The sequence below is a fragment of the Brevibacterium limosum genome, assembly GCF_011617705.1.
GTDB classification, from domain to species: Bacteria; Actinomycetota; Actinomycetes; order Actinomycetales; family Brevibacteriaceae; genus Brevibacterium; species Brevibacterium limosum.
Window position 1 is genome coordinate 2361196 of the sequence record NZ_CP050154.1, and the last position, 922746, is coordinate 3283941.

The 922746-nt window shown below is 64.7% G+C and carries 837 protein-coding genes, 10 tRNA genes, 3 rRNA genes, 1 other RNA gene, 7 pseudogenes and 2 riboswitches (2 of these 860 cut by a window edge); of the genes and pseudogenes, 312 read left to right on the forward strand and 546 right to left on the reverse strand.

Annotated elements, in window-relative coordinates; all coding sequences use genetic code 11:
- Both GUY37_RS10635 and GUY37_RS10640 read left to right on the forward strand, forming a co-directional pair.
- Window positions 1-407, forward strand: partial view of an Lrp/AsnC family transcriptional regulator gene (locus GUY37_RS10635; protein WP_166825352.1) — the final stretch only. The gene continues 559 nt to the left of window position 1, outside the view; 407 of the gene's 966 nt are visible here — the last part of the coding sequence; its start codon lies beyond the left edge, outside the window; it ends in the stop codon at window positions 405-407.
- Window positions 408-502: 95 nt separating this feature from the next.
- Window positions 503-1696 (forward strand): annotated as a pseudogene (locus tag GUY37_RS10640) (IS3 family transposase).
- Here GUY37_RS10640 and GUY37_RS10645 read toward each other — a convergent pair.
- From GUY37_RS10645 to GUY37_RS10655, 3 genes are all read right to left on the reverse strand, one after another.
- Complete coding sequence (locus GUY37_RS10645; protein ID WP_166825354.1) at window positions 1668-1856, reverse strand: hypothetical protein; 189 nt, start codon at window positions 1854-1856, stop codon at window positions 1668-1670. The pseudogene GUY37_RS10640 and the gene GUY37_RS10645 sit on opposite strands and share 29 nt — an antisense overlap.
- Before the next feature lie 241 nt (window positions 1857-2097).
- Window positions 2098-3522 (reverse strand): APC family permease, encoded by a 1425-nt coding sequence (locus tag GUY37_RS10650; protein WP_166825357.1) that lies wholly within the window; start codon window positions 3520-3522, stop codon window positions 2098-2100.
- Window positions 3523-3560: 38 nt separating this feature from the next.
- Window positions 3561-4664: a zinc-binding dehydrogenase gene (locus tag GUY37_RS10655; RefSeq protein WP_166825359.1), complete on the reverse strand. Its 1104-nt coding sequence runs from the start codon at window positions 4662-4664 to the stop codon at window positions 3561-3563.
- Window positions 4665-4783: 119 nt separating this feature from the next.
- Here GUY37_RS10655 and GUY37_RS10660 point away from each other — a divergent pair, with 119 nt between their 5' ends.
- Window positions 4784-6226: a PucR family transcriptional regulator gene (locus tag GUY37_RS10660; protein WP_166825362.1), complete on the forward strand. Its 1443-nt coding sequence runs from the start codon at window positions 4784-4786 to the stop codon at window positions 6224-6226.
- Between the two features lie 558 nt (window positions 6227-6784).
- Window positions 6785-8038, forward strand: coding sequence for a hypothetical protein (locus GUY37_RS10665; protein ID WP_166825364.1), 1254 nt, complete (start codon window positions 6785-6787; stop codon window positions 8036-8038).
- 655 nt (window positions 8039-8693) lie between these two features.
- On the opposite strand, the gene GUY37_RS10670 is transcribed toward GUY37_RS10665, so the two are convergent.
- Window positions 8694-11711 carry a UPF0182 family membrane protein gene (locus GUY37_RS10670; RefSeq protein WP_228278138.1) on the reverse strand — a complete coding sequence of 1006 codons (3018 nt, stop codon included), beginning with the start codon at window positions 11709-11711 and terminating at the stop codon, window positions 8694-8696.
- Entirely contained in the window at window positions 11711-12850 is a 1140-nt protein-coding gene (locus GUY37_RS10675; protein ID WP_166825367.1) for a YlbL family protein, read from the reverse strand. The genes GUY37_RS10670 and GUY37_RS10675 overlap by 1 nt, the downstream gene beginning before the upstream one ends.
- A 171-nt stretch (window positions 12851-13021) precedes the next feature.
- Here GUY37_RS10675 and GUY37_RS10680 point away from each other — a divergent pair, with 171 nt between their 5' ends.
- On the forward strand, window positions 13022-14449 hold the full coding sequence (locus tag GUY37_RS10680) for a zinc-dependent metalloprotease (protein WP_166825370.1): 1428 nt from the start codon (window positions 13022-13024) through the stop codon (window positions 14447-14449).
- Complete coding sequence (locus tag GUY37_RS10685) at window positions 14450-15004, forward strand: NUDIX hydrolase (protein ID WP_166825373.1); 555 nt, start codon at window positions 14450-14452, stop codon at window positions 15002-15004.
- On the opposite strand, the gene GUY37_RS10690 is transcribed toward GUY37_RS10685, so the two are convergent.
- Window positions 14988-15539 carry a M48 metallopeptidase family protein gene (locus GUY37_RS10690; protein WP_228278139.1) on the reverse strand — a complete coding sequence of 184 codons (552 nt, stop codon included), beginning with the start codon at window positions 15537-15539 and terminating at the stop codon, window positions 14988-14990. The genes GUY37_RS10685 and GUY37_RS10690 overlap by 17 nt on opposite strands.
- Before the next feature lie 555 nt (window positions 15540-16094).
- On the opposite strand from GUY37_RS10690, the gene GUY37_RS10695 reads away from it, so the two are divergent.
- Window positions 16095-16997 (forward strand): hypothetical protein, encoded by a 903-nt coding sequence (locus GUY37_RS10695; RefSeq protein WP_166825376.1) that lies wholly within the window; start codon window positions 16095-16097, stop codon window positions 16995-16997.
- On the opposite strand, the gene GUY37_RS10700 is transcribed toward GUY37_RS10695, so the two are convergent.
- Both GUY37_RS10700 and nudC read right to left on the reverse strand, forming a co-directional pair.
- Window positions 16974-19013, reverse strand: coding sequence for an ATP-dependent DNA helicase UvrD2 (locus tag GUY37_RS10700; protein WP_166825378.1), 2040 nt, complete (start codon window positions 19011-19013; stop codon window positions 16974-16976). The two genes, GUY37_RS10695 and GUY37_RS10700, sit on opposite strands and share 24 nt — an antisense overlap.
- Window positions 19010-19987 carry an NAD(+) diphosphatase gene (gene nudC / locus GUY37_RS10705; RefSeq protein WP_166825381.1) on the reverse strand — a complete coding sequence of 326 codons (978 nt, stop codon included), beginning with the start codon at window positions 19985-19987 and terminating at the stop codon, window positions 19010-19012. Before nudC ends, GUY37_RS10700 begins: the two co-directional genes overlap by 4 nt.
- A gap of 138 nt (window positions 19988-20125) precedes the next feature.
- On the opposite strand from nudC, the gene GUY37_RS10710 reads away from it, so the two are divergent.
- Entirely contained in the window at window positions 20126-21370 is a 1245-nt protein-coding gene (locus tag GUY37_RS10710) for a protein kinase family protein (RefSeq protein WP_228278140.1), read from the forward strand.
- A 2-nt stretch (window positions 21371-21372) separates the two neighbouring features.
- On the opposite strand, the gene GUY37_RS10715 is transcribed toward GUY37_RS10710, so the two are convergent.
- Window positions 21373-24552, reverse strand: a complete 3180-nt coding sequence (locus GUY37_RS10715; protein ID WP_166825384.1) for an ATP-dependent helicase — start codon at window positions 24550-24552, stop codon at window positions 21373-21375.
- Window positions 24552-27842 carry a PD-(D/E)XK nuclease family protein gene (locus GUY37_RS10720; protein WP_166825386.1) on the reverse strand — a complete coding sequence of 1097 codons (3291 nt, stop codon included), beginning with the start codon at window positions 27840-27842 and terminating at the stop codon, window positions 24552-24554. The genes GUY37_RS10715 and GUY37_RS10720 overlap by 1 nt, the downstream gene beginning before the upstream one ends.
- A 115-nt stretch (window positions 27843-27957) precedes the next feature.
- Here GUY37_RS10720 and GUY37_RS10725 point away from each other — a divergent pair, with 115 nt between their 5' ends.
- Both GUY37_RS10725 and GUY37_RS10730 read left to right on the forward strand, forming a co-directional pair.
- On the forward strand, window positions 27958-28551 hold the full coding sequence (locus tag GUY37_RS10725; RefSeq protein WP_227492744.1) for a TetR/AcrR family transcriptional regulator: 594 nt from the start codon (window positions 27958-27960) through the stop codon (window positions 28549-28551).
- Between the two features lie 120 nt (window positions 28552-28671).
- Entirely contained in the window at window positions 28672-28893 is a 222-nt protein-coding gene (locus GUY37_RS10730; RefSeq protein ID WP_166825389.1) for a DUF3107 domain-containing protein, read from the forward strand.
- A gap of 126 nt (window positions 28894-29019) precedes the next feature.
- Here the strand turns inward: GUY37_RS10730 and GUY37_RS10735 are convergent, their stop codons facing one another.
- Window positions 29020-29652, reverse strand: coding sequence for a ferritin-like fold-containing protein (locus GUY37_RS10735; RefSeq protein ID WP_152347997.1), 633 nt, complete (start codon window positions 29650-29652; stop codon window positions 29020-29022).
- Window positions 29653-29712: 60 nt separating this feature from the next.
- Here GUY37_RS10735 and GUY37_RS10740 point away from each other — a divergent pair, with 60 nt between their 5' ends.
- The gene (locus tag GUY37_RS10740; protein WP_166825391.1) at window positions 29713-31239 is read left to right on the forward strand and encodes a DEAD/DEAH box helicase; all 1527 of its coding nucleotides are present in this window, start codon (window positions 29713-29715) and stop codon (window positions 31237-31239) included.
- Between the two features lie 123 nt (window positions 31240-31362).
- Here the strand turns inward: GUY37_RS10740 and GUY37_RS10745 are convergent, their stop codons facing one another.
- Entirely contained in the window at window positions 31363-32220 is an 858-nt protein-coding gene (locus GUY37_RS10745; protein ID WP_166825393.1) for a PHP domain-containing protein, read from the reverse strand.
- 78 nt (window positions 32221-32298) lie between these two features.
- Here GUY37_RS10745 and GUY37_RS10750 point away from each other — a divergent pair, with 78 nt between their 5' ends.
- Together GUY37_RS10750 and GUY37_RS10755 are read left to right on the forward strand one after the other, a co-directional pair.
- Complete coding sequence (locus GUY37_RS10750) at window positions 32299-33825, forward strand: aminopeptidase P family protein (RefSeq protein ID WP_166825396.1); 1527 nt, start codon at window positions 32299-32301, stop codon at window positions 33823-33825.
- Window positions 33825-34916: a P1 family peptidase gene (locus GUY37_RS10755; RefSeq protein WP_166825398.1), complete on the forward strand. Its 1092-nt coding sequence runs from the start codon at window positions 33825-33827 to the stop codon at window positions 34914-34916. Before GUY37_RS10750 ends, GUY37_RS10755 begins: the two co-directional genes overlap by 1 nt.
- Window positions 34917-35051: 135 nt before the next feature.
- Here GUY37_RS10755 and GUY37_RS10760 read toward each other — a convergent pair whose 3' ends face one another.
- Window positions 35052-36977: a calcineurin-like phosphoesterase C-terminal domain-containing protein gene (locus GUY37_RS10760; protein ID WP_166825401.1), complete on the reverse strand. Its 1926-nt coding sequence runs from the start codon at window positions 36975-36977 to the stop codon at window positions 35052-35054.
- Window positions 36978-37193: 216 nt separating this feature from the next.
- On the opposite strand from GUY37_RS10760, the gene GUY37_RS10765 reads away from it, so the two are divergent.
- The 4 genes from GUY37_RS10765 to GUY37_RS10780 all read left to right on the forward strand — a co-directional run bounded on the left by GUY37_RS10765 (window position 37194) and on the right by GUY37_RS10780 (window position 41639).
- Window positions 37194-38468 (forward strand): magnesium transporter MgtE N-terminal domain-containing protein, encoded by a 1275-nt coding sequence (locus tag GUY37_RS10765; protein ID WP_152347991.1) that lies wholly within the window; start codon window positions 37194-37196, stop codon window positions 38466-38468.
- Window positions 38469-38470: 2 nt separating this feature from the next.
- Complete coding sequence (locus GUY37_RS10770) at window positions 38471-39022, forward strand: DUF1003 domain-containing protein (RefSeq protein WP_166825403.1); 552 nt, start codon at window positions 38471-38473, stop codon at window positions 39020-39022.
- 69 nt (window positions 39023-39091) lie between these two features.
- On the forward strand, window positions 39092-40213 hold the full coding sequence (locus GUY37_RS10775) for an Mrp/NBP35 family ATP-binding protein (protein ID WP_166825406.1): 1122 nt from the start codon (window positions 39092-39094) through the stop codon (window positions 40211-40213).
- Window positions 40214-40217: 4 nt separating this feature from the next.
- Window positions 40218-41639: a polysaccharide deacetylase family protein gene (locus GUY37_RS10780; protein WP_166825409.1), complete on the forward strand. Its 1422-nt coding sequence runs from the start codon at window positions 40218-40220 to the stop codon at window positions 41637-41639.
- A gap of 62 nt (window positions 41640-41701) precedes the next feature.
- Here the strand turns inward: GUY37_RS10780 and GUY37_RS10785 are convergent, their stop codons facing one another.
- Window positions 41702-42157, reverse strand: coding sequence for a twin-arginine translocase TatA/TatE family subunit (locus tag GUY37_RS10785; protein ID WP_166825412.1), 456 nt, complete (start codon window positions 42155-42157; stop codon window positions 41702-41704).
- A gap of 82 nt (window positions 42158-42239) precedes the next feature.
- On the opposite strand from GUY37_RS10785, the gene GUY37_RS10790 reads away from it, so the two are divergent.
- Both GUY37_RS10790 and GUY37_RS10795 read left to right on the forward strand, forming a co-directional pair.
- The gene (locus GUY37_RS10790) at window positions 42240-42572 is read left to right on the forward strand and encodes an MGMT family protein (RefSeq protein ID WP_166825415.1); all 333 of its coding nucleotides are present in this window, start codon (window positions 42240-42242) and stop codon (window positions 42570-42572) included.
- A gap of 36 nt (window positions 42573-42608) precedes the next feature.
- Window positions 42609-43244, forward strand: coding sequence for an O-methyltransferase (locus GUY37_RS10795; RefSeq protein WP_152347985.1), 636 nt, complete (start codon window positions 42609-42611; stop codon window positions 43242-43244).
- A gap of 79 nt (window positions 43245-43323) precedes the next feature.
- On the opposite strand, the gene GUY37_RS10800 is transcribed toward GUY37_RS10795, so the two are convergent.
- The 6 genes from GUY37_RS10800 to dapE all read right to left on the reverse strand — a co-directional run bounded on the left by GUY37_RS10800 (window position 43324) and on the right by dapE (window position 48125).
- Window positions 43324-43494: a DUF3117 domain-containing protein gene (locus tag GUY37_RS10800; protein ID WP_064485784.1), complete on the reverse strand. Its 171-nt coding sequence runs from the start codon at window positions 43492-43494 to the stop codon at window positions 43324-43326.
- A gap of 117 nt (window positions 43495-43611) precedes the next feature.
- Window positions 43612-44847 (reverse strand): hypothetical protein, encoded by a 1236-nt coding sequence (locus GUY37_RS10805; protein WP_166825418.1) that lies wholly within the window; start codon window positions 44845-44847, stop codon window positions 43612-43614.
- Window positions 44844-45185, reverse strand: coding sequence for a DivIVA domain-containing protein (locus GUY37_RS10810; protein ID WP_166825421.1), 342 nt, complete (start codon window positions 45183-45185; stop codon window positions 44844-44846). Before GUY37_RS10810 ends, GUY37_RS10805 begins: the two co-directional genes overlap by 4 nt.
- Window positions 45186-45220: 35 nt before the next feature.
- A complete protein-coding gene (gene folP, locus GUY37_RS10815; protein ID WP_228278141.1) occupies window positions 45221-46120 on the reverse strand; it encodes a dihydropteroate synthase in 900 nt (299 codons plus the stop codon).
- Complete coding sequence (locus GUY37_RS10820; RefSeq protein ID WP_166825424.1) at window positions 46117-46953, reverse strand: LOG family protein; 837 nt, start codon at window positions 46951-46953, stop codon at window positions 46117-46119. The genes folP (GUY37_RS10815) and GUY37_RS10820 overlap by 4 nt, the downstream gene beginning before the upstream one ends.
- A 5-nt stretch (window positions 46954-46958) precedes the next feature.
- Window positions 46959-48125, reverse strand: a complete 1167-nt coding sequence (gene dapE, locus GUY37_RS10825; protein ID WP_166825427.1) for a succinyl-diaminopimelate desuccinylase — start codon at window positions 48123-48125, stop codon at window positions 46959-46961.
- Window positions 48126-48166: 41 nt separating this feature from the next.
- Here dapE and dapD point away from each other — a divergent pair, with 41 nt between their 5' ends.
- Window positions 48167-49111 (forward strand): 2,3,4,5-tetrahydropyridine-2,6-dicarboxylate N-succinyltransferase, encoded by a 945-nt coding sequence (gene dapD, locus GUY37_RS10830; protein ID WP_152347980.1) that lies wholly within the window; start codon window positions 48167-48169, stop codon window positions 49109-49111.
- 712 nt (window positions 49112-49823) lie between these two features.
- Here dapD and GUY37_RS10835 read toward each other — a convergent pair.
- The 3 genes from GUY37_RS10835 to fdxA all read right to left on the reverse strand — a co-directional run bounded on the left by GUY37_RS10835 (window position 49824) and on the right by fdxA (window position 52805).
- Window positions 49824-51107 carry a citrate synthase gene (locus GUY37_RS10835; RefSeq protein ID WP_152347979.1) on the reverse strand — a complete coding sequence of 428 codons (1284 nt, stop codon included), beginning with the start codon at window positions 51105-51107 and terminating at the stop codon, window positions 49824-49826.
- A gap of 249 nt (window positions 51108-51356) precedes the next feature.
- Window positions 51357-52475 carry a succinyldiaminopimelate transaminase gene (dapC, locus tag GUY37_RS10840; protein WP_166825430.1) on the reverse strand — a complete coding sequence of 373 codons (1119 nt, stop codon included), beginning with the start codon at window positions 52473-52475 and terminating at the stop codon, window positions 51357-51359.
- Window positions 52476-52478: 3 nt separating this feature from the next.
- Window positions 52479-52805, reverse strand: a complete 327-nt coding sequence (gene fdxA, locus GUY37_RS10845) for a ferredoxin (RefSeq protein ID WP_039210571.1) — start codon at window positions 52803-52805, stop codon at window positions 52479-52481.
- A gap of 190 nt (window positions 52806-52995) precedes the next feature.
- Between fdxA and GUY37_RS10850 the strand changes: the two genes are divergently transcribed.
- Complete coding sequence (locus tag GUY37_RS10850) at window positions 52996-54081, forward strand: GNAT family N-acetyltransferase (protein ID WP_166825433.1); 1086 nt, start codon at window positions 52996-52998, stop codon at window positions 54079-54081.
- A gap of 62 nt (window positions 54082-54143) precedes the next feature.
- Here GUY37_RS10850 and GUY37_RS10855 read toward each other — a convergent pair whose 3' ends face one another.
- The 7 genes from GUY37_RS10855 to GUY37_RS10885 form a co-directional block, all read right to left on the reverse strand.
- The gene (locus tag GUY37_RS10855; protein WP_228278142.1) at window positions 54144-55904 is read right to left on the reverse strand and encodes a VanW family protein; all 1761 of its coding nucleotides are present in this window, start codon (window positions 55902-55904) and stop codon (window positions 54144-54146) included.
- Window positions 55905-55952: 48 nt separating this feature from the next.
- Entirely contained in the window at window positions 55953-57275 is a 1323-nt protein-coding gene (locus tag GUY37_RS10860) for a PIG-L family deacetylase (RefSeq protein WP_166825435.1), read from the reverse strand.
- Between the two features lie 52 nt (window positions 57276-57327).
- Window positions 57328-59238, reverse strand: a complete 1911-nt coding sequence (typA, locus tag GUY37_RS10865) for a translational GTPase TypA (RefSeq protein ID WP_166825438.1) — start codon at window positions 59236-59238, stop codon at window positions 57328-57330.
- 250 nt (window positions 59239-59488) lie between these two features.
- Complete coding sequence (locus tag GUY37_RS10870; RefSeq protein ID WP_166825440.1) at window positions 59489-61411, reverse strand: ABC transporter ATP-binding protein; 1923 nt, start codon at window positions 61409-61411, stop codon at window positions 59489-59491.
- Window positions 61411-62442 carry an ABC transporter permease gene (locus tag GUY37_RS10875; protein ID WP_152347973.1) on the reverse strand — a complete coding sequence of 344 codons (1032 nt, stop codon included), beginning with the start codon at window positions 62440-62442 and terminating at the stop codon, window positions 61411-61413. Before GUY37_RS10875 ends, GUY37_RS10870 begins: the two co-directional genes overlap by 1 nt.
- Window positions 62439-63983 (reverse strand): ABC transporter permease, encoded by a 1545-nt coding sequence (locus GUY37_RS10880; RefSeq protein ID WP_166825443.1) that lies wholly within the window; start codon window positions 63981-63983, stop codon window positions 62439-62441. The genes GUY37_RS10875 and GUY37_RS10880 overlap by 4 nt, the downstream gene beginning before the upstream one ends.
- A 104-nt stretch (window positions 63984-64087) precedes the next feature.
- A complete protein-coding gene (locus tag GUY37_RS10885) occupies window positions 64088-65896 on the reverse strand; it encodes an ABC transporter family substrate-binding protein (RefSeq protein ID WP_166825446.1) in 1809 nt (602 codons plus the stop codon).
- 259 nt (window positions 65897-66155) lie between these two features.
- Between GUY37_RS10885 and GUY37_RS10890 the strand changes: the two genes are divergently transcribed.
- On the forward strand, window positions 66156-66740 hold the full coding sequence (locus GUY37_RS10890; RefSeq protein WP_228278143.1) for a hypothetical protein: 585 nt from the start codon (window positions 66156-66158) through the stop codon (window positions 66738-66740).
- Window positions 66741-66789: 49 nt separating this feature from the next.
- Here GUY37_RS10890 and GUY37_RS10895 read toward each other — a convergent pair whose 3' ends face one another.
- The 5 genes from GUY37_RS10895 to GUY37_RS10915 form a co-directional block, all read right to left on the reverse strand.
- Complete coding sequence (locus GUY37_RS10895; protein ID WP_166825449.1) at window positions 66790-67443, reverse strand: MBL fold metallo-hydrolase; 654 nt, start codon at window positions 67441-67443, stop codon at window positions 66790-66792.
- 51 nt (window positions 67444-67494) lie between these two features.
- Complete coding sequence (locus tag GUY37_RS10900) at window positions 67495-68565, reverse strand: NADH:flavin oxidoreductase/NADH oxidase (RefSeq protein ID WP_166825452.1); 1071 nt, start codon at window positions 68563-68565, stop codon at window positions 67495-67497.
- 28 nt (window positions 68566-68593) lie between these two features.
- Entirely contained in the window at window positions 68594-70249 is a 1656-nt protein-coding gene (locus GUY37_RS10905) for an SLC13 family permease (RefSeq protein ID WP_166825455.1), read from the reverse strand.
- A gap of 104 nt (window positions 70250-70353) precedes the next feature.
- Window positions 70354-71133 carry an alpha/beta fold hydrolase gene (locus GUY37_RS10910; protein ID WP_166825458.1) on the reverse strand — a complete coding sequence of 260 codons (780 nt, stop codon included), beginning with the start codon at window positions 71131-71133 and terminating at the stop codon, window positions 70354-70356.
- Between the two features lie 96 nt (window positions 71134-71229).
- Complete coding sequence (locus GUY37_RS10915; protein ID WP_166825461.1) at window positions 71230-71871, reverse strand: thymidine kinase; 642 nt, start codon at window positions 71869-71871, stop codon at window positions 71230-71232.
- Between the two features lie 157 nt (window positions 71872-72028).
- Here GUY37_RS10915 and GUY37_RS10920 point away from each other — a divergent pair, with 157 nt between their 5' ends.
- From GUY37_RS10920 to GUY37_RS10930, 3 genes are all read left to right on the forward strand, one after another.
- Window positions 72029-74257 (forward strand): NADP-dependent isocitrate dehydrogenase, encoded by a 2229-nt coding sequence (locus GUY37_RS10920; RefSeq protein WP_166825464.1) that lies wholly within the window; start codon window positions 72029-72031, stop codon window positions 74255-74257.
- A gap of 97 nt (window positions 74258-74354) precedes the next feature.
- Window positions 74355-74813 (forward strand): LapA family protein, encoded by a 459-nt coding sequence (locus GUY37_RS10925; protein ID WP_166825467.1) that lies wholly within the window; start codon window positions 74355-74357, stop codon window positions 74811-74813.
- A gap of 3 nt (window positions 74814-74816) precedes the next feature.
- Window positions 74817-75461, forward strand: a complete 645-nt coding sequence (locus GUY37_RS10930; RefSeq protein WP_166825470.1) for a 4'-phosphopantetheinyl transferase family protein — start codon at window positions 74817-74819, stop codon at window positions 75459-75461.
- A gap of 198 nt (window positions 75462-75659) precedes the next feature.
- Here GUY37_RS10930 and GUY37_RS10935 read toward each other — a convergent pair whose 3' ends face one another.
- On the reverse strand, window positions 75660-76049 hold the full coding sequence (locus GUY37_RS10935; RefSeq protein WP_152347962.1) for a hypothetical protein: 390 nt from the start codon (window positions 76047-76049) through the stop codon (window positions 75660-75662).
- Entirely contained in the window at window positions 76046-77440 is a 1395-nt protein-coding gene (pdxR, locus tag GUY37_RS10940) for a MocR-like pyridoxine biosynthesis transcription factor PdxR (protein WP_228278144.1), read from the reverse strand. Before pdxR ends, GUY37_RS10935 begins: the two co-directional genes overlap by 4 nt.
- A gap of 217 nt (window positions 77441-77657) precedes the next feature.
- Here pdxR and pdxS point away from each other — a divergent pair, with 217 nt between their 5' ends.
- Both pdxS and pdxT read left to right on the forward strand, forming a co-directional pair.
- Window positions 77658-78539, forward strand: a complete 882-nt coding sequence (gene pdxS / locus GUY37_RS10945; protein WP_166825472.1) for a pyridoxal 5'-phosphate synthase lyase subunit PdxS — start codon at window positions 77658-77660, stop codon at window positions 78537-78539.
- Window positions 78536-79108, forward strand: coding sequence for a pyridoxal 5'-phosphate synthase glutaminase subunit PdxT (gene pdxT, locus GUY37_RS10950; protein ID WP_323127498.1), 573 nt, complete (start codon window positions 78536-78538; stop codon window positions 79106-79108). The genes pdxS and pdxT overlap by 4 nt, the downstream gene beginning before the upstream one ends.
- Window positions 79109-79133: 25 nt before the next feature.
- On the opposite strand, the gene GUY37_RS10955 is transcribed toward pdxT, so the two are convergent.
- The 6 genes from GUY37_RS10955 to GUY37_RS10980 all read right to left on the reverse strand — a co-directional run bounded on the left by GUY37_RS10955 (window position 79134) and on the right by GUY37_RS10980 (window position 84281).
- A complete protein-coding gene (locus tag GUY37_RS10955; RefSeq protein WP_166825475.1) occupies window positions 79134-80138 on the reverse strand; it encodes a diacylglycerol/lipid kinase family protein in 1005 nt (334 codons plus the stop codon).
- Between the two features lie 20 nt (window positions 80139-80158).
- Entirely contained in the window at window positions 80159-81268 is a 1110-nt protein-coding gene (locus GUY37_RS10960; RefSeq protein ID WP_166825478.1) for a winged helix DNA-binding domain-containing protein, read from the reverse strand.
- A 77-nt stretch (window positions 81269-81345) separates the two neighbouring features.
- Window positions 81346-82647 (reverse strand): carboxylesterase family protein, encoded by a 1302-nt coding sequence (locus GUY37_RS10965; RefSeq protein ID WP_166825481.1) that lies wholly within the window; start codon window positions 82645-82647, stop codon window positions 81346-81348.
- 9 nt (window positions 82648-82656) lie between these two features.
- The gene (locus tag GUY37_RS10970) at window positions 82657-83160 is read right to left on the reverse strand and encodes a phosphoribosyltransferase (protein ID WP_152347955.1); all 504 of its coding nucleotides are present in this window, start codon (window positions 83158-83160) and stop codon (window positions 82657-82659) included.
- Between the two features lie 59 nt (window positions 83161-83219).
- Window positions 83220-83699, reverse strand: a complete 480-nt coding sequence (locus GUY37_RS10975) for a DUF2087 domain-containing protein (RefSeq protein ID WP_166825484.1) — start codon at window positions 83697-83699, stop codon at window positions 83220-83222.
- A gap of 198 nt (window positions 83700-83897) precedes the next feature.
- Entirely contained in the window at window positions 83898-84281 is a 384-nt protein-coding gene (locus GUY37_RS10980; protein WP_228278145.1) for a YchJ family protein, read from the reverse strand.
- Between the two features lie 51 nt (window positions 84282-84332).
- Here GUY37_RS10980 and GUY37_RS10985 point away from each other — a divergent pair, with 51 nt between their 5' ends.
- The 4 genes from GUY37_RS10985 to GUY37_RS11000 all read left to right on the forward strand — a co-directional run bounded on the left by GUY37_RS10985 (window position 84333) and on the right by GUY37_RS11000 (window position 87904).
- Window positions 84333-84920 carry an HhH-GPD-type base excision DNA repair protein gene (locus tag GUY37_RS10985; RefSeq protein WP_166825487.1) on the forward strand — a complete coding sequence of 196 codons (588 nt, stop codon included), beginning with the start codon at window positions 84333-84335 and terminating at the stop codon, window positions 84918-84920.
- Between the two features lie 159 nt (window positions 84921-85079).
- The gene (locus tag GUY37_RS10990; RefSeq protein WP_166825489.1) at window positions 85080-85718 is read left to right on the forward strand and encodes a hypothetical protein; all 639 of its coding nucleotides are present in this window, start codon (window positions 85080-85082) and stop codon (window positions 85716-85718) included.
- A gap of 305 nt (window positions 85719-86023) precedes the next feature.
- A complete protein-coding gene (locus GUY37_RS10995; protein WP_166820673.1) occupies window positions 86024-86578 on the forward strand; it encodes a hypothetical protein in 555 nt (184 codons plus the stop codon).
- A gap of 90 nt (window positions 86579-86668) precedes the next feature.
- Window positions 86669-87904 (forward strand): NAD(P)-binding domain-containing protein, encoded by a 1236-nt coding sequence (locus GUY37_RS11000; protein WP_152347950.1) that lies wholly within the window; start codon window positions 86669-86671, stop codon window positions 87902-87904.
- Here the strand turns inward: GUY37_RS11000 and GUY37_RS11005 are convergent.
- Window positions 87874-88539 (reverse strand): hypothetical protein, encoded by a 666-nt coding sequence (locus GUY37_RS11005; protein ID WP_166825492.1) that lies wholly within the window; start codon window positions 88537-88539, stop codon window positions 87874-87876. The genes GUY37_RS11000 and GUY37_RS11005 overlap by 31 nt on opposite strands.
- A 101-nt stretch (window positions 88540-88640) precedes the next feature.
- Between GUY37_RS11005 and GUY37_RS11010 the strand changes: the two genes are divergently transcribed.
- Window positions 88641-89357: a PIG-L deacetylase family protein gene (locus tag GUY37_RS11010; protein ID WP_166825495.1), complete on the forward strand. Its 717-nt coding sequence runs from the start codon at window positions 88641-88643 to the stop codon at window positions 89355-89357.
- 145 nt (window positions 89358-89502) lie between these two features.
- On the opposite strand, the gene tpx is transcribed toward GUY37_RS11010, so the two are convergent.
- From tpx to GUY37_RS11055, 9 genes and pseudogenes are all read right to left on the reverse strand, one after another.
- On the reverse strand, window positions 89503-90003 hold the full coding sequence (tpx, locus tag GUY37_RS11015) for a thiol peroxidase (RefSeq protein WP_152347947.1): 501 nt from the start codon (window positions 90001-90003) through the stop codon (window positions 89503-89505).
- A gap of 140 nt (window positions 90004-90143) precedes the next feature.
- The gene (locus GUY37_RS11020; RefSeq protein WP_166825498.1) at window positions 90144-92300 is read right to left on the reverse strand and encodes a bifunctional metallophosphatase/5'-nucleotidase; all 2157 of its coding nucleotides are present in this window, start codon (window positions 92298-92300) and stop codon (window positions 90144-90146) included.
- 115 nt (window positions 92301-92415) lie between these two features.
- Entirely contained in the window at window positions 92416-93423 is a 1008-nt protein-coding gene (locus GUY37_RS11025; protein ID WP_166825501.1) for a DUF368 domain-containing protein, read from the reverse strand.
- A 44-nt stretch (window positions 93424-93467) separates the two neighbouring features.
- Window positions 93468-93986: a DinB family protein gene (locus GUY37_RS11030; protein WP_166825504.1), complete on the reverse strand. Its 519-nt coding sequence runs from the start codon at window positions 93984-93986 to the stop codon at window positions 93468-93470.
- Between the two features lie 55 nt (window positions 93987-94041).
- Window positions 94042-94413 carry a VOC family protein gene (locus GUY37_RS11035; RefSeq protein ID WP_166825507.1) on the reverse strand — a complete coding sequence of 124 codons (372 nt, stop codon included), beginning with the start codon at window positions 94411-94413 and terminating at the stop codon, window positions 94042-94044.
- A 107-nt stretch (window positions 94414-94520) separates the two neighbouring features.
- A pseudogene (locus GUY37_RS11040) lies at window positions 94521-95338 on the reverse strand (thioesterase family protein).
- A gap of 42 nt (window positions 95339-95380) precedes the next feature.
- Window positions 95381-95596: a hypothetical protein gene (locus GUY37_RS11045; protein WP_166825510.1), complete on the reverse strand. Its 216-nt coding sequence runs from the start codon at window positions 95594-95596 to the stop codon at window positions 95381-95383.
- Between the two features lie 201 nt (window positions 95597-95797).
- Window positions 95798-97987, reverse strand: coding sequence for a S1 family peptidase (locus GUY37_RS19215; RefSeq protein ID WP_228278147.1), 2190 nt, complete (start codon window positions 97985-97987; stop codon window positions 95798-95800).
- Window positions 97988-98252: 265 nt separating this feature from the next.
- The gene (locus GUY37_RS11055; protein WP_166825513.1) at window positions 98253-100214 is read right to left on the reverse strand and encodes a S1 family peptidase; all 1962 of its coding nucleotides are present in this window, start codon (window positions 100212-100214) and stop codon (window positions 98253-98255) included.
- A gap of 246 nt (window positions 100215-100460) precedes the next feature.
- Here GUY37_RS11055 and GUY37_RS11060 point away from each other — a divergent pair, with 246 nt between their 5' ends.
- The 3 genes from GUY37_RS11060 to GUY37_RS11070 are packed head-to-tail and all read left to right on the forward strand — an operon-like array spanning window position 100461 to window position 102268.
- Window positions 100461-100940, forward strand: a complete 480-nt coding sequence (locus GUY37_RS11060; protein ID WP_166825515.1) for an META domain-containing protein — start codon at window positions 100461-100463, stop codon at window positions 100938-100940.
- Entirely contained in the window at window positions 100937-101257 is a 321-nt protein-coding gene (locus GUY37_RS11065) for an META domain-containing protein (RefSeq protein ID WP_166825518.1), read from the forward strand. Before GUY37_RS11060 ends, GUY37_RS11065 begins: the two co-directional genes overlap by 4 nt.
- The gene (locus GUY37_RS11070; protein ID WP_166825520.1) at window positions 101258-102268 is read left to right on the forward strand and encodes a DUF808 domain-containing protein; all 1011 of its coding nucleotides are present in this window, start codon (window positions 101258-101260) and stop codon (window positions 102266-102268) included.
- Between the two features lie 19 nt (window positions 102269-102287).
- Here GUY37_RS11070 and GUY37_RS11075 read toward each other — a convergent pair whose 3' ends face one another.
- The 6 genes from GUY37_RS11075 to GUY37_RS11100 form a co-directional block, all read right to left on the reverse strand.
- The gene (locus GUY37_RS11075; RefSeq protein WP_166825522.1) at window positions 102288-103115 is read right to left on the reverse strand and encodes an ABC transporter ATP-binding protein; all 828 of its coding nucleotides are present in this window, start codon (window positions 103113-103115) and stop codon (window positions 102288-102290) included.
- The gene (locus GUY37_RS11080) at window positions 103112-104125 is read right to left on the reverse strand and encodes a FecCD family ABC transporter permease (protein ID WP_166829658.1); all 1014 of its coding nucleotides are present in this window, start codon (window positions 104123-104125) and stop codon (window positions 103112-103114) included. The genes GUY37_RS11075 and GUY37_RS11080 overlap by 4 nt, the downstream gene beginning before the upstream one ends.
- Before the next feature lie 86 nt (window positions 104126-104211).
- Entirely contained in the window at window positions 104212-105279 is a 1068-nt protein-coding gene (locus GUY37_RS11085) for an iron chelate uptake ABC transporter family permease subunit (protein WP_208094671.1), read from the reverse strand.
- A gap of 96 nt (window positions 105280-105375) precedes the next feature.
- Complete coding sequence (locus GUY37_RS11090; protein ID WP_166825525.1) at window positions 105376-105861, reverse strand: SufE family protein; 486 nt, start codon at window positions 105859-105861, stop codon at window positions 105376-105378.
- On the reverse strand, window positions 105861-106769 hold the full coding sequence (locus tag GUY37_RS11095) for a sulfurtransferase (RefSeq protein ID WP_166825528.1): 909 nt from the start codon (window positions 106767-106769) through the stop codon (window positions 105861-105863). Before GUY37_RS11095 ends, GUY37_RS11090 begins: the two co-directional genes overlap by 1 nt.
- A 72-nt stretch (window positions 106770-106841) precedes the next feature.
- Window positions 106842-107630: an alpha/beta fold hydrolase gene (locus tag GUY37_RS11100; protein ID WP_166825531.1), complete on the reverse strand. Its 789-nt coding sequence runs from the start codon at window positions 107628-107630 to the stop codon at window positions 106842-106844.
- Window positions 107631-107721: 91 nt separating this feature from the next.
- Here GUY37_RS11100 and GUY37_RS11105 point away from each other — a divergent pair, with 91 nt between their 5' ends.
- Window positions 107722-108180: an NUDIX hydrolase gene (locus GUY37_RS11105; protein ID WP_166825534.1), complete on the forward strand. Its 459-nt coding sequence runs from the start codon at window positions 107722-107724 to the stop codon at window positions 108178-108180.
- A gap of 36 nt (window positions 108181-108216) precedes the next feature.
- Here GUY37_RS11105 and GUY37_RS11110 read toward each other — a convergent pair whose 3' ends face one another.
- From GUY37_RS11110 to GUY37_RS11120, 3 genes are all read right to left on the reverse strand, one after another.
- Window positions 108217-109173 carry an ABC transporter substrate-binding protein gene (locus tag GUY37_RS11110; protein WP_166825537.1) on the reverse strand — a complete coding sequence of 319 codons (957 nt, stop codon included), beginning with the start codon at window positions 109171-109173 and terminating at the stop codon, window positions 108217-108219.
- Between the two features lie 100 nt (window positions 109174-109273).
- The gene (locus GUY37_RS11115) at window positions 109274-110752 is read right to left on the reverse strand and encodes an amino acid permease (RefSeq protein WP_323127499.1); all 1479 of its coding nucleotides are present in this window, start codon (window positions 110750-110752) and stop codon (window positions 109274-109276) included.
- Window positions 110753-110858: 106 nt separating this feature from the next.
- Window positions 110859-112163 carry an FAD-dependent oxidoreductase gene (locus GUY37_RS11120; RefSeq protein ID WP_166825540.1) on the reverse strand — a complete coding sequence of 435 codons (1305 nt, stop codon included), beginning with the start codon at window positions 112161-112163 and terminating at the stop codon, window positions 110859-110861.
- A 125-nt stretch (window positions 112164-112288) separates the two neighbouring features.
- On the opposite strand from GUY37_RS11120, the gene GUY37_RS11125 reads away from it, so the two are divergent.
- Entirely contained in the window at window positions 112289-112897 is a 609-nt protein-coding gene (locus GUY37_RS11125) for a TetR/AcrR family transcriptional regulator (RefSeq protein WP_166825543.1), read from the forward strand.
- A 7-nt stretch (window positions 112898-112904) separates the two neighbouring features.
- On the opposite strand, the gene GUY37_RS11130 is transcribed toward GUY37_RS11125, so the two are convergent.
- The 3 genes from GUY37_RS11130 to GUY37_RS11140 form a co-directional block, all read right to left on the reverse strand.
- Complete coding sequence (locus tag GUY37_RS11130) at window positions 112905-114158, reverse strand: alpha-hydroxy acid oxidase (RefSeq protein ID WP_166825546.1); 1254 nt, start codon at window positions 114156-114158, stop codon at window positions 112905-112907.
- 197 nt (window positions 114159-114355) lie between these two features.
- Window positions 114356-115027, reverse strand: a complete 672-nt coding sequence (locus GUY37_RS11135; RefSeq protein ID WP_266096628.1) for a response regulator transcription factor — start codon at window positions 115025-115027, stop codon at window positions 114356-114358.
- A 2-nt stretch (window positions 115028-115029) separates the two neighbouring features.
- Entirely contained in the window at window positions 115030-116208 is a 1179-nt protein-coding gene (locus GUY37_RS11140; protein ID WP_166825548.1) for a sensor histidine kinase, read from the reverse strand.
- Window positions 116209-116543: 335 nt separating this feature from the next.
- On the opposite strand from GUY37_RS11140, the gene GUY37_RS11145 reads away from it, so the two are divergent.
- A complete protein-coding gene (locus GUY37_RS11145) occupies window positions 116544-117122 on the forward strand; it encodes a histone deacetylase (protein ID WP_166825551.1) in 579 nt (192 codons plus the stop codon).
- Here the strand turns inward: GUY37_RS11145 and GUY37_RS11150 are convergent.
- Both GUY37_RS11150 and thiE read right to left on the reverse strand, forming a co-directional pair.
- Window positions 117073-118041: a ketopantoate reductase family protein gene (locus GUY37_RS11150; RefSeq protein WP_166825554.1), complete on the reverse strand. Its 969-nt coding sequence runs from the start codon at window positions 118039-118041 to the stop codon at window positions 117073-117075. The two genes, GUY37_RS11145 and GUY37_RS11150, sit on opposite strands and share 50 nt — an antisense overlap.
- Complete coding sequence (gene thiE / locus GUY37_RS11155; RefSeq protein WP_228278149.1) at window positions 118038-118724, reverse strand: thiamine phosphate synthase; 687 nt, start codon at window positions 118722-118724, stop codon at window positions 118038-118040. Before thiE ends, GUY37_RS11150 begins: the two co-directional genes overlap by 4 nt.
- 11 nt (window positions 118725-118735) lie before the next feature.
- Window positions 118736-118839, forward strand: a riboswitch (TPP riboswitch).
- Here thiE and thiO point away from each other — a divergent pair.
- The 4 genes from thiO (at window position 118829) to GUY37_RS11175 (ending at window position 122235) form a co-directional block, all read left to right on the forward strand.
- On the forward strand, window positions 118829-119986 hold the full coding sequence (gene thiO, locus GUY37_RS11160) for a glycine oxidase ThiO (protein WP_166825557.1): 1158 nt from the start codon (window positions 118829-118831) through the stop codon (window positions 119984-119986). (Overlaps the previous riboswitch by 11 nt.)
- Entirely contained in the window at window positions 119983-120240 is a 258-nt protein-coding gene (gene thiS, locus GUY37_RS11165) for a sulfur carrier protein ThiS (protein ID WP_166825560.1), read from the forward strand. Before thiO ends, thiS begins: the two co-directional genes overlap by 4 nt.
- Before the next feature lies 1 nt (window position 120241).
- Entirely contained in the window at window positions 120242-121009 is a 768-nt protein-coding gene (locus GUY37_RS11170; RefSeq protein WP_166825563.1) for a thiazole synthase, read from the forward strand.
- Window positions 121006-122235, forward strand: a complete 1230-nt coding sequence (locus tag GUY37_RS11175) for a ThiF family adenylyltransferase (RefSeq protein ID WP_166825566.1) — start codon at window positions 121006-121008, stop codon at window positions 122233-122235. Before GUY37_RS11170 ends, GUY37_RS11175 begins: the two co-directional genes overlap by 4 nt.
- 12 nt (window positions 122236-122247) lie before the next feature.
- Here the strand turns inward: GUY37_RS11175 and GUY37_RS11180 are convergent, their stop codons facing one another.
- Entirely contained in the window at window positions 122248-122760 is a 513-nt protein-coding gene (locus GUY37_RS11180; RefSeq protein WP_166825569.1) for an SRPBCC family protein, read from the reverse strand.
- Window positions 122761-122783: 23 nt separating this feature from the next.
- Here GUY37_RS11180 and GUY37_RS11185 point away from each other — a divergent pair, with 23 nt between their 5' ends.
- A complete protein-coding gene (locus GUY37_RS11185) occupies window positions 122784-123428 on the forward strand; it encodes a mismatch-specific DNA-glycosylase (RefSeq protein WP_166825572.1) in 645 nt (214 codons plus the stop codon).
- Here the strand turns inward: GUY37_RS11185 and GUY37_RS11190 are convergent.
- From GUY37_RS11190 to GUY37_RS11210, 5 genes are all read right to left on the reverse strand, one after another.
- Window positions 123425-124054 carry a thymidine kinase gene (locus tag GUY37_RS11190; RefSeq protein WP_166825575.1) on the reverse strand — a complete coding sequence of 210 codons (630 nt, stop codon included), beginning with the start codon at window positions 124052-124054 and terminating at the stop codon, window positions 123425-123427. The genes GUY37_RS11185 and GUY37_RS11190 overlap by 4 nt on opposite strands.
- Window positions 124047-124700, reverse strand: a complete 654-nt coding sequence (locus GUY37_RS11195) for a PepSY domain-containing protein (RefSeq protein WP_228278151.1) — start codon at window positions 124698-124700, stop codon at window positions 124047-124049. The genes GUY37_RS11190 and GUY37_RS11195 overlap by 8 nt, the downstream gene beginning before the upstream one ends.
- 102 nt (window positions 124701-124802) lie before the next feature.
- Complete coding sequence (locus tag GUY37_RS11200; RefSeq protein WP_166825580.1) at window positions 124803-125264, reverse strand: VOC family protein; 462 nt, start codon at window positions 125262-125264, stop codon at window positions 124803-124805.
- 13 nt (window positions 125265-125277) lie between these two features.
- The gene (locus GUY37_RS11205; RefSeq protein WP_323127500.1) at window positions 125278-125490 is read right to left on the reverse strand and encodes a mycothiol transferase; all 213 of its coding nucleotides are present in this window, start codon (window positions 125488-125490) and stop codon (window positions 125278-125280) included.
- A 60-nt stretch (window positions 125491-125550) separates the two neighbouring features.
- On the reverse strand, window positions 125551-126192 hold the full coding sequence (locus tag GUY37_RS11210; protein WP_166825585.1) for a hypothetical protein: 642 nt from the start codon (window positions 126190-126192) through the stop codon (window positions 125551-125553).
- 141 nt (window positions 126193-126333) lie between these two features.
- On the opposite strand from GUY37_RS11210, the gene GUY37_RS11215 reads away from it, so the two are divergent.
- Window positions 126334-126621, forward strand: coding sequence for a YrhK family protein (locus GUY37_RS11215; protein ID WP_166825588.1), 288 nt, complete (start codon window positions 126334-126336; stop codon window positions 126619-126621).
- On the opposite strand, the gene GUY37_RS11220 is transcribed toward GUY37_RS11215, so the two are convergent.
- Genes GUY37_RS11220 through GUY37_RS11245 form a run of 6 tightly spaced genes read right to left on the reverse strand, consistent with a single transcriptional unit; the run spans window position 126554 to window position 131886 of the window.
- Complete coding sequence (locus GUY37_RS11220) at window positions 126554-127093, reverse strand: HXXEE domain-containing protein (RefSeq protein WP_166825590.1); 540 nt, start codon at window positions 127091-127093, stop codon at window positions 126554-126556. The genes GUY37_RS11215 and GUY37_RS11220 overlap by 68 nt on opposite strands.
- A 42-nt stretch (window positions 127094-127135) precedes the next feature.
- On the reverse strand, window positions 127136-128542 hold the full coding sequence (locus GUY37_RS11225) for an ATP-binding cassette domain-containing protein (protein ID WP_228278473.1): 1407 nt from the start codon (window positions 128540-128542) through the stop codon (window positions 127136-127138).
- A 1-nt stretch (window position 128543) separates the two neighbouring features.
- The gene (locus GUY37_RS11230) at window positions 128544-129383 is read right to left on the reverse strand and encodes an energy-coupling factor transporter transmembrane component T family protein (RefSeq protein ID WP_166825594.1); all 840 of its coding nucleotides are present in this window, start codon (window positions 129381-129383) and stop codon (window positions 128544-128546) included.
- Window positions 129380-130255: a histidine kinase gene (locus GUY37_RS11235; RefSeq protein WP_166825596.1), complete on the reverse strand. Its 876-nt coding sequence runs from the start codon at window positions 130253-130255 to the stop codon at window positions 129380-129382. Before GUY37_RS11235 ends, GUY37_RS11230 begins: the two co-directional genes overlap by 4 nt.
- The gene (locus GUY37_RS11240; protein WP_166825599.1) at window positions 130252-131385 is read right to left on the reverse strand and encodes a nucleoside hydrolase; all 1134 of its coding nucleotides are present in this window, start codon (window positions 131383-131385) and stop codon (window positions 130252-130254) included. The genes GUY37_RS11235 and GUY37_RS11240 overlap by 4 nt, the downstream gene beginning before the upstream one ends.
- Window positions 131386-131412: 27 nt before the next feature.
- Window positions 131413-131886, reverse strand: a complete 474-nt coding sequence (locus GUY37_RS11245) for a DUF2695 domain-containing protein (protein WP_166825600.1) — start codon at window positions 131884-131886, stop codon at window positions 131413-131415.
- Window positions 131887-132005: 119 nt separating this feature from the next.
- Here GUY37_RS11245 and GUY37_RS11250 point away from each other — a divergent pair, with 119 nt between their 5' ends.
- Complete coding sequence (locus tag GUY37_RS11250) at window positions 132006-132911, forward strand: carbohydrate kinase family protein (protein ID WP_166825602.1); 906 nt, start codon at window positions 132006-132008, stop codon at window positions 132909-132911.
- Here GUY37_RS11250 and GUY37_RS11255 read toward each other — a convergent pair.
- The 3 genes from GUY37_RS11255 to GUY37_RS11265 are packed head-to-tail and all read right to left on the reverse strand — an operon-like array spanning window position 132901 to window position 134285.
- Window positions 132901-133371, reverse strand: coding sequence for an SRPBCC domain-containing protein (locus GUY37_RS11255; protein ID WP_166825605.1), 471 nt, complete (start codon window positions 133369-133371; stop codon window positions 132901-132903). The genes GUY37_RS11250 and GUY37_RS11255 overlap by 11 nt on opposite strands.
- Window positions 133364-133696 (reverse strand): VOC family protein, encoded by a 333-nt coding sequence (locus GUY37_RS11260; protein WP_166825607.1) that lies wholly within the window; start codon window positions 133694-133696, stop codon window positions 133364-133366. Before GUY37_RS11260 ends, GUY37_RS11255 begins: the two co-directional genes overlap by 8 nt.
- A 49-nt stretch (window positions 133697-133745) precedes the next feature.
- Window positions 133746-134285 (reverse strand): winged helix-turn-helix transcriptional regulator, encoded by a 540-nt coding sequence (locus GUY37_RS11265; RefSeq protein WP_166825610.1) that lies wholly within the window; start codon window positions 134283-134285, stop codon window positions 133746-133748.
- A gap of 97 nt (window positions 134286-134382) precedes the next feature.
- Here GUY37_RS11265 and GUY37_RS11270 point away from each other — a divergent pair, with 97 nt between their 5' ends.
- Window positions 134383-135021 carry a dihydrofolate reductase family protein gene (locus tag GUY37_RS11270; RefSeq protein ID WP_166825611.1) on the forward strand — a complete coding sequence of 213 codons (639 nt, stop codon included), beginning with the start codon at window positions 134383-134385 and terminating at the stop codon, window positions 135019-135021.
- 111 nt (window positions 135022-135132) lie between these two features.
- Here the strand turns inward: GUY37_RS11270 and GUY37_RS11275 are convergent, their stop codons facing one another.
- Window positions 135133-135819 (reverse strand): NAD(P)H-binding protein, encoded by a 687-nt coding sequence (locus GUY37_RS11275; protein WP_166825614.1) that lies wholly within the window; start codon window positions 135817-135819, stop codon window positions 135133-135135.
- Between the two features lie 218 nt (window positions 135820-136037).
- Here GUY37_RS11275 and GUY37_RS11280 point away from each other — a divergent pair, with 218 nt between their 5' ends.
- From GUY37_RS11280 to GUY37_RS19355, 4 genes are all read left to right on the forward strand, one after another.
- Window positions 136038-136643: a 1-acyl-sn-glycerol-3-phosphate acyltransferase gene (locus GUY37_RS11280; protein WP_166825616.1), complete on the forward strand. Its 606-nt coding sequence runs from the start codon at window positions 136038-136040 to the stop codon at window positions 136641-136643.
- Window position 136644: 1 nt separating this feature from the next.
- Window positions 136645-137088, forward strand: coding sequence for an alternative ribosome rescue aminoacyl-tRNA hydrolase ArfB (arfB, locus tag GUY37_RS11285; protein ID WP_166825618.1), 444 nt, complete (start codon window positions 136645-136647; stop codon window positions 137086-137088).
- Window positions 137089-137133: 45 nt separating this feature from the next.
- Window positions 137134-137628, forward strand: a complete 495-nt coding sequence (locus tag GUY37_RS11290; protein ID WP_166825621.1) for a mycothiol transferase — start codon at window positions 137134-137136, stop codon at window positions 137626-137628.
- Between the two features lie 87 nt (window positions 137629-137715).
- A complete protein-coding gene (locus GUY37_RS19355) occupies window positions 137716-137841 on the forward strand; it encodes a hypothetical protein (RefSeq protein WP_266096633.1) in 126 nt (41 codons plus the stop codon).
- A gap of 221 nt (window positions 137842-138062) precedes the next feature.
- Here the strand turns inward: GUY37_RS19355 and GUY37_RS11295 are convergent, their stop codons facing one another.
- The 5 genes from GUY37_RS11295 to GUY37_RS11315 all read right to left on the reverse strand — a co-directional run bounded on the left by GUY37_RS11295 (window position 138063) and on the right by GUY37_RS11315 (window position 142788).
- Window positions 138063-138623 carry a GNAT family N-acetyltransferase gene (locus tag GUY37_RS11295; protein WP_166825623.1) on the reverse strand — a complete coding sequence of 187 codons (561 nt, stop codon included), beginning with the start codon at window positions 138621-138623 and terminating at the stop codon, window positions 138063-138065.
- 34 nt (window positions 138624-138657) lie between these two features.
- Entirely contained in the window at window positions 138658-139599 is a 942-nt protein-coding gene (locus tag GUY37_RS11300) for an alpha/beta fold hydrolase (RefSeq protein WP_166825625.1), read from the reverse strand.
- Window positions 139600-140132: 533 nt separating this feature from the next.
- Entirely contained in the window at window positions 140133-140573 is a 441-nt protein-coding gene (locus tag GUY37_RS11305) for a YtoQ family protein (RefSeq protein ID WP_166825628.1), read from the reverse strand.
- A 151-nt stretch (window positions 140574-140724) separates the two neighbouring features.
- Window positions 140725-141954 carry an alpha/beta hydrolase fold domain-containing protein gene (locus GUY37_RS11310; RefSeq protein ID WP_166825630.1) on the reverse strand — a complete coding sequence of 410 codons (1230 nt, stop codon included), beginning with the start codon at window positions 141952-141954 and terminating at the stop codon, window positions 140725-140727.
- A gap of 201 nt (window positions 141955-142155) precedes the next feature.
- The gene (locus GUY37_RS11315) at window positions 142156-142788 is read right to left on the reverse strand and encodes a TetR/AcrR family transcriptional regulator (protein ID WP_166825633.1); all 633 of its coding nucleotides are present in this window, start codon (window positions 142786-142788) and stop codon (window positions 142156-142158) included.
- Window positions 142789-142917: 129 nt separating this feature from the next.
- Here GUY37_RS11315 and GUY37_RS11320 point away from each other — a divergent pair, with 129 nt between their 5' ends.
- Window positions 142918-143772: an SDR family oxidoreductase gene (locus GUY37_RS11320; protein WP_166825635.1), complete on the forward strand. Its 855-nt coding sequence runs from the start codon at window positions 142918-142920 to the stop codon at window positions 143770-143772.
- 151 nt (window positions 143773-143923) lie between these two features.
- On the opposite strand, the gene GUY37_RS11325 is transcribed toward GUY37_RS11320, so the two are convergent.
- Genes GUY37_RS11325 through ychF form a run of 4 tightly spaced genes read right to left on the reverse strand, consistent with a single transcriptional unit; the run spans window position 143924 to window position 146242 of the window.
- A complete protein-coding gene (locus GUY37_RS11325; RefSeq protein ID WP_166825638.1) occupies window positions 143924-144541 on the reverse strand; it encodes an HAD family hydrolase in 618 nt (205 codons plus the stop codon).
- A gap of 11 nt (window positions 144542-144552) precedes the next feature.
- Complete coding sequence (locus tag GUY37_RS11330) at window positions 144553-144855, reverse strand: HigA family addiction module antitoxin (RefSeq protein ID WP_166825640.1); 303 nt, start codon at window positions 144853-144855, stop codon at window positions 144553-144555.
- Window positions 144842-145123, reverse strand: a complete 282-nt coding sequence (locus GUY37_RS11335) for a type II toxin-antitoxin system RelE/ParE family toxin (RefSeq protein ID WP_166825643.1) — start codon at window positions 145121-145123, stop codon at window positions 144842-144844. Before GUY37_RS11335 ends, GUY37_RS11330 begins: the two co-directional genes overlap by 14 nt.
- Before the next feature lie 33 nt (window positions 145124-145156).
- A complete protein-coding gene (gene ychF, locus GUY37_RS11340) occupies window positions 145157-146242 on the reverse strand; it encodes a redox-regulated ATPase YchF (protein WP_166825646.1) in 1086 nt (361 codons plus the stop codon).
- 72 nt (window positions 146243-146314) lie between these two features.
- Between ychF and GUY37_RS11345 the strand changes: the two genes are divergently transcribed.
- On the forward strand, window positions 146315-147511 hold the full coding sequence (locus GUY37_RS11345; protein WP_166825649.1) for a DNA recombination protein RmuC: 1197 nt from the start codon (window positions 146315-146317) through the stop codon (window positions 147509-147511).
- A gap of 72 nt (window positions 147512-147583) precedes the next feature.
- Here the strand turns inward: GUY37_RS11345 and GUY37_RS11350 are convergent, their stop codons facing one another.
- Complete coding sequence (locus GUY37_RS11350; protein WP_166825652.1) at window positions 147584-148600, reverse strand: 4-hydroxy-3-methylbut-2-enyl diphosphate reductase; 1017 nt, start codon at window positions 148598-148600, stop codon at window positions 147584-147586.
- 172 nt (window positions 148601-148772) lie between these two features.
- Between GUY37_RS11350 and xseA the strand changes: the two genes are divergently transcribed.
- Window positions 148773-150080, forward strand: a complete 1308-nt coding sequence (xseA, locus tag GUY37_RS11355; protein WP_166825655.1) for an exodeoxyribonuclease VII large subunit — start codon at window positions 148773-148775, stop codon at window positions 150078-150080.
- Between the two features lie 52 nt (window positions 150081-150132).
- Window positions 150133-150372 (forward strand): exodeoxyribonuclease VII small subunit, encoded by a 240-nt coding sequence (locus GUY37_RS11360; RefSeq protein WP_152347882.1) that lies wholly within the window; start codon window positions 150133-150135, stop codon window positions 150370-150372.
- 95 nt (window positions 150373-150467) lie between these two features.
- Here GUY37_RS11360 and GUY37_RS11365 read toward each other — a convergent pair whose 3' ends face one another.
- Window positions 150468-151037: a DUF4245 domain-containing protein gene (locus GUY37_RS11365; protein ID WP_228278152.1), complete on the reverse strand. Its 570-nt coding sequence runs from the start codon at window positions 151035-151037 to the stop codon at window positions 150468-150470.
- A 198-nt stretch (window positions 151038-151235) separates the two neighbouring features.
- Between GUY37_RS11365 and glpX the strand changes: the two genes are divergently transcribed.
- The 3 genes from glpX (at window position 151236) to GUY37_RS11380 (ending at window position 154543) form a co-directional block, all read left to right on the forward strand.
- On the forward strand, window positions 151236-152360 hold the full coding sequence (glpX, locus tag GUY37_RS11370; protein WP_208094672.1) for a class II fructose-bisphosphatase: 1125 nt from the start codon (window positions 151236-151238) through the stop codon (window positions 152358-152360).
- Between the two features lie 60 nt (window positions 152361-152420).
- Entirely contained in the window at window positions 152421-153047 is a 627-nt protein-coding gene (locus GUY37_RS11375; protein WP_152347880.1) for a carbonic anhydrase, read from the forward strand.
- A gap of 92 nt (window positions 153048-153139) precedes the next feature.
- Window positions 153140-154543: a class II fumarate hydratase gene (locus GUY37_RS11380; RefSeq protein ID WP_166825661.1), complete on the forward strand. Its 1404-nt coding sequence runs from the start codon at window positions 153140-153142 to the stop codon at window positions 154541-154543.
- A gap of 167 nt (window positions 154544-154710) precedes the next feature.
- On the opposite strand, the gene GUY37_RS11385 is transcribed toward GUY37_RS11380, so the two are convergent.
- Both GUY37_RS11385 and GUY37_RS11390 read right to left on the reverse strand, forming a co-directional pair.
- On the reverse strand, window positions 154711-156018 hold the full coding sequence (locus tag GUY37_RS11385) for a PhoH family protein (protein WP_152347878.1): 1308 nt from the start codon (window positions 156016-156018) through the stop codon (window positions 154711-154713).
- A 211-nt stretch (window positions 156019-156229) separates the two neighbouring features.
- A complete protein-coding gene (locus GUY37_RS11390) occupies window positions 156230-156991 on the reverse strand; it encodes an isoprenyl transferase (RefSeq protein ID WP_166825664.1) in 762 nt (253 codons plus the stop codon).
- 103 nt (window positions 156992-157094) lie between these two features.
- On the opposite strand from GUY37_RS11390, the gene trhA reads away from it, so the two are divergent.
- The gene (gene trhA / locus GUY37_RS11395; RefSeq protein ID WP_166825667.1) at window positions 157095-157880 is read left to right on the forward strand and encodes a PAQR family membrane homeostasis protein TrhA; all 786 of its coding nucleotides are present in this window, start codon (window positions 157095-157097) and stop codon (window positions 157878-157880) included.
- A 107-nt stretch (window positions 157881-157987) separates the two neighbouring features.
- On the opposite strand, the gene GUY37_RS11400 is transcribed toward trhA, so the two are convergent.
- On the reverse strand, window positions 157988-158365 hold the full coding sequence (locus GUY37_RS11400; protein WP_166825670.1) for a hypothetical protein: 378 nt from the start codon (window positions 158363-158365) through the stop codon (window positions 157988-157990).
- Window positions 158362-159372: a mycothiol conjugate amidase Mca gene (gene mca / locus GUY37_RS11405; protein ID WP_166825673.1), complete on the reverse strand. Its 1011-nt coding sequence runs from the start codon at window positions 159370-159372 to the stop codon at window positions 158362-158364. The genes GUY37_RS11400 and mca overlap by 4 nt, the downstream gene beginning before the upstream one ends.
- A gap of 123 nt (window positions 159373-159495) precedes the next feature.
- Between mca and GUY37_RS11410 the strand changes: the two genes are divergently transcribed.
- On the forward strand, window positions 159496-159921 hold the full coding sequence (locus tag GUY37_RS11410) for a DUF4307 domain-containing protein (protein ID WP_166825676.1): 426 nt from the start codon (window positions 159496-159498) through the stop codon (window positions 159919-159921).
- A 260-nt stretch (window positions 159922-160181) separates the two neighbouring features.
- Window positions 160182-160676: a transcription elongation factor GreA gene (gene greA, locus GUY37_RS11415; RefSeq protein ID WP_166825678.1), complete on the forward strand. Its 495-nt coding sequence runs from the start codon at window positions 160182-160184 to the stop codon at window positions 160674-160676.
- A gap of 97 nt (window positions 160677-160773) precedes the next feature.
- Here greA and GUY37_RS11420 read toward each other — a convergent pair whose 3' ends face one another.
- The gene (locus GUY37_RS11420) at window positions 160774-162228 is read right to left on the reverse strand and encodes an AI-2E family transporter (protein ID WP_166825681.1); all 1455 of its coding nucleotides are present in this window, start codon (window positions 162226-162228) and stop codon (window positions 160774-160776) included.
- 64 nt (window positions 162229-162292) lie between these two features.
- On the opposite strand from GUY37_RS11420, the gene GUY37_RS11425 reads away from it, so the two are divergent.
- The 3 genes from GUY37_RS11425 to GUY37_RS11435 all read left to right on the forward strand — a co-directional run bounded on the left by GUY37_RS11425 (window position 162293) and on the right by GUY37_RS11435 (window position 166021).
- The gene (locus tag GUY37_RS11425) at window positions 162293-163351 is read left to right on the forward strand and encodes an SGNH/GDSL hydrolase family protein (RefSeq protein ID WP_228278153.1); all 1059 of its coding nucleotides are present in this window, start codon (window positions 162293-162295) and stop codon (window positions 163349-163351) included.
- Window positions 163348-164085 (forward strand): Maf family protein, encoded by a 738-nt coding sequence (locus tag GUY37_RS11430; RefSeq protein WP_166825684.1) that lies wholly within the window; start codon window positions 163348-163350, stop codon window positions 164083-164085. Before GUY37_RS11425 ends, GUY37_RS11430 begins: the two co-directional genes overlap by 4 nt.
- A gap of 124 nt (window positions 164086-164209) precedes the next feature.
- The gene (locus GUY37_RS11435; protein WP_166825687.1) at window positions 164210-166021 is read left to right on the forward strand and encodes an acetyl/propionyl/methylcrotonyl-CoA carboxylase subunit alpha; all 1812 of its coding nucleotides are present in this window, start codon (window positions 164210-164212) and stop codon (window positions 166019-166021) included.
- 70 nt (window positions 166022-166091) lie between these two features.
- Here the strand turns inward: GUY37_RS11435 and GUY37_RS11440 are convergent, their stop codons facing one another.
- The 4 genes from GUY37_RS11440 to GUY37_RS11455 form a co-directional block, all read right to left on the reverse strand.
- Window positions 166092-167369, reverse strand: a complete 1278-nt coding sequence (locus GUY37_RS11440; RefSeq protein ID WP_166825690.1) for an RNA polymerase sigma factor — start codon at window positions 167367-167369, stop codon at window positions 166092-166094.
- Entirely contained in the window at window positions 167369-167710 is a 342-nt protein-coding gene (locus tag GUY37_RS11445; protein WP_166825693.1) for a YciI family protein, read from the reverse strand. Before GUY37_RS11445 ends, GUY37_RS11440 begins: the two co-directional genes overlap by 1 nt.
- 155 nt (window positions 167711-167865) lie before the next feature.
- The gene (locus tag GUY37_RS11450) at window positions 167866-169290 is read right to left on the reverse strand and encodes an NAD(P)H-quinone dehydrogenase (RefSeq protein ID WP_166825696.1); all 1425 of its coding nucleotides are present in this window, start codon (window positions 169288-169290) and stop codon (window positions 167866-167868) included.
- A gap of 59 nt (window positions 169291-169349) precedes the next feature.
- A complete protein-coding gene (locus GUY37_RS11455; RefSeq protein WP_166825699.1) occupies window positions 169350-169901 on the reverse strand; it encodes a gamma carbonic anhydrase family protein in 552 nt (183 codons plus the stop codon).
- A gap of 283 nt (window positions 169902-170184) precedes the next feature.
- Here GUY37_RS11455 and GUY37_RS11460 point away from each other — a divergent pair, with 283 nt between their 5' ends.
- Entirely contained in the window at window positions 170185-170433 is a 249-nt protein-coding gene (locus tag GUY37_RS11460; RefSeq protein ID WP_009374875.1) for a WhiB family transcriptional regulator, read from the forward strand.
- 230 nt (window positions 170434-170663) lie between these two features.
- Here the strand turns inward: GUY37_RS11460 and GUY37_RS11465 are convergent, their stop codons facing one another.
- Window positions 170664-172178 (reverse strand): sensor histidine kinase, encoded by a 1515-nt coding sequence (locus GUY37_RS11465; RefSeq protein WP_166825702.1) that lies wholly within the window; start codon window positions 172176-172178, stop codon window positions 170664-170666.
- Between the two features lie 278 nt (window positions 172179-172456).
- Window positions 172457-177337 (reverse strand): NAD-glutamate dehydrogenase, encoded by a 4881-nt coding sequence (locus tag GUY37_RS11470; RefSeq protein WP_228278154.1) that lies wholly within the window; start codon window positions 177335-177337, stop codon window positions 172457-172459.
- Between the two features lie 141 nt (window positions 177338-177478).
- On the opposite strand from GUY37_RS11470, the gene GUY37_RS11475 reads away from it, so the two are divergent.
- Entirely contained in the window at window positions 177479-177943 is a 465-nt protein-coding gene (locus GUY37_RS11475) for a DUF2505 domain-containing protein (RefSeq protein WP_166825707.1), read from the forward strand.
- A 38-nt stretch (window positions 177944-177981) separates the two neighbouring features.
- Here GUY37_RS11475 and GUY37_RS11480 read toward each other — a convergent pair whose 3' ends face one another.
- The 3 genes from GUY37_RS11480 to GUY37_RS11490 are packed head-to-tail and all read right to left on the reverse strand — an operon-like array spanning window position 177982 to window position 180387.
- On the reverse strand, window positions 177982-178458 hold the full coding sequence (locus tag GUY37_RS11480; RefSeq protein WP_166825710.1) for a DUF6912 family protein: 477 nt from the start codon (window positions 178456-178458) through the stop codon (window positions 177982-177984).
- Between the two features lie 10 nt (window positions 178459-178468).
- Window positions 178469-179740 (reverse strand): AAA family ATPase, encoded by a 1272-nt coding sequence (locus GUY37_RS11485; protein ID WP_166829677.1) that lies wholly within the window; start codon window positions 179738-179740, stop codon window positions 178469-178471.
- Window positions 179740-180387, reverse strand: coding sequence for an SAF domain-containing protein (locus GUY37_RS11490; RefSeq protein ID WP_166825713.1), 648 nt, complete (start codon window positions 180385-180387; stop codon window positions 179740-179742). The genes GUY37_RS11485 and GUY37_RS11490 overlap by 1 nt, the downstream gene beginning before the upstream one ends.
- Before the next feature lie 159 nt (window positions 180388-180546).
- Between GUY37_RS11490 and GUY37_RS11495 the strand changes: the two genes are divergently transcribed.
- Window positions 180547-180768, forward strand: a complete 222-nt coding sequence (locus GUY37_RS11495) for a helix-turn-helix domain-containing protein (RefSeq protein WP_025780784.1) — start codon at window positions 180547-180549, stop codon at window positions 180766-180768.
- A gap of 37 nt (window positions 180769-180805) precedes the next feature.
- On the opposite strand, the gene GUY37_RS11500 is transcribed toward GUY37_RS11495, so the two are convergent.
- Window positions 180806-181321: a hypothetical protein gene (locus GUY37_RS11500; protein ID WP_166825716.1), complete on the reverse strand. Its 516-nt coding sequence runs from the start codon at window positions 181319-181321 to the stop codon at window positions 180806-180808.
- A gap of 149 nt (window positions 181322-181470) precedes the next feature.
- Here GUY37_RS11500 and GUY37_RS11505 point away from each other — a divergent pair, with 149 nt between their 5' ends.
- Window positions 181471-182310: a LysM peptidoglycan-binding domain-containing protein gene (locus GUY37_RS11505; protein ID WP_166825719.1), complete on the forward strand. Its 840-nt coding sequence runs from the start codon at window positions 181471-181473 to the stop codon at window positions 182308-182310.
- Window positions 182307-182777, forward strand: coding sequence for an Rv3235 family protein (locus GUY37_RS11510; protein WP_166825722.1), 471 nt, complete (start codon window positions 182307-182309; stop codon window positions 182775-182777). Before GUY37_RS11505 ends, GUY37_RS11510 begins: the two co-directional genes overlap by 4 nt.
- A gap of 18 nt (window positions 182778-182795) precedes the next feature.
- Here GUY37_RS11510 and secA read toward each other — a convergent pair whose 3' ends face one another.
- The 7 genes from secA to mtrA form a co-directional block, all read right to left on the reverse strand.
- Window positions 182796-185486, reverse strand: a complete 2691-nt coding sequence (gene secA, locus GUY37_RS11515; protein ID WP_166825725.1) for a preprotein translocase subunit SecA — start codon at window positions 185484-185486, stop codon at window positions 182796-182798.
- Between the two features lie 54 nt (window positions 185487-185540).
- Window positions 185541-186782, reverse strand: coding sequence for a winged helix-turn-helix domain-containing protein (locus tag GUY37_RS11520; RefSeq protein WP_166825728.1), 1242 nt, complete (start codon window positions 186780-186782; stop codon window positions 185541-185543).
- Window positions 186783-186869: 87 nt separating this feature from the next.
- Window positions 186870-187532: a ribosome hibernation-promoting factor, HPF/YfiA family gene (gene hpf / locus GUY37_RS11525; protein WP_166825730.1), complete on the reverse strand. Its 663-nt coding sequence runs from the start codon at window positions 187530-187532 to the stop codon at window positions 186870-186872.
- A 65-nt stretch (window positions 187533-187597) separates the two neighbouring features.
- Window positions 187598-188320: a ComF family protein gene (locus GUY37_RS11530; RefSeq protein WP_166825733.1), complete on the reverse strand. Its 723-nt coding sequence runs from the start codon at window positions 188318-188320 to the stop codon at window positions 187598-187600.
- A gap of 54 nt (window positions 188321-188374) precedes the next feature.
- Window positions 188375-190099, reverse strand: a complete 1725-nt coding sequence (locus tag GUY37_RS11535) for an LpqB family beta-propeller domain-containing protein (RefSeq protein ID WP_228278155.1) — start codon at window positions 190097-190099, stop codon at window positions 188375-188377.
- Window positions 190096-192135, reverse strand: a complete 2040-nt coding sequence (gene mtrB, locus GUY37_RS11540) for an MtrAB system histidine kinase MtrB (RefSeq protein WP_228278156.1) — start codon at window positions 192133-192135, stop codon at window positions 190096-190098. Before mtrB ends, GUY37_RS11535 begins: the two co-directional genes overlap by 4 nt.
- A complete protein-coding gene (gene mtrA / locus GUY37_RS11545; RefSeq protein WP_135807711.1) occupies window positions 192132-192812 on the reverse strand; it encodes an MtrAB system response regulator MtrA in 681 nt (226 codons plus the stop codon). The genes mtrB and mtrA overlap by 4 nt, the downstream gene beginning before the upstream one ends.
- Window positions 192813-193071: 259 nt before the next feature.
- On the opposite strand from mtrA, the gene GUY37_RS11550 reads away from it, so the two are divergent.
- The 5 genes from GUY37_RS11550 to GUY37_RS11570 are packed head-to-tail and all read left to right on the forward strand — an operon-like array spanning window position 193072 to window position 198465.
- A complete protein-coding gene (locus GUY37_RS11550) occupies window positions 193072-194121 on the forward strand; it encodes a hypothetical protein (protein ID WP_166825735.1) in 1050 nt (349 codons plus the stop codon).
- Window positions 194118-194846, forward strand: a complete 729-nt coding sequence (locus GUY37_RS11555; RefSeq protein ID WP_166825739.1) for a DUF4129 domain-containing protein — start codon at window positions 194118-194120, stop codon at window positions 194844-194846. Before GUY37_RS11550 ends, GUY37_RS11555 begins: the two co-directional genes overlap by 4 nt.
- Entirely contained in the window at window positions 194843-196102 is a 1260-nt protein-coding gene (locus tag GUY37_RS11560; protein WP_166825742.1) for a DUF4350 domain-containing protein, read from the forward strand. The genes GUY37_RS11555 and GUY37_RS11560 overlap by 4 nt, the downstream gene beginning before the upstream one ends.
- A complete protein-coding gene (locus tag GUY37_RS11565; protein ID WP_166825745.1) occupies window positions 196099-197178 on the forward strand; it encodes an AAA family ATPase in 1080 nt (359 codons plus the stop codon). The genes GUY37_RS11560 and GUY37_RS11565 overlap by 4 nt, the downstream gene beginning before the upstream one ends.
- Window positions 197179-198465: a DUF58 domain-containing protein gene (locus tag GUY37_RS11570; RefSeq protein WP_166825748.1), complete on the forward strand. Its 1287-nt coding sequence runs from the start codon at window positions 197179-197181 to the stop codon at window positions 198463-198465.
- A gap of 13 nt (window positions 198466-198478) precedes the next feature.
- Here the strand turns inward: GUY37_RS11570 and GUY37_RS11575 are convergent, their stop codons facing one another.
- The gene (locus GUY37_RS11575) at window positions 198479-199477 is read right to left on the reverse strand and encodes a stage II sporulation protein M (protein ID WP_166825751.1); all 999 of its coding nucleotides are present in this window, start codon (window positions 199475-199477) and stop codon (window positions 198479-198481) included.
- A gap of 115 nt (window positions 199478-199592) precedes the next feature.
- Here GUY37_RS11575 and GUY37_RS11580 point away from each other — a divergent pair, with 115 nt between their 5' ends.
- A complete protein-coding gene (locus tag GUY37_RS11580; protein WP_228278157.1) occupies window positions 199593-200417 on the forward strand; it encodes an RDD family protein in 825 nt (274 codons plus the stop codon).
- Between the two features lie 71 nt (window positions 200418-200488).
- Here the strand turns inward: GUY37_RS11580 and ahcY are convergent, their stop codons facing one another.
- From ahcY to GUY37_RS11595, 3 genes are all read right to left on the reverse strand, one after another.
- Window positions 200489-201949, reverse strand: a complete 1461-nt coding sequence (ahcY, locus tag GUY37_RS11585) for an adenosylhomocysteinase (protein ID WP_166825754.1) — start codon at window positions 201947-201949, stop codon at window positions 200489-200491.
- A 156-nt stretch (window positions 201950-202105) separates the two neighbouring features.
- Window positions 202106-203590 carry a phosphohexomutase domain-containing protein gene (gene manB / locus GUY37_RS11590; protein ID WP_166825757.1) on the reverse strand — a complete coding sequence of 495 codons (1485 nt, stop codon included), beginning with the start codon at window positions 203588-203590 and terminating at the stop codon, window positions 202106-202108.
- Window positions 203587-203943, reverse strand: a complete 357-nt coding sequence (locus tag GUY37_RS11595) for a DUF3499 domain-containing protein (protein WP_208094865.1) — start codon at window positions 203941-203943, stop codon at window positions 203587-203589. The genes manB and GUY37_RS11595 overlap by 4 nt, the downstream gene beginning before the upstream one ends.
- An 88-nt stretch (window positions 203944-204031) precedes the next feature.
- Here GUY37_RS11595 and GUY37_RS11600 point away from each other — a divergent pair, with 88 nt between their 5' ends.
- Entirely contained in the window at window positions 204032-204394 is a 363-nt protein-coding gene (locus tag GUY37_RS11600; RefSeq protein ID WP_166825763.1) for a metallopeptidase family protein, read from the forward strand.
- A gap of 15 nt (window positions 204395-204409) precedes the next feature.
- Here GUY37_RS11600 and GUY37_RS11605 read toward each other — a convergent pair whose 3' ends face one another.
- Genes GUY37_RS11605 through GUY37_RS19425 form a run of 3 tightly spaced genes read right to left on the reverse strand, consistent with a single transcriptional unit; the run spans window position 204410 to window position 209405 of the window.
- Window positions 204410-205867 (reverse strand): DUF5719 family protein, encoded by a 1458-nt coding sequence (locus tag GUY37_RS11605; RefSeq protein WP_166825766.1) that lies wholly within the window; start codon window positions 205865-205867, stop codon window positions 204410-204412.
- Complete coding sequence (locus GUY37_RS11610; RefSeq protein ID WP_166825769.1) at window positions 205864-208968, reverse strand: glycosyltransferase family protein; 3105 nt, start codon at window positions 208966-208968, stop codon at window positions 205864-205866. The genes GUY37_RS11605 and GUY37_RS11610 overlap by 4 nt, the downstream gene beginning before the upstream one ends.
- Entirely contained in the window at window positions 208965-209405 is a 441-nt protein-coding gene (locus GUY37_RS19425) for a WhiB family transcriptional regulator (RefSeq protein ID WP_319803259.1), read from the reverse strand. Before GUY37_RS19425 ends, GUY37_RS11610 begins: the two co-directional genes overlap by 4 nt.
- 348 nt (window positions 209406-209753) lie before the next feature.
- Between GUY37_RS19425 and GUY37_RS11620 the strand changes: the two genes are divergently transcribed.
- Genes GUY37_RS11620 through GUY37_RS11640 form a run of 5 tightly spaced genes read left to right on the forward strand, consistent with a single transcriptional unit; the run spans window position 209754 to window position 213337 of the window.
- Entirely contained in the window at window positions 209754-210881 is a 1128-nt protein-coding gene (locus GUY37_RS11620; protein ID WP_166825772.1) for a coenzyme F420-0:L-glutamate ligase, read from the forward strand.
- Between the two features lie 44 nt (window positions 210882-210925).
- Window positions 210926-211618 carry a hypothetical protein gene (locus GUY37_RS11625; RefSeq protein WP_166825775.1) on the forward strand — a complete coding sequence of 231 codons (693 nt, stop codon included), beginning with the start codon at window positions 210926-210928 and terminating at the stop codon, window positions 211616-211618.
- Window positions 211606-212376, forward strand: coding sequence for a CoA transferase subunit A (locus GUY37_RS11630; RefSeq protein ID WP_166825777.1), 771 nt, complete (start codon window positions 211606-211608; stop codon window positions 212374-212376). Before GUY37_RS11625 ends, GUY37_RS11630 begins: the two co-directional genes overlap by 13 nt.
- 12 nt (window positions 212377-212388) lie before the next feature.
- Window positions 212389-213051 (forward strand): 3-oxoacid CoA-transferase subunit B, encoded by a 663-nt coding sequence (locus GUY37_RS11635; RefSeq protein WP_166825780.1) that lies wholly within the window; start codon window positions 212389-212391, stop codon window positions 213049-213051.
- A gap of 34 nt (window positions 213052-213085) precedes the next feature.
- Window positions 213086-213337, forward strand: coding sequence for a hypothetical protein (locus GUY37_RS11640; protein WP_166825782.1), 252 nt, complete (start codon window positions 213086-213088; stop codon window positions 213335-213337).
- An 85-nt stretch (window positions 213338-213422) separates the two neighbouring features.
- Here the strand turns inward: GUY37_RS11640 and manA are convergent, their stop codons facing one another.
- The 8 genes from manA to GUY37_RS11680 all read right to left on the reverse strand — a co-directional run bounded on the left by manA (window position 213423) and on the right by GUY37_RS11680 (window position 224769).
- On the reverse strand, window positions 213423-214742 hold the full coding sequence (gene manA, locus GUY37_RS11645; RefSeq protein ID WP_166825785.1) for a mannose-6-phosphate isomerase, class I: 1320 nt from the start codon (window positions 214740-214742) through the stop codon (window positions 213423-213425).
- Between the two features lie 285 nt (window positions 214743-215027).
- Entirely contained in the window at window positions 215028-217823 is a 2796-nt protein-coding gene (locus GUY37_RS11650; RefSeq protein ID WP_166825788.1) for an NlpC/P60 family protein, read from the reverse strand.
- 265 nt (window positions 217824-218088) lie between these two features.
- Complete coding sequence (locus GUY37_RS11655; protein WP_166825791.1) at window positions 218089-219609, reverse strand: LCP family protein; 1521 nt, start codon at window positions 219607-219609, stop codon at window positions 218089-218091.
- Between the two features lie 332 nt (window positions 219610-219941).
- The gene (locus tag GUY37_RS11660; RefSeq protein WP_166829688.1) at window positions 219942-221090 is read right to left on the reverse strand and encodes an acyl-CoA dehydrogenase family protein; all 1149 of its coding nucleotides are present in this window, start codon (window positions 221088-221090) and stop codon (window positions 219942-219944) included.
- Window positions 221091-221128: 38 nt separating this feature from the next.
- On the reverse strand, window positions 221129-221656 hold the full coding sequence (purE, locus tag GUY37_RS11665) for a 5-(carboxyamino)imidazole ribonucleotide mutase (protein ID WP_166825794.1): 528 nt from the start codon (window positions 221654-221656) through the stop codon (window positions 221129-221131).
- A gap of 118 nt (window positions 221657-221774) precedes the next feature.
- Window positions 221775-222977: a 5-(carboxyamino)imidazole ribonucleotide synthase gene (locus tag GUY37_RS11670; protein WP_166825796.1), complete on the reverse strand. Its 1203-nt coding sequence runs from the start codon at window positions 222975-222977 to the stop codon at window positions 221775-221777.
- Between the two features lie 14 nt (window positions 222978-222991).
- A complete protein-coding gene (locus GUY37_RS11675; RefSeq protein WP_228278158.1) occupies window positions 222992-224101 on the reverse strand; it encodes an alkaline phosphatase family protein in 1110 nt (369 codons plus the stop codon).
- Window positions 224102-224181: 80 nt separating this feature from the next.
- Window positions 224182-224769 (reverse strand): DUF5998 family protein, encoded by a 588-nt coding sequence (locus GUY37_RS11680; protein ID WP_152347832.1) that lies wholly within the window; start codon window positions 224767-224769, stop codon window positions 224182-224184.
- 80 nt (window positions 224770-224849) lie between these two features.
- On the opposite strand from GUY37_RS11680, the gene GUY37_RS11685 reads away from it, so the two are divergent.
- The 3 genes from GUY37_RS11685 (at window position 224850) to GUY37_RS11695 (ending at window position 231239) form a co-directional block, all read left to right on the forward strand.
- On the forward strand, window positions 224850-227522 hold the full coding sequence (locus tag GUY37_RS11685) for a bifunctional acetate--CoA ligase family protein/GNAT family N-acetyltransferase (protein ID WP_166825802.1): 2673 nt from the start codon (window positions 224850-224852) through the stop codon (window positions 227520-227522).
- 276 nt (window positions 227523-227798) lie between these two features.
- A complete protein-coding gene (locus GUY37_RS11690; RefSeq protein WP_166825805.1) occupies window positions 227799-228353 on the forward strand; it encodes a TetR/AcrR family transcriptional regulator in 555 nt (184 codons plus the stop codon).
- Between the two features lie 147 nt (window positions 228354-228500).
- Complete coding sequence (locus GUY37_RS11695; protein WP_166825808.1) at window positions 228501-231239, forward strand: DNA gyrase/topoisomerase IV subunit A; 2739 nt, start codon at window positions 228501-228503, stop codon at window positions 231237-231239.
- Window positions 231240-231325: 86 nt separating this feature from the next.
- On the opposite strand, the gene GUY37_RS11700 is transcribed toward GUY37_RS11695, so the two are convergent.
- Window positions 231326-232912 carry an adenylate/guanylate cyclase domain-containing protein gene (locus GUY37_RS11700; protein ID WP_228278159.1) on the reverse strand — a complete coding sequence of 529 codons (1587 nt, stop codon included), beginning with the start codon at window positions 232910-232912 and terminating at the stop codon, window positions 231326-231328.
- Window positions 232912-233784, reverse strand: a complete 873-nt coding sequence (locus GUY37_RS11705) for a biotin--[acetyl-CoA-carboxylase] ligase (protein ID WP_166825811.1) — start codon at window positions 233782-233784, stop codon at window positions 232912-232914. Before GUY37_RS11705 ends, GUY37_RS11700 begins: the two co-directional genes overlap by 1 nt.
- A gap of 67 nt (window positions 233785-233851) precedes the next feature.
- Between GUY37_RS11705 and GUY37_RS11710 the strand changes: the two genes are divergently transcribed.
- Together GUY37_RS11710 and GUY37_RS11715 are read left to right on the forward strand one after the other, a co-directional pair.
- On the forward strand, window positions 233852-235432 hold the full coding sequence (locus GUY37_RS11710; RefSeq protein ID WP_166825813.1) for an acyl-CoA carboxylase subunit beta: 1581 nt from the start codon (window positions 233852-233854) through the stop codon (window positions 235430-235432).
- Window positions 235429-235803: a hypothetical protein gene (locus GUY37_RS11715; RefSeq protein WP_166825816.1), complete on the forward strand. Its 375-nt coding sequence runs from the start codon at window positions 235429-235431 to the stop codon at window positions 235801-235803. Before GUY37_RS11710 ends, GUY37_RS11715 begins: the two co-directional genes overlap by 4 nt.
- 104 nt (window positions 235804-235907) lie before the next feature.
- Here GUY37_RS11715 and GUY37_RS11720 read toward each other — a convergent pair whose 3' ends face one another.
- The 4 genes from GUY37_RS11720 to GUY37_RS11735 all read right to left on the reverse strand — a co-directional run bounded on the left by GUY37_RS11720 (window position 235908) and on the right by GUY37_RS11735 (window position 240806).
- Window positions 235908-237749: an MDR family MFS transporter gene (locus GUY37_RS11720; protein ID WP_166825819.1), complete on the reverse strand. Its 1842-nt coding sequence runs from the start codon at window positions 237747-237749 to the stop codon at window positions 235908-235910.
- The gene (locus GUY37_RS11725) at window positions 237746-238453 is read right to left on the reverse strand and encodes a TetR/AcrR family transcriptional regulator (RefSeq protein ID WP_166825821.1); all 708 of its coding nucleotides are present in this window, start codon (window positions 238451-238453) and stop codon (window positions 237746-237748) included. The genes GUY37_RS11720 and GUY37_RS11725 overlap by 4 nt, the downstream gene beginning before the upstream one ends.
- A gap of 153 nt (window positions 238454-238606) precedes the next feature.
- Window positions 238607-239404, reverse strand: coding sequence for a carbon-nitrogen hydrolase family protein (locus GUY37_RS11730; RefSeq protein WP_166825824.1), 798 nt, complete (start codon window positions 239402-239404; stop codon window positions 238607-238609).
- 205 nt (window positions 239405-239609) lie between these two features.
- A complete protein-coding gene (locus GUY37_RS11735; protein WP_166825826.1) occupies window positions 239610-240806 on the reverse strand; it encodes an MFS transporter in 1197 nt (398 codons plus the stop codon).
- A 118-nt stretch (window positions 240807-240924) separates the two neighbouring features.
- Between GUY37_RS11735 and GUY37_RS11740 the strand changes: the two genes are divergently transcribed.
- Entirely contained in the window at window positions 240925-242601 is a 1677-nt protein-coding gene (locus tag GUY37_RS11740) for a DUF885 domain-containing protein (RefSeq protein ID WP_166825829.1), read from the forward strand.
- A gap of 13 nt (window positions 242602-242614) precedes the next feature.
- Window positions 242615-243337, forward strand: a complete 723-nt coding sequence (locus tag GUY37_RS11745; protein ID WP_166825832.1) for a GntR family transcriptional regulator — start codon at window positions 242615-242617, stop codon at window positions 243335-243337.
- Here GUY37_RS11745 and GUY37_RS11750 read toward each other — a convergent pair.
- The 5 genes from GUY37_RS11750 to GUY37_RS11770 form a co-directional block, all read right to left on the reverse strand.
- Complete coding sequence (locus tag GUY37_RS11750) at window positions 243280-244053, reverse strand: aspartate/glutamate racemase family protein (protein ID WP_166825835.1); 774 nt, start codon at window positions 244051-244053, stop codon at window positions 243280-243282. The genes GUY37_RS11745 and GUY37_RS11750 overlap by 58 nt on opposite strands.
- A 13-nt stretch (window positions 244054-244066) precedes the next feature.
- A complete protein-coding gene (locus GUY37_RS11755) occupies window positions 244067-245584 on the reverse strand; it encodes an NCS1 family nucleobase:cation symporter-1 (protein ID WP_166825838.1) in 1518 nt (505 codons plus the stop codon).
- A 300-nt stretch (window positions 245585-245884) separates the two neighbouring features.
- Window positions 245885-247369 (reverse strand): MFS transporter, encoded by a 1485-nt coding sequence (locus GUY37_RS11760; RefSeq protein ID WP_166825841.1) that lies wholly within the window; start codon window positions 247367-247369, stop codon window positions 245885-245887.
- Window positions 247370-247520: 151 nt separating this feature from the next.
- On the reverse strand, window positions 247521-248900 hold the full coding sequence (locus GUY37_RS11765; RefSeq protein WP_166825844.1) for an LLM class flavin-dependent oxidoreductase: 1380 nt from the start codon (window positions 248898-248900) through the stop codon (window positions 247521-247523).
- A 58-nt stretch (window positions 248901-248958) separates the two neighbouring features.
- Window positions 248959-250287, reverse strand: a complete 1329-nt coding sequence (locus GUY37_RS11770) for an MFS transporter (protein WP_166825847.1) — start codon at window positions 250285-250287, stop codon at window positions 248959-248961.
- A 287-nt stretch (window positions 250288-250574) separates the two neighbouring features.
- On the opposite strand from GUY37_RS11770, the gene GUY37_RS11775 reads away from it, so the two are divergent.
- The 3 genes from GUY37_RS11775 (at window position 250575) to GUY37_RS11785 (ending at window position 253022) form a co-directional block, all read left to right on the forward strand.
- The gene (locus tag GUY37_RS11775) at window positions 250575-251105 is read left to right on the forward strand and encodes a flavin reductase family protein (protein ID WP_166825852.1); all 531 of its coding nucleotides are present in this window, start codon (window positions 250575-250577) and stop codon (window positions 251103-251105) included.
- Window positions 251106-251167: 62 nt separating this feature from the next.
- Window positions 251168-252244: an Rv2578c family radical SAM protein gene (locus GUY37_RS11780; RefSeq protein WP_166825855.1), complete on the forward strand. Its 1077-nt coding sequence runs from the start codon at window positions 251168-251170 to the stop codon at window positions 252242-252244.
- Window positions 252245-252290: 46 nt separating this feature from the next.
- On the forward strand, window positions 252291-253022 hold the full coding sequence (locus tag GUY37_RS11785) for a DsbA family oxidoreductase (protein ID WP_166825858.1): 732 nt from the start codon (window positions 252291-252293) through the stop codon (window positions 253020-253022).
- A gap of 110 nt (window positions 253023-253132) precedes the next feature.
- Here the strand turns inward: GUY37_RS11785 and GUY37_RS11790 are convergent, their stop codons facing one another.
- Window positions 253133-253789 carry a TetR/AcrR family transcriptional regulator gene (locus tag GUY37_RS11790; protein ID WP_166825861.1) on the reverse strand — a complete coding sequence of 219 codons (657 nt, stop codon included), beginning with the start codon at window positions 253787-253789 and terminating at the stop codon, window positions 253133-253135.
- A 133-nt stretch (window positions 253790-253922) separates the two neighbouring features.
- On the opposite strand from GUY37_RS11790, the gene GUY37_RS11795 reads away from it, so the two are divergent.
- Window positions 253923-256307, forward strand: coding sequence for an ABC transporter permease (locus GUY37_RS11795; RefSeq protein WP_166825864.1), 2385 nt, complete (start codon window positions 253923-253925; stop codon window positions 256305-256307).
- A gap of 118 nt (window positions 256308-256425) precedes the next feature.
- The gene (locus GUY37_RS11800; RefSeq protein ID WP_166825866.1) at window positions 256426-257172 is read left to right on the forward strand and encodes an MgtC/SapB family protein; all 747 of its coding nucleotides are present in this window, start codon (window positions 256426-256428) and stop codon (window positions 257170-257172) included.
- A 13-nt stretch (window positions 257173-257185) separates the two neighbouring features.
- Here the strand turns inward: GUY37_RS11800 and GUY37_RS11805 are convergent, their stop codons facing one another.
- Window positions 257186-257815, reverse strand: coding sequence for a TetR/AcrR family transcriptional regulator (locus GUY37_RS11805; RefSeq protein WP_166825869.1), 630 nt, complete (start codon window positions 257813-257815; stop codon window positions 257186-257188).
- A gap of 65 nt (window positions 257816-257880) precedes the next feature.
- Here GUY37_RS11805 and GUY37_RS11810 point away from each other — a divergent pair, with 65 nt between their 5' ends.
- Entirely contained in the window at window positions 257881-259080 is a 1200-nt protein-coding gene (locus tag GUY37_RS11810; protein ID WP_166825871.1) for an ABC transporter permease, read from the forward strand.
- 106 nt (window positions 259081-259186) lie between these two features.
- Window positions 259187-260014, forward strand: coding sequence for an MBL fold metallo-hydrolase (locus tag GUY37_RS11815; RefSeq protein ID WP_166825874.1), 828 nt, complete (start codon window positions 259187-259189; stop codon window positions 260012-260014).
- A gap of 43 nt (window positions 260015-260057) precedes the next feature.
- On the opposite strand, the gene GUY37_RS11820 is transcribed toward GUY37_RS11815, so the two are convergent.
- The 6 genes from GUY37_RS11820 to GUY37_RS11845 form a co-directional block, all read right to left on the reverse strand.
- Window positions 260058-261233: a fatty acid desaturase family protein gene (locus tag GUY37_RS11820; RefSeq protein WP_228278160.1), complete on the reverse strand. Its 1176-nt coding sequence runs from the start codon at window positions 261231-261233 to the stop codon at window positions 260058-260060.
- Window positions 261234-261335: 102 nt separating this feature from the next.
- Entirely contained in the window at window positions 261336-261986 is a 651-nt protein-coding gene (locus tag GUY37_RS11825; RefSeq protein WP_166825877.1) for a response regulator, read from the reverse strand.
- Entirely contained in the window at window positions 261983-263275 is a 1293-nt protein-coding gene (locus GUY37_RS11830) for a sensor histidine kinase (protein ID WP_166825880.1), read from the reverse strand. The genes GUY37_RS11825 and GUY37_RS11830 overlap by 4 nt, the downstream gene beginning before the upstream one ends.
- A gap of 124 nt (window positions 263276-263399) precedes the next feature.
- Window positions 263400-263741, reverse strand: a complete 342-nt coding sequence (locus GUY37_RS11835) for a cytosine permease (protein ID WP_166825883.1) — start codon at window positions 263739-263741, stop codon at window positions 263400-263402.
- The gene (locus tag GUY37_RS11840) at window positions 263726-263935 is read right to left on the reverse strand and encodes a hypothetical protein (RefSeq protein ID WP_166825886.1); all 210 of its coding nucleotides are present in this window, start codon (window positions 263933-263935) and stop codon (window positions 263726-263728) included. Before GUY37_RS11840 ends, GUY37_RS11835 begins: the two co-directional genes overlap by 16 nt.
- 10 nt (window positions 263936-263945) lie before the next feature.
- Window positions 263946-265295, reverse strand: coding sequence for an MFS transporter (locus tag GUY37_RS11845; RefSeq protein ID WP_166825889.1), 1350 nt, complete (start codon window positions 265293-265295; stop codon window positions 263946-263948).
- A 177-nt stretch (window positions 265296-265472) separates the two neighbouring features.
- Here GUY37_RS11845 and GUY37_RS11850 point away from each other — a divergent pair, with 177 nt between their 5' ends.
- Window positions 265473-266405, forward strand: coding sequence for a LysR family transcriptional regulator (locus tag GUY37_RS11850; RefSeq protein WP_166825892.1), 933 nt, complete (start codon window positions 265473-265475; stop codon window positions 266403-266405).
- A gap of 2 nt (window positions 266406-266407) precedes the next feature.
- Here the strand turns inward: GUY37_RS11850 and GUY37_RS11855 are convergent, their stop codons facing one another.
- Both GUY37_RS11855 and GUY37_RS19225 read right to left on the reverse strand, forming a co-directional pair.
- A complete protein-coding gene (locus GUY37_RS11855) occupies window positions 266408-267418 on the reverse strand; it encodes a formylglycine-generating enzyme family protein (RefSeq protein WP_166825895.1) in 1011 nt (336 codons plus the stop codon).
- A 102-nt stretch (window positions 267419-267520) separates the two neighbouring features.
- Complete coding sequence (locus GUY37_RS19225; protein WP_162835620.1) at window positions 267521-267664, reverse strand: GPGG-motif small membrane protein; 144 nt, start codon at window positions 267662-267664, stop codon at window positions 267521-267523.
- A 262-nt stretch (window positions 267665-267926) separates the two neighbouring features.
- On the opposite strand from GUY37_RS19225, the gene GUY37_RS11865 reads away from it, so the two are divergent.
- Window positions 267927-268670 (forward strand): CDP-alcohol phosphatidyltransferase family protein, encoded by a 744-nt coding sequence (locus tag GUY37_RS11865; RefSeq protein ID WP_166825901.1) that lies wholly within the window; start codon window positions 267927-267929, stop codon window positions 268668-268670.
- Window positions 268671-268698: 28 nt separating this feature from the next.
- Window positions 268699-270048, forward strand: coding sequence for a GTP cyclohydrolase II RibA (ribA, locus tag GUY37_RS11870; RefSeq protein WP_166825904.1), 1350 nt, complete (start codon window positions 268699-268701; stop codon window positions 270046-270048).
- On the opposite strand, the gene GUY37_RS11875 is transcribed toward ribA, so the two are convergent.
- The 5 genes from GUY37_RS11875 to GUY37_RS11895 all read right to left on the reverse strand — a co-directional run bounded on the left by GUY37_RS11875 (window position 270002) and on the right by GUY37_RS11895 (window position 274368).
- A complete protein-coding gene (locus tag GUY37_RS11875) occupies window positions 270002-270871 on the reverse strand; it encodes a lysylphosphatidylglycerol synthase transmembrane domain-containing protein (protein WP_166825907.1) in 870 nt (289 codons plus the stop codon). The genes ribA and GUY37_RS11875 overlap by 47 nt on opposite strands.
- Window positions 270868-271773 (reverse strand): class I SAM-dependent methyltransferase, encoded by a 906-nt coding sequence (locus GUY37_RS11880; RefSeq protein ID WP_166825909.1) that lies wholly within the window; start codon window positions 271771-271773, stop codon window positions 270868-270870. The genes GUY37_RS11875 and GUY37_RS11880 overlap by 4 nt, the downstream gene beginning before the upstream one ends.
- On the reverse strand, window positions 271770-272882 hold the full coding sequence (locus tag GUY37_RS11885) for a glycosyltransferase family 4 protein (protein ID WP_166825912.1): 1113 nt from the start codon (window positions 272880-272882) through the stop codon (window positions 271770-271772). Before GUY37_RS11885 ends, GUY37_RS11880 begins: the two co-directional genes overlap by 4 nt.
- Window positions 272879-273262, reverse strand: coding sequence for a 6-pyruvoyl trahydropterin synthase family protein (locus GUY37_RS11890; RefSeq protein WP_166825915.1), 384 nt, complete (start codon window positions 273260-273262; stop codon window positions 272879-272881). Before GUY37_RS11890 ends, GUY37_RS11885 begins: the two co-directional genes overlap by 4 nt.
- A gap of 86 nt (window positions 273263-273348) precedes the next feature.
- Window positions 273349-274368: a zinc-dependent alcohol dehydrogenase gene (locus GUY37_RS11895; RefSeq protein WP_166825918.1), complete on the reverse strand. Its 1020-nt coding sequence runs from the start codon at window positions 274366-274368 to the stop codon at window positions 273349-273351.
- A 99-nt stretch (window positions 274369-274467) separates the two neighbouring features.
- On the opposite strand from GUY37_RS11895, the gene GUY37_RS11900 reads away from it, so the two are divergent.
- A complete protein-coding gene (locus GUY37_RS11900; protein ID WP_166825921.1) occupies window positions 274468-275256 on the forward strand; it encodes a fructosamine kinase family protein in 789 nt (262 codons plus the stop codon).
- A gap of 2 nt (window positions 275257-275258) precedes the next feature.
- On the opposite strand, the gene GUY37_RS11905 is transcribed toward GUY37_RS11900, so the two are convergent.
- Window positions 275259-276059, reverse strand: a complete 801-nt coding sequence (locus tag GUY37_RS11905) for a DUF4352 domain-containing protein (RefSeq protein ID WP_166825924.1) — start codon at window positions 276057-276059, stop codon at window positions 275259-275261.
- Between the two features lie 160 nt (window positions 276060-276219).
- Here GUY37_RS11905 and GUY37_RS11910 point away from each other — a divergent pair, with 160 nt between their 5' ends.
- Window positions 276220-277641 (forward strand): sensor histidine kinase, encoded by a 1422-nt coding sequence (locus tag GUY37_RS11910; RefSeq protein ID WP_228278162.1) that lies wholly within the window; start codon window positions 276220-276222, stop codon window positions 277639-277641.
- A 97-nt stretch (window positions 277642-277738) separates the two neighbouring features.
- Window positions 277739-278404: a response regulator gene (locus GUY37_RS11915; protein WP_166825926.1), complete on the forward strand. Its 666-nt coding sequence runs from the start codon at window positions 277739-277741 to the stop codon at window positions 278402-278404.
- 29 nt (window positions 278405-278433) lie between these two features.
- On the opposite strand, the gene GUY37_RS11920 is transcribed toward GUY37_RS11915, so the two are convergent.
- Window positions 278434-279798 carry an MFS transporter gene (locus GUY37_RS11920; RefSeq protein WP_166825929.1) on the reverse strand — a complete coding sequence of 455 codons (1365 nt, stop codon included), beginning with the start codon at window positions 279796-279798 and terminating at the stop codon, window positions 278434-278436.
- A 110-nt stretch (window positions 279799-279908) separates the two neighbouring features.
- Complete coding sequence (locus GUY37_RS11925) at window positions 279909-283016, reverse strand: cytochrome P450 (protein WP_166825944.1); 3108 nt, start codon at window positions 283014-283016, stop codon at window positions 279909-279911.
- A 112-nt stretch (window positions 283017-283128) separates the two neighbouring features.
- Here GUY37_RS11925 and GUY37_RS11930 point away from each other — a divergent pair, with 112 nt between their 5' ends.
- Window positions 283129-284043 (forward strand): LysR substrate-binding domain-containing protein, encoded by a 915-nt coding sequence (locus GUY37_RS11930; protein ID WP_166825947.1) that lies wholly within the window; start codon window positions 283129-283131, stop codon window positions 284041-284043.
- Between the two features lie 46 nt (window positions 284044-284089).
- Here GUY37_RS11930 and GUY37_RS11935 read toward each other — a convergent pair whose 3' ends face one another.
- A complete protein-coding gene (locus tag GUY37_RS11935) occupies window positions 284090-284887 on the reverse strand; it encodes a PaaX family transcriptional regulator (protein ID WP_166825950.1) in 798 nt (265 codons plus the stop codon).
- Window positions 284888-285039: 152 nt separating this feature from the next.
- On the opposite strand from GUY37_RS11935, the gene GUY37_RS11940 reads away from it, so the two are divergent.
- From GUY37_RS11940 to GUY37_RS11970, 7 genes are all read left to right on the forward strand, one after another.
- Window positions 285040-286428: an MFS transporter gene (locus tag GUY37_RS11940; RefSeq protein ID WP_166825953.1), complete on the forward strand. Its 1389-nt coding sequence runs from the start codon at window positions 285040-285042 to the stop codon at window positions 286426-286428.
- Window positions 286425-288008 (forward strand): acyl-CoA synthetase, encoded by a 1584-nt coding sequence (locus GUY37_RS11945; RefSeq protein WP_208094674.1) that lies wholly within the window; start codon window positions 286425-286427, stop codon window positions 288006-288008. Before GUY37_RS11940 ends, GUY37_RS11945 begins: the two co-directional genes overlap by 4 nt.
- Window positions 288005-288787 carry a crotonase/enoyl-CoA hydratase family protein gene (locus GUY37_RS11950; RefSeq protein ID WP_166825956.1) on the forward strand — a complete coding sequence of 261 codons (783 nt, stop codon included), beginning with the start codon at window positions 288005-288007 and terminating at the stop codon, window positions 288785-288787. Before GUY37_RS11945 ends, GUY37_RS11950 begins: the two co-directional genes overlap by 4 nt.
- Complete coding sequence (locus tag GUY37_RS11955) at window positions 288784-290817, forward strand: acetoacetate--CoA ligase (RefSeq protein ID WP_228278163.1); 2034 nt, start codon at window positions 288784-288786, stop codon at window positions 290815-290817. The genes GUY37_RS11950 and GUY37_RS11955 overlap by 4 nt, the downstream gene beginning before the upstream one ends.
- Window positions 290814-291746 (forward strand): 3-hydroxyacyl-CoA dehydrogenase NAD-binding domain-containing protein, encoded by a 933-nt coding sequence (locus GUY37_RS11960; protein ID WP_166825959.1) that lies wholly within the window; start codon window positions 290814-290816, stop codon window positions 291744-291746. The genes GUY37_RS11955 and GUY37_RS11960 overlap by 4 nt, the downstream gene beginning before the upstream one ends.
- Window positions 291747-291758: 12 nt before the next feature.
- Window positions 291759-292643, forward strand: coding sequence for an amidohydrolase family protein (locus GUY37_RS11965; protein ID WP_323127501.1), 885 nt, complete (start codon window positions 291759-291761; stop codon window positions 292641-292643).
- A gap of 154 nt (window positions 292644-292797) precedes the next feature.
- Entirely contained in the window at window positions 292798-293532 is a 735-nt protein-coding gene (locus GUY37_RS11970; protein WP_228278164.1) for a phosphatase PAP2 family protein, read from the forward strand.
- 91 nt (window positions 293533-293623) lie between these two features.
- Here the strand turns inward: GUY37_RS11970 and GUY37_RS11975 are convergent, their stop codons facing one another.
- On the reverse strand, window positions 293624-295474 hold the full coding sequence (locus tag GUY37_RS11975; RefSeq protein ID WP_166825962.1) for an acyl-CoA dehydrogenase: 1851 nt from the start codon (window positions 295472-295474) through the stop codon (window positions 293624-293626).
- A 136-nt stretch (window positions 295475-295610) separates the two neighbouring features.
- Here GUY37_RS11975 and GUY37_RS11980 point away from each other — a divergent pair, with 136 nt between their 5' ends.
- From GUY37_RS11980 to rraA, 5 genes are all read left to right on the forward strand, one after another.
- Window positions 295611-295880 (forward strand): hypothetical protein, encoded by a 270-nt coding sequence (locus GUY37_RS11980; RefSeq protein ID WP_166825965.1) that lies wholly within the window; start codon window positions 295611-295613, stop codon window positions 295878-295880.
- A gap of 139 nt (window positions 295881-296019) precedes the next feature.
- Complete coding sequence (locus GUY37_RS11985) at window positions 296020-297327, forward strand: dicarboxylate/amino acid:cation symporter (RefSeq protein WP_166825969.1); 1308 nt, start codon at window positions 296020-296022, stop codon at window positions 297325-297327.
- A gap of 210 nt (window positions 297328-297537) precedes the next feature.
- Entirely contained in the window at window positions 297538-297978 is a 441-nt protein-coding gene (locus tag GUY37_RS11990; protein WP_166825972.1) for a hypothetical protein, read from the forward strand.
- Between the two features lie 83 nt (window positions 297979-298061).
- Window positions 298062-299084: a D-cysteine desulfhydrase family protein gene (locus GUY37_RS11995; RefSeq protein ID WP_166825975.1), complete on the forward strand. Its 1023-nt coding sequence runs from the start codon at window positions 298062-298064 to the stop codon at window positions 299082-299084.
- A 37-nt stretch (window positions 299085-299121) separates the two neighbouring features.
- Window positions 299122-299589, forward strand: coding sequence for a ribonuclease E activity regulator RraA (rraA, locus tag GUY37_RS12000; RefSeq protein WP_152347790.1), 468 nt, complete (start codon window positions 299122-299124; stop codon window positions 299587-299589).
- Window positions 299590-299601: 12 nt separating this feature from the next.
- Here rraA and GUY37_RS12005 read toward each other — a convergent pair whose 3' ends face one another.
- Window positions 299602-300117 (reverse strand): hypothetical protein, encoded by a 516-nt coding sequence (locus GUY37_RS12005; protein WP_166825978.1) that lies wholly within the window; start codon window positions 300115-300117, stop codon window positions 299602-299604.
- 319 nt (window positions 300118-300436) lie between these two features.
- Here GUY37_RS12005 and GUY37_RS12010 point away from each other — a divergent pair, with 319 nt between their 5' ends.
- Window positions 300437-301396, forward strand: a complete 960-nt coding sequence (locus GUY37_RS12010) for a VOC family protein (RefSeq protein WP_166825981.1) — start codon at window positions 300437-300439, stop codon at window positions 301394-301396.
- Between the two features lie 91 nt (window positions 301397-301487).
- On the opposite strand, the gene GUY37_RS12015 is transcribed toward GUY37_RS12010, so the two are convergent.
- Window positions 301488-303674: a heavy metal translocating P-type ATPase gene (locus GUY37_RS12015; protein ID WP_166825983.1), complete on the reverse strand. Its 2187-nt coding sequence runs from the start codon at window positions 303672-303674 to the stop codon at window positions 301488-301490.
- A 145-nt stretch (window positions 303675-303819) separates the two neighbouring features.
- Between GUY37_RS12015 and GUY37_RS12020 the strand changes: the two genes are divergently transcribed.
- From GUY37_RS12020 to GUY37_RS12045, 6 genes are all read left to right on the forward strand, one after another.
- Window positions 303820-304881 (forward strand): 2,3-butanediol dehydrogenase, encoded by a 1062-nt coding sequence (locus tag GUY37_RS12020; protein ID WP_166825986.1) that lies wholly within the window; start codon window positions 303820-303822, stop codon window positions 304879-304881.
- A gap of 315 nt (window positions 304882-305196) precedes the next feature.
- A complete protein-coding gene (locus tag GUY37_RS12025) occupies window positions 305197-306642 on the forward strand; it encodes a GntP family permease (protein WP_208094675.1) in 1446 nt (481 codons plus the stop codon).
- Window positions 306639-308048 carry a four-carbon acid sugar kinase family protein gene (locus GUY37_RS12030; protein WP_228278165.1) on the forward strand — a complete coding sequence of 470 codons (1410 nt, stop codon included), beginning with the start codon at window positions 306639-306641 and terminating at the stop codon, window positions 308046-308048. Before GUY37_RS12025 ends, GUY37_RS12030 begins: the two co-directional genes overlap by 4 nt.
- Before the next feature lie 65 nt (window positions 308049-308113).
- Complete coding sequence (gene pdxA / locus GUY37_RS12035) at window positions 308114-309160, forward strand: 4-hydroxythreonine-4-phosphate dehydrogenase PdxA (RefSeq protein ID WP_166825988.1); 1047 nt, start codon at window positions 308114-308116, stop codon at window positions 309158-309160.
- A 69-nt stretch (window positions 309161-309229) separates the two neighbouring features.
- A complete protein-coding gene (locus GUY37_RS12040) occupies window positions 309230-309955 on the forward strand; it encodes a DeoR/GlpR family DNA-binding transcription regulator (RefSeq protein WP_166825991.1) in 726 nt (241 codons plus the stop codon).
- A 360-nt stretch (window positions 309956-310315) separates the two neighbouring features.
- Window positions 310316-311698 carry an MFS transporter gene (locus GUY37_RS12045; protein ID WP_166825994.1) on the forward strand — a complete coding sequence of 461 codons (1383 nt, stop codon included), beginning with the start codon at window positions 310316-310318 and terminating at the stop codon, window positions 311696-311698.
- 128 nt (window positions 311699-311826) lie between these two features.
- Here the strand turns inward: GUY37_RS12045 and GUY37_RS12050 are convergent, their stop codons facing one another.
- Complete coding sequence (locus tag GUY37_RS12050) at window positions 311827-312471, reverse strand: TetR/AcrR family transcriptional regulator (protein WP_166825997.1); 645 nt, start codon at window positions 312469-312471, stop codon at window positions 311827-311829.
- Window positions 312472-312708: 237 nt separating this feature from the next.
- Between GUY37_RS12050 and GUY37_RS12055 the strand changes: the two genes are divergently transcribed.
- Complete coding sequence (locus tag GUY37_RS12055; RefSeq protein WP_166826000.1) at window positions 312709-313875, forward strand: acyl-CoA dehydrogenase family protein; 1167 nt, start codon at window positions 312709-312711, stop codon at window positions 313873-313875.
- A gap of 12 nt (window positions 313876-313887) precedes the next feature.
- Here GUY37_RS12055 and GUY37_RS12060 read toward each other — a convergent pair whose 3' ends face one another.
- Window positions 313888-314859, reverse strand: coding sequence for an NADPH:quinone oxidoreductase family protein (locus tag GUY37_RS12060; RefSeq protein ID WP_166826003.1), 972 nt, complete (start codon window positions 314857-314859; stop codon window positions 313888-313890).
- A gap of 176 nt (window positions 314860-315035) precedes the next feature.
- Here GUY37_RS12060 and GUY37_RS12065 point away from each other — a divergent pair, with 176 nt between their 5' ends.
- The 4 genes from GUY37_RS12065 (at window position 315036) to GUY37_RS12080 (ending at window position 319931) form a co-directional block, all read left to right on the forward strand.
- Entirely contained in the window at window positions 315036-316058 is a 1023-nt protein-coding gene (locus tag GUY37_RS12065) for a phosphotransferase family protein (RefSeq protein ID WP_166826005.1), read from the forward strand.
- Window positions 316055-316849, forward strand: a complete 795-nt coding sequence (locus GUY37_RS12070) for an SDR family oxidoreductase (RefSeq protein WP_166826008.1) — start codon at window positions 316055-316057, stop codon at window positions 316847-316849. Before GUY37_RS12065 ends, GUY37_RS12070 begins: the two co-directional genes overlap by 4 nt.
- 72 nt (window positions 316850-316921) lie before the next feature.
- Complete coding sequence (locus GUY37_RS12075) at window positions 316922-318127, forward strand: acyl-CoA dehydrogenase family protein (protein ID WP_166826011.1); 1206 nt, start codon at window positions 316922-316924, stop codon at window positions 318125-318127.
- An 85-nt stretch (window positions 318128-318212) separates the two neighbouring features.
- Window positions 318213-319931 (forward strand): class I adenylate-forming enzyme family protein, encoded by a 1719-nt coding sequence (locus GUY37_RS12080; RefSeq protein WP_166826014.1) that lies wholly within the window; start codon window positions 318213-318215, stop codon window positions 319929-319931.
- A 54-nt stretch (window positions 319932-319985) separates the two neighbouring features.
- Here the strand turns inward: GUY37_RS12080 and GUY37_RS12085 are convergent, their stop codons facing one another.
- Genes GUY37_RS12085 through GUY37_RS12095 form a run of 3 tightly spaced genes read right to left on the reverse strand, consistent with a single transcriptional unit; the run spans window position 319986 to window position 324007 of the window.
- Window positions 319986-320219 carry a hypothetical protein gene (locus GUY37_RS12085; protein ID WP_166826017.1) on the reverse strand — a complete coding sequence of 78 codons (234 nt, stop codon included), beginning with the start codon at window positions 320217-320219 and terminating at the stop codon, window positions 319986-319988.
- 54 nt (window positions 320220-320273) lie between these two features.
- Complete coding sequence (locus GUY37_RS12090; protein ID WP_166826020.1) at window positions 320274-322877, reverse strand: AAA family ATPase; 2604 nt, start codon at window positions 322875-322877, stop codon at window positions 320274-320276.
- A complete protein-coding gene (locus tag GUY37_RS12095) occupies window positions 322874-324007 on the reverse strand; it encodes a metallophosphoesterase family protein (RefSeq protein ID WP_166826023.1) in 1134 nt (377 codons plus the stop codon). The genes GUY37_RS12090 and GUY37_RS12095 overlap by 4 nt, the downstream gene beginning before the upstream one ends.
- A 122-nt stretch (window positions 324008-324129) precedes the next feature.
- On the opposite strand from GUY37_RS12095, the gene GUY37_RS12100 reads away from it, so the two are divergent.
- The 3 genes from GUY37_RS12100 (at window position 324130) to GUY37_RS12110 (ending at window position 328222) form a co-directional block, all read left to right on the forward strand.
- Window positions 324130-324954: an ABC transporter ATP-binding protein gene (locus GUY37_RS12100; RefSeq protein ID WP_166826025.1), complete on the forward strand. Its 825-nt coding sequence runs from the start codon at window positions 324130-324132 to the stop codon at window positions 324952-324954.
- An 85-nt stretch (window positions 324955-325039) separates the two neighbouring features.
- Window positions 325040-326083, forward strand: coding sequence for an ABC transporter substrate-binding protein (locus GUY37_RS12105; protein ID WP_166826027.1), 1044 nt, complete (start codon window positions 325040-325042; stop codon window positions 326081-326083).
- A gap of 27 nt (window positions 326084-326110) precedes the next feature.
- The gene (locus GUY37_RS12110; protein WP_166829715.1) at window positions 326111-328222 is read left to right on the forward strand and encodes an iron ABC transporter permease; all 2112 of its coding nucleotides are present in this window, start codon (window positions 326111-326113) and stop codon (window positions 328220-328222) included.
- A 160-nt stretch (window positions 328223-328382) separates the two neighbouring features.
- Here GUY37_RS12110 and GUY37_RS12115 read toward each other — a convergent pair whose 3' ends face one another.
- Together GUY37_RS12115 and GUY37_RS12120 are read right to left on the reverse strand one after the other, a co-directional pair.
- Window positions 328383-329747: an SLC13 family permease gene (locus tag GUY37_RS12115; protein WP_166826029.1), complete on the reverse strand. Its 1365-nt coding sequence runs from the start codon at window positions 329745-329747 to the stop codon at window positions 328383-328385.
- A gap of 70 nt (window positions 329748-329817) precedes the next feature.
- Entirely contained in the window at window positions 329818-330951 is a 1134-nt protein-coding gene (locus GUY37_RS12120) for a PrpF domain-containing protein (protein WP_166826032.1), read from the reverse strand.
- Between the two features lie 113 nt (window positions 330952-331064).
- On the opposite strand from GUY37_RS12120, the gene GUY37_RS12125 reads away from it, so the two are divergent.
- On the forward strand, window positions 331065-331985 hold the full coding sequence (locus GUY37_RS12125) for a LysR family transcriptional regulator (protein WP_166826034.1): 921 nt from the start codon (window positions 331065-331067) through the stop codon (window positions 331983-331985).
- A 69-nt stretch (window positions 331986-332054) separates the two neighbouring features.
- Here the strand turns inward: GUY37_RS12125 and GUY37_RS12130 are convergent, their stop codons facing one another.
- The gene (locus tag GUY37_RS12130) at window positions 332055-332966 is read right to left on the reverse strand and encodes a LysR family transcriptional regulator (protein ID WP_166826036.1); all 912 of its coding nucleotides are present in this window, start codon (window positions 332964-332966) and stop codon (window positions 332055-332057) included.
- A gap of 64 nt (window positions 332967-333030) precedes the next feature.
- Here GUY37_RS12130 and GUY37_RS12135 point away from each other — a divergent pair, with 64 nt between their 5' ends.
- From GUY37_RS12135 to nhaC, 8 genes are all read left to right on the forward strand, one after another.
- Window positions 333031-334512 (forward strand): malate:quinone oxidoreductase, encoded by a 1482-nt coding sequence (locus GUY37_RS12135; RefSeq protein ID WP_166826039.1) that lies wholly within the window; start codon window positions 333031-333033, stop codon window positions 334510-334512.
- A gap of 215 nt (window positions 334513-334727) precedes the next feature.
- Entirely contained in the window at window positions 334728-336290 is a 1563-nt protein-coding gene (locus GUY37_RS12140; protein ID WP_166826041.1) for an ABC transporter substrate-binding protein, read from the forward strand.
- A 2-nt stretch (window positions 336291-336292) separates the two neighbouring features.
- A complete protein-coding gene (locus GUY37_RS12145; protein WP_227492712.1) occupies window positions 336293-337405 on the forward strand; it encodes an ABC transporter permease in 1113 nt (370 codons plus the stop codon).
- Entirely contained in the window at window positions 337402-338337 is a 936-nt protein-coding gene (locus tag GUY37_RS12150) for an ABC transporter permease (RefSeq protein ID WP_166826043.1), read from the forward strand. Before GUY37_RS12145 ends, GUY37_RS12150 begins: the two co-directional genes overlap by 4 nt.
- Window positions 338334-339125, forward strand: a complete 792-nt coding sequence (locus GUY37_RS12155; protein ID WP_166826046.1) for an ABC transporter ATP-binding protein — start codon at window positions 338334-338336, stop codon at window positions 339123-339125. Before GUY37_RS12150 ends, GUY37_RS12155 begins: the two co-directional genes overlap by 4 nt.
- Window positions 339122-339952 (forward strand): ABC transporter ATP-binding protein, encoded by an 831-nt coding sequence (locus GUY37_RS12160; protein WP_166826048.1) that lies wholly within the window; start codon window positions 339122-339124, stop codon window positions 339950-339952. The genes GUY37_RS12155 and GUY37_RS12160 overlap by 4 nt, the downstream gene beginning before the upstream one ends.
- Before the next feature lie 23 nt (window positions 339953-339975).
- Window positions 339976-341118 carry a beta-aspartyl-peptidase gene (iadA, locus tag GUY37_RS12165; protein ID WP_166826050.1) on the forward strand — a complete coding sequence of 381 codons (1143 nt, stop codon included), beginning with the start codon at window positions 339976-339978 and terminating at the stop codon, window positions 341116-341118.
- The gene (gene nhaC / locus GUY37_RS12170) at window positions 341115-342557 is read left to right on the forward strand and encodes a Na+/H+ antiporter NhaC (RefSeq protein WP_208094676.1); all 1443 of its coding nucleotides are present in this window, start codon (window positions 341115-341117) and stop codon (window positions 342555-342557) included. The genes iadA and nhaC overlap by 4 nt, the downstream gene beginning before the upstream one ends.
- A 44-nt stretch (window positions 342558-342601) precedes the next feature.
- Here nhaC and GUY37_RS12175 read toward each other — a convergent pair whose 3' ends face one another.
- Entirely contained in the window at window positions 342602-343513 is a 912-nt protein-coding gene (locus GUY37_RS12175) for a helix-turn-helix domain-containing protein (protein WP_166826053.1), read from the reverse strand.
- Between the two features lie 18 nt (window positions 343514-343531).
- Here GUY37_RS12175 and GUY37_RS12180 point away from each other — a divergent pair, with 18 nt between their 5' ends.
- Window positions 343532-343954 carry a VOC family protein gene (locus GUY37_RS12180; RefSeq protein ID WP_166826056.1) on the forward strand — a complete coding sequence of 141 codons (423 nt, stop codon included), beginning with the start codon at window positions 343532-343534 and terminating at the stop codon, window positions 343952-343954.
- Here the strand turns inward: GUY37_RS12180 and GUY37_RS12185 are convergent.
- The 11 genes from GUY37_RS12185 to GUY37_RS12235 form a co-directional block, all read right to left on the reverse strand.
- The gene (locus GUY37_RS12185; protein ID WP_166826058.1) at window positions 343929-344537 is read right to left on the reverse strand and encodes a hypothetical protein; all 609 of its coding nucleotides are present in this window, start codon (window positions 344535-344537) and stop codon (window positions 343929-343931) included. The genes GUY37_RS12180 and GUY37_RS12185 overlap by 26 nt on opposite strands.
- Before the next feature lies 1 nt (window position 344538).
- On the reverse strand, window positions 344539-346077 hold the full coding sequence (locus GUY37_RS12190) for a sodium/proline symporter (protein ID WP_166826060.1): 1539 nt from the start codon (window positions 346075-346077) through the stop codon (window positions 344539-344541).
- Window positions 346074-346289, reverse strand: coding sequence for a hypothetical protein (locus GUY37_RS12195; protein WP_166820676.1), 216 nt, complete (start codon window positions 346287-346289; stop codon window positions 346074-346076). Before GUY37_RS12195 ends, GUY37_RS12190 begins: the two co-directional genes overlap by 4 nt.
- 121 nt (window positions 346290-346410) lie before the next feature.
- Window positions 346411-348039 carry a molybdopterin-dependent oxidoreductase gene (locus tag GUY37_RS12200; RefSeq protein ID WP_323127504.1) on the reverse strand — a complete coding sequence of 543 codons (1629 nt, stop codon included), beginning with the start codon at window positions 348037-348039 and terminating at the stop codon, window positions 346411-346413.
- A 22-nt stretch (window positions 348040-348061) separates the two neighbouring features.
- Window positions 348062-348382 (reverse strand): hypothetical protein, encoded by a 321-nt coding sequence (locus GUY37_RS12205; RefSeq protein ID WP_152347750.1) that lies wholly within the window; start codon window positions 348380-348382, stop codon window positions 348062-348064.
- 53 nt (window positions 348383-348435) lie between these two features.
- Window positions 348436-349953 (reverse strand): aldehyde dehydrogenase family protein, encoded by a 1518-nt coding sequence (locus GUY37_RS12210; protein ID WP_166826064.1) that lies wholly within the window; start codon window positions 349951-349953, stop codon window positions 348436-348438.
- Entirely contained in the window at window positions 349950-350846 is an 897-nt protein-coding gene (locus GUY37_RS12215) for a dihydrodipicolinate synthase family protein (RefSeq protein ID WP_166826067.1), read from the reverse strand. Before GUY37_RS12215 ends, GUY37_RS12210 begins: the two co-directional genes overlap by 4 nt.
- A gap of 306 nt (window positions 350847-351152) precedes the next feature.
- The gene (locus tag GUY37_RS12220; RefSeq protein WP_166829721.1) at window positions 351153-351947 is read right to left on the reverse strand and encodes a Bax inhibitor-1/YccA family protein; all 795 of its coding nucleotides are present in this window, start codon (window positions 351945-351947) and stop codon (window positions 351153-351155) included.
- Window positions 351948-352183: 236 nt separating this feature from the next.
- Complete coding sequence (locus tag GUY37_RS12225) at window positions 352184-353767, reverse strand: AbgT family transporter (protein ID WP_166826069.1); 1584 nt, start codon at window positions 353765-353767, stop codon at window positions 352184-352186.
- Window positions 353768-354027: 260 nt separating this feature from the next.
- Window positions 354028-355113, reverse strand: coding sequence for an inositol-3-phosphate synthase (locus tag GUY37_RS12230; RefSeq protein ID WP_166826072.1), 1086 nt, complete (start codon window positions 355111-355113; stop codon window positions 354028-354030).
- Between the two features lie 152 nt (window positions 355114-355265).
- On the reverse strand, window positions 355266-356858 hold the full coding sequence (locus GUY37_RS12235) for a peptide chain release factor 3 (protein WP_166826074.1): 1593 nt from the start codon (window positions 356856-356858) through the stop codon (window positions 355266-355268).
- A 262-nt stretch (window positions 356859-357120) separates the two neighbouring features.
- On the opposite strand from GUY37_RS12235, the gene GUY37_RS12240 reads away from it, so the two are divergent.
- Window positions 357121-357498: a hypothetical protein gene (locus GUY37_RS12240; RefSeq protein ID WP_152347744.1), complete on the forward strand. Its 378-nt coding sequence runs from the start codon at window positions 357121-357123 to the stop codon at window positions 357496-357498.
- A gap of 321 nt (window positions 357499-357819) precedes the next feature.
- Here GUY37_RS12240 and hrpA read toward each other — a convergent pair whose 3' ends face one another.
- The 3 genes from hrpA to GUY37_RS12255 all read right to left on the reverse strand — a co-directional run bounded on the left by hrpA (window position 357820) and on the right by GUY37_RS12255 (window position 364247).
- A complete protein-coding gene (gene hrpA, locus GUY37_RS12245) occupies window positions 357820-362037 on the reverse strand; it encodes an ATP-dependent RNA helicase HrpA (RefSeq protein WP_166826077.1) in 4218 nt (1405 codons plus the stop codon).
- A gap of 59 nt (window positions 362038-362096) precedes the next feature.
- The gene (locus GUY37_RS12250) at window positions 362097-363416 is read right to left on the reverse strand and encodes an Nramp family divalent metal transporter (RefSeq protein ID WP_208094677.1); all 1320 of its coding nucleotides are present in this window, start codon (window positions 363414-363416) and stop codon (window positions 362097-362099) included.
- A gap of 243 nt (window positions 363417-363659) precedes the next feature.
- Window positions 363660-364247 carry a DinB family protein gene (locus tag GUY37_RS12255; protein WP_166826079.1) on the reverse strand — a complete coding sequence of 196 codons (588 nt, stop codon included), beginning with the start codon at window positions 364245-364247 and terminating at the stop codon, window positions 363660-363662.
- Window positions 364248-364298: 51 nt separating this feature from the next.
- Between GUY37_RS12255 and GUY37_RS12260 the strand changes: the two genes are divergently transcribed.
- The 5 genes from GUY37_RS12260 (at window position 364299) to GUY37_RS12280 (ending at window position 367883) form a co-directional block, all read left to right on the forward strand.
- The gene (locus GUY37_RS12260; RefSeq protein ID WP_166826082.1) at window positions 364299-364691 is read left to right on the forward strand and encodes a YidH family protein; all 393 of its coding nucleotides are present in this window, start codon (window positions 364299-364301) and stop codon (window positions 364689-364691) included.
- Window positions 364691-365104: a YidH family protein gene (locus GUY37_RS12265; RefSeq protein WP_228278166.1), complete on the forward strand. Its 414-nt coding sequence runs from the start codon at window positions 364691-364693 to the stop codon at window positions 365102-365104. The genes GUY37_RS12260 and GUY37_RS12265 overlap by 1 nt, the downstream gene beginning before the upstream one ends.
- A 119-nt stretch (window positions 365105-365223) precedes the next feature.
- Window positions 365224-365541 (forward strand): hypothetical protein, encoded by a 318-nt coding sequence (locus tag GUY37_RS12270; RefSeq protein ID WP_228278167.1) that lies wholly within the window; start codon window positions 365224-365226, stop codon window positions 365539-365541.
- A 78-nt stretch (window positions 365542-365619) separates the two neighbouring features.
- On the forward strand, window positions 365620-366546 hold the full coding sequence (locus GUY37_RS12275; protein ID WP_166826087.1) for an AEC family transporter: 927 nt from the start codon (window positions 365620-365622) through the stop codon (window positions 366544-366546).
- A 161-nt stretch (window positions 366547-366707) separates the two neighbouring features.
- Window positions 366708-367883, forward strand: coding sequence for a TIGR01906 family membrane protein (locus GUY37_RS12280; RefSeq protein WP_228278168.1), 1176 nt, complete (start codon window positions 366708-366710; stop codon window positions 367881-367883).
- A 281-nt stretch (window positions 367884-368164) separates the two neighbouring features.
- On the opposite strand, the gene ppk2 is transcribed toward GUY37_RS12280, so the two are convergent.
- Together ppk2 and GUY37_RS12290 are read right to left on the reverse strand one after the other, a co-directional pair.
- Window positions 368165-369067: a polyphosphate kinase 2 gene (gene ppk2 / locus GUY37_RS12285; protein ID WP_166826090.1), complete on the reverse strand. Its 903-nt coding sequence runs from the start codon at window positions 369065-369067 to the stop codon at window positions 368165-368167.
- 67 nt (window positions 369068-369134) lie between these two features.
- Window positions 369135-370454, reverse strand: coding sequence for an MFS transporter (locus tag GUY37_RS12290; RefSeq protein WP_166826093.1), 1320 nt, complete (start codon window positions 370452-370454; stop codon window positions 369135-369137).
- 90 nt (window positions 370455-370544) lie between these two features.
- Here GUY37_RS12290 and GUY37_RS12295 point away from each other — a divergent pair.
- Window positions 370545-370621: transfer RNA gene (locus GUY37_RS12295), tRNA-Leu, on the forward strand.
- Window positions 370622-370745: 124 nt separating this feature from the next.
- The gene (locus GUY37_RS12300) at window positions 370746-371189 is read left to right on the forward strand and encodes a hypothetical protein (RefSeq protein ID WP_166826096.1); all 444 of its coding nucleotides are present in this window, start codon (window positions 370746-370748) and stop codon (window positions 371187-371189) included.
- A 120-nt stretch (window positions 371190-371309) separates the two neighbouring features.
- On the opposite strand, the gene GUY37_RS12305 is transcribed toward GUY37_RS12300, so the two are convergent.
- A complete protein-coding gene (locus GUY37_RS12305) occupies window positions 371310-371693 on the reverse strand; it encodes a winged helix-turn-helix transcriptional regulator (RefSeq protein WP_166829734.1) in 384 nt (127 codons plus the stop codon).
- 55 nt (window positions 371694-371748) lie between these two features.
- Between GUY37_RS12305 and GUY37_RS12310 the strand changes: the two genes are divergently transcribed.
- Entirely contained in the window at window positions 371749-372420 is a 672-nt protein-coding gene (locus tag GUY37_RS12310) for an NAD(P)-dependent oxidoreductase (RefSeq protein ID WP_228278169.1), read from the forward strand.
- Between the two features lie 88 nt (window positions 372421-372508).
- On the opposite strand, the gene GUY37_RS12315 is transcribed toward GUY37_RS12310, so the two are convergent.
- The 5 genes from GUY37_RS12315 to GUY37_RS12335 all read right to left on the reverse strand — a co-directional run bounded on the left by GUY37_RS12315 (window position 372509) and on the right by GUY37_RS12335 (window position 377192).
- Entirely contained in the window at window positions 372509-373882 is a 1374-nt protein-coding gene (locus GUY37_RS12315) for an NAD(P)/FAD-dependent oxidoreductase (RefSeq protein ID WP_152347734.1), read from the reverse strand.
- Window positions 373883-373973: 91 nt separating this feature from the next.
- The gene (locus GUY37_RS12320; RefSeq protein WP_228278170.1) at window positions 373974-375218 is read right to left on the reverse strand and encodes a S8 family peptidase; all 1245 of its coding nucleotides are present in this window, start codon (window positions 375216-375218) and stop codon (window positions 373974-373976) included.
- On the reverse strand, window positions 375215-376162 hold the full coding sequence (locus tag GUY37_RS12325; RefSeq protein ID WP_166826099.1) for a Ppx/GppA phosphatase family protein: 948 nt from the start codon (window positions 376160-376162) through the stop codon (window positions 375215-375217). The genes GUY37_RS12320 and GUY37_RS12325 overlap by 4 nt, the downstream gene beginning before the upstream one ends.
- 8 nt (window positions 376163-376170) lie before the next feature.
- The gene (locus GUY37_RS12330) at window positions 376171-376698 is read right to left on the reverse strand and encodes a DUF501 domain-containing protein (protein WP_166826102.1); all 528 of its coding nucleotides are present in this window, start codon (window positions 376696-376698) and stop codon (window positions 376171-376173) included.
- Window positions 376698-377192, reverse strand: a complete 495-nt coding sequence (locus tag GUY37_RS12335) for an FtsB family cell division protein (RefSeq protein WP_152347731.1) — start codon at window positions 377190-377192, stop codon at window positions 376698-376700. Before GUY37_RS12335 ends, GUY37_RS12330 begins: the two co-directional genes overlap by 1 nt.
- A 392-nt stretch (window positions 377193-377584) precedes the next feature.
- Here GUY37_RS12335 and GUY37_RS12340 point away from each other — a divergent pair, with 392 nt between their 5' ends.
- Entirely contained in the window at window positions 377585-378616 is a 1032-nt protein-coding gene (locus GUY37_RS12340) for a DUF559 domain-containing protein (protein ID WP_228278171.1), read from the forward strand.
- A 479-nt stretch (window positions 378617-379095) separates the two neighbouring features.
- On the opposite strand, the gene eno is transcribed toward GUY37_RS12340, so the two are convergent.
- The 5 genes from eno to mfd all read right to left on the reverse strand — a co-directional run bounded on the left by eno (window position 379096) and on the right by mfd (window position 385788).
- Window positions 379096-380376 carry a phosphopyruvate hydratase gene (gene eno, locus GUY37_RS12345; protein WP_166826105.1) on the reverse strand — a complete coding sequence of 427 codons (1281 nt, stop codon included), beginning with the start codon at window positions 380374-380376 and terminating at the stop codon, window positions 379096-379098.
- 76 nt (window positions 380377-380452) lie between these two features.
- Window positions 380453-381283: a tyrosine-protein phosphatase gene (locus GUY37_RS12350; RefSeq protein WP_166826108.1), complete on the reverse strand. Its 831-nt coding sequence runs from the start codon at window positions 381281-381283 to the stop codon at window positions 380453-380455.
- Complete coding sequence (locus GUY37_RS12355) at window positions 381280-381807, reverse strand: MazG nucleotide pyrophosphohydrolase domain-containing protein (protein WP_228278172.1); 528 nt, start codon at window positions 381805-381807, stop codon at window positions 381280-381282. The genes GUY37_RS12350 and GUY37_RS12355 overlap by 4 nt, the downstream gene beginning before the upstream one ends.
- A 63-nt stretch (window positions 381808-381870) precedes the next feature.
- Window positions 381871-382065 carry a CsbD family protein gene (locus tag GUY37_RS12360; protein WP_152347727.1) on the reverse strand — a complete coding sequence of 65 codons (195 nt, stop codon included), beginning with the start codon at window positions 382063-382065 and terminating at the stop codon, window positions 381871-381873.
- Window positions 382066-382185: 120 nt separating this feature from the next.
- Entirely contained in the window at window positions 382186-385788 is a 3603-nt protein-coding gene (gene mfd / locus GUY37_RS12365; protein ID WP_166826111.1) for a transcription-repair coupling factor, read from the reverse strand.
- Between the two features lie 103 nt (window positions 385789-385891).
- Between mfd and GUY37_RS12370 the strand changes: the two genes are divergently transcribed.
- Both GUY37_RS12370 and GUY37_RS12375 read left to right on the forward strand, forming a co-directional pair.
- Window positions 385892-387364 (forward strand): arylsulfotransferase family protein, encoded by a 1473-nt coding sequence (locus tag GUY37_RS12370; RefSeq protein ID WP_166826114.1) that lies wholly within the window; start codon window positions 385892-385894, stop codon window positions 387362-387364.
- Between the two features lie 166 nt (window positions 387365-387530).
- On the forward strand, window positions 387531-388247 hold the full coding sequence (locus GUY37_RS12375; protein ID WP_166826117.1) for a rhomboid family intramembrane serine protease: 717 nt from the start codon (window positions 387531-387533) through the stop codon (window positions 388245-388247).
- Window positions 388248-388254: 7 nt separating this feature from the next.
- On the opposite strand, the gene pth is transcribed toward GUY37_RS12375, so the two are convergent.
- The 6 genes from pth to GUY37_RS12405 all read right to left on the reverse strand — a co-directional run bounded on the left by pth (window position 388255) and on the right by GUY37_RS12405 (window position 393621).
- Complete coding sequence (pth, locus tag GUY37_RS12380; protein ID WP_166826120.1) at window positions 388255-388854, reverse strand: aminoacyl-tRNA hydrolase; 600 nt, start codon at window positions 388852-388854, stop codon at window positions 388255-388257.
- 190 nt (window positions 388855-389044) lie between these two features.
- Window positions 389045-389689 carry a 50S ribosomal protein L25/general stress protein Ctc gene (locus GUY37_RS12385; RefSeq protein ID WP_152347722.1) on the reverse strand — a complete coding sequence of 215 codons (645 nt, stop codon included), beginning with the start codon at window positions 389687-389689 and terminating at the stop codon, window positions 389045-389047.
- 149 nt (window positions 389690-389838) lie between these two features.
- The gene (locus GUY37_RS12390; protein WP_166826123.1) at window positions 389839-390855 is read right to left on the reverse strand and encodes an alpha/beta hydrolase; all 1017 of its coding nucleotides are present in this window, start codon (window positions 390853-390855) and stop codon (window positions 389839-389841) included.
- Window positions 390856-391095: 240 nt separating this feature from the next.
- Complete coding sequence (locus GUY37_RS12395) at window positions 391096-392067, reverse strand: ribose-phosphate diphosphokinase (RefSeq protein WP_166826126.1); 972 nt, start codon at window positions 392065-392067, stop codon at window positions 391096-391098.
- Window positions 392060-393517, reverse strand: a complete 1458-nt coding sequence (glmU, locus tag GUY37_RS12400; protein ID WP_166826129.1) for a bifunctional UDP-N-acetylglucosamine diphosphorylase/glucosamine-1-phosphate N-acetyltransferase GlmU — start codon at window positions 393515-393517, stop codon at window positions 392060-392062. Before glmU ends, GUY37_RS12395 begins: the two co-directional genes overlap by 8 nt.
- A gap of 32 nt (window positions 393518-393549) precedes the next feature.
- Window positions 393550-393621, reverse strand: a tRNA-Gln gene (locus GUY37_RS12405).
- Between the two features lie 64 nt (window positions 393622-393685).
- Between GUY37_RS12405 and GUY37_RS12410 the strand changes: the two genes are divergently transcribed.
- Together GUY37_RS12410 and GUY37_RS12415 are read left to right on the forward strand one after the other, a co-directional pair.
- Window positions 393686-394075 (forward strand): hypothetical protein, encoded by a 390-nt coding sequence (locus GUY37_RS12410; RefSeq protein WP_166826132.1) that lies wholly within the window; start codon window positions 393686-393688, stop codon window positions 394073-394075.
- Window positions 394076-394197: 122 nt separating this feature from the next.
- Window positions 394198-396750 (forward strand): UvrD-helicase domain-containing protein, encoded by a 2553-nt coding sequence (locus tag GUY37_RS12415; protein ID WP_166826135.1) that lies wholly within the window; start codon window positions 394198-394200, stop codon window positions 396748-396750.
- 130 nt (window positions 396751-396880) lie between these two features.
- Here the strand turns inward: GUY37_RS12415 and GUY37_RS12420 are convergent, their stop codons facing one another.
- From GUY37_RS12420 to purN, 4 genes are all read right to left on the reverse strand, one after another.
- A complete protein-coding gene (locus GUY37_RS12420; protein ID WP_166826138.1) occupies window positions 396881-397063 on the reverse strand; it encodes an Rv0909 family putative TA system antitoxin in 183 nt (60 codons plus the stop codon).
- 137 nt (window positions 397064-397200) lie between these two features.
- A complete protein-coding gene (locus GUY37_RS12425) occupies window positions 397201-397542 on the reverse strand; it encodes a hypothetical protein (RefSeq protein WP_166826142.1) in 342 nt (113 codons plus the stop codon).
- 1 nt (window position 397543) lies between these two features.
- Complete coding sequence (gene purH / locus GUY37_RS12430) at window positions 397544-399088, reverse strand: bifunctional phosphoribosylaminoimidazolecarboxamide formyltransferase/IMP cyclohydrolase (protein WP_166826145.1); 1545 nt, start codon at window positions 399086-399088, stop codon at window positions 397544-397546.
- Between the two features lie 48 nt (window positions 399089-399136).
- Window positions 399137-399760: a phosphoribosylglycinamide formyltransferase gene (gene purN / locus GUY37_RS12435; RefSeq protein WP_166826148.1), complete on the reverse strand. Its 624-nt coding sequence runs from the start codon at window positions 399758-399760 to the stop codon at window positions 399137-399139.
- Window positions 399761-399862: 102 nt separating this feature from the next.
- On the opposite strand from purN, the gene GUY37_RS12440 reads away from it, so the two are divergent.
- The gene (locus GUY37_RS12440) at window positions 399863-400315 is read left to right on the forward strand and encodes a hypothetical protein (protein ID WP_152347712.1); all 453 of its coding nucleotides are present in this window, start codon (window positions 399863-399865) and stop codon (window positions 400313-400315) included.
- A 158-nt stretch (window positions 400316-400473) separates the two neighbouring features.
- Here the strand turns inward: GUY37_RS12440 and GUY37_RS12445 are convergent, their stop codons facing one another.
- Window positions 400474-401781, reverse strand: coding sequence for a cell division protein PerM (locus GUY37_RS12445; protein ID WP_166826150.1), 1308 nt, complete (start codon window positions 401779-401781; stop codon window positions 400474-400476).
- 115 nt (window positions 401782-401896) lie between these two features.
- On the opposite strand from GUY37_RS12445, the gene GUY37_RS12450 reads away from it, so the two are divergent.
- On the forward strand, window positions 401897-403672 hold the full coding sequence (locus GUY37_RS12450) for a hypothetical protein (RefSeq protein ID WP_166826153.1): 1776 nt from the start codon (window positions 401897-401899) through the stop codon (window positions 403670-403672).
- Between the two features lie 141 nt (window positions 403673-403813).
- Here GUY37_RS12450 and GUY37_RS12455 read toward each other — a convergent pair whose 3' ends face one another.
- The 10 genes from GUY37_RS12455 to clpS form a co-directional block, all read right to left on the reverse strand.
- The gene (locus GUY37_RS12455; protein ID WP_166826155.1) at window positions 403814-405232 is read right to left on the reverse strand and encodes an amidase; all 1419 of its coding nucleotides are present in this window, start codon (window positions 405230-405232) and stop codon (window positions 403814-403816) included.
- Window positions 405233-405284: 52 nt separating this feature from the next.
- Window positions 405285-407126 (reverse strand): dipeptide ABC transporter ATP-binding protein, encoded by a 1842-nt coding sequence (locus tag GUY37_RS12460; RefSeq protein ID WP_407645357.1) that lies wholly within the window; start codon window positions 407124-407126, stop codon window positions 405285-405287.
- Window positions 407077-408015 (reverse strand): ABC transporter permease, encoded by a 939-nt coding sequence (locus GUY37_RS12465; protein ID WP_166826161.1) that lies wholly within the window; start codon window positions 408013-408015, stop codon window positions 407077-407079. Before GUY37_RS12465 ends, GUY37_RS12460 begins: the two co-directional genes overlap by 50 nt.
- Window positions 408012-408959 carry an ABC transporter permease gene (locus GUY37_RS12470; protein ID WP_166826164.1) on the reverse strand — a complete coding sequence of 316 codons (948 nt, stop codon included), beginning with the start codon at window positions 408957-408959 and terminating at the stop codon, window positions 408012-408014. Before GUY37_RS12470 ends, GUY37_RS12465 begins: the two co-directional genes overlap by 4 nt.
- 12 nt (window positions 408960-408971) lie before the next feature.
- Entirely contained in the window at window positions 408972-410477 is a 1506-nt protein-coding gene (locus GUY37_RS12475) for an ABC transporter substrate-binding protein (protein ID WP_166826166.1), read from the reverse strand.
- Between the two features lie 126 nt (window positions 410478-410603).
- Window positions 410604-411209, reverse strand: a complete 606-nt coding sequence (gene rdgB, locus GUY37_RS12480; RefSeq protein WP_166826169.1) for an RdgB/HAM1 family non-canonical purine NTP pyrophosphatase — start codon at window positions 411207-411209, stop codon at window positions 410604-410606.
- On the reverse strand, window positions 411206-411928 hold the full coding sequence (gene rph / locus GUY37_RS12485; RefSeq protein WP_152347704.1) for a ribonuclease PH: 723 nt from the start codon (window positions 411926-411928) through the stop codon (window positions 411206-411208). Before rph ends, rdgB begins: the two co-directional genes overlap by 4 nt.
- Window positions 411929-412066: 138 nt before the next feature.
- Entirely contained in the window at window positions 412067-412888 is an 822-nt protein-coding gene (locus tag GUY37_RS12490; protein ID WP_152347703.1) for an MBL fold metallo-hydrolase, read from the reverse strand.
- The gene (locus GUY37_RS12495; RefSeq protein ID WP_166826172.1) at window positions 412885-413463 is read right to left on the reverse strand and encodes a DUF2017 family protein; all 579 of its coding nucleotides are present in this window, start codon (window positions 413461-413463) and stop codon (window positions 412885-412887) included. The genes GUY37_RS12490 and GUY37_RS12495 overlap by 4 nt, the downstream gene beginning before the upstream one ends.
- Window positions 413464-413466: 3 nt before the next feature.
- The gene (clpS, locus tag GUY37_RS12500) at window positions 413467-413772 is read right to left on the reverse strand and encodes an ATP-dependent Clp protease adapter ClpS (RefSeq protein ID WP_025779886.1); all 306 of its coding nucleotides are present in this window, start codon (window positions 413770-413772) and stop codon (window positions 413467-413469) included.
- A gap of 52 nt (window positions 413773-413824) precedes the next feature.
- On the opposite strand from clpS, the gene GUY37_RS12505 reads away from it, so the two are divergent.
- Window positions 413825-415144 (forward strand): nicotinate phosphoribosyltransferase, encoded by a 1320-nt coding sequence (locus GUY37_RS12505; RefSeq protein WP_166826175.1) that lies wholly within the window; start codon window positions 413825-413827, stop codon window positions 415142-415144.
- Window positions 415145-415266: 122 nt separating this feature from the next.
- Here GUY37_RS12505 and GUY37_RS12510 read toward each other — a convergent pair whose 3' ends face one another.
- Complete coding sequence (locus GUY37_RS12510; protein ID WP_166826178.1) at window positions 415267-417060, reverse strand: DEAD/DEAH box helicase; 1794 nt, start codon at window positions 417058-417060, stop codon at window positions 415267-415269.
- The gene (locus GUY37_RS12515; protein ID WP_152347699.1) at window positions 417061-417315 is read right to left on the reverse strand and encodes a DUF3039 domain-containing protein; all 255 of its coding nucleotides are present in this window, start codon (window positions 417313-417315) and stop codon (window positions 417061-417063) included.
- Between the two features lie 31 nt (window positions 417316-417346).
- On the opposite strand from GUY37_RS12515, the gene GUY37_RS12520 reads away from it, so the two are divergent.
- Window positions 417347-417862 (forward strand): flavin reductase family protein, encoded by a 516-nt coding sequence (locus GUY37_RS12520; protein WP_166826181.1) that lies wholly within the window; start codon window positions 417347-417349, stop codon window positions 417860-417862.
- Window positions 417863-418092: 230 nt separating this feature from the next.
- On the opposite strand, the gene gdhA is transcribed toward GUY37_RS12520, so the two are convergent.
- The gene (gdhA, locus tag GUY37_RS12525) at window positions 418093-419439 is read right to left on the reverse strand and encodes an NADP-specific glutamate dehydrogenase (RefSeq protein ID WP_152347697.1); all 1347 of its coding nucleotides are present in this window, start codon (window positions 419437-419439) and stop codon (window positions 418093-418095) included.
- 126 nt (window positions 419440-419565) lie between these two features.
- On the opposite strand from gdhA, the gene GUY37_RS19230 reads away from it, so the two are divergent.
- Together GUY37_RS19230 and GUY37_RS19235 are read left to right on the forward strand one after the other, a co-directional pair.
- Entirely contained in the window at window positions 419566-419934 is a 369-nt protein-coding gene (locus GUY37_RS19230) for a hypothetical protein (RefSeq protein ID WP_228278498.1), read from the forward strand.
- On the forward strand, window positions 419870-420139 hold the full coding sequence (locus GUY37_RS19235) for a GNAT family N-acetyltransferase (RefSeq protein WP_266096642.1): 270 nt from the start codon (window positions 419870-419872) through the stop codon (window positions 420137-420139). The genes GUY37_RS19230 and GUY37_RS19235 overlap by 65 nt, the downstream gene beginning before the upstream one ends.
- A gap of 127 nt (window positions 420140-420266) precedes the next feature.
- Here GUY37_RS19235 and rrf read toward each other — a convergent pair.
- The 5 genes from rrf to GUY37_RS12555 all read right to left on the reverse strand — a co-directional run bounded on the left by rrf (window position 420267) and on the right by GUY37_RS12555 (window position 426979).
- A 5S ribosomal RNA gene (gene rrf / locus GUY37_RS12535) occupies window positions 420267-420385 on the reverse strand.
- 180 nt (window positions 420386-420565) lie between these two features.
- Window positions 420566-423684, reverse strand: a 23S ribosomal RNA gene (locus GUY37_RS12540).
- A 417-nt stretch (window positions 423685-424101) separates the two neighbouring features.
- Window positions 424102-425630 (reverse strand): 16S ribosomal RNA (locus tag GUY37_RS12545).
- The 16S, 23S and 5S rRNA genes sit together here, the layout of an rRNA operon.
- A 155-nt stretch (window positions 425631-425785) precedes the next feature.
- Complete coding sequence (locus tag GUY37_RS12550) at window positions 425786-426121, reverse strand: hypothetical protein (RefSeq protein ID WP_166826184.1); 336 nt, start codon at window positions 426119-426121, stop codon at window positions 425786-425788.
- 183 nt (window positions 426122-426304) lie between these two features.
- Complete coding sequence (locus GUY37_RS12555) at window positions 426305-426979, reverse strand: SOS response-associated peptidase (protein ID WP_407645358.1); 675 nt, start codon at window positions 426977-426979, stop codon at window positions 426305-426307.
- A 52-nt stretch (window positions 426980-427031) separates the two neighbouring features.
- Between GUY37_RS12555 and GUY37_RS12560 the strand changes: the two genes are divergently transcribed.
- The 5 genes from GUY37_RS12560 to GUY37_RS12580 all read left to right on the forward strand — a co-directional run bounded on the left by GUY37_RS12560 (window position 427032) and on the right by GUY37_RS12580 (window position 431954).
- Window positions 427032-427547, forward strand: a complete 516-nt coding sequence (locus tag GUY37_RS12560; RefSeq protein ID WP_166826190.1) for a MarR family winged helix-turn-helix transcriptional regulator — start codon at window positions 427032-427034, stop codon at window positions 427545-427547.
- Window positions 427548-427745: 198 nt separating this feature from the next.
- Window positions 427746-428912, forward strand: coding sequence for an acyl-CoA dehydrogenase family protein (locus GUY37_RS12565; RefSeq protein WP_166826193.1), 1167 nt, complete (start codon window positions 427746-427748; stop codon window positions 428910-428912).
- A gap of 1 nt (window position 428913) precedes the next feature.
- On the forward strand, window positions 428914-429969 hold the full coding sequence (locus GUY37_RS12570; RefSeq protein ID WP_166826201.1) for an enoyl-CoA hydratase/isomerase family protein: 1056 nt from the start codon (window positions 428914-428916) through the stop codon (window positions 429967-429969).
- Window positions 429966-430742 carry an enoyl-CoA hydratase gene (locus GUY37_RS12575; protein ID WP_166826203.1) on the forward strand — a complete coding sequence of 259 codons (777 nt, stop codon included), beginning with the start codon at window positions 429966-429968 and terminating at the stop codon, window positions 430740-430742. The genes GUY37_RS12570 and GUY37_RS12575 overlap by 4 nt, the downstream gene beginning before the upstream one ends.
- 297 nt (window positions 430743-431039) lie before the next feature.
- The gene (locus tag GUY37_RS12580; RefSeq protein ID WP_407645409.1) at window positions 431040-431954 is read left to right on the forward strand and encodes an NAD(P)H-dependent flavin oxidoreductase; all 915 of its coding nucleotides are present in this window, start codon (window positions 431040-431042) and stop codon (window positions 431952-431954) included.
- A 109-nt stretch (window positions 431955-432063) separates the two neighbouring features.
- On the opposite strand, the gene GUY37_RS12585 is transcribed toward GUY37_RS12580, so the two are convergent.
- Window positions 432064-433113 carry an App1 family protein gene (locus GUY37_RS12585; RefSeq protein WP_152348397.1) on the reverse strand — a complete coding sequence of 350 codons (1050 nt, stop codon included), beginning with the start codon at window positions 433111-433113 and terminating at the stop codon, window positions 432064-432066.
- Between the two features lie 2 nt (window positions 433114-433115).
- Window positions 433116-434114, reverse strand: a complete 999-nt coding sequence (trpS, locus tag GUY37_RS12590; protein WP_166826207.1) for a tryptophan--tRNA ligase — start codon at window positions 434112-434114, stop codon at window positions 433116-433118.
- A gap of 223 nt (window positions 434115-434337) precedes the next feature.
- Between trpS and GUY37_RS12595 the strand changes: the two genes are divergently transcribed.
- Together GUY37_RS12595 and GUY37_RS12600 are read left to right on the forward strand one after the other, a co-directional pair.
- A complete protein-coding gene (locus GUY37_RS12595; protein WP_166826208.1) occupies window positions 434338-436560 on the forward strand; it encodes a carbon starvation CstA family protein in 2223 nt (740 codons plus the stop codon).
- The gene (locus tag GUY37_RS12600; protein ID WP_166826210.1) at window positions 436557-436793 is read left to right on the forward strand and encodes a CstA-like transporter-associated (seleno)protein; all 237 of its coding nucleotides are present in this window, start codon (window positions 436557-436559) and stop codon (window positions 436791-436793) included. Before GUY37_RS12595 ends, GUY37_RS12600 begins: the two co-directional genes overlap by 4 nt.
- A 232-nt stretch (window positions 436794-437025) precedes the next feature.
- Here the strand turns inward: GUY37_RS12600 and GUY37_RS12605 are convergent, their stop codons facing one another.
- A complete protein-coding gene (locus tag GUY37_RS12605) occupies window positions 437026-437841 on the reverse strand; it encodes an exodeoxyribonuclease III (RefSeq protein WP_166826212.1) in 816 nt (271 codons plus the stop codon).
- Window positions 437842-437927: 86 nt separating this feature from the next.
- On the opposite strand from GUY37_RS12605, the gene GUY37_RS12610 reads away from it, so the two are divergent.
- Complete coding sequence (locus GUY37_RS12610; RefSeq protein ID WP_152348402.1) at window positions 437928-438416, forward strand: GNAT family N-acetyltransferase; 489 nt, start codon at window positions 437928-437930, stop codon at window positions 438414-438416.
- A gap of 89 nt (window positions 438417-438505) precedes the next feature.
- On the opposite strand, the gene GUY37_RS12615 is transcribed toward GUY37_RS12610, so the two are convergent.
- The gene (locus tag GUY37_RS12615) at window positions 438506-439387 is read right to left on the reverse strand and encodes a bifunctional methylenetetrahydrofolate dehydrogenase/methenyltetrahydrofolate cyclohydrolase (protein WP_166826214.1); all 882 of its coding nucleotides are present in this window, start codon (window positions 439385-439387) and stop codon (window positions 438506-438508) included.
- Entirely contained in the window at window positions 439387-440661 is a 1275-nt protein-coding gene (glyA, locus tag GUY37_RS12620; protein WP_208094678.1) for a serine hydroxymethyltransferase, read from the reverse strand. Before glyA ends, GUY37_RS12615 begins: the two co-directional genes overlap by 1 nt.
- A gap of 168 nt (window positions 440662-440829) precedes the next feature.
- Here glyA and purU point away from each other — a divergent pair, with 168 nt between their 5' ends.
- The 6 genes from purU (at window position 440830) to putP (ending at window position 447906) form a co-directional block, all read left to right on the forward strand.
- Window positions 440830-441681 (forward strand): formyltetrahydrofolate deformylase, encoded by an 852-nt coding sequence (gene purU, locus GUY37_RS12625; protein WP_166826216.1) that lies wholly within the window; start codon window positions 440830-440832, stop codon window positions 441679-441681.
- 140 nt (window positions 441682-441821) lie between these two features.
- A complete protein-coding gene (locus tag GUY37_RS12630) occupies window positions 441822-443444 on the forward strand; it encodes a phenylacetate--CoA ligase family protein (RefSeq protein WP_166826218.1) in 1623 nt (540 codons plus the stop codon).
- Window positions 443431-443853 (forward strand): hypothetical protein, encoded by a 423-nt coding sequence (locus GUY37_RS12635; RefSeq protein WP_166826219.1) that lies wholly within the window; start codon window positions 443431-443433, stop codon window positions 443851-443853. The genes GUY37_RS12630 and GUY37_RS12635 overlap by 14 nt, the downstream gene beginning before the upstream one ends.
- Before the next feature lie 11 nt (window positions 443854-443864).
- Complete coding sequence (locus GUY37_RS12640; RefSeq protein WP_166826221.1) at window positions 443865-445016, forward strand: GNAT family N-acetyltransferase; 1152 nt, start codon at window positions 443865-443867, stop codon at window positions 445014-445016.
- Entirely contained in the window at window positions 445013-446266 is a 1254-nt protein-coding gene (locus GUY37_RS12645) for a hypothetical protein (protein ID WP_166826223.1), read from the forward strand. Before GUY37_RS12640 ends, GUY37_RS12645 begins: the two co-directional genes overlap by 4 nt.
- Window positions 446267-446385: 119 nt before the next feature.
- The gene (gene putP, locus GUY37_RS12650) at window positions 446386-447906 is read left to right on the forward strand and encodes a sodium/proline symporter PutP (RefSeq protein ID WP_166826226.1); all 1521 of its coding nucleotides are present in this window, start codon (window positions 446386-446388) and stop codon (window positions 447904-447906) included.
- Window positions 447907-448193: 287 nt separating this feature from the next.
- Here putP and rplQ read toward each other — a convergent pair whose 3' ends face one another.
- The 6 genes from rplQ to infA all read right to left on the reverse strand — a co-directional run bounded on the left by rplQ (window position 448194) and on the right by infA (window position 451338).
- Window positions 448194-448730 carry a 50S ribosomal protein L17 gene (gene rplQ / locus GUY37_RS12655; protein WP_166826229.1) on the reverse strand — a complete coding sequence of 179 codons (537 nt, stop codon included), beginning with the start codon at window positions 448728-448730 and terminating at the stop codon, window positions 448194-448196.
- 23 nt (window positions 448731-448753) lie between these two features.
- The gene (locus tag GUY37_RS12660; protein WP_152348412.1) at window positions 448754-449752 is read right to left on the reverse strand and encodes a DNA-directed RNA polymerase subunit alpha; all 999 of its coding nucleotides are present in this window, start codon (window positions 449750-449752) and stop codon (window positions 448754-448756) included.
- Window positions 449753-449904: 152 nt separating this feature from the next.
- Window positions 449905-450309, reverse strand: a complete 405-nt coding sequence (gene rpsK, locus GUY37_RS12665; RefSeq protein ID WP_025777904.1) for a 30S ribosomal protein S11 — start codon at window positions 450307-450309, stop codon at window positions 449905-449907.
- A gap of 51 nt (window positions 450310-450360) precedes the next feature.
- On the reverse strand, window positions 450361-450729 hold the full coding sequence (gene rpsM, locus GUY37_RS12670) for a 30S ribosomal protein S13 (protein WP_152348413.1): 369 nt from the start codon (window positions 450727-450729) through the stop codon (window positions 450361-450363).
- Between the two features lie 215 nt (window positions 450730-450944).
- Window positions 450945-451058, reverse strand: coding sequence for a 50S ribosomal protein L36 (gene rpmJ, locus GUY37_RS12675; RefSeq protein WP_009884960.1), 114 nt, complete (start codon window positions 451056-451058; stop codon window positions 450945-450947).
- A gap of 58 nt (window positions 451059-451116) precedes the next feature.
- Window positions 451117-451338, reverse strand: a complete 222-nt coding sequence (gene infA, locus GUY37_RS12680) for a translation initiation factor IF-1 (protein ID WP_009379245.1) — start codon at window positions 451336-451338, stop codon at window positions 451117-451119.
- A gap of 368 nt (window positions 451339-451706) precedes the next feature.
- Between infA and GUY37_RS12685 the strand changes: the two genes are divergently transcribed.
- Window positions 451707-452852 carry a MalY/PatB family protein gene (locus GUY37_RS12685; protein WP_166826232.1) on the forward strand — a complete coding sequence of 382 codons (1146 nt, stop codon included), beginning with the start codon at window positions 451707-451709 and terminating at the stop codon, window positions 452850-452852.
- A 31-nt stretch (window positions 452853-452883) separates the two neighbouring features.
- Here GUY37_RS12685 and GUY37_RS12690 read toward each other — a convergent pair whose 3' ends face one another.
- Window positions 452884-453768 carry a PaaX family transcriptional regulator gene (locus tag GUY37_RS12690; RefSeq protein WP_166826235.1) on the reverse strand — a complete coding sequence of 295 codons (885 nt, stop codon included), beginning with the start codon at window positions 453766-453768 and terminating at the stop codon, window positions 452884-452886.
- A 78-nt stretch (window positions 453769-453846) separates the two neighbouring features.
- On the opposite strand from GUY37_RS12690, the gene GUY37_RS12695 reads away from it, so the two are divergent.
- Window positions 453847-454086, forward strand: coding sequence for a hypothetical protein (locus GUY37_RS12695; protein WP_166826238.1), 240 nt, complete (start codon window positions 453847-453849; stop codon window positions 454084-454086).
- 35 nt (window positions 454087-454121) lie between these two features.
- Here GUY37_RS12695 and map (GUY37_RS12700) read toward each other — a convergent pair whose 3' ends face one another.
- The 27 genes and pseudogenes from map (GUY37_RS12700) to rpsL form a co-directional block, all read right to left on the reverse strand.
- A complete protein-coding gene (map, locus tag GUY37_RS12700) occupies window positions 454122-454958 on the reverse strand; it encodes a type I methionyl aminopeptidase (RefSeq protein WP_166826241.1) in 837 nt (278 codons plus the stop codon).
- Window positions 454955-455521, reverse strand: coding sequence for an adenylate kinase (locus GUY37_RS12705; RefSeq protein WP_166826244.1), 567 nt, complete (start codon window positions 455519-455521; stop codon window positions 454955-454957). Before GUY37_RS12705 ends, map (GUY37_RS12700) begins: the two co-directional genes overlap by 4 nt.
- Before the next feature lie 49 nt (window positions 455522-455570).
- The gene (gene secY / locus GUY37_RS12710) at window positions 455571-456872 is read right to left on the reverse strand and encodes a preprotein translocase subunit SecY (protein WP_166826247.1); all 1302 of its coding nucleotides are present in this window, start codon (window positions 456870-456872) and stop codon (window positions 455571-455573) included.
- Between the two features lie 281 nt (window positions 456873-457153).
- Window positions 457154-457606, reverse strand: coding sequence for a 50S ribosomal protein L15 (gene rplO / locus GUY37_RS12715; protein ID WP_152348421.1), 453 nt, complete (start codon window positions 457604-457606; stop codon window positions 457154-457156).
- Window position 457607: 1 nt separating this feature from the next.
- Window positions 457608-457790 (reverse strand): 50S ribosomal protein L30, encoded by a 183-nt coding sequence (rpmD, locus tag GUY37_RS12720; RefSeq protein WP_152348422.1) that lies wholly within the window; start codon window positions 457788-457790, stop codon window positions 457608-457610.
- Entirely contained in the window at window positions 457790-458464 is a 675-nt protein-coding gene (gene rpsE, locus GUY37_RS12725; RefSeq protein ID WP_228278174.1) for a 30S ribosomal protein S5, read from the reverse strand. The genes rpmD and rpsE overlap by 1 nt, the downstream gene beginning before the upstream one ends.
- Window positions 458461-458841: a 50S ribosomal protein L18 gene (gene rplR, locus GUY37_RS12730; protein WP_135537115.1), complete on the reverse strand. Its 381-nt coding sequence runs from the start codon at window positions 458839-458841 to the stop codon at window positions 458461-458463. The genes rpsE and rplR overlap by 4 nt, the downstream gene beginning before the upstream one ends.
- A 2-nt stretch (window positions 458842-458843) precedes the next feature.
- The gene (gene rplF / locus GUY37_RS12735; RefSeq protein ID WP_166826250.1) at window positions 458844-459380 is read right to left on the reverse strand and encodes a 50S ribosomal protein L6; all 537 of its coding nucleotides are present in this window, start codon (window positions 459378-459380) and stop codon (window positions 458844-458846) included.
- A gap of 17 nt (window positions 459381-459397) precedes the next feature.
- Window positions 459398-459796 (reverse strand): 30S ribosomal protein S8, encoded by a 399-nt coding sequence (gene rpsH / locus GUY37_RS12740; RefSeq protein WP_025777918.1) that lies wholly within the window; start codon window positions 459794-459796, stop codon window positions 459398-459400.
- A gap of 67 nt (window positions 459797-459863) precedes the next feature.
- A complete protein-coding gene (rplE, locus tag GUY37_RS12745; RefSeq protein WP_152348424.1) occupies window positions 459864-460433 on the reverse strand; it encodes a 50S ribosomal protein L5 in 570 nt (189 codons plus the stop codon).
- A complete protein-coding gene (rplX, locus tag GUY37_RS12750) occupies window positions 460433-460801 on the reverse strand; it encodes a 50S ribosomal protein L24 (protein ID WP_166826253.1) in 369 nt (122 codons plus the stop codon). Before rplX ends, rplE begins: the two co-directional genes overlap by 1 nt.
- A 2-nt stretch (window positions 460802-460803) precedes the next feature.
- The gene (rplN, locus tag GUY37_RS12755) at window positions 460804-461172 is read right to left on the reverse strand and encodes a 50S ribosomal protein L14 (protein ID WP_025777921.1); all 369 of its coding nucleotides are present in this window, start codon (window positions 461170-461172) and stop codon (window positions 460804-460806) included.
- A 144-nt stretch (window positions 461173-461316) separates the two neighbouring features.
- Window positions 461317-461604, reverse strand: coding sequence for a 30S ribosomal protein S17 (gene rpsQ, locus GUY37_RS12760; protein WP_152348426.1), 288 nt, complete (start codon window positions 461602-461604; stop codon window positions 461317-461319).
- Window positions 461604-461855, reverse strand: coding sequence for a 50S ribosomal protein L29 (gene rpmC, locus GUY37_RS12765; protein WP_025777923.1), 252 nt, complete (start codon window positions 461853-461855; stop codon window positions 461604-461606). The genes rpsQ and rpmC overlap by 1 nt, the downstream gene beginning before the upstream one ends.
- A 2-nt stretch (window positions 461856-461857) precedes the next feature.
- Entirely contained in the window at window positions 461858-462274 is a 417-nt protein-coding gene (gene rplP, locus GUY37_RS12770; RefSeq protein WP_025777924.1) for a 50S ribosomal protein L16, read from the reverse strand.
- Between the two features lie 3 nt (window positions 462275-462277).
- Complete coding sequence (rpsC, locus tag GUY37_RS12775; protein WP_166826257.1) at window positions 462278-463093, reverse strand: 30S ribosomal protein S3; 816 nt, start codon at window positions 463091-463093, stop codon at window positions 462278-462280.
- Window positions 463093-463479 carry a 50S ribosomal protein L22 gene (gene rplV, locus GUY37_RS12780; protein ID WP_025777926.1) on the reverse strand — a complete coding sequence of 129 codons (387 nt, stop codon included), beginning with the start codon at window positions 463477-463479 and terminating at the stop codon, window positions 463093-463095. Before rplV ends, rpsC begins: the two co-directional genes overlap by 1 nt.
- A gap of 42 nt (window positions 463480-463521) precedes the next feature.
- Window positions 463522-463803, reverse strand: coding sequence for a 30S ribosomal protein S19 (gene rpsS / locus GUY37_RS12785; RefSeq protein WP_039206333.1), 282 nt, complete (start codon window positions 463801-463803; stop codon window positions 463522-463524).
- Window positions 463804-463818: 15 nt separating this feature from the next.
- A pseudogene (gene rplB, locus GUY37_RS12790) lies at window positions 463819-464639 on the reverse strand (50S ribosomal protein L2).
- A gap of 30 nt (window positions 464640-464669) precedes the next feature.
- Window positions 464670-464969, reverse strand: coding sequence for a 50S ribosomal protein L23 (rplW, locus tag GUY37_RS12795; protein ID WP_166826260.1), 300 nt, complete (start codon window positions 464967-464969; stop codon window positions 464670-464672).
- On the reverse strand, window positions 464966-465619 hold the full coding sequence (gene rplD / locus GUY37_RS12800; RefSeq protein ID WP_166826262.1) for a 50S ribosomal protein L4: 654 nt from the start codon (window positions 465617-465619) through the stop codon (window positions 464966-464968). The genes rplW and rplD overlap by 4 nt, the downstream gene beginning before the upstream one ends.
- Window positions 465620-465624: 5 nt before the next feature.
- Window positions 465625-466299, reverse strand: a complete 675-nt coding sequence (gene rplC / locus GUY37_RS12805; RefSeq protein ID WP_152348429.1) for a 50S ribosomal protein L3 — start codon at window positions 466297-466299, stop codon at window positions 465625-465627.
- A gap of 11 nt (window positions 466300-466310) precedes the next feature.
- The gene (gene rpsJ / locus GUY37_RS12810) at window positions 466311-466619 is read right to left on the reverse strand and encodes a 30S ribosomal protein S10 (protein ID WP_009379191.1); all 309 of its coding nucleotides are present in this window, start codon (window positions 466617-466619) and stop codon (window positions 466311-466313) included.
- A gap of 503 nt (window positions 466620-467122) precedes the next feature.
- Complete coding sequence (tuf, locus tag GUY37_RS12815; RefSeq protein ID WP_152348430.1) at window positions 467123-468316, reverse strand: elongation factor Tu; 1194 nt, start codon at window positions 468314-468316, stop codon at window positions 467123-467125.
- A gap of 116 nt (window positions 468317-468432) precedes the next feature.
- Entirely contained in the window at window positions 468433-470538 is a 2106-nt protein-coding gene (gene fusA, locus GUY37_RS12820) for an elongation factor G (RefSeq protein WP_166826265.1), read from the reverse strand.
- Window positions 470539-470637: 99 nt separating this feature from the next.
- On the reverse strand, window positions 470638-471108 hold the full coding sequence (gene rpsG, locus GUY37_RS12825) for a 30S ribosomal protein S7 (RefSeq protein WP_039206341.1): 471 nt from the start codon (window positions 471106-471108) through the stop codon (window positions 470638-470640).
- Window positions 471108-471482, reverse strand: coding sequence for a 30S ribosomal protein S12 (gene rpsL / locus GUY37_RS12830; protein ID WP_025777935.1), 375 nt, complete (start codon window positions 471480-471482; stop codon window positions 471108-471110). Before rpsL ends, rpsG begins: the two co-directional genes overlap by 1 nt.
- 536 nt (window positions 471483-472018) lie before the next feature.
- Here rpsL and GUY37_RS12835 point away from each other — a divergent pair.
- Window positions 472019-472495, forward strand: a complete 477-nt coding sequence (locus GUY37_RS12835) for a Fur family transcriptional regulator (RefSeq protein WP_166826267.1) — start codon at window positions 472019-472021, stop codon at window positions 472493-472495.
- A gap of 121 nt (window positions 472496-472616) precedes the next feature.
- A complete protein-coding gene (gene katG / locus GUY37_RS12840; RefSeq protein ID WP_166826270.1) occupies window positions 472617-474824 on the forward strand; it encodes a catalase/peroxidase HPI in 2208 nt (735 codons plus the stop codon).
- Window positions 474825-474943: 119 nt separating this feature from the next.
- Here katG and GUY37_RS12845 read toward each other — a convergent pair whose 3' ends face one another.
- From GUY37_RS12845 to GUY37_RS12865, 5 genes are all read right to left on the reverse strand, one after another.
- On the reverse strand, window positions 474944-475507 hold the full coding sequence (locus GUY37_RS12845) for a hypothetical protein (RefSeq protein ID WP_166820679.1): 564 nt from the start codon (window positions 475505-475507) through the stop codon (window positions 474944-474946).
- A 134-nt stretch (window positions 475508-475641) separates the two neighbouring features.
- The gene (locus GUY37_RS12850; RefSeq protein ID WP_166826272.1) at window positions 475642-477153 is read right to left on the reverse strand and encodes a sensor histidine kinase; all 1512 of its coding nucleotides are present in this window, start codon (window positions 477151-477153) and stop codon (window positions 475642-475644) included.
- Window positions 477150-477866 (reverse strand): response regulator transcription factor, encoded by a 717-nt coding sequence (locus GUY37_RS12855; protein WP_166826275.1) that lies wholly within the window; start codon window positions 477864-477866, stop codon window positions 477150-477152. Before GUY37_RS12855 ends, GUY37_RS12850 begins: the two co-directional genes overlap by 4 nt.
- A 16-nt stretch (window positions 477867-477882) precedes the next feature.
- Window positions 477883-479991, reverse strand: coding sequence for an ArnT family glycosyltransferase (locus GUY37_RS12860; protein WP_166826293.1), 2109 nt, complete (start codon window positions 479989-479991; stop codon window positions 477883-477885).
- The gene (locus GUY37_RS12865; protein ID WP_166826296.1) at window positions 479984-481252 is read right to left on the reverse strand and encodes a glycosyltransferase; all 1269 of its coding nucleotides are present in this window, start codon (window positions 481250-481252) and stop codon (window positions 479984-479986) included. Before GUY37_RS12865 ends, GUY37_RS12860 begins: the two co-directional genes overlap by 8 nt.
- Window positions 481253-481399: 147 nt before the next feature.
- On the opposite strand from GUY37_RS12865, the gene GUY37_RS12870 reads away from it, so the two are divergent.
- Both GUY37_RS12870 and GUY37_RS12875 read left to right on the forward strand, forming a co-directional pair.
- Window positions 481400-482089, forward strand: a complete 690-nt coding sequence (locus GUY37_RS12870) for a DUF1707 SHOCT-like domain-containing protein (RefSeq protein ID WP_152348439.1) — start codon at window positions 481400-481402, stop codon at window positions 482087-482089.
- Entirely contained in the window at window positions 482086-483111 is a 1026-nt protein-coding gene (locus tag GUY37_RS12875) for an ATP-dependent 6-phosphofructokinase (protein ID WP_152348440.1), read from the forward strand. The genes GUY37_RS12870 and GUY37_RS12875 overlap by 4 nt, the downstream gene beginning before the upstream one ends.
- 179 nt (window positions 483112-483290) lie before the next feature.
- Here the strand turns inward: GUY37_RS12875 and GUY37_RS12880 are convergent, their stop codons facing one another.
- The 3 genes from GUY37_RS12880 to GUY37_RS12890 all read right to left on the reverse strand — a co-directional run bounded on the left by GUY37_RS12880 (window position 483291) and on the right by GUY37_RS12890 (window position 491979).
- On the reverse strand, window positions 483291-487163 hold the full coding sequence (locus GUY37_RS12880; RefSeq protein WP_166826298.1) for a DNA-directed RNA polymerase subunit beta': 3873 nt from the start codon (window positions 487161-487163) through the stop codon (window positions 483291-483293).
- Window positions 487164-487231: 68 nt separating this feature from the next.
- Entirely contained in the window at window positions 487232-490711 is a 3480-nt protein-coding gene (gene rpoB / locus GUY37_RS12885; RefSeq protein ID WP_152348442.1) for a DNA-directed RNA polymerase subunit beta, read from the reverse strand.
- Between the two features lie 209 nt (window positions 490712-490920).
- Window positions 490921-491979 (reverse strand): GNAT family N-acetyltransferase, encoded by a 1059-nt coding sequence (locus GUY37_RS12890; protein WP_166826300.1) that lies wholly within the window; start codon window positions 491977-491979, stop codon window positions 490921-490923.
- A 111-nt stretch (window positions 491980-492090) separates the two neighbouring features.
- On the opposite strand from GUY37_RS12890, the gene GUY37_RS12895 reads away from it, so the two are divergent.
- On the forward strand, window positions 492091-492891 hold the full coding sequence (locus GUY37_RS12895) for an MBL fold metallo-hydrolase (RefSeq protein WP_166826301.1): 801 nt from the start codon (window positions 492091-492093) through the stop codon (window positions 492889-492891).
- Window positions 492892-493047: 156 nt separating this feature from the next.
- Window positions 493048-494172 (forward strand): IS110 family RNA-guided transposase, encoded by a 1125-nt coding sequence (locus tag GUY37_RS12900; protein ID WP_166826303.1) that lies wholly within the window; start codon window positions 493048-493050, stop codon window positions 494170-494172.
- Window positions 494173-494478: 306 nt separating this feature from the next.
- On the opposite strand, the gene GUY37_RS12905 is transcribed toward GUY37_RS12900, so the two are convergent.
- The 20 genes from GUY37_RS12905 to GUY37_RS12990 all read right to left on the reverse strand — a co-directional run bounded on the left by GUY37_RS12905 (window position 494479) and on the right by GUY37_RS12990 (window position 512048).
- Entirely contained in the window at window positions 494479-494691 is a 213-nt protein-coding gene (locus GUY37_RS12905) for a hypothetical protein (RefSeq protein WP_228278175.1), read from the reverse strand.
- A 163-nt stretch (window positions 494692-494854) separates the two neighbouring features.
- Complete coding sequence (locus tag GUY37_RS12910) at window positions 494855-496057, reverse strand: IS110 family RNA-guided transposase (RefSeq protein WP_166829755.1); 1203 nt, start codon at window positions 496055-496057, stop codon at window positions 494855-494857.
- A 268-nt stretch (window positions 496058-496325) separates the two neighbouring features.
- Window positions 496326-497312: a hypothetical protein gene (locus tag GUY37_RS12915; protein WP_166826306.1), complete on the reverse strand. Its 987-nt coding sequence runs from the start codon at window positions 497310-497312 to the stop codon at window positions 496326-496328.
- Complete coding sequence (locus GUY37_RS12920) at window positions 497309-498121, reverse strand: hypothetical protein (RefSeq protein WP_166826308.1); 813 nt, start codon at window positions 498119-498121, stop codon at window positions 497309-497311. The genes GUY37_RS12915 and GUY37_RS12920 overlap by 4 nt, the downstream gene beginning before the upstream one ends.
- Window positions 498121-498462: a hypothetical protein gene (locus GUY37_RS19240; protein WP_228278176.1), complete on the reverse strand. Its 342-nt coding sequence runs from the start codon at window positions 498460-498462 to the stop codon at window positions 498121-498123. The genes GUY37_RS12920 and GUY37_RS19240 overlap by 1 nt, the downstream gene beginning before the upstream one ends.
- Window positions 498463-498657: 195 nt before the next feature.
- The gene (locus GUY37_RS19245; RefSeq protein ID WP_228278177.1) at window positions 498658-499353 is read right to left on the reverse strand and encodes a hypothetical protein; all 696 of its coding nucleotides are present in this window, start codon (window positions 499351-499353) and stop codon (window positions 498658-498660) included.
- A 236-nt stretch (window positions 499354-499589) separates the two neighbouring features.
- Window positions 499590-499976 (reverse strand): 50S ribosomal protein L7/L12, encoded by a 387-nt coding sequence (gene rplL, locus GUY37_RS12930; RefSeq protein WP_152348448.1) that lies wholly within the window; start codon window positions 499974-499976, stop codon window positions 499590-499592.
- Between the two features lie 59 nt (window positions 499977-500035).
- On the reverse strand, window positions 500036-500569 hold the full coding sequence (gene rplJ, locus GUY37_RS12935) for a 50S ribosomal protein L10 (protein ID WP_062244493.1): 534 nt from the start codon (window positions 500567-500569) through the stop codon (window positions 500036-500038).
- Window positions 500570-500927: 358 nt separating this feature from the next.
- Window positions 500928-501947 carry an alcohol dehydrogenase AdhP gene (gene adhP, locus GUY37_RS12940; RefSeq protein ID WP_166826310.1) on the reverse strand — a complete coding sequence of 340 codons (1020 nt, stop codon included), beginning with the start codon at window positions 501945-501947 and terminating at the stop codon, window positions 500928-500930.
- 125 nt (window positions 501948-502072) lie between these two features.
- Window positions 502073-503596: an acetaldehyde dehydrogenase ExaC gene (gene exaC / locus GUY37_RS12945; protein ID WP_166826313.1), complete on the reverse strand. Its 1524-nt coding sequence runs from the start codon at window positions 503594-503596 to the stop codon at window positions 502073-502075.
- A gap of 145 nt (window positions 503597-503741) precedes the next feature.
- Complete coding sequence (locus tag GUY37_RS12950; protein ID WP_166826315.1) at window positions 503742-505019, reverse strand: helix-turn-helix domain-containing protein; 1278 nt, start codon at window positions 505017-505019, stop codon at window positions 503742-503744.
- Window positions 505020-505242: 223 nt separating this feature from the next.
- Complete coding sequence (gene rplA / locus GUY37_RS12955; RefSeq protein ID WP_166826318.1) at window positions 505243-505938, reverse strand: 50S ribosomal protein L1; 696 nt, start codon at window positions 505936-505938, stop codon at window positions 505243-505245.
- Between the two features lie 64 nt (window positions 505939-506002).
- A complete protein-coding gene (rplK, locus tag GUY37_RS12960; RefSeq protein WP_152348453.1) occupies window positions 506003-506440 on the reverse strand; it encodes a 50S ribosomal protein L11 in 438 nt (145 codons plus the stop codon).
- Window positions 506441-506885: 445 nt separating this feature from the next.
- Complete coding sequence (nusG, locus tag GUY37_RS12965) at window positions 506886-507740, reverse strand: transcription termination/antitermination protein NusG (RefSeq protein WP_166826321.1); 855 nt, start codon at window positions 507738-507740, stop codon at window positions 506886-506888.
- An 82-nt stretch (window positions 507741-507822) separates the two neighbouring features.
- On the reverse strand, window positions 507823-508101 hold the full coding sequence (gene secE, locus GUY37_RS12970) for a preprotein translocase subunit SecE (protein WP_135809908.1): 279 nt from the start codon (window positions 508099-508101) through the stop codon (window positions 507823-507825).
- A gap of 95 nt (window positions 508102-508196) precedes the next feature.
- Window positions 508197-508269: transfer RNA gene (locus GUY37_RS12975), tRNA-Trp, on the reverse strand.
- A gap of 126 nt (window positions 508270-508395) precedes the next feature.
- Window positions 508396-510042, reverse strand: coding sequence for a metallophosphoesterase family protein (locus GUY37_RS12980; RefSeq protein WP_228278178.1), 1647 nt, complete (start codon window positions 510040-510042; stop codon window positions 508396-508398).
- A 10-nt stretch (window positions 510043-510052) separates the two neighbouring features.
- On the reverse strand, window positions 510053-511162 hold the full coding sequence (locus GUY37_RS12985; RefSeq protein ID WP_228278179.1) for a UDP-N-acetylmuramate dehydrogenase: 1110 nt from the start codon (window positions 511160-511162) through the stop codon (window positions 510053-510055).
- Window positions 511159-511602: a MaoC/PaaZ C-terminal domain-containing protein gene (locus GUY37_RS19250; RefSeq protein WP_228278180.1), complete on the reverse strand. Its 444-nt coding sequence runs from the start codon at window positions 511600-511602 to the stop codon at window positions 511159-511161. The genes GUY37_RS12985 and GUY37_RS19250 overlap by 4 nt, the downstream gene beginning before the upstream one ends.
- Window positions 511599-512048 (reverse strand): FAS1-like dehydratase domain-containing protein, encoded by a 450-nt coding sequence (locus GUY37_RS12990; RefSeq protein ID WP_166826327.1) that lies wholly within the window; start codon window positions 512046-512048, stop codon window positions 511599-511601. The genes GUY37_RS19250 and GUY37_RS12990 overlap by 4 nt, the downstream gene beginning before the upstream one ends.
- Before the next feature lie 184 nt (window positions 512049-512232).
- Here GUY37_RS12990 and GUY37_RS12995 point away from each other — a divergent pair, with 184 nt between their 5' ends.
- The 3 genes from GUY37_RS12995 to GUY37_RS13005 all read left to right on the forward strand — a co-directional run bounded on the left by GUY37_RS12995 (window position 512233) and on the right by GUY37_RS13005 (window position 516311).
- Window positions 512233-513963, forward strand: a complete 1731-nt coding sequence (locus tag GUY37_RS12995) for a biotin carboxylase (RefSeq protein ID WP_228278181.1) — start codon at window positions 512233-512235, stop codon at window positions 513961-513963.
- 111 nt (window positions 513964-514074) lie between these two features.
- Window positions 514075-515331 (forward strand): serine hydrolase domain-containing protein, encoded by a 1257-nt coding sequence (locus tag GUY37_RS13000; protein WP_228278182.1) that lies wholly within the window; start codon window positions 514075-514077, stop codon window positions 515329-515331.
- Between the two features lie 383 nt (window positions 515332-515714).
- Complete coding sequence (locus GUY37_RS13005; protein WP_166826330.1) at window positions 515715-516311, forward strand: hypothetical protein; 597 nt, start codon at window positions 515715-515717, stop codon at window positions 516309-516311.
- A 79-nt stretch (window positions 516312-516390) separates the two neighbouring features.
- Here the strand turns inward: GUY37_RS13005 and GUY37_RS13010 are convergent, their stop codons facing one another.
- The 5 genes from GUY37_RS13010 to GUY37_RS13030 form a co-directional block, all read right to left on the reverse strand.
- Window positions 516391-516762 carry a Sec-independent protein translocase family protein gene (locus tag GUY37_RS13010; protein WP_166826333.1) on the reverse strand — a complete coding sequence of 124 codons (372 nt, stop codon included), beginning with the start codon at window positions 516760-516762 and terminating at the stop codon, window positions 516391-516393.
- Window positions 516750-517583, reverse strand: a complete 834-nt coding sequence (gene tatC / locus GUY37_RS13015) for a twin-arginine translocase subunit TatC (protein WP_166826337.1) — start codon at window positions 517581-517583, stop codon at window positions 516750-516752. Before tatC ends, GUY37_RS13010 begins: the two co-directional genes overlap by 13 nt.
- Window positions 517580-517867, reverse strand: a complete 288-nt coding sequence (locus tag GUY37_RS13020) for a twin-arginine translocase TatA/TatE family subunit (RefSeq protein WP_166826339.1) — start codon at window positions 517865-517867, stop codon at window positions 517580-517582. Before GUY37_RS13020 ends, tatC begins: the two co-directional genes overlap by 4 nt.
- An 84-nt stretch (window positions 517868-517951) precedes the next feature.
- Complete coding sequence (locus tag GUY37_RS13025) at window positions 517952-518980, reverse strand: intradiol ring-cleavage dioxygenase (RefSeq protein WP_166826342.1); 1029 nt, start codon at window positions 518978-518980, stop codon at window positions 517952-517954.
- A 94-nt stretch (window positions 518981-519074) separates the two neighbouring features.
- Entirely contained in the window at window positions 519075-519794 is a 720-nt protein-coding gene (locus GUY37_RS13030) for a hypothetical protein (RefSeq protein WP_166826344.1), read from the reverse strand.
- Between the two features lie 181 nt (window positions 519795-519975).
- Here GUY37_RS13030 and GUY37_RS13035 point away from each other — a divergent pair, with 181 nt between their 5' ends.
- The gene (locus GUY37_RS13035; protein ID WP_166826347.1) at window positions 519976-520896 is read left to right on the forward strand and encodes a CPBP family intramembrane glutamic endopeptidase; all 921 of its coding nucleotides are present in this window, start codon (window positions 519976-519978) and stop codon (window positions 520894-520896) included.
- On the opposite strand, the gene GUY37_RS13040 is transcribed toward GUY37_RS13035, so the two are convergent.
- Window positions 520882-522072, reverse strand: coding sequence for a M20 metallopeptidase family protein (locus GUY37_RS13040; protein WP_166826350.1), 1191 nt, complete (start codon window positions 522070-522072; stop codon window positions 520882-520884). The genes GUY37_RS13035 and GUY37_RS13040 overlap by 15 nt on opposite strands.
- A 79-nt stretch (window positions 522073-522151) precedes the next feature.
- Entirely contained in the window at window positions 522152-523510 is a 1359-nt protein-coding gene (locus GUY37_RS13045) for a metal-dependent hydrolase family protein (RefSeq protein WP_208094679.1), read from the reverse strand.
- 251 nt (window positions 523511-523761) lie between these two features.
- Here GUY37_RS13045 and GUY37_RS13050 point away from each other — a divergent pair, with 251 nt between their 5' ends.
- From GUY37_RS13050 to GUY37_RS13095, 10 genes are all read left to right on the forward strand, one after another.
- On the forward strand, window positions 523762-524034 hold the full coding sequence (locus GUY37_RS13050) for a hypothetical protein (protein WP_166826353.1): 273 nt from the start codon (window positions 523762-523764) through the stop codon (window positions 524032-524034).
- 83 nt (window positions 524035-524117) lie between these two features.
- Window positions 524118-524372, forward strand: a complete 255-nt coding sequence (locus tag GUY37_RS13055; protein WP_166826355.1) for a hypothetical protein — start codon at window positions 524118-524120, stop codon at window positions 524370-524372.
- Window positions 524373-524436: 64 nt separating this feature from the next.
- The gene (locus GUY37_RS13060) at window positions 524437-525333 is read left to right on the forward strand and encodes a tyrosine-type recombinase/integrase (RefSeq protein WP_166826358.1); all 897 of its coding nucleotides are present in this window, start codon (window positions 524437-524439) and stop codon (window positions 525331-525333) included.
- Window positions 525334-525404: 71 nt separating this feature from the next.
- Entirely contained in the window at window positions 525405-525989 is a 585-nt protein-coding gene (locus tag GUY37_RS13065; RefSeq protein ID WP_166826361.1) for a hypothetical protein, read from the forward strand.
- A gap of 14 nt (window positions 525990-526003) precedes the next feature.
- Window positions 526004-526294 carry a glutaredoxin domain-containing protein gene (locus GUY37_RS13070; RefSeq protein WP_166826364.1) on the forward strand — a complete coding sequence of 97 codons (291 nt, stop codon included), beginning with the start codon at window positions 526004-526006 and terminating at the stop codon, window positions 526292-526294.
- 179 nt (window positions 526295-526473) lie between these two features.
- Window positions 526474-528318, forward strand: a complete 1845-nt coding sequence (locus GUY37_RS13075) for a hypothetical protein (RefSeq protein WP_166826367.1) — start codon at window positions 526474-526476, stop codon at window positions 528316-528318.
- Window positions 528315-529799 carry a hypothetical protein gene (locus GUY37_RS13080; RefSeq protein ID WP_166826370.1) on the forward strand — a complete coding sequence of 495 codons (1485 nt, stop codon included), beginning with the start codon at window positions 528315-528317 and terminating at the stop codon, window positions 529797-529799. Before GUY37_RS13075 ends, GUY37_RS13080 begins: the two co-directional genes overlap by 4 nt.
- Before the next feature lie 42 nt (window positions 529800-529841).
- On the forward strand, window positions 529842-530933 hold the full coding sequence (locus tag GUY37_RS13085; RefSeq protein ID WP_166826373.1) for a peptidoglycan DD-metalloendopeptidase family protein: 1092 nt from the start codon (window positions 529842-529844) through the stop codon (window positions 530931-530933).
- Between the two features lie 6 nt (window positions 530934-530939).
- Window positions 530940-532061, forward strand: a complete 1122-nt coding sequence (locus GUY37_RS13090; RefSeq protein WP_166826376.1) for a hypothetical protein — start codon at window positions 530940-530942, stop codon at window positions 532059-532061.
- A gap of 459 nt (window positions 532062-532520) precedes the next feature.
- Window positions 532521-532766 (forward strand): hypothetical protein, encoded by a 246-nt coding sequence (locus GUY37_RS13095; protein ID WP_166826379.1) that lies wholly within the window; start codon window positions 532521-532523, stop codon window positions 532764-532766.
- On the opposite strand, the gene GUY37_RS13100 is transcribed toward GUY37_RS13095, so the two are convergent.
- Together GUY37_RS13100 and GUY37_RS13105 are read right to left on the reverse strand one after the other, a co-directional pair.
- A complete protein-coding gene (locus GUY37_RS13100) occupies window positions 532733-533143 on the reverse strand; it encodes a hypothetical protein (protein WP_166826381.1) in 411 nt (136 codons plus the stop codon). The two genes, GUY37_RS13095 and GUY37_RS13100, sit on opposite strands and share 34 nt — an antisense overlap.
- Before the next feature lie 305 nt (window positions 533144-533448).
- Window positions 533449-534243 carry a hypothetical protein gene (locus GUY37_RS13105; protein WP_166826384.1) on the reverse strand — a complete coding sequence of 265 codons (795 nt, stop codon included), beginning with the start codon at window positions 534241-534243 and terminating at the stop codon, window positions 533449-533451.
- Between the two features lie 195 nt (window positions 534244-534438).
- Between GUY37_RS13105 and GUY37_RS13110 the strand changes: the two genes are divergently transcribed.
- Together GUY37_RS13110 and mobF are read left to right on the forward strand one after the other, a co-directional pair.
- Complete coding sequence (locus GUY37_RS13110) at window positions 534439-535233, forward strand: hypothetical protein (protein ID WP_166826386.1); 795 nt, start codon at window positions 534439-534441, stop codon at window positions 535231-535233.
- A 73-nt stretch (window positions 535234-535306) separates the two neighbouring features.
- Window positions 535307-539050 (forward strand): MobF family relaxase, encoded by a 3744-nt coding sequence (gene mobF / locus GUY37_RS13115; protein WP_166826389.1) that lies wholly within the window; start codon window positions 535307-535309, stop codon window positions 539048-539050.
- A gap of 138 nt (window positions 539051-539188) precedes the next feature.
- On the opposite strand, the gene GUY37_RS13120 is transcribed toward mobF, so the two are convergent.
- The 9 genes from GUY37_RS13120 to GUY37_RS13160 all read right to left on the reverse strand — a co-directional run bounded on the left by GUY37_RS13120 (window position 539189) and on the right by GUY37_RS13160 (window position 550530).
- The gene (locus GUY37_RS13120; RefSeq protein WP_166826393.1) at window positions 539189-540286 is read right to left on the reverse strand and encodes a DUF3644 domain-containing protein; all 1098 of its coding nucleotides are present in this window, start codon (window positions 540284-540286) and stop codon (window positions 539189-539191) included.
- Window positions 540287-540301: 15 nt separating this feature from the next.
- Window positions 540302-543277 (reverse strand): type III restriction-modification system endonuclease, encoded by a 2976-nt coding sequence (locus GUY37_RS13125; RefSeq protein ID WP_166826395.1) that lies wholly within the window; start codon window positions 543275-543277, stop codon window positions 540302-540304.
- A gap of 2 nt (window positions 543278-543279) precedes the next feature.
- Window positions 543280-545247 carry a site-specific DNA-methyltransferase gene (locus tag GUY37_RS13130; protein ID WP_166826398.1) on the reverse strand — a complete coding sequence of 656 codons (1968 nt, stop codon included), beginning with the start codon at window positions 545245-545247 and terminating at the stop codon, window positions 543280-543282.
- Window positions 545248-545448: 201 nt separating this feature from the next.
- Entirely contained in the window at window positions 545449-546030 is a 582-nt protein-coding gene (locus GUY37_RS13135; RefSeq protein ID WP_166826401.1) for a recombinase family protein, read from the reverse strand.
- A 284-nt stretch (window positions 546031-546314) separates the two neighbouring features.
- The gene (locus GUY37_RS13140; protein ID WP_129701454.1) at window positions 546315-547808 is read right to left on the reverse strand and encodes a multicopper oxidase family protein; all 1494 of its coding nucleotides are present in this window, start codon (window positions 547806-547808) and stop codon (window positions 546315-546317) included.
- Window positions 547805-548071 carry an SHOCT domain-containing protein gene (locus tag GUY37_RS13145; RefSeq protein WP_062862452.1) on the reverse strand — a complete coding sequence of 89 codons (267 nt, stop codon included), beginning with the start codon at window positions 548069-548071 and terminating at the stop codon, window positions 547805-547807. Before GUY37_RS13145 ends, GUY37_RS13140 begins: the two co-directional genes overlap by 4 nt.
- Window positions 548072-548380: 309 nt before the next feature.
- Entirely contained in the window at window positions 548381-549736 is a 1356-nt protein-coding gene (locus GUY37_RS13150) for an MBL fold metallo-hydrolase (RefSeq protein WP_062862453.1), read from the reverse strand.
- A gap of 53 nt (window positions 549737-549789) precedes the next feature.
- Complete coding sequence (locus GUY37_RS13155; protein ID WP_062862454.1) at window positions 549790-550209, reverse strand: DUF302 domain-containing protein; 420 nt, start codon at window positions 550207-550209, stop codon at window positions 549790-549792.
- Between the two features lie 63 nt (window positions 550210-550272).
- Window positions 550273-550530: a metal-sensitive transcriptional regulator gene (locus GUY37_RS13160; protein ID WP_166826404.1), complete on the reverse strand. Its 258-nt coding sequence runs from the start codon at window positions 550528-550530 to the stop codon at window positions 550273-550275.
- A gap of 124 nt (window positions 550531-550654) precedes the next feature.
- Between GUY37_RS13160 and GUY37_RS13165 the strand changes: the two genes are divergently transcribed.
- The 4 genes from GUY37_RS13165 (at window position 550655) to GUY37_RS13180 (ending at window position 553849) form a co-directional block, all read left to right on the forward strand.
- On the forward strand, window positions 550655-552034 hold the full coding sequence (locus GUY37_RS13165; protein ID WP_062862456.1) for an MBL fold metallo-hydrolase: 1380 nt from the start codon (window positions 550655-550657) through the stop codon (window positions 552032-552034).
- A 40-nt stretch (window positions 552035-552074) separates the two neighbouring features.
- Window positions 552075-552377, forward strand: a complete 303-nt coding sequence (locus GUY37_RS13170; RefSeq protein ID WP_119296827.1) for a rhodanese-like domain-containing protein — start codon at window positions 552075-552077, stop codon at window positions 552375-552377.
- 78 nt (window positions 552378-552455) lie between these two features.
- Window positions 552456-553079, forward strand: a complete 624-nt coding sequence (locus GUY37_RS13175) for a rhodanese-like domain-containing protein (RefSeq protein WP_062862458.1) — start codon at window positions 552456-552458, stop codon at window positions 553077-553079.
- A complete protein-coding gene (locus GUY37_RS13180) occupies window positions 553076-553849 on the forward strand; it encodes a sulfite exporter TauE/SafE family protein (RefSeq protein WP_062862459.1) in 774 nt (257 codons plus the stop codon). Before GUY37_RS13175 ends, GUY37_RS13180 begins: the two co-directional genes overlap by 4 nt.
- 228 nt (window positions 553850-554077) lie before the next feature.
- Here GUY37_RS13180 and GUY37_RS13185 read toward each other — a convergent pair whose 3' ends face one another.
- Both GUY37_RS13185 and GUY37_RS13190 read right to left on the reverse strand, forming a co-directional pair.
- Window positions 554078-554701: a recombinase family protein gene (locus tag GUY37_RS13185; protein WP_119296828.1), complete on the reverse strand. Its 624-nt coding sequence runs from the start codon at window positions 554699-554701 to the stop codon at window positions 554078-554080.
- 820 nt (window positions 554702-555521) lie between these two features.
- A pseudogene (locus GUY37_RS13190) lies at window positions 555522-555719 on the reverse strand (arsenic resistance protein); the annotation flags it as partial.
- Between the two features lie 373 nt (window positions 555720-556092).
- Here GUY37_RS13190 and GUY37_RS13195 point away from each other — a divergent pair.
- The gene (locus tag GUY37_RS13195; protein ID WP_166829770.1) at window positions 556093-556713 is read left to right on the forward strand and encodes a recombinase family protein; all 621 of its coding nucleotides are present in this window, start codon (window positions 556093-556095) and stop codon (window positions 556711-556713) included.
- 10 nt (window positions 556714-556723) lie between these two features.
- Here the strand turns inward: GUY37_RS13195 and GUY37_RS13200 are convergent, their stop codons facing one another.
- The 3 genes from GUY37_RS13200 to GUY37_RS13210 are packed head-to-tail and all read right to left on the reverse strand — an operon-like array spanning window position 556724 to window position 559037.
- The gene (locus tag GUY37_RS13200) at window positions 556724-557230 is read right to left on the reverse strand and encodes a GNAT family N-acetyltransferase (protein WP_166826407.1); all 507 of its coding nucleotides are present in this window, start codon (window positions 557228-557230) and stop codon (window positions 556724-556726) included.
- Entirely contained in the window at window positions 557227-557637 is a 411-nt protein-coding gene (locus GUY37_RS13205; protein WP_101621217.1) for an arsenate-mycothiol transferase ArsC, read from the reverse strand. Before GUY37_RS13205 ends, GUY37_RS13200 begins: the two co-directional genes overlap by 4 nt.
- The gene (locus tag GUY37_RS13210; protein ID WP_166826411.1) at window positions 557634-559037 is read right to left on the reverse strand and encodes an NAD(P)-binding domain-containing protein; all 1404 of its coding nucleotides are present in this window, start codon (window positions 559035-559037) and stop codon (window positions 557634-557636) included. Before GUY37_RS13210 ends, GUY37_RS13205 begins: the two co-directional genes overlap by 4 nt.
- 180 nt (window positions 559038-559217) lie before the next feature.
- Between GUY37_RS13210 and GUY37_RS13215 the strand changes: the two genes are divergently transcribed.
- Together GUY37_RS13215 and GUY37_RS13220 are read left to right on the forward strand one after the other, a co-directional pair.
- Complete coding sequence (locus GUY37_RS13215; protein WP_166826416.1) at window positions 559218-559565, forward strand: ArsR/SmtB family transcription factor; 348 nt, start codon at window positions 559218-559220, stop codon at window positions 559563-559565.
- A gap of 8 nt (window positions 559566-559573) precedes the next feature.
- Window positions 559574-560737, forward strand: a complete 1164-nt coding sequence (locus GUY37_RS13220; RefSeq protein WP_166829772.1) for an MFS transporter — start codon at window positions 559574-559576, stop codon at window positions 560735-560737.
- Window positions 560738-560813: 76 nt separating this feature from the next.
- Here GUY37_RS13220 and GUY37_RS13225 read toward each other — a convergent pair whose 3' ends face one another.
- The 7 genes from GUY37_RS13225 to GUY37_RS19520 form a co-directional block, all read right to left on the reverse strand.
- On the reverse strand, window positions 560814-561872 hold the full coding sequence (locus tag GUY37_RS13225; RefSeq protein ID WP_208094680.1) for an ArsO family NAD(P)H-dependent flavin-containing monooxygenase: 1059 nt from the start codon (window positions 561870-561872) through the stop codon (window positions 560814-560816).
- A gap of 9 nt (window positions 561873-561881) precedes the next feature.
- Window positions 561882-562292: an arsenate reductase ArsC gene (locus GUY37_RS13230; RefSeq protein ID WP_101621204.1), complete on the reverse strand. Its 411-nt coding sequence runs from the start codon at window positions 562290-562292 to the stop codon at window positions 561882-561884.
- A 20-nt stretch (window positions 562293-562312) separates the two neighbouring features.
- Entirely contained in the window at window positions 562313-563314 is a 1002-nt protein-coding gene (locus GUY37_RS13235; protein WP_101621205.1) for a metalloregulator ArsR/SmtB family transcription factor, read from the reverse strand.
- A complete protein-coding gene (arsB, locus tag GUY37_RS13240; RefSeq protein ID WP_166826422.1) occupies window positions 563311-564405 on the reverse strand; it encodes an ACR3 family arsenite efflux transporter in 1095 nt (364 codons plus the stop codon). The genes GUY37_RS13235 and arsB overlap by 4 nt, the downstream gene beginning before the upstream one ends.
- Window positions 564402-564725, reverse strand: coding sequence for a thioredoxin (gene trxA / locus GUY37_RS13245; protein ID WP_166826425.1), 324 nt, complete (start codon window positions 564723-564725; stop codon window positions 564402-564404). The genes arsB and trxA overlap by 4 nt, the downstream gene beginning before the upstream one ends.
- The gene (trxB, locus tag GUY37_RS13250; protein WP_166826427.1) at window positions 564722-565690 is read right to left on the reverse strand and encodes a thioredoxin-disulfide reductase; all 969 of its coding nucleotides are present in this window, start codon (window positions 565688-565690) and stop codon (window positions 564722-564724) included. The genes trxA and trxB overlap by 4 nt, the downstream gene beginning before the upstream one ends.
- Window positions 565691-565824: 134 nt before the next feature.
- Window positions 565825-566070, reverse strand: a complete 246-nt coding sequence (locus tag GUY37_RS19520) for a DUF2180 family protein (RefSeq protein ID WP_407645359.1) — start codon at window positions 566068-566070, stop codon at window positions 565825-565827.
- Between the two features lie 359 nt (window positions 566071-566429).
- Between GUY37_RS19520 and GUY37_RS13260 the strand changes: the two genes are divergently transcribed.
- The 4 genes from GUY37_RS13260 to GUY37_RS13275 all read left to right on the forward strand — a co-directional run bounded on the left by GUY37_RS13260 (window position 566430) and on the right by GUY37_RS13275 (window position 571248).
- Window positions 566430-567122, forward strand: coding sequence for an arsenite efflux pump (locus GUY37_RS13260; RefSeq protein ID WP_166826431.1), 693 nt, complete (start codon window positions 566430-566432; stop codon window positions 567120-567122).
- 151 nt (window positions 567123-567273) lie between these two features.
- Window positions 567274-568227: a cytochrome c oxidase assembly protein gene (locus tag GUY37_RS13265; RefSeq protein ID WP_166826434.1), complete on the forward strand. Its 954-nt coding sequence runs from the start codon at window positions 567274-567276 to the stop codon at window positions 568225-568227.
- Window positions 568228-568634: 407 nt separating this feature from the next.
- Entirely contained in the window at window positions 568635-569231 is a 597-nt protein-coding gene (locus tag GUY37_RS13270) for a copper resistance CopC family protein (protein WP_166826435.1), read from the forward strand.
- Between the two features lie 16 nt (window positions 569232-569247).
- Complete coding sequence (locus tag GUY37_RS13275) at window positions 569248-571248, forward strand: cytochrome c oxidase assembly protein (protein WP_228278183.1); 2001 nt, start codon at window positions 569248-569250, stop codon at window positions 571246-571248.
- 182 nt (window positions 571249-571430) lie between these two features.
- Here the strand turns inward: GUY37_RS13275 and GUY37_RS13280 are convergent, their stop codons facing one another.
- Together GUY37_RS13280 and GUY37_RS13285 are read right to left on the reverse strand one after the other, a co-directional pair.
- Complete coding sequence (locus GUY37_RS13280) at window positions 571431-572210, reverse strand: cytochrome c biogenesis CcdA family protein (protein ID WP_166826438.1); 780 nt, start codon at window positions 572208-572210, stop codon at window positions 571431-571433.
- Window positions 572207-572836 carry a TlpA family protein disulfide reductase gene (locus GUY37_RS13285; protein WP_166826440.1) on the reverse strand — a complete coding sequence of 210 codons (630 nt, stop codon included), beginning with the start codon at window positions 572834-572836 and terminating at the stop codon, window positions 572207-572209. Before GUY37_RS13285 ends, GUY37_RS13280 begins: the two co-directional genes overlap by 4 nt.
- A 146-nt stretch (window positions 572837-572982) precedes the next feature.
- Between GUY37_RS13285 and cmtR (GUY37_RS13290) the strand changes: the two genes are divergently transcribed.
- The 6 genes from cmtR (GUY37_RS13290) (at window position 572983) to GUY37_RS13315 (ending at window position 577806) form a co-directional block, all read left to right on the forward strand.
- Window positions 572983-573357, forward strand: coding sequence for a Cd(II)/Pb(II)-sensing metalloregulatory transcriptional regulator CmtR (gene cmtR, locus GUY37_RS13290; protein ID WP_009884428.1), 375 nt, complete (start codon window positions 572983-572985; stop codon window positions 573355-573357).
- Complete coding sequence (locus GUY37_RS13295; protein ID WP_166826442.1) at window positions 573354-575351, forward strand: heavy metal translocating P-type ATPase; 1998 nt, start codon at window positions 573354-573356, stop codon at window positions 575349-575351. The genes cmtR (GUY37_RS13290) and GUY37_RS13295 overlap by 4 nt, the downstream gene beginning before the upstream one ends.
- A gap of 26 nt (window positions 575352-575377) precedes the next feature.
- Window positions 575378-575998, forward strand: a complete 621-nt coding sequence (locus tag GUY37_RS13300) for a DsbA family protein (protein ID WP_166829777.1) — start codon at window positions 575378-575380, stop codon at window positions 575996-575998.
- On the forward strand, window positions 575979-576605 hold the full coding sequence (locus GUY37_RS13305) for a vitamin K epoxide reductase family protein (protein WP_166826444.1): 627 nt from the start codon (window positions 575979-575981) through the stop codon (window positions 576603-576605). Before GUY37_RS13300 ends, GUY37_RS13305 begins: the two co-directional genes overlap by 20 nt.
- A 251-nt stretch (window positions 576606-576856) precedes the next feature.
- On the forward strand, window positions 576857-577216 hold the full coding sequence (cmtR, locus tag GUY37_RS13310; protein ID WP_062862470.1) for a Cd(II)/Pb(II)-sensing metalloregulatory transcriptional regulator CmtR: 360 nt from the start codon (window positions 576857-576859) through the stop codon (window positions 577214-577216).
- Window positions 577213-577806, forward strand: a complete 594-nt coding sequence (locus tag GUY37_RS13315; RefSeq protein WP_062862469.1) for a cadmium resistance transporter — start codon at window positions 577213-577215, stop codon at window positions 577804-577806. The genes cmtR (GUY37_RS13310) and GUY37_RS13315 overlap by 4 nt, the downstream gene beginning before the upstream one ends.
- A gap of 16 nt (window positions 577807-577822) precedes the next feature.
- Here GUY37_RS13315 and GUY37_RS13320 read toward each other — a convergent pair whose 3' ends face one another.
- From GUY37_RS13320 to GUY37_RS13330, 3 genes are read right to left on the reverse strand one after another with little or no spacing between them, the layout of a single operon-like run.
- Complete coding sequence (locus GUY37_RS13320) at window positions 577823-579031, reverse strand: TniQ family protein (RefSeq protein WP_166826446.1); 1209 nt, start codon at window positions 579029-579031, stop codon at window positions 577823-577825.
- Window positions 579028-579945 carry a TniB family NTP-binding protein gene (locus GUY37_RS13325; RefSeq protein ID WP_166826448.1) on the reverse strand — a complete coding sequence of 306 codons (918 nt, stop codon included), beginning with the start codon at window positions 579943-579945 and terminating at the stop codon, window positions 579028-579030. The genes GUY37_RS13320 and GUY37_RS13325 overlap by 4 nt, the downstream gene beginning before the upstream one ends.
- Window positions 579939-581615 (reverse strand): Mu transposase C-terminal domain-containing protein, encoded by a 1677-nt coding sequence (locus GUY37_RS13330; protein ID WP_129701449.1) that lies wholly within the window; start codon window positions 581613-581615, stop codon window positions 579939-579941. The genes GUY37_RS13325 and GUY37_RS13330 overlap by 7 nt, the downstream gene beginning before the upstream one ends.
- 282 nt (window positions 581616-581897) lie before the next feature.
- Here GUY37_RS13330 and GUY37_RS13335 point away from each other — a divergent pair, with 282 nt between their 5' ends.
- Window positions 581898-582755: a DUF4062 domain-containing protein gene (locus tag GUY37_RS13335; protein ID WP_166826450.1), complete on the forward strand. Its 858-nt coding sequence runs from the start codon at window positions 581898-581900 to the stop codon at window positions 582753-582755.
- Between the two features lie 158 nt (window positions 582756-582913).
- Here GUY37_RS13335 and GUY37_RS13340 read toward each other — a convergent pair whose 3' ends face one another.
- The 26 genes and pseudogenes from GUY37_RS13340 to GUY37_RS13460 form a co-directional block, all read right to left on the reverse strand.
- Complete coding sequence (locus tag GUY37_RS13340; RefSeq protein WP_228278478.1) at window positions 582914-589069, reverse strand: helicase-related protein; 6156 nt, start codon at window positions 589067-589069, stop codon at window positions 582914-582916.
- A 116-nt stretch (window positions 589070-589185) separates the two neighbouring features.
- On the reverse strand, window positions 589186-589518 hold the full coding sequence (locus GUY37_RS13345; protein ID WP_166826454.1) for a hypothetical protein: 333 nt from the start codon (window positions 589516-589518) through the stop codon (window positions 589186-589188).
- A gap of 216 nt (window positions 589519-589734) precedes the next feature.
- Window positions 589735-590547 carry a hypothetical protein gene (locus tag GUY37_RS13350; RefSeq protein ID WP_166826456.1) on the reverse strand — a complete coding sequence of 271 codons (813 nt, stop codon included), beginning with the start codon at window positions 590545-590547 and terminating at the stop codon, window positions 589735-589737.
- Window positions 590544-591926, reverse strand: coding sequence for a hypothetical protein (locus GUY37_RS13355; protein WP_166826458.1), 1383 nt, complete (start codon window positions 591924-591926; stop codon window positions 590544-590546). The genes GUY37_RS13350 and GUY37_RS13355 overlap by 4 nt, the downstream gene beginning before the upstream one ends.
- Window positions 591927-592138: 212 nt before the next feature.
- Window positions 592139-592594, reverse strand: coding sequence for a thermonuclease family protein (locus GUY37_RS13360; RefSeq protein ID WP_166826460.1), 456 nt, complete (start codon window positions 592592-592594; stop codon window positions 592139-592141).
- Between the two features lie 20 nt (window positions 592595-592614).
- A complete protein-coding gene (locus GUY37_RS13365) occupies window positions 592615-593301 on the reverse strand; it encodes a hypothetical protein (RefSeq protein ID WP_166826463.1) in 687 nt (228 codons plus the stop codon).
- 15 nt (window positions 593302-593316) lie between these two features.
- Window positions 593317-593871 carry a single-stranded DNA-binding protein gene (locus GUY37_RS13370; protein ID WP_166826465.1) on the reverse strand — a complete coding sequence of 185 codons (555 nt, stop codon included), beginning with the start codon at window positions 593869-593871 and terminating at the stop codon, window positions 593317-593319.
- Window positions 593872-593974: 103 nt separating this feature from the next.
- Complete coding sequence (locus GUY37_RS13375) at window positions 593975-594901, reverse strand: hypothetical protein (protein ID WP_166826467.1); 927 nt, start codon at window positions 594899-594901, stop codon at window positions 593975-593977.
- Window positions 594894-595220: a hypothetical protein gene (locus tag GUY37_RS13380; protein WP_166826470.1), complete on the reverse strand. Its 327-nt coding sequence runs from the start codon at window positions 595218-595220 to the stop codon at window positions 594894-594896. Before GUY37_RS13380 ends, GUY37_RS13375 begins: the two co-directional genes overlap by 8 nt.
- A 392-nt stretch (window positions 595221-595612) precedes the next feature.
- Entirely contained in the window at window positions 595613-597442 is a 1830-nt protein-coding gene (locus tag GUY37_RS13385; protein WP_166826472.1) for a type IV secretory system conjugative DNA transfer family protein, read from the reverse strand.
- A 170-nt stretch (window positions 597443-597612) separates the two neighbouring features.
- Window positions 597613-598791 (reverse strand): conjugal transfer protein TraC, encoded by a 1179-nt coding sequence (locus tag GUY37_RS13390; RefSeq protein WP_208094681.1) that lies wholly within the window; start codon window positions 598789-598791, stop codon window positions 597613-597615.
- A 384-nt stretch (window positions 598792-599175) separates the two neighbouring features.
- Window positions 599176-600816, reverse strand: coding sequence for a PrgI family protein (locus GUY37_RS13395; RefSeq protein ID WP_166826475.1), 1641 nt, complete (start codon window positions 600814-600816; stop codon window positions 599176-599178).
- Between the two features lie 3 nt (window positions 600817-600819).
- On the reverse strand, window positions 600820-601968 hold the full coding sequence (locus GUY37_RS13400) for a type IV secretion system protein (RefSeq protein ID WP_166826478.1): 1149 nt from the start codon (window positions 601966-601968) through the stop codon (window positions 600820-600822).
- A gap of 33 nt (window positions 601969-602001) precedes the next feature.
- Entirely contained in the window at window positions 602002-602313 is a 312-nt protein-coding gene (locus GUY37_RS13405) for a DUF6112 family protein (protein ID WP_166826480.1), read from the reverse strand.
- A gap of 67 nt (window positions 602314-602380) precedes the next feature.
- Window positions 602381-603142: a hypothetical protein gene (locus GUY37_RS13410; protein ID WP_166826483.1), complete on the reverse strand. Its 762-nt coding sequence runs from the start codon at window positions 603140-603142 to the stop codon at window positions 602381-602383.
- A gap of 113 nt (window positions 603143-603255) precedes the next feature.
- The gene (locus tag GUY37_RS13415) at window positions 603256-603693 is read right to left on the reverse strand and encodes a hypothetical protein (protein WP_166826485.1); all 438 of its coding nucleotides are present in this window, start codon (window positions 603691-603693) and stop codon (window positions 603256-603258) included.
- Window positions 603671-604273 carry a hypothetical protein gene (locus tag GUY37_RS13420; protein ID WP_166826488.1) on the reverse strand — a complete coding sequence of 201 codons (603 nt, stop codon included), beginning with the start codon at window positions 604271-604273 and terminating at the stop codon, window positions 603671-603673. The genes GUY37_RS13415 and GUY37_RS13420 overlap by 23 nt, the downstream gene beginning before the upstream one ends.
- Complete coding sequence (locus GUY37_RS13425) at window positions 604264-604611, reverse strand: hypothetical protein (RefSeq protein WP_166826491.1); 348 nt, start codon at window positions 604609-604611, stop codon at window positions 604264-604266. The genes GUY37_RS13420 and GUY37_RS13425 overlap by 10 nt, the downstream gene beginning before the upstream one ends.
- Window positions 604612-604616: 5 nt before the next feature.
- Window positions 604617-605486, reverse strand: a complete 870-nt coding sequence (locus GUY37_RS13430; RefSeq protein ID WP_166826494.1) for a hypothetical protein — start codon at window positions 605484-605486, stop codon at window positions 604617-604619.
- A 25-nt stretch (window positions 605487-605511) separates the two neighbouring features.
- On the reverse strand, window positions 605512-606240 hold the full coding sequence (locus tag GUY37_RS19255; protein WP_228278184.1) for a hypothetical protein: 729 nt from the start codon (window positions 606238-606240) through the stop codon (window positions 605512-605514).
- A 408-nt stretch (window positions 606241-606648) separates the two neighbouring features.
- A pseudogene (locus GUY37_RS19525) lies at window positions 606649-606864 on the reverse strand (helix-turn-helix domain-containing protein); the annotation flags it as partial.
- A gap of 50 nt (window positions 606865-606914) precedes the next feature.
- Window positions 606915-607292 (reverse strand): hypothetical protein, encoded by a 378-nt coding sequence (locus GUY37_RS13440; RefSeq protein ID WP_166826500.1) that lies wholly within the window; start codon window positions 607290-607292, stop codon window positions 606915-606917.
- 40 nt (window positions 607293-607332) lie between these two features.
- Window positions 607333-608445, reverse strand: coding sequence for a DUF2637 domain-containing protein (locus tag GUY37_RS13445; protein ID WP_228278185.1), 1113 nt, complete (start codon window positions 608443-608445; stop codon window positions 607333-607335).
- Complete coding sequence (locus GUY37_RS13450) at window positions 608442-608693, reverse strand: hypothetical protein (protein ID WP_166826503.1); 252 nt, start codon at window positions 608691-608693, stop codon at window positions 608442-608444. The genes GUY37_RS13445 and GUY37_RS13450 overlap by 4 nt, the downstream gene beginning before the upstream one ends.
- 539 nt (window positions 608694-609232) lie before the next feature.
- On the reverse strand, window positions 609233-610072 hold the full coding sequence (locus GUY37_RS13455; protein ID WP_166826506.1) for a hypothetical protein: 840 nt from the start codon (window positions 610070-610072) through the stop codon (window positions 609233-609235).
- An 8-nt stretch (window positions 610073-610080) separates the two neighbouring features.
- On the reverse strand, window positions 610081-610332 hold the full coding sequence (locus GUY37_RS13460; protein ID WP_166820682.1) for a helix-turn-helix domain-containing protein: 252 nt from the start codon (window positions 610330-610332) through the stop codon (window positions 610081-610083).
- A gap of 111 nt (window positions 610333-610443) precedes the next feature.
- Between GUY37_RS13460 and GUY37_RS19530 the strand changes: the two genes are divergently transcribed.
- A complete protein-coding gene (locus GUY37_RS19530; protein WP_166829782.1) occupies window positions 610444-610779 on the forward strand; it encodes a helix-turn-helix domain-containing protein in 336 nt (111 codons plus the stop codon).
- Here the strand turns inward: GUY37_RS19530 and GUY37_RS13470 are convergent.
- From GUY37_RS13470 to GUY37_RS13480, 3 genes are all read right to left on the reverse strand, one after another.
- A tRNA-Met gene (locus GUY37_RS13470) sits at window positions 610739-610812 on the reverse strand. The two genes, GUY37_RS19530 and GUY37_RS13470, sit on opposite strands and share 41 nt — an antisense overlap.
- Before the next feature lie 27 nt (window positions 610813-610839).
- Window positions 610840-610912, reverse strand: a tRNA-Thr gene (locus GUY37_RS13475).
- Between the two features lie 134 nt (window positions 610913-611046).
- A complete protein-coding gene (locus GUY37_RS13480) occupies window positions 611047-611847 on the reverse strand; it encodes a glycerophosphodiester phosphodiesterase (protein WP_152348466.1) in 801 nt (266 codons plus the stop codon).
- A gap of 229 nt (window positions 611848-612076) precedes the next feature.
- Between GUY37_RS13480 and GUY37_RS13485 the strand changes: the two genes are divergently transcribed.
- Both GUY37_RS13485 and GUY37_RS13490 read left to right on the forward strand, forming a co-directional pair.
- Window positions 612077-613249 (forward strand): hypothetical protein, encoded by a 1173-nt coding sequence (locus tag GUY37_RS13485; protein ID WP_166826508.1) that lies wholly within the window; start codon window positions 612077-612079, stop codon window positions 613247-613249.
- A 40-nt stretch (window positions 613250-613289) separates the two neighbouring features.
- Window positions 613290-614519, forward strand: a complete 1230-nt coding sequence (locus tag GUY37_RS13490; RefSeq protein WP_166826511.1) for a M20 metallopeptidase family protein — start codon at window positions 613290-613292, stop codon at window positions 614517-614519.
- Between the two features lie 42 nt (window positions 614520-614561).
- Here the strand turns inward: GUY37_RS13490 and GUY37_RS13495 are convergent, their stop codons facing one another.
- Complete coding sequence (locus GUY37_RS13495) at window positions 614562-615107, reverse strand: DnaJ family domain-containing protein (RefSeq protein ID WP_166826514.1); 546 nt, start codon at window positions 615105-615107, stop codon at window positions 614562-614564.
- 358 nt (window positions 615108-615465) lie between these two features.
- Window positions 615466-615547, reverse strand: a tRNA-Tyr gene (locus tag GUY37_RS13500).
- A 160-nt stretch (window positions 615548-615707) separates the two neighbouring features.
- Here GUY37_RS13500 and GUY37_RS13505 point away from each other — a divergent pair.
- From GUY37_RS13505 to metE, 3 genes are all read left to right on the forward strand, one after another.
- Window positions 615708-616199, forward strand: coding sequence for a YajQ family cyclic di-GMP-binding protein (locus GUY37_RS13505; protein WP_166826517.1), 492 nt, complete (start codon window positions 615708-615710; stop codon window positions 616197-616199).
- A 224-nt stretch (window positions 616200-616423) separates the two neighbouring features.
- The gene (locus GUY37_RS13510) at window positions 616424-617464 is read left to right on the forward strand and encodes a methylenetetrahydrofolate reductase (RefSeq protein WP_166826520.1); all 1041 of its coding nucleotides are present in this window, start codon (window positions 616424-616426) and stop codon (window positions 617462-617464) included.
- Window positions 617461-619785, forward strand: coding sequence for a 5-methyltetrahydropteroyltriglutamate--homocysteine S-methyltransferase (gene metE / locus GUY37_RS13515; protein ID WP_166826522.1), 2325 nt, complete (start codon window positions 617461-617463; stop codon window positions 619783-619785). Before GUY37_RS13510 ends, metE begins: the two co-directional genes overlap by 4 nt.
- A gap of 53 nt (window positions 619786-619838) precedes the next feature.
- Here metE and GUY37_RS13520 read toward each other — a convergent pair whose 3' ends face one another.
- On the reverse strand, window positions 619839-620765 hold the full coding sequence (locus GUY37_RS13520; protein WP_166826525.1) for a GTP pyrophosphokinase: 927 nt from the start codon (window positions 620763-620765) through the stop codon (window positions 619839-619841).
- 274 nt (window positions 620766-621039) lie between these two features.
- The gene (locus tag GUY37_RS13525; protein ID WP_166826528.1) at window positions 621040-622458 is read right to left on the reverse strand and encodes an FAD-dependent oxidoreductase; all 1419 of its coding nucleotides are present in this window, start codon (window positions 622456-622458) and stop codon (window positions 621040-621042) included.
- Between the two features lie 179 nt (window positions 622459-622637).
- On the opposite strand from GUY37_RS13525, the gene rarD reads away from it, so the two are divergent.
- Window positions 622638-623552, forward strand: a complete 915-nt coding sequence (gene rarD, locus GUY37_RS13530; RefSeq protein ID WP_166826531.1) for an EamA family transporter RarD — start codon at window positions 622638-622640, stop codon at window positions 623550-623552.
- 65 nt (window positions 623553-623617) lie between these two features.
- Here rarD and GUY37_RS13535 read toward each other — a convergent pair whose 3' ends face one another.
- The 4 genes from GUY37_RS13535 to GUY37_RS13550 form a co-directional block, all read right to left on the reverse strand.
- Window positions 623618-624685: a permease gene (locus GUY37_RS13535; protein ID WP_166826534.1), complete on the reverse strand. Its 1068-nt coding sequence runs from the start codon at window positions 624683-624685 to the stop codon at window positions 623618-623620.
- 68 nt (window positions 624686-624753) lie between these two features.
- Window positions 624754-625797: a polyprenyl synthetase family protein gene (locus GUY37_RS13540; protein ID WP_407645360.1), complete on the reverse strand. Its 1044-nt coding sequence runs from the start codon at window positions 625795-625797 to the stop codon at window positions 624754-624756.
- 32 nt (window positions 625798-625829) lie between these two features.
- Complete coding sequence (locus tag GUY37_RS13545; protein WP_166826536.1) at window positions 625830-627155, reverse strand: geranylgeranyl reductase family protein; 1326 nt, start codon at window positions 627153-627155, stop codon at window positions 625830-625832.
- Window positions 627156-627157: 2 nt separating this feature from the next.
- A complete protein-coding gene (locus GUY37_RS13550; RefSeq protein WP_166826539.1) occupies window positions 627158-627907 on the reverse strand; it encodes a demethylmenaquinone methyltransferase in 750 nt (249 codons plus the stop codon).
- Window positions 627908-627989: 82 nt separating this feature from the next.
- On the opposite strand from GUY37_RS13550, the gene GUY37_RS13555 reads away from it, so the two are divergent.
- Window positions 627990-629360, forward strand: coding sequence for an isochorismate synthase (locus GUY37_RS13555; RefSeq protein ID WP_166826542.1), 1371 nt, complete (start codon window positions 627990-627992; stop codon window positions 629358-629360).
- Window positions 629361-629417: 57 nt separating this feature from the next.
- Here the strand turns inward: GUY37_RS13555 and menD are convergent, their stop codons facing one another.
- A complete protein-coding gene (gene menD / locus GUY37_RS13560) occupies window positions 629418-631184 on the reverse strand; it encodes a 2-succinyl-5-enolpyruvyl-6-hydroxy-3-cyclohexene-1-carboxylic-acid synthase (protein WP_228278186.1) in 1767 nt (588 codons plus the stop codon).
- Between the two features lie 59 nt (window positions 631185-631243).
- On the opposite strand from menD, the gene GUY37_RS13565 reads away from it, so the two are divergent.
- Together GUY37_RS13565 and GUY37_RS13570 are read left to right on the forward strand one after the other, a co-directional pair.
- Window positions 631244-632860, forward strand: a complete 1617-nt coding sequence (locus tag GUY37_RS13565; RefSeq protein WP_228278187.1) for an alpha/beta hydrolase — start codon at window positions 631244-631246, stop codon at window positions 632858-632860.
- A 15-nt stretch (window positions 632861-632875) separates the two neighbouring features.
- Complete coding sequence (locus GUY37_RS13570; RefSeq protein WP_166826545.1) at window positions 632876-633574, forward strand: hypothetical protein; 699 nt, start codon at window positions 632876-632878, stop codon at window positions 633572-633574.
- A 22-nt stretch (window positions 633575-633596) separates the two neighbouring features.
- Here the strand turns inward: GUY37_RS13570 and GUY37_RS13575 are convergent, their stop codons facing one another.
- Window positions 633597-634763 carry an o-succinylbenzoate synthase gene (locus GUY37_RS13575; RefSeq protein WP_166826548.1) on the reverse strand — a complete coding sequence of 389 codons (1167 nt, stop codon included), beginning with the start codon at window positions 634761-634763 and terminating at the stop codon, window positions 633597-633599.
- 69 nt (window positions 634764-634832) lie between these two features.
- On the opposite strand from GUY37_RS13575, the gene GUY37_RS13580 reads away from it, so the two are divergent.
- From GUY37_RS13580 to GUY37_RS13590, 3 genes are read left to right on the forward strand one after another with little or no spacing between them, the layout of a single operon-like run.
- A complete protein-coding gene (locus tag GUY37_RS13580) occupies window positions 634833-635753 on the forward strand; it encodes a 1,4-dihydroxy-2-naphthoyl-CoA synthase (protein WP_166826550.1) in 921 nt (306 codons plus the stop codon).
- 13 nt (window positions 635754-635766) lie between these two features.
- Complete coding sequence (locus GUY37_RS13585; protein WP_166826553.1) at window positions 635767-637002, forward strand: AMP-binding protein; 1236 nt, start codon at window positions 635767-635769, stop codon at window positions 637000-637002.
- A gap of 38 nt (window positions 637003-637040) precedes the next feature.
- Window positions 637041-637973 (forward strand): 1,4-dihydroxy-2-naphthoate polyprenyltransferase, encoded by a 933-nt coding sequence (locus GUY37_RS13590; protein WP_166826555.1) that lies wholly within the window; start codon window positions 637041-637043, stop codon window positions 637971-637973.
- A gap of 23 nt (window positions 637974-637996) precedes the next feature.
- Here GUY37_RS13590 and GUY37_RS13595 read toward each other — a convergent pair whose 3' ends face one another.
- Entirely contained in the window at window positions 637997-638287 is a 291-nt protein-coding gene (locus GUY37_RS13595; protein ID WP_152348485.1) for a DUF4229 domain-containing protein, read from the reverse strand.
- Window positions 638288-638371: 84 nt separating this feature from the next.
- On the opposite strand from GUY37_RS13595, the gene GUY37_RS13600 reads away from it, so the two are divergent.
- Complete coding sequence (locus GUY37_RS13600; protein ID WP_166826558.1) at window positions 638372-638803, forward strand: PLD nuclease N-terminal domain-containing protein; 432 nt, start codon at window positions 638372-638374, stop codon at window positions 638801-638803.
- 519 nt (window positions 638804-639322) lie between these two features.
- Here GUY37_RS13600 and ccsB read toward each other — a convergent pair.
- The 14 genes from ccsB to GUY37_RS13670 form a co-directional block, all read right to left on the reverse strand.
- A complete protein-coding gene (ccsB, locus tag GUY37_RS13605) occupies window positions 639323-640327 on the reverse strand; it encodes a c-type cytochrome biogenesis protein CcsB (protein WP_166826561.1) in 1005 nt (334 codons plus the stop codon).
- A gap of 131 nt (window positions 640328-640458) precedes the next feature.
- On the reverse strand, window positions 640459-642117 hold the full coding sequence (gene resB / locus GUY37_RS13610; protein WP_228278188.1) for a cytochrome c biogenesis protein ResB: 1659 nt from the start codon (window positions 642115-642117) through the stop codon (window positions 640459-640461).
- A complete protein-coding gene (locus GUY37_RS13615) occupies window positions 642117-642872 on the reverse strand; it encodes a cytochrome c biogenesis CcdA family protein (protein ID WP_166829790.1) in 756 nt (251 codons plus the stop codon). The genes resB and GUY37_RS13615 overlap by 1 nt, the downstream gene beginning before the upstream one ends.
- Before the next feature lie 5 nt (window positions 642873-642877).
- A complete protein-coding gene (locus GUY37_RS13620; RefSeq protein ID WP_166826564.1) occupies window positions 642878-643477 on the reverse strand; it encodes a TlpA family protein disulfide reductase in 600 nt (199 codons plus the stop codon).
- Window positions 643474-644115 carry a histidine phosphatase family protein gene (locus tag GUY37_RS13625; protein WP_166826567.1) on the reverse strand — a complete coding sequence of 214 codons (642 nt, stop codon included), beginning with the start codon at window positions 644113-644115 and terminating at the stop codon, window positions 643474-643476. The genes GUY37_RS13620 and GUY37_RS13625 overlap by 4 nt, the downstream gene beginning before the upstream one ends.
- Window positions 644112-645473, reverse strand: coding sequence for a glutamate-1-semialdehyde 2,1-aminomutase (hemL, locus tag GUY37_RS13630; protein WP_166826570.1), 1362 nt, complete (start codon window positions 645471-645473; stop codon window positions 644112-644114). The genes GUY37_RS13625 and hemL overlap by 4 nt, the downstream gene beginning before the upstream one ends.
- A gap of 69 nt (window positions 645474-645542) precedes the next feature.
- Complete coding sequence (locus GUY37_RS13635; protein ID WP_166826573.1) at window positions 645543-646010, reverse strand: MarR family winged helix-turn-helix transcriptional regulator; 468 nt, start codon at window positions 646008-646010, stop codon at window positions 645543-645545.
- Window positions 646010-647038: a porphobilinogen synthase gene (hemB, locus tag GUY37_RS13640; protein WP_166826576.1), complete on the reverse strand. Its 1029-nt coding sequence runs from the start codon at window positions 647036-647038 to the stop codon at window positions 646010-646012. The genes GUY37_RS13635 and hemB overlap by 1 nt, the downstream gene beginning before the upstream one ends.
- A gap of 1 nt (window position 647039) precedes the next feature.
- A complete protein-coding gene (locus tag GUY37_RS13645; RefSeq protein WP_166826579.1) occupies window positions 647040-648644 on the reverse strand; it encodes a bifunctional uroporphyrinogen-III C-methyltransferase/uroporphyrinogen-III synthase in 1605 nt (534 codons plus the stop codon).
- Window positions 648641-651118 (reverse strand): glutamyl-tRNA reductase, encoded by a 2478-nt coding sequence (gene hemA, locus GUY37_RS13650; RefSeq protein ID WP_166826582.1) that lies wholly within the window; start codon window positions 651116-651118, stop codon window positions 648641-648643. The genes GUY37_RS13645 and hemA overlap by 4 nt, the downstream gene beginning before the upstream one ends.
- Window positions 651115-651810: a redox-sensing transcriptional repressor Rex gene (locus tag GUY37_RS13655; protein ID WP_166826585.1), complete on the reverse strand. Its 696-nt coding sequence runs from the start codon at window positions 651808-651810 to the stop codon at window positions 651115-651117. Before GUY37_RS13655 ends, hemA begins: the two co-directional genes overlap by 4 nt.
- 27 nt (window positions 651811-651837) lie before the next feature.
- Window positions 651838-652083, reverse strand: a complete 246-nt coding sequence (locus GUY37_RS13660; protein WP_166826587.1) for a glutaredoxin family protein — start codon at window positions 652081-652083, stop codon at window positions 651838-651840.
- A 72-nt stretch (window positions 652084-652155) separates the two neighbouring features.
- Window positions 652156-652254, reverse strand: coding sequence for a 30S ribosomal protein bS22 (locus GUY37_RS13665; RefSeq protein WP_009882927.1), 99 nt, complete (start codon window positions 652252-652254; stop codon window positions 652156-652158).
- Window positions 652255-652539: 285 nt separating this feature from the next.
- Entirely contained in the window at window positions 652540-653736 is a 1197-nt protein-coding gene (locus GUY37_RS13670) for an acetoin utilization protein AcuC (protein WP_166826590.1), read from the reverse strand.
- A 59-nt stretch (window positions 653737-653795) separates the two neighbouring features.
- On the opposite strand from GUY37_RS13670, the gene GUY37_RS13675 reads away from it, so the two are divergent.
- On the forward strand, window positions 653796-655214 hold the full coding sequence (locus tag GUY37_RS13675) for a TrkH family potassium uptake protein (protein WP_228278479.1): 1419 nt from the start codon (window positions 653796-653798) through the stop codon (window positions 655212-655214).
- Complete coding sequence (locus GUY37_RS13680) at window positions 655207-655869, forward strand: potassium channel family protein (RefSeq protein ID WP_152348500.1); 663 nt, start codon at window positions 655207-655209, stop codon at window positions 655867-655869. Before GUY37_RS13675 ends, GUY37_RS13680 begins: the two co-directional genes overlap by 8 nt.
- Before the next feature lie 348 nt (window positions 655870-656217).
- Here GUY37_RS13680 and GUY37_RS13685 read toward each other — a convergent pair.
- From GUY37_RS13685 to GUY37_RS13695, 3 genes are all read right to left on the reverse strand, one after another.
- Window positions 656218-656288 (reverse strand) — tRNA-Gly (locus GUY37_RS13685).
- Between the two features lie 247 nt (window positions 656289-656535).
- Window positions 656536-658164, reverse strand: a complete 1629-nt coding sequence (locus GUY37_RS13690) for a solute symporter family protein (RefSeq protein WP_166829792.1) — start codon at window positions 658162-658164, stop codon at window positions 656536-656538.
- 20 nt (window positions 658165-658184) lie between these two features.
- Window positions 658185-658526 (reverse strand): DUF485 domain-containing protein, encoded by a 342-nt coding sequence (locus tag GUY37_RS13695; RefSeq protein WP_166826595.1) that lies wholly within the window; start codon window positions 658524-658526, stop codon window positions 658185-658187.
- 107 nt (window positions 658527-658633) lie between these two features.
- Between GUY37_RS13695 and GUY37_RS13700 the strand changes: the two genes are divergently transcribed.
- Window positions 658634-659515, forward strand: coding sequence for a helix-turn-helix transcriptional regulator (locus GUY37_RS13700; RefSeq protein WP_166826598.1), 882 nt, complete (start codon window positions 658634-658636; stop codon window positions 659513-659515).
- 44 nt (window positions 659516-659559) lie between these two features.
- Here GUY37_RS13700 and proC read toward each other — a convergent pair whose 3' ends face one another.
- The 11 genes from proC to GUY37_RS13755 all read right to left on the reverse strand — a co-directional run bounded on the left by proC (window position 659560) and on the right by GUY37_RS13755 (window position 672667).
- Window positions 659560-660396 (reverse strand): pyrroline-5-carboxylate reductase, encoded by an 837-nt coding sequence (gene proC, locus GUY37_RS13705; protein ID WP_166826600.1) that lies wholly within the window; start codon window positions 660394-660396, stop codon window positions 659560-659562.
- 83 nt (window positions 660397-660479) lie between these two features.
- Complete coding sequence (locus GUY37_RS13710) at window positions 660480-661478, reverse strand: sugar phosphate isomerase/epimerase family protein (RefSeq protein ID WP_166826603.1); 999 nt, start codon at window positions 661476-661478, stop codon at window positions 660480-660482.
- A gap of 78 nt (window positions 661479-661556) precedes the next feature.
- Window positions 661557-662633 carry an IS110 family RNA-guided transposase gene (locus GUY37_RS13715; protein WP_166824300.1) on the reverse strand — a complete coding sequence of 359 codons (1077 nt, stop codon included), beginning with the start codon at window positions 662631-662633 and terminating at the stop codon, window positions 661557-661559.
- 345 nt (window positions 662634-662978) lie between these two features.
- Window positions 662979-664511 (reverse strand): glycerol kinase GlpK, encoded by a 1533-nt coding sequence (gene glpK / locus GUY37_RS13720; protein ID WP_166826607.1) that lies wholly within the window; start codon window positions 664509-664511, stop codon window positions 662979-662981.
- A 37-nt stretch (window positions 664512-664548) separates the two neighbouring features.
- Window positions 664549-665271, reverse strand: coding sequence for an MIP/aquaporin family protein (locus GUY37_RS13725; protein WP_152348506.1), 723 nt, complete (start codon window positions 665269-665271; stop codon window positions 664549-664551).
- A gap of 132 nt (window positions 665272-665403) precedes the next feature.
- Window positions 665404-667122 carry a glycerol-3-phosphate dehydrogenase/oxidase gene (locus tag GUY37_RS13730; RefSeq protein WP_166826610.1) on the reverse strand — a complete coding sequence of 573 codons (1719 nt, stop codon included), beginning with the start codon at window positions 667120-667122 and terminating at the stop codon, window positions 665404-665406.
- 188 nt (window positions 667123-667310) lie between these two features.
- On the reverse strand, window positions 667311-668288 hold the full coding sequence (locus GUY37_RS13735) for a Ppx/GppA phosphatase family protein (RefSeq protein ID WP_166826613.1): 978 nt from the start codon (window positions 668286-668288) through the stop codon (window positions 667311-667313).
- Between the two features lie 27 nt (window positions 668289-668315).
- Window positions 668316-669125 (reverse strand): enoyl-CoA hydratase/isomerase family protein, encoded by an 810-nt coding sequence (locus GUY37_RS13740; protein WP_166826617.1) that lies wholly within the window; start codon window positions 669123-669125, stop codon window positions 668316-668318.
- 22 nt (window positions 669126-669147) lie between these two features.
- Window positions 669148-670269 carry a bifunctional 2-methylcitrate synthase/citrate synthase gene (locus GUY37_RS13745; RefSeq protein WP_166826620.1) on the reverse strand — a complete coding sequence of 374 codons (1122 nt, stop codon included), beginning with the start codon at window positions 670267-670269 and terminating at the stop codon, window positions 669148-669150.
- Complete coding sequence (gene prpB / locus GUY37_RS13750; protein ID WP_152348511.1) at window positions 670266-671171, reverse strand: methylisocitrate lyase; 906 nt, start codon at window positions 671169-671171, stop codon at window positions 670266-670268. Before prpB ends, GUY37_RS13745 begins: the two co-directional genes overlap by 4 nt.
- Window positions 671171-672667: an MmgE/PrpD family protein gene (locus tag GUY37_RS13755; protein WP_166826623.1), complete on the reverse strand. Its 1497-nt coding sequence runs from the start codon at window positions 672665-672667 to the stop codon at window positions 671171-671173. The genes prpB and GUY37_RS13755 overlap by 1 nt, the downstream gene beginning before the upstream one ends.
- A gap of 194 nt (window positions 672668-672861) precedes the next feature.
- Here GUY37_RS13755 and GUY37_RS13760 point away from each other — a divergent pair, with 194 nt between their 5' ends.
- From GUY37_RS13760 to GUY37_RS13780, 5 genes are all read left to right on the forward strand, one after another.
- Window positions 672862-673401: a DUF4916 domain-containing protein gene (locus tag GUY37_RS13760; RefSeq protein WP_166826626.1), complete on the forward strand. Its 540-nt coding sequence runs from the start codon at window positions 672862-672864 to the stop codon at window positions 673399-673401.
- Between the two features lie 158 nt (window positions 673402-673559).
- Window positions 673560-674471: a universal stress protein gene (locus GUY37_RS13765; protein WP_166826629.1), complete on the forward strand. Its 912-nt coding sequence runs from the start codon at window positions 673560-673562 to the stop codon at window positions 674469-674471.
- Window positions 674472-674566: 95 nt separating this feature from the next.
- A riboswitch (TPP riboswitch) is annotated at window positions 674567-674675 on the forward strand.
- 22 nt (window positions 674676-674697) lie between these two features.
- A complete protein-coding gene (locus GUY37_RS13770) occupies window positions 674698-675324 on the forward strand; it encodes an ECF transporter S component (protein WP_166826632.1) in 627 nt (208 codons plus the stop codon).
- Window positions 675324-676916 carry an ABC transporter ATP-binding protein gene (locus tag GUY37_RS13775; protein WP_166826635.1) on the forward strand — a complete coding sequence of 531 codons (1593 nt, stop codon included), beginning with the start codon at window positions 675324-675326 and terminating at the stop codon, window positions 676914-676916. Before GUY37_RS13770 ends, GUY37_RS13775 begins: the two co-directional genes overlap by 1 nt.
- Window positions 676909-677754 carry an energy-coupling factor transporter transmembrane component T family protein gene (locus tag GUY37_RS13780; RefSeq protein WP_228278189.1) on the forward strand — a complete coding sequence of 282 codons (846 nt, stop codon included), beginning with the start codon at window positions 676909-676911 and terminating at the stop codon, window positions 677752-677754. Before GUY37_RS13775 ends, GUY37_RS13780 begins: the two co-directional genes overlap by 8 nt.
- Before the next feature lie 40 nt (window positions 677755-677794).
- On the opposite strand, the gene GUY37_RS13785 is transcribed toward GUY37_RS13780, so the two are convergent.
- The 4 genes from GUY37_RS13785 to GUY37_RS13800 form a co-directional block, all read right to left on the reverse strand.
- Window positions 677795-678337, reverse strand: a complete 543-nt coding sequence (locus tag GUY37_RS13785) for a hypothetical protein (RefSeq protein ID WP_166826640.1) — start codon at window positions 678335-678337, stop codon at window positions 677795-677797.
- A 50-nt stretch (window positions 678338-678387) separates the two neighbouring features.
- Window positions 678388-678708: a putative quinol monooxygenase gene (locus GUY37_RS13790; protein ID WP_152348523.1), complete on the reverse strand. Its 321-nt coding sequence runs from the start codon at window positions 678706-678708 to the stop codon at window positions 678388-678390.
- A 76-nt stretch (window positions 678709-678784) separates the two neighbouring features.
- The gene (locus tag GUY37_RS13795; protein WP_152348524.1) at window positions 678785-679387 is read right to left on the reverse strand and encodes a class I SAM-dependent methyltransferase; all 603 of its coding nucleotides are present in this window, start codon (window positions 679385-679387) and stop codon (window positions 678785-678787) included.
- Between the two features lie 22 nt (window positions 679388-679409).
- A complete protein-coding gene (locus GUY37_RS13800) occupies window positions 679410-680285 on the reverse strand; it encodes a LysR family transcriptional regulator (protein ID WP_166826643.1) in 876 nt (291 codons plus the stop codon).
- 178 nt (window positions 680286-680463) lie between these two features.
- Between GUY37_RS13800 and GUY37_RS13805 the strand changes: the two genes are divergently transcribed.
- The 6 genes from GUY37_RS13805 (at window position 680464) to GUY37_RS13830 (ending at window position 687043) form a co-directional block, all read left to right on the forward strand.
- The gene (locus GUY37_RS13805) at window positions 680464-681666 is read left to right on the forward strand and encodes an NAD(P)/FAD-dependent oxidoreductase (RefSeq protein WP_166826644.1); all 1203 of its coding nucleotides are present in this window, start codon (window positions 680464-680466) and stop codon (window positions 681664-681666) included.
- A 104-nt stretch (window positions 681667-681770) separates the two neighbouring features.
- Window positions 681771-683306 (forward strand): L-piperidine-6-carboxylate dehydrogenase, encoded by a 1536-nt coding sequence (gene amaB / locus GUY37_RS13810; protein ID WP_166826647.1) that lies wholly within the window; start codon window positions 681771-681773, stop codon window positions 683304-683306.
- A 120-nt stretch (window positions 683307-683426) separates the two neighbouring features.
- Window positions 683427-683651 (forward strand): PLD nuclease N-terminal domain-containing protein, encoded by a 225-nt coding sequence (locus GUY37_RS13815; RefSeq protein ID WP_228278190.1) that lies wholly within the window; start codon window positions 683427-683429, stop codon window positions 683649-683651.
- Between the two features lie 623 nt (window positions 683652-684274).
- Entirely contained in the window at window positions 684275-685042 is a 768-nt protein-coding gene (map, locus tag GUY37_RS13820; protein ID WP_166826650.1) for a type I methionyl aminopeptidase, read from the forward strand.
- Window positions 685043-685239: 197 nt separating this feature from the next.
- Complete coding sequence (radA, locus tag GUY37_RS13825; protein WP_166826653.1) at window positions 685240-686607, forward strand: DNA repair protein RadA; 1368 nt, start codon at window positions 685240-685242, stop codon at window positions 686605-686607.
- A gap of 43 nt (window positions 686608-686650) precedes the next feature.
- Window positions 686651-687043, forward strand: a complete 393-nt coding sequence (locus GUY37_RS13830) for a VOC family protein (protein WP_166826656.1) — start codon at window positions 686651-686653, stop codon at window positions 687041-687043.
- 4 nt (window positions 687044-687047) lie between these two features.
- Here the strand turns inward: GUY37_RS13830 and GUY37_RS13835 are convergent, their stop codons facing one another.
- Window positions 687048-687851, reverse strand: a complete 804-nt coding sequence (locus tag GUY37_RS13835; RefSeq protein WP_228278191.1) for a hypothetical protein — start codon at window positions 687849-687851, stop codon at window positions 687048-687050.
- A 36-nt stretch (window positions 687852-687887) separates the two neighbouring features.
- On the opposite strand from GUY37_RS13835, the gene GUY37_RS13840 reads away from it, so the two are divergent.
- Window positions 687888-688919 (forward strand): A/G-specific adenine glycosylase, encoded by a 1032-nt coding sequence (locus tag GUY37_RS13840; protein WP_166826659.1) that lies wholly within the window; start codon window positions 687888-687890, stop codon window positions 688917-688919.
- A gap of 66 nt (window positions 688920-688985) precedes the next feature.
- Here the strand turns inward: GUY37_RS13840 and GUY37_RS13845 are convergent, their stop codons facing one another.
- Complete coding sequence (locus GUY37_RS13845) at window positions 688986-689570, reverse strand: amino-acid N-acetyltransferase (RefSeq protein WP_152348533.1); 585 nt, start codon at window positions 689568-689570, stop codon at window positions 688986-688988.
- Window positions 689571-689672: 102 nt separating this feature from the next.
- The gene (locus tag GUY37_RS13850) at window positions 689673-692213 is read right to left on the reverse strand and encodes an ATP-dependent Clp protease ATP-binding subunit (RefSeq protein ID WP_152348603.1); all 2541 of its coding nucleotides are present in this window, start codon (window positions 692211-692213) and stop codon (window positions 689673-689675) included.
- A gap of 233 nt (window positions 692214-692446) precedes the next feature.
- Here GUY37_RS13850 and GUY37_RS13855 point away from each other — a divergent pair, with 233 nt between their 5' ends.
- On the forward strand, window positions 692447-693337 hold the full coding sequence (locus tag GUY37_RS13855; protein WP_166826661.1) for a macrolide 2'-phosphotransferase: 891 nt from the start codon (window positions 692447-692449) through the stop codon (window positions 693335-693337).
- A gap of 294 nt (window positions 693338-693631) precedes the next feature.
- Here GUY37_RS13855 and GUY37_RS13860 read toward each other — a convergent pair whose 3' ends face one another.
- From GUY37_RS13860 to GUY37_RS13920, 13 genes are all read right to left on the reverse strand, one after another.
- On the reverse strand, window positions 693632-693961 hold the full coding sequence (locus GUY37_RS13860) for a histone-like nucleoid-structuring protein Lsr2 (RefSeq protein WP_025778016.1): 330 nt from the start codon (window positions 693959-693961) through the stop codon (window positions 693632-693634).
- Window positions 693927-694175, reverse strand: a complete 249-nt coding sequence (locus GUY37_RS13865; protein WP_152348535.1) for a hypothetical protein — start codon at window positions 694173-694175, stop codon at window positions 693927-693929. Before GUY37_RS13865 ends, GUY37_RS13860 begins: the two co-directional genes overlap by 35 nt.
- Before the next feature lie 2 nt (window positions 694176-694177).
- On the reverse strand, window positions 694178-695737 hold the full coding sequence (gene lysS / locus GUY37_RS13870; protein ID WP_166826664.1) for a lysine--tRNA ligase: 1560 nt from the start codon (window positions 695735-695737) through the stop codon (window positions 694178-694180).
- Window positions 695738-695781: 44 nt separating this feature from the next.
- Window positions 695782-696672: a Rossmann-like and DUF2520 domain-containing protein gene (locus GUY37_RS13875; protein WP_166826667.1), complete on the reverse strand. Its 891-nt coding sequence runs from the start codon at window positions 696670-696672 to the stop codon at window positions 695782-695784.
- Window positions 696669-698540, reverse strand: a complete 1872-nt coding sequence (locus GUY37_RS13880) for a PH domain-containing protein (RefSeq protein ID WP_166826683.1) — start codon at window positions 698538-698540, stop codon at window positions 696669-696671. The genes GUY37_RS13875 and GUY37_RS13880 overlap by 4 nt, the downstream gene beginning before the upstream one ends.
- Before the next feature lie 2 nt (window positions 698541-698542).
- Window positions 698543-699043 (reverse strand): PH domain-containing protein, encoded by a 501-nt coding sequence (locus tag GUY37_RS13885; protein ID WP_166826704.1) that lies wholly within the window; start codon window positions 699041-699043, stop codon window positions 698543-698545.
- Entirely contained in the window at window positions 699040-699501 is a 462-nt protein-coding gene (locus GUY37_RS13890) for a DUF3180 domain-containing protein (RefSeq protein WP_166826707.1), read from the reverse strand. The genes GUY37_RS13885 and GUY37_RS13890 overlap by 4 nt, the downstream gene beginning before the upstream one ends.
- Window positions 699502-699529: 28 nt before the next feature.
- Window positions 699530-700477: a 2-amino-4-hydroxy-6-hydroxymethyldihydropteridine diphosphokinase gene (gene folK, locus GUY37_RS13895; RefSeq protein ID WP_166826710.1), complete on the reverse strand. Its 948-nt coding sequence runs from the start codon at window positions 700475-700477 to the stop codon at window positions 699530-699532.
- The gene (gene folP / locus GUY37_RS13900) at window positions 700474-701352 is read right to left on the reverse strand and encodes a dihydropteroate synthase (protein ID WP_208094682.1); all 879 of its coding nucleotides are present in this window, start codon (window positions 701350-701352) and stop codon (window positions 700474-700476) included. The genes folK and folP (GUY37_RS13900) overlap by 4 nt, the downstream gene beginning before the upstream one ends.
- Before the next feature lie 24 nt (window positions 701353-701376).
- Entirely contained in the window at window positions 701377-702000 is a 624-nt protein-coding gene (folE, locus tag GUY37_RS13905; protein ID WP_166826713.1) for a GTP cyclohydrolase I FolE, read from the reverse strand.
- Entirely contained in the window at window positions 702000-704168 is a 2169-nt protein-coding gene (ftsH, locus tag GUY37_RS13910) for an ATP-dependent zinc metalloprotease FtsH (protein ID WP_166826716.1), read from the reverse strand. The genes folE and ftsH overlap by 1 nt, the downstream gene beginning before the upstream one ends.
- A gap of 179 nt (window positions 704169-704347) precedes the next feature.
- The gene (gene hpt / locus GUY37_RS13915) at window positions 704348-704899 is read right to left on the reverse strand and encodes a hypoxanthine phosphoribosyltransferase (RefSeq protein WP_152348544.1); all 552 of its coding nucleotides are present in this window, start codon (window positions 704897-704899) and stop codon (window positions 704348-704350) included.
- 47 nt (window positions 704900-704946) lie between these two features.
- Window positions 704947-706218, reverse strand: coding sequence for an MFS transporter (locus GUY37_RS13920; RefSeq protein ID WP_166826718.1), 1272 nt, complete (start codon window positions 706216-706218; stop codon window positions 704947-704949).
- Between the two features lie 102 nt (window positions 706219-706320).
- Between GUY37_RS13920 and GUY37_RS13925 the strand changes: the two genes are divergently transcribed.
- Window positions 706321-707589: an amidohydrolase family protein gene (locus GUY37_RS13925; protein ID WP_166826721.1), complete on the forward strand. Its 1269-nt coding sequence runs from the start codon at window positions 706321-706323 to the stop codon at window positions 707587-707589.
- Between the two features lie 3 nt (window positions 707590-707592).
- Here the strand turns inward: GUY37_RS13925 and tilS are convergent, their stop codons facing one another.
- From tilS to dacB, 3 genes are read right to left on the reverse strand one after another with little or no spacing between them, the layout of a single operon-like run.
- Window positions 707593-708612 (reverse strand): tRNA lysidine(34) synthetase TilS, encoded by a 1020-nt coding sequence (gene tilS, locus GUY37_RS13930; protein WP_228278192.1) that lies wholly within the window; start codon window positions 708610-708612, stop codon window positions 707593-707595.
- A complete protein-coding gene (locus GUY37_RS13935; RefSeq protein WP_166826733.1) occupies window positions 708599-709615 on the reverse strand; it encodes a zinc-dependent metalloprotease in 1017 nt (338 codons plus the stop codon). The genes tilS and GUY37_RS13935 overlap by 14 nt, the downstream gene beginning before the upstream one ends.
- Window positions 709612-711087, reverse strand: a complete 1476-nt coding sequence (dacB, locus tag GUY37_RS13940; RefSeq protein WP_228278193.1) for a D-alanyl-D-alanine carboxypeptidase/D-alanyl-D-alanine endopeptidase — start codon at window positions 711085-711087, stop codon at window positions 709612-709614. Before dacB ends, GUY37_RS13935 begins: the two co-directional genes overlap by 4 nt.
- 108 nt (window positions 711088-711195) lie before the next feature.
- Between dacB and GUY37_RS13945 the strand changes: the two genes are divergently transcribed.
- Together GUY37_RS13945 and GUY37_RS13950 are read left to right on the forward strand one after the other, a co-directional pair.
- Window positions 711196-711684, forward strand: coding sequence for an inorganic diphosphatase (locus GUY37_RS13945; protein ID WP_166826734.1), 489 nt, complete (start codon window positions 711196-711198; stop codon window positions 711682-711684).
- 161 nt (window positions 711685-711845) lie between these two features.
- Entirely contained in the window at window positions 711846-712487 is a 642-nt protein-coding gene (locus tag GUY37_RS13950; RefSeq protein WP_152348550.1) for a VOC family protein, read from the forward strand.
- 210 nt (window positions 712488-712697) lie between these two features.
- On the opposite strand, the gene GUY37_RS13955 is transcribed toward GUY37_RS13950, so the two are convergent.
- The 10 genes from GUY37_RS13955 to GUY37_RS14000 all read right to left on the reverse strand — a co-directional run bounded on the left by GUY37_RS13955 (window position 712698) and on the right by GUY37_RS14000 (window position 726245).
- Window positions 712698-715205: a PhoX family protein gene (locus GUY37_RS13955; protein ID WP_166826736.1), complete on the reverse strand. Its 2508-nt coding sequence runs from the start codon at window positions 715203-715205 to the stop codon at window positions 712698-712700.
- A 180-nt stretch (window positions 715206-715385) separates the two neighbouring features.
- Window positions 715386-716147: a CPBP family intramembrane glutamic endopeptidase gene (locus tag GUY37_RS13960; protein WP_166826737.1), complete on the reverse strand. Its 762-nt coding sequence runs from the start codon at window positions 716145-716147 to the stop codon at window positions 715386-715388.
- 24 nt (window positions 716148-716171) lie between these two features.
- Window positions 716172-720089: an efflux RND transporter permease subunit gene (locus GUY37_RS13965; protein ID WP_228278194.1), complete on the reverse strand. Its 3918-nt coding sequence runs from the start codon at window positions 720087-720089 to the stop codon at window positions 716172-716174.
- A gap of 138 nt (window positions 720090-720227) precedes the next feature.
- On the reverse strand, window positions 720228-721478 hold the full coding sequence (locus tag GUY37_RS13970; RefSeq protein WP_228278195.1) for an MFS transporter: 1251 nt from the start codon (window positions 721476-721478) through the stop codon (window positions 720228-720230).
- Window positions 721475-722341 carry a nitroreductase family protein gene (locus tag GUY37_RS13975; protein WP_166826739.1) on the reverse strand — a complete coding sequence of 289 codons (867 nt, stop codon included), beginning with the start codon at window positions 722339-722341 and terminating at the stop codon, window positions 721475-721477. Before GUY37_RS13975 ends, GUY37_RS13970 begins: the two co-directional genes overlap by 4 nt.
- Window positions 722341-722871, reverse strand: coding sequence for a peptide-methionine (S)-S-oxide reductase MsrA (gene msrA / locus GUY37_RS13980; RefSeq protein ID WP_166826741.1), 531 nt, complete (start codon window positions 722869-722871; stop codon window positions 722341-722343). Before msrA ends, GUY37_RS13975 begins: the two co-directional genes overlap by 1 nt.
- On the reverse strand, window positions 722868-724151 hold the full coding sequence (locus tag GUY37_RS13985) for a hypothetical protein (protein ID WP_166826742.1): 1284 nt from the start codon (window positions 724149-724151) through the stop codon (window positions 722868-722870). The genes msrA and GUY37_RS13985 overlap by 4 nt, the downstream gene beginning before the upstream one ends.
- A gap of 66 nt (window positions 724152-724217) precedes the next feature.
- Window positions 724218-724886 (reverse strand): peptide deformylase, encoded by a 669-nt coding sequence (locus GUY37_RS13990; RefSeq protein ID WP_166826744.1) that lies wholly within the window; start codon window positions 724884-724886, stop codon window positions 724218-724220.
- Window positions 724887-724893: 7 nt separating this feature from the next.
- A complete protein-coding gene (locus GUY37_RS13995; RefSeq protein ID WP_166829808.1) occupies window positions 724894-725697 on the reverse strand; it encodes an HpcH/HpaI aldolase/citrate lyase family protein in 804 nt (267 codons plus the stop codon).
- Between the two features lie 8 nt (window positions 725698-725705).
- Window positions 725706-726245, reverse strand: a complete 540-nt coding sequence (locus GUY37_RS14000) for a MaoC family dehydratase (protein ID WP_166826746.1) — start codon at window positions 726243-726245, stop codon at window positions 725706-725708.
- A gap of 85 nt (window positions 726246-726330) precedes the next feature.
- On the opposite strand from GUY37_RS14000, the gene GUY37_RS14005 reads away from it, so the two are divergent.
- Window positions 726331-726990, forward strand: a complete 660-nt coding sequence (locus GUY37_RS14005; protein ID WP_166826747.1) for a histidine phosphatase family protein — start codon at window positions 726331-726333, stop codon at window positions 726988-726990.
- A gap of 95 nt (window positions 726991-727085) precedes the next feature.
- On the opposite strand, the gene GUY37_RS14010 is transcribed toward GUY37_RS14005, so the two are convergent.
- Window positions 727086-727580 (reverse strand): SRPBCC family protein, encoded by a 495-nt coding sequence (locus tag GUY37_RS14010; RefSeq protein ID WP_166826749.1) that lies wholly within the window; start codon window positions 727578-727580, stop codon window positions 727086-727088.
- A gap of 53 nt (window positions 727581-727633) precedes the next feature.
- A complete protein-coding gene (locus GUY37_RS14015) occupies window positions 727634-727999 on the reverse strand; it encodes an ArsR/SmtB family transcription factor (protein ID WP_166826751.1) in 366 nt (121 codons plus the stop codon).
- A 157-nt stretch (window positions 728000-728156) separates the two neighbouring features.
- On the opposite strand from GUY37_RS14015, the gene GUY37_RS14020 reads away from it, so the two are divergent.
- Window positions 728157-728978 carry an HAD-IIA family hydrolase gene (locus tag GUY37_RS14020; RefSeq protein WP_166826754.1) on the forward strand — a complete coding sequence of 274 codons (822 nt, stop codon included), beginning with the start codon at window positions 728157-728159 and terminating at the stop codon, window positions 728976-728978.
- Between the two features lie 273 nt (window positions 728979-729251).
- Here GUY37_RS14020 and cls read toward each other — a convergent pair whose 3' ends face one another.
- From cls to GUY37_RS14040, 4 genes are all read right to left on the reverse strand, one after another.
- Window positions 729252-730724, reverse strand: coding sequence for a cardiolipin synthase (gene cls / locus GUY37_RS14025; protein WP_166826757.1), 1473 nt, complete (start codon window positions 730722-730724; stop codon window positions 729252-729254).
- A 138-nt stretch (window positions 730725-730862) separates the two neighbouring features.
- On the reverse strand, window positions 730863-732035 hold the full coding sequence (locus tag GUY37_RS14030; protein WP_166826760.1) for an acyl-CoA dehydrogenase family protein: 1173 nt from the start codon (window positions 732033-732035) through the stop codon (window positions 730863-730865).
- 47 nt (window positions 732036-732082) lie between these two features.
- The gene (locus GUY37_RS14035; protein WP_166829811.1) at window positions 732083-734104 is read right to left on the reverse strand and encodes an acetyl/propionyl/methylcrotonyl-CoA carboxylase subunit alpha; all 2022 of its coding nucleotides are present in this window, start codon (window positions 734102-734104) and stop codon (window positions 732083-732085) included.
- A gap of 23 nt (window positions 734105-734127) precedes the next feature.
- The gene (locus GUY37_RS14040) at window positions 734128-735741 is read right to left on the reverse strand and encodes a carboxyl transferase domain-containing protein (protein WP_166826763.1); all 1614 of its coding nucleotides are present in this window, start codon (window positions 735739-735741) and stop codon (window positions 734128-734130) included.
- A 134-nt stretch (window positions 735742-735875) separates the two neighbouring features.
- On the opposite strand from GUY37_RS14040, the gene GUY37_RS14045 reads away from it, so the two are divergent.
- Window positions 735876-736502, forward strand: coding sequence for a TetR/AcrR family transcriptional regulator (locus GUY37_RS14045; protein WP_166826765.1), 627 nt, complete (start codon window positions 735876-735878; stop codon window positions 736500-736502).
- 64 nt (window positions 736503-736566) lie between these two features.
- Here GUY37_RS14045 and GUY37_RS14050 read toward each other — a convergent pair whose 3' ends face one another.
- From GUY37_RS14050 to GUY37_RS14060, 3 genes are all read right to left on the reverse strand, one after another.
- Window positions 736567-737487: an NADP-dependent oxidoreductase gene (locus GUY37_RS14050; RefSeq protein ID WP_166826768.1), complete on the reverse strand. Its 921-nt coding sequence runs from the start codon at window positions 737485-737487 to the stop codon at window positions 736567-736569.
- A 139-nt stretch (window positions 737488-737626) separates the two neighbouring features.
- Window positions 737627-739789: a 3-hydroxyacyl-CoA dehydrogenase NAD-binding domain-containing protein gene (locus tag GUY37_RS14055; protein WP_166826771.1), complete on the reverse strand. Its 2163-nt coding sequence runs from the start codon at window positions 739787-739789 to the stop codon at window positions 737627-737629.
- A gap of 1 nt (window position 739790) precedes the next feature.
- Window positions 739791-740999 (reverse strand): acetyl-CoA C-acetyltransferase, encoded by a 1209-nt coding sequence (locus GUY37_RS14060; RefSeq protein WP_166826775.1) that lies wholly within the window; start codon window positions 740997-740999, stop codon window positions 739791-739793.
- 285 nt (window positions 741000-741284) lie between these two features.
- Between GUY37_RS14060 and GUY37_RS14065 the strand changes: the two genes are divergently transcribed.
- Complete coding sequence (locus GUY37_RS14065; RefSeq protein ID WP_166826778.1) at window positions 741285-741689, forward strand: hypothetical protein; 405 nt, start codon at window positions 741285-741287, stop codon at window positions 741687-741689.
- A 92-nt stretch (window positions 741690-741781) separates the two neighbouring features.
- On the opposite strand, the gene GUY37_RS14070 is transcribed toward GUY37_RS14065, so the two are convergent.
- Window positions 741782-741854: transfer RNA gene (locus tag GUY37_RS14070), tRNA-Thr, on the reverse strand.
- 210 nt (window positions 741855-742064) lie between these two features.
- On the opposite strand from GUY37_RS14070, the gene GUY37_RS14075 reads away from it, so the two are divergent.
- Complete coding sequence (locus tag GUY37_RS14075) at window positions 742065-743183, forward strand: M20/M25/M40 family metallo-hydrolase (protein ID WP_166826781.1); 1119 nt, start codon at window positions 742065-742067, stop codon at window positions 743181-743183.
- A 39-nt stretch (window positions 743184-743222) separates the two neighbouring features.
- On the opposite strand, the gene GUY37_RS14080 is transcribed toward GUY37_RS14075, so the two are convergent.
- Together GUY37_RS14080 and tmk are read right to left on the reverse strand one after the other, a co-directional pair.
- On the reverse strand, window positions 743223-744380 hold the full coding sequence (locus GUY37_RS14080) for a DNA polymerase III subunit delta' (protein WP_166826783.1): 1158 nt from the start codon (window positions 744378-744380) through the stop codon (window positions 743223-743225).
- Between the two features lies 1 nt (window position 744381).
- Window positions 744382-747294 (reverse strand): dTMP kinase, encoded by a 2913-nt coding sequence (tmk, locus tag GUY37_RS14085; RefSeq protein WP_166826786.1) that lies wholly within the window; start codon window positions 747292-747294, stop codon window positions 744382-744384.
- Between the two features lie 130 nt (window positions 747295-747424).
- Between tmk and GUY37_RS14090 the strand changes: the two genes are divergently transcribed.
- Both GUY37_RS14090 and GUY37_RS14095 read left to right on the forward strand, forming a co-directional pair.
- Window positions 747425-748159: a lipoate--protein ligase family protein gene (locus GUY37_RS14090; RefSeq protein WP_407645410.1), complete on the forward strand. Its 735-nt coding sequence runs from the start codon at window positions 747425-747427 to the stop codon at window positions 748157-748159.
- Between the two features lie 95 nt (window positions 748160-748254).
- Window positions 748255-748749, forward strand: coding sequence for a GNAT family N-acetyltransferase (locus GUY37_RS14095; RefSeq protein WP_166826789.1), 495 nt, complete (start codon window positions 748255-748257; stop codon window positions 748747-748749).
- Between the two features lie 222 nt (window positions 748750-748971).
- Here GUY37_RS14095 and topA read toward each other — a convergent pair whose 3' ends face one another.
- Together topA and GUY37_RS14105 are read right to left on the reverse strand one after the other, a co-directional pair.
- Window positions 748972-751758, reverse strand: a complete 2787-nt coding sequence (gene topA, locus GUY37_RS14100; RefSeq protein ID WP_166826792.1) for a type I DNA topoisomerase — start codon at window positions 751756-751758, stop codon at window positions 748972-748974.
- A 168-nt stretch (window positions 751759-751926) separates the two neighbouring features.
- Window positions 751927-753579 carry a methyltransferase gene (locus tag GUY37_RS14105; RefSeq protein WP_228278196.1) on the reverse strand — a complete coding sequence of 551 codons (1653 nt, stop codon included), beginning with the start codon at window positions 753577-753579 and terminating at the stop codon, window positions 751927-751929.
- 34 nt (window positions 753580-753613) lie between these two features.
- On the opposite strand from GUY37_RS14105, the gene GUY37_RS14110 reads away from it, so the two are divergent.
- Window positions 753614-755890 (forward strand): DEAD/DEAH box helicase, encoded by a 2277-nt coding sequence (locus GUY37_RS14110; RefSeq protein ID WP_166826794.1) that lies wholly within the window; start codon window positions 753614-753616, stop codon window positions 755888-755890.
- Window positions 755891-755916: 26 nt separating this feature from the next.
- Here the strand turns inward: GUY37_RS14110 and GUY37_RS14115 are convergent, their stop codons facing one another.
- The 9 genes from GUY37_RS14115 to GUY37_RS14155 all read right to left on the reverse strand — a co-directional run bounded on the left by GUY37_RS14115 (window position 755917) and on the right by GUY37_RS14155 (window position 763946).
- Entirely contained in the window at window positions 755917-756234 is a 318-nt protein-coding gene (locus tag GUY37_RS14115) for an Rv3654c family TadE-like protein (protein WP_166826795.1), read from the reverse strand.
- Window positions 756231-756617, reverse strand: coding sequence for a TadE family protein (locus tag GUY37_RS14120; protein WP_166826797.1), 387 nt, complete (start codon window positions 756615-756617; stop codon window positions 756231-756233). Before GUY37_RS14120 ends, GUY37_RS14115 begins: the two co-directional genes overlap by 4 nt.
- Window positions 756618-756623: 6 nt before the next feature.
- Window positions 756624-756869 (reverse strand): DUF4244 domain-containing protein, encoded by a 246-nt coding sequence (locus GUY37_RS14125; protein ID WP_166826798.1) that lies wholly within the window; start codon window positions 756867-756869, stop codon window positions 756624-756626.
- A gap of 178 nt (window positions 756870-757047) precedes the next feature.
- The gene (locus tag GUY37_RS14130) at window positions 757048-757650 is read right to left on the reverse strand and encodes a GNAT family N-acetyltransferase (protein WP_152348580.1); all 603 of its coding nucleotides are present in this window, start codon (window positions 757648-757650) and stop codon (window positions 757048-757050) included.
- A gap of 41 nt (window positions 757651-757691) precedes the next feature.
- On the reverse strand, window positions 757692-758282 hold the full coding sequence (locus GUY37_RS14135; RefSeq protein ID WP_166829816.1) for a type II secretion system F family protein: 591 nt from the start codon (window positions 758280-758282) through the stop codon (window positions 757692-757694).
- A 2-nt stretch (window positions 758283-758284) separates the two neighbouring features.
- The gene (locus GUY37_RS14140; RefSeq protein ID WP_166826799.1) at window positions 758285-758980 is read right to left on the reverse strand and encodes a type II secretion system F family protein; all 696 of its coding nucleotides are present in this window, start codon (window positions 758978-758980) and stop codon (window positions 758285-758287) included.
- The gene (locus tag GUY37_RS14145) at window positions 758977-760149 is read right to left on the reverse strand and encodes a TadA family conjugal transfer-associated ATPase (protein WP_166826800.1); all 1173 of its coding nucleotides are present in this window, start codon (window positions 760147-760149) and stop codon (window positions 758977-758979) included. Before GUY37_RS14145 ends, GUY37_RS14140 begins: the two co-directional genes overlap by 4 nt.
- Window positions 760146-761153: a septum site-determining protein Ssd gene (gene ssd / locus GUY37_RS14150; RefSeq protein ID WP_166826801.1), complete on the reverse strand. Its 1008-nt coding sequence runs from the start codon at window positions 761151-761153 to the stop codon at window positions 760146-760148. Before ssd ends, GUY37_RS14145 begins: the two co-directional genes overlap by 4 nt.
- Window positions 761154-761396: 243 nt before the next feature.
- Window positions 761397-763946, reverse strand: coding sequence for a hypothetical protein (locus GUY37_RS14155; protein ID WP_166826802.1), 2550 nt, complete (start codon window positions 763944-763946; stop codon window positions 761397-761399).
- Between the two features lie 337 nt (window positions 763947-764283).
- On the opposite strand from GUY37_RS14155, the gene acs reads away from it, so the two are divergent.
- Complete coding sequence (acs, locus tag GUY37_RS14160; RefSeq protein ID WP_166826803.1) at window positions 764284-766221, forward strand: acetate--CoA ligase; 1938 nt, start codon at window positions 764284-764286, stop codon at window positions 766219-766221.
- Window positions 766222-766401: 180 nt separating this feature from the next.
- Window positions 766402-766809 (forward strand): phage holin family protein, encoded by a 408-nt coding sequence (locus GUY37_RS14165; RefSeq protein WP_152348586.1) that lies wholly within the window; start codon window positions 766402-766404, stop codon window positions 766807-766809.
- Window positions 766810-766903: 94 nt separating this feature from the next.
- Here GUY37_RS14165 and GUY37_RS14170 read toward each other — a convergent pair whose 3' ends face one another.
- Window positions 766904-767635, reverse strand: coding sequence for an NUDIX hydrolase (locus GUY37_RS14170; RefSeq protein ID WP_166826804.1), 732 nt, complete (start codon window positions 767633-767635; stop codon window positions 766904-766906).
- A complete protein-coding gene (gene nth / locus GUY37_RS14175; protein WP_166826805.1) occupies window positions 767632-768408 on the reverse strand; it encodes an endonuclease III in 777 nt (258 codons plus the stop codon). Before nth ends, GUY37_RS14170 begins: the two co-directional genes overlap by 4 nt.
- Window positions 768409-768657: 249 nt before the next feature.
- On the opposite strand from nth, the gene GUY37_RS14180 reads away from it, so the two are divergent.
- Entirely contained in the window at window positions 768658-769335 is a 678-nt protein-coding gene (locus GUY37_RS14180) for a Crp/Fnr family transcriptional regulator (RefSeq protein ID WP_139907185.1), read from the forward strand.
- Window positions 769336-769470: 135 nt separating this feature from the next.
- On the opposite strand, the gene GUY37_RS14185 is transcribed toward GUY37_RS14180, so the two are convergent.
- From GUY37_RS14185 to GUY37_RS14255, 15 genes are all read right to left on the reverse strand, one after another.
- Complete coding sequence (locus GUY37_RS14185; RefSeq protein ID WP_166826806.1) at window positions 769471-770238, reverse strand: MBL fold metallo-hydrolase; 768 nt, start codon at window positions 770236-770238, stop codon at window positions 769471-769473.
- Window positions 770235-771209 carry an NUDIX hydrolase gene (locus GUY37_RS14190; RefSeq protein ID WP_166826808.1) on the reverse strand — a complete coding sequence of 325 codons (975 nt, stop codon included), beginning with the start codon at window positions 771207-771209 and terminating at the stop codon, window positions 770235-770237. The genes GUY37_RS14185 and GUY37_RS14190 overlap by 4 nt, the downstream gene beginning before the upstream one ends.
- Window positions 771199-771672, reverse strand: a complete 474-nt coding sequence (locus GUY37_RS14195; RefSeq protein WP_166826809.1) for a RidA family protein — start codon at window positions 771670-771672, stop codon at window positions 771199-771201. Before GUY37_RS14195 ends, GUY37_RS14190 begins: the two co-directional genes overlap by 11 nt.
- An 82-nt stretch (window positions 771673-771754) precedes the next feature.
- Window positions 771755-771910, reverse strand: coding sequence for a hypothetical protein (locus GUY37_RS14200; RefSeq protein WP_009883339.1), 156 nt, complete (start codon window positions 771908-771910; stop codon window positions 771755-771757).
- 279 nt (window positions 771911-772189) lie between these two features.
- Window positions 772190-774550: a transglycosylase domain-containing protein gene (locus GUY37_RS14205; protein WP_166826811.1), complete on the reverse strand. Its 2361-nt coding sequence runs from the start codon at window positions 774548-774550 to the stop codon at window positions 772190-772192.
- Window positions 774551-774605: 55 nt separating this feature from the next.
- On the reverse strand, window positions 774606-775553 hold the full coding sequence (locus tag GUY37_RS14210) for a metallophosphoesterase (protein WP_166826812.1): 948 nt from the start codon (window positions 775551-775553) through the stop codon (window positions 774606-774608).
- A gap of 85 nt (window positions 775554-775638) precedes the next feature.
- Window positions 775639-776547: a metal ABC transporter permease gene (locus GUY37_RS14215; RefSeq protein ID WP_166826814.1), complete on the reverse strand. Its 909-nt coding sequence runs from the start codon at window positions 776545-776547 to the stop codon at window positions 775639-775641.
- On the reverse strand, window positions 776544-777413 hold the full coding sequence (locus GUY37_RS14220; protein WP_166826815.1) for a metal ABC transporter ATP-binding protein: 870 nt from the start codon (window positions 777411-777413) through the stop codon (window positions 776544-776546). The genes GUY37_RS14215 and GUY37_RS14220 overlap by 4 nt, the downstream gene beginning before the upstream one ends.
- Window positions 777414-777415: 2 nt before the next feature.
- Window positions 777416-778492 carry a metal ABC transporter solute-binding protein, Zn/Mn family gene (locus GUY37_RS14225; RefSeq protein ID WP_166826816.1) on the reverse strand — a complete coding sequence of 359 codons (1077 nt, stop codon included), beginning with the start codon at window positions 778490-778492 and terminating at the stop codon, window positions 777416-777418.
- A gap of 298 nt (window positions 778493-778790) precedes the next feature.
- The gene (locus GUY37_RS14230; RefSeq protein ID WP_166826822.1) at window positions 778791-779843 is read right to left on the reverse strand and encodes an aspartate-semialdehyde dehydrogenase; all 1053 of its coding nucleotides are present in this window, start codon (window positions 779841-779843) and stop codon (window positions 778791-778793) included.
- Entirely contained in the window at window positions 779840-781165 is a 1326-nt protein-coding gene (locus tag GUY37_RS14235) for an aspartate kinase (protein ID WP_152349233.1), read from the reverse strand. Before GUY37_RS14235 ends, GUY37_RS14230 begins: the two co-directional genes overlap by 4 nt.
- A 305-nt stretch (window positions 781166-781470) precedes the next feature.
- Window positions 781471-781704: a helix-turn-helix domain-containing protein gene (locus GUY37_RS14240; protein ID WP_166826824.1), complete on the reverse strand. Its 234-nt coding sequence runs from the start codon at window positions 781702-781704 to the stop codon at window positions 781471-781473.
- Complete coding sequence (locus tag GUY37_RS14245; protein WP_166826826.1) at window positions 781704-782333, reverse strand: DUF2975 domain-containing protein; 630 nt, start codon at window positions 782331-782333, stop codon at window positions 781704-781706. Before GUY37_RS14245 ends, GUY37_RS14240 begins: the two co-directional genes overlap by 1 nt.
- Before the next feature lie 189 nt (window positions 782334-782522).
- Window positions 782523-783128 (reverse strand): recombination mediator RecR, encoded by a 606-nt coding sequence (gene recR, locus GUY37_RS14250; RefSeq protein WP_166826828.1) that lies wholly within the window; start codon window positions 783126-783128, stop codon window positions 782523-782525.
- Complete coding sequence (locus tag GUY37_RS14255) at window positions 783125-786547, reverse strand: DNA polymerase III subunit gamma and tau (protein WP_166826830.1); 3423 nt, start codon at window positions 786545-786547, stop codon at window positions 783125-783127. The genes recR and GUY37_RS14255 overlap by 4 nt, the downstream gene beginning before the upstream one ends.
- A gap of 92 nt (window positions 786548-786639) precedes the next feature.
- Here GUY37_RS14255 and GUY37_RS14260 point away from each other — a divergent pair, with 92 nt between their 5' ends.
- The 8 genes from GUY37_RS14260 to GUY37_RS14295 all read left to right on the forward strand — a co-directional run bounded on the left by GUY37_RS14260 (window position 786640) and on the right by GUY37_RS14295 (window position 792430).
- Entirely contained in the window at window positions 786640-787302 is a 663-nt protein-coding gene (locus GUY37_RS14260; protein WP_166826832.1) for a DUF1707 SHOCT-like domain-containing protein, read from the forward strand.
- Window positions 787299-787556 carry a hypothetical protein gene (locus tag GUY37_RS14265; protein ID WP_166826835.1) on the forward strand — a complete coding sequence of 86 codons (258 nt, stop codon included), beginning with the start codon at window positions 787299-787301 and terminating at the stop codon, window positions 787554-787556. Before GUY37_RS14260 ends, GUY37_RS14265 begins: the two co-directional genes overlap by 4 nt.
- 71 nt (window positions 787557-787627) lie before the next feature.
- A complete protein-coding gene (locus GUY37_RS14270; protein WP_166826838.1) occupies window positions 787628-788656 on the forward strand; it encodes a GNAT family N-acetyltransferase in 1029 nt (342 codons plus the stop codon).
- 24 nt (window positions 788657-788680) lie between these two features.
- Window positions 788681-789331, forward strand: coding sequence for a DUF4178 domain-containing protein (locus GUY37_RS14275; RefSeq protein WP_228278197.1), 651 nt, complete (start codon window positions 788681-788683; stop codon window positions 789329-789331).
- A complete protein-coding gene (locus GUY37_RS14280; RefSeq protein WP_166826840.1) occupies window positions 789331-789927 on the forward strand; it encodes a DUF2617 family protein in 597 nt (198 codons plus the stop codon). Before GUY37_RS14275 ends, GUY37_RS14280 begins: the two co-directional genes overlap by 1 nt.
- Window positions 789924-790352 carry a hypothetical protein gene (locus GUY37_RS19015; protein ID WP_208094683.1) on the forward strand — a complete coding sequence of 143 codons (429 nt, stop codon included), beginning with the start codon at window positions 789924-789926 and terminating at the stop codon, window positions 790350-790352. The genes GUY37_RS14280 and GUY37_RS19015 overlap by 4 nt, the downstream gene beginning before the upstream one ends.
- 18 nt (window positions 790353-790370) lie before the next feature.
- A complete protein-coding gene (locus tag GUY37_RS14290) occupies window positions 790371-790799 on the forward strand; it encodes a DUF350 domain-containing protein (protein WP_166826842.1) in 429 nt (142 codons plus the stop codon).
- Window positions 790796-792430 carry a polyamine aminopropyltransferase gene (locus tag GUY37_RS14295; RefSeq protein ID WP_228278198.1) on the forward strand — a complete coding sequence of 545 codons (1635 nt, stop codon included), beginning with the start codon at window positions 790796-790798 and terminating at the stop codon, window positions 792428-792430. The genes GUY37_RS14290 and GUY37_RS14295 overlap by 4 nt, the downstream gene beginning before the upstream one ends.
- Before the next feature lie 57 nt (window positions 792431-792487).
- Here GUY37_RS14295 and GUY37_RS14300 read toward each other — a convergent pair whose 3' ends face one another.
- The 3 genes from GUY37_RS14300 to GUY37_RS14310 all read right to left on the reverse strand — a co-directional run bounded on the left by GUY37_RS14300 (window position 792488) and on the right by GUY37_RS14310 (window position 794567).
- The gene (locus GUY37_RS14300; RefSeq protein WP_166826845.1) at window positions 792488-792892 is read right to left on the reverse strand and encodes a DUF4190 domain-containing protein; all 405 of its coding nucleotides are present in this window, start codon (window positions 792890-792892) and stop codon (window positions 792488-792490) included.
- A gap of 103 nt (window positions 792893-792995) precedes the next feature.
- Entirely contained in the window at window positions 792996-793586 is a 591-nt protein-coding gene (locus tag GUY37_RS14305; RefSeq protein WP_166826847.1) for a TIGR03085 family metal-binding protein, read from the reverse strand.
- 69 nt (window positions 793587-793655) lie between these two features.
- On the reverse strand, window positions 793656-794567 hold the full coding sequence (locus tag GUY37_RS14310) for a Sir2 family NAD-dependent protein deacetylase (RefSeq protein WP_166826849.1): 912 nt from the start codon (window positions 794565-794567) through the stop codon (window positions 793656-793658).
- A gap of 181 nt (window positions 794568-794748) precedes the next feature.
- Here GUY37_RS14310 and GUY37_RS19020 point away from each other — a divergent pair, with 181 nt between their 5' ends.
- The 6 genes from GUY37_RS19020 to GUY37_RS14335 all read left to right on the forward strand — a co-directional run bounded on the left by GUY37_RS19020 (window position 794749) and on the right by GUY37_RS14335 (window position 799070).
- A complete protein-coding gene (locus tag GUY37_RS19020) occupies window positions 794749-795132 on the forward strand; it encodes a transposase domain-containing protein (protein ID WP_208094684.1) in 384 nt (127 codons plus the stop codon).
- Entirely contained in the window at window positions 795096-795941 is an 846-nt protein-coding gene (locus tag GUY37_RS19025) for a transposase (protein ID WP_266096668.1), read from the forward strand. Before GUY37_RS19020 ends, GUY37_RS19025 begins: the two co-directional genes overlap by 37 nt.
- Before the next feature lie 49 nt (window positions 795942-795990).
- The gene (locus GUY37_RS14320; RefSeq protein ID WP_166826851.1) at window positions 795991-796440 is read left to right on the forward strand and encodes a flavodoxin family protein; all 450 of its coding nucleotides are present in this window, start codon (window positions 795991-795993) and stop codon (window positions 796438-796440) included.
- Window positions 796441-796630: 190 nt separating this feature from the next.
- A complete protein-coding gene (locus tag GUY37_RS14325) occupies window positions 796631-797053 on the forward strand; it encodes a hypothetical protein (protein ID WP_166826853.1) in 423 nt (140 codons plus the stop codon).
- A 158-nt stretch (window positions 797054-797211) separates the two neighbouring features.
- A complete protein-coding gene (locus tag GUY37_RS14330; RefSeq protein ID WP_166826855.1) occupies window positions 797212-797595 on the forward strand; it encodes a transcriptional regulator in 384 nt (127 codons plus the stop codon).
- A 68-nt stretch (window positions 797596-797663) separates the two neighbouring features.
- The gene (locus GUY37_RS14335) at window positions 797664-799070 is read left to right on the forward strand and encodes an amidase (RefSeq protein WP_228278200.1); all 1407 of its coding nucleotides are present in this window, start codon (window positions 797664-797666) and stop codon (window positions 799068-799070) included.
- Between the two features lie 25 nt (window positions 799071-799095).
- Here GUY37_RS14335 and GUY37_RS14340 read toward each other — a convergent pair whose 3' ends face one another.
- The 4 genes from GUY37_RS14340 to GUY37_RS14355 form a co-directional block, all read right to left on the reverse strand.
- Complete coding sequence (locus tag GUY37_RS14340) at window positions 799096-799770, reverse strand: DNA alkylation repair protein (RefSeq protein ID WP_166826861.1); 675 nt, start codon at window positions 799768-799770, stop codon at window positions 799096-799098.
- Entirely contained in the window at window positions 799763-800824 is a 1062-nt protein-coding gene (locus GUY37_RS14345; RefSeq protein ID WP_228278481.1) for an FUSC family protein, read from the reverse strand. The genes GUY37_RS14340 and GUY37_RS14345 overlap by 8 nt, the downstream gene beginning before the upstream one ends.
- Window positions 800825-801029: 205 nt before the next feature.
- Window positions 801030-802229 carry an RNA polymerase sigma factor gene (locus GUY37_RS14350; protein WP_166826867.1) on the reverse strand — a complete coding sequence of 400 codons (1200 nt, stop codon included), beginning with the start codon at window positions 802227-802229 and terminating at the stop codon, window positions 801030-801032.
- A gap of 24 nt (window positions 802230-802253) precedes the next feature.
- Window positions 802254-802661, reverse strand: a complete 408-nt coding sequence (locus GUY37_RS14355; protein WP_166826870.1) for a YciI family protein — start codon at window positions 802659-802661, stop codon at window positions 802254-802256.
- A gap of 276 nt (window positions 802662-802937) precedes the next feature.
- On the opposite strand from GUY37_RS14355, the gene GUY37_RS14360 reads away from it, so the two are divergent.
- The 3 genes from GUY37_RS14360 (at window position 802938) to GUY37_RS14370 (ending at window position 806092) form a co-directional block, all read left to right on the forward strand.
- On the forward strand, window positions 802938-803612 hold the full coding sequence (locus tag GUY37_RS14360) for a hypothetical protein (RefSeq protein WP_166826873.1): 675 nt from the start codon (window positions 802938-802940) through the stop codon (window positions 803610-803612).
- A 260-nt stretch (window positions 803613-803872) separates the two neighbouring features.
- Entirely contained in the window at window positions 803873-804406 is a 534-nt protein-coding gene (locus tag GUY37_RS14365; protein ID WP_166826876.1) for a type 1 glutamine amidotransferase domain-containing protein, read from the forward strand.
- A 102-nt stretch (window positions 804407-804508) separates the two neighbouring features.
- A complete protein-coding gene (locus GUY37_RS14370) occupies window positions 804509-806092 on the forward strand; it encodes a SpoIID/LytB domain-containing protein (RefSeq protein ID WP_166826879.1) in 1584 nt (527 codons plus the stop codon).
- Between the two features lie 301 nt (window positions 806093-806393).
- Here GUY37_RS14370 and GUY37_RS14375 read toward each other — a convergent pair.
- A tRNA-Ser gene (locus GUY37_RS14375) sits at window positions 806394-806481 on the reverse strand.
- Window positions 806482-807269: 788 nt separating this feature from the next.
- Here GUY37_RS14375 and ffs point away from each other — a divergent pair.
- Window positions 807270-807365: signal recognition particle sRNA small type (gene ffs, locus GUY37_RS14385), an RNA gene on the forward strand.
- A 180-nt stretch (window positions 807366-807545) separates the two neighbouring features.
- Window positions 807546-809069, forward strand: a complete 1524-nt coding sequence (locus GUY37_RS14390) for a L,D-transpeptidase (RefSeq protein WP_228278201.1) — start codon at window positions 807546-807548, stop codon at window positions 809067-809069.
- Window positions 809070-809116: 47 nt separating this feature from the next.
- On the opposite strand, the gene GUY37_RS14395 is transcribed toward GUY37_RS14390, so the two are convergent.
- Window positions 809117-810145: an iron-siderophore ABC transporter substrate-binding protein gene (locus GUY37_RS14395; RefSeq protein WP_166826882.1), complete on the reverse strand. Its 1029-nt coding sequence runs from the start codon at window positions 810143-810145 to the stop codon at window positions 809117-809119.
- Between the two features lie 178 nt (window positions 810146-810323).
- Between GUY37_RS14395 and GUY37_RS14400 the strand changes: the two genes are divergently transcribed.
- Window positions 810324-810683: a helix-turn-helix domain-containing protein gene (locus GUY37_RS14400; RefSeq protein WP_166826885.1), complete on the forward strand. Its 360-nt coding sequence runs from the start codon at window positions 810324-810326 to the stop codon at window positions 810681-810683.
- A 5-nt stretch (window positions 810684-810688) separates the two neighbouring features.
- On the opposite strand, the gene GUY37_RS14405 is transcribed toward GUY37_RS14400, so the two are convergent.
- The 5 genes from GUY37_RS14405 to GUY37_RS14425 all read right to left on the reverse strand — a co-directional run bounded on the left by GUY37_RS14405 (window position 810689) and on the right by GUY37_RS14425 (window position 814371).
- Window positions 810689-810970 carry an SHOCT domain-containing protein gene (locus GUY37_RS14405; RefSeq protein WP_152349203.1) on the reverse strand — a complete coding sequence of 94 codons (282 nt, stop codon included), beginning with the start codon at window positions 810968-810970 and terminating at the stop codon, window positions 810689-810691.
- A gap of 119 nt (window positions 810971-811089) precedes the next feature.
- On the reverse strand, window positions 811090-811764 hold the full coding sequence (locus GUY37_RS14410; protein ID WP_166826888.1) for a response regulator transcription factor: 675 nt from the start codon (window positions 811762-811764) through the stop codon (window positions 811090-811092).
- Entirely contained in the window at window positions 811761-813077 is a 1317-nt protein-coding gene (locus tag GUY37_RS14415; RefSeq protein ID WP_166826891.1) for a sensor histidine kinase, read from the reverse strand. The genes GUY37_RS14410 and GUY37_RS14415 overlap by 4 nt, the downstream gene beginning before the upstream one ends.
- A gap of 80 nt (window positions 813078-813157) precedes the next feature.
- The gene (locus GUY37_RS14420) at window positions 813158-813739 is read right to left on the reverse strand and encodes a ClpP family protease (RefSeq protein ID WP_166826893.1); all 582 of its coding nucleotides are present in this window, start codon (window positions 813737-813739) and stop codon (window positions 813158-813160) included.
- Window positions 813736-814371, reverse strand: coding sequence for a ClpP family protease (locus GUY37_RS14425; protein WP_166826896.1), 636 nt, complete (start codon window positions 814369-814371; stop codon window positions 813736-813738). The genes GUY37_RS14420 and GUY37_RS14425 overlap by 4 nt, the downstream gene beginning before the upstream one ends.
- Window positions 814372-814512: 141 nt before the next feature.
- Between GUY37_RS14425 and GUY37_RS14430 the strand changes: the two genes are divergently transcribed.
- From GUY37_RS14430 to GUY37_RS14440, 3 genes are all read left to right on the forward strand, one after another.
- Window positions 814513-815151, forward strand: coding sequence for an endonuclease (locus tag GUY37_RS14430; protein WP_166826899.1), 639 nt, complete (start codon window positions 814513-814515; stop codon window positions 815149-815151).
- 52 nt (window positions 815152-815203) lie between these two features.
- Window positions 815204-815509 carry a hypothetical protein gene (locus GUY37_RS14435; protein ID WP_166826902.1) on the forward strand — a complete coding sequence of 102 codons (306 nt, stop codon included), beginning with the start codon at window positions 815204-815206 and terminating at the stop codon, window positions 815507-815509.
- Between the two features lie 164 nt (window positions 815510-815673).
- The gene (locus GUY37_RS14440; RefSeq protein WP_166826905.1) at window positions 815674-816486 is read left to right on the forward strand and encodes a YidC/Oxa1 family membrane protein insertase; all 813 of its coding nucleotides are present in this window, start codon (window positions 815674-815676) and stop codon (window positions 816484-816486) included.
- Between the two features lie 109 nt (window positions 816487-816595).
- Here GUY37_RS14440 and GUY37_RS14445 read toward each other — a convergent pair whose 3' ends face one another.
- The 3 genes from GUY37_RS14445 to GUY37_RS14455 all read right to left on the reverse strand — a co-directional run bounded on the left by GUY37_RS14445 (window position 816596) and on the right by GUY37_RS14455 (window position 820790).
- Entirely contained in the window at window positions 816596-819145 is a 2550-nt protein-coding gene (locus GUY37_RS14445) for an ATP-dependent Clp protease ATP-binding subunit (protein WP_166826908.1), read from the reverse strand.
- Between the two features lie 116 nt (window positions 819146-819261).
- Entirely contained in the window at window positions 819262-820059 is a 798-nt protein-coding gene (locus GUY37_RS14450; protein ID WP_228278202.1) for a DUF3152 domain-containing protein, read from the reverse strand.
- 62 nt (window positions 820060-820121) lie between these two features.
- Window positions 820122-820790 carry a VOC family protein gene (locus GUY37_RS14455; protein WP_166826912.1) on the reverse strand — a complete coding sequence of 223 codons (669 nt, stop codon included), beginning with the start codon at window positions 820788-820790 and terminating at the stop codon, window positions 820122-820124.
- 456 nt (window positions 820791-821246) lie between these two features.
- Between GUY37_RS14455 and GUY37_RS14460 the strand changes: the two genes are divergently transcribed.
- Genes GUY37_RS14460 through GUY37_RS14485 form a run of 6 tightly spaced genes read left to right on the forward strand, consistent with a single transcriptional unit; the run spans window position 821247 to window position 829034 of the window.
- A complete protein-coding gene (locus GUY37_RS14460; protein ID WP_166826915.1) occupies window positions 821247-822956 on the forward strand; it encodes a TIGR04028 family ABC transporter substrate-binding protein in 1710 nt (569 codons plus the stop codon).
- Window positions 822953-824032 carry an ABC transporter permease gene (locus GUY37_RS14465; RefSeq protein WP_166826918.1) on the forward strand — a complete coding sequence of 360 codons (1080 nt, stop codon included), beginning with the start codon at window positions 822953-822955 and terminating at the stop codon, window positions 824030-824032. Before GUY37_RS14460 ends, GUY37_RS14465 begins: the two co-directional genes overlap by 4 nt.
- Window positions 824029-824931, forward strand: coding sequence for an ABC transporter permease (locus tag GUY37_RS14470; RefSeq protein ID WP_166826921.1), 903 nt, complete (start codon window positions 824029-824031; stop codon window positions 824929-824931). The genes GUY37_RS14465 and GUY37_RS14470 overlap by 4 nt, the downstream gene beginning before the upstream one ends.
- Window positions 824928-826622, forward strand: a complete 1695-nt coding sequence (locus tag GUY37_RS14475) for a dipeptide ABC transporter ATP-binding protein (RefSeq protein WP_166826924.1) — start codon at window positions 824928-824930, stop codon at window positions 826620-826622. Before GUY37_RS14470 ends, GUY37_RS14475 begins: the two co-directional genes overlap by 4 nt.
- A 5-nt stretch (window positions 826623-826627) precedes the next feature.
- Window positions 826628-827695 (forward strand): putative FMN-dependent luciferase-like monooxygenase, encoded by a 1068-nt coding sequence (locus GUY37_RS14480; protein ID WP_166826927.1) that lies wholly within the window; start codon window positions 826628-826630, stop codon window positions 827693-827695.
- A 1-nt stretch (window position 827696) separates the two neighbouring features.
- Complete coding sequence (locus tag GUY37_RS14485; RefSeq protein ID WP_166826930.1) at window positions 827697-829034, forward strand: alkylhydroperoxidase domain protein; 1338 nt, start codon at window positions 827697-827699, stop codon at window positions 829032-829034.
- Window positions 829035-829159: 125 nt separating this feature from the next.
- On the opposite strand, the gene GUY37_RS14490 is transcribed toward GUY37_RS14485, so the two are convergent.
- The 4 genes from GUY37_RS14490 to GUY37_RS14505 form a co-directional block, all read right to left on the reverse strand.
- A complete protein-coding gene (locus GUY37_RS14490; RefSeq protein ID WP_166826933.1) occupies window positions 829160-829579 on the reverse strand; it encodes a DUF779 domain-containing protein in 420 nt (139 codons plus the stop codon).
- Entirely contained in the window at window positions 829579-831102 is a 1524-nt protein-coding gene (gene exaC, locus GUY37_RS14495) for an acetaldehyde dehydrogenase ExaC (RefSeq protein WP_166826936.1), read from the reverse strand. Before exaC (GUY37_RS14495) ends, GUY37_RS14490 begins: the two co-directional genes overlap by 1 nt.
- Window positions 831103-831294: 192 nt before the next feature.
- Entirely contained in the window at window positions 831295-831921 is a 627-nt protein-coding gene (locus tag GUY37_RS14500) for a M23 family metallopeptidase (RefSeq protein WP_166826939.1), read from the reverse strand.
- A complete protein-coding gene (locus GUY37_RS14505) occupies window positions 831918-832664 on the reverse strand; it encodes a GNAT family N-acetyltransferase (protein ID WP_323127505.1) in 747 nt (248 codons plus the stop codon). Before GUY37_RS14505 ends, GUY37_RS14500 begins: the two co-directional genes overlap by 4 nt.
- A gap of 106 nt (window positions 832665-832770) precedes the next feature.
- Here GUY37_RS14505 and GUY37_RS14510 point away from each other — a divergent pair, with 106 nt between their 5' ends.
- A complete protein-coding gene (locus tag GUY37_RS14510; RefSeq protein ID WP_166826944.1) occupies window positions 832771-832995 on the forward strand; it encodes a hypothetical protein in 225 nt (74 codons plus the stop codon).
- 17 nt (window positions 832996-833012) lie between these two features.
- Here the strand turns inward: GUY37_RS14510 and GUY37_RS14515 are convergent, their stop codons facing one another.
- The gene (locus GUY37_RS14515; protein ID WP_166826947.1) at window positions 833013-834083 is read right to left on the reverse strand and encodes an AI-2E family transporter; all 1071 of its coding nucleotides are present in this window, start codon (window positions 834081-834083) and stop codon (window positions 833013-833015) included.
- A 94-nt stretch (window positions 834084-834177) separates the two neighbouring features.
- On the opposite strand from GUY37_RS14515, the gene GUY37_RS14520 reads away from it, so the two are divergent.
- Together GUY37_RS14520 and GUY37_RS14525 are read left to right on the forward strand one after the other, a co-directional pair.
- Entirely contained in the window at window positions 834178-836760 is a 2583-nt protein-coding gene (locus GUY37_RS14520) for a M3 family metallopeptidase (RefSeq protein WP_166826950.1), read from the forward strand.
- Window positions 836741-837511 carry a queuosine precursor transporter gene (locus tag GUY37_RS14525; RefSeq protein WP_228278203.1) on the forward strand — a complete coding sequence of 257 codons (771 nt, stop codon included), beginning with the start codon at window positions 836741-836743 and terminating at the stop codon, window positions 837509-837511. Before GUY37_RS14520 ends, GUY37_RS14525 begins: the two co-directional genes overlap by 20 nt.
- 172 nt (window positions 837512-837683) lie before the next feature.
- Here GUY37_RS14525 and tgt read toward each other — a convergent pair whose 3' ends face one another.
- Window positions 837684-838937 carry a tRNA guanosine(34) transglycosylase Tgt gene (gene tgt / locus GUY37_RS14530; RefSeq protein WP_166826953.1) on the reverse strand — a complete coding sequence of 418 codons (1254 nt, stop codon included), beginning with the start codon at window positions 838935-838937 and terminating at the stop codon, window positions 837684-837686.
- A gap of 21 nt (window positions 838938-838958) precedes the next feature.
- On the opposite strand from tgt, the gene mmuM reads away from it, so the two are divergent.
- Window positions 838959-839891 (forward strand): homocysteine S-methyltransferase, encoded by a 933-nt coding sequence (gene mmuM, locus GUY37_RS14535; RefSeq protein WP_166826956.1) that lies wholly within the window; start codon window positions 838959-838961, stop codon window positions 839889-839891.
- A gap of 12 nt (window positions 839892-839903) precedes the next feature.
- Here mmuM and GUY37_RS14540 read toward each other — a convergent pair whose 3' ends face one another.
- Window positions 839904-841310: an FAD-binding oxidoreductase gene (locus GUY37_RS14540; RefSeq protein WP_166829828.1), complete on the reverse strand. Its 1407-nt coding sequence runs from the start codon at window positions 841308-841310 to the stop codon at window positions 839904-839906.
- 2 nt (window positions 841311-841312) lie between these two features.
- Window positions 841313-842374 carry an aminotransferase class I/II-fold pyridoxal phosphate-dependent enzyme gene (locus GUY37_RS14545; RefSeq protein ID WP_166826959.1) on the reverse strand — a complete coding sequence of 354 codons (1062 nt, stop codon included), beginning with the start codon at window positions 842372-842374 and terminating at the stop codon, window positions 841313-841315.
- 214 nt (window positions 842375-842588) lie between these two features.
- On the opposite strand from GUY37_RS14545, the gene GUY37_RS14550 reads away from it, so the two are divergent.
- Complete coding sequence (locus GUY37_RS14550) at window positions 842589-844064, forward strand: malate:quinone oxidoreductase (RefSeq protein ID WP_166826963.1); 1476 nt, start codon at window positions 842589-842591, stop codon at window positions 844062-844064.
- A 128-nt stretch (window positions 844065-844192) separates the two neighbouring features.
- On the opposite strand, the gene GUY37_RS14555 is transcribed toward GUY37_RS14550, so the two are convergent.
- The 3 genes from GUY37_RS14555 to GUY37_RS14565 all read right to left on the reverse strand — a co-directional run bounded on the left by GUY37_RS14555 (window position 844193) and on the right by GUY37_RS14565 (window position 847847).
- Complete coding sequence (locus GUY37_RS14555; RefSeq protein ID WP_166826966.1) at window positions 844193-845017, reverse strand: bifunctional allantoicase/(S)-ureidoglycine aminohydrolase; 825 nt, start codon at window positions 845015-845017, stop codon at window positions 844193-844195.
- Window positions 845018-845051: 34 nt separating this feature from the next.
- Window positions 845052-846359: a DUF6986 family protein gene (locus GUY37_RS14560; protein ID WP_166826970.1), complete on the reverse strand. Its 1308-nt coding sequence runs from the start codon at window positions 846357-846359 to the stop codon at window positions 845052-845054.
- A 108-nt stretch (window positions 846360-846467) separates the two neighbouring features.
- Window positions 846468-847847: an NAD-dependent malic enzyme gene (locus tag GUY37_RS14565; protein WP_166826973.1), complete on the reverse strand. Its 1380-nt coding sequence runs from the start codon at window positions 847845-847847 to the stop codon at window positions 846468-846470.
- Window positions 847848-848009: 162 nt separating this feature from the next.
- Between GUY37_RS14565 and GUY37_RS14570 the strand changes: the two genes are divergently transcribed.
- The gene (locus GUY37_RS14570) at window positions 848010-848789 is read left to right on the forward strand and encodes an IclR family transcriptional regulator (protein WP_166826976.1); all 780 of its coding nucleotides are present in this window, start codon (window positions 848010-848012) and stop codon (window positions 848787-848789) included.
- A gap of 26 nt (window positions 848790-848815) precedes the next feature.
- On the opposite strand, the gene aceE is transcribed toward GUY37_RS14570, so the two are convergent.
- From aceE to uraD, 4 genes are all read right to left on the reverse strand, one after another.
- Window positions 848816-851563: a pyruvate dehydrogenase (acetyl-transferring), homodimeric type gene (gene aceE, locus GUY37_RS14575; protein ID WP_166826979.1), complete on the reverse strand. Its 2748-nt coding sequence runs from the start codon at window positions 851561-851563 to the stop codon at window positions 848816-848818.
- Window positions 851564-851659: 96 nt separating this feature from the next.
- A complete protein-coding gene (pucL, locus tag GUY37_RS14580; RefSeq protein WP_166826982.1) occupies window positions 851660-852544 on the reverse strand; it encodes a factor-independent urate hydroxylase in 885 nt (294 codons plus the stop codon).
- Window positions 852545-852699: 155 nt separating this feature from the next.
- A complete protein-coding gene (gene uraH, locus GUY37_RS14585) occupies window positions 852700-853023 on the reverse strand; it encodes a hydroxyisourate hydrolase (RefSeq protein WP_166826985.1) in 324 nt (107 codons plus the stop codon).
- Window positions 853020-853511, reverse strand: a complete 492-nt coding sequence (uraD, locus tag GUY37_RS14590; RefSeq protein ID WP_166826988.1) for a 2-oxo-4-hydroxy-4-carboxy-5-ureidoimidazoline decarboxylase — start codon at window positions 853509-853511, stop codon at window positions 853020-853022. Before uraD ends, uraH begins: the two co-directional genes overlap by 4 nt.
- Window positions 853512-853710: 199 nt before the next feature.
- Between uraD and GUY37_RS14595 the strand changes: the two genes are divergently transcribed.
- A complete protein-coding gene (locus GUY37_RS14595) occupies window positions 853711-854904 on the forward strand; it encodes a glycerate kinase (protein WP_166826990.1) in 1194 nt (397 codons plus the stop codon).
- Window positions 854901-855380 carry a peroxiredoxin gene (locus tag GUY37_RS14600; RefSeq protein WP_166826993.1) on the forward strand — a complete coding sequence of 160 codons (480 nt, stop codon included), beginning with the start codon at window positions 854901-854903 and terminating at the stop codon, window positions 855378-855380. Before GUY37_RS14595 ends, GUY37_RS14600 begins: the two co-directional genes overlap by 4 nt.
- 71 nt (window positions 855381-855451) lie before the next feature.
- Here GUY37_RS14600 and GUY37_RS14605 read toward each other — a convergent pair whose 3' ends face one another.
- The 13 genes from GUY37_RS14605 to GUY37_RS14665 form a co-directional block, all read right to left on the reverse strand.
- Window positions 855452-856441, reverse strand: coding sequence for a DUF559 domain-containing protein (locus tag GUY37_RS14605; RefSeq protein ID WP_166826996.1), 990 nt, complete (start codon window positions 856439-856441; stop codon window positions 855452-855454).
- 144 nt (window positions 856442-856585) lie between these two features.
- A complete protein-coding gene (gene allB / locus GUY37_RS14610; RefSeq protein ID WP_228278204.1) occupies window positions 856586-857941 on the reverse strand; it encodes an allantoinase AllB in 1356 nt (451 codons plus the stop codon).
- Between the two features lie 101 nt (window positions 857942-858042).
- Window positions 858043-859842 carry a glyoxylate carboligase gene (gcl, locus tag GUY37_RS14615; RefSeq protein ID WP_166826999.1) on the reverse strand — a complete coding sequence of 600 codons (1800 nt, stop codon included), beginning with the start codon at window positions 859840-859842 and terminating at the stop codon, window positions 858043-858045.
- Window positions 859843-859923: 81 nt separating this feature from the next.
- On the reverse strand, window positions 859924-860883 hold the full coding sequence (locus tag GUY37_RS14620; protein ID WP_228278482.1) for a 2-hydroxy-3-oxopropionate reductase: 960 nt from the start codon (window positions 860881-860883) through the stop codon (window positions 859924-859926).
- Window positions 860843-861667 carry a hydroxypyruvate isomerase family protein gene (locus GUY37_RS14625; RefSeq protein ID WP_166827005.1) on the reverse strand — a complete coding sequence of 275 codons (825 nt, stop codon included), beginning with the start codon at window positions 861665-861667 and terminating at the stop codon, window positions 860843-860845. The genes GUY37_RS14620 and GUY37_RS14625 overlap by 41 nt, the downstream gene beginning before the upstream one ends.
- 171 nt (window positions 861668-861838) lie before the next feature.
- Entirely contained in the window at window positions 861839-863122 is a 1284-nt protein-coding gene (gene guaD, locus GUY37_RS14630) for a guanine deaminase (protein WP_166827007.1), read from the reverse strand.
- Between the two features lie 63 nt (window positions 863123-863185).
- Window positions 863186-863971: a xanthine dehydrogenase accessory protein XdhC gene (xdhC, locus tag GUY37_RS14635; RefSeq protein ID WP_166827010.1), complete on the reverse strand. Its 786-nt coding sequence runs from the start codon at window positions 863969-863971 to the stop codon at window positions 863186-863188.
- Window positions 863968-866346, reverse strand: coding sequence for a xanthine dehydrogenase molybdopterin binding subunit (gene xdhB / locus GUY37_RS14640; RefSeq protein WP_166827013.1), 2379 nt, complete (start codon window positions 866344-866346; stop codon window positions 863968-863970). The genes xdhC and xdhB overlap by 4 nt, the downstream gene beginning before the upstream one ends.
- Complete coding sequence (locus tag GUY37_RS14645) at window positions 866346-867803, reverse strand: xanthine dehydrogenase small subunit (RefSeq protein WP_166827016.1); 1458 nt, start codon at window positions 867801-867803, stop codon at window positions 866346-866348. Before GUY37_RS14645 ends, xdhB begins: the two co-directional genes overlap by 1 nt.
- A gap of 195 nt (window positions 867804-867998) precedes the next feature.
- The gene (locus GUY37_RS14650) at window positions 867999-869459 is read right to left on the reverse strand and encodes an NCS2 family permease (RefSeq protein WP_166827018.1); all 1461 of its coding nucleotides are present in this window, start codon (window positions 869457-869459) and stop codon (window positions 867999-868001) included.
- Window positions 869460-869732: 273 nt separating this feature from the next.
- A tRNA-Ser gene (locus tag GUY37_RS14655) sits at window positions 869733-869823 on the reverse strand.
- A gap of 63 nt (window positions 869824-869886) precedes the next feature.
- Window positions 869887-870318 (reverse strand): nucleoside deaminase, encoded by a 432-nt coding sequence (locus GUY37_RS14660; protein ID WP_166827021.1) that lies wholly within the window; start codon window positions 870316-870318, stop codon window positions 869887-869889.
- 20 nt (window positions 870319-870338) lie between these two features.
- Window positions 870339-870890: a tRNA adenosine deaminase-associated protein gene (locus GUY37_RS14665; protein ID WP_166827024.1), complete on the reverse strand. Its 552-nt coding sequence runs from the start codon at window positions 870888-870890 to the stop codon at window positions 870339-870341.
- Window positions 870891-870962: 72 nt separating this feature from the next.
- Here GUY37_RS14665 and upp point away from each other — a divergent pair, with 72 nt between their 5' ends.
- From upp to GUY37_RS14680, 3 genes are all read left to right on the forward strand, one after another.
- Window positions 870963-871601, forward strand: coding sequence for a uracil phosphoribosyltransferase (gene upp, locus GUY37_RS14670; protein ID WP_166827027.1), 639 nt, complete (start codon window positions 870963-870965; stop codon window positions 871599-871601).
- Window positions 871602-871878: 277 nt separating this feature from the next.
- Complete coding sequence (locus GUY37_RS14675; protein ID WP_166827030.1) at window positions 871879-872697, forward strand: winged helix-turn-helix transcriptional regulator; 819 nt, start codon at window positions 871879-871881, stop codon at window positions 872695-872697.
- Between the two features lie 75 nt (window positions 872698-872772).
- Window positions 872773-873714: an endonuclease/exonuclease/phosphatase family protein gene (locus tag GUY37_RS14680; RefSeq protein WP_166827032.1), complete on the forward strand. Its 942-nt coding sequence runs from the start codon at window positions 872773-872775 to the stop codon at window positions 873712-873714.
- Between the two features lie 42 nt (window positions 873715-873756).
- Here the strand turns inward: GUY37_RS14680 and GUY37_RS14685 are convergent, their stop codons facing one another.
- Window positions 873757-874947 (reverse strand): MarP family serine protease, encoded by a 1191-nt coding sequence (locus GUY37_RS14685; RefSeq protein ID WP_166827035.1) that lies wholly within the window; start codon window positions 874945-874947, stop codon window positions 873757-873759.
- Window positions 874948-874956: 9 nt separating this feature from the next.
- Entirely contained in the window at window positions 874957-876591 is a 1635-nt protein-coding gene (locus tag GUY37_RS14690; protein WP_228278205.1) for a PrsW family intramembrane metalloprotease, read from the reverse strand.
- A gap of 402 nt (window positions 876592-876993) precedes the next feature.
- Here GUY37_RS14690 and GUY37_RS14695 point away from each other — a divergent pair, with 402 nt between their 5' ends.
- The gene (locus GUY37_RS14695) at window positions 876994-878961 is read left to right on the forward strand and encodes a hypothetical protein (protein WP_166827038.1); all 1968 of its coding nucleotides are present in this window, start codon (window positions 876994-876996) and stop codon (window positions 878959-878961) included.
- Between the two features lie 58 nt (window positions 878962-879019).
- On the opposite strand, the gene GUY37_RS14700 is transcribed toward GUY37_RS14695, so the two are convergent.
- From GUY37_RS14700 to GUY37_RS14725, 6 genes are read right to left on the reverse strand one after another with little or no spacing between them, the layout of a single operon-like run.
- Window positions 879020-879808, reverse strand: a complete 789-nt coding sequence (locus GUY37_RS14700) for an HpcH/HpaI aldolase family protein (protein WP_166827041.1) — start codon at window positions 879806-879808, stop codon at window positions 879020-879022.
- Window positions 879793-880578 (reverse strand): fumarylacetoacetate hydrolase family protein, encoded by a 786-nt coding sequence (locus tag GUY37_RS14705; RefSeq protein ID WP_166827044.1) that lies wholly within the window; start codon window positions 880576-880578, stop codon window positions 879793-879795. Before GUY37_RS14705 ends, GUY37_RS14700 begins: the two co-directional genes overlap by 16 nt.
- Window positions 880579-880589: 11 nt before the next feature.
- Complete coding sequence (gene hpaD, locus GUY37_RS14710; protein WP_166827047.1) at window positions 880590-881726, reverse strand: 3,4-dihydroxyphenylacetate 2,3-dioxygenase; 1137 nt, start codon at window positions 881724-881726, stop codon at window positions 880590-880592.
- 7 nt (window positions 881727-881733) lie between these two features.
- Window positions 881734-883239: a 5-carboxymethyl-2-hydroxymuconate semialdehyde dehydrogenase gene (gene hpaE / locus GUY37_RS14715; protein ID WP_166827050.1), complete on the reverse strand. Its 1506-nt coding sequence runs from the start codon at window positions 883237-883239 to the stop codon at window positions 881734-881736.
- Between the two features lie 12 nt (window positions 883240-883251).
- Window positions 883252-883968, reverse strand: coding sequence for a GntR family transcriptional regulator (locus GUY37_RS14720; RefSeq protein ID WP_228278206.1), 717 nt, complete (start codon window positions 883966-883968; stop codon window positions 883252-883254).
- Entirely contained in the window at window positions 883965-885455 is a 1491-nt protein-coding gene (locus GUY37_RS14725) for a fumarylacetoacetate hydrolase family protein (protein ID WP_166827057.1), read from the reverse strand. Before GUY37_RS14725 ends, GUY37_RS14720 begins: the two co-directional genes overlap by 4 nt.
- Window positions 885456-885584: 129 nt before the next feature.
- Here GUY37_RS14725 and GUY37_RS14730 point away from each other — a divergent pair, with 129 nt between their 5' ends.
- Together GUY37_RS14730 and GUY37_RS14735 are read left to right on the forward strand one after the other, a co-directional pair.
- Entirely contained in the window at window positions 885585-886970 is a 1386-nt protein-coding gene (locus GUY37_RS14730) for an MFS transporter (RefSeq protein ID WP_228278207.1), read from the forward strand.
- 101 nt (window positions 886971-887071) lie between these two features.
- A complete protein-coding gene (locus tag GUY37_RS14735) occupies window positions 887072-888997 on the forward strand; it encodes an FAD-dependent monooxygenase (protein WP_166827063.1) in 1926 nt (641 codons plus the stop codon).
- A gap of 19 nt (window positions 888998-889016) precedes the next feature.
- On the opposite strand, the gene GUY37_RS14740 is transcribed toward GUY37_RS14735, so the two are convergent.
- From GUY37_RS14740 to GUY37_RS14760, 5 genes are all read right to left on the reverse strand, one after another.
- A complete protein-coding gene (locus GUY37_RS14740) occupies window positions 889017-890579 on the reverse strand; it encodes a hypothetical protein (RefSeq protein WP_166827068.1) in 1563 nt (520 codons plus the stop codon).
- A gap of 103 nt (window positions 890580-890682) precedes the next feature.
- The gene (locus GUY37_RS14745; RefSeq protein ID WP_166827071.1) at window positions 890683-891252 is read right to left on the reverse strand and encodes a hypothetical protein; all 570 of its coding nucleotides are present in this window, start codon (window positions 891250-891252) and stop codon (window positions 890683-890685) included.
- 91 nt (window positions 891253-891343) lie between these two features.
- Window positions 891344-892978: an HNH endonuclease gene (locus GUY37_RS14750; RefSeq protein ID WP_166827074.1), complete on the reverse strand. Its 1635-nt coding sequence runs from the start codon at window positions 892976-892978 to the stop codon at window positions 891344-891346.
- Window positions 892979-893098: 120 nt separating this feature from the next.
- Window positions 893099-893710 (reverse strand): uridine kinase, encoded by a 612-nt coding sequence (udk, locus tag GUY37_RS14755; RefSeq protein ID WP_166827077.1) that lies wholly within the window; start codon window positions 893708-893710, stop codon window positions 893099-893101.
- 51 nt (window positions 893711-893761) lie between these two features.
- Window positions 893762-895294, reverse strand: a complete 1533-nt coding sequence (locus tag GUY37_RS14760) for an FCD domain-containing protein (RefSeq protein ID WP_166827079.1) — start codon at window positions 895292-895294, stop codon at window positions 893762-893764.
- A gap of 154 nt (window positions 895295-895448) precedes the next feature.
- On the opposite strand from GUY37_RS14760, the gene GUY37_RS14765 reads away from it, so the two are divergent.
- On the forward strand, window positions 895449-898856 hold the full coding sequence (locus GUY37_RS14765; RefSeq protein ID WP_208094685.1) for a bifunctional proline dehydrogenase/L-glutamate gamma-semialdehyde dehydrogenase: 3408 nt from the start codon (window positions 895449-895451) through the stop codon (window positions 898854-898856).
- A 243-nt stretch (window positions 898857-899099) separates the two neighbouring features.
- On the forward strand, window positions 899100-901976 hold the full coding sequence (locus GUY37_RS14770) for an ExeM/NucH family extracellular endonuclease (protein WP_166827082.1): 2877 nt from the start codon (window positions 899100-899102) through the stop codon (window positions 901974-901976).
- A gap of 14 nt (window positions 901977-901990) precedes the next feature.
- Here GUY37_RS14770 and GUY37_RS14775 read toward each other — a convergent pair whose 3' ends face one another.
- Genes GUY37_RS14775 through GUY37_RS14785 form a run of 3 tightly spaced genes read right to left on the reverse strand, consistent with a single transcriptional unit; the run spans window position 901991 to window position 905928 of the window.
- Complete coding sequence (locus GUY37_RS14775) at window positions 901991-903145, reverse strand: PrpF domain-containing protein (RefSeq protein ID WP_166827085.1); 1155 nt, start codon at window positions 903143-903145, stop codon at window positions 901991-901993.
- A 28-nt stretch (window positions 903146-903173) separates the two neighbouring features.
- Window positions 903174-904454: an MFS transporter gene (locus tag GUY37_RS14780; protein ID WP_166827088.1), complete on the reverse strand. Its 1281-nt coding sequence runs from the start codon at window positions 904452-904454 to the stop codon at window positions 903174-903176.
- 28 nt (window positions 904455-904482) lie between these two features.
- A complete protein-coding gene (locus tag GUY37_RS14785; protein ID WP_166827090.1) occupies window positions 904483-905928 on the reverse strand; it encodes a benzaldehyde dehydrogenase in 1446 nt (481 codons plus the stop codon).
- 184 nt (window positions 905929-906112) lie between these two features.
- Between GUY37_RS14785 and GUY37_RS14790 the strand changes: the two genes are divergently transcribed.
- Entirely contained in the window at window positions 906113-906883 is a 771-nt protein-coding gene (locus tag GUY37_RS14790) for an IclR family transcriptional regulator (protein ID WP_166827093.1), read from the forward strand.
- A 1-nt stretch (window position 906884) separates the two neighbouring features.
- On the opposite strand, the gene GUY37_RS14795 is transcribed toward GUY37_RS14790, so the two are convergent.
- Window positions 906885-907151, reverse strand: coding sequence for a DUF2277 domain-containing protein (locus GUY37_RS14795; RefSeq protein ID WP_166827096.1), 267 nt, complete (start codon window positions 907149-907151; stop codon window positions 906885-906887).
- 100 nt (window positions 907152-907251) lie between these two features.
- On the opposite strand from GUY37_RS14795, the gene GUY37_RS14800 reads away from it, so the two are divergent.
- A complete protein-coding gene (locus GUY37_RS14800; protein WP_166827099.1) occupies window positions 907252-907983 on the forward strand; it encodes a GTP pyrophosphokinase in 732 nt (243 codons plus the stop codon).
- On the opposite strand, the gene GUY37_RS14805 is transcribed toward GUY37_RS14800, so the two are convergent.
- The gene (locus GUY37_RS14805; RefSeq protein WP_166827102.1) at window positions 907964-908542 is read right to left on the reverse strand and encodes a dihydrofolate reductase family protein; all 579 of its coding nucleotides are present in this window, start codon (window positions 908540-908542) and stop codon (window positions 907964-907966) included. The genes GUY37_RS14800 and GUY37_RS14805 overlap by 20 nt on opposite strands.
- A gap of 169 nt (window positions 908543-908711) precedes the next feature.
- Between GUY37_RS14805 and GUY37_RS14810 the strand changes: the two are divergent.
- Window positions 908712-909134 (forward strand): annotated as a pseudogene (locus tag GUY37_RS14810) (SDR family NAD(P)-dependent oxidoreductase); the annotation flags it as partial.
- A 110-nt stretch (window positions 909135-909244) separates the two neighbouring features.
- Here GUY37_RS14810 and GUY37_RS14815 read toward each other — a convergent pair.
- The 4 genes from GUY37_RS14815 to GUY37_RS14830 all read right to left on the reverse strand — a co-directional run bounded on the left by GUY37_RS14815 (window position 909245) and on the right by GUY37_RS14830 (window position 912187).
- Window positions 909245-909562, reverse strand: a complete 318-nt coding sequence (locus tag GUY37_RS14815) for a nucleotidyl transferase AbiEii/AbiGii toxin family protein (protein WP_166827105.1) — start codon at window positions 909560-909562, stop codon at window positions 909245-909247.
- Window positions 909559-910200: a hypothetical protein gene (locus GUY37_RS14820; protein ID WP_166827108.1), complete on the reverse strand. Its 642-nt coding sequence runs from the start codon at window positions 910198-910200 to the stop codon at window positions 909559-909561. Before GUY37_RS14820 ends, GUY37_RS14815 begins: the two co-directional genes overlap by 4 nt.
- An 83-nt stretch (window positions 910201-910283) precedes the next feature.
- Window positions 910284-911786: a multicopper oxidase family protein gene (locus tag GUY37_RS14825; RefSeq protein WP_166827111.1), complete on the reverse strand. Its 1503-nt coding sequence runs from the start codon at window positions 911784-911786 to the stop codon at window positions 910284-910286.
- Between the two features lie 2 nt (window positions 911787-911788).
- Window positions 911789-912187 carry a DUF4175 domain-containing protein gene (locus GUY37_RS14830; protein ID WP_166827114.1) on the reverse strand — a complete coding sequence of 133 codons (399 nt, stop codon included), beginning with the start codon at window positions 912185-912187 and terminating at the stop codon, window positions 911789-911791.
- Between the two features lie 152 nt (window positions 912188-912339).
- On the opposite strand from GUY37_RS14830, the gene GUY37_RS14835 reads away from it, so the two are divergent.
- The 3 genes and pseudogenes from GUY37_RS14835 (at window position 912340) to GUY37_RS14845 (ending at window position 914551) form a co-directional block, all read left to right on the forward strand.
- Window positions 912340-913518, forward strand: coding sequence for a sensor histidine kinase (locus GUY37_RS14835; RefSeq protein WP_166827119.1), 1179 nt, complete (start codon window positions 912340-912342; stop codon window positions 913516-913518).
- A pseudogene (locus tag GUY37_RS14840) lies at window positions 913515-914179 on the forward strand (response regulator). Before GUY37_RS14835 ends, GUY37_RS14840 begins: the two are co-directional and overlap by 4 nt.
- Window positions 914180-914299: 120 nt before the next feature.
- Window positions 914300-914551 (forward strand): hypothetical protein, encoded by a 252-nt coding sequence (locus GUY37_RS14845; protein WP_166827122.1) that lies wholly within the window; start codon window positions 914300-914302, stop codon window positions 914549-914551.
- A gap of 44 nt (window positions 914552-914595) precedes the next feature.
- On the opposite strand, the gene GUY37_RS14850 is transcribed toward GUY37_RS14845, so the two are convergent.
- Window positions 914596-914949: a VOC family protein gene (locus GUY37_RS14850; protein ID WP_166827125.1), complete on the reverse strand. Its 354-nt coding sequence runs from the start codon at window positions 914947-914949 to the stop codon at window positions 914596-914598.
- Window positions 914950-914953: 4 nt separating this feature from the next.
- Window positions 914954-915487: an O-acetyl-ADP-ribose deacetylase gene (locus GUY37_RS14855; RefSeq protein WP_166827128.1), complete on the reverse strand. Its 534-nt coding sequence runs from the start codon at window positions 915485-915487 to the stop codon at window positions 914954-914956.
- Window positions 915488-915562: 75 nt separating this feature from the next.
- Here GUY37_RS14855 and GUY37_RS14860 point away from each other — a divergent pair, with 75 nt between their 5' ends.
- On the forward strand, window positions 915563-916333 hold the full coding sequence (locus tag GUY37_RS14860; RefSeq protein WP_166827130.1) for a class II glutamine amidotransferase: 771 nt from the start codon (window positions 915563-915565) through the stop codon (window positions 916331-916333).
- 44 nt (window positions 916334-916377) lie between these two features.
- Here the strand turns inward: GUY37_RS14860 and GUY37_RS14865 are convergent, their stop codons facing one another.
- Together GUY37_RS14865 and GUY37_RS14870 are read right to left on the reverse strand one after the other, a co-directional pair.
- Complete coding sequence (locus GUY37_RS14865) at window positions 916378-916602, reverse strand: sulfurtransferase TusA family protein (RefSeq protein WP_166827132.1); 225 nt, start codon at window positions 916600-916602, stop codon at window positions 916378-916380.
- A complete protein-coding gene (locus GUY37_RS14870; protein ID WP_166827135.1) occupies window positions 916599-917654 on the reverse strand; it encodes a YeeE/YedE family protein in 1056 nt (351 codons plus the stop codon). The genes GUY37_RS14865 and GUY37_RS14870 overlap by 4 nt, the downstream gene beginning before the upstream one ends.
- A 206-nt stretch (window positions 917655-917860) precedes the next feature.
- Here GUY37_RS14870 and GUY37_RS14875 point away from each other — a divergent pair, with 206 nt between their 5' ends.
- Together GUY37_RS14875 and GUY37_RS14880 are read left to right on the forward strand one after the other, a co-directional pair.
- Complete coding sequence (locus GUY37_RS14875) at window positions 917861-919261, forward strand: MmgE/PrpD family protein (protein ID WP_228278208.1); 1401 nt, start codon at window positions 917861-917863, stop codon at window positions 919259-919261.
- Window positions 919262-919352: 91 nt separating this feature from the next.
- The gene (locus tag GUY37_RS14880; protein WP_166827137.1) at window positions 919353-920189 is read left to right on the forward strand and encodes a phosphosulfolactate synthase; all 837 of its coding nucleotides are present in this window, start codon (window positions 919353-919355) and stop codon (window positions 920187-920189) included.
- A 122-nt stretch (window positions 920190-920311) separates the two neighbouring features.
- On the opposite strand, the gene GUY37_RS14885 is transcribed toward GUY37_RS14880, so the two are convergent.
- The 3 genes in view from GUY37_RS14885 to GUY37_RS14895 are tightly spaced (each overlapping or abutting the next) and all read right to left on the reverse strand, a layout consistent with a single transcriptional unit that may run on beyond the window.
- Window positions 920312-920824, reverse strand: a complete 513-nt coding sequence (locus GUY37_RS14885) for a fibronectin type III domain-containing protein (RefSeq protein ID WP_166827139.1) — start codon at window positions 920822-920824, stop codon at window positions 920312-920314.
- Window positions 920821-922167: a signal peptidase I gene (locus GUY37_RS14890; protein ID WP_208094686.1), complete on the reverse strand. Its 1347-nt coding sequence runs from the start codon at window positions 922165-922167 to the stop codon at window positions 920821-920823. Before GUY37_RS14890 ends, GUY37_RS14885 begins: the two co-directional genes overlap by 4 nt.
- Window positions 922128-922746: the 3' portion of a SipW-dependent-type signal peptide-containing protein gene (locus GUY37_RS14895; protein ID WP_166827143.1), read on the reverse strand. The gene runs 98 nt beyond the window's last position; only the last 619 of its 717 coding nucleotides appear in the window; the start codon falls outside the window, past its right edge — the gene reads right to left on this strand; the stop codon is at window positions 922128-922130. The genes GUY37_RS14890 and GUY37_RS14895 overlap by 40 nt, the downstream gene beginning before the upstream one ends.

Consider the following 922746-nt stretch of genomic DNA (forward strand, 5'->3'; position numbering starts at 1 on the left):
CCTATCGAGAACTTGGCGAAGCCTCGGGCTTGTCACCGAGCGGAGCACGACTAAGATTCATACGTCTAGTCAGAAGCGGCACAATCAAAGTCGTCGGGATCCCAGTTCGCGTCGGCCAGCCCGAGTCACTCACTCTTGGGCTGGGTATCCGTGCTGGCGTGCCAGTCAACGAACTGTTGCCACGGCTCAAGGCGCTCGAACCTGAGTTTCTCGCCGTCGCTATTGGTGCCTATGACTTCATCGCAACGATCTCGGCCGATTCGACTCACGACCTCCTCGTAACTTTGGAACGTCTTCGCGGTACTCAAGGCCTGGCCGAGGTTGATTGCTGGGCAAACTTGAAGATTGCTAAAGAACAGTACGGAGGGAGCGACGGCCTCTCATCGGCTTCGTCTAGAGGCTTGTGAAGCGCCTTTTACGCAGCATGTTCATTCGGGACTGATGCAGGGTTAGGTGACATCTAGTCTGGCTTGTCTTACGGCAAGCCTGGAAGGATGGACCTATGCCCCAGCCCTACCCGAAAGAGTTCCGCGATGACGTCGTCCGCGTCGCCTTGAACCGCGACGAGAAGACGACGATCGCCCAGATCGCCAAGGACTTCGGCGTCCACGAAGGCACTATTGCGAAATGGCTACGCCAAGCGGACATCGATGCCGGCAACAAGCCCGGAAAGACCACGGACGAGTCCGCCGAGCTGCGCGAGCTGCGACGGCGGACTCGCTTGCTGGAGCAGGAGAACGAGGTCCTGCGTCGGGCAGCCGCGTACCTGTCGCAGGCGAATCTGCCGTCAAAAGGCTCTACCCGCTCGTGAGAGAGCTCGCCGCCGACGGGATCCCCGTGGCGGTGTCGTGCCGGGTCTTGAAGCTCTCACGCCAGCCCTACTACCGATGGCTGGCCGCCCCTGTCCCTGAGGCCGAGGTGAATGAGGCGTATCGGGCCAACGCCTTGTTCGACGCCCATGCCGATGACCCGGAATTCGGGTACAGGTACCCTGGCTGATGAGGCCGAGACCGCCGGGTATCCGATGGCGGCACGCACTGCGTGGCGGCTGTGCTCGGCCAACTCGTGGTTCTCGGTCTTTGGCAAGGCCCGGGCCAAGAACGGTAAGCGGCCGGGCCCGGCCGTCCACGACGACCTGTGCGTCCTCACCGACGCCGATGGGCGCACCCGTCACGAGTTCCGAGCCGGTGGGCCAAATCAGCTGTGGTTGACCGATATAACGGAGCATCGCACCGATGAGGGCAAGCTGTACATGTGCGCGATCAAGGATGTCTACTCCTCGCGGATCGTCGGCTACTCCATCGGGGCCCGAATGAAGGCGCGTTTGGCTGTTGATGCCCTGGAGATGGCTGTGGCCCGTCGCGGTGGTGACGTGGCCGGATGCGTGACGCACTCGGATCGCGGTAGCCAATTCCGGTCGAAGAAATTCACCCGCGCATTGGAGCGCCATGGCATCGTCGGGTCAATGGGCCGCGTCGGCGCGGCTGGTGATAACGCGGCTATGGAGAGCTTCTTCGCCCTGGTACAGAAGAACGTTCTCGACCGTCGCCGGTGGGCGAGCCGAGAGCAGTTGAGAATCGCGATCGTGACGTGGATCGAGCGGACATATCACCGCCGTCGCCGACAAGCTCGGTTGGGTCGATTGACACCTGTCGAGTACGAAGCAATCATAGAGCCAGCTGCTCTCGCAGCATGACACTCACGCTGTCACCCTTCTTTGCACCAGTCCCTTCCGACTCAACTGCTCGCTCGACGAGTAGAGGCTCTTCCCATGCGGCAATAGGGCCACCAGCCGACCATGAGTCCGTCAGGTTGAACACCAGAGCAATCTTGTACATCTTGACAAAAGCGATCATTCCCAGCGCCTTCGCGCGGACTAGTAACTCCGATAATGGTTAGTTCAAGGATGCCTTCGGTATATTGCTCGGTACGGCACCTTTCGACCACGATGGTCGGGAAGACGGACCCGGACAGCAGCGCGGGGACTCTGGCTCGGGCTCCGATGATTCTCCCGCTCCAGGTCATAGTCCTAAGGCCGTTCTAGAGTTTCCGCGCATACTTAGATCAGAGAATCGAGTTTAGAGAGCAAACCATCTATCAGCCGATTCCCTCCATCATCTCGGTGTGCGTCGACCCAATCCGTCCGATGACCGACGGATATTTCCTAGCTACATACCCATAGCGGATGAACGCAGCGATCATCGTCGCCAAGAAGAGGTAGGGCAAGACGTTGAAGGGAAAGTCGGGAATCGGCCAAATATTCGCGAAGAAGACATACACCATGCCCAGGACGGCGACCGTTGCCGTGATCTTGACCAGTGAGTTCTTCATACCTATCCGTTGGGTATAGGCTACTCCGGCGATCGCTACCAGAGTGTAGGAGAGCATGTAGCCGAAGGTGCCGTACGTATCAACCCAGACAACTGAGTCCATCAGCTCACTTCCACCAAAAACTAGGACTACATCGACCAGAATGGCCAGGCCTCCCGCGAGCAGTAGCCCTCGGTGCGGGGTAAGGTGCTTGTTGTGTGTGCGTCCAAATGCGCTGGAAATAACACCCTCTTTGCCCATGACATATGCGATGCGGCCCACGACGTTCAACGGTGCAACGACTACAGCGAAGAACGATGCCGCGACGCCAAACAGCAAGACCGGCGCAAACCATCCCGGCATGCCGATCTTGTCGTTCATTGCTTCAAGTGGGCTTGCGACAGTGCCCAGCTCATCACCGAGTACCGCAATTTGGGTGTACGCAGCGAAGACATAAAGGACTCCGACGCCCAGTGCACTCCACATAATTGCTCGCGGAATTGCCGTCTTGGGATTCTTCGCCTCGCGTCCTAGCGCGTCGGCCGAAGAGAACCCCACGAATCCGAGGATTCCGAGCACCATTCCTGCTGCCACACCCTGGAACGGTGTGTCTTCAAGTGTGAATTGCGAAGGGTCCCAGCCAGATTGGCCGGCCCAGAAGAGGGAAGCGATCAGCAGCACCAAAATAATGGCGATGGAAATGAGTTCAAGGATGAATGACACTCGCGCCGACATCCGAATGCCCTGGATGGTGAAGAATGTCGCTAGCCCACCGATGAGAACAATGAGTACGATCTCCCATCCGAGACCGTCAACGGGAATCCCGAGAACCCGGAGGAAATCCATCGTGAACGACACAGCGCCGTTCAAAGACCCGGTTGCTATCCCCCACGATCCGATCATCAAAGCAACGCCGGCGGTGAACGCTCCAGTCGGACCCAACCCTTTGGCCACGTATGTGTACAGAGAGCCAGCTGAGGGGTGTCTTCGAGCGAACATTGCAACGATGTATCCAACGCACAAAATGACGATCGTGGCCAGTGCAAAGGCATAGATAGTGCCTTTGCCCGCGCCAAGGAAGATTTCGGCAGCAGTGAACGCGATGACTGCGCTGGGAGCAATGCTGGCAATCGCCTGTGCCGCGAGCTCCGGCCCGGACATGACTCCCTCGCGCAGCCCCGAGTCTGGACGAGTGGAACTATCTGTGGACATCCTTCTCTCCTTTGAAAGAATGCATTGAGTGGTCTTGATTACTGATGAGGAATAAGTAACGTTCGCAGAGCGTTTCCAGCCTCGAGTTCGGCCAATGCGTCAGCCGCATCGGACAGTGGTCGCCGTCCAGAGATCAACGGATCAAGTTTGAGTTGTCCGTCCATATATCGATCAACGAGCGCGGGAATGTCGATGGATGGACGGACTGACCCGTAATTGGAACCGAGAATTCTCTGGTCAGCCTCCGCAAGTACGAGCGGCTCGAAAGACGCTTTGGACCCCGTCGGTGGCAGCCCCACGATGACAGCAGCGCCACCCAATGCGAGCATTTTGATCGATTGTTCAGTCGTTACAGTTCGACCGATGGCATCAAACGCGTAGTCAACACCATCCGGGATGAGGTCGAAGAGCTGGTCGACAGAGTCGGCCTGCGAGGCATCGATAGTGTCAGTGGCTCCGAACTGCGTCGCTATCGCCGTCTTTTCCGACAGAATATCGATGGCAATGATGCGTTCTGCCCCAGCCAGTCTGGCTCCTTGAACTACGTTGAGTCCTACTCCCCCACAGCCGATGACCGCAACTGTCGCACCAGGCTCTACCGCAGCGGTATTCATCACAGCACCAACGCCGGTGGCGACAGCGCATCCGACAAGAGCGAGTGCATCCAGAGGAGCATCGTCCCTTACCTTGATCGCTCCGGTCACTGGCACGACCGCCTCCTCGGCGAAGGACGATACACCAAGGTAATGGTGAATCGTCTCCTCCCCGACGCTCAACCTTGAAGTACCATCGTAGAGAACACCGTGAGGAGCGACCACCGTCGCGACCTTCTGGCAGCGGGCCTCATGACCTGCTCGACAGAATCGGCACTGGCCGCAGGGCGGGACCCAGCTGAGGACGACGTGGTCTCCAACGGCTAAAGATGTCACCCCTTCGCCGAGTTCGGTAACGACACCTGCACCTTCGTGACCCATCACAAGCGGCCGGGCGATATCCCACTCGCCGCGCTTGATGTGCAAATCGGAATGGCAGACTCCGGCAGCTTCGATGCGGACTTTGACCTCGCCCTGCTTAGGCGAAGCGAGATTAACATCGGCAAATTCGACAGGGATCTCTGAATCGCGAAAGATGACTGCCTTCATGGTGACTCCTAAACTCCGTTGTCCTGAATGACATTCAGTTTAAATACGCTCACGCGTCTCCGCACTGCTACAACTGTCGGTATCTGAGGCCAAATGTGGACATTTGGTACACTATTTAAATGGCGATACTGATCGATTCGGTGATTGCGGCATTCGGCGGTGAACAGGTACAAGAGGGAATCGAGTTCGACCTCCCAGTGTCCGAAACCGTCTCGATCGACGAGCTCGCGGTGATCGGGACCGCTGATCACATTACGCTGGTTGCTTGCGCTGACGACGATATCGAGGCTTTGCTGTCAGGGCGTTACTCAACAAAAACCGGTCTGCTCCAAAAGACTGTCATCGTAACGAGCTACGACACCCTTCGGCTCCGCCACTTCTTGGCTCAGCACTCGATCTCTGGCCTGCTCGGCCTTCGACTGTCTTCATCGTCGATCCGGCCGGCATTGCAGTCGATGGTTGACCGGAACACTGCGGCAGAAGACCGCATGGTCACTGCCGGGACTAAAGTGCTCACACAAATTGCACGACGAAGCGGAGTCCCGGGCGTTCTCGCGGAACTGGTTCGTCGACTCGATGGGTGGGCCGTCCTCCTCGACTTCCATGGTCAGCTCATAGATAGCGCCGGTGCTGGACGTCTGCACATCGAAGATGCCACCGCGGCGGCGCTCAACCGACCAGTGAGGATTCGGCACACGGGAATGCAGGTGCATCCAGTTGGTGCTGACGAAGACCGGACAGGCCACCTGGTGATCTCGACGAGGATCAGCAGCTCGTCTCGTGCACGGGATCTCTCCTCTCAGGCAGCGGCGCTTTGCGACCTGCTACTACGGACCAACGATCCTTCACACACGGAGCGGCTCGGGCGGCACGTAATGATCGAGGCGCTTCTGATCGGTGGACGCAGATCAGAATCTTGGCTCCGACAATGGGGCATTCGTGACAGCCACCTGTGTGGGTTTCACCTGTCGTCGCGGACGCGTGAGGTCGACATCGAGTCGCTTATGACCCGATGGTTTAATCAGCTAGGTGCCACGCACTTGTTCACTGTCGATCAGCAAGGGGCACGGGGATTTATCTCCTCCTCATTCGCCGAACATCTGCTCAAGCTCGCTGACAGCTTCGAGACGTATGGCGGCGATACGGTCTACCTTGGCTTGAGCCGCCCGACCCCCGTTAACCGACTGTCTACAGCCCTGCATCAGGCGAGACAGGCCCACGGCCTTGCAATCGAATCCGGACAGCGCACCGCGCTCTTCGAGTTGATGCCCACGATCCAACACGTGCTTTCCAATGTCGAACCGCATTCTCATGAGTCGATCGCTTCACTACTGGACCCGCTTAGAGATACGTCAGGCGCACACTCAGATCTGACCCAAATTCTCCGAGTTTTCCTGTCTCACAATGGAAGCTGGCGACCAGCTGCTGCGGCGCTTTCAATGCACCGACATACTTTGAATAGCCGAATCGACACAATCGAAAGACTCACAGGTCTGGATCTATCTCTCGCAGATAGCAGAGCCGCGGCCTGGGTCGCCCTTCGATGTCTAGACTTGGGATAGTCCCAAAAGCACGCGACCAGGGTGCTAGCCACAACAACCTTGACGTCAGGAATTTGGGAGGCTCACCAATTCATAACAACGCTGACGGCAACGCCATTTAGATGAGGACCTCCCTCGTTAAGCATGGATATTGATCGACGACCACAGGTGGCACTCTCCGGGCGCAGGCATACAACGCCCTCGATCGATGCGAGCGACATGCAAAAAGCTATGTCCCGGTCGACCACGTCTTGGACTCAATCGAGGCGGCGGCCGCCGTCACCTGATGCAGCTAGCAATTACGCCATAGCATCCTTGTATAAATAGTGACCGTCCCAAGTTCGGTGCCCATGGATGGCCCTCGACTGCGCCACCCACCCCAATACGAGACAACGCCTCGATACTCCGGAATCCTCCGAAATCGATGTCTCCACACCGTTCCAGTATGCGTTCGAGCCCTACTCCGACCGCTGCCTAGGACAGTCAGAGACCTAACCTTCTACAAGGCGTTCAGTGAAGGTGCTCCCTGTAAGTCGGAGATCACCACAGCCAGCTATGAGCTTCCATTACGCTGGTCCCATGGCGTCTAAACGAACTACGAACGCGCGCCTCGACCCGGGCCAGGACTCGATCGACCGAGTCAAGCCGAGCCCGCAGCCGAACGGCGGAGTCCGCCTCAATTGGAGCTATCGCCCGCTCGACGGTTCGAAGCTCATCCGCAAGATCTCTAAGGGCCCTACAGCCGGAGTAGCCCGGCGTCGTGCAAGACAGACGTTGAACGAAATCAAGTCAACTGGATTGAACAGCGCGTGGCGATCCTCCAGTGACATGGTCGACTACGTCGAACAGGTCTCGAAGCCTGCAGTGGAAAAGGCCAAGCTCGCCCCACTTTCGTTGCAACGCTATGAGCATTGCCTCGCGCTGATCGTAGGCGACTGTATACTCCATCGGCACCAGCACAGCCTCAAAAATCACACGATAGCCTCCGGCTCCCGATTCCAAGCCCTAGAAGATCTCCTCATCGAAGTCGCAAATCTTCACGGCCGAGAGACCGCTCGCCAGACACGCACCGTTCTTACGAAGTACGTGCTCACTCGACTCACCCGAGACGAGCTGATCCAAGGCAACCCCATAGCAGGAGTTGCGTTGAACGAGCTCACGGGCACGAAGAAGACCCCACGGGCCCGAGGAGGCAAGTCGCTGAGTGCCTCCGAGTATGAGACTGTGGTCGGTCACCTCCTCGGTCTCGACCCGGCAGAAGGAGTTGTGCGCCGGCAAGGACGCTGGACGCTCGAGCACCTCATCGCCAAGCGTCGCAATGCCATCGACCAAGCTCTTCTGCAGGCAGCAACGGGTCTGCGATCGACAGAAGCAAACCTCATCACGTGGAATCATCTAACCGATGACGGAGCAGCGATGTCGATTCAGGTCACTGAAGACATTGCCAAGGGAAGCATTCCCCGGACCGCCCTCGTGCTCGATGATCGAGTGGCCGAACACCTGCGCATCCGAAGACAGAGCGCGCGGTCCTCCAGCGAATATGTGATCGGCGCGCCAACGGACCCCAGCGTTGCATGGGAACGGCGGAACCGCAATAAAGCTGCGCAAGCTCTGTACCTCGAGGTCGCAAAAGATCTTCAGATCAAGGCGCTCGAGAATGAACGCTCCCACGTGTGGCGCACCACCTTGCATACGCTCCACGGAGATGGCGTGCCAACTGCCGTCCTCGATTCGCAGTTCGGCAACTCAGAACAGATCAGAGCCAAGCACTACACCGACCCTTCAGACCTCTCGGCACTCAAGGAGGCGGCGGAGAGGACGAGGCGAAGATAGTACGCACAAAAGTACGCGTAAGTACGCCCACCTTCATATACTTCGGTATCCTCCAGTATCCAGTCACAGGCCTTCTTAGTGTGTGTGACCAGGCATTACAGCGTTCTCACCTGCAGACACGCAGGACATAGCTCATAACCCGGAGGTCGGAGGTTCAAATCCTCCCCCCGCCACGATAGCGGCAGAACCCCCCCCAGTCAGATTCTCTGGCTGGGGGTTCTTCTCATTCACCCACCGTTCCCATCGCCTGTGGACCGAAACCTCGCCGACCGTTCGCCTCGGCGTCGGCCGCTCGACTCATGACGTGGCACAGCGAGGCTGAGTCTGCCAGTCGGCGTTTCGAGCAGCCGCGCACTGCCTGCCAGATGCGCTCGGAGTGCGCTGTCTGCTCAACCGGTCACCATGTGTTGCCTGCTCGGCCGCGCACAGCCCGACGCAGACCCCAGACGAATGCCGAGCCTCGGACAAACGCCGGTCTCAGGCAATGAGGGAACGACGAAGGTGCGAAGGGCGACTGCTGCATCTCGGGGATTGCAGTGGGAACGACGAACGCCCCCGGGGTGTCCCCAGGGGCGTTCGTCTCAGACAGTCCGAACTCGGTCGGCGCGGCCCCGGTCAGTGAAGCCTCGGCGCGCCGGACCCGTTCGCCTCAGGCTCAGTTGCCCGAGTCGCCGCCTTCGTCGGCCGGCTCTGAGGCGGGAGCGGAGGAACCCTCGCCCGCCGCGTCCTCGGCCAGTGACGGATCGGCGGCAACTGCATCCTCAAGCGCGTTCTTCAGACGATCCTGAGCCTTGCCGTACTCTGCGAAGTCGCCGTCCTTCAGTGCGGCATCGGAATCCTCCATGGCCTTCTTCGCCTCCTGCAGAGCATCGTTGAGAGCCTTGTCCGGCGAGCCGGAGTTCGAGTCCTCGTCCCCGCTGCCCGAAGCCCCGGACTGGCCCTCCTCGCTCTCCTCGGTGCCCGCGTCACCGGCAGTCGCGCCGGAGTCGCCGCCGAACACCTGGTCGAGCGCTTCGTCGAGGGTCGGAGCGAATCCGATGTCCTCGCCGAAGGCCACGAGCACGTGCTGCAGCAGCGGATATGAGGTCTCACCGGCGGACCGGACGTAGACCGGCTGGACGTAGAGCAGACCGCCGCCGATCGGCAGCGTCAGCAGGTTGCCGTTCTCGACTTCGGACTCACCCTGACGCAGCAGGTTGAGGCTGCGCTGGACATCGGGCGCGGTGTTGAAGTTGTTCTGCGCCTGTCCCGGTCCGGGCACTGTCGTGTTTCGCGGCAGCTGCAGCAGTCTCAGCTTGCCGTAGCCTTCGGCAGTCTCGCCCTTCTTGTTCCCGGCATCGGCATCGGCCGAGAGGAAGCCGGTGAGGTTGTTTCGCGACTGCCCCTCAGACGATCGAGCCGGAATATACGAGCTCGTCAGCGAGAACGACGGCGACTGCTGGCCCGGCATCTGCAGGGTCATGTAGAACGGCGGCTGAGTCAGTCCGCTGCTGGCCTTCGTCGTCGGATCCGTCGGCAGCGTCCAGAAGTCCTGACCGGAGTAGAACTCACTGGCGGAGGTGACATGGTACTTCGCAAGCAGGTCGCGCTGGACCTTGAACATGTCCTCCGGGTAGCGGACGTGACTCATCAGATCGCCGGACATCTCCGAGGAGGACTTGATGAGTCCGGGGAACACCTTCATCCAGGTCTTGAGAACCGGATCTTCCTTGTCCCACTGGTACATGTCGACAGAACCGTCGTAGGCGTCGACGGTGATCTTCACAGAGTTCCGGATGTAGTTCACTTCGTCATCCGGCAGAGTCGCCACCGAATTCGGAGCTGACGCCGTGGTCGAATCCTCGGTGGCCTGCTGGAGCGGCTGCGGAGTCGAATACGGGTAGTCCTCGGCAGTGGTGTAGCCATCGAGGATCCACTTGATCTTGCCATCCACGACGGCCGGGTAGGGGTCGCCGTCGACCTTGAGGAAGGGAGCGAGCTTCTCCACGCGCTCACGCGGGTGACGTTCGTAGAGGATCTGGGATTCCTCGTTGAGTGCGTCCGAGAGCAGAATCTGCTCGTCCTGGAACTTCAGTGCGTAGGCGAGACGGTTGAACACGTTGCCCACCGACGGTCCGCCGTCTCCGGCGAAGGTGTTGTTGACCTGACCGGAACCGCTCTTCTCATCGGAGGGATAGTCGAGCTCACGCGGAGTCGCGCCCTTCGGCGCACCGACGATCGAATAGTCCGGCGATGACTCACCGAAGTACACGCGCGGCTCGTATTCGGGGAAGTCACCCTTCGGGGGGATATCCGACTCCATGAACAGCGGTTCGCCGTCCGGGTTGCGCTGGTTTCCGTTGGCAGCGACCACGCCGAAACCGTGGGTGTAGACGATCGCTCGGTTGAACCAGCTCTGGTTGTTCACCGAGCTCGGAGCGAGTTCGCGCACGGAGATGACGGTGTCTCGCATGTCCCCGTCGATGTTGTAGCGGTCGACATCGAGCTTCTGCGGGAACGAGTAGTACGGACGCACCTGCTGCAGCTGACGGAAGGTGTCGGAGACGAGGTTCGGATCCAGCAGACGGATCGAGGCCGCGGTCTCGGCGTCCTTGCGCAGGTCGCCCTTCTTGCCGCTGGTGCTCGGCTCGTACGGTGTCACCTCGATGTCATCGAAGTCGAACGCATCGCGAGTGGCGTCGATGTTGTGCTGGATGTAATCCGACTCCTTGCTCTGCTGTGAGGGGTTGACCTGGAACTGCTGGATCAGCGCCGGGTAGGCGATGATCGAAACGCCGCCGAGCACGATGAGAGTGAGAGTGGCGATGATCGAGATCCGCCAATTGCCCTTCCACGCGGTGTAGACGAAGAGCAGAGCGACCAGAACTGCGGCGATGGCGACGATGGCCATTGCCGGCAGGGCTGCATGATCGTCGACATAGGTGACGCCGGGGACGATGCCGCCTGCGGCGGTCAGACGGTCGTAGCGGGAGAGCCACAGCCGACCTGCCTGGACGATGACGAGTACTGCCACAGTGATGCCCAGCTGCCACTGAGCCGCCTTCGTCAGGATGACGCCCTTCTGCTCCCCCGGTCGGATTCCGCCGAAGAGGTAGTGGGCGACGAGGGCGGCGATGAGCGCCATGAGCAGGGCCATGCCCAGATGATTGCCGATGAGACGCAGTCCGGGCAGGACGAAGACGAAGAACGACTTGTCGAGACCGAACTGAGGATCCTTCGACCCGAAGGACGTCGAGTTGATCCACTCGAGGATCGTGTTCCAATTCGCCGAGGCGGTGATGCCGGCGAGGACACCCATGACGGCGGGAATCGCGATCGTCGCGACCCGACGCAGCGGTTCGATGGCCTCCCGGTAGCGGTCGAGGTTCTCCTGCCGCGGCGTCGTCGGCGCATAGACGGGACGGTGGCGGTAGGCCAGGTGCAGGCTGAGCCAGACCGGAACAGCCATGAGGAAGAATCCGCCGAGGAACGTCAGTCCGCGGGTGAGCCACAAGGTGCGGAAGACCTGTTCGGCCTCGATCTGACGGAACCACAGCACCTCGGTGTAGACCTGGGTGAAGGCGATGAAGGCGATCAGCAGGATCGCCACAGACACGAGGGTGAGCAGCAGCGGCGAACGTCTTGGCCGATTCGCCGGCATGCGTGCGGAGGTGGGTGAGGACGAAGTGCTCACTACTGCCCTTTCTCATTGTTGTCGGCACCGTCGGCGGGACACGTCGGCAGATCCGAGGTGTTGCCGGCGGCGTACTGCTCCACGGTGGTCTGCGCGTCATCGAGCGTGTCGATGCGTGCCACCGTGATCTTGGATTGGTCTGCGGCGGCCATGACCTCCGCACAGTTGTCGGCGGGTGAGAGGAAGAGCGTTGCTCCCTTCTCGGTGGCTGCGGCCACCTTCTGGCGGGCGCCGCCGATCGGCCCGACCGTTCCGTCGGGTGTGATCTCCCCAGTGCCGGCTACATGCTTGCCCCCGGTCATCGCACCGGGAGTGAGCTCATCGACGATGGCCAGAGCGAACATCGTCCCCGCCGAGGGCCCTCCGACACCGTCGACATTGAACTTCACGTCGACGGGGAATTCGAAGTCCTGCTTCATCGTGATGCCGATGGCCCTGCGGTCGTCGACCTTCGCGGGAGTCAGGCTGATCGTCTCGGTCTTCCCGTCGCGTTCGATGCCGAGTTCGACGGAGTCCGACTCCTGCACGGTCTTGCTCATGATCTGCGCGGCCTGGGGATCGGAATCCAGCTTCCTTCCGTTGACGGACATGAGACGATCACCCTTGCGCAGCTTGCCCTGCGCAGGCGCATCGGCGACGACCTCGTCGACCGACAGATGCACGGAATACGCCTTGTCCAGCTGCCCCATGGCAGCGGCGATGGCGACGTCCTGGCTCGAGGACATCTCGACCGCATTCGACTCGGTCACGTCTTCACGAGTGGTGTCCAACGGGTAGTACGCCTCCGTGGGGACCACGGTCTGGTCACCGTTGATGAGCGCGCCCAGTGCCTGGGACGCAAAGATGTCACGACCGGGACCGCCGCTGACTGCGACGGTGAGCATGTCGATGCGACCGTCGGTGGGATAGGTCTTGGCTCCGGAGACGCCGATCATCGAGTCGCCTTGGTAGTCGCCGAGGGTGTTGAAAACCGGTCCCGGCAGCTGGAGCATATACGGAACCGGCAAGAGCACTGCCAGTGCGATGAAGACGTAGGTGAGGACGCCCGAGGTCGTGGCCAGTCGTGGACTCCGTCGTCGTTTGGTGCCACGTGTCGGTGCCGGTGACGCCGGCACGGCCCGAGGGGCGTTCTCTGTCATGTAATCCTTTCGCTGCACCGCCCCACCAGTCTAGTTGAAACCTCAGCGTCCGTTTCACAGACTCCTTTCGCCCGGTGCGAACATCCTGCGAAACCTCCCGGAATTGGGAAGCTTCGCACATTCGGAACCGTTAACGTTGATGTCAAACCGATTCTTGGGGGCTGTAGAACAATGACCGATGACAACAACAACGAGCAGAATCCGTTCGAGCAGATCTTCGGAATGCTCTTCGGCGCCAATGGTCCCGGATCCGGTCAGGGAGACGACAAGAGCGGTTCGGGCATGCCGCAGGGCTTCCCGATCGATCCGGCGATGATGTCCACGATCATGAGTCAGATGCAGGGGCTCTTCGGACAGGGTGCCGATCCGCAGGCCCAGGCTGTGTCGATCGCCGAGAAGGCCGTGCCGACTCCCGATCCCTCCGTGCCCGAGGACGCCGAGCGGGCGACGACCGATGCGTTCCGTCTGGCCGAGCTCTGGCTCGCCGAGGCGACCGACTTCTCCGTCGCCAACCGCACCGCCCGTCCGCTGCGCCGCACCGACTGGGTCAAGGAGACGATGCCCGGCTGGCAGAAGTTCGTGCTGCCCATCAAGGAGAACATGTCCTCGGCCCTGACCGAGACGCTCGAATCCCAGGTCCCGGCGGAGATGAAGAGCATCCTCGCAGGGGCTTCGTCGATGTTCGGATCGATGAGCGATTCGATGTTCGCCATGCAGATCGGTCAAGCGGTCGGCGCGCTGTCCGAAAGCGTCCTCACCGGCACCGAGGTAGGACTTCCCCTTCTCCCCCATGACACGGCCGTAGTCATCGAGACGAATGTCGAGTCGTTCGCCGCCGAAATCGACGTCGACGCCTCTGAGGTCCGTATCTACCTCGCGGCTCAGGAACTCGCCCACCTCGCACTGTTCGAGCGTGCCCCGTGGCTGAGCGCCCAGGTCGAGACGGTCCTGACTCGGTATGCGCAGGGCCTGAAGGTCGACACCTCGCAGATCGAGGACATGGCGTCGAATATCGATCCTTCGAACATCTCCGATCTCAGCGACAATATCCGTCAGGGGCTGTTCAATCCGCCGACGACCGAGGACCAGAAGAAGGCACTGACATCGTTGGAGAACCTCCTCGCTGTCATCGCCGGCTGGGTCGACGTCGTCGTCTACGAGGCCTGCAAGCATCTGCCCGGTCGCGATCAGATCCGCGAGGCTCTGCGCCGTCGCCGAGCGACTGCGGGCCCTGCGGAGAAGACCTTCTCCACTCTTGTCGGTCTCCAGTTCAACCCCCGCCGCCTCCGCGACGCGGCCGCACTGTTCGCCTACCTCGAAACCCAGGGCGGTGCTGAGGCCCGCGACCGGGTGTTCTCTCACCCGGATCTGCTGCCGACCACGCAGGACCTCGACGACCCCTTGGGCTATTCCGAGCGTCGTCAGGCGGAGTGGACCAATGAGTCGAGCATCGACGAGGCGCTGTCCCGCATCCTCGCCGAAGGTCTCGAGGGAGCCGGCGGCAGCGACGAGCAGTCGACCGCCGACTCCGAGAACCCGGACTCCGATGATTCCGAATCGACCGACGGCGATGACTCCGATCAGCCCGATGATCGCTGAATGATCGATCTCGCTGCCGCCCGGCAGGAAGTCGGGCAGGGGCCGCAGACCCCCTTTTCGACTGCGTTCGCCGAACTCTTCGCTCGGCAGGGTGCCGACTCCCTGCACCGCGCCGGTGGCGAGCACCATATCACCGCCAGCTGTCTGGTGATCGATCCTCTCGCCGAGGCGGTCCTGCTCAACCACCACAGGAAGGCCGGGCTGTGGGGCCAGTTCGGCGGGCATCTCGAACCGGACGATGCCTCACTCCGCGGTGCCGCATGCAGAGAAGCCGAAGAGGAAAGCGGTCTGCGGCCGCTCACCCGAGTGACAGCGGCCCCCATCGATCTGCATGTGCACGATCTGTCGGCAGCCTTCGGGGCCTGCACCCGGCACTTCGACGTCGTCTACGCGGCCCAGGCATCGACAGACGATTCACCACGTGTCTCCGACGAGTCGTTCGACGTCGCGTGGTTCCCGTTGGACCGGTTGCCCAGCGATCTCATGCCCGATCTGCCGGACCGGCTCCCGGGTCTCTTCCGCTCCGCTGCGGCAGCGCTCAGCTCCCGCGACTGAAACGCTCCCCGTCGCTGAAGCCCTCGAGGTAGAGCTTCGCGTCCGACTGCCTCGGATGGCGATCGGCCAAGGCGTGGAATTCCTTCGAATGCGGGCCGATCTGGAGGTGGACCAGCTCATGGACCACCACAGTCTCCAACACCCAGCGCGGCACGGTCTGCAGGCGATGGGAAATGCGGATGTCGCCCGTCGACGTCGTCGTCGACGCCCACCTGCTGACATTCTGATTCGTCACCCAGTGGATCGACGCGGGCCGCAGCCGACCGCCGAAATACCGTCTGCTCATCTCATCAGCCAGGTCGACGAGGTCGGCATCCGACGAATGGTCCCGCGCGGAGAGACGGTTGAACAGGTCGGTCAGTGACCGGATGTTGGACTCCACGCTGTAGCGCACTGGAGTGCGCAGCACGTAGGTCTCGATCTCCTTCGAGACGGCAACGGTCTTCTTCCGCCGTGCCGATCGGCGCACTTCGATCTCGCCCCGGGCGATCGCCCGCAGCACCTCTTCTTCACTCCACCGCTGTGCTCTGCTCACCGGACCATCATAGGAAACGCCACTGACGTGACAGCGTCACCAGGACGGCGATGAACACGGACGCGGTTTCGGATCCCCGAGTGTGTGAGTTTCCTGAGTCTGACGAAGATCCAGTGACGAAACTCCCGTCCACAGCCGCCTCGGCGCGCACCTTCCCCGTGCAGCAGGACCTGGCCCGATCCGAAGCCCCCGTTTATCAACAGCCCGATCGGCACTCAAGGCACCTTTCCTCCACAGACTCCACGGCGATTCCCACAGGTTATCCACAGGCTGTTGACGTGTCTGTGCATGAGGGCGCATTGACGTGACGGCAATTGCGGAATAAGTTCTATGCTTGACCCCGGAAAACCCGAGGATGCGTGCGGAAGGGGAAGCCGCACGAGTCCTCGCGAGCGCCTGGGGCACTATGCGGCTGAGGGCATGTCGGGACAGAGTTCCGGCCTGTCCTCAGTCGTTTTTCCACAAGCTTATCCACAGATCTTCGCCGACCGTGGCGAATCGGCCGTCTGTTCACTACCGTGGAAGTCTCCACGATGCTGAGACGAAGGGGCCGAGATGTTCAGGATCTTTCCGAGTGTTCCCATCACATGGCGATCGTCTTCATGCATTCAGTTCGGTGCCGATGATCCTGTGCTCATCGATGGGATGCTGCCCGGCGATGCCAGCCTCATCGAAGATCTGCGCCTCGGCACCGGCTCGGCACAGTACTACGCTCGAGCTCAGGAGCTCGGGGTCGACCTCAGCAGGGCGAGCTCCCTCATCACCCTCCTCGGTGAGGCCGGGGTGCTCGTCCCCGGCGATGCCGATGCCGGCACAGTGCCGAAAGGATCACCGGTCTTCGCCGCTGCGCGCGCCTTCGCTCTGTCCCCGGATCGCGTGTCACAGATCCTGGGATCTCGACCGGTATTGGTCACCGGTCCGCTGCGCTCCCAGGCCGAGGGACAGCTGGCAGCCCTCGGATTCGCCGTCTCCGCGGCCCGCCGTGTCGAGGAGCTCGACCTCATGACGGCGCCGGTCGTGGTCACGAGTTCGCACTTGGTTCCGGATCTGCATTCGGGCATGTGGCTCAACGATCGCGAGGTCGATCACTGCCAAGTCGTCCTCGGTGAGCAGTCTGTGGAGATCACGGGGCTTATTCGTCCTGGTCGGACACCGTGCTCTGTCTGCTCCTGCCTGCACCGAAAGGACAGTGACCCCGGGTGGCTCGATCAGCATCCGCGTCTGCGTGCTCTGCCCGAACGGGAGAGCCTGTGCGACCCCGCCGCGCGGATCCTCGGTTCGGCCCATGTCGTCCAGATGCTTCGTCAGGCGCTGCTGCGGCCCGAGATGGCACCGGTCCGTCGCGTGGTCACCTTGGATGCGGGAGAGGTCATGGACACCGGCGTGGTCTTCCACGACCGCTGCCAGTGTCGTTCGCCTGTGCCCGACTTCGGGTCAGTCGCCGAGCAGGCCCAATAGGTGCGTTCCGTAGAGCTCGAGCTTCGTCGCACCGATCCCGGGAACCCGAGCGATCTCATCGAGGCTGCAGGGTCGGACTTCTGCGATGACGGACAGCGAGGTGTCGGTGAGCACGAGGTAAGGCGGCAGCCCCTGCTCCATTCCGACCCGAACTCTCCACCGGCGCAGTCTGTCCAGCAGCTCGAGGTCGATGTCGGCGGGACAGTCGGAGCATCGCCCGACGGCACGGTCGATCTGCGAGACCAACGCCCTGCCGCAGCCACGACAGCGGTTGAGGACCGCCGAGTCCGACGCCGTCCGGCCCTCTCCCATAGTCGGTCCGGTCTGGCCGAGTTCGGCGAGGAACCGTGAGGATCTCCGAGGCTTCTGTTTGGAATCGAACCTGGCCAGGGACCAGCTCATCCGCAGGTCTGTGCCGGCTCGGGTCAGTGCCACATAGAACAGACGCCGTTCCTCGGCAATGGCTCTCGGCGTCTGAGCGTAGCTGATGGGCAGCAGACCCTCGCTGAGTCCGACCAGATGGACGCTGTCCCACTCCAGGCCCTTCGCAGCATGGAAGGAGGCCAGAGTGACCCCTTCGATGTCAGGGGCGAACTGATGTTCGGCACGATCCGACAGGTCGTTCAAGAAGACTTCCATAGGCACGGGCAGCTCCTGCCCGTGCTGGTGTTCCTCGGCGAGGTCGACGAGGGCTTTGAGCGACTCCCAGCGCTGCCGGCCGGCCCCGGCCGGAGGCGGTTCCCGAGTGAAACCGAGCGACCCGAGAACTTCCATCACGGCTTCGGGCAGTCTCTGCCCGCTCGATGTTGCCCGTGCTGCTTTGAGCATGAGCACGGCTTCCTTGACCTCTTTGCGTGCGAAGAATCGTTCGCCGCCACGCAGCACATAGGGAATCCCGGCTGCGGCCAGCGCCTGCTCATAGGCCGGGCTCTGTCCATTCGTGCGGAAGAGGACTGCGATATTGCGAGGACGCCGCCCTGCCTGGATTTCGGCGGTGATGGCCTGGACGACTCCAGCGGCTTCGGCCTCATCGGTCGGATATTCGACCATGCGCGGCTGCCGACCCACCGGGTTGTCGGTCCGCAGAGTCAGTGCAGTCCGAGATGTGTGCCGCAGCAGACTGTTCGCCGTGGACACGATCGCCTGGGACGACCGGTAGTTGCGCACCAAACGGATCGTTCTGGCTTCGGGCATCGACGTGCTGAGCGAGCCGAGCAGGCTCGAATCGGCTCCGGCGAAAGTGTAGATGGTCTGGGCGGGATCACCGACGACACAGAGATTGTCGCGGGGGCCCAACCAGCGGGAGAGCACATCGAACTGCAGCGGTGAGACGTCTTGGAACTCATCGACGACGAAGTGCCTGTACTGTTCGCGGATCTCAGCCGCGATCGCGGGGTGCTCGGCCAGGACTCCCGACAGCACGAGGAGCACATCGTCGAAGTCGAGCAGCCGCCCTCGCGTCTTCGCCTCCCCATAGGCCTCGAAGATCCGAACCATGTCCTCGACACTCAGCCGGCCGGGGAGTTCGCGGGCCGCGGCTTTGGTCGCATAGTCTTCGACGCCCAGCAGGGAAGCAGCCGCGAACTCGATCTCCGAGGCGACGTCTCGGGTCAGTTCTCGGCTGGTCTCCATGCCGAGACTCTGCATGACCGAGCCGATGATGCCGGCCTTGTTCTCGATGATGCGCGGAAAGTCTCCTTCGGCGAAGCGGTCCCAGAAGAAGCGCAGCTGACGCAGCGCCGCGGAGTGGAATGTGCGGGCCTGAACTGCGGGCACTCCGAGTCCGCGCAGGCGTGAACGCATCTCCCCGGCCGCTTTCGCGGTGAAGGTCAGGGCGAGGACATGATTGGGCGGAAACGCCTCGGTCGCGATTCCATAGGCGATCCGGTGTGTCATGGCGCGGGTCTTGCCTGTGCCGGCACCGGCGAGGACGATCACCGGTGAGTCGAAGTGGGTGGCGACTGCACGCTGTTCCTCGTCCAGGGCCTCGAGCAGGGCCGTGGCCGAAGCGTTCATTCGTTGTCCAACCAGCTGTACAGGAGCTGACCGGCAATCGAGATCGTCGACGGGGCCCGCACTTCTCCGTTCGCCAAAGCGCTCTGCAGCTCTGCCCGGGTGAACCAGCGCAGGGAGGCGATCTCCGCCTCGTCTGCGGCGAAGTCGAGACTGGGAGCGGCTGCTGCGAAGCCGAGCATGAGTGAGCACGGAAACGGCCACGGCTGGGAGCCCAGATACTGCGGATCGGTGACTTCGAGATGAGCTTCTTCCCAGATCTCGCGGATCACGGCGTGCTCGAGGGTCTCACCCGGTTCGACGAATCCGGCCAGGAGTGAGTAACGGTCGGATTCCCATGCGGCGTTGTTGCCCAACAGGACACGTTCGACACCGTCCGGATCGGTGTTGACGATGACGACGATGACGGCAGGATCGGTGCGAGGGAAGTGTTCGCTGCCGGTCTCCGGGTCACGGCGGACCCATCCGCCCATGACCGGGCTGGTCGGGGTGCCCGTGCGCGGGGAGAACCGGTGCGCGCGATGCCAGTTGCCGAGGCCGACGATCTCACAGGCCAGGGACACCTGCACATCATCGAGGGATTCGGCGAGGTGACGCAGGGGCAGCCAGACCGGTTCGGAGCTGTCGATGCCCTCCCCCGGTGCGGTCAGCCGGTCAGTGGCGTCCCGGGCACGCGACGCGTCCAGTCGGGCGTCGATGTGGCTGCGCCCCTCGTCGTCCAAGGACACTCCGATATAGCGGGCGCCCTGCGGGTCACGGCCGAGGTAGACCTCTGTCTGCCCCTCCGGCACCGATTCGCGGTCGGTCAGGAAGAGGCCGCCGCCGCCGACGAGCAGAGTTCCGCGGTGTTCGAAGACGGCCCGGGCTCCCGAGACCCAGATCTCGCTGAGATCCCCGTACTGGCCCCGAGTCAGATGGTCACGATCGATTCCATGTCGGGCGAGGCTGATCGGCCGCACTGGAGGCAATGGCTTCATGTCCTCCACGATAGCCCAGCGTCCTGACACGGCGATCGTGGCCGACGTCTCCCCGACCGGAGCGGAAAGCCGGCTCGGCAGACACGCTCGACGGCGAGTCCCGTGTCTCAGCGGAACCCAGACGGTAGATTGGGGAAGGTGGATAACAAGGCGCTCAAGTTGACTGCGATCGCGGCGACGATGCTCGACGGCTTCGTCCCGACGAAATGGACTCCCCTGCCGTCCCTGGACGCCGGAGTCAGAGTCCTGCTCGGCGATGACGACCAGCAGCTCGTCGCAACGGCTCAGACCCAGCTCGATCGGACCGCAGACATCGGCTCCGCCGCCGAAGCGGGACGCATCTACGAGACCATGTACCCGCACGCGGACTTCACGTGGCCCCGCCTGCGGGCCATCACCGAGGTGGACGGCGACTACTTCGATACTGAATCCCCGACGACCGTGACCCTGTCCGATCCTCTTCCGGGCGCGCCGCTGGGAGACGTCCCCATCGCCGACATCGCGCGGGCCAGCTCGTTGGCACAGGCTCTGGCGACTCTGCATTCGGCGGCACCCGAGCCCGTCTCCGATGCGGGTTTCCCGGTGGAGGATCCGTCTCGGTCACAGTTCCTCATCCTCGAGCGCCTCGATCAGGCAGCGAGCACCGGACGGGTGCCGTCGTCCCTGCTGCAGCATTGGGAAGAGGAGTTCGAGAAGGTCGCGCTCTGGCATTTCCTCGCCACACCCATCCACGGCTCCCTCGATGAGACGAGCGTCTATACCGATCAGGAGCGGGTGCTCGCTCTGGCCGAGATCGGTCGTCTTCGCGTCGCCGATCCGGCCATCGACCTGGCAGCGGCTTCGGCGCTGATCGATCCCGCTGCCTTGCCGACCTTCTACGAGGAATACCGCAACTCCCGGCCTCGTGCCGATGAGCACGTCATTGCCCGTGCCGAGCTGTTGGCAGAATTCGCCGTGCTCGACTGGCTGCTCGAAGCTGTCGACTCCGGGGACGAGACGGCCGTCGAGGATGCCGCCGAGCTTCTCAGCTCATTCGATGAGGTCCTGTTCGGCAGCACAGCCGCCGGAGCCTCCGCTCCCAGCTCGGCCGCGGAATCTGCTGCCGGCCGTGAAGACGAAGCACACGGTCTTCCCACCTCGAGTCAAGCCTCTCGCGATCCGGCATCGGCGACTGCGGCGACGGAAACCGATTCTCCCGATGTCGAAGCCGCTATCACGGAGACCGAAGCGACCGATGTGTTCATTCCCCGGGCTCAGCCGTCTGATGCCGCCCGGGACGACAGTTCGGAATCCGACTCCGAACCGGGATCACATGTGTCGACCGAACCGCCTCGCGACTCCGACGCTTCCGATGGCGGGGAAGAGACCGGCCGCATCCGCTGATCTCAGCCGACGTCGTTGGCTTCCAACCACTCGATGACCTCGACTTCGTCGGGCAGATCGGTGAACTGCACGACCTCATCGCTGCCGACGAAGTAGAACGTTCCCGTCACCTCGGTGATCTCCGGATGCACCCGCAGGATGGCGAACCGGTAGAGCGCCAGCTGCCATTTCATCACCTCGAGCGCCGCGGCATCGGGTTTCTTCGAGGTCTTCCAATCCACGACCTCGGCATGGCCCCCGGTGATGAAGACGGCATCGATCTTCCCCGGCACCCGGAATCTGCCGAGAACGAGTTCGAAGGACATCTCCACATGGTCTGCTCGCCGAGTCGCGAACTCGGAGGCGGAGAACGTCGCCTGCAGCCGTTCGATCGTGGCGGCGTCCATGGGGCGCACCGATTCGTCTTCACCGATGTCGATGCTCGACTGACCGAAATGCTGTTCGACCCAGGAGTGGAAGGCCGTTCCGATCTCGGCCGCCCGGCTCGGCGGCGTCGGGATCGGGCGCAGGGTCTGCGTGCGGAAGCCCTGTGGGTCGCGCCGCCATGAGACCAGGGCCGTCGCCGACAGGCGGTCGGGCATCGCCGCTGCGGTCACGGTCTCGGGCCGGTCGCCGATGCGCAGCGCCTGCGCTGCGTAGCGCCCGATCACTCCCGGCACCTCGGCCAGAGACTCCAAGCTGACTTCCGGGCTCGCCTCGACCCAGTCTGCGGCGCGCTGTGCGGCGGCGACCTGCCTGGTGCGCGGCACCGGCCATGGAGTGGTCTCGACGCGGTCCTCTGCCGATTCGTCGGCAGGCTCCGGGATCTCGACTTCCAGGCCCAAGGCTTCGATCGCTTCGGTGAGGAAGGGCGACGGGTCGTCGGGGACGGTGCGCGATCCCATCAGTTCCGCCCCGAGCCACAGATGCCTCTTGGCGCGGGTGAACGCCACATAGGCCAGACGCCGCTCCTCGCCCACATGCGCGTCGGCGATCTGTGGGCGGATGAAGTCCCCGATCCACTCGTCCAGAGCCTTCTTCGTATCGAATTCGGCTTCCCGCAGGTCGAAGTCGACAAGATGTGCGCGGTCACCGCGCAGCGGGTACGGCAGTGCCGTGCGGTCCATCCACCCCTCTTTGTCCCGCGGTTCGGTCGGGAAGTCCTTGACCACCAGGGAGGGAACGGCGACGGCATCGAACTCCAGCCCCTTCGAGGCGTGGACGGTCATGATGTTGATCGCGTCGGCAGCCGTCGTCGGTTCTGCGACGCTCAGCGCATCATGGGCTTCCATGAGTCTGAGCCAGGACAGGAACCCGGTGATCGAGGGTTTGTCGTCGGTGGTCGAGTACTGGCTGGCCGCGGACAGGAACGCATCGACGGAAGCCCTGTGCAGATTGCGCAGCGAATCGCTGAGTCCCCAGATGTCCGAGTCGATACCGGTCTCGGACATCGCAGTGCGGATGATCGACGAGATGGTGCCCGTGCCCGACCGGGTGGCGCGCAGCGCACGAGCCAGCCGGACCAGTCGGTGCAGCGCCTCCGAGCTCAGCCCGGACTGCCGATAGTCGGCGACAAGACTCCTGCCCGCGGCTGTCCGCGCACCCTGGTCGAGGGCTCGCTGCACCTCGATGAGCTCATCGAGGCCTTCGACGATCGTCGCCTGGTCGATGGCTTCGGCGATGACCTCCTCGGTGGCGGGTTCGGACCTGTCGGAGGCTCGCCGCTCGGTCTGACGGCGGGTGAAGGACTGCAGTCCGGCGATATCGCCGGCACCGAGGCCGAGCATCCGTCCGCTGACGAGCCGCATGACCTCGTCGCCGGCCATCGGGTCGACCGCGGCAGTGAGCACCGCGCGCAGATCGGCGACGAAGGGGTCGGTGAGCAGCCCGGAGGAACCATGCACATGCACGGCGAACCCGGCGGCTTCCAGAGCTGCCGCAACCGGTGCGAAATGGGCACGTTTGCGGCACAGCACCGCTTTCGACGAGCCTGCGGGAATGGTGTGGAACCATTCCGTGAGGGCGCGCAGTCCGGTCGTGAGGAAGTCGGGGTCGTGGGCTCCCGAACTGATCTCGACGCTGACCTCGCCGTCGCCGGCACCATCGCGAGCCGACAGCGGGGACTCGCTGCTGTCGTCGAGTCCAGCGGCGATGCGGTTGGCCACCTGCAGAATCGAACGGTCGTTTCGCCAACTCGTGCTCAGCGACAGGGATGCGACATCGCGGAAGTCGGAGGAGAACCGGACCATGTTGTCGGCGCTGGCACCGCGCCATCCGTAGATGGCCTGGCGGGGATCGCCGACCGCGGTGACAGCGGTGGAGTGGAAGAGGTCGCGCAGGAGCTTGAGCTGAGCCACCGAGGTGTCCTGGAACTCGTCGAGGAGGACGATCTTCCATCGGGCCCTCTCGGCTTCGGCTGCGGCCGGAACCTCGTCGAGGATGCGTTGAGCGAATCGCACCTGATCCGAGAAGTCCATGGCCAGATTGCGTCGTTTGGCCCGCATATAGGCATCAGCCAGTCGGGCCGTTCTGATCTTCGCTTCGAGCTTCGCCCGTCGTCCGTTGGGATCGACGGGTTTGCCTCTGCTGGAGACCAGGGCGGCCAGACACTGCTCGAGATAGGCGGTGACTTCGTCGACATCTCGACCGTGGTCGTTCATCTGCCCGGCCAGAGCGATGACGTCGGCGATCATCGTCTCGCGGGAGAAGTCTCCGGGGATCTCCTCGGGTGGTGTGGAGTCGATGAGCTCCCCGGCGATGGTGTGTGCCGCGGCGTCATCGAGGAGGACCGTTTCGGGTTCGATGCCGATGCTCACACCGTGTTCGCTGACGATCGAGGCGGCATAGGAGTTGTACGTCGACACGGTGGGGTTGTCGAGACCGGGCAGGGAGAGGTCCTGGCTGTGTCCGAGCTTGTGTCGCAGTCGGGACAGAAGCACGCGGATGCGTCCGCCGAGTTCACCGACGGCCTTGCGGGTGAAGGTCAGCCCGAGGATCTCCTCGGGAGACACGAACCCGTTCGCCACCAACCACACCACACGCTGTGAGATGACGGTGGTCTTTCCGGAGCCGGCCCCGGCGGTGACCTTCATCGACTGTGCGGGGTCGGCCTCGATGATCACCCGCTGCTCCGGGCTGGGCGGGAATGCCTGGGCAGGATCGGCGGCCGTGAGTTCGGCCAGCTGCTCTGCAGTGAAGCGCATCAGTTCTCCTCCAACATCTTCGGACCGATCGCCGGGCACGAGGACCGGACGGGGCAGGACTGACATTTCTGCGGTTCGACCCGGGCGAGGAAGCTCGCGGCACGCATCCTGCCGGACACGTCGTCGATGAGTTCTCGCGCCCATCCGGGATTCTCATCGACATCCAGCGCCGGCTGTTCCCGAACTGTCCGGGCAGACTTGCGCAGAAACACGAGTTCGGCGCCGAAGGCGTGAGCGTCGAGGTCCTGGTCCTCTCCGATTCTGATGGTGCCGGAATTGATCGCTTCCTGGTACACGCCCAGCTGGGCGTGCCGGTCCATCTCCTTGCCGGCGACGACGTTCCTCCCGGTCTTGAAGTCGACGATGCGCAGCCCGCCCTCGACCTCCTCGACCCGGTCGAGTCGGCCGGTGACCTTCCACTCGCGTCCGTCTGCGTCGACGCCGACGGCATAGACCTGCGCTTCGACACCGACAAGGCGGCCCGAGGTCGTCTTGATGTAGTCACCGAGGCGGTCGGCCATGCTCATCGCCACCTCGAATTCGCGTTCGCGCTCCCATTCGGCGTCGAATTCCAGGGACGCGAACTCCCCCTCCACGAAGCTGCGGATCGCGGAGGTGGGGCCTTCGGGATAGTTCTCGGCGGCCGCGTGGATGATGGTTCCGAGACTCTGTGCCGTCGACATCGGACGATCACCGCCGTTGCGGGTGAGGAACCACCGCAGTGAGCAATCGGTGAATGCTTCGACCTGGGAGGGTGAGACACGGACCGTATCGGAGTCCGTGAAGAGCGGCTCGTGTGTGGTGATGTCCTCTGCCTCGCGCCACTGCCTCGGTGGTTCGACAGTCGGGCCGGCGTCCGCCAGAGCCCTCATCAGCGCCGCCCACGACTGTGTCTCCGGGCCCGGAGTCGCAGGCCTCTCCGAATCCTCAGCGAAGGTGTGCCCTGCCGCAGCTCCCTCGGGGTCGACATCTGCGGCCGCAGCTGTCAGCAGCAGACGGGCGCGGGTGTGAGCGGCCATCTCCGGCAGAGTCAGCGGAGGCAGTTCGTCCTCATGTGTGATCGCATACCCGTCGGCCGCCTCGGTGCCCTTGGCAGTTCCGGCTGCGAGCACGTCGAAGAACGGGGACGGTTCGGTCTCCGCATCGGTGACGGCGGTGACGATCACCCGTTCCCGGGCCCGGCTGAGTGCGGTGAAGAACAGCTCGCCCTCTTCGCGCAGGTTCGTCCGTTTCGCGTGTGCGTGGTAACCGGGGTCGCCGGTGATCGTCTCACCCGTGTCGAGCACCGCGGTGAGGTCGGTGAGGCCGAGGATGCCTCCGCGCAGCTTCGGGTTCGGCCAGACGCCTTCGTCGACCTCGGCGATGATCACCAGCGGCACACGCACGTGGGCCAGCGAGGACGGGGTGCCCACACGGACATGGTCGGCGAATCCGGCAGTATCGGCCAGGGAGTCCTGGGCGATGTCCTGCTCGGCGACGATTCCGGCGAAGGAGCGGGCGGTGAATCCGCCGCGATCTGAGATCTTCTCCGCCAGTGCGAACAGCCGCAGCACCGAATCGAGGTAGCCGTTGGTCACCGATTCGGGGTCGCGCAGGGCCTCGGACTGCCATTTCTCGGCGACGCCTGCCGCGTCCCAGATGCTCCACAGCGCCTGGTGGGGGTCGGTGGCGCCGGCCTCGGCCGCGGCGTGGAGCATCCGTGAGATCGTGGCCAGCCCCTGTGGGGCGGAGTCGTCGATGGGGCTGCGCAGCGCCTGTGCCAGCGAGGCCGTGCTGCTGGGCGCCGGGAATCGTTTGCGCACTGTGCGTCGGAAGCGTCGGATCTGCACTGGGTCGAGGCGGACGTAGATGCTGCCTGCCAGAGACAGGGCGAGTTCCGCGATCGCCTCGTCATCGTCGAAATCCGGAGTGACCGAGAGCAGGTCCAACAGAGGTGCGGTCGCAGGGTCGACGTTGAGTGGCTGCATCAGAGTGGCGATGGAGACGCCGGAGGCTCGCAGCTCGTTGGCGATCGTGCGTGCGCTCGACGAGTTGCGGCAGATGAGAGCGACGTCGGACCAGGAATGGCCCTGTTCGACGAAGTTCGTGATGCGACGGGCCAGATATCGGTGTCCGGAGGCTCTGCCTTCGAACACATGCGTCTCCACGGGAGCCTCGACCGAGGCGGCCGACGGAGTCTCGGGTGATGCCGCCGCTGAGGTCTCGACCGGGGTCGCAGGCGGGGCCTCTGCCGTGGCCGGACGAGGGCGGGGTATGTGTCCGAGCGACCAACGTGTGGTGATTCGGGCGCCGAATCCGTCGATGACCTCGGCCAATGCCGGATCGACATCCCACAGGCGGTCGAGGACGACCGTGTCGAAATCGGCATCGGCGATCGCCCGGTCGATGATCGAGGCGTCGGCTCCGTGGAAGCGCCCGGTCACCGTTTCGGGGGATCCGAACAGAGCGATCGCACTCCCCCGGGCACGCAGCTGCTCGAGGATTCCCCAACTTGCTGCGGGGAAGTCCTGCACGCCGTCGGCAAGGACCACGGCGGGGACCCGGTCGGGAGCGAAGGTCCACGATCTGCCGGCAGTCACCTCGGCGGGTTCGCGGAAGATCTCGAAGGCGGCGAGGGCGAGCACCGTCGCGGAGTCGACGCCCCCATAGCCGGGCATGGACATGATGCCCAGATATTCGTCGAGGACCTCGGCCACGGCCTGCCACCGCGGATCGGGCTTGTCGGCCAGGACACGGTCGAAGGCGCTGCGACCGAAATCGAAGACGTGCTCGCCCGAAGAGTCGGGCGATGGGCCGGGCGTGCGCATTCCGAAGTCGAATTCCATCACCCGGTTGAGCGCGTCGCGGACCTCGGTGCGGAACGCCGAGGTCGAGCGCACCTCCGCGGTGATCTCCGACGGCCACGCCGGGCCATGAGAGCGGCCGAGTTCGTGACCTGCGAGGAGATCCGCGAGGAACACATCCTGATCGGCCCCGGAGATGAATTCGAGGTCCTCCCCGGTCCGCGTCGTGTGTGCTGCGCGGGCGATCCCATACGAGAAGGACGCGAGGCTGCGGGCTGGAGCGGCCGAGAGGACCGCATCAGCGGGCAGCTGGAGACGGTTGCGCAGCACATCGGCGTGGTAGCGATCGGGAGTGAGCACGAGGACGGATGCCGGGTCGATCGCCGACACCAACTGGGCATAGAGCGACTCGAGCAGAGTCGTCTTCCCGGTTCCCGGCCGGCCGATGATATTCAGGCAGTCACCGGAGAGCAGGGTGCTGCCCATTCGCTGCGTCGTCTCATCCATACTCGTATTCCATCACGGCCCGCTGACATGGCCTGTTCGAGATCGGAACCGGCGCGTCGCCGATGCACGCGGCGGGATGCCCGGTGCGAGGCCCGTCTTCGCGTAGCATTGAAGAATGTCGAGTCCACAACAGAGATTGCCCCGTGACCAGCGCCGCGACCAATTGGTGGGAGTCGCACGCTCCGTTTTCGCCACCCGTGGATATCGGACGACCTCGATGGACATGATCGCCGAGGCAGCCGGTGTGTCCAAACCCGTGCTCTATCAGCACTTCGATTCCAAGCAGGACCTCTACTTGGCGCTCATCGACTCATCGGCGGCGCTTCTGGACTCACGCTTGGCCGAGGCCCTGGGATCGACCACCGATCCGCATGAGCAGATCCACGCGACCTACCGCGCCTATTTCGACTTCGTGGTCTCACACCGCGAAGAGTTCGTCATCATCTTCAATTCGGACGTCTACGAGCCGAAGGCCGAACAGAAGCTGCGCGCACTGCGCGAGAGTTCGGCAACACGTGTCGTCTCTGCTCTGCAGAACTTCGCCCGTCTCACCGACGATGAGGCGCAGCTGCTGTGTCGGGCCCTCATCGGCACCGCTGAAGTCGTCGTCAAGCAGATCGACTCACAGCGCGGAATCGACGTCGACACGGCCGTCGAACTGCTCACCCAGATGAGCTGGGGCGGTCTGCGGTCGTTCTCCGAACGCTGACGTCTCACCGGGGCATCAGCCCACAGCGGAATCTGCAGGGAAGAATCCCGTGCCTGCGGACGTTAAGCTGAACACAGTCCAATCCGTCATCGGTCACCGAGCATCGGCACAAGGAGCACCATGGAAATCAAGATCGGCGTCAAGCAGACTCAGCGCGAGATCGTCCTCGAAACGGACGAAGAGGCGAAGGCACTCGCCGCTCGCGTCGAAGAGACGATCCAGTCCGAGGGACTGCTGACCTTCACTGATACGAAGGGCCGTCAGGTCTTCGTCCCCTCGGCTTCGCTCGGCTACCTCGAAATCGGTGCCGAGTCAGCACGGCGTGTGGGCTTCAGCGCCTGAGCAGCGCCGCTGAGCTGATGAGGGCCCCGGTCATCGTGACCGGGGCCCTTCTGCATCGACCGCGGACAGACCAGCCCCGAGGCGGCCGGCCCGACAGACTGCCCATGCTGTCGGAGAGGCCCTGACTCAGGCGACGAGACCGAGCGCCGACATCCGCTTCGAGTGATTCGACGTCACCGCCGGGATCAGCTCGACGACGAGGTCTTCGTCGAGGCCGAGGAACGGGTCGGTGAGCAGACTGCGCGCCCGTCCCAGGGTCTCGGCGACGAGCTTGCGGCCCCACAGCGCCAGCCGCGAAGCCAGCTGTGTGTCGACGGCCACTTCGGATGTCAGACGATTGCGCGCATATTCGCTGGCCCGTGTATCATCGAGAATTGCAATAGCCAGGCTGTATCCGGGCTCCGCGAGTTCGTCCACCGCCGTGCGGTAGAAATCATTCATGATTCCGTCGAAGACGAATCCCTTCATGAGGCTTTCGTACCAGTCGCGAGGACGAGTCCTTTCAGCCAGAGTGCTGAAGGTCGGTTCGAAATGCTGACAGAGCTCGATCACATCCTGGCCCATCTGATCAATGTGCTGTGAGAGCTGTTCGAAGTTCGCGAATGACTGAGAGGCCAGCCGCGCCAGGATGACCTTGTCATCCAGATCCGCTGCGGTCGTCGCGTTTGTGGCCATACGTTCGAAACCGGTCAGCTCGCCGAACGCCAGAAGCGCGAGCGTCGCAGCATCAGTACCGGCCAATGGGACAGAATCGGGCATAGTTCAAGACTACCGGTTCGCACCGTGACAAGCGCATACGCGCTAAAAGGAGTTTGGAATATGGCGGAGACAGAAGCGGATTTCGCGGAGCTGGGAGTCGCCGGACCGATCGTGGCCTCGCTGGCCTCGGCAGGAATCACCCATCCCTTCCCCATTCAGTCGCTGACGCTGCCCGTGGCACTGTCGGGCGCCGACATCATCGGGCAGGCGAAGACGGGCACCGGCAAGACCTTGGGCTTCGGAATTCCCCTGCTCCAACGCGTCGTCGGCAAGACCGAGGACTCTTCGGTCACCTCCGACCCCGAGTCGACCCCCGACAGCTGGGGCGACTCGAAGGAGCCGCGGCTGCCGCAGGCGCTTGTCGTCGTGCCCACCCGTGAACTGGCCAAGCAGGTCGCAGCCGATCTCGTCACCGCCTCGGTGCAGCGCGATATCGACATCATGACGATCTACGGCGGCATGGATTTCGATCCGCAGATCAACCGCCTCAAGTCCGGCGTCGACGTCGTCGTCGGCACGCCGGGTCGCCTCCTCGACCTCTACGGACGCAAGATCCTCAAACTTCACCGGGTCCGTACCGTCGTCCTCGACGAGGCCGATGAGATGCTCGATCTCGGCTTCCTGCCCGATGTGGAGAAGATCATCAACGCGGTGCCCGCTCACCGCCAGACGATGCTGTTCTCTGCCACCATGCCCGCCGCTGTCATCACCCTGGCCCGCCGCTACATGAATCAGCCCACTCATATCCGTGCTCAGGACCATGAGGATCTGACGCTGACGGGGAAGAACACGACGCAGTTCGTCTACCGAGCCCATTCGATGGACAAATCCGAACTCGTCGCGCGCATGCTGCAGGCCGAGGGCCGCGGACGCACGATCATCTTCACCCGCACCAAGCGCACCGCCGACAAGCTCGCCGCTGAACTCGAAGACCGTGGATTCGCGGTCAAGGCCCTGCACGGCGATCTCGGCCAGTCGCAGCGTGAGAAGGCTCTGAAGTCCTTCCGCGACGGCAAGGTCGACGTCCTCGTGGCCACGGATGTCGCCGCCCGAGGTATCGACATCGACGATGTCACCCATGTCGTCAATTACCAGTGCCCCGAGGATGAGAAGACCTACGTCCACCGCATCGGACGCACCGGTCGTGCCGGCAACTCCGGTGTCGCCATGACCCTGGTCGACTGGGATGATATGCCCCGCTGGCGTCTCATCAACAAGGCCCTCGGCCTCGATTTCGACGAACCCGCCGAAACCTATTCGACGTCACCGCACTTCTTCTCCGACCTGGGCATCCCGAAGGGCACCAAGGGTCGCCTGCCGCGCCAGCACGCCGAAGGCGAAGGCGAAGGCGAGAAGAGCACTGGTGAGCGGAAGGGCCGCGGATCCGATCGTGGGTCCGGACGCGGCCGTTCCGATTCACGCCGAGGCGGCTCATCCGAGGGTCGAGACTCCTCTTCCGACTCCGGTGAGGAAGGCCGCAAACCACGTCGCCAGCGCACGCGTCGCCGCACCCGCGGCGGCAACCCGGTCAACCGCGCACAAGGCGGTCGGGCCGGACGTACTGCCTCCGACTCCAGCGAGGACTGAGGCGCAGGATTCCGCTCACAGCATGAACGCAGGGCTCCGACCGACCGGTCGGAGCCCTGCGTTCGTCCATTGCCCGATTCGACGAGTCCCCCGAAGTTCCCGCCCGAAGTGCCGCGGCTGAACTCAGCCCTGGATGTACTCGACGCCGCGCGGCCGTGAGGCGGCACGGTCGAGCAGCTTCGCGAGCATATGGTCGGAAGTCACGTGCTCGCCGAGGCGGTTGGGCTTGCCTGTGCCGTGGTAGTCACTGGACCCGGTGACGATGAGGTCGTGCTCATGAGCCAGACGCCGCATCGCCTCACGCTCCTGCGGAGGGTTGTCCCGGTGGTCGACTTCGAGTCCGTCGAGGCCGGCGGCGATGAATTCGGTCATCGCCGAATCGGGCACGACCCGACCGCGCATGGCCGCACGCGGATGGGCGAAGACCGAGACTCCCCCGGCCTCCCGGATGAGCCCGATCGCGGTGATCGGGTCGATCGTCGGCAGGGACACATGGTATTTGCCCTGGCTCGACAGAATCGATGAGAACGCTTCGGTGCGGTTGTCGACGACACCGGCTGCCACAAGCGCATCGGCGATATGAGGACGGCCGATCGTGGCGTCCTCGCCGGAGACCGAGAGCACCGCATCCATGTCGATCGGATAGTCCTCGGCCAGTCGTTCGATGATGAGGTGAGTGCGGTCGAGACGGGCCCGCCTCGTCTCCTGCACGACCTCGGCCAGCCCCGTATCGTACGGGTCGTGGAGGTAGGAGAGCAGGTGCACGCTGATCCCCTCGTAGCGACAGGAGATCTCTATTCCCCGGACCAGCCCGAGCCCGTAGACCCGGGCGGCATCCTCGGCAAGCGTCCAACCGGCGGTGGTGTCGTGGTCTGTGATGCCGACGACGTCGATGCCCTCCATCGAGGCTTCTGAGATGAGTTCGGAGGGGGTCTGGGTCCCGTCCGAGAATGCGGTGTGCACATGGAGATCGATGACCATGGTCACAGTCTATCTGCATCTGTCGTTCCGACTTCCACATGAACGCACCATGTCATGCCGCCCGTCTAGACTGGCGGCATGACAGAGCAGAATTCAGAGACCCCAGACTCGACTCAGGACCTCGCAGACCGCGTCAACAATCGCTCACATCGACCGAATTCCACTGCCTTCCGCGATTTCGTCGCATCCGGTTGGGACCGCACACCGCTCAACGCCGAGGCTCTCGCCGCCGCCGGTTTCACGCCGGCACGCCGGGCCGCAGTCTCCGCGGCGTTCCCCGGCGAACGTCTCGTCGTTCCCGCCGGCGGGCTCAAGGTCCGCTCGAACGACACCGACTACCGCTTCCGTGCTCATTCCGCGTTCATCCACCTCACGGGTCTGGAAGCCGATTCCGAGCCCGATGCCGTTCTCGTCTTCGAACCAGACGACGACGGCCACGAAGTGACCCTGTACTTCCGTCCCCGCGCCGGTGCCGACACCGAAGAGTTCTTCTCCGATTCCCGCTACGGCGAGTATTGGGTCGGACCGCGCGCCGACCTCGAGGCCATGTCCACGATGACCGGCATCGCCACGGAGAACTCCGGCACCGTCGACGACGCGATCACGAAGGACCTCGGGGCCATCTCCGTGCGGCTCGTGCGCCAGGCCGACACCCGCATCGACGGAGTCATCGACCTCGCTCGCAGCCAGGTCCAGGCCGATCTCGAGACCTCCGAGGCCGGAGACGCGGAGCTCGCCCAGATGCTCTCCGAGCTGCGCCTGATCAAGGACGACCACGAGATCGCGCAGCTGCGCGAGGCCGTCTCCATCACCCGTGCCGGTTTCGACTACGTCGTGGCATCGCTGCCGAAGGCGCTGGGCCACCGTCGCGGTGAGCGTGTCGTCGAAACCGCGTTCGAGACCGCTGCCCGCTCCGACGGCAACGGAGTCGGCTACGACACGATCGCCGCTTCGGGCAACAATGCCTGCACCCTGCACTGGATCCGCAACGACGGCCGGATCCGGGAGGGCGACCTCATCCTCGTCGACGCCGGTGCCGAAGCCGATTCGCTCTACACCGCCGACATCACCCGCACCCTGCCCGTCTCGGGCACCTTCACCGAGGTGCAGGCGAAGATCTACGATGCCGTGCTCGAAGCCTCCGATGCCGCGTTCGCCGTGGCCGCCGAGCACTCCGAGCGTCCTGTGAAGTTCCGTGAGGTCCACGAGGCGGCCATGGAAGTCATCGCGAAGCGTCTCGAAGAGTTCGGGGTTCTGCCGGTCTCCGCGGTCGAATCGCTGTCGCCTGAAGGTCAGCAGCACCGTCGGTGGATGGTGCACGGGACCAGCCACCACCTCGGTCTCGACGTCCATGACTGCGCTCAGGCGCGGGCGGAGATGTACCTGGACGCCACCATCGAACCGGGAATGGTCTTCACCATCGAACCCGGTCTGTACTTCAAGTCCGATGACCTGCTTCTGCCCGAGGAGTTCCGCGGCAATGGTGTCCGTATCGAGGACGATGTCCTCGTCACCGCCGGCGGAGTGGAGAACCTCTCCGCCGACTTCCCCCGCACCCGCGCCGAGGTCGAGGCCTGGGTGAACGGTCAGGCTCAGGACCGCTGATGACCACCGAAGCCGCTCACGGTCCGGGTTCGACCGCACGGTCCGGCCCGGTCCGCGGGCGTGGAATCCTCGAGATCCCCGGTATCCGCCTCGGCCATGCCGGTGAACTCACCGACTCCCGTCTGACCGGGATCACCGCTGTGCTGCCCCCGCCCGGTTCGACCGTCGGTGTCGATGTCCGCGGCGGTGGTCCTGCCACCCGTGAGACCGATGTCATCGCCCCCGGCACTCATTCCTACGGCGCCGACGCGATCGTCCTCACCGGCGGCTCCGCCTTCGGCCTGGGCGCCGTATCCGGGGTCGTCGACACCCTCGCCGAGGCCGGCCTCGGCTTCCACGCCCCCGGGCTCGCCGATGCGGTCATTCCGCTCGTCCCCGCGGCTGCGATCTTCGACCTCGGTCGCGGAGACGGCTCCGTGGCCCCGCCGACCCCGGCCGAAGGCTCTCAGGCGGCGCGAGCGGCGCTGTCCGGTGAGACGGTCGAGGTCCGAGGCAGCATCGGGGCCGGAGCCGGTGCCCGGTCAGGGTTCCAGAGTCTGCGCGGCGGTCTCGGGTCCTGCGCCGTCCGTCTGCCCGGCGGAATCACGGTCGCAGCTGTTGTGGTCGCGAATTCGCTGGGCACGATCGGCACCCCGTCAGGCGGTCTGTGGTTGGACCCGCTGCTGCGCTCGTTTGGTCTCGATCTGCCGAAGGTGCAGGGACTTCCCGCCACACCGCCAGCCGACTCCGGGACCGGGGCGAAGAACACAACGATCGCGATCGTCGCCACCGACGCACGGCTCGATCCGGCACAGACCACTCGGATGGCCTCGGGGGCGCATGCCGGCATCTCCCGAGCCGTGCAGCCTTCGCACACTCTCTTCGACGGCGACACGATCTTCGGCATCGCCACCGGAGCGAACGAGCTGACCTCGGGCCACGACGCCGCCACCCGAGAACTCGTGATGGTCACCGCGGCGGCGGCGGATGCGCTCAGTCTGGCGATTCTCGACGCCCATGCTTCGGCGACACCCGTCGACGGCGCGTGGGGGCAGCCGCCGACGCTGAGCGAGATCGCACCGGACTTCGCGTCCGCGTTCACCGCTCTCTGATGGCACTGCGTTCATCGCACTCTGGATGCAGAGGCGGGGCCCGCCGTTCGGCGGGCCCCGCTGCTCTCGGTTCTCAGCCGCTCTCAGGCGGCCGGATCCGACGACCGCGCTGAGGTACTGCTCCCTTCAGGAGCGTCAGTCGTTGCGCGCCGACTGCGCCTCTTCGGAGTCGAGACCCAACGGATCCCGGACTTCCTTCTTCTGCTGAGCATCGAAGCCGTCCTGACGCAGCAGCTTCTGCGATTCGGTCTTCGCCGCGGCGTCGTCCTCGACCACGGTGAATCGGACCGTCTGGGTGAAGTCACGACCGTAGCGGTCGGTTCCGGCCACCTCGGCAGTGTGGGTGCCCAAGTCGAGATCCGAGGGGATCTCGGTCCGCCACAGGTGCGAACTCGACTGGCCGACGTTGCCGGAGGTGCGCAGATTCTGCGACGCCGTATACGGATCGGTGTACTCCCAGCCCTTGGCCAGAGCCTCGCCCCTGCCCGGCTGAGTATGCTCGGACTGCTTGGGTGCCTTGCCGTCGAAGCTGACCTCCACGCGAGCATCGGAGGTGCCGGCGAGGAAGCTCGAAGTCAGCCAGGTCTCACCCTGTTCGAGGTCATCGCGGGTGACCACGCGCTCGGACACCGGCTTCGGGGCATCGCCCTCCTGATCAGCGTCCTGCCATTCCTGTGCCTTCTGCGCCCAGTCACGCCACTGCGGGGAGTTCACTCCGAGCAGCAGCTGGTGGTCGTCGGACTCGTTGCGCACGGTGTAGCGTTCGCTGCGCGAACCACCGTCGTACTCGAGGGTGAGCACACCCGGCTCCGAAGCGTCCTGGGTGAATGAGTATGGCAGCCCGTCGGCATTGAGGCCGCCGGAGTACCAGTCGCCGGAGACGGCGCCGGCGACGATCTGGGTGTTCGGCAGCTTCTCGATCCCGGCCTCGGCCCATTCCTTCCGCGTCTCCCCTGCGACGAGGTTCTCCTGAGTGTGCGTGTGTCCGCCGACGGTCACGGCGTTCGGGTAGTCGGCGATGACGTCGTAGAAGTCCTTCGCGTTGTCGACGACGACCTCTTTGTGCGTGAGGATGGGTGCGTGGGTGGCGATGACGACCTGAGCGTTCTTCGGCACATTCTTCAGATCGTTCTCCAGCCAGGTCAGCTGTTCCTCGGAGATCTTCTCCTTGTACTTCTTCCCGTTCGCCTTGCCCTCGTACTCGATGCTGTCGAGGACGACGAAGTGAGTCTTGCCGACGTCGTAGGAGAAGTACGAGGGTCCGAACTGATCGCGGAAGGTGTCGAGGGCGTGAGAGTCATCGACTGCGTCATAGTCCTGGTCGTGGTTGCCCGGTGCCGCTCGGACGGGCCCGTTCGTCTGCGAGTAGATGTCACGCAGTTCGTCATTGAGGCTGAGGTCGTCACCGACGTTGTCACCGAGCAGGAGCACTCCGCAGCCCCCGTAGTCGTTGCGGTCGGCGAGGTCGCCGACGGCTCCGTCGCGGGCGTAGCCCATCTCGGTCTTGTCATAGGCCTGGGTGTCGGCGGCGATCGGGCAGTTCTGGTCGTCTTTCGCCGTGGCCGTCGACTCGATCATCGGAAAGTTCACGGCCTTCGGCGTCTCGCCCGTCGGTTCGATGCCCCCGAATTCGAGGTCGCCGGAACCGTCGGGCAGATGGTTGTAGCTGAACTGCGCGACCTTGTCCTCATCGACGGGCACCTGCCACCCGGAGGGCTGAGTGATCGACACGGTCATGTTCTCACGCACCGGCAGCTCATAGCGGCCGTCTCCGTCGGTCTGGACGACGTCGACTCCGTTCGACACCGCCACGCCGGACACGCCCTTCTCATCACCGTCGAGCTTCGAGTTCTCGTTGACGTCGTCGAAGACCTGACCGGTGAACCTCTCCGGGTCGTCGGCCTTGCCGCGGTCGACCTGGACGTGGCCTTCGTAGAGTTCGGGCGGTGCGTCCGCGGCCATCGCCGAGGAGGGCGAGAGAAGCGGGGCGAAGAGCGAGAGCGCGGCGCAGGCTCCCAGGCCTGCGGCAGCGGTGCGCGGGCGGATTCGTCGTGTCTGCATGGATTTCTCCTGTATTCGACTGTGGCGGGTTCTGCCGAGAGATGACCCTAGGGAGACGGGGCGACAACGAGGTGAAGAGGACAGGACTGCTTGATGAATAGGAGAAGAGTCCGAGTGGAACCCGACGCCCACAGCGCTCACCGCCGGGGAATGTGATCTGGCTTCAATTCGCCGAGGCGGCCGCTCAGAAGTCCACGCACCACGTAGTCTGAGACCATGAGTGGTCCACCGAAAAGAGTCTTCGTCGCCCGACTCGTCTCCGCCCCCGTGTTCGACCCTCTCGGAGATCAGGTCGGCAGGGTCCGAGACGCCGTCGTCGTCTACCGGGCGACTATGCGGCAGTTCCCCCGGGTCATCGGCCTCGTCGTCGAGGTACCGGGTCGGCGGCGCGTGTTCGTGCCGATGGGCCGGGTCACCGCGATCGACTCCGGGCAGGTCATCACCACGGGGCTGGTGAATATGCGCCGCTTCGAACAGCGTGAGTCGGAGACACTGGTGATGAACGATCTGCTCGACCGGCGTCTGCGTCTGCGGGACGACGATTCGCCGGTGCTGATCGAGGACGTCGGCATCGAACAGCAGGTGAACAAGGACTGGGAGGTCACCCGGCTGTTCGTGCGGCGTGTGCCCGAACGCAGCGCCTTCGCCGCCTTCCGCCGCCGCGGTGAGACCAAGCAGATCGACTGGACGGATGCCGACCATCCGGTGGATTCCGAGGTCGACCAGGAAGCCACCCAGCTCATCGCCGCCTATCAGGACACGAAGCCGGCCGACCTCGCCGATGTGCTCTTCGAGATGAACTCAGCCCGCCGTCTTCAGGTGGCCCGGGCGCTGGATGACGAACGTCTCGCCGATGTCGTGGAAGAGCTGCCGGCCGAAACCCAGATCGAAATCCTCACCGGCCTCGAAACCGAACGAGCCGTCACCGTGCTCGAGGAGATGGCCCCCGACGATGCGGCCGACCTCCTCGGTGAACTCAGCGATGATCAGGCCGAACGGTTCCTGACCCTCATGGAGCCCGATGAGGCCGAAGATGTGCGCACACTTCTGGCCTACGACGACGACACCGCCGGTGGTCTGATGACGACCGAACCGGTCATCCTGACCCCGGAAGCCACTGTCGCCGAAGCCCTGGCCCATGTCCGTCGGGAGGACCTGCCGGCGGCCCTGGCCGCTGCCGTCTTCGTCTGCCGTCAGCCGGTGGAGACCCCGACGGGCAAATATCTGGGTCTCGTCCATATCCAGGAGATGCTGCGGCATCCGCCGCATGAGGCGGTGGGCATCATGTTGGACACGGAGGTCGAACCGCTGTCGCCGGAGACTCCACTCGGCGAGGTGGCGAAGCTGCTGGCCGCGTACAATCTGGTGTCGGTGCCGATCACCGACGAAAACGATCGCCTCGTCGGTGTGGTCACCGTCGACGACGTCCTCGACGAGCTTCTGCCCGAGGACTGGAGAACCACCGGTCGTGACGATCGCAACAGGGGGTAGATATGGCCGTCGATGACTTCGAGATCCCTCGGTCGAGCAAACGCCGCCTGCCGAACTTCACCGTCTCCCCCGAGACATTCGGACGCGGGGCCGAAGCCTTCGCCCGGTTCATGGGCACTCCGGCGTTCCTCGTCGGGATGACCGTGTTCTGTGCCGTGTGGCTGCTGTGGAACACTCTGCTGCCCGAATCGTGGCAGTTCGACCCGCGGTCGCTGAACTTCACACTGCTGACCCTCATCCTGTCTCTGCAGGCCTCCTATGCGGCCCCGCTGATCCTGCTCGCGGAGAACCGCAGCACCGACCGCGACCGGGTCGAGTTCGAACACGACCGGCAGCGCGCCGAACGCAACCTCGCCGACACCGAGTACCTGGCACGGGAGGTGGCGGCGCTGCGCATCGCCATGCGCGAAGTCGCCACCCGAGACTTCATCCGCTCCGAACTCAAGGATCTGCTCAAGGAGCTGGAGGAGGAGAACAGACAGGACGGGAACCAGACCGAAGAGGTCGACTCCGACCCTGCAGAACAGCGCCGAGGCGGCCCCAGGGGCAGATGACGAGACAACGGCCGAAGCGGTAGGGTTGAAGCCTCGGAAGCACTGATCCGGGAAGGAAAGGACGTGGGCATGACTGGTCCCTCTGAGGACGCCGTGAGAGAGGCACTGACCGGCGTCATCGACCCGGAGATCCGCCGCAACATCGTCGAACTCGATATGGTCGAATCCATCAGCATCGACGGCGGCAAGGTCACCGTCACGGTTCTCCTCACGATCGCCGGGTGCCCCCTCAAGGACACGATCACCAGAGACACGGAAGCCGCAGTGGCCCGTGTCGACGGAGTCACCGAGGTGGCCGTCGTCCTGGGCACGATGAGTCCCGACCAGCGCAAGGCGATGAAGGAGAAGCTGCAGGGCAGCGGTACCAGAGACATCCCGTTCAATCGCCCCGAGTCCCTGACCAAGGTCTATGCCGTCGCGTCCGGAAAGGGCGGCGTCGGCAAATCGTCGGTGACCGCGAACCTCGCCGTGTCCCTGGCAGACAAGGGGCTGCGCGTCGGAATCGTCGATGCCGATATCTACGGCTTCTCCATCCCGGGCATGCTCGGTCTCTCCGGAAAGCCGACCCGAGTCGATGAGATGATCCTGCCGCAGATCGCCCACAACGTGAAGGTGATGAGCATCGGGATGTTCGTCCCGCCGAGCCAGGCCGTCGTGTGGCGCGGCCCGATGCTCCACCGCGCCCTGCAGCAGTTCCTCACGGATGTCTTCTGGGGCGACCTCGACGTGCTGCTGCTCGATCTGCCTCCCGGCACCGGCGATATCGCGATCTCCGTGGCACAGCTGCTGCCGGGTTCGGAGCTCCTCGTCGTCACCACACCGCAGTCAGCGGCCGCCCAGGTCGCCGAACGCGCCGGATCGATCGCAACTCAGACGAAGCAGAAGCTGGCCGGGGTCATCGAGAACATGTCCTGGATGGAGATGCCCGACGGCACTCGAATGGAGGTGTTCGGGTCCGGCGGCGGCGCCAGTGTCGCCGAGAACCTCTCCGCCGCCCTCGAGCACGAGGTTCCGCTGCTCGCCCAGATCCCACTGGACACTCGACTGCGCGAAGGTTCGGACGCCGGCACCCCGGTCGTGCTCGCCGACTCCGAGTCGCCTGCCGCTCAGGCCTTCGAGACCCTCGCCGAGTCGCTGCGGCGACGCAGCAGGGGCCTGTCGGGCAGATCCTTGGGACTGAGCCCGGTCTGAGTCGGTGTCTCCCCTCTCCCCTCGCGACACCCTGGTCTATTCTGTCTTCGCCGCTCTCAGCACCCTGACCGTTCTCGTCCTCCTGGCCGGAGCCGTCGTCACGGCCTTCCGGGACGGCCCCGCCCCCAAGCAGTCGGCAAAAGCTGCACAGAGGGTGACCGCTGCCGAGAACCGGGAGGCCCTGTCCGCCGCGATGCGCAGCTATGCTGTGGTGTCTGAGAAGCGCACACCCCGCTTGGACATCCACACCTTCGGCCTGCCCGGGGCCGACTCGCTCAACTCGGCGATCGAAGCGAGTGTGCTGTCCGCGCTCGAGCAGTCCGGCGCCTTCGCCGCACGCGCCGCCTTCGACCCTGTGCAGACAGCGCCGGTCCATCGGTGGCCGACGACGGCGTTCGCACCCGCTCGGACGACCCCCGAGGCGGGCCGCGCATACCGATCCGACCCGCGCACCGTCGACATCCGCACCCGCATGCTGGCCGCCGGCGGGGACTTCGTCATCACCGCCGTCAAGACTGACTCACCGCGCCCACAGACGCGACTGCTGCTCACCGACCTCGCCCACGACCGCACCATCGATGCCCGCCGGCTCTTCGCCGCACCCGTCGACCCCGCAACCGTCGGCGCCGATGACACCGGCACACTGACGATCGATGACGCCCCAGTCTCCGACGCCGATCTCTCCTCCATCGGCCACCGAGTCCAGACGGCGCTGCACAGCGGCCTCGAGCTGCCGCAGCCCGGCGATCAGCGGTCCCCGGACTTCTCCTGTGCGCTGCTGCCCTGTGTGGCCCTGACCTATGACGATGGCCCCGGAGAGGCGAAGACCGAGCAGGCGATCCTCGATGCCGCCGATGAGGCGAACATCCGGCTCACCTACTTCTTCCTCGGGACCAACACCGAGGCTGTCCCCGAGGTCGCCGAGCGGATCATCGCAGCCGGACACGAGGTCGACAATCACACTTTCTCGCATGTGCGCATGGACACGACCTCCTCGGCGACGAATCGAAAGGAGATCGACCGGACCGGACGGTCGCTGCGGTCGGTCGGGGTGAAGGAGCATCCGCTCGTCCGCCCGCCCTACGGCGCCCTCGACAGACGCGCCGCACATGCTCTGGGCGACCCCGCGATCATCTGGGACGTCGACACCGGAGATTGGCAGCACAGGAGTGCCGAGAAGACGGTCAGCCGCGTGCAGTCGCAGGCACGCCCCGGTTCGATCGTGCTCATGCACTCCATCCATCACACGACCGCAGAGGCGGCGCCGGCGGTCTTCTCGGCCATGGCGGACGAGGGGCTCTACGCGGTGACGGTGCGTGAGCTCTTCTCCGGAATCGAGTTGAAGAAGGGCGGATCGTACTTCTGCCGCGGCTACGCCGATGAGCTGTGCTCGAATCCCGAGCATCCGGCAGTGATGAAGAACTGAGCGGGATCCCCCACCGCTCTCGGGGTGCATCCGATGCGGTGCCGACGCTGTCGGCGGCGATCTCAGGTGGCTTCGGGGTCGAACGGCGCCGCACCCGACCGGTCGCGCAGATCCACCTGGGCCTGGAACCGTTCGATGGGTGATCTCTCTCGGGCGGGGGCCGCCTCGGTGCCGGTCTGAGTGGAGACGGCGGCATCCGAGGAATCAGCGGGGAGCGACTCCGGGGAGGTGCGTTCGTGACGTTTGGACTCGCGGATGGCTGCGTCCTCTTCGACGAGTGCCTCGCGAACGATCCGCCGCGGATCGTACTGACGCGGGTCGAGCTTCTGCCAATCCACGTCCTTGAAGTCGTCGCCGAAATCGCGCTGGACGCTGTCCTTCGCGCCTTCGGCCATCCGACGCATCTGTCGAACGAGGTCCCGCAGCTTCTGAGCGTATTCGGGCAGGCGTCTTGGTCCGATCACGACCAAGGCCACAACGACCAGGATCACCATTTCGGTGCCGTTGATACCCAACATGGTCTCAAGTCTACCGTGGACGGCGGTAGCATCGACTCATGGTCAGCACAGGTTCGACACCCCGATCCTGCCGGGAGGCGCAGTGGACGAGGTAGCCGTCGAGCGGGTGCTGCGCATCGTCGAGCTCGTCCCCGCCTCGCGCGTCGTCGCCTATGGGACGATCGGTGCCGTCGCCGACTGTTCACCGCGCTACGTCGGTCGGGTGATGCGGGAATTCGGGTCGAACGTCACCTGGTGGCGAGTCGTCAACGCAGCCGGGATTCTGCCGCCGGAGATCTTCGCTCGAGCCCGCGCCCATTGGGCTGACGAGGGCACTCCGCACTCGCACGAGCGTGTCGATCGCACGGCGTTCCTCGATGTCGATGAGCTCGATCAGCTGTGGCGCACCCACGGAATCGAACCCGAATGCGGTTAGACTTGGGACAACTCAGCAGCAGAAGGGAGGGGCCGGTTGGCACGCGAAAATGCAGGTGATCTCACCTTCTCGGAACAGTACAACGGTCCCGATCCGCTGCTCGACGCCGCTCGCACCCACTCTCATGAGTTCGGGATCGCACCGGTCTCCCAGACCACGGCGAAGACACTGACGCTGCTGGCCCGACTGCTCACTCCCGTGGCCGCAGTCGAGGTCGGCACCGGAGTGGGAACATCGACGCTGTCGCTGCTGCGGGGAATGCCCACCGCCGGGATACTGACGTCCATCGACACGAATTCGACGACCCAGAGCGCCGCGCGAGACCTCGTCGATATGGCCGGGATCAGGCCGGGGCGGCTGCGGCTGATGAGCGGCCGTGCCGAAGAGGTGCTCAAACGGCTCGCCCCGTCGGCCTATGACATGGTCTTCATCGACGTGGAACCGGGCAGCTTGGAGAGGATGATCCAGCCCTCGCTGCGACTGCTCGACTCTCAGGGCCTGCTCGTCATCCACAAGACGCTGCTCAAGGGCGCCGTCGCCGATCCCGTCGACCGCAGCCCGCGCACCCAGGCGGCCCGCAGCATGCTCAACCGCATCGCCGAGCAGGAACACCTCGAGAGAGTGCTGCTGCCCATCGGAGAGGGCCTGCTGCTCCTGCAGAAGACACAGTGAATGCGACAACAGCAGAGACTTACATGTAAGTCTCTGCTGTTCGTGCGGTTTCGATCGGCCGTGCGCTGCGGCCGTCGGCTCAGAGCCCCAGTGTCTGGGCGAGAGTGTCGTGGAGTCCGGTGGCTTCATCTCTGCTGAGCTCGATCACCAGGCGACCTCCGCCTTCGACTGGAAGCCGCATCACCATGCTTCGGCCTTCTTCGGTCACTTCCAGAGGTCCGTCGCCGGTGCGGGGTTTCTGGGCTGCCATATGGGCTCTTCCTTCCGTTGTCATGCAAAGACGGTTCACACCCGGTGGACCGACTGTTGTACTTGAGATTATTCCATGATCCGCGCGTTCCCGGTAACTCTCTCACCCGACGGAGGGTCACGGGGGCAGATCGGCGGGCGGAGTGAAGTGCCACAGGTAGGCGACCCAGACGATCTGAAGCAAGACATAGGCCACCAGCATCGCGGCCCGATAGCCGCGGGAACGCACCAGCGCCAAGGTCAGCGCCATCGGAAACAGAGGCAGCAGCAGACGCAGGGTGGACGTCTGGGGGTTGAAGAAGATGAGCAGGTAGATGCCGTAGCCGAGGCAGAACAGCTGCAGGGTCCGTCCCATCTGCGCTCCGGCCGGCGAGAAGATCAGGGCCAACATTCCGGCGATGACGATGACGAGCAGCACCGGGCCGAGCGGACCGATGAGGTTGATCGACTGGGCCACCCATTGCACGACGAACGTGGTCTCACCGGTGTGCCAGGCCGCCTCGGTGTCGGTATAGGCCGTCAGCGATCCCGTCGCCCACCACGCATGGACGGGGTGGATGAGGGCCGCTGCGCAGGACAGCACACCCAGGGTCCAGGATCGGGCCGCTTCGCCGATCGGATACGGATCGCTGCGGCGGCGAAGGAAGCGGTCGATGAGGTGGAAGAGCATGAAGAACGAGAACGCCACACCGATCGGCCGGGACAGATCCATGAAGACGACGACCGGGAGCGCGGTGAGATAGCGTCGTTCGACGATGAGGAACAGCGCCGTCGCCTGGAGCAGCAGGGTCAGGGATTCTGCGTATCCGGTGGAGAAGATCGCAGCCGGTGGGAAGAACATCACCAGCGCCAGCCCCATCAGCGCCTGACCGGCATCGACGTACTTCCGGAAGAGGTGGAGGATGACGATCGAGGCCAGACCGGCGGCAATCGTGGACACGATCGGCGAGATGACCTCGTAGCTCAGCCCCGTGAGATCGGCCAGAGTGGACACGATCGACGGGTGCAGCGGATAGAATGCCCACTGATTCTCCGCGACCGCTCCCGACTCGTCGACGGGCAGGACGCGGGGATAGCCTTCGTCGGCGACGCGACCGTACCAGCCTCCGTCCCAGAAGTTGAGGAAGTCGTTCAGGGTCGTCGTCACCGGGGAGGATGACCAGTTCGCCGGGTCCTGGCGTTTGAGGACTGCGGCGAAGATCGACAGGCTCACGACGCGGGAGGCGAAGTACACGGCCACGGCCTGAAGCCACACCGGCAGAGCTATGAACAGAGCGCCGAGGCGGCTGAAGCGGGAGGAGTCGAAGGCTTCGGGGGCGAGAGTGATTCCGGGCAGGTCTGCGGGGCGGCTCATCGTGGTCCGGCAGCCGCTTCCGGCCCCTCAGAAGATGCGGTCGGGGTGGTGGGGGTGGTTGTGGGTGCCGCCCCGGTCCCGACCGCAGATTCGAGTTCACCCAGGCGTGCGCGCAGCACTGCCATGGCCTCATCGACGTCTTCCATCCGATAACCGCGCAGTGCGGGGCGGAATCGCACGGCGTCGAGGTCGTCGCTGGTGAATTCCTCAGGCAGGCCGGTCCAGCGTTCCTCAGCCTCATCGACCGTTTCGGAGGAGAAGACGTTGAAGGTCGCCGCGACGACGAACACGAGGACGAAGACCGCAGCCGCGACACCGATCACAATCCACAAAGGCATGGCACCATTTTCGCATAGGCGCGTGCCCGGACCGCTCAGCGCAGTCCGCGTACGGTGTGTTTCGGCGCCGCCTCACCGGTGATCGCCAAGGTCACGGCGATCGCGTCCGCGGTGGCTCGCACATCGTGGGTGCGGATCAGCGCCGTCCCCTTCTCGATGGCCAGTGCGGTCGCGGCGATCGTGCCGTACAGCCGGTCCGCTGGACCGACGGCGCCGATGGCCTCTCCGACGAAATCCTTGCGTGAGATCGCCAGCAGCACCGGATAGCCGGTGGCGGTGAACCGGTCGAGTTCTCGCAGCAGCCGCAGCGAGTGGTAGGTGTTCTTCCCGAAGTCAGGAGTGGGATCGATGATGATCCGTTCCTCGGGCACGCCGGCTGCGCGGGCCGCCTCGGCGAGTTCGATTACGCCTGCCAGGGTGGAGCCGACGACGTCCCCGGCCCGCAGGCCATAGCGGCTGCGGTGGGCGTCGGTGCGCGGGCTCAGGCCCCCGGTATGGGAGCAGACGATGCCGACATCATGTCGGGCGGCCACCTCGGCGAGCTCCGGGTCGACCCCAGCCCACGTGTCGTTGAGCAGCCCGGCACCGGCCCTGCAGGCGGCCTCGGCCACCTCATGGCGCCAGGTGTCGACGCTGATGAGCACTTGCGGGTGAGCCCGGGCCACGGCTTCGATCGTCGGGCACACGCGGTCGATCTCCTCGTCCACGGAGATCTCCCGCCCGCGGCCGGCACGCACTCCCCCGATATCGACGATCTGGGCACCCGCGCAGGCGGCGCCCTCCACTGCGGTGATCGCCTGGTCGAGGGTGGCGGCCGATTCGTAGAACGAATCGGTGGTGCGGTTGATCACGGCCATGATCGCCGGGATTCCGGGCTGAGCTCGGGCCAGGTCGAACCGCTCGGCCTCCGGCTGTGCTGAGGTGTCGCCTCTCACGATCTGCCGTTCGCAGGCTTGTCCGCGGTGGAGACCTCGCCGTTCGGATTCGAGCCAGGTCCGATCGCGGCGACGACTTCGTCGATGTCGTCGGTGAGGGTGAACATGCGCAGGTCTGCTTCGGTGATCGTTCCCGAGGCGAGGAGGGTATCGCGCATCCAATCGACGAGGCCCTGCCAATAGCCGGTGCCGAAGAGCACGATCGGGAATGAGGTGACCTTGCCGGTCTGGACCATGGTGAAGGCCTCGAACAGCTCATCCAGCGTGCCGAAGCCGCCGGGCATGACGACGAAACCGCGCGAGTATTTGAGGAACATGGTCTTGCGGACGAAGAAGTAGCGGAAGTTCACGCCGAGTTCGACATGCTCGTTGAGACCGGTTTCGAAGGGCAGCTCGATGCCCAGACCGATGGACACTGCACCGCCCTCGCACGCACCGTGGTTGCCGGCCTCCATGATTCCGGGTCCCCCGCCGGTGATGATCGAATTGCCGTTGTCTGCGAGGCGGCGGGCGATCTCCCGGGTGTCCGCATAGGCCTGAGTGCCGGCCTTCAGTCGGGCGGAGCCGAAGATCGACACGGCCGGTCCGATCTCGGCCAGAGAGCTGAAGCCTTCGACGAATTCGGCTTGGATCCGCATGACTCGCCACGGATCCTCGTGCACCCAGTCGGTGTCCGACTTCGATTCGAGGAGGCGTTGGTCCGTCGTCGTCGCCGGCACCTGGTCACCGCTCAGTCGTAGCGGCCCCTTGTTGTAGAAACCAGGGTCGACCGCCGGGTCGCCGGTCGAATCGTCTGTCGAATCGCCTGTCGAATCGTCTGTCGATCTGGCCATCTCGTTCACCGGCCCTGGAGGTAGCTGCGCAGAGTTGCGGTGGCCTGTTCCACCTCGGTGACTCTCACATGCTCATCCGACTTGTGGGCATACAGCGGATCGCCGGGACCGAAATTCACCGCCGGAACGCCGAGCGCGCTGAACCGGGACACGTCGGTCCAGCCGAGCTTCGGAGCCGGGGACAGTCCGAGAGTGTCGATGAAGTCTTGGGCGATCGCCCTGTCGAGCCCGGGACGTGCGCCCTCGGCGGCATCGGTGACGACGAGGTCGAATCCGTGGAAGAGCTCGCGCAGAAATCCTTCGGCCTCGGCCGCCGACTTGCTCGGGGCGAAGCGATAGTTCACGGACACGACGCATTCGTCGGGCACGACGTTGCCGGCGACGCCCCCGCGGATGTTCACAGCGGAGAGGGATTCGCGGTAGTCGAGGCCGTCGACCGTGACGGTGCCCGTCTCGAACTCGGCGAGCCGGGTGAGCACCTCGGCGGCTGAGTGGATCGCGTTGACGCCCATGAAGGCGCGGGCCGAGTGGGCGCGCACACCGGTGGTGGTGACGTCGACGCGGATGGTCCCGTTGCAGCCGCCTTCGACGGAGGCGTTCGAGGGTTCGCCGAGGATCGCGAAGTCACCGGCCAGCCAGTCCGGGTGGCTGCGGGAGACGCGGCCGAGCCCATTGAGCGAGGCATCGACTTCCTCGTGGTCGTAGAAGACCCAGCTGACATCGCGGTTCGGGGCGGACAGCGCGGCCGCCGTGGACAGCTGCATCGCCACTCCGGCCTTCATATCGCACGCCCCGCGGCCCCAGATGACCTCGTCGTCGGGGTAATCCGCCCCGGTCAGGTGAGTGCGCACGGGCGGGAGATTGTCTTCGACGGAGACGGTGTCGAGGTGGCCGGCGACGACGATGCGTTCGGCCAGGCCCAGGTGCGTGCGAGCGATGATGGTGTCGCCGTCGCGGAGGATCTCCAGGTCCGGTCCCGGGCCCGCGCTGATCCTCTCGAGCACGTCGACGACGGCATCGGCCAGTGTTGTCTCGTTCCCGGACACGGATTCGACGGCGCACAGGCGACCGGTGAGTTCGCCCGGGTCGCCCAGTGCGGCGAACAGGTACTCACCGAGGTCTCCGGTGGGTGCGAATATGGCATCAGTCTCAGCAGATGGATCGACAGTCATGTCTCTTAGCCTAGTACGGCGCCACCGTCTAGGCTTGAGGCATGACAGAACGCATTGTTTCCGCACGTGGACTCGCCACGATTCATTCCGACACCGTCCTCTCTGTTTGGTACCCCGCGCTGAGCACCGGTGATACCCATGACACCGCCGAGGAGGCCGCCACCGCCCGCGCCGTCGACGATGGCCTCAACGCTCTGGTGGGCACCGATGAGGCTCGCGGCACTCACTCCGAGGTCGTCACCACCACGATCGATCTGGACGCCGGCCCCGCCTCGGCGGCCGATGCCTACCTGCGTCTGCACGCCCTGTCCCACCGCGTCGTGGCCCCGAACGATGTCAACCTCGACGGCATCTTCGGTCATATCGCCAATGTCGTGTGGACGTCCTTCGGCGCCTGTTCGCCCGAGGACTTCGAGGCCACCCGCGCGAAGCTTCTCGGTCGTGGACCCGTCGCCGTCTACGGACTCGACAAGTTCCCGCGAATGACGGACTTCGTCATCCCCTCCGGCGTGCGCATCGCCGATGCCGACCGTGTCCGCCTCGGCGCTCACCTGGCACCGGGCACAACGGTCATGCACGAAGGCTTCGTGAACTTCAACGCCGGCACGCTCGGCTCGGCCATGGTCGAAGGACGCGTCTCCCAAGGCGTCGTCGTCGGTGACGGATCGGATATCGGCGGCGGAGCCTCGATCATGGGCACGCTCTCCGGCGGCGGCACGCACCGCATCTCCATCGGCGCGGGCAGCCTGCTCGGCGCGAATGCCGGAGTCGGCATCTCCATCGGTGACGACTGCATCGTCGAGGCCGGCCTCTACATCACTGCCGGCACCCGTGTGACGGTCCCCGGCGAAGACGATGTCGTGGTCAAGGCCGCCGAGCTCAGCGGGAAGAACAACATCCTCTTCCGCCGCAATTCGGTGACCGGCACCGTCGAGGCGATCGCCCGCGACTCCAAGGGCATCGCGCTCAACCCCGACCTGCACTGACCCGCGGGCCAGCCGTGCGCTGCGCGATTGCGGATCGGCGATGACGACTGGGCCCGAGCGGAAACACCTGTGCCGAATCACTGAGGGCGCGTTCACATCACGTGGACGCGCCCTCAGCGCATTCACCTCCCCGCCGGCACCACAGCGCATTCACCTCCCCGCCCCGCCCTCAGCGCATTCACCTCCCCGCCGCGCAGGCACCCACATCCGACATGCTTCGCGACACGACACCCTCCTAGCATCAATACACCTCGTGACTTCCACAACGCCCCGCTCCTGCCGGAGGTTATGGCACGAAAGGTGAGGGGTGCTCAGGCAGTTGTATGAAAAGCCGCCAGCGGTGAGGGATGCCGGCACACGAGACAAGCCGCTCGCACGCCGCGTTTCGGCGGCCCCAACCTGCATCCCTCACCCGCAACAGGCTTAACATACAGGCTTAACATACTGGTCCTGCAGGAGGATCTGCCGCTGAAGGTGAAGGATGCGCAGGTGCCTGTAGGAGAAGCCGCCAGCAGTGCAGACAACCGGGAACGGTAGGACGCGTCTGAAGCGGTGAGGAAGGCTGCGAGAGGAAGGTGGGACGCGATGAGTGAATGCGCAACGGCGCCGGACAGACGATTCTGCTCCGACGCCGTTGCGTCTGCCGCGGCAACCCTTGTGCCGTGGCGGCACTCAGCCGTCTGCGGTGACGCGGACTTCTGAGTTCCGGGACTCAGCGTTCGCTGATGTCCTTGTAGTCGCGGTTGTAGGCGCCGGTGTAGATCTGGCGCGGACGACCGATCTTGGTCTCGGGATCCTTGATCATTTCACGCCACTGAGCGATCCAGCCGGGCAGACGGCCGACCGAGAACAGCACGGTGAACATGTTCGTCGGGAATCCGAGAGCCTTGTAGATGAGCCCCGTATAGAAGTCGACGTTCGGGTAGAGCTTGCGCTCGACGAAGTAGTCGTCGGCCAGTGCGATCTCTTCGAGCTGCTGAGCCAGTTCGAGCAGCGGGTCGCCGCCGGAACGGGCGAGGACCTCATCGGCGGTCTTCTTGATGATCTTCGCGCGCGGATCGTAGTTCTTGTACACGCGGTGACCGAAGCCCATCAGACGGACGCCGTCTTCCTTGTTCTTCACGCGCTCCATGAACTTCTTCGGTCCGTCGTCGGATGCCGAGATCTGCTCGAGCATCTCGAGGACGGCGGAGTTCGCGCCGCCGTGCAGGGGTCCGGCCAAGGCGTTGACGCCGGCCGAGATCGACTGGAACACATTGGCCTGCGAGGAGCCGACGAGACGAACCGTCGAAGTCGAGCAGTTCTGCTCGTGATCGGCATGGAGGATGAACAGCTGATCCATGGCCTTGACCGCCAGCGGATCCGGCTCGTATTCCTCAGCGGGAACGCCGAAGTTCACACGCAGGAAGTTCTCCACGAGGCTGAGCGAGTTATCCGGGTGGATGACCGGCAGCCCCATGTTCTTCCGGTGCGCGAGAGCGGCGATGGTCGGCATCTTCGCGAGCAGGCGGAACGAGGAAGTGTCGATCTGCCCTTCGTCAAAGACATCGAGGTCATCTTGGTAGAACGTCGACAAAGCCGCGACGGCAGCTGCAACCATAGGCATCGGATGAGCGTCGTACGGGAACGCGCGGAAGAAGCGTCGCAGGTCCTCGTGGACGATGGTGTGTCCGCGCAGGCGGGCGTCGAACGCGTCGAACTGCTCCTGAGTCGGCAGCTCACCGTAGATGAGGAGGTAGCAGACTTCAACGAAGTTGGACTGTTCGGCGAGCTGTTCGATCGGGTATCCGCGGTACTGCAGAACGCCCTCGTCACCATCGATGTAGGTGATGGACGACGAGGTGGTCGCGGTGTTGGCAAACCCTGGATCGTATGTGACCGCGCCGGTCTCTTTCAGCAGAGAACCGATACGGTATCCGTTGTTGCCCGCTGTCGCTGACACCTCGGGCAGTGTCAGCTCCGTATCAGCGATCCTGAGGTTCGCCTCCGAAGTCATTCGATCTCCTCACCGTTGATCGACCTCAAGAACTTCCTGAGGTGTCTTGCACAGTTCTTTCAAAGACTACCGACAACTGCGGGAATCAGAAAATCACTGCACCCTTCATTTACCGGCCAGTAATGCCTCTGATGTGGGAAGATACCGACTTTTTTGTCCTGCATGAAGTCTTAGCGGGAGCTTAGCGGACGCTCGGAAACCATCGGATTCCTCGTGCGAAGTTCCATCGACTCCCGGGCGAAGGTCCGTCTACGCGCCGGCTCGCAGACGTTCGGCCGCGGCCTGAATGCGTTCGTCGGCTACGGTCAGCGCAATCCGCACATGATCGGCAGCCGCCGCTCCGTAGAACTCGCCGGGACCTGCGACGATGCCGAGTTCGGCGAGGTCTGCCAGGGAGTCCCAGCAGTTCTTGTCCGCGGTCGACCACAGGTAGAGACCGGCGGTCGAATGGTCGATGCGGAATCCGAAGTCTTCGAGTCCGGCTCGCAGCCGGACACGCCGTGACCGGTAGGTCTCCTTCTGTGCCACCACATGCTCGGTGTCGCGCAGGCCGGCGACCATGGCTTCCTGGATCGGGAAGGGCACGATCATACCCGCGTGCTTACGAGTTCGGGTGAGATCGGAGATGAGCTCGGCATCACCGGTGACGAACGCCGCCCGATAGCCGGCGAGGTTCGACTGCTTCGACATCGAATACACGCTGAGCACGCCCGCATAGGATTCCCCCGCGGCCGAGAGCACACTCGGCGCCGGTTCATCGGACTTCCAGTTGAGCAGTCCGTAGCATTCGTCCGAGGCGACGACGACTCCGGCGGCACGAGCACGGCGGACCACCTCGGCGAGGGTGTCGACACCGAGGACCTCGCCCGTCGGGTTGCTCGGAGTGTTGATCCACAGCAGCCCCACGCCCTCCAACGAGGCTCCGTCGACGATCTGCGCGGCGTCGATGCGACGGCATTCGACTCCGGCGATCGTCGCACCCATCTCATAGGTCGGGTAGGCGGCTGACGGACAGGCGACGACCAGGCCGCGCTCACGCAGGCCCAGCAGCGTCGGCAGCCACGCCACGAGCTCCTTCGAGCCCACGGTCGGCAGAACCTCGGTCGCGGGGTCGAGCTGTACCGAATGCCAGTTCTCGTACCACCACGCAATTGCTTCGCGCAGCTGCAGGGTCCCGGCAGTCGTCGGATACCCGTGGGCGTCTCCGGCCTCGGCCAGTGCACGACGGATCACCTCGGGGGTGGGGTCGACGGGAGTGCCGATGGAGAGGTCACACATTCCGTCGGGATGCTCGGCGGCCCGGCGACGGAATTCGGTGAGCCGGTCCCACGGGTAGTCCGGCAGGTTGAGTCCGAAAGAGTTCGTCATCGTTCAGTCGTCGTGGTTCTGCGGCGGCAGGGCGGCGATGATCGGATGGTCCTTGCCGGTGTTGCCGAGCTTCGCCGCGCCTCCGGGCGAACCGAGGTCGTCGAAAAATTCGACATTGGCCTTGTAGTACTCTTCCCATTCGTCGGGCACATCGTCTTCATAGAAGATGGCCTCGACGGGGCACACGGGTTCGCACGCACCGCAGTCGACGCATTCGTCGGGATGGATGTAGAGGCTGCGTTCGCCCTCGTAGATGCAGTCGACGGGGCATTCGTCGATGCAGGCCTTGTCCTTGAGGTCGACACAGGGCTGGGCAATGATGTACGTCACTGGACTGACTCCTCGAAAGACTCACAGATGGTGCGCATATAGACTCCACAATACGCCTTCGCCCGATTCCCGTGACCACCGGTGTCAGGTGATTCACATTGCATCTGACATCCCCGCTCACGCCTGCGCCCCGGCGGGACCGCCGTGTCATAGGGTGGGAGGGCATCATTTTCGCGGAGGAAGGCCAGAAGTGGACGATCTGCAGCCCGGCAGACGAGTGGTCGTGCGGTATTCGCTCAACCCCGGTGACACCCATTCGACGTCCGATGCCCTCGGCGTCGTCACAGCCGTCGACGAGGCGGGGCTCGAGATCGATACGAAGCGCGGGCCCTTGCGCATCGCTCGCGACCAGATCCTCCTCGTCCACGAGGTGCCGCCGGCTCCGACGAAGGCCGGACGCACCCACGAGATCGTCTCCGTCGTGGATCTGCGACGCATCTCCGCGTCCGCCTGGCTTCCCCACGATGTGTCCTGGCTGCACGTGGAGAACCTGCGCAACGAAGGCACCGAGGCGGCCGCCCAGGTCAGCCTGCTGCAGAAGGGCTGGCTGCTGCGCAGTTCGGAATCCGCGACCCGCCGGGCCAATTCCTGTCTGCCGGTGACCGATTCCGGTCTGGGCTGGGAACAGGGACTCGACGCCGTCGAGGCATGGTATCGGGCTCGAGGCAGGCCCAGCCGCATCCAGATCTACTCCGCCGACGATTCCTCAGCGCTGGCGCCCGAATGCGAAGGGCTCGCTCCCCTCCTCTCGGCTCGCGGCTACACACCCTCCGAGGCGGTCCTCCTGCTCACCGGTGCCACCGCTGAGGCGGCCGGCGGTGTGTCCTCCCCCGCCGAGGCGGCCGCGCCCGGCCTGATCATCGACGTCTCCGATGCGCCGACCGATGAGCATTTCGCCGCGTGGACGTCCCAGCGCAGCCCCGGTGACGAACCGGGAGCGGAAGGGGCGTTCCGCACGCTCATCGAAGCCGATCAGCCGTGTGAGTTCGTCACCGCCTATGCTCAGCATCCCGATGGGTCTCGGTCGATGGTGGCGGCCTGCCGAGTGGTCGAGCGCAGCAAATGGGGTGTCATCACCAACCTCATCACTCGCCCTGATCTCCGCCGACGAGGCGCCGGACGGTCGGTGGCCGGTGCCGCGGCAGCGCTGCTCGCTCAGCGCGGAGTCCGGTCCTACCTCGTCGACATCGAGTCGAGCAATGAAGCGTCGGTGAACCTCTTCGCCTCTCTCGGGGCGACCGTGCGTCACCGGTCCTGGTACGCCGAAGCAGACTGAGTGGCCGGGATCGGCCGCGGGCTGCGGCGAAACGGCTCAGAGTGAGGCAGACTCGTACAGGCTCAGCCCTTGCACTCAACCTCGTTCACCGGCCGGTACACCGTGGTGAAGCCGTCTTCCGTGGTCCTGCCCGAAGCGATGTCCTTCATCGTCCGGGTGATCCGGATCGACCAGCCGCCCTTCGGCGACTGCGGGGTGCACGAGGCTCCGCTTTCGGTGACCGACCCCGGTGAGGTGTGGTTGAACCGGTCCGAAGCGTCGGCCGAGACCTCGTACTTCTTGGTGCCGAAGACCTTCGCGTGGACTTCACCGTCCTTGAGGTACATGTCGAGGACGACCGGGGTCTTCGAATTGTTCGTGAACTTCATGTCGATCGAAGACCAGTCGAGGGTCGACTCCCGACCTTCGGGGTACCGGGAGATATAGCGGGAATGCGCCTGGTGTTCATCGAGGTCGAAACCGGCGAAGAATGCGGCATTGAACAGTGTCGTCGACACCTGCGAGACTCCTCCGCCGTAGTCTTCCTTCATCTGCCCGTCGGAGATCACGCCGGCAGGTTTGTAGCCGTTCGCGGCGGTGCGCTGGCCCAATGCTTCGTTGAGGGAGAACTGCTCACCGGGCTGGAGCACGGTGCCGGAGACCTTCTTCGAGGCCACCCGCAGGTTAGTGTCGCGGTTGGGTTCGGAGCTGTACCCGGTGGAGAAGTGCGACACCGTGTCGGACACGTCCGCTTTCTTCGCGTCCTTCGTCGTGAACTCGGGTCTGACGGAGGCCAGAGTGACGCTGGGCTTGTCGTCCTTGCCGTTGATGGCGTCGGTGACCGCCGTGGTCAGCTCTTTGGCCTTGATCCCGATTCCATCGCGGGAGGGCACGACCTCGGGCTTGCCGTCCTTGATCTCGAAACCGGCGTCTTCGGCCGGTCGTCCGATGTCCTTGTTCGCAGCCAGCACCGACTTCTGCAGCTCGTCCTGATCGAAGACCGGTTTGAGTTTCGAGTCCTCGGCCTTGAAGGTCAGAGTCTTCGCAACGATCTTCGGGGACACGGTGAGATCACCGCCCTTGACCTCGGAGTCCGCATCCTTCGCCGGCTTCGCCGTGATCGTGAGGTCCTTGCTCACGGCGTCTTTCGCGAAACCGTCGGCAATGTCTTCGGCTTCGGCCGTGGTGATATCGGGATCGATGCTCGTCGGGCTGACCGGCAGAGCATCCTCGGTGCGCAGCCAATGCTCGTCGACGGCCGTGCGCACATCTGCGGAGTCGACGGTCTGGCCCTTCCTGCCGTCCTTGACCTTCGGCGTAGTCTTGTCGAACTCGAGTTCTGCGTCTGTGGGTTCGACGGCGAGGGATTCTGTGACCTTCGAGGTCTCCTTGTCGAACTTCTTCTCGTCGACGTCGATGACGGGATCGATGTCGTCTTCGCCGAACAGGCGCTGCCAGATGACGGTGGGGTCGAGGCTGAAGCCGGTGACGCGGTCGACCGTGGCTTCGGCGTCGAAGGTGATTCCGGCCTTGTCCGGGTCGAGCTTCGCGGTCGGCTCCCCTGCCTTCAGGACGATGACCTTCTCCGCGTCGTCCCGCAGTTCACTGCGCAGGGTGGTCTCGGCATTCGTCGCGGACTTGCCGCCGATGTCGATTCCGGCCACGGTCGTCCCCGGGGCCAGCACTCGTCCGCTGAAGAAGCCGATGATGACGTAGACGGCGGCCAGCACGAGCACTGCCAGGAGGATGAAGGGCCAGACCCTCTTCTTCCGGGCATCGCTGCCGGACGGGTCGGGCCCGCCGGGGTTCGAGGTTCCATCGGACAAGGTCGTGGTCGGCATCATTCTCCCGAGGGTGTCGAGATCGACTGATTCGGTGCGGTTCGCACGAGTCTAGCGAGTGCGATCGTACCCGCGCACGTTGATGAAGGAGAAGACAGCGGCCAGGACCATCGGTCCGAGCAGCCATACAACGGAACGCAGCAGGCCGGTCACGATCATATCGGAGCCGGGCAGCCACTTCGGTTGGCCGAAGGCGAAGGACAGGACGGCGATGATGACGGCTGCGACCAGCATCGGGGCGCTGCTGCGGTACATCGTCTTCAGATGCCACAGTCCCGCCGCTGCCAGGGCCAGGGCCAGTACGAGTCCCCACGGCAGGATGATCGGGGTCCCCCCGAGGCTGATCACCGTGACGTTGAGGTGCTGCATGGTGCCGAGGAATGCGATGAGCAGTCCGAGTACGACGGAGTGGAGGTAGGCGAAGATTCCGGGTTTCCGCGGTTCGCGACGACGTCGCAGAGGCGCAGCGGCTGCCGCGTTCTCCTGAGTTTCCACCGCTGCGATGTCGAGCCCGGTGAGGACGTGCGGAGCCGGTCCCCCGTTGAGGGTTTCGGCTGGGACCGGGGCCCCTGCGCCGATGGAGAAGTATTCGCGGTCGCCGATCTTCTGACCGACGCCGTTCGACAGGGCGAAGAATCCGCCGGACACGCTCACCTGAGTGCGGTGCGCTTCCAAGGCAGCGCGTTTGGCCGGCAGCACCGAAGTGACGTCCTGGTCGATGACGATGTCACCGATCGGGGGCTTGGCCGGGATCGTCTCGGCCGCGGAGAATCCGGCGGCAGCGAAACCGTCTTGGTTCGGGTCGAACGACCTGCGGGCCGCCTCGGTGGGGGTGTCGACGCAGAGGAGCCGACCGGTCCGCCATTCGGCGAGGTCGAAAGCCAGGGTCGTGGCCTCGTGCACCCGCACGTGATCGGGGTGTCCGTATCCGCCGTTGGCGGCATAGGTGATGACCGCATGCGGTTCGAAGGCGTCGATGACGGCGGCGATATGCCGGCCCACGGTCGTGACATCGGCCGCGCACAGCGCATTGTCGGGCATCGTCGACGCGGGGCGGGCGTGTCCGTCCGGCCCCCACTCCATTCCCGAATCCTCGAAGGTCCGGGTGGTCCCGCCGAGGAAGGTGTGCATGTGCACGCCGAGGGCACGCATCGCCTCGGCGATCTCCTGTTCCCGGACCCGGGCGAGACCGGCACGGTCGCCTTCGAGATGCCGCAGCTCGGCGGGGATGACCTCGCCGCCCTCACCGCGGGTGGCGGTGAGCACCATGACCTCGGCACCTTCGGAGACCAATGCGGCGATCGTGCCGCCCGTCGTGATCGTCTCATCGTCGGGATGAGCGTGCACGAGGAGGACGCGTGGCGTAACAGTCATTGGTTCCTGGGTGCTCGAGGTCATTCGGTGCTGCCGGCTCTGGGAATCCGGCTCAGGCGTTCTGGCGGCGCATCTTCGCGTAGAGCTTTGCGCGTTCCTTCTGGTCGAGTTCGACCTTGCGGATGCGGATGGCACCCGGGGTGACCTCGACGCATTCGTCCTCACGGGCGAATTCGAGGCTCTCCTCGAGGGTCAGCTTGCGCGGCGGGGTGAGGTTCTCGAAGCTGTCAGCCGATGCCGAACGCATGTTCGTCAGCTTCTTCTCCTTCGTGATGTTGACGTCCATGTCGTCGGCGCGCGAGTTCTCGCCGACGATCTGGCCCTCGTAGACCTCGGAGGTCGGTTCGACGAAGAAGGTGCCGCGGTCCTGCAGGTTGATCATCGCGTACGGGGTGACGGCTCCGGGGCGGTCGGCAACGAGCGATCCGTTGATGCGGAACTCGATGTTGCCGGCCCATGGACCGTATCCGGCCGAGATCGTGTTCGCGATTCCGGTGCCGCGGGTCTCGGTGAGGAACCGGGTGCGGAAGCCGATGAGACCGCGAGCCGGAACCTTGAACTCCATCCGCACCCAGCCGGTGCCGTGGTTCGTCATGGTCGACATGACGCCCTTGCGTGCGGCGAGCAGCTGGGTCACGGCGCCGAGGTAGTCCTCCGGAACGTCGATCGTGAGCTCTTCGAAGGGCTCATGGAGCTTGCCGTCGACCTGCTTGGTCACGACCTGAGGTTTGCCGACGGTGAGCTCGAAGCCTTCGCGTCGCATCTGCTCGACGAGGATGGCCAGGGCCAGCTCTCCGCGCCCCTGCACCTCCCAGGCGTCGGGACGTTCGGTCGGAACGACCTTGAGGGAGACGTTGCCGACGAGCTCCTGGTCGAGGCGGTCCTTGACCATGCGAGCGGTGACCTTCGTGCCCTTCTCACGGCCTGCCAGCGGCGAGGTGTTGATGCCCACGGTCATCGAGATCGCCGGATCGTCGATGATGATCGCCGGCATCGGCTTCGGGTTGTTGATGTCGGTGAGCGTGTCACCGATCATGATGTCCGGGATGCCGGCCACAGCGACGATGTCACCGGCCGAGGCCTCCGTGGCGGGCACTCGGTCGAGACCCTGGGTCTCGAGCAGTTCGGTGATCTTCACCGAGCTGATCTCGTCACCGCGGGCCCAGGCGACCTGCTGGCCCTTCTTCAGCGTGCCGCCGAAGATGCGCAGCAGTGCCAGACGGCCGAGGAACGGTGAGGCGTCGAGGTTCGTGACATGAGCCTGGAGGATGCCGTCGGAGTTGATCTCCGGTGCCGGGATCGTCTCGAGGATGGTTTTGAACAGCGGCTCGAGGTCGGGGTTGTCCGGGACCGCTCCATCGGCGGGCTGTTCGAGGGAGGCGGCACCTGCCTTCGCGGCGGCGAAGACGACGGGCACGTCCAGGACGGAGTCGACGTCGAGATCGGGCACTTCGTCGGCGAGGTCGGAGGCCAGTCCCAGGAGCAGGTCCTGGGCTTCCTCGACGACTCCGTCGATGCGCGCATCGGCGCGGTCGGTCTTGTTGATCACGAGGATGACGGGCAGCTTCGCGGCCAGCGCCTTGCGCAGGACGAAGCGGGTCTGCGGCAGCGGACCTTCGGAGGCGTCGACGAGGAGGACGACGCCGTCGACCATGGACAGTCCGCGTTCGACCTCTCCGCCGAAGTCGGCGTGGCCGGGAGTGTCGATGACGTTGATGACGATGGGGTCGTCACCGGCCGAGGGGCCGTTGTAGAGGACCGAGGTGTTCTTCGCGAGAATGGTGATGCCCTTCTCGCGTTCGAGGTCGCCTGAATCCATGACGCGTTCGGCGAAGTCGCCGTGTTCGCTGAACACACCGGTCTGCCGGAGCATGGCATCGACCAGAGTGGTCTTGCCGTGGTCGACGTGTGCGACGATTGCTACGTTTCGGCGGTTTTCCCGTCGTGTGATGGCTTCAGTCATCAAGAACCTTTTTGAGATAGAGAGATCGGTCCAGCCCGGACCCAACAGACAATTATACGGCCACTGAGGCATTCGCAACGACAGCCGGGGTGCGCGACGGCGCACAGCGATGGGTGGGGTCAGTCGGTGCGGTGAATGCGAAATGTGGTCACAGCGCCGAGGAGAATCGACCGTTGGGGGCCGATCTGCCTCGGTGCTGTGACCACATTCGACGGCAGGCGAGGCCATCGCCTCCTGCCCAGCGGCGGGCTCAGGCGTTCATCGTGGCCTCGAGGACCGCGTCCCTGGCCTCCCGACGCTTGCGCTGCTCCTTCGGATCCGGAACCGGAACCGCCGACAGCAGCCGCTGTGTGTACGGGTGGACGGGGTTCGACACGACCTGCGAGGACTTTCCGATCTCGACGAGGTAGCCGTGGCGCATCACCGCGATGCGCTCAGCGATGCGTTCGACCACAGCCAGGTCGTGGCTGATGAACAGACACGCGAAGCCGTATTCCTGCTGCAGACCTTCGAACAGGTCGAGGACCTTCGCCTGCACGGACACGTCGAGCGCCGAGGTCGGCTCATCGGCGATGAGCAGCTTCGGTCGCAGAGTCAGTGCACGGGCGATGCCGATGCGCTGACGCTGACCGCCGGAGAGTTCGTGCGGATAGCGGTTGCGCATCGAAGTCGGCAGTTCGACCGCGGTCAGCAGCTCCTCGACCCGCTTGCTCAGCTCCGGCCCCTTCATCGCCTCATGGAGGTAGAGCGGCTCACCGATCGACTCCCCGACCGGCAGTCGCGGGTTGAGCGAGGAACCGGGATCTTGGAACACGATTCCGACTTCCTTGCGCAGCGGTCGCATCTGCTTGTTGCTCAGGCCCTTGATGCTCGTGCCGTTGACGACCATATCGCCTTCGACCGTGGGCAGCAGACCCAGAGCGGCGCGCCCGATCGTGGTCTTGCCCGACCCGGATTCGCCGACCAGACCCACGACTTCGCCGGGGGCGATCATGAGGTTGATGTGGTGAGCGGCGCGGAACGCCTTCTTCCGTCCGATCGCGGGATATTCGATCGCGGCATCACGCAGCTGCAGAGCCGAGGGCTTCGAGAAGTCCGCCTGCGAACCAGGATGGTAGTACGTCTCCGTGGAATCCATCTCGATGTCCCGGCGATCCTGCTCGCTCGCCTGAGCACGCGCCTCGGCCACGGCCATATCGGCAGCTCCGGCCTCGGAGAGACCATCGCCGCCGGTGCCGGTGTCGGGCTGCCCGACCGGGTCCGCAGCGTGCGAGGACTGATCGGAGCTGATATCGCTCAGGGAGGCCTCGACGTCGCCGATGCTGCCGCCGAACACTTCGTCTTCGGTTCCCGCACCGAGGTGGGGCACAGCCTCGAGGAGCTGCTTAGTGTACGGATGCTGCGGGTTGTAGAAGATCCCCTCCGCTGTGCCCGATTCGACCACCTGGCCGGCGCGCATGACGATGATCCGGTCGGCCATGTCAGCCACCACACCCATATCGTGCGTGATGAGGATGATTCCGGCATCGAGCTTCGACTTCAGCTCACGCATGAGCTTCAGGATCTCGGCCTGCACCGTCACGTCGAGGGCCGTGGTCGGTTCGTCGGCGATGAGCAGCTTCGGCTGGCAGGCCAGAGCCTGTGCGATCATGATGCGCTGACGCTGGCCGCCGGAGAGCTGGTGCGGGAACGAATGGAACCGGTCCTCCGGATCGGGGATCTCGACGAGGCGCATGAGCTCGAGCGCTCGTTCCTTGGCCTCGCTGGGACCGATGTCGAGGTGGACGCGCAGCGTCTCCACGATCTGATACCCGGCGGTGTAGACCGGGTTGAGCGCGGTCATCGGCTCCTGGAAGATCACGGAGATGTCGTTGCCGCGCAGGGCCTGCATCTTCTCCGGCGGCATTCCGATGAGCTCACGGCCGTTGAGCTTCGCCGAACCGGCGGCCCGGCCGTTGCTCGGCAGCAGCCCGAGCAGAGACATGCTCGACTGCGACTTGCCGGAACCGGACTCGCCGACGATGGCCAGGACTTCACCGGCGTTGACCGTGTAGTCGAGGTGTTCGGCGGCCATCCACCATTCGTCGCTGACCCAGAATTGGACTCCGAGGTCGTTGACCTCGAGGATCGGGGAACCCTTCTTCGGCTGGGTGTCTGTTTTCTTCTCAGCCATCACTTCGCCCCTTTCTGTGCCATGCGTTCGGCCTTCTTCATCTTCCTCCAGCTCGGGATGGTCTTCATCCGCGGGTCGAACGCATCGCGGAGTCCGTCGCCGATGAAGTTCACGCACAGAGCGATGACGATGATGAACAGACCGGGCCACCAGAACAGCCACGGACGCGTGGCAAAGGAGGTCTGGTATTCGCTGATGAGCTGGCCCAGCGAGATGCCGGGCGGCTTGATGCCGAAGCCGAGGTAGCTCAGCGAGGCTTCGAGCACGATCGCCTGGCTCATGATCAGCGTCGTGTTGACGATGATGACTCCCATGGCGTTGGGCAGCATGTGCTTGAACATGATCCGGAAGTCGCTCGCACCGGCCACGCGGGCCGAATCAACGAATTCGCGTTCGCGCAGAGACATGAAGTCACCGCGGACGAGTCGTGCGAGGCCGACCCAGAGGATACAGCCCAGTGCCACACCGAGCAGCGGTCCGTTCGCGCCGCCGACGAGGACGCCGAGGATCGAACCCACGACGATGACCGGCAGGATGACGAAACCGTCGGTGATGCGCATGAGGACCGAATCGACCCAACCGCGGTAGTATCCGGCGACTGCGCCGACGATCGTGCCGATGATCAGGCAGACGATGCCGATGATGAACATGACGACGAGCGAGATCTGCGTCCCCTTCATCACTCGGGCGAAGTTGTCACGACCGATCTCGTCCTGTCCGAAGGGGTGGTCACCCGGCGAGAAGAAGTTCGAGAACGACCAGGTCGGTGCTCCCCCGGGGTTCACCACGGGTCCCGAAGCGGTGTGGCTGAACTTCCACCAGCCGGGAATGCCCGCGAAACCCTGTGCGCTGAAGGCGAAGATCGCCACAAGCACGAGGACGACGATGCTGATCATCGCACCCTTGTGGCGGAGGAACTTGCGCAGGACGATCTTGCCCTGCGACAGGCCTTCGGTTTCCTTCGACTCGATCGCATTGTCCCCGACTTCGTCGAGAGCGAGAGCGTTCTGATTGTCGTTGTTGGTACTCATGCGTTCACTCGGATTCTCGGGTCGAGGACGGCGTAGAGGAAGTCCGCGACCAGGTTGGCGATGATGGCGAGCAGACCCGTGATCAGGATGTAGGCCATGACCGGGTCGAGCTCTGACTGTCGCATCGAGTCGATGAAGAGCTTGCCCATGCCGTTCCAGCCGAAGATCGTCTCCGTGATGACGGCGCCGCCGATCATCGTGATGATGTCGACGGGGATGACCGAGGCCAACGGCAGCAGCGCATTGCGCAGAGCGTGGCGCATGATCACCGTGCGCTCGTTGAGGCCCTTGGCTCGTGCAGTGCGGATGTAGTCCTGTCCCATGACCTCGAGCATCGAACCGCGTGTGTAGCGGGTGTAGGAGGCGAAGGAGATGAGGACCAGCGCGATCGACGGCAGCAGCAGGTGGGTGAATGAGTCGAGGTTCGTGATCCAGAAGTCTCCGTCGATGTTCGGTGCCGATGCGCCGATCGTCGCGATCGGGCGGTTGTTAATCGCCGGATCGTCCGAATACTCCTGCCAGCCCTGCAGCACGCGGTCGGCGAAGATGAGCACGGCCACGATGATGGCGGTGAAGCTCGTCGTCCGTGCGGTGTCCCAGGGGTCGGGGCCCCGGAACGCCAGGCCGACGCCGACGGCGATCGCGATAGTCACGATGAGGAGGCCGAACATCCACAGCCAGTTCATTCCGACGTAGTAGAAGAGGTTCATCAGGGGCCAGTAGAGCAGCGCGCCGATGACGACTGTGGTCAGCGAGGCATAGAGCACGCGACGGTTCTTCAGCCCCGTCGACAGATACGTCATGACGATGGCCGCGCCGGCGCCGATGACGACGACGCCGAGGAGGCCGATCGTCGGGTGCTGCATCCAGCCGCTGGCGAGGATGTAGTAGATGGTGCCGAAGGTGATGAGTGCGGCAGCTGCGAAGGTGATGGCTCGCCGTTTGGCGCTGCCGCCGAGCGCACCCATCCAGAACAGCCCCATGGCGACACAGCCGATGATGATCGGCCACCAGGATTCCAGGGTCGGATCGTTGATGAAGTTGTTGATGTCGATCGCGCCGTACTGCTTGAGCAGCACCGCAACCCAGAAGACGGGCAGCGAGTAGAGGAGGAACGAGACGAAGGTGATGAAGTAGTCGAAGCCCGAGTACTGGCGGATGGCCGAGATCATGCCGACGGCGATGCCGAGGATGATGGCCACGATCGTCGAGGCGGTGATGAGCTTGATCGTGTTGACGATAGCGCCCTGCAGCTGGTCGGTGACCTCTTGGCCGGACTTCCAGGCTATGCCGAAGTCACATTGGCCGATGGCGCAGCCGCCGACGCCTGCCAGCCACTTGAAGTAGCGGACGACTGCGGGGGTATCGAGGTCGAGGAGCCTTCGACGCGATTCGTAGAGGGCCTCGATGTTCGGTGAGGTGCTCGCACGCAGGTCCCAGAAGAAGTCCAGGGCGACGTTGAGGAGCAGGTAGAGGACGAAGGTGACGACGAGCAGCACGAGCGCTGTCGACAGCAATCGTCGGAGGATGAATCTGATCATGATGGGGGTTCCGTTTCAATCTTCCGAAAACGCCGCTGTGGGGACCACACAGTGATCCCCACAGAAGGCTTGGGTGGAGAAGAACCGATCGCGTCAGCCGCGGATCAGTTGACTTCCCACTCCCAGTAGTTCCAAAAAATTGTCGGCGAAACAGTAGTCGACTTGGCATTCTTCAGCTTGTCCCGGTAAATGACGAGCTCTGGATGCTGGAACAGCGGTGCGCCGAAAGCGTCCTCGGTCAGCTGCTTTTCCAACTCGGTGGACAGCTTCGCGTGCTCGGATTCGGGAGCTCCGACGATCTTGTCGAGAATTTTGTCCGTCTTCTTGTTCGAGTAGCCGCCGTAGTTGTTCTGAGCTCCGGTGCGGTAGTTCGCATCGGAATCAGTGATACCGGTCGACTCCGATTGCCAGCCGAACAACGAGACGTCGTAGGTACCGTCGCCGAGGCGGGTGCCCCAGTTGACATCGCCGACGTCCTTGATTTTGAAGCCGGCTTTCTCGGCTGATTCCTTGATCAGCTGGAACTCCTGCTGACGACGCGAGTTCGTGTTGTCGTACATGACGCGAACCGTCGGGCTGGAGACTCCGGCCTCCTTGAGCAGCTTCTTCGCACCGTCGACATCGACTTCCTTGAGGTCTTCCATACCGTTGCCCTTGACGATCTCGTCGTACATTGGGGAGCCGGGAACCTGATTGAAGGAGTCACGAGTGACGGCCTTGTCGTTGAGGGGCTTAATAATCTTGTCGACGATGTCCTGACGAGGGACGGTCTTGAGGAAGGCCTGACGAACCTTCTTCGCCTTGTCCTCGTCCCCGCCGTTGGCGGCCGGGTCGAAGGGTCCCTTGTTATCGAAAGTGAAGTCGACATGCTCATAGGTCGCACCATCGGCAGAATCGACGTTGACGCCGTCGATGTCTTCCGCGGCAGAGAGCACGTCCGCGGTCGCCTGCGGCTGGGTGAAGTCGACCTCGCCGTTCTCGATCGCCTGGACCATTGCCATCGGATCTCCGTTGTAACGGACGGTCACGGTGTTGACCTTCGGCTTGGTCGGGCCGGTGTACTTGTCATCGAGTTCGAGGGTGACGTACTGGCCCTCTTCGAACTTCGTCATCTTGTACGGGCCGTTATGGACGAGCAGGTCCTCGTCCTCCGGCATCGAGGTGAAGTCGAACCCCGTGTTCCAGGTGTTCGAGATCTTCGAGAGCTTCTCGGTGTCCTTGTCCTTGATGGCCTTGAGGATCGCTTCCTTGCCCTTCTCCGGGTCGTCGATCCCGAGAGCCTTCTTCGCAACAATATGGGAGGGAACGCCCACTCCGTTGGGCCCGATGCCGGCGAATCCGGTCTGCCAATCTGCGAACGGCTTGGAGAACTCGAAAGTGGCTTCCTTACCGTCGTCAGAGATCTCGGGGAAGTCCTTGACGAGTTTAGGGCCGATAGACGCCGAGTCGAAATAGACCGTCTTCGCGTCGTTCTCCTTCACCGATCCGTCGTCTTTGTTGTTCGATTCGACGGTGTTGAAGTTCGACGACGTGGCCGCCCAGGTCAGAGCGAGGTCCGCTGCGTCGACAGGGGTGCCGTCCGACCACTTGGCATCGTCGTTGAAGGTGTACTTGATCTTCAACGGGTCGTCTGAAACCTTCTCGAGCTTGCCAAGCGCGCCGTCCTGGACCTCGAGGTTGTCGTCGTAGTAGCCGAAGTTGTCATTCATCATGTAGGTGAGAATGGCGTTCGACACAGCGTTGCCGTTGGCAGTCTGTGTGTTCATCGATCGGAACGATTCGTTCCAACCGATGTTCAGCTGGGAGTTCTTCGACGATTCACTGTCGTCGCCTCCGCCAGGGGGTGTGCAGGCGGTGAGCACCATTGCAGCGGCAGCCACAGAGGCACCGGCCGCGAGGAAGCGCTTGTTCACGTTCTCTCCTTGTTGTTCTAGGGCGAGTCACCCTCGTTCTTGCACCCCGAAACCGGAGTGCATTCCGGTCACGTGCAGCGGATCGGCAGAGACCGAAGCGCATGTGACCGCGTTCATGTTTTTCACATGGAATGCATCAAAGTTAATTCACCGGAGACTGTGACCGAGTCCACATAATGAGCAAAATTCCGAATCGTTACCGTTTCGAAACCAAGGGAACGGACAAGTTTTGCCCAGTCTCAATGGATAGGATGAACAGGTGGCTGACAGTGAGATAGATCGCAATGAGACCGAGCCCACCGTCGTGCGGACGACGAGCTCGACGGCTCTGTTCTTCATCGTCGGAGGGCTCTGTGCCTTCGGTGTGCTCTCGATCGTGTTCGGCGATTTCACGCTGCGCGGACTCGCCGCAGCAGGCATTCCGCTGGCTGTCGGCACCTTGGTCTTCGTCTTCTACCGATATCCCCGTGTCGAGCTGCACCGACGGCAGATCGTCTTGGTCAATCCCCTGCAGACCGTGACGATCCCGTGGAACCTCGTCGACGGCTTCGAGACCCACTTCGGTCTCAGTGTGCGCACTCATGCGAAGAAGTTCGCCTCATGGCCGCTGGCCGGCAAGGGCAAGAAGTGGGAGAAGGACGAGCACGGCATCCGCCGGCTCGTCGAGAATCCGAACCCGGCGGTCGATACCGTGCTCGAACGCTATTCGGCTCTCAGCGACGAAGAGCTGGCCAATCCAGGCGGGCAGCGCATCGTCGAGACGAGATGGAACATCGGCATCATCGCCGTGGGGCTCCTCGCCATCGCGTGGGCGCTCATCGGCTTCGCCGCACTGCCGAGCTGAGGAGCTCGCTGAAAGCTCGACTTCGCCCAGCGCCGGGGCAGGGCCGCGGTCACCAGCCGCGTTCGCGCCACTCCCCCAGTTTCGGGCGCTCGTCACCCAGAGTCGTCGAATCCCCGTGCCCGGGCAGCACGAGAGTCTCGTCCGGAAGCTCACCGAAGACCCGATCCTCGAGGTCGTCCATGAGAGATGTGAAGTCCTCGGCCGACCAGGTCTTGCCCGGCCCACCCGGGAACAGCGAATCGCCGGAGAACAGGATGGTCTTGCCCCCGTCGCGCAGAAGCAGCGCTGTCGAGCCGGGAGTGTGTCCGCGCAGCTCGATGGCTTGGAGGACGAATCCGCCGAAGTCCCCGACGTCGAGGTGATCGACGGAATGCGCGATCTCGACGCCTTCCGCCTCGGTGATGGCGGCCGCGTCTGCGGCTCCGGCGATGGTCATCGCCTCCGGATAGTTCGCCGAGGTGGCCGGCAGCGCCCGGATATGATCCCAGTGCCGGTGGGTGGTGATGATCGCCCGCAGCGTCGGTTCGGCTTCGGTGTCCTGGGCACCTGAGCCGATGAGCTCGGCGATCGCCTCGGCGTCATCGGCGGCGTCGATGAGCACCTGAGAGCCGGTCTCCCTGCCCGTGAGCAGGTAGACGTTGTTCGCCATCTCGGAGACCGCGATAGAGCGGATGACGACATGCTCGGTTTCGATCGTGTTCATTTCCAAACTCCTCAATCTGTACTGACTCTGCTCAATCTGTTCGAGACCGGGTCACCAGGCGCCGCGCGTGTACTGCGGTGGGTAGGGTCCGGGTTCGACGCCGAGCACATGGGCGGCACGCTGTGGCCATGAGGGTTCGCGCAGAGCGGCTCGGGCCATGAAGATCGCATCGGCCTGCCCCGTGCTGAGGATGGTCTCGGCCTGCTTCGGATCGGTGATGAGTCCGACGGCGCCGGTCGGCACGCCCTCGGCGCGGATCGCGGCGGCCATCGACACCTGGTATCCGGGACCGATGGGGATCCGCACCGGATAGTTGCCGCCCGAGGAGACGTCGATGAGGTCGACTCCGGCTTCGGACAGCGCACGACCGACCTCGGCGGCTTCGGCGATGTCGAATCCGCCGTCGGTCCATTCGCTGGCCGAGATGCGCACGAACACCGGCAAATCCTCGCTGACCTCGGCGCGCACGGCCGCATAGACCTCATGGAGCAGTCGGGACCGGCCGGCGAGATCGCCGCCGTATTCGTCGCTGCGCTGGTTCGACAGCGGTGACAGGAAGGAATGGAGCAGATAGCCGTGGGCCGAGTGGAGTTCGACGAGGTCGAACCCGGCGTCGATCGCACGGCGGGCAGCAGCTGCGAAGGCGGCGACCACCTCGGCGATATCGTCTTTCGTCATCTCCACGGGCTCGGCCAGCTGCGGATAGGCGATGGAGCTGGCGCCGAGTGTCGGCCATCCGCCCTCGGACTCGGGGACGCTGCCCTTCGGTTCACCGGTGAAAGGACGATAGGTGCTGGCCTTGCGGCCGGCATGGGCGAGCTGAATGCCGATGATGCTGCCCTGGGAGTGGACGAAGTCGACGACGGCCGACCATGACTCTGCCTGGTCGTCGTTCCAGATTCCGGCGTCCTGTGGTGAGATTCGACCTTCGGGGACGACGGCGGAGGCTTCGGTGAGGATGAGCCCGAATCCGCCCTGCGCCCGGGCACCGAGGTGCACGAGATGCCAGGGGCCGGGCATTCCGTCTTCGGCTTCGCAGGAATACTGGCACATCGGTGCCAGCCAGATGCGATTGGGGATCTCGGTTCCGCGCAGTGTCAGCGGTTCGAACAGCTCAGTCATGACATCAGTCTGCCAGTTCCGCTCGACCTCACACAGCGATCCCGAATACCGGAACGGCGAGCAGATACACCGTGGCGGTGACGAGCACGATGCCGATGACGTTGAGCCACAGCCCGCCCTTGACCATCTGAGCCACGGTGACATAACCGGAACCGAAGGCGACCGCGTTCGGCGGGGTGGCGACCGGCAGCATGAACGCGCAGGTCGCGGCCAAGGCGACGGGAATCGTCAGCAGCAGGGGGTCGAGGTCGAGGCCCATCGCCACTCCCCCGACGACGGGAACGAACGTCGCCGCTGTCGCGGTGTTCGAGGTCAGCTCTGTGAGGAAGAGGATGATGGCCGCGAAGATCGCCACGACGAGCACTGTGGGCAGAACCCCGAGACCGCTGGTGGTCTTGCCGATCCATTCGGTCAGTCCCGAGTCCGAGAACTGTGCGGACAGAGCGAGTCCGCCGCCGAAGAGCAGGAGGACCCCCCAAGGCAGCTTCTCCGCCGTCTCCCAGTCGAGGAGCCGAACTCCCCGGTTTGCTCCACCCGGGATGAGGAAGAGGAGGAGACCCACGGCCATGGCGATGCCTTCGTCGCTGATCGGCGGTTCCTCGAAGATCAGCGGCAGAGAGATCCAGCTGACGGCGGCGAGGACGAACATCGCGAGCACGAGCTTCTCACCGGTGGACATAGGACCGAGTTTGGCCAGTTCATCGCGGATGAGCTCACGTCCGCCGGGGATCCTGTCGATCTCCGGTTTGAACAGCACCTTGACCAGCAGGAACCAGGCGATGGCCATCATCACCACCGACAACGGCACGCCGACGATCATCCACTGACCGAAGCCGATGGAGATGTCGTAGCTGTCTTTGAGGAAGCCGATGAGGAAGAGGTTGGGAGGAGTGCCGATGATGGTGCCCAGCGACCCGATCGACGCGGAGTAGGCGATGCCGAGCATGAGCGCGGTGCCGAAATTCGATTTCACAACCGCGCCGATGCCGGTGTCATCGCCGCCGTCGCTCGGGCTGTCGGCAGCACCGTCGCCGTCGGTCGGCCTGTCGGCAGCACCGCCGGCGTCTTCGGTTCCGGCCCCGTCCGGATCCGCAGCTTCGTTGAGGGCCGTGCCCACGACCTTCGACACGATCATGAGCACCGACATGCCGATCGGCAGCATCATCACTGCGGTCGCCGTGTTCGACACCCACATCGAGATGAATCCGGTGGCGATCATGAAGCCGGCGATCATCGGTCCGGGCCGGTCGCCCATGATGCTCAGAGTCACAAGTGCGATGCGACGGTGCAGATTCCACCGCTGCATCGCCAGGGCGATGAGGAAGCCGCCGAGGAAGAGGAAGATGATCGGGTTCCCGTAGGAGGCCCCGACGGTCTCCATCTCGACGTCGGTGCCAAGCACGGGAAATGCCACAAGCGGGACGAGGGACGTCGCAGCGATCGGCAGCGCTTCCGTCATCCACCAGGCCGCCATGAGCACAGCGACCGCGGCAGTCAGTTTGGCGGCATGCCCGACGTCGGCGGGCATGATCGCGTAGATCAGGGTGGAGAAGATTAGGCCGAGCAGGAACCCGGTCCACCGGATTCTCAGCGTGGTGCGGCTGACGCCGGGTTCTCGTTCCCCCGGAGAGCGCAGATCGATCTCGGTGGATGTGAACTCAGTGGAATTCCGGCGCGGGGACATTCTCACTCCTCATCGAGCAGGTTTGTCTGTGCTTTCGCCCAGCCTACTCCAGAAGTGGTCTCCCGAGGGTGGGAACCGGCCCCTGCGCGTGGGTCCGACGGTTGCTACAGCTGGCCGCAGAACTCCAGGATGTGGTCGACGACGATCTCGGGGTGTTCGACCATCAGCAGGTGTGCGGAGTCCGGGATCGTGACGAAGTGCGCGCCCTCGATCTGCTGGGCCATCTCCGTCATCGCCTCCGGAGTGCAGCCGGGGTCCTGGGCGCCGGCCATGACCAGCGTCGGGGTGCTGATCGAACCGAGCTTCCCGCTCACGTCGTAGGTCTTCAGCGCCGAGGCGGCCGCGATATAGGCCTCATCCTCGATCAGGGCGAGGTCGGTCAGGATGAGGTGGCCGGTGGCGATGTCCTCGCCGAGGAATCCGGCGGCGAACCACCGATCGGCGGTGTCATCGACGACGCTCCGGGTGCCGTCGGCGCGGATTTCGGCGATGCGTTCGTCCCAGGACTCCGGGGTGCCGAACTTCTCGGCTGTCGCGCAGGCGACGAGGCCGGTCAGCACGTCGGGATGATTGAGCGCCAGGGTCAGGCCGACGGCGCCCGAGATCGAGACTCCGCAGTACGCGAAGGACTCCACCCCGAGCTCGGCGAGGGACTCGACGAGGCCGGAGGCCAGCTGTTCGATCGTCAGCGGTGCGGACGCCTCGGCGAGGGATTCACCGGTGGAGACGGTGTGTCCGGGAAGGTCGGTGAGGTAGACCTGATAGTCGTCGGCCAAGCGTGCGGCCACGGACGTCCATAAGGGCATCCGGGTGCCCAGAGCGTTGCCGAAGACGAGGACGGGAGAACCGGGATTGTCATTGAAGGCACGGACGGCGATGCGCATTGAGGCTCCTTGAGAACTTGAGGTGCGACGGAGATTCGACTGGATGCGACGGGAGTCGACGAGCTGGATTCGACGGGGAAGCTGTGTCCGGATCGGTCAGGAGTCTGTCGTTGAAAGCCTACCGCCGGAGAACTCGAGATAACAGCTCGGGCACAGTGATTCGTAGGTCACGGAATTGCCGTCGATGGCGACCTGATCGCCGGCGAAGATGAACTGTCCGTCGACGAGGCGGCCGTTGAACATGGCCTTGCGACCGCAGCGGCAGATCGTCTTGAGCTCTTCGAGGGTGTGCGCGATCTCGAGCAGCCGGGCCGATCCGGGGAATGCCTTCGTCTGGAAGTCCGTGCGGATTCCGTAGCACATCACCGGCACCGAGGTTGCGGTGGCGATGCGCATGAGCGAATCCACTTGGACGGGGCTGAGGAACTGCGCTTCGTCGATGAGCAGGCACGCGACCGGGACCTTCGGGGCGTCGATGGACTCGATGAGGGCATCGTGGTCGACATAGTCCGCATGTTCGGCGTAGATCGTCTCGACGTCGCCGTCGGCGGGGATGACGAAGTCGACCTCGCGGGTGACTCCCAACCGGGACACGATCAGCGATGCGCCCTTGGTGTCGATGAGGGGTTTGGCCAGCAGAACCCGCTGACCGCGCTCCTCATAGTTGAAGGCCGCCTGCAGCAGAGCGGTCGACTTGCCGGAATTCATCGCTCCGTACCGGAAGTAGAGTTTGGCCACTGTCGTCCTCTTTCTGTTGTCCGTGCCGACACAGAAGACTACCGGGTGCGAACGACAGGTGTGAGCACCGTCATCGGCCTGAACCGACTGCTGAAATGGCCCAGAAGGTAGGATGGAGGGCGATAAACCCCAAGAAGATGCGGAGTGGTCCTTAACTATGGCTAAAATCATTTACACGCGCACGGATGAAGCGCCGCTTCTGGCGACGTATTCGCTCAAACCCATCATCGAAGCCTTCGCCACGTCGGCCGGTGTCGAGGTTGAGACTCGAGACATCTCTCTCGCCGCACGCGTGCTGGCCCAGTTCAGCGATCGCCTGCCCGAAGACCAGCAGGTCGGCGACGCCCTGGCCGAGCTGGGCGCACTCGCCCAGACTCCTGATGCCAACATCATCAAGCTGCCCAACATCTCCGCTTCCGTCCCGCAGCTGAAGGCGACGATCGCCGAGCTCCAGTCCCAGGGCTACGATCTGCCCGACTACCCGGAAGAGCCCTCCACCGATGAGGAGAAGGACGTCCGGGCCCGCTATGACAAGGTCAAGGGTTCGGCCGTCAACCCGGTGCTGCGTGAGGGCAACTCCGACCGTCGCGCTCCGCAGGCGGTGAAGAACTTCGCCAAGGCCCACCCTCATTCGATGGGCGAATGGACCCAGGACTCGAAGACCCGCGTCGCCACCATGGGCTCGGGCGATTTCCGCGACAACGAGAAGTCCGTGATCATCGACGCCGATGACACCCTGACCATCCGCCTGCGCACCGCAGCCGGCGAGACGACCGTGCTCAAGGAGTCCCTGCCCGTCCTCGCCGGCGAGATCGTCGATTCGACGAAGATGAACGCCGCCGCCCTCGACGAGTTCGTCAAGGATCAGATCGCCGCGGCCAAGGCCGACGGCGTCCTCTTCTCCGTCCATCTCAAGGCCACGATGATGAAGGTCTCCGACCCCATCCTCTTCGGCAAGGTCATCGAGGCCTTCTTCCCCGACGTCTTCGCCGAATACGGTGACGTCCTCGCCGAGGCGGGACTGACCTCCGACAACGGGCTGGCCGCCATCCTCGCCGGACTCGACACCCTGCCCGCCGATGCGGCCGCCGGGATCAAGGCCGGAATCGAGAAGGGCCTGGCCGAGGGGCCCGACCTGGCCATGGTCAACTCACACAAGGGCATCACGAACCTCCACGTGCCCTCCGACGTCATCGTCGACGCCTCCATGCCCGCGATGATCCGCGTCGGCGGCAAGATGTGGAACAAGGACGACCAGACCCAGGACACCCTGGCCGTCATCCCCGATTCCTCCTACGCCGGCGTCTACCAGACCGTCATCGAGGACTGCCAGGCCAAGGGCGCCTTCGACCCGCGGACCATGGGCACCGTGCCCAACGTCGGACTCATGGCGCAGAAGGCCGAAGAGTACGGCAGCCACGACAAGACCTTCGAGATCCCGGAAGCCGGAACCGTCGAGGTCGTCGACTCCGCAGGCGATGTGCTCATGAGCCACGACGTCGCCGCCGGTGACATCTGGCGTGCCTGCCAGACCAAGGACATCCCCGTCCGCGACTGGGTCAAGCTCGCTGTCACCCGCGCCCGCCTGTCGGAGACCCCGGCCGTGTTCTGGCTCGATGAGACCCGCGCCCACGACCGCAACATCAAGGCGAAGGTCGAGGAGTACCTCAAGAACCACGATACCGAGGGCCTGGACATCCGCATCATGAACCCGGTCGAGGCCACTCAGTTCTCCATCGACCGCATCCGTGAGGGCAAGGACACCATCTCGGTGACCGGCAACGTGCTCCGTGACTACAACACGGACCTGTTCCCGATCCTCGAGCTCGGCACCTCGGCGAAGATGCTCTCCGTGGTTCCGCTCATCGCAGGCGGCGGACTGTTCGAGACAGGTGCCGGCGGCTCGGCTCCGAAGCACGTCCAGCAGCTCATCGAAGAGAACCACCTGCGGTGGGACTCCCTCGGAGAGTTCCTCGCCCTGGCCGAGTCCTTCCGCCACGAATTCAACGTCCACGGAAACGAGCGGGCCGGTGTGCTGGCCGACACCCTCGATGCCGCAACGGGCAGATTCCTCGAAGAGAACAAGTCGCCGTCGCGCAAGGTCGGCGAGATCGACAACCGCGGCAGCCACTTCTACCTCACCACCTACTGGGCACAGCAGCTGGCCGAGCAGACCTCCGACGAGGCACTGGCCGAGGCCATCGCTCCCGTGGCGAAGGCGCTGGCCGAGAAGGAGGACGCCATCGTGGCCGAGCTCCTCGAGGTCCAGGGCAGCCCGGTCGACCTGGGTGGCTACTACTACCCGAACGACGCGAAGACCGAAGCCGCCATGCGGCCTTCGGCCACGCTCAACGAGATCATCTCCTCGCTGAGCAAGACTGTCTGATCGACTGATCGACACCATCTGAGAAAGAGTCCCGGCAGACCCTGCCGGGACTCTTTCTCTACCCTCATGCGCCCCATCAGCGGTTATGATGGGGCGCATGAGTACTCAAGACCCGCGTGGCGATTCGCAGACGCCCGAAGAGCTCCTGGCCGAAACCGATTCAGTGCTCGGCAGCGATACTCCCGCGACGGGCGAGACCGCCGCTGCGGACAAGACCCGGGAGATATCCCCCCAAGGAACTCATGAGCAGACTCAGCCTCCGGCAGGACACACCGGTGAGCTGCCGTCGACGAAGACCGGTTCCGGAATGTCGGCGGGCATGTGGGTCTCCCTCATCCTCGGCGCCGTCATCGTCGTCCTCCTGCTCATCTTCATTCTGCAGAACAATGTCCCGGCCGAGTTCAAGTACTTCGGCTGGCAGTTCGAACTGCCCCTGGGCGTGGCGATGCTCTTCGCTGCGATCGGCGGCATCCTCATCGCCGGAATCATCGGTTCGGTGCGGATCTTCGTTCTGGGACGCAAGCTGAAGAAGATCAACAAGGCCCTGGGCCGCTGATCGATGGCGCACCACCCCAGCTTCACCGAACTGCCCACCGAACTGCCTGTCACTCTCATCCTCGCCGATACCTCGGCTGAGGCGGCGTGGGCGCGCGACGACGATTCCGCGCTCACCGAGCAGGAACACAATTATGCTGAGGAATTCGACGCCGAGGCGGCTCTCACCTGGTCGGCCGGTCGTGTCGTCCTTCGCCATGTGCTCGGAGCGCATCTCGACCAGGATCCCGCTGCGATCGAGATCCGCCTCGATTCGGCAGGCAAACCACGCCACGACGAGTGCGAGTTCTCGGTGTCCCGGTCTCGTCGCCTCGTCCTCGTCGCCGTCGCCGATGATCCGGTCGGCCTCGACATCGAAGCGGTCCCCGAACGAGATGTCGCCCTCGAGGCGATGCAGCTGCTCCACGAACGAGAGCGGGCCGAGCTCGAAGTGCTTCCCGACGGCGACTTCGCAACCGGATTCGTGCGCGTATGGGCACGCACCGAAGCCTTCCTCAAGGCATTGAGCACCGGCCTGGCCCGCGATCCCGGTCTCGACTACATCGGCGCCGGGCCGCTCCCGAACTCACCGCATCCGGATGTCGACATCCACGATCTCGAGGCCGGCATTCCGGACGGTCATATCGCCGCGATCGCGTTCAATCGCTGACTGTCCCTCTGCAGAGTTCCCGCCGGTCAAGCGCTGCCACGCCTGTCCGCCCGAAGCGCACCGATCCGGCAGGAATTCGCGCCGATCAAGTCCTACAGCGGATATGTGCCCGTAGACGACCACAAATGTGCGCGGGCGCTTGATCGGCCGAAAGGGTGGCGCGGGAACGCTTGATCCTCGGAGGGTGTGCGGGCGCGGTCAGGGGTTCTGAGAGTCTTCTTCGCTGAAGGAGGGGCCGTTCTCGCCGGTCGTGAAGATCACGGCGATGCCCAGAGAGCCCACGCCCACCAAGCCGAAGAGTATCCAGGCACCGGCGGGGTTGCTCGCGGCGGCGAGGATGAGCCCGATGACGACGGCGACGACGATGAGCGCGTCGAAGACCATCGGGTACTTCAGATAGCCTTTCTCGCCCTTGCTCACGCCATAGGAGATCTGAGTGGCGGCGCTGAGGAAGAGCAGCACCAGAGCGGTGATGACCAGCCAGCGTGGGGCGAGGAAGAAGTCCTCGAGCCCGCCGACGACGATGAAGCCGGCGACGGCCAGCAGCAGCTTGATGATGCCGTCGACTGCGAATCCGGAATTCCTCATGACCGCATCCTACTCAACAGGGTCTTCACTTCTCCCAAGGCGTCCTGCAGCACAGGGGCCTCGACGTTCGAATGAGCGATGACCAGACCGTGCCTGGCCTCGTTCCCGCCGGTCCAGCCGCGGGCCAATGAGCCGACGAGGATGCCGCGGTCGGCCAGCTGCCGCAGCAGGCTCTCGGCCTGCTCCTGAGTCGTTTCGATGACGAGAGTGCGTCCGTCATGGACCAGACCGGGGATCGGACCGATCTCGGCCACGACCTCCTCGGCGGCCCGCAGTCGACGTCGACCACGGGAGATGCGACGACGCAGCCCACCGGAGGCGAGGTAGGAGGCGATGGCCATCTGCAGAATCGGTGAGAACGCGGGGCCGAGCGCCGTGCGCATGCTCATCAGCCTCTCCGAGGTCTCCCCGCGGGCGATGACGTACCCGGTCGATACGGCCGAGGTCAGCAGAGTGGAGAAGGTGCCGATATGGACGACCCGGGCTGCGCTGCCGGTCGATGATGCGAGGTCGAAGAGTGTCGGGAGCACGGTGCGGGTGAAGCGGGCCTCACTGTCGTAGTCGTCTTCGACGAGGAGGACATCGCCTCGAGCCGCCCAGTCCAACAGCCGGGCACGCTGGTCGACCGGCATCGGCGTTCCGTGTGGAAACTGATGATTCGGGGTCACCACGGCGGCGCCCACTTCGGTCGGAGCCGACGAAGAGGAGGCGGTGTCCAGGGGAACGAGATGCTGGTCGGTCATTGCCTGCCGCAGGCCCGGGAACCCGGGATTCTCCACGGCGATGGAGCCGGAGATGCCGGTGCTCAGCAGCAGCCGCAGTCCGTCGCGAGATCCGCTGGTGAGGATGATCTCATCGGGGTCGACCGCCATACCACGCGCCAGTCGCAGATAGTCGGCGATCGCCCAGCGGGCACGGGGTTGGCCCAAGGGATCGATCGGGCCCGGGTCGAGGTCGAGGGATTCCCTCCAGGCCCGGCGGAAGGCCGGTTCGCGCAGAGGGTCGTCACCGCCGAATCCCGGGCGCAGGTCGACGTAGTTGCGCAGGCGCCGCCTCGGCGAATCGGGAATCCGGCGCCGCGGATGCGGTGTTCGCGACGCTCCGGGCAGGTCGGGGTTGATCCGTGTGGCCGAGCGTTCGGCGGCGATGAGGAATCCCTCGACGGCGAGCTGCGCGTAGGCGGTCTCCACACTGCCGCGGGAGATCCCGAGGTGCTTGGCCAGCCGACGACTCGAGGGCACCGCATCTCCGGGACGCAGAGTCCCCTCCGAGATCAGACGGCGCAGCTCCTGAGTGAGCTGATCGGGCAGGGGAGTCGGCAGACCCTTGTCGACGTTCATCGGCAGTGCGATGCCCTCGGCCTGCATGCGATCCTGTGACGTCGAATCCATCAGTCGATCATAATGCGACCACAACTATCTGGCCTAAAATACCTGCACATTTCTGGCTCTCTGGTTGAGCCACCGTTCGGTTTAGGCTGGTCGGGAACGGCCGTTCACCCCGAAGAACCACGATCCTTCCGACCATGGCAGCAGACCGAGATCGCTCGGTTCTGTTCACCTGGTCGACCCGGATCGACTCCGCGACAGTGAATGGACTGGCACCACTATGACCGAAACACAGACCCTGCTCAACACCGGACTGGCCCAGATGCTCAAGGGCGGCGTCATCATGGACGTCGTCAACGAAGAGCAGGCACGCATCGCCGAGGCGGCAGGAGCCTCAGCCGTGATGGCCCTCGAACGGGTCCCCGCAGACATCCGCGCCCAGGGCGGCGTCGCCCGGATGAGCGATCCCGATCTCATCGATTCGATCATCAGCGCCGTGTCCATCCCGGTCATGGCCAAAGCCCGCATCGGGCATTTCGTCGAAGCACAGATCCTCGAGACCCTCGGCGTCGACTACATCGACGAATCAGAGGTCCTCTCCCCCGCCGACTACGTCAACCACATCGACAAGTCCGTCTTCAAGGTGCCGTTCGTCTGTGGTGCGACCAACCTCGGTGAGGCACTGCGCCGCATCACCGAAGGCGCATCGATGATCCGGTCGAAGGGTGAAGCCGGCACCGGCGACGTCTCCGAGGCGATGCGCCATCTGCGCACCATCAGCTCCGAGATCCGTGCGCTGGGCGCGAAGAGCGAAGATGAGCTCTACGTCGCGGCCAAGGAGATCGCGGCCCCGTACCACCTGGTCAAGCAGGTCGCCAGCCTCGGCCGCCTGCCCGTCGTGACGTTCGTCGCCGGCGGCATCGCCACCCCGGCGGATGCGGCGATGATGATGCAGCTCGGTGCCGATGGCGTCTTCGTCGGCTCCGGAATCTTCAAGTCCGGCAACCCTGAGGCCCGTGCGAAGGCCATCGTCGAAGCGACCACTCACTTCGACGACTCGCAGGCTGTGGCCAAGGCCTCCCGCGGACTCGGCGATGCGATGGTCGGCATCAATGTCGCCGATGTCCCCGCACCGCACCGTCTGGCCGAACGCGGCTGGTGAGAGTCGGCGTCCTCGCCCTCCAGGGAGCCTTCCGTGAGCACCTGCTCATGCTCGGCTCCCTGGGGGTCGACACCCTCAAGGTCACCGGGCCCGACCACCTCACCGACATCGATGCGCTCATCCTGCCCGGCGGCGAGTCCACGGCCATGGTGCGCATCGCCGCCGGCACGGATCTCTTCGCGACTCTGCGCGAACGCATGACCGGTGGTCTGCCGGTCTTCGGCACGTGCGCGGGGCTCATTCTCCTGGCGGATCGGCTCAGCGACGATTCTCTGGGCGGGTACGACCGCCTCGGCGGGCTCGATATCACCGTGGCCCGCAACGCCTATGGTCGACAGCGCGAGTCGTTCACCGCCCCGCTGACCGTCCGCGGTCTGGACGAACCGGTCGAAGGCACATTCATCCGGGCTCCGCAGATCCTCGATTTCGGGTCCGACACCGAGGTGCTCGCCCGTCACGGAGACATGCCAGTCCTCGTCCGGCAGGGTTCGGTGTGGGGCGCCAGCTTCCACCCGGAGCTGGGGACGGACCGGCGAATCCACGCAGAATTCCTCCACCGCAACACGTGAGATCGCACGCGGGATCGTCGGCACCTCACGTCGTCGGCGCAGACACCCGCAGCTTCCTCTCACCAGCGTTGACCCGCAGTTCCAGGCAGTCCCCGATGAGGTCGCCGTCGAGTTGTGCCGGCACAGGTGATTCGAGCACGATCGCCGTTTCCGTGGTTCGGCGATAGTCCATGAGCGGATGTGCCTGCGGTCTGCCCTGCAGGCATGCTGCGGCGATTCCCGCCCACGCTCGGCAACGTGCCGTGAACTGGTGCGGGAGCGGTCCGACTGTGAGCACGGAGAAGGCCTCCGCGTCGATTCGTGCCTCCGGGAATACGACGATGGGCCCTGCCGGACGAGTCGCCTTCGATGCCATCACCGACCACACCGGCCGCGGGCCGACTTCCCCTGTGCGCAATGTGAAGTCGGCGGCGAAGAGGGCACGGGCGGCTCCCCACGCGTAGCCGGCCAGCCCCGGGGCGGCATGGTGGTGGGCGACGGCGCGGGCGTCTCCCCCGATGCCTGCGAGGCTGATGAACCCGCTGCGATGTCGACTGCCGTCTGCTTGCCGAAGCTCCGCAGTATTGATCGGAACGTTCAGACTGCTCGTGGTTCCGCCTCGGATGATCGTCGCCACCGTGCCCACACAGTGGTCGATTGCGTGCCGGGACGAACCGAGGCCGATGTGGCGGCAGAGGACGTTCGCGGTCCCGCCCGGGACGAGGAATGTGAGGATCTCCGCCTCGGCGAGCACCGGGGCCGCCGCACGGATGGTGCCGTCCCCGCCGAGGATGATGACGATGTCGGCTCCCCATCTGATGAGCTGTTCGGCTTGCCGATGACCGGAGCGTTCGACGCTGGTCGTCACGCTTCGGTAGTGTGCGGAAGCCGAACGCAGGCCCTGCACCAGAGCGGCATACGCTCGCCGGGTCGCCGCATGTTTGGGATTGAGGATGATCCCGACGTCGGTTCTTCGCTGCGACCATGCCGACTGGTCTTCTGCGGCGACCGTCCTGCTCGCCGGTGTGCGTGTCCTCTGTTGTTCGTCCATTGTCGGTCGTTTCTTGGGCCTCAGATGAAGGCTGGGTGGGTTTCGCTCACCGATTCGACAGCCTCACAGTCGACCGTTTCGCCGGGGAATGCTTCGACCAGGACTCGCGGACCGGTCTTCCGCGGTGACCGCTTCCATGTGGCGCGTGCACGGGTGCCGGTCACCACCGTGTTCTTGAACATTCCGTTGCCGCCGGGCACAACGAGTCTTTCGTTCGCGGGGTCGAGCGTGGCGCTGCGGTCCTTGTATCCGAGGATGATCTCGTCGAATCCCGGCAGGAGCATGGTCTCCTGTGCCGCGGTCTCCCATTCGGACAATCGGTCCTCGAGGTCCGGGGCGTGCACATAGTCGGTGCCGTCGATGTCCGCGCTCACGATCTCACCGGCGTCGATTCCGGCTTGGATGGCTTTTCTCATTCTCGTCTTCGGCAGTCCCGTCCACCGGGTCACGTCGTCGACCGTCACCGGTCCGTGGCTGGTGACGAAGCGTCTCACCCATTCGTGTTCGGCCGCCTCGGCGTCCAATTCTGTGGGAGCGGGCACCCAATCAGCGGTGAGCACATATCTCATGTCGTCCTTGCCCTCGATCATGGGAGCTTGGACGATGATGTTCTGCAGTGCCAGGGAGGTGATGAGGTATCGGGCGTGACCGTATTCGTCACCGGCGTCGATGGGTGCAAACGCGTCGAGCAGCTGTTCGCGGGTCAGCGGTCCACGGTCTCTGATGGCGGTCGCAGCCAGCCGAGCAGCGGTGTCGATCATCGCGTCGGTGATGCCGAAGTGCTTGCGCCGGTTGGCGGTGGATTTCATCGTCCGCGCCCCCGTCAGGCCGAGGATCCACCCGAGGTCCTTGGCCGTGGTCAGATGGATTGTGCCGCGTTGGGTCCAGGACCGTACGATCTCTCCGGCATCGATGGCGGCGCGGACTGCGGCCACGCCTTCGCTGAGATCGCGGCCCGATCGCAGTGCCAGCGAGACCAATGCTCCGCCGAGCGCTTGCGCCTGGACGCAGCCGAGGTGCTCGACGACGGCACCGGCAGGTGAGAGGTCGGTGCCTGTCGGTGACGACGGCGGAGGTCCGACGAGGCCCTGAGCGATCAGACGGGCGGCCGAGATCTGCTGTGCGTCCATGATCCAACGGTAGTGCACGCCGGTGACACGGCAATTGTGAAAGACCGACAGCAGTGGGCACCGCACAGTCGAATCGTTCAGCCCATGATGTCGATGAGGCCGGGCACACGCACTCGCGGCAGAGTGCCCGAGGTGGCGAAGGTGCCCCAGATCCGACGCAGTTCGGGACCGGCGATATCGGTGGTCGCGCCGTAGTCGAGAAAGGATCTGTGCCAGATCTCGCCGGGAAAGATCAGCGGCAGGTCTCCGGAGTGTGCGGCGTCGAAGAAGCTGCCGTCTCCGCGGGAGACGATGAGCAGACGGGCCCCTTGCCCGCCCGACATGCGGTGCCGGTCGTAGAATTCGCGTCCGGCCCGGGTGTACACCGCCGAGGTGATTCCTGATATGAGCGATTCGAGCATGGGCGAGGTCAGGCGCCGGTCGTGGAGGCGACGGAAGGTGGGCACGAATCCGGCGAAGAAGGCGATCTCGCGTTCTGTGCGGGTCATGAGCACTTCGTATTTCGGCGCGACTTCGGCCCAAGCGGTCGCCGCATCCGAACGTGATGGCAGCGGGTAGCGGCCGTAGCGGACTCCGAAGCACATTCCGGCATGCAGACCCCCGACGAGGGCGGCTCTGTGCACTTCCTCCTGGGCCCGGAGGATGTCGTCGACACTGGATGCCGGGTCGATCTTCTGCGCGACCTTCCCCATCGCCCAGTTCATCGTGTCCGTCCCACCGGCCAGGCCCAAGGGGGCCGAGGCCATGAGCACTCGGTGGAAGAGTCCTTCGGCGCCTTCGGCGATCATGAGGTGGGCGCAGGCATCGGCTCCGGCGCTTTGGCCCGCGATTGTGACGTTGTCCGGGTTGCCGCCGAAGGCAGAGATGTTCGTCCGCACCCAGCGCAGGGCGGAGATCTGGTCGAGCACTCCGAGGTTGAGGTGGTCGTCTCGACCGGTTCCGAGGTAGCCGAGGACACCGAGGCGGTAGGTCACGGAGACGACGATGATGTTCTGCTCGGCGGCCAGGGCGTGCGGATCGTAGATCTCCGCATCCCCGGCCCCGGCGACATAGGCTCCGCCGTGGATCCAGACGAGGACGGGCAGCTCCGCCTCGGTGGGGGTGTCCTTCGGCATCGTCACGCTCACACGTAGACAGTCTTCGCTGATGGGAAGCCCACCGAGCTGGTCGAAGGTCATTCCGGCGTTCGGGTCGCGGCGCAGCTGCGGGCTCGCCGGGCCGGGCTGAGCACCGTCGATGAATTCGACCGGGGGTTCGTCGACGGGAGGGAGGAAACGTCCTGCGCGGGCGTAGCGGATGCCGCGTGCGCGGATCACGTCGTCGGCGACATAGGCGCGGACGCGTCCGCACGGGGCGGCGATGTCCCGTGTCTCCTCCATATGGTCAGCTTACTTGCTGGGTTCGACCGGCGGTTCGGCCGACCAGGGGAAGACGATCCACTGATCGGTGCGCTTCCACACGAAGTTCGGGTCGATGATCGACGCGGACTTCGCGTAGATGACGGCAGACTGGGCTTCGGCACCGTGCTTGCGCAGCAGTTCGAGCACGAGGGCCAGGGTGCGACCGGAGTCGGCGACGTCGTCGACGACGAGCAGCTTCTTGCCCTTGATCGCTTCGATGTCGAGCATCGGGGCGAGCAGGATGGGGTCGGGCAGGGTCTCGTGGACGTCGGTGTAGAACTCGACGTTGATGGCGTCGGAGAGCTTGAGCCCGAGGGCGTAGGCCAGTGCGCCGGCGGGCAGCAGTCCACCGCGGGCCACGGCGATGACGATCTCGGGGTCGTAGTCGGAATCCGCGATGGTCTGCGCCATCTCACGCGCCGATCGGCCGAACTTGTCCCAGCTGAGAATCTCTTTGTCGTCGAGATCGGTCGAATCGGCGTGGTAGGCCATGGATGCTCCTCGTGTCTGCCCGGTTGTGGTTCGAGCTTCAAGGATACGCCGTCGCCGGTTCAGCGCAGAAACACCTCGAGCCCGGCCATCTCCTGCGCCTGTGAGCCGGTGTGGGTCGGCGGGTTCGGGTTCACCCAGTACTCCCCCGTGTGGGCATTGCGTTCGAGCAGTCGGTAGTCGATGAGCTCGCGACGCAGCAGGGCGAAGTCCGGGTGGAATTCGCCGAGGATGCCGTTGAGCTGCTTCTCGTCGTAGACCCGGTCCGGGTCGAGGGAGGCGAGGACCTCGATGAGGATGAGGACGAGAGCGCGACGTTTCGTCGGAATGGCCGTGATGCGACCATTCGGCATGAACGTTCTCAGTGTCTTCGCCCGAAACCGATCGATCTGCGGGTCGATGGTGGATTCGCTGGTGGCTTCCGCACTCTGGCTCGCGTTCTGATTCGCGGCGAGCAGTGCGGTGCGCGCAGTGGTGAAGTTCTCACCGGTTTCGGTCATCCGCGTGCGAACGAGCCTCTTGAAATCCTTGTCCTTGGTCATGGTGTCTCTTCCTCAAGCGACCAAGTCTCCCCCAGCACGAAACCTGGTCAGGAAATCACCGTGCCGGTTTCGTCCGAGGATTCTCTCCCCTTCGCCATGCGGTCGGTGTGCTGGGATCACGACCTCGGCTGGGCGTTGGATGCGCCAGCCAACAGTATAGACGTCATCGTCAAAGCTTCTCGAAGTCGGTCCTGGAAGTCAGTTCTCCAGAGCTTCGAGGTACATCCACCGTCCTGCTCTGCGGACGAAGGAGGAGTTCTCTTCGAGGATATGATCGTCGAGGTGGTCCCGGAATCTCGCCCGGAAGTGCACCGTTCCGGTGGCATCGTCTGGACCCCCGTCGGTGGTGGACAGGATCTCGAGGCCGAGCCAGGTGGTGGCGTCATCGACTCCGACGTCGTCGGGGCGGGTCCTGGCATGCCACGTCCGGAAGAGGTGGTCTTCGTCGCCGCGGACGAAGGCGGTGTAGCGGGAGCGCATGAGCGCCTCGGCGGTGGTGGGCCAGGTTTCACCGTCGAGGGCAGGTCGGCAGCAGTCGTCGAAGTCGGTGCCTGGGGGCATTCCGGAGCAGGGGCAGATCATTCCCCGATGATATCGGGGTATGAACTGCAGGCGGCATGCGAAGATAGAGCCATGACTTCACTGTTCCTGTCTGGAGATCCGAAGGCCGATGCACTGTTGGCCGAAGACCGCTTCGCTCTGCTCGTCGGGATGCTGCTCGATCAGCAGGTGACCATGGAGAGTGCCTTCGCGGGGCCGGCCAAGCTGGCCGAACGACTGGGCAAGCTCGATGTCGACGAGATCGCAGAGATGAATCCGGATGATTTCCTCGACACCTTCGCCCAGTCTCCTGCAGTTCACCGGTTCCCGAAGTCGATGGCCGGACGGGTGCAGAAGCTGGCGGCGGCCATCGTCGACGAATACGACGGGAATGCTGAGGCGATCTGGACTGATGGTGACCCCAGCGGTGCTGAGGTCCTCAAACGGCTGAAGAAGCTGCCCGGATTCGGTGATCAGAAGGCCAAGATCTTCCTGGCGCTGCTCGGCAAGCAGTTCGGACTCCAGGCCGAGGGCTGGCAGGAGGCAGCTGGTGACTACGGTGACGCGGAGGCTCGCCGTTCGATCGCCGATGTCGTCGACGACGTCACTCTGCAAGAGGTGCGCGCCTTCAAGAAACAGCAGAAGGCTGCGGCCAAGGCGGCAAAGGCAGCGAACAAGTAGAGACTGTCGCCGAGGCACATTTGCTTCCGCGCACTCGGGCGTGAGTTATCCACAGATTCGACTTCGCCTGTTCTAAAAAGCGTTCCTGTCGAATAATGTAGGGAATCCGGGTGTCGGCCGACGGGGCCGCGCCGCAGTTGCAGACCACAGAGGCGTGGAATGAGAACTGGATCGTCCCGACCGTGTCGTCGACCCGCCCAAATATTCGTTGCCGTTTTCGCCGCACTGAGTTTGGTCTCGGTCGTCGGCTGTGCCGACAATTCACCAGTAGCTGCGCCGACGTCGACCATTCCCGAAGGACAGCCCGACGACGGTTCCACAGATGAATCCACCGAGGTGGCCATCCCCGATTACGACACCGACCTCGACCTCGATCGAGAGGAAAAGGAGGCCGTCGAGGGAGCGCTGGTGGCATTCGATGATTTCATCCAAAATATCAATGACGCATATTCAGGGAAAACCAAAGTAGCGAGCGATTTCCCCCAGTTCGCGTCTGGCGATGCACTTAAGTCAATTCAGGCAGAAGCCAAATCTATAGCTTCCGAGAAAGCGACATTTGAAGGCCAAATCCAACCGTTAAAGGTCGAAATATTTGATGTCACGAAGCAGGAGGACTCAGCAGAACCTGCATCGGTCCTAGTGAATTTCTGTGTTGACACCACAGAGTGGACGATGACCCCGGCGGGGCAATCGCCGACTTTGAACCCTGATGGAAAAGTGACTATGCAACACACGATTCAACAGGATGACGGTAGCTGGAAAGTCGACCAGCAAACTCTCTGGGAACGACGTTGCTAGCCAAAATGGCTTCCCACACCATCCTTACTTTCGCGATTGTCGCCATTTGCTTGTTCGCGGCTCCGGTACCGGCATTGGCAGCACCGGGTTGCACCATCGGCGACACAAGCGGGTGCGAAGCAGTGAAGCCTCCGGCACCCAAGCCTCCTCCTGGCGGTGGCGGCTCTGGAGGGGGTGGTGGCACCGGAGGCGGCGGCTCTGGCGGCGGAAACGACGGTGGAGGTTCCGGTGGCGGAGGCGGCGCCGGCGGTGGGGGCGGTGGCGGACTTCCCGACTGCCCAACGGAGGACGTCGGCCATCTGTGCGTGAGCGAGCCCGGACCGGGTGGTGGAGGCGGTGGAGGCGGCGGGGCTCCGGCCCGACCGGATCCCCCGACGCGCATCCCGGAATCGCAGTTCCAGAACTTCGACATTCCAGCTCCCACAATCTACGCCTGGCCTAAGGATTGGGCTGTCGTCGGCAAGCCGGCAGCTTTCTGGACCGACACCGACGTCAGCTATATCGACATGACCTTGCTGACTTACGCAGTCAAAGTCAAAGTCACGCCGGAGCGTTTCAACTGGGACTTCGGAGACGGCTCGGGCACGACAACCACTGCGAAAGGCGCGAAACCACTGCCCGGCGGCACCCCGCAGATCGGACATGAATACCAAGAATCAGGCAATGTGTCGGCATCGATGACAGCGACATTCAGCGGAGAATTCTCCGTCGATGGCGGCCCCTGGCTTCCTATCGACGGCTTCGCCCACGTCGCCAGCAACAGTATCGGCATAGATGTCTACCGCTATCACCGCTACCTCGTCGACGACGATTGCTACTCCAATCCCCACGGACCCGACTGCGCCCAATCCGCCCGATGACAGCCTGTATCTATCTGCCAGAACGTGACAGCACAACGCCTCGGCGCAGACACTAGGACCTTGACTTCAGAAACCTGAAACAATGTCACCATGGTGTGCCGAATCAACGAGCTCCTGATCGATTCTCACTGGCCTATCGTCATCATCGGCGCAGGCCAAGCCGGACTGTCCGCAGCACACTACCTGTGGCGCGACGGACTCGCACCGGGTAAGGATTTCATTATCCTCGATGCCGGAGACGGACCTGGTGGAGCCTGGCGAGAACGGTGGGACTCCTTGACCCTGGGTTCCACGAACCATATCTCCGACTTGCCCGGATTCCCTCTTGGCCGTCCCGACCCGACCGTGCCCGCCTCGCAGATCGTCTCCGACTACTACTCCCGGTTCGAACGCGAGCTCGAACTCTGCGTCATCCGCCCGGCTGAAGTGAGCACCGTCCGCTCCGAAGAACCCGGACGTGGTCGCTTCACCATCACCGCCACAATCGACGGTGAACATGTGTCGCTCTCCAGCGACTTCCTCATCAATGCAACCGGCACCTGGACTCAGCCCTACGTCCCTTTCATCCCCGGCATCGCCGAGTTCGAAGGCCACCAGCTGCATACCGTGAACTTCCGTGACGTCGAGGACTTCCGCGGACTGCGCACGCTCGTCGTCGGCGGCGGAATCTCCGCCACGCAGTTTCTCCTCGAACTCGCCGAGGTGACCGACACGCTGTGGTCCACACGCCGTCCCCCGAATTTCACGTCCAGAGAATTCGACGGCCAATGGGGCCTCGAAGTCGAGCGAGCCGTCCGCGAACGAACTCTGTCCGGGCTGGCCCCGGCCAGCGTCGTGCGAACCACGGGACTGCCGATCCGTCGAGAATTCCGCGAAGGGATCGATTCCGGAGTTCTGGTCTCCCGAGGCATGTTCGATCGCATCCTTCCCCACGCGGTCCACTTCCCCGGGCTCGGCGACACCCAACAGCCGACCACCTCGGAGGGCTTGGGGCCATCAGCCAGCGACCACCTGGCAGTGCCCGAGTCCTGGGCACCGTTCGACGAATCCCGTGTCGAAGAGGTCGACGTGATCTTCTGGAACACCGGGTTCCGGGCCGCGCTCAAACACCTTGCGCCTTTGCACCTGCGCACACCGGACGGTGGGATCGCTATGGAAACTGAGGTCGCCGTCAAAGACGACCCCCGGCTCTTCCTCGTCGGCTACGGATCGGCCAGTTCCACCGTCGGTGCCACCAGGGCGGGAAGGATTGCGGCCAGGGAACTGCTCAAACGCATGTCAGGGGACCGACAGCCTCAGCGCAGGTCTGGGGCCTTGAGCACCTGATCGCCGAAGCGAACCGTCGGCAGCATCTGACGGAACTGGACCTGAGCCTCGGTGTCATCGGCTTGAGCGAGCATGTCGACGCTGACCTTGAACAGTCGGCTGTCGACGGACACACCAGCAACGGCGCCGAAGATCACGGAATCTTCCTGATCGACTGCGCGCATATCGTCGGGGGCCAGCGAGCCGTGGAAGACCCAGTACTCTCCCCCGCTGACTGGTCCCGTGGTTTCACTGCCCAACGACGATCCCGAGGTGCTGAACATTCTCTCCCGCGCCTTCTCCACCAAGTCCTGAGGTGAAGAGTCATCGTCTTCGAAGCAGTTGACAGTGATGATCGTCCCGGACTCGGCGGTATAGAGCCGGTATCCGTCGTATCCGGACCCATCGGCAAAGTCCGCGCTCAGTGCCAGGCTGACCTCGACGGGACATTCTCCGCCCAGGTCAACGGTTGTCTCACTCATGCCGTGGGGAATCGTCGGACCGGTTGCTGTCGGCGAAGGTGACTGCCCGTCACCGATGCCCACGTTCGCGGGCTTCGAGCCGGCCTCGTCGGAGCTGCTGACCCGAAACGCCGAACACCCGCTGAGGGTCAGCCCCAGAGCCAGCGTCACCGCTACGAGTGATCTCTTCATCATTGTCTGCCTTCACTCGATCGGTAGGTCATCCATATCGTACCCAAGACCGGATTCGTCCCCGCTCTCTGGCGCAACTGAAGACCGCCGCCTAGCCTGGAGTCATGACTGAGATCCCGCTTTTCGATGACTCTGATATCAACCGTGTGCTCTGCGTGGTCGCCCATCCCGACGATATGGAATACGGAGGGTCGGCCGCAGTGTCGAAGTGGACCGATGAGGGCAAGGAGGTTGCGTATCTCCTGCTCACCCGGGGGGAGGCAGGTATCCGTGACTTGAGCCCGGAGGAAGTTGCACCGTTGCGCGCCGAGGAGCAGCGTCGGGCATGCAATATCGTCGGCGTCGACGATCTGGAGATCCTCGACTTCCCGGATGGTCTGCTGGAACCCACTATCGAGCTGCGTCGGGCGATTGCGCGGAAGATCCGCGAGTTCCGTCCGAATGCGGTTGTGGTGACGGCCTTCGATCTTCAGGTGCAGTGGGGGCTCAATCATGTCGATCATCGCCATGCTGGAGTCGCCACGGTCGATGCCATCCGCGATGCCGACAATCCCTGGGTCTTCACCGACCTCAAGGACGAAGGGCTCGAAGCATGGAAAGCCGATCGGCTGCTCGTCAACGGTGCCCAGCCCACACATGCCGTGGCCCTCACCGCCGAGCACGTCGACCGTGGTGTGCGATCGCTCGAGGCGCACAAGGTCTATTTGGACGCACTCGGTGACCATCCGGCACCGAAGGACATGATCCCCGGCATCACCACAAGCGGCGGAGAACTCGCCCGCATCGACTATGCTCTGCCGATCACCGTCGTCGACATGTGAGAGCTTCGCCACGAGCTGTTTATCGGCTGCCGTTGTGCCTGTCGCAATCGCCACTCATTCTCGACAGAGAAAACCGGGTGGGACGTACACGCGTCCCACCCGGTTCGTTCTTCGCGGGTTGAGGCTTCGGCCCGCGGAGAGGAGATCAGGCTCCCACAGCTGCGATCGCAGAGTCGTAGTCGGGTTCGGTGGTGATCTCGTCGACGAGCTGTGTGTAGGTCACGGTGCCCTTCTCATCGAGGACGACGACGGACCGTGCGAGGAGACCGGCGAGCGGACCATCGACCATGGTCACACCGAAGTCCTTGCCGAACGAGCTGCGGAATCCCGAGGCCGTTACGACGTTCTCGATGCCTTCGGCACCGCAGAAGCGGGCCTGGGCGAACGGAAGGTCGTTGGACACACAGAGAACGGTGGTGTTCTCCAGGCCAGCGGCGAGTTCGTTGAACTTGCGCACCGAGGCGGCGCACACACCCGTGTCGAGGCTGGGGAAGATGTTGAGTACCACGCGCTTGCCCGAGTAGTCCTGTGAGTTCACATCACCGAGGTCGCCACCGACGAGGCTGAAGGCCGGAGCCTGCTCGCCCTTGGCGGGCAGTTCGCCGACGGTCTTGACCGGAGATCCCTGAAATGCTGTGTTGGCCATGCTTGACTCTCTCCTTCTTCAGAGCTGACTGCTGTCTCTCTCACTCTACGTGAGTCGGCGCCGAGGGATACCTGTTGCACGCAGACCGGTCATCTGGTCGACCTTCAAGTCGCTGCGTCCCGCGGGTTGCCGACAGTCACTCAGCTGCGACGGCGACGTGTGGAGAGCACCAATGCCGTACCGAGTGCGATGATCGCGGCAGCGATGCCGATGCTTGTGGCGAGTTCGGTACCGGTCCGCGGCAGATCGGCTCTGCCGCCGGCGCCGGCTGACGCATCGTCGGCGTCACCGCTGGCGCCGGTTGCCGAGTCGTCGGCGTCACCGCCGTCAGCGTTGCCATCCGATGCATCACTGTCAGAGGAGCCGTTCGTCGAACCGTCGTCCTCGGCTGTGGCTTCGCCGGCGTTGTCGTCCCCGTCCGAACTTCCGGCGCTTCCGGAGCCCGAGGCATCCGAGGACCCACTGGCATCGGACTCGTCGTCATCGCCTCCGCCCGGTGCGCGACTGCTCGTGACGACCTGCCAGTTCGCGTCGAAGAAATCGGCGGGGTCGACGATCTGTTTCTCCTCAGCCCAGTCGATGAGGGCCTGGCGCACCTCGACCTGTTCGTTGTAGACCTCTTTGAGTCCGTCGACCGGGTAGCCGCCTCCACCGGACTGGCGGTAGTTGTTGATGGCGAGAATGAACCGGTCACCGTCTCCGATTTCGCTCCCGTCGGCCTGTTTGAGGTTCTCGATCCTCTCACCGGTTGGTTTGGAGACATTGATGTCATAGTCGATTCCGGCCAGAGCGTCATAGTTGTAATCCGGGATCGGGACGTCGGAAGCCTCATCGATCGCGTTGGTGCCGTCGACCGGGTCGAAGTCAGCACCTTCCTCAGTCTGTTTGAAATAGCGTGCTGAGTATTCGAGGTAGTCACGCAGTTGGGCACCGTTGATCTCGACTCCGGACAACGTGTTGTCGTAGACGTAGAGGCCTGCGACGTCGCGGATCGTGATGTCACCGGCCGGGAATTCTGCAGTGCGGCTGAAGGGCGAGGCCTGAGAGATCACGGGGAGATCGTCATAGTCTGTTCCCTCCAGTCCCTCTTGCACCGTCTCCGTCTGAACGTGGGAGATGAAGTCGAGGATCGCGGTGTCCTCGTAATAGGAGGTCTTCGCCGACAGGGTTTCGGTCACCGATCCGATCTTCGTATTCACGTAGTCGATCGTGGTCCGGTGCTGCTCATCGACGAGGTCCTTGATCTCCTGGTCCTCCGCGATGTCGCCCTGGGTGGCCAGCGCCTCCGCGTGCGGCTCGGTCTCGCCCCAGTCGACGTGGTGAGTATCGAGATTGATCGGCAGCCCCACCTCGGAGACCGAACGGGCCCAGTAGTTCGGCTGGGTGATGAGCACTTGGCTGCCGTCGTCGCGGGACACGACCTGGCTGGGTTCGTTCTGGTGGGTATGCCCGGCGACGAGGACATCGACACCGGGAACCTTCGCTACGGAGGTGCTGACGTTCTCCTGCAGTTCGTCCGGATCCCAGCTCTGTCCCTTCGGATCCTTGCCCGAGTGGGAGAGCACGACGATGACGTCCGCTCCCTTCTGCCTCATCTCGGGGACATACTTCTGAGCAGTTTCGACGGGATCGTCGAAGTGCACCTTTCCTGACAGGTTGTTCTTGTCCCAGATTCGGCTGCCGGGGGTGGTTACGCCGAGGACACCGACGGTGATCGTCTGACCATCGACCTGTTTGTCGACCATCGCGTACGGGTCCAAATGCGTCTGGCCGTCTGCGTCGTCGATGACATTGGCGCCGAGCAGCGGGAAGTCGAGCTGATCGTCGTATGTGGAGAGCAGATCGAGGCCATAGTTGAATTCATGGTTGCCGACGACCTGTGCGTCGTATCCCAGGTGATTGTAGGTCTTGGCCAGTGGGTGCGTTTGGCCGCCTGTCGTGATCGGCTTCTGTTTGGCGAAATAGTAGGCCAAGGGGTTGCCCTGGATGGTGTCGCCGTTGTCGACGAGGAGCACGGATTCTGCGCCTTTGTCCTCACGTACTCCCTTGATGAGCGTCGAGGCTCGGGACATGCCCAGTTCCTCCCCTTCCGGGTAGGGCTTGTTCGCGAAGTAGTCCCAGTTGAGTACGTTGCCGTGGACGTCGGTCGTCGCCAATAGGGTCAGCTCCCCGGTCTTCGCCGCATTGGCATCGACGGGAGCCTCGGCGGCACCGAGGCCGGTCGCCGAGGCCGCTGCGGGCCCGGTTACGATAAGAGCAAGGGCGAGTGTGGACGAAGTCAGGGTGTGCAGACGCATGTGTCTCCAGAAATCCGGTCAGAGATGATGAAAGTGATTCAGCTCTCTCACCCTAGTGTGCGCTGACCGTTTTCTGAATGGATCTTGAAAGAAATTTGCACAAACTCTGTTGCGCTCACGCCACGGTGGAGTCGGCTCCATTGGTCTTATTCTTTGAGGACGCGAACTTCGCTTCGACGACGATGAGGATGACGACTACGGCCGCGCCGAGGACTGCGAGAAGGATGGGACCGAGCACCGGGTCGACGGGAGCCAGCAGGCCACCTGCTCCGTGTTCTTCGCCGTCAGCTCCCATCTCGGCGGCCGACTGCCAGGGCCAGAGTGCACGCAGAGACCCGAACATCAGTCCTGCCATGACGATGAGTGTCCACCGCCGATGGTTGTGCAGGAAGTATTTGAGGATGTTGACGAAGACGGCCAGGCCGAGGATCGCGCCGAGCAGGAAGATGCCGAGGTACCCGAAGTCGCGGGAGTCGACGGCGCGCAATGTGGTCGAGTACATGCCGACTGCCAAGAGGAAGAATGATCCGGACACTCCGGGAACGACGAGTGCGCAGATGGCGATCGAGGCGACGAAGAAGACGGCGATGAGCGGCGGGTTCTCCACATCGGCCCCGCCGGCCAGACTCGTCATCCAGAATGCGAGAGCGGCTGCGGCGATGAAAGCCAGCACACCGAGGAGGGCAGGCTGACGCGTGGTTCGTGTCGGCAGCATCCGCAGCGGCACGGCGATGCTGGCGGCGACGAGGCCGAAGAACAGTCCGCGGGAGAGTTCGGGGTTGCCGGTGACGAAAGATTCCATGACACCGGCGATGGTGAACACCGCGGCGGCCATTCCCAGCAGAACGGGGATGACGAGGAACCAGTCAGTGCGCCGCAGTTCAGCAATCGCACCTGCCACCCGGTTCGGTCCTGCCACCAGGGTCTTTGCTGCCGAGACGACGTGGGCGGCGGAGTCGATGAGTTGGTCGTAGACTCCGGTGACCAGGGCGATGGTTCCGCCGGAGACTCCGGGGACGAGTTCGGCGCTGCCGATGAGGAAACCGCGGATCAGGTCGAGGGGAATGAGCGCTTTGGGTCGCTTCGGCGCAGTTTCGGTGCCGGTCGGCGGAGTGTTCGTCATACCTCCCAGCCTATTTGATCGAGCTGCTGTTGCAGGCCCGCGACTCAGTCGCCGATCTCACCATCGATGTCTTCGCGGAGGAGGTCGGCGTGGCCCGCATGCCGGGCATACTCTTCGATGAGGTGGATGAGGACCCACCGGACGTTGAACTTCTCTCCGTCGCTGTCACACCGTTCGGTGCGCGTGTCCAGATTGACCACCTCGGCGAGGATTCCACGGGAGACCTCACATGACTGTTCGTGGACAACTAGGAGTTCTTCCGCAGTCATCCCAGCGGCGGACTCGAAATCCCAATCGCGATCGGTGTTCCAATCGACGCTCGACCACGGTTCGCCCAGCTCTTTGCCCTGCAGCACTTCAACGAACCAGCTCTCTTCGACAAGTGTGAGATGTCGGAGGATGCCGCCGATCGTCAGTGACGATGAGGCAACGGTGTGGTTCAGCTGGTCAGGCGTGAGCCCATAGGCCTTGCGTCTGACCACCTGTCGAAAGTAGTCGAGGAACTCTTCCAGTCCATGGCGTTCGCTCGGAGCGTTGCTCGGGTCGGTCAATGGCAGGGTCATACTGAGCCTCTCTGATCATGCAGACGGCCTGTTTGGCAAACCACGTGCGTAACGTTCAGTCTAGTTTTCGCCGGCCGATGTCGAAGAGGTTTCCTTCGGGATCTTTCAAGGTCGTCCATTCGATCCCGTATTCATCGAAGGACGCGAGCTTCTGCGCACCCAAGGAGACGGCACGGTCGACATCTGCGGGATAGTGCGGGTCGTCGAGGTCGATATGCAGTGGGTTCTTCCCCTCCGCACGTTCGTCGACCTTGAGGAAGAGCATCCCCGGGGTCACTGATTCTGCGTTGTGGACTCCCCCGATGCTTGCGACGAATTCATTGGCGCCGGGATCGATTTCGGCGCCGAGAAGTTCCGCCCAGAAGATCGATTGTGCTTCCACATCGAGGCAGTCGAAGGTGATGCTCAGAGAAGACAGAGACGCCATGAGCGTGGTCCTTTCACAGACGGAGAGGTATTGCTCTGACTCTAGAGCAGCCCACTGACATGACGCTCAATGAGCGTCATCGTCGGTTATCCGCCGTCATCGTCGCTTCAGCCGCGAGGCTGGCGCGCCAACTGCCGTGACTGAGCCACGAGGCGACCGTCCGAGTCCCACAGTTCGCAGTCCTCTTCGAACATTCCGCCGGCGATGTTCCGCGTGGACAGCCGTGCGCCGATCCAACCGGGCGCGGGCAGGGCGCGAACATGCGCTGTCAGTTCCATCGTCGGTGCCCAATTGAAACGACCGAGGTCGAACATCACTGGCGGGAAGGAATCAAGAACGTGAGCAGGGACAGCGGATCCGGGTCCGTCCCGTCGATGAACCGAATCCACCCCTGCAGCACTCCGCGCCCGCTGGGTTTGCCGACCGCGAATCCTGCGGTGGCGGGATCCAGGCGCATATCGAAACGTTCGATGAGCGGTGCCGCCTTCTTGAAGTCCTCGCTGGCTTCGGCGACGCTGACGCATTCCTCTGGTGGTGGCAGCTGGGGCTGAGTAGCTGTGGTGCCGACATCATCAGGAAGCTCGCCGAGGTTGCCCATCGTGGCCATCGCCGAGATCGTCGGTGCCCCGTTCTGGAAGAGTTCGATGCTGTAGCTCGCCGTTGATCGACCTTCGCGCAGTGTGCGTGTGTTGATGTCCACGGGTCCTTCGGTGCTGGGTCCGAGATAGAAGGTGGAGACCACGAGCGGATCCGGAGTATTCGGGTTGACGGCACGAAGAGCCTGACCGGCCACTCCGAGGAGGTAGCCACCATTGACGGCGCCGGCGACTTTCCAGCCGGCGTCGAGCTCGGCAGTGAAACGGTGGTCGCTTTGTCGGGTGACTGCGGTGGCGCGGGAGAATTCACTGGCGGTCGTTTGACTCATATCACATACAGTACCAACAACTGAACGAACGTCCAGCCAGCCTCAGTGCTGTCCGGACCGCCGTTCGTTGCCGTGCCGGTAGTTTCCCGTTGCCCGGGCCAATAGTTGCTGATCGGTGTCGTCATGGCGGCCGAGTTTGGGGATGAGCGCGGCAGCCTTTTTCCCGCCGAGTTCCATGATGGTACGGCCGCCTCGGCGAATGAGGAGGACCCCAGATTTGGTGATCTGGTAGTCAAACGGATCATCTTCAAGGCTCACGGTTGGACTCCTTCGTCGGGCGTGCCATGGTCATCGCGTATCTGCTCTGAATCGCGGTGAGCGCACTCCGATTAGTCTAAGCGCATGAGTATGACGCCCTACTCAACCCGATTACTCGTCAAATGAGGAGAAGGTGCCCCTGACCATCAGGTCAGGGGCACCTTCGCTCAGACAGTCATCGAGTGACCGCCAGAGGTGTTTTCAGTTGTTCTTCTTGCGGCGCATGGTCAGAACAACAGCGGCTCCACCGACGAGGAGCAGTCCGGCTCCGGCGGCCAGGCCGGTCAGCTCGGCACCGGTGCGAGGCAGATCAGATCCGCCGCCGTCACCGTTTCCATCATCGTTGCCGTTGTCGTCACCATCGTCGCCGCCACCGTTACCGTCTTCGTCGGCAACGACCTCGAATGAGCCGGTGAGGGCTTCTTCGTCTTCGGTGTCATTGGCTCCGGTGACCTCGAGGTCGTACTTACCGAGGTAAGCCTCGGGGTTCGAAGCGCTGGTGCCGTAGATCGAGAAGCCGACGACTCCGTCAGCGTCGGCGGTCTCCTCGAGAGTGATGCCCTCGACGTTGTCCGGACCGGCAACGACTTCGAGGGAGACCTGCTCGCCCTCTTCGAAGCCTTCAGCGGTGATCTGCACGCCCTTGTCTTCCTTCACGAAGTCCGAAGCGGAGATTTCCTTCGGGTCGACAGTCAGGTTGCGCTCGGCAGGGGCTTCTTCAGCCTCGACAGTCACGACGAACTGGGTTGCAGCAGAAGTCTGACCATTCGCATTGACGACTGCGGTGTAGTTGTAGTCGCCAGCTTCGGCAGGAGCCTCAGCGGAGAAGTTGCCGTCAGCGTCGGTCTTGACAGTCACGGTGCCCTCGGCAGGTGCGGCCTGAGCAGAACCGGCGTTGGCGCCAGCAGGCTTCCAGGTCAGCTTCACTTCAGCATTCGGAGCAGCCTTGCCGGTGATCTTTCCACCTTCAACGACCGTCTGGTCTCCGACCTTGGGAGCTTCGGGCTTCTCGTCACCGTCAGAGTCGGAATCAGCTTCATCATCCGTGCCGTCGGCGTTGTCGGCTCCATCGGAGTCCTTGCCATCAGCTGCGGAGCCGCCGTCAGCGTTGCCCTTGGCGTCCTCGTTCGCGTCGTTACCTTCAGCCGACGAGCTGCCGTTGTTGTCGGCGTTTTCATCGGAGTTGGCGTTCACCTCATCGCCGTCGGCCTGAGCGTCAGCGTTCTCGCCGTCGGCCTGAGCGTCAGCGTTCTCGCCGTCGGCCTGAGCGTCAGCGTTCTCATCATCGTTGCCGTCATCCGGCTTGGTCAGCTGGAAATCGATGCCTGCCTGATCAAGCGAGTATTTGAGGTCGGAAACCCAGCTAAACGAGCCGTTTCCGCCCGAGATGACACCGACAGCGGTTTCACCCTGATAGACAGCTCCCCCTGAATCGCCCGGAGCTGAGAACGCCTCACCGTCAGGGAGAACCTTCATGCCATGAACCAGATGGCCACTGACGTTTGCGTAATCCAGCTCACCCTCGGCAGGAGCAACTGTTCCCTGGGTAACCCCAGTGGTCCGTCCTGACTTTGTAACAGCCGCACCTCTGGTGGGGTTCCCGATCGTGTTGACAGGAACCGTTTTCAACGAGAGGTCCTCGGCCTCGATTGCCGAGTCGTCCCAGGTGGTGACCTCAGACTTTGTAGTGAAACCGCTTGCAACATTGATGCTCGCAATATCAATGGCTTCCGCTTCGCTTCCGACGGGAGGCGCATCGGCATCAGATACATAGCCAAACTGGTGTTTGCCCCAGCTGCCTGGTGCCCCAACGCCCGCTAGCTCAGACTGCTCTGAACCGGCCGCTTCAGCACTGGATGGCAGCTCCATGTCCCAAAGTGGAGCCTCACCAAGGGAGTTAGCGTCGTCGTCAAGCTCTTCGGCGCAGTGTCCTGCTGTAATGACGACCTGATTGCCACTCCTATCCCAGCCAGCAAATCCGGTTGAGCAAGCTCCGCCCGCACCTTCGGGCCCATGAGGAGCTTTGGTGATATAACCTGCACCGCCGACGAGGTCCCTCTTCCCTTGCGCCTCAAACGAGGCAAACTCCGGACCGACCTGGACGTCAACGTTGCCGTACTTCTTTGCCAGTTCTTCGACAGCGGCGGTCTTCTCGACTGCTCCGATGTGGAGGGTATTCGCCTTGAACCCGATCTGCCCAATCTCTTCGGGGAGCTTACCGTCGTCACCAGCAAGATACGTGTCCACGGCCTCTTGCATCTGCGCCTCGGTCTGGACTTTAAGGGTCTTCGGCGCATCAGCCGCCGCGGGCCCCGCGACGAATGCGCCGCCGAGGCCGAGTGCTGTCGCTGCTGCCAGCGCCAGCGAACTCTGCACGAGTTTCTTCTGCATAAGTTGTTGTCTCTCTGTTCTGAGGGATCAATGTCACAAGTTGATGACCTAAGTCACGATAAGGTTACGGGCCGCACTCAGGGACTACCAAAAAAGTACGTCGAAAACTGTGAACTTAATGTACGAAACTTCACCAGATGTACAAAGGCCCTTGCTGCTATCCCCTACGTCATCGCTGTCATGAATTGACGAAGCCCCCGGTCAGAGACCGGGGGCTTCGTCAGTAAGCGTTCAGCAGACCGTCAGACGGTCAGCCTCACTGCACTCAGTTGTTGTTCTTGCGACGCATGGTCAGAACGATTGCGGTTCCGCCCACGAGGAGCAGTCCGGCTCCGGCAGCCAAGCCCGTCAGCTCGGCACCGGTGCGAGGCAGGTCAGACCCACCGTCACCGTTTCCATCATCGTCATTTCCGTCGCCGGCTCCGCCATCGGCATTGCCGTCGTCGTTGTTGCCGTCATCGTCGCCGCCGCTTCCGCCACCGGAGCCGTCTTCGTCAGCAACAACCTCGAACGAACCGGTCAGTGCCGACTCATCCTCGGTGTCGTTGGCGCCAGCGACCTCGACGTCGTACTTACCGAGGTAGGCCTCGGCGTTCTCGGCACTGGTGCCGTAGATCGAGAAGGCGGCAGCGCCGTTCTCATTCGCGGTCTCATCCAGCTCGATGCCTTCGACGCCCTCGGGTCCGTTGGCAACCTCGAGAGTCACCTTCTCGCCCTCATCGAAGCCCTTGACCGTGATCGTCACGCCCTTGTCTTCCTTCACGAAGTCAGAAGCCGCGATCTCCTTGGGGTCCACGCTGATCTCACGCTCGACAGGAGCAGGGGTCTCGGATTCGTCCTTCTCGACGGTCACATCGAACTCGGTCGGCTCGGACTTCTCTCCGTCAACGGTCGCAGCCGCAGTGACGTTGTAGTCGCCCTCTGCCTCGGGCCCTTCGACCGAGAAGTTTCCATTCTTGTCGGCTTTGGCGGTTTCAGAACCATTCTTGTCAGCCTGGGTCTTGACCTGGGCACCTTTTTCGTCTTCAGCGGCTTCCCACTTCACCTCGACCTCGGCGCCGGCCTCGGCCTTGCCCTTGATCTTGCCTTCGGGCTCGATGGTCTGATCTTCGGCCTTCGGAGCCGCAGGAGCCTCAGGGGTCTCCTCGCCCGGCTTCTCGAGGTTGAAGTCCGTGCCGGACTCCTCGAGCGAATGATCGAGGTCGGCAACCCAGGTGAACGACGTGTTCGCGTCGAGGTCGCCGCCGCCGGAGATGACACCGACAGCGGTGCTGCCCTGATACACGCCGCCGCCGGAGTCTCCCGGCTGCGAGAAGGGCTTGTCGATCGGAGTAGTCACACCGAATCCGTGAACCCAGCGGCCGCCGACGTTCTGGTAGTCGAAGTCGTATTCCGAGCGCGGCAGAACCTCGCCTTCGGTCTTACCGGTGGTACGACCGGACTTGCTGATCGCGCCTTCCTTGTGTTCACCGACGTCGGTGATCTCGGTGGTCGACTTGGCCAGGTCGTCCTCATCGGCGGTGGACCAGTCGGTGATGCCGTTCTTGACGTTGTACTTCGACTCGTCGACATTGATCACTGCGAAGTCGATGTCGGACTCGCTGGGCTCAGGCCACTTGTCCTGGTCGGCACCTTCGAGCAGGTCGCCGCCGAAGTTGTGGAAGCCCCACTTGCCGATGACGCCGTCGCCGGAAGCCTGGAAGCCTTCTCCGCCGTTGGCCTCAGAGGTCGAAGGCTTTTCGGTCTGGTCGACGGTGGTGTCACCGTCGAAGTCATTGGTCTGTTCGTTGATGATCTTCGAGCAGTGTCCGGCGGTGAGGACGACGGGCTTGCCGTCTCCGTCCCAGCCGGAGAAACCGGTCGAGCAGGCTCCGCCGCTCTCGCCGGCCTTGACGAGGTAGCCGGCACCGCCGACGAGGTCGTTCTTCGCGTAGGGCTTCAGTTCCTTGACGCCCTCGGTGACCTTGATGTTCTGGTACTGCTTCTCGAGCTTCTTGATATCGTCGGTCTTCTTGGCAACGCCGATGCTGAGCTCGCCGCCCTCGGTGCCGTAGGCGTTGACGCCTTCGATACCGGACAGTGCCTTCTGGACGTGAGCTTCACTCTGGAGGTCCAGCTTCTGCGGAGCGTTGTCGGCCATCGCCGGTGAGGCGACGAGCGCGCCGCTCAGGCCCAGCGCCGCTGCGGCACTGATTGCCAGCGAACTCTGCACGAGTTTCTTCTGCATAAGGTTGATTCCCTTGATCGTTGTCGATGCTTCGATTGCCCGACCCCTGCAACACGCTTCGCCGCAACCGGACGGTCCATGTCTTCGGTGTCAGTTTTCCAACCGTGTGAAAGATTACGGTTTGGTCACGACGCATTGCAAGAACCATCAGAGTCGCAGGTGAACACAACTTACAGAAGTCGAGGCTCACAAGCCGTCCTGTGTTCTTCCAGGGGCCTCGGAAACGGTGCCGTTATGATCAGGGACATGCCGAACCACACAACGCTTCGCACCCTGGCCGCTGCGAGACCTGCCTCGAGACTCGCGCTCGGACTCGCCGCCCTCGCACTCACGCTGCCGTTGGCGGCCTGCGACACCGGCGTCGACCCACGGAACCCCAGTTCCCCCGCTCCCACCGAATCCACCGAAACTGCGTCCCCCAGCGAAGACGCCTCCGAGCCGGACCCCACCGGCAGATGGACCTCGCCGGAAAAGGGCGACCCGTTCCTCGAATTCGCTGACGACGGCTCCCTCGAAGGTTCTGACGGCTGCAATGCGATCGTCACCAGCTGGAAAGCCGAAGGCGATGAGATCGTCATCGATTCATTCATGTCGACGCAGAAAGCATGCGCCGGCGTCGACACCTGGCTGAGCAAGGCGTCGACAGCCACCATCGAAGGCGATGTCATGAAGGTCAAGGACAGCAATGGGAAAGTCATCGGCGGACTGGAGAAGGAAGACAAATGACACAGGAACTCATCGGCCGCTGGGTGGCCGAGACGAACGAACGAGCCTTCCTCGAATTCTCCGAGGACGGCTCATTGCGCGGCAGCGACGGCGCCAACAACCTCGTGACCTCATGGTCGACCGAGCCCGAGGGCGTGATGATCAGATCCTCGCTCATGACGCTCAAAGCCGCCCCCGGAATGCTCACATGGGTTCCCAAGGCCAGGCGAGTCGAAGCCGACGGCGACCGTCTGCACCTCTTCGACGCAGGCGAGAACCACCTCGGCGATCTTCATCGTCAGCCGCCGGGCGCCACCCACAAGCTCGGCGGTCGGTAGATGGCCGGGGGTCTGATCGCACTCCTTGACGACGTCGCCGCGATCGTCAAACTCTCAGCTGCCAGCCTCGACGATGTCGCCGCCGGTGCCTCACGCGCCGGCGCCAAAGCTGCGGGCGTCGTCATCGATGATGCGGCAGTGACGCCGAAGTTCGTCGAAGGAGTGGACCCGAAACGCGAGCTGCCGATCATCCAGCGCATCGCGTTGGGGTCGCTCTTCAACAAGCTCGTCATCATTCTGCCGGTCATCCTGCTGCTCAGCCAGTTCCTGCCCTGGCTCCTCACCCCGCTGCTCATGATCGGCGGCACCTATCTGTGTTTCGAGGGTGCAGAGAAGGTCGGTGAGAAGCTCGGGTGGATTGCTCACCACGAGAAGGAGACCCCCGCCGCTGAGAAGACGACCGATGGCGCAGCAGCGGAGAAGAAGGTCGTCCGGTCGGCCATCACCACCGACTTCGTCCTCAGCTGCGAGATCATGGTCATCGCCCTCAACGAGGTGGCCGGTGAGTCCCTGACCAGCCGTGCCGTCATCCTCGCCGTCGTCGGCATTGCGATCACCGTCGGCGTCTACGGTGTCGTCGCGCTCATCGTGAAGATGGATGACATCGGTCTGCACATGGCGAAGAAGGACTCCCCCGGACAGCAGAAGTTCGGTCGGTTCCTCGTCGAAGCCATGCCGAAGCTGCTCGCGCTGCTCTCCGTCGTCGGCACCTTCGCCATGCTATGGGTCGGAGGCCACATCATCCTCGTCGGCATCGATGAACTCGGCTTCCACGCACTCTACGGCTTCGTCCACCACCTCGAAGAACCCGTCGCCGCGATCGCGGCCATCGGCGGATTCCTCGGCTGGCTGGTCAATACGTTCTTCTCCCTCATCCTCGGCGCGATCTGGGGAGGGATCGTCGTCGCCGTCGTCATCGGCGCCAGAGCACTGTTCACAGGCCATAGGACCTCGGGCGAATCGAACGCCGTCACCGAGGCGGCACCGCATCCGGATCAGACTCAGTCGTAGTCGTCCGGTCCTCTTCGGCTCACCGCTGGGCGAAGGTCTTCTTCGGTGCTCCTGCCACGATCATCGGAGCATCCGTGACCGGATCGTCGATGACCGTGCATTCGATGCCGAACACCTCTTGGACGAGTTCCGAGGTGATGATCGTCTCCGGCGGTCCCTGAGCGACGATTGCGCCGTTCTTCATCGCAATGATCTCATCGGCGTACCGGCATGCTTGGTTGAGGTCGTGGAGGACGGCGACGAGCGTGTGCCCGTATTCGTGGTTGAGCTGCGAGAACAGGTCGAGCAGCTCGATCTGGTAAGCGACGTCGAGGAAGGTCGTCGGTTCGTCGAGCAGCAGGAGGGAGGTCTCCTGGGCGAGCACCATGGCTACCCAGACGCGTTGGCGCTGACCGCCGGAGAGCTCATCGACGAGTCGTGAGGACAGCTCTTCGGTGTTCGTCGCCCGCAGCGCCGACAGCACCGCGGTTTCATCAGCGTCGGTCCACTGGCGCAGGAACGACTGGTGGGGATGACGCCCGCGGGAGACGAGCTCGGCGACCGTGATCCCTTCCGGGGCGATGGACGACTGCGGGAGAAGGCCCAGCCGTTGGGCGATCTTCTTCGTCTTCATCTTCGCGATGTTGTTCCCGTCGAGCAGCACTGCGCCCTTCGCCGGCGGCAGCAGCCGGGCGAGGGCCCGCAGAAGGGTCGACTTGCCGCAGGCATTGGGACCGACGATGATGGAGAACTTTCCGTCCGGAATGCTCACATCGAGATCGTTGACGATCTGGCGCTGGTCATAGGCCAGATCGAGGTTCTCGGCGATCAGCGGTGAAGATGCGCCGGCGGTGGAGGGAGTGCTCATGATGCCTTCCGAGCTTCTTGGATGAGGAGCCAGATGAGGTAGATGCCGCCGATGCTCACTGTGATCACGCCCACGGGCAGCTGGATGTCACCGAAAGCATGTTGGGTGATGAGATCAGCGCCGACGAGGAGCAGTGCTCCGACCGCCGCAGAGGTCAGCAGGCTGGTGCCCTGCGCCCGGGCGATCCGCCGTCCGATCTGCGGGGCGGCCAAGGCGACGAAGGCGATCGGCCCGGCGGCGGCTGTGACCATGGCGACGAGAGCGACGGCGATGACGATGAGCACGGCTCGGATGGGCTCATTGCGTACGCCCAGGGCCTTCGCCGTGTCATCGCCGAGTTCCAAGGTTCCCAGGTCTCTGGCGAAGAGACCGCAGGCGAGTCCGAGGACGATCGTGGCCACAGCTGCCGGGGCGATCGTCGACCAGCCCATTCCATTGAGGGTGCCGGCGCCCCAGGTGGCAGCAGCCATCGCGAGCTCAAGGTCGGCGCGCATGATCAGCCAGGTGTTGAAGGCATTGAGCATGGCCGTCAGAGCGATTCCCACGATGATGAGCCGGAATCCCTGGACACCGCCCTTCCACGTGAGCAGGTAGACGACCACTGCGGTGAGGAGCCCGCCGATGATCGCTCCTGCCGCAGTGGAGACGAAGCTCGTGCCGAAGACGATGATCGTGACGATGCCGCCGGTGTAGGCACCGGTGGAGAAACCGATGATGTCGGGAGAGCCGAGAGGGTTGCGCGTCAGCGATTGGAATACCGCTCCGGAGACTCCGAGTCCGGCCCCGAGGACGATTCCGGCGATGATGCGCGGTGCCCGCCACTCCCCGACTACGGTGTTGACGATGCGCTTCTCCGCGGCACCGAACAGTCCCTGGAAGACTTCGGTCGGAGTCAGCGAGAACTTGCCGAGCATGAGACCGGCGAACCCGCAGGCCAATGCCAGTAGAGTGATGATTCCTGCGGTGATGACGACCCGCAGGTCGATGCGGAATCCGAAGACGCGCACCATGGGACGGCCGAAGTCGACTTTCTCCCCCGGCAGTGCATGCGGGTACGCAGTGAGGCTGCGGTCGGTGACCGCAAGGTTGGTGGTCTTCACAGGCCGCTCGCCTTCTTCCGGCGGACAAGGGCGATGAGCACCGGAGCGCCGACGAACGCGGTGACGACTCCGACCTGGAGTTCGCCGGGTTTCATCACGACTCTGCCGATGACGTCCGAGGCCAGGAGCAGAATGGGTGAGAGAACGAGTGAGTAGCCGAGGATCCACCGCTGGTCGGGACCGACGATCCACCGGGCGATATGCGGAATCATCAGGCCGATGAATCCGATCGGTCCGGCAGCGGCCGTAGCGGCTCCGGCCAGAAGGGTCACCGCGAGGATGGAGAGCACTCGGGTGCGGTTGACCGAGGTGCCGAGGCTGGCGGCCAGGTCGTCGCCGAGGGCGACTGCGTTGAGTGAATGGGACAGTGCCAGCGCGAGCACCGTGCCGATGATCATGAACGGCAGGATCGCGGTGATCGTATCGAAGTCACGGCCGGCGATCGCGCCGACGTCCCAGGACCGGAAGGCGTCGAAGGCACGTTCGTTGGTCAGCAGGATCGCTTTGGTCAGCCCGGTGAGCACAGCAGCGACGGCGACTCCGGCCAGAATAAGGCGGATCGGATCGACCGTGCGACTGCGGCCCGCGGACCCGATGACATAGACGCCGACAGTGGCGACGAGGGCGCCCCCGAAGGCGAACCAGATGTACCCGGTGATCGAAGAGATCCCGAAGAATGCGACCCCGATCGTAATCGCCAGGGAGGCTCCGGCGTTGACGCCGAGGATGCCCGGGTCGGCCAAGGGATTGCGAGTCAGAGCTTGGATGAGCCCGCCTGCCAGACCCAGTCCCATGCCGACGAGGATGCCGAGCACGGTCCGCGGCAGGCGCAGTTCGAGGACGACGAGCTGATCGTCGCTTCCGGTGGGTGCGAAGAAGGCTCCGAAAACTTCCGAGATCGGCATATCCCGCGCGCCGATGGCCAAGGACGCTGCGACCACGACGATGAGCGTGACGATCGCCGCGACCAGTCCCAGCACTCGTCTGATCCGCAGGCTCCCACCGGTCGAATGACTGGTGTCGGGATGCGGTTTCGCCTCGGCAGAGGTGGCGGAACCGGTCATCGAGGTGGTCCTTTGAGTGAAGTGGCGATCAGTTGACTAAGGGCAGGCTAACCACACTGTAACTCACTGGATCACCTCAGCCAAGCGAGAGGAGTCTCACTCGGCTGTGATCTTGCCGATCCTCTCGGACACCTGACGCTGGATCCGGGAGAGCATCCCGCTCATTCCGCGCAGCCTCAGTGGGCTGACGACCTCCGACATCGACAGGCGCAGCGGCAGGTCGGCCGGCACCGACAGGATCGCCTCGGCGCTGGCTCCGTCGAGTCCTTCGTGGAGGATCCCGGCGAATCCGCGCGTCGTCGGTGCCTCTGGGGGTGCGGAGAAGTGCAGCCGCACTTCTGCCTGCTCCCCCGCCTCGGGGTCGGCCACCTCGGTGACGAGGAAGATCGGCGACTGGCATTCGGGGACGGGCTCGAGCAGTTCGGGGTGATCCGTGTACTTCTCGGGCAGGTCCGGAAGGTCCATCGCGAATTCCAGCAGCACCTGCAGACGGTCATCGGTCGGGGTTTCGGCGAAATCTGTGACGATCTCTGCCAGCGCCTCCGGCAGGTCATCGGTCTTGGGCGTCGTGGTCTCAGTCATCAGCGTCCGGGTGCCTCTCCGGGCTCGGCTCCGGTGACGATCGGCACGCCGACGACGTTGCCCCATTCGGTCCAGGAGCCGTCGTAGTTGCGCACATTGTCATATCCGAGCAGGTGCTTGAGGACGAACCAGGTGTGGCTGGAGCGTTCGCCGATGCGGCAGTAGGCGATCACTTCGTCGCTCTGACCCAGTCCGGCCTGTTCGGTGTAGAGCTCCTTGAGTTCGGCGGCGGACTTGAAGGTGCCGTCTTCGTTGGCTGCCTTGCCCCAGGGCATCGACTTCGCGCCGGGGATATGGCCGCCGCGCAGTGCGCCTTCCTCCGGGTAGGCGGGCATGTGGGTGCGTTCGCCGGTGTACTCCTCGGGGCTGCGCACATCGATGAGCGGCAGGTCGCCGAGGCTGTCCCTGACCTCGGGCAGGAAGGCGCGGATGACCGAATCGTCACGTTCGACGACGGGGTATTCGGAGGGTACGGGCTGCGGCTTGTCCGTGGTCATCTCGCGGCCTTCGGCCTGCCATTTCGCGCGACCGCCGTCCATGAGGCGGACGTCTTCGTGGCCGAAAAGGGTGAAGACCCACAGGGCGTAGGCGGCCCACCAGTTGGACTTGTCGCCGTAGACGACGATGGTGTCATCGCGGGAGATGCCCTTGGCGGACATGAGTGCGGCGAATCCTTCGCCGTCGACGTAGTCACGAGTCACGGGGTCGTTGAGTTCGGTGTGCCAATCGACCTTGACTGCTCCGGGAATGTGCCCGGTCTCGTAGAGCAGCACGTCTTCGTCGCTTTCGACGATGACGAGCCCGGGATCGCCTGCATGATCAGCCACCCATTCCGTGCTGACCAGTCGGGTTCCGTCCGCGTATTCGGCGAACTTCGGTGCGGGATCGGCCGGGATCGAAGTGCTCACGCATTCCTCCTCAAAATTGGTGACTGGGTGTGCTCGCTGTGGCAACGTCGAGCGCGTTCAGCATATTCCTTTTCAGGATCGACTGAGGAATGCCGTCAGCGCTGAGACGAACGCCTGCGGTTTCTCCGAATGCACCCAGTGGCCCGAGCCCTTGACCGTGAGAAGTGTCGTGCGCGGGAACAGGGCGCGCATCTGCGGCAGGTCGTCACGGTCGACGTAGTCCGATTTCTCGCCGGCGACCCACAGCACGGGGTGATCGAAGACGGCATCTCCCATGTCCGGGAAATCCCCGATGATATCGAGGCTCGAATGCAGGAGTGCGAGGTTGGGCTGCCAGGAATACCCCGCCGAGGTGGGGCGCAGGTTCTGCAGCAGGAATCCCCTGATCGCGGCCTCGGGGATCGGCTCCTGAAGAGCCGCATCGGCCTCGGTGCGCGAGGTGATCTGGTCGAGGTCGAGCGCGGCCAGACTCGAGAGCAGATGGTCGAAGACGCCGGTCGAGCCGCCGGCGGTGGGGCCGATGTCGACGACGACGAGGCGGTCGATGAGTTCCGGGTGGCGCAGGGCCAGCACCATGGCGACCTTTCCGCCCAGGGAATGTCCCACCAGATGCACGGGCTGTTCACCAGGGTCGACCGCCTCGGCGATATGGGCCGCGACGGCATCGGCGAGCTCGACGTAGTCGAAGGTCTCGGTCCATTCGGACTCGCCGTGGTTGGGCAGGTCGACGAGGAGGCTGGAGAAGTCGGGCTCGATGTCCTTGGCGATGCGGGTGAAGTTCTTGCCCCGGCCGAACAGTCCGTGCAGGAAGACGACCAGGCGCCCGGAATCGCCGATGCGAGTGCTGTTGATGGTGGTCACGTCTCCAGCCTATCCGGTCGGCTTCCTCTCGGGTCGGCTTCCCCGGCAGACCGCCGCACCCGACGGATCCGGCACGGGTAGGGTGAAGGGCATGCACTTCTCCGAATATGACACCCGACTTGCCGGTTACGCGGTCATCGTCAATGACGACGACGAGATCCTCCTCAGCTGGTTCAACGGCGGGAAGGACCGCCTGCACGCGATCTGGACGCTGCCCGGAGGCGGAATCGAATTCGACGAGAGCATCGAAGCGGGGACAATCCGGGAGATCAAAGAGGAGACCGGCTACGACGCTGAGCTGATCCGGCCCCTGACCACGCATTCCTTCACGGAATCACGTCGCAATCCGGCGTTCGGCGACTCGACAGCGCGCCCCTTCAAAGGTGCGCGTGTCGTCTATGAGGCTCGCGTCACCGGCGGCACGCTGGGCACCCTCGAAGTCGATGGGACGACGGACCGGGCGGAATGGCTGCCGATCGCTTCGCTGCGGGATGTGCGCCACGCCCGCATCATCGACATCGGCCTCGATGCGTGGCGTGCCGCTGTGTGAGTTCTGCGCAGCGGCGCAGAAGCGCACGATCGTCGGTCACTTCACCTTGTCGGCGATGAGGCCCGGGAGCTTCTCCGCTGTGTATTGTGCCGAGAGGATCGAGTTGAGTGAGAATGCCTTGCGGATGTCGTCGTTGTCTGTGGTCAGAACGAAGTCGTGCCCGTCTTTGACGGCCGGGATGCGCTGATAGGCAGCATCGTCGGTGACATCGGTGTCCTCGATGTAGATCGGGAACGTCATCAGCAGGTCCGCGTCGAGCTGATCGAGGTTCTCCTCGGAGATCGGCGCGGAGAAGCCCTCGGCCTTCATTCCGGCAATCGTCTCGGACTGCTTGAAGCCGAGCTCCTCCATGACCTGCACGCGACCTGATTCCTCGACGTAGGCGCCCCATCCGTCGGCGGTCTTCGCTGCCACGGTCACGGACTTGTCCTCGAACTCGGGATGAGCTTCGCGCGCATCGGCGTAGGTCTTGTCGAGGTCGTCGAGCAGCTTCTTCCCGTCGTCGTCCTTGCCGAGTGCCTGGGAGACGAGGTCGACCTGCTGGTCCATGGTCGTCAGGTAGTTGTCGCCGCCCTCGGGAACTCCGACCGTCGGAGCGATCTCGGAGAGGCGGTCGTAGCGCTCCTTCTCTCCCGAGCTGTTCGTATCGAGGATGACGTCGGGCTCCAGTGCCGCGATGGCCTCATAGTCGGGTTCCATCGTCGCGATGATCTCCGGTGCCTGGTCATAGAGGTCCTCGGCCCAGGGCCCGACGCCCTTGCCGCCGAATTCCACCCAGTCGGAGGCGCCGACGGGTTGGACTCCGAGCGCCAGGGCGGTCTCGGCATCGCCCCACCCCAGGGCCACGACCTTCTGCGGATCGGCGGGCACCTCGACGGCGCCGAATTTCGTTTCGACGGTGGGACCCGACGCTTCGTCGGCTGAGTCCGCTCCTCCGCCGCAGCCGGCGAGGACGAGGACGGAGGCAATCACTGGGGCGAGAATACGGCGCATGGAATCCTTCTTGAGTAGTTAGGCGAGCCTAGCTTAACCCATTTCTGCGATGTCGCGGTGCCCACCGCGCGGCCGCCTCGGCGAGGGGTCGACAACCGGATCAGGGCGTCTTGATCTCCAGACCATCGACGTCCATGCCGTCGAGGGCGACCATGCGCGAACGTCGGCCGGTGACGATGCGGTGGATGACCCACACCAGCAGGAACGCGGGCAGCCCTGCATAGGCGCTGGCGACCTGGAGGAGCTGGCCGTTGACGATGGCCTGCACGTTCTGGCCGATGATGACGACGATGAGCATGATCAGCGCAATGATCGGGCCGATCGGGAACAGCGGTGCCCGGTACGGCAGGTCTGCGACATCATGACCCTGCCGCACATAGGCACGGCGGAACCGGAAGTGACACCAGGCGATCCCGACCCAGACGATGAAGCCGGAGAGTCCCGAGACGCTGATCAGCCAGGTATAGGCCCCGCCGTCGCCCATGATCTCGGTGAGGAATCCGAACAGACCGATCGCGGCGGTGGCCAGCAGCGCCATGACGGGGACTCCCCGTTCGTTGAGTCGGGCGAACAGCCTCGGCGCTGTTCCCTCTTCGGCCATGGCATAGAGCATGCGAGTGGAGGCGTAGAGGCCGGAGTTGCCGGCTGAGAGGATGGCGGTGAGGATGACTGCGTTCATCATCCCGGCGGCCACGGCGATTCCGGCGCGTTCGAAGACGAGCGTGAACGGTGAGGCGGTGATGTCCTCATTGTTCGCCGAGGCCAGCAGGGATGGGTCGGTGTAGGGCAGGAGGAAGCCGATGACGGCGATGGCTCCGATGTAGAAGAGCATGATGCGCCAGAACACGGTGCGGATGGCTCGGGGCATGTCCTTGCGCGGGTTCTCCGACTCCCCTGCGGTGACACCGACGAGCTCGGTGCCTTGGAACGAGAATCCGGCGATCATGAACACGCTGATGACCGACATCCACCCGCCGACGAACGGGGCCTCGCCTGCCGTCCAGTTGCTCAGTCCGGGTGAGGTTCCGCCGAGGATGCCGACGATCATGAGCACGCCGAGGACGAGGAACGCCAACACCGCCGTGACCTTGATGGCGGCGAACCAGAACTCGCCTTCGCCGAAGGCCTTCGCGGACAGGAAGTTCAGCCCGGCGAGGAGGATGAGGAAGACCGCCGCCCAGATCCACGACGGCAGGTCGGGGAACCAGAAGGACATGATGACACCGGCGGCGACGAGTTCGGCGGCCAAGGTGATCGCCCAGTTGAACCAGTAGTTCCAGCCCATGGCGAAGCCGAATGAGGGGCTGACGTATTTCGTGCCGTAGGTGTGGAACGATCCGGCCACGGGCAGGTGGGTCGACATCTCACCCAGGGACTGCATGACGAAGAGGACCATGATGCCGATCGCCGCGTAGGCCAGCAGAGCACCGCCGGGGCCCGCCTGGGAGATCGTGCCGCCGGAGCCGAGGAAGAGCCCGGTGCCGATGGCACCCCCGATGGCGATCATCTGCAGGTGGCGAGACTTCAGTCCTCGTCGGAGTCGGCGTTCTTCGCTCGCCGAGGCAGGTGGCATTCCCATGGTCATCCTCGTTAGTGGTTCGGCAGGTCCGCGCACGAGGACCCTGGCCATTCCTACCACACACGGGGCCATCCGCGGCCGATGGGAACGGCGGGTGGGAGCAGGGTCACATCCTCCTAGGCGGCGATTCGAGCAGCCGGAGTATCGGCTTGAGTGCGGACCGGATGCTGATGACGCGGAACGCCTGGTCACGGGCGAACGCGAAGAGGCGAAACCGATCGAACATCAGCCGGGCCAAGGCGCGGGAGTTGTCGTGAGCGGCTTCGACTCGTGGTCGCTGGCGGGCCTCGAACCTCGCGAGCGCTGCCTCAGGTGCGTCGGCTGTCGCTGGTCCGCCCGGACTCGAGGGTGTCCCAGACCCAGCGACCAGGGCAGAGAGCTCTTCGGCAAGAACCCCGGCCGATTCCATCGCCATTCCGGCACCGATCCCGGCCGTGGGGAGGAAGCCTGCCGCCGCATCACCGAGCAGAACGGTGCGACCACGGCTCCAGCGCTGTGCCCGAGAATCTCGCAGCGGCCAGAAGAAGGGGTCGTGTGCCTCTGCGACTGCGGTCAGGCAGGCCGCGATCCGTGGCGTCAGATCCGTGAGGCGGCTGCGGACCTCCGCCGCGAATCGCCGCGGGCCGAGCGGCTGCCGGGAATCCGGACAGCCGAGAAAGACTCCGACGGCACCCTTGACCGGATAGATGCCGAGGAAGAACCCGTCGCCCCAGATCTCATTGACGGCGTCGTCATCGGCATCCGCCTCGGCCCAGCAGACCCATCCGCCCCAGGTCGTATCCACGGCGTCCCCCACCGCGGACTCGGCGGAGTCGGCCTCGGTGGTGCTGCCGCTCACGAGCCGGCGGGTTCGGGAATTCATTCCGTCAGCGATGACGACGATGTCGAAGGCGAGTTCTGACGACGGGCTCCGGCTTCGGGCGCCGGGGTCCGCACCGGCCACGGTCACGGTGGTGCCGTCATCAGCCAGCCCGGTCACTGTTGTGTCAAAGGCGATCGGGCAGTCATCGCCGGTGAGCACGTCGAGCAGGGCCGCGCGTGAGAGTCCGCGGTAGTCGCCGTAGTCGGCCAGCAGATCGCCGAGGTGGTCCTGCCTGAGAACCCTGCCGGTATGCGCATGTGCGATGTAGCGGTTGATGCCGACGCTGGCATCGAGGTAGGCCTGCCGGGAATCGAGCTCGTCGATGATGGGATCGACCATGGGCATGAGAGCAAGCATGTATCCGGCCCGGTTGTCACCGATCATCCGCGCGGCATCGGCGGAGCGGTCGATGAGGATCGGGTGCATGCCGCGGGCGCGGAGCAGCTGAGCCAGGGTGACCCCGGCGATTCCAGCTCCGACGATGAGGATGCGCGGCTCTCCTGAACTCACGTTCTTCAGCTGCTCGTCGACTGTGGCCGCAGTGATCATGCGTGGGCTCCTCCGGGGGACCGATTCGCTGCGCCGCCCCGTGTTTGGACCGGCTGGTCCAAACACGGTATCACTGGGTGGACCACCTGGTCCAGAAGTGTGTCGGACATTGCTAGACTGACTTCGTGTCCGAGACCGCGCTGGCGCGCATGCGCCCCGAGAAGCGAGCCGCGCTCATTGATGCCGCGGCGCGAGAATTCGCCTCGCGGACGTTCGAGGAGGCGTCGCTCAATCGGATCATCTCCAGCTGCGGGATGAGCAAGAGCTCTTTCTATCATGTCGTCGGTTCGAAGGACGGTCTCTTCTCCCTCGTCGTCGCTGATCTCGCTGCGGCGGCCCGTCGATTCTGGACACCGCCTGCTCCGGGCAGCTTCGCGGACAGCTTCTGGGACAGTGCGCGCTCGGTCTGGGACGACGTTGTGCGAACGTGGCCCGATAGCCGTGAGCTCACGCTGCTGTGGCACATCGTCTATGCGAACTCGGAAGATCCCGCTGTCCGCGAGCTCGCCGGTCGTGTCGAAGAATGGGTGCGTGCGGTGCTCATTGCCGGACGTGAGACTGAGGCGATCGATGCCGAGTGTCCGCTCGAACTCCAAACCCTGTCGGTGTTCTCACTCTTACGCACCTTCGACGAATGGGCTCTGAAACTCGCGGAGAATGACAGCTCAGCCGTCGACACGGAAACGGCCGCAGTCCATCAGTTCCGTCTGCTCGCACGACTGCTGCGTGCCTGACTGTCTCTCACACAGACTCGGCCGGGCTCTCACGGCCTGAGGTCGCTACCTGCGGCAGTCCGCGGGCGAGTTCGGGACCGAGGTCAGAGATGCTGCGGGCACCCATGAGGCCCATGGCGGTGAGGATCTCCTGCCGGAGGAGGGCGATCGCCCTCTCGACGCCTCGCTGTCCGCCGGCCATGAGCCCGTACAGGTAGGCTCGGCCGATGAGCACGAAGTCCGCACCGGCGCACAGTGCGGCGACGACATCGGTGCCGGACATGACTCCGGAGTCGAAGATGAGTTCCATCTCCGGTCCGACTTCGGCACGGACTTCGGCCAGAGAGGTCAGCGATTCCGGTGCCCGATCGAGTTGACGGCCTCCGTGGTTGGAGACGACGAGTCCGTCGGCACCGACAGATCGGGCGCGCCGGGCGTCGTCGGCGGTGAGGATGCCCTTGACGAACAGCCGTCCCGTCCACTGCTCGCGGATCCACCGCAGGTCATCGAGGTCGAGGGTCGGATCGAACATCGTCTGTGTCATCTCGGCCAGGGACTGGGAGGTGTTCGACAGTGACGCGTACTTCGGCGGTTCGGTGGTGAGGAAGTTGAACCACCAGCCGGGACGATAGGAGGCGTCGAGGATGGTTCCCAGATTCAGTCGGGGTGGAATCGTCAGACCGTTGCGCTGATCGCGCAGACGCTGGCCGGTGATCGGGGTGTCGACGGTGACGAGAAGAGTCTCGTATCCGCTGGCGGCGGCGCGCTGGATCAGGTCGAGACTGCGCTGCCGGTCCTTCCAGAGGTAGAGCTGGAACCACCGGGTGGAATCCGGCGCCGCCTGGGCGACGTCTTCGACCGAGGTTGTGCCCATCGTCGACAGCGAGAACGGGATTCCGGCCTTCGTCGCCGCGCGCACTCCGGCGACCTCGCCTTCGGAGTGCATCATGCGCGTGTAGCCGGTCGGGGCGATGCCGAAGGGCAGTCGGGCTCGAGCGCCGGCGATCGTCGTCGCTGTGTCGGGGGCGTCGACTCCGTGGAGGATTCGGGGAAGAAGCTCCACGTTCCCCAGTGCGTCACGGTTCTTCTTCAGGGTCCGCTCGTCCAGAGCGGCACCGTCGACATAGTCGAACGGAGCCGTCGGAGTCACTCGCTTGGCGATGCGGCGGAGGTCCCAGATGTCTGCGGCCGACTCCAACCTGGCAGCGACACGATCGAGGCGGGGCAGGTCGAACTGCAGCAAGGGGGCGAGCTCTTTGAGATCAGGCAGTCGACGTTTCATCTCTCTCCTTGTTCAGGGCCCGGCTGGCATCCGCGTCCCGGAGGTTCCACGGTGGGGTCGTTCGCGGTCCGCAGAATGGAGTCTAATGAGGCGAGCGCCGCACCCGCTGAGGCGACCGTCATCCGAACGCCTGTCCACCCGAATCGAGGTACTCGACTCGCCCTACGCGAGTCGCTGAAACCCCGCAGGTCGAATGCTCAGTTCCGGTCGAGGTAGGCGAGCACTGCCGCCACGCGTCGGCTCGTCGTCTCCCCCGCCGGGAGGCCGAGTTTGTCGAAGATCGCGCTGATGGCCTTCTCGACGGAGCTGACGGACACGTAGAGGCGTTCGCCTATTCCCCGGTTCGACAGTCCCTCGGCCATCGCTTCGAGCACTTCATTCTCTCGCGGTGTCAGGGTCGACAGCGTGTTCTGCCGGTCCGAGGTGGTGAGCAGCTGTCGGACGACGTCGGGATCGATGACCGTTCCGCCTTCGGCGATCCGATGGACCGATTCGAGGAACCGGTCGATGTCGGTCACCCGGTTCTTCAGCAGGTAGCCGACGCCGACGGATTCAGTGCTCAGCAGCTCTGTCGCATACTCGCGCAGCACGTACTGGCTGAGGACGAGCACGCCGATGTCCGGGAAGCGTCGTTTGATCGCCAACGCCGCCTCAAGGCCTTCCGTCGTATGGGTCGGCGGCATTCGCACGTCGACGATCGCAAGGTTCGGTCGCAGCTCGGCGACCGCCCGCAGCAGCTCGCCTCCGTCTCCGACGGACGCGACGACGCTGATCCCTTCGTCTTCGAGCAGACTGCGCACACCTTCACGCAGCAGCACCGCGTCATCTGCGAGAACGGCGCGCATCTGATTCTCCTGCTTCTCTGTCATGGTCACCTCTCGGTCGTACCGACTTCTTCTGCGATTCCGTGCGGAATCCGAGCGCAGACGGTGGTGCCTGCACCCTCATGGGAGTCGACGGTGAGACTGCCATCGAGCGCACCGACCCGCCGTGCGAGACCTTGGAGTCCGCCTCCATCCGAATTCGCTCCGCCGATACCGTCATCGGCGATGGTGACGGTCAGCGTCCGCGCCTCGTCGACGATGCCCACCGTGATGCTTCCCGCCTCGGCGTGTTTGACGATGTTCGTCACCGCCTCTCGGACGACGAAGTAGGTGGCGGATTCCACTGCCGGCGGAAACCTGCCCTCCGGCACGGTCGTGAGGGTCAGCGGCACAGGGCTGCGGTCGGCGATCCTCTCGAGCACGGGACGGAGTCCGTGGTCGTCCAATGCTGTGGGGTAGACCCGCCAGGCGACTTCCCGCATCTCGTCGATGAGGTCCTGGGACTGGACGAGGGCATCGTCGAGCAGGCGTTGGGCTTTCGCCGGGTCAGAGGCACGCTGGGCACGAGCGATGAGCACGGACAGGGAGACGACGTTCTGCTGCACGCCATCGTGCAGGTCGCGTTCGATCCGGCGTCGTTCCTCGTCGATGGCGAGGACGACTCCGCGGCGGGTCGTCAGCAGCTCGCTGATGCGGGTGTGGACGGCGAAGGGACGCTCCACCTCGGCGAAACGCGCATCGATGCGCCCGTGCGCCCAGTTCGCCGCTTCGGCCACCGCCGCGGCTCCGATGAGGTTCGCCGCTCCGTAGAGGACACCGACGAACAGCGTCGGCTGGGAGATCGTCCACATGTCGAATCCGATGTCGATCGCTCCGCCGATGAAGAATCCTTGTACGAGCGAACCGAGAGTGACGAAGAGGAACCCGCCGAGCAGGTTCGCGGTGGGCACGATGGCGATCCCTGCGACGAGGCCGTGGCAGAGAAGGAATCGGCGGTGGGTCGGCGCCGTGGCGAGGACGAGTCCGAATCCGCGGGAGTGTCGGGAAAGCTCCCAGCTTCTCACCCTCCCGGCAAGACGAGACGACGGCGGGAATGCGGAGGCGATGAGCAGCGGCAGACACAGCAGACCGCCCCACAGGACCGCCAGGACGGACCGCGCCCATCGCGCGGCGAACATCCGTGATTCGGGAGGGATCCGGGTGGACAGCGCGCTCGGCCAGGGCATGGCTCGATCGTAGCAACGCAGATCGCCGCCACACAGGGGTTCGGCCGCAGTCTCGGGTTCCGGTTTTCCGCAGCGATGCCGCCGGTCGACCGCGCTGACTGTGTGCCTGACCGCGTACCGGGTCTCTGGCCTGGGCACTCTATTCGACGGGAATCGGATTGGTCGGCGGCTCGATCTCCGCGGACCGCCCGCTTCTGGGAGTGGCCGTCGGCATCGGCATCGCCGTGGACGTCGCCGGCACAGCCGAACTCGTCCGCAGGCTTCGGCGACACCGTCGCGGACGCACCGGGGCCCGATTCGACAGTCTCCGGGGCCGAGGTGGCACCATGGAAGGGATGTCTCAAACACATGTGTGGTACGTCAGCTACGGTTCGAACATGGCCCGCGATCGGCTCGCCTGCTATCTGCAAGGCGGGCGGCCGCCCGGAGCGATGGTGACCTATCCGGGGGCCAGAGACGGGACGCTCCCCCAGGCCGAGGCCGGGATCGAACTGCCCGGCACCATCTACTTCGCCGGTGAGTCGAAGGTCTGGGGCGGCGGAATGGCCTTCTACGATCATTCCCTGCCCGGACCGACCCCGGCCAAGGCCTACTTCATCACCGCCGCGCAGTTCGCCGATGTGGCGGCCCAGGAGATGAACCGCCCACCCGAACCCGACAGTCCGTTGGAACAACTCGTCTTCGATCTGCCCGCCGGCAGCTCCCATTCGGTGGGTCCGGGCGGGTACGAGACCCTGCTCGTCCTCGACGATGCCGACGGCGTCCCGATGGTCACGTTCACGGCCGCCCATGGTTCAGCCGATGCCGAACACGCCCAGCCGCAGGAGCCGTATCTGGCGATGCTGCGCACGGGCACAGCCGAAGTCAGGGCCGCTTCTGCTGGGCAGCACCTGCCCGCAGCTGCACAAGTGTGAGATCGAGCAGCGGAGTCACCACTCCCAGTTCGTCTGCTGTGCGCGCCAGATCGCCGAGGATGTGCTCCGTCTCGCTCGGCAGCCCGGCCGTCACGTCCCGGTAGAGGGATGAGGTGAAGGCAGACCCGTCCTCGGTGAGCATCTTCAGCGTCATGGCGTGGGACTGCTCTGACACCGAATGTCCGGCGGCTGCCGCCACAGCTTCGAGTTCATCGACGATGGCATGCACATGCGGCCTGCCACCGGCGCCCATGATCGCTCCCACCGGCGCACGGAACAGACAGGTGACGACTCCGGCTGCGGCGATGAAGATCCACTTCTCCCACAGTCCGTCGATGATTCCGTCGATGACCTGGAGTCTGAACCCGGGCACGTCGAGTGCTTCGATGATCCGGGCCGACGCTTCTGCGCCGTCGATGCCGCCGATGGTCATCACGGCCAGATCGGTGAGCTGAACGACGGCACCGTCTCTGATGGTGCCGACGATCTTGACGAGTCCGCCGAGAACTTGTCCGGGATAGCGGTTCTGCAGCTTCTCGATCTGGGCCATGCCGTTGAGGAACGGGACGATCGTCGTCTGCTTTCCCACAGCCGGTCCGATGTCTTCGATGACCGAGTCGAGGCCGCCGGCTTTGACCGCGACGAGGACGAGGTCATAGGTCTGCAGTGCGGCACTGAGTTCCTCTGCGGTGACCACCTCGACCTGATTCGTCCGGTCATCATCGGGAGCCGTGAAGCGCAGCCCTTCCGAGCGAACGGCTTCCGCCCGAGCCTGCCTGAGCAGGAACGTGACATTGCGACCGGCCTCGTGCAGGTAGGTGCCGAACGCTCCGCCGGTAGCACCTGCCCCGGCGATGAGGATCGACAGGTCGGCACCTCCACCGGGTGCCGTGGTTGCGCTGTCAGCTGCTTCGGTCATCTCAGATCCTCCTTGAGCTCCCGAGCGGCCGCCGCGGGATCCTCTGCCGAGGTTATCGCACGGACGACGACGGCACGGTTCGCGCCCGCCTGCCGGATCGCATCCAACCTCTCCGCCGCTGAGATCCCGCCGATGGCGAACCACGGTGTGGCCGCCGCGGCGGCGGCGGTGGCGGTCAGCAGTTCCGTCCCCACGGAGGTACGGCCGGGTTTCGTCGGGGTCTCCCATACCGGGCCGACACAGAAATAGTCGGTCTCGGGGTCGGCCTCGGCGACGAGCGCCTGGCCGAGGGTATGTGTGGAGCGGCCGAGGATGACGTCGGGGCCGAGCACGGCTCTGGCTTGAGCACTGGTGAGGTCGCCCTGCCCGACGTGGAAGACATCGGCGTCGGTGAGGAGCGCGACATCGGCACGGTCGTTGACGGAGAAGAGCTTGCCGTGCCGGGCAGCGGCGTCCTTGAGGATCTCCAGTGCTGTGATCTCGGCGCGGGCCTCGAGGCTCTTGTCCCTCAGTTGGATGATGTCGACTCCCCCGGAATAGGCGGCGTCGAGGAACTCGGCGAGGTCGCCTTGAACGGTCCTGGCATCGGTGCACAGGTAAAGCTTCGCCTCTGCCAGTCGGGCCTCCCGCCAGGCTCTCTTCGAATGTCGCGCTGCGGTGCGCGGTGGCATCTGTGTGGTCATGGTCATAGAGTAGAGGAGTTCGCGGGAGCCTCCCAACGAGGCTGAGAGGGCGTAAGAGCCGACCGTCAGACCTGATGCGGATCATGCCGCCGGAGGGAGAAGCTGTGAGGGTCATCGTCATCGGCGCCGGAATCATCGGCCTGTCCACGGCCTGGTATCTGCGCCGTCTCGGCGCCGAAGCCACCATCATCGACCCCGCCCCTGCCCAGGGGGCGAGCCATGCCGCCGCGGGGATGCTCGCTCCCGCCGCGGAGGTGGTGTGGGGGCAGAGTCCCCTGTATCCGCTGATGCGGGCCTCGGCGAAGATGTATCCGGATTTCGCCGCCGAGGTGGCGAGCGCCGCCGGAGCCGATCTCGGCTTCACGGATGCCGGAACCCTGGTGTGCGCCGGTGACCGCGCCGATCTGCAGGCGCTGAGGGAGCTGCGCGACGCGCAGTCGCGGTCCGGTTTCGCAACCGAGCTGGTCACCGGCAGCGCTGCTCGCCGGATCGAGCCGTCGCTGGCGCCTGCCGTGGCCGGTGCCGTGCACATTCCCGGTGATTGGTCGATCGACCCCCGTCGGGTCTCGGCCGCTCTGCTGTCTGCCCTGTCGGCTGACGCGGTGTCGCTCGTTCGGCAGCGGGTGACCGAGCTGCTCAAGGACGGCGATGCGACTGTGGGTGTCCGACTGGCCGATGGCCGCCGGATGGAGGCCGATCAGGTGATCGTCTGCGCAGGCATTGCCGTGACTGAGATCGCGGGTTCACCGGAACTGCCGATCCGAGAGGTTTGGGGTGATGTTCTGCGGCTGCGCGCCCCTGCCGAGGTGGCTCCCCTGCTGACGCGCGTCATCCGCGGACTGGTCAACGGTCGCTCCGTCTACCTGGTGCCTCGTCCCGACGGAGAGATCGTGCTCGGCGCCAGTTCCCGTGAAGACGGGCTCTCCGGCACCCCTGCCGGAGCCATCCACCGACTGCTCGCTGACGGGCAGCGACTGGTCCCCGGCATCCTCGATGCGGAGATCACCGACATCACCACCCGCGCCCGGCCCGGGTCCCCCGATGACCTGCCGATGATCGGGCGCATCGATTCCGGCTGTGTCGTGAGCACCGGGTATTTCCGACACGGGATCCTCTTGGCCCCGCTCGGCGGCAGGCTCGGAGCCGAACTCGCCGTGGATGCCGCTTCCGACTGGCCACCTGACGGGACGCTCCAGTCCGTGTGCCCACAGCGCTTCACCACAGCAGACACCACCACTCACTCAGCGAGGAGCTTTTCATGACCGATCGCGATCACGCACCGACCATCGTCCTCAACGGCGAACACCATGAGCTGTCGAGCGCCACCTCGGCGCTCGACCTCATCGCCGACGTCACCGGACGGGAGCTGAACCCCGATGGGACACCTGCCGACGGCGGACGTCTGGGCATCGCTCTGGCCGTCGACGGTGACGTCATTCGGCGCGGAGCCTGGTCCGATTTCACCCTGGCCGACGGGCACACCGTCGACATCGTCACCGCAGTGCAGGGAGGCTGAGATGACCTGGACGATCGATGACGTGGAGCTGTCGTCCCGCCTGGTGATGGGCACGGGTGGGGCGAGTTCCCTGAGCATTCTCGAAGACGCCCTGCTGGCCTCGGGAACCGAGCTGACCACGGTGGCGATGCGCCGTTTCGACGCCGAGTCCCGAGACTCGGTATTCAGCATGCTGCAGCGCTTGGGGATTCGGGTCCTGCCGAACACAGCCGGCTGCTACACGGCCCGGGACGCCGTGCTCACAGCCCGCCTGGCCCGAGAGGCACTGGAGACGAATTGGGTGAAACTCGAGGTCATCGCCGATGAGGACACCCTGCTGCCGGATCCCATCGAGCTCTTCGCCGCCGCCGAGGAGCTCGTCCTCGACGGATTCACGGTCTTCGCCTACACGAACGACGATCCGGCTCTGGCCAAACGCCTGGAGGACGCCGGGGTGGCTGTGGTGATGCCGGCCGGCGCGCCGATCGGCAGCGGACTGGGCATCCTCAACCCGCACAACATCGAAACCATCGTCTCCCGTGCACAGGTGCCGATCATCCTCGACGCCGGTGTCGGCACCGCCTCGGATGCGGCCTTGGCGATGGAACTCGGGTGCACCGCGGTGCTCCTGGCCTCTGCCGTCACCCGCGCCCACGACGCTCACGCCATGGCCCGGGCAATGGCCCTGGCCGTGGAAGCCGGACACCTGGCGGGCGCGGCAGGGAGGATTCCGAAACGACCGTTGGCATTGGCATCGTCGCCGTTCGACGGAATGGTCGCAGCACAATGACCGCCGTGTCCACGACGACTCCCGCTGCCCAGGTGTCGCTGCCTCCGCTCGTCGACCCGGTGGAGGCTCTGTCCCGGGAGGAGCTGGAACGCTACTCCCGGCATCTGAGTCTGCCGGGATTCGGACTCGAGGGTCAACGACGTCTGCGGGCCGCCTCGGTGCTGGTCATCGGGGCGGGCGGGCTCGGGGCCCCGGTGCTGGGCTATCTGGCGGCCGCCGGGATCGGGTCGATCACGATCATCGACGATGATGTGGTGGAGGCCTCGAATCTGCAGCGCCAGATCATCCACCGGGATGCCGATGTGGGCCGGGCGAAGGCCGAATCCGCGGCCGCGGCACTGAGACGGCTCGATCCCGGTCTCGCTGTCCGCCCGATCGTGGGCCGGGTGAGCCCGGAGAACGCGCTCGACCTCTTCACCGCCCACGATGTCGTCCTCGACGGTGCGGACAACTTCGCGACCAGGTACCTGTCCAATGATGCCGCAGAACTCACCGGCACCCCCTTGGTATGGGGCACGATCTTCCGGTTCGCCGGTCAGGTGAGCACCTTCGTCCCCGGTCACGGACCGATGCTGCGCGACCTGTTCCCGGACATCCCGGAACCCGATTCGGTGCCCAACTGTGCCGAGGGAGGTGTGCTCGGGGTACTGTGCGGAACCGTGGGGTCGGCGATGGCGACCGAGGCGATCAAGCTCATCTGCGGAATCGGTGCACCCTTCATCGGTCGACTGCTGCGCTATGAGGCGCTGTCCGGGGAGTATTCGACACTGCGGTTCTCCCCCGATCCCGACCGTGCCGCGGTCACCGATCTCACCGAGGTGGCTGCCGCCTGTGCCGCGGATCCGGACGGTGGTGAGGCGACCCGCTCCTCGGTGGACGAGATCGACGTCGCCGAATTTCGGTCCTGTCGAACCGATGTGGTCGTCGTCGATGTGCGGGAGGACTGGGAACGGGAACTGGCGGCGATCCCCGGTTCGGTGCATCTGCCTCTGGACGGTATCCGAGACGGTGGCTGGGAGGCACTCACAGCGGCGCTCAGGGATAGTGCCGTGCGTCCGGAGTCGGCGGTCGATATCGTCATCCACTGCAAGTCCGGGGCTCGGTCAGCCGAAGCCGTCGGGATCCTGTCCGGTTCGGTGCCGAACGGCGTCCGCCTGCGCTCGCTCGCCGGCGGCATCGATGCGTGGTCGGCCGCCGATCGACTGCAGTCAGCTCGAACGGACTAGAGACCGGTGAGGTCAGGAGCCCGACCGGTCTGCCAGCATGGTTCTGAGCCCCCGTTCGCCGGCTCTCATCACGGCACCGTGCATGAGTCCGGACAGCGGTCGCATCGCCCTGACGATCATTCTGGTCGTCGTCACGCACCACAGTGAATCGATTTCCGTCGTACCTCGGACGTCGGTCAGGGTCCACAGGCCCTCGCCGCGCAGATCACCATCCGAACGGAACCGGATGAGGCGGGGAGCATCGGCCTCATCGACCTCGATGGCGAAACGCAGAGACCACCCGATCGGGGCATGGACCAGGAGATGGGCTCGACTGCCGGGAGTCACTGCGGTTGCGCCGGCCGGGTCAGCATGCGCGGGGCCCGTCTCTTCGCCCGCGGTCAGGCCCGGCCACCACTGCGACCACTCGTCGACCCGTTCCAGAACCGCCCATACCGATTCGATTCCGGCGTCGACGATCCACCGGTCGTCGAAATGGAACGGTGCGGACTCTCCGGCCTGTGGGGTCACATGCGCGTGGCTCATGATACGACGGTAGTGTGAAGGATGTGAGTGAGGACAATTTCGTCAGCAACCGCCGGCCTTCCCCCTTGGGCGGCCGCAAACCGACCAGGGATGACCTTGCGGCGTTCGCCACGGACGATCCGAATGCGATCGACGATATCCTGCCGACCGACTCCTCCGGACTGAAGATGCTCATCGTCGGCATCAACCCGGGGCTGTGGACGGCCGCGGTCAATGCCCCGTTTGCGCGTCCCGGCAATCGTTTCTGGGCGTCGCTGCACCAGGCGGGTCTCACCGATCATCAGGTCGATGCCTCGCGCGGACTCGAACCTGCCGATGAACAGCAGCTGCTCAACCGTGGAATCGGTTTGACCAACCTCATCGGGCGAGCGACTGTCCGCGCCGACGAACTCTCCCGGCAGGAGCTGCATGAAGGTGCGGCACACCTCATCGAGCGTCTTGCCGACATTCGACCGCGTGCGGTGGCGATCGCCGGGATCACTGCCTTCCGCACCGGCTACCGGCTGCCGAAAGCTCCCCTCGGTCGGCAGGACACATCGCTGATCGACGGATGGCCCGCCGATGTGGATCTGCATGTGGTGCCGCAGCCGAGCGGACTCAACGCCCATTATCAGATCCCGGATCTCGCGCGGATCTGGCGTGAGGTCTGGGACAGCATCGACGACTAGGTCCGTGGCCCGCCTCCGGTGAAGTGCTGCCGACAGCGAGCGACATAGGTATCCAGCCCACCGACATGACTGGCGTCGATCACGGTCGCGGCGAGAGTCGACGCGGGAGCCGGCGCCCTCTTCGCCGCTTCTGATCCGAGTGGGCTCTCCGTCTGCTCCAGGCGTTGGTGGAACACGGCGTCTCTCCCGCACACGGTGCACACTGCGGTGAGTCTGAGGACGTCTTCGGCTACGGCCATGAGACTCGGCAGCGGCTCGAAGGGCTGCCCGTCGAAGGTCACGCACAGGCCTTCGACGATGACATCGAGTCCCCGTCCGAGGAGTTCCTCGACTGCGGGGACGAGTTCCGGGCCGAAGAACTGGGCCTCATCGATGGCGATGAGGTCGTAGTCCTTCTGCCGGGCCGCCTCGGCGAGGGACGCGACGTCTCCGAGCGGCACTGCAGGAATATTCACCCCGGTGTGCGAGGTGATCGTGGAGATGTCCGAACGGGTGTCGAGGGAATGGGACACGACGAGGACATCGACTCCGGCGATCGTGGCTCGCCGGACCCGGCGCATGAGCTCTTCGGATTTCCCGGAGAACATGGGGCCTGCGATGACCACGAGGCGTCCGGAGTCAGTCATCGACGCTGACTCGCTTGGTGTCGGTGTCGACGGTGACTTCCGTCTCTTCGCCGTCCTTGTCGAAATCGAACTGGAATTCCTTCACTTTGTCGTCGTATTCGAGCTTCCAGCCGATGAGCTTTCCGTCGGCCTTCTCCTGGGCCAGTTTGAGAGCTTCGTCGAAGGTCATCGGATCGTTGAGATCGATGGCCTTCTCCTCGTCCTCGGTCGAGTCCTGCTCGTGTTCGACGATCTTTCCGGTCTCGGCGTCGATCTCGATGTCATGATCGGTGTTTCCGTTGAGGATGGACACCTCGTACTGCCAGGCCTGGTCCCTGTCGTCCCAGTCGAGCTCGATGCCGTGAACGATTCCGTTCCCGACTTCCTTTTCGGCCGTCCTGATCGCGTCTTCGGCACTGATGGTCGGCGATTCCTTGCTCAGATCGGCATCGGCGGACAGACCCTTCCCCGACGAATCCTGAGTCGATTCCTTCGCCTCGTCCTCGCCGGGGTCCTCGCTCTGATCGTCGCCTTCGGCAGTGCCGGCCGGTGCCGATTCGCTTGCTGCGGGCGAATTCTGAGCCTCATCGGCTCCGTTTCCGGAATCACTTCCGCCACACCCGGCCAGGCCGAGTGTGAGGGCAGCAAGTCCTGCCACTGTGCTCATTGCCATACGATTCGTCTTCATGGTTGCCACGCTAGCAAGCAAACGCATCTCGCCGAGGGTTTCTGAGAACAATCTCATCTGGCACGCGTCCGCAGCCCGTACTCAGTCGAGGCAGAATTCGTTGCCTTCGGGGTCTGTCATCACGATGAATCCGTGTTCCAAAGGCGGATCCGGGTCGACGCGGCGAAGCCGGCTTCCGCCGAGTTCCGTCAGCCGGGTGCATTCGGTCTCCAATGCGTCCATCCGCTCATCGCCGTCGAGTCCGGGCGCGGCACGGACGTCGAGGTGCATGCGGTTCTTCACCGTCTTGGCCTCGGGCACCGTCTGGAAGAAGACGCGGGGACCGACCTCTTCGGGGTCGTCGATGGCGGCACGCATGTTCTCAGGGCCCAGTTCGATTCCGAGGTCGGCGATGAATTCCTTCCAGGCGGAGATCGGGTCCTCGTCTTCGCCGAGTCGTACCCCCGGCGGGCCGGGAATGATGTATCCGAGTGCTTCGGCCCAGAAGCGGGCAAGTCTTTCGGGATCCTGGCAGTCGATGGTGATTTGGACTGTTCGGCTCATGTTCGGTTGCTCCTTATCGTTCGGTTCTGCCGTCGATGCATTCGCGCAGCGGATCAGCATGGCCACAGTGGCGGGCATATCCTTCGATGCGGTGGACAAGGAATTCGCGCACCGCACTGTCTTCTCGGCCGACGTGTGCGCCGAGGTCGTCGTGTCTGCTGACTTCAGTGTCGGCGGCTGCCTGTTCCTGTTCGAGCAGCGACATCGTCGACGGTGGAACGGACATGGTGGTCATTCTGCTCCGGTGAGTGCCTGTGCGCCAGGGTCATGGCCCGGTTGTCAGGGTTCAGACAGCCAGGCTGTCGTCGAGTTCGAACAGGCTCGGGAGCTCCTCTCGGATCGTGGTTCCGAAGTCGAGGGCTCCCCCGAAGACGTCTTCGATGGTCTCGACTGTCTGCAGCACCCGGTCCCGGGAGAACTCGGGAATGAGCTCTCCGTGTTTGAGGTAGCCCCTGAGCACCCCAGTTGCGGCGGCCCTCAGCCCGAGTCGTCCGGCGATGAGCCAGGCGATGCATTCGGTTTCGAAACGCACCTGTGCGAGTTCGGCCGTCGATTCGGCTGCCGCCACTCCGAGGTCGGGCCCCTCCCCTCTGTGTCCGGTGAAGATGAGGGCGAGCTCGGTGAGGAGTCGGGTGAGCATGACGGAGGCGCTGCGTGTCTGCGGCAGATGCGTCGGCAGCAGGTTCTTCCTGCGCAGCGTGCTGAGCACTGTATGCAGCCCGTCCCAGGTGGGCGTGCCCGCGGTGCGAAAAGGACTGAGCACGCCTGAAGTGGCATCTGGCCGCTGCTGCGCGATGAGGGCCGCATCGATGGCGGACAGCTGTGGCGTCCGGCGGATGACGGCGAGCAGCTGGTCCCATGGCATCGCCGGACGATGGCCATGTTCCCCGGCACCGAGGGCATCGAATGAGTTCGAGTTCTGATCCATATCCTCACGGTAGGTGCAGCCACTGACGCGAGATTCAATGCGGCTCGGCTACCTTGCCCTGGTCTCCTTGCCCCGGCTTCCTCGCCTCGGCTGCAGCAGTAGGCTCGCGGTGAGAAGAGTTCAGTGGGAGAGGACAGAGCAGTGACAGAGAGCAACCGGGACATCCATCTGCGGATCGGACGGGAGGAACTCGTCATCCGGCAGCGCTACCAAGTCATCAGCATCGCCAATGATGTGCTCATCGGTCTGTGGTTCCTCATCGGCAGCTTCATGTTCTTCTCCGAGTCGCTGACCTATTCGGGAACGTGGCTGTTCGTCATCGGCAGCGTCGAGATGCTCATTCGTCCGGTCATCCGGCTCATCAGGCACCTGCATCTGCAGCGGCTGCGCAGCCCCTCAGCCGCCGGCGACGACTCCTACGACTACTGAATCCGCCCGTCCAGTCGATTCGCACCGCAAGCTGGGCAGCCGCGGCCGCTGCTCCCATCAGGGCGCTGCCGCGACGCCAGTCGGCAGCGGCCAGAGGTCGCCCCAGCTCGGCGAGCTCTCGCCGCGCGAGTGCCGCGCCTGGCCACATGATCGGCACGGCAGTGATCACTCCCGCGGTATAGCGTCGCAGCACTGCCGACGCCAGCAGGTGGGTGAACACGTGGGTTTCGAGCCCGGCGACGGTGAATCGGTAGAACGCGGACTCCCCTCGAGTCTGCATCCCACGGATCCCCGCCGCTGCCACAACGGCACCGACCAGGCCGATCGCGGCCAGGCTCTGACGTGTGCTCATCGTCAGCGCCTCGATGCCGGAGAGACCGGCCAGGTGGTCGGCCGTGGCAGGAAAGGTCAGGGCTTCCTCGGCATCATGCAGTGCCCAGGCTGCGAACATGGTCACGGGTCCGCGCATCATGGTGCATCCTTTCCGCTGTCGAGCAGCTTGCCCACCAGTCCATCATGATCGGGCTCGTCCGTCGGCCAGGCGCAGCCTGTGATGGGCCGACTCGTTCGCCCATCGCTGGTCGTGCGTGGTCGCCAGAACGGCGCCTCCACGGCGAAGGAATCGCTTGATGATCGCGTCCAGCCGGGTCATTGCCGCCAGGTCGCGTCCGATCGTCGGTTCATCGAGCAGCAGCACTGTCGCCTCGGTCATCAGTGCCGAGGCGATGACGACGTCTTTGCGTCGGGGCACGTCGAGGTCGTAGGGGTGCTCGTCGGCGATCTCTGTCAGATCGGCCGCGGTGAGGACGGTGTTCACGTCTGCCCTGCGTTGAGCTTGCACTCGCGCCCGATCTCGCCGCCGATGCGGCGGCAGAGGTGAGGCGTGAAGCAGTTCGCGTGCCACTGTTGCCGCGGAGAGCTGCAGCCCAGGATCCTGCCCCACCCACCCGAGGTGGGCGCTGCGCGCGTGGGCAGGCTGGGCATCCACCCGAGTCATCTCGCCGAGGCGGCCGACCGTGATCGTGCCCGTCACCGTCGCGGACCGGTCGAGAAGCCCGAGGAGAGCTCGCAGCAGCGTTGACTTGCCGGCCCCGTTGGCTCCTGTGACGGCGGTGAGTTCGCCGGACCGCAGATCGAGGTCGACGTCGTCGAGGATGCGTCTGCTTCCCCGGTCCACGTTGAGGTCGCGGACAGTGAGCACTGCATCCGCCTGATGGGTGGTCTCTGTCGGAAAGGTCGCGGCGGCATCGGTGCGGCTGTCCCAGATGCCGCCGGACCGAGTCGACCGAGTCGACGGCTGCAGCCGTCCTGCGTCGAGGAGGTGGGTCGGCGCGCAGCTCCGGGTGAGTTCGTCGATCTGATGGCCGGTGATGAGCACTGCCCCTCCCTGGGCACAGAATTCCTGCAGCACTGTCGCCAGGCGGGATCGCATCTGGGGATCCAGGGATTGTGCGGGTTGGTCGAGGATGAGCAGATCGGGCCCCGGCGCGAGGATCCGCGTCAAAGCGACCAGCTGCCTCTGCCCGCCGGAGAGTGTGTCCAGCCGTCGGTTCCACAGTCCTTCGATCCCGAGCAGTTCGACCATGTTCCGGGCTCGGTCGTGGGCCTCGGTCGGGTCGTATCCGTGCAGTCGGCATGCCAGCTGCGTCTCATCGCCGACGTGGCTGGTCATCCCGCTCAGCTGCGCTTCCGGGTCGTCGCCGAGCAGGGCGACCGTGCCGCCGAGGTCGATGGTGCCGGTCATGGTTCCGCGTGAGGTCAGTTGTCCCGCCAGGAGTCGGCACAGAGTCGACGTTCCCGATCCGAGCGGTCCGAGCACCGCGGTCATGTCTCCACCGGTGATTTCGAGGCTGATGCCGGTCAGTGCGGGATTGCGTTCTCCGTGATAGGTGAAGCCGCCGTCCGTGATCGCCGCGATCATCTCAGGCACCGCCGATCAGGTCTGCTGCACCCGGCAGAGGCAGGACTCCTGCCACCGAGGCGGCGATGAGTCCGAGGGCCGCGCACGGAGTCAGGATCCGGAGGAGTCTCTGTCCTGTCCCGTCCGTGTGATCCTGGAGTGCAACTGTGGTCGAGCTCGAATCGAGGCCGCTCGCTTCGAGCACGTCGTGACGCTGATCGGCGGTCAGGAGGATCGCGGTGACGAGTTCGACGACGATTCCCGGCAGCAATCGGATCCGCACTCGCCAGGAGTCGGTGGCCCAGCCTCGGGCTCGTCTCGCCTCAAGGATGTGTCGGGTGCGTGCGCCGATGAGCGGGATGAGTCCGCTGGCAGAGGCACACACATAGGCGACGCCCGAGGGCAGACGGAGTCGGCGCAGCCCGTCGAAGAGGCGGGCGGAATCGGCACCGAGTCCGAACAGCGCGCACATTCCGATCAAGCTGCTCACACGCAGCCAGATCTGGACGGCGATGCTCAGTCCTTCGACACTGAGACGGGCCGGTCCAGCCTGCCAGAGCACGTGCACCTCGGCGCCGGGGTAGAACAGTCCCTGCACGACGGTGAGTACGGCCAGAGTGGGCAGGCACAGGAGGCCCACGGTCATCGACCATGTCCGCAGCCGGACGACAGGTGATGACGCCACGGTCACGATCGTGCCGACAAGGATGATGACCGGCACGATCGGAGAGGGGATTCCGAAGACCAGCAGCAGGCTGCAGGCGAGGATGACCAGCTCGGTGGCCGGATGCAGACGACGCCTCAGGCGGAGTGCCCCAGCGGTGTCGGCGGCAGTGTGCCTGACGGGTGTCGCGGGGCTCATTCCGTCGGCTGTGCCGATTCGACCGGTTGCACTGGCCCGGAGCCGCGAGTCGTCGAACGCGGCCGACTGTGAGCGGCGAATTCGTAGCGGCCGATGATGCGTTTGGGCAGCGAGCGGATGACGACGTAGGCCAGGGCGAAGATGAGCGCCTTGTCGACGATGTCGGAGACCATGCTCTGGGCGAACGTGGCGTTGAACATCTCGAGGCCCGCGGCTTGGAGGATCGCAACGACTCCCCCGGTTCCGGCTCCCAGACCGCCGCCGAAGACGTAGGCGGCGACGGGCGCTCCGATGGCACCGGCTGGAACACCGGCGACGGCACCGATGATGATCGCGGTCCAGGGTGTGCGGAAGACTCCGAGACGTGCGGCCCAGCCGGCGGCGGCTCCGATGAACGCCGCCCCGGAACTGAACGCGATGACGCTGGGGCTCAGGGTCACGCCCCAGATGAGATTCGAGATGATGCCGGTGAAGGCTCCTGCGGCGGGGCCTGCCAGGACGCCGATGAGCACGGTGCCGATGGAGTCGAGGTAGAGCGGGACGGGGGTGTAGTTGCCGATGACCTGCCCGATGACGATGTTGAGGGCGATGGCGACCGGGATAAGCGCGAGAACGCTGCGCGGAATGAGCGGGAGGGTGCCCGCTGCGAGCAGGATGCCCCCGCCCAGATAGCCGAGCATGACCCACAAGGTAGTGTGTCCGAGGTCGACGCCGAGGTTGGCCGGTTGGGTCAGCAGCACGGCGAGGTAGGTGCCGATGATGACGAGGGTGCCGAGCAGCGTGAGGGTGAGGGGAAGAGCGCGATTGCGGTTTTGTCCGGGACCGACCGTGGTGGTCGGCCCCTGCCCAGACTGTCTGGAGTGGGTGGTCATGCGGGTGGTCCTTTCATCAGGGTGGCGCTGAGGTGGTCGAGGAATGCGGGGGCGTCGATGGTGCGGATGATCTCTGCGTTCACGGGTCTGCCCCACCGGCCCAACCAGTCGGCGACGGTTTCGCCTCGTGTGAGTGTACCCGTGAGTTCGACATCGACAGGCGCCCACAGCGTCGTGGCCCACGGCAGCACACCCTCGGCGCCTCTCCCCAGCACCGAGGCGGCCGCCGGCTGGGCATTCGTGTTCGACCCCTCGGACTGTGCGCCGTTCGCAGGAATGGTGTTCTGTCGCGCCCAGGTCAGAGCACAGGCGAGAACGAAGGGATCGTGGATGTGGGCGAGATAACCCAGGCCGTCGGATTCGTGGAATTCGAAATAGAACCGCAGCGCCTCGGACAGTTGAGCCGCCATCTCCTGCCACGTCTGACCGGCGGCAGCGGCTCCGTCGCGGATGCGGGCGAGGCGATCGGGAGTCATTTCGACGGCTTCGGTAGCTTCGATCGGGGCGATGACCGGCAGATGGGCCACCTGCCCACGTTCATGGACCGCGTCGAAGGCCGCGAGCACTCGGGCAGTCGACTCCGGATCGAAGGTGACATTCCATTCCGTCGTCGGGTGGGTGTTACCCCGGTAGTTGAACGCTCCGCCCATGATGAAGAGACGTTTGAACAGACGCGGCAGGGCCGGGTCGATATCGAGTGCCAGGGCGAGGTTGGTGGACGGACCGATGACGACGCCGAGGAGCTGTCCGGGATGGGTGTGTGCTGCATCGACCCACGCCTGTGCGGCCGATACCGAACTGATCGGGGCCGTCGGAGCCGGCAGCCGGGCATACCCTCGTCCGGTGTCGCCATGGGTGAGGTCGGCGTATTCCAGCGATTCGTCCGCTGCCGCCGGCTGAGTCTGTCGTGCCAGCGGAAGGCGGTGGCCGGCATGGACGGGGAAGTCGTTGCGCCCGGCCAGTGATAACCATCCGCGGGTGTTCTCGACGACCTGTGCGGTGGCGACATTGCCCCCTGAGGCGGCGATGCCGACGACATCGACGTCGTCCTGGCAACACAGGTAGGCGAGGGCAAGCGCATCGTCGATCCCGGGATCGCAGTCGAGGAACAGCGGCAGAGTGGAAGACATGGTCCTATTCTGCCGGACACGGGTGTCTCACCAACCTGGGACGCGTTCCCAGTTTCCGCAGGGCTGCGTCGATCCGCGTCTGACGATCTTGCAGCACAAGTACTTCGTCTCCGTGGCATCGATCAGATCTCGGCCGCGTTCCTCGTCGAGGTTCTGGAGTTCGTCTGCGGCGACCAACCTGATCGGGGTGCCGAGCGCTTCGGCGAAGGGGCCGGGTTCGGTGATCCACGGGTTCGGCGAGAATCTGTATGCGTTGCCGAGGATCTCGCCATCACAGCAGCACGCGCCCATGCTTCTGAGTCTGTCGAACAGAGCGGTTGCGCGTGGAGCCGTCTGGTCTCGGAACGTGCGTGCGAAACGGTGTGTGCCGTTGCAGCCGAATTCGCTGAGTTGGCGGAAGACGTAGCAGACCAGGCATTCGCCGGGGCGCGGTGTGAGGATACGAGCCGAAGCTCCATCGATGATCGTTCTGACGTCGGTGTCAACGGTGTTCTTGTCCATGACCGCACACTCCCAGACGGCACTGACACGAAATGGTGTCGATTCAGTGCGTTCAACGATTTCCGTCCTATTACCGCAGGTCACGGCCGCAGAGAGTCTTTCACCTTAGAATCGTGCCCATGAGCATTCTCGTCATCGGTGAGGCCCTCATCGATATCGTCAGCACGCCCGGCACCCCTGACCGCTATGCACCGGGTGGGGCCCCGGCCAATGTCGCTCTCGGCTTGGGCCGCCTCGGCGACCCGGTCGAGTTCCTCACCGATGTCGGTGATGACTTCCACGGCGGATTCATCCTCGCCCATCTGCGGGAGTCCCGGGTCGCCGTGCACGTTTCACCGCGCGGTGCCACGTCCACGGCGCTGGCCCGCCTCGCCGAGGACGGATCCGCCGAGTACGAGTTCCGGCTGCGGTGGGACCCGGATTCGGCGCTGCTTGATGACAGCGCCCGTTCCGGTCTGCATTTCGGGTCGATTGCGGCGTTCCTCGAACCGGGTTCGGCCGTGATCGATCGGCTCCTCGACGCTGTCGAAGGGCAGTCAGAATCGCAGACGCCCGGGCCCGTCATCTCGTTCGACCCGAACATCCGGCCGTCGATCATCGGTTCCCGGGAGGAGGTTCTGCCACGGTTCGAGGCTCTCGCTCGGCGGGTCGACGTCCTCAAACTCAGCGATGTCGATGCCGATTGGCTCTACCCCGATCTCACTGAAGCAGCTCAGCTCGACCACCTGCTCGGTCTTGGTCCGGATCTGGCGGTGCTGACCCGCGGAGGGGACGGCGCGATCCTGGCGACCGCCTCGGCGCGGGTGGATGTGGCTTCGGCTCGGGTCGAAGTCGCGGATACGATCGGGGCCGGTGACACGTTCATGGTCTCTCTCATCCATGATCTGCAGGCGCAGACGAGAGCACTTTCCCACCTCGACACAGCCGGGTTGAAAGCATTGGGCGAACGGGCAGCCGATCTGGCAGGGATCACCGTCGGTCGCACCGGCGCTGACCTTCCCTGGGCCGCGGATCTCAAGAGCTGAGGAATTCCCCGAGCTGTCGCAGGCAGATCTCATGGCCGTTGCGGTGGCCGTCGACCATTGTCTGACCGACGAAGGACACGACCTGGTCGACGAGGTCCACTCGGGCGCCTGTCGAGGTGGCGGTGAGGGTCCAGGTGATGATGGCAGTCGAGAGGATCTCACCGTCTCTGGTGAGAGTTTCGGTGGTCACGATGAAACGCTCCGGTTCGAGAGCGCAGTACTGCCCAGTGGCTTCGAACTCCAGTGCTCCCGGCGACCCGCAACGGGTGCGGATCGATCCGCCGAGGCGGTATTCGTCGACGTCGCAGACCATCTCCTCGCCGTCGGGGACGCCCCACTGGACGCGCTGACCGGTGTCGGCGATGGCATTCCACACCGCGGAGATCGGATGATCGATATCGGCGCTGAGGCTGATCGTCGCTGTCAGGGGTGCACCCTGATCTTCTGCGGGCTCATTCACCGACGAACACCACCTGGTTTCCGTCCGGATCGGTGATCGGGAGGATGCGTCGTCCGCCCCCTGGTGAGGGTTCGTCGTGGTCGATTCCGGCCGAACGCAGCCGTCGGTCCACTGCGTCGAGGTCGTCCACGTCGATGACGATGGTCGAGCCGCCTGCCCGCTGCGGGTCCTCCCAGATCTGAATGCCGAACTTCTCGTCGAATCGCCATTCGACGAGACCCGCCATCGGCCGGGCATCCGGCTGCCTTTCGAAGAGTCGGGAATACCATTCGGTCGCAGACTTCTCGTTGCGGATGCCGATGTTTGCCATGAGTCCGTTGAACATGATCGCTCCTTCGAGATCAGTGTTGCGAATAAGTGATTGCAGTATGCAATCACTTATTCCATGGAACCACACCTGCCGCGAGCGGACAAGGCCGCTGTCGACGTGACTGCGCCTCTGCCTCGAAGGCCGCCTGCAACCGCTCGGAGGCGCGCGGCGCTTCCGAGGCGGGGCGCGGGATGCCGAGGTGGCTCTCTCTCAGCTCGTCCATGAGATCGGCGACGAGCTGAGGGTCGTCAGCCATGAGTCGGGATCGGATCGTCAGTTCGGCAGAGGTCTCCCGGTGGGTCATCCCCCAGGCTCCGAGGGCGACCATGACCGGCAGGGTCTGGATGCCCGCCTCGGTGAGGGAGTATTCGGCCTTCTGACCGCGTACCGCTTCTGCCTTGGTCAGGAGCCCTTCGTCCACGAGCTTCTTCAGTCTGCTGGCGAGCATATTCGACGCGATGCCCTCGTCGTTGAGGGTGAGCAGCTCACGGAAGTGCCGCCTGCTGCCGAAGATGATGTCGCGCAGGACGATGAGCGACCAGTTGTCCCCGAGGACTTCGACGGCGGCGTTGATGGCGCAGCCCGAACGCGGCCGATCCGACATTGGTCCACCTCCGGTGATTGCATTCTGAAACTACTCGATTCTACACTGGGCGCACGTCCCTGCACCGATACCCCCTCCCAGTCACAATGGAGTGCTCATGGTCAAAGCGTGTGTCAACTGTCTCTTCGTCTCCCTCGATGGTTTCGCGGCCGGCGAGTTCGTCACCGCCGATCAGCCGATCGGCGAGGCGCAGGCGCTGTTCTCCTACTTCGACGGTCGCGGCATCGAGGGCGTGGACAAGGTCGACGGCCCAGTGACTGCCGACCGGGCACTGTTCGCGTTATGGGGCCAGGGCAATGGTGCCGAAATCATGGGGCGGAGGAAATTCGGACCGCAGTCGGGGCCGTGGCCCGCTGACGGGTGGCGCGGATGGTGGGGTGAGGAGCCGCCGTTCAGAACGCCGTGTTTCGTCCTCACTCATCACCCGCGCGAGCCGATGGAGTTCGACAACGGCACGAGTTTCCACTTCATCGAGGCTTCACCGGAAGAGGCCCTCGCCGAGGCGGCAGCCGCCGCTGATGGTCACAATGTCCGCATCGGAGGAGGACCCTCGACGATCAGACAGTTCCTCTCTGCCGGTCTCGTCGACTTCATGCATATCGCTCTCGTCCCGGTCACCCTGGGGCGGGGAGTCTCGCTCTGGGAGGGCCTCGACGGACTGGAGCAGGAGTTCACGATCGAGAGCCTCACCACGGCCAGCGGTCTGACTCACCAGTTGTGGAACCGCCGGATCTGAGACTCTGCGGCAGTCACAAGACACATTCTCCGGTGACGCCGATGGCCTGCCGTCTCCGGTCGGAGACGACAGGCCATCGGGTTCCCTCAGGGTCTGGCGTGGATATTCAGGTCAGCTGATCGCCTCGGCGATGGGAGTCTGCCCGTCGTAGAAGTTCACGGTCTGTCGCACCGCTGCCGATTCGGCGATGACGTGCGTGATGACATCGGCGACGAGTTCGCGTGAGGTCACTCGCACATCGGATTCCGGGCGGGTGCCGTCGACGTCCCCGGCCCCATCGGCGATGAGGACCTTTCCGCCGGAGGGTTCGAGGGTCAGCCCGCCGGGTCCGAGGATCGTGAAGTCGAGCTCACTTGCCCGTAGGTGCTCATCTGCGCCGTTCTTGGCCTGCACGTAGGGGTAGAACGAGCTCTCCGGATCGACACGTTCGAGGTCGACGCTTGCGCCGGCGTAGGAGACCATGACGAAGCGCCTGACCCCCGCCTGACCGGCGGCATCGATGGAGCGCTTGGCGGCTTCGAGGTCGACAGCCTTGGTCCGCTCCGGATTGCCTCCTCCGGCTCCGGCGGAGAACACGACCGCCTGGGCTCCGCTGAACAAGTCGGCCAACGCCTCGGAGTCGGCTGTTTCGAGGTCGAGGACGACCGGGTTGGCCCGTGCGGCTTCGACCTCGGAGGACTGATCGGGATTGCGGATCACCGAATCGACGGCGAAGCCAGCGGCCGCGAGTTTGGGCGCTGCCAGGAGTGCGATCTTTCCATGGCCGCCGAGAATGACGACACGTGCTGAATCAGACATATCTACCTCCGTTGTCGGTGATGTTCGGTGCCCGGTACAGCGAAGCGTGAGCCGTGATTATTCCCTGCCGGGTATTCTGATGGCCACGGCCGGCGACTTCTTCCCATGCGCCGTCGGGTCGGCTCTGCCCGGTACCGGCGGCCGCCCATGCGCGGTTCACACCCCGCACTCATCGACGCCGGTAGGCCCACACATGCGGGTGCTCTACCGTTGAGATCATGATCCGACGCCTCCTCGCTCACGCATTCTGGACGTTCAGCAGGTGGAAGCTCGTCACCGAGCCCGCCCCACAGCGCCCGACCGTCCTCCTCGGCGCCCCGCATACATCCAATTGGGATTTCGCAGTCATGCTCGCCATCGCCTGGCGATTGGGAGTGAAGGTGCATTGGCTGGGCAAACATTCTCTGTTCACCGGCTGGCGGGGCCCGATCATGCGCGGCCTCGGAGGGATCCCCGTCGATCGATCCGACCCCAGCACAATCGTCACCGAGGTGGTCGAGCGCGTCCGTGCCGGCGAGGTCTTCGGACTCGTCGTCACCCCCGACGGCACCCGCGGCGGGCACACGCATTGGAAATCCGGCTTCCACCGCATCGCCCGCCAGACCGGCATGCCCGTGACCCTGGGATATCTGGATTCGGCCACACACACCACCGGGCTGGGCCCGACCCTGGACATGACCGATGACCTGATCCATGACATGGATCGGATCCGCGCGTTCTATGCCGACAAGCACGGCATCCGTGCGCACCTGCAGATCACACCGAAGCTGCGCGAAGAAGACGCCGCCGGTGACGATCGCGAAGGCGAACCGGAGTCGAACTGAGATGGATGGTGATGTGCGGGTGCCGTCCGGACCCGGGATCCCGACCGGGCTCGTCATCCCCGCGGCCGAGCTGACAGAACAGTTCTCCCGCTCTTCGGGTCCCGGTGGACAACATGTCAACACCGCTGATTCGCGGGTGCAGCTGAGCCTCGATCTGGCCGTTGCGTCGTTCCTCACCGAGGCTCAGCGCGAGCGGGTGCTCAGCCGATCGGCACCTCGACTGTCGGGCACCGTGATCACCGTGACCTCGGAGAAGCATCGGTCGCAGCTGAAGAATCGCCAGGAGGCACGGATGCGTCTGGCGCAGCTGCTGCGCGAGGCGCTGGCTCCGCCGGTGCACAGGCGAGCAACGAAGCCGTCCAAGAATTCGCGGCGCCGACGAGTGAGGGGCGAACAGCGTCGATCGGAGATCAAACGCAACCGTCGCAGGCCCCGTCTCGACTGAGGCCCACTGGTGACAGGAACGGTCTCGAAGAGCACAATGGGCGACATGAACAGCATTGAGTTTCTCACCGACCTGTCCCAACGTCCCCTCCAGGCGGCGCAGGCGCTGCCCGACCTCTCCCCCGAAGAACTCAACCGCCACCTCGGCGGTCATCCGAATTCGATCGCCTGGCTGCTGTGGCACAGCGGCCGCGAGATCGATGCTCAGCTCTCCGACCTCACCGGCCGTCCCCAGCTGTGGGAGGATTTCCGGGGCCGCTTCGGCCTCGGCGAGATCGGGGACTCCTTCGGGCTCGGGCACACCCCGGAACAGGCTGCGCAGATCCGGGTGGAGGATCAGCAGCTGCTTGTCGACTATCTCGGCGCCACACTGAATGCATTCACCGACTACGTGGGGACGCTGTCCGAGGATGATTTCGATGAGGTCATCGACGAGAACTGGACTCCCGCGGTCACTCGCGGCGTCCGCATGGTCTCGATCATCGACGACGCCATCCAGCATGTCGCACAGGCGGCCTTCATCGCCGGCGCACCGGCCTGAGGTAATCCCTGACCTCGCCGAGGCTCCCATGTCCCGTAGGACAGATGCCGCGCCGAGCGTCATCCCGGTGCCGAAACCGTATCCGCGGTGCTCACTGTGCACACCGAGGGGTTCGATGATGCCCGTCCTCGACGGGAGGAGATCGGACAGAACGGTCTCGAGATCGGTCACGACCGCCTCGGCGACAATCTCATCCTCGGCATGACCCGGTGAGATGGCCACGCGGATGAGTCCGGATACGTCGAGGAATCCGACGGCCACAGGCTCACCATCGTGCGTCCATACCCGCAGCGCCGAGGCGAGCGCATTGGCCCCGAAGCGCTGATACCAACCGAGGTCCCCGGGATGGACCTGGACGGGCAGGCCTTCGCGTTGCCAGGACGCAACCGTATCGATGATCCCGGGCAGATCGTCGACGGACGGGATGTGCATGGTCATTCTCGTGTCCTCATCTCTGCATGCCAGATGACTTCACCGTCGTCGATCTCGTCGGTCTGTTGCAGTCCGAGCCGCTCAGCGACTCGGTTCGAGGCGGTATTGTCCGGATGGATTGCGGCCCGCAGCTCGGTCACGTGGCGATCCGCCAGCCAGGCAATCATGGCACGAGCCGCCTCGGTGGCGAATCCTTGCCGTTGGTGGTCGGCGCCGATGACCCAAGCGATGTCTGCCTGGTTCCGAGCATCGGCCCTCGTGACTGTGGCTTGAACGTATCCGACGGCGATGGAGCGGGTTGCGTCACGGATGATCCAGTTCAGCCAGCCGGCCTCACCGTCGGGTGAGGCGCCCACTGACTGCAGGGCGTAGAGGCGTTCGAGTTCGGACACGCTCGGGCTCGTCCCGCCGATGTGGGTGAACAGGTCGGGCGAGGAGGACAGCGTCTCCGCCATCTCCGCCGCATGGCGCACCGCCAGTGGCTCAAGCAGGAGCCGGTCGGTGACGATGAGTGTCTGTTGCGGCCAGCTCGTATTGGAACTCGAACCCTCTGCTGTGTTCATGAACTCTTCTCTCAGCCGTTTGGGCGACCCGTGATCAGACGATGAAGCGGGCGGCGAAATCGACGATCTCTGCTTCCGCCTCGGCGCGGGATGTCGGTTCGTTGTGGACTTCATGCCGGACTCCGGTGAAGACGCGCGTGCGCACGTCTTCGTGTCCGGCCTCGCGAAGACGATTGGCGACATGGTACGCACCTTCGCCGTAGTTCGCGACAGGGTCCTGGTCACCGGCGAGGATGAGCACCGGCAGGGTGCCTGGAATCGTCGGATACCAGGAATCGGCATTGGCTTCGTCGTAGAGGTCGACGAAACCCTGCAGGAATCGCGCACTCATCGGAGCTCCGAAATTGTTGAACGGATCTCGGCCGTGATCAGCGACGACCGCCTCGTCGAGAGCGACCCACGCGGTTGGTCCGGCGTCGGGACCACAGCGGTCGAGGAACCCGTTGAAGAACTGATCGACGAGGTGGCCCGCCGCGGGATCCGCACGCTGGTCGCCGGCGGCCGCCTCGGCGAGGTCCTTTCGATCGATGACCTCTTCGATCCCGTGCCACTGCGCGGCGATTCCGCAGAGGGCGAGCCCTGCGAGGTCGCTCGTCGGATCGGAGGCCATGGCGCGGGCGATCAGCGATCCCCAACTGTGGCCGAACACGATGTAAGGCAGTCCGGGCAGGACTTCGCGAACTTTCGCCTGCAGGGTCAGTTCGTCGTCGACGATGACACGGGCCGCATCATCCCCGGCATCGGCCCAGATCCCGGACTCCATGGCCGTACGTCCATGCCCCGCATGATCGTCGGCGGCGACAGCGAAACCGGCATCGGTCAAGGCATTGATGAGGTGGAGGTAGCGACGGGAATGCTCACCGAGCCCGTGGATGATCTGAACGATCCCCGTCGGTTCCGCAGTGGGCGTGTAGAGCCAACTCTGAATGGTGTCGCGGTCATTGCTCGAGAGGAAGGTGATTTCATGCAGGGCCAAGGCCGGACTCCTTTGTCAGTGCCGTTGTCGGCACCTCGGTTCGGATGCAGTTCGAACAATCGCTGAGATGCAGATACTGTACCGCAGGCATCAGGCTTCGACCCCGTGCAGACGCGCATGCAGCTCCCGCTCTTGACTGCTCAGTTGCGGGTCAGGACCGACGACATCGATTCCGGGGGCCACCTCCTGCACCGCCAGAGGCAGCACAGGACCGGGGGCCAGGCCCCATTCTTTGTGTCAGGAGCTCAGCTGCTGACTGCTGCTGGCGTAGACGATGCGGCCGAAGCCACCCAGACGTGCGGGGCAGAGCACATCGGACAATGCTCGGCGGAGGTGTAGACAACCGATTCCGCCCGCTGTTCAGGGGTGAGATCTTCGGCTGCCCAGCGGGCGATTTCGAATTCCGGGTGACGGGTGTGGTCACCACCAGCCACCCGGTTGCGATCGGCGAAGATGCCGTGAAATGAAGAGCAGCCGCGCATCAAATGTGCCCCGGTGCCGACACCGGTCAGGTGGTCGACGCCGTGACGAGTTCAGTCCCGAAGGACGTATTGCAGGGTCTCGACGACCTGATCGGTCGTCTGGCACCAAGCCTTGGCTTCGGCGTCGACTTCCTTCAGCGGATGGACGATTTCGGCATCGTGCAGAGTCACATACGGGGTGCCCAGTGCTGCACAGTAGCCGGCATCGAAGGCGGCGTTCCACTGCTTGTACTTGTCACCGAAGCGCACGACGACCATATCGGCCTTCTCGATCAGGGTGCGGGTTCGGATCGCATTCACCTTCGCCGATTGGTGGTCGCGCCAGAATGAGCTGTCGTTCTCGCCGAGGTGGTCACCGGCGGCGTCGCTGGCGGGATGGTCGGTCACCGGCGCGGTGAACTCGATATCGAGCCCGGCCGCCTCGGCACCGCGCTTGATCTCTTCGCGCCAATCGGTGTGGATCTCACCGGAGAGGTAGACACTGAAGCTCATGATCGAAGACTCCTCATTCGAATATGGGTAGGACCGGAGTGCCCCTTTTGCCACCACCATAGCCAATTGGTGATCATCAATTCTGTCCTGCAGCTTCCGGCGCACCTCGGAAGCGCCTTCCGTGTTGCCGGTGAGGGGCGGAAGGCAGGCGTCAGCGAAGTCGTTCGGACAGGTATGCCTCTGCGATGCTCAGATGACCTTGGCTGCCGAGTGAGTTCTTCGATTTCTGCGTGTAGGCATGGTTGGCGAGTGGAATACGCACGGTCTCGACGTCGACTCCACGGCTTCGGGCCGCTTCAGCCCATGCCAACTGGTCAGCCGGGGTGATGACGTCATCGCGCATCGCAGTCATCATGAGCATCGGTGGCGCGGGAGCTTCGAGATGCGTGACGGAATTCGCCGCTGCATATCGTTCCGGGTATTCCTCCGGTGTGCCACCCGTGTAGCTGGTAGCAAACAGTCGCGTGCCGGTTCCGGCACCAGGGCCGGTGGGAGCGTTCTCGTAGAGGCCGGTGACGTCGAATGCAGGGTAGTCCGCGATGACTGCTGCCGGAACCGGAACTTTCCCACCACATGACGAGTCGGCGGTGCCTTGCGCTGCGGCGCCGGCGGTGTTGGCGACCATGTTGCTGCCTGAGCTCTCGCCCCAGAACGCGAGGCGGTCCATATCCGCACCGAGCGCGTCTGCGTGGGTCTGGATCCAGCTTGCCGCACACGCGACCTGCGAGGGTGCGCTCTGCCAGGTCGCGTTGTCCATGGTGGCGAGTTCGTATTCGACCGACACGACCAGGTAGCCGTGATCAGCGAGTTCTCGAAGCTCGGAGCTCGAAGCGTCCGGCTCGCCCGCTATCCAGCCGCCCCCGTGAACGTACATGATCGTCGGTGCCGAGCCGTTCGAACCCTCCGGTTCGTAGATCGATACGGAAAGGTCGTCGCCGGATCCGGTCGTCTCGTACACTTCCTTCCGGTCGGGCCTCTCCGCGTCGATAGCGGACAGCCCGAACGTTGCAGTGAACAGGTTCACCGTGCCGCCGGCGGCGGAGATGGCGCCGACGAGGACGATGATGACCGCGACGTTCGCAGCCGTGCCGACACCGCCGAGCACTGTTGCGACTGCTCCGGTTCGGCGACAGCCCCTGCGCACAGCAGCGATTCCGAGCACAAGCACAATCAACCCCGCCAGCGCTGCCAGCGGCGCAACGGTGGGGGCCCATCGAGCCGCGATCGGACTGAGTGGGCCGAGCCCGGGAATGAGCGATGCGAGTCCGATGACCGCAGAGATCGCACCCAGCACGAGCGCAAGGATGAGACCGGTTGCCCAAACTGTCTTGGCAAGGCTCCACGGCCCCGTGAGCTGTGACGAACTCTTGCTGCCTGTCATCTTCGGTCCTCGACTTTCGATCGTTCGGGTCGGTAGTCCCCTGCAGCCGATCTCATCGTTGCGATCACATGCTGATGCCAGAGGTCACTCTAACGCAGGCTGACTCTCACGACCTTGCTGTTTCGTGTGCGGCCGAGGATAGGACGGTCGAGGTCTGCAGAGCACCCCTGCAACCAGAGCAGCCTCATCGAGCCCGCGGGACTAGGCGGACGCGCATGACGACGCGCAGATCCCACCGAGTACGAACGCGGTTCGGCGATCGTAGTCGGCCCGCGGCGGCCGACCGCCGTGTTTGAGGGCCAGAGCATTGTCTCGAGCAAGTGCTTGAAAGTCTTCAGGTGTGAATTCGGGAGCCAGTACACCGGCAGCGTGCCCCTGAGAGACAAGGCTGTCGTGGAAGGCCGTTCCGGCATGGCACAGGGCGAGTAACGGCTCGGAGTCGCGATACTCCTGCAGGAGAACATCATTGACGGCTGGAAGTCGATACTGCAGATCCCGAAGGGCATCGATGTACGAGCAGATCCGCTCTCTGATCTCGAGAATGGACCGCGCATCCTCGATGACAGTCCTCAGCTCCACAGCGACGACCTCGTCGATGACGGCATCGATCAGCCCAACTCTCCCGCCGAGCCGATTGAAGATAGTCGCCTTGCTCACCTCGGCGGCCACAGCGACCTCCTCGAGCGGCGCAGAGAACCCCCGATCACGAAAGATTTGAACCGCCGCACGCCGGATCCGGTCGACGTTTCGGCGAGCATCCGAGCGTAGAGGCGGCACACCATGAGAGTCGGACACGAAGAAGCTTCCTTCCGCATTGACGATTAACTTGATCATAGCAGTCAAGTTAGCGCAGGATGGGTTCATAATAAGTTGACCATATAAGTCAACTTCAAGCTTGGCACTTGCCCTGACGTGTGCACTGAGCACCACGTCAGCTCACAGTTCACACGAAAGGGATGTCAGATGATCATCGTCACCGGAGCGACAGGCACTCTCAACGGAGCCACGGTCGACCATCTTCTGAAGCGGATACCAGCACAGCAGATCGGCGTCAGCGTCCGCGACCCATCGCGTGCGACCCATCTGGCCGATCAGGGAGTCCGCGTCCGGCAGGGGAGCTATGACGATCCCGCGGCTCTGCGTCATTCGTTCGCTGAAGCCGAACAGGTTCTCCTGGTGTCCTCAAGCGACCTTGCTGCTGACGTCGTCGCCCAGCACCGCAGGGCGATTGATGCAGCCGTCGACGCGGGGGCTCAGCGGATCTTGTACACGAGCGCCCATGGGGCGGGCGCAGACACCCCTTACCCGCCGCTCGGAATCCACGCGGCCACCGAACAGCACCTGTCAGAATCGGGGGCAGCCTGGACCTCATTGCGCAACGGCTTCTACGGTGAACCGATCCAGCTGCTCGGCGCGTGGCAGGAAACCGGAGTGATAGCCATGCCCGCCGACGGACCTTTCTCCTGGGTCGATCGCCGCGACGCCGCGGAGGCCGCTGCTGCGATACTGACAGCGGATGAACCACATGAGGGCCCGATCGACCTGACGCTGCCCGAGCCTGTCACCCTCGCGGATTTCGCCGCTTCCGCGTCCGAGATCACTGGCCGCCGAATTGAGCGCGTCGTCGTGGACGACGAGACGTGGCTGGCCGACGCCCTCTCCAGCGGTGTGCCCGAGGAGGTCGCGCGTTTCACCTTGTCGATGTTCCAAGCTACGAGGAGCGGGCATTTCTCTGGTTCTGACTCCACGCTCACGCGTCTCCTGGGACGCAGCCCCCGCAGCATCACCGATCAGCTGAAGGATCTGGATATCAGGTGACGCAGTGGCAGTCCGCTCAACGTTGAACCGGAACTCCGCCGAGGTCCGCCACGGACCAACCTCTGAACCGACAGGCGCTCGTTGCATCTACGCCAGCGCCGCTTCGATCACTGCCGGCACCCCGGGGGCACCCATGCGCGGCAGCGCTCGATCAAGGATGCCTGCATCCCTGCAGCGATGGCACCTTCGACATCCTTATCGGGTCGTCACCGACGAACAGGCACCGACGAGATGCCACGTTCAGCGATTGTGCAAGTGTGTCGAAAGCCCGGGCGTCAGGCTTCTGCGCTCCGATCGCTTCTGAGATGCACACAACATCGAAGATCTCGGCGAGGCCGGTTGCCGATAACTTGCTGAGCTGCTGCTCTTCACTCCCGTTCGTGAGCAGCCCAAGGCGGTAGCCGCGGTCTCGAAGTGAGGACAGCACCTCGAGAACATCGGGGAACGGTCGCCAAGCACTTCGATACCCAGTTAAATACTGCTCGAAGAGGCCGTCAAGACCAGCTGGCGCATCGTCAAATTCGATGCCTAATGCAGTCAGGACGCTTCTGAGCCTCCGCCGTCGCTGGTCTTGGAAGCTGATTCGCCCCGCACGCCAATGCTCGAACTCTGCTTCCTCCGCCGCGAACCATAGATCCACGGCCTTCGCCGTCGGGTCGACTCCGAGACTGCCGAGAAAGAGGCGGACTCCATCGGTTGCGGACCTTCGATGATCGAACAACGTGCCGTCAAGATCAAACCCGACGGCCTTCACCGTGCCGAGGGACACCGTTCCAGCGTTCACGAGACCTGCAACGGGGCGATCGAAGCGATCTGCTCGCCCACCAGGTCCTCCGCACGATCGAGCTCGTAGTGGCTCTGGAGGTTGATCCAGAACTCCGCCGAGGTCCCGAAGTACTTCGCGAGGCGCAGCGCGGTATCCGCCGTGATGCCTCGCTTGCCGTGCACGATCTCGTTGATCCGACGCGGCGGCACCCCGATCGAGACGGCGAGCTTGTTCTGCGTGATGCCGAGGCCCTCGATGAAATCCTCCATGAGGACCTCACCCGGGTGGATCGGCTCGATCTTGTCAGTGGTAGTCAACGATCTGCACCTCCTCTGGTCCAGCGTCCGTCCACACGAAGCAGATCCGCCACTGGTCGTTGATCCTGATGCTGTGCTGCCCGACCCGATCACCTTTGAGAGCTTCGAGCCGATTGCCGGGCGGGACGCGGAGGTCCTCGAGGGACTCCGCGGACCCCACCTGACGAAGCCTGCGCAGTGCCACCCGATGGATCCTCGGATCGATCGAGCGCACGCGCTCACGACGCCACAGCCGTTCGGTCGCCCTGTCGCCGAACGACCTGATCACGGAGCCAGCATATAACGGGGCCCGTCAATAACGCTATACGTTAAACCGGAACTCCACCACGTCCCCGTCGATCATGATGTAGTCCTTGCCTTCCATCCGAACCTTGCCAGCGGACTTCGCGGCGGCCATCGTTCCGTTGGTGTCGAGGTCATCGAAGGACACGATCTCGGCCTTGATGAAGCCCTTCTGGAAGTCGGTATGGATGACTCCGGCCGCCTCGGGGGCGGTGGCTCCCTTCGGTATCGTCCACGCACGGGATTCCTTAGGCCCAGCCGTCAGGTAGGTCTGCAGGCCGAGGGTGTCGAAGCCGACACGGGCGAGCTGGTCGAGCCCGCTCTCCTCCTGACCGGTCGATTCGAGCATCTCCCGGGCCTCTTCCTCGTCGAGTTCGGCGAGTTCGGACTCGAACTTCGCGTCGAGGAAGATGGCCTCGACCGGTGCCACGAGGGCCCGCATCTCGTTCTTCTTGTCCTCATCGGCGAGCACCTCGTCGTCGACGTTGAACACGTAGAGGAAGGGCTTGACCGTCATCAGCTGCAGCTCGCGCAGGGCGCTGACGTCGAACCTGTCGGCTTGCATCGCCTGATAGAGCGTCCGTCCGCCTTCGAGGATCTCGGTGGCGGCATCGATCGCGGTCAGCTGTTCGGCTGGAGCGCGCTTGCCCTTGACTTCCTTCTCGATCCTCGGCCGCGCCTTCTCCAGTGTCTGCAGGTCCGCGAGGATGAGCTCGGTGTTGATCGTATCGATGTCATCGGCGGGGCTGATCTTGCCGTCGACGTGGACGACATCGTCATCGACGAATCCACGGATCACCTGGCAGATGGCATCGGCTTCGCGGATATTGGCGAGGAACTGGTTGCCCAGGCCCTCGCCTTCGGAGGCTCCGCGCACGATACCGGCGATGTCGACGAAGTCCACGGTGGCGTTGAGGATGCGTTCGGAGGAGAAGATCTCCGCCAGTCGCGTGAGCCGGGCGTCCGGCAGAGGGACCACGCCCACGTTCGGTTCGATCGTTGCGAACGGGTAGTTCGCCGCGAGAACTTGGTTCTTGGTCAGTGCGTTAAACATGGTCGACTTGCCGACGTTGGGCAGTCCCACGATTCCAATAGTCAAAGCCACGGTATCCAAGTCTAGCCATCGCCGAGGTGGTCCTCGAATTCTCGTGTCAGTGCGCTCTGTCACCCTGGAACCATGAATGCTTTCCCCGCCGCCGCAGTCATCATCGCCTTCATCGTGGCGATCGTCCTCGCCACCGTGCTCGGTTTCCTCCTCGGGCGTACTCTCACCCGGTCCCGTTACCTCGAGAGACTCACCCGCGCCGAGACCACTTCACGCATCTTGTCCCAACGCACGGAAGATCTCGAAGCCGATGCGCAGATGGCCGGTGAGATCACGGCGGCCATCGGGCCGTTGGCGGCGAGCGTGCAGAACCTGCAGGAGAACCTGCACGCTCAGGATCGCACTCAGATCGAACAGATCACTCGACTGAACTCCCAGATCGGGCACCTCAGCCAACAGAACCTCCGCCTCCAGGAATCCACCGGGTCACTGGCCAACGCGCTGAACTCGACGACGCACCGTGGAGACTGGGGCGAAGTCCAGCTCAAACGCATCGTCGAATATGCCGGTCTCCTCCCCCACGTCGACTTCGATACCCAGGTCAGTGCCGACCGGGACGGGAAGCGTCACCGTCCCGATATGGTCGTCCACCTGCCCGGCGGCGGCACGATCGTCATCGATGCGAAGACCCCGCTGTCGGCGCGGATGAACGGCGACTCCGCCGATGAGGCGGGCTCGGGCACCGATGGCCACGATCATGCCCGTGCCCTGCTGCGTCATGTCGATGCGCTGGCGTCGAAGGAGTATTGGAAGGCATTCGACTCCTCCCCTGACTTCGTCGTCTGCTTCGTCCCCACCGACGGTCTGCTCTCCGCAGCCGCGGCAAGCTACCCGAAGATGATCGATCATGCCCTGGGCAAGAACGTCGTCCTCGCCTCACCGGCGACGCTGCTGGTGCTGCTGAAGACCGTGGCGCTCAACTGGCGGCAGGCCGATATGTCCGCCTCGGCGGCCGAGGTGCTGCGTCTCGGCACGGAACTCTACGAACGCATCGGCACCCTGGTGACTCATGTGTCGCGGATGGGAGCCAGCCTGGACCGGTCCGTTGACGATTACAACCGGTTCGTCTCGTCCTTGGAGTCCCGGTTCCTCGTCACCGCCAGAAAGCTCCCGTCGACCGGGATCGTCGCCGACGAACTCGATGCCGTGGCCGAACTCGATACTCGCGCTCGGGGCATCAGCGCCGAGGAACTCAGTCGCCCGCGAGCCATGGGCTTCGATGATCGTGGTCCGACTCATCTGCGGGATCGGCAGACTGGGACGAGCTGAGTATCGACGGCGTTCGTCGACCCCGTCTAGTTGTTGCAGCTCCCATCGAGTCACTTTGCGGAGCTACTGTGTTCAGCCGAGTCTGCGCAGTTCCTTCGGCAACGAGAAGATGAGGTCCTCTTCGGCGGTGACGATCTCGTCGACCGTGTCGAATCCGTAGTCGGCGAGCAGCCGCAGCACGTCGTGAATGAGGTTCTCCGGAACGCTCGCCCCGGAGGTGACGCCGACGGTGGCGACGTCGTGGAACCAGGTCTCGTCGATCTCGCGAGCGAAATCGACCCGGTGCGCCGCCTTCGCTCCGTGTTCGAGGGCGACTTCGACCAGGCGCACGGAGTTCGAGGAGTTCGCCGACCCGACGACGATGACCAGATCCGCTTCGAGGCCGATCTTCTTCACCGCAACCTGCCGGTTCTGAGTGGCATAGCAGATGTCGTCGCTGGGCGGGTTCTGCAGGTGCGGGAAGCGTTCGCGCAGGATCTCGACGGTTTCCATGGTCTCGTCCACGCTCAATGTCGTCTGCGAGATCCACACCAGTTTCTCGGCATCGGGCACCTCGATGGTGTGGGCCTCGTCGGGGCTCTGCACAAGGGTGATGTGCTCCGGCGCCTCTCCCATGGTGCCTTCGACCTCTTCGTGACCGGCATGGCCGACGAGGAGGATACGGAAACCGTCTCGGGCGAATCGGATGGCCTCTTTGTGAACCTTGGTCACCAGCGGACAGGTCGCGTCGATCGTCGACAGCGAACGTTCGGCCGCCTCGGCGTGGACGGCCGGTGAGACTCCGTGAGCGGAGAACACGACCCGAGCGCCTTCCGGCACCTCATCGGTGTCATCGACGAAGACGGCTCCGCGTTCGGACAGAGTTTCGACGACGTGCCGATTGTGCACGATCTCTTTGCGGACATAGATCGGTGCGCCGAAGTGCTCGAGGGCACGTTCGACCGCGATGACGGCGCGGTCGACGCCGGCGCAGTAGCCTCGCGGCGCGGCCAGCAGCACCCTCTTGTCAGCATCGACAGGAGTGCGGATCTCGCCCGGCGCCAAACGCCGGCGCGGAATGGTCGGGGCAGGTACTGAAACGACAGTCACCCGTTCAGTCTAAGCCGGAGGCATCGGCGGCGGCCAGGACACTTGGAATCGCGGAAGCAGCGCTCGAACTCGTGGAAGCAGACCGTCCTCCCAAGGAAGGGCTGGGACGTATGACCGGGAATGGGCTGCGTCAGTGCCGTTCGTTAGGCTTGGGGTTCGGAAGGGGACTCAAATGGCGCAAAGAATTTCCGGCACTCCCGGCACGCTCGGCGAATCCGTCGAGCCGAAGGAGCTCGCCGCCACCGCAGCCGAGACCACGGCGGAGAATCCGTGGCCGCTGAGCCTGCTGTCTTCGAAGATGAAGTCCTATATCGACCGCATGTCGAGCGTGTGGATCGAAGGGCAGGTCGTCGAGCTCAACCATCGCGGCAAGGCCAGCTACCTGACCCTGCGTGACACCGATGTCGAGATGTCCCTGCCGGTCCAGATCTGGAAGAACGTCCTCGACCGCACCGGAGCGCCGCTGACAGAGGGCAGCCATGTCGTCGCCAATCTCAAAGCCGACTTCTGGACGAAGACCGGTCGGCTGACGATGCGTGCCAACGACATCCGTGCCGTCGGACTCGGCGAACTCCTCGCCCGCCTCGAACGACTGAAGAAGCAGCTGGGGGCCGAAGGGCTCTTCGATCCCAGCCGGAAGCTGCGCCTGCCCTTCCTGCCGAACCGGATCGGGCTGATCACCGGACGGGATTCGGACGCTCAGAAGGACGTCATGCGCAATGTGCACCTGCGCTGGCCGGCCGCAGAGTTCGAGGTCCGCAACTGTGCTGTGCAAGGTCCCGACGCTGTGCCGGGAGTGATGAACAACCTCGCCGAACTCGACGCAGACCCGCAGATCGATGTCATCGTCATCGCCCGCGGCGGCGGCAGCATGGAAGACCTCCTGCCGTTCTCGAACGAAGCGCTCGTCCGCGCCGTCTCCGCAGCTCAGACTCCGGTGGTCTCGGCGATCGGGCACGAGGCTGATCGACCCATCCTCGACGAAGTCGCGGACATGCGCGCCTCGACACCCACGGATGCCGCCAAACGGATCGTGCCGGATGTGGCCGAAGAAAGCATGAACCTCCTGCGCGCCCGCGCCGAGCTCAAGTCTGCCGTCAACCGTCTCCTCGACCGCGAGCAGGAGATGCTCACCGCCGTGCGTTCACGGCCGGTGCTCGCCGAACCGCAGACGATGATCACCGCGCACGAGAACGAACTGACGATGATCCGCCGACGCAGCCTGCAGGCGACGAACGCATCGGTCATCCAGGCTCAGAACGAGATCCAGCACCTCCGCTCCCAGGCACGGTCTCTCTCGCCCCTGCGGACTCTGGAGCGCGGTTACGCCGTGGTGCAGACCGACGAAGGTCAGGCCGTCCGCAATGCGGATGAGGTGGTCGCCGGAGACACCGTGCACGTGCGGGTCGCTCGTGGACGATTCGATGCTGCGATCACCGAGGTCACGCCGGATACGGACGAATCGGACACCACCGAATGACCTCGGTTCCACACTCTGCCCATTTACCACTCACTCTGTGAAGGACACACCGATGACCGAACCGACGACCCAGCAGGATCAGCCCGAGATCAGCGCGCTCAGCTATGAACAGGCCCGTGAAGAACTCGTCATGACCGTCAAGCGTCTGGAGACCGGCAATCTGCCGCTCGAAGAGTCGCTGCGGCTGTGGGAACGCGGCGAAGCCCTGGCAGACCGCTGCCAGGCATGGCTCGATGGGGCGCGAGAACGACTCGACAAGGCCCGCGAGGAAACCTCGGACGACGCCGACTGAGCCTCATGGCCAGAGGCCGATCAGCAGTCAGGGCCCGCCGACGGCAGATGAGGTGAGCGCGTCGCACCGACTCGCCTCCGGCTGGCGGGCTGAGGTCACTTCAGCTGGGCGGCCACCTGGTCAGCGAAGCCGTTGATGGTGTCCGGCGCTGCGGTGGCCGTCATTACGACATACATATCGCCTTCGTGCGTGACCCAGTATTCCTTCGCCTCTGCTGTGCGGTAGATCTGGAAGTCGGCACCGCCGACAGTCACGTTCTCTGCGGCGGCGGCCTCATCGGTCTTCCGCTTCGCCCAGTTCGCACTCGCTTCGGCCTGCTCGATGCTCACCCACTGGTCGTCGGGGCCGATGAACGACATGTACCACGAGGTGTACTCGGAGTCACCCATCCGATCGAGGCTGGCTTCGTTCGATGTCCATCCGCGCGGGATCTGCGGAACGATGAGGTCGAATTCGGAATTGCCCTGGGACTGCTCGGCGATACCCTGATAGTCGACGACGCGTTCGGAGTCGACTTCGGGCTGCGGGGCGAGGAACAGGATCCCGACGGCGACCGCCAAGCAGGCGAGGATCGCGATGACCATGTTGACCCAGTTCGAGTTCTTGCGCAGGAAGCGCATCTCCTCACGGGACCCCGGCAGCATCACTCCGGACTCGTCAGCCATGGACTCTCCCTTGGGACTCTGCGTCGCCTCATCGACGACCTCTCGAGTAACCGTCTCGTCAGCAGCATTTCGGACATTCACACCGCCATTGTCCTCGGCTCGCGCGCGAAGAGCCAATCCCGACCCGGGGACGTGACTGCGGCCACAAGCGGACACCGCTGTCGCGACCCCGATCACAGGGGTGGCACAATTGGAAGCATGAGTGACTCCAAAGAGCCTGTTGACGTGAAATCTCACCACGACCGAGGACGAGTTGATGAGGAGACTCCACCTGTTGCCGTGACCGACGCATGGTCGCAGAAGGCTCAGGTCGAGTCGGATGCTCCCGACCGCAACTTGGCTCTGGAACTCGTCCGAGTCACCGAGGCCGCCGCCATCGCGGCCGCCCCCTGGGTCGGCCGCGGCGACAAGAACGCAGCCGACGGAGCGGCCGTGGCCGCGATGCGCAATGTCATCTCCACCGTCCGCATGACCGGCACCGTCGTCATCGGCGAAGGAGAGAAGGACGAAGCTCCGATGCTCTTCAACGGCGAGCAGGTCGGTGACGGCGGCGGACCGCACTGCGACGTTGCGGTCGACCCGATCGACGGCACCCGCCTGACCGCTCTGGGCATGCCCAATGCGATCTCGGTCATGGCCGTGACCGAAGACGGTGCGATGTACGACCCCTCTGCCGTGTTCTACATGGAGAAGCTCGTCACGGGCCCCGATGCCGCCGACGCCGTCGACCTGCGTCTGCCGATCGCCGAGAACATCCGCCGAGTCGCCAAGGCGAAGGGGACAAAGGATCCCGCCTCGGTGACGGTGATGATCCTCGACCGTCCCCGCCATCAGCAGATGATCGATGAGATCCGCGCCGCAGGCGCCCGCATCCAGCTCATCACCGACGGTGACGTCGCCGGAGCCATCGCCGCCTGCCGCCCCGGAACCGGAGTCGACATGCTCATGGGCGTCGGCGGCACCCCAGAGGGCATCATCACCGCCTGCGCCATCAAGGCACTCGGCGGTGTCATCCAGGGCCGTCTGTGGCCGCAGGATGACGCCGAACGCGAAGCCGCCGCCGAGGCCGGCCTCGACATCAATCAGGTGCTCAACACCGATGACCTCGTCACCGGGGACAACAGCTACTTCGTCGCCACGGGCATCACCAACGGCGACCTGCTCGACGGAGTGAAGTTCCAGGGCGGCCACGTCACCACGCACTCATTGGTGATGCGGTCGAAGTCGGGAACCGTCCGTCAGGTCTTCGCCGAGCACCAGGCCGCGAAGACCCACTCCTACGTGGAGGCCGCCGAAGAAGCCGCACGCCGCGGACTGGTCTGACCTCCAACCGCACCCGGTCCCGGGCGCGATGCACACAACTCGGAAGCAGGTGCAAAAGCAATGCCCAATCAGGCGTGGAAACGACTCCTCGAGGGAAACCAGCGTTTCGTCGACGATGTCCCTCGGCACCCCAACCAGGACACCGCACGTCGGGAGTCCCTGTCCGACAACCAGACCCCATTCGTCACTCTCTTCGGCTGCTCGGATTCCCGAGTCGCCGCCGAGATGATCTTCGACGTCGGTCTCGGTGACATGTTTGTCGTCCGCAACGCCGGACAGGTCGTCGACCCGGTCACCTTGGGCTCGCTCGAATACGGCGTCGAAATGCTCGGCACTCCCCTGCTCGTCGTGCTCGGCCACGACAGCTGCGGGGCCGTGACTGCGGCCTACAACGCCTATGATTCGGGTGAGACTCCCCCAGGATTCATCTCCGACGTCGTTGCCCGCATCCTGCCGACAGTGGCCCGAGCCCGGAAGAACGGGCGCACCACGATCAACGAGACCGTCGGGCAGAACACCATGGACACGGTCGAGAAGATCATGCAGCTGTCCACGATCATCAAGACCGCCGTCGAAGACGGCCGACTCATCATCGTCGGACTCACCTACCAGCTCCACGACGGCCACACCACGGTCGTCGCCCAGTACGGAGGCGACGAGGCCGCGGTCTCCACCTACGCCTCCTGACGACAGGCCACCACGGTGGTCACCTCTGTCGGGCTCTCACCGAGCCTGATCTCCAATCATCATTTCCCAGGCACCGAACGGAAAGGACAACAATGACCGAAGAATTTCGCATCGAACACGACACCATGGGTGAGGTCAAAGTCCCCAAGGACGCCCTCTACAGCGCACAGACCCAGCGCGCCGTCGAGAACTTCCCGATCTCGGGCAAGACCCTCGAATCCGCTCACATCGCCGCTCTGGCACAGGTGAAGAAGGCCGCCGCGAAGGCCAACGCCGAACTCGGTGTGCTCGACGAGGCTCGCGCCACGGCCATCCAGAACGCTGCCGATCAGGTCATCTCCGGTGAGTATGACGCTCATTTCCCCATCGACGTGTTCCAGACCGGTTCGGGAACCTCGTCGAACATGAACACCAACGAGGTCCTGGCCTCGCTGGCGACCAAGGCGCTTGAGGACGACGGAGTCAACGTTCACCCGAACGACCACGTCAACGCTTCGCAGTCCTCGAACGACGTCTTCCCCACCTCGGTGCACGTGGCCGTGACCAAGGCTCTGGTCAACACCCTCATCCCAGCCATGGACACCCTGGCGACCTCGCTTGAGAAGAAGGCCCAGGAGTTCTCCTCCGTCGTCAAGTCCGGCCGCACCCACCTCATGGATGCCACCCCGGTGACTCTGGGCCAGGAGTTCGGCGGGTACGCCGCTCAGGTCCGCTACGGAATCGAGCGCATCGAAGCCTCCCTGCCCCGCGTCGCCGAGGTCCCGCAGGGCGGAACCGCGGTGGGCACCGGAATCAACACCCCCGACGGCTTCTCCTCCCGCGTGGTCGAAATCCTCGCCGAAGAGACCGGACTGCCGATCACCGAGGCCCGCAACCACTTCGAAGCTCAGGCCAACCGGGACGGACTCATCGAAGCCTCCGGTCAGCTGCGGACCATCGCCTACGGCTACATGAAGATCTGCAACGACCTGCGCTGGATGGGTTCGGGACCGAACACCGGACTCGGCGAGATCGCCATCCCCGATCTGCAGCCCGGTTCGTCGATCATGCCCGGCAAGGTCAACCCGGTCATCTGCGAGGCCACCATCCAGGTCGCCGCCCAGGTCATCGGCAACGATGCCGCTGTGTCGCTGTCATCGACCAACGGAGCCTTCGAGCTCAATGTCGGCATCCCGGTCATGGCCTCGAACCTGCTCGAGTCGATCCGCCTGCTCGCGAACGCCTCGACCGTCATGGCCGAGAAGATGATCGACGGACTCAGTGCCAATGAGGAGCGTGCTCGATTCCTCGCCGAGGCGAGCCCCTCCATCGTCACCCCGCTGAACAAGGTCATCGGCTACGAGGCCGCTGCGAAGATCGCCAAGCACGCGGTGGCCGAGAAGATGACGGTCAAGGAAGCGACGATCGCCCTGGGCTTCGTTGACAACGGCTCCATCACCGAGGCCGACCTCGACAAGGCGCTCGACGTCACCACGATGATCGGCGACTACAGGTAACCCATCGGTCTGACTGACCAGCACACGGCGCCCGGCCGGTATCGTCCGGGCGCCGTTTCGTGGAGAGTGACGCCGTCTGTGGTCACAGCCCCGAGGAAGACTCGCTGATTCGCAGTTTCGCCTCGGCTCGGTGACCACAAACGCCTGCGTCGCCGGGGCGCGAGAGCTCAGGATCGGAACGGGTCGAACTCCTCGAGCACATCGGTGACCAGAGCAGCGATCTCCGACCGCTCCGACCGGGTCAGGGTGACATGGGCGAAGAGATCATGGCCCTTGAGCTTCTCGATCACCGCGGCGACGCCGTCGTGCCTGCCCACTCGCAGATTGTCGCGCTGGGCGACATCATGGGTCAGCACCACCTTCGAATTCATTCCGATGCGTGAGAGCACGGTCAGCAGGACATTGCGCTCCAACGACTGTGCCTCATCGACGATGACGAACGCATCGTGGAGGGACCGCCCTCGGATGTGCGTCAGCGGAAGCACTTCGAGGATCTCCCTGTTGACCACCTCGTCGATGACGTTCTTGCTCACCAGGGCGCTCAAGGTGTCGAACACGGCTTCCGCCCAGGGATTCATCTTCTCGCCTTCGCTGCCGGGCAGGTAGCCGAGATTCTGCCCGCCGACGGCGTAGAGCGGCCTGAAGACCATGATCTTCGAGTGCTTGTTCTCCTCCAGCACCTTCTGCAATCCCGCCATGAGGGCCAGCGCGGACTTCCCCGTTCCGGCTCGCCCTCCCATCGATACGATTCCCAGCGCATCGTCGAGCAGCATGTCGATGGCGATCCGCTGTTCTGCCGATCGACCGTGGACTCCGAAGATGTCACGATCCCCGCGCACCATCGACACTCTGTTGCCGGTGCGCACCCGGCCCAGACCGGAGCCGCGCGGGGAGGTGATGACGACTCCGGTGTTGACCACCTCGTCGGAGACATCCTCGGTGACGACCGACCCCGAATCATAGAACTCGCTCATCTGCTCATCGTCGAGGCCGAGCTCACTCATCCCGGTGAACCCGGAATCGACGGCCAGCTCCGCCAGATACTCCTCCGCGTGCAGGCCCAGGGCAGAGGCCTTCACTCGCATCGGCACGTCCTTGGTCACGACGACCACATCACAGCCTTCGGCCGAGAGGTTGCGGGCCACGGCCAGAATGCGGGTGTCGTTCTCCGTCCGGTCGAAGCCGACCGGCATCGTGGAGGCATCGATGTGGTTGAGCTCGACCCGCAGCGTTCCGCCCGCATCACCGACCGGGATGGGCTGATCCAATCGGTCGTAGTCTGAGCGGAAGTCGTCGAGGATGTGGAGGGCTTTGCGGGCCGTGAAGCCGAGTTCGGGATGGTTGCGTTTGCCCTCGAGCTCGGAGACGACGATGAGCGGAATGACAACGTGGTGTTCGGCGAAGCGCAGAAGCGCTCCGGGATCCGACAGCAGCACCGAGGTGTCGAGAACGTAGGTGTGGACTTTTTCAGCCATGAGGACCTCTGAGGCGTGAGTTCCGCCGAGATCCGGTTCTGACATCCCCCGATCTCGGGTTGGTGTCGACCAACTACAGTCAACCTAACCCGGTTCGCCGCTGCAGGCGGTAGCGGCACGCGTGCTCGGGCAAGTCGAGGTCATGAACTTCGAGTGAATGCGGGATTCCACCATCCGGCGGCCAGGGATGCGCGCCGGCCACATGCAGGGCCTATCTGCCGAAGCGACGCTGGCGCAGACCGTAGTCGCGCACGGCACGGAGGAAATCTGTGCGACGGAAATCCGGCCAGTAGGCTTCGCAGAAGTAGAACTCGGAATAGGCGCTCTGCCACATGAGGAAGCCGGAGAGTCGCTGTTCTCCCGACGAGCGGATGATGAGGTCGGGATCGGGCTGACCCTTGGTGTAGAGGTGTTCGCCGATCTGCTCCGGAGACAGCTCGGAGATGATCGTCTCCAGATCCGTGCCGTCGTCGGTCCGCGTCCGCAGCAGGGACCTGACCGCGTTGACGATCTCCTGCCGACCGCCGTAGCCGACGGCGACGTTGACGCGCATTCCGCAGTCATCGTCTGTCGTCACTGCTTCCAGCCGGGCTCGCAGATCCGAGGGGAGGATGTCGAGATCACCGACGAGCTGGACGCCGACGCCGTCGAGCGCTGCGATCTTCTCCACCAGATCCGAGATGATCTCGATGAGGATCGACACCTCTTCGGCCGAACGGGCGAGGTTCTCTTTGGACAGGACGTAGAGAGTGACGATCTCCACATCGATCTCGTGACACCACCCGAGGAATTCGACGATCTTCGCCGCTCCGGCCCGGTGACCGTCGGCGGTCGTCGCCCCGAACTCCTTCGCCCATCGGCGGTTGCCGTCGGTGATGACGCCGACGTGTCGCGGAACCGGAACCGACTTGTCGAGCTCACGTTTGAGCCGTCGCTCGTACAGCCGATAGAGCAGGTTCACGGGTCGCGCCACAGCTGTCCTCTTCCATATGGGTCTTCGGTCGGATCGAACACTGTACAGACTACTAGCCGACGATGCTGAATGAGGCCTCAGGCCCGCTCGCTACTATGGAGGCATGAATGCTCCGCTCACCGATTCCTCTCCAGTCGTTCCCGACGGCTCCAGGCCGGTCGGTTCCGCAGGTGCGAATGATGCTTCGTCCGCCGATGACCAGCGCATCGCCCGTCGCCGCTCGGCGCTGCGGGCCGAGCTGACGAAGCTGGCAGGTCAGGTCAAGCCGAAGCTGCGAGGCTGGTTCCACGCCGGCGCATTCCCGCTGGCGATGCTCGGCGGCCTGGCGCTGGTGATCATCTCCCCGACGATCGAATCGCGTATCGCGGCTGCGATCTTCGCCATCACCGGCATGCTGCTCTTCGGCACCTCCGCCGTCTATCACCGGGGCCGCTGGCGCACCCGCGTCCGCCTCGTCCTGCGACGGCTCGACCATGCGAACATCTTCCTCATCACCGCCGGCACCTACACTCCTCTGGCCGTGCTGATGCTCCGCACCGACCAGGCGATCCTGCTGCTGTCCGTCCTGTGGGGTGCCGCCGCGCTCGGCGTTGCCTTCCGTACGATCTTCACCACTGCGCCGCGGTGGCTCTTCGTCCCCATCTATGTCGGCTTCGGTGTTGCCGGAGTCGGCTACATCCCCCAGATCTGGACGACGGACCTCGCCGTCGGCCTCCTCGTCGTCCTCGGCGGCGTGTGCTATATCGCCGGTGCCGTGATCTACGGAATCAAACGGCCGAACCCGTCGCCGAAGTGGCTCGGCTTCCACGAGATCTTCCACATTCTCACGATCCTCGGCTACGGCTGCCATCTCGCCGCGCTCATCATCGCCGCCGTCGCAGCCTACTGACTCCTGTCGGCCCTGGCCGGGCCGTCCGGTCATCGGCAGGGTCCGCTGATACGGCAAGGGCGCGATCACCACTCGGTGATCGCGCCCTTCTCTGCTGACTCAGGGTTTCAGGACCGCTCGTCGGACGATTCCGAGGAATCCGTCGATTCCTCCGTCGCGCCGCCTCGGCGATCTGCGTCGTCTGTCCCGGCTGCCCCGTCCGTACCGTCGGATTCAGTGTCTGCGGTCTTCGCTTCGGGTGCTTCTGGACCCGAGAGCTTCGACTGGTTGGGCACCACATGCCTGCGCAGCGGAATCGGGTAGGCATCGCTGGCGCCCGAGCGCGCCCGCACCCGGCGGACACGGCGCAGAGCGTCGCGGATGAGGAAGATCGTCAGGATGACCACCGCGAGAGTGGCCAGGAAGCCGATGGTCCCGGGTGTCACCAGATCCGGGTCCGGCGTCCCACCGTCGGGAGTCGAAGCTGGAGCAGACGCGAGAATCATGCGTGGGAGTCACTTTCGGTCGGGACGGCGGAATCGACGTCGAAATCATCTTCTGCCGGCGATTCCGGGAGCATCCCCTCATCGGGAACACGACGACCGTCGTCGAAGGTCACCGCCGCGAACAGATCGGTCTCCTGGAACTCGATCTCCGGGTTCAGCGGCTCACGGCCGGTCAGATCGAGTGCCAGCTCGAACTCTTCTGTCGGCCAGTACGTGCGAGCAGCCTTGCGAGAAGCGGAGAAGAAGCCGCCTTCGGGGTCGATCTGTGTAGCGTGGGAGAGCAGCGCACGGTCACGGGCGGAGAAGAATTCTGCGCAGGAGATGCGGGTGCTCAGCCAGTTGCGGCGTTGCTTGTCGCGCTTCTTGAAATCCTCGAGATGGTCGGCGAACGGGGAATCGAGCCCCGCCTCGAGCATCTTCTCGTGGATGGTGATCCACTTCCTCGCCGACAGATCCTGATTGAAATAGGTCTTCTGCACCTGCCAGGGCTCACCGAGCTCGGGGTGGGAGGACGCATCGGCGGCGGCCGCGACGGCGGCCATGGTCACAGCGTGGTTCTTGATGTGGTCGGGGTGCGGATAGCCGCCGAGTTCGTCATAGGTCGTCACCACCTGCGGACGGAAGGTGCGGATGATGTGCACGAGTGGCAGCATGGCCACCTCGTCGGGGACACGATAGAAGCATCCCGGAGGGGTCTGTCTGTCGAAATCCCCGTCGGGCAGACCCGAGTCGACGTGACCGACCCACACATGCTCGGCACCGAGAGCGGCGGCGGCGGTGGCCATCTCCTCACGGCGGAGACCGGCGATATCTCGGCTGGCCTTCGGGCTCTGCAGCAGTGCGGGGTTGAGGATGTCGCCGGCTTCACCGCCGGTCATGGTGGCGATGAGCACCCGGGCACCCAGAGAAGCGTACTTCGCGCTCGTTGCCGCACCCTTGGAGGATTCGTCATCGGGGTGGGCATGGACGGCCAGCAGGCGCAGCCCATGGTACGGAAGCGAAGTCATATCCTAAATGTCCCTTTCGATTCAGCCTGGTGGCCACCTGCTGCCGGTGCTGTGGCTGACATGATCGCCGGCAGAGGATCGACTACTCTAGATTAGTGCGCGAAGTACTTAAAGAGGAATTCAATGACTGAGGTAACAGTGGCACCACCACTGCATGACGATCGCTACGGCCGGACCCGCAAGCCCAGGCGAGAGCTGAGCAGTCGGGCGAAGATCATCGCCGTCATCGTCCTCACTGCGGTGGTCGCCGTCATCGCGGTCTGGGCGTTCCGCCCGCAGACGAATCCCACAACACCGCGCACTCTTGACTATTCGGTTGTCGACGATTCTTCAACGCAAGTCAGCGTCGGAATATTTCCCGATCGGGAGCGCGACGTCCACTGCATCGTCCAGGCGACGAATGAGCACGAAGCGGTCGTCGGCTTCACCGAGGTGACCGTTCCCGCCGATCCGAACGCCGACCCGAATTCGCCGAAACGCCTCGACATCGATCTGGCCACGACTCAGCTGGCCGCCTCCGGTCACGTCGACAACTGCTGGTTCGAGTAGATCCCTCTGGTCGCGCGGTTCGGCCGCCTGGTGAGAGCATCGGCGCCGAGCTGCTCGGGCTCCTTCGAATAGTTCTCGCACGGGGGCGTGTCTTGCCGTTGCAAGCCGCCGACTCGCGGCGGGGTACGTGATTGAGCTCATCGTTTTTCTCTGCAGATGCGTTACACTGTAGTTTCATTCAACTTCCGGGCGTGCCCATACGCCCGGTTTTTTCGTTGCCTGACACGCCCGTCAGTGCACCGACCGAAGAAGGAGAAGTCATGACCGAGGAAGTCACCCAGGAAGAGACATGGTTGACCCAGGAAGCCTTTGACCGCCTGTCGAAGGAACTCGAGCATCTCTCCGGACCGGGTCGTGCAGAGATTGCTGAGAAGATCGAAGCCGCCCGCGACGAGGGTGACTTGAAGGAGAACAGCGGCTACCACGCAGCGCGAGATGAGCAGGGCAAGCAGGAAGCACGCATCCGCCAGCTCGAGGTGCTGCTGCGCAACGCCAAGGTCGGCTCCAGCGACAGCGACGGCAAGACCGTGGCTCCCGGAAGCGTCGTCACCGCAACCGTCGCCGGCAACAGCATGCGGTTCCTGCTGGGCAACCGCGAGATCGCCGGAGACTCCGATATCGACGTCTTTTCGGAGAAGTCGCCTCTCGGCGCCGCTGTGCTCGGTGTCAAGGCCGGAGACACAACCTCCTACGAAGCTCCGAACGGAAAGACCATCGAGGTCAAGGTCGACTCCGTCGAGGCCTTCACCGGCTGATTGTGAACTGAGCGAAGTGGGCGGGTGCGATCGCACCCGCCCACTTCGCTGTTCGCTCCGGCCCAGACGCCTCTCGCACGGTCGCCCGGTCCGGACCTCAGTCTTCGGAGCCCTTGTCCGGTCCGTCGGATTCTGCCGAACCGGTAGTGCCTGAGCCTGCGACCCTGGTCTTCCCGGACCCTGCCGCGTCGGTCGAGCCGGAAGCTGATGCACGTTCGTCCTCTGCGGACTCGTGGACGGCATCGGTGAGCCGTTCCTTCGCCGTCTCCAGGACGGCGGTGGCCTCACGCTCGTCCGAGTCCTGCGGTGGGTCCTCCTCCGCTTCCTCGGCTTCACCACCGTTCGTCCGCACGATATAGCTGACGACGCTGTTGAGCACCGCCACCAACGGAACGGCGAAGAGAGCTCCGACGATGCCGAAGAGGAAGCCGCCGCCGGTGACCGCGAGGATCACAGCCAGCGGATGGACGGACACAGCCTTGCCCATCAGGAAAGGCTGGAGGACCTGGCTTTCTATCTGCTGGACGGCGATGACCACGGCCAACATGATGACCGCGCTGACCAGTCCGTTCGAGACCAAAGCCACGAGCACGGCCACCGCACCGGAGGCGATGGCGCCGACGACGGGAACGAACGAAGTGAGGAAGACCAGCACGGTCATGGGGATGACCAGAGGGATCCCGAGGAACGCAGCGCCGATGCCGATGCCGATCGCGTCGACGGCGGCGACGAGGATCTGCACTCGCACGTACTGCACGAGGGTCGTCCACCCGCGCAGAGCGGCACCCGTGGCGACGGGGCGGGCAGGGACCGGAAGCAGATTCATCACCCATCTGAAGATCTTCTCTCCGTCATAGAGGAAGAAGAACGTCGCGAACAGGCAGACGGCCATGCCGGTGAGGAAGGTGCCCACCGACGAGGTGGCTTCCAGGGCGCCGCCGAGAAGCTGGCTGCTGTTGTTCTGGAAGAAGTTCGTCGCGGTCTTGATGGCTTCGTCGATATAGCTCGAGATCGTCGAAGCATCGATGCCGAAGGGACTCGTGGCCAGCCAGCTGCTGATTCCGGACACACCGGCGATGACCTGTTTGACGAGGTCGGGCATACCGGAATAGATCTGCTGACCGACGAGGCCGAAGAGTCCGAGCACGACGATGATGAACCCGACGAAGGAGATCGCCGCGGCCCCGCCTCGAGGCACACGCTTCTTCTTCAGCCACCCGGTCAGGGGAGCCAGCAGCGCGGCCAGCAGCAGAGCGATGAGCACAGGCAGCACGACGCTGGAGATCTTCGACAGCAGCCACAGTGCCACACCGATCGCCACCAGCACGACGATCGACCGCCACGACCATGCCGCGGCGAGTTTGAGACCTGGGGCCACATAGGGTTTGGCCTCGGCTTCGATCCGGCTGAGCGCGATCTCCTCAGGACTGACTGCCTGCGACGGGGTCATTTCGGATTCGGACTGGGAACGCGAGGATCCGCGTCCCCGCCGGAACGCCTCCCACGCCCCACGGAAACGGTTCGGAGGATGCTGCTGATCGTTTTCGGTCATGGCTCAACAATAGTTGTTGATGCACTGACAAAGGTGCAATGATGACGCCGGAGGAGGGAAAACAGTGGGAAGACGCTTGATCTATACGCTGGCGACCATGGGAGCCACAGTCGTCGGCGCCGGTGCCTCGGCCGCGGGTCTGCTCCGCCACCAGGCAGGATCGCTGCGTCGCTCCTTCGACGACGACAAGAATCGTCGCTGTTCCACCTTCACCGAGGCGATCGCCGCCCCACGTGATAACGACGATGACGACTCCGCGGCGCTGGCCATCATCGGCGACTCCTGGCTGTGCGGGGTCGACGTCGACCCGGAGCAGGCACCTCCCACTCTCATCGGCCGCGGCTTGGCACGAATGCTCGGCACCACTGTGCGGGTCCAGACCACCGCGCGGCCTTCGGCGCTGTCGGATGATCTGCACCGGCAGGTCGACGAAGTCCTGCGTTCCCCCTGGCTCTCCCGTCAGCTCTCGGACCGGTGGAGCGAAGACCGTCGGTTTGCGATCATCTCGATCGGCACCGGCGACATCATCCACCCGATCCAGGCGACCATCGGCGTTCCCGTGCTCAACCAGGCCATCAACAGACTCCAGCGGGAGGGCCGATACAGCGTGTTCGTCCTCGTCTGCCCCAACCTCGGCGGTCTGCCCGGGCTGCGCGATCCGCTCAAGACGTCCCTGCGTCGGACCTCCCGAGTCCTCGCCGGTTCTCAGTGGCTGGCCGCACTCGCCGCACGCGCGGTTCCGCTGCGATCGACGGGATCACTCAGCGGCACGACACGCCGGTCTCTGCTCAACGGCTCGGGTCGGTTCCCCAGCGAACTCGGCTATGCGCAGCTGTCCTCGACCCTGCTGTCCGCAATCGCCGAACGCATCGACGCTCCCGTCATCGTCGACCGCAGCCTCGATATCCCGGAGAAGGGTGAGACCGCCCGCCGCGACGAGCTCGTTCCCGGCGCTGAGGCTCAGTCTGTCGCCGAGGACGAATCGAGTGCCGATGCGCAGTCCGGCGCCGATACGCAGCCCGATGTCGAACAGTCTCCCGAACAGCCTGTGGCTGTCGAAGGAGGCGTCACGACGGACGACACGCCCGACCAGGCTCCGAATCCGTCGGAGGCCGTCTCATGATCCCCGTGGTCCTCGCCTCACAGTCTCCTTCCCGTCGCCAGATCCTCCGAGCCGGCGGAATCGACCCGGTCATCATCGTCTCCGCGGTCGACGAACGTGCCATCGAGGACGAGTTCACCGGCTCCGTCGGCGATCTCACCACGGCGTTGTCGGAGGCCAAGGCCCATGCGGTCATCGACCGGATGATCGCTTCCACTCCCCCAGCTCTGCACGGTGCGGAGACCGTCGTCGTCATCGCCGGGGACTCCCTCCTCGAATTCGACGGCCGAGCCATCGGCAAACCGGGTACGGCCGAACGCACTCGCGCTGTGTGGTCGGAGATCGCCGGTCAATGGACTCAGCTGCATTCGGGTCATACGGTCGCCGTGCTCACACGGACGCTTCAGGCGATCGGCGCACCCGGTCGCCCGGCAGCTGACGACCGCACCAGCGCTGCCGAGCGTGCCGAGCGCGGCGATTCAACGCGATTCGAACTCAGCGCTCTGCGCTCGAAGCGGTCGACGACCTCGGTGCTCATCGGCTCACCCAGTCCACAGGAGCTCGAGGCGTACATCGCCACCGAAGAGCCCTTCCAGGTGGCCGGGGCGCTGACGATCGACGGATTCGGCGGGGCCTTCGTCGACCGGCTCGACGGCGACCATCTCACCGTGCTCGGCCTCAGCCTGCCGGTGGTGCGCGAGTTGGTCACCGATATGGGCCTGTTCTGGCCCGATCTGTGGCCTCTCGAGCGCTAGACTCGGTCCAGGTCCGGTAGACACGCCCGAGCACATTGAAGTTCTCGTCCCAATTTTTTATCGCTGTTCTACAAACCCTTGGTGCTGTTCTCTAAATTGTTCTGTGATCATACAAAGGAGCACCATGACCACAGTCCTCCCCGACTCCACGACCTCGCATCTGAGCACCACTGTTCCGACCGGGGCCGTCCGCCGAGTCCTCATCGCCAACCGCGGTGAGATCGCTCTGCGCATCATCCGTGCCGCCCACGACCTCGGCATCAGGGCCGTCGCCGTGTACACCCGCGCCGATTCCGATGCCGACTTCGTCGAACTCGCCGATGACGCGTGGCTGTTGGACGGTGCCGGGGCCGGGGAGACGTACCTCGACATCGAGAAGATCCTCGCCTTGGCCAAGCGCTCCGGTGCCGATGCCATCCATCCCGGCTACGGCTATATGGCCGAGAACGCGCAGTTCGCACAGGCCGTCATCGATGCCGGGCTGATCTGGGTCGGTCCTCCCCCGGCCGCGATCGAGCTGCTCGGAGACAAGTCGGGAGCCCGTGCCGTCGCCGAGGCCGTCGATGCTCCGGTCGCGCCCGGTTCCGATGGCGCCGTGGCCGATCTGACAGAGGCCGCCGAGGTGGCCGACCGGATCGGCTTCCCCGTCGTCGTCAAGGCCGTCCACGGCGGCGGCGGACGCGGTTTCCGCGCCTGTGCTTCCGCCGCGGACCTCGAGGCCGCCTATACTGCGGCGACCCGTGAGGCGCAGAGCGCCTTCGGTCGCGGTGAGTGCCTCATCGAGAAGCAGATCGTGCGTCCCCGTCACCTCGAGACCCAGTGTCTGGCCGATGCCCACGGCAATGTGCGGATCGTGTCGACGCGTGACTGCACTCTGCAGCGCCGCAATCAGAAGATCATCGAGGAGGCGCCCGCTCCGTTCCTCATTGCTGAGCAGGAGCGCATCGTCTCCGAGGCCTCGGCCCGTCTGCTCGCCCACGTCGGCTACGTCGGTGCCGCAACCTGTGAGTTCCTCCTCGGCGAAGACGGCACCATCATCTTCATGGAAGCCAACGCGCGCATCCAGGTCGAGCACACCGTCACCGAGGAGATCACCGGAGTCGACCTCGTCGGCTGGCAGGTGCGCATCGCCTCGGGTGAGGCTCTGCCCGATGAGTTCCCCGCCGTTCGCGGACACTCCTTCCAGTTCCGCATCAACGCCGAGGACCCCACGACGTTCTTCCCCGCCACCGGTGCGGTGAAGAACTACCGTGCGCCTTCGGGTCCCGGTGTGCGTCTTGACTCGGGCATCGGCGAAGGCAGTGTCGTCGGCACGGACTTCGATCCGATGATGGCCAAACTCGTCGTCACCGGTGCCACCCGTGACGAGGCTCTGGCCAGAGCCCGCCGGGCTCTGGCCGAATACCGCATCGAGGGAGTCTCGACGTTGCTGCCGCTGCATCGTGTGCTCGTCAACGAGCAGGCGTTCGCCACCGACTTCAAGGTCTGGACCAACTGGCTCGAAACCGCTTTCGTCAATCCGCTTGCCGATCCACAACTAGGAGAACAGATGAGTACTGCAGCCGACAGCTTCAGTGTTGTGGTCGAGGTCGATGGTCGCCGGATGACCGTTTCGGTCCCCAAGGACGTCATCTCCGACCTCGGTCATGTTCCCAGCCCCAGTGTGCCGCGGCGCAAGCGCGGGCTCAGCAGCCGCAAGGGTGCGAAGATCGCCGACGACTCGAACGCGGTCAACGCTCCCATGCAGGGCACCATCGTCTCGGTCGCCGTCAATCCCGGTGACACCGTCGAAGCCGGTGATACTCTCGCCGTCATCGAAGCGATGAAGATGGAGCAGCCGCTCAAGGCCGGTCACTCGGGCACCGTCTCCGAGGTGCTCGTCGATGCAGGTGCCTCGGTGAAGTCCGGTGAGGCGATCATCCGCTTCGCCGCCTGAGCCGAACTGCCTCCTGCCGCCGGTCGCTTCGTGCCGAACAGGAGCCGAGCTCATAACCTTCCTGCCCGGGTCACCGCTGAAGATCGGTGATCCGGGCAGTGATGTATTCGGACTCGGCGTCATTGCCAAGGCATTCCAGACCGGCGCCGTAGGCATCCTCGGCTTCGGCAGTGCGGCCGAGTTCGCCGAGGGTGATCGCCCTTGCGATGTGGTAGGGCCTGTGCCGCAGCAGCTGCGGCTCGTCGGCCAGCTCGTCCAGGGCGTTCATCGCCGCATCGGGCCCTGAGACCCTGCCGAGGGCGATCGCGGCGTTGAGGGAGACGACCGGCGATGGGTCGAGGTCGGAGAGCATCCGATAGAGCGCGAGGATCTGCCTCCAGTCCGTGTCGGCGAACCGAGCGGCGTCGGCGTGCAGGGCTGCGATAGCCGCCTGGATGGTGTATGCGCCGGCTCCCGGTTCTCCGGCGGCCGCATCGACGAGTCCGGTCCCCTCGGCGATGAGACGGGAATCCCACAGGCTGCGGTCCTGGTCAGCCAGCGGCACGGGCTGCCCGTCGGGCATCACCCGAGCGCGGTCGCGTGCCCGAGTGAGCAGGAGCAGAGCCAGCAGGCCACGAGCTTCGGTCTCCTCCGGCAGAAGACCGACCAGCAGTCTGGTCAGTCCGATCGACTCCTCCTGCAGATCCACGCGGGTATGGGTGGGACCGGCGGTTGCATTCATCCCCTGGGTGAAGATGAGGGAGAGGACGCGAAGCACTCCGGGCAACCGGTCGCTGAGCTGATCGGGTGAGGGGCGACCGAAGGGGATCCCGGTCTTGAGGATCCGCTGTTTGGCGCGGACGATCCGCTGCTGCATCGTCGCGGTCTCGACGAGGAAGCCGGCTGCCACCTCGGCGGTGGACAGTCCCGAGAGGAAGCGCAGGATGAGCACGATGCGTTCGTCCTCGCGCAGGGGCGGGTGCGAGCAGGTGAAGAACAGTCCGAGACGTTCGTCGGGTATGTCCGCGGCGTCCGTCTCCTCGCCGAGGCGCACTGCATGGTCGTCGTGGTCTCCCGGCCGCAGCTCGTCCTCGATGCGCAGCCGAGCGAGGTGCCGTGTGCGCACGTCGTCGGCGCGGATGAGATCGATGGCGCGGTTCTTCGCCGTGGCCATCAGCCATGCCTGCGGACGCTCCGGGACGCCCCGACCCGGCCACGTCTCGACCGCGCGGAGCACGGCCTCGTGGAGGGCCTCCTCGGCGAGGTCGAAGTCATGGAATCGGGTGACCAGCGAGGCGAGCAGCCGCCCGAAGTCCTCGGCGCCGATGGCGCTGAGGATACGGGCGGCCGCGTCGGGATCGGGATCCATCAGTAGTCGGCCACCGGTCGGATCTCGATGTGTCCGGCCTTCGCTCCGGGGCTCTTCTTCGCCCAGGCGATCGCCTCGTCGATGTCGGCGACCTCGATGACGTAGCTGCCGCCGACGAACTCGTTGGATTCGGCGAACGGCCCGGAGGTGACGAGCGACTCGCCGCCTGATTCGCTGACCCGGACGCCGAGCTCGGGTCCCTCGAGGGCGAAGCCGCCGACGACGACCCCCGCCTCGCTGATCTCCTTTTCGAATGCCATGAACTCGCTGGGATCCGCGCCGCCGTCCTCACCGCAGTCGGGGTCCTCCGTGCGTCCCATGAGCAGAAGTGCGTACTTCATGTCGATCTCCTTCGTCGTTCCACTTGTCATGCCGGGCGGCCTGACACCATGATGACGGTCGAGGAGCGAGAAGATCGACAGCTGGCCAGAAATAATTCTCTGCGACCCCGAAGCTCCGGTGTGTCTCCGGGCTCAGAGGTGGTCTGTCTCCGGGCTCAGAGGTGGCGGTGGAGCTTCCGTGCCGCTTCGGTCAGCGAACCGCTCACCGAGGGGTAGACGACGAAGGATGCGGAGAGCTGATCGACCGTGAGCCGGTTCTCCACGGCCATCGTGATCGGCAGGATGAGTTCGCTGGCCCGGGGGCCGACGACGACGCCGCCGAGGATGGAGCCGGATCCGCGGCGGGCGAAGATCTTGACGAAGCCGTCTTCGATGCCGAGCATCTTGGCACGCGGGTTCGTGTCCAACGGCAGCATCACGGTGTCGATGTCCGTCGGGTTCTCGCGATAGTTCTGCTGAGTGAAGCCGACAGTGGCGATCTCGGGTGCGGTGAACACGTTCGAGGCGACATTGCGCAGCTTGAGCGGCTGCACGGCGTCGCCGAGCGCATGGTTCATCGCGATCCGACCCTGCATCGCAGCCACCGAGGCCAGAGGCAGCACACCGGTGCAGTCACCGGCCGCATAGATTCCGGCCCGTGAGGTCCGCGACACCCCATCGACGACGATATGTCCGGATTCGCTGACCCGCACACCGGCTTTCTCCAGGCCGAGACCTTCGGTGTTCGGAATCGAACCGACGGCCATGAGGCAGTGAGATCCTTCGACGCGGCGACCGTCGGCGAGCACCACTTCGACTCCGTCGTCGGTGCGGGTCACCGAGGCGGCGCGCGAGCGGGAGAGGACGTTCATGCCCTTGTTGCGGAAGACGAATTCGAGCACATCGGCTGCGTCCTCGTCCTGGCCGGGCAGGACCTTCTCACGCGAGGACACCAGGGTGACCTCGGTGCCCACGGCGCGGTAGGCCGACGCGAACTCGGCACCGGTGACACCGGAGCCGACGACGATGAGATGTTCGGGCAGCTCATCGAGGTCGTAGAGCTGGGTCCAGGTGAGGATGCGCTCACCGTCGGGCTGCGCGGTGGGCAGCTCACGCGGGTGCGCGCCGACGGAGAGCAGGATCGTCGAGGCTTCGAGCGTGTATTCGGTGCCTCCGGATTCGACGACGTGGACCTGGTCGCGACCGGCCAGAGTCGCCTTGCCCTGGATGGCTTTGACACCGGCGCGGATGAGGCCTTCGTAGATGTCGTTGGCCTGAGCGTCGGCCAGCGCCAGGATGCGCTTGTTGACCGCTTCGAGGTCGGCGGTGACACGGCGCGTGTCGGTTCCGTTGTCGTCGTCGCTCTCGATCCGGATTCCGAGCCCGTCGGAGCGTTCGATCTCATCCATCATCTCGGCCGTGGCGATGAGCGACTTCGACGGCACGACATCGGTGAGCACGGCGGAACCACCACACCGGTTCTGCTCGATGAGCATGACATCGGCACCGAGCTGAGCCGCGACGAGCGCGGCTTCGTAGCCGCCGGGGCCGCCGCCGATGATGACGACGCGATCTGCAGTGGAATCAAATTCAGTGTTCACACTCAGATTGTCTCAAATCGCCACGATGCTTGCGAACGGCCCCCTGAGCAGCGATCCGATCAGCTCGGATCGACCACCTCGGCGGTGTCCTTGTGCAGGGTCGACAGGTGCACATAGGACTGTGCGTTCTGCCGGACCTTCTCCACTCCCTCGTCGGTCATCTCTCGGCGCACCTTCGCGGGAACACCGGCGACCAGCGACCGAGCGGGGATCTGCGTGCCTTCGAGGACGACTGCGCCGGCGGCGATCAGGGACTCGCTGCCGACATGGGCGTCGTTGAGCACGGTGGAGTGCATTCCGATGAGCACATCGTCGTCGACGACCGCTCCGTGGACGAGAGCCTGGTGGCCGATCGAGACCCGGGCACCGATCACGACGGGTTTGCCGGCGTCGGTGTGCATGACGGTGTTGTCCTGCACATTCGAATCCTCACCGATCGTGATCGGGGCGGCCTCGGCGCGCAGAACGCATCCGTAGAAGACGCTGGCGCCCTTCTTCACGTGCACATCTCCCACGAGGGTCGCCCCGGCTGCGACGAACGCCCCGGGATCGACCTGCGGGGTGCGGCCGCCGACGGAGACGATGCGGGGGCTGGCGAGATCGTTGGTCATGAGTCCTCCATTGGTTCACGAGATGTCTGCGTGCATTCACCTGCTGTCTGCATGTGCCTGCCAGTCTAAGCGGAGACGCTCCGGCAGGGACGAAAGGACGAATCGCGGACCGATTTGCGCGATCGCCCTCATAGCAGGACAATGGGAAAAATTCTTGTCAGAAATTTCACACTGCCGGACCCTTGTGCGCCCAATTGCGTTATGTGAACCTTGACTGTGAGAGTTGCACGCCCGGAATTCGGGCGTGATCAACCGCGTTCACTGAATTCGTCGAAAGGTCACCATGGATTGGCGACACCGTGCAGCATGCCTCAATGAGGATCCGGAGCTCTTCTTCCCGATCGGCAACACCGGACCCGCGCTGCTCCAGATTGAGGAAGCAAAGACTGTCTGTCGCCGCTGTGAAGTTGCAGAGACCTGCCTTCAGTGGGCCCTCGAGTCCGGTCAGGATGCCGGAGTCTGGGGCGGTCTGAGCGAAGACGAGCGTCGCGCTCTCAAGCGTCGCGCCGCTCGCGCCCGCCGCGCCGGCTGAACCCCCGGCAACCGGGGAGGCCAGTCTCCCCTGAACTGCCGAGGCTGTATCCGAACCATCGAGAGACATCCGCACCACCGCCTGAGTCCCTTGTCCCGACGGCGAATGATCGTCGTCAGAACAAGGGACTCAGTCGTATCCGCGCGTTGCTGACGCTCGGGCGATGACGGGCAGCGGTCGCGACGGCCCGGTCGATCGCATCGCCGGACGCGTCGCCGGGCCGGTGGCGCTCAGTCGTAGGAGTCCGGACGCAGCGGCACGTCGAGGACGGCGACGGTTCCGCCGCCTTCTCGGGGCTGCCATTGGATCGAACCAGCCAGGTCGGCCGAGACCAAGGTGCGCACGATCTGCGTGCCGAGTCCATTGCCCGGGTTCTGCGTCTCCCCCAGCCCGATGCCGTCATCGGCGATCGTCACGCTCAGATGGTCTCCGTCGCGTTCGGGAGTCACCCACACATGGCCGTTGAGCGTCTCGCCCGGTTCCAAGCCTTCGAGGTTCTCGGTGGGGAATCCGTGCTCGATCGCATTCGTGATCAGCTCCGTGATCGCCAGGGCCAAGGAGGTGGCATCGGCGGAGGAGATGGTGCCGAAGCTTCCGCATCGTTTGAGTTCGATGTGCACCAGCGGGCTGGTCAGCTCGGGTGTCAGACGCAGACCCTTGTCGACGACTTCGTCGAAGTCCACTTCCGATTCGACGCCTTGGCTGAGCACATCATGGACCACGGCGATGATCGAGACTCGGCGCATCGCCTCGGTCAGGGCGCTCTTGGCCTCGGGGCTGTCGATGCGACGGGTCTGCAGTCGCAGCAGGGCAGAGACGGTCTGCAGGTTGTTCTTCACCCTGTGGTGCATCTCTTTGATCATAGCGTCGCGGGAGAGCAGCTCCCGTTTGCGGCGGCGGATCTCGGAGACGTCGCGAGCGAGTACGATCGCACCGATCCGCTCCCCCTCATCCGTCAGCGGGATCGCTCGCAGGGACACACTCGTGCGCCCGACTTCGAGTTCGGTCCGCCACGGAGCACGTCCCGTGAGTACCAGCGGGAGAGTCTCGTCGACCTGACGCAGCTCGGCGCCGAGGCTCGAGACCACCTCGGAGAGGTAGCTGCCTTCGATCTCTCCGCCGTAGCCGAGACGATGCATCAGCGATACGGCGTTCGGGGAGGCATATTGGACATGCGAATCGCGATCGAGGATGAAGATGCCGTCACCGACCCGCGGTTCGCCGTGCCGGGCTCCGGACGGGGCGTCACGGTCGGGAAAGGTGCCCTGCACGATCATCCGCATCAGCGCCATCGCCGTTTCGCGGTAGAACTTCTCCAGCCGTGATGACCCTCTGCGGCGGACCTCTTCCGAGTACCTGACGACGAGGGCGATGGCCTCACCATTGCGGAGGATCGGCACCGCCTCGGCGAGGATGTCGACATCGGAGGATCCGGCGCTGATGCCCATTTCGTGGGCCGCGGCGACGTGGGTGACATAGCTGCGGGTGCTGCTGGCCTGGTCGAGCAGCTCCTTCTCCAGGCCGGTCGCCCGAGCCCCGATCAGATCTCGGTTGAACAGTGTCGCCCCGGTCGTCGACCGCGCATGGGCGAGCACCGTATAGGCACCGCTGAGCGACGGCACCCACAGGACGAGGTCGGCGAAGGAGAGATCGGCCAGCAGCTGCCAGTCCCCGACGAGCAGATGGATGCGTTCGACGTCTGACTCATCCGTGAGGCCCTCGGCCGCCAGCAGTTCGTTGAGCACGATTCGTTCCTCCCAGGTGAGATCAGCAGACCCGGGTACCCCTCGGATCTGCTGAAAAGTCGATGTTCAGACGCTACCACTTAATCGGCGTGCGGACGGACCCGGCGGCGCCGTCCGACCGGTCACGACTGACTCGCCGATCGCGGCCGACCGGCCGATCGGGGCCGACCGGCCGAGCGGCCGATCGGGGGCCGAGCGGCCGAGCGGCCGATCGGGGGCCGAGCGGCCGAGCGGCCGATCGGGGGCCGACCGCGGGGTCGACCGCGTCCTGAGTCAGCTCAGCTGTTGTGTTCGCTTTCCCAGGTCGAGGAGCGGACCATCGACCGCAGCGAGCGCAGCAGCACCGACAGCGGCGCCTGGGTGACGGTGTCGAGTCCGAGGATCGTCTCCGTCGTCTCGAGCACCCGGCCCACGACCGTCTCGTTGCGTTCGAGCCATTCGGCCAGCCGCTGCTTCGCCCGCTCGTCCGGGGTGCCGGAGATCGGCGAATCCGTGGCGGCCAGGACCGTTCCGGTCACCGACAGGATCGCCGCGTAGTACTCGTCACGCATGGATCCGCGGGCCAGAGCCGACCACCGGTCGCTGCGGTCGAGTTCGCCGATGAGGGTGAGGATCTGCGAACCGGAGAAGCGTTCGTTCACCGCGTAGTAGACCTCTGCGACATCCTCGGCGGATTCGTTCGCGCGGGCCGCCAGCTGGGTGATGTCCAGCAGCACGAACTCATCGAGCAGAGCCGCGGATCGCCATGCGAGTTCGCTCGGGACACCTTCGTCGATGTAGCCCTGAGCCTTCGCCTCCATGGTCTCCGCGTCGTAGCCGTCGACGAGTTCCGGGACCCTGGAGCGCAGCGCCTCGACGACCTTGCCGTACATCTCGATGCCGGAATCGACGTCGAGCCTGTCCGGCGCCTGTTGCACGAGCCAGCGTGAGGAACGGTCGAGCACACGCACATAGTCGTGCTGGAGCTTCACCTGCACCTCGGTCGGCACCTGGTTGTCCAGGGCGCACACCGCGGCGAAGAAGTCGTCGAGACCGAAGATCTCCGAGACCACGACGAATACGCGCGCGATCTGCGGCACCGAGGCCGGGGTCTCCTCCAGCATCCGGTAGATGTAGGTCAGTCCGCCGCGGTCGACGAGGCGGTTGACGAGCTTCGCCGTCGCGATCTCCCGGTGCAGCGGGTGTTCGGGGATGAGCTCCCCGTATTTCTCCTGCAGTGTCTCCGGGAAGTAGGACACGAGTTCCCGACGCATCCACGTCTCATCGGGCACGGCGCTGTCGAGGATCTCATCGGCGGCGTGCATCTTCACATAGGCCAGCAGCACGGCGAGTTCTGGTGACACGTAGTAGCTGAACTCGCGTTTGGCCAGTTCGTCCGCGTTCGGCAGGAACTCGACGGCACGATCGAGGTCGGCGTGCTTCTCCAGGTAGTTCAGCATCCGACCGTAGGTGCCGGACATCGATTCGGTCTGGGCTCTGGCCTCACCGAGGACGACGTTCTGCGAATAGTTGTTCGCCAGCACTCGATCGGCGACCTGATCGGTGAACGAGTGGAGCACCTGTTCGCGCTCCTCGGCGGCGAAGGCACCCTTGTGCAGCAGGGTGCGCAGGAGCAGTTTGATGTTGACCTCGTGGTCGGAACTGTCGACGCCGGCCGAGTTGTCGACGGCATCGGTGTTGATCTCGACGCCGCCCAGCGCAGCCTCGACGCGTCCCAGCTGGGTGACACCGAGGTTGCCGCCCTCGCCGACGACCCGTGCCCGGACCTCGGCGCCGTCGATCCGGATGGCGTCGTTGGATTTGTCGCCGACATCGGCGTGGCTCTCATTCGAGGACTTGATGTACGTGCCGATGCCGCCGTTGTAGAGGAGGTCGACAGGAGCCCTGAGGATTTCGGACATGAGGTCGGCGGGGCTGCGACGGCCGGGTTGGACTCCGAGCACCGAGGCGGCCTCAGGGCTGAGGTCGATCGACTTCGCCGAACGGGAGAAGACTCCGCCGCCGGCGGAGATGAGCTCCCGATCGTAGTCCTGCCAGCTCGAGCGAGGCAGGTCGAAGAGTCTCTGGCGTTCGACGAAGCTGCGTGCGGCATCGGGGTTCGGGTCGATGAAGATGTCCCGATGGTCGAAGGCCGCGACGAGACGGATGTGCTCGCTGCGCAGCATTCCGTTGCCGAACACGTCGCCGCTCATATCGCCGATGCCCACCACTGTGAAGTCCTCGGCGGCGGTGTTGAGGCCGAGTTCGCGGAAGTGCCGTTCGACGGATTTCCATGCTCCGCGGGAGGTGATGGCCATCTTCTTGTGGTCGTAGCCGACCGATCCGCCTGAGGCGAAGGCGTCGCCGAGCCAGAATCCGCGACGTTCGGCGATCGCATTGGCCACATCGGAGAAGCGTGCGGTGCCCTTGTCGGCGGCGACGACGAGGTAGTAGTCGTCATCGTCGTGGCGGACGACACGGTCGGGGTGGACGACCACGCTGGAGTCGTCGCTGCCGTAGGTGAGGTCGTCCGAGACCTCGAGCATGCTTTCGATGAACACCTCGTAGGCGGCCTGGCCGGCGGCCATCCAGGCGTCCCGATCGCTCATCGGCGGCAGCTGCTTGGGGAAAAACCCGCCTTTGGCGCCGGTGGGCACGATGAGGGCGTTCTTGACCATCTGGGCCTTGACGAGGCCGAGGACCTCGGTGCGGAAATCGTCACGACGATCCGACCAGCGCAGTCCGCCGCGCGCAACGGTGCCGAAGCGCAGATGGACGCCTTCGACCTGCGGGGAGTACACCCACATCTCGAGAGCCGGCTTCGGCTTCGGCACGAAGCTGAGCTCTTCGGGCCGGATCTTGAGCACCAGCGCCGTCGGCAGGGCACCGGATTCGTCGATGTAGTAGTTCGTGCGCAGGGTCGCTCGCAGCAGCTCGAGAGAGGAGCGCAGCACACGGTCGGCGTCGAGGCTGGCCACCTCGCTGAGCGAGGATTCGATGGATTCGTCGATCTCGGTCATCGCAGCTTCGCGCTCGACCTCGTCGACGTCCGGATCGAACTTGGCGACGAAGTAGTCGACGAGCAGCGTCGAGATCTGCGGGTTGTCGCTGTAGACCTCACCGACGTAGGCATCCGAATAGGTGAAGCCGGCTTGACGCAGATACTTGCCCAATGCGCGGATGATCGTCACATGCTGCCAGGAGAGTCCGGCGACGACGAGGCGGTCGAAGACTCCCGCCTCCTTCTTGCCTTCCCAGCCGGCCATGAAGGCTTCGGAGATGCGGTCGTAGTCGTCATCGGCCAATTCTTCGGAGAAGCTGAGCCCGAAGTCGTAGATGAAGCGGTGCGAACCGTCGGCGAGGTCCAGTTCGTGGGGACGTTCGTCGACGACGTCGGCGCCGAATGCCGTGAGGAAGGGCAGGACTTCGGACAGGCTGACCCGGTCGTGGCGGTAGAGGACGAGTCGGACGGAAGCGTCCGTGTTCTGCTCGGGACGGTAGAGGCGCACTGCCGGACCGTGGCCGGCATCGAGGGCCTCGAACCGAGCGACGTCGGCGACCGCCTCGGCGGGGGTGTGGTGTTCGCCGTAGCTGGGAGGGAACGCCTTCGACCACAGGTCGGCCCGGGCGTGCGAGGCTCCGGTGTCGCCGGTTTCGGCGGGGACGAGGAACGCGTGGACGTCTTCGGACCAGGAGCGAACGGCTCCCACGATGCGGGCCTCGACCTCATCGGCGCCGATCTGCGGCAGTTCGGAGTCACGGGCGACGCGGGCGACGAAGTGGATGCGGGCCAGCGCCGATTCGCTCAGCAGCACATCGAAGTCGACGCTTTCGGCGTTGTAGAACGTGCGCAGCACTTCCTGCACGCGCACACGGGCGTCGGTGTTGTAGAGGTCGCGCGGCAGGTAGAGGATGACGGAGACGAAGCGCTGGTAGGGGTCGGTGCGGACGAACACGCGGGATTCCCGGCGTTCCTGCATGTCGACGATCTCCATGACGACGTCATAGATCTCCTCGGTGTCCTCGTGCAGGAGGTCTTCGCGCGGGTAGTTCTCCAGGACTCCGAGGAGTTCGTTGGCCGAATGGGATCCGGTGGGGAAGCCGCTGGCGGAGAGGATCTTCGCGACCTTCCGGTCGATCACCGGGATATTGAGGACGCTGTCGTTGTAGAACTCGGGTTTGAACACGCCGACGAAACGGCGTTCGCCGACGATCTCACCGGCTGCGTCGAAGGTCTTCACGCCGATGTAGTCCATGAAGGAGGACCGGATGACGCGGGAGCGGGAGTTCGCCTTCGTCAGCACCAGCACATGCGGTTCCAACGCCTTGTCGGCGACGGCCCGGCTGAGCGGGGACTTCACGAGGGGGCGCAGGGAGGAGATGCCCATCGAGGTGTTCTCGATGGGTTCGAGGCTGCTGTGTTCGGCATCGTGGGTGTAGTCGTACTCGCGGTAGCCGAGGAAGGTGAAGTGACCGTCGAGCCAGGTGAGCAGGGCGGCGGCGGATTCGGCTTCCGAAGTCAGCTCCGGGCGCGGAGCGTGTGCGCTCAGCTCGGCGGCGATGTCTTTGGCCTTCGCCGCCATCGCCTGGGCGTCGCGGGCTGCCGCTGCCACATAGTCGAGGACTCCGCGCAGGCGCTCTTCGAGTGCGGCGAAGTCGCTTTCGGAGATGCGGTCGATCTCGAGGCGGATCCATGACTGCTGCTGTGGGGTCCCGTCCGCTCCACCGGCAGGGGCTTCGGAGACGGTCGGGATGCTCGCCGTCTCCGCACTGAGCGCGGGAGCCTCGGCTGGGGAGAGGATCTTCTCTCCTGGGCCGGTTCCGGTGACGGTGATGATCGGGTGATGGACGCGACGGATCGCTCTGCCGTTCGCGGCGAGGTCGCTGACGATCGACGACACGAGGTGCGGCATATCGGCCAGGACGATGGCGATGACCGTGTGGTTGTCGCGGAACTCCGGGGAGTCGACACTCGGGTTGTAGATCGTGATCGCCGGTGTCTGACCGTCGTATTCGGTTCCGAGGGCGAAGTGACGGGCCGCCGCTGCTGCGTGGGCCTCAGGGTCGCTGGCCCCTGTTTCGAACCGCGGATAGTACGCGTCGAGGAAGTTCTCGGGGGCCGATTGTCCCCTCTGCTTCCTCCACTCTTCTGCAACGTTCGAAATTGAGACCTGAGTCACTGTGTCACCTCTATGATCAACGAGCATTCGTCCGGCGATTCGGCATCGAATCGTCACTGCCCACACTATGCCCAAATATCGAGAAAGGCACGCCGAGCGGCATACGGTGGTGTACCGTTCATTCGCTGGCAGACTGGAGCTATGCGAACTCTGACCCTCAATCATGAATATGCGGTTGATCTGTCGACATTCCTGGCCAAACTCGCCGATCCCGGTATCTGGGAGAAGCTCGGCTCCGAGGCCAGTGCCGATCATCTGGACCCCGACACCGAGATGACCGTGCGGACCCCGATGCCCAAGTCCGAACTTCCTGCGGCTCTGGCCTCCAGGCTTCCGAAGAACACCGTGCTGGTCGAGGTGTACATGATTCCCGGGGATGTCCTCGCCGATGAGGCCGAGATCCGCATGACCGCGCGCGCCGCAGGCGTCCCCGTCGAGATCGATGCGGTCCTCGAGCTGCGCGAATCAGGCTCGGAGACGAAGCTCGCCGCTCACGCCGAGATCAGCTCATCGATTCCGATGTTCGGCGCGATGATCGAACAGGCCGTCGTTCCGATCCTCGAGAAGCGACTGCGCGACCGGCTGCGCCGCTTCGAATCCGCCTGAGCCCGACGGTCGGCGAAGCCGATCGAACCGTTGTCGAGTCAGCCCTCGTCGCCGAGCAGCTGCGAAAGCTCCGAGGAGTCATACCACAGCAGATCGGAAGCGCCGAGGCGGTCCTCGGCTGCGCTCGCGCCCGTCTCCTCAGCCAGTCGCACCGCGTCGTCCCAGACGACGTCTTCGTCGAGGTGGAAGCTTGCGACCCGGGTCATATCGACATCGACGACGGTGATGAGTTCGAAGCCTGCGGTCAGCGGTTCTGCCGGGCTGGACTCGGGGGCGTCATAGGCCACGATGACGCGGCGTTCGGGGACCGCCTCGGTGCCGGCATCGGTCTCAGCGGGAGCGAAGACCGCATTCGCGGCCAGCGCGGCGGCGATGCACATGGCATCGAATTCAGCGGTTTCGAACTCCTCGCCCCGCAGGCTGCGCCCCTGCGCATCGGGGGCGACGGCGCGGACGTCGGTGAGTGCCGAACGCAGCGCGGTCAGAGTGGTGGGAATGTAGCAGCGAATGGCCATGCCCCTCATCCTAGTCCCGCGGTCCGCTCCCCTGGCTCACCCGCACCTTCCGTCCGCGACGACCGGCGCCGAGACGCTCGCGTCCCCCGCTGGATCTGCGGGAGCGGCGGCGGCCCGGCAGGAGCTCGTCGACCATTCCGGCGAGGTCGGCGACGAGGACGGACCGGGGATTCTGTTCGTGCAGGGTGTGGCCGGCGAGCATCGCGGCATCTGCGGTGGAGCGGTCGTCGCTGAGCATGAAGTCCGGGGTGATGCGGACGAATCGGTCGAGGACTTCTCTGATCCGCGTCTCGGCGGGGTGACCGACCGCGTTCGACCGCACCTTCGTGATCACCAGCCGCAGCTTCTCACGCACCGCCTCCGCCCGCGGTGTGCCGAGGAGTTTGACCAGCCGCTGCAGTCCGATCGGCTCCCCCGCTGCGAGGACGAGGACGATATCGGCCGCTTCAAGGGCGGCACGGGTGGCGCAGTGCCGGTCATAGAAGGGGTCGGCGAGGTCATCATCGGGATCGATGCGGTCGCTGACGTCGACGATGACGACGTCGTAGACCTTCGCCAGGCGCTGCAGCACCGTTTCGAGCACGGAGGCGCGGATCTCCGGCCACCGCTCCGGCCGCGTCAGCCCGGTGACTACGTGGAAGTTCTCACGGATCGTCGCATGCGGCACCGCATACGGGTCGAGGTTCCCCGCCGGGTCCGTCTGCGACCGGCACAGGCTGGCCAGGTGTGAGGATTCCTCTGTCAGTCCGAGAGTGGATGCGACCATCCCGGAGACGGTGTCGGCGTCGACGACGACGCTGCGCCGGCCCTGGCGGGAGGCCTGATCGGCGAGGTTGACGGCAGTGAGGGTGCGTCCCGGCGACGAGCCGGTCCCCCAGACCGTGATGACCACCCCCGCTCCGCCGACCGCACCCGGAGGCGTCGTCGGGCGCGGCGGGACCACGGTGGCGGCGCGGATGTCCTCGATGGCGGCGGCCATCGTCGTCGCATCCGCAACCGTCGAGACGACGGAGGTGACACCGACGGCCTCGAGGACGTGCGCATCATCGCCGAAACCGAGCACCTTCGCTCCGGACGCCGTGATCGCGGTGACCACCTCGGCGTCGAGGCCGGGAAAGTACCGTCCGATGATGACCACGTCGGCGCCGCCTGTGCGGCAGTGGGCCAGCAGCTCCACCTCGTCGGCAGGGCGGGCGACGATCGTGACATCGTCGATCTCGCTGAGCAGCTCGAAGAGGATGAGGTCGTATTCGAAGTCGACGGCGAGCAGGACCTGTGTCATCACTGCCCGCTGTCGTCGGCAGGAACGGACGGGGCGCCGACGACGGAGAGCACGCTGCGTCCGTCGAGGGCGGCGAGCACCCCGGGCAGGTCGCCGGAGCCGACGAACACTTCGATGCGGGCGCCGTCGCCTGCCCCGAAGCTGCCGACGTCTCGGCTGATGTGGGCGACCGGAGCGGAATCGACGATCTGCTCGGGCGGTGTCCCGTCGTCGTCGAGACCGTTCTGCTCCGGTTGGGCCCAGACGTCGACGAGGCTGCCCGAGTCGACGACGCTCGGGACGGAACCGGCGATGTCGATGGCCACGACCCGCCCCTGAAGTTCGGACAGGGGCGCCACCGCCGAGGCGGCCAGCAGCTCCCCCGCCGCGACGACGCTGCGCACGCTCGTGTTCGTCGGCAGCTCGGCATCGGCCGAGAGGTACTTCTTGCCGAGATCGGCGAGGTTGACCTCGGCGACGGTGAGGTCGGCCGGGTTGAGGACCTCACCGGGGACGAGGGCGCGTGCACTCGCCCAGACCCGGGTGGTCGAGTTCGCCGAGGTGACGAGCAGATAGGTTCCGACGACCGCGAGGACGACGAGCATCGCTCCGACCAGGAGCCGTGCATCGGTCCAGCGGGGGCGTCGGATTCGTTTCGAGAGCTCCATTGCATCTCCAGATTCGCAGAAGTTTCACTGACAGAGACCGTTCCTCAGTGATAATATTGGACATCAAATGATGCCAAAGCAATGTTTTTGGCAAAACGCACCAACAAGCAGATGGACATCTGGAGGCAGATGGACATTTGGAATGGGAGAAGTCACCTCATGGCCGTCGAAAGTCGCTTCCTGCCGCTGACCGATGTGGCCGAGCTGCTCAATGTCTCTATCGCTCAGGCTCGGGCACTGGTCCGCTCGGGCGATCTCCGAGCCATCAAGGTCGGCGGGCGCGGCCAGTGGCGAGTCGAGAAGTCCGAGATCGAAGCCTATATCCAGCGCATGTACGAGCGCACCGAGTACCAGATCAAGACCGGGTCCATCGAGGACTGACCCTCTCGCTTCGACTCTGATCTCCATCACTCCCAGCTCACTCGAAGGGATCCGTGCGGGCGTGGATGGCGCTGATCACCGCGAAGGGGATGATCCGGCCGGCGATCTCGACATAGTCCGCACCGACGAGATCGCATCGTCCTCGGATCCCGCCGAATCGGTCGGCCACATCGATCGTCACCTCTTCATGAGCGGCTGACCAGCGGCGCAGCGCGGACCCCATCCCCAAACGTTCGAGTCCACCGGCTTCGAATCGGTGCACTCTCGAGGGCAGTCTGAGCCCGCGAACGGCCCTGATCGCAATGGCGGAGACCTCAGCCCCGGCGACGACGACGATGTCGCGACCGAGGAAGCGCACCATTCCGGTCACGTCACGGTCGGGAATAGTGACCTGCACCGTCGACCCCACTGCTCCGCGCAGTCGTTCGAGCAGAGTCCTTTCGGCGGCTTGGCCGGCGACCTCATCACCGAACTCACCTCTCCTGGCGTGCGCCTGTGCCGCTGAGTCGGCGGCTTCGATATCCGCCAGAAGTGCGTCGATGCGATCGTCCATAATCGCTAAGCCTGCCCCAGCTGTAGTCCACTTTCAAGACTTAGAACGACGGGGCTTCGAACTACAGTCATGTAGTTAGAGTTGATCCATTGACAGCAAATTACATCTAACGGCATCATTATGTTCAATATCCAATGGAGGATGTCTAGATGTATCTCTTGATTGCATGTGCGGGCTCATGGCTGATTCTGCTCGGTGCGTTCTTCACTGCGTGGACACAGTTGCCCCAGCCACGGACGACCAGCGACATCGTCGTCATCGTCATCATCGGCGCGGCAGCACTTATGTTCGCTCGGCTCGGCCTCGTCTCTCTGGTGGCGCTGCTGCTGCGCGTTCTCCCGTCAGGTCGGCTCCGGGCGAGGCTTGCAGGACTGGTTGTGAAGGCGATGCCGCGGATTCTGGCGTCGAGCGTTCTTGCCGTCGTCTCTGCCGGCCTGGTCGTCCACTCCGCTCAGGCGGCACCGGTCGGAGCTTCCGGGCCCGGCACATCTCCGACGGAGGCGTCGGCCGCCCCTGCCGATCCCGGATGGCCGACGGTCGACGATGACGGCCGGGTCGAGGACTCCCCTGACCGAGCGGAGCAGCCCGACGATGCAGGGTCGCCAGCGGGATCCGAGTCCCCAGATCGAGCACAGCTGCCCGACCCCGGATGGCCCACCGAACCGCCGTCGGGCGATGCGCCTTCATCGCCACCGGGTGACCGAGGCGCGGACAGGTCCGGAGACTCAGCTCAGGATGACGAATCCGACCACGGTGGGAGACCGGATGAGCCCGGTGACGGCGCCGACGCGTCCGTGCCCGCAGGTTCCCGATCCTCCACACATGTTGTGACTCGGGGCGAGAGCCTGTGGTCGATCGCGGCCGAGCTGACCGACGCTCCTGCAGAGATTCCGCAGCTCGTCGCTGACATCCATACCGCCAACGAGGACACCATCGGACCCGATCCGAGCCTCATCATCGCAGGTCAGAGATTGGAGATCCAGACATGACCGCCCCGCTCACCCTCACCCGACCGCAGGCTTCGACGCCGCCTCGGCGACAAGTCGCTCCGCTGTCCACGGCACAGTCTCCTCGACGGGTCAGCAAACAGATCCGAGGCCAGGACATCGCAGACGATCGCGCGCGGATCGCGGCCACGGCCACCTCGTTGGCGGTTGCCTGCCTCGAGGTCCTCTCCGGGGTCAGGCGCAGCGAGACGATCGCCCGCTGGGTCGAACCTGAGCTGCTGGCGAAGATCGATCACCGCTGTCAATTGCGCGCCGAGGTGGCTCCGCAGCGGACGACCGTACCCGGCGCCCGCACGGTACAGCCGGGAACGGCACATGTGTGCCAGATCAGCCCCGAGATCGCCGAGGTCACGGTCATCGTCGTCGCCGCAAACCGCATCCGGGCGGTGGCAGTCCGCTTGGAACTGCTCACCACCCGGTGGACGCTGACTGCTCTGCAGACGATGTGAGCCTCCGAGGGCCCTGTGTCAGTTCTTCGCCTTCTTCTTCGCGCGACGTTCAGCGCGATTGGCCGGGGCCGGGTCGTCATCGTCCTCGGTTTCGGAGACCGAGGAGGAACCGGCCTCGGACGGGGCCGACAGCTGCATCTTCGGAGTCTTGTGACGCAGCTCCTCAGCATCGACCTCGACCTCGGGCTCGCCATCGTCGGAGCCCGCCGATGAGGTCACCTGAACCTGCAGTGTGTTGGTCAGGCGGACGACGTCCTCCTTGATCCCATCCTGCATGGTCTTGAACATGTCGAAGCCCTCACGCTGGTATTCGACCAGCGGGTCCTTCTGGGCCATGGCGCGCAGTCCGATCCCGTTCTTCAGATAGTCCATCTCATAGAGGTGTTCGCGCCAGCGCTTGTCGATGACGGAGAGGACGACGCGGCGTTCGAGTTCGCGGGTGGCTTCCTCACCGAGTTCCTCTTCGCGCTGGGAGTAGAACACGCCAAGATCGGACTGGATCTCCTGGTTGAGGCGGTTCTTCGTGAGGTTGCCGAGTCCGCCGAGCTCCTCGGCGAGGTCTTCGGAGGTGATCGACGGTGAGTAGATCTTTCCGAGGGCGTCGAAGAGCTCGTCGATCTGCCAGTCCTCGACCGGTCCCGTGGTCGCTTCGGCAACGTAGGCGTCGATGACCTCCTCACGGAACTTCGCGACCTGCTCCTCGAGGTCGGCCCCGTCGAGGACGCTGCGCCGCTCGTTGTAGATGACAGTGCGCTGCCGATTGAGCACGTCATCGTATTTGAGGACGTTCTTGCGCTGTTCGGCGTTGCGCTGTTCGATCTGGGACTGAGCCGACAGGATGGCCCGGGAGACCATCTTCGATTCCAGCGGCACGTCATCGGGAACATTGGCGGTGGCCATGATCCTCTCGGCGGCACCGGAGCCGAACAGGCGCATCAGATCGTCGGTCAGGGACAGATAGAAGCGGCTCTCCCCCGGGTCGCCCTGGCGCCCCGAGCGGCCGCGGAGCTGATTGTCGATGCGCCTGGATTCGTGCCGTTCGGTGCCGAGCACGTAGAGTCCGCCGAGCTCGACGACCTCTTCGGCCTCTTCCTTGACCTTCTCCTCGGCCGCTTTCAGCACCGCCGGCCATTCGGACTCGTACTGATCCTCGTTCTCGGCTGGGTCGAGACCGCGACGTTCCATTTCCGCGACCGCGAGGAACTCGGCGTTGCCGCCGAGCATGATGTCGGTACCGCGGCCGGCCATGTTCGTTGCCACGGTGACCGAGCTCTTGCGTCCGGCCATCGCCACGATCGAGGCCTCACGGGCGTGGTTCTTCGCGTTGAGGACCTCATGCTTGACGCCGCGTTTGGCCAGGTGCTTCGACAGGTATTCGCTCTTCTCGACGCTGGTCGTGCCGACGAGGACCGGCTGTCCGGTCTCGTGGCGTTCGACGATGTCGTCGACGACGGCATCGAATTTCGCGACCTCGTTCTTGTAGACGAAGTCGGACTGGTCGACGCGCTGCATCGGCTTGTTCGTCGGAATCGGGACGACGCCCAGCTTGTAGGTGGACATGAATTCCGCGGCCTCGGTCTCGGCCGTACCGGTCATGCCGGAGAGCTTCTCGTAGAGACGGAAGAAGTTCTGCAGGGTGATCGTCGCCAGAGTCTGGTTCTCGGCCTGGACCTTCACCCCTTCCTTCGCCTCGATGGCCTGGTGCAGGCCTTCGTTGTAGCGGCGGCCCTTGAGCACACGACCGGTATGCTCGTCGACGATGAGGACCTCGCCGTCGAGGACGACGTAGTCCTTGTCCTTCTTGAACAGCTCCTTGGCGCGGATGGAGTTGTTGAGGAAGCTGATGAGCGGGGTGTTCTCCGCATCGTAGAGGTTGCCGATGCCCAGGTAGTCCTCGACGCGTTCGATGCCGGGTTCGAGGACGCCGACGGTGCGCTTCTTCTCGTCGACCTCATAGTCGCGGTCACTCTTCAGCCGCTTGACGACCTTGGCGAATTCGCCGTACCAGCGGTTCGCATCGCCTTCGGCAGGACCGGAGATGATGAGCGGGGTACGTGCCTCGTCGATGAGGATCGAGTCGACCTCATCGACGATGGCGAAGGAGTGTCCGCGCTGCACGAGTTCGTCGGCCGACCACGCCATGTTGTCGCGCAGGTAGTCGAAGCCGAATTCGTTGTTCGTGCCGTAGGTGATGTCCGCGGCGTACTGTTTGCGACGCAGATCCGAGGGCATGTTCGCCTGGATGCAGCCGGTCTCCATGCCGAGGAAGCGGAAGACGCGTCCCATCAGTTCGGACTGGTAGGTGGCCAGATAGTCGTTGACCGTGATGATGTGGACCGGATTGCCGGTGAGAGCGTTGAGATAAGCCGGTGCCGTGGCGACGAGGGTCTTGCCCTCACCGGTCTTCATCTCTGCGATGTTGCCCAGGTGCAGGGCGGCGCCGCCCATGAGCTGAACGTCGAAGTGTCGCAGACCCAAGGTCCGGCTCGATGCTTCGCGCACGGCGGCGAAGGCTTCGGGAAGCAGGGAGTCGAGGCTCTCGCCGTCCTTGTAGCGCTCCTTGAACCGGCCGGTTTCCTCACGCAGTTCGGTGTCTGTCATCTCGCTGAACTCATCGGACAGCTGGTTGATGGCATCCGTGTATCGGCGGAGCTTCTTCAGAGTTCTGCCTTCACCTGTGCGCAGAAGCTTCTCGAGGAAATTAGCCACTTTTCTCCTAATCGGCATGTCTGCCGGACAACAACTCGAACGACTGTATAGCCCCTAGCTTAATGGCAGGTGAGTACCTTCGAGGTCCACGGCGGTCAGACCCAGCCATGCGGCCATCGTCTTGAGCTCGTCAGCCAGTTCCGTGGTGTGCTCCTCCCCCGGCTCCCATGTCACCGCGTGGGCGCGGAGGATTCCTGCAGCCCGGTCCCGGTGCAGATCGACGCGCCCGACGAGTCGTTCGCCGAGGAGGAACGGAGTGACGTAGTAGCCGTGGACACGCTTGGCAGCCGGAGTGTAGATCTCGATGCGGTAGTGGAAGTCGAAGAGCCATTCGATGCGCGGACGGTAGAAGACCAGCGGGTCGAACGGTGCCAGCAGCGCTCGAGCGTTCACCGTGCGCGGAGTTCGTGCCTCATGCCATTTCAGGGCCCGGACCCCCTCGACGTCGACCTCACGCAGCTCGCCCGAGGCGATGAGATCGGTGATGGCGGCGTCGGTCGGTGCGCGCCGCTGCCGAAAGTAGTCGGCGATGTCCTCGGGTCTGGCAACGCCCAAGGCACGTGCGGCGATGCGGGTGAGCTCGACGACATCGTTGTCGACCCCGGAGATTCCGCGCGGAAGCTGCGCGGTCGGGTCGAGGCCCAATCGAGGATCATCCGGTGGGCCATAGCTCAGAGGGATCTCCGGCAGCTCCGGTGAGACGTCTCGAGCCAGCGCATAGATGCGTTCGAAGTGGTCATTGCGTCCCGAGGCGCTGATGATTCCGCCGGCGAACAGTGCTTCGAGTGCGACTTTCACCTGGCTGGGATTCCAACCCCAATGGCCGCGGTGCGTCTCCGGCAGATCGTGGTCGACCACCTCGGCGACTTCCCGCGCCGTCCGGGGCCCGGACGACAGGGCGGTGAGGACGGAGGACTGGAGGTTTCGGAACTCCTCGCCGGTCTCAGGATGGCGCTGCCCGAAGTCGTTGCGCCACCATTCGCTGTGGGCACGGGCGAAGTGCTTCCACGTCTGCGGTGGGACGAAGGCCGCGGCATGCGCCCAGTATTCGACGCCCATGCGCGGTGAGGAGTAGAACAGACGGTCCAGTGTCTCCCGCGGATAGGGGCCCAGGCGGGAGAAGTAGGGCAGATAGTGGGAGCGGACGACTCGCGCGACGGAGTCGATCTGGGTCAGGCCCAGGGTGGAGAAGACTGATCTGAGGTGTCGGGCAGTGACCTTCGCCGGTCGTGGTCGGTCCAGTCCGGTCGCCGCGATCGCCGTCCTGCGGGCCGCGGCCCGTGTCATCCTCTGCATAACCCCACGCTATACCCCTATTGCTACCTGACGGCGGCCCAGCAACCTTGCGCAAGGTTGCTGGGCCGCCGTCAGGTAGCAATAGGGTCAGTCGATGGCTTCTTCGAGTTCGTGGTCGAGGGCGATGACGCCGTAGCTCCAGCCCTTGCGGCGGTAGACGACGGAAGGTTTGCTCGACTCCTCGTCGATGAACAGGTAGAAGTCGTGTCCGACGAGCTCCATTCGGTTCAGGGCCTCTTCGATGCCGATCGGTGAGGCGGTGAAGGTCTTCTCACGCAGAACCACCGGCGAATCGCCTTCGGCCTTGATCCGACCATTCGTCTGATCGCCGCTGCGGTCCCCGTCAGCCTTCGCAGCATCGGCGTCCGCGTCGGGGATCATCGGTTCGGCCACCGGCATCTTCGCCAACACCTCGGCCGTGGATTCCTTGCGGTGATGGCCCGAACGCGGCACCTTGTGCCGGTCCCTCGCTCGCCTCAGACGTTCGACGAGCTTCGCCCATGCCAGATCGAGTGCCGCATATTTGTCGCTTGCCATGGCCTCTGCCCGAATTGCCGGTCCCTTCGCCACAACCGTGAGCTCAACCCGCTCGCTCGTCTCGGGCTGGCGGGAGTTCTTTTCGTGAGTGACATGTACTTCGACACGCTGAGCGCGAGGGGCAAGCTGTTCGACTTTGGCGATCTTGTCCTCGATGTGGGCTCGAAAGCTGTCGGAGATGGTCAGTTGACGGCCGTTGACAACGATATCCATGATGTGTCCTTAGCGACTCGTTCCTCGGATTCATCCGATCCCATGCCCTTGGATGGGTACCACCGTTATACAGTAAAGGGAGAGACAAATCGAGTGCCCCCGCGACCGAGACCGAGAACAGCTCCCACAGCGGGTCTGATCTGCACCGATGATAGCAAACGTGCGCTTTCTGCCAAGGTTGCGCCCGTGGTGGCGAAGTCGTCGATGAGCAGATCTGCAGACTCGGAGTCTGCGCCCGAAGCCGGGCACGGAGCAGAGATCTCAGCAATCCTTCTCCGGTCGAGATATTGAGTCCGCTCCGCGTTCTGTGCCCGTTCGATAGCGCCCAGTCCGACCTGGTCGCGTGAGCGCTTCGCTGAGAGCACATCGTGGACTTCCATGGGCAGCTCCGGTGACAGCTCCTTCGCCCGATTCGCCAAGACCGCCGTATGCGATCCGCCGCGGCGACGTCTGGCCCGATCCGAGCTGGGCGCCGGGAAGAGTCGGACGGTTCCGCCGGAGTATCCGATGAGGTCGAGTGCGGCGACGATCGAGCGGGTCAGTGCCAGAGCCAACGGGTCGAGGATGTCCCGACGGCCTTCGTCCTTGAAACCGACGACCATCCGCGAGATCTGCGAGTTGTATTCGCAGACCCCGACGATCGGGATCCTGCCGTAGCGCGGTTCCATCGCCCGCGGAATCCCACCGAGCAGCTGCAGGCAGCGAGTGCACAGGGAGACGTTCTCCCGCCCGCATCCGGCGCACCGGCGGGGCAGGAGCAGTTCGCCGAACTCCCCGAGCAGCCCCATGGGAGCAATCTACTATGCCGAGGCGGACCGGTCAGCTGTGCCCAGCCCGACCGGTCAGCCGGGATAGGAGGGATCCTTCGCGGCGACATCGACGAGTTTCTGCCACGCGTTCGAGTTGTAGCTGTACAGGGCGCCATCGGAACTGGTGACCAGGATCGAGCGTCCATCCACCCCGCCGGCGATGCGGCTCCCGCCCGAGACTTCGCCGAGCTGTTCTGCAGGTCCGGTGACTCCGATGCGGAACGGCTGCGCAGAATCGCCTTCCTCAGCGGCCAGCGCCACCAGAGAGGTCGACCCTGCCCAAGAGACGTCCTTGATCTCGTCGAAGCTCGCTCCCACTTCGATCGGCGATTCGGAGACATGGCCGGACGGATTGCCCGCCTTGTCCCGCGGCACACCGACCACGTCGACGCGGTCCGGCTCCCCCTTGTGCCGACTGAGCAGAGCGACACGGGTTCCGTCTCGCGAGACTTCGATATCGACGAGCTGCCGATCGTTGAGGAAGTCGGCGGCCACGGTGAAGACCTTTCCGTCACGGCCGACGGCCTTGAGTTCGCCCTCGTTCTCCGCCTCACCGGTCCAGGTCGTATTGAACCGATCGATGCTGGGGCGCACGAGCTTCTTGCCCTTGAGGATCGGAGTGGCGTCGACGGCGTCGGACTTCAACCGCATGAGCTGCTTGCCGTCATCGGCCAGGTACACGTACAGGGAGTCGTCCAGCGACACCGCTGGGTCACTCGCCTTCGCCTTCTTCAGGTTCGGACTGTTCTCGACCTTGGCGACGGTCGTTCCCGAGACACGAGAGAGTCGGTCATCGGCGAGCACGACGGGTGGCCCATCCACTTGGACCGAGGTGTCGGTCTTCGGCTGCAGGCTGGCCGGCACCGTCTGTCCGCCGATGGTCAGCTCGATCGCCGAGATCGAGGGAATGACCTGCAGAGTGGTGGCGATCTGCTGGCGGATCAGTCCCTTCTCACGGTCGGACGGGGCCGGGTTCTGCTGTCCCAAGGACACATGGGCAACACCGTTCTCGATCGTGACCACATTCGATTCGCTCAGCTTCGCCCCGTCGGTGATCGCAGTGATCACCGCTCCGGAGAGGTAGGGGGCGGGTCCGCTGAGCAGCTCGTTCATCAGCACGGTCGGGGTCGAGGAGGACCGGAGGAACCAGCGGGAGTCAGGGACGAGATAGGAATAGTCGGAGGTGAAGAACTGCAGCGAATAGTTGAGGAAGATCGTGCGGAAGTCGGTCTGGCTGATGAGCAGCCCGTCCGGCGCCGAGGAGATCCTCCACTCCCCGTTCTCCTGCCGCAATGAGAACTCCAGGGTCGACTGGGTGCCCGGTTTGGTGGAGTTGTACACGCCGGAGGAGTCGACGAGGCCGACGACCGGAGCCGAGATGCTCATCGTCTTCTGATCGGAGGTGACCCCGACGTTCAAGGAGTCGAGGTCAGTGTCGTTCGGCAGCACCGACACCGATTCCTGCGGGCTCCATTTCTGTGCCTCGCCCTCGGTGAGGAATGACCGGGCCACGGAGAAGTTGTTGCCTGTGCCGGCTCCTGCCCGAAGGAATCCGCGCACGATGTCCGATGGGCTGTCGCCGGGTTCCGGGCCGTCGGGGATCCGCGCGTTGTTCGCACCCTGGTCACCCGAATCGTCTTCGATATGACCGATAGGTGAGGAGGTCGGGATCGACGAGCAGCCGACGAGGGCCAGGGCTGTGAAGACGGAGACCAGCATGGTCCTCACCCGGAAGCCCCGGGGCATCGTGCGCATCATGGCCGTCCTCCTTCTCTGTCTTTCACGCTGGCGTCGCCGGCGTCGTCGCCATCCAGGTCCGAAACTGTGCGATCCAGGTCCGGATCAGCGCCGCCCTGGTCCGGATCTGTGCCGCCCAGGTCCGGATCAGCGCCGCCCTGGTCCGGATCTCTGCCACCCAGGTCCGGATCTCTGCCACCCAGGTCCGGATCGGTCTCGGCAGCGGACAGCTGCCCCACCGCATCGGTGTCTGGTTCGGCGGTGTCTGCTCGGGCTGTCACGGTATTCGGCTGAGCCGATGCGGGATCCTGCGTGACCGCCTCGGCGGGGGCGTCGTGGTTCGCCTCGAGCATCTCCGGCTCGGTTTCGACGACGATCGGGATCGACCCGGTCTGAATGCGTACGGAACCGTCCGAGGACAGCGGTCCGGCTACGAGCGCGGAACCGCGGATCTGCGCGTCACGGGGCGGCAGCGGCAGAGGTGACGAGGTGATCTCCTGATCGGGGCGCCGCGGAATCGTCAGCCGGAAGCACGATCCTTCGCCGGGTTTGCCCCAGACCTGCAGCCAGCCGTTGTGCAGGTGGGCATCCTCGAGCGAGATCGCCAGACCCAGACCGGATCCGCCGAGGGTGCGCTTGCGGGCCGGATCGGCACGCCAGAAACGGTCGAAGACGTGCTCGACCTGTTCTTCGTTCATGCCGACACCGTGGTCGCGAACGCTCACCGCCACTGCCTCGGCGTTGGAGGCGACATAGATGTCGACCGGGTTGTTCTCACCGTGTTCGATGGCGTTGACGACGAGGTTGCGCACGATCCGGGTGATGCGAACCCGGTCGACCTCGGCCATGACCGGTGATGACGGAGCATGGACGACGATGGCCGTCGACATCTGTTCGGCCACCATCGACACGGTCTCGATCACAGAGGTCACGATCGCCCCGATGTCGACGGGTTTGGCCACCAAGGCTGCGGCACCGGCATCGTAGCGGGAGATCTCCAGCAGGTCGGAGAGCAGATTGTCGAAGCGTTCGGCCTGCGAGTTCAGCAGTTCGGCGCTGCGGGCGGTGACGGGATCGAGGTCGTCGCGGGAATCGAAGATGAGGTCGGCCGCGGCACGGATCGTCGTCAGCGGTGTCCGCAGCTCATGGGAGACATCGGAGACGAACTGCCGCTGCAGCACGGACAGGCGTTCCATCTGCTCGATCTGATGCTGGAGGGTGTCGGCCATATCGTTGAAGCTCTCGCCGAGAACAGCGATCTCATCATTGCCGTGCACGGGCATGCGCTCATCGAGGTCGCCGTCGGCGATGAGCCTGGCCACCTCGGCGCCGGTGCGCACCGGGGTGACGACGAGGCGGGTGACGATCCAGGCGACGGCGCCGACGAGGACGACGAGGACGAGTGCGGCGACGAACATCGACCGCTGCACGAAGTTCAGCGTGTCCTGCTGTTCGCTGAGGTCGCCGAGGTAGTAGAGCTGAAACTGACCGGCGCCGGGGATCTGCAGCTCTTGGGTGATGAGCAGACCCGGCCCGGTCCCGTCGGGCAGGCTCACCGACTGGTAGAGCTTGTCATCGGACGGGGCCTTGCGGATGGCCTCTCGGAGCTCATCGGTGATCGGCACCTGCGACGCCTCACCGTCCTCGCCCGGCCCACCGGCGGTGATCGTCGAGAACGAGGAGTTCGGATCCTTCGGCTGCAGGGTCAGCGAGTACACCGACCCGGCCGAACGGTTGTAGATCGATGACAGCTGCGAGCTGAGCGTGTCCTGGGTGACCGCCTGACCGTCGACCGGCGCCAGGGAGCGCAACTCGGCCAGGATCGACCGGGTCTGCGAGGACAGGGAGTCCAGACGGGTGTCGAAGAGACCGCGGGCGATCTGCTGTGACATATAGGTGCCGACACCGAAGATCGCCACCGAGGTGAGCACGATGGTGAGCACGACGATGCGGACCTGCAGGGAGTGGCTGAACGATCGGAGAATGAAGTTCCAGAACGTCTTCAATGCCGAGGCCGCGGTGCGGACGGGCCCGTCCGCGGCTGCCTCGGAGGTCACGCGGCTCGGCCGGCCTTATAGCCGACGCCGCGGACGGTGACGATGATGTCCGGCTTCTCCGGATCGCGTTCGATCTTCGACCGCAGACGCTGCACATGGACATTGACGAGTCGGGTGTCCGCGGCGTGGCGGTAACCCCACACCTCTTCGAGCAGGGTCTCGCGGGAGAACACCTGCCAGGGCTTGCGGGCCAGGGCGACGAGCAGATCGAACTCGAGCGGAGTCAGTGACACCGGGGATCCTCCCTTGGTCACCGTGTGACCGGCGACGTCGACGACGACATCGCCGACGGTCAGCAGTTCGGGAGCCTGCGGTTCGGAGATCCGCAGTCGAGCACGGACGCGGGCGACGAGCTCCTTGGGCTTGAACGGCTTCGGAACATAGTCGTCGGCACCGGATTCGAGGCCGAGGACGACATCGACCGTGTCGGACTTCGCCGTGAGCATAATGATCGGCACCGAGGAGATCTCGCGGATCTCCCGGCACACTTCGAGTCCGTCCTTGCCGGGAAGCATCAGGTCGAGGAGCACGAGGTCCGGGCTGACCTTCTGAAACTCTTCGAAGGCCTGGTCTCCGGTGGCGCAGAAGAAGGGCTCGAAGCCTTCACTTTTGAGCACAATTCCGATCATTTCGGCCAAAGCCGTGTCATCATCAACTACGAGGATTCGAGCGTTCATGCTCCCATTGTCCCTTATGTTCGCGTGTTCTTCGGTTCTCGACACTCCTACCCTATCGGGCGGAGTCGTCCGCCTCGTGCACCGAGCCCGATGACAGCGATGATCGCCGCCTCGGCCCGACCCCCGACAGAGCTCCGGCGAGAGCCGGCCAGGGCTCCCGTCCGACTCCCGATTACTCGGTTCGACGGGGCCGACGCGGCCGGTATGCAACAGGGAGACCCCTCGGCACGTGCAGACGAATCATGGCAGGATTGGCGTGATGGGACAGACGAACGCATGGACCTCGGAGGTCGACTGGCACACCGGCCGGTGGCAGCGACGTTCACCGTCCCCTCCCTCACGCGGCTGGCAGCCGCCGCCACCGCGCGGGCTCCTGCCCAAACGTCCGCTGACGTTCATCGAGGCACTGGATTCCGGCTTCCGCCTGCTGCGCTTCATCCCGAGCCTGTCCGTCGGCTCCTCCCTCATCGTCTTCGCCCTCTGGAGCCTGCTGCTCACCGCGATCGGCGCCCTCATCGCCGTCCAGTTCCTGCCGTTCTTCAACGACCTCAGCGGCAATGACGATGCCGCTTCGGGCTTCATCGCCCTGGCCCAATTGGGATCGGTGGCGCTGAGCCTGCTCAGCCTGGGGTTGGCCCATCTGCTCTCCGGACTCATCGCCACAGGCACCCGCGCCTCCTTCGGGGCTCGCAGAACCACCCTGTCGATGGCTTGGAAGTCCCTGTCCGGTCGCCGCTGGCGCCTCGTTCTGGCCACACTGCTGATGTCCGGAATCAATCTCGGCCTGCTGCTGGCCCTCACCGCTCCGACGCTGCTGTTCTCAGGTGCCGATTCGGTGATCCTCGCCTTCGTCTGGGCGGCATTGGCCGCGCTGCTGTGGTTCATCGCACTCGTCTGGATCAACCTGCGCCTGGCCTTCCTCGGTTCGGCGATCGCGGTGGAGGATCTGAGCGTGCGCGCCGGAATCCGCCGCTCCTGGAGGCTGACCGGACGCGGTTTCTGGCGGATGCTCGGCCAACTGGCGCTCGGGTACTTCCTGTCCAATCAGCTCGTTCAGCTCATCATCACCCCACTCGTCTTCGTCATCTCGCTCGCCCTGGGCATCGGCATGTCGACGACCACCGACTCGACGACCGCGCAGGCTGCCATCGCGCTCGTCTCCGTCGGCCTGCTGCTCGGACTCACACTGATCTCCTCAGCCGTCCTCTTCGCCTATTTCGCCTGCCTGGTGACGGTCTGCTTCTTCGATCAGCAGATGCGCTCCGAGGGTCTCGACCTCGTCCTCATCCGCGCTGAGGAGGACCGATGATCCTCTCCCCCGTCACCGAGGCGGCCGCGCACTTCCGCACCGTCGTGTCCTCCCAGCCGGGCGGCGCCCAGCTCAGCGCCGCCTCGGCGAGCATCGACCGGGACACCGGTCGCGAATGGGTCGAACACGAACTGTCGAAGTCCGAATACGCCGCCAACGACCTCACCCCCTTGGAACAGATCGGCCGGTGGCTGTCCTCCCTGTGGGATTCGCTGGTCCGCGCCGCCCTGGGCGCGAATTCCCCGTGGCTGCTCATCGTCGTCGTCCTCGGTCTCGCCGCGATCATCGCCCTCATCGTCTGGCGTGTGCGCCGGGCCGGATTCCGCCGCGCCGGAGTCCCGCTGTCGGCCTTCGACCCGGTCGTGTCCCTGCCGGAACCGGGTCCGTGGCGCGAGAGCGCGGCCAGGGCCGCCCGCGTCGGGGACTTCGCGACCGCGGTCATCGACGAGTCCCGTGCGATCTTCGCCGTCCTGTCGGTCAAGCAGATCGTCTCGCTCGAATCCTCGGCCACGGCCAGTGAGATCGCCCGATCCGCCGAGGCGGCCCTGCCCGAGCACGGACCCGCCGTCCACGGTGTGGCCGAGGTGTTCAACGACCTCCGCTACGGGGAGGAATCCGCGCGCACGACGCGCGCCGCTCGCGGCCTCGACGACGTCTATGCGGACCTGTGCGCGCTGGACCGGTCCCTGAGCGCACTGCCGGTCCGCCGGGAGGCACCGGTATGAGCGCACAGTTGGATGTCGCCGCCCGCGGCACTCGTTCGAGTGCGCGGATCCCGCTGCGGGCCCGTCTGCGTTCGGCCTCGGTCTGGATCGTCGCGGCCTTCGTCATCCTCATCACCGTGATCGCGCTCGTGCTGCTGACCGGTGACGATGAGTCCGAGGAACCGCTGCACTATGACTCGACGGCGCGCACCGGCACGAAGGCCCTCGTCGAGACCCTGCGCGACCACGATGTCGACGTCACCACCACCGAGGATCAGGAGCAGGCCCGCACGGCCGCCGCCCGACCCGACACCACTCTGCTCATTCCCGCGAACTCTGCGGCGCTGTCGCACGGGGACATCGCCGGCCTCCAGTACGCTCTGCGCACCCACGGCAACCGGCTGGTCCTCGTCGATCCGGGTGCGACGGTCACGGAGTTCACCGACCGGATCACCGTCAACGACAACCTCAGCCCGCTGGCCGACCCGGATGCCACGTCCCTGCCGGCATGCGACTCACCGATCGCCCGCAGCGCCGGCGCCGTGACCACCGGCGATGTCGAATACGCGGAGACGAGGAAGGGCACGAACGGAATCACCGCCTGCTACCCGTTCGCCGGGCCCGGGGTCGATGAGACCGACGGCGCCGAGGTGTCGCCCGGGTCCGCACGCGGACAGCTGCTCACCGATTCGCGAGGTTCCGTCCCGCTGACCGTGCTCGGCAACCGCGACTGGGTGACCAATGAGCACATCGACGAAGAGGGCAACGCCTCCCTCGTGCTCTCACAGCTGTCGGAGACGCAGAACCTCGTCGTCTACCACCCGACCTTCGACGATTCCGGGCAGCAGCAGTCGCCGCCGTCGCCCATCGATTTCGTGCCCGGCTGGTTCCTCGCCGGCGTCCTGTGGCTGATCCCCTGCGTACTCGTCCTCCTGCTCGTCATCGGGCGCCGGTTCGGCCCATTGGCTCTCGAGCGTCTGCCCGTCGTCGTGCCGGCGGTGGAGACCGTGCACGGCCGGGCCGCCCTGAGCTCCCGCAGCCACGACAGGGACGGGGCCCTGCACACTCTGCGGACGAGTGCACTGCTGCGCATCGCCAAACGGCTGAGTCTCAGACCCGATGCCCGCACCCCGGACATCATCGCCCGCATCGCGACCACCACGGGAGTCGACCCGGGCCACCTCCACCATGTCTTCGTCTCCGCTTCGGCACGCACAGACGCCGAACTCACCGAACTCGTCCATCAGCTCACCCAGATCGAAAGTGAGATCCCATGACCCAGCCGCCCCAGGACCCCACGAATCCTCAGGAACCGGCAGCGCCGCAGGCATCGGCAGCGCCGCAGGCATCGCCCGTTCCTCAGGAACCGGCCGCCGAGACTCTGCAGACCCCGGCGGCCGAGCCGGATCCGTTGCGTGAGGCGTTCACCGGTGTGCGCACCGAGATCGCCAAGGCCGTCGTCGGCCAGGATCAGGCGGTGACCGGAATGCTCATCGCGCTGCTGTGCCGAGGTCATGTGCTCCTCGAGGGAGTCCCCGGAGTGGCGAAGACCCTGCTCGTGCGCAGCTTCGCGGCCGCGGTCACTCTGGAGAGCTCGCGTGTGCAGTTCACTCCCGATCTCATGCCCAGCGATGTCACCGGGTCGCTGGTCTACGACGCTCCCGCATCGGACTTCTCGTTCCGTCCCGGCCCGGTGTTCACGAACATCCTCATCGCCGATGAGATCAACCGCACTCCGCCGAAGACCCAGTCGGCGCTGCTGGAGGCGATGGAAGAGCATCAGGTGTCCGTCGGCGGACGATCCCGGAAGCTGCCCGAACCGTTCCTCGTGGCGGCCACACAGAATCCCGTCGAATACGAAGGCACCTATCCGCTGCCGGAGGCCCAGCTCGACCGGTTCCTCTTCAAACTCGTCCTCGACCTGCCTGAGCGGGATCACGAATTCGAGATCCTCGACCGCCATGCCCGCGGCTTCGATGCCGGTGCCCTGTCATCGGCAGGTCTGCGTCCGGTCGCGGACGCCGAACTCATCGGCCGGGCACGTGGAGCGATCGCGAAGATCTACATCGCCCCGCAGATCATCACCTATATCGTCGACCTCGCCCGAGCCACCCGCCAGACTCCGTCCCTGGCCCTGGGCGTCTCACCCCGCGGAGCGACGAGGATGCTCGGTGCCGCCCGTGCTCATGCGTGGCTCAGCGGCCGACACTATGTCACCCCCGACGATGTCAAGGCCTTGGCCCATATGTCTCTGTCGCACCGGGTCATCCTGCGCCCCGAGGCACAGATGGACGGCCTGGACGTCGGTCAGGTCCTCGATTCGATCATCGCCACGACCGAAGTGCCTCGCTGAATGACCACCCGGCTGCTCCTGCTCACCCTCCTCGGCCTCGTCCCCGTCATGCTGGTGCCCACGTGGCCGACGGCACTGATCGTGGCCGGCGTGATCGTCGTGGTCGCGGTCTTCGACTTCTTTCTCGTGCCCCGGATCCACGGACTGGAGGTCCAGCGCACACCGGGTCCGATGGTCCGCCTCGGCGATGGCACCCACAGCACGCTGACTCTGCTCAACGGGACGGATCGCCGGCTGCGGCTCCACGTCCGCGACGCCTGGGCCCCGAGCGCCGGGGCGGTCGAGACCCGTTCTCGCCACGTGCTGGGACCGGGTGAGCACACACAGGTGCGCACCGAGCTGGAGCCGACGCGGCGAGGTGCGCTGCCCGGCGATCTGGTCACGGTGCGCAGCCGCAGCGTGCTCGGGCTGATCCACCGCCAGAAGAGCATCGACGTTCCCGCCTCCGTGCGCGTGCTGCCTCCGTTCGTGTCCCGGCGCGAGCTGCCGTCGAAGACGCAGAAGCTGCGTGAGCTCGAGGGACGGTCTGCGGTGATGATCCGCGGAATGGGCACCGAATTCGATTCGCTGCGCGACTATGTCGACGGTGACGATGTCCGGTCCATCGATTGGCGGGCCAGTGCCCGCGCTCAGAACCTCGTGGTCAAGACCTGGCGGCCGGAGAAGGACCGTCGAGTCGTCATCGTCGTCGACTCTTCCCGTTTCGCGGCCCGCCGCTGTGGTGAGGGCACGGTCTTCGATGCCGCACTCGAGGCCTCGCTGCTGCTGACGGCTCTGGCCGCGGGTGCCGGCGACCGGGTCGATGTCATCGTCGCCGATGCCCGGGTCCGCGCAGTCGCATCGAGCCATCGGGCCCACGATCCGGTCCATGACCTGTCGGTCGCGCTGACTCCTGTGCACCCGGAGCTCTATGAGGCGAACTGGGAGTCGATCGCCGCCGCCGTTCTGCAGACGTCCAGGCAGCAGGCGCTCGTCGTGCTGGTCACGCAGCTCGACGAAGCGACCTTCGCCGAGGACATCCTGCCGGTGCTGCCCACACTCACGAGTCATCACCGGGTCGTCGTCGCGGGAGTCGAAGATCCCACGCTCGAGGCCCTGGCTGCCGAACGCGGCGACGTCGAGGACGTCTATACGGCGGCGGCCGCTGAAGCGGAGATGCTGGCCACGGCGTCGCTGCAGACTCGGCTGCGCGGGCTCGGCGTCTCCTCCGTCCATGCACTGCCGGAGAAGCTTCCCGGAGCGTTGGCCGATCTCTACATCCGGCTCAAGGTCACCGGCGGACTGTGACCGGTCTCGCCGGTCAGCGGTCGGTGGAGATGACCGAATAGCCGGCCTGGTGCTCGTCCAGATCGGCACTGAGTCCGGCCGCGGCCGCGCGACTGCCGAAATACCACGCGTAGACGACGACCGCGGCGGTATACGCCACTCCGATTGAGATCTTGATCGCCGGCGGAATCGGGTTCGGAGTCACGAACCCCTCGATGAGGCCCGAACCGAGCAGCAGAAGCACAAGACCGCCGGCGACGACGAGCAGCGACCGGGCCTCACCGGCGAGTCGGTCACGGCGCAGCCGCGGCCCCGGCACCACCCACGCGAAGAACAGCCGCAGACCCGCGGCTGCGGCGAGGATGATGCAGCTGATCTCCGGGATGCCGTGCGGCAGGATGTAGAGGAAGAAGTCGGAGGCCCGGTCGAACTCGAACATCATCGCCCCGGAGAAGCCGACGTTGACCGCGTTCGAGAACAATCCGACGATGACGTAGCCGCCGGTGATGCCGAGGAGGACGAACTGGACGGCGATCCACGCGTTGTTCGTCCACACGCCGACAGCGAAGAATCCGTTCGGGTTCTCCTTGTAGTAGTCGACGAAGTCGTGTTCGGCGAACTGTCGTCTGTACTCGGTGCTGCCGAAGGTCTCGAGCACTTCCGGATGCGTTCCCGCCCAGATCCCCGACAGGACGGCCACGGCGAGGAACCCGGCAGCCACGATGACGAAGTCCCACCGCAGTCGGTACAGAGACAGCGGCAGGCTGATGACGAAGAACCGTGCGAGTCCCGACAGTCCCCCGCTGGGCACGGACGAGAGATGGTTGCGGGAGCGATGGACGATCGCCGAGAGTCGCGCGGCTTCGAGCGAATCGGGAGCCACGGTCGTGATCTGTGACAGATCCTTCGACGCGGCGCGGTAGAGCTCGAGGAAACGGGTCGTCTGCTCGGGTGTCAGCGTGTTCCTCTTCGCCAACGCCGACAGCTCCAGCCAGTCATCGCCGTGCAGCTGGGCCAGCAGGTTCGGATCCATCCCTCCACCCTATCGGAGACCATCGACCGGCACCTCCGGCGCGGCGGGAGATCACACGGGCATGCTCGCGGCGAAACGCCCACCTCGGCGCTCTCGGATATGACACGATGGTCGGGTGAGTACTCTGATCACCGGCGAAGCCGTCGAACTCAATGTCCAGCCGGCCGCTCTGGCGGCTCGCGCGCTGAGCTGCCTGATCGACTACATCGTCTATTCGCTGGTGAACATCGGGCTTCTCATCGCCATGTTCTGGCTGATGCTCAAGGTGTTCGACCTCAACGGACTGCTCCTCGGCTCGCTCATGACCGTCATGACCATCTTCGTGTTCGTGCTGCTGCCGATGCTCGTCGAAGTGCTCAGCCGGGGTCGTTCCCTCGGCAAGCTCATCCTCGGGCTGCGTGTGGTCCGCGACGACGGCGGTGCGGTGCGGTTGCGGCATTCCTTCATCCGAGCCCTGCTGTGGCCGTTCGAGATCGTCTCCAGCGGCGGCGGCATCGCGGCCCTGTCCGGGCTGCTCTCGCCGCAGGCCAAACGCCTCGGCGACTACCTGGCCGGAACCATTGCCGTGAGCGAACGCAGCCGACCGCTGCCGCCCATGCACACACATGTGGCCCCGCATCTGCACGACTGGCTGAACCGCACCGACGTGACCACGATCCCCGACGGTCTGCATCGGCGCATCGTCGCGTTCCTCGCCATGGCACCCCAGCTCGGCGCGGAGTCGCGCTGGCAACGAGCGATCGAGCTCGCCACCGAACTCAACCCCTATGTGGCGCCGGCCCCGCCGGAGGGGACGTTCCCCGAACAGTTCCTGTCCGCGGTCATCCATCGGCAGCGCATCGCGGAGGTCGAGAAGCAGCGCCGGCGTGCGGACCGTGCGAATGCGTTCCGGTCCGGGGTCGACACGCTCCCCTACGGTCTCAGCCTCACCCGCCGCTGACGAGTCGCCCCGACAGCCGATGGAGCGGGCCTCCCTGCAGAAGGGTTCGGCCCGCTCCGCCGCCAGCCCGATCAGTAGCGATAGTGGTCGGGTTTGAACGGTCCCGCCACGTCCACTCCGATGTACTCGGCCTGTTCCTTGCTCAGCTCGGACAGCTTCGCCCCGAGCGCGGGCAGGTGGAGGCGCGCCACCTTCTCGTCGAGCTCCTTCGCCAGGCGGTGCACCGAATTGCCGTAGTCGTCGTGGGCGTGCCACAGCTCGATCTGCGCGAGCACCTGGTTGCTGAATGACGCACTCATCACGAATGACGGATGACCGGTGGCGTTTCCGAGGTTGAGCAGGCGCCCCTCGGAGAGGACGAGGAAGTCCGTGCGATCGCGGCCGAGTCCCGCCTCGGCGGGCACGGGCACACTCCACTCGTGGACCTGCGGTTTGATCTCGACCTTCTCCACGCCGCGCAGGCGGGACAGACCGTTCAGATCGATCTCCTCATCGAAGTGGCCGACGTTGCCGACGATGGCGCCGGGTTTGAGAGTCTGCAGCACGTCGACGTCGAGGACCCGGGTGTTCCCGGTCGTGGTGATGATGATGTCGGCCTGGGGCGCCGCCTCGGCGAGGAGGTCGACCTGGTAGCCGTCCATCGTCGCCTGCAGCGCACAGATCGGGTCGATCTCGGTGACGATGACGCGTGCACCCTGCCCGCGGAGGGCCTCGGCCGCCCCCTTGCCGACATCGCCGTAGCCGATGACGACGGCGATCTTTCCTCCGATGAGGACGTCGGTGGCGCGGTTGAGGCCGTCGGGCAGCGAATGGCGGATGCCGTAGCGGTTGTCGAACTTCGACTTCGTCACCGAGTCGTTGACGTTGATGGCCGGGAACGGCAGTGCACTCTGCTCGGCGAGACGGTAGAGGCGGTTGACTCCGGTGGTCGTCTCCTCGCTCACACCCTTGAGACCCGCAGCCAGGCGAGCGAACCGGCCGGGAGCGGCCTCCATGGACGCGGCGATCTGCTTGAGCAGGACCGTGTATTCCTCCGAGTCCTCGGCTCCGGCGGTGGGCACTCCCCCGGCGGTTTCGAATTCGGTGCCCTTGAGCACATACATGGTGGCGTCGCCGCCGTCGTCGAGGATGAGGTTCGGTCCGTCCTCGAAGTCGAAGATCTTGTCCGCGGCCCACCAGTACTCGTCGAGGGTCTCGCCTTTCCACGCGAAGACCGGGACACCGGACGGGGACTCAGGGGTGCCGGAGCCGACGACGACGGCTGCTGCGGCTTCGTCCTGAGTGGAGAAGATATTGCAGCTCGCCCACCGGACTTCTGCGCCGAGCGCGACGAGGGTTTCGATGAGCACGGCGGTCTGCACGGTCATGTGCAGGCTGCCGGCGATCCGAGCCCCGGCCAGCGGTGCGGTCGAGGCATACTCCTCACGCAGCGCCATGAGGCCGGGCATCTCTCTTTCGGCGAGGCGGATCTGGTGTCGGCCGGCCTCGGCCAGGCTGAGATCGGCGACCTTGAAGTCGGTGGAATCGAGCACGGTACCTCCATACGGCGGGCTGTCGGATCGGCTTCGAGTCTATTGCCGGGCAGGCTGCTTGTCGCGTCGTGCCCGATCCGCGGACAGCTCATCTGCTGCGGCAAGCGTGCGTCCCGCGCGCGTGCATCCCCGAACGCGTGCCGCAGAGAACCGGCCTCAGGCGCGAGCGGTGACGAAGTCCGTGACCTGGCGGGTGAGCGCGTCCATCTGCGCCGACTCGGCGGCTTCGACGTTGAGACGGATGAGAGGTTCCGTGTTGGACTTGCGCAGGTTGACCCACCAGTCCGCCCCCTGCAGGCCGATTCCGTCGAGGTCATCGACAGTGCTGTCCGGGTAATCTCCCGCATGGGCGGCGAAGTCGGCGAGCACGGCATCGGGATCGGAGACGGTGAAGTTGATCTCCCCCGACTGCACGAACCGATCATAGTCCGTGACCAGCTGGGAGGCCGGGGCCCGTGATTCGGCGAGGGCGGCGATGAGGTGGCAGGCGGCGAGCATCCCCGAGTCGGCGCCGTAGAACTGATCGAAATAGAAGTGCGCGGAGTGCTCGCAGGCGAAGACGGCTCCGGTGTCACGCATGAGCGTCTTGATGCCCGAATGTCCGACCTTCGACCGCAGCGCATGACCGCCGGCGGCGGTGATCGTCTCGGCCACGCTGCGGGAGGTGATGAGATTGTGGATGACGGTGGGGCGGTCGTCGCCGAGCGCCCGGGCCCGCGCGATCTCCCGCTCGGCGACGAGTGCACCGACAGCGGAGGCCGACATCGTCGCTCCCGTCTCGTCGATGAAGAAGCAGCGATCGGCATCGCCGTCGAAGACGAGCCCGAGGTCGGCGCCGGTGTCGACGACCGCGCGTGCGGCGTCGACGAGATTCTCGGGTTTCAGCGGATTCGCCTCGTGGTTGGGGAAGGTGCCGTCGAGTTCGGTGAAGAGTCCGATGACGTCGAAGGGCACCGAGGCGGCTCCCGCGTCCGTGCCGAAGACCTCCCCGAGGAGGCGCCCGGCCATGCCGTTGCCGGCGTCGAGTACGATCGTCAGTCCCGTGACCTCATCGACGTGGGTGAGTTCGCGGACCCGTGCCGCATACTGCTCCCGCATCCGGGACGCGGCCGCCTCGTCCTCTTCGACGGTCCGATCGTCGCCCTGTGGTGCGGTGACTGCGAGCTCCTTGACCCGGGCGAGGCCGGAGGCGAGGCTGACGCCGGCCGCGCGGGGTCCGCAGATCTTGATCCCGTTGTAGTCGGCGGGGTTGTGGCTGGCGGTGATCATGGCGCCGGGCAGGTCGAAGATGCCGGAGGCGAAGTAGAGCTGATCGGTCGAGCACAGCCCCAGCAGGACGGCCCTCGATCCGGCGGCGTCGACCCCGGCGGCGAAGGAGTGGGCGAACCCGGGAGAGCTCGGTCGCATATCGTGGCCGATGACCACCTCGGTGATGGCTTGGATCTCAGCCATCGCGCGTGCCGTCGCCCAGCCGAGGGCGAACAGGATGTCCTCGTCGAGCTGATCGGGGATGCGCCCGCGGATGTCATAGGCTCCGACGGCGGCGTCCAGGGCAGTCGTTCGAGCCCGGCCCGACTCGGAGCCCGGGAGAATCTGCGGTGCGGGATCGGACCCGGCCGAGCTCGGTTCAGGGTGGCTCATGAGTCGCCGATGATGCGCAGATGACCGTGTCGGCGCCCCGAGGCAGCCGGGTCGTCGGCCGGTCCCGGTTCGCGACGCGGCGGGGTCCTATCGGCACGGTCGGCGGCTTCCCGGACGGCGTCGGCGATGGCCAGCAGGTCATCGTGGCTGCGTTCGGGCGAAGCCTGCCCGGAGTCGATCCGGATGAGCTGCCAATCCACGGGTGGGGTCAGCTTCGCCGCATGTTCGGCGCACAGGTCATGAGCGCCCGGCTCGGCCCGCCTGCCCAGAGGTCCGATGACGACGGTCGCATCAGCGTGCACGTACGTCATAGTGGCGGCGGCAGGGCGCGAACAGCTGACCTTTGAACACATTCTCACGGCTGACACAGTCCCACACTCTACACGCCGCGGCCCGCCGATTCGCTCAGGCACGGCGGCCCCACACGTAGAATGAAGTGCTATGAGACCAAGGCGACATCGCGACCGACATGGGCGGGGTCTGCGGTCACCGATGCACCGGGCCGAGGTGCCTGCGCGGCTGAGTCGGGCGGAGAGCTTCGCCAAGGTCGCAGCCGCCGAGTTCGCCCGGATCCGCGGACGCGAACCCGATCTCCTCGCGGAGGTGGTGCTGGCCGTCGATTCCGTCCCACCGGCGAGCTCGACCGAACCGAGCTTCGGTCGCGTCTTCCCGGCGGCCGGGAGCCGCCCGACCCATATCGTCCTCTACCGGCGGGTCATCGAAGACCACGCCGGCAGCGAAGCCCGGGATGCGCTCATCGCCGAGGTGGTTGCCGACCAGGTCGATATCCTCCGCCGCACCTGAGATGGGCCGCGGGAGTCAGCCGAGGCGGATATCCCGGTAGGCCACACCCGCCGGGGCCAGTGCCGGAACGACAGTGGAGATTCCGTCCTCAGTGGTCACGACCAGAGTCGCATGCACCCCGTCGGCCTGCGAACCCGAAGCCTGGGATCCCTTGAGGACCAGCGCGCGCACCGAGTCGTCGGAGACGTCGCTCGGGTTGAACACGGTCGTACCCGTCGGGTTGAGATCGATCGATTGCGGATCGGTCAGCGAACCGTCGTCGAGCATTCCCTGCACCTGCACATGCCCCTGGCCGGGTGAGAGATGCAGGGAGGACTCACCGGTGCGCGGCAGCGCCATGAGCTGGGTCTCGGCGAGGGAGTCGGTGGACGGGATGCTGCCGAAGTCGCCGGCTCCCTTCTCGCCGTCCTTGCCGATGAAGGCACCCGCCTGGATGCGTCGCGGCGATTCGACGACGAGGCTGGTGGCATCGAGATCGCCGAGTTCGGCTTCGGCGACGCCGCGGCCGACCACGGTCATCGAGGAGCGGGGAATGTCGATCTCGCCGTCGGGACCATAGGCCTTCAGCGAGACCTCGGCGAGATCGCTGCCCGGGTTCGCGACCCGCACTCGCACATCCCTGCCGCTGAGTCCGGTGAGCACCTGCTGGCGGTCGGCTCCGGCGCCGCCGGCGGCGAGGTCGATGCCCTGCGGTCTGAGCCCGTCGAGGACGGTCTCCTGAATGGAGCCGGCAAGGACTCCGCCGTCGACGGTGACGTCGACGGCCAGGGCTTCGGCGCCTTCGGCCAGGCCGCCCAATGGGACGGCACGCTGCTGACCGGCCTTGATGCTCAGTTCGGTCGGCTCAGCAGATTCGCCGCCGGGTGTCATGAGGTCGACCTTCGCTTGGACGGGGACGTCTCCCGGGTTGCTCAGCAGCAGCTGCGAGTTCGAGCCGGTGTCACCGGACCCGGCGACGATACGGAAGCTGCTCGAGGCCTGGGCACAGGTGAGCGCGGCGAGTCCCGTGAGGTCACCGGAGCTGCCTTCGACGGTTTCGAGGCCGGTCGTCAGGGCCGGTGCGCCGGGACGGGCGAAACCGGTGACGAGCTTCGTCGAGTCGATGCTGTCGTCTCCGGAGACGAAGCCCTGACCGGCGGGGTTGTCGAAGTCGACCGAGCCGCCGAGGTCGGCGACCTGCAGGCGGGCCGATGAGGTCGATCCGTCTGCGGCGCCGATCGGCGCGGAGGCGGAGACGACGCGGGTCGAGACCTTCGAATCGTCGACGAACTCTGCGTCGGTGCCCTCGGCTTCTCCTGCTGTGAGCAGGGGCCCGGGGCAGACGACGCGGGTGTCGGCGGTGGGCATGCGCACCTGTTCGGGACTGCGATCCAGTGTGCCGGGGGTCAACGGGGTGAGGAACGAGGTCATGGCCACGAGCACTCCGGGCACGGCGATGGCCGCGAACGTGACGATGCTGCGCTGATGCTTCATGCTTTCGCCTCCTCACGGCCGGATTCGGTCGTCTTCGCGCTCCCTGCCCGACCGAAGGGAATGGCCACGATGAGGCTGAGCAGTCCGAACACCCATCCGACGATGACTCCGACCGGATAGAACGGTGAGTTCAGTGAGATCTCGACCGTTCCGCCTGCGGCGGGCAGGTCGAATTCGCTCGCCCACGCCTCCTCACCGGGTTTCGGCTGCGGCAGCGGCTCACCGTCGATGCTCGCGGTGATTCCGTCCGCTGCATCGGCGATGGTCAGGGTCCGGCCCTCCTGGCCGGCAGGCACCTTCGCAGTGGTGCCCTTCATCGCCGCTGTGGACACCTGCCCTTCGGCATCGCGGATGAGGAAGCGGCCGCTGTAGGGCTTGTCGACCCGCCACAGCTGTCCCGACGAGGTGGGTCCGACGGGCAGCAGCCCTTCCGAAACGGACACGGAGTTCGTCAGGCTCCCGGCGTTCTGGCCGACGAGGACGAAATCGACACCGAGTTCGCCGAGGATGCTCCCGAGGTCACCGGCGTCGTCGGCCGAGAGTGCGGACGCGGCCTGGGCCACGAGCACCTGGTCGGAGGTGATCGGCAGGGGGCGTCGCTGCCACGGCCACCCTCCGACGGTCTCGGCCGAGGTCACGGTCGATGTGCCCAGCACTGTGCCGTCGGCAGAGGAGATGAGGGTTGCCAGGACCTCTCCGTCGACATTGTCCAGACGCAGAGTGCGCGCCTGGGTCGCGCCTTCTGCACGATCGGCGGCCAGGGCGGGGACGTTGCTCTCGGAGGTCGCGGTGACCGCATCGTCCGAGGTCGCGGCCTGTCCGCCTCCGATGGCGATGGTCCCGACGGCGGCCACGGTGACCAGCCCGACGAGGCCGCGCATGGGCAGCCGGCCGGAGGCGGCGGAGCGTCCCTTGGCCGCAGCCTTCGCCGTGCTCGCGCCGACGGTGCCTCTGCGCACGGATCGTCGACCGGCGGTGCGATCGGCACCGAGGGACAGCAGCAGGATCGACCCGAGACTGACCAGGGTCAGCCCCGCTGCCGGATACGAGCCGATGAGGTGGAACGGCCCCGTCTGGGCGGGCAGATGCACTTGAATCGCGGCGAGGATGAGTCCGCCGAGGTAGAGACCGACCGCCCAGGTCAGACGGGAGAGTTCGAGCCTGGCTTCGATGAGGGTGAAGAAGGCCAGGATGAGCATCGGCAGTACGAGGACCGGAGCCCAGAGCTGGAGGATGCCGGCCGAGACATGACCGAGGCCGAGGTCGGCGATGAGCTCCGCCAGCCAGGACATGTCGATCGGCGTGGGGAACCCGACTGCCAGCAGGTACGTCGGAGCCGATTCCGCGGCCACGGTCTGTCCGGGCATCGTCAGGAGGGCTCCCGGCTCGCGGACCACGGCCCACAGCCACGGCCATCCCAGGAACACGGTCGGGGCCAGCAGCCACAGATGGTGCAGACCGCGGCCGGCTGCCAGCAGCACCACGGTGCCGAGGACTGCGACCGGCAGGAGGAGCGGAACCCCGGCGGTGATGACGAACAGCAGCAGGCCCGTGCCGGCTGCCGCGGCGATCGATCCGGCGGTCAGGCTGCGGCGCAGAGTCAGGGCCACCAGCGGCGCACAGATCCAGACGAGGACCACACCGAGGCGCCCCTCCGACAGTGCGGCCGTGAACAGCGGAGAAGCGATCCACAGCAGAGCGGCGAAGCCGCGCACCGACCGTCGCGCAAGTACGCTGCCGGCGCCCGCATACGCGGCGACAGCGGCCAGAATCGGTGCCGCCAGCAGCAGGGAGCGGACCATGACGTCGACATGGCCGAAGAAGAGGAGGGAGAGGACGCCGGTCACGAGGTGGTAGGGGTCGGCCGGCACGGCCGAACCTGTCGAGACATCGAGGTGGCGGCCGAGCAGGCGATCGAAGATCTCACCGAGACCGAGATCGGTCGACCCCAGGGCACCGCCGTCGAGATGGCCGGGGCCGAAGAGTCGGTAGCTGATGAAACCGCTCATCACCACGGCTGCCAGGATGACATAGGTCAGAGGTGCGCGGAGCAGGCTCGAACCGCCGGAGATCTCCAGGCGGGAGAAGGAGTCGATGGCCTCCTCGGTGTCGCCGACCGGGTTGAGCTCGGCATCGGCGTCAGGCCCGCCGGTGGGAACCTCTGCCGGACGCGGGTCTTCGCTCTCACTGCTCATCGTCCGGCGTTGGACGGCGAGTTCATCGTCGTCGGCGTAGAGCGCGGCGACGTGGGCGGTGCTCGATCGTTTGGCTGCCTTGTTGCGGCGGGCGTTGGCGCGTCGCAGCGGGGCAGTGGTCGACACATCGGCGGGAAGGCCGAAGAGCGCGGAGAGATGCCACCCGGCAGGACGGAAGTTGTTCGCCAGCAGCTCTCCGCCGATGCGGCCGAGGTGGCCGAGGGCGAGGAGGGAGAACAGAGAGAACAGCCCCTGTCCGGCGAGGCTGAGACGGTAGCGCTGTTCGGTGCGGATCTGTGTCTGCGAGGTCGGCGGATGGGGTGAGGAGCCGAGACGGGCGGCGGAGGCCGAGGAGATCTCCATCCGAGCGCGTGGAGCCAGCAGCACACGGGCACCGAGGTCTCGGAGACGACGAGTGTATTCGAGACCGGAATAGGCGGGACCGAGCACCCGGGAAGGTGCTCCGATGCGCTCGAGCTCGGTGGAGGCCAAGAGCAGGCCGGGCAGGTCGAGACCCAGCGTCTCGATCTGGCTGTCGCGCTGTCCCTGGTCGATTTCGCCCGAGCCGACAGGGTTGAAGCGTTCCCCCGCCGAGGTCGTGCTCACTCCGGCGGAGACGATGCGGTCGGAGCACATGAGCTTCGGCCCGACGGCGGCGATGGATTCGGTCTCCCCGATGGCGTCGAGCAGCTCATCGAGGCAGTCGGGTTCGGGACGGGAGTCAGGGGTGAGGAACCACAGGTAGTCCGATTCCGCGATCTCCGGCATCTCGCCGGCATCGCGGACCGTCCGTCCCCCGAGATCCACCACGGGGATCTCGGGGAAGCGCGGACGAAGAGCTGTTTCGAGCTCGACCTTGCTGGCATCGTCGCCGGAGACGACGACGATGGTGACGGCTGGACTCACACGACCTTTTTCTTGAGCCGGCGGCGTTCGCGTTCGGACATTCCACCCCAGATGCCGAAGCGCTCATCGTTGGCGAGAGCATATTCGAGGCATTCGGAACGGACGTCGCAGGAGGCACAGACACGTTTGGCTTCGCGAGTCGATCCGCCCTTCTCTGGGAAGAACGCCTCGGGGTCGGTCTGAGCGCAGAGGGCTTGGTCCTGCCAGGACAGTTCGCCGTCGTCTGCGGCGCCCAGGAGCAGCGACAGCGGCGAGACGGCCGAGTTGTCCGTCGGCAGCGGTGTCAGATCACTCGGGTCGACGGCCAGCGGATCGGGCAGCGTCTCGGGTGTACGCGCGCCCGGTTCGATGAACCAGTCTTCGGCACGGCGGGAAGTGACTCCCGGTGCGGCGGCGAAGTCTTCTCTCTCCCGCCATTCTCTCTGTGCACTTTGCACGGTTTTCCCCTTTCTCACGCTCGAGCAGGTCCGTTGCCGTGACTGAGCCGATCAGTCCGATGTACGGTCGAATCCACAGGATCCATGCTCGGCGCGTTCCCCTTTAGGTATAAATTACACGCGTGTCATTACCGCCCCGTCAAGCCCTCATGGAGTACTGAGATGACTCGTGAGACGCTATTCGAACATGCGTTCACATGCACACGCACTCAGAACCCATATATAGGCAATTCCCCTGCCGTCGGGCACAACCTGTGGGATTCGCCTGAGCAAACCCGAAGAATTTCGAAAGTGGGCGCCCCCAATGGGATTATGGAGGAATGAGAGTGGAATCACCGGTGACCCGGCATGAATGATCGCCTGCTCACCGTCTACGCGCCTCCCGTCGACGAGGAGATCGCGCCGGGTTCCGACCTCTCCGCGATTCTCATCAACGCTCTGCGGCGCAACCGCATCGACCTCAAGGACGGCGATATCCTCGTCGTCGCCTCAAAGGTCGTCTCAAAGGCCGAGGGCCGGATGCGCACGGTCGCCGATCGGGCCGAGTTCGAGGAACTCGTCGCGGAGACCGGCACCCACTTGGTCGCCGAACGCTCCTATCGTTCCGGCACCACCGTTCAGATCGTGCGCACCCCGGCAGGCACCGTACAGGCCGCGGCCGGTCTCGATCAGTCGAACTCCGGCGGTGCCGTCATCCTCCACCCGCGCGACAGCGACCGGTCCGCCGACGGCCTGCGCCGACGGGTGGAGCAGGCCTTCGAAGTGCGCATCGGCCTGGTCATCTCGGATACCAGTTCACGCCCGTGGCGGGTCGGGGTCGGCGATATCGCCCTCGGCCTGTCCGGATTCTCCGGCCTCGACGACCAGCGAGGCCGTCCCGACGACGACGGACGCGTCCAGACCGTGACCGTCCGCGCGATCGCCGACGAGATCGCGGCGGCCGCCGACCTGGTCAAGGGCTCCTCCCGCGGACTGCCGATGGCATTGGTCCGCGGGGCCGGCGGGTACCTCGACAACGGCCGCGAAGGTGCCCGAGCGCTCTCCCGCGACCTCGGCGAAGACTGGTTCCGCCACGGCCATGTCGAGGCCATTCAGCGCGGGCTGGGCGTCACCGACCCGCCCGGCAGCGCCCCTGCCGGCGACAACAGCGACGACATCCTCGAACGCGTCTCCCGGGCGATCCGCGTCGTCCGCGCCGGACAGTCGCGGACTCCCGGCCATACCGCGTGGCGGATGCGCATCGAAGGCTCCGGTTCACGGATCACGCTGAGCCCCTCGGACTCACCGGCCACCGCTCAGTCCGGCGGTCCCCCGCTGCTCGAGGCGATGGTCGGACTCGGGTCTCTCGTCGAACGTCTCCACACGGCACTCTTCGCCGAGGATCTCAGCGCCTCCACGCGCTATCACTGGGTCGATGGCGAGCTCGGGGCCTTCCCGCGCGGAGTGACTATCGACATCGGCCTCATCGTGCCCTGACCCACTCGACCGGCACCACCCGACGAACAATCATGGAAGCGGATATGGATCTCTCAGTCATCGCTCACACCGGCGGACCCGTCCTGATCTGGCGCGGGCCCGATTTCGATCGCCTCGATCTCACCGGCCCCGTCGTCTCGAATTGGGTGAATAAGGGAGTCGGTCTCTTCGGCGACTACGACCTCGGCCCGGACTTCACTCTCTTTGCTCCGCTGCCGGAGGGGCTGCACTGGCGCGAAGTCGTCGCGATTCTCAGCGTTCTGCTGGCCGGCGGCCGCGTCGTCATCGCGGCCGAACCGCCTGAAGAGGACTTCATGGCCATCGTTCCCTTCGGCCATGAGGACGATGACTCGGCGGCCGATGCCGACGAGGTCTTCGTCTTCAATCCCCCGGCCCTGGCACTGAGCACCCCGGTCGATTCCGACTTCATCGACGTCAACTCCGCCATCCGCGCCTACCCCGATGTCGCTGCGCGTCACCTCGACGCTTCGGGAATCCTCGAAATCGATGGACAGGTCATCGATTGGAGGCACTCCGAGGCGACCGACCGGGTCCGCCCGCAAGGACTGATCGCCTCGAACTCGACCCCGCTGCCGGTCGAGTGGCCGCGCTTTCTGCAGCACCTCCTCGGCGGTGGTGAGGTCCTGCTCACCAACAGAGTCGACGATGCTCGCATCACGGACCTGGCCGACGGACTGGGCGTGCTCCATGGCACACTGGGCACATGGACAAAGTAGTTGATACCCCCGCAGCAGCGGTGGCCGACATTGCAGATGGATCATCGATCGCCGTGGGCGGCTTCGGTGTCGTGGGCGTGCCTGAATTCCTCATTCGGGCGCTCCAGGACCAGGGAGCCAAAGACCTCGAGGTGATCTCGAACAACGCCGGAGTCGACGGCCGCGGACTGGGCATCCTGCTCGCCGACGGACGCCTCCGCCGCATCATCGCCTCCTATGTCGGCGAGAACAAGGAATTCGCCCGCCAGTACCTGTCCGGCGAGCTCGAGGTCGAACTCACCCCGCAGGGCACCCTGGCGGAGAAGCTGCGCGCCGGCGGCGCCGGGATACCGGGCTTCTACACCATCACAGGCGCAGGCACGCAGGTCGCCGAAGGCGGCATGCCGTGGAAGTACGACACGGAAGGCAACGTCGTCAAGGAATCTCCGGCCAAGGAGACGAAGGTCTTCGACACCTTCGGCGAAGAGGAGGAATACGTCCTCGAGAAGTCGCTGGCCCCTGACTACGCACTCGTGCGCGCCGCGATCGGCGACCGCCACGGCAACCTCGTCTTCCACTCCTCGGCACGGAACTTCAATCCCCCTGCCGCGCAGTCGGCTCGCATCACCATCGCCGAGGTCGAGAAGCTCGTCGAACCCGGAGAGATCGATCCCGACGACGTCCACGTGCCCGGAGTCTTCGTCCACCGAGTGGTGCCTCTGACTCCGGAGCAGGTGGCCGACAAACCCATCGAGAAGCGCACCGTCCGAGAAGCCTGAGGAGACACAGAAATGTCATTGACACGCAATCAGATGGCGGCTCGTGCCGCCCAGGAACTCGAAGACGGCAGCTACGTCAACCTCGGCATCGGCATGCCGACGCTGGTTCCGAACTTCCTGCCCGAGGGCGTCCACCTCGTCCTCCAGTCCGAGAACGGCCTGCTCGGAGTCGGCCCCTACCCGACCGAGGAGGAGATCGATCCCGACCTCATCAACGCGGGCAAGGAGATCGTGACGATGAATCCGGGCGCCGCCTACTTCGACTCGGCGGCGAGCTTCGGCATGATCCGCGGCGGCAAGATCAACGCCGCGATCCTCGGCGCCATGCAGGTGGCCACGAACGGCGACATCGCGAACTGGATGATCCCGGGCAAGATGGTCAAAGGCATGGGCGGTGCGATGGACCTCGTCCACGGCGCCCAGCGCGTCATCGTCATCATGGACCATGTGGCCAAGGACGGTTCGCACAAGCTGCTGGGGTCCTGTGACCTGCCGCTGACCGGAAAGGGCGTCGTCGAACGCATCATCACCGATATCGCGGTCCTCGACGTCTCGGGTGATTCCTTCACCCTCGTCGAACTCGCCCCGGGCGTCACCGTCGACGAGGTCAGGGACAAGACCGGCGCCGAGGTGATCGTCCCGTCCGAGGTGCCCACCATCGAGGTCGCCGCCTGAATTCCAGGCTCATAAACCTACTCACAGTCGAACAGTGGTCGCGTTCGGATGCGCTGAAAACTCAGAAGCATCCGAGCGCGATCACTGTTCTGTGTTCGGCCGCCAGCGCACGCCAGCATTCGCCGACGCCAAACGCCGGATCCGTCCGTCAGAGGAGCCGGACACTGCTCGACAGGCTGGAACACTGATTGTTGGGTCGATCCACGGTGGTTTCATCGAAGAAATCACCGTGGATCGACCCAACAATCAATATTCAGGGGTCCTGCACTCCGGTTCGCAGGGGTGAGTCAGCAGACGAACTCAGCCGCCGGTGGTAGCGGACAACGCGTGCTCAGCGGCAGCCTGCCCCGGTGGTAGCGGACAACGCGTGCTCAGCGGCAGCCTGCCCCGGTGCCCAGTCCGGTGGTCGCCACGAACAGATCGCCGTGGCCGTCTGCCGTCACCGTCGGTTCGTTTGCCGCGATGAACGCGCTCTGACCACGCTCGAGGGTGAGCGTCGAACCGAGCGAGCTGAGCGTGACAGTTCCCGCGGTGCACAGCACGATCGCCGCGCCCCGCCGCTCCACCGTCGTCAGACGCGGGCACCGCAGCGCCTGCAGAGCGAAGTCCTCGGTGGGGCCGCTCAGCATTCCTGCGCGGTCCGGTTCGACCATTCGCGGCGCACCCGCGTGGAAGTCTGTGATCTTCGACAGCTGCTCGATGTCGACGTGTTTCGATGTCAGTCCGCCGCGCACGACGTTGTCGCTCGAGGCCATGATCTCGATGCCGGTGCCGAAGAGGTAGGCGTGCAGCACCCCGGCGTCCATCGTCAGTGCCTCACCTGGCTGCAGGTGGACGCGGTTGAGCATGAGTCCGACCAATGCGCCCGGATCGTGGGGGTAGTCGGTGACGAGTTCGCAGAACGTCTGCGCCGGGTCGACTGCGCTGCCGGCTCGGCTGACGTGCCCGATGGGCAATTCGTCGATTCCGTGGACGGCCACCTCGTCGACGAGCCCGGGCGTCCGCGGGTCGCTGAGGATGATTTCGACGGCGCGCGAGAGCGCCTTGGACTCGCTGAAGGACTTCAGGGCAGCGATGATCGCCCCGAGGACGTCCAACGACGGCGGCGTCAGAGGCTGGGAGAGCATCCGTTCGAACGTCGCCCGCACGGCCTTACGAGGGCGGAAGCCCGTGAGCGCGTGGAAGTCCGTGAGCGCGTAGATGAGCTCGGGTTTCGCCGAGGCGTCCTTGAAGTTGCGATCGGGTGCGTCGAGGGCTGGTCCCGCCTCCTCCTCGGCGGCGAAGCCGACGCGCGCCTGTTCCCGATTCGGGTGCACCTGGATCGACAGGGCTTTGCGGGCAGAGAGCACCTTGAGCAGGAACGGCAGTCGAGCGCCGAAGGAATCGAGGGAGTCGTGACCGAGCAGGCCCTCCGGGTCCCCTGCCAGGTATTCGATGAGGTTGGGTCCGAGCCGACGCTCCGTCTCGGTCGCCACGCCGCCCGTCGACTCCTGCTCGCCGAGGCGGTTCTGCCGTTCCAGCGGAGCCTGGGTCCGCGCGTGGCCGACGTCGAGGCGAGAGGGGCTGACCGGGTGGGCTCCGAGCCAGAGTTCCGCGCAGGGGGTGCCGTCCGGAACAGTGCCGAGGATCGCGGGAATCGCGTCTGTGCTGCCCCATTCGAAGTTTTTGACCGTGTTGTGCAGACGATGCACTGCGGGCCCCCTTTTAGACAGGATCGAGTCGGATTCACTTCCGGTGAGTTCCGGCTGTGCTCCGTCCAGCCTAATCCCACCGTCACTCGCGGAGCTGGCACTTCACTGACTGTTCAGGCGAAGTCATCATCTGTTCACCGCTTGTCACCTGGGCGGATGCATTCTGCTCGGTAAGCACCGCTCGCAGAATCGTCCGGAAAACCCGACAATGCCCCGAGGACGATCCGCAGTGGGATCGTCCTCGGGGCACTGTCTTTCTGTACGCCCTGTCCTCGATGCCGGCTGTCAGCCGACTACGCGGATGACCTTGGCTCCACGGTCGAGCATCCAGCTGTAGCTGCGCTTCGTGGTGTTCGTCCGGGTCGAGCCTGCATCGTACATCTGACCCTTGGTCTCGGAGATGATTCCGATATGACCGGGGATCCAGATCAGGTCGCCTGCCTTGGCGTCCTTGAGGGAGATCTCCTTGCCGGCGTAACGCTGCTGACTGGTTGTGCGGGGCAGTTTGACGCCGTTCTTGCCATAGACGTACTGGGTATAGCCCGAGCAGTCCCAACCGGACTTCGGCGAGGTGCCGCCCCAGACGTACTTGACGCCCATGTGAGCCTTCGCCTCCTTGATGATGGATGCACGCTGAGCCGCAATCTTTTCGGCCTTGGTCGGCTTGTCCTTCTTCTTGGAGTCGTCCTTTTTGGAATCGTCCTTGGACTTATCGTCCTTCTTGGAGTCATCCTTCTTGGAATCGTCCTTGGACTTGTCGTCCTTCTTGGAGTCATCCTTGGACTTGTCATCCTTCTTGGAGTCATCCTTGGACTTGTCGTCCTTCGAGTCCTTGTCGTCTGCAGAACCTTCCCCGGAGTCTGCAGGCGACTTGTCATCGGTGGACTTGTCTCCAGGTGGTGTCGTGCCGCCCGGAGCATTGTCGTCGCTGACTCCGCCGGCGATCGAACCCTTGGCGGAGAACTCGGTGGTTCCGTAGCCTTCGGCCCAGACGAGACGTGCTCCCTGGAAGAGCTGCTCACCGCGGCCCTTCTTATAGACCACGTCCGACTTGGGGTAACCGAGGTGACCCTTGACGGTCCCCTTGTCACCCCAGTACTTCATGATCACGCCGGAGGTGTAGTGGGCGCCGGTGTCCTTCGACCAGTAGAACGAGCCCTTTTCGAAGCGCTGCGCGGCGCCCCCGCCCTTGAGGCCGCCCTTCTCCGCAGAGGTGGGCAGCCCCAAGTCGGTGACTGCATCGCCCTTGTATGCCGAAGCGATGGCTCCGGACAGGTGGTAGGCGCCGGTCTTCTTGGACCAGTAGACGGTGCCCTTCTCGAACTTCTGCGCCTTGGCGCCCGAGACGCCCTTGACGTCGTATTCCTTGCCGAGAGCCTTACCGAGCTTGTTCTTCTCGGCGTACTTCTCGATCGAGGTCTTCGCCTTCGGCTTCTCGGTCTTCTTGTCGTCGTCCTTCTTGGAGTCGTCCTTCTTGTCGCTGGGCTGTTCGCCGGTCTTCAGAATCGAATTGACCGTCGAGCGCATTTCGCCCAGCTTCGCGTAGAAGGCATCGCCCGGGCAGTCGGTCTGGCCCAGGTCGCGGTGTCCGACCAGGTTCGACTTCGTCGCCTTCGAGATTCCGTTGAGGGAGAACTTCCAAGCGATCGCCGAGGCGACGGCATCGCGAGTCTTCTTCGGCGGAGCCGCACTGTTGTAGGTACCCAGCACGGAGATGCCGAAGGTACCGGTGTTGTGTCCGGCGACGTGGGCACCGATGACGGCCTTCGAGACGTCACCGCCGCGGGCGTGCCAGAGGCGACCGTACTTGTCTGCGACGACGTTGTATCCGATGTCGTTCCAGCCGCGGCCCTGCTGGTGGTAGGCCTGGATACCGCGGATGATTCCGGGAACGTCGGCAGCCGAGTAGCTGTTCGAGCCGGAGGTGTGGTGGACGACGGCCTGCTTGATGCCGCTGGCATAGTCGGGGCTGCCACGGTAGGCCTTGGCTCCCCACGAGCTGCGCGAGCCGATCTTCGGCTTCGACACCTTCTTCGCCACGGTATCCACCGTGGACGACCCGGGCACGTAGTTCTGGTTGGTCACCGTCGCACCTGCGGCCGCGTCCACATTCTCTGCAGATGTCGCTTCGGCGTCAGCCGAGTCCTCGGTCGACTGCTCCGGTGCGGATTCCGTCCCGGCGGAGTCGCCGCTCACCTGATCGTCGAGTTCGACAGGAGCATTCTCGGCGACGGCCTGAGCGTCACCGGCGTCCCGTTTCGGGTCGACCAGCACGAGTTCGGCCTCGCTCGGCGCGGAATCGCCGAGGATGCGCATCTGAACAGCGGACGCGTTCGACACCGTCATCGGCTCCGAACCCTTGTTCTGGGCTTCTTCCTGCTGCTCTTCGTCCAGGGTGTCCCAATTGCCCCAGTCCGATCCGTGCTTGATGCGGACCTGGATGCGGATATTGGACTTCGCCTGGGAGAACGTGAATCCGACGAGACTCGGATTGTTCTCGGGAACGTCGAGGACATCGGAGATGAGGGCGATATTCACTCCGTCTTCGGTCTTCTGACGGACCGAGCCGGAGATGTCGTCTTCGTCCTGAGTCTCCGACTCTTCGGACGAATCCTTCGCGCCTTCGTTCCCCGCATCGTCGGACTTCTCGTCGTCGGACTTCGGGTCCTCGTTGTCTGCGCCTTCGGCAGGAGCCTGCTCTGTCTCTGACGGAGCCGATCCCTCGGACGGCACGGCCTCGTCAGAGCCGGACGTCAGTCCGGCAGAGACGTTGTTGACCGAACCCGCAGATGCCGACGCTGACGCGTTGACGATATCGGGCACCTTGGCCGAGGCCAGCGCTGTCTGCGACTTGAAGATATTCGGCAGATTGCTCGTGGCGCTCTGGTTGGCGGCGGTGGCGGTGGAATCACTGGAATCGCGGGCGCCGGGGACGTTGAGTCCCTCTTTGCTGACGTTCAGCGCCTCTTTGGACACATCAGGCGACGTCGTGGCTGCAGAAGCCGTCGGTGCCGTGACCGCTAAGGTGCCGATCAGCGCAACGGAAGCGCAGCCCGCAACAGTGGGCAATAGATATTTCATCGTTACAGCCTTTTCGAGGAAGACAGGGAAGTTCAGGCCTCGAGGTCCCCTGCACCGTTGGCAGAACGGTGGGCAACCCCAACATCTCAAAATTGTTACACATTTTCGGCGTGTCAGACTAGCCACAGAGCAGAATATTCTAATTACACGAGTGTGGTTCCCAGTATTGGCAAGGGACACACCGAGCAAAAGAATTTCTCGGAATCGTCGTGGAATCGACCGATTCGGTCATTGACCTGATCACGACCGGTCCCACAGCGGTGCCTCAGGGCACGTAGCAGATCGCCTTTGCGTCGGCTTCGTCGCCGTTGTCAGCCGAGGTCTCGCCGGCACCCTGTGCCAGCAGCTGCGGCCCTGAACCGGAGTTCGGATCGAGTCCCGCATCGACTCCGGCAGCGGCTGACAGGTCGCCTCCGGGAACCGAGAACGCGCCTTTGTCCTCTTCGGAGGACTTCGACGACTCCTCGATCTTATCGGCTACCAGCTGATGTGCCACATCGAAGTCGGGATGCGACGGAGTGATGCGCGGCGGGGTGAGGTCGACGGATTCGATCTTCTGGGACTTCACCTTGAGTGCGAGGTCGACGAACGAGTCGACCTGAGACGACGGGATGTCCGTAGACACGGCCCCCGGGGTGGCCTTCGCGATCGACTGGTAGCGGGTGAGCACGGTCGCCGGCTCGAGCTGTTTGACCATCGCGGTCTGCACGCAGCGCTGACGAATCATGCGCTCGTAGTCGCTGGAGAACTCTCGGGACCGGGCGAACCACAGCGCGTGGAAGCCGTCGAGCTTCTGCTTGCCCGGTTCGATCCAGCCCTTGACCGGCCCGTGCTCGCCCGTGTTCGGATCGACCTTCGACGAGATCGGCACCCGCTTGCCGGAGACCAGAGTGATCCCGCCGAGGGAATCGATGAGGTTCTCGAACCCCTTGAGGTTGATCATCGCGTAGTACTGGACCTCGAGACCGGTGACACCCGAAACGGCGTCCATCGTCGCCTGCTCTCCGGCCTTCTTCGGGTCCTCGAACTCGTCCTTGTGCTGTTCGCCCTGTTGGAAGACAGCGTTGAGCAGGCATTCGTCTCCGCAGTTGTATCCCTGCGGGTAGTGCTTGTGCAGCGGGGAATCGTCCGGGAACGGCACGTTCTCCATATTCCGAGGCAGGCCGATGATGACCGATTTTCCGGTCTTCGCATCGATCGAGACCAGCGACAGCGAGTCCGGTCGGATTCCCGTCCGACCCTTTCCTGCATCCGAACCCAGCAGCAGGATGTTGTATCGGCCGTCGACGGGCTTGAGCGCCTGGCCCGAGGCGAACAGGTCGCTCATCAGACCGCGCTGGGAGTTGAGAATCGTCGTCCCCCAGGCCAGAGGGCCCACGACGATGAGCAGGAGGGCGCAGAAGGCCGCCACGAAGCGCTTGCGGGCCTTCCGGGAGATGGTGACGATCCGGATGCGGCGCAGGGTGTCGAACAGGCACAGCGCCCAGTTGATCGCGATGACGGGCACCCAGATGGTCAGAAAGGTGAGAATGAACGGGTTCGTGCCGATGGTGAACAGGAATGTGCGGCTGATGAGGACGATCGCTCCGGCAACCAGGGCCAGAATCCAGCTGATGGCGGTGATCGACAGTGAGATCTTCGCCCAGCGGCGATGACCGAACAGGAGCTGCACTCCCCCGGGGACGATGACTGTGACGAGCAGCAGGAGCCACGCCCGCACATCACGCGTCGGCTGCGAAGCATACGACGGGTGGCGGATCGGATCCACGTATCTCGTTTCGGCCACTGACTTCCCTTCGCTTCGGGCTCTGCTCACGGACTGCTGCTGACGTCGACATCCGCCGGGGATCACGCACAGGTCGCTTCGACTCATCGGGTGTCCACCGCAGACTACTGTGCCAAAGACAGTTCAGAGTCCACTGTGTTCACCTATTGTGTCGCGTGAGAACCGTCGATTCCGGCACATCCGCGCCGCGCATGTCGCATTCTTATGCCTGTGCGATTGTTCACAGGCAGACGAACGGGCACTGCAGACTCCCGTCAGGGAACCGACAGTGCCCGTTCGACACGGCCCGGCCGTCGTCGTACGCCGCCCGCAGCAGACGGCTCGAACCCGGCTCAGCCGAGGAGCTTGCGCCCCATCACCATCCGCTGGATCTGGTTGGTGCCTTCGTAGATCTGAGTGATCTTCGCGTCGCGCATCATCCGCTCGACCGGGTGGTCGACGACGTAGCCGGCTCCGCCGAGCAGCTGCACGGCGTCCGTGGTGATCTCCATCGCGGCATCGGAGGCGAATGCCTTCGCTGCGGCTCCGAAGTAGGTGAGGTCGTCGTCGCCGCGTTCGCTCTTGGCGGCGGCGGTGTAAGTGAGCTGGCGAGCAGCCTCGAGCTTCATGCCCATATCGGCGAGCATGAACTGGATCGCCTGGTTATCGGCGATCGATCTGCCGAACTGCTGGCGATCCTTGACGTAGGCCACGGCGTAGTCCAGGGCGCCCTGGGCGACTCCGACGGCCTGTGCGGCGATCGTGACTCGGGTGTGGTCGAGGGTGCGCAGGGCGATCTTCAGACCCTCTCCGGGCTCGCCGACGATGCGGTCGCCGGGCAGGCGCACATTGTCGAAGAGGAGTTCGCGGGTGGGTGAGCCCTTGATGCCGAGCTTGCGTTCCTTTTCGCCGAAGGTGAATCCCTCGTCCGACTTCTCGACGACGAAGGCCGAGATATTGCGTCCACGCGCTCCGTCGGGGTCGGTCACGGCCATCACCGTGTAGTACTCGGACTCTCCAGCGTTGGTGATCCAGGTCTTGACCCCGTTGAGGATCCAGTCGTCGCCATCGCGTTCGGCGCGGGTCTTCATCGATGCGGTGTCGGACCCGGCTTCGCGCTCCGACAGACCGTAGGAGAATCCTGCTTCGCCGGCGGCCACGGACGGGAAGTACTTCTTCTTGATCTCTTCGCTGCCGCCGAGCTGGACCGGCATGCTGCCGAGCTTGTTCACAGCCGGGATGAGCGAGGACGAGACGCAGCCGCGTGCGACTTCTTCGATGATGATCGACACTGCCAGCGCATCGGCTCCCATCCCCCCGTACTCTTCGGGAATGTGCGCGGCGAAGAAGTCCGTCTCGACGAGGGCGTCATGCGCTTCCTGCGGGTAGCGGGAGTCTGCGTCGACCTCGGCGGCGAACGGGGCGATCTTCTTCTCGACGACGTTGCGAACCGCGGCGCGGATCTCTTCGTGCTCTTCGCTGGGCTGGTAGAGGTCGAACATCATTCTCCTAAGACTTATCAAACGTTCAGCAAGGGCTATTATTCCTGCAGTGCCCGGCCTTTGTCGAGCGCCACCTGCCGCAGCTGGCCCCGGTAGTCGTCGAGACTGGAGCGCAGAGCCTCAGCTTCCGCCCCTTGGCCGGCCCCGAGGATGCGGGCCGCCAGAAGCCCGGCGTTCTTGGCGCCGCCGATCGAGACGGTGGCCACGGGGACGCCGCCGGGCATCTGCACGATGGAGAGGAGGGAGTCCATTCCGTCGAGGTATTTCAGCGGTACGGGAACGCCGATGACCGGCAGCGAGGTCATCGAGGCGATCATCCCGGGCAGGTGGGCCGCTCCCCCGGCTCCGGCGATGATCACGCGGATGCCGCGATCGGCCGCCGTCTTCGCCCACTCGATCATATCCTCGGGCATGCGGTGGGCGGAGACCACCTCGGCGCTGGATTCGATGCCGAGCTCAGCGAGGGCTTCGGCGGCGGCCTTCATCGTCGGCCAGTCCGAGTCCGAACCCATGACGATGCCGACCGGAGCCTCGGTCGGAGTGGAGCCTTCGTTCGCTGTGGTCATCTGTGCTTCCTTCGTTGCAGGCGGTTCGTTCCCGACGGTGCGGATGAGTTGCGGATGGTCCCCCGGCCGGATGGTTCCCCCAGCCCGGACGGTCCCGGGGTCACGATGGTTCCGGGGCTCAGTCGGTGCCGGAATCCCCGTCGGCCCGCAGGTCCTCCGGAGCAGGCATCTGCGGATGCGGATCGACATCGACACCGGCGATGAAGTCCGCGGCGTGCCGTGCTCGGGCGATCACGAGCTGCCGATCGTCGCCGTAGGCATTGACGTGGCCGACCTTCCGACCCGGGCGCACGCCCTTGCCGTAGAGGTGGACCTTGACGGCCGGGTCGTGGGCCATGACGTGCAGGTACGGCTGGTAGAGGTCCTCGTGATCGGCACCGAGGATGTTGACCATCACGGACACGTCCTCCCTCGCCGCTGGGCTGCCCAGGGGGAGATCGAGGACGGCGCGCAGATGCTGCTCGAACTGGCTCGTCACCGCCCCGTCCTGAGTCCAGTGCCCCGTATTGTGCGGACGCATCGCGAATTCGTTGATGAGGAAGCCCTCAGGTGTTTCGAACATCTCCATCGCCATCACGCCGGTGACCTCGAGGGTGCCGGCGACGGTGAGGATCGCCTCGGTGATGGCCCGCGCCTTCTCGGCAGGCAGATCGGGTGCCGGGGCGATCGCTTCCTTGCACACCCCGTTCTGCTGCCAGGTCTCGACGACCGGCCATACTGCGGTCTGTCCCATCGGGGAGCGTCCGACCATGACGGCGAGCTCCCGGGTGAAGTCGACCTTCTCCTCGGCGAGCAGCTGCGGCACCTCGTTCAGCCACTCGACGGCCTCTGCGAGGCTGTCGATGACGCGCACGCCCTTGCCGTCATAGCCGCCGCGCGGCGTCTTGAGGATGAAGGGGTAGCCGACGCGCGCGGCGAAAGCCTCGACATCGGCGGCCGAGGTGATCTCCGCCCATGCGGGGTTCGGCAGTCCCAGCTCGTCCATCTTCGTGCGCATCCGGATCTTGTCCTGCGCGAAGATGAGGGCATCGGGTCCCGGGCGCACGGCGTGTCCGGCCTCGACGAGGGCCTCCAGATGCTCCGGCGGGACGTGTTCGTGGTCGAAGGTGATGACATCGACCGTCTCGGCGAAGGCCTTGAGGGTCGGATAGTCCGTATAGTCGCCGACGGTCACCTCATTGATGACCAGGGTGGCGGGGGCGTCGGCGGTCTCCGCTAGAACTGAGAAGCGGACGCCGAGGGCTTCTGCGGCAGGTGCGAGCATGCGTGCCAATTGACCGCCGCCAATGACACCGATTCGAGGAAAAGTCACGTGTGCCATCCTAACGTGGGCAGTCAGACGAGGAGGAGCGGGATCTGCAGTTCCTGCTCCGTGGTGGAACCGTGGTGGCCGATGAGCGCCAGCGCCGAGGCGGATTCCACATCCGAATCCACCACGGCGAAGCCATCGGTGCAGATGACGAGGAAATCCCCGATCCGCGGATAGACGTGCGGGGCGACGGGGCCGAAGTAGCCGCGGGCGATCGCCTCGGATTTCGGCAGGATGAGTCCGCGGTCGCCGATCGTCTCCTGCCAGGCCGGAAGCACGTCCGTCTCGGCGCCGTCAGCGGCGTAGAGGTGCAGTGCTCGCGGTTCCCCGCCGACGTGGCGCAGACCAGCCTTGAGTTCCGGGGTCTCGGCGAGGTCGAGGCGGCGTTCGTGGTCGACGTCGACCATGCCGTGGTCGGCGGTGATCAGCATGGTCGTATCGTGCGGGAGATCGGAGGCGAGCCGGGACAGGGCGAGATCGACGCGTTCGAGCTCCTCGGTCCAGGCCGCGGAATCCGCACCGTGGACATGTCCGGTCTTGTCCAGGTTGCCCCAGTAGAGGTAGACGAGGCGACGGCCGGAAGCCTTCACTTCGGCCAGGGCCTGGGCGCAGCGTTCCTCCAGGGTCTTCGAGTCGCGGAACCTGCCGCCGCGCAGCGATGCCCGGTTGAGCCCGCGACCGGCGAATTTCCTCTCCCCGAGGCTGACCACATCGACCTCGGCATCGGTGAGCCGTTCGAAGATCGTCGCGTCGGGGACCCAGGCGATCGGGTCGACGTCGAGGTTCCACGTCAGCTGGTTGAATACCGCGTCCTTCTCCGGGTCGAGGACCCGGTAGCCGACGACTCCGTGCGCACCGGGCAGACGGCCCGTGGCCAGAGAGGACAGAGAGTTCGCCGTCGTCGAAGGGAACCCGGCGGACAGGGTCCGGCGCGTCCCGGCCTGTGACCGGAAGAAAGGAGTGTAGCCGCTGTAGCGGCGCAGCTGCTGCTCGCCCAGACCGTCGATGAGCACGACGATCGTCGCCCGGGACTCCCGGTCGAGCCCGAGCGCACGGGCCCGATCGGACATCGGCGCATCGAGTGCGTCTCCGGCTCCGAGGCCCAGCGCTGCGGCGGGCACGACGTCGGAGAGCATGGGGCCCGTATAGTTCGGAGGCCCCAACAGCACACTGCCGGGGTGAGACTGCGGCCCCTGCTGTGTTGAGTTCTCGCTCATCAGCGACGCGACCGCAGCCGAGCGTGGAAGACAGCGGCACGCAGTCTGCCGGCGAAGTCGGCCATGCGATCGACGGCGGCCTGCCCCTCGGCCTCGGCCGAGACCCGGAGCATGACATCCTCGGCGAAGATCGACCCGCCGTAGCCGTGATCGCCCATGCAGTTGGGGTCTCCGCAGGTCTCGGGGAAGGCTTCGATCCGCTTCGACGCGCCCCAGGACATCGTCAGCGAGACCTCGACGGGCTTGTCGCCGGGTTTGTAGGCGGCCGGATCGGCGAACGTGCGACCGACCATCACGGTGCCCAGGCGGTCGAGTTCGATGTCCTCGCTGCTCGTGACCGCACGAGGTTTGGATCCCGGCTCCGCATTCGGATCGTCATCGACATGCGCCAGCAGCAGCCGGGTCTCGGTGAGGACGAAGGCGGTGACATGCCGGTGGATGGATTCGATGTCGACATGAGTGTCGATGTGGACGAAGTGAGCCAGTACCGGTTCATCATAGAGCGAGTCGGCGAGTATGCCTTGAGTGAGCTGGGGATAGTAGCCGGCCGACTGCAGATCGTGAACGAGAACCTCGGGTAATGCCATGCCCACCATTGTGCCCCACTCCCCTGACACTTCCCAGCGAGGTCGGCCATATCCGGGCGCCTGACGCATATGCTGGAACCATGGAAGACTATCCTGCCGGGTGGGAAGCCGATGTCGTCCTCCGCGACGGCGGCACCGCCCATCTGCGTCCGATCACCCCTGACGATGCCGCTGCCCTGGCCCGCATGCACGAAGCCCAGTCACCGGAGTCCGTCTATCTGCGCTTCTTCGCTCCGCTGCCCCGGCTGCCGCAGCGCGACCTCGATCGTTTCGTCAACGTCGACCACCGGGACCGGGTGGCACTGATCATGCTCATCGGCGATGACATCATCGGCGTCGGTCGCTTCGATCGGATCAGTGACACCGACGCCGAGGTGGCCTTCAACATCGCCGATGCCCACCAGGGCCGCGGGGTCGGCTCGATCCTTCTCGAACACTTGGCCGCGGCCGCGCGCGAATCAGGGATCCAGCGCTTCACCGCCGAGGTGCTGCCCCAGAACCGTTCGATGCTGCAGGTCTTCCAAGCCGCCGGCTATGAGGTCTCCCGCGGATTCGACGACGGCGTCGTGGCCGTGAACTTCGACATCGATCCCACGGCACGGTCGATCGAAGTCCAGGCCTCTCGGGAGCACAGGGCCGAGGCCCTGAGCGTGCGCACGGTTCTCCATCCTGCCTCGGTGGCGGTGATCGGCGCCAGCCGCAAACGCAACTCCACCGGCCATCTGCTCATCCGCAACATCACGGCCGCGAAGTTCGCCGGCGACCTGTGGGTCGTCCACCCAGAAGCCGATCAGATCGCCGGAGTCCAGGCGTATCCGAGCCTCGACGACCTGCCGGGCAAAGCCGACCTCGCCGTCATCGCCGTGCCGGCCGAGTCCGTCACCGAGGTGGTCAAGGACTGTGCCGTGCACGGGGTCAAGGCCGTACTCGTCATCTCCTCCGGGTTCGCCGAGACCGGCCCCGAAGGCGCCGAACTCCAGCGCCGCATGGTCGCGACCTCCCGCGCCTACGGAATGCGCGTGGTCGGACCGAACTCCTTCGGTCTGGTCAACGAGGCCGCCGACATCTCGCTCAACGCCTCCTTGGCCCCGTTCCTGCCCGCTTCGGGAACGCTCGGACTGTTCAGCCAGTCCGGGGCGCTGGGCACCGCCCTGCTTGCAGCGGCGAAGAATCGCGGACTGGGCGTTTCCACGTTCGTCTCCGCCGGCAACCGAGCCGACCTCTCCGGCAACGACCTCCTCCAGTACTGGGAGGAGGATCCGGCCACGCAGACCGTCGGCCTCTATCTAGAGTCCATCGGCAACCCGCGCAAGTTCTCGCGCATCGCCCGCCGTGTCTCTCGCGTCAAGCCCGTCGTCGTCATCAAATCCGACCTCACGGGCCGGGAGCTGCCGCCGGGGCACATCGTGCGCACCTCATCACTGGCTCCGAACACCCTCGACCAGGTGCTCGAGCAGGCGGGAGTGATCCGCGCGGAGACCATCCACCAGCTCTTCGACCTCGCCCAGGTGTTCTCCACGCAGAAGCTGCCCGCGGGCCGGCGAGTCGGAGTCATCGGCAACTCCGCGGCGATGAGCACCCTGATCATGCAGCGCGCACGCTCCGAGGGTCTCCGCGTCGACACCGACCCCGTGTCCCTGCATCCCGAGGTCGATGCGGAGACCTTCCGGACCGAACTCGATGCGATGTACGAACGTGACGACGTCGATTCGGTCATCGTCACCTTCACTCCTTCGACCGGTGCGGAAGAGACCGAGATCGCCGGACTGCTGTCCGAATCCGCGGCACGCTCCGGAAAGACCACGGTCGCCTGCTTCCTCGGCATCCACGGTGTCCAAGACGAGCTGACCTCGTTCCTCACCGATTCGGACGGCGACCGGGTCTCCCACACCGTCCCCAGCTACATCGGTCCCGAAGACGCCGTATGGGCTCTGGCCCGGGCCACGGACTACGCCCGCTGGAGGGCGGCCGATCATGGTCGCTACACCGAACTCGACGATATCGACGACAAGCAGGTGCGGGCGATCATCGACTCCGCCCTGGAAGGTGCGCAGCCGGGCGCGCCCGTCCGGCTCGAACGCGATGACACCCGGGACCTGCTCAGCGCCTACGGCATCGAGGTGCTTCCCTATATTGCTGCCTCCTCGGTGGAGGAAGGCATCGCTGCGGCCGAGAAGATCGGCTATCCCGTCGCACTCAAGGCCGTGACGAAGGTTCTGCGGCACCGGATGGAGCTCGGCGGTGTGAGACTGAATATCGATACTCCCGAGGAGCTGGTCGAGGACTTCACCGCAGTCCAGGAGACCATCCGGCAGCTGGCCGGTGAGGAGGAGCCGCTCGTCGACGTCCAGGCCATGGCCCCGCACGGTGTGCCCTGCGTCCTCCGCGCCGGAGAGGACCCGCTGCTCGGTCCGCTGCTGGCGTTCTCACTGGCGGGAGACACGACTGAGCTGCTCGGCGATGTCGCTCATCGGGTCGCCCCGATCACCGACAAGGAGGCCGGGGACATGATCCGGTCGATCAAGGCCTCGCCCAGACTGTTCGGCTATCGCGGTCTGCCGCCGATGAACATCGAACCGCTGCGCAATGTGCTGGAGAGGCTCGCGGTGCTGGTGGAGAATCATCCGCAGATCCTCGAACTCGTCATCCATCCGATGGTCGCCACGGAGACCGACGCGCATGTGCTCAGTGCACATGTCGACCTGCTGCCCGACCCGACTCGGATCGACGGAACCCGTCGTCTGCTGAGCTGAGACCATTCGAGAAGAGACCCGCTGAGCTGAAAGGAGAATCCACACCCGCCGCAGGCTGTCTTCGAATTTCAACGACCGAGCGCCAGATTGGCGCGTCCTATACCAATTCGCAGACTTGACGGGTAGTGTCTGTATCCGTTCACCACGAAATGTTATGAATTCGTGTTTTAGTGAGTGGCCGCTCCGGCGGCCGCTGTCTGTGGCCAGTCACTGGCCATCCACCGTCCCAGGCGTCCGCGCTCCGCGGGTGTCCCATGAGAGCGAGGCCTCACAGTCATGATTTCGCGCAGAGACGTCGTCACCGACTCCGCGATCGCCGTAGTCGCCGAACAAGGAGTCCGCGGACTCACCCACCGGGCAGTCGACGCGCTGGCCGAACTGCCGGTGGGGTCGACTTCGAATGTCTACCGCACCCGCGATGCCCTGATCACCGGAATCATGGAGCGCATCGGAGAATTGAACTCCCAGCAGCTCGAGCGCCTGCCGGAGCTCATGCGTACTCCGGGCGCCGATCCCATCGAAGTCGCCGTCGACTTCTGCATGAACTGGCTGACCACCGACCGCAACCGGTTCTACACGATGATGATGCTCAGCCTGGATCCGGCGCTGCCGCCCGAGGCCGTGATCGCCAAGGAGAAGAACCTCCGGGCGATCAAGGACTTCATCATGCGCTTCGCCGGCATCGACGCGGAGTACGCGCAGCGGGTCAACAGCTCTGTCGCCGGCATGATGTTCAGCGAACTCGTCGCTGGCACGGCGGATCGTTCGCGTGTCGAGGCCTACCTCAAGGAGTTCTTCCAGTGGCTGCGCGGCAGCCGCGAAAGCGCCTGAGCTCCGACACGGACCCTCCGGAAACGCCCGATTGAGCAGGAGTTCGCAAATCGAACGCTAGAATCGACGGGTGCCCTCCCCCGCTGAGGTCAGGCTTCGGCGCGGGCGGGTGTTCGAATCGAACAGTTCGTGCGTCAAAGGAGTTCCATGCCCGAAGGCAGAGTCATCGAAGTCGACGTCTCATCAGAGATGGAGAGTTCGTTCCTCGAATATGCGGTCTCGGTCATCCACTCCCGCGCCCTGCCCGATGCCAGGGACGGTCTCAAGCCCGTCCAGCGTCGCATCGTCTACCAGATGGGCGATATGGGTCTGCGCCCTGAGCGCGGTCATGTGAAGTCCTCTCGCATCGTCGGTGATGTCATGGGCAAGCTCCACCCGCACGGCGACACCGCGATCTACGACGCCCTCGTCCGCCTCAGCCAGGGTTTCATCATGCGTGTGCCGCTCGTCGACGGCCACGGCAACTTCGGCTCCCTCGATGACGGGCCTGCGGCCCCTCGCTACACAGAGGCGCGCCTGACCACGGCGTCTATGCAGATGATCGCGGGTCTCGACGAAGACGTCGTCGACTTCGTACCGAACTACGACAACACGCTCACCCAGCCCGAGGTCCTGCCCAGCGCCTTCCCGAACCTGCTCATCAACGGCACCTCGGGCATCGCAGTCGGAATGGCCACGAACATGGCTCCGCACAATCCCGGCGAAGTCATCGCCGCCTGTGCCCACCTCATCCGCAACCCGGAAGCCGGGCTCTCGGAGCTCATGCGCTACATCCCCGGCCCGGATCTGCCCACCGGCGGGCGGATCATCGGCCTCGACGGTGTGCGTGAGGCCTATGAGACCGGTCGCGGCACGTTCCGCACCCGGGCCACGGTGTCCTTCGAGAACATCAGTGCCCGCCGCAAGGGCATCGTCGTCACCGAACTGCCCTACCTCGTGGGACCGGAGAAGGTCGTGTCGAAGGTCAAGGACGCCGTCGGGGCGAAGAAGCTCACGGGAATCGCCTCGATCGACGACTACTCGGATCGCAAGAACGGCATGCGTCTGGTCATCGGAATCAAGAACGGCTTCAATCCCGAGGCCGTCCTCGCCGAGCTCTACCGCCAGACACCGCTCGAGGAATCGTTCAGCATCAACAATGTCTGCCTCGTCGACGGGCAGCCGCGGACCCTGGGACTGCGCGAGCTCCTCACCGTCTACCTGTCCCACCGCATCGACGTGGTGCGCAGGCGCACGGTCTTCCAGCTGCGCAAGGCCAAGGACCGGCTCCACCTCGTCGAAGGTCTGCTCATTGCGATCCTCGACATCGATGAGGTCATCCAGCTCATCCGCTCCTCGGATGATGCGGCCACGGCGCGTACCCGCCTCATGGATGTCTTCGAGCTCTCCGAGCTGCAGGCGACGTACATCCTCGATCTGCAGCTGCGTCGGCTCACGAAGTTCTCCCGTCTCGAACTCGAGGCCGAACGTGACGAGCTGAAGAAGACGATCGAGTACCTCGAATCGCTGCTGGCCGATGAGGCGAAGCTGCGTGAGCTCGTCGCCGCCGAGCTCGAGGCCACCGCCGAGATCATCGGCACACCGCGGCGCACGGTCCTCATCGAAGGGTCGATGAAGGAGCTGACGGCCAAGGGCAAGAAGGCTCCGGCGAACCTCAAGATCGCTGATTCCCCCTGTCGGGTGCTGCTGTCGACCTCCGGACGCATCGCACGCACCTCGGACGCCGCTCCCCTGGCACGCGCGGGCCGACGCTCCAGCCATGATGCGCTGGTCTCGGAGGTCGTCACCACGACTCAGGGCAAGGTCGGCGCCATCACCACCACCGGCCGCCTGCACATGGTCGATGTCGTCGACCTGCCGGCCCTGCCCCCGGCAGCGGCACGGCCCAATGTCGCCGGTGGGGTGAAGATCGCCGAATATGCGGCCCTGGAGAAGAACGAGAAGATCATCGGTCTGGTCGACCTCGACCGCGAGTTCGTCCTCGGCACCGCCGAAGGCGTCGTCAAACGGGTGTCGGTGTCCGGTCGTCCGAACAAGAACGAATGGGAAGCCATCACTCTCAAGGGCAAGGACTCCGTCGTCGGGGTCGCCCAGCCCGAGGACATCGACGATTCCCTCTCCGTGTTCGTGACCTCGAACGCCCAGCTGCTCGCCTTCGACGCCTCCGGCCTGCGTGCGCAGGGCTGGAACGCCTCCGGTGTGGCCGGAATCAAGGTTGCCGCCGACGCGAAGGTGATCTTCTTCGGAATGACCCCGAAGGCGGCGAAGACCGACGAGGACGGTGCCGCGGATGCCGAGCTCGGCAGCTTCGCTGTTGTCACCGTCGCCAGCGGTGAGAACTTCTACGGTGCCCCGTCGTCGTCGATCAAGGTCAGCGAATTCTCCGAGTTCCCGACCAAGGGTCGGGCCACCTCGGGCGTGCGTGCCCACAAGTTCCTCAAGGGCGAGACCGAACTGTCGCTGGCCTGGGTCGGCGACTCTCCGCAGGCCGCCGCCTCTGCCGGCGGTGCCCGCACGCTGCCGGCCGAACTGTCCCGCCGCGACGGGACGGGGTCGCCGCTGGAGTCGAAGATCGATGTCATCGGCACCCTGCCCCGCCTCGGCGGCGCCGAATCCGTCGATCATACCCGGACGGCCGACGATGCTGCCTCAACCGGCGCCGAGGCGACCGCGGGGGCCGCGTCCGATGCGAAGACGGCGACGCCCGGCGGCAAGCGGTCCGCGGACAGGGGTCAGCAGGGTCTGGCGACGAGTTTCGATGAGCTCGAACTCGACCTCGAGGATGCCAAGGATGAGATCGCGCGGTCGAAGTTCGACACCGAAGGTGCCGTGATCGTCTCCCACGATGACGATGACGACGAGGAGGACGACTCGGCTCTGTTCTGATTTCTGAGTCTGACTCCGTCTCTGACGTCGAGTGCGACCGCCGGGCCCAGCACCTCGGTGCTGGGCTCAGCCGTCAGTCGCTGATCTCAGGTCTCGGGTTCGTCGTCGAGGTCGAGGCGCATCTGAGCCGCGGTGCCGCGTTTCATCTCACCGATGGAGGTCTCACCGAGTCCGTGCAGCGAAATCGAATCGCGAGGTTCGAAGACGTAGTCGTCCGAGGCCGAGAGCACTCGTGCGGTCTCCTCGTCGGTGAAGATCGTTCCGGGATCGGCCACAGCCGTCAGCCGTGCCGCGAGGTTGACGCTGGAGCCGAAGATATCGCCGAGGCGGGAGAGCACCCGCCCCCAGACGAAGCCGACGCGAGCCTGCGGCAGGTCCTCGGCGGCGGTGACGCGCTCCATCAGCGTCATCGCGATCTCGGCTCCGGCCAGCGGTGTCGAGGCGGCGAAGAACACCTCATCGCCGACGGTCTTGATGACCCGTCCGCCGCCGGTGGCGACGATGTTGTAGGCCATGCCCTGGAACTCCTGGACCATGTCCGCAAGCTGCCGCGGCTCCATCTTCTGTGACAGACGGGTGAAGGAGACGAGATCGATGAACCCGACGGCACGGGCCAGCGGCATCGAGGAGTCGTACCAGCCCTGCCGGTTGTCCATGGCCAATCCGTCGGAGACGTTGACGTTGAGACGGCCCATGACGTCGGCGAGGTTGCGCCGCCAGGAGTAGGTGAGCATCTTCTGCAGCGGGTCGATCATCTCTTCGACGACGGCCAGGGCGTCCCGCCGGGCTTCCGGGTCGGTCAGCCCCTTCTCCTCGGTGAGGAACTCGACGAGGGTCTCCATCTGCCAGACGACGAGGCGGTCCGTCGTCTGGCCGATCGCCCGGGCCAGGGACAGTGCGGTGGTCTGGTCGATGAGGCCGTCGGCGACGGGTTTGGCCCAGATCCGCAGGGCATGGGCATCGCTGACGGTGTAGGCCTTGTCCGTCGGCTTCGCCTGCGACATGCCGAGCGCCCGCCACATCTTCCGGGCCGAGACCGTGGAGATTCCGCCGAGCTTGGCGGCCTCACGCCGGTCGAGGACGCGTTTGCCGTCGAGCAGGATCTCCTCGAGGCGTTCGGCCGCGGTTCGGGTCTCATAGATCGTGTCGTCGAAGTCGGGCCCGTCGTCGTCAAGGGCGTCGTCGACGTCGTCCTCGTCGATGATCGGCAGCGCCGTGGTGCGCGGATCCTCACGCAGTCCGCTGAAGAAGTCCTCATCGACGTCGACGCCCGGTTCCGCATCGGCGGAGTCGGCGTCCCCAGAGGCTGCGTCCGGATCCGCCGTCACCTCGTCGGCCAAATCTGCGCCGACTTCCCCGGCCTGAGGAGCGGATCCGGTCAGACCGCCCACTGGTTCTTCGTCGGTTTCGGCATCGCCGAACAGATCGTCCGCACTCGACTCGCCATCATCACCGGTGAAGGCCCCAGCGGCACGGTCGGCCGCCTCGGTGCCGGACCGAGGCTCTGCATCTGACTGAGGAACAGCGCCCGACGGTGTTTCGCTGCCCCTCGATGTTTCGTCGTCGGGCGTCTGCCCGTCTGCGGAGTCGCCTTCGGCGTCTGCCGCCTCGGGGGTGCCCGACATCTGCGGATCGACGATGTCGAATCCGGCGGTGAAGTCCGAAACCGCCATCAGCGATCGCTCCTCTCCGGAGCTGTCGGAGATGCGGCGGGACGCAGATGGTGGACGTCTCCGGCGCTCAGCGACACACGATCGTCGATGATCAGGTCGGCTCCGGAGTCCAGCCCCGTGGCGATGCCGACGATGTCCGAACCGTCGGGCTTCTCCACTCGGACCTTCGACCCGAGCGTCACCATATGATCACGCACTCTCCGGGCTGTGCGGCTGTCGCGGAAATCCTCATCTCCATAGTCGACCAGCTCTCTGTAGCAGGGGATCAATGTGCTCAGAATCGAGACTAGCAACGCTTCATGATCAATTTCTGAACCATCGACACCGGTTTCGATCGCCAGAGAGCTCGCGTCCGTCCGCGGCAGATCCGCAGGCTCCAACCGGGTGTTCAGGCCCATCCCCAACACGATCTGCGGGCCGCTGGCCAGGGGCTCGACACGCGCGAGGATTCCGCACAGCTTCTTCCCGTCGGCGGTGAGCACATCGTTGGGCCATTTGATCGCGGCGGGCACCCCCGCCTCGGCGACGGCGGTGTGCACGGCCTCACCGGCGATGAGCGGGATCCATCCCCACTGGGAGAACCCTGCCGGGGGTGTGAGCAGAATCGACCATGTCAGGGACCGTCGGGCGGGCACCGTCCAAGTCCGCCCCAGACGGCCGTGTCCGGCGTTCTGAAAATCTGTGCCGCGGATGGTGAATTCGGCCATGGGCGCACCGCTGTCCGCGCGATCCCGGACCACCCGCGCGAGTTCGTCATTCGTCGATGTGCAGGCATCGTCCCAGATCAGAGGAGGGAGCGAGAGACCACGATCCGCAACGGTGCGGTGCACTGAGTCGACGTCGACGAGGAGAGAAGTGTGTTGGCTGTTCACCAGTCCACTCTAGATTCTTTTGGTGAGAGTGCACAATGAAGTCTCACGTCATCGTTATTGTGGAGACATGACGGATACTCCACGGACCACAGCCGAGCGCATCGACGCTTTCACCCAGCGCCGGGAAGCGGCCCACACCGGCAACCAGCGCTCGGTGGACAATCAGCACAAGCGCGGCAAGCAGACCGCCCGTGAACGCATCGCAGCTCTCCTCGACGCCGACTCCTTCCAGGAGATCGACGAATTCGCCCGCCACCACAACCACCAGTTCGGGATGCAGGACAACCGCCCCGACGGCGACGGAGTCGTCTGCGGTCTGGGCACGATCGAAGGCAAGACCGTCGCGGTCTTCGCCCACGACTTCACTGTCCTCGGCGGGTCCCTCGCCGAGGCGAACGGACGCAAGATCGTCAAGGTGCAGAAGCTTGCGCTCAAGCTCGGCTGCCCGATCATCGGCATCAACGACTCCGGCGGCGCACGGATCCAGGAAGGCGTCGGGTCGATCGCGCTCTTCGCCGAGATCTTCCGCCTCAACGTCGCCTCCTCCGGCGTGATCCCGCAGATCTCGCTGATCATGGGACCCTCGGCCGGCGGCGCCGTCTACTCCCCCGCACTGACCGATGTCACGATCATGGTCGATCAGATCAGCCACATGTACATCACCGGTCCCGACGTCATCAAGACCGTCACCGGTGAGTCGGTCGGCCATGAGGACCTCGGCGGCGGACGGACGAACAACACCGTGTCCGGAAATGCTCACTACCTCGCCGCCGATGAGGACGATGCGCTCAACTATGTGCGTGATCTGCTCTCGTTCCTGCCGCAGAACAACCTCGATCCGGCGGATGCCGACGAGTTCGAGTCCGATCTGTCGCTGACTCCCGAGGACGAAGCGCTGGATACGCTCATGCCGGATTCGCCCTCGCAGCCCTACGACATCCTCGATGTCGTCACCACGATCCTCGACGACGGCGATTTCCTGCAGGTCTCGGAGCTCTTCGCCCCGAACGTCGTCACCGGCTTCGGACGCGTCGAGGGAGTCAGCGTCGGCGTCATCGCCAACCAGCCCATGCAGCTGGCCGGCACCCTCGACATCGACGCCTCGGAGAAGGCCGCTCGCTTTGTGCGCCTCTGCGATGCCTTCAACCTGCCGATCCTCACCTTCGTCGACGTGCCGGGATTCCTGCCGGGCACCGATCAGGAGTTCGGCGGCATCATCCGCCGCGGGGCGAAGCTCATCTACGCCTACGGTGAGGCCACTGTTCCGCTCGTCACCCTCATCACCCGCAAAGCCTACGGCGGCGCGTACTGTGTGATGGGATCGAAGCAGCTCGGTGCCGATATCAACCTCGCCTGGCCGAGCGCTCAGATCGCGGTCATGGGTGCCCAGGGTGCGGCGAACATCGTCTACCGACGCAAGCTCAAGGCCGTCGAAGACGCCGGTGAGGACGTCGAGGCGGCACGTGCCGAACTCATCCAGGATTACGAGGATGCCCTGCTCAACCCGTACCTCGCCGCTGAGGAAGGCTACATCGACGCCGTCATCAGGCCCAGCGAGACGCGCAGCCGGATCGTCCGCTCCCTGCGTGCACTGAAGAACAAGCACGTCGACGCTCCTGCTCGCAAGCACGGTAACATCCCGCTATGAGCGATGATCTGCAGACCGATGCCGAGGCGAACCTGCCCAGCGATGTGGACGTCGAGGTGACTGCCCCCGGTGAGGATTCCGCCACCGAGGCGGCCCCGACCTCGGCCGAGACGCTGCGTGTGCCCTCGGTGGAGGGACGGTCACAGGTGCGTGCCGATGACGGCGAACCGATCAGTGACGAGATGGCCAGTGCCGCGGCCGTGGCCGCGGTCGTCGCGATCCGTCAGGTGGCGATCGCCTATGCGGCCCAGCAGGCCAGTGCGGAAGCCGAGTCCGAGATCCGCAAGGGTGACCGGGCCGGTTTCCGGGCCCCGCGCCGCAATGTGCGCAAGCGCCTCCCTCAGACCTGGGACCAGCACCTGGGCCGCTGAAGCGCCCACAGCCGCGAACCGACGCAGAGGGGCCGGCGGAAGAGGAATCCTCTTCCGCCGGCCCCTCTGCGGTCAGCGTCCCGGAGACCGATCGCTGAGACCGATCACTTCAGCCGGTACTGCTCTTTGGCCGGGTCGAGCCACGCACGATCCGCCTCGTCCGCCGCGGGGTGGTCTCCCGCGACGAGACCACGGCCGCCGTCGGCTCCTGACCGCACCCCATCGCCGGTCGCCTCCGGCCGATCGCCGTCGACGCGGTGGATCTCTCCCGCATCGACGCCGGAGCCCGCCCGGGCTCCGTCGGACACGGAGATCGTGGCGACGCGGCCCTCGTTCTGTGCGGTGCCCGCACCTGCGTGCCCGCCCATGTCCTCTCCGTAGACGGCCTCACCGCGGGCAACCATTCCGGCGACGTCGGAGAGTCTGAGCTGCGGGAGGAACCACGCGAGCACGAAGGCCACGAGGAAGACAGGGACCATGTACCAGAACGACGGTGCCAGCGCATCCGCATAGGCTCCGACCACGAGGTCGTGGATCGGGCCGGGCAGATCGGCCACGGATTCGGGCGTGAGGGAATCGGTCGACGGGGCCCCGGCGGCCGCATTGGCCGCATCCGCCGGCAGACCCTGCATCGCCTCGGCGATCTTGTCCGACAGACGGGTGGTGAAGATCGACCCGAACAGGGCGGTGCCGACCGAGGCTCCGATCTCTCGGAAGTAGTTGTTCGTCGAAGTGGCCGTGCCGACCAGCTTCGGATCCACGGAGTTCTGGATGACGAGGACGATGATCTGCATGACCAGGCCCAGACCGAAGCCCATCGTGAAGATCATGCCGCCGATGAGCACCATCGACGTGTCCGCGGTCATCGTCGTCATCCACGCCAGCGCCGCACCGGCGATGAGAGTGCCGGCCAGCGGGTAGATCTTGTACTTGCCCGTCTTCGACACGATGATGCCCGAGACGATCGAGGTGAGCATGACGCCGGCCATCATCGGCAGCATGAGCAGCCCGGATCCGGTGACATCGGTGCCCGTGGCCATCTGCAGGAAGGTCGGCAGGAACGCCATCGCGGAGAACATGCCCAGCCCCAACAGCAGGCCGATGGTCGTCGAGAGGACGAACGTCGGATTGCGGAACAGGTGGATCGGGATGATCGGGTTCGACACCTTGGACTCGACGAGGACGAAAAGGGCTCCGGCGACGATGGTGCCGATGATGAGGCCGATGATCGTCGGGGAATCCCAGTCGTAATCGTGACCGCCCCAGCTGGTGACGAGGATGAGCTGAGAGGTCGTGGCGACCATGAGGACGATTCCGAGGACGTCGACCTTCTGTTCCGATCGATGGCTCGGGAGCTTGAGCGCGAAGAGGGCGATGAGGAAGGCGACGATGCCGATCGGCACGTTGATCCAGAAGCACCAGCGCCAGTCCATGTGCTGGGTGAAGAAACCGCCGAGGACCGGTCCGAGAACACTTGAGATCGCGAACAGCCCGCCGAGCGGACCCATGTACTTTCCGCGTTCGCTGGCGGGGATGATGTCGGCGATGATCGCCTGGGACAGGATCATCAGTCCGCCGCCGCCGAGTCCCTGGAAGCCGCGCCAGGCGATGAGTTCCCAGAAGTTCTGCGCCATACCCGAGCCGAACGAGCCGACGACGAAGATCGCGATGGCCACGAGGAAGATGATCTTTCGGCCCCACATATCGCCGAACTTGCCGTAGAGCGGCATGACGATGGTCATCGCCAGCAGATAGATAGTGACCAGCCAGGCCTGATGCTCGACGCCGTCGAGTTCGCCGACGATCGTCGGCATCGCCGTGGACACGATCGTCTGGTCGAGGGTCGCGAGGAACATCGCGGCCATGAGCGCCGAGAAGATGAGGATGATCGTCCGCTTCGTCAGGACGAGCGGGGCCTTCTCGGCCGTCTGTGATGCAGCACTCATGCTGGTTCCTCCTTGAAGATCGCTCGCAGTTCGTCGAAGAGCTCTTCGATGATCGGGTTCGGATCCCCCTCGAGCCTGCGCAGCCGAGTGAATGTCGCCTTGAGCGCCATCATCGCCAACGCGGCGACGGCCTCGGCACGCACCGACACCGGTTCCTCCTGCTCGCTCGGGCAGGAGGCCGTCGTCCCGTCGAAGGGCGCGACCGGCGCCGAGGCGGTCCGTGGTCGGCCGTCGAGGCGGCGTTGGATGATCTGCCGGAAGAGGCGTTCGTTGTTGCCCATCCGCGCCATCTGCAGCTGCAGCAGCGAAGAGTCCTGCTTGAGCATGAGGTGGTACTGATGCATCTCATCGCGCTTGTTCATCCGCGTGGCCACGATGAAGCTCAGAAGGTGTTCGAGGTCGGCGATGAGACCGCCGTGGGGTCCGCCTGCTTCGAATTCCTCGATAGCCGGCTGGTCCTCTTCGTCGAACACGGTGTCGGCACGCCCGAGGAGGGCCTCTTCCTTCGACGAGTAGTAGTTGAAGAAGGTGCGCCGCGAGACACCGCAGCGTTCGCAGATGTCTTCGACGGTGACGTTGTGATACCCCTTCTCCAGGGCCAGATCGATCGCGGCGCGGCGCAGGGCCTGACCGCGTTCGCGTTTCTTGCGCTCGCGCAGACCCTCTGTCGGAGCCGGGGTCTCGCTCTCTGAGCTGGAAGTCATGACACTATTCTTGCACTCAGTGCATTTTTGCCTCAAGTGCAATTCTTGTGTGCTCGGACACATTCGTTCGAGCACCTGCACTCGGCCAGGGCACCGCGTCAGTGCGGCCCCGGTCGAGCACGGCTCCAGTCGAATACCGGGTCGCGGCGCGGCTCAGTACCCGAGCTTGGCGTTGGCCAGGACGGGCACGATCTCGGCCGCCTTGTCCGCGCCCGCCAGGTCGACGTCGATGATCTCGAGGCGTTCGGCTCCGTCGAGCGAGGCCAGAACGTTCCCGAAGGGATCGGAGACGAGGCTGTGGCCGACTCCCGTCGGCCCCTTCTTCGGCACGTCGACCCCGGAGACCTCAGGATCGGCCTGGCCGAGCGCGGCGACGAGCATATTCGAATCCAGCGCCCTGGCTCGGGCGAGGAGCTCCCACTGTTCGACTTTCCCGGGACCGGCGCCCCACGAGGCGGCCACGACGGCCAGTCGTGCACCGCGACGGCTGAGCTCGGCGAAGAGCTTGGGGAAGCGGATGTCGTAGCACAGGGCCAGACCGATGTCCTCGCCGTCGATGGTGAAGAGCACCGGCTCCTCCCCTGCCTCGACGGTGTCGGATTCCTTGAATCCGAAGGCGTCGTAGAGGTGGATCTTCGCATACTCGTTGCGCTCACCGGTGGGAGTGTAGACGGCGAGCAGGTTGATGACCCTGGCTGAGGTGGTCGCGAACTCGCCGACGACGACGGTGATTCCGGTCTCGACGGCCAGCTCACTCAGCGCGGTCCGCCATGACTCGGTGTGTTCCTCGGCGATGGTGCGCAGTCCCGATCCGAACGCCGACATCGTGGCTTCCGGGAAGACGACGAACCGAGCTCCTGCCGCGGCCGCGTCCAGGGTATAGGCGCGGACCTTCTCGAGGTTGTCGGCGACCTCGGTGGTGGTGTTGATCTGAGCGAGCGCGAACTTCATTCTCATCCTCCGGCGGCAGACACTGGGACGGAGGACGGCGGTGCCGAACCTCCGGTCGATCCTCTCAAGGCTATCGCGATCACGCCGAACCCAAAACCGCCCTCTTGCTACCCGACGGCGGCCTAGCAACCTCGCGCGAGGTTGCTAGGCCGCCGTCGGGTAGTTTTTGGAGGATGGGTGCCCCTACACGTCCGCGACCGGTGCCTCAGCCGAGGAATTCGCTGCCGGGGCGACCGCCGCGGCGACGTCCGTGCACCACGACGTACACGCCGATGGCGACCACGACGAGTCCGGCGCAGACCAGGAACATTCCGTTTCCGCCGGTGAACGGGTAGAGGAAGCCGAGGACGACGGGGCCGATGCCGGAACCTGCGTCGAGGAGGAGGAAGAACGATGCGGTGGCGACGGGGACACGGTTCATCGGCACGGATTTGACGGTGATGGACTGCATGCACGGCATCAGCGAGCCGAACCCGAAGCCGATGAGCACTCCGGCCAGGACGATCCCCGTCATCGTCGGCCACAATGCCAGCAGGACATTGCCGGCGATATCGGCGATGAAGACGGGGAAGATCACCGCATTGTCACCGAGGGTGTCCTGCAGCCTGCCGACGAACAGGCGGGCGAACAGGGAAGCCACAGCGAAGGCGACGAAGAACAGGGACGCAGCGGAGGCGACGCCGTGTTCGGCTGCATAGCCGGCGAGGAAGACGAGCGCTGCCGCATACGCGGTGCCGGCCAGGAGCATGACCGAGCCGATCCGCAGCCCGTCCCGGTCGACGAGCGTGCCGAGTTTGAGATGCCATTTCGTCCGCCGCTGATAGTCGCTGATCTCCTGAACCGGCAGTCGGATGAGGAGGCAGCAGATGAGAGCGAGGACGGACATGAACGCCGAGGCCGCGAAGAGCATGACGAAGTCGAACTCACGGGGCAGGACGACTCCCAGATATGGTCCGAGCGCGGTCGACAGGGTCGTCGCGGTGCCGAAGTATCCGGTGCCCTCGCCCCGTCGGGAAGCGGGGATGATGCTCTGGATGGCGGTCATGATCGCCGTGTTCCCGGCACCGAAGGCGATTCCGTGGACGATGCGCAGAGTCAGCAGCAGGGTGAGGTCGCCTGCGGCGATATAGGCCAGGGAGGCGAGAACGGAAACCGCCATGGTGATGATGAGCAGCTTGCGCCGACCGATGAAGTCGAGATACTTCCCGGTGAGCACACGGGCGACGACGGCACCGACGACGAATGACGAGGAAGCGAAGCCGGCAGCGGCCTCACCGGCGGAGAACCGTGCCACTGCGTACCCGGCCATCGATGTCATGAGCAGGTAGAAGACCATCGACATCGAGAGGTTGAGCCCGATTCCGACGATGAAGTCCTTCGTCCACAGCTTCGCTCGTGCCACTGGAGATCGGTCTCGCTTTCTGCTGTCTGCGGGGAACAGTGACACATTAGCGGGTTCGCCGCGATTGCGTGGTCTGGTCCACCGCTGATGTGACCCAGCTCGCGATAGGGTGGTCACCATGACTGAGAAGAGAACCCCTACCGCCGTCGATGCGGTCGCTGAAGACTACGTCGATGATATGCTCGCCCTCTCCCCCTCTCTCGCCCTCTACCTCGGACTCGACGGTGCGCAGGGCTTCGACGATTTCTCACCGGCCGGACTCTCCGCGCTCAACGATGTCACCGTTCGGACTCTGGCCCGCCTCGATGAGGCCGCGGACCGCCCCGACCTCGACGAGGTCGACCTCGTGACCATCGATGCGATGCGTGATCGCCTCGGAGTCGACCGTGATCACTTCGCCGCCGGGATCAAGCACGCCAGCCTCAACGTCATCGAATCCCCGCTGCAGCAGGTCCGAGATGCCTTCGACCTCATGCCCACGGAGACTGCGGCTGATTGGGAGACGATCTCGACCACTCTGGCCGCTGTGCCCGGCTCGCTCGCCGGCTACCAGGAGTCCCTGGCGATGGCGCGCGACGACGGTCACGTCGCCGCCCGCATCCAGGTCGAGAAGGTCATCGAACAGGCCCGTGCCCTGGCCGAACCCGGAAGCAACTTCGATCGCCTCGTCGCCGGTGCGACCGACGTTCCCGACACCCTCCGCTCGGATCTCGACACCCACGCCGAGGCGGCTCGTGAGTCCGCAGCGGGACTGGCCGATTTCCTCGGCGAACACCTGCTGCCCGCAGCCGGAGAGGACGAAGCCTGCGGTCGCGACGCCTATGCTCTGCATTCCCGCAACTTCCTCGGCGCCGAGATCGACTTCGACGAAACGTATGCCTGGGGTCTCGAAGAACTCGAACGCATCGACGCCGAACAGCGCGAGGTCGCGGCGAAGATCATCCCCGGTGCCGACCTGTTCGAGGTCATGGACGCCCTGAACAACGACCCGGACCGCACTCTCAGGGGAACCGAGGCTCTGCGCGAATGGATGCAGGGTGTGGCCGATGAGGCGATCCGCGAACTCGGCAAGTCCCATTTCGACATTCCCGAACCCGTCCGCACGATCGAGTGCATGATCGCCCCCTCGGCCACCGGCGGCATCTACTACACCGGTCCGACCGATGACTTCTCCCGCCCCGGCCGCATGTGGTGGTCGGTGCCGGAAGGCGTCACGGATTTCGCGACCTGGCAGGAGAAGACGACCGTCTACCACGAGGGGGTGCCCGGCCACCATCTGCAGATCGGTCAGGCCACCTGTGTCTCCGACACTCTCAACCGCTGGCGACGACTCATGTGCTGGGTCTCCGGCCACGGTGAAGGCTGGGCGCTGTACGCCGAGAAGCTCATGGCCGATCTCGGCTTCCTCGACGATCCCGGCGATTATCTGGGCATGCTCGATTCGCAGCGGCTGCGTGCCGCCCGTGTCGTCCTCGACATCGGCTTCCACTTGCGCCTCGAGGCTCCGCAGAGTCTCGACGGCGGAATCTGGAACCGCGCGAAGGCCTGGCAGTTCCTCACCGACAATGTGGCCATGGACCGATCATTCCTGGCCTTCGAACTCGACCGCTACCTCGGCTGGCCCGGACAGGCACCGAGCTACAAGATCGGCCAGCGCCTGTGGGAGCAGTACCGGGACGAGGCGAAGGCGGCGGCAGGAGCCGATTTCGACCTCAAGGACTTCCACACCCGGGCGCTGGGCCTCGGCTCGGTCGGGCTCGACACTCTGGGCCGTGCGATGAGGCGCTCACAATGAGGCGAGGGACCGAATGAAATCCAGTGAGAGCCCCCAGTCTGAGACCATGCGGGTCACCGAGGCGCTGCGCAATGAAATCATCGAAGGTCATCGTCGACCGGGTGCACGGCTCGTCGAACGCAATCTCGCCACCGAGCTCGGAGTCTCCCGAGTGCCCATCCGCGAGGCGCTGAAGAAGCTGGCTTCGGAAGGTCTGGTGACGAACCGGCCGAACACCTGGTCGACGGTCAGGGAGTTCTCCCCCAGCGACATCGCCGACCTCAACGAGGTGCGCACGGTCTTCGATGTGCTCTCCTTCGAACTCGCCGCTCAACGCCATACCCGTGAAGGGCTGGCCCGTCTGGAGGCCACGATGCTCCAGGGCCGTGAGCTCGCCGAGGCCGGAGACGTCGCCGGGGCTCATCGCTGTGCCGCGGAATTCCATGCCATCGTCACAGAACTCTCGGGCAATGAGCTGCTCGGTGAGATCGGCGCCCTGTTGGATTCACGGATGCGATGGCAGCTGAGTCAGCATGATGATCTCGCGGTCGTCGCCACCGAGCATGCTGAGCTCTTCGATGCGATCGCCCGCCGGGATCAGACGCTGGCCGGTTCGCTGGCCGCCCGCCATCTGGGCACGAGTCAGGAGCAGCACGACAAGCATTCGAAGCGTCTGGCCGAAACCGGACCCGAGGAGGCTCAGGCCGATCCTGCCGCTGCCGGTCCTGCCGCTGCAGATTCGGCTGTCGCCGACTGACCGAGCGGCCAGCCGCTGAGCTTCTTCTCACGGGCAGGCGCATAGGTGCGCACCTTCGACGTGCTCAGCCCCAGTCCGACGAGTGATTCTGCCAAGCGCACGGCCGCCGCGACCCCGTCGACGACGGGCACAGAACAGCGCCGCGTGATCGTCGCTCCGAGCTCGGCCATCCCACCGCAGCCGAGCACGATGACCTCGGCACGGTCACGGTCGACCGCCTCGGCGGCCTGATCGGTGATCGCTTCGATCGCGGCCTGCGGATCCTCCTCAAGCTCGAGCACGGCCATTCCCGAGGCCCGCACGGACACGCAGTGGGAGTCGAGACCGGCCAACAGCAGCCGGTCCTCGATGAGCGGGAGGGTCCGGTCAAGCGTGGTGACGACGGAATAGCGACGGCCGAGGAACATCGCCAGGGCCGCCCCCGCCTCGGTGATGTCGATGACGGGCACGTCCAACAGCTCCTGCAGGCCTTCGCGACCGTGCTCTCCGTACCCGGCTTGGATCACGGCGTCGAATTCGCCGGGATATTTCAGGACGGCGTCCATGACGCCGAGCGCCGCGAGATGGCTTTCGACGTTGCCTTCGCAGGATTCGGCTCCGAATTCGGGGGTCAGCCCGATGATCTCGGTTCCCGCCGAGGCGGCCTGCCGTGCCACGCGGGCGATGCCCTCGGTCATGGACTCGGTCGTATTGACGTTGACGACGAGGATTCTCACGATTCGGCTCCGATCAGTGGTGGGTCGGGACGGCGATCTCCTCACCGTCGACCTCACGGAAGGTGAAGTCGCGGCGGGCGATGACGAAGTAGATGAGCGCGGCGATCGCGGCCCCGGAGAACCAGGAGAACTCGGAGATGCCGGAGAACGCGGGCACGAGTGCGAAGACCAGTGAGATCGCCGAGGCGGGGATGAAGGCTCCGATGGCTCGCCAGTTGACTCCGCGGTGGTAGAAGTACTCACCGTCGCCGGCTTCGGTGTAGAGCTGGGGCACGTTGACCTTCGTTCTGCGCACCACCCAGTAGTCGACCATGATCACACCGAACAGGGGTCCGAGCAGGGCACCGAGTCCGCCGAGGAAGTAGACGATGACCACCGGTGAGTCATACAGATTCCAGGGCAGGATGACGAAGCCGATGACGGCCGAGATGATGGCGGCACTGCGGAAGTTCAGGTGGCGCGGGAACAGGTTCGTCAGCGCATAGGTCGGGGCGACGAAGTTCGCCATGAGGTTGACCGCGACGGTGAGCAGGAGCAGCGACAGCGACGCGAGAACGAGCAGGACCGGACTGCCGATGGACTGGACGATATCGGCCGGTGAGGTGATGACGGTGCCGTCGATCCTGTACTGCGCGCCGGCCAGAGAGATGACGACGAGTCCGAAGACGAGCATATTCACCGGGATGCCCCAGAAGTTGCCGACGACGATCGAGCCGCGCTTCTTCGCGGCCCTCGTGAAGTCGGAGAAGTTGAGGACGAAGGTGCCGTAGATGGACACCCACAGCGCGCCTCCGCCGAAGATGTGCGCCCACATCTCCCAGCCGCTGAGCGCGTCGTCGGTCGACCACGCGATGGAGAAGTCGACGCGGATGAGCATCCAGACGGCAAGGGCGAGGAATGTCACGAGGATGATCGGTCCGGCGATGGCTTCGTAGCGGCGGATCATCTCCATCCCGTAGCTGACGATGATGACTTGGATGACCCACAGCAGGGTGAAGGAGAACCAGCCGAGCCCGGAGAGTCCGAGGAATTCGGCATCGGCCCATGACTGCAGTCCGGGGAACATCGTCAGCAGCATGACGTTGAGTACGCTCGAGGCCAGGTAGGTCTGGATGCCGAACCAGGCGATGGCGACGATGCCCCGCACCGAGGCGGCCAGCTGGGCCCCGTGGATGCCGAAGGAGATCCGGCTCATCACCGGATAGGGCACTCCGGTCTTGTATCCCATGAACCCGGAGAGGGTGAGCAGGAAGAACAGCAGAGCCGCACCGACGAGGAGCGCCACCAGGATCTGCCAGGCTCCGAGGCCGAGGGCGAAGAGTCCGAGTGCGAAGCCGTAGTTGCCCAGAGAGTGCACATCGTTGGCCCACAGAGTGAAGACGCTGTAGGCCGTCCAGCTGCGGCCCTCCTTGCGGGCAGGGGCGAGGTCCGCATTGTAGAAGCGCGGACTGATGCGATGGGCCGCCAGCTGTTCGGGGCTGGGCCCCAGGCGTGTGGGCACCGGCGCCCCCGCCGTCTCGGTCTTCCTCATGCAGTCCGCTCCTTGGATCCGATCACGCCAAACTGGGATACCAAATGTGGAAACACAGCTCTGTGGCATCGATAACCTGACCAGTTCAGAGTAACCCAGCTCACACCGTGCTGGCAATGAAGCGAGCGGGACGAATTCGTCTTGACCAGATTCGAAGCGGCCGGGCAGGGCCACGCAAGACGAGGGATCGACCTCAGCATGCCCGATACCAGGTGTCTATCGGATGGCATACCATTCGTGCTCTGACTGGGCATTTCAGCTGGTCATGGGCGATGCGTCCGACAGCGGCCGTTGCGGTCCTCAGTCTTCGTGTTCGACGTCCTTGGCGGTCGGGTCCCAGGCGACGATGCCGACGGCGATCGCACCGGCCAGCGGTGCACAGGCGACGATCCAGAACACTCCCGTGCCCAGAGAGGCCGCAAGGATCGGGAACATGATGAGCGAGACGATGGAGAAGGCACGCAGGACGGACTGGTTGAAGCCGATGCCGATTCCGCGCAGCCGCGTCGGATAGGACAGGGTCGCATAGTTCATGAGGTTCGCTCCCGGTCCGCCGGCCTGCGCGAAGACGAAGGCTGCGAGCATGGCCACGGCGACGAGGACGAGGGCCCCGTTCGGGATTCCCACGATGGCCAGCGTGCCCAGTGCCGCGGCCTGAATGGCGAATCCGGTCAGGGTGATCTTCCGGGTTCCGAAGCGGTTGATGATGCTCATGCCCAACAGTCCGCCGAGCGTGCCGAAGCCCAGATTGATGACCAGTGAGGCGATGATCGTGACCAGCGGAGTCTGGTGGAAGAGCGTGGTGATGATGAGTGGGGTGCCGTAGGCGACGGCGTTGTAGCCGAAGGTCGAGAACACGGAGACGCAGAGTGCGACGATGGTGCGCACCCGGTAACGCGGGGAGAAGAGTTCGGCGAAGCCGCTCCACCGCCCTCCCCGGACCGGAGCGGCCGAGGCATTCGGGGTCTCGCGCTCATCTGCGGGAGCGAGTTCGACATTGAGGTTGTGATGGCTGCGCATGACCTCGACGGCACCTCGCAGATCGCCCTGGTTGGCCAGCCATTCGGGTGATTCGGCGAGGTAGCGGCGGCGGACGAGGAGGACGATGAGGGCCGGGACGGCACCGAAGCCGACGACGATGCGCCACAGGATCGCATGCTGGTCGTAGGGCAGGGCGATGAAGATGATGAGCACGATGACGTAGCCCATTCCGGTGGCGAAGTACCAGGCCGGGGACCAGGCGTTGACGCGCTGTGACCGGCTTCCCTTGCCTTTGAGCTTGGAGAACTCGGCGAGGAACGCCATCGCCACCGGCAGGTCGAGCCCGACGCCGATGCCCATGACGAAGCGGAAGGCGATGAGGACCCATTCGTTCGGTGCCGCTGCACAGCCGATGGCGGCGACGACGAAGAAGACCATATCGGCCATGAACAGCTTGTAGCGCCCGAACCGGTCGACGAGGTAACCGCCGAAGAGAGCGCCGATGACGGCTCCGACCATGATCGAGGCGTTGACGAGTCCGGTCATGAAACCGGAGAGGCCGAACTGCTCCTTGATGGCCGTGATGCCGAAGGCCAGGGAGGAGAAGTCATAGGCATCCATGAAGATCCCGCCGAGGGCGAGGATGATGACTGCCGTCGTCTTCGTCCCCTGGGAACCGAATTCGGCGAGGGTCGAGTGGATATCGGCCGCGGAGGCCACGATGCGCGGCGCTTCTGGGCCAGAGAGCGCCTGAGCGCCGGATGGCGTCTGAGCCGCTGACGCGGAAGAATCTGATGAAGTCACAGTCGACAAGTATCGGACCCTCGCCGCTGATCATCGATTCCCGTTGTCACACTTCGTCACCGGAGCAGAGAACGCGGTCGGCGGATCGGGAGACGGCCGCAGACTCCGGCGGTCTGCGGCCGTGTCCCGATGCCGGCTCACACTGGGCGAATCAGACGCGCGCACCCTCGCCGAGGCGGTACCGGGCACCCGTGTGGTCCTCGGCCAGGCGGGGGCCGGCTCCGGTGAGCTGTTCGCGCACAGTGGCATCGGCGACCGGTTCGGGCAGGAGGCCGCGGCGGCGCAGTTCCGGTGAGACGTATTTCGTGAAGCGTTCGGCATCGGCTGGGCGCACGGCCGCAGCGATGTTGAACCCGTCGATATCAGCCTCGGTCATCCAGCGTTCGAACTCGTCGACGATCGTCGCCGGTGAGCCCGTGATGACCGGTCCGCGCCCGCCGAGGGCGACGAACTCAGCGAGGTCGCGGATCGTCCACGGCTTATCTCCGGCCATGGTGGTGAATGAGGCGAGCGCGGACTGGTTGGCTTCGGTCGACACGTATTCGAGGGTGTCCTCAGGTGAGGCGCCGGAGAGGTCGATTCCGGTCCATCCGCCGAACAGAGACAGGGCCGATTCGGTGTCGACGTAGCGACGGTAGTCAGCGAGCCGGGCCTCCGCCGCTTCATCCGTGTCATCGACGATGACGGTGGCCAGGGCGAAGATCTTCACCGCGTCACGGGCCCGTCCGCGCTCTTCGAGTCCGTCGCGGACTTTGTCGACCCAGCTGCGCAGGATCTCCGGGGTCGGTCCGGAGAAGAAGATCGCCTCTGCGTGGTCGAGCGCGAATTCCTGCCCGCGCTTGGACGCGCCGGCCTGGAAGAGCAGCGGGGTGCCTTGCGGTCCGGGGACGGCGAGCGCCTGACCGGGGACGGTGAAGAACTTGCCCTCGTGTCCGATGTCGTGGACCTCGTTCGGATCGACGAAGACGTTGGCGTCGGCATCGGCCTTGAGCGCGTCCGGGGTGATCGAGCCCTCGAACAGTTTGTACATGACCTCCATGAACTCGTCGGCCCGGTCATAGCGCTCATCGTGCGGGATCTGACCCTTGAGCCCGAGGTTGCGGGCGGCGGAGTCGACATAGCTGGTGACGATGTTCCAGGCGACGCGTCCGTTGGTGAAGTGGTCGAGGGTGGTCAGGGTGCGGGCGAGCAGGTAGGGCTTCTCGTAGGTCACCGAGGCGGTCACTCCGAAGCCCAGTGTCTTCGTGGCTGCGGCCATGGCGGGGACTGCCACCAGAGGGTCGAGCAGCGGGAACTGCACTCCCGCGCGGTTCGTGACATCGGCGTTGCCGCCGTATACGTCGTAGACGCCGAGGATGTCGGCGAGGAAGAGTGAGGAGAATCCGCCGTCTTCGAGTGTCTTGGCCAGATCGGTCCAGAAGGACAGCTGGGTGAATTCGTCGACGCGTGATTCCGGGTGGCGCCACAGTCCGGGTGACTGGTGGACCGGTGTCATCATGTCGAAGGCGTTGAACAGGATCGGTTTCGTCATGGGTGTCTCCTCTTTCAGGTGGTGCGGTGAGAATGGGCCGAGGAATCGGCCGGCGCGTTCATGCGGTGCGGGCGAGTGCTCGAGCGGGGTCCTTTGCGCCGATGGCGGCGATGAGCGAGAGCAGGCACAGCAGGCTGAGGTAGCCGCAGATGAGCCAGGGCGAGTGGCCTCCGGCGACGTAGAGCAGGGCAGCGACCATCGGCATGATTCCGCCGCCGATGACGGTGCCCAGCTGGTAGCCCATGTTCACTCCGGAGTAGCGGACTTCGATGGGGAACTGTTCGGCGAACCACGCGGCCTGGGGGCCGTAGACGGCGTCGTGGGCGAGGTTCATGCCGAGGATGACGACCAGTGGCAGCAGTCCCAAGGGGCCTGCGTCGAGGAAGGCGAAGAAGATCCATCCGAACACGGCGATGCCGATGAGTCCGAAGATGGTCACGGGTTTGCGGCCGAGTCTGTCCGAGGCCCATCCCCAGGCCGGTCCGGTCACCAGGCCCACTGCAGAGGCGATCATCACGGCCGTGACTCCCGATGTCGAGTCGCCGCGGTTCTCTGCCAGGTAGCTGAGCATGTAGACGGTGATGAGGTAGAAGACGCTGTTCTGTGCCAGGCGCAGTCCGATCGTGACGAGCAGGATCTTCGGGTGCGCCGTGATGACCTCGCGCAGCGGGGCCTTGGCGACTTTTCCGGAGTCCTTGAGCTCTTGGAACTCGGGCGCATCGGAGACGCCGAGGCGGATCCACAGTCCCAATGCCACGAGCAGTGCGGAGGCGAGGAAGGGGATGCGCCACCCGAACGCCTCGAACTGCTCGGCGCTCATGAGATTCTGGACGAGGAAGAAGGCGCTGGTGGCCAGCAGCATGCCCGCCGCTGATCCGATCTGTGTGAAGGATCCGAAGAGTCCGCGCTTGCGGGCAGGTGCGTGTTCGACCGACAGCAGAGCCGATCCGCCCCATTCGGCTCCGGCCGACAGGCCCTGCACAATGCGCAGGATGACGAGGGAGACCGCGGCCCACCACCCGATGGCGTCGAAGTTCGGGACCAGACCGATGAGCGTCGACGCCGTCCCCATGGACAGCAGGGATACGACGAGCAGGGCCTTGCGTCCGACCCGATCGCCGAGGTGGCCGGCGACGATTCCGCCCAAGGGTCGGGCGAAGAAGCCGACGGCGAGGGTGGCGAAGGAAGCGAGCCGGCTGCCGAGTTCGCTGTCGGAGGGGAAGAACTGGACGTTGAAGATCAGAGCTGCGGCGGTGCCGTAGAGGTAGAAGTCGTACCACTCGATCGTCGTCCCGGCGAAGGCCGAGGCCAGCACCCGCTTCTTTCCGGACAGGAACCGCTGCGGCGGGTCCTGGGTGCTCGGTGCGGTGACCGGCGTCTGCGTCATCTGGTGCTCCTATAGCGCGGGATTCGGGTGACTCGCTGTCATGCGAATGCGTGTTTCGCTGAGCAATCTATGTCCGGACCTCGCTGGCACCTGCATGCGTGCGTCACGTCCCGACTCTCGGCGTCATATGAGGTCATAAGACGTCTTCATATGACCTCGGCCACGACTTCGGCGCTTCCGCTTTGCAATGATCGAGCCCATCGGCACGAACTGACGCGCCCATCTGCTTGGTCTGCTCAACACAACAGCAGACACACAGACGATCACACGAACACAGAGGTGAAGGAATGACGCTCTTGGCAGACCCCACCGCACTATCACCGGCACCGGCGGCTCCCGCAACACCTGAGAATCTCCGCGAGACCTTCTCGCACTTCCCTCAGGGGGTGGCCTTCATCGGCGCCGAGGTCGATGCGGCACCGTTGGGCCTCGTCGCCTCCACGCTCACCGTCGGCGTCTCTCTCGACCCGCCGCTGGTCAGCGTCGCGGTTCAGAACTCATCGACCACGTGGCCGACCCTGCGCCGGGCCCCGGAGCTCGGGATCTCCCTGCTGGGCTCCGATCAGGAGCACCTGGCCAGGCAGCTGGCGGCGAAGGACCGCAGTCGGCGCTTCACGGGCGTCACCTCCGAGGTCACGGCCGGAGGCGGGCTGACGATTCCCGGCAGCTCGGCTTTCCTCTGGACCAGGCTCTACGAGGAGGTTGCGGCCGGCGATCACACCGTAGCTCTGCTCGAGATCCTCGGCACCCGAAATGACGATGGGCCCGAAGCCCTGGTCTTCCACCGCAGTGAGTTCAAGGGCCTGCGCGTCTCCTGACCCTGTCTGCCCCGTGACATGGGGCTCTTGACCTGGATTCGAACTCGTGTTCGAATGAAGTCATGCGGTGGAACGAATCGAGCGACGGCACGAGCCCGAGTGCCCCTGTCCTCTTCGGGACGAAGGGGCTGATCCGGTCGGTGCAGACGCCGGAGTTCTCAGGGATCACCTTCCACGAGGTGTTGGCGAAGTCGGCCTTGAACAGGGTCCCGCAGTCCAGTTCGATGCCGTTCTCCTGGACCGTCAACCCCTACCGCGGCTGCTCTCATGCGTGCGTGTACTGCTTCGCCAGGAACACCCACCGCTACCTCGATCTCGGCTCCGGGGCGGACTTCGATCGCCAGGTCGTCGTCAAGGTCAACATCGCCGATGTCCTCGCCGCCGAGGTGGCCCGCTCGAAGTGGACACGCGACCATGTCGCCCTGGGCACGAACACCGATCCCTATCAGCGCGCCGAAGGCCGCTACTCCCTGATGCCCGGGATCATCACCGCCTTGGCCGAACAGTCGACTCCGATGTCGATTCTGACCAAGGGCACTCTGCTGCGCCGCGATCTGCCCCTGCTGGCCCGCGCCGCCGAAGACGTCCCGGTGGAGATCAGCATGTCGATCGCGGTTCACGATGACGCCCTGCAGCAGAGCATCGAACCCGGCACGCCGACGACGAAGGCCAGGCTGGCCACCGTGCGAGCGGCCGCCGAACTCGGGTTCGCAGTCACCGTGTTCATGATGCCGATCATGCCGAAGCTCACCGACTCCCGGGATCACCTCGATTCCACTCTCCGAGCGATCAAGGACGCCGGAGCCGCACGAGTCGTCTACGGTGCGCTGCACCTGCGCCCCGGCGCCCGCGAATGGTTCTTCGAGTGGCTCGAACGCGAACATCCCGAGCTCCTCCCCCGCTATCGCAGGATGTACTCCCGGTCATCCTACGCATCGAAGGAGTATCGACGGTGGCTCGGCGAGCGCATCAACCCGCTCATCGACGGTTATGGTCTGCGCGGACGCAATGACGACGACTACCCGGCGACCTCCCGGTTGCGCGGCCGTAGGGACCCGAGCCGAACTCCGCAGCAGACAGGTTCGCAGGCGGCACCGGCCCAGCAGTTCGCGGCCCCGACGCAGCAGGCGCTGTTCTGAACCGGAGCCCCGGAATAACCCCGGTGTGGACGCGGTTGGCACTGATATGAGGATCGAGATCTGGTCAGACATCGCCTGCCCCTGGTGCTATATCGGAAAGCGTCGCTTCGAGGACGCCCTCGACGGCTTCGCCCACAAGGACGATGTCGACGTCCGCTGGCGCAGCTTCCAGCTCGATCCGAACCTGCCCGATCACTTCGACGGCACCGAGACCGACGACCTCAGCCAGATGAAGGGCATGCCTGCCGCACAGGTGCGGCAGATGTTCGACCACGTCACGCAGCAGGCCGCCGAAGTCGGCCTGAACTACGATTTCGACTCGATCGTCGTGGCTAACAGCTTCACCGCCCACCGCTTCCTCCACTTCGCCGAGACTCACGGACTCATGCCGGATGCGAAGGAGGCGCTGCTGTCGGGCCACTTCGAGAAGGGCCGCGACATCGGTGACATCGGCTACCTCGCCGAGGTGGGCCGCGAGATCGGCCTCGACCCCGATGAGGTCCGCCGGGTTCTCGCAGCCGATGAGTACTCGAACGAGGTGCGGGCCGATATCAGCGAGGCCCACTCCCTCGGCGCGGGCGGCGTCCCGTTCTTCGTCATCGACCGCAAGTACGGCATCTCCGGAGCACAACCGGCCGAGGTCTTCTCCCAAGCCCTTGAGACGGCCTGGGACGAAGGACAGAAGCTCACCGTACTCGCCGGAACTCCGCAGGCTGCGGATGACTCGGCAGAGGATTTCTCCGAGGGCGCGGTCTGCGGACCGGACGGCTGCAGCTGACCAAGACAACTCCCCTTTGCTGCTACCTGACGGCGGCCCAGCAACCCCGCGCAAGGTTGCTGGGCCGCCGTCAGGTAGCAACAGGCGGTCCGGGCAGAGCTGTCTGCTGATCAGAGCAGCGGAATGCTCGGGTAGCGCACGGCGCCGTCCGGGTCGGTCACGGGTGCGCCGATCATCCCCGCTGCGGCATCGATGAGGAAGCGTCCGACCTGCTCCCAGCTGCCCTTGTTGGCATCCTCGTTCATCTTCGCCTCCTGGTCGGCGCAGACCCCGACGACCATGCTCCCCAGCAGATACGCTCGGCCGCGCAGTACTCCTTCGGGGATTCCGTCGACCGCACCGTTGATGAAGCGCAGGGCATCGGGCAGATCGGTGTCCCGAACCACTTCTTTGGCCACCTCGACGGCGGATGGGACTGCTGAGATCTGTGACATGAACTGCGCTCTCCAACTCGGCTTCGGGAGGCTGTCGAGGAGTTCGATGAGCGGCCGCAGACGAGCCGCGACGAGTTCATGGATGTTCGGCGATTCGCCCAGTTGCGCCATCAGCTCGATCCTGCGCCGAGACATCTCGTCGTGATGCCGCTCGACGAGTGCACGCAGCAGACCGTCACGGCCTCCGAAATGGTAGGCGATCGCCGAATGGTTCGCGGCCCCGGCGTGTTCGACGATGCGCCGATTCGATACCGCATCGATCCCATTGCGCGCGAACAGCTCTTCGGCGGCATCGAGCAGCGCATCGCGCGCCCGGTCACTCTGGATCGTCATTCCCTCATCTTTCCACTCGCCCTCGAAATCACAAGTTCTCGATTTCACGACTTTAAGTCATGTGTCTTAAACTGACGAAGTTCACCGTGGTCGACGAGGATCACACGACTTCCGATCCTCCAGGGGGGAGACAATGTCCGATCGTCAACCACGCACGAGAAGAGAGGCCCTCGAGTCCGAGCACCCGGCCTCCGACTCCGAGGCCGGCTCGACACTGACCGCCGAGGACCAAGCTGCAGCCAAACGCGCGAAGGCCGAATTCATCGGCCGCACCGTTGCGATCTTCCTCATGCCGCTCATCTTCGTGGGAATGATGATCACGAGCTACCTGGGAACCATGCACTCCCCCAAGGCCAATGACATGCCCATCGTCGTGGCCGGCTCATCGGCCAAGGCCGACGATGCGACATTCGCGATCAACGGCGCTGAGCCCGACGCCTTCGACATCGAGTCCACCGACGACATCTATTCCGCACGCGAAGACGTCTACAACCGGGATGCCTCGGCAGCGATCATCGTCGAAGACGATACGGCCACGATCGTCACAGCCAGCGGCGCCGGGGTCCAACAGGCGACCACCGTCGAACAGCTCGTGCGGCCCGCGCTCGAGGACGACGGCCTGCAGGTCACCACCGAGGACATCGCCGAACTGCCGGACCGCGACCCGACGGGAATGGCGGCGATGTTCCTCATGACGGCCATCGTCATGGCCGGATACATGCCCTTCAGCGTGCTGCGGTCGAATTCCCCTGAGCTGTTGAAGTTCAAACGCATCGTGCCGATCCTCGCCGGGTGGTCGGCCGCCATCGCCGGCCTCGTCTGGACCGTGGCCTGCCCGATCCTCGACGTCGTCGACGTCAAGGACACGGTGGCGGTGCTCGGCATCGCCTGGCTGGGAGTCTTCGCCATCTCCTCCGTCCAGCTCTTCATCACCCGCCTCGTCGGCGCTCTGGGCGTGATCCTCGGAATCCTCTTCCTCATGGTCCTCGGCATGCCGTCATCGAACATGGCGATGCCGGTGTACAGCATGCCGAAGTTCTTCCGCTTCACCCACGAATTCCTTCCGATGCCCGCGATCGGAGAGTCTCTGCGCTCCGTCCTCTACTTCGACGGCAATGGCGTCACCGGGCACCTGTTCGTCCTCGCCCTCGGTGCGGTGGCCGGCCTGCTGCTGACGAAGGTCTATGACCACTTCTACGCCAAGCGCAACTCCCATCCGGTGCCCCTGGACGTCAATGTGGCCGCGATCCACGGCGGCCGGAGGCCCGATACGAAGCTCATGCGCTACATCTCGCTGACGCTCTTCCCGCTGGCGATGGTGACCATGATGATCACATTCATGCTCGGAGCGATGCATTCCCCGACGCCGAAGGACATGCCTGTGGCGGTCGTGGGATCCTCGGTCGAGCAGGCCGAGGACACGATCAAGCAGCTCGATGAGCAGATGGACGGAAAGTTCGAGTTCACCGCGCTCGACGACAAGGGCGAGGCACGACGACTCGTGGAGGACCGCGATGAGGTCGCCGCTCTCGTCCTGCCCAGTGAGCAGAATCCGGACTTCGAGCTCCTCGCCAACCAGGCCGGCAACAACGCCTCCTACCGGGTGGCCGTGCAGGTCTTCGAGCAGGTGGCACAGGCACAGGACTCCGATCTCACTGTCGACGATCTCAAGCCTCTGCCCGATCGGGACAAGAACGGCGTGGTCGTGATGTACGTCGCGATGGGCTGGATCCTCTCCGGCTTCATGGTCATCATCGTTGCCGCCAACGCCAATCCGTGGGCCCGGCCGCTGAAACGGATGCTGCCGATCATCCTCGCCTATGCACCGTTCATGTCCCTGGTCGTCGCGACCATCGCGGGACCGATCACCGGAGCCGTCGACGGGCACTTCGCGGCGCTGTGGGGTGCCGGCATCATCGCCATCGCCTGCATCTCCATGTTCGCCATGGTCTTCGAAAGACTCCTGGGCATGTTCGCGATCATCCCGGTCATCGGCACGCTCATGTTCGCCGGTGTGCCGTCGTCGAACGGCGCACTCTCGCAGTACATGGTGCCGAAGTTCTTCGCCGCTCTGCACGACTTCCTGCCGATGGCGGCCTCGGTCGAGACGATCCGCTCGATCCTCTACTTCGACGGCGATGTCGTCACCGAACATCTGCAGGTGCTCGGCCTGTGGGGTCTGGTCTCGCTCGCGCTGGTCCTCCTCATCGACGGGATCAGACCGCCGCGCACGGCCCACGACTTCGGCAATCTGCACCTCGAACGCGAACGTGAGATCGCCAAGGAACAGCGCAAGCGGTCACTGGCGCTGGGCATGTCGCCCTCCCAGCAGAACACCGACGACGAGGCGGCCGATGACGAGTCATCACACGGCCACGGTTCGCACCAGACGGTTCAGGGCTCCGTCGTCACTGACGAATCCGACGGACAGGCATCCGACCGCAGGGCCCCGACCGCCGGTGACGGCCTCACCCGCAGCCGCGAGTGGAACGACGGTAAGATCCCCTCAACGGTCTGAACCCGCCCCTAGTTGCTACCTGACGGCGGCGCAGCAACCTCGCGCGAGGTTGCTGCGCCGCCGTCAGGTAGCAACTAGGGGTCTTATTCGGCGGGTTCGGGGCTATGGTGAAGTCACTATGATCAACTCCTCGTCGCTTGAGAACATCCTGGGCAGCACCGGCATGCTCGAGGCCGGTCTGCTGTTGGCCAGTTTCGTCCTGTGTTCGTTCATCGGCTTCGAACGACAGTTCAGGCAGAAGGCGGCCGGGTACCGCACCCATGTGCTCGTGGGCATCGGCACCTGCGCCTTCACCTTGGTCTCCGCGTACGGGTTCGCGGGAGTGCTGGAGAACGATGTCCGTCTCGACCCATCACGGATCTCTGCGCAGATCGTCTCCGGGATCGGCTTCCTCGGCGCAGGAGTCATCTTCAAGGGGCGGAACATGGTCCGCGGCCTGACCACCGCCGCGACGATCTGGGTCACGGCGGCCGTCGGTATGGCCTGCGGCGCGGGAATGCTGCTCTTGGCGGCGATGCTCACGGCTCTTCACCTGTTCACGCTCTTCGTCATCGCGCCTCTGGTCCGCAAGATCCCCGACAGCGACCACCGCAAACTGCTGCGGGTGTCCTACCGCGACGGAGAGGGAGTCCTCCGGGAGATCCTCGCCCTCGCCGGCCGGATGGGGTTTTCGAACACCATCGTGGATTCGCGGCGCTTCGAGACCGCCGACGGCACGCGGATGGTGCGGGTCGAGGTGAGGTTCGACGGCAAACGGCCTCTGCACATGCTCGTGGCCCCGCTCATGGAGCTGAGCGGAGTCGACACTGTGAGCATGCGAGAAGACCACGTCCATTCGGTCGATGACGACGGCGACTCCGTCTGAGCAGCAGATCGGCTCAGAATTCGACGCGGGAGAGCACCTCCGCGATTCCGGCCCGCACTCGCAGCCGGGAGGATTCCCCGAAAACCGTCGCCTGGACAACGGCGCCTTGGATCATGGCCAGCAGCCCCGGAACCATCACAGAGGCACGAGCCTGGGCCGATTCGGCGTCCACGCCTCGCTGATCCTGCAGGTAGGCGGCGAGGTAGGCGGCGAATTCCGCGATGAGGGATTCGAAGATCCCGCTGGCGAACTCTGCGAACTCGGCGTCGTATGAAGCTTCACCCCACACCTGAACCATGACCGATGAGAACGGATTGTCGATGAGCAGGGAATCGATGAGTTCGACGAACACCTCGGCAGGCGCCGTCACCTCACCTTCGGACCTGGCCGTCTCGAGCACCGCCATACGCGGCTCCATCACCCTGCGGGCGACGTCGATCATGAGCTCGGCCTTCGACGCGTAGTAGACGTAGACAGCCCCTGCCGACAGCCCGGCCTCCTTGACGATGTCGGCCATCGACGCACCGGCGAATCCTCTGCGAGCGAAGCAGGCCAGAGCCGCATCCTGAATCCTGGCGCGCATCGCGCTCTTGTGCTCCTCGGTGACCTTCGGCACATCTCCCCCAAAAAAACGAATGATCATTCTTGATGTATCGTACCCGATGGTTTCATAATGAACGAGTATTCGTTTTCGATGATTGGACAGACATGCCGACGAAGATCCTCAGTCGTGGTGCGAGGAAGCACTCGCACCAGGCCCCCGACGACGCGGAGCCGGACCGGAACGCACAGGAGCCATCGGCCTCCTCGCTGCAGCTGCCGCGGGCGCTCCTCGTCGCCGTTCTCGCCGCCGCCGTCGTCAGCCTCGTGCTGCTGGCCTTCAGCTGGCCGACCGTGACCTCGGACCCCAAGGATCTGCCGATCGCCGCGGTCGGCGACGACGAGCAGATCGACCAGATCGCTCAGAACGCCCCCGACGGCATGCTCGACCTCAAGCCCGTCGACTCCCGCGCCGATGCCGTTCGGCTCATCGAGGAGCGTGAGGTCTACGGAGCCTTCGTCCTCGAGGACGAACCGGAGATCCTCATCGCCACGGCCGCCTCCCCTGCCGTCGCCCAGCAACTCAGCGGAATCGGCGCTCAGATGCAGCACAGCATCGACCAGCAGGCAATCTCCGGTCTCCAGGAAGGCACGAAGAAGATGCAGGAGCAGATGCAGAAGACCCTGGAGGCCGGTGCCGCCGGTCAGGCCCCGACACAGGGCGACTCTGCGAAGGACGGGTCCGATCCGGCCGCCTCGGCGACGGAGGTGCCGCAGGTGACGATCACCGACGTTGTGCCGCTGACCGATGACGACCCCTCCGGTGCGGGACTGGCGATCGCGGGCCTGCCGTTGACTCTCGGCGGAATCGTCGGCGGTGTGCTCACCAGCATGGGAATCCGCTCACGGCGGATGCGCATGGTCGGCACCATCGTCTACGGGGTCGTCGGCGGACTGGCCCTGGCACTCATCATGCAGACCTGGTTCGGCATCCTGCAGGGGAGCTTCACGATCAACGCGCTGGCGATCGGACTGTCGATCGCAGCCACGGTCGGCCTGATCAACGGCTTCGTCTCTCTCATCGGTCCTGCAGGCATCGCCATCGGCGCGGTGCTCACCATGCTCATCGGCAATCCGATCGCCTCACTCAATCAGCCGAAGGAGTTCCTCGCCGGCTCCTGGGGCGATATCGGACAGTTCTTCGTCCCGGGTGCGGCGGGCACTCTGCTGCGCGACCTCTCGTACTTCCCGGACGCGCCCATGGCTCTCCAGTGGTGGGTGCTCAGCGCGTGGCTGGCCGTGGGCATCGCCCTCATCCTCGTCGGCCATGTCATCGCCCACCGGAAGGCGCACGCGGCCGCCCACTGACGAGCCGTACCGCCGAGTCGACTCCCACCGACCCTGGTCATCGTTTCCTGCGAGGACTAGGCTCGGTGGGAGTCTGTGGTTTCACCTGTGAGACCGAGAGGATGACATGGTGGAATTGAGCGATGTGACGATCTGCCGCACCTGCGGGGTGGAGACGACGACACCGCCGCCCGAGCTGTGTCCGATCTGCGAGGACGACCGGCAGTGGGTTCCCGCCTCCGGCCAACAGTGGACGACTCGGGCGGAACTCGAATCCGAGGGCCATCGCGTCAGCACCACGGAGCGCGAACCGGGCCTCTTCGCCATCCGCGTCGAACCGAAGTTCGGGATCGGGCAGACCTGTTATCTGGCATGTACCGATTCCGGCAATGTGCTCTTCGACGTGCCCGCCTACATCGACGCCGAGGCGGTCGCGGCGGTCCAAGACCTCGGCGGAGTTGCGGCCATCGCCGCCAGTCACCCGCATATGTTCGGCACGCAGATGGAATGGAGTGCCGCCTTCGACGATGCTCCCGTCTTCGTGTGCCGGTCCGACCTCGATTGGGTGCAGCGGCCCGGTCCCGCGATCTGCTCCTATTTCCACGAGGCGGTGCCGGTGCCGGGAGTGAGGCTCCGACGCACCGGCGGCCATTTCCCGGGCAGTGCGGTGGCGGTGTGGACGGGTGCCGACGGCACCGGCGTCATGCTCAGCGGGGATTCCATCGGTCCGGTGGCCCGGTCGGGGTGGGTGACGTTCATGCGTAGCTTCCCGAACTATCTGCCCCTGTCCGCAGCGGTCGTCAGGCGTATCGCCGCCTCGGTGGTCGATCTCGACTTCGCCCGCATGTACGGCAACTTCGGCCAGTCGATCGGTTCAGGAGCCCACGCAGCGGTACAGACCTCGGCCGAACGCTATGCCGAATGGGTCTCCGGCGCCCACGATCATCTCACCTGAAGTTCTCCTCTTGCCAGCGGGTACGGTACTGCATGTGTCACCGTCAGCGGGACCGGAACTGCGCGGTGACAGGGCAGTCGAAGGGATCGGCTTCGCCGAGGCCGACCCGGTTGAGGTAGGCGATGATGATCCTATAGGACTCGAGCAGAGTCGTCTCGGTGTAGGTGATGTCCTTCTGGCGGCAGTATTCGCGGACCATCGGCTGCACCCGGTGCAGGTTGACGCTCGGCATACTCGGGAACAGATGGTGTTCGATCTGATAGTTCAGCCCGCCCATGAGGAATCCCATGAAACGACCGCCGGAGATATTGCGTGACATCAGCGTCTGACGACGCAGGAAGTCGATCTTCACATCTTTGGGAACGATCGGCTGGCCCTTGTGGTTGGGGGCGAAGGAACCGCCCATGTGCACACCGAAGACGGCGAGCTGGACGAGGAAGAAGACGCTGCCGATGAGGGGGCCTGCCGCCCAGATGGCGAGCGCGGGGAACCCGATGAGGCGGATTCCGATGAAGACGCCCTCGATCCAACGGCGTTTGATCGAGGACTGCCCCCGGGCGATGGCTTTGACGGATTCGACGTGCAGCTGCAGACCGGCCAGGGTCAGCAGGGGCAGGAAGAACCAGCCCTGACGGGCGGCGAACCATTTGGCGAACCCAGTGCGCTGCCGGGCATCCTCGGCGACGAAGACGAGGGCGCCGGGAGCGATGTCGCCGTCGACTCCGGCCTTGTTCGGATTGGCGTGGTGAAGCGCATTGTGCTTCTTCAGCCACCATCCGTAGCTGAGCCCGATGAAGAGGTTGCCGATGATCGTCGACACCCACTCCCCTGTCTTTCCGTTGGTGAAGATCTGGCGGTGCGCTGCGTCGTGGGCGACATAGGCGGTCTGGGTGAACAGTGCGCCGAAGACGACTGCGGTGGCCATCTGCCACCAGCTCTCACCGATGAGGAAGAGCATTCCGAAGGACACGACGTAACCGAGGCCGAGGAGCACGAAGCGCATCGTGTTCCAGCCCGGTCGCCTGGCCAGGAGACCCGCTTCTTTGACCTGAGCCATCAGTGCACTGAAGTCGCTGGTGAATTCCTGTTCGGCGGTTCCCCTTCTGGCCCTCCTGCGTTCGAGCACTGCGGCCCGGGCTGCCCGATCGGGTGCCGGAGTCGACAGAGCGGTCGCGGCTGAGGTGGACGGTTCGGGGGTCATGAGGTCAGATGGGTTCATGATTCCCACCGTAGGGATGTCGGACCGGTCTTTCGTCACCCCTGGGAGCCGTTCTTCACCCCCTACTCGGGTAGGGGGTCCGCGGTGAGGCGGTGGGCGGATTCAGCTGCTGGGGATGACGAGGCCGGATTCGTAGGCGGCGATGACAGCTTGGGCGCGGTCACGGGCGTCGAGTTTGTACAGGATCCGCGAGACGTGGGTTTTCACGGTCTGCACGGCGATGTGCAGGATCGCTGCGATCTCGGTGTTCGAGGCTCCGCGAGCGACCTGGATGAGGATTTCGCGTTCCCGGTCGGTGAGTTCGGGCAGGGCCGTGCGGCTGGGCTGCTGCCCGCCGGTGGCGAAGTGTTCGATGACCCGTTTGGTCACGCTCGGGGCCAGGAGCGCTTCGCCTCCGGCGACGATGCGGACCGCCTCGGCGAGTTCATCGGGTGGGGCGTCCTTGAGGAGGAACCCGCTGGCTCCTGCACGGATGGCGTCGAAGACATAGTCGTCGATATCGAAGGTGGTGAGCATGATGATCCGGGGCTCGGCTTTCGCAGCGACGATCATGCGGGTCGCTTCGATTCCGTCCATCAGGGGCATCCGGACGTCCATGAGGACGATATCGGGGGCAAGGTCGGCGACGAGGTCCACACAGTGCGCACCGTCTTCGGCCTGTCCGATGACTTCGATATCAGCATGAGCGCTCAACAGTGCGGCGAAGCCGGCGCGCACCATCGCCTGATCATCAGCGATGACGATCCTGATCATGGGGTCTCCTCGTCCGTGATCGGTCTGCCTGTGCTCTGATCGCTGCTGTCGGCGAGGGATTCGCGGGGCACCAGCGGCAGCACTGCTTCGACTTCGAAGCCTCCGTCGACTGTGGCTCCGCTGCGGATCTCCCCACCCACCGAGGCTGCGCGTTCGCGCATGCCGATCAGTCCTTGTCGGCTGTGCTTGTCATGCTTCGCCGCTTCGCCAGGGCCGTCGCCGTGGTCGTTGGTCACGCTGATCCAGACGGCTGAGCCGCCGCCGCGGATGCGGATGGCGATGGCGGAGTTGCGGGCGTGGCGGATTGCATTGCTCAGGGCTTCTTGGATGATGCGATAGCCGGCGAGTCCGGTGCTGTCGCGCATGAGGTGGTCGATCGGTTCGCCGCTGCGTTCCACGGTGACCTTCACTCCCGCTTGTCGGGCCTTGTCGATGAGCGGATCGATGTCGGAGAAGTTCGGCTGCGGTGCCAGTTCTCCTCCGCCTTCCTCGTTGCGCAGGACGCTGAGCAGTCCGCGCATCTCGGTCAGTGCGGTGCGGGCGGAGGTGGAGATGTCTTCGAACTCTTTGGCCACCTCGGTGTCGATTCCGGCATGGCGGAACGGTGCACTGGAGGCCTGGATGTTGATGATCGACATGCTGTGGGCGACGATGTCGTGGAGTTCCCGGGCGATGCGGGCTTTCTCCTCGATGGTCACTCGTTTGGAGTGCTCTTCCGCAGTGTTCTCCTTCTCCTGAACCAGTTGGGAGCGGATGAGCTGCCACTGCTGGACGATGACTGCGGCGAGGTAGACGCCGCCGGCGATGCAGGAGTAGATGAGGATGTTGACGACCGCGCCATCGGTGCGGGTGTCTGCGACGAAGAGATGAGTGATGAGCACTGCGGCCGCCGAGCCTGCGATGCCGCCGAGCAGAGCCGCCAGCGCCACTCCCCAGTGGGCGCGGAGTCCGATGATGAGGATGATGACGATCTGAGTGATCATCATCGGAACCATCCACGGCCACGGCACCCCGGACACGTGGGGCCCCAGCAGCGGCAGCACCGTGCAGGCGGCGATCGACATGAGCGTGCCGAAGAGCGGGCGCAGCATGGACAGCGGCATGGATCCGACATGGACGATGGTGACGACGAAAGCCAGTGCGACGGAAGCATCGTTGACCGAGACGGCGATCGACGATTCCACCGCCAGCATGACGATGGCAAGAAAGATCACCGCGACCCAGGCCAGAGCCTCGGGGTTGAGTCGACGGTTCGGCGGCATGAACCTGTCGAAGACTTTTGTGACCATCACAGACACCGGGTTCCCTTCTGTGATTCCGGCCGACCGTTGCGATCATAGCGCGTGGACTGACTCATCACCTGGGAACGGCACATGGTGGTCAGTTCCCGGTCCGGAACCGAGAACACCCCGTTCAGCTTCCGCGGATCCCGTCCGCCAGGTGCGCGTGTTCTGTTCCCGCGAACTTGGCTCGGCTGCCCCAGGACAACGCGAGGTAGAGGACGAAGGAGATGGCGAAGGACGGGATCGTCGCTCCGATCGGGCTCGGATAGGCGTAGGTGAGCACATAGGAGGCCAGTGCGCCGAGGACCCACACGCCGACGGCCACCCAATTGATTCCGCGAGTGTAGGAGTAGATGCCGCCGGAGTCCTTGAGGATGTCGAGTGAGTAGGCGCGGCGTTTGATGATGTAGTAGTCGACGATGAGGATGGCGAAGACGGGGACGAAGAGGGCTCCGATCAGGCTCCCGTCCACAGTTCGACACGGAAGTCTTCGTCCCGGTCGTGTGCGGCGCGAGCGCGTGCGGCCACTGCCCCCGGCACTGCCTTCGGGTACCCCGAACCAGTGAAACCGCTCATGGCCACGCGTTGGCCATTGTCGATGTGGCGGGCCGCTTCCGCAGCGGTGGCGGTCTTCGTGCTCAGTTCGGGACAGGTGATTCTCGACATGACTTGCAGTCTATCGGGCGGCCGTGCGCTCGGCCGAGGCGGTCCCTCTGCCGCGGATCGAAGTGTCGTCTCCGTCGTCGAACCGCCCTGCCTCGACGACGCCGAGAGCAGCCTCGGGCTCGCTGTTCGTCACCGCACGCTCGGTCTTCGACTGCCGAATCACCGTCTGGGACAGACTGGGCACAGGAATCGTGACGATCGTCGCCAGCAGCAGTGCCAAGGTGAAGATCATCGTGCCGATGACCAACGGCATGCCCAGCGCCAGCACCCCGACGATGACAGCGGGCGCACCGGCCCCGGCGTAGAAGGCGAGATAGAGTGCCGCGGATATGCCGGCACGATTCTTCGGAGGAGTGAGAACGTCGATCTCCCGATTGGCTCCCCAGTAACTCAGCCCGTGCCCGACGCCCGTGGCCACGGCCGCGAACACCATGATGACCTTCACCGCCGAGGGGCTGATCTCCGGGAGATTCGATCCCAGCAGGAGCGCCGCACCGAGCCCCATGAGCGTCAGCCCCAGGGTCTGTGCCGCCCGGGGGCGGAGCGTCGGCGCCACCAGCTGGCTCGCAGCCGAGACGACCAGGACCGAGCCGACGATGATGCCGGAGGTCAGTGTTCCCGAGTTCGGAATGATCGACTGCGCCATCGACGGCAGCAGAGCGAGGAAGAGCCCGAGCGCCGTCCAGCCGATGAAACCGGTCAGCGCGGCGATGTTGAAGCTCGTGCGCATTGCGCCCGGCACGGATGACCATGTCGGCCTCCACCGCTGCCGAGTGATCGGCCGCTGCAGCGGCATCATCGCAATGAGGACCATGACGATGACGATCAGGACCATCATGACGAGGAAAGGCAGAACGAGCGGCGACGTCGACAACGATGAGACGACTCCCGCGAGTATCGGACCGAGCCCCGACCCCAAGACGAATGAGATCGTCGCCAGCGTCGACCCCAACCGGACCCTCCGCGCCGGTGAGGCCTCGACCATCAGGGCGATACCGGCACCTGTGCCCAGCCCGAGTCCGATGCCGACCAGCGCCCTGCCGGTGAACAGTCCTGCGGATCCCGCAGTCTCGAGCCCGAAGATCGCGGTGCCGAAACCGACCAGCCCGATCGCGGCCAGCAGCACCGGCTTGCGCCCGAAGGTGTCTGCCGCAGATCCGAACAGCAAAAGCGACGGCAGACAGCTGAACACGTAGGTCGCGTAGAGCGCAGTCATCATGGACTCGGACATTCCGTGGGCCTCTTGCAGCAGCGGATACAGAGGGCTGGCCATGTTCGCGGCGGCCGAGAGGACGAGCAGGACCAGCGCACCGAACCACAGCTGTCGCCTCGTCCCTCTGATATGTGCGTTCTCAGCCAAACGGAACCTCCATCTCTTCACATCATCGCCTGCGTTGTCGGGGACCACGAGCGGGACCCCGAGTCTGCTCTGCGGGCCCTGGAGACCATTCGCCGAGCCCTGTCGGTTCCATGATGAAACCAAGAGAGTATTGTTGTCTATCGTAAGAAATTCCACGTAACCATTCGATAGGACCGCATGATCGACAGTCGGCTCACCATGTTGAGCATGATCCAACGACACGGCACGGTCACTGCCGCGGCGCATTCGCTGCGCTACTCGCCGTCGACGGTGTCTCATCAGGTCAAACAGCTCGCCGCGGAGCTCGGAGTGACCCTGCTCGAACAGCACGGACGCAACGTCAGGCTCACCCCGGCAGCCGAGGCCCTGCTGCGTCATGTCGATGTCATGTCGGCGGAATGGGAGAAGGCGCTGGCCGATCTCGGTCGGTTCTCCGAGACGGTGTCCGGCTCGTTGGGTCTGTGTGGCTTCTCCACTGCCGCCAGCCTGCTCCTGCCGCCGACGATGCGGGCTCTCAATGAGCAGTTCCCGCATATGCAGACGCAGACGATCGAGGCCGAACCCAGTGAATGCTTCGACTACCTGCTCTCCGGAGATGCCGATGTCGGCATCGTCGTCGCAGCACCTGACATTCCCGCCGGCGGCGACGATCGATTCAGCCACCACTTCCTCATCGACGATCCGCTCGACCTCATGGTTCCTCTCGATCACCAGTTGGCAGACCGCGCATCGGTCACGATCGCCGACACCGTCGATGAGACGTGGATTCTGGGCAGGCCCGGCACCGGCTACCACCAGCTCGTCATGGCCAGCTGTGCGGCGGCCGGATTCGCGCCCCGCATCGGGCATTTCGCCGATGACTGGAACACGGGAACCGCGCTCGTCCACGGCGGCTTCGGAGTGTGTGTGGCCTCGAGGATGTCGCGGTCGCAGGATCTCCACCCGGTGCGCCGAATCCCGATCAGCGGCGACAATGCCCCGTCACGACACATCACGGCCGTGACTCGGACCGGAGCAGGTGCCCGTGAGACAGTGGCTTTCGCTCTCGAGACGCTGTCGATCGAGACGAAGCATCTGATGGGCCGCCTCGAGGCGGAACTCAGGGACTGACCTCAGAGCGCTTCTCGGACGACTCGGAAGCCGATGTTCGAGGCCGAGGAATCCGGTGTGTTCGAGGAGCGGGCGGCCACTCGATAGCGATTGCAGTAGGAGTCGTGGCACAGGAAGGATCCACCGCGCATGACCCGCTTGTCTCCGTTGTCCGGGCCGCGCGGATCGGACTGCGGGGAATGCTGGTAGTAGTCGCGGGCAAACCAGTCGGCGCACCATTCCCACACATTGCCGACGGTGTTGAACAGGCCCAGACTGTTGGGGGCGAAGTGTCGGGCCGGTCCGGTGCCGACGAACCCGTCGTCGAGAGTGTTCGTGCGCGGGAATTCGCCCTGCCAGATATTGCAGTTCCACTCCCCGTCGATCAGCAGCCGGTTGCCCCACGGATAGCGACGGCCCTTGAGGCCACCGCGGGAGGCGAACTCCCACTCGGCCTCGCTCGCCAGCCGAGTGCCGGACCACACGCAATAGGCGCGGGCATCGTCCCAGCTGATGTGGACGACGGGATGGTCTCTCCGGTCGTCGATGGTGGATCCGGGGCCTTCGGGTGCTGCCCAGTTCGCGCCGGAGACTTCGACCCACCAGGGCACGCCCGGGGCCTGCCCGAGCACATGAGCTCGCGCTCCCGGATTGGTCTCCAAGAGCATGGCGAACACCGCCGAGGTGCCCAGGCGTTCCGCCGTCGTAACGAAACCGGTGTCAGCGACGAACCGGGCGAAATCGTCGTTCGTCACGCTCGTCGTCGCGATCTCGAATTCGGTGAGGTCGACCCGGTGACGTGGTCCCTCGCCATCGGCAGGATGCCCGTCACCGAAGGGATCACCCATATCGAAGCTGCCGCCGACGGAGACGAAGTCGAAGCTGAACTCAGGGTTCGACTCGGAACTCACGGCAGGACCAGCCGCAAGGTTCGTTGGATGACTGTCCCCCGCCTCGGCGCGGATGGTCGCGGGAGCGCAGCACGAGTGGCCATTCTGCGCCCCGGCGGCGCTGTGATCTCCGCTCTTCGTCACGTGTGGGTGCCCCTTTCGTACCGGGTCCGACTCTGTGCGGTGCGGACTCTGGGATCACCCTATGACGTCGGCCGATGCCGGGGACAGTCCGGGTCCTGTCGGTCAGGTGAAGAGGCTGACTCCGCCGGGGCCGACGAGGCAGCCGACGACGATGAGGACGATGCCCCACAGCAGCTGTTTGCGGAAGATCGCGAAGATGCCGGAGATGACGAGGATCGCCGCGATGATCCAGAGAATGAAAGCCATGATTGCTCCTTGACTTGAGGGAGCCTCGGTCGAGGTGGGTTCATCCTTGCACAGAAGAACGGACGAAGTACGGCCTTCTTCGCCAACACGCCGGTTCGTTCGCGATCGTGACCGGGCCATGACTCTCACGGTGACTCCCGCCCCACCGATACCCTCCTTTCTGCCTATCCCAGCCGACATCGTCTAGGGTGAAAGCTGAGGGACCGTCACGTCGATCACACCGGCAGGCACGCCTGCCGACACTTGAGGAAGAGAGCTTGTTGTGACCCAGCCACGGACCGCCGCCGCTGCCAGCGCAGGCACCGGCTCCGGAGGTACCGGAATCGGGACCGGCCCGCTGAACGGTGCCGTACGCAGCGGGATCGTGGCAGCGTCTCTTTTGGCCGCCTCGGCGATCGTCTCCGTGCTTCTCAACCCTGCCCTGGTGACGGTACTCGCCGTGGTCGCAGTCGCGGCAATCGGTGTCGTTCCGCGCCTGCGTCGGGGTCGGCCGTGGACGCCGGCCGATACGGTCACAGCTTGCCGACTGGGTCTGATCGTCGTCTGCACCTGCCTGATCATCCACTCACAGCCCGGTCTGGACTGGTCCGCCGTGATCATCGGTTCACTCGCTCTCGTCCTCGACGGGCTCGACGGATTCGTTGCCCGCCGTACCCAGGTCACCGAGGCGGGAGCCGGATTCGACGAAACGGTCGATGCCCTGTTCATCCTCATTCTCGCGCTCGCCCTCGTCTCGATGTGGGGGTGGTGGACGGCATTGCCGGGCCTGTACTACTACGCCTTCCGCTTCATCACAGGGTTCCGTCCCCGGTGGCAGCAGAGGTTGCCGTTTTCGCGGATGCGCAAGGTGGTGGCTGCGGCGCAGGGCATCCTTCTCATCACGGCCGCCTCTCCCCTGGCCCAAGCCCACGAATGGATGGGCTTCGGGGCGACCGGGCTGGCCCTGACCGCGCTCACCTGGTCGTTCGGCCGCGATATCGTCTGGCTCGAGCGACATGCACAGTGACCACCATCGGCCCTCCTATACTGCTGGCATGACTTCGACGCGTACCCCCACCGGCTCCGAACGCCTGGTGGCGGGCCCGGTGAGTTCGCTGCCCACGGAGCATGGGATGTTCGCCATCAGGTCGTTCACTCTCGACACAGTCACCCATGCGGTCATGATGATGGGCGACCCTGCCGGTTGTGACTCACCGCTGGTCCGGGTGCACAGCGAATGCCTCACCGGTGATGCTCTGGGTTCGCATCGGTGCGACTGCGGGGACCAGCTCGGTGCCGCGTTGGCCGCGATCGCCTCCGAGGGGCATGGAATGCTCGTCTATATGGCCGAGCATGAAGGCCGCGGAATCGGACTGGCCGCGAAGCTGCAGGCGTATGCGCTCCAGGACGAGGGCATGGACACTGTCAGCGCCAATCGTGCACTCGGTCTGCCCGACGACTCCCGTGACTACACTGCGGCGGCAGCGATTCTGCGTGAGCTCGGCTGCCCGCGCATTCGGCTGCTGACCTCGAATCCGAGCAAACAGCATGCTCTCGAGGAATTGGGCGTCGAGGTGGTTTCCCGTGTTCGGCTGCCAGTGGCCGACCGACCAGAGAACAGCGCCTATCTCACCAGCAAACGGCTGCGGATGAACCACGATGCCCCGCCTGAAACGGATACAGAGGAATCGAGTGCGCAGCTGCCCGGAGTCGACGCGGACATCTACGCAGCTCTGGCTGCGAACGAAGAGGTCGTCGCCCAACTCGCACAGAGTCAGGACGGGTTCATCGCGACTCGCACCGGCGATGCCTGCTTCGTCTCCGGATCCACGGATCGGACCCATCTGCACCGGATCCGAGCACACGTGGCCGCCGTCCTCGTCGGCGCCCAGACCGTCATCGCCGATGATCCGCAGCTGACCGTGCGTGCGGTGCCCGGCGCCGACCCGGTCCGCTTCGTCCTCGATCCGCACGCCCGTGTTCCGGTCACTTCGACGGTGCTGAGCACCGGCCCGACACCGACCGTGTGGATGATCGGCGCCGAGGCGACTCCCCGTGCGAATGTCGGTGACCACGTCCGTGTGGTCCGCCTTCCCCCAGCGGCGTCCCCACAGGACATCATCGCCGTCATCCGCGGCCAAGTGGCGGGGTCCATCCTCGTCGAGGGCGGCGGACGCACGGTCTCGTCATTTCTTGCCGCGGGTGCTCTCGACCGTCTGTTCCTCACCACCGCTCCGGTCTTCATCGGCGATGGGGTGCCGGGCATCCGCTTCCACGGGTCCGAGGTGATGGCGCAGGCTCTGCGGACACCGTTCCGTCGGTTCGAACTCGGAGAAGATATGTGCACCGAGTATCTGCTCAGTCGGGCTTCGGTTGCTCATTCGCAACCGAGTCCGAACATGTAGGAGCACGCTTCTGTCGAGTCCCCGCAGTCCATACTGTGACGATTCCGGGCAGGGTGGAGATCACCGCGAGCAGCCCGTAGCCGGTCGAGGCTGTCACCGCGGTTTCCATCGATACCGAGATTCCGGCTGCGATGAGGCTGACGCTGAGTTCGCGCACGCCCCAACCGCCGACGCCGATCGGGATGCTCATCGCGGCGAGTCCGACGACCGCGAGCACCGGCACGACGGGTCCCCCGAGTGCCGCCATGGCGATGAGGAAGAGCACGAAGAGGGCTGCCATGCCCAGGACCGAGGACAACCAGATGGCGAAGCTGCGCCGCCAGTCCATTCCGCGCATTCCGCACACGGAGATGGCCAGGGTCGTCACGGCGACGGCTGCGGCCATGAGTGCCAGTCGGCCGGAGACGTCGATGAGGCTGAGGGAGGCGGTGGCGAAGAGCAGCGTCGTCGTGCTCAGCCGTTCGGCGCCGACAGCAGCCACCGGTGACAGCCATTTCTTCGCCCCGGTGTGCCGGTAGACGGCGACTCGGGCCACATCGCCGCCGAGCCCGCCGGGCAGGACCATATTCAGCAGTGACGAGGAGTAGCAGTCGGCGAGCGCCCGTGACCAGGTGATGGAAGTGCCTCTGTGTGCGAGCAGCAGTGTCCAGCGCAGCGCCTGAGCGCCGGTCATGATGAATCCGCAGGCGAGTGCGGCCAGGACTGTCCAGACGTTGAGGACCTTCCATCCGTCCACGAGGGCTTGGGCGCCGACGACTCTTACCGTCAGCACCAGCAGCGCGACGGTGATGGCGAGCATGAGAGCCCTCTTCGTCCAGGTCACGACACCTCTGTCCCGGTCGGTGGGGTGGTCGCACGAACCGTTGGGGGCTCCCGACCGCGTGCACGGTCTGCAGCGTCGATGAGCACATCGAGGTGGTCGACCCTGACGCTCAGTCCCGAGTCCAGCTGCGCCTGCCGTTGTGACCACCAGTCGCGTGCGGCTGTGGCGAGCGCAGGGTCCTCGTCGAGGGCAGCGTCGAGACGTTCGGAGAGGAATCTGCTGAGGAAGGTCCGGTCGGCTGGAGCCGCGAGACGCCAGGGACTGGGGCCCTCGACTGCGGTGAGTCCGTGTCTGCGGGCCAGCCTCATGAGGCGTTCGGGTGCGTGGTGACCGAGCCTGCCGTCGCGGTGCTGGTGGGCGGTGAAAGCTGCATCGATGACTGCGTCGTACGGATGGACCGGGTCGAGTTCCCACCCGTCGACGATGCTGAGCAGGAACAGCCCGAGGCCGTCGTGGTCTTTGAGAGAGCGGATAACGGCGATGAGGTCTGTTTCGGTGAGGACGTCGAGGAGGGCACTGCAGGTGAGCAGAAGCTGAGATCCATGGAATTCCGATGCGGAGAGCAGCTCAGCACTGAGAGTCGGGAACGCGGCGATCGGGGCGCAGATCGTACGTGCGTGCGGAAGTGCCGTTGCCGCAAGGTCGAGGGAGGCTTGGTCGGAGTCGAGGAGGATCCAGTTGATCTCCCAGTCGGGCAGGCGAGTGCGCAGAGCGGTGTCGAACCACAGCGCCGAGTTTCCGGTGCCGGCCCCGATGTCGACAGCGAGCAGTGACTTCGTGTTCGACTCTGTTTCTGCGCTCAGACGGGCGACTGCATGATCGAACAGATGCAGCGACTCCCGGCGTGCCGCGTCATCGACGGGACGGCGCAGATCCAGCCAGTCGGATTCGGCCGCAGTCACGAGCTGCGCCTCTGCCTTCTTTCCGCCGGGCGGGGCGATCCGTGCGGTTCCGCCGCGGCCGGACGTGAGTGGTCGCCGGTGATTCGCACGACCGCGCCGGCGGTGCCGGCCCAGGAGCGAACGGCGTTGGGGCGATTCCGGCGGGCCGATTCGGCAAGTTCAGTGCGGAACTGGTCGTCGGTCAGCCAGCGGTGCAGTGCCTGCCTCCACGCTCCGACGGTCCGGGGTAGACCGAGTCCGGCGCCCAGGGGCTCTTCGGCTCCGGTTCCGGCGGTGACGAAGGCGGGGATTCCGGCGGCGGCCGCCTCGGCGACGACCATCCCGTAGGCTTCCGAGCGTGATGGCAGCAACAGCAGATCGGCGTTGCCGTACAAGGCGTCGATCTCGTCGGGGCCGAGTTCTCCGACGATATCGGCTCTGCCCGCGGGCAGGTCACGGCACGCCGACTGCAAGCGGCGGCCGTATTCTGCGTCCACGAGGGGGCCGGCGAAGGTGACCCGCCACGGCTGTTCCGCAGCCGCTTCATCCTGCGCCCGGACGTCGGATCGCGCCGATTCCGCCGTCATCAGCTCAGTCACGGCTTCGGCGATGAGCAGCTGTCCTTTGTTCTCCTCGATTGCGCCGATGCACACGACATGGCCTTCACCACCGCCTGAGCTCTGTGGACGTGCAGGGTTTCCGGGCACGACCGCCTCGGCGCGGATCCCGTATCGGGATTCCAGGCCTGCGGCGGTGAACCGGCTCGTGGTGATGACCGCGGGTGCGCCGCTGATGACCTGCCGTTCGCGGTCGCGACCGGCACTGTCGTCACCGTCTGCCAGACAATGGAAGAGCAGGATGAGCGGATCCTGCCCTCTGCGGTTCTCGTGCGCAGGATCGGTCATCAATTCGGGCAGAGCGGTGGCGATGAGCCCATCGAGGAGGACGGGGCCGGTCACTGCGGCCAGGAGATCGTGCACGGCTGCTGACTCGGCTGGTCCCGGCTCAGCCCAGAAACCGGGCACCGAGTGGAGCACGATCCGGGATCCGGCTGCCTCGGCGAGTGCCCTGTTGAACGCCGCTCCCCCACTGATGCGGCCGAGGTCGGGTTCGATGAGGTGAAGGCTCACGTCCGCTCCGGAACGGTGTAGGTGATCGCAGCGCGCGGATTCTCCCGCAGCTCGATGCTGATGCCGATCTCGGGCTGGTCGGCCAGCGACGCGGCCAGGCGCTGACCGATGTATTCGGCGACGGCTTCGGTCGTGCTCAGTCTCCCGGCGAAGTCCGGATGTTCGTCGAGGTTCGCATAGCGAAGCGGGGTCAGTGCGCCGTCGAGCAGGCTCATGGCTTCACCGATGTCGAGGACGACGGAATGCTCATCGAGACTCGGGCGGGTGAATGTGGCCGAAACTTCCAAGGTGGCGCCGTGCATACCTTGGGCGGGCCCGAAGAATTCGTCGGGCAGGCTGTGGGCGATCATCACATGGTCGTTGACTGTGAGTCCGAACATCGTCTTCTCCTCTTCGTCAGGGTACCGCTTCTGCGCTTCTGAGCCGGCTGTGTCTCCGTGTGCGGGATTGATCGGGTCAGTGCTGGTCAGCGTGTATGGGCGCTGGTGTAGTCGATGATGTGACAGAGAGTGGCCCGGGCGAGGTTGGTGCTGAAGCCGTCACGGTCGCTGCCGCCGCTGAGATCGTCCATGATCGTCGGCAGCTCAGTCCAGTCGGAGACACCGGTGATCAGGGAATCGAAGCGGTCATCTTTCAGGGCTGCCAGGGCCGCGCTCGTCCGTTGGGCGCGGGTGCGGCGCGTTCGGTGTCCGGCGGCGACCTCGCCGACCTGTGAGGCGATGATGCTCAGTCGGCGGGCGTGGAAGTCTGCGCCGAGCGGCACGCTGGGGCTGTCGGTGCCGTACCAGGATGCTTCGATCACAGTGCCGTCGTCGCCGGTGATTTCGAGTCCGCGGGCCAGTCCCGCCTGGCTCCCGGAGGTGTGGATGACGAGGTCGCAGTCGGAGGAGGCATCGTCCGGCGCGAATGCGGTGAGGCCGAGGTCGGTAAGCAGTGTGCGTCTGGGCGGGTCGGTTTCGACGATTTCGAGACGGTCGAGCGGCATTCTGGAGGCCAGCAGTGCGGTGGCCGTGCCGATCATGCCCGCGCCGATGACGGCGACGCGGTCGGCGAATCGCGGCGGCTGCTGCCAGAGGATGTTGAGACCGGTTTCGACGGCTCCGGCCAACAGCGCCCGATGATCGCTGATGTCCTCGGGAATGAGGTGGACATCCTCGGTGGTCACAATGTGGTGGGAATGGTGGGGCAGCAGGCCGAAGACGCGAGCACCGATCCAGTCCCGCGGTCCTTCGTCGACGATGCCGACGCCGAGGTAGCCGTACGACACCGGGAACGGGAAGTCTCCGAGTTGCTGAGGAGCCCGCATCAGGCTTTCGACGCGGGCCGGGATGCGCCCGGTGTGGACGAGTGATTCGGTGCCTTTCGACACCGCAGAGGCGGTGGTGGTGATCCGCAGCTCGCTCCCTGAGTCGGGGTTCGCATGCGGGGTGGGCACTTCACGCCAGCCCCCTTGCCGGGCGGCTTCGGTCCAGTACTGCCAAGCCATGTCTCGATAGTACAGGTGCCCCTGCGTTGCGGTGGGCCCCACGACGCACGTGCCCGTGATCAGGCTGATAGCCGGCGACCGGACCACTACCCTGGGGCCATGACTGATTTCCTCAAACTGCGGAAGTCCGCCCCGGACGGTTTCTTCGCCACTGAGGCCGCCGGGCTGAGATGGTTGGCCGAACCGGGGGTGATCCCTGTCGTCGACGTCATCGACCATGGTGCGGATTTTCTGCGGTTGCGCCGTCTCGGAGAATCCGGGCCCTCCGCCGATGCGGCCGCCGCCTTCGGTCGCGACCTCGCCCGGCTTCACGATGCGGGTGCTCCCGGTTTCGGTTGGTCACCGGCTCCGCAGTCGTTCTTCGGCCCCCTCGACAATCCCTTCGAGGTGCCGGCCGAGTCTGTCGACGACTTCACCGACTATTGGGTCGAGCAGCGCCTGCGCCCTTTGGTCACGGCGGTTGCCGGGGATCTCACGGGTGCGGATCGGGCGACGGTCGCCTCGGCGATCGATGCGATCGCTTCCGGAGCCTTCGCCGGGATCTGCAGCGAAGGCGAGGAAGCGTCGGCACGCGTCCACGGGGATCTGTGGGCGGGTAACCTCATGTGGACGCCGGACGGTGTCACTCTCATCGACCCGGCCGCGCACGGCGGTCACCGACTGGAGGACCTGGCCCTGCTTGCGCTCTTCGGCACCCCGTTTCTCGAGGAGGTCTTCTCCGGCTACGAACAGGCCCATCCGATGCCGGTCGGCTGGCAGGAGGACCTGCCGGCGCACAGCTTCTTCGCTCTGCTCGCTCATATCCGTCTGTTCGGTCGCGGGTTCCTCGGGCAGACGGTCCGTGCCGCCCGGTCGATCATCGCCCGGGCGGAACACCTGGACCGGTGAGGTCACTTCAAGGAGATCTCCACCGGGTCGGAGAACAGTCCGCCGGCGAAGGTCAGCTTGTTCGGGTCGACGTCTTCGGGCACATCGAAGACGAGGACGCCCTCGGCTGTGTTTCCGGGATTGATCTCTTCGAGGAAGAGGATGTTGTTCTCGGCCGCATAGATACCGGCCTCTGAGTCAGCTGAGTAGGTGTTGCCGGAATCATCACCGAGTTTGATGTCGTCTTCGAAGAAGAAGTTCGGATCCGATCCGGTGTTCTTCACCGACAGGTCGATCTGGACGAACTGTCCCTGTGCCTGGGCATTGAGGAATTCGTCGCCGACCTGTGAGACACCGTCTTCGACCTTTGCGACGGTGATCTCCCAGTCATCGGCAGCTACCGTATCTCCGATACCGTACGAAGCTTCCTCAGCAGGCTTGTCGGCGGCCTCCTTCTCCGCGGCCTCCCCCGACTGCTGGGCATCGGACGATCCGCCCGCCGAGGTGCTGGTGTCATCTCCCCCGCCTCCGATCGCGCTGGCGATGACGATGATGACGACGATGGCAAGCAGCCAGAACCACCAGCGCTTGAGCAGCGGCTTCTTCTGTTTCGGCGGCTTCTGGCCATAGGGCTGCTGCTGGTAGCCGCCGGGTCCGTAGGCCTGGGGGTTCTGTGCGGGTGCCCACTGCTGGGGGTCATAGTTCTGAGGCGCGGGCTGGTATTGGGTGTTGTGAGGGGCCTGGTGTTGCGAGGACCATTGCTGTTGGGGCTGTGGAGACTGCGGCTGCTGCGGGGTGTTCTGGGGATTCTGCGGGTGGGACATGACGCTCCTTCGAGGCTGGATCTGACTGACTGCTCCAGGTTCGTCCCATCCGCACCCCCGGCACGTCCGCAATCGGGCTCGACCCTGCCAGCCGAACGGTTGACCGCTTCCAGCCGGAGGGTGGACTACGCGTGTCAGGCCCCGCGGTTACGATTCTCTTGTGTCAGAACAATCCGTCCCTCGCCGAAGGATCCCGCGCGCCGTGCGCATCGCCGGCAGCATCCTCGTCGGCGTCATTCTCTACCTCATCGGGTTCATCACCTCGGCGATGGCGCTGACGGCGAACACCTGGGCCTTCTCCGACTGGGAGCTCAACGACACCGGGATAGTGGCCGTCCTGCTGCTGTTCCTCGCGTGGGGACTCGTCTTCCTCCGACACAGGTGGCCCTGGGTGCCCTTCGTCGTCGGCGGACTGCTCACAGCAGGATGGGGCGATGCGCTTATGCTCCTCATTGCGGTCTTCCACCTCGTCATCCGAGCACCCCGGCGACTCGCGATCACCGCCTCGGCGGTGGCCACCGGACTGATTGTGTTCTCCACGTTGAGGATGTGTCTGGCACCGGCTGAGCACAATCCCTTCAGCATCTTCTTCCTGCCCGACCCGGCACAGGTCACGGGCCTCGAGGCGACCATCCCGCCGGAGGATTCGCACTTGGCGATCCGAATCATCACGATCGCGGCCGCCGTCATCGGATTGTGCACGGCTCTGGGAGTCGGTGCGCTTCTGCGTCGCACGCAGCGAATGAGAGCGTTCGAATCCATCGCCGAACGTGAAGCGCTGCGCAATGAGTCGCTCACGGCTGAGATCGCCCGGCAGTCCGAACGAGAGCTCTTGGCGCGCGAGCTCCACGACACTCTCTCCCACCGACTGTCGGTGATCTCGCTGCATACCGGCGCCCTGGAGGTCGGGGCACGGACAGACCCCGAGGTCGCTGCGACGGCGTCTGCTCTGCGCGAGGAGGCCCGCGCGTCCTTGGAAGATCTGCGTCATCTGGTGGGTGGTGTGAGGAACGGCGATCTGGCTGATCGGCGGCCAGACCAGGGGACCTCGGCACCGCCGAGTCGAGCGACGATGTCAGCGATTCCCGAGCTGATCTCCTCTGTGGAGTCCACCGGTACGGTCGTCCGTCTTCTCGTCGTCATCCAGGACGTGGACTCCTGCCCGCCCGCGCTCGACCGGGCGGTCTATCGCATTGTTCAGGAGGCTCTGACGAACGCGATGAAACATGCACCGAATCTGCCGGTGACGGTGGACGTCGCGGTCTCGGCGGCCCGCGGAATCCAGATCTCGGTGTGCAATCCGCTCCCCCGCGGATCGGGCCCGCTCGATGTTCCGCCACGCCCACGATATGCACCGGATTCGGTGCGCGAACTCGGCGCCCACACGCCCGCTCACGGATGGGGACCCGCCGGGAGCACGCTCGGCCCGCACGAAACTCACTTGGCGTCGACCGGGTCGGGAGCCGGGCTGGTCGGCATCCGCGAGCGCACCGAGATGTTCGGCGGAGAGGCGTCGATCGGAGTGTTCGGCGAGGAGTTCCAGGTGCAGGTGAGATTTCGACCTTTCTCTCCCCAGAACTGAGGCGCATCCTTAAGGACCGGCCGCCCACCTCTGAACGATCGTTGTGAGACGGGGACTCCTTCGAACTGTGTCATGGGCCTCGGGTAATGTGACACACATGAACCAATCCGCCCCGATCCGCGTCATGGTCGTCGACGACGATCCGATGGTCATCACCGGAATCCGGGGAATCCTCCAGGCGGCCGATGGCATCGACGTCGTCGGCTCTGCGACCAGCGGTGAGGACGCTGTTGAAGCAGCGGCTCTGCACTACCCCGACGTCGTCCTCATGGACATCAGAATGCCCGGAATCGGTGGGATCGAAGCCACGCAGCGCCTGCTCAACAGCGTGCGGCCGCCGAAAGTGGTGTCCCTGACGAGCATGAGCGGCGACGATCACCTCTTCAGGGCACTTGAGGCGGGAGCCGCCGGATACCTGCTCAAGGACATCGGCCCGGTGGATCTCGCCGTCGCGGTCCGCAAGGTCCACGCCGGGGAACCCATTCTCGCCCCGCAGTCCATGCGGCAGGTCATCGCCAAGGTCACGTCGAACACCGATCAGCGTCTGCAGCGAGAGGCAGTGGCGCTGCTGGCCGGACTGACCGACCGCGAGCGGCAGATCGCAGAACTCGTGGCCGAAGGACTGTCGAATCAGGAGATCGCAGAGGAGACGTTCATGAGCCTGGCTACGGTCAAGACTCACCTCAACCGGATCAACGTCAAACTGGACACGAACAATCGCGTGCGCATCGCCACGATGGTCGTCAGGGCTAAGCAGAACTGAAGCCTTCCGGCTGGCCCCGCCCTGCCCACTCAGCGTTTCGCTATTCGCCACATCCCGGAGCTCTGCTCGGCTTCGTTCGCCACCGACAGGTCGATGCCTTTCCTGTCGCGGACCAACGACACCGCCAGCAGCGAGATCCCGGCCATGACCAGCAGATACAGCGACACCGAGGCTGTGGTTCCAGTCGTCTGCAGCAGCCCCTGGGCGATTGTCGGGGCAAACGCTCCGCCGAGGACGGCGCCCAAAGCGTAGGAGATGGCGACTCCGCTGAACCTGATCGAGGCAGGGAAGAGTTCGACGTAGAGGGCGGCCTGCGGACCGTACGAGATTCCCAGCCCGATCGAGAAGATTCCCAATGCCAGATACAGCAGGCCGAGGTTGCCGGTGTCGATGAGCCAGAACAGTGGGAAGGCCGTGACGATGAGGATGATGAACCCGATGACGTAGGTCTTCACCCGTCCGATGTGATCGGCCAGCACCCCCGAAGCCGCAGTGGAGACCAGCCAGACGAATGATCCGAATGTGATGGCCAGAAGCACATCCGTCTGGTCGAAGCCGACGGGGTCGGTCGCATACTTCGTGACGAAGCCGCCGGTGGTCATGTACCCGCTGGCATTGTTGCCGGCGAAGATCAGAGCGGCGACGAGGACCAGGGGCAGGTGCTTCTTGAGGAGCACGAGGATCGGAGCCTTGCGTTTGGCTGTCTCGGCGTTCATCTCCTGGAACACCGGGGTGTCTTCCACAGCACGACGCACCCAGTAGCCGACACCGATGAGCACAACGGACAGCAGGAACGGGATTCGCCAACCCCATTCCATAAAGGCCTCACCCGGAGAAATCACACCGGTCATCAGCGCGATCACGCCGGAGGACAGCAGCATTCCCAGCGGAACGCCGAGCTGAGGGTATGAACCAGCGCGGCCGCGTTTGTCATCGTCGGCATGTTCGACGGCGAGAAGCGCGGCGCCTCCCCACTCTCCGCCTGCCGACAGCCCTTGGACGATGCGCAAGAGGATGAGCAGAATCGGTGCAGTGACGCCGATGGTCTCGTATGTGGGGATGAGTCCGATGAGCGCGGTCGCCACACCCATTGTGACGAGGGTGACGACGAGGATGGCTCGACGCCCGAACCGGTCACCGAAATGTCCGGACAGGAATGCGCCCAGAGGTCGGAAGAGGAACGAGATGCCGATGGTGGCGAATGCCAGCATCTGGCCGATGCCCTCCCCTGCCGGCGCGAAGTAGAGATGTGCGAAGACGAGTGCCGCCGCTGTCGAGTAGGTGAAGTAGTCGTACCATTCGATGGTGGTGCCGATGACGGCGGCGAAGGCGACTCTGCGCTGGTTCGTCTTCTGCGTCGGCGCAGGTGTCGCTGAGGTGGGTGTCTGTGTCATGTGAACGTCCTTGTCCAGTTCTGGTCGGTCTTCGTCGTCCGATTTGAAGAGATTGATGAGATGGCCTCCGACCGCGCCCGGATGGATCACCCGAGCACGGTCGACCGCCGTCAGACGGCAGCGAATGTGGTGCCGATTGTGGTGAGTACTCCTTCGGCCCACTCACATGCCGCTTCGGATGCCGGCACGGCTCCGCCTGCATCATGGCGGCCGTATTCGCCTTCCCGTACCGCGCCGCGCGCTTCGAGAGCTTCGGTGAGAAGCTCGCTTCCACGGGAGTAGGTCCGTGTGTAGCTGGCATCGCCCAGGCCGAACACGGCGAAGCGGATTCCCTGGAGATCGACGTCCCGAGTCTTCAGCGTCCGGAAGAAGTCGGTGGCCGATCTCGGCACGTCCCCGTCGCCGTAGGTCGAGCAGACGATGAGGTGGAACCGTTCCGGGTCGAGGTCGCCCGGAGAGACCTCTGCGAGGTCTCTGATCTCCAGATCGTCGCGGTCGCCGAGGAAGGTGCCGATCTCTTCGGCGACGAGTTCGGCATTGCCCGATTCCGTTCCGAACAGGATCGAGACCGGCAGGCCGGGGGCCAGTCGTTCCGACGAATTCGCCGAGGAGGTCTGCAGCGATACGTCCAGGCTGAGGTCGCCGGCCGCTGCCATGAGTTCGGCTCGCGACGTGATCTTGGACCGGCAGCGTCCGGGCCCGGCGCCGAGGCGCTCTTTGAGATCGATGCGCCGCCATGAAGCGAAATCAGTGGCCTCGGCGTGCGGGGTCAGTCCGGGGGCACCGGTCGTCATCGATCCGACGTTCAACTCCGACGCGATCTGTGCGGCCAGGCTTCGCGCATCGGCGCGCTGGTCGGGGATGGACCCGCGTCCGTTGCCTTTGAGCCAGCCGATGGCGAAGAGTCCTTCGCTGATCTTTCCGTCGCCGGGAATCGGTGAGACGGGGCAGATGCCCTGTCGGGCGCTCGTCATCGGGTCGCGGACGAAACCGATCGCGGTGATGACCGAGTCGACCTCGAGACGGAGGCTGTGTTCGTCGGCGCGCCGCAGCTCGATTCCGGATACGGCACCGTCGCCGGTGAGCGCCTCGGGAGTGGTCTCGAACCACCAATGGACGTGGATCGCATCGTGTGCGGCCTGCGTTTGCGTGGGGTGGGTGAGTTCGGCGAGGGCGTCGAGCTTTGCGTCCTTTCCGGGGACGCGAGTCGAGAGGTCGACGCCATGGAGTTCGTGCACAAGGCCCGTCACTCGTCCGACTTCGCGGATCATGACTGGATCGAACTTCGCCGTGCCCGCAGCTGAGCGGCCGATGATGTCGATCCGAGAGATGTCTCGTCGCAGTGACGTGTAGGCGCTGTCATCGATGTCGCTGCCGTCGAGCGACTGGGCGTCGCAGGTCAGGAGACGGAGCACATCGATGGCGACGTTTCCCTGACCGATCACGGCCACTCGTGAACCGAGGTCGGGGGTGCGGGTGTGGCCGTCATCGTCTCGTTCGTCGGGATGGCCGTTGAGCAGTCGGGTGATTCTGCCGGCCGAATAGACCTGTTCGAGGTCGGCGCCGGGGATGGCGAGGGGGCGGTCGTGGGACAGACCGCTTGCGAGGACCACGGAGTCGTATCCGGACTTGATTTCGTCCATGGTCACGTCAACGCCGAGTTCGGTGTTGCCGATGAATCTCGCACGGGGATCGGCGAAGAGACGGTCGAACTGGGCGGAGACGGACTTCGTTCCCTGATGATCGGCCGCCACTCCGTAGCGCAGCAGACCATACGGGACGGGGAGCCTGTCGAAGACGTCGACTCGACTGCCCGGCACCTGGCGGAGGAGCTCTTTCGCAGAGAAGCAGCCGGACGGACCGGCGCCGACGACGGCGATCCTCGGGCCAGCGACGTCAGGCTCGGCCGCACCGTCGCGAGTGCCGGAATCGGTTCGGTCATCACTCTTGGTCCGAGAGATGCCATAGTTCGGAGCATCGTCTGCCGAGTCCCAGGTGACCGGAAGGCTGAGCATTCCGCGGAAGACCCAGCCGCCGATCCGAGTCTCTCGGGTTCGGTCGATGTCGAGTCCCTTGAGGGAGTTGAAGAGCAGGGGAAGCGCCACCTCGGCGATCTCCGCTCGTGCCGCCCAATTGCCCAGACACACGTGCACACCTTTGCTGAATGCCAGGTGCGGTTTGACTTCACGGTGGATGTCGAAGCGATGTGCATCGTCCCACACGGCTTCGTCACGGTTGGCCGAGAGCACACAGATGCCCAGCTTCGCTCCTGCGGGAAGCAGCTTGCCCGCGAGTTCTGTCTCGCACGTGGTCTGGCGGGAGTACATGCCGATGGGCGCAATCCATCGGATGGTCTCTTCGAACACTGTCGGCCACAGTGCAGGATCGGCGATCGCGGCGGCCCGCTGTTCGGGGTTCTCGAACATGGCCAGGGCTGCCACACCGAGGGCGTCGCGCGGTTCGTTGAGGCCCCCGCCGATCGTCATCTTGATATTGGCCCGGATCTGCTCGATGGGCATCTGGTCACCGGGCATGGACAGCAGCCCTGAGATCAGCGAGTCATCTCTGTGGGTCAGGTGGTATTCGAGCATCTCGTCGAGCGCGGCATCGACTTCGTCGAAGGACTTCTTGCCCTTCGCCCAGACGTCAGGATCGTCGGCGTAGTTGCCGGTGGCGTCGATCATCGTCTGCGACCAGCGCTGCAGATCCGTCTGGTCGGCGTTGTAGAGGCCGAGCATGCGGCGCAAAGTCTCACTCGCATACGGGGCGGCGAAGTCCCAGATGAGATCGGCGCCGGGGCCTTTGCCGATGAGGTCAGCCAGGAGGTCCTCGGCGACCTCACGGTACATCTTCGACCAGACTCGTTTGACGTACCCCGGTTTGAGAACCGGCTGCCAGGTTCGTCGCTGTTCGTAGTGCATGGGATCGTCGCGGCGCAGCATCGAGTGCCCCATGGCTCGGATCTGCAGCGATCCTTCTTCGTCTGCGGAGAAGATCTCCTGGTCGTGCTCGGTGGCGCTGACGGCTTCGTAGCTGGTGATGAGGTAGCGGTTGACTGCGGGAACCCAGTGCACTCCGCCTTCGGCCCGAAGACGTTCGTAGATCGGGAACGGGTCATCGTAGAGCTCGGGGATGGTCACCCAGTCGGCGACCGGGACCGCTGAAGCTGTGCGGGATGCCCCTGCGGTTCGATTGGGGGCATGCAATTGAGAAGTCATCGCCGTCTCCTCTTCGTTGAGTGTCTCTGTGAGGCTGTTCACATCAGTATGTGCACTACGCTTAGAAAAGGAAAAGCGGAATTAGTCGCACAACTAAACCGGATTGACGGATATGAACTCTGACCAGCCACCGAACTTCACGCTGCGGCAGCTGTCCTACCTGATAACGGCGGCTCGCCTGGGGACGATCTCCGCTGCGGCGCGAGAGCTGCACGTCTCATCGTCGGCGATCTCCGACGCCATCACCACGCTGGAGCACGAACTCCAGTCCCAGCTCTGCATTCGGCGGAAATCGCAGGGTTTGGTGCTCACCGCCGCAGGCAGACAGGTTCTCGACAAGGCCCGCCCTCTGCTGGCCGGTGCCCGTGACCTCGAGCTCCAGTTGACGACGACGAATGGTGAACTCGCTGGTCCGATCACCATCGGCTGCTATCCGACCCTGGCACCGATGGTCCTCCCGGTCCTGCTCGATGGATTCGGTCGTCTGCACCCGAAGGTGAGCCTCGAGATCATCGAAGCCACACAGGATATCCTCGTCGGCAAGCTCGACTCGGGTGAGATCGATCTGGCTTTTGCCTACGAAACACTCGTCCCGGGCACACCGAACCGTGCCCAGCTCTTCGCCCAGCCAGCGCATGTCGTCCTGGCAGCCGATGATGAGTTCGCCGACAGGGAGACGGTACGACTCGAGGATCTCGAGTCAAGGGATCTCATCCTGCTCGATTCCCCGCCGTCGAGTCACCACACTCTGTCGATGTTCGCCGAGCGGCAGCTCCACCCGACGATCCGGCACCGCACGACGAGCTACGAGGTGGTCCGGACGCTCGTCGCACGAGGGCTCGGATACGGAATCCTTGTCCAACGTCTGTCGAACCCGAACAGCTACGAGGATCTGCCCCTGGTCGTCAAGGAGATAGATCCGGCGGTGAAGCCGGTCAGCGTCGAGGCGATCTGGCCCGCTCATTCCACGATCGCGGCGCGGGTGCAGGAGCTCATCGAATTCGCACTGGCGCAGGAGTGGATCTGAAAGGCGACGATGTGGATGCTTCGTCGGAACCGTCGCCAGGGTCTGACTACTCGAGAGTGCCGGCGAAGAACTCGTCGAGCACAGGAGACTCTCTTTCGCTCAGGCGCTGATTGAGCTCGCTGAACAGCTGCGCTTGAATCTTTCCGGGCCAGTTCTGCGGCAGAAGTGCGGCAGGCAGCTGCGGATCCAGGCGGGTCAGGCCCAGCCATTCACATTGCAGTTTCACTCGCGCCACCAGGGCCTCCACTGGCGACCTGGCCTCCGGGTCGAAACCCTGCCAGCGGTCGCCGAAAGCAGAGTACTCTGCAGAGAGAGCATCCAGCTCGAAAGCCGCAACGAGGACCTCGTCGGCCGTCGGAGGCTGCGGTCGGCCGCAGAAGACGATCGGGGAGACCTCGAGCTGTTCGGCATCCAGCACAGACGTCAGCTCCCGCTGACCAGGCGCTGCCCAAGTTCCGCCGTCGATCTGGCCGAAACCGGCCCAGGACAGCTGCGACCAGACCTTCTGCCGCAGGGATCTCCGGGACTCGGGCACCTGAACCCTCACCATCGTCCAGCTGCCGTCCCAATCCTCGGACCGCCAGCCTGTGAACATCTTGCGCCCGCCTTCGCCGAGGATCCGTGACCCGGTCTCCGTCAATGTGTAGAACGTCTTCCTGCCCTGCTTGCAACGGGCGACGAAACCTTTGGCGGTCATTCGCTGCAACACCGACCTCGCCGCCGCCTCACCGACCCCGAGCTCCCTCATGACGAAGACGATCGAGGCTCCACTCAGAAGTCGAGTCGACCCAAGCAGATGTTCACCGACGAGGGCGAAGAACAGCGACTGCGGACGAAGATCCATGTTCCCGATTCTATGCGCAGACGCCCACGCGCAAACTCTATTGTCTGCATTTCGTTGACGAAGCGCAGGCTTTTTGCATAGCATTTGGGTGAGCCGGGTCACTGTTGCCCCGGTGGCGCAATCGATCAGGCCACACAATCAGTGAGGATCACATGGCTTCCGCGAAAACAGCACCGACCAAGTCGACGACGATGCTCAAACGAGCAGCCGCCTCTGCCTACTTAGGCAGCGTCATCGAGTACTACGACTTCTTCGTCTACTCCGTCTGCGCGGCACTCGTGTTCAAAGACGTCTTCTTCTCAAACCTCACCCCTGCCGTCGGAACGCTTGCCAGCCTGGCGACGTTTGCCACCGGATATCTGGCCCGGCCTCTGGGTGGAATCGTCTTCGGCCATTTCGGAGACAAGCTGGGTCGCAAACGCATGCTCGTGCTCAGCATGTTCATGATCGGCCTGGCGTCAACCGCCATCGGACTGCTGCCGACTTATGATCAAGCCGGCCTCATCGCTCCCGTACTGCTCATTCTCATCCGCGTCATCCAGGGCATCGCCATCGGCGGCGAGTGGGGCGGTGCCATGCTGATGTCGGCCGAACACGCCACGTCCAATCGCGGCTTCTGGGCAAGCTTCACCAGCGCAGGCGCACCCACCGGCCAGCTCGTCTCTGCACTGGTCATCGCGGGGACCTTGGCGGCGATGGGGACCGAGGCATTCATCGCCTGGGGCTGGAGACTCCCGTTCCTCGCTTCTGTCATTCTGCTTGTGGTGGGCGTCATCGTCCGGGCGAAGGTCGCCGAGTCTCCGGAATTCCTCGCGGCGAAGAAGCGCTCTCCCAAGGGCGGCATCCCGATCATCGCGACCCTGCGCAGACAGCCGATGACACTGCTGTTCGCCGTGGGAGTCGGACTGTCGGCCTTCATGTTTCAAGGGCTGCTCACCACCTACTCGGTCGCCTACGGTGTGCAGATCGGCATCGAACGACAGACGATCCTCAACGCCCTGTCATTCTCCTCGCTCTTCGCCATCTTCGGCATCATCCTCTGGTCCCGGCTATCCGACACGATCGGTCGTCGTCCCCTGGTCATCGCCGGCGCCGTACTGATCGCGGCTTGGGGATTCGTCCTCTTTCCCCTCCTCGATACGAGGAACGGCCTCTTCATCACCATCGGCATGGTCATCGGACAAGGTGTCATCCATCCGATGATCTACGGGCCCTTGGCCGGACTGTACTCCGAGCTCTTCGACACCGAACACCGCTATACGGGAGCCTCCCTGGGCTACCAGATCGCCGGCATCGGTGCAGGAATCTCTCCGGTCCTCTTCGCCGCGATCATGAGCTCGACCGATTCGGCATCGACGATTCCACTGTCCGCCGTTCTGCTTACGGTCTCCGCCATCAGCATCCTCTGCATCTGGCGTCTCGGTGAGACGAAGTCACGAACTCTGTCGGACCAGCACTTCGCCGGAACCGCTTCAGGACCCAGCCCCGCTCCAGAAGACACCGATCACACGCCCGTTGCCCCGGAAGGAACGACCAAGTGACCTTCATCCACCCCAGCCTCGCTCGACTCTCCGAACAGCAGGCGACCGACTACGGCGACAAGACCGCAATCGTCTTCGCCGGCGTCGATCACTCCTACCTGCAGATGCACCGGCGCACACTGTACCGCGCGGCAGAGCTGCATCGGCGCGGAATTCGACGAGGAGACCGAGTCGCCTACCTCGGCCCCAACCATCCTGCCCTCATCGAAGTGATGCTTGCGAGTCTGCGCATCGGAGCCGTCTTCGTTCCGCTGAATTGGCGACTGACTCCGGCGGAACTCGACTATCAGCTGGCCGATGCAGGCGTCTCCCTCCTCGAAGTCGCTCCCGAGGTGGCCGAAACCGCCGAGGCGCTGACTGCCGAGATTGCCTGGAAACTCGTCGACTGGTCGAGCGCTCCCGTTTCGGACACGCTGCCGGCCGTTCCCGCTGCCGAGATCACCGGTGACGAACCGGCGCTCCTCCTCTTCACCTCGGGGACGACCGGACGGCCGAAAGGCGCGGTCCTCTCCCACGCGAACCTGCTGTGGAATTCGTTCAATCTTCTGCTCAACAGCGATATCACCGCCGCGGATGCCACTCTCGTCACGGCTCCGCTCTTCCACGTCATCGCTCTCAACCAGCAGGTGATGACGAGCTATCTGCGCGGCGCCCGAATGCTCGTCGAAACCAAGTGGATCCCCGATCGAGCTTTCGACGCCATCGAGAACGAGGGGCTGACCTGGATGGCGGGCGTGACGACGATGTTTGCCGATATGCTCAGCTCCCCGAGGTGGGACACCACAGACATGACATCGCTTCGTTTCATCAATTCCGGCGGTGCACCGATTCCGGTTCCGCTCATCCGCGCATACCAGGCGAGGGACATCATGTTCTGTCAGGGATACGGGTTGACCGAAACCTCCCCGGGGTGCACGTTCCTGCCGGCGGCACATGCCCTGGACAAGGCCGGATCGGCAGGACGAGCGGTGCCCTTTGCCGAGGTCGACGTCCGGGATGCCTCCGGCAGCTCCTGCCCGGCAGGCGTCAACGGCGAGATCGTCGTTCGCGGCCCGAACGTCACCAACGGGTATTGGAACAACCCCGCAGCCACGAATTCGGCGTTCTCCCCCGGCGGCTGGTTCCATACCGGTGACATCGGCCATCTCGACGAAGACGGCTTCCTCTTCATCGTCGACCGTCTCAAAGACATGTTCATCTCCGGCGGAGAGAACGTCTACCCGGCCGAAGTCGAATCGGCCCTCTATGAACACTCTGCCGTCGCCGAATCAGCGGTGGTGGCCGCGGCAGACGAGCGCTGGGGCGAAGTCGGGCGTGCCTTTGTCGTCACCGCCCCGGACGCGCCGGCGGCCCAGACCCTGATCGAGGAGCTTCGCGATTTCCTGCGGACTCGATTGGCAGGATACAAGGTTCCGAAATACTTCGAGTTCGTCGATTCGCTCCCGCGGACGGGCTCGGGCAAAATCCACAAAGTCTCTCTGCGCGGATCCGTCGGACTCGGAGCACATTCGAACCCAGCGCGAACGACCTTTCCCACCACGGATACGACCGACATCACCTCACCGAAGGACAACGCATGACCGCCACCCTCGAACTCCCCGACACTCTCCGCTTCACCGCCGAGGACGAGATCGGCATCCTCACCCTGGACCGTCCGGCAAAACGCAACGCCCTCGACGACACGACGATCGACAGCCTCGGCGAGTTCTTCCGTACCCCGCCGGACGTCTCCGCCATCATTCTCGAAGCCACCGGAGATCATTTCTGCGCCGGCCTCGACCTGTCCGAGATGGCCGAACGCGATGCCGTGGCCGGAGTCCACCATTCGCGGCACTGGCACGCGACCATGAACCGGATCACGGAATCACAGATCCCCGTCGTCGCGGTGCTCCAAGGCGGTGTCATCGGCGGCGGTCTGGAGCTCGCCAGCGCCGCGCACCTGCGCGTGGCCGAGGACTCGACGTACTTCGCCCTGCCGGAAGGCAAGCGCGGGCTCTTCGTCGGCGGCGGCGCCTCGGTGCGGGTTCCCCGCCTCATCGGACTCTCGCGAGTCCAGGACATGATGCTCACCGGACGGAAGTTCGATGCCGCCGAGGCCGAATCCATCGGACTCGTCAACTATCTGGTTCCCGCGGGCGAGGGGCCGGCCAAGGCCCGCGAACTGGCGGCGTCCATCGCTTCGAACTCCCCCGTGACGAACTATGCGATCACGCAGGCGCTGCCACGCATCGTCGAATCCGGACGCGACGAGGGCTACATGATGGAGTCCCTCATGGCCGCCATCGCCCAGTCGAGCTCCGAAGCCAAAGAGCTCATGCAGTCGTTCCTGGCAGGAACCGGCCCGAAGGTCACCAAGTGAAGGAGACAGCTATGTCGACGATCATCCGCGACGTGCCCGCTGACGTACTCGAGACCAGCCGCATCGGTCACTTCCTCCGCTGGGTCAACACCGAATACGCGCTGAGCCTCACCGATTGGGATTCCCTCTATGACTGGTCGATCACTGCGATCGAAGACTTCTGGGAGTCCATTTGGCGCTACTTCGAGGTCAAGGCACACCGCCCTTACACCTCGGTGCTGGGCAAGCACACGATGCCTCACGCTGATTGGTTTCCCGGCGCACGGCTCAACTACACGGAGCACTCCCTCGGAGGCGAAGATCAGGCAGACGATATCGCCGTGACCGCAGTCTCCCAGACCCGTGAGGATGTCACTCTGACATTCTCCGAGCTCCGCGACGAGGTCGCAAGGGTCCGGGCGGGGTTGGAAGAACTCGGCGTCGGCTCCGGCGATCGAGTCGTCGGCTACCTGCCCAACCAGCCTGAAGCTCTCGTCGCGTTTCTTGCGACAGCGAGCCTGGGCGCGATCTGGGCCAGCTGCGCTCCCGAGTTCGGCACGCGGTCCGTCATCGACCGCTTCTCACAGATCGAGCCGAAGGTGCTGCTTGCGATTCCCGGGTATCGGTACGGAAGCAAGGACATCGACCGCAGCGACGAACTCGCCGAGGTGGTCGCCGCCCTGCCGAGTCTCAGCCACGTCATCGGCGTCGACTACGGTGACTTCACCGTCGACGCGGACCTGCGACGTCGGCTGCTGTCCGCCGCAGAGAAGAACCCCACCGGCCTCGAAGTCGTAGACTATGCCGATATCGGCGATGCGTCGTCGCCGCTGGAATCTGTCGATGTCGACTTCGACCACCCCCTTTTCATCCTCTTCTCCTCAGGAACGACAGGTCGGCCCAAGGCCATCGTGCACAGCCATGGCGGAATTCTGCTCGAGACTCTGAAGAATCATGCACTCCATTTCGATCTGGGTCCCGGCAGCCGTTTCTGCTGGTTCTCCACCACCGCCTGGATGATGTGGAATGCATTGGTCGGCGGCCTCCTCGTCGGCTCCTCGATCGTCATGATCGACGGCAACCCGAACTATCCGGATTCGAAGGACCTGTGGCGGATTGCGTCGGGGACGCGGGCCACCCTCATGGGCATGGCGCCGGGTGCAATCATGGCCGCGCGTAAGGAGGGTTTCCACCCGACGGAGGAATTCGATCTCTCCAGCGTCGAACAGTTCGGTGTGGCCGGGGCACCCCTGCCGGCCGCAGGCTATGACTGGGTGATGAACGAATTCGGTGACGACGTACTTCTCAATGTCGGGTGCGGAGGCACAGATGTGTGCACCGGCATCCTCCAAGCCTCACCCCTGACACCGGTCTATTCAGGGCAGATGTCGGGATGCTCACTCGGCTTCGCGGCGAAATCACTCGACGAGACCGGCGCCGAGGTCGTCGACGAGCTCGGCGAGCTGGTCATCACCGAACCGGTGCCGTCGATGCCGGTGACCTTCTGGGGAAGCGACGGCGATTCACGCTACTTCGAGGCGTACTTCTCCACTTTCCCCGGAGTCTGGCGGCACGGAGACTGGGTTCGCTTCGCCTCTGACGGCGGAGTCGTCGTCACGGGGCGGTCAGATGCCACGCTCAACCGCGGCGGAGTGCGGTTGGGCACCGCAGACTTCTATTCTGTCCTCGACACCTTCCCCGAAGTCGCCGACTCCCTCGTCATCCACCTCGAGGATCCTGACGGCGGCATGGGAGAGCTGATCCTCTTCGTCCGACCGGAGCCGGACACCGAATTCACGTCAGACCTCACGTCCCGAATCGGCAAAGCACTGAAGACGCGGCTCTCACCCCGTCACGCCCCGGACACCGTCGTCCCCGTCGAGCGCATCCCGCTGGGACGGACCGGGAAGAAGCTCGAAGTTCCGGTCAAACGGATCGTGCAGGGCGCTGATCTCGACTCCGTCGCTTCTCCGGGAGCCCTGATGGATCCGACCTCGCTTGATGAGTACGTGGGCTTCGCCGCGTCGAGACGAGACGAGGTGCACGCATGAGTGAGACAGGTGAGTCACTGCACATCGCTGTCATCGGCACGGGCGTCATCGGCGCCGCCTGGGTATCGGGATTCCTCGCCGCCGGGCACACCGTCACAGCCTTCGACCCGGCACCGGAAGCCGAGGAACGGCTGCGCTCACAGCTGACCGGCGACACCGCAGCCGATGCGGCCTCTCGACCCGATCGTTTCCGATTCGCTTCTGATCTCGCCGACGCGGTCTCCGATGCCGACTTCGTTCAGGAGAACGGACCAGAACGCCTCGACGTCAAACAGATGATGTTGGCCGACATCGCCGAGGCGGCGCCACCGGAAGCCATCATCGCCTCGTCGACGTCGGGCTACGCTCCCAGCGCGATCTCCGAGCAGGCACGGACTGCGCCGGAGAGGATCGTCGTCGGGCATCCGTTCAACCCCGCCCATCTCGTCCCGGTCGTCGAGGTGGTGCCCAGTCCGGACGCCTCGTTCGAGGTCGTCGACCGCGCCTTGGAGATGTACCGCTCGATCGGCAAGAAGCCCATCCTCGTCCGTGCGGAACTGCCCGGTCACGTGGTCAACCGACTGCAGGCGGCATTGTGGCAGGAAGCCTACTCACTCGTCGACCGCGGCGTCGTCTCCGTTGCAGATATCGATACCGCAATCTCCTATGGTCCGGGCCTGCGCTGGGCGACCCTCGGACCGCTGGCCCTCCAGCACCTGTCCGGAGGTGAGGGAGGAATGCGACATGTGCTCGACCACCTCGGACCGCCGCAGGAGGTGTGGATGCACGATCTCGAGCAGGTCCACCTCGACGACCAGCTCAAGGACAAACTCGTCGCCGGCGTCGATGCCGAACTCTTCGGCCGCGACGAGAAGCGCCTGACCGCTCAGCGCGATTCGATGCTCCGAGACATCCTCGAGCTCAAGACACGTTACGAAGAACTGCCGTAGGAGGAACAGACCGTGAAATACGAATCAGCTATCGACACCGAAGCCGTCACCGCCATCGACGTCCACACTCACGTGGAAGCCGACGACCACCATCACACCTCGTTGGACACCGAGCTTCTCGACGCCTCGGCGGGCTATTTCAGGGCGCAGGTTCCTCGGACTCCGACCGTCGCCGATCTCGCAGCCTACTACCGTGAGCGGAACATGGCAGCGGTTGTCTTCACCGTCGACGCGACCACGGCCCTCGGCGGGCACCCGCCCGTATCGTCCGAGGAGATCGCCGAGCAGGCTGCCGATCACAACGATGTCCTCATCCCATTCGGCTCCGTCGACCCCCGCAATCCCGCAGAAGCGGTCAGTCGAATCCATGTCCTCGCGACGAACTACGGGGTCAGGGGAATGAAGTTCCATCCGAGTCTGCAGGGCTTCGACCCGAGCGATCCAACCTGCTACCCGATCTATGAGGCCTGTGCCGAGCACGGCCTCGTCACCCTTTTCCACACGGGCCAGACCGGCATCGGCGCGGGACTTCCGGGGGGCCGCGGAATCAGATTGCGCTATTCCGACCCGATGCTCCTCGACGATGTCGCAGCCGACTTCCCGCAGCTGACGATGATCCTCGCGCATCCTTCGGTCCCTTGGGCAGATGCCTCGATCTCCATCGCCACACACAAGGCGAATGTCTTCATCGACCTCTCGGGGTGGTCCCCGAAGTACTTCCCACCGCAGCTCACCCGCGCCATCGGGTCGATGCTCAAGACCAAGGCTCTGTTCGGATCCGATTTCCCGCTGATCACCCCCGACCGCTGGATCAGCGACTTCGAGCACCTCGAAATCAAGCCCGAAGCGACACCGCTGATCATGAAGGAGAACGCGATCCGAGTCCTCGGCCTGTGAACGACTCTCCGGCCCGGCCACCACCGCCACGCCCGGCCGGGCCCTCTGAGCGCCCCACCTCGCCACAGGTTCAGGCACTGATGGTGAAAGAATTCACCGTTTCTTTATCACCCACAGCAGAAGTGATTGTCGACTCCGTCTAAAATCGAACCTGATGGTTGCTGAGTCCTACGTCGAATCCGAGAAAATGATCAGCAGCCCCTCAGATCGCAGTCATTGGACAGTTCGAGCACAGGGGTTGCTGTCCTGGGCAACCTCGATCTGGGTCTTGGCGATCGCTTTCGTCGTCGTCACACTCGCCGCGGCCGGTCCCCTGCGGGTCTGGGACTACAAGCTCAACCGACGTTGGCTCTACCTCTTCGACCCCGACCTGGTGTGGTTCACCCAGCACATCCTCGATCCCATCGCGGGTCAGGCCGTCTGTCTTCCCGTGTTGGCGATCACCGCGATCGTTCTTTCACGAAAACGCCGGTCCTGGCGACCGGTCGTCTTCGCTATCGCCGTCGAAGCGGCCTTCTACCTCGGTGTCGGCTCGCTGAAGATCCTCCTCGCCCGACCGGCGACCACCCTGCACGACCCGCGGTTCTTCCAGGGCGGTCTGATCGAGATCGGCGGTCGTGGAATCAGCTACCCGTCCGGGCACGCTGCCGAAGCAGTGCTCATCTACGGTGCGGTCGCCTACCTCATCGCCACCTACAGCAGCGTCTCCACCAGAACCGTGCGACTGCTGTGGTGGGGTGTCGCCGCGGTCAGCGTGAACTCGGTCATCGTGTCCTTCGCCCTCGGCTGGCATTGGGCCACCGATCTCATCGGCGGTCTGATCATCGGCGGAGTCTTCCTGCGACTGCTCATCATCGCCGACAGGCGAATACCCGACCTCAGCACTTAGGAACACCTCGAGCGACAGAGTTCCGGGTGCATTGAGCGCGCGCCCGGAGCTCCTGCAGTCAGAGATGTCTGCCGGCGACGGCTGAGAATCATCACAGCCAGGAGTCGTCGAGGTCTGTGAATGTCGTCGCCCCGCTCTCCACAAGATCGAACCATGGGCCGGTCTGCGGCAGTTCGTGAGCAAAGAAATACCGCGCCGCGGCGATCTTTCCCTTGAGGAAAGCAGAGTCGCCACGTTCGCCGACGGTCGCCTCGGCAGCCATTCCCTGCTGCAGCCACAGCCACGCCATGACCGTATGGCCCACTGCTTCCAAATAGGTCCATGCGTTGTCGAGAGCCACCGCAGGATCCCCGCTCGACCACACTGCGGCAGTCACGGATTCGATACGGTCGACGGCTGTCTGCAGCGCTGCGGTCTCGGCGGACCATGCGGCACGGTCGGCCGCCTCGGCGAGGGTCTCCCGCATCTGCTCCAGCAGCACCTGCAGGCCGGCTCCGCCCTTCATGACGACTTTGCGCCCGAGCAGATCCTTGGCCTGAATGCCGTGCGTGCCCTCGTGGATCGGGTTGAGCCGGTTGTCACGGTAGAGCTGTTCGACATCGTGATCACGGGCGTACCCGGCTCCGCCGAGCACCTGAATGGCATGATCATTGGCCTTCAGGCACCATACGCTCGGCCAGGTCTTGACGATCGGGGTGAGCACATCGAGCAGCAGTGCGGCTCGGTCACGCTCGGCCGCGGTATCGGCGGTTTCGGACTCGTCGAGCAGTCGCGCGGCATAGAGGACGAGCCCGAGTCCGCCCTCGACGTAGCTCTTCGACGACAGCAGCATCCGCCGGACATCGGAGTGCTCAGCGATCGGGACCGGCGAACCATCGGACCCCTTGGCACCGTCGGGACGGCCCTGACGGCGGTCGCGGGCATAGCGCAGCGCATCGAGGTACCCGTGGTAGCCCAGTCCGACTGCACCGGCGCCGACACCGATTCGAGCCTCGTTCATCATGTGGAACATGCAGGCCAGACCCTTGCCTCGCTCCCCCACCAGATAGCCGACCGCACCGGCGGACCCGGCCGGAGTGTGTGCGCCCTCACCGAAGTTCAGCAGCGTGTTCGTCGTTCCGCGCCACCCCATCTTGTGGTTCAGTCCGGACAGGACGACGTCATTGCGCTCGCCGAGGCTGCCGTCGTCGTTGACGAGCCGTTTCGGAACGAGGAACAGGCTCAGGCCCTTGACGCCCGGCTGGTCGCCTTCGGCGCGGGCGAGGACGAGGTGGACGATGTTCTCAGAGAGTTCGTGGTCGCCGCCGGAAATCCACATCTTCGTCCCGTGGATGCGGAAGGCATCGTCGCCTCCGCCAGGGTCACGAACAGCCTTCGTCGTGACGTCGCCGAGGGAGGAGCCGACCTCGGGTTCGGACAGGCACATGGTGCCGAAGAAGCGGCCGTCGAGCTCGGGCAGGACGTACTTCTCGATCTGCTCCTCGGTGCCGTATTCGAGCAGGAGACCGGCGTTGGCCATGGTCAGCATCGGGTAGCTGGCGGTGCCGATATTGGCCGCCTGGAACCAGGCGAAGCAGGCCTTCGCGACCGTCTGCGGCAGCTGAATGCCGCCGACGCTCTCATCCATCGTCGCCGAGAGCAGACCCACGCCGGCGAACTGGTCGAGCGCGGACTTGATCTCGGGGATCAGCGTCACTGCAGTGCCGTCGAAAGTCGGTTCGTTGAGGTCGGACTTCCGCGCATGAGTGGCGAACCGCTCCTTGGCGAGCTCCTCGCTGGCTTCGAGCACGGAGTCGAAGACTTCACGCGAATGGTCGGAGAAGCGCTGCCTCGAGCAGAGCTCGTCGACCTTGAGCCAGTCATAGAGTTGGAAGTCGATGTCCTCGGCGGAGAGGACGGATTCCGTCGCCGAGACGCCATTGCCTGTGTTCTTTTCGCTCACGAGACCAAATTAAGGCTAATCGTTCGTTAAGTAAAGCTCGACTCAGCGTCTGCACGGGAGGCGTCCCCCTGGACGAATCCATGAAAACAGCTATGGTCACAGGTACACCGTCTTCGAATCAGTGAGGTACTGGAAGATGACCGATCGAAAAGATCCACAGGACAAGATCGACAGGATCAACGACAAGCTCGACGAATTCGCGGCCAAGGCCAGCGGACCCGACGTCGCCTACGGGTCGACCCCCGGATATGCCGAAGACCCGTCCGAAGAGGAGCTGAAGAAGGCCGCCGAGGCGGAAGGAGTGACTCTCCATCGCCGCCCGGACGGCTCGCACGAGGCAATCGACGAGTCCGCAGCGACTCCGCTCGGGGGCTCCGAGGATTCCGAGACGTCGACCGAGAACTGATTCGTCTGCTCGACCGAAGAACCCGGTCCGCGGCCATCCGCGTGCCGGGTTCCGCTGTGTCACAGGTAGTATCGCCAGGGCAACGACGCCTCGCCGCGCTGTCGGCGGAACAATGATGCTGATATGAAAGGCAGAGCCAATGCCCTCCTCCGCTGCCTCGGCTGCGCAGACCTCGGACTCGAAGACTCAGTCGTCGGGATTCCTCCGGATTCTCCGCAATTACCGTTTCCCGCTCTTCATCCTCGCCGGGGTGGTCATCGGAGCGGTCATCGGCCTCGTCTTCGGTGAACGCGCCACCGTCATCAAGCCGTTCGGCACTCTGTTCATCAACATGATGTTCACCCTCGTCGTGCCGCTCGTGTTCTTCTCCATCGCCTCCGCGGTCGCGGGAATGTCCTCGGCCGCGCGACTGGGCAAGATCATGGGCAGCATGCTCGGCGTCTTCGCCGTCACCGGCATCATCGCCTCCATCATCATGGTCGCCGCGCTGCGCATCTTCAACGCCACCGACGGAGTCCAGGTGGAGATGCAGGAACCGGAGAACGTCGAGGAGGTCGGGTCCATCGGCGATCAGCTCGTCCAGACCGTCGTCGTCGACGACTTCTCGAAGATCCTGTCCGCCGAGCATATGCTCGCCCTCATCGTATTCGCCGTCATCGTCGGATTCGCCACCAGCAAGACCGGCGACGCGGGCCGGCCGTTCGCCCGGTTCCTGAGCTCCGGCACCGAGGTGTTCCTCAAATTCACCTCGATCGTCATGTACTACGCCCCGATCGGTCTCGGCGCCTACTTCGCCGCTCTCATCGGTGACCTCGGCTCCCAGCTCGTCGGAGACTATGTTCGCGCCTTCCTCGTCTACTACCCGGTGGCGATCGCCTACTTCATCCTCGCGTTCACGTTCTACTCCTTCCTCGCCGGCGGCCGCCGAGGCGTCTCTCGGTTCTGGGGCAATATCCTCGAACCCACCGCGATCTCCTTGGGCACGTCCTCCTCGGTGGCGGCGATCCCGGCGAACCTGCGTGCGGGAGAGAGGATCGGAGTCCCCCGGGACATCCGTGAGACGATCGTGCCGATCGGTGCCACGATCCATATGGAAGGTTCGAGTCTGTCCGCGATCCTCAAGATCGCGTTCCTCTTCGCGGTGTTCCAGCGCGACTTCTTCACCCTGGAGAACATCGTCATCGCCATCGCGGTGGCACTGCTGGCCGGAATGGTCATGGCGGGGATCCCGTCCGGAGGCTTCATCGGTGAGCTCATGATCATCACCCTCTACGGCTTCCCGGCCGCAGCACTGCCGATCATCCAGATCATCGGAACCGTCATCGATCCCCCCGCCACCACCGTCAACTCCGTCGGCGATCAGGCGAGTTCGATGATGGTCGCTCGCATCCTCGATGGAAAGGACTGGATGGACCAGACAGAGGATGATCACGATTTGATTCCGTAAGCTCGGTGAATTCGTCACACTTCCGAGTCCACAGATTCGGACAAGTCCCCTTCCAGTCGAATGTCTCGGAGATGTCATAGGAACGCAATAGAACGTCTGCAATCGCGGCTCCGCGATTCAGCTTCTGTTCAGACTCCGGGAATCGGTTCTCACCTGCGATGACGATACTCGTGTGCAGCAATGACCGTGATCTGGAAGAGGAGATGTCACATGCCCGCCACCATCCGCAGTCAAGTCGCAACGTGGGGACTCGCCGCAATCGCCGGTGTCGCCTCTCTGGGGACCGTCGCCGGGCCGGCATCGGCCTCCGACGATTCTGCACCCGCGTCCAGTGCCGCTCAGGCACCCCAGAGTTCGGGACACCCGAAGAGTGCCGTCGAGTACGCGGACAGACTGATCACTGCCTACGGCATCGGTGATGCCGTGGTCGTGGATCAGCTCGCCACGAAGAACGTCGTCGCTGCCCTCGCCGAGCACAACGACGGGCACGCCAATCGTTGGCATCGCACGTCAGCCGATTCCGGCAAGGGGTACATCTGGGTCTCCTACACGAATCTGGATACCCATGACGTCATGAACCTGACGGTGAGAAACGCGATCGCCGCGGACAAGGGCGGCGACGCTGTTCGAGAGGTCGAGTTCGTCAGCTGAGGACAACCGGATATCATCCCGTTGACCAGATTCTGGTCGGCGTCTTGTCAGCACAGCTGACCAGCTCGGTAGACTCGGGAACCATGGTCACCCTGAACGAAATCCCACGTCGCAGCTACACCGAAGGACCGACACCTCTCCAGCCTCTGCAGCGCCTGTCAGCCGAACTCGGCGGACCGCAGATCTGGATCAAACGCGATGACCGGCTGGGACTGACCCAGGGCGGGAACAAGACGCGCAAGCTCGAGTTCCTCATCGCCGATGCCCTGAACCAGGGCGCGGACACACTCATCACCGCCGGCGGGGTCCAGTCCAATCACTGCCGACTGACCCTGTCGGCTGCACGCGTCGAGGGTCTCGGCTGCCACCTCATCGTCGAGGAGGACCTCGGACCTGACGGCAGCGCCCTCGGTCCGGCAGGGGCGAACCCGCCGGAGTACACGGGAAATTTCCTGCTCTTCGACCTCCTCGGCGCGGATTCGGTCACGGTGCTCGGCCACGGGGCCGACCTCCTCGGCGAGGCTGAGAATCTGGCCGAAAAGCTGCGCGGCGAGGGCAGGAAACCCTATGTCATCCCGGTGGGCGGTTCGAATCCGATCGGTGCGCTCGGCTACGCCGACTGTGCCGTTGAGTTGCTCGACCAAATCGCCGAGACGGGGGTGGAGTCCCCCACGATCGTGGCCCCCAGCGGCTCGGCCGGGATGCAGGCCGGGCTCATCGTGGGACTTCACAGCGCGGGAAGCGAGATCCCGGTCATCGGCATCAACGTCAGCCGGACACAGGCGGAACAGGAACCGAAGATCGTCGACCTCGTCGACTCCACGGCACGGTTCCTCGATCTGCCCTCGGTTCCTCGCGAAGCCACAGTGGGCCTCGGCGACTATTTCGGGACCGGATACGCTCTGCCGACTCCCGAGATGGTCGAGGCCGTGCGTCTCTTCGCCAGCACCGAGGGGATCCTCCTCGACCCCGTCTACACCGGCAAGGCCGCGGCCGGCCTCATTCATCTCATCCGCATCGGCCGCTTCTCCTCCGACGACACGGTCGTCTTCGTCCACTCCGGCGGAGTCCCCGGACTCTATGCCCGCACCCAGGCATTCGCCTGACCGACTCCGGATCACACCACCAACGGAAGGCAGACAGATGACAGTTTCGACAGCAGACCTGTGGGACGAACGCGGTGAGGACCTGTATTCGATCGCCCTGGACTTCGGCGACTTCGGAGCCAAGACCTCGTTCTCGGGGCCGGCTCGCACGATCCGCTGCTTCCAGGACAACGGCCTGGTCAAGCAGACCCTCAATCAGCCTGGCGACGGCGCCGTGCTCGTCATCGACGGTGACGGTTCGATCGCCACTGCTCTCATGGGAGACATGATCGCCGAGGCGGGGGTCCGAAACGGCTGGAACGGTGTCGTCATCAACGGCGCCGTCCGCGACCGTGAGGCTCTGGCGGAGATGGAGTTCGGGATCAAGGCACTGGCCAGCAACCCGCGCAAGAGTGCGAAGGACGGCGCCGGTGAGATCGACGTGGCTGTGGAGATGGGCGGCGCGACGATCCGCCCCGGAGCGATGGTCTTCGCCGACGCCGACGGCGTCGCCGTCGAGAAGTAGGGCGGCAGAGCCTCATCGATGAATGGTGTCGAAGCTCTGTTCGGCCGAGTCCCAGATGTCGGCGACGACGATGTGGCCGCCGCCAGTGAGCTCTTCGACGGTCGATCGATCGTAGAGGTATGACCACTCCCCAGCCGACACGTCGCCGGTGACCATGAGGATGTCATAGTCGAAGGCCGCCTGTGAGGTCGCCTGGACGATCAGTGCGGTGGCCTCCATGTCCTGTGCTCTGTTCTCATCCGAGGCGAAGTCGACATGGAGGCGCTCGGGTTCGGTCTCCTCGTTGAAGTCGGGGTTCGTCTCGGATTCGAGACTCACCTCGACCCCGTCCAAGGACTGCGCCACATAGTCTGAGAGCTCGGCGAGGGAATCGAAGCCCTGCGCCACGACGTCCAGGGTTGCTGTCGGTGTCGACTCGGGCTCCGGTGCGGAGTCAGTGTCGCTGCCGCAGCCGCTGAGACCGATGAGCGCGGCCGTCAGGAGCCCCGCGACTGCGAGCGCAGGGGTGGACTTCGAATCGAACCTCATGGCACCAGCCTATCGGCGAGAGTCGACTGGTGTCGCATCGCCTCGGTCATCGAGGGGTCGCTCGGCGCCGCGGCTCTTCGAAGGTCGTCATCAGACTGAGGACCTTGTGGGTGACGGTGCGGCCCGCCTTCGGCACCTCCGGGCGCTGATTGTGTTCCATGACCGAGAATCTATCGGACCTGTCAACGCCTGGGTCGGCGATGATCATGGCCGACGGGCCGCCTCGGCGCAGCTCGAGAACGCATCCGTCAAACCGGTTGTTGAACATTCAACTATTCTGCTCTACACTCAGATCAAGAGCCCAGCTCAGGAGGACAGCATGATCACCACCCCCACCCAGGCACCGATTCCCACCGACCGGCAGACTCCCGCCGTCGATGAGAAGCGCCTCAGCGCGGCCATCGGAATGGACGCCGTGACTCTGCGCGTCGGCGACCTCGAGAAGATGTCGACCTACTACTCGAACGCCCTGGCAATGGAACCGCTCGAGGAGACCGCGCGCGGCGGCGAGGTCCATCGTGTGCTCGGCCGCGGCACCGCTCCCCTGGTCAAGCTCGTGTCCACCCCGGGCCTGCCCGGCGTCGACCCCAAGCAGGCAGGCCTGTTCCACACCGCCTTCCTTTTCGACACCAAGGAAGCGCTGGCAGCCACGGTCGCCCATGCCGCGCAGAACACGAACAGCACCTTCGTCGGCTCCAGCGATCACCTGGTCAGCCAGGCCTTCTACTTCACCGATCCCGAAGGCAACGGCATCGAGCTCTACATCGACCGCGCGCGTTCGGAATGGACTCACTCACTCGACGGCGAGGTCCAGATGGATACGCTCTACCTCGACCCGAACCGCTTCCTCGAACGCCACCTCGACCAGGACGTCCTCGCGAACGCCTCCGCCGAGCCCGGCATCGTGGGACACGTCCACCTGCAGGTCGGCAACATTCCGCAGGCCCGCGAGTTCTACGTCGACGCACTCGGCTTCGAGCCGTCGCTGTCATCGATGCCCGGAGTCCTCTTCACGGCGGCCGGCGGATACCACCACCACGTCGCCATGAACACCTGGAACAGCCGCGGCGCCGGTCCCCGAGCGGCCGGACTCGGCCTCGGGGATGTGGCGATCACCGTTCCCGGCCGCGAGGACCTCGATGCCCTCGTCGCTCGCCTGCGTGCGCACGACCTCGATTTCGCTGATGACGGACGTTCGGTTCGCGTCGACGATCCGTGGGGCACGCAGGTCACGCTGGCCATCGGAACCAGCTCGATCGGCGAGACACTGGCGCGCTGACGCTCTGCCGACAAGAATGACTCTGTCGGCATGAACGGACTGAGGCGGGTGATGCCAAGAGCATCGCCCGCCTCAGTCGTGCCCGCTGCGATCAGCGCTGGCTCCGCACTCGCTCGACCGCCGCCTGCGGGTGCAGGTCGAGTCGGCGCAGCAGCTGAGCGTTGAGGGCGACGACGATCGTCGAGATCGACATCAGGATCGCGCCCACGCTCATCGGCAGGACGAACCCGATGGGGGCGAGGACTCCGGCCGCCAACGGCACCGACAGCAGGTTGTATCCCGCTGCCCACCACAGGTTCTGCTTCATCTTCCGGTAGGTCGCCCGAGAGAGTTCGACCACCGAGAGCACGGAACGCGGGTCGTCGGAGGCGAGGATGACCCCGGCAGAGCCGATGGCCACATCGGTTCCGGCGCCGATGGCGATGCCGACATCGGCCTGCGCCAGAGCAGGGGCATCGTTGACACCGTCACCGACCATTGCCACACGGCGTCCTTCATCCTGCAGTTCGGCGACCTTCGCCGCCTTGTCAGCGGGATGAACACCGGCAAAGACACGGTCGATGCCGAGTTCGGAGGCCACGGACTGCGCGACCGCCTCGGCGTCTCCGGTGATCATCACGACCTGCGCACCGATGTCATGGAGGGCATCGACGGCATCGCGAGATTCCGGCCGGATCTCGTCGGCCAGACGCAGGGCACCTACAACGGCTCCTGCGACGAGCACATGGAGGATGATGGCGCCTTCGGCTCGCCAGGACTCCGCGGCCTCGGCCTCGGGAGCATCGCGCTCCTCGAGCAGCCTGGGACCACCGACCTCGACCGTCTCTCCCGCGATCACGGCCCTGACTCCGACCGCGGGTGACGAGGAGAAGTCGGATGCTCGCGGCACATCGACGCCCCGTTCGGCCGCGGCCCGGACGATGGCGGCGGCCAACGGGTGCTCGCTGTCGGATTCGGCCGCGGCAGCCAGACCGAGCACCTCGCCCTCGGTCCGGTGGGGCCCTGCACTCGGGACCACCTCGATGCCGGTGACCGTCGGCTCGCCCTTCGTCAGGGTGCCCGTCTTGTCGAAGAGCACGGAATCGACCGTGCGCATCGTCTCGAGTGCGAGACGGTCCTTGACGAGGACTCCGGCTCGGGCGGCCCGCTCGGTGGCGATGGAGACGACCAGCGGAATGGCCAGGCCCAGAGCGTGAGGACAGGCGATGACGAGCACGGTGATCGTGCGCACGACCGCCGAATCCGGCAGACCGATGAGCGACCAGACGGCCACAGTGATCACGGCAGACCCGAGAGCGAACCAGAACAGCCAGGCCGAGGCCCGATCGGCGATTCGCTGGGCGCGCGATGAGGAGTTCTGGGCATCGGAGACCAGCTTTTGGATTCCGGCCAGCGCGGTGTCGTCACCGATCGCGGTGATCTCGACTCGGAGTCCGGAATCCGTGGCGACGGTACCGGCCACGACGGATTCGCCTTCGCCCCGTCGAACGGCGGCTGATTCTCCGGTGACCATGGACTCGTCCATATCGGCCGAACCGTCGATGATCCGACCGTCGGCGGGAATCGAGGAACCGGGACGGACGAGGACGATGTCGCCGACGACGAGGTCGGCCGGATCGACGCTCACCGTCTCTCCGTCGACGATCTTCTCGGCTTCATCGGGCAGCAGTGCGGCGAGGCTGTCCAGCGCCGAGGTGGTCTGCGCCAGCGAGCGCATCTCCATCCAGTGACCGGCGAGCATGATCACGACCAGCAGCGCCAGCTCCCACCAGAAGTCGAGCTGCGGGTCGAGCAGACCCAGCGACGACCCCCAGGAGGAGATGAAGGCAACCGTGATCGCCAGAGCGATGAGCAGCATCATGCCCGGGCTGCGGCCCTTGATCTCGTCGAGACCGCCGGTCAGAAACGGCCTGCCGCCCCAGATGAACATGACGGTGCCGAGGATCGGCGAGAGCCATCGGAGCGCACCGAGGAAGCCGGTTTCCGGAACCTCATATCCGACGAGGTGGCCGAACATCGGGCTGAATGCGACGACGGGAACGGCGATGACCAGCATGACCCAAAACAGGCGTCGGAACTGCGCGACGTGATCGCCGTGGCCGGCATGACCTGCATGATCGCCGTGGCCCGAATGTCCGGAATGTCCCTCGTGACTGGAATGCCCGCCGTGGCCGTCGTGGTCGTGGTGAGCGTGATCGGCATGGTCCATGGCCTCAACATGTCCGGAGTGCCCCGGTTCGTCGGGCCGCATATGCTGATGATTCTGCTGGTTGTCCATGCCTCGAACATATACCCCCTAGGGGTACAAATCAACGGTGAGTCCCCTCACGTGCAATCCCATGCAACCCTGGCTCTCATCTCGCAAGCGCTCTAGCGTCGAAGAACGCCGAACGGCTCATACAGGCCGCACGAAAGGACTCAGCATGAGAGCAGCACGGTTCCACGCACGCAAAGACATCCGGATCGACGATATTCCAGAGCCCGAACTGCAACCGGGCACAGTCGCCATCGACGTGGCATGGTGCGGGATCTGCGGAACTGATCTCCACGAATACCTCGAAGGGCCGATCTTCGTCCCACCGGCGGGCCACCCCCACCCGATCTCCGGCGAATCCGCGCCGGTGACTATGGGACATGAGTTCTCCGGCACGATCACCGAACTCGGTGAAGGTGTCAGCGATCTGGAGGTCGGCCAGAACGTCGTCGTCGAGCCCTACATCATCGCCGACGACGTCGACACCGGCCCCGCCCAGAGCTATCAGCTGTCCGAGAATATGAACTTCATCGGCCTCGGCGGCCGCGGTGGAGGGCTATCGGAGAAGATCGTCGTCCAGCGTCGCTGGGTGCACCCCATCGGCGACATTCCCCTCGATCAAGCTGCACTGATCGAACCGTTGTCAGTCGCACACCACGCAGTTGTGCGATCTGATGCTGGAGCCGGCCAGATCGCCGTCGTCGGCGGCGCGGGCCCGATCGGTCTCCTCACCGCCGCCGTCCTCAAAGCCAAGGGGCTGACCGTTTACATTTCCGAACTCTCTGAGGCGCGGAAGGAGATGGCACTGTCGACTGGCGTTGCCGATGAAGTTCTCGATCCGCGAGAATCCGATGTCGCAGAAGCCGTTCGCGAGCGCACGGATGGGCGAGGAGCCGACGTAGGATTCGAATGCTCGTCCGTTCCCGCGGTTCTGGACATGCTCATCGACGCTACTCGCCCCGGCGGCGTCATCGTCAACGTCTCCATCTGGGGGCATAAGCCCGAAGTCGATATGCCGAAGCTGGTCCTCAAAGAGATCGATCTCAGAGGGACGATCGGCTACTCCGGTGATCACCCCGAGACGATCAGACTCGCCGCCGACGGAACCATCGATCTCTCCGCATTCATCACCGCACGCATCGGCCTGAACGAGCTCATCACGGGCGGGTTCGACGAACTCATCAACAACAACGAGCAACACGTGAAGATCATCGTCGATCCGCACGCCTGAACCACCAGAAACTTCCTCGGTACCCTCTCCGCGAGCACCCCACATATTCGAGGGAGCGGAATGTAGATTTGGTCCGCTGAAATCAACATTCGGCTCCCTCGAATTTCCGCATTCACACGCTCGACTCCGCATTCACCGAGCCAGAAGGAAAGCACCCGCACTCGACATTGCATAAATGCGCAGTTATGACACATACTTGCTCATACTGTTCAACTTCGTTCTGATCATCGCGGCCCCAGGCATCGCAGGTCGTGTCGAAGTCAATGAGAACCACACACCCTGGCTCCCCGAGCCGGCCTCACTGCGGAGGACCTTATGGACCTGCAACTCATCCTGGCGCTGATCGCCGGAATCGCGACGATCGTCGTCATCGTGCTCGCGACCCGACTCGACGCCTTCATCGCTCTGCTCCTGGCATCCGTCGTCACCGGAATCGTCGCCGGTCAGGATCTGCTCTCGATCGTCGACTCCATCACCACGGGCTTCGGCGACACCCTGGCCAGCATCGGCATCGTCATCGGGCTCGGGGTCGGCATCGGCAAGATCCTCGAAGTCTCCGGCGCCGCCGACTCTCTGGCTCGGGCCTTCCTCCGCGCCTTCGGCAAGGGCCGTGAGCCCTGGGCGATGGGCACGGTCGGATCCCTCGTCTCCATCCCGGTCTTCTGCGACTCCGGGTACGTCATCATGAACCCGCTGGCTCGTTCGATCGCCAGGGTGAAGAAGGGCGGTTACGTCACCCTCGCCCTGGCTCTGGGCTGCGGAATGACGCTCACCCACCACATGGTGCCGCCGACACCCGGCCCGCTGGCAGCCACCGGCATCCTCGGAGCCGACATCGGATCGGTCATCCTGGCCGGCCTCGTCTTCACGGTCATCCTTTTGCCGGTGGTCGTCGTCTATGCCCGCTGGATCGGACCCAAGCTCGAACCCGTCCTCAACGCCCAGGTCAAGCACGACGTCTACGCCGAAGCGGTCGTCGAGTCCGCATCCGGTTCGACAGGCGGCAGCGTCCTCACGGCCGAAGGCGGAGACTCGGTCGGAACCGATTCCACCCCTGGTTCGCCGAAGAAGCCGGGGGCCTTCCTCGGATTCCTGCCGCTGATCGTCCCGCTCCTGCTCATCGTCGCCAACACCGTGAGCACCGCGATCGACAAGAACGCTCAGGGCGAGCTCGCCGGCGACGCCTACGAACCCTCCGCCTGGGTCGCACCTCTGGCCTTCCTCGGCAACCCCGTCGTCGCTCTGATCATCGGCCTCGTCCTCGCCGTCTACACGCTCCTGCCCCGCGTGACCCCGCGCAGCCAGGTGCAGAGCTGGCTGGCCGACGGCGCCGCCTCGGCCGGACTCATCCTGCTTATCACCGGCGCCGGGGGAAGCTTCGGACTGGTGCTGCGCGAATCGGGCGTCGGTGACGCCCTCGCCGAGGCGATCGCCTCCATCAGCCTGCCGGCCCTCCTCGTTCCGTTCCTCATCGCTTCCCTGGTCCGCCTGGCGCAGGGATCGGGCACGGTCGCGATGATCACCGCCGCCTCGGTGACGGCTCCGCTCATCGCCCCGCTGGGACTCGACCCGCTCGTGGCCGTGATGGCCTGCACCGCCGGTTCGATGGTCTTCTCCTACTTCAACGACTCCTACTTCTGGGTCGTCACCCGGTTCACCGGTCTCGACGGAATCAATGCCATCAAGGGCTGGTCGGGAATCACCACCGCCGTGTGGATCTGTTCCCTTCCGCTGCTGTTCGTGCTCGACTTGGTCGTATGAGCGCCTCCCGCATGTCCGACTCCGAAATGACCGCAGCCGCCTCCTCGACGCAGGCGAGCCCGCGCATCCTCATCGTCGCCGACGACCTCACCGGCGGCAATGCCTGCGGGGCCCTGTTCGCCGAGGCGGGCCTGCGGACGATCACCGTCACCGATACCAGCCCGGCGGGCACCATCGACCTCAGCGGCCTGCTCGATGAGTTCGACGCGGTGGTCGTCAACACCGATTCCCGGCACCTGCCACCGCGGCAGGCCAGCGAGCTCTATACCGAACTCATCGATTCCGCCGGTGCCGTCGACCTCGTGGCATGCCGCATCGACACCACACTGCGCGGCAATGTCGGGCCTGCTGCAGCCGCCGCCCTCTCGGCGCGCAGGCGCGGACTCGCCGCATCCGGCGGTCCGCAGCACCGCGTGCTGGGACTGTGCATGCCGGCCTTCCCCGCCGCCGGCCGGACCACCGTGCAGGGACGGCAGCTGCTGGGCGGCCGACTGCTCGAACACACCGAGCTCGCCCACGATGTCCGCTCCCCCATGCGCACCTCCGTCATCGATGAGATCCTGGCCGTCGGCACGGATCTCGACTGCCGTCTCATCGACATCGCCACGGTGCTGGCCGGCCGTGCAGCCGTCCGCACCGCCGTGCTCGACGCCCTCGGCGAAGGGGCGGAAGTGATCATCGCCGATGCTCTGACCACCGACCACATCGACCTCGTCGGTTCCGTCATCGCCGAGATCAGCCACGACATCGCCGAGGCGGCCGATCCTGACATTCGCAATCGGGCAGGTCTGGCCGTCGGTGAGCAGCTGGACTGGGTGACCATCGATCCCGGCCCCGGCAGCCTCTCCCTGGCCCTGTCCCAGCTGCCGACCCCGGCCGACGGCATCCTGCTCGGCATTTCGGGCTCGGCCACCGAGGTCACGCGCTCCCAACTGGCGGCAGCAGCCGAGGATCCCACGATCACGGTCCTCCGCCCACCGTTGGACGACGCGGGCCTGCCCGACATCCAGGCCACACTCGGCCTCATCGAACGGGCCGCCTCGGCGCGGGCGATCATCATCGCCACCGTCCTCGAAACCAGCGATCTGCGCGAACTCACCGATGCAGAATCCGAACAGACGACAAGGCGCCTGGCACTCATCGCCTCAGCGGTCATGTCCGCGATGCCGATCTGCGGCCTCTACACCACCGGCGGCGACGTCACCGCCACGGTGATGCGCGAACTCGGCGCACTGGGTATGGAGATCGACAAGGAGATCGTGCCCCTGGCGGTGGGCGGTCGCCTCGTCGGTGGGCGCGCCGACGGATTGCCGATCGTCACGAAGGGCGGACTCATCGGTGAAGCCGGCACCGCCGTCGAGTGCCTCGAATTCCTCTCGACCACTGCCCGCGTCAGGCGGAACTGAATCGTGCGGGACTAACTCTGCACCCCATCGACCGACAATCATCCGAACCATCTGAGGAGACAGCAATGACAGCACCAGCACTCGCCGTAACCGTGGGCGACCCCGTCGGTATCGGACCGGAGATCACCGCCACGGTGCTCGCGGAATTCGCCGGCAGGGACGATCAGCACGGAATCGCCGTGGCGGATCTGGCCGTGATGAAACGCGCCGTCGACGTCCTCGGACTCGACGTCGAGCTGCGCGCCATCTCCGACTGGTCGACCCCCTCGGCCGGCGAAGGCGTCATCGACGTCTTCGATATCGGCGTCCTCGGCACCGACCTGCCCGGATGGGGCGTCGTCGACGCTCGTGCCGGCCGGGCCTCGGTGGCCGCGATCGAGATCGCCGCGCAGGCGGCCATGGACGAGAAGATCGCCGGCATCGTCACCGGCCCCATCAACAAGGAAGCCGTGTGGAAGTCCGGTTCACAGCACCTCGGGCACACCGAGATGCTCGGTGAGCTGACCGGCGTGACGAAGCAGGACACGATGTTCGTCGTGGAGAACACGAAGGTCCCCGACCACAAACTCCAGATCTTCTTCGCCACCCGCCACATGTCCCTGCGCAAGGCTCTCGACGCCCTCACCGTGGACACGCAGATCGACTCCATCGAACGCGCCCACCGCGCCCTTCAGCTCTATGGTGTCTCCTCGCCGAGGTTGGCCGTCGCCGCGCTCAATCCGCACGGCGGTGAGAACGGAGCCTTCGGTGACGAGGAGATCGAGATCCTCCGCCCGGCCGTCGAGCAGGTCAATGCCGACGGTGCGTTCGACGTCGCCGGACCGATCCCGGCCGACTCCGTCTTCCACCAGGGACTGACCGGCCGGTACGACGGAATCCTCTCGCAGTACCACGATCAGGGACACATCGCGTCGAAGACCTTCGACTTCGACGGCACCATCTCCGTCACCGTCGGCCTGCCGATCCTGCGCACCTCCGTCGACCACGGCACTGCCTTCGACATCGCCGGTCGGGGAATCGCCGATGCGGGCACCATGCGCTCGGCCTACCGCGCCGCCATCGGATACGCTCCGTTCGTCGACGGCATCCGCGCCGAGTACCTGCCACAGTAGGCTGAGTCGCATGCCCGATCGCGGCGATGACCGCTGCGATCGGCCCCGTGCCGAAGGAGAGGAAGACAGATGGCGATCCGATCGGGCACTCAGCGACGCCGCGAAGCCATTCTCGGCCTGCTCAAGACCGGTTCGTGGAGCATTCCTCGCCTGTCCGGGGAACTCGACACGTCGGAATCGACGATCCGCCGCGATCTGCGTGAGATGGCTGCTGACGGTGAGATCATCCGCACCATCGGCGGAGCCGCCCCGGTCGGCTATGTCGAACCGCCGCTGGGTGAGCGGATGGAGCAGCAGGCCGAATCGAAGGACGCCATCGCCGCCCGGGCTCTTGAACGGCTCGACGAAGCCCGAGTGCGCACTGTGTTCCTCGACGCCGGATCGACGACCGTGCGACTGGCCGAGCGGATCAGGGACCGCAGTGAGCTCACTGTCTTCACCCGCGGTCTCGAGATCGCGCTGGCCCTGGCTCATCCCGTCGGCCCCAAGGTGATCATGGTCGGCGGTGAGGTCTCGACCCTCTCGCACGGCACCACCGGGGCACTGTCCGATCATGCGCTGTCCCGCATCCATGTCGACATCGCGTTCCTCGGCGCCGATGCCGTCGACCCGGCGCAGGGACTCGGCGAACCGAGTCTCGACGAAGCACGCACGAAAGAGCTCATCGCCGAGCGGGCAGACCACGTCGTCGTACTGGCCGACAGTTCGAAAGCCGGGCGTGAGGTCGCCGCCTGGGCACTGCTTCCAGCCGGCTGGACGTGGATCGACGAAGGTGGGGAACACGCTCAGAGCTGAGGCGAGCTCCCAGTCGAACAGACGTGATCTGCCCACAGTTGAGAAATGGTTCGGAAGACGCGAACGAGAACCATACTCCTCAGGAACGTACGGACAAATTCAGCCATTGATCGAATTTTCTGTCAACCGGATTTCCATAACGATAACTTCACTGTTCCCTGTGAAGCTGGCTTGCCGCTCCAATTCTGAACGACCTGAGCATTCCTCCTGGTCAGACATGTCGGTGGCACTTATATGTCTAATGACACGCCGATGATTTGACAGGATTCTTCGATTGAGAAGCTGAACACGTGCTCGTAATGTTGCTTCGGTTCGAAAGAAGGATCATTTCGACAGTGGTCCGCATGAATGGAGGAATTCATGAGCATCCCCAGCACCTCAGGATCCGCATCACCGACGTCCCCGACCGAGCCCGATCTCAAGACGGTCCGCAAGGCCGTCGCCGCCTCGGCGCTGGGCAATGCGACCGAGTGGTTCGACTACGGCCTCTACGCCGTCTCGGTCACCTACCTCGCCCAGCATTTCTTCCCCGGCGAGCATGCACAGCTGATGGCGCTGCTGACCTTCGCCGTGTCCTTCGTCTTCCGCCCCCTCGGCGGAATCGTCTGGGGCCCGATGGGCGACCGCCTCGGCCGCAAGCGCGTATTGGCGCTGACGATTCTCCTCATGGCCGGTTCGACCTTCTGCATCGCCCTGCTGCCGTCCTACGCCACGATCGGCGTCGCCGCCCCCATCGTCCTCGTCCTGCTCCGAGTCATTCAGGGCTTCTCCTCCGGCGGTGAATACGGCGGTGCCGCCACATTCATGGCCGAATACGCCCCCGACAACCGGCGCGGATTCTTCGGCAGCTTCCTCGAATTCGGTACTCTGGCCGGAATGGCCGCCGGCTCGCTGTTCGTTCTGCTCCTGCAGCTCGGCCTCGGAGAGCAGACGATGACGGACTGGGCATGGAGGATTCCGTTCGTCTTCGCCGGTGTCCTCGGCGTCGTCGGTCTCTACCTGCGCTCTCAGCTCGACGAGTCCCCCGTCTACGAGGAACTCGACAGCACCGATCAGGACAAGTCGGTCAAGGAAGTCTTCGCGACTCTGTTCGCGAACTACAAGAAGCAGCTGCTCGTCCTCGGCGGCATGGTCGTCGCGGTCAACGTCGTCAACTACACGCTGCTGTCCTACATGCCCACCTATCTGCAGAACCCGGTCGGCATGAGCCCGAACGCCTCACTGACCGTGATGTTCCTCGCGCAGGCGTTCATGATGATCCTCATCCCGTTCGGCGGCATGCTCTCGGACAAGGTCGGACGCAAGCCGGTCTGGTACTTCTCACTCATCAGCCTCTTCGTCGCGGCGATACCGATGTTCATGCTCATGGCCAACGGCTTCGTCTGGGCGCTCATCGGACTGGCTGTCCTCGGCATCCTCTACATTCCGCAGATCTCGACGATCTCAGCGACTTTCCCGGCGATGTTCCCCGGACCAGTGCGCTTTGCCGGTTTCGCGATCGCGTACAACGTCTCGACCGCTCTGTTCGGCGGTACCGCTCCATCGATCAGCGATGGCCTCATCGGAGCGACGGGCAACACCATCATTCCCGCCTATCTCGTCATGGCGGCATGTGCGATCGGCTTCGTCGCCACGATCTTCATGAAGGAGACGAATGGCGCCTCGCTGCGTGGCTGCGGTCTTCCCGAGGCCGGGGCGGACGTCGTCCTCGACGAATCCGAGCTCGTCGGCGACACGAAATGATCCACTCTGCGCCGAGGCGGTCGAACCACCCCTAGGCAACTGATCTGGGGCCGGTGCCGGAATCAGGCGACGACTCTGCAGGATGGACGTTCGTCCTGCAGAGTCGTCAGTCTTCTCTGCCGCCGGGGTCAGTCGGGTGCCGCACCCGACAGCAGGGTTCGCGCGGTCCGCTGCCAGGTGGTGAGCATCGGCTCCCGACGCGGGTCACGTCGGGAGAACGTGTAGGTCACAGCCATTCCGCGCATGCTGGCGAAGACCATGGTGAAGAACTCGTCGAAGCCGGGGCGACAGGTGAGTTCCGTGCCGAACAGCTCACGAGCGTTCTCTCGCACCCGATCGAGGACGACCTTCTCGTGGCTGCGCACGCTGGCGGCGAGATCGTTATCGGTGCGCGAAGCCGTCCACAGTTCGAGCGCCGAGAAGAAGCTGCTGTGCATGAGTCCGGTCCACAGCGTGAGGATCGCCCAATCGCTGCGCGCACCGACATCAGCCTCGGCCGGTCGCTCTGCGCCGAGCATGCGATCGAATTCGTCGTCCTCGCCTTCCAGCCGACGGTTGAGCCTCTGCTCGCCGAGGCGGGCCACCGCCGCCGTGAGAAGGTCCTGTTTGGAGGGGAAATGATGGAGCAGACGTCCACGGGTCACGCCCGCCATCGCCTGCACCCGCACCGTCGTCGTCGCCGCGTAGCCCTCGCTGAGCAAGCACTCGATCGTGGCGTCGAGGATGAGCTCGCGAGAATGCGCAGTGCGATCGGCTTGATTGCGAACGTCCAATGCTTCCTCCTCGCAGCGCTCGAATCCGAGAGCAGCCGTTCGGGCCGATTCCGTCAGCCGTCGACAGTGACTGTTTTTCGACTATCCCACACTTCCGGTCTGCATTGACTGTTTTTCAGGAGAATGTCAGACTGAACGCACGATCAGTGACAAGGGCCACACAGTCACCACGGTCTCCCGCCCCGCAAACGGGGCCCGGCACTCGGCCAATCGCTACTCCAGAAGAGGACCCATCCCGTGAAGAGGAACCTTTACAACGACGACCACGAGGCATTCCGAGGCTCTGTCGGAGCTTTCCTCGACCGCGAAGTCGTTCCCCACCTCGAGCAGTGGGAGGACGACCACTTAGTCGATCGGGAGATGTGGCGAAAGGCGGCGCAGTCGGGAATCATCGGCCTGGCCATTCCCGAGGAATTCGGCGGCGGAGGAGTCTCGGACTTCCGTTTCGAGATGGTCCGCTCCGAGGAGATCGCCCGCCGCGGCGTCGGCGCGGCCACAAGCGGCTGGGGCGTCTCGGACGGAATCGTCCCCGGCTATCTCATGGAGCTGGGCACACAGGCCCAGAAGGAGAAGTACCTGACGGGGCTGACCTCCGGCGACATGATCGGGGCGATCGCCATGACAGAGCCTGATGCCGGTTCGGACCTGCAGGGCATCACGACGAAAGCCGTCCGCGACGGCGACGATTGGGTCATCAACGGGACGAAGACCTTCATCACCAACGGCATCCACTGTGATTTCGTCATCGTCGTCGCCCGCACGAACCCAGACGCCAAGGCAGCTCAGGGCACCTCGCTGTTCATCGTCGACGCCGACACACCCGGCTTCGAGAAGGGCCGCAAACTCAGAAAGCTCGGCATGGACGCCCAAGACACCGCCGAACTCTCGTTCTCTGACGTCCGGGTCCCCGCCGATGCCCTCCTCGGCGAACTCGACCACGGCTTCATCCACCTCATGGTCAATCTCCCCACCGAGCGCCTCCTCATCGGATCGGGGACTCTGGCATCAGCGCGGGCGGCGCTGGAGTGGACGGCGGAATACGTCTTCGACCGCCCCGCCTTCGGGAAGACCATCGGCGATTTCCAGAACACCCGCTTCGAACTCGCCGAGCTCGAAACCCGCGTCGATGCGCTCGAGGCGTTCATCGACCGGTGCGCACTGGCGCTCAACGACGGCGAACTCACCGCCATCGATGCCGCCAAGGCGAAATATCTGGGGTCGGATCTCGAGATCGAGGTCGTCAATCGCTGCCTGCAGCTCTTCGGGGGCTACGGCTACATGCTCGAGTTCCCCATCGCCCGCGTCTTCAAGGACAACCGCATCCAAGCGATCTTCGGCGGAGCGAACGAAGTGATGAAGGAGCTCATCGGACGCGATATCGCCAAGCGCCACCGCAAGAAGTAGAGGCGTCGGAGACTACTCTCCGGCGACCTCGAGGAGGACCTTGCCCATCACGGAGCGCGCATCGAGTTCATTGATCGCCGAGGAGGCCTCGGCCAAAGGATAGTTCGCGTGGATGCGCGGATTGAGGCTGCCTGCGGCGACGTGGTCGAGGACAGCCTCCCACTGCTCGTGGATATAGCGCGGGTGGCCCCATGCCGCCGCACCCCAGGCGACGCCGTCGACGGAGATGTTCTTCAGCAGCAGCCGGTTGACCTTGATCGAAGGGATCTCACCGGCGGTGAAACCGAGAACGAGGAGACGCCCGAACGGAGCGAGCACTCGCGTCGAATTGGTGAAGCGATCACCCCCGACGGGGTCGAAGACGAAGTCGACGCCGCCCGGACGGATCTCTTTCGTCGCGTCTTTGAAACCGTCGGCGAAGATGACGTGCGTCGCGCCGAGTTCCCGCACTGCTTCGGCCTTCGCCTCGGTCGAGACGACGGCGACGACCTCGAGGCCCATTGCCAAGCCCAGCTGCACGGCGGCCGAGCCGAGTCCACCAGCGGCACCGTGGACGAGGAGGCTCTGGCCCGGCTGCGCATGCGCGCGCACACGCAGTGCGAAGTCAGCGGTGAGCACGTTCATCGGCATACCCGCGGCGGCAGCCAGAGGGACCGAGTCCGGGACCTTCACGGTGGCCTCGTCACCGGCGATGAGGTATTCGGCGAAGGTTCCCTTCCCGGTGATCGCAGCGACACGATCACCGACGGAATAGCGGGAATCCGGCCCGGCCTCGGCGACGATTCCGGAGGCCTCGGACCCCAGGGTGAAGGGCAGGTCGTGCTTGACCTGGTACATCCCGCGGGTCTGCAGCACTTCGGGGAACGTCACTCCGGCATAGGCGACCTTGATGAGCACCTGCCCCGGTCCCGGAACCGGGCGCTCCACATCAAGGTGCTCCACATCATCGGGGCCGGTCAGAGCGGTGACGCGAATGGCTTTCATGGGTTCCTCGCTAACATTTTGGTCCACACGGAGCCGCTCGGCTCCGGTGTCGGCGGTCATCTCACCTCTATCACACCGAGAGGCTGTGACTGTGATCACTTTCACAGCTTGACTCCCTCGCTTGAGATGAATACTGTGAACTCTACTGAACGATTGTTCACTCGGGAAGGTCAAGGATGACGCAATCACCGGCAGGATTCGATGCGGACAGCATCGGCAGATGGATCGAGCGGAAATTCGGGATCAGCGATTTCGACGTCGACGTGATGTCGGTCGGTCGATCGAATCTCACGTTCACCATCGTCGTCGACGGCAGTCCGCGGTGGGTCCTGCGACGCCCGCCGTTGGGCCACGAGGGCGGCAGTGCGCACAACGTCGCCCGCGAGGGACGGATCATGGCAGCACTCAACGACAGCAGTGTTCCGGTGCCGACCGTCCTCGACATCGTCGATGACCCCGAGATCCTCGACGTCCCCTTCGTGTTCATGGACCACTGTCCCGGATTCCCCGTCAACACCCCCGCAGAGTGGGAATCCATCCCTGCCGAGAACCGCCGTGACTGCGCCTTCGGCATGGTCGATGCGCTGGCGGCTATCCATTCCGTCGATGTCGATGCCGTCGGGTTGTCCGATCTGCGCAGGCCCGGCGGACTCATCGACCGACAGCTGCGCCGCTGGATCGGTCAGGTCGAGAAGATCGCGATGCGCGAGACCCCGATCATCCATGAGGTCCACGACGTGCTCCGCGAGGCCATGCCCGACCCGACGGGCTCAGCTGTGGGAATCGCGCACGGGGATTTCAAACCGAACAATATGATCTTCACCCCTTCCGGGGCGGTCAACGCCGTCGTCGACTGGGAGCTGACAGCCATCGGCGAGGTGCTCACCGACCTCGGCTATTTCGTCGCCATGCTCACGGTGCCCGAAGAATACACCAGCATCTGGGTGCCCCGGACCGATGACGGCTTCCCCACCGCAGACGAACTCATCGACCGCTACCAGGAAGCCAGCGGGAACGAAGTCCACGATGTCGGCTATTATTCGGCGTTTGCGATGTGGAAGCTCGCCTGCATCCGCGAAGGCGTCTACACGCGCCTGGCGACCGGGAAGATGGGCGACCTCGATATCGACCCCGAAGAGGCCGGAGCCGGTGTCGAGGATCTCGCCCGTCAGGCGCTCGACCTGCTGGAGAGATCATGACCTCGAGACTGAACGGCAAGCGTGCGGTGGTCACCGGTTCCGCCGGAGGAATCGGTGCCGCATTGGCCGCCGAACTCATCGACCGCGGCGCAACAGTCGTACTGGCCGATATCTCCCCGGCGGTCAGCGACACCGCCGCCGCGCTCGGTGCCTCCGCTTCCGCTTGGACCGGGGACGTGGCCTCGGTGAACGGAATCGGCGCACTCATCGACTTCGCCGACGACCGCCTCGGCGGGATCGATCTGTACTTCGCCAATGCCGGGATCATCGGCCCGGCGATGCTGGGGGAAACCGACGCGGCCTGGGACGCGATCATCGACGTCAATATGCGTGCTCATATCCGCGCCGCTCAGGCGCTCGTCCCCCGCTGGCAGGAAGCCGGTTCCGGATACTTCGTCGCCACCGCCTCGGCGGCAGGGCTGCTCACGCAGATCGGATCGGCAGCATACTCGGTGACCAAGCACGCTTCGGTCGGGTTTGCCGAATGGTTGGCCATGACCTACCGCGACGATGGAATCCGCGCCTCGGTGATCTGTCCGATGGGCGTCAACACGAACCTGCTCGAGGACGCCGGCACCGACGGAGGTGCCGCGCAGAGGGCCGTGACGTCGGCCGGGACCGTCCTGGAACCCACCGAGGTGGCCGCCATCGTCCTCGACGCCGTCGAGGACGAACAGTTCCTCATCCTGCCGCACCCCGAAGTCCTCGAGATGTATCGGATGAAAGGCAGTGACTACGACCGCTGGCTGCGTGGAATGTCCCGCTACCAAGCCCGACTCAGCGAACAGTGACACCGAGCCTGACCACCGGATGCGACCAGAGCTCACAGCAGTGTGAGACCCACCAAGAGACAAGGAGCCCACGTGTTGGAAAACAGCGAACGCGGACGCGAATATCAGGAGCGCCTCAACGCTTTCATGGACGAATTCGTCTACCCCGCCGAGCCGGTCTACGCCGAGCAGATGGCCGCGGCGGCCAGCCCCCACACGCAGCCGCAGATCCTCGAAGACCTCAAGGCCGAAGCGAAGACGCGAGGTCTGTGGAACCTCTTCCACCCGCACCCGGAATGGGGACCGGGCCTGACGAACCTCGAATACGCTCCGCTGGCCGAAATCACCGGACGCAGCCTGGAGATCGCGCCCGAAGCGATCAACTGCAATGCTCCGGATACCGGCAATATGGAGGTCTTCACGGTCTTCGGCACCGATGAGCACAAGGAGAAGTACCTCAAACCCCTCCTCGAGGGTGAGATCGCCTCGGCCTTCGCGATGACCGAACCGGCTGTGGCCAGCTCCGATGCGACGAACGTTCAGATGAGCATGGAGCGCTCCGACGACGGCTTCGTCCTCAACGGCCGCAAGTGGTTCGCCTCGAACGCGATGCATCCGAACTGCCGGGTGCTCATCGTCATGGGCAAGACCGATCCCACCGCCGAGGTGCACCGGCAGCAGTCGATGCTCGTCGTGCCCATCGACGCCCCAGGTGTCACCGTCGTGCGCAATCTGCCCGTGTACGGCTACGCCGATCGGGAGGGACATGCTGAGATCGTCTTCGAGAACGTGCTGGTGCCGTTCAAGGACATCCTCAAGGGTGAGGGTGAAGGCTTCGCCATCAGCCAGGCACGCCTGGGCCCGGGCCGCATCCACCACTGCATGCGCGCCATCGGAGCCGCCGAGCGGGCACTCGAACTCATGGTCAGGCGCGCCGAATCACGTGTGACCTTCGGTGAGAAGCTGTCGAACCGGGCGAACATCCAGGACTGGATCGCCGAATCCCGGATCGAGATCGATCAGGCCCGGCTGCTGACTCTGCATGCCGCGGACATGATGGACAGGTACGGCAACAAGGTTGCGAAGAACGAGATCGCCGAGATCAAAGTGGTCGCACCGACGATGGCGCTGAAGGTCATCGATCGGGCCGTTCAGGTCCACGGCGGCGGCGGTGTCACCGAGGACTTCCCGCTGGCCCGGATGTGGGCACATATGCGCACTCTGCGTCTGGCCGATGGTCCGGATGAGGTGCACAAGCGCTCCATCGCCCGCAACGAGATCAAGAAATACCGTGGTTGAGGTCGTCTTCTCCGCGATACAGTGAGACCCCACCGAGCCCGCAGCATTCTGCACGGGTCCGGTACAGCCTGCGAAAGGATGTTCGATGACGAACAGTTGGTTTGAGGACCGCCCGTGGATCACCACGATGGGCGACCTCGCTCAGGAGCCCTATGTGCTGCCGGATTCCACGCCGTTGGCCGATCTGGCCGCCACGGTCGAAGCCCGTGGCGATGAGGAGGGCATCAACTACTACGGATTCACCCTGACCTGGGCGGAGTTCGATCGCTGGTCGACGGCGTTCGCCGCCTTCCTGGCGGGCCACGGCATCGAGCCCGGCGATCGCGTCGGCATCTACGACCAGAACACCCCCGCCTTCGCCATCTCCACCTATGGGATCTGGAAGGCCGGGGCAACGGTCGTTCCGCTCAACCCAATGTACCGCGGGGAGCTCGAACACATCTTCGCCGATTCCGAGCTCAAGGGACTCGTCGTCTCTCAGGCCGCTTATCTCGACCGGGTCAAGGACTATGCTGCGAACCTGCCCCTGGTCGTGCTCAGTGATGACCGGAGCTTCCAAACTGCTGGTCCCGATGCGATCTATGCGATGTTCGACAAGCTGCCGCGCTTCGAGGACCTGCCGCCGGCCGAAGGACGTTTTGCATTCGCAGAGGCGGTGGAGGACAACCTCGATACCGATTTCACCCCGCACTCCCCCGCTCCTTCGGACCTCGGTCTCATCGCCTACACGTCCGGCACCTCGGGACGGTCGAAGGGAGCGGCGGCGACTCATGCGAATATCTCGAGCAACTCGCGTTACTGCCTGCGCAACCCGATCCTGGGTCCCGGCGACGGCTACGTCTCACTGGCTCCCCTGTTCCACATCACCGGATTCATCTGCCAGTTCCTTGCAGCCGTGGCCGGCGGTGCCCGGCTCATCCTCAACTATCGTTTCGAACCCGGTTCGCTCATCGCTCTATGTGATCGGGAGAAGCCTGCGTACATGGCCGGCCCGGCCACGATCTACACGGCGATGATGGCGCACCCCGACTTCAGCGCCGAGAAGTTCGCATCCTTCAAGTCCCTCATGTCCGGCGGTGCACCGCTGCCCGAAGGACTGGTCAACAAGTTCGAAGAGCGTGCCGAGATCTATGTCGGTCAGGGCTACGGCCTGTCGGAGACCTGCGCTCAGGTCGCCACCGTGCCGCATGGATTCCAAGCTCCGGTCGACCCGGACAGCGGGAACCTCGCCTGCGGTCTGCCGCAGCCTGATGTGATGATCCGCATCCTCGATGACGACGGTCAGCCCGTGGGCCCCGGGGAGGTCGGAGAGGTTGCGATCTCCGGACCGCAGGTGGTCTCCAGCTACCTCAACAACCCGCAGGCCACCGCCGAGCAGATCCCGAACGGCGAGCTGCACACCGGCGATGTCGGGTTCATGAATGAAGACGGGTGGCTGTTCATCGTGGACCGGAAGAAGGACATGATCAATGCCTCCGGCTTCAAGGTCTGGCCGCGTGAAGTGGAGGATGTGCTATACATGCACCCGGCCGTCCAGGAGGCAGCTGTCGTGGGCATCCCCGATGACTACCGCGGCGAGGATGTGTCGGCTTTCGTCACGCTGCAGCCCGGCGCCGAGGCGACCGCTGAGGAGATCATGTCATTCTGCCGGCAGAAGCTCGCTTCCTACAAGGCTCCGCACCAGGTGACGTTCATCGATCAGCTGCCGAAGACGAGTTCCGGTAAGATCCTGCGACGGACCATCCGCGCCGATGCCGTCGAAGCCGCCCAGGCGGCCAAGGCAGCAGCGGGCACTGCCGACTGAGGCTGAGGCCGGGGCTGTCTTGCGCGAATCCGGCTTCCGCGGCGTCGGTGTCGTTCAGGGGACGCGGGATGCCGGATACTTGTCTGCCTCGCTGATGATCTCCGGAGTCTGATCGTCGTCCTCGACGATGCCTGCCATCTCCCATCGGCCGTGGACCGGGCAATGTTGGAAGCGATACGCACCGAAGCGGATGGATTTGAATGACACCAGCGGAATCCAGCGGGTGCGGTAGTACCCGCCGCCGGAGCAGCGGACGATGACTTCATCGGCATAGGTCTTCTCGCTCATGACCCCCAGGTTAACGCATGCTTCCTTGTCGATGCCGAGACTGGATGCCGAGGTTCAGCCCAGGCTGACGGTTTCGGCGCCGCCGATGGAGGCGAAGCGGTCGGGCTGACAGGTGAGCAGGATGACCTGAGCCGTGCGGCCGACATTGCCGAGGATGACGTTGAGGGCGGCCAGGCGCTGCTCATCGGAGAAGCCGAAGGCATCGTCGAGGATGACCGGTGCTCCGGCTTCCGCATCGACGAGGGTGGCGACGGCGAGTCGGCCGATGAGCGCCAGCTGTTCCTTCGTCCCACCCGAGAGCGCGTCGAAGGCCACGGTGCGTCCGTCGAGCGTGCGGGAGACGATTTCGAGGTTCTCGGAGATCTCCACCGACAGTCCCTGACCGAAGATCACCCGACCCAGCTTCTCGATCGCCTCCTTGAACGGGGCGACGTACCTCCGCTGAGCCTCTTCCTTGTGTGCGAGCACTGTGTCGCGCAACAGCCGGATCGCATTTGCCTGCCGCTGCATGCGAGCCTGCTTCGACCGAATGGACTCCACGTTCTGCTCTGCAGCTTTGAGCTTGTCGTAGATGCCCTCGGCCGCACGATCATCGATGAGAGCCGAGAGCTGATCGACCTCCTGCCGGTCCTTCTCCTGCTGCTTCTGTTTGCTGTCGACGAGCTGGAGAGCGTTCTGCAGTCGCATCTCGAGAGTCTCGGGGTCGGCGGCCTCGTATGCGGAGCGTGCGGCAGCGGCTTCGTCCTCGAGCTGTGTCAGTGTCGCCGTGGCAGCGGTCAGTGCTTCGTCGAGGGACTCATCGGAGTTCGCTTCCCTGTCCGTGCTCAGGCGGGTGCTGAGGTTCTGCAGCGTCGTCGCCGCCTGTTCGCGCGTCGACTGTGCACGCACGGCTGCCACACGTGCCTCATCACGGCCGATTCGAATGCGTTCGAGCGTGGTTCTGGCCGTCTCGACCTGTGCGGTCGCATCGTCAACGGCTGCTGACGTCGATTCGACTCGTGCTTCGAGGTCGTCGATCGATGCGGCGGTTCCGCTCGTATCAGCGGGGTCCCCCGCCAGGTGTTCGGCTCGGGTGAGCGCGGCATCGAGTCCGTCGCGGTCGTCGTCGCCGATGAGCACCCGCAGAGTCGATGAGGCTTCGGCCAGCATGGCCTCGGCATCGGTGCGCACCTCGCTGCGTTCGCGTGCCTGTTCAAGGGTGGCCACGCCGAGCCGGTTGAGTTCCGCGTCGAGAAGGGTCTGCGCGGAGTCGACGGCCCGGTCGAGTTCGGCTGGTGACTGTCCCGGTCGCACGGTGATGTCGACGACGGAGTCGATGAGGATCTGCAGGTCCGAGGTGACGGCGAATTCCTCGGCGGACCCCTTGGGCACATCGGTTCCGTCGATGCTCACGGCGGTATCGCCGAGGCGGCGGGCGACGATCTGCGCGGCGGCCGCGGTCTTCGCGTTCTGCGCAATGCGCAGCTCAGTGAACAGTCCTCCGAGTTTCTCCACGTCTTTCGCGGTCACGGTGATCGACCCGATCGTCGCTTTCGCCTCGGCTGCTCTGCGTTCCTGGTCGCGGATGTCGGCCAGCCTCTTTCGCAGAGTGTCGACCTCTCTGCGTGCGCGGGCCCGAGCGAGATCAGCGGCTGCGGTCTTCGCTTCATCTTGAGCGGTGACGAGTACGGTCTGTCTGGCCTCGAGGCCCTTCTGCGCCTCGGCAAGAGACGAGTCCTCTTCCTGCTGTGCGGTCGTGACCTTCTCGAGCGCATCGTCGGCAGTCTTCACCGACTCTTCGGCCGTGGTGACCTCGGCGATGAGTGCCCGGCGACGGTCTCGCGCCTCCTCGGCGCGCTGACGTTCTCTCTGTGCGACACCCGCGCGTTCGAGAGCTCGATCGAGTTCGGTCTTGAGCCCGGACACGGACTGCACAGCCTGTTCGGCGTCTTCGCGTTCGGTCACGGCCGATTCCAGCTGAGTGCGCCCATTCGTCAGCCGCTCGGCTGCTCGAGCATGCCGGTCGACGAGCCCGTCCATATCGGCGCTGCGAGCCTCCAGTTCACGATGCTGCTCTTCGGCACCGGGGAGTTCTTCGGTGAGCCTGCGCAGCTCACCCGTCTCCTTGCCCTTTGCCGTGAAGAACCTCAGGTATTCGGTTTCGACTCTGTCGAGGAAGGCATCGTGATCAGCCGGTTCCTCCCCAGCCTCGCCCAGAGCACCGTGCAGTGCCTTGATCTCGGCCAGGGAAGCCTGGTCGAGGCTCCGGCCCTGAGCGACGTCGAGAGCGTCGAGCAGGTCGACATCGACGGTTTCGTCGAGGATCGCCAAGAACCGCTCATGTGCTTCGCTGCCGCTGAGCTGTTCGGGGACGGGCTTGAGAATGCTCAGCTCGGTGAAGGGCTGTTTGATCCAGCGTTTGCTGTATCGGAGTTCGTAGTCCCCGGTGCTCAGGTGCAATTCGACCTGCGGACCGACGTCGGAACCGACCGGTTGGGTGTCTTTGACGCTGGCCTTGCGGGAGCTGTCCTTGTCCTCGCGCAGCTGCGTGATGGCCTGATGGATCGAGGACTTCCCGACCTCGTTCGGGCCTTCGACGATCGTCACCCCAGAGCTGAAGTCGACGGTGGCATCGCTGATGGCGCGGTAGTCGATGAGGCGGATGGAATGGAGTCTCATGAGCCGCTCCTGGCGAATCGATAGAGCAGACCGAGTGCGTCTTGGGCCGTGACTGCTGAGTCGTCGTCTGCTGTGGCACGTGCGGAGAGTTCGTCAAGGGTCTCCTGCAGGTATCCGCTCAGTCCGAGATCGGCGAAGTCGTCGTCCGCAGCGACGACGGCCAGGTCCACGTGACGCTCCCAGAGTGAGACGAGCGCGAACAGGTCGGAGAAGTGGTCGAGCTGTTCGTCGAGTCGGGCCTTCGCCGCCGTCGGCAGAGTGCCGCGCAGGATCAGCCACACCGCCGTGCGGTCCTTGTCGGGAATGGCATTCATCCGCTCTTCGAAATCGGCGACATCCTCGGCGGAGTTGAGGTCGGCTTCGATGACGGTGAATGCCCATGTGCCGACGTGGACCTTCTCGACCTCGGCACGGTGGGTGTCGGCATCGATGTCGACGAGGAGCACGTTGCCCGGATCGGTCTCCCGCCGAGAGGTCACTTCCGGTGCCCCCGGATACCAGATGCGGTCGGCGACCTCGAAGGTCGCGTGCCGGTCGCCGAGCGTGACGAACTGGGCACGGTCGTCGCGCAACAGTGCCTGCAGATAGTCGGTGTCGATGGTGGCCAGCGATTCCCGATCGGGGTCGAGGACGCTCACGGCTCCGTGGCCGGCGATGATCCGGATATCACCGGCAGCCACCTCGGCGAGGTCTGTCGTCGCTGCGGCGACGAGATCCCCTTGGGGATGTTTGGAAGACCAGGGGGCGCCGATGATCTCGACCCCGGGAACGACAGTGAAGGGGTCGCTGCCGCGCAGGACATGCACATGCGAGGGCACCCGTGAGGAGAAGGCCGGGGAGTCATAGATCGATGCGGCGTCCAAGGGGTCGTGGTTGCCGGGAAGCAGCACGACCGGCACGGTGAATGCGTTGAGGACTTCGAAAGTCCGGGCGATGATGGCGCGGTCGAGCTGGTTGGTTTCGAACACGTCTCCGCAGACGAGGACGAACTCCGCGCCTGTCTCGGCGGCGAGCGCTCCGATGCGGGCAACTGCGTCGAGGCGGGCGCGGTGGAACCTGGGCCGGGCCTCGTCGCTGAGGTAGTGCGCGGTCATGCCGAGCTGCCAGTCCCCCGTGGCGATGAATCTCATCTGCTCCTCCTCAATCGGTCCCATCCTACGGTCGCAGACCCACACTATCGGCAGGCACTGACGCGAGTGATCTGCACCACACCGATACCCTCAAACGCCGACTTAGGTTAGGCTAATCATTTGTGAACGCGATTGCACTGACTGCCACCGGCCTCAATCTGGGCTACGACCGCACCGAGGTCGTCCATGACGTGAGCCTGACGATCGTCCCCGGACGGGTCACCGCCCTGCTCGGACCCAATGGGTCGGGCAAGTCCACCGTCCTGCGCTCACTGGCCCGGCTGCACCCGATCACCTCGGGCGATGTCGTCATCACCGAGGCTGACGCAGACACTCCATCAAGCACTCTGACGGCCAGAGAGTTCGCCCGGTTCGTCACCCTGCTGTCCCAGTCGCGCCCGCACCCGTCGGGCCTCAGCGTCCGTGAGATCGTCACCTTCGGCCGCCACCCGCACCGTAAGCGCTTCGCCGGGCTCACCGACGTCGATCGCGCTGCTGTCGATCGCGCACTCTCCCTCACCGGCACCATGGTGATGGCCGACCGTCCGGTCGACCAGCTCTCCGGCGGCGAACTCCAACGCGTCTGGTTAGCGACCTGTCTGGCCCAGGACACCGGAGTCCTCCTGCTCGACGAACCGACGAACCATCTCGACCTGCGCTACCAGGCGGAGATCCTCGGCCTCATGCGCGAACTCGCCGATGACCACTCTATCGCCGTCGGCGTCGTCCTCCATGACCTCGAACATGCCGCCACCGTCGCCGATCACGTGGTCCTGCTCGAACAGGGCCGCATCCGCTCGGTCGGCACCTGCGAAGACGTCTTCACCGCCGAGACGCTGAGCGAGGTCTACGGGCTGCCCATCTCGACACGGATCGATGCCGACACCGGCCTGGTCCGGGTCGAAGCCCTCCACCGACGGACTCGTCGCCCGGCCGCAGCCCTCTGAGCGCACCACCGCACCTTCTGACAGTCACACCCAGAAATCGCACCACCTCATCTCCGATCGCCGATCGGTTCACAGAAAGAACACCATGACCAGAACACCTCTGTCGCGCACCTCGTTCGCCGCCTTCGCATCGGCAACGGCGGTCTGTGCACTGGCCCTGACCGGGTGCGGCACCACCGATACCGACGCACCTGCTGATGCGAAGGGACAGACCTCCGCATCGTGTGCGGACGACTCGAGCACCACCTCGGCGGATCCGGTCACCGTCACCGACGACACTGGCCACGAGATCGAACTGGACAAGCCGGCGGCGAAGGTCGTCTCCCTCGAATGGCAGTACACCGAGGATCTTCTCTCCCTCTGCGTCGATCCCGCCGCCGTCGCCGATGCGAAGGGCTTCACCACCTGGGACACGGCAGAGAAGCTGCCCGACTCCACCACCGACGTCGGCACTCGCCAGGAACCCAACGTCGAATCGATCCTGTCGGCCGATCCGGATCTCGTCATCATCGAAACGACGAATCGCAAGGACAAGATCGTCGGTCAGCTCGAGAAGCAGGGAATCCCCGTGATGGCGATGGCCGGCGCCGACGGCAAGGACCCCGTCAAGTACATGAAGGACACGTTCACCACCGTCGCCGAGGCGACCGGTCGCACCGAGCGCGCCGACACCGTCCTCGGCGATTTCGATGCGAAGCTCGAAGAATCGAAGAAGGCCATCGCCGAGGCGGACCCGGCCACCACCGAATTCGTCTACTTCGACGGCTGGGTCAACGGTTCGAATGTGGCGCTGCGTCCCTTCGGCCAGGGTTCGCTCATCGGCGAACTCGGCGAGGAGCTGGGCCTGAAGAACGCGTGGACCGGTGAAGTCGATCCCGCGTACGGACTCGGCCAGACCGATATCGAAGGCATCTCGAAGGTCGGTGACGCGAACTTCTTCTACACCGGGACCGAGGACCCTGAGTCCGAGGACTATGTGGAGCTGCTGAAGAAGAACGACATCTGGGCGAACATCCCCGCAGTGAAGGACGAACGCACCACGGCCTTCCCAGCAGGCATTTGGACCTTCGGCGGACCCAAATCGTCCGAGCAGGCCCTCGACGCCTACGTCGACGCACTGACGAAGTAGACCGTGGCCTCTCCCCTGACCCGCCCGATGACCTCCCAGCGGACGGCTGCGGCACCGGAACCGACCATGGTTCCAGTCCGCGGCCGCGGAGTCGTCGGTGCCCTGTCGACCGCCGCCGCTCTGCTCGGTCTCGTTGCCGTCCTCCTCATCGCTTCAGCCTGGCATATCACGCAGGGAACCTCGGGCATCGGCATCAGGGAACTGTTCACGGCCGTGACCGGCACGCTCTCCCCCGCCGAGGATGGCCCCAGTGCCCGTGACATCCTCGTCGGATCCCGGCTGCCGCGTGTGGGGGCGGGCATCCTCGTCGGCCTCGCCTTGGGTGTGGCCGGCGCCCTGTTCCAATCACTGGCGCGCAACCCCTTGGCATCGCCGGACACATTGGCGGTCACCGGCGGTGCGTACTTCGCCGTCACCGTGGTCACCGCCTTCGGCATTGCGATTCCGATCTGGGCCTCGGGAGGGGTCGCCTTCCTCGGCGGTCTGCTCGCCGCAGGCCTGGTCATGGGTCTGGCCGGAGGTGCCGGAGCCTCGACGACTCGGCTCGTGCTGGCGGGCACGGCCACGGCGATGGCGCTGCAGGCGGCGACATCGACTCTGCTCATCCTCTTCGCCGAAGAGACGACGAGTCTCTTCTCCTGGGGTTCGGGCACTCTCAATCAGCTCGACGGGACCGCGGCCCTGCGCAGCATTCCCGTCATCGCCGTCATCGCCGGCGGTGCGATCCTGCTGTCGAGGCGTCTGGACCTGCTCGGTCTCGGCGACGACGCCGCCTCGGTGCTCGGGGTTCCGGTCAGGTCGACGCGGGCCATCGGGATCCTCCTCGCTGTCATGCTCACCGCCACTGCGGTGACCCTGGCCGGTCCGATCGGCTTCGTCGGCCTCTGTGCCCCGGTCATCGCCCGACTCCTTGCCCGCGTCGTACCGAGCCTCGGCCGTCATGCCGTGCTCTTTCCCGCCGCCGGTCTCATCGGCGCGATCATCGTCATCGTCGCCGATGCCCTCCTGCGCGCCATCGTCGGTGCCACCGAGGCGATCACCCTCCCGTCGGGAGTGACGACAACTGTGCTCGGGGCGATCGTCCTCGTTCTTCTGGCGCGATCGATGCGCACGGCATCACCGGCCGCGGCCACCTCGGCGGCGAACTCGGCTGTGGTCGGTCCGCGACGGGCCGGCTTCGTCATCGGCATCGGCGTCGTGGTCCTCATCCTCGTCGCCGTGACCGGCCTGCTCACCGGGGAACGGTTCTACCTCCTCGGCGATGTGCTGCTGTGGTTCCAGGACCGGGCGGCACCCGTCATCGACTTCGCCTTCGACTCACGGGCGCCCAGGGTCACCGCTGCCCTGGCCGCCGGTGCCGCGCTGGGACTCTCCGGCACCCTCGTCCAGGCCAGCGCGTGCAACCCCCTGGCCGAACCCGGCCTGCTCGGCATCACCGGTGGTGCCGGGCTGGGTGCCGTCATCGTCGTCACCCTCATCCCCGGCGCCGGTGTCGGACTCGTCTCCGGGGTCGGCATCGTGGGCGCCCTGGTCGCCTTCGCCATCGTCTACGGGCTCTCGTGGCGGGGCGGAATGAATACCGATCGTCTCGTCCTCATCGGCATCGGCCTGTGGTTCGGGTTCACCGCGCTGACCACGCTGTTCCTCGTCCGTGCAAATCCCTGGGACACGCCTGCCCTCTTCACGTGGCTGTCCGGATCGACGTACGGAAGGGCGTGGGCGGACATCGCACCGGTCACCCTCGCCCTGCTCGTCGCCGTACCGCTGGTGTTCGTGTGGACACGCGAGCTCGACCTGCTTGCCCTTGATGATGACACCCCACGGCTGGTCGGGGTTCCGCGTGAACCGGTGCGCCTGGCGGTGCTCATCACCGCTGCGGTGCTCGCTGCGGTGAGCGTATCGGCTGTCGGCGTCGTCGGATTCATCGGTCTCGTCGCCCCGCACGCTGCGCGCGCTCTGGTCGGCGCCCGTCATATCCGGGTCGTGCCCACGGCGATGCTGCTCGGAGCCGTGGGCCTCGTCGTCGCCGACGCCGTGGGTCGCACTGTCATCGCTCCGGCGCAGATCCCGGCCGGTCTCATCGTCGCCCTCATCGGCGCCCCGTATTTCGTCTACCTGCTGGCACGCACCCGAGCCTGACATTGCGTGAGACTCGCAAGGTCCCGCGCTGTTCCTCGCCTGCCCGGTTGCCTTGCAATTCGATGTGCACTCACCAGCCGATCCGAGTAACGATCAACAGACGAAAGGTCGCCGCCGAATCACGATGGCATTCGGCGGCGACCTGTGTATCGTTCGGTTGTCAGATGATTCCCGTCGGCACCAGCAGAGCCCACGCAAGAAGCGGGGCGATGAGGACGACGAACCCGGCGTAGATCATGAGATCGCGCCAGATTGTTTTGGCTTCGCCGCCCTGCGTGTTGGCAATGATGAGCGCACCGTCTGTCGAGAACGGAGAGACATCGACGATCGTCGCCGATACCGCGAGCGCCGACATGACGGCTGTCGCGCTGAGGGCACTCTGCTCGAGCAGAGGGATGGACATCGGAATCAGGGCGGTGAGCAGCGCAGTCGAGGATGCGAAGGCAGAACTCACTCCGATGACGTAGCAGAGGACGATCGCGACGATGAGTGGAGCACCTATTGCCACCGCCATCTTCGAGAGCGAATCGATGACACCGGCGTGGGTGAGCAGGCTGACATAGACGATCATGCCCGACACCAGAAGGACGGTCGACCACGAGATTCCTGAGACGAGGTTCTCGGAGCTCTTCAAGGAGGTGAACGCCAGCACGAGTCCACACGCCAGCCCGAGGAAGCCGATCGGCAGCTCGAACCCTACGGCACCGATGACCATGACAACGATGAGACCGATCGTCATCCACACCTGCCGAGTCATCGGCGATGTCGTCGTGGGCACCTCGGTTTCAACAGCCACGGCCGTTCCGGAACCGCTGCTCGGCGCAGTCGTCCCACCTGCCGTGTCGGGTCTCCGGCTCCCCGAGCCTGCGTCTCGCTGAGCTCCCCAGCTTTCAAGCGTGTCTGGATCGGGCACTGTACGCAGTCGCCCGAGGGCCTTCATCACGACAACAGTGAGAATAGTGACCAACAAGTTGACGACATAGGCTGCGAGGAAGAGAGCGCCACCGTTGATCTCGAAGCCATTGGCCTCGGCAATGTCACGAACAATGTTTCCCGACACGGAGATCGGTGAGAACCCACCGGCGTGTGCACCGTTGATGACCATCGCGCCCATCACCACTCCGCTGTAGCCGGTCGAGGCACAGAAGCCCATGGCTGCCGGTGCCAGCAGAGCAACCGCGGCGGGAGAGAATGTGCCCATCGCCGTCAGCAGCGAGGAGACGAAGAAGAAGATCCACGGCACGATATTGATCCGACCCCGGACTGCGCGGATAGCCAGATCCACGAGGACTCTGATGGTCCCGTTCTTCTGGGCGATGCTGAAGAAGAAGGTCACGCCGACGATCGTCAGCACGATGCTCGCGGGAAACTCCTCAAGGATCTCCTTGTCATCCATGCCGAAGACGAAGGTGCCGAAGACGAAAGCCCCGACGAGGCCCATGATCCCGATATTGATGGGCCATTTGGTGGCGGCGATGAACATCACCACCAGCACCACGAGCATGAGTATCTGGACTAGGGACATGGGTGTTCCTCCAACTTCATTGTCAGCTGATCTTCCTTGAAAAGATTCAGGTATTCCTAGGGACGGTCGTTCATGAGACCAGGGGCAGATCTATGTCTGCGTGGGCAATCCGCCGCGCCACTCGTCTGACTCCGAGACGAGCGACTTGCCCTGACTCGGTGAGCTGAACTCGACAGACGATGACTCCGACGGGGGTGCCGATTCTGATAGCCACCTCGTCGTCGGCCCCGGTGTGCTGAAGAGCCCGCTTGTCGATGGCGTCATTGACAAGGCTTCCTTCGACGAAGGAAGCACGTGCCAGGGCGATCGCCGAAGTGATTCCGATGGCGGGATGCAGATCGAACATCGATACCATCCGCGCAGAGATGTCGTAGTCTCCGGCGGAGATCCTCTCTCCGGAGATGCTGGTGTAGTCGGACGGCGGCGCGATGAGACCTACCTTGGGTACGGCAGGGCTCGGCTCCTCGCCTTCGCCACGCAGCCCCATTGACCTCGAGGCGGCCGATCGAATCTCGACGAGCTCCTTGAGTCTCAGACGGATCTCCGCGGTCGGCTCGGTCCCGGACAGTCCGAGTTCAGCGGCACTGACGAAGCAGGCCGGAGCACCGGCGTCGATGCAGCTGACGGTGATCGAAGCACCGTCGCAGCTCACCTCGGTGGCTGCCTCTCCGGTCGGCAGCAGCTCGCCGGTTGAAGCACCGTCGACGTTTTCGAAGAAGACGTTGACCGGAATGCCCGGCATCGAGCTTCCCGGTATCGTTTCGGAGCCGTTCGATGGAATCTTCTTTCCGGGCGTAGCTACATGAGCGACCACGACGGAGCGAGTATTCTCATTCACCATTCTCACCGGAGTGACTTCGCCGTCAGGTCGGACCAGTCCGTTCTGAATAGCGTAGAGCGCGACAGCCGAAGCGCAATTGCCGCAGTTCGACGTGAACTCGACCGCCGACTGGCCGATTCCGACCTGCGCGAACAGGTAGCTGATGTCGATGCCGGGGATCGCCGACGGCGAAATGACGGCAGCCTTGGAGGTCGTCGAGGAAGCGCCGCCGACTCCGTTGAGCTGACGGTCATCTCCCGACCCGAAGGCCGCAGACAAGGCTTGCGCGATCCCAGCTCTGTCCGCCGGCATCTCGGCATTGGCGAACAACCAGCACTTGGACGTTCCGCCTCTGTACCACTGTCCGTGGAGCTGACTTTCCACTCGCATCTCCTTGGTCCATCGCCGCTGTCTGCGACGACGAACATCAAGTTTTCACATCGGCCAGTTAAGTTCAATCAACACTTAGTAACCTCTCTATAAGCTACGCTTAAACTATGAGTTCAGCGCCTTACAACGTCGACCGCCTCCTCCTGCTGCTTCTCGTCTTTCGGACAGGCAGCCTCTCTGCCGCCGCCGACGAACTCGCGTTATCGACCTCGGCAGTGTCTCAGCAGATCAGCAAACTGGAACGCGAAGTCGGCCTTCCGCTGGTCGTCCGTCACCCGAAGGGCATGCGCCTGACAGATGCCGGAGTCAAGCTCTCGTCTTATGCGGCGACCATCGACAATGCGCTCACGGCCGCACGGAACGACATGTCCGCGTTTGCTCAGCTCGACCGAGGCGAAGTCCGGATTGCCACTTTTCCGACCTTCGCCGCGTCGGTGATGCCGAAGATCCTTCAGCATTTCCATGAACTGCATCCCGACCTCGATGTGACGGTCAAGAGCTACCGTCTCGACCGTATCCAAGAGGCGCTCGAACGCCGCGAAGTCGATCTCGCGACAGTGTGGGACTACCCCTGGGCGCCGATCGACGACCAGATCCCCGTGACGACGACGCTGCTCAAAGAGCCCACGATGCTGCTTCTGCCATCAACTCACGCCCTGGCACGACGCAGAGTCGTGGAGCTCAAAGAGGTGGCGGACAATCCATGGATCACTCGCTCTTCCCACCCTGTGGCCTCGGTGCTCGGACGGATATGCAGTGATGCCGGGTTCGCGCCGCGCATCGTCTTCGAGGCCAATGACTACCAAGAGCTTCTGGGCATGGTCGCCGCCGGGCTGGGGGTGGCCATCGCCCCTCGCCTTGCAGTCCATTCCCATGGCCCCGACGTGAAGGTCGTCTCCATCAGAGGAAATCCAGCGCCGAGACGCATCGTCCTTTCCCAACTGCCCGAACGAGTGCCATCACCGGCTGTGCTGTCTCTGGTTCGCGCATTCCGCAAGATCGCCAGCGCGAAGGAATGGCGGACCTAGCAGCTCCCTCCGACTCCAGGACCGAGCATCTCCACATGCGACGGTCTCAACGATGTACGCACTTTCGCTTCAGCCCTCAATTGCCCACGCGGCCGCGTGCTCGCGGATGAAATCGCGCAGGCGCTCGACGACCCGGCCGGGCCGACGCACAGCCGAACACAGCGCGACCTCACGCACGTATTCGGCCCCGTCCAGAGCCACCTCGGTGATTCCGTCGACCGGACGCACCGCGGGCGGGATCAATGCCACGCCCATTCCACGACCGACGAATTCGCGGATCGTCGAGAACTCGGTGACCTCGATCTTCACCTCCGGATCGAATCCGCTGGCCTGACACCAGTGGTCGGTCAGCACCCGGAGGTTGTAACTCGCAGGGGTGGCGATGAATTCCTCGTACGCCAACCGATCCAGGGTGATGCTGCGGACACCTGCCAGCGGGTGCACATCGGGCAGCGCCGCGATGATCGTCTGCCGTGCGAGCACCTCGTGGCTGACCTCGGGCGGCGGCGGAATGATGATCGCCAGATCGAGAGTGCCCCGCTGCAGATCAGCGACGAGCTCGGCACCGTGGGCCTGTTTGAGATCGAGGCGGATGCCGGGATGAGCCCGATTGAAAGCCGCGAGCAGGTCGGGCACCTCACCGGCGCCCATCGTCAGCGGAAATCCGAACCGAATCGTGCCGTGCTCGGGATCGGCCGCCTCGGCGAGATCGGCCAGCGCCGCATCGATCTCCGTCAGCGGGGCACGCACCGCAGCCACGAGGTCCAGTGCTGCCGTCGTCAGGCCGATGGCGCGTCCGCGCGGGACGATCAACGGCACACCGAGGTGGCCCTCGAGTGCGTGGATGCGTCGGCTCATCGTGGACTGAGGTATTCCGAGGGCGGCGGCGGCCTCGGTCAGGTGCCCGTCCTGGTCGGCCAGTTCGACGAGTTCCCGCAATGCCGTCAGCGGCGCCGTTCGAGCAGCGGGTGATCGTTCCATATTCGGATCATACAGTTCCGATAGCTCATTGGACGGATGATTCGTTCGGGCGCAGGGTAAAAGCATGACGACGAACTCCGCACATTCCACGCACGTTCCCGATGCCGATCTCGTTCTCATCGGCGGTGGCATCATGTCAGCGACTCTGGGCTCGATGCTCGCCCTGCTCGAACCCCAGTGGCGCATCCTCATGCTCGAAGCCGCCGAGGACATCGCCGCGGAGAGCAGCGACCCGTGGAACAACGCCGGCACCGGGCATTCGGGGTACTGCGAGCTCAACTACATGCCCGATCCCGCCGATGGCGCGAAACCGGCAGAGATCGCCGGACAGTTTCACCTCACCCGCCAATGGTGGGCCCATCTCGTCCGACTCGGGCTCCTCGACCCGGCGGACTTCATCCGCTCGGCCCCTCATATGAACCTCGTCTTCGGGGACACGGACGTCACCTACCTGCGTCGACGCGTTGACACCCTGAAAGCCGACCCGCTGTTCTCCGAAATGGAGTACACAGAGGATCCGGACACTATCGCCCGGTGGGCTCCCCTGACGATGGAGGGACGAGCCGACAGCGACGAGCCCATGGCGGCGGCCCGTCACCCGCGCGGCACCGATGTCGATTTCGGCGCTCTGACTTCGGCGCTGCTGAGCATCGGGTCCACCGAGGTGCGTGCGGGTCACACAGTGACCGGGCTCGAATCGCGCGCATCGGGCTGGACGGTCAGCGGATCGACGCCGGCGGGACCGTTCGCCGTGCACGCGAAGACCGTGTTCGTCGGGGCCGGCGGCTTCGCGCTGCGACTCCTGCAGAAAGCCAGGATCCCCGAAGTCCGCGGCTACGCCGTCCTGCCGGTCGGCGCGGCGTTCTATCGGTGCTCGACCTCGGCCGTGACCTCCCGGCACCGGGCGAAGGTCTATGGTCAAACCGATGTGGGCGCCCCGCCGATGTCGGTGCCTCACCTCGACCGACGGATCGTCGACGGTCGGGAACATCTGCTGTTCGGCCCCTATGCGACCTTCAGCACGAAGCTGCTCAAGCACGGTCGGCTCACCGATTTCTTCACTGCTCTGCGACCGAACAATCTTCACGTCATCGCGGCGGCCGGCCTGCAGAATCTCAGCCTCGTGTCATTCCTCATCAAGGAGCTTGCGGCCCGCCCATCGCGGAAGTTCGCGCAGCTGCGTCGCTATTTCCCGCTCGCCCGACGGAATGAGTGGACGCTGCTGCCGGCCGGGCAGAGAGCACAGCTGGTCAAACCGGACCCGAGGAGGATCGGGGTCCTGCAGCAGGGCACCGAACTGGTCGTGTCCGCCGATGGGTCGATCGCGGGTCTCCTCGGAGCCTCCCCCGGAGCATCGACGGCGGTGCCGATCATGTTCGATCTGCTCAGACGGGCCTTCCCCACCCAGTGGCACGGCGGCTGGAAGAACCAGATCGCCGAGGCGATCCCCGACCTCGATCGCAGCGACTGGACCACCGAGGCGGTCGATCGCTCTCATACCGAGACCGATGAGGCACTCGGACTGTCTGAGGTCAGCTTCGGCTGATGCGCGCGGACTTCCGGTGTGCGTACTCACTCCCCCTCGCCAGATGAGGCACCCGTGCGTGGACAGCAGCCGCAGATCAGAAACCTTGCATCGCCGAGTGAGACGTTGGCGGAAATGCACAGTGGAAAACACCCAGCATTGTGGCAGGTTGAATTGCATAGGAGGCTTTTCAACTCTAATGTGACTCACAACACTTACTGTTAGGGAGATCACACATGAGGCGTCTGACCCGCAATTTCGTCGCAATCTGCTCCACCCTCGCATTGACCGCCGGGCTTGCCGCCTGCGGCAGCGGCTCCGACGAAGCCGGCGGTGCCGGCGACACGATCGTGGCCGAGACTGCCTTCAACCTCAAGACGATCGACCCGCATCGTCAGTTCGAGTTCACGGGATCGACCATCGACAATGCTGTCTACCAGACGGCTCTCGAATTCGAGGACGGTGACCTCACGAAACCGACCGATGGACTCTGCTCCTTCGAAATGTCCGACGACAGCAAAGAGATGACGCTGACCCTCAAAGATGAGGATGCGAAATTCTCCAACGGCGATCCTGTCACCGTCGACGACATCGTCTTCTCCTTCGAACGACTCCAAGGAATCAAGGGCAATCCCTCGTTCTTCCTCGACGGAGTGAGCGTCGAAAAGGTCGACGACGAGACCGTGAAGCTCATCAGCAAGGACCCCAACCCCGCATTGCCCTATATTCTTCCGAACGCCTCCATCGGGATCGTGAACTCGAAGGTGGTCAAGGAGAACGAGGGAACCACCGATGAAGACGACGGCGCCGAACAGTTCCTCAACGAGAACTCACAGGGCTCGGGACCGTACAAGGTGGAGAAGTACGACGCCGACAGTCAGGTCGTGCTGACCGCGAATGAGCACTACAACGGCCCCGAACCGAAGTACAAGCGAGTGGTCCTGCGCAATGTCTCGGCAGAGACCCAGCTGACAGATATCCAGTCGGGTCAGGCTCAGGTCGCCTACGATCTCAACTCCGATCAGGCGAAGCAGATCGACGAGTCCATGGGCAAGATCTCCAGCCTGCCCTCGACCCGCAGCCTCTACATCTTCAACAACACAGATGAGAAGACCGGCGGCCCCGCCGCAGATCCGGACTTCCGCAAGGCTGTGATGGCCGCGATCGACTACGACAAACTCATCGACCTCGCCGGTGAAGGATCGCAGCGCATGGCCAGCCTGGTGCCGAACGAATTCGTCGGCGCGGTCTCGAAGGACGAAGCTCCTGAACGCGACCTCGCGAAGGCGAAGAAGCTGCTGAAGAAGGCAGGCTACGACGGGGAGAAGGTCCCCTTCCACTATTCGAGTGATCAGGCCGTCAACGGAGTCGACCTCGCGCAGCTCGCCGAGACTCTGCAGGCGCAGCTGAAGGAAGCCGACATCAACCTCGACCTCAAACCCGCCCCGAGCTCGACTCAGCTCGACGGCTTCCGATCCGCCAAACAGCCGATGGGCATCGGAACCTGGGGTGCGGACTTCCCCGATCCGACGAACTACAACGTCTTCATCCCCGGAGGCAGCGTCGCCGAACGCGTGAACTGGAACGAAGACCCACAGCTGAAGAAGCTGGCGAACGAAGCAGCCAAGGCAAAGGGTGATGAGCGCGATTCCGCCTACGCGAAGCTGTTCAAAGCGACCACCGATACCGCGGTGTGGATCCCACTCGTCCAGCCGGTCGACACCGTCGCCGTCGGTTCGAGCATCACGAAGTTCGTGTCCAACGCCGACGTCTCGTTCGACTTCGCAAAGGCAGAGTGAGGATGGCGGAAGCCACCACAGCACCACAGGGCGGGCAGACTGCGCCCGCGCCTGATGACACCGACGCGGCTCAGCGAATCAAACCGCCGAAGCTCCATCCGCTGCTCCGATTCATCCTCATCCGGATCGGGATCTCGATCATCCTGATCTGGGGCGTGACTGTGGTGACGTTCCTACTCACCAACCTCGTACCCACCGACCCGGTCGCCGCCATCCTCGGCGACCGGGCCGCGGCGGATCCCGAGATCGTCGCGCAGACTCGGGCGAAGCTCGGGCTCGACCAACCCCTCATCGTCCAGTACTTCACCTATCTCGGCAATCTCCTGCAGGGTGATCTGGGTGTGTCCAACCAGACGCGCACACCGGTGCTCGCGTCGATCGGACAGGTCTTTCCCGCCTCGATCGAGCTCGGCATCGGAGCCATCCTCATCTCCGTCATCCTCGGTCTGCTGCTCGGACTGCTCAGTGCACTCAAGCAGAACACGATCGTCGATCACGCGATCCGCACGCTCAGCCTCATCGGCATCTCCGCACCGACCTTCTGGATCGCGACCGTCGCCTACTTCGTCTTCTTCTTCAGACTCCGCGTCGTTCCCGGCGCCGGACGACTCGACCCGTGGATCACACCGCCTCCGAAGGTCACCGGACTCTATACCGTCGATTCCCTCCTCGCCGGTCAGATGGCGACCTTCACGAACGCTCTCGGCCACCTCATTCTGCCCTCGTGCGTGCTCGCACTGTTCACAATCGGACTGCTCACCCGCTTCAGCCGGTCCAGCGTCCTCGACATCATCAGATTCGACTACGTCACCGCGGCGAAGGCCAAAGGCCTGCCGAGCAGAACCGTGGTGTTCAAGTACATCTTCCGCGGCGCACTGGTCCCGATCATCACCGTCGTCGGACTCGCGTTCGGTTCCCTGCTCTCCGGAGCGGTCCTCACAGAGACGGTGTTCGCCTGGAACGGGCTGGGCCAATATGCCTACCGCGGGGCGACGACGCTCGATCTGCCGGTCATCATGGGCGTCGGCCTGGTCATCGGCGTCGTCTACATCCTCGTGAACTTCATCGTCGACCTGATCTACGGCTTCGTGGATCCGAGAGTGAGGGTGAGATGAGCATCGGCACCCCGAAGCTCCCGGCCAATGCCCCTACCGGCACCGAGGCGGCTCCGCGCGATCCCGTCGACCCCGGGCTGAAGAGGCGGCAGATCCGCTTCCCGAAGGCTCTGCGCACTCCGTTGGGGTTCGTCGGTGCGGGCATCCTCGTGCTCTGGCTGATCGTGGCGATCTTCGCACCGCTCCTTGCCCCGTTCGATCCTCTGGCTCAGAACTTCCCCCGGCTCTCGGCCCCAAGCAGTGAGAATCTGCTCGGAACAGACACCCTGGGGCGAGACGTGCTCTCCCGTATCCTCGTGGCCGCCCGGACCACCTTGCCCGCCGCGGTGTTCGTCGTCATCTGTTCGGCGCTGCTCGGCTCGGTCCTCGGTGCCATCGCCGGATACTTCGGTCGAGCCGTCGATGAGATCATCATGCGCATCGCCGATCTGGTGTTCGCCTTCCCTACGATCATTCTCGCCATGGTCATCGCAGCCGCACTCGGGCCAGGACTGAAGAACGCGATCATCGCGATCCTGCTCGTGTCCTGGCCGTCCTACGCACGTGTCACCAGGTCACTGGTGATGACCGCGCGCAGCAGCGAATACGTCATCGCCGGACGCCTGCTCGGCTTCAGCGCTGGCAGATCGTTGGTCCGCGAAATCGCTCCGAACGTCATCTCTCCTGTGGTGGTGCTCGCCACCCTCGACGTCGGTTCGGCGATTCTCACGATGGCAGGGCTGTCGTTCCTCTCTCTCGGCGCCGTTCCGCCGACCCCGGATTGGGGCGCAATGATCAGCGAAGGAGTCTCCCAGTTCGCGGCCTGGTGGATCGCGTTCTTCCCCGGTCTGTGCATCCTCACCATCGTCATGGCGTTCAATTTCATCGGTGACAGTCTGCGCGACAGTCTCGACCCGCATACTGCCCAGGAAGTTGGTGAGACGACCTCATGAGCATGATCAGCATCAGAGATCTCAATCTCTCTGTCACCACGGGCAAGCAGACTACTCATATCCTCAAAGATGTCTCTTTCGACCTCGAAGCAGGTCGCATCACCGGAGTCGCAGGGGCGTCTGGTTCCGGTAAGACCCAGACCGGCCTGGCCATCATGGGGCTCTCTCCCGCGGGCGCGGAGTTGAGCGGGAGCATCGACTTCGACGGAGTCGAATTGGTGGGTATGCCGGGCAAGCAGCACAACCGTCTGCGCGGGGTGCAGCTGTCCATGGTCTTTCAGGATCCGGCCTCGGCGTTCCATCCCATGCTCACGGTCGGCGACCAGATCACCGACCACCTTCGGCACCACCAGAAAGTGTCGAAGAAGGAAGCCCTGGCCAAAGCCATCGACATCCTCGGTCGGACCAGGGTCCCGCACCCAGAGGAAGCGGTGAAGAAGTACCCGCACCAGTTCTCCGGCGGACAGCTGCAGCGAATCGCCTTCGCCTCGGCAATCATCTGCGACCCGAAGGTCCTCATCGCCGACGAACCGACCACGGCACTCGATGTCACCGTTCAGGCAGGCATCCTCCGCCTGCTCAGGGACCTCTGCGACGACCTCGACCTCGCTGTCCTTCTCGTCACTCACGATTTCGGTGTGCTGTCGTCGGTGGCGGACACCATCGTGGTGATGAAGAACGGCGTCGTCGTTGAGACCGGAGACCGGGAAACGGTCATCACCGCGCCTGAGCACGAATACACCCGCTCACTCATCGAATCACTGCCGGGAGCAGAGGTTACACAATGACATCGGTTGACTACTCGCAGACCGCGGCAAGCGACGAGACCGCTGCCTCAGAAGCACCCCTGCTCTCACTCGATTCCGTGTCATGCGAATACAAACTCGATGGCGGGGGACGCTTCCGCGCCGTCGACGGAGTCTCGTTGCAGCTCGGCCGTTCTGAAGTGCTCGGGCTCGTCGGAGAATCCGGCTGCGGCAAATCCACGTTGGCCAAACTCATCTGCGGCCTGGAGAAACCAGCCGGTGGACAGATCTCCTTCTACGGCAACTCCGTGAAAGCGCTGGGGTTGAAGAAGCGTGCGAAGAGCCTGCTGGGAATCCAGATGGTCTTCCAGAATCCCTACGCCTCGCTCAATCCACGTCGACGCATCCGCGACCAGCTCGAAGACGCGCTGGCCCTGGATCCGTCTGGACGCTGGAGTGTCGAGTCACTCCTCGACGCAGTCGACCTTCCAGCCAACGCATCAGGACGCTACTCGCATTCGTTCTCCGGGGGTCAGCGTCAGCGCATCGCGATCGCTCGTGCTTTGGCGGCGGGTCCGAAAGTGCTCATCGGCGATGAGCCGATCGCCTCTCTTGATGCATTCCTGCAGGCCCGAATCGCACGCATGATGCGCGACCTGGCCATCAGTTCCGGGGCGTCGATGATCTTCATCAGCCATGACCTCTCGGTGGTCCGTGACATCGCCGACCGTGTGGCAGTGATGGAGGCAGGCAGGATCGTCGAGGTCGGTTCGACGGAACAGATCTGGAACGATCCACACCATCCCTATACAAAGAAGCTCCTCGCTGCCATCCCGCAGGTCGACGGCAAGGGGATCATACCTGGTTAGCCGCGGCAAGGAGAGGACATGACATGGTGGCATTGTTGCAAGGGGCCGAAGTCTTCGCCCCGGAACGACTCGGACGGCAGGACATCCTCATCGAGGGGCAGCAGATCACTTTCATCGGTGACGTTCCCGTCGAAGCAGTGACCGACCTGCCTCATGCCACTGTCATCGATGCCCGCGGTCTGACCGCCACACCGGGATTCGTCGACCCGCACGTCCACATCGCCGGTGGCGGCGGTGAAGGCGGGTACGCCAACCGCACCCCGGAGATCCTCGTCAGCGACATCGTCAGCGCCGGGGTGACCACGGTGGTCGGTTGCTTGGGAACCGACGGGGTGACTCGCAGCCATGCGGATCTCCTCGCCAAGGCCCGAGGGCTCGAGGGCGACGGAATCTCCACGTATATCTACACAGGCAGCTACCAGGTCCCGGCACGAACGCTGACCGGCACCGTCGTCGACGATGTTGTCCTCATCGACAAGGTCATCGGCGTCGGCGAGGTTGCGATCTCGGATCGGCGTTCTTTCCAGCCCACCGTAGAAGCATTGGCCGAACTCGTCAGCCACAGCCACGTCGGTGGGCTGCTGAGCGGCAAAGCGGGCGTCACCCACTTCCACGTCGGACCGTACGCGTCGCGGCTGACCCCGCTGCACCGGCTGCTCGACGAGTACCCGATCGCCCCGCGGGCCGTCTATGCCACTCACGTCACCAGGAGTCCTGAGCTACTGGCCGATGCGGTGAACCTCGCGGCCAAGGGCGCCACCGTCGACATGACCGCGGGTTCGACGACCGCAGAGTCGGTCAGAGACTACATCGAACTCGGCGGCGACCTCACCCGCCTCACTCTGTCGTCGGACGCCAACGGCAGTCTGCCCGAATTCGACGCAGACGGAAGGCTGCTCGGCCTGGATGTAGCCAAACAGACCACACTCTACGAACAGGTGTGGGAGTGTGCCGAATTGCCCGGTATGGATCTGTCTCAGGCCCTCGCCCTCGTCACCTCCAATACGGCAGATGCTCTCGCGCTCGGGCACAAGGGCCGCATCCGCAGCGGGTGCGACGCCGACGTCCTCCTCACCGATGACCAACACAGCATTCAGCTCGCATTTGCCCGGGGACGCGAGATCGTCCGCGACGGCGAACCCCAGATCCGAGGGACCTTCGAATGAGCCACGAACCCGGCACCACGACCCACACTGCCGACGTCGAGGAAAAGCGCCCGTCGCTGGGATGGTCTCTGGTTCCCCTGGCCGCGATGCTCGTGCTGCTGGCCGTGGGCTACGGCGTCCTCGGCCTCGCCCCGGAGCCGTTGTTGATCCTGTCTGCGATCATCGCCGGCGTGGTGGCTCTGCGCATGAGGCTGACCTGGGAGGATATGCTGCTGGGGATCAGAGAGAAGCTCGATACGGCGATGCCGGCTCTGCTTGTGCTCATCTCCATCGGCATCCTCATCGGCACGTGGATGATCGCCGGAACCATTCCGATGATGATCTACTACGGTCTCGGCCTCATCAGCGCGAAGTTCATCGTCCTCATCGCCTTCGTCATCTCAGCGATCGTCTCGGTCATCACGGGAACGTCCTGGGGTTCGGCCGGAACAGTGGGCGTGGCCCTCATGGGCATCGCCACGGGCCTCGACGCCCCGCTGGCAGCGACAGCAGGAGCGATTGTCGCGGGCGCGTACTTCGGCGACAAGCTCTCTCCGCTGTCGGATACGACGAATTTAGCTCCGATAGCTGCGGGAACCACACTGTGGGAGCACATTCGCCACATGCTCTACACCACGGTCCCGGCCACAGCCGTGGCGCTGGCGCTCTACCTGTTCGTCGGCATCAATCAGCACTCGGGCGGCACCGATTCGGACCAGATCAGCGCCGTCACAGGGACCTTGGAGGGTCTGTTCTCCTTCAACGTCCTCCTGCTTCTGCCGATGGTCATCGTCCTCGCCGGTGCCGTGCTCAAACTGCCGACGCTGCCGACGATCATCGGATCGTCACTGGTGGCCGGGATCCTTGCGGCGATCTTCCAGAAGGCCAGCGTCGAATCGATCTTCGCCTCGACGGTCGATGGATTCACCCCGGACATGCTCGAAGTCGGGCCCTCGACGCTCGAGAGTCTGGACCCCGATGTCGTCGAGTTGGTGTCGCAGGGCGGGATGGCGTCGATGACCGGTGTCATTCTCATCGCGTTCAGCGCCTTCGCGTTCGCTGGGATAATGTCGAAGTCCGGAGCCCTCGAAACCATCATCCGCTCGCTGCTGAAGTTCGTGAAGCGCACGGGAGACCTGGTGCTCTCAACTGTTCTGTCATGCGTCACGATGGCCGTCGTGACCGGCAACTCCTATCTTTCGATCATCGTGCCGGGCGAACTGTTCAAGAAGGCCTACGCCGACCGCGGTCTGGATGCCAAGAACCTCTCGCGCACGCTCGAGGACTCCGGCACCGTTGTCGTCCCACTCATTCCGTGGTCCTCAGCGGGCGTCTACATGGCAGGCGTCCTTGGAGTCTCCGTCCTCGACTATGCGCCGTGGGCGGTGTTCTGCTACGTCGGCTTCACGTTCGCCATCATTCTCGGCTACACCGGTTTCGGCATCGCCGAACGTCGCTGAGACAACTGATCTGATGATTTTTCCTCGACGCTTCCGGGCCACTTTCAGCTTCGGCTGATGCGCGCAGACTTCCGGTGTGCGTACTCGGCTGGGCTGTATCCGGTGACGCGAACGAAATCTGTGCTGAAGTGCGATTGGTCGAACCACCCGAAATGAGCACCGAGATCGGCCAGAGTCCCGCCCCAGCCGCGGTCGATCGCTCCGACCGCATCAATGACACGTGCCCTGGCCAAGATCTTCTTCACTCCGACCCCGCAGAAGCTGCTGAACATCCGCTGCAGAGTGCGCTCACTGATTTCTGCTCTCTCCGCGAGGATCTTCAGACTCACGACTTCGGGGTCGTCGAGAATGCCGAAAACGCGCTTCAATCGTTCGTATCCCGGGGTCATCTGCGGCCTCCAGGACAGCAGCCAGCTCTCGACCGACGAAGCCAGCTCGCCGAATTCCGGTGCCCCGTCCCTCTGCGACTGCGAAAACATGTCCGCCAACCCGAGGTCGGCCTCCAACCTCGGAAACCACTGCTCGGCAGATACTGTCGAATCGCGGATGCTCACCGGCTTCTGGTCGGAAAAGGCCAGTGTCGCGCCCGGGTGAAAGTTCACCCCGAAGACTCCGCCACGACCGAAGATTCCCACATCGAATCGCCGTTGGGTGACCGGACCGGTCACCCAGGCTCCGGGACCGTCAACGTGTGCCCGCCGGCTGTTGCCGAACTCGAAGGTCAGATTGATGGTCGGTTCGGAGACTGTCGCCGTCTGGTAGCTCTCACCGTCCGGCAGGTCCCATTCGACGGCCCAATAGCGTTTGACGAAGGGACGCAGGCGCTCAGCGACGACACGAACGGACGAATACTGCGCGTGTTCGAGCATTTCGTCCGGCTTGAGAACCCGACCATAGAAATGCTGCGGCGTCTCTTCAGTCTGTGACGCATTTTTCCTAGTGACGTCATCGTCCATGGAACAAGAATGTCAGACATGACTGACACACAGAAGACCGACACCGTCCCGAGCACCGCCGGCACCACCAGCGCAAAGCCCGTCGCCACACTCGCGATGGTCACACTCGATGCCCCGAACGCTGCCGAGCTCGGCGAGTTCTACTCCTCCGTCCTCGGCTGGCCCATCGCCTACTCGGACGAGAACTATGCGATGCTCTCCGGCCCCAGTCACGCTCTGGGCATCGGAACGACCCCCGACTTTCAGCGCCCGAGCTGGCCCGACGACGGGCACAAGCAGTTCCACCTCGACCTCGCCGCCGATGATGTCCAGGCCGCGGCCGATCGCTGCGTCGAACTCGGAGCCACCCGCGCGGACCCGCAGCCAGGAGACACCTGGATCGTGCTCATCGATCCTGCCGGTCACCCGTTCTGCATCACGGACGCGAAGAACTGGGGCTGAGCTTTTCCACTCGAACGATGTAGTGGGAGGCATCGAGTCCGTCGACGAGGATCGTCGCCGCATATTTCTCGTTCCCACCGGTGACGAGCCAGTTGGGTTTGAGGACCTTGCGCGCTCCTCGATCGTCTGCCCCTGAGATGTCGATGCCCATGCCGAGTTTGACTGTTTTGAGCACCTTCGTGCGTGCGAGTGCCTGAGCGGTCCTCTCGGCTTCCGACCCGCTCGGAGCTTGCCGCTGTTCGCTGCGTGCGCCGATGATGTCGGCCCACTCCTGCCGCGCAGCGGCCTCGCCATCAGGTATGAAGTCAGCGATCATGCCGCGGCCGGACACCGCATTGACGAGGATGTCCATGCGCTGACCCGGACCGACCGCACGTCGCCGCAGCAGCCCGCGGGTTCGCACCGTGAGCGGTACCCACCAGAACGGGTGGAAGACCGCTCTGACCTCGGCGGTCGCGCCGGGGATCTTCCGCTGGAAGGCGGCGAGCGCCTCGGCGGAGGTGATGTGCGGATTCATCCGCACCGGCAGCTGAATCTGCGAGGCGGTGGACGTCTGCGAACCGGTTCCGATATCGGCGCTCATCTCATGCGTCCTTCGGCACCTGCCCGGCCAGAGAATCATTCTGCCCGGTGAGCATGGAAGCTGGGATCGCGCCGATCTTGTCGGTCTCCTTCAGCGCCTCCACCACGTGGGCAGGCACCGGGTGCGAACGCTGGGTGGCCAGGGAGACGAGGATGAGCGCAAGCGTCGAACACACGATGCCCACACCCATCGGGTCGACGCCGGTGACGTCGACGAGTCCGGTCAGCTGCCACACGACGGATGACACGGTCCCGGCGATCATCGACCAGATGGCTCCGGGCACGTTCGCTTTCTTCCACCAGGCGGCGGCGATGTAGACGGGCACGAATGCGGCGCCGAGCACGGTCGTGGAGAAGATGACCACCTCGGCGACGGCCGGCGGATCGTTGACGGCGACGACGTAGCCGATGACGGCGAGGATGAGGACAGTGAATCGCGAGACCCATACCGACTGCTGATCGGACATGTCCTTCTTGATGAAGCGCTGGAACAGGTCCTGGCTGGCGATCGTGCCCGACTGCAGCAGCAGTGCGTCGGCGGTGGACATGATCGCGGCCATGATGCCGGCCATGACGATGCCGACCGCGAAGTTCGGCAGCACGGTGTCGGCGACCTGGAAGACCGCGAGCTCCGGGTTGTCGAGGTTGGGCAGAAGAATGAGCGCCATGATGCCGACGATATAGGGCGCCGGGATGAACAGCAGGTTGAAGCCGGTGGCGTACATGCTCGCCGTGCGGGCGACCGAGGGCCGCTTCATGGCCATGTGACTGACGTTGACGTGCGGCCACCCCATGTAGCCGATCGAGAAGACGAGGACGGCGCCGATGATGACGCCCCACTGCACGGATTCGATTCCGTCCGGGCCCCACATGGTCAGCAGGTTCGGGTTGATCTGCCCGACCGCTTCATTGCCCGCGGTCCACCCGCCGACGGCCTGAAGCGTGCCGATGAGGATCCACACCATGCCGATGAGCATGATGATCGCCTGCACGAAGTCCGTGTATGCGACGGCCAGGTAGCCGCCGAGGAACGTGTAGAAGACGATGACTCCCACGGCGATGAGCAGTGCCCAGGCATAGGGGATGCCGGTGACCATCTCGAGGCCGCGACCGCCGGCGATGAATTGGCTCATGACGTAGAAGAAGATGCAGAAGACCGCTACGGGAGCCGCGATTGCGCGGATCCATTTCGACGGGTAGCGGTGTTCGAGGTACTCGATCGAGGTCAGGGAGCCGAGGATCTGGGAGAGCTTGCGCATCCGCCGGCCGAGGATGGAGAGGTTGAGCACGCCGCCGCCGATGTCGCCCATCGCGTACCACAGCGAGAAATACCCCTTCGTGTACGCCAGCGAACCCGCGCCGAGGAACATGTAGCCCGACATCGACGAGGACTGCAGACGCAGAGCGGTGACCGCCGGTCCCAGGCTGCGACCGCCGAGCAGATACCCTTCGCTGCCCTTCGATCCGACCTTGAGCGTCCACACGCCGATGCCGGCCATCGCGACGAAGTAGATGACGAGGAACCAGGTTTCGAGATTCATGCCACTCCCCCGTTCCCCTTCGCCGAGGCGGTCCCGCCGTTGGTCGCGGATCCGCCGTTGCCGGATGCCCGAGATTTGGCCAGGGCTTCGTCCTCGACCACGTCCTCGGCTTTCCATCCCCGGGAGAGAAAGACGAATACGAGGGTGTAGATCACCCAGATGGCGGGGATTCCGAAGATGATGACGACCGTCGCCGTCGGCAGACCGAACACGTTGACCACCTCGTTGTGTCGCAGAGAATCAAGAAGCTGTGAGTGTGTTCACAGTATGGCCTGAAACCGGTCACACCGAGGCGTCGAGACCGAAAGGTGAGAATCGGCGGGTCGGGCCCGGTCAGCCCACGGTGAATTGGCGGTCGTGGAACCCGGTTGCGGCACTCGGGATGGCGGGGCGACGCTGGGAGGTCTGCACCGTGCCTTCGGCGTCGATGGCGCGCACCGTCACCGTATGCGTTCCCGCATCCAAGCCGGTGAACTCGCATCGCCATTGCCGCCAGGTGTCGTTGTCCAGCTCTTCGCTCAAGTCGGCTTCATGCCAATCACCGTTGTCGATGCGCACCTGCACCTTCCCGATTCCCGTGTGCTGGGCCCAGGCCATGCCCGCCGTGACCACTCGGTCGTCGCCCTGCGGCGTCACTGTGGCCCCGGGTCGGGGCACGTCGATCTGCGAGGCGACGAGCACAGGTCCGTGCGTCGACCAGCCGCGAGTCGTCCAATAGGCCTCCTTGTCCGCGAAGCGGGTGACTTCGAGGTCGGTCACCCATTTCGTGGCCGAGACATATCCGTAGAGTCCGGGGACGACGAGGCGCGCCGGGTAACCGTGGTCGCGCGGCAGGGCGTGACCGTTCATCCCTACGGCCAGCAGCGCCGCCCGGTCGTCGGTGAGGACTTCGAGTGGGCTCGAGGCGGTGAACCCGTCATCGGAGCCCGAGAGCACCATATCCGCACCGGCTGTCGGCTTCGTCCGTGCGAGCAGCTCCCGGATCGGATAGCCCAACCATTTCGCGTTGCCGACGAGGTCTCCGCCGACTTCGTTCGATACGCACGCCAGGGTCACATAGTGTTCCTCCAACGGCAGGTCGAGCAGTTCGGCCATGGTGATCGTGACTTCGTGTTCGACGAGGCCGTGGATGCGCAGCTGCCAGGTCTCGGCGTCGATCGACGGTGGGATCAGTGCGGTGTCGATGCGGTAGAAATCATCGTTCGCGGTGACCAGCGGGGTCAGTCCGGACACGTCGAGTTCGGCTCCTGCTGGGATCGCCGGCGCCGAGGTGGCCGGTCGCGGAAGGACGAGTTTCGTCACCGTTCCTGCCGCACTGCGGGCCAGTGTGGCCGCGGACTGTCCGGCCGCGACGGCGGCGACGCCGACCGCGCTCAGGCCCGCGGCCAGCCCGAAGAAGGCCCGCCGCCCGGGTCGGGCAGGAGATTGGTCCTGCTTGCCGGTTCCCGCCTCCGCAGAGTCGGCCGTGGAATGGTCCGCAGCCGAGCCTGCCGAGGATGTGTCGGTCGAGCTTCCTCCAGCACGGTCGGGGACATCGGCGAGCCGGAGGAGTACGGCGAAAGCCACGGCACCGGCCGCGACTCCGCCGAGACTCGGTACGGTGGCCGGAAGTCCGACACCCGAGCTGAATCCGACGACGGCCGGCAGCAGTGCGAAGCCGATGAGCAGGACGAGAGCGAGACCGCGGCGGCGGGCGCCGATCCACCCGATGATCGCCCCGAGACCGGTGCCGCCTGCGACGATGGTGATGACGAGGGCGAGTTTGTCGTGAGTGCCGAAGACTGCGATCGCGGACTTGATGAGAACGGTCGGCAGCAGCGGGATGAGGGCCTGGCCGATGAGCAGTGCCGGGGCTGACGCCGCTGCCAGTGAGAGAGCGATGAGTTCGGCGGCGCCGAAGTAGATGAGGGTGGCGACGATCCCGGCGATCACGGAGGCCCATGTGCGTGGGGCGCTCGCCATCATGCCCTCCCTGTCCTCGTCATCAGGCCAGATTTCGACGCAGACGCACGGCCGCCTCGGTGAGGGCGTTGATCCGGTTCTCGCGATCGGGCAGTGTCTGGGCCGAATGCAGTCCGTGTTCGAGGAGCACGACGACCTGGTCGGCGAGGTTCTGGTCGCCGAGTTCCGGGACCGGGCGAGAGTCCGAGCCGATCTGTGAGAATTCGGTCAGGGCCCCACGAATCGCTGCGCGTCTGCTCGGAGCCGGTGGGGCCGCCTCGTCGAGTTGGGCAGTGGTCAGGGAGATGATCCGGATGCGCAGACGGCGCACCTCGGTCTCGAGTTCCGCCGCTGCTGTGGTCATGGACTCATGATAGTCCTCGTCCATCGGAACTGCGGCGGAACTCGAGACGCCGCTCAGGTGTCGGCCACCCAGACGGTCATGGTCTCCTGATAGGTCTCCAGCGCTTCCGGGCCGTTGTCGCGGCCCCAGAATCCCGACTGTCGCATACCGCCGAACGGGGTGGCTTCGGTGCCTTCGCTGTAGCCGTTGACGGCGAGGGTGCCCACGCGGAGCCGGCTCGCCCACCACCGCACTCGGGCGATGTCCTCGCACCACACGCTCGAGGCCAGCCCATAGGGTTCGCCGTTGATGAGGTCGACGGCGTCGTCGCGGCTGGTGCGCTGCAGCAGCTGGGTGACGGGGCCGAAGATCTCGCCGCGACCGAGTTCGCTGTCATCGGGCACGTTCTCGATGACGGTCGGCGGGTACCAGGTGCCCGTGTCGGGGACAGCGGCACGGGTGTTGAGGATCCGTGCTCCCTTCTCCACCGCTTCGTCGACCCAGGAGGTGATGCGGTCGTGGGCGCGGACGTTGATCACCGGCCCGACATCCGTATCGGCGTCGAACGGGTCGCCGACGGTGAGTGCTTCGGTCGCATTGATGAGCGCGGTGCGGAATTCGGCGAACCTCTCGTCATCGTCGCCGACATAGATCACCCGAGACGCGGCGGTGCAGTTCTGGCCGCTGGTGCCGAAGGCGGCACCGGCGATGTCGGCGGCGATGGCCTCGAAGTCCGTGGCGTGGGCGGAGTCGACGATGTAGCCGGCTCGTCCGCCGAGTTCGAGGGACACCTTCTTGAGGTTCGAACGGGCCGAGGATTCGAGGAAGGACCTGCCGACGGGGCCCGATCCGGTGAAGGTGAGCACGTCGATGCCCAGATGCAGCCCCATGGCGGCGCCGATGTCCGCGCCGGTGCCTGTCAGGACGTTGAGGATGCCGTCGGGCACACCTGCCTCGGTGGCGAGCTTCGCGAGGTGGAGGGCGCTGAGCGTCGAATCCTCAGAGGTCTTGACGACCATCGCATTGCCGGCGGCCAGAGCCGGGGCGATCTTCCAGCCGAGCATGGCCACGGGGTAGTTCCAGGGCAGGATCGCCCCGACGACACCACTGGGCACCTTCGTCACCCATCCCCACCCATCAGGGCTGCGCAGATACCGTCCGTCATCGCGGGAGATGAGATCGGCGCTGAGTCTGAGATTCGCGGCGACGTCGGGGACGTCTTCCTCGACGCTGCCGCCGGCGACCTTTCCTGCTTCGATGCCGTCGAGATAGGCGATCTCTTCCGCGTCGGCTTCGACGAGGTCGGCGAGTCGGCGCAGCACCCGGGCCCGCAACTTCGCGTCCTCGGCCCAGTCGGTCTCGTTGAAGGCGGTGCGTGCTGTGGCGACCGCTTCATCGAGCTGCTGCTCGCTCGCCGCGGAGAGGCTGCCGATGACCGTTCCGTCGCTCGGTGAGATGAGACCGATCTCATCTCCGGTGCCGGTCACGGCTCGGCCGCCGATCCACTGTCCGAAGTTGCCGTCGATGATGGCCCGCACCGCGGTTCGACCGCGGTCGACGAGAGTGTTCGTCGCAGTTGTCGTGGTGCTCATGCTGTGTGTTTCCTCTCCAGTTCGGCGATCGCGTCGAGCAGCGTCGCCAGTGCTTCGGGGCCGGCGGTCGGCAGGGGTGGACGCACGGGCCCCTGTTCGTGGCCGGACCGTCCGAGCGCCTGTTTGATGAGTGAGATGAATGCGGAGTCGTCCTCGATGAGCCCGAGAGCCGGCCCGAGGCTTCTCCATAGGTCGACGGCGCCGGCCCAGTCACCGCGCTCGGCAAGTCCCCACAGCCTCTGGCAGTGATCGGGCAGCAGCCAGGCGGACGCGGCCACCCAGCCGCTGGCGCCCTGGGCGAAGCCCTCGAGTGCGATCCCGTCGGCTCCGACGAAGATCTCGGTGTCTTCACCGAGGCGGCTGCGCAGCTCCCGGATGCGGGTGGCCGCGCCCGAGGTCTCTTTGACGCTCCAGAGTCGACCGGTGTCCGTGAGCGAGGCGAGGTGGTCCGGGAGCAGGTCGGTGCCCGTGGAGTGGGGGTTGTTGTAGACCATGACCGGCAGTTCGGACGCCGTGAGGACCGGGTGAAGGGCGGCGATGACGGCTTCGGGTTCGAGCCCGCCGTAGAAGGGCGGGGTGACCATGACGGCGTCGGCTCCCCGTTCGGCGGCAGCGGTGATGTGGGCCGACATTTCGGCCGGAGTGTAGGCCATACATCCGATGACCACGTGTGCCCGGCCGTCGACGGCAGAGACGATGGTCTTGATCTGCGCTTCCCGCTCGGCGGCACGCAGCGCCAGCGCCTCCCCCGTGGCCCCGAGACCGAGGAGACCGGTCACGCCCGAGTCGAGCACCTCCTCGATGCGGCTGCCCAGGGCGTCGAGGTTCTGGTCTCCGTCCTCGGTATAGGGAGTCGTCGGAACGGCGAACACACCGCGCATCGGATTCGTCATCGAATCGTCCTCTCTGACAATGAGAATTTTGGTCCGCTCTTCGACGATGAAGACGGTCCGCCGACGCAGTTCGTCGGTAACTCAGACGATAGGCAGAAAAGTGATCACAAGCAATGGGGAGGCCCGATTTCCGTCGCTCAAGGTGAAGCGCGAATATCGAACAGTGCACCTGCCGGCAACCGCGCTGCGCCTTGATCGACGGTCGACGAGCCGGAACACGGCGACGAAGGGCGGATCCCCACCTCGGGGATCCGCCCTTCATTCAGCGCTCGGTCGCAGCCCGTACGTATCGGCTGCGGGCCGCTCTCAGTCTCTGAAGTAGGAGATGAGGCGCAGGATCTCGATGTAGAGCCACACGAGGGTGACCATGAGCGAGAATGCGCACATCCAGGAGTACTTCTCCGGGATCTTGTGCTTGACGCCCTCTTCGATCATCTGGAAGTCCATGATCAGCGTCATCGCGGCGAGCACGGTGGCGACGATGCCGATGATGACACCGAGGGGGAACGTCATTCCCATGATGTTGATCTCGACGCTGCGGGCACCGCCGGTGCCGGTGAACATGGCGATGCCGAAGTTGATGATCGAGAAGATCGCGTAACCGCCGACGGCGATCATCATGAACTTCATCATCTTCGAGCCGTAGCGCACGCCCTTGAACTTGAAGAGGGCGAGCATGACGCCGAAGACGCAGAGCGTGGCGAGCACGGCCTGGACGACGATTCCGGGGAACGCCGCCTCGAACATGGCGGAGATGCCGCCGAGGAAGACGCCTTCGAATGCGGCATAACCGATGATCAGGGCCTTGTTCGGTTCCCTCTTGAAGGCGTTGACGAGGCCGAGAACGAGCGCGATGAGCGCCGCGGGCAGAGCGAGGACGGGCACGAGCCAGCCGACGACGGCACCGGCGAGGAGGATGGCGAAGAGCACGCCGGTCTTCATCATCACGTCGTCGTAGGTCATCGCACGGTCGGCGACCTGGGGGCCTGCGTTGCGGTTCTCGGCGGCCGGTTGGTTGAACAGGTTGTTGAGTTCCTGATCGGACATGACCGGCTGATTGCGGCCGGCCTGGGCTCCCTGATTGATCGCCCGGTTCATCATGGGGTTACTCACGGTCGAGATCCTTTCGATCTGAGCAGAATGTGCACAGCCGAGAGGCTGCACATATGTCGTTCACGGTCACAGTCTAACCGGACGGTCTGGACGGGAACTGTGGATTCCGGCCTGCGTCGCCCGACGTTGCATGATCGTGATGCTGTGGTGGACAACAGTGGGATCGGGGCGAGCATTCCCGGCGACCGACGCGGAGGTGATGTTCGGCGGACGGCCGATGCGGCTCAGCCCATGTGGTAGTGGGTGGCTGCGCCCGGTCCCCATGGGATTCCCGTGGCCCACCAGATGAAGAACAGCAGTCCCCAGAGGACGAACATGGCGAAGGACAGCGGAATCGTGAATGAGAGCACCGTGCCGATGCCCGCATCCTTCTTGTACCGCTGGACGAAGCCGAGGACAACGACGAAGTACGGGCTCATCGGGGAGATGATGTTCGTCGTCGAGTCACCGATGCGGTAGAGCGCCTGAGTGGTCTCGGGGGCGATGGACAGGAGCATGAACATCGGCACGAGCACCGGGGCCATGAGTGTCCAGAGTCCCGACCCGGACGTGAGGAAGAGGGCGCCGAGCGCCACGAGCAGCCACCCGCCGAGCAGGATGACGAACGGGCCCGTGTTGAGCGCTCCGAAGACGTCGGCGCCCCTGATCGCGAGAATCTCGCCGAGGTTGGACATCTTGAACAGGGCGAGGAACTGGCTGGCCGCGAAGAACAGGACGATGACCGGAACGAAGGGCAGCAGCCCCTTGCCCATCATCTCCGGAATATCGGCGGTGCGTTTGATCGATCCGGTCGCGTAGCCGTACACGATGCCGACGATGAAGAAACCGAAGCCGATGATCGCGGCGATCCCGGCCATCAGTCCTGATTCTGGACCGAAGCCGCCGGCTTCGTCACGGAGGAACGATCCGGCGGGCCAGGCGAGCGCGAACAACACACCCGCACAGACGACGATGCTGATGACGGCGATGACGATGCCGCGCTTCTCATTGGCGTCGAGGGCCATCTTGACGTCGAAGTTGTCCGGATCGTCGTCGGTCTCCTCGTCGAGTTCGATCTGGTCGGCTCGCTTGGACAGGACCAGCTCGGTCACCAGGGTCACGGCGGCGGCGACGACGAACATGGAGACGAAGTTGAAGTAGAAGTTCGCGACCGGGCTGACGGTGTAGTCGGCGTCGATGATCTGCGCGGCCGAGGTCGACAGGCCGCCGAGGATGGTGTCGAGCGAATTGACCATCGGCGCGGCCGAATACCCGCCCGAAGTCGCGGCGTACGCGACCAGGCAGCCGAGCAGCGGGTTGCGACCGACGGCTTTGAACGCAAGCCCGCCGAGGGGAATCATGATCATGTACGAGGCGTCGGAGGCGATCGACGAGGCGGTTCCGGCCAGGGCGACGATGAACGTGATCCACTTCGGGGAGGCCCCGGCGATGGTTCCGCGCAGCATCGCCGGGATCAGGCCGGACTGCTCGGCCACGGCCACACCGATGAGGACGATGAGGACGAGTCCCAGCGGCGGGAAGGTGACGAAGTTGTCCGTGGCTCCCGCGACGATCTCACGCAGCGAATCGGTGGCGAAGAGGTTCGTCACCGTCACCTTCTCGTCCGTGGCCGGGTTGACGGCGTTGAGTCCCGTGGCCGAGAAGATCGCCGAGAGGATCATGACGATGACCGCCAGCGACAGGAACAGCCAGAACGGGTGCGGCAGTTTGTTGCCGGCCTTCTCGATGATGACGAGGACGCGCATCAGCCAGTTCAGCTCAGGTCCGTCACTCCTCTTCTCTGCAGCTGCAGGTGTGGTGCTCGACATCAGGTCTCCTCGGTCGGGGGTGGCGCTGGCGAATGCGTTGAGCCGGGTGCCGCTCATGTGAGTGCGATCACCTCAAGGAGCAAGTGTCACGGACAATCAGCGTTGTGTCACGGGAATCTCATATTCCGGATGCGCCGAGGAGGACCGTCGCATCCCTGCCGTGCCGAAGCTGTCGTGCACGAGCGCCTTCCGCTGGGGCGTGAATGCGAAAGGACGCCGATCGCAGTCAGCTGCGATCGGCGCCCTCAGCGAATGTCAGATCAGCGTTCGATGTCTCCGCGGATGAACGCTTCGACGGCCTCGTGGGCGGCGTCGTCGTCCTTCTGCTCCGGAGGCGACTTCATGAAGTATGAGGAAGCGGAGATGAGGGCTCCGCCGATTCCGCGGTCGAGGCCGATCTTCGCCGCACGCACGGCGTCGATGATGACGCCGGCGGAGTTCGGCGAGTCCCACACCTCGAGCTTGTACTCCAGGGACACCGGGGCATCACCGAAATTGCGGCCCTCGAGGCGGACGAAGGCCCACTTGCGGTCGTCGAGCCATTCGACGTAATCGCTGGGACCGATGTGGACGTCACGGTCGGACAGCTGGGCGGAGGTGTTCGAAGTCACAGCCTGAGTCTTCGAGATCTTCTTCGACTCGAGACGCTGACGCTCGAGCATGTTCTTGAAGTCCATGTTGCCGCCGACGTTGAGCTGGTAGGTCCGGTCGAGGACGACACCGCGGTCTTCGAACAGCTTCGCCATCACACGGTGGGTGATGGTCGCCCCGATCTGGGACTTGATGTCGTCGCCGACGATCGGGACACCGGCGGCACGGAACTTCTCGTCCCATTCCTTGGTGCCGGCGATGAACACGGGCAGGGCATTGACGAACGCGACCTTCGCGTCGATGGCGGCCTGAGCGTAGAACTCAACGGCCTGCTGTGAACCCACAGGCAGGTAGCAGACGAGCACATCCGCCTCGGCGTCCTTGAGGGCCTTGACCACGTCGACCGCGTCGCGGTCGGATTCGACGATCGTGTCGCGGTAGTACTCGCCGAGTCCGTCGAGGGTGGGCCCGCGCAGGACCTCGATGCCGGTCGGCTCCACATCGGCGAGTTTGAGGGTGTTGTTCTCGCTGGCGGTGATCGCCTCGGCGATGTCGACGCCGACCTTCTTGCCGTCGACGTCGAAGGCGGCAACGAAATCGATGTCACCGACGTGATAGTCCCCGAATTCCACGTGCATGAGGCCCGGGACCTGCGTCCCCGGGGACGCATTCCGGTAGTACTCCACGCCTTGGATCAGGGACGAGGCGCAGTTGCCCAGTCCGGCAATCGCGACTCGAATCGATTTCGTTCCCACAATTCTCCTTTGTCTGTACGGGTTTCACCGAGCGGCGGGACTGTCCCCGCGGGCGGATCGCCCTGTGGGGCTTCGCTTCGGCCCCAACTATCCATAATAATGTCCGCGTCAAAAATGCCGGACACCGGCATCCGCACGCGGCTGCTGAGGACTCAGCTGACGACCAGGGGGTCGAGGACCAGGTCGGGGTGGTTCTTCTGCACACCCTGCAGCCGCCACCGATCCGAGAACAGTGCCAGCAGCTCACCGTCGGAACGGTGAAGCACCTCGACCGAGCGTTCCCGAGCCAGGGTCGGCACGCATTCGGGAGTGGTGCGTCGGGCGAGGGAGAAGTTCAGACGCTCCAGGGTGCAGGGAGCGTTGAATTCGTTGGTCATCCGGTCTTCGGCCACTTCGAACTGCATGGGTCCGACCGCGCCGAGCACCGGTGCCTGATCGCCGCGCAGGTCCGAGCGCAGCACCTGGATGACACCTTCGTGGTCGAGCTGTTCGATGCCGCGACGGAACTGCTTGTACTTCGAGGAGTCCTTCGCGCGGATGACCATGAAGTGTTCGGGCGAGAACGTCGGAATACCCGGGAACTCGACCTTCTTGTCGAGGTAGAGGGAGTCACCGACCCGCAGTGCGGAGGCGTTGACCAATCCGACGACATCGCCGGGGAACGCTTCGTCGACGACGTCGCGGTCGCGTCCGAAGACCTGCTGAGCATATTTCGTGGCGAAGGGCTTGCCGGTGCTGGCGTGAGTGAGGACGGTACCGCGTTCGAAGACTCCCGAGCAGACTCGGATATAGGCGAGTCGGTCACGGTGGTTCGAATCCATGCCGGCTTGGACCTTGAACACGAAACCGGAGAACGGATCGTCGACGGGGCGGGGCTGATCGTCCTTGTCCAGGCGGGCTTCGGCGGCCGGGGCGAGGTCGACGAGGAGGTCGAGGAGTTTGTGGATGCCGAAGTTGAGCACGGCGGACGCGAACATCACCGGGGTCGATCGGCCGGCGAGGAAGGTCTCCTGGTCATGGTTCTGGTCTTCCATCTCCAGCAGATCCGACTCATCGACAGCGGTCGTCCACGCATCGCCCTCGAGGTCGGCGGCCGCCTCGGCGGTGTGGGTCTCCTCACCGGCGATCGTGGCGCCTCCGTCGGTGCGGGCGTACTTCGTGTACTCGCCGGTGGACCGGTCGAGGACGCCGCGGAAGTCTCCGGACTGGCCGACGGGCCAGGTGATCGGCGTGGGCAGGAGGCCGGTGCGCTGCTGGACCTCGTCCATGAGTTCGAGCGCGTCGAGGCCGGGACGGTCCCACTTGTTGATGACCGTGATGATCGGGATATTGCGGTGGGCACAGACTTCGAAGAGCTTCATCGTCTGTGCCTCGAGGCCCTTGGCGGCGTCGATGAGCATGACGGCGCAGTCGACGGCGGAGAGGACACGGTAGGTGTCCTCGGAGAAGTCGGCGTGACCCGGAGTGTCGACGAGGTTGAACACGGCGTCGCGGTACTCGAACTGCAGGGCCGCCGAGGAGATCGAGATTCCGCGGTCCTGTTCCATCTGCATCCAGTCGGAGACGGTGGCGCGGCGGCCGGCCTTTCCGTGGGTGGCTCCCGCCTGGCCGATGGCACGTGCGTGCAGGGCGAGCGCCTCGGTGGTCGTCGATTTGCCCGCGTCGGGGTGCGAGATGACAGCGAACGTGCGGCGGCGGGACGCCTCGTGTCGGATGTCCTTGTCGGAATACTGGCCAGAAGTCACCGCAATATCCTATCGTTCTTCGCGCTCGTCCGGCGTGTCCGTTCAGTCACAGTGGCCGGCGCCGCTGTGCCCAGCTGGTCGGAGTCGTTGTTCACAGCCGGTCGGGGCCGTTGTTCCCAGGTGGCCGGGGGCGCTGTTCCCAGGTGGCCGGGGGCGCTGTTCCCAGGTGGCCGGGGGTTCGAAGTTCGGTCTGTGTGGGTCGCTCATCCTGTCGCCGGTGCGTCCAGCGTCCTGTCGGAATCTGCCCATATGCTGGTGTGCGATGTCTGAGGAATTCGTCGAATACGCCGGCCGTTCGGAGCCCAAGGAACGCTGGCTCAAAGCCCTACCGCTCATCATCGCGGGGATCCTGGGCGTCCCGCTGCTCGCGGCCGATATCTGGCTGTCACTGCAGATCGCTCAGATCACGAAATACCTCTTCGACCTCGGCACCTCCGGGTGGGAGGCCACCGGCTATGTCCTGGCCAGCCTCTCGGGCGGTTTCTGCGTCATCTTCTTCATCGCCTTCCTCTTCATCGGCACTCGACGACGCACCTGGAGCTGGCGCATCTGGTGGGCAGCTGCCGCCTTTCTCGCCGCTGCCGCCCTGCCGCTGTGGGTAGTCATCGACTGGCTCCTCAGCGGCGCCCAGCCCATCTAGACACCTTCCGCCTCGCTGCCGCCTCGGCGGGTACCGACCATGCACCCAACGCCCCGCCTATTCACCCAGCGTCCCGCACTGCCTACTCTTCGCGGCATTCCCTACACGTCGCGGCGTTCCCTACCGCAGTCGACTTCTCCTACAGGTGGTGGCGCATCCATCACCGTTCGTGCCATAACGCCCCGAAGCAATGAGTCGTTGAGCCGCGACCGGTGAGGGATGCCTGAATCGCGGGGCAAAAGACCATACGACCAACCACCCCAGCGGGTCGTTGTGCCGCTGCGGGTGAGGGATGCTCAGAGCCGCACGCGAGCACCCACGTCAGAGCTGAGCGAGGGCCTTCGCGATGCGCTTCTCCGACACCGGGTGCGCGGTGCCCAGCGAATTCGCGAACAGCGACACTCGCAGCTCTTCGAGCATTGAGACGACCTCGAGCCACGCCTCAGGCAGGGAGGCGATGAGCTGCGACCATTCAGCCCTCGCCAGCGCCGGGAATCGATTGCCGATCTTCTTCACCACGTCATCGCCGCAGCCGGCCACCCGGTCCATGAGCTGCTTGTCGCGGATCGGCGAATCCTGCATTCCGCCGATGCGCACCACTTCGGCCCGCACCCAGCGGGGCAGCTCGCGCAGCATCTGCGGAGTCATCGCCGCAATCGCCGCGGCACTCGTCCGCGTGGCCCTCCACGCCTGCACATCGGCGAGATTGGCAAGGATCGCCAACGAGGAGGCCTTCGACACGAGCCTGTCGAGCTCGGTCGCCGTCTTGAGTGCCTTCATCAGGAACGGCAGCAGCGACGAACAGGTCACCGGCAGCCCGGCGTCGACGTCCTGACGCAGCCGTTTGAACTCATCGGCGGTGGCCACCCACGACGTCTCTGCCGGACCCAACCGGTCGCCGACGAGTCCGCGGATCCCGACCCTGATGAGGCCGCTGAGCAGCTCGTCGGCGGTCTTCTGATGACCGGCGAGGATGAGCTTCTCCTGGGTGGTCAGCCCGTCCTGCAGGTATTTCAGTGCTTCACCGGTGTGCTGCGCCAGCAGGGTGATGATCGCTTCTCGCGTGGCCAAACGTGCTTCTGGTGCGGTGTCGAAGGCCACGAGGTCGACCGACGTCGACCGGTCTGCGAGCCCCGGAACGACACCGGCCGCAGCTTGGTCGGGATCGGCCAGCTCACCGAACGACCAGTCCGTCAATCCGGTCTGCGAGGTGAACGCGCTCTCCTTCTGCCGGGCCTTGCGCACCTGCGGTCTGGCCTTCGTCGTCAGTGCGGCCAGGTCCTCCCCGAGGCCGACGGTCGTCTTCCCGTCGACGACGCGGAACGTCAGCCGCAGGTGAGCAGGGATGCGCGATCGGTCGAAATCGGCGGCGGTGACCGTGATCGGCACGAGGTCGTTCAGCCCTCCCCCGCCAGCGCGTTCGCTCAGATGCGCGGCAAGCACGTCCGGCAGGTTCCCTCGGTATGGGGTGAGCGCGGGCAGGATCTCGCGGGCGACGTCCGGGGCCGGAACGAAGTAGCGGCGCTTGTTCTTCGGCAGTGAGCGGATATAGGCGGCGACGAGCTCTTCGCGCAGCCCGGGTACCTGCCAGCTGAATTCGTCCGCGTCGACCACGGGCACCGCCTCGGCGGGGATCTCCACGGTCACTCCGTCCTCGGTGCCTCCGGGATCGAAGGAGTAGCGCAGCTTCGCCTGTGTGCCGTCGGCCAGTTCCCATTCCATCGGGAAGTCCGAGGCCACCGAGGCGGTGAGCTCCTCACTGTCATCGCTGAGCAGCACCGAGGTGGTGAGGTCGAGCAGGTGCGCGTCCCGTCGTTTCTGCTTCTTCCACCACCCCCGGAAGTCCGCCGCCGAGGTGATGCCTGGCGGAATCCTTTCATCGAAGAATTCGAAGAGGGCATCGTCTTGGTCGAGCACGCGACGATTCCGTGTCCGCGAGGCCAGTTCCTCGGCCTCCTCGATGACGGCCGCGTTGTGGTCGAGGAAGCCGAAGCGTTCGTGCCAGTCGCCTTCGATGAGGCCCTTGCGGATGAACGCGTCGCGTGCGGCTTCTCGGTCGATGTGTCCGTATCCGACGCGGCGGTCGCTGACGAGCGTGACTCCGTAGAGGGAGATCTTCTCGTACACCATCGAGGCGCCGGCCTTCGTCGACCAGTGCGGGTCCGAATGCTGGCGGGTGACCAGTTCGCCTGCGGCTTCGACGACCCAGTCCGGGTCGATCGCGGCCACGGTGCGTGCCCACAGCCGGGAGGTTTCGACGAGCTCGGCGGCCATGACGAAGTCCGGATTGACCTTGAAGAGCCCGGATCCGGGGAAGATGGCGAAGCGTGTGCCGCGGGCGCCCTGATAGTCCTTGTGCCTCTCCGACCGTGAGCCGATCATCGTCAGCAGTCCGGTGAGCAGGGACCGGTGGATGGCGGCGGCATGCGGGTCGAGTCTGGCTGCGGCCACCTGTTTCCCGTTCTGCCCGGCCGGGCCGGTCGCTCCGTGTTTCTTCACGCTGCGTTTGGCGGCGCTGAGTTCGGCGAATCCGATTGAGCCGTTCGCACCACGGCCGGGACCCTCGGCAGCCTCGGAGACGGCCGCCTTGCCGTCGTCGGCCCTGAGATCGGGCCCTTCCGCTGCGAGCCCCGCGGCGGTCGGCTGCCAGACGGACTTCTCGATCCGGATCCCGGCCGAGCCGAGCAGCGAGCGCAGCTGGCCCACGAGGTCCTGCCATTCGCGGATGCGCACGAAGTTGAGGAACTCCGACTTGCAGCGGCGGCGGAACTTCGAGGATCCCATGTCCGCCTGCAGGCTCTGCAGGTAATTCCACAGGTTGAGGTAGGACAGGAAGTCACTGCCGCGGTGGGTGAATCGGGCGTGCTTCTCATCGGCGGCGGCACGGACCTCGGCCGGCCGCTCCCGGGGATCCTGGATGGACAGTGCGGCGACGATGACGGTGACCTCTCCCCCGCAGCCGGCTTCGGCACCGGCGATGACCATCCGGGCCAGGCGGGGGTCGATCGGCAGCACGGTGAGTTTCCGACCGATCTCGGTGACGTGGATCTTCCCAGCAGAGTCACTGGTCAGCGCCCCGAGTTCGGTGAGCATCGTGCGTCCGTCACGGACAGCCCTGGCCTCCGGCGGGGTGAGGAACGGGAAGTCGAGGATCTCCTGATCGCTCGAGGCGAATCCGAGCGAAGCCATCTGCAGGATGACGCTGGCGAGGTTCGTGCGCAGGATCTCCGGGTCGGTGAACTCGGGGCGTGACTCGAAGTCGTCCTCCGAGTACAGCCGGATGCAGATGCCGTCGCTGGTGCGCCCCGACCGGCCCTTGCGCTGGTTCGCGCTGGCTTGGGAGATCCGCTCGATCGGCAGCCTCTGCACCCGAGTGCGGTTGGAATAGCGGGAGATGCGGGCGGTGCCGACGTCGATGACATATTTGATTCCCGGCACCGTCAGCGAGGTCTCGGCGACGTTCGTGGCCAGGACGATGCGGGGTCGCGAATGCGCTTGGAAGACCTTCTGCTGTTCCCCGGCCGAAAGTCGGGCGAACAGCGGCACGACCTCCCAATTGCTCATCCGCGGACGTCTGCGCAGGTGGTCGGTCAGGGCGTCGGCGGTGTCACGGATCTCTCGCTCGCCGGAGAGGAAGACGAGGATGTCACCGGGGGCCTCGGCGGCGAGTTCGTCGACGGCGGCGATGATGCCATCGGTCTGCTCCTCGACTCCGGCCTCGTAGTTCCCGGATTCGCCGGGACCGTCGACATCGTCATCGGCGACCTCGTCGCCGAGCGGTCGGTACCGAACCTCGACGGGGAAGGTGCGGCCTTCGACGGAGATGATCGGAGCATCGTCGAAGTGAGCCGAGAACGATTCGGGGTCGATCGTCGCCGAGGTGATGATGACCTTGAGGTCGGGGCGTCTGTCGAGGACTTCCCTGAGATAGCCGAGGAGGAAGTCGATGTTGAGGCTGCGTTCGTGCGCCTCGTCGATGATGATGACTTCGTAGTCGCGCAGCAGTTTGTCGCGCGAGAGCTCGGACAGCAGAATGCCGTCGGTCATCACCTTCACACGCGTGGACTCGGCGACCTGCGCGGTGAATCGCACCTGGTAGCCGATGGTGTTGCCGAGTTCTTCATCGAGTTCGTCGGCGATGCGCTCGGCCACGGTCCGGGCGGCGATGCGCCTGGGTTGGGTGTGGCCGATGAGTCCGTCGATCCCGAGGCCGAGGTCGAGGCAGATCTTCGACAGCTGGGTGGTCTTTCCCGATCCCGTCTCACCGGCGATGATGACGACCTGGTTGTCACGGATCGCCTCAGCGATCTCGTCCTTCGCAGCGGTGACCGGCAGATCCTCGGGGTACGTGACGGTCACAGGGTGGGCGGCCCGGGCGTCCTTGAGACGGGCCCGGCGCTGCTGGTGGCGGGCTGCCGTGGACTTGCGTCGCTGCTGCGAACGCCCCGACGGTGTTCGTCGTGTGTTCCGGCGCCGAGGCGGCCGCTGCGGAGTCTGACCCGGTGGCGTGGTCGACGGGGTGGGGTTCTCTTCTGCCATTGCCCTCCCAGCTTAGCGTCAACCCCGCGGCAGCACCTGACGACGGTGCGGAGTCCGGCTCAGCTTCCGCCGCCCCACAGCGGGGCCAGCGCCGAGTAGAGCTGCTGGACGCCGAGGATGATGAACAGCAGTGCGGTGATCGCCAAAGCGATGTTCGTGTGCAGCTTGTTCGCCCATTCCTTCGGGATCTTCTTGCCGTTGAGCAGGCCGAGGAGGGTGATGGCGAGGAACGGCATGAACAGCGACCCGAGAACGCCGTAGGCGAGGATGAGGCCGATCGGCTTGCCGAGGATGAACAGCAGCATCGGCGGGAACGTCAGCCACAGGACATAGAACTTGAAGTACTTGCCCCCGGTCAGCGTGTCCGGGTGTCCGCCCGGCTTCTTGCGCATATGGCCCCAGAAGTCGGCGAACATCAGCGACACTCCGTTCCACACGCCGATGATCGAGGAGAACGAGGCGGCCCAGAAGCCGATGAGGAATCCGATGCCCACGACATCGCCGTAGCGGGCTTTGAGGACGTCGGCGAGTTCGAGCAGTCCCTTGTCGTCGGCGGAGATCGACACGCCTGCCGCACGCACGACCTCGGCACCGACGACGAGCATGGCGATGACGAAGATTCCCGTCATCACATAGGCCATGGAGTTGTCGATGCGCATCACCCGCATCCACTTCGGGGTGTGCCACCCCTTCTCACGCAGCCAGTACCCGTAGGCGGCCAGGGTGATGGTTCCGCCGACTCCTCCGGCGAGCGCGAGAGTGTAGATCACTCCGCCTTCGGGGATGAGCGGGATCAGTCCGGTGAGCATATCGGGAATGTTCGGGGCGGCGATGATCGCGAGTCCGACGACGGTGATGAACATGATCCCGACGAGGACGGCGGTGATCTTCTCGAACACGGCGTAGCGGCCGAACCACACCATGGCGAATCCGGCCAGTCCCATGAGCACCGACCACACGGTGAGGTTGAGTCCGGGGAAGAGCGCGGCCAGCGGCAGTGCCGCCGAGCTCATGGCCGTCGCTCCGTAGACGAAGCCCCAGATGATGATGTACGGGCCGAAATACCACGTGGTCCAGCGGCCGAGTGAACGCCAGCCTTCGAAGATCGTCTTTCCGGTCGCGAGGCTGAATCTGCCGGCCCCTTCGACGAGGACGATCTTGAGGATGACGCCGACGATCACCGCCCACAGCAGTCCGTAGCCGAACTGGCTGCCGGCCACAAGAGTCGCAACCATATCGGCGGCACCGACACCGGTGGCAGCGACGACGAGACCGGGGCCGATGACCTTCCATTTGGCAGGCCCGGAGGCCTCTTCGATGCCTGACACTGCCTCGGGGTCGCTTCCGGAGGCGCCGGGTCCGTGAGTGTTCTCGCTCATGCTGTTTCAACCTTCGTCTTCGGCCGTGCGCGATCCCGGTCGCGGATCGCCCCACGCGGGGATCCTGCCGACAACGGCGGCGCAGCGGTCTCCGTCTGTCTCTGGACATGATATTCGACAGGACCGCCTGCTGTGACATTCGTAACGCCCGCGATTGGGATCGTACGCAGGCGATTGGGATCGTGAGCGTCGAGAGTCGTTCTGCGCACCCCGCCCCAGCGGAGCGGCATCTGGTGCCCGGTTTCAGAACCGGTCGGCGATGCCTCGCAGACGCTTGAGATACGCTGCACGGTCGGCTGCCGGCGGCAGGTTCGAAGCCGCCTCGGACAGTCCGGCGGCCCCGTCGATGCCTTCTCGGACGATGTCGATCTGGCCCAGATGACGGGTGAGGTCGACGAGGACGTGGACCATGATCTGCCCCAGGGTGGTCTTGTCACGACCGTCCGGCCAATGCGGCACCCGTCCGGGAGAATCGAGGCTGAGGTCGTCGATGGTCTCGTCGGCGAAGTCGGCGACGCGGGTGTAGAGGTCGAGCAGATACTCGGTCGTCTCTGACTCGGCCGCACACCAGTCGGCCTGCGGGTCCTGGTCGATATCGGCGTCGGTGACGACCTCCTCGGGGTTCGGCCAGGTCCGGCCGAAAGTGTCGCCGAAGTAGACGATCTCGATCTGCGTCATATGTTTGAGTGCGCCGAGGAGGTTGAATCCGGTCGGGGTGCGCGGCCACCTCAGCGATCTCTCGTCGAGCTCGGACAGCTTCCATCGCAGGTTATCGCGGCCCCGGTGGAGGGACCGTCGCAGCAGGGACTTCATCGTCTCGTCGTCGCTCATGAGCTCAGGGTTCCACACCCGCCCCGCACCGTCTACCGTTATCCTCGAAGGGTGAGTGACGACAATTCTTCGCAGGATTCCCGCAGCCGCCTCGCCCGTCGGGTCTTCCCCGACGGCGTCGATCCCGATCCCCGCTTCACCTTGGCCAATGAGCGGACCTTCCTGTCCTGGATCCGCACTGCTCTGGCGTTCATCGGCGGCGGAATCGCCGTCGAGGCCTTCACCTCGGAGATCTTCACCACCGGTCTGCGCGCGACCCTGTCGATCGTGCTCATGGTCATCGGGTTCATCCTCGCGGCCGGTGCCGCCGTCCGCTGGTATCGCATCGAATCGGCGATGCGCCGCAAGACCTCGCTGCCGCTGCCGCTCATCATCCCCATCGTCAGCCTCGCCTCGGCGCTGGGCGCCGGTCTGCTCGTCCTGGTGTTCGCCGGCCTGCTGTGATGTCGGAGTCAACCGGGCCCCAGGCGTCAGAGCCCTCACCGCATCGGCACCCCCGACTGCCCCGGCCCGCTCAGCGCAGTCCCCGCCCGCAGCCGCATGCCGATCCGGCGCTGCAGCCGGAACGCACCGTTCAGTCATGGCTGCGCACGAGCCTGACGATGACGGTCGTCAGCCTCGTCTTCATGCGCTTCATCAACGTCTTCCAAGGCTGGTCCGTGGCGATCTTCGTCGTCTGCATGGGCATGGCCATCGTCGCGATCGCGATGCAGGTCAGGCGCTACCGGCTCGGCTCGGTCTCGATCCGGGCCGAACGCGGCCGCCCGACCCCGTGGGCCGTCGCCTTCCTCACCACCTCGGTGTGCCTCATCGCGATCCTGAGCATCGCCTCGGTCATCAAGATCAGCCTGCTCTGAGCCTCCACCCCCCGCGCACCCACGCAGGCTCCCTGACCCGCACCTTTCCCACCCGCTGTGCGTTCCTCGTTATGAGACCGCCGTCCGAGCCGCTGACCTGCACGCCTAAACTGGTGCGCATGAAGGATGCACGCGAAGTCTCCACCGCCCCACTCGTCGCCGTCGGCCTCATCGGCGGTTTCCTCACCGCCCGCGAAACCGGGATCCGCCCTCTCGGCGGAGTCGTCCTCGCCGCGGCCGGCGCCTACGCCGCCCGCTCCTGGTATGTGAAGAAGGGGTGGCCGGCCGCAACCGGGCTGAGTCTGGCCTACCTCGGCGGGTTCGGCGCCTCCCACCCGCTGGCGAAGAAGATCGGCGCCTGGCCGGCCGTCTTCGCCGTCAGCGCGGTCAGCGCCGCCGCGTCCTATGTCGTCTCCGATACCGCCGAGGCGGACTGACACACAGTCCTGGGCTGATCCCGCCCCGGACCGACCCCGACCGTCGCAGACGCAGGAAGCGAGGAACCCGAGTAGCCCATGCTGGCCGTATTCGAAGGTTTCGCCGTCATCGCCGGAGTCATTCTGGTCGGGTTCGTCCTCGGCCGCTCCGGCGTTCTCGGACCCCACGGCCAGCAGGTCATCGCGAAGCTCGTCTTCTATGCGGGCACCCCGACCCTGCTCTATGTCACGGTCGCCGAGACCGATCTCGGGCTGATCTTCAACACCGCCCTCTTCGCCACCGGCGGTTCGGCGCTCATCGTCGGCGCCGCCCTCTTCGTCCTCACCAAGTGGATCCGGCGGCGCAGCACCGGTGAAGCGATGTTCTCCGCCTGGGCGACCAGCTACGTCAACATCGGCAACCTCGGCATCCCGATCGCCGCCTACGTGCTGCGCGACATCGGATATGTCGCCCCCGTGCTGCTCTTCCAGCTGCTCGTCCTCGCTCCCATCGGCATGGCCGTGCTCGACGGGGCCGGCAAGAAGCAGCATGATTCGCACTGGTATTCCGCGGTCCTCCAAGTGCTCAAGAACCCCATCGTCCTCGGCGCGGCGGCCGGAGTGGCCGCCTCGGCGACGAGCTTCGAACTGCCGCGGTTCATCTTCGAACCCATCGACATGATCGGCGCGACCGCGGTCCCCGGCGCCCTGCTGGCCTTCGGAATCTCGCTCAAGGACGGGTGGGGCATCCCCGTCAAAGGCAGCCGCGCACAGCTGAGCTTTATCACCGGCGCCAAACTCATCGTCCAACCGCTCATCTCCTGGGCCATCGGCGGTCCCCTGCTCGGCTACGACGGAATCGACCTCTTCGCCATCGTCGTCACCTCCGCCCTGCCGACCGCGCAGAACGTCTACATCTACTCGATGCAGTACCGACAGTCCGAGGCGCTCATGCGCGATGCCGTCTTCATCACCACAGTCCTGTCCGTCCCAGCACTGGTCGTCATCGCCGCCCTCCTCGGCTGACCCGACAAGTCCCACACCGACACGGCGGGCCCCACCCCGGCCCCGCCCTCACCGTCACGGTGAGGATCACCGCAGCCCCGCCTCGGCGAGGGCTCCGGTGAAATCCGCCGCCGTGGCGTGTCCTCCCCGGCTTGGGCCCCGTGGTCACTGACAATGGGAATGTGTCCAGAGACGAGAAGAACGAGACCGAAGACCTCCTGAGCAGGCGGATGAGTTCAGGGTCTGCCAGTGCTGCCGATAAGCAGTCGCAGGCTCCTCTGGAGGCGGCAAATGATCCCTCGACCGACACCGAGGCGTTCGATCCGATCACGGATCCCATCGCCGAGGATGCCCCCAAGCATTCCGCGGACGCGAAGCCCCAGACGGGCCCGGTGAGGGTGACTCCCGCCCATTCGACGAATCCGCACTCTCAGCCCGCGACCGCGAGCACGCGCGCCGCCGAACAGAACGCCGCGCAGAAGACCGCCGGCGCGGATTCGGCCGCCGCGACCTCAGCCGCGACGGATACCGGAGCCACGCGTGAGGTGCCGCAGAACGCTCGCACCGCGGTGATGAGCGAAGCCGATTGGGCCGCAGTGTCGAAGGCGGCGACGTCGACCGATGCCCGCGACCCCGAGGTGCCCGAGCGACGCCGGTCCGTCCTCGATGTCATCGGCACGATCTGGATCATGCTCGCCACTCCATTCGTCCTGTTGGCCCTGGCGGTGCGCTTCATCGCCTCCGGGATCTTCCTCAAGTTCGAGTACTTCCGGCCCGGGTTCCCGGCCGATCAGTTCGGCTTCAGTGCCGCCGACCGTGAGCACTACGGGACCTATGTCATCGACTATCTGCACAACTTCGATTCCCGGCGCTACCTCGCTGATATCGTCATGCCCAACGGGGAGCCGATCTTCATCTCCGAAGAGCTCAGCCACATGGCTGACGTCAAGGGCCTGATCTCGCTGCTCTACCTCGTGGCGCTCGTCGGCATCATCGGATCTGTGCTCTTCGGGCTCTACATGTGCCGCAAGGGCGGCTCGGGCATCCACACAGGCGTGCGGTTGGGTTCGATCTTCAGCATCATCTTCATGGCAGCTGTCGCCGTTGTCGCTGTGCTCGGCTGGGACAGCTTCTTCCGCGGATTCCACAAGGTGTTCTTCGCGGATGGGACCTGGGAGTTCTACGCCGATGATTCGCTCATCCGCCTCTTCCCGCCCCAGTTCTGGGTCGATGCGGGCATCGCAGGCGGAGGACTGTTCGTGCTCCTGGCGATCCTCCTCTTCCTGTTCAGCTTCGCCGGTCACAAGAAGCGTCGGGCGCTGCGTAAGGCGCGCAGGGACGCCGAAGCAGAGGTCTGAGTCTGTGCGACTGAGCTGAGTCTCTGCGATCGAATGCGGGTGAGAGTCCCGCTCCACGGTTCCGGCCGGGTGGTCTTTCCCCTTCCACCCGGCCGAATTCCTGTCCGGAGTCAGTCGACGGGACCAACGATCCCCGATCTCCGTGTCTCGGCTGTGGCGTCTCCTGTGGGTGGATCCACTTCGATTTCGGAGCGGATTTCGCGGTGGATCCGCCCACAGGAGACAGGCACGCTGACCGGACCACCGATCCCCCGCCTCGGTGACAGTGGAAGACCGCCGAACTAGTCGTCGACGGCGTCGCGGCCGCGGCGGACGAGCAGCGGGTCGGCGTCAAAGACGACCGAGGGGTCTTTGTCCTCGTAGTCGAACTGGTTGAGGAAGTAGCGCATCGCATGCAGGCGGGCGCGTTTCTTGTCGTTGCTCTTGATCGTGATCCACGGTGCGTGGTCGGTGTCCGTGCGACGGAACGTCTCTTCCTTGGCCTTCGTGTAGTCGTCCCACAGGTCGAGGGACTCGAGGTCCATCGGTGAGAGTTTCCACCGCCGCACCGGGTCGATCTGGCGGATCGCGAACCGGGTGCGCTGCTCTCGTTGGGTCACGGAGAACCAGAACTTGGTGACATGGACGCCGGAGTCGATGAGCATCTTCTCGAATACGGGGGCCTGTTCCATGAAGGTCTCGTACTCGTCGTCGGTGCAGAATCCCATGACTCTCTCGACGTTGCCCCGGTTGTACCAGGAGCGGTCGAACATGACGATCTCCCCGCTCGTGGGCAGGTGGGCGATGTAGCGCTGGAAGTACCATTGGCCGGCTTCGCGGTCAGAGGGTTTGTTCAGAGCGACGACGCGGGCGGCACGCGGGTTGAGGTGTTCGGTGAAGCGCTTGATCGTCCCGCCCTTGCCGGCGGCGTCACGGCCCTCGAAGACGATGACGTGTTTGGCACCGGTGTCCTGGCCCCAGTATTGGAACTTCAGCAGTTCGACCTGCAGCTTGTACTTCTCGAGTTCGTACTCTTCGCGGTCCATCTGTTCGTCGTACGGATACCCCTCCCGCCACGTTTCGACGGCCCGGCCCATGGGGTCGATGAGATGCGGATCCGTGGTCTGGCTGTCCTCGACGGCATAGCCTTCGAGGCGGAGTTTGTCGATGTACTCCCGCAGATTCTCTTGGAACAGATTGTTCACGAGACCCTTCCCTTTCGATGACGACACGGTAACGTGCCTCGTGCACGCTAGCGTGCCCAGGTGAATATCAGGTTATGCGATCGATGTCCCGTCTGGGAATGATGCCGATGCTCAGCAGCGGGGCGAGTGCGATGATGCCGAAGGACAGCGGATAGCCGAAGGCGGTCACCAGGGCACCGAATCCGGGACCGAGCAGAGCCGACATGACGAACTGCCCCGTGTTCTGGGCTCCCAATGCTTTGCCCGACCAGCGGGACCCGGCCGCCTCGGCGACGGAGGCGAAGGCCAGACCGTTGTCGGCCACGGACACGGCCGAAGCGAGGACGAACACGACGGCGGCAAGAGCCGGCAGCTGTGTCAGTGACAGAACAGCGATGGCTGCGACGGAGATCACCGCGGCGACGGCGACGAGGCGCATAAGGCCGACACGGGAGCTGGTGCGGTCGGACAGCCCGCCGACGACCATGCGGCCGACCGCGCCGACGATCTGCGCGACCGCGACGATCGCTCCGGCGGTTGTCGCTCCGATCCCTTGGACGGCGATGAGCCAGACGAGGCCGTAGGTGGAGAACGCGAACTGCGGAACGACGAGGAACGCGGAGACCGCGTGGATCCGCCACAGGAAGGAGTCGCTGCGGTAGGGATTGATCGCCGAGGCGGGACTGGGCTTCTCCTCCCCCGCCGAGGCGGTTCCCGGTTCGGGCTGTCCTTGGCCCGCCCCTGCCGGATCGGCTGGGTCAGTTGCGGCTGCGCTGTCAGGTTCGTGGGCGTGGTCGGAGTCGGCCACCTCGGCGCGGGTGGGGGTCTGGTCCGGTGGGTTGCGGATGAGGGCGAAGCAGATGAGGGCGAGTACGCCGGTCACGGCGGCGACGAACCACAGGTAGGCGGGGAATCCGCCGGTCGCGGCGATCGCCGGGATGGTCACGGCGGCCACACTCGTGCCCAGGGGTTGGGACATCTGGCGGATGCCCATGGCCAGTCCGCGGCGGTGGCGGGGGAACCAGCCCATGACGACGCGTCCGCTCGCCGAGTTCACCGAGGCGGCGGCAGCACCGGAGGCGGCGATGACGATGACCATCCAGATCGGCGAGTCGACGACGAGGACCGCGGCGGCCGAGAACACGGCGGTCAGCCCGATCCCCAAGGTCATGGCCAACCGTTCCCCGCACCGGTCGGCAAAAGCGCCCCAGGCGATGAGGGTGAGGATGAGTCCGAAGCTCGGTGCGGCAGCGACGGTGCCGGCCTGAGTGAGTGTGAACCCGAGGTCGGAGTGCATATACGGGATGAGGAAGGCAGGTCCGGCGATCGCGATGGTCGCCGCCATCTGCGTGAGGACACCGACGACGAGGATCACCCAGGCCTGCCGGATCGGTCCGTTCGACGTCATCGCTCCAGGTTAGCCGTGAGGCCGAATTGTTCGCGGAATGTCTCAGATCGCGGTGGCCCAGGTTTGCCGATAAGCTGTGTTCTGAGCATTCCCCCTATAGCCCAATCGGCAGAGGCAGTCGACTTAAAATCGATTCAGTGTGGGTTCGAGTCCCACTGGGGGGACCATTCTTCTCCGATGCTGAGCGATGACCGGCCACGGACCTTCTGCAATCCTCCCCCGAGGAGTCTTCGCCTCGACTGCATACCGACTGAGATCGCCGAATTGCGCCGTTTGCGGCATGATCGTCCTATGCCGTTCCTTCTTTTCAGCCCCGGTCAGGCCCCGCAGCCGATCGCCACCGTCGACGACGATCTCGCCCGCGCACAGCAGGGTCCCGCCGTCATCATCGCCTCCCCCGAGGCGGCTTCCCCCAGTGGGGCCGACGACTCCACCGCGACCGAAGTCCCGTTGCATGGCCGTCCGGCCGCTTTTCGCGAGGCCGGCGGGCACTGGACGGAGGTCGACTTCGAGGCTGCCGATCATTGGGTGCAGATGGGATCGGAGCTGCGTGGCCGCCTCGTCGCCGATCATCTGGCGACGCTCGACGTCGCCGAGTTCAAGACCGCGACGAACGGCGGCAGCGCCTCGATAATCACGAACAATTGGGTGTACACCGGGTCGCCTCGGGCCTACCGCGTCGCCGGAACGCTGCGCGACTTCGTCACCGTGCTCGGAGAACTCACCCGAGCCTGACCATCCTCTCGCTGAGCTGCCCAGGCGATTCGGAAGGCGAAGGCACCCTGCGTATCGCGGAGGAGTCACACGACTTCGCCTTCAACGGCGGAACATTCGACGCTGCGTTCACGGGAACTCTCACTCAGGTGCGGACATGTGTGCTCCATCGTGGCGTTCCCGGTTCTCGGCGATCTCAGCGACGTTGGCCTCTGCCCACTTCCGGAGTGCGGCCACAGGCTCCTGCAGCGACCGCCCGAGGCCGGTGAGCGAGTACTCCACACGCGGCGGCACCTCAGCGAACACCTCCCTGTCGACGAGCCCGTCGGCAACGAGGGAGCGCAGGGTCGAGGTCAGCACCTTCGGGGTGATCCCGCCGATGGCCAGACGGATCTCATTGAACCGCTTCGGACCCGAATCGAGGATGTCGACGATGAGCACAGTCCATTTGTCCCCGACTCGGTCGAGAACCACTCGCGTCGGGCACTCGGGATCGAAGGCGTCGCCTTCCCAGTGAACTCTCATGGCCATACCCCAATAGTATCTTTGAGGTACTCGATATCCCAAAGATACCTTAGGAATGTCAGACTACGACTTCCACCGTGCATCGCCGCTGCGCCGCACGAAGAACGGAGAGACTCTTATGAAGATCGCACTCTTTGGAGCATCGGGAATGATCGGCTCTCGCGTCGTCGCCGAGGCGGCCGACCGCGGGATCGAGGTCACCGCCCTCACCCGTTCCGGCACCGAGGTGGCAGGAGCCAGCCGCTCGCTCACCGGCGATATGGCCGACGCCGATCTCGCTGCGCGCATGGCCGCCGAGCATGATGTCATCGTCTCGACCACCGGGCCCAGCCGGACCGGCGGAGACCACCACGAATGGCTCGACGCACTCGCCACCTTGGCCGAGGCCAGCGGCGACACCCGCCTATTCATCGTCGGCGGTGCCGGTTCCCTGTTCGCCGGGGACACGATGCTCAAGGACACCGAGGGCTTCCCCGACGCCTACAAGGCAGAGGCCGAGACCGGCACGAAGGCCCTCGAGCTGCTGCGTGCGAAAAACCCCTCACCGTGGACGCTCATCCCCCCCGCCCCGGAGATCGGCCCGGGTGAGCGCACCGGAAAGTACAGCTCCGAACTCGAGGTGCCCGCGGGCGACTTCATCTCTGCCGAGGATTTCGCTGTGGCCATGGTCGACGAGATCGCCGACCCCAAACACATCGACGCCCGATTCACCGTGGCGAACCGATAAGACGAGACTGACGCCGGGGATGCATCTGCATCCCCGGCGTCAGTCGTCTCATCAGGGCGTGTCGCCGGATGGCGCCGGCTGCCTCGAATCAGGCCTTGGCAGGTTCCTTCTTCGGAGCCGGCTTCGAGTTGGCGGCCTCGACGAAGTTCTTGCGCGGGACGTCGAGGTCGGCCAGGGGCATGACGTCGCGGCCGAGGACGGCGTTGAGGAACCAGTTGCCGAAGACCTTGACCTTGCGGTCCACGGTCGGGATGGCGTAGCCGTGGTACGCCCGGTGCATGAGCCAGGCGAGGATTCCGCGGGCTTCGAAGTCGCCCATCTGCGAGACGCCCTTGTACACACCCAGACCGGCAACCGTCCCGATGGTCTTGTGGAAGTACTGCTTGAACTCGGTCTCTCCGCGCAGGGCCGCGAGCACGTTGGCGGCCAGCACGGGAGCCTGACGCACGGCGTGCTGGGCGTTGGGCACGCAGAAGCCTGCCACGCCGCCGCCGGACAGGTCGGGAACCGCAGCGTTGTCGCCGGCTGCCCACGCACCTTCGACGACTCCGTCTTCGCCCTCGACCCGCAGGTCGGCACGAACCGTGACATTTCCGCGCTCGTTGATCGGCAGGTCGGAGTCGATGAGCATCGGGTTGGCCTTGACGCCGGCGGACCAGACGATGGTGTCGGCGTCGAACTCTTCACCGTTCGAGAGCTTGATGTGCTTGTCGGTGCAGTCCTGGAGGAAGGTCTCGAGGTAGACGTCGATTCCGCGTTCGCGCATGTGCTCGACGACCCAGCGGGCCTGAGCCTCGCCGACCTCGGGCATGACGCGCTCGAGGGCTTCGACGAGGACGAAGCGGACATCGGCTTCAGTCAGCGTCTCGTACTGGGCGATGGCCGAACGGACCATGTCCTCAAGCTCTGTGAGAGTTTCGATGCCGGCGAAGCCGCCGCCGACGAAGACGAAGGTCAGAGCCTTGCGACGCTCCTCATCATCTTCCATGAGAGCGGCGTCGGCCAGGCGAGAGAGGAGGTGGTCGCGCAGGGCGACGGCCTCTTCGATGCGCTTGAGCGCGATCGCGTTCTCCTTCAGACCCGGGATCGGCAGCGCACGCGCGACCGAACCGGAGGCGAGGATGATGTGGTCGTAGTCGAGTTCGAAGGCCTCATCGTTCTCGGGTTCGATGGTGGCGAACTTCTCGGCGTGATTGATCGAGGTGACCTTCGCCGTGATGACCTCGGCACCCGGCAGATTGCGGCGCAGCGGCACGACGGCGTGACGCGGCTCGATCGAACCGGCTGCCACCTCGGGGAGGAACGGCAGGTAGGTCATGTACGGGTTGGGGTCGACCACGGTGACGGTGGCTTCGCCCCGACCGAGGTTCTTCAGCAGATTCTGAGCGGCGAGGAGACCGACGGAGCCCCCACCGACGACGAGGATACGTGGACGCAGTTTTGAGTTTCTGATGAGTGCCATATTCCCATGCTAGACCCTTGTGAAAACTTTCACTAATTGTCTGTCACGCGGACGCGAACGCCCCAGATCAGAGCCGATCCGAGCCTAGGATTCAGCGGCGACGACGGGCGAAGAAGACGATCGAGGTGATCACGAGAATGAGAGCGATCAGGGCACCGGCGCCGAGGACGGAGAAGCCGAGGATCGGTCTCGACTGCGTGGCGGCGATATCAGTCGGCGCGAGAGCCTTCGGACTCTCGGTCTCATCCGGGGCGGCCGTTTCGGTCTCTTTGGCCTTCGCATCCCCGCGGCGATGCATCTTCACCCAATCCGCCAGCTCATCCTCGGCGGAGGACACGTCCTTGGGCATTTTCGCCTTGACGGCGGCCTGCGGGTCGACGCGACCCCAACCGACGATCGGGTCGGGTTCGTCCTTCTTGCTCACGCCCTTGTGGCCGTCCACCGGCTCGGCGCTCGACTGCAGCTTGGCTCGGACCTCATCGGCGCTGAGCTTCGGATTCTCGGCGCGGATGAGTGCTGCGACACCGGAGACGACCGGTGAGGCGAAGGAGCACCCCTGGCCTTCGGCGTAGCCGCCGCTGTAGTACGGAATGGGGATGTCCTTGGCCGGGCCCATGAGGTCGACGGCGGTGCCGGGTGCGGTGGAGTCGTTGAGGACCTTGCCGTTCTTGTCGAGTCCGCCCACTCCGATGACGCCGGGCACCGTCGACGGCGACCACGCCTGGGTCGCCCCCTGTGAAGCATTGCCGACGCAGGCGACGACGAGGACGTCCTTCTCGTAGGCATAGGCGAAGGATTCGTCCCAGCTCTCCGGCCAGCCCGGATCGTCCCAGCCCAAGGACATGTTGATTACCTCGGCGCCGGAGTCGACGGCCCACCGGATGGCTTCGTCGGCCTGTTCGCGAGTCGATCCGGATTCCTTCGGACGGTCGGGACCGAGCCACATCGACGCCGATAGGATCTCTGCGTCCGGTGCGACTCCGGTCGGGCCTGCGCCGACTCCTCGCCCGGCGATGACTCCGGCCACGGCGGTTCCATGGTGGATCGTGGTCTTCCCGCCGATCGGGGTCTTTCCGTCCTTGCCCAGTCCGCTGAAGTCCTTGGACTTCTTCACCACGCCCTTGAGGTCTTCGTGGTCGGTGTTGACCCCTGAGTCGATGACAGCGACCTTGACACCCTTGCCGGTGGACTTCTTCCAGACCTTGTCGATTCCGTAGTCCTTGATGAACCACTGGCCTGGCCCGGCCTTCGGAGCGGCCATGACCGGTTGTGTGGTGCCGACGACCAGGCCGAGGACGACGGTCGTGACAGCGAGGAGTCTGGCGGCGCCTCTCACGAGCTCGTCAGCGCAAGGTCGAGCGCGGTCCCGTCGAGGATGTCGGTTTCGGAGATCCGAATGTCGAGCGTCCCTCCGGCGGCGGCCACAGCGTGGTCGAAGCGGGCGACGATTCGGGCGAAGAGGAGGGATCCGGCTCCGATGACGTCGACGCGCCCCGGATGCATATACGGCAGGTCCGTGCGTGCCTGACGGTTCATGGCCAGAAGTCTGCGGGATTCGGCTGCGACATCGGCGACGCTGATATGTGCTCCGTGGATGCGTTCTCTCTGATAGCTCTCGAGCCCGAGGATGCCCGCGGTGATGGTGGTGACGGTTCCGGCGACTCCGATGAAGGTCCGCGGGGCGGAGAAGTCGACGATCTGGGCAGCCTGGTCGAGCTGAGCGTCGATATCGGCGATCGCTGCCTGGATCTGGTCCTCGCTGGGAGTCTCGACCGGCATGTGCCGTTCGGTCAGGCGCACCGAACCGATGTCCATGCTCACTGCCGCGTCGACCTCGTCCTGCCCGAGGACGAGTTCGGTCGATCCGCCGCCGAGGTCCATGACGACGAACGGACCCTCTGCAGCACCGAGATGGGCGGTGGCGCCGAGGAAGGACAGTCGGGCCTCTTCCTCACCGGCGATGACGTCGGGGACGACCCCGAGGATCGAGAAGATCCCGGCGAAGAACTCATCGCGGTTCTTCACGTCACGGCTGGCCGAGGTCGCGACGAATCGCAGTCTCTCCGGCTGGTACTCCGCGGCCACCTCGGCGAATTCCTTCGTCACGGCGAAGGTGCGTTCCAGTGCTTCGGGGGCGAACTCGCCGGTGGCGTCGACGCCTTGGCCGAGGCGGACGATCCGGGTTTCGCGGCGCAGATCCGTGAGGGTGCCGTCGGCGGCGACATCGGCGATGAGCAGGCGCAGGGAGTTCGTCCCGCAGTCGAAGGCAGCAACTCGCATGGCAGGTCCTAGTCGGTCGGTTCGGTGGTGACGGCGGCTTCGGCGAGGGGCGGCACATCGTTCATGAACGACAGCGCACGGTCACCGATCGGGTTGACGCCGGGCCCGGCGGACAGCGAATGGCCGACGAGGGCGTGCAGACATTTGACCCGGGTCGGCATTCCGCCGGCGGAGTAGTCCTTGATCTCTTCGACTTCGCCAAGGCCCCCTGCAGAGCCGATCTCCGAACGGACGTCGAGGTAGGCCCTGTGCGCGGAGGCATAGGCGGCGGCGAGCTCTTCGTCCTCGCTGAGCTCAGCGGTCCATTCGGCCATGATCCCCGATGCTTCCAGTCGTGAGCATTCGGCCACGTAGGCGGGGTGGGTGAGGTAGAAGGTCGTCGGGAACGGCGTACCGTCCTCGAGGCGCGGAGCCGTGGCCACGACGAGGGGTTCACCGGAGGTGCTGCGGGCGGCGATGCCGACGACGCCTCGGGGAATGCGTCCGAGTTGGTCTCGGAGGACAGCGAAATCCGCCTCGGTGCACTCTGTGATCATCAGCTCTTCTCCACGGTGTTCCCGGTTTCCTGAATGGACTCCAGCAACTCAAGGTACCAGGCCTGCTTGCGAACCGGCCGTTCGGACTCGGATTCTTCGTCCACGGCCTCTTGGTTCGTCACGATGACCGCGTTCTTGCCCTTTTCCACGTAGTACTGGTCCTCGCGGGCCTTGCGCTTGATGTAGTCGGGGTCTTTGAGGTTCTCGTTCTTCTCCTCGAGGCTGTTGACCTCGGCTTTCGTCGTCTCGATCTCATCATTGAGGGCCGCGATCTGCTGGGCCTGCTTGAGCGCGGAGTTCAATGGCGAGAGGAATGCGAAGAGGACGATGGCGATGACGAGAAGGAACAGGCCCGTGCGCCACGACATACGACGTCCCCGCGCCTCGGCGTCCAGATCGGCGTCGGCTTCGATGACCGGCTTCGGGCGTCGACGAGGGGCGGCCTTGCCAGGAGCCGATTTCGGGGCGCTTCTTCTGGGCTTGCTCGGGACCATGCTTCTTTCCTCTGCGACTGGGGATCGGGGAAGAGTGTCGCAACATCTCCAAGTGTGCCGTGTTCGCATTCTCGGCGCGAGGATTTCGAGCCCGTGGCGTGTTCGAATCTCAGGTCTGCTCCGTCACGTCTGCTCCCCTCGCCCGACCTTCCGCAGAGCATCACTCACCCGTACGGCCGTTTCCTCCACGCAGCCGCTTCTCCTACATCTGCTCACGCATCTCTCACCTATTGCGACAATCCACCCCGCTCCTGCAGGGCGTTTTGCCGCGACCAGTGACCGATGCCCCGGAAGCCTCGACAGTTGCTCCCGATTCACGCCCCAATCCACGCTCGAACCGACTTCTTTCCACAGGCTTATCCACACCTTGACCGTGCTCCATTGCCTTTTATGTGCTTTTACTACATTTTATATGCATGTACAAACTCTTGAGCACTGATGACATCATTCGACTCGGATTCAATCATGGCGACATCAGACGCGCCCGCCAATGCTGTCTGCGTCGGCTGTCGCGTGGCACATATCTCGTCCGGCGTGTCTGCGAGCAGGACTTCCATCGCCCGCTGTGGGCGAGCATAGACGAGCAGATTCACCAAGTCTTCATCGAACACGGAGACATCCGCGACGAGATCAACGACCTCAACGCCTCGGTGATGGCTCATTTCGCCCGACGTGCCGATCAGAGAATCGACGAGGCGAAGACGAATCCACCGCCGGAGGTCTTCTCGCACATCTCTGCGGCTCTCATCCACAATCTGCCCATCTCCCACCCTGTCACGCACCAGGTCGAGGTCGTGCGACCAGGCACAAATCGCAAGTTCAAAAGCATCCACGTCCGCGGCAATCTCATCCCGAAAGAACATCGCGCAACGATCAACGGCGCCGAAGTGACCACGCTCGAGCGCACACTCATCGACGTCGCCCGCAGCTACAACCTCGACGTCTCGGTGCCTATGATCGACGATGCGCTGCACCGAAAGCTGACGACCAGAGAGAAGATCCGCGCGACCCTCGCCCAATGCCTGGAAAAACGCAACGCCGCGAAAGTGAGGTTGGCCATCGATCTCGCTGATTCCCGTCGCGAATCCCCCGCCGAGGCGGTCGCCGCTGTGCGATTCTACGAACATGGGATCACGGGTTTGGAACCGCAGGTCACGTTCCGTGCCGACAGCGTGAACCGCGAGATCCGCGTCGACTTCTGTCACCGCCAGGCTCGACTCATCATCGAGATCGACGGCATCGGCAAGCTCTATCTCGGCTCAGGTGTCCCCCGCCAAGAGCTCGAAGAGGAACGCCGCCGCGAGCAGTGGCTGCGCGACGAGGGCTGGCAGGTGATTCGGATCAGCTGGAAGGAACTGTTCCAGGAGGCGAAGTTCTATGACATCCTCCGCGCCATCCGCCGCACGCAGAACGCCACCGCCTGACCTCGCTGCGAGCATTTTCACCGTAGGGGCGTCCGTCACGATAGCCCCCTCCGGCACCGCCTCCAGCGCCGCAGCCGCACCCGAACCGCTGGCGCATACCACACCGTTGCTGTCGCACACTCTCGTTGCGTCGAGCACACCGTCGCGAAAGGCGCGATTTTCGAAGCTTCATCCCGCCCCGTTGCTGGCAGTTCCTACAGTTGCTCAGCATTCCCTCACCGATAGCGGCTCGTCAGAGTGGTGCATCGGTGTCACATGCGAGGAACGCGCGGGTCAGCCGCTCATGGGCAGATTTGAGACGACTGGTGACAGAAGGTGACGACAACAATCCGAGAGTCACCGAGGCGGGGCCGGGCGATCGATGATGATCGTCCGGCCCCGCCTCGTGGAGTTCGGTGCCTACCGGCCTACGGTCAGTCCGGGTGCCTCAGGATTGAAGCAGCCCTGATGAAGCAACCGGTCCCGCTGTCCGGCGTGCTTCAGGCTTCGAAGCGCGGGAAGGCGCTGCGGCCGGCGTAGCGCGCGGCGTCGCCGAGCTGCTCTTCGATGCGCAGCAGCTGGTTGTACTTCGCGACGCGTTCGGAGCGTGCCGGGGCTCCGGCCTTGATCTGACCGGCGTTGGTGGCCACGGCCAGGTCGGCGATGGTCGTGTCCTCGGTCTCACCCGAACGGTGCGAGATCATCGTGGTGTAGCCGTTGGTCTGTGCCAGCGACACAGCGTCGAGGGTCTCGGTCAGTGTGCCGATCTGGTTGACCTTGACCAGCAGAGAGTTCGCGGTGGCGTTGTCGATTCCGCGCTGCAGACGCTCGGGGTTGGTCACGAACAGGTCGTCGCCGACGAGCTGGACCTTCGAACCGATCGTCTCGGTCAGGGTCGCCCAGCCGTCCCAGTCGTTCTCGTCGAGGGGGTCCTCGATCGACACGAGCGGGTACTTCGCCAGCAGCTCTTCGTAGTAGGCGGCCATATCCTCGGCCGTCTTCTTGCCGCCTTCGAACTCGTAGGCTCCGTCGGTGTAGAACTCCGAGGAGGCCACGTCGAGGGCCACGGCGATATCGCGTCCGGGGCGGTGCCCGGCGATGTCGATGGCCTCGATGATGAGGTCGAGTGCGGCGGCGTTCGAGTCGAGGTTCGGAGCGAATCCGCCCTCATCGCCGAGTCCTGTCGACAGTCCGCGTTCCTTGAGCACTCCCTTGAGCGCGTGGTAGACCTCGACGCTCCACTGCAGTGCTTCGTGGAAGCTGGCTGCACCGATCGGCGCGATCATGAATTCCTGGATGTCGACGTTCGAGTCGGCGTGGGAACCGCCGTTGAGGATATTCATCATCGGCACGGGCATGACATGGGCGTTCGGTCCGCCGAGGTAGCGGTAGAGGGGCAGATCGGCCGAGACTGCGGCCGCGCGGGCCACGGCCAGAGAGGTGCCGAGCATCGCGTTCGCGCCGAGGCGGGACTTGTTGTCGGTGCCGTCGAGTTCGATGAGCGCCTGGTCGACGAGACGCTGATCGTCGCTTTCGAGCCCGACGATGACTTCGTGGATCTCGTCGACGACGGCGTCGACGGCCTGGGTGACACCCTTGCCCAAGTAGCGCTCCGGATCTCCGTCGCGCAGCTCCACGGCTTCGAACTCACCGGTGGAGGCGCCGGAGGGAACACCGGCACGACCGACGGACTCATCGGCCAACAGCACTTCCACCTCGACGGTGGGATTTCCCCGGGAATCCAGGATTTCACGGGCATTTGCGGCAACGATCTCGGCCACTGAGTACTCCTTAGCGTTTGGTTTCACATGGGGAACATGTGCCTGCAGGACAGCTTAATGCACCGCGGGGCCAGGCTCACCCTCTGTCCGAGGCGGACTCGAGCAGGCATTCGCGCAGTCGCTCGGGCGTTGCCGGGTCCATCCCGTGCGCGAGCAGATAGGCTTCCACTCCCCCGATCCGTTCTCCGTCCTTCGCTGAGGCGGGCCCGTGCTCGGCGTCGATCCGGTCGAGGATCTCGTGCATGAGTTCGGGAGGAGCGGCTGTGGCGGTCTCGGCGAGGTTGCCGGAGATCCCGGCATCGGAGAAGTTCCGGGTGATCGCTTCGAGGAATCCCCCGGACAGGTGGGTGGAGGTGATCGCGTATTCGTCGACGATCTCCTGCCGTCCCACACCGAGGAGGTCGAGCAGGAAGGCTCCGATCACACCGGTGCGGTCTTTTCCGGCCGAGCAGTGGAAGACCACACCGTCGGTGCAGTGGTCGGCGATCAAGTCGACGGCGGCGGCCAGCCGGTGGCCGAAGTGAGTGATCATGAGTTCGTAGATGCGGTTGAGGCTCCGGTCGCTGAGGTCCATTCCGGTCGCCTCGGCGGCGGCCTTCATCTCTTTGCGGCTCATCGGTCGGCTGGGGAAGAAATGGTCGTCGAAGACAGGCAGCTCGATGTGACGGACGGCGAGGCCCTTGAGCGCATCGGGCAGCTTCGCCCGTTCGCCGATATCGCGCAGATCGATGACCGTGCCGATGCCGAGTTCGCCGATGTCGGCGCGCGCCCGATCGCTCAGCTGGGCCAGCCCGTCGGCGCGGAACACCTTTCCGGATCGCACTCGACGATCCCCCGCCTCGGTGGCGGGTCCTCCGATGTCTCGGAAGTTGAAGGTGCCGTCGATCTCGAGCCGCTCCAGACTCATTCTGCGCTGTCCTCTTCCCGCACCGTGGTCTTCTCCTCTGCTTTGATCCGGTGGTATTCGCGTTCGACGTCTTCCAGCGACGCCATCTCATCCACGGAATCTTCGGTGAAAGCCAGGGGGTGGCGGCGGATGAGCTTGGCCTCCAGACCGTCGACGATGGCACCGAGGCTGTGGCCGTAGGCGTGCCCGCTGCTCTCATCGAGCAGGGCGGAGTGGAAGAGCACTTGGTAGAACACATCGCCGAGTTCTTCGACGACGGCCGCCCGGTGATCTGCGGTGGGTGTCGTGGTGAAGTCTTCGAGAGCGACGATGAGTTCGTCGGTCTCTTCCCGAGCGTACTTCTCGAGGCTCTGGTGGTCCTGTCGGCTCGACCAGGGACAGCGTCGCCGCAGGGTCGCCATGGCGTCGATCACCGGTTGCAGCCGAGGTTCGACCTGCTCCGCTCCAGTTTCGGCGTGCTCCGCTCCAGTTTCGACCTGGTCTGCTCCCCGTTCGACCGCACTCTGCTCGTCACATTCACCCACGAAATATCCTCCTGCCGGCACGAAAGACCCCCACCGCAGAAACGGTGAGGGCCGATTCGTCGGTCACTTCGAGAATTTGTCCTTGACCGATGAGCCGAGGTCCTTGACCGACTCGCCGACATCCTTGGCCTTGGCCTTGAGCTGGTCGGTGGCGCCTTCGGCCTTGAGTTTGTCGTCATCGGTCGCATCGCCGATGGTCTCCTTGGCCCGACCGCTGAGGTCCTCGGCCTTGTTCTCGAACTTGTCGTCAACACCCATGGGGCTTCTCCTTAGCAGATAGCTGAGTGATGTGCACTTGCTGCGGATGCCTCCGCGCTTCGCACTCTACGCCACTGCCCTTGCCCGTGGGCCGGTCAGCGATGAACAGTCGGGGAGTTCTCAACCGTTATTCGGCGCTCCGGCCTCGCTGTCCTCCGTGACTTCGGACTCGATGACGGGCAGGATGGCGTCGAGGAACTGGTGTGCCCACCGCAGGATGTCCGAATCGGTCATCTCCTTGGAGTCGAATCCGCTGCCGGCCATCGGTTTGGGAACGAGGACCGAGCGCAGCGCCGGTTTGAGCAGCGACTTCGGGTACAGGCGTTTGAGCCTGACCACCTGCGAGTCGGAGAGTTCGACGGGTCCGAAGCGGATGAAGTTGCCCTGCATGACGATGTCGTTGACCCCGGAGGCCCGGGCGCGAATGCGCAGCCTGGCCACATCGGCGAGGACGCCGACGGGTTCCGGATAGGGGCCGTAGCGGTCGGTGAGTTCGTCGAGGACTTCCTGCAGCTGCGCTTCGTCGGCCGCCGCCGCAAGCTTTCGGTAGGCCTCGAGACGCAGCCGTTCGTGGTCGACGTAGTCGGCCGGCAGGTGGGCGTCGACGGGCAGTTCGATGCGCATATCCGCCTCGGGTTCGGTCTCCTCACCGCGGAACTTCGCCACGGCCTCACCGACGAGGCGGACGTAGAGGTCGAAGCCGACGCCTTCGATATGCCCGGACTGCTGACCGCCGAGCAGGTTGCCCGCTCCGCGGATCTCGAGGTCCTTCATCGCCACCTGCATTCCGGCACCCAGTTCGGTGTGCGCGGCCAGGGTCGTCAGACGGTCATGTGCGGTCTCGGTCAGCTGTGTGTCCGGCGGGTAGAGGAAGTAGGCGTAGGCGCGTTCGCGTCCTCGTCCCACACGTCCGCGCAGCTGGTGGAGCTGGGAGAGTCCGTAGCGGTCGGCGTTGTCGATGATGAGGGTGTTCGCGTTGGCGATGTCGATTCCGGTTTCGACGATCGTCGTGCACACGAGCACGTCGTATTTCTTCTCCCAGAAGTCGACGATGACCTGCTCGAGTCGGGTCTCGTTCATCTTGCCGTGGGCGATGGCGATCCGGGCCTCGGGCACCATTTCGGCGATGTGGCCGGCGACGGCTTCGATATCGCGGACCCGGTTGTGGATGTAGAAGACCTGGCCCTCGCGCATGAGTTCGCGGCGGATCGCGGCCTTGATCTGCTTGTCTTCGCGTTTGCCCACATAGGTCAGCACCGGGTGCCGCTCTTCCGGCGGCGTGGCCAGGGTCGACATCTCACGGATGCCGGTCACGGCCATCTCCAAGGTGCGCGGGATCGGGGTCGCCGACATGGCGAGGACGTCGACGTTGGTGCGCAGCGCCTTGAGCGTCTCCTTGTGTTCGACGCCGAAGCGCTGCTCCTCGTCGATGATGACGAGCCCGAGTTCCTTGAACCGCACTTCGCCGCTGAGCAGCCGGTGGGTGCCGATGACGAGGTCGAGCTTGCCGTCGGCCAGATCCTCTTTGACCTTCTCCGATTCCTGTTTGGTCTGGAACCGGGAGAGGGCGCCGATGGTGACGGGGAATCCCGAGTAGCGTTCGGCGAAGGTCTCGTAGTGCTGCTGGACGAGCAGCGTCGTCGGCACGAGAACGGCGACCTGTTTGCCTTCCTGGATCGCCTTGAACGCGGCGCGAACCGCGATCTCGGTCTTCCCATAGCCCACATCGCCGCAGATCAGACGGTCCATCGGCACCGTCTTCTCCATGTCCGATTTGACCTCGTCGATGGTGGTCAGCTGATCGGCGGTCTCCACATAGTGGAAGGCGTCCTCGAGTTCGCGCTGCCAGGGTGTGTCCGGTCCGAAGGCATGGCCGACGGTGGCTTGCCGTGCCGAATAGAGGCGGATGAGTTCCCCGGCGATCTCCTTGACGGCCTTGCGGGCCTTCGCCTTCGTCGTCTGCCAGTCGGCGCCGCCCATCTTGTTGAGGTTCGGGCTCTCCCCGCCGACATAGCGGGTGACCTGGTCGAGCGCATCGCTGGGGACGTAGAGGCGGTCGCCGGGCTGTCCGCGTTTGGCCGGCGCGTATTCGATGATGAGGTATTCGCGGGTGTGCTTGTTCGCTCCCCTGCCCGTGGTCCGCTGCGTCATTTCGACGAATCGTCCGACACCGTGCTGGTCGTGGACGACATAGTCGCCGGGCGCCAGGTTGAGCGGGTCGACCTGGTTGCGTCGGCGTCGGGTGGGCAGCTTGCGCATATCCCGCGTCGAGGTGGCCGCCGCCCGACCGAGCACATCGGCCTCGGTGAGCACGGCGAGCTTGAGATCGTCGAAGACGAATCCGCCGAAGGAGGCGGCCGTCGTCACTGTCACCAGCGCTTCGGGCAGATCGGTCGGGTCATCGACGAAGGAGGCGGGCACTCCTGCTTCGGAGAACACCTCGACCATGCGTCGGCCCGGTCCCTGACCTTCGGTGAGCACGAGGATGCGCCACTTGTCGTGGATGAGTCCCTTGACGTCGGCGAGGATCGCTTCGACGTCTCCGGCATAGCCCTTCGGGATGCGGGCAGGAACAGAGAAGATGTTCTCTTCGGGACCGGCGAGCTCCTCATCGGTTGCGAATCCACCGACCTCCCACCACGCCAGACCGATGAGGCGAGCGCCCTCCTCCATCTCGGCCACGGTGCGGAAGCTCGCGGCCGACAGGTCGATCGGGGTCTCTCCCCCACCGGCTGCACCGGTCCAGGCGGCCTCGAGGAATTCGTTCGTCGTCTCCACGAGGTCCGCGGCGCGGGCGTCGACGCGTTCGGGTTCGGTGATGATGATCTTCGACGCGGGCGGCAGCAGAGCGATGATCGGCTCCATTCCGTCGGCGAGGACGGCGGAGAGGGATTCCATGCCTTCGACGGCGACTCCGCCGGCGATCTTGTCGAGCATATCGGCGGCGCTGGGCACCTCCTCGGCGAGTTCTGCCGCCCGCTTCCGCACCGAATCGGTCAGGAGCAGCTCCCGGCACGGCGGTGCCGACAGTTCCAGGGGTTCATCGCCGTCTGCGGCGGGAATGGAACGCTGATCGCTGACGGAGAATTCGCGGATCTCATCGACTTCGTCGCCGAAGAACTCGACGCGCAGCGCCCGCTCCGAGGTGGCCGGGAAGATATCGACGATTCCGCCGCGGACCGCGAATTCGCCGCGTCTGGAGACCATGTCGACACGGGAATATGCGAGTTCGGTGAGCCGTTCGGCCACGTCGTCGATCTCGGACTCGTCGCCGACGGCCAGCTGGACCGGTTCGATGTCGCCGAGTCCCTTGGCCAGAGGCTGGAGGAATGCGCGCACGGGCGCGATGACGAAGGTCAGCTCCCGACCGGGGGTGGGATGGGTCAGACGGCGCAGCACCTCAAGACGCTGGCCGACGGTGTCCGAACGCGGCGACAGCTTCTCGTGCGGCAGGGTCTCCCAACTGGGGAAGATCGCGATCGACGCCGACGGCACCCAGTCGGCCAGCGCCTGAGCAAGGTCTTCGGCTTCACGTGTCGTGGCGGTGACGATGAGCTGCGGCGCCGAGGCTGCCCCGCCGGTCGTGACGGTTCGGCGCAGAATCGATGGCCACAGTCCCTTGATCGCATCGATCGTGCCGCCGTCGGTGTTCGGGTCGTTGAAGGCCGCGACGAGTTCGGTGATGGTGGGATTCCGGCGGGTGAGATCAAGTCCGTTGAGCACCCGAACAGTCTAGGCCACGCAGCTGACATGGCCCATCCGGTGTGCCCCTGCAGGCACCGACGCCGCGCGTGGGCCGAAAACATGTGAGGATGAGCATATGGTCATGAAGAGAACTGTCCTTGCAGGATTGGCCGCAGCGGCGCTCCTGCTCACAGGATGCGCGGCCGATGCCGATGATGACATCGCCGTCGCCGAACGGTGGGACTTCCACTCGCGCCCCGAGCTCGCCCCGCCGAAGGTCGATATCGACTCCGGATCCTTCCCCGACGACAACGGCGATCTGGAGACGTTCCTCGCTCCGAAGGGACAGACCCAGATCGATGACAAGTCCTGGGTCGGCGGTCTCATCCTCGACTCCGCCGGTGACCCGCTGTGGATTCGGGAGAACACCGGTGCCCTGTGGGATCTGCGCGTCCAGGAATATCAGGGGCAGCCGGTACTCACATGGTGGGAGGGCCTGGCCGAAACGCCGCACACCGCCGGTGAGGTCGTCATCCTCGACACCTCGTATCAGGAGATCGCGCGAGTGGGCATGGGCGGGGAACTTCCCAAGGACACCTCCGACCTCCACGAGACGACCATCACTGCTGATGACACCATGTTCCTCATCTCCTATGTGAAGACCCAGACGGACCTGAGCTCGGTCGGCGGAGACGAGGACGGCTGGGCCTGGGAGGGAATCGTCCAGGAGGTCGACATCGAATCCGGTGATCCGCTGTTCGAGTGGCGCACCCTCGACGCCGTGCCCGTCGACCAGTCCGAGGCGGAGCTCAAGGACGGTGAGGGCACGAAGGACGAGCCCTTCGACTATATCCACCTCAACTCCGTGTCCGAGGACGATGACGGCAAGGCTCTGCTCGTCTCGGCACGCAATACCCATGCGGTCTACCAGCTCGATCGCAAGAGCGCCGATCTCAACTGGGTCCTCGGCGGCACGGCCTCGGACTTCGAGATGGGCGACGGCGCCCAGTTCGCCTGGCAGCACGATGCTCAGCGTCGTTCCGATGGAACGCTGACCCTGTTCGACAACCACGCCGCTCCCCGTCTCGGCGATACCCGCGGTCTGCGTCTCGACGTCGATGAGGAGAAGAAGCGCGCCGAGGTGGTCACGGAGTATCCCGCTCCCGACGACCGCTCCTCGGGCAGTCAGGGGAACTTCCAGGAGCTGCCCAACGGCAATGTCGTCCTCGGCTGGGGTTCGGAACCCTATGTCTCGGAGTTCACCAAGGACGGGAAGCTGCTCTCCGACCTCACCTTCACCGGCGGATCGAACTACCGGGCCTACCGCTTCGACTGGCATGCTCAGCCGACCGCTCCCCCGACCGCGACGAAGTCGCAGCCCCAGGCGGACCTCACTCGCGTGCACATGAGCTGGAACGGCGCCACCGAAGTGGCCTCGTGGAGGGTGCTCAGCGGAGACGACGAGGATCATCTGGTCGAGAACACCGAGGTCGAGCGCACCGGTTTCGAGACCGCGGCAGACATCACCCCGAACGGCTCGACGATCATCGCCGAAGCTCTCGACGCCGACGGCGGATCCCTCGGTTCGACTCGAGTGCACCCACGAAGCGAATAGCTCGGCTTCGTTCCCGGTGAGGCACGCCGCGGGGCGGACCTCGAGCGGGAGCACGGACTCACTCAGTATTATCTCAAGGCGATAACGGGCCTAACGGAACGATCACGATTGGTCGGAGGGCCCGGATATTCGGGGTTCTCCAATCTTCATCGCCCACAATTAGGACATGACCGACCACTCCCCACGTTTCTCCGCCGAGGAATCCCGCCTCCTCTTCGGCTCCGACTCCTCCGACTCCGGATCTCCCCGTTCCGGCCGTTCGGCGAATCCCCCGGTCGCACACCTCAACACCACCGTCGACCGACCGCACCTGCTCTCCCGGTTCACTCCGGTGCTGATTGTGCTGGCGGTCATGTGGGTCGTCGAGATCGTCGATGCGATCCTCCCCCTCGACCTCGACATGTTCAGTCTGCAGTCGTGGAACCCGCTGTCGCTCTACGGCCTGGTCACCTCACCGCTGCTGCATTCGGGATTCGGCCATCTCCTGGCCAATACCTTCCCGTTCCTCGTCCTCGGCATCGTCATCGCTTTCGAGGGCCGGCGGCGCTTCTGGATGGTCACGGGCATCACGGCCCTGAGCTCCGGGCTCGGCGCATGGCTGACCACTCTGCCCGGCCAGCACATCGTCGGTGCCTCCGGCATCGTCTTCGGCTTCTTCGGCTACCTCGCAGTGCGCACCTGGTTCACCGACGACGTGCTGCGCAAGATCGTCTACTTCGCCATCGGCCTGTTCATCTTCGTCACCTACGGTGCATCGATGATCTTCGGCATGCTGCCGCAGACCAACGACATCTCCTGGCAGGGCCACCTGTTCGGTTTCGCCGGCGGGATCGTCGCCGCATGGTGGCTGCACCGGCGCTCGGAGAAGCAGAAGACGGCCTGAGCCCTGATCAGCGGGAGTGGAACTTCTGCTGCATGTCGGTGAGTCCGTTGATGATGAGCTCTTCGACGGCGTCGGCGAGGTCTGAGATGAAGATCGGCAGGGTCGTCCGTTCGTCCTTCGAGAAGGGACGCAGCACATAGTCGGCGGTGTCCTGTCGTCCCGGTGGGCGTCCGACTCCCGCACGCACCCGCAGATAGCTCTTCGTCCCCAGCACCGAGGTCATCGAGCGCAGGCCGTTGTGTCCGCCCTCTCCCCCGCCGAGCTTAGCTCTGATCGCGTCGAAGGGCAGGTCCACATCGTCATGGACGGCGATGATGCGGTCGGTGGTGATTCCGTAGAAGTCGGCCAGTGCTCGCACCGGCCCGCCGGATTCGTTCATATACCCCGTCGAGGTGGCCAACACCACTCGCGGACCGGGCAGTCCCGGAACGCGGCCGGCAGACAGACGCCCGGTGCCGACGTGCGAGCGCAGTTTCGTGCGCGTCAGAGTGCTCCCGACGCGGGAGGCGAGTTCGCTGACGACCATCTGTCCGATGTTGTGCCGGGTCGTTTCGTACTTGGGTCCGGGGTTGCCCAGTCCGAAGACCAACCATGCTTCGTTCGACATTGCCGTCCTTGTCCGTCGTGTCCATGTCCGCCGACCGGGCGGTGATGCTGCTGCCTTCGCTCGCGCGAGACGCGTGAGCCGGGGTTCTCTCCCGTGAGACGAATTCGGTGGGCCGCCAGACAGGCGACCCACCGAACAGCGTAGTCAGTCAGTGCTCCTCACGGCATCTCGGTGCAGTGAGGAGAGAAGATCACTCCTCTTCGGAGGCCTCTTCCTCACCGGACTCCGCAGCAGCCTCTGCCTCGGTCGACTCTTCAGCGGTCTCTTCCTCGGCATCGGACTCGGTGTCCATCTCGGCCTCTTCGGAGACGTTGACGATGAGCTGCTCTTCGTCGGCGACGAGCTCGACGCCTGCCGGCAGCTCGACCTGACCTGCCAGGACGTGCTCGCCGGCGGGACGGCCCTCGATGGTGACCTCGATGAGCTCGGGCAGCTTCGTCGCATCGGCCATGACGGCGATGGTCGACTCTTCCTGCGAGACCATGGTGCCGGGAGCGGCTTCTCCGACGACGTGGATGGGCACGTCGACCTCGATCTTCTCGCCGCGCTTGACGATGATGAGGTCGAGGTGCTCGATATCACGACGCACGGGTTCGATCTGGACGTCACGCGCAATGGCGAGGACGTTCTTCGATCCGTCGGTGCTTTCGATCTCGAGCAGCGCGTTCGCGTGCTTGAGAGCCAGCATGGTGGCGTGGCCCTCGAGCGACACGTGGACGGGGTCTCCGCCGTGACCGTAGATGACAGCGGGGATGCGACCCGCGCGGCGGATGCGGCGTGCTGCGCCCTTGCCGAACTCGTTGCGAGCTTCGGCCAGAAGTTTGAAGTCAGCCATTTTCTCTCCTTCGTGGTGAACTTACCTTCGAGCACCACGGCGAAACAGCCTGAGAACCCACGCGAACCTCGAACCCAGTGGGCTTGAGTTCGTGGGACAGGACCGCGTCGATCACGGAGACATCAGTCTCCCTCGCCGAGGCAACCCAGCTATTCTACGGCACCGTCCGTTTCGGCACCAATTCGAGAGGTCACGGCTGCGGCGCAGGCATCGATCCCGGTCTCGGTGAGGAGGATGTCGTAGTGATTGGTCCCCTGCACATCGACCATGCCCATCCGCGGCCATCGCCGGGCGAAGTCAGCGGTCAGCTCGGGCGGGTAGAGGCCAGGTTCGGCGGCGACGAGGTCGCGTTCGGCGAAGAGGAAGACCACCTCGGCCTGGGAGTCGTCACTGCCCATGATCGTCTCCAGCGCCTCACGGTAGGCCGACCCGGTGTACATGTCCGCCGAATCGGCCTGCATCGCCTCCACCGAGGTCGACGGCTGGAACGAATGGTCGTCCTTGGCCGCCAGGTCATAGACGAAGCTCTCGGTGGCCACGGTGTCGAGGCCGTCGACGAAGGCGGGGTGAGCGGCGAAGTACGCCAGGTACTCCTCGACGCTGCCGAAGCTCATCGACAGCCGCTCGGCGGCCGGGCCGAGGACGGCGGCGATGAGGTCGTCGGTGTCGAGATCCTCATCGTTGAGGTCATCGACGGGACCGTCTCCATGGGGCTGTCCCACGGGCAGGGGAAGCCCCCCGTCGATGAGGACGGGACCGCAGAAACGACGGGCCGCCTCGGCGCCGGCATCAGTGATCTGCTCAGCCGACATCCCGGCCAGGGTCACGGCGACGAACCCGCCCATGGAATGCCCGACCAGGGTGACGGGCCCGTCCGGGGCGAAGGTGTCGACGACAGCGAGGACGTCCTGGGCGTGGGCGGCCATTCCGTACGGGCCGGGCAGGGTGCGGGAATCGGCCCGCCCGCGCAGGTCCGGGCCGATGACGCGGACGCTGGGCAGTGCGGAGACGAGGCCCGCGAAGAACAGGTGGTTGGAGGTGATGCCGTGGATGACGCACACGGTGGGCACACGTCCGGGGCCGGTCGCCACCGGCTCCCACACTCCCACGGACAGCTGCCCTCCGGGAACGTCCACGCGGTACCGGTTGTAATCGTGTGAGGACATCGTCCCTGATCCCTTCGCTTAGGCGTTGTCTCCAGTGTAGGACCTCACAGCAGCGGCGACGATGGGGTTCCGCGCATCGAACCGACCGGGCCGCCGGCTCCGGCGTGGCCGAATCACCTGGTCCGAACGCGGCGGAGCCCCGAGCTCACCTGGTCTGAACGGGGCGGAGCCCCGAGTCGATGATCGACTCGGGGCTCCGTCGGTGTCAGTGGCCGCACCTCCGTGCGGACGGTCGTGGGCTCAGACCTCGAAGAGGCTCGTGACCGATCCGTCCTCGAAGACCTCGTGCACGGCACGGGCGATGAGCGGGGCGATCGAGAGCACGGTGAGCTTGTCGAACTTCTTGTCTTCGCTCAGCGGCAGGGTGTTGGTGACGATGACCTCTTCGGCCACGGAGTTCGACAGGCGTTCGACGGCCGGGCCGGAGAACACGGCGTGGGTGGACACGACGATGACGCCCTTGGCGCCGGCCGCCATGCAGGCCTCGGCGGCCTGGACGATGGTGCCGCCGGTGTCGATCATGTCGTCGACGAGCACGCAGGTGCGACCCTCGACCTCACCGACGACGCGGTTGGCCTTCGTCTCGTTCGGTCGGGTGATGTCGCGGGTCTTGTGGATGAAGGCCAGCGGCACTCCGCCCAGTGAGTTCGACCAGTTCTCGGCGACCTTGATGCGCCCTGCGTCGGGAGAGACCACGGCGAGATCGCCGGGATAGTTCTCCTTGACGTATCCGGCGAGGATCGGCATGGCGATGAGGTGGTCGACGGGGCCGTCGAAATACCCCTGGATCTGCGCGGTGTGCAGATCGACGGTGATGATGCGGTCGGCACCGGCGGTCTTGTACAGGTCGGCGACGAGGCGAGCGGAGATGGGCTCACGGCCGCGGTGCTTCTTGTCCTGCCGTGCGTACGGAAAGAACGGGGCGATGACGGTGATCCGCTTGGCCGATGCGCGCTTGAGCGCGTCGACCATGATCAGCTGCTCCATCAGCCATTCGTTGATGGGAGCACAGTGGGACTGGAGGACGAAGACGTCGCTGCCGCGGACCGACTCTGAATAGCGGACGTAGATCTCACCGTTCGCGAAGTTGTAGATGTCGGTGGGGAGGAGTTCGGTCCCCAGGTTCTCCGCGACTTGTTCGGCGAGTTCGGGGTTTGCCCGACCGCTGACCAGGACGAGCTTCTTATCGCCCGTCGTCGTTATCTCATTCACTTATCCGTTCCCCTTCGGACGCGTTCTCGGCGGCCTGCGCTGCAGGCGTGCCCGGACGGTTTGTCTGGACCCAGCCCTCCAAGTTGCGCTGCGGGGCCACGGAGATGGCCAGCGCTCCTGCAGGGACATCCTTGCGCACCGTCGTGCTTGCACCCGAATAGGCGCCGTCGCCCACGGTGACAGGGGCGACATACATATTGTCCGAGCCCATGCGTGCATGCTTGCCGATGACGGTGCGGTGCTTGTTGACGCCGTCGTAGTTGACGAACACCGAGGCGGCTCCGATGTTCGAACCCTCCCCGATCTCCGCATCGCCGACGTAGGAGAGGTGGGGCACCTTCGCACCCTTGCCGATATCGGCGTTCTTCGTCTCCACGAAGGTGCCGATCTTTCCGGACTCGCCGAGCTTGGTGCCCGGACGCAGATAGGCGAACGGTCCGACATCGGCCTTCGGACCGACGACGGCGAGCTCACCGTGGGTGCGCACAACCTGTGCGCCCTCTCCCACCTCGGTGTCCTTGAGCGTGGTGTCGGGGCCGACGATGGCACCGGCTCCGATGTCGGTGGCGCCCAGCAGCTGGGTGCCCGGCAGGATCGTCGCATCGGCGGCGATGGAGACGTCGACGTCGATCCACGTGGTGTCGGGGTCGATGATGGAGACTCCGGCGCGCATGAACTTCTCGCACTGGCGCCGGTTGAGTTCCTTGCCGAGGTTGGCCAGCTGCACGCGATCGTTCGCTCCTTCGACCTGCCACAGGTCGTCGGTGGCGGTGGCGGCAACGGACAGCCCGGCTTCGCGGGACAGTCCGATCACGTCGGTGAGATACTTCTCACCTTGGGCGTTGTCGGTGGTCAGAGACGCCAGACCCTGCCGCAGCGCGGAGGCGTCGAAGGCGTAGATCCCGGAGTTGATCTCGCGGATGGCCCGCTCGGTCTCGCTCGCGTCCTTCTGTTCGACGATGCTCAGCAGGGCGCCGTTCGCGTCGCGGACGATGCGGCCGTACCCGTTGGGGTCGTCCACCTCGGCGGACAGGACGGTCACGGCGTTGGAGTCGGATTCGTGGATCTCGACGAGCCCGGTGATCGTCTCGGTCGTCAGCAACGGCACATCGCCGTAGGTGACGACGACGGTTCCGCTGAGGTCCTCGGGCAGCTGCGTCAGCGCACATTCGGTGGCGCGTCCGGTGCCGGGGAGGTCATCCTGGTCGGCGATGAGCAGGGTCCGCTGGGAGGACACGGGGAGGGAGTCGAGGTGGGCGACGAGCTGATCGCGCTCGTGGCGGACGACGACGATGAGGTGTTCGGGAGAGGTTCCGGCCGCAGCTGCGACGGAGTGATGGAGCAGGGAGCGTCCGCCGATGGGATGCATCACCTTGGGAAGAGCCGACTTCATTCGAGTGCCTTGGCCCGCTGCCAGTACGATGACGGCGGTCGGATGAGTCTGCGACATAGTTGAATCCTTCGCATGTCGGGTTGGGCCAGCTCCGCCCATAGGATTCGAACCTATACTGCACGGCTCCAAAGGCCGGCGTGCTGCCATTACACCAGGGCGGAACAGCGTGCACCAGGAGAGGGGCCCGCGCTCACGAGACACCATCATGCCACTACGATTAACTGTATGGAAATTCTACGCGAGATTCTTCTGACCCTGCATCTGCTGGGCATGGCGATCATTGTCGGTGGCTATTTCACCGTCATCCGCTCCCCCAGAGTGATGCCGGGAATGCTGCATGGCGCTTATCTGCAGCTGCTCACCGGCCTGCTGCTCATGGGCCTGGCCGAGATGGGCGATGGCACCGTCAACCATATGAAGATCGGGATCAAGCTGGTCGTGGCGATCCTCGTCACGGTCTTCGCCTTCATCGGCGACAGGAAGCAGAAGGCCTTCGCGGCGTCTGCCCCCGCCGAGGGCGGTGCCGTGGCGGTGAAGAATCCGTCGGCGACCATGGCGCACCTGGTCGTCATCTTCGCAGTCATCAACGTGATCGTGGCCGTCTTCGTCCACTGATAACCCCCCATTTGCTACCTGACGGCGGCTGAGCAACCTCGCGCGAGGTTGCTCAGCCGCCGTCAGGTAGTTCTGAGGGGTGTGACCTCGTGTCCGGGGCTGACGGTATCGTTGGGGGCGACATGACTGCTGCAGCTGAACACACCGACCATGCCGCCGGCGCCGACTCCCGAGCGGCCGAACTCCTCACCGGACTCAACCCCAGGCAGCGCGAGGCCGTGATCCACACCGGGTCCCCACTGCTCATCGTCGCCGGAGCCGGATCGGGCAAGACAACCGTGCTCACTCGACGCATCGCCTATGCTCTGGCCACCGGTCGCGCCCACCCCGGTGAAGTCCTGGCGATCACATTCACGAACAAGGCCGCGAAGGAGATGGCCGAACGCGTGTCCTCGATCGTCGGCCCCGCTTCCCGCGCCATGTGGGTCTCGACCTTCCACTCCTCGTGTGTGCGCATCCTCCGCCGCGAGGCGAAGGTGCTGGGCATGAAGTCGAACTTCACCATCTACGACGCCCAGGATGCTCAGCGACTCGTCGCTCAGATCCTCAAGGAGCTCGGCCTCGACACGAAGAAATACGCACCACGGGCCATCCTGCACCGGATCTCGAACCTCAAGAACGAGCTGCAGACCCCCGATGACTTCATCCCGCGCCCCAACAACCCCGCCGACGAGGTCCTCGCCGACGTCTTCAAGCGCTACACCTCTCGCCTGCGCCTGGCCAATGCCTTCGACTTCGACGACCTCATCGCAGAGACCGTCCATCTCTTCGGCGCCTTCCCCGAGGTAGCCGATTCCTACCGTCGCCGGTTCCGCCACATCCTCGTCGACGAGTACCAGGACACGAACCCGGCACAGTACGCCCTGATCAAGGCCTTGGCCGGTAATGGTGCCGGAGGTCCCACGGGAGCCGAACTCACTGTCGTCGGCGACGCCGACCAGTCGATCTATGCCTTCCGCGGTGCCACTGTCCGCAATATCGTCGAGTTCGAGAAAGACTTCCCGAATGCGGACACCATTCTGTTGGAGCAGAACTACCGCTCGACGCAGAACATCCTCGACGCGGCCAATGCCGTGATCGCGAACAACGACGACCGCCGGGAGAAGAAGCTGTGGACCTCGGAGGGAACGGGTGAGCAGATCGTCGGCTGGGTGGCCGAGAACGAGCAGGGCGAAGCCCGGTTCATCGTCGACCGCATCGACGACCTCATCGACGAAGAGAAGTACACCTACGGTGATTTCGCAGTCTTCTACCGCACGAACGCGCAGTCGCGTGCCATCGAAGATGCACTGGTCCGCTCCGGAATCCCGTACAAGGTCGTCGGCGGCACCCGCTTCTACGAGCGCAAGGAGATCAAGGACGCCCTCGGCTACCTGCGCGTCGTCTCGAACCCCGATGACGACGTCAACCTGCGACGCATCCTCAATGTGCCCAAACGCTCCATCGGCGACCGCACCGAAGGCCTCATCGCCGACTTCGCCGACCGGGAGAACATCAGCTTCTTCACCGCTCTGGGCCGCCTCGACGAGATCCCGCACCTGAGTTCGCGCGCCCTGACCTCGGTGAAGAAGTTCTTTGACCTCATGCAGGATCTGCGCTCGACCGCCGAGTCCTCTCCTCTCTCCCGCGTCATCGAGGCGATCCTCGAACAGTCCGGGTACCTCGAATCGCTGCAGAAGAGCACCGATCCGCAGGACGAGTCCCGCGTCGACAACCTCGCCGAGCTCGTCGCCGTGGCCGAGGACTTCGTCGCCACTCGTGAAGCCGCGGTTGCGGAACCAGGCACACCAGATGATGCTGACACCAACACAGGCATCGACACCGAGGTGACCGCCGCCGAAACGGCGACCGAGACAGGGAACGAAACCGCCGCCGAGGGGGCCGCTCCCGACGCCGGTGACACCGGTTCCGCTGACGCCTCCGCCGCTCCGGGTGTCGGGCCCGCGGCGATCGACCAGTTCCTCGAACAGGTGGCTCTGGCCTCGGACACGGATCAGATTCCCGATGCCGAACTCGGCCAGGTCACGCTGATGACTCTGCACACGGCCAAGGGCCTGGAGTTCCCGGTGGTCTTCCTCACCGGACTCGAAGACGGCGGGTTCCCGCATTCGCGGTCGTTCGAGAATCCGCAGGAGCTGTCGGAGGAGCGACGTCTGGCGTATGTCGGGCTCACGCGCGCCCGGCAGCGGCTGCTCGTCACCCGCGCGGAGACCCGCAGCATGTGGGGTCAGCCTCAGTACAATCCGCCGAGCCGGTTCCTGTCCGAGATCCCGGAGAACCTCATCAGCTGGGAGAACACAGGCAGCTTCTCCGGAGGATTCTCCGGCGGCTTCGGCTCGGGAGGGTTCGGATCCGGCGGGTACGGCTCCGGCGGCTATTCCTCCGGATACTCCGGAGGCTCACGCGGCTTCGGGTCGTCGCGCTCGTCCGGCAGCGGATCCCGCTCGAGTGCGAGTCCATCGGCCCCGGTCGCCGGATTCCCCAACCGAATCCGCCCCAACCGTGAGGTCATCTCCGTCGAGGTCGGCGAAAAGGTCTCGCACGAGTCCTTCGGGCTCGGCACCGTCACCGAGGTCAACGGCGTCGGCGACAAGACCGTGGCGGTCGTCGATTTCGGTTCGGCCGGGTCGAAGCGACTGCTGCTGCGCTACGCCCCGATCGAGAAGCTCGGCTGAGTCGACCGCGGCGGCGGATGCACGGTTCAGCCGTGCTTGCTCCCCCGCTGCGGTGCACAAGAAAGCGCCGAGGAGAACCTGAGTTCTCCTCGGCGCCTTTTCCATGCCGGACGCGGCTATGGAGTGAAAGTCAGTCGTTGCCGAACTTGCCATCGGCTCCGTCGCGACCCTTGTCGATCTGGTCTTCGAACTTGCCGCCGGTGGCGTTGTTGGCGGCGTCAGCAGCCTTGTCCAGGCCCTGGTCGCTGATCTCTTCACCCTTGTCGCTATTCATGGCGTCCTTGGCTTTGTTTGTCAGATCGTCCAGTCCCATGCTGTCTCCTTTCATCGGAAAAGGTTCTCAGCGAACCTCCTGACGCCACTCACCTTGCCATTGTTCCCGACGAGACGACACCTGTCGGTTCCATTTCTCAGCAAATGCACATACTGCGTTTTTCCGAGGTCGACCCGTCATCTGCTCAGGGGCACGAGGAAGGCCAATCCGACAAGCAGTCCGGCGAACAGCAGACAGGTGGTGATGTCGACGGCCTTCGACCGGTTCGTCCACACTTCGGTCCACGGAGGGGGCATCGCGCGGAACCCGGCGAGGCCGGCGGGCACGATCGCCAGGATGACAGCGCCGAGGCGGAAGTCGACGACCGAGCATGCCGCGGCGGCGGCGACTCCCAGGAGGCAGCCGAGCAGCACCCAGTCACGCCGGGTGGGATGGGCGTACCGGCGTTTCCAGTAGATCCATCGCTTGGCGATCGGCCCTCTCCCCCGCCGTGCATGGCGGGGGTGGGGTCGTTTCATCTCAGTGGAAGAAATGGCGGCTCCCGGTCAGGTACATCGTGATGCCGGCCTCCTCCGCGGCCGCGATGACCTCATCGTCGCGGATCGATCCGCCCGGCTGCACCACGGCGGTGACCCCGGCGTCGATGAGGATCTGCAGACCGTCGGGGAAGGGGAAGAAGGCGTCCGACGAGGCGACCGCACCCGCGGCGCGTTCGGCTCCGGCCCGTTCGACGGCGAGTTTGGCCGAGTCGACACGGTTGACCTGGCCCATGCCCACCCCCACCGAGGCGCCGCCCTTGGCGAGCAGGATCGCGTTGGATTTCACGGCCCGCCCGGCCTTCCACGCGAATTCGAGGTCGGCAAGAACCTCCGGGGTTGCTGCCGATCCTGCGGCCAGGGTCCAGTTCTCCGGGGAGTCTCCCTCGGCCTGGAAGGCGTCGCGGTCCTGGACGAGGAAGCCACCGCTGATCGGCTTGATCTCGACGGTGGGGGCATCGATGTCGCCGAGTTCGAGCAGACGCAGGTTCTTCTTCGTCGTGAGGATCTCGAGGGCCTCGGCGCTGAAGGACGGAGCAGCCAGGCACTCTGTGAAGATCGGCTTGATCGAAGCGGCCAGCTCGGCGTCGACCTCACGGTTCGTGGCGATGACACCGCCGTAGGCCGACAGCGGATCGCATTGGTGGGCGGTCTTGTGCGCTGCGGCTGCGGTCTCACCGACGGCGATTCCGCACGGGTTCGCGTGCTTGATTATGGCCACGGCCGGCTGGTCGAAGTCGAAGGCTGCGCGGATCGCGGCATCGGTGTCCGTGTAGTTGTTGTACGACATCGCCTTGCCGCCGAGCAGCGTTGCACCGGCGATTCCGGCGGTGCCGTCGGAGTACACGGCGGCGGCCTGGTGCGGGTTCTCTCCGTAGCGCAGCTCGGCGATCTTCTCACCGGTGAGTCCCGCGAATGCGGCCTTCTCCTCGGTGGCGAGTTCTGCGGCGAACCAGGAGGCGACAGCCGAGTCGTAGGCCGCGGTGTGGGCGAAGGCTCTTGCGGCGAAGGAGCGTCGGGCCTCGAGGTCGAAGCCGTCTGCGGCAGCGGCGTCGAGCACGGCCGAGTAGTCGGCCGGATCGGTCACGACGGTGACCGTGGGGTGGTTCTTCGCCGCCGCGCGCACCATCGAGGGCCCGCCGATGTCGATCTGCTCGATGCAGTCGTCGAAGCCGGCTCCGCTGGCGACGGTGTCGGCGAACGGGTAGAGGTTGACGACGACGAGGTCGAAGGGTTCGATCTCGAGTTCGGACAGCTGTTCCAGGTGCTCGGGTTTGCGGGAGTCGGCGAGGATGCCGGCGTGGACGCGCGGGTGGAGGGTTTTGACCCGTCCTTCGAGGCATTCGGGGAACCCGGTGAGCTCTTCGACCTTCGTCACCGCGGCCCCCGTCTCGGCGATCTTCGCCGCCGTGGATCCGGTCGACACGATCTGGACTCCGGCTGCGTGGAGGCCGCGAGCCAGCTCCTCCAGTCCGGTCTTGTCGTAGACGCTGATCAGCGCTCTCTTGATCGCGCGGGTTCCTGTCACAGATCCTCCTTGAGGTTCGGTCGCCGGTCGGTTCTTCGCACGGCGGGGTCAGTGGGCGGTCGTCGCCGAGGCGGCATATCCGCGGACATGCCGACCGTCGACGACGAGGTCGGTGTGGGCCAGGTGCGCGAGCAGACGCACGAGCTCTTCGCGTTCACGGGCTTTGATGTTCTCGTGCACGGTCTCCTCGGTGTCGTCATCGCCGATGGGCACCGCGTACTGGGTGATGATCGGTCCTGTGTCGACTCCCGTGTCGACGAGATGGATGGTTCCGCCGGTCAGCTTCACCCCATGGGCGAGCGCGTCGCGGACTCCGTGTGCGCCCGGGAATGAGGGAAGCAGGGCCGGGTGGGTGTTGATGATCCGAGAAGGGAAGGCTTCGACGAAGCCGGCGCCGAGGATGCGCATGAAACCGGCTGAGACCACCCAGTCCGGGGCGAGTCCGGCCACCGTGTCCTTCAGGGCCGCGTTCCACTCGTCACGGTCGGCGAAGTCCTTGGGCCGGACGACGAAGGAGGGAATCGAATGCTGCTCGGCTCTGGCCAGGACTCCGGCCGTGGCCGAATCGGCTCCGATGGCGACGATGTCGACTCCGCGGGCCCCGTCGGCGAAAGCGTCGATGACGGACTGCGTGAGGGTCCCGGATCCTGAGGCCAGAAGAACGGTGCGCACCCGCACAGTCTAACGTCTGCCGCGCACGGACGATGCCCGGCTGTCATCGTGCGGACACGGCCCGCCGAGGCATTTGTCAGTCGACTGTGAGAAACTGGCGTGGTGACGTCACCGCAGAATACCGAAGAGAAGAAGGCGCCGACCCCCGAAGAGGAGGCACAGGCCGCACCGGCACGACATGGGCTCGTCCTGATCCTGCTGATCCTCGCCTCGGTGCTGACGTTCACCTATCAGCTGCCATTCAAGCTCGCCGCCATCGGCTTCGCCATCGCCGCGGTCGTGTGGTCGGTGAAGTACATCGTCGCCGTGGTCAGGACCAAGCAGCGCCGGAACATGTCCTTGGGCATCCTCGGCGGCCTGCTCAGCGTCTATCTCATCTTCTCCACGATGTCGTCGGTCGTCCTCTGGCCGGTGCAGTCGAAGTACGAGGAATGCCTGCGCGATGCGATCACGCAGCAGGCGCAGCTGTCCTGCACCAGCGAATATCAGTCGGGTCTGGGTGACTGGTTCAAGCAGATCACCGGCCAGGAACTCGATCTGCCCGGCACCAACTGACCGACATGGTCCGATCCCCGATCGTTCAGCGCTGATCTCCACACCGAGGATGCCCTTGACTCACGTCTGAGACCACCTCCGAGTCGGCGTGCAGTTCACGCCGCAACTGCGGCGAGTGCGCTTCCCCTCATCACGGGGCACCGAGGCGGCCCACCCGTCTATCGCAGTTCGTCTTCGTCGACGATGTCGTCGGCGACCGGTTCCGGCACGTCCTTGCCGAAGGCATCCGCTGTGTCGCCCTCGCCGAATTCATCCTCTCCGTCATCATCGGCGAAATCGGAGTAGACGGTGTGCAGACCGGAGAGTCTGATCAGCAGCAGGCCGGCGACCGTCCCCACACCGATCCACCCCGTGATCGCCGGCGCTGACGTCAGCGCCGAGGGCCCGAATCCGGACAGGCCCAGCGGCCCCAGGGCTCCGCCGGCGAAGAGTGCGAGGATCTCGAAGGTGACGAACAGGAGTCCGATCGCGATTCCGAGCCCCGTCCAGGACTGTGCGGCGATTTCGCGAGCTCGGACACGACCGAGGATGACGCACAGCAGACCGACCAGCACGAGAAGTGCCGGTGCGGCCGCCGTCCACGCCGGATAGTCACCGGTCAGCAGCCGCAGCACGTGCACATCGGGCACCGGTGCGGACGTCGACCTGAATGCCGAGCTCGTCCCCGCCCCGCCGATGCTCACCCCTGTCCCGGCGGTCCAGGACAGAGCCGAGTAGAAGACGCTCGGCGCGAAGAGCACCTGGACGATGATGAGACCGATGCCGGCGGCGACCGGTGAGCTGTAGACCTGCGCAGTGTCGGCGACGTCGTTCCAGCGGAGGACGATGCCGACGACGATCACGACCGCAGCAGCGGCCACGGCCGCCCACAGCAGACGACGGACGAGACTGGAGGCGACGCTCCAGGCGTCGATCCCGAGCATGGACAGCCCGGGAATGTCACCGATTCCACGGACACGAACGAAGCCCCACGCAACGGCCGAGATGAGGAAGAGGACGATTCGGAGGAATCCGCCCGGAGTCACTGTGGCCTGACCGACCAGGATCGCCAGCGCGAGCAGAGGACCGGCGTAGGCGACGACGAAGGTGCCCACAGCTGTGCCCATGAGAGCCCACCATCCACCCGGATCGTCCTCACTCTCCGTCTGACTGGCTGCGGCTGTGCTGTCGACCACTCGCTTGGCGGCCGCCGCCACGAGGAACCACAGCCCCAGAGTCACGAGACTCGGAGCCAGGGAGAAGTCGAATCCCAGAGTCGAGACGCTCAGTCCCGAGACCGTCGCCCACAGCGCGAACGCCCATTCGGGAATCGCCGAATACGGCAGCTGTGAGCCGAGACCGATGATCCAGAAGACGGTCGAGACGACGAATCCTGCGGGCACGACGATGAGGTCGATCTTCACGACTTCCATGAGGGCTGCCAAGATCGTCCGACGGTACGGCTGAGGGTGTGGAGAAGTGTGCATCAGGACCATTTTCGCTTAACCCGGCTCGGGTTCGCGGTATTGACCACGCGATTCCCTGTTCCGGGAAGTACAATTGCGCCAGGACAGGCTTGTACATGCAAAGGATGACCCCACGATGAGCAACGGGAACGATCACCCCAATTTCCCGCCACCACCCAGCGAGCCTCCGGAGAGCGGCAGACCGAAGCCGGAGTCGGAGCCGCCGACGGATGAGGGCCTTCCGGATTCGACTGACGCTGCAGGCGATGAGACTCCGTCCTCGGTGCCCGATGACCAGGCACCTCCATTGGGGGCTCCCGGTGACGATGCACCGTCACGCCCCACGGTCGCCCCGGCTGCTTCTCAGCAGAACCAGCCGCCTCAGTATTCGAGACCCGGCGCCCAGAACGACCAGTCCTTCGGCCCCGGTCAGCAGAGCGGCTCGAATGCTCCGGGCGGCCCGCAGGCAGGTCCCTATCCCGGCTCGCAGTCCCAGAGCGGACAGTCCCAGAACGGTCAGTACCCGAACAGCCAGTACCAGAACCCGCCGCAGCCGAACGGCGGCTACCCCGGCGGTCAGCCCCAGGCTGGTCAGCAATCGGGCGGCCAGTACTCGAACTCGCCCTACCCCGGAGCTCAGAACCAGCCGGGCACTCCCTATCCCGGAGCCCAGAACCAACCCGGTCAGTACAACGCCGCGCACAACCAGTCCGGGCAGTACCAGACGGGGTCTGGCCCCAACACCAACCAGACCGGCTCCGGTCCGTCGCAGGCGATTCCGCAGCCGGCTCCGGCTCCGGGCTTCGCCGGCGCTCAGAGCAGCGCGACGCGTGCCGAGAATCGCCCCGGGAAGAAGAAGGGGAAGCTTCCCCTCCTCATCACCCTCGGTGCGGTCGCGCTCGTCATCATCCTCGTCCTCGTCGGTTTCTTCGTCATCGGCAGTGTGAATAAGAACAAATACGGGCCTGACAAGGTCGCCGAGGACTACGTGGCAGCCCTGAATAAGGGTGACTTCGCAGCCGCGGAGAAGATCGCTCCCTCAACACGGCCGGAGGGCACGAACCTCGATCTGCTGCAGAAGGAATTCACCGATTCCTCCTCGGCGAAGATCGAGAAGGCCAAGGTCGAATCGTCGAAGACCGACGGAGACAAAGGAACCGTCGTCATCTCCTACGAACTCGACGGCAGCCCCTACAACGTCGAACTCTCCGCGAAGAAGGACGGCAAGCAGGATCTGTTCTTCGACAAGTGGACGATGACCGGCCCCGACCTCAATGTCATCTCCCTCGATGTTCCCGCCGCCGACGGTCTCTCCGTCAACGGCACGGACTACAAGGCGAAGTCGGGGACCACCTCGTTCGCCGTCTACCCCGGCAGCTACGATTTCACGATCCCGAAGAGCAAGTGGGTCTCCGAGGCCTCCGATACGGCCAAGGTCAACTTCCCGAAAGCCTTCGCTCCTGGTGGGCAGCCGAACAAGGGACAGGTGGCGCCCACCACCCTCAACCTCGATCTGTCCCCGACGGGCGACTTCGACAAGGAAGTTCAGAAACAGGTCGAGAAGGAACTCAAGAAGTGCTTCGACAACAAGAGCATCGAACCGAAGTGCGACTTTATCAAGTACGACCCGACCGAGATTCCCGTCGGCGGTTCGGACAAGAAACTCGATGATTTGGCGAAGAAGGACACCGCCAAATGGGATATGAAGGAGATGCCCGAGGTGAAGGCCAGCTTCGGCACCGGAGACACGAGCACCGGCTCCTTCTTCACCGACAAACCCGGCAAGTTCAACTTCTCCGTCGAAGGCAAGAAAGCCGGATCCTCGTACTTCTCCAACGGAAACTCACTGTCGGTGTCCGGAAGTGTGAAGATCGACGGAGACAAGCTCACCGTCGAATTCTTCGACTTCTGATCCCGGTGTCCGCCGTCGGTGTTTTGATGACCTCGCCTCCCCCGAGGTGAGGCAGCACCCTCGACGAGGCGGCGCTGTCCGACGAGAGCGGGCCTGTGACGACCGATTCCCGGTCATCACAGGCCCGCTGTCGTTCTTCTGTCAGCTCGTCACCGACCGTGTCGGCAGGTCGAGGTCGGCCGCGGCCTCGAACCACGTGCCGGCGGCCATGACGAGTTCGTCGGCGAAGCGTCGTCCTGCGATCTGCGCACCGATGGTCCGACCGTCGTCCATGAATCCGGCCAGCACCGTTGCCGCCGGCTGTTCGGACATGTTGAACGGCATCGTGAACCCGACATGCCCCATCGGTTCGTGCACCTGCGGGTACGGCATGGGCTGTTCGGCCGGGAATGCCGCATCCGGAGCCGTCGGCGAGATCACCAGGTCGAACTCGGCGGTGGCGGCGATCGTCCGACGCCGGATCTCCTGGACACTGTGATAGCAGCCCATCAGATCGACTCCGCTGGTGTCGGCCCCGTCCTGAGCCCACTGCTGGATATACGGCAGGATGAGCGCCTGCTCCTCGACGGGCAGTGCTTTGAGATCGGCCCACGACCGCACCCGCCAGAACAGGTCCATGTCACGGAGCAGATCATCGTCGATGAACGGATCGAGCGTGACGACTTCGGCGCCGGCCGCTGAGAACCGGTCGGCCGCCTCGGTGATGGCCGAGCGCACCTGCGCATCGGCGGCGACCCCGCACCCGGCGTCGAGCTGCAGACCGATGCGCAGTCCCCGCGGGTCGAATGCTCCCTTCGCGTCGCTGCCCGGCAGCGACTGTGCATCATCGGCGGCGAAGCGCGGCAGCCGCGAATAGTCGCGGTCGTCCGGGGCGGAGATGATGTCCATGCCGGCTTTGACATCGGCCATCGTCCGCGCGAGCGGTCCCGCACACCTGCCCAGGTAGGGGGCGTCGAGCGGAACTCGGCCGAAGCTGGGTTTGAGTCCGGCCAGACCGAGCCAGGTGCACGGCAGGCGGATGGACCCGCCGATGTCGGAGCCGATGTGGATGGGTCCGTATCCGGCGGCGGCCGCAGCACCGGCACCGGCGCTCGAACCTCCGGTCGTCAGGCTCGGGTCCAGAGGTGAGCGGGTGATTCCGTGCAGGGAGGACACTCCGGATGAGAGCATTCCCCAGTCGGGCATCGTGGTCGACCCGAGGATGACTGCACCGGCTTCTTCGAGGCGCTGGGTGATCGGGGCGTCGTGCTCGGCCACCGGCATCTCCACCCAGGCGTGGCCGCTGGGCAGCGGGACTCCTCGGCGGGCGATGTTCTCCTTGATCGTCACCGGCACACCGTCGAGGTCGCTCAGCGGTCGGCCCTCACGCCAACGTGCGGCGCTGGCCGCGGCGGCTTCCCGGGAGCGTTCGTCGTCGCGGTGGAACAGGGCGTTGATGATCGGTTCGCATTCGTCCATGCGATCCACGACCGCGGAGTGGACCTCGATCGGGTCGCAGTCTCCGCCCGCGAATGCGGCCGCCAGTTCGGCCGCACTGTGGTCGGCAAGCGATGTGGTCATGTGCTGCCCTTTCTCTCGATGGTTCGTCGGTCCAAACGCACGCGGGCCGGGCCTATCCGGCGGCGAGCGCCTCGGCCAGGCTCGGGGTGGCGGCGATGAGACGCCGCGTGTACTCCTCCTGCGGGTTCGCGTAGATGTCGTCCGTCGCACCGGATTCGACGATCTGACCGCCCTTCATCACGATGACGTCGGAGCACAGGTGTCTGACGACGCCGAGGTCGTGGGAGACGAAGAGGAGGGTCAGCGCGTATTCGTCGACGAGGTCGGTGAGCAGGTTGAGCACCTGCGCGCGCACCGAGACGTCGAGGGCGGAGACCGGTTCGTCGGCGACGAGGATCTGCGGTCGGGTGACCAGGGCCCGGGCGATCGAGATGCGCTGTCTCTGCCCGCCCGAGAACTGGTGCGGGTACCGACGCAGGGAGTCCGCATCGAGGTCGACGGCTGCGATCATCTCCTCGACCCGGGCGGTGCGTTCGTCCTTGTCGACTCCGGCGGCGATGAGCGGTTCGGCCACGGTATCAGCGATTCTCATCCGCGGGTCGAGCGAGGCGAACGGGTCTTGGAACACGATCTGCAGGTTCTCTCGCAGGCGGCGCAGAGCCTGCGAGCTCGCTGCCTCGACCCGGATGTCCCCGACGCGCACATGCCCGGTGGTCGGGCGGTCGAGGCCGGAGAGGATGTTCAGCAGAGTCGACTTCCCCGAGCCCGACTCCCCCACGATGCCCAGCCGTGCTCCGGCCGCAACCGTGAAGTCGATCCCGCCCAGAGCGGTGACGTCCGAGCGTCTGCGCCCGAACAGTCCCCGTCCGCGGAAGACCCGGGTGACGTCCGAGACCTCGATGAGCGGTGCAGAATCGCGCTCCGAGGCGGCCCTGTCGTCGTCATCGTCCATCGGGTCCTCGACGGAGGTGCTGATGCCGTCCTCTCGAGTCGGCGCCGGCGATTCCTCCTGCTGGTCGGAGCCCTCCGACTCCCCTGCCGCCGAAGTCGGCTCTGCTCCCTCGACCTGCGGCCCCGAGTAGGCGAGCGCGGTCTTCAGCGTGAAGAGTCGTCCGCGGTCGTCGGTGGCCTCGAGATCCGAGGACGCAAGGAGTCCGCGCGTGTACTCGTGCTTCGGCGCGGTGAAGATCTCGTCGACGCTGCCGGTCTCGACGATGCGGCCGCGGTACATGACGATGACCCGGTCGCAGACTCCGGCGACGACGGCGAGATCGTGGGTGATGAACAGCAGTCCCGCCTCCACTGCCGATACCCTGTCGGCGATGAGGTCGAGCATGTGCTTCTGCACGGTGACGTCGAGAGCGGTGGTGGGTTCGTCGCAGATGAGCAGCCTCGGCGAGTTGGCCAGAGCGATCGCGAGCATGACGCGCTGTCGCTGCCCGCCCGACATCTGGTGCGGGTAGGCGAATCGGGCGCTGTCCGGATCGGGCATGTGGACGTCGCCGAGCAGTTCGCGTACGCGCGCCGGGATCTGCCCCCGCGGCACCTTGCCGTGGATGCGCAGGACTTCGGCGATCTGGTCGCCGATGCGCATGAGTGGGTTGAGTGCGCTCATGGGTTCCTGGAACACCATGGATACGATGTCCGAACGCAGCCCGGCCAGGGTCTTCTCGTTCGCCTCGAGCAGGTTCCCGGAATGTCCCTGCAGGTGCATCTGCCCTCGGGCATGCAGCTCTTCGGGCAGCAGGCCCATCACGGACTGCGCGGTCAGAGATTTGCCGGAGCCGGATTCGCCGATGAGTCCGACCCGCTCCCCGGGTGCGAGGCTGAGGCTGATGTCGTGGAGCACCGGTGCGCTTGCACCGGCAGGGGTGATGGTGAGATCACGGACCTCGAGCAGGTTCTCAGGCACCTCTGGCCTCCATCTTCGGGTCGAACCGGTCACGCAGCCCATCGCCCAAGAGGTTGAATCCGAGCACCGCGAGCGCAATGAACACTCCCGGCCACAGTGCGAGTTCGGGGTGGGCGGACAGGTACTGCTGGGACTCCTGGAGCATCCGACCCCACGACGGGGTCGGGGCTTGGGTGCCGAGTCCGAGGAAGGACAGCCCCGCCTCGGCGAGGACGGAGATCGCGAACGCCACGGAGGCCTGGACGATGACCATTCCGGCGATGTTCGGCAGCACATGGACGACTGCGACGGCCGGGACCCGACGGTTCGAGGCCCGGGCGGCGCGCACGTATTCGGAGCCGAGGACCTGCAGCGTCCCGGACCTCGCGACTCGGGCGAACCCGGGGATCGCGGCGATGCCGACGGCGACCATCGCCGGCCCCGTCCCCGGTGAGTAGACGGCGGCGAAGATGATCGCCAGCAGCAGGGCGGGGAAGGCGAGGAGGATGTCGTTGGCGCGCATGATCACCGCGTCGATCCACATCCCCCACGTCTGCTTCGCGAAGAACGCGGAGATGATCCCGATCGGGGTGCCGATGAGCAGGGCGATGCCGACGGCGACGACCCCGACGAGCAGCGTGATCCGTGCCCCGACCATCACCCAGGTCAGCGTGTCCCGACCGAAGGTGTCGGTGCCGAACGGATGGGCGAGACTGCCGTTCTGGAGACGGGCGGCAGGATCGATGGCGTTCGGATCGTACGGGGTCCACACGAAGGAGACGAGGGCGAGCCCGACGATGAGGACGACGAGTGCCGAACCGATGATCATGGACGCGTTCGCCCGTCGTCCGCCCTTGTGGGGCCGGGCCGTTCCGCCCGTCGCCGAGGCGGTCGTGCCGTTCACGTCGACGCGATCGCGGGGGTTCGGGGCACCGGTCGAGGTCGGGTTCATGCGGCGTTCCTGATGCGTGGGTCGACGACGGGCACGAGGATGTCGACGATGAGGTTGATGATGAGCACGAGCAGGACGAGGACCATGACGATGCCCTGGACGGCAACGAGGTCGCGGTTGGCCACGGCGCGGACGAGTTCGGAGCCGATTCCGGGCAGAACGAAGATCTGTTCGATGATCACGGCTCCGACCAGCAGGGTGGCCAACTGGACTCCGGCGACGGTGATGACAGGGATCGCCGCATTGCGCAGTCCGTGCACGAACAGTGCCTTCGTCCTGGTCAGTCCCTTGGCGCGGGCGGTGCGGATATAGTCTTCCCGCATCACGTCGAGCACGGCCGAGCGGACGTAGCGGGTGAGGATCGCCGCCTGCACGAGCGCCAGCGACACGACCGGCAGGACGAGGCGGAGCAGGAAGCCGCCGAGGCCTTCGATCGGGGCCATCCAGCCTTGGGACGGGAACCATCCGAGGGTCAGCGAGAAGATGATGACGAGGATGATCGCGGCCAGGAAGTTCGGGATCGCGATGCCGACCTGGCTGATCGCCGAGATCGTCACACCGATCCAGTTGCGCTGCTCGAGGGCGGCGAAGGTGCCCAGGGGCACAGCGATGAGGATGGATAGGACGATGGCGGCGACGACGAGGATCGCGGTGACCTGGACGCTGTCGATGATGACGGGAGTGATCTCGGCGCCGGTGACGTAGGAGGTGCCGAAGTCTCCGGTGAGCATTCCCCCCATCCAGTCGAAGTAGCGGATGAGCGGCGGCCGATCGAGCCCGTACTGGGCTTCGAGTGCCGCCACCGCCTCCGGGGTGGCGTTCGTTCCCAGTGCCACCTGTGCCGCATTGCCCGGCAGCAGGCTCATCAGGGCGAACACCACCACCGAGGCGACGAGGAGGGACAGCGCGAACTGGATCGCACGGCTGATCGCGTAGGTGAGCATGGACGTGTGCGGTCAGGCCCAGGCGAGGTCGGCGATCTTGAACGCGTCGGAGACCCGATTGGCGGGGATCCCCTCGATATCGGACTTGGCGATGACGAGGTTCGGGAACAGGAACAGGAAGTCCGAGGCGGCATCCTCGGTGATCGTCCTCGCGATCTCCTTCATCCCCGAGATGTACTCCTCTTCCGTGCCGGTATCGGCCTTCTCCGCGATCTTCTTGATCGTCGAGTCGTCGTAGCCGATGTAGTAGTCCTCGGAGAACACGGTGAGGATATCGCGCGGTTCGGCGTGGTTGATGACCGACATGTCGAAATCGTGTTCGGTGAACGTCTTGTCCAGCCACACGGCCGGAAACTCCTGAGTCGAGATCTTCGCCTTCAGCCCGACCTCTTCGAGCTGGGCGGAGACGATTTCGGAGATCGCTTTCGCATAGGGCAGGTTCGGCACGGTGAAGGAGAACTCCTCGCCCTTGATTCCGGCCTCGTCGACGAGCTGCTTGGCCTTCTTCGGGTCGTACGTCCATACCCCGGTGAGATCTTCGTAGTACGGGTCGGTCGGGGGCACCATCGAGCCGATGAGTTCGCCGTAGCCCGCCCATGCGGTGTCGAGGACGGCCTTGCGGTCGATCGCGTGCATCACGGCTTCGCGGGCCTTCTTGTCTTTGAAGATGCCCTCGGCGTTGTTCATCGACAGCACCACTTCGCCGTTCGTGGTGCCGGAGACGATCTGATAGTCGTCGCTTTGGAACTCTCCGGCCAATTCGGGTGCCTGGAGGTTGGAGACGAGATCGATCTCTCCGGACTTCAGGGCGTTCGACGCCGAGACCGCGTCCTTGAAGTATTTGAACTGGACCGTGCTCAAAGACGGCTTCTCGCCCCAGTAGTCGTCCCGGGCGGCGAAGTCGATGGACTGTCCGCGCGTGAACTTCTCGATCTCGAAGGGCCCGGTGCCGATGGCTTCGTTCGCCAGGTCCGTGGTTCCCTCGGTGTCGAAGACGGCGCCGACGAGGCTGGTGAGATTGAACAGCCAGGTGTTCGACGGCTTCTTCAGTTCGATCGTGACGGTGGAATCGTCCGGGGTCTCGATGGACTCGACGATATCCATCTTCGACTTCAGCGCGTTCTTCCAATCCTTCTGCACTCGTTCATAGGAGTACTTCACGTCTTCGCTGGTGAAGTCCGCACCGTTGGAGAACTTCACACCTTCCTGGAGTTCGAAGGTGTAGGTCTTGCGGTCATCGGACAGCGACCAGTCCTCGGCCAGGGCGGGCTGGATCTCACCTTCGTCGTCCAGGCGGACAAGCGATTCGTAGACGTTCTCCATCAGCGCTTCGGGAATGGCGACTCCCGAGGTGGAGGTGAAGTCGAGATTGACGGGTTCGGCGGTGAACGCGATGGTCATCGAGTCCTTCTTCTGCGCATCGCCTCCGGTGTCGGAGGCTCCGGCCGAACAGCCCGTGATCAGCAGGCTTGTGGCGGCCGCTGCCGCCACCCACGTCATGATGCCCGGAGTCTTCATTGTTCTCCTCGATTTCGCCGACCACGAAGAGGGTCGTTCGCCAACACTCAAGCATCGTCAGTGTATCCGAAGTTCTCAGCTGGTGAGGCGGCTGTGTTCAGATGCCGGGCGTCTCGAGCAGACCGTTCAGAGGTTCGGCTCGTCGGCGAGGATCGCGGCCAGTGCGTCGAAGGCGATCCGGCGGTGGGAGCGGGAGTTCTTCTCCTCGGCGCTCATCTCTGCGGCGCTGAGCTCCGAGCCGTCGGGGACGAAGATCGGGTCGTATCCGAAGCCGTTCCCGCCCTTGGGTTCGGTGGCCAGCCGCCCGGGCATCACGCCCTCGGCGGTGAACTCGCGACCGTCGGCGGTCACAGCGGCAGCTGCGCAGCGGAACTGTGCTCCGCGGTGTTCGGCCGCGATATCGCCCAGCTGGGCGAGCAGGAGTTCGAGGTTCGCCCGGTCGTCGCCGTGTCGGCCGGCCCAGCGGGCGGAGAAGATCCCCGGTGCACCGCCGAGGACGTCGACGCTGATGCCCGAGTCGTCGGCGATGGCGGTGTGCCCGGTCGCGGCGGTCGCGGCACGCGCCTTGATGAGGGCGTTCTCGGTGAACGTGATTCCGGTTTCGGCGACATCGCCGAGTCCCGCCTCGGCGGCGGTGAGCACCTGGGTGTCTGCACCGAGGACGGGGCCGAGGATGGTCAGCAGCTCCCGCTTCTTGCCCTCATTGTGAGTGGCGAGGACGAAGGTGGTCATCCTGCGAGCACCTCGGACTGGATGCGGGTGAGTTCGGTGCAGCCGTGAGCGGCGAGGTCGAGCAGCTTGCCGAGCTCATCGCGGTCGAAAGGTGCTCCCTCGGCGGTGCCCTGGACTTCGATGAACTTTCCGGAACCGGTCATGACGACGTTCATATCGGTTTCGGCACGCGAGTCCTCGACATAGGGCAGGTCGAGGAGGGGCTGTCCGTCGATGATGCCGACGCTGACGGCCGACAGCGAGTCGATGATCGGCTGGTGGGCGGCGGGGATGAGCCCGGTCGAGCGTCCCTTGTCGATGGCCTTCGCCAGGGCCACATAGGCTCCGGTGATCGAGGCCGTGCGGGTGCCGCCGTCGGCTTGGAGGACGTCGCAGTCGAGGACGAGGGTGTTCTCGCCGAGCTTGTCCATGTCGATGACCGCGCGCAGGCTGCGGCCGATGAGGCGGGAGATCTCGTGGGTGCGTCCGCCCTGTTTGCCTTTCACGGACTCACGGGTGCTGCGGGAATCTGTGGCCCGCGGCAGCATGGCGTATTCGGCGGTGACCCATCCGCGGCCCTGGCCCTTGAGCCAGCGCGGCACGCCTTCGGTCAGCGAGGCCGCGCAGAGGACGCGGGTGTTGCCGAATTCCACGAGTGCGGAACCTTCGGCGGTGTTGATCCAGTCCGGGGTGATCCTGACTTCACGGAGTTCGTCTGCTGCACGGCCGTCTGCTCGCACTGTCTGCCTCTTTCGTCTCGGTGTAGCTGGTTCCTGTGGGCTGCCCGTGTCTCGGACCGTCGGCGGACCTGGGTCGTCGACGCCCTGCTGGTTGTTCGGTTGTCTGGTCGGGGGTGCGTGTCGGTCGGCGGAGCCGGTTCACACGGTCCAGGTGGCTCCGGGCTTCGCGAGCTCGATGGGTCCACGGTACTCGCCGGCCGCCTCACCGCGGACGATGGAGCAGTCGGTCCAGATCGGGATATGGGTGAGCACGAGCGCTGCCGCCTCGGCGTTCTGCGCCACCCGGCCGGCGCGTCTGCCCGTGAGATGGATGCCGCGCGCGGTGTCACGGTCTTCCTGGAAGGCGGCCTCGCAGAGGAACAGGTCGGCGCCTTTCGCTGCTTCGACGAGGTTGTCGCACTCATCGCTGTCACCGGAATACGTGATGACCTTGCCGGCCGCGTCCGTGATCCGCAGGGCGTAGGCCTCGACGGGGTGGTCGACGAGGAAGGCTTCGATGGTCAGCGACCCGATCTGGTGCCTGCTGCCGTGGTCGAGGTCGGTGAACTCGAAGGCGTGGTCGAAGTCCGAGTCGTCTCCTCCATTGGCGACCGGGGACTTTCCGGGATCCGTGTAGTAGGCCCGGTACAGGCGCTCCTTCGCACCGGCCGGAGCGAACACCGGGGTGCGGGTGCGGATCGTTCCCGTGTCGGAGATGTCGCCGTTGAAGAACTTGGGGTCGAAGCAGTGTTTGACGTAGAGCCCCGTCATGTCCATGCAGTGATCCGGGTGGAGGTGGCTGAGCACGATCCCGGAGAGACGATCGGTGTCAATCGTCTCCTGCAGGGGACTGAGCGCACCGGACCCGAGGTCGAGGATGATGCGAGTGGGTGTGTCCTCGTCGGTTTCGATGAGGTAGCAGCTGGCGAGGGCGCCGCGCCCCGGAAAGGACCCGGCGGTGCCGATAGCGGTGAGTCTCATATCTCGTCATCCCCTTGCGTCTGGTCGAGCAAGGTCGTCGTCAGTCGGTCCTGAATCCAGGTCAGGAAGTCGTACAGGGTCAGGGTGAGGTCTTCCGATTCGGAGAGGTCCTCGCGGTGATCGTACTTCTCCTCCTGCGCCTCCTCGGTGTCGATCCCGAGGCGGACGGCGAGGACGAGTCGCAGATCGTTGAGACCCTTCATCCATGCCAGCACCTCATCGCGGGTCAGGGAGATGTCGTTGCCCCTGCTCAGTCCCAGCAGCACGATTCGCACATTATGTGCCTTGGCCTGTTTGAGATCGAACTCGGTGAGGCGGCGGAACTCCGCTGAACGCTCTGCGTCTTCGGGATCGACGTCGGGCAGCAGCCGCAGCAGCGCCGGGTCCTCCGGGCGGGGCCGGTCGACGAGTCCGAGTCGGGCTTCCCAGTTCTCGGAGTCCGGACGGTCATCATCGCCGTCACCGTCTTCGGCCAGCAGAGCTGCGAGATCGGTGAACACGGTGAGCATGAGCGAGCGTTCGTTGTCCTGCAGGGTGAGGACGACGTCGTCCCCTCGTGCGTCGATAGCGGCCATGTGTCAGTCGGATCCTGAATCGGGTTGGCACGCGGCCCACAGGCCGTATTCGTGCATCGCTTGGGTGTCTCGTTCCATGGCTTCGCGGCCTCCGGTGGCGACCACGGAGCGGCCGTTCTCATGGACTTCGAGCATGAGTGAGTGGGCCTTCTCCTCGGAGTATCCGAAGTAGGTCTGGAACACGAAACTGACATAGCTCATGAGGTTGACCGGGTCGTTGAAGACCACGGTCCTCCAGGGCTTGGCCAGGTCCTCGGCGGGTCGGACGTCGACCTCCGGCTCGAGGACTGGTGTCGTTGGATTGCTCACGTTTCCAGCTTACGGCAGAACACTGACGCTGTCGTGACGTAAGATCGCGCCTATGAGTGATCTCACACGGACCGATTCGACGGCATTCTTCACGGATCAGTACGAATTGACGATGGTGCAGGCCGCCTTGGAATCCGGCGCCGCCCACCGCAAGAGCCTCTTCGAGGTATTCGGTCGCAGTCTTCCCGCAGGCCGCCGCTACGGAGTCGTCGCCGGGACCGGTCGGATCCTCGAGATGATCCGCGACTTCCGCTTCGGAGATGCCGAGCTGTCGTTCCTCAGCCGGGAGAACATCGTCGACTCGCGCACCATCGACTGGTTGGCGAACTATCGGTTCTCCGGCAATATCCGCGGCTATGCCGAAGGCGAGATCTACTTCCCGGGATCTCCGCTGCTCACGATCGAGTCGACGTTCGCCGAGGGCGTCATCCTCGAGACGCTCATCCTCTCGGCGATGAACTACGACTGTGCGGTCGCCTCGGCGGCATCCCGGATGGCCCAGGCGGCCGGCGATCGGCCCTGCGCGGAGATGGGCGGACGACGCACGAACGAGCACGCGGCGGTGGCTGCGGCTCGGGCCGCTGTCATCGGCGGCTTCGCTTCGACGTCGAACCTGGCGGCGGGCCTGCAGTACGGTCTGCGCACGATCGGCACCTCGGCCCATTCGTTCACTCTCCTCCACGATTCCGAACGGGAGGCCTTCGCCGCCCAGCTGAAGTCCTTGGGCACCGATACGACTCTGCTCCTGGACACCTACGACGTCGAGGAGGCGCTGGCCACGGCGGTCGAGCTGGCCGGGGCGAACCTCGGCGGTGTGCGCATCGATTCCGGTGACCTCATCGAACAGGCCAGCGAGGTTCGGGAGAGCCTGGACCGTCTCGGGGCCCGCGACACGACGATCACCGTCACGAGCGACCTCGACGAGTATGCGATCGCCGCCCTGGCCGCCTCCCCCGTCGACTCCTACGGTGTCGGTACGCGCGTGGTCACCGGTTCCGGTGCCCCCGCCGCGGGGCTGGTGTACAAGCTCGTGGCGCGAGCCGATGAGGCCGGCGAGTGGACCTCGGTGGCCAAACATTCCTCCGGCAAGCCCTCCCGGGGCGGGCACAAAGAGGCGCTGCGCCTCATCGACGGCCCGATCGCGGTGGAGGAGGCGGTCGGCATTCCGGCTCTGCCCGATGACCTCGGTGAAGGGCGTCGGCTCAGCGCCGATCTCGTCGTCGACGGTGAAGTCGACGAATCGTTCATCGGTGCGGCAGGCGTGAGGAGGGCCTGCGCCCGGCACGACGAATCCCTGGCGGAGCTGCCGCGTTCAGCCCGCCGCCTCCAGGACGGCGAACCCGCCATCCCCACCGTCTTCTATTCCGCCTGATCCGCATCCGCTGAAAGGGCCCGGCCCTGTCACCGACAAAGCCGCCGAGGCGGCCGCACCGGCTGCCTCGGCGGCTTCGCTGATCTCACGCCCGGCGGGTCTGCCCGACCGGCGTCCGGATCTCACTTCTTGCCGATGAACCAGCCCTGCAGCTTCGTGATCCGCGCCTGAATCTGCTCACGTGTGGCTTGGGCGACGGCCGGTCCCCCGCAGGCTTTGCGGAGTTCGACATGCACGTTCTGGTGGGGTGTGCCGGTACGTCTCGACCATGCGCCGACGAGGCTCTGGAGCTGGTTGCGCTCTTCCTTCATCGCCCGGTGTTCGAGTTCGCTCGTCTCCGCCTCCGGGGCCGGGGGCGCCGCAGCGGTCTTGCGCTTGGCCTGCCGGGCCTGCTGGGTGCTCAGCAGCTCACGCACCTGGTCGGGTTCGAGCAGACCGGGAATGCCGATGAAGTCGAGTTCGTCCTCGGAGCCGATCGCGCCGCCGGTGCCGAATTCACCGCCGTCGAAGAGCACACGGTCGAACAGGGCTTCGGCGCCGAGGGCTTCGAACGACCCCAGCTGGTCGGAGGAAGCGCTGTCGCTGCGGTTCGCCTGCTCCATGGCTTGGTCGTCGAAGACGACGACGTCGTTCTCGTCCTCGTTCTTCGGCCGGTCGAGGGCATGGTCGCGTTCGACCTCCATCGTGTTCGCCAGTGCCATGAGGATCGGCACCGAGGGCAGGAACACCGAGGCGGTCTCGCCGCGTTTGCGGGCACGCACGAAACGTCCGATCGCCTGGGCGAAGAACAGCGGGGTCGCCGAGGAGGTCGCGTAGACGCCGACACACAGTCGCGGAACGTCGACGCCTTCGGACACCATGCGCACCGCGACCATCCACCGGTCGGTGGAGTTCTGGAACTGTTCGATCCGTTCCGAGGCTCCCGCTTCGTCGGAGAGCACCACGGTCGGCTTCTCTCCGGTGATCTCGTGCAGGCGCTTGGCGTACGCGCGCGCCGCCTCCTGGTCGGTGGCGATGACGAGGCCGCCGGCGTCGTGGACGGTGCGACGGACCTCGGTCAGTCGCATATCGGCGGCCTTGAGGACGGCCGGGATCCAGTCGCCCTTCGGGTCGAGGGCCGTGCGCCAGGCCTGCGAGTTGATGTCCTTCGTCGTCTCCTCGCCGAGGACATGCGACATTTCGTCGCCGGCCTTGGTCCGCCACGTCATGGCGCCGGCGTAGGCGAGGAAGAGAACAGGACGGACGACGCCGTCCTTGAGCGCACGACCGTAGCCGTAGGAATAGTCCGCCACCGAGGTGCGGATCCCGTTCTCGTCGGGAGCGTAGGTGACGAACGGGATCGGTGAGGTGTCCGAACGGAACGGTGTTCCAGTCAGGGACAGGCGGCGGACCGCGGGACCGAAGGCCTCCCGCACGGCATCGCCCCAGGACAGGGCATCGCCGCCGTGGTGGACCTCGTCGAGGATGACCAGCGTTCGGCCGGCGGCGGTCCGATTGTGGTGGAGCACCGGTTTGGCCGCCACCTGCGCATAGGTCAGAGCCACACCGTGGTATCCGGGTGCGTGCTTGCCCTGGGAGTTCTTGAAGTGCGGGTCGAGCTTGATGCCCACACGTGCCGCCGAGTCGGCCCACTGCACCTTGAGGTGTTCGGTGGGAGCGACGACGGTGACTCGGTTGACGACTCGCTGGGCCAGCAGTTCGGCCGCCAGTCGCAGAGCGAAGGTGGTCTTACCGGCGCCGGGTGTCGCGACCGCGAGGAAGTCCTTGGGCTGCTCCTGGAAGTAGAGTTCGAGAGCCTCCGCCTGCCAGGCACGCAACTTTCCGGCCGTTCCCCAAGCCGCGCGCTCGGGGAAAGCCGGTGGAAGTTGTTCTGCAGCGGAAGTCCCTGGTGCTGTTGGGAGACGATCCGCAGACATCTACTCCTGTGGTCCTTCGGACATCGACGCGTAGATCTCTTTGCATTTGGGACAGATCGGGAACCGCTCCGGGTCACGCGTGGGGACCCACACCTTTCCGCACAAGGCGATCAGCGGAGTCCCGGTCACCATGGACTCCATGATCTTGTCCTTGGGCGCGTAGTGGCTGAAGCGCTCGTGGTCGCCGGGCTCGACTAGCTGCTCGGACTGCTCGCGCTCGATCGTTGCTGAACCGCCTGAAGCTGGAATGGTCATGGCTCCATTGTAGTTCCCTAGAATGAGAGTCATGGACCAGGCCCACGACGATTCCCTCACAGAACGCTATCGCGAGCTCAGCGATGACATCGCCGCTGCGGTCGCCGTGATCTCCGCCACCCGGGGCAGTGCACTGCATGCGATCACGGTCGATTCGTTTCTCGACGTGTCGTACGATCCCCCGACGATGGCGGTGAGCGTCTACTCCGGCTCACGGATGATGGAGACCCTGGAAACGAGTACTCACTGTGCGATCTCGCTGCTCAATTCCGATCAGCGCGACATCTCCGAACGCCTCGGTGCCTCGGGCCAGCCGCTGTACGGATCGCTCAAGGGCATCGACACCTTTCCCGCCCCGCAGGCCGGGCAGCCGGTGCTCACCGAGGCGATCGCCTGGTTCGAGCTCGAACTCACCGAGGTGCTCGAGGTGGCGACCCACAATATCGTCGTCGGTGAGGTGGTGTCCCTGGGTGCTGGGGCGAACGCGGGAACGAGCCGCCCCCTGCTGCGGTGGCGCAAGGCCTACGGGACCATCGGAAAGCGCTGACCAGCCGAACGCGCACGGCCCCCTCCAGCCCGACCGAGGCCAGCCCGACCGAACCCACCGGGGACGACCGGAGCCCGGCAGGCACAACACAGGCCCTGCTCTGGAGAGATGCGCTTCACAGAGAAGCGAATCCGTCCCGAGCAGGGCCTGTCGCAGCGCACAGCGCCGGCGGCCGCAGCCTGTCAGCGCACAGAGCGCGGTCGGTCCCCCGACGCTTCTGGATCAGACGATCACACGACTCCTTGGGCGAGCATCGCCTCGGAGACACGGATGAAGCCTGCGATGTTGGCTCCGGCGACGTAGTCTCCGGGCGAACCGAATTCGTCGGCAGCGGCCGCGCAGCTGTCGTGGACATCGCCCATGATCTCGGCCAGGCGGGCCTCGGTGAAGTCGAAGTCCCAGGAGTCGCGGCTGGCGTTCTGCTGCATCTCGAGGGCGCTGGTGGCGACGCCGCCGGCGTTCGCGGCCTTGCCGGGGGCGAAGAGCACACCGGCGTCGGCGAAGATCTTCACGGCTTCCGGGGTGCAGGGCATGTTCGCGCCTTCGGCGAGGGCGATGACGCCGTTCTTGACCAGGGTCGCCGCCGATTCTCCGTCGAGTTCGTTCTGAGTCGCACACGGGAGTGCGACGTCGACCTCGACATCCCAGACGTTGCCGCCCTCGTGGTAGGTCGCGCGTCCGCCGCGCTGCTCGACGTATTCGGAGATGCGTCCGCGCTCGTCGAACTTGATGCGCTTCACGAGCTCTGTGTCGATGCCGTCCGGGTCATGGATGAAGCCGGCTGAGTCGGACATCGTGATGACGGTGCCGCCGAAGGCCGCGACCTTCTCTGCGGCGTACACGGCGACATTTCCCGAACCGGAGATCGAGACGGTACGGCCGTCGATGTTCTTCTTCGCGGCGGCGAGCATGTCCTTGAGGAAGTACACGACCCCGAATCCGGTGGCTTCGGTGCGGACCATGGAACCGCCGTAGGACAGTCCCTTGCCGGTGAGCACTCCTGCTTCATAGGAGTTGGTCATTCTCTTGTACTGGCCGAAGAGATAGCCGATCTCCCGCCCGCCGACGCCGATGTCACCGGCGGGCACATCGCGATATTCGCCGATGTGACGGGACAGCTCTGTCATCAGGGACTGACAGAAGCGCATGACCTCTCGGTCGCTGCGACCTTTCGGATCGAAGTCGGCTCCGCCCTTGCCCCCGCCGATGGGCAGGCCGGTGATGGCGTTCTTGAAGATCTGCTCGAAACCGAGGAACTTGACGATGCCAAGGTTCACCGAGGGGTGGAAGCGCATTCCGCCCTTGTACGGGCCCAGAGCCGAGTTGAATTGCACCCGGAAGGCACGGTTGATCTGCACCTCTCCGGAGTCGTCGATCCAGGGAACCCGGAAGATGATCTGGCGTTCGGGTTCGCACAGGCGTTCGAGCGCTGAGAGTTCCAGGTATTCGGGGTGCTTGTCCACGACGGGGCCCAGGGAATAGAGAACCTCCTGTACCGCTTGGTGAAACTCCGACTCTCCAGGGTTGCGTTGGAGCACAGTGTCGAAGATTGGCTGCAGTGATGGATGTAGACTCATGCGCACAAACATACCGTGACCCGCATAACAACAATCCGAGCGACCAGATAATGGACAGCGTTGTCCGCTCACTTCAAGTGGGATATAGGTCTTCCGCGCAGTCCGGTGGCAGCAGAACAGGAAAGAATGAGCACAATGCGGATGGACATCCCAGAGGTCTGGCCACCATTCGCACTTCATCTGCGATCCGGTGATATGGAGCTCTCCCCTGCGCGGGAGGCCGACACTCCCGAGCTCGCAGAGATCGCCCGAGGCGGAGTCAGACGGGACGGAATCGAGGCGTTCCTCGACGATTGGGACTCGGGCAGCGATGAACAGGTCGCGCGCAGCCTCGCTCAGTATCACTGGTCGACTCGCGCGACCTTCACCGTTGACGATTGGACGATGGAATTCACTGTCAGAGCCGGGGGCCGCGCTGGGTGTCCAAGGCGTGAACGGACATCGGTATCCGCTGACGAGGACCGTCTCGACCGGATCGTGGCTGGCGCTTCCTGAGCAGGGCCATGGCTACGGCACCCGAATGAGACGGGCCGTCATCGAAGCCTTCATCGGAGACTTCGGTGCTGCTCGATTCGATACAGCCTATTTCCAGGGCAACCACGCGAGCCGGCGGGTATCGGAGAAGCTCGGGTATTCACCCTATCGCAACGACACAGTCCGAGAGTTCCTCAACCTCCACACCACCGCTATTGCTACCTGACGGCGGCTGAGCTACCTCGCGCCAGGTAGCAGTACCCCCGTCAGGTAGCACCAACACACCACCACCGGTGAATAGCAGAAAGGCCCCACCCAACACAGTTGGATGAGGCCTCCCCACTCAAAAAATATTGCGGCGGTCACTTACTCTCCCACAACCACCAAGTTGCAGTACCATCAGCGCGAATGGGCTTAGCTACCGGGATCGGAACGGTTAACCGGGCGTTTCCCCACCACTATCACCACCGCAAAACCAACAAACCACCACACCCAAACCCATGCTCAGGTGGTAGTGGTCCAAGAACCGCACAGCGAACGCGAACACCAAAAACTCATGCAACATGCACACCCTATGGGTGTGAACTCTTCACATCATCCTAGAAAAACAAACAAAACTGTTTTCGCACACACCAACCCCAAAAATTGGATGGTTGATGAGTGATCGGTGTATTAGTACCAGTCAACTCCACACCTTACAGTGCTTCCATACCCGGCCTATCAACCCCATCATCTATAGGACACCTCCCCCAACAAATGTTGGTCGGAAATCTCATCTCGGAGCAGGCTTCCCGCTTAGATGCTTTCAGCGGTTATCCATCCCGAACGTAGCCAACCAGCCATGCTCCTGGCGGAACAACTGGCACACCAGAGGTTCGTCCGTCCCGGTCCTCTCGTACTAAGGACAGACCTCCACAAATTTCCTACGCACGCAGCGGATAGGGACCGAACTGTCTCACGACGTTCTAAACCCAGCTCGCGTACCGCTTTAATGGGCGAACAGCCCAACCCTTGGGACCGACTCCAGCCCCAGGATGCGACGAGCCGACATCGAGGTGCCAAACCATGCCGTCGATATGGACTCTTGGGCAAGATCAGCCTGTTATCCCCGAGGTACCTTTTATCCGTTGAGCGACCACGCTTCCACAAGCCATGGCCGGGTCACTAGTCCCAGCTTTCGCTCCTGCTCGACACGTCCGTCTCACAGTCAAGCTCCCTTGTGCACTTACACTCGACACCTGATTGCCAACCAGGCTGAGGGAACCTTTGGGCGCCTCCGTTACTCTTTAGGAGGCAACCGCCCCAGTTAAACTACCCATCAGGCACTGTCCCTGAACCCGATCAGGGTCCGAAGTTCAGGAATCCACTATGGTCAGAGTGGTATTTCACCGATCGACTCCACCCCAACTAGCGTCAGGGTTTCCCAGTCTTCCACCTATCCTACACAAACCACACCGAATCCCAATACCAAACTATAGTGAAGGTCTCGGGGTCTTTCCGTCCTGCTGCGCGTAACGAGCATCTTTACTCGTAATGCAATTTCGCCGAGTTCGTGGTTGAGACAGCAGAGAAGTCGTTACGCCATTCGTGCAGGTCGGAACTTACCCGACAAGGAATTTCGCTACCTTAGGATGGTTATAGTTACCACCGCCGTTTACTGGGGCTTAAATTCTCCGCTTCACCCCAAAAAAGGGGTTAACAGGTCCTCTTAACCTTCCAGCACCGGGCAGGCGTCAGTCCGTATACATCGACTTACATCTTCGCACGGACCTGTGTTTTTAATAAACAGTCGCTTCTCTCTGGCCTCTGCGACCACCACCAGCACATCCCAGAGCAAGTCTGGTTCACCGGGATGGTCCCCCTTCTCCCGAAGTTACGGGGGCATTTTGCCGAGTTCCTTAACCACGATTCTCTCGATCACCTTAGTATTCTCTACTCGACCACCTGTGTCGGTTATAGGGTACGGGCAACACACACCCTCACGTCGATGCTTTTCTCGGCAGCAGAGGATCACCAGATCACCCCACCAATGTGGGGCGCCCATCAGCTCTCACACACCTGTGGGGACGGATTTACCTACCCCCACGTGCTACAACCTTAGACCGTGACTACCATCGCACGGCCTGGCTACCTTTCTGCGTCACACCTCACGCTTACCGACTCCACACTCAGGTCCCCCATTTCTCACCCAGACCAACATCCGAAGATGTCAGGGGTGAGCGACGGGGTTAGTTTCGTGTGTTTTGGTACTGTCGGTTGTGTGTCGGTACCAGAATATCAACTGGTTGTCCATCGACTACGCCTGTCGGCCTCGCCTTAGGTCCCGACTTACCCAGGGCGGATTAGCCTAGCCCTGGAACCCTTGGTCATCCGGTGGACGGGTTTCTCACCCGTCTTTCGCTACTCATGCCTGCATTCTCACTCGAATCGCCTCCACCACTCGTTCACACGGCAGCTTCACCAGCAACTCGACGCTCCCCTACCCAACACCACACCATTACGGCGTATGTGGTGCTGCCACAACTTCGGCGGTGTACTTAGCCCCGCTACATTATCGGCGCTCAATCACTTGACCAGTGAGCTATTACGCACTCTTTCAAGGATGGCTGCTTCTAAGCCAACCTCCTGGTTGTCTTCGCAACTGAACATCCTTTCCCACTGAGCACACGCTTAGGGGCCTTAGTTGATGGTCTGGGCTGTTTCCCTCTCGACAATGAAGCTTATCCCCCACTGTCTCACTGCCACGCTGAACCTTGACTGGCATTCGGAGTTTAGTTGACGTCAGTAACCCGGTAGGGCCCATCAGCCATCCAGTAGCTCTACCTCCAGCAAGAACCACGCAACGCTGCACCTAAATGCATTTCGGGGAGAACCAGCTATCACAGAGTTTGATTGGCCTTTCACCCCTAACCACAGGTCATCCCCTCCATTTTCAACTGAAGTGGGTGCGGGCCTCCACGCGCTCTTACACACGCTTCACCCTGCCCATGGCTAGATCACTCCGCTTCGGGTCTAGGACACGCGACTCAATCGCCCTGTTCGGACTCGCTTTCGCTACGGCTACCCCACACGGGTTAACCTCGCCACGCACCGCTAACTCGCAGGCTCATTCTTCAAAAGGCACGCCATCACAGCCATCAAGATGCTGCTCTGACGGATTGTAAGCACATGGTTTCAGGTACTCTTTCACTCCCCTCCCGGGGTACTTTTCACCATTCCCTCACGGTACTATCCGCTATCGGTCATCAGGAAGTATTTAGCCTTACCAGGTGGTCCTGGCAGATTCACACGAAATTCCACGAGTTCCGTGCTACTCGGGCAACGCACACACTGCGACGTGTTGACGTTTCGCCTACGGGACTCTCACCCACTCCGGTCCTGTTTCCCACCAGGTTCGACTACACCAATCACGCTCACAGACCGGCCATGCTGAACCAGACCATGCACACCCCACAACACCCTGCCAGCAAAACCAGCACGCTTGACACTGACAGGGTTTAGGCTCATCCGGTTTCGCTCGCCACTACTGCCGGAATCATTGTTATTTTCTCTTCCTGCGGGTACTGAGATGTTTCACTTCCCCGCGTTCCCCCCACATGCCCTATATATTCAGACACGGGTCACCACCCTCACGAGTGGCGGGGTTTCCCCATTCGGACACCCTCGGATCAACGCCTGTTTATCGGCTCCCCGAGGCTTATCGCAGATTTCCACGTCCTTCATCGGCTCCTGATGCCAAGGCATCCACCATGCGCTCTTACACACTCACCCCACCCCCAAGAAGGGGCCGGTTCGTGTGCGCGAAAAATTGTTTCATTCACCTTTACTCGATGATGACAAGAAAAATCACATTACATAAACAACACAAAAAATTGTGTCATTTGATGCTCGCGTCCACTATACGATTCTCAAACCACTACCAAACACCCACCACCCACAACCACACCGTGGCTGCGAAATGACCGGGTTGGTCCTGTTGGTTGAAACCACACCCACACCTACGTGTGGGGTTTGTGATTCCAGGACCCAATAACGTGTTTGTCCTAGCCCATACAACAATCAACGTCGACACGGCAGTCACCGGACAACGCTGGAAGGTATGAGCGGAAGAAGTGATGTTCCACCCTTGAGCTCTCATGATGACCACATGCGGGTCATGCCATGAGGATCTTAATGTGTGCTCCTTAGAAAGGAGGTGATCCAGCCGCACCTTCCGGTACGGCTACCTTGTTACGACTTAGTCCCAATCACCAGTCCCACCTTAGACGGCCCCCTCCCCCAAACGGGGGTTAGGACACCGGCTTCGGGTGTTACCGACTTTCGTGACTTGACGGGCGGTGTGTACAAGGCCCGGGAACGTATTCACCGCAGCGTTGCTGATCTGCGATTACTAGCGACTCCGACTTCACGTAGTCGAATTGCAGACTACGATCCGAACTGAGACTGGCTTTAAGGGATTCGCTACCCTCACGGGTTCGCCTCTCTCTGTACCAGCCATTGTAGCATGCGTGAAGCCCAAGACATAAAGGGCATGATGATTTGACGTCATCCCCACCTTCCTCCGAGTTGACCCCGGCAGTCTCCTATGAGTTCCCACCATCACGTGCTGGCAACATAGAACGAGGGTTGCGCTCGTTGCGGGACTTAACCCAACATCTCACGACACGAGCTGACGACAACCATGCACCACCTGTACACCAGCTCCAAAGAGAAGAACTGTTTCCAGAACGGTCTGATGTATGTCAAGCCTTGGTAAGGTTCTTCGCGTTGCATCGAATTAATCCGCATGCTCCGCCGCTTGTGCGGGCCCCCGTCAATTCCTTTGAGTTTTAGCCTTGCGACCGTACTCCCCAGGCGGGGCACTTAATGCGTTAGCTACGGCGCGGAGAACGTGGAATGTCCCCCACACCTAGTGCCCAACGTTTACGGCATGGACTACCAGGGTATCTAATCCTGTTCGCTCCCCATGCTTTCGCTCCTCAGTGTCAGTTACAGCCCAGAGTCCCGCCTTCGCCACCGGTGTTCCTCCTGATATCTGCGCATTTCACCGCTACACCAGGAATTCCAGACTCCCCTACTGCACTCTAGTCAGCCCGTACCCACTGCACGCGCAACGTTAAGCGTTGCGTTTCCACAGCAGACGTGACCAACCACCTACGAGCTCTTTACGCCCAATAATTCCGGACAACGCTCGTACCCTACGTATTACCGCGGCTGCTGGCACGTAGTTAGCCGGTACTTCTTCTGCAGGTACCGTCACTTTCGCTTCTTCCCTGCTGAAAGCGGTTTACAACCCGAAGGCCGTCATCCCGCACGCTGCGTCGCTGCATCAGGGTTTCCCCCATTGTGCAATATTCCCCACTGCTGCCTCCCGTAGGAGTCTGGGCCGTGTCTCAGTCCCAGTGTGGCCGGTCGCCCTCTCAGGCCGGCTACCCGTCGTCGCCTTGGTGGGCCATTACCCCACCAACAAGCTGATAGGCCGCGAGCCCATCCCCGATCGAAAAACTTTCCACCAGAGAAGATGCCTTCTCCGGTCGTATCCGGTATTAGACCCAGTTTCCCAGGCTTATCCCGAAATCAGGGGCAGGTTACTCACGTGTTACTCACCCGTTCGCCACTCATCCACCAGGTGCAAGCACCCGGCTTCAGCGTTCGACTTGCATGTGTTAAGCACGCAGCCAGCGTTCGTCCTGAGCCAGGATCAAACTCTCCATAAAAAAACTTTATGTTACGAATCAATCCCAGCAAGACAGCCAACCCCTCACGGGGTGAGAAGGTTGACCAAAAAATATCCCGACCAAACACACCATCCACCCATGTGATGCGGGAGGTTCGGCGAAGAACCACCCACCAGGGTGAACCAGATGTTCGATCAGGTGATTGTCTCACCAGAAAATATTAAATGTTCTGGCATCACAACTTGTTCAAACAAACACGCTATTGGATTCTCAAACCACAAACACACACCCATCACCACACCACACAAAAGCAGCGTGTTCACTGGGGGTATCAGTTTCTCTGTGCACTTTTCGTCTTGCGACTCGCTGTGCCAGCGGATGTCTACTCTACATGCTTGTTCTGATCCGCGCAACTCGAAGTTCATCTTCGGTTTGCTCGCATCGTCCCCGATCAGAGCGACTGCTGCCGTTCCTTGCGTCCCGGCAACCTGGTCAACAATACACACATCTGCGGCCACCTGCAAAACCACTCCGACCGCACCCTCTCCCCTGACCTACGAATCCCCGAGATCTCGGGCGAGAACGACCAGAGCAACGACCTCAGATCGGTCGCGCTCATTGCCATGCGGAGTTGAAGTCAGCACTTAAGGAAACAGGTTCGGACCGAATTCCGAAGACAGCTGCCTGAGGATTCAGGTGACAGGTGGACAGACTCACGCCACGGGTTCGGCGAGCTCCGGGGAATCGTTGCGGACGTTGCCCACCGCCCTGCCGACCCTATGTCGAGTCACGCTCGCGGGATCGACCTGGTCGAGAGTCGCTCCCAGCAGGCCCGGCACATCGTTCGTCAGCACTCCCGGGTCGATCCAGTCGCTGATCTGGTCGCGCCCGAGGAACACGGGCATCCTGTGGTGGACATCGCTGAGGTGCCCTGCGGATTCCATGGTCAAGATCGTCGCGGAGACCAGCCACGTCTCATCAGGCTGCTTCCAGAATTCGAAGAGCCCGGCCATGAAGAGAGGGTCCTTGCCGGCGGCGGTCATCATCCACGGCTGCTTGCCGTCCTCTGTGTTCTCCCATTCGTAGTAGGCCGGGATCGGCAATGCACAGCGACGGCGTTTGACGGCCTGCCGGAACATCGGCTTTTCGAGCACGGACTCGGAACGGGCATTGAATGCCTTGAAACCGATCTTGGGATCTTTGGCCCAGCCCGGGACCAATCCCCAGGAGGCGGTTTCGAGCCGACGGTGCAGCTGACCATCCTCGTCGAGGCGTTCGACGACGATCGGCACGAATGATCCCGGCGGCACGTTGAAGCGTGGGGTGTAGTCATAGGAGACGACGTCCAACCGCAGCTCGTCGGCGAGGTCTGCCGGATCGAGAGACATATTGAGTCGACCGCACATGCGCCCATCTTCTCACTTCACTACACTGTCGACAATGGCGGCAGAAGAGAATACAGGCACCGGATTCGATCCGATCGAAGAGTCCCGTCGGCAGTGGCTGGCCCACGGATGGGACGACGCAGCCGACGGAATGACGACAGTGATCTCGGTGATGAGGATCCACCAGCTGTTCCTGGCTCGAGTCGACGCTGCGCTCAAACCCTTCGCGCTGACGTTCTCGCGCTATGAAGTCCTCACTCTGCTGTCGTTCACCAGGGCCGGCACCCTGCCGATGTCGAAGATCTCCGCTCGCCTGCAGGTGCATGCGACGTCGACGACGAACTCGGTCGGCCGTTTGGAGAAGGCCGGACTGGTCGCCAGGCGCAGCCACCCCGATGATCGCCGGACGACCCTTGTCGATCTCACGGATGCCGGACGAGAGCTCGCCGCCCAAGCGACGACGGCACTCAACGCCGAGGTGTTCTCCTCCCCCGATTTCGCCGGGATCGACCTCGACTCTCTGCTCCCCCATCTCGAAATGCTGCGTTCGGGCCTGGAAACCGACAGCTGAACCGGACCGCCGCAGACGGCGCCGGCTGCGGCGACGGAATCGACCGCAGGCGCTCACCCCGGAAACCGCCCCACCACCCCATCGCCGGTCGGCAGATGGACGGAGGGCCACCTCGGCGAGAAATTAGTTGGATGTCCAAGTAATATGGACGTATCGTGGTGTCGAACACCACATACGCGTCCGATTCTTGGAGGAATCATGTCCCGCAGTACAGCCGCTGCCCTACCTTTCGGTCTCACCGACGAACAGCAGACCGTCGCCGGGATGGTGCGCGAGTTCGCCGATACCGAGATCGCCCCGCACGCCCTCGAGTGGGACGCCGAGCACTTCTTCCCGGTCGATGTGATCAGGAAGTCCGCCGACCTCGGGATGGGCGGAATCTACGTCAGCGAAGAAGCCGGCGGAACCGGAATGGGCCGGATGGATGCCGCTCTCATCTTCGAAGCGATGTCGACCGGATGCCCGTCCGTCGCCGCCTATATCTCCATCCACAACATGGTCGCGTGGATGATCGACAAGTTCGGCAATGACGACCAGAAGGCAAAGTACCTCGAGAAGCTCGTCTCCATGGAGCACCTCGGCAGCTACTGCCTGACCGAACCCAACGCCGGCTCCGACGCCGCCGCTCTGCGCACGTCCGCCCGCGAGGACGGTGATCACTATGTGCTCAACGGAGCCAAGCAGTTCATCTCCGGTGCCGGCACGTCCGAGACCTACCTCGTCATGGCGCGTTCCGGTCAGGAAGGTGCACGGGGGATCTCCGCCTTCATCCTGGAGAAGGACATGGAAGGCCTGAGCTTCGGCCCCAACGAGCAGAAGATGGGCTGGCGCGCCCAGCCGACGCGCCAGGTCATCATGGAGAACGTGCGTGTGCCCAAGGAGAACATGCTGGGCGAACCCGGCCAGGGCTTCAAGATCGCGATGTCCGGTCTCGACGGCGGGCGCCTCAACATCGGTGCCTGCTCTCTGGGCGGCGGACAGGCGGCGCTGGAGAAAGCCGTCTCCTACATGGGCGAACGCCAGGCCTTCGGCACCGAGCTCTCGGGATTCCAGGCGCTGCGCTTCGAGGTCGCGCAGATGCAGGCCGACCTCGAGGGTGCCCGATCCCTGCTGTGGCGGGCGGCAGGAGCCTATGACGCAGGAGATCCGAACACCTCACTGCTCTCGGCCATGGCCAAGCTCAAGGCCACCGACACCGGCTTCGAAGTCGCGAACAGGGCACTCCAGTTGCACGGCGGCTACGGCTATCTGACAGAGTATGGAATTGAGAAGCTGGTGCGTGACCTGCGAGTCCACCAGATTCTGGAAGGCACCAACGAAATCATGCGCGTGATCATCTCGCGCAAGAGCACAGGAGTGGGCTGATATGACAGAACCTTCGGCAGAGCAGGCGGACGCCTCCGTCATCACCTCGGTATCCAACGGGGTCGGCCGAATCGAACTCAACAGACCGAAGCTGATCAATGCACTCAGCCAGGACATGGTCGCACGCATCGATGAGGCCCTGAAGGCCTGGCGCGACGATGACGCGGTCAAGCTCGTCCTCGTCACCGGCCGCGGGGAACGCGGACTGTGCGCGGGAGGCGACATCAAGGCCGTGTACAACGACATCGTGGCCGGCAGCGACGAGAACGCGAGGTTCTGGAACCGCGAATACAAGATGAACCACGCGATCTCAGAGTTCCCCAAGCCCTACGTCGTCATCATGAACGGCATCACGATGGGCGGCGGAGTCGGCATCTCCGGACACGGATCGCACCGCATCGTCACCGATTCGACGAAGATCGGAATGCCGGAGACCGGAATCGGGCTCTTCCCCGACGTCGGCGGCACCCACCTGCTGGCCAACGGTCCCGGAGAGTTCGGCACGCACCTCGCGCTCACCGGGCAGCCCGTCGGCGCGGGCACCGCGATCAGTCTCGGGCTCGCCGACTGCTTCGTCCCCGATGCACAGATCCCCGATCTCATCGCCGACCTCACCGCCGGTGAGGACCTCGAGTCCGTCCTCGGCAAGTACGTCGGAGAGGCTCCTGCCGATGATCTCGCCGAGGCGGCCGACTGGATCAACGCCTGCTACGTCGGCGAGGACGCCGAGGCCATCGTCGAGGCTCTCGCCGCGCACGAGAACCCCGACGCCCGGGCCACCGCGGAGCTCATCGGCACGAAGGCCCCCACCTCGGTGAAGGTGACCCTGGCCGCGATCCGCAGGGCCGCGTCCATGACCCTGGCCGAAGTCCTCGAACAGGACTATCGCGTCGCCGTCGCCCTCACCGGACTGCCGGACCTCAAGGAAGGCATCCGCGCCCAGGTCATCGACAAGGACCGCAATCCGCAGTGGAACCCTGCCACCTTGGCCGAGGTCAGCGACGAGCAGATCCACTCCATCCTCACCACCGACCACGAAGACAAGGTGTTCTCATGAGCGAATTCGAAACCATCCTCACCGCCGTCGACTCCGGAGTCGCGACGATCACCATCAACCGACCGAAGGCGCTCAATGCGCTGAACCTGCAGGTGCTCACCGACATCACCGATGCCGCGACCGCCTTCGACGCCGATGATTCGGTCAAGGCGATCATCATCACCGGCAGCGAGAAGGCCTTCGCCGCCGGCGCCGACATCAAGGAGATGTCGAGCCTCGACTTCTCCACCGCGTACAAGGCCGACTGGTTCGCCGGCTGGACCCAGCTGACCGATGTCCGCAAGCCGGTCATCACCGCCGTCGGCGGCTACGCCCTGGGCGGCGGCTGCGAACTGGCGATGATGGGCGACATCCTCATCGCCTCGACGAAGGCGAAGTTCGGACAGCCAGAGATCAACCTCGGCGTGCTTCCGGGCATGGGCGGATCGCAGCGCCTGACCCGCGCCATCGGCAAGGCCAAGTCCATGGACATGTGCCTGACCGGACGGATGATGGGTGCCGAGGAGGCCGAACGCTCCGGTCTCGTCGCTCGCGTCGTCGAGCCCGAGGCGCTGCTGGAGACGGCCAACGAGATCGCGCAGACGATCGCTCACAAGTCCCGGATCGCCTCGGCGATGGTCAAGGAAGCGGTGAACACCGCGTTCGAGACGACCCTCGAACAGGGCCTGCGCTACGAGCGTCGCCTCTTCCACTCCTCACTGGCCACGAATGATCAGTCCGAGGGCATGGCTGCCTTCGTCGATAAGCGGGACCCGAACTTCACGGATTCCTGAGTTCTTCGCAGGAGCCGTTCGAACCTCGGCCGATTGCGATCCCAGCGGCGCAGACTCCATTGCGGAGTCTGCGCCGCTGTCGTCTCGGCTGCGGTTTGAGGCACGCGTGCGGCTTCTGCGAATCCGGTGTTCGGCTGAACAATCAGGGCCGGGATACATCACCGGCAATGTGTCACGCATCGCATTTAACAAACGTTCAGTTAGAGTGGGGTTATGCATTCATCTTCACAAGGAGGCACCGTGAGTTCCTTCACCGATCTGCACTCCCGACTCCGTCTGCCCGTCGTCGGCTCCCCCATGTTCATCGCTTCGGGACCCGAGCTCGTCAAGGCTCAGTGCCAGGCCGGAATCGTCGGGTCCTTCCCCACGCTCAACGCGCGGCCGGCATCGGCGCTGACCGACTGGCTCGACGACATCACCGAATCGAATGCCGCCCATACTGCGGCGAATCCGGATCGACCGGCTGCCCCGTTCGCCGTCAACCTCATCGTGCATCGGTCGAACAATCGCCTCGAGGCCGACCTCGCCGAGGTGGTCCGCCACCAGGTGCCCATCGTCATCACCTCGCTCGGTGCCCGTGAAGAGGTCAACGAGGCCGTCCATTCCTACGGCGGCATCGTCCTCCACGACGTCATCAACAATCGCTTCGCCCGCAAGGCCGTGGAAAAGGGCGCCGACGGAGTCATCGCCGTGGCCGCCGGCGCCGGCGGGCACGCCGGAGCTCAGTCGCCGTTCGCTCTCGTGCAGGAGATCCGCTCCTGGTTCGACGGTCCCCTGCTGCTGTCGGGCGCCATCGCCCACGGACGTTCGATCCTCGCCGCTCTGGCGGCCGGTGCCGACCTCGCCTACGTCGGTTCGGCCTTCCTGTCCACACCAGAAGCCAATGTCGTCGAGGACTACCGGAAGATGATCGTCGAATCCGGTGCCGATGACGTCGTGTACTCGAACTACTTCACCGGGGTCAAGGGCAACTACCTGCGCGGATCCATCGTCGCTTCGGGCCTCGACCCGGACAATCTGCCCGATGCCGACCCGACGAAGATGGATTTCGGCTCCGATCCGGATTCGGATTCGAAGGCGTGGCGCGATATCTGGGGTTCGGGCCAGGGCATCGGCGCACTCGGCCAGAAGCGGACGACCGGTGAGCTCGTCGAGGCCTTCGCTGCCCAGTTCGATGAGGCGAAGCAGCAGCTGATCGCACAGCTGCGCTGACCCCACCGAGCACCTCAAAGACCACCTCAGCCCCAATTGCTACCTGACGGCGGCCCAGCAACCCGGCGCCAGGTTGCTGGGCCGCCGTCAGGTAGCTGTGAGGTTCCGTTCAGATGGTCGAGATGATTCCGCGTTCGGTCAGACGGGAGGCCAGGCCCGCACCGTCGGGAGCATAGATCCACGGCACACCCTGGCCGCGACCATGTCGTTTCGACCGGCCGCCGGCCCACACCGCCTCGCCGACGGTGAGCTGCCGGATCGCGACAGCGGCGACGTTCTTCGGGTGGTTCTCGACGAACTCACCGTAGATCTCCTCGTCGTTCTGACCGTCATCACCGATGAGCAGCCACTTCATCCATGGGAATTCCCTGGCCAGACGTTCCAGGGAGTTGCGTTTGTGTTCCTTGCCCGACCGGAACACGCGGGTCGTCGTCGGACCCCAGTCGGTGAGCAGCAGCGGACCCATCGGGTAGAGATTGCGGGAGAGGAAGCGTTTGAGCGTCAGCGCCGAGTTCCACGCCCCCGTCGACAGGTAGATCATCGGAGTGTCCGGGCGCATGAAGGTGATTCGGTCATAGAGCACTGCCATTCCCGCCACCGGGGATCTCGCATGCTCGCTGAGGACGAAGGTGTTCCAGGCGGCGAGGAAGGGCCGGGGCAGCGAGGTGACCATGACCGTGTCATCGATATCGGAGATGATGCCGAAGGTCGAGTCCTCGCCGATGATGCGAACCGCCGCAGAGTCGACGAGCGAACCGTCGGTCCACAACTCGATCTCCGTCTCCCCCGGTTCGAACTCGCCGGGAATCACGGTGTCGATGATGCCGCCGCGGTCGGAGGTGACCATATGCTCTTCGTCGTTGACGCGCACCCATGCGGTGTCATTGGGCAGAGGCACGCTGACGAAGGACTTCCACCCGCGGATGCTCGCGTGGACATCGGCGGCCGGCTGGCCGTTCGGGGTGAGGACCAGACGCCCGAGCACCCGGACCCACCCGGTCCCGCCGTAAGTGTCGTAGGCGATGACGGTGCGATGGTAGGCGTGGTCGGTGGCCCGATTCTGGATCCACCCATTGAACCGGTCCTCCACCCGCGCAGCGGTGTGGAGCATATCCGGTGTGAGGTTGAGCGGGCCCTCTTCGGGCTTCTTCTTCGCCACGATCAGATGAAGCCGATCTTGTCATAGACCTCGCGCAGGGTCGCCTCGGCGATGGCACTGGCCTTCTCGGCCCCGCGGTCGAGGATCGTCTGCAGCTGGGCCCGGTCTTCGAGGAGTTCCACCGTACGCTCCCGGACGGGCGTCAGGGTCTCCACGGCCACCTCGGCGAGGTCGACCTTGAGGTGACCGTACATCTTCCCTTCGTATTCGGCGACGATATCGTCGACCGGCCGCGAGGTCAGTGACGAGTAGATGGTCAGCAGGTTCGACACTCCCGGTTTGCTCTCCGAGTCGAAGGCGATCTCGGTCCCGTCATCGGTGACGGCGGATTTGATCTTCTTCGTCAGGGCCTTCGCATCGTCGAGGATGTCGATGCGGCCCTGCGGGCTGGGCTGGGACTTCGACATCTTCGCGCCCGGGTTCTGCAGGTCGTAGATCTTCGCGGTCGCTTTGAGGATCTGCGCCTCGGGCACGGTGAAGGTCTTGCCGAAACGATAGTTGAAGCGCTCGGCGAGGTTGCGGGTCAGCTCGAGGTGCTGGCGCTGGTCCTCACCGACGGGAACGAGCTGCGGGTTGTACAGGAGGATGTCGGCGGCCATCAGCGCCGGGTAGGTGAGCAGCCCCAGGGACACATGGTCCTGCTTTGCGGACTTGTCCTTGAACTGGGTCATTCGGCTCGCCTCGCCCATCGAGGTGGTGCATTCGAGGACCCAGGACAGCTGCGGATGGGCGGGCACCTGGGACTGGACGAAGATCGTCGACTTCTCCGGGTCGAGGCCGGCGGCGATGAACTGCGCAGCAGTGCGCAGGGTGCGCTCCCGCAGCTCGGCAGGATCCTGCTCGACGGTGATCGCGTGCATGTTCGCGATGAAGTAGAAGGCGTCGTGCGACTCCTGGTGAGTCACGAACTGCTGCAGGGCTCCGATGTAGTTGCCCAGATGAAGGGAATCGGAGGTGGCTTGGATACCTGAGACAGTGCGCGGCTGTGAAGAGTTCGTCATAGTCCTATGATGCCATCTCCCCTTGTCGGCCTCTGATCAGGTGCTCGGTCTGGTGTCGGGGATCACGCATACATGCGCACCAGCGGTATAGTGACGTAGCAGATCACATGATTCACCAAGGTGTCTCCCAGTCCTCGAACATCTGTCGAGCAGTGGCCAGCGACGGTCCGATCATGCTGAGTACCCAATAATTCTGATGCGTCATCTCTCAAGGAGGAGGACTATGTCGGTCGAATACTTCAAGACCGAGGACGACCTGCCGCCGGTCGCCGTGGTCGAGAAGCCACGCTGGACGCCGGCGAAGATCGTGCTCTGGGTGGTCATCGCCCTCATCGCCGGTGCGGGCTGGTCGATGATCGCGTTCGTGCGCGGTGAAGAGCTGTCCGCCAGCTGGTTCGTCGCCGCCGCCGTCGGCAGCTACCTCATCGGCTTCCGCTTCTACGCGAAGCTCATCGAATGGAAGATCTGCCGTCCGAACCCGAAACGTGCCACCCCCGCAGAGCTCAACGACAACGGCCGCGATTTTGCGCCGACCGACCGCCGCGTCCTGTTCGGCCACCACTTCGCTGCGATCTCCGGTGCGGGCCCGCTCGTGGGACCGATCCTCGCCGCACAGATGGGCTATCTGCCCGGAACCCTGTGGATCGTCTTCGGCGTCGTCCTCGCCGGCGGCGTCCAGGACTATATGGTGCTGTTCTTCTCCATGCGCCGCAACGGCCGCTCCCTGGGACAGATGACCCGTGACGAGCTCGGACGCACCGGCGGGATCATCGCCTCCATCGGCATCATCCTCATCATGGTCATCCTCATCGCGGTCCTCGGCGTCGTCATCATCAACGCTCTGGCCGAAAGCCCCTGGGGCGTCTTCTCCATCGCTATGACCATCCCGATCGCTGTGTTCATGGGCATCTACATGCGCTACCTGCGCCCCGGGAAGGTCATCGAGACCTCGGTGATCGGCATCGTGCTCCTCGTCATCGCCATCATCGCCGGCGGCTGGGTCCACAACTCCCCGTTCTGGTCCGAGGTCTTCCACCTCGACAAGGTGACTCTGGCCTGGTGCCTGATGATCTACGGCTTCCTCGCCGCCGTGCTGCCCGTGTGGGTGCTGCTGGCCCCGCGCGACTACCTGTCGACGTTCATGAAGATCGGCACCATCGTGCTGCTGGCCGTGGGCATCCTCATCGTCAATCCGACCGTGCAGATGCCCGCTCTGACCGAGTTCGCGTTCAACACGGCGGGTCCGGCCTTCGCAGGTGCCCTGTTCCCGTTCCTGTTCATCACCATCGCCTGCGGAGCGTTGTCGGGCTTCCACGCCCTCATCTCCTCGGGCACGACGCCGAAGCTCATCGAGAAGGAGACGCAGGCTCGCCTCATCGGCTACGGCGGAATGCTCATGGAGTCCTTCGTCGCGATCATGGCCCTGGTCGCCGCGATCTGCCTCGACAAGGGTCTCTACTTCGCGATGAACGCCGCCGAACCGCTGACCGGCGGGACGGTCCAGGGAGCCTCGGACTTCATCAACAACTCCTTGGGCATGTCCGGGGTCGAGACGAGCCCGGAGGTCCTCGACCAGGCGGCCAAGGACGTCGGTGAGGAGAGCATCGTCTCGCGCACCGGCGGTGCCCCGACGCTGGCCATGGGAATGGCGCACATCCTCCACAATGTCTTCGGCGGGCCGGCCTGGATGTCGTTCTGGTACCACTTCGCCGTGATGTTCGAGGCGCTGTTCATCCTGACCACGATCGATGCGGGCACCCGCGTCGCCCGTTTCATGCTCTCGGATGCGCTCGGCAACTTCTCCAAGCGCTTCCGGGATCCCTCGTGGACGCCGGGCGCCTGGCTGACGACCGCGATCATGGTCGCCGCCTGGGGATCGATCCTGCTCATGGGAGTCACCGACCCCCTCGGCGGAATCAACACGCTGTTCCCGCTCTTCGGCATCTCGAACCAGCTGCTGGCCGCGATCGCTCTGGCAGTCGTCTTCGCCATCGTGTGCAAGATGGGCTTGGCCAAATGGGCGTGGATCCCCGGCATTCCCCTCGTCTGGGACCTGCTGGTCACGATGGTCGCCTCCTGGCAGAAGATCTTCTCCTCCGACCCCAAGCTCGGCTACTGGGCTCAGCACTTCGCCTACAAGGACGCGCTGGCGGCCGGCGAGACCTCGATGGGCAACACCCAGGGCGTGGAAGCGATGAGCGCCGTCGTGCGCAACACCTTCGTCCAGGGCACCCTGTCGATCGTCTTCGCACTCCTTGTCGCAATGGTCGTCGTCATGGCAGTCTGGAAGTCCATCGAGGCCATCAAGAAGGGTTCCCTGCCGACGACGGAGGAACCCTTCGTCGAGACGAAGATGTTCGCCCCGGCCGGTCTCATCGCTCGCAAACCCGAGCGTGAGCTGCAGGCGCAGTGGGACGAGCACGCAGCAGGAAGGCAGAAGGAATGAGCACCGCACATCCGCTCAGCCGCATCGCCAGCGATCCGTGGGGGTCCCTGCGCGGAGGCGTCTTCTGGCTCCACTGGTACCTCAAGGAGATCATGGGCGAGAACGCCTACATCCACTACCTCGAATCCTACGAACGCCGTCACGGCACCCGTGAGGGTGCGATGGAGGAGAAGGCCTTCTGGCGTGATCTCACCGATGAGCAGGACCGCAATCCCAAGGCCCGCTGCTGCTGAGGTGCTCAATCGCCGGAGCCTCTGATCGGCGACCAGTCAATCAAGAGCCCGGGTGCTCAGGACACTTCGTCCTGAGCACCCGGGCTCTTTGTGAGTCACGGTACCGTCTGCCGCGAGGGCACGGTAAGGCCGCGGTGCGGTCTGCCGCGGTGTCGCGGTGCCGCGGAACGACCTCAGCGCCTCTGTCGGTGTACAGATCTCGGACAGCCGCCTCGGCAAGGGTCTGTCTGTTTCAGGCCCTGACGGCCGGGAGGTCGTAGTCGATGACCAGCGGAGCGTGGTCCGACCAGCGTTCGGCCCAGCTGTCGGCCTTGTCCACGGTGGCCTTGACTGCGGTGCCGGCCAGGTTCGGGGTGGCCATGTGATAGTCGATGCGCCATCCGGTGTCGTTGTCGAAGGCCTGGCCGCGCATCGACCACCAGGTGTAGGGGCCGTCGACGTCGCCGCTGAGACGGCGGTGGACGTCGGCATAGCCGATCTCGCCGAAGAACCTGTCGAAGTAGGCGCGTTCCTCGGGCAGGAATCCCGACTTCTTGCGGTTGGCTTTCCAGTTCTTCAGATCGCGCTCGGTGTGGCAGACGTTGAGGTCGCCGGTGATGAGCACATGGTCGGCGGTCTCGGCCAGCTGCGGCATCCGTTCGATCATGCGGTCGAGGAAGCGGTACTTGTCATCCTGCTTGGGAGTGTCGGCCTCACCGGAATGGACGTAGGCGGACACGAGGGTGAGCAGTGTTCCGTCACCGAGGCGGAAGTCCGTCTCCACCCACCGCCCGGCACGGTCGAAGTAGCCGTCGTCGCCGAGTCCTTCACGCACCGCCTCCGGTTCGGTGCGCGCCATCACGGCGACGCCGGCGCGGCCCTTGGCTTCGGCATCATGGCTGATCGTGGTGTAGCCGGTGTCGGCGAGGACACTGTGCGCGATGTCGTTGGCAGCGCGCACCTCCTGGAGGGTGATGAAGTCGGGTTTCGCTGCATCGACCCAGGTAGGCATCCCCTTTCGCCATGCTGCGCGGACTCCGTTGACGTTGACTGAAGCAATCCGAATCATGTGATCTATGATGACATGGAGCGCACTATTCTTCAGGGACAGGGCGTTATAGAGTGAGGGTAAGAACGAACACATCAGGAGGCGCAATGGCCGTTGACGAAACTATCGAAACCGAGCAGCTGAGCATCAGTCCGCTCGATGAGGTCGACGCCCGCGAGATGCGCGAATTCCTGCTCGACGCCCAGGCGAACTTCTGGGGAGACCGCGACCTCAGCGGTGACCACGACGCCTACTGGTTCCGTCAGTTCGTGACCTCGGGACTCGTCGCCCGCTACCGTTCCGAGATCGTGGGGTACCTCCTCGGCGTCATCCCGCACGACGGACCCGCCTACATCCACCTGGTGGCAGCGCGCACCGATTTCCGGCATCAGGGAATCGGTCGTCACCTCTACCAGCACTTCATCGACCACGCGCGCAACCTCGGTGTGGATTCGGTCCAGGCGACGACGTTGCCGGAATCGTCGGGCGCGATCTCCTTCCACTCATCCATGGGGTTCAACGGCGAACTCATCGAGGACTATGCCGGTGTCGGCAACCCGCGTGTCTTCTTCGAGCTCAAGCTCGCTGAGGACTGACCGCCCGGCAGCCACCTCCCAGAACTACCTGACGGCGGCCCAGCAACCTTGCGCGAGGTTGCTGGGCCGCCGTCAGGTAGCAATTGGGGTCAGGTGGTTGATCGCTGAGCGGTGTCGACGACGTTCTTGAGCAACAGGGCTCGGGTCATCGGTCCGACACCTCCGGGGTTCGGTGAGACCCAGGACGCCACCTCGGCGACCGCCGGATCCACGTCTCCGACGATCTTCGACTTCCCCGTCTCCGGGTCGGTCTCACGGGAGACGCCCACGTCGAGGACGATCGCACCGGGCTTGACGGCCTCCGCCTTGACGATTCGGGCGGCACCGGCGGCCGCGACGATGACATCGGCCTGAGCCAGCAGCTCGTCGAGGTTTCGTGTGCCGGTGTGTGTCAGCGTCACTGTCGCGTTGTGCTCACGCCTGGTCAGCAGTGCGCCGATGGACCGACCCACGGTGACCCCGCGACCGATGACCACGACGTGTTTGCCGGCCAGATCGATCCCGTTGCGCGTGATCAGTTCGATGACTCCGCGCGGAGTGCACGGCAGCGGTGTGGTGATCTCCGAATTGACGTTGAGCACGAGGCGCCCGAGATTCGTCGGGTGCAGACCGTCGGCGTCCTTGGCCGGATCGATGGCTTCGAGGATCGTGTCCGTGTCGATGTGGTCCGGCAGCGGAAGCTGCACGATGTAACCGGTGCAGGCATCATCGCTGTTGAGCTCGTCGATGACGGCCAACAGCTCGTCTTGGCTCACTGATTCCGGAAGTTCGCGGCGGATCGAGTGGATCCCGACTTCGGCACAGTCACGGTGCTTGCCCGCGACGTACCACTTCGATCCCGGGTCCTCCCCCACCAGGACGGTGCCGAGACCCGGGACGATCCCGGATTCCGCCAGGGCCGCCACCGCCTCGGTGAGTTCGGCCTTGATCTGCTTCGCGCAGGCTCTGCCGTCGAGGATCTGTGCACTCATCAGTACTGCTCCAGGCCTTCGTAGAGGGGGAAATCGTCGCTGAGCTTCTTCACGCGGGCGGCGAGCGCCTCCACATCGGCTCCGGGCTTGAGCGCCTCGGCGATGACGTCGGCGACCACGGTGAACTCGTCATCGCCGAATCCGCGGGCGGCCAGGGCGGGGGTGCCGATGCGCAGCCCCGAGGTGACCATCGGCGGGCGCGGGTCGAAAGGCACAGCATTGCGGTTGACGGTGATGCCGACCGAGTGGAGGAGGTCCTCGGCCTGCTGTCCGTCGAGGGCGGAGTTGCGCAGGTCGACGAGCACGAGGTGGACATCTGTGCCGCCGGTGAGCACGGTGGCTCCGGCTTCGGCCACATCGGAGGCCAGCAGGCGTTCGGCCAGGATCTGGGCACCGCGCACGGTGCGTTCCTGACGTTCCTTGAACTCCGCGGAGGCTGCGAGTCTGAAGGCCACGGCCTTCGCGGCGACGACATGCATGAGCGGTCCGCCCTGCTGGCCGGGGAAGACGGCGGAGTTGAGCTTCTTCGCATATTCCTCCTTGCCGAGGATGAAACCGGAGCGGGGACCGCCGATGGTCTTGTGCACCGTCGAGGACACGACGTCGGCGAAGGGCACGGGGTTCGGATGCAGGTCGGCGGCGACGAGTCCGGCGAAGTGGGCCATATCGACCCACAGCTTCGCATCGACTTCGTCGGCGATGTCTCGGAAGGCCTGGAAGTCCAGCTGACGGGGATAGGCCGACCAGCCGGCGACGATGACATCGGGTCGGTGCTCGAGAGCCTTCTCGCGCACCTTGTCCATATCGATGCGGTGGGTGTCGGGGTCGACTTCGTAGGAGGCGACATCGTAGAGGCGGCCGGAGAAGTTGATCTTCATGCCGTGGGTGAGGTGGCCGCCGTGGGCCAGGGACAGGCCGAGCATCTTGTCACCCTGCCGGGCCAGAGCGTGCATGACTGCAGCGTTGGCCGAGGCTCCCGAGTGGGGCTGGACGTTGGCGTACTCGGCTCCGAAGAGGCTCTTGGCGCGGTCGATGGCGAGGTTCTCTGCGACGTCGATGTATTCGCAGCCGCCGTAGTAGCGCTTACCCGGATAGCCCTCGGCGTATTTGTTCGTCAGCACCGACCCCTGTGCTTCGAGCACGGCGCGGGGGACGAAGTTCTCCGAGGCGATCATCTCAAGCGTCGAACGCTGGCGGCCCAGCTCGAGGTCGAGGACTTCGGCAATCTGCGGGTCGATGTCGGCAAGCGAAGCCTGCATCGAGTTTTCGGTCATGAGTACTCTCCTGTGGCATCCGATGATGGGAGCGAGACAGCGCGCAGACTGCGGCCGTCACCCGGCACCATGCTAACAGCGACGCCGCCTGGTTCCGGGGCCGCGACTGCGATCCGGATGCCGACACCGGATGCGTGGAATCCACGTCCACCGATTAGGATCGAGACCATGAGCTGCGAATGGATCCTGAGAGTCACCTGCCCCGATTCGACCGGCATCGTCCATGCCGTGACCGGGGTGCTCGCAGGCCTCGGCGGCAACATCACCGAATCCCAGCAGTTCTCCTCTCCTGACTCCCGTCAGTTCTTCCTGCGCCTGCAGTTCTCGACGCCCGCTGAGATCACGGCCCGGGCGGTGGAAGACGCCCTCGCCGAGGTGGCTCCCCCGTTCGCGATGACCGTGAGTCTGCAGCCGGTGAAGAAGATGACCCGCACCCTGATCATGGTGTCCAAGGCCGCGCACTGCCTCAATACTCTGCTGTTCCGGCATTCGGCCGGTCAGCTGCCCATCGACATCGTCGGCGTCGCCGGCAACCATGATGATCTGCGCCCGCTCGCCGAGTTCCACGGCCACGATTTCCACCATGTTCCGATCACCCGGGACACGAAGGCCGAAGCCGAGGCGAGGCTCTCGGCCCTCGTCGACGAGCTCGATGTCGAACTCATCGTCTTGGCCCGGTACATGCAGATCCTCTCGCCCGAGCTCTGCGACCGCCTCGAGGGTCGGGTCATCAATATCCACCATTCGTTCCTGCCGAGCTTCAAGGGCGCGAAACCGTACCATCAGGCGCACGCCCGTGGCGTGAAGATCATCGGCGCGACCGCACACTATGTCACCAGCGATCTCGACGAGGGACCGATCATCGAACAGGATGTGGCCCGCGTCGATCACAATCAGGCGATCGCCGATTTCGTCCGGCACGGTCAGGACGTCGAAGCGGCCGTGCTCGCCCGGGCCGTTGCCTGGCATGCGGAGGGCCGGGTCCTCATGGACGGTCACCGCACGGTCGTCTTCGACTGAGCCGTCACCTCGCCGAGGTGGCCGGACCCTCACAGGGCCGCCTCGGTGATGGTCGTGGTCCGCGTCGTCGTTTGATGCGGTTCTGACACAACTCCCGTTTTTTCGTGTCCTGGGCCCGGAGGCTGGGTTAGCCTCGAATCATGAGAGAGACCCACCTCACACCGGAAGCCGAACTCCGCCGTCTGCCCATCCCCCGCGGTCCGGTGAACCTGGCCCGGCAGGCCGTGCTGCGCCTGGCGAACGTCGGACTCACCGCAGCCTACGGCGCCTACCGGGCGCATCCGGCGATCTGGCGCTTCACCGCCCGCCATTACAACCCGAGACTCGAACCCTTCGCCAAACTCAACGCGTGGATGATCTGCCAGCAGGCCTCCCTCGATGTGCCCGCGTACCAGGACTACCTGGCCCGCTCCGGATTCGAGTTCCGGTGGTGGGACCTCGAGGCCTACACACCGACGTCGAAGGACGAATTCGTTCGCCGCTACAGCGAGGAGCATCGCTGCTGGGACGGCCGGATCGACCGCATCGGCACCGTCGTCGACGAGTCCTCGGGGTCCTCGGGCACCCCGTTCAACTGGATGCGGTCGAAGAAGGAGCTCGACACCGTCCATAAGAACGTCGCCGGCTACGTCACGATGCTCTTCGACCACACGGACCTGTTCTGCATCAACGCCTTCTCTATGGGGGCCTGGGCGACGGGGACGAACACGGGACTGGCCATGGCCAAAGTGGCGATGGTGAAGAACACGGGCCCGGATCTCGAGAAGATCCTCGACACGATGCAGCACTTCGGACCGAACCACACCTACCTCATCAGCGCCTATCCCCCGTTCCTCAAACATCTCGTCGACCGGTTGGACTCCGAACCCGAGAGATGGGCCGCCTACCGGCTCAACGGGTTCGTCGGCGGAGAGGCGATGACGGAAGGTCTGCGCGACTACCTCGAGGTGCGTTTCGACCGGGTGTACTCCGGGTACGGGGCCAGCGACCTGACGATCGGGATGGCCGGCGAATCCGACCTCTCCGTCGTCATCCGCCGGGCGCTTGCCCACGATCTCGACTTCCGTGCCGATGTGCTCGGCCCCGAGGAGTCGCGGGTGCCGATGGTCTTCCAGTACAACCCCTTGGAGACCTACCTGGAGACCACGGAGAAGGGTGAGCTGGTCGCCACGATCAACTCGGCCGCGGTGATGAGTCCTCGGCTGCGCTACAACATCGGCGACGAGGCCACGCTCATAGACTTCCCCACGATGGTCGAACTCACCCGCCGCCATCCGGATCTGGCGCGGGCCTGTTCGGCGGCGTTCGCCGGCAACGGGATGAAGCTGCCGTTCGTGCTGCTGTTCGGGCGCGCGGATTCGACGATCTCGTATATGGGCGCCAATATCTACCCCCTCGACATCGAGAACGGACTCTACCGCGACAATCCCCGGGCCCACCTCATCGAGTCCTTCCGCATCGAGCTGCGCGAGATCGCCGGCCATGAACAGCGCCCGGCCCTGCACATCCAGCTGCGGGAAGAAGCACCGACCATGTCCGCTGCCGCACGGCACGAGCTCGCGGAGACGATCCGGGCCGGGGTGCTCGGGCATCTGGCGTCGGTGTCGAGGGACTTCGCGCAGAGTCTGGAGGAGGACCCGACCACCGCGGAGATCCACGTCGAGATCCATGCTCACGCCACCGGTCCGTTCGCGACGGCGAACACGAAGATCAAGAACGTCTATGTGCAGAGAACACAGGAGGGCGACAATGCGATCGAATGATTTCTCCCAGGCCCCGCCCCAGGCCCGCGCCGAGGCGTTCTTCCTCGGTGCGAACCGCTACCGCAATCCGCTGGCGATGATGGGCCAGCTGCGGCGGTGGCCGCGGGTGGCCAAAGGGCTGAAAGACTCCGCCGGATACCTGTGGCACCGCAGCTACTTCGAGTTCCCCGACCGGATCGGGCTGATGGTCGCCTTCGCCACCCAGGACGATCTCCTGGCCTATGCGCGCACACCCGAACATCGAGAGATCATGAAGTGGCTGGTCGGAAGCGGCAGGGACTCCCCGGCCCGAGGCGGCTTCATCCGGATCCTCACGGCTGAGGAATGGGGATACACGAATGGTGAGTACCGGGCCGAGGACGGCCGACTGGGCATGATCGACGAGTTCACGAAGCTCAGTTCCGAATGAGACCGCGGCAGGTGAGCTCCCGGGCCAATCTCGCGGAGTTCATCGACCTGGCCCCGCGCCTGGCGCGGGCGCGCGGTGAAGAGGACCACTATGTCCCTCTCTTCGCCGCCGAAATCCGCGACTGGTTCGCTGGGCGGGGTTGGTTCGACGAACCCGTCGAACTGTGGCTGTTCGACAACGGTGCGGGAGAAGCGGCGGCCCGAGTCATGTGCCACCGCTCGACTGCCTTGGCGACCAGACTGCACATCGATCAGGCTTCCGCACCACCTCTGTTCTTCGGTGCCGTCGAAGCCGCCGACGCGCAGGCGCTGGGCGAGCTGATAGCCTTCCTCGTCGAGCGAGCCGAGCAAGTGGCAGCACCGCGGATCTTCGGTCCGGTCTCACCCCTGCCGAACGTCACCGGCGGTCTGCTCACCGAGGGTCAGCACCGGCCCGGCTTCTTCGACACCGCATGGAATCCCGCCTTCTACTGGCCGGCTTTCACCGAGGCCGGGTTCGCCGCCTGGGCTCCCGCGCACACGTGGGAGGTGCCCGTCGGCTCCATTCCTGCGAACCGGGCCACCGCGGTCACCGCCGCCGAATGGGGCAGACGAGGTCTGCGTCGCCGCCATGTCTCTCGGTTCGGTCTGCGCCGCTTCGCCGACCGGCTGCTGCCGACTCTCAACGCGGCCTTTTCCGATCTGCCCTATTACACAGACATCTCGCCCGAGCAGCTGCGCTCGCAGATGCAGGGACTGTCCGCCCTGATGGATCCTGATCTCATCGTCGATATCACCGGTGCGGACGATCCCGCCGACGCCCCGCCTCGCTGCTTCGCACTCGTCGTCCCCGACCCGGTGCCGACCCTGCGCCGCCACGGCGGCCGCCTCGGTGTCCGAGCCGTTCTCGACCTGCTCCGGCACCGCCGCACGATGAGAGACGCCGTGCTCGTCATCCAGGGCACCGACCCCCGCCATCAGGGGTCGGGCCTGCTCAGCCTCGCCATCCGCGAACTCAACTCGGCACTGATCGCCAACGGATATCGACGGCTGCGCGTCACATTCATCGCCGACGACAATCCCGCCTCGGCGGCGGTCTTCGCCCGCTCCGGCGGCAGGGAGATGCACCGGCTCGTGTTCGTCGATCGCAACCTGTCCCCGTCTCCGTCTGAGGAGCGCCGATGACGCTGTCCACCACCCTCGTCGAGTCGCTCTTGACCGTCGCGGCCTCCGCCCCCTCCGCCCACAACACCCAGCCGTGGGTTCCCGAGATCACGGACTGCACGCCCGCGATCGCCGAGGTGCGGGTCGGCGTCGATCCCGCTCGCGCACTGCCGCACGGGGACCCGCGCGGGGAGGATCTCCACCTGAGCATGGGCTGTTGGATCGAATCGTTGGCGATCGCCGCCGCCGAGGCGGGAGTGCACACCGAATCGGTCGCCGTCCGAGGGCGCGGTCCCGCCGTGGACATCCGATTGCGCCTCACCCCAGCGGAATCCAAGGCAGACCCCACCGGGACGGACTCGGCAGCGACGGACGGGAGCACATGGCCCACTTTCACGGCTGCCGACCTCCGCCATCGACAGGTCGACCGCGGCCCCTTGGACCGGGCCGATTCCCGTTTCGCCGAGGCCACGGCGATCTGCCGCCACGCCATGTCCGAAACAGCGGTGCGCCTGGTGGAGATCCCCGACCGCGCCTGGCGCGGATGGCTGCGTCGAGCCGCGCTGCATTCCTATGGCGACCGGTCGGTGTTTGCAGAGACCCTGCGCTGGCTGCGCTTCGACACCGACGATCCGCGCTACCGCCAGGACGGTCTCACCGCCGAGTGTCTGCGCATCCCCGCGGTGGCAGTGCGAGCCGCAGCAGTCCTCGATCGGCCCTGTCTGCATCCCTGGATCGTCGGCCTGGCATCGGCGGGCCTCACACCGGTCTCGCTGGCAGGCGCGGTGATGAAGCCGTTCGCGAGGTCACGACTCGCGACGCTGACTCATTCGCTGCGTGACAGGTTCCCCCGGGCATCTGCAGCGACGGAACCCGCGGCGGCAGCTCGCCCCGAGCGAAGACATCCTCATCATCTGGTCCTTTGTGTCCCCGACCGACCGGCGCTGTCGGCCGCGGACGAGGTGGAGATCGGACGGATCCTGCTGCGGGTCTGGCTGACCCTCGACCGGCACGGGCTGCGCGTCGATGTCCACTCCGAGCTCAAGGACAGCCCGACTGTCCGGAGCGAACTGGCGACCTGCCTTCGCGTTCGAGCACGGGAACGGGAAAGCGAACAGGCTCAGGACGGTCGCCGGACGCAGAACGGGCTCGGCGATGATCCGGCGGCCGGCCGCACCCACAATCAGGGTTTCGACCGACCGATAGCCGCATTCACGGTGGGAGCCTCCACGACGCCGGTCCCCCGTGCACCTCGATTGTCACCGCCCTAGCCCTGCCGTCGGAGGCACTTCGAGGTGTATCCTCACAGCAGGTAGGCACTCAGGTAATTCACACCTGCGACCTCTTGTGCTGTAAGGTCGGCTCGGCCTATCGAAGGAGCTGAGCACAGGTGTCCGAAACCACTTTCCGCACGATCTCAATCGCCCTCTACTTCATCGGCATGCTGGCCATCGGCTGGTTTGCCTACCGTAGGACGAAGAACAACCTCGACGACTATATGCTCGCGGGGCGTGGACTGCGCCCCAGTGTTGCGGCTCTGAGTGCCGGCGCCTCGGATATGTCCGGCTGGCTGCTGATGGGTCTGCCCGGCGCCATCTACGTCTCGGGTCTCATCGAGGCCTGGATCGCCATCGGCCTGACGATCGGTGCCTGGATCAACTGGAAGCTCGTCGCTCCTCGACTGCGAGCGTTCACGGAGAAGGCCGGCGACTCGATCACGATCCCCAGCTTCTTCGAACAGCGCCTGAAGGATCGGACGCGACTGCTGCGCATCGTCTGCGGCGTCATCATCCTCGTGTTCTTCACCTTCTATGTCTCTTCGGGCATGGTGGCGGCCGGCAAGTTCTTCGAGTCGAGCTTCGGACTCAACTATCTCGGAGGAATGCTCCTCGTCGCCGCCGTCACGATGATCTACACACTCTTCGGCGGCTTCCTCGGTGCGACCCTCACCGATGTCGCCCAGGGGCTGCTGATGTTCGCCGCCCTGGTGGCTGTGCCGATCGTCGCCGTCCTCAACGCCGGTGGGCCCGCGACCGTGATCGACAACGTCTCCGAGATCGATCCCGGGCTGCTCAGTCTCTTCGGCTCGGAAGGCTTCTGGACCTTCGCGACGATCGCATCCATCGTCTCCGCCTTGGCGTGGGGGCTCGGCTACTTCGGACAGCCCCACATCATCGTCCGCTTCATGGCTCTGCGCACTCCCGCGGATGCCAGCATCGCCCGTCGCATCGGCGTCGGCTGGATGGCGATCTCCGCCCTCGGCGCCGTCGCCACCGCCATCGTCGGCATCTCCTACTTCTCCCAGCACGCGGACAAGGAACCCGCCGACGCCGAGACCGTCTTCCTCGACCTCGCGCAGATCCTCTTCCACCCGTTCATCGCCGGCCTCGTGCTGGCCGCGGTGCTGGCGGCGATCATGTCGACGATCTCCTCGCAGCTGGTCGTCACTTCCTCGGCACTCATCGAGGACCTGTTCAAGATCGTGGCCCTGCGCACCGGGTCGACGCGCACACTGCAGGACAAGACCTATGTGCTGCTCGGCCGCCTCGGAGTGCTTGTCGTGGCCGTCATCGCGGTCGTGCTCGCGATCTCGCCGTCGAACAGCATCCTCGACCTCGTCGCGTTCGCGTGGGCAGGCTTCGGCGCCTCCTTCGGCCCGGTCGTCCTGCTCACGCTGTTCTGGAAGCGTCTGAGCAACTGGGGCGCCCTGTTCGGTCTGCTCTCCGGCGCGGTCGTGGCCTTCGTCTGGGGCCAGGTGAGCACCCCGCTGACGGATGCGATCTACGAGATCATCCCCGGCTTCATCGTCAACCTCATCGTGGCCGTCGTCGTCAGCCGTTTCACGTACAAGCACGATGAGGCCTCCGACGTCGAGTTCGACGAGTCGGTGGAGCTCTCCCGTGTGAAGTAGACGCCGACGCGAATCGAGTGAAGGCCGGGGCATGACGGTGCCCCGGCCTTCTTCGCGTTCCGTCCCGAACATCATCACCTATCGTCCACAACGTCATCAGATTTCGTCCCCGCAAGAGCCGCCTTTGGGACAGATCATCAGGGTCGACCCTGATGAATGGAACGAAAGGTGATCAGCTGCGCCGAGGCGGTGGGCCGGGCCGCGGTGAATACACTTCAGGCGGGCACCCGTGGGTGCCCGCCTGAGTGTGCGACTGCGGCTGCGGAGCTCCGAGTCGGTCGAGGAGCTTACTTCTCCTCGGCAGCCTCGGTGGACTCTTCGGCTGTCTCGGCGTCGGCTTCGACAGCGGCGTCCTCGGCCGGAGCCTCGTCGACGACCTCGGCCTCAGCCGGTGCCTCGGCTGCCGGAGCGGCAGCAGCGGCGGTGGCCTGCTCGGCTTCCTTCACGGTTGCCTGCTTCGGCGAGTAGGGCTCGAGGACCAGTTCGATGACGGCCATCGGGGCGTTGTCGCCGGGGCGCGGACCGATCTTGGTGATGCGGGTGTATCCGCCGGGACGCTCGGCCATCGTTTCGGCGATCGAGGTGAAGAGCTCGTGCACGATCGACTTGTCGGAGATCTGGCCGAGCACGCGACGACGTGCAGCCAGGTCACCCTTCTTGGCGTTGGTGATCATCCGCTCGGCGACCGGGCGCAGGCGCTTGGCCTTGGTCACGGTCGTCTTGATCTGCTTGTGCTCGAACAGCTGGGCTGCCAGGTTGTTGAGCATCATGCGCTCGTGTGTGGGCGAACCGCCGAGGCGCGGGCCCTTGGTTGGGGTTGGCATTGTCAGTTACTCCTAGGTCTTAATCAGTACTGTTCGTCTTCGACGTAGGACTGGTCCTCATCAACGAGACCGGGCTCGAATCCGGCAGGACTGTCCTTGAGGCTCAGGCCGAGCTCGTTGAGCTTCGCCTTGACCTCGTCGATCGACTTCGAACCAAAGTTGCGGATATCCATCAGGTCGGCTTCGCTGCGAGCAACGAGCTCACCGACGGTGTGGATGCCTTCGCGCTTGAGGCAGTTGTAGGAGCGCACGGTCAGGTCGAGATCTTCGATCGCCAGCGCCAGGTCGGCGGCCAGTGCCGCGTCCACAGGCGAGGGCCCGATCTCGATGCCTTCAGCTTCGACGTTGAGCTCTCGAGCCAGGCCGAAGAGTTCGACCAGGGTCTTGCCCGCAGATGCGATGGCATCGCGCGGGGTCATCGAGGGCTTGGTTTCGACGTCGAGGACCAGACGGTCGAAGTCGGTGCGCTGTTCGACACGCGTGGCTTCGACCTTGTAGGTGACCTTGAGAACCGGGGAGTAGATCGAATCGACCGGGATCCGGCCGATCTCTGCATCCGCGTTCTTGTTCTGAGCGCTCGAAACGTATCCGCGTCCGCGTTCGATGGTCAGTTCCATGTCCAGACGACCCTCACCATTCAGCGTGGCGATGTGCAGGTCCGGATTGTGGATCTCGACCCCGGCCGGAGCAGAGACATCGGCAGCGGTCACGGTGCCAGGTCCCTGCTTGCGCAGGTAGGCGACGACCGGTTCGTCGAATTCGGACGATACGACCAGGGACTTCAGGTTGAGGATGAACTCGGTGACATCCTCTTTGACTCCCGGCACGGTGCTGAACTCGTGGAGCACTCCGTCGATCCGGATGGACGTGACGGCGGCACCAGGGATCGAGGACAGCAGGGTCCGGCGAAGCGAGTTGCCGAGGGTGTAGCCGAATCCGGGCTCGAGTGGTTCGATGGCGAACCGTGAGCGGTTATCGGAGACGACTTCTTCCGTGAGCGTTGGGCGCTGTGCAATGAGCACGTGGGCTTCCTTTCAGCGAACATCCGCTATATGACGTTCGCACTGCACGTCATGGCCGTGGGGCCATGAAGAACGGTTCGGGTTATCTGGGAATCCGTTCTGCGACCGATGTCGGGCTCGTGCCCGTCATCCGTTGCAGTTCCACGGAAGGATCAGCCGCGGCGGCGCTTGGGGGGACGGCAGCCGTTGAACGGAACGGGGGTGACATCCTGGATGGTTCCCAGTTCCAGGCCGGCGGCCTGCAGCGAACGGATAGCCGTCTCGCGGCCCGAGCCCGGTCCCTTGACGAACACGTCGACCTTCTTCAGGCCGTGTTCCTGCGCCCGACGAGCAGCCGATTCGGCAGCCATCTGAGCGGCGTACGGGGTCGACTTGCGCGAACCCTTGAAGCCGATCTCACCTGAGGAGGCCCAGGAGATGACAGCACCGGTCGGATCGGTGATCGACACGATGGTGTTGTTGAAGGTTGATTTGATGTGAGCCTGGCCGGCAACGATATTCTTCTTCAGCTTGCGGCGAGGCTTGCGCACTGTAGCGGCGCGTGACTTGGGAGGCATATGTCCTACTCCTGATCGAGGTGGTTGGGTCTGGCCAACCGGGTGTGCGAGTTACTTCTTCTTACCGGCCACGGTGCGCTTGGGTCCCTTGCGGGTACGCGCATTCGTCTTGGTCCGCTGACCGCGAACCGGCAGACCGCGGCGGTGACGCAGGCCTTCATAGCTTCCGATCTCGACCTTGCGGCGGATATCGGCGGCCACCTCACGACGGAGGTCACCCTCAACCTGGAATGTGCCCTCGATGTAGTCACGCAGCTGGACGAGCTCTGCGTCGCTCAAGTCCTTCACACGGGTCTCAGGGCTGATTCCCGTTTCGGTCAGGGTCTGGCGCGCACGGGTGCGGCCCACACCATAGATGTAAGTCAAGGCGACTTCCACGCGCTTTTCACGCGGGATGTCGACTCCGGCAAGTCGTGCCATGGGTACTGTCTCCTGTTGTTGGTTCGGAGGTGCTGATGCAAACCTGTCCTCAGTCTCCCAAGGTCTCCGGCCCCCGACCGGAGGTATCGTCCTGTGCTCGTTGCCCGGAAGTTCTCACTTCTCATGGATCCGAACGCAGATGGCGAGGTTTGCGCGGGTGTGGTGCTGCTGAAGCTCCCCTTCAGAGGAGCCTCGATCTGCTCAGAACGAGCTGCTCAGCCCTGGCGCTGCTTGTGGCGCGGGTTGGAGCAGATGACGATGACCCGGCCGTGACGGCGGGTAATCTGGCAGTTCTCGCAGATCTTCTTGACGCTGGGCTTAACCTTCATCGTTTTTCCTTCTTTCGGTCCCTGCCCGGCAGGGCAGGACGCGAATGATCGAAGATCCTTACTTGTAGCGGTAAACGATTCGTCCGCGCGAGAGATCGTATGGAGACAGCTCCACGATGACCCGGTCCTCGGGAAGGATGCGGATATAGTGCTGACGCATCTTTCCGGAGATGTGTGCGAGCACCTTGTGCCCGTTGCTCAGCTCAACCCGAAACGATGCGTTCGGAAGAGCCTCGACAACGGTGCCTTCGATCTCAATGACCCCTTCTTTTTTGGCCATATCGTTCGCTAACCTCGTATTCCCGCGAAACCATCGCGTTCGACGTAATCGTGTATCACCGACTCAATGCCGGTGACCCCTCGGCCTGCGGTCCTCGTCACCACATGAAAAGAAGTGGATGGCAGAAGCCGCCCACATCTGAAAAAGGGTGAGTTGAATGAGAACAGACCAATCATCAACCCTACACTACGGAGAAAGAATCTTCCACACGGTGTTCGCTTCTGGGCGTGAAGTCCCTTACAATCCCATCCTCGCCGAGGCGGTCCACCTTTCCCGTGACCCCTGACGTCGATCGGACCCCACCGTCGCCGCCCCGACTGCTAGCGTGAGAACCGCACCCGACGCAGTCCCCGAAGAGGAGTACAGAGATGTCCGATTTCGATGCCATCACCGAAGAATCCCTGGTGTCGAAGGGCGGCCGCAAATGGTCGTCCTTCCCCGGTTCCATCGGTGCCTTCATCGCCGAGATGGACTTCGGGGTCGCTCCCGCAGTGCGCCAGTCGCTGCAGTCCATCGATGACCGCGACCTCTACGGCTACGCTCCGGCCGATCTGGTCGCCGACCTGAGAACTGCGACCTCGAGCTTCTGCTCCGAGCACTACGGCTGGCGGATCCCCGTCGGCCACATCGAACCGGCCAGCGATGTGTTGGCCGCATTCCTCGGCGTGCTCACCCACCTCACCCCGGTCGACACTCCGATCGTGCTGCCGACGCCGGCCTATATGCCCTTCTTCGACGTCGCACGCGTGACCGGGCGCGAACTCATCGAGGTTCCGATGCTGCGGTCGGAGACCGGCTGGTCCCTCGACCTCGACGCCATCGCCTCCGCTCTGACCCCCGGCGCGACGTTCGTCCTGTGCAATCCGCACAACCCGATCGGCAAGGTCTACACCGAGGCCGAGATGCTCGCCCTCGCGGAGGTCGTCGAGGAGGCCGGAGCTCGCGTGTTCTCCGACGAGATCCATGCCCCGGTCATCTATGCCCCCGCGCGGCACATCCCGTATGCCACCCTCACCGAGGCGACCGCGGCCCACGCCGCCACCGCGACGGCCGCGTCGAAGGCCTTCAACATCCCCGGCCTCAAATGCGCCCAGCTCATCCTCACCTCCCCCGCCGACCGTGACGTCTGGGCGAAGAAGGGACAGTTCGTCTCCGGAGCGGCCTCGAACCCGGGAATCCTGGCGACCACCGCTGCCTACACCCGTGCGAACGACTGGCTGAGCGAGGTCAACGGCTATCTCAAGGGCAATCGCGATCACTTCACCGATCTCGTCGGCTCGCTGCTGCCGGGCGCCGCCTATATCGAGCCCGAAGGCACATATCTGGCGTGGCTGGATCTGCGGGGCTACGGCTTCGAGTCGGGCCTGTCCGATCACATCCGTTCCCGCGCCGAGGTGGCCGTGACCGAGGGACGACTGTGCGGTGAGGTCGGAGCCGGTCACATCCGGTTCAACTTCGCACTCCCCCGCCCTCTGCTCACCGAGGCGGTCGAGAGGATCGCCCGAATCCTCTGAAGTCCGTTCCCGTCCGCTGCCATCCTGCGGCTCAGTGCTCGGGCAGCCATTCGATGAGGTCGAAGGATGAGCTGGCTGCCGCGCGCTCGCGGATCTGCTGATCGAAGCGCAGGTAGAATTCGAGGTTGCATTGCTGCATCAGGGCGCGGAACCGCAGGGCCGGCTGCCTGCCGGTCACGAGGTCTTCGGGCAGCAGCTGGTGGGTCATGACGGCACGGGCGACGTCGTAGTACAGATCGAAGAAGCCTCCCAGGCTCAGCCCGGCGCATCCGGTGCCCGGCGCTGATCCGCCCGAACTCAGTGCCCTCATGCGCTCCTCCAGAGGAGGCAGCTGGGCGAGGGCGGCGTCGAGTTCGAATGCCCGAGCCGTCATCCTGCGTGCCGCCGCGATGGAGTCGGGTGTCAGCACTCCCGCCTCAGACCAGCCGGGCCCGGGGATCTCGGGCAGCCGCGCCAGGAGCTGAGTGGACCGGTCTGCGAAGCCGATGAGGATTCCCGGTCGGAGCTGCCTGAAGCCGAGGCTCCGGGAGATATACTGCAGTCGGTCGCGCAGACCACGCTCGGCCTCCGGAACCGAATACACAATCGTGTGGAAGTGTCCCTCGTAGTCGGGAAAGACATGGTCCCCGGCGATGTCGCCGAAGTCTGAGAGGATGTGCTCGCTCAGGCGGTAGACGGAGATTCGCCCGGCCCGCTCACTGCTGATGATGCCGCGTCGGACCATCCGCACGAGCTGGTTGTGCACGCTCGAGGACGAATACCCGTGTTCACCCAAGACTCTGACGATGACAGGTCCCGGCAGTCCGCTCGCCTGCAGACACCCGAAAACGGAGATCACATCGAAGGCGATCCGAGTCATCCGATACCGATCACCCACATCTGTACGACGTTTCGGGACATCGTGGACACTCGCCATGGCCTGATCCTACCGTGAAGACACAAGGAACGGTGCCGACAGGACCGAGATCGCAGCGAAGCGACGAGGAGCCACGACATGGATGACGAGAAGCACACAATCGGTCAGCGCGCGTATCAGATGTCCCGGACATCGGGACTGCTGGCGGGGGCCATCACGGCCTTCATCGCCTTCTGCGCCTTCCAGATCTTCGGATTCACCATCGTCGAGACCGCGACGTGGATGTTCGCACTCGCGCTGATGGCGGCATCCGGAACTTTCGCCGCAGTCTACTTCGTCGGCAGATCGGCCCTGCGAAAGCAGATGCCGGCGACCTGAGTTCTCCCCTCAGGCACTTCCCCCGGGATCTCCCCTCAGGCACCCTTCGGAGGCATCGGAGTGATTCCGAACGGCGCCAGTCCGGCCGCTCCCCCATCGGTGGCCGTGAGTACCCAGACTCCCCCATCATGGCGAGCAACGCTGTGTTCCCAGTGGCTCGCCCGTGAACCATCTGTCGTCACGACCGTCCAGTCGTCGGCGAGTGTGCGGGTGTCCGCACCGCCGGTGGTGAGCATCGGCTCGATCGCCAGGCACATTCCGGGCTTGACCTTCGGGCCGTTCGACCGTGCACGGTAGTTGAGCACCTCGGGTGCCATATGCATGGAGGTGCCGATGCCGTGGCCGGTGAATTCCTCGACGAGGCCCAGATGCGGGAACGACTCGGTGACGAAGTCATCGATGGCATCTCCGATGTCGCTGACCTTCGTGCCGGTCGCGAATGCGGCGATGCCGGCCCACATGGCCGCCTCGGTGGCAGATGTCAGCTCACGGTCGGCAGCAGTGCCTGCTTCGTCGCCGCCGACGATCGTCGTCAACGCCGAGTCCCCATGGAAGCCTTCGACGATGGCGCCGCCGTCGATCGAGACGATATCGCCGGCTTCGAGCACACGTGGTCCCGGGATGCCGTGGACGATCTCCTCGTTCACGGACACGCATACGACCGCGGGGAATCCTTGATAGCCCTTGAAGTTCGAGCGGGCTCCAGCGGAGTCGATGACGGCTTCGGCGGCGGCGTCGACCTCGGCGGTGGTGGCCCCGGGAACAGCCGCGGACCGGGCCGCTGAGAGCACTTGAGAGGTCAGCTGCCCGGCCCGGTGCATGAGCTCAAGCTCCGCAGGAGTCTTCAGCTCGATACGTGGTCCGAAGATCATCGAATGGTCGACAGAATGCGTTCGGTGATGTCGTCGACGTCGCCGAGACCATCGACCTGGCGCAGCAGCCCGCGGCTGCGATAGATGTCGGTCAGCGGCTGCGTCTGCTCTTCATAGACGTCGAGGCGGTGGCGGATGACGTCTTCGCTGTCATCGCTGCGGCCCTCGGTCTGCGCACGGGCGAGCAGACGGGCTACGACCTCGTCGGTGTCGGCCGTGAGTTCGACGACATGTTCGACGGCCTTGTCCTCGGCCGCGAGGATCCGGTCGAGCTCATCGACCTGGGCGCTGGTGCGGGGGTATCCGTCGAGGAGGAAGCCTTCGGCAGCATCATCCTGTGCCAGACGGTCGGCGACCATCGAGTTCGTGACCTCGTCGGGCACGTACTCCCCGGCATCCATATAGCGTTTGGCCAGCTTGCCCAGCTCGGTCTCGCCCTTCACATTGGCCCGGAAGATGTCTCCGGTCGAGATGGCCGGGACCCCGAGCGCCTCGGACAGGCGTGCGGCCTGGGTGCCCTTGCCGGCGCCGGGAGGGCCGATCAGGATGATGCGTGAACTCATAAGGTGTCCTTCCAGTGGGATGTCCGCTGAACGTCAGCGTCCGGTCGAATCAGCGCAGCAGCCCCTCATAGTGGCGCTGCTGCATCTGCGCGTCGATCTGCTTGACCGTCTCGAGGCCGACGCCGACGACGATCAGCAGCGAGGTGCCGCCGAACGGGAAGTTCTGGTTCGCGTTGATGAGCACCAGCGCGATCAGCGGGATGAGGGCGACGAAGGCGAGGTAGAGCGAGCCGGGGAAGTTGATGCGGCTGAGCACGTAGCTTAGGTATTCGGCGGTCGGGCGACCGGCCCGGATGCCGGGGATGAAGCCGCCGTACTTCTTCATATTGTCCGCAACCTCTTCAGGGTTGAAGGTGATGGCGACGTAGAAGTAGGCGAAGAAGATCGTCAGCAGCGCGTACACAGTGATGTAGATCGGGTGATCACCGCGGGTGAAGTAGGTGTTGATCCATTCGACCCATTGGGACTCCGGGTCGAAGAACTGCGAGACCAGGCTCGGCAGGTAGAGCACCGAAGAGGCGAAGATGACGGGGATGACGCCGGCCATATTCACCTTGATCGGGATATAGGTCGAGGTCCCGCCGAACATGCGGCGGCCCACCATGCGCTTGGCGTACTGGACGGGCACCCGGCGCTGCGACTGCTCGACGAAGACGACGAGCGCGACGAGGACGAGTCCGACGGCCATGACGATGAGGAAGATGTCGACGCCCTGCTCGCGGAAGATCGCGCCGAGCGAGGACGGGAAGGCGGATGCGACGGAGGTGAAGATGAGCAGCGACATACCGTTGCCCACACCGTGTTCGGTGATCTGCTCGCCCAGCCACATGATCAGGCCGGTGCCTGCAGTGAGAGTGAGGACGAGGACTGCGATGCCCCACCAGGTGTCGTTGGCGATGAGGTCCTGGCAATTTTCGACGCTTCCGAACAGTGCGCCGGAGCGGACGGTCGCCACGAGGGTCGTCGAGTTCAGGATCGCGAGGCCGATGGTGAGGTAGCGGGTGTACTGAGTCAGCTTCGCCTGACCGGATGCGCCTTCCTTGTGCAGCGCTTCGAAGCGCGGAATGACCACGCGCAGGAGCTGGACGATGATGCTCGCGGTGATGTAGGGCATGATGCCCAGGGCGAAGATCGACAGCTGCAGCAGCGCGCCGCCGCTGAAGAGGTTGATCATGGCGAATCCGCCCTCGTTGAGCTGAGGCGAAGCCACGCATTCCTGCACCTTGGTGTAATCGATGCCAGGCGAAGGAATGAACGAGCCGAGTCGGAAGATGACAAGAATGCCCAGGGTGAAGAGGAGTTTCTTCCTCAAGTCGGGCGTTCTGAAGGCCCTCCGGATTGCGCCGATCAAGCGTCCTCCTCGTTGGGGGATGAAAAGTCAGAGTCGTGGTCGCGACCTGGCGAATGAGACAAATACCTGCAAAAGACTATCAGGGTATGCCCTCCAGGCCGAAACCGGCGAAGCCCCGTTCAGGCTCGTCTCAGGCAGTGATCCGGGAGGCATCCGAGTGGCCTCCGGCAGGTTCCCAGCCTGTCTCCGTCCTGGTTCCGGGGAGGCAGAAGGGGGCGGTCACCGAAGTGACCGCCCCCTTACCAGCGTTGAAGCCGGGAAACCGTTCCGAGTGGAACGGATCAGGCCTCGTTGGCGCTTCCGCCTGCAGCCTTGATCTTCTCGGCCGCGGAGCCGGAGAATTTGTCTGCAGTGATGTTCAGGGCCACGGTGATCTCACCGGTGCCGAGAACCTTGACGGGCTGCTTTGCGCGCACAGCGCCCTTCTCCACGAGATCGGCGACGGTGACGTCTCCGCCCTCGGGGAACAGGCTGGACAGCTTGTCGAGGTTGACAACCTGGAACTCCACCTTGGCGGGGTTCTTGAACCCACGCAGCTTCGGCAGACGCATGTGCATCGGGGTCTGGCCGCCCTCGAAGCCGTGCGGAACCTGGTAACGGGCCTTCGTGCCCTTGGTTCCGCGTCCGGCGGTCTTGCCCTTCGAAGCCTCACCACGACCGACGCGGGTCTTGGAGGTCTTGGCTCCGGGGGCAGGGCGCAGATCGTGCAGCTTCAGCGAGTCGTTGTTCGACATATCAATCGACCTCTTCCACAGTCACGATGTGGCGGACAGTGTTGACCATTCCCCGGATCTCGGGGCGGTCTTCCTGCACCACAACGTCGTTGGTCCGCTTGAGACCGAGCGAACGCAGCGTGTCACGCTGGCTCTGACGGTATCCGATTGCGGACTTGCGCTGAGTAATCTTGAGCTTTGCCATCAGGACTTCGCCCCACTTTCAGCAGCTGCCCGCAGCAGTGCGTGCGGAGCAACCTCGTCGACGGGCAGGCCACGGCGAGCCGCGACCTCCTCCGGACGCTCGAGGCCCTTCAGCGCGGTGATCGCAGCGTGCACGATGTTGATCGCGTTCGCCGAACCCAGCGACTTGGACAGAACGTCCTGGATGCCTGCCGCATCGAGGACCGCGCGAACGGGTCCACCGGCGATGACACCGGTACCAGGAGCGGCCGGACGCAGCAGGACGACGCCTGCGGCTTCCTCTCCCTGGATCGGGTGCGGAATGGTCTTCTGGATGCGGGGAACGCGGAAGAAGTTCTTCTTCGCTTCCTCGACACCCTTGGCGATGGCGGCAGGAACTTCCTTCGCCTTGCCATAGCCCATGCCGACCATGCCGTCGCCGTCTCCGACCACGACGAGAGCCGTGAAGGAGAACCGACGTCCGCCCTTGACGACCTTCGACACGCGGTTGATCGTGATGACGTGTTCGATGAACTGGTTCTTGTCTTCACGGTCGTTGCGACCGCCGCGTCCACGGCCTTCGCCGCGTCCGCGACCCTGACCGCCCTGGCCGCGGCCACGGGAGGAACGGTCACCGCTGTTGTCGGTGCGGGTCTCAGCAGCTGGCTGCTGTTCGTTGTTCTCTTCAGTGCTCATAGGGCCAATCCTCCTTCACGGGCACCTTCGGCGATTGCCTGCACACGGCCGTGGTAGGCGTTGCCTCCACGGTCGAAGACGACGGCTTCGATTCCGGCGTCCTTGGCGCGCTGAGCAACCAGCTCGCCCACCTTGCGGGCTTTGCCGGTCTTATCGCCTTCGAATGTCCGCAGGTCGGCTTCCATGGTGGAGGCCGAGACCAGGGTCTTGCCGACGGTGTCGTCGATGACCTGGACGAAGACGTGGCGCGTGGAGCGAGTCACTGAGAGGCGAGGGCGCTCGGCCGTGCCGCTGACATGCTTGCGCAGTCGAGCGTGACGACGCTTGCGAGCAGCTGCCCTGCCTTTGCCGTAGCTTTCCTTCTTGCCAAAGGCCATCTTTACTTACCAGCCTTTCCGACCTTGCGACGGACGATTTCGCCGGCGTAGCGCACACCCTTGCCCTTGTAAGGCTCGGGCCTGCGCAGCTTCCGGATGTTCGCAGCGGTCTCACCGACGAGCTGCTTGTCGATTCCGTGGACAGCGACCTTGGTCTGACCGTCGACGCTGAAGGAGATGCCCTCCGGCGGTTCGACGACGATCGGGTGGCTGTAGCCGAGGGCGAACTCGAGGTTCGATCCCTTGGCTAGGACACGGTAACCGGTTCCGACGATCTCGAGGGCCTTGGAGTAGCCTTCGGTCACACCGACGATCATGTTGTTGATGAGCGTGCGGGACAGTCCGTGCAGCGAACGCGATTCGCGCTCTTCATCCGGACGGACCACTGTGATGACACCGTCTTCAAGCGATACGGTGATCGGCTCGGCGATGGTGACGGACAGCTCGCCCTTAGGTCCCTTGACGGCGACATCCTGGCCGTCGACCTTGACCTCGACGCCGCTGGGAACGGAGATCGGGTTCTTGCCAATACGTGACATGTTCTTCTCTCCTTCCTTTACCAGACGTAGGCGAGGACTTCCCCACCCACACCCTTCTTGGCGGCCTGACGGTCCGTCAGGAGGCCTGACGAGGTCGACAGGATGGCGATGCCGAGGCCGCCGAGAACCTTGGGCAGGTTCGTGGACTTCGCGTAGACGCGCAGTCCCGGCTTGGAGACTCGGCGCAGGCCGGCGATCGAACGTTCCCGGTTGGGTCCGAACTTCAGGTCCAGGAGCAGCGTCTTGCCGACCTCGGCGTCTTCGACGCTCCAGCCAGTGATGTAGCCCTCGGTCTTGAGGATCTCGGCGATGTTCGACTTGAGCTTCGAGAACGGCATGCTGACGTCCTCGTGATAAGCCGAGTTGGCGTTGCGCAGACGCGTAAGCATATCTGCGACTGGATCAGTCATTGTCATTTGGGCACTTGCCCTTCCTCGTTACGGTTTCCGCCCACGTACTGTGCTTGGACCTGCAACGTAGCGATTATTTTTGCTTGAACGGGAACCCGAGGTGACGCAGCAGTGCACGTCCCTCGTCATCGGTTGCCGCGGTGGTGACGACGGTGATATCCATACCGCGGACGCGGTCGATCCGGTCCTGATCGATCTCGTGGAACATGGACTGCTCCGTGAGGCCGAAGGTGTAGTTACCGTTTCCGTCGAACTGACGATCCGAGAGTCCGCGGAAGTCGCGGATACGCGGCAGCGCCAAAGAGATGACGCGGTCGATGAACTCCCACATCCGTGCTCCACGCATGGTGACGTGAGCGCCGATGGGCTGACCTTCGCGCAGTTTGAACTGTGCGATGGACTTCCGAGCACGGGTCACGACGGGCTTCTGACCGGTGATCAGAGTCAGGTCGTTGATCGCGCCTTCGATCATCTTGGAATCGCGTGCTGCGTCACCCACACCCATGTTCACGACGACCTTGGTCAGTCCGGGAACCTGCATGGGGTTGGCGTAGTTGAACTCTTCCTGCAGCTTCGCAACGATCTCTTCGCGGTAAATCTGCTTGAGACGCGGTGCGGGACGGCTGGTGGTTGTTTCCGTCATCAGATCTCCTCCCCGGTGCGACGCGAGACGCGAACCCGGACAGTCTTGGTGCGACCGTCGCGTTCGACGCTCTCCTCGCGGTATCCGACGCGGGTGGGCTTGTTGTCCTTGGGATCAACGAGCGCCACGTTGGACACGTGGATGGGGGCTTCGTGGGTCTCACGGCCACCAGCGGTGCCGCCGGCCTGAGTCTGCGTAGCCTTCTTGTGCTTGATCACGCGGTTGACGCCCTCAACGAGGACGCGGTTGCGTTCGGGGTAGACGGCAAGGACCTTGCCCTGCTTCCCACGATCGCCACCACGGGACTGCCGAGCGCCGGCGATGACCTGGACGAGGTCGCCCTTCTTGATATTGAGCTTGTTCGCCATGCTCACAACACCTCCGGTGCCAAGGAGACGATCTTCATGAACTTCTTGTCGCGGAGTTCGCGTCCCACGGGTCCGAAGATACGGGTACCGCGTGGTTCCTCATCGTTCTTGAGGATGACAGCAGCATTCTCGTCGAACTTGATGTAGGAACCGTCGGGACGACGACGTTCCTTGGCAGTGCGAACGATGACGGCCTTGACGACGTCACCCTTCTTCACATTGCCGCCCGGGATTGCATCCTTGACGGTTGCCACGATGGTGTCACCGATCGAGGCGTAGCGCCGACCGGAGCCACCCAGGATCCTGATTGCCAGGATCTGCTTGGCGCCAGTGTTGTCGGCGACTTTGAGTCGCGACTCTTGCTGAATCACTATTCTCTCCTGTCGTCGCGCTGGTTCTCACGCCTGAGCGCGAGCCTTGCGGAACGGATTCATTGACATTTCACCCCGTTCCCGGTAGCCGCCCGCGGCCTCCGAGAGGCCGCGGGCGGGACCGGGTGGGTGGGGTGGCGTTGACTACTTGGCGCGTTCGATGATCTCGACGAGCCGCCAACGCTTCGCGGCCGAAAGGGGCCGCGTCTCGGCCACGAGGACGAGGTCGCCGATACCGGCGGTGTTCTCTTCGTCGTGAACCTTGTACTTGACCGACTGGCGCATGACCTTGCCGTAGAGGCGGTGCTTCATGCGCTCCTCGACCTCGACGACGATAGTCTTGTCCATCTTGTCGGATACTACGTAACCACGTGCGGTCTTGCGGGAGTTGCGTTCCGCAGCAGTGGCCTCGGTGTTCGTGGTCTCCGCCATCACTTGCTCTCTTCCTTGGCATCAGCGGGGTTCGGACGGATGTCCAGCTCCCGTTCGTTGAGCACGGTGTAGATACGAGCGATGTCGCGACGCACGGCCTTGAGGCGACCGTGGCTCTCCAGCTGACCCGTGGCCGACTGGAAACGCAGGTTGAACAGCTCGGCCTTGGCCTTCTTGAGCTCTTCTTGCAGACGCTCGTTGTCGTAACCGTCCAGCGCGTCGATGGAAAGGTTCTTCGAACCGATAGCCATTCTCACTCACCACCTTCGCGGGCCACGATACGGGCCTTCAGCGGAAGCTTGTGGATCGCCAGGCGCAGGGCCTCGCGAGCAACTTCCTCGGACACACCGCCGAGTTCGAACATGACTCGACCGGGTTTGACATTGGCGATCCACCACTCCGGCGAACCCTTACCGGAACCCATGCGGGTTTCGGCAGGCTTCTTCGTCAGTGGGTGATCAGGGTAGATGTTGATCCACACCTTGCCGCCGCGCTTGATGTAGCGGGTCATGGCAATACGTGCGGCCTCGATCTGACGGTTGGTGACATAAGCCGGCTCGAGAGCCTGGATGCCGTAGTCACCGAAGGACACCGTCGTGCCTCCCTTGGCGGCGCCGCCCCGGTTGGGGTGGTGCTGCTTGCGGAATTTCACTCGACGAGGGATCAGCATATCTCAGCCCTCCGATCCGGCCTCAGCCGCGGAGGCTTCAGCACTGTTCTCAGTATTACGGGCCTGGTCGCCTCGGCGCGGTGCGCCTTCCTGACCACGTCCGCGGCCTCCACGACCGCGCCCACGGCCACGCGGGCCACGAGCAGCAGGAGCCTTGGCCTGCTCGGCGGCAAGCTCCTTGTCGGTCATGTCGCCCTTGTAGATCCACACCTTGACGCCGATGCGTCCGAAAGTGGTGTGGGCTTCGTGAACGCCGAAGTCGATGTTCGCGCGCAGGGTGTGCAGCGGCACACGACCTTCGCGGTAGAACTCGGACCGGCTCATCTCAGCTCCGCCGAGGCGGCCCGAGCACTGCACACGGATGCCCTTGGCACCTGCGCGCTGGGCGCTCTGGATGGCCTTGCGCATCGCACGGCGGAAGGCCACACGGCTGGCGAGCTGCTCGGCAACTCCCTGGGCGACGAGCTGTGCGTCGACCTCGGGGTTCTTCACCTCAAGGATGTTGAGCTGAATCTGCTTGCCGGTGAGCTTTTCGAGCTGACCGCGGATGCGGTCTGCTTCGGCTCCGCGACGACCGATGACGATGCCCGGGCGTGCGGTGTGGATGTCGACGCGGACACGGTCACGCGTGCGCTCGATGTTGACCTTCGAGATGCCGGCCCGTTCGAGGCCGGTATTCATCATCTGGCGGATCTTGACATCTTCGAGCACGTAGTCCTTGTAGCGCTGCCCCGGCTTGGTCGAGTCAGCGAACCACTTTGACTTGTGATCCGTGGTGATTCCGAGTCGGAATCCGTTCGGATTGATCTTCTGGCCCATTAACGGTTCCCCTTCCGGCTCTTGCGCTGAGGCAGGTCGTCACCGCTGGCCAGGACCACTGTCACATGGCTGGTGCGCTTCTCGATGCGAAAAGCGCGACCCTGGGCACGCGGACGGAACCGCTTCATGGTCGGCCCCTCATCCACGAAGGCTTCGGAGATGACCAGTTCGTTCTCATCGAACGCAACGCCTTCCTCGTCGGCCCGGACACGCGCATTGGCGATGCCGGAGGCCACGAGCTTGTAAATCGGATCTGATGCCGACTGTTCTGCAAACTTCAACACTGCAAGTGCTTCGGTCGCCTGCTGACCACGAATGAGGTCGATGACGCGCCGAGCCTTGCGAGGCGTAACGCGCAGGTACCGCGCCTTAGCCTTGGCTTCCATCGCTTCCTTCTCTCTTCTCTAGGATCGAAAGAGTGCCCCGCCTCAGCGGCGGCGCCCCTTGCGATCGTCCTTTTCGTGGCCACGGAACGTCCGTGTCGGTGCGAACTCGCCGAGCTTGTGTCCGACCATCGACTCAGTGATGAAGACGGGGACATGCTTGCGTCCGTCATGTACTGCGATGGTGTGTCCCAGGAAGTCCGGGACGATCATCGAGCGACGAGACCATGTTTTGATGACATTTTTGGTGTTCTTCTCGTTCTGACGAGCCACCTTCTGGAAGAGGTGTTCGTCGACGAAAGGACCCTTTTTGAGGCTACGAGGCATAAGTCAGTACTCCAATCAGCGCTTCTTGCCGGTCCGGCGACGGCGCACGATGTACTTGTCGCTCTCCTTGTTCGGCCGGCGTGTGCGGCCCTCCAACTGACCCCACGGGCTGACTGGGTGACGACCACCCGAAGTACGGCCCTCGCCACCACCATGCGGGTGGTCGATCGGGTTCATCACGACACCGCGGACGCCTGGGCGCTTGCCCTTCCAACGCATACGGCCTGCTTTGCCCCAGCTGATGTTCGACTGCTCGGCGTTGCCGACCTCGCCGATCGTCGCACGGCAGCGCGCATCGACGTTGCGGATTTCGCCCGAAGGCATCCGCAGCTGTGCGAAACGGCCGTACTTCGCCACGAGCTGCACGGACGAGCCTGCAGAACGAGCGATTTTGGCACCGCCGCCGGGACGCATCTCAACTGCGTGCACCACGGTACCCACCGGGATGTTGCGCAGGGCAAGGTTGTTGCCCGGCTTGATGTCTGCACCCGGACCGGCTTCCACGTGTGCACCCTGCTTGAGGTTCTGCGGGGCGATGATGTAGCGCTTCTCTCCGTCTGCATAGTGCAGCAGAGCGATGCGAGCCGTACGGTTCGGGTCATATTCGATGTGTGCGACCTTCGCCGGAACGCCATCTTTGTCATGGCGGCGGAAGTCGATGACACGGTATTGACCTGGTGGCGGGTGGTCACGCGTCCCTGGCTGTTGCGGCCGCCGCGCTTGGGCAGCGGGCGCAGAAGCGACTTCTCCGGTGTAGACCGGGTCACTTCGACGAAGTCGGCGACCGACGAGCCACGGCGGCCCGGGGTCGTCGGCTTGTGCTTACGGATTCCCATGAGTCTTGTCCTTCTTTGACGAAGGATCGCTTAGAGCGATCCACCGAAGATGTCGATCGATCCGTCCTTGAGAGCGACAATGGCACGCTTGGTGTCCTTGCGCTTTCCCCAACCGGTGCGGGTGCGGCGGCGCTTGCCCTGACGGTTCAGGGTGTTGACCTTGGCGACCTGCACATCGAAGATCGTTTCAATGGCTTGCTTGATCTCGGTTTTGTTCGAGCCCTGGTCGACGAGGAAGGTGTACTTGCCCTCGTCCATCAGGCTGTAGGTCTTCTCCGAGACGACCGGTGCGACGATGATGTCGCGCGGGTCCTTGAAGTTCAGACTCATGATGCGTCCTCCGATTTGCGGTTTCCGCTCAGGAACGCGGCAAGAGCTGCCTCGGTGAACACGATGTCATCGGCGAGCAGCACATCATAGGTGTTGAGCTGATCGGAGGTGAGCACGTGAACGTGGGGCAGGTTGCGCACGCTCAGGTAGGTGAGCTCGTCGTCACGCTCGAGCACCACGAGAGTGTTCTTGCGCTCGGACAGGCCGGCCAGTGCGGCCTTCGCCTGCTTGGTCGACGGGGCGTCGCCGGTGACCAGGTTCTTCATCACGAAGACCTGATCGAGGCGTGCACGATCAGACAGGGCTCCGCGCAGAGCGGCCGCCTTCATCTTCTTGGGGGTCCGCTGCGAGTAGTCGCGCGGGACCGGTCCGTGCACGATACCGCCGCCGTTGTACTGAGGAGCGCGGATCGAACCCTGACGGGCGTTGCCGGTTCCCTTCTGACGGTAGGGCTTGCGACCGCCGCCGCGAACCTCGGAGCGGGTCTTCGTCTTGTGCGTACCCTGACGGGCCGCAGCCAGCTGTGCAACGACGACCTGGTGGATCAGGGACACGTTGGTCGGCACGCCGAAGACCTCGGCGGGCAGATCAACGGAGCCGGTCTTGGCACCAGCGGCGTCGATGACGTCGACTGTCTTGACATCAGTCATTACGTTCAGGCCTCCTTCACGGCCGAGCGAACGAGGACGACTCCACCCTTGGGGCCGGGAACGGCACCCTTGATGAGCAGGAAGTTGTTCTCGTTGTCCACGGCGTGGATCGTGAGGTTCTGGGTGGTGTGCTTGACAGCGCCCATACGGCCGGCCATGCGCATACCCTTGAACACGCGACCAGGTGTCGCGGCTCCGCCGATCGAACCTGGCTTGCGGTGGTTGCGGTGCTGACCGTGGGAGGCACCGACACCGGCGAAGCCGTGACGCTTCATGACACCGGCGGTTCCCTTGCCCTTGGTCTTCGCGGTCACATCGACCTTGAGTCCGGCCTCGAAGGCGTCGACGCCGAGTTCCTGGCCGAGCTCGTAGTCAGCAGCATCAGCAGTGCGCAGTTCGACGAGGTGACGGCGCGGGGTCACACCGGCCTTCTCGAAGTGGCCTGCAGTCGGCTTGTTGACCTTGCGAGGATCGATCTCGCCGAACGCGATCTGCACAGCGGGGTAACCATCGGTTTCCTCGTTGCGGACCTGAGTTACGACGTTGTTTCCGGTGGCCACAACGGTCACCGGCACGAGGTTGTTCTGCTCATCCCAGACCTGGGTCATGCCCAGCTTGGTTCCCAGAAGGCCCTTGACCTTGCGGGTGGTCGGGAGAGCGGATGAACGAGTGTTCGCCATTGCTGCCTCCCTTAGAGCTTGATCTCGATGTTGACGTCGTCAGCGAGGTCGAGACGCATCAGCGAGTCGACTGCCTTCGGCGTCGGGTCGACGATGTCGATCAGACGCTTGTGCGTGCGCATTTCGAAATGCTCACGGCTGTCCTTGTACTTGTGCGGCGAACGGATGACGCAGTACACGTTCTTCTCCGTTGGCAACGGCACGGGGCCCACTACAGTCGCACCTGCGCGAGTGACGGTGTCCACGATCTTGCGTGCGGCACTGTCAATCACAGCGTGGTCGTACGACTTGAGCCGAATGCGGATCTTCTGTCCCGCCATGGCGTCGTCTCTTTCTTCAGTAACTTCCGGCCATCAACTCGCAGAGCGTCTCGGACTCTCTGCCGTCTGCGCCGGCTGACCATGACCGACCCCCGAGGTCGGGCGTGTCGGCTGTTCCTGACGGAGAAGTTCTCACTTCTCCCCCAAGCACCGACGGCGCTTCTACTCATTGGCTGCTCGGTCCGAACCCGCATGATGCAGATTCATCGATCCGATAGTGTTTCGGGCTGTTCGCGGTATCACTACCGCAGTGCAGGGGTCAACGCCCAAAACGCAACTTCACCATCTTGTCATAGTGCACTGAACCCGCGCAATTCCGGGAACGGTGCCTGTGAGGGAACTCTCACGATCCGGGCGCGCCGGATGCGGGTCACGCACCTGGTGCCCCAGCTCCCCCCACCTGCATCCGGCCGGACGCCGACGCGTACCCCGCTCGGACATGCGGCAGGGGCCGCAGTTCCGAAGAACTGCGGCCCCTGCCTGGTGGTGCTCAGCGAGTCAGATCAGGCGTTGATCTTGGTGACTCGACCTGCGCCGACGGTGCGTCCACCCTCGCGGATAGCGAAGCGGAGGCCGTCCTCCATGGCGATCGGCTGGATGAGCTCGACCGACATGTCGGTGTTGTCGCCGGGCATGACCATCTCGGTGCCCTCAGGCAGCGTGATGACGCCGGTGACGTCCGTGGTCCGGAAGTAGAACTGCGGACGGTAGTTCGAGTAGAACGGGTTGTGACGTCCGCCCTCGTCCTTGCTCAGGATGTAGACCTGGGCTTCGAACTTGGTGTGCGGGGTGATCGAACCCGGCTTCACGATGACCTGACCGCGCTCCACGTCCTCGCGCTTGGTGCCGCGCAGGAGCAGACCGACGTTCTCACCTGCACGGGCATCCGGCAGGGTCTTGCGGAACATCTCGATGGCGGTGACGGTCGTCTTGGACGACTTCTCCTTGATGCCGACGATTTCGATTTCGTCGTTCGGCAGGAGGACGCCGCGCTCGACACGACCGGTGACGACGGTTCCACGACCGGTGATCGTGAAGACGTCCTCGACGGGCATGAGGAACGGCTTGTCGACGTCGCGCTCGGGCTCCGGAACGTTCTCATCGACAGCAGCCATGAGATCCTGGACGCTCTTGACCCACTTCTCGTCGCCTTCCAGCGCCTTGAGAGCGGAGACCGCGATGACCGGAGCGTTGTCGCCGTCGAAGTCCTGGCTCGAGAGCAGGTCGCGAACCTCGAATTCGACGAGCTCGAGGAGCTCTTCGTCATCGACCATGTCGGACTTGTTCAGCGCGCACACGATGTAGGGAACGCCGACCTGACGCGCGAGCAGCACGTGCTCACGGGTCTGGGGCATCGGGCCGTCGGTGGCGGCAACGACGAGGATCGCACCGTCCATCTGAGCGGCACCGGTGATCATGTTCTTCACGTAGTCGGCGTGGCCCGGGGCATCGACGTGAGCGTAGTGACGCTTCTCCGTCTGGTACTCAACGTGCGAGACGTTGATGGTGATGCCGCGCTCCTTCTCCTCAGGTGCGTTGTCGACCTGGTCGAAGGCGCGCGCCTCGTTGAGATCAGGGTACTGATCCGCCAGGACCTTGGTGATCGCAGCGGTCAGGGTGGTCTTTCCGTGGTCAACGTGGCCGATGGTGCCGATGTTGACGTGCGGCTTAGTCCGTTCGAAACTAGCCTTTGCCACTGGGTTCCTCCTCGTGGTTGTCAAAAGATATGCGGTTCATATCTTAGACCTTTTGTTGGTTATCTTTCATTCCGGTGATCATGTTCTTGATCACCGGGGCGACCGGAATTCGGAGATTACTCTCCGCCGCGCACCTTCTGGATGATCTCCTCGGCAACAGCCTTCGGGACCTCCGCATAGCTGGAGAAAGTCATCGAGTACACCGCACGGCCCTGGGTCTTCGACCGCAGATCACCGATGTAGCCGAACATCTCCGAGAGCGGGACCACAGCCTTGACGACCTTCACACCGGAAGCATCGTCCATCGACTGAATCTGTCCACGCCGGGAATTCAGGTCGCCGATGACGTCACCCATGTATTCCTCAGGGGTACGCACCTCGACGTCCATGACCGGTTCGAGCAGAACCGGGTTCGCCCGCTGGACGGCCTCCTTGAAGACCATCGAACCGGCGATCTTGAATGCCATCTCCGAAGAGTCGACATCGTGGTAGGCGCCATCGACCAGGGTGGCCTTGACACCGACCATCGGGTAACCGGCCAGGGCACCGAGCTGCATGGCGTCCTGGATGCCGGCGTCGACGCTCGGAATGTACTCGCGCGGAACGCGTCCGCCCGTGATGGCATTCTCGAACTCGTAGATCGTATCGCCTTCGACCTCGAGAGGTTCGAAGGTGACCTGGACCTTCGCGAACTGTCCCGATCCACCCGTCTGCTTCTTGTGGGTGTAATCGTACTTCTCGACAGTGCGACGGATGGTCTCACGGTAGGCGACCTGCGGCTTGCCGACGTTCGCCTCGACCTTGAACTCGCGACGCATGCGGTCGACGAGGATGTCGAGGTGGAGCTCGCCCATTCCGCGGATGACGGTCTGGCCGGTCTCCTCGTCAAGCTCGACCTGGTAGGTCGGGTCTTCCTTGACGAACTTCTGGATGGCCGAGGACAGCTTCTCCTGGTCGCTCTTGGTCTTCGGCTCGATGGCCACGGAGATCACAGGCTCCGGGAAGGTCATCGATTCGAGAGCGATCGGGTTCGCCGGGTCGCTGAGAGTATCGCCCGTCGTGGTCTCCTTGAGACCGATGAAGGCGTAGATGTGGCCGGCGAAAGCCTCTTCGACGGGGTTCTCCTTGTTGGAGTGCATCTGGAAGAGCTTGCCGACGCGTTCCTTCTTGCCTGAGGACGTGTTGAGCACCTGCTCACCGGACTTCACGTGACCGGAGTAGACGCGCACGTAGGTCAGCGATCCGAAGAACGGGTGGGAGGCGACCTTGAAGGCCAGAGCCGAGAAGGGCTCGTCCGTCGAAGGCTTGCGGGTCAGTTCCTCTTCGTCGTTGCTCGGGTTGTGGCCGATCATCGGCGGCACGTCGAGCGGCGAAGGAAGGTAGTCGATGACCGCGTTGAGCATGGGCTGCACGCCCTTGTTCTTGTACGCGGAACCGCACATGACCGGGAAGGCCTCGGACTTGATGACGAGTTCACGGATACCGGCCTTGACGTCAGCGGTCGTGAGCTCTTCGCCCTCGAGGTACTTCTCCATGAGCTCTTCCGAGCTCTCGGCGACGTCCTCGACGAGCTGCGCACGGTACTGAACAGCCTTCTCCTTGAGATCATCAGGGATCTCGACCTCGGTCATGTCCTGACCCATCTTGGACTCGTCGGGCCAGACGTAGGCCTTCATCTCAAGCAGGTCGACGACACCGGCGAATTCACTCTCGGCACCGATCGGCAGCTGGATGACCAGCGGCTTCGCGCCGAGGCGCTCCTTGATGGTGTCGACGGTGAAGTAGAAGTCAGCACCGAGCTTGTCCATCTTGTTGACGAAGCAGACACGCGGAACGTCGTACTTGTCGGCCTGGCGCCACACGGTCTCGGACTGGGGCTCAACGCCCTCCTTGCCGTCGAACACAGCAACGGCACCGTCGAGGACGCGCAGAGAGCGCTCGACCTCGACCGTGAAGTCAACGTGACCGGGCGTGTCGATGATGTTGATCTGGTTGTCGTCCCAGTAGCAGGTCGTCGCGGCGGACGTAATCGTGATGCCGCGCTCCTTCTCCTGGTCCATCCAGTCCATGGTGCCGGCGCCGTCGTGGGTCTCGCCCATCTTGTAGTTGACGCCGGTGTAGAAGAGGATGCGTTCGGTCGTCGTTGTCTTACCGGCATCGATGTGGGCCATGATGCCGATATTACGGACCTTGTTCAGGTCGCTGAGCACGTCAAGTGCCACGGTGTCTCTCTCTCAATCGATGATTTGCTCGACTCCCCTGGGCTGCCGGCCGACAGAACTCGCGCACGAGGTCCGCCGACCAGAGCACAGGACAGACGATTACCAGCGGTAGTGGGCGAAGGCCTTGTTGGACTCGGCCATCTTGTGAGTGTCCTCGCGGCGCTTGACTGCTGCACCGAGGCCGTTGCCGGCATCGAGGATCTCATTCATGAGTCGTTCGGTCATGGTCTTCTCACGACGCTGGCGGGAGTATCCCACGAGCCACCGCAGAGCCAGGGTGGTCGAACGAGCCGGACGAACATCGATCGGCACCTGGTAGGTCGCGCCGCCGACACGGCGGGAGCGGACCTCGAGGGACGGACGGATGTTGTCGAGAGCCTTCTTCAGGTTGACAACGGGATCGTTGCCGTTCTTCTCGCGAGTGCCTTCGAGGGCACCGTAGACGATCCGCTCTGCGGTCGAGCGCTTGCCGTCGAGCAGGATCTTGTTGATCAGCTGCGTGACGAGCGGTGAGCTGAAGACCGGGTCAACGACGATCGGTCGCTTGGGTGCAGGACCTTTGCGTGGCATTACTTCTTCTCCCTCTTCGCACCGTACTTGCTGCGGGCCTGCTGGCGACCCTTGACGCCCTGGGTGTCGAGCGAACCGCGGACGATCCGGTAGCGAACACCGGGCAGATCCTTGACGCGGCCACCGCGCACGAGCACGATCGAGTGCTCCTGCAGGTTGTGTCCCTCGCCCGGGATGTAGGCGGTCACCTCGATCTGGCTCGAAAGCTTGACACGAGCGACCTTGCGAAGAGCCGAGTTCGGCTTCTTGGGGGTAGTGGTGTACACACGGGTGCACACTCCACGACGCTGCGGGCTGCCCTTGAGGGCAGGAGCGTCCGATCCTGCTGTATTGACATGCCGTCCCTTGCGGACGAGCTGTTGGATAGTCGGCACTAAGCGTTCTCCATTTGCTTCTCGATAGACCTAATTCCCAATTTCGGCCACGACCGCAGTCGCCTCTATGAACCGTGGGACATATCCGACCGGACACCGGGTGAAGCTCGGCTCCCGATGCCAGTAACCACGCGAGTCGTCGGCCCCTGCGCCCGGGTGTGTCGCAAGGACACGGAAGCGCAGTGACGACTTCTCGGCGGCCTGCAGCGACGACTTCTCTCAGGGATTCCGGGCCTCACAGAACACCCGGCAGGATCAATCGACGACGCAGATAACACAATCAGTCGCCTACCAGAATATCTCTCCCGAGCGCGTCTGGTCAAAATGGCGATCGTCGATCGCTACCTCGCCGCGCTGCCGAAATCACGCGGCACGCCCTTTCCCTCGGAAATCACGGAACGGCGGCGCTCTCCACGACCGCCTGCGAACTGCACTCGCGTGTCAGCAGCGCTTCCGTGAGTGCCGGTCGGCCGCCTCGGCGAGGATGCGCCGAGGCTTTCCTTGACTGATTCAAAAGAAGCAGGCATTCTGGTGCTGTGAACGGGACGAAGCATGAACACGACGAAGACGCTGCCGCGGCTCTGCGGCAGACGTCGCTGCGCGTGACGAAACAACGGGTCGCAGTGCTCGATGCCGTGCGGGACCATCCGCACGCGGACACCGAGACTGTCATCGGCTCCGTCCGCGAATCGCTGCCGGCGGTCTCCCACCAGGCCGTCTATGATTCGCTCCACACGCTCACCGAGGTGGGACTCGTCCGCTGCATCCAGCCTTCGGGCTCGGTGGCTCGGTACGAGCGTCGGATCGGTGACAACCATCATCATCTGGTGTGCCGATCGTGCAATCTCATCGTCGATGTCGACTGCACGATCGGGCAGGCCCCGTGCCTGACCCCGTCTCACGATGCCGGCTTCGTCATCGAACAGGCTGAAGTGACGTTCTGGGGTCTGTGCCCCGACTGTGCGCCTGTCGGTGCGCAGACGACCGGCGGCAGTCAGCCCTCGGCCGTGTGATTCCCGGCTTCCGTTCACCACCACCCGTCTTCTCCCGAGGACACGACTATGCCCTTTTAGCGAGGGTGGCCCATCCCGTCATCCGAGTCGTCGACCGCGGCTCGACTGTGAAAGGAACACAATGACCCAGACGACCACCGGCGGCTGCCCGGTCGCCCACACTTCCACGGAGCCGGCGACGGAGGCGGATTCCGACCAGCTGGTCAACCCCGTCCAGGGTGATGCCAACGCTCAGTGGTGGCCCAACCGCCTCAACCTCAAGATCCTCGCCAAGGGCCAGCCGGCACGCGACCCCATGGATCCGGATTTCGATTACGACGCGGAGTTCAACAGCCTCGACTACTTCGCGCTCAAGGCCGACATCGAAGCGCTGCAGAAGGAGAACCAGGAGTGGTGGTCTGCTGACTTCGGCAACTACGGCCCCTTCATGATCCGCATGGCCTGGCACTCGGCGGGCACCTACCGCGTCCAGGACGGGCGCGGCGGAGGCGGAGAGGGCCAGCAGCGCTTCGCTCCCCTGAACTCGTGGCCCGACAATGTCCTGCTGGACAAGGCGCGTCGCCTGCTGTGGCCGGTGAAGAAGAAGTACGGGAAGAAGATCTCCTGGGCCGACCTGTTCATCCTCGCCGGCAACGTCGCTCTCGAGCAGATGGGCTTCAAGCCCTTCGGCTTCGCCGGCGGTCGCGTCGACGTGTGGGAGCCCGACAACGACGTGTACTGGGGTTCGGAGAGCGAATGGCTGGGCACCGACAAGCGCTATGTCGGCAACGGTGAGCTGCAGAAGCCGCTGGCCGCGACCACCATGGGCCTCATCTACGTCAACCCCGAAGGTCCCGAGGGCGAACCCGACCCGCTGAAGTCGGCGGTCGAGATCCGTGAGACCTTCGCCCGGATGGCGATGAACGATGAGGAGACCGTCGCTCTCATCGCCGGCGGCCACACCTTCGGCAAGACACATGGTGCGGCTCCCGAGTCGCACAAGAGCGCCGATCCCGAGGCAGCTCCCCTCGAAGAGCAGGGTCTGGGTTGGCGCAGCGACTTCGAATCCGGTCAGGGCAACCACACAGTCGGCAGCGGCATCGAGGTCACCTGGACCTACCACCCCACGCGCTGGGACAACGAGTTCTTCCACATCCTCTTCGCCTACGAGTGGGAGGTCTTCGAGAATGAGGGCGGTCACCTGCAGTGGCGTCCCATCGACGGCGGCGGCGACGATATGGTGCCGATGGCCCAGGGCGCGGGACGTCGTGAACCCCGCATGCTCACGACCGATCTGGCGCTGCGCTTCGACCCGATCTACGGAGAGATCTCGCGTCGTTTCAAGGACGACCAGAAGGCCTTCGAGGATGCCTTCGCTCGCGCCTGGTTCAAGCTCACCCACCGTGATATGGGACCGGCCACGCGTTACCTCGGGCCCGAGGCACCCACCGAGGAGCTCATCTGGCAGGACCCGGTTCCTGCGGGCACTCCGCTCGACGAAGCCGGACTCGCCGCCGTGAAGGCTGCTGTTCGCGATTCGGGTCTGACCGTGTCCCAGCTGGTCTCGACCACATGGGCCGCTGCCTCCTCCCACCGTGTCTCGGATATGCGCGGCGGCATCAACGGCGGACGTCTCCGCCTCGAGCCGCAGCGCAGCTGGGACGTCAATGAACCGGCCGAGCTGGCGCAGGTGCTTCCTGTCCTCGAAGGCATCGCCGAGTCGACCGGTGCCTCATTCGCCGATGTGCTGGCCATTGCTGGTGCCGTCGGAGTCGAAACCGCGGCGAAGGTCGCTGGACATGAGGTCACCGTGCCGGTGTCCACCGGTCGTGGGGACGCCACTCAGGAACAGACCGATGTGCATTCCTTCGGCTTCCTCGAGCCGACTCATGACGGCTTCCGCAACTACCTCACCGAAGGACTTCCGCTCAAGGCCGAGTACCTGCTGCTCGACAAGGCCAGCCTGCTCGGGCTGACCCCGCCGGAGCTGACCGTGCTCATCGGCGGACTGCGCGTCCTCGGCGTCAACTACGGAGACTCCGAGCTCGGTGTCTTCACCGATCGTCCGGGCGAGCTGACGAACGACTTCTTCGTCAACCTCCTCGAACTCGGCAACGCGTGGAAGCCGGTCGGCGACTCCGAGACCGCCGAAGAGTACGAATGCTTCTCACCTGCCGGAGAGAAGCTGTGGACCGGCAGCCGCGTCGACCTGCTCTTCGGTGCGAACTCCGAACTGCGCGCCGTCGCCGAGGTCTACGGATCCGATGACGCGAATGAGAAGTTCGTTGCCGATTTCGTCAAGGTCTGGACCAAGCTCATCGAGGCCGATCGCTACGATCTCAAGCGCTGATTCGACTGATCCCCTCGGTGAGGTGACTCTTCGGCGCTCCCCCGCCGAGGCGGCACTCGGATGATCGCGAACGATGCCCCCACCGGAATCGGTGGGGGCATCGTCATATCCGGAGTCGTTCAGTCCTCTCTGCCCAGAACGGCGAATCCGGTGAAGATCTGGTCGAAATGGGTGACGCCTGCATTCCCGATCGCCCCGGCCGAGGAGGTCCCGTTCCGGACACCGGGCACGCCGTTCGACTGACCGTTCGGCGCTCCTCCGTTCGGCTGTCCTCCCGGCACTCCCCCGCCGTCGGATTGTCCGCCGGGCTGACCATCGTCGGATTGTCCGCCGGGCTGGGAGCCGTCCCCGGTCTGCCCGCCCATTCCTCCCGGACCGTTCTGTCCTCCCGGCCCCTGGCTCGTTCCGGAGCTGTCCGCAACTATGACGGCCGATGCCCCGACCGCACCTCCGGCCAGTCCGCCGACGATGAACAGCGCGGAGCCTGCGAGTATCGCGGGGACGAGCGGTACACGGCGCTTCGGTTCGGCCGTGCCCGTGGTCGGCGAGCCGGATATCGGCTGCACCGGATTCTGCTCAAGAGGCCGGCCCAGTCCCTGATCGGGACCGTCAGTCGGGTGCTGGCTCGGGATCTGGTTGTGGTCGGTGCCGGGGCCCTGGTTGGGGTGGTGGTTCTCGGTCATGGAATCTCCTCTGGTTGACAGTGAGTCCACTGTCGGCCCCGCCGCTGTAGCCCATCCCAGCCGACGCTGTGGCCAGCCTGTGGCTTCTCAGCACCCTGCCGATCATCAGTCTGATGGGCGCAGAGCCCATCCGTTCAGGCCGCGGGAAGCCGCATTTCGAAGACCGTGCCGTCGTCCGAGCTCGACATGGTGATGCTGCCGTGCATGAGCTCGACGAGGCCCGAGGCGATCGCCAGGCCCAGACCCGATGACCCGCCCTCGGCTCCTGGCTGACGCGACCGTGACGGGTCTCCGCGGACGAACCGGTCGAAGACCGTCTCCCGGATCTCCGGCGGGATGCCGGGGCCGTCGTCGCTGATGCGAATGGCCACGACATCACCGGGGATCTGCCCCGCCACCGGCTTCCGCACGGTCGCGGCTTCGACAGTCACCCGCGTTCCCGGAGGAGTGTGCACGCAGGCGTTCGTCAGCACGATCGACACGACACGCCGCACAAGGTCGAGAGCACCACACACCTCGAGAGCCTCCGGCGGCACATCGAGGATCAGCGAATGGTCGGGATTGACCACATGGGCATCTTCGACGAGTTCGACCAGCACCGCCGACACATCGACCGTGTCCTCCTTCACCGGCTGCCTGCCGGCCTCCAGGCGGGCCAGGAGCAGCAGGTCATCGACCAAGGTGGACATCCGCATCGCACCGGAATCGATCTTCGCCAAGGAAGTGGTCACCTCGGTGGGCAGATCCTCACGGTACGGTCGGGTGAGGTCGGCCCACCCGCGGATCGTCGCGATCGGAGTGCGCAGCTCATGGGAGGCATCGGCGACGAAGCGGCGCATCTGCTCCGTGCCCCGGTAGCGCTCGTCGAGAGCGGTCCCGACGTGGTCGAGCATCCGATTGACCGCGGCTCCGACCTCGCCGACCTCGGTCCCGGGAACGGCGAGTTCCGCCGGTACCCGCAGCGCGAGCTCGGGTCTGCCGGCACTGAGCTCAAGGTCCGTGACGTCGCGGGCAGTGCGGGCGACGTCCCTGAGGTCGCGCAGCTGGCGGTGGATGATCACGGCCATGAGACCGGCGGTGATGAGGACTCCGATGAGGACGACGACCGCGGTCGTCCAGGCGGTGCGGTCCAACGCGGCGTCGACGCTGCCCTGCGGAACCCCATAGACGGTCCTCGCTCCGTCGTCTTCGAAGACCACGACCCGGTAGGCGCCGAACCCGGGCACGCGCACGGATTCGTGGCTGGTCTCGCTGATGCCGGGTTCGACGGCCAGGAGGGCTTCGATCGCGTCCGAGGACAGAGACCGGGGACGGGTCAGCCCCGCCTCGGCGATGAGCCCCTCTCCCCCGCTGCCGGAGTCGACGACGGCGAGTGCACCATCACCGACTCCCGGCTGGAAGAGGAATCGCAGAGCCGAATCGACCGCCGACGATGATTCGGTGCCCGGTCCCGCGCCGGGACCGGCACCGGGACCGCCGGTCCGCGCGTGCGAAGTCATCGAGGTCAGCTGCGCGTCGAGGTCGGACATCAGAGAGGTGCGCACGCTCAGCCACGAGGCGGCGCCGATTCCGGTGCCGACGAGCAGCAGCACGAGTCCGGCGAGGAGGATGAGCCTCGTCTGCAGCCGCCACCGTCGCAGCTTCACTGCTCCGCCCGCAGGATGTAGCCGGCCCCGCGCTTCGTGTGGAAGAGGTTCGGCAGGTCCGGGAACGGTGCGTCGATCTTCTTCCGCAGGTAGGACACGTAGAGCTCGACGATATTTCCGTTGCCGCCGAAGTCGTAGTCCCAGACCCGGTCGAGGATCTGCGCCTTCGACAGGACCGCCCGCGGGTTGCGCATGAACAGCAGCAGGACCTCGAATTCGCGAGCCGTGAGCTCGATCTGCCGGCCGGCACGAGTGACTTCATGCGAACGTTCGTCGAGTTCGAGGTCGCCGACTCGCAGCACATCCTCGTCGTCGTCCGGCCCCGCCGGCACGCTGCGCCGCAGACGGGCCTCGATCCGCGCGATGACCTCGTCGAGGTTGAACGGCTTCGTCACATAGTCGTCCCCGCCGAGGCGCAGGCCCGTGAGCCGGTCATCGACCTCGTCCCGAGCGGAGAGGAAGACCACCGGAGTGTCGATGCCCTCGCCCCTGATCTTTTCGATGACTGCGAAACCGTCGAGGTCGGGCAGCATGACATCGAGGACGATCGCGTCGAAGTGCTCGCTTCGGGCCACGGCCACCGCCTCACGGCCCGCGCCGACCGCCTCGGCGTCCCACCCGCGGACTCGGCAGGCCATGACGAGGAGCTCAGCGAGGTTCGCTTCGTCATCGACGATGAGGATGCGTGCCGGCGAGTTCTCTGTCGGAGTCATAGAACGATTATCCCTCTCAACCTGCACTGAGGTCGTAGAGCGTCGCGGAGTCGAGAGTCGTGGATTCGAAGTTCGCTTCCACCCAGGCTGCGATCTGCGCCGAGGAGGAGCCGGAGTCCGCTCCTCCGGGCCCCTGACCACCCCCGGAGCTCGACCCGATGTAGTAGTGGATCCGGTCCTCGGCCACGAGCTGTTTGAACTGTTCGAGGGTCGGTGACGGGTCGGTGCCGTTGAAGCCGCCGATCGCCATCACCGGCTCTTCGAGGCCGAGCTGATAGCCGGCGGCCCGGTTGGCTCCCGTGGTGGCTGCGACCCACGTGTAGTCCGAAGCATCCTCATCGAGGCGCTGGGTGAGCTCATCCGACGGTTCCGAGCCGTTGAGCAGACCGCCCATGCCTCCACCGCCGCCGGGGATTCCGGCACGCTCGGCACTGCCGTCGGGGAGATCGGCCCCTCCGCCGGGGACACCGGCGCCGTCGTCGGGACCGCCGCCGCGCGGCATCCCTCCACCGCCAGGGCGGCCGCCCATTCCGGAGCCGGTGCCTGCGATCGTCACGATCGATCCTTGAGTCGTCCCGGCGATCGTGCGCACGCTCAGCTGTGCGGGAATCGCTGCGTTGCCGATGATGGCGACCGCGACGAGCGCCGAGGCGACTGCCGCACCGATCCGCCTCTGGGAAGTGGCGATGAGCACCAGCGCACCGAGCACTGAGACGATGAGCACGCTCCACCGCAGGATTCCCGGGAGACCGGTCATCGACGAACTGATGATGAACTGCCACGCTCCGGTCAGCGCCCAGGCCACCGCGAGCAGCAGTCGCGAGACGATGCCGGGCCGGTCGAGCAGCACCCCGACACCGAGGCCGATGACGACGGCGATCGCGGGGATGAGAGCGACCGTGTAGTACTCGTGGACGATTCCATTCATCATCGACAGGACGAGCCCTGTGATGATGAGCCAGCCGCCCCAGATGAGCACGGCGGCACCGAGGCTGCCCCTGTCGGTCGTGTCCGAACCATCGCCGTCGGTGACGGCGGGGGTGACTCTGCGGCGGGCCGCCTCGGCGAGGACCAGAAGAACCGCGGTGACGCCGAGGAGGAAGAGCGCGGTGGGCAGGAACCACGACACCTGCTGGCCGAAGCTGCCCGTGAACAGGCGCGTCAGCCCCGTCTCGCCCCAGCCGCCGCCACCGCCGCCGACGGACCCGGTCTCATTGCCGGTCAGCCGACCGAACCCGTTGTAGCCGAAAGTGAGTTCGAGGAACGAGTTCGTCTGCGAACCTCCGACATAGGGGCGGGAGTCCGCGGGGGTGAGTTCGACGAGCGCGATCCACCAGCCGGCGCTGAGCACCGTCGACGCGATGGGAATGAGCAGCCACAGCAGACGTCGCGGCCACGATGCCCGGGCGAAGAGCACCCAGGCGAGAGCGATTCCGGGGACGATGAGAAAGACTTGGAACTGCTTGGTGAGGAACCCCAGACCGAGGCAGATCCCGGCGAGGATCAGCCACAGTGTCACGCTGCGCGCGGTGCCCGAGCGGCCGTCCCCGGTCGGGTTCTCTCTGGGGCGAGCGTTCACCGCTCGCAGGGCGCGCTGGGTCGCGACGACCGCGCCGATCATCAGGGTCACGAGCAGAGCGTCCGGGTTGTTGAACCGGAACATGAGCGCCACGACCGGGGAGACCGCGAAGATCGCACCGGCACCCAGCGCCGCTGCTCTCTCAACTCCGGTACCGACGCGGGAGCGCAGGCCCAACCTCGTCGAGTGGACGATGAGCAGCACGCTGACTCCGGCCAGAAGAACCTGCGGCAGCAGCATCGAGAACGATGAGAATCCGAAGACGCGGGCGCTCAGCGCCATCAGCCACAGAGCTGCCGGGGGTTTGTCGACGGTGATCGCGTTCGCCGAGTCGAGGGAGCCGAAGAGGAAGGCCTCCCAGTTCTCCGAGCCGGCCTGGACGGCCGCCGCGTAGAAGGAGTTCGCCCACCCGTTCTCGCTGAGGTTGACGAGGTAGGCAGCGATGGTGCCGAGGGTGAGGACGGTCAGTGCCGCCGGATACCAGCTGCGTCGGAATCCGGTCGTGTGGGATCGCTCGGGGGTCGGTGACGTGCGGGTCTCAGTCATGGTCGGACCCTGCCTCCGCGAGGCGCCCGGATCTGGACGTCACCGCCGGCCTGTCAGCGGGCGACACGCTCAGACGGGTTCCCCGCGCGAACACCCAGGTGCGCATGAGCACGAAGCGGACCACGGTGGCGGCGAGGTTCGCCACGGTGAGCACGGCGAGTGTGCCGAGGTCCGCCCACGCACCGGTGAACCCATCGGCCACCTCCAGCCCTGCAGTGGTGAAGGCCAGACACAGTCCGAAGGCCGCCAGACCCTTCAGCTGGGAGGTCGCCCGACGGTGCGGTGAGCGCACTCCGAAGGTGTGGCAGCGGTTGAGCGCCGTATTGGCCACCGTCGACAGGAGCAGGGCGATGATGTTCGCCGTGATGGCGGAGACGACCTGGGAGCCGAAGAGGAAGATCGTCGCGTAGATGACGGTGCTGATGATTCCGACGTCGATGAAGTGGAGGATCTGAGCACCCGTGTTCGGTGCCGGCGGCTCGGCCGAGGCCCGGGACCGGTCCTCCTTGCGCAGGCGGACGATGCCTTTGAAGTCCTTCCACGCCGTGCTGATGACGTCGACGGAGGAATCGGGATCGTCGATCCAGTCGGTGCCGAACTCGTGGATGCGGTACCCGGACCATTCGGCACGAGCGAGCAGCTCCGTGTCGAAGAACCACTCGGTGTCCTCCACGAGCGGCAGCAGCTCCCGTGCCGCACGCGCTGACATCGCCTTGAACCCGCATTGGGCATCGCTGAAGCCGACGCCGAGGCTGAGCTTGAGCAGTCGGTTGTAACAGCGAGAGATGATCTCGCGTCTGATTCCGCGTTCGATCTCGAGACCGGGATGCAGACGAGAGGCGATGGCCACATCGGCCAGCCCGGAGCGGATCACCTCGACCATCGGTTCGAGGACTCTGATGTCCGTGGCGAGGTCGACATCCGTATAGGCCACGATGTCCGCAGTCGAGGACTGCCACACCCGGGACAGTGCGCGGCCGCGCCCCGTCTGCTCGAGCCGCACGTATTCGACGTTCGGGCGTACGGCCGCAAGAGCTGCGGCGATGCGCGGGGTCGAATCGGTGCTCGCATTGTCGGCGATGATGATCGTGACCTCGATTCCGGGGCCGGTGTCGGCGGCGAGGAGGGTCTCGATCGAGGAGGCCAGAGTCGCCTCCTCGTCATACACCGGAACGACGAGGTCGACGGTCGTGGTCGGCCGGAGGGACGGGGGCCATGGGGGCGCTGCGGGCTGGTTCCCGGCGCTGCTCTCGTATCTCATGGACTCCACATTCGCGTCCCCGCTTAGGCCCAGCATCGGTCGCACCTGTGGCCCGGCTGTGGACATAGCGACCCACCGGACCGTCCTGTCCGACCTCCTCAACGGGCCGCCCGGTCTGTGCAGGTGAATCCCGCTACACTGGGGGCCATGGCCGATGATGACTCCCCTGCCCCACAGCGCCGGATCCGTGCCTCCGACAAGGACCGTGACGAGGTTCTCTCCGTCATCACCGAGGCGGTGACGAACGGACGCCTCGACCCCGAGGAGACCGCGCAGCGTCAGGACGCTGCCATCTCCGCGAAGTTCATCGACGAACTGCTGCCCCTCCTCGACGATCTTCCCGAAGGTGCGGCACTCCACCGCAGATTCGCCCGGCAGACCGGTCAGGGAAGCGGTCCGGCCGCTCCCGGTGCGCAGCTGCAGCGCCGCGGTGCCGCAGAGCTCAGTCCTGCCGCGGATCCGGGGTCGGCCCCGCCGATGAGCTCCGTGGCCATCATGTCCGGACGCCAGATCGATGTCCGGCCCGGCACGGCCGAAGTCACGAGCTACTCCCTCATGGGCGGAGACGACATCGACCTCTGCGATGTCATGGGCCCCGAGGTGACGATCGTGCTCAACGCCTATGCGATGTGGGCCGGCAACAGCATCTACGTTCCGCCGGGCGTGCACATCCGTGACGAGACGATCAACATCATGGCCGGGAACGAGATCCGGCGTTCTGCCCAGGGCGATGGTTCGAACGGCACCGTCGTCCTCAGAGGTTTCTCACTCATGGCCGGACATGACGTCCGGCTGGCAAAAGGCTACCGAGCAAAGGATCAGGGTCAACTGGAATGAAGATCGGTGTACTCACGTCGGGCGGAGACTGCCCGGGCCTCAACGCTGTCATCCGCGGAATCGTCCGCAAGGGAATCCGCACTCACAACGCCTCGTTCGTCGGCATCCGCGATGGCTGGCGGGGTCTGCTCCACGACGACATGTTCGATATGACCATGCTCGATGTGCGGGGCCTCTCCGGTCGCGGCGGCACCATCCTCGGCACCTCCCGCACCCACCCCTATGAGGACGGCGGTCCCGAACGCATGCGCGAGGTCATGGCCGCCCACGGCATCGATTCGCTGATCGCCATCGGCGGCGAAGGCACCCTCGCCGGCGCTTCCAGACTGGTCAACGAGGAGGGTCTGCACATCGTCGGCGTGCCCAAGACCATCGACAACGACCTCGGCAACACCGACTACACCTTCGGCTTCGACACCGCCCAGTCCATCGCCACCGAAGCGATCGACCGTCTGCGCACCACAGCCGAATCCCACCACCGCTGCATGGTCATCGAGGTCATGGGCCGCAACGTCGGGTGGATCGCTCTGCACGCCGGCATGGCCGCCGGCGCCCATGCGATCCTCATGCCCGAATTCCCCGTCTCCTTCGACCAGATCGCCGACTGGGTGACCTCGGCCAGGGAACGCGGTCGCGCCCCGATCGTCGTCGTCGCCGAAGGATTCGTTCCCGAAGGCTTCGACTCCCAGGTCGCAGACCACGGCGTCGACAACCAGGGCCGCGTCCGCCTCGGCGGCATCGCGAACTACCTCGCACCGAAGATCGAAGAGATCACCGGGATCGAATCCCGGGCCACCATCCTCGGACACCTGCAGCGAGGCGGGTCCCCCACCGCGTACGACCGTGTGCTGTCCACCCGGCTGGGCATGGCTGCCGTCGACCTCGCCCAGCACGGTCATTGGGGGAAGATGGCGAGTCTCAAAGGCACGGACATCGTCTCCGTCGAGATGTCCTCGGCCGTGCACAGCCTCAAATCGGTGCCGCTGCACCGCTGGGACGAGGCTCAGGTGCTCTTCGGCTAGAACCGACCTGCCGAGGCACCGGCGGACCGCCGTGACACCTGTGCAGACACAGTGGTCTCGGCGGTCCGCCGTTGTCTTCGCGTACGAAGCCGAGTTCGGCCTCTGCGGTCATGCAGAAGGGGCACCCACCGAATGGTGGATGCCCCTCATGTATGCCTTACGGCTGACGGATCAGCAGATCAGCTGAACGCTCCGTAGTCGTAGTCCTCCAGCGGGATGGCGGAACCGGAATCGGCCCCGATGCCCGCGTAGAAGTCGCCGTAGCTGTTCGTGAACATCTCTGCCTTGGCCTCTTCGGTCGGCTCCACCACGAGGTTGCGGTGGGTCTGCAGGCCGGTGCCGGCAGGGATGAGCTTACCGAGGATGACGTTCTCCTTCAGACCCATGAGCGTGTCCGACTTGCCTTCCATGGCCGCCTCGGTGAGGACGCGGGTGGTCTCCTGGAAGGACGCGGCCGACAGCCACGACTCGGTGGCCAGCGAAGCCTTCGTGATGCCCATCAGCTCGTCACGAGCCGATGCCGGCTGGCCGCCTTCGGCGACCACACGCCGGTTCTCCGCCTGGTAGCGGCCACGGTCGACGAGCTCGCCGGGCAGCAGGTTCGTATCGCCCGACTCGATCACGGTCACGCGACGCAGCATCTGCCGCACGATGACCTCGATGTGCTTGTCGTGGATGCCCACACCCTGGGAACGGTAGACCTTCTGGACTTCCTCGACGAGGAAGCGCTCGGCCTCACGACGACCGCGGATACGCAGCACCTGCTTCGGATCGACCGCACCGACGATGAGCTGCTCTCCGGCCTTGACGTGCTGGCCGTCCTCGACCATGAGACGGGCACGCTTGGACACTGCGTGCTCGATCTCTTCGCTGCCGTCGTCGGGGGTGATGATGACGAAGCGGGTCTTGCGGCTGTCGTCGATCTTGGCCCGTCCGGTCGCCTCGGCGATGGGGGCGAAGCCCTTCGGTGTGCGAGCTTCGAAGAGCTCGGTCACACGCGGCAGACCCTGCGTGATATCACCCGATGATGCGGCCGCACCACCGGTGTGGAACGTACGCATCGTCAGCTGGGTGCCGGGCTCACCGATCGACTGGGCAGCGACGGTGCCGATGGCCTCGCCGATGTCGACGAGCTGGCCGGTCGCCATCGAGCGACCGTAGTGCTCGGCGGAGATCTGCGCATCGGAGTCCGCGGTGAGCACGGAGTGGACCTTGAGTTCCTCGATGCCGTTGGCCACGAGCATGTCGACCACAGCGCCGGTGACATCGGACTTGGCCGGCAGGAGCACAGTGCCCTCGGCGTCGGTGACGTCGGAGACGGTGAGACGGCCGTAGACGCTGGTCTCGGCGTACTCGTGCGGTACCAGGTTGCCCTCGTGATCGCGTTCGGCGATCGGCAGGGTGATGCCCTTGTTCGACTCGGCCTCTGCGGCGCGGATGATGACATCCTGCGAGACGTCGACGAGACGACGGGTCAGATAACCGGAGTCGGCGGTACGCAGAGCGGTGTCGGCCAGACCCTTACGAGCACCGTGCGAGGCGATGAAGTACTCGAGGACTGCGAGTCCCTCACGGTAGTTCGACACGATCGGGCGCGGGATGATCTCACCCTGCGGGTTCGTCACCAGACCACGCATACCGGCCAGCTGACGCACCTGCATCCAGTTGCCGGACGCACCGGACTCGACCAGACGCAGCACCGAGTTCTCTTCGGGGAAGTTCGTGCGCATGATCTGGTCGACCTTCTCGGTCGTCTCGGTCCACAGCTTGACGAGCTCGTTGCGGCGCTCGTCGTCGGTCAGTGCTCCGAGTTCGTACTGCTGCTGGACCTTCGTATCGATGGCTTCGGCATCGTCGATGATCTCGGTCTTCGCCTCGGGTGAGACGACGTCCGACATCGCAATGGTGATGCCCGAGCGTGTGGCCCAGTAGAAGCCGCCGGCCTTGAAGTTGTCCAGCGTGTGTGCGACCTCGACCTTCGGGTACTCCTCGGCCAGGTGGTTGACGATCCGGCTCAGAGCCTTCTTGTCGATCGTCGAGTTCACGAACGAGTAGTCGGCAGGCAGATACTCGTTGAACTGTGCGCGACCCAGAGTGGTCTGCACGTCCAGCGGATCGCCGGCCTCCCAGCCTTCGGGAACCTCCATGTCCGCACCGGGAACGACGTCCTCCAGGCGGATGGTGATCGGCGAACCGAGGTCGAGCTCTCCACGGTCGAAGGCCATGATGGCTTCGCCCATTCCGGAGAATGCGCGTCCGTCGCCGGCCAGTCCCTTGCGCTCGGAGGTGAGGTGGAACAGACCGATGATCATATCCTGCGAAGGCATGGTCACGGGCTTGCCGTCCGAGGGCTTGAGGATGTTGTTGGCCGAGAGCATGAGGATGCGGGCCTCGGCCTGCGCCTCGGGGCTCAACGGCAGGTGCACGGCCATCTGGTCACCGTCGAAGTCAGCGTTGAACGCCGAGCAGACGAGTGGGTGCAGCTGGATGGCCTTACCCTCGATGAGCTGCGGCTCGAACGCCTGGATGCCGAGACGGTGCAGGGTCGGTGCACGGTTGAGCAGCACCGGGTGTTCGGTGATGACCTCTTCGAGGACATCCCACACCTGCGGGTGCTGACGCTCGACCATGCGCTTGGCCGACTTGATGTTCTGAGCGTGGTTGAGATCGACCAGACGCTTCATCACGAAGGGCTTGAACAGCTCCAGGGCCATGGTCTTGGGCAGACCGCACTGGTGCAGGTGCAGCTGCGGACCGACGACGATGACCGAACGGCCCGAGTAGTCCACACGCTTTCCGAGCAGGTTCTGACGGAAACGTCCCTGCTTGCCCTTGAGCATGTCCGACAGCGACTTCAGCGGACGGTTGCCCGGTCCCGTCACCGGACGTCCGCGACGTCCGTTGTCGAACAGCGAGTCCACGGCCTCCTGCAGCATCCGCTTCTCGTTGTTGACGATGATCTCGGGAGCACCGAGGTCGAGCAGTCGCTTGAGGCGGTTGTTGCGGTTGATGACACGACGGTAGAGGTCGTTGAGGTCCGAGGTCGCGAAGCGTCCGCCATCGAGCTGCACCATCGGGCGCAGCTCCGGCGGGATCACCGGGACGACGTCGAGGACCATGCCCTCAGGATTGTTGTCGGTGGTCAGGAACGCGTTGACGACCTTGAGGCGCTTGAGCGCACGGGTCTTGCGCTGTCCCTTTCCGGTGGCGATGAGCTCACGCAGCTTCTCGGCTTCGGCTTCGAGGTCGAAGTCGATGAGGCGCTTCTGGATGGCTTCGGCGCCCATGGCACCGGTGAAGTACAGGCCGAAACGGTGGAACATCTCGCGGTACAGGCTCTCGTCACCTTCGAGGTCGTTGACCTTGAGGTTCTTGAACCGGTCCCACACCTGCTCGATACGGTCGACCTCGCGGTCGGCGTTCTTGCGCAGCTTGTCCATTTCCTTCTCGGCGGTGTCGCGCAGCTTCTTCTTGGCCTGGGCGGTTCCGCCTTCGGCCTCGAGTGCGGCGAGATCCTCTTCGAGCTTCTTGGCACGACGATCGATATCGGCGTCACGGCGGGTGCCGATCTGCTGCTTCTCGACGTCGATCTTGTTCTGCAGGCTGGGCAGATCGCGGTGACGGGAGTCCTCGTCGATCGAGGTGATCATGTAGGCGGCGAAGTAGATGACCTTCTCGAGGTCCTTCGGAGCCAGGTCCAGCAGGTAGCCCAGACGTGAGGGCACACCCTTGAAGTACCAGATGTGGGTCACGGGAGCGGCGAGTTCGAGGTGGCCCATCCGCTCACGACGCACCTTGGCACGGGTCACTTCGACGCCGCAGCGTTCGCAGATGATGCCCTTGAAGCGGACTCGCTTGTACTTTCCGCAGGCGCACTCCCAGTCGCGGGTGGGTCCGAAGATCTTCTCGCAGAAGAGTCCGTCCTTCTCCGGCTTCAGGGTGCGGTAGTTGATGGTCTCAGGCTTTTTCACCTCACCGTGTGACCAGCCGCGGATGTTCTCCGTGGTGGCAAGACCGATGCGCAGTTCATCAAAGAAATTGACGTCAGGCACGTAAATCCTCTTTCCTGGCGATGAACGAATCGTTCATCAAAAAGTTGTGTCGGTTGAAGTGGAAGTCCTCAGACTTCTTCTACGGTCTGTGCTTCGCGGCGGGAGAGGTCGATGCCGAGTTCCTCGGCGGCACGGTAGACCTCGTCCTCCGATTCGCCCATCTCGACATGGCCTCCGTCGGAAGACAGGACTTCGACGTTGAGGCACAGGGACTGCATCTCCTTGATGAGGACCTTGAACGACTCGGGGATTCCCGGATCGGGCAGGTTCTCACCCTTGACGATGGCTTCGTAGACCTTCACACGGCCCGGAATGTCATCGGACTTGATCGTCAGAAGCTCCTGCAGGGTGTAGGCGGCGCCGTAGGCCTCGAGGGCCCAGACTTCCATCTCACCGAAGCGCTGACCACCGAACTGAGCCTTACCACCGAGAGGCTGCTGGGTGATCATCGAGTACGGTCCGGTCGAACGCGCGTGGATCTTGTCGTCGACGAGGTGGTGGAGCTTGAGCATGTACATGTAGCCGACCGAGATCGGGTACGGGAACGGCTCACCTGAGCGACCGTCGAACAGCTGGGCCTTGCCCGAGGAGTCGATGAGGCGGTCCCCATCGCGGTTCGGGGTCGTCGAATCCAGCAGTCCGCGCAGCTCCTGCTCGTGCGCACCGTCGAAGACCGGGGTGGCCAGGTTGGTGCCGGCCTCCGCTTCGCGAGCGGCCTCGGGCAGCTCGGCGGCCCACTCGGGGCTGCCCTCGATCTTCCAGCCCTGCTTCGAGATCCATCCGAGGTGGACTTCGAAGACCTGACCGATGTTCATACGACGGGGAACACCGTGCGGGTTGAGGATGACGTCGACGGGGGTGCCGTCGGCGAGGAACGGCATGTCCTCGACCGGCAGGATCGTCGAGATGACGCCCTTGTTGCCGTGACGACCGGCCATCTTGTCACCGATGGTGATCTTACGGCGCTGCGCCACGTAGACGCGGACCATCTGGTTGACACCGGGCGAGAGCTCGTCGTCGTCCTCCCGGTCGAAGACGCGCACGCCGATGACGGTGCCGATCTCGCCGTGGGGAACGCGCAGCGAGGTGTCGCGGACCTCGCGGGACTTCTCGCCGAAGATCGCGCGCAGCAGGCGCTCCTCCGGGGTCAGCTCGGTCTCGCCCTTCGGGGTGACCTTGCCGACGAGGATGTCGCCGTCGGTGACTTCAGCGCCGATGCGGATGATTCCACGATCGTCGAGGTCGGCCAGCGCATCGGGCGAGATGTTCGGGATGTCCCGGGTGATCTCTTCGGCACCGAGCTTGGTGTCGCGGGCATCGACCTCGTGCTCCTCGATGTGGATCGAGGAGAGCACATCGTCCTGGACGAGGCGCTGGGAGAGGATGATCGCATCCTCGTAGTTGTAGCCTTCCCAGGACATGAACGCCACGAGGAGGTTCTTGCCCAGAGCCATCTCACCGTTCTCGGTGGACGGTCCGTCGGCGAGGACGGTGCCGGCTTCGACGCGGTCGCCTTCGTCGACGAGGATGCGCTGGTTGTACGAGGTGCCGTGGTTCGAACGCTTGAACTTCGCAGCCTTGTAGGTCAGCTGGGTTCCGTCGTCGGCGAGGACGGTGACGAAGTCGGCCGAGACCTCGGTGATGACACCGGACTTCTCAGCGGTGATGACATCGCCGGCGTCAACGGCGGCACGGTATTCCATGCCGGTGCCCACGACGGGGGATTCGGCCATCACCAGCGGCACGGCCTGACGCTGCATGTTCGCACCCATGAGGGCGCGGTTGGCGTCGTCGTGCTCGAGGAACGGGATCAGGGCAGAAGCCACTGACACCATCTGCCGTGCGGAGACGTCCATGAAGTCGATCTGGTCGTGCTGGACCAGTTCGGCCTCACCGCCGCCGCCCTTCGGACGGGCCAGGACCTCGACCTCGGCGAAACGCTGGTCCTCGGTCAGCGGCGCATTGGCCTGGGCGATGTTGAACTCGAGTTCGTCATCGGCGGTCAGGTACTGCGTCTCATCGGTCACGACACCGTCGACGACCTTGCGGTACGGCGTCTCGATGAAGCCGAAGGGGTTGATGCGGGCGTAGGACGCCAGCGAACCGATCAGACCGATGTTCGGACCTTCGGGGGTCTCGATCGGGCACATGCGGCCGTAGTGCGAGGGGTGCACGTCACGGACTTCCATGGCGGCACGGTCACGCGAGAGACCACCCGGTCCCAGTGCGGAGAGACGGCGCTTGTGGGTCAGGCCCGCGAGCGGGTTGTTCTGATCCATGAACTGCGAGAGCTGCGAGGTGCCGAAGAACTCCTTGATCGCAGCCACCACGGGGCGGATGTTGATCAGGGTCTGCGGCGTGATCGCTTCGACGTCCTGAGTCGTCATGCGCTCGCGCACGACGCGCTCCATGCGGGACAGACCGGTGCGGATCTGGTTCTCGATGAGCTCACCGACGGCGCGGATGCGGCGGTTGCCGAAGTGATCGATGTCGTCGAGCTTGACGCTGATCTCGACCTCTTCGCCGTCGCGGGTGCCCTTGGCGGTGTCCACTCCGGCGTGCAGCGACACGAGGTAGCGGATGGTGGCGACGACGTCGTCGGTGGAGAGCACCGAGTCCGACAGCGGGGCTTCGACGCCGAGCTTGCGATTGACCTTGTAGCGGCCGACCTTGGCAAGGTCGTAGCGCTTCGGGTTGAAGTACAGGTTGTTGAGCAGGTTGCGGGCGGCCTCAGCGGTCGCGGGCTCTGCCGGGCGCAGCTTCTTGTAGATGTCGAGCAGCGCTTCGTCCTGCGTGGTGACGGTGTCCTTGGCCATCGTCTCGCGGATCGACTCGAACTCGCCGAACTCTTCGAGGATCTTCGCTTCGGACCAGCCGAGGGCCTTGAGCAGAACGGTCACGGACTGCTTGCGCTTGCGGTCGAGGCGAACGCCGACCTGGTCGCGCTTGTCGACCTCGAACTCCAGCCAGGCACCGCGGGACGGGATGATCTTCGCAGTGAAGATGTCCTTGTCCGTGGTCTTGTCGACGCTGGATTCGAAGTAGGCACCGGGCGAACGCACGAGCTGGGAGACGACGACACGCTCGGTGCCGTTGACGATGAACGTGCCCTTGTCGGTCATGAGGGGGAAGTCACCCATGAACACGGTCTGGCTCTTGATCTCGCCCGTGTTGTTGTTCATGAACTCGGCGGTGACGTACAGCGGCGCCGAGTAGGTCATATCGCGTTCCTTGCACTCATCGATCGAGTACTTGGGAGCTTCGAACCGGTGCTCGCGGAACGACAGCGACATGGATCCGCCGAAGTCTTCGATCGGCGAGATCTCTTCGAAGATGTCTTCGAGGCCCGAGGTGGTTGCGACGGAGTCGTCCCCGATCTCGATGGCCTCGGCGACGCGGTCCTGCCACGCCTCCGATCCGATCAGCCAGTCGAAGCTGTCCGTCTGCAGACCGAGCAGATCGGGAACCTCGAGGGGCTCGCGAATCTTCGCGAAGGAAATTCTCTTGGGGGGATTAGCGGTCCTGGTGTTGTCGTTGGCGGCGGCCAATTGGTTCCTTCCGAGTGCTTCACCATCTGATACTTCGTCTGCCCACTCGCTCCGGCGACGTCCACGGGGTGTGTCGGATTTCGACTCCCGGCGTCGGCATGGTTCACTTGAGTGGAAATGCTGTGCCCACCGCTATATGAAGGCACACCACAGGCAGAACGATGCAAATATCAAGCTTATAGCATCTGGTCAAGTCTCGCAAGACGGTTTCAGCGCAAGCTCTTCGTCCACAGTCCCACCCACGCCCAGGTGGCGAATCCCGCCTGATCGTTGATCGCCAGCATCCACCTGTTCTCCACCGCATTCCACGTGTAGATGCGCTCGACCGCCGAGTTCGCCGCGAGGCTGCGATGATTGGCGACCTTGAGACGCGCACCGAGGCGGTGCCCGCGATGCTCCCTCAGCACCAAGGTTCCGCCCTGCCACCCCACGGTCGGCCTGTCGGTCGAGTGCCCGACCTGCGTGTATCCTGCCGGCTCCCCGCCGAGGAGGGCGAGTGCCGTGGCCATGGATTCGCCCTTCGCCTTCTTCTCTGCGTCGAGGGCCCTCACGCGCTCTCCGTCCCAGCTCTCCTCTCCCCCGAACTTCGCCGCTCCCGGCACGTCGGTGCTCAGCCGACGCTTGAGCAGAGCGATGTGCTCCTGCCGATGTTCCGGGACCGGCCCTCGCCATGTCTCGATGACGTAGTCGTCGGCGTCTGTGCCGAGGTCGAGTTCGGCCGCGGCTGCGGTCGGAGCGACCGAGCACCGTTCGATCTGAGCGAGCTCGTAGCCGCGGCTGCTGAGGAAAGTCACCTCGGGCAGAGCGACCGGCAGCGACCCCGCACCGGTCTCTGCGGCCAGATGGGCACCGCGCAGATCGGCATTCCTGACAGACTGCGGAATCTCACAGTAGCTCGACAGCGCTGTCCGGCCCTCTGCCCGCAGATCGTTCTCCATGACCGTCAGCATTGCGGCACCCAGTCCGCGACGGCGGTGGTCCGGGTGCACGCCGATCCAGACCTCCGCGGTGTCGGTGTTGCTGTCCAGGCGGAGTTCGGCCACACCTTTGGCCACGACCGCCCCGTCGATGCGGCCGAGCCAGATCACAGATGTCCGGTACTCGCTCGTGCTGGTCAGTGAGTGACGCACCTCGTCGGGAATCGGATCGAAGTCCTCCCCCAGCCCTGCTGCCCGATTGATCTCGAGGTCGAAGGCGAGGATCTCAGGCAGAATCGCATCGATATCGGCAGGAGCCTGCGTGCCCGCGCGGATCCGCGTGATCTCCATCCGGGTTCTCCACGCCTTCCCTCACTCGACGGCATCGCCGGGCGGACCGCAGACGGACCGTCGTGCGCTTCGTCGCGCGACAGGCGATGCCAGACATTCTAGACTGCGGGCATGACACGAGTGAATGTTCTCAGCTTCGATCCTGCCGCGGTCAACTGCGGAATCATCGTCGGCACCGATCAAATCCTGCTCGTCGATGCAGGGCCCGGCCCCGCGGCCGCCGCACATCTGGTGGAGCGGGCGGGCCGCCTCGGCGAGGAGATCGGCGAAGGTCAACGGCGCGCAATCGGCCTCGCGATCACCCATGATCATTGGGATCATTTCTTCGGTGCCGCCGCGGCCGTGTCCGCCGGCGTCACCGCCGTGTACGCGTCGTCGTCATTCGCCGCCGATCAGGAGGCCACGGCCTGGATCGCTCTCGACGGGGTCGCGGGCGGCGACTTCCCGGATGACTACCGGGTGAGTCTCCCCGACGATCCCGGCGGCCTCATCGTCGAGGTCTCGCCTGTCGATCCGTCGCCCGGTGATGTGTGGCACCTCGACCTCGGCGACTGCCCGGTCGAATTCCATGTCCTCGGCGGGCATTCGACGGCCGACCTCGTCGTCCGGCTGCCCGAGCTCGGCATCGTCTTCACCGGCGACCTCGTCGAGGAGGCCGCTCCCCCGCAGGCCGGTGCCGACGCCGCCCTGAGCGAATGGGCCTCGAGCCTGCGCACTCTGGTGTCGTTTCCCGAAGCGAAGACATTCGTTCCCGGACATGGGATCCATGTGGACCGTGATTTCCTCACCCGGCAGCTCGCCGATATCGAGGGGCTGATGGTCGATCAGGGAGACGCCGAGGTGGCCCTGCCCGCCCGCTCCATGCCGGGTGAGCACGACCGGGCGATACCGCGGGAGGTCCGGCTGGTGTGAGCGGCCGGGGCTAGACAATATGAGGTAAGGGCGGGGCCGGGGCCTCCGTGCATCAAAGGAATCGTGGGTTGCCCAGACTCCACCACCGTCCTACCGGGAACACCGGTTTCGGGTGTGTACTGGTAGAGCCACATTTGAGCTTTTGGAGGTCCCGACATGCTCAAGACTACCTTCATCGGATTAGACGTTCACGCGAAAACCGTGACCGCGGCAGCACTGAACGCTGACACCGGCGAAATCGACCAGGCAACGATGCCAGCCGATAACCCCACGGTGATCTCGTGGATCAAGGCCCACGGCGACGACACCGCGGTCACGTATGAAGCCGGCCCAACGGGATACGGACTCGCCCGCGACCTCACAGATCAGGGAATCACCTGCACGGTCGCGGCACCGTCGAAACTGCTGCGGGCCCCGGGAGACCGCGTCAAGACCGATCAGCGTGATGCCCTGGGGTTGGCGAGGATGCTGTCGTTGGGTGAGATCACCGCGGTCCGCGTCCCGCCGATCGGTCAGGAAGGACTCCGGGATGTCTCCCGGGCCAGGCAACGCGCTGTGCTCGATCTGACGCATGCCCGGCAGCGGATCAACGCGATGATCCTCCGTCACGGGTTGCGGTATCCCAAGGACACGAAGTGGACTCAGGTTCATCACGACTGGTTGGCTCGACAACGACTCGAGCCAGCCGCATCGCAGCAAGCGTTGTCTGCGGAGCTCGAGACCGAGACTTTGCTGATGGCCCATGTCAGACGTCTCGATGCGACGATTGCCGATCTGGTCGCCGAAGCCGAGGAAACACCGATCATCGATGCTCTGATGTGTTTTCGAGGAATCTCAATCACGACTGGGTTCGGGCTGGCGGTCGAGATCGGCGACTGGACGCGATTCACCGGGGCCACGATCGGGTCGTATCTGGGTCTGACCCCGTCGGAGCACTCGAGTGGGCAGTCGCGGTCGCAGGGAGCGATCACGAAGGCCGGGAACACGTATGCGAGGAAGCTGCTCATCGAGGCCGCGTGGTCACACGCCCGCCCGTACTCGCGACCCGGGGCGCGCCTGTTGCGACAGTTCGACAAAGTCGATGCTGCGACCCGAGTTCGTGCGATCGAGGGCAATCAACGATTGCACCGGGTATGGGCGAACTTCGATGCTCGGAAGAAGCGTCGGGTCAAGGCGAACACCGCAGTTGCCCGAGAGCTTGCAGGGTGGTGCTGGTCGGTGGCCGCACCCTTACAGATGAACGTGACTGGCCCCGAGGGGCAGGAGGCCCAGATGGGGTAAGTTCACGATGATCGTGCCCCGCGGCAGGGGCGACGGTTCGAGGCAGCATCAGGAGCTGATCCGAGTTTGACCTATGGGCAACCCCGCCAGAAGGTGCGGTGACGCTCGATTCTAGACAACGGGATGCTCCGGTTCGAATAATCGTCATGGGGTAACCAACCCCCGAATATCAGGCTGACAATGCTTGTCGACAACGACGCGTCTGAACCTCGCCCCTGACCGCGGTGGCACTCTTACCATCCTGGACGCCAGCGGAAACCGATCCGGGAAAACATTATTCTGCCCCTTGACAAGTAAATCCACATATCAGGTTCCTCGCCGATGCAGGGCGGTGACGAGATCGCCGCCGATGGCGCCGAACAGCGTCTGCGCCCAGACGCTGCCGCCCTCGACGTAGGGGCGGTCGCCGTCGAAGATCCACTGCAGCTCGCGGTCGGCGTGCAGATCCGACAGGCAGCTGTCGCACACGGGTACGCGGACGCTCCTTCCGGCCAGATGGCCCTTGCGCTCCGTGCTCACCAGCGTCGTCGACCGTGCTTCTCCGTGGAGGGGGTGCCCCTATGTTTTAAGTCAAGGGGTAGCGCCCAGATTCTTCAAGAATATTTGGGAAGACTCGAAGGGCAGGGGTGATCGGTCCGAGAACTGTTTCCCAGACTGATCAGGTACTTCGCTGCAGAACGGTTCAGGCCGCAGTCACCTGCTCGGGTGCGTGGAAATAGGCACCATCACGCAACATCGCGTACAGCACGTTGCAGCGCCTGCGCGCTAACGCGATCAGGGCTTGGTTGTGTTTCTTGTGCTCGGCACGTTTCTTGTCGTAATACGCCCTCGACAACGGGTCCTTCAACGCCGCGAACGCGGACAAGAACAACGCTCGTTTGAGGATCTTGTTGCCCCGACGCGAGGAATGATCCCCGCGGATCGAGGTTCCTGACCGCCACGTCACCGGTGCCAGTCCCGCATAGGATGCGAGGTGTCCGGCTGATTCGAAGTCCTTACCCACGACCTCGGTCAGGATCCTCGCCGCTGTCCTGACGCCGACTGCCGGCATCGACGTCAGGAGCTCGAAAAGCGGATGCGCCTCAACCAGCTCCTCGATCCGGGCGAGCACGTCATCGCGTGACGACCGCGTCTGCGCCAACGACGTCGCCAACTGGGGCAGCACGAGGCCGGCGGCGTCGGTGCCCGACACCACCACCGTCTGACCGTCCATGGCAGTGAAGATCGCTGCCGCCCACCTCTTCCACGCCCTGGGTGCCTGCTTACGCAGCAGAGTCTCGACACGGTGTTTGCCGGCATGCCGCAGTGCTTTCGGTGTCGGGTATTTCGCCAGCAGGGCCAGCATGGCCGGATGATCCAAGTGGGGACCGATCACGGTCTCTAATCCGGGGTGGATCTGAGTGAGTAGCCCGCGGATGCGATTCGACGTCGCGGTGGCTTGTTTCGCGAGGTCATCGTCGTAGCCGCACAGCATGGACAGTTCGGCGACGTTCTCGTCGGCAACCCGGATGTCCCGCAGGGTGTGGGGCATGGTTCGGGCCGCGTCAGCGATGATGCTGGCATCGCGGGCGTCGGTCTTCGCCTCACCAGGGTGTAGGTCGGCGATGCGGCGCATCGCCAACCCCGGCAGGTAGGCGACCATGATGCCTTCGGCTTGGGCGACCGCGACTGGTAGGGCCCCGATCGTGGCGGGCTGGTCGACGATGACGAGTAAGGTTCCGTGCTTGGAAAGCCGGGTGAGCAGGGTCTTCAGTTTCGTTTCGTTCTGCGGCAGCGCCTTCGATAACAGTTGTTTTCCGTCGCGATCCACCGCGACGGCGTGGTGGTTGTGTTTGCCGACATCGATGCCGATGAATACGTCGATGTCAGCGTGGTTGGTGATCATGTCACTCATCTTCTTCGACTCATGTGACCGGATAGTGGTTGTGGTTCGGCTGGCCGGTAGTGCTGGGTGGCTCCAAGGTTCGGCATCCACGTTACGGTCGGGCTCAAGGCATGGGTTCTGCCAGTGGTTCTGGCCCCTATCAGCGATTTCCCTGGTGCCTTCGAACCCCGGTGACAACACCCCCCGGATCATGGGTGACTGGGGGTATAAATCATGCCGGGGTCCTCAGGCCAGCGACCCCTTCTATCCTGACGGATGGTGGGGCTAGTTAAAAGGTAACGGGGTTGACCGTGCACAGGCTCTGCGGGAGCCCCTTGGTCTGTGCTGACCTCGTCGAGCCGGAGGCCCGTGTGCTGCCGGCCTTCCGTGTTCGAATCCCGCGCTTGGCCGATCTGTGCAGCTTCACCTCGGCGATCTCGCGACCGGCCTGGCGCAGCAGCACCATGGCTCCGGCGAGGTCGATGCGTTCGGCCTCTGCGTCACCGACGATGGTTCTGGCCATCTGGTAGGCGTCGAGTGCACGCTCCACCCCTTCGGCGTCGGCGCTGCTGAGGTCCTGGGTCTGCAGCTGCGTGATCTCGGCGGCCAGCTCCGTGGTGTCCTCGCTGAGACCTTCCCGAAGTGTCTTCCGCTGCAGGTCATCGACCCGCTCGAGCAGCCGTGCGGGCAGTTCGAACCGGCGGCGGGTGCGCGCGGCGCTCAATCGTTCCCGCCGAGAGCGTGCGAACCAGATGACGGCGATGACAAGCGCCAGGACCAGAACGGCTCCCCCGAGGAACAGTGTCGCCGTCGAGCTGGATCCGTCGACCGTCTGCACTTCGCTGCCCGGTGCCTCCTGCCCGCTTTCGTGCTTCGGGGCTTCCCGTGGGTCGGCGTAGAGGTCGAGGAGCATGTTGAGCTTCGTCACCGACGGCGTGCTGTAGCTCCACTGCTCGCGGCCGGCGGACAGCTGCTCCATCGCCTGAGTGTGCTGGTCGAAGTCGTCGCCGAAGGAGTAGTCCACGGCGAGATCCGTGCTCGTGTCGATCTTGATGAAGGAGCCTTCGCCGCCGTTGAAGACCTTGATCTGTTCGAGCAGCTCCGGGTCGGCTCCTGCCTCACCGGTGACGATGACGAAGACATCGAAGTCGAGGGAGTCGATCTTCTCATCCGCCTTCTGCAGGAGCGTCTCATTGACCTCACCCTTCGCGCTGTTCGTCACGTAGACGGGGTCGGTCGTTAGCGCCTCGGCGATCTTCTGAGCCTGTTGAGTCACTGTTTCGCTGTCCGTTTCTTCAGAGCGCGGCGGACGAAGTGGATTCCGATTCCGGCTCCCCCGCCGACGATGATGCCGATGACGGCGCCGGCCACGGCGCCGCCGGTGCTGTACTCGAGGTCGTGGGGAGCGGTCGCGGATTCCGGTCTGACCGGCAGCGGGCTGCCGTTGTCGTCGTGCTTGTACGAATGGCTTGAGGCGAGGTCGACGGTCTCCGCGGAGCGGAGCTGTTCGACACCGGTCAGAGCATTGCGGGAGTCGGTGTCTTCGTACTCACCGCTCAGGTAGGACATCGCGGGGCGGTGCACCCCTTTCTCACCGACTCCCATGAGTCCGGTGGCGTCGACGGTCAGCACGGCCGCCTCGGCGTCGTCCATCTCGTTGACGATCCGGGCCGCCAGCAGGTCGAGGTCGCCGTCGGCGTCGTCGAGGTCGGAGGCGTTGAGGAAGGCCACGAAGATGGGGGTATCGGCATCGGCGACGACGGTCCTGATCGCTGTGATCTCTTCGTCCTTGATGTCGAATTCCGGGTACCCGTCGAAATAGACGGGGTCTGTGGCCAACGACTTCGCGATCGCCTGATAGCGGGACGGGTAGTAGTCGGGGTCGGTGGAGCCCTTGATGCGGTCGGTGTAGATCGATTCGACGTCGATCCTGCCGCTGTCGGCGATCTCGATGCGTTCGGTCTTCGTCTGGTCGAAGAGGAATCCGCTGAGCAGAGTGGCACCGACCGACACTGCGGCGACCGCGATGACGGCGATGATCCAGTCGAGTGCACCGGCAGGTCGCGGGGGCCTGGCAGCTGCCATCATCGGCTCCTTCCGACAGCGGACGACTGTGGGCTCATTTCGTCCAGCACCGCCTCGTCGAGATGTTGGAAGCTGCCGAAACCGGAGAGTGCGTAGGCGTCCGAGCGCTGGAAGTACGGGACTGCGCGGGTGGAGCCGGGGCGCTTGGGCACCATCAGTCGTTCCGGGTCGTGGCCGGCGTCCAGCTCCTGCCGGCAGTCGGCGCACAGCGCCACGGTGAGGCTGCGGCCGGACTGTTTGAGCACATAGTCGTCGATGCCTCTGCGATGGTGTGGGAAGAGGAAGCAGAAGCGCGGTTCGTCCTCTGCTGAAGTCGAGCGTCTGCGCAGCTGTCGGCGCACCCAGCGGTCGAGGGTGACGAGGACGAAGACTCCGTTGCGGTGGGAGAAGTCGGCGTCTTCGGCCCAGTCCGGGTGAACCTTCGTCAGGATCGCCAGAGCATCCTGGATTCGTCTGCCCCGGTCGTACAGGGCCCACGTCGCGTCATCGGGATGGTCGGGTTCGGGGATCGGTGCGACCGCCTCGGCGACGGCGGTCTACAGGTTCCGGGCCCTGACCAGTTCAGGTTCTGTGGTCAGATCGGTTCGCCAGGAATACCGATTGCGACGGCGCAGCAGCCACACGGTCGCGCCGAGGGCCGCGGCGGCCGTCGCACCGAAGACGAGTGTGTCGGGGTCGGCGTTGTCGAGGCCGAAGCGTTCGATGTAGTCCTCGCTGCGAGAACCAGGGTCGCGGGTGTCGAAATCCGGCGCCGGCGGAGGTTCGGTGCCGTGGGCGGCGGCGACGAGAACCTGCAGATAGTAGAGGACGGCGAGTTCGACGGGGAGGAAGTCGTCGCTGCGGGACCGCATCAGTTCCGGAGCACCCGAGGGGACGACGGGCCCGTTGTCGGTGACGAGGTAGGCGAACGAGCGGGCGGAGGTCTCGCCTTCGCTGAAGAGGACGAGAGTCTGCTCCTCTGCTGACTCCTCGTGCATGGCGAATGCGAAATCGGAGGTGAACTTCGCCCAGTCTCCGTAGCCCATGCTCTGGAGGCCGGGGACGATGGCGAGGAAATGAGTGAGGCCGGTGTCTTCGGTCTGCTTCGGGGCGTGCCTGATGGAGGCGAGTTGGTTCGCCGTCAGTCCGGGCCTGATGATCTCATCGATATAGAGGGGACGCCGCGCCCAGGTGCCGCGGATGCGGTCGCGCAGCTGCTGTTGTGCGCGGGCGTAGCTCGTCGTCTCAGTCACCAGTCAAGGATAGTTCAGCTTCTGCCCGGCCTCTGTCGGGTGGTGTTCCGAATCGGTCACACTCGGGGATGCGAGCCGACACGGTGGGCCGCCGGGGACCCGAAGTGGGTCGCCGGGGACCCGAAGTGGGCCGCCTCGGTGCGGGATGGGCCGCCTCGGTGCGGGATGCGAAGAACCCCCACAGCGGACTGTGGGGGTTCGAAGCCTAGGCAGCAGTCAGGATGCTGCGAAGAAGATCACTTGAGGGTGACGGTGGCGCCGGCAGCCTCGAGGGTCTCCTTGGCCTTCTCGGCGTCTTCCTTCGAAGCGCCTTCGAGCACGGCCTTGGGGGCTCCGTCGACGAGGTCCTTGGCTTCTTTGAGTCCGAGGGAGGTGAGTCCACGAACTTCCTTGATGACGGGAACCTTCTTCTCGCCGGCCGATTCGAGGATGACGTCGAATTCGGTCTGCTCTTCAGCAGCGGCCTCTCCGCCACCGGCGGCAGGGGCAACGGCGACGGCGGCGGCCGGAGCGGCAGCCTCGACGTCGAACTCTTCTTCGAACTTCTTGACGAAGTCGGACAGTTCGATGAGGGTGAGCTCCTTGAAAGCGTCGAGGAGCTCGTCGGTGGTGAGCTTAGCCATGGTGGCTAGTCCTTCCTGTTTTGGTCACGGTCGGTGACCGATTGGGTTTGGGGTGATGCTCAGGCGTCGGAAGCAGGAGCGTCGTCCTGCTTCTCGCGGAGGGCATCGACAGTGCGCACGGCCTTGACCAGCGGAGCGGTGAAGAGGTAAGCCGCCTGGTGGAGGCTTGCCTTCATGGCACCGGCTGCCTTTGCAAGCAGCACTTCGCGGGATTCGAGGTCGGCGAGCTGGTTGACCTGTTCGGGGCTGAGTGCGGCTCCATCGAAGTAGCCGCCCTTCACCACGAGCTTGTCGTTCGCCTTGGCAAAGTTACGCAGAGCCTTGGCAGCCTCAGGTGGTTCGCCGTTGACGAACGCGATCGCGGTGGGCCCATTGAGGTGCTCATCGAGACCGGTGACTCCGGCTTCCTTGGCTGCAATCTTGGTCAGCGTGTTCTTTACCACGGCGTAGCTGACGTTCTCACCGAGAGAGACGCGCAGCTCTTTCATCTGCGCGACGGTGAGACCGCGGTACTCGGTCAGCAACACAGCGTCGGAGTTCTCAAACTGCTGTTTGATCTCCTCGACTGCGGCTGCCTTGTCTGGCCTCGCCATGGTGTTCCTTTCATAAGTCGTCCGGTCTGTCCCGACAACAGAAAAAGCGCTCCACGCAGGAAGGCGTGAAACGCTTGGCCGACGATTCCATAGGGAATCCGACGGAAGAATCTCGAGCTCACCTGCGTGGGTCACTCACTGGGAGTCTTCGTCTGCGGGCATCGGGATCCGATGGCGAATCCTGATGATTCCGCAGAGACCGACGGTCTTGGGTATTTCAAGTCTAGCTAAGTCCGTACCGGCAAGTCCAATCCACCCACCGAGACCCCTCCCACACTACCTGACGGCGGCTCAGCAACCTGGCGCGAGGTTGCTGAGCCGCCTTCAGGTAGTTCTGGGGGCGGGTGTTGCTGGTTCGTCAGTATTCGATGACGACGCGACCGTCGATCTTGCCGTGGATCATCTCATCGAAGATCGCGTTGATGTCCTCGAGCGGTCGCTTCGTGAACGTCGGATGGATCTTGCCTGCGGCGTAGAACTCGAGCGCTTCGACCATGTCCTGCCGGGTGCCGACGATCGAACCGCGGATCGTCAGGCCCTTGAGCACGATGTCGAAGATCGGGGCCGGGAAGTCACCGGGCGGCAGTCCGTTGAAGACGATGGTGCCGCCTCGGCGAGTCATTCCGATCGCCTGACCGAACGCTGCCGGGTGCACAGCGGTGACGAGGACTCCGTGGGAGCCGCCGATCTTCTCCTGGATGATCTCGGCCGGGTCCTCGGCGAAGGCGTTGACGGTGATCTCTGCCCCGTGCTTCTTCGCCAGCGCCAGCTTGTCGTCGGCGACATCGACAGCGACGACGCGCATGCCCATGGCGACGGCGTATTGGACGGCGATGTGTCCGAGACCGCCGATTCCGGAGATGACGACCCATTGGCCCGGCTGGACTTCGGTGCGTTTGAGCCCCTTGTACACGGTGACTCCGGCGCACAGGACCGGGGCGATCTCATAGGGGTCGGCGCCTTCGGGGATGATCGCTGCGAACCTCGTGTCGACGAGCATGTATTCGCCGAAGGATCCGTCGACGCCGTAGCCGCCGTTGACCTGGGATTCGCAGAGGGTCTCCCAGCCCTGACGGCAATGCTCACAGGTTCCGCACGCGCCCCACAGCCACGCGTTGCCGACCATCTGGCCGACCTCGACATCGGTGACGCCGTCGCCGACCTTTTCGACGATGCCGACTCCTTCGTGACCGGGGATGAGCGGGACCTTCGGCTTGACCGGCCAGTCACCATGTGCGGCGTGGAGATCGGTGTGGCAGACGCCTGAGGCGATGAGTCTGACCAGCGCCTGACCGGGGCCGGGTTCGGGAATCGCATTGTCTCCGACGACGAGTTCCTGGCCGAAGCCCTCGACAACTGCAGCTTTCATTGCGGACATCATTCGCTCCTTTGTGATGATGGTTCATGGGACGATGCGGGGTTTGAGCTTGAGGTCGAACTACCCGACGGCGGCCCAGCTACGTGGCGCCAGGTTGCTGGGCCGCCGTCGGGTAGCAATTGGGGTCAGAAGAAGCCTTGGGCGTTCTCCGAGTAGCTGACGAGCAGGTTCTTCGTCTGCTGATAGTGGTCGAGCATCATCTTGTGGTTCTCGCGACCGATGCCCGAGGCCTTGTACCCGCCGAAGGCCGCATGCGCCGGATAGGCGTGGTAGTTGTTCACCCACACGCGTCCGGCCTGGATCTCACGCCCGGCCCGGTAGGCGGTGTTGCCATCACGCGACCAGACTCCGGCACCGAGGCCGTAGAGCGTGTCATTGGCGGTGGCCAGCGCATCGGCATAGTCAGCGAACGTCGCCACCGAGACGACGGGTCCGAAGATCTCCTCCTGGAAGACGCGCATCGTGTTCGTGCCCTTGAAGATCGTCGGCTGGACGTAGAAGCCGCCGGCCAGGTCCCCGTCCAGCTCGGCCTTGCCGCCGCCGGTGAGCACTTCGGCACCTTCCTGACGACCGATGTCGAGGTAGGACATGATCTTCTCGAACTGGTCGTTGGAGGCCTGCGCGCCCATCATCGTGTCGGTGTCGAGCGGGTTTCCCTGGACGATCTGCTTCGTCCTGGCCACGACCTTTTCGAGGAAGGGATCGGCGATCGATTCCTGAATGAGTGCACGGGACGGGCAGGTGCAGACCTCACCCTGGTTGAGTGCGAACATCGTGAAGCCCTCTTGGGCTTTGTCCGCGAACGAGTCGTCCTTGGCCAGCACATCCTCGAAGAAGATGTTCGGCGATTTGCCTCCCAGCTCCAGGGTCACCGGGATGATGTTCTGCGAGGCGTACTGCATGATCAGGCGGCCGGTCGTGGTCTCACCCGTGAACGCGATCTTCGAGATCCGTTTGTTCGACGCCAGCGGCTTGCCGGCCTCCAGACCGAAGCCGTTGACGATGTTGAGCACGCCCTCCGGAAGCAGGTCGCCGACGAGTTCGGCAAGCACGAGGATCGAGACCGGGGTCTGCTCGGCCGGCTTGAGGACCACGCAGTTTCCGGCGGCCAGAGCGGGTGCGAGCTTCCACGTGGCCATGAGAAGCGGGAAGTTCCAGGGGATGATCTGACCGACCACGCCGAGCGGCTCATGGAAATGGTAGGCCACGGTGTCGTCGTCGATCTGCGAGAGTCCGCCTTCCTGGGCCCGGATCGCTCCGGCGAAATAGCGGAAGTGGTCGACCGCAAGCGGCAGGTCTGCGTTGAGAGGTTCACGGATCGCCTTGCCGTTGTCCCAGGTTTCGGCGACGGCGAGCATCTCGAGGTTGTCCTCGATGCGATCCGCGATCTTGTTGAGGATGTTGGCCCGTTCGGCGACCGCCGTCCTGCCCCAAGCCGGAGCCGCTTTGTGGGCGGCGTCGAGAGCGAGTTCGATGTCCTCAGCAGTGCCGGCCGGGACCTCCGTGAAGGCCTTGCCGGTGACCGGGCTGGGGTTCTCGAAATAGTTGCCCTTGACCGGCGGCACCCACTGACCGCCGATGTAGTTCTCGTAGCGCGACTTGAAGGTGACGAGCGACCCGTCCTGACCAGGCTGTGCGTAGACAGTCATTGCAACTCCTTTGATGCGTCTGATTCCACCGGATTGTCTCCGTGTGACCACGACGCTACCGAGTCCGACGTTGCATATGGGTTGCATCACATCGCCGAGGCGGCCGCACCGCCTCAGACACCGAACCGCAGCGGGTTCGCCGGAGTCAGAGGCCCAGCGCCTCCAGACGCACGACCGCGGCATTGCGTTCGGCGGCCTCGGGAGGGGCGAGGCGCAGCACGGTCATGAGCACTTCAACGTCGTCGCGGAAGTCCGGCAGGTTCGCAAACCGCCACAGCTGCTGCCAGGTCCCGTCCTGCAGCAGGGTCTCCCGCATGAGCGCATCGACCTCCGCTCCGATCTCGCGCACTCCCGGCGCTTCGGAGTCCGGCAGCACGGTTCCCGTGTACTGCTCGAGGGCCGAATCCGCGTCTCCGCTCGCCAGAGCCTGAACGGTCCGGTCGAGATCCGAATCGACGTCCCCGCACAGTCGGTAGGGTCGGGCTTCGATGCGCAGATCGCCGAGGCTGCCGATCGTTCTGCGCAGACGATTGATCTCCGCCCGGACCGTGACTTCGCTGCCGCCGACCGCCCACAACCGCTCCACGAGCCCGGCACCTCTGATGCCCTCATGAAACCGGTGGAGCAGGAGAAGAATCTCGGCATGGCGGCGGGTCAAGGCGATCCGGGTCCCGCCGGGACCGACCAGAGCGGGGCTGGGACCGAGCACAGTCAGTCTGGTTCCGGCCGCCTCGGTGCCGGTGTGCATCTGCTGCGGGGTGAAGAGCTGGGACAGCTGGGCACCTGCGGCCTTCGCCGTCGAGGACAGCAGGGGCAGCACGATGGAGGACACGGCGTCGTCTCCCCCGGTGACGTCGATGATGCCGATGACGTGTCCGGTCAGCGGGTGCGTGACGGGAACTGCACTGCAGCTCCAGGAGTGAACGTCGGGCGCGAAGTGCTCGGCCCGGCTGACCTGCACGGGTCGGCCCGAACGCAGCGCCAGCGCCGGAGCGGAGGTGCCCATGACCTCTTCTGACCAGTCAGAACCGGAGACGAATCCCATGGCTTCGGCACGGTTGCGCACGCCCCGCTCCCCCTCAACCCACAGCAGTCGACCCTGTTCGTCGCCGAGAGCGGCGAGCAGTCCGGCGTCCTTGGCAGGTTCGATGAGGTGAGACCGCAGCAGCGGCATGATCGCGTGGAAGGGATGACGTCGCCGCACCTCGGCGAGTCGGTCGGTTTCGAACGCCACCCGGACCTGCACGCTGTCGGGGTCACGCAGCCGGGTCAGAGACCGATCCCACGATTCCAGTACCGAGGTGCGCACCCCAGGACCTGACGAGTGGGTGTGGAGGCTCGTGTCCGACGGTCCGGCCAGACGCTCATGTGCGCGTCGAACGGCGCGCTGATAGGCGTCTTCGAGTAGCAGCGTCGAATCCATGGCGGACGGTCCACCTCCATCGGCGGTTCTCGGAAGAGAGTCTCAACTGCTCATAATCTAATCGCGAACCCGTCCCTGGACAAGTGCCCGTCCACCCATCAGAACTACCTGACGGCGGCTGAGCAACCTCGCGCGAGGTTGCTCAGCCGCCGTCAGGTAGCAATTGGGGAAAGAGAGAGGGCGGGAGCGATTGCTCGCTTCCCGCCCTCTCACAGTGCATCGATCAGATGCGCAGACCCGAGTGGTCGACCGGAACGGCGGGGCCGTTCGACGTCGTGATCGTGGCCTTGCTGATGTAGCGGCCCTTCGACGAGGACGGCTTCAGACGCAGGATCTCCTCGATCGCAGCATCGAAGTTCGCCTGCAGAGCGTCCTCGGAGAAGGAGACCTTTCCGATGATGAAGTGCAGGTTCGAGTGCTTGTCGACGCGGAATTCGATCTTTCCGCCCTTGATGTCGGTCACGGCCTTGGCGACATCCATGGTCACGGTGCCGGTCTTCGGGTTCGGCATCAGGCCACGGGGACCCAGCACCTTACCGAGACGACCGACCTTGCCCATCATGTCGGGGGTCGCAACAGCGGCATCGAAGTCGGTGAACCCTCCGGCCACCTTCTCCAGCAGGTCATCGGAACCGACGTAGTCAGCACCTGCTTCACGGGCAGCTTCTGCACGGTCGCCGGCAGCGAACACCAGGACCCGAGCGGTCTTACCGGTACCATGCGGAAGGTTGACGGTGCCGCGCACCATCTGATCCGCCTTGCGGGGGTCAACACCCAGGCGGAGAGCGACCTCGACGGTGGCGTCGTACTTCGCCACGGTGGTCTCTTTGGCCAGGGCGATTGCCTGAGCCGGTTCGTAGTTCACATCTGCGGCGATCTTCTCAGCCGCGGCCTGATAGGCCTTAGAACGCTTTGCCATCTGCTTTACTCCTTGCAGTCGTGGTGTGGGCTGCGTGGGCCCTGCCACTGTGTGGGGTGAGGTCTCAGACCTCGATGTCGGTGGTGATGCCCATGGAACGCGCGGTTCCGGCAACGATGCGGTCGGCCTGATCCAGGTTGTTGGCGTTCAGGTCGGGCAACTTCGTCGTGGCGATCTCACGCACCTGGTCGGCGCTCAGGTGAGCGACCTTGACGGTGTGCGGGGTGGCCGAACCCGACTTCACTCCGGCGGCCTTCTTGATCAGCTCGGCTGCCGGCGGGGTCTTGAGGACGAAGTCGAATGAACGATCTTCGTACACGGTGATCTCGACGGGAACGATGTTTCCACGCTGGGATTCTGTGGCGGCGTTGTAGGCCTTGCAGAACTCCATGATGTTGACGCCGTGCTGGGCAAGCGCCGGACCGATCGGAGGAGCCGGGTTAGCGGCACCTGCCTGAATCTGGAGCTTGACGAGGCCGGCTACCTTTTTCTTGGGAGGCATGTACGGTCCTTAATCTTGAGGTTTCGATGTGCCAGACATATACAGCACATCGTTCGACGGCGGCCTTCCGATAAGGGCCGCAATCAAACCACACCAGTATTCCATGCGCGCACACCTGCGGGCAAATGCGCGTGAGGCGCATCACCGGATCGAAATCTCGCCGAGGCGGCCGATCCCTCCCCACCCCGACGCCGTCACGCTCACGCCGCTGCCCCGACTCAGTCCCGTCGAGGCCACCCGGCAAGCGCGAGGCCGGCCGTCGTTCAAGCGCAGGCGCGAATACCGTGCCGAGGACGGTCGGACATCCGGGCCCGGCCTTGAATGAGACGATATCGTCGCCGAGGCGGCCGCCCAGGCAACACAGAAGGGGCCCGGAACGGTCCGGACCCCTTCTGTGATGATCGCGCCGTTGAGCGGCGAGACGATCAGACAGATCTGCGTGGTCTCAGAGCTTCGAGACCTGATCGAAGCCGAGTTCGACGGGAACATCGCGTTCGAAGATCGACAGCAGCACGGTGAGCTTCTGCGATTCCGGACGGATCTCCTGGATCGTGGCGGGGTGGCCCTCGAAGGAGCCCTCCTTGACGAGCACGGACTCGCCGACCTCGAACTCCACCTCGGTGACGGGCGCGGACTTCGCAGCGGCTTCGGCGGCCGGACCTTCGGCAGCGGCGGCTTCGGCCTGGCGCTCTTCGAAGATCGGAGCCAGCATCGAGAAGACTTCGTCGATCGACAGCGGAGTGGGGTCGTAGGCGTTGCCGACGAATCCGGTGACGCCCGGGGTGTGCCGGACGGCGCCCCACGATTCGTCGGTCAGCTCCATGCGCACGAGCACGTAGCCGGGGATGCGCACACGGCGGACCTGTTTGCGCTGACCGTTCTTGATCTCGACGACGTCTTCCATCGGAACCTGGGACTCGAAGATGAAGTCCTCGAGGTTGAGACTGACGGTGCGGTTCTCGAGGTTCTGCTTGACGCGGTTCTCGTAGCCTGCGTAGGAGTGGATGACGTACCAGTCACCCTCCTGCATGCGCAGCTCGGCCATGAATTCCTCGGCCGGGTCCACCTCGTCGGCAACGTCGGCGGCTTCAGCGGCATCGTCCTGCGCAGCGTCGCCGACTTCAGCGGCATCGTCCTGCTCGGCGTCTGCATACTCGGCAACGTCTGCGTTCTCGGCGGCGGTCGCCTCGGCGTCGTTGGCCGCCTCCTCGGTTTCGGGCACCACAGCGGCACCCGACTCTTCGGGAGTGACGTCCTGGGTCTCAGGGGTCTCCTGCTCAGGTGAGTTGGTATCCGACACCGATCAATTCCTCGCTTCGCGTTTTGTGATTCCCGGATGGGGATGAAGTTTGAGCTTAGGGTGGGTCACGGCTGAGGCCGTGTCACCACAGGGGCCACAGCGGAGTTCCGCCGAAGACGAATCCGACGAGCTTGCCGAAGACCAGGTCGAGCCCCGTGACGAGAAGCATCATGAACAGGATGAAGCCCAGCACGACGAGCGTGTAGTTGAGCAGCTGCTTCCGGGTCGGAGTGACGACCTTCTTGAGCTCTGCCACAACTTCGCGGAAGAACTGCAGGATTCGTCCGAAGAATCCGAGTTTCTTGGGACTGGAGGCACTGTTGGGTGCGCTGCCAGTCTTCTTTGCCGGTGTGTCGCTCACACATCCTCACTCGGTCGGTTTCGTTTGGCTTCACAATTGTTCGTGCCGGTCGAGGACGGCGCCTGGCCGATGAGACTTCGGCAGAGTCAACTGCGCAGGGGTGACAGGACTCGAACCTGCAACCTACGGTTTTGGAGACCGTTGCGCTACCAATTGCGCCACACCCCTCTGATCGGACCTGGGAGATCTTGCCGATCCCTGTGGTGTCCGACCACGAGAAACGAGCATACCGTGCCCGACCGTCGTTCGTCGAACCGAGTCTCGAAGCATTGTCTCGAACGTGTCGACGCTCACCTACCGGCCGGGTTCATCGACCGGCGGCTGGCCCACGAGCGGCCTGGGTTCGGGGAAGCGCACCCACGGGTCGATCTGCACCTTCTTGTCCGGCGTGACGGTGATGATCTGCAGGTCGATGGGGCGTTTCGTCTCATTGTCGACGCGGATGATGCTCAGTTCCGCGTTCATCTTCAGGGGTCCCGGCGTCAGCGCATTCGCCAGTGCTCCCCCGGTCGTGGAGCTGACGTAGCGGGTCCCCGAACCGAAGTTCTCCGGTCCGACCCGGCGGTGCCAGTGTCCGCTCAGAGCGTAGTCGGCGCACCCCAAGCGCAGAGTCGGTCCGCCGACGGCGGGATCGTGGATGAGCATGATGTCGAAGTCAGCCGCGCAGGCTTCATCACGCAGCCTCTGCGCATACTGGTCGGCGGTGAGGTCGGTCTCGAGCTGCGGCCCGGACCCGAACACGGTGCGGCGGGGGTCGGCGGCACCGAAGAAGGTCACCCCGGCCATCTCCGCGGTGGAGTCTTCGAGAACCCTCCAGCCGCGGGTCTTCGCATGCTGGGTCGTGCCCCTGGAATCGTGATTGCCCTTGACGATCATGCGCGGCAGCCTATCCGGCAGTTCGTCGTCGAGGACGTCGAGGCAGTAGTTCTCTGCCGAGGTTCCGGTCATGGAGATGTCACCGCCGTCGATATACGCGTCGGCCCTGCTCATTCCTGCGACCGCACCGACGACGCGGGCCATTCCGATATTGCAGTGGATATCGGTGCCGAGGACGAACGTCGACACGCCCTTCTGTCCCTGGCCCTCACCGCTGTCGGCGGCGGAGGCTCCGACCCCGGCGGGCGGGACGAGTCCCCGTTCGGTCCAGCTGCCGGTGAGCGGGCGATCGTTCCATTGCGCCCGCAGAGTCTCCAGAACGTCGTCGTAGAAGGCATCGTTGTCGTCGGCGAAGTCCTGCACCGCACCGAACGCGGTGTCGATGATCCCGCCGAGGCGGCCCGTGACCTGGGAACCGGCCAGGGGCGTGTCCTCGAACGCCGGATCGGCGGCGATCGGCTTCGGACGGTTGAGCACGACGGCGCCGAGCCCCGTGAGGACGAGCACGAGCACCAGGCCGATGCCGAGGAGTTCTTTGCCGACGAAGGCACGGATGACGGAGTCGAACCGGGTGGGTCCGAGGAAGAGGGCCAGACCAACGAGTCCGCCGGTGATCACGCAGACGGCCAGCGCCCACCGGGTGAGGATCTCTTGGCTGAGTCCCTCGATGACCTGGTCGATCTGCGCCTGCGGGGCCGAGAACAGAGAGGCGTAGGAGGCGATGTCGCCGCCGAGGGCGTCGACGGCTCCCCCACCGGGGTCGGCTACCGCCTCGGGGTCGGCCGCGGGGCGGTCTTCGTCGCTGGAGTCGCCGGAGACGGGGATCTCGCCGATGTCGACGTGCAGACCCAGGCCGAGGGGGATGACATCGTCGGTGGGTACCAGCAGTTTGCCGAGGGGGCCGAAGTCGACGGTGAGCCGGGAATCCGCGGTGACCCGGTACTGAGCCTCATGCGGGCCGAAGGTGAGATCGGCTCGCGAGGAGAACAGCGCCCAGGGCAGGGTCGCGAGTGCAACCGTTGCCAGGGTGATGACGAGTGCGGTGATTCTGCGACGTGATGACACGGCCACCAGTCTAAGGACGTTGCCCGTCATCGATGGAGCACCCGATGAAGGTCGGCTCGGGCTCGAGTGTGATGCCGAAGGCGTCCTCGACACCGGTGACGACGGTCGCGGCGAGTTCGATCACATCGTCCGTGCTCGCGTGTCCCCGGTTCGTCAGTGCCAGGGTGTGCTTGGTCGACAGCGATGCCCGTCCCCCGCCGATGCTGAAGCCCTTGGCGAAACCGGCATGCTCGATCAGCCAGGCCGCCGAAGTCTTCGTCTTCCCCTCGAGCTTCGCTCCGCTGAGCGGATCGGTCACCGGATAGCGCGGAGCCTCGGCCGGCAGGATCTCTGCATCCTCGACGATGGGGTTGGTGAAGAAGGAACCGGCCGACCAGGAGTCATGGTCGGCCGCATCGAGGACCATGCCCTTCGAGCGGCGCAGCGCGATGACGTTCTCGCGCACGCGTTTCGCCGGGACGCAGGCACCGATTTCGACGTCGAGGGTCGAGGCCAGCTGAGCGTAGCGCACCGGCAGCGACTCGTCACTGCGTCGGAGGTCGAAGGTCACCGAGAGCACGACGAACTGCGGGGTGCCGACCGCGATCTGGGCCCGTTTGAGCGCCGAGGTGCGGTAGCCGAATTCGAGTTCGACGGCGGTGAGGTGGCGGATCTGCCCGGCCACACGGTCGAAGACCTCGACCGAGGAGATGAGCTCACCGACCTCGGTGCCATAGGCGCCGACGTTCTGGATCGGGGTCGCACCGACCGATCCGGGGATTCCGGACAGCGCTTCGAGCCCGGAGAGGCCGAGGTCGAGCGTATGGGAGACGAACGCATCCCAGTCCTCCCCCGCCTCGGCGGTGACCCGGGTGTCGGTCGTCGTGGTCTCTGTCGTCTCCACTCCGGTGGTCCGGACCACACAGACCGCGCCGTCGAACCCTGCATCGGAGATGAGCAGATTCGATCCGCCGCCGATGAAGAGCACCCCGGACCTCTCCTGACCGCTGAGCTCGAGCGGATGGGCACGGCAGAAGTCGAGCAGCTCGTCGCGGGTGTTCGCGACGGTGACCTGCGAGGCCGATCCGCCGAGGCGGAAGGTGGTGAAGCCCGCGAGTTCCTGCTTGAGAGCGTCGGTCACCGCGAGATCCGAACCTGGGTGCGGCTGAGGACATCGGCCGCACCGGACTTCACAGTGATGTCGATGCGGGCGGTGCCGACTGCCGGGTCGACGGCGCCGACCGTGCCGGTGAGCTTGAGCGAGGCCGTCGGGGACGCCGGTGATCCGGTTTCGGCATCGGGGACGACGACGGGTGCGGAGAAGCGGGCCCGGTAGTCCACGATCGCACCGGGGTCGCCGAGCCATTCGGCGACGGGGGCGATGACGGCTGCCATCGAGAGCATTCCGTGGGCGATGACATCGTCGAGTCCGACCTCGCGGGCAAAGCGTTCGTTCCAGTGGATCGGATTGTGGTCGCCCGAGGCGGCGGCGTAGTCGACCAGGGAGGCGCGCGACAGCGGGATCTCGGCTTCCACGACGGTGTCACCGATGGTCAGTGTGGAGAAGTCGATGGTGCTCATTCTCCGTCTCCTCTCACGACGATGGTCGAGGTCACGGTGACGACTGGCTGCTGCGCGGCATCGGCGATCTCGGTGCGGGTGGTGATCATGGCGTTGCTGCCGGCCGACCGGACGCCGTCGACGTGGGTGACGGCGGACAGGACGTCACCGGCGACGATGGGGCGGGTGAACGAGAACTGCTCGGAGCCGTGGACGACCCTCGAGAAGTCGATGCCCGAATCGGGATCGGCGATATAGGCGGCTTCGGATTTCTGCGCGATGATCACGGCGAATGTGGTCGGGGCGACGACGTCGCGGTAACCCAGCGCGGTGGCCGCCTCGGTGTCGAAATGGTAATCGGCCTTCGCTCCGGTGGCGAGCGCGAATTCCGCGATCGCCTCCCTGGAGACCTCGTAGGGCCGAGGCAGGGAGAACGAGGCCCCCTGCTTCTCCGTATTCACCGGCATATGCGCTCTCTCTTCCACTGGGGTCGGTATCGACACCAGCCTAAAGCACGGCCCTCGGGCGACGCTCACCGGCGAAGAATTGATCGCACGTTCGTATCCGGTTCACACAATTCCTGCACCATCAGGCTCATGGCCCCGAAACTGGTATATGTTGTCCACATCACATCAGCTAAGGAGTAGTGCGATGACGAACGAATCCCCCAGCGCTGACCCGACGAGCCCCGAGCCACAGGCGGTGAACCCCGGTGCCCGAGTCAAAGACGCAGTCGCGGCCCCCTCACCGCAGGCGCCCGGTCCCGCTGCCCCCGCAGCTGCCGCGCCGGCAGCCGCCGCTTCCGAATCCGGGCCGGCACCGGTTCCTGCCGATCTCACCCCACCTCAGGTCGAGGTGGCCGTGGCCACCGATGCAGCATATGCCGGCAAGGAAGCCGACAGAGTCCAGCTGCGCCGACCGCTGCGCAACATCTCCGAGGTCCGGCACTTCTTCCGCACGAATCAGACGCCGATCTATTTCGTCGGAGCCACCCCGTTCAACCTGCTCGGCCTCGACCGGTGGGTGCGCAATTTCTCCTACATCACCTACTACGACGGGTGGGACGGCGGACATCCGCGGGTGTTCTCCCCGCGTTACAAGCCCTATGTCGAGTTCGAATCGGGTGAGGCGATCAACAATTGGCTCCTGCTCAACGCCGAGGTGCGCGCTCATATGACGCGCAGTGTTCCCCACGGTGAGCGGGTCAAGGTCGCGATGGTCTTCTTCGACGAGGAGACTGAGCGGATCTGCCGGGAACTCGGCTACGACCTCATCCTGCCTTCGGCGGCGCTGCGCAATCAGCTCGATTCGAAGATCGAGACGACGAAGCTGGGCAATGAGGCCGGTGCGTTCTCCGTCCCGAATGTGCTGACCACCGCTGACACCTATGAAGAGCTCAATGAGCGGGCCGCCGAGGCAGGGCTGGGCACAGATCTCGTCGTGCAGACTCCGTACGGTGATTCGGGCAAGACGACGTTCTTCATCTCCGATTCCTCAGGCTGGGAGACGCACAAGGACGACATCGTCGGCGAGCAGCTGAAGGTGATGAAGCGGATCAACAACACCCCGGTCGCCGTCGAGGCGGTCATCACCTCCAGCGGTGTCGTCGTCGGTCCGTATCTGACCGAGCTGGCCGGTTTCGCCGAGCTCACCCCGTACAAGGGCGGCTGGTGCGGCAATGAGATGAAACCCGATGTCCTCAACGCCGAACAGCGGGAGAAGACCCGCGAGCTCGTGCGCAGGATGGGCGAAGGTCTGCGCAAACGCGGCTATCGAGGCTTCTTCGAAGTCGACGTCCTCGTCGACCTCGACAACGACGACTGCTACCTCGGCGAACTCAATCCGCGGATCTCCGGTGCGTCGGCGATCACGAACGTCACCGCCGGAGCCTATGCCGATGTGCCGCTGTTCCTGTTCCACCTGCTCGAGTACCTCGAGGTCGAATTCGACCTCGATGTCAAGGAGATCAACGAGCGGTGGGAGGAGCTCTCCGGAGCCGATGAGTGGAGCCAGATGATCATCAAGGAGACGGCTCCGATCACCGAGTACATCACGCATTCGCCGCTGACGGGTCAGTACTATCTCGATCAGTACAGGACGCTGACCTACAAGCGCGCGGCCCTGGACTGGCACCCGCTGCAGAACGGCAGCGAGGTGTTCTTCCTGCGCATCTTCGGTGCCGGGGACTACCGGTGGAAGGGCGCGGACCTCGGAGTGCTGGTGACGAAGAATCCGCTGCAGACGAACGTCGGCGGGCCCGATGCGCTGAGCATCCGCGCCAAGCACTTCATCGATTCGATCCGTGCGATGTACGCCGGAGTTCCGGTCGTCCCGGAGGATCCGTCACCGGCCCTCGGCGGGCCCGGAGCCAAGGGCGACTGAACCGGAGTCGGGCCGCCTCGGTGATAATCTCAAAATGACCCGAGGCGGCGCTCAGCTGCCGTCCGCGGACCCGTTCCGCGGACAGACCGACCCGAGAATCAGAGGTGAAGAGTGATCGAACCGTCACCGAAGCAGACTGCGGCCACTCCCCCGGCGGACCAAGCCGTGACCCCGTTGGCACCCGTCGATCCGGCGGCCGGAATCGACCGGGACAACTGGCAGGACCCCGACAATGTCCGTTGGTCGTTCCAGAACGTCGCACGGGTCCTGCCGACGACGCCGATCTCACGGGGCGTCGGGCCGGTGGCGGAGCTGCCCGCCGATCTGCAGGATCTCGGCGCGGTCGAAGTTCCCGCGACGGAGTACTCGGAAGCTCGCAGCGTCCGCAGCGTGATCGAATCCACCGACACGGATGCCTGGATGCTCATGCACAACGGGATCGTGCTCACCGAAGAGTACTTCGGGGAGATGACCCCGTCGAGCGAGCATCTGCTCATGTCGGTGTCCAAATCGCTCGTCGGCACCGTCGCCGGGGTCCTCGTCGGTTCCGGTGACCTCGACCCGAACCGCCTCGTCACCGACTATGTGCCCGAACTCGCCGATTCCGGCTATGCCGGTGCCACCGTGCGCCACATCCTCGACATGCGTTCGGGCATCCGCTTCTCCGAGAACTACCTCGACCCGAACTCCGAGGTCAGGCAGATCGAGGAGTCGATCGGCTGGTCAGAGGCGACGCGGGAGAGCCCGGGCATCGGCATGTACGAATTCCTCACCACTCTTGAGGCGAAGTCCGAGCACGGCGGGGTCTTCGAGTACCGGTCGTGCGAGACCGATGTGCTCGGTTGGGTGTGTGAGAAGATCACCGGCGAGCGCATGCAGTCGCTCATGTCGCGAGTTCTGTGGTCGCGGATCGGTGCCGAACAGGACGCGCTCATCGCCACCGACCAGTACGGGGTCGGGATGTTCGACGGCGGCATCAACACGACTCTGCGCGATCTCGCCCGCTTCGGCTTCGTCTACACCAACCGCGGTCAGTCGCTGACCGGTCAGCAGGTTGCTCCGACGACGTGGATCGGCGATACGCTCACCACGTCCGACGACGTGCGGCAGGCGTTCGCCGATGGGCCCGGAGACAATCGGATGCCGGGCGGGGCGTATCACAACCAGTTCTGGTTCCCGTTCCCCGACTCCCATGCCTTCCTCGCTCTCGGCATCCACGGGCAGATGATCTACATGAACCCGGGTGCGAACGTCCTCGGAGTCAAACTCTCGAGCTGGGGGCTGCCGCAGGATGCGACGAAGATGTTCCCGACGATCCGGGCTTTCGAGGCTCTCGCGAACGCCGTCAACTCCCCCGCCGCGGAATGAGCGTCATCACCACCTCATCGAATTGAACGTCATCGTTCCCGCGGAGCAGTCGGAGCCGGACGCCGCGGAGCATCACGCACCGTTGCCCGCACACCGCACGGTCACTCGTGCACCGCACCGGCCACGCGCTCCCCTACAGGTACTCACCCATCACTCCTCGCTCCTCGCATGAACACCCGCTGCAAAGGGTGGTTATGCGAGGAGCGGTGAGTGATGCTCACTTCTCTGCCCGAAAGATGATCATTCCACTGCCCGGATGCGCCCGAATCGTCACAGGTGTCGCCGGATCTGCACACCGAACCGGGGATCTGCGGCAATGGGCCGTGGCAGAATCGTGGTGTATCGACAACGCTTGTGATCGCCAGAGCGCGAAGGAGAAACAGATGACCCCGATTCGCCGGTCCACTTGGATGCCCCGCCTGCTGACGGCGGCGGCTGGAACCGCTCTCGCCCTGTCCCTGACAGCGTGCGGAGGCTCCGGAGACGACAAGCCGGCAGAGGATCAGAAGTCCGAAGCAGCCCAGACCGAAAAGGGCGGGTTCGGCGGCGGTGCCGTCGAGTCGGAAGCGGCCGAAGCCCCGGGTTCTGAACCCGCCGAGGCGGAGCCCACCGACACGAAGTCGACCGACCCGTTCGCCGACGCTGCGAAGACCACGAACTGGGCCAGTGACGCCGGGATGAAGATCGACAAGAAGGGCAACGGCGTCGTGCCCGCTTCATCGATCGAAGCCGACCTCGTCGACCTGTTCGAGAACAAGCTCGAATTGAAGGTCAAGGAAGCCGCATGCGATTCCGATATGGAGCTCAGGGAATGGTACGGATACAAATCGTGCCAGGTCACCATCAAGGACAAAGAGGCCTACAACGGTGAGAAGAAGTACTTCGGATCGGTGAAGATCGTCGATCACAAGGACAAGATGGTCAAGTACGAGCTCATGTTCCCCGGCATCGACAAGGATGACTTCGACTTCAAGGACTGACCACCGAGCCGACCGTCGGGCCACCGAGGTGACGCTCAGGTCACCGAGGCGTTCCCCAGGTCACCGACGGGTCCTCAGGTCATCGCTCGGCCGCCGAGTGCCCGGCTGCACTCCTTTCGTCGTCCGCAGAGCTTTCGCTCTTACGGGCGACGAGCCGTTTCCGGGGATGACCTGACGAACCGCTCATGACGTACTCGGTGGGAGGTCGACTCGGTTCGTCCAGGGCCTCGCGGATGATCCGCCGCGGATCGTATTGTCGGGGATCGAGCGTCTGCCAGTCCTCGGCGCCCATCGATTCGGTCGCACGAGTCCGTGCCGTGTCGACTTGGACACGGAGCAGGCGGACGAGCTCGCCGAGCTTCTGCGCGCAGTGCGGCAGCCGCCGCGGGCCGATGATGATCGCGGCGATGACGCCGACGATGATCATCTTCTCGAAATTCAGGCCGAACATGTCCGAGTCCTTTCCGCGGGCGGAGTCTGTCTGGTGATCGAGTTCTGCGATCGCGCGGCCTGTGACCGTTCGATCCGCGTGGGATCGACGTCTCCGCGAGCCCGATCGTGGATCCACGCGATGACCAGCGCTGCGAGGAAGAGCAGCGCCATCGGGGCTGCGACGAAGAACATCGAGAGGACATCGGCGGCCGGGGTGACCAGAGCGGCGAAGACCACGATGGCCACGATGCTCACACGCCAGGCCCGGGCGATCGCCCGTGCCGAGAGCAGGCCGATGAAGTTGAGGACGACGAGGAAGACCGGGAGGACGAAGGCGATGCCGGTGGCGATGACGATCTTGAACACGAAGTCGAAGTAGTAGGACGCCTGCAGGATCGTGCTGTCCTCGGACGAAGCGAAGGAGGTGAGCACCTCGACCATCCGCGGGAAGATGAACAGGCCGGTGAAGCAGCCGCCGACGAAGAGGGGAAGTGCGACGCCGAGGAAGCCGAAGGTGTACTTCTTCTCCTTCGCCGTCAGCCCTGGGGTGAGGAAGCCGAAGACCTCCCCCAGCCACACCGGGCTGGAGAGGATGGTTCCGGAGTACACGGCGATGCGCAGCTGAAGGTCGAAGGCGCCGGTGACGCTGTCGAAGTTGAGCGAGGCGCTGCGGGATGCGGCGAGTTCGGTGATCGGAGCACGAAGGACGTCCATGACGAGATCCGAGTTGAGATAGCCGATGACGGTGCCGATGAGCAGCGCGACCGCCGCGCGCACCGCTCGTGTCCGCGCCTCCCGCAGGTGCGCGGACAGCGGCGTCTTCTCCGCGGCGGTGGTCATGACCGTGGTCGCGTCGCGTCGGATGCGGTGTCCACTGTGGTGGAATCGACCCTCGCCGAGGCGGGTGTGGGGTTGGGATCGGCGATGACCGGGTCGGTCACCGCCTCGTGGTGGGGCGGTGCAGGCGCCGACTCATCCGACCGCTTGTCGGTCGTTTCGTCTTTGAGGATGCGCACGGACTGTCCGAGGCTCTTGGCGAGTGCGGGCAGTTTGGCTGCGCCGAAGACGAGGATGATGATAGCGAGGATGACGAGGGCGTGCCAGCCCGTGAGGTTGTGCAGCATGATGGTCGGCCTTTCGAATGGGTGGTCTGGTGCGGCGAAGTCACCGGGGGTTCGTGTCGGTTGGTCCCTTCTCGGTCGGGGCGTTCAGCTGTCGTCGCTTCCGGATGAACCATCTGCGGACGATCCGCCCGCAGGCGGTGTTCCGCCGTCCGGTCCGGCCCCTCCTTCAGGAGGGTTTCCGCCCTCAGGAGGGGTTCCGCTCTGACCGCCGCCGCTTCCTGGGGCTGCGCCGCCGGCCGGTTCGGTGTCGGTGTCGACGGGGACGTCGAGGGAGGCGGAGTACCCGGACTCCGTGTCGCCGCTGATCGTGGCGAGCTGGTGCTCTCCTCCGTCGTCGCCGAAGACATTGTCATCGTCGAGAGTGATGGCCGAGAGGTTCTTCGCCGATCCGTCGTAGGCGTCGAGGGCGAACACGGCGTCGCAGGCATCTTCGGGCAGGGCCATCTGCGAGGTGGCGATAGCGTTCTCGGCATCGGTGATGGAGTCGACGTCCGGGTAGACCTCGAAGTGGATGTGGGTCCACCGGCCGGAGTAGCAGCCGGGGAAGACCGAGGTGAAGGTGACTTCACCGGCGGCATCGGCGACTTGGACACCGCGCAGCCAGGTCGCGTCCTCGACTCCGTCGGAATACATCGAGTAGCGGCCCTGAGCGTCACAGTGCCAGGCGTAGACGGCGACGCCTTCGAACGGGGCATTGTCACCGGCCATATCGGTGACCTTGAGGGTGAAGGTCAGGGGCACACCGTCGACGGTGTCGGTGCCGTCGATGTTCGCCCGGATGTCCGAACGCACGATTCCGGACTCTTCGAGGATGTCCGGGCCGTTCGAGCCGTCTGCAGGATACGGTCCGGCCGTCTCGGCGGGGATCTCGGTGACCGATCCGCCGCCGCTCGTGGCCGAATCCGTCGTGCCGGAGGCTGCGGAGGTGCACGCGGCCAGGGCCATGGTGCCGACACCGGCGCCGACGAGTCCGAGGACTCCGCGGCGGCTGAAGAGGGTGCGGATGTCGAACGAGGCGCCCTGATCGACGACCTCCTCGTCGGGACGGTCGAGGAGCCGTCCTTCGTAGGCGGGTCCGTTCGGGGTCTGGTCGGGTTCGGGTACGCGGGCCATGAGCTGTCCTTCCTTCGATGATGTGTGATGACACCATCGTGGTGACCGGCTCTGGCGCAGGACTGTGGCGTTCCTGGGCCGCGACTGTGGATGCTCAGGCGGGCTGCGTTCCGTCCCACCAGTCGAGGACCCGCTGGGCCTGCAATGTCACCCATTTCGACGGTTCACCGGCGCGGCGGAACAGATTCCTGGAGAGGAGGTACTCCTCTCCCCCGGCTCTGGCGCGCTGCACACGTGGGCCGTCACCGGTGTGCTTCTGGTAGTCGAGGAGGGCGATCAGCGCGTTGAGGGTGGAGTGATAGGACGAGACCTCCGAGCCTTCGACCCATTCGCAGTTCCACCCGCCGTCGGGAAGCTGGTGGTCGAGGAACCAGTCCACGAGGCCGTCGACATCGGCGTCCAACCACAGACCGTTCGACAGTGTCCACGAATTGATGCACACGTCGACCTCACCGTCCCAGTAGGGAAGGTCTTCGTATTCCCACCGCGCGGCCCTGAGCCTCTCGGCCGTTCCCTCCAACGCCGAGGCGGCCAACCCCCATTCGCGCAGGTCCTTCAGCGCCCACGTCGTCGCCGTCCAGGGCTGTGCTCGGTCATCGTCGAAGGTGAAGTCGGACGGGAAGAACGCCCCGCCGGCCCATTGCCCGTCCGGGTCCTGGTGGGACAGCAGATCGGCACCGAATCCCTCGTGGGCGACTTTCGCTCGGGTTGCCTGCCAGCTCGTTTCCTCCGCACCGAGCAGGTCGCGTTCGACCTGCCACCGCAGTGCCGGATCGGAATCGAGCAGCCAGTCGGACAGTTGTGTGCTGATCATCGTTGATCTCCCACATCGATCGAACAGTCTCTTCGAGAGTAGGCGCCGAACCGTGCGATGACCATACCCCAGTCGCGGAAGACGGCTGAAAGGATCGTCGCCGAGGCGGGCCTTGACCCTGTTCCGAGCACAGGGTCTTCCATGGCAGTCAGACAGAGACGACCAGTGAAAGGACTTGACGATGTCTGCTGCGAACAGCCTGGACGAGGCTTCCCGTCCCTTCGGTGCTCAGCTCACGATGCGCTGGTGGGTGCCCATTCTGCTGACCGTCCTCGTAGTCGGAGCCACCTACGCGCTGCAGGCACTGTTCCTCTCCGCCGCCGCGATCATCGAGGTGGGCCTGTGGGGCAAGGACCCCCACGATGCCACCCTGACACCACTGACCTATCTGGCGACGAACCTCGCGATCATCCTGTTGGCTCCGCTGACGCTCATGGTCCTGCGACTGGCGACGAAGACGCCGTGGCGCAGCGTCATGACCACCATCCGCCGGTTCTCCTGGCGCCGGCTCGGAAGCTATACGCTGCTGTTTGCGGGGCTGATGATCTTCCTCAACGTAATCCTCGCCCTCGTTCACCCCTCTCCCGGTTCGGCCTTCCAGGTCACCGGAACGACGACCCTGCTGCTGGCAGTCGTGCTGCTGACCACTCCGCTTCAGGCCGCCGCTGAGGAGATCACCTTCCGGGGAGTGCTCACGGCATCGTACGCGTCGTGGATCCGTGCCGCGCGTCCGACGCTCATCGTCGGAATCAGCCTGTCGACCCTGCTGTTCGCGCTCCTGCACACGAGTTCGGATCCGTGGATGTTCCTCAACTACCTCGGGCTCGGTGCGAGCACGGCTCTCATAGCGCTGCTCGGTCGTGGCTTGGAGGCGTCCATTGCGTTCCACGCGATGAACAACGTCTTCGCCATGGCGATCGGTTCGCTCTTCGCCTTCGGCGGAGGGATCAGCCAGGACCGTTCGGCCGGTGCCGCAGGACCGTACATGCTGCTGTTCATCCTCGCCCAGGCGATCGCTGTAGTGCTGGTGTGGAGGATCGAGAAGAGGCGGACGCATGACTCCGAAACGGGGAGGGCAGAGCTCCGCTTAGCCGCGCAGTGACCGCTCCCAGGCCAAGGTCGCGAGCGCGGCTGCCTGGTCGGGGAGGTGAGCATCGTCGAACAGAACCTCGGGTGAATGATTGATCGCAGCCGTCTCCGGATCGATGCCTTCGGGTGACACGAAGAAGAACACGAAGGCACCGGGCACCTGCTCGAGCACGAAGGAGAAGTCCTCGGACCCCATGAGCGGGTCCGGGACCTGCACCACTCGCTCGACGCCGAATCGATCGGTCAGTGCGGCCAATGCGAAGGCGGCTTCGTCCCCGTCATTGACCGTGACGGGGTACTGCTCGGTCCAGACCACCTCGGCCGTGCACCCGTGTGCTGCCGCGATCGACTCAGCCTGCCGTGCGGCGAGTTCGGGGAACTTCCGCGTCGTCTCGTGGGAGAGAGTGCGCACGGAGGCCCCGAGTTTCGCCGAGGCGGGGATGACGTTGACGGCTTCTCCTGCCTCCAGCTGGGTCACCTGGGCGACGATGGGGTCGAAGACGCTGAATGATCCGGTGACCATCGACTGCAGGGCCTGTCCGAGTTCGAGGATCGGACGGACCGGGTCGACGGCGTCTTCCGGTCGCGAGCTGTGTCCGCCGCTGCCGTGCATGGTCACGTGCAGCGTATTCGCTCCAGCCATGATCGTGCCCGGTCTGGTCACGAAGGTTCCCGGCGGTCCCGGGGCCACGTGGATCGCGTAGGCGGCGTCGGGCCTCTGCCCGATGGCTTCGAACATCCGTTCTTCGAGCATGATCTTCGCCCCGCCCATGCCCTCTTCGCCGGGTTGGAACATGAAGGCCACGGTCCCTGAGAGGTCGGCCTGATGGGCGGACAGCAGCTGTGCGGCTCCGACGAGTCCCGAGACATGGAGATCGTGTCCGCAGGCGTGCATGTTTCCGTTCGCCGACGCGAAATCGAGTCCGGTCGCCTCGACGACGGGCAGAGCGTCCATGTCCCCGCGCAGCAGCACTGTCGGGCCGGGGTGTGCTCCCCGCAGGACAGCGACGATCGAGCTGAGTCCCCGACCGAGGGTGATCTCGAGCGGCAGTCCTTCGAGGGCGCGGAGAATGCGTCGTTGCGTCTCCGGCAGGTCGAGGCCGACTTCGGGATTGCGATGGAGATCGCGGCGCAGTTCGCGCAGATCGTCGGCAAAGGCGCGGGCTTCGCTGGTGAAATCGAGTGTCACGGTGTGCTGTCCTTCTGGGAGTCGGCGCAGGAAGCGGCAGGTCGTTCTTCTGGCCCACCGCAGACATCCGCTGAACGGGTCAGGGGGAGATCAGTGCTCGCTTCGGAGGGTCGGGGAACCATGAGTCGCTGTCTTTGACGAGTACCCCGCCCTGGAGGATCGCTTTGACGTTGTCCGGTTCGGCCAGCGGCGTGATGTCGGTGATGGGATCGAAGTCGACGATGATGAGGTCCGCGAGTCTGCCCGCTTCAAGTGTGCCGATGTCGCCGTCGAGACGGAGGAGTTCGGCGGCGCTGCGGGTGCCGGCCACGATAGCCTCCATCGGATTCAGCCCGAGTTCGACGGCATGGACTGGTTCCCACAGGTTCTGCCCGTGCGGGCACACTCCGGCGTCCGTGCCCAGAGCCGTCCGGACCCCTGCCTCGAGCGCTGCCGCCACGCGTTCGCGGGCGATCGCCGACCACTGGGCCTTCTTCTCGTAGAGGTAAGCGGGAACGTCCCGGGGATCCGGCACGCGCAGGGCACTCGTGAGCGTGGGGACCAGGAACGTGCCATGTTCGAGCATGAGGTCGATGCCTTCATCGTCGATTCCGTAGCCGTGTTCGATCGATGCGGCGCCGCCGCGGATGGCAGCCTTGATTCCTTCCGCCCCTTGGGCGTGGGCGGCGACCGGCTGGTGTGAACGCTTCGCCGTTTCGGCGACGATGAGTCGCACATGCTCCTCGGGGACACCGATGTCATCCGGGGTGTCCGTCGGACTCGACACTCCGCCGGTCGTGCAGACCTTGACGACGTCAGCCCCTCCTCGCACGAGAAGCCTCACCATCCGCCGAACGTCGTCATCGGTGTCGATGATCGGGTCCATCGGCAGCCCCATCGGCACCGGCCGGCCGTTGGGCAGAGTGAAGTCGGTGTGACCGCCGGTCGGGGAGAGCGGGACGACGGCGATGTGCATGCGCGGTCCTCGGATGAGGCCGGCCTCGACGGCGTCTCTGACTCCGCGGTCGATTCCGCCGAGATCGCGGACCGTCGTCACACCGGCCATCAGAGTCTGATTCGCTCGCAGCCCCATCCGGAACACGCGCTCGGAATCGAATCGCGCCGCCTCGGCAGGCTGGTCTTCGATGGACAGGCCCAGGTGGACATGCGCATCGATGAACCCCGGCAGGATGGTCTTGCCGGTCAGATCGACGACAGTGACAGTCGGCTCGTCGCGCCTGCCGCCTTCCGCGGACTCGTCACATCGGCGGGCGGGGCCTGCGTAGACGATGCGTCCGCCGTCGACCTCGATCTCGGCGTCGGCGACAACCTCACCGCCGGTGCCGTCGATGAGCCTGGCGCCCCGGAGGATGAGTCGGTCGGCGCCGTCAGGCGTGGTGGGAAGGTAGGCAGCCGCCGTGCGGGACTCCCTGTCATCACTTCCAGTGGCGCGCTTCACACGGCAAGACTTGCACGGTCGGCAGGAGACGCGCAATACCGGGACGGAGAGTTCCCGAATACAGAAACTCCCCCACCGGACTCTTCGTCGCGATGAGGGAGTTGAACGGTAGCGGGAGGGGGACTCGATCCCCCGACCTCACGATTAAGCGATCAATTTGCTAGCCCCGTCCAGCCAATCCCAAGTGGTCAATGCGCCGCTGCAGTCATCACCTTCAGCCTCATCCGCTTCGCGGTCGGTGGTGTCCGGCAGTGGTAGCCAAGCATCTCACCATCCGCGCAATGAAGTTGATGCTAACGCGAACTGGCGTTGACTACTCGGAACTCTCCTTCGAACACATCGACCGGTCTGCCATCCACACTGGTGGAACCTACGAAGGGCAGTACGTCGAGAAGATCGATATCAAGATTTCCGGACCGAAATCACTGCGACAGCAAGCTGGATCGGCACTGTTCGAGCAAGGACTCGAATGTGCCCCCTCTCCCGACTGTGACTACTACTCGCGCGGGGCAAAACCGTTCTGACAATCAGCAAACTAGTCCACGCCAGACCTAACCTGTAGGTTCAGATCATCATCGCAACTCGATACCAGCAAGGGAGCAGTACCATGAGCGCGATCATCTTGACCGTCATCGGCATAGCCATCATCGGACTCATCTCCGTTCTTGCGATCACGATCGGGGTCGCAATCCTGCGGTTCGCGATTTGGGGGATCACCCTCACCGGAATCATCGGCGTAATCGTCACCATCGGCTACGACATCGACAGCCCCTACACCGCAACGCTCTGGCTCATGGCAATTGGCGGCATACTCACAATCGCTCTAATCGGTTGGGTCCGAACTACAGCAGCCCGCAACTAACTTCTTCGTTCCTGGCATTAAATGGGCAGCCCCCCGCCCGTGACCAGGAACAAAGGAGGACCCATTGCCTGCAAACCCAACGCTCAATCGCAAGCACACCAAACTGCTCGCTGGCTACACCACATCACTTGCTGCTTACAACGCAGCCAGCACCGTCGAGATCCGCGAGTACTACCTCAGACGGTTCATGCTCTGGGCACAAGCCGAAGGACACGCGAACGTGCTCAAGCTTGGCCTCCAAGACCTTATGACCTGGCTGGCCAAACACATCGGCCCCTCGATCTCCACCAAACGTTCCGGCCGCGCCGCTCTCACGACCTTCTACCGGTGGGCGACCGACGTCGAGCACACCAAAGCTAACCCATCATCGAAACTGCCCCCGATCCGCAGCTCCCGCGGCGTCCCGAACCCGTGCCCTAATGACGTGATCGCGCAAGGCCTCTCCCGATGCACCCGCCCTAAAGACGTTCTGATGATCCTGTTCGGGGAACTCCAGGGTATGAGGGCTGGTGAAATCGCCCAATCACACTCAGACGATGTTCTCCTTGCCACCCGACAACTCCGGATTCTCGGAAAAGGCAACAAAGAACGAATCGTGCCCCTCCACCCGCTGCTTCTCGAAATCCTGCCAACCTTCCCGGCTGGATATTTCTTCCCCTCAGCACTCAACGCCACCGGCCACATGCTCAACCGCTCGATCGGCCGCCGTATCCGCCATCTTCTCGGATATCAAAAGGGCAGGCACGCTCACAGTCTGCGCCACAAGTTCGCCGTCGACGCGCTCGAGCTCAACCACGACATCTTGGCCCTCCGTGATCTCCTCGGCCACGCCAATGTCGCAACAACCCAGATTTACACGAAAGCCTCAACCGCCCGACTCGAGGCCATGGTCACGGCCCTTCCCGAACCACCAGGACGTCGGGCTCGTCTCACACAGCTGCGCTACGAGCTCACTGACTAATTCTTCGGCGACACACATTCGCTCCCGTCTTCCGGAATTCCCGGCAGTACCCCAGACGGAAGGACACCACAATGAGCAAGATCCCTACCCACTACCCGGTGAAGTACAAATGCGGACACACCGCCAAACGCGACCTGTCCAAAGTTCCACCCTCCCGCCGAGCGCAGGCGGCCCAATCCGACTTCTTCGCCACAAAGGCCGGGAAGAACGGCGACGGCATGGTCTGCCCACGCTGCTTCGCCGAGTCTCGAGAACACGACCGAGACGCCTTCCTCAACCAGCTCATGCTCGATACCGAAGCATTCGAAGAAGAACACCACCTGCCCAGCCTCGAAGGCACAGAGAAGATGGTCACCTCAGGATTGATCACCTCAGCCCGCCGCGACCGCTACTCCGTCCTCGACGAAATCCTGCGCAACGAAACCACCGACACCAACACAATCCTCACCGCCGCCCGATCACTGACCTGGGCCGGCTGGTGGGCAACGAACCTCGGATACAAAACCCGCACCCAACTCGACTACGGACCCGAGGAATACGTTGAACTCATCACCGATGGTGCCGCCGAAGAAGCCAAGCGCGATGCCCGCGATACCACCGATCGCATTACGAGCGAAAACCCCCACGACTGGAACCCGGACGCTGATCCCCAATGAGTAAGGAGCCCGATATGCCCACCATCACCGTGTGGTCCAAACCAGGATGCGTGCAATGCAACGCAACGACACGCACTCTCAACCACGAGAATGTGCCCTACACCGAAAACGACCTCACCGACCCGAAGCATCGACAACAGCTCGAGGCGTTCGTCGCTCAAGGTTTCCGTGAAGCACCGATCGTGCAGACTCCCACCGATACGTGGTCGGGTTTCAGACCGGACAAGCTGTCCACCGTCGTGGCCCATCACCGGGCAGCAACGCCCAGCCCGGCCGTTTCGGTCGATGGTCCGCACGTCGCCTGACCGACTCCCTGCACAGTGTGGTCGTCGACTCCACCAGTCGACGACCACACTCGTGTTCGCGGGCAAGGGCCGTAGTGACAAACATTTCGGGCCCGTCACCGGTAACTGGCGTGAAACCCCCAATTGGTAGGTGGAGAAACTGAGTCATGCGAAACATTACAGACGATCCGGAGGTCCCCATGACACTGCACTCTGTGTCCACCGGCCCCGAGACCCCTCCCACTGGATTCATCCTCACAGCAGCAGTGACGATCATCGACCGCACTCGCATCGCGGTGCCCACCACTTCCCTGTCCGAAGCCACGACGCTAATCCTGCGCCGCCGCCACCGTGATACCCCGATCGTCGAACTCTCACCAGCACATACTCAACCCAGTGACGACACGCCCCCAGCATTTGAGGCCCACCGCTGGTACGTCACCCCCAACGGGCTCACTCCTGTCCCGAACGATTCCACCGAACTTACCACCTACAAACTGTCATTCCACGACTTCTCCATCATCAGCGCCGACACCGGCGCCACCATGCCCCGTACAGCCGACCTCGACGCCGTCATTGCCGCCGTCCAAGCCCTAGCCAACAGGCACGTCCACCCCCTCCAACTGACCTCGACACTGCCCGGATTCATCACCCAAACCATCCATCCCCAAGAGTTCGACAACGGTGACGACGAGGACGACACTGATCATCTCTTCGACGAGGACGACACTCCACCGGCCTCTCCTCTGGCCCGACTCCTGTCCCGGTTCCGCAAACCACGCTCTTCAACACCCAGCAACGACCCCTTAACCCTGTTCACAGACCCCGACAGCTCGGACGCCGAGACCGCAGAACAGCTCATCATTCCTCCACGCACCAGCACTCCCCCCAACACTCCGACCCACAACCCACCCCCGACAACAAACCGGTGGGCATGGATCCGGCACCCAGCCACTCAGATCACCATCGCCAGCCTCCTGCTCATCGCCGTGGTCACGGCAATGGTCATCATCTTCTTCCCCCGCGAAGACCCCAAACCACCCCTGCCCACCGAAGTCACCGTCCTCGACGCCGCGACACCAATCGACACCGATACCTTGGTCGGCTTCGACACCGAACTGTGGTCGATCGACTCGTCGAAAGCCGCTGCCCTGTCCTGGTTCGGCGCTGGAGTGGCCTATATCGACAAAAAGTCCGGCGACCTGGTCCTGGATGACCCCGGCACCGGCGACACCATCACCACCGCATCACTTGAGTCCCCGGTGAAGTACACCGCTGAATTCCTCATCGGTGATACTCCAGCGATTGCCGCCCGCACCGAGAAGTCCGTGATCGCTCTCACCGCCGACGGCAAAACACACACCTGGCCCATTTCCGGCGACCAAACCGTGTCTGTCACTGGCACCACTCCCATGGTCACCACTGCCGATGGCACTGTTCACGCTCTCGTCTTCGGCGAAGACAAGCCCGTCAAGGTCACGACGAACCCCCAATACATCCCCGCCGCGATCGACGCCTCCACCTTGTATGAGTTCGCTGCTGACCGACCCGAGCTCGTCGCGATTCCCTTCGGCTCCGACGCTGACGATCCCGCCACCATCACACTTCCAGAACCGGTCGAAGATGCAGCATTCTCCCGGCACCTGTCCATCGGACACGGATACGCCGTGACTCTTTGGACGCTCCACGACACCACCATGGCCGCGATCCACGATCTCCACGACAACGGGACCGTCACCGCCACCGTCGAAGTCCCCGACACCGTCGAGAGCTGGCAGATCGGGCGAGGAATGACTACGGCGATCCTCGGCCCTTACGCCATCGACCTGAACACCGGCACCCCGACTTCTCGCGCCGAAACCGACTTCATCACGGCTCTGGGGCCGCTTGCCGTAACCGAACCTGACTCACAACGCGTCTATATCCGCGATGGCCGTGCCTCCACAAGCTCCCATCGCATCATCGGCTACACCGCCGACGACATCGCCATTATCCGTACATCAGACGGCACCGTCACCGCCCTGAAGAAAGGCTCCAACTCATGACACCCCCTCGACAGTCCCCGACCGTCTCCCGCCGCATCGCCGCAGCGACCATCGCAATCGGGGTCGCCACCGCCACCGGCACGGCACCCGCTATCGCCGCAACCCTCAACCCCGACGAAACCGCGACCGTCGACCGTGGCGAGTTGTCACCGCTACCTGCCACCCAGCCTACGGACCCGGTCACAGTTCCCACACTTCCCCGCCCACCGGCTCCCACCGAAGAGCCAACGGATACTCCCACCAAGAAACCGTCTCCACCGCCGACCGATGAACCCACGGAACCGGACGAACCAACCGACCCACCGAAAGAGGACGGCTACGACCCGACGAACCCCGGCGAACATGACACACCCGATGAGGGACAGCCAGCTCCTCCCGACGACATCGAGCACACTTACCCCGAGGACAACACCGACCCAGTCACCGTCTCCCCCGGAACCGACGATGACGCGTTCAAACCCAAGACTCTGCAGCTGATTGATCCCGCGACCGGCAAGCGTACGCTCGTCGTCGTAGTCGCCGACATCGGCTCATTCACCACTGGCGGAGACGGCGCAATCACCTTCTCTCCCTTCGCCCCGTTCGAGGGGTCGGTGACCGTAAAGTACCAGCTCCAGACAACTACCGGTGGTTGGACTACCGGATGGTTCACTGTCATTGGCGGCGGCGAGTCCGAACCGGCCCCCGGTGGTTCTGATCACGACAGTGACACCAACGCCGACTCCGACGCCTCAGCCACCGACGACACCAACGCCGACTCCGACGCCTCGGCCGCCGACGATGCCAACGGCAACGCTGAGGCCAATGGTCCCTCCGATGCTGCCACCAACGGCGACGGGTCCGCCTCCGGAGCCGACGCTGCCGCGGCTGGCTCTGCCCAAGCCAACGCAGACGCCGACGCAACCACACCCCCAGGGGACGCTGACGCCCAAACCGACGCCAACGGCAACGCCACCGCTGCCGGTGACGTCCCACCTCCCCCCGACGGCAATAGCACCGCCGATGCTGCCGGAGAGCCCGCACCCCCTACACCTCCCGCTCCTGAAGATCCTCCCACTGATGATGATCCATCCGATGACGTGCAGGAGCCTAACGATTCCGCCGACTCCGCGGCAGATGACTCCGACGTGGTCGACGACTCCAACCTCGACAACGATGCCCCGAATGTGCCCGGCGATATTCCGGAACTTCCGACCGACGATGGCCACGATCGCCGCGACATTGACGTTCCCCGCGATGGCACACTCATCACCGCCGGAGACGAAGACCACCCCTCGCCCGACCCCACAGATGGCCCCACCCCGACTGAAGACTCCGACGAGCCTGTCATCACCGATGACACCCCCACAGACCCGGACGCCAATGCAGCACCAGCGGCCAGCTCGATGAACCCCGTCGGCACCATCGCCGTGCTCGCCGGCCTCGCCGTTCTCGCCGGTGCAGGCATCTTCGTCATCGCACGGCGTCGACGTCGGGACTGACACCCCACACTCCCCTCGCATCCCCAACCACGGAGACCCAGCATGCTCATCCTCGTTCGCAAGCTCGGACCCGTCCTCGGGGCGCTGGCCTTTGTTACCGCGATCATCACCATCGCCTTGTTCGTGGCGATCCTGGCTGTCTTCGCTCCCGTTAATGACTCCGGCGGCTCTGGTGCCGCTGCCGCCCCGGTCTGCACTCCCGGCGAGGGACCGGGCGAAGTGCAGATCCCCGACGAATACATCGATTTCGTCGAAGACGCCTCCAGCGTCTCAGGTGTCGCGGTCGCGATCCTCGGTGCCCAGCTTCAACAGGAATCCGGATGGAACCCCAAAGCCGTCTCCCCGGTCGGTGCCAAAGGTCTGGCGCAATTCATGCCCGGGACGTGGGCGACGTTCGGTGAGGGCGGGGACCCGTTCGACCCCGAAGACGCAATCGCTGCCCAGGGCCGGTACATGAAGTACCTCTTCGACTTCATGGAACCCCACAACCGCGGAGACGACGAATACCACGTCAAACTCATCCTTGCTGGATACAACGCCGGACAAGGAGCCGTCGCATCCTATGACTACGACCTCGACAAGATGTTCAACGACCCCGCCAAACCCGACTACAAGAACCAAACTCAGCACTACGTCGAAGTCATCACAGACGCGGCTGCGGGCAACTACACCACCGGCTGCACCGATGGCGGCGGCGGGGCCGGAGATGTCGTGTTTCCCCTGCCCAAGGGCTCCTGGACCAAGACCTCCGACTACAAGAGCCCGCACCGGCCAGGACACCGCGGAATCGATTACGGGGCGCAGTGCTATGTCACCGACCTCTACGCCGTCACCGATGGCACGATCGTTCGCACCGGCAGTGCTTCCGGTTTCGGGCAGTGGATCGTGATGACGTCGAGCTACGACGACGTGGACTTCGTATACGGGCACATGTCGGACTCCACTGACTTCGTCGCACCCGGAGAGAAAGTCACGGCCGGAACGAAGATCGCCACAGTCGGTACCGAGGGCCGCTCTACCGGATGCCACCTGCACTTCGAAACGTGGAACGGCGGACGGTTCGGCGGCACGGAGACCAATCCCGGCACCTGGCTCAAAGACAACAATGCCGAAGAACTCGAACAAGGCAAGTGAGGAATCATGCGACGTCGCTCATTCTGGATCATCCTGGCAGCCGCCCTCGTGCTCATCATCGCGGCCATAACCGTCCTCCTCACGCGACCGAGCACGCGAACGCTGACGATCGACTCCACCACGGACGCGATCGCAGTCACAATCGACGGACACTCCTACGGCCTCGTCGATGACGGAGACACCATCGACGTGCGCACCCGAGGCACGATCACGATCACCGCGACTAAGGATGGGTTTGACGACTTCCACGAGACCCGCGAGATCACCGACGACGCAACTCTGTCTCTCGAGCTGACTCCGAACACCGACGAAGCCGAGCAGGAAGTCAAAGACGACGCCATGGCCAATGCTATGGAACGCCAAACACAGAAGTGGCCAGTCCTGCGCGACCTCCCGGTCGAATCCGAGCTCTTCCGCGCCTACCAGGGTATCGATAAGAACAGCTCCGACCCGACCGCCTGGACGCTGCACCTCTATCTCTACAAAGGGCATGAACAAGACGGCCGAGAGGCGTTCCAGAAATGGCTTTCCGAAGGCGGGTACAGCATCGACGGCATCCCCATCACCGAACACATCGATTCGAGTCTGGCTCCAGGTGTCGCCGTTGACCCTCCGACACGATCCGAACTGGAGGTGATGAGCACCGACGATGTCGACGTGTACGCCATCCGCGTTCCCGCCAGTGGCGACAGCAACCAACAGGCAGCCGTCGAATTCGCGACAGCGACGACCAGCTGGAACCCCGCCGAGGACAAAACCCGAAATAAGGCACTCGAGCGGGCGGAGCCGTTGATGACCGACAAACTCGCCAAAGCCTCCACCGACGACGTCCGTCAGGGCTACTCCAAGTCTTGGGACTGGGCCACTCAACACCAGGCGCGCTCCTACTCGTGGCCGATCCGCATCGATCAAGACCCCAACGACGACACGACGATCACCGTGGGCATGTGTTGGGCGTTCATCTCCGATGATGCCCCGCCGATGATCGAAGGAGTCCGGGAGTACGAAATCACCCTCGACCCCGAACCGGCTCCCCGAGTGAGTTCCTACACCTACGAGGACCCCACGAGCTTCGTCGCCACCGACCCCTCTGAGGACTGCCTCGCCCCGGAACCGACCACCTCCTGACAGGCGGCCCCAGCCATCTAGAGACAGTGTGCACGGCGGCAACAGGCACGAGCAGCTGACTCGCTGGAGGACTCCGTCGCAACGAAGTTTCTTAGCCTGCGGCACCCTGGTTGGTGCTGGGGTTGAGAGACAGTGCATCCACCGTGACCGACGGGTTGGCCACTTGCTCATGAAATCCTGCCGCACTGGCCGTTCGGCTTAGTTCTGTACTGCGGTTTCGGTGGAGGCTCAGTGTCGTCGTGGTGGCCTGCGTCGCCACCGTCTCGATCACTGGTACGAGCCGAGTTCATCTGATCCGTGCTTGTGCTCCCGCGCCAAAAGTCGTCGCTCAGCGGCAGCCCTGTCCCGCAAGCCTCCTCAGACTGCCTCAATCCAGAAACTTTAACAACAACTCCCCTTGCCCGAGAACTACATATGTTGTTATACTGGTGGTAGGTCAAGACATCACATGGAGGAGCTTTGAACACGAAATTGGACCTCGTTACCGAGATGATGCGCCCACATCTGCACGGGCGCGAGATCACCGATCCGGTCGTCCACCGGGAAATGGCTCAGGGTTGTGGCGGGGCCTTCAACGGAATGCTCTGGCAGGCTGATTCGAAAGGAATCCACTATGGCCCCTACAGTGAGCCCTCACGACTCATCCGCTGGTCTCAAATGGACCGGCTCAGTCAGCCAGCCTTGTTCGACGAGGAGGAATTGTGAGTGCCCAGATCGTCGGTCAGGAATGCCTCTTCGACCTCCCCAACGCCGGGCAGGACAAACCCATGGACTCGACGACAGGACACGCTTTTCGACGCCTTCCCGACGAATTCGCAAAGGCTGAACACACCAGTGATTGGTGGTACGGCGTCGAGGAGTGCATCGGTTGTGGCGCGGTAGCTGACCGCAAAGGGCTCCAGATCACTCACGGGGTCCAGTTTGATGATGAGGGCACGCAGCACTTTCCCAGAGGACCTGGAATGGCCGAGTCCGGTGTGTGCATGCTGATGCTCTTCACCGCCCGCCATGCCCAAATCGCCCAACGCATCGCCGATGGCGATCCGCGGGTGCAGGGGCTCGAAGGTCGGTGCTTCCAACACGAGCTCCGGAAGACGCAGTGTTCGACTGAATGCCGTAGAGCTGATGCACAGCACAAGGCGCGACTGGCTACGCGGGTCTGGGGATCTCATGCTTGGAGTCACCGCAACTGGGTTGGCTGACCAGAATCCCGCACAGGCGGACGGCGAGGCAAGGTGCCGTAGCTCAACCGGGCTGCGACACCCCGGTTGGTGCGGTGGTTGAGTTGATGGCGCGAGGCCCCACTCGCGTCTGCCAGTCTGAGGACTGCAGTGCCCTGCTGGGTGGTGGGCTCTGGTCTATTATTCCGTCGGATGGCGAGGGTCGATCATGTCCACTTCGGCCACGCCTGGGTCATCTTGACCACCGTGACAGGTGTACCGGTTCCGGGAACGGTTTCCGCGCCCTGCCGCACGTCGGTGATCTTCCACTCGGTGCTCGGAGGGAAGATCACCTGACACATTGAGCTTCGAAGAAATCGATCGTCATAGATGTGCTCGAACAGTTCTCGGCTTCGGTGCTCGACAGCGGGAATCGCCAGTCCGCTGAACGCTGTCAGCTCCAGCCTCACGAGCTGAGGCGGGGGTGTGGCGGGGAGTCGGTCGGCACCGTCGTAGAGCAGGGCATCCAGACGGTTCGGAGTTGCGAAACCAAACCCCTTTTCCGTGAAGTAGAGGTCCGGTCGGTGGCCGAAGGTGATGTGCTTTCCAATGTTGGCCACATCCACAGCGTCCGGCTTCGTTTGGTCGGGCAAGCCGAGGCCCCGATGGACGACTATTGATTCGTCGAACGCGAGTTGACGTCCGAGATCGGCGAACACACTGGTGGTTCGCTGATAATACTCGAGCTGGCAACCCAGATCGTACCAGTCGCTGGTTGCCCCAGACGCCCGCCGGTCGAGCGGCATGCCCGAGCGCAGGCTCGTGTTCACCGAATAGACGTCGACCGTCCCGAGCAAGCCCGCCCATGGGTGCAAGTACGGCGAAAGTGCCATCAGTTGCCGATGCCCATTCCTCACGACCGCCGCCTCACTGGGTGTGGTGGGCACCTGCTGCTGATGAGCCTGCACAGCCGCAGCACGGTCCTTCTCCAACTTCTGCTCCATCAGATATTCGATCGACATGCAGTCACACTACAGAAGTGCTCCCACCACCTCAGAATCCTCAAGCTATCCAAATCCAGCACTCCGCGCCGCTCACGTCCTCAACAACGTCACGCTGCCGCACTCCAGTCACCGCCACACGCACTCAGAGCCAAAAGGACAGCACACGTCTGGCACCAAGGTGCATACGGTCCGTTTCGGCGTGGACCCGATGACATGCATGCGGCGGTGAAATCGTGTAGTCGGGGTATGACGAACGATTCGAGACTCTGCCTGGAATGCGGTGGCGAACTGCCGGCGACCGCCACGAAACGGCGGCTGTTCTGCACGAAGAACTGCGGCAAACGCCATCATGCCCGTGCTCAGCGGGCTAAGACGACGATGACCGAGACTGACCAGTTGCGGGCGCAGCTGAATGCGCTGCGGTCCGAGCTGGGACGGAAAGAGTCGCAGCTGGCGGCTGCTCGGGAGACGATCGCGGCCGAGCGCAGCCGTGGGCGGCGGCAGGAGTCGAAGTTCCGTAAGCGGGAGCGACGGCAACTGGCTCATGCTCAACGGGCGATCATGTCTCGGGTGCAGACTCTGGTGGCCACTCGTGACCGGTTGACGGTCGTGCGCAGTGAGCTGTCGGAGGCGATGACCGGTCACGTTGACCGGTCAGACCTCGAGGTGGCCGCGCGACGGATCGTGGACTTGCAGGCGCGAGTGAAGGCGGCGAACGAACGTGTCCGGACCCTGACCGGCCACTACGAAGCGCTTCGTGACCGGTACGTGTCCGTCGTCGAGGACCATAACCGGGCTGGTCAGGTCATCAAGGAGCTGACCGCCGAGCGCGAGCGTGTCCAGGCGGTCATCGATCAGTGGGACATCCTGGCCGGTCGTCTGGCCGAGGCGGTGTCCGGGCGGTCCGGTCAGCTTCCGGCCGATGACCGGACGATTGTCCGGACGTGGGTGGACTGGAAGCGCGGACAAACCCGGTCGACGCTGACCGAGCAGGACCGGTCACGTTGACCAGTCACCGCCTTGAGACCCGTGACCGTTTGACCGAGGGAGCCTGACCGTTGTGACCGTGTCCATTTCGAAGATGTCCATCACCTACTACCTCGAGCACGCTGCGACCGGCGACGGGGTGTGCGGGGATCTCACGTCCTACTACACGGAGGCCAAGGCCCCGCCCGGTCACTGGCTTGGGTCTGGCCTGTCCGGTCTGGCTGGGCTGTCGGTCGGTCAGGAGGTGACCGAGGCCGATGCCCGGTCGATTTTCGAGAAGGTCGAAGATCCCGTGACCGGCCGGTCACTGGGGCGGGCGTTGATGAAGTCGACATCGGCTCCCGCTGGAACGGTCACACCGTCCGGTCATGCCGCCAAGCGTGACCGGGAAGGTGTGGCCGGTTTCGATCTGACCTTCTCGCCGCCGAAGTCGGTCTCGGCCGTATGGGCTTTGGCTGGCCCTGAGCTCCAGGGGCGACTCTATTCGGCCCACCGGCAGGCGATGCTCGAGACGGTGGAGTGGATGGAGGCCAATGTCATCCAGTCTCGAGCTGGTCATGGTGGAGTCGCCCACGTAGATGTGGCCGGGGTGATCGCTTCAGCGTTCGATCACTGGGACTCTCGTGCTGGTGATCCTCAGCTGCACACTCATCTGGTGATCTCCAATCGTGTGCAACGGGTTTCGGATCAGTCGTGGGTGACTTTGGATTCATACACTCTGCACCGGCACGTCGTGGCGATCTCGGAGATGTACAACAGTCTCTTGTTCGACCGGCTCGCCGAAGCGGCAGGCACGGTGGCTGAATCCCGTACAGATGTTGATCTCGACATCAACACACTCATCGAGGAGGCCGAGGGTGGCCAGCCCAGCGGCGAATACGAGCCACCGAATCGGGTTGAGCTTGCCGGTGTGCCCGACGAGCTCATCGAAGAGTTCTCTAATCGGTCCGTGCTCATCCGACAACGCAAGGACGAGCTGATCGCAGCGTTCATCGATGAGTACGGTCGCCAACCGACCGCGCGGGAGGTTCTCGTCATCCGGCAGCAGGCCACCCTGGAGAACCGTCCGGACAAGGACACCATCGAGAACGTCACTCTGCCGGAGAAGCTGTCGTGGTGGCGGCAGCGGACGATAGATTCCGGTATCGACCCGGAGTCGGTAGTCCGTAACGCGGTTGGCCACCATGTGCGGACAGTGACCGCGGACATGGTGACCGACCCTGTCCGTGACCGCCTGGCGTCGTGGGCGCTGACCGATGCTTCTCTGCGTAGGACGACTTTCACTCGCGCCAATGTGCGGGCCTCGGCCGAGCGGGTGCTGCGTTTGGTGAGGTGTCCGACCGCGTCCGACCGGCAGGAACTTGTTGACCAGGTAGTGGCCAAGGCTTTGGCCAAGGCGGTGTCGTTGACGCCTGACCGGTCAATCGCGCCGGACGGTCCGGACACGACGGTCGCTGCCGGTGACCGGTCCGTGTTCGACCACCAGGAGCACGCTGGCGTGTACACCACTGAGGCGGTCATGACCGATGAGGACCATCTCATCTCACGGGTGACCGAGACCGGGGCACCGAACTTGTCCTCTCATCCTGAGCATGTGCGCACCCTCGAGAACTGGCGCACTGCAGACGGTCATGCCCTGTCGCCTGATCAGTTGGCGGCGTCAAAGAACGTGCTGGCGTCTGAGGCGGGGATATCGGCAGTCATCGGCCCGGCAGGGACCGGGAAGTCGACGACGATGGGGGCGATGAGCGCGACCTGGCATTCGGTCCATGGCCCGGGCACGGTCATCGGCCTGGCCCCGTCGGCGGTGGCTGCCGGTGTTCTTGGCGATGAGATCGGTGTTGAGACCGACAATGTGGCGAAATGGTTGTACGAAAGCGTCGGTGAAGGTGCTGCTCGCAGAGCTGCCCGCGTAGCTGACCAAGAGCAGCGTCTGGATGCCCTCACGGCGCAGCTGTCGAAGATTCCCCATCATCGGCGGACGAATCTGGTCAAGGTCATCGAGGCCTTGCAGGTGAAACTTGCTGCCGACTACGCGGCTCAGGCCCAGTACGCGTTTCAGTCCGATCAGTTGATCATCATTGACGAGGCTTCGATGGTGTCGACGGCGAACCTGGCAGAGATCTCTCGGCAGGCCGAACGTGCCGGAGCGAAGATCCTCCTGGTCGGTGATCCGGCTCAGCTCGAGGCCGTTGATGCGGGTGGGTTCCTTGGCCACGTCGAACGTCATCTGGAGCATTCGAAGCTCGATATGATCTGGCGTTTCCGCAATGAGTGGGAGAAGGCGGCGTCTTTGAAGTTGCGTGATGGTGATGTCGATGTGGTCGACCAGTACGCCGAGGAGGGCCGCATTCATGGTCGCCCTGACACTGACGCGACTGACAGTGCGTATCTGGCGTGGAAGGCCGACGTCGGCCGCGGCCGGGAGTCCATTCTCATTGCCTCAGACAATCAGACTGTGGCAGAGCTGAATGCTCGCGCTCATGCCGACCGGGCCGAGGCCGGAGAGGTCAATGTTGAACACACCGTGACTCTGCGAGCCGATGTGGCGGCCGGAGTCGGTGATGTCGTTCTGGCCCGCCGCAATGACCGATCGTTGAGAGATTCCGATGGTGCGTTCGTGGCTAATGGCACCCGGTTGACGATCACGGACATCCGGCCAGACGGGTCTGCTGTCGCCAGTGTCAACTCCGGAGCCGAGTCCATGCCGTCGATTGTTCTCGACGCTGACTATCTCGCGTCCTCGGTCGAGCTGGGGTATGCGACCACTGCTCACCGCAGTCAGGGCGTGACCGTGGACAGTGGGCACTGTGTGGTGACACCGAAGCTGAGTCGTGAGTTGTTCTATGTGGCGATGACTCGCGGTAAGGACGACAATCACGCCTACGTGGATTTCGACAATCCTGGTAGTCCCACGCCGGAGGATTGGCGGATGCAGCTGACGGCACAGGCTCTTGATGATGAGGGTGAAGTCCTCGACGATCCGAGCTTCTACATCAAATCGGTGGTTGCCCGGTCCACGGCGGAACGGTCTGCCCACGAAGTCCGCGATGCCGAACTTGGGTGGGCCAATGACGTGGGTCGGCTCTGCCACGAGGCTGCCTATATGGGGTGGGCGGCGAAGTTGACCCGGACCAGACAGTGGCTCGATGACACTCTGTCCGACGATGCGCGAGTTGAGGTAATGGCGTCACCGCAGTGGCAGCAGCTCATTCACGCCGATCCGGCCTGCACCCATAACGGAGTCCTTGTCGGCGATGTCACTGTGGAATCGATTGTGGAGCAGTGTCAGAAGCCTGATTCGCCGTCAATGACTGGCCCGGCAAGCATGGTCGTGGCTGTTGATCCCGAAACCCCTGAACAGTATCGAATCTGGAATCAGTTGCAGGCGGATCTCGTTGACCAGGTTGCGGCCCGACGTGCTGTCCTTGAACGCGACCAGCCCGACTGGTACGTCGCTTTGACCCACGAGTTCCAGGACTCTGCGAATCATCGCGAGGTCGTCAACGCTGCCATCATTTGGCGTGCAGTCTCGGACCAGACTGAAGCCGACACCTTCGCTGGCAAGGAGCCGCCTCGCGGAGACTACCTACGGCCGTACTGGGATCGCCTTCAAGTTGCTGTCACGGCCCAGGCCGCGCAGAGGCCAGAGGACATCGAACTCGGCCAAGCTTCGATACCCCTTCCTACTGTTGAGCCCATTGACTGGACCGGTGCTCAGCCACGACGGGAATGGCCCGCACTTCGTCCACGCCATCAACCGATCTCCGAGGCTGACCTGCACACCACGTCAACTAGCTCTTCGGGTCCGTCCACGGCCGTCGGGTTCGACCGCTGACCTCGCAGAGTCCGTCGGCTTTCATGGGCGACGCTGGAGATTGAATCGGACTTGTCGTCCCTGCCAACTGCTCTCGCAGCATGACACTCGCACTGTCGTCTCTCCTTGCATCAGTTACTGATCCACGTCTTCTAGTGTTTAGTGCTTCTTCTTCGCCTTCCTGGCGTTGTGAGAGTTGTACTTCACGACCGCTGCGTCGACGTCCAGCCCGTCGTCCAACGCCTTCTGTGCGCGTTCCAGGGCGCGATTGCTCAGACCCTGCCATGCGATGTTCCCCTTGGGGGTCGTCTTGCACCTGTAGCACGCCGGATCTGATTTGAGATCGAGGTGATGAACCACGGCATACGCCTGGTGCCGCGTCAGTCCCAGCTTCTCCCCCAGCTTGCTCAGCTTGAGCGAGTACCGGTCGAAGGTGTCGACCTCACGGTATGCGGCAGCTTCTTCGCCCTCGCGCGCTGGCCGAATAGGCACCTCCCCTCGCTTGGGGTCGATCCTGAGACTGATCTCCTGGACCTGATCCGAAGGGCGTGGCGACCCAACGAGCTGCAGACCAACAACGCCAGGGAACGCTAACTTCCAGTCAGAGCTCTCCTTAAACCCCCGCAAGGCGCGACTGATTTCGGCCTCGGTCGGCGGCTCCGTTTCCCCACGGGCCGCACGGTCGAGGGACATAAGAGGCAGCAGGCGCGCCCTTGCCTCGGCGCTACGCCGTTTGCCGGGACGTAGAAGCTCCGCGATTTGCTCGGCCTCCTTGCCTACTACGAGGCCGACGTCGGTGGGAGGGGTTGCCGACACGGGGAGCACCCGCCCGGGCATCACATCGGTGAGATCCTGGCCGGTGAGGCCGAGGAGCACCTTGCGAAAGATCGTCACAGCTGACCGCAAGTGCAGCCACAGCACGTCATCGCTCATCACTATGACATCGTGAGTCGCGGTGTCCCGATCATCCTTGAGAGCGAGCAGCACGACTCGGTCTCCTTCGTCGATGACGCCCAACGATGTCTCCGCGACGGTGATGCACTTACCGAAGTCGAAGGAACGATCACTGCCGGAGAACTTAACCCTCTTCCGTTGCTCATAGATCGCGGCCTTCAACAGCATCTCGAAAGCGTGGGCGGCCATCATGACCGTCGCGTGCTCGCGGCCTGTCGGGCTCGGCCGATTGAACAGCTCGATGGCCAGGGTCAGCGATTCGACAGCCGTCTCGACGTACTGCTTCGTCTTTCGCGCGACCATCCCCAGCCCAATCAATCAGTCCGTCAGAACCCGCCTGATCAGTGCTGCGATGTCTTCGCGCTGCACCTGATCGCGGAAGGTGACTTCGATGCCCTCTGAGCTCATCGACTCGAAGAACCGCTGCGCTGCCGTCATCCTGAGCTTCTCGCTCTCACGGAGGTCAGAGCGCTTCTTGACGTCCTTCGTCTCAATGATGAAGTTGAGGGACAGTCCCCCGTCATCACGCTTGAGTACGTACATGAAGTCCGGACTCGTCGTGCCACCGAAGTACAGGGGTACCTTGATCGACCGGCGAGGGATCTTCCCGAAGACGACGACTTCATCCAACTTGGAGTCACGGATCGTCTCGGATTCCTTCGGAGAGTCGTACACGAACGCGTCGTACAGGAACTTATCTGGCACGATGGCCTTGTCGTCACGGAACACGCCGATGTTTCCCTGCGTGATGCTTTCAAGAGGAGCGCCGTCTGCATCGGTGAGTTCGCTGCCGAGCACGAGCCCCTTAATCTTCGAGTATGTGAACCGCTCGAGATAATTGCTCTCCATCCACTCCGTGAACCCGGCGACGAACTCATGCAGGGTCGCCTTGTTGAAGAAGTCCGCAGGTAGGCTCTTCTTCGCGTGGAGACGGACGAGACCTGCGTGGACCCGTTCGATTGGCAGAGCCGTCTGCGCCCGCACGCGCTTCAGCCAGTCGCCGTATGGCATCGTCTCAGTCGCGTCGAACCGTGCCTTCGTCTCCGTTCGGACCTCCAGAGACGTGCTCTCGTCGGTCCTCACCACGACGTCCTGCGCGAACCGCCCGAACTCCTGCCGGTAGATCCCGGCGCTGAGCACCTCATCGATGCAATCATCGATCTCATCCGGCGTGAGCTCGTCGAGTCGGAGGTAGTACTTCGCGTTCAGCGTCTCCCAGAGGTCCTTAAGCTCGGAGTACCGTTCGGAGCGAATCCTGACCTTAACCTTCTCATTGCCCTTCACGATCTTGTCAGGCTTCAGGCCCTTCTTGTTGAACGCGGGGTAGGCAGCGAACAAGTCCTCTTCGCGCCCCGGTACGACATTCTTGTCCGAATCAACAAACCCCTGCTGGAGGAGCTCGATGAAGAATTCCGTCTCCGTCTTGCCGAGCTCGTCGGCAACCTTAGGCAGAAGCTCCCTCACCTTGGCAGGGCCCAGAGCGACATCGGAGTTGATCTCTTCGACGAGAGACTCGGCGAACTCCTGCTCCGTGTAGTCGATGAGGTAGGTGAGGTAGAACTGCTCGCCCGCGAGACGAGTGCCCTTCGCGTCCACGGGCAACCGGAGGCCACGTCCAACCTCCTGGAGCTTCGAGATCTCCGACCCGGACGACCGGAGCTTGACGATCTGGAACACGTTCGGGTTGTCCCACCCCTCACGGAGCGTCCACTTCGAGAATAAGAATCGGCGAGTATTCGGCGCACCGCTCGTCGTCTCGAAGGACAGCATCGCCTCCTTATTGCGGAGGATGTCGTCAACCTCACGCTGGATATCCTCATCGGTGGCGGAGTTGTCTGCGGAGAAATATCCTCCGTTCGTCGCCTCGACGTCAGCGAGCGACGCACGCAGGTAGGCGACGTACTCCTTCGCGACGGGCGAAGGGTCGCCTTCGCGCTTCTCGATCTCCGCAGTGAGCCGTGCGGTGAGTAGCTCCTCGAAGCGCTGCCTCAGATGACCCTTCGAACCGTCGCTGCCGCGATAGGACTCGATCGAGTCGATAAAGAACAGAGTTAGTGTTTTGATCCTGGACGAGCGGCGGTAGTTCTCCCACTCAGTCTCGAAATGGTTGTCGAGCGCCTGCCGCATCATCAGGCCCTGATAGGTGTCCGAGTAGACCCGAGCCGAGAGGATGTCCCCCGACCCCAGCGCCTGACCGTTAGACAGGGTGACGCCGGACTTGATCGTCGGGTTGTCAGTCTTGCCGACCCCTTCGATCGTGATGCCCGCGAATGCGCCGTCGGCGATACCGAGCGTATCCCCAATATCGAAAGTGAGCGACTTCCCCGTGCCGATGTTCTGGAACGTGGCCTGCTTCGGCTTGCGCGCGGAGAGACTCGTGAGCTTCAGCCGCGTCGTATCACTGCTGCTATCCTGCGGGTACTGGACCTGAACGCCCTTGACCAGTTGCTCGTTGAACGACTCGACGGCACCGAGGTTGAACACGAGGTTGTTGTAGTCGGTCTTCCCCGTCTTGCCGAGCTCCGGGAACGTCGCGCCGAAGCGAAAGACCGCCAGAGGTTGAATCTCGTCGACGAGCTTCTGATACGCCTTGTTGTCGCGTCGGAATCGATGCGGCTCGTCCATGATCACGACCGGACGTGTCCGACGTAAGGCCTCATATGGGACACTCGCAGAACCCAGCACGGTCTGGTCGTAATCGGCGGCCATCGTCGTCTGCGACAACAGCATTCCATCGGTCATCAGCAGCGCTGAGATTCGCCCCTGCGAGAGCCTCGACCCCTGGGCGAAGCTGGCGATCGCGCCTGGGAACATCCTGCGCCCCTTGGAGCGCTTTTGCGGGTCAAGCACGTCAAGGTGAAGTGTCTGTCGGCCGCTGTACTCGTCCGCGAAGTACTTGCCGGCATACTTCGACTGAATGAACGCCTTCGTGCCCTCCTTGATCGGGGTGGACGGCACCAAGAGGATGAACTTCGTGAAGCCGTACAGTCGGTTGAGCTCGTACATAAACTGCGTATACACGAGCGTCTTACCGGTGCCGGTCTCCATCTTCGCATCCACGCCGAGCACCCCGTCGTCGGTGCGGCCACGCCAGGCACGGGGAATCGAGTCGATTCCATCGAGGACGCCCGACTGGATGTCGGCAATGTTGTGTGCGATCTGCGGGTCGGCAGGGTCGAAGGCGACGTTCGACTCAGGCTCTGTGCTGTGGTCGAGCTCGACTCCAGCGAATACGCGGGTTAGGGCGTCGAGCGCGCGCTGCTGGTGCTCAAGCTTCTGAAGACGGATCTGCATCGTCAGAACCGCTCAATGACGGACACTTTGTGTCCCGACCTCAGCGACTTCAGGTTCTGCTTCAGTTCGTGCATCACCGAAAAGGTCACTGAGTAGCCGAAGACGACCAGTCGATCCAGATTGAGGTCGCCGTTCTCCAGCTTTGACACCAGCTGGAGCACGTCTGTACTAGCAAGGCCTGGGTCAATGACATAGCCCGTATCGCCGCAGACCGCCAGTTCGTACTCGTTGAGAAGTATAGACTCGGCCCGTGTTGTCAGCCCGGCTTTGTCCTCGAGCATCCAGGTCGTGAGCACGACGTCCCTGCCAGGCGTCCCCGCTAGGTCGAATTTCGAGACGAAGTTGCCGCTAAGCAGGGCGTGAGTCTCATTGGCATCGAAGGACTGGAGCTGGTCGAGAGTCTTCTGACTCGGCAGCTCGAGACGGAACAGGCGGAAGCCGCCGTCAATCTGCACGTCCGTGTCCCTCTGGAGCTTCTTGGCGGCGCGAACAATCCGGTCACGACCAACCTCGTCGATGGTCGAGTACCCCTGCTTAGCGCCAGGCTTCCCCAACTCGATCCGTTCAGGGAGCTGGACCAGGATAAAGCGCCGATCGCCGTCGTCGCGGGCATTGAGCTGCATGACTGCGTCAGCAGTCGTCGCAGACCCCGAGAAGAAGTCGAGCACCGTGTCGCCAGGCTCAAGGACGAAGTCTAGGATCTGGGCCAAGAAACGGCTCGGCTTGGGGTTCGTGAACACCTTCTCACCGAACAGGTCAACGATCTCGTTCGCGCCTGAGCGACCATCCATGGTGATGACGCTAGCCAGCGAGTCGCTGTAATCACGCGCGTAAGCCTTAAGCTCGACGATCTTATTCTCATCGTTCCCAAAGAGGATGCGGTCTTCCTCGAGAAGCCGTTGCATCGTGGTTTCAGGGAACCTGTAGCCGAACAGGGGCTGCTTGCAAGGCTTGCCTGTTACGGGATGCAGGACGTCGTAACGGTAGCCCTCGCCGCTAGGGTTGTGTACGCTTCGGCTGCCGGCGTAAACCCCGTCGCCATCGACATACTTGTAACCGTCGAGGCGACCCAGCTGCCCTTTGTTCTCGCGAAACCAGGCCGTGTAGGCCTTCTGGCGCGCATCATCGTCCTCGAACTCGTTGATGAACTTGTCACCAGTCTCGATGACCAGCTCCTTGACGGCCGAAACCTCCGACTTCCAGACCGCCGCAACGTCGTCCCGAGACTTCGCGTAGACGAGCACATACTCATGCTCGATTGCGATCTGCGAGGGGTTGTTGTCCGTCGCGTTCTTCCACACGAGCGTGCCCAGCCAATTGCCTTCGCCGTAGACCTCGTCGCACAAGAGCCTGACGTTGGCCTGCTCGTTGTCGTCGACGCTGATTAAGATGACGCCCTCGTCCGCGAGCAGCTCTTTAGCGAGTTCGAGCCGCGGGTACATGAAGGTCAGCCAAGCAGAGTGGGAAGACTTGCCGTGAAGGTCCGTGACTCTACGGGCCTCATCCTCGTCCAGACCGATCTTCTTGACCAGATCGGACGCTGAGAAACCGAAGTCGTCGTTGTAGACGAAGCCGTCCTTACCGGTGTTATAAGGGGGGTCAATGTAGATGGCCTTCACTCGCGAGCTATATGAACCGATCAGGTGCTTCAGCGCGTCAAGGTTGTCGCCGGCGATGTACAGGTTCCGGGAGTCCGCGTTGGCGTCTGCCGAGTTGTGGTCCATGTCGGGCACTACGACGGTCTCTGTCTTGGTCGACGTAAGGTACTTCGCGTACGACTTACCTAGGAACTTGAGCTCGTACCCCTCCCGCGTCAGATTCACGTCGCCACCGCGCAGCGTCTCCTGAAGGCGGTCGAGCATGAAACCGCCGTCTTTGTCGAAGTACTCTGGCAAGGCCGCGCGGAGGCGCGCCAGCTCGAAATCGGTTGGTCTGGTAGTCGCGTTGGCCTCGTGCGCGTCTCTGATCACCTCTTGCCTCCAGAGGTTAGTCCGCTACGGAATTCCACCACATCACCGTCAGGCAATTCGCATACTCACTTTCGAACATAGCTTGATTCGCTACGAAACCTACTGACATCACATGATGCCACACCAGATCGTGCCCGGCAGTCCCGAGCAGAGGACTCGGGCGGTCTTCGCTACCCACGCGCTCTTCGATAGACGAGGTTGCTACTCGACGAGCGTGCGTGCACGTCGATAGAACGTTGCCCTCGACATTCCGAGATCCCGCGCGACCTGAGCGACTGGTTCGCCGCTACCGACTAAACGAATAGCGTTGCGCACCTGACTATCGGTGATCCTACGGGGTCGGCCCCCGAGATCAAGGCCGGCTGCCCGGCGTTTAGCAACGGAGTCTGTGATGCGTTCGCGTTTGATTTCGCGTTCCATCTGCGCCAGGGCGGCCATGATGGTGAATACCATCGAGCCCATCGGCGTATCCGTGTCCACATCACCACCGCCAAGATTGAGGATCCGAAGGCCAACACCGCGGCCTCGAAGTTCTTCGGCGAGGCTGAGCATGTTCTGGGTTGAACGCCCCAGACGATCGAGCGTGGTGATGACAAGCGTGTCACCGTCGATGAGAGCGTTTAGCGCACGGTCGAACTCTGGCCGTGATGCTTTAGCGCCAGAGACGCCATGGTCGACATAAAGGTCGTCACGGCGGACACCGACGGCGAAGAGATCAGTTTGTTGTCGGTCGGTGGATTGGTCGCGCGTTGATACGCGAGCATATCCGATCAGTTTCGTCATCGGGAGGCTCCAAAGTGTCTCATAACTAACGGTGAGTGCATGGATTCACACTCGAGATTACAAGACATGGTTATAAGAAGTCAGCGTCTGGCCGAGAAGCCTGAGCATGTCATTTTCAGAAGTCGGCTGCACGGAATGTCCGAAGTCGGCTGCACTATCTGCTGGAGGCCGCGCTCTGATCGACGACCCTGCTGATCTTGTTCTTCGGCGCTTCCCTCATTTTTTCGCCTGGCGGCGCAGGGCACGGAGCACTGTGTCGCCACGGTCGTCACCGCACGTCGCGGTCAGCGGGCTTCTACGGTGCCCATCATGCCCTGGTCCTCGTGGTCGAGGATGTGGCAGTGGTAGACGGTCTTCCCGGGAAAGTCCTCGAAGGCGATGAGGACTTTTACCTGGCTGCGGGCCGGGACGTTCACTACGTCCTGCCACCTCGGTTCGGAGAGGTCGCGGTTTCCGTCCTGGACGATCTGCATGGGCCATACGTGCAGGTGGATGGGGTGGTCCATGGGACTGGAGTTTTTCAGGGTCCACTCCTCCACGGTCCCGGCCGCCACGGGGGTGTCGACCCGGTCGGGGCCGAACTCCTGGCCGTTGATGGTGAAGGCCATCATCGTGGTGTCCCCCTCACCGCCCCCACTGCCCATCATGGCCCCGCCACCCATGCCCATGGCGAAGTCCAGGGTGCGGCGGGCGGTGATCGGCTCCCCGCGCAGATCTCGCAGGCCCGGTCCTTCAGGCACAGGTGGAGGTTTTTGGACGGGTGCTCCGGACACTGTCAGAGTGAGCAGCTCGACCGGCTCGCCGCTACCGGTCTCGTTGTCACCCATCATGGTCCCGCCCATCATGGCGTCCATGCCGCCGCGGTCCACCGGTGCGGCGACCAGCGTGGAGGAGCCCTCGGTCGTTTCCACGAGCATCTCGATGCGGTTGCCGGGGGCCAGCACCACTTCGGTGATGTCCTCGGGGGTCGGCAGGCGGCCGAGGTCGCGGCTGAGCACCCGCACCTGCTGGCCCTCCAACCGCAGTCGGAGGTACCGGGAGGGGCAGGCGTTCACGATTCGCCACCGTTCCCGCTCCCCGGGCGCGGCGTTCAGTTGCGGGCGGACCGCTCCGTTGACCAGCACGACCTCACCTTCCCGGCCCATCATCTGTTGCATCTGACTCACCTCGGCGAGGTTGCCCGAAGCATCCAGGGTCAGATCCGAGACCACCATGACCCGCTCCCGGGTGACCGGGACCGGCTCGGTGTCCTCAACGATGATGGCCCCGTAGAGTCCAGCGGCGACCTGATCGGCCACGTGGCCGTGGCGGTGCGGGTGGTACCAGTAGGTGCCCGGCGGATGGTCGGCGGGCAAGGCGAACTCATAGTTGAAGGACCCACCGGGTGCGATACTCACGAACGGGTTATCGCCGTTGCCTTCCGGGGAAACGTGCATCCCGTGCACGTGCAGGTTCGTCGGCGCCTCCAGACGGTTGGTCATCGCAACCCGCACTGTATCTCCGGGTGCCACGCGCAGAGTCGGGCCGGGAAGGGAGCCGTTGAAAGCCTTCACGGATGCCTGCCGTCCGCCGACCTGGATGCGTGTCTGGGCGGCGGTCAGGTCCAGTTCCAGCACGCCTTCGCGGCTGGCCAGCACCTGCGGTTCGATCAGGTCCTCACCACCGGTGTACCCGCGGCCGCCGGTGGCGGTCCACCACAGCCCGGTCCCGCCGACGACGGTGGCACCGGCCCCTGCCGCGCCAAGCGCCAGCAGCTGCCGGCGGGTCAGCGGGCTCACCGGCCGTCATCTTCGAGGGTCTGCAACCGTTCGCGGTACTCCTCGGCGCTCAACTCGCCGCGGGCGTAGCGCTCCTGGAGGATCTCCCGCCCCCGGCCAGGATCCGCGCCGGGGGCACGACCGTGATCGGGTGCGCCGGTGTTCGAGGATCTGCCGGAGAGGGTCTTTACCAGCACGACCACCAGCACGATTACCCCGGCGAGCACCAGCAGCCCGAAGACCCACATCAATCCCATACCACCCATACCGCCGCCGTTCATCATGATCGTGCTCCTTCTCTCTGGTCGTGCATGGTCAGATCTTCAGTCCTATGTGTCTCTTGCCGGTATGTGTCAACCCAGTTTTGACCTCTCAAGCCTTGTGCAGCGGGCATTTCCTGCTCACCACCACCGGGATGGACCGTGTGCTGCAGGGGCCCCGCCGATGGAGACGGCGGCGATCCCAGCTTCGGTGGCTTCTTCGATCGCGGTCGCTAACCGGGCTGGGCCTGTCCGAAGCGCAGCAGCAGCGAATCGGGCACGGAACAGCAGAGCCTAGTGAGCCAGCGCGAAGGCTGTCGCTGTGAGGAGCGGTTACGATTCGGCCATGGGCAGGCCGACACTTTCGGCCTCGTTGAACATGGCGTCGATGTGGACCACGTCTTTGCCGGCGCGCTGCAGCAGGCTCGCGGCGATGCCGGAACGGTAGCCGGAGGCGCAGTGCACCCACAGCCGCTGTGGCGGGACGTCGCCCATCCGGGACGGCAGGTCATGGACGGGGATGTTGACGGCCCCTCGAATGTGGGAGGTTTCGAACTCGTCGGTGCGCCGCACGTCAAGAATGACTTCGTCACCGGTGCTGCCGCGGGGAACCTCATCCCAGCCAACCCGGGGATACTTGGCGGTTGGCACTCCATGGGCCCATTCGGCCGGGCCGCCGCCGGTGGCAGTATCGGGGGAATCGATGCCGATCCGGGACAGGTCCCGGATCGCGTTCTCCACATCTTCGTGCGTACCGAGCAGTGTCAGTTTGTCGTTCCAGGGCAGCACCCAGCCCAAATATCCGGTGAAGCTGGACCCGTCGCCATATTCGAAACTGACGGACCCATCCAGATGGTTGCTGGCGAAAGCGACCCGGTTGCGCAGGTCGATGACCCATTCGCCGTCGTTGAGGCGGCGGCCGAGTTCGCCGGCGTCGACCGACTCTGGCACTGTCAGGTCCGCGGGACCGGGGCCTTCAATGTTCAGGGGGCTCATGTGTGCGTAGTAGGCAGGGTAAGCGCTGAGGTTGGCGATCAATTCCGAAACGAAGTGGTCCTCGTCCGGATCTGTCAGAGCATGGTTGTCCCGGGCCTGCTCGCCGATAGTGGACGAATCAACCTGGGCGGCAGGTCCGCTGGAGCAGAAGGAACCGAACCCATGGGTGGGATACAGCGGGGCGTCCTGGACGGCTTCGGCAACGAGCCGCCGCGCCGAGGCGTACTGGTTCCGGGTGAGGGTCTCGGTGTCATCGTCGCTGACCAGGTCGGTGCGCCCAACGGAGCCATACAGCAGACTCCCTCCGGAGAAAACCGCCTGCCCTTGACCATCGCTGACGATATAGGACAGGTGGGTGTGGGTGTGCCCGGGCGTGGCCACCGCCTTGACGGATAGATCGCCGACCTGGAAGACCTCCCCGTCGGCAACCGGGGTCCGTTCGTAGTCGACGGGGTCGGCGGCGTTGACCAGATACTCTGCCCCGTGAGCCTTGGCGAGCATCAGCCCGCCGGTGAGGTAGTCGTTGTGGATGTGGGTTTCGGCAACGTGGGTGATTTTCACCCCCGCATTCCGGACGGCGGCTTCGAGCCGGTCGGTATCGCGCTGCGGGTCGATCACCAGTGCACTCGTGCCGTCGTGGACCAGGTAGCTGCGGTCGCCCAGTTGCGGGGTGTCGATCGTGATGACGTCCATGGGATGCTCCTTCACTATGGGCACTGTTCACGCTGATGGAATAGGTGGGGTTCCTACGCTCCGGCGGCGGCCGGCAATTGAGCTAATGCGGCGCGCAGCCGGGTATCGGCATCGTCGGCCACTTCGCGGACAGCATCGGTGTCGCTGAGCTCGACCATGGTTTGCGGGTCAATGGCTTGGACCACCGTGGTGCCGGCTGATGGGCCGCGGCGCACGACGACGTTGCACGGCAGCAGCGCCCCCAGATCCGGCTCGGCGGTGAGGCCGCGCTGGGCCAGGCCGGGGTTGCAGGCACCCAGGATGACGTAATCGCCGAGCGCCTCTGCGGCCTCAGCGCCCAGCTTGCTCTCGAAGGTGGAGCGGACGTCGATTTCCGACAGGACGCCGAACCCCTGTTCAGAGAGGGCCTCCTTGGTCCGTTCCACGGCGTCGGTGTAGGAAAGGTCGACGGTGATCGTGTGGGTGTAGCTCATCTGCTGCTCCTTGCTGGTTGTACCTGCAGTGCTGCTTGACGATTCGTGCGGGCGGGGGTGCTGTTAGGCGAGGGAGAGGAACAGTTTTTCCAAGTCCTTCTTATCGATACGGGGGTCCTCCTGGCTCATGCACTGCTGAAGCCCGCTGGCGATGATGGCAAATCCAGCCTTATCCAGCGCCCGCGATACGGCGGCAAGCTGAGTCACCACATCCTTGCAGTCACTGCCGTTTTCGAGCATCCGTGTGACGGCACCAAGTTGTCCCTGTGCACGCTTGAGCCGGTTCACGACCGGGCCCAGATCTGTGGTGTCGAGTTGCATTGTTCCTCCATAGTCTTTCGTGCTTGCCTTCAATTGTATACCCCCAGGGGCTTATTGCATACCCCCTAGGGTATGTGTAAGACTGGCTTCATTCCCACCAACGACAATCCTTTGGAGGACGATAATGATCGTGAATCAGTACTACCTCGGCTGCCTGTCCCATGGCTCCTACCTGATCGGCGATGAGAGAAGCGGTCAGGCGGTCGTCGTCGATCCGCGGCGCGACATTGGCGAGTACCTCGCCGACGCGGCGGCGAACAACCTGACGATCACCGGGGTGATCAATACCCACTTCCACGCCGACTTCGTCGCCGGCCACCTTGAACTCGCCCAGGCCACCGGCGCATGGATCGGCTACGGCCGCCGAGCAGAAACCGAATACGAGATCCGCACCTTCAGCCACGGCGATAAGGTCTCCCTCGGTGAGGTCGAACTCGAGATCCTGGAGACTCCCGGGCACACCTGGGAGTCGATCAGCGTACTGGTACGCGAACAGTCCGGTGCGAGCCCGGATGCGGTACTCACCGGCGATGCATTGTTCATCGGCGATGTCGGCCGCCCCGACCTGGCTGCCGCCGTCGGCGCCGACCCGGACGAGCTGGCACGTGCCCTTTACGCGTCGATCCATGATGTGCTGATGAAGCTTCCCGACGACGTGCGTGTGCTGCCGGCCCACGGCGCCGGTTCCGCATGCGGCAAAAACCTTTCGGATGAACTCGAGTCCACTATCGGTGCGCAGCGGATGATGAACCTCTCCGTCCAGCCGATGGGTGAAGACGAATTCGTTGCCATGATCCGCAGTGGACAGCCGGCCATCCCGGAGTACTTTGCCGTCGATGCCGTACTGAACCGTCAGGACCGCCCCTTGATCGGCGCCGCCAGTGACCTCCGTGCACTGTCCGTACGGGACCTGCAGGATGCCGCCGCCCGCGGCGCTCGGATCCTCGACACCCGCTCACCGGAGGACTTCGCCGAAGGCCACCTCGCCGGATCTCTCAACGTCGGACTCGACGGACGCTTCGCCGAGACGGCCGGCATGGTCATCGGATCAGATGAGGAGATCGTCCTTATCACCCACGCGTCACGTGAAGAAGAGGCCGCGATGCGGCTGGGCCGGATCGGCTTCGACCGGGTGGCCGGTTACCTCAACGAACCGGCACGCGCCTTCACCGAACTCGGCGACATTGTCCAGCGGGGAGAACGCGTCGACGTCGAAACCTTCGACACAGAACGCCAAAACGAAGGGGCCACGGTTCTCGATGTCCGCAATCCCGGTGAAATCGAAGACGGCGCGGTGCCCGGTTCCGTGCGGATTCCGTTGGCAGAACTGGCGCAGCGCCACAACGAAGTCCCCGCGGACCGGCCCGTCCTCGTACACTGCGCCGGCGGGTGGCGCTCCAGCGTCGGCGCCAGCACCCTGCGAGCCCTCGGCCACACCAACGTTAAGGATCTGACCGGTGGCTACAGCGCCTGGACAGCCACTCACGAACCATCCAACGCCTAAGAACACCGGGCAGCACCATCACCGGAAAGGAAATACCGCCATGTCCGAAATCACCACCGCAGAGGCCAATGCACGCCGCAATACTGCGACCATCCTGGACGTACGTGAAGAGGCTGAAACCGCCGAAGGCATGATCCCCGGCGCAGTGCACATCCCGCTCGGCCAACTGGCATCCCGTCTTGGAGAACTCGATGCGGGCCGGCCGGTCATCACCGTCTGCGCCAGCGGAAACCGAAGCGCCCACGCGGCCGTGGACCTGCTGGTCGCAGGTTTCCGCGCAGACACGATGGCCGGCGGCATGACCGCCTGGGAAACCGAAGGTCGACCCACCCACAAGCCCTAAAAAGGCGCATCCACCCATCCCGGCGGTCCGCCGCCGGTCCTTGCCGGCGGCGGGGACACCTTGAGCACAAAGGAAAGTATGACTACTTCAACACAACCTAAACCCACGATCGATACCGTGGGCGCGGCAACGCTGCAGTCCTGGATCGACACCGACGATGACCTGATCGTGTTGGACGTGCGCAGCGGAGCCGAATTCGAAACGGTGCATATCCGCGGCTCATACAACGTGCCGCTGCCGCTGCTCTCCGAACACGCCGATGAGCTCGCAGGGCGGCTCGGCCGACGCACCGTACTGGTCTGCCAATCCGGCACGCGTGCCGAACAGGCACGGCAGCGCCTCAACGGCGCCGGCGTGGAAGCCGCCCATGTATTGACCGGAGGCATTCCCGCCTACGCGGCCGCCGGCGGCGACGTCGTCCACGGCACCCAACGCTGGGACCTCGAACGCCAGGTCCGCCTGGTCGCCGGCTCCCTCGTCGTGACCGGGCTCGCCGGCGGCAAGTTCCTCTCACCGAAATTCCGCATGCTCGCCGGGGCCATCGGCACCGGACTGACCTTCTCCGCCGCGACCAACACCTGCGCCATGGGCAAAGCACTGGCCGCAATGCCCTGGAACCGCGCGGCTCAGGAGCCAACCCGCGAAGCAGTCATCCTGCAACTGCCCTCCCGGGGACCGGCACCGCAGACCCAGGCTTCATGATCGCCGCCGCCCTGGCCCTGGGACTGCTCGTCGGAGCGGTCCTGGGCCTGGTCGGGGCCGGCGGTTCCATCATTGCCGTTCCCGCGCTTGTCTACGGCGTGGGAATGAGCACCCACGACGCCATCCCCACCTCACTACTCGTCGTCGGACTCTCCTCCATAGCCGCCGTCATCCCCCGTATCCGCACCGGTATCAGCTGGCGTATCGCACTGCCGGTTGGGGCCGCCGGCATTCCAGCGGCATGGGGCGGAGCCGCCGCCGGCCGGCTCCTGAACGAAGAGGTGCTCCTTCTCGCCTTCGCCGCCATCATGGTGGCCGCCGGGGCCCGGATGCTCACCAAGACACCAGAGATAACCGGACACTGTGGCTCCGATCAGGGATCCTTCCTGCGATCGTGCTTACCCAAGGCAGCCGCCGTCGGACTTGGGATCGGTTTTCTCACCGGACTGCTCGGCGTCGGCGGTGGCTTTCTCATCGTTCCGGCACTGACGCTGTTCCTCGGTCTGTCGATGTCGCAGGCCGTCGGAACATCACTGGTCATCATCACCATCAACGCAGCAGCAGGATTCAGTGCCCACGCCACCGGCTTCACCATCGACTGGGTCCCAACACTGGCCTTCGCAATTCCCGCCATCGCCGGCTCGCTCGCCGCGAGCCGCCTGTCACACAAACTCAACAGCAAACACGTTCGCACCGCCTTCGCCATCCTCGTGTTCGCCGTCGCCGCCATCGTGGCGGTGAGCACCATTATCGGCATCATCGGCGGCTGACGATTCGCCGCTCCTTTCGTTCCACCGCGCTCAGCGACTGTCCCAGTGCCGTAACCGCCACCGGGGTTGATCGATGCACCAACCGCATCTGCAACTAGTAAGCAAACCTGGCACTGGATTTCAAGCAACTGGGTGCGGTGTCGGACCTGCAAGCGGTAGAGAGACACCTGCCTGTGAAGGGGACCCTCCGTGCCGCTGGGCGCCGGCCCATACAGTCGTACTCAATATTCACTGCGCCCGGCTTCGGGAGAGCAATTTAGCGCCGTCAGGCCTTAGTTCTCCAGTGGGCGAGACGTGCCGGTACAGCGTCTGCCGGGTGATGCCGAGTTCTTTGCAGAGATCACCAACCTTGGTGTCGGGCTGACCCATGGACGCTTTCGCCAGGCGGACTTTGGCGGACGTCATTTTGTAGGGCCGGCCGCCTTTTCTGCCCCGGGCGCGGGCCGATGCCAAGCCGGCCATGGTTCGTTCGGAGATGAGTTCGCGTTCGAATTCGGCCAGGGCGGCGAAGATCCCGAAGACCAGTTTGCCGGAGGCGGTGGTGGTGTCGATCGCTGCACCCTGACCGGTGAGGACTTTGAGCCCGATGCCGCGCTCGGTGAGGTCGTGGACGATGTTGACCAGATGGCGCAGGTCCCGACCGAGCCGGTCCAGCTTCCACACCATTAGAGTGTCCCCGTCCCGCAGGGACCGAAGGCAAGAGACCAGCTCGGGGCGGTCCTCTTTCTTGCCGGAGGCCTTGTCTTCATACAGCTGCGCAGGCTCGATGCCGGCGGCAAGGAGCGCGTCGCGCTGCAGGTCAGTGGCTTGGGAGCCGTCGGCTTTGGAAACGCGCATGTAGCCGACCAGCATCAGGTTTCTCCTCCATCATTTATACGTTCGTTTGTGTGACACTCCTGGGGAACCTCTCTGATCGTCAGAAATTGTCATTTAACCCGTTACTTATTCTACGTTGCACAGACGATACTGACGAGAGTTATTGTGACACTTCATCGAGATGTGTAGCTGTTATTCGCAGATGGCGGTACTTCTGCTGAGCTATGTGGCGGGCCATGCTGTCGCCGAGTGGTCATCCATCACGACCACCCCGCCAGGAATGCTGTCACAGCGCATGACCTTCGGGCTTCCGGTCGCCCCATACTCTTAGCATGCAAACCATGGGTGTTAATCCACGCGCCGAAACCTCGGAACTGGAGTCCGCGCGGTACAGGGTGTACTTCTGGACCGGCACCGCCTCCGATGAAGGGGAGGTGGGGCGGACGTCCATGAAGTGGTCGCGGCGGAGGCGAGCCTTGGCGAACGCACCTACACGCTGTACGCGTGCGCGCCTCGGATGGGCGCGGCCTGGTCCGCCTGGCCAGGGAGGGATCCCGTGCCCCGAAGTGGCTGATGGCATCGCTCGACGCTCTTTCCCGGGGGCGGCACCGCTGCCGCCATCGGACGCAAGGCCCATGGCGGGGTTCCCCCAACGGAGTGGGCATGCCGCTCGATGTCCCAATAGTCTTGCGATAGCCTGAACTTATGGAAATGGCCTGTGCAGATTGTGGATGTGTGGTTCAACGCGGCATAATCGTGCACGCTTGCGATCGCCATCCAGATTGTTGCTGCCGGGATGTGCCGGTCGCGCAAGTCGGTGACACTGCGGGCGAATAGCCCCCGTCGTGATGGGCGCTCAACGCGACGGCGTCGGGCGGTGCGCGACGACCCGGGGAATGAGTCGGACGTAGGTGACCATGCCGACGAGTTCGACCAGTGTCTGCGTGACCACGACGACCGCGACCAGGGACAGCGAGTCGGGCAGTGCCAGGGCGAGGGGCAGTATAACCAGGGAGTTTCGGGTCGCCCCGGAGAAGACCAACGCTCGCGTCGCCGGTGCTGCCCGACTCGCAATCCCGCAGGCACGCCAGATGGTTCGACACGTTCGAGCGCGTCAACTGGACACAGATCGCGGCCGAATCATGCGTGCCAGTGCGAACATTGTCACGCTGGGCCGCGAAGTATTGTGCTATCCCGACCATCGTCCGGATCACCGCAGGCAACTTCCGACTCGTCGACCGTTTACTCCCTCAGATCGAACGCATGCAGACCGTGAACGACCTCAACGAGTTGACACCCGAGGTTGTCAGAGGCAGCTCGGCAGGCTCTCCTTATCGGCCACTAAACGCCGCGAGAAACGTGCCATTTACCGCTGCGACTCACATCTCATGTCACGTAAACGAACATTTAAGTGACGAGGTGTGCAGATGCTGGTTGGGTACGTTCGAGTCTCGAAGGCTGATGGTTCACAGACAACTGACCTCCAGCGGGACGCGTTGTCTGCTGCTGGCGTCGATGATGCGCAATTGTACGAAGACAGAGCTTCAGGCAAGAAGGATGACCGACCACAACTGATCGCATGCCTCAAGGCTCTACGTTCAGGAGACACCCTGGTGGTGTGGAAACTCGACCGGCTCGGTCGAGATCTTCGACATCTGGTCAACATCGTTCACGATCTCACTGACCGCGGCGTCGGGTTGAAAGTCCTCACCGGCCAAGGCGCGGCCATCGATACAACGACCGCGTCAGGGAAGCTGGTATTCGGGATCTTTGCTGCCCTGGCTGAGTTCGAGCGCGAACTCATCTCCGAACGCACGAAAGCCGGCCTGGAATCTGCCAGAGCGCGAGGACGCAACGGTGGCCGTCCCTACAAAATGACTCCGGCCAAAGTACGCCTCGCGATGGCTTCTATGGGCCAATCAGGAACCAATGTGGGTGCACTGTGCCAGGAACTCGGGATCAGTCGCCAAACCTTGTATCGACATGTGTCACCGACAGGCGAGCTGCGCGACGCTGGCCGCGACGTCATGTCGGCAGCCAAACGATAGTCAACTCATTTCAGGGTCGTCGTCGCTCGACGACAATCGTGTCGCGCCAACGGTCGGCAAGTGGCCCGTAGGTCATGTAAGCAATACGTTCTCGCCTTCCAACAGTTCGAAAGCCAGCGTGCTCGTGGAGACGAAGGCTGGCGGTGTTCTCGGGAAAGATCGACGACTGTATCGTCCAGACGCCGCGCTGGTCGGCGAGACTGATGAACTCAGACAAGAGCTGAGTGCCGACACCTTTGCCTGAAGCATCGGGGTGCACGTAGATCGAGTGTTCGACGACGCCTCTATAGACCTCGCGAGACGATACCGGCCCAGCGCCCACCCATCCTAGAATTTTCCCATCGGCATCCACGGCGACTCGACACAGATCCAGCCGCCTGGTTGCACCAAAGTCCTCCCAGGCGGCTGGTGGAGCAGACTCGAAGGTGGCGTGGCCGGTCTCGATTCCAGTGCGGTACACGTCCTTGACCTCGGACCAGTCAGAGCCGACCATCCCTCGAACATGAAGGTCACTCATGACATCAGGCGCGAATGAAGCTTCTCGACACGCCTGCGGATGTCGTCGCGCACGAGGCGCATGCGTTCGATGCCCTCGATTCCTCGCTCAGACGGCTCGTCGGTATCCCAGTTCTCCAATTCTGTGCCCGCAGGCACCTCCACGGTCGCTTCACGTCCCAAAGTGATGACGATATCGGCCGCTTCGAGCTCAGCGTCGTTGACAGGCTTTGGAGTGCCGTGACTGATATCGATGCCCAGCTCGTCCAACGACTGCACCGAGAGTTGGTTCAGTGATGTGCCGGGCTGTGTGCCAGCAGAGACCACATCGATCGTGTCACCGGCGAGATCGCTCATGAGCCCCGCGGCCATTTGGGACTTTCCGCCGTTTTTCACACAGACGAAGAGGACGCGTGGTGGAGTTGTCATCGTGTCTCCTGGTATGCACTGCGTCCGTGCTCCAAGCCGGTGGGGATGCCAATCGAGACCGGCTCAGCGGGCGCACCGCAGCACGAATCAGCCTCGACAGTATCGGCAACAGGTGCGTCACAGGAGGACCCGATGTCGGCTGAACATACGCCGGTTTCGGGTAGAACCAGCTCGACTCTGTCTGCGCTGGCCTGGTCGCCTGCCAGGGCTGCGACGATGGAGCGGATCTGCTCGTATCCGGTGAACATGAGGAATGTGGGCGCGCGACCGTAGGACTTCATGCCCGCGATATAGAAGTCCTTCTCCGGATGCGCCAGCAGGTTGGCTCCGTGGGGCGGGACGGTTCCACAGCTGTGATATTCGGGATCAATGAGCGGCCCCAGCTTTGTCGGTGCTTCAACGACCGGATCGAGTTCGAGGCGGATCTCGCGCAAGAAGTCGAGGTTTGGCCGGAATCCGGTGGTCGGGACGACGCGGTCGACGTTGAGTGAGACTGGCCCGTCGGGTGTGGTCCCTGAGACGGTGAGTCCATCCGTGGTGTTGAGCTCCGTAATGGTCACTGACGTGTGGACGTCAATGCGTCCGGTCTCGACGAGGTGGCGCAGACGGGTGCCCAGTGCCCCACGAGCCGGGAGCCCGTCCTGGTCGCCGCCACCGTAGACGCTGGCGGGGTCGGCTCCGCGAATTGCCCAGCTGATACGTGTGGTCGGTTCTGCTTCGTTGAGTTCGCCCAGGGCCAGCAGCGTATTTGCGGCCGAGTGCCCGGCACCGACGACGAGGACGTGGCGGCCAGCGAACTCGTCCCGGTCTCGTCCAAGGACGTCGGGCAGTGGCGAGGTGACCAGTCCGGCTTCCCTTGCCGCGGTCTCACCGATGGCGGGAAGGCCTGCTTGGCCGAGAGGGTTCGGGGTTGCCCATGTGCCGGAAGCATCGATGACGGCGCGGGCGTGATGATCTTCGATCACTCCGTCGGCGCTCTGGGTGCGGACGAGGAAAGCCGTGGCATCGCGATCTGGTGTGCGTGTCCGGTCCATACCAAGACGGCTCACCGCGATGACGCGGGTCTGTGTGCGGATTGCCTCGCGCAGCTGTGGAGTCGCGGCCAAGGGGGCGAGGTAGTCGTTGACGAGTTCAGTTCCGGTCGGCAGATAGTCACTGTCGGGTTCTTGCCAGTCAGTGCCTTCGAGGAGAGTGCGAGCGGCGTGATCAATGTTGTACTTCCATGGGGAGAACAGCCCGATATGGCCCCATTCGCTGACGGCTGCTGCCGGTGTAGCGCCGGCTTCGAAGACCAGTGGTTTCATCCCACGCGTGACCAGATGGGCGGCAGCAGCTAAGCCAACGGGGCCAGTGCCGATGACGACGACCGGAAGATCAGCGAGGGTCGAGTTCTCAGGCATAATGAATCTCCTTCTTAGCAGTGGCAAATTGATCGATGAAAACCGGGCGAGTAACCACTCTTCCGCGGAGACCGTATCCACGAAGTCTCAAACTCCCACCGTCAAACATCGATGTGTGTCGATATGTATTCAAGCACCACGTATCGACAAATGTCAATGTCTTGGCATAATGGAGATGTGATGATTGAACAGACTCTCCCGGCCGCAGTGTCGCGCTCGTGCTGCCCGTCGCTGACGATGAGACCTTTGGGCCAGGACGATGCGGTGGAATTTGCTCGGCTCCTCAAGGCTGTGGCAGATCCGACCCGACTACGGCTGGTGTCGCTGGTGGCGGCGAACGTGAGTAATGAGGCGTGCGTATGTGACCTCACCGAACCCGTCGGGTTGGGCCAGCCAACCGTGTCCCATCACTTGAAGATCCTTGTCGATGCCGGAGTACTCGACCGCGAGAAGCGCGGCGTTTGGTCGTACTATTCGATCAAGGCGAGTACTTTGGAAAAGCTGGCTGCTTTTCTCTCTCCCGCGTGACCAATCCGGTGACTGGGCGACCGCGAGGTGGTCTTGCCGCGCTGTCTGCCGCGCAGATCACCAGCTGGGGGTTACTGTACTATTCGCTTCCAGTCGCGGTAACGCCGATCTCCCAGGACACAGGGTGGAGCCCCACAGCGATCACTGCTGCTCTCTCGGCTGGTCTCATCGTCTCAGCTGTGGCAGGTATTCGAGTCGGGCGCATCCTCGATGCCAACGGCCCGCGAACAGTCATGACAGCGGGTTCAGTCATCGGTGTCGTGGCGTTGCTGCTAGTGGCGTGGTCGCCGTCGCTTCCCGTGTTTTTCACCGCGTGGATCATTGCCGGATTTGCCCAGTCCGCGGTTCTCTATCCTCCAGCATTTGCTGTCATCACTCGGTGGTATGGGACCGATCGAGTCGGACCGTTGACGACGCTGACGCTGGTTGGAGGACTAGCATCGACGGTGTTCGCGCCCTTGGTGGTCGCCCTCATCGATGGTCTCGGTTGGCGCGGCGGCTACGTGGTGATGGCCGGTGTTCTGGCTGTGATCACTGTGCCATTGCATGCGCTTTTTCTTAATGGGCGCTGGTCTGATGATGCTGGATCGCAGTCTGCAGCGGTATCCAAGGCCGAGGTGAGGCAGGTGACTCGCACACCGAAGTTCATCATTTTGCAGATCGCCATGGCCATGGCCACGTTCACGTTGTTCGCGGTCACGATCAACATCATTCCGCTGTTTCTTCAACGCGGCATGGACTATTCACTCGCTGCTGTGGCCCTCGGACTCATTGGGGCCGGGCAGGTTGTCGGTCGAATCGGATACCCCCAGTTCGCACGAGCGACCTCGGCACGCACACGCACGGTCACCATCTTTGCTATTGGTGCAGTGAGCCTGTTGACGCTGGCTCTCGTGCCGGGGCCAGCGTGGTTGCTGATCGTGGTTGCGGTCCTTGCCGGTGCTGTGCGGGGCTGTCACACGCTGCTTCAGGCCACAGCGGTCTCGGACAGATGGGGGACGAAGAACTTCGGGACGATCAACGCAGTCTTCACCGCACCAATGACGTTCGTCGGTGCCTTTGCCCCTGTGGCCGGACCCGCTTTAGCAGGTCTGCTGGGCGGATATCCTGCTATGGCAATGGTGATGGCGGTATTGCTCATTGGTGCTGTTGGGCTGACGACTCGATCCTGATGCCAGGTTCCAGGGTTCTCTCGTCCACGGTGTTGCCAGCCGCGGTAGTACTCGATCCGTATTGGTATCGCGGTAGCTACTGTGCTTGAGTGCTTCGCACGTATTCGTTCACGTCCGCGACAGCAGACTTCGCTGTGCGGGCGGCACCGATGATGGTCGCGGAGGCAAACCCTGTCCAATCGCCATACCCCAACAGCTGCAGTCCAGAAGCATCGATGCTTCGAGTGCCCTCTGTGACTGGATGCCCGTTCTTCCAGGTCAATTCGAGCCCATTGAGATGGTTGAGGTGTGGTTTGAAGCCGGTGCACCAGATGATGGCATCACAGCTGTACTCGCTCCCGTCGGCCCACGAGACCCCAGCCGAGGTCAATCGCTCGAACATCGGCGAAGCGTTCAGGTCACCACGGTCGCGTGCAGCCCGAACGGGCGGGACCATGACGATATCGCCGAGGCCCGACACACCATCGTGGTCGCGCCCGGCCCGCTGGGCCGCCTCGCGGGCGGTGGCAACGTCGAAGAGGACTCGTCCATCGACGTCGTCAGGCATGAACCGTGGTCGGCGCTGCGTGACCCACAGTGTCTGCGCCACGGTCGAGACTTCCGAGACGATCTGAGCGGCGGAGTTCCCACCGCCGACGATGACGACCCGTTGGTCGGTGTAGTCCTCGGGCGAATCGTATTCCACGGTGTGTAGCTGCCGTCCCGTGAAATCCTCACAGCCTGGATAGGCCGGAACATATGGGCGTTGCCATGTTCCGGTGGCGCTGATGACCGCCGTGGTCTCTAGGGTGCCGGTATCGGTATCGACGAACAGTTGTCCCCGGTCCTGGTAGACATTGCTGACGTGGACCGGTCGGTGAACCGGTAGATCGTAGCGGCGTTCGTATCGGGTCAGGTAGTCAATGACATGATCGGCGGTGGGAAACGACTCGCCCTTCTGCGCAGGCATCGGCCAGCCTGGCAACGGACTGTACCCGGCCGGTGAAAACAGACGCAACGACTGCCACCCGTGCTGCCAGGCTCCTCCGGGGCCGGCGTGGTCGTCGAGAATGACGAATTCGAGACCCGTTCTGCGAAGAAAGTATCCAGCGGCGAGACCGGCCTGCCCACCGCCGATGACCACGACATCTGTCACCCGGTGCACTCAGTCTTGACTGAGTAAGTCGGTCACGAGCGCCTCGATGCGGGTCTTGATGTCGTCGCGGATCGGGCGAACCGCCTCGATGCCCTGGCCTGCTGGGTCATCGAGCTCCCAATCCTCGTAGCGCTTTCCCGGGAAGAAGGGACATGCGTCGCCACAGCCCATGGTGATGACCACGTCTGAGTCCTGCACAGCCTCGTCTGTGAGAACTTTCGGCTGCTCGGCGGTGATGTCGATGCCGTCTTCGCTCATCGCCTCGACAGCGATTGGATTGATGTGTTCGGCCGGGACCGATCCAGCCGAGCGGACTTCGATGCGGTTGCTCGCAAAATGGCGCAGATAGCCGGCAGCCATCTGCGAACGGCCAGCGTTGTGGACGCACACGAACAAGACAGAGGGTTTCTGGTCAGCCATAGGGGTGGTCTCTCTTTCGATCAGTTGGTGAGGGAATCAAGTAGGGCCTGGACACGGGTAGCAAGGTCGTCGCGGATGAGTGCCACGCCCTCGGGGGAGGCCAATGCCGGGTCGGCAACTGACCAATCCTCGTACCGGAGGCCGGGCACGATGGGGCAGACGTCGCCGCAACCCATCGTGATCACGACATCAGCCGCACGGATCGCGTCATCGGTCAGTGGCTTCGGGAACAATTCCTCGACGTTCTCCCCGTCGATGTCGCTGATGAGTTCGGCGACATTCGAGTTGAGTCCTGCTGCCGGAGTCGAACCAGCGGATCGGGCGATTACGCGGCCTCCTGAGAGTTGGCGTGTTAGGGCCGCGGCGAGTTGGGATCGGCCGGCGTTGGCGACACAGATGAAGAGCACCTGCGGAGGCGCGCTGGCTGTGTCCCGGGTGATGTCAGCCAAGCGTTGCTTTGCGAAGCGCTCGGTCAAGGGGACGAGGTAGCGAGTGATTTTCGCCGATCGAGCCAGGCCCGTGTAGGAATCGCGCACGATGCCGGTGACAGTCTCTGGCGACACACCAGCTGATGTTGCCGATAGGTCTGTGATCAAATGGTTGATGTGGGCCTCCACGTCGAAGGCACTGACAGCCACTGGCGCCTCAGGCTGCGGGTTTGGTGCGATGACGGCAGGGGCGAAACCTTCCAGTAGAGCGCTCACAGCGGCCTGGCGTCCGGCTGCGATGGAATACCAGACCCAGGTGCCGCGACGTTGAGACTCGAGCAGCCCCACTGTCTTCAGTACTTTCAAGTGATGAGAGACAGTGGGCTGGGAAACGTCGGCAAGCTCTGCAAGATCGCAGACACATGATTCCCCACGAGGGTCGGTGCTGATCGCTGAGAGCATCCGTAACCGCAGAGGGTCAGCGAGTGCTTTGAGTGTTCCGGCAAGCGTCGTCGCGACGTCGACAGCAATGGCGTGGGACGGATCTGGGGCACACGTTTCATCGTCAGTGGGGATCATAGTGGTTTCAGTCATGACGATCTCGCCTCCACAGCGTAGGGGTCGGTGCGGAACCATGCTTTCGCGGCCCAGAGTGAGACATAGACGAGGCCGACCAGGACAGGCACCTCGATGAGAGGGCCAACGACCCCAGCCAGTGCCTGCCCGCTGGTGGCACCGAAGGTACCGATGGCGACGGCAATGGCGAGTTCGAAGTTATTGCCAGCCGCGGTGAAAGCCAATGTTGTGGAGCGGGCGTAGCCAAGACCGAGGCTCTTGCCGAGCAGGAGCCCTGCGAACCACATGAGTGAGAAGTAGACCAGCAATGGCAGTGCGATTCGAACGACGTCCAAGGGTTGGCTGGTGATCTGTTCGCCCTGGAGTGCGAAGAGCAAAACGATTGTGAACAGGAGACCGTAGAGCGCCCACGGCCCCACTCGGGGAATGAACTTCTCTTCGTACCACTGACGGCCGCGACGTTTCTCGCCGATCCATCGTGAGGCGAATCCGGCGATTAGCGGGACGCCGAGGAAGACGAGCACGTTGAGAGCGATCTGACCCATTGACACTTCCAGGCCTTGAGTATCAAGTCCCAACCAAGTGGGCAGGAAGGTGAGGTAGAACCAGCCGAGGACTGAGAACATGATGACCTGGAAGACTGAGTTGATCGCGACCAGCACGGCGGTTGCTTCTCGGTCACCGCAGGCGAGGTCGTTCCAGATCACGACCATGGCAATACAGCGGGCCAGGCCAACGATGATCAATCCTGTGCGGTATTCGGGGAGGTCTGGCAGGAACACCCAAGCCAGGGCGAACATGACTGCGGGCCCGGCGAGCCAGTTGAGGACCAAGGATGAGATCAGCAGTTTCTTATCGCCGGTGACGGCGGCGACCTTGTCATAGCGGACTTTGGCGAGGACGGGGTACATCATGACCAGCAGACCCAGGGCGATGGGTACTGAGATGCCGCCGATTTCCAATTGGGAAAGCAGGTCAGAGACCCCGGGGATCAGCCGGCCGAGGAGGAGGCCTGCGATCATGGACAGGCCGATCCAGGCCGGCAGCCACTTGTCTAGTGTCGACAGGCGTGCAGGTGCCGTCTGTTGTGTGGTGGTGTCTGCGGTCATGCCAGGAGCTCCTCGATCTTGTTCACGATGTCTGGGCGCGGGTGTGCACCGATAAGGACGTCGCGTCGTTGGCCGTCACGGTAAAAGCCGAGCGTAGGAATAGATGTCACTCCGGCTGCTGTGACCGCTTCGGGATTGGTATCGGCATCGATCTTGACGACCTTGACTCGTCCTTCGTATTCGTCGGAGAGCTGATCGAGTATCGGTGCGATTTGTTTGCACGGTCCACACCAAGTCGCCCAGATGTCGACGACTACGGGAATGTCGGAATCGATGACCTCGGTGGTGAACGTGGCGTCTGTGACTGTCGTCGTACTCATGCGGGGACCTCCAACAGGGTTTCGGTGTGGGACATGGCGGGTGCGGCAGAGAGGAAGTGTTGGGCATCTATGGCTGCTGAGCAGCCTGTGCCAGCCGCAGTGATCGCTTGTCGGTACCGGCTATCGACGAGATCACCGGCGGCAAACACTCCGTCTTGGTTCGTGGCTGTCGACGGGTGGGTGACCTGGACGTATCCATCGGGGTTGAGGGCGACCTGTCCGGTCAGGAGCTCTGAGCGCGGATCATGGCCAATCGCTACAAATACCCCCGACACCGGCAGGGTCCGCTCGGCCCCGGATACGGTATCGCGCAGTCGCAGCCCCTCGACGTGGGATTGACCGATAATCTCGGAGACCTCGCTGTTCCAAGCGACCTCGATCTTCTCGTCGGCCAGGACTCGGTCGGCCATGACCTTCGAAGCGCGAAACTCTTCGCGCCGATGCACGATTGTCACTTTGGAAGCGAAACGAGTCAGAAACAACGCCTCTGCCATGGCAGAGTCACCACCGCCGATGACAGCGATCTCTTGCTCTCGGAAGAAGAAGCCGTCGCAAGTTGCGCACCAGGACAGGCCGTGGCCGGTCAATCGATCCTCTTCGGGCAGACTGAGCTTGCGGTAGGCCGATCCTGTAGCAAGGATGACCGCGCGGGCGTGGAATGTTTCACCCAGGCCGGTTTCAACGGGCTTGACCTCCCCAGTCAGATCGAGACGGATGGCGTCATCAAAGATGATGCGTGCACCGAACCGTTCGGCCTGCGCACGCATTGCCTCCATCAGTTCTGGGCCCTGGACTCCATCGATGAAGCCAGGGAAGTTCTCTACTTCGGTCGTGGTCATCAGTGATCCGCCAGCGGTGACGGAACCAGCGAGAACCACCGGCGACAAACCGGCCCGGGCTGCGTAAACAGCAGCGGTGTAGCCGGCAGGGCCAGACCCGACAATCACTAACTCTTGAATCGACATGCTTCTATATTGACCTATATCAATATATAGCGCAACCGCTAGGTCGTCCACTAACTCTCATACCCTTTGCCAATGCATGGCACCGGGCAGCGCTCACTCCCCGCGATCACCTGGCTCATCTTCAGCGCCAATGCTTACCGAGGGAGCGCCTCATGTGCGGGGACTGCTTCAGAAAATGCCGCGTGACAGGTTGAGCAACAGATCTCCCGCCCGTCCGGCAGCAGCCTCGAGGGGGCGCCGGTACCATTTCGATGAATTCGCACTTCTTCGCAGATCGTTGCGTGTTCTAGACACAGGCCGACACCGCAATGGACACACACCGCGACTGCCCTCGCCATGATTTGCTCGCTGGCCGCATGCTCCCAGCAATTCATAGTCATCCTCCCTGATTTGAGAACTATCGATATAGAGCCTAATTAGCGTATCGATAACCGTCAATGTAGAGCGCTGATGCGATTGAGCCACCCGGCTCGCTAGTGCCGCGGAGGCAGCCGCTCGCACAATTGCATTCTCGTCGGTGGCACTGTGGGAAGTTTGAGATCTCAGCCCAATCGGCTCGGGTTTGAGACCCCGCATCCGGCAAGGTTACTGCCAGAATGTGAGCGGAACGCGGTAGCTGCCTGAAGCTGGCCCTAGGGAAGTGCATGCAGTCGACATCTGAAAAGCGTGCAGCCGCCTTTTGAATCTGACAACGGGACGGGCGGATCGCGCCGCCCGTCCCTGTGAGTCGCAGCGGTAAATGGCACGCTTCATCGCGGGCGACCAAGCACTCCTTGTGGGAGTACTCCTAGTGTTACTGACTCCCTGCGTCGACTACGTGATTGTATTCTCCAGCCTGGCGGGGGCATCGAGCGATCGCCTGCTCGCAACAGCCCCGATCTTGATGTTGGCCCAGATGGTGACGCTCCCGGCCTACCTACTGATCTTCATCGGACCCGAGGTTATCTCAGCCATCGACCCGAAACCGTTCGTTGAAGCGCTGGTTGTTCTGATCATTATTCCACTTGTCATGGCAGCCATGACACAGAAGCTGGCCGCAAAGAGCAGGGTCGGCAGGGCTGCTATGGCCACAACGGAGAGTTTAATGGTGCCCCTGATGATGAGTACCCTCGCCATCGTTGTCGGATCCCAAATCGTCGGCGTGGGAGAAGAGATCGCCTCCCTATGGGCCGTCGTACCGATCTACGTAGCATTCTTAATCGTCATGGTCCCGGTAGGCCTAGCCACCTCAAAGATCTTCAGGCTTGATACCGGAAGTACGCGGGCGGCTGTTTTCAGCGGTGCCACCCGCAACTCACTGGTCGTGCTGCCGCTGGCATTAGCGCTACCGGAGCCGTTCACTTTGGTGGCCCTCGTGGTGGTCACTCAGACACTAGTAGAGCTTGTCGGAATGGTTGTCTACGTCAAAGTGATTCCGCGTATCGTCAAATAGCACACACCAACGACCCCCTTTAGCGTCGACCAAGAGCCTTGACGAGTGCCCGACTGTCAGTCAGCAGATCTTGTTCTCGGCTGCGTCGGATCGGCGCGTAGTCTTTGATTAGAAGCGCGTCCATGCCTAAGACGCCGAGGAAGGACATACAATGGCAGACTTCACCTGGATTCCCACCAAAGCCCCCTCGATTGAGACCTTCCTTGGCTTCGAGCTACAACCAATCCCGGTCATCCCCGTCCTCGCCGGGATTATCGCCCTGTTCTACATCATCGGATGGATCCGACTCGCAATCCAGGGACGCCGCTGGCCAGTCTGGCGCGGAGTGTTATTCCTCCTCGGTTGCCTGCTGCTAGCTGCAGTCATGGGGCTGGCCATCGAAGGATACGGGCAAGTCATGTTCTCAGTCTTCATGTTCCAACAGATGACGCTCATGATGGCGGTACCACCACTTCTACTCCTTGGTGCTCCAGGGACCCTTCTTCTACGTTCGTCACCGCGGAATCTACCCGGGCGAATCGTTCTCAAACTCGCAATCTTCGGTCTACGCTCATGGGTAGGCAAGGTCGTTGTCCACCCACTGTTCTCGATTCCTCTATTCCTCGTCCTCTTCTATGGCCTCTACCTCTCAAATGCTGCGAATTTCGTGCTGAGCTCAGGCATTGGTGGCCATATCGGCCTTGAACTCGTCTTCCTGTTCACTGGAATCATCTTCAATGCGACGCTCATTCCGGCAGACCCGCTTCCTGTGCCCGAGTCTCACGTTGTACGGATTTTTCATTCTTTCCTCGAAGCCGGCCTTCACGCGTTCTTCGGTGTCATTGTCATGATGGCAACCCTGCCTTTAGTCGACCGATTCACCCAGATGCCAGCAAGCTGGGGCATAGACGTGATGGAAGACCAGAAGCTTGCGGGCGGTATTGCTTGGGCCTACGGCGAGGGGCCAGCGGTGGCAATTCTCCTCGTCGTACTCATTACTTGGTCCCGTCAGGAGTCGAAGAACAATGCATCCCGTGATCGCGAAGTCGCGCTTCACGGAGACAAAGACCTTGATGCCTACAACGAATACCTCAGGGCACTCAACCGCGGTGAGATCACGATCTGAACACCCAAACGCACTCCCATGACGAGCAGCACCTGGTACAGCTCAGTTCTATTTTCCAGTCAACGCATTCCTGCATCCTTCGCAAAGTCAACATGCACTGTATAGTCAGTGAATGCTGACTATAGTCCGTTGTGTCGCTGTAAAGAACCGATCGGTCTCCTGCCATGCCGTAGCGTTTGACCTCGTCACGCGGGCGAACGAGACGAATTTTCTGGCGGATCTGTGACCCTGGTCGGCGGCAGCTCTCGCCCTTTCTGCCGCTCTTGGGCAGCACGGACGCAACGTGACATTCCTGGGCAGCCACAAAGGCGGCCGAAGGGCGTGCACTGGCGACCACGACGGGCAGTCATGGCTAACCCCAGACCCAGCACTGGTACTCTAATCCCGTTGTCTACAGGAGGTAGAAATTGGCTCTCACAGTGATCCCGCGGCCCACGAACCGGATGTTGACCGTTCTCGCACTGGTGTTGGTAGCTTTCCTGCTGCCGGTCGCACCGGCCTCGGCACACGAAACCGTGACCGGGACAAACCCCGAAGACGGGCAGAAACTCAGTACCACCCCCGAAGCCATCGAAATTTCGTTTAGCGATACTCCGCTGTCGATGGGATCGAAGATCCAAATCACCGACTCTTCAGGCACGAACTGGGCCAAAGGAGATGTCGAAATCGATGGCGACGCGGCTGTTCAACCCATTAAGTCCGGGGCGCCTGCCGGAGAATACACAGTGACCTGGCGAGTGGTCTCGTCCGATTCTCATCCGATCGACGGCACGTTCTCCTTCACCGCGACGAACGGTGCCAGTCCCTCCTCGGCCCCTAGCCCCAAACAGACAGAGAACGACTCCTCGGCCCCAGAACCCTCGCAAACGGAAACCGCGCAGGCTGCTGACGAAGAGGACTTGAAGTTCCCCGCGAGCTTCATCGTCGTTTGGATCCTTCTCTTTGTCGCAGCGGTGCTCGTCATCGTCACGCTCGTCTTGCAACAGAAGCATAAAAGGCAATGAAACATGAACCAGCACTTTGAGCGGCGAGTCCACACTGATGAATAGTACGACTCCCGGTCGTCCGGCCACGAGCGGGCGCTGGCAATCCATAGTGTGGCTTCTGGCTACTCTGGCTGTTGCCGTCGCCGCTGTCATAGCAAGCGCGGCCTTCTCCGGTGCGGCAGCAGAACGTGAGGCGTTGGACCCCGGGGCATTTGTGCGGTGGGCGCTACCGATTGCCTTGACCGTGCATCATCTGGTGTTGGGGGTGGTCGTTGGCTGCCTGATCTTCGCGGCAACACTCGTTCCGTCCAAAGACACTGACACGACAGAAGGGTATTCGGCTGCCCATCCAGCATTCGCTCGCGTGCGAACCGTCGCCGTCGCCGCATCGTTCGTGTGGCTGGGTTCAGTGGTGGTGGTGACGGTGCTGACCTATGCCAATCTCGTGGGCCAGCCAGTATCGGGTAGTGCGGCCTTCTTAAGTCAGCTGGCCTACTTCCTCACTGACCTCATCGTCGGCCAAGCCTGGGGTGCAATCACCGTCATTGCCTTCCTCGTTTGCAACTTAGCCTTCTTCTTTCGCTCCACCACCGGCCTAGCGTGCACAGCCCTGCTCGCGCTGACTGCCATCGTCCCCATCTCGCTAATCGGTCATGCTGCAGGCAGCGACGACCACTATGCCGGTGTCGGTGCGCTGGCCGTGCACTGGCTCGGAGTCCTTGTCTGGGTTGGTGGCGTGGCAGCACTTGCCGTCACCATCCCCGTGCTGGCCTCAACGAGTACCATGCTTGTGACAAAATCGGTGATCGCCCGCTTCTCTGCACTGGCCGGGGTAGCGTTCGTCCTCGTCCTTAGCTCCGGTGTGATCAACGCTGCCCTCCGACTCGGCGAATGGGACGGGCTGCTGAGCCGCTACGGTCAACTGATCCTCATCAAGTTCTCCGCAACCCTGTTGCTCGGAGCCATCGGTTTCGCTCATCGCCGATGGGCCATGACTCAAGTCGGAAACAAGGCCGGCACACTACTTGCTTGGCGCTTGGTCATTGCTGAAGTCCTCATCATGGGCGCAGTCATCGGCGTCACCGCGGCACTGGGACGAACGGCCCCACCTGTCCCCCTGGAACTCGAGCCAGCGATCACCCCCGCCGAAGTCCTCACCGGCTATCCCGTGCCACCGGTCCTGACCGGGTACCGGTGGCTCAGCGAATGGCGGTGGGACTGGCTCTGGTTAGCGTTCATCCTCACTGTTGCCGCCGTCTATCTCCTCGGGGTTCGCAAGACTCGTATGAGCGGAGACAAATGGTCACGGAAACGCACTGTCAGCTGGTTAGCCGGCATTGTCCTGCTGGTTTATGTCACGTGTGGTGCCCCAACGATCTATGGCATGGTCCTCATCAGCGCCCACACCGTCATGCTTCTGGCCATCGCAGTGCTCATTCCTCTTCTCTTGGCGTTCGGCGCACCCCTGGACTTGTTGCGCCTGAGTGTGCCCCGGCGGACCGATGGTAGTCGGGGACCGAGGGAATGGATCGAGGCAAGCACCCCGATAGTCAGTTCCGTGGTCAGGAATCCGCTGTTCAGCGGTGCAGTTTTAGTCCTGTCGCTCATTCTGCTTTACTACACTCCGTTGTTGCGGCTGTCATTAGATTTCTGGATCGCCCACCAAGTCACCAATCTGTACTTCCTGATCATCGGATTCTGGTTCATGGCCTCGGTCATGCGGACTCGAATCAAGCCGCGAACACGTCTCCGGCAGATCCTTGCTGTTGCTGGGGTCGCAGGTATCCTCCTGCTCTGGGCCAATATGCTCGCATTCGGTGTGAGTCCAGTCCTCGAGGTGGACTGGTTCAGCAGCCTTGACCGAACATGGGGGCCGTCAATCGCCGTCGATCAGCAAAATGCGGGCACGGCAGTTCTCCTGATCGGGGTTGCGCCTCTGGCAGTTGTGCTCGCCACGTTCCTTCCGTACAAATCCCGCCTACCTTCCACCAGGCCTACAGACACCAGCCGGTCCTTACCCGATGTCTCGCACTGATCAGATGAAGCTGTTTACCATGACGAAGCGCAACTACTCCCGTGAAGAACCAACGTCGTAGTCGTTGTCGCACACGGTAGCGCTCCTGACGCAGTTGATGCATGCGCACAACTGATGGTCGAGTGAGACACGTTCTGTGCTTCCTCTTCAGCCATGGTTCAGATGTGTCGGTGAATGGTCGCTCAGACCACGGTGGAAAAGCCGCCAATGAGACCCTGCAGTCCGTTGACCCATTGAGTCCATACTCCAGTGATCAGCAGTATTCCTATTCCGATGAGAACGGCCCCTCCCGCACGGGTAATTGCTGCATGATGATCTTTGACCCACCTCATGCGACCGCCGCCTCTGATGAGTAGCAAAGAGACAAGCAGGAAGGGAATGCCAAGACCCAGGCAATAACTGAGGGTCAATATGGTCCCGCGAAGCAAGGCACCGGATCCTGTCGGCCCGAAACTGGTCGTCAACGCAAGTACTGCCGCTAATGTCGGCCCCATGCACGGGGCCCAGCTGAACGCGAACGTTCCGCCGAGAAGCGGTGCTCCCCACAATCCCGCCTGAGGGCGGCTCTTGATACGCCACTCCCGCTGGAGGAGACTCAATCCGCCCATGAAGATGATCCCCGCCACGATGACGATCGCACCCATGATGCGATTGATCACGTCCGCCCAGGCGCTGAGAAGTATCCCTGTGAGAGAAAAGACGAGTCCAATTGAGACGAAGACAGCCGAAAAGCCGAGCATGAACAAGAACACACCAATGACCACGCGGAATGTCTTCTGATCGTCGAGTGACTTCCCGGCAAGTCCAGTGACATAGCCAAGATAGCCAGGCACCAGTGGTAACACGCATGGCGACAGGAACGAGATGATCCCGGCGATCACAGCAATCGGGATTGCCAGCAGCATCGGGCCCGAGCTTGCTATCTGTGAGAACTGTTCACCGATCGTTGCCACAGCGATCACGTGTCTTTGGCAAGTACGTCAGTGATGAGGCCATCAAGAGTCGAGCGATCGACGATCCCGACGACACGAGCAGCAGGACGGCCCTTGGAATCGAGAATCACCGTCGACGGTACGGCCTGCGGTGGAAGAAGACCGCTCAAGGCCGCCACTGCCCGCCCTTCTTTGTCGAGCATGGAGGGGTAGGTGATGCCGAATTGTCGAGCAAATGCGTTTGCCGCAGCAGCTTCATCTCGGACATTGATGCCTAGGAAGGTCACTCCCTCCTCGCGGAACGATTCGTAGCTTTCCTGAAGGTCTGGTGCCTCTTCTCGACATGGTGGGCATGCTGCGTACCACAAGTTCAATACCACTGGACTGCCCTGCCATTCTTGCAGGTCGAAGGCATCCCCGTCCGTCGTTTTTCCAGCCAGCTGCACGGGTGTTGAGCGTTCCGCTTCGGGAATCTGGGTGATCACCCCCGTGCCTGACACATACCCCTGATCATTTGATCCGGAAGTGTCCCCGGCGTTCTTGTCGGAGGGTGCGCATCCGGTGATCGCGGCCAGCATGACCGCTAGAACAGCGCTCCCATAAGCCAACCGGGAGAAGGCATAAATTCGGAATCGCTGTGCATACGCGTCTCGCACTGGGGCCTCCTTGAGGTAACAGTTATTAGACGTTATTCTACGTTATGTAGAAACATGGTTCCCGCTACTTCCGCCGTCGCTCACATGGGCGAGATTGACGGCAACATCCTCCGCTGAAGGGTCAGTCATTGATGTATAGTCATTGTATGCTGACTATAGCTTCTCGTGTGAATGTGATGAACCGCTTGGGTCGGGCCATGGCAGATGGGACACGGTCACGGATCTTGCTGTCCCTGCTGGATCGGCCTGGCTATCCCGCGCAATTGGCACGTGATCTGGGGTTGTCGCGGACGAATGTGTCGAATCATTTGGCCTGCCTGCGCGGTTGCGGGATCGTCGTGGCTGAACCAGAGGGGCGACAGACCCGGTATGAGATCGCAGATCCCCACCTTGCTGCCGCGCTGATGGCGCTGGTGGATGTGACGCTGGCCGTCGACGAACACGCACCCTGCATCAATCCGACATGCTCCGTCCCCGGGTGTTGCACGCCCCAGGACCCCGTAACGAAGGCCCTGCAGTGAGCCGCGAATGCTGCGGACCCGATGACGCAGCCCCAGACCCTGTCGACGCCGACGCGGTCGCTGAGCACGAGGAGGTGCCCCCGTGGTGGCGCGATCGCTCCCTGGCGCTGCCGGTCGCCTCCGGGCTTCTGTGGGCCACTGGCCTGATTCTGCAATGGATCGGTCTGGAGATTCCGGCACTGGTCGTGTTCGCACTTGGTTTAGTAGCCGGCGGGTGGACATTCGTGCCTGGCACGCTGAGGAGTTTGTTCACAGCCACCGGTCGCGGGCGCTTGGGTGTGGGGCTGTTGATGACGATTGCCGCGATCGGTGCTGTCGTACTCGGCCACGTCGGAGAGGCAGCAGCGTTGGCGTTTCTGTTCTCTGTTGCCGAGGCGCTGGAAGACCGGGCAATGGACCGGGCACAGCAGGGGCTGCGTGCTTTGCTCTCACTCATCCCCGACACTGCCCGCATCTCCCGATTGACTGGCGAAGAGACGATCCCGGCCGCAGACGTCCGCGAGCTCGACGTTCTAGTCGTCGGAGCTGGAGAGCGAGTCGCCACTGATGGAGTTGTGACCTCTGGTCGATCGTGGGTGGATACTTCAGCGATCACGGGAGAATCGATCCCGATCGAGGTCGCCCCTGGAGACAAAATCCTGGCCGGGTCAGTCAATGGCACGGGCACCCTCAGCATCGAGGCCAGTGCAGACGGGCGTGATAACTCGTTGACGAAGATCGTGCATCTGGTCGAACAGGCGCACGCGAACAAAGGTGAGCGTGCCCGCATGGCCGATCGTATCGCCCGCCCCCTGGTGCCGCTCGTCCTGATTGCCGCTGTGCTGATTGCCGCATTTGGGTTCGTCGTCGGCGACCCGAGTACCTGGATCGAACGCGCTCTCGTGGTTCTGGTGGCAGCATCACCGTGTGCGTTGGCGATTGCGGTGCCGGTCACGGTGATCTCCGCGATCGGGTCGGCGAGTAAGTTGGGTGTCGTCATCAAGTCTGGTGCCGCGTTCGAAGAGCTTGGCACCATTCGCCGGGTCGCGTTCGACAAGACCGGCACTCTCACTCGCAACGAGCCTCGTGTCGTGGCCACCCACATCAGTAACGACCACACGGAGGCAGAGGTTCTCGATCTCGCCGCAGCACTGGAAGCGACGAGTACCCACCCGTTGGCGCAGGCTATCAGCGCCGCCACACCAACCCGACTGGAAGCCGTTGAGGTCCAAGAACTTCCTGGACACGGTCTCTCTGGAACAGTGGAAGGCCGTAGGGTGCGCGTCGGCAGCCCTCGGTGGATTACCCCTCACGGATTGACCACACAGGCTGCCGAGCTAGCCGATCAGGGCATGAGCATTATCGTCGTCGAAGTCGATGATCAGATCGGTGGAATCATCGGTATTAGAGATGAGTTGCGCCCTGAGGCGACTGAAGCGATTGCGGCATTGCACGATCAGGGTATCTCGACAGTGATGCTCACCGGTGATAACGCCCGTACTGCCGAGGCGATAGCTGCTCAGGCCGGCATCGATGAGATCCATGCCGAGCAATTGCCTGAGCACAAGGCCGAGCGTATCCGCGCTTCCACCGCTCAGGTACCGACGGTGATGATCGGGGACGGCATCAACGACGCCCCCGCCTTGGCCTCGGCGACCGTTGGCGTCGCAATGGGCGTGAGCGGATCGGCAGCTGCAGTGGAATCAGCCGATGTCGCATTCACCGGCACCGATCTGCGCTTGATCCCCGATGCTCTTGCACATGCCAAGAAGGGCCGAGGGATCATGACTGCCAACGTCGTCTTGGCTTTAGCAATCATTGTGGTGCTCTTTCCGTTGGCCCTGTTCGGTGTCCTCGGCCTCGCGGCTGTCGTGCTGGTGCATGAGGTTGCGGAGGTGGTCGTGATCCTCAATGGCGTCAGGACCGCCCGTTCGAAACGCCGTATCTACCCGTCCGATGCCCGGGACGGAAGCACTCCGTCCTCGACTGCCCCAGTGAAAGCGAGCGACTATTGAGCCGCAGCGTGAAAATCTCCCTAGCAATGATCGGCGTCGCCGCCCTCGTCCTCGTCGGCTTGCTGGTGTTCAATAACGACAGCAACGAACCCAAACCGGAGACTGCTCCCACCAGTGCAGACACCGCCGACTTACTGGTCCGCGACGATAGCCCCCGCCTGTCTAAGGGTAGCGAAGCAGTGTTCGTGGAATTTCTCGATTTCGAGTGCGAAGGCTGCCTGTCTCTTTACCCGGTCATCGAGGACCTGCGAAAGGAATACGGGGACCGTGTCACATTCGTCGTGCGGCACATGCCCTTACACACCAACTCCGTCAACGCAGCCCTGGCCGCCGAGGCGGCCGCCGAGCAGGGCGAGTTCGAGGCCATGTATCAACGCTTGTTCGAAACGGTAGACGAATGGGGCCACCAAGAGACATCACAACGCGAAAAGTTCTCCGGCTATGCCAAGGAGCTCGGCCTGAACATGGAGCAGTTCACAGCAGCCTATGATGATCCGGCCACTCTCGAGCGCGTTGAGCAGGGTCAGAAGGACGGACAGGCCCTCGGGGTCACCGGCACTCCAACGTTCTTCCTCGACGGTGAGAAGCTCCAACCCGAAAGCGTCACTGACCTAAAGGAAGCCTTCGATGCTGCCCTCCAAGACTGAGACGGGCAACGACAGGGAGACGCAAGAAACGCCGTTCACGTCGCCCCGTGACCTGGGAACGTTGTTCGTCATCGGCGGGGTCATCGGATTAATTGCGGCTGTGGTGTTGCTGGTGGAGAAAATGACGCTAGCAGCCAATCCGGATTACATCCCCAGCTGCAACGTTAACCCGATCCTTTCCTGCGGTTCGGTCATGGGGACTCCGCAAGCCGCCGCTTTCGGTGTTCCGAATCCGATCATCGGCGTCGCAGGTTTTGCCATCGTCGTGACTATCGGTGCAGGTCTTCTTGCTGGAGGACGATATACAGCCTGGTACTGGGGCATCATTCAGGTCGGTCTGACGTTCGCGGTCGTATTCGTGCATTGGTTGATCTACCAGAGTCTCTATGTCATCGGGGCACTGTGTCCTTACTGCATGGCAGTGTGGGCAGTGACGATCCCCATATTTTGGTACGCCACTACCCGAAACCTCAGATCCTTCAGCAAGGGACAGAAATGGATCACCCTGATCCACGAATACCGTGGAGCGATCCTGACTGGCTGGTTCCTCCTCATCATCGGTCTGATCGCCAACCGCTTCTGGGACTACTGGTCCACTCTCGTGTGATCCTCAACGCGATGAGTCGTCACCGCTCTAGGTAGTCTCGACGACCACGATATGGACCGGAAGAGACTCGCCTATTAATCCTTCTCGACTTGAGCCGCCATCTCAGTCTGTAAAACAACCGCCATTCATCGCTGAAGCTCACACGATCAATGAGGTTGCTCGTCTTCGGTGTCCCACTACCAAGGAACTGGGACGACCGGAAAGTGGGCAAGGATTGACGGTGGTTCAGCCACCACTGTATAGTTCACTAAGTGCTGACTATTACTTCTCGCTTAGACGTGATGAACCGGTTGGGCCGGGCGATGGCCGACCCAACCAGGTCACGACTTATCCTGACGCTGCTAGATCGACCGGCCTACCCGGCAGAATTAGCCAGCGATCTGGAGCTGACCCGCTCGAACGTATCCAACCATTTGGCATGCTTGCGCGACTGCGGCATCGTGGTCGCCGAGCCCGAGGGGCGCAAGACGCGCTATAAGATCGCCGATCCGCACCTGGCGCGGGCGCTCACCGCACTGGTCGACGTCACTCTCGCGGTGGACGAGAACGCCCCGTGCATTGATCCCGCCTGCTCGGTTCCCGGATGCGGTATAGCAAAGGTGGGCACGTGATCCTGACCTCGGCCCTACAGGCGATCGGCCTGTTCATCGCCACGAATATTGACGACATCATCGTGCTCTCCCTGTTCTTCGCCCGCGGCGCCGGGCAGCGCGGAACCACCGCACGAATTCTTGCCGGCCAGTACCTGGGGTTCGTGGGCATCCTGGGTGCGGCCGTGCTCGTCTCCTTGGGGGCCGGAGTATTCCTGCCTCCAGCGGTCATCCCGTACTTCGGCCTCATCCCCCTGGGGCTGGGGCTGTGGGCTGCCTGGCAGGCCTGGTGCGGAGGCGATGACGATGACGCCGAGATCGAAGGCAAGAACGTCGCAGTCTGGACTGTGGCCGGGGTCACGTTCGCCAACGGCGGAGACAACATCGGCGTCTACGTCCCGGTCTTCCTCAACGTGGGCCCGGCCGGGGTGGTGGCCTACTGCATCGTGTTCCTCGCGCTGGTCGCGGTGCTGGTAATGCTGGCCAAGTTCGTCGCCACCCGCCCACCGATCGCCGAAGTCCTTGAACGCTGGGAACACATCCTGTTCCCCATTGTCCTCATCGGCCTCGGTATCTTCATCCTGATCAGCGGCGGAGCATTCGGACTCTGAGGGCCCCGTCACCCGCTCACACGGATGTAACTGGTTCGCCACTAAAGCGCAAACGACGTAGCCGACAATTACCGACGCGAGAACCACGCCACTTACCGCTGCGACTCACAAAATCGTTCCGAACTCGGTGGACGTGCTCGTCGTCGTCGCTGCGGTAGAGCGTCATGAGATTGAATAGCTGGCGTGCGCTGTCCGGGTTCTGCTTGGCATCCTCGACGGCGTCGTGCAGGGCTTCGTTAAGGGATTTCGGGCATCCTGTTGTTACCAGTGGCTTGCCAGGATCAAGAGAGGTGTCGGGTTCCGGGAGGAACAATGCGGCATCGCGGCCCAGACCCGTCAGGTGACCGTTCTCGAGCACGCGCATTGCGATGGCTGCGGCTTCGAGGGTCCGCGTCTGCCTCTGCAGGGTCTGCGCTTCAAAGGGCCGCCACATCGCTTGACCGGCTCGCACGGGATATCCCGCGCGCTGCCACACCTCGCGCGTCAGCCGCTGCGCGGCACCGCACTCGCTCATGGTTGCACCAAGCTCATCGACCACAGTGCGCAGCAGCCGGAACCACGTGCCGGCGTGGATGCGATGCCGTGGAAGGTCGACTACTCCGGCTGTCAGGGCTTGCCACGTCCGGTCGTCCATGCGCCGGATCGCCAGCGAGGCTCTCTGCGGTTCGGGGGCGCTCGATGGGTCGCGCCATGCGTAGTAATGGCCGGGCGGACCGTCGTGGTGCTCAAGCCAGCAGTGGTGGACGGGGCAGGAGAGCATCAGTGGCAGCGACCACACCACGAGGTAGGGGTGAGGAGACGTGGAATCTCGCACACATTGTGGGCAGGTTCGGTGGTGTCGGACAGCGGCGGTCGGGACCCATGCTCGCCACGAGCTCACCGTCCGGCGACGACGGTTCCTCTCGGGCAAGAGAACGGTCAATTGCCGGATGTAGGTGCTGAACGCGTCGGGGCCAGGCTCGACGTCGTCCAAGAGCCACGGGGTGTACCCGCTGATGCTCATGCCGTGAATCCGATCGGAGCTGACTCCGGTTTGGATCGCTAGTTGCTCGATCAACCCCTCCGGTGGGGCCAGGTCGAGATCCGTATCGCGGTCGAGGGAGTAGCCGATATCGAATGCAAGATCATCGACGGTGATCCCATACCCGTCGGCGATCCGGTGCAGCCATGAGGTGAGGGCTTCACCCGGAATCGGCCGCGGATGGATCGGCCAGCGGGCGGTCACATCAGCTCGCGTTCAAACAATCGCCGCCGCTCTGTGGGGCCAACGTAGTCGGCCATCGTCAGCGTCCGGTGGTTGATCGTCTCAGCGCCGGACTCGACGGCCGCGACCGCGGCCGCGGTCAGCAGGTGCGCAAGCTCACCGATCGTTCCTTCACTGCGGGCGAGCAAGTACTGCGTCATGTCGTCGGTCTCGATGCGGGAGGGCCGCCGCAATGGGAAGGCCGCCGCGAAGCTGGCCAACAGCGACCGGGCGTCCTCGCCTGCCTTCCAGACAGGCAGCACGAACGGCTCGAACCGATTCTCCAGTTGGTCGTCCGAGCGTATCGCCAGGTATGCCTCACGGGTGCCGACTCCCACGAGCGGGATGCGCAGCTCGTTGCCAAGGAATCGCAAGAGGTTCAAGAACTCTCGACGGACGTCACCACGTCCAGCAAGCACATTGTGCAGCTCATCGATCACCAGCATCTGCACACCGACCTCGCGCAGTAGGGAGAGTGCGAGGCGCTCGAGCTCGATCACACGAGGGCGCGGCCGTAGCGGCGCGCCGAGGGCTGCGAGGATTGCTGTATAGAACCGCAACGGGGACGGCTCCGAGGGCATCTGAACGCACAGCACCGGGATGTGTTCCCGATCCAACTCAGTCGTGGGCAGGTGCTGTCGACGGAATCTCTCGATGATCATGGACTTGCCGTTATTCGTCGGCCCCACCAGCAGCAGGTTGGGCATGCGTTGCTTCCGTGGCCACCCGAGCAGCGTTTCCAACCGCCCGACAGCCTCGACGGCTTTCGGGTAGCCGATCCAGCGGTCGGCTCGAATCCTGTGGACCCGCTCGGCAGCTGGCAGCCGCGCCGTCGACTGTGCAGATGGATGCAGATGCGACAGATCCGGTGGCTGGTCCTCGTCGACTGTCACCATTGTTCAATCTCCTCGAAGCGGGCCGCAGGCCGCATCGCGCCCGGTTCCGGCGCAGTCGCCGGCGGAGCCGGTGTCGGCGCGGGAGACGCCTTTCTCGTGGTTCCCGCGTGATTACGGCGTTCAGCTTCCCGGCGGGTCCGCTTGGTGGTCTTCTCGGCGGTCTCAGAGATGTGACGCATCTGTTCGATCATCCGAAACAACGCGACCTCGTCGACTTCGGCGGCACCGCGTTCACGCAGTCGTGCCAGCGCCTGCCGGTGCTCCCACACGCTGACAGCAGGATTCGACAACGTCCGATAGGGCACCTCTAGGTATTCCTCGCCCTCAGGGTCCAGCACCCATATTCGGCTGATGTCGCGCGGGTCTCGGCGGATGATGAACTGTTCGAGACTCTCGCGACGCGCGATCCAGGGCTTGAGCACGTTGGCGAAATAACGCACGTGATCGATGACGAATCCGGTACGCGTCAGCTTCCGCCGGATCACCGGCAGGAAATCCACCAAGAACGCTGTCGGATTCGCCGTGACCACAGGAGAGCCGTCCGCGAGGACACCCTCAGCCCAGCGCCCAGCCGGAGTCAGGCCCAGCGTGCTGTGGACGGTGCCGTGGTACGCAGCCACTGCCAGGCTCAGCCACTTCTCCAGTTCGGCAAGAGTCAGTGCAGCCATTTTCTCGGAGTCATACCGGCCACGCTCACCTGGGTCCGAGAACGTCGTGCCTGGCAGCTCGTGGATCTCGCGCATTGCCGTGCCGATGACGCGTTCTACGATCCCGCCGTAATGCGGCTGGCCCAGCGGCCGGTAGTCCAGTGCGATGCCGTGCTGCTCACACCCACGGGTGAGTGCCTCGCTCTTGAACTCGGCGGCGTTATCGACGAACAACGCCTTCGGCTTCCCGCTCATCGGCCAGTCTGCTTCGATCCCGAGTCGTTCCAGCCGGGGCCGTTTATCACCGGTTGCGTGAGCTAGGCATAAGCCCACAGACACCGCCGAGGGCGGCTCCAAAGTCACGACCATGCCCACGAGACAGCGACTGCACACATCGATCGCCAACGTCAGATATGGGCGGCCGACAGGCTTCCGTTCCCGCTCATCGACGACGATCAGATCAATGACGGTGTGATCGATCTGTACCTGGTCCAAGATGGATCCGATCGCTGGGACGTCATCACCGGCCGACTGCAAGGGCCGCACACTGTCGGGCCCTTCTCGTCGCCGACCGACTGCTATCGGATTCATCCGTGCGATTCGCGTCTCGACCGTGTTCCGCGCCGGCACCGGCAACCCCCGCACAGCACAGACTCGGGCGATCTCGCGGTGCAGCGAAGCGATGCTTCGCTTCTGTCGCGTCAAGTACCGTGTGCGGACAAGCTCGCGAATGACCTGCTCGACCGGCTCCGACAGCCGATTACCACCCCTGCCACCGTCGGACCGTCGGCTGGCGAGATCGGTCACCAGACCAGAGCCCTGACGGTAGCGTTCCAACAGCACGTACACCTGTCGGCGAGAGATTCCCAGCTCGACGGCGGCTTCATCGGCAGCAGCCACCCCAACATGGTCACGCTCGGCGAGATTGCCGATCACTTCAGCACGCAACCGAGTTTGCTCCCACTGAGCATCCGACATCGTTAAATGCCCCGGCGACGGGATCCCGTATGGTTCTTCGTCCATCCCTGCCTCTCCTTTGAGAACAGGACTATTGAGCAAAAACGACTTTAGTGCACACGACTACTGAACGGCCAGCGTTCAACAGCCGACTGCACAACCCCCGAGAACACGGGGCCGGATGTGCAGGCGACTTCGGAAAATGACAGACAGGGTGTCGCTTCCTCGTCGGTGAGACGTCTCGTATCCCTAGAGATGCGAGACTCATGATTGCTGTTAAAGACTAAATTGCGGGCAATCAGACTCAACACCAGTATCTGTGCCCGTGCTCTGCCATACCATGGCGTCATGACTTATGTTGCGAATGTCCTGCGCGTGATGATTGCGTCTCCTGCTGACACTGTCGAAGCTCGGAATGCGGTTGAAGCCGCGATCTATAGTTGGAATCACGCGAACGCCCAGAACAAACAGATCATCCTTCAGCCGTGGCGGTGGGAGACCTCGTCAGTACCTCAGCTCGGCGACCATCCTCAGTCATTAATAAATGCCCAGGGAGTAGATGAATCCGATCTCGTTTTCGCGCTGTTCGGTGGCCGGCTCGGTTCGCCAACTCCGGGCGCGGTATCGGGAACTGTCGAGGAGATCGAGCGCGCCCTGGAGCAGAAAAAACCTGTGCACCTCTACTTCTCAACTGCTCCATTGCCCAACGATGTCGACACGGAACAGCTGGAAGGACTCCGAGACTTTAAGCAACAGATTCAAGCAAAGGGACTTCTCGGCGAATTCAGCAACGTGTCCCAGCTCGAACACGAGATCTGGAAGGCCATCGAATTCGACATCACCACCCTCGATCTTGGAACACCGGCGTTGGACCGTCCAAACAGCGGAGTTCGTTTCCAGGTTCAACCCCAACAGGAACGCGAGATCAGGGATTACGATAAGAAGGGAAAACCGCGATACAAAACTCGGCGTTGGATCGATGTCACCAACTCCGGCGACACTGACGCGCAGGACGTCACTTTCGAATCTGCTGGTGAAAACCCCAGCATGATCGTTCTAAGCGGTTCACTGCCAACAATTATCCATGCCAACCAGACTCGCCGCGTCAATGTCGACCATGTGATGGCTGGCAGTGATGCAGATATCCTCCGCGTTCGTTGGTCCAGTGAGGGCGAGCCCCAGCAGCAAGACTTTCACGTCGGTTGATTCGGTCCAGACGACCCACGAACGCTGCTGCTGAGGCAATGAATATCGACTGGCACCCGCCAACCGGTCCCCGACCACACCGACAGTTCTCTGTGGACGACAAACGACCCGCAGAATGCGTTCACCCCACAAATTTTGGGGGCCGCCAGCGATAGCCGTCAGTCCAGCCCAACAGATACTGTCGCCTGGGCACCGACACTGACGCTGGCTCCCGCCGGGACAGCAGAACCATTCGGTGCCTGTTCCTCCAGTTCGGTTTTTGCCCGGTCGAGGTGCCGATTCTGAGCAGCCACTCGTTCCTCCACCGACGCATCAGCGTCGGTGAGGCCATGATCAGGAGCACGCAGCACCCCGTGACACGCAGCCACCGAAGCGACCACACCCGCGACGTGGTAAGGTTTCCGCTCAATCAATTCCGAGAGCTTATTCGCCTGTTCGGCATCCTCGGACTGCCCGATTGCGGTCGCCATCTCATCGGGTGTCAGCCGTTTGGCCAGAACACTGGATGCTCTCACCCACCCGGTCATCAGTTTCTGTTCCTCGGGGTTTGACATCGCTCGCGCCCGGTCTGCCAACGCTGCGCCCGGCACGGCTTTGCCCAGCCGGCCTTGGGCCTCGGCTTCCCAGTTGCGAAACGTGGTCAGTTCCTCGTCGTACCCCTCCAGGATCAGGCTCACGTTCTCTAGCCCGTCTGATCCCCGTGTGGTTTCCAGCATGCGTAGGGCTTTCATGTATTCGACCATGTGATCGGCTCCGGCGGCGGCCGCGATTCGGTATTCGTGTTGATCACGCATCCGATCTTCTAAGCGCGGCATTTGCTCGGCCAGAAATGCGTCCGTCATGAACTGTGCTGGCACCTTCGACTCATGGGCTCGACCGATCGAGTTCATCGCGGATATCACCAACTGTTTCTTCGCCTGGAGCAAGTTGGCGTGCGCCTCAGTCGGTGCCTCGTCACTGGCTGCGTCGTAGCCTCGTGCCGCTGACGCCAGTTCTTTCGTGCACCGGCTTGTTTGCCGCCAGAACGTTGTCATCGCCGCTGCTCTCCGCAACGGATGCTCAGCCTCCGCCTGGTATGTCTGTGCCGCGGCACTCAACCGCTCTGAGACCAACCGGGCGATAGTGTCGGCCCGGCCACTCGGATCCGGTTTCGGCTCACGGTCACGCACCTGAAGGGTCTGGTCCGCTTCGTCTGCGCTCAGCCCCGCAAAGCGGACCCCATTCGCCTTCTCAACGGTCTTGGCGGAGTCGGCTGCCTGTTCGGCCGGTGTTGGCCCCACAGTGTCGTCAACCGATACGCCAGCGACCGCCTTAGTCTCCTTGTCGGCTGCGGCCGTGGTTTCACTGGTTCCGACTCCCCCTCCATGAGGGTTCACGGCCTCATCGATGTTGTCCGGTTCTGTCTTCCGCCCGTTCTCTGCTGTGTCGGCCTCCGCGATCTTTCGATCGATTTCGGCCAACTGCTGTCGAGCCTGCTGAAGTTCGTCTGCTTGCTTGAAGGGTTTGCCCAACTGGCCGTCGATCGATTCCACCTCTGCATCGAGTTCGGCCTTGTTCGTCTGCATCCGCCCCAGGACGCGATCGAGTCCGATCACTTTGTTCTCCACCAGGTGTGCAACGTCCTTGATCTTCGACTCGTTCGTGTTCCAGTCCATCGGGAAGGCCACGATCACCTCCGAGGCATCGACGCCTGCCCCTGTGTCTAACAGGGTCACCTTGATCTGCCGAGAATGGCTGGCCTCATCGAGAATGACTGTCGCTTCCGCATCAAGACCACCGATACGGATGCCCCTGACCGTCTGTCCGGTCATCTGAGTCGATTCCATCGACCGTGACATCAGCTCATAGATCGCTCGAGATGCCTTCTTCCGTTCGTCATACACACGTCCATCGATCGTGGCTTTGAATGCTTCCCCTCGCGTGTCCACCCGACGAGCGACTGCCGCCTCAACCGTTGGCAGCGCCTTGTTCAGGTACATCCGACGCTGCTCTGCGGCTGCTTTCCGGAACTTCAGTCCCTCCTGTGCCCGATCATGACCACGCGACCGACGGGCCAGCTTCTGCACCGTCACGTCCAGCTCCGTGCGCTCCATCAGCAGCGGGTTGCCCGACGACGCCGCCATCAGTTGTTGCGCGTCCAAGGCCATGTCGCCGGGATCATCGAGCTCGCGGACATCCAGCCGGCCCCGCATCACCTGCGCGATCGCGCTGGCCTTGCGCGTGATGATGTCCCAGGACGTCGAATCGAATGTGTTCTCCGTGGCGTACCGGTAGATCTGAATCTCAGGGTTCTCATTGCCCTGTCGCAGAATCCGTCCGTCACGTTGCTCGAGCATGTCCGGCCTCCATGGGCAATCCACATGATGCATCGCGATCGCCCGGTTCTGGATATTGGCACCGGTGCCCATCTTCTCGCTTGACCCAATGAGCACATCCAGCCCGCCCTCACGTGCGGCCTTGAACAGCTTTGCCCGCTGCTCATCGTCTTTGGCATCGTGAATGAACGCGATCCGAGACCGGTCCATCCCGTGCCGGGTCACCAGAGCCGATTTGATCTGGTCATAGGCGTTCCATTCCTCATCGTTGGGTGTGGCCAGGTCACAGAACACCAGCTGCAGGGCTCCGCGGTGCTCACTGATCTCCTGCGTACCGGGCACGGTGTATTCGTTGTCCCGGTTCTCCTTCCAGATTCGTCCGATCCGCCGGGCCACGTAGTCGAGTTTGACCTCACCTCCGGTATCCATGCCCACCAGCCGCGGATCGAGGGCGACTTTCCGCCCATCGGCGTAGACAGTCAGGTGGTTGTCTGCGCCCTTCTCCGGGCGCGTTCCGGACAAAGCGTCCAACCGCTGCTCGAGGAACTCCATGTACTGGGCATGGGAATCCGTGCGAGGAATGACCACCATTTCCGGACGCCGCTCCCCCGCCTCATTCACGGCCAAGTCGGGCAGATTCAGGTTGAGATCCTCAGTCCGTTTTGTGTCGGCGAACTGGTGCCACGACGACAGCATCTCCGGAATGTTCTTGAACTTCGCGAACCGTGACTTCTGCTTCAGCCGCCCGGCGGCATCCCGCTCGATCCGCGTGATCGTCTCACCGAAGGTCGCCCCCCATTCATCGAACGATCCGACTCCGGCCTCGTCGAGGAGGTCTGGCCGCAGATACTTCGTGACCACATACGCCTCCGCGATCGAGTTCGCGATCGGAGTTCCCGTCGCCAAGGTCACGACTCTTGCCCCGTACGTCGCACGCAGGTAGTCCAGTTTCATGTCAAGGTCAGCTGCCTTCAGCGAACCATCGATCTGTGCCCCCGCGATCGACGTTGACACGTGCAGGTTCTTAAACAGGTGCGCTTCATCGACGGCGAGATAGTCGATGCCGGTATCTTCGAACGTCAGATTCGTGTCATCGGCGGCCGCGACAACTTTCTCCAGTCGGGCCTGCTGAGTCTTTTTCCGACTTTCGATGGCTTTGACCCCACGGTTGCGGTCCTTGCCGACCTTTTCCCGCATCTGCATCTCAGCTGCCTCAAGCTCGGCAGTGACCTTCGAGAAGTAGGCTGTGGCCGTCGTTTCTTTGATCCCCAGCTTCCCGAAGGCCGCGTGGGTCATGATGATCCCATCCCAATCCCCGGTCGTGGCCTTCGCGATGAAGTCCCGACGCCCGTCAACACTTCCTCCGCTGGATTTGAGATCGTCACTGCCGGCCGAGAGCAGACGCGCGTTCGGGTACAGGTCCTGCCATTCGCGAGTGAACTGCTCGAGCATGTGTCCGGGCACGATCGTCATCGGTTTCTGCACGAGACCGCGCCGTTTGAGCTCCATGAGCCCCATCACCGTCGCGTTCGTCTTCCCGGCCCCTGGAGAGTGGAACATGCCCACCGCTGGTTCGGCGATCATCCGTGCCACCGCGGTGCGCTGATGGTCGTGGGGTGTGAAGTCCTTCTTCATGCCAGGAAACGTCAGCCGGGCCGCATCCGCCGTATAGTCTCGGGTGACGAGACTGTTGAATCGTCGATTGTATTCGGCCAGGAGCCGTTCAGTCCGGGCCGGGTCCTCCCATACCCATTCTTCGAACCGTTGGGTGATCTCATCGGCTTTGGCTCGGGCCGCTTCTGACTCAGCTGGATTGAGGGTCCGCTTCCCGTCCTCGTCGGTGTCATGAACCTGGATTTCTTTTCCGCCCAGGAGCTTCAGATACAGGTCGTAGACCGGCATCCGCGCGGTTCCCCACTCTGAGGTCGCGGCCACGCTCTGCCGCGCGTCTCCCGCCCCGCGCTGGACCTCCCAGAACCCGCCTGCTTTGACCACACGCGCATGTCGGTCCCTGGCGATCAGCTGGAGGAAGTCTTGGTGGTCCTTCTCCCCGATCCACACGGCACCGATCGTCGGCACGATGTCCTCCAGCGGGATGTCTGCCGGAATGACTTCCTTGAGCGCGGCCACATTGACCAAGAAACGCTCATCCTCCTCGGATGCTGCTGTCGCCTGGTCCAGTTTGGTGCGCACGTTGCCCGACAGATACTCGGCCCGAGTCGCCAGTTGACCGGTGGCCGGATCATCGAAGACGAGGTCACTCAGCTGCTCCCGTGCAGTCGCCTCATCGGTGCCCAGCAGTGCTGCGATCCGATCAAGCTCGGCCCGGCCGCGAGCATCCAGGCACAGTGCCAAGGCTTCCTCGGCGGTGTCTGCCCCGAGCAGTGGTCGTGTCTGTTCGACTGTGCGCTGGTGCAGAATCGCCGCTGAATGCGATTGACCGGTTTCTTCGTTGTAGACTTCCAACGCCGCAGTCAATGACCACATCGGGTCTCGCTTCATCAGCTGGATCGCTTTCGGGTACTTCCTCGTTTGGACGCGCACCTTCACCTGTTCGCCGGTGTCGTCGTCCGTGACCGTCTCGGTCTTCCACCCCAGAGTGTGCCTGTTGACCGGCCCGAACCGGGCCACATGCGCCTGCCAGGCTGTGTGAGTGGCCGCGCGCAGCTCGATGATTTCGTCCGTGTCAACCGGATTGGACACCTGCCCCTCAATGAGTGCCCCCGCTCGGTCCCGCAGGTCCATCAGCGACCGCAGTTCCTCGGCGGCGTTCTTCGGCACCTTCAGCTGCTCTGGTGAGTCCTCCTTGGTGAGGAAGAACTCGCCATCGACTTCCACGATCGAACCCGGCCACAGCCCGGCTTGAGGTGCCAGGGCCTGAGCCTGTTCACGTTCGGCACGCATCTCAGCCGTCACGGGCACGTACTCGCGTCCTCGCTCTCGAGCGTGTTCCACCACAGCCTGCAGTCGCCTTTCCAACTGCCCTGCTACAGCATCGAGGTCGTCGGCGACCACGTCGATCTGTCCATCTCGGAACGAGGACACCCGCACAGTCCCGAGGACGTTGTCTGGATGATCGTGAAAATACCGATTCATCAACGGCTGCGCCCTCTCGCCTGCGATCTCGGTCGGGACTGCTTTGACCCATCGCAACGTCTCCGAAGTGGGTTCTTCCCCTACCATCCGCTTCCGGAACACGAGCACATCGGTCACGACCTCGGTGCCAGCGGTGCGTCGATGGGTGCCGTTGGGCAGGCGGACTGCGCCAAGGAAGTCGGCTTCTCGGCTGATCTCGGCCCTAAACGCCGGATTCTGCGCGTCCATCGTGTACGCGCTCGACATCATTACTGCCACGCCACCGTCGTGGAGTCCGCCGACAGCTTTGCGTAGAAAGTGGTTATGAATGGAGAAGCGTTCACCGGGATTCCAGGTCGGGTCGAAGACGGGGAAGGAACCGAAGGGAACATTGGCGATCGCGGCATCGTAGTGGCCCGGACGCACTGTCGTCTTGCCGAATGATTCCGCCTTGATTTCAGCATTCGGGTACAGGTGAGTGGCAATAGAGGCCGTGAGCGGGTCGAGTTCGACTCCGACCATGGACATGCCCTCGGGTGCGGTGCCGATGAAGTTGCCGGATCCGCATCCGGGTTCAAGCACGCGCGCCTGGCTGACCCCCAGCCCTGTGACGGCACCCCACATGGCCTCGACGATCGCCGGTGACGTGTAGTGGGCATTGATCGTCGTGGCCTTCGCGGCCTCCCATTCCTCATCATTGAGCAGACTGCGCAGCTGCTCTCGTTCTCCCGCCCAGTTGTCCTTGCTGGTGTCGAAGACATCGGCCACGGCTCCCCAGGATGACCAGCCGGACAGCACGGTCTGGTCTTCGGCAGTTGCTGTCCGGCCACTGGCCTCCAGTGACCGGACACGTTCGATCGCCGCGATATTGGCAGCGAACCGTGCCTTGGGACCCGAGGGCACGTAATCAACCGTCGGGTCCATCCGGAACACGGGGCCAGGCGCCTCTGGTATCCGGTCAGTGCCCGTGACCGGGGACAAGTCCGCCTCGGTGACCGAGACGACCTCGCCTCTGTCCGAGTCCAGGACGTCGTCGAGGTTCAGGTCTCCAGTGGTTGACCGTCCTCGTCCACCTCTGCCGGATACCGATCGAGAACGATCTCCTGCCACGCCATCTCCTGCGCCTGGCGATGGTTCCTCCGCGACCGGCCCAGCAGCGACAGAGGATCCTGCGTCTCTTCGACTGTGGGTGGCCGGTCCGGCTCCAGCGACAGGAAGATCTGGTCCTGCCTCTCGCTCAGCTCCTCGTGCAGTCTCGCGTAATGTTCCGGATCCGTGATCAGCCTCGCCCGGCTCGGCGCGAACCTCTCCACGTACTCCCGAATCCGGGTGCCCCTCGGCACCCACCGCAGCTGCTCGGGGTTCGAGGTCATCGGACCCTCCATTCTCAGTCGTTGGCCTTGACACCAGATCCTGCCTGACGCTCAGCGTCGGCTGGGCCTCCCCCTCATCGTCGAAGATGAGGTCGAACAGGGACTCGGTGTCGTCATGAACTTTTTTCGCCATTATCTACTTCCCGACATATTAGAACACCCATTCTATTTAGTCAAGGGTGTGGAGGATGGATGCTGCAGGGTCTCGTCGCCTGGTCAGTCCAGGCTTGGAGTGTCCGGTGACCGGCTGCCACCGGTCACATCCGGAACGGGTCCGGTCATGTCCCGCCCGACCTTGGCCGGTGACCGGTCACGTCCGAGGGAACGGTCCCATTCCCGTGTCCGGGTCACACCGGTGGACCGGTCAACGGTCATCAGGCGAGCGGCTTCGCGCCCTGCCGGGGAGTCCGGATCGGTCGACAGTGCTTGGCTTTGTTCGAACTTCGTCTTCGCGATCCGATTGAGTGTGTCCTCGGACGCGACTGCGCGGATGGCCTCGGTGACCGGTCGTGACCGGTCATAGCCGGCCGTCCATGTTCCCAATCCCAGTGATCGTGCCTGATCCTGCTGGTTGTGGTTAGTCCAGAAGTGGTCACACGCCACCTCGACTTCTGACATTGATGCTCCGGGGGACCATGTGTGCAATGCGGATTCTTTGCTCGCCCGGACGGTCATCTGGATCCGGTCATCACGAAGCAGCTTCGCGTTCTCGGTCTCGGTCAGTTCCGCGGTCAATGACCGGTCAGCGACTGCCCACTCCTGACCGCCGGTGACCGGGTCCGCAGCCGCCGTGAGCACATCTCGATAGTTTTCCAATGACCGGGCAGCGTCCACAGAGGCATCACGGACCGCCGCGGCAGCCAGGTCCGCGGATTCCGCCTGCTCTTTCATCAACTGTGTCAGCTGTTGAATGTACTCAGCCTCGCCCAATCGCTGGTCCCGGACGTCGTTGGCCATCATCACGGCCACACGGCTTCGAGTTGCCATGGCCTCGACCAGCTGACGGGCCCTCGACAGGTCCTCCTTCATCGCTGAATTCCTGCACTGTCGGTGCTCGGCCGTGGCGTACCGGCAACAAAGGTCCCGGTGGGATCGGGGAAGTCTCCTGCCGGAGTGATGCCGACCGCTCGTTGTTGCAGCCGAATTCCCTCCGCCTTACTGCCAGCGCGTCCGCCGAGGCCCGGCATCGGGGGAACACCCGTCTTCTCCTGTGCCTGGGAATCTTCCGGTGCTGCCTGAGTTGACCAGGCGCGGGAGATCTCCCGTTGTTCGGGACTCATCTGTGTGTACGCCTCCATCCGCAATGCGGCACCGGACTCGACACCTTGGTTGCGGTGCCCGTCACGAGCTGCGTGGCGATGCTGTTCAAAGGCGATCGCCACCTGGGGTGCTCGTTCTTGGTTGAGCGCGGTCAATCCGCCCAGGGAGCGCATGTAGTCTCGGATCGCTGTCACGTTCGATGCCTCCGGAGACGTCTTCGTGCCAGTTCCAAAGTCCGGTCGCAAGTCGCTCAACGTCTCCAGACTCGCCGCCCGCGTCCAACGACCTGGCCGCGACTCATTCATGATCGACCCAGTCTGATACGGCATCGTGGCACGCAATCCGGCCGCCGCGCTGTGCAGACTCGGTGCCCGCAGCTCGACTGCCGCATCGATCGCCTTCGCATACGCGCCCAGCTCGGAGGCCCGCCCCTCACAGATTCGTGACCGGTCCCGGCTGACCTGACGACCATTGACGTCCGCGTCTTTGTCGAACAGGTCAGCTGCACGCCAGTACGAATCACGAGCCATCGTCGTCAGTTGGCGAACAGGACCACTCAGTGCCGACCGCCATTGCTCATCAGCGTCTCGCCACTGTCGGGAATCGGACAGACACGCTCGTGCTGTCTTCTGTTCGTGATCAACGTGATATCCTATCGCGACGACGCCGATGTTCGCGATCTCGACCTCGCGTCGAGCTCGCTCGTCGAACGCCGTCGCCGCAGCCCGAAACTCAGCCGCCCCAGTCTCAGCCCACCACGACCGCGCCTGCGCGGGAATCTCATCGTGGTCCGTCGACGACATTCTCGCGTGGGCCAGTGTCTCCTCCGCAGCGAACACCAAGGCCTCATCCTCGGCCGCGGTGGCGGTCCCGGTCAGATGGACACTCATGTCCTCAACGAGGTTGTCCACCTTCACCGCGTCCAGGTGTCCGCGCGCTGCGATGATCGCGTTAGTACCGAACACACCCCGGACGGCAGGGCGTTCTCCCGCACCCAGGTCCTGCTCGATTGCCGCGAATAAGCGGGCGCGTTGCAGGCGTTTCTCCGCATGGGAATCGTCGTAGATCGAGACTCCCATCGTCAACGCCACCGCTGGCGGGAGTGTCGTGAAGCGGTTATAGAGCTCGTGGATTCCTGGCATGATCATTCCACCTCCTGGTCCTCGGTCACGGTTGGCGGCTCGACACATTCGTGGCCGTCAGTGACCAACGGCGTCTGTCTCGTCTGTTCGTGATCCATGTCTGTCTCCTCATCCGACTGTTCTTCTTACGTCGAGTACGAGTCATCTGTGTCACGGTGCGTGCTGACAAACATTCGCGGCCCGAGACCACTGGTCTCGGGCCGCTGGAGGGATCCGGTCTATTGACATGCCGGAGCTGGTGCCTGAGCCGCTGCCGTCACATAGTCGCTGAAGCGAGTGATTCCCGGCTCGGCCCGGTACACGTCGGCCAGGCCCTTCTCAAGCAGTTCGCGGCCGAGGTCACGACCGTCAGTCTCAACGTAGGCCAGGGTGCGGCCATACCGGTCAGTGTCACCGGCAGCGGAGTCGGTCACGATAGATGCTTCCCCTCCCTCAAGGACGCCCGACGTGGTTTGCTTGGCTTCCCGGGCGCACGGTTCATCGTCCGCCCCGTCTCGTCCGATTTCTGGTGTATCGATTCCCAGCACACGAATCCGCTCGTCATCGGTCGTCACGAACGTGTCGCCGTCGATGACCCTCTCGACAACCACGGTTCGACCCGCTCCCTCCGTCGATATCAGCCCGCATCCGCCAAGAACGCTGGACACGGCAAACATGCCTGCCAACGCTGCCACGCTTCTGCACATCTGCCTGCTCAATTCAGCTCCGGTCCGCTCATGGGCGGCGGCGAAGGCTGAGTGAACGCTTCCAGGGGCCAGTCATCTCGCCGAAGACGAGCAGACGTCACCGGGTCTGACTCGGCCAGGCTTGGAAGCCTTTGATTGGCATCACGCCAGTCGGCGACGTCAGCTTCAAGGCCGTCAAGACGGTGAATTCCTCGTCCATCGGCAGCAAACCACGAATGCGTTGCCGGTGGCATGCACGACACCGTCGCTTCAATACTCGCCCGCTGGTCCGATCTCCACTGCGGCGTGTCCTGCAGGTCATCGAAACGGTCGGTGCGCACACACTCAGCAGTCGTGGTCGATAGGGCCGCCAGCCAGGGGCGCGACTCATCAATGTCTTCCAGCGCTGCCGCAAATGCGCGACACTGGTTTCCCCGCGCCTCCAGTTCTTTCGCTGCATCACCGCGGTTCGTCGCCGTTGCAGCAGCATATTTCGTCGCAGCATGTGTGAACGCCGTGGCTTCGTTATTCAATTGGCGGATCAGTTCGGTTTGAATCTCGTCACGGTGTTTGGTCGGGGACGACGTCAGTTCTGCACGCGCCGTTCCGAGTGCGACAACGACACGGCGTCGCCCAGTCTGGACCAGCGCATCCGCTCCCGCCTCCCAGTCCCAACCATCACTCTCCCCGTCCGGTCTCCGATCGGTCGTCACCATCGTCCACTCCCCCTATCAGCGCTGGAGCCCAGTCTCGGGCATCTGCGGCGGTGGTGGTGGAACAGAATACTGCTGCATCGATGAGACGTCGTTGCCCCACGTGGGGGCCTGAGCCCCGACGCCCTGCTGGTTGGGATTCTGGCCCCACTGTGTGTGGTCGGGTCCCGCTGGTTCCGGGCCGCTGTCGAGGACGTGCTCGCGACCGGGTGCCGTCATGCCGCGGCGCGCTGGCTCATACTGCAAGCTCGCGGCCACATCGGTAGCCCACATGCTGTGTCCGACCTGGGCTGTACCGTACCGATCGGTGTACGGCTTTGCCGTCACCTTCCCCTCGACCTTCACTCGCTGCCCCTTCTCCACCGAAGCCAGCACATGTTTGGCCAAGTGTTCCCGTTCGATCGCGACGTCATAAAACGTCGCCTTGGCGTCCTTCCACTCTTGAGTGTCCGGGTCGAGGAACCTTTTGTTCTCTGCCACGGTGAATGCCACGATCTGTCGCCCATCATTGAGCGTCTTCACCTCGGGATCACCGGTCGTGTTCCCGCTGATTGTCTTCTTCTCGCCTGCCATGACTACTCCTCATCCAATCGGTGGCCGCGGCGACCGCGACCGTTGTCATATGAGTTCGTTCAAAGGGCTATTGCGGCACTGTGACAAACATTCGCAGGCTCGATCACTGCCCCGTCTCCTCGGCTTCACTGGTTTCCTCGTCCACCGTGTCCATGTTCTGCCACGGTCCGTCCTCGCTCGAGGCTGTCTCCCACACGATCATCGCGTCCGCTGGCACCTGGTGGAGTGTCACGCGCAGTCGAGTATCATCACCGCCTGATACTCCATCCCCCGTCAGCGTCGCACCAGTGTCGGAATGTGCCTCTCGTGGGCACCCCGCACCACCCACGTTCGAGGTTGCGGCGATGACACCATCACCGTCGACGACGCGAGCTCGCACGAGCACCACCCCGTCCTCGTCTGTTGGACGCGGCACCGTCCGGGTCTCACGTCGGGTGAAGATGGTGGCATCCCACAGGGCGGAGTCATACTCACGCTCCATGCGCTCTTCTTCTGTATGCGGGGTTTCGCCACACCCAAGCTCAGTCGAAATCGCTCGGCACCGTTCGATCATCGCCCGCGCCTGAGGAATCCACATCCACATCGGGTTCACAGTCGGGTCGCCTTCGGCCCAGGCTTTCCATTCCATATTCATCGCCGCGTGCAGTTCGGTGACCAACTCTGTGTGGCGGAACCAACACGCTGGGATCACCGTGGCCGGGACCCGGAAATCATTGATGAACCAGTCCGTCCACCTCCGCAGGTCGACCCACGCCTCCTGCTGCATCTCGGCCGGAATGTCTCGCCACCGCATCCCTAACCATGCTGGTGCGCTCGGACCGGCCAGTGCCGCATCCAGACCCGCATCCAGATACGATGGTGCCGCCGGTCGTGAGGCCACCATCTGTTGCGGGTCAGTCAGACGCGCAATCGCCGCGTCCAGATCATCATCGTCCCCGCTACTGTCGTCACTTTGTTCCTCGGCCGTGACCCGAGCCAGAATCTCTTCCAACGACTCATTCTCGCCCTCGGGAGTCTCGTCGTCACTCATGGCCACTGTCTCCTCTCTTGTGGTACCGGCGATTCTTCGCAGCCACGGCATCGGCTAAGCGTTTGACCATCACCGAAATCACCCGCGCTGCCCGCCCCGGTGCCCCATCGTCGACCATGAGTTCGTGAGCCGTCCGATGGCACAGATCAGCACACAACCAATACCCTGTACCGCCGTCTCGGCTCTGAGCGCATTCATGGCGGTCGTCGATGTCGTGACGCATCCCATGCCATTCGACCTCAGCGAATCGTCCACACACCTGACACACCATCACCGGTGGCACATCGTCAACCATCACGGCCTCCTTCGACTCGCTCACTTGTCTCCCGCTCCTTGCTGTCTGATTAACGACGCCACGATCACAATCGTGGCGCGGCGGCGATCCCACCCATAGAATTCCCGTCGCCGGTCCATCCGCCGGTGCACTGCCCGGTGATGCGACCGACACAACGGCATCAAGTCCTCATCCAATTCCGCCGCCCTCCACGTCTCGCCGGGGTTCTCGATCACCCCGTCGTAGGACACATGATGCAGATCCAAACTCTTCGTGTCCTCCAACCGCAGACCACACACTTGGCAGGCCGGTTCCACGCCTTCAGCCCGCCGGTCGCGAAACCAGCGACGGCGACGCCAATGCCACGCCTGCGATCGCAGGTACCCGGACTGATACGACGATGAACCAGTCCGAGTCAGGCTCCACCGAGACATGGTTCAATACCACGTCACGGTCGGCCGTGACGAGCCCTCCACCTCGGAGTCATCGCCGTGCCCGTTCGGCTCAGCCGTGCCCGCCGGGTCGGCCTCGGCCACCGTGTCCGGGGCAGCCTGAGGTTCCGCCGGTGCCTGTTCTTCCGGGGCTGCTGTGGCCGCGGTCGGTCCATACAGTGTGGCTTCCCACCGCTCATCAGCATCGTCGTCGAGCAGTGATTGTGCGTACAGCTTCTTCATCTCCGCGATCGGTCCCGCGTTGACTGACTTGTAGTACGGCGACAGGCGCATGAAGATCGGCCGCTTATTGCGCATCAGGATGATCGTGTACCCGAACGGCAACCGCCGCAGCTCGTCGACCTCAAGCACATTCATCTCCTGCACCTGATCAGACACACTCGTGCCATCTTTCTGCCGTGACGTTGACGAGCGCATCACTTTCCGCCGACCCGCCAGGGTCGAAAACACTTGCAAGTCATCAGTGTTCGATGCCCCACCGAGGAGGATCTTGATCGTTGCCGCGTCGAACAGGGCCGATGCTGCCTGTTCACCCCACGAGTTGCGCACCTGCGCCATGGACTGGAACACTGCCAACACAGTGATGCCGGTACCTCCACCGTCGGCCATGAGCGGCACGAGTCCATCCCAGGCTCGGGTGATGTTCGCGATCTCGTCGAGGACCAGAGCCATCGGCGGATCGAGTCGGTTGCCTTCCCGCTTGGCGGCAATCTCACGGGCCCGTTCGGTAATGGCATCCATCATCGCCACCAGGAACGGGCCTGCACTCGACCCGCCGGTGCGGGTACCGATGATGTAGAGCGTGCCGGATTGAGCAATGAACTCATCAATATCGAACGCCTCACCACGCGTGCGTGGATTCATCACGTCCCGCACCGAATCAACCGACAGCCCGGAGACCGCATTCTCGACGCCGAACCATTTGTTCTGACGCATCTTCGGGTCCGAATCGATGACCGACTCCAACGCCGCAGCCCATCCACGCGCCGCCCGCCCGGCTCTCTCGTATTCCCGCAGCACTTTCACCGCGTCCCTGGCCTTCGCCGGAGACGTGCCCCACAGCATGAGAGTGTCAACGCTTTCGCCTACGAGTGCACATGCGTGCAACAGTGCCTGCATGATCGTCACCGCTGGCGACCGCCATTCCGCGTTCGACGAATCCTCGGACAATCCCGCCGACGAGATCAGAGACGTGGCCCGCTGATTCGCCGTCTGTGGCGAGTCACACCCTGTGATCGGCGACCATTTCAACGTTGTGGGTTTACCCGTCAACCCTTGCGGATCGAACAGAGTCACTGGCCCCCGCTTGGCACGCAGACCCGCCGTCATCGCGTAGTTATCTGCCCTCGATGAGGTGGTGATGACTGGCCCTGGCGCGTCAATGATCGCATTAGCCAAAACGTTGACACCTTTACCCGACCGCGGAGGACCGATGAGCACCAGGGAATCTTCCATGCTTGCCCAGCATTCGACACCTTCGGCCACTCCGAGGCGAATATTGCCCAGCTGCGGGCTCAGCTGCTTCTTCGGCAGGGTGGGCCGAATCTTCGCCGTCATCTGCCGAGCCTGCTTAGCCCCCATGATGGTTTTGACTTCCTGGCGTTTGGCGATCCCGTTGCGTCGTTGGATCGACTTCACAAAGTACCGATCCGACTGCAGATAGTTCCTATAGGCAATGATGCCCATGATGGTCCCGGTGATGATCACAGCCGCCACAACCGCCCAGGCGATGAGCACGGCCGACGACGAGGCCGCACACCCGTTCGGAGTCGTCCCGAACACTGCCGGGTCACCGGCGGCGATGAACGAGAACACGTCGAAGATCCCATTCGGACGTGCCCAGGCCCCACACGCTGCCCGGTTGACCAGCATCGCCGTGCCGGTCAGCACCCCGAGTACGACAAAGAGCCCGACCACACAGTAGAGAATGACATCACCGCGTCCGGTCGGATGTGCCGTGTTCTCTCGTTCCTGGAAGAGTCCCATCATGCTGCCCAATCTGTGATCAGGTGCCCATGTTCGTCTTCGATCATGCTGACATCGTCGACCGACTTCGTTGTCCGCAGCTTCTGGTCAGTGTCGAACAGCTCCGCCTCCGGAGTGGTGCGAGTATTGCGAACTCGGAAGGTCTTCTGCCCGATCCGCCACAGCCCGGTCCCTTTCTGCAGCACCGGCAGCTGGGCGCGTTCTTTGTCGTTGAGTTCCAGCTGCGATGTCGTCGCCCGCAACGCGGCCGGGTCCTGTCGATAAATGACTTTGATATCCGCATCAGCCAGCAACGACTGGGCCATGGCTGCCATCTGTGACCCCGAATCACCGGCCATGTTCAAATCCGTGACCTTGTGCATAATGAGGATGTTGAAAATGCCGTAATCGCGGGCGAGTTTCCAATTTTCAACCATCCGCTGCAAGTCGGCCCGGTTCGTCACCGAGTCCCACCCTTCCTCGTAGACAACGACTCTCTGCCCAGCATCCGGGTTGGTCACCATCGCTTCGATCCACGTACCACAGCAGGCGCTGGCCACTCGCCGTGCTTTCTGAGTCGATGACCGCATCGAGGAAGTATCAATCGACACGGCCGGCAGAGACGGATCAAATGTCACCGTTGACTCTCCATCGAACATTCCGCCCAGGTCACCAGAGTGCAAACGGCGAATCGTCTTCGCCAAACTTCTCGATGCCCGCGCCAACTCCTCATCCGTGATCGTGTCATCGCGGCCCTCGGTCAGCGCCCAACTGATATCGACAACCGTCGGTGTCCGCTGCTCACTCTCGGCACGGGTCGTGGCTCGGTCGATCGCATCATCGAGGGCCGTGTGCTCATCCGAGGTCAGCTCTTCTTGACCCGTGAGGATCTTGATGACGGTCTCCATGATCGACATTCGACGGGTACGCACCATTTGGCTCCACCCCTCATCGGTGAGCTGGTTGCCCATCGAATCCACCGACGGGCGTACCCCCTCCTCGAGCGGATTCAGCCGCGTCGGCAGGCCCGTGCCGATTTGAATGACGACTCCCCCAAGCTGCTGGACGACCTCCGTCCACTCACCTTTGAGATCCGAGGCCACAGCCAGCTTCTTCCCGAACTGCACCAGCCGTGTGCACCAGCATTTCGCCAGCGTCGACTTACCCGTGCCAACCGTCCCGAACAGCAGCATCGACATGCCAGAGATGAGATTCGCCCGGTACAACTCCCACGGGTCTACACAGAACGTTCCCCCTCCATCGAGATTCGTACCCACAGGAGGACCGAACGCTCCCAGATCAGGACCAGAGATAAATGGATACGCCGTCGCCGCCGTATGTCCGGCAACATTGACCCCCGGATCACGCATCATCACCGTCCCGACACCAGCACGGCCACGACGCTCACCCCCCCGACGGATACGCCCGCCGCGGGAACCCCGCCTCAGCATCGGCTTTCGGAGACGCCTCGCGTCTGAGTATCTCCGCTTTCCGCGCCAAATGCCGCAGCTCACGTTTCTGAGCTCGCCGTGCCTTTCGGTCTCCCCCGATGACACCGAACACACTCGACTGGTTCTTCCGCATCACAGTTTCAACCTTCCCAACGGAGTCGCAGCCGCAACGAACGCCGAGTCCTGCTGACCAAACAAGGGCCGCAACTCACAATTCGCCCGTGCTACCCGATTCCGCAGCTGCGACAGCTGTGCTTCGAGTTCGGGCTCGCTCATTGCCGACACCGTCACATACACGGCCATCGACAACGCCGCATGACCCGACGTCATCTCCATTTCCTCCTGCTCGAGGTCCTCACGCTGCCGGTCATTCTTCAACGTGTTCATCTTCCCGACCTTCTCCCGCACCGTGTCATTGGTCAGCCACGTCGACCGGTCGCGTTCGTTCTTCTTCAACGCCTTCCGCACATTCCTCGGCTTCATATACATACTCACCGTGTGCCGGAAGTCACCCGCGAACACAATGTCGGCCAGGAAACCCAGCTTGGCCTGCTGCCGCGGGAACTCTGAGATCTTCAGCGTCTGGTGAACTGCCCCATCGGACTCGAACGTCCCGAGGTTCGTTTTCGTGTACATCGGCCCGGCCGCACCCACTGCCACGCCCGCCTCGCCTCTGGCAGTGACCTCCACCGACGACGCAGGATCGAACGCCGTTCGGATCAGCGCTGCCGCCGATGTCGGAGTATGCCACCGTGCGACTTCAGTCCCAGACTCCGGCAGTGCCTCCGCCACCGTGTCCATCACCGACAGGGCAACTTCCATGAAGCCCCGGATCCCACGCCCAGCCCCTTGGATGCGTTTGGTCAGTTGATCCCGATTGAGCACAACGCTCAACCACCGTGTATGCACCGGCCGCCCCTCGACGGAGGCAAGCATCTCAACCAGGCCCTGGTGCAGCCACGGGTTGAGCTCCTGACCAGCGTTGCGCAGGTGTTCGTCAGTGACGGGATCAACCCGGTAGTCAGATTCGTTGACCCGCGATTCGTAGTAGTCCAACACTGCCTGACCCGACACCATGGTCGTCTGGTCCGACATCTGCACCCAGGCCACTCCCTCAATGCCACTGAGAGTCGCTTCAATCTCCGCCCACACCCGCAACCGGTCTTCCTGACCTTCAAATTCCTCGAGTTCGAACGCCTTATGAGTGTCGATCTCGGCGATGATGATGGCCTGCTTCGCCACCGGGTCATAGATGAACGCAGCCCCACCAGGCAGTTGGTACATCACCAGTTCGGCGAACTCACCCGGCAACACCAGACGCGTGGCCTTCGGCACCGTGATCCGGCCCTTCTTGTCCCGTCCTGTGTCATCGGAGCGTTTGACGGGTCCGTCGACGACGTCCAAATGCGGGGCCGTGGCCCATCCTGTCTCAGTGTGTTCCAAAGCCACGCCGCTGGTAGGGGGGACGAACTCGTTCTGGCCTCTCCTGCGCCGACCGACCATGAATCGGACTACACTCGCCCATTCCAGTAGTGACTTTCCCTGGATCCGCGGCACTCCGATCGCCAGAGTCACCGCGAGTACCCCGCCTGCGGGCAAGAGATTGACGGGGAAGGCTGAGTTGAACAGGAACACGACGATCAACGCCACGGCCAGTCCGGCCCCGATGAAGATGATCTGTCCCATGCCAAGGCCGAAGGCCACGCCGGTGCCCTGTTCCCTTCCGAACCGCGCCCCGTCCCATTCGCTGGTCTGCACTGTTTGCTGACTCATGGTTTACCGTCCTCGTTTCGCACCGGCGAGATTCTTGACTCCGACACCGAACATTCTCTTTCCACCTCTCCAAGTGGCTCCGCCGATCTTCTGCCCGCCGCGCATTGCCCGACGTGTACCGCCCCCGACGCCGCCGCCGATCATGCGACCGGCCGAACTTTCCAGAGAGTGCGACGAGTCTGGAGTCATGAACGAGACGATGCTCAGCATCAGGATCGGCATCGCTGCTGAAATGACGACCAAGCAGATCCCGGCCGCCATCTGCACAAAATCAGACGACATCGACATCATCGTCACCCCCATCTTGATCACCGCCGCCGCGACCGGTTTAGCCATTAAGAGAGCCACGACCATGCCTCCCCACTTCGACGCGATTCCTTTCGCTGCGTCCGTGCCCAGGGAGAACACGGCCACAGGTGTGAACATGGCCATGAGCAACGTCACGACCGTGCGGAAGAGCATCATGAGCATCAACACCAGGCACGCCAAGAGCATGATGATCGCGACGATGAAGGGCCCGACGATCATTCCCGGCTGACCGCTCTGGCCCATGGCCCAGATCTCGCTGTTGGCGTCGACTGCGATCCCACCGGCACCATCGTTCTTATCCGGGTTCACCCACAGACCAAACAGCCGCAAGAGCGCGCCGATGCCCACATCATCCCCGGTCGTTCCGTCTTCACCGATCTCGAGGATCCACATCGTCAATTGGTCGGTGCCGCGCAGGCCCAGGAAGATCAGACCCGCACACACATACGTCAATGGGATTGCCAGGACCGAAGTGGCGAAGGCGCGCAGCATGCCAGCCGTCGATGCGCGAAACAGTGATAGCCCGATCTGGAAGGCCACGAAGATGATCAGGATCGGGATCATCGCCACGACCATGACGTTGAGCATGCCCGGATACGTCACCGTGTACTGCTGCACACCATCCTGATAAACACTGATCGTGCCTCCCATCACGGAGACCCACCAGTCCTGTCCTCCCCCACCATTGGTGAACGCGCCGACTTCGAACGATCCTTTGAGGAATTCCCAGCTGCTGACAGCGAACGCTTCAATGGATCCCTCAAAAACGGCTTGAATGGATTCGCCCCACTCGGCGAAGGTCTCCGGGAGGTTCCCGAAGTCTTCCCACCAGTTATCTGCCATCGCGTTCGCAACCTTTCTCTGGGGTCGGTCGGATCAGAAGAGTTCGAATCCGCCGAACCACGCCACAGCCGCCGTCGCCGAGCCAGCGATCACTGCGGCAGCGACCGCCACGAGCATGGTCATGGCTCCGCCGTCCTGGGCCTTCGACATGCTGCCGAACTTGCCCACGATCCAGATGATCAAGCCGACGAAGATTCCCAGGACCGCGATGACCAGGACTGTGCCGCCGACGTATCCGACGAGGTCACGCAGCGCGGTCATCCACGGTGCTCCCATGTCGATATCGACTCCGGGATCGACGCCCTTCTTCGCCACCAGGTCGAGGGATGTGAGGGGAGTATTCATAACAAGGGTGTCCTTTCAAATGGTCGTTGTACCCGATCTGGGACAACGAAGTGGCCAGTAGCAGTGGTTAGGAATCGGAGGGGACAGGGATGGAGAACCAGCGGTACCCGTACTCAGCCTTCGTGTAGTTCGGTTTACCTTTGTCGCCGGTGGCTTTCGTATAGGTCTCGTAGAACACGACCTCGATCTTGGCTCCGGGAGCTGCATGATGGTTCGTGTTGTCGCAGGGCCCCTTGAGGCCGTCTGGTTGCCAGGAGATCGCCGAGTACTTCGGTTCGTGCTTTTCCTTGTAGTCGTACCAATTCTTCTTCCAGTCATCGGCAGACGGAATATCACCGGTACGGGCTCCCCAAGTCAGCGTCTTGGTCTTGACCTCATCGGCGTCCCAATCCCGGGCACCAATGCTCTTGATCACCGAATACATCTCATGTGCCTCTTCATCGGTCGGCATGTACACCGGCGGATCCGCGAAGGCATCACCTGGGTCCGTGGCTTTGCGATGGTCTTCGGCTTTGATTCCGACTCTGTTCTGGCATTTCGACGCTGGTGCTTCGGTATCGACCCGGATGTCGCGTTTGCCTGCACCATCAGGCAATAAAGCCATCGTCCACTCCTCTTTGGATGCCCAGGTGATGCCTGGCACCAACGATCCGAGAAGCATTGCGGCGATGACGCACAGGCCCAAAGTGACCTTGCCTTTCATCGCCCATTCGGACATATTGAACGACTTACCTGTAATCCAGGCCCAGAGTCCGACGAAGATTCCTGCGACGACGAGCACGAGCACGGTGCCCAACATCCACCCGGCGATTGTGTTCAGGTCAGTCACCGGTGGGGTGATGTTTCCGAGGGATACAAACATGAGTGCGTCTCCGATGAGGGGTGGCCAAGTACGCCACCATTACTGCCCTGTCGTGTGCGGTGTTTGTCACCTCGCACTGTTCAGGACACGGTGGGCTCTCCCCCCGTCGGTGCCGGTGACGTCGGTGCTGTGATGGGGTCGACCGGGAAGTCTGTCTTCCGTCGTTCCGCGTCCAAATCCTCTGTCAGTTTCACCAGGCGCGTGCCGACTTGTTCAATCGCTGAATCACTGACAGCTCTCGTTACTCGCGTACGCATCTCGTCCGGCTGGTCACAGCCTGCCTGCACCAGGAATTGCAGGTCTCTCGTCTGGTCCCGATCGAACAGATCGCGATGCACAACCGGATTGGTTTCGAGGGTCTCTAACACGGTGACAAAATCTCTGTGCCGATCGTTGAGCTGCGTGCCGAATTCTCGTATCAGCCGCGGGTCTTTCATCTGCGCGTCGAAGTCGGTCAGTCCTTCTCGAACGAAGGCGATGAGGGCTATCCGCTCATCACCGGTGATCACGGTGGCCACGATCGTTCCTTTCGACAAATTGCTGCAATGTCAGCGCCGTGCCGGTCTGCGCCGACCCGGTAGCTGCGTCGTGGCCGAGGTTGGCCCGCAGTTCCAGTTCAGCAAGGCCGAGCGTCATCCGAGCCTGCTCAAGCTGGTCTTTCAATGCGACAGCCTTGGCTCGTGCTGGCCCGGTCGAGGGGGTGGCTGCGTTGGCGTGGGCCTTTTCCAGACGGGTGACTTCTGCCCCGACCGGGGCCAGAGTCACGAGGACGGGCATCGGCCACGTCCACCATTCTTCGGGCACCGTCCATACTCGCCGAGTCCCGAAGTGGTCGCGCCAAATCTCGCCAATCTCGAGTCCCACTACCGTGGCACCCAGCGTCCACAATGCCCACTGCATCGGGGCTGGTACCGAGGTGATCGCTGCAATGGCAATGAGCACGCCCACCGCTGTCACTGCCCAGAACATCGTCAACCGGTGGCGGGCCACCCATGTTGTCTCGACCAAGGCCACCTGTCGCAGCACTTGTGCTCCACGCTTGCCGACGGGACCATCCTCGATGGTCACCGTCCACCGTTGATTCCCGATCATGGCCATAGTGCCCATGCAAGGACGCACCAGCCGGCCAACACCAGCACAGCCGCCATGCCCATCAGCACCCGCCCTCGGCGCCCTTGGAACACCTCGGGCACACCCGGGTGCTGCGTATCGTCGTCATCCGGTGGAGCTACGAACCGCGTGTAGTGCTCCCACCGTGCCCGAACCGCGCGTCGGCCACGGTCGCGCATAAACCGGTAACCGCCGAAGGGGCCCCGATAGGACTGCTGTCGGTCCAACTGTTCGGCCACCCGGTCAGCGATTCGGGCTTCGAGCTCGGCTTCTTTCTCCCCGGTGTCCATCGACAGCCCGGTCTCTGGATCTCTTTCGTCTGTCATGTCACTCATCGTCCTTTCGTTGTCTCGCTGGTGAGTACTCCTGCCGCGACTTGCAGCAGTGATCGTGCTGTGGCCATGTATTGTCTGGCCGTGTTCCGCTCAAACCCGGTCACCGTCATGACGTGATCGACGGGAACATCCTTGATTGCCCCTGGATACGCCAGCAGCGCCTTCGCTGTGTCTCGCGCAGAAGCTCCGGCTGACCCATTCGGGGGAAGACATGCCAACAGGTCCCTGGCCCGGACGCCTCGCCCACGCACCTGGTCACGCAGCTCCATACCGGTGCGGATGACTTGGCAATGCAGGTCAAAGGCCCTCCGGCAGTCTCGCACTCGACCCGGACTGAGCCCGAACGCCTTCGCCGCCATCGCGATATCGTCATCGAAGCGCATGTGAGTGAGCACCCCCACGATGAACGACTGTGTTTCCATCACCGAGGCCGCTGCCGCCAGCACCGGCCGCAACACCGACATCAGCTCCAGATGCTCGGCCACCTGTTCGGCAATGTCTGGGCCGGTCCCTCCGCTCTGATTGGTCGCTGCGGCTTCGAGGACCTGCTCGGGAGTTGCCCACCCCGACGACGATGCAACCATCACCACGTCTCCATTGGCCGGACCGTTCTCCTTCGCGATGATGTCCGACACTCGGTGACGAGCGATGCCGGTCACCCAGGCCTCGAGCAGACCCTTCGACGGATCAAATGTTGATCTCCTCGCCCAGGCGGATTCCAACACCGCACCTTCAGCATCCGGTACCCACCGCGACAGGCCAACCCTGCCCAGCCGCGGCTTGATCGTATGCTGGCTCACGGTCCTGACTGCCGCCAGCAACTCTGTGCCCGTGAAGGACGCATTCGAATCGGTCAGCTCTTCCATGACTGCATCACTATCCCTTCCCCGGTCATCCGGCCCGACGGCGACCGTGACCGCTGTCCCGGTCGCCCTCGGTCACCTCGACCTCATCGGCGGCTGCTGTCCGGTCAGATGACCGGACACCACTCGGTCGTGACCGGTCAGTCGTGACCGGTGTCCGGTCACCGTGTGTCCGGACACTGTCAGCGGTCGTGTCCGGGCTCTCGGTGACCGTGACCGCTGGTTCAGCATCGACGAGGGCACGGATCTCCGCGGTCATCTGCTCATAGATCTCCCAATCGAGAACGCTCGGCCACGCATGGTGGATCCGGCACTCTGGGCAGTTGACCCGCAGATACCCTGACGCAGCGTGGCCCGGCAGTGGACACTTCGCCTTCTGGCCTCGCCCGTGACCACCCGTGGCCGGACCCTGGCCAGGCTCTTCCACACGGTCATCGGCAACGAATTCCTCGGCCATCGCCTGCGCCCATTCGAGCCCGGACTGGCCACGCAACGCGGTGCGCACGAACGAGGCTGGGGAATGGACTGCCCGGGCTGACCGGTCACAGATGGCCTCGACGAGCCAGATCAGCCGGTCACGATCCGGGGTGACTCCCCATCCGGTCACGGTCGCCGCGACACGATCCAGGTTGACCGTCCCCGTCGCGTTGCCCGGTCGATACATCCCGAACCGGACCTGACTCCTGGCACCGCCGGTCTCATCGTGTGAAGCCCTCGCCGTCTTCGTCGTCGTCTCACCGGTTCCATCCTGTGACACGTCCTGGTCACAGTCGCTGGAACCAGACGACGACGATGACGGTTCATTGACGGTTAGAGACGCGCCCGCGTTAGTCTCCGCGCGCGGGACCCGACTCTGTGTCGGGTGGTACCCGACTCTCTGTCGGGTAAGGCCACCCTTACTCGCCGACCCGACTGTGTGTCGTGTCTTGAATTCTCGGGCCTCGGAGGGCCTACCCGACTGTGTGTCGTGGCTTGAGTTTTCAAGACCCGACTCTGTGTCGTGTCTTGAAAACTCAAGGGACGACTTTGTGTCGTGGCTTGACATGTCAGGGACAGCTTCAGTCCTCACGATCGGTGCCATCACCGTCTCGGGGTGGAACCGATACGTGTTCCCCGACTTCGCGCCAGACTTCTTGTACCGCGGTTCCATGCTCACCAGCCCCAGATCGCGGAACCGGCGCAGCGCTCGTTGCACCGTGCGCTCGTTGAACCCCGACTCCTGGGCCAGCGTGTTCTGTAGCGGGAACGCCGACCACAGTCCCGACTCGTCATCGAATGAGGCGTTGTCGGCCAGCAGCATGAGCACGAACCGTTCGGGCCCCGACAGCTCGAATCGGTCGAACACCTGTCGTCTGGCCCACGTGATCATCTCGACAGCCATCGTTCACCACCTCCTCTCGTTCGTTGTCCACCTCAATGTGAGTGCCGTGTTCACCGGGGCCTCCGCTCGGGGAAGTGCTGGTTGAGCGTGAATGGTGTGGCCACGACTTCGCCGTCGACTCTGGAATGCCACGCCACGGCTTGGCCCGCCCGCAGGATCTCGAGGTGTGCTTTGACCTCTTCCAGGCCCAGCCCAGTGGAGGCAACAAGATCGTCGAGGGAACAGTCGCTTTCCCAGTGCTCGTTGATACCGGACGTAAGGCACCACACCAGCAGCAGCTGTTCTGTGCTGAACGCGCCCGAGCAGGCCACGACTCGCGCCCAGTCCCTGGCCGCGTTGCCGACAGAATCGACTGTGTCGATCGCCGCGAGCAGGTCCAGTTGACCTTCGACTTCCTCAACGGGGTCTTCGATTGGTTTCTCCGTCATGCCCACTCCTCGATCTCGCGCACTGTGGATGTCCGTGTACTTACTCATTGGTCTCTGCCTGGAAGAGCTCAGGTCGGGCCTCACGCAGCTCGGCCAGCCTCCGACGGCCGGTCTTATCGCTGAACCCAAACTTCGCGGCCAGATCGGCCCCCGAGGTCTCCACCCCCTGGGCGGAACGGTCGCTGATGAACTCGATGATCGCTTCGCGACCGGCCACCGCTCGCATACGCCGAGGGGCCGTCTCCGATTTCGTCTCTGGCTCAGTCGTGGCGTCAGTCGGTTCCGTATCAGCCGAGGGCAGAGCAAACAGTTGTCCCGATTCGGCCGCGCTTGCGGCCCGAGCAGTCAGCCCTGCACGCTGGGCCCTGACGACCTCGAGCTCTGTCACGTGCTGCTCACGCGCCAGCTCGGCCTGCTGACGGGCTTGCTCGCGTTCGGCTTCGACTTCGAGCTGTCGACGTTCCCGCTCGGCCTGCTCGGCCAACCACGTTGCCTGAGCCTCGAGCTCGTGACGGCGTGAGATGGGGTCTTCAACGGCCACGCGGGAGAGCTGCTCCGTCGCGGCGAACACGGCCATGGGAACCATTCCGGCGATCACCGCACCGATGATGCCCTGCCAGGCTGTCTGTGCTTGCCCGTAGGCCAGAGCATGTGCGGCGTTGGCAATCACCGACAGGCTGGTGAAGGTGCCCAGCAGCAACCAGGACGGCCATGTCCGCTCACCTCGGGTTTTATGGATGAGTACAGATCCTGCGTATACGAGGATTGCGGTGTCGATGAATGCCGGAATTGCCCAATGCATCCATGACGGCAGACCCAGCCAGGCACCAACTTCCATCAGGGTGACGAACGACACCGCGAACGCGACGAGGCCCGCGAATGCAACGCCGACCGTGATGACTCGTACGAATCTCGGATCATCCGGGTTGATTCGAGAGTTCGACTTTCCCGGCGCTTTCTCTGCATGGGGTGGTGGACTCGTAGGCATAGCGGCCTCCGAACGTGTATTCTCAGCGGTGCTAGTGTTGTAGAAATTAAGCTCTTCCATGGCGCTAGCTGGGGCCGTACCTTCGGGTGCGGTCCCTTTGACGTCTTCGGGATCATGAGTTTGCGAATCCGCGGTGTCAGGAGCGTTGGTGGGGGTTTCCTTCATTGGTTCCTCCATTCGTCATCGAGCCAGTCCTGGGCCCGGTTCTGTGCATCGACGCTTTCTGTTTCGGCGTCGGCAATGGTCAGTTGCGCCAACTCGAGGCGGATATCTTCTTCCACCCAGGACTGTTCGTGAGCAATCAACTCGAGTTGATCTGTCAGTTCAGTCAGCTTCGCGTTCACACTGGCCTCGACAGGAGTTCCAGCCGCCCGGTCGGCGTGGGCGCGACCATCGGCGATCTCAGTTGCCAACGAGAGTGCGTGTAGGTGTGCCCGAGCCCATCCGCAAATGGGTGGGATCAGTTCGGGTTGGCGTTTTGTTGACTTCGCCCATTCGGTCGGGACGATATCGACGGTCCCGGACCATCCAACTGGCGGCCGAGATTGGCGGGCGTCGCCGAGGCTGGGGACCACGAAGGACTTACTGGTCCCGAATTGGCGGTCCCTACGAACACCACTCGTGAGCAGTTGCACGCCTACCGCCGCCGCGGGGACCAGGACTATGAAGAACCCGACGTTGGCAGCTAACGACAAAATCGTGCCGACCACGAACGCCACAGCACCGGTGACGACACTTCGCAGTGGTACGTCACCGACGACTGGAAGCTCGCACTGGCGGACTTCTGGCGCGACAGGGGTGAATCGTCGGTACGTCACTGTGGAACTACCAACGACGGCTAGCCGGTCACCCACACCGATTGGATCGATAAAGACAGCTGCGTCAGCACCATTGGTATCGACGATGAAGCGGGGTCCGCTGCCGAATCGCGCGAGGAACGAATGCGGCCGAATCATGACTGGTCGCCCGCGATGATTTGCAGGTTGCGGATCGTTTTACCGATTGAGCCAGTCGTGTCGGCATCGGTGATTGTCCCAACGAAGGTGCTGGCACGCTGCGTAGCGATTGCGGTGAGCAAGTCAGACAGAACCGCTGCAGTGTCCGCGACGTCTCGCCCGAGGTCTTGGATTTCATCAGCGTCGAGGGATTCCAGGTCACCCATTCCTCCGGCGAACGCAGTCTCGAGCAGCTTCGACTTCTTCTTGACCATCGTCAGTGGTGACGAGGCACCGAAGTGGAGATCATGGATTGCGCGGATCACGTGTTCACGCCCCAGTGTGTTCCCCGTTGGGCTGAGGTTCACGGTTGCCGGTTCGAGCCCGAGATCAGCTACCGACCGGTCAACGAGGTCGTCCTCGTCGAGGACCTCGGCATCAATAATGTCCTCATCAGAGGAACGTGGTGCCGGATGCGGTGTGTTTGAGGAATAGCGCTTTCCGTCAAGGCCCACGACTTCTGCAGGGGACTGCCCACTTGCGTCATTTGACGCACCTGCTGCAATTCGCCGTCGCACTGTGGGCTCGCTGATTTCAGTCGCTGACGCTATGCCACGAGTACTCATACCGGCGGCACGGAGCTCTGCAACGATCTGCTCTTCGAGTTCCTTGGGTGGGCGGAGGCTTACGTTCTGAAACTCAATGTCCAGGTACTCTTGCCACGATTCATAGCCGAGTGGGATCCAGATACGCCCCTTCCACGCTGAGGAAATTTTTACTTGGAGCGCACCATAATCAGCTTTCAGCTCATCCGTAAGCTCGCGTGCTTCAACTTTCGAGAACAGGCTTGCCAGCACCGTGCTATTCACTGGGCACCCGCCAGCGGCGAAGTGATTTCATCGGCATCGTCGAATCCCTCGACAAGCCGTGAGAAGGGGACTCCAAGCCACCGTGCGAGCTGTATGAGCTCATCGACTTTGAAGCTCCCGCGCCCGTGAAGCTTCGCTGAAAAGCTGCCCTTACTCAGTCCCAACGCTTCTGCGGCATCTTTCTGGTGGAAGCTGCGGCGGCCAAGTTCCGCACCAATATTTGCTCTCAATAGCTCTAGGTAAGTCATAGCGACAGACTATTTGGCTCACACAAACACTTCAAGCATCACGTTTGCGTGGCGCACACTGAAAGTCATTTTTCGTTGCTCGCGTCTGCCTCACACGGTAAAGTGTTTGTCATGACCATCACCGAACACAGCACAAACATCGAAACGGGAACCGCCTTCAACCTGAGGGTTTCAAACGAGATTCGCAGCTGGCTTGGCAGGCGACAGATCACTCAGAAGCGGCTAGCGCAGATGCTCGACCTGAGCGCCACTAGCTTGTCATTCCGGATGAAGGGTAAGACTCCTTGGAGTATTGGTGAGCTGGCCGAAGTCTCCTCGTGGCTTGGAATTTCGCTCGCGCAATTGCTCGGTGAGGAGCTCGTGAATGAGAAAAACCCCCATCCAATGGATGAAGGTTCCTCCGAAGTAGCGGGAGGGAGTCTCGATCTCCCGACCTCACGATTATGAGTCGTGCGCTCTAACCAGCTGAGCTACCCCGCCCCAGCGCCGCATTCCAGGCGGCACGAGAGCCCCGAAAGGGAATCGAACCCTTGACCTTCTCCTTACCATGGAGATGCTCTGCCGACTGAGCTATCGGGGCAACAGGTAAGAATTTACACGGGTTCGCATTCCCAGGGCAAATTGGGACAAAGTGACCTCACTCACAGACGATTGAGTCCGCACCGAGGCTCGCAGAAGTCCTCGCTGCCTCAGCGTCACGACCAGTGGGGATTCCTATTTCACGGGGTCGAATCGACCCGCGAGGAATCCCTGCAGACGACCGGGGTGGTTCGTGATGATCCCGTCGACCTCGGCCCCGAGGAGCTCCCGCCATTCGTTCATCCCATCCACGGTCCAAACGAAGACACCGAGGTCGTTGTCCATGATCTCGGTGACCACCGATCTGCGCATGGAAAACCCCTTGTAGGAAGGATTGATCGCCACCGCTCCGAGCTCACGAGCGATCTCGATATCTTCGGGCTTGGGAACCATGCGCAACAGGAAGCGAGCCACCATCGGCAGCATGTCTCGACAGGTCTCAAGCGTCTCTATATTGAACGACTGGACGATCATCCGGTCGGCGATTCCGGTCTCCACAACCAACTCAGAGATCCTCGCCACCGCGCCCGATGACCACTCCCCCTTGAGCTCGAGCAGAAGCTCGCCGCCTCGGTGCTGGATGTCGCGCATCACGGCCGACAGGGTGGGGATCCGCACTCCGTGGAATCCCGGACCCATCCAAGAGCCCGCGTCGACGAACGACAGCTCTTCGGCGGTGAGGCTGGCGACGGGGCCTTTGCGATTGGTGGTCCGGTCCAGATCCGGGTCGTGGAGGATCACGGGCACACCATCGGCGCTGGTCGAGGTGTCGACCTCGATGAAGTCGACTCCGAGCGCGCGAGCCGCGTCGACCGCGGCCAGACTGTTCTCGGGCACGACTGCCGAATACCCTCGATGCGCGATCACCAGTGGTCGACTCCCGGGGCCGGGGCGCTCATGGATGCCTCGTTCGTTCAGGAACTGCAGAAAGCTCATGAGTTCACCCTATGCCCTGACCGCTCAAAGTCGCATGACGGCCACCGCCACCGAGGCGACCGTACCGTCGCTGCGCCATCGCACCCACGCTCCCGCCTCGGCGCAGGTGACCGTTTCACCTCCACCTGAGCAATTCCCAGATGATGGGAAGTCAACTCGATTTCGACACAGACCGGGTCTCAGCGGATATCTTGTGAGGTACCTCACTTCCTATTTACGAAGGTTCACCATGGAAGCTATCTACGCTGCCGCGATCGTCCTCGCCTTCATCGCTCTCGGCGAGTTGGTCTCAATCTGGTCGAAAGCCCGAGTTCCCAGTCTTCTGGTCGCGATGCTCGGCATCTTCGTCTTCGCCAAGTTGGGCGTGGTCCCGGAGACGGTCATCGACGACTCCCTGCTGCTTCAGGCCTACTCGTTCCTCGTGGCACCTCTGCTCTTCCACATGGGCTCGCTGATCCCGCTGCGCGTGATGCTCAAACAATGGCGTTCTGTGATCATCGCCGTCTCAGGCATGCTCGTGGCCGTACTGCTCATTCTGGCGATCGTCGCTCCGCTCTTCGGCTTCGAAACCTTCGTAGCAGGGTCCGGCCCGTTGGCCGGCGGCATCGTCGCCACCAGCCTGACGACAGAAGGGCTCACAGCCACCGGCGCCGCCTCGTCGATCGTCGTGCTTCCTGCCCTGGTCCTCATGCTTCAGTCGCTGCCGTCGATGCCGCTGACGAACTACCTCCTGCGTCGCTATGCCACGAAGCTGCGCGACAGCGGAGAGCTGCACGAACTCGCTCGTGCCCATCACGAGGAGGAAGAGGCGGCCGCGCAGAAGAAGAAGCTCGTCACGCTGCCGGGATTCCTCGTCGACAATCAGCTGTTCATGCTCTTCCTCATCCTCGTCGGCGGATCGCTCGCGACGCTGCTGGCCGTCCCGACCCACATTCCCTCATCCATCCTCGCCCTGATCCTCGGCATCCTGGCCACTGCGATCGGCCTCTCCCCCGACAAGGCCATGGAACGGTCGAATTCGTTCGGCATCGCCATGGCCGGTGTCATCGCCATCGTCATGGCACCGCTCGTCACCGCATCCGTCCAAGACGTCATCAACGCCTTCGTCCCCACGATCACCATTCTCGTCGTCGGCGGCTCGGGCATCGTCATCGGCGGATTCGTCGCCACGAAGCTCCTGCGCTGGAAGTCCGGGCTCGGTATGTCGGTCGCCCTCACCGCCATGTACGGCTTCCCTGCCGACTACCTCCTGACGAACGAGGTCGCGCGATCGATCGCCCGTAATGACGATGAGAAGGAAGCACTGCTCAATGTGATGCTTCCGCCCATGCTCGTCGGCGGGTTCACCTCGGTCAGCGCCGGTTCCGTCGTCATCGCCAGTGTGCTTGTCAGTCTGCTCTGACGATCTCTCACCGCTCTGAAGCCTCATCCGAAAGGACGTTATGCACGAACTGCTCGCCGAGGGGAAGACCCTCCTTCCCGAACTGCAGGAGCTGCGCCGACAGCTCCACGCGAATCCCGAGATCGGCCTCCATCTGCCCCGCACACAGGCAGCCGTGATCTCTGCACTGGCCGATCTCGATCTCGAGGTGACCACGGGTCAGGACTCCACCTCGGTGGCCGCGGTCCTCCGTGGTTCGCACCCGGACAGGCCGACCGACGCCCCCGCGGTCCTGCTGCGCGGCGATATGGACGGCCTGCCCCTGGAAGAGGACACCGACGAACCGTTCGCTTCGACCAATGGGAACATGCACGCCTGCGGACACGACCTGCACACCGCGGGACTTGTCGGTGCCGCACGACTGCTCCATGCACACCGCGATCAGCTGCGCGGAGATGTGGTCTTGATGTTCCAACCCGGCGAAGAGGGGTACAACGGCGCCTCGGTGATGATCCGCGAAGGCGTGCTCGAAGCTGCCGGACGACCCGCGATCGCGGCGTTCGGCATTCATGTCACGACGAGCCCGCGAGGAATCCTCGGCACGAAGCCCGGCACTCTCCAGGCCGGCTCCAACGTCCTCAACGTCACCATCCACGGACGCGGAGGACACGGTTCGCAACCGCAGTCGGCCATCGATCCCGTGCCCGCGCTGGCCGAACTCGTCACCGCATGCCAGAACATGATCACGCGAAGCATCAGCACTTTCGATCCCATCGTCATGAGCATCACCCAGCTGAAAGCCAGCGATGCCGTCAACATCATCCCCGCCTCGGCGAGCATGGGTGCGACCATCCGGACACTCTCCGAATCGTCACTCGACATCGTCCGCTCCCGGTCTCGCCGACTGGCCGACGGCATCGCGGCCGCACACGACTGCACCGCCGAGGTCGACTTCCAGGTCCAGTATCCGGTGACGGTCAATGACGCTGCCGAGACGCGCTGGACACTCAACGAGCTCACCGGAGCGCTCGGTGCGGACAGGGTCGTCGAGCTGGATCAGCCCATCATGCCGAGCGAGGATTTCTCGTTCGTGCTGCGAGAGGTGCCGGGAACCTATCTCATGATCGGCGCGAGACGTGAGGACGTGCCGCCGGAGCGTCAGAGCGACAATCATTCCCCGAACGTCGTCTTCGATGACTCTGTGCTCGGCGACCAGGCCGCGATCCTCGCTCATCTGGCGATCGCGCGACTGAAGAAGGCGACCGGTGCGGGGCCGTCCGCCAGCTCCTGAGAGCGCTGAACTAACCGACCGAGATCAGTCCGCTCAGCGGCGTCATCGACTGCGGAAGAGATGCCACCACCGCCGAGGCGGGCCACCCGGCTCGGAGCCATCAGTGCCTCGCTCCGGGTCAGGGACGCTCGGCTCCGCCTCGGAACCGGTGTCTGTCTTCTTCGCGCGTCGTTCCCGCCAGGCCGTGACCTCGGCGTCGATATCCCGCGGAGGTGTGAAGACCGGCGGGCCGTCACGCAGGTCCATCACAGCCTCCCGCACCCGGGCGTTGAACCCGGTCAGGTAATCGCGGACCTCGGATTCGGTGGTGAAGGCGTCGACGGCGTCTTCGAGGACGGCGTTCTCCTTCTTCAGTTGGAACGCGGCCGGAGCGACGCCGTTGATGCCCTCGGCGTCCATCTTCTGCTTGATCCACCAATCGGGGTCAGAGGAACTGTGCAGCCCGCTCAGCGGTTTGCCCAAACCCGGCAGATCATCGAAATCACCGCGCTCGATGGCCCTGTCAAGGGCCGATTCGACGACGGCGTTGCGATCCTCGAGCGAATTCAGGCGCCGAGGCGCTTCGTCCTCACTCGGGTCCTTACTCATGGTCTCGCCTCTCCCCGGTCCACAGTGCCGTGGCTCCCGGCACCAGACGCCGTGGGCTGAACACCGCGGCTCGCCTCGACGCGGCACCCCGGCCAAGTGTCCTCACACGGTAGGCGCCTCGGCAAGAGGTTCGCAAGGGTGGGCACCCGGCAGCTTGAGAGCAGAGGGGACCGAACTTGGGTCACAATCGGATACTTTTCGGCGGAAATGTCCGTTTGCGACCTATTCTCGGCGCAGCGCCTGCAGTGGGCGACCACTTCTGTGCCTAGTGCCGGCGGGCGCTCCCTTGTCGGCGGGGAGATGGAAAACGGCCCCGCGTCCTGTGTTTCCACAAGTCGCGAGACCGCTTCCCTCTGCGTGGCAGATGAAGGATTCGAACCTTCGAAGGCAATGCCGGCTGATTTACAGTCAGCTCCCTTTGGCCGCTCGGGCAATCTGCCGCAGGTGGCGCTCGATGAGCACCTGAAAAGAATACAAGGCCCGGGCCCGAATCTCCAACTCGATAGACGCAGATCACAATTCGCGGCCTCGACTAGACTCGGAGGCAACAGCCACGCCCGTTCCCGACGGGTACACACCATCGCAGACTAAGGAGCATTCATGGCCAGCGAATCCTCATTCGACATCGTCAGCAAGGTCGACCGACAGGAAGCCGACAACGCACTGAACCAGGCAGCGAAAGAGATCAACTCCCGTTACGACTTTCGCGGCACCGATGCCTCGATCGCCTGGAGCGGCGAAGCCGTGCAGATGAAGGCCAGCAGCGAAGACCGCGTCAAGGCCATCCTCGATGTCTTCCAGTCGAAGCTGGTCAAACGCGGAATCTCGCTGAAGTCCCTTGAAGACGGCGAACCGTACCCCTCGGGCAAAGAGCACCGCATCGACGCCTCCCTCAAGGAGGGCATCGACAAGGACAATGCGAAGAAGATCTCGAAGATCATCCGCGACGAAGGGCCCAAGGGCGTCAAGGCCCAGATCCAGGACGACGAGCTGCGCGTGAGCTCGAAGAAGCGCGATGACCTGCAGGCCGTCATCGCCCTGCTCAAGGGACAGGACCTCGACGTCGACCTGCAGTTCACGAACTACCGCTGACTCCACCTCGGTTTGAGCTGGGCCGTCGGACGGCTCGGCTCAGCCGGTCAAGCTCGGCCGGTCGACGACTCAGGCAGCACTCCCCTCATCCCCCACCCCGCGAATATGTCGGAACACGTCATCGTCTGACGCCCGCGGACGTTCTGAGACTCGCTCATGACGGGTCGTGACACCGATCATGCATCCGTGCCGCACGTTCCCCGGTCCCCCGTCAGGATGGCGACATGTCATCCACTTTCGTCACCCCGCGGCTCTCGGCCTCGGCCCCGGGCAGCACACCCGATCGGCTGCCCATCGGTCGACGCCGGCTGCGGCGAGCTCTGTCCTTCGAAGTCATCCCACCCCGGTCCGCGGCCCAAGCGGCGCGGATGCCGGGACTGCTGAGATTCCTCGATTCGCTGGGTCCTGACTATCTGGCCGTCACCTCATCGGCCACCAGCAGCTGGCTGCAGGGCACGGCCGACTTCATCGCCGAGGTCACCTCCACGACCACGCTGCGGCCCTTGGCCCACCTCGCATGCACCGCCGGCACCGAGCCCGAGCTGCTCACCTGGATCGACCATCTCCTCAGCGTCGGCGTGCGCGGCTTCCTCGCCATCCGCGGCGACATCCCCGCCGGTCGGACGAGTCTCCCAGCCGGACACCTCCCCCACGCCGATGCGCTCGTCGGCCTCCTCCGCCGCATCGAATCCGACAATGTCGCTCGCCTGGCCGCCGGTCGCCTCGGCATCGGCGTCGCCGCCTACCCCTCGGGCCATCCGGAATCGACCGGGCCCGAAGAGGACCTCGACGTGCTCGCGGCCAAGCAGCGCAACGGCGCCGACTTCGCCATCACCCAGCTCTTCTTCGACCCCACCGCCTACTCCCGTCTGCGCCGGCGTGCCGAACATGCCGGCATCACGCTCCCGATCATCCCCGGCATCCTGCCGTTCACCGATGCTCGCCGCCTGCACACGATGTCCAGACTCTCGGGTCTGCCCGTTCCCGACCATCTCCTCGCACGCTTCGACGGAATCTCCGACCCCGCCTCGGCGCGGCGGATCGGACTCGAGATCACCGCCGAACACACCGCAGCGATCCTCGAACACGATGCCGACGGACTGCACTTCTACACCTTCAACGACCAGAACACGACCGAAGACCTGCTCACCGCACTCGAACAGAAAGGGATCTCAGTGAGCTCATTCCCACCCCAACCACCGCCTCGGCGATGGCCGCCATCGACCGACGACACACCAACGACCGCGAAGGAGAACCACGCATGACCACCCCATTCCCGAGAGCCACCGTCACCGGCTACCCGCGCATCGGCGCCCGCCGCGAACAGAAGAGAGCCTTGGAGGCCTACTGGGCCGGCCGCATCGACGCCGACGACTTCACCCGTTTCGTACACACCCTGCGCGTCGAGACCTACCACCGACTCGCCGAGCTGGGGCTGCGCGAGGACTATGCGATCCCGGCCTCCTACAGCCACTACGATCACGTCCTCGACACGGCACTGACCGTCGGGCTCATCCCCACGGACACCGGCGGCACCAACACAGGCGCTGCCGCCGGCCTCGATGCCTACTTCGCTCTCGCCCGCGGAACAGCCCAGCGCAGTCCGTTGGAGATGACGAAATGGTTCGACACGAACTACCACTACCTCGTCCCCGAGCTCGCCGACTCCACGGTCTTCACCGCCCGCCCGCACCATCTGCTCTCCCTCGTCGCCGAGGCGAGGGCCGCCGGACACCTGGTCAGACCGGTCCTCGTCGGACCTGTCACCTTGCTCGCACTGGCCAAACCCGCACCCGGTGCCACGACTCTGCCGCTCGACCGACTCGACGAGCTCACCCCCGTCTATCGAGACATTCTCACGGCACTCAGTGACGCTGGCGTCGATTGGGTTCAGCTCGATGAACCGGCCCTCGTCGCCGACATCCCCGGCACCACCGATGCCAGGCTCGCCGAGGCAGCCCGACGCACCTATGCGACGCTGAGTTCCGCAACCATTCGTCCGCAGCTGTTCGTCACTGCCCCCTACGGAAGCCTCGAGAACGGTCTGCCCGCACTCGCCGAATCCGGCATCGACGCCCTCGGTGTCGACCTGTCCGCCGCGACCCGCGGGGCCGACCCGGACTATGCACCCAGGCTGGCGGCGACCTTGCCCCCGTCGGTCCACCTCGTCGCCGGGGCCATTGACGGACGCAACGTCTGGGCCGATGATCTGGCCGCCAGCCTCGACGTGCTCACCGGTCTGGGTCGGGAATCGCTGAGCGTGTCCACCTCCACCTCGCTGCTGCACGTGCCCTATACGGTCTCCCAGGAGACCACGCTGCCCGTCGACGTCGCCTTCTGGCTGTCCTTCGCCGAGGAGAAGGTGACCGAGGTCGAGGCCCTGGCCGCCGCTCTCGCCGACGGGGCCGAAGCCCGGCCCGAGGCGTTCAACCGTGCCGAACGCGTCCGGCGCACCCGCGCTTCGTCGACCCGAGTCCACAACGCCGAGGTGGCCGCCCGCACCGCAGCCGAGGCGACCAATGACGGCTTCCGCACCGATGCTGCGACACGGATCGCCGCCCAGGAGTCGCTGGGGATCCCGGATCTGCCGACGACGACCATCGGTTCCTTCCCGCAGACAGCCGAGGTCCGTCGGGCACGGGCCGATCACCGAGCCGGACGTGTCGATGATGCCGCCTACGAGCAGGCGATGAGAGCCGAGATCGACCGGATCATCGACCTGCAGGAGGAGCTGGGTCTCGACATCCTCGTCCACGGGGAACCCGAGCGCAACGACATGGTCCAGTATTTCGCCGAGCACCTCGACGGCTTCACGACCACCGAGCACGGGTGGGTGCAGTCCTACGGGTCGAGGTGCACGCGTCCGCCGATCCTGTTCGGTGATGTGTCCCGCCCGGAGCCGATCACCGTCGGTTGGACACGCTACGCCGCGTCCCGGACACCGCACCCGGTCAAGGGCATGCTCACCGGCCCGGTGACGATCCTCGCGTGGTCGTTCGTCCGCGACGACGTCGACCTGCGGGTCTCTGCCGACCAGATCGGTCTCGCGCTGTCCGATGAGGTCGCCGATCTCGAGGCGGCGGGCATCGGCATCATCCAAGTCGACGAACCGGCGCTGCGAGAGCTGCTGCCGCTGCGCAGTCGGGCCCGCGCCGAGTATCTCGAGTGGGCGGTGCGTGCCTTCCGCCTCGTCAGTGCCCGGGTGGCCCCGCACACACAGATCCACACTCACCTGTGCTATTCGGAGTTCGGAGAGATCATCGAGGCGATCGATGCCCTCGACGCCGATGTCACCAGCATCGAGGCCGCCCGATCACGGATGGAGGTCCTCGACGATATCGCCGGATTCGGATTCGGACGCGGGATCGGCCCCGGCATCTACGATATCCATTCCCCGCGCGTGCCGACCATCGAGGAGCTGCGCGAACTCATCGAGGGGGCGCTGAAACATGTGCCTGCACAGCGGCTGTGGATCAACCCCGACTGCGGGCTGAAGACGCGCGGCTACCCGGAGGTGCGTGCCTCCTTGGCCAACCTCGTCGCCTCACGGCAGGCCATGCTCGATTCGGTCCAGGTCACGGTCTGAGCCGCCTCGGCGAGGTCCGATGGTCGGTCTGAACCGCCTCGGCGAGATCCGGGTCAGTGTTCGGGGAGTTCGAGCGGGATGTAGTACAGGCCCTTCGAGTCCTCTTCGACGCTGGCACGGAGGCGATCATCGAGGTGGATGAAGTCGTTGACCTTGATGGTGCCCTTCTGACCGCTGAGGCGGCGGATCGCGAATGCGGGGATGAGGCCCTGACGTCCCGAACCGTCGACGGCGAGCGCGTATTTCGGGCCCGTCGCGCGGACTCGGACATCGATGCCGGTGTCCTGTTCGCGCAGTTCGTCGAGTTCTCGCACGGGTTCCGGGTTCGTCAGCGCGGTGAGCTCGACGGCCAGGGTATCGGCCATGTCATCGACGGTGGCGAGCATGTTCGCCATGGCGCGGGCGAATTCTCCGTGGAGCTTGCTCGGCTTCATCGCCGCACCGGGTTTGTACATGTCCTCATGGGTGAGCTCGCTCCACGCGTCCTGGAGTCGGGTCTTCACCTGGATCTCGGCGAAGACCGGCTGACCTTGGTCCGAGGGGATGCGCAGAATGACGTGGCAGGCACGGTATCCGCTGGCCTTCGGCGGGTCCGTGTAGTCACGCGATTCGATGAGTTCGAACGAGCCGAGCTGCTCGGGGTCGCGCAGGGCAGAGAACATCATCCGCTGATCGCGCGGAGATTTGCACAGCACCTTGATGCCGACGATGTCACGGATCTGGTCTTCGACATCCTCGGTGGAGGTGATCGTCAGCTGCGGGTCGTCCTCGGTCTTCTCCGTCACCTTCGCCAGGGTCCGGGCGGCATCCTTGATCCGGTGCCCGTCGACGTCGAGTCGCGAGATGTCCTTGTCCTTGAGCAGACCCTTCTGCTGTTCGGTCAGCCAGTGCTTGATCCGCACGGCCGCCGTCTGCCAGGCGTCGAGTCGTTCGGCATACGCGCGTTCGACGATCGTCTTGAGCAGCGATTCGCTTCTCACGAGGTCTCCCCTGCCTGCCGACGGCGGATTCTGATGGACGTCCGGTGTGTGCCGGTGCATGGTGCGCATCGGTCCGGATGCTCTGACTCTACGCGGTAGACGCACCACGCCCCGGCAGCGACTCGTCTTCCCAGTGCAACGGGAGGAGAAGTCACTGCCGGGGCGTTGTGGCGTCCAAGCGGAGAACGCACCGTTGCCGGTGGGCGATGGCTCCGAGTCAGCCGCTCCGAGTCAGCCGCCTCGGGTCAGCCGCCCCGGGTCTAGTTGCCTCACGTCAGCTGCCGGCGGACGGCTGGCCGACGGATTCGGCGGTGACGTGCCCGCGCGCCTCGACCAGCATCGCCTCACGGGTGGCGAGCTTGACCCGCTCACGGCCCTCGACCTCACCGGCCGCCTTCTCAGCGGCCTCGACCCGGTGGTAGCCCTCCCAGTCGACGAAGTCGGTGCCCTTGGACTCGAGGAGTTCGACGATGGCCGACTCGTCCGGGTACACCGGATCGGTGAGCACCCCGGCTGCCCGGTCATCGAGGATGTGGCCGATGGTCTCGAGCGCATCGCCCTTGGTATGGCCGATGAGTCCGACAGGCCCGCGCTTGATCCACCCGGTGGTGTAGACGCCCTGAACGACGTCGGCGTCGGCGGCCTTGGCCTGTTCGTCGGAGTCGACGACCCGCCCCTCGTGGTTGGGGATGACCCGTCTGCGGTCGTCGAAGGGCAGCTGAGGCAGCTGGGCGCCCGCATATCCGACGGCGCGGTAGACGGCATCGAGCTCCCAGTCGTGGAAGCTGCCGGTGCCGTTGACTCCGCCGGAACCGTCGAGTTCCATGCGTTCGGTGCGCAGTCCCGTCACCTTGTCCTCGCCGAGGATGGCGATCGGTGCGTGGAGGAAGTGCAGGTGGAGGCGCCGCTTCGCTCCGGTGGGTTCACGCATGGTGAAGTCCGTGAGCGTCTTTGCGACCTGTTTGGTCTGGTTGCTCGACTCGATCGCCTGCATCGACCCTTCGTCGAACTCGAAGTCCTCGGGGTAGACGATGATGTCGACGTCCTTGACCTGACCGAGCTCGCGCAGCTCCAGCGGAGTGAACTTCGCCTGAGCCGGTCCGCGGCGACCGAAGATGTGGACGTCGGTGACGCGGGAGGTCTTGAGGCCCTCGTACACGTGGTCGGGGATCTCCGTGGTGTGCATATCGTCGGCCTGCTTGGCCAGAACGCGCGCGACGTCGAGGGCGACGTTGCCGTTGCCGATGACCGCGACGCGTTCGGCGTCCAACGGCCATTCCTGCCCGACATCGGGATGCGAGTCGTACCAGTTGACGAAGTCCGCGGCACCATAGGATCCGGGCAGATCGATCCCGGGCAGATCGAGTGCGGCATCGACGAAGCAGCCGGTGGAGAAGACCACTGCGTCATAGCGGTCGGTGAGCTCTTCGAGGCGGAGGTCGACACCGTATTCGACGTTGGAGAACAGACGGATGTCACCTCGGTCGAGAACCTTGATCAGGGCATTGATGATGCCCTTGATCCGCGGATGGTCGGGAGCGACCCCGTAGCGGACGAGCCCGAAGGGAGTCGGCAGGCGGTCGAACAGATCGATGCTCAGATCGAAATCGCGCTCCGCCTTCGTCATGAGATCAGCAGCGTAGATCCCGGCAGGACCGGCGCCGACGATAGCCACCCGGAAGGGACGAGTCATTCTCACACCTCTCTAATCAGTCCCACCGAGTCTATCGTCAATGTAGGTCATCCTTACAATGACGTGATCAAACTCGCATTTCCACGGCCTCATCGGCAGCCCGCAGTCCTCCACGCTCTGCCGTCTCGCCGACGGGCCCGCGACCCCCACCACATCCCCACCTCATTAGACTGAAGCCTGTGAGCCAGAACCCTGCCCCCGATGAGAGCGCAATTCGCCGTGCCGGCCTGATCAACGGATTCTCCGCCTACCTCTTGTGGGGCGTGATGCCGCTGCTCTTCGCGGCAGCGGCACCCACCGGCGCCCTCGAACTCGTCTCCCACCGAGTCATCTGGTCGCTGGGCTTCTGCGCCATCCTCCTCATCTTCACCGGCGGCTTCCTCCGCACCTGGCAGATCCTGCGCTCGCCGCACCTCTTCGGCCTCCTGCTTCTGGCCTCCGTGCTCATCGCCATCAACTGGACGACGTTCATCTTCGGGGTCGAAACCAATCAGCTCGTCGAGATCTCGCTCGGCTACTACCTCAACCCGCTCATCTCCATCGGCCTGGGCGTGGTCTTCCTCGGTGAGAAGCTGCGTCGACTGCAGTGGACGGCCGTGGGCTTCGGTCTGCTCGCCGTCATCATCGTCGGCATCGGCCTCGGCCGCGTCCCCTACCTTGCGTTCACCGTCGCCCTGTCCTTCGGCCTCTACGGGCTGGTGAAGAACAAGGTCGGCAGCCGTGTGGGAGCGCTCGAAGGCATGGCCGTCGAAAGCCTCGTCCTCGCCGTGCCCTCGGCGATCTACCTCATCGTCCTCGGCTCTCTGGGCCTGCAGACGTTCACCGGATTCGGCGGCTGGCACATCTTGGTCATCATAGTCACCGGGCCTGCCACAGCGATCCCGCTCATCCTCTTCAGCGCCGCCGCCCGCCGCATCCCCCTGTCCTGGGTGGGCATGCTCCAGTACCTCACCCCGACGATCCAGTTCATCCTCGGTGTCACGGTCCTCGGCGAGATGATGTCGACGACGCGGTGGATCGGCTTCTTCATCATCTGGATCGCCGTCGTCCTGCTCTGCACCGATCTCGTGCGCACGAACCGACGCCGCCGCTGACTGCGGGAGCCTCACCGAGGCGACCCGCAGTCGCCATCGCCGAGGCGGCCGAATCGTGCCGAAGCTCAGCTCAGCACCGCGAGCGCTCCCCCGGCCAGCACCGCGGCCACGGCGACGGCGGCACCCATGGCCGCGGTCGTCCTCCACCCCATGGCCCTGCCGACCATGACCATCGAGGGGATGCTCAGCGCCGGCAGGGCGATGAGCAGGGCGCCGGTGACTCCGGCACCGACGCCGAGAGGCACGAGGGTGAGGATGATCGGGATCTCTCCGCCGGTGGGGATGACGAGCAGGGTGCCGATGATCGCGACGATGATGACCGCTCCGGCGCCCAATTGGGCTTCGAGGCCGTATACGCCGGTCAGCCATGGGGCGAGCAGCCCGATGAGGAAGACGAGCAGGAGATGCTCGGGCACGAGGATGACCGCGAACCGGCCCAAGGACCGCAGGTAGCGCACGGGTAGGGACGACACCGTCACCGAGGCGGGGCTCGGCTCGGGCGCCGAATCGTTCCGCCCGGACACCCACCGTCCGATCAGGGCGCTTGCCCCGACCGCGATGGCCACGGCGAAGACCACACGCACGGCCGTGTACTGCCACGGCAGGACGAGTGCCAGGAAGATGAGCACTGCAGGGTTGAGCAGCGGATTGCCCACCCAGTACGCCAGGGCCGCGGAGCGCCTCACTCCCGAATCACGCAGGCTCGCGGCCACGGCGGCCGCGCAGCAGGTGCACATCATCGACGGCATCGACAGGGCCGCGCCGACGAGGGACTGACCGGTCTGGCTGCGCCGATTCAGCAGCCGCAGCAGCCAGTCGCGGGGAACCAGAGCGTCGATGGCGGCCGCGACGAGCAGCGCCACGAGCAGGGCCTTCCACACTGCGGTGAAGTACACCAGCGTGAAGTCCCATGCCCCGGACAGTGACATCGTGTGCCCCGCGGCATCGAAGAGCGGAGTGCCCTCCCACAGCGAAGTCTCGCTCAGCGTCCACGCCTTGTCCCAGTACGGCAGCCATTTCGACCAGCTCAGACCGATCACGAGCAGCAGCGCGAGCACGCCCAGTCCGATCCAATCGGCGGCGCCCAGTCTCTGCGGAGCCCTCATCGGTGCCGAAGCCGAGGTGCGCGTCATCGCGGTACGTCCTTTGCGCCAGTGCCGAAACGGCGGAGAAACAGTCGAGAACGGTAAGGGGCAGGAACTCAGGAACTGCGGGAGACGACGGAATCGGCGAAGGCGAACAGCGCTTCCTTCACTCGTCCCTCGGGCAGCGGTGCCAATGCGGCTTTGGCCTCATCCGCCCAGCGCGACGCCTCGGCGCGGGCCCGCTCGGTCACGGGATGGGCTGCCAGGGCTGAGCGCGCTGCTTCCAACGCCTCATCGGAACTGAGGTCGGCATCGAGAAGTCGGACCACCTCGGCGGCGGTGTCATCGCCCGCAGCAGCGGCGGCGCGCACGTAGAGTACGGGCAGGGTGGGGACGCGTTCGCGCAGATCCGTGCCCGGGGTCTTCCCCGATTCCGAGGATGTCGTGGTCAGGTCGATGATGTCGTCGGCGAGCTGGAAGGCCACGCCGATGCGTTCGCCGAAGACTCGCACGGGTTCGGCGAGTTCCTGGTCGGCGCCGGAGAACATGACTCCGAACCGCGCCGAGGTGGCGATGAGCGATCCGGTCTTGTCCGCAAGCACCTGGATGTAGTGCTCGACTTCGTCGGCGTCTTCGGGCGGGCCGGCGAATTCGTTGAGCTGTCCGAGCACGAGCCTCTCAAAGGTCTCGGCCTGGACGCGCACGGCCTCGGGGCCGAGCTTCGCGGTCACCCCGGAGGCCTTGGAGAAGAGCAGATCGCCGGTGAGGATCGCCACCGAATTGCCCCACACCTCGTGCGCGGCCTTCGCGCCGCGTCGCACGGGAGCGTCGTCCATGACATCGTCGTGGTAGAGCGAAGCCAGATGGATGAGTTCGACGGCGGCAGCCGCATCGATGATGTCCTCGTTGTCAGCATCGCCGAGGCGGGCGGTGAGCAGGACGAGATTCGGACGTGCCCGCTTGCCGCCGGCGGCCAGCAGGTGCTTCGAGGTTGCGTCGGGCAGCCTGCGGGTCTGCTCGGTGACCTCGTAGAGACGGGACTCCACGGTTTCCAACTGAGTCGAGATCTCTGCCGCGAGCTGGGCGTCGTCACCGGTGAAGGTGGCCGGAGAGGCTAGGTGGCTCATGTCCTCGTCATTCGTCATAGTCGGTCTCGGCATGCCGTTGTCCTCGCCCTTGCGCTCAGAGTTCTTCACTGTGGTCTCAGCGTCGTCTGTGTGCCGTTGCTGGTGGCCGGAACGATTCGGGTCAGGGCAGAGATCACCCTGTCGATGAGATCGGCCTCGGAGACCTTCGGGTCGCGGTAGAGGTTCGCCAACAATTTGACGACGAACTCCATCACAACGTCAACACCCATACCGTACTTGATTCCGAACTGCATGAGTGCCGGGTGGCCGATGATCGAGGCGAAAACCCGGCCGAGAGTGAAGTATCCGCCCAAGGAGTCCCCGAGCAGCGCCGGGTATTCCTCGAGTCGGCGGCGCATCACGGCCTGCGGGTAGCGCGAATAGGTGGAGATCACCTCGGCGGCGATGCGCGCGGACTCCAGCGCATAGTCGATGCCCTCGCCGTTGAACGGGTTGACCATGCCGCCGGAGTCGCCGACGAGCAGCAGACCGCGGTGGAAGTGCGGTGTCCGGTTGAATGCCATGGGCAGGGCCGCGGATTTGATCGGGCCCAGAGATGTCGATTCGTCGATGCCCCACTCATGGCCCATGTCCGCGATCCACTGGTTCATCATGCCGCGCAGGTCCACGGATCTGAACTGGGGCGAGGAGTCGAGGAGGCCGGCACCGATGTTCACGGTGCCGTCGCCGAGGGGGAAGATCCACCCGTACCCGGGCAGGGTCTCGGATTCCCCGGCCGCGTTCGTCGAACGCATCTCGACCCAGGATTCGATGTAGTCATCGGCGTGCCGGGGCGTCGTGTGGTAGGCGCGGGCGGCGATGCCCATCGGTCGGTCATCGCGCTTCTCCAGGCCCATGGACACGGCCAGGCGGGAGGAGACTCCGTCGGCGGCGATGACGATCGGGGCCCTGAAGTGGGCTTCGGGGCCGACTCGGCGACCCCGGTGGTCGGTGCCCGACGCATGCACGCCCTTGATCCACCCGTCATCGCCGATGTCCGGAGACATGGCTCGCACCTGTTCGAAGAGCCTGGCCCCGGACCGCTGAGCATGACGGGCGAAGGCCTCGTCCATGCTCATGCGCGGACGGGTCAGCCCATAGTTCGGGGTGCCGTCGATGTCGGGCCAATCGAGTTCGAGCCGGTGGCCGCCGCCGATGAGGCGCAGTCCCTTGTTCGGGTGCCAGCCGTCGGAGGCCGGCAGATCCATCCCCAGGTAGCCGGCTTCCTTGACCGCACGCGGGGTAAGGGCATCGCCGCAGATCTTGTCTCGGGGGAAACCGGACTTCTCGAGGATGATGACCTCGTGCCCGGCCTGGGCGAGGTAGGCGCCGATCGCCGAGCCGGCCGGGCCGGCACCGACGACGACGACTTCGGCATCGAACTCATTCATCGTCAAGGCTTGGTCGGCTCCGCGGTGTCGGCCGCTGCTGCCGAGTCCGTGGTCGCTTCGGCGGGTTTGAGGGCGTGGTGGACGGCGACGATTCCGCCGGTGAGATTGCGGTACTTCACCTGGTCGAAGCCGGCGTCGAGGATCTGGTGGGCGAAGGCGTCCTGGTTCGGCCAGGCGCGGATCGACTCGGCCAAGTAGACATAGGCCTCCGGATTCGAGGACACGGCACGGGACACGGCCGGCAGGGCCCTCATCAGGTATTCCTTGTACACAAGGCTGAAAGCATCGAACGTCGGGGTGGAGAACTCGCAGATGACGAGGCGTCCGCCGGGCTTGAGCACGCGCAGCATCTCGTCAAGGGCCGTATCGACGTCATTGACGTTGCGGATGCCGAAGGAGATCGTGACGACATCGAAGCTGGAATCGGCGAAGGGCAGATCCATCGCATCGGCGTAGATGAAATCGATCTTCGGGTGCCGGCGTCGCCCCTCGGTGAGCATTCCGGTGGAGATGTCCCCGGCCACCACCTCGGCGCCGTGGTGAGTGAACGTCATCGACGAGGTGCCGGTTCCAGCGGCCAGATCGAGTACGCGCTCACCGGGTCCGGCGGCGACGGAATGGGCGACGGTGCGCCTCCAGGCTCGGGCGAGTCCGAAGGAGAGGACGTCATTCGTGAGGTCGTATCGGGACGCGACATCATCGAACATCGACGCGACGTCGGCGGGCTGCTTGTCGAGCTTGGCACGGTTCATGACCACATTCTCTCAACACCTGAACCGGGAGGGCGAATCCGGATCCCGGTCCGCCGACATCCTCGTCTAGAATCGAGGCGACATGACTTTGACTTCCGGCACTTCCGACATCCTCTCCGCCCCTCCGCGCCTGCACGTGCGCTCCCGTTTCGTCGACGACGTCGATCCCGGGCCCGGCTTCCCCTTCGAATCAGGCCTGCCCACGACCGTGGAGCAGACCCTCGAACTGCTGCCGACCGACGGCTTCTCCTGCTGGGTCCGTGATACCTCCGGACTCATCGGCTTCGGCCGCACCCTGCGCATCCGAGCCCGCGGTCCCGAGAGGTTCACCGACCTGTCGGATGCCTGGAAGGCCATCACCGAGGCGGCTGAGGTCGAGGACGAGGTCGATCTGCTCGGCTCCGGACTCATGTGCTTTGCCACGGTCGCGTATTCGGGCGAATCCGCTGTCGATTCGATCATCCACGTCCCCGAGTTCGTTCTCGGTCGTCGCGGCGGCCGTGTGTGGCTGACCTCGATCTCGACAGCCGAGGTGCCTCCTCTGCCGCCGATCCTCCAGGCCGAACCGCTGCAGCGCGTGCACTCCGCCCGCGCCGAGGCCGGGGACCTCGATCCCGAGAGGTGGTCCCGGCTCGTCGAGCAGGTCGCTGACATGCTCACCCCGATCGACACCTCGGCGGAAGTGGACGCGTTCTCGGATGATCCGACTCTGCGCAAGGTCGTCCTCGCCCGTGACGAGGTGGTCACCACCGAGGAGGACATCGACGTGCGTGCGGTGCTCGGCGCGCTCAACCGCAGCTACCCGAGCTGCTGGACCTTCGACATCGCCGGTCTCATCGGGTCGACCCCGGAGCTGCTCATCGGAGTCGAGAACAACAGAGTCACCTCACGTGTCCTCGCCGGGACCTACCGGGTGGAGAAGAACCCGATGGAGGAGATGCCGGCGGCCCGGAAGCTGCTGAGTGCCCACAAGGACAGCACCGAGCATGCATTCGCCATCGCCTCGCTGCAGCGCAGCCTGGGTTCGGTCGCCGAGGATGTCACCGTCGATGAGCGCCCCCACCTGCTGCCCTTGGCCAATGTCATCCATTCGGCCTCGGACGCGCAGGCGAGCCTCTCCCCCGACTCCGGGCTCACCGCCCTCGACGTCGCCGCAGCGGTCCACCCCACTGCCGCCGTCGGCGGGTACCCGCAGGCGAGCGCGGTCGCCCATGTCGATGAACTCGAACCCCTCGACCGCGGCCGTTACTCCGGCCCTGTCGGGTGGATGGACGGGCGCGGCAACGGCCAGTTCGGCATCGCTCTGCGCTGCGGTCAGCTCGAGGATCGCAATCGGATCCGGCTGTATGCCGGTGCCGGGATCATGCCCGATTCGGATCCCGCCACCGAGGTGGCCGAGACGAATGCGAAGCTCGCTCCCATGCGTCGGGCGCTCGGTCTCGACCGAGACTGACTTTCCGTCGTTCACCGTTACTCCCGGCGCTCCAGGTGCCGATGACAGTTCCGAAGCTCAGTGCGACGCGGTCACCTCGATGATGCGGCGGGCGCTCGTGCCTGTGTTCCGCTCTCCGTCGAGCATGCCGAGAGTCGCTTCGAATTCCTCCGCGCCGGTGACCTGCACATGGTCCCAGCCGTAGGCGGCGGCGAGGTCCTCGAATCCGCGTCCGTGCGGGACCGTGAAATACCGTTCCAAGAAGCCTTCGAGGTGGGACTGGGAATGTTCGAGTCCGGAGAAGATCGCTCCCCCGTCGTCATTGAGCACTACGATCGTCACGTTCCCGGCATCTTCGGCACTCGGGGTGAGGAGTCCGCCGATGTCGTGGAGCATGGCAATATCGCCGATGAGCAGGACCACTGGTTCGCCCAGCCCCAGGGACAGCCCCGTGGCGGTGGAGACCAGTCCGTCGATTCCGGCCAGCCCACGCGAGGCGTGGATGCGGGCGCGGATGTCGGTGGCGTCGCTGAGGTAGCGCACCGAGTTCGAACTCGCCACGAACAGGGTGATGTCCTGTGCCGCCAGATGCTCGGTGATCGCCCGTGCGGTCGACTGGAATTCCCTCGCCGAGGCGGGGCCTGAGGATCCGGTGGTTTCCGGTTCCGCGGACCGGTCTGCCCGAGCAGCTGCAACCAGGGACGTCCCGGCTTCGATCCACGCGCGCGCCCAGGTCGGTCCCGAGGCGGCGCTGCTCTGTGCCTCTCCTGCGGCCGTCGAGTTGACGGTCGTCTCATCCGTGACGGTCAGGTCAGCCGCGTCGATGTCGTCGGGCACCCGCTGCACATCCACCGATTCGTCGGCGAGCAGGGCGGCGACGGATCTGGTCAGGGTCGGTTTGCCGTGGACGATGACGGTGCGGATCGCCTCGCGCAGCTCGGTGCGGTCGCCGAGCACGCGGGCATGAGCAGGCACCGAGGGTGAAGGTTCGGCTGCCCTGCCGGCCGAGTGTGTCGACGTCCACGCCAGCGTGCTCGAGGGTTCGGCGAGCATCGGAAGGTGATGGTCGGCGGCCAGCGTCCGCAGGGACTCGGCCGGATGGCCGCCGGCGTCTCCGGCGACGATGACCGTCCCATCGGTGATGGTCACACCGACGCTCGCACGCGGTCCGGGTGCTGCAGAGTCCGGCGCGATCTGTGCAGAACGCCGCCCATCACCCGCCGTACCGGTCTCGATCAACTCGCCGATCTCCTCCGACCACGACCTCAACTCGTCTTCGGTGGGGACGAGCGGGGTGTCGAACTGCACATTGAACTGGACGGGGCCGGCCGCCTCGGCGAGGGTGCCTCCGATTCGCCCCGAGGCCGCGGTCACGGCCCCGGCCACCGCACGGCCGACCGCTTCGGCGGTGTCGCCTGCGGGAATGTCGAAACGGGCACGAACATCCGAGAGCACCTGCGACTGATCATCGATGGTCTGGTTGGCTCCGGTCGCCCGCAGCCGGGCAGGACGATCCGCGGTGAGCGCGAGCAGCGGCAGGTGACCGTACGCGGCTTCGAGGACGGCGGGATGGAGATTGGCCACGGCCGATCCGGATGTCGTCACGACCGCCACGACGGACTCGCTGCCGCGGGCACGCAGACCGCGAGCCAGGCCGAGGGCGAGGAAGGCGGCATCGCGCTCATCGACGCGCACATGAGTGCGGATCAGCCCCGCCTCGGCGAGAGGGGCCACCGCGTAGACCAAGGGAGCGGACCGCGAACCAGGGGCAAAGACGACGTCACTGACCCCGGTCAGGACCAGGCTTCGGGCAATCTGCTGCGCCACCGCGCTCGAATTCGACATCACCTGATATTCAACCACTTGACCACCTGTGGTTCATCTCTGCCCTCTAGCCTCGAGAAATGCGCCGCTCGTTGATCATCGCGATGGGAGCACGAGCCATCCGCACCCTGACCGCGGCTCGCTCCCAGCGCGGACGCTACCCCGCCCGCGACCAGAACACCTCCTTCCTCGGCCCCGAACCCCGCGGGAAGGACGCCCGGACCTGGCATATCCGTGACAAACGGAAACTCTCACCGAGGCTGCGCGAATTCTTCCTCTACTCCCCCGCACTCGGCCGCACCGTCGGGGTGCGTGTGCTGCTGCCGGGTGTTCCCGCCGAGGTCAGCCCCGTCATCTGCCTCTTCCACGGGGGCGGCGACGATTTCCGGTCATGGACGGATTTCGGATCCGCCGAGGAGCTCACCCTCGACTCGCCGTACCTCGTCGTCATGCCCGACGGCGGGGCCGGGACGTATTCGCGACTGGCCGTCGGCAGCGAGGTCCACGACTGGCCGCGCTTCCACACCGAGGAGATCCCGGCCTTTCTCACAGCGAACTTCTCCGTCGACTGGGCACCGGGCAGCCAGCTGCTGGCGGGACTGTCGATGGGCGGTTACGGGGCGATGAAGTACGCGGCCTGGCATCCGGACCGGTACGGTTCGGTCGCCGCGTTCTCCTCTCCCCTGGATCCGCTGTCGACCGTTCCGGCCTTCGACATCATCGCGATGCGCGAAGGCGCCCGGTCGCTGAGCCTGTTCGGTGATCCCGGCCTCGACCGCAGCGAATGGCTGGCGAATTCCCCCTATGCTCTGGCCGAGAATCTCCGCGGTCTCGATCTGTGGTTCAGCGCCGGATCCGGCAGCCTCGAAGGGGCGAAGGATCGCGACCTGCTGGAGTCGATGATCAGCTCTCAGGGCGAGCGCTTCTCCGCCCGTCTCAACGCCCTCGGCATCCGCCATTCCTGGTTTCCGCGCACCAGCGGTCTCCACAACTGGCCGAGCTGGGAACGGGAACTCGGAGCGTGGCTGAAGACGCTCGCCAAACGACGCGACTATGCGAGTTCGGACCGTGACCGGACCGATCGCGTGGCCGATGGCGGACAATTCACCTATCTCAGCGGTCATGCCCTCTTCGACATCCACGGTTGGCGGGTGGAGATCTCCCGTCGTCGCGGGCAGGTCGTGCGCTTCGACGCCGTCAGTGCCGCCGGTTTCTCCCTGACCGGCACCGGCAGCTTCCGTGTACGCACTCCAGCGCTCTTCGATCCCGGCCGACGCTACGACATCAGTGTGTCCGGGCCCGGCGGAGACAACGCCTACCAGCAGAAGGCGGACAAGAAGGGGCGGCTGACGTTCACCGGTCGGCTGGCCGCGGCCATGCACGATCCGATCATCCCCGGGAAGCGCACTGCGCACTTCACCGCGCTGGGACAGGACGAAGTGACCGCGGTGAGGATCTCCTCGGCGCCGGTGGATGCGGCAGAAAACCGCAGGCACAGCTCGGATGAGGTCGACAGGGCGGCGGCCGATCGCCGACACACAGCTGCGGCCGAGGCCGACGGTAAGGCGGCGGTAGACGAAGGGCTGTACACAGCTGATGATCCGGATCAATTACCCGGAGAAACGACGCAAGCGCCCGCTGGCGTCTATATTGAGAGCGGTCGCGAATCGTCGGCCGCTGATTCCTCAGAACGCTGACCAGAGAGGCACACAATGCAACGCATTCTCCCAGCCATCGCTCTCGTCGCCGGACTCTCCCTCGCTGGCTGCACTGGCGGAGGAGACGAGCCGGACCAGAGTACGGACACGGACGGCGGATCCTCGTCGGCAGCCGAAGCGCAGCCGGAAGCCGAGAAGCTGGACGAAGCCCAGCTCAAGGAGATCTTCGAATCGACTCAGGCTGACGGTCAGTCGTTCAAGAACGGCGGCGCCACTGGCGAAATGGCCAAGGCCCTGGAGGGTTCGGAGTTCGAGCCTGCCAAGTGCAGGGACATCACTCTCAACCTGATCGATTCGAAGCTCGTCCAGGGCGGCACGAGTGTGACTGGAGCCTCAAGCGACAACGTCCTGTCTGCGGGCCTCTCCAGCTTCGACAGCGTCGACGATGCTCAGACGCAGCTCGACGGCACTGAGAATGTCGCCGAAGAGTGCAGCGATGTGAAGTTGACGACCGCTGGCCTCGAAATGCAGGTGAAGATGAAAGCTTCTGACCCCGATGTGGCCGGAGCCGATGAGACCGCCGGAATCGTCGCCTCAGTCGAAACCGGAGGACAGACCGCCACCGAGATTCGCTATGTTGCCGCACGTGTCGACAACAACCTTGTCGCTGTGACCAATGTCGCTGATGTCGAAGAAGCGACCGTGACGAATGCCGCTGACGCTTTCGTCGAGTCCGTGAAGAAAGCCGGCTGACTCGGTTCACCCGCGGGTCGGTTCAGGCAGAATCGCCGCAGCTGCGCAGGGCGCTCCAGCAGTCCTGGAGCCGGTCGGCCCACCATGCGAATCGTCCCGGATCCACCGCCAGCTGCTGCAGGCGGTCAGGGTCCGGGACGATTCGCGTCACCGGGATGGCCCCGTCGACCGGAGTCAGGGCCTCGTCCTCGGCGACGACATCGGCGGTGAAGAGTCGGCCGGTGCCCAGACCGCAGGCCACCCGATCACCGAGGATGTCCCGGCTGCGGTCGGTGTGCGGCAGCCCGGCGGCGAGTTCGGCTCCGGCGGCCAGGCCGACGGAGGACTCGAGAGCCGAGGACACGACGGCCGGCAGGCCCGAGGCGCCGATGACGTCGAGGGCCGCACCGACTCCACCCAGGGGCTGGACCTTGACGATGATGACCTCGGCGGCGCCGAGCTCGGCCACGCGCAGCGGATCCTCGGCCTTGCGGATCGATTCGTCGGCGGCGATCACGATCGGCAGCCCTCTCCGAGCGAGTTCTTCGCGCAGCTCTGCGAGCTGCTCGACGCCGGGCACGGGCTGTTCGAAGTATTGGAGATCGAAATCGGCGAATGCCTCACACACATCGACTGCTTCGGTCAACGTGTATCCGGCATTCGCGTCCAGCCGCAGAGTCGTGTCCGGGAAGAGCCTGCGGAACTCCCGCAGCCGCGCCAGGTCATCGTCAAGGGAGGCGAGGCCGTGTTCGGCGACCTTCGCCTTGACGGTGCCGACCCGACCGTAGCGGGACAGGATCGATTCGACCTGATCCGGCGGGCAGGCGGGCAGTGTGCCGTTGACGGCGACGGTTTCACCGCTCCCGTCCGGGGCCGGAACGGAACCGCGCACGGGGTCTGTGGAGTCGGCCGCCTCGGCGAGGGCGGTGTGCTGCGGGATCAGCCCGGAGAATTCGAGGGAGGCGCGCAGCCACCGGCTGGCCTCCTCGATGTCGTATTCGACGAACGGGGAGAACTCCGACCACCCTGCAGGGCCGGAGAAGAGCGCCGCTTCCCGCTCGGTGATCCCCCGGAAACGGGTGACCATCGGCAGCCGCACCACATGCAGATCCTCGATGACCTCAGCGAAGCGTTCGGGCAGATCGAGCGGTGCGGAAGCGACGGGTTCAGGGGCATGTGCACCGGGGTGCGGTCGCGCAGTATCGGCCATGCCCCCAGACTAACGCTCACCGGCCGACCCGGGACCGTGCGGGAAGGGCCAAGCGCTAGGCTTGGGGCCATGACGGTTTCAGACATCTTCGACCCCACGGCCTGGCGCGAAGTCTCCGGCTTCGACTTCACCGATATCACCTATCACCGGGCCATCGACCCCGCCACCGGCGATGACATCGGCTGTGTGCGCATCGCCTTCGACCGCCCCGAGGTCCGCAACGCCTTTCGCCCGCACACGGTCGACGAGCTCTATCGTGCCCTCGACCATGCCCGCCAGACCTCGGACGTCGGCGCCGTCCTGCTCACCGGCAACGGCCCGAGCGAGAAGGACGGCGGCTGGGCGTTCTGCTCCGGCGGGGACCAGCGCATCCGCGGCCGCTCCGGCTATCAGTACGCCTCCGGTGAGACCCGAGAGAGCGTCGACCCGGCGCAGGCCGGACGGCTCCACATCCTCGAGGTCCAGCGTCTCATCCGCACCATGCCGAAGGTCGTCATCGCCGTCGTCCCCGGTTGGGCCGCCGGCGGCGGGCACAGCCTCCACGTCGTCTGCGATATGACCATCGCCTCGGCTCAGCATGCGAACTTCAAGCAGACCGATGCCGATGTCGGCTCGTACGACGCCGGCTACGGTTCCGCGTATCTCGCGAAGATGGTCGGTCAGAAGAAGGCGCGTGAGATCTTCTTCCTCGGCCGCACCTATTCCGCGCAGGAGATGGCCGATATGGGTGCCGTCAACGAGGTCGTCGACCACGCCGAACTCGAAACTGCTGCCCTGCAGATGGCACGCGAGATCCTCGGCAAGTCCCCGAACGCGCAGCGCATGCTCAAGTTCGCCTTCAACCTCGTCGACGACGGGCTCATGGGCCAGCAGGTCTTCGCCGGCGAAGCCACCCGTTTGGGCTATATGACCGACGAAGCCGTAGAAGGCCGCGACTCGTTCCTCGAAAAGCGCGACCCCGACTGGTCACCGTTCCCCTGGTACTACTGAGCCCGGTCCACGCATGACTGCACGCGAACTGCGCCCCGACGAGCTGCCCGACGCCATCGATCGGGCGCTCGCCGGCGAATCGATCCTCATCCTCCCGTCGGATCGGGATGGTGCCGTCACCGAGGCGGCTCCAAATGTGTGGGCCGGTCACGGCCGCGCCCCGGCCCTCATCCTCTTCACCTCCGGGTCGACGGGGACGGCGAAGGCCGTGGCTCTGTCCGCCCGAGCACTGACCACCTCGGCGCGGGCGACCGAACGGTTCCTCTCCGGACCCGGCGACTGGCACCTGTGCCTGCCGGTCAACCACATCGCCGGCTTCCAAGTCGAGCTGCGCGCCCGCTTGGCCGGCCGAGCACCGATCAGAGCCGCCTCGGCGAGGTTCACGGCCCAGTCCTTCACCACAGACGTCGGCGACCTGGTGGAGCGGGCGGGCGACCATCCCACGTACACGTCCATCGTGCCCACTCAACTCCACCGGATCCTCGAGGACGACCGCGCCACCGCGGCGGCGCGACGGGTCTCGCACATCCTCCTCGGCGGGGCGGCGATCTCACCGTCGCTGCTCGAGCGCGCCGAAGCCGCGGGACTGGCGATCGTGCGAACCTACGGGATGAGCGAGACCGCGGGCGGCTGCGTCTATGACGGGGTCCCCTTCGACGGGGTCGAGGTGACCATCACCGAGGCGGGAACGATCGATCTGGCCGGACCCGTCGTAGCCGACGGCTACGTCGAGATCAGCGCCGACCGGACCATCGCCCCGATCGTCTCCCCCGACCTCACCGTCGACGAGGCGGGACGGCCGACCATGCACACCAGCGATCTGGGCCGGATCGATTCCGGCGTGCTCAGTGTGCTCGGTCGTGCCGATGACATCATCGTCTCCGGAGGCACGAACGTCTCCCCTCATGCCCTGGAGACCGGCCTGCTGCCGAGCTGGCAGAAGGCGGGAATAGCCGAGATGCTCGTGACCTGGGTGCCCGACGAGGAGTGGGGAAAACGGATCGTCGCGCTTGTTCGGCTCGCCGACGACAATGGAGCCGGAGCGGAGAATCCGCGAGAATCGGCACAGCGACTCAATGCCCTCGACCACGGGATGACGGGGCAGCTGCTGCCGCAGCTCGTCTTCCCGGTCGCCGAGATCCCCCACCGGTCGATCGGCAAACCCGATCGCAGCGCTGCGGCCCGGATCGCCGCCGATCTCATGACGGCCGGACCGAATACCCATACCGGTGAACAACCGGTAATATAAGACGGCTCCACAACTCAACAGGAAGGGGAGCGAGACCTATGGCTGATGCCGCACAGTGGATTTCTGGAGCTCGACTGCGAACTCTGCCCCTGGCTCTCGCACCTGTCCTCATCGGAACCGGCGCCGCGATCGGTTCTCTCGGCGGATTCACCGCGTTCATCCTCGACGACATCTCCGGCACTGACGACCATGTCAGCTTCGGGCAGATCCTGCTGCGCGGTTTCCTCGCCCTCCTCGTGTCACTGTGTCTGCAGATCGGTTCGAACTACGCCAACGACTATTCCGACGGCATCCGCGGCACCGATGACGAACGCGTCGGACCCGTCCGGCTGACGGCGACCGGACTGGCCGAACCACATGCCGTCAAACGCGCGGCCTTCATCTTCTTCGGTCTGGCCGGAGTCGCGGGCATCGTGCTCATCCTCATCTCACAGGCGTGGTGGTTCCTCGTCGTCGGAGCCGCCGCCGTCGCCGCCGCCTGGTTCTACACGGGCGGCAGACGGCCCTATGGCTATATGGGTCTCGGCGAGGTCTTCGTGTTCGTGTTCTTCGGCCTCGTGGCGACCCTGGGCACGATGTGGATGCAGGTCGACCATCTCAGCCTCAGCGGCTGGGCCGGCGCCGTGGCGATCGGATCGTTGGCATCTGCCGTACTCATGGTCAACAACCTCCGCGACATCCCTACCGACATCGAGGCGGACAAGATCACTCTGGCCGTGAAGATGGGCGACAATGCCGCACGCATCACCTACGCAGTGCTCGTGCTGCTGCCGTTCGCGCTGCTGGCGCTGGCGATCCTCGACGGTCATCCCGCTGTGGCGCTGGCGATCCTCGCCCTCGTCCCGGCGCTCAGTCCGCTCAAGACCGTGCTCAGCGGCACGACGGGCCCAGGGCTGATCCCGCCGATCAAGTCCACGGGACTGACCGGGCTGGCCTTTGCCGGGCTGATGGGCCTCGGCCTGGCGCTCTGAAGCGCCTCGGCCGCGGCCTCAGCTCATTTGGGCTGGTCGCGGTCGTCGCCGAGACGCTCTTCGACGATCTCATCCTCTGCCGCTTCATCGGCGCCGACGCGTTTGGGCTTGGACGCCCGCTTGGCCACCTTCGTTTCGATCTCGGTCGCCGCTCGAGCGCGGAGCTTTCCGAGGAACAGGTAGCTCAGCAGTGCGCCGATGATGATTGCGGCGATTGCCATGACCAGATTGAGGCCGAGGAACGGGAACAGGACGAGGCCGACGGCGATGATGAGGCCGAAGCGAGCGAGTGTGTAGAGCCAGAAGGTGCGCATTGTCCTCATTTTAGCCTCCGATCGTGACAGTCTTGTCACCGCCCGCTGGAGGCCGCGTTCAGGTTGGTGGACTATCCTTGATGCATGGCTCGACTACTCATTGCCGCGATCGTCCTGGCGGCAGCGGTGACACTGTACGGACTCTTCGATTGCCTGTTGCGTGATCGGGGTCTGATTCGAGTCCTGCCCAAACCCGCGTGGGCGCTCATCATCCTCTTCATCCCCGTCCTCGGGTTCATCCTCTGGTACCTGTTCGGACGCGGTTCGGAAGACAAGCCCTCTCGCGGTACCCGCCCTCGCGGGCAGGTCGCTCCCGATGACGACCCGGACTACCTGCGACAGGTCGATCGCGAGCTCAAACTCGGCAAGCATGCGCCTCCGGCTCAGGACGGCGACGAGAAGGAGCCCCCGCGCGAAGACTCCGAGAAGTCGGATGACGACAGCGATCCCGCTGATTCCTCCGCCGACACCGATGACCGGGGAAGCAAGGGAGACGGCCGCGGCCGCTCCAACTGAGCCTGCCCCGCACGCGTCAGCACACAGTCGCCGACTCTGGAGCCCCTTGGGCCACGTCCCGTTCGCAGCGGTGGGGACGCGTTTGAACCACATCTCGTTCGCCGCGGTGGGGCATTCGAGCCAGATCTCGTTCGCCGCGGTTGGGGCACACAGTCACATGTCGACCGTCGGCACGGTCACAGCGGCGTCGTTGCAACGGCACGATCCGACGAATCGGTACACCTTGTTCTGAACTGCCCACCGAAGAACCTGATGAGTTCAGAGAAGACAAGACCACAACCGTCTTCGGCCCGCGCTTCTGTCGGTGCCGAGACCTATTCGGCCCAACCGCGAAATCCCCTCGCTGGAATCACGACTGACGCCGCCGCAGCCAGCCACTCCACGCGTACAGTACGCTGACGGCCCAGTTCGAGGTGAATAGCACACATTTGAACTTGGGCTATTCAACTCGGACTGGGCCGTCAGCAGATCTGGTTGCCGATGCGGTACGTTCGAGCGGCCTGGAGGCGGCCTGACGAGTCAGTCGAGGCCGGAGTACGAGTGCAGGCCGTTGAAGTACATGTTGACGACGGTGAAGTTGAAGATGACCGAGGCGATGCCGATGAGGTTGAGCACGGCCACCTTCGTCGGGCCCCAACCGCGGGTCGCACGCGCGTGCAGGTACGCGGCGTAGATGACCCAGACGACGAACGTCCAGATCTCCTTCGAGTCCCAGCCCCAGTAGCGGCTCCAGGCCACCTCGGCCCAGATGGCGCCGGCGATGAGGGTGAAGGTCCACGTGATGAAGCCGACGGCCGCGATCGTGTACGAGGTGCGCTCCAAGTCGGTGCTCGAAGGCAGACGGTGCAGGAACCGCAGCCACTTCGGATCCTTGGTCTCGTGCACGCTCTTGAGGATCTGGAAGACAGCGAGGATCGCAGAGATGTAGAGCAGAGACGTCGAGAGGATCGCGATCGGCACGTGGATGGCGATCCAGTACGAGTCCAGGGCCGGAATGAGCTTCGCGGCCGGGGTGTAGAAGACGGTGATCGCCAGACCCAGGCACAGCAGCACTCCCCCCGAGACGAACGTCCCCAGGTAGCGCACGTCCTTCTTCGTCAGCACGACGAGGTAGACGATGACGGTGATCGCGGTGGCGGTGAGGACGTACTCCATCATGTTGCCCCACGGCACACGGGAGACAGACAGGGCACGGGTGAGCACTCCGCCGACGTGCAGCAGCATGGCGAGCACGAGCAGTGAGGTGCCGATGCGGGCTCCGCGGTGCTTGTTCTTCCGGGACGACTTCACCGCCCCGGAGTCATCGTCGTCGGGCCGGTCGAGGACCGCAGTCGTTGCCGTCTTCCGGTTCGTCCGCCTCACCGTGCTGGCCTTGGCAGAGCTCGCGATCTCGGACTCCGACGACTTGAGCTCACGCGCGCCGAAGAGATCGAAGGCGTAGAAGATCATGGCGACCGCGTAGACGATCATCGCCGAGATGACCAACTGGTTCGACCACATTGCGAGGTCAGTGTTGACGTCCATTCATCCTCCGCACCACAAGAGTGCTCTTCTATCGCATGCTGTCTGACTGTCCGTACGCCCGCCCGACTCCGTGAAGTAGCCGGAGACGGTACGCACTCCGCGGCTATTCTACTCCGCGTAGTACTTCGGGTTCATCTTTCGTCGTCATCGCCGTCTTCGGGTTCCGGATCGCGCAGGTTCTTCACCAGGTCTGCGACGGCGCGTTCGACCATGGGATCCTCGCCGCGGGCCAGGGCGGCCACCTCGGCGTCGCCGTTCCTGATCCGGACCCACACGCGACGGCGAGGCACGAACAGGGACAGGCCGAGGCCCGCCAGGACCAGAATCGCGCTGATGAGCATGAGTGCCTGCGTCGGGTCCTGGGAGATGTCGACGGCGATGTACTTCTTCACTCCGTCGAAGGTCACCGAACCGCCGTCGGGCAGCTTCTGCGTCTCCCCCTCGGCGAGCTGGATGACGAGCGGATTGCCCGAGTCATCGGTCATCTCCGTCATGTTCTCGGCGTCGAGGGAGTACACGGACTGCGGGACGCCCGAATCGAGGCCGAGGTCACCGGTGTAGCCGCTCATCACGAGGTAGGGGTTGCGCAGTTCGGCGAAGCTCGAGATCAGCTCTCCGTCCTGGTTCTGGGCCGCGGTGGGCAGGAACACCCCGACGAAGCCCATCTGCGTGCCGGCCGAATCCGGGACCTTGATGACGCCCTCGGAAGAATATCCGGGATCTCCTCCGTCCGGGATGAACACCTGCGGACCGGAATGGACGATATCGCCCTTCGCATCGCGCACGGTCACCTCGGGGGCGTAGCCGTTGCCGGTGAGGTAGACGCCGACGCCGCCCACGCGCACCGGTTCGTTGACCTTGAGGACGTGCGATTCGCTGTTCCCGTCCGCCGTCGTCGTCACCTTCGCATCGAAGCTGCGCGGCTGACCGAACTGGTTGCCCGTCGCCTGATCGTCGAAGGTGGAGGTGAAGGAATCGAGTTTGAGTCGGAAGTCGGGCAGATTGTCCGCATCGTAGTAGGAGCCGGGTTCGAAGGAATCGTAGGAGACCAGCGAATTCGAGAACGTCTCACCCTCGACGAGGATGCGCTGACCTTCGTAGCCGAACAGCGATCCGATCGCCATGGTCAGGGTCGCCATGAGCAGGGCGATATGGAAGACGAGGTTGCCGGTCTCTCGCAGATAGCCGCGTTCGGCGGCGATGTGATCGGACTGTCGGTTGATGCGGTACCCGGACTTCTTCAACCGGGCTTCGGCGGCGTCGAGGAACGTCTCATCCGCGTCGTCGCGGGTCTCCGCGCCGCCCTGCGCCGAGGCGAAGGCGGCGTATCCGGGCATCCGGGACAGCCGCCTCGGTGCTTTGGGCGGGGACGAGCGCATCGCCTTCCAGTGCTGCTTCGTCCGCGGGATGATGCAGCCGATGAGCGAGACCATCAGCAGCAGGTAGATCGCGGAGAACCAGATGGACGAGTACACGTCGAACATCTGGATGGTGTCGAGGAACTGCCCCCAGGCACCGTTGTTCTCCAGGAACGTGTTCACACGGCCCGGGTCTTGGATGCGCTGCGGCAGCAGAGATCCGGGGATCGCGGCAAGAGCGAGGACGAGCAGGAGGATCAGAGCCACACGCATCGTCGTCAGCTGGGTCCAGGCCCACCGGCACATCCCGAGGAAACCGAGCTGCGGCTGGGTCACGGTCGACTTCGCGGCAGGTGTCTTCCCTTGCTTCGGCGTCGGTTTCGTGCCCGATTCCGGCTGCGTCTTCTCCGAGCCTTCGGTTGAGCCCGCCACTAGATCACCACTTCGAATCCATTGATGAGACCTTGCAGAGAGGTCATCCACATGTTCCATACGCCGCTGGCCATGAGCACACCGAGGATGATGAGCATGATGCCGCCGGCGCGCACGATCGCGGTCTGATGCCTCCGCACCCATTCGAGTCGTCCGGCGCCCTTGTGGATCGCCAGCGCCAGGAGGATGAACGGGATGCCCAGACCCAGGCAGTAGACGAAGGCGAGGAATGCTCCGCGCCAGATCGTCCCGTCACCGCCGAAGCTCACCGACATGCTCAGCACAGCCGACAGGGTCGGCCCCACACAGGGCGCCCAGCCGAGGGCGAAGGTCGCTCCGAGCACCGGTGCGCCCCAGAGGCCAGCCCTCGGTCGGGCGCGGATGCGATGCTCGTTCTGGAGCAGACCGAAACCGCCCATGAACACGAAGCCGGCGAGGATGACGATGACGCCGAGTATCCGGAGCATGATCGACTGCCATTGGGAGAACAGCGCTCCGAGAGCGGAGAAGCTGGTTCCCAGCAGAACGAAGACGACGGTGAAGCCGAGGACGAACAGGCTGATGCCCACGACCACTCGCCACGTCTGTTTGTCCTTCAGCGAGGATCCGGAGAGTCCGGTGACGTACCCGACGTAGCCGGGCACCAAGGGCAGCACACACGGGGAAGCGAATGAGACGAGTCCGGCCAGGGCCGCCGCGCCGGCAGCCAGCAGCAGCGGTCCCGAGAGAATGGTCTGGGCGAAGTCCGCCCCGATCCCACTCACTCGGCCAGCACGTCCTCGATGAGTCCCTGGAGTGTCGATGCGTCGACTTCACCGACGACTCTGGCCGCGGCCCGGCCCTTCGCATCGAGGACGACCGTCGAGGGGGTGGCCTGCGGGGGCAGGACGCCGGAGAGCAGGGAGACCATCTCACCGTTCGTGTCGAGCATGTTCGGGTACGGCACCTGGTAGTTCTGGATGAACGCGTTGGCCGCAGCGTCCTGGTCACGGACGTTGACGCCGATGAACTGTGCCTCGTCCCCGAATTCCTCGGACACGGACTTGAGGTCGGGGGCTTCCTTCCGGCACGGCGGACAGGCCGCATACCAGAGGTTGATGACGACCGGGGTCGGGCGCAGATCGGCCAGGGACACCGCCTTCCCGTCGAGCGTCTCGAAACTCAGGTCCAGAGGTTCGCCGCGGTCCTCGACCGCCACCTGCGAGACGACTCCCGAACCGGAGACATAGCCCTGGTCGGATCCGGCCTGATCGGCCAGCTCATCGTTCTCGCTGCAGGCGCTGAGGACCAGGGCTGTGCCGGCGGCGACAGCGGAGGTGAAGAGGGCCCGACGATTGAGGGAGCGGCGACCGAAACTCATGCTCCCGCCACCGCGGTGCCCGGCTGCAGATCCGCGCAGATGCTCTCGTAACTCACGGACACCAGTGTGGATGAATCGAATGTGAAACTGGTGATAGAAGCCAGGTCACATTCGCGCCTGCGCGGGTCGTGGACGAGCGAGCGCCCTTCCCCCGACAGGCGGGTCATCCAGATCGGCAGCTGGTGGGAGACGATGACTCCCTCGGCGTCCGGACCGCGGAGGTCGAGCTTGGCTCGCAGGCTGGCCATCGCGGCCCGCATGCGCAGCACGATCTGCTTGTACGGCTCTCCCCAGGACGGGGTGAGCGGGTTGTACAGGCGCACGAAGTTCTTCGGTTCGGCCAGACGTCGCACGCCCACCTTCTGCCCCTCGAAGGAGTTCGCCGCTTCGATGACGCGATCGTCGTCGAACACCGGCAGTCCGAGAGCCTCGGACAGGGGCGCGATCGTCTGCTGGGTCCGCAGCAGCGGTGACGCGACGAGTTCGACCGGCCGGTTCGCCGTCGACGCGAAATGCTCGGCCACACGGGCCGCCATCTCATGCCCGCGCTCGGTGAGACCGAAATGCGGCAGACGACCGTAGAGAATGCCTTCGGGGTTGTCGACTTCGCCGTGACGGACGAGGTGGATGGTGGTCATGACTGCGTCTTTCCGGCCTCCGGCACCGCGGCCGCAGCCTTGGCAGCTGCGGGCAGGGCGGTGATGATCCGGTCGAGGATCTCATCGGTGTGGGCGTAGGACAGGAACCAGGCTTCGAATGCGCTCGGGGGCATGTGGATGCCCTGGTCGAGCATGGCGTTGAAGAACGCCGTGTAGCGGTCGACGTTCTGGGCCCGTGCCTGCTCGTAGTTCGTCACGTCGGTGTCGGTGAAGAACACGGAGAACATCGAGTTCGCGGACTGGATGACGTGGGCGACGCCTTCGGCCTCCAGGCTCGCAGCGACTGCCGGGCGCAGAATGTCCGCGGCGCGACCGATATGCGAGTACACATCGAGTTCGGTGGTGAGCTTGAGCGTGGCCAGCCCGGCGGCGGTGGCCACGGGATTGCCCGAGAGCGTTCCTGCCTGGTAGACGGGGCCGGAGGGGGCGAGATGGGCCATGATCTCGGCGCGACCTCCGAAGGCCGCCGCCGGGAAGCCGCCGCCCATGACCTTGCCGAAGGTGAACAGGTCGGCCGGGCCTTCGGGGTAGCCGAAGGTTTCGGCTTCGAAGCCGTACCAGCCGGCTGCCGAGACGCGGAAGCCGGTCATCACTTCGTCGCTGATCATCAGCGCACCGTGGGCCTTGGTCAGGCGGCGGATGGTGTTCGTGAAACCGTCGCGGGGAGGCACGACGCCCATATTGCCGGGGCTGGCTTCGGTGATGACGCAGGCGATGTCCTCACCGTGTTCGGCGAACACGGCTTCGAGTCCGGCGGCATCGTTGTAGTCGACGACGATCGTGTCCTGCGCCTGGGCTCCGGTGACTCCGGGGGTGTCGGGCAGGGAGAATGTGGCCAGTCCGGAGCCGGCCTGGGCCAGCAGGGAGTCGACGTGACCGTGGTAGCAGCCGGCGAACTTCACGACCTTGGACCGTCCCGTGTATCCGCGGGCCAGGCGGATCGCCGACATCGTCGCCTCGGTGCCCGAGGACACGAGGCGCACCTGGTCGACGGGATCGATGCGGTTGACGATCTCCTCGGCGAGTTCGACCTCCCCGGTCGACGGGGTGCCGAAGGAGAACCCCTTGACGGCGGCTTCCTGGACGGCCGCGACCACCTCGGGACGGGAATGGCCCATGATCATCGGACCCCAGGATCCGATGAGGTCGATGTAGTCGTTGCCATCGGCGTCGCGCAGCCAGGCGCCGGTCGCCTCGGTGATGAAACGGGGGGTGCCGCCGACGGCCTTGAACGCGCGGACCGGGGAGTTCACTCCGCCGGGGATGACCGCCTCGGCGCGGGTGAAGAGGGCGGCGGACCGATCGGTGGTGTGACCGTTCGTCTCTGCTGTCGTCATGGTTCTCCTCTGATTCTTCGCGGGTCGGGTTTCGTCCCGGGAACGTTGTCGGATACGCGTGGGGACGGCTCAGGCGCCGTCGATTTCGGTCATATGGTCGTAGACTTTCGTGAAGATCCGGCCCAGAGTCTCCATCTCCTCAGGGTCGAGGAGATCGACGAGGTGGCTGCGGACTCCGGAGACATGATCGGGGGCGGCGGCCTGGAGCAGCTGCCACCCGGCTGTGGTCATCACGCAGTTGACGCCGCGGCCGTCCTCGGGGATGGCGGAGCGCTCGAGCAGTCCGCGCTTCTCCATCCGGGCGACGCTGTGGGTCAGCCGGGACCGGGACATGGTGGTGTCTGTGGCCAGCAGCGCCATCCGCATCGTCCGGTCCTCGTGTTCGGACAGTCGCACGAGGATCTCGTACTCGGGCAGGCCGATGCCGTGCCTCTCACGCAGCTCCTTGTCCAGCTGTGCGCTGAGCAGCTGAGAGCCGTTGAGGTAGCTGCGCCAGGCTTTCTGGTCGACGGCGGACAGCCAGCGAGGCTCGGTCATCACCGGCCCCCGACTGCGCTGCGGCTCGAGGTGTGACCTGCGGCGTCGGCTTGGAGGCGCTGGGCGACCTCGGTGGCCCAGTAGGTGAGGATCGCGTCGGTGCCGGCGCGTTTGAAGGCGATGAGGGATTCGTCGATCGCCTTCTCCCGGTCGATGGCTCCGGCGGCGGCTGCGAATTCGATCATCGCGTACTCCCCGGACACCTGGTAGGTCCACACGGGCACGATGGATTCCTGAGCCACCTCGGCGAGCACGTCGAGGTACGGCAGTCCCGGTTTGACCATGACGATATCGGCACCTTCGGCGAGGTCGAGGCCGAGTTCGCGCAGCGCCTCGCGGCCATTCGCCGGATCCTGCTGGTAGGTCTTGCGGTCGCCCTTGAGTTCGGAGTCCACCGCTTCGCGGAAGGGACCGTAGAAGGCGGAGGCGTACTTCGCGGTGTAGCCCATGACGACGGTGTCGGTGAATCCGGCGACGTCGAGGGCCTCCCGGCAGTAGGCGACCTGCCCGTCCATCATCCCCGAGAGGCCGAGCACTTCGGCTCCGGCGCGGGCCTGGGCCAGTGCCATCGAAGCGTAGCGATCGAGTGTGGCGTCGTTGTCGACTCCCCCGGCCTGATCGAGGACTCCGCAGTGGCCGTGGGAGGTGAATTCGTCGAGGCACAGGTCCGCCATGACCACGGTGTCGTCGCCGACTTCGCGGGCCAGCAGCGACAGGGCCCGGTTGAGGATGCCCTCGGGGTCGTCGGCCTGTGAGCCGATCTCATCCTTGTGTTCGGGGATGCCGAAGAGCATGAGTCCGCCGACTCCGGCCGCAACCGCTTCCCGGGCGGCCTCGAGCAGGGAGTCGAGCGTGTGCTGAACGACTCCGGGCATTCCGCCCAACGGCAGCGGTTCGCTCAGGCCCTCCTTGACGAACATCGGCAGGATGAGTTCGGAGGGGTGGAGGCGCACCTCGGAGACGAGGCGACGCAGGGCCGGGGTCGACCGCAGCCGACGGGGGCGGATGGATCCGGGGACCAATGACATGTCAGGCCTTCCTTCTGCGGCGCTTCTGACTCGGACGCTGCGGGGAGATCCCGGTTTCCACGTCTTCGGCGCGCTGGGTGAGTGCGAATTCGACGAGACCGTCGATGAGCGAGGTGAGGTTGGCCTCCTCGGCGAGGACGTCGACGCGCAGTCCGTGTTCGGCCGCGGTGTTCGCCGTCGCCGGACCGATGCAGCAGATCACCGAGGTGGGGGCGGGTTTGCCGGCGATGCCGACGAGGTTGCGCACCGTCGAGGACGAGGTGAAGAGGAAGGCGTCGAAGTCGCCGGCCTTGATGGATTCGCGGATCGGCGCCGGTGGCGGAGAGGCGCGCACGGTGCGGTAGGCGGTGACGTCGTCGGGGTCCCAGCCCTTCTCGAGCAGCCCGGCCACGAGCACCTCGGTGGCGATATCGGCACGGGGCAGGAGCACGGTGTTCATCGGGTCGATGTCATCGACGAAGTCCGGCCAGGCCGCGGCCAGGCCGCGTGCTGAGTGCTCCCCGTCGGGAACGAGGTCGGGGGTGATTCCCCAGTCGACCAGGGCTGCGGCGGTGCGGCCCCCGACGGCTGCGACCTTGACTCCGGCCATCGAGCGGGAGTCGAGTCCGAAGTCTTCGAACCACATGCGCACAGCACGTACGGCGTTGACCGAGGTGAAGCCGACCCATTCGTAGGATCCGTCGACGAGGCCGCGGATCGCCTTCTCCATCTGGGTCGGCGTGCGCGGGGGCTGAACGGCGATGGTGGGCACGACGGTGCCGACGGCACCGAGTTCGGCCAGGGCTTCTGCAGTGGAGGTTCCCTGTTCCTTGGTCCGCGGGATGAGCACCTGCCAGCCGAAGAGCGGTTTGGATTCGAACCAGCCGAGCTCACCTCTGGATTCCACTCCCTGCCCCATGATCACCACCATACGATCAGTTCCTGACTGCGCCATGGACAGCGCCTGCTTCAAGGTCGTCTCCACGCTCGTCTGTTCGATCGTGGAGATCCCCCAGCCGAGGAGCACCTTCGTGTCCTCGTCCCAGCCGTCGACCAGCAGTGCCTCGATGGCCTGTTCGTGGGCGGCGGCGGTGCCGGTGAGCACATGGGTGGTGTTGCGGTGGCGGGAGACGTCGACATGAGTCTGCGGTCCGGCTTCGATGAAGCGCACGGATCGGACTCGGTTGGTCGTCAGCGCCGTTCCGGTGTAAGCCGCCGTCGAGGCGGAGAGTCCGACTCCGGGCACGATTTCGACCTCGACCTGTTCCTTCCGGCAGACAGCGGCTTCTGCGGTCGTGGTGGTGAAGATGATTCCGTCATCGGAGCTCAGCCGCACCACGGTCTTGTCCGGACGGGCGAGTTCGGCCATGCGGCGGCCACGGGTCGAGGCGGCGACTCCGAGGTCTGCGGCATCGATGAGGGTCGCGGCCTGCGGCACGTACGCGGTGACGATCTCGGAGTGGACATCGGCGTCATAGACGACGGTTTCGGCGGTGGCGAGGATTTCGGCGCCGCGCATCGTCATCAGACCCGATTCGCCGGGTCCGCTGCCGATGAAGACGACGCGTGGGGCTGCCGGCAGGAGTCGGCGCGGCTGCACCTGACCCGTTGTCGGTTGGCTGTTCATCCCTGCTCCTGAACCTTGACGGGGGTGAGGTGATCGGCGCTGGTGGCCGGGTCGATGCCGAGGCGTCCCAAGAGGTCTTCGGCTGCGGCGGTGCCGAGTTCGTCGGCGACCCGTGCCAGCTCCTTGGCGGTCACAGACAGCTGCTGTTCGCCGCCGGTGCTCCAGTCGACGTCGAGGAGGGCGGGCAGCTCGGTGCTCTGGCGAGTGCGGGCGAGCTTGCCGTCGTCATCGGCCATGACGGCGTCGACGACGAATTCGGTGCCTTCGATCTTCGCCAGCGCGCCGATGGGTGCCGAGCAGCCGGCTTCGGCGCGGGAGAGGATCGCCCGCTCACAGGTCACGGCGAGGTCTGTGGTCTGGTCGTGGATCCGGCGCAGGGCAGCACGCACCTCGGCGTCTCGGTCGAGGATGTCCTGGGAGGTCGCAAAGGCACTGTCGGCCCCGCGTGTCTCCACGGCCAGGGCGCCCTGACCGGGTGCCGGCAGCATGACATCGAAGTTGAGCGAATCCGTGGCCTCGGCTAGGCGGCCGATGCGACGGACGCCCGCGGCGGCGAGCACAACGGCGTCGAGGCGGCCGTCGCGGACATGGGCGATGCGGGTGTCGACGTTTCCGCGCACACCACGGACCTCGATATCGGGACGTGCGGCACGCAGCTGCACGGCGCGACGCGGCGAACCGGTGCCGATGACGGACCCGGCGGGCAGATCATTCAGACTCAGCCCGTCACGGCCGATGAGGACATCGGCAGGGTCGACGCGCGGCGGGATGGCTGCCATCTGGATGCCCGCCTCGGGGGTGGTGGGCAGGTCCTTGAGCGAGTGAACGGCCAGGTCGATCTTGCCCTGGTGAAGGGCCTGACGGACGGCGGAGACGAAGACTCCGGTGCCGCCGAACCCGGCCAGGGGCGACATGTTGACGTCACCCTCGGTGACGACCTCGACGATCTCGACGCGCCAGCCGGTCAGGGCCGCGATCTGATGGGCGATCGCCGTGGACTGGGAGCGGGCCAGCTGTGACCGGCGGGTGCCCAGACGCACTGTGCGGCCGCTGAAGTGCTCAGGTTCGACGATGTCGAGGGTGTGGTCGGCGACCGGGCGAATGCCGTCGGCCTCGACGTGGTGGGCGCTGGCGGCCGTCGCGACCTTCGTCTCCGGCGGCGTCTTGGCGTGGGCGACCTTGTTCACGGGCAGGTCGAAGAGCTGCATGAGGGCCTGGGCGTAGTCGACCTCGGATTCGGTCACGGCGAGTTCCTTGACCTTCACTGTGGGGGTGTGGATGAGCTTCTCGGCCACCCGGTGCAGGGACTTGCGGATCTCGGCGAACGCCTTCTCGTCGACGGCATCACCGAGCTTCTTCTCCAGCCGCTGCGTCTCCGACGCGAGCACGTCCTTGGCATGGGAGCGCAGGGCGGTCACGGTCGGGGCGACGGAGCGTTCCTTGTTTCCGGTGGCGATGTTCTCCAGTTCGGCGGAGATGATCGCGCGGACGGCGTCGATGGTGCCGGCGACCTTCGCATCGCTTTCCTTGTCGGAGCTGCGCAGCAGCTCGCGGATCTCCCCGAGGCCGAAGAGGGCGACATGTTCGAACTCGCGGACGCTGGGGTCGATGTCGTGCGGCAGGGCGAGGTCGATGAAGGCCTTGTTCGCAGCGCCTTTGGGGTTCTGCGAGAGGCCGGCGACGATGTCATCTCGGCTGACGACGACTCCGCGGGCACCGGTGCAGGAGACGATGAGGTCTGCGTCGGCGATCTCTTCGGCCATGATGCGCGGGGTGAGTTCGCGGGCACGTCCGCCCACCTCGGCGACGAGGCGTTCGGCCTTGTCGAGGGTGCGGTTGAGCACGGTGATGTGGGCGACGCCCTCCTTGTGCAGCCCGGACACGACGAGTCCGGACATGGCTCCGGCGCCGATGACCAGCGCATTGGCAGCCCGCAGGGACCCGATGTGCGCGGCCGAGGCTTCGATGCCGGCACCGAAGAGGGAGCGCGCGACCTCTCCGAGGTCGGTCTCCGAGTGGGCGCGCTTGCCCACGCGCAGCGCCTGCTGCAGTGCTTGGGAGAGTTCGGAGGTCAGGGCCTTGTCCGACTGCGAATCCGTGAACGCCGACCGAAGCTGGCCAAGTATTTGGGCCTCGCCGATGGCCATCGAGTCGAGCCCGCAGGCGACCCTGAGCAGGTGCTCCATGGCCTGGTGGTCGTAGTGGGCGTAGAAGTGCCCGGCGATATCGGACCATTCTTTGTCGATCGAGGTTACGAGGGCGTTGCCGAGGTCTGCGAGTCCGCCGTGGAAGGCCGAGACGTCGGCGATGAGTTCGAGGCGGTTGCAGGTCGAGAGCACCGCGAGGCCCTCGACGCTCTCTCCGACCAGGGCGTCCCGGCGCAGAGTGCCGACCTCACCGGCGCCGAAGGCCATTCGGTCGAGCATGTCGATCGGAGCCGACTGATGTGAAATGCCGAGAACCAAGAGAGTCAATTCCTGTGCTCCTCAAAACCAGGGTTGAGCGGTGCCGTGTCCAGCGCCGAATAGTATGCGAGTACTTGCAGCTCACTGGCCAAGTCGACTTGATGGACACGGACGGTATCCGGTGCGTCGAGCACGGTGGGTGAGAAATTGAGAATGCCGCGCACACCTGCTTCGACGGCCTTCTGGGCCGCCGCGGGCGCCGCGGCTGCGGGGACGGCCATGACCACCAGGTCGATGTGTTCGGACCAGGCGGGCAGGTCGTCCAAGGAGGAGACGGTCAGGGCACCGATGGCGGTGCCGATCTTCTCCTCGTCGATGTCGAAGACGGCGGTCAGACGCAGGCCGCGGCGACGGAATCCGGCGTAGTCGGCCAGTGCCGAGCCGAGGCGTCCGGCGCCGATGATGGCGACGCGACGATCTCGGTCGAGGCCGAGGAAGGTCCGCAGAGTAGCGGCCAGCTCCGGACAGGAGTAGCCGACACCGCGGGTTCCCGATCGTCCCAGCTGTGACAGGTCTTTGCGCAGGATCGACGGGGACACCCCGCTGCGTGCGGCGAGGTCCTCCGACGACACTGTGTCCTGGCCGGTGGCGGCAATCGTCTCGACGGTCTGCAGATAGATCGGGAGTCGGGATATCACGCGCTCGGGTACGTCCTTGCGAACGACACCCTCAATCCTGTTGGCGGACAGAATCTCGCCCACGAATCCGTCTCACTCCTTCAATCGATCTCATGCGCCCAAGGCGTCGAGCGTCTTGGACAGCCGATCCTTATCGACTCGATGAAAACTGTGCTGTCGCCCGTTAAGGAGAACGACGGGAACATCCCAGCCGTACCGTGCGGCCAGATCGTCATCGCTGTCGATGTCGATCTCGGTCACGATCACATCTCTGCCCGCAGCCACCTCGGTGACGGCCTGCAGCGCCGCAGCGCACAGATGGCAGTCGACGCGCGTGAGGAAGGTCAGTTCGACCATGGCTCACTCCTCATCGGGTGCAACAAACCCCGCCGAGAAATCACTCGAGCGGGGGCGTAGGACCGTTGGGTCTTACTTCTTGTTGCGACGCTGGTGACGTGTCTTGCGAAGCTGCTTGCGGTGCTTCTTCTTCGACATACGCTTGCGGCGCTTCTTGATGACTGAGCCCACTCGGGTACCCCTTGTGCTTGTCGGTGGAGGGTGAACAGCAGGTGCCCACCCATTGAACTAACCGTGCAATTCTATCGCTTGGGCGCCTGCTTTCCCAAAACTGTGTCCAGATCCACAACGGCGTCCCCGACCGATCCGCGCGGCGGCGGGGTTCGGGTCCGACTCAGGCGGCGTGCGGGACGGGACCGGTTCAGGCGGCGTGCGGGGCGGGGCCGGGCTCGGCGAGGAACCGCGCTCGGTTCGGGCGGGCCGACCGCACCGCTGGGTCGAAGCAGGGGTCGAGTCTCAGTCGAAGTAGGGGTCGAGGGCGAAGAAGGGGAAGATGTTCTTCCTGGTGCCCATCACGGCCCGGTCGAGTTCGGCCTCGGGGTCGAAGCCCTTCGACCAGGGTTCGAAGTCACCGTCGAATCCGTCGGTCATCGACAGCGGCGCCTCTCGTCCGGTCGTCGTCTGCGCGGAGGCGGCCCACCGGCCGGGGATCCGGGCACCGGGGTCGATATCACGGCCCGCCGCCACGGCCAGGAGATTCGTCCAGGCGCGGGGCACGACGTCGATGATCGCGTATCCCCCTCCCCCGACGGACAGCCAGCGTCCTTCGGCGTGCTCGACGGCGAGGTCGCGGATGCGTTCGGCGGCGATGCGCATGGCATCGACGCTCAGGCGCATATGGGTCAGCGGGTCCGCGCGGTGGCCGTCGCAGCCGTGTTGGGAGACGATGACCTGAGGCTCGAATGCGGCGACGACCTGGGGGATTGTGGCGTCGAAGGCGCGCAGCCAGTCCGCGTCGCCGGTGCGCGGAGGCAGGGCGATGTTCACCGCCGAGGCGGCTGCCTTGAGTCCCCCGATATCGGCAGGATATCCGGTGCCGGGGAAGAGGAACTTCCCTGATTCGTGGATCGAGATCGTGAGCACTCGCGGGTCGTCCCAGAAGAACGTCTCCACACCGTCGCCGTGGTGTGCGTCGGTGTCGAGGTAGACGATGCGTTCGTATCCGGCCTCGAGGAATTCGGTGACCGCTCCGGCTGCATCGTTGTAGACGCAGAAGCCGCTGGCCCTGCCCGGCATCGCGTGGTGCATTCCGCCGCAGAAGTTCACTGCGCGCAGGTAGTCCCCGGAGATGATCGCATTGGCAGCGTCGATGCTGCCTTGGAACAGCAGCGCCGAGGCGGTGTGCATATTCTCGAACCCGGGCACGTCCTCGGTGCCGATTCCGTATCTGTTCGCGTCCTGCTCGTCGAGGCCCTCTTCGGTGCCGGCCTGCTTGACCGCTGCGATGAAGTCGGGGTCGTGGAGGCGGGCCAGCTTCGCCTCATCGATGTCACCGATGGGATTGACGCGGACGTTGTCGGCGTCGAAGAGTCCGAAGTCGGCGGCGAGCTTCGCTGTCAGGTCGAGCCTGAGGGGGTGCATGGGGTGGCTGGGACCGAAGTTGTAACCGGTCACCTCGTCGTCCCAAACGACATACACATCATTTTCGGCCATGCCCACCATGCTATATGGCACAGCTCACTTGCGCCGATTCCGGGGCGACCGGCTCTACCATGGTGCTTGTGTCCAAGAATTCCTCGCCGCGCTACGACCGGCTGCTCAAGCCGGGTCGGTGGGTCCGTGACTTCGTCGACGACCTCGCTGTGGCATCACCGGCGCGTTTGGCGATCGGTTCCTTCGTCGCCGTCGTCGCAGCGTTCGCGATCCTGCTGATCCTGCCGGCGAGCATGCGCCATCCCGGTTCGGTGGATCAGGCCACGCACATCGCGAACTCCGTGTTCGTAGCGGTCTCGGCCGTGTGTGTGACCGGACTGACCCCTGTCGTCACGGAGGAGTACTGGTCGGACTTCGGGATCTCGGTCATCACCGCCGGCATCCAGGTCGGCGGACTCGGAATCCTCACCCTCGCCTCGGTGCTGGGAATGGCGGTCTCACGTCGGCTGGGCGTGCGGCAGCGCCTGATCGCTCAGCAGGCCACCTCGGCGCTCAATCTGGGTCAGGTCGGCTCACTGCTCAAGACCGTGGTCATCACCATTCTCACCGCCGAATCGATTCTCGCGGTGCTGCTGTTCCCACGGTTCCTCATCCGCGGGGAATCACTCGGCGACTCCGCCTGGTATTCGGTGTTCTACTCGATCTCGGCATTCAACAATGCCGGGTTCACCATCCACGAGGGCGGGGCGGCCTACTTCGCCTCTGATCCGTGGATTCTGTCGCTGCTCATGGCCGGGGTGTTCGTCGGTTCGCTGGGCTTCCCGGTCGTGCTCATGGTCGCGATGTTCTGGAACCGTCCCAGCCGGTGGGATCTGCATACGAAGCTGACGCTGACGACCACGACGACGGTCTTGGCCGTCGGGCTGCTGCTGTTGGCGCTGTTCGAGTCGGCGAACCCGGCGACCCTGGGTGATAAGAACGCCGGCCACACCTTCGTCGAAGTCCTGTTCATGGCGGTGATGCCCCGTTCCGGCGGGTTCGCGACGATGGAGGTCGCGGATATGAGCCAGGCTTCGCACCTGCTCATGGACCTCATGATGTTCATCGGCGGGGGTTCGTCGTCGACGGCCGGCGGCATCAAGGTGACAACGGTGGCAGTGCTCGTCCTCGCCGCGTTCGCCGAGGCCAGGGGCTTGCAGGACGTGCATGTGTTCGGTCGGCGGCTGACCTCCTCGACGATCAAACTCTCGATCTCGATCCTGCTCACAGGTGCGATGATCGTCTTCATCGGCACCCTGACGATGCTGCAGATCAGTGCCGAGCCTCTCGACCGGGTGCTGTTCGAGGTGATCTCGGCCTTCGGCACCGTGGGCCTGAGTTCCGGGGTGTCGGCGACCTCGCCGGACTCGGGACTCTATGTGCTGTCGGTGATCATGCTCATCGGCCGACTCGGTACGATTACACTGGCGGCCGCACTGTCGATGCAGGATTCGGTGCGCCTGTACCGCTACCCCGAAGAAAGGCCGGTCGTTGGCTAACGAACACTCTTCTATCCTGGTCATCGGACTGGGACGTTTCGGGTCCTCGACGGCGGCGACTCTTGCACGTCTGGGACGCGAGGTCATGGCCATCGAGCACAATCCCGAGCTCGTCAAGGACTGGAGCGGCAAGCTCACGCACGTCGTTGAGGCCGACTCGACGAACATCGACGCTCTGCGTCAGGTGGGTGCCGGTGACTTCTCGACTGCCGTCGTCGGTATCGGAACCTCGATCGAAGACAGTGTGCTCACCACCGCAAACCTCGTTGACCTCGGCGTTTCGCAGGTGTGGGCGAAGGCGATCTCACCGTCGCACGGCAAGATCCTCCATCGCATCGGCGCCCACCATGTGCTCTATCCGGAGTCGGATGCCGGTCGCCGCGTCGCCCATCTGGTCAGCTCCCGGATGATGGAGTACATCGAGTTCGACGAGGGCCATTTCGCTGTCGTGAAGATGCGTCCGCCGCGGGAGATCCAGGGCTTCACGCTCAGCGAGTCCGGTGTCCGCGACAAATACGGCGTGACCATCGTGGGCATCAAGAGCCCCGGCCGGGACTTCACCTACGCCGACCCGACGACACGTGTGGGCAAACAGGACCTGCTCATCGTCGCCGGGCACGTGGAGCTCCTCGGCCGCTTCGCCGGCCGCCCGTAGACTCCGGCCGCCCATAGGCCGCAAGACGTGGGCCGTGGCATGCCCGTAGACCGCAGGGCGGGTGCCGCGTGGGGCCGCGCGGGGCCCGACCGCCCGGCAAGAGCCGCGTGGGCCGCCGAGAGATCGCACGGCGTGGGTCGCGTGGGGTCGCCCGGCCGCCTCTCCGTCGCGCCAGCTTCACGCCGCGAATGGTACTGGTCTCTCTGAACTGATCACGTTCTTCCGTGTGCAGTTCAGAGAAATCAGTACCGTTTCGCGGACTGCAGTCTGCAGATACGTTTCGAGACTCACAACCCGCCGCAGCGCACGCAGCCTCCACAAAGAAACGCAATATGCGGGCACAAAGAGAGCGGGCGACGGGAATCGAACCCGCGTCATCGGCTTGGGAAGCCGAAGCTTTACCATTAAGCTACGCCCGCACGTCGCCACCGAAATGCAACCGCCCGCCCAGGTAGACCCGGTGCAAGCATGCCGTGGTCGGCGACTCGAACCAGTCTACAGCGTCTCGCCTGATGCGCATCCTCCAGCTGCCCCCTGCCGAGGCCCACCAACACGCCCCGCCACTCGGTAGCGTGACGCAGTCAGCGACAACCGCGTGTTCAAAGTGAATCCGCCCCCGACCCGAATCGGGTCGCCTGCACTTTGAACACGCGGATGGCAGATGGGTCAGTGCTCGACAGCCTCCTCGGCGCCGAACCCGGTGTGAGCGCGAACATCCATCTCGGCGGCGAGCTCCGGACTCTCCACCGTCCTGTCGGTCACCGAAGCGATCCAGCCGAGGAGGAACCCGAGCGGAATCGAGATGATTCCGGGGTTCGACAGCGGGAAGATCGCGAAGTCTGCGCCCGGGATCATTGCGGTCTCGGAACCGGAGACGACCGGCGAGAACGCGATGAGGACCATCGCCGAGATCAGACCGCCGTAGATCGACCACACCGCTCCGCGGGTGGTGAAGCGCTTCCAGAACAGCGAGTACACGATCGTGGGCAGGTTCGCGCTGGCGGCCACGGCGAAGGCGAGGGCCACGAGGAATGCGATGTTCTGCCCCTGCACGCCGATGCCGCCGATGATCGCGACAGCACCGATGACGATCACCGTTCGACGCGCGATCTTGACCTCGGCCTCGGAATCCTCGACCTTGCCCTTCTTGATCACGTTGGCGTAGATGTCGTGGGCGAACGACGCCGCTGCAGTGATCGCCAGACCCGCCACCACGGCGAGGATCGTGGCGAAGGCGACGGCAGAGATGAAGCCCATGAGGATGGGCCCGCCGAGGTGGAGCGCCAACAGCGGTGCCGCCGAGTTCACGCCGCCGGGAGCGTTCTTGATCTCTTCAGCTCCGACGAGTGCGGCCGCACCGTATCCGAGGACGAGGGTGAAGAGGTAGAAGGCGCCGATGAGCCAGATCGCCCACACCACGGAACGGCGGGCCTCCTTGGCTGTCGGAACCGTGTAGAAGCGCATGAGCACATGCGGCAGCCCTGCGGTTCCCAGCACGAGCGCCAGCGCCAGGGAGATGAAGTCGAGCGGGTTCTCACCATACTGCAGACCGGGATTGAGGACCCCGTCCCCGACTCCCTCGGCCGCGTTCTCCACCGCCGAGGCGAGCAGCGTGGAGAGGTTGAATCCGTTGAGTGCGAGCACCCAGACGGTCATTGCGAAGGCACCGGCGATGAGCAGGATGGCCTTGACGATCTGCACCCAGGTGGTGCCCTTCATCCCGCCGACGAGGACGTAGATGATCATCAGCGCGCCGACGACGGCGATGACCAGCGACTGTCCGATCTTGCCGTCGATGCCCATGAGCAGGGACACGAGACCGCCGGCACCGGCCATCTGGGCGAGCAGGTAGAAGAAGCACACGGCCAGGGTCGACAGGGCCGCGGCCATGCGCACGGGCCGCTGCTTGAGGCGGAAGGAGAGCACATCGGCCATGGTGAACTTGCCGGTGTTGCGCATGAGTTCGGCGACGATGAGCAGGGCGACGAGCCACGCGACGAGGAAGCCGATCGAATAGAGGAACCCGTCGTAGCCGTTGACGGCGATCGCACCGCAGATGCCGAGGAACGACGCGGCAGACAGGTAATCACCGGAGATGGCGAAGCCGTTCTGCGGACCGGTGAAGGACCGGCCTCCTGCGTAGTAGTCGGAGGCGGATTTGTTGTTGCGGCTGGCCCGCAGGACGATGAACATCGTCACCGCGACGAAGGCGGCGAAGATCGCGATGTTGAGGATGGGGTTGTTCTCGACCTCGGCCGTCCCTGCAGTCAGCAGGTCTCTGCCCGAGGCGAGCATGTCGCCGAATGCCAGTGCGCTCATGACGGACGTCCTTCCGCTTCGGCTTGAAGGCGTTCACGGATCGCTTCCGCCGGCGGGTCGAGCTTCTTGTTGGCGAACGAGACGTAGAACATCGTGATCGCGAACGTCGTGACGAACTGCAGCAGCCCGAAGACGAGGCCGACGTTGATCTCCCCTGCGACCTTCGTGGACATGAAGTCGTGCGCGTACGTGCTGAGGATGACGTAGAGGAAGTACCAGACGAGGAAGGCGATGGACAGCGGTATCACCACCGAGAACCTCTTGCGTTTGAGTGCTTTGAATTCAGGGCGCTCCTCCTCTGCGAGGAAGTCAACCCCAGTGTTGACCGAGTCAGTCATTCTCTCTCCTTTAAATGGCCAGAACATCCGTGTCCTGAATCACATGATCCAAAGGTAACGTTCAGCATGCGCTAGGGAATACCACCGAAAGTTGGTAGCTTGTTCACATGAATGCGAACGCCAGGAAAACGCGGGCACTCAGGGCCGAGACCCGCCGCCTGTTCGTCGAGGCCGTCGACTCGCTCCATCGAACCGGCACGGGGGACGTTGTCTTCGGAGGCACCGTCGATGAGGGATCGGTCGCTGTCGAGGCCGTCGCCGGGGCAGACCAGGATCTGCTCTCCTCACTCATCGTCTCCACCGGGCGAGGCCTCGGTGGCCGGGCCATGACCGAAGGCACTCCCCAGCTGACCCGCGATTACGAAATCGATCCCTATATCACCCACCACTACGATGAGGAGGTACTCGGCGAGGGCATCCGCGTCCTCGTCGCCGTCCCGACCCTGCTCGGCGGGGAGGTCACGGGCATGGTCTACTGCGGCCACCGCTCGGACTACGATGCCGCGGCTCCGCAGACAGGGGACCTCGTCAGACGCGTACGGCAGCTCTCGGTCGATCTCGCCCGGCTGGCCCACCGGCAGGAGGCCCGCGGCGGATCCAAAAGCGAACAGTCCTACCCCGACCTCGAGCCATCGGGCAGGGAAGCGCTGCGCCACACCTATGCGGAGCTGCGAGCCATCCGCTCGGGCATCCTCGACGATGAGACTCGCGAGAAGCTCAGCAGTGTCGAGGCCCGGCTGGCCGACATCCTCTCAGGACACAATTCGGAGAACTATCCGTCGCCGGTGCCAGCCGTGCGCCTGTCCCCGCGGGAGACAGACATCCTCTCCCATGTCGCGTTGGGCTGGTCGAATGCCCGCATCGCCGACGCACTGAGCCTGCGTGAGTCGACGGTGAAGTCTTACCTCAACACGGCCATGGTCAAGCTCTCGGCACGGACTCGCCACGAGGCGGTCTCCATCGCTCGGTCCTCGAACGTCCTCCCCTGAACGACGATCGAGCGCCGTCGACGGGCCTCAGCCGTCGACACGCCTCAGCCGTCGATGACCTCGGAATTCTCCCGCTCCATCTCCAGGGAACGGTCAGCCGCCGCCTGCGCAGCCGCCTCGGCGATATCGAAGATCCCGGCATCGATGAACTTCGACAGACCGGCCAGCGTCGTTCCGCCCTTGCTGCTCACGGCCTGACGCTGGGCGCCCGGATCGGGCTTCCGGCTGAGCAGGCGGCCGGCGCCGTCGGCGGTGGCCACGACCATCTGTCGGGCATCATCCTCACTGAGTCCCTGCTTGACTCCGGCGGCGATCATTGCTTCGGCGAGGAGGAAGAAGTAGGCGACTCCGGACCCGGAGATGCCGGTCATCGCCGGGATCTGGGATTCGTCGAGGTCGACGACGAGTCCGGCTCCGGACAGGAGCTGACGAAGTGTGTCGACGCTGTCAGCGGGCACCTCGGCGTCGGGGGCCAGCGCGATGACGCCGTGGCCGATGGAGCTCGGGGTGTTCGGCATGATCCGCACGATCGGATTCTCGGGGGCCAGTTTCGCGAGATCCGAGGCCGCGACTCCGGCGGCCATCGACACGAGCACGGCAGTCGCATCGAGGTTCGGGGCGAGTTCGCGGAGGGTCTCGGCCATCATCCAGGGTTTGACGCCGAGGAATACGAAATCGGCTCCGGCCGCGGCCTTTCCGTTCGCCTCTGCGTCCTCTTCCACTGCCGTCACCGTCGCCGACGGCAGTTCCTTGCTCAGACGCTGCGCCGAGGCGGTCGAATTCGTCGTCGCGCGGACGGTGATGTCCGCGTCAGCGCTTCGGATCCCCTGGATCAGTGCCGTGCCCATGTTGCCGGTTCCGATGGAGGCGATTGTGGTCAAATCGAGTCAGCCTTTCGAGGTTGTCATCTGTTTGCTGCAGTCTTCTGCTCACGGAGGCGGCAGGCGGTCTCCACAGTCGGCGGTCAGTCGCCGGCGGGTCCGTCGGTGGTCGACGAACCGCGTTCCGAGGTGCGGGTGTGACTGTGGGAGTTGCGGCGCGGGGGCGCCTCGGCCAGGCCGAGGTGATCGCGGGCGAAGGCGATCGAGTCGGCGAGCATCTTCTCACGGGTGGACTGTCTGCGCACGAAGCGAGTGTTGACCTCGACGACGACGTCGCCGGCCCAGTTGTATTTGGCCAGGTACTGCAGGGTTTCGGCCACCGGCATAGTTCCGGCCCCCGGGACGAGGTGCTCGTCCTTGAGTGAGCCCGCCCCGTCGGTGAGGTGGACGTGTCGGAGTTTGTCGAAGATCTCGGCCACGGTCTCCACCGCGTTCATCCCGGCAGTCGAGGCGTGGGAGAAGTCGAAGGTGAGATCGTCGTAGTCCTCATCCAACGGGTTCCAGTCAGGATAGTAGACCTGGATTTCGCGCAGCCCCGCCCGCCAGGGGTACATATTCTCCACGGCCAGTCTCACGCCGGTCTCCCGGGAGACCTCTCGGACCCCGTCGACGAAACCGAGGGCGTATTCGCCCTGCCAGCGGAAGGGCGGATGGAGGACCACGGTCTCCGCATTCACTTCTCTGGCGAGGTTCGCGGTGATCCGCAGCTTCTCCCAGTGGTCCTTGTGCAGCACCCGTGGCAGGAAGAGAAGAGTCGGGGCGTGGAGGGACATGACGTCGAGGCCGGTGTCGCGGACGAGTCCGTTGATGAGGTCGACGTCTCGCGTCTCGGCGTTGTGCGTGACCATGATCTCGACGCCGTCATAGCCGTGTTTCGCGGCCTGGGTGAAGGTCTCCTCGACGGTCATCGGGGACACCGACGAGCTGGACAGGCCGAGGCGGATTCGGTGGTCCGAGACGTGATGGGCGTCGTGTTCGTAGACTTCGTGACTGTCGAAGTACTCCTTGTGGCGCCGCGAATTCGAGCGCGCAGAGTTCTTGGTGGTCAACACCTTTCGCTGGGACTTCGACTTCTTGCTCATCCATTCCAGTCTAACGCGGACTCCCCACCCCCGAACTACCTGACGGCGGCCCAGCAACCTCGATCCTTCTATGTCTTGTCAAGCGGGTTGAGGAACGGTATCTAGCGCGTTAAGGATCTTGTAGACCCGGCGCGCTAGATACCATTTGAGTTTGCGTCGGATTTCCTTCTTCGACTTCTTCGTCGGGTCTTCACCGTAGTGCCTGGCAACATAGTCTCGGGTCCGCTCATCATGGACCATCCGGTTCATGATCACCGTGTGTAAGGCCCGGTTCAACTGCCGGTCACCACCCCGATTCAACCGGTGACGATGCGTGTTGCCCGATGACGCTGGAATCGGATTCACCCCCGCCAGGGCGGCGAATGCCGCCGCGTTGCGAACCCGGCCGGGATGGGACCAGGCGGTGAAGCACACCGCGGCGCTGAAGGGCCCGAACCCGGGCTCATCCAGCAAGGCCGCAGCCGGGCTGGCTTTGAGGAGTTCGGTGAGTTTGGCGAGGTTGCCTGCCAGCTCCTCGTCGAGGGTGAGAACTCGTTTGGCCAAACGGACCGCTTCAGCCCGGGCAGTGGCCAGGCCGATGTCTTCCTTCCTGTCCCGCCACCTGGCGATCTCAGCGAACTGCTCAGCCGTCAGCGACTTGCGGGCGTCGAGTCCCAGATCGTTGGTGCGCACCAGCGCGGTCAGAGCATTGATCTGCCGGGTGCGTTCGGTGCTCATCGAGTTCCGCGCTGCCAGCAGGACACGCAGTGCCTGCCGCACGCCTTCGCCCTGGCGCGGCCACCTCAGCTGGTCGGCATCCAACCGCAGCACGGATTCTGCGATGCGGCGGGAATCGAGCTCATCGCTCTTACCCACCCCGTGGCGGGCTTTGGCGTCCATGCGGGCGGCTTCGACGACGGGGTATCCGGCTGCGGCGATGTGGCCGGTCAGCATCGCCCCGTACGAAGCAGCACCTTCAACGACCCAGAGTGTGTCGAGGTCGCCGTCGGTGCGCCGGCCGACCCAGCTCAGTGCTCGTTTGATGCCAGCAGCAGTGGTCGGGAAGGTGCCGGTGTCGATGAGGACACCGGTGCTGGTGATGATCGTGTAGACGTGGTTTCTGGCGTGTGTATCGACGCCGATGAAGAAACTGTATAAGTGCGCGACAATGGACATAGCGGTTCGAAGCTCCCTGTTTGACCGATAGGTTGTGTGGCCGCTTGCGGCCGGTACCGGTCCGGGTTAGAGATCACTTCGGAACAACACTGTGATGAGTCACACCCCCTGGTTTCAGGGGGTGGACAACCTTCTGATCAAGTTACCGAGGTGGGCCGGGCAGGTGCCGGCCGCACCATCCATGTGATCGGACAAATCGAGGTCAAGACACCATTGTGTGGGTCAGCGCGAGGTGGAGTCACGATCACTGGACGGAGAGGCCAACACCTACTCTGCCAGCCAGTCCCAGACCAGCCACTGTCAATACTCACAGCGCGAGGTTGCTGGGCCGCCGTCGGGTAGTAATCAGCCGTAGAGGGCTTCGGTGTCCTCGTCTACCCAGCCCTTCGACCGCTCCACTGCCTTGTTCCAGAGGCGGTAGAGACGGTCGACCGTCTCGTCGTCCATCGACGGGTTCCAGCGCTTGTCCTCGCGCCAGTTCTTGCGCACGTCTTCCCCACTGTTCCAGAACTTCACGGCGATCCCCGCCGCATATGCCGCGCCCAGCGCCGTGGTCTCGATGACCTCGGGACGGATGACGGGCACGCCGAGGAGGTCGGCCTGGAACTGCATGAGCGTCTCGTTCGCGACCATGCCCCCGTCGACCTTGAGCTCGGTGAGCTCGACGCCGGAGTCGAGGTTCATCGAGTCGAGGACCTCACGGGACTGGAAGGCCACGGACTCCAGGGCCGCACGGGCGATGTGGTTCTTGTTCACGTACCGTGTCAGCCCCACCATCACTCCGCGGGCATCGGACTCCCAGTGCGGAGCGAAGAGTCCGGAGAACGCGGGCACGATATAGCAGCCGCCGTTGTCATCGACCTGCTTCGCCAGGGTCTCGACCTCGGGGGCGTCATTGATGATTCCGAAGTTGTCGCGCAGCCACTGCACGAGCGAACCGGTCACGGCCACCGATCCCTCGAGCGCATAGACGGCTTCGTCCTCGCCGATCTTGTACGCAACCGTGGTGAGCAGACCGTTCTTGCTGGCCACCGGCTTGGTGCCGGTGTTGATGAGCATGAAGTTGCCGGTGCCATAGGTGTTCTTCGCCTGACCGACCTCGAAGCAGGCCTGACCGAAGGTCGCCGCCTGCTGATCGCCGAGGATGCCGCAGATCGGGGTGTCGATGATGAGTCCGTTCTTCGCCCCGTATCCGTAGACCTCCGAGCAGGACTTGATCTCGGGCAGCATCTCGACAGGGATGCCCATATCTGCCGCGATATCAGGATTCCAATCGAGGGTGTCGATGTTCATCAGCATCGTCCGCGAGGCGTTCGTGACGTCGGTGACGTGGATTCCGCCGTTGACGCCGCCGGTGAGGTTCCAGATCACCCAGGAGTCCATGGTCCCGAAGAGGAGGTCCCCGGCCGCGGCGGCTTCTTTGACCCCGTCGACGTTGTCGAAGATCCACTTGGCCTTCGGCCCGGCGAAGTACGTCGCCAGAGGCAGGCCCACCCGGTCCTTGTACTTATCGGGGCCTTCGTCCCCGGCGAGTTCGTCACAGACCTTCTGGGTGCGCGCGTCCTGCCACACGATGGCGTTGTAGACGGGTTCACCGGTGTGCTTGTTCCAGATGACGGTGGTCTCACGCTGGTTCGTGATGCCCACGCCTTCGAGCTGATGGCGGTTGATGTTCGCCCGGGTCAGTGCCTGACCGATCGCCTCGTTGGTGTTCTTGATGATCTCCACCGGATCGTGTTCGACCCAGCCGGCGCGAGGAAAGATCTGCTCGTGCTCGAGCTGGCCGGAGGACACGATCTGTCCGTCATAGTCGAAGACGATCGCCCGCGACGAGGTGGTGCCCTGGTCGATGGCGAGGATGAACTTTTCCTGACTCATTCTGACTCCTGTGTCGATGTGGTTATTGATGGTCTGCTCAGATGAGGGCTCGGGAGATGACGCCGGCAAGCACAGCACCGACGAGCGGGCCGAAGACCGGAACCCACGAATATGCCCAGTCGGAGCCGCCCTTGTTCGGGATCGGCAGCAGCGCATGCATGATACGAGGTCCGAGGTCACGAGCCGGGTTGATGGCGTAGCCGGTCGGTCCGCCCAAGGATGCGCCGATGGCGACGACGATCAGCGCGACCGCCAGCGGTCCGAGCCTGTCCGGTGTTCCTCCGAACAGGAGGATGACGATGACGAGCACGAACGTGGCCACGACCTCGGTGACGAAGTTCCATCCGTAGGAGCGGATCTCCGGCCCGGTGGAGAAGGTGCCGAGGATGTTCCCGGCGTCCTTCTCTTCGTCGTAGTGCTTCTTGTACACGGCCCAGGCGAGGAAGGCACCGAGCATCGCACCGATGAGTTCGGCGGCGAGGTACGCCACCGTGTTGACGAAGTTGACGGGTATGCCCTCGGCATATTCGCTGGCCCCGCTGGTGAGGATGCCGAACGTCACGGCGGGGTTGAGGTGTGCGCCGGTCTTGTAGGCGACGTAGACACCGGCGAAGACGGCGAGCCCCCAGCCGAAGGAGATCAGCAGCCAGCCGCCCCCATTGCCCTTGGTCTTGGTCAGGACGACATTGGCGACGACGCCGACGCCGAGCAGCATGAGCATCGCCGTACCGGCGATCTCGTAGAGGAAGATAGTGCCCATATCTCACAAACTCCTGTTGTTTGTCTTTCCGGTGGGTGTTCCGGTCGATGGCCGACCCGGTGGGTGCTCCGGGGCCGCTCGATATTCGATTGTCGGTATTCGGTTGTGGTCCCGCACTTCGCTGTGACAGTTTCAGTGGAGGGTCGCACCGACCAGAGTCGCCGCCGAGGCGTCGTCCTCCGTGGTCTCGGCCGCGACCTGGGCGTCGACGTGAGCGTGGAAGTCCGCGACCTCTGTCGCCTCACGGTCGGCGTCCCATCCGAGGACGGGAGCGACGATGGCGGCGACCGCCTCGGCGGCGTTCTTTCCCCTGTCCCGGGTTTCATAGTTCAGCCGCATCCGTCTCTCAAGGATGTCGCCGAGGTGGACGGCCCCCTCCGCGGCGGCCGCGTAGTGGGCTTCGACGCGCAGGTAGCGTTCGGCTCCTTCCAGCGGCTGACCGAGCTCGGGGTCCTCATCGACGAGGTCGAGCAGATCCTCGATGAGAGTGCCGTAGCGGCGGATGAGCCGTTTGACGCGATCTTCGTCCCATCCGTACTTCTCAGCGATCCCGGACTCGCCGCGCCGCAGCGCCCCCACTCCCTGAGCTCCGAGCAGCGGCACGGATTCGGTCAGCGACCGGCGGTCCTTCGCATCGTCGCCGAGGACGAAGTCGACGGCGTCTTCGGCCATCACCCGGTAGGTGGTGAACTTGCCTCCGGCAATCGCGGCCAGAGCGGGCTCGACCTCCATCACGGTGTGTTCGCGGGAGACCTTCGTGGAGGCCTGTCCCTCCTTGACGACCGGCTGGAGCAGCGGGCGCAGTCCGGAGTAGACGCCGATGACGTCGTCGCGGGTGAGCTTGTCGGCGAGGATGGCGTTGGCGTGTTCGAGCAGGTAGTCGATGTCCTGCGAGGTCGCCACCGGTGCGTCGACGTCTTCGGTCCACGGGGTGTCGGTGGTGCCGATGACCCAATAGCCTTCCCAGGGGATGACGAAGAGGACGGATTTCTCCGTCTTCGAGATGATCCCCGTGTTGGGGTCGGCCTTGATCCTGTCCTCGGCCACGGTGATGTGCACGCCCTTGGAGGCGAGCACCTTGAGCCCGGCGTCGGCCTTCGCCAGATCCTGCTGCTCTTCGGTCCAGACGCCTCCGGCGAGGATGGTGCGGCGGGCGTGGATGTCGAACTCTTCGCCGCTGATCTCGTCCCGGGCGTGGACGCCGGTGACCTGGTCGCCGTCGTGGAGGTAGCCGATCACGGAGACGTGGTTGGCGGCAGCGGCTCCGTAGCTCACGGCCGAGCGGACCAGGGTCATGACGAAGCGCGCGTCGTCGACCTTTGCGTCATAGTATTCGAGGGCGCCAACGGCGGCGTCGTCGGCCAGGCCCGGGAAGTGGGCGCTCAGGGCCTTCTTCCCCAGATGACGGTGCATCGGCACAGCGCGTTTACGACCCGGCCGGGTGGCCATCGTGTCGTAGAGGAGCACACCGGATCCGATGAAGGCCCGGTCGATGAGGCGGTGTTCGAAGGGGAACACGAAGGCGACGGGTTCGACGAGGTGGGGCGCGGTGTGCTGGAGCAGCAGGTCGCGTTCCTTCAGCGCCTCGGCGACGAGTTTGAAGTCGAGCATCTCGAGGTAGCGCAGTCCGCCGTGCATGAGCTTCGAGGACCGGGAGGAGGTTCCCGAGGCCCAGTCCTTCGCGTCGACGACACCGACCTTGAGTCCACGGGTGGCTGCGTCGAAGGCCGATCCCGCACCGGTCACTCCCCCGCCGACGACGAAGACGTCGAGCGGGTCGGCCGCACTCGTCGTCTTCAGAGTCTCCAGCGCCTGGTCACGGAAGTTCGGGGACAGCTCACCATTTCGCATCGGCAGGTTCGTGCTTTCTGTCAGAAGTATCGGGTCTCGGCCGATGTCGGCACGTGCAGATGAGTGCGAGTGCCACCTCGGCGACTAATCAAAAACTAGCAGGCGAACCTGAATTCCGATACCGACCGACAGACGCGCAGAAGGCCCAGCCGTGTCGGGGAGACGCTGAAATGAACTCCGACGGTAGTTCAGTCCAGGGCGGCGACGGGTTCGACGCGCATCGCCGAGGACTGCTCGGCCGAGTCGAGAAGATCGAGCTTGCGCATGATGATGCCTTCGCGCAGCGCCCAGGGGGAGATGTTCATGACGCCGATGTCGAAGATCGTGAAGGCCGCCTCGGCGACGATCGCTCCTGCCAGCACCTGACCGGCCCGGGCTTCGGAGACGCCGGGCAGGGTCGCCCGCTCCTCGGGGGTGCGTGAGGCGAGGGTGTCGATGATGCCGTCGAGGTCGCGGCGGAAGAGCTTCCGGGGCGCATAGATTCCGTCTCCGCTCGGGGCGGCTCCGGCGATGCGGGCCAGGGAGCGGAAGGTCTTCGACGAACCGACGATCTGGTCGGGCACTCCGACCCGGTTGATGTCGCCGGCGATGCGTCCGATCTGTGCCCGGGCATGCTTGCGCAGTCGGTGGATGTCGTCTTCCGTGGGCATCGGGTCGGGCAGGAAGTCCGAATAGGTTCGTCCGGCCCCGAGCGGAATCGACACGGCCGCCTGCGGGTACTCGTCCTGACCCGCCGCGATCTCCAGTGAACCGCCGCCGATGTCGAGCAGCAGGATCTTTCCCGCCGACCACCCGAACCAGCGGCGGGTGGCGAGGAACGTCACACGGGCTTCGTCCCGACCCGACATGACGTTGAGGGTGACCCCGAGCTGAGCGTTGATCGACTCGATGAGCCCGACCCCGTTCGGGGCCTCCCTGACCGCCGAGGTGGCGAACGCGAGGATCTGTTCCGCCCCTTGGTCTTCGGCGATCTCGACGGCATCGGTGATGAAGGAACGCAGTCGTTCCTGACCTTCGGCGTCGATCGTTCCGTCGTCGCTGAGGTACTCGGCGAGTCGGAGCACCTCCTTGTGCGAGGTGGCCGGCAGGGGCGGTGCTCCGACATGAGCGTCGACGACCAGGAGGTGGACGCTGTTGGAGCCGATATCGAGGACTGCTAGGCGCATTCGCCCAGTTTATCCTCTCCGCTGGGCTCAGCGATCACGGAGCTGGGAACCGTTCTGCCACGCAGATTTGGTGAAGCCGAATTCCGGCCGCTCCTTGGCGAAGAACGCTTCCTGACCGCGGGTGATCTCTGCCCGGTAGGCATCAGCGAGCCACCGAGGCGGCTCCGCGCCCTCGGGCAGCTCGCCGTCGAGGATCGCTTTGGCCCCGACCTGACTCAGTCGGGACAGCCCCACGATCCGCTCCCCCAGAACCTGCGCGTCGGCCAGCGGGGTATCGGAGATCTCGTGGAAGAAGCCGAGTTCGGCCATCTTCTCGAACTTCACGATCGAGGCCGTGATCAGCAGGTACCTGGCCCACGCGTCGCCGAGGATCTGCGCCAGGCGCTTCGTGGGTCCGGCGGGGTAGACGAGTCCGAGCTTCGCGGCGGTGACGCCGAAGATCGATCCGGGAGCGGCGATGCGGATATCGCAGGCCGCGGCGATTTCCGTTCCCCCGCCCACGCAGTTGCCTGTGATGGCTGCGATCGTCGGGGTCTGCGAGTTCGCCAGGGCCGCCTCGGCGGTGGAGTTGAGATCCCAGAAGTCGGCGAGCGGCACGTCGAGGTCGGCGATGTCCGAACCGGCGGAGAAATGTCCGCCGGCCCCGGTGATCACGAGCGCCCCGATCGAATCATCGGCGTCGACGTTCGCGATGATCTGCGGCAGCGTCCGCCACATCGCCCGCGAGATCGCATTGCGTTTGTCGGTCCGATCGATGACGAGGGTTCCGACCCCACCGGAGACGGTGAAGTCGAAACCCTCGAGATCGACCGGACGGTACGAACCGTCTGGTCTCATGTGTGTTCTGCCTTTCGAGAGGTCAGCCCCGGCTGTCGGGAACCTCGCGCTGGTCCTCACCGTCGTAGGCGCTCAGGGGCCGGATGAGTGCGTTGTCCGCCTGCTGCTCGAAGATATGAGCGGTCCACCCGGTGATGCGGGACATCACGAAGATCGGCGTGAACTGCTCGGTGTCGAAGCCCATGAGGTGGTAGGCCGGACCCGAGGGATAGTCGAGGTTCGGGTAGATGCCCTTGCGCCCGACGAAGTCCTCTTCGAAGGCGTTGTACAGATCGAGCAGATCGGTCGCCCCCTTGACCTCGACCATGTCCTCGAAGGCCTTGCGCATGGTGGGAACGCGCGAATCGCCGTTCTTGTACACGCGGTGGCCGAAGCCCATGATCTTCGCCTTCTTGTCCAGTGCGTCGTCGATCCAGGCCGAGGCCTTGTCGGCAGAGCCGACCTCTTCGAGCATCGCCATGACGGCCTCGTTCGCTCCGCCGTGCAGAGGCCCCTTGAGCGCGCCGACGGCACCGGCGACAGCCGAATACAGGTCCGACGTGGTCGAGGTGATGACGCGACCGGTGAAGGTCGAGGCATTGAACGAGTGCTCGGCGTAGAGGATCATCGACACGTCGAAGCAGCGCACGACCGCGTCGGCGGGAACCTCGTCGAAGACCATCTTGAAGAAGTTCGCGGCGTAGCCGAGGTCCTTCGTCGGTGCGATGGGGTCGAGGCCGTGACGGCGACGGTGGTCGATGGCCACGATCGTCGGCAGCTGGGCGTAGAGACGTTCGGCCTTGGCCAGGTTGGCCTCTTCGCCTTCGACGTCGGCCTCGGGGTCGACGGCACCGAGGTAGGCCACGGCCGTCTGCACGACGTGCATCGGGTGGCAGTCCTTGGGCAGGTCGAGGATGAGCTGGACGAGCTTGTCGTCGATGGCACGCTGGGCGCGCTCGCGCTCCTGGAATTCCCTCAGCTGCGCCTCGGAGGGCAGTTCGCCGTTCCAGATGAGGTAGGCGACGTCCTCGAAGCTGCGTTCGGCGGCGAGCTCCTGAACGGGATACCCGCGATAGGTCAGGGAGTTGGTCTCCTGGACCACTTTGGACACTGCGGTGGTGTCGACCACGACACCGGCGAGGCCCTTCTTGATTTCTTCGGTCACTGGTGACCCTCCTGTGAGAAGTTGAAGACTGCGGCGTCAAACTCGTTGTACGCCGCGTAGTCGATCGTGTCATACAGGTCCGCACGGGTCTGCATGCCCTCGAGCAGGTCCACCTGAGTGCCCTTGTCCCGAATGGTCTGCAGGCCCGATTTGATCGCACCCATGGCGAGACGCAGAGTCGTGACCGGGTAGATCACAAGCTTGACTCCGACATTCGCCAACTGTTCGGTGGTGAACAGTTCGCTCTTTCCGAATTCCGTCATGTTCGCCAGGATCGGCACATCGACGCTGGAAGCGAATCTCTCGAACTCTCCGAGATCGCGCATCGCTTCGGGGAAGATCATGTCCGCACCTGCATCGGCGTAGGCCTTCGCCCGGTCGATGGCGGCGTCGAGGCCTTCCCCGGCGCGGGAGTCGGTGCGGGCGCAGATGACGAAGTTCTCGTCCCGGCGCCCCTTGACGGCTGCCTTGATGCGCTTGGACATCTCGGCCGCGGTGACGACCTCCTTGCCGTCGAGGTGGCCGCAGCGCTTCGGATTGACCTGGTCTTCCAGGTGCATGCCCGAGATTCCGGCGTCCTCGAACTCCTGGACGGTGCGGGCCACATTCATGGCCTCGCCCCAACCGGTGTCGGCGTCGATGAAGGTCGGCAGGTTCGTCACCCGGGCGATATTGCGTCCGTGGTCGGCCACCTCGGTCAGCGTGGTCAGCCCGATGTCGGGCAGGCCCATGGCCGCGGAGAACGCTCCGCCGGAGATGTAGACGCCCTCGAATCCGATCTGCTCGATGATCTGGGCGTTGATCGGGTTGATGGCCCCGGGGAACGCGGCGATCTCATCGCCTGCGAGCAGCTCGCGGAACTTGGCGCGGCGCTCGGCGGGGGTTGCCTGTGCGCCGAGCATCAGAAGATGCCCTTCGATCCGCTGTGCTCGAGCCCGTCGACTGTGAAGCTGAGTTCGCCCACGCCCTCGGCATCGAGGCTCTCGAGGTTCTCGGCCAGGTCGATGAAGCGAGCCTGCTCCGAGTCGGAGACGATGCCCTCGGCCAGGGTCTTGAACTTCTCGATGTAGTTCGCACGGGCGAAGGGACGCGCGCCGAAGGGGTGAGCGTCGGCGACGGCGATTTCGTCGGTCAGCGTCGAGCCGTCCTCGAATTCGATCTCCACACGTCCGCCGAAGGCCTTTTCGTTCGGGTCGATCGAGTGGTAGCGACGGGTCCACTCGGGATCCTCGGTGGTCTCGATCTTGTGCCACAGCTCGACGGTGTCGGGACGGCCGGCACGCTCGGGAGCATAGGAGTGCTCGTGGTGCCAGCCCTGATCCTGCATGGCCACGGCGAAGATGTACATGATCGAGTGATCGAGGGTCTCACGGCTGGCCCCCGGATCCATCTTCTGCGGATCGTTCGCACCGGTGCCGATGACGTAGTGGGTGTGGTGCGAGGTGTGGATGACGATGCGTCTGATCTTCGACAGGTCCTCGATCTGTCCGCCGAGCTTGCGGGCGAGGTCGATGAGCGCCTGGGCCTGGTACTCGGCCGAGTGCTCCTTGGTGTAGGTGTCGAGGATCGCGCGCTTCGCTTCGCCCTTGCCCGGCAGCGGGATGGTGTAGCGGGCCTCGGGGCCGGAGAGTATCCAGGCGATGAAGCCGTCCTCACCTTCGTAGATCGGGTTCGGTGCACCCTCGCCGCGCATCGCACGGTCGACGGATTCGACGGCCATCTTGCCGGCGAAAGCCGGAGCGTGGGCCTTCCACGACGAGATCTCACCCTTGCGCGACTGACGGGTCGCGGTGGTCACGTGCAGAGCCTGCTGGACGGCCTGGAAGGTGATCTCGGTGGGCAGGTGGAGCAGCGCACCGATGCCGGCTGCGGCCGAGGGGCCGAGGTGGGCGACGTGGTCGATCTTGTGCTCGTGCAGGCACATTCCCTTGACGAGGTCGACCTGGATCTCGTAGCCGGTGGCCACACCGTTGATGAGGTCCTTTCCGCCGATGCCCTTGTGCTGTGCGACGGCGAGCACGGCCGGGATGTTGTCACCGGGATGCGAGTATTCGGCGGCGAGGAACGTGTCGTGGAAATCGAGTTCGCGCACGGCCACACCGTTGGCCCAAGCGGCCCATTCCGGGGAGAAGCGGTCGCTCACCGGCAGGCCGAAGATGTTGGCACCGGGATTGAACGGGTGGGTCTGGGCCTGCTCACGAGCGTGGGTCGGAGCGGACCGGCGCACGGATGCCGCAGCGACGGCAGCGTTGTCGATGACGCGGTTGATGACCATCTCAGTGACCTCCGCGTCCACGGAGGTCGGGTCGGATGCGACCTCGGCGATCTTCCATGCGAGCTGATCCTCACGAGCCAGGTTCTCTGAGCTCTTGTAGGTACGGACTTCATGATTGATCATGGATACCCCTTCATAGTCCTTGACCGGAAATGGTCACATAGTGCTGACACAACTGTAGGCCACGTCACTTGGCAGATCTCTGCCGGTCGGAAATTTATCTCGACATCAAGATACTTTACCCGATACGTGTCCTGGTTCACCAACAGGGGCTCCGGACTCTTCTGCCGCGAGAGAGGTTATGGGAATATTGGGTCATGACCCGAACTGCACTGGACTTCGATGAGAACTGGTTCGACGACGCAGAGTACGCACGCCTGCGCAGACGCATGCCGATCCCCTATGTCAACGCCATCCCCGTGCGGGTGGGCGAGAGCGGCAATGTCGAGCGCATCGGCCTGCTGCTGCGCAGCCTCGAGGACGGCACCCTCGGACGAGAGCTCGTGGGTGGGCGGATCCGCTTCCACGAGACCATCCGCACCTCGCTGATGCGTCACGCCGAGAACGACCTCGGCCCGATGGCACTGCCGGTCATTCCGCCTGCGATCAGCCCGTTCCACATCGCCGAATACTTCCCCACCGAAGGTTCGGCCCTGCTCCATGATCCGCGCCAGCATGCGATCGCCATGTGCTTCGTCCTCGAGGTCCGCGGCGAATGCACTCCGCGTGCCGATGCGCTCAGCCTCGATTGGCTGACTCCCGAGGAGACTCTGCGTCCCGACATCGTCGGCGAGCTCTGCTACGGTCAGGACCATATCCTGCGCATCGCCCTGGCTCACCTGGGCTTCCGCGTCTGAGGTCCGGGCCCTTGCCGGTGAGACGAAGATTCTCGCCGCACACGTTTTTCTACATAGCGTAGAACTCTGTTGGTAGACTGAAAGCGACGCAGACGATACCGCCAGTCGGGGCCGTCGTCGGCGTCTGGGTTGGACAGGCCCCGATCGAGAGGTGCGAGATGTCTGCTCAATCCAGTTCGTCCGAATCCGGCCTGAACCTCGAACTCGGCGTCCTCGTCGGCTTCGACGGCTCCGAACTCGCCGCCCGGGCTGTCCGTTACGGCGCCGTCGAGGCCGAACGCCGCAGAACCGTTCTCACCGTCGTCACCGCCTATGAGCTGCCGACGATGATCTATCCGAATATGGCCTCCATCCCCAGCGAACCCGAGGATGACAAGGCGAAGAGGGAAGCAGAGAAGACACTCGCCGAGGCGGTCGAACTCCTGGGCGACTACTCCGGTGAGACGTCCTTCCGCACAGCACCCGGCAATTCCGCCGGTGCGCTCGTCACGCTCAGCGCCGACGCCGAGGTCGTCATCGTCGGTGCCCGCGGGCGCGGCGGCTTCATGGGCCGCGTCCTCGGATCCGTATCCACGGCTCTGCCGGCCCATGCGAACTGCCCGACGATCGTCGTCCCCGAACGGTCGACCTCGGAATCCGCAGACAAGGCTCCGGTGGTCGTCGCCGTCGACGGTTCGGACACCGGTCGGGTCGCCATGTTCACGGCTGCCGCCGAGGCCGCTGTGCGCGGGGCGGAACTCGAACTCGTCGCAGTGCTGCCGGCCGGCGAGGAATGGCTCTACTGGTACCCCGACCTGGAACTCAGCTCCGAGGTCACCACACGTCGGCAGAAGCAGCTGACCGAAGGGCTGGAGAAGGAGGCCGGAACGCTGTCCGAGCAGTTCCCGGATCTGACGGTGACCACCTCGGTGCCGGTCGGCGACCCCACCGAGACGCTGGTCGAGATCACCTCACGCGCACAGCTGACTGTGATGGGCACTCGCGGGCGCGGACGGATCCGCAGCGCTCTGCTGGGATCCGTCTCACGCGGCGTCCTCAACCACGCCGAGGGCCCGGTCATGGTGGTCTGATCAGCAGCGTCCGGTCGTTCGAGACCCGTCGACGAGCAGGGGCACGGGAAGTGAACCGGTCGCGGCCGCCGCCGCGCTCCTCTGTTGTACAGTGGTGGCTACGACAGGGGAGCGCCGTCAGGGGCGCTGAGAGTGCAGAAGAAGCTGCAGACCCTCGAACCTGATGCGGTTAGCACCGCCGAAGGAAGTCGAGACTCTTCACCCCTCCTTGATCAGAGGAGGCGAAATGCCGAATACCACCACACCGAAAACCGTCCCCACCGCTCGCGCCTTCACCGCGGCGCCGAAATCCAAGCAGTGGCGGGTGGTCGACTATGTCACCACCGCTGTGCTCGGCATCGCCGTCGGGCTCGTGTTCTGGGTGTTGGCCCTGAGCTGGAAGGTCTTCGAGCTCGCGTTCCAGGCTTTCCCACCCTCGATCGGCCTCATCGCCGGCCTCTGGGTGCTGGCCGGTCCGCTGGCCGGTGCGATCATCCGCAAACCCGGTGCCGCACTCCTGTGCGAACTCATCGCCGCCATCGTCGAGGCCGTCCTCGGTTCGCACTTCGGAGCGACCGTGCTGCTCTCGGGACTGCTGCAGGGCCTCGGCGCCGAACTCGTCTTCGCCGCCTTCGGCTACAGACGCTTCACCCTGTGGGTGACTGCGACGTCGGGAATGGTCGCGGCCGCGTTCATGGCCGTGAGCGAGAACATCATGTACAACGCCGAATGGCTGTTCGGCTTCCAGGCGATCTACGCCGTGTGCGCGATCGTCTCCGGTCTCGTCATCTCCGGAATCGGCGCATGGTTCGCCTACCGGGCGATCGCGGCCACCGGGGCGCTGAGCTCCTTCGCCTCCGGACGTCTGCGCTGATGGCGCTGCCGATCACCGCCGCAGGCTTCTCATGGACGCACACCGACCGTGACGAGCCGGCGATCGGACCGCTCGATCTTCAGATCGCCGCCGGTGAGAAGGTGCTGCTGCTCGGTGCCTCCGGGGTCGGGAAATCGACGTTCCTCCATGCTGTCGCCGGTGTCCTGCCCGAGGAGTCCGGTGAGGCCACGGGTGAGCTCCTCGTCGGCGGCGAGGCACCGGATCCTCGCCGAGGCAGCACCGGGCTGGTCCTCCAAGATCCCGATTCGCAGGTGATCTTCTCCCGCATCGGCGACGATGTGGCGTTCGGAATGGAGAACCTCGGGCTCCCGGCGACGGTCATCGAGGCCCGGGTCCCCAGATCTCTGCGTGCCTTGGGACTCGATCTGCCCCTGGAGCATCCGAGTGCTGCGCTGTCCGGTGGGCAGAAGCAGCGGCTGGCACTGGCCGGCATCCATGCGATGGCCCCGGACGTCATCGTCCTCGACGAACCCACCGCCAATATCGATCCCGCCTCGGCGGCCGAGGTCCGCGATGCCGTGCTCACCGTGCAAGCCGAGTCCGCGGCGACCATGCTCGTCGTCGAACACCGGGTGGAGCTGTGGATCGACCACGTCGACCGGGTCATCGTGCTCGGCCGCGAAGACATCGTCGCCCAAGGCCCTCCGGAGCAGATCTTCACCGATCCGGAGCTCGCCGACACCCTCATCGGCTGCGGCATCTGGATGCCGCAGGACTCCCCCGCCCCTCGCCGAGGCGGCCGTTCGGTGTCCCCGTCCCCGCGATCGGCGACACCTCGGGCGGGGCCCCCGTCAGGCAGTGACGGCGAACCCGAGAGGATCTCCGGCCGCCTCGGCGAGGTTCTGCTGCGCGCCGATCAGCTCAGTGTTGCTCGTCCGCGCATGCGCACCCCGGCGGCGGCCGATCTGGATCTGAGTCTGCGGTCCGGTCAGGCGCTCGGGATCGTCGGAGCCAACGGGGCCGGCAAGTCGACCACGGCCTTGACCTTGGCGGGGCTGCTGCCCGAATTCTCCGGGCAGGTCCTCGCCGAGGCGGCGCTGCGGGAAGGTGCCAAGCGGGCTCGCCCGTTCGCCTGGCCGTCGAAGCTGTTGGCGGCGCGCATCGGCATGGTCTTCCAGGAACCGGCTCACCAGTTCCTCACCTCGAGTGTGGCTGCCGAACTCGAGCTGGGCCCGCGGCTGGCCGGGTGGTCTGCCGCCGAGTCGCAGGCGAGGGTGGCCGATCTGCTTGAGGGTCTCGGTCTCACCGAGCTGGCACGCGCGCATCCGCAGAGTCTGTCCGGTGGTGAGAAGCGTCGCCTGTCGGTGGCGGCGATGCTGGCTCCCCGGCCACGGGTGCTCGTCGTCGATGAGCCGACCTTCGGTCAGGATGCCCTGACCTGGGTGGGGCTGGTGGAGATGTTCCTCGATGCCTTGGACCACGGATCCGCAGTGGTCGCGGTCAGCCATGATCATGCGTTCCTTGAGGCCATCGGCGCCGATCTCCTCGAACTCGGTGACCGCAGCAGTGCAGAACGAGGCGCCGTCTGCGAGCCGGATTCGCGTCTCAGGGCGGGTGTTCGCGGTGAGTGAGAGTCGCGATCAGCACGTTCGCCCCTCCCCCGAGGTTGCCTTTGAGGATCCGGGCCGGCTCATCCCCACGGTGCGCTCCACCGCTTTGGCTCGGTGCAATCCGCTGACGAAGACCGGTGTCGCGCTCATCCTCATGGTGGCAGCGCTGCTGAGCATCGATCTGGTCTCTGCCGGGGTGGTGCTGCTCGCAACAGTGCTGGCGCTGCCGGCGACGGGGCTCGATCTGGTCGCCGCGGCCAAGCGGCTGTGGTTCCTCCCGGCGGGTGCTCTGCTCGCCGCCTGGGGCACGGCTCTGTTGGCGGAGAAGACCGGAGACGTGGTCGTCGACTTCGGACCCGTTCTGTTCACCACGGGTTCGTTGGCCGCGGCCGCGGCGATCTTCGTCCGTGCACTGGCCCTGGCGATTCCGCTCATCGTGCTCGCGTCGACGATCGATCCGCGCGATCTGTCCGATGCGCTCATTCAGCATCTGCGTCTGCCCGAGGTCGTCGTGGTCTCCGTCCTGGCGGCGTCCCGTCTGCTCGGACTGCTCGTCAGTGAGTGGCAGGTGCTGGCGATGGCCAGGCGGGCCCGAGGCGTCGCCCGCGGTTCGCTGCTGCGGCGCACGAGCAGCCTCTTCAGCGGGGTGTTCGTTCTGCTCGTCGTCTCGATTCGCCGGGCAACGACCTTGGCGATGGCGATGGAGGGCCGGGCATTCGGCCGACCGGGGCGCACCTGGCGCAGACAGTCCACCTTCGCGGCTCGAGACTACGCGGCGCTGCTCATCAGCCTGGCTGTCTGTGGGATCGCGGTCGGTGCTGCTCACCTGCTCGGAGTATGGAACCCGATCATCGGCTGAGACGAAGGCGCATCGTCGGAGCGGCTGCGCTTCCGAACAGTCAGAGCTGTTTGAGGAAGTCCTTGCCGAAGCCCCGCCATTCCTCAAGGGCTTCGGGACTGGGCAGCTTTGACACGGTGAGGACGAAGAGGGTCTTGCCCTCGGATTTCGTCTCGGCGGCGGCTTCGACCTTGATGCCGCCGTCGAGGTCGGCCCGCCAGAAGGAGCGCTTCGCCGTCTCCGAGGTGCGGGGTTCACCGTCGAGGGCCACCTCGTTGAGGGTGGACTCGATCAGGGAGGCGAACTTAACGATGAGTTCGGAACGGTCGCCGGGGATCGTGCGGGACACGGCGACGTCGAAGGTGCCATCGGCACGCTGACCGGGCACGCGACGACCGATCTCCTGCTCATAGGCCACGACTGCGCCCTGGACCCACCAGCCGTGGCTGTCGACTCTGCCCTCGAACTGGGGGTAGAGAGCGTCGGCGAGCTCTTTGTGGCTCGCCGACGCGCCCCCGGCCGCTTCGAGGCGAGCGCAGGTGTCTTCCCACTTCTCGCCGAGGGCCTTTTCGATTGCCGGAATGTTCATCCCCTTGGTCGCCATGGCAGGAGTCTAGTCGCTCACTCGACCGGGGATGAAGGTGCGGCGGGCGATCAGTCGATCTTGAGTTCGCCCATCTCGTCCCAGCCTTCGCCGTCGATCTTGCGGGAGATGATCTTCGGGGTCGAGACCAGATGCGGGCGCATCGCTTCGAGACCGGCGGCGAAATGATCGCTGGTCACGTGCGGTTCGGCTCCTTCGTCGGTGAACGCTTCGACGAGGACGAACTCGTTCGGGTTCTCCAGGCTCTTCGACCATTCGAAGAAGAGATTGCCGGGTTCGGCGCGGGTCGCCTCGGTGAAGGCCCGAACGGCCTCGGGGAACTTCTCGACGCTTTCGGGTTTCACGTCATACTTCACGACGATGAAGATCATGGTGGTCTCTCCTTCAGCTGATCAGTTATGCGGGTCGTTCCCAGCTTAGTTCGGACGCACCTGCGAATCGACCGGACTACAGCCTTTCGGCGATGAGGACGAGGAAGTCGCTGTCGGAGTCGAAGGGGCGCAGTTCCCAGGTCGAGAACTTCTGCTCGACGAACATCCCCGTGGCCTTGACGTCGTCGATGAATTCGTCGAAGTCGTAGCCGCGGCCTGCTCCGAAGCCCGAGACGAAGCGACCGCCGTGCTTGAGCGTTGATTTGATGTTGCCCAGGGTCTGTCGCCGGGAGGCCGGGTCGAGGAAGGACAGGACGTTTCCGGCGCAGAAGGCCACGTCGATCTCGTTGACCCCGGCACCGGCGAAGTCGAAGTCGGCGAGGTCGCCGGTGTGCCATTCACCGCTGGGGAAGTCCTCCTCGGCGACGGAGATGAGGAATTCGTCGAGGTCGACGCCGAAGACAGTGTGTCCTTCATCGATGAGCAGTCCGCCCGCCCGGCCGGTTCCGCAGCCCGCGTCGAGGATGCGAGAGCCTCGCGGAGCCATGGCGTTGACGAACCTAGCCTCCCCGCCGATGTCGTGACCGGCGGCGGCGAGATCTCGCCACCGCTGCGCGTAATTCGCCGAATGGTCGGGGTTGGCCCTGCGTACTCTGTTCCACTGATGGTCGAAGCTCATGACCTCATCCTAGGCCGGAACCTCATGCGAAGACGTCGGCGACCACCTCGGCGACGGCTCGGACCGGATCACTGGGATCCGGGGAGGTCAGCACGATGATCTCTCGTCCGCCCGCCTCGGTGACGGGGTGGAGGTCGACATCGGGCCCGCCCAACGACATCATGATCGGCGTCGCCAGGGTCAGACCGAGCCCGGTTCCGGCGAGCGCCAGTGCGACCGCGGTGTCGGTGACGATGTGGGTCTCCTTCGCATTGATTCCCAGCGCCGAGGTGGCCAACCGCATCGCTCGGCCGAAGAGCTCATCGGCAGGCGGGAGGATCCAATCGGCGTCGGCCAGATCGGCATTGCCGGGTCGGGGCGTCCCCGCGGGGACGACGATGCCGAAGTCCTCGTCCGCCACGGCCTCCCAGCGCAGTCCGCGCATCGGCGGCAGCGGTACGGCCGGATAGTTGATTCCGATGCCTAAGTCGATGACTCCGTCGATCACGGCCGCCGACATGGTTTCGACGTTGATCTCCCGCGCCCGGACCTCGATATGCGGATGACGCTGCGCCAGTTCCCGCACCACCTTCGGCAGCGCCGTCGTCGACGCGGACCCGAAGACGCCGAGGGTGACCATGGCTTCGCTGCGGAAGTTCCGACCGAGCATCGCCATCTCCGCCTGCTGCTGAGCGGCGAGGATGTTCCGGGCTCTGGGCAAGAGGGTCCGCCCGGCCTCAGCGAGGACGAGACCACGACCGCGTCGCCGGAACAGATCGGAAGCGACGACCTTGCGCAGCGCGGAGATGTGCTGGGACACGGCACCGACGCTGTAGCCGAGATGGTCGGCCGCCCGCGTCATCGATCCGAGTTCGGCCACAGCGACGAAGGTGCGCAGCTGTCCGAGCGTCCATGTCATACCAGCACTCCTCTGTCTTTAGATTTCTTGAACACGGTGTTCACAAACTCTCCCTTGCCCTTAAGTGTGGTGGCAACCACAATGAAGTCAAGGCACAATGGCCGACATCGTCGTCGGCCTTCTCCGCTGCCGAGGCGATCAACGGCGGTCGCCTCGGCGGCAGACAGCGAGGTGAACCATGGAATCCACAACCGCATCGACCACCGCACCAGACCCGACCGGAACCCTGCCCGCCGAGGCCTCGGTCGTCATCATCGGCGCCGGCGTCATGGGAGCAGCCATCGCTTTCCATCTGGCCGAACGCGGAGTCGAGGACATAGTCATCGTCGAACGCGACACTCCCGGAGCCGGATCGACGTCGAAGGCCGCCGGAGGGGTGCGCTGCCAGTTCTCCGACGAGGTCAACATCGCCTTGGCCGCCCGCGGGCTCGAGGTGCTGCGGAACTTCGAGGACGATTTCGGCGTCGACATCGATCTGGTCAGCAACGGCTACCTGTTCCTCCTCGACTCCGACGAGTGCGCACAGACCTTCGCCGCGAATGTGGCCCTGCAACAGAAGATGGGGCTTGATTCGCGGATGCTCACCGTCGCCGAGGTGGCCGAGCTGGCCCCGTACGTCGACACCGAGGGGCTGGTGGCCGGGGCCTTCAACCCCGGCGACGGCCACTGCACACCGGAGGCCGTCGTCGCAGGCTTCGTCACCGCCGCCCGCGAGCGCGGAGTCACGGTGGTCAAGCACTGTGAGGTCACCGGGTTCGACACCGACGGCGGGACGGATCGCAGGGTCGCCTCGGTGGTCACGAATCAGGGCACGATCAATTGCGAACAGGTCGTCGTCGCGGCGGGAGCCTGGTCCGGGCCCATCGGAGACATGGCCGGGGTCGACCTGCCGGTGAAGCCCTTGAGGCGGGAGATCATGGTCTCCGAACCCGTCGGCTTCGATACCTCGCGGATGCCCTTCACGATCGACTTCTCCACCAGCTACTACGTCCACCCGGAAGGGTCCGGTCTGCTGTTCGGCTGCCCCGATGAGGTCGATGACTGGTCCTTCAATGACAAACGCGACCCGAACTGGCTGGCCACCCTGGCCGAGCACATCGAAGCCCGCACCCCGGACCTCGGCGATGTCGAAGCGGGGCACGGGTGGGCGGGACTGTATGAGATGACTCCCGACCACAATGCGCTCATCGGTGAGGCCGAGGAGCTGCCGGGATTCTTCTACGCCTGCGGGTTCTCCGGTCACGGCTTCCTCATGGGCCCGGCCGTCGGAGAGGTCGTCGCCGACCTCATGACCGGTCGCACCCCGTTCGTCGACGTGACCCCCATGGACAAACGACGCTTCACCACCACCGGACTGCGCAAGGAGCTCAATGTGATCTGAGCCCTCCGCCCACCCGACCTCGCCAGCCGACCTCCCCGGAATCGGCCACCCACCTCCGACCGGCCAAGCAGCCGATCGACTCAGCAGATGACGAAAGGACAGCAATGACCGCACTGCCCACCGACCAGACCATCACCGACCTCCTCACCTCGGGACTGAGCACCTGCGGGGTGGACACCTCCGTGCTTGAGGGGTCGGCCGCCTCGGCGAGCCTTCCTGCCCGCTCCCCCATCACGGGACAGGACCTCGGCACGATCGCCGCGGACACTGCGGAGACGGCGGCGGACAAGATCGCCGCAGCTCAGACTGCGTTCGAGACCTGGCGGGACGTACCCGCTCCCGTCCGCGGCCAGCTGGTGCAGCGGTGGGGACAGCTGCTCGGCGAGCACAAGGAGGATCTGGCGAAGATCATCACCGTCGAAGCCGGCAAGACCCCATCGGAGGCGGCCGGTGAGGTGCAGGAGATGATCGACATCTGCGAATTCGCACTCGGTCAGTCCCGGCAGCTGTGGGGCAAGACCATGCCCAGCGAACGCCCTGGTCACCGGCTCATGGAAACGTGGCATCCCCTCGGCGTCGTCGGTGTCATCTCCGCATTCAACTTCCCCGTGGCCGTGTACTCCTGGAACACCGCCCTGGCCCTGGTCGCCGGTGACGCGGTCGTGTGGAAACCGTCGGAGAACGCCGTCCTCGCGGCCCTCGGGGCACAGTCCCTGCTGGCCCGGGCCGCCGCCGAGGTGGGGGCCCCGGAGAACCTCGCACCCGTTCTCGTCGGAGGCCGGGACATCGGTGATGTCATGGTCCGGGATGAACGCGTGGCCTTGGTCTCTGCGACCGGATCGGTGCGGATGGGACGCGAGGTCGGACCCGTGGTGGCCGAGCGCTTCGGCAAGATCCTGCTCGAGCTCGGCGGCAACAATGCCGCGATCGTCGCCCCGAGCGCGGACATCGACCTGGCTCTGCGCGGAGTGGTCTTCGCCGCCGCCGGCACCGCAGGTCAGCGGTGCACGACCCTGCGGCGGCTCATCGTGCACGAGTCGATCGCCGATGAGTTCGTCGACAAGGTCGTCGCCGCGTACAAGACGCTGAGCATCGGATCGCCGACCGATGACGGGGTGCTCGTGGGACCGCTCATCAACGAGACGTCGTTCGCGGCGATGCAGGCGGCCCTCAAGCAGGCAGAGGCAGAGGGCGGAGAGATCCTCTGCGGCGGCGGCCGGGTGCTCGCCGGTGAACGCCCGGACGCCCACTACGTCGAGCCTGCCGTAGTGCGCATGCCCGGACAGAGCGCAGTGGTCAAGGAGGAGACGTTCGCCCCGATCCTCTACGTCGTGACCTATTCGGACCTCGATGAGGCACTCGAGATCCACAACGATGTGCCGCAGGGCCTGTCCTCGGCGATCTTCACTGCCGAACTCGCCGAGTCCGAGAAGTTCCTGTCCCGCTCCGACTGCGGAATCGCCAACGTCAACATCGGCACTTCGGGAGCTGAGATCGGCGGCGCCTTCGGCGGCGAGAAGGAGACCGGCGGCGGCCGGGAGTCGGGTTCGGATTCGTGGAAGGCCTATATGCGTCCGGCCACGAATACGATCAACTACTCCGGAGAGCTGCCGCTGGCGCAGGGAGTCGAGTTCCTCTGACGCGCAATCGCCCTCAGGTCACGCGAAACTCGAAAAAGTCGTCGCCAGTGACGACTTTTTCGAGTTTCGCGTTGACCGAGCGAACCGGACGCACACAACAGGACAAGGTATCCTGATAACGTGAGTGAGAATCCGCTGCTGCCCGCTTCCTACGATGTCATGTGGTCCGGCATCGTCCTGCTGCTCGTCGTTCTGCTCATCTGGGCCATGGTGAGCATCGCGCGATCGGGGCTCGATCCCCGGGTGAGACTCGTCTGGGCGATCATCGTCCTGCTGCTGCCCGTCGTCGGGCCGATCTGTTGGTTCATCGCGCGATCGCAGAAATCGGACACCGGCCTCAGCTGAAGGACCCCGAGTGCGAATCGCGATCAGCCGCACGAGCCGAAGAGTCCGAATGCTTCTCCTCCGATGAGTCTGAACGCCTCTCCTCCGCTGACACCCGTCGCCGGTGGTCGCGGATAATGAACGCGAGGCAGAGCAGCGCGCAGGCGGGAAAGACGATGAGCGTGAGAATCCAAGGGCCGCCGGTCCGGAGATCCTCTTCGCCCGCCAGCACCGAGCTCGCCAGCCCCATACCCACTCAGAACGCCACAATGATGTCCCTCATGCCCCGTACTCTAGGTTCCGAGACACCACAGCACAAGACGACTTGCTGCCACCTCCGGACTCCGCTCAAGCAGCACGATCATCCCGTCCTATAGTGCGTCGCTCCGCTCAGGTAACTCGAATCTCGAAGAACGCGTCGCCGGCGACGGGTTTTTCGAGATTCGCGTTACCTCACGCCGATCGCGGCGGGATGAAGAGTCCGCAGCGTCAGCACGCCCACGGCGGGCCGGGCTCCCTTCCTGCGGCTGTCTCCTTGCCCACAGATGTGGGTGCGGCCGCGACTTCGGGACTGCCGAGGACTAAAATCGAGCTTGGACCGGTGAACGCCGCATAAACCCTGCACTTCGTAGAAGGAGACCCCTGTGATCGAGCTGAAGACGCCCGCCGAGATCGACAAGATGGCGGTGACCGGCCGTTTCGTCGCCAGGGCCTTGGCTGAGCTGACCTCGATCGCAGAACCGGGCATGGACATCATGCACCTGGAGAAGACCGCCCGGAAGCTCATCGAAGACGCCGGCGCCAAGTCCTGCTATTGGGACTACGCCCCCTCCTTCGGCTCCGGCCCCTTCCGCAACGTCATCTGCCTGTCCGTCAACGACGGCGTCCTCCACGGCAAGCCGCACAGCTATGTGATGAAGGACAGCGACCTGCTCACCCTCGACTTCGCCGTATCCATCGACGGCTGGGTCGCCGACGCAGCACGTTCGGTTGTCGTCGGCAACGGCAGCGAAGAGGACCAGCGACTCATCGACACCACCTGGGCCGGCCTCGAAGCCGGAATCGGTGCCGCCCAGGCCGGCAACCGCCTCGGCGATATCTCGAAGGCCATCGGTGACGTCGCCGACGCCCACCGCATCCCCGTCAATCTCGACTTCGGCGGGCACGGCCTCGGCCACACGATGCACGAGGATCCGCATGTCCCCAACCGGGGCAAGGGCGGTCGCGGCCTGGTCCTCAAACCGGGTCTGACCCTGGCGATCGAACCGTGGTGGTCGTTCACGTCGAAGAAGCTCTCCGTCGACAAGGACGGCTGGACCCTGCGTCTGGCCGATGGTTCGAATGGTGCCCATTCGGAGAACACGATCGCCATCACCGAGGATGGTCCCCGAATCCTCACCACGCTCGACTGATCGAGCTTCCGCACTTGTGCTCAAGGGGCGCCCGACGAACAGATCGTCGGGCGCCCCTTCGCAATCGCCGCAGCTCCCCTGCCTCCGTATTGGTTCGCCGCCGATCCCCCACTGCTTTTCGCGCGGGCTGACTCCCGCTCGGGCCGGGACTCCTGTGCCCGGATTCTCGTGTCAGTCGTCCGTGCCAGAATTGCGATATGTCTTTCACGTGTTCCGAATGCGGCTATTCGACGGTCAAATGGTTGGGGCGCTGCCCCGAATGCCAGGCCTGGGGCACCCTTGAGGAAAAGGGTGCGAACTCGTCGAAGGTGAAGACGAAGGTCAAGAAGTCCGGCGGCGCGAAGCCGATCAGCGAGATCGACTCGACGCTCGCACAGGCGAGGTCGACGTTCGTCCCCGAATTCGATCGGGTGCTCGGCGGTGGCATCGTCCCCGGCGCCGTCGTTCTGCTCTCCGGCGAGCCCGGTGTCGGCAAGTCGACACTGCTCCTCGACGTCGCTGCGAAGATCGCCATGTTCGGAGTCAAGGTCCTCTACGTCACCGGTGAGGAATCCGCCGGTCAGGTCAGACTGCGCGCCGAACGGATCAACGCCCTGGCCGATTCGCTGCTGCTCGCCGCCGAGACCGATCTGGGTTCGGTGCTGGGGATGATCGAAGCCGAACAGCCGGAGCTGCTCGTCGTCGACTCGATCCAAACACTGGCCTCCTCCGAGGTCGAGGGCATCCCCGGTGGAGTCACCCAAGTCCGGGAAGTCGCCTCTGCTCTCATCCGAGAAGCCAAAGCCCGATCGCTGCCCACCGTGCTCGTCGGCCACATCACGAAGGACGGCACGATCGCCGGTCCCCGACTGCTCGAGCACCTCGTCGATGTCGTCTGCACCTTCGAAGGAGAACGGCATTCGCGGCTGCGTATGCTGCGGGCGGTGAAGAACCGCTTCGGCCCCACCGACGATGTGGGCTGCTTCGATATGGAAGAGAACGGGATCAAGAGCCTTGAAGACCCCTCGGGCCTGTTCCTCTCCCGCAGCGGAGCGAACCCGCCGGGCACCTGCCTGACGGTGACCCAGGAGGGCAAGCGGCCGCTGCTCGTCGAAGTCCAATCGCTGATCACCGAGTCCGCCGGCGGACAGTCCCGCCGGTCCGTCTCCGGAGTCGACTCATCCCGAGTGGCGATGATGCTGGCCGTGCTCAGCCAGAACGTCACGCAGGCGAACCTGGCCAAGAGCGATGTCTTCACGGCCACGGTCGGCGGAGCGAAGCTGTCGGAGCCGGCCAGCGACCTGGCGATCTGCATGTCCCTGGCCTCGGCGCTCCTCGGCAGACCACTGGCTCGCCACCTCGTCGCAATCGGCGAGGTCAGCCTGTCCGGAGAGATCCGCAACGTCCCCAACCTCGGCCAGCGCCTCAACGAAGCCAAACGCTTGGGCATCACCCATGCCGTCGTGGCCAAGGGAGCGATGACCAATGTCGCGGCACCCGACAAGATGGAGATCAAGGAGTGCGAACACATCGCCGGAGCGGTCGAACTCATGCTGACGAACGAAGCACTTCGGGAGCCGAAATGAGAAAGTTCGGGACTTTCACACGGTTTTGGAGCATCCTGGTGTCATGACCACGACAGTTTTTCCGGCCTTTCGGACCACGGATGCACAAGCGACGATCGAGCTGCTGGTCACGCTCGGATTCACCGAAAGACTGATTGTGCGCAATGAGCACGATCCGGCGCTCGTCGAACATGCCGAATTCGCGCTCGGCGACACCGGCGGAATCATGATCGGCTCGGTCCGCAATGACGGATCAGCCCTCGACGCAGTGGGCGGCAGCTCGATCTACGTCGTCGTCGACACCGAACGCGAAGTCGACCGGCTCTATCAGGAGATCGTCGATATGGGACATGCGATCGTGCGACCGGTGGCGACTCAGGTTCACGGCGGCCGCGAATTCGACTTCCGCGACCACGACGGGAACTCCTGGGGAGTCGGCTCCTACCGCGGAGCCTGAGACATCAGTCCTGCGATTCCTCTGACTTCTCCTCATCCGAGGAGGCCTTCTCGCCGGACTCCTCCTCCGACTTCTTCTCGTCTTCGGCTTTCTTCTTCTCCTCCACGGCCTTCTTCTCCTTGGCCTTTTCGGCGTCGCTCTTCTCGAGCTCGAACGGCGTCGGTTCGCTCTTCCTGTCATCGAGCTTCACGATGAGGTCATAGTCGCCCGGGGCGAAGTCCTCATCGGTGCGATTGCAGTTCTTATCGACCTTGATCCGGTTCCACTTGAGCTTCGCGGTCTTCTCCGACTGCGGTGCGAACTCGGTCGAAGCCTCCGCATTCTCATCTTTTGAGGCCGCACAGTACTTCGACGACCACACGACGTCACCGTCCTTCTCGACGATGAACTCCTGTTTCTCGGTGCCGACCTCGATGAGACAGGTGGCGGTGTGGTTGTTCTCGATGACCATGCCGAATTCGGGTTCTTTGCCGTCCTTCACGGATTTCGGATCGACCTTCGCGTTCAGCGAGACCTTGCCCTCGGGGCATTTTCCGCTCGCTGCCTTCTCATCCGGTACCGGTGCCGCCGTCGTCGATTCGGCCGGGGTCGTCTCCTCGACGGCGGTCTTGTCCGATTCGTCGCTGCGGCCGCCGATCGCCTTGACGATGCCGACGATTCCGAGCACAAGCAGTCCCAGGACGAGGAGACTGGCCACACCCAGAGTGACGCGGCGTCTGCGGTACACGTGAGCAGGCAGCTTCCCGCTAGACTGGCGAAACTGCCCGGCAGCTCTGTTCGGCTGCGAACCACGATTGGAAGGAGTCATCGCTTTGAGCCTAGGCAATTGCGAATGAGCATCCAAATGACACACCGAGCCGATCCCGAATCGAATCCCTCCGGGTCTTCCGCCGCCTTCCCCGAGGTGACAGAACCGGTGCTCAGACGCGTTCAGGACACCATCATCGACTGGTTCGAGGAGGCCGCTCGCGACCTGCCGTGGAGACATCCGAACACGAGTGCCTGGGCAATCCTCGTCAGCGAGATCATGTCCCAACAGACGCCTGTCGCCCGAGTCGAACCGCGGTGGCGTGAGTGGATGGACAAGTGGCCGACACCGGCCGACCTCGCCGCCGCCCCGACCGCCGAAGTCCTCCACGCCTGGGACCGTTTGGGCTATCCGCGCAGAGCGCTGCGACTGCAGGAAGCAGCCGAAGTCATCGCCGCTGAACTGGACAACAGGGTTCCCGAAACGACCGAAGAGCTCGAACGACTGCCGGGCATCGGGTCCTATACCGCCGCCGCGGTCTCCTCCTTTGCCTTCGGACGAAAGACGACCGTGCTGGACACGAACGTGCGTCGGGTCCTCATCCGCCTCTTCGCCGGCAGAGAACGCCCCACCACCTCACCCGGCCGGAAGGAGACTGTCTGGGCGGCCGCCCTGGTGCCCGAGGATAAGCACGTTGAGTGGAACGCTGGAGTCATGGAGTTCGGGGCCCTCGTCTGCACGGCGCGCAATCCCGACTGCCCCGCCTGCCCGCTCCAGGACATCTGCACATGGAACCAGTCGGGCAGACCCACCTCGGTGACGAAACCGAATTCTCAGAAATGGGCGGGCACGGATCGACAGCTGCGCGGAGCGATCATGGACGTGCTCAAGGCAGCGCATGTCGCCGGGGACGACCGACGCGGTGTCCGGCTCGACGTCTTCACCGCCTCGGTGACCGACTTCGACCCGGTGCTTCTCGATTCTCTGGCCGAATCGACGGCCACAGCGGTGGAGCGAGTGCGTGAACTCAGTGCCGACCAGGACAGGGTCTCTCGCCTCATCACCGATCTCGTCGCCGACGGTCTGGCTCAACAGGTCGATGGGCGCTTGGCTCTGCCGAACCGCTGAGGAGCAGTGCCTCCGACAGTTCGCCGGCGGCGGGTGAGACCAGAACGGGTGGGACACGTACCTGAGTCAGAGGTATCTGATCATCCGTGAGTTGCCCAGAGTGTTCGGTTTGACCCGGGCCAGGTCGAGGAACTCTGCGACACCTTCATCGGTGGAGTGCAGCAGCTCGACATAGACCTCGGGTGAGACCGGGATGCCCTTTATCGGTTCGAAGCCGAGCGAACCGAAGAATCCGGTCTCGAAGGTCAGGCAGAACATCCGGTCGACTCCGATCTCACGGGCATCGGCGAGCAGCTGGTTGATGATCGCCTTGCCCACTCCCCTGCCCCTGTAGTCCGGTGAAGTCGCGACCGTGCGTGCCTCGGCCAGGTCCGCCCAGATGATATGCAGGGCACCGCAGCCGGCGAGGATCTCCGAACCGTCGGGCTGGGGGTCGACGACCAGCCAGAACTCCTGGAGAGATTCGAAGTACGTCACTGTGTCCTTGGCGAGCAGGATCCGCTCACCGGCCAGAGGGGCGACCAGGGCTTCGATGTCCTTGACGTCGCCGGTCCTCGCCCGTCGCAGGTACAGACCTCCGGGAAGTTCATGCTTGGAATGGTGGTCCCCGGAGATCCGTCCATGATCGAAGTCGCCTGCGTGTGAGCTCATACCGACATTCAACACCATCACCGGATGCGGACACGAAAAAGTCCGGAGAGTCGACTGCTGCCGACTCCCCGGACTCTTCGATGTCATCCGAGAACGTGAGGATCAGGCCGAGGTCTCCGAAGATCCGCTCGAACCGGACGAACCCGCACCGGCGAGTTCACTGTCGTCATCCTCAGCGGGCTTCAGGCTCTCGGTTTCGATGCCCTCGAAGGTGAACTCAGCGTCCTTACCTTCACCCTTGACGTCGACCTTGATGGTCTCGCCGCGTCCGATCTCCTTGAACAGGATCTTCTCCGACAGAGTGTCCTCGATCTCGAGCTGGATGGTCCGACGCAGCGGTCGGGCGCCCAGGACGGGATCGTAGCCGCGCTCGGCGAGCAGATCCTTGGCCGCAGCAGTCACGTCGACCTTCATGCCCTGATCGGCCAGACGGACGTCGAGGCGCTCGAGGAAGAGATCGACGATCTTGATGATCTCGACCATGCTCAGCTGCGGGAACACGATCGTGTCATCGACACGGTTGAGGAACTCGGGGCGGAAGTGCTGCTTGAGCTCTTCGTTGACCCGCTGCTTCATCCGGTCGTAGTTGGTCTTCGTGTCACCCTCGACCTGGAATCCGAGCTGGAGTCCACTCGAGATATCACGCGTACCGAGGTTGGTCGTCATGATGATGATGGTGTTCTTGAAGTCCACCTCACGACCCTGCGAGTCGGTCAGGCGACCGTCTTCGAGGATCTGCAGCAACGAGTTGAAGATGTCCGAGTGGGCCTTCTCCACCTCGTCGAAGAGGACGACCGAGAACGGCTTGCGGCGGACCTTCTCCGTGAGCTGACCGCCCTCTTCGTAGCCGACGTAGCCCGGAGGCGAACCGAACAGTCGCGAGACGGTGTGCTTCTCCGAGTACTCCGACATGTCCAGGCTGATGAGCGAATCCTCATCGCCGAAGAGGAACTCCGAGAGCGCCTTGGCCAGCTCGGTCTTGCCGACACCGGTGGGGCCGGCGAAGATGAACGAGCCGGAGGGACGCTTCGGATCCTTCAGCCCGGCGCGGGTACGACGGATCGCCCGCGAGATCGCCTTGACCGCATCGTCCTGACCGATGACGCGCTTGTGCAGCTCGTCTTCCATCCGCAGCAGACGCGAGGACTCTTCCTCGGTGAGCTTGAAGATCGGAATGCCGGTGGCAGAGGCGAGCACTTCGGCGATGAGATCGGCGTCGACGACCTTCGAGGTGTCGGTGCCGGACCTGCGCCAGGCCTCGGTCTGCTCTTCCTTCTCCTTGACCAGCTTCATCTCGGAGTCACGCTCCGAGGCTGCCAGTTCGAAGTCCTGAGCATCGATGGCGGCTTCCTTACGGTGACGGGCCTCGAGGATCTTCTCCTCCAGGTCACGCACTTCCTGCGGCACCGACAGCCGTGAGATGCGCAGCTTGGCACCGGCTTCGTCGATGAGGTCGATCGCCTTGTCCGGCAGGTACCGGTCGTTGATGTAGCGATCGGACATGTTCACGGCGGCAGCCAGGGCACCGTCGGTGACGGTGACCTTGTGGTGCGCTTCGTACTTGTCGCGCAGACCCTTGAGGATCTCGATCGAATGCGCCAGCGACGGTTCGGGAACCTGAATCGGCTGGAACCGGCGTTCGAGAGCGGCATCCTTCTCGATGTGCTTGCGGTACTCATCCAGGGTGGTCGCACCGATGGTCTGCAGCTCTCCGCGAGCCAGCATGGGCTTGAGGATCGAAGCGGCATCGATCGCGCCTTCGGCGGCTCCGGCACCCACCAGGGTGTGGATCTCGTCGATGAAGAGGATGATGTCGCCGCGGGTGCGGATCTCCTTGAGCACCTTCTTCAGGCGCTCTTCGAAGTCACCGCGGTAGCGGGAACCTGCGACCAGCGAACCGAGATCGAGGGTGTAGAGCTGCTTGTCGGCGAGGATTTCGGGGACCTCGCCGTTGACGATGGCCTGTGCAAGGCCTTCGACGACAGCGGTCTTACCGACACCGGGTTCGCCGATGAGGACCGGGTTGTTCTTCGTGCGGCGCGAGAGGATCTGCATCACGCGCTGCATCTGCTCGTGACGGCCGATGACCGGGTCGAGCTTGGCCTCGCGGGCTGCCGCCGTGAGGTTGGTGCCGAACTGGTCGAGCACGAGGGATCCCGAGGGAGTTCCCTCTTCCCGGCCGCCGGCGGACACGGGTTCCTTGCCCTGGTAGCCCGACAGAAGCTTGATGACTTCCTGGCGGACGCGTCCGAGGTCCGCGCCGAGCTTGACGAGCACCTGCGCGGCAACACCTTCGCCCTCACGGATGAGGCCGAGCAGAATGTGCTCGGTGCCGATGTAGCTGTGTCCCAGCTGCAGTGCTTCACGGAGGCTGAGCTCGAGGACCTTCTTCGCACGCGGTGTGAAGGGAATGTGGCCGCTCGGAGCCTGCTGGCCCTGGCCGATGATCTCCTGGACCTGGTCACGCACCTGCTCGAGGGAGATGTCCATGCCCTCGAGAGCCTTCGCCGCCAGGCCTTCACCCTCGTGGATGAGGCCGAGCAGAATGTGCTCGGTGCCGATGTAGTTGTGTTTGAGAAGTTTCGCTTCTTCCTGCGCGAGCACCACTACGCGTCGTGCTCGGTCGGTGAACCGCTCGAACATATTCATCCTCCTCGGTCTTCTGATTCTTCTGAGCCTAACCACCGTGAGCGCGGATCTATTGCAGGTTTCGCCATGAGCCGAAAGGGTTTGGCTGTGGGCGAAATTCCATTGCCATCGAGGATCTGCCTCCACCGGATCGTTCCCGATAACTCGCCGTATTCGCATCCGAGCGAAGACTAAACTCGAGGCGTGAGTGTTGAACCGTGATCGTTGAGTTCAGAAAGGCTGCAGACATGCCCACCGATCATTCGACCATCCTCGAGCTGGCCAGGGCCCATGGTCTCGACATCATTGCCGATTCCATCGTCGTCAATGAGCTCGGCCTCGACTTCCAGGTCGCCTTGGCAGAGGCGGTCGACGGCCGATCCTGGGTCCTTCGGATACCTCGGCGCTCCGATGTCGCCACCCGCGCCGCCGTCGAGGGCCGCTTCCTGACTGCCATCGCACCTCGCCTAAGCATCGCGGTCCCGGATTGGCAGATCCACTCAGAGAATCTCATCGCCTACCCGCTGCTGCCGGGACATCCCGGGTTGACCATCGACGACGATGGACAGCCGCGGTGGCATTTCGATGTCGAGTCCCCCGAATACGCGGAGTCGCTCGGTTCCGTCCTCGCCGAACTTCACACCGTCGATCCCGCCGCCGTTCGGGGCTCGGGGATCCCGGAGCTCTCCCCCACCGAGGTTCGACAACGCAAGCGTGAGGACATCGATCATGTCACCGCCGAGTTCGATGTGGCGCCCACCTTGCTCGAGCGTTGGGCTGCGTGGCTCGACGACGACAGCTATTGGCCGACTTCCACGACAGTGACTCATGGCGAGGTGTATCCGGCCCACCAGCTGATGGACGGGCCGGTCAATGTGGGCATTCTCGACTGGACGACCGCGTCGATCGGCGATCCGGCCAAGGATTTCATGTTCCACTGCGCCACCGTCTCTGCTTCGGCATTCGAGGCGACGACGGCGCGATATGTGGCAGACGGCGGTCGGGTCTGGCCCCGATTCGCCGAGCACTGCGCCGAGCTCTACTCGACTTCTCCTGTCGAGTTGGGGCTCTTCGCACTGCAGACGGGAGAGCCAGAGCATCTGGCTGCGGCCAGAGCCCAACTGAATCCGAACGTCTGAACCGACTTCATCATCTGCCCGATGAGCAGAAGACTTTCCTCGACCACAGTTCAGGGCCCCTTGCTTCGTGGCTCACGTCATCGAATCATTTGCACGCATCATTGACCGTTATGATTTTCAACTACTTCCTGCCTGGCAATTGTCTGTGATGTTCCATCACTGCTGTTCTGCCGCAGCACTGGATGCCGGGTATTTGAAAAGCCGAAACCGCATATAAAAGACCTGAGGGGCCAGCGTTTCAATTCGCTGACCCCTCAGGTCTGTTCGGAAGTTACCGGCTTTCGAATGAGCCTCTCACTTCTCCGCTGCTTCGTATGCTTCGACGATCTCCAGCGGGATCCGTCCACGATCACCGAGCTGGTATCCGTTGCTCTGAGCCCACTCGCGGATCTTCGCCGTATCCCGCTTGGGTCCCGACGATCCCGCACGGCGGCCACGGCCACCGGTATTGGCTACACGACGTGCTTTGGCGATGAATGGGGCGAACGTCTCGCGGAGCTTTTCAGCATTCTCTGTTGAGAGCTCGAGTTCGTACGTAGCCTGGTCGAGGCTGAAACGAACGGTTTCCGCCGCTTCGCTTCCGTCGAAATCATCCGTGAGAACGAGGCGCATTTCCCTTGCCATGTTCACTCTTTTCGTAATCAGAGGATTTGGTCGATGTCATCTTAACATCCGTTTCCGGATTATCGTCGACTCCGCTAACTTCAATCTCTGAATAGTATTTATCCACCTGTTCGCGTTCATTGCGATCTGCGCGGACGATATTGCGGAACACATACCAGAACAGCAATCCCACACAGATCGACGGAAGCAGCGCTTTGAGGATATCCAACATCATAATCAGCCCTCCTGAGCCGAGTCCTCCTGCGAAGAAGCCAATGGCTTGGTGAATGGGAACAGAATGGTTTCGCGGATTCCCAAACCGGTCAATGCCATGAGCAGACGGTCGAGTCCCATTCCCATTCCGCCGGTCGGCGGCATTCCGTGTTCCATCGACATGAGGAAGTCCTCGTCGAGTCCCATCGCTTCGTCGTCTCCGCGCGCGGCATCCGCGGCCTGGGCCTCGAAGCGCTGACGCTGGATGATCGGGTCGACGAGCTCCGAATAGCCGGTGGCCAGTTCGAAGCCGCGCACGTACAGGTCCCACTTCTCCACGACGCCCTTCTTCGTCCGGTGCTCGCGCACCAGCGGTGAGGTGTCGACCGGGAAGTCGGTGACGAAGGTCGGAGCCCACAGCTTGTCCTGGTAGAAGTGCTCCCACAACTCTTCGACGTATTTGCCGTGCGAGCGGAAGACACCGCCCAGGTCGACGTCGTTGTCGGCGGCGATCTTGTCGAGCACGTCCATTCCGGTCTCAGGGGTCACCTCGACGCCGGATTCCTCGGACAGGGAATCATACATGCTCACGACCGGCCAGTCGCCGCCGAAGTCGTATTCGGTGCCGTCGTCGAGAGTGACGACGAGCGACCCGGTGGCATCCTGTGCGGCGTTCTGGATGAGCGTCTTCGTCAGATCGGCGATCGAATGGTAGTCGCCGAAGGACTGATAGGCCTCGAGCATCGCGAATTCCGGAGAGTGAGTGGAGTCTGCGCCCTCATTGCGGAAGTTGCGGTTGATCTCGAAGACGTTCTCGATTCCGCCGACGACAGCCCGCTTGAGGAACAGCTCCGGGGCGATTCGCAGGTACATGTCGATGTCGTAGGCGTTCATATGCGTCTTGAACGGACGCGCGGACGCTCCGCCGTGCATGGTCTGCAGCATCGGCGTCTCGATCTCGATGAAGTCCTGGTCTGCGAAGGTCCTCCGCAGCGACGACATCACCTTTGCGCGGGTGAGCATCGTCTCCCGGGCCTGTTCGCGGGTGATGAGATCGAGGTAGCGCTGGCGCACACGGGTGTCTTCGGCCAGTTCGGTGTGCAGTCCCGGCAGCGGACGGATGGCCTTCGACGCCATGGTCCAGGAGTCCGCGAGCACGGAGAGCTCACCGCGCTTGGATTTGATGACACGCCCGTGCAGGAACAGGAAATCGCCGAGGTCGACGTCGGACTTGAAGTCGTCGAGGCGTTCCTGGCCGACCTCGCGCAGCGAGAGCATCCCCTGCAGGCGGGAGCCGTCACCGGCCTGCAGTGTGACGAAGCAGAGTTTGCCGGTGGTGCGGACGAAGACGACTCGACCGATGACGCCGACGATGTCCTCGGTCTCCTCCCCCGTTTCGAGACCGTCGTGGGCGGCGTGCACCTCGGCGAGGCTGTGGGTGCGGGGCACCGTGACCGGGTAGGCGTCGGTTCCGTTGTCGAGGAGACGCTGGCGCTTGTCCTTTCGGATCCGGATCTGTTCCGGATCGAGGTGTTCGGGTGAAAGGTCTGCGTTCTCAGGTGTCTTCGAGTCGGTGTTCGCCATGCTTCAAGGCTACCGTGGACGGCCCGTGCGGGGGAATTCGGCGGTCAGTCCAGAGCGGTCAGGATCTGCTGTGCCTGGGCCTCTGTGATCCGTCCCATCGCCAGGGCTTTCGCAGTCGTCGATCGGGCGAGTGCGATGTAGCTGTTGCGCACCGCCGGGTTCGACCGGCTGAGGCTGAATTCGCTCAGTGCCGCCAGGTGCGCTTCGATGGTGCCGACATCACCGCGGCTGACCGGACCGGTCAGTGCTCTGGGTCCGTTCTGCATCGTGTTGGCGACGCTGGCGTCGACGAGGGCGTGGAGGACGGCTGATGGATCGGAGACCCCCGCCTCGGTGAGCAGCTCCATGGCTTCGGTGAGGATCGTGATCGAATGGTTCGATGCGTGGGTGATGGCCGCGTGGTAGAGAGGACGGTCGGCCTCGGCGATGTCGATCGGTTCAGCACCGAGTTCGACGACGAGGGCTTCCCCCACCGGCCGGATCGATGCGGGCGCGGTGACCGCGATCGTCGCCTGCCGCAGGCGGCTGAGATCGACCTCGGTTCCGGTGAAGGTCAGCGACGGGTGCAGGGCGATGGGCAGAGCGCCGAGGCTGGTCCCGGCTTCGAGGACGTCGGTTCCGTACCGGCCGGAGCAGTGGACGAGGATCTGCCCGGCGTGGATGCGTCCGAGCTCGGACAAGCCTGTGACCAGCGGCGCGATCTCGTCATCGGGAACGGCGAGGAGCACGAGTTCGGCGCGCTCGGTGATCTCGTCCGGGTCGAGGACGGGCACTCCGGGCAGCATGTCCTCGGCGCGTTCGAGGCTCGCCGCCGAGGTGGCGCTGACCCCGATGACGGCGTGACCCGCCTGCCTCCAGGCGGCACCGATGCTGGCTCCGACTCGACCGCAGCCGATGATTCCGATGCCCAGCCTCGGTGCGTCGCCTTGGCTCATCCTTCGTCCTCCTCGGGAGTCTGTGTCCGGTGGGTGTGTGCACTCTTCGCCGCCGCGTCGAAGTGCTGGCGGGCGATCCGGGTGCGTTCGGCGTGTTCGGTGAAGAAGCGTTTGGCTCCGTCCACGCTCTGGTGCTTCACGAGCGGGGTGATGGGCCCTGCGGTCGAATGCACGGCCACGGTGCCCAGGTCGAGCGCCCGCATCAGCGGTCCCTGATAGTAGCGCAGGGACTGGACGCGGACATGGGGCACGAAGTCGACGCGGTGGTCGAGGACGCCCAGGCGCAGCACCAGCATCGAATCGGTCAGGGCATAGGCGCGTCGTTTCCAGACGAGCGGATCGACCAGGCGTGACGAGCGCGGCTGCGGGTGGAACAGCTCCTCGGCCGCGGCGGCGTTCGGGTGGGCGGACTTCCGGTCGTACATCGCCGAACGGACCAAGGTGTCCGCGCCGATGTCGTCGGGCAGCTGCGGGTCCGGCAGTGAGAGGCCGACCATGAGCAGGGCCTGGTCGATGTCGCCGACGGGCAGCAGCAGGTTCGATTCGGTCGTCCCACCGTCGCTGGCGATATTGTAGTGGGCCTGCCACCAGCCGGCCCACCGCCACAGCAGCGGCTGGTGCAGGGCCACCGCCTGGATCCGGTCGAGCGGGATGACCTTGCGTGAGGTGGAGAAGAGTCCGTGGTTGACGGCCAGCCCGTTCTCGCCGAGGCGGACGACGAAGTTCGCATTGTCGAGGTTCTTCCGAAATACGGAGAACGCCGCGAAGACTCCCGGCAGAACACCGACGAGCATCGGGATGAACGCCTCCTTGATGCCGAGGGCCAAGAACACGATCGCCGCGATGACGACGACGATGACGACGGCCACGGACACCAGGGTCTCGGTCTTGAGCAGGGAGGCGACGACGACCCGGTGGACGGGCACCCGGATGATCTCGCCTTCTTCGCCGACCCGAGGCTTGAGATGGTAGGGGGCGAGCAGATCGCCGAGGCTGGATTCGGCTTCGCCCGAGACATCATCGGCCAGGCTGCCGAGCCGTTTGCTCAGTCGCACACCGAGGCTGTCCCCGCCTCGTTCGGGCACCGACCGATCGACTCCGGTCTCCGCACCAGGTGCCGAGGTCTGCCCGCCGGTGTCGGGGACGGACACGGCTGGCCCGGGCGGGCCCGCAGCGAAGTTCCCTGACGCACCGAACCCTGCCGCTCCGGTCGCTGCCCCATCAGGACCGGCCGAACCGTTTTCGGTCGAACCGGAACCAGGGAGCCCGGGGGCCGCCTCGGTGCGGTTGTGTTCCTGTCTGCGGGAGCGGACGGCGGCGAGCAGTTCGTCGCGCAGCTCCTCGGCTCGCTTCTTCGACAGGTACTTCAGCGAGATGTTCGAGTCGGTGCCGCCGGCGACGTCGAAGACGAGTTCGGCCATTCCGAGCACGCGCGGCAGCAGCTTCTGCTGCAGGTCGATGGACTGCACTCGGTCCAGACGGGCCTTACGCAGCTTCTTCGACAGCAGTCCGCGCCGATAGTAGATCGCCTCGGCATCGACCCGGTAGCCCATGACCCGCCACGCCAACCAGCTGAAGAGCGCGGTGAGTAAGAGGATGAGGATGATTCCGCCGACGACGGCGAGGATCACCAGCGGATGGCTGCGCAGCCAATCGGCGAATGTGAGGTTGACGGAGCGGCCGGAAGCCAGGTCTTCGACGGCGCTCTGGAAGAAGTTCTGCAGTCCATAGGCCGCAGCGATGAAGATGCCGACGAGGACGCCGAGGCTCTCGAGAATCGGCGTGAGCGGGTGGACACGGTGCCAGACTTCGGGGGCGGCCGCCTCGGTGGCGGGGTCCGGGTTTCCGAGCGAGGATTCGTCGCTCATGGTCACAGTCCGGCGAGATTGGCTTGGCCGAGTCCGGCGAGACTGTCGCGCAGGCGGTCGGCTTCGGCGCGGGGCAGACCGGGAATCGTCGCGTCGGTGGCCGCGGAGGCAGTGTGGAGTTTGACGGTGGCGAGGCCGAACATGCGGTCGACGGGGCCGGCGTCGACGTCGACGAACTGCAGGCGACCGTAGGGCACGACGGTGGCGCGGTGGAACATGATGCCGCGGCGGACGAGCAGGTCGTCCTCACGTTCGGCGTAGCCGATGGCGCGGGCCTGGCGGAGGATGATGAGCGTCGAGATGATGCCGTATGCGAGGACGGCGACCCATGCCAGGTGAAGCCACGGCACCTCGGAGGTGAAGATGATGGCCAGGACGAGTGCGGCGATGAACAGCGGGATGAGGAGGATCAGGCCGGCGAGGACCTCCTTCGTCCCGTATTTCGGGCTGACCCGGTTGAAGGGCACATCGAGTCCGATGGTGAAGGAATGGTCGCGGTTCATGCGGTTTCAGCTCCCGGCGGGTCTTGGGGTGGGATCTCGCAGAATCCCTCGACGATCATACCGACGATCATGAGCACGGCGGCAGAGATCATTGCGACAAGCATGCCTGCGGCCAAATCGTTGCGGATTCCCGGTGCGGACAGGAAATAGTAGCCCGCGTTTCCGAGATACCAGCCGGAGAGTCCGGCCCCGGTCAGGGCGCTGGCTTTGGCCATGATCGCCACTCGCGCCGCTTGGATCGGGTCGATCTCCTTCGTCCGGTCCCCGTCGTTCCATTTCTTGATGGGCCAGCCGAGCAGGAACAGGACGGCGGCGAGGACGAGCATGCCGATGACGGCGAACCACGGCAGGCCGGGCAGCGAGAATCCTTGGCTTTCGAGCACCACATCGACCACGATCGCGAGAACCGTGCCGATCACGGCCCAGACGGCGAGGGTGGACGAGGAGGTTCTCTGCATGGTTCCCAGTCTCTCAGATCGCGGGCGGTTATCCAGAGGTGATCCGGGAGATGTCCTGGTCGTCGAGTTCCGCCAGAACCGCGCTGAGCGGCCGGCGCCCCTGCGGGGTGTCGATGCGGGTGTCGCCGACGAGTTCGGCCCAGGGGGCGAGCACGAAGGCGCGCTCGTGGGCGTGGGGGTGCGGCAGCGTCAGCCGCGGGGTTCTGCTGCCGAGCTCTGCGTCTTCGGTTCCGAAGCGGATGAGGTCGATGTCGAGGGTGCGCGGTCCCCACCGCAGCTGCCTCGTCCGCCCGCAGGCGACTTCGATTCCCTGTGCCACCGACAGCAGCTCGAGCGCCGACAGCGTGGTGGACACGAGCACTCCGAGGTTGAGGAAGTCGTTCTGTTCGACCCCGCCCCAGGGTGCGGTGCGGAAGAGGGAGGACCGGCGTGTGACGGTGATGTCCGGGTGCCGGTCGAGGGCGGCCACCGCTTGGTCGAGGGTGTCCGCGGCGTCGCCGAGGTTCGCCCCGAGGTTGAGGTACGCCTCGGTCCCACTATCGTCTGTGCCGCCCGCACCGGGCACGGCGGTGCCGGTCTCCCCCTCCGAGGCGGCCACGGGGGTGGTGCGGAACCGTTCGACGCGGATGCGCACATCGTCGAAGGTCCGTTGGATCGGCGCGGAGGGTTTGTGGACGACGACTTCGACGTTGTCGCACAGGCTCAGGCAGTGGTCGGCGATGTGTTCGGCGAGGGTTTCGATGAGGTCGAAGGTGTTGTTCTCGACGATGCCGGCGACGTCTTCGGCGAGATCTCCGTAATGGATCGTCTCGGTGAGGTCGTCGGTGGCTGCTGCCCGTGCGACCGACGTGTGCAGGGTGACGTCGATGACGAAGTCCTGCCCCTCGCGCTTCTCGAAGTCGAAGACCCCGTGGTTGCCGCGCACCGTCAGCCCGCGCAGTTCGATGCGGTCGGGGGCCGACTCGGTGCCGGTCATTGCGCGACTCCGTCGGTTCCGAAGTTCGCTGCAGGGCCCGCTGCCGCGGAGTGTTCCCTGACCGCGGCGATGACCTTGCAGGCGATCGCCGAGGTGGCCGGATCGTGGACACGGACCGCCCAGGCTCCGGCCTGCGCGGAGATCGCGGAGATCGTGGCCGTGGCCTGATCCTTCGCCGCCTGCTCTGCCTGCTTCGGGTCGTCGGGGCTGAGCAGGGAGGCGATGAAGCGCTTTCTGCTGGCGGCGACGAGGAGACGATGGTCGAGTGCCGCGAATTCGTCGAGGGCGGAGAGCAGCTGCCAGTTGTGTTCGGCGTTCTTCGAGAATCCGAGACCGGGGTCGACGATGATGTTCGCAGGTGTGATGCCGACGGCGATGGCTTCGTCGATGCGGGTGCGCAGTTCGGCGATCACCTCGGCGACGACATCGTCGTAGTGGAAGGTCGCCGACGCCTGATCGAGGTAGCCGCGCCAGTGCATGAGCACGACGGGGGCGCCGGACTCGGCGGCGACGCTGAGCATGGCGGGATCCGACTGTCCGGCGGAGACGTCGTTGATGATGTGAGCGCCGGCCGCCAGGGATTCTGCGGCGACACCGGCGCGCATCGTATCGACGCTGATGACGGCTCCGGCGGCGGCGAGTTCACGGACGACGGGAACGACGCGACGCAGCTCTTCGGCTTCGTCGACGCGGGCCGAACCCGGACGCGTCGATTCGCCGCCGACGTCGATGATGTCGGCACCGGTGGCCATGAGTTCGAGTCCGTGGGCGACGGCGCGGTCGTGGTCGAACCACAGTCCGCCGTCGGAGAAGGAGTCGGGGGTGACGTTGAGGACGCCCATGATCTGCGTCGTCTTCGCGGCTGTTTCGTCCATCGCTGTGTGATCCTGGCTCGAGTCTCAGCGACCGAGGATGAGGCTCATCGCTTCGGCGCGGGAGGCGCTGTCGCGCAGCTGCCCGCGCACGGCCGAGGTGATCGTCGAGGCTCCGGGTTTGCGGACTCCGCGCATGGTCATGCACAGGTGTTCGGCTTCGACGACGACGATGACGCCCTGCGGGTCGAGGTGGTCGACGAGTGCATCGGCGATCTGTGCGGTCAGGCGTTCCTGCACCTGGGGGCGACGAGCATAGACCTCGACGAGGCGGGCCAGTTTGGACAGTCCCGTGACCTTGCCGTTCCTGCTCGGGATGTAGCCGATATGGGCGACGCCGTGGAAGGGCACGAGGTGGTGTTCGCAGGTGGAGTACAGGTCGATGTCGCGGACGAGGACGAGTTCCTCGTGGCTGATGTCGAAGGTGACTCCGAGGACTTCGGCCGGGTCGCGGTGGAGCCCGGCGAAGATCTCCTCATAGGCCCGAGCCACTCGGCCCGGAGTCTCGAGCAGACCTTCCCGATCGGGGTCTTCTCCCACGGCGATGAGGATCTCACGCACTGCAGCGGCGATGCGCTCCTGGTCGACCTTGTTCTCGTGCCCTGCGGGGGCGGGGCCGAGACCGGCGGAGACCTCTTCGATATCGGCCATCAGTCGTTGTTCCCTCTGTCTTCGTTCGTGCCGTTCGTCGCCGGTCCCCCGGTTCCGGGTCCGCCGGTGGGGCCGGTCGGTCCGCCCGTCGGGCCGGTGGGACCATTCGGGTTCTCGGGTCCCGGCGGGTTGTGCGGAACTTGGGGTCCGCTGACCCCGGTGGGTCCGGCTCCGGGGATGTCGGTGGTATCCACCTCGGTGCCGGTCGTTCCATCATCGGCATCGCGTTCGCTCTGCGGTGCGGGCGGGTCGATGGGTCCGCGTTCGGATACGGGACGGTCATCGTGGGCCAGCCACACATCGCGGGTGGGGCGTTTGGCGACTGGTGCGAAGATCTCTTCGAGGGCCGCCTGGTCGAGCGTCTCGCGTTCGAGCAGCTGGTAGGCGAGGTCGTCGAGGATGTCGCGGTTGTGAGTCAGCGCCCAGTAGGCGTCGGCGTGCGCGGAGTCGATGAGACCACGGACCTCGGCATCGATCGACGACAGGGTCGAGTCCCCGTATTCGTCACCGCCGCCGTAGCCGCGTCCGGCGAAGGGTTCGGACTGGTCGTCGCCGATCTTGACCATGCCCAGCTTCTCGCTCATGCCGTACTGGGTGACCATTTTGCGCGCGATGTTCGTCGCCTTCTCGATGTCGTTGCTGGCACCGGTGGTCGGGTCGTGGAAGACGATCTCCTCGGCCACTCGGCCGCCCATCGCATAGGCGAGCTGGTCGAGCAGCTCATTGCGGGTCGTCGAGTACTTGTCTTCGCTCGGCAGCACCATGGTGTAGCCCAGCGCTCGTCCGCGCGGGAGGATCGTGACCTTCGTGACCGGGTCGGTCTGGTTCATGGCCGCGGCGACGAGGGCGTGTCCGCCTTCGTGGTAGGCGGTGACGAGGCGTTCCTTGTCGTTCATCAGTCGGGTCCGCTTCTGCGGGCCGGCGATGACTCGGTCGATGGCTTCGTCGAGGATCCGGTTGTCGATGACCTTCGCGTCCTCACGTGCGGTGAGCAGGGCCGCCTCGTTGAGGACATTGGCCAGGTCGGCACCGGAGAATCCGGGGGTCCGCTTCGCGACCTGACCGAGGTCGACCTCATCGGCCAGCGGCTTGTCGGCGGCATGGACCTCGAGGATGTGCTTGCGGCCCTTCATGTCCGGGGCTTCGACGGGGATCTGGCGGTCGAAGCGGCCGGGGCGCAGCAGCGCCGGGTCGAGGACGTCGGGGCGGTTGGTCGCAGCGATGAGGATGACGTTGGTCTTGACGTCGAATCCGTCCATCTCGACGAGCAGCTGGTTGAGCGTCTGTTCTCGCTCGTCGTGGCCGCCGCCCATTCCGGCGCCGCGCTGGCGGCCGACGGCGTCGATCTCGTCGATGAAGATGATGCAGGGGGCGTTGGACTTCGCCTGTTCGAACAGGTCGCGCACACGCGAGGCACCGACGCCGACGTACATCTCGACGAAGTCGGAACCGGAGATCGAATAGAACGGGACTCCGGCCTCACCGGCGACGGCCTTGGCCAGCAGGGTCTTGCCCGTACCGGGCTGACCGTAGAGGAGCACGCCCTTGGGGATCTTCGCTCCCACGGCCTTGAACTTCTCCGGTTCGGCGAGGAATTCCTTGATCTCCTCGAGCTCTTCGAGGGCTTCGTCGACTCCCGCGACGTCGGTGAAGGTGACGTCCGGGTTCTCCTTGTTGACGAGCTTCGCCTTCGACTTGCCGAAGTTCATCATCTTCCCGCCCGACATCTGCGAGATGAGGAACCAGAAGACGACGAAGATGATGACGAACGGAATGAGCGTGCCCAGCAGCGACATCAGCCAGCTCTGCTTGGGCACCTCGTCGGTGAACCCCTTGTCCGGGCCGGCGGAGTCGACGGCCTTGACGACCTGTTCGCCGCGCTGTTCGACGTAGAAGAACTGGACCTTCTTGCCGAAGTCCTTGTCGTCGACCTTGAAGTCGTCCTTGAGAGTGAGGTCGACGCGTTGGTCCTTGTCGACGATCTTGGCCTGTTCGACCTTGTCGTCCTTGAGCAGCTGCAGACCCTGTTCGGTGTCGATCTGGCTGAATCCGGACTGGCTGAAGAGCAGAGCACCGACCGATACGACGAGCAGTGCCAGGACGATCCAGACCAATGGGCCCTTCGTCGCCTTGTTCAGCAGGGGGCGACGTTTGTTCGACTCGGCCATAAGTCCTCTCAGGAAAAAGATGTGGGCAACCGCTTCAGGCTACCGAGGCTGCCTGGGAACATCCCCCACAGCCTAGTACTTCGCACCCCTATAGCCCGAATGCGCGCCAGATCTGTTCCGTCACATGCCCCGGACTCGGCCCGGGTTCGCCGCGGGCGTAAAAAGCGGTGCGGGCGGGCTCAGCTGTAGACGTGCTGGGCCAGGGTCGCGACGAAGGGCACGTTGCGGTATTTCTCCGCATAGTCCAGGCCGTAGCCGATGACGAACTCGTTGGGCACATCGAAGCCGACGTACCTGACGTCGATGTCGACCTTGACGGCTTCGGGCTTGCGCAGCATGGTGCAGATCTCGACAGTGTCAGCCCCGCGGGTGCGCAGGTTCTGGACCAGCCAGGACAGGGTGAGTCCGGAGTCGATGATGTCTTCGACGATGAGGACGTGACGGTCGGTGAGGTCGGTGTCGAGGTCCTTGAGGATGCGCACGACGCCGGAGGATTTGGTGCCCGAGCCGTAGGAGGACACGGCCATCCAGTCCATCGTCACCGGTGAGTGCAGGGCGCGGGCGAGGTCGGCCATGACCATGACAGCCCCCTTGAGGACACCGACGAGGAGAATGTCCTTGTCTTTGTAGTCGTCATCGATGGCGGCGGCCAGTTCAACGAGTCGTGCGGCTATCTGTTCTTCCGAAACGAGTACTTTTTCGATGTCATTGCCGAGATCGTTGATGTCCACGAGTGTCGATTCTCCTCAGAAGTGGGTCCTGGAGATTCCATTATGGGTCACGTCGCCTCACCCGTGCCAGTGGGCCCGGGTGCCGACGCCAGTTCGTCGTCGACATTCCCCGGACCGGCAGACAGCCACCCGGTGATCGCCATGAGCGCAGAGACGACGACCATGAACCACAGCGGCACCTGCCAGCCGCCGCTCCACCCGAGGAGGCCGCCCACGGCCAGGGGGCCCAGCGCGGCGAGCACATAGCCCGAAGACTGGACGAATGCCGACGTCGAGGCCGTGACGGAGACCTCGCGGGTGCGGGAGGTGATCAGCGCCAGCGCGGCGGGGAAGGCGAATCCGCCGTAGCCGAGCAGAACCGCCCACAGCCAGGGGGTGGCGGCGGGGCTGAGCAGCAGTCCCGTGTAGCCGGCGACGGCGCTGATGCCGAAGGAGACGAGGAAGGCGCGTGGGGCGATGCCCCGGACGATGATCTGCGGGGCGAGGAATCCGCCGGGCAGGCCTCCGAAGGTCACGATCGTGAGCATGATTCCGGCGAGGAACGGGTCGAGTCCGGCGTCGCGGTAGATCTGCGGCACCCACCCGAACTGGACATAGGCGTTGGCCGACTGGAGCCCGAAGAACATCGCCATGTACCGGGCCTTGGGTGAGGTGAAGACCGCTCGCCGAGGCGGCGCTTCCACCCGTTGCCCACCGGCCTCCACCGCCGGCTCGGAGAGCACGGGAACGGACTTCAGGGTCCGCAGCACCATCCAGGTGATGAGGGCGGAGAAGGGCAGCACGGCCCAGAAGCCGAGGCCGAGACGCCACCCGCCGAACTGCTCGGCCAGAGGTGCCGTGAACAGCGAGGGCAGCATCGATCCGAGGCCCAGCGAGACGGTGAACGTCGTGGCTCCGAGCGTGGGCCGATGCGGGAAGCGGGACTTGACGTAGACGGGCAGGATGACGTTGCCGATCGACATTCCGGCCAGGGCGAGGACGGTGAGCAGAGCGAAGGCCACCCATTCGGTGGCGATCGCGCGCAGTCCGACGCCTGCGACGATGAAGGCGGCGCTCATGGCCAGAGCGGAGAACAGGCCGAGTCGTTTGAGCAGGGGCACGGCGATGATGCCGCAGACGGCGAACACGAGTCCCGGCAGGGCGGTGAGCAGACCGGTCTGCCATTCGACCAGAGAGAACCCGTCTGTGACTTCGGAGAGCACGGGCCCCAGCGAGGAGGCGGCTGGGCGCAGCGAGGCGGCGATGAGGACGAGACAGGCCAGGGCCAGAACGTCGAGGCCGCGGGAGCGTCGGAATCCCTGCTCGGGCGAAGTCGTCATGGACTCATCCTTTCAGACAGCTGTCTCTGCCGGGCCGGAGGGACAGCGACAGGCACTCATCGCATCCGATGGTATACCGTTCTGACGACATAGGCTGAGCTCATGACGATCGTGAAGAATGTGCGCCTCTTCCCGCGCGCCCCCGATGCTCCAGCCGTCGACGTCGAGATCACGAAGGGACGGTTCTCCGGCTTCTCTCCCGCTCACGACTCCCCCGCCGCGGCTTCCGTCCGCGGCGCCGCGGGCTCCGGCGCCGAGGTCATCGATGGGGCAGGGCGGATCCTGCTGCCCGGCCTGGGCGATGTCCATGCCCACCTGGATTCGAACCGAATGGGCCAGACGTTTCGCCCGCACACCGCCGACGGCACTCTGCACGGGTACATCATCAATGATCGCCGGAACTGGCGGCAGGGTGAGCGCAGCATCGCCGATCAGGCCGCGTATGCGATTGCGAGGATCATCGCCTCCGGCGGCACCCGCATCCGCTCCCACGCCCAGGTCGACGCCGACTGCGGGCTCGAGCGCTTCCACGGTGTCAAGGTCGCGCTCGAGGCCCATGCCGATGTTCTCGACGTCCAGATCGTGGCTTTTCCGCAGGCGGGGATCGTGAGGGAGAAGGGTGTGCGCGACCTGCTCGATGCGGCGCTGAGCGAGGGTGCCGACCTCGTCGGTGGGCTCGATCCGCTGCTCTACGACCGGGACCCTGTGTCTCATCTGGACACGGTGTTCGCCCTCGCGGACAAACACGGCAAAGGCATCGACGTCCACCTCCACGAGGCGGGCACCGCGGGACTGTTCTCCCTCGAGGAGATCGCTTCCCGCACCCGGACCGCGGGCATGGCCGGGCAGGTCACGGTGTCCCATGCTTTCGCACTCGACACGAACCCCGAACCCGAGGTCGCCCGGATCCTCGATGTCCTCGCCGAGGCGGGAGTGTCCCTGACGACGGTTGCCCCGGCCAAGGGTGCGCTGCCGCAGGGACTCATCCGTGAGCGCCGAATGGCTCTGGGGCTCGGTGAGGACGGGCAGCGGGACTATTGGAGCCCGTACGGCGACGGTGATCTGCTGCGTCGGACCTGGCAGCTGGCGTTCACGAACGGGTTCCGTCTCGATGCCGATATCGAAGGCTGTCTCGACATCGCCTCTCGCGGAGGTGCCCAGGTGATGGCAGGTGCCCGACCCGACGGCTCTGCGCTTGCCGACGATGCCCGGTTCGGTCTGGGAGTGGGCGCTCCCGCCGACTTCGTGCTCATCGACGCCGATACGGTCACCTCGGCGATCATGGACTGCCCGCGGGACCGGGAGGTGTTCAAGGCGGGCAGGCTCATCGCCTCCGGCGGTGAGCTGATCGGCGGGCCTCGGCTGAGCTGAGCCTCAGCGGGCCTTCGCGGCGAGTCGGAACACGGCCTGGCCGTCCGAGACGATGACTTCCGTGTCTCCCGGCAGGGACAGGCGACCGCGCCGGTCGCGGATGAGGGCGCAGAGTTCGGCGACGCGGGCCGCCCCGAGGTTCTGTCCCGGCACGCCGAGTGAGACCACCCAGCCTCGCACGACTCGGCTGAACACGGCGTCGTCGAGTGCTGTGAAGGCCTCCACCGGCACCGAGGCGGTTCCTCGGATCTGCCGTCCCGCCACCTCGGCGCGGGCGTCGATGAAGTCGGCGTCGGCTCGGCAGAGGTCGGCGGTCCGCGCGAGGTTCGCGGTGATCGGCCGGCCGAGTTCGGCTTCGAGTCCGGCCAGCAGCTGCCGGGCCCGGACCCGGGTGAAGGCGGTGTCGGCATTCATCGGGTCGTTCCAGATCTCGATTCCCTGCGCCCGGCACGACGCTTCGGTCTGGTCCCGGTCGAGTCCGAGCAGGGGTCGCATCAGGTGGCCGGTCAGCGGACTCATCCCGGCCAGAGACCGGGTGCCCGATCCGCGCATGAGGCCGAGCAGAACGGTCTCGGCTTGGTCGCTGCGGGTGTGGGCGGTGAGAATCCAGTCGGCTCCGGCCGCGACCCGTGCGGTTTCGAGGGCGGCGTAGCGGGCGGTGCGTGCCGCGGCTTCGAGCCCTTCCTCGCCGGCGTCGATGCTCACCGTCACGACCTCGGCGGGCACACCCCAGGATTCGGCGGCGGCGGCGACCCTGGCTGCCACCTCGGCGGTGACGGTCTGGAGTCCGTGGTCGACGGTGACGGCACGGGCACGGATCTCACCGCGACGGTGGAGGAACGCGCTCGCGTGGAGCAGCGCCATCGAGTCCGCTCCCCCGGACACCGCGACGATGACCCCCGGATCCGAGGTTCCTGCGGCTGCGAGTCCGGCCCGGACTGCGCCTCGGACGGCTCCGCTGGCCGGGTCGAGGGTCGGCCGCCTCGGCGAGGAGCCGGCGTGCGGACCTTCAGCCGTGGACACGGTCGAGCCACAGCTGCGGTTCGTGGATCTCCGCTGTGCGCGGAAGGTTCGCAGGTCTCGCATAGATGCGGGAGAAGCCCTTCTGCCCGACCTCCTGGCGGACGGCGCGGACGAACTTCGCGCCGTCACGGTACTGCGCGAGCTTGAGGTCCATTCCGAGCAGATTGGCGAGGAACCCACCCTGGCCGGCGTCGCGGCGCGCCTCGAACCTGCGGCGGAGTTTGCGCACGCTCGGGATGACTCCGGCGCCGACCTCGTCCATGACGACATCGGCATGGCCTTCGAGCAGGGACAGGATCGCGGTGGCCTCGTCGAGAGCGGTGCGCATGGTCTCGTCGCGGATGAGGTCGACGATACTGGCGTCGCCCTTGATGATGCGCCCGAAAGTGGCGAAGAGGTCGACGATTCCGCCGACTCCCGGCATCGTCAGCCGGGTCGATACGGCCCCCGAGAGCAGCGTGCGCATATGCTCGCGCAGCCAGGGGGCGGTCGCGAACTGCACTTGGTGGGTGGCTTCGTGGAGGGCCACCCACATGCGGAAGTCACGCGGGTCGACCTCCATGGCCTTCTCGGCGATGAGCACGGCGGGGGCGACGAACATCAGTCGTCCCGTCTCCACGGCGAAGGGGTCGAACTGGCCGAGCACGCGAGTCGACAGGAGTGAGAGCACTCCCGCGACCTCGACGGCACCGGCCTTCGCGGTGGCGGGGCTGACGGGGGCGGGCAGGGCCGCCTCATCGAGCATTCCGTTGACGGACTGGGCATTGGCTTTGACCCAGCTGACCTGGTCGAGGACGAGCACTGAACCGGCGGCGAGCCGGCCGCGCACATCATCGGCATGTTCCGAGGACAGCAGGAACGAGTCGAGCACGAGGTCCTGGGCGGTCAGCGCATTGTCCTTCATCCCCTCGACGAGTGCGTCGAGCACACCCGGTTCGGGGACCTTCGCCGCGGAGACGAGCTCACGGGCGGTGCGGGCGGCGAAATCCTCATCGATGATCATCGGCAGCCGCAATTCGCGAGTGCAGTGACGATATCGTCCGCGGTCTTCCTGGCTTCCAAGATCTTGTCCTTATCCACGTCGTCGATCTGGATGGAGAATACGAGGTAGCGCCCCTCCGCGTCGAGGACTCCACCGGCCAGAGAGGTCACCGTCGAGAGTGTCCCGGTCTTCGCATGCACCACCCCGGAGGCGTTCTTCTCATCCCCGAACCGATCATGCAGGGTCCCGGTCAGGCCCCCGACGGGGAAGTAGCTGATGAGCCCGGCCAGAGAATCGTCGGCGACGACGGAGGCCTGCAGGACGGTCGTGAGATCGTGCGGGGCGATCCGGTTGTCGTACGACAGCCCCGAGGTGTCGACGAGGTGAGTGCGGCCGAGGTCGACGGATTCGCCGAGGGCCTCGAGCACCGCGTCTGGGCCGTTGTCCAGGCTGCCTTCCTTGCCCTGGGCGATGGCGACCTCGTTGCCGAGCATCTCGGCGACGACATTGTCGCTGTGCACGAGCGCGTACTCGACGATCTCGGAGATCGTCGCCGACTCCACCCGGGCGAGCTCCTTCGAGTCCTCGGATTCGGGCTCGGCGGCCGCCTCGGTGACGGTGATCCCGGTCTTCTTCAGCTCTCTTTCGAAGATTGTGAACGCATCCTCGGCCGGGTGTTCGCTGCGGCCGCGCCATTCGGCCTGCTTCGACCCGATATAGGCGGTGTCGACCATGATCGGCTGGATCGAGGTGATCACGCCCTTTGCGATATCGACCCGTTCCCACCCGGAGTCGAAGTCCTCGCCGACATAACGGCTCGTGTCCAGGTCGAGCGCCACCTCGGTGATGTTCTCGTCCTTGAGGGCTGCCGCGGTGTCCTCGGCCAGGGTCCGCAGCCCGCCGTGCCCGTTGACCGAGCCGGGGTCGGAAACACCTGCCGACAGGAGCACATCGCCTCCCCCGGTGAGGGTCAGGGTGTTCGTGTCCGCGTCGAAGTCCGTCGTCGTCTCCAGTCGCGTCTCCCCGCCGATCGCGGACAGGGAGGCAGCCGCGGTGAGCACCTTCGTCACGGAGGCGGGAGTGCGCGGTTTCGTCTCATTCTTCGCGTAGAGGACATCGTCGCTGAGCCCATCACGGACCTCGAGACCGAAGCCCTTGATCTTCGATTCCTTGAGCACGGTGTCGATCTCTTTCGGGATCTGTGTGGGCACGGGAGCGGAATCGTCGACCGCCGAGGCGGGGGCGGGCACCTGCTGGGCGCGAGCCTGCGGGGTGGGCACGGTCTGGACCTCGACCTGGGGTTCGGTGGTCAGCACGCCGGGCAGGCCGGGCACGAGGTCATAGGCGTCGACGGCGGCATAGGCGCCGAGAGCGAGGACAAGGACGCCCGCGGCGATCGCACCGCCCTTCTTCCGCCGCGATCTCGCCGCTCTGCGCTCGCGGCGCGGGGAGCCGGAGTCCGACGGATTCTGCGGCGCATCGGTGTCGTTCAAACGCAGGCTCTCATTCCTCGACGACCGTGCGGTGGTCGCCGTCGGTGGGCGGTGACGGGGACTTGTACCATCTATTCTAGTGATGCACCCCTAACGTGAAGGAGCACTATGGAACTGTTGGCCACAATCGAGATCCCCCAGGGGTCCCGCAACAAATACGAAGTCGATCATGAGACCGGTCGGGTCAAGCTCGATCGCTACCTCTACACCTCGATGCAGTACCCCGCCGACTACGGCTATATCGAGGACACGCTCGGAAACGACGGCGACCCTCTCGATGTGCTCGTGCTGCTGCCCGAGCCGCTGTTCCCCGGTGTGCTCATCGACATCCGCCCCATCGGCATGTTCCAGATGGAAGACGAAGCCGGCGGCGATGACAAGGTCCTCGCCGTTCCTGCCGGAGATCCCCGCTGGGACTCCTTTGCCGACATCTCGGATGTGGACCAGTTCATGCTCGACTCGATCGAGCACTTCTTCAGTCGGTACAAGGACCTCGAACCCGGCAAGTACGTCAAGGGTTCGAGCTGGGCCGGACGTGAAGCCGCCGAGGCGGAGATCAACGCCTCCATCGAACGCTTCAAGGCCGAGGGCCACTGAGCCTTCCCTTCTGCACTCCCGAATCTCGGCCGCCCGGATGACGACATCCGGGCGGCCGAGTCGCGTCGGGCGCCGTCCGGCCGCCCGTGACGTGACGATCATCACGATTTCTTAGGTGACCCTAAGGGGCAGTGTGAGCCAGGTTGTGCCATCGTCGAGTCATGAAACTCGATCATGTGTCATTCGCCAGTGAACCAGACGGATATCGTGCGACGGCCGAGCGGATCTCGCAGAAGCTCGGAGTGGTTCCCTACGACGGCGGTGTGCATCCTCGATTCGGCACCAGAAATCTCATCTTCCCCCTCGCGAACGGCCACTACCTCGAAGTCGTAGAAGCCTTGGAGCACCCGGCCGCTCTCTCAACGCCGTTCGGCCAGGCCGTGCGGGCTCGTTCCGAGCTCGGCGGCGGCTGGATGGGCTGGTGTGTCTCGGTCGAAGATCTCGCCGCGGTCGAATCCCGCCTCGAACGCAAGGCCGTCGACGGCAACCGCACCCCGGAGTCCGGTTTGGAACTCAAGTGGCTGCAGATCGGCGTCAAGGGGCTCATCGCCGATCCCCAGTTGCCGTTCTTCATCAAGTGGTCTGCCGACTCCTCGCAGCACCCCTCGACGTACAAGACGAATTCCGACGTCGCCATCGACACTCTGCAGATCGCGGGCGACCGTGATCGCCTGCGCGATTGGCTGGGGACTCAGGATGCCAAGCCGATCCCGGAGATCAACATCGACTGGTCCTCGCCCCACGGGACGCCGGGCATCATGTCGGTGAGCTTCGAGACGACGAACGGCCCCGTCGTCATCTGAAGCCCTAGTCGGGGTCGCTGACCCGTCGAGCACGCTGGTCGGCCGTCAATCACACTGGTCGGCCGGAGGATTCGACCGGACGAAGAAGTTCAGGACGATCGGTGCGGAATCCAATGGCGGATCCCGCACCGATCGTCCTGCACTCATCGTCAACGGCTCCTTGCCGCCGGCAGCCTGCTCCCGACGGTCAGGCGTCGGACGCGGCTCCGGTCACTCGCCGGATGGCTCCTCGACCGGATCGCCTGCACTGTCGGCTTCGGCTGCATTCTTCCGCCGCATGTGTGCGGCCGTGGCCATGGCTCCGCCGACCGCGAGCAGGCCGGCACCTCCACCGAGCAGAGGCAGTGTGCTGTCCGTTCCCGTCCACGGCAGTTCGCCGCCGTCAGATCCGGATCCGCCCGAGCCTGACCCTCCCGAACCCGAGCCGCCGGAGGCTGAGCCTCCGCTCGAACCGGAGCCGCCGGAGCCTCCGTTCGAGGAGCCGCCGTCGCTTCCGGCGCCCGACGCCGCCGCTGCAGCCGCAGCCTCCTTCGCACCGTCCTGCGACCCTGCGGTCGAACCGGAGCTGTCGGCATCCGTTCCGGTCTCGTCGCCCTCGGCATCGGCGTTCTCGTCCGAGTTCTCCGAGCCCTCATCTGCGCCGTCTGCGTCGGCGTCCTGGTCCTTCGGCGGTTCCGTCGGATCCGGTGCCGAGCCGCCGTCGCCCTTGATCACCTGCACGACCGTGGGTCGCGGCATCGCGGCCACACCCTTGTCGACGTCGGTCTCATCGACGTAGTCGGGGAACTGCGAATGCTGGTCGGACCACGAGCCGTCTTCGCCGGGGTGCTGGACGGCGACGAACGCCGAATCGTACTCGTCGTGCACAAGCGGTCCGCAGACCTCGGCCTCCCGCGGCACAGAGAGGAACTGTTCGACACGGCCGCGCTGGTCGCCGTCGATCGTGACCTTGAACAGGCCGTCGCAGTACCCGATGCCGTCGGGAGCGCCATCGGTGGAGATCCACAGGTTCCCGGCGGTGTCGAACGCGACGTTGTCCGGGCACGAGATCGGTGAGACCTGGTCGGCGGGGAAGCCGGAGAAGTAGGTGGCGTCGCCCTGCTTCGGGTCACCGCACACCAGCAGCAGGGTCCAGTCGAACTGGGTTCCCGTGTGGTCGCCGGAGCGCTCGGTGATCTCGACGATGTGCCCGTCACGGTTCTCGGTGCGCGGGTTCGCCTCATCGGCGGCGGCCTTCCCATCGGTGCCGCGATCGGAGTTGTTCGTGCACGCCACGTAGATGCGGCCGTTGACCGGGTTCGGTTCGACGTCTTCGCAGCGGTCCATCTTCGTCGGCCCGACCTTGTCGGCGGCCAGACGCGTGTGGACGAGGACCTCTTCGGCGGAGAATCCCGAGACCTGGGACTTGCCGTCCTTGAGCAGCGGCAGCCACTGGCCGCTGCCGTCGAATTCGCCGTCGGCGGGCACATCGCCGCTGCCGTCGATCTCGGACTTCGGCGAGTTGCCGGTGAACTTCGCGACGTAGAGGTCGCCTTCGGTCAGCAGGGTCTTGTTGTGTGCGCGATCGCCCTCGACATAGGTGCCCTTCGACACGAACTTGTAGAGGTAGTCGAACTTCTCGTCGTCTCCCATATAGGCCACGGCGTGACCCGATTCGGAGATCGTGATGTTCGCCCCTTCGTGTTTGAAGCGGCCCATGTTCGTGTGCTTGTGCGGGGTGGACTTCGGGTCCCAGGGGTCGACCTCGACGATCCAGCCGAACCGGTTCGCTTCGTTCGCGTAGCCGGAGCTGTTCGTGTCGAAACGGTCGACATCGGCCTCCCAGCCGTTGGCCGAGTCTTCGCTGCTCAGCCCGTAGCGTTTGTCCGCCGCCGAGGTCCCCGGGGTTTTGAAGTACGAGTTGAAGTTCTCCTCACCGGAGAGGAGAGTGCCCCATGGGGTGAGTCCACCGGCGCAGTTGCCGAGGGTGCCTTGCACCCTGTCGCCGTTCGGGTAGTCTCTCGTCCGCAGCAGGTCGGAGCCGGCGGCGGGTCCGGTGAACTCGTATTCGGTGTCGATGAGGAATCGCCGGTTCTTCTGCCCGTTGACGTCGACCGTCCACGTCGACTTCTCGTCCCTGCGGACGAGTTCGGCCACCGTCAGTCCGTGCGCTTCGCGGCTGATCGCCCGCTGATCGGCTCCGTCCATGTCCTCGGGGTACATGATGGCGTCGTTCGTGTACTCCTGGTTGGAGAACAGCAGCGCACGGTTCGAATCACTGTCATCGACCTGGATGGACAGGAAGTCGTTGTTGTAGCCGAACTGGCGGCGCTGCGCCTCGGGACTCTGGTTCTCCGGATCGAACTTCGGTGTGTCGGGAAACAGCGGGTCTCCCCAGCGGACGATCGGGTGCCAGGAATAGCCGTCGGGGACGATGAATTCGTCGACCTCATGGTGGACCGGGTCGATGGCGGTGAAGGTCAGGCTGCCAGCGGTGGCGGCTGCGGCAGAGCGCGCGGTCGGGCTCGGGGCGGAGGTCACAGCAATCGCCAAGGCACCGGCGGCCGAGGCGCCGAGGACCGCACGACGGCTGAGCTTCGCATTGACGATATCGCGGAAGTACCCATTCGCCGAGGTGTTGCAGGTGGCTTTCAGGCAGGCGTTGTCGCACTTCAGAGCGCAGGTGACGGGGCTGCGCTTGCCACGCACGTGGTCGGCCATCGGCAGAAGGGTTCGCATCGGTTCTCTCCTCGTATCGGGTTATCTTCCCAGTCCGCGGCCCGCCTGGTACAGGGACGGAGCCGGAAGGACTCACCCGATCGAGACTGTCACCGGCAAGCGGCCCTGGAACTACCCGTCGGTGAACTGGAAGTGAACCCGGAAGGAGGAATGAGTGTCCCCGGCCGCGGGCTTCGGCGTTCAGTCGATGTCGACGAGAGCGAGCACGCCGGGGGCGAGGAATCCGACGGCGTCGATGATGAAGTGCGCCCACACCAGCGGCATGAGTCTGCCCTTGCGCAGGAAGTACCAGCCGAAGATGATGCCCATGGCGACGTTGCCGAGGAATGGGCCGATCCCCTGGTAGAGGTGGTAGCTGGCGCGGAAGATCGCCAGGGAGATGATGATCGGCCAGGGCCCGTATCCCAGCTGCCGCAGTCGCAGCGCCCCGAATCCGAAGATGAGCACCTCTTCGAGGATGCCGTTCTTCGCCGCCGAGAGCAGCAGCACAGGAATCGTCCACCAGTGATCGCCGAGGTTGGATGGCTGGATCTCGGCCGTGATCCCCAGCGCCCGGCCGCCCGCGTACACACCGAGGGTGCCGATGCCGATGATGAGGAAGATGAGACCGCCGTGGCCGAGGTCGCGCAGTCTGTGCCCGACGACGCCCAACCGTGGCCCCAGGCCACGGTGCTCCCGATCACGGGTGAGCAGGTAGAGGGCGAGGACGACGGGCACAAGGGCGAAGCCGATGTCCAGGAGTTGGTAGAGCAGGTCGAAACCCGGCCGGGGCGAGATCGAGGTGTTGAGTTTCGCCTGAGCATCGCTGATCGGTCCGCGGGTGGCGATATCGGCCAGGCGCACGAACGCATAGACAGCGGACTGTCCCAAGGACAGGGCCGCAACGACGCCGAGCTCGAACCACAGGCGCTTTCTCTCCTGTGGTTCGAGCTCGGTCGTCATGGACTCAACTCTAACCGGGACGGCTCAGTGCTTGGGTTCACCGTCCCCGTCGTCGCGGCGCGGGTGCTGGCTGCGCAGAGTGAAGTCCGTTCCCGACGCAGCGCCCCCTCCGTCGTCGACGTGGCCTCCGTCGCCCTCATCCCGTACGTCAGCAACGTGGTCGGCCACCTCCGAATCATCCGTCGCCGAGGCGGTCGACTTCGAATCATCGGACGTCGAGTCCGCGGTCGGTTCGGCCGCCTCGGCGGGCGTCTTCCCCTCTGTCCGTGTCCGGGTGGCATCGGAATCGGCGGCTGCAGCCCCTGCAGCGGCGGGCACCGCTGCGGTCTCCCGCTCGTTCGCCCGGGCTTCGGCGGCATCGAGGACTTCTCCGCGGGCCATGTTCTTCACGTACTTCTTCTCCGCCCGGCGTTCCTTCACGCCCTCGAGGAGCAGGTAGAGCACGGGCACGAGGATGAGCGTGAGCAGGGTCGAGCTGACCAGACCGCCGATGACGACGATCGCCAGCGGCTTCGAGATGAACACTCCCCCGCCGGTGAGCCCCAGGGCCATCGGCAGCAGAGCGAAGATCGTTGCGGCCGCGGTCATGAGGATCGGACGGTAACGCAGTCGGGCACCGTGGACGATGGCCGTACGCAGGTCGACCCCGCGGACTCGGAAGTGGTTGATGAGGTCGATGAGCACGATCGCATTCGTGACCACGATGCCGATGAGCATGAGCAGACCGATCATCGACGTCAGCCCCAGCGGGGTGTCAGTGATGAGCGAGAGCGCAACCGAACCCGTGGCCGCGAACGGGATCGAGACCAGCAGGATCAGCGGCTGCAGCAGCGACTTGAACGTGGCGACCATGATGACGAAGACGATGAGGATCGCCGCGAGCATCGCCAGTCCCAGCTGAGAGAACGCATCGTTCTGTTCCTGGGTGGCACCGCCGGTTTCGACGGACACCGTATCGGGCAGGTCCACCTCGCCGAGGGCGGACTGGACCTCGGTCGACACGGCTCCGAGGTCATCGCCTTCCGGAGTCACGGACACGGTGGTCGAACGCTGCGAATCCGTGTGGCGGATCGTCGGGGCAGTCTTGATCTCCTTGACGTCGGCGACCTCATCGAGTTCGATGAAGCGCGGCTCCGAGGTCACAGGAGCACCCGCATTCGGATCGCCGCCTGTCGCACCGGCACCTCCGGCCGCACCACCGGCACCGCCGGCACCACCAGCACCGCCTGTGCCTCCGGCTGCACCGGCGTCACCCGAACCTCCGGCGCCGCCGCCAGCTCCTCCGGCACCACCGGCCGCGCCGGCGTCACCTGAGCCACCGGCGCCTCCGGCTGCATCAGCACCGCCCGCACCGGCACCGCCGGCAGGGGCCGTCTCCTCAGGCTTGCCCGGGATCTTGAGTTCGCGCAGCTTCTCCACGGTGTCGGCGTTGCGGTCGAAGAGCAGCACCGAATGGGAGACATCGTCGATGACGACCTCACCGATCTGCTGACCATGCATGGCACGCTGCACATATTGGCCGATGGCCGCCTCGGTGAGGTTCTCCTCTGCGGCCTTCTCGTGATCGACCTTGACCTCGATCACGGGCTGGACCGCAGCGATATCGCTGGTCACCGACTGCGCCGAGGACACGCCTTCGAGCTTGTCGCTGACTTTCTCCGTGGCGTCCTCGAGTTCCTGAGGATCGGTGGCCGTGAGCGTGACGTCGATCGTCTGCGCGCCCGGGGCCGAGCTCTGGCTCGCCACCTCGACGTCGCCGGCGCCTTCGAGGTCGTCGAACTGCTTCTGCAGATTCGCCGAGATCGACTGCGCCGAGACTCCGGACTTCGTGTTGACGATATACGTGCCGGTCAGCGACGAGTCGTCGGTGAAGCCGAACGACGTGCCGCCGAGCGACAGCTGGTAGTTGTCGACATCGGACTCGTCGGCGAGGATGTCCTCGACCTTCTCCGCCTGCTTCGACGCCTCATCGAGGTCGGTGCCCGGGTCGAAGGTCTGCGAGACCTGCAGGGAGTCCTGTCCGGTGTCGCCGAAGAGCTCGGTCTTCAGCTGCGGGATCATCGCACCGGTGCCTGCGAGCACGAGCACGGCGATGAGGATCATGACGATCGGGTGCTTCGTCGAGAACGAGATCGCCGGCATATAGGTCTTCTGCAGACGCGTCACCGGCGAATGCATTCCGGCGAGCTCGTCGACTGCTTCCGTTCCGTCCTCGGATTCGCCGTAGCGCGGACCGCCCGCTGCGACCCTTGTCGGCTCGGAACGAGTGGAGGCGGATGCATCGGCCCGAAGCGTGGAATCGGTGCCCTCGCGTGGGCCGGTGTCTTCGGCTTCGGCACCGGCGGCGACGAGGTCGCGCTTCTTGTCGGCCTTCTTCGCTTCCTTCTTCTCTGCCCGCCATTGCGAGAGCATCGACTTGCGACTGCGGCGGATCTCCGCCTTCTCCCCACGGGTGAGTCTGACTTTCGCCTCCCGCTGACGCAGGAACCAATAGGCGAGAACGGGCACGATCGTCAGGGCCACGAAGAGGGACGAGAGCAGAGCGATCGTCGCGGTCAGGGCGAAGGGGCGGAACATCTCTCCGGTCTGCCCGGTCACGAACGCCAGCGGCAGGAACACAGCCACCGTGGTCAGCGTCGATGCGGTGATCGCTCCGGCCACCTCGGAGACGGCGGCGAGGATGTTCGAGAATTTGTCCCCACCGGAGGCGTGACGCCTGCGGATCGCCTCGATGACGACGATGGAGTCGTCGACGACTCGGCCGACAGAGATCGTCAGCGCACCGAGGGTGAGCATGTTCAGGGTCTCTCCGCCCATCCACAGCCCGATCATGGCGATGAGCAGTGACAGCGGGATGGAGATGGCGGTGATGATCGTCGCCCGCACCGAGAGCAGGAAGACGAGGATGACGAGGACCGCGAAGATCAGGCCCAGCCCGCCCTCGTTGAGCAGGTCGTGGATGGACTGCTCGATGAACGGTGCCTGATCGAATGCGGAGACGAACTCCGTGTTCTCGCCCATCATCTTCTCGAGCTCGGGCAGCTTGTCGGCCACCGCGTGCGAGACGTCGACGGTGTTCGCGTCGGATTCCTTCATCACCGACACGGACAGTGAGGGTTCGCCGTTGGTGCGCGAGATCGATTCGATCGGCTCGTCGACGAGTTCGACGTCGGCGACATCGGAGACCTTGATCGGTCCGTCCTTGCCGGAGATGACGAGATCCTTGATCGCATCGATCGACCGGATGCGTGTGCCGACCTCGACCGGGGCCGTGCCGTCGGAGCCGTTGAGCTCACCCGCCGAGGTGGGAACACCGTTGGACTGGAGGATTCCGGCCACCTCGTCGAGGTTGGCCCCTTCGTCTTCGAGATCGTCGCGTCGGATGCTGATTTCGACCTGTTTGGACTTCGCTCCGGCGATCTGCACCTGCGAGACGCCGTCGACCTTCTTCAGCTCCGGTTCGACGATGTCTTCGAGATTCGCCGCCAGCTGGTCTTCGTCGGCATCGGAGGTCACGGACAGGGCGAGCACCGGAATGTCGTCGGTGCCCATCATCATGACGTTCGGTTCGACCCCGTCGGGCAGGGTGGGCTGCACCTGAGAGACTGCGCGCTGCAGGGCACGGACGACGTCGTCGGAGTCGTCGCCGTACTTCGTGCTCACGGTGATCTGCGCACTGCCCGCCGAGGATGTCGAGGTCATGTCCTCGACCTCGGGAAGTGCAGTCAGCGCCCCTTCGAGGGGGTCGGTGACTTCGGATTCGACGGCCTCGGGGGTGGCTCCCTCATAGGAGGCAGTGACCGTGGCCTGCGGGTTGTCGAGGGAAGGGAAGAGCTCTTGCTTGAGGGCACCGGCTCCGATGACGCCGAAGATGACGGCGACGACGGAGATGAGCGCGATGAGCGCCCGGTTCCTCAAGCTCAGCCGGGTCAGGAAACTCACAGAGGGGACTTTCTTTGTCGTAGGCGGGGCGACGACGCAGAACGCCGACTCCACCATCCTAGTGAGTGTCCCCTGAGGGGCACATGAGGAAAACCTGACTTCTCGGAATCAGGAGCGAAGCGCAGCGAGTCGTCGTCTTCAGCTCGAAGCGGGCTGACGAGGACGGGTCTCGCGGCCGAAGAACCACAGTCCCGCTGCGATGACGCCGAGGAGGCCGGTGAGCAGGAACGCCCACGAATAGTCGAAACGGTCGACGACGGCTCCGGCGATGATCGGACCGACGATGGCTCCGCCGTCGAGGGCCATCTGGTAGCGGGCGAGCACTCGGCCGCCCTTGCGTTCGCGGCCGATGACGTCGGCGACGGTGGCCTGCTGGGCCGGATTGGCCAGTCCGGAGCCTACCCCGGCGACGACGGAGAAGGCGAAGAACAGCCAGATCGAGTCGATGAAGGCCAGCGCCGCGGTGGTCACACCGAGGACGAACAGACCCCATTGGATGAATGGCTTGCGCCCGACGGTGTCGGCGAAGCGTCCGACGACCGTGACGGCCGAGGCGTTGCCGATGGCGAACATGGTCAGGGCCAGGCCGGCCACACCGGTATCGGCTCTGAGCGCCTGGATGGCGAAGAGCGGGTAGATGGCCACGCGGATGCCCATCGCCGACCAGCCTTGGACGAAAGCGGAGATGAGTGCCGAGCGGTACGCCGAATCCTTCCAGGCTTCCCTGAAGGACATGACTTCCTGCTGCTTCTCGTCCTTCTCCGCTTCCAGACGGGCGCGCCCGGACTTCGTCGAGGAGCCGAAGGCGGCGGTGGAGGCGAGGAAGACGCGTACGACGATGGCGGCGATGAGCAGACCGACGGCGTAGATGATGAACGGGATGCGCATCCCCCATCCGGCCATCGCCCCACCGAGCACGGGGCCGGCGATATTGCCGACGAGGAACGCTGTCGCATAGGTCGAGGAGGCCTTCGCCCGGGCGTCGATCGGGGCGAGTCGGACGATGAGCGCCATCGCGGAGACGCTGAACATCGTCGACCCGATGCCGCCGAGCCCGCGGAAGATCAGCAGCTGCCAGTAGTCCTGGGCGAATGCGACGGCCGCTGTGGAGGCGGCGACGATGAGGAGTCCGGTGATGTAGATGCGGCGTTCGCCGAAGGCATCGACGAGGCGGCCCGACGAGGGTGAGAACACGAACCGGAAGAACGCGAAGGACGAGACGACGATGGTCGCGGCGGTGACCCCGAAGTCGAAGCTCGCCGCGAACTGCGGCAGAACAGGGGCGATGATGCCGTAGCCCAGGGCGACGATGAAGGCCGCTGCCACGAGGACGTAGATCTCCTTAGGCAGGCGGCGCGTTTCCGGTGTCTCGGTGTCGGGTGTGCTCACAGGGTATCGAGGAACTGTTCGGGTTTCGGCAGGGGGCGAGTGCTCGTGGTCAGTCGCTGTCGGTAGCGTTCGGGAACGGCTCCGATGTAGAACCAGCCCATGAGCAGTTCGTGGTCGTCCAGACGGTGGAGACGACGCACCGGTTCGGTGTTCGTCAGGGTCCCCGACCGCCACATCACTCCCCAGCCGGCTTGCCACAGGGCGAGTTCGAGAAGATGTCCGGCACCGGCGGCGGTGGCGTGCTGCTCCCATTCGGGGACCTTGTCATGCTTGACCGGTGAGGAGACGAGGGCGAGCAGAAGTTCGGCCCGCAGAGGCTTCGTGTTGGACTCACCCGGCCTGCGGTCCACTCCGGCGGCTTCGTCGAGGGCGTCGCCGAGGCGGTGTCGGTCATTACCGCGGATGATGAGGAAGCGCCAGGGGCGCAGGGATTTGTGGTCGGCGACCGAGGAGATCGAACGGATGATCTCGAGCAGGTCGGAGTCGTTCGGAGTCTCCGGGTCGACCTTCGAGATCGACCGTCGTGTGCTCAGTGCGTGCAGAACGGGATCGGCGACGATGTCGATCGATGCCGGCACTGAATAGTCGGGTCCGCGACGGGTGGGCGCGATAGCTGCGGTGCCGCCCTTCGCCGAGGCGGCGGCAGCCTCGGCGGGGTCGGTGTTCGCTTCACTCTGCGCCGAGTGGGCAGTCTGTGCGTCCTGCGCGGCGAGGTTCTTGGCCCACGGGCCGGTGTTGCCGTCGAGGAAATGTGCGCGCACACGGTCTTTGGTCACTTCGCAGGCATCGCCGCCCGCGTCCTTGGACCGCTTGCGGTCCTTGTGTTTGGACTTCCTGCACTTGTCCTTTTTGTGGCTGCCCATCAGCTCACCCACTCGGCGAAGGCGGTGCGGGCCCTGCTGAGTTTCGGGTCGATGATGACACGGCAGTAGCCGTTGTCGGGGTTCGCGGTGTAGAAGTCCTGGTGGACCGCCTCGGCGGTGTAGAAGGTGCCGAGGGGTTCGAGCGTGGTCACGATCGGATCATCGAAGAGGGCCTGCGCGGATTCGATGGCCTGGGCGAAATGCTGCTTCTCAGCCTGATCGCGGTAGAACATGGCCGACCTGTATTGGGTGCCGACGTCATAGCCCTGGCGGTTGAGGCTCGTGGGGTCGTGGCCGGTGAAGAACAGGCCGAGGATGACCTCTTCGGGGACGATGTCGGCGTCGAAGGTCACCTGCAGTGCTTCGGCGTGGCCGGTCGTGCCGGAGCAGACCTCACGGTATCCGGGGTTGTCGGTGTGTCCGCCGGTGTAGCCGGAGACCACTTCTCTCACACCGGTGGTCCGCTGATAGACGGCGTCGAGGCACCAGAAGCAGCCGGCGCCGAGGGTGAGGGTACGAAGATCGCTCATAGGACGTATAACGATGACGCGCTCAGGTTATTCCCGTCTGCGACCGTCCCTCGTCGGAGTTCACGACCCTCCCCCGTCGGTGCGGAAGGTGTAGTCGTCCGGGCGCGGCCACCGCTCGAGGGTGCGGGCGACGTCCTCGAATTCACTGTCGGTGATCTCGAAGCTCGAGGAGTGGCCCCCGTCTTCGTCGTCGAGGTTCTCCGGGTGCAGGGTGCCGGCACGGATTCGCGCAGGGCCTCGGCGGTGAGCATGTCTGCGAACGGCTCGTCGTCGACCTCGCTGAGATCCACGCTGGTGAGACGACCGTCAACGATGTCGAGGGTGAGTTCCAGTCGTCCGGTCGACATGCCGGCGCGGTCACCAGGACCGACGGCGCCGTCCTCGTCGCCGATGCTGCCGGTCGTTCCCGTCACCGGGTAGGTGTGCCGGGCGGGTGTCACACTCGGTGCCGATTCGTCGGGTCGGACGTCGATCGAGACGATGTCCTCGTCCTCGAGCAGCTGCTCGACCTGCTCAGGGTCGAGGACGACGGGCTCATCGCTCGAGTGCAGGGCATCGGGGCAGGAGACCCAGACGAAGAACTGTGCGGAAGCGAACTGCTCACGGATCGCTTCGGCGGTGGACGGGGAGTTCGGGTGCGGCTGAGACAGCAGCGCCTCGACCGATTCGCGGATATGGGCGGGGAGTTCGATCTCGAGCGGGGCCCAGCGGCCATCCTCAACGTCGTCGGCCCAGTCGTCGATCTTGTCGATGAGGACCGCTGCCAGTGCGACCAGTCCGCCGTTGACGGCGGCGTTGAGTCCGCGGCCGACTCCGCGCGGAAGCTTCTCGTCGATCTTCTCTGCGAGCCGCTCCGTCAGCGGCCACATCGCCCAGCTGGCCGCTCCCGCTGCCGCTGCTGTGACCGCATTGAGGAACGCCGGTGATGTCACGCTCGCGTGCTCGTGCCACCATGCATCCTGCTCGTGATCGCCCGCGAGCGCTTCGACGCCGAAGTCCGAAGCAGGCACGGAGGCGTATCGCACCGGTCCGCTGCCTCTGCTGGTGAAGAACTCGAGGAACTCGTCGAGGCCGCTCGACCCGCCGACCCTGCCGAGGAAGGCGCTCGACCCGGTCAGCCAGGTCAGCCCCGCATTGGCCAGGGCGGTGCCCGCTCTCAGGCTTCCTCGGTGCTGGGCGGGGACGTCGCGGCGGCGCACCAATGCGAGGGCACCGATGCCGAATGCGGCGGTGGTGCGGACGATTCGGTGATGACGAAGGGGGATGTCGGGAAGTCGCATGCCCTCATCGAAGCATGTCCGCCTGAGTCGCAGGTGAGAGCCTGTGCCGCTTCCGACCGAGGGTTCTCACATGACCAGTCCGGACGGCAGTGGGAAACCGAGCTCTGCGGCGGCCTTCTGCGTCGACGGCTGGTTCCAGAGCTTCGCGACCGAGGCGTTCGTCGCCAGCGACCGCATCTCGGCCTTGTCGAGGAACAGGATTCCGGACAGATGGTCGGTCTCGTGCGCAACGATGCGTGCCGACCAACCGGAGACCACCTCGGCGATGGAGTTGCCTTGCAGGTCGATGCCCGTCAAGGCGATTTCGCGGGGCCGGGCGACGACGGCCTGGTAGCCGGGGATCGACAGGCACCCCTCGAAGAAGGCGACGTCGTCACCACCTGCGCGTTCGTACTTCGCGTCGAGGACGACGCGCAGCGGCATCGGCTCCCGTTCGCGTACTTTCGCGACCTCGGGATCGCGGGCGCCGGGATCCTCGGCGACGAACATCGACAAGCCGATGCCCACTTGTGGGGCGGCCAGGCCGACTCCGGGGGCGGCGAGCATGGTCGTGCGCATCACCTCGGCGAGCTGCTGAAGCTCGGCATCGTCGACCTGCCCGTCGAAGGGACGCGTGTCGGTGCGCAGGACAGGGGCCCCGGCTTCGACGATCGGCGCGGTCCCGTCCCCCGCCTCGGCGGCGGTGAGGACGGCGCGGATCTGATCGGCGATGACCTCATCGTCGGGCATGGTCATTCGCTCTTCAGCTCGCGCGGGCGACGATGAGCTCGGCGTGTTTGAGCAGCGGAGCGTCGATCATCTTGCCTTCGAAAGAGAACGCACCCTTCTCCGTCTTCGCCGAGTCGAGCACGGACTGCGCCCATCTCAGCTGTTCGTCGCTGGGGCGGAACGCTTCGCGAACGACAGGGACGTGGTTGGGGTGGATGGAGACCTTGCCCGAGAATCCGGACTGCACTGCGTCCTCGGCTTCGACTGCCAGCCCTTCGAGATTCGGGATGTCGGCCCAGATCGAGTCGAGGGCGAACTTGCGGTGGGCCCGGGCGGCGAGCAGGGTCTGGCCGCGCACGTGCTTGGCCACGTCCCGGTAGTCACCGTCGTCCTTGCGTGATGACCCTCCGCCGAGGTCGGCGATGAGATCCTCTGAGCCCCACATCAGCGCATAGACATTCGGGGCGGCGGCGATCTCGGCGACATTGACGGCTCCGAGTGCGGTCTCGATGAGCGCGATGACCTGGAAATCGGACAGGATCGTCAAATCCGAAGCGAGCTCCGCCTTCGGCAGCATCACGGCCGTGTACTCGGTGCGTGCGAGCATCTTCAGATCTTCGCCGAGGTGGCCCGAATCGTGGGAGTTCACCCGCACGACCGTACGGGTGGGGTCGAGAGGAAAGTCGATGACGGACTCTCGCGCGGTGGCTTTGTCCGCCTCGTTGACGGCGTCCTCGAGGTCGAGGATGACGATATCGGAGCGTTCGGCCGCTTTCGTGTACCGGTCGGGGCGGTCGCCGGGCACGAAGAGCCAGGCGGGTTTGAAGTCGAGTGCCATGTGAGTGCTCACTTTCCGGATTCGCTGGTGTCGGCTGCGGTGGTCGTGGTGTCTGCGGACTGCGCGGTTGCTGATTCGTGGCTGGAGTCGAACATCATCGCCTGGCGCACGGCCTTGGCCACGAGCTTGCCGTCCTGGTTGTGGCCGCGGTGTTCGAACGTGACGATGCCCTGGCCGGGCCGGGACTTCGAATTGCGTTTGTCGAGGATCGTCGTCTCCGCGTAGAGGGTGTCGCCGTGGAACATCGGAGCCGGGAAGCTGACTTCGGAGAAGCCGAGGTTGCCGACCGTCGTGCCCTGGGTGAGCTGGGAGACGGACAGACCGATGAGAGTGGCCAAGGTGAACATCGAGTTCACGAGTCGCTCGCCGAAGGGTTCGGTCGCGGCCCAGGCCGCATCGAGGTGCAGGGCCTGGGTATTCATGGTCACGGCCGTGAACAGGGTGTTGTCCGCCTCGGTGATGGTGCGGCCCGGCGCGTGCCGATAGGTGGCGCCGACTTCCATCTCGTCCAGCCACAGACCTCGTTGTGCAATGACCTTGTCGCTCATGTAACGCTCCTCACTAGTCGTGATTTCAGTTTATCGCCATTCACTGGACCCCTGCGACCTCGGGGTGGGTAGGATCGAGTCCACCATGGCCATCACGCGATCCCTCTTCGTCGTCACCCACCCGGAGGCTCGGCACCATCTCGAGGCGCGGGTCGGCGGGTGGCACGATTCCGAACTCACCGTCCGCGGCGAATTCCAAGCCGATCTCATCGCCGCCGAACTGCGATCACGGATCCCGGCGGCCGCCTCGGCGCAGGTATTCACCTCCGATCTCATGAGAACCCGCACAACCGCCGAAGTGATCGCCGATCGGCTCGGCAGCCGCGCAATCGAGCTCAGGGGCCTGCGCGAGAAGTCGTACGGAGTCGCGGAGGGGCGGGAGCAGTCCTGGCTGGACGAGCGCTTCGTCTTCCCGCCGGTGCCCGACGATGCCTTCGACCATGAGACGCGGCTCGATCACTTCGAGGGCATCGACGGCGCGGAGACCCGACGCGAGGCCGGCGCCAGAGTCTATGCGACGGTCGACGAGGTCCTTGCCCGACAGTCTTCGCACCAGGTGGTCGTCACGCACGGCTTCACCCATACGTTCGTCATCGGCCGGTGGCTCGAGCTGCCGCTCGAGGCGATGGGGCGGGCGACTTTCGCGGCGCAGCCGGGGTGCATCACCGAACTGACCGAGGACGATCTGTTCGGCAATCGGACCCTGCGCTCGCTGGCGGCAGTGGACCACCTCGGCGATTCCTGAGGCGGTCCACCGCCGCGAGCACCGAGCACTCGCCGGTCAGCCGGTGAGTTCGGCGGTCACCTGGCGAGTTCGCCGCCTGATCGGCGGCGCATCGGTCAGCCGGTGAGTTCGGCGTCGAGTTCGCTGAACGCCGATGACCACCCGTCGTAGGCGCTCTCGTCCGAGCCCGAGTCGCCCGGCAGGCCGGTGAGAGTGAAGGTCATGCGGGTGCGGTCAGCGGCCAACTCCTCGAGTTCGACGCTCACGCGTGGGGCGTCTTCGATCTTTCCGGGGCTTCCCCAGGTGAAGTCGAGTCGGGCGGGTTCGTCGATGTGGAGGTACTTCTCCGCAGTCGGGAATTCCTGTCCCGTGTCGGGAATGCGCATCGTGTAGGTGTATTCGCCGCCGACGCGCAGATCGACGGACACGGATTCGCGTGGCGTCACCAGCGTTTCGGGATGGAACCAGCGGGCCATGACGTCCGGGTTCGTCCAGGCTTCCCAGACGCGGGCTCGTGGTGCGGCGAATGCGCGGACGATGGTGAATCCGGGTTCCTCGGACTGTGCACTTAAGGGATCGGTCACTGTGTTGTCTGTGTTCTCGGGTTTCATCGCTGTTCTCCTCCTTGATTCGTGCCTGTTGTCTGAGTCGTTCAGGTGATCGTTCAGTTCGCAGTCTTTCGATCCGCTGGCGGCGGATCGGCCGTCGGCAGGTCGGTGGGCACCTCCTCGGCGAGGATGCGGTCGAGGTCGTCGAAGCGCTGCTGCCATTCGTCATGGGCCGCCTGCAGCCATTCGGCCGCCTCGGTGAGGGAACCCGCGTTGAGTGCGACGATGCGCTGCTGCGCGGATTTCGATCGGGTGATGAGCCCTGCGGTCTCGAGCACGTTGAGGTGCTGGGAGACCGCGGAACGGCTGATCGGCAGCGGTGCCGCGAGGTCACCTGCGCTCCTGTCTCCCCCGCGCAGGCGGTCGATGATCGCCCGACGGGTCGGATCGGCGAGCGCCGCGAAGACGAGATCCATACTCATTTAATCATCCCCTTAATTAAGTAATTACTACAATACACCTCACGGGGATCTCGTCAAGGGATACGGCATCACGGGATCGGACTTCTCAGCACACTTGCGCTCAACCCGACTAGGCTGGAAGCAGCCGCTTCGGCCCACCCCGAGTTCGAGGAGAGACATGGATCGCGATTCGATCGACTGCTGGCTGACCGATATGGACGGCGTCCTGGTCAAGGAGAGCAACCCCCTGCCGGGAGCCGCCGAACTGCTCGCCCAATGGCGTCAGGCAGACATCCCCTACCTGGTGCTGACGAACAACTCCATCTACACCGCCCGTGATCTCTCCGCCCGGCTGCGCTCGAACGGACTCGATGTCCCCGAGTCGAACATCTGGACATCGGCGATGGCCACCGCGGATTTCCTCTCCAACCAGGTCGAGCACGGCACGGCCTATGTCGTCGGCGAGGCGGGCCTGACCACTGCGATCCATGAGGCCGGGTTCGTCATGACCGAGCACGATCCGGACTTCGTCGTCGTCGGCGAGACCCACTCCTATTCGTTCGAGGCGATCACGAAGGCCATCCGCCTCATCGACGCCGGCTCCCGCTTCATCCTCACGAATCCGGATGCCACCGGCCCCAGCCCCGAAGGGGTCCTGCCGGCCACCGGCGCCATCGCCGCACTCATCACGAAGGCGACGAACCGTGAGCCCTATGTCGTAGGCAAGCCGAATCCGATGATGTTCCGCTCGGCCCTGAACAGGATCGGCGCCCACTCGATGAGCACCGCGATGATCGGCGACCGCATGGACACCGACATCATCGCCGGGATGGAAGCGGGTATGCACACAATCCTCGTGCTGTCGGGAATCTCCACCGCCGAGGATGTCCGCCGCTTCCCGTTCCGCCCCAACGAGATCATTAACGGAGTCCACGAGCTGCTGGATGTGCCGCTGGAGAGCCGCAGCGAGCTCGGTCCCGACACCACCGGCTCCGCCTGAGGCAGACCGGCTGGGCTCTCGGGAGGCTTCCGGAAGTCGCACCTGTGACCGCTGGAAGCCGCTTTTCGCCGAGAATCGGCCCGCCGAGCCAGCGCGTTCAGGTCCCGAACTCGAAGCGTCCCAAAACTTAGGTCGCCATCGGATACTTCTGAGCCCGAAAAGTATCCGATCGCGACCTAGATTCCGGCGGAACTATCCGAAGGCGACCACAAGTTCGCGCCAGGAAGTGCTGCCGGGCCGCCTGTCTGTCCCCGCTGCAGCTCTTCCCCGCAGCTACTGCAGCGCGGAAGTCAGGCGCATGACCGACTCCATATAGCGGCGGGGCCATGGCCGCTTCTCCCATTCCTCCAGGGTGAGTTCTCGGCTGACGTCCTGGTAGTCGGCGACGACCTCGATGATGTCATCGACGAGGTCGCCGCCGGTGGTCAGCAGGCTGATCTCGTAGTTGAGACCGAAGGAGCGCATGTCCATGTTCGATGAGCCCATGACGGCATAGATGTCGTCGACGATGAAGCACTTCGTGTGGAGCACGGCGGGTTTCGGGTACAGGAAGATCCGCACGCCCGCCTCGAGCAGCGACCGATAATAGGACGACTGCGCTCGGTCGACCATGTACTGGTCGGCCTGTTCGCTGACGTAGAGTTCGACCTCGACTCCGCGCCGGGCCGCGGTCTCCACTGCGGCAAGCAGGGATTCGTCGGGCACGAAATAGGGGCTGACGATGGCCAGGCGCGTCTGCGCCAGATACATCATCGAGGTGAATACCTTGAGGTTCGGAGACGTCGTGAACCCGGGTCCAGAGGGAACGAGCTGCATCGCGCTCGTCGCCCCGCCGACCTCGGGCTCATTGCCGTCACGTTCGTAGGGACGGATGCCCAGCGCCTGCCCCGATTCGGAGTACCAATCAGTGGAGAACGCCGCCTCGATGCCGGCGACGATGGGCCCGGAGAGTTCGACCATGATGTCGTGCCAGTTCCGACCGATCTGCGAGTTCTTCCTGTTGAGGTAGCTCGAATCGATCATGTTCTGCGAACCCATCATCGCCCTCTTGCCGTCGATGACGAGCAGCTTGCGGTGGTTGCGCAGGTCGATGCGCCGGGCTTTGCCTCGCCATGGGATGAACGGCAGCATCAGGTGCCATTCGATTCCGGCGGCGTTCAGTCTTCGGCCCAGCTTGTGGAATCCCGGATACTTCCTCGACCCGATGTGGTCGAAGAGGACTCGGACTTCGACCCCGCGCGCCGACGCCCGCTCCAGCGCCCGGAAAAAGACATCGGTCGTGGAATCCCAGGCCATGATGTAGATCTCGACGTGGACGTAGTCCTCGGCCTCGTCGACGAGTTCGGCCATCCGCGCGATCGAGGCTTCGTAGTCCGTGAGCACCCCGTGGCTGTCGCCGGTGACCATCGGCAGCGCGGTCAGTGCCCGTCCCAGCTGGGCGACGGACACGAAGTCGGGTGCGGCGACCAGCGACGGCGGCACGTCGGGCAGAGCATCTGCACCTTCGTGCATGAGCTCATTGGCTTCGGCCTGGATCCGGGCCCGGCGCTGATTGATGTACGGACTGCCGAGCAGCAGAAATGCGGGAATTCCGATGATCGGCAGGAACAGGATGAGCAGCAGCCACGCCGATGACGATGACGGCCGACGGTTCTCAGGCACCACACCGATCGCGATGACCTTCACGATGTATTCGATGACGATCCACGTCGTCGTCGCCACCGATGCCACCATGCTGAGATCCATCTGCTCCCACTTCCCCTTCGGTCGCCGTCTCACCTCACGGTGTTGTCGGATCAGAATATCGCCCGCCGAGGCGGCCCTGCACGTCCGTACGGAGATGCGGGTCCGCCTCGGCGGGCGATCGGTAGGTGCGAGTGCGGATCAGAGTCCGAGTTCGCGGGCGATGAGCATGAGCTGGACCTCGGTGGTGCCTTCGCCGACTTCGAGGATCTTCGAGTCGCGGTAGTGGCGGGAGACGAGGTATTCGTTCATGAAGCCGTAGCCGCCGTGGATCTGAGTGGCGTCACGCGCATTGTCCATGGCCGCCTCACCGGCGATCATCTTGGCGATGGCGGCTTCCTTCTTGAACGGCAGTCCGGCCAGCATCCGCGAGGCCGCGAGGTAGTACGCCGAGCGAGCGGCGACGACACGAGCTTCCATGCGGGCGATCTTGAAGGAGATGCCCTGGAAGTCGCCGATCGGCTTGCCGAAGGCCCGGCGTTCCTTCGCATACTTCACGGATTCGTCGACGCAGCCCTGAGCGGCGCCGACGGCCAGTGCGCCCACTGCGATGCGACCCTCGTCGAGGATGCGCAGGAAGTTCGCGTAGCCGCGGCCGCGCTCACCGAGCAGGTTCTCTTCGGGCACCTGCACATTGTCGAACGTCAGCGGGTGCGTGTCCGAGGAGTTCCAGCCGACCTTGTCATAAGCCGGTTCGGCGGTGAAGCCCGGTGTGCCGGTCGGGATCATGATCGTCGAGATCTCAGGCACTTCGCGGCCCGAACCAGAGGTTCGGGTTCCGGTCACGGCGGTGGCGGTGACCAGGCGGGTGATGTCGGTGCCGGAGTTCGTGATGAAGCACTTGCTGCCGTTGATCGTCCAGGCGCCGCCCTCCAGCGTGGCCTTGGTGCGAGTACCTCCGGCATCGGATCCGGCTTCGGGTTCGGTCAGGCCGAAGGCGGCCAGACCCGAGGCGTCGGTGAGTCCCGGCAGCCATTCCCTCTTCTGCTCTTCGGTGCCGAATCGGTAGATCGGCATCGCACCGAGCGAGACGCCGGCTTCGAGGGTGATGGCCAGGGACTGGTTGACCCGGCCGAGTTCCTCGATGGCCAGGCACAGGGCGAAGTAGTCGCCGCCCATTCCGCCGTACTCTTCGTCGAAGGGCAGGCCGAACAGGCCCATCTCGCCCATCTTCGCGACGAGCTCGTAGGGGAACTCGTGCTTGGCGTCGAGTTCGGCCGAGACGGGCGCGACCTCTTCGTCGGCGAACTTCGCGACGCCCTGGCGCAGGTCTTCGTATTCTTCGGGCAGCATGCCCGGAACAAAGGTCTCCATTGTTTCCTCCCCGCTTGTGGCGTGGTTGTGGTTGAGATGACTGGTGATCATTCGGCGGCGGTCTCGCCGGTGTCCGCGGCGGCCTCGGCAGCGGCTTCGTCGACGACGGTGGCGAGCACCTCGTCGAGTCCGACCTGAGCCCCTTCGACGGCGACGACGGTGACGATCCCGTCGGCGGGCGCTGTGAGCACGTGCTCCATCTTCATCGCCTCGACGACGACGAGCGGGTCGCCCTGGGCGACGGTGTCGCCGGATTCGACCCGGATGGCCACAACGGATCCCGGCATCGGCGCGAGCACTTCCGCGCCTTCGAGCCCCGGCGTCAGCGAGGAATCCGCCAGCGGCCGGGTGAAGACACGGATGCCGGAGTCGGTGCTGACCCAGATGCTGCGGTCGCGGGCATCGGAGAAGATCCGCGCAGTGTGCTGGATCCCGCCGAGGGTGACATGCCACAGACCGTCGGCATCGACGTCGACGGCTGCAGCACTGGCGTCGACCTCGGTCGTCTGCCCGCCGGTCGCCAGGGCCACCGTAGGGCGGAAGTCCGGTCGGGAGCTGCGCCAGGCACTCGGTCCGGCCCACGCCGAGGCGGCCGACAGATTCGCGGAGAGCTCGGCTGCCGTGACCGGCCCGGTGAGGGTCGTGCCGGCCGCTCCCCCGGTGGCCGTGACGGCTGCCGCCGCCAGCTGCGCGTGGATCTCACCGGCGGTGTGCGCCAGCTGATCCTCGCCGAGGTTGTCGATGAGTGAGGTGTCGAGGTCACCGGCGACGACTTCGGGCAGGCTCATGAGGACGCGCAGGAAGTCGATGTTCGTCACGATTCCCGGAACCGCCGAGGCGGCGAGCGCGGAATCGAGGCGGGCGATGGCCTGGGCGCGGTCATCGGCGCGGACGATGAGCTTGGCGATCATCGGGTCGTAGTCCGAGGCGATGGTCTGCCCGGCTTTGAGCCCGGCGTCCACGCGGATGCCCTCTCCTTCCGGGAAGACGACATCGAGGGCGCGACCGCCGGTGGGCAGGAATCCGCGCGAGGGATCCTCGGCATAGATGCGGGCCTCGATCGAATGCCCGGTCATCGTGATGTCGTCCTGGGCCAGCGGCAGCGGTGCACCGGTTCCGACGAGCAGCTGGAGTTCGACGAGGTCGACCCCGGTGACCTCCTCGGTGACGGGGTGTTCGACCTGCAGGCGGGTATTCATCTCCATGAAGAAGAACTCGTCGGGTCGGTCGGCGCCGACGATGAACTCGACGGTGCCGGCTCCGACATAGCCCACGGACTTCGCGGTCTCGCAGGCGGCCTTGCCGATCCGGGCGCGGGTCTCTTCGTCGAGCAGGGCCGAGGGGGCCTCCTCGATGACCTTCTGGTGGCGGCGCTGCAGGGAGCATTCGCGTTCACCGAGGTGGATGACGTTGCCGTTAGCATCCGCCATGATCTGGACTTCGATATGGCGCGGGGTGGCGACCAGGCGTTCGAGGAACAGTGTGTCGTCACCGAAAGAGCTCGCGGCCTCGCGGCGCGCGGTCTTCAGCGCTTCGGCCAGCTTGTCGGCTTCGAAGACCGCGTGCATGCCTTTGCCGCCGCCGCCGGCGGAGGGTTTGATGAGCACGGGGAAGCCGATGTCGTCCGAGGCGGCGATGAGGGCGTCATCGCTCATGGCGGCGTCCTTCGTGCCGGGCACCAGGGGCACTCCGCGAGAGGACACGGCCTGCTTCGCGGTGATCTTGTCACCCATCGTCCGAATCGCGTCGGCACCGGGACCGAGGAAGACGATTCCGGCCTCGGCGCAGGCGGCGGAGAACTCGGCGTTCTCCGACAGGAAGCCGTAGCCGGGGTGGATGGCCTCGGCCCCGGTCGACTGAGCGGCGTCGATGACCTTGTCGATGCGCAGGTAGGACTCGGAGGCCGCCGCCGGCCCGAGGCGGACGGCGACGTCGGCGGCCTTGACGTGGGCGGCGTGGGCGTCGGCGTCGGAGTAGACGGCGACGGTGCGGATGCCCAGGCGGCGGCAGGTGCGGATGACGCGCAGAGCGATCTCGCCGCGGTTGGCGATGAGGACGGTTGTGAACATTCGTGGTGTCGGCATTGCGGGGCTCACATTCTGAAAACGCCGTAGCCGCTGGCGTTCAGCGGGCGTTCCATCGGTCCGAAGCGGGCGATTTCGAGGGCCAGGGCCAGGACCTGGCGGGTGTCACCGGGTTCGATGATTCCGTCGTCCCAGAGGCGTGCCGTCGAATAGTACGGGTTGCCCTGGGCCTCGTACTGGTCGCGGATGGGCTGTTTGAATGCGTCTTCGTCCGCAGCGGACCACTCTTCCCCGCGGGCTTCGAGCTGGTCGCGTCTGACGGTGGAGAGCACGCTGGCCGCCTGCTCGCCGCCCATCACGGAGATGCGGGCGTTGGGCCACATCCACAGGAACCTCGGCGAGTAGGCGCGGCCGCACATCGAGTAGTTTCCGGCGCCGAAGGAGCCCCCGATGACGACGGTGAACTTCGGCACACGGGCGGTGGCGACGGCGTTGACCATCTTCGCTCCGTGCTTGGCGATTCCACCGGCCTCGTAATCGCGGCCGACCATGAAGCCGGAGATGTTCTGCAGGAAGACCAGGGGCACGCTGCGCTGATCGCAGAGCTCGATGAAGTGGGCGCCCTTCTGCGCGGATTCGCCGAACAGGATGCCGTTGTTGGCGACGATGCCCACCGGGTGCCCGTTCAGATGAGCGAATCCGGTGACGAGGCTCGTCCCGTATTCGGCCTTGAACTCGTGGAAATCGGATCCGTCGACGAGGCGGGCGATGACCTCGCGGACATCGTAAGGGGTGCGCGAATCGACGGGCACGACGGAGGTGAGCTCCTCCGGCGCGTGTGCGGGGTCGCGCGGTTCGACGACCTCCCAGTTCGGAGTGTTCTTCGGCCCGAGCGTGGAGACGATGTCCCGCATGATCTCCAGCGCATGGGGGTCGTTGGCCGCGAGGTGGTCGGTGACGCCGGAGACCCGGGAGTGCAGCGCGCCGCCGCCAAGCTCTTCGGCGGTGACTTCCTCGCCGGTGGCGGCCTTGACCAGGGGTGGGCCGCCGAGGAAGATCGTGCCCTGTTCGGAGACGATGATCGATTCGTCGGCCATGGCCGGGACGTAGGCGCCGCCGGCGGTGCAGGAGCCCATGACGGCGGCCAGCTGCGGGATTCCGGCAGCTGAGAGGGTGGCCTGGTTGAAGAAGATGCGACCGAAGTGCTCCCGGTCGGGGAAGACGTCGTCCTGATTCGGCAGGTTCGCGCCACCGGAGTCGACGAGGTAGATGCACGGAAGGCTGTTCTCTTTGGCGACTTCCTGAGCCCGGAGGTGCTTCTTCACGGTCACCGGGTAGTAGGTTCCGCCCTTGACGGTGGCGTCATTGGCCACGATCACGCATTCGCGACCGGCGACCCGCCCGATTCCGGTGATGATTCCGGCGCCCGGGCTGGCGTCATCGTACATGCCGTTGGCGGCCAGCGGAGAGAGTTCGAGGAAGGGCGTGCCGGGGTCGAGGAGATGTTCGACGCGCTCACGCGGCAGCAGCTTTCCGCGATCGATATGGCGCTGCCTGGACTTCTCGGAACCGCCGCGGGCTGTGGCCGCAATGCGCTCCCGGAGTTCGGCGATGAGTTCGGCGTGGGCCTCGGAGTTGACCTGCCCCGTCGCCGGACTGACCGCAGTTCCCACTGCTCTCATTCCATCCTCATTTCAGTTAATGATTCTTAACTGACTGCTATGATACTGCTCACAGGCAGAACTGACAACGCACGAGCCAGACCGCACCGACGTCGTCCGCGACGGTGGGCATCAGGCTCAGGGAAGGAGGCCGGATGTCGATCTCGGACGAGGCCAAGCCGACGGCGCGGGCAGCGGCGAAGGCAGCCAGGCGCGAGCAGCTGCTCGAGGTCGCGAAGACGCTCTATGCCCGACACGGCTTCCACGGGGTGCGTCTCGACGACCTGGGCAAGGGCGCGGGGATCTCGGCGCCGGCGGTGTACCGGCACTTCTCGTCGAAGGAGGCCGTGCTCGAAGAGCTGCTCGTCGGCATCTCCGCCTATCTGCAGTCCGGAGGCGAGGAGATCGTCGCCGCGGCCTGCGACACCGCCTCGGGGATCTCCCCCACCGAGGCGGCCCGGACCCTGCGTCGCCTCATCGACTTCCACGTCGACTTCGCCATGAGCGAGCCCGAGCTCATCCGCATCCAGGACCGCGATCTCGAGGCGCTGCCGGACGAATCGCGGCGGACCGTGCGCCGCCTGCAGCGCGCCTATGTCAGCCGGTGGGCAGAGGTCGTCGAGGCCGCCCACCCGGCGTGGACTCTTGAGGCGTCCACGGTGCGCGTCCACGCGGCGTTCGGAATGATGAATTCGACCCCGCACCAGGCCCGACGCTCCAGCGCCGAGGTGGTCGGGGTCGAACTGCGCGCCGCAGCGGCTGCGGCGCTGGGACTCAGCTGATCACCGGATCAGCCGAGTCCCGCCTCGGCGATATTTCGATCACCGAGGACGGTATAGCCGATATTCAGGGCACGATGACGAGCTTGCCGCGGACGTGTCCGGTGGCGCTGTCCTTGAAGGCCTGCGGAACTTGGTCGAGACCGTAGGTGCCTGCGACGTCGACGGTGAGTTTCCCTTCGTCGACGAGGAGACCGAGGCGAGCAGTCTCGGAGCCGTCGGGACGCACCCAGATGTAGCGTCCGCCGTGCTCGGCGACGCTGGGATCGGCCACCGAGGCGTGCGCACCGCCCTCGGCGAGCACGGCCAGGGTGTTGTCGAGGACTCCCCCGACGAAGTCCGCGACCCCGTCGACCTTGCCGCCGGCGGCCTCGAGGACGCGCTCGACCAGGCCGTCGCCGTAGGTCACGGGCTCGGCGCCGAGTCCGCGCAGGTATTCATGATTGGCTTCGGACGCGGTGCCGATGACTCGAGCGCCGACGGCGCGGGCGATCTGCACGGCGAAACTGCCGACTCCCCCGGATGCGCCGTGGATGAGTACGGTCCTGCCTTCCAGGTCGCCGAGGGACTCGAGGGTGCGCAGAGCTGTTCCGCCGGCCAGGGGCAGACCGCCTGTCTGTTCCCAGCTCAGGCTATTCGGCTTCGCGGCCACGGAATGGACCGGGACCGCGACCTTCTCGGCGAAGGTTCCGCCGCTCAGCACGTCCTTGCGCGCGTACGCGACGACCTCATCACCGATCGAGAATTCCGGGGTGTCGAATCCGAGGCCGACGACGACGCCGGCGACGTCCCAACCCGGGGTGACGGGGAACTGTGTGGGCATGATCGGATCGAGGTGGCCGCCGACGAGCTTCCAGTCCACAGGGTTGACCCCTGCAGCTCTGACCTCGATGAGCACTGAGGCCGGGGGCACCTTCGGGTCGGGCAGCTCCCGGACCGTGATGTCGTCGAAGTTCTCGGTGTAAGCGTCATAGACGGCGGCGCGCATAGCAATGGCCTTCCGGTAGATGTCAGTGACACTGAGTTGTCAGCGTGACTGCACAACACCGGAAGGCCATCGGGCTATTCCAGGTGCCTGCCCCGCCTCGGCGACCGTCGGGGCAGGAGAGGCCTAGCTGACCGGCGATCTACTCGTAGGTCTGACCGGTCTTCGCACGCTCGACCAGCGAGGCCGGCGGGGTGAAGTGCTCGCCGTACTTCGCGGCCAGATCATTCGCCCGGTCGACGAAGCCGGCCAGTCCGCCTTCGTACTGGTTGACGTACTGGAGCACACCGCCGGTCCAGGCGGGGAATCCGATGCCGAAGATCGAACCGATGTTCGCATCCGGCACCGAGGTGAGCACCCCCTCGTCGAGGCATCTGATCGTCTCGATCGCCTCGGCGAAGAGCATCCGCTCCTGCAGGTCGGCGAAGGGCTGATCGTTCGACCCGGACTCGTACTTCTCGCGCACGCCCTGCCACAGCGCGGTGCGCTTGCCGCTCTCGTCGTAGTCGTAGAAGCCGGCGCCGTCCTTGCGTCCTGTCCGTCCCTGCTCGACCATCCAGTCGAAGACGACCTCGGAGGGGTGGGAGACCCACGTGCCGCCTGCGGCCTCGACCGCGTCGCGGGTCTCCTGATTGATCTTCTGCGACAGCGTCAGCGTCAACTCGTCGAGCAGCTGCAGGGCACCGGTGGGGTATCCGGCCTGCAGGGCCGCCTGTTCCACGCTGGCAGGCTCCACACCTTCGCCGACGGCGGCGACCGCCTCGGCGATGAAGGTGCCGATGACGCGGGAGGTGAAGAATCCGCGCGAGTCGTTGACGACGATCGGAGTCTTCTTGATCTGCTGCACGAGGTCGACGGTGCGGGCGAGGACCTCGTCGGAGGTGTTCTCTCCGCAGATGATCTCGACCAGCGGCATCTTGTCGGCGGGCGAGAAGAAATGGACGCCGATGAAGTCCTTGTCCCGGGTGACGCCCTTGGCCAGGTCGGTGATCGGCAGGGTCGAGGTGTTCGAGCCCAGAACCGCGTCGGGGTCGACGATGTCCTGGATCTCCTGGAACACCTTCTGCTTGAGGTCGACGGATTCGAAGACCGCTTCGATGACGAAGTCGACTCCGGCGAAGTCCTCGGCCGAGGCGCTCGGTGTGATCCGTTCGAGGACGGCCTGCGACTTCGCCTCGGTGGTCTTGCCCTTGGCCAGGGCCGACTCCTCACGTTTGGCTGCGTAGGCCTTGCCCTTCTCCGCGTTGGCGAGTTCGACGTCTTTGAGCACGACCTCGATGCCTGATTTCGCGGCGCTGTAGGCGATCGCAGCTCCCATCATGCCAGCACCGATCACACCGAGCTTCTTCACCTGTCGAGGTGTGACGCCGTCGGGGCGCGAGCCGCCGGAGTTGATGTGGCCGAGGTCGAAGAAGAAGGCCTTGATCATGTTCTTCGCCACCGGGGTGTGGGTGAGATGGACGAAGTAGCGGGTCTCGACGTCCAGGGCCGTGTCGATGTCGACATAGGCGCCTTCGACCGCCGCGGCGATGGCAGCACGCGGGGCCGGCATCGGTGCGCCCTTGGTTTGGCGGCGCAGCAGAGCCGGCAGAGCGGGAAGCATGGCTCCCAGCGAGGGGGAGGCCGGTGATCCGCCGGGGATCTTGAAGCCTTTGACGTCCCAGGGCTGAGCCGCCTCGGGATTGGCCTTGACCCAGGACTTGGCGCGGTCGACGAGCTCATCGGCCGGTGCCAGCTCATCGACGAGTCCCAGTTCGAGGGCATCAGCCGCCTTGAACTTCGTCGAAGGCAGAATCGCCTTCTGCAGTGCGTTCTGGAGCCCGATGAGACGAACGGTCCTCGCGACGCCGCCGCCCCCGGGAAGCAGTCCGAGTGAGACTTCGGGGAAGCCCACGCGCAGGCTCGAGACATCCTCAGCTGCGATCCGATGGTGGGTGGCAAGTGCGAGCTCCAGTCCGCCGCCCAGGGCTGCGCCGTTGACGGCGGCCACGACCGGCTTGCCCAAGGTCTCGAGCCGGCGCAGGAGCGACTTCACGTGGTTGGTCTGCGCCGCCTCGGCCGCGGAGTTCTCCGGGTCTGCCGCACGCAGTTTGTTGAGGTCGCCTCCCGCGAAGAAGGTCTTCTTCGCGGAAGTGATGATGACGCCTGTGATGTCATCGACGTGGGCCTCGAGCCAGTTCACGGTGCCCTCGAGGGCGGCCGTGAAGTGGTCGTTCATGGTGTTGACCTTGGCGTTCGGATCGTCGACGACGACTGTGACGATACCGTCGGAGTCAGTGGTGTGGGAGTATTCGGTGTTCGTCATGTCAGACCCTTTCGATGATCGTCGCGATGCCCATGCCGCCACCGATGCACAGGGTGACGAGTCCGCGCCCCAGGTCGCGCCGTTCGAGTTCGTCGAGGACGGTGCCCAGAATCATGGCTCCGGTGGCTCCGAGCGGGTGCCCCATAGCGATGGCGCCGCCGTTGACGTTGACCTTCTGGTGGGGGATGTTGAGATCCCGCATCCATTTGAGCACGACGGCGGCGAAGGCCTCGTTGAGCTCGAACAGGTCGATGTCGTCCACGGTCAGCCCGGCCTTGTCGAGGACCTTCCGGGTGGCGGGAGTCGGACCGGTGAGCATGATGGTCGGTTCAGAACCGGTCACTGCGGTGGCGACCACGCGGGCACGCGGCTTCATGCCCATCGTCTTGCCCACCTCACCGTCGCCGACGATGACGAGGCTGGCGCCGTCGACGATGCCCGAGGAGTTCGCTGCGGTGTGGACGTGATCGATGGCCTCGACCCAGTGGTACTTCTGCAGCGCCACCTCGTCGAATCCGGCTTGGGCGGCGACCTTGGTGAACGCCGGGTTCAACGAGGACAGCGATTCCACGGTCGATCCCGGGCGCATGTGCTCATCGGTGTCGAGGAGAGTCACTCCGTTGATGTCCTTGACGGGGATGATCGACTTCTCGAAGTACCCGTTCTCCCAGGCAGTCGCGGCACGGGCCTGAGACTCGGCGGCGAAGGCGTCGACGTCAGTGCGAGAGAAGCCTTCGGTGGTGGCGATGAGGTCGGCACCGATGCCCTGTGGGACGAAGTATGTGTCGTAGTTCGTCGTCGGGTCCTGCGCCCACGCTCCGCCATCGGATCCCAGCGGTACGCGCGACATCGACTCGACGCCGCCGGCGAGGACGAGGCTCTCGAAACCGCTGCCGACCTTCTGCGCGGCGAGGTTGACCGCTTCGAGCCCGGAGGCGCAGAAACGGTTGATCTGAACACCGGCAACGGACTCGTCGAGTCCCGCCACGAGCGCCGCAGTTCGGGCGATGTCCCCGCCCTGTTCACCGACAGGCGAGACGACGCCGAGGACCATGTCGTCGATGGCTTTGTCGTCGAGATCGGGGTTGCGCTCTCGAATTGCGTCGATGAGCCCGGTCACGAGATCGATGGGTTTGACGCTGTGCAGCGCACCTCCGCGGTTCTTACCGCGTGGGGTGCGCACTGCGTCATAGATGAACGCTTCGCTCATGTGTTCCTCACAGTCTGGGTGGAAGACCGACCACAAGATCTGATCGATCGTTCAGTAACATTCGCACGTTCCATTGTGTATCAGTTTCTGGTGACGAGCAACACACGCTGGCCCCGTCCGGGGCATGGCACGGCCGTGGACCGAAGTGGCACGGGTGAGGTGATCGCCTCCTCCGACCTTTCGAACTGATAACAGATCTTCGGCGGAGTCGCTTCGCCAGCACTGGGAGACAGCAGCAGTGGTTAAGATAGCTCGACTCATCAGTTCTGATCCCCTTGGAGAATCATGTCCTTGACCACCCCTGCCCGCACGAAGACGGGCTCGAAGCTCTTGGCACTCACTCTGGCCGTCGGCCTTCTCGCCGGCCCCATCGCCGTCGACGCGGCTCCTGCCGAGGCTGCGACGAAGAAGTGCGCGGTGAAGATGTCGAACTCGAAGCCGCGCCAGTACTCGAACACCTGGGTCAACGTCTCGAAGGTCGGGTCGAAGGCCAAGGTCGAGACTCTCGCTCACTACAAGACGACGAAGACCAAGAAGAAGGCCACCGCGTCGAAGAAGGGCAAGGCCTCGCTCAAGTACTATATTTCCGGGGCGACACCGGGGAAGAAGGTTTCCGTGACCGTCACCGCAAAGAAAGGCAAGACGACGTGGAAGTGCTCGACGTCGTTCAAGCCCGTGAAGAAGCGCTGAGCGTCTGAGGGTCTCGCGTCCTCGGCGCAGACTCGACGGATGCAAAATGCCCCTCTGATCATCATTTCTGCTGATCAGAGGGGCTGTTGCCGAGCCGCCTGCGGGAATCGAACCCGCGACCTATTCATTACGAGTGAATCGCTCTGCCGACTGAGCTAAGGCGGCAACCGAACCAACTTTAGCCAACTTCTCTGCCAGGGGTCAAAACGAAGAATGCGCTTCTCTGCGGTTCCGACAGAGAGCTTCGTCACTCCCTGTTCTACAGGCGATGACCGAGCCCCTCACGCGTCGTCGACCGGGTGCCGTCGGGCCGCGAACCGGCACCCGTTAACCTTGAAATGACAGTTGATGCACAGGCGAGAGGGAGAGACATCCATGGCAGAGTTCGACTCCGACGACTTCATGAGTGATTTCCAGGCGCTCATCGAATGCGAGTCGTTCTCCAACGACCTCCCTTCACTGGCCCGCAGCGCCCGGCTCGTCTCGCGCATCGGCACCGGAATGCTCGGGGCGGCACCTCGCCTCATCGAAACCAACGGCCACCCGCATGTCCTGTGGCGCTTCGGCAACGGCCCGCGCAAGGTCGTGCTCATCGGCCACCACGACACCGTCTGGCCCACCGGAACGCTCGCAGACTTCCCGTACTCGGTCAGGGACGGAGTGGTCCGCGGACCCGGCGCCGATGATATGAAGGGCGGACTGCTCATCGCCGTCTACGCGCTGGCGAAGGTCCGTGCCGAACTCGGCACACTCGACGGTGTCAGCCTCCTCATCACCGCCGATGAAGAACTCGGTTCCCCGGGCTCCCGGCAGATCATCGAGGACGAAGCACGCGGGGCTGGAGCCGCTCTCGTGTTCGAGAGCGGCGCCGCCGACGGTGCTGTCAAGATCGCTCGCAAGGGTGTTGCGATCTACCAGCTCGCAGTCACCGGTCTGGCATCGCATGCCGGAGTCGAGCCGGAGAAGGGCATCAACTCCACCATCGAAGTGGCCAACCAGGTCATTGAGATCGCCGCACTGCACAAACCCTCGGTTGGGACCTCCGTCGTCCCGACCGTGATGACCAGCGGATCGACCACGAACACTGTGCCTGCCAAAGCCGTTGTCGGCATCGACTCCAGAGCCGCCTCGGCGGATGAACAGGTGCGCATCGATGACGCCCTACGCGCTCTGACGCCCACAGTCGCCGGCGCGAAGATCGAACTCAAGGGCGGAATCAACCGTGCCCCGCTCGAAGAGGACATGGCGATGGGCCTCTACGCCCGTGCCCAGCGACTGGCCGGTCGACTCGGACATCCCCCGCTGCGGTCGGTCGCAGTCGGCGGCGGGTCGGACGGCAACTTCACCGCCGGAGTCGGGACCCCGACCCTCGACGGACTCGGCACCGTCGGCGGAGGTTCCCACGCCCGGACCGAACACGCTCTGCAGATCTGGATTCCCCGACGCATCGAACTCACCGCGGCACTCGTCGCAGAACTCCTCGGCGACTGCTGAGCACTCGGCCACTCCCCCGGCGCGCTCAACCGTCGGCGATCAGAGTGCGCCGGTGCGGTCTTCCTGCAGCCACGGATTCGACAGCAGCACGAAGGCCGCCTCGACGATGAGCACCGGCGACATGTTCGTCTGCAGACGCTGCCGGGCCTCGGTGATGGCGTCGATGCGCAGCAAAGTGGTGTCGGGGCCGTCCCGGTTCGCCTGCTCGGCGATGAGATCGACCTCGCCGGCGTTGATCCACCCGTCTCGAATCCCCAGCTGGTACATGAGGATGTCGCGGTAGAGGCTCATGAGTTCGAGGAAGATCCGGTCGAGCTCATCGTTGCGGGCTCGCACCGAGCGACGTTTCTGCTCCTCCTCGAGCTTCCTGATCTGCGCTCTGGCCGAGGGCGGGATCGTCTTCTCTCCTTCGACGCCCAGAGTGGTCAGAAGCTGCGTGCGTTCTGCGGCATTGCGTTCTTCGACACGTGATTTCGCGGTCTCCGCTGCGGCGTCGACGATGCGACCGGCCAAGCGGATCGTCGCCCCCACCGAGGTGAGTTTGCCGGGGATGGCGAGGATCTGTCTGCGTTCGGCATCAGCCGACTCATTGAGCGCCAGGTATTTCGCGCGCCCGATGTGGTTTTGGGCCACGGCCGCGGCCCATCGGGCACGATCCTCATCGACGTTGTCACGCTGCATCAGCAGCTGCGCCACGGCATCCCTGGAGGGGATGCGCAGTCGCACCGGACGACACCGCGACCGGATGGTGGTGAGCACGTCGATCGGGCTCGGTGCACACAGCAGCCACACGGTTCCCGGAGGCGGCTCTTCGATGGCTTTGAGCAGCACGTTCGCGGTCCGCTCCATCATCCGGTCGGCGTCTTCGATGATGACGACACGCCATTTCGAATTCACCGGCGAGGCTTGTGCCTTGGACACGAGTTCACGGACCTCTTCGATCGAGATGACCGACTTCTGGGTCGACATGATCGTCAGAGACTCGTGATGGCCCGACAGCACCCGAGCGGTCACATCGTTCGATTCCGTACCCCCGGAGATGAGGGCGGCGGCGAAGGCACGAGCCGCATTCGACCGACCCGAACCGGGCGGGCCGGTGAACAGCCACGCGTGGGTCATCGCAGCCGGATTGTCCAAGGCATAGCCGAGCTGGGTGATGACGTCATCCTGCCCAACGAGTTCGTCGAAGACGCTCACTTCAGGAATCCTCCGGGTTGGTGAAGCGGCGGTTGCTGCGTTCGCGCTGTCTGCGCAGACGCTCCCGAGCCTGACGTTCGATCTCCGCCTGGGCCTGCAGCCGCTCACGGCTCATCTCTCGTGCGCTGCGGGCCGGCAGGACCGTGGTCTCTGCGTCACCGGCATCGCCCGAGCCGTCGGCTGACTCGTCTGCCGAGCCCTCATCAGCCGATTCGACGCTCAGGTCGGTCGAATCATCCGCAGCGGTCTCGTCAGTCGAGTCGGCCCGGTGCACCACCCGCGTTTCGGCTTCTTCGGGATCGACTCGATCGACGATTCGGGTCTCCGCGTCGTCGTCCGTGGTGATTCGGTTCGTCGGCACTCCGTCGGCATCGTCGCTGTCATCGATGATCGCTTCCGAGGTGTGTCCGCGGGTCGACAGCACCGTGGTCGCCGCGTCCTCGTCGACCCAGCCGGATCCCGAGTCATCGGTCTCGGCATCGGAATCGTCCGATGACGCCGAGACTGCTTCGCCTCTGTCGCCGGGCCCCCGGTCATTCGCGAAGTCGGCCGGTGTCTCCCGCAGATCGGCGCCGAGGTCGACGCGTTCGGTGGGGACGGTGCCCGAGATCTCAGCCTCTGCGTCGGAGACGGCAGACGGGACGAAGCGATCGCCGGAGGCCGGAACGAAACGCGGTCCGCGCTTATGCACCGCGTCATCGCCGCTCGCATCACCGTCATCTGTGTCCTCGGCGGCTTCTTCGGCAGTCGCGGCGCTGCCGACGACTGCGTCGTCTTCAGATTCGCGGTCATCGACCGCAGCTGCGGACCTGCCATCGGAGAGGTCTTCGCCGCTGTCCGCGGCCGCCCTCGAAGTGCCCTCTTCGGGCACGTCCCCGGCGGCCACGGCCGCGATCGGTACAGAACCCCGTTCCGGACCTCTGTCGGACTCAGCGTTCGATGCGGAGGCGGGAGCTGCCTCGGTGCCGGTGTCGCGTTTGACCAGGGTCTGCGGAAGGCGGGCGCGGATGGCGGCGAGGATCTGCTCGGTGAGCTCATCGGCGTCAATCGATGCGTCGAGGACGACGTACCGGTCGAGTTCCTTGTGCGCACGGGACAGGTAGGTCTGGCGAACCCGCTGGTGGAACTGCTGGTTCTCCTCGTCGAGGTAGTTTCTTTCGCCGCGCTTGCCCATCCGCTCCGCCGCAACCTCGGGTTCGATGTCGAGGACGATCGTCAGGTTCGGCACGAGCCCCTGGGTGGCCCACCGGCTCAGCGCGAGGATCGTCTTCTCGTCGAAGCTGCGACCGGCCGACTGATAGGCGATCGTCGAATCGATGTACCGGTCGGTGATGACGATGTTTCCGGCGTCGAGGCCGGGATCGACCAGGGATGCCACATGATGGGCACGGTCGGCGGCGAAGAGCAGCGCTTCGGTCCGCGGGCTCGGCGGATCCGAGTCGAAAAGGACGGAACGGATCTTCGTCCCCAGTTCGGTGCCGCCGGGTTCGCGGGTGGATTCCACGTGATAGCCGTCATCGGCCAGGGCGGCGGAGATGCGTTTGATCTGTGTGGACTTGCCGGAACCGTCCCCGCCCTCGATGGCGATGAAGAACCCGGAGCCGAGGCGTTCGGCCGAATTGCCGAGTCCGCCGGCTGCGGTCTCGGGCTGGCTGGGTGGGCGGAATCCGTGGACGATGTCGACCGACAGGCCCTGCAGTCTGTGCGGATCGAAGGTGAAGAGCCCGATGATTCCGGCGATGAGGGCGGCGATGCCGAAGATGAGGAACGCCACGTCGCTGGGTGCCAGCACCCAGTCGGGGGTCGCTCCGACTTCGACCGTGCCGCCGAGGTCGAGTGCGTTGATCACCAGTGCCAGGCCGGCCCCGGCGACGGCACCGTAGCGGCGGGAGAAGTCGTAGGGCTGAGCGCGCACGCCGATGCCGACGAGGAACGCGATCGCGGCCGAGAGCACGACCTTGCCTGAGAGTTCGTTGATTCCGCCGGTGGCCAGCAGCAGCACACCCGAGACGAGCAGAGCGAAGGTGGACACGCGCGGACGGGACATTCCGGGGGCGAAGGTCGGTCCCATCTCGAATCCGATGGCCCAGCCGACGAGGCAGCAGGCGATGATGAGTGCGAAGCCGGCCTGACCGTAGCCGTGGCCGACCGCGGTCGGCTGAGCGAGCATGAAGGTGGCGCCCAGGACGGCGAAGAGGCCGATGCACACCCACGGGTTCGCAATCGCCTCGGCGGGACGGGCCACCCGGGCTTTGAGCTCGGGGAACTGACCGGTCGACGCGGACTCCGCGTGCAGAGCGCGTTCGGGGGTGAGGAAGATGATGACGGATCCGGCGGCCATGCCGATGCCCACCAGCAGAGCCACCCAACCCAGCGATTGAGTGCCGGCAGTGGATCCACCGAGGATCTGGAAGGCGCAGGAGACGAAGACGAGGACGGCTGCGGGAATGCCGACGCGGCGCCACGGCTTTTCGTGTCGGAACGGGTTGATGCTCATGAGCAGACCCACCACGGCGCCGAGGAACAGGGCTGCGATCCAGGTCAGCCAGGCGCTGGGCGCAAGGCTGAGGACGATGAGGAGTGCGGCTTCGATGATCGCGGAGATGCTCAGGGCGGTCTTGCGCACCGCGGGCGGTCGGGAGGCGAAGACCTTTGCGGGGATGAAGAGACCGGCACAGGAGAGGGCGAAGACGATGAGCAGCGACAGGCTGCCCGATTGATTGTCGAATCCTCCGGCGCTGATGGACTCCCCCATGGCGGTGAAGGCACGTCCGCCCACCGTCGCGACGAGTCCGCTGGTCCCTGCCACGACGTAGCTGATCGCGACGAGCGCGATCAGGGCGCCCCAGGCGGAGGTCTCGGTGACCAAACGGCCGGGGGCTCCGGGCAGTCGGTGTCCTGTAGTCGTCAACATGCTCACAGCCCTACACTATCTGCCCCGACTGACATATCTCTTGGAAAGGAGTGCGATCTGCGACAACCCGGCCCCCGTCGGCGCCTGCCGATCCTCTACCCTTGGACTCGTGCACACTGACAGACCGGCAATGACCACGGTGGCCGCAGACGGCTTGGGACCTGTGGAGGAACTGGCGTTCGCCCGCGTCCTCCTCGATTCGGTCAAGGCCGGACGACGCGGGGCGACCCTGCGGATGTACCGGCCGGCCCCGACTCTGGCGTTCGGAGCCCGGGATCGTTTCCTGCCCGGGTTCGCCATCGCCGTCGAAGCGGCCCGGGACCACGGTTTCACGCCTGCCCTGCGCAGCCTCGGCGGGCGCGCGGCCGCATACCATCCGGGTTCGCTGGTCATCGATCACATCGAACCGAGTGATTCATTCATCACGAACACCAATGCCCGGTTCACGGGTTTCGGCCAGGACTATGTCGAGGTGCTGCGCGGGCTGGGCATCGATGCCCGCCTCGGCGAGATTCCCGGCGAATACTGTCCCGGTGAGCACAGCGTCAACGTGGCCGGGCGGATCAAGGCGATCGGCACCGCCCAGCGCGTGGTCTCCGGTGCCTGGCTGTTCTCGTCGTCCGTCGTCGTCGCGGATCCCGATCCGATCCGCGCGGTGCTCACCGATGTCGAAGCCGCTCTCGGGATCGACTGGGATCCGTCGACGGGCGGATCGATCAGCGAGATCCATCCCGAAGTGACGATCGATTCCGTCGCCGAGGCGTTCGCCGCCTTCTACTCCGACGCGAATCCGCATACGCCTCTGTCCCCCACCGCCGAGGAGCTGACCGAGGTGTCCGCTCACGCGGACAGGCACCGGCTCTGAGCCCGGTGGCGACTGCTGAGCACGGCGAGAGCTGGGGGCACAGCCCGAATCTCGGAGACGAAACGACATCGACCGAACGACATTGGGAGCACACTATGACCGTCACCGTTCGTGACGCAGAACCCGCGGATCTGCCTGACATCCTGCGACTCGTCCATGCACTGGCCGTCTATGAGAAGGAACCGGATGCGGTCGAGGCCACCGAGGCGGATTTCGCGGCAGTGATGTTTCCCGACGATGGTCGTGCGAACACGTTCGGTCTCGTGGCCGAGTCTGCCGGCGAGGTCATCGGCATTGCGATCTGGTTCCATTCGTTCTCCACCTGGACGGGCAGGAACGGCATCTGGCTCGAGGACCTCTTCGTGGCGCCCGACCATCGTGGCTCGGGAGCCGGGAAGGCGCTGCTCGGTCGCCTGGCTCAGATCTGCCAGGAGCGTGGGCTGACTCGGCTCGAATGGTGCGTGCTCAAGTGGAACACGCCGTCGAGCGGGTTCTACGAATCTCTGGGAGCGAAGCCGCAGGACGAGTGGGAGACCTATCGCCTCGACGGGCGGGCGCTCACCGATTTCGCCGACTCATCGCGCGGCTGAGCTCGCCGCTGATGCTGCTGGAGTCACCGCAAAGTCGTGGGCGGTGTCGGCATACGACGATTGTTGGGTCGATCCGCGGTGGTATCGGCATTGAGATCACCGTGGATCGACCCAGCAATCACGGGTCACGGGAGAAGAAGCGGCTTTCGCCACCGGCCTGGAGCATCAGGCAGGTGGCGAAAGCTGTGACGGGTGATTGCCGCGGGCTCGGCGGCCGTCGACTCAGGGAGTCTTCGGCTTGGCCGTGCTCGTCTTCTTCGCTGCCGTCGTCTTGGTGCCCGTGGCTTTCGACGCGGTGGTCTTCTTCGCGGCCGTCGTCTTGGCAGCCGTCGTCTTCTTGGCGGGTGCCTTCTTCGCCGGTGCCTTGCGCGTCGTCGTCTTCTTCTTCGCCGGTCCCTTCGCCCGCTTCTCGGCCAGCAGGGTGGCCGCGCGTTCGAGGGTCACGGCTTCGACGGAGTCGTCCTTCCGCAGGGTCGCGTTCGTCTCTCCGTCGGTGACATAGGGTCCGAAGCGACCGTCCTTGACGACGACGGGCTTCTTCGTCTCGGGATCCTCACCGAGTTCCTTCAGCGGAGCCGCGGCACGACGGCCCCCGCGCTGCTTCGGCTCGGAGTAGATCTTCAGTGCCTCGTCGAGGGTGATGTTGAAGATCTGCTCCTCGTCCGTCAGGGACCGTGAGTCCGTGCCCTTCTTCAGATACGGTCCGTAGCGTCCGTTCTGCGCGGTGATGTCGGTGCCCTCTTCGTCCTGGCCGACCACACGCGGCAGGCTGAGCAGCTTGAGCGCGGTCTCGAGGTCGATCGAGTTCAGGTCCATCGACTTGAACAGGGAGCCGGTGCGCGGCTTGGGCTTCTTGGCGCCTCGCTTCGGCTTCTCTTCGGGCTCGGGGAGAACCTCGGAGACGTAGGGGCCGAAGCGGCCGTTCTTCGCCACGATGGTGTGTCCGGTCTCCGGGTCGACGCCGAGCTCACGGTCACCGTCGCCCTGGGATTCGATGAGTTCGGCCGCTTTCGCCGCCGTCAGCTCATCGGGTGCCAGATCGTCGGGGACGGAGACCCGCTTCGGGTCCTCGCCTTCCTTCTCGGAGGTGACTTCGAGGTAGGGACCGTATCGGCCCACGCGCAGGTTCACGCCCTCGCTGATGGCAACGGTGTTGACCTCACGGGCATCGATATCGCCGAGGTCGTCGACGATCGCCTTGAGACCTTCACGGTCCTGGCCCTTGTCGCCGAAGTAGAAGCCGGCCAACCAGTCGTTGCGGTCCTCTTCGCCCATCGCGATCCGGTCGAGTTCGGATTCGAGGTCGGCGGTGAACGCGTAATCGACCAGACCGGTGAAGTGCTCCTCGAGCAGTCGGACGACGGAGAACGCCAACCAGCTGGGCACGAGCGCATTGCCGCGAGTGGTCACATAACCGCGGTCCTGAATGACCGAGATCGTCGCCGCGTAGGTCGAAGGACGGCCGATGCCGAGCTCCTCGAGCTGCTTGACCAGGCTGGCTTCGGTGAAGCGCGGCGGCGGAGCAGTGGTGTGGCCATCGGCTTCGGCCTTGACGACCGACAGCGACTGGCCCTCTTCGACCTGCGGCAACCGCGACTCGCCGGACTTCGTGTCGTAGCGGGACGCGTCCTGGCCCTCTTCATAGGCGGCGAGGAATCCGCGGAAGGTGATGACGGTGCCGCTGGCGCTGAATCCGGCCTCATGCCCGTCAGCGAGTGCGGCACTGACCTTGATGGTCGCGGTCTTTCCCTTCGCATCGGCCATCTGGCTGGCGACGGTGCGCTTCCAGATGAGGTCGTAGAGACGGAATTCGTCCCCATTGAGCTGCTTGGACACCTGTGCCGGGGTGCGGAAGGAGTCGCCGGCGGGACGGATCGCCTCGTGGGCCTCCTGCGCCGATTTCTGTTTGCTCGCATACTGGCGCGGCGACTGCGGAACGAATTCGGGACCGTAGAGTTCGGTGACCTGCTTGCGGGCGGCGGAGATGGCCTGACCCGACAGCGCCGAGGAGTCGGTGCGCATATAGGTGATGTAGCCGTGCTCGTACAGCGACTGTGCGGTGCGCATCGCCTGACGGGCACTCATGCGCAGTTTGCGTCCGGCCTCCTGCTGCAGGGTCGAGGTCGTGAACGGGGCGGCCGGGCGGCGGGAGTACGGCTTCGACTCCACCGCGGTCACCGTCAGGGCATCTTTGGCGGTGCCACTGAGCTCTGTGGCCAGGGATTCCGCGCGAGCCTGGTCGACGATCGTCGCCGAGGTGTTCTTCAGCTCACCTTTGTCATTGAAGTCACGGCCGGTGGCCACACGGGACCCGTCGACAGTGGTGAGGTTCGCCGCGAACGGGTTCGTCCCGTCCGGCAGTCCGAGGTCGACGTCGAGGTCCCAGTAGTCGGCGGGCACGAAAGCCATGCGTTCACGTTCGCGTTCGACGACGAGGCGGGTGGCCACGGACTGGACACGACCTGCGGAGAGTCCGGCACGGATCTTGCGCCACAGCACGGGCGAGACCTCGTAGCCGTAGAGACGGTCGAGGATGCGGCGGGTCTCCTGCGCGTCGACGAGCGAGCTGTCGATCTCGCGGGTGTTCTCCAGTGCACGTTCGATCGCCTCGGGCGTGATCTCGTGGAAGACCATGCGCTTGACGGGGATCTTCGGTTTGAGGACTTCGAGCAGGTGCCAGGCGATGGCCTCTCCCTCGCGGTCCTCATCCGTTGCCAGATAGAGTTCGTCGGCGTCCTTGAGCAGACGCTTGAGTTCGGTGACTTTCTTCTTCTTGCCCGGATCGATCCGATAGTAGGGGTCGAAGTTGTTGTCGACGTCGACGGCGAACTTTCCGTACGGCCCCTTCTTCATATCGGCGGGCAGCTCCGAGGGGGTGGGCAGGTCGCGGATGTGGCCTACGGAGGCCTCGACGTCATAACCGTCGCCGAGGTATCCCACAATCGTTCGCGCCTTCGTCGGAGACTCGACGATGACGAGGCGACGGGGCTTCTTCTCGGTTGTGGTCACGCTTTCACATTCCTCTCACGGCATCAGCTGCCCGCTGCAACGGACGATCCGGCCCAATGTAACACTGTTGAACTGACACGTTCCTCATCGGGCCATGCGACCCGGACACTGCCCCGACCTGGTCCGATCTCGGCTCGGACACGGCGTCAGCGGTTTCCGATCCTATCCCTAGTCCACCGACGTCCGAGTCGTCGAGCTCTCGACGGAACCGCCGTCGGGCAGCAGTGCACCCGCGGCGCACAGGGCTCTGACCTGGGCGACGAGTTGGTCTTCCAGTGCTGTGGGGTCGACCTCGAGAAGCTGGGCCAATGCTCCGGCCGTCTGCCGCAGGGTCAGTGTCCCATCCGCGACGGACACGAACCCGGCCAACGCCGTATCGAGGTCGAAGACCTGCCCGAAACCGATCCCCTGCTCCAGGGTGATCGAGCTGGGTTCCGGTTGTCCGGGAACGAAATGGCGATGCTCGACGAGGTCGGGTGAGCGGGTGAAAGCGGTCGCGGCGATCTCCTCCGGCCCGGCTGCGGCCAGCCAGGACCGGATCGCGACGATCGTGGTGAGGAACTCGGCGAGTCCGTGCGGATTCTTCGCCGGCGCCGAGGTGACTCTCACCCGGGACCTGAACACTCCGGCGGCCGCCCCCGAGACTCTGTGGTCGGGTGTGGGCGCACCGACCGCGGAGTCCTCGGAGCCAATCGTTGGCACATCGTTATCGGAACGGCTCATGAGCACGTACCCGAACACGATTTCGTCCACAGCTCTGGTGGCGAAGTCATCGAGCCATGCGGCCACTGCCTCGTTCCAGACGGAGCTGGCACGGACGATCCCGCCGTCGCGGATCCACGTCTCTGCGTAGGCGGTGGGGTCGAGTGCTTCGCGTTCGATGACGAACACCGACGTGTCGTCTTCGCTGACCCAGGTCTCCGGCCCCTCGTCCTTCGCCGAGGCGGCCTCCCAGTTTCCGAGGCAGACGCTGCGTCCTCCCGGGGTGAGGTTCGCCGGAATCTGGGCGAACAGCTCCCGGACGAGTTCGTCCCCGGTCATGCCGCCGTCCCGATATTCGAAGGTGGTGTCCGTGCTGCGCGGGGTGATGACGAACGGCGGATTCGACACGAGCAGATCCACGGGTTCGCTGAGGGGTTCGAGGAGAGAGCCGTGCCGGAACTCGATCGTCGTCACACCGTTGAGTCCGGCCGAGATTTCGGCCAGGTGCAGGGCCCGGTGGGAGATGTCGGTGGCGATGACCCGGTCACAGTGGCGGGCCAGGAGCAGGGCTTGGATTCCGCAGCCGGTGCCGATGTCGGCGGCCACATCGACGTGGTCACGTGGGGTGATGGACACCAGGGTGCGGCCGGCCCCGCCGAGTCCGAGCACGAACTCGCCGTCGAGGACATCCGGGGTGGTCAGGGTGCCGTGGTCGGCCACGAGGTAGAGGTTCTCGTCCCCGGGGCGGAAGCCACGCGGGACCCCGACCGGAAGGTCGTAGGGGGTCAGGGCGAAAGGGGCGATCGCCTCATCGTCGGTGGCGATGATCAGCCCCGCCTCGGCGGCGGTGTCGAAGGACTCCCCCAACAGGGTACGGACCTCGGTGACCGGGACGGTGCGGTGGAAGTGGAAGAGCAGCGCGGCACAGGCGATTGCCCGGTCGGCGGCGGTGGCGGACTGGTCGGCGAGCGCCCGGGTGCAGTGGTGGATGGCGGGGGCTGCGTTGTTGCGCAGCAGCGCCTCCGAGGTCGAGCTGTCCCAGAACTGGCGCAGTCGCGGTTCGGTGTAACCGGCACGGTAGAGGGTCTCGCCCAGGTGGGCCAACGGCTGATCAGTCACAGAAGAATCCTAACGACTGCGTCATAATTGACTCATGGCCTCCTCCGCTCTTCTCGACATCGTCACCGGTTTCGGTGCCCGGGATGAGCGGATCGTCCATGTCCGCGACATCCCGCAGCGCTTCGAACGGGACGCCGAGTGGCCGGACTGGATCGATGAGGAGCTCAAGCATGCGTGCCATTCCATCGGCGTCGACGCCCTGTGGCAGCACCAGCTCGAGGCGGCGCAGACGGCCAGGGACGGTTCCGACGTCGTCATCGCCACTCCCACCGCGTCGGGCAAATCGTTGGGGTTCTGGTTGCCGGTGCTCGAAGCGATCCAGTCGACTCGCGGAAAGCTGCGCAGCGCCTCGGCGATCTACATCGCTCCGACGAAGGCCCTGGCCGCCGATCAGCTGGCCAAACTCGAGAGGTTCGTCGTTCAGGGCATGCGTCCGGCCGGCTATGACGGCGACACCTCGCAGGTCTCGAAGGACTGGGCGAGGCGGCATGCGAACATCGTCTTCACCAACCCGGACATGCTCCACCGCAGCATTCTGCCCCAGCATGAGCGCTTCGCTCGGATGTTCAAGAATCTGCGTTTCATCGTCATCGACGAAGCCCACCGGTACCGCGGAGTCTTCGGGTCCCATGTCGCACTCATCCTCCGCCGACTGCTCCGCATCGCCGCCCACTACGGTGCGGCACCGGTGGTCATCGGTGCCTCGGCGACGATGGCAGACCCGGACGTGGCCTTCGCGAAGCTGACCGGGCGGCCCGCGCATGCGGTGACCGAGGATTCGTCCCCACGGGCGTCCGGCAGCTTCGCCCTGTGGGAGCCGCCGGTGTCTCCGGGTGGGGAGCGGCGCAGCGGTCTGGTCGAAGCCGCCGATGTCATCACCGATTCGATGTGCGCCGGCTTTCGATCGATCACGTTCATCGCCTCCCGCCGCGGCACCGAGGCGCTCGCGCAAACGGTCCGTGACCAGGTGGGACAGGTCGATGAGAGCCTGACGGGGAAGGTCGCCGCTTACCGGGGCGGGTATCTGGCCGAGGAGCGACGCATGCTCGAGACCGCTCTGCGCTCGGGTCAGCTGCTGGCTGTGGCATCGACGAATGCCCTGGAATTGGGCATCGACATCTCGGGCCTCGACCTCGTCATCATCTCCGGCTGGCCGGGAACTCTGGCATCTCTGTGGCAGCAGGCGGGACGGGCCGGGAGAGCCGGACAGCGGTGGATGGCTGTGTTCATCGCCCGTGATGATCCGCTCGACACGTTCGTCGTCCATCATCCCGAAGTCATCTTCGACTCCCCGGTCGACGCCGGCGTCATCCATCCGGGCAACCCGCATGTACTCTCCGGCCACCTGTGTGCGGCCGCCGCCGAGGTGCCTCTGAAGTCGGCCGACCTCGTGCACTTTCCGGACGATTCGCGTGAGGTCATCGACGACCTCGTGGAGCGAAGACTGCTGCGGGCACGACCGACCGGATGGTTCTGGGCCAAGGATCAGCCCGCGGCCGATCTCTCCGATATCCGCGGTTCCGGTGGCGGACAGTTCAGCCTGGTCGAAGCGAGCACCGGCACTCTGCTGGGCACGGTCGACGAATCAGGAGCCCATACGGGCGCCCACCCAGGAGCGGTGTATACGCATCAGGGCATCGATTTCACCGTCCTCGATCTCGACCTCGAGGACCGGATCGTCGCCGTCGAACGTGCCGAGGTCGACTACACGACTCAGCCGCGCTCGCAGACGGAGATCTCGATCGTCGACACGGAGGCCCAGCGGATTCTGCCCTCCGGGGCGACGGTGTGCAGCGGCACCGTCGACGTCAAGGACCAGGTCGTGGCCTACCGGATGCGGGCCAAGCGAGGTGGAGCGATCATCGCCGAACACGAACTCGACCTGCCGGAACGCACTCTGCGGACGAAGGCCGTGTGGTGGACGATCCCGCAGAGCGTCCTCGACGAAGCCGAGGTCGTCTCCGGTGACCTGCCCGGAGCCGTCCACGCCGCCGAACATGCTTCGATCGGCCTGCTGCCGCTCTTCGCCGGCTGTGACCGGTGGGATATCGGTGGTGTATCGACGGCGCTGCATGCCGACACCGGTCTGGCGACGGTGTTCGTCTATGACGGTCTGGCCGGTGGTGCCGGTTTCGCCGAACGCGGCAGTGAAGTCATCGAAGAGTGGTTGGGTGCGACCCGGGACGCCATTGCCGCATGCGAGTGCATCGACGGGTGTCCGTCGTGTGTGCAGTCGCCGAAGTGCGGCAACGGGAACGAACCCCTGGAGAAGGACGCGGCGCTGCGGCTGCTGCGCACCGTGCTCAGATAGCAGCCGTCCGGACGGCGGCCCGGGTTTCACTTCCCGGCGACGGCCTCCTCTCTGACCTTCGGCAGGGGCCCTGGGATGTCGACTTCGATGACGACATAGGCGGATTGTTCGCTCAGCGAGGCACGGCAGTCCTTGAGGTGACCGCCGTTGCGTTTCGCCACCTCCTCGGCAATCTCGCACGGTTCGCCGGTGGCCAGTCCGCGCACGGCGTCCGCAGCGGCGAGCGCCGCCAGGTCCGCGGCACTCTGCGCCCGACTGTGGGCGACGAAGGCTTGGCCGAGGGTGCCGATGGCGGTGACGAGGACGAGCACGATCGAGCACAGCCCCACGACGATGTTCGTCATGACGGCCCTGTCCGATCTCCCTCGAACCGGGCGGTGGCGTTCGCATCGACGGTGTCGAGGAAGAAGATCGCGGCAGGCAGTTCGATGGTGACGGTGACGACCGAATACCCGCCGTCGGCTCGGACTCGAACCGATGAGGAGTCACCTGCGTGCTTCTTCGCTTCGGACACGACTGCGGCTTGGGGCTCGCCGCGGACGATCTCCCGGGCCGCGGACCGGGCCGCGTCGAAGGCTCGCAGCTGTGAGAAGCCGACCGCGGCGGCTCCCGCGAGCAGCACGATGAGGAGCACGACGGCGGGCATGACGACGGCGAACTCTGCCGTTGCCGTCCCGGCGTCGCGGTCTCCGCCTCGCTGCCGCTGACGGGAGCGTCCGCATGCCATGGCGGTTCAGCTTCCCAATCCGAGCGCCGAGGAGATGACCCCGGTGATGAGTTCCTTGATCGGTTCGGATTTGAGGACGACGACGAGCAGTGCGGCGAATCCGCATGCCGCCAGTGTGGTGATCGCGTATTCGGCGGTGGTCGCTCCGGTGTCCGATTCCCAGAACTGTTCGATCGCACTGTGGTCGTCGACCGGTTCGATCTGCCCGGTCGGCGGGTCCTCGATCTCCGGGGACGGTGATGTGGTGGCCATGCTCTCCTCCTTGGCTGAAACCCCGTTCGCACTCTGCGAGCGGACCTTCAGCCTGGGAGTGAGCGCACTGTCGTGTCCAGGGTCGAGATCGGGCCTGTGGAAACGGGTTCTGCGTCCACAGGCTCACCGTGTGTGAGTGAAGGTGCCGTCCACAGGACACGGCGTGTGAGTCGGTGCCTCAGCTGTTGCTGGCCCAGTCGTCTCTGAGGATGGCCATGATCACTTCGTCGTGGCGGCGGCCGTTGAAGAACACGGCCTCACGACGACGACCTTCTTCGACGAACCCGGCTTTCGTATAAGAGGCGATCCCACGGGTGTTGAACGCCCAGGTCTGCAGCTCGATGCGGTTGAGTCCCAATTGGAGGAACCCGTACTTCACGGCCAGACGCACCGCGTCCGAACCATAGCCGCGGCCGTGGAATTCGGGGCCGAGGACGATGGCCAGAGTTGCGGACTGGTTGATGGGATTGCGTCCGTAGAGGGTGACATGGCCGACGAACTCTGCGGTTTCGGTCAGCTCGATGCTGAAGCCGACTGCTTCGCTCGAGGTGTTCGCGCTCCACTGGGAGAACTGCTCGGACACACCCCCTTCCGGCCGCGGCAGAACCGTGTGATTCTGCAGGACGACGATCGAGGGATCGAACCACCACTGTTCGAGGTAAGGCAGATCTTCCTCCCTCAACGGGCGCAGTCGCACGGAGCGGCCGACGAAGAGGTTCTCGGCGTAGTCCTCGGCTTGTTCGACATTGGACAGCTGGTTGAAGGGTGTGACCGGTGCCATGCGTCGAGCCTATCGGACGAGGCCGAACCCTGCAGGAGGCTTCAGAAGAACACGGTCGTGAGGTCGGAGAGCAGGGAGATGACGACCGGGACCACGGAGAGCAGCAGGAACGCCGGCAGGATGCACATGCCCAAGGGCAGCACCAGCTGGACGCCCAATGAGGCGGCGGCTTCCTGCCGACGCCTGCGGGAGGACGCCCGCAACTCCTCGGCCACGGACTCGATGAGGGGTGCCGGGCCGACACCGGTGTGTTCGGAGAATTCGAAGACCTCGAGCACCGGCAGCAGCCGGTCGTCGGCAGCGAGTCTGCGTCCTCCGATCGTCATCGCTCGAGCGATCCTCTGCAGGCCCGATCGGTCGTCGGTCGCCTCTGCGGTCAGGGTCAGAGCCACGGGGATCGGCAGCCCCGAGGTCAGGCAGATCGCCACGAGGTCGAGGTCGAAGGCCAGCTGATCATCGGCCACTGCCCCCGCCGCCGACGACCCCGGCGTCCCGGCCTCCGGGGCGGCCGCCTCGGTGCCGGTGGGGTCGGTCCCGGCCTCGCCGAGGAGGTTCTGCAGTCTCCCGCGGGTCGACCCGGACCACAGCAGTACGCCGAGTCCGACGCAGGCACCGATGAGCACGGGAAGCATCGTCACCTCTGTGCTCGCAGCATCATCGTCCGCATCCACCATCGGCCGGCCCCGTAAAGGAGGAGGCCGAGACCGATGCTCAGCTGTCCCGGCAGCCCGGTGATGAGTTCCAGTGGTCTGACTCCGATGAGCAGGCCGAGACCGACGCCGATGAGCGGCAGCCAGCTGAGCACTCGCACCGTCGACTTCGGTCCGGCCATGGCGATGCGGCGTTCGCGTTCGGCGTCGAGTGCATCTCTCTGAGCCGCGGCATAGCGCAGGATCATCTCCGCGGCGGGGGCTCCGGAGCGTTCGGACACCGTCCAGACGGCGGCCATTCCCGACAGCACGTGAGCGGCGGTCCCCGACAGTGTGCTGCTGCGGGTGGCGATGGCCCGTCCGGGTTCCTCACCCAACGAGATCGCACGTGAGATCGGGGCCAGTGCGTCATTGTGGCGGCTCAGCGTGGCCATCACCGCCTGCGGGGTCATCCCCACTTTGAGCAGGTGGGCGCAGTGCTCCACGGCGGCGATCGCCCACAGTCGTTCGGCTTGGTCATCGGTGGTGTGGCCGCCTCGGCGAAGGAAGGCGCGCATTCCCTTCCGCACCGGTTCGCCGCCCTCGGCACGGTGCAGGAGTTCACGCAGCCTGGCCCCCGGGTCCGAGGGTGCGGCGAGGATGATCCCGGCCGCGATGAGGGCGGCAGTGAGGACGATCATTGTGCGGACTTCTGCTCGAGCACGGCTTCGAACCTGGCCAGGGCACGGCGGTTGACGGTGCCCGTCGTCGAAGGTGACGGGCGGCCCCACACCGGTTCCATGACCACCCCCTCGGCTCCGGTCCTCGTCGGGATCGCCAGTTCGGTGATTCCTCGCTCGGAGCCGGTCCGGCGCAGGTGGATGACGAGGTCGATGGCAGTGGCGAACTGCGAATACACGGCGTCCGGGCTCATCTTCGCCAGCGCCCCGAGCGCGGCCACCCGGCTGGGTACGGCATCGGCGGTATTCGCGTGGATGGTCGCGCATCCGCCCTCATGACCGGTGTTGAGCGCGGTGAGCATGTCCCGGACCTCTGCGCCGCGGCATTCCCCGACGACGAGGCGGTCGGGCCGCATCCGCAGGGCGTTGCGCACGAGATCGGTCAGCGTCACTTCGCCGCCGCCTTCGACGTTGGCCTGGCGGGAGGCGAGCTGGACGGTGTGCGGGTGGGTGACGATGAGTTCGCGGGAGTCCTCGACGATGACGATGCGCTGGATCGGCTCGACCAGCGACAGCAGAGCGCCGAGGAGGACGGTCTTTCCCGTGCCCGTCCCGCCGGAGATGAGGATGTTCGCCCGCGAGGTGACTGCCTCGGCGATGAGGGGGCTGATCTCATCGGGGACGAAGCCTTCGGCGCAGAGTTGGGAGAACGGGAACCCGGAGCGTTTGGGCACGCGGAAGCTGATCGTCGTCGTCTCTCCGGAGATCGGAGGGACGATCGCGTTCATCCGCACCCCGTCGGGCAGGCGCACATCGACATAGGGGCTCGAATCGTCGAGGCGGCGCCCGCCGAGGGCGGCCAATCGCACCGCCAATGAACGCACCTCCTCTTCGGAGCCCAGTGACAGGTCGAGCAGCTGGGGTCCGTCGCCGGTGTCGGCGAAGATCTCACGGGGCCCGTTGACGAACACGTCCGTGGTGCCGGGCACCTCGAGCACGGACTGCAGGGGCCCGGCCCCGGACAGCTGCGCGGACAGCCGGGTGACGAGTTCGAGGAGGGCGGAGGAGCCGAGGACGCGTCCGGTGCGTTGGACCGCCTCGGCGACGGCGGCCGTGGTCACCGGTCCCGGTTTCTCGAGCAGCGTTTTGCGGACGTCGGCGACCAGCGAGGCGTCGAGCCATTCGCTCATTCCACCCACTCCCCCAGCAATCGGTCGACGAGGCGGCCGAGGTGCGCTCCTCCCGGTATGCCCTCTCCGCGGTCGACGGCGGCGGACAGTCCCCGGTCATCACGGATGCTCCCGGCCAGGCTCAGTCCGATTGAGTCGGCGAGGAGGTCGGCGTCGAGGCCGCCTGCCCCGGTTTCGCGGACGACGAGGCGCACATCAGGGTGGGCGTGGGAGAGGCGTTTGGCGACTTGGGAGGAAGCGACGGCGGACCGGACCCGGGCCGGTGAGACCAGGAGGACATGATGGCAGCGCCTGATCCACTGCGGTGGGGCGTGGCGGGGCAGGTCGACGATGACGAGGTCGAAGGCCTGACCGGCCGCGGCGAGGAAGTCGTCGAATACGTCCGGGTCGAGGTCGACGGTGTCGTCTCGACCCCACGACAGCAGGGCGAGTCCGTCGTGGCGGGGCAGCGCGTCGGCCAGGGTGGAGGGGCGCAGCTGTCCGCGGGAGGCGCTGAGGTCGGTCCATCGGGGCCCGGGCACCTGTTCGGCGCCGAGGACGAGGTCGAGTCCCCCGCCGAGCGGGTCGGCGTCGACGAGGACGGTGCTGTGATCGGCTCCGGCCCGTCGGGCGAGTGCGCATGCGAGCACAGAGGCGCCGGCCCCGCCGCATCCGGCGACGACGCCGACCGTGGTTCCGGGAGCTGTCGGCGGCTCGACGGCGGAGATCATCCGCCCGCTGAGCCATTCCGCGGCGGCGGGCAGCACGGCGAGCTGGTCGACGCCGAGGTGGGCGGCTTTCGCCCAGGTCGAGGAGGGTTCGTCATCATCGAGGACGACGAGGATCTTGTCTGCCCGGTCGGTGGCGGGGGCTTCGCGGACGTCCTCGCCGAGGAGGATGAGCGACGCGGACTGCCAGCCTCCGGAGTCGGGAGGCAGAACGGTGAGTGAGATGCCGATGCTTTCGGCCACTCGGGCGCATTCTTCGGTGATCGCGCCGAGGTCGGTGATGAGGGCTACCTGCATGCGCCGAGCCTGTTCCCGGCAGGCGGTCACCGGCCAGACCCGGGCACTGCCCTGTGGAGGGGACGACGAAGGGGCGCCCCCTGTGAGGTTGAGTCACAGGAGACGCCCCAAGCGGCAGTCTGCGGCCTCCGTCCAGGTCAGCCGTAGCGGGCTCACCGGCCGGTCACATGGCGTGGTGCCGGTGGGCTTTGGAACGGCCGGGTTCTGTCCACAGCGTTGGCGTGCGAGTGGATGCAGGCCGAATCAGCCGCGCTGGATTCCTTCGATATTGCGCAGAATACCCGTGGTGCTGCCGTCGGAGGCACGGACCTTGAACCAGGAGCCGTTGTCCTCGAGGCTGAGGTACCAGTCGCCGGGGTAGATCGTGAACACCGGCATTCCGGTGGTCTCGTCCACGGCTTCGCGCGGTTCGGGAACAGCGAACCAGAATGCCTGGATGATGGGGCGCCCGCCTTCCTGGTTCTGTTCCTGACCATTGTCCTGATCGGCGGTCCGGCCGTCGTTCTGCGCACCGTCGGGCCGGTTCTGTCCGGCATCGGCGGGCACCGGCTGGCTGTCGACGGCCGTCTGTGCCATGGTCTCGTCGTTCGATCGGCCTGCGCCCCCGTCGGTCTCCGGCTGGTTGGCGTAGTCGGCGACGGGAACGTACTGAGTCGGCTCCTCGCTTTCGGCAGCGGTGGTCCACTCCGCACGGGTGGCCGGCTCCATCACAGCGGTCGCCTGCTCCTCGTCATCCGCGGCCGCGTTGTCGCCGGCCGTGGGCTGGTCGTCGGCTGTGGACTCGTCGCCTGCCACGACCTGTCCGTCTGCCGGAGTGCTGACGACGGTGGCGTCGGTGGAGCGGACGTTCGCATCGTCGTTCGAACCCTGTGCAGCGGATCCATCCGTCGATGGCGAGGAGTCTGATGGCGAAGCGTTCGAACTCGCATCCTCGGGTGCGCCGCCTGCCGACGCCTGATCGACATCGGTTGAGCGCTTCGCGTCCGAGTCCGCACCGGTGTTCGCGCCTTCGACGGCGTTCGTGTCCGAGGACTTCGCATTGACCTTGGAGACCAGGTCGCTGCTCTCGGTCGGTGGCACGACCGTCGGGGCTTCGTCTTCCGTCGCCGAGGCGGCCGCGGCTTTGTCCGCAGACGCGTCCTCATTCGCCTCATCGTTCTGCGGAGCCGACGGGGTGCCGGTCGGTTCCGCGCCGGTGTCCGACTCGGGAGCGGCATGACGACCACGGCGACGTTCGGAGTCCGAGTGCGCAGCGGCGACACCGGCAGCCCCGGCGCCGATCACTCCGGCGCCAGCAGCGGCGGCCGCTGCACCTGACTTGTCGTCTGCTTCGGCGGACTGGGCGTCGGATTCAGCCGTTTGGGCATTCGACTCGGCGGGCCGGCCGTCGGTCGAGGTGGGCTGGTCGCCGAGCGCATCGGCTTGGGACCCGCCGGCTCCGACGCCGAATGCCTGAGTCGGTTCGCTCTGCGAATGCTGCGGGGCTTCGGAATCGCGACGGCCCAGATAGGTCTGTCCCTCACCGGTGCTGTGCACCGGTCCGTCAGCCGAGGGCTGGTCCGAGGTCTCGGCCTGGGGCACCGGTGAAGCTGCCTCCGCCGAAGTGCCGGCAGCGGCAGGCGCGGCGAAGGAGCCGGCCGAACGCCCGGCTGCCTGCTCCTCCGGCGGAGCGTAGGGGCTGGGCTGACCGAACTGCTCGGAAGGCTGACCCGGCTGTGCGGGCGCGCCGAACTGGTCCTGCTGACCCGGGCCGCCGAACTGACCCGGCTGACCGGGCTGTGCCGGTCCACCCGGCTGACCGAAATGTCCGGCATCCGGCTGACCGGGCTGTCCCGGTCCGCCCGGCTGACCGGGACCAGACTGACCCGCACCGGCCGAGCCATAGGGTGCGAAGCCGGGTGCACCGGTGCCCGGACCGCCGGCACCGGGCACATTCGCGACGGGTGCCGGATGAGGGGTGTGCTTGGTGACGGGGCGTGCCTTCGGATGGGTCTCGATGTCCTCGCGTCCGGCGAATTCCTTGGCGAAGAACGGCAGCATCGTGAACACTCCGGCAAAGAACGCGATGAGCGCGGCGAAGAACGTCAGGTAGGAGCCCACATGCCAGTAGACCGCCGAGGTGAGCAGGTCGATGAACCCATAGGTGAAGGCGATCGCAGAGAGCACGGAGATGAACTGGTCGAGGCTGAGGGATCCGACCCGCAGTCGGCTGTTGCCGAGCTTGTTGACGAGCACTGCCGCCACGATGAGCAGGATCGTGAGCACCGCGAACACGAGCGCTCCCATGTCCGCGACGTTCCAGTGCCACAGAGTGGTGGTCTCGCGTCCGAAGCCGTAGCTGTAACCGCGGTAAGGCACGAACAGTGCGATGAAGGCGAGCAGACCGGCGAAGAGAAGGAAGAGGTCACGCAGAGTCAGCGGTCCGAGGATTCCCGGCCCGGTCTTCTGCTTCGGTGCAGGTGCCTGCCCGAATTGGCCAGGTGCCGAACCATACGGTCCCGGAGCCGAGCCGTACTGGCCCTGAGCAGACCCGTAGGGGCCGGGCCCCGACCCGTACTGTCTCGTGGCCGACCCGTAGGGCCCCTGTGCTGCGGCTGGCTGACCGGGTGCCGAGCCGTAGGGCCCCGGTGCGGAACCATAGGCCGGTCCGGGAGCCGAACCGAACTGCCCCGGTCCCGAGCCGTAGGCCGGGGGCTGCCCACCGGGGTGCTGCGCGTTCTGGCCCGGGTACTGCGGGGGCTGATCCTGCCACGGCTGTGGCCCGGACCCGGTTGGATGCTGCGGCGAACTCATCGCTGACTCCAGTCGATCTCGGGGAAAAGGTAACAGTGTTTCCGTGTCCGCGCGGGACGGATCCCGACAGACTCTGACCCCATCCTTGCAGAACACAGGGCCCCTGTGCACTCATATGCGCATTCTCAGGCACGTCGAGAACCCATCCGGCTCCCGCCGAGGCGACCCATCGTTGCCGTCAACATCAACGAAATCGTGTGACTCATACCACGACAGATGCGTCATGGCTACCCTCGATCACCCCGTTCATCGATTGAAACTGTTCTCCGCTGCCAGTGATCAGCGGTATACAGTGCAACTAGAATTTTCGATCCACCAAGGAAGTCGGAGGGAAAGCATGACCGAAACCGCTGCCGGGCAGACCGAGACGTTTGCCCCACCTGAGCAGTTCGCGGCCGCCGCCAACATCAAGGCTGATGAATACGAACGCGCCGAAGCCGACTACCTGGGCTTCTGGGCAGAACAGTCCCGTGAACTCGTCGACTGGCACGAAGACTTCGGCGAAGTCCTCGATTGGACCAACCCGCCGTTCGCCGAATGGTTCGTCGGCGGAAAGCTCAATGTCGCCTATAACTGCCTCGACCGGCACGTCCTCGCCGGCAACGGCGACCGGGTGGCCATCAACTTCGAAGGCGAACCGGGCGACTCCCGCGTCTTCACCTATGCCGAACTCCTCGCCGAGGTGTCGAAGGCGGCGAACACGCTGACCGACCTCGGCGTCAAGAGCGGCGACCGGGTCGCCATCTACCTGCCGATGATCCCCGAAGCGGTGATCTCGATGCTCGCCTGCGCCCGCCTCGGCGCGGCACATTCGGTCGTCTTCGGCGGCTTCTCCTCCGACGCCCTGCGCTCGCGCATCATCGACGCCGAAGCCCGCGTGGTCATCACCGCCGACGGCAGCTACCGTCGCGCCAAGCCCACGAGCCTCAAACCGGCCGTCGACGAAGCGCTCTCCCAGGGCGACACCCCGGTCGAGCACGTCCTCGTCGTCAAGCGCACCGGTCAGGACGTCGACTGGGTCGACGGCCGCGACCAGTGGTGGGAGGACTCTGTCGGCCAGGCCAACGACAAGCACGAATGCGAGTTCTTCGACTCGGAGAACCCGCTGTTCATCCTCTACACCTCCGGCACGACCGGCAAGCCCAAGGGCATCCTCCACACCTCCGGCGGCTACCTCACTCAGGTGCTGTACTCGATGAAGGCCGTCTTCGACATCAAGCCTGAGACGGACGTCTTCTGGTGCACCGCCGACGTGGGCTGGGTCACCGGCCACTCCTATGTCACCTACGGTCCGCTGGCCGCCGGTACCACTCAGATCGTCTACGAAGGCACCCCTGACACCCCGCACCAGGGCCGCTGGTGGGAGATCATCGAGAAGTACAAGGCCACGATCCTCTACGCCGCACCGACGGCGATCCGCACCTTCATGAAGTGGGGCGAGGAGATCCCCGCGAAGTACGACCTGTCCAGTCTGCGCCTGCTCGGCAGCGTCGGCGAACCGATCAACCCCGAGGCCTGGCGCTGGTACCACCGCGTCGTCGGCGGCGAGCGCTGCCCGATCGTCGACACCTGGTGGCAGACCGAGACCGGTGCCCACATGATCGCGCCCATGCCCGGTGTGCTCTCGACCAAGCCCGGTTCCTCTCAGCGTCCGATTCCCGGCATCTCCGTCGACGTCGTCGATGATTCGGGCGAGAACCCGGCGGGCCCCGAAGGCGGACTGCTCGTCATCCGCCGGCCCTGGCCTGCCATGCTGCGCGGAATCTGGAAAGACCCGGAGCGCTTCAAGGAGACCTACTGGTCGCGTTTCGAGGGCACGTACTTCGCCGGCGACGGTGCCCGCCGCGATGAGGACGGGGACATCTGGTTCCTCGGTCGGGTCGACGATGTGATGAATGTGTCCGGTCACCGCCTGTCCACCGCGGAGATCGAATCCTCCCTCGTCGCCCATTCCAAGGTCGCCGAGGCGGCGGTCGTCGGTGCCGCCGACGACACTTCCGGTCAGGCCGTCGTCGCGTTCGTCATCGTCTCCAATGGCGTCGAGGACTCTCCCGAGACCGCTGAGGAGCTGCGTCAGCATGTGGGCAAGGACATCGGCCCCATTGCGAAGCCGAAGAAGGTCCACATCGTCACGGATCTGCCCAAGACCCGTTCGGGCAAGATCATGCGCCGCCTGCTCAAGGACGTCGCCGAGAACCGCGAGGTCGGCAATACGACGACTCTCGCCGACTCCTCGGTGATGGACCAGATCGAAAAGTCCGTCTCAGGCGACTGAACCTCACACCCTGAGGCCGAGCTCGGATGACCCGTCGGTGACAGACGACCCTGCCGCATAGCGGCCGTCGTCCGGATCCGACGGGTTTTCCCGGTTCTCCGCCGATTCGCCTTTGGCCGCAGGGCGCGTTCAGACTACTCTTAAACTTAGATTGTCCTCGTTCTCGATTTAGGAGCTCTCATGGCCGAACGGTCCATCAGCGAACTGATCAAAGGCATCAGCGACGATTCCAAAGCGATCGCCGAGGAAGAGATTGCCCTGGCCAAGGCCGAAGCCACTGCCGGTGCGAAGAACCTGGGCATCGGAGCAGGACTGGCCGTTGTCGCTCTCTTCCTGCTCTTCCTGTCCTCGTTCATGGTGATCTTCGCCGGCGCTGCCGCATTCCATGAGGGGCTGGGTTGGCCGTGGTGGGGCAGCTTCCTCATCGTCTTCGGCATTCTCGCCGTCATCGCGATCGTCCTCGTTCTTGTCGCCCTCCCCCTGTTCAAGAAGGGCAATCCGGTTCCGGGCACCGCGATCGGATCAGCCAAATCGCTGGTGGCGTCCATCAAGCGCGCGGTGAAGAACCCCTCGGGGCCCAGGTACTGACACTTCTCCGATTCTGAGAACCACGGCAGAGACGAAGGCGGCGCCGGACGATATGTCCGGCGCCGCCTTCGTCTCTGCCTCAGACGTCGCTGCTTCAGAAGTCGATCGCGATGGGGGCTTTAGTGTCCCAGCCCCCGGCCCAGCCGAGATGCTCGAGGGCGAAATCGAGGATGCCGGCGGTGAAGCCCCACACCTTGAGGACTCCGACGTCGAAGGCCGGAGTTGAGATCTTCAGATCGGGGCGGGCGAATGTCCCGCGATTGGCCGGGGCGACGAGATCGGCGATGGCCACCCGGTAGACGGAGTACGACTCCCGCTGATCCATCACCTGGACTCGGCCCGGCTCACGCCAATAGCCGACCACCGGAGTGACCTCGAACTTCGAGACGGGGATATAGAGCGGGTCCATCTCGCCGAGCACTTCGACGGTGTCCGGGGGGATTCCTGCTTCTTCCTCGGCTTCGCGCAGTGCGGCGGCCGCCATGGAATCGTCTTCGGGGTCACGTCCGCCTCCGGGGAAGGCGACCTGACCGGGGTGATGGCGCAGGGTCGCAGCCCGCTGCAGCAGCACGATGTCGACATCGGCGACACCGAGTTGGGCCAGCCGCGACTTCTCTGCCCGTCCCGCCTCGGTGCGGGCTTCTCCCCCACGTCCGAAGAGCATGAGCACGGCGGCGTCACGGACCGCCTCCTCTGCCGGTCCCTTCTGCCGGCGCAGCCACAGTGGGGAACCGTGCGAAGTGGCGAGGTCTTCGAGCTGACCGCGCAGGGCACCATCCGCGATCGTCGCCGATTCGGGTGGAATGTTCGGGATTCCGGTGCTCACTGTCCGTCCTCGGAGGCGGCCCCCTCGGCGGGGGTGGCCAAGGGTGCCATTTCGAAACGGAGCATGGCGCGGGCTTTGTCCGGGTCGAGTTCGCCGATCCCGAAGGAGGGGCACAGGTCGGTCAGGGGGCAGGCTCCGCAGGCGGGCCTGCGGGAATGGCAGATGCGACGGCCGTGGAAGATCACCCGATGCGAGAGCATGGTGAGGTCCTTCTTCGGGAACAGCGCCGCGATCTCGTGTTCGGCCTTGACCGCGTCGGTCTCCTCGGTCCACCCGAAGCGGCGGGCCAGCCGACCCATGTGGGTGTCGACGGTAAGGCCGGGGGTGTCGAAGGCGTTGCCGAGGACGACGTTCGCGGTCTTGCGGCCGACTCCCGCCAGCTTGACGAGCTTGTCCAGTGTGTTCGGCACCTCGCCGTCGTACTCGTCGACGAGTTCGTTCGCGAGCTTGACGATGTTGCGGGCCTTCGCACGGTAGAACCCGGTGGAGCGGATGTGCTCCTCGACCTCGATGAGGTTGGCCACGGCCAAGGCGTGGGCATCGGGGAACGCCGCGAAGAGGCCCGGGGTGACCGAGTTGACGCGGATGTCGGTGGTCTGGGCGGACAGGACGGTGGCGATGAGCAGCTGGAACGGGGTCTCGAAATCGAGTTCGCACTTCGCGTTCGGATACACCTCGGCGAGGATGCGATGGATCTTCCGTGCCCGGCGGGTCCGACCCAGCGGGGTCTCCTTCGCGAACTTCCGCGCGCTCTTCTCTGCCACAGTCAACACGACTCACCATCCTAATCCGTGCCCCGTCATTCCGCAGTCATGCCGGTCACACCCTCGATTCGGGCTCGCGCGATCGTTTCATCCCGCACGGTCGGATCTGGCGGTCTGCGGGAATGGTGCGGGCGGGAGCCGTGTTGCGCGATGCGGGAGAGGTTTTGATACTGATGGGCCACACTCCCGCGTCTTTGCTGGTATCGATGCAGATGACCAGGTAGATTTATGTGTGATTATTACGACAAGGAGGAACCAGTGGATATTGAAGTGGTGCGGGGCGCGACGCTCTTCGCAGGTCTGGACGATGAAGCCACCAGTGCATTGATGAAGTTCATGAACCCGCGGAGTCTCCGTCGGGGAACCGTACTCTTCCATGAGGGCGATGCCGGCGACGAGCTCTACATCGTCTCCTCTGGCAAGCTCAAGATCGGTCGTGAGTCCTCCGACGGCCGTGAGAACCTGCTGTCCGTGGTCGGTCCCGGCGAGATCATCGGCGAACTCAGTCTCTTCGATCCGGGCCCACGCTCGACCTCTGTCACCGCTGTGTCCCAGTCGGAGCTGCTCAGCCTCAAGCACGAGGACCTCACCACCTGGCTCAACGATCGCCCGCAGGCTGCGATGAACCTGCTCAAGGCTCTCGCTCAGCGTCTGCGCCGCACGAACGAGACCGTCGGCGACCTCGTGTTCTCCGATGTGCCCGGCCGTGTCGCCAAGGCTCTGCTCGATCTGGCAGCCCGCTTCTCGAAGCCGGCTCCCGACGGTGTGCTCGTCGCTCACGACCTCACCCAGGAAGAGCTCGCTCAGCTCGTCGGTGCCTCTCGTGAGACCGTGAACAAGGCGCTGGCCGACTTCGCCGCCCGTGGGTTCATCCGCCTCGAGGCTCGCTCCGTCGTCATCCTCGACATGGACCGTATGCGCAACCGCGCCCGCTGATCCTCCCAGCGACGTCCGGCCGCTGTGGCCTCCTGGACGCCGCGACGAGAGACGCCCCAGCCGATTTGGCTGGGGCGTCTTTCATGCGCGCTTCAAAGCCCTGGACGCTTGCCGGGAGGTGAAGGCCGATGCCGCTCAGGCGTCGTCGGCGCCGGGCAGAGCGTCGAGGTAGGCCAGCTGGGCCTTGACGATCTGTTCGGCCGCCGACCGCACGCTCGGGTCGACGTCGTGATAGACGATGTCGCACACCTCCGCGGCCGTGCTCGCCCCCTGCTCCAATGCCGCCTTGACCTGCTCGATGCGTTCGAGTCGGTGGGAGCGGTAGTAGTCGATCACCTCGGCGGGGGCGTCGATGCGCTCACCGTGGGCCGGCTCGATGACTGCGAACTCACCGTCGTCGAGCAGCTCCTTCAGCCGGTCGAGGGAGTTCAGGTAGTCGCGCAGGGATCCTTCCGGGTGAGTGACGATCGTCGTCCCCTCCCCCAGGATCGTGTCGCCGCTGTAGAGAGTTCCGGCGTGGATGAGGCTGATGCTGTCGCTCGTGTGGCCCGGGGTGGCGATGACGCGCAGAACGTCGGCCGGGGTGGTGCCGAAGGCGATCTCGTCGCCGTCTGCCACCGGTTCGGTGTGGCGGGCGAAGCGTTCGAGCACGGCGTACACGGGCACTTCGGGTGCCCACTGGTCGATGCTTCCGAGCATCTCGGAATGGTCGGCGTGTTGGTGGGTGAGAACGACCGCTGTCAGGTCACGGTCGGCCACCTCGGCGAGGAAGGCCTGACGGTGGTCGGCCGTCTCCGGGCCGGGGTCGATGACGACCGCAGAATTGTCATCCTGGCTGGTGAGCACGTAGGTGTTCGTTCCGGTCAGGGTCATCGGGCCCGGATTGTTCGCACGGATTCTCATGAGTCGTCGTTCTCCTCGTCTGTCGTTTCGTCATCGTCGTCACCGCCGAATGTCAGGAAGCCGGGGCTCTGGTCGTTGTCGGTCTCGCCGACGGCGACCGCACGGTCGCGCAGGCTGCCTTTGCTGTGGGGGTCCTTGCCCGTGTGGATGACGACTTTCCAAACGCCGTCGTCGTCGATGATCTCCGGACGCAGCGGGTGGACGTTGCGGATCTGCGCCATGGCCGCGCCCACGGTCGGGACCTCGGCGAGGCTTTCGACGATGAGGCGGGCGGCCGCGCCGATGCGATCGGGGTCGCCTCCCACCTCGGCGAGGATCTGCCCGGGGCGTTTCCACCCGGCCGAGGTCTCGTTCGGTGACAGGAAGTCGACTTCCTGCCCGAAGGGCACGGTGGCGATGAAGTACGTGGTGTCGAATCGGTGCAGCTGGGTGGGTGTGTTGATCCAGCGCAGCCACGGTTTGCACAGGTCGGGGCGCAGTCGCAGGTCACGGTCGCGCAGGACCTGCGACCAGGACACTTCGTTCGAGAACAGCCTCGATCGGGTGGTGTGCCAGTCCGTCTGCGGTGTGGCCACGACCTCTCGGTCGACATCCTCGGCGAGCAGGATTCCGGTGGCGGCGAAGGTGATGCGGGCGGCCGCGGAGAAGTGGTGCAGGGCACGGGATTTGTTCTCGATGCTCAGCGCGCGTGCGCACCGGGCCGAATTCCATCCCGCCAGGGGCAGCTTCCGCACATCACCCGGGCGCAGGCTGCTGGTGGGAAATGCCCACCGGTTGCGGTCCTCGACGCCGCGGGCGTCGAGTTGCCGGGTGATGAAGAGTTCCAGCCCGTCCGCAGAGTCCCGGATCAGCACGATCGCCGAGGTGGGACGTGGGGCTTCGGGGACGGGCCACCGTCCGTCGGACTGCCAGTGGTCGAGCAACCACCGCAGTTCCGACGAGACGGGAAGAGTGCGTCCGCTAAGCGGCATCGCCTGAGACCTCGACGATGACCTCGACCTCGACGGGAGTGCCCAGCGGCAGGGTGTTCACGCCGATGGCGCTGCGGGCGTGCTGCCCACGGTCGCCGAAGATCTCACCGAAGAGTTCGGATACGCCGTTGATGACGGCCGGTTGCTGGGTGAAGTCGTCGGCGGAGTTGACGAAGCCGGTGACCTTGACGACACGCACGACATTGTCGAGGTCGCCGATGACTCCGGCGATCGCGGCCAGGGCGTTGAGCCCGGCGGTGCGGGCCAGCTGGTAGCCGATGTCGAGGTCGACGTCCGTGCCCAGGTGTCCGGTGGCGGGCAACTTGCCGTCGACGACGGGCAGCTGGCCGGAGGTGTAGACGTAGTCACCGGTGCGCAGTGCGGGAACGTAGGCACCGGCTGGTGTGGCGATCTCGGGCAGTTCGAGGCCGAGTTCGGCGAGACGCTCAAGGGTCTTCGACATGATTGCTCTTTTCGACGTAGGTGGTCAGGAGGATGACGGCGGTGCGGGGATGGTCAGCAGCCGCCTCGGTGCCGGATTCTGGTCATTCCTTCGGACGTTTGAGGTAGGCCACGAGTCCGTTGTTGTCCGGGCCGGGAACGACCTGCACGAGTTCGTATCCGTCCTCACCCCACTGGTCGAGGATCTGCTTCGTCGCATGGACGATGAGCGGCACGGTGACGTATTCCCACTTGGTCATGATTCTCCTCGGTTGAAGGTGCGTCGCCGAGGCTGTCCGGGGTGATCCGGTGTGCCGGGTTCTCCTGATGTGGTCGACGACGCTGGTCCGCTCCCCACACTAGCCCAGACCGGGCAAGCTGGGCACCTGCGTTCCGTGACTGCCGGTCCGCTGGGATTCGGCTTGCAGTGCCGTCGGTCGAGAGGACAGCGAAGGCGGGGAGGCTCTGGCTCTCCCCGCCTTCACCGGCCCGATGTCCGGTGGGTTCCAGCCGCCGGTCACGACCGGCACTTCATCGGCTCAGTTGCCGCCGAGGCCCGGGGCCTCGCCTCCGCCGTTGCCGCCGTCGCCGTCACCGCCGTCGCCGCCGTCACCGCCGCCACCGCTGTTGCCGCCGGCACCGCTGTTGCCGGAGTTGCCGCCGCCACCGCCGCCGTTGCCGCCTCCGCCGTTGCCGCCGCCGGTGCCGCCGTTGCCGCCTCCGCCGCCGGTGGAGGAACCGCCGCCACCGCCGGAGCCGCCTCCGGAGAAGTACTTGCTGCTGGGCTTGGGGAAGCCGGTGTTGCCCTTGGTCTCCTTGACCGCCTGGCTCATGTACGACTGCCAGGTCTTACCGGAGATGGTCGCACCGTAGACGTGGCCGCGGACGGCGCCCGCGCCATTCGTGCGCCAGTCGCGAGTACCGCCCGGATCACCGGTCCAGACTGCCGTCGACAGCGTCTTCGTGAAGCCGAGCAGCCAAGTGTGACCGACTTCGAAGTTCGTCGTACCGGTCTTCGCACCGGCCGGGACCCCGATCTTCAGCTGACTGGTAGTGCCGCCGTTGAAGGTCTGCGTAAGTGCGTAGGCGACCCCCTTGGCCACTTCTTTGGAGAGTACTCGTTTGCAGCCTTCACCCGGAAGATCAAGCTTCTTGCCGTTGCGATCCTTGATCTCGGTGATCGGCTTCGGCCCGCAGAACTCACCTTCATTTGCGAAGGTCGCAAACGCCGCGGCCATGGCGATCGGGGTGGTCTCCGTCGTACCGAGGATCGAGGAGGGCGAGAGCGCCTGAATGAAGCCGGACTTGTCTTCGTAGTCCAGCCTCTCACCGCTGCCGTAGCGGATGCCCAGATCCATCGCAGTGTCCAGGATGTCGCACATGTTCATCTGGTTGCCCATGGCCGCATAACCCGTGTTGACGGATTTCTTCGTCGCCTCGAGTGCGGTCATCGAGCCCCTGCCTTCACCGTCTCCGGCGTTGTTCGGGTCCCAGTCTCCGGCCATGCTCGGGCAGCCGTCGTACTTCCAGGAGCTGGCCGGGAAGTTGCGTTTCGTGGCATTGACGGTGGTGTTGAGGCTCTTGCCTTCCTTCAGCCAGGCCGTCAGCACGAAGGGCTTCCATGTCGATCCGACCTGGAATCCGCCGCCGCCGTTGTGCTTCTTGTCGACGGTGTAGTTGATCGAGGTCTTCTTGTTCTTGTCCTTCTTCTTGACGTCACCGGCGGTGTATTCGCGGTTCTCCGCCATCGCTATGACCTCGCCCGTGCCGGGTTCGATCGTCACTAGGGCGTGACCGGCACCGGAGGGATCACCGACGGGGACGCGCTTCTTGACCTCTTTGTCGGCGATCTTCTGAATATCGGGGTTGAGGCTGGTCTTGATCGTCAGTCCGCCTCGTTGGAGGAAAGCGAGTCGCTCGTCGGCCGTTTCCCCGAAGGTCTCGTCATTCATGATGACGTTCTGGACGTAGTTGCAGAAGAACTCCGCCTGGCTCTTGGCCGCAGTGCAGCCGTTCGGCGTCTCGTGCAGATCGAGATCGAGGTCGGTTTTGACCGCCTTGTCGTATTCCTTCTGCGTGATGTGATCGTACTTGAGCATCTGCCCGAGCACGGTGTTGCGACGTTTGAGGACCTGATCGGGGAACCGCTGGGGGTTGAATGCCGAGGGGTTCTGAACGATTCCGGCGAGCATCGCCGACTGCTGGATGTTGAGGTCTTTGGCGTGGATTCCCCAGTACCGGTAGGCGGCAGCTTCGACGCCGTAGACGTTCGGGGAGCCCGAATAGTTGTTGATGTTCATATAGCGGTTGAGGATTTCCTTCTTGTCGTACTTCTTCTCAACCGCGACAGCGAGCTTGGCCTCGCGCAGCTTACGCGCATAACCGGCGGTGCCTTCGGATTCCTTCGCCGCTGCGACGCCTTCTTCGTTCTCCTCGGCGTGCGCGTTCTCTGCCAGCACGTTCTTCACGTACTGCTGCGTCAGCGTCGATCCGCCCTGAGTCGTCGAGGACACCATGTTGTGCACCGCTGCACGGGCGATGCCCTCGATGTCGACTCCGCCGTGTTCGAAGTACCGGTAGTCCTCGACGGCGATCGTCGCGTTCTGCATGTCCTGCGAGATCTTGTCCAGCGGCACCTCCTGACGGTTCTGCCAGTAGAACTCCGCGATCTCGGAACCGTCGGAGGCAAGCATCGTCGACTTCTCGCCCAGGTCCTTGATCTCCAAGGTGGCGGGAAGAGAATCGAAGATCTCGACGGCACTGTTCGCACTGGCTGTGGCTACGCCGACTCCGGGGATGGCTAGACCGGCGGCGACGATGCCCGCCACCGCACTGACGGCCACGAACTGCATGAACGCGCCCATTTTGGTGGGAGGGGCGTTTGACTCAGGAGACACCATGCTGGCCAGTTTAACGAATTCGCCTTGTGCAAATCTTCAGAAACCGCTGAACGGACTAGCCCTTTGCGACGAGTTCCACGAGACTGACCTCCGGTCGGCAGGCGAAACGCACTGGTGAGTACGGCGAGAACCCGAGTCCTGCGGAGATCGCGACGAGGCTCTGCCGGTAGGGGAAAACTCCTCGTGCGCGTGTCCGATCGAGGTCGCAGTTCGTCACCGGTGCGCCCCAGAAGGGCACACGGATCTGTCCGCCGTGTGTATGCCCGGCCATGATGAGGTCCGCCCCCGCCGAGGCGAACGCCTCCAAGGTCCGAGAATACGGGGCGTGCGTCACGCCCACCTTGAGACCGGCGTCGGGGTCGAACCGCGGATGCTCGAGTTCGCCCTCGCCTGGGTCTCTCCCACTCCAGCGGATCCGGTCACGGTCGATATGGGCGTCGCCGAGCCCCGAGAAGTGGATGCGTGTGCCCTTGATCGTCAGGGTCGCCTCGGTGTTGTCGAGGAAGTGCCATCCCTGCCCTCCGGCAGCGGCGTCTGAAGCGGACGCCGGTTCTTCGAATCCGCGGATGAGGGCTTTGACGTCGAGGTCCGGGTCCACCCGATGTTTGACCTCAGAGGGTGAGCGCAGATATTTCGCGGGATTCTTCGCCTGCGGGGAGAAGAAATCATTCGATCCGAGGACGAATACACCGGGGGTGTCGAGCAGACCGGAGAAGACATCGAGGACGCTCGGCACAATGTCGGCTGAGAGGTTGTCGCCGGTGTTGACGACGAGGTCGGGTTCGAGGCGGGTGAGTGCTTTGACCCAGGAGGCACGGTGCTTCTGCCAGGGCGCCAGGTGCAGGTCGGCGGCGTGGAGGATCCGGATGGAGTCGGCTCCGACCGGCAGGATCGGCAGGGTGTGGCGGCGGATGGCGAAGAGGTGCGGTTCGATGACCGCGCCCCAGATTCCGGCGGCCGCGGGGACGGCAAGAGCACCGGCGAGGAGTGCGCGCTTCTTCATTCCCCCAACTCTATCCGCTCCCAGAACTACCTGACGGCGGCCCAGCAACCTTGCGCGAGGTTGCTGGGCCGCCGTCAGGTAGCAATCAGGAGGTGGGGACGGGGGTGTTGTGCTCTTTTGCGGCGCGGTGGGCGCGGCGACGGTGCAGGGACTTCATCCGGCGGCCTCCCACGAGGCGGCAGATGACGTAGATGAGGAACGAGATCGTCGTGACGAACGGGCTGATCGGCACCACCGGCGAACCCAGCGCGATGAGGATGCCCCCGACCGAGGCGGTGACTGCGAAGATCACGCTGAGCACCGGTACCCACACCGGCGAGGCCGAGAGCTGAGTCGCCGCGGCGGCCGGAGTGATGAGCAGCGCGAGGACGAGGAGAACCCCGACGACCTGCACGCTCAGCGCCACGGCGAGTCCGAGGGTGAGCATGAAGACGATGGTGAGCACGTTGATCGGCACACCCTTGGCCCGGGCCACCTCCGGGTCGAGGCTGGAGAACATGAGCGGACGCCACACGATCGCCAAGACCACGAGCACGGCGAGGGCGCAGACGATGAGAGTGAGGATCTGGCCTGGGGTGATGGCGACGATCTGGCCGGTGAGCAGCCCGAATTTGCTTGCCGCCCGCCCATCGTAGAGGGCGAGGAACAGGATCGCCAAGCCCAGGCCGAAGGGCATGAGCACGCCGATGATCGCGTTCTTCTCCGAATCCTTGGCCCCGCCGATGCCGATGATGAGAGCGGCGACGATGGAGCCGACGATCGACCCCGCGACGACGTCGAAGCCGATGAGCAGCGCAAATGCGGCACCGGCGAAGGAGAGTTCGGAGACTCCGTGGACGGCGAAGGGAATGTCCCGGGCCATGACGAAGACGCTGATGAGTCCTCCGACGACGCCCAAGAGCGCAGCGGCGATCAGAGAGTTGGCCAGCAGCGCGACCAGTTCGCCGTAGTCCTCGAAGGTGAAGAGGTTGGCAAAGATCTCGGAGAGGCTCATCGGTTCACCACCGTCCCGTCGAGGTCGAAGGAGTCATCGGGCAGGTCGTGGTGGTCAACGCATTCCTCTTCACCGCCGACGACGACGAGGCGGCCGCCGACGCGGACCACTTCGACCGGGGAGCCGTAGAGGCGGGTCAGCGATTCGGTGGTCATGACTTCGGCGGGGGTGCCGACGAGGAAGTGTCCGCCGACGATGTAGAGGACCCGGTCGACATACGGCAGGATCGGGTTGATCTCGTGGGTGACGAAGACGACGGCGGCATCGCGTTTGACGCGCTGTTCGTGCAGAAGTGCGGCCACCACCTGCTGATGGTGCAGGTCGAGTGAGAGCAGAGGTTCGTCGCAGAGCAGCACCGTGGGATCGTTGGCCAGGGATTGGGCCACACGCAGCCGCTGCAGTTCACCGCCGGAGACCGTGCCGGCAGGAGCGTCGGCATAGTCGGTGGCACCGACGGAGGCCAAGAGCTCCTCGACCTTCTTCTTCCGCCCCCGGGACAGCAGACCCATCCCCCACCGGTGCCCGTCGATGCCCATGCGCACGAGATCGCGGCCGCGCATCGGGGTGTGCGGGTCGATTCCGCGCTGCTGGGGAATGTAGCCGATGGCCGGGTTCCCCTTGTGCACTCCCCGACCGCTGACCTCGGCGGTTCCGGCCGACAGCGTATTCTGCCCGAGCAGCACCTTGAGCAGGGAGGTCTTGCCGGTGCCGTTGGGTCCGAGCACGGCGAGGAACTCCCCCGGCGCGATGTCGAGGTCGAGATCGTGCCAGAGCACTCGCGGGCCGAACCGCAGTTCGGCGTCGCGCAGTCGAATCACCGGCTCCCGTGGTGTTGCCCGTGCGGAAGCGTCGGATTCCTTGGCCATAGTCAGTGCTTGTGCCCTTCGAGTGCGGTTGAGATTTCGGTGATGTAGCCACCCATCCAGTCGGCGTAGTGCGTTCCCGAAGGCATGGTCTCGGCGAGGTCGACGACGGAGACATCGGAGTCATCGGCCGTGGACTTCAAGGCCTCTGCCTGCGGACCTGCCGCTTGAGTATTGTATCCAAGCAGCACGGCATCCCCGTCGGAGATCTGTTTCTCCGCAGCCTTGAGCACCAGCGGCGGCACATCATTGCCCTCTTCGACAGCGGCGAGGAACTCCTCGGAGGTGATGTTCTCCAGCCCCATATCGGCAAACAGCCACAGCGGAACGGGTTCTGTCGCCGCGACCTTCTCCCCGCCGTGCTCCTTCTTCACCGCATCGATATCGTCCTGCAGCGCAGTCAGCTCCGCTTTGTATTCCTTCGCGTTCGCCTCGAACTCGCCCTGATGTTCGGGCAGGGCCTCGCCGAGGTGGCTCGCCGCCTCGTCGACGAGTTTCGTCATCGTCGGGACCGAGTACCACAGGTGTTCGTTGAATGAGCCGTGGTCGTGGCCTTCGTGGTCCTCTTCGTCATGGCCTTCATCGGCGTGCTCATGGTCATGGGCGTCCTCATCCTCACCGTCGTGAGTGTGCCCACCACCGTGGGCTTCTTCCTCGTCATGTCCGTCGCCGTGATCATGGTCGTGGGGTTCGTTGCCGAGGCCCTCCGAGCCGGGCAGCCCGGAGATCGAGACGGTATCGATGGTGTCGACTTCGGCACCGGAGGCGTCGAGCATCGCGGTCATGAATGCGTCGTAGCCGCCGCCGTTCTGTACGAGGAGGTCGGCCTTCGACAGTTTGAGGCGATCCTGCGTGGTCGCTTCGTAGGAGTGAGGATCCTGGTTCGGGTCATCGATGATCGGACTCACCTCGGCGAAGTCGCCGGCGACCTGGGAGACGATATCGGCGTAGACGTTTGTCGAGGTCACCACGCGCAGAGCCCCGGTGTCGGCTTCGGAGTCCTGTCCCCCGCAGCCGCTGAGGACCAACGCCGTCGAGGAGGCGATGGCAGCGCTGGTGAGAAGAATTCGCGACGAGGTCATGAGGAGCCTTTCTAAGGCAGTGAGGATCGAACAACATCGTCGACGATACTCAGATCAGAGGCCCGGCACTAATATAAATATTTATATATAGCAACGCTTTTATATGTGGCGGGCGGTGCGAAGTCTCGCCCGCACCTGCTCCCCGCCCCCTCTCAAGTAACGCGAAGCTCGAAAAGCGCGTCGCCGGTGACGTGCTTTTCGAGTTTCGTGCTACCTGAGCGACCTCAGTCTGCTCTCGCGAAACGCAGAACCGCCCGGGAGTCTCCTCTCGGGCGGTTCATCATGCGGCAACCGCAGCTCAGGCGGCCTTCGCTTCGAGCTTGGCGGCCAGCAGGGCGGCGATCTGCACTGTGTTGAGTGCTGCACCCTTGCGCAGATTGTCGTTGGCGACGAAGAGGACGAGGCCCTTGCCGGCCGGCGCCGACTGGTCGGCGCGGATGCGACCGACGTAGCTCGCATTCTTTCCCGCCGCCTTGAGCGGGGTCGGGACCTCGTCGAGGACGACGCCGGGAGCCTCGCCGAGGATCTCAGCCGCCTGTTCGGGGCTGATCTCGGAGTCGAACTCGGCGTGGATGCTCAGGCTGTGTCCGGTGAAGACGGGCACGCGCACACAGGTGCCTGCGACCAGGAGGTCAGGCAGGCCGAGGATCTTCCGGCTCTCGTTGCGCAGCTTCTTCTCTTCATCGGTTTCGTTCTGCCCGTCGTCGACGACCGCTCCGGCCATCGGCAGGACGTTGAACGCAATCGGTTCGACGTAGTTGTTCGGTTCCGGCAGGCTCACCGCGTTGCCGTCGGTGGTGAGCTTGCGGGCATCGGGAATGCCGGCTTCGAGCTGCCCGGCGAGTTCCTCGACTCCGGACAGTCCCGAACCGGACACAGCCTGGTAGGTGGACACGATGAGGCGGGCCAGCCCGGCCTTCGCGTGAAGAGCCTTGAGCACGGGCATGGCAGCCATGGTCGTGCAGTTCGGATTCGCGATGATGCCTTTGGCCACCGCGTCGAGCGCCTCGGGGTTGACCTCACTGACGACGAGCGGGACCTCCGGGTCCGACCGCCAGGCCGAAGAGTTGTCGACGACGGTGACTCCGGCTGCAGCGAATCGCTCGGCCTGCGCCTTCGAGGTGGCTCCGCCGGCGGAGAACAGTGCGATGTCGAGTCCGCTCGGATCCGCCTCAGCGGCATCTTCGATGGTGATGGACTGACCCTTGAAGTCGATGGTCTTCCCGGCGGAACGGGCCGAGGCGAAGAGCCTCATGGTCCCGATCTCGAATCCGGGATCATCGGCCAGGAGGTCGAGCATGACGCCTCCGACCTGGCCGGTCGCTCCGACTACTCCGATATTGGCGCTCATCGTCCGGTACCTCCGTACACCACTGCTTCGTTGTCTTCACTGTCGAGTCCGTAGGCGGCATGAGCGGCACGGACCGCGTCGTCGAGCAGGTCCGCTCGGGTGACGACGCTGATGCGGATCTCCGAGGTGGAGATCATATCGATGTTGACTTGGGCTTCGCTGAGCGCCTCGAACAGGGTCGCGGTCACGCCCGGGTGGGACCGCATTCCGGCGCCGACCACAGAGAGTTTGCCGATCTGGTCGTCGTAGCGGACCTGGTCGAAGCCGATCTCGGTCTTCACCGCGTCGAGGGCCTCAAGCGCCTTGGCGCCGTCGTCCATGGGCAGGGTGAAGGAGATGTCCGTCTTGCCCGGCTCGCGGGTGGAGATGTTCTGGACGATCATGTCGATGTTGGCTTCCTGCTTGGCCAGAGTCTTGAAGATCTCAGCGGCTTTGCCGGGGACATCGGGAACACCGACGATCGTGACCTTGGCTTCCGAGCGGTCGTGGGCGACGCCGGAGATGATTGCCTGTTCCATGGTGGACTCCGTTTCTGGTTCCGCTGCCGGGGTCGATGATCCCCGGCCTCGGCGGAAGGCTTCGGGGATGGGTGAATCGGTCACCCAGGTTCCTTGGTTGCGAGAGAATGAGGACCGCACGTGCACCGGCACGTTGTAGCGGCGGGCGTATTCGACACAGCGGAGCATGAGGACCTTGGCGCCCGAGGCGGCCATCTCCATCATCTCTTCGTAGCCGATCTCATCGATCTTGCGTGCCGAGGGCACGATTCGCGGGTCGGCGGTGAAGACGCCGTCGACGTCGGTGTAGATCTCGCACACATCGGCGTCGAGTGATGCGGCCAGTGCCACGGCCGTGGTGTCGGAGCCGCCGCGGCCGAGTGTGGTGATGTTCTTCGCGGTCTGGCTCACACCCTGGAATCCGGCGACGATGGCGACGTACCCCTCGTCGAGGGAGGACCGGATGCGGCCGGGAGTGACGTCGATGATACGGGCCTTGCCGAACTGCTCATCGGTGATGACTCCGGCCTGCGAACCGGTGAAGGACTGGGCTTCGAAGCCGAGGTTGGCGATCGCCATGGCCAGGACCGCCATCGAGATGCGCTCACCGGCGGTCAGCAGCATATCGAGCTCGCGGGCGGGTGGCATGGGGGAAACCTGTTGGGCCAAGTCGATGAGATCATCGGTACTGTCACCCATGGCCGACACCACGACAACTACTTCGTGACCGGCTTGACGGTACTCGACAATTCGTTTGGCCACTCGCTTGACCGATTCCGCATCGGCTACCGAGGACCCACCGAACTTCTGGACGACTATGCTCACTGCAGTATCTTCCTTATCGCTGATAAGTTCCGTGCCAGGCGATCGATTCCATGGTTCCAAACATGGAGGTCTCGTGCTGCATCGATCAGGATTTCAGCCGTGTCGGGCTCCCGGCACCTGAACCATTGTATGAGGTACGTCATTCCGGTTCACCTTCGCCCGTCATTCAGACACCCGCTGACCGGGTCGAATGCCCACCCCCGCCGACCCGAGCGTTGACTGTGCTCGCGGGCGAGGCGGAGGTTGGTCAACCGGTGTTCAGCCCATGCTCAGAAATCGTTATAAATGGACCCGCCGGTGTGCGCTCAGTCCGGCCTTCGCTCCACGGTGAAGAGGTCGCCGGGCTGGCAGTCGAGGACCTCGCACAGAGCGATGAGGGTGGAGTAGCGCACCGCCTTCGCTCGATTGTTCTTGAGCACCGAGAGGTTCGCGAGCGAGACGCCGACGCGCTTCGACAGCTCGGTCAGACTCATGTCCCGCCGGGTCAGCAGACTGTCGAGGTGGCAGATGACCCGGGAGGCGTCGAATTCCTCGACCATCACACGAGCCCTTCGAGCTCTTCTTGAGACGCGCGTCCGGACCTGAAGCATCGCCGCAGCAGTTCGGCGCCGCCGACGATCCCGAGAACGCAGAACGCCTGCACGACGGTGATTCCCGGCCCCACATCATCGGCGATGCCGATGTCGGCGGAGATCCAGTTGCCGCCGGGAACCATGGTGATGAAGTGGACGATCCACCCGACCGCCACGATCCACTCGAACGCCACGAATGCACGAGAGGCCCGAGGCGTGAAAGGTGTGCCTGCCGCGATGTCGCGGATGACAGGCACGAGGGAGATCGCGGCCGCCAGCGCTGTGAGAATGAGGGCGATTTCGGCGATGATCACAAGCACCACTGCCCCGCTCGAGACGTCGGCCGTCGGAACGATGATCTCAGTCAGCCCGGACAGCGCTGCCGCTCCGTTCCCGACATCGAGCGAGGAGGCGGCACCATCGGAGAAGTTCACCGTCACCGCCACCTCGGAGCGGACCATCCGACTGACCAGATCAGCGACGGCATAGATGACATAAAAGCCGACCGCCAAGCCGATCCAGAGTTCGTAGCCGGTGCCGAAAGCCTTGTGCTTCTGCGACCCGTCGTTCGGCTTCTGTTCCGCAGTCGGTGACATGACAGTGCCTTTCCGTCCCGGCGAGCACCGGGCGGGCTGTCCCGCCGTCGCTCACCATTGTTGAAAACATATCGTTTTTCGATATATCGATAAACAATATATTTCACGATGATCAATGTGCTGTCAACGGCCCGGACGGCCTCGAACGGAATCGGGAGAGGCCGAAACCGCAGAGCCTCACCGAGGCGGTCAGTCGATTTCGCGGCGGCCGGAGAATGCTCGGCCGAGGGTGACTTCGTCGGCGTATTCGAGGTCGCCGCCGACGGGCAGCCCCGAGGCCAGGCGGGTGACGGTCACACCGATCGATCCGAGCAGCCGGACGAGGTAGGTGGCGGTGGCTTCGCCTTCGAGGTTCGGGTCGGTGGCGATGACGGTCTCCTTGACCTCACCGTCCTGCAGGCGGGTCATGAGTTCCTTGATCCGCAGATTGTCGGGGCCGACCCCGGCCATCGGGTCGATGGCTCCGCCGAGGACGTGGTAGAGACCCCGGTATTCCCTGGTCCGTTCGATGGCGACGACGTCCTTGGGCTCTTCGACCACGCAGATCATCGACCGGTCACGACGTGGATCCTGGCACACCGTGCATTCGGCTTCCTCGGAGACGTTTCCGCAGATCTCGCAGAACCGCACCCGCTTCTTCACATCGGTGAGTGCCTGCGCCAAAGCATTGACGTCCTGCGTGTCGGTCTGCAGGATGTGGAACGCCAGACGCTGGGCCGATTTCGGCCCGATGCCCGGAAGCTTGCCGAACTCTTCGACCAAGTCCTGGAGGGCACCTTCGTATACAGCGCTCATACTTCTCTTTCGTCAATGATTTCGCCGCCGAGGACCCGTGCGATCACGTCGACGCCCATCTGCGGCGCTTCGGCGACGTCGAGGTCCGTTTCCGGATCATACTCGTCCTCATCCGATCCCGAACTCTGCGGGTAGGGGCCCGATCCCGGCGCCGAGGCGGCCCCAGGTGCCGAGCCGCCCGCTGGGTCGGCCTGTGGTGCTGATCCGTATCCGGATCCGGCAGGCGGAGTGGTGGTGACACCGTGCTTTTCGGCGAGTGCTGCGAAGCGCGATTTGAATGGCTTCGTCTCTCCCCCGCGGGCCGATGCCGGCGGCGCAGACTGCACGGCCGGTGCCGGCTGGTCGAAGGCGCCTCCCCCGAAATCGCTGGGGCTCTCGGCGAGGTCGGGGTAGTCGAGATCGTCATCGGGCGGCGGTACGACGACGGCTCCGACGTCGACGGCTCCGCTGCCGGCGCTCGTCTCGTCGATGTCAGTCGAGGCGGCGCCAGTCGGTGCGGCGTCGACCGGTGAGGTGTCGATCGGTGAGGGACCGTCGTTCCAGTTCGGTTCTTCCCACCGCGGTTCGACGTATTCCATGGGCGAATTGTCTGCCAAGTGGGACGGCGCCGCAGACGCTGATTCCTGCTGGTGGGAGGGACCATATGGGGCGAAGTCGTCGGCCGGTTCGGTTCCGGCGTCGGCCGGTTCGGTTCCGGCGTCGGCCGGTGGACCGAAGAAGTCATCGTCGGAGAGGTCGGGGACAACGACGTCCGAACCGACTGGTTCAGAGTCGCTCGGCTCGGAGACGCTCGGTCCGGAGGCGTCTGCGGGCGCATCCGGCGCGAGAGCCTGAGCGGCCGAGGAGTCGTCTTCCGGTTCAGCCGCGGACTCCGACTCGCTTGCGGGCACCACATCGCCCTGCTGTGCGCTCCCGTCCGCGGCTTCGCTGTCGGATCGGTCAGTCTCGGCAGATCGCTCGTCAGCCGGTTCGGCAGAGCCGAATGGGCTGCCTTCTGTTGTGGGTTCAGTCGGTGGACCCGGCTGTTCTCCCTCCTCGTCGTCGGAGGACCAAGGTCCCTGCGTCGGACCGCTGGGTTCCCAGAACTTCTCGTGGTCGACCTGCGGCTTGTCGACTTCACGGGTGCCGACGACCGCAGCGACTTCCTGCGGGCTCGGGCGGCGCTGGCTCGGCGCCGGTCCGTGGTTGCCGCCGGAGCCGTTCACCGGCGGAGCCGAGGACCCTTTGCCCTGATTGCCGCCGCCGGCACTTCCTCCGCCGATCCGGCCGACATCCCCGACGTCGATGCGGGCCTGAATGCCGAGGACGTCGTTGATCGCCGCGGCGAGTTTGGCCGCATGGTCGCGCTGCTGGAATCCCTGCACGGATCCGGCATTGTTGAAGCCGAGGTAGACGACTCCGTCGGAGAACGACTGCGGGATCGCATTGGCCGCGATGATCGCACGAGTCAGACGGCTGCGCTTCTCCACCGAGGCGAGAATGCTCGGCCAGGCACGGCGGATCGCTTCGATCTCGCCGCCGATGTCACCCGTTCCCGCCACCGAGGTGGCTTCCGGTGCCGCTGCCTGCTCTGACTGCGAGACGCTCCCTGGCCCCGCCGGCGCCGCAGACGCCGACGCCGGGGCGGACTGTTGTTCGGCCGCCCTGCGCTGAGGCTGGCCCGCCGGCGCAGTGTCCGGCGCCGAGCCGGGAGATGGGGCGCCGGCAGAATCCTGCATCTGCTGATTGTCTCGCACAGGCTGCGACTCGGTTTCCGGCGCACGCTCCGCCTCGGGCGAAGGTGCGGACGAGGACGACGTCTGCTGATCCTGCGCCGACGGGCGCTCAGCCGCGGCCGGAACGTCCTCAGCAGACTGCTGTTTCGAGTCCGCCGGTGCAGGCCGAGGCTGAGGCTCGTGCTGCGACGACGAATCCGGTTGAGCCTGAGGCTCGTGCTGGGCCGGCTGAGGAGACTGCTCCTGCTGAGCCGATTGCGCCGCCGGTTCGTTGAGCATCGACTCGGCGGCTGCGGCCATGGCCGCGATGTCGTCGAAGTCGTCATGAGAGGCGGTCTGGGACTGTCCGGCGGGCGCGTTCGCAACCGGCGCTCCGGCTCCGCGGCTCGGACCACCGACCGACGGCCGACCGCTCGCCTGTCCCTGGTCGGCAGCACGTGCCTGCTCCTGCCCGCTCCCGGCGGCCGGAGCACCCTGACCGGCCGCCTGCCCCTGTTCCGGAGCCTGCGCCGGCGGCACATTCGCAGCCACGCCCGTGGCCGACATGCCGATGCGACGCTCCATCCGCTCGACGCGGCTGAGCACAGCGTCACGGCTGCGACCGGAGCCGGGCAGCAGAATACGGGCACAGATGAGTTCGAGCTGCAGCCTCGGCGAGGTGGCGCCCGACATCTCCGTCAGGCCCACATTCAGCAGATCCGCAGCACGGGAGAGCTCGCCCTGTCCGAAGCCGTTGGCCTGGAGGGTCAGTCGTTCGAGACGGTCCGGCGGCACTTCGGGCAGGAAGGCGTGGGCCGCCTCGGGGGCGGCATTGATGACGATGAGATCCCGGAATCGCTCCAGCAGGTCTTCGACGAAACGCCTCGGATCCTGACCGGATTCGATGACCCGCTCCACCGCCCGGTACACCCCGGCCCCATCACCGGCGGAGAACGCGTCGACGATGTCGGACAGCAGCGAATCGGGAGTGTATCCGAGCAGCGCGATGGCCCGACCGTAGTCGACCCCATCGGGCCCCGAACCGGCGATGAGCTGATCGAGGACCGAGAGCGTGTCACGCACCGATCCGCCGCCGGCCCGCACCACCAGCGGCAGCACACCCTTGGCCACGTTCACGCCCTCACGAGTGCACAGCTCCTCAAGATAGCTGCCCAACGCTTCCGGCGGCACGAGCCGGAAGGGATAGTGGTGGGTGCGCGAACGGATCGTGCCGATGACCTTCTCAGGCTCGGTCGTGGCGAAGACGAACTTGATATGCGGCGGCGGCTCTTCGACGATCTTGAGCAGAGCGTTGAAGCCCTGCGAGGTGACCATATGCGCCTCATCGAGGATGAACACCTTGTACCGATCGCGCGCGGGCGCATAGACGGCACGTTCACGCAGGTCACGGGCATCGTCGACACCGTTGTGGCTGGCCGCGTCGATCTCGACGACATCGAGCGAACCGGGTCCGCCGTTGGCCAGGTCCCGACAGCTCGGGCACTCCCCGCACGGCACCGGGGTCGGCCCCTGCTCACAGTTGAGGCACCGGGCCAGGATCCGCGCCGAGGTGGTCTTCCCACACCCGCGCGGGCCGGAGAACAGGTAGGCGTGGTTGATGCGGCCACGTTCGATGGCGGCCTTCAGCGGATCGGTCACATGCTCTTGACCGATGACCTCATCGAAGGTCTCTGGGCGGTATCTTCTGTACAGTGCGGTGGACACGTCCCCTAGCCTAATGCCAACGACTGACACGGTTAAGACGCTCCCGCCACCCGGCGTTGTCGCTGACCTCCCGATCAGGCACGATAGAGATCATGAGCTCAGCCACCCCCTCCCCCGACGAGAACGACCCAGCGAAGACCTTCCGCATCGGCCACAGGGAACGCGACGAGGCGATCGAGCTTCTCCGCGAAGCCGCCGGCGACGGACGGATCACGGTCGACGAGCTCGACGAGCGGATGGAGAAGGTCCAATCCGCGAAGTTCCCCATCGACCTCGACGAGGTGCTCTCCGACCTCACCACAGAGCTGCCCTCCGATCGCTTCCGCCCCACCTCGGCGATCGCCCCCGCCGCCGGTCGTGCGATGGCAGTCCAGGGCCATGACCGCTTCGATCCGCTCGTCATCAAGGCCGGCTGGGAATCCGAGGTCCGCCGCGCCAGGTGGGCCGTACCGCCGTTCATCCGCTGTGAGCCCTCGATGTCGAACATCGAACTGAACTTCCTCGAGGTCGAGACAGATCTCGAGGTCATCGAGGTCGAGATCGTCGCCGGAATGGGTGCGGTCACCGTCGTCATCCCGGATGACTGGGCCGTCAATGTCGACCAGCTCTCGAAGACCTGGGGCAGCGTGAAATCCGTCGTCGACGCGGTGCCGACCGGACGCCGGCCCCTCGTGCGGGTGGGCGGATCGATCGGGATGGGCTCCTTCAAGGCCCGCTTCGCGAACTACTTCGACCGCCGCCGATCGGCGAAATGATGGAACCCGGACTCGGCGCTGTCATCTTCCTCACCCTGTGCATCATCGTCGTCTTCAGCATCGGTGCCTTCCTCGTATACCGGGTGATGAACACTCCCGGATCGCATATCGGCTCCCATCTGCCCAAACACGATCCCCGCGCCGAGGCGGCCCCCACCGACCCGTCCCACCGCCGATCCGCTGAGGACCGGGCCGGACCCGCCGAGGACCGGCCCGACCCCGAGGGCCCGAACAGCACCGACGGCCACGACTGACCCCGGCCCTCCTGAGGACTCCGGGCCCCAGCGTCCTTGAAAACCGGTACCCGCCGTGATCGACTTTCATCATGTCTGAGATTCAGATCACCCGCATCGCTGCCGACGATGACACTGCGCTGCTGGCTTGGAACGACGTCATGCGCACCGCCTACACCGAGGCCCGCACCGCCGCCTGGTGGCGCAGCGCGGAGACGACGCTGACCCAATTCGCCGACCCGCGTCCCGGCGGGCAGGACATCGCCCTGGTGGGCCGCCTCGGCGAAGAGATCATCGGCGGTGTCGAGATCAGCCTCTCCACCGAAACACCCACCGATATCGAACTCGGCGTTCTGCCTGACCGGCGTCGGCAGGGTTTCGGCACGGCCCTCGCCGAGGCGGCCGCCCAGTTCCTCGATGATGGCGCAGAATCCGACTCGATCGTCCAGACCGAGACCTATTGCCCGGCCGGAGTGGCCTTCGCGCAGGCGCGCGGGATGAGCATCGGCAACGAGGAGCACCGTCTGCTGCTCGACCTGCCCGCCTACCTGAAGGCCGATGCGAACCGGTACAAGGAGTCGGGAGCGTCGACGGTCGTGCCCGTGATCAGGGAGGACCCGGACTTCTCGGTCACCTCGTGGATCGGGGCCTGCCCCGAGGACGTGCTGGAGTCCTGGACCCAGCTGCGTGAGCAGATGGACGAGGACGTGCCCGTCGGGGGTCTCACCCGCACCGTCAGCCATGCCAGCACGGCCGCGATCCGCAGCCATGAGGAGCGGATGGCCGAGCAGGGATGGACCATGGTGAGTTCGATGGCGCATGTGGGCGAACTCGCCGTCGGCTATACGGAGATCATGGTCTCCTCCCACGATCCGCAGATCGTCATCCAGGAGGACACTCTGGTCGACCGTGCCTACCGGGGCCGCGGGATCGGCCGTGCGCTCAAGGTCGCGAACCTGCGCCAGCTGCCCGCAGTCCCGGCGACCGCCTCGGCGGAATGGGTGCAGACGTACACGGCGACGAACAACGAACCGATGCTCGCGCTCAACCGGGACCTCGGGTTCTTCGTCGCCGATACGATGACAGCTCTCGAGAAGAGGGCCGGTCAGAACCGTACGTGACTGCCTGGTCGACTAGAGTGGTCGGTGACCCGTCCGGCCATCGAATCGAAGCAGACCGCCGTGCCCTCAGAACTCCTCATCGCCGTCCTCGTCTTCATCATCGTCGTCCTCGTGACCGTGCTCGTCGTCCGCTCCCGCGCGAACAGGGCCCGCCGCGAAGCCGAGACGAAAGCACCCGCGACCCCGCGCGATCCCTTCGCCGCCGACCAGAACACCGGTGGTGATCCCGAAGCCATCAAGGCCGGCGACCTCCTGGAATTCGGCAATGAGAAGTTCTTCGTCCGCGGCACTCTGCGGATCTCCGAAGGCGGCTATGACTGGGCCGAACACTTCTTCCAGGCCGACGCCTCGGCGGCCCGCATGTGGCTGAGCATCGAACGCGACCCCGACGTCCAGGTCGCGCGCTGGCGCGACCGCCCCGACCTCGACATCGAACCGAAGGCGCGGACCATCACCATCGACGGCACCGACTATGACCTCGTCGAACACGGCACCGCCTCATACCGGTCCGAAGGCACCACAGGGCTGAATGAGAAGGGCGGAGTCGACTACGTCGACTACGAATCCGGCGACGGCCGCCTGCTCGCCTTCGAACGCTTCGACCACGGGCGCTGGGAAGTGAGCACGGGCGAGACGATCCCGACCGGTTCCTTCACCATCTACTCCGGCAGCTGATGCTCACACTCCCCCGCCCGCTCGACGTCCCCTTCACCGACACCAGCGCCGAGGCGCTGCGCTTCAGCCTCGACCACGATCGGATCGCCCCGCTGGCCGCCCGCACCATCGACGTGCCCACCGAGGCTGTGCCCATCGGCACGGAGGCTGCGCCGCCGCTCACCCTGACGCTGACCATCATCGGCTCCTCCCACCAGGCGATCCTGGGCGAGAGCGCCGCCGATGCGTTCATCGAGACCTTCGCCTGCCTCGGCGAGGATGCCGACGGTTCGTCGCCGGCACGACCGAATTGGGACCGCGAAGACGTCCGCCACGGCCGGTGGGCCGGGTTCACCGAGCACCGTTTCACCGCGACCCGCACGCGAACAGACGGGGATTTCCCGACGGCCGCCGCCGAGGTGCTCGCCGCCAGCGCCGGCCGTGCCCTCACCGCCGAGACCCACCTCTCGGTCGCGTTTCCCGGCCAGCCCGGTGCACTGACGGCACTGACGCTGACCTGCGCGCGACCCGAGCGGATCGCCTGGCAGTCGTGGCACTGCTACCCGCAGCATCAGGAGATCGTCCACAGCAGCAGCGAATTGAGGAGGTCGAAATGAGCCAGGGACCGAACGTCTCGATGGGCGGAGGCTCCTTCGACTTCGACCGCGCGGGCGGCGGCCCACAACGCCCAGGCGGTCCGCAGCGGCCCGGTGGCGGCTCCGGGCGGAAGCCGCGCCGCGTCGGCTGCGGAACGATCATCGGAATCGTCATCGTCCTCGTCGTCCTCGGCAATGTCTTCCGCGGCTGCGGGTCGTCCGGGGCGGCGAACTGCGGTGACTACGACCTCTCGAACGGCCAGTACGTCTCGAACCCCGGTAAGGGCGACTACGAGAGGAACGGCAGCACCTACGACTACATCGGCTGCGACACCTCCCGCTCAGGAGGCGGCGGATTCTTCTTCCTCCCGTTCTTCACCGGCGGCGGATCGAACTACGGCGACGGCTCAGGCTTCCGCGGCGGCGGACCAGGCACCGGAAAATAGGCACAGCGAAAGGCAGACATGCTTCTGAACTACCTCCTCTTCGAGACCGGAGTCGTACTCTCCTATGCGGGCTGCGGCCTCCTCCTCATGGTCATCGGCTACTTCGTCGTCGACCTGCTGACCCCGGGCAAGCTCCACGTCATCCTGTGGGAGCAGAAATCGCGCAACGCCGCGGTCCTCGTCGCCTCCGACCTGGCCGGAGTCGCGATCATCGTCATCGCCGCCATCCGCGCCAGCTCCGATGACTTGGTCGCAGGCATCCTGTCCACCCTCGTCTTCGGCATCCTGGGCATCATCCTCATGGCGGTGAGCTTCCTGCTCATCGGACTGCTCACCCCGGGCAGGACCGGCGACATCATCAATTCCTCACAGATGCACCCCGAGGTCTGGGTCAACGCCACCGCTCACCTGGGCATCGCGGGCATCATGGCCGCGGCCCTCCTTTGAGCACCGACGACGATTCCGGTCGGTTCGCGACCGAAGCCGCACCGAGCGACTCCACCACCGAGGCGGCCCGACCCATCACCCTGCCCATGCGTCCGGGGCCGGCCCGGTTCTTCGTCCTGCTCGCCGTCTTCATCTGCGCGAGCTGCGGAATGGTCTACGAGCTCGCGCTCGTGGCCCTGGGGTCCTATCTCCTCGGCGACACCATCGTCCAGGCCTCCATCGTCCTGGCCGTCATGGTCTTCGCGATGGGCATCGGATCACTCGCGACGAAGCGGCTGACCGGTTTCGCCGCGGTCTCCTTCGCCCTCATCGAGGCGGCACTGGGCATCATCGGCGGCCTCTCGGTCATCCTGCTCTACCTCGCCTTCGCCTTCGCCGACGTCTACACGGCGGCCATGGTGGCTCTCGCATTCGTCATCGGCGCCCTCATCGGCGCTGAGATCCCGCTGCTCATGGAGCTCGTCCAACGCATCCGCGCCCAGAAGGCCTCGAGCGCGGTGGCCGATCTCTTCGCCGCCGACTATGTGGGCGGCCTCGTCGGCGGACTCGCCTTCCCGTTCCTCCTGCTGCCGCTGCTCGGACTCCCGCGCGGTGCGCTGGCGGTGGGGATGACGAATGCGCTGGTGGGCATCCTCATCGTCCTCTGGCTCTTCCGCACCGAGATCACCCGCACCGCGCAGCTGATTCTGGCGGCCCTCCTGGTCGTCATCCTCGGCGGACTGACCGTGGTGTGGGTGTTCACCGATGACATCGAAGTCACCACCCGGCAGCGTCTCTACCGGGACCCGATCGTGTACTCGCAGCGGTCGGACTACCAGGAGATCGTGCTCACCGAAGCCCGGCGGAGCGGCGATACGCGACTGTTCCTCAACGGGGATCTGCAGTTCGCTTCGGCCGATGAGTACCGCTATCACGAGAGTCTCGTCCATCCGCTGCTGGCCGGTCCGCGGCGCAACGTCCTCGTCCTCGGCGGCGGCGACGGCTTGGCCGTGCGCGAGATCCTCAAGTACCCCGATGTCGGGTCTATCACCCTCGTTGACCTCGACCCGGCGGTCCTCGATCTGGCGAGGACCTCGGAGCACTTCACCGACTTCAACGACGACTCCCTCGACGATCCGCGGGTGAGAACGATCGCCGCCGATGCCTTCACCTGGCTGCGGGAGGCGAAGCATTCGGCCTATGACGCGGTCATCGCCGATCTGCCCGACCCCGACGATGTGGCGACGTCGAAGCTCTACAGCATCGAGTTCTACGGACTCATCCGCCAAGTGATGTCACCGGAGGCCCGCCTCGTCGTCCAGGCCGGCTCCCCCTACTTCGCCCCTGAGGCCTATTGGGGCATCGGGCAGGCCGTCACCGAGGCGGGACTGTCGACGACGGCGTATCACGTCGATGTCCCCAGCTTCGGCGATTGGGGGTATTTCCTCGCCGACCTCGGTGGGAAAGGCCCCGAGGTGACCGTGCCCGATGACGCCCCGGAGGGGCTGAGATTCGCCACCGCCGAGGTGCTCGCCGCCTCGACGACATTCCCACCGGACCGTGATCGCTCATCGCTGGGCAAGGTCGAAGCCTCGACGCTGCTGCACCCGCGGGTGCTCGATCAGGAACGCGGGGCCTGGGTCGGCTACTGACGACAACGGCAGAGGGCCGACCCGCGCGGGTCGGCCCTCTGCCGTCTCTCCGGGGGCTCAGCCGGCCATGAGGCTGGCGAGACCGCCGACGATGCCGAAGGAGATTCCGAGCGCCCACCCGAGGACGAGGAGTCCGAGGAAGACGAGGCCGAGGATGAAGCCCCACTTGGCCATCTCGTTGTCACGGTAACCGGATTCCTGAGAACGCTTGCGTGCGATGTGACCGGTGATGATGCCGACGACGGGGCCGATGAAGTTGAAGCCGAGGAACGTCGACAGGGTCGCCACGAGCGAGACGATGCCGAGCACCTTGCCCGGATCCTCCTCGGCGCGCTGGCCATAGCGGTTCTCAGGCGGGTAGCTCTGCGGCGCTTCGTACTGCCCGGCGGCGGGGCGGGAGTGCTGTCCTGCGGAGGGGTGGTGGTCGAACTGATCGGGGGTCGGAGCAGATGCTGCGTTCATGGTGCTGGTCTCCTCTGTATCGGCTGTTGACACCAGCCTAGGAAGACCTCACCGGCCGCCGACATGGACCAATCCCCCGAGCCGGCGGGGGTTTTCCCGACACTCAGCGCACGTCGACGAGTGCGTGGTCTTCGCGCCCCATGAGGTACAGGAGGAGCTCGAGCGGGGCCCCGGTGATCGTGGTGGCTTCCCCACTGCCCTTCTTCCGTACGGTGCGAGAGCCGAAGCCCGGTGCTGCGATCGTCACCGTGCCCTTCGCCTTCGCGGCGAACGGCAGGAGCGCCACCTTCGTCTGCGCCCAGACGGTCGCGGTCTCCGCTTTCGACAGCCGGCGCGGAATCCATTCGATCGCGGCCCGGCGGATGTCTTCATGGTGGACGAGGAACTCGGTCGTGTTCATCACCGTCTCCACTCCCGGCAGTGCGCCCGGAGTCCACTTCGGCGGTGCGGCGACGAGGCCGAGCAGCCGGCTGAACGGCATTTCGGCGTACTCGTCTTCCTTCGCCTGCAGCCGGTCGGAGAACTTCGGCATGAAGATTCCCGCAGCAGCCCGCGGGTGGCGTTCGCGGATGACGAGGTGGGTGGCAAGGTCCCTGACCGTCCACCCCTCACACAGAGTGGGGGCGTCTTCCTCTGCACGGCGGGCGGTGTCGACAAGGCGCAGTCGTTCGGCGCGAGCCAGATTGTCTCTCATAACCGCCAGTCTTCCATCCCCGGCTTGGACTCCCCTGGACGCCGGGTCTCATCTCAGCGGCTTGTCACCTCACCGGCCTGCCCAGGCCGTAAGGAAGTCGGTGACGCGGGAGACCGACCGGTAGTCGGCGAGTTCGTCTCCGCGGGTGGGTCCGTCGGTGACGATGACGACGGGTTTGCCCTCCCTCGCGGCCGTCCGGACGAATCGCAGACCGGAGAGCACTGCCAGCGAGGACCCGAGCACCACGATGCCGGCGGCTTCGTCAGTGATCCGATCGGCTTCCTGGGCCCTGGCTGCGGGAACGGAATCGCCGAAGTAGACGACGTCGGGTTTGAGCAGCCCGCCGCATTCGGGACAGTCGGGGACGATGAACCCGGCGGTGTCTTCGAGTTCGACATCGCCGTCGGGAGCTGTTTCGACGTCGATCGGGTCGATGCCGACCTCCTTCGCGAAGTCCGGGTTGAGTTCGCTCAGTCTCCGCTGCACCCGATCACGGTCGAACAGGTGCCCGTTCTCGAGACAGATCACCCGATCGAGGCTGCCGTGGAGGTCGATGACAGGACTCGGCGCCGGCGATCCGGAGCCGCTCCCACGTTCGGCGGCGACTGCCTCGGCGGCGGCGTGGTGGAGTCCATCGACGTTCTGGGTGATGATCCCGGCCACGGACAGCCCGGCCAGGGCGAGGTGGGCCCTGTTGGGTCGGGTGCTGCGCATCCGCGGCCAGCCCATCCATGACCGCGCCCAGTACCTGGCACGCTGATCGGGGTGGGAGAGGAATGTCTGGATCGTCATCGGATTCCGCGGCGGTGAATCCGGTCCGCGGTAGTCGGGGACGCCGGAGTCCGTGCTCATGCCCGCCCCGGTGAGCACCGCCCAGTCCGCATCGGAGTAGGTCTCGGTGAGCACATCGATGATCTCGGCGTCGGAGTGGCTGGCCTGCGGACGCACACGCCCGCGCAGGGGGTCGAAGATGACTGCCATGGTTCCACCTTAGACATCGGGGCTGACGTATGTCAGTGCCCGGGGCTAGTGTCAATGCCGTGAAGTTAGGGAGTGAGTGCTGTCGTCAATGACCTGATACGGCGTGGCACGAGAGCTGGAGCAACGGAACTCCGGTAAAGAGAGTATCGACCAAGAAACTCCGACTTCCCCAGGAGCTCCGTTGCACTCTCATACTCTCACAGACCCACACCCCGATACCGCAACCACCACGATCGATGCCTACACCCCGGGCCATCTCGGAGAACTCACCCACCTGCTGCCCGACGAGATGGTCGACGCCGCCATCGAGGAGACTCACTCGCGACAGAAGCGACTGCGCGACCTGCCCTCACGAGTGGTCGTCTACCTGCTGATAGCAGCCTGCCTCTTCCCCGACATCGGCTACACCCAGGTCTGGTCCAAACTGGTCGCTCGATGGCCGACGCCCTCCGGGCCGGGCCCGTCAGCCGGACGAGGTTCGTCAAACAGGCCGGCAATCACGGGGGAACCGGCTACCCCCAGGCGCGTCTGCTGGCATTGGTCACGTGTGGGACAAGGACACTGATCGACGCAGTCTTCACTCACACGAAGATCGGCGAAGTCACTCTCGTCCCGCGCCTGCAATCGAGTATGCACCCTGGCATGCTCGTCCTCGCCGATCGCAACTTCGATGCCGCCACCGTCGCCGACACCATCGGTGGCACGGGTGCTGACTTCCTCATCCGCGGCAAAGGACATCGTCGTCAGCCCGTGATCGCCCGCCATCCGGATGGATCATTCACCAGTTGCATCGGTGCTCTGCCGGTCCGCATCATCGACGCCAGTGTGCTCATCACCACCGGCCACGGGCACGAAGTCCATCCCTACCGACTCATCACGACCTTGACCGATCCCGTCCGGTACCCGGCGCATCAGCTCGTTGCCCTGTATCACGAACGGTGGGAAATCGAGACGGCCTTCCTCGAACTCAAATCCACGATCGGCGACGGTCGAGTCCTGCGGGCCCGGACCGCACCGGGTATCGAGCAGGAGATCTACGCGCTGCTGATCGCCTACCAACTCATCCGCACCACGATCAGTGACGCGACCTATATGGGCGGTATCGATCCCGACCGCGGCAGTTTCACCATCGCGTTCGAAGCCGCGAAAGAACAGGTCATCCTTGCTGGTCATCACATCGATGAATCGGCCATTGATCTCGTCGGGACCATCGGTGCGCGTGTTCTGGCCGCGCCATTGCCGCGGCGACGGTTGCGTGTGTGTCCGCGCGTGGTCAAACGCGCCATTTCGAAATACCAAGCCCGTGGCGTCGTCGATCGCACCTGCAGACAAGCCACACTGCATCAGTCCCTTCATTCCCGCGCGTCCCCATGACACGCGCAATAACGCCCTAACTTCACGGCATTGGGGCTAGTGTGGAGCCATGGTCAGCGTTCTGCTCGTTCATCATTCCCCGTCCGCTGCGACTGCGCAGATCGCCGAGGCGGCTGAGTCCGGACTGCGCATTCCCGAGCTCGGCGACATCGAGGTCACAGTCCGTCCCGCCCTCGAGGCGAGCGTCGAGGAGGTGCTCGCCGCTGATGCCTATGTGCTCGGCACGACTGCGAACTTCGGCTATATCTCGGGCGCCCTCAAGCACTTCTTCGACACCACGTATGACGCAGTGCGCGAACCGACCGCCGGCAGGCCGTTCTCCTACTGGATCCACGGCGGCTATGACACGACCGGGGCCGAGACCGCGATGAAGCAGATCACGACCGGCCTGGGCTGGAAGCTCGCCTTCGACCCGCTCATCTTCACCGGCGAGGTCACCGACGACCACCTCGCGAAGGCCACGGAGCTCGCAGCCACGGTCGCCGCCTCCGCCGGCTGACCTCCCCTAGTTGCTACCCGACGGCGGCCCAGCAACCTCGCGCGAGGTTGCTGGGCCGCCGTCGGGTAGCAATTGAGGTGGGAAGTTCTTACTGAAAGTACTTTCCAATATGGAAAGCACTTGATATCGTGTAACTACTTCCGCATAAGGTGTCGATGATTCGGTCGCCGCCTCGAGCACAGGAGCTTACATGAACGCGAACCCCACCCCGCAGCAGGCGGCCGATCTTCTCTACCAGGTCGAGGCGAACCAGTCTCAGGCGCGCAGCGGAGACGCGTGGCCGCTCGTCACACTGCTCTTCGTCCTCTCCGCAGGGCTCTCCGTCGGACTCATGGCCATCGGCATCATCGACGACAACACGACTCAGCTGCTCATCGCCGGTGCCGGACTGAGCTGGCTCGTCCCGGCGCTGGTCGTCTACCTCGTCAAGGCTCTGTCCTGGAGCCGTCGCTCCACGGCCCTCCTGCTGACCTGGCTGGGCGTCATCATCGTCGCCTTCATCGCCGGTGTCATGGCCGACTCCTTCGCAGCCGGCAGCCCCGTGCCGTTCATCGCCGCAGGGCTGCTGTGGCTCGCCGCCCCGGCCTTCTCTCTGCTGGCCCTGCGGCGCTGAGGCAACGCCGAAACGGTGCGCACACAGCGTGATACAGCGATCGTCCGGTCGATCCGGGACGCACCCACGCACGAATGCGACGCGGATCGACCAGACAAGTTCAGCACCGCTGTCGATGGCCGGCGCAACTCGACGAACTCGATGAAGGAGCAGCGACGATGACTGCGAAACAGTACTCTCTGACAGACTCCGACGACGCACACGCAGTCGACGCGCGGACAGCGGAGGAGAACGAGAGGATTCCCCACCTCGGCGACTCCCTGGCCCGGCTCGAACCGGAACTGAACAACCCCACGCGACTGGGCATCGTCTCGAGCCTGAAGAACCGAGACAGGGCAGAGTTCAAGCTGCTGCGCGACAGCCTCGGAGTCTCCGATTCCGTGCTGTCCCGACACATCACCGCCTTGGAGAGAGCCGGGATGGTCGAAGTCAAGAAGGGATATGTGGGCAAACGCCCCCGCACCTGGGTCTCGATCAGCGACGACGGAACCATTCGTCTCGACGCACATATCCAGGCGCTGCGGGAACTTGCCGGAGGTTGACTCTCAGACACCATTCCCCCTGGTGAGAAGATCGGTTAGGGTGATGGAAACCGCTGCAAGGAGGCATGATGACCACACCGACGAGCTCCGAGATCCCGTTCCTCGAACTCCACGAAGTCTCTGCTCTCATCCGAACCCGACAGCTGTCCTCCCATGAGGTCACCGAGGCGATGCTTGAGCGCATCGACAGCCTCGAACCCCGGCTGCAGGCCTTCGCCACGGTCATGGCCGAATCCGCTCTCGCCGAGGCCGACCGGGCCGATGCGCTGCTGGCTCGCGGACACTGGCTCGGCGACCTGCACGGTGTTCCCGTGGCGGTGAAGGACCTGGCCAACACCCACGATGCGCCGACGGGCGCCGGCACCACGATCCATGCGGACTTCCGCCCCGACGCAGATGCCACCGTCGTCGCCCGACTGCGGGCCGCCGGAGCCGTCATCCTCGGCAAACTGCGCCTGACCGAGGGCGCGTTCACCGGTCACCATCCGGACCTGCCGACCCCGGTCAACCCATGGGAGGCCGGCACCTGGTCAGGAGTCTCCTCATCGGGCTCTGGTGTGGCCACCGCGGCCGGACTCTGCTTTGCCTCTCTCGGGTCGGACACCGGCGGATCGATCCGTCTGCCGTCCTCGGCCAATGGCGTCACCGGCCTCAAACCGACCTGGGGCCGCGTCTCTCGCCACGGCATCTTCGCACTCGCTCCCAGCCTCGACCACATCGGGCCCATGACCCGCAGTGCCCGTGATGCCGCGATCGTGCTGCGGGCCATCGCCGGCCACGATCCCGCCGATCCCACCTCCTCGCTCGAGCCGGTCCCCGACTATCCCCGGCAGCTGCGCGTCGACCGGGCTCCGGTCGTCGGTGTCGACCACGCGCTGGCCGCAGAGCACTTCGACGCCGCCACGAATGCGATGCTCGACGACACCATCGAAGCCGTCACCGGCTTGGGGTGGAGGGTTGTCGAGGTCGAGACTCCCGGCATGGAGGCGGCGGCCCAGGAATGGACGGCGCTGTGCGGGGTCGAAACCGCCGGCGTCCACGCCGAGACGTATCCGGCTCGCTCGACGGAATACGGTCCCGACCTGTCAGGTCTCATCGAGGTGGGGCGCGGCCTGTCCGCCGTCGACTACCACCGGCTGCTCGAATCCAGACGGGCCTTCACCGGTCGCATGCGCACACTCATGGCCGATATCGATCTGCTTCTGCTGCCGGGAATCGGCGTCGGCTCACCGACGATCGAACAGATGGCGAATCTGGGTTCGGATCCGAAGCTGTTCGCCGCGGTGACCGTGCCGACGGCTCCGATCGACAACTGCGGGATGCCGTCGATCACGGTGCCCGCAGGGTTCACCGACCGCGGCACTCCCCTGGCCGCTCAGTTCGTCGGCGGTGACTTCACCGAGCCCTTGGTCTTGGCGGCCGGTCACGCCTTCCAGCAGGTCACCGGATTCCACACTCGCCACCCGGCCACGTAGCCAAGGCGCGGCATCTGTCATCGGCTCACTTCGCTGCCTTGCGGGACACCATCTCCGTGATCCACGTCGGGGCGAAGGGCGAGGTGCAGCCGGGAGAGGTCGGGTAGTCGCGCAGCACGCCGAGGCGCTCACCGATGTCGATGGCCCGGGCCCGCAGGTCCGGGTTCTCGATGCCGATATACGACAGCGTCTCGTTCATCGCCCACTGCAGCCGTTCGGGCGCATCCGCCATCTCGGCCTCGATCACATCCAGCAGACCGGACAGGTCGAGGCCCTCGGGTTTCCGGTTCACCCGCTCGCTCGTCAGCGCCCACCCGGCGGAGGCGACCGCCGGGTCGGGATCATCCGTCCAGGTCCGGCGCAGCGCCTCGGCGTGGGGTGACTTCTTGACGATGTTGCTGACCAGCCAGCCGTGGACTTTCGGGACACCTGAGTCCCGCAGCATCTCATCAAGCTGTGCTTCGCTCCAGGCCTTCGGGCGCATGATGAGGATCGCGACGAGGCGGGCCGCGGAGTCTCCGGACGCCCAGAGTTCGGCGGCGAGGTCGTCGTTCTTCTTCAGTTCCTTCGCCATGGCTCGCAGCTTCGTGAGGTTGACCGCGTGGTCGTCGCCGTGGCGGGCGTTGACGGCGCGGATCTTCTCATCCTCGAGTGAGGTCAGGGTGGCGAGCACCTCGGTGCTGGTGGTCAGGTCAGTCATCGTCATCGGCATGCGGGGACGTTTCGAGCTGGGCGCGTGACTTATTCACTCCTCTGAATCCGACGATGACGACGATCATGCCGACGACCGCACCGATGACGGTTTCGATGGCGCGGGAGGCCAGCAGCTCCGTGACCGGGTGCGGGTTGCCGATCTGAGTCATGAGCAGGGCCAACGGTGTGATGAAGAGCAGAGCCACCGAATAGTTGCGCAGCACGAAGATCTCGGCGAGGAACTGCAGCAGGATCACCCACACGACCAGCTGCCAGGCCTCGGTGGGGAACGACAGCAGGAATGCGGTGACGATCACGCCCAGCAGGGTTCCGACCACACGGTGGACACCGCGCTTGAGGCGGGCCGAACGTCCCGGCGGGGTGATCGGTGCGACCGCTGCGACCATCGCCCAGTAGCTGTGGGACAGCAGCGGCAGCACATCGATGAGCAGCGTGCCCAGTATTCCCGCGATGAGCGGGGCGATCGTGAACCGGGCGGCGTGGGCGGCGAGTTCGGCCTTGCCCGCCGGCGAGAGTCCCACCCGGACGTAGGTCTCCTTCTCCGGCGGCATCCGTTCGCCGATGCGGTGGGCCAGAGCCCCGAGACCGATGCTCACCAGCGCCGAGGCGGCCGCCACGCCCATCGCCAGCGGCACCGGTGCGCCGTTCGGGATGGAACCGACGGCTCCGGTGGCGAAGATGAAGAAGATCGACCCGCCGGGTTTGAGCCGGAAGCGCAGGGCGATGGCCGCTCCCACGCCGGACACCAGCGAGGTGACGACGACGAGTGCCCAGATCGATGCGCCGAGGCTGCCCAGCAGCGCCCCGATGCCCACGCAGACGACGAGGACGACGGCCGCGATCGATTGCCGCCTCGTCCGTGAGCGTGGGGTTTCGAATCGGGCATAGATGCCGGTGAAGGCGCCGAAGGCGGCATAGACGGCAAGGTCGAGGCGGTCGATTCCGAGCAGCACGAGGAGCGGGATGGCGACTCCCAAGGCGATGCGGAACGCGGGAATATGGTCGCGTTCGCCCGGTGGGATGCGGAAGAACTCCTGCACGCGGCTCAAGCGGATTCGGCCCCTTTCGGACTCGGAAACGGACCCCGGTGACGGGATCGCTGGGATGGGAGGGTGAGTTGAAGGCTCCCTTCGATCCTAGTCGGCTGCCGGTGCGGGTCGACGTCTTCCGCCGGTAGGAGTGATCAACCTCGCTCGCCGAGGCGGCCGACCGAGACCGTGATCACTGCGGTTTCCGTCCTCATCGTCAGTCCGGAGGCTTCCGTCCTGGTCGGACCCGTGCCGCCTGCCGGTTGAGGTGGTCGCGTTCGGCTACGCTTGCGGCCCGTTTCGCGGCCAGTGCATAGAGGTCAGCGGCCTTCTCCGACTGTCCTGCCCGTTCGCGCAGATGTGCCTCCACGGCGAAGTAGCGCGGCAGACTCTCCTCCAGCCCCCGCAGTTCGGCCAGACCGGCCGCAGGGCCGTCGGCCTCCCCGACGGCCACGGCCCGGTTGAGGCGCACGATCGGCGTATCGCGCAGGGCCAGCAGCTCGTCGTACCACTCGACGATCTGCACCCAATCGGTGTCGTCGACCTGCTGAGCATCGGCGTGCAGCGCCGCAATCGCCGCCTGTGCCTGATACTGTCCGAGTTCGTCGCGGGCGAGCGCGGACTGCAGGATCTCGATGCCCTCGCGGATAAGGTGTCGATCCCATCGAGAGCGGTCCTGATCGACCAGGGCGATGAGTCGACCGGCGGGACCGAACCGGGCGTCGCGACGGGCGTGGTGGAGGAGCATGAGCGCGAGGAGTCCGTCCACCTCGGCGGATTCGATCATCGTCTTCAGCGTCCGGGTCAGTCGGATCGCTTCGGCGACGAGGTCGACGTCGCCCGAGTGGCCCTCGTTGAACACGAGGTAGAGAGTGGTGAGCACCGAGGACAGCTCGCCGAGCCGGTTGAGTCGTGAGCCTGCGATCGTGGATTTGGCGCGGCTGATGCGTTGGGCCATCGTCGCTTCGGGCACCATATAGGCGTCGGCGATCTGCTTCGTAGTCAGTCCGCCCACCGCCCGCAGGGTCAGGGCCACCGCCGAGGCGGGACTGAGGTCGGGATGGGCGCAGAGGAAGTAGAGATCGAGGGTGTCATCGGCGTTCGCGACGCTGTCGGTCCCGGGTTCGGCTGAGGCCCCTGGTTCGGCGAGTGTGGCTGCCATGACCCGTTCCTCGCGTCTCATCCGCGTTCCGTCGGACCGCACGGTATCGAGGAACTTCCGCCACGCCACTGTCACAAGCCAGCCCTGCCGGTCGCGGGGCGGCTCGGACGGCCACGATCGCAGGGCTGCGATGAGGGCGTCCTGAACGGCATCCTCGGCGGTCGCGAAGTCTGCTCCACGACTGACGAGGATGCCGATCACGGCGGGGACGAGCCCACGCAGCTCCGCCTCGGCGAGGGGATCCGGATCGGTCATAGCGGACTCCGTTCGCGTCCCCGATCACTCGTCCACGTTGGGTGCGTGGTCGAGGAAAGGCCGCAGTTCGAGCCATTCGTTGATCGGCTCCCCGCCTTTGCCCGGTGCGGCCGACAGCTCACCGGCGAGTTCGAGGGCACGGTCGTAGTTCTCGACGTCGATGACCATCCACCCGGCGATGAGGTCCTTCGTCTCGGGGAAGGGACCGTCCGTGACCGGAGGTCTGCCCGGTCCACCCGATTGGACGAAGGTGCCCTCGGGTGAGAGTGCCTGGGAGTCGACGAATTCGCCGGTGTCCTTGAGTTTGTCGGCGAAGGCGTTCATATACGCCATATGTGCGTCGACCTCGGCGGGGCTCCACTGGTCCATCGGGGTGTAGTCCATATATTCGCTCGACATCCGATAGTGCTTGAGCATGAGGTACTTGGCCATGATGGTCTCCTTGTCTTGTGTCGCTCGCACGGGGTGTGCTCGCTGACGTATCTGGGACGCAGCCGGACGAGTGTTCTCGACATCAGCGGCGAAGATCTCTCGGTTTCATTCTGCTCAGGTCGTCGAACACAGTCCCAGAATAGGCCGATGTGTCCGTCCTGGAACATGCGTCACCGGATGCGAACACAGATCGGCCCAGGCCACGGCTCTGCGTTGAGAAGCTTGTCAGGTACGAAACACCGACCGCTTGAACGCACATGAGTCCAGGAGCAGATCATGAAGACACAGACACTTCTCAAGACCATCACCGTTGCCGGAGCCCTCGCCGCGACCCTGACGCTCTCGGCCTGCGATATGCACATCTCGTTCGGCCAGGAGGGTCAGGGCCAGGAACAGGATGGCCAGCGGGCACAGGGGCAGCAGACCGAGAACAGCTCCGAGACGACCGTCGGAGACCAGACAACGGATACGGGCTCCACCTCGGACTCCGCCACCGACGGTGCGGGGTCGACCGGCACGACGAACAACGGCACGGCCGATAACGGCAGCGGCGGATCCTCGGATTCCTCCAGCTCCTCCTCGGCGAGTGATTCCTCCACCTCGGCCAGGTCGTCATCGAACGGTTCCGCCTCGACCGGATCCTCCTCGTCGAGCGACACGACCGACGGCTACCAGGGTCCGCGGATCGGTGAAGAGGGAGTCGAGCTCGATGCGGACGGCAACGGCAAGATCCCCGCGGACGTGCTCGAGAAGGACATCGAACACGCCTATGCCAAGCAGGGCACCACGGTCGACACGGTCGACTGCTACTCGGACCTGCGGATCTATTCCCACAGCGGCTCGCAGTCCTGCACCGTCACCGCGGCCGGAAAGAATCACTACGGCACCGTGAAGATCACCTCGGCGTCGCAGTCCGGCATCGGCTACAGCCTCGAATTCCCGAACATCTGAGCCGGCGCTGCTCGGTCGCGTCCCTGACGCGACCTCCCCGACCCGCTGCCCTCGAGCGTCTCGCATCCCCCGACTCGCACTCCCCTGGACACCGCGACCAGGGGAGTGCGTTCGTCGCGGTCTGGAACAAGTCCGCATTTTCCATTGTTGTGCCCACTGTGGGCGTCGGCCCAACCGCAAGTCGGCCTCGTCGTGCTGGCCAGCCGCGTCCATGTCAGATTCGACAATCTCACCGATCACAACCGACAAGGAGCACCACCATGGCACTCTCTGACAAGAAGATCGCATTCCTCCTCACCAGCGGCGTCGAGCAGGTCGAACTGACCAGCCCGCGCGCTGCCCTGGACGAAGCCGGTGCGACGACCGTCATCGTCTCCCCCTCGGAGGGGACTCTGCAGGCGATGGAAGGCGATTGGGAGCATGCGAAGACCTTCGACGTCGACGTTCCCGTCGCCGAGGCCTCCGTCGATGACTTCGACGCCCTCGTCCTGCCCGGCGGCACCCTCAACGCCGACGCTCTGCGCCTGAATGAGGACGCAGTCAACCTCGTCAAGGCGTTCTTCGCCGCCGACAAACCGGTCGCCGCGATCTGCCACGCACCGTGGATCCTCGCCGAGGCGGGAGTGGCGAAGGGACGGAATCTGACGTCCTTCATCTCGACGAAGACCGACCTCATCAACGCCGGTGCCGACTGGACCGACACCGAGGTGGTCATCGACGGCAACCTCATCACCTCGCGCAATCCCGGCGACCTCGACGCATTCAACAAGGCGATCGCCGACAAGTTCAGCTGAGCGGTCGGACATACCCTTCGACGAACTCCCCCGGAACGATCGTTTCGGGGAGCTCCTCTGTTCGTCACCCGCGGTCTTGACAGCCGCGCATATGATCTACTCATGCCAGCTTCCCCGTTCGTCAAGGCGACGACTCCTGCCCTCGCGGCACTGCTCATCGGGCTCCTCCTCATCCTGTGCACCACACCGTCTCCAGCGCATGCGGCATATCCGACGTCGGGTGCGATCGGCAAGATACACACATCGCTCGGCGGGAAAGGCGGAAAGCTCGGCCCGGCCACCGGCCCGCAGCGGTGCACACTGATCCAGAAGGGCTGCTATCAGCCGTTCAAGCACGGCAGCATCCACTGGACGAAGGCCACGGGCGCGCACGCCACGTGGGGCGCCATCCGCACGGCATGGAAGAAGTCCGGTTGGGAGCGCGGAACTCTGGGATATCCGACGAGCAATGAGTATCGGTCCGGCTCCGAAATCAGGCAGAAGTTCCAGCACGGCATCATCGTGTGGACGGCGAAGTCCGGTGCGAAGGTGAAGCTCATGAAGTCGGCGAAGGCACCGTCGTCGTTCGCGATCACGGGGTCGGGGTTCGGCCATGGGGTCGGGATGAGCCAGTACGGGGCGCGCGGAATGGCTGCGGCCGGGAAGACGTCGACGCAGATCCTTCAGCACTACTACACCGGCGCGAAGGTCACGACGATGACGAAGAACGCCGACACCGACCTCAAGGTGCAGCTGCTGACCGGGAAGAAGTCGGTGACGGTCACTCCACGCTCCGGTCGTCTCCGGGTCGCAGTCGGGTCGAAGACCGTGGAGTCGGGCTCGAAGATCTCGATCGAACGCACCTCGTCCGGCATGATCAAGGCGATGGTCGGGTCGCAGAGCTATTCGGGGTCGAAGATCGTCGTCGAATGGCAGGGCACCCGGTATTGGAAGGGCTCCTCGGCGACGACGGTGTCAGTCAGCGGAGCGCAGAACGGGGCGACCGGCACCTACCGTCACGGTCGCCTCGAGATCAGTCAGCTGAAGAGCACGCTCAATGTCATCAACGTCCTGGGTCTCAACAAGGAGTACCTGCCCGGCATCGCCGAGATGCCCGCGTCCTGGCAGTCCGAGGCTCTGCGCAGTCAGGCCATCGCCTCCCGCACCTACGCTTACCGCAACCTCGGCGCCGCGAAGCCGGCGTGTGGCTGCCATGTCTACGACGAGGTGGCCTCCCAGCGTTTCCTCGGGTGGACTCATGAGAACGCGAGCGACTCCGGTCCCTGGCGCAGAGCCGTGGCCGCGACCCAGACCACGAGCGGGTCGACGGTGAAGTCGGCTCGTGTCGTCACGTACAAGGGCAGCCTCATCGACGCTGTCTATTCCTCGTCGGCCGGAAACAAGACGCATTCCGCCGCCGAGGTGTGGGGGTCGTCCGTGCCCTACCTGGTTTCGGTCGATGACTCTCCGTCGAGGTATGCCTCGGCGAAGAACCCGAACGCCTCATGGTCGGTGACGATCAAGCAGGCCGATATGGCACGGGCATTCGGTCTGGCAGACGTCCGTTCCCTGTCCGTGTCGAAGACCGGTTCGGGTTTGGTGAAGACGGTGAAGGCCACCTCGGGGAAGGGAAAGACCATAAGTCGCACCGGCGATCAGCTGCGAACGAAGCTGAAGCTCAAGTCCGCATCGTTCAACGTGAAGTGACCACGACCGACCGAGCTCAGCGAGCCGACCACGACCGACCGAGCTCAGCGAGCCGACCACGACCGACCGAGCTCAGGTAACGCGAAACTCGAAAAAGTCGTCACTGGTGGCGACTTTTTCGAGTTTCGCGTTACCTGAGGGATTCTGACCGGCGGGTTCACACTCCGGCGGGGGTGAGCAGTCCCTTGTTGACGAGTTCGGCTTCCTTCTCGCGCACGATGACGGGGAGAAAGGATCGGGGCGAAGTGAGAGCGTAACGGCGAAGTCCCGGCCCGCAGGATCTGCGAGACCGGGACTTCCGTGGCGGAGGATAGGGGATTCGAACCCCTGAGGGCGTTAACCCAACCCGCGTTCCAGGCGAGCGCCATAGGCCACTAGGCGAATCCTCCGCGAATCAGCTTATCCGAGTCATGACGACAATGCGAAATCGCCGTGGCCGAGTGTGAAGCATCCCACTTCCCGCAGGTGAACAGGCGCTCCGGTCAGCGACCGCTCGCAGCAGCCGGAGTCTGGAGTGCGCACCCGGAGCTTGGCATCTGCTCCGAGTGAGCCGTGGGGTATCCCGCACCTCAGGGAATCGGCATAGGCTTGCCGTGAGCAGTGCGCGAAGCAGTCTCAGCCGACTCCGCTCAGGCACGTTCCCGACCGAGGAGTCCTCGTGAAATTCATGCTCATCATGCGCACGGTCGATCAGGTCGCCGTCGAACGAATGGCCGAAGCCGACTTCAACGAGATGATCGCCGCCATGGGCACCTACAACGAATCGATGATCAACGCCGGCGTCCTGTCCGACGGCGCCGGCCTGGCCGATCCGTCCGAAGGCGCCGTCGTCGACTTCTCCGGCAGCGAACCGACAACCGCCCCCGGTGCCTATGGCAACCTGAGGGAGCTGTTCAACAGGTTCTGGGTCATCGAGGTCGCCTCCCAGGGCGAAGCCATCGACTGGGCGAAGCCATCGACTGGGCGAAGAAGGCGCCCCTGGACGCAGGTTCCCAGATCGAGGTCCGGCGGATCAACGGCCCCGAGGACTTCCCCGAAGACAACGAATGGATCCAGAAAGAACAGGAATGGATCGAGCAGGGTCGCCTCAACAACGGCTGAGTCCCGTCGATTCGAACGACCGTGTGGCCCCGCCCACTCGTTTTGTCCACCGAGGCCGCTCTCGACTAGACTGATTCGTGGCTCCCCGTGCGGCGTCATCTTGTGAACTCCCCCAGGGCCGGAAGGCAGCAAGGGTAAGCGAGCTCTGTCGGGTGCACGGGGAGTCCTCTATTCCCCAAGATCACAATTCCACAACTCCCCTTATCCCCCGTCAGCCCAGGTCAGCTCTGCCTCCGCAGCCTTCCGGACGCCAGAATCGGGGCCGAGAAGCGAATTCGTTAATACTTTCGTGATTTTGCTTCATTACCATTATTCGCAGTTCTCATCCCTGTGTTTTAACGAGGTTTCCCTGTTGTCCACAAAGATCCAAGGGGCCCTTGCCGCCCTTTCGGCGCTGGCCCTGCTCACGGCGTGCACGCCGTCGAGCAACGATCCCGATGCGACCCGCAATGGCGCGAACAAGACCGCCGAGGCGGCCGCAGAACCCGTGTTCCGCGTCGGAGCCGTCACCGACGAAGCCGCAGAGTCCGCGTCCGAATCGACTCCGACATCGCAGCCCAGTGAGGATGCGACATCTCAGCCCAGTGCGGGCGCGACCTCCGCTGCGGATCCGAGTCCGTCCCCCGATTCAGCCGCCTCGATCCCCGGCGCAGAGGACTTCGGCAAAGTGACCGAATCCGGAGACGAGATCGACCTCGACCCCGGCCAGCGCATCGGCATCTCCGTTGAGAACGCCGACCTCAGTGACGTCTCCGTCACCGAGGAGGCCCACCCCCGGATCGCACACGATCCCGGCACATTCTTCGACGCTTCCGGAACCGCACTCGAGACCGATGAGAATGCTCGGGCCGGTGCGTCGACCCCGAGCTCCACCGAGTCCGAGCCCAGCGACGATGAAACGAAGGACAGCGGAACAGAGAACGAGGACGACGCCGAGGCGGTATCCGCCCCGGCAGAGTCCGCGGCCTGGATCTCGAGCTACGGCCTCGTCGCCGACAGTGAATACACCGTGAAGGCCACCGCCACCACGGACGGTGGTGACGAGGTCGACTTCGATGCCACGATCACCGTCGGTGCCAGCGACGGAGCACCGATGTCGGTGCGCACAACGCTCGCCGATGATCAGACGGTCGGCGTCGCCGCCCCCATCATGCTCAACTTCGGTTCCACCGTGTCCAAGGAATTCCGTGACGATGTGGAACGTCGCCTCTCGGTCAAGGTCACCGACGAGGACGGCAGGGAACGGAAGGTCGACGGCTCATGGGGCTGGCTCTATGACGACCCGCAGTCCCGACTGCACTTCCGACCGAAGGAATTCTGGCCCGCCCATTCGAAGGTCTCCGTCGATGCTCCTCTCAAGGACGTGCCGACGGGTGAGAACAGTGTGGGTCAGAACGACCTCACACTCGATTTCGAGATCGGACGCAAACAGGTCGTCGAGGCCGATGTGAAGACCCACCGCATGACCGTCACCCGAGACGGCAAGACGGTCATGGACTTCCCGGCCTCCCTCGGCGCCCCGAAGTCCCCGTCGTACAACGGCACGCATGTGGTGATGTCGAAGGCCGCCGACTACACGATGACATCCGAGCAGTGGGACTACGAGACCGATGTGCAGTGGGCCGTGCGCATCCACAACAACGGCGAGTTCATCCACGCCGCCCCGTGGTCTGCCGGCGTCCAGGGCTCGCAGAACGTCTCGCACGGCTGCATCAACCTCACCACCCAGCGGGCGAAGGAGTATTACGACTCCGCGATCTTCGGCGACCCGGTCGAGGTCACCGGTTCGCATGTGAGCCTGTCGACCAACGACAGCGACATCTCGGACTGGGTCTATTCCTGGAATGAATGGAAGAAGCTGAGCGCCCTCGACTGAGAGCGCCCAGCTTGCCTGTCTGACTCGACCGGGCCTTCGCCGTCGACTTACTTGTCGAGCTTCTCCACTGCCTTGTCGATCATCGGCACATATCGCTCGAGCGTCCACGGGACGGTGAGCGGGTTGATGATCGAGGAACCGGTGACGAACGCCTGGTCTGCGGAGGCCACGACGGCACCGGACTTGATCGCCGGAATGTTCGCGTACAGTCCCTGCGATTCGATCTCCTGCCTGTTCTTCTCGTCGGAGTAGAAGGTGAAGATGATGTCCGAGTCATTGAGCTTATCGGCGTTCTCCAGACCGATGAGCGCCGAATCCGTTCCCGGCTCGTCATAGTCCTTCTTCAGCTCATCGATGACCGGGTCCGGAGTCAAGCCGAGGGCGGAGACCATGGCCACGCGCTGCTCGGAGGGATAGAAGACGCCGAGAGTACCGGGACCGGAGTTGTAGATGTAGGAGAAGGTGAGGTCCTTGTACTCGTCCCGCTTGGCCTCCTTCAGCTGCGTCTTGATGTCGTCGACGAGACCCTCGGATTCCTCTTCCTGACCGAGCGCTTTCCCGACCGTCGTGATCTGCTCATCCCATTCGATGGTCCACGGCTGCTTCGGGTAGGCCACGGTCGGGGCGATGGCATCGAGCTGCTCGTACTGATCGGCGGTGATCCCGGACCAGGGGGCGAGGATGACATCGGGTTCGAGCTCGGCGATCGCCTCGACATCGAGTTCCGTGTCGCCCTGGAACTGCTCCGGCAGCTCCTCACCCTTGTCCTTCACCGCCTCATAGATCCACGGCATGTACCCGGTGTCATCGGATCCCCACGCGTATTCCTCCATGCCGACCGGAGTCTTGCCCAACGCGATCGCGGTCTCCGTCGATCCCTGACCGAGGGTGACGACGCGTTCGGGCTCGGCCTCGATGACCGCTTCGCCGAGCGCGTGCTTGATCGTCACGGTCTCGAAATCGGCAGACCCGGACTCCTGCGCGGCCTGCGATCCCTGTCCGCAGGCGGTGGCGGTGAGCGAGAGCGCGACGAGCGCTCCGGTGATGACGGCCCGGCGGCTGTGAGGAACTGACATTCCTGTCCTTTCGACAGTGGTCGGAGCCTGATGCGACCCCTCGACATTAACGTAGGACAGCCTAACTTAACCGACCGTCGATTCCGCAATAGCTGTGAGCCACTTCACGTCGATGTCCCATCTCTGCTGAGAGCAGAAACCCTCGCCGAGGCGGCCCTGCGAACCGTAGGCTCACCCCATGACCCACATGCTCCCGCACAGTCCGACCCCGCCGCCGCTGTGGCGTGAGGCGCTCGGACGCGCACTCCGACTGCGCCGGACCGACATGGGTCTCACCCTGGCACAGGTCTCCGAACGGTCCGGGGTCTCGACCCAGTTCCTCTCCGAGATCGAACGCGGGCTCAAGGACCCGTCGTCGGAGGTCATCGAGGCCGTCGCAGCGGTCCTCGGTCTGCAGCTTCCGCAGATTCTCGTGCTCGCAGCTGTCGGCATGACCTCCGGGGTCTCCGCGACCGCGCTGCTGTCCGCCGCCGATATGACGCGAGCCGCACCCTCTCCGCCGGCGGCGGGTCAGGTGCGGCTCGCTCTGGCTGCCTGAACGGCTCAGCCGTCACCGGCCTCGAGCCGGTTCGCCCGCAGCACCTCGAGGCGGGCGCGGTATTCGGCCTCCTCGATGTCGCCCTGGGCGAAACGCTGCGCCAGAGTCGCTTCGGCGCTCCTCGTCCCCTCTCGTGCCGCATTCGCCCACGGCGGTCCCCCGGCCTGCCGCCACCGGCGACGGTTGAGCGTGACGATGAGGGCGATGATGAGTCCGATGACGAGGACCCAGAAGATCGGGATGAGGACGAAGAACGGCCAGGCCAGCGGACCGTGTTCCATATGCATGATGCCTCCTTGGCGGGTGTCCACGGCGGTCGTGGACCTGACATCCATCACACGCCTCGAGCCGGGCGCGGCGAATCCGCCGACGGGAGACACCTGTGCTGCTTCCTGCGGAGCAGGTCTCAGCGTTCGTTGAGCCAGCCGGGCGACACCAGCCCCGATTCGTAGGCGAGGACGACGAGGTGGACGCGGTCCCGGGCCCCGACCTTCGTCATGATGCGGGAGACATGGGTCTTCGCGGTCAGCGGGGAGAGCACGAGCGATGCGGCGATCTCGTCGTTCGACTGACCTCGGCCGACGAGCGCGAGGACTTCGCGTTCCCGGTCCGTGAGGACGTCGAGCCCGGCGTCAGGCTCCGCCTTCAGCCCCAGTGACATGCGGGAGAGCAGGTACTTCGTGACCTCGGGTGAGAGCAGAGCCTCACCGGCGGCGACGACGCGCACGGCTCGGATGAGGTCGGTCGGGTCGGTGTCCTTGAGCAGGAAGCCGCTGGCCCCGGCGCGCACGGCTCGAACGATGTACTCGTCGAGGCCGAAGGTCGTCACGAGGACGACGCGGACGGCGTCGAGCCGCGGATCGGCGGCGATCTCCTCCGTCGCCCAGAGACCGTCTCCGCCGGGCATGCGGATGTCCATGAGGACGACGTCGACGGGCGCTCTGCGCAGCGCGTCGAGGAGGTCCTGCCCGCCGGAGGCTTGGATCGTGACCGCGATGTCGTCCTCGGAATCCAGCAGCGAGGCGAAGCCGGCGCGCACGAGCTGATGATCGTCGGCGATCGCGACTCGGATCGGTGTCATCGCCGCGCCTCCTCGTCGGGTGTCCCTGTCGGGTCGACGCTCCAGGGAAGGTCGACGTCGACGGTGGTTCCCCGCTGACCCGCCGATGACAGTTCGAGTGCTCCGTTCAGCAGCTTCGCCCTCTCGCGCATGCCCATGATTCCCGCCCCTTCAGCACCGCCGGACATCCCCGTCCCATCGTCGCTGATGCGCACGCGCAGTCGGTCCGAGTTCCGTTCGATCACGACCTGTGCGCTGTTGGCCCGCGCATGTCTGAGCACATTCGTCAGCGCTTCCTGGATGATCCGATAGGCGGCCGCATCCGTCGACTGGCCGGGGTTCGCCCGCGCTCCTTCGGCGTCGGTGTCCCGCCGATCGTCCACGCTGATGTCGGTGGAGCCGACGAGGCGGGAGATCAGAGCCGGGACATCGTCGAGCCCGAGCACCGGTGCCAAGGGCGCCGGCTCCGCCCCGTCCGCAGAACCGGCGTCCGAGCGCATCGTGTGCAGCACGGTGCGCACTTCATTGAGCCCGGTGCGGCTGAGCTCCCTGATCGCGGCGAGCGCCGAACGAGCCTGCTCGGGGTCGCGGTCGATGAGGTGTTCGCCGACTCCGGCTTGGACGTTGATCTGGGACAGAGCATGGCCGAGGACGTCGTGGACATCCCGGGCGATGCGCAGTCGTTCGGCTTGGACCACCTCGGCGTGGCGAGCGCTCTGTTCGGCTGCCTCCTGGCGCGCCAGCTCGCCGCGGCGCCGGACGAATGCGCCGATGCCCACGGCGATTGCCAGTCCCATCGTGGCCGAGACCACCCGCCCCACCGACCAATCGATTCCCAGCATGGGGCCGAGCAGCAGGCAGCCCACCCAGACTCCCGCCGCCGAGGCGATCGCCCAGAGCTGACGTCCGCGGACCATCGCGGCGAGGACGGCGAAGAGGAAGGCGGCATAGAACGGCGTCGTCCTGGGCCCGGCCTCCACCGGTGACCACGGTCCGCGGTCGCTCCACGGGCTTGGTCCCATTCCGTGTCCGCCGGATCCTGCATCGGGGGTTGCTGCCGCCCACACCAGGATGTCGAGGAGGGCAAGTCCCGCCAGTGCTGCCGCGCGCGGTCCCGGCCACCTCGCTGCGAAGAAGAAGATCGCAGGTGAGACGACCGCAGTGCCGATGCGGACGGTCATCGCGGCCGCAGACGTATCGGCCTGGGCGGCAAGGACGATGGCGAACGGCAGCTGCAGCACCACTGCGGCGACGGTGAGAAGGACGATCCGTCGGCGTGCGCGCGGCGGGGATCCTTCCGCGGGTGCGCGGAGGTCTGGACGGTCCGTTCTCATTCTCCGATCGTAGCGACCCGCGCCCGAGGCCGTCGTCATCCTCGGGGAGTACTTCCGACCACCTCGGTGGGAGAAGAGAGTCAGAGGATGACGTCGACGAGTCCGAAGTCCCGTGCCGCCTGTGCGTCGAGGACGAGGTCGCGATCGAAGTCACGGTGGATCTGCTCCGGGGTCCGACCGGTGCTGTCGGCGAGCATCTCTTCGACTTCTCGGCGCTGTCGCACGATCTCGTCTGCGGCGACGATGAGGTCGGGGATCGTGCCCCGTGCTCCTTCGGCGTGCGGCTGCCGCAGCACCGCGCGGGCGTGGGCGAGCATCGCCCGCTGCCCGGGCTCTCCGGCGGCCAGGAGCACGGCCGCGTCGGCGGCGGCCTGCCCGACGCAGGTGGTGGCCACGGGTGAGCCGACGTGGTGCATGGCGTCGAAGATCGCGGTCATCGCGGTCAGTGACCCGCCCGGGGAGTTGATGTACATGCTGATCGGCAGATCCCGGCTGCTCGAATCGAGGTGCAGCAGCTGCGCGATGATCGTGTTCGCCACCCCGTCGTCGACGGGCACGCCGAGGTAGACGATGCGATTGCCGAGCAGGTGAGAATAGACGTCGACGATCTTCTCGCTGCCACCGGAGCGGTCGACGACGTTGGGAATCGTGTACTGGCTCATCGGGTTCCTCCGATCTGCGCGTGCAGATCGGCCGGGGAAGTCAGGACCCGGTCGACGAGTCCGTATTCGATCGCCTCCTCGGCGGTGAACCATCGGTCCCGCAGTGAGTCTTCGAAGATGCGTTCGTACGACTTCTCGGTCGCCTCGGCGACCCGGGTGAGCACGGAGTCCCGGACCTCGCGGAGGTCGTCGCCTTGGAGTTCGATATCGGCGGCGGCTCCTCCGATCCCACCAGAGCCCTGATGGAGGAGGATGCGGGCGTGGGGCAGGGCCAGACGTCTTCCGGGTGTGCCCATACTGAGCACGAACTGCCCCGCCGAGGCGGCCCACCCGAAGGCGATCGTGACCACGTCATTGGGCAGGGCGGCGATGGTGTCGGCGATCGCGTGCATCATCGGCACGGATCCGCCGGGAGAGTTGATCCACAGGTGGATATCGGAGCGTGGGTCCTCGGCGGAGAGGAGGACGAGGCGGGAGATGATCTCCATTCCGTTCTCGTCGCGCAGCTCTCCGTTGAAGACGACGGATCGGTAAGCGTAGAGCATTCTCCGGGATTCGGGGATCGCGGTCGTCGTCGGAGACTCGTCGGCCTCGGAGAACACCAATGGGCTGGTTGCGGTTCGTGTGGGCATGTCTCCACTGTGCAACCCAGCGACGGCGAACCGAGCACGGATCCGCTGGAAGCGGGACCGTGCCGCTGTGAGCGGACGGGCACATCTGAGGCTCCGGCGACCCTTGACTCTTCGACCGGGCCCGGACTTAGGATCGACGGCATGAGCACACAGCGAGATCGGGCCGGTCACCTCATCGATGCGCACGGTCGCACATTCGCCGCGGAGGCCGCGATCACACTCCGTGACAAGCCGGCCCCGCTGTGGCAGCTGCTCGTCCTCAGCCTGCTCCTGTCCACGCGCATCAGCTCCGACATCGCCCTCGCGAGCGCGCGCGAGCTGTTCTCGGCGAAGTGGAGAACGCCGCAGCGTCTGCGCGCGAGCACGTGGCAGCAGCGCGTCGATGCGCTCGGACGCGGCGGGTATCGCCGCTACGACGAGAGCACCGCCACCCGTCTGGCCGAGGCCGCCGATCTGCTCATCGACCGATGGGACGGGGACCTGCGGAAGCTGCGCGATGAGGCCGAGGGGCAGCCTAGTCGGATTTCGGGTCTCCTGCAGGAATTCACCGGGATCGGTCCGACCGGGGCGTCCATCTTCCTCCGAGAGGTCCAGCAGGTCTGGCCCTCGGTGAGGCCAGCCTTCGACCCGCTCGTGCGCAAGGGCGCGAAGACGGCCGGGCTGCCGGAGCAGGACGAGAAGCTGGCCGCGTTGGTCGACGACGCGGACCTCGCAGGACTCGCGGCCGCGCTCGTGCGTCTCGCCCGAGATCCGGACCTCGCCGCCGACGCGCAGGACTGAGACCTCCGCACAGGCTCGCGTGCTAGCATCGACGCACACGAAAGGGGATGAGATGATGGCGAATCTGTGGCTGACTCTGCAGCTGCTCGTCGTCGTGCTCTCTGCTGACCTCGACTCGGTCGTTCCCCAGTCCCCCATTCATCTCATCGTTCTGGCTCTCCTCGGCGCGGCCCTGCTGACGCCGATCGCCGCATGGGCGAGCATCGCTCTGCTGCGCGTGCTGTCGCTGTCCGCGCGTCCGCCGTCATTGCCGGATACGCGCCGAAGCACTCGCGAATTCCGCATGCCGGAGGAACCCGGCACTCCGGGTACTGCTCTGCCCAGAGCCCCATCTGTCGTCGTTCGCGCCATCGCCTGAACGACCTCACCTCGCGTTCCGAACGGAACGCCTCCCCGCCTCGGCGCGGGCGATCTTCCTTCGTCTGTGCGCAGCGATGCGTCTGAGTCAGTCCTCACGGTGGTGGCCGCCAACGGCCCACGTCAACCGCGCCTCAGCGCGCCCTGTCCGAAGGACACCCACCCGTGAACATCTACGAATTTCTGCCCATCCGCCTGCTCGTCGAGGCCGCCTACACGGTGGTCACGGGGATCAGCGAAATTCTCGAACCCCTCGCCGGCGGCCTCAGCGCCGCCCTAGCCGTCATCGTGCTCACCGTCCTCGTCCGCGCCGTGCTCATCCCCGTCGGCGTGTCCCAGGTCAGGGCAGGCATCACACGAAAACGACTGGCCCCGAAGATCAGCGACTTGCAGAAGAAATACAAAGACAAGCCCGAACTCATGCAGCAGAAGCTCATGGAGCTGTACAAGGAGGAGAACGCCTCCCCTTTCGCCGGGTGCCTTCCGGTGCTCGCGCAGATGCCCGTGCTCATGGCGGTGTATGGTCTCTTCATAAATGCGACGATCGGCGGGCACGCCAATGAGCTGCTCGGGCATACGCTCTTCGGCCTGCCGCTCAACACGAGCTTCGTCAAACTGCTCGGCGCCGGCGATCTGACCGGCACCGCGATCACGGTCTACCTCATCCTCGTCGTGCTCATCGCCGTCGTCGCCGGTTTCTCCCGGCACCTGCTCACCCCGGCCACGCCCGAGACCCCGGCTGCTGCTCCGGCGAAGAATGGAGGAGATGCTCCGGCGGTGCCGGATCTGTCGGGGGTGATGAAGACGCTGAGCTTCATGCCCTTCCTCACTGCGATCTTCGCACTCTTCGTCCCCTTGGCCGCGGCGCTCTACCTGGCGACGACGACCACGTGGACGCTCTGCGAACGACTTGTCCTCAACCGGGTTCTGGGCGCGAACGAGCCGCAGCCGGCGACGAACACCCGCGTCGCCGACTGAGTCCGACGAGCGAAATCGGGCACATGAGCACGAAAGAGCCCGGGGCGAAGGATCGGAATCCTTCGCCCCGGGCTCCGCATCGACGGCCGGCGCAGGGCCGCCTCGCTGATCAGGCGACGATCGGCTCCGGTCGGGTGCCGGCCACGACCTTGAGAGCACCGTCGACGACGGTGGCACGCACGGTGCCGCCCTCTTCGACCGCCTCGGTGACGAGGAGATCGGCGATGCGGTCGTCGAGCTCGCGCTGGATCGCGCGACGCAGCGGACGGGCACCGAACTCGGGTTCGTAGCCTTCATCGGCGAGCCAGTCGAGAGCCTCGGCCGAGACGTCGAGGGCGATGCCCTGAGCCTCGAGACGCTGCTTCGACGCAGCGAGCTGGTGAACGACGATGGAGCGCAGCTGCTCGCGATCGAGCCGCGAGAACATCACGGTGTCATCGATGCGGTTGATGAACTCCGGCCGCATGAACTCCTTGAGCCGGCCCATGACCTTGGCCTTGAGATCCTTCTCCGCATCCCCGGCGGTACCGGAGGCGAAGCCCAGCGGAGTGCCGGACATGAACTCGGAGCCGAGGTTCGAGGTCATGATGATCACGGTGTTGCGGAAGTCGACCGTGCGGCCCTGACCGTCGGTGAGACGTCCGTCGTCGAGGACCTGCAGCAGCAGGTTGAACGCATCCGGGTGGGCCTTTTCGACCTCGTCGAGCAGGATGACCGAATACGGGCGGCGGCGGACCTTCTCCGTCAGCTGACCGGCCTCGTCGTAGCCGACGTAGCCGGGAGGAGCACCGACGAGACGCGACACCGTGTGGCGTTCGCCGAACTCGCTCATATCGAAGCGGATCATGGCCGACTCGTCGTCGAACAGGGTCTGTGCCAGAGCCTTCGCCAGCTCGGTCTTGCCGACACCGGTGGGGCCGAGGAAGAGGAAGCTGCCGATCGGCCGGTTGGGATCGGCCATGCCCGTCTGGCTGCGGCGGATGGCACGCGACACGGCGGTCACGGCCTCGTCCTGACCGATCACACGGTCGTGGAGGACCTCTTCCATGTTCGCCAGACGCATCTTCTGGCTCTGCGTCATCCGTGCTGCCGGGATTCCGGTGGCGCGGGAGACCACATGAGCGATCTCCTGCTCACCGATGATCGCCTCGGCGGCAGCCGTCTTCGCGGCCTGCGCGTCCGGGTTCTCGGCGGATCCGATACGGGCGGCCACCTCGTTGATCTCATCGCGGACACGACCGGCGCGCTCGTAGTCCTCGACCTCGATCGCGGACTTCTTCTCCGCTTCGAGCTCGGAGAGCTTGAGCTTGAGCGCGTCGATGTCGACGCCGGGACCGCGCCCCAGCGACATCCGGGCACCGGCCTGGTCGATGAGGTCGATGGCCTTGTCCGGCAGGAACCGGTCGGTGATGTAGCGGTTCGACAGCTCCACGGCGGCCCGGACCGCCTCGGCGGTGTAGGTGACCTCGTGGAACTCTGCGTAGCGGTCCTTGAGTCCGTCGATGATCGTCACCGCGTCCTCGACGCTCGGCTCGCCCACGGTCACCGGCTGGAAGCGGCGTTCGAGAGCCGAATCCTTCTCGATGGTGCGGTACTCCTTGAGCGTGGTCGCGCCGATCATGTGCAGATCGCCGCGGGCCAGTCGCGGTTTGAGGATGTTTCCGGCATCCATCGAGTTCGCTTCGCCGTTGCCGCCGGCACCGACGAGGGTGTGGAGTTCATCGACGAAGACGATCATGTCTCCGTCGTCGGCGATCTCGTTCAGTGCTCCGGTCAGGCGCTCCTCGAAATCACCGCGGTAGCGGGTGCCCGCGAGCATTCCGGGCATATCGAGAGCGATGATGCGCTTGCCCTGCAGCTGCTTGGGCACCTCACCCGAGTGGATGGCCTGTGCGAGGCCTTCAGCGACCGCGGTCTTGCCGACGCCGGCTTCACCGAGGAGGACCGGGTTGTTCTTCGTCCGGCGAGCGAGGATCTCGATCGTCTGCTCGATCTCCTGCGAACGGCCGATGACGGGATCGAGCTTGCCTTCGGCGGCGAGTTCGGTGAGGTCGGTGCCGAACTTCTCCAACACGGATTCCTGACCGTCCTCACCCTCGGCGTCCTGACCGGGGTGCATGCCTCCGGCTTCGGCCGCCTCGGCACCGGCCTGCAGGGCTGCCTGCGTGACTCCCGCCTGCGCGAGGATCCGACCGGCGGGCATCTCCTGATTGAGCACGAAGGCGAAGAACATGTGCTCCGGATCGATGTAGGTCGACCCGAAGGCCCGCGCCACCTGATAGGCGTCGAGCAGAGCGCGCTGGGCCGAACCGGTCAGTGTGGGCGTGGAATCCGCCCCGGTGTCGGTACTGGCCGGAAGGCGCTCTTCGATCGCATGGGCGATGAGCTCGGGGTCCGCACCCGCCTGACGCACCGCGGAGATTCCGGGTTCGGAATCGACCATGGTGCGCAGGATATGGAGTGCGTCGACCTCAGACTGGCCGTGACGCCCTGCGAACTCCGCAGCCGCTTCGATGACTTCATGGCTGCGCTTGCTCAGCAGTCGGTTGATGTCGACGGAACGGCCTCTGCGGGCTCCGGTCTGTCCCTGGAGGAAACGAGCGAGGAACTCGTCGAACGAGTCTCCGCCCGAGCCTGCGGGTCCGAAGAATGTGGCCAAAGCTGACCTCCTCTTTCAAAGTTGAGCGTATACGACTCAATCAACAGGCTGAGGGTCGTTGTTATTCCCGAGGAGGCTGAGGCCGCCGTCACACGCAACGGCGGGCATGCGTGCGGTCAGCCCTTCGACGGCCACCCGTTGGGTTCGCAGCCCTGCAGACCCTTCGTCTGCTGCTGCATGAGTGGGGCGGTCTGGCCCGGGCCGGGGCAGGATTCGTGGCCGTGGCCGAGCGCGTGACCGACCTCGTGGTTGATGAGGTACTGCCTGTACTGGACGATGTCGTCGAATTCGTCCGTGGCAGAGACCCAGCGTTTGGCGTTGAGGATGACGTTGGGCCCGTTGCGGCACGAGAGCTTGCCCAGGGTACGCAGGGGCAGACACATCTCGTCGACGGTGTCGGGGCTGGCGATGGAGATCATCGTGTCCTGGCCCTCGTCGACGAGCTCGATGGAGACGGCGTCGATGTCCTGCCAGCCGCGCTCGTCCTGCAGGGTCTTGATGATGAAGTCCCCTGCCTGGTCGACGTCGATGGGCAGGTTGTCTTCGACGCGCAGTGCGACCTTGAAGGTTGTGCCGTCGTCACGGTTGGGCCCGGCCTCCTCTTTCGGCCGGTCCCATTTCCCGCCGCCGTGCGTGTCGATATCGGCTTCGCTGACTCCTGCCGCACCGGCGTCGTCGACGCTCGCGGTCTCGGTGGGCGTGGGCGACTCCGTCGGTTCGCCGCTCGGCTTGTCACCGGCTTCACCGCTCGGGTCAGACGATGCGACCTGTGTTTCGGCCGCATGCGGAGTCGGTCGGGTCTCGTCTTCGGCTGCGGGTGCGCAGGCGCTCAGCCCGATGAGCAGCCAGGCAGCGGCAAGGGAGGTCAGGGCGCGGAGGCGTGGGCGGGAGACGATGCGGGTTCGACTGAGCACGCCTGCGAGTCTAGCCGCATCACGCGGCGCTGCGGCGGGTGAACTGCCGGTTTTCGGTGATGTCAGAACTCGAGGACGCCGGCGGGGCCGCGCAGACGCGCCCGCAGACGGCAGTCGGGCCCCTCGACCACCGTGGTGTCACCGGCGCCGAGCTCCTCGAGCACCTGCCGCGCCGCCTCGGGCTCCGGGGATTCCACGCGGAATTCGAGCAGCTCGAGGGCGGGCAGGCCCGCCTCGGCGGGGTGGACGGATTCGCCCCAGTCGATGAGGAACGGCTGCGCACCCTCCTGCGGCAGCGGGGAGCGCGTGGTCAGTCGCCATTCGAGGCGGTCCCCCTCGGCGGTGTCGCGGGCCATGTCCTGGACTTCACCGAAGTCGATTCCGGCGGTGTTCGCGGCCGCGATCTTTGCGAGGAACGCCGGCGGGTGGATGGCCCAGGTCTGCAGGGTCGGCTCTGTGGCCAGATGTGCGTCGAGCGGCAGGGTGCCGTCGACGGCCGGCTCCTGCTGCGGGTCGGGGCCGAGGATCTCGAGGTAGGTGTGCGCTCCTTCCGGCCAGCCCGCAGGGGCGAGTCCGAGGAGGAAGTTCGCCGTCCCCCGCCCCGGGTGTGAGCCGCCGGGAACTGCGCGCAGCCCCGTGGCCGCCTCCACGGCAGCGACCCCGGCCTCGAGGTCGGGCACCGTGATGATGAGGTGGTCGAGTTCAGCGGGAATGGTGTTCAGAGCGTCCATGATCCACCCGGACCTTTCAGATGAGCGTGTAGGCCCTCAGTCTCCCCCTCTTCGGCATCGAGGGCAATGATGTCGAGGGCGCAGCCGAAGAAGTCGAGGACCACGCCGAGGCGGACGCGCGGTTCCCGTGACCCGGCAGCAGCCGTGACGGGTTCACATCGCCGTCCGCCGACTTCACTCCGAGTAGAGCCCTGATTGCTCAACACACTCGTGAAGATCAGGAATGGCGATGACCAAATGATCGAAGTTCGAATTGCTCAACATGTCTCAATATTAAGCCCCGAATTGACGGCGATTACACGGATGAGATTAACTCGAGGCATGCACATCCACTTCGGGCTCAGCGCCGGACACTGCCTCTGCCTGCCTTCAATGGCACCCGCAATGTCCGCATATTGTTGAACTATCCTACTCAGTTCTCTCAGTTCCATCCCACTTGCCCGAAGGACGTCTTCAATGACGGATCACCGTCTCTCCACCAACGCGCGTCTGACTCAGCGCCACCTCGACCGCCGCTCGGTTCTCAGCCTCGGTCTCGGTTTCGGCACTCTGCTCACCCTCAGCGCCTGCACTCCGCACGACTCCAGCTCCCTGGCTGACGGCGAACCCGTACGCGGTGGGGTGCTCACTTACTTCGAACCCCAGACCTGGACGCTGCTCTACCCGCCGTCGGTCGGCTTCTACCCCAACGGCGGAATCATGAACAACATCTCCGCGAGGCTGCTGTGGCAGGATCCGGAGACCCTCGAGCTGCATCCGTGGCTGGCCACCGAACTGCCGGAGACGAATGCCGACGCGACGGCCTATACGTTCACCATCCGTGAGGGCGTGACCTACTCGGACGGTTCGCCGCTGACACCTGAGAATGTGGCGAAGAACTTCGACCTCTTCGGTCGCGGCGACGAAGCACGCACGCTGCCGGTGTCCGAGCAGATCTCGAATTACGAGCGCAGCGAGGTCCTCGACGAGCATCGGGTTCGGTTCCACTTCTCGGCGCCCTCCCCGGGTTTCGCGCAGGCGACGTCGACGATGAACGCGGGACTGCTCGCAGATTCCACTCTCGCACTCGACGCCGACGGATTCGGCCCGGGCGGAGCCACGCAGATCCACACCTGCGGCCCCTTCCACATCACGGCGGAGACCATCGGCACGAAGCTCTCCGTCCGTGTCCGCGAAGACTACGACTGGGCACCCCCGCCCCTGAAGCATCAGGGGCGTGCCCACCTCGACGGCATCGACTTTCTGACCAACAACGAATACTCCGTCCGCATCGGTGCCGTGCTCTCGGGACAGGCCGACGGCGTCCGCGACGTCCAGGCCCCCGATGAGTCCCGCGTGACCGAACAGGGGCTGCGCCTCTATGCGAAGGCGACGAACGGAATCAACAACAGCATCAACTTCCGGTTCCGCCACGACCTGCTGGCCGATATCGACGTCCGTCGGGCACTGATCGCCGCCATCGACCGACAGGAGATCGTCGACAAGCTCTTCACCCCGAACTACCCGCTGGCCACGGGCCTGCTGGCCAAGGGCGCAATGGGCTACACCGATCAGTCGGGTTCCTGGGAGTTCGACCCGGACAGGGCCGACCGCCTCCTCGACAAGGCCGGGTGGAGCGAACGCAACGGACAGGGCTACCGCATCAAGGACGGGCAGCCGCTGGCTCTGACGGTGAATATCGCACTGCCGCAGCCGCGGTCGAACGAAGTGCAGACCCTCATCCAACAGCAGCTGCGCCGAGTCGGTGTGCGCCTGTCGATCAACCCCGGGGACCAATCGAAGCAGACTCTCGACGCTCTCGAACTCGACACCGTGCAGATCTACCATTCGATGGTCGCCCGCGCCGATTTCGACAATCTGCGCTCGAACTACTCCTCGGTCAACCGCGACGTCTTCCTCAACGGAGTCGACCGCACGGACGCCGAGGACGATTCGGTCGATGCGAAGATCGACGAACTCCTCGAAGAGTTGGCATCCGAACCGGATCATAAGCAACGACAGCAGGCCGCCGAGGCGGTCCAGAACCACCTCGTCGACCAGGCCTATGTGCTGCCGTTCTTCGAAGAGCCTCAGGTCTTCGCATTCCGCCGCCGTGTCCACGGCTTCACCACCGAACCCGTCGGACGTCCCGATTTCTACAGCACCTGGCTGGCAGGAGAGAAATGATCCTCGACACCCGCTACCTCATCCTCCGCCTGGGCCAAGCGGTCCTGGTGCTGCTGCTCGCGTTCACCGCGGCGTTCATCCTGCTCAGCCTCATCCCCGGCGACGGAGTCACCGCCCGCTTCGCCGACCCCGCACTGGGCCTGTCCCCCGACCAGATCGCCGAGATCCGTGAGGCCACCGGCGCCGACGACTCCTGGTTCGGCAAATACCTCACCAGCATCACCGGTTTCCTCACCGGGGACTTCGGCTATTCGGTCCAGACCGGTGCAGCCGTGTCGACGATCATCGCGGCGGCTCTGCCGTCGACAGCGGTGCTCGCGGCCTCCGGGTTCGTCACCGCCCTCGTCCTCGCCGTCGTCATCGCCGTCTTCGCGACCTTCGGCCCGGCCACCGGTCCGGGCGCACGAATGCGTCGGATCCTCGACTCGGTGCCCAGCCTCTTCATCTCCATCCCCGTGTTCTGGCTCGGAATCCTGCTCATCCAGGTCTTCTCCTTCCAGCTCGGTCTCGTCTCCGTCGTCGACCCCGGCCCCGCCGAGGCGCTCGTGCTGCCGACCCTGACCGTGGCGGTTCCGCTCTCGGCCCCGATCGCTCAGGTGCTCATCCGTTCCATCACGGAGGTGCAGGCCTCCGGATTCGTCAAGGTCACCACCGCAAAGGGCGCCTCCGAACTGTGGATCCTCGTCCACACCGTCGCCCGCAACGCGGTGCTGCCGGGACTGACGATCATCGGACTCGTCTTCGGTGAGCTCGTCGCCGGGGCCGTGGTCACCGAGACCGTGTTCGGCCGCAACGGCATCGGACTCATCACCGCCCAGGCCGTCACTCACCGGGACAATCCGATCCTGCTGGCTGTCGTCTCACTCGCCACCTTCGGCTACGTCATCATCAATCTGGCAGTCGACCTCCTCTACCCCGTCATCGACGTGCGACTGCGCACCAAACGCAGCGCCGCCTCGGCGGGCAGATCCCTGCGCAGCCACGACGAACCCACACGTCGGGCGCTGACGGCGACCGCCGCCAGCGTCGGAGTCGACCTCGACTGGGATGATGAGACGAAGGAGAAGAACTCATGAGCATCGCCGACGTCTTCACCCGCGGCCAGGGCTATCGAGAGCAGAGCAGCCAAGGCCAGGGCACGAGCCCGAAACGCACACGCGCACGCGGCGGCCGGGCACGCGTCGCGCTCACCCCGGCCACCATCGCCTCCGGACTGGTGCTGCTCATCGCCATCGCCTGGGCGCTGGTCCCCGGCCTCTTCACCCATTTCGACCCCAACGACGGAGGAGACACGCCCGCCCTGCTGGCCCCGAGCCTCGAGCATTGGTTCGGCACCGACCAGACCGGTCGAGACGCCTTCACCCGCGTCGTCTACGGCGCCTCCCAGTCCCTGCTCGCCGCACTCGTAGCCGTCGGGGTCGGGCTGATCGTCGGCACCGCGATCGGGCTCATCGCCGGCACCAGGCGCGGATTCGTCGACGATGTGCTCATGCGGTTCGTCGACGTGCTGCTGTCCATTCCCGCGATCCTGCTCAGCCTCTCGATCGTCGTCGTCCTCGGCTTCGGCACGATCAACGCAGCCATCGCCGTCGGAGTCACCGCCATCGCCCAGTTCGCCCGTCTCGCCCGGTCACAGGCGGTGCAGATCAACACGAGCGACTTCGTGGCCGCAGCCTACGGATCCGGCGGCACGTTCTTCTCCGTCCTGGCCCGCCACATCCTCCCGAACTCGATCTCTCCCGTGCTGTCCCTGGCGGTGCTCCAGGTCGGTTCGGCGATCCTCCAGATCTCCACGCTCGGATTCCTCGGCTACGGCACCCCGCCGCCCACACCGGAATGGGGTCTCATCATCGCCGAGGGCCGCAACTTCGTTGCCACCGCCTGGTGGTTGACCGTGCTGCCCGGCCTCGTGGTCATGGCCATCGTGCTCGCCACCCACCAGATCGGCAACACCCTGCGAAAGGTGACATCATGACCGACTCCTCACTGCTGCGCATCGACGGCCTGTCCATCGACTACACCCACCGAGGCGGCTCCGCGGCCCCGGCTGTGAGCAACCTCGATCTCGTAGTCCGTCCCGGTTCGATGACCGCCGTGGTCGGGGAATCCGGATCGGGGAAGTCGACGACGGCGAACGCCGTCATCGGTCTCCTCCCACCTTCGGCGCTGGTCACGGCCGGGCGGATCCGCCTCGGCGAGGTTGATCTGCTCAGTCTGGGCGCCTCCGGTTGGCGCGGTGTGCGCGGTTCCCAGATCGGCTATGTCCCACAGGATCCCGGGTCATCGCTCAATCCGCTGCAGACCGTCGGGAAGTCCGTCGCCGAGGCGCTGCACATCCACCGCCGGGCCAACCGCGCCGAGGCTCGCGCCCAGGTCATCGAACTGCTGGCCCGGGTCGGCATCGACCAGCCGGAGAAGCGGGCCGATCAGTTCCCGCACGAGCTCTCGGGCGGGATGCGGCAGCGTGTGCTCATCGCCGCTGCCATCGCGCTGCGCCCGCGCCTGCTCATCGCCGACGAACCCACCTCCGCGCTCGACGTCACCGTGCAGAAACAGGTCCTCGAACTCCTCGACGAACTGCGCGCCGAGACCGGGATGGGCATCCTCTTCATCACCCATGATCTCGCCGTCGCCGGCGAACGCGCCGACGAGGTCGTGGTCATGCAGGGCGGACGCATCGTCGAATCGGGTCGGGCCGGTCGGGTCTTCTCCGACCCGGCCACCGAGTACACCTCGCGCCTCATCTCCGACGCTCCCGCGCTGCAGACGAAGGCTAGTCCTCCCCGCGCCGAGGCGACCACTCAGTCCGCAGACCCATTCGTCTCCGTCGAATCACTCACCCACATCTTCGACCGAACCGGTGATCAGATCACCGGCGTCGACGGTGTGGACTTCACGGTCGCGCGCGGGACCACGCACGGTCTCGTCGGCGAATCGGGTTCGGGCAAGACGACCACGGGCAAGGCTCTGACCGGGCTCCTCACACCGCAGTCCGGAAATGTGCGCATCGGTGACTTCGACGCCGCCGAGCTCGGACGCGGTCGTCCCTCACGGCAGCGGCTGCGGGAGTTCCGGCGCACCGTGCAACTGGTGCATCAGAACCCGTTCTCCGCGCTCGATCCCAAGCACTCCGTCCGCTCGACCCTGACCGAGCCTCTGCGCAACTTCCGCCTCGGCGACCGTGCTTCCCGGCCAGGTCTCGTCGCCGAAGCGATGGATCGGGTGGCGCTGCCGAACGACTTCCTCGACCGGCGTCCGGCAGAGCTCTCCGGCGGCCAGCTGCAGCGGGTCGCGATCGCCCGCGCCCTCATCGTCGAGCCCGAACTGGTCGTCTTCGACGAAGCGGTCTCCGCCCTCGACGTGACCGTGCAGGCGCAGATCCTGACCCTGCTCGACCGGCTGCAGAGGGAGCTCGGTCTGACCTACGTCTTCATCACCCATGACCTCGCCGTCGTCCGTCAGATCGCTGATACGGTGTCCGTGATGTCGCAAGGGCACCTCGTCGACGACGGTGCGACCGAAGAGATCTTCACCCGCCCGCGCTCGGCCTATACACGCACTCTGCTCGAGGCGATCCCCCGTCCCGCGACGCTGTCGACGGTTGCAGCGCCTGCGCACATTCGACCGGCAACCCCGACCCTGCTCACCGCAGCAGCAGAAAGCTGAGAACCATGACCCCTCAACCCACCGGCACCCAGGCGACCGGCACTGCCACGACCGAGCCGAAGCTCGGATTCTTCACCCGCCTGCTCGAGGACGCCCCAGCCGCGCAGCGCTACCGCTTCGCCCTCGAACAGATCGAGACGGCCGAGGACTTCGGCTTCCATTCCGCGTGGGTCGCCCAACACCACTTCTCCGCGGCAGAGGGCGGGCTGCCGTCCCCGCTCGTCTTCCTCTCCCACGCCGCTGCACGCACCAGTCGCATCTCGCTGGGCACGGCGATCATCACCCTGCCGATGGAGAATGCGGTGCGCGTGGCCGAAGACGCCGCCGTCGTCGACGAGCTCGCCGCCGGGCGCCTCGAGATCGGCCTCGGCTCAGGTGGGAATCCGAAGTCCTTCCCGGCCTTCGGCACGAGCTTCGCTGACCGCCGCGAGGCCTTCGCCGAGAACCTCACGACCCTGCGCACACTGTTCGCCGGCGACCGGCTGCCCACCGACCACCGCCTCTACCCTGCCCCTGGAACGGAGCGTCCGAGCCTTGACCGGCGACTGTGGCAGGCGACCTTCTCCTCGGGCGGAGCCGGAGCGGCCGGCGCTGCCGGGGACGGACTCATGCTCTCGCGGACTCAGCCGCGCCCACAGGACGATCCGGGGGCTCGCCTCGACGAGGTGCAGCTGCCCGTCATCGACACCTATCTCTCACAGCTGCCGGGCGGAGTCGAACCGCGCATCCTCGCCTCCCGCACCGCCGTGGTCGCCGATGTCGCGGACCTGCCGCGGCTGCGCGAGATCACCGAACCCGCGCTGCGGGCCGAGGCCGACCGCCTCGTCGGCTATGACACCTCCGGGCTCAGCCTCGATGAGCTCCTCGTCGCCACCGACACCTATCTCGGCACCCCCGAGCAGGTGAGCGAACGGCTGCGCCATGACCGGGTGCTCGACCGGGCCACGGATGTCAGCTTCCAAGTGCATTCTGTACCGGCGACGAACGAGACCGCTCTGCGCTCGATCGAACTGCTGGCTACCGAGGTGGCCCCGGCGCTGGGGTTCGCCGTGACCAAGGAGCGGGTGCACTGAGATGGCCGATATCATCAACCTCCTCGCTGGGATCGCGACGAAGGATCCTCTCGATGCCCTCCGCGATCACCGGGCGCAGGCGAAGGAGAATGCGCAGCGCAGCTTCGAGGCCCTGCTCGAGCCCGCAGATCCGCGAGGTGTGAGCTTCCGGGACCGCTATGCCGTGTCCGCGTTCACCGCCGGCCTCCTCGGTGCCCCCGTCGCCGAGGAGTTCTACCGTGACCTGCTCCGTGACGAGGACGAGGCCGCCTCCTGGACGATCGCCGAACTCCTCGACGACGCGCTCCTCGAACTTGACTCGCGGTCTTCTGTCCGCGGCCCCTACGGCACCTTCGAATCTGCGGCGCTGGCCGAGGAGAACGTGACCGGTCCCTGGCTGAGCCTCGGCGAGAAGTCCATCGAGGTGCTCGGTCCGCTGCTGGCCGCCGGCCTCGAGTTCGCGCACATGCTGCTCCTTCATCCGCGCGATGCTCGGCCCGAGCATCTGGCGCTGCTGCTCGCTGCGGGCTGGGACGAGGACGGAATCGTCACCCTCGCCCAGCTCGTCTCCTTCCTCAACTTCCAGATCCGCATCAGCACCGGCCTTGCGGCTCTGGCCCACGCTCCGGCGGCAGCCGGCCCTCCGGCCGCGGACGAGGTTCCGTCGACCGATGACGGTGCGGCCGCCTCGGCGCAGCACTCCCTCGTCTCTTCGAAAGGGGGCGAGGCACTGGAGACGGTGGGCGAGCGGGTGAGCACCTACCCTGATCTGGCTCGTCCCGAGCTGTTCCAGCAGTCGGGACTCGGGTGGGTGCCCTGGATCGCGCCCGTCGCCGAGTCGGACCTCAGCGATGCGCAGTCAGATGCACTCATCGAGGCAGGACGGGCGAAGAACCCCTACTTCCGGCTGCTCGCAAGAGATCCGGCCGCGCTCAAGGCACGAACCCTGACCGACTTCGACATCTTCTTCAACACGACCGATGGTCTGGGGCGGGCCGAACGCGAACTCGCGGCGACAGCGGCCTCACGCCTCAACGGATGCCTGTTCTGCGCCTCGATCCATTCGCACCGTGCCACCGAGGAATCCGGGCGTCGGGAGGTCGTCCAGCGCCTCCTCGATGAGCCCATCGGCGCGAAATCCGATCTCGGCGACCCGCTCTGGAATGCCGTTGTCGATGCCTCGGCAGCACTCACCCTGACCCCGCAGGCCTTCGGCCCGCACCATGTCAGCGCGCTGCGCGAGGTCGGCCTTGAGGACGGGGACATCATCGACGTGCTGGGCTGCGCGGCATTCTTCAACTGGGCCAACCGCCTCATGCTCTCCCTGGGCGAACCTGAGGTGCTGATGCCGGGGAAATGACGGTCTCCACTGTGGTGCGGTGACTACATACCTTCTGCAGCAGCGATCGATCCACGGCGTTCTGCGGAAAACGCCGTGGATCGACCACACAATCGCGCAGGGGTCGCGTCGGTCACGCGGGAGCTTCAGGCGACGTCCATGAGCGTCGAGCGGATGATGAAGCGGTTTCCCGTCGGTGATTCGACGCTGAAGCCGCTGCCGCGGCCTGGCACCACATCGATCGTCAGATGCGTGTGCTTCCAGTACTCGAACTGCTCGACCGACATCCAGAAGTCCAGCCCGGCCTTCTCGGCAGCGTCGATGGGCAGTTCGAAATGTCCGAGCAGCACATCGGCGTCCGAGGTGAGGAAGTCGCCTTCGGGGAAGCACATGGGCGACGAGCCGTCACAGCAGCCGCCGGACTGGTGGAACATGAGCTGTCCGTGTTTGTCGACGAGGCCGGCAAGCAGGTCGATGGCGGCCTGAGTCATCGCCACCCGCGATTTCTCTTCGCCCTCGATCGTCGGTGTCGATTCGAGGGCGACTGTTTCGGCTGTTTCACTCATCAGAAGAATCCTTGTGCACTTTCGGAGTAGCTGACCAGCAGGTTCTTCGTCTGCTGGTAGTGGTCGAGCATCATCTTGTGGTTCTCACGTCCGATGCCCGAGGATTTGTATCCGCCGAACGCGGCGTGGGCCGGGTAGGCGTGATAGTTGTTCACCCACACACGACCGGCTTGGATGTCGCGCCCGGCCCGGTAGGCAGTGTTGCCGGTGCGGGCCCAGACTCCGGCGCCGAGGCCGTAGAGGGTGTCGTTGGCGATGGCGATCGCGTCGTCGTAGTCGGAGAACGAGGTCAGCGCCACTACGGGCCCGAAGATCTCCTCCTGGAACACGCGCATCGCATTCGTGCCCTTGAAGATCGTCGGCTGGATGTAGAACCCACCGGCGAGATCTCCGTCGAGTTCGGCCTTGTCGCCGCCGATGAGCACCTCGGCTCCTTCGTCCTTGCCGATCTTGAGGTAGGACATGATCTTCTCGAACTGATCATTCGAGGCCTGTGCGCCGACCTGGGTGTCGGTGTCGAGCGGGTTCCCCTGTTTGATCGAGCGGACGCGTTCGACGCCGGCGGCGACGAAGTCGTCGAAGATCGAGTCCTGGACGAGGGCACGCGACGGGCAGGTGCAGACCTCGCCCTGGTTGAGCGCGAACATCGCAAAGCCTTCGAGTGCTTTGTCACGGAAGCTGTCGTCGGCGGCCATAACGTCATCGAAGAAGATGTTCGGCGACTTGCCTCCCAGCTCCAGGGTTACCGGGATGATGTTCTGCGAGGCGTACTGCATGATCAGTCGGCCGGTCGTCGTCTCACCGGTGAACGCGACCTTGCGGATGCGTTTGTTCGACGCCAGCGGCTTGCCGGCTTCGACGCCGAAGCCGTTGATGATGTTGAGGACGCCCGGAGGCAGCAGGTCGCCGATGAGTTCGGCGAGGATGAGGATCGAGGTCGGGGTCTGCTCGGCCGGTTTGAGGACGACGCAGTTGCCGGCGGCGAGCGCCGGGGCGAGCTTCCACGTGGCCATGAGCAGCGGGAAGTTCCAGGGGATGATCTGACCGACCACGCCGAGGGGCTCATGGAAATGGTAGGCCACGGTGTCGTCGTCGATCTGTGAGATGCCGCCTTCCTGCGCCCGGATGGCTGAGGCGAAGTAGCGGAAGTGGTCGACGGCCAACGGCAGGTCTGCGGCCAGCGGCTCGCGGATTCCCTTGCCGTTGTCCCAGGTTTCGGCGACGGCGAGCATCTCGAGATTGGACTCGATGCGGTCAGCGATCTTCAACAGGACGTTCGAACGTTCGGCGACCGAAGTCTTGCCCCAGGCCGGCGCCGCCGCCCAGGCGGCATCGACGGCGGTCTCGACATCGTCAGCGGTGGAGCTGGGAATCTCGGTGAAGACCTGCCCGGTGACGGGGGTGATGTTCTCGAAGTAGTTGCCGTCCTTCGGCGGCACCCACTCCCCTCCGATGTAATTCTCATAACGGGGCTTGAACGTGACGAGCGCGCCGTCGGTACCGGGTGCTGAGTAGACTGCCATGACACTCCTTCGTGTGAGTCCGTCCGCTCGGATTGTTCTGTCACGTCCGGTGCACTGACCGGTGCTCGCCGAGTCGATGGACAGCGTCCTCTCACCTTAGGCCGGACCGCCCGCAAGGACAATAGTTCGATGGGTCTCGGCGGGAAGTTCACCAGAGAGCCGAACGGTACCCTTAATGTGGCGCTTCGCGTCTCAGCACGAGATGATCGAACCATTTGACGGTAAGGAACCTCTGAACGATATTCGGCGAGCGGCGGCTCTCTCGATATCAGGGCTGTCGATCGCTTGGACGTGCAGGTGAGGTTCCGTGCTGTTGCCCGAATTCCCGCAGCGGCCGATCTCTTGGCCGATCTGCACCTTCTGGCCCGGTCGAACCTGAGCGCTGCCTCGCTGCAGATGGCACAGAGCCACGATTCCACCGGAGCTCCTGACCATGACGTGGTTCCCGGCAAGCGCCCACCACCCCGCTGCAGCACGCCTGTGCTGAGTCAGCGCATAGCCGAGCGAGGGCAGACCCCGATAGGCACGATGATCGAGTTCGGAATCGTGGACGGTCATCACGGTGCCATCAGTCGGGGCGAGCACGGGCCGGCCGAAGCCCGTGAAATTCTCCGGAGGTTCGGACCGGAACAGCGATCCGAGGGTGAACGCCGCCGAACGCCCTGCGGCGTCGACCGGTACGAAGTCGATGCTGAACGAGGTCGCGAACATCGTCGTACCGTGACTCGGTACGCGATCGGCTGGGCTGTTCTGTACCAGCCATCGGCCGGTGAAGGGGAAGTCCAGGTCGAGACCAGCAGCTTCCGTCGGATCCGTCATCGTGCGAGTCCGGTCTGCCGAATGGCAGCGTAGAGAACCATATCCCTGTGTTCCCCGCCGATCATCTGATGCCTGGCCAGCACACCTTCTCGCACGTACCCGGCGTTTTCTGCCGTCCGCAGCGACGCGACATTCCACGACTCGATGTGCAACGCGACTCTGCGCAGACCAGGAACCGTCCATGCGAACTCGGTCAGCAGTGCCAGCGCTTCACTCGCAAAGCCCTGATTCCTCCGCGAAGGAACGATAGCGTACCCGGCGGTCGCGCGCCCCTCTCCCAGCTCCTTCAGCCACAGTCCGCAATGACCGATGGCGCCGTCATCTGCTCGAATGGCTATCGCGAACGAGAAACCGGCTCCCTCGGGATGCCTCATCTGCTGTCGTCTCACCCATGCCTTCGCCTCACACTCCGTCGCACAGCTCGGCAACGACCCCGTCAGAGACACGTAGGGATCGGTCGAGAGCTCACGCGCCATGGCACTGTCTCGCATTTCCACGGGTCGCAGGCGAAGTCGTCCGCGAACGGGCGAAGTCGCCGGCCACGGCGGAAAGACGGGCCCAGTCATACCAACGCCTTGACTATGATCAGGCACGGTGTGCCCTCGCCCCACAGCTCTGTCTCCTCGAGGGGGAGGAAGCCCGTCTTCTCGCAGAAGTGTCGCGTCCGCGCATAGTTCGGATCCTCCTTCGACGGTCCGAGAGTCTTCACCTGCAGCAGCTTCGCTCCACGAGCCCGAACACATCCTCGGGTACCGCCTCGTCGCGGTTGGCCGTCCAGCCAGACTCTGTCATGAAGCACATCATAGGTGGGAGGCCGGGCCGCCGACACCCGTTGCTAGACTCGCCACCATGAGCGAGCCCGACTCCCCCGTCCTTCGTCTGATCCCCTATCTCGCGGCGATTTCTGCCGCGATCTTCGCGGGGTTGGCCATGGCCGGAACCGGAGAGAGCAACCTGCTTGTCACTCTGGTCGCAGCAGGAGCCGGATACTTCGGCGCACATTACCTCGTCAAGCTCATCATTCACGTCATCGTCACCCGCTTCGACACCGGCGATCACGACGACCAGAGCTGACGTTCTCTCCGCCGCCCCTACCTCTTTGCCTGCGCAGGCACGACGACCTTGCGGATGATGATCAGCGCCGAGGCGGCCACCGGCACCGCAACCACCGCACCGAGCACACCGCCCAAGGTTCCACCGGCGATCGCGGCGATGATGACGAGGGCTCCGGGCACGTCGACCGCTGCGTTCATGATCCGCGGGCTGAGCAGATACGCCTCGACCTGCATGTACACGAGGTAGTAGATGCCGGCAGTGATGCCCAGCCCGGGCGAGACCATCAGACACGACGCGGTGATGATGATCGCGCCCGTGATCGGGCCGACCAGAGGGATGAGCGATGCCAGGAACGCCACGAACGCCAACAGCGCCGGCAGCGGGGCACCGATGATGGTCAGTAAGATCGCCGAGCACACGCCGTTGACGACACCCAAGGACACCTGCCCGAGGACGTAACGCCCGATGGAACGGGTGACCTCCTCGGTGACGGATTCGACGGTCGGCCGCGATGAGGCCGCGACCAGGGAGAACATCGCGGACTTGATCGTCGGCATGGACACCGCGAAGTAGATGGTGAGGATGACGACGATGATCACACCGGTGAGGAAGCTTAAGATCCCCGCTCCGATCGACACGACCCCGCCGCCGAGGGAGAGCACATTCTTCGGATCCGAGGCCCAATCCGCGATATTCGCAAACACCGCATCGACGTCGATCGCGCCGGTGAACTGCTTCTCGAGTTCCGTCACCCACCCGGTCGTCGCGAGGTTCGCCACGATCCCGGGCAGATCCGCGATGAACGTCTGGATCTGACTGATCACGGCCGGGGCGATGAGCAGCGCGACGCCGACGACGATGAGGATGAAGGCCACGACGACGATGAGCACGGCCAGTGACCGCGGCACCTTGCGATCGACGAGCCACTGCACGATCGGCTCGAGACCGAGGGCGAGGAACAGCGCCAAGCCGATATAGATGATCACGGTCGCCACGGACTGCAGCGCCGCCATCACGGCGATCGCCAACCCCACACCCAAGGCCCCGGTGAACCCGAGCCGGAATGCGCTGTTGAGTGTGAGGGACTCGCCTCGCCCAGTGCCCATGGAAACCAGTGTAACCAGCGATCATGCGCTGGTCGCCTCACTCACGTTAGGATCGGAGCGAGACCCCAACCGCAGAGAAAGTGAATCGTCGAGAATGAGCGCAGATCCGAACAGCATCGATGTCTGGGAAGCGTTCCTCGACCCGCAGACCGACTATTCGCTGCCCGACTTCGCCGCGGTCACCCCGGCGACGCTGCTGACCGCGGTTCGCACGGCCACCGATTTCGCCCGCGCCGAGGTGGCTGCGATCATCGCAGACGACGCCGAGTCCACGTTCTTCTCCACCACCGTGAGATTCGAATCCGCGTCCGTGCCGATGACCCGTATCGCCTCTGTGGCCGCAGCCATCGAATCGAATCATCTGCGTCCCGAACTCACCGACGCCGTCTCCGAGGTGTGGGAGCTCCTGTCGGCTACCCAGACAGAGATCCTGCTGAACGTCGACCTCTTCCACCGCATCGAACAGGTCTCGGTCGCCGACCTCAACCCGGAGGACAAACGTCAGCACGAGCTCACCATCGAACTCTTCGTGCGTGCGGGAGCCCGCCTCGGCGAGGAGGAACGGGAGCAGATGGCCACGATCGCGGCCGAACTGACCACCCTTGAGAACTCCTTCTCCCGCGCTCTGCAGCTCGATACGCGCGAACTGGCCGTCCACCTCAGCGAGGCCGAGTCCCTGGCGGGGATGAACGACGACCAGATCGCGGCGGCAGCGAATCGAGCGGCCGATCGCGGTGTCGACGGCTATCTGCTGCCGCTGAACAACTTCACCCAGCAGATCGTCCTCGAATCCCTCAGCACGGCACAGACCCGTCGGCACGTGCTGAATAACTCGATGGCGCGCGGATCCCGCGGCGGCGACGGCGACACCCGCACCCAGGTCGCCGACACCACGGCACTGCGTGCGCTCAAGGCGCACCTGCTCGGATATCCCTCCTACTCTTCCTTCGCCATCGACAACCAGACCGCAGGCAACCCCGACGCGGCAGCCGATATCGTCTCCTCCCTCATCAATCCCGCGAACGCCCAACTCGACGAGGAGCTTGCGCAGGTCAAGGAGCGCTACGGCCTCGAGACGGTCGCAGCCGAAGACGTCAAGTACTACCTTGCGAAGTTCCGCGCCGACGAATTCGGCATCGACCCCGACGAGGTGGCCAAGTACTTCGAGTTCGACACCGTCCTCACCGAGGGCGTCTTCCGCGCGGCCACCGGCCTCTACGGAATCACCTTCGCCCCCTACGAAGGGGTCACCGCCTGGCATGAGGACGTCCGCGCCTATGAGGTCACCGACGTCACCGAGCGGCACTTGGGGCTCGTGCTCATCGACCCGTACTCCAGGGATACGAAACGAGGCGGAGCATGGATGGACCAGCTGGTTCCGGCCTCCCGCCTGACCGGGCTGCTGCCGGTCGTCACCCTCTCACTCAATCTCGCCAAGCCCGGCCCGGGTCGGCCCACCCTGCTCAATCCGACCGAACTGACGACGTTCTTCCACGAGTTCGGTCACGTCCTCCACGGGCTCTTCGCGAACTCCACCTACCCGTCGACGGCGGGCACCGCGGTCCCGCGCGACTATGTCGAATTCCCGTCCCAGCTCAATGAGATGTGGCGCTTCCATCCCCAGGTCCTCCCCCACTTCGCCAAGCATGTCGACACGGGTGAGCCGATGCCGGCCGAACTCGTCGATGCGCTCATCGCCAGCGACAGGTTCGGGCAGGGCTTCGACACGATCGAATACCTCGCCGCGGCCATGCTCGACCTGTCCTGGCATTCGCTCGAGGCCGGGGACCACATCACCGAGGTGCTGTCCTTCGAATCCGAGGTGCTCGCCGCAGCCGGCTTCTCCCCGCTCGTGCCGCCGCGCTACCGGTCGACGTACTTCGGGCACGTCTTCGCCTCCGGCTATGCGGCCGGCTATTACTCCTACCTCTACTCCGAGGTCATCGCCGCCTGGGTCAGCGAATGGTTCGAGGAGCAGGGCGGACTGAACCGGGAAGCCGGAGAGGCCTTCCGCGAGGCGATCCTCGCGCCGGGCTATTCGGTCGACCCGATGGCCGCGATCGAACGCTTCTTCGGCACTCGCCCGGATGTCGCACCGCTGCTGCGCCGCCGCGGTCTCGCCGAACCCGTCACCGAGGAGGACGGCGAGGCCGAGGCGGCCACGGCCGAGTCCGAGCCCGGAGCCGCCTCGGCGAAATGGGACAATCCCAACCACGAGGCGGTCGCCGCCGATCTCACGTCCGCCGGCATCGAGCCGCGCATCGAGGTCTTCACCGAGGCGACACCGAATGCTGCGACGGCGGCCGAGGCTTTGGGCATCGAGGTCGGGGCGATCGCGAACAGCCTCATCTTCTCCGCGGGCGGCTCCCCTGTGCTCATCATGGCATCGGGTGCCCACCGGGTCGACACCGCACACGTCGCCGAACTCATCGGCGTCGATTCGCTCGACCGGGCGCCGAAGGAACTCGTTCGGGAGGCGACCGGGCAGGTCATCGGCGGAGTCGCACCGTGCGGTCACCCGAGCCCGATTCCCACCTATGTCGATGTGTCGCTGAAGGATTATCCTGTTCTCTGGGCCGGCGCGGGGACACCGAATTCGATGGTGCCCCTGACGTACGAGCAGCTGCTCACGGTCACCAGAGGAAAGGAAATCACCGTTGTCGCAGAAGAGTCCTGAGGCGGAGCCCGGGCGCTCCGAGGCTGAGTCTGGGCAGCCGGGTCGCACCACCGATCCGGCGCACACCACCTCGGCTGCCCGCTTCGCAGCCTTCGCCTCCTCCCGGGGCCGCTACTATGCGGTCTTCCTCGCCGTGTTCTGCGCGGTGCTCATCATCTCGAACATCTCGGCCACGAAGGTCATCGGCTTCGGCCCCATCGTCACCGACGGCGGCGCATTCCTCTTCCCCATCGCGTACATCCTCGGCGATGTGATCAGCGAGGTGTACGGCTTCAAAGCCGCCCGCAAGGCTGTGATCACCGGTTTCGGCCTGCAGATCCTGGCGACCTTCGTGTTCTGGCTCGTGCTCATCTCCCCTCCCGGCCCCGGTTACGAGAATCAGGAGGCCTTCGCCGCCGTGCTCGGCTTCTACCCGCGCATCGTCGCGGCCTCCCTCGTCGGCTACTTCGTCGGCCAGCTGCTCAATTCGTGGGTGCTCGTAGCGGTGAAGAAGCGGATGGGCGAGTCGAAGCTGTGGGTCCGCCTGCTCACGTCGACAGGCGTCGGCGAGTTCGTCGACACCCTGCTCTTCTGCATCATCGCCTTCGCCGGAGTCATCCCGGGGCTCGACTTCATCAACTACATCATCGTCGGCTTCGTCTACAAGGTCGCCGTCGAGATCATCTTCCTGCCCGTGACCTACCGCGTCATCAAGCTCGTCAAGCGCCACGAACCCAGTTACGAGCTCGACGCCGCCGACGCCGGTCGCTGACAGACGCCGGTCGCTGACTCCGCCCGCCTGTGCTCGCGGTGCCGCTCCCGCCGCATTCCGCCAGCCGTCGACCGCTCAGGTCCCGCGAAAATCGAAAGAGTCGTCGCCGGCGACGTGTTTTTCGAGTTTCGCGTGACTTGAGGCGCTGGAGGCCCGCTGGCCGCGGCCTGAGCTACTTCGAGTAGTAGCGGCCGAGGACCTCGCCTTCGAGCTCGTCGAAGCGGCCGTCGATCATCGCCTGCCGGATCTCATCGACGAGCGAGACGACGAAGTGTTCGTTGTGGATCGTGCACAGGGTGGAGAAGAGCATCTCCTTCGCCTTGTACAGGTGCCGCAGGTACGCCCGCGAGTAGTTCTCGCAGGTGTAGCACGAGCAGTCCGGAGCCAGGGGTCCGAAGTCGCGGCGGTACTTCGCGCCGGTGAGGTTGTACCGGCCGTCCCGGGTGTAGATCGCGGCGTTGCGGGCCACGCGGGAGGGTGAGACGCAGTCGAAGGTGTCCGCGCCGGTCTTGATCGATTCGAACAGGTCGTCGGGTTCGGAGATGCCCAGCAGGTGCCGCGGCTTGTTCTCCGGCAGCTCCTCGCACACCCAGCGGATGATGATGCCGAGGTTCTCCTTCTCCAACGCCCCGCCGATGCCGAAGCCGTCGAAGTCCATGGCGCCGAGATCCCGCGCGGCCTTGCGCCGCAGATCTTCGTACTGCGCACCCTGCAGCACCCCGAAGAGCGCCTGATACGGCCGATGCGAACGCTCCTCGGTGAGCCGGAAGTGCTCCTCGACGCAGCGCATCGCCCACAGCCGGGTCCGCTCAACCGACTCCTCCTGATAGCCGCGGGTGTTGATGAGTGTGGTCAGCTCGTCGAAGGCGAACATGATGTCGGCGCCGAGTTCGTGCTGCACCCGCATCGAGATCTCCGGAGTGAAGCGGTGCATCGACCCGTCGAGATGCGACTTGAACGTCACCCCGTCCTCGTCGACGTTCGACAGCCGCTCCTTGCCCACGGCCACGAGCTCGTCGCTGCGCTCGCCCGCGGCCTCCATCGAGATGACCTTCTTGAACCCCGAGCCGAGGCTCATCACCTGGAATCCCCCGGAGTCGGTGAACGTCGGTCCCGGCCAGTTCATGAACCTGCCCAAGCCGCCGGCCTCGTCGATGAGGTCAGATCCGGGCTGCAGGTACAGGTGGTAGGCGTTGGCGAGCACCGCCTGTCCGCCGAGTTCGGCGACCTCGTCGGGGCGGACGGCCTTGACCGTGGCCTTCGTGCCGACGGGGATGAATGCGGGAGTCTGAATATCGCCGTGCGGAGTGCGGATGACGCCGGTGCGCCCGCCCGTGTCCATCCGGGTGCCCACCTCGAAGCCGAACTGCGAACGGTCGTTGATGGGCGTGGTCTCGGATGCCGCCGGGGATTGGTCTGTAGTCACCGGACAAGCTTAACTGGGACCATGACGTTCCCGCAGATGCTCGCCTCCGCCGAGGCGAGCCATCCCATCGTCCTCGACGGCGGTTTGGGCACCGCCGCCGAGGACCGCGGCATCGACCTCGACCATCACCTGTGGTCGGCCGAGCTCATTCGCACCGGCCCAGACACCCTCGCCGAGGTGCACGCCGCCTTCGCCTCCGCCGGTGCCCGCATCCTGACGACCGCGAGCTATCAGGCGACTCCGCTCGGCTTCGCCCGTGCCGGAATCAGTGCCGAGGAAGGCCACAGGATCATCGGTGAGAGCGTGCGGATCGCGCGCAGGGCTGCTGACCGCACTGCCGCTCCGGGCAGAGGCACCCTCGTCGCCGGGTCGGTCGGGCCCTATGGTGCCGCGCTCGGCGACGGTGCCGAGTACACCGGGGACTATCGACTGACTCCTGAGGAGTTCACCGCCTTCCATCGACCGCGCATCGCGGCCCTCGCCGAGGCGGGAGCGGATCTGCTCGCCGTCGAAACCCAGCCGCGCCTCGACGAGATCCGCGCGATCGTAGGGCTGGCCGAGGAGACCGGTCTTCCGGTCTGGGTGAGCGTGACTCTGCAGGACGGCACGGACACGGTCGCCCCGGCCCTGCCCGACGGCGGCTCCCTGGCCGACGTCGCGAAGGCGGCGGCCGCCTCGGCGTCGGTGCTGGCGATCGGGGTCAACTGCGTCCGGCCGTCCCTGGTGGCCCCCGCGCTCGAGGAGCTGTCGGCACACACGGCAATGCCGCTCATCGCCTACCCGAACTCGGGCGAGATCTACGACGCGGGTGCCATGGAATGGCGGGACGACCGCGCTGAAGCCGGGATCGGGTCATGGCCGGTGGCGGAGTGGACCCGCCTCGGCGCGCGGATCGTCGGCGGCTGCTGCCGGGTTCGACCGGACGACATCGCAGTGCTCAGTCACCGGGGCTGAGCGATCTTGGCCTCAGCCGAGCATCTTGCCCGGGTTGAGGATCCCCAACGGATCGACCGCCGCCTTGATCCCCGACTGCAGAGCCTGAGCACCGGCATCGAGCTCCCGCACCAACCAGTCCCTCTTCAGATACCCGACCCCGTGCTCACCGGTGATCGTTCCACCCAGATCCAGACCCAGCTGCATGATCTCGGCGAACGTCTCCTTCGCCTCGGCCACACTCGCCTCGTCCGAGGCATCGAAGAGCACACTCGGATGCATATTCCCATCCCCGGCATGACCGGCCGTGGCCACCTGAACCGCATGCCCGGCCGCGATCTCATCCAAACGGGCGAAGAACTCGCCGAGGCGGGACCGGGGCACGCACACATCATCGATGAGCTCTCCCCCGCCGATGCCGGCCACATACTTCTCCATCGCCGGGGACACGGCCCGACGAGCCGCGACGAACATCTCCGAATCCGCCGGATCCTCGGAGAAGAACACCTCATCGGCCCCCTGCTCGACAGCGATGGTCTCGAACTTCTCGAGTGCGGCGACACCGGCCGGGCCCGGGGCATCGGACTGGACGAGCAGGAGCGCCCCGGCACCATCGGGCAGGCCGAAATCCCCATAGGCATTGATCATCGCCGCCGTGCCTCCGTCCATGAGTTCGAGCATCGACGGCGCCGCACCGGAGGCCATGAACGCAGAGACCGTATGACCGGCCGACTCCATATCCGGAAAGATCCCGACGCCTGTCACCGGTGGCGCCAGCAGCGGTCTGAGCCCGAGGGTGATCTCGACGATGACGCCCAGAGTCCCCTCGGATCCCACGAACAGTCCCGCCAGGTCGAGACCGGCCACACCCTTCGCGGTCTGCCGGCCGAGCTTCGTCACGGTCCCATCGGCGAGCACCACGGTCAGTGCCCGCACATAGTCCTTCGTCACCCCGTACTTCACACAGCACATCCCGCCGGCGTTCGTGGCGACGTTCCCGCCGATCGTCGAGATCGCCACCGATCCCGGATCCGGCGGATACGACAGACCATGCCCGGCCAGCGCCTGCTTGAGGTCCTGGTTGATGACACCGGGTTGGACGCGGCAGGTCTGATCGACCTCGTCGATGTCGACGATCGCATTCAGCTTCGCCACATTGAGCAGGATCGCCCCGTCCGTGGCATTCGCCGCGCCCGACAGGCCCGTCCTCGCCCCCTGTGTGACGACCGGGATCCGATGCTCGGTGGCGAACCGCATCACCGCGACCACATCATCGACGCAAGCGGCACGCACCAGAGCCGACGCCTCACCGGCCGGACAGAACAGCGCCTTGTCCGACGAATAGGCATCGATGACGTCGCGGTCGGTGACCAGCGCCCCCGAACTCAGCTCGGCGGCGAGGCCGCCCAGATCCGCGCTCACCGTGGCATCCGCACTCATCGTCACAGCGACGCGGCGACCTTGAGCACGCGTTCGAGCGCCTCAGCAGGCCCGATGCTCACGCGCACGCCGCCCTGCAGACGACGCACGGCCACGGCCTGCTTCGCGCACTCGCCTTCGAAGGCGACAGCCGCCTCGGGGTCGAGAGCGATCCACACATAGTTGCCCTGAGCGTCGGGCACGGACAGACCCAGCTCTCGCAGATCGTGGGCGAACCGGTCACGCACCGCGGCGATCTCCTTGGCGCGCACAGCCACCTCGTCGACCCGGGACAGGGATTCCCGGGCCGCGGCCTGGGCGCCGGCGGTCACGGAGAACGGGGCGATGACCTGTCGCATCGCCGAAGCGATCTCGACGTCGGCGATGCCGAATCCCACTCGCAGACCGGCCAGACCGTGTGCCTTGGAGAAGGTCCTGGCGAGAACGAGATTCGGGTGCCTGCGCCTGGCCGTCAGGCCATCGACGGCCTCGGTCGCGAACTCCAGGTACGCCTCGTCGAGGACGACGATGACGTCGTCCGGCACCTCGGCGAGGAAGCCGTCGAGCTCGGCATCGGAGATCGTCGGGCCGGTCGGATTGTTCGGCGAGCACAGCAGCACGAGTCGGGTCGTGTCATCGATCGCCGCCGCCAGCCCGGCGAAATCGTGGCGACCGTCGTCGAGGAGGTCGACGGGGCGCTTCTGGGCACCCCGCGCCGAGGCGAGGATCGGGTACATCTCGAACGACGGCCACGGATAGACCACCGATGTGCGCGCCTCGAGGGTGATGTTCGTCAGCGCCGTGAGGACTTCGGAGGCACCGGCGCCGGGGACCACCTCGGCGGGTTCGACGTCGAGGTGGGAGGCGATATCGGCCACGAGCGCGGCCGCGGTGGGATCGGGGTAGTTCCCCGGGATCGCCGAGGCGGCTGCCATCGTTTCGATGACACCCGGCAGCGGCGGCAGGTGGTTCTCGTTCGAGGACAGTTTGTACGGGGTCAGGCCCGGTGATTCGACGGGAGGCTTGCCGGGAACATAGGGAGGGAATTCGGCGAGCGCGTCACGGAGCAGGAAACGTTTGGACATGTGCCCATAGTTGCACACCTTGTGGCGGGCGACACAGACCGTCTTGCCAAACCGTCCGAATGGTCGGATTCAAGTGGTCGGGACGGACGTCCATCCGCTGTGAGAATGCTCTCGCGACTGTCCGTTCCCTCCTCCCGGGTTACAGGTGGGCCGATGCCGGAGAGTATCCTGAGAGACGAATACATAAAGCCAGTGACGAGGAATGAGAGTCCAAATGCCCTCACCGCAGGAAAAGGTCGACGTCGTCTTGATCGGCGGCGGCATCATGAGCGCCACACTCGGTGCCATGTTGACCGAACTTCAGCCCGACTGGGACATCCGTGTCTACGAGAAGCTCGACTATGTGGCCACCGAGAGCTCGGACCCGTGGAACAACGCGGGCACCGGCCACGCCGCACTCTGCGAACTCAACTACACCCCCGAGGACTCCAACGGCGACATCGACCTGGAGAAGGCCTCGACGATCAATCAGCAGTTCCACCATTCGCGACAGTACTGGTCGCACCTCGTCGACACCGGTGTGCTGACCGATCCGAAGTCCTTCATCAACCCCATCGCCCACGTCAGCTACGGCCGCGGCGACAAGGGCCGTGACTACATCAAGCGCCGCTACGAGACGATGGTGCGCAACCCGCTGTTCGCCGATATGGAATACACCGACGACCCGGCGACTCAGGCCGAGTGGCTGCCGCTGATGTTCGAGGGCCGCGGACCGGGCCAGGTCAACGGCATCTCGCGGATCAAGCAGGGCACCGACGTCGACTTCGGTTCGCTGTCGGGTCAGCTGCTCAGCTATGTCGCCGACAAGGGTGCGACCGTACGCACCAGCCACCAGGTCACCGATCTCGAGCGCGCCTCCGACGGTTGGACTCTCACCGTCAAGGATCTGCTCTCGCACGAGTCTCACCGGATCGGCGCGAAGTTCGTCTTCGTCGGCGCAGGCGGCGGCGCCCTGCCGCTGCTGCAGAAGTCGGGCATCCCCGAGGGCCGCGGCTACGGCGGCTTCCCGGTCTCCGGAATCTTCCTGCGCACCGGCAACGAGGACCTCGTCGCCCGTCACCAGGCGAAGGTCTACGGTCAGGCGGCTCAGGGTGCTCCCCCGATGTCCGTTCCGCACCTCGACACCCGCGTCGTCGACGGCAAGGACTACCTCATGTTCGGCCCGTACGCCGGGTTCTCGCCGAAGTTCCTCAAGAAGGGTCGCTTCACCGACCTGCCGTTCTCCGTGCGCGGGAACAACCTCGCCACGATGCTCAACGTCGCCAAGGACAACACGGATCTCGTCACCTACCTGCTCGGTGAGCTGGCTGCGACGAAGAAGGCCCGCTTCGAGGCGATGCACCAGTTCATCCCGAACATCGACCCGTCCGACTGGGAGTTCATCCAGGCCGGTCAGCGCGTGCAGGTGATGAAGAAGGACCCGAAGAAGGGCGGTGTCCTCCAGTTCGGCACCGAGCTCATCTCCTCGGCCGACGGGTCGATCGCGGCTCTTCTCGGCGCCTCCCCGGGCGCGTCGACGGCCGTGCCGATCATGGTCAACCTGCTCAAGACCTGCTTCCCGCGTGAGTACGCAGGCTGGGAGAAGCACTTCAAGGACATGATCCCCTCGCTGGGCCGCGACCTCGTCGACGACGAGACCCTGCTCAAGGAGGTCTCCGAGTACACCTCGCGGACCCTCCAGCTGATCTGACGAATCAGCAAGACCTGAGCCTCGCTGCGAGCGAGGAGACAGCACGAAGCGGCTTGCCGGAATCACTTCCGGCAAGCCGCTTCTCTCCTTATGCCCGGCCCGACCTCAGAGGCTCAGAGCTCAGGGGCTCAGAGCTCGACTTGGCGATTGACGTCCTTGTACAGCAGGTAGCGGAAGCGTCCCGGCCCGCCCGCGTAGCAGGCCTGCGGACAGAATGCGCGCATGGAGATGAAGTCGCCCTCCTGCACCTCGACCCAGTCGCCGTTGAGGCGGTAGACGGCCTTGCCCTCGAGCACGTACAGCCCGTGCTCCATCTCGTGGGTCTCCGCGAACGGGATGACCGCCCCGGCTTCGAAGGTGACGATGTTGACGTGCATGTCGTAGGCGAGGTCGTCCGGGTCGAGCGGACGGGTCGTGCGCCAGCGCCCATCGGTGCCCGGCATCGGCGAGGGCTCGACATCGGCGTCGTTGCCGAACTTCGCCTCAGGGGTCAGCCCGGCCACGGGCTGATAGCGTTTGCGCACCCAATGGAAGCGGGCCGCCTCGGTGCCGGTGGACCTCGCCGACCACGACGAACCGGCGGGCAGGAACGCGAACCCACCGGGGGTCAGCGTGTGCGCGGTGCCTTCATGGGTGACCTCGAGCCGACCGGCCATGACGAAGAGGAATCCCTCGACCTCGGGCTGTGGCTCCGGCGCTTGCGCGCCGCCGCCGGGGGCGACTTCGAGGATCGTCTGCGAGAATGTCACCGCTCCCCCGGCCACGGGCTTGCTCAGCACCCACGACCGGGTCCCGGTCCACTCGGGCAGGTTCGAGGTGACGATATCGCGCAGCACTCCGCGCGGGATGACCGTATAGGCCTCGGTGACGAGGGCGCGGTCGGTGAGCAGATCGGACTGGGGCGGGTGCCCGCCGGTCGGGGCCCAGTAGGTGTACGGATCGGTCGTCGTCATGGATGGAGTCTCCTTCGGTCGGTGGTCAGTCTGCTCAGTCGAGCGAGCCGGTGCGGGCCAGCTGCCCGAGCTGGGTGAGGCTGAGGTTCGTCCGCGAGGTCACGAACTCCTCGGTGTGGGCTCCGCAGACGAGGCCCCGGTCGAGGTAGCGGGCGAGCGCCTTCGCTGTGGCGGGTTCGTCGAGGACGGTCGAATCCGCCTTGAACACGTAGTCGTGCAGGCGCTGAGCCGCCCGTGCCCCGCCTTCGCGGTAGAAGGCGAAGGTCGCTAAGAACCGGGTCGGCAGCTGGTGCGGGTGCAGATCCCAGCCCTGGTAGATCCCCCGCTTGAGGTGGCGGCGGACGAGTCCGGCGTGCAGTGCCCACGCGTGGTGGACCTCTGCGGGTTCGCCGAGCGGGAGGATGTTCGTCGACCCGTCGGAGAGGTGGACTCCGGTGCCGGCGACGGCGAGCATCATCTGGTTCTTCGCGAAATCGGCGACCGGATGGTCCATCGCCTGGTAGGCCGCGGCCACGCCCATCGATGCGGAATAGTCGTAGGTGCCGTAGTGCAGCGAGGTCACGCGCCCGGCTCCGGCCTGCAGCGCCGTCGCCAGCGGAACGGTGCCGTCGGCGGCGAGGACGAGCTGCGGGGTCTCGACCTGGATCTCGAAGGTGATCGTCCCCTCGCCGAGGTTGTGCTCGGCTTCCAGCGCACGGGAGGCGAGCACCATCGCCCGCACTTGGTCGACGGTGCTGACCTTCGGCAGGGTGAGCACGAGGTTGTCCGGCAGCTGACCGCCGGCCTCGATGAGTTCGGACAGGAACAGATCGAGAGTGCGCAGACCGCGTTCCCGGGTCGCTGACTCCATGCATTTGAAGCGGATGCCGACGAAGCCGGGGGCTCCCTTCTGGGTGCGGCCGGCCACCGCATCCCGGGCGGCCTGGGCGACCCAGCGGTCCTCGGTGTCATCGCCCTGGTCGCCGAATCCGTCCTCGAAGTCCAGGCGCAGGTCCTCGATCGGTTCGCGCTCGAGCTTCGCGGTGACCGCCTCGGCGAGGAGTTCGGCCTCCCTGGCCACCTGGTGGATGCTGGGCCCCTGGCCCGGGATCGCGGGACCGGTCTCCTTCCGGGCGGCGGTGATGACGCGTTCGGCCAGCTGGAGCATTCCGCCATGGGCCTCGACGCATTCGAGCGCCTGCTGCCCCCACCGATACGGCAGGTTCGCACTCGTGCGGTCGCCGGGCACATACACGGTGTGCACGGGTTGACGGACGTCGCGGTCGCCGGGATACGCGGTCGTCAGGAGCTCGTCCGTGTCCCCCAGCAGTGAGTCGATATCGGTCAGTGTTGATCGTTCCACTTTCACATCCTCTTTCTGTGCACGGGGTTCGACGGCGAGGCGGCGGCGCCCGGCCTGGCCTCATTGTCTCTCATTGTCCGCCGCCGGGCACGGAGACTCTCTGGGGTTTCAGGACGAGACCGCCGCGACCGCCTCGGCGACCTTCTTCGCGACCTCCGGATCGAACACGGAGGGGATGACATAGCCGGGGTGGAGTTCGTCCTCGGGGATGCACGAGGCGATCGCGTCGGCCGCGGCGACCATGATGTTCTCGTCGACATCGCGGGCTTCGGCGTCGAGGAGTCCGCGGAAGATCCCGGGGAAGGCGAGCACGTTGTTGATCTGGTTCGGGAAGTCGCTGCGGCCGGTGGCCACCACAGCCGCGTGCTCAGCCGCCTCGGCGGGGTCCACCTCGGGGTCGGGATTGGCCATGGCGAAGACCAGCGCACCGTCGTTCATCGCCGCGATATCGTCACCGCCCAGCACATTCGGGGCGGAGACGCCGATGAACGCGTCCGCGCCGACGACGGCTTCCTTGAGAGTGCCGGTGAAGCCCTCGGGATTCGTGTTCGCCTGCAGCCATCTCTTTTGCTCGGTGTCCACGCGCGAGTCCGGGCCGATCGCGCCGTCGCGGCCGCAGGCGATGATGTTCGCGGCGCCGGCGACCTGGAGGAGGCGGATGATGGCGTTGCCGGCCGCGCCGACTCCGGAGACGACGATGCGCAGATCCTCGATCTTCTTGTCCACGACCTTGAGCGCGTTCTTCAAGGCGGCGAGGGTGACGACGCCGGTGCCGTGCTGGTCGTCGTGGAAGACGGGGATATCGAGTTCGGCGCGCAGCCGGGCCTCGATCTCGAAGCAGCGCGGGGCGGCGATGTCCTCGAGGTTGATTCCGCCGTAGGCCGGGGCGATGGCCTTGCAGATCGAGATGATCTCCTCGGTGTCCTTCGTATCGAGAGCCACCGGCCAGGCGTCGACATCGGCGAACTGCTTGAACAGCACGGCCTTGCCCTCCATCACCGGCATGGCCGCCTCGGGGCCGATATCGCCGAGGCCGAGCACCGCGGTGCCGTCGGTGACCACGGCGACGGTGTTGCGTTTGATCGTCAGCCGGCGGGCATCCTCCTTGTTCTCCGCGATCGCCTTGCACACGCGTGCCACGCCGGGCGTGTAGGCGCGGGAGAGGTCGTCGCGGTTGCGCAGGGGAACCTTCGGGGCGGATTCGAGCTTCCCGCCGAGGTGGAGGAGGAAGGTCCGGTCCGAGACCTTGCGGACATCGACTCCGGGCAAAGCTTCGAGAGCGTCGGAGACCTCGTCGGCATGAGCGACGTCGCGGGTATCGGCGCTGACGTCGATGATGACCGCGTGCGGAGTGGACTCGACGACGTCGAGGGCGGTGACTGACGCACCGGCGGCGGCGGCCGCGGCGACGAGGTCGGAGGTCGTGGCCCTCCCGACCTCAGTGCCGACGCGCAGAGTGATGGAATATCCCGGGCTGGTGGCGACCATGAGCAATATCCTCCTTGATATCAAGTTTCCGTATTATGGTAACTAACTTTTGCCTAGTGGAAATTCTAGCTGGTGTCCGTGGATTCGGAAAGTTTCTTCCATTTCAGGACTAGACTGAACGGAGTTTCACCGCCGAGACTCCCCACAGATTAAGGAATATCGATGAGCAGCAACGACACCCCGGCGATCCGCCAGTCCAAGGGCGGTGTGCAGTCCGTCGAACGTGCGTTCGGACTGCTTGAGTGCATTGCGAACTCCGCGGGCTCGGCGACGCTGAGCCATATCGCCGCGGACGTCAACCTGCCCCTGCCGACGATCCACCGTCTGCTCAACACCCTGGTCAATCTCGGCGTGGTCCGACAGCTGCCCGATCGCGGATATGCGCTCGGGCCCGGGCTGGTCCGCCTCGGCGATATCGCCGGCTCGCAGCTCGGCGCGATCGCCCGTCCCTATCTGCGGGACCTCGTCGCCGAGCTCGGAGAGTCGGCGAATGTGGCCACGATGGACGGAGACATGGTCGTCTACGTCGATCAGGTCGCCTCGGAGCGGCAGATGCGGATGTTCACCGAGGTGGGACGCCGCGCGCACATGCACGCCACCGGGGTCGGCAAAGCCATCCTCGCGGGGCTCGAATCCGAGCAGGTCCGGCATATCGCCACCACCGCCGGCATGCCCACTCCCACGGAGTTCAGCATCGGAACGATCGGCGATCTCGAGGCCGAGCTGAGCCGCATCCGTGCGCGCGGCTATGCCATCGACGAGCAGGAGCAGGAGCTCGGGGTGCGCTGCTTCGCCATGGCCATCCCCGACGCCCCCGCCCCCTTGGCGATCTCCGTCTCCGGTCCGATCAGCCGCGTCGATCAGTCGTTCGCCGATCGCGCCGTACCCCTGCTCAAAGATGCGGCCGCCCGCATCTCCGCAGAGATGCAGAGCGGCCGCTGAACCTGCTCCCGTTGCTTCGAACCGGGTCAGGAGTCTCCGCCGGCCGTTCCCGAGGTGCCGGCATTGGCATCGCCCAGACGATAGCGTCGAGCCGCCTCGGCGGGAACGGATCGGTCGATCTCACCGCGCTTGGCGAGCAGCTGCAGGGTGCGCACGACCATCGAATGGGCGTCGATCTTGAAGTGCCGGCGGGCGGCGGCCCGAGTGTCGGAGAAGCCGAACCCGTCGGCGCCGAGGGTCGCGAAGTCGTGGTCCAGGTACGGCCGGATGAGGTCCGGCTGGGTGGAGTCGAAATCGCTCGTGGCCACGATCGGGCCAGGCTGTCCGTCCAGCTTCCGGCGCACATAGGGCACGCGTTCCGCGGTCTCGGCGTCACCGTCTGCGGCGGTCAGCTCCGCCGCTTCGCATTCGAGTCCGTCACGGCGCAGCTGCGCCCATGAGGTCACCGACCACACGGCGGCGTCGACGCCCCAATCGGCGGCGAGCAGGTCCCGGGCCTCGAGCGCCCAGGGCACGGCCACACCGGAAGCGAGCAGCTGCGCGTGCGGACGGTCGCCCGGAGCTGCCTCGGCGATGCGGTGGATGCCCTTGAGGATGCCCTCGACGTCGACGTCCTCGGGTTCGGCCGGCTGGAGCATCGGCTCGTTGTACACGGTCAGGTAGTACATGACATTGCGCTCGTCCTCGCCGAGGTCGTGCTCACCGTACATGCGGTGCAGACCGTCGCGGACGATGTGTCCGATCTCGTAGCCGTAGGCCGGATCATAGACGCGCACGGCCGGGTTCGTGGCCGCGAGCACCGGGGAATGCCCGTCGGCATGCTGCAGCCCCTCGCCGGTCAGAGTCGTCCGTCCGGCGGTGGCGCCGATGATGAACCCGCGCGTCATCTGGTCGCCGGCGGCCCAGAAGGCGTCTCCGGTGCGCTGGAACCCGAACATCGAGTAGAACACGTAGATCGGAATCATCGGTTCGCCGTGGGTGGAGTACGCGGTGCCCGCGGCGGTGAACCCGGCGGCGGCACCGGCCTCGTTGATGCCCACGTGGAGGAGCTGACCGGAAGTCGCCTCCTTGTACGAGAGGAACATCTCGCGGTCGACGGCGAGGTAGTTCTGCCCGTTCGGGTTGTAGATCTTCGCGGTCGGGAAGAACGCGTCGATGCCGAAGGTGCGGGCCTCATCGGGGATGATGGGCACGATCCGCTCGCCCAGCCCCTTCTCTCGCATGAGGTCCTTGAGCAGCCGGACGAAGGCCATGGTCGAGGCGGCCATCTGCTGGCCCGAACCCTTCTTCGTCTGCGCGAACGCCTTGTCGCTGGGAGCGGGCAGGGTGATCCGATTGTTTTCCGGCTTCCTCTCCGGCACGAATCCGCCGAGCTGGCGCCGCCGGTCGAGCATGTACCGGATCTCCTCGGAGTCCTGTCCCGGGTGATAGTAGGGCACCGCATACGGGTCCTCGTCGATGACCTTGTCGCTGATCGGGATGTCCATCCGGTCGCGGAAGGCCTTGACGTCGTCGGCGGTGAACTTCTTCATCTGGTGCGTGGCGTTGCGGGACTCGAACGTCGTGCCCAGGCCGTAGCCCTTGACGGTCTGCACGAGGATGACGGTCGGCTTGCCCTTGGTGTTCACGGCCTTCTGGTAGGCGGCGAAGACCTTGTGATAGTCGTGGCCGCCGCGCTTGAGGTTCCAGATGTCGTCATCGCTCAGGTGCTCGACGAGCCCCTTCGTCGCAGGTGTCCGACCGAAGAAGTTGTCGCGGATGAATCCGCCGGATTCGGCCTTGAAGGTCTGGTAGTCACCGTCGAGGGTCTCGTTCATGATCTTCACGAGGTCGCCGGTGCGGTCCTTGGCCAGCAGGTCGTCCCATTCGCGGCCCCACAGCACCTTGATGACGTCCCAGCCGGCGCCGGTGAAGGTCGCCTCGAGCTCCTGGACGATCTTGCCGTTTCCGCGCACGGGTCCGTCGAGACGCTGGAGGTTGCAGTTGATGACGAAGGTGAGATTGTCCAGCCCTTCGTTCGCGGCCAACTGCAGAGCGCCGCGCGATTCGGGTTCGTCCATCTCGCCGTCGCCGAGGAACGCCCACACCCGCTGATCCGAGGTGTCGGAGATGCCGCGGTTGTGGAGGTAGCGGTTCATCTGCGCCTGGTAGATCGCGTTGATCGGGCCCAGACCCATCGACACGGTCGGGAACTGCCAGAACTCCGGCATCAGCCGCGGGTGCGGATAGGAGCTCAGCCCGTGCGGGGCACGCGAGACCTCCTGCCGGAACCCGTCGAGGTCGGCCTCGGTCAGGCGGCCCTCGAGGAACGCCCTGGCGTACATTCCCGGTGAGGCATGGCCCTGGAAGAACACCTGATCGCCGCCGCCGGGATGGTCCTGACCGCGGAAGAAGTTGTTGAATCCGATTTCGTAGAGCGTGGCGGCGCCGGCGTAGGTGGAGATGTGCCCGCCCACGGAGATCTCGGGCCGCTGCGCGCGATGGACGAGCATGGCGGCGTTCCACCGCAGCCATCTGCGGAAGCGGCGCTCGACCTTCTCCTCGCCGGGATAGAACGGCTCCTGGTCAACGGGGATGGTGTTGACGTAGTCGGTGGTGGTGACCTTGGGCTGGGCGACGGAGTTCGTGGCCGCGCGAGCGCGCAGCGCCTCCATGATCTCGCCCGCGCGCTGGGTTCCGCGCGCGTCGACGAGGCCCTCCCAGGACTCGAGCCATTCATCGACCTCTTCGTCGGTGATTCCCCTCGGACTCGCCGAGGATGTGTCCTGTGTCATAACGGGGGTTTCCTTCTCGCAGGGTCCGGGCTCCCGGAACAGTACCCCGGGAGCCCGGAGATGGAAAGTCCTGTCTCAGCAGGTGATGTTCAGATCTCAGCAGAAGCCGGCGACCTGCGCCCACGCGTCCTTGTTCTCGTCGACGCCTTCGCGGGTGAAGGTGGCTTCGATGAGGCCGTAGGGGCGGTCGGCGACGATGAAGACCTCGTTCGGGTTCTCGAGGCCGAAGCGTTCGATGTCATAGAGGAAGTGGTGCTTGTTCGGGCAGGAGAAGCGGATCTCGTCGATCTCCGGCACGGCCTCGATGACCTTCTCGCCCATCTGGTAGAGCGTGTGCTGCAGGGCGTGGGAGAAGTGGTCGGTGAAGGAGTCGAGGATGATGTCCTTGACCTTGGTGTACACGGCTTCGAAGTCGAGTTCGGTGGTGTTGTAGATCCACCGCGTGGCGATATCCGTGGCCAGGATCCGGTCGTCGGTCTCCGGCAGCGTCGTGTACTTGTCCTTCGGATAGCCGACGAAGCCCGATTCCGTGGTCTTTAGCACGGTGAGTCCGTTGAAGCCGGAGATCAGCGTGTCCTTGTCGCCGTCGCGGGTGAACACGACGGTGCGGACCTCGGGGGCGGACTTGAAGAACGAATGCTGATGGTCGTTGATCCGATCCCAGCCGTATTCTTCGGCCTCCCAGCGTCCGCCGGTGACCCAGTCGAAACTCGACGTGAAATGGTCGGCCAGGCCCATGAGGAACTGTTCGGGCGAGCTCACGCCCAGCTCCTTGGCCTTCGCGAAGACCGTGTTCTTCTGAGTGTCGGTGGCGACGACGTGTTCGTTGTTGCCTTCGGTGTGGGCGGTCTCGAAGTCGCCCCACAGCTGCGAGGTGACGTTGAGATCGCGGATCTCGTGGCGGTCGCTGTCGCGGTAGACCCGCATGAGTCGGTTCTCCGCCTTGCCGTACTGGTTCGATGTCAGTCGGACCTTGCTCATTTTCTTCCTCCAGTTCGTCGGCGTGCGAGCCTCCGCACACCGTGACCATTCGATTGGCGAGGCCAGCCGGGACGAACCGGGCGGCTTCGGCGGTTTGTTGAGGATGGAGATCCTGCAGGGGGCCTGCTTCCCCTGATGGCGACTGCGGGTGCGGCTCAGCTGCCGCGGTAGGTGCTGTAGGCGAAGGGGCTGAGCAGCAGCGGAATGTGATAATGCGCCTGCCCGGCCTGGACGGTGAAGTCGATGGTGACCACCGGGTGGAAGTGATCGATCTCCCGGGCCGCGAAGTACTCGCCGGTGCCGAAGACGATCCGGTAGTCCCCCGGCTCGAGGTGGTCGGGGCCGAAGTCGGAGACTCTCCCGTTGTCATCGGTGCGGGCCGAGACGATGACCTCGTCCCCGGAGTGGAGAGTGACCTCGAGGTCGGCGGCCGGGGTGCCGACCATCGAGTCGAGTGCGTGGGCGGTGATGAAGCTCATGAGAGGATCCCTTCGAGTCTGAGTTCGGCGATCTGGATGAGCTGCTGCCCGACCTCGGCGGTCTCATCCTCTTCGGTGTTGTCCATGCGGCGCTGCAGTTCGGAGAGGATCTCCTCGGGGGTGCGACCGGCGGCGCGGATGAGGAACACGCGGTCGAAGCGGGCTTCGTAGGCGGCGTTCCCGGCGGCGAGCTGGGTCTGCACGTCTGCTTCGAGGGTGCCGAGGCCGGCCTGCTCGCGGCTCGAGTGGGCCGCCTCGGCGCTCTCCCCCGTCGCCTTCTCACCGATGCGCGGATGATGAGACATGGCCGCGTCGATCTCGGCGGTGGTCAGCGGTGCGGCGGCACGCGACGCGGCCGTGGCGGCGTCGAGGTCGGCCAGGGGGCGGGCGTCGACGACCGCGTCGATCCACCGGTCGACGTCGAGGCAGGGACGCAGAATTCCGCGGGCATCATCGGCTGGGAGTCGATTGAACTCGGCCAGGTCCACGGTGACCTCCTTGGCAGGCGCTGAATGACTTTCACGGTTCGGAATACCATTTCCGAACGACTGCTCCGAGTCTGCTGGGCGCCATCGGCAATGTCAAATTGCTCACACATTACTGTGGAAACTTTCTTCCGTATGGTGGATACTGGTCGTGTGGCAACCGCCGCACACCCGGCCATCGACGATGAGGTTGAATGAGTGCATGAGTCCGAATACGACAGATCAGACCCCGTCAATCGTCTGCGCCCCTGACTCCTTCAAGGGCTCAGCCTCCGCCCCTGCCGCCGCGGCCGCCATGGCCCGCGGCGCTCGGGCGGTCTTCCCCGGCGCACGGGTCACCGAGCTGCCCTTCGCCGACGGCGGGGAGGGCACGCTCGACGCCCTGCTGGCCGTATGGGGAACTCGGCCGCGCACCGTGGACACGGTCGATGCCCTGGGCAGGGCCGCCTCGGCGGCCTTCGGTCTGTCCCCCGACGGAACCACCGCGGTCATCGAGGCGGCCCAGGCCAATGGCCTGCCGCAGGTCTCGGACGTGGAGCTGCAGCCCGAACGCGCCGATACCTACGGCGTCGGACTGCTCGCGGCCGCGGCTCTCGACCTCGGAGTCGAGGAGATCCTGCTGTGCATCGGCGGCTCGGCGAGCACGGACGGCGGGACCGGAATACTGGCTGCCCTCGGTGCGCGCTTCGTCGACGCCGACGGCGATCCCGTCGCACCCGGCGGCGGTGGGCTGGCCGCGATCTCCGCGATCGACACCTCGGCGCTGGACCGGCGTGCCGCTGCGGTGCGGTGGCGCATCGCCGTCGATGTCGACAGTCCGCTCACCGGTCCCCGCGGGGCCGCTGCGGTCTTCGGCCCGCAGAAGGGAGCGGACGCTGACTCGGTGGCCCTCCTCGATTCCGGCCTCGGCCACTTGGCCGAGGTCCTCGCCGACACCTCTGCCGAGGCCGAGGCCCTGGCGGCGACGCCGGGGTTCGGGGCAGCCGGTGGGATACCGCTGGCACTGACGAGCCTGCTGGGCGCCGAGGTGCTGCCCGGATCGACGATGGTCGCCGAGGCCGTGGGACTGACCGCGGCTCTGGCCGACGCCGATTTCGTGCTCACCGGGGAGGGATCCTTCGATTCCCAATCCTTGGGCGGCAAGGTCGTCGCGGCCGTGCGGGATCATGCCCCCGCCTCGGCGAGAGTGATCGTCATCGCCGGTCGGGTCGGTCTGACCGCCGCGGAGTGCCGGGAGGCCGGAATCACGGCGGCACTGTCGATCGCACCGGGGCCGGCCGACCTTGCCGCCCTGTCCGAGCGCGCCGAAGCGCTCATCGAGGACACGGCCGCGCAGGCGTGCGCACTCGGCTCGCCGTCGGGCACACCATTTCAACGACGAAAGGACACACCATGACCACGACCACTCAGACTCAGCTCGCCGTCGGAGACATCGCTCCCGACTTCACACTCACCGACGCGGAGGGACGGGCCGTGTCGAAGGCCGACTATGCCGGCCGCAACGTCATCCTCTACTTCTACCCGAAGGCCGCCTCGCCGGGCTGCACGACGGAGGCCTGCGATTTCCGGGACAACCTCTCGGCGCTGTCGGCCGCCGGGTTCGAGGTCCTCGGGGTCTCCCCCGATGACACCGAGTCGCTCAAGGAATTCGCCGCCGAGGAGGGGCTGACGTTCTCGCTGCTCTCCGATCCCGGTGCGGCGGTCGCGAAGGCCTACGGCAGCTATGGGCAGAAGACGATCGGTGAGCACACCTTCCTGGGCACTCAGCGCTCGACCTTCGTCATCGGCGCCGACGGCACCCTCATCCACGCCGAGTACGACGTCGACGCTCGCGGCCACGTGGCCCGCCTCCGCACCCACCTCCTCCCCTAATTGCTACCTGACGGCGGCTCAGTAACCTCGCGCGAGGTTGCTGAGCCGCCGTCAGGTGGTTCTGAGCGGGATCATCCGGTGCGCAGACGGGCGGCGAGGATGCCGAGGATGCGTTCGAACGGCGCGGTGCGGAACAGATCGCCGAAGGTCAGGCGGATGATCTTGTAGCCCCTGGCCTCGAGGGCGGCTTCGCGCGCCTTCTCCGCAGCGATGCTCTCGCGGGGTGAGCGGCCGTCCATCGTGTACTTCTCGATCCCGTCGATCTCGATGATCAGTCGCGCATCGTGGTTGCAGAAGTCGACCCGGGCGATGACCTCGCCGAGGTGGCCGAAGAATTCGACCTGCGGCTCGAATCCGGTGATGCCGTGTTCGAAGAAGCGCACTGCCGCGATCGACTCCGAGGGGGCTTCGCGTCGGCCGTCGGTGAGGTCGAGCGCGCGCAGCACCGCCGCGTCTCCACGGGATTCGGGGCATTCCTCCAGCACCGCCTCGATGCGGAAACGACTGGTGCGACGCCGGCGGATCACCTCGTCGAACATCGGCACGGAGAGATCCGGCCCGTAGTCGCGGGCGATGTCGATGAGTGTGCGCTCCATCGTCGTCACGGCGTAGATGCCGACCATCCTCCGGTGCGCAGACGGGACTTCGCGGTTGCGCACATAGAGGTGGCGGTACTTGCGACTGACGTTCGGCCGGCACACCTCGACCCTCGTCTCGGCCGGATAGGAGATCGGCAGTCCGTGGATGAGAGCCGCCGACAGGTGTGAGAAGACCTCGCGCCCCTTCGTCACCCGCCATCGACCCGATGCTGTGTGGATCTTCTCCGCACGGGTGCGGATGAGGACTCTTAAGGGTTCGATCTCATCGCGCATATCGCCCTGGTGGCCGAACTCTTCGAAGACCTCTTCGCTCAGGGCCGCCCAGATGGTTTCGTGTCGTGCGTCGTCGCACGATCCCGTCGCCACGTAACGTCCGCGGGCGATGCGCGAGAGGCAGCATTTCTCTCCGCGCCGGACCTCGTCCTTGGTGAACCCCAGTCGGTAGAGCTTCTCGGTTGTCATACACAGATACATGACACCAAATTGCACCATTTGATATCAATAGGCAATAGCCGGAAACAAACTGTGGATAACTTCTCCCCAGAACTACCTGACGGCGGCCCAGCAACCTTGCGCGAGGTTGCTGGGCCGCCGTCAGGTAGTAATTCAGCGGGCGGTGAGGAGGTGGCCGGCGGGGGTCTCGAAGTCAACAGGGGCACCGCGCAGCAGCGTCTGGGTGACCCGACCGCGGACGGCTCGGGTGTCATACGCGCTGATCTGATTGCGGTGGTAGAGCTCCGCGGCCTGCACGGTCCACTCCTCATCGGGGGCGAATACGGCGAAGTCCGCGTCATTGCCCTCGGCGATCGCGCCTTTGCCCTCGACCCGGGCCACGGCCGCCGGTGCCGCCGACATCCAGCGGACCACCTCGGCGAGCTCGATTCCGCGCTTCGCGGCCTCGGTCCACACGAGCGAGAGCCCCAGCTGCAGGGACGAGATTCCGCCCCAGGCGGCACCGAAGTCGCCGGTGTCGAGCAGTTTGAGTTCTGCCGTCGAAGGCGAATGGTCAGAGACGATGCAGTCGATCGTGCCGTCGATGAGCCCCTGCCACAGTGCCTCCCGGTTCGATTCCTCGCGGATCGGCGGGCAGCACTTGTGCGTCGTCGCCCCGTCCGGGATCTCCTCGGCGGTGAAGACGAGGTAGTGCGGGCACGTCTCGACGGTGAGCTTGATGCCCTCGGCCTTGGCCGCGGCGATCTGGTCGAGCGCATCGGCCGAGGACAGGTGCAGGATGTGCGCCCGGGCCCCGGTCTCCCGAGCGGCGTCGATGACGCGGGCGATTGCGACGTTCTCTGCCTCGCGCGGTCGCGTGGCGAGGAAGTCGGCGAACTTCGGCCCCGAATTCTTCGGCGCCGACGACATCACCTCGTGATCCTCGGCATGGACGATGAGCATCCCGTCGAAGGAGGCGATCTCGGCCATGTCCGCGGCCATCTCCGCCGGCTCAAGCGGCGGGAACTCCTCGACGCCGGAGTCCTCGAGGAAGCATTTGAACCCGTACACCCCGGCCTCGTGCAATGGCCGCAGATCTGCGGTGTTGCCGGGGATCGCCCCGCCCCAGAACCCGACGTCGACGAAGGCCTTGGGCCCGGCGACCTCGCGCTTGGTCTCCAATGCCGCGACATCGACCGTCGGCGGCAGCGAGTTCAGCGGCATGTCGACGATCGTCGTCACGCCCCCGGCCGCGGCTGCGCGGGTGGCGCTGGCGAAGCCCTCCCACTCGGCGCGCCCGGGATCGTTGACATGGACATGGGAGTCGACGAGACCGGGCAGCAGCACCTGATCGTCGCCGACCTCGATGATCTCTGCCCCCACCGAGGCGGCCGTGTCCAGATCCTGTCCACCGCGGGCGATCTCGGCGATCCTTCCGTCCCGGACACCGAGCTGCACGGAGTCGATCCCGCCGGGAAGCAGTGCCTTCGCGGCATGGATGACCAGGTCGAAGCTGGCTTCTTTGCTCAAAATTCCTCCTCAGTCGCGCGGCTGTTCGGCCGGCGGATGCGGTGCGCAGCCTCGGCGCTGGACCGTCAACGGTATACCGTTCTAATCGTACTCGGACCAGCCTACTCGGCGGCAGCGAGTTCGCCCATCGGGCTCAACGCGCTCGGGGCGTCGGCCGGGGTCTGGGCGAGGGTCTCGAACTCGTTGATCTGATCGAGGGCGGTGCCCATCGAGATGTTCGTGACGCGTTCGAGGATGACCTCGACGACCACGGGCACCTGGTGCTCGTCCATGAGCTCCTTGGCCACGCGCAGGCCCTCGCCGATGAGTTCGGGGTCCTCGACCCGCAGCGCCTTGCATCCGAGCCCCTGGGCGACGGCCACATGGTCGACGCCGTAGCCGGACGATGCGGAACCGGCGGCGTTGATGTTCTCGAACGCCAGCGAGACCTCGAAGTCCATATCGAATCCGCGCTGTGACTGACGGATGAGGCCCAGATAGGAGTTGTTGACGACGACGTGGACATAGGGGATCTGGTGCTGGGCGCCGACGGCGAGCTCTTCGATCATGAACTGGAAGTCGTAGTCGCCCGACAGCGCCACGACGGTCTCGCCCGGTTTGGCCTGCGCCACGCCGAGCGCCGCCGGGCCGGTCCAGCCCAGGGGCCCGGCCTGGCCGGCGTTGATCCAGTGCCGGGGCCGGTAGACGTGCAGCATCTGGGCGCCGGCGATCTGGCTCAGCCCGATCGTCGAGACATAGGTGACGTCGCGGCCGAAGGCCTCGTTCATCTCCTGGTAGACCCGCTGCGGTTTGATCGGCACCTCGGTGAAGTTCGTCTTCCGATGCTCGGTCGACTTCCGTGCCGTGCATTCGGCGGCCCAATCGGTGAAGTCCGGCAGGGCCCGTTCACCCGATCGCCCGCGTGCGGCTGCCAGCAGAGCGTCGAGGGCTGCCCCGGCGTCGGATGCGACACCGAAGTCAGGGGCGAAGACGCGTCCGATCTGGGTGGGCTCGATGTCGATGTGGACGAATTTCCGACCCTTGCGGTACACGCCCAAGTCACCGGTGTGGCGGTTGGCCCACCGGTTGCCGATGCCGATGACAAGGTCGGATTCGAGGAAGGAGGCGTTGCCGTAGCGCACATGCGTCTGGATGCCGACCATGCCCGCGGCCAGCGGGTGGTCGTCGGCGATCGCGCCCCAGCCCATGAGCGTCGGTGAGACCGGGATGGAGGTGAGTTCGGCGAATTCGACGAGGCGGTCGGCGGCATCGGCATTGATGATTCCGCCGCCGGCGATGATGATCGGGTGCTCCGCCTCGGCGATGAGGTCGAGGATCTTCTCCGCCTGCGCCGAGGTCGCTGCCGGCTTCGCGGGTGGCAGCGGCTCGTAGGCGTCGATGTCGAATTCGATCTCGGTCTGCTGCACGTCGATGGGCAGGTCGATGAGCACGGGCCCGGGCCGGGCCGAGCGCATGAGCTGGAACGCGGACTGGAAGACGCCGGGCACCTGACCGGCTTCGAGCACGGTCTTGGCCATCTTCGTCACCGGCCCCGCGATGGAGGCGATGTCGACGGCCTGGAAGTCCTCCTTGTCGAGCACGGCGACGGGAGCCTGGCCGGTGATGCACAGGATCGGCTGGGAGTCGGCGGCCGCGGCGTAGAGGCCGGTGATCATATCGGTGCCGGCCGGCCCCGAGGTGCCCAGGCAGACTCCGATATTGCCGGGGGCGGCGCGGGTGTACCCGTCGGCCATGTGCGAGGCCCCTTCGACGTGGCGGGCCAGTGTGTGGCGGATTCCGCCGTGGGCCTTCATAGCCGAGTAGAGCGGGTTGATGGCTGCTCCCGGCAGCCCGAATGTCTCGGTGGCGCCTTCCTTTTCGAGGATGAGCACCGCGGCGTCGACTGCGCGCATGCGTGTCATTGTTCGTCCTTTGTTCGTGAGCCGGCGACGACGCTGTCGCCGGCTCGGTTCATGGTGGGATTCCCGTGCCGAGGCGGTCGTTCAGTTCTCGTTCTTGGCCGAGAGCTGCTCGACGACGGTGAAGAGACCGGAGTGGTCGAGTCCGCCGTTGCCCTGTTGGACGGTGGCGGCGACGAGCTGGGCGACGGTGGCCCCGAGCGGGATGGCCACACCTGCTTCGCGGGCGGCGGCGGTGACGATGCCCATGTCCTTGTGGTGCAGCTCGAGCCGGAATCCGGGGTCGAAGGAGCGATCGAGCATCTTCTGCCCCTTCTGATCGAGCACCTTGGATCCGGCCAGTCCTCCGCCGAGGACCTGCAACGCCGCACCGGTCTCGACTCCGTAGGCTTCGAGGAAGACGACGGCCTCGGCGAGCAGTCCGATATTGCCGGCGACCATGAGCTGATTCGCGGCCTTGACGGTCTGGCCGGCTCCCGCGGGGCCGACGAGGACGATGGTCTTGCCGACGGCGTCGAAGACGTCGCTCATCGCGTCGAAGTCGGCTTGGTCACCGCCGACCATGATGGACAGGACTCCGTCGATGGCGCCGGGCTCACCCCCGGAGACGGGAGCGTCGAGGGGTCTGAGTCCGGCGGCCTTGGCCCGATCGGCCAGTTCGGTGGCCACATCGGGACGGATGGTGGAGAAGTCGATCCAGGTGGCCCCGGCTGAGGCGTGAGCGAGGATGCCGTCGTCGCCGGTCAGCACGGCTTCGACGTCGGGTGAGTCGGGAACCATGGTGATGATGACATCGGCCCCGGCCACCGCCTCGGCGATGGTGGCGGCGGCACTGCCACCCGCCTCGGCGAGGGTGCCGGCCTTGGCCGGTGTGCGGTTGAAGCCGCGGACGTCGAACCCGGCAGTGACGAGGTTTTTGGCCATCGGCAGGCCCATGATGCCGAGTCCGATGAAAGCGATTGTCTTGGACATGGTGGGGTTTCCTTCGTGTCGGTGCGGAGTTTCAGGCGGTCTGGGTGGCTCGGTCGAGCCAGTCGAAGGCAGTGGCGCGGTCCTGTTTGTATTCCAGCGCCACGGACCCGGTGTAGCCGAGCGAGTACGCGCGGTCGATCCAGTCGCGCAGCGGCAGCGATCCGGTGCCGGGCGCCCCGCGGCCCTCGGCGTCGGCGATCTGGATGTGGCCGAAGTTCGCGGCGTCGGCTTCGATGACGGCGGGGACGTCGTCGCCGTTGACGTGCATGTGATAGAAGTCGGCGAGCACGGCGATGTTCTCGGGTCCGTGGGCACGGACTCGTCCGACCACCTCGGCGGCGTCGGCGTACCGCTTGAGCGGGTAGGCCTCGGCTCCGGAGACGGGTTCGACGAGGACGGTTCCGCCGATCTCGGCGACCTTTCCGGCGGCGAGCGCGAGGTTGGCTGCGGCCGTGGCGTCCTGTCCGGCCGCGTCCTGGCCGTCGGTGCGCAGTCCGTAGAGGGCGTTGAAGGCGCGGCAGCCGGTGCGGCGGCCGATCTCGACGACGATGGCGACGTTTGCGGCGAAGTCCTCCTCGGCGCCGATGATCGAGACCATTCCGCGATCGCCCGCGGCCATGTTCCCGGCCCAGAAGTTCAGGCCCTTGAGGGCGACCCCTGCGGAGTCGAGGGAGTCGATGAACTCATCGACCTCCGCCGAGGTGGGGCTCGGGTTCCCGTCGAAGGGCCACCAGAATTCGACTTCGTCGAAGCCGGCGTCCTTCGCGGCCTGGGCGCGTTCGAGGACGGGCAGCTCGGTGAGCAGGGTCGAGCAGTTGACGACGTAGCTGGTGGGTGAGGTGAAGGCCTGGGACATGGTGCTCTCCTTTGAGTTGCCGACAATTTCCGTATTGTGGAAGTGAGTTTCCATTTCGTGAAATCAGCATAGATCGCCTGCGGAGTCCTCGTCAAGACCTCCCCTCCCAAAACAACGTGACGGCGGCCCAGCAACCTCGCGCGAGGTTGCTGGGCCGCCGTCAGGTAGTAATTAGGAGTGGAGGGAGACGCCGTCGACCCAGACGTCCGCGATGTCGCCCGGGGTGCCCATGGCGAAGATCTTCGCCAAGGCGTCGCCGTCGTCGGCGGCGTGGCGAATGCCGACGTCCAAAGGCTGTCCCTCTGCCGGGCGGATGAGCACGGCGTCGAAGCGCTTGCCCTCGCTGAGCACGCCGACCTCATCGAGTTCGAGCGCTTCGGCCCCGGCAGAGGTCGCCAGGTGCAGCAGATGCGCGGAGGTCAAGGCCACTCCCCCGGCCGGATCGAGCTGCTGCATGAAGTACGACTGCACACCCTCCTTGAGCAGATTGAAGCCCGTGCCCGCCCCGACGTCGGTGCCCAGGGCCACCCGGACGCCGGCCTCGATGTGCCGGCGCAGCGGAAAGAAGCCGCTGGCCAGAGCCGAGTTCGAGGTCGGGCAGTGCGCGACCACCGACCCGGCTTCGGCCATCCGCGCCAGTTCCCGATCCTGCGGGTGGACGTTGTGCGCGAGCACGGTGCGCCGACCGACGAGTCCCGCCCGGTCGTACGTATCGAGATAATCACGAGCCTCCGGGTGGATCTGCGCGACCCCGGAGATCTCATCGACGTTCTCGTTCAGGTGCGAGGTCACCCAGATGCCCTGGTTCTCCTCCACGAGGCGGCCGCCGGCAGCCAGCAGCTCCGGTCCCGCGGAGAACGAGAATCGCGGGGTCACCGCGTAGCGCAGTCGTCCCTTGCCGTGCCACCGGTCGATGAGCGCTTGGCTCTCCTCGGTCGAACGCGCCACGTCGGTGAGCAGCGCATCGGGCAGGTTCCGGTCGCTCGTCACCAGCCCGGAGGTGATCCGCAGCCCCGACTTCTCGGCGGCGGCGAAGAAGATGTCCATGGCAGCCGCGAAGTGCGAACCGAAGACCATCGCCGAGGTGGTCCCCGCCGAGATCAGTCCCGTGAGGAATTCGCCGGCCACCGCCTCCGCGTAGGCGGGGTCTGCGAGTTTCGCCTCTTCGGGCAGGGCGCACTGGTCGAGCCAGTCGAGCAGCGGCCGTCCGAGATGGCCGATGGCCCGCACCTGCGGCAGGTGGACGTGGGTGTCGACGAGCCCGGGGATGAGCACACCGTCGCGGAGGTCGACGACCTCGGCGGCGGGGTGCGCGGACCGGGCGGTGTCGAAATCGGTGCGGGAGGTGATGAGTCCGTCGTCGACGACGAGGGCGACATCGGAGGCCGAGCGCAGCCGGCCCCCGGTGAATGGGTTGTCCGGCGTGTCGAAGACGCGAACGCGGTAGATGACCACAGTGGTTCTCCTTGGTTCAGTGACATGAGTCAGAGCAGAAAGTCAGTCAGCGGCGGCCTGTGCTCAGGCCATGCGGCCGAGCAGGTCGGCGGCGACGCTCACGGCGATCGTCGCGGGTGCCTTGCCCGGCAGTTCGGGCAGTCCGATCGGGCACCGGATGGTGTCGACGGCCTCGGGCTCGAAGCCTTCGGCGGCGAGGTTCCTGCGGAAGCGCTGCCATTTCGCGTTCGACCCGATGAGCCCGACCGAACCGAGGTCGCCGCGGGTCAGTGCCGCGGCACACAGATGCAGGTCCTCGGCATGGTCGTGGGTCATGATGACCACGTGCGCACCGGCCGGCAGCGCGGTGAGCACCTCTTCGCCGACGACGGCGAATTCGGAGCGGATGCGCGCGACCGGGGTCTCCAGCGCGTCGATCGCCTCGAGCTGCTCGGGCCGTGAATCGCTGACCGTGAGGTCGATATCGTGGCGGGCCAGGATCCGAGTGAGTTCGAGTCCGATGTTGCCGATGCCGAAGATCGCCACCGAGGCGGGCACGGGCAGGGGTTCGAACAGCATCGTGACCTCTCCGCCGCAGCATTGGCGACCGTACTTGGCCGGGGCCTTGTCGTTGAGCCGCAGGGTGAGCATCTCCGGGGCCTGCTGCCGCTCGGCGAGCAGTTCACGGGCTCGGGTGAGGGCCGTCATCTCGAGATTGCCCCCGCCGATGGTCCCGAACAGGTCATCGGCGGTGGCGATCATCTTCGCTCCCGCCTCGCGTGGGGCGTGCCCGCGCACCGCGGCGAGAGTGATGAGGACAGCCGGCACCCGAGCTGCGCGAAGCTCGGCCGCGGTGTCCATCCAGGTCATGACGGGACTCGCTGTCCTTCCCTCGCCGAGGCGGCCGCCTCCGAGTCCTGCCTGCGCGCTTCTTCGATCGCCCAGAACACCGCTTCGGGTGTGGCCGGGGATGCGAGATCGACGCTGTGGCCGGGGCGTGCGAAGGCGCCCACGGCTTCGCGCAGGGCTTCGCGGACGGAGAAGGCGAGCATGAGCGGGGGTTCGCCCACGGCCTTCGACCCGTACACGGCGCCTTCTTCATGCGCTTTGTCGAGGAAGGTGACGTTGAAGATCTCGGGGACTTCGGAGAAGCTCGGGATCTTGTATGTGCTCGCCGCCTGAGTGGCCAGGCGTCCCCGACTCGGCTTGTCGGATTCGTCCCAGCGCAGGTCTTCGAGCGTCAGCCAGCCGGCGCCCTGGATGAATCCGCCTTCGATCTGCCCGAGGTCGAGCAGCGGAGACAGGGAGTCTCCGACATCGTGGACGATGTCGACGCGGCGCAGAGTGTAGGAGCCGTCGAAGCGGTTGACTTCGACCTCGGACACGGCCGCCCCGTAGGCGAAGTACTTGAATGGCTCGCCCCGCATCTGCGACAGGTTCCAGTGCAGTCCCTCGGTGCGGTAGAACCCGGAGGCCGAGAGCTGGATGCGCTGGAAGTACGCGGTGTTGATCAGCTCCTCCCAGGTCACCGTCTTCGTCGAGGACAGTGCGGAGACGATTCCGCGGGAGATGCTGACCTCGTGGGCGGGTGCCCCGAGGATGCCCGCGGCGACCTGGCGCAGCCGCTCGAGGATCTGGTCGCAGGCGTTCTTCACCGCTCCGCCGTTGAGGTCGGATCCGGAGCTCGCCGCCGTCGCGGAGGTGTTGGGCACCTTGTCCGTGCGCGTCGGCGCGAGACGCACCGTCGACAGAGGCACGCCGAGGGTGGTGGCCGCGACCTGCAGCATCTTCTGGTGCAGTCCCTGCCCCATCTCGGTGCCGCCGTGGGTGACGAGGACGGAACCGTCCTTGTAAATGAGCACGAGTGCTCCGCCCTGGTTGAAGGCGGTGAGGTTGAACGAGATCCCGAACTTCACCGGGGTGATCGCCAATCCGCGTTTGAGGTGCTCGTGGCCTGCGTTGAACGCTTCGATCTCGAGTTCGCGGGCCTCGAGGTCGGATTGGGAGATGAGCTGATCCCAGCAGGCCTCGATCCGCTCCGGGTGGCGCACCGGCTGGTAGTAGGGAGTGTCCTGGCCATCGGCGTAGAAGTTCCGACGTCGCAGCTCACGGGCGCTGAGCCCCAGCTGCGGGGCGACTCGGCCGATGATGTCCTCCATCACCAGCATGCCCTGGGGGCCGCCGAAGCCGCGGAAGGCCGTCTGCGAGGTCTTGTTGCATTTGGCGATGCGACCGGTGACGCGGATGTTGGGCACCCAATAGGCGTTGTCGATATGGCACATCGCGCGGGTGAGCACCGGTTCGGACAGGTCGAGGCTCCACCCGCCGTCGGCGGTCAGCGTCGCATCGAGGGCGAGGATCTTCCCGTCCTCGGTGAACCCGACCTTCCACGCGGAGTGGAAGCCGTGGCGTTTGCCGGTCATGGTGATATCGCGAGTGCGGTCGAGTCGCAGGCGCACCGGCCTGCCCGTCAGCTTCGCACCGAGCGCGGCCAACGCTGCGTAGCCGTGCGGCTGCATCTCCTTGCCGCCGAAGCCTCCGCCCATGCGCAGGCACTGCACGGTCACCGCGTGGGCGGGGACTCCGAGGACGTGCGAGACGATGTCCTGGGTCTCGGTGGGATGCTGGGTCGAGGACTGGATGAAGACCTGTTCGTTCTCATCCACATGGGCCAGGCAGGCCTGCGTCTCGAGATAGAAGTGCTCCTGGCCGGCGAACTCGAATTCACCCTCGAAGACATGAGCGGCATCGGCGAAGGCGGAGTCGACTTCGCCCTTGTCGATGGACAGGGGCTTGCCGTGGTAGCTGTCGGCGGCGATCGCATCGCGCACGGTCACCAGCGACGGCAGCTCCTCGACCTCGGCGGTCACGGCTGCCGCACCTTCCTTCGCGGCTTCGAGATCCTCGGCGAGGACCCAGGCCAGGGGCTGGCCGAAGAACATGATCTCATCGACCGGCAGCATCGGCTCATCATGCTTGACGCCCTGGTCGTTGACGCCGGGGATGTCGGCGGCGGTGATGACCCTGACGACGCCGGGCACCGCATAGGCGGGTCCGACGTCGATCGCGCCGAGGCGGCCGTGCGCGGTCGTCGACTGCACGGGAAAGGCGTGGAGGACGCCGGTGAGACGTCCGACGAGGTCATCGGTGTAGAGCGCGGTTCCGGTGACATGGCCGAAGGCGCTTTCGTGGTGGTGGCGTTCGCCGACGACCGAGTCGGCGGGGCGCTGGGAGAGCTGGCTCATCACTTGACCTCCTTGCTGGTCACGGCCGGGTGGCCGAGATGCTCGGCGTAGAAGCGTTCGAGGGAGGACCGCAGCATCGCGGTCCGGTATTTCGCACTCGCCCGGTGGTCATCCATCGGGGTGCCTTCGGCAGCGAGGGTCTCGGCCGCCGCGTGCACGGTCTCCAGGTTCCACGACTGCCCCTCGAGCAGGGCCTCGGTGGCGGTGGCACGCAGCGGGGTGGCCGCGACTCCGCCGAGCCCGATCCGAGCCTTGACGATCATCCCGTCGCGGATGTCGACGGCGTAGCCGATCGCCACCGAGGAGATGTCGTCGAAGCGGCGTTTGGCGATCTTCTGAAACGACGTCAGCGGGGACAGCGGCAGCGGAATGCGGATGGCGGTGATGAGCTCATCGGCTGCGCGCACCGTCTGCCGGTACCCGGTGAAGTAGTCGGCCAGCGCCACGGTCCGGGACCCGCGCACCGAGGTGAGCACGAGTTCGGCCTCGAGGGCGAGCAGAGCCGGCGGAGTGTCGCCGATGGGCGAACCGGTGCCGAGGTTGCCGCCGATCGTCGCCCCGTTGCGAATGAGGCGGGAGGCGAACTGCGGGAACATCCTGCCCAGCAGCGGGATCTCGCCGGCGAGTTCGCGTTCGAGTTCGGACAGGGTGTGGGAGGCACCGAGTTCGATGGCGTCTGCGGTGCGGCGGATTCCGCGCATCTCCTCGAGCCGGTCGACGGCGAGGATGTTCTTGGCGCGGGCCCCCTTGATGTTGACCTCGACACCCCAGTCGGTGGCTCCGGCCACGAGGGTGACCTCGGGATCGGCGGAGAGGATCTCGACCGCCTCGGCGAGGGTGGCGGGTCGGCGGTAGCGTCCGATCTCACCGGTCGCGGTATCCGCCCGCAGATAGTCGGTGGCCACGGCGGCCGGGGCCGGGCGGTCACGGCGGGCGGCGAGGGCATCATCGGCGGCAGGCTGCCCGAGGGCGTTCGCGGCGTCGCGGATGGGGCGGTAGCCGGTGCAGCGGCACAGGTTGCCGGACAGGGAGTGGAGGTCGAAGCCGTCCTCGCAGCGGTCGGGGCGGTAGTATTCGGCGGCCATCGAGGAGATGAAGCCGGGGGTGCAGTATCCGCACTGGGATCCGCCGCGCACGGCCATCTCTTCCTGGACGGGGTGGACGGATTCTCCGTCGGCCAGACCTTCGGCGGTCACGACCTCTCCCCCGTCGAGCGCTGCCGCCGGCAGCAGGCAGGAGTTGACCGAGGTCCAGCGGGTTCCGCCGGATTCGTCGGGGCGGGCGACCATGATCGCGCAGGCCCCGCATTCGCCTTCGGCGCAGCCTTCCTTCGCTCCGGTCAGACCTTGATCGCGCAGGAAGTCCAGCGCATTCGTATGGGGTGGGCCGTCGAATTCGCGGACGGTCCCGTTGATGGTCACTTCGGCAGTTGACTGGTCCGTTGTCGCAGTGGACATCGCACTTCACACCTCCCGCGTCTCTTCACTGAGACGCACAGTGCATGGTTGGAACAATTTGCTTCGTTCTTCGAGCTTCTGGTTATCCATGCGAACAGCGCAGAAGAACGCGGAATCGGGGACAATGCGTCCCCGCAGGTCAGGCCCCGTGGGCGATCTGGCCTCTTCCCCAAGCTGAGTGTCCAACGATTGTTCTCATGCCCCCAAGATAGCCGATATCGGGCCGCGAACGAAGTACAGGACGAAACCGGCCGAGACGATCCACAGCAGCCAGTGGACCTGCCGGGCGCGGTTGCTCATGGCGTGGATGAGCGCCCAGGAGATGAATCCGACGCCGATTCCGTTGGCGATCGAATAGGTCAGCGGCATCGTCACCATGGTGAGGAAGACCGGCAGCGAGGTGCGGAAGTCGGTCATGTCGATCTCACGGATCTGTGTGACCATCATGGCGCCGACGACGACGAGCGCTGCGGCTCCGGCCTCCATCGGGATGACGGCGATGAGCGGTGAGAAGAACATCGACATCAGGAACAGCACCCCGGTGATGCAGGCGGCGAGACCGGTCCGCGCGCCCTCGGCGATTCCTGCGGCGGAGTCGACGAAGACCGTGTTCGACGAGGCGGATGCACCGCCGCCGAAGACCGCACCGAGACCTTCGACGACGAAGGCTCCGCGGATGCGCGGGAACATTCCGTCGTCGGTCTGGAGTCCGGCGCTGCGGGCGAGTCCCGTCATCGATCCCATCGCGTCGAAGAAGTTCGTGAACACGAGGGTGAAGACGAGCATCGTGGCCGCGAGGACGCCGATGTGCTGGAATCCGCCGAAGAGGTCGAAGGCGCCGATGAGACCGAAGTCGGGAACGGCGACGACCTGCTGCGGGAATTCCGGCGCGGCGAGGTTCCAGCCCAGCGGATCCGGGTCGACCGGATCCCCGACGGTGCCGAGCTTCGCGACCGCCTGGATGATGATCGCGGCGATCGTGGCCACGATGATGCCGATGAGGATCCCACCGGGGATCCGCCTCGCGACGAGGATGCCGATGAGGACGAGGGCGAAGACGAAGACCAGCGTCGGCAGGGAGCCGATCGATCCGTCCTGGCCCAGCTGGACGGGCGGGCCCTCCGGGGTGCGGGTGACGAACCCGGCGTTGACGAAGCCGATGAAGGCGATGAAGAGTCCGATGCCCACCGTGATGGCGATCTTCAGCGCATGCGGGACGGCATTGAAGATCGCGGTGCGGATTCCCGTCGCGCCGAGGACGACGATGATGACGCCGTTGATGACCACCAGCCCCATCGCATCGGCCCAGGTGACCTCCTGGACGACGGAGACGGCGAGGAAGCTGTTCATCCCCAGCCCGGCGGCGAGGCCGAAGGGCAGTCGGGCGACGACGCCGAAGAGGATCGTGATGACGCCGGCGACGAGCCCGGTGACCGCGGTCAGCTGGGCGAAGTCGAGGCTGTCACCGGCGACGTCCTGGGAGCCGCCGAGGATGAGCGGGTTGAGGACGACGATATAGGCCATCGCGACGAAGGCGACGATGCCTCCGCGGATCTCCTGCTTGATCGACGACCCGCGCCCAGTGATTTCGAAGAATCTGTCGAGAAGCCCCGGTCTCGTAGATGCGGTCTGCACCGCTTGGTCGTTGTCAGCCATTTTCATGGACCACCTCAGGTTGTTCGATTTGGTCAGCCGCCGACATCATCGTCGTCGGCCCTGCGCCTTGAACGTGCGCAATGAAACAGGCAAGTCATCGGTCCGAGACCGAACCAGGATTTCCACATCCTGGAAAACTATTTCTGTTTCATCGAGCAAGTCTCGCCGCTCGACCCTGGTGTGTCAATCATCACACCTCTGCCCGCACCGATGCCATTCATCGGCGGGACAGACGAAACCCCTGATCAGAATCGTCTGATCAGGGGTTTCCCGTGGCGGTGGCGGTGGGATTTGAACCCACGGTAGGGGGTTGCCCTACACAACATTTCGAGTGTTGCACCTTCGGCCGCTCGGACACGCCACCGCCGACAACTGTACAGCGGTGGACTTTCCGCGTCCAAATCGGTTCACCGTGAGGTGGGACACGTCAGCGCCTGGCCGCGAAGAACTCTCTCAGCAGAGCTCGACTCTCCCCTGCCCGGACGCCCGAGGTCACCTCCGGATGATGGAGTGCTGCGCGATCGCGCAGCAGATCCCACACCGAACCGACGGCTCCGGCCTTGTCGTCGAAGGCACCGAAGACCACGCGCTCGGCCCGGGAGCCGACGAGGGCCCCGGCGCACATCGCGCACGGCTCCAAGGTCACGACGAGGGTGCAGCCGTCCAAGCGCCACTGACCCCTGACCGAGGCGGCGGCGGAGATCGCCATGAGCTCCGCGTGGCCGAGCGGATCGGCATCGACTTCGCGCCGATTGTGACCGCGCCCGATGACCTCACCGACCTCATCGATGACCACAGCCCCGACGGGAACGTCGTCATGAGCCGGCGCCAGCGCCGCCTCGGCGAGGGCATGCCCCATCCATTCGGCGAACTGAGCGTTCAGCGTGCGGCCTCGAGCTGGTCGGCGAAGCCGACGGTCTCACCGACGTGGGCGACGACGCGGGCCGGGTCGGATCGGTAGCTTTCGACCTGGTCGATCAGGGTGGCGGCGGGGACCCCTCGGTCGGTGTAGATATCGGGATCCCCGGCCCATTCGGCATCGGCGTCGAATTCGAGCATCTCGACCTCGGCGTCGTCCTCATCCTCGTCGGCTTCGGTTTCGTCCTCCTCGGCGCCGAAGTCCTCTTCGGGTTCGGCCTCGTAGGCGTCGGGGCGGGAGTCGAGGAAGTCGGCGAAGATCTCTGCGAACGGGCTCGCCTCGACCGCGGCGAGGTCGGAGAGGAAGACCTTGACCTCATTGTCCGCGCACAGGCGCACGAGGCCGAACCATTCGTCTTCGTGTTCGATGACGGCCACGGCCTCTCCGTCATCGCCGGCGGCCGAGCGCATCATATCGACGAGGTCGTCGAGGTCGTTCGCGTCACGGACGTCGACATCGAGGGCGCGGAAGCCATCGCCGGAATCGGCCAGGATCTCAGTGAAGTACGACATGCCTCCATTGTGAACGCTTCGCCCCGCGTTGACCACTGCCGGAGGCGTCGAGTTCTCCCGTACCATTTGGGTATGCATCTTCACGTAGCCGATCACCCGCTCATCGCCCACAAGCTCACCGCCCTGCGCGATGAGAACACGGATTCCGCGCGTTTCCGACAGCTCACCGAAGAGCTCGTCATGCTGCTGGCCTACGAGGCGACCCGATCGGTGTCGGTCGAGGACAAGGAGATCTCGACCCCGGTGACGACCACCACCGGCACCCGCATCGCCGAACCACGCCCCGTCGTGGTTCCGATCCTGCGCGCCGGGCTCGGCATGCTCGACGGCATGCTGCGCATCCTTCCCACCGCCGAGGTGGGCTTCCTCGGAATGGTCCGCGACGAGACGACGTTCGAGCCCAGCGCCTACGCCGACCGTCTGCCCGATGACCTCACCGGTCGGCAGATCTTCGTCGTCGATCCGATGCTCGCCACCGGCGGGACCCTGGCCATGGCCATCGACTTCCTGCTCGCCCGCGGCGCTCGCGACGTCACCGCCGTATGCCTGGTCTCCGCCCCCGAGGGCGTCCAGCGCATCGAACGCGACTTCAGCGACTCCGCCGAGGTGAAGGTGTACACGGCGGCACTCGACGAGAAGCTCAACGAGAAGGGCTACATCGTGCCCGGGCTCGGTGACGCCGGGGACCGGATGTACGGAATCGTCGACTGACCGGTCCCTGACGAGGCCGGACGAGGCTCGGCCGTTTCGTCATAATTCGTCACAGTCGTCTCATTTTCGGCTCTTTCATTGCAGTGTCTTCGCTTTGTGACAAATAATGAAGCCATGACTTCAGCGATCGACCAGATGCGAATGCCTGCGGCAGACATGTGTATGCCCTGCGTTCGCGGTCGGTGATCGTACTCCCGCTGTCCGGCCTCGAACGAGTTCACTCAAGCAGCGGACTCCTCCAGTCATATCGACCCGATGGTCGGAGCAAAGGACAGCTATGCCGAATCCAGAACCCGCCTACGTCCACCCGCGCAGCGCAGCGGCCACCCGACGTGCAGGAGCCAGGTTGAGCGCAGTCGACCCACAGAACGCACCGCACACCTTCGGCCCCGCCGGTGTCGTCCCCTCACCGAAGGCCGCTCGCGGAATCATCGTCTACATCGGACTCGATGAGTCCAAGGCCGCAGCCGACGGCACGAACCTCTCAGCGATCGCCGCTGAGCTGCAGGCCTACGCGAAGGAACTGGCCAGCCAGGCCGAGACGCAGGCCGTCATCGCACTGGCGCCGGAGGGCCGCGGCAGCGATATCGACGCCGTCCGCGCCGTGGCCAACGGCTCCCCCGCCGCGACCGGTGCTCCGGCGGCGACTCATGGGCCGGTGCGTTCGCGCATTCCCAACCGCATCCACCCGCCGGCTCTGCGCGAGGACTCCGCTCCGGCGGCTCCCGCACCCCGCGGCTTCGGCGGACGGGCCGGCGACGCCTACACCCAGGCGACCGGCGAACGTCTGCGCATCGACATTCCGCGCCGCGAGGTCCGCATCGACGGTGAGCTCGTCGACGTCACGACGAAGGAATTCGATCTGCTCGCCACCCTCGTCTCCCATGCCGATGAGACGCTTCCCCGTGAGGATCTCATCACCGCAGTGTGGTCCGGCGGTGAGGTTCCCGACGAACGCACCGTGGACGTGCACATCCGCCGACTGCGGCGCCGCCTCGGCGAATACGCTTCCGTGGTGCGCACGATGAGGGGTTCGGGCTACCGCTACGACACCCACCCCGATGTGACTGTGTGGAGCGCGACTGCACGTCGCTGATGCGGTGCGGCTGTGAGCCGTGTCGCAAGGGGCTTCCAGCGTGGGGCCAGACTTCCCGGTTAAGATCGTTGATCGATGAACCAGGCATATTCCTCACCGCGCAGAAGGCACAGCCCCGCGAAGGGCGTCACCGCATTGATCTTCGGGATCCTCTATGCGGCGTTCCTGCTCCTCCACAATCTGCTGCCGACGCGGATGGGCATCGCCCTCATCCTCGAATCGGTGCTCCCGTGGACGGGGATCGTCCTCGCGCTGGTGCTGCTCATGTTCCTCATCCGCTTCTCCTGGCTCTCTGCCATCGGATTCCTCGTGCCCGCGCTGGTGTGGACGGGGATGTTCGGACCTGCTCTGCTGCCGAATCAGGATTCCGGTGATCCCGATCTGACGGTGGCCACCCACAATGTGGGGGCGAGGATGCCGCAGCCCACGGCGGCCGCACAGAACATCGTCGACCGTGATCCGGACATCGTCACGATCCAGGAGCTCGAGTCCCTGTCGGGCAAGATCATCCACAAGGAGCTCGACTCCTCTTTCGACCATTCACAGGTTGTCGATACCATCGGCGTGTGGTCGAAATGGCCGATGTCGGCGCCCGAGGAGGTCGACCTGGGGCTGCAGTGGACGCGCGCGTTCGCGACCACGATCTCGACCGACCACGGTGACGTCCGCTTCTATGCCGTGCATATGCCCTCGGTGCGTCCGGGGCACGAATCGATGCGCAACGCCGCTCTGCGCCGGTTGGCCACGACCGTGGAGACCGATGGCGCCGAACATGTGATCGTCGCCGGTGACTTCAACACGGCGGCGACGGACAACAATATGGAGACCCTGGTTCCGCCGTTGGAGGATTCCCGGGAAGAGGCCCGAGGCGGGTTCGGCTTCACCTGGCCCGCCCGGTTCCCCGTCACCCGGCTCGACCATGTCCTCTACCGCGGTTTCGAGGCCAGCTCCGACGAGGTGCTCGAACGCGGATCGAGTGACCACCGTGCCGTCCTCGCCGGGCTCGACCTCAAGTAGTCGGATTCAGTTCGTGCACGCGTTTCAGTTCGTGCACGCGTTTCAGTTCGTGCACTGCCCGGCCGGCTGGGGTGTGCGGCTGCTCGTTCCGGCTTCGAGTTCGTCGGCGATCTCGGCTCGTGTGAGTGCGTACCCGGTTTCGTCATCGGTGGCCGAGCGGGCGAAGACCATGCCGACGACATCTCCCTGAGCGTCGATGAGCGGGCCTCCCGAATTGCCTTCGCGGACGATTCCACGCAGCGAATAGACCTCGCGAATCACGGATTTCGAGTCATAGATGTCGAGTCCGCGGGCGTTGATCTTCTCCCGCACCCGGGTCGGTGAGATCGTGTAGGGACCGTTGGCGGGGAATCCGACGACGACGGAGTCGTCCCCTGATCCGAGCCCGTCGCCGAAGTCGAGTGCGGGAGCGTCGAGTTCTGGAACTCGGAGCACGGCCACGTCGGCTTCGGCGTCGAATTCGACTACCTCGGCGCGATAGGGCCTGCCCTTGCCGCCGACCTGCACGGCGAGTTCCGTGGATCCGGCCACGACGTGGGCGTTGGTGGCGACGAGTCCGTCCTCGTAGACGAAGCCGGAGCCTTCCGAACCGGTGGCGCAGCTGGTGGCGGTGGTCGTGATCTTGACGACCGAGTCTTCGACGCTGCGACCGACGTCGACCATCCCGTCGTCGGGTTCTCCGACTCCGCGGATCTGTTCGGGTTGACCGGAGAACACCTGTGGGAATCCCGACGCGCTCAGTCCCTTCGCCAGTCCGCCGAGGGCGTTCTGGGAGGAATAGGGAATGGTGCGGTCGATGGCGGCGATGACGGTGGAGTCGGCGACCCAGCGGTTGGGTTCGACGAGCGGGGTGGTGCGGATGAAGCCGGCGGCGAGCCAGACGACGAGGATGTAGACGATCCCGGCGGTGACGGTGCCGCCGACGGCGTCGATGCCCTGGCCGAGATCGGAGTCCATAGAGCGTTTGATCCACGCGCCGATGCCGCTGCAGGCGAAGGCGAAGAGGACGGCGAGGACCAGTGGCATCGAGGCCAGCAGCATGAGCACGCCGGGGTTGTCCATGACATCGGTGCCGGTGCTCAGCGATTCGACGAGCGGGGAGAGCAGGCGCCCGAGGACCCAGCCGACGATGAAGCCGGCCGCGGTTCCGAGGCCGGTGATGATGCCCTGGCGGAACCCGGCGAAGAGCGCCCCGATGCCGAGGACGATGAGGAGGATGTCGAATGCTGTCACCGCTGGAACTTACCGCCCCATCTGTTTGGAGGCCGCGAGCAGACGTTCACGGGCGTCGGCGAACTGCTTGAGTTCGGCCCGTTCGATCTTGCGTTCCTGCTCACCGCCGATTCCGGCGAGCACGCGCATCCGCGTCGTCGACAGCTTGCCGGAGGTGCGGATCATGGTCTTCATCTCCTCCTTGCCGCCCGGGAACGATTTCGCCCAGTCGCGGCCGTTCTTCCGGCCCTTCCACGTTCCGAGCATGTCGACCTCGGCGTGGGTGAGCCAGCCGGAGTTCGCATAGTCTCCGAGCATGTTCTGTGTGTGCAGCCGTTCGCTGCGGCGCAGAATGATCCCGAGAGTGACCCAGGCCGCGGAGAGGATGGCGCTGAGGACGATGAGGCCGATGATCTGCGGGAGCATTCCGTCCATGACGTCACGGGTCATCTGCCCGAGGACGGCGAGGAACGCCATCGAGGCGTTCCAGAAGCCGTGCAGGACCATGCCGAGCAGGAGACCGGGAAGCCACATGAGGATGAGCGACCACCAGGGCCATTTGCGAGCGGCGAAGCCGATGGATACACCGGCGCAGGTCGAAAACGCAGTGTGCAGCAGCGGAGAGCCGAGACAGCGCATGGCGAATGTCACTGCCAGTCCCGGAAGTTCGCCGTCGTTCCACGACTGGCCGAGGTAGAGGATGTTCTCTGTGAAGGCGAAGCCGGCACCGATGAGTGAACCGTAGACGAGCCCGTCGAGGGGCCCTTCGAAGTGGCGCCGGGCGGCGAGGACGATGACGAGCAGGAGGATGGTCTTCGTCGATTCCTCGAGGATCGGAGCCTGAATGACTGCCCCGATGACGTCGGGCACCCCATTGATGCCGACCATATAGAGCGCGACCTCACCGACGAGTGAGAAGCCGAGGGTGAGGATGACCGAGGCGACGGCCCCCCAGAGAAGACAGATGCCCAAGAGGAGCTTCGGCTGCGGTTTCCACCGGTCGAGCCAGAGCACATACGCGATGATGGCCAGAAGCGGGATCGCCGCGAGTCCGATGAGACCGAAGAGGCGGACGCCGAAGCTCAGTCCGCCGAGCAGAGCGAGGAGGCCGAGCCCACCGACGAGAACGACGAGCACGAGGATCGCGGCGACGAGGCGGACGATGTTTCCGGTCGAATCAGGTTCGGTCTCCGGCTGGGACTGGCGCACGGCACCGGTCCAGGGAGTGTCGGTGACGACCTGTTGGGGGGCCTGCATTCCTGCACGGACCCGCATCTCCTGAGTCACCGTCGGCGCGAACCGCGGCTGCGCATACACGCGAGCCTGGGCCGGCGGTGGCGCATACATCGCCGGCTGGCCTTGCGGCGGCATCGGATGGCCGGGAGCCGGCTGCATCACCGGCTGGCCCTGCATGGGCGGCTGCCCCTGCATGGGCGGCTGTTGCGGCCGCGGCCCGCCTGGCTGCTGGCCAGCCTGCTGCGGATTCGGATGCTGCGACCCCTGTGGCCGCGGCCGGAACCGATCATGATTCTGTTGCTGATTCTGCGGCGGCACCTGGTCCTGCCGAGGCACCTGGCCCTGGGCAGGGGGAATGTTCGGGTTCGGTGGGCCCTGCACCTGGGGCGGCTGCGGTCTCTGCGAACCGGGACCGTTCTGTGCCGACATAGATCGTCCTTCTGCAATGGGGGAAATTCCGCTCACCTCAGTCTAGAGTCCCAGCCCTGCGCAGGTGGCCTCGCAGTGTATCCGTCCAGCAACACTTCAGCCGACTGCCACGTTCTTCGGACGACGCCCCGAAGTCCACTCAACCATTTTCGGCTGTGGATGGTCGCGAATTGTTCGGCCCTGTGCCGGCCATGTGGCAGGCCGCAGACGCAGCTGCTCTATGCCCGCGCTCGTCGTCCGACGACCGAAATCCCCCACAATGCCCGTCCGGACCACTCCCCTCCCTCCGGAGATCGGCAGGTCCCCCACTTCCACGTCACATCCTGTGGACGCTCAAAGCAGTATCCACAGCTCCTCAAACAGCCCTAGCTCGCCAGGCAGCTGCCCATGTCGAATCGGTCCATGACTACTCTCAGACTCGCATCGCTGCGCACCGCGCTGCTCCTCACCGTCCTCACTGTCGCTTCGCTCATCGGGCTGGGACCGGCTATGGCCGCGGGACCGCCTGCCAGCCTCGGCGAGGTGCCTGTGCTCACCGCTCCCGACGCCTACGGGCCGGGCATCTGGCACCATGCGAAACAGGGCAAGACCTGGTACGGCTCCTACCGGACCTTCCCCGACACTTCCGCCTACTGCATCGACGCGGGGAAGAAGTCTCCCCTGCCGAAGTACTTCGAGGACTCGAAGGCCGACAGAGTCACCTCGCCCCGCACAGCGTGGGCCCTGCACGAATACGCAGGCTCGAAGTCGAAGGATGTGCAGGCGGCACTGAGCGCGATGGCCCGCCTCGACAAGGCAGTCCCCCATGATCACAAGGTGCCGCCCCAGAAGCCGGCTGACCTGGGCAAGAAGTTCACTGCGGCCGCGAAGAAGCACTCGACGATCCTCGCCGAGGCCAAGAAGTTCGCAGGACCGTACACCCTCGACATCAGCCTCGAACCGGTGCTGCGCATGCCCGTGCTCGAACCCCATGCCGCCCCGGAGTCCGCCGCTTCTCCTGACTCCTGGGCCTCCGGTTCCGCCACCGACGACGGCAAGTCTGACGACGACAGTCCGAAGCTCCTCGGCACTCCCACCGATGAGGCGACACTGACGGTCTCCCTGCTCAGCGCCTCCGGGGCGCAGGTCCCCGACGTTGCCGTCGCGCTGAAGACTTCCGGTACGACGAAGGCTCCGACGACCCTGACCACGGGCAACGACCCCGTGACCACGACGCTGCAGGCGAGCGCGCCCGGCACTCTGTCCGTGACCGCCTCGGCGAAGATCGCCCCGCAGTCCGTGCGCATCGTCGAACCGACGTCCGGCACGCGGGTGCAGCGAGTCATCACCCCGGACACTCCCGATTCCGTCACGGACAAGGCATCGCTGGATCTGAGTTCCCAACCGAAGGTGACCACCGAGATCTCCGACCAGACGCCGACACCGGGTGAGACGGTCACCGACGAATTCACCGTCTCCGGCCTCATCGGCGACCACACCGTCACCGTCGAACACACCCTGTGGCAGACCGCGACGGCCCCGAAGCAGGGCACGAAGAACGATGACGCTCGCGAAATCGGGTCCGTGACTTCGAAGGATGTCGGCAACGGCACCCATACGTCCGGTGAGGTCACCGTGCCGAAGGACTTCCGCGGCTGGCTGTACTTCACCGAGACGATCGCCGGGGACAAGACGACGAAGGAGTGGAAGGGCATCCACGGCCAACCTCGTGAGACCGGATTCGTCCCGTGGACCCCGACCGCCGACACCGAGGCGGTGCTGCAGGGAACATCGACCCACGACGAGGTGGCTGTGACCGGTCTGCGACCGGGTTCCGAAGCCGTGCTCACCGTCACCGCCTACCATGTGGAGACCGAACCCGAGCAGTCGGAGGAGCCCGACGGCACGGAGCTGTCCGTGCAGGACTTCACCGTCAACGCCGACGAGGAAGGTCACGCCGAGATCAGCACGGAGCCGATCGAGATGCCCGTCGGCTGGGTCACCTATGTGACGACGATCGAGGGCAGCGATGTCAATGCTGAGTGGACGAGTGACTGGGGCGTCCCCGCCGAAACCGTGCACCGGCCGGCCGAGGAGACGCCGTCCACTCCCCCGGCACCGCCGGGGACACCGAGCGCCCCGCCGGAGCAGCCGAGCTCGCCGCCCGAGCAGCCGAGCTCGCCGCCCGAACAGCCGGAACAGCCGGAGGCCCCGGAGAAGTCCGCGACCCCACCGGTCGAACCGGTCGCCGAGACTCCCGCGGCCCCGACCCCCGAACTGCCTCGCACCGGCACGACCGGCACCGGCATGCTCATCGGCTTGGGAATCGTCCTCGTCGGTCTCGGCACAACGATCCTGCTGATCTCCGGCAGCCGCCGCGACAGAGAATAGGAGAGAGTGAATGCACGTCGCCCCCGACCGCAGATCAGCGGTCGGGGGCGATGTGTGCTCAGTCCTGAACCCAGGTGTCGGCCCAGGCACGTGCCCCGTTCATCATCAGGCCGACATCGGCGCCGACGAGGACGAAGGACGCTCCGGCCTCCAGATACCTCCGTGCCTGGTCGGGGTCGAAGGCATTGACGCCGACGGGTTTGCCGGCAGCCTTCACCGCTTCGAAGGTGCGCGCCACCGCATCGGTGACGTCCGGGTGAGTCTGCTGGCCGAGCAGACCCATCGACGCGGCCAGGTCGGAGGGCCCGACGAAGATCTGGTCGATTCCGTCGACCGCGGCGATCTCTGCGGCATTGTCCACTGCGGTCGCCGATTCGATCTGCACGGTCAGGGACACGAACTCCTCGGCCCGCTTCAGGTACCCGTCCACGGCATTCCACCGGGAGGCCCTCGCCAGGGCCGAACCGACCCCGCGCACACCTCTCGGCGGATAACGGACGGCCGCCACAGCCGCCTCGGCGTCGGACTTCGTATCGACCATCGGCACGAGCAGATTCTGCGCGCCGAGGTCGAGGTACCCCTTGATGAGCACCCGATCATTCACCGGCACCCGGACGACGGGGGTGGCCGGGTAGCCGTTCATCGCGCGCAGCAGACTCGTCGTGGTCTCGAGTCCGATCGGGGAATGCTCGGCGTCGATGAGGACCCACTGCATTCCCGAGGCGGCGGCGATCTCGGCGGCCACGGGCGAACCGGAGCACACCCACATCCCGGCCAGATATTCGCCGTCGCCGAGGCCGGCCACACGGCCTGAGAAGGTCTGCGGAAGTTCTACTCGAAACGGCATGTGATGGCTCCCAGCTCTCCGTAGTCGGCGTGGACTGTGTCACCGGGATGAACCCACATGGGGCGGGTGAACGATCCGGCGAGCACGGTCTCGCCCGCCTGCAGCACATCACCGTGTTCGGCGAGTTTGTTCGCCAACCACACTATTCCGCGGGCCGGATGGTCGAGCACGGCGGCGGCGACTCCGGAGTCCTCGATCGTCTCGTTGCGGTAGAGCAGGGCGTTCACCCGGCGCAGGTCCACGGCATCGACGGCGACGGGACGGCCGCCGAGGACCATCGCGCCCAGTGCCGCATTGTCCGAGATGGTGTCGACGATCGTGCGGCCCTCCATCTCGATGCGCGAGGACAGGACCTCGAGAGCGGGGACGACGTACTCGGTGGCGCGGAGGACGTCGAAGAGACTGACGTCGGGCCCGCGCAGTTCGTCACGCAGCACGAAGGCGAGCTCGACCTCGATGCGCACCCCCGAATACTGCGCATGGTCGATCACGGACCCGGTGTCATAGACCTGGTCGGCGAAGATCGCCCCGTAGTCGGGTTCGGTGATTCCCGTCGCCTGCTGCATCGGCTTCGAGGTCAGGCCGATCTTGTGACCATAGAGCCGACGGCCTGCGGCTTCCCCTCGACGGCGCCATTCGTTCTGCACCGCATAGGAGTCCTCGACCGTCATGTCCGGATACTTCGCGGTGAGCAGACCGATCTTCGAGCGTGTCCGCTCCGCCTCCGCGAGATCGTCGGCGATGGCCGCGATCGTTTCCTCATCGAGCATATGGATTCCTTTCAGAGCTGGTTGCCCAGCTTGCCCTCATTCTCATCCGCCCGGGTGTAGGAGAACCCGTCGGCGCCGATCGTCACGGCCATCTCCGAATCGTCCGTGCGCGCATGCACGGGCTGCGGGTTGCCGTCGAGGTCGAGGACGAGGGAGGCGTCTGTGTACCAGGACGGCACGACGGGATTGCCCCACCAGTCGCGGCGCTGATTGTCGTGGACGTCCCAGGTGATGACCGGGTTGTCCGGGTCGCCTGTGTAGTAGTCCTGCGTGTACACCTCGACGCGGTGGCCGTCGGGGTCGCGCAGGTAGAGGTAGAAGGCGTTCGAGACTCCGTGGCGGCCGGGGCCGCGTTCGATCGAATCGGACCGACGCAAGGCACCGAGCTTGTCGCAGATGGCGAGGATGTTGTGCTTCTCATGCGTTGCGAAGCACACATGGTGCATACGCGGTCCGTCGCCGCCGGTCATCGCCGTGTCGTGGACGGTGGATTTGCGGCGCATCCACGCGGCGTAGACCGTGCCTTCGTCGTCCTGGATGTCCTCCGTGACGCGGAAACCGAGGTCCTGCATGTACTTCACCGCCCGCGGCACATCCGGGGTGACCTGATTGAAATGGTCGAGGCGGACGAGTTCGCCGGGGATGTGCAGGTCATAGCGCCATGACATGCGCTCGACGTGGTCGGATCGGTAGAAGAACTCGTACGGGAAGCCGAGCGGGTCGACCACGCGCACGGAGTCGCCCACGCCCTTGACGAAGCCGTCGGGACTGCGGCGGACATCGCAGCCGAGTTCGGTGTAGAAGGCCACCGCCTTGTCGAGCTCTTCCGGGCTGCGGACTCGGTAGGAGAACGCGGCCACGGCAGCGACCTCGCCCTTGCGCAGGACGAGATTGTGGTGGATGAACTCTTCCGTCGAGCGCAGGTAGAGAGTGTTCTCATCCTCCTCGGTGACATAGAGTCCGAGCACGTCGACGTAGAACTCCCGGGAGGCGGCGAGGTCGGTGACGACGAGTTCCATATAGGCGCAGCGGAGGATGTCGGGCGGGCTCGCCTGCGGTGTGGCGATGGGGTTGTCGGTGACGATGCCCGTCTCCTGGCTGACGAAGTAGCCGGCCGAGGTCCGAGTCATTTCAGTGCGTTTCGTCATGGCTGCTTCACTGCTTTCCGAAGACCGGGTTGTGGACCTCGCCGAGGTTGATGTGCACGGACTGCTGTTCCGTGTAGAAGTCGATCGACCGGTAGCCGCCCTCGTGGCCGAGGCCCGAAGCCTTGACACCGCCGAAGGGGGTGCGCAGGTCACGGACGTTGTTCGAGTTCAGCCACACCATTCCCGACTCCACGGCCTGGGAGAAGTTGTGGGCGCGCTTGAGATCCGAGGTCCAGATATAGGCGGCCAGACCGTACTTCGTGTTGTTCGCCAGCTCCAGGGCCTCCTCGTCGGAGGAGAACGGGGTGATCGCGACGACGGGTCCGAAGATCTCCTCCTGGAAGATCCGGGCGTCGGGTGCGACATCGGCGAAGACGGTCGGTTGGACGAAGTTGCCGGTCTCGAAGCCGTCAGGGCGTCCGCCGCCGGCGACGAGGCGGGCCTCGGTCTTGCCGATCTCGACGTAGGACATGACCTTCTCAAAGTGCTCGGGGTGGACGAGTGCGGCCACCTCAGTGCTGGGATCCGACGGCAGACCGACCTTCACGCGCTCGGCCTGGGCGGCGTAGCGCTCGACGAATTCGTCGTAGATCGACTCCTCGACGAGGATGCGCGAACCGGCGGTGCAGCGTTCCCCGTTGAGGGAGAAGACGCCGAAGATCGTGGCGTTGACGGCGGCGTCGAGGTCCGCGTCGGCGAAGACGACGGCCGGTGACTTGCCGCCGAGCTCCATCGACAGACCCTTGAGCCAGGGGGCGGCGTTGGCGAAGATCGTCTGTCCGGTCTTCGACTCACCGGTGAAGGAGATGAGCGGAACGTCGGGGTGCTTGACGAGCGAATCGCCGGCGAAGCCCTCCTCACCGAAGCCGTTGACCATGTTGAACACACCGCTCGGCAGTCCGGCCTCTTCGAAGATGCCCGGCCACAGAGAGGCCGAGAGCGGGGTGAACTCGGCAGGCTTGAGCACGACGGTGTTGCCGGTCGCGATCGCCGGTCCCAGCTTCCAGGACTCGAGCATGAACGGGGTGTTCCACGGGGTGATGAGCCCGGCCACGCCGATCGGTTTGCGGTTGACGTAGTTCGCCTGACGGCCGGGGACCTTGAAGGCGTCGTCGACCTGGGCGACAATGAGGTCGGCGAAGAAGCGGAAGTTCTCCGCTGCGCGTGCCGCCTGCCCCTTGGCCTGGGTGATCGGCAGTCCGGAGTCGAAGGACTCCATGGCCGCGAGTTCGTCCTTGCGGGATTCGACGATATCGGCGATCTTATTGAGAATGCGGGCACGCTCACGCGGCAGCATCGTCGGCCACGGGCCCTCGTCGAAGGCCGTCTTCGCCGCGGCGACAGCGGCTTCGACATCGGCCTTCTTACCCGAGGCGGCCTTGATATAGGCCTCGTTCGTCACCGGGTTGAGCACGTCGAATTCGTCTCCGTCGATGGAGTCGACGAACTCTCCGCCGATGTAGTGGCGGATCTTCTCCGGCATATCTGCCGGCAGGGTTGTGGACTGTGTCATAACTTGTCCTTTCTACGAATCTTTCACATCTGTGGCTGATGCTGCGGTGGTCGTCTGCGAGTTCTGGAAGCTGTGCAGTGTGGCCGAGCGGTGCTCGCGCACGGCCCGTTCGATCTCCTGCGCCGAGGCGCGGGCCCGGATGAGGGCGACGATGCGCGAGTGCTCCTCCACCGACTCCAGCGCCCGCTCGGGGACGAAGGAGAACGTCGAATCCCGCAGGTGATTGAGCCGGTCCCATTCGAGTTCGACGAGGGTGCACAGCCGTTCGTTCGGGCAGCGCCGGTAGAGCGTTTCGTGGAACTCGTGGTTGAGCCGGGTGAATTCGGCAGGTTCGAATTCGTCGAGCAGTGCCCGCATCCGATCATTGATGTGCTCCGCCGCATCGAGATCACCGGCGCCGAGGTGGACCCGCGCTTGGGCGACGGCCGCTGCTTCGAGGATCGCGACCGTCTCCATCGACTGGGTGTAGGAGCCCTGATCGACCATGGCCACGCGGGCCCCGACATTGCGTTCGAAGGTCACGAGCCCGTCGGCTTCCAGTCGGCGGATGGCCTCGCGCACAGGCACCACGGAGGTGTCGAGCTCGAGCGCGATCTGCGCAAGCACCAGTTTGTGCCCGGGCTGGTAGGTCTGATCGGCGACGCGTTCGCGGATCCACCGGTAGGCGGTTTCGGCCTTGCTCAGTGTCGGCGGGCCGGCCCCGGCAGCGGCTGCTGGTTCGGTCCTCACCGGGAGGCCTTCCACTCGTCGAACTTCGACTTCCATTCGCCCTTCGGCGGGAAGAGCTCTTCGATCGGGTTGCCGGCGGCGACCTGTTCGGCCACCCAGCCGTCCTCGATCTCCTTGGCCAGTGCCGCGTCGACGATCTCTTCGGCCACGTCGCGAGGGATGACGATGGCTCCGTCGTCATCGGCGACGATGACATCGCCGGGCAGGACGGTGGCGTTGCCGCAGGCCACTGCCACGTCCGACTCCCATGGAACATGACGGCGGCCGAGCACGGCGGGGTGCTTCGCGGTGGCGAACACGGGCAGGATGTCGGCCACCTCGGCGGAGTCGCGGACTCCCCCGTCCGTGACGACTCCTGCTGCGCCGAGAGACTTCGCGCGCAGGGCGAGGATGTCGCCGAGGGTGCCCGAGCCGGATTCGCCGCGGGCTTCGATGACGATGACCTCACCGGGGCGGATCGAGTCGAATGCCTGTTTCTGCGCGTTGAATCCGCCGCCGTGCGATTTGAACAGGTCTTCGCGGTTGGGCACGAAGCGCAGGGTCTTCGCGGTACCGACGATCTTCGCGCCCGCCTTCAGCGGGGCCACGCCTTCGATGACGACGTTGTTGAGTCCGCGCGCCCGCAGCTGAGCCGACAGGCCCGCGGTCGGGGCTTCGGTGAGCTTCGCAACGAGGCCGGCGTCGAGTTCGGTCGCTGCTGTCTCGTCGGCGGCGCCCTCCGGCGCGAGTCCGGCGGCCTCGCGCGATCCCCAGGCGTCGACGGTCAGTGCTTCGTTCACTGCGGGCAGGCTGCCGAGGTCTTCGTCGAAGTCGCCGGGGCCTTCGACGACGGTGGTGGTCAGCCGTCCGGAGCTCAGTTCCTCGCCGTTCGCCGAGGCGGCCGTGACCTCGACCTCGATCGTGTCACCGGGGGCGACGACGGAGGACCCGGCCGGAGTGCCGGTGAGGATGACGTCTCCGGCCTCGAGGGTGAGATGCTGGCTGAGATCGGCGACGATGCGCGGGAGGGTGAAGATGAGCTGGTCGGCGCGCGTACCGTCGTCCTGGACGACTTCGCCGTTGACCCGGGTGCGCAGGCGCAGGGAGTCGGGGGCCGCCTCGGCAGCCGGGATGAGCTCGGGGCCCAGCGGGGTATAGCCATCACGGCTCTTCGAGCGCACGTTCGATCCCTTGTCCGGGGTCTTCATGTCGTAGAGGCCGAAATCGTTCGATGCGGTCACTCCGGCCACATACGACCAGGCGTCGGCCTCGGTGACGCTGCGGGCGGGGGTGCCGATGACGATGGCGATCTCACCTTCGAAGGCGAGCAGAGAGGTTCCGGCAGGGCGTTCGATGGTCTGGCCGGAGGCGGCGACGGAGCTGGCCGCCTTGAGGAAGTAGGACGGCTGGGCGGGGCGTTTTCCTCGCTGTGACGCACGGGACTCATAGGCCACATGAACGGCAATGATCTTGCCCGGACGTGCGGGAACACCTGCTGGAGTCGACATCGATCTCACACCTCATTTCGGTTGGCTTCACCACAGATCGTATATGATACGGTTCCCGAGGACAAGTAATCCAGACCACAGCGAATGTGGCCGGGATGCACTGCAGACGCACGACAGGACACAGGAGTCATGGCAGCACAGAAGCACACTCAGACCCGGGTGGCGTTCGCGACGATCGTCGGCACGAGCATCGAGTGGTACGACTATTTCCTCTATGCGGCGGCCTCGGGGCTGGTCTTCAACGAGCTCTTCTTCGGCCCGCTCGGATCGACGCTCTCAACCATGGTCGCCTTCGCGACGGTCGGGATCAGCTTCCTCTTCCGCCCCTTGGGCGCATTCCTCGCCGGACACGTCGGCGACAAGCTCGGCCGCCGGGTGGTCCTCATCATCACTCTCATCGCCATGGGCGCTGCGACCGCGCTCATCGGCTTCCTGCCGACCTTCGAATCCGCGGGCGTCCTGGCCCCGGTCCTGCTCATCGCACTGCGCATCGTCCAAGGCGTCTCGGCCGGCGGCGAATGGGGCGGAGCCGTTCTGCTCGCCGTCGAGCACGCCGATGAGAAGTCACGCGGACTGCGCGGATCCTTCCCGCAGATCGGGGTGTCCATCGGACTCCTGCTGTCCTCGGGCGTACTCGCCCTGATGACCTCGATCGCCCCAGGTGACGCGTTCCTCGAATGGGGCTGGCGAGTGCCGTTCTTCCTCTCCATCGTCCTCGTCTTCATCGGCTACTGGATCCGCCGCGGAGTCGAGGAATCCCCCGTCTTCCATGAGATCGCAGAGCGCAAGGAGCAGGTGTCGAACCCTCTGGGTCGCCTGATCAAGGGCCACTGGCTGCTCGTCGTCCTCGCCTCGCTCGTCTTCATGGGCAACAACGCCGCCGGCTACATGACCACCGGCGGATACATCCAGAACTACGCCACGGACCCGGCCGGGCCCATCGGCCTCGAGCGCGGCCCCGTGCTCTGGGCCGTCGCCGCCTCGGCGGTGTCCTGGCTGATCTTCACCATCATCGCGGGTGCCGTCTCGGACAGGATCGGCCGCCGGAACACCTACATCCTCGGCTGGGTGCTCCTGCTCGCGGGCATCTTCTCCCTGTTTCCGCTGGTCAACACCGGTTCGGTGGGCATGCTCCTGCTCGGGCTCGTCGTCCTCACGGTCGGCCTGGGCTTCACCTACGGTCAGCAGCCGGCTATGTACGCCGAGCTGTTCCCCTCCAGCGTCCGCTTCTCCGGGGTCTCGGTCTCCTATGCGATCGGATCGATCCTCGGCGGCGCCTTCGCCCCGACGATCGCGAAGGGTCTCGTGTCGTCGACGGGAACGACCGCCTCGGTGGCGGTGTACCTCGGCGTCGTCGCCGTGCTCGCACTCGCGGCGACCCTGCTGCTGCGTGACCGCACCGGCATCCCGCTGGGACCCGATCACGAGGACGAGCAGTCGGTCAGCCCGATCGTCGGAGTCGGTTCGCACCGTCGGACGATGGAATCCAGCACCGAGGCGGCTCTGCACGACTGATCTGCGACGACAGTGGCCCACGCCACCCCGCCGACGCCAGATCGTATATGAACTGATAGCATTCGAGTATCACGACGACGTGTCAAGAACCGGAGGTTGACATGCATTTCCATCAGAACGGCTACGTGTCCGCGGACCCGCGGATCGAAGAGGCCGCGGGCTACGGGATCGAGCGCAGTCAGGATCTGCCCGATGAGGTCGATGTCCTCATCGTCGGCAGCGGTCCTGCGGGGATGATCGCGGCGGCTCAGCTCTCGCAGTACGCGCACGTGAACACGCGGATGATCGAGAAGCGCGATTCGCGCCTGGTCATCGGTCAGGCCGACGGCATCCAGGCCCGTTCTGTCGAGACCTTCCAGGCGTTCGGCTTCGCCGAGGAGATCATGCGCGAGGGCTATCACATCACGGAGATGGCGTTCTGGAATCCGGATCCGGAGCACCCCGAGAACATCATCCGCACCGGTCGGCCCAAGGATGACGAGCACGGGATCAGCGAATTCCCGCACCTCATCGTCAACCAGGCGCGCGTGCTCGACTACTTCGCCCAGTTCGCCGCCCAGTCACCCGGCAAGATCGCGCCCGACTATGGAATCGAATTCGTCGACCTCACGGTCGACCAGGACGCCACGGCCTCGGCGAAGGACCATCCGGTGTCCGTGACCATCCGGTACACCGCGGGCGAGCGCACCGGTGAGGAGCGGACCATTCGCGCAGGCTACGTCGTCGGCTGCGATGGAGCACGTTCGAAGGTGCGGTCGTCGATCGGCCGGACGATGACCGGCGATCAGGCCAATCATGCCTGGGGTGTGATGGATGTGCTTGCGAACTCCGATTTCCCCGATATCCGCACCAAGTGCGCGATCTCGTCGAAGCACGGCAACATCCTCCATATCCCCCGCGAGGGCGGACACCTGTTCCGGATGTACGTCGACCTCGGCGAAGTGCCCGAGGATGACGCACGGAAGGTGCGGTCGACGAGCATCGACGAGATCATCGCTCGGGCCAACGCGATCATCGCGCCCTACAGCGTGGATGTGAAGGAAGTGGCCTGGCATTCGGTCTACGAGGTCGGGCACCGGCTCACGGATGCCTTCGACGACACCGATGAGACCGATCCGGCTTCGCAGTGCCCGCGCGTGTTCATCACCGGCGATGCCTGCCACACGCACTCGGCGAAGGCCGGTCAGGGAATGAACGTGTCGATGCAGGACGGCTTCAATATCGCGTGGAAGCTCGGTCAGGTCATCTCCGGTCGGTCGTCGACGGAGCTGCTGCGCACCTACTCGACCGAACGTCAGGTGGCGGCGAAGAACCTCATCGAGTTCGACAAGGAATGGTCGACGCTCATGGCGACTCCGCAGGAAGCGCTGCCGGACAAGACCTACCTCGAGGACTTCTACGTCAAGACTGCGGAGTTCCCGGCCGGGTTCATGACCGAGTACACCGAGTCGATGATCACGACGCCGCCGACGCATCAGGAGCTCGCGGCCGGTTTCCCGATCGGCAAACGATTCAAGTCGGCTCGCGTCAAGCGCAGCTGCGATGCGAACTTCATCCACCTCGGGCACGAGGCCCGCGCCGACGGTCGCTGGCGTGTCTATGTCTTCGCCGATCGGGCTGCGCCGGTCGTTGCCGGCTCAGCTGGTAGCGGCGAGTCGAAAGTGGCGGCGCTGGCAGCGTGGCTCGAATCGGATCCCGCCTCTCCCCTGGTCGCCTACCGCCGGGACGGTGAGGATCTCGATGCCCTCGTCGAACTCAGCGTCATCTACCAGCAGGAGCACAAGGATTTCGCGTTCCCCGATGTCCCGACTGTCTTCCGTCCGCACGTGGGTGCGTTCGATCTCGAGTACGTGGAGAAGATCTACGCGACCCTGCCCGAGGAGGACATCTTCGAAGCCCGTGAGATCAGCCGCGACGGTGCCGTCGTTGTGGTCCGACCCGACCAGTACGTCGCCGGCATCTTCCCCTTGGACGCGCATGCCGAGATCGGCGACTACTTCGCGGGAGTCTTCGAACCCGTGAAGTGATGCCGGAACGATTCTGTGCTCAAGCGCCCTCGACTGGTGGTGTCTCGACCGCTGGCCGGGGGCGTTCGGGCTGCGTGAGGAGCCCGCAGATTCCGGCTGTGATGAGAGCTGCGGCACCGATGAGCCACAGCGCATACCCGGTGGACGGGTAGCCGATCTCCGTTCCTCCCGTCGGAGTGCCGTCTGGCAGCTGACCATCCCACATCATCAGCGGCGGGTCGAGGACGAGTCCGATGAGAACGGCGACGATCATGGCGCCGATGAGGATGGCCGCCGCGGCCCACCATCGCGCCGAGGCGAAGAAGAGCCCGAGGACGGCGACGGTGATGATCAGCGCCCAGAGGACGAGGTAGGTCGTGTCGGGAGGGGTGGTGGAGTCAAATGACCAGTCCCCCAGCGAGGTCATGATGATGCGCGGACCGCTCTTATTGAAGCTGTCGATGACCGGCACGAAGAGGGTGATGACCCAAGCGGTCAGTGCGGTGAGAGGAAGGAACCGTGTCAGGCGCTGCAGTCGGAGCGTCCGCTTTGCTGTATCGATCGGTGTCCCCAGCTGAGTGGTTCGTTCGATCCGGCGGCGGTCGCTGATGAACCCATACACGCCCGCTGCGATGAGTGCGGAGCCGCCGAGTGTCCAGAGAATGATGCCTGCTGCCGGATCAGCGACGATGAGGGCCGAGCGGTCCTCGCCGGCGGAATCTGTGACCCAGATGCGCTCGCGGGGTGGGTGTGCGAGGAGGACGATCTCGATGACGAGGAGCCCGGCGCCGCTGAGACCAGCGACGAAGGACCAGAGAGAGAACGGGTTGAACATTGTGGCCGTTGCCGCACAGATGAGCACGACCTCCCCCGCCAGCAGCAGTGTCGGCAGGAACTCGAGGTTGCCGAGCGACAGCTCTCCGACGGGCACCGGCCCGAACGAGATCTGACCGAGGGAGGTGACGTGAAATCGCTCGTCGCCGTGATCGCCGCTGTCGAAGATCGGGATCCAGATCATCAGCACCCAGGCGGCGACCGTCACCCACGGCAGCCGCTGCGCGAGGCGATGCGTTCGGTTCCCGCGCGGCCACATGGTGACCCGGGGCTCCGCATGAGGTACCGGCGCTGACTGTTCACTGTGGTCGGCTCGTCTTCGGCGGTGATCGCCGAGCAGGCCGCAGACTCCCGCGGCCAGCAGGCAGACACAGCCGATGGCCCAGAACCCTGCACCCATCGCGGGTTTGGCGACGACCATCCCGAAGACAGGGCGTCCCCGATCGTCGACGGCGTCCCACATGATCGTCGGCAGATTCGCCAACGTGTTCGCCAATACGAGGAAGACGCAGACGCTCAGAAGGAGAGTACCGGCCGACCATAGGCGCCCGACGACCTCCGGCCGCGGGTGCGAATCGGACCGAGACCGAACGGTGAGCAGGAATGAAGCAGCCGCACACACAAGAACGCCGACGGCGACCAATACCATCGAGCCACGGGCCTCCTCGAGATCGAACGGCGGTCCGCCGAGAGCAGTGACGATGATGCGCGGCGGGTACGGCGCTTCGGATGTGTCCTCAGGGCTGGCAATCACCGGCACCCACAGCATGACGATCCATATGCAGAGCGCAGACAGAGACAGCACTTGGGCGAAGCACAGAAGCAGTCGACCGTCTGCAATCTGTCGGACTCTCAGCGGTCCGGGCCGAGTCTCACGCGGCGGGGCCATGACGCTTCGACATGCAGCATTTGATCCGTTCACGACGGTGGTGGTCCTGTTGAGCAGCGGCGACCAGACCACAGATGCCCGCGGCGAAGAAGAGAAGGCTCCCGACGGCCCAGAAACCGAAGCCTGCGGCAGGGTAGGCGACTTCCATGCCCCCGGTGGGCATCCCGTTCGCGGTCTGTCCGTCCCACATCAGGATCGGCGGATCGGCGACCATCTGCAGCATGTGCAGCCCCAGCACCGTGCCGAGGACGATCGCCGCAATCGACCACCATTTCGATGCGGACAGCAGCCAGGCGGTGAACGCGCCGGTGAGGATGATGATCCAGAGCGCGAGGTAACCCGGATTGAGATCATTCATGTCGATCGGGGAGAACCCGAGAGACGTCACGCGGATCCGCATCGATCCGGTCCCGCCGCTGTCGAGGACAGGCACGAAGATCGTGATCACCCAGCACGCCACCGATCCCAATGGGAGCACACGCGCTGCGAGGTTGAGACTTCGCCCCCGCGCAGTCGTCCATCGTGTGCTGCCGTTCTTACCCGCCGTGTCCATACCCACGATTGTCTGCAGAATTCGTGTGACAGGTGTTCCCACGATGTTCCAGATCCGACACGCAGCCTCAGCCCAGGCGCGCGGCCTCGACTCAGTCCGGTCCGAAGACTGCCTGCACCAGTTCCTTCTCGACCGGGCTGCCTTGGCTGTCCGTCGATGTCGGCCGTCGGTGCGCATTGCGTCTGCGCCAGTCGGCGATCTTCTCGGCACGGGTGCAATACTGCGGCGGCAGCTGCTCGGGCAGTACGAAGGTCGGGACGATCGACTGGAATTCGATCGGAGAATCCTCGACCGTGCGCGCAGGCTCGTTCCGCTGTGGTTCGACGAGATCTCGCTGTGGTTCGACGATGTCCTGATGCGGTTCTTCTTCCCGCTGCGGTTCGAGGAATCGAGAGAGGGCTTGGCGCCAATCAGGCCCTGGCGGCGAATCTCCGGGTTCGGACACCGCTTCGGGGCGCGGAAATCGGATTCGGCGAACCACCGCGGGCGTGGCCACGTCGTAGGTGCGCCCGCTCGGTGTGGTGACCCGCAGGCCTTCCGCTGTGGCTTCGTGCTTCCATCCGGGGTGTTCTTTCGCGTAGTTGCAGGATGCACACAGTCCTGAACCGTTCTCCCAGGTGGTCGTCCCACCTGATGCGACCGGTAGGGCGTGGTCGGCGTGCCGGATCGGGGCATCGCACCACGGGGTCCGGCACACATCGTCGCGGAAGGTGATCATCTGCCGCAGTCGGCCGGTGAACTCCCGGCCCTTCGCGTCCATTCCCACCAGCTGTCCGTCGTCGGGGCGGGTGAAGATCCTGCTGATGAGCATCTTCGCCTCGTTCGCGGTGACGAATTCCCGTGTCGTCTTCGCCGGCAGTGGCCCGAACCCGGGCAGCCAGGCCGGTACGAGTCCGTCAGAGAGCAGGGATTCGGCTTCGACAAGCAGATGGATCTCCGCGGGCACCGCCGTTGCGCTCGGCTGGCCGCTCAGCCGTTCGACGAAGGTGTCGGCGAGCACCTGCTGGCGGTTCCGCTCACCTGCGTCACCGGCGACCGTGATCGTTTCGGCGCCGGCTCGGAGGCTCTCATAGGCGGCAACGGCCTGTGGAAGCGGCAGGATTGCGGAGATCCTGGCCATCCCGTCGTCGATCACGGTCAGGTTCACGCGTCGATTGGTCGCTGCTTTCGCTGCCCGCTTCGCGGCCGACTCGGCGTCCATCTCCGCGCTGAGCGCACGCACTTCGGCGCGCAGGCTGCGCAGCCCGGTCGGTTCCAGACTGCGCTTCATCCGCGTATCGACCTTGCGCCGATCGGCATCGGCGAGAACCGCGGTCTCGTCGACCATGATGCGCGCTTTGTCTTCGGAGATCTCCCCCTTGGCCAGAGCTTTGAAGGTATTGGGCATCCCGATGACGATCGTGCGGGCAGTGCCGAGGAACTTCCTGCCTGATCCGGGAGAGACCTTCTTCGCCAGCCCGACCTCGTCGCCGGCGCGCTTCCCGCAGTCGATCGCGGGCACCCGGTTGAGCCGGTCCCGTTCGATGCGCAGCGCCTCGAAGGCCACGGCTTCCTTGGACTGTGCGGCGACGACAGCGGATCTGAGTTCTTCGAGTGCCGTGATTCGCGCCAAGGTCTCCGCCTCGGTGCCGCCCTGGCCGAGCCCGCGCAGGAACTCACCGAACCGAGTGATCTCGGTCAGCGGATCCGGAACCGGGGCTGGTTCACGTGCGGGGTCGACGTCCATATGAAGACGGTACCCGTCGGCGCTGACACGACGTCGGTAATGCATCCGGCACAAGCCGTCATTCCAGTTCAGGCACCGTGCCAGATCGCACAGGAAGAGTGGCCTCGACCCGCTCCCGGTTCAGCTGACTCCGCGCTGGATGCGGTTGAGGATCATGTCCATGGCGACGAGGTTGTGGCCGCCGTCGGGGATGATGAGGTCGGCATTGCGCTTCGACGGCTCGACATAGAGTTCGTGCATCGGCTTGACCGTGCCCAGGTACTGGTCCTCCACCGATTGCAGGGTCCGTCCGCGGTCGACGACATCGCGTTTGATCCGGCGCAGCAGACGCACATCGGCGTCGGTGTCGACGAAGAGCTTGATGTCGAGCAGCTGGCAGATGCGCGGTTCGGCGAAGATTAGGATGCCTTCGACGATGATGACCGGTGCGGGTTCGACCAGCGTCGTCTCGTCGCTGCGGTTGTGGATCGAGAAGTCGTAGACCGGACTCTCGACCGCCTCCGAGTTCCGCAGCGCTGTGAGATGGTCGACGAAGAGGTCGTTGTCGAAGGCGTCGAGATCGTCGTAGTTGACCTTCTCGCGCTCCTCATAGGTGAGCTCGTCGCGCCGCCGGTAGTAGTTGTCGTGGTAGAGCACGGAGGGTGGGCCCTCGCACTTGTCCAACAGCGCCTGAGTCAGCGTCGTCTTTCCGCTGCCGGTTCCGCCGGCCACGCCCACAACCAAAATCTCCACGGGACAAATATAGACCACGACCCCCGCCGAGGCGGCTCCCGGCTTCCGTACTCACCCGAGGCTGCGGGTCAGCTGAGTCCACAGCTCCTGGTCGAAGCGCCGCCGACCCAGCAGACCGGCCATATGCCTCACCGCATTGTCGACCTTGCCGCGCCAGACCTCGATCGCCGTCTTCGCATCCGCCCGGCTGAGCGCCCGGAACATGGCCCGATCATCGCTGACGATGCGATCGCTGGCCGGAGAATAGTCGAGTTGGAGGATGGAGATGAACAGCCGCAGCCGCAGAGTCAGAGCCTCAAAAGCACGCGCCGATTCCCGCAGCCCCGAAGCGCGCGCCAGTTCCTGCTGGAAATGCAGGTCGGCGTCCTCGACATCGATTCCGCTGCGCGTCGGCGCGGAGGCCTCGACCTGCCGCAGGGCCAGCTGCACGGGCACGAGGTAGCGCTGCGGACGCAGGGCCAAGGACCTGAGCACGACCTCCCCGATGGCCATGCGCGCGGCATAGAGGTCGAGCACGTCGACGGTCGTGATCAAGGGGATCCGCGCACCACCGCGGGACCCGTCGAGCAGTTTGTCGTCGACCATCCGCCGCAGCGCCGCATCGACCGAGGCCCGGGGCACCTGCATGCGGCGAGAGAGCAGGCGGGGATTGATGCGGTCGCCGGGTTCGTATCCGGAGTCGATGATCTCCTCGCGCAGCGCGATCGCGAGGTGTTCGGTGACCGATCGGGTCTCCTTCGGCAACCACGATGAGATCTCCATTGAGTCAGAAGTGATGGAACTTCTCTGAGGCTCGTAGGGAACGGATTCCCGCCACAGCACTCCTTCGAGTCCATGCCGCACGCGTGCGGCGAGCAGATCGAGCAGGGACCCGGGAAGGTCCTGACACTCACCGAGGCGGCCCTTGAGAACGGCTGCGAATTCGTCGAAATCCTGACACACCCTCACCCGCGCTCCCGCGTCGTCAGGCAGCGTGCACGGGACCTCGCCGAGGGGGTCGAAGACGAGGAAGTCGCCGTCTCCGTCGAGCAGGGCGAGCAGTTCGGCGGTGGGCAACTGCCGATGTTCGCTGTCGAAGCGCTGCGCCCACCGCTGGACTCCCGCGGTGCGCAGGGCCGCGGTGATTCCGGCGATGCGCCGTTGGATCCGCCGTGGCGGCACCTCCGCTCGCCCGCTTCCATCCCCACCAGCAACGACGCGGCGGAACTTGAGGATGACAAGCGGAAATCCGCTGGCGGCGAGGACGAGCTCCCTGCCACAGGCCACCTCGGCGACGGGAAGGGTGAGAGCACGCACGGACCGGGCGACGATGCTCTGGCTCAGCCCCGTGGCCTCAGCCAGGGCGCGGGTCGAATAGTCCCTCCCGGAGATCCGAGCTCCCGCGGTCGCAACGAGGGCCTCAACGACCTGATCGGCAGTGCCCTGGATCGGCGGGCGGCCGCTGCGGGGTCGGTCCTCGAGGTCGGATCGGCTCGCCCACCGACGCAGGGTCGACGGTGATGCACCCGTGCGCGCAGCCGCCTCGGCGGGGGTCGACGTCGTCAGCAGCGCCACGGCGTCACGACGGAACTCAGCGGAATACATCTCTCTATTCTAGGACTTCTGACTCAAACGTTCACGGCGTTCGTTTCCACCTCTTCACCCCCGGATATCGGCGGCGCATACTGAACTCACACCCAAGCTCCACGGTCAGCGCCGACGCGTGAGAGCACCGATTGCAAGCACCGAAGGAGCACAGTTGCTGCACACCGAAACCGACCTCGACAAGCTCACTGCCCAGTCGATCGACACCGTCCGTCGGTGGCTGCGGGTGTCCACGTCGATGACGACGGCGAAGAACCCCGCGGCCGAGCGCCTCTCAGCTGTCCTCTCCGACGACAACGGCCTCGACTTCACCGTCGGATTCGTCGATCGGGTCGTGCGCACCGATGATGTCCATGCCGCCGCCGATGCGCTGACCGAGGTCGGCAAGCTCGCTCCCGAGACGATGTCGTACCTCGACCGCGCCCAGATCAAGGCCGGTGCCGCACTGGCCAAGATCGCCCCGCAGGTCGTCGTGCCCGCCGCCCGCACCCGCCTGCGCCAGATGGTCGGTCATATGGTCGTCGACGCCCGGGACAAGCAGTTCGGCAAGACCGTGGCCGCGCTCACCGCCGATGGCCACCGGCTCAATATCAACCTCCTCGGCGAGGCCGTGCTCGGTGACGGCGAAGCCGACAACCACCTGGAACAGACCCACCGGCTGCTCGCCCGCGACGACGTCGACTATGTGTCGGTGAAGGTCTCGTCCGTGGCTTCGCAGATCTCGATGTGGGCCTTCGACGAGACCGTCGACTATGTCGTCGAACGCCTCCGCCCGCTCTACAGCCAAGCGGCGAAAGCTCCGACCGGCGCGAAGTTCGTCAACCTCGATATGGAGGAGTACCAGGACCTCGAGCTGACGATCGCGGTGTTCACGCGCCTGCTCTCCGAACCGGAGTTCAAGGATCTCGAGGCCGGAATCGTCATCCAGGCCTACCAGCCCGATGCGCTCGGCGCGGTGCAGCGGCTGAGCGAATTCGCCTCCCGCCGCGTCGAGAACGGCGGAGTCGGGGTCAAGGTCCGCCTCGTCAAGGGCGCGAACCTGGCGATGGAGACCGTGCATGCCGAGATCGCCGGCTGGCCTGCGACGACGTGCGATTCGAAGCAGTCCACGGACGCGAACTACAAGCGGGTCCTGCACTGGCTGTTCACCCCCGAGCGGATGAAGGGGCTGCGCATCGGCGTGGCCGGACACAACCTCTTCGACATCGCCTTCGCCCACCACCTCTCCGTCGAACGTTCGGTGACCGAGCGCGTCGAATTCGAGATGCTTCAGGGCATGGCCAGCGAGCAGGCCGCGGCCGTGACCGAAGACGTCGGGGACCTCCTCCTCTACGTTCCGGCCGTGCACCCGAAGGAGTTCGACGTCGCGATCTCCTACCTCGTGCGCCGCCTCGAGGAGAACTCGGCGTCCGAGAACTTCATGTCCGGCATCTTCGACCTCGCCAACGGCAATGATGTGTTCAAGCGCGAGGCCGACCGGTTCACCGCGTCGGTCGCGCAGCTCGAATCGACCCTCGACGCCGATGGTGAGTCTGCGCCGGCGCCGAACCGCCACCAGAATCGATCGACCGAAACGCTCGGTGACACGGTGGTTCCGACCGAGTTCGTCAATGAGCCCGACACCGACCCGGCCCTACCGGCCAATCAGGAATGGGTACGCAGGATCATCGCCGAGGCGACCGCCCCCGGCTACCTCGACGACCGGCCGAAGGCGCCCAGGATCGAATCCACGACCGAGCTCGATGAGATGATCGCCCGCGGTCGCGCCGCCGCTGCCGACTGGCGTGCCCTCGGTGCCGCCGGACGGGCCGAGATCCTTCACCGAGCCGCCGACATCTTCGCAGCCCGGCGCGGCGAATTCATCGCCGTCGAGGCCGCTGAGGTCGGCAAGATGCCCTCCCAGTCCGACCCCGAGGTGTCCGAAGCCATCGACTTCATCCGCTACTACGCGCTGAATTCGCTGGAACTCGAGGACCTCGAGGGGGCGACCTTCACCCCGGATGAGATGGTCGTCATCACTCCCCCGTGGAACTTCCCCGTGGCGATCCCCACCGGCGGCACCGTTGCAGCGCTGGCGGCCGGGTCCGCGGTCATCCACAAGCCCTCGGGGCCGACCCCGCACTGCTCGGCGCTCATCGTCGACTGCCTGTGGCAGGCCGGAGTGCCCAAGGACGTGCTGCAGCTGTGCGCCCCGATCGAGCGGGAGCTCGGCCAGCACCTCGTCTCACATCCCGATGTCGACCGAGTCATCCTCACCGGCGCCTCGGAGACCGCGGCGATGTTCAAGTCCTTCCGCTCCGAACTCCACGTCAATGCGGAGACCTCGGGTAAGAACGCCCTGGTCATCACCCCGGCGGCGGACCGGGACCTCGCCATGGCCGACCTCATGTATTCGGCCTTCGGACATGCCGGGCAGAAGTGCTCGGCCGCCTCGTTGGGGATCATGGTCGGATCGACCTACGATTCCGAACGCTACCGTCGCCAACTCATCGATGCCGCCTCGTCGATGGTCGTCGATTGGCCGTCGAACCTCTCGTCGACCATGGGCCCGCTCACCGAGGATCCCTCGGACAAGCTGCGTCGGGCGCTGACGTCGTTGGAGCCCGGTGAATCCTGGCTCCTCGAGCCCAAGCAGCTCGATGATACGGGGCGACTGTGGAGTCCCGGGATCAAGGACGGGGTCAAGCCCGGATCGTTCTTCCACCTCACCGAGGTCTTCGGTCCGGTACTCGGGCTCATGCATGCGAAGGACCTCGATGAGGCCATCGAGTTCCAGAACGCCGTGGACTTCGGCCTCACCGGCGGCATCCACTCCCTCGACCCCGAGGAGGTCGCCACCTGGCTCGATCGGGTCGAGGTCGGCAACGCCTACGTCAACCGCGGAATCACCGGTGCGATCGTGCGTCGTCAGTCCTTCGGCGGGTGGAAGCAGTCCTCGGTGGGGCTGGGGTCGAAGGCCGGCGGCCCGAACTACCTCATGCTCTTCGGGCACTTCGCCGATTCCGGCGATCAGGACCTCGAGGCGGCGAAGGCCGACGACCGGCGCTGGTTCGACCGCGAATTCGGTGCGGCGAAGGACCACACGGGACTGCGCGCGGAGGCGAACATCTTCCGCTACCGTCCCCGCCCGGTGACTCTGCGCGTGACCGCCGAGGCGAGCCTGTTCGATCTCGAACGGTCCCTGCACGCCGCCCGCACGGTGGACTCACCGGTGCAGCTGTCCGTCGCAGAGGATGTGCCTGCCGAGGTGAAGATCGCAGTGACGAATGCCGGTGTGCCTGCTCGCACCGAGACGGCCGCCGAGTTCGCCGAGATGGTCGGACAAGGTCGCTACGACGACACCGTGGGGGCGCGCATCCGCGTCCTCGGACGGTTCGAGGACGAGCTGCTGGCTGCGGCCGCACCACGTCCGGAGGTCGCGATCATCGATGAGCCGGTGACCACGTCGGGACGGGTGGAGCTGCGGTACTACGTGCAGGAGCAGGCGGTGTCGATGACGCTGCACCGCTTCGGCAATCCGAGCCGTGACTTCCACGAGCTCGCCGCCGCCCTCACCTCCTGAATTACTACCTGACGGCGGCTGAGCAACCTTGCGCGAGGTTGCTCAGCCGCCGTCAGGTAGTTCTGGGGCAGGGCGAGTTGTGTAGGATGAGTGCCACCCATGGCGCTCAGTGGACTGTCCGACTGTTCACAAGCTGTTCACATCTTCGCCGTCGTCGTCGATGAGTGAGCCGCTAGGGTGCAAGGGACCGCGCACGTGGATCGCCACGATGTGCACAGCCGCTCATCCGCCCGAAAGGCACCCATGAAAGTCACGACCACTCTGTCCTCCGCCGCGGTACTCAGCCTCGTCGTCGGCCTGTCCCTCCCGTCGGCTCCGGCCATCGCGACCCCGGCCGCAGCCGCCGACACCCACATCTCCGAGATCGCCTACACCCTCGAGACCGACTTCATCGAGATCGCCGCCGACCCCGGCACCGACATCTCCGGTTGGACCTTCGGATCGGTGACGCGCGGGGGCAGCGTCCAGGCACAGGAGAACACCGTCACCGCGCCCGAGAACACGACGGTCGGCGACTCCGGCGCCGTGGCCATCGACGTGCCGATCACGAACTCCGTCAAGGCCGGCTCGGCCGCCGACGGAGCGTACGGTTCGAGTGCCTTCGTCATCGCCGACGACGGCGAACTGATCGACTTCCAGCAGATCGGGGGCGTCGTCGACGGCAAGGGCGTCACCGGCACGAAGAACGTCTTCACCCCCGCGCCGGTCATCGGGCACGAAGCCGAACCGACCGGCGCGACTGCCGCGGGCGGCCAGTCGATCCAGCTCGCCGGCGACATATGGAAGTCGGCAGCCCCGACCCCGAACGCCCTGCCCGACGGCGACGACGGCAATGGAGGAGGCGACGACGGCAATGGAGGAGGCGACGACGGCGAGAACCCCGAGGACCTCACCCCGATCGCCGACATCCAGGGCACCGGCGACTCCAGTCCGCTCCAGGGCACGACCGTGACCACCCGCGGTGTCATCACCGCCGCCTACCCCGAGGGCGGGTTGAACGGCTACTACATCCAGACCCCGGGCACCGGTGGAGCCGATGCCGCGAAGGACGCCGCGTCCGACGGCATCTTCGTCTACTCCCCCGACACCGTCGCCGATATCAGCATCGACGACCATGTCGAGGTCACCGGCACCGTCTCCGAACACTACGGGCAGACCCAGATCTCCGTATCCGCCAGCGGGCTCAAGACCGTCGACGAACCCGCCGAGGCAGTCAAACCCGTCGAGGACGCCTTCCCCACAGGAGACGAGCAGCGCGAATCCCTCGAAGGCATACTCCTGCAACCGAGCGAACCGCTGACCGTGGCGGACAACTACAACACGAACACCTACGGTGAGGTTGTCCTCGCCACCGGTGAGGGCACCCTCGACCAACCCACCGACGTCCACCGCCCCGGCACCCCCGAGGCGAAGGCTCTGGAAGCGGAGAACCTCGACCGTGAAGTCGTCCTCGACGACGGCGCCACCGTGAACTTCCTCAAGACCGACAAGGACGTCCCCCTGCCCTACCTCGGACAGGAGGACCCCGTCCGCGTCGGTGCTCAAGCGAACTTCACCTCTCCGGTGGTGCTCGGCTTCGATCATGAGAAGTGGCGGTTCCAGCCGACAACCCGCCTGACCGGGGACAACGCCGAGGCGGTGCAGCCGACCAGCTTCACCGACACCCGCACCGAGGCCCCTGAGGCCGCCGGCGGGCAGGTCAGCCTCGCCAGCTTCAACGTGCTCAATTACTTCACAACCACCGGTGACCAGCTGGACGGCTGCCAGTACTACGACGACCGCGACGGCAACCACATCACCGTCCGCGGAGGCTGCGATGCTCGCGGTGCCGCGAACACGGAGAGCCTCAGACGGCAGGAGACGAAGATCGTCACCGCGATCGACAAGCTCGACGCCTCGGTGGTCTCGCTCATGGAGATCGAGAACTCCGCCGCCTTCGGCAAGGACCGCGATTCCGCATTGAAGGCCTTGGTGCAGCGCCTCAACGAGGCGGCCGGAACCCAGAAGTGGGACTTCGTCGACTCCCCTGCCGCAGTCCCAGCCGACGAGGACGTCATCCGCACGGCCCTGATCTACCAGCCCGCCGAGGTGGCCCCACAGAACGAGTCCACAATCCTTGATGATCAGGATGCGTTCTCCAACGCCCGCGAACCCCTGTCCCAGGCGTTCGCCCCGAAAGACGACACCGGTGAGGTCGAGAAGGACAAGACCTTCGTGACGATCTCCAACCACTTCAAGTCCAAGGGTTCGGGCGAAGGTCCGGGCAATGAGGACAGCGGTGATGGTCAGGGCGCGTCGAACGCCGACCGCGTGAAGCAGGCCGAAGCGCTCGTCGACTTCGCCGGAGACCGGCAGAATGCCGCGGCCAGCGACTACGTCTACCTCCTCGGCGACTTCAACTCGTACACGCAGGAGGATCCGATGCAGGTCTTCTACGAGGCCGGCTACAAGGACGTCGCGGCGGAGAAGACGGTTGAGTCGACCTACGTCTACGGTTCGCGCACCGGCAGCCTCGATCACGTGCTCGCCCTCGACACCGCGGCGGGCGCGGATAGCGCCGCGAACGCACAGAGCACCGGCACCGAGGCGGCACTGCCTTCCAGCGGATTCGACGCGATCACCGGGGCCGATGTCTGGAACATCAACTCAGTCGAGGCGCTGGCCCTCGAATACAGTCGCTTCAACTACAACGCGGCGGATCTCTTCGCGCCGGATCAGTTCCGCGCCTCCGACCACGACCCTGTTCTCATCGGGCTCTTCGACGAGGACTCGGACGACGGGGGTATGGATGATGCGGCCGACGAGGGTTCAGAGGACGCAGACGGTTCGGACGAAGCCGAAGCCGGAAGCATTGGCGGCGGCGACGACTCCGCGGGCGACGACGCCGACGGCACGAACGTCGGCTCCGACAGCGACAGTGCCGACAGCGACAGTGGAGGCAGCGACAGTGCGAGCAACGCCAGTTCGTCAGCCTCGGGCGAGGGCGGCTCGGGCAGCGAAGCGGGAGGCAATCTGCCCCGTACGGGTATCGATCCGACGATGATGATGGCGATCGCGGCGGGACTCATCGCCATCGGCGCGAGCGTCGTCATCATCGTCCGCCGACGCCGCCTGAGCTGAGATCCCGGCAGCGCTCAGTCGCTGACGGCGACCTGCCCGCGCATGAGCACCCGTGCGGTGCGAAACAGGGAGGTCGCCGTCACCGTCTGCGCTTCGTCGTCCCAGAATGCCGAAGCGGTCACTACCCCCGATGGTGTGCCCAGTCGCACTTCGGGGCCGGTCCAGTCGGGATTGTTGCGCTCGATGATACACCGGACGAACGAATCGCGATCGGGCAGCAGCGCGGCCGCCGCCAGGCACATCGCGGCGGTTCCCGGGACGGCCCTGTGCGCCTGTTCCATCGAGATGACGCGGACGAGGATATCGACGTCGGCAGCCGGAAGCTCGGTGCCGTCAAGGAGTGTCGTCGACTGCGGATTGCTGACGATCGCGACCTTCGGCACGACCTCGGGTGCTGTCTTCGGTGTCTGACACAGCCCCATGCGCACGGCCGCCTTCCGCCGCAGTTCGTCGATGAGGCGCATCGTCGGAGCGCTGGCGTCGATGGCCTCCGGCCTCTCCGTGCCGTCAAGCGAAACCAGCGTTGATGGCACGACGACAAGCGGCAGAGTCGCGTCGACGAGCGTGGCCTCGAATCTCGCTCCGCCGACCTCGAATTCTTCGCGACTCACTCCGGTCGGCAGCAGCGAACCAGTCCGGCTGCCGGCAGGGTCGGGGTAGATGAGTTCGATCGGGGCACCCGTCCCGCTGACCCCGGGCACCACGAGCTCTTCCTCGACCGCGGCCTGCCCGTCGAGGACGTCCAGTCCGACGTCGACGAGTTTCTGCGTATTCGTGTTGAACAGGCGGAAGACGTGCCACCCGTCGGCGGCCTCGATCAGCCCGGCCGACAAGGCGAAGGGAACGACCCCGGACGACAGATTTCCGCAGTTGCCGGAGTAGTCGACGGCCGCCTCGGTGACGGAGACCTGCCCGAAGGTGTAATCGAGGTCGACGCCCTCCCGCGTCGAAGCGGATACGACCATCACCTTCGACAGGGAGGAGATGCCGCCGCCCATCCCGTCGAGCTGCCGACCGAACGAATCGGGTGAGCCCAGCGCCGAGCAGAACAGCGCATCCCGCTCAGATGTGTCGCCGTCCTCCCCAAGCACCGGCAGCGCATCCTCCCGGAAGAACAGGCCCTTGCTTGTGCCGCCGCGAACGAACGTGGCATCGATCCACTGAGTCATGGTCTCAGCGTAGTCAACCCCACTGACATCACTTCACGGACTTCGGGACGATCGCCATGGCCGCGAACCCGAGGACTGCGACGAGGGCGAAGAGGTAGAAGCCCCACGGGTAGGCGATGCCCGCGGTGACGAGGGCACCGGTGATGAACGGACCGACGATGGCGCCGATCCGCCCGATTCCCGAGGCCATACCCAGAGCCGTTCCTCTGGCCTGAGCCGGGTAGATGGCCGAGACGAAGGCGTAGACGAGCACCTGGGCGGAGAAGACGAAGACCCCGGTGATGAACACCGCGATGTTGAGCAGCACCTGGCTGGTCATCGGAATCGACAGTGCGGCGAGGAAGATGGCTGCGAGGACGAACCACATGAGCACGATCTTCTTCGTTCCGTAGCTGTCGGCCAGCCAGCCGGCCAGGACGAGTCCGACGACGGCGCCGATGTTCATGACGAAGAGCATGACGAGGGAGTCCGAGACCTCGTAGCCGGCGTCGGCCATGATCTTCGGCAGCCAGGTGTTGAGTCCGTAGACCAGCAGGAGTCCCATGAAGCTCGCCGCCCACACGCCGATGGTCACCAGCGCCAGCTTGCCTGCGAAGAGTCCGGCCATTCCCGTCTTCACCTGCGCGTCGACGGCACCGGTCGGATCGACGGTCTCGCCCTCCTTCGCCGAGGCGGCCGCCGGGTTCCTCTTGATCTCCTGCGCGATGAGGAACGTTTCGGATTCGGGCAGCTTCCAGATCAGGAGGGGAACCATGGCCAGACCGGCGAGTCCGCCGGCGAGGAAGAGCAGGTGCCAGTTGTGGGAGTAGGCGACGGCGAGCAGGGAGATCGCGACGGCACCGGCGTGGTAGCCGGTCATCGTCAGGGTCGTGGCCTTTCCGGTCTTGCCCGATTTGTTGTATTCGCTGATGTAGGCGAGCGCGCTGGGCATCACGGCGCCGAGGAACAGTCCGGCGATGAATCGGTAGGTGGTGAACAGTGCGACGTTCGGAGCGAAGGCGACGAGCAGGGTGAAGACGCTGAAGCCGATGACGCAGCCGATGATCGCCCACCGTCGTCCGATCCGGTCGACGACGGGGCCGACGGACACCGCACCCAGGCCGACGCCGACGAGGCTGAGCGTGGCCACCAGGGTAGCCGCCTCGGGGGTGAATCCGAGGGCTTCGGTGGCCAGCAGCTCGGGGATGACCGCGCCGAGGACGACGAGGTCGAAGCCCTCCAGGGCGACGGCCAGCCAGCACAGGACGGCTGGCCAGCGTCCCGCTGGGGTGACGCGGGTCGTGGATGCGGATGGGGTGGTTGCGGACATCGGTGTCTCCGGGGTGTTGTCGTGCCGGTCAGAACGGATAGGGCGCGATGGACGAGCGCATCGTCACCCATTGGGTTTCGGTGAACGCTTCGATATTGGCTTCGGCGCCGCCGAAACGGGATCCGTTGCCGGAGTCCTTCATCCCGCCGAAGGGGACGTTGGCCTCGTCGGAGACGGTCTGTTCGTTGATGTGGATCTTGCCGGTGTCGACGAGGTCGGCCAGGTCCATGGCCATACCCACATCTCCGAGGATGCCCAAAGAGAGACCGTATTCGCTCGCGTTGACCATCTCGGCGGCTTCTTCGAGGGTGGAGAACCGGGCCACCGGGGCGACGGGTCCGAAGATCTCCTGCGCCCAGGCGGGGTTCGAGGGGCTGAGGTCAGTCAGCACGGTGGGTGGGACGAAGGCGCCTTCGCCCGGCCCTCCGGCGACGAGCGTGGCACCGTCGGCGGTGGCTTTCTCGAGGATGTCGCGGACGTGAGTGCGCTGTTTCTCGTCGATGATCGGTCCGATCGCGACCTCCTCGGTGGCGGGGTCGCCCACCGGCAGGCTGCGGGCGCGTTCGGCCAGCTGCTCGACGTATTCGTCGTAGATGGATTCGTGGACGAGGTGGCGGCCAGTGGTCATGCAGATCTGGCCCTGGTGCATCCACGATCCGAAGGCTCCCGCCGAGGTGGCCGGACCGACTTCGGCTCCGGGAAGGACGACGAGCGCATTGTTGCCGCCGAGTTCGAGGTGGCAGCGCTTGAGGAGGCGACCGGCGGCTTCGCCGACCTTGCGTCCGGCCGCTGTGGAACCGGTGAAGGAGATGACGGAGACCTCGGGAGCGGCGACGACGGCTTCACCGGCGTCGAGGCCGCCGGGCAGGACCTGGAGCAGTCCTTCGGGCAGTCCGGCCTCGGCGAAGACCTTCGCGATCGCCACTCCGGCGCACACGGCGGTGCGGGGGTCCGGCTTGAGCAGAACGGCGTTGCCCAGGGCGAGGGCCGGGGCGACGGAGCGCATGGCGAGGATGAGCGGGAAGTTGAACGGGGCGATGACGGAGACGACTCCGGCGGGCACCCGGCGGGCGAAGGACCAGCGGGGTTCGTTCGAGGTCAGCACCTGGCCCTTGGGGTGGCTGGGCAGGGCGGAGGATTCATAGCAGATTGCTTCGGCGGAGGAGATCTCGAGTGCGGCCTTGGGCGGGATGGAGCCGGCTTCGCGGATGATCCATCCGGCGAGCTCATCGGCGTGTTCGGCCCACAGGGCACCGGCGCGGCGCAGCACTGCGGCTCGTTCGGCCGGTGTGGTCTTCGCCCATTCCTTCTGTGCTGCGGCGGCTCGCGTGACGTCGTCGGCGCTGGCGGCGCCGAGGCGGCCGAGGGTCTCAGCGGTGGCCGGTTCGATGACGTCGTAGGTCTCTCCGGAGCCGGCGGTCCAGGTGCCGGTGAAGATCTTCTCGTGCCAGTCGGTTCCCAGGAAATCAGTCATTGTCTGTCCTCACTTCTTCTTCGGGGCGGGTCATGTCTGTGGTTCCGTGAAACGAACCGATCTGCGGGCACAATCGATGAAGGACTGTGGTGCACCTCTCGTCAGAGTAGTGATCCGGACCACCCGAAGCCACAATTGTCCCATTCATTGAGAATTCAGCGTGGGAACCGCTAGAATCCGAGGCATGGCGAACTCTCCTTCCGGCGACTCGATGATCGATCGGCTCGTGCGTGTGCTCGCGTCCTTCGACCCGGATCATCAGAGCCTGGGCACCGACGAGATCGCCGAGCGTGCACAGCTGCCGAAGTCGACGGCCTATCGGCTCATCGGTGAGATGATGCGCCATGACCTGCTCCAGCGCGACCCCAATGGCCGCATCCGGATCGGGGTCGGAATGTGGGAGCTGTCGAATCGTGCCTCCGATGCCGTCGATCTGGCCTCTGTGGCCAGGCCCCACATGATGGGGGTGCATGAGTTCGTCGGCGAGAACACGCAGCTGGGCATCCTGCGGGAGCGCGAGGTGCTCATCATCGAGCGCATGTCGGCGCCGAATGCGGTCATCCACCGGTCGAAGACTGCCGGCCGCCTGCCGGCTCATGCCTCCTCGTGCGGTCTCGTGCTGTTGGCGTATGCGCCCAAGCATGTGCGCGAGGCGTATCTGCGCGGCCCGTTGACAGCGATCACGGAGAAGACGACGACGGATCCCGCCGCACTGCGCCGACTGTTCGCCTCGATCCGGTCTCACCATTTCGCGGAGCTGTCCGGCCATATCGATGCGGGCACGACGGGCATCACGGTTCCGGTCTTCGACGCGGGCGGGGCGGCGATCGCCGGCCTCGGCGTCGTCATCGATTCGGAGCACCGGAAGGGAGTGCCCGCGATCATGAGGATTCTGCGGACCGCCTCGGCGAGGATCACGCAGGACCTCGCGGCCGATCATCGCTTCGCCGGCTGAGTCAGCCGGTCCGGGCCGCGAATCTGGCTCGTCGCTTCTCCGCTTCCTCCTCCCGGTTCTTCGGCGGCGCATTCGTCACCAGCGCATCGAGGAGATGCTGAGTGGTGTGCGCGATCTCCTCGACCGCTGCGTCGAAGGCTTCGGCATTGGCCTGTGAGGGCTTCGTCGTGCCGGCGATCTTGCGCACGTACTGCAGGGCGGCGGCGTGGACTTCGTCGGAGGTGGCCGCGGGCTCGAAGTTATGGAGCGTTCTGATGTTTCTGCACATGTCAAAACGCTCCCCCTCGGCACTGACACTGAACAGAGCCCGGACATCGATTTGTGCGTCCGCTCGATAGACTGACCGGACGATGGAGACCGGGAGAGAGATGAAGTCAGAGGACACGGCGCTGTCGCCGCAGCAGATCGAGAGCATCCGCACCCTGCGGCTGGATTTCTCGAGGATGCTCATGCACCACCGCTTCGTCGTCGACGAGGTGCTCACGAAGCTCTCGATCCTCCGTGAAGAGTCGGTCTATGCACACAGCTACAACCCGATCGAGCACATCTCGTCGCGGGTGAAGTCACCGCGGAGCCTCTTGGAGAAGGTGCATCGTCGGGGCCTGCCGCTCGACACCGACGTCATCCGCGAGAAGATCACGGACATCGCCGGCATCCGCATCACCTGCAGCTTCATCGCCGACACCTATCATGTGCTCGAGCTGCTGACCGCACAGGACGACATCCGCGTCGTCGAGATCAAGGACTACATCGCCCACCCGAAGCCCAACGGCTACCGCAGCCTGCACGCGATCCTCGAGGTGCCCGTGTTCCTCCACGGCGGACCGGTTCCGGTCATCTGCGAGGTGCAGATCCGCACGATCGCGATGGACTTCTGGGCGAGTCTCGAGCACAAGATCCACTACAAGTTCGACGGCGACGTCCCCGATCACCTCATCGACGAACTCACCGAGGCGGCCGATGCCTCCGATCAGCTCGACCGGAGGATGGAGCAGCTCCACTCCGAGGTCCGCGAGGGTGCTCCCGACATCGATTCCGGGGAGGACTTCGACGAGGAGGCGCTGCGGATCCTGTGGGACCTCAGCCGACAGGAGGGCTAGACCTCTTGGGCCGGTAGGTGCGACCGAAGCTGCGGGCGTTCGCCGTGTCGATCTCATCAAGCTCCCAGTCGATGCGTCGCCCGCCGGGCACGTCGAAGATCCGGGTTCCGTCACCGAGGAAGACCGGGGCGACGTAGACCTGGAGTTCGTCGATGAGGTCGACCTCGAGCCTCTGCCGAGCGATATCGGCGCTGATGATCTGGATATCGCGGTCCCCGGCGATCCGCTGTGCCTTCTCGACTGCCTCGGTGATAGTGCAGTTCATCGCGGTCACCGAGGCGTCTGCGGCCAATTCCTCGGGACGGTGGGTGAGGATGAACTCTGTTCCCGACCACGCACCGCCGTAGGCCTCGGATGTCATCTCATCGCGTTCATCGGCCTGCGCCTTGGCCGCGTCGTAGCCGCGGCGGCCGGAGAGGATCACGGCGACCTTCGAGGCCATGTTCTCCGTGGTTCCCTCCGCATTCGGCTCGGAGGCCGCGAGCCAGGACATGTCATGGCCTGGCCCGGCGATGAACCCGTCGATCGAGGCGGTGAAGCCCCATGCCACTTTTCCCATCGCTCCCCCTCGAGCTGCGGTGTCTCCTACTGGTGATTGCAGATTGCAACCAGTGAACCATTGTTGCCGGCCTCGATCAACGCCCCGTGTGACCAAACAGCCCGACTTACAGCGGAATGTTCTCCGACTCTTCCTCGTTACGCCTGGTGAGGGCCACATCAGCTGGGCCGACGTCAACCTCAACGGCGTGCTCTACGGAATGCGCTTCCAGATCCCGGCCATGCTCGAGTCCGGCACGAAGGATTCCGCGATTGTCAATATGGCTTCGGTTCACGGAAGCGTCGCCGCGATCAACAACGGTGCCTACACCGCCGCCAAGCACGGCGTCGTCGGCATCACCAAGAATGCCGCCGCCGAATACGGTGCCGAAGGCCTGCGCATCAACGCAATCGGCCCCGGCTACATCACGACTCCCCTGCTGGAATCGAGCCTGGACGCCGAGATTATCGAAGGCCTCAAGGCCAAGCATCCCCTCGGCCGCTTGGGCACCGCCGACGAGGTCGCGAAGGTCGTGAGCTTCCTGCTCTCCGATGATGCCTCGTTCGTCACCGGCGCCTACTACCTCATTGACGGCGGCTACACCGCGGTGTGAGGACCTCCGCCGGTGAACCGAGCCGGGTGTTCAATGTTCCGTGCTGTTCAAACTTCTTGAACTCCTACGGTTCATTGAACACCGGGAATCGTCTACCCTCGGACCACGGTTCAGACCGACGACCAAGCAACCGCCACGGCTTCTGCAGCCACTTTCGCAGTCACCTGCGGTCGGCACTGATGGGCGAGATCAGTCGTCCACGCCTGCTCTGAAGGAATCGAAGCGAACGACACGGCACCCGGACTCGTGAACGGCCCGTGACGCGAGAACAGCTCTGCGGCCTCGCTGCTGATGATTCCATTGACCGCCATCGCCCACATGTCATAGAGATCGCGAGAAGCATGCCTGTCATTCCACGCTGCAAGTTTCGCTGCAGCGAATGCAGGAGCAGTCAACACGGTAAGCCGAGCAGGCGGCGCATCACTCATGCCTTCTGCCCCTTTCCCCGCACAATTCGCCTCACGGCGTCATTTGCTCGAACTGATCCGCCGACGACCTCAGCAAACTCGTCGAGGTCGATCTGCGGCCGCAGGTTCCTGGCCGCCTCTGCCGATGCTTCAGGGTTGCCACCCTGTGCCGGCCTCATCAGCAGGTCGAAGAGTGTCTGCTCTCGCGACGCGATCAGCCCCGAGCCGAGCTCCGTCCTCTCCACTGAAGCGTCAATGCCGTCCAGATCGCGATGAGCAAAATACACGGTTCCGCTTCCGACCCGAAGAGGCCTGCGCCCGGCGACAGGGATCGCCACCACCGTACTGCCGATGGCACGAGGGATCGCGCCCCAGAATCGAGCGGCGCCGATCCCCATGAGAATCGCTTGTCGACTTCCCTGCCTGGACACGGCAACCGCAAGCGCGGCGGCTTCAAGACCCGGTGACCATGTACGGGCATCCTGACCATTCGGAGGTGCGGTGTACACCCCCCGCACGATGCGCTTGAGCGCGCCTTGGTCGACAAGGTCATCAAGCACTCTCCACGAGTTCGTCCCGAGACTTCGCGCATCCTGATAGCGCATCGTCCTCATCGGCGCACGAGCGACCGCCCTGAGGATATCGATCGCATCCGTCATTCCGACCACCTCTCAACTATGCGCAAATATACTCTTTAAGTATATTTGTGCATAGTCACAGAGATCCTCGGCAGCAACCCGCCTCAGTGCTCGTGCCCCACCCCTTCGTGTCCGGCCGGCATCCCGACGTCGCCCTCCTGACCGGGGTCGATGACGACGAACTGGCCCATCATCCCCTCATCCTCGTGCAGCAGCATGTGGCAGTGGTACATATACGGCAGGTGCGGATCCGTATAGTCCTCGAAGCGCATGAGCAGCCGGTAGTCGCGATTCGGTTCGAGGTAGATCGTGTCCTTCCGCCCGCTCATCTCCACCGGCGGAGGCTCACCGTCGACCGAGAGCACGTCGAACTGCACATCATGGACATGGAAACTGTGCGGAATCGGCTGCTTGCTGCGCACCACCCACACCTCCGTATCGCCGACGTGGACGACCTCATCGATGCGAGACATGTCCATCCGCTCACCGTTGATCTCACGTTCTTCGAGTTCGAACTTCCGGATTGTGGCCGCCTCGGCCTCATCCAGGCCATCCTCCTCGGCGTGAGAGGACCGCGACCACGCAGGTTCGGGCGCCGGTGTCAGGATCTCGGCAGCGCGGAATTCGAGAACGTCGAAGGAATCGTGTCCGCCCATCGTCGCCGGCACCGCCACCCCGCCGAGGTCGACCTCGGCCGAGCGCATCCGCACCGTCTCACCCGGGGCGAAGTCCACGACCACCTCGGCGCGCTCCCCCGGCGCCAGCCGGAGCCGGTCGATTTCGACAGGTTCGTCGAGGAACCCGCCGTCACCGGCGATGAGATCCATCGTCCGGTCGGGGAACTCGAAGGCGTACGTCCTGGCGGTCGAACCGTTGAGCAGACGCAGCCGCACCTTCTCCGCCGTCACCTCCTGCACCGCGCCGATCGTGCCGTTGACCATCACGGTGTCACCGAGCATCCCGGGCTCGGCCCCGTCGTGGGTGAGCTCGAGCTGCCCGTCCGAGAATGTCCTGTCCTGGACGATGAGCGGAAGATCGTCGACACCGTACTCGTACGGCAGATCGGCAGACTGACTCGCATCGTCATCGAGGATGACCATCCCGGCCAGCCCCTTGTACACGTGGTCTTCGGTCTGCCCGTGCGGATGAGGGTGGTACCACAGGGTCGCGGCCGGCTGGTCGATCGTCCAGTGCGGCTTCCAGGTCTGACCGGGGTCGATCATCTGGTGCGGTCCGCCGTCCATCTTCGACGGCAGATGCATCCCATGCCAGTGCACGCTCGTCGGCTCGGTCAGATCGTTCTCGACGTCGACGGCGATCTTCTCGCCGCGCTGGGCCCGCAGGGTCGGACCGAGAAACGCCCCGTTGAATCCCCAGGTCTCCGTCGGACCGTCCTGACCGGCGAAATCCGTCGAACCCCTCTGCGCGGCGAGGTCGAAGGTGCGCACCCCGCCCTCGACCGTCGAGTCGGCCAACGGTGGGATGGCCAGTTCGTTCGTGAACTCGGGTTCCGTCACCGAGGTGGTCGACACTCCGCACGCAGTCACCCCGACCGCGACGATCACCGCGACAGCGGCCACGCCCGCGGCTGACCTGCGCAGTCTCATCGCTACACCCGCCGGCCGAGCATCGCCTGGATACCGAAGGCGGCCAGTCCGGTGAGCGCGCCGACTCCGGCTCCCATTCCGAGACTCGGGATGAGGGCCATAAGCACCGCCGGCCCGGTGCTGATCAGACCGGTCCCGGCGAGCAGTCCGCCGAATGCGAGGGTGAGGAAGCCGTGCGCCGCACCGCAGATCGTCAGGGTGAGCACGGGCCGGGCGACTCGGGCGAAACCGACGGTCCCGATCCATACCGCCCCGGTGAGCCCGAGCAGGATGAACGCGCGGACGGCACCGTCACCGAGGATGGGCCACAGTCCGGTCAGCGGCCACAGCAGCGCCAGAGAGGACAGACCGACGATGAGCGGCCAGGACAGAGGACGTCGTGAGTGAGTTGTCGTATTCATACCCTCAACTCTTCCGACCGGCCGTCAGTCCCACATCGGTGCCGGAGCGTCAGTTCCTCCCGCCCCGAGGCGAGCGCCGAATCTCCTGCAGGCGATCACGTCATCAACACCGAACGACTGCGGCGGGCGCGAATGCTCCGTAGTCTGGGACTATGGGTTCGGCAGATGCAGGTGAGACGCGCGTGGAGCGCGAGCGCCTCGAACCGTGGCTGACCGATGCGTCCCTGGCCGTCGCGGTGACCTTGGTGATCTCGCTCGTCATCGCCGCCGACGCCGATTCCTCCCCTGTGCCCGGCATCGCCTGGGCTCTCGGCTTCGGTGCTCTGCTGCTCCTGCGCCGCGGCCTGCCGCTGACCGTGCTGGCGGTGACCGTGTTCGGGATCTTCGCCTACTATGCCCTTGACCTGCCGCCGATCGGCATGGTCTTGCCCGCAGTCGGTGTCCTCTATTCCACCGCCGAGGTGCGGCGCACTTCGTGGGCCGTGGTCGGTGCCGCCGTCCTCGTCGCCGTGTCGACGTTCTACCGGTTCGATGACCTCGACCCGCGCGCCCAGCTGACCGGGTACGGCTTCGTCACCGAACTTGCGCTGGCCGCCGCGGCCATCGCCCTCGGATCCGTGGTCCGCCTGGTCCGGGAGATCCGCACCCAGTCGGCGCGCATCGCCGTTCTCACCGCGGCCGAGGAGTCCCGAGCCGCCGAGGCGCGGATGCAGTCCGAACGGGTGAGGATCGCCCGCGACCTCCACGACACGATCGGCCACACGCTGTCGGTGGCCTCTCTGCACACCTCCGTGGCGGCCGAAGCCGAGGACCCGGACGACCGAACAGCCGCGCTCGAACGGGTGCGCGGCGCCACCTCGGAGGCGCTGCGTGAACTGCGTCGCACGGTCAAGGTCCTCCGGGAGGAGCCCGCGGACGAGACGACACCGGGCCCCGCCTCGGCGCTGGGTTTGGCCTCAGTGACGACCGTCGTCGAAGCCGCCCGGGCTGCCGGTCTCGATGTCGACGTTGCGGTCAGTGTCGACCCCGCCTCGCTGCCCCGGGCCGTCGACGCGGCGGCGTTCCGGATCGTTCAGGAGTCGATGACGAACGTGCTGCGCCATTCGGCAGCGGCCGCGGCCCGCGTCTCAGCGCGGGTGAGCGGCGATGAGCTCATCGTGCGCATCGTCGACGACGGTCATGGAGGATCAGCGGATCCGGAGCCGGGTGCCGGAATCCGCGGGATGAGGGAGCGGGCGGGACTGCTCGGGGGCAGCCTCGAGGCCGGGCCGACCGCTGAGGGGTTCACGGTGACCGCGCACCTGCCCATCGATGTCGAGGAGGAAGAATGACCGAGGCGATCCGCGTCGTCATCGTCGACGATCAGGAACTCGTCCGGGCCGGTCTGCGGCCTTTGGCCGAACGCGATGGGGACATCACGGTCATCGCCGAGGCGGCCGACGGTCGGGCGGGCCTGTCATTCGTGCGCGAGCTGCGTCCCGATGTCGTGCTCATGGACATCCGCATGCCGGCCATGGACGGGATCGAAGCGACGGGGGCGATCGTCGCCGACGAGGCGTTGAACGGAGTGAGAACGTCTTCGCAGCCATCCGGGCGGGTGCTGCCGGGTATCTGCTCAAGGACGTCTCTCCCGACGATCTGCGTTCGGCGATCCGCACCGTTGCCGCCGGTGATGCCCTCTTGTCTCCATCGGTCACCGCCGCGGTCATGCAGGCCGTCGCCGAGGGGCATTCCCCCGACCCCGACGGTCACGGCTTCGATGAGCTGACCGACCGGGAGGTCGAAGTCCTCAGCGGAATCGGGCGGGGGCTGACCAATGACGAGATCGCGGCCGAACTCTTCCTCAGCCCCGCCACGGCCCGCACCTATGTCAGCCGCCTGCTCACCCGACTCGATGCCAGGGACCGGGCCGCGCTCATCATCCTCGCCTATGAGACGGGCTTGGTCCGACCCGGCGGAACGTCACGCGGGTGGTCTCCGACTCAGCGCTGATCGACCGCGACTCCCATCGAACGTCCTCCGATCACCCAGAGCATGCCCTGCTTTCACGAGTAGCCTGAGAGCACAGCCCAAATGGTTTGGACCGTGGACGAAAACGTAAGGTGATCGACCATGAGCACAACACAGATCAATCAGCATCCGAAGCCCCTTCCGGTGGTCCTCGGCAAGAGAGCAGCGCTGGTCCTCTTCATCGGCGTCCTCGGTTTCCTCTTCGTCAAGGTCGTCGGCCCCATCCTGCAGACCGGCCCCGAGTACGTCATCGAGGCCGTCATCTCCGGGATCCCGCTGCTCATCGCCGCTGGCTGCGCCATCGCTGCCCTGACGGTGTCGATCGTGCACCGGGTGCGGCACACGAGAGCGTGAACCACCGCAGGGCCGAAACTCACCTGGTCATTCCGGGTGCGCAGTCACTCCGCGTGCGCGACGATATTGAACACATTCCCGTCGGGCGCGCGGACGAAGAAGCGCCGCACGCCCCATTCCTCGTGGGTGAGCGGGTGGACGATCTCGATGCCCTGCTCCTGAGCTTCGGCAAACGCGGCGTCGACGTCGTCGACGAGCACCGAGGCCACAGGATTCGTGTGCCCGGTCGCATCGTCGGTGAGCACCTGCACGCTCGCTCCGGTGTCGGGAGAGGTGAATCGTGCGACCCACCCGAGATCGAACTCCTCGGAACTCAGCCCGAGGAAGCCGGAGTAGAACTCCCGCGCGGCGTCCAGGTCGTCGACCGCGATGTCCGGAATGACCCTGTTGACCTTCATGACCTCACCACTGATCGTGGTCGAATACCTGGCAGAACACGCTCGTCATCTGACCGCTGAAGAGGACGAACTGGATCTCGGCGATCGATTCCCAGCGCCCGCGGGACCGCCCGTCGACGATGACGCTGTGAGCCGCCTCGGCGACGTCCCTGGCCGACCACCCGAACACCCCGCCGCCGATCGCGGGGAACGCGATCGAGGTGGCTCCGACCTCCTCGGCGAGATTGAGGCTCGTTTCGAAACAGGATTCGAGGACTTCCGGGTCGGCCTCGCCTGCGTTCCGGTTCGGCCCGACCGTGTGGATGACCCAGCGGGCAGGCAGATCCCCCGCAGACGTGGCCACGGCCTGTCCCGGCGGCAGACCGCGCACATGGGTGGTCTGCCGAACTTCGCGGCAGGCCTCGAGCAGCGCGGGACCGGCCGCGCGGTGGATGGCTCCGTCGACCCCGCCGCCACCGAGCAGACTCGAATTGGCGGCATTGACGATCGCGTCGACGGCCACCTCGGTGATATCGCCTTCGAGAACCGTGATCTTCATGCCTCGAGTCTAGACACCGGCACTGACACTGCCTACCCATCGGCGTAGCCTGGGAACACCTGAAAGGAGCGACTCATGTGCAGGCTGATCGGTTTCATCTCGCCTACCTCCACCACGGCCGCTGACCTCATCGGTGCTGATGAGTGCCGGCAGTGGCAGTCGATGGGAACGGTCCATGACGACGGGTGGGGTACGGCATGGATCGACACCGACACCGAGGCGGTCGCGCGGTTCCGCACTCCCACCGAGGGCGCCGACGATCCCCGGTTGACCCGGGCTTTGGATGCGGATGCGAGCGAGGGTCGGATCTGTCATCTGCGGATAGCGACGACCGGGCTCAAGGACCTCGAAGAGAACACGCACCCGTTCCTGGCCGACGGTGTGGCGATGGCGCACAACGGTTCGGTGCATCCGATCGAGCGGTTGCGCGAATACGTGTCCGTCGCCGAAGTCGAGGAGATCGGCGGCACCACCGATTCGGCGATCATCTTCGCCCTCGTCCTCCGGGACCTGCGCCTCGGCGAATCACTGCTCGATGCAGTGACCGGAACGGTGCGGATGCTGCGGGCGGGCTTCGACCATCCCGGCATCAATCTGCTGTTCCTGACCACGGAGGAGATGATCGTCGTCCACGCCACGGCCGGAACCCAGGTGCCCTATCTGCAGGGGCCCCTGCCGCCGGATCATCACGACCACTACTACCGGATGAGCTGGCAGCGGTCGCCCGAGAACGCAATGATCGTGTCCTCCTCGGGACTCGAACACAAAGGATGGAGTCTCATCGAGCAGAACACGATCATGCGGCTGACCGTCGCCGACGGTGCGGAGACGATCGTCAGGCTGTAGCCGTGGAAACCCCGGCCGGGCTCAGCCGGCCAGGCCCTCTGATCTCAGGATTTCTGGACGGTGATGGTCCAGCTGGCGTCGGTGACCCGGTCGAAGTGGGTGACGGGGTAGCCGTTTTCGGCAGCCCACTGCGGGATCGCCTCGGTGGCCTGAGTGCAGTCGAAGTTGATGACGAGTTCATCGCCTGCGGTGAGTCCGGTCATCGCCTCTTTGGCTTCGACGAGCGGGAAGGGGCAGACCTGACCGTCGGTTTCGAGTACCTGTTTCATACTGTCCTGCTTTCTGCCGCGGGCGCTGCCGCCGGCGACTTCTTCGGTTTGATGGTGGCTTTGGCCGCGATTCCGGCGCCGGCGATCATGAAGACCACGGACACCCAGCCCTGGTATTCGAACTGTGCGGTCGAGACCATGGCGTTGCCGACGGTGCAGCCGCCGGCGATGGCTGCGCCGACGCCCATGCCGATGCCGCCGATGATCGACTTGATGATCGTGGCCTGGTCGGGCACGCGGAGGCGGAATTCACCGGAGGCTTTGGCGGCGATGAACGACCCGACGAGGATGCCGATGACGAGCATGACTCCCCAGTCGATGAGCTGCGTGTCGCCTGTGGAGAGGTATCCGACGAGGTTCGCCGAAGGGGTCGTGATGCCCAGCCCGGAGTTGCGGCCCGTGGCGGCGGAGAGCGGCCAGGCGATCGTGGCGATGATGCCGATGACCACGGCGGTGGCGAAGGGATTCCAGCGCTTCTCGGTGAACAGGTGGGCCAATCCGGTCTTGCGCGGAGGCAGGGTCGCCATCGGGGTCTTGAGCTTGCGGGCGTGATGGACGGCCAACCACACGGCGATCGCCGAGATGACGACGACGAAGACCCACGGGCTCAGACCCGTGCTCGCCTGCAGGCTGCCGTTGTCGAGGGTGATGCTGCGGATGCCTTCGGTGAAGCCTGCCGCGGGGCCGAGCTTCATGACGGCGGAGAACAGCGCGTAGAAGATGAGGGCGAACCAGCTGCCGACGAGCCCCTCACCCGCACGGTAGTAGGTGCCGGTCGCGCAGCCACCGGCGAAGACCATGGAGAAGCCGAAGATCAGGCCCCCGACGATCGAGGCCAGCCACGGAAACGGCTCGGCTTCGAGCGCGATGACTCCGAAGCTGTTGAGCAGGAAGAGGCCGACGGAGTGCACGGCGATGAGCACGATGAGAGCGGAGAACCACCGCGTGTTCCCTGTCAGGGTGAGGTCGCGGAAGGCGCCGGTCACGCAGAAACGGCCGCGCTGGAAGACGAAGCCGAGGACGAGGCCGACGATGAGTCCGGTGATGATCATTGAGCTGCTTTCTGTTCACGGCAGGTTCGCTGACGAACACAACAGTGCTCTATTTTGCTCAACAATATGGCGTGAGTCAACCACGGCCGCTCAAAGCACTTCCCGCCTGACTCAATGTGACCCAGATCTCATCACAAGTATCTTGACGTCAAGATACTTGTGGGATCATGATTTAGGTACGCCTTACCTAATAAGGAGGGGTCGCAATGAAGGTCACCATGGACCAGAACAACGCACCGACAGAGGTGCAGTCACTCGCACAGTTCGTCGCCGACGCCTCGCTGGATATGCTCAGCGACACTGCCCTCGAACAGCTCAAGATCCGCGTCCTCGACACCATCGGCGTCGCCATCGGCGCCCTCGACGCCCCGCCCCTGAAGGACATCCGGCACCTCATCGAGGGCCTCGGGGACGGACGCGGTGCCACACTCATCGGCGGCGGGCACGCCAGCCCCGATCACGCCGCGTTCTACAATTCCGCCCTGAGTCGGTATCTCGACTTCATGGACGCTTACCTGGCCAAGGGTGAGACCAATCACCCTTCCGACAATATGGGCGCGGTCCTCGCGGCCGCGGAACACGCCGATGCCTCGGGCGCGGACTTCCTCACGGCCTTCGCCGTGGCCTATCAGATCCACGCCCGCCTCTCGGACGTCGCACCGGTGAGGGACCTGGGCTTCGACCATACGACGCAGGGCGCGTTCGCTGCGGCGGCCGCCTCGGCGAAGGCATTGGGTCTGGGCGTCGAACAGATCGCGAACGCTGCGGCCATGGCCGGCACCGCGAACGTAGCGCTGCGGGTCACGCGCACGGGAGATCTCAGCCACTGGAAGGGGCTGGCATATCCGCACGTGTCGAAGGAGGGCGTCTTCGACGCGCTCCTGGCCTCACGCGGAATCACCGGACCGGCCGAGGTCTTCGAAGGCAACAAGGGCTTCAAGGCCCTGGCCGGGGATTACGACCTCGACTGGTCGGCCGAGGACCTCGAGAAGGTCACGGACACGATCATCAAGAAGCACAATGCGGAGATCCACTCGCAGTCGGCCCTCGACGCCGCACAGGATATCCGGTCTCAGGAGGGATTCCGCGCTGATGCCATCGCCGGCGTGGAACTGACGACCTTCGACGTCGCGTACTCGATCATCGGCGGCGGAGAGGAAGGCGACAAGCGCGCGATCCGCACGAAGGAGGAGGCCGATCATTCGCTGCCGTGGATGCTCGCGGTCGTCCTCCTCGACGGTGAGCTCAATCCGGCTCAGTACGAGCCGGAGCGGATCGTCGCCGACGATGTCCAGGATCTCATGCACAAGGTCACGATCACTCCTTCGCAGGAGTTCAGCGACCGGTTCCCCGAGAATATGTGCGCGGACCTCGTCGTCACTCTCGGCGATGGGACGAAGTTCCGAGCGAGCACCGACGACTACGAAGGCTTCACCACTCATCCCCTCGACTGGGCAGGTGCCCGGAAGAAGTTCGATGCCCTGACGTCCCCCTTCGCCGAGGCGGAGCTGCGTGACGAGATCGCCGACCTCGTTCATGACCTCGAGAATCACCGGATCAGGGAGCTGACCGCGGTCCTCGCACACGTCCCCCAGACCCGCAGCTGAAGCTGCGTCACCCGCCGGAGATCCCGGCACCCCGTCGGCAGAACGCCGACACCGTGTCGGCAGCCGTCGACATCCGAAGAAAGGAAAGACCATGTCGAACGCCATCGATTTCGATGTGTCCATGAACTTCGTCCCCCGCGCCTACCGCCCGGCCAAGCCCCGCACCATCGGGATGACCGAGATCCGCGCCCCGTACTACTCGACCTTCGGCACCCGGCATCTGCAGGACGTCTTCGACGTCGCCGGGCAGTGGGTCGACGGCATCAAGTGGGCGGGCGGATCGTTCTCGCTCGTCCCTTCTGAGCAGGTGAAGGCCTTCAGCGACATCGCCCATGAGAACGGGGCGTATGTGTCCTCCGGCGGATGGATCGAGACGGTCCTGCGCTACGGCGATGACGCGGTCGATCAGTACCTCAAGGAGGCCAAGGAGGTCGGCTTCGACGTCATCGAGATCTCGACCGGGTTCATCATGCTCCCGACCTCGGGCCTGGAACGACTCGTCGAGAAGGTCGTCAGGGCCGGGCTCAAGGCGAAGCCGGAGCTCGGCATTCAGATCGGCTCCGGCGGAGACTCCGGCGAGGCCGAGCTGGCGGCGGAGTCCGCGAAGGACATCGGCGACCTCGTCGACCGCGGCAAGCGTGCCCTGGATGCCGGGGCCTCGATCATCATGATCGAGTCCGAGGGCATCACGGAGAACGTCGACGAGTGGAACACCGCAGCGGCCGCCTCGATCATCAACGGTCTCGGGCTCGAGAATGTCATGTTCGAAGCCGCCGACGGGCCGGTCTTCGAGTGGTACATCAAGAACTACGGCAACGAATGCAACCTGTTCGTCGACCACTCGCAGATCCTCCAGCTCGAGGGACTGCGCCAGAACATCTGGGGCAACAAGTCCACCTGGGGACGAGTGATCAACCCGCGGCCGTGAGGTGGGCGAAAGTGAGCAGATCTGGCCACACGTACTGAACTTGCAGGAGGCCCCGGCGGATTCCGCCGGTGCCTTCAGCTCATGGGTGAGTCACGTGTAACACTAAATCGTCGACGAAATTATCAACGGCAGTCCATATACACCGACAGAACAACGAGACCTACGCTGACAGCACTTGTGTTGCTATCCGGCCCGATCCACTCTCCGGACTTCAATTTCGCTCTGACCTCGAACTGGGTGCTGAGAGTGATCAGACTGAGGGAGCTCGCAGTGTAAGTGTAGCTGGTGGTATCTCGGTATTCGGTTCCGCTTCCACCGAGGAGACCGGTCTGCCGCCAATCCACTTCATAGGTGACCAAGTCTTTGTCGATGCCGGCGGGCGGATCCCACTCCAAAACGACCTGCGTTCTGAGCAGATTCGGGATAAGTCCGTCCTTACTGTCTATGCATTTGAGATTCTGAACCTCCCCGACCGACCCCGCCGTGAACGCCCCCTGGCTCAGTTTCGAGTCGGTCCACCCGGCCAGTGTGCCGTTGACGGCGGCGGGGCCGAGGACGAGAGCAAGGAGGGCGAAAGCCGCGAGCAGGATCCGTACCCGCCCCCGCATGAACTTTCTGCGTCGAGTCTGAGTCATAATCTTCCGGACTTCCTCGAGCGCGCGACGACTGCTGAGCCCACGACGATGAGGATGAACGCAGCCAAGAGGATCCATTGCCACCCGTCGATTCCCGTCCGAGGAAGGTCGCCGCCCGGACCTGGATCACCAGGGTTGCCCGGACCGAGGGAGACTTCCTCGCCGTGGCCGATCGCCGTCACACGCACACTGCTCGTCAGTCCGGCCACCGCCGCGGAATCGGCAGAAGCCTCCAATGTGACCGTCACTTCGACCCGCGTCGACTCATCACTCGACATCTCGAACAGAGCACGACTGTCGTCGGGAGCGGCGCCGAGGTCGCTGAGTCGAACACCGCTCAAAACCTGGCCGGCGTCGTCTGGGCACTCTTCCTCGTCCACGGTCCTCGCACAGGACCGAACATCGACGAGCAGCGCCGAAGCCAACGGCTCCGCCAGATGCCCAGAGCCGATCTCGAACTCGACTTCTCCCGGATCCGGAGCATCGGCCCACACGTCGACGGACCACTTCGCCGACTCCCCGGGGCTGAGATTGCGCATCGACTCTTCATCGCCGAACGCCTTCATTTGCAGCACATCACCGTGTGCTTCGGAGGATGCGACCTCACCACCCGACGATTCAACGTTCGTCGCAGCCAGTTCGGTGAAATTAGGCAAATCGACGCCGAACACCCCGCCCCCGAGAACCAGCGCGGCCACGACGGGAGTCGCCACCGCATGCTTGGGGGTGCGCGCAGGAACGCGCAGCGACTCAGCGCGAGAACGAGAGTCCTCCAGCGAATCTTCGCCAACAGCATCGTCACCCCGCCGCGGCCAGAAAGCCCACACGACGAGGAGGCTGGCCGCGATCGTGATACCGCCGAGCAGGAACGGATTGCGCCACTGCTGGAGAATCGGCGCGATCCCGGGCACAGAGAACAGCACCTTCCGCACCGTTTCCGTGGTGTAAGGCTCGGGGTCCTTCTCGGCGTTCGCGTCACCTTTCATCTCGAAGGTCACGGCACCGGTGGTGGGATCGGTCGATCGGATGTCGATGACGCGGTGCGTCACCGGCAGAATCTTGTCGCCGCGGTCGACGGTGACGATGTCGCCGACTTTCATATCCTCGGCGGGGATCTCTCGAACGAGAGAGGCTGATCCGGCAGTGATCGTCGGGCTCATCGACCCGGTCTTGAACATGATGATAGACACGTTGAACACGAAGCTGAGAATGACGAGCACGATGCAGATCACGCCGAGAACGGCGAGGATGTTGAGCACGGCTCCGCCCAGCCAGGCGCCCACGTTCCTCTTGCCCGCCATCGTCAGTTCTCCGGAGTGACGGACTCGGCGTCGAACGTCCACGTATGCTCCGCAGACAGACCTTGCGCATCGGAAGAAGCATCGCTCGGGAGGCTCACTTCGAAGCAGTAGGCCTGGACCGAGGCACCGGCCGCCTCAAGTGTCGGTTCATTCGTGCTGGTGGCGGGCGTCTTCAGCCCGACCCTGCCCGATGCTCCACCGAACGCATATGTCGCCGAGGCGGTGAAGCTGCCCTCGCCGCAGGCGTATCCGTCGACCTCACTGCCGGTGATCTCCTGTGTGACAGCCCGATAGACCAGAGCATTCCCCATGGCATTCGGAGACCCGATTCCGTTGCCCTTGACGGTGAGGTCGCCCCCGATTGTCGTATCCGGACTGGTCCGCACAAACACGGGAGCGTAGACCTTCGATCCCGGAAACATCGGCGCGGTATCGAAGGTCATCTCATTGGTGCTGGTCCACCGGCCATCAATCGCCAGTTCGATATTGAACGTGCCGGCCTCGAACGACCCGTCAGCGGTTTCACTGTCGGTCCATGCTGCAACCGTTCCGGCCGCTCCGATTCCGAAGACGAGGCCTCCGGCCAGCAGCGCCTTGATCCGCCGCGATCGCAGACGCGAC

Excerpts from the sequence above, each read along its gene's own strand:
- GUY37_RS10645 (WP_166825354.1), bottom strand. The coding sequence starts at position 1,856 with ATGATCGCTTTTGTCAAGATGTACAAGATTGCTCTGGTGTTCAACCTG.
- GUY37_RS10650 (WP_166825357.1), bottom strand. The coding sequence starts at position 3,522 with ATGTCCACAGATAGTTCCACTCGTCCAGACTCGGGGCTGCGCGAGGGA.
- GUY37_RS10655 (WP_166825359.1), bottom strand. The coding sequence starts at position 4,664 with ATGAAGGCAGTCATCTTTCGCGATTCAGAGATCCCTGTCGAATTTGCC.
- GUY37_RS10660 (WP_166825362.1), top strand. The coding sequence starts at position 4,784 with ATGGCGATACTGATCGATTCGGTGATTGCGGCATTCGGCGGTGAACAG.
- GUY37_RS10665 (WP_166825364.1), top strand. The coding sequence starts at position 6,785 with ATGGCGTCTAAACGAACTACGAACGCGCGCCTCGACCCGGGCCAGGAC.
- GUY37_RS10675 (WP_166825367.1), bottom strand. The coding sequence starts at position 12,850 with ATGACAGAGAACGCCCCTCGGGCCGTGCCGGCGTCACCGGCACCGACA.
- GUY37_RS10680 (WP_166825370.1), top strand. The coding sequence starts at position 13,022 with ATGACCGATGACAACAACAACGAGCAGAATCCGTTCGAGCAGATCTTC.
- GUY37_RS10685 (WP_166825373.1), top strand. The coding sequence starts at position 14,450 with ATGATCGATCTCGCTGCCGCCCGGCAGGAAGTCGGGCAGGGGCCGCAG.
- GUY37_RS10695 (WP_166825376.1), top strand. The coding sequence starts at position 16,095 with ATGTTCAGGATCTTTCCGAGTGTTCCCATCACATGGCGATCGTCTTCA.
- GUY37_RS10700 (WP_166825378.1), bottom strand. The coding sequence starts at position 19,013 with ATGAACGCTTCGGCCACGGCCCTGCTCGAGGCCCTGGACGAGGAACAG.
- nudC (WP_166825381.1), bottom strand. The coding sequence starts at position 19,987 with ATGAAGCCATTGCCTCCAGTGCGGCCGATCAGCCTCGCCCGACATGGA.
- GUY37_RS10715 (WP_166825384.1), bottom strand. The coding sequence starts at position 24,552 with ATGCGCTTCACTGCAGAGCAGCTGGCCGAACTCACGGCCGCCGATCCT.
- GUY37_RS10720 (WP_166825386.1), bottom strand. The coding sequence starts at position 27,842 with ATGGATGAGACGACGCAGCGAATGGGCAGCACCCTGCTCTCCGGTGAC.
- GUY37_RS10725 (WP_227492744.1), top strand. The coding sequence starts at position 27,958 with ATGTCGAGTCCACAACAGAGATTGCCCCGTGACCAGCGCCGCGACCAA.
- GUY37_RS10730 (WP_166825389.1), top strand. The coding sequence starts at position 28,672 with ATGGAAATCAAGATCGGCGTCAAGCAGACTCAGCGCGAGATCGTCCTC.
- GUY37_RS10735 (WP_152347997.1), bottom strand. The coding sequence starts at position 29,652 with ATGCCCGATTCTGTCCCATTGGCCGGTACTGATGCTGCGACGCTCGCG.
- GUY37_RS10740 (WP_166825391.1), top strand. The coding sequence starts at position 29,713 with ATGGCGGAGACAGAAGCGGATTTCGCGGAGCTGGGAGTCGCCGGACCG.
- GUY37_RS10745 (WP_166825393.1), bottom strand. The coding sequence starts at position 32,220 with ATGGTCATCGATCTCCATGTGCACACCGCATTCTCGGACGGGACCCAG.
- GUY37_RS10750 (WP_166825396.1), top strand. The coding sequence starts at position 32,299 with ATGACAGAGCAGAATTCAGAGACCCCAGACTCGACTCAGGACCTCGCA.
- GUY37_RS10755 (WP_166825398.1), top strand. The coding sequence starts at position 33,825 with ATGACCACCGAAGCCGCTCACGGTCCGGGTTCGACCGCACGGTCCGGC.
- GUY37_RS10760 (WP_166825401.1), bottom strand. The coding sequence starts at position 36,977 with ATGCAGACACGACGAATCCGCCCGCGCACCGCTGCCGCAGGCCTGGGA.
- GUY37_RS10765 (WP_152347991.1), top strand. The coding sequence starts at position 37,194 with ATGAGTGGTCCACCGAAAAGAGTCTTCGTCGCCCGACTCGTCTCCGCC.
- GUY37_RS10770 (WP_166825403.1), top strand. The coding sequence starts at position 38,471 with ATGGCCGTCGATGACTTCGAGATCCCTCGGTCGAGCAAACGCCGCCTG.
- GUY37_RS10775 (WP_166825406.1), top strand. The coding sequence starts at position 39,092 with ATGACTGGTCCCTCTGAGGACGCCGTGAGAGAGGCACTGACCGGCGTC.
- GUY37_RS10785 (WP_166825412.1), bottom strand. The coding sequence starts at position 42,157 with ATGTTGGGTATCAACGGCACCGAAATGGTGATCCTGGTCGTTGTGGCC.
- GUY37_RS10800 (WP_064485784.1), bottom strand. The coding sequence starts at position 43,494 with ATGGCAGCCCAGAAACCCCGCACCGGCGACGGACCTCTGGAAGTGACC.
- GUY37_RS10805 (WP_166825418.1), bottom strand. The coding sequence starts at position 44,847 with ATGAGCCGCCCCGCAGACCTGCCCGGAATCACTCTCGCCCCCGAAGCC.
- GUY37_RS10810 (WP_166825421.1), bottom strand. The coding sequence starts at position 45,185 with ATGCCTTTGTGGATTGTGATCGGTGTCGCGGCTGCGGTCTTCGTCCTC.
- GUY37_RS10820 (WP_166825424.1), bottom strand. The coding sequence starts at position 46,953 with ATGGCCAGATCGACAGACGATTCGACAGGCGATTCGACAGACGATTCG.
- dapE (WP_166825427.1), bottom strand. The coding sequence starts at position 48,125 with ATGACTGTCGATCCATCTGCTGAGACTGATGCCATATTCGCACCCACC.
- dapD (WP_152347980.1), top strand. The coding sequence starts at position 48,167 with ATGACAGAACGCATTGTTTCCGCACGTGGACTCGCCACGATTCATTCC.
- GUY37_RS10835 (WP_152347979.1), bottom strand. The coding sequence starts at position 51,107 with ATGACTTCGGAGGCGAACCTCAGGATCGCTGATACGGAGCTGACACTG.
- dapC (WP_166825430.1), bottom strand. The coding sequence starts at position 52,475 with ATGACGAACTCTTTCGGACTCAACCTGCCGGACTACCCGTGGGACCGG.
- GUY37_RS10855 (WP_228278142.1), bottom strand. The coding sequence starts at position 55,904 with ATGATGCCGACCACGACCTTGTCCGATGGAACCTCGAACCCCGGCGGG.
- GUY37_RS10860 (WP_166825435.1), bottom strand. The coding sequence starts at position 57,275 with ATGACTGTTACGCCACGCGTCCTCCTCGTGCACGCTCATCCCGACGAT.
- typA (WP_166825438.1), bottom strand. The coding sequence starts at position 59,238 with ATGACTGAAGCCATCACACGACGGGAAAACCGCCGAAACGTAGCAATC.
- GUY37_RS10870 (WP_166825440.1), bottom strand. The coding sequence starts at position 61,411 with ATGGCTGAGAAGAAAACAGACACCCAGCCGAAGAAGGGTTCCCCGATC.
- GUY37_RS10875 (WP_152347973.1), bottom strand. The coding sequence starts at position 62,442 with ATGAGTACCAACAACGACAATCAGAACGCTCTCGCTCTCGACGAAGTC.
- GUY37_RS10880 (WP_166825443.1), bottom strand. The coding sequence starts at position 63,983 with ATGATCAGATTCATCCTCCGACGATTGCTGTCGACAGCGCTCGTGCTG.
- GUY37_RS10895 (WP_166825449.1), bottom strand. The coding sequence starts at position 67,443 with ATGAACACGATCGAAACCGAGCATGTCGTCATCCGCTCTATCGCGGTC.
- GUY37_RS10900 (WP_166825452.1), bottom strand. The coding sequence starts at position 68,565 with ATGACTGAGCTGTTCGAACCGCTGACACTGCGCGGAACCGAGATCCCC.
- GUY37_RS10905 (WP_166825455.1), bottom strand. The coding sequence starts at position 70,249 with ATGTCCCCGCGCCGGAATTCCACTGAGTTCACATCCACCGAGATCGAT.
- GUY37_RS10910 (WP_166825458.1), bottom strand. The coding sequence starts at position 71,133 with ATGCGCATCGCCGTCCGTGCCTTCAATGACAATCCCGGTTCTCCCGTC.
- GUY37_RS10920 (WP_166825464.1), top strand. The coding sequence starts at position 72,029 with ATGGCTAAAATCATTTACACGCGCACGGATGAAGCGCCGCTTCTGGCG.
- GUY37_RS10925 (WP_166825467.1), top strand. The coding sequence starts at position 74,355 with ATGAGTACTCAAGACCCGCGTGGCGATTCGCAGACGCCCGAAGAGCTC.
- GUY37_RS10930 (WP_166825470.1), top strand. The coding sequence starts at position 74,817 with ATGGCGCACCACCCCAGCTTCACCGAACTGCCCACCGAACTGCCTGTC.
- GUY37_RS10935 (WP_152347962.1), bottom strand. The coding sequence starts at position 76,049 with ATGAGGAATTCCGGATTCGCAGTCGACGGCATCATCAAGCTGCTGCTG.
- pdxR (WP_228278144.1), bottom strand. The coding sequence starts at position 77,440 with ATGGATTCGACGTCACAGGATCGCATGCAGGCCGAGGGCATCGCACTG.
- pdxS (WP_166825472.1), top strand. The coding sequence starts at position 77,658 with ATGACCGAAACACAGACCCTGCTCAACACCGGACTGGCCCAGATGCTC.
- GUY37_RS10955 (WP_166825475.1), bottom strand. The coding sequence starts at position 80,138 with ATGGACGAACAACAGAGGACACGCACACCGGCGAGCAGGACGGTCGCC.
- GUY37_RS10960 (WP_166825478.1), bottom strand. The coding sequence starts at position 81,268 with ATGGACGCACAGCAGATCTCGGCCGCCCGTCTGATCGCTCAGGGCCTC.
- GUY37_RS10965 (WP_166825481.1), bottom strand. The coding sequence starts at position 82,647 with ATGGAGGAGACACGGGACATCGCCGCCCCGTGCGGACGCGTCCGCGCC.
- GUY37_RS10970 (WP_152347955.1), bottom strand. The coding sequence starts at position 83,160 with ATGGCCTACCACGCCGATTCGACCGATCTCGACGACAAAGAGATTCTC.
- GUY37_RS10975 (WP_166825484.1), bottom strand. The coding sequence starts at position 83,699 with ATGACCAAGGACAAGGATTTCAAGAGGCTCGTTCGCACGCGGATGACC.
- GUY37_RS10980 (WP_228278145.1), bottom strand. The coding sequence starts at position 84,281 with ATGATCTGCCCCTGCTCCGGAATGCCCCCAGGCACCGACTTCGACGAC.
- GUY37_RS10985 (WP_166825487.1), top strand. The coding sequence starts at position 84,333 with ATGACTTCACTGTTCCTGTCTGGAGATCCGAAGGCCGATGCACTGTTG.
- GUY37_RS10990 (WP_166825489.1), top strand. The coding sequence starts at position 85,080 with ATGAGAACTGGATCGTCCCGACCGTGTCGTCGACCCGCCCAAATATTC.
- GUY37_RS11000 (WP_152347950.1), top strand. The coding sequence starts at position 86,669 with ATGGTGTGCCGAATCAACGAGCTCCTGATCGATTCTCACTGGCCTATC.
- GUY37_RS11005 (WP_166825492.1), bottom strand. The coding sequence starts at position 88,539 with ATGATGAAGAGATCACTCGTAGCGGTGACGCTGGCTCTGGGGCTGACC.
- GUY37_RS11010 (WP_166825495.1), top strand. The coding sequence starts at position 88,641 with ATGACTGAGATCCCGCTTTTCGATGACTCTGATATCAACCGTGTGCTC.
- tpx (WP_152347947.1), bottom strand. The coding sequence starts at position 90,003 with ATGGCCAACACAGCATTTCAGGGATCTCCGGTCAAGACCGTCGGCGAA.
- GUY37_RS11020 (WP_166825498.1), bottom strand. The coding sequence starts at position 92,300 with ATGCGTCTGCACACCCTGACTTCGTCCACACTCGCCCTTGCTCTTATC.
- GUY37_RS11025 (WP_166825501.1), bottom strand. The coding sequence starts at position 93,423 with ATGACGAACACTCCGCCGACCGGCACCGAAACTGCGCCGAAGCGACCC.
- GUY37_RS11030 (WP_166825504.1), bottom strand. The coding sequence starts at position 93,986 with ATGACCCTGCCATTGACCGACCCGAGCAACGCTCCGAGCGAACGCCAT.
- GUY37_RS11035 (WP_166825507.1), bottom strand. The coding sequence starts at position 94,413 with ATGGCGTCTCTGTCTTCTCTGAGCATCACCTTCGACTGCCTCGATGTG.
- GUY37_RS19215 (WP_228278147.1), bottom strand. The coding sequence starts at position 97,987 with ATGCAGAAGAAACTCGTGCAGAGTTCGCTGGCGCTGGCAGCAGCGACA.
- GUY37_RS11055 (WP_166825513.1), bottom strand. The coding sequence starts at position 100,214 with ATGCAGAAGAAACTCGTGCAGAGTTCGCTGGCAATCAGTGCCGCAGCG.
- GUY37_RS11060 (WP_166825515.1), top strand. The coding sequence starts at position 100,461 with ATGCCGAACCACACAACGCTTCGCACCCTGGCCGCTGCGAGACCTGCC.
- GUY37_RS11065 (WP_166825518.1), top strand. The coding sequence starts at position 100,937 with ATGACACAGGAACTCATCGGCCGCTGGGTGGCCGAGACGAACGAACGA.
- GUY37_RS11070 (WP_166825520.1), top strand. The coding sequence starts at position 101,258 with ATGGCCGGGGGTCTGATCGCACTCCTTGACGACGTCGCCGCGATCGTC.
- GUY37_RS11075 (WP_166825522.1), bottom strand. The coding sequence starts at position 103,115 with ATGAGCACTCCCTCCACCGCCGGCGCATCTTCACCGCTGATCGCCGAG.
- GUY37_RS11080 (WP_166829658.1), bottom strand. The coding sequence starts at position 104,125 with ATGGTGCGCGTCTTCGGATTCCGCATCGACCTGCGGGTCGTCATCACC.
- GUY37_RS11085 (WP_208094671.1), bottom strand. The coding sequence starts at position 105,279 with ATGACCGGTTCCGCCACCTCTGCCGAGGCGAAACCGCATCCCGACACC.
- GUY37_RS11090 (WP_166825525.1), bottom strand. The coding sequence starts at position 105,861 with ATGACTGAGACCACGACGCCCAAGACCGATGACCTGCCGGAGGCGCTG.
- GUY37_RS11105 (WP_166825534.1), top strand. The coding sequence starts at position 107,722 with ATGCACTTCTCCGAATATGACACCCGACTTGCCGGTTACGCGGTCATC.
- GUY37_RS11110 (WP_166825537.1), bottom strand. The coding sequence starts at position 109,173 with ATGCGCCGTATTCTCGCCCCAGTGATTGCCTCCGTCCTCGTCCTCGCC.
- GUY37_RS11115 (WP_323127499.1), bottom strand. The coding sequence starts at position 110,752 with ATGGGAATGCCACCTGCCTCGGCGAGCGAAGAACGCCGACTCCGACGA.
- GUY37_RS11120 (WP_166825540.1), bottom strand. The coding sequence starts at position 112,163 with ATGATCACTGCGGCCACAGTCGACGAGCAGCTGAAGAACGTGAGTTCA.
- GUY37_RS11130 (WP_166825546.1), bottom strand. The coding sequence starts at position 114,158 with ATGAAACGTCGACTGCCTGATCTCAAAGAGCTCGCCCCCTTGCTGCAG.
- GUY37_RS11135 (WP_266096628.1), bottom strand. The coding sequence starts at position 115,027 with ATGACAGAGAAGCAGGAGAATCAGATGCGCGCCGTTCTCGCAGATGAC.
- GUY37_RS11140 (WP_166825548.1), bottom strand. The coding sequence starts at position 116,208 with ATGCCCTGGCCGAGCGCGCTGTCCACCCGGATCCCTCCCGAATCACGG.
- GUY37_RS11145 (WP_166825551.1), top strand. The coding sequence starts at position 116,544 with ATGTCTCAAACACATGTGTGGTACGTCAGCTACGGTTCGAACATGGCC.
- GUY37_RS11150 (WP_166825554.1), bottom strand. The coding sequence starts at position 118,041 with ATGACCGAAGCAGCTGACAGCGCAACCACGGCACCCGGTGGAGGTGCC.
- thiE (WP_228278149.1), bottom strand. The coding sequence starts at position 118,724 with ATGACCACACAGATGCCACCGCGCACCGCAGCGCGACATTCGAAGAGA.
- thiS (WP_166825560.1), top strand. The coding sequence starts at position 119,983 with ATGACCGATCGCGATCACGCACCGACCATCGTCCTCAACGGCGAACAC.
- GUY37_RS11170 (WP_166825563.1), top strand. The coding sequence starts at position 120,242 with ATGACCTGGACGATCGATGACGTGGAGCTGTCGTCCCGCCTGGTGATG.
- GUY37_RS11175 (WP_166825566.1), top strand. The coding sequence starts at position 121,006 with ATGACCGCCGTGTCCACGACGACTCCCGCTGCCCAGGTGTCGCTGCCT.
- GUY37_RS11180 (WP_166825569.1), bottom strand. The coding sequence starts at position 122,760 with ATGAGCCACGCGCATGTGACCCCACAGGCCGGAGAGTCCGCACCGTTC.
- GUY37_RS11190 (WP_166825575.1), bottom strand. The coding sequence starts at position 124,054 with ATGACTGACTCCGGACGCCTCGTGGTCATCGCAGGCCCCATGTTCTCC.
- GUY37_RS11195 (WP_228278151.1), bottom strand. The coding sequence starts at position 124,700 with ATGAGCACAGTGGCAGGACTTGCTGCCCTCACACTCGGCCTGGCCGGG.
- GUY37_RS11200 (WP_166825580.1), bottom strand. The coding sequence starts at position 125,264 with ATGAGCCGAACAGTCCAAATCACCATCGACTGCCAGGATCCCGAAAGA.
- GUY37_RS11205 (WP_323127500.1), bottom strand. The coding sequence starts at position 125,490 with ATGTCCGTTCCACCGTCGACGATGTCGCTGCTCGAACAGGAACAGGCA.
- GUY37_RS11210 (WP_166825585.1), bottom strand. The coding sequence starts at position 126,192 with ATGGATCAGAACTCGAACTCATTCGATGCCCTCGGTGCCGGGGAACAT.
- GUY37_RS11220 (WP_166825590.1), bottom strand. The coding sequence starts at position 127,093 with ATGATGCGCGGACCCGTGACCATGTTCGCAGCCTGGGCACTGCATGAT.
- GUY37_RS11225 (WP_228278473.1), bottom strand. The coding sequence starts at position 128,542 with ATGATCGCGGCGATCACGGACGGCGGCTTCACCTATCACGGAGAACGC.
- GUY37_RS11230 (WP_166825594.1), bottom strand. The coding sequence starts at position 129,383 with ATGAGCCCCGCGACACCCGTCAGGCACACTGCCGCCGACACCGCTGGG.
- GUY37_RS11235 (WP_166825596.1), bottom strand. The coding sequence starts at position 130,255 with ATGACCACCCACTCCAGACAGTCTGGGCAGGGGCCGACCACCACGGTC.
- GUY37_RS11240 (WP_166825599.1), bottom strand. The coding sequence starts at position 131,385 with ATGTCTTCCACTCTGCCGCTGTTCCTCGACTGCGATCCCGGGATCGAC.
- GUY37_RS11245 (WP_166825600.1), bottom strand. The coding sequence starts at position 131,886 with ATGGACAAGAACACCGTTGACACCGACGTCAGAACGATCATCGATGGA.
- GUY37_RS11250 (WP_166825602.1), top strand. The coding sequence starts at position 132,006 with ATGAGCATTCTCGTCATCGGTGAGGCCCTCATCGATATCGTCAGCACG.
- GUY37_RS11260 (WP_166825607.1), bottom strand. The coding sequence starts at position 133,696 with ATGTTCAACGGACTCATGGCAAACATCGGCATCCGCAACGAGAAGTCT.
- GUY37_RS11265 (WP_166825610.1), bottom strand. The coding sequence starts at position 134,285 with ATGTCGGATCGGCCGCGTTCGGGCTGCGCCATCAACGCCGCCGTCGAA.
- GUY37_RS11270 (WP_166825611.1), top strand. The coding sequence starts at position 134,383 with ATGGTCAAAGCGTGTGTCAACTGTCTCTTCGTCTCCCTCGATGGTTTC.
- GUY37_RS11275 (WP_166825614.1), bottom strand. The coding sequence starts at position 135,819 with ATGTCTGATTCAGCACGTGTCGTCATTCTCGGCGGCCATGGAAAGATC.
- GUY37_RS11280 (WP_166825616.1), top strand. The coding sequence starts at position 136,038 with ATGATCCGACGCCTCCTCGCTCACGCATTCTGGACGTTCAGCAGGTGG.
- arfB (WP_166825618.1), top strand. The coding sequence starts at position 136,645 with ATGGATGGTGATGTGCGGGTGCCGTCCGGACCCGGGATCCCGACCGGG.
- GUY37_RS11290 (WP_166825621.1), top strand. The coding sequence starts at position 137,134 with ATGAACAGCATTGAGTTTCTCACCGACCTGTCCCAACGTCCCCTCCAG.
- GUY37_RS11295 (WP_166825623.1), bottom strand. The coding sequence starts at position 138,623 with ATGAACACAGCAGAGGGTTCGAGTTCCAATACGAGCTGGCCGCAACAG.
- GUY37_RS11305 (WP_166825628.1), bottom strand. The coding sequence starts at position 140,573 with ATGAGCTTCAGTGTCTACCTCTCCGGTGAGATCCACACCGATTGGCGC.
- GUY37_RS11310 (WP_166825630.1), bottom strand. The coding sequence starts at position 141,954 with ATGACAGGCAGCAAGAGTTCGTCACAGCTCACGGGGCCGTGGAGCCTT.
- GUY37_RS11315 (WP_166825633.1), bottom strand. The coding sequence starts at position 142,788 with ATGATCAAGTTAATCGTCAATGCGGAAGGAAGCTTCTTCGTGTCCGAC.
- GUY37_RS11320 (WP_166825635.1), top strand. The coding sequence starts at position 142,918 with ATGATCATCGTCACCGGAGCGACAGGCACTCTCAACGGAGCCACGGTC.
- GUY37_RS11345 (WP_166825649.1), top strand. The coding sequence starts at position 146,315 with ATGAATGCTTTCCCCGCCGCCGCAGTCATCATCGCCTTCATCGTGGCG.
- xseA (WP_166825655.1), top strand. The coding sequence starts at position 148,773 with ATGGCGCAAAGAATTTCCGGCACTCCCGGCACGCTCGGCGAATCCGTC.
- GUY37_RS11360 (WP_152347882.1), top strand. The coding sequence starts at position 150,133 with ATGACCGAACCGACGACCCAGCAGGATCAGCCCGAGATCAGCGCGCTC.
- GUY37_RS11365 (WP_228278152.1), bottom strand. The coding sequence starts at position 151,037 with ATGGCTGACGAGTCCGGAGTGATGCTGCCGGGGTCCCGTGAGGAGATG.
- glpX (WP_208094672.1), top strand. The coding sequence starts at position 151,236 with ATGAGTGACTCCAAAGAGCCTGTTGACGTGAAATCTCACCACGACCGA.
- GUY37_RS11375 (WP_152347880.1), top strand. The coding sequence starts at position 152,421 with ATGCCCAATCAGGCGTGGAAACGACTCCTCGAGGGAAACCAGCGTTTC.
- GUY37_RS11380 (WP_166825661.1), top strand. The coding sequence starts at position 153,140 with ATGACCGAAGAATTTCGCATCGAACACGACACCATGGGTGAGGTCAAA.
- GUY37_RS11385 (WP_152347878.1), bottom strand. The coding sequence starts at position 156,018 with ATGGCTGAAAAAGTCCACACCTACGTTCTCGACACCTCGGTGCTGCTG.
- trhA (WP_166825667.1), top strand. The coding sequence starts at position 157,095 with ATGAATGCTCCGCTCACCGATTCCTCTCCAGTCGTTCCCGACGGCTCC.
- GUY37_RS11400 (WP_166825670.1), bottom strand. The coding sequence starts at position 158,365 with ATGATTCTCGCGTCTGCTCCAGCTTCGACTCCCGACGGTGGGACGCCG.
- mca (WP_166825673.1), bottom strand. The coding sequence starts at position 159,372 with ATGACTTCGCTTCCGTACCATGGGCTGCGCCTGCTGGCCGTCCATGCC.
- GUY37_RS11410 (WP_166825676.1), top strand. The coding sequence starts at position 159,496 with ATGACTGAGGTAACAGTGGCACCACCACTGCATGACGATCGCTACGGC.
- greA (WP_166825678.1), top strand. The coding sequence starts at position 160,182 with ATGACCGAGGAAGTCACCCAGGAAGAGACATGGTTGACCCAGGAAGCC.
- GUY37_RS11420 (WP_166825681.1), bottom strand. The coding sequence starts at position 162,228 with ATGACCGAAAACGATCAGCAGCATCCTCCGAACCGTTTCCGTGGGGCG.
- GUY37_RS11430 (WP_166825684.1), top strand. The coding sequence starts at position 163,348 with ATGATCCCCGTGGTCCTCGCCTCACAGTCTCCTTCCCGTCGCCAGATC.
- GUY37_RS11435 (WP_166825687.1), top strand. The coding sequence starts at position 164,210 with ATGACCACAGTCCTCCCCGACTCCACGACCTCGCATCTGAGCACCACT.
- GUY37_RS11440 (WP_166825690.1), bottom strand. The coding sequence starts at position 167,369 with ATGGATCCCGATCCCGACGCGGCCGCCCGTATCCTCAGCGCCATCGGC.
- GUY37_RS11445 (WP_166825693.1), bottom strand. The coding sequence starts at position 167,710 with ATGAAGTACGCACTTCTGCTCATGGGACGCACGGAGGACCCCGACTGC.
- GUY37_RS11455 (WP_166825699.1), bottom strand. The coding sequence starts at position 169,901 with ATGACCAACGATCTCGCCAGCCCCCGCATCGTCTCCGTCGGCGGCCGC.
- GUY37_RS11460 (WP_009374875.1), top strand. The coding sequence starts at position 170,185 with ATGGATTGGCGACACCGTGCAGCATGCCTCAATGAGGATCCGGAGCTC.
- GUY37_RS11475 (WP_166825707.1), top strand. The coding sequence starts at position 177,479 with ATGCGAACTCTGACCCTCAATCATGAATATGCGGTTGATCTGTCGACA.
- GUY37_RS11480 (WP_166825710.1), bottom strand. The coding sequence starts at position 178,458 with ATGGCCATTCGCTGCTACATTCCCACCACTCTGACCGCGCTGCGTTCG.
- GUY37_RS11485 (WP_166829677.1), bottom strand. The coding sequence starts at position 179,740 with ATGACACAGGTCCTGCTCGCCGTCGACTTCGAATACGACCTCATCCTC.
- GUY37_RS11490 (WP_166825713.1), bottom strand. The coding sequence starts at position 180,387 with ATGGAGCTCTCGAAACGAATCCGACGCCCCCGCTGGACCGATGCACGG.
- GUY37_RS11495 (WP_025780784.1), top strand. The coding sequence starts at position 180,547 with ATGGCCGTCGAAAGTCGCTTCCTGCCGCTGACCGATGTGGCCGAGCTG.
- GUY37_RS11500 (WP_166825716.1), bottom strand. The coding sequence starts at position 181,321 with ATGGACGATCGCATCGACGCACTTCTGGCGGATATCGAAGCCGCCGAC.
- GUY37_RS11505 (WP_166825719.1), top strand. The coding sequence starts at position 181,471 with ATGTATCTCTTGATTGCATGTGCGGGCTCATGGCTGATTCTGCTCGGT.
- GUY37_RS11510 (WP_166825722.1), top strand. The coding sequence starts at position 182,307 with ATGACCGCCCCGCTCACCCTCACCCGACCGCAGGCTTCGACGCCGCCT.
- GUY37_RS11520 (WP_166825728.1), bottom strand. The coding sequence starts at position 186,782 with ATGCAGAGGATGACACGGGCCGCGGCCCGCAGGACGGCGATCGCGGCG.
- hpf (WP_166825730.1), bottom strand. The coding sequence starts at position 187,532 with ATGGATATCGTTGTCAACGGCCGTCAACTGACCATCTCCGACAGCTTT.
- GUY37_RS11530 (WP_166825733.1), bottom strand. The coding sequence starts at position 188,320 with ATGGGGCTGCTCGGGGAGTTCGGCGAACTGCTCCTGCCCCGCCGGTGC.
- GUY37_RS11535 (WP_228278155.1), bottom strand. The coding sequence starts at position 190,099 with ATGATGCGCACGATGCCCCGGGGCTTCCGGGTGAGGACCATGCTGGTC.
- mtrA (WP_135807711.1), bottom strand. The coding sequence starts at position 192,812 with ATGAACGCTCGAATCCTCGTAGTTGATGATGACACGGCTTTGGCCGAA.
- GUY37_RS11550 (WP_166825735.1), top strand. The coding sequence starts at position 193,072 with ATGGGACAGACGAACGCATGGACCTCGGAGGTCGACTGGCACACCGGC.
- GUY37_RS11555 (WP_166825739.1), top strand. The coding sequence starts at position 194,118 with ATGATCCTCTCCCCCGTCACCGAGGCGGCCGCGCACTTCCGCACCGTC.
- GUY37_RS11560 (WP_166825742.1), top strand. The coding sequence starts at position 194,843 with ATGAGCGCACAGTTGGATGTCGCCGCCCGCGGCACTCGTTCGAGTGCG.
- GUY37_RS11565 (WP_166825745.1), top strand. The coding sequence starts at position 196,099 with ATGACCCAGCCGCCCCAGGACCCCACGAATCCTCAGGAACCGGCAGCG.
- GUY37_RS11570 (WP_166825748.1), top strand. The coding sequence starts at position 197,179 with ATGACCACCCGGCTGCTCCTGCTCACCCTCCTCGGCCTCGTCCCCGTC.
- GUY37_RS11575 (WP_166825751.1), bottom strand. The coding sequence starts at position 199,477 with ATGGATCCGAACCTGCTGGCCCAGCTGCACGGCGATGACTGGCTGGAG.
- manB (WP_166825757.1), bottom strand. The coding sequence starts at position 203,590 with ATGAGCCACCCTGAACCGAGCTCGGCCGGGTCCGATCCCGCACCGCAG.
- GUY37_RS11595 (WP_208094865.1), bottom strand. The coding sequence starts at position 203,943 with ATGTGTTCAAAGGTCAGCTGTTCGCGCCCTGCCGCCGCCACTATGACG.
- GUY37_RS11600 (WP_166825763.1), top strand. The coding sequence starts at position 204,032 with ATGAGACCAAGGCGACATCGCGACCGACATGGGCGGGGTCTGCGGTCA.
- GUY37_RS11605 (WP_166825766.1), bottom strand. The coding sequence starts at position 205,867 with ATGAAGCATCAGCGCAGCATCGTCACGTTCGCGGCCATCGCCGTGCCC.
- GUY37_RS11620 (WP_166825772.1), top strand. The coding sequence starts at position 209,754 with ATGAATGATCGCCTGCTCACCGTCTACGCGCCTCCCGTCGACGAGGAG.
- GUY37_RS11625 (WP_166825775.1), top strand. The coding sequence starts at position 210,926 with ATGGATCTCTCAGTCATCGCTCACACCGGCGGACCCGTCCTGATCTGG.
- GUY37_RS11630 (WP_166825777.1), top strand. The coding sequence starts at position 211,606 with ATGGACAAAGTAGTTGATACCCCCGCAGCAGCGGTGGCCGACATTGCA.
- GUY37_RS11635 (WP_166825780.1), top strand. The coding sequence starts at position 212,389 with ATGTCATTGACACGCAATCAGATGGCGGCTCGTGCCGCCCAGGAACTC.
- GUY37_RS11650 (WP_166825788.1), bottom strand. The coding sequence starts at position 217,823 with ATGAAATATCTATTGCCCACTGTTGCGGGCTGCGCTTCCGTTGCGCTG.
- GUY37_RS11660 (WP_166829688.1), bottom strand. The coding sequence starts at position 221,090 with ATGTTCGACCTCTACCAGCCCAGCGAAGAGCACGAAGAGATCCGCGCC.
- purE (WP_166825794.1), bottom strand. The coding sequence starts at position 221,656 with ATGACCACAGCGAACGAAGGCTCCACTCCGACCGAGGCTCCGGTCGGC.
- GUY37_RS11670 (WP_166825796.1), bottom strand. The coding sequence starts at position 222,977 with ATGGCACACGTGACTTTTCCTCGAATCGGTGTCATTGGCGGCGGTCAA.
- GUY37_RS11675 (WP_228278158.1), bottom strand. The coding sequence starts at position 224,101 with ATGCTCTCCGACGTCGTGCCCGCCGCAGCGCTGGGCCTCGGAGCCGGA.
- GUY37_RS11680 (WP_152347832.1), bottom strand. The coding sequence starts at position 224,769 with ATGGCATTACCCGAGGTTCTCGTTCACGATCTGCAGTCGGCCGGCTAC.
- GUY37_RS11685 (WP_166825802.1), top strand. The coding sequence starts at position 224,850 with ATGGAAGACTATCCTGCCGGGTGGGAAGCCGATGTCGTCCTCCGCGAC.
- GUY37_RS11690 (WP_166825805.1), top strand. The coding sequence starts at position 227,799 with ATGATTTCGCGCAGAGACGTCGTCACCGACTCCGCGATCGCCGTAGTC.
- GUY37_RS11695 (WP_166825808.1), top strand. The coding sequence starts at position 228,501 with ATGCCCGAAGGCAGAGTCATCGAAGTCGACGTCTCATCAGAGATGGAG.
- GUY37_RS11700 (WP_228278159.1), bottom strand. The coding sequence starts at position 232,912 with ATGGCGGTTTCGGACTTCACCGCCGGATTCGACATCGTCGATCCGCAG.
- GUY37_RS11710 (WP_166825813.1), top strand. The coding sequence starts at position 233,852 with ATGACGGATACTCCACGGACCACAGCCGAGCGCATCGACGCTTTCACC.
- GUY37_RS11715 (WP_166825816.1), top strand. The coding sequence starts at position 235,429 with ATGAGCGATGATCTGCAGACCGATGCCGAGGCGAACCTGCCCAGCGAT.
- GUY37_RS11720 (WP_166825819.1), bottom strand. The coding sequence starts at position 237,749 with ATGAGTGCTGCATCACAGACGGCCGAGAAGGCCCCGCTCGTCCTGACG.
- GUY37_RS11725 (WP_166825821.1), bottom strand. The coding sequence starts at position 238,453 with ATGACTTCCAGCTCAGAGAGCGAGACCCCGGCTCCGACAGAGGGTCTG.
- GUY37_RS11730 (WP_166825824.1), bottom strand. The coding sequence starts at position 239,404 with ATGAAGTTCGCGCTCGCTCAGATCAACACCACCACCGAGGTCGCCGAC.
- GUY37_RS11740 (WP_166825829.1), top strand. The coding sequence starts at position 240,925 with ATGACTGAGAAGAGAACCCCTACCGCCGTCGATGCGGTCGCTGAAGAC.
- GUY37_RS11745 (WP_166825832.1), top strand. The coding sequence starts at position 242,615 with ATGAAATCCAGTGAGAGCCCCCAGTCTGAGACCATGCGGGTCACCGAG.
- GUY37_RS11755 (WP_166825838.1), bottom strand. The coding sequence starts at position 245,584 with ATGAGGAAGACCGAGACGGCGGGGGCGCCGGTGCCCACACGCCTGGGG.
- GUY37_RS11765 (WP_166825844.1), bottom strand. The coding sequence starts at position 248,900 with ATGACGAAACCGATCCTGTTCAACGCCTTCGACATGATGACACCGGTC.
- GUY37_RS11770 (WP_166825847.1), bottom strand. The coding sequence starts at position 250,287 with ATGACGCAGACGCCGGTCACCGCACCGAGCACCCAGGACCCGCCGCAG.
- GUY37_RS11775 (WP_166825852.1), top strand. The coding sequence starts at position 250,575 with ATGACGCTCTTGGCAGACCCCACCGCACTATCACCGGCACCGGCGGCT.
- GUY37_RS11780 (WP_166825855.1), top strand. The coding sequence starts at position 251,168 with ATGCGGTGGAACGAATCGAGCGACGGCACGAGCCCGAGTGCCCCTGTC.
- GUY37_RS11785 (WP_166825858.1), top strand. The coding sequence starts at position 252,291 with ATGAGGATCGAGATCTGGTCAGACATCGCCTGCCCCTGGTGCTATATC.
- GUY37_RS11790 (WP_166825861.1), bottom strand. The coding sequence starts at position 253,789 with ATGACGATCCAGAGTGACCGGGCGCGCGATGCGCTGCTCGATGCCGCC.
- GUY37_RS11795 (WP_166825864.1), top strand. The coding sequence starts at position 253,923 with ATGTCCGATCGTCAACCACGCACGAGAAGAGAGGCCCTCGAGTCCGAG.
- GUY37_RS11800 (WP_166825866.1), top strand. The coding sequence starts at position 256,426 with ATGATCAACTCCTCGTCGCTTGAGAACATCCTGGGCAGCACCGGCATG.
- GUY37_RS11805 (WP_166825869.1), bottom strand. The coding sequence starts at position 257,815 with ATGATCATTCGTTTTTTTGGGGGAGATGTGCCGAAGGTCACCGAGGAG.
- GUY37_RS11810 (WP_166825871.1), top strand. The coding sequence starts at position 257,881 with ATGCCGACGAAGATCCTCAGTCGTGGTGCGAGGAAGCACTCGCACCAG.
- GUY37_RS11815 (WP_166825874.1), top strand. The coding sequence starts at position 259,187 with ATGGTGGAATTGAGCGATGTGACGATCTGCCGCACCTGCGGGGTGGAG.
- GUY37_RS11820 (WP_228278160.1), bottom strand. The coding sequence starts at position 261,233 with ATGAACCCATCTGACCTCATGACCCCCGAACCGTCCACCTCAGCCGCG.
- GUY37_RS11825 (WP_166825877.1), bottom strand. The coding sequence starts at position 261,986 with ATGATCAGGATCGTCATCGCTGATGATCAGGCGATGGTGCGCGCCGGC.
- GUY37_RS11830 (WP_166825880.1), bottom strand. The coding sequence starts at position 263,275 with ATGGTCACAAAAGTCTTCGACAGGTTCATGCCGCCGAACCGTCGACTC.
- GUY37_RS11840 (WP_166825886.1), bottom strand. The coding sequence starts at position 263,935 with ATGTCGAGAATCACCTGTCCCGAACTGAGCACGAAGACCGCCACCGCT.
- GUY37_RS11850 (WP_166825892.1), top strand. The coding sequence starts at position 265,473 with ATGATCGACAGTCGGCTCACCATGTTGAGCATGATCCAACGACACGGC.
- GUY37_RS19225 (WP_162835620.1), bottom strand. The coding sequence starts at position 267,664 with ATGGCTTTCATTCTCTGGATCATCGCGGCGATCCTCGTCATCTCCGGC.
- ribA (WP_166825904.1), top strand. The coding sequence starts at position 268,699 with ATGACTTCGACGCGTACCCCCACCGGCTCCGAACGCCTGGTGGCGGGC.
- GUY37_RS11890 (WP_166825915.1), bottom strand. The coding sequence starts at position 273,262 with ATGTTCGGACTCACAGTCAACGACCATGTGATGATCGCCCACAGCCTG.
- GUY37_RS11895 (WP_166825918.1), bottom strand. The coding sequence starts at position 274,368 with ATGGCTTGGCAGTACTGGACCGAAGCCGCCCGGCAAGGGGGCTGGCGT.
- GUY37_RS11900 (WP_166825921.1), top strand. The coding sequence starts at position 274,468 with ATGACTGATTTCCTCAAACTGCGGAAGTCCGCCCCGGACGGTTTCTTC.
- GUY37_RS11905 (WP_166825924.1), bottom strand. The coding sequence starts at position 276,059 with ATGTCCCACCCGCAGAATCCCCAGAACACCCCGCAGCAGCCGCAGTCT.
- GUY37_RS11915 (WP_166825926.1), top strand. The coding sequence starts at position 277,739 with ATGAACCAATCCGCCCCGATCCGCGTCATGGTCGTCGACGACGATCCG.
- GUY37_RS11920 (WP_166825929.1), bottom strand. The coding sequence starts at position 279,798 with ATGACACAGACACCCACCTCAGCGACACCTGCGCCGACGCAGAAGACG.
- GUY37_RS11925 (WP_166825944.1), bottom strand. The coding sequence starts at position 283,016 with ATGACTTCTCAATTGCATGCCCCCAATCGAACCGCAGGGGCATCCCGC.
- GUY37_RS11930 (WP_166825947.1), top strand. The coding sequence starts at position 283,129 with ATGAACTCTGACCAGCCACCGAACTTCACGCTGCGGCAGCTGTCCTAC.
- GUY37_RS11935 (WP_166825950.1), bottom strand. The coding sequence starts at position 284,887 with ATGGATCTTCGTCCGCAGTCGCTGTTCTTCGCCCTCGTCGGTGAACAT.
- GUY37_RS11940 (WP_166825953.1), top strand. The coding sequence starts at position 285,040 with ATGGCTTCCGCGAAAACAGCACCGACCAAGTCGACGACGATGCTCAAA.
- GUY37_RS11950 (WP_166825956.1), top strand. The coding sequence starts at position 288,005 with ATGACCGCCACCCTCGAACTCCCCGACACTCTCCGCTTCACCGCCGAG.
- GUY37_RS11960 (WP_166825959.1), top strand. The coding sequence starts at position 290,814 with ATGAGTGAGACAGGTGAGTCACTGCACATCGCTGTCATCGGCACGGGC.
- GUY37_RS11970 (WP_228278164.1), top strand. The coding sequence starts at position 292,798 with ATGGTTGCTGAGTCCTACGTCGAATCCGAGAAAATGATCAGCAGCCCC.
- GUY37_RS11980 (WP_166825965.1), top strand. The coding sequence starts at position 295,611 with ATGACCGATCGAAAAGATCCACAGGACAAGATCGACAGGATCAACGAC.
- GUY37_RS11985 (WP_166825969.1), top strand. The coding sequence starts at position 296,020 with ATGCCCTCCTCCGCTGCCTCGGCTGCGCAGACCTCGGACTCGAAGACT.
- GUY37_RS11990 (WP_166825972.1), top strand. The coding sequence starts at position 297,538 with ATGCCCGCCACCATCCGCAGTCAAGTCGCAACGTGGGGACTCGCCGCA.
- GUY37_RS11995 (WP_166825975.1), top strand. The coding sequence starts at position 298,062 with ATGGTCACCCTGAACGAAATCCCACGTCGCAGCTACACCGAAGGACCG.
- rraA (WP_152347790.1), top strand. The coding sequence starts at position 299,122 with ATGACAGTTTCGACAGCAGACCTGTGGGACGAACGCGGTGAGGACCTG.
- GUY37_RS12005 (WP_166825978.1), bottom strand. The coding sequence starts at position 300,117 with ATGAGGTTCGATTCGAAGTCCACCCCTGCGCTCGCAGTCGCGGGGCTC.
- GUY37_RS12010 (WP_166825981.1), top strand. The coding sequence starts at position 300,437 with ATGATCACCACCCCCACCCAGGCACCGATTCCCACCGACCGGCAGACT.
- GUY37_RS12015 (WP_166825983.1), bottom strand. The coding sequence starts at position 303,674 with ATGGACAACCAGCAGAATCATCAGCATATGCGGCCCGACGAACCGGGG.
- GUY37_RS12020 (WP_166825986.1), top strand. The coding sequence starts at position 303,820 with ATGAGAGCAGCACGGTTCCACGCACGCAAAGACATCCGGATCGACGAT.
- GUY37_RS12025 (WP_208094675.1), top strand. The coding sequence starts at position 305,197 with ATGGACCTGCAACTCATCCTGGCGCTGATCGCCGGAATCGCGACGATC.
- GUY37_RS12030 (WP_228278165.1), top strand. The coding sequence starts at position 306,639 with ATGAGCGCCTCCCGCATGTCCGACTCCGAAATGACCGCAGCCGCCTCC.
- pdxA (WP_166825988.1), top strand. The coding sequence starts at position 308,114 with ATGACAGCACCAGCACTCGCCGTAACCGTGGGCGACCCCGTCGGTATC.
- GUY37_RS12040 (WP_166825991.1), top strand. The coding sequence starts at position 309,230 with ATGGCGATCCGATCGGGCACTCAGCGACGCCGCGAAGCCATTCTCGGC.
- GUY37_RS12045 (WP_166825994.1), top strand. The coding sequence starts at position 310,316 with ATGAGCATCCCCAGCACCTCAGGATCCGCATCACCGACGTCCCCGACC.
- GUY37_RS12060 (WP_166826003.1), bottom strand. The coding sequence starts at position 314,859 with ATGAAAGCCATTCGCGTCACCGCTCTGACCGGCCCCGATGATGTGGAG.
- GUY37_RS12065 (WP_166826005.1), top strand. The coding sequence starts at position 315,036 with ATGACGCAATCACCGGCAGGATTCGATGCGGACAGCATCGGCAGATGG.
- GUY37_RS12070 (WP_166826008.1), top strand. The coding sequence starts at position 316,055 with ATGACCTCGAGACTGAACGGCAAGCGTGCGGTGGTCACCGGTTCCGCC.
- GUY37_RS12080 (WP_166826014.1), top strand. The coding sequence starts at position 318,213 with ATGACGAACAGTTGGTTTGAGGACCGCCCGTGGATCACCACGATGGGC.
- GUY37_RS12085 (WP_166826017.1), bottom strand. The coding sequence starts at position 320,219 with ATGAGCGAGAAGACCTATGCCGATGAAGTCATCGTCCGCTGCTCCGGC.
- GUY37_RS12090 (WP_166826020.1), bottom strand. The coding sequence starts at position 322,877 with ATGAGACTCCATTCCATCCGCCTCATCGACTACCGCGCCATCAGCGAT.
- GUY37_RS12095 (WP_166826023.1), bottom strand. The coding sequence starts at position 324,007 with ATGAGATTCATCGCCACGGGGGACTGGCAGCTCGGCATGACCGCGCAC.
- GUY37_RS12105 (WP_166826027.1), top strand. The coding sequence starts at position 325,040 with ATGACCAGAACACCTCTGTCGCGCACCTCGTTCGCCGCCTTCGCATCG.
- GUY37_RS12110 (WP_166829715.1), top strand. The coding sequence starts at position 326,111 with ATGACCTCCCAGCGGACGGCTGCGGCACCGGAACCGACCATGGTTCCA.
- GUY37_RS12115 (WP_166826029.1), bottom strand. The coding sequence starts at position 329,747 with ATGTCCCTAGTCCAGATACTCATGCTCGTGGTGCTGGTGGTGATGTTC.
- GUY37_RS12125 (WP_166826034.1), top strand. The coding sequence starts at position 331,065 with ATGAGTTCAGCGCCTTACAACGTCGACCGCCTCCTCCTGCTGCTTCTC.
- GUY37_RS12130 (WP_166826036.1), bottom strand. The coding sequence starts at position 332,966 with ATGGAACGATCACCCGCTGCTCGAACGGCGCCGCTGACGGCATTGCGG.
- GUY37_RS12135 (WP_166826039.1), top strand. The coding sequence starts at position 333,031 with ATGACGACGAACTCCGCACATTCCACGCACGTTCCCGATGCCGATCTC.
- GUY37_RS12140 (WP_166826041.1), top strand. The coding sequence starts at position 334,728 with ATGAGGCGTCTGACCCGCAATTTCGTCGCAATCTGCTCCACCCTCGCA.
- GUY37_RS12145 (WP_227492712.1), top strand. The coding sequence starts at position 336,293 with ATGGCGGAAGCCACCACAGCACCACAGGGCGGGCAGACTGCGCCCGCG.
- GUY37_RS12150 (WP_166826043.1), top strand. The coding sequence starts at position 337,402 with ATGAGCATCGGCACCCCGAAGCTCCCGGCCAATGCCCCTACCGGCACC.
- GUY37_RS12155 (WP_166826046.1), top strand. The coding sequence starts at position 338,334 with ATGAGCATGATCAGCATCAGAGATCTCAATCTCTCTGTCACCACGGGC.
- GUY37_RS12160 (WP_166826048.1), top strand. The coding sequence starts at position 339,122 with ATGACATCGGTTGACTACTCGCAGACCGCGGCAAGCGACGAGACCGCT.
- iadA (WP_166826050.1), top strand. The coding sequence starts at position 339,976 with ATGGTGGCATTGTTGCAAGGGGCCGAAGTCTTCGCCCCGGAACGACTC.
- nhaC (WP_208094676.1), top strand. The coding sequence starts at position 341,115 with ATGAGCCACGAACCCGGCACCACGACCCACACTGCCGACGTCGAGGAA.
- GUY37_RS12175 (WP_166826053.1), bottom strand. The coding sequence starts at position 343,513 with ATGGACGATGACGTCACTAGGAAAAATGCGTCACAGACTGAAGAGACG.
- GUY37_RS12180 (WP_166826056.1), top strand. The coding sequence starts at position 343,532 with ATGACTGACACACAGAAGACCGACACCGTCCCGAGCACCGCCGGCACC.
- GUY37_RS12185 (WP_166826058.1), bottom strand. The coding sequence starts at position 344,537 with ATGAGCGCCGATATCGGAACCGGTTCGCAGACGTCCACCGCCTCGCAG.
- GUY37_RS12190 (WP_166826060.1), bottom strand. The coding sequence starts at position 346,077 with ATGAATCTCGAAACCTGGTTCCTCGTCATCTACTTCGTCGCGATGGCC.
- GUY37_RS12200 (WP_323127504.1), bottom strand. The coding sequence starts at position 348,039 with ATGGCGAGCGCCCCACGCACATGGGCCTCCGTGATCGCCGGGATCGTC.
- GUY37_RS12205 (WP_152347750.1), bottom strand. The coding sequence starts at position 348,382 with ATGACCACAGCAGCGGCGGAACTCGAGACCGAGGTGCGCCGTCTGCGC.
- GUY37_RS12210 (WP_166826064.1), bottom strand. The coding sequence starts at position 349,953 with ATGAGCACCACGACAACTGCGACGAACACTCTCGTCGACCGCGGTCGA.
- GUY37_RS12215 (WP_166826067.1), bottom strand. The coding sequence starts at position 350,846 with ATGACGAATCCGATGCGCGGTGTGTTCGCCGTTCCGACGACTCCCTAT.
- GUY37_RS12220 (WP_166829721.1), bottom strand. The coding sequence starts at position 351,947 with ATGATGAACCGGGCGATCAATCAGGGAGCCCAGGCCGGCCGCAATCAG.
- GUY37_RS12225 (WP_166826069.1), bottom strand. The coding sequence starts at position 353,767 with ATGTCGAGCACCACACCTGCAGCTGCAGAGAAGAGGAGTGACGGACCT.
- GUY37_RS12240 (WP_152347744.1), top strand. The coding sequence starts at position 357,121 with ATGTCTGAGGAATTCGTCGAATACGCCGGCCGTTCGGAGCCCAAGGAA.
- hrpA (WP_166826077.1), bottom strand. The coding sequence starts at position 362,037 with ATGGCAGAAGAGAACCCCACCCCGTCGACCACGCCACCGGGTCAGACT.
- GUY37_RS12250 (WP_208094677.1), bottom strand. The coding sequence starts at position 363,416 with ATGAGCGAGAACACTCACGGACCCGGCGCCTCCGGAAGCGACCCCGAG.
- GUY37_RS12255 (WP_166826079.1), bottom strand. The coding sequence starts at position 364,247 with ATGAGCGACGACGAGACGATGAAGTCCCTGCTGCGACGGTCCCTCCAC.
- GUY37_RS12265 (WP_228278166.1), top strand. The coding sequence starts at position 364,691 with ATGTCGGAGTCAACCGGGCCCCAGGCGTCAGAGCCCTCACCGCATCGG.
- GUY37_RS12270 (WP_228278167.1), top strand. The coding sequence starts at position 365,224 with ATGAAGGATGCACGCGAAGTCTCCACCGCCCCACTCGTCGCCGTCGGC.
- GUY37_RS12275 (WP_166826087.1), top strand. The coding sequence starts at position 365,620 with ATGCTGGCCGTATTCGAAGGTTTCGCCGTCATCGCCGGAGTCATTCTG.
- GUY37_RS12290 (WP_166826093.1), bottom strand. The coding sequence starts at position 370,454 with ATGACGTCGAACGGACCGATCCGGCAGGCCTGGGTGATCCTCGTCGTC.
- GUY37_RS12300 (WP_166826096.1), top strand. The coding sequence starts at position 370,746 with ATGCCGTTCCTTCTTTTCAGCCCCGGTCAGGCCCCGCAGCCGATCGCC.
- GUY37_RS12305 (WP_166829734.1), bottom strand. The coding sequence starts at position 371,693 with ATGAGAGTTCACTGGGAAGGCGACGCCTTCGATCCCGAGTGCCCGACG.
- GUY37_RS12310 (WP_228278169.1), top strand. The coding sequence starts at position 371,749 with ATGTCAGACTACGACTTCCACCGTGCATCGCCGCTGCGCCGCACGAAG.
- GUY37_RS12315 (WP_152347734.1), bottom strand. The coding sequence starts at position 373,882 with ATGGCACTCATCAGAAACTCAAAACTGCGTCCACGTATCCTCGTCGTC.
- GUY37_RS12325 (WP_166826099.1), bottom strand. The coding sequence starts at position 376,162 with ATGCGAGTTGCTGCCTTCGACTGCGGGACGAACTCCCTGCGCCTGCTC.
- GUY37_RS12330 (WP_166826102.1), bottom strand. The coding sequence starts at position 376,698 with ATGATCACAGAGTGCACCGAGGCGGATTTCGCTGTCCTCCGAGACCAA.
- GUY37_RS12335 (WP_152347731.1), bottom strand. The coding sequence starts at position 377,192 with ATGGTCCCGAGCAAGCCCAGAAGAAGCGCCCCGAAATCGGCTCCTGGC.
- GUY37_RS12350 (WP_166826108.1), bottom strand. The coding sequence starts at position 381,283 with ATGAGTCTGGAGCGGCTCGAGATCGACGGCACCTTCAACTTCCGAGAC.
- GUY37_RS12360 (WP_152347727.1), bottom strand. The coding sequence starts at position 382,065 with ATGGGTGTTGACGACAAGTTCGAGAACAAGGCCGAGGACCTCAGCGGT.
- GUY37_RS12370 (WP_166826114.1), top strand. The coding sequence starts at position 385,892 with ATGAAGAGAACTGTCCTTGCAGGATTGGCCGCAGCGGCGCTCCTGCTC.
- GUY37_RS12375 (WP_166826117.1), top strand. The coding sequence starts at position 387,531 with ATGACCGACCACTCCCCACGTTTCTCCGCCGAGGAATCCCGCCTCCTC.
- pth (WP_166826120.1), bottom strand. The coding sequence starts at position 388,854 with ATGTCGAACGAAGCATGGTTGGTCTTCGGACTGGGCAACCCCGGACCC.
- GUY37_RS12385 (WP_152347722.1), bottom strand. The coding sequence starts at position 389,689 with ATGGCTGACTTCAAACTTCTGGCCGAAGCTCGCAACGAGTTCGGCAAG.
- GUY37_RS12390 (WP_166826123.1), bottom strand. The coding sequence starts at position 390,855 with ATGTCCTCACACGATTACAACCGGTACCGCGTGGACGTTCCCGGAGGG.
- glmU (WP_166826129.1), bottom strand. The coding sequence starts at position 393,517 with ATGTCGCAGACTCATCCGACCGCCGTCATCGTACTGGCAGCGGGCCAA.
- GUY37_RS12410 (WP_166826132.1), top strand. The coding sequence starts at position 393,686 with ATGGAAATTCTACGCGAGATTCTTCTGACCCTGCATCTGCTGGGCATG.
- GUY37_RS12415 (WP_166826135.1), top strand. The coding sequence starts at position 394,198 with ATGACTGCTGCAGCTGAACACACCGACCATGCCGCCGGCGCCGACTCC.
- GUY37_RS12420 (WP_166826138.1), bottom strand. The coding sequence starts at position 397,063 with ATGGGACTGGACGATCTGACAAACAAAGCCAAGGACGCCATGAATAGC.
- GUY37_RS12425 (WP_166826142.1), bottom strand. The coding sequence starts at position 397,542 with ATGAAACGACCCCACCCCCGCCATGCACGGCGGGGGAGAGGGCCGATC.
- GUY37_RS12445 (WP_166826150.1), bottom strand. The coding sequence starts at position 401,781 with ATGCACACTTCTCCACACCCTCAGCCGTACCGTCGGACGATCTTGGCA.
- GUY37_RS12450 (WP_166826153.1), top strand. The coding sequence starts at position 401,897 with ATGAGCAACGGGAACGATCACCCCAATTTCCCGCCACCACCCAGCGAG.
- GUY37_RS12455 (WP_166826155.1), bottom strand. The coding sequence starts at position 405,232 with ATGACCACATCGCTTGCCGACCACAGTGCGGCCGAACTGGCGGCCGCA.
- GUY37_RS12460 (WP_407645357.1), bottom strand. The coding sequence starts at position 407,126 with ATGGGCTGCGTGACCGGTTCGACCCGAAGATGGAGGCCAGAGGTGCCT.
- GUY37_RS12465 (WP_166826161.1), bottom strand. The coding sequence starts at position 408,015 with ATGAACCCGACCTCGACCGGTGCCCCGAACCCCCGCGATCGCGTCGAC.
- GUY37_RS12470 (WP_166826164.1), bottom strand. The coding sequence starts at position 408,959 with ATGCTCACCTACGCGATCAGCCGTGCGATCCAGTTCGCGCTGTCCCTC.
- GUY37_RS12475 (WP_166826166.1), bottom strand. The coding sequence starts at position 410,477 with ATGAAGACTCCGGGCATCATGACGTGGGTGGCGGCAGCGGCCGCCACA.
- rdgB (WP_166826169.1), bottom strand. The coding sequence starts at position 411,209 with ATGACCACCTTCGTCCTCGCCACTCACAATGAGGGCAAGAAGCGGGAG.
- GUY37_RS12490 (WP_152347703.1), bottom strand. The coding sequence starts at position 412,888 with ATGAGACTCACCGCTATCGGCACCGCCGGGTCCTTTCCGGGGCGCGGC.
- GUY37_RS12495 (WP_166826172.1), bottom strand. The coding sequence starts at position 413,463 with ATGGCCGCTATCGACGCACGAGGGGACGACGTCGTCCTCACCCTGCAG.
- GUY37_RS12505 (WP_166826175.1), top strand. The coding sequence starts at position 413,825 with ATGAGTGATCTCACACGGACCGATTCGACGGCATTCTTCACGGATCAG.
- GUY37_RS12510 (WP_166826178.1), bottom strand. The coding sequence starts at position 417,060 with ATGTCTGCGGATCGTCTCCCAACAGCACCAGGGACTTCCGCTGCAGAA.
- GUY37_RS12515 (WP_152347699.1), bottom strand. The coding sequence starts at position 417,315 with ATGACCATTCCAGCTTCAGGCGGTTCAGCAACGATCGAGCGCGAGCAG.
- GUY37_RS12520 (WP_166826181.1), top strand. The coding sequence starts at position 417,347 with ATGGACCAGGCCCACGACGATTCCCTCACAGAACGCTATCGCGAGCTC.
- gdhA (WP_152347697.1), bottom strand. The coding sequence starts at position 419,439 with ATGAGTCTACATCCATCACTGCAGCCAATCTTCGACACTGTGCTCCAA.
- GUY37_RS19230 (WP_228278498.1), top strand. The coding sequence starts at position 419,566 with ATGAGCACAATGCGGATGGACATCCCAGAGGTCTGGCCACCATTCGCA.
- GUY37_RS12555 (WP_407645358.1), bottom strand. The coding sequence starts at position 426,979 with ATGTCTCTCGATCCGGCAGACCTCGCCGACGAGCTGCGGTTGGACGTC.
- GUY37_RS12560 (WP_166826190.1), top strand. The coding sequence starts at position 427,032 with ATGGCGGCAGAAGAGAATACAGGCACCGGATTCGATCCGATCGAAGAG.
- GUY37_RS12565 (WP_166826193.1), top strand. The coding sequence starts at position 427,746 with ATGTCCCGCAGTACAGCCGCTGCCCTACCTTTCGGTCTCACCGACGAA.
- GUY37_RS12570 (WP_166826201.1), top strand. The coding sequence starts at position 428,914 with ATGACAGAACCTTCGGCAGAGCAGGCGGACGCCTCCGTCATCACCTCG.
- GUY37_RS12575 (WP_166826203.1), top strand. The coding sequence starts at position 429,966 with ATGAGCGAATTCGAAACCATCCTCACCGCCGTCGACTCCGGAGTCGCG.
- GUY37_RS12580 (WP_407645409.1), top strand. The coding sequence starts at position 431,040 with ATGTTCATCGCTTCGGGACCCGAGCTCGTCAAGGCTCAGTGCCAGGCC.
- trpS (WP_166826207.1), bottom strand. The coding sequence starts at position 434,114 with ATGACGAACTCTTCACAGCCGCGCACTGTCTCAGGTATCCAAGCCACC.
- GUY37_RS12595 (WP_166826208.1), top strand. The coding sequence starts at position 434,338 with ATGTCGGTCGAATACTTCAAGACCGAGGACGACCTGCCGCCGGTCGCC.
- GUY37_RS12600 (WP_166826210.1), top strand. The coding sequence starts at position 436,557 with ATGAGCACCGCACATCCGCTCAGCCGCATCGCCAGCGATCCGTGGGGG.
- GUY37_RS12605 (WP_166826212.1), bottom strand. The coding sequence starts at position 437,841 with ATGATTCGGATTGCTTCAGTCAACGTCAACGGAGTCCGCGCAGCATGG.
- GUY37_RS12610 (WP_152348402.1), top strand. The coding sequence starts at position 437,928 with ATGGCCGTTGACGAAACTATCGAAACCGAGCAGCTGAGCATCAGTCCG.
- GUY37_RS12615 (WP_166826214.1), bottom strand. The coding sequence starts at position 439,387 with ATGAGTGCACAGATCCTCGACGGCAGAGCCTGCGCGAAGCAGATCAAG.
- glyA (WP_208094678.1), bottom strand. The coding sequence starts at position 440,661 with ATGACCGAAAACTCGATGCAGGCTTCGCTTGCCGACATCGACCCGCAG.
- purU (WP_166826216.1), top strand. The coding sequence starts at position 440,830 with ATGAGCTGCGAATGGATCCTGAGAGTCACCTGCCCCGATTCGACCGGC.
- GUY37_RS12630 (WP_166826218.1), top strand. The coding sequence starts at position 441,822 with ATGAGAGAGACCCACCTCACACCGGAAGCCGAACTCCGCCGTCTGCCC.
- GUY37_RS12635 (WP_166826219.1), top strand. The coding sequence starts at position 443,431 with ATGCGATCGAATGATTTCTCCCAGGCCCCGCCCCAGGCCCGCGCCGAG.
- GUY37_RS12645 (WP_166826223.1), top strand. The coding sequence starts at position 445,013 with ATGACGCTGTCCACCACCCTCGTCGAGTCGCTCTTGACCGTCGCGGCC.
- rplQ (WP_166826229.1), bottom strand. The coding sequence starts at position 448,730 with ATGCCAACCCCAACCAAGGGCCCGCGCCTCGGCGGTTCGCCCACACAC.
- rpsK (WP_025777904.1), bottom strand. The coding sequence starts at position 450,309 with ATGCCTCCCAAGTCACGCGCCGCTACAGTGCGCAAGCCTCGCCGCAAG.
- rpsM (WP_152348413.1), bottom strand. The coding sequence starts at position 450,729 with ATGGCACGACTTGCCGGAGTCGACATCCCGCGTGAAAAGCGCGTGGAA.
- rpmJ (WP_009884960.1), bottom strand. The coding sequence starts at position 451,058 with ATGAAGGTTAAGCCCAGCGTCAAGAAGATCTGCGAGAACTGCCAGATT.
- infA (WP_009379245.1), bottom strand. The coding sequence starts at position 451,338 with ATGGCCAAAAAAGAAGGGGTCATTGAGATCGAAGGCACCGTTGTCGAG.
- GUY37_RS12685 (WP_166826232.1), top strand. The coding sequence starts at position 451,707 with ATGTCCGATTTCGATGCCATCACCGAAGAATCCCTGGTGTCGAAGGGC.
- GUY37_RS12690 (WP_166826235.1), bottom strand. The coding sequence starts at position 453,768 with ATGGCGAGTGTCCACGATGTCCCGAAACGTCGTACAGATGTGGGTGAT.
- GUY37_RS12695 (WP_166826238.1), top strand. The coding sequence starts at position 453,847 with ATGGATGACGAGAAGCACACAATCGGTCAGCGCGCGTATCAGATGTCC.
- map (WP_166826241.1), bottom strand. The coding sequence starts at position 454,958 with ATGATCTTCGGACCACGTATCGAGCTGAAGACTCCTGCGGAGCTTGAG.
- GUY37_RS12705 (WP_166826244.1), bottom strand. The coding sequence starts at position 455,521 with ATGAGTTCACGCATCATCCTGATCGGCCCTCCCGGCGCCGGCAAGGGC.
- rplO (WP_152348421.1), bottom strand. The coding sequence starts at position 457,606 with ATGTCGAACAACGACTCGCTGAAGCTGCACGATCTGCGCCCTGCCCCC.
- rpmD (WP_152348422.1), bottom strand. The coding sequence starts at position 457,790 with ATGGCAAAGCTCAAGATTACTCAGCGCAAGTCCGCAATCGGATACCGT.
- rpsE (WP_228278174.1), bottom strand. The coding sequence starts at position 458,464 with ATGAGCACTGAAGAGAACAACGAACAGCAGCCAGCTGCTGAGACCCGC.
- rplR (WP_135537115.1), bottom strand. The coding sequence starts at position 458,841 with ATGGCCTTTGGCAAGAAGGAAAGCTACGGCAAAGGCAGGGCAGCTGCT.
- rplF (WP_166826250.1), bottom strand. The coding sequence starts at position 459,380 with ATGTCACGTATTGGCAAGAACCCGATCTCCGTTCCCAGCGGCGTCGAG.
- rpsH (WP_025777918.1), bottom strand. The coding sequence starts at position 459,796 with ATGACAATGACTGATCCAGTCGCAGATATGCTTACGCGTCTGCGCAAC.
- rplE (WP_152348424.1), bottom strand. The coding sequence starts at position 460,433 with ATGACGGAAACAACCACCAGCCGTCCCGCACCGCGTCTCAAGCAGATT.
- rplX (WP_166826253.1), bottom strand. The coding sequence starts at position 460,801 with ATGGCGAACAAGCTCAATATCAAGAAGGGCGACCTCGTCCAGGTCATC.
- rpsQ (WP_152348426.1), bottom strand. The coding sequence starts at position 461,604 with ATGGCGGAGACCACGAACACCGAGGCCACTGCTGCGGAACGCAACTCC.
- rpmC (WP_025777923.1), bottom strand. The coding sequence starts at position 461,855 with ATGGCTATCGGTTCGAAGAACCTTTCCATCGACGCGCTGGACGGTTAC.
- rplP (WP_025777924.1), bottom strand. The coding sequence starts at position 462,274 with ATGCTGATCCCTCGTCGAGTGAAATTCCGCAAGCAGCACCACCCCAAC.
- rpsC (WP_166826257.1), bottom strand. The coding sequence starts at position 463,093 with ATGGGCCAGAAGATCAATCCGAACGGATTCCGACTCGGAATCACCACG.
- rplV (WP_025777926.1), bottom strand. The coding sequence starts at position 463,479 with ATGGAAGCCAAGGCTAAGGCGCGGTACCTGCGCGTTACGCCTCGCAAG.
- rpsS (WP_039206333.1), bottom strand. The coding sequence starts at position 463,803 with ATGCCTCGTAGCCTCAAAAAGGGTCCTTTCGTCGACGAACACCTCTTC.
- rplW (WP_166826260.1), bottom strand. The coding sequence starts at position 464,969 with ATGAGTCTGAACTTCAAGGACCCGCGCGACATCATCGTCGCACCGGTC.
- rplD (WP_166826262.1), bottom strand. The coding sequence starts at position 465,619 with ATGACTGATGTCAAGACAGTCGACGTCATCGACGCCGCTGGTGCCAAG.
- rplC (WP_152348429.1), bottom strand. The coding sequence starts at position 466,299 with ATGGCGAACACTCGTTCATCCGCTCTCCCGACCACCCGCAAGGTCAAG.
- rpsJ (WP_009379191.1), bottom strand. The coding sequence starts at position 466,619 with ATGGCGGGACAGAAGATCCGCATTCGGCTCAAGTCGTACGACCACGCT.
- rpsG (WP_039206341.1), bottom strand. The coding sequence starts at position 471,108 with ATGCCACGCAAAGGTCCTGCACCCAAGCGACCGATCGTCGTTGACCCG.
- katG (WP_166826270.1), top strand. The coding sequence starts at position 472,617 with ATGACCCAGACGACCACCGGCGGCTGCCCGGTCGCCCACACTTCCACG.
- GUY37_RS12845 (WP_166820679.1), bottom strand. The coding sequence starts at position 475,507 with ATGACCGAGAACCACCACCCCAACCAGGGCCCCGGCACCGACCACAAC.
- GUY37_RS12855 (WP_166826275.1), bottom strand. The coding sequence starts at position 477,866 with ATGACTCCGACAGAGAACTCGCCGGCACGCATCCTCATCGTCGATGAC.
- GUY37_RS12860 (WP_166826293.1), bottom strand. The coding sequence starts at position 479,991 with ATGACTGAGACCCGCACGTCACCGACCCCCGAGCGATCCCACACGACC.
- GUY37_RS12865 (WP_166826296.1), bottom strand. The coding sequence starts at position 481,252 with ATGAGATACGAGAGCAGCGCCGGGAACCAGCCCGCAGCGCCCCCATGG.
- GUY37_RS12870 (WP_152348439.1), top strand. The coding sequence starts at position 481,400 with ATGGCCGATGATGACTCCCCTGCCCCACAGCGCCGGATCCGTGCCTCC.
- GUY37_RS12875 (WP_152348440.1), top strand. The coding sequence starts at position 482,086 with ATGAAGATCGGTGTACTCACGTCGGGCGGAGACTGCCCGGGCCTCAAC.
- GUY37_RS12890 (WP_166826300.1), bottom strand. The coding sequence starts at position 491,979 with ATGGAGATCACGCGGATCCGCGCGGGCACGCAGGCTCCTGCCGATATC.
- GUY37_RS12895 (WP_166826301.1), top strand. The coding sequence starts at position 492,091 with ATGACACGAGTGAATGTTCTCAGCTTCGATCCTGCCGCGGTCAACTGC.
- GUY37_RS12900 (WP_166826303.1), top strand. The coding sequence starts at position 493,048 with ATGCTCAAGACTACCTTCATCGGATTAGACGTTCACGCGAAAACCGTG.
- GUY37_RS12910 (WP_166829755.1), bottom strand. The coding sequence starts at position 496,057 with ATGATCACCAACCACGCTGACATCGACGTATTCATCGGCATCGATGTC.
- GUY37_RS12920 (WP_166826308.1), bottom strand. The coding sequence starts at position 498,121 with ATGGCAGCTGCCAGGCCCCCGCGACCTGCCGGTGCACTCGACTGGATC.
- rplL (WP_152348448.1), bottom strand. The coding sequence starts at position 499,976 with ATGGCTAAGCTCACCACCGACGAGCTCCTCGACGCTTTCAAGGAGCTC.
- rplJ (WP_062244493.1), bottom strand. The coding sequence starts at position 500,569 with ATGGCGAGGCCAGACAAGGCAGCCGCAGTCGAGGAGATCAAACAGCAG.
- adhP (WP_166826310.1), bottom strand. The coding sequence starts at position 501,947 with ATGTCCGCAATGAAAGCTGCAGTTGTCGAGGGCTTCGGCCAGGAACTC.
- exaC (WP_166826313.1), bottom strand. The coding sequence starts at position 503,596 with ATGACTGTCTACGCACAGCCTGGTCAGGACGGGTCGCTCGTCACCTTC.
- GUY37_RS12950 (WP_166826315.1), bottom strand. The coding sequence starts at position 505,019 with ATGGATTCGACGCTGCTACTCGAAGACGCCTATCAGCGCGCCGTTCGA.
- rplA (WP_166826318.1), bottom strand. The coding sequence starts at position 505,938 with ATGGCAAAGCGTTCTAAGGCCTATCAGGCCGCGGCTGAGAAGATCGCC.
- rplK (WP_152348453.1), bottom strand. The coding sequence starts at position 506,440 with ATGCCTCCCAAGAAAAAGGTAGCCGGCCTCGTCAAGCTCCAGATTCAG.
- GUY37_RS19250 (WP_228278180.1), bottom strand. The coding sequence starts at position 511,602 with ATGAGCACCATCGACTTCTCCACACTGACCATCGGTGACACCGTCGTG.
- GUY37_RS12990 (WP_166826327.1), bottom strand. The coding sequence starts at position 512,048 with ATGCCGGTGAATACGGAGAAGCAGGGGGCCTCGTTCTCCCTGCCTCGG.
- GUY37_RS12995 (WP_228278181.1), top strand. The coding sequence starts at position 512,233 with ATGACGAACGAATCCCCCAGCGCTGACCCGACGAGCCCCGAGCCACAG.
- GUY37_RS13005 (WP_166826330.1), top strand. The coding sequence starts at position 515,715 with ATGACCCCGATTCGCCGGTCCACTTGGATGCCCCGCCTGCTGACGGCG.
- GUY37_RS13010 (WP_166826333.1), bottom strand. The coding sequence starts at position 516,762 with ATGTTCGGCCTGAATTTCGAGAAGATGATCATCGTCGGCGTCATCGCC.
- tatC (WP_166826337.1), bottom strand. The coding sequence starts at position 517,583 with ATGACCACCGCCGCGGAGAAGACGCCGCTGTCCGCGCACCTGCGGGAG.
- GUY37_RS13020 (WP_166826339.1), bottom strand. The coding sequence starts at position 517,867 with ATGCTGCACAACCTCACGGGCTGGCACGCCCTCGTCATCCTCGCTATC.
- GUY37_RS13025 (WP_166826342.1), bottom strand. The coding sequence starts at position 518,980 with ATGGCCCGCGTACCCGAACCCGACCAGACCCCGAACGGACCCGCCTAC.
- GUY37_RS13030 (WP_166826344.1), bottom strand. The coding sequence starts at position 519,794 with ATGATCAGCACACAACTGTCCGACTGGCTGCTCGATTCCGATCCGGCA.
- GUY37_RS13035 (WP_166826347.1), top strand. The coding sequence starts at position 519,976 with ATGTCTGCTGCGAACAGCCTGGACGAGGCTTCCCGTCCCTTCGGTGCT.
- GUY37_RS13055 (WP_166826355.1), top strand. The coding sequence starts at position 524,118 with ATGAGCGCGATCATCTTGACCGTCATCGGCATAGCCATCATCGGACTC.
- GUY37_RS13065 (WP_166826361.1), top strand. The coding sequence starts at position 525,405 with ATGAGCAAGATCCCTACCCACTACCCGGTGAAGTACAAATGCGGACAC.
- GUY37_RS13070 (WP_166826364.1), top strand. The coding sequence starts at position 526,004 with ATGCCCACCATCACCGTGTGGTCCAAACCAGGATGCGTGCAATGCAAC.
- GUY37_RS13075 (WP_166826367.1), top strand. The coding sequence starts at position 526,474 with ATGACACTGCACTCTGTGTCCACCGGCCCCGAGACCCCTCCCACTGGA.
- GUY37_RS13080 (WP_166826370.1), top strand. The coding sequence starts at position 528,315 with ATGACACCCCCTCGACAGTCCCCGACCGTCTCCCGCCGCATCGCCGCA.
- GUY37_RS13085 (WP_166826373.1), top strand. The coding sequence starts at position 529,842 with ATGCTCATCCTCGTTCGCAAGCTCGGACCCGTCCTCGGGGCGCTGGCC.
- GUY37_RS13090 (WP_166826376.1), top strand. The coding sequence starts at position 530,940 with ATGCGACGTCGCTCATTCTGGATCATCCTGGCAGCCGCCCTCGTGCTC.
- GUY37_RS13105 (WP_166826384.1), bottom strand. The coding sequence starts at position 534,243 with ATGTCGATCGAATATCTGATGGAGCAGAAGTTGGAGAAGGACCGTGCT.
- GUY37_RS13110 (WP_166826386.1), top strand. The coding sequence starts at position 534,439 with ATGCATGCGGCGGTGAAATCGTGTAGTCGGGGTATGACGAACGATTCG.
- mobF (WP_166826389.1), top strand. The coding sequence starts at position 535,307 with ATGTCCATCACCTACTACCTCGAGCACGCTGCGACCGGCGACGGGGTG.
- GUY37_RS13120 (WP_166826393.1), bottom strand. The coding sequence starts at position 540,286 with ATGGTCGCGCGAAAGACGAAGCAGTACGTCGAGACGGCTGTCGAATCG.
- GUY37_RS13125 (WP_166826395.1), bottom strand. The coding sequence starts at position 543,277 with ATGCAGATCCGTCTTCAGAAGCTTGAGCACCAGCAGCGCGCGCTCGAC.
- GUY37_RS13135 (WP_166826401.1), bottom strand. The coding sequence starts at position 546,030 with ATGACGAAACTGATCGGATATGCTCGCGTATCAACGCGCGACCAATCC.
- GUY37_RS13145 (WP_062862452.1), bottom strand. The coding sequence starts at position 548,071 with ATGATGAACGGCGGCGGTATGGGTGGTATGGGATTGATGTGGGTCTTC.
- GUY37_RS13150 (WP_062862453.1), bottom strand. The coding sequence starts at position 549,736 with ATGGACGTCATCACGATCGACACCCCGCAACTGGGCGACCGCAGCTAC.
- GUY37_RS13155 (WP_062862454.1), bottom strand. The coding sequence starts at position 550,209 with ATGAGCTACACCCACACGATCACCGTCGACCTTTCCTACACCGACGCC.
- GUY37_RS13160 (WP_166826404.1), bottom strand. The coding sequence starts at position 550,530 with ATGCAACTCGACACCACAGATCTGGGCCCGGTCGTGAACCGGCTCAAG.
- GUY37_RS13165 (WP_062862456.1), top strand. The coding sequence starts at position 550,655 with ATGATCGTGAATCAGTACTACCTCGGCTGCCTGTCCCATGGCTCCTAC.
- GUY37_RS13170 (WP_119296827.1), top strand. The coding sequence starts at position 552,075 with ATGTCCGAAATCACCACCGCAGAGGCCAATGCACGCCGCAATACTGCG.
- GUY37_RS13175 (WP_062862458.1), top strand. The coding sequence starts at position 552,456 with ATGACTACTTCAACACAACCTAAACCCACGATCGATACCGTGGGCGCG.
- GUY37_RS13180 (WP_062862459.1), top strand. The coding sequence starts at position 553,076 with ATGATCGCCGCCGCCCTGGCCCTGGGACTGCTCGTCGGAGCGGTCCTG.
- GUY37_RS13185 (WP_119296828.1), bottom strand. The coding sequence starts at position 554,701 with ATGCTGGTCGGCTACATGCGCGTTTCCAAAGCCGACGGCTCCCAAGCC.
- GUY37_RS13195 (WP_166829770.1), top strand. The coding sequence starts at position 556,093 with ATGCTGGTTGGGTACGTTCGAGTCTCGAAGGCTGATGGTTCACAGACA.
- GUY37_RS13200 (WP_166826407.1), bottom strand. The coding sequence starts at position 557,230 with ATGAGTGACCTTCATGTTCGAGGGATGGTCGGCTCTGACTGGTCCGAG.
- GUY37_RS13205 (WP_101621217.1), bottom strand. The coding sequence starts at position 557,637 with ATGACAACTCCACCACGCGTCCTCTTCGTCTGTGTGAAAAACGGCGGA.
- GUY37_RS13210 (WP_166826411.1), bottom strand. The coding sequence starts at position 559,037 with ATGCCTGAGAACTCGACCCTCGCTGATCTTCCGGTCGTCGTCATCGGC.
- GUY37_RS13215 (WP_166826416.1), top strand. The coding sequence starts at position 559,218 with ATGATTGAACAGACTCTCCCGGCCGCAGTGTCGCGCTCGTGCTGCCCG.
- GUY37_RS13230 (WP_101621204.1), bottom strand. The coding sequence starts at position 562,292 with ATGGCTGACCAGAAACCCTCTGTCTTGTTCGTGTGCGTCCACAACGCT.
- GUY37_RS13235 (WP_101621205.1), bottom strand. The coding sequence starts at position 563,314 with ATGACTGAAACCACTATGATCCCCACTGACGATGAAACGTGTGCCCCA.
- arsB (WP_166826422.1), bottom strand. The coding sequence starts at position 564,405 with ATGACCGCAGACACCACCACACAACAGACGGCACCTGCACGCCTGTCG.
- trxA (WP_166826425.1), bottom strand. The coding sequence starts at position 564,725 with ATGAGTACGACGACAGTCACAGACGCCACGTTCACCACCGAGGTCATC.
- trxB (WP_166826427.1), bottom strand. The coding sequence starts at position 565,690 with ATGTCGATTCAAGAGTTAGTGATTGTCGGGTCTGGCCCTGCCGGCTAC.
- GUY37_RS19520 (WP_407645359.1), bottom strand. The coding sequence starts at position 566,070 with ATGACTATGAATTGCTGGGAGCATGCGGCCAGCGAGCAAATCATGGCG.
- GUY37_RS13260 (WP_166826431.1), top strand. The coding sequence starts at position 566,430 with ATGGCACGCTTCATCGCGGGCGACCAAGCACTCCTTGTGGGAGTACTC.
- GUY37_RS13265 (WP_166826434.1), top strand. The coding sequence starts at position 567,274 with ATGGCAGACTTCACCTGGATTCCCACCAAAGCCCCCTCGATTGAGACC.
- cmtR (WP_009884428.1), top strand. The coding sequence starts at position 572,983 with ATGCTGACTATAGCTTCTCGTGTGAATGTGATGAACCGCTTGGGTCGG.
- GUY37_RS13300 (WP_166829777.1), top strand. The coding sequence starts at position 575,378 with ATGATCGGCGTCGCCGCCCTCGTCCTCGTCGGCTTGCTGGTGTTCAAT.
- GUY37_RS13305 (WP_166826444.1), top strand. The coding sequence starts at position 575,979 with ATGCTGCCCTCCAAGACTGAGACGGGCAACGACAGGGAGACGCAAGAA.
- GUY37_RS13325 (WP_166826448.1), bottom strand. The coding sequence starts at position 579,945 with ATGGTGACAGTCGACGAGGACCAGCCACCGGATCTGTCGCATCTGCAT.
- GUY37_RS13330 (WP_129701449.1), bottom strand. The coding sequence starts at position 581,615 with ATGGACGAAGAACCATACGGGATCCCGTCGCCGGGGCATTTAACGATG.
- GUY37_RS13335 (WP_166826450.1), top strand. The coding sequence starts at position 581,898 with ATGACTTATGTTGCGAATGTCCTGCGCGTGATGATTGCGTCTCCTGCT.
- GUY37_RS13340 (WP_228278478.1), bottom strand. The coding sequence starts at position 589,069 with ATGGACCCGACGGTTGATTACGTGCCCTCGGGTCCCAAGGCACGGTTC.
- GUY37_RS13345 (WP_166826454.1), bottom strand. The coding sequence starts at position 589,518 with ATGACCTCGAACCCCGAGCAGCTGCGGTGGGTGCCGAGGGGCACCCGG.
- GUY37_RS13350 (WP_166826456.1), bottom strand. The coding sequence starts at position 590,547 with ATGAAGGAGGACCTGTCGAGGGCCCGTCAGCTGGTCGAGGCCATGGCA.
- GUY37_RS13355 (WP_166826458.1), bottom strand. The coding sequence starts at position 591,926 with ATGATCATGCCAGGAATCCACGAGCTCTATAACCGCTTCACGACACTC.
- GUY37_RS13365 (WP_166826463.1), bottom strand. The coding sequence starts at position 593,301 with ATGGTGACGACCGATCGGAGACCGGACGGGGAGAGTGATGGTTGGGAC.
- GUY37_RS13370 (WP_166826465.1), bottom strand. The coding sequence starts at position 593,871 with ATGGCAGGCGAGAAGAAGACAATCAGCGGGAACACGACCGGTGATCCC.
- GUY37_RS13375 (WP_166826467.1), bottom strand. The coding sequence starts at position 594,901 with ATGAGTGACGACGAGACTCCCGAGGGCGAGAATGAGTCGTTGGAAGAG.
- GUY37_RS13390 (WP_208094681.1), bottom strand. The coding sequence starts at position 598,791 with ATGTCGATGCTGCTGTTCGGGACGGTTGGCACGGGTAAGTCGACGCTG.
- GUY37_RS13395 (WP_166826475.1), bottom strand. The coding sequence starts at position 600,816 with ATGAGTCAGCAAACAGTGCAGACCAGCGAATGGGACGGGGCGCGGTTC.
- GUY37_RS13400 (WP_166826478.1), bottom strand. The coding sequence starts at position 601,968 with ATGGCAGATAACTGGTGGGAAGACTTCGGGAACCTCCCGGAGACCTTC.
- GUY37_RS13405 (WP_166826480.1), bottom strand. The coding sequence starts at position 602,313 with ATGAATACTCCCCTCACATCCCTCGACCTGGTGGCGAAGAAGGGCGTC.
- GUY37_RS13420 (WP_166826488.1), bottom strand. The coding sequence starts at position 604,273 with ATGGCCATGATCGGGAATCAACGGTGGACGGTGACCATCGAGGATGGT.
- GUY37_RS13425 (WP_166826491.1), bottom strand. The coding sequence starts at position 604,611 with ATGACAGACGAAAGAGATCCAGAGACCGGGCTGTCGATGGACACCGGG.
- GUY37_RS13430 (WP_166826494.1), bottom strand. The coding sequence starts at position 605,486 with ATGGAAGAGCTGACCGATTCGAATGCGTCCTTCACGGGCACAGAGTTG.
- GUY37_RS13440 (WP_166826500.1), bottom strand. The coding sequence starts at position 607,292 with ATGACGGAGAAACCAATCGAAGACCCCGTTGAGGAAGTCGAAGGTCAA.
- GUY37_RS13445 (WP_228278185.1), bottom strand. The coding sequence starts at position 608,445 with ATGAAGGAAACCCCCACCAACGCTCCTGACACCGCGGATTCGCAAACT.
- GUY37_RS13460 (WP_166820682.1), bottom strand. The coding sequence starts at position 610,332 with ATGACTTACCTAGAGCTATTGAGAGCAAATATTGGTGCGGAACTTGGC.
- GUY37_RS19530 (WP_166829782.1), top strand. The coding sequence starts at position 610,444 with ATGACCATCACCGAACACAGCACAAACATCGAAACGGGAACCGCCTTC.
- GUY37_RS13480 (WP_152348466.1), bottom strand. The coding sequence starts at position 611,847 with ATGAGCTTTCTGCAGTTCCTGAACGAACGAGGCATCCATGAGCGCCCC.
- GUY37_RS13485 (WP_166826508.1), top strand. The coding sequence starts at position 612,077 with ATGGAAGCTATCTACGCTGCCGCGATCGTCCTCGCCTTCATCGCTCTC.
- GUY37_RS13490 (WP_166826511.1), top strand. The coding sequence starts at position 613,290 with ATGCACGAACTGCTCGCCGAGGGGAAGACCCTCCTTCCCGAACTGCAG.
- GUY37_RS13495 (WP_166826514.1), bottom strand. The coding sequence starts at position 615,107 with ATGAGTAAGGACCCGAGTGAGGACGAAGCGCCTCGGCGCCTGAATTCG.
- GUY37_RS13505 (WP_166826517.1), top strand. The coding sequence starts at position 615,708 with ATGGCCAGCGAATCCTCATTCGACATCGTCAGCAAGGTCGACCGACAG.
- GUY37_RS13510 (WP_166826520.1), top strand. The coding sequence starts at position 616,424 with ATGTCATCCACTTTCGTCACCCCGCGGCTCTCGGCCTCGGCCCCGGGC.
- metE (WP_166826522.1), top strand. The coding sequence starts at position 617,461 with ATGACCACCCCATTCCCGAGAGCCACCGTCACCGGCTACCCGCGCATC.
- GUY37_RS13525 (WP_166826528.1), bottom strand. The coding sequence starts at position 622,458 with ATGACTCGTCCCTTCCGGGTGGCTATCGTCGGCGCCGGTCCTGCCGGG.
- GUY37_RS13535 (WP_166826534.1), bottom strand. The coding sequence starts at position 624,685 with ATGACGCGCACCTCGGCTTCGGCACCGATGAGGGCTCCGCAGAGACTG.
- GUY37_RS13540 (WP_407645360.1), bottom strand. The coding sequence starts at position 625,797 with ATGCCGAGACCGACTATGACGAATGACGAGGACATGAGCCACCTAGCC.
- GUY37_RS13545 (WP_166826536.1), bottom strand. The coding sequence starts at position 627,155 with ATGAATGAGTTCGATGCCGAAGTCGTCGTCGTCGGTGCCGGCCCGGCC.
- GUY37_RS13550 (WP_166826539.1), bottom strand. The coding sequence starts at position 627,907 with ATGAACCGTGCCAAGCTCGACAAGCAGCCCGCCGACGTCGCGTCGATG.
- GUY37_RS13555 (WP_166826542.1), top strand. The coding sequence starts at position 627,990 with ATGACTTTGACTTCCGGCACTTCCGACATCCTCTCCGCCCCTCCGCGC.
- menD (WP_228278186.1), bottom strand. The coding sequence starts at position 631,184 with ATGTCGAATTCGAGCGCGGTGGCGCAGCAGATTGCCCGAAGCCTGGTC.
- GUY37_RS13565 (WP_228278187.1), top strand. The coding sequence starts at position 631,244 with ATGCGCCGCTCGTTGATCATCGCGATGGGAGCACGAGCCATCCGCACC.
- GUY37_RS13570 (WP_166826545.1), top strand. The coding sequence starts at position 632,876 with ATGCAACGCATTCTCCCAGCCATCGCTCTCGTCGCCGGACTCTCCCTC.
- GUY37_RS13575 (WP_166826548.1), bottom strand. The coding sequence starts at position 634,763 with ATGGCCGATACTGCGCGACCGCACCCCGGTGCACATGCCCCTGAACCC.
- GUY37_RS13580 (WP_166826550.1), top strand. The coding sequence starts at position 634,833 with ATGACGGTTTCAGACATCTTCGACCCCACGGCCTGGCGCGAAGTCTCC.
- GUY37_RS13585 (WP_166826553.1), top strand. The coding sequence starts at position 635,767 with ATGACTGCACGCGAACTGCGCCCCGACGAGCTGCCCGACGCCATCGAT.
- GUY37_RS13590 (WP_166826555.1), top strand. The coding sequence starts at position 637,041 with ATGGCTGATGCCGCACAGTGGATTTCTGGAGCTCGACTGCGAACTCTG.
- GUY37_RS13595 (WP_152348485.1), bottom strand. The coding sequence starts at position 638,287 with ATGCGCACCTTCTGGCTCTACACACTCGCTCGCTTCGGCCTCATCATC.
- GUY37_RS13600 (WP_166826558.1), top strand. The coding sequence starts at position 638,372 with ATGGCTCGACTACTCATTGCCGCGATCGTCCTGGCGGCAGCGGTGACA.
- ccsB (WP_166826561.1), bottom strand. The coding sequence starts at position 640,327 with ATGGACGTCAACACTGACCTCGCAATGTGGTCGAACCAGTTGGTCATC.
- GUY37_RS13620 (WP_166826564.1), bottom strand. The coding sequence starts at position 643,477 with ATGAGTTTCGGTCGCCGCTCCCTCAATCGTCGGGCCCTCTTCACCTCC.
- GUY37_RS13625 (WP_166826567.1), bottom strand. The coding sequence starts at position 644,115 with ATGACCACCATCCACCTCGTCCGTCACGGCGAAGTCGACAACCCCGAA.
- hemL (WP_166826570.1), bottom strand. The coding sequence starts at position 645,473 with ATGACGACAGCAGAGACGAACGGTCACACCACCGATCGGTCCGCCGCC.
- GUY37_RS13635 (WP_166826573.1), bottom strand. The coding sequence starts at position 646,010 with ATGACCGAGCCTCGCTGGCTGTCCGCCGTCGACCAGAAAGCCTGGCGC.
- hemB (WP_166826576.1), bottom strand. The coding sequence starts at position 647,038 with ATGTCATTGGTCCCCGGATCCATCCGCCCCCGTCGGCTGCGGTCGACC.
- GUY37_RS13645 (WP_166826579.1), bottom strand. The coding sequence starts at position 648,644 with ATGAACAGCCAACCGACAACGGGTCAGGTGCAGCCGCGCCGACTCCTG.
- GUY37_RS13660 (WP_166826587.1), bottom strand. The coding sequence starts at position 652,083 with ATGGTCGAACTGACCTTCCTCACGCGCGTCGACTGCCATCTGTGCGCT.
- GUY37_RS13670 (WP_166826590.1), bottom strand. The coding sequence starts at position 653,736 with ATGGCCGAAAATGATGTGTATGTCGTTTGGGACGACGAGGTGACCGGT.
- GUY37_RS13675 (WP_228278479.1), top strand. The coding sequence starts at position 653,796 with ATGGTGCTTGTGTCCAAGAATTCCTCGCCGCGCTACGACCGGCTGCTC.
- GUY37_RS13690 (WP_166829792.1), bottom strand. The coding sequence starts at position 658,164 with ATGCTCGCCTCGGGCAGAGACCTGCTGACTGCAGGGACGGCCGAGGTC.
- GUY37_RS13695 (WP_166826595.1), bottom strand. The coding sequence starts at position 658,526 with ATGACTGACTCGGTCAACACTGGGGTTGACTTCCTCGCAGAGGAGGAG.
- GUY37_RS13700 (WP_166826598.1), top strand. The coding sequence starts at position 658,634 with ATGAATGCGAACGCCAGGAAAACGCGGGCACTCAGGGCCGAGACCCGC.
- GUY37_RS13710 (WP_166826603.1), bottom strand. The coding sequence starts at position 661,478 with ATGAGCAAGAAGTCGAAGTCCCAGCGAAAGGTGTTGACCACCAAGAAC.
- GUY37_RS13715 (WP_166824300.1), bottom strand. The coding sequence starts at position 662,633 with ATGTCCATTGTCGCGCACTTATACAGTTTCTTCATCGGCGTCGATACA.
- glpK (WP_166826607.1), bottom strand. The coding sequence starts at position 664,511 with ATGAGTCAGGAAAAGTTCATCCTCGCCATCGACCAGGGCACCACCTCG.
- GUY37_RS13725 (WP_152348506.1), bottom strand. The coding sequence starts at position 665,271 with ATGGGCACTATCTTCCTCTACGAGATCGCCGGTACGGCGATGCTCATG.
- GUY37_RS13730 (WP_166826610.1), bottom strand. The coding sequence starts at position 667,122 with ATGCGAAATGGTGAGCTGTCCCCGAACTTCCGTGACCAGGCGCTGGAG.
- GUY37_RS13735 (WP_166826613.1), bottom strand. The coding sequence starts at position 668,288 with ATGCGCCTAGCAGTCCTCGATATCGGCTCCAACAGCGTCCACCTCCTG.
- GUY37_RS13740 (WP_166826617.1), bottom strand. The coding sequence starts at position 669,125 with ATGAGACCAGACGGTTCGTACCGTCCGGTCGATCTCGAGGGTTTCGAC.
- prpB (WP_152348511.1), bottom strand. The coding sequence starts at position 671,171 with ATGCTCGGCGCACAGGCAACCCCCGCCGAGCGCCGCGCCAAGTTCCGC.
- GUY37_RS13755 (WP_166826623.1), bottom strand. The coding sequence starts at position 672,667 with ATGATCAATCATGAAGTCCGTACCTACAAGAGCTCAGAGAACCTGGCT.
- GUY37_RS13760 (WP_166826626.1), top strand. The coding sequence starts at position 672,862 with ATGACCCGAACTGCACTGGACTTCGATGAGAACTGGTTCGACGACGCA.
- GUY37_RS13765 (WP_166826629.1), top strand. The coding sequence starts at position 673,560 with ATGTCTGCTCAATCCAGTTCGTCCGAATCCGGCCTGAACCTCGAACTC.
- GUY37_RS13770 (WP_166826632.1), top strand. The coding sequence starts at position 674,698 with ATGCCGAATACCACCACACCGAAAACCGTCCCCACCGCTCGCGCCTTC.
- GUY37_RS13775 (WP_166826635.1), top strand. The coding sequence starts at position 675,324 with ATGGCGCTGCCGATCACCGCCGCAGGCTTCTCATGGACGCACACCGAC.
- GUY37_RS13785 (WP_166826640.1), bottom strand. The coding sequence starts at position 678,337 with ATGGCGACCAAGGGGATGAACATTCCGGCAATCGAAAAGGCCCTCGGC.
- GUY37_RS13790 (WP_152348523.1), bottom strand. The coding sequence starts at position 678,708 with ATGATCTTCATCGTCGTGAAGTATGACGTGAAACCCGAAAGCGTCGAG.
- GUY37_RS13795 (WP_152348524.1), bottom strand. The coding sequence starts at position 679,387 with ATGAGCTTCGACCATCAGTGGAACAGAGTACGCAGGGCCAACCCCGAC.
- GUY37_RS13800 (WP_166826643.1), bottom strand. The coding sequence starts at position 680,285 with ATGACATGGACGCTCGGACAGCTGCGCACCTTCGTCGCTGTGGCCGAA.
- GUY37_RS13805 (WP_166826644.1), top strand. The coding sequence starts at position 680,464 with ATGGAATCCACAACCGCATCGACCACCGCACCAGACCCGACCGGAACC.
- amaB (WP_166826647.1), top strand. The coding sequence starts at position 681,771 with ATGACCGCACTGCCCACCGACCAGACCATCACCGACCTCCTCACCTCG.
- radA (WP_166826653.1), top strand. The coding sequence starts at position 685,240 with ATGTCTTTCACGTGTTCCGAATGCGGCTATTCGACGGTCAAATGGTTG.
- GUY37_RS13830 (WP_166826656.1), top strand. The coding sequence starts at position 686,651 with ATGACCACGACAGTTTTTCCGGCCTTTCGGACCACGGATGCACAAGCG.
- GUY37_RS13835 (WP_228278191.1), bottom strand. The coding sequence starts at position 687,851 with ATGACTCCTTCCAATCGTGGTTCGCAGCCGAACAGAGCTGCCGGGCAG.
- GUY37_RS13840 (WP_166826659.1), top strand. The coding sequence starts at position 687,888 with ATGACACACCGAGCCGATCCCGAATCGAATCCCTCCGGGTCTTCCGCC.
- GUY37_RS13845 (WP_152348533.1), bottom strand. The coding sequence starts at position 689,570 with ATGAGCTCACACGCAGGCGACTTCGATCATGGACGGATCTCCGGGGAC.
- GUY37_RS13850 (WP_152348603.1), bottom strand. The coding sequence starts at position 692,213 with ATGTTCGAGCGGTTCACCGACCGAGCACGACGCGTAGTGGTGCTCGCG.
- GUY37_RS13855 (WP_166826661.1), top strand. The coding sequence starts at position 692,447 with ATGCCCACCGATCATTCGACCATCCTCGAGCTGGCCAGGGCCCATGGT.
- GUY37_RS13860 (WP_025778016.1), bottom strand. The coding sequence starts at position 693,961 with ATGGCAAGGGAAATGCGCCTCGTTCTCACGGATGATTTCGACGGAAGC.
- GUY37_RS13865 (WP_152348535.1), bottom strand. The coding sequence starts at position 694,175 with ATGATGTTGGATATCCTCAAAGCGCTGCTTCCGTCGATCTGTGTGGGA.
- lysS (WP_166826664.1), bottom strand. The coding sequence starts at position 695,737 with ATGGCGAACACCGACTCGAAGACACCTGAGAACGCAGACCTTTCACCC.
- GUY37_RS13875 (WP_166826667.1), bottom strand. The coding sequence starts at position 696,672 with ATGAGCCAAGGCGACGCACCGAGGCTGGGCATCGGAATCATCGGCTGC.
- GUY37_RS13880 (WP_166826683.1), bottom strand. The coding sequence starts at position 698,540 with ATGAGCGACGAATCCTCGCTCGGAAACCCGGACCCCGCCACCGAGGCG.
- GUY37_RS13885 (WP_166826704.1), bottom strand. The coding sequence starts at position 699,043 with ATGAACCGCGACCATTCCTTCACCATCGGACTCGATGTGCCCTTCAAC.
- GUY37_RS13890 (WP_166826707.1), bottom strand. The coding sequence starts at position 699,501 with ATGCAGAGAACCTCCTCGTCCACCCTCGCCGTCTGGGCCGTGATCGGC.
- folK (WP_166826710.1), bottom strand. The coding sequence starts at position 700,477 with ATGACCGGCACCGAGTCGGCCCCCGACCGCATCGAACTGCGCGGGCTG.
- folP (WP_208094682.1), bottom strand. The coding sequence starts at position 701,352 with ATGGACGAAACAGCCGCGAAGACGACGCAGATCATGGGCGTCCTCAAC.
- folE (WP_166826713.1), bottom strand. The coding sequence starts at position 702,000 with ATGGCCGATATCGAAGAGGTCTCCGCCGGTCTCGGCCCCGCCCCCGCA.
- ftsH (WP_166826716.1), bottom strand. The coding sequence starts at position 704,168 with ATGGCCGAGTCGAACAAACGTCGCCCCCTGCTGAACAAGGCGACGAAG.
- GUY37_RS13920 (WP_166826718.1), bottom strand. The coding sequence starts at position 706,218 with ATGACGACTTCGCCCGAGCAGGGATTCCGACGCTCCCGCGGCCTCGAC.
- GUY37_RS13925 (WP_166826721.1), top strand. The coding sequence starts at position 706,321 with ATGACGATCGTGAAGAATGTGCGCCTCTTCCCGCGCGCCCCCGATGCT.
- GUY37_RS13935 (WP_166826733.1), bottom strand. The coding sequence starts at position 709,615 with ATGATCATCGATGAGGATTTCGCCGCCCGCACCGCCCGTGAGCTCGTC.
- GUY37_RS13945 (WP_166826734.1), top strand. The coding sequence starts at position 711,196 with ATGGAACTGTTGGCCACAATCGAGATCCCCCAGGGGTCCCGCAACAAA.
- GUY37_RS13950 (WP_152348550.1), top strand. The coding sequence starts at position 711,846 with ATGAAACTCGATCATGTGTCATTCGCCAGTGAACCAGACGGATATCGT.
- GUY37_RS13955 (WP_166826736.1), bottom strand. The coding sequence starts at position 715,205 with ATGCGAACCCTTCTGCCGATGGCCGACCACGTGCGTGGCAAGCGCAGC.
- GUY37_RS13960 (WP_166826737.1), bottom strand. The coding sequence starts at position 716,147 with ATGACGACCGAGCTCGAACCACAGGAGAGAAAGCGCCTGTGGTTCGAG.
- GUY37_RS13975 (WP_166826739.1), bottom strand. The coding sequence starts at position 722,341 with ATGGGCAGCCACAAAAAGGACAAGTGCAGGAAGTCCAAACACAAGGAC.
- msrA (WP_166826741.1), bottom strand. The coding sequence starts at position 722,871 with ATGAGCGATCTTCGTACCCTCACCCTCGGCGCCGGCTGCTTCTGGTGC.
- GUY37_RS13985 (WP_166826742.1), bottom strand. The coding sequence starts at position 724,151 with ATGCGACTTCCCGACATCCCCCTTCGTCATCACCGAATCGTCCGCACC.
- GUY37_RS13990 (WP_166826744.1), bottom strand. The coding sequence starts at position 724,886 with ATGACCATGCCCGACGATGAGGTCATCGCCGATCAGATCCGCGCCGTC.
- GUY37_RS13995 (WP_166829808.1), bottom strand. The coding sequence starts at position 725,697 with ATGGCACTCGACTTCAAACCCGCCTGGCTCTTCGTGCCCGGCGACCGC.
- GUY37_RS14000 (WP_166826746.1), bottom strand. The coding sequence starts at position 726,245 with ATGAGCGACAAGGTCATTGCACAACGAGGTCTGTGGCTGGACGAGATG.
- GUY37_RS14005 (WP_166826747.1), top strand. The coding sequence starts at position 726,331 with ATGGCCATCACGCGATCCCTCTTCGTCGTCACCCACCCGGAGGCTCGG.
- GUY37_RS14010 (WP_166826749.1), bottom strand. The coding sequence starts at position 727,580 with ATGAAACCCGAGAACACAGACAACACAGTGACCGATCCCTTAAGTGCA.
- GUY37_RS14015 (WP_166826751.1), bottom strand. The coding sequence starts at position 727,999 with ATGAGTATGGATCTCGTCTTCGCGGCGCTCGCCGATCCGACCCGTCGG.
- GUY37_RS14020 (WP_166826754.1), top strand. The coding sequence starts at position 728,157 with ATGGATCGCGATTCGATCGACTGCTGGCTGACCGATATGGACGGCGTC.
- cls (WP_166826757.1), bottom strand. The coding sequence starts at position 730,724 with ATGGATCTCAGCATGGTGGCATCGGTGGCGACGACGACGTGGATCGTC.
- GUY37_RS14030 (WP_166826760.1), bottom strand. The coding sequence starts at position 732,035 with ATGGAGACCTTTGTTCCGGGCATGCTGCCCGAAGAATACGAAGACCTG.
- GUY37_RS14035 (WP_166829811.1), bottom strand. The coding sequence starts at position 734,104 with ATGTTCACAACCGTCCTCATCGCCAACCGCGGCGAGATCGCTCTGCGC.
- GUY37_RS14040 (WP_166826763.1), bottom strand. The coding sequence starts at position 735,741 with ATGAGAGCAGTGGGAACTGCGGTCAGTCCGGCGACGGGGCAGGTCAAC.
- GUY37_RS14045 (WP_166826765.1), top strand. The coding sequence starts at position 735,876 with ATGTCGATCTCGGACGAGGCCAAGCCGACGGCGCGGGCAGCGGCGAAG.
- GUY37_RS14050 (WP_166826768.1), bottom strand. The coding sequence starts at position 737,487 with ATGCGCGCCGCCGTCTATGACGCTTACACCGAGAACTTCGACGACATC.
- GUY37_RS14055 (WP_166826771.1), bottom strand. The coding sequence starts at position 739,789 with ATGACGAACACCGAATACTCCCACACCACTGACTCCGACGGTATCGTC.
- GUY37_RS14060 (WP_166826775.1), bottom strand. The coding sequence starts at position 740,999 with ATGAGCGAAGCGTTCATCTATGACGCAGTGCGCACCCCACGCGGTAAG.
- GUY37_RS14065 (WP_166826778.1), top strand. The coding sequence starts at position 741,285 with ATGTCCTTGACCACCCCTGCCCGCACGAAGACGGGCTCGAAGCTCTTG.
- GUY37_RS14075 (WP_166826781.1), top strand. The coding sequence starts at position 742,065 with ATGGCAGAGTTCGACTCCGACGACTTCATGAGTGATTTCCAGGCGCTC.
- tmk (WP_166826786.1), bottom strand. The coding sequence starts at position 747,294 with ATGTTGACGACTACAGGACACCGACTGCCCGGAGCCCCCGGCCGTTTG.
- GUY37_RS14090 (WP_407645410.1), top strand. The coding sequence starts at position 747,425 with ATGACCACGGTGGCCGCAGACGGCTTGGGACCTGTGGAGGAACTGGCG.
- GUY37_RS14095 (WP_166826789.1), top strand. The coding sequence starts at position 748,255 with ATGACCGTCACCGTTCGTGACGCAGAACCCGCGGATCTGCCTGACATC.
- GUY37_RS14110 (WP_166826794.1), top strand. The coding sequence starts at position 753,614 with ATGGCCTCCTCCGCTCTTCTCGACATCGTCACCGGTTTCGGTGCCCGG.
- GUY37_RS14115 (WP_166826795.1), bottom strand. The coding sequence starts at position 756,234 with ATGACGAACATCGTCGTGGGGCTGTGCTCGATCGTGCTCGTCCTCGTC.
- GUY37_RS14120 (WP_166826797.1), bottom strand. The coding sequence starts at position 756,617 with ATGGCATGCGGACGCTCCCGTCAGCGGCAGCGAGGCGGAGACCGCGAC.
- GUY37_RS14125 (WP_166826798.1), bottom strand. The coding sequence starts at position 756,869 with ATGGCCACCACATCACCGTCCCCGGAGATCGAGGACCCGCCGACCGGG.
- GUY37_RS14130 (WP_152348580.1), bottom strand. The coding sequence starts at position 757,650 with ATGGCACCGGTCACACCCTTCAACCAGCTGTCCAATGTCGAACAAGCC.
- GUY37_RS14135 (WP_166829816.1), bottom strand. The coding sequence starts at position 758,282 with ATGCTTCCCGTGCTCATCGGTGCCTGCGTCGGACTCGGCGTACTGCTG.
- GUY37_RS14140 (WP_166826799.1), bottom strand. The coding sequence starts at position 758,980 with ATGATCGTCCTCACTGCCGCCCTCATCGCGGCCGGGATCATCCTCGCC.
- GUY37_RS14145 (WP_166826800.1), bottom strand. The coding sequence starts at position 760,149 with ATGAGCGAATGGCTCGACGCCTCGCTGGTCGCCGACGTCCGCAAAACG.
- ssd (WP_166826801.1), bottom strand. The coding sequence starts at position 761,153 with ATGCAGGTAGCCCTCATCACCGACCTCGGCGCGATCACCGAAGAATGC.
- GUY37_RS14155 (WP_166826802.1), bottom strand. The coding sequence starts at position 763,946 with ATGAGTTCGCCGCAGCATCCAACCGGGTCCGGGCCACAGCCGTGGCAG.
- acs (WP_166826803.1), top strand. The coding sequence starts at position 764,284 with ATGACCGAAACCGCTGCCGGGCAGACCGAGACGTTTGCCCCACCTGAG.
- GUY37_RS14165 (WP_152348586.1), top strand. The coding sequence starts at position 766,402 with ATGGCCGAACGGTCCATCAGCGAACTGATCAAAGGCATCAGCGACGAT.
- GUY37_RS14185 (WP_166826806.1), bottom strand. The coding sequence starts at position 770,238 with ATGAGAATCCGTGCGAACAATCCGGGCCCGATGACCCTGACCGGAACG.
- GUY37_RS14190 (WP_166826808.1), bottom strand. The coding sequence starts at position 771,209 with ATGCCGCTTAGCGGACGCACTCTTCCCGTCTCGTCGGAACTGCGGTGG.
- GUY37_RS14195 (WP_166826809.1), bottom strand. The coding sequence starts at position 771,672 with ATGTCGAAGACCCTTGAGCGTCTCGCCGAACTCGGCCTCGAACTGCCC.
- GUY37_RS14200 (WP_009883339.1), bottom strand. The coding sequence starts at position 771,910 with ATGACCAAGTGGGAATACGTCACCGTGCCGCTCATCGTCCATGCGACG.
- GUY37_RS14205 (WP_166826811.1), bottom strand. The coding sequence starts at position 774,550 with ATGGTGTCTCCTGAGTCAAACGCCCCTCCCACCAAAATGGGCGCGTTC.
- GUY37_RS14210 (WP_166826812.1), bottom strand. The coding sequence starts at position 775,553 with ATGAAGAAGCGCGCACTCCTCGCCGGTGCTCTTGCCGTCCCCGCGGCC.
- GUY37_RS14215 (WP_166826814.1), bottom strand. The coding sequence starts at position 776,547 with ATGAGCCTCTCCGAGATCTTTGCCAACCTCTTCACCTTCGAGGACTAC.
- GUY37_RS14220 (WP_166826815.1), bottom strand. The coding sequence starts at position 777,413 with ATGGCCAAGGAATCCGACGCTTCCGCACGGGCAACACCACGGGAGCCG.
- GUY37_RS14225 (WP_166826816.1), bottom strand. The coding sequence starts at position 778,492 with ATGACCTCGTCGCGAATTCTTCTCACCAGCGCTGCCATCGCCTCCTCG.
- GUY37_RS14230 (WP_166826822.1), bottom strand. The coding sequence starts at position 779,843 with ATGAGCGCCAATATCGGAGTAGTCGGAGCGACCGGCCAGGTCGGAGGC.
- GUY37_RS14240 (WP_166826824.1), bottom strand. The coding sequence starts at position 781,704 with ATGGTCGAGGAATTCGACGCCTCCCGGGTCATCTGCCACCTCGACAGT.
- GUY37_RS14245 (WP_166826826.1), bottom strand. The coding sequence starts at position 782,333 with ATGTCACCGACTGCGGAACAGAAGCCGAACGACGGGTCGCAGAAGCAC.
- recR (WP_166826828.1), bottom strand. The coding sequence starts at position 783,128 with ATGAGCGCTGTATACGAAGGTGCCCTCCAGGACTTGGTCGAAGAGTTC.
- GUY37_RS14260 (WP_166826832.1), top strand. The coding sequence starts at position 786,640 with ATGAGCTCAGCCACCCCCTCCCCCGACGAGAACGACCCAGCGAAGACC.
- GUY37_RS14265 (WP_166826835.1), top strand. The coding sequence starts at position 787,299 with ATGATGGAACCCGGACTCGGCGCTGTCATCTTCCTCACCCTGTGCATC.
- GUY37_RS14270 (WP_166826838.1), top strand. The coding sequence starts at position 787,628 with ATGTCTGAGATTCAGATCACCCGCATCGCTGCCGACGATGACACTGCG.
- GUY37_RS14280 (WP_166826840.1), top strand. The coding sequence starts at position 789,331 with ATGCTCACACTCCCCCGCCCGCTCGACGTCCCCTTCACCGACACCAGC.
- GUY37_RS19015 (WP_208094683.1), top strand. The coding sequence starts at position 789,924 with ATGAGCCAGGGACCGAACGTCTCGATGGGCGGAGGCTCCTTCGACTTC.
- GUY37_RS14290 (WP_166826842.1), top strand. The coding sequence starts at position 790,371 with ATGCTTCTGAACTACCTCCTCTTCGAGACCGGAGTCGTACTCTCCTAT.
- GUY37_RS14300 (WP_166826845.1), bottom strand. The coding sequence starts at position 792,892 with ATGAACGCAGCATCTGCTCCGACCCCCGATCAGTTCGACCACCACCCC.
- GUY37_RS14305 (WP_166826847.1), bottom strand. The coding sequence starts at position 793,586 with ATGAGAGACAATCTGGCTCGCGCCGAACGACTGCGCCTTGTCGACACC.
- GUY37_RS14310 (WP_166826849.1), bottom strand. The coding sequence starts at position 794,567 with ATGGCAGTCATCTTCGACCCCCTGCGCGGGCGTGTGCGTCCGCAGGCC.
- GUY37_RS14320 (WP_166826851.1), top strand. The coding sequence starts at position 795,991 with ATGGTCAGCGTTCTGCTCGTTCATCATTCCCCGTCCGCTGCGACTGCG.
- GUY37_RS14325 (WP_166826853.1), top strand. The coding sequence starts at position 796,631 with ATGAACGCGAACCCCACCCCGCAGCAGGCGGCCGATCTTCTCTACCAG.
- GUY37_RS14330 (WP_166826855.1), top strand. The coding sequence starts at position 797,212 with ATGACTGCGAAACAGTACTCTCTGACAGACTCCGACGACGCACACGCA.
- GUY37_RS14335 (WP_228278200.1), top strand. The coding sequence starts at position 797,664 with ATGACCACACCGACGAGCTCCGAGATCCCGTTCCTCGAACTCCACGAA.
- GUY37_RS14340 (WP_166826861.1), bottom strand. The coding sequence starts at position 799,770 with ATGACTGACCTGACCACCAGCACCGAGGTGCTCGCCACCCTGACCTCA.
- GUY37_RS14350 (WP_166826867.1), bottom strand. The coding sequence starts at position 802,229 with ATGACCGATCCGGATCCCCTCGCCGAGGCGGAGCTGCGTGGGCTCGTC.
- GUY37_RS14355 (WP_166826870.1), bottom strand. The coding sequence starts at position 802,661 with ATGGCCAAGTACCTCATGCTCAAGCACTATCGGATGTCGAGCGAATAT.
- GUY37_RS14360 (WP_166826873.1), top strand. The coding sequence starts at position 802,938 with ATGAAGACACAGACACTTCTCAAGACCATCACCGTTGCCGGAGCCCTC.
- GUY37_RS14365 (WP_166826876.1), top strand. The coding sequence starts at position 803,873 with ATGGCACTCTCTGACAAGAAGATCGCATTCCTCCTCACCAGCGGCGTC.
- GUY37_RS14370 (WP_166826879.1), top strand. The coding sequence starts at position 804,509 with ATGCCAGCTTCCCCGTTCGTCAAGGCGACGACTCCTGCCCTCGCGGCA.
- GUY37_RS14395 (WP_166826882.1), bottom strand. The coding sequence starts at position 810,145 with ATGTCAGTTCCTCACAGCCGCCGGGCCGTCATCACCGGAGCGCTCGTC.
- GUY37_RS14400 (WP_166826885.1), top strand. The coding sequence starts at position 810,324 with ATGACCCACATGCTCCCGCACAGTCCGACCCCGCCGCCGCTGTGGCGT.
- GUY37_RS14405 (WP_152349203.1), bottom strand. The coding sequence starts at position 810,970 with ATGCATATGGAACACGGTCCGCTGGCCTGGCCGTTCTTCGTCCTCATC.
- GUY37_RS14410 (WP_166826888.1), bottom strand. The coding sequence starts at position 811,764 with ATGACACCGATCCGAGTCGCGATCGCCGACGATCATCAGCTCGTGCGC.
- GUY37_RS14415 (WP_166826891.1), bottom strand. The coding sequence starts at position 813,077 with ATGAGAACGGACCGTCCAGACCTCCGCGCACCCGCGGAAGGATCCCCG.
- GUY37_RS14420 (WP_166826893.1), bottom strand. The coding sequence starts at position 813,739 with ATGAGCCAGTACACGATTCCCAACGTCGTCGACCGCTCCGGTGGCAGC.
- GUY37_RS14425 (WP_166826896.1), bottom strand. The coding sequence starts at position 814,371 with ATGCCCACACGAACCGCAACCAGCCCATTGGTGTTCTCCGAGGCCGAC.
- GUY37_RS14430 (WP_166826899.1), top strand. The coding sequence starts at position 814,513 with ATGAGCACACAGCGAGATCGGGCCGGTCACCTCATCGATGCGCACGGT.
- GUY37_RS14435 (WP_166826902.1), top strand. The coding sequence starts at position 815,204 with ATGATGGCGAATCTGTGGCTGACTCTGCAGCTGCTCGTCGTCGTGCTC.
- GUY37_RS14455 (WP_166826912.1), bottom strand. The coding sequence starts at position 820,790 with ATGGACGCTCTGAACACCATTCCCGCTGAACTCGACCACCTCATCATC.
- GUY37_RS14460 (WP_166826915.1), top strand. The coding sequence starts at position 821,247 with ATGACGGATCACCGTCTCTCCACCAACGCGCGTCTGACTCAGCGCCAC.
- GUY37_RS14465 (WP_166826918.1), top strand. The coding sequence starts at position 822,953 with ATGATCCTCGACACCCGCTACCTCATCCTCCGCCTGGGCCAAGCGGTC.
- GUY37_RS14470 (WP_166826921.1), top strand. The coding sequence starts at position 824,029 with ATGAGCATCGCCGACGTCTTCACCCGCGGCCAGGGCTATCGAGAGCAG.
- GUY37_RS14475 (WP_166826924.1), top strand. The coding sequence starts at position 824,928 with ATGACCGACTCCTCACTGCTGCGCATCGACGGCCTGTCCATCGACTAC.
- GUY37_RS14480 (WP_166826927.1), top strand. The coding sequence starts at position 826,628 with ATGACCCCTCAACCCACCGGCACCCAGGCGACCGGCACTGCCACGACC.
- GUY37_RS14485 (WP_166826930.1), top strand. The coding sequence starts at position 827,697 with ATGGCCGATATCATCAACCTCCTCGCTGGGATCGCGACGAAGGATCCT.
- GUY37_RS14490 (WP_166826933.1), bottom strand. The coding sequence starts at position 829,579 with ATGAGTGAAACAGCCGAAACAGTCGCCCTCGAATCGACACCGACGATC.
- exaC (WP_166826936.1), bottom strand. The coding sequence starts at position 831,102 with ATGGCAGTCTACTCAGCACCCGGTACCGACGGCGCGCTCGTCACGTTC.
- GUY37_RS14500 (WP_166826939.1), bottom strand. The coding sequence starts at position 831,921 with ATGACGGATCCGACGGAAGCTGCTGGTCTCGACCTGGACTTCCCCTTC.
- GUY37_RS14505 (WP_323127505.1), bottom strand. The coding sequence starts at position 832,664 with ATGTGTTCGGGCTCGTGGAGCGAAGCTGCTGCAGGTGAAGACTCTCGG.
- GUY37_RS14510 (WP_166826944.1), top strand. The coding sequence starts at position 832,771 with ATGAGCGAGCCCGACTCCCCCGTCCTTCGTCTGATCCCCTATCTCGCG.
- GUY37_RS14515 (WP_166826947.1), bottom strand. The coding sequence starts at position 834,083 with ATGGGCACTGGGCGAGGCGAGTCCCTCACACTCAACAGCGCATTCCGG.
- GUY37_RS14520 (WP_166826950.1), top strand. The coding sequence starts at position 834,178 with ATGAGCGCAGATCCGAACAGCATCGATGTCTGGGAAGCGTTCCTCGAC.
- mmuM (WP_166826956.1), top strand. The coding sequence starts at position 838,959 with ATGACGTTCCCGCAGATGCTCGCCTCCGCCGAGGCGAGCCATCCCATC.
- GUY37_RS14540 (WP_166829828.1), bottom strand. The coding sequence starts at position 841,310 with ATGAGTGCGGATGCCACGGTGAGCGCGGATCTGGGCGGCCTCGCCGCC.
- GUY37_RS14545 (WP_166826959.1), bottom strand. The coding sequence starts at position 842,374 with ATGTCCAAACGTTTCCTGCTCCGTGACGCGCTCGCCGAATTCCCTCCC.
- GUY37_RS14550 (WP_166826963.1), top strand. The coding sequence starts at position 842,589 with ATGCCCTCACCGCAGGAAAAGGTCGACGTCGTCTTGATCGGCGGCGGC.
- GUY37_RS14555 (WP_166826966.1), bottom strand. The coding sequence starts at position 845,017 with ATGACGACGACCGATCCGTACACCTACTGGGCCCCGACCGGCGGGCAC.
- GUY37_RS14565 (WP_166826973.1), bottom strand. The coding sequence starts at position 847,847 with ATGGTCGCCACCAGCCCGGGATATTCCATCACTCTGCGCGTCGGCACT.
- GUY37_RS14570 (WP_166826976.1), top strand. The coding sequence starts at position 848,010 with ATGAGCAGCAACGACACCCCGGCGATCCGCCAGTCCAAGGGCGGTGTG.
- aceE (WP_166826979.1), bottom strand. The coding sequence starts at position 851,563 with ATGACACAGGACACATCCTCGGCGAGTCCGAGGGGAATCACCGACGAA.
- pucL (WP_166826982.1), bottom strand. The coding sequence starts at position 852,544 with ATGAGCAAGGTCCGACTGACATCGAACCAGTACGGCAAGGCGGAGAAC.
- uraH (WP_166826985.1), bottom strand. The coding sequence starts at position 853,023 with ATGAGCTTCATCACCGCCCACGCACTCGACTCGATGGTCGGCACCCCG.
- GUY37_RS14595 (WP_166826990.1), top strand. The coding sequence starts at position 853,711 with ATGAGTCCGAATACGACAGATCAGACCCCGTCAATCGTCTGCGCCCCT.
- GUY37_RS14600 (WP_166826993.1), top strand. The coding sequence starts at position 854,901 with ATGACCACGACCACTCAGACTCAGCTCGCCGTCGGAGACATCGCTCCC.
- GUY37_RS14605 (WP_166826996.1), bottom strand. The coding sequence starts at position 856,441 with ATGACAACCGAGAAGCTCTACCGACTGGGGTTCACCAAGGACGAGGTC.
- gcl (WP_166826999.1), bottom strand. The coding sequence starts at position 859,842 with ATGACACGCATGCGCGCAGTCGACGCCGCGGTGCTCATCCTCGAAAAG.
- GUY37_RS14625 (WP_166827005.1), bottom strand. The coding sequence starts at position 861,667 with ATGTCCCAGGCCTTCACCTCACCCACCAGCTACGTCGTCAACTGCTCG.
- xdhC (WP_166827010.1), bottom strand. The coding sequence starts at position 863,971 with ATGACCTGGATGGACACCGCGGCCGAGCTTCGCGCAGCTCGGGTGCCG.
- xdhB (WP_166827013.1), bottom strand. The coding sequence starts at position 866,346 with ATGAGCCAGCTCTCCCAGCGCCCCGCCGACTCGGTCGTCGGCGAACGC.
- GUY37_RS14645 (WP_166827016.1), bottom strand. The coding sequence starts at position 867,803 with ATGTCCACTGCGACAACGGACCAGTCAACTGCCGAAGTGACCATCAAC.
- GUY37_RS14650 (WP_166827018.1), bottom strand. The coding sequence starts at position 869,459 with ATGGCTGACAACGACCAAGCGGTGCAGACCGCATCTACGAGACCGGGG.
- GUY37_RS14660 (WP_166827021.1), bottom strand. The coding sequence starts at position 870,318 with ATGGGGCATGCCCTCGCCGAGGCGGCGCTGGCGCCGGCTCATGACGAC.
- GUY37_RS14665 (WP_166827024.1), bottom strand. The coding sequence starts at position 870,890 with ATGTCGTACTTCACTGAGATCCTGGCCGATTCCGGCGATGGCTTCCGC.
- upp (WP_166827027.1), top strand. The coding sequence starts at position 870,963 with ATGCATCTTCACGTAGCCGATCACCCGCTCATCGCCCACAAGCTCACC.
- GUY37_RS14675 (WP_166827030.1), top strand. The coding sequence starts at position 871,879 with ATGCCGAATCCAGAACCCGCCTACGTCCACCCGCGCAGCGCAGCGGCC.
- GUY37_RS14680 (WP_166827032.1), top strand. The coding sequence starts at position 872,773 with ATGAACCAGGCATATTCCTCACCGCGCAGAAGGCACAGCCCCGCGAAG.
- GUY37_RS14690 (WP_228278205.1), bottom strand. The coding sequence starts at position 876,591 with ATGTCGGCACAGAACGGTCCCGGTTCGCAGAGACCGCAGCCGCCCCAG.
- GUY37_RS14695 (WP_166827038.1), top strand. The coding sequence starts at position 876,994 with ATGACTACTCTCAGACTCGCATCGCTGCGCACCGCGCTGCTCCTCACC.
- GUY37_RS14700 (WP_166827041.1), bottom strand. The coding sequence starts at position 879,808 with ATGCCGTTTCGAGTAGAACTTCCGCAGACCTTCTCAGGCCGTGTGGCC.
- GUY37_RS14705 (WP_166827044.1), bottom strand. The coding sequence starts at position 880,578 with ATGCTCGATGAGGAAACGATCGCGGCCATCGCCGACGATCTCGCGGAG.
- hpaD (WP_166827047.1), bottom strand. The coding sequence starts at position 881,726 with ATGACGAAACGCACTGAAATGACTCGGACCTCGGCCGGCTACTTCGTC.
- hpaE (WP_166827050.1), bottom strand. The coding sequence starts at position 883,239 with ATGACACAGTCCACAACCCTGCCGGCAGATATGCCGGAGAAGATCCGC.
- GUY37_RS14725 (WP_166827057.1), bottom strand. The coding sequence starts at position 885,455 with ATGTCGACTCCAGCAGGTGTTCCCGCACGTCCGGGCAAGATCATTGCC.
- GUY37_RS14730 (WP_228278207.1), top strand. The coding sequence starts at position 885,585 with ATGGCAGCACAGAAGCACACTCAGACCCGGGTGGCGTTCGCGACGATC.
- GUY37_RS14735 (WP_166827063.1), top strand. The coding sequence starts at position 887,072 with ATGCATTTCCATCAGAACGGCTACGTGTCCGCGGACCCGCGGATCGAA.
- GUY37_RS14740 (WP_166827068.1), bottom strand. The coding sequence starts at position 890,579 with ATGCTGTGGGTGCCGGTGATTGCCAGCCCTGAGGACACATCCGAAGCG.
- GUY37_RS14745 (WP_166827071.1), bottom strand. The coding sequence starts at position 891,252 with ATGGACACGGCGGGTAAGAACGGCAGCACACGATGGACGACTGCGCGG.
- GUY37_RS14750 (WP_166827074.1), bottom strand. The coding sequence starts at position 892,978 with ATGGACGTCGACCCCGCACGTGAACCAGCCCCGGTTCCGGATCCGCTG.
- GUY37_RS14760 (WP_166827079.1), bottom strand. The coding sequence starts at position 895,294 with ATGTATTCCGCTGAGTTCCGTCGTGACGCCGTGGCGCTGCTGACGACG.
- GUY37_RS14770 (WP_166827082.1), top strand. The coding sequence starts at position 899,100 with ATGAAAGTCACGACCACTCTGTCCTCCGCCGCGGTACTCAGCCTCGTC.
- GUY37_RS14775 (WP_166827085.1), bottom strand. The coding sequence starts at position 903,145 with ATGACTCAGTGGATCGATGCCACGTTCGTTCGCGGCGGCACAAGCAAG.
- GUY37_RS14780 (WP_166827088.1), bottom strand. The coding sequence starts at position 904,454 with ATGTCCGCAACCACCCCATCCGCATCCACGACCCGCGTCACCCCAGCG.
- GUY37_RS14785 (WP_166827090.1), bottom strand. The coding sequence starts at position 905,928 with ATGACTGATTTCCTGGGAACCGACTGGCACGAGAAGATCTTCACCGGC.
- GUY37_RS14790 (WP_166827093.1), top strand. The coding sequence starts at position 906,113 with ATGGCGAACTCTCCTTCCGGCGACTCGATGATCGATCGGCTCGTGCGT.
- GUY37_RS14795 (WP_166827096.1), bottom strand. The coding sequence starts at position 907,151 with ATGTGCAGAAACATCAGAACGCTCCATAACTTCGAGCCCGCGGCCACC.
- GUY37_RS14800 (WP_166827099.1), top strand. The coding sequence starts at position 907,252 with ATGAAGTCAGAGGACACGGCGCTGTCGCCGCAGCAGATCGAGAGCATC.
- GUY37_RS14805 (WP_166827102.1), bottom strand. The coding sequence starts at position 908,542 with ATGGGAAAAGTGGCATGGGGCTTCACCGCCTCGATCGACGGGTTCATC.
- GUY37_RS14815 (WP_166827105.1), bottom strand. The coding sequence starts at position 909,562 with ATGAGTGATGCGCCGCCTGCTCGGCTTACCGTGTTGACTGCTCCTGCA.
- GUY37_RS14820 (WP_166827108.1), bottom strand. The coding sequence starts at position 910,200 with ATGACGGATGCGATCGATATCCTCAGGGCGGTCGCTCGTGCGCCGATG.
- GUY37_RS14825 (WP_166827111.1), bottom strand. The coding sequence starts at position 911,786 with ATGAGACTGCGCAGGTCAGCCGCGGGCGTGGCCGCTGTCGCGGTGATC.
- GUY37_RS14830 (WP_166827114.1), bottom strand. The coding sequence starts at position 912,187 with ATGAATACGACAACTCACTCACGACGTCCTCTGTCCTGGCCGCTCATC.
- GUY37_RS14835 (WP_166827119.1), top strand. The coding sequence starts at position 912,340 with ATGGGTTCGGCAGATGCAGGTGAGACGCGCGTGGAGCGCGAGCGCCTC.
- GUY37_RS14845 (WP_166827122.1), top strand. The coding sequence starts at position 914,300 with ATGAGCACAACACAGATCAATCAGCATCCGAAGCCCCTTCCGGTGGTC.
- GUY37_RS14850 (WP_166827125.1), bottom strand. The coding sequence starts at position 914,949 with ATGAAGGTCAACAGGGTCATTCCGGACATCGCGGTCGACGACCTGGAC.
- GUY37_RS14855 (WP_166827128.1), bottom strand. The coding sequence starts at position 915,487 with ATGAAGATCACGGTTCTCGAAGGCGATATCACCGAGGTGGCCGTCGAC.
- GUY37_RS14860 (WP_166827130.1), top strand. The coding sequence starts at position 915,563 with ATGTGCAGGCTGATCGGTTTCATCTCGCCTACCTCCACCACGGCCGCT.
- GUY37_RS14865 (WP_166827132.1), bottom strand. The coding sequence starts at position 916,602 with ATGAAACAGGTACTCGAAACCGACGGTCAGGTCTGCCCCTTCCCGCTC.
- GUY37_RS14870 (WP_166827135.1), bottom strand. The coding sequence starts at position 917,654 with ATGATCATCACCGGACTCATCGTCGGCCTCGTCCTCGGCTTCGTCTTC.
- GUY37_RS14875 (WP_228278208.1), top strand. The coding sequence starts at position 917,861 with ATGAAGGTCACCATGGACCAGAACAACGCACCGACAGAGGTGCAGTCA.
- GUY37_RS14880 (WP_166827137.1), top strand. The coding sequence starts at position 919,353 with ATGTCGAACGCCATCGATTTCGATGTGTCCATGAACTTCGTCCCCCGC.
- GUY37_RS14885 (WP_166827139.1), bottom strand. The coding sequence starts at position 920,824 with ATGACTCAGACTCGACGCAGAAAGTTCATGCGGGGGCGGGTACGGATC.